Below are 717,500 nucleotides of genomic sequence, written 5' to 3'. Positions count from 1 at the left end.
TCGCTTTTTTCCGAACCTCAGCTTTTCTGCGGTTTACGCGTTCGTAATTCGTGCCGGTGCATCACGCTCGCCATGGGAAATGGTGCCGCTACGGCGAATCACGAGTCGGAATCGCTGCGCGATCAGGTGCGCAAAGCCGTCATCTGGCGCTCCGGCACCCAGATTCTCGGTCAGATGATCGCGTGGTGCTCCACCTTCGTGGTGATTCGCCTGCTCGACCCTGCCGATTACGGCCTGTTCGCCATGACGCAGGTCGTGCTCGTGCTGTTCAACATGCTGAACGGCTACGGCCTCGCCAGCAGCCTGATCCAGCAGGACGAAATCGGCCACCGGCAGATGCGCCAGCTATTCGGCATGCTGATTCTGCTGAACCTGGCGCTCGCCCTGGTGCAGGTGATCGCCGCGCCGCTGGCCGCCGCCTATTACCGCCAGCCCATGATTGCCGACCTGTTGCGGGTACAGGCACTTCTCTATGTAACGACGCCGTTCATCGCCTTTCCCTTCGCCCTGCTTTCGCGCCGCATGGATTTTCGCAGCCAGGCGCAGGTGAACCTCGCCTCGGCCGTGACGGGCGCGGTGGCCGCGCTGGGCGGAGCCTATGCGGGATTCGGAGTGTGGACGCTGATAGTGGCGCCGATCATCCTGTTCACCACCCGCGCCGTCGGCATGACGGTCGCCGCGAAATCGCTGATGTGGCCAAGTTTCGATTTTCGCGGGGCGGGAAGCATGGCGCGCTATGGCGGTCTGATGGCGGCGGGCCAGTTCTTCTGGTTCGTGCAGAGTCAGGCCGATGTCTTCATCGCCGGCCGAAGCTTCGATCCGCATCACCTGGGGATCTATACGACCTCGCTGTTCCTGACGCAGATCTTCGTCTCGAAATTCGTGCCGGCGCTGAACGAGGTCGCCTTTTCCGCCTATTCCCGGATCCAGCGCGATGCCGACGCGGTCGCGACCGCCTTCGCCAGGTCGGCGCGAATCATCATGGTCGCGGCCATGCCCTTCTATCTCGGCATGGCAGTGACGGCGGAACCGCTCGTGCTCGTCGTGCTCGGCGAAAAATGGGCGGAAGCGGTGCCGATCGTCCGCCTGCTCGCCTGCGCCATGCCGTTCATGACGATGCTCATCCTGTTCGCGCCCGCCAGCGATGCGATGGGCCGACCGGGAATCAGCGCACGGAACGGCGCGACCGGGGCGGTCGTGCTACCGGTCGCCTTCCTTGCGGGCGTGCATTGGGGCGCGACCGGTCTCGCCGTCGCGTGGATCGCGGCCTATCCGCTCTACCTCCTGATCGCAGCGCGGCGCACCCTGCCGGTGATCGGGCTTCGCGCCCGCGCGCTCGCAGGCGCCGTGACGCCGCCCATCGTCGCCGCGCTCACGATGGCGCTGATCGTCGCAGGCGTGGATTCGATGCTTCCGGCGGTCGGCCCGGTTCTTCGACTCGCCACCCTGGTCGCCGCCGGCGCCGCGACCTATGGAGCCTGGCTGCTCCTGTTCGCGCGGGATACGGTCACGGAGCTCGTCGACCTGCTCCGCCGCCGCTGACGCCCCGGATCAGGCCTGCTGGATATAGTCGCGCATCGCGCGCGCTTCGGCCTCGATCCGGTCGATCCGGTATTTGACGATATCGCCGATCGAGACGAGCCCGATCATCCGCCCCTGCTCCAGGACCGGCAGATGTCGGATACGCCGCTCGGTCATCTGCGACAGCGCGGCCAGGGCCGAATAATCGGGCGTAACCGTCACGGCCGGCGCCGTCATCAGTTCGCCGACCTGCCGCGCAAGGGCGTCCGCCCCTTCTTTTGCAACGCAATAGATGACGTCGCGTTCGGAAAAGATCCCGACCACCTGATCATCATCGACCACCGGAAGCGCTCCGATTCGTCGCTCGGCAAGCATTGCCACGGCATCGACCACGCGGGTTGCACCGCCGATCGACTGGACGTCATGGCCTTTGCCGCCAAGGATTGCCGCGATCGTCATGGCCATTCTCCTTCATCGCCCCGGCTTGAGGATTCCACGAACACGCCCCAATTGGAAGTCATGGCGAACCCCAGGCGCGATCTCGACGACCCGGAATATGCGGCCTTTGCCTGGGCGCGCTATCGCCGCGTCCTGAAATGGATGGCGCTTTTGTCCCTTGCGGTCGCCGTCGCGGCGGTGGCGGTCCTTTGGTGGTGGCTGGATACCATGCGGCTCCACCTCGCGATCGCCACCGGTCTAGGCGTGGGACTGTCGGTCCTGATGGCGGCGGCGCTGATGGGACTGATGTTCCTCAGTTCAGGCTCCGGGCACGATGAAACCGTCGACCGGTTCAATCGCGACCGCGAAGACGACGCGTCCTGATCGACCTTCGAAGCGGCGGGAACGGCATTAAGCAAAAGGCCGGCGGCATCGCTGCCCACCGGCCTTTCTTGCTTTCGTTCCGACCGCTGCTTCAGCCGAGCGAAGACTGTGCCTCTTCCTCGCCCGAACTGCGACGCCGGCGACGCGGCTTGGGCTTTTCCTCGGCATCGCTCAGCGAAGGCGGCAGGCGATCGGCCCCCAGGCCTTCGCCGTCGTTCGCGGCAGCCGGCTCGGCATTCACCTCGTTCTTGCGCGGGCGGCCGCGCCGACGGGGCTTCTCCTCGACAGATTCCGACGTAGCGTCGGCCTTTTCCGTGTCCGATGCGTCCTGGCCACTTTCGTCCGCCCGCTCGGCGCCGTTCGCGCCTTTGCGGCCGGAACGTCCGCTGCGCCGTTCGCGATCCCCGTCCTCGCCCCGGGCGCTGCCCCGAGCCTGGTCCTGACGGTCCCCATCATCCTGCTCAGCGTCGTTGTCGTCGCGCTGCCGGCGGTTGCTTTCCTCGGCGCGCAAACGGGTATCGTTGAGCACGCGGAAATAATGATCCGCATATTGCAGGTACATCTCGGTACTGACCCGGTCGTCCTGCATCTGCGCATCCCGCGCGAGATTCTTGTATTTCTCCAGCAGTTGCGCCGCATTGCCGCGATGGCGGCTGTCGATACGATTGTTGCTGTCGGGGCGACTGCCCCCACCCTGCGAGCGCTGCCCGCCGCGGCCGCGACGGCGGCCGGCCTGACGATTGGTCATCAAGGTTTCAATGTCCTGTTGTTCAAAACTGTCCGTCGATCCATTGCGATCCCGGATACGAGCCACATCAGCGAGGGCATCGGCATTACCGACGACGCCGCGTGCCACGGCCGCCGGACGTCAGCGGCACACATGACGTTGGAGTGGGCCAGGGCCCCGTTTTCAACACCTTGGTCGAAAATGCCTGCCCCGCAGCAATCCTTAGCGGCTGCGCGACGAACTTCCAAGGGGAAATATGGGTCGCGCGCCGCCAGGATCAAGATGTCGCGATCAACGCACGCGCCCGGCCGCCCAGATCGCTTCGGCAGGCTACCTGGAGCCGACGGGCCGAAAGCAACGCGGTCACCGCTTCGCGCTGGCGATGGCCGATCTCCAGGATCGCAGCGCCGCCGGGGGCGAGCAGGCGCGGCAGATCCGGGACGATGCGCCGATAATCGTCCAGGCCGTCAAATCCCGCGAACAATGCCGATGCGGGTTCGTGGCCGATGACGTCGCGCGGCAGGGCGGCATCCGCTTCGACATAAGGCGGGTTGGCGAGGATCAGGTCGAACGGCCCCTCGATTCCGGCCGCCCAGTCGCCCCGCAGCATCGTGGCCCGGCCCGGCGCAATGCGCGCGGCGTTGCGCACGGCATAGGCCAGCGCTTCCGCCGAGGCCTCGATCCCCAATCCCTGCGCCCCCGGCCACTGATCGAGCGCCGCGAGGAGCAGGGTGCCCGGCCCGGTGCCCAGATCCAGGATGCGGGCAGGCGCGCGGTCGCCGAAATGCTCGACCGCCGCCTCGATCAGCGTCTCGCTGTCGGGCCGGGGAATCAGCACGCCGGGGCCGATTTCCAGCGTGACCGTCCAGAAATCCCGATCTCCGACGATATAGGCGACCGGCTCGTGCGCCAGCCGGCGATCAAGCAGCGCCGCGAATTTCGCCGGCGCGGGCCGATCGAGCCCGCCGAGAAGCATGGCATCGCGGCTCATGTCGAGCGCGTGCGCCATCAGCAACTCGGCGTCCAGGCGCGGGGTGTCGGATATGGCGTCCAGGTGTCGGGCGGCATCGGCGAGCGCGCCGCGCACATCTCCCCTCCCGCTTGCGGGCGGGGGAAAGGGGGGGGATGTCATCATGGATGATCGCCGGGTCGAAAGCCCTCCCCCCGGCCCCTCCCGCGGACGGGAAGGGCACTTACGCAGCATCTTCCAGGCTGGCGAGTCGTTCGGCCTCGTCCTCGGAAATGAGAGCATCGATCAGTTCGTCCATCTGGCCTTCCAGGATTTCGGGCAGACGGTGGAGCGTCAGGCCTATCCGGTGATCGGTCACGCGGCCCTGCGGGAAATTATAGGTGCGGATCCGCTCCGACCGGTCGCCCGATCCGACCATCGACCTGCGCGCACCGGCGCGTTCCGAATGGAGCCGCTCGCGCTCACGCTCGTAGAGGCGGGTGCGCAGCACCTTGAGCGCCTTCGCCTTGTTCTTGTGCTGCGACTTTTCGTCCTGCTGGATGACGACGAGGCCGGTCGGGATATGCGTGATACGCACCGCCGAATCGGTGGTGTTGACCGACTGGCCGCCCGGCCCCGACGAGCGGTAGATGTCGATGCGCAGATCCTTTTCGTCGATCTGGACGTCCACTTCCTCCGCCTCGGGCAGCACCGCCACCGTCGCCGCCGAGGTGTGGATGCGCCCGCCCGATTCGGTGACCGGAACGCGTTGGACGCGGTGGACCCCGCTTTCGAACTTCAACCGCGCGAAAACGCTCTGCCCCTTCACGCTCGCGATCACTTCCTTGTAGCCGCCGGCCTCCGACGGGCTTGCAGAGATCAGTTCGACGCGCCAGCCGCGCTCGTCGGCATAGCGCTGATACATGCGCAGCAGGTCGCCGGCGAACAGCGCCGCCTCGTCGCCGCCGGTGCCGGCGCGGATTTCCAGCATGGCCGGCTTCTCGTCGGCCGAATCGCGCGGGAGAAGCGCAAGCGCCAGGGCGCGTTCCGCAACCTCCAGATTGCCGCGGTTCTGCTCCAGCTCGTCCTCCGCCATCGCCCGCAATTCGGCGTCGGCATCATGTATCATGTGGGCAAGCGACTTGCCTTCGGCCCGCAGCCTGCGCACCTCGCCCGCGGCCTTCGCCACCGGCTCCAGCTCGGCATATTCTTTCGATACGGCGACGAACTTGTCCGACGACAGGTCGCCCGACGACATCATCGCCTGCAATTCGTCGCGCCGCGCCTCGATCGCGGCGATACGGTCGGCCGGAATATGGGTCATCGGTGACCTCGGCAGGATTCCCGCGCTCCTGCACAGGCCGGCGCCCAGAGCCACGAACGGCTTCGTTTGCCGCCCTGGGCTCCTGCTTTCGCAGGAGATCGGAGAAGGCCGCAATTGATCATGCCGCGCTCAACGTTTCTGCCAGCGCGTCGAGCGCAACCGGCTGCTGCTCGCCGGTTGCGAGGTTCTTCACGCCCGCCTCCCCGCTCGCGATCTCGTCGTCGCCGAGAATTACCGCATAGCGCGCGCGCAGCGCGTCGGCCTTCGCCATGCGCTTCTTCATATTGCCCTTGAACGCCATGTCGACGGCAAGCCCGGCACGACGCAGTTGCGCCAGGATGCCCTGAGCGCGCGTCGCCGCCGCCTCGCCGAGCGGCACCACGACCGCATCGACCGACTTCGCCGCCGGTTCGTCGAGCAGCATCGCCAGCCGCTCGATCCCGGCCGCCCAGCCGACGCCCGGCGTGGGATTGCCGCCGAGGCTCTCGATCAGCCCGTCATAGCGCCCGCCGGCGATCACGGTGCCCTGCGCGCCCAGCCGGTCGGTGACGAATTCGAATGCGGTGTGGCGGTAATAGTCGAGCCCGCGCACGAGCCGCGCATTGCGCGTCCACGCGACGCCGGCGGCATCAAGCCCGCCCGTAACCGCCTCAAAATAATCTCGTGAGAATCGAGTCAGAAACTCATCGATCCCAGGAGCCTCCGCCACGATCTGCTGGTCCTGCGGGCTCTTGCTGTCGAGAATGCGAAGTGGATTAGTCTCGAGGCGAACTCGGCTCTCTTCTGACAAATCAAGTTGATGATTCGCGAAATGCTCGATCAAGGCCAAACGCCAGCCTTCCCGCGAATGAGGGTCGCCCAGCGTATTGAGCTGCAACGTCACCCCTTCGGCGATGCCGAGTTCGTTCAGCAACTGGTCGGCGAGCGTCAGCAGTTCGACATCCGCCGCAGGCTCGGCGGCGCCGATGATCTCGGCGTCGATCTGGTGGAACTGGCGATAGCGTCCCTTTTGCGGGCGTTCATAGCGAAATACCGGTCCGTGCGTCGCGAGCTTCATCGGCGCATGTTGCTGCCAGCCGTTCGTGATGAACGCACGCGCGATGCCGGCGGTGAATTCGGGCCTGAGCGTGACCGAATCGCCGCCGCGATCGTCGAAGGTGTACATCTCCTTCGACACCACGTCGGTCGTCTCGCCCAGCGAGCGGGCGAAAACGGCGGTCGCCTCGAACACCGGCAGTTCGAGCCGGTCGAAACAATAAAGCCGGCGGACATGATCGAAAGCGTCGACGACGCGCGCGAAGCGGCGCTCGTCCTCGCCGACGATATCCTGCGTTCCGCGGATCCGGTTGGGGGTGTCGGTACGGGCCATGGAGCGGCGATATCTAGGGCGTAGATTCGCGAAACGCCAGTGTTTCGCGCGAGGTCCGTCTTGCACGCCGGCGCGCACGTCGCTAACTGCATCCGTCCGCAAGCGCGTGAGCGGGTATAGCACAATGGTAGTGCAGCAGCCTTCCAAGCTGAATATACGGGTTCGATTCCCGTTACCCGCTCCAGCCTTTTCGTAGAAAATCCCTTTCGGTCGCCCTCCGGTCGGTGGCCCGCGCCGGGCCGTGTACGCGCTTCCAGCATCATCTTGAGCCGGCCTTCGCTGGCGCGCTTTGCGGCGGCGGGGAACGCCTCGAACGCGCTTGATCTGCGTTATGGCGTGCGACGGTGCGCCCCCGTACAAGGAGGATATCCAGCGTCGAGCGGGGCGGCCAGACGGAGGATCACGATGCAATCGAACGATCGAATCTATTTCCTGAAACGCGCGAGCCGCGAGCGGGAATTGGCGGAGTTGTGTCGGGACGATGCGGTCGCCACGGCCCATCGGCAGATGGCCAAGCAATATGAACGCAGGGCCGACGGCCTGTCGCAGGAGCAAACCACGATCGTGGAGCGCAACTGAGCCTCGGCGGGCGAATAGCGGCGCGCCGGGGCGGCGCAATCCGATCTCGACGCCGCCCTCGCTTCCCCGCTACAGGGCCGCGATGACCCAATTCCAAGAGCGTCGCACCTTCGCGATCATCTCCCATCCCGACGCCGGCAAGACCACGCTGACCGAAAAGCTGCTGCTGTTCGGCGGCGCCATCCACCTGGCAGGCCAGGTGAAGGCGCGCGGCCAGGCGCGGCGTGCAAGGTCGGACTGGATGAAGATCGAGCAACAGCGCGGCATTTCCGTCACCAGCTCGGTGATGACGTTCGAGCGCGAGGGCGTGACCTTCAACCTGCTCGACACGCCAGGCCACGAGGATTTCTCCGAAGACACCTACCGCACACTCACCGCCGTCGATTCCGCCGTCATGGTGATCGACGCGGCGCGCGGCATCGAGGCGCAGACGCGCAAGCTCTTCGAGGTCTGCCGCTTGCGTTCCGTGCCCATCATCACCTTCATCAACAAGGTCGATCGTGAAGGCCGCCAGCCGTTCGAGCTGCTCGACGAGATCGCCGACGTCCTGGCGCTCGATGTCGCGCCGATGACCTGGCCGGCCGGAATGGGCGGGCAGTTCGAGGGCATCTACGACCTGCGCGACCACCGCCTGCTGCAGCCGACCGGCGGCAGCCGCGAATATGGGGGCAAGGTCGCCCAGCTTTCCGGGCTCGACGATCCGAAACTCGCCGAACTGCTGAGCGCCGATGCACTGGCGCGCCTGCAGGAGGAGACCGAACTGGCCGAAATCGGCTATGCGCCGTTCGACGAAGAAGCATACCGCAACGGCGACCTCACGCCGGTCTATTTCGGATCGGCGCTCAAGCAGTTCGGCGTCGATTCGCTGATCCGGTCGCTCGCCGCCTTCGCGCCGCCGCCGCGCCCGCAGCCGGCCGAGCCGGAACCCGTCGAGCCGAGCCGCGACGAAGTCACCGGCTTCGTCTTCAAGGTGCAGGCCAACATGGACCCGAACCACCGCGACCGCATCGCCTTCATGCGGCTGTGCTCTGGGACCTTCAAGCGCGGCATGAAGCTGACGCCGACGGGTCACGGCAAGCCGATTTCCGTACATTCGCCGATCCTGTTCTTCGCGCAGGACCGCGAACTGGCGGAGGAGGCCTATCCCGGCGACATCATCGGCATTCCCAATCACGGCACGCTGCGCGTCGGCGACACGATGAGCGAGAAGGCGCAGGTGCGCTTTACCGGCCTGCCGAACTTCGCGCCGGAAATCCTGCGCCGCGTGGCGCTGAAGGATCCGACCAAGACCAAGCAGTTGCGCAAGGCGCTCGACGACATGGCCGAAGAAGGCGTGACGCAGGTCTTCTATCCGGAGATCGGCGCCAATCTCGTCATCGGCGTGGTCGGGCAGCTTCAACTGGAAGTGCTGATCAGCAGGCTGGAGGCGGAATACAAGGTCGCGGCCGGGCTGGAGATGGCGCCGTTCGAAACCGCGCGCTGGATTTCAGGCGACCCCGCCAGGTTGAAGGAATTCGTCGAGATCAACCGCTCGGCAATGGCCAAGGACCGCGACGGCAATCCCGTCTTCATGGCGAAGAGCGCCTGGGAAGTAGGCTATGTGGCGGAGCGCTATCCCGACATCACCTTCGCCGCGACACGGGAGCGCTAGGTCCCGCTGCGAGCGGCCGTGCCCTGTTCCTCGTCCCACCATTCGCTGCGAAGCGACCGGGAGGCGACGAACATCAGCGCCGCCGCCAACAGGTAGAAGGCGAGACACCCGATCACGGCATAGCGCAGCGATTCGACGCCGTGGCCGGTCTTCAACCCGTCGGACACCGCCCCCATCAGCCAGGGACCGACGCCCAGGCCGATCAGGTTGTTGACCATCAGGAAACTGCCGCTCGCGGTGGCGCGCATGTGGGGCGGGACGAGATTCTGCACCGCGGTCGTCACCGGCCCGAGCCACAGGATATTGAGCCCATTCGGGATGAGCAGCAGTGCCCAGGCGATCGGCAGCACGCCGGTCGACAGGCCGGCGGCGAAGGTCGGCGCGGTGATCAGCCAGGCGATGGCCGGCAGCCAGGCGTACCAGCGCCGGTCGGCGTGCCCCAGCCTGTCCGCCAACCAGCCCCCGGCGAACACGCCCGCCGTTCCGCCGATGAGCAGCAGCGATCCCAGGAACTGACCGGTGGTGACGAGATCGAGACCGAAGCTGCGGATCAGCACCGATGGCGTCCACAGCGCCAGGCCGTACCCGCACAGCGAGCTGAACCCGGCGGCGAAGGACATCAGCCAGAAACTGCGCTTTTTTGCCAGCATCGGGAAGACCATCGAGACGGGCGCGAGCGGCGGACCGCCGGCACGGCCTCTTTTCGGTACGTCCCGCACCAGGAAGCGGAATATGGGGGCCACCACGATCCCGGCCGCACCAACGGCCAGGAAGGCGATCCGCCAATCGACGCTGGACGCGATATAGGCACCCAGCAAGGTTCCGAGCGCCAGCCCCACGGGAATGCCCAGCGAATAGATGGCAAGCGCGCGTGCCCGCTTTTCGAGCGGGAAATAGTCGGCGATCAGCGCGTAGGACGGCGCCACGCCGCCCGCCTCTCCGATACCGACGCCCAGGCGGAATGCAAAGAGGTGCCAGAAGCCGGTGGCGAAGCCGCACAGGGCGGTGAAGCCGCTCCACACCGTCAGCGCGCCCGTTATCACCCAGCTCCGGCTGGTACGATCGGCAAGCAGCGCCAATGGCACGCCCAGAATCGAATAGAGGATGGCGAAGGCGAGGCCGCCGACGGCGCCGAACTCGCCGTCGCTCAGCCCCAGATCCGCCTTGATCGGCTCGGCGAGGATGCCGAGGATCTGCCGGTCGAGAAAATTGAAGGTATAAACCAGCAGCAGCATCGCCAGGACGAGGCCGCGATGCCCTTTGCCGACGGTTGCCGCTTGCGTATTCATGAAACGCGCCTCCCCTCCCGTCCGCACACCGCGCCGGGTCCCGGACGGGAAAAGCTATACTGGCCGATGATCAGAACTTCACGCCAAAGGTGACGAACACCTGACGCGGATTGCCGTAATAGGCCGTCAGAACGCCCTCCGCACCCAGCGTCGGGATGTAGTCGCCATTGGCATCGCGCAGGAAATCGCCCGTATCCGGGTTCTGCGACAGGAAATTGTAGCCGGAGACGATATAACGCTCGTCCGTCAGGTTCCGGCCATGAATGCCGATCGAATATCTGTCGTCCGGGGAATGCCAGACGAGATTGGCGTCGAACAGCGCATAGCCCGGCTGGTCCAGCATCGGCGTCCGCAGCTCGAACTGCTGCGTCCTGCTGCGATAGGAAACCGTGCCGGTGAAATCGAGATCGCCACCGCCCAGCGGCGTGGAATAGCCGAGCGTGCCGCTGACGGTCCATTTCGGCGTATTCTGGAAGGCCCGCTCATCGGCGACATCGATACCGCGACTGTCGACGAACTGCGTATATTCCGCGTCGATATAGCCGAGCGTCCAGGCAAGGGACAGCTCGTCGCCGGGCGTGCCGAAATCCTGCAGCGGCACGGCACGTCCTTCCAATTCCACGCCCTTGATCCGCGCCTTGCCGGCATTGGTGGTCACGCCGATGAAGGTCTGCTGGCCATTGATGGTGGTGCCCACCGATCCCGGCACCTGCACGTCGGTATAATCGGCGATGAAGCCCGCCAGCGCCAGGTTCAGACGCCCGTCGAGCAATGCCGCCTTGTACCCCAGTTCGTAGCTGTCGACTTTTTCCGGGTCGAAGGTCATGAACCGATAGACCTCGTCATAGCTGACGGTGCCGTCGCCGTTGAAGTCCGGCGCCGCCGTCGTCACGCCGCGCGGATCGAATCCGCCGCCCTTGAAGCCTTTCGAATAGCTGGCATAGAGTTGCTGGCCCGCCACCGGCTTGAAACTGATCGACGCGCGCGGGGTGAATTCGGCAAAGTCGCGGGTGCCGCGAAAATCCGATTGCGGCGCGAAAAAGGTGCCCGCGCCGTCGAAATAGGGTGATCCCCCGCCGATATAGACCGCCCGGTTGATGACGGAACGGCGCGTGTCCCAGGTATAGCGCCCGCCCAGCGACAGGCTCCATTGCGGCGTGAAATCATAGGTGAAATCGCCGAAGATCGCGGCCGTATTGGTATCGACGTCGCCAAAGGTCAGCGCCGTCACCGTGGCGGGCAGGCGCACGTCGAAGATCGTCTTCGCCTCGGCATCGAGATAATAGACGCCGAGCAGCCCGTGCAGATCGCCGGTGTCCACCAGCGCCTGCACCTCCTGCGAGAACTGCTTGTTGCGATAGACTGCCGGCACGTCGAGATCGACCGCGGGAAGCGCATCGAAGTCGATCGGCGTCGAACTGTCGTCCTTGCGATAGCCGGTGATCGACCGGATCGTCAGCCAGTCGGCGGGCCGCATCTCGGCCAGCAGCGCACCGCCATAGGCCTCCACATCCTGCTTCGGATCGTCGAGTCCGCCGCGGCTGTCATAGACGTCGTCGAGCGGCGGCGTGTCGGTGGCCAGGCTGGTGATCAGGCGGTGGCCACCACGACTGTTGGACCTGTCGTGGCTGTAATCGCCCGACAGGCGCAGGAAGAACGTGTCCGAAGGTTCGAATTCGATCGTACCGCGCGCCGCCCAGATGTCCTTGTTGTAGTTCTCCTCGCCGGTGGTGAGATTGGTGCCGAACCCGCCGCGGCTGAGCCGGGCGCCGGCCACGCCGACGCGCAGACTGTCGGTCACCGGCGTGCTGGCAACGATCACGCCGTCGGCCTTGTCGTAATTGCCGTACGTGGCGCGCGCGCGCAGCGTCGCCTTATAGGGGTCGAGCCGCTTGGTGACATATTTCACCGCGCCGCCGATGGTATTGCGGCCGTAAAGCGTGCCCTGCGGGCCGCGCAGCACCTCGATCCGTTCCACGTCGTAGATTTCGAGGACGGCCGCTTGCGGGCGATTGAGATAGACATCGTCGACATAGACGCCGACGCCCGCCTCGAAGCCCGCGACCGGATCCTGCTGCCCGACGCCGCGGATGAAGGCGGTCAGCGTGGAGTTGGTGCCGCGCGAGACTTCCAGCGTCACATTGGGCGTGGTGTTGGAGATGTCGGTGATATCGATCGAACCCGCCTGCTCCAGGTCGGCGCCGGTATAGGCGGTGACGGCGATCGGCACGTCGACCAGCGATTCCTCGCGCCGGCGTGCGGTGACGACGATGTCGCCGATGGCGGCACGCGGGCTGACGCGTTCCTGGTCGGTGGCGGTGTCCGGCGTGTCGTTGCCCGCCGCCGGGAGCGTCTGGTCGGGCCTATCCTGCGCATGAGCGAGAGGTGCGGTGAGACCGGCCAGCGCGGCGCCAGCCAGCAAAATCGGACGCGCAGACGAAATCGTGCGAAGCATGTGCTTCTTCCTCCCCTATGATCGACGCCGGTTTCGGACCGGGTTGTGTGATATCGACAGACGCTATACTGAAACCTGAACCGAGTTTCAACTTAGGAGATGGGGAGGATCGCGAATGCCGAAGAGGCGTGGCGGGGCGGCAACGGGTGCATCGGCCGAGGACGGAAGCGCCGCCAGCAGCGGGAAAGCGCCGCGCACCGACCGCGGCCGGCGCACGCTTCGCGCGATTTTGGACGCAGCGGCGATCGAGTTCGGCGAGAAAGGCTTTCACGAAGGATCAATCAGCGGGATCACCCGGCGGGCGGGCGTGGCCCTGGGCAGCTTCTACACCTATTTCGATTCCAAGGACGCCGTGTTCCGCGCCCTGGTGCGCGACATGTCGGGCCAGGTCCGCGACCATGTCGCGCCCGCACTGCGCGCCGCCGACCACCAGATCGCGGCCGAACGGGCCGGCCTCGAACAGTTCATCGCCTTCGTCCGCCAGCACAAGGAAATCTATCGCATCATCGACGAGGCCGAGTTCGTCGACCCGGAAAGCTTTCGCCAGCATTATGCGACGACGGCCGAGCGGATCCGGACACGCCTCGCCGCCGCATCACAGCGCGGCGAGCTGCGCGAGGGGCTGTCGGAGGTCCATGCCTGGGCGATCATGGGAATGAACGTGTTCCTCGGGCTGCGCTACGGGGTCTGGCAGGAGGACAAGACGCCGGAGGCCATTGCGGACACCGTCGCGGAGATGCTGAAGGACGGCCTGGCGCGCCGCTGAACCGGCACCGACGACCTCAATCCGACGATTTTTTCGCCAGCTTGTCGCGCAACCCGGCGAGCGCACCGAACGGCCCCGCCTCCTCCTCGCTCAGGACGCCTGCGTCGTGCAGCACCTCGTCGGCCTGCGCGCTGCGCGGAAAGGGATCGAGCGAAAGCGCCAGCGTTTCCGCCGCCGCTTCGCCCAGATCAACGGCGCCGCCCTGATAGAAGATCGTGTCGCACGAATCGGCATCCAGTTCGATCTCCTCTTCCTCCGGCGTCGCGGCGGGAACGAATCGAATGGCGAAATCCTCGTCAATCTCCGCCGGCACCGGCGCATCGGTCGCCACGCAGCGTTGCTGCGCCCGGGCGGTCAGATGCCCATCCAGAAACACGGTCCCGCCCTCTCGCCGCAGCGTGCAGCGCGCCTGAAGCCGATCGACGGAGATGAGGCCGAAACGGCGCGCGAGCGCGGCGCATTCGTCGGCATCGGCGACGATGTCCTCGCTCACCGTGCCGGCGCCCAGCCGGTCGAGACGGTAGCGGCGGCTGAATTCGGGCGATGCGTTCACGGCAGATCGCCCGCGGTCAAGCGGTCGAGCGACACGGCGTCCAGCGCGGCGCGGAAATCGCGCAGATGATGCTCGACATACGCCACCGCTTCGTCACCCGGATCTTCGCCGCGATAGAGGTTGCGGATCAGCGCCGCCTGCAGCCCCCCGTCGACAAGCCCCTGGCGATAGGCGCCCAGGCGCCCGCCCAGCATTCCCATCATCTTGCCGATATGCTTGCCGACGACCAGGTCGCCGAAGCCGATCTCGCGAAGCTGGCCGTCCATGTCGTCGACGAAGCGTTCCGACAGCAGCGCACCCGGCGCCGCACCCTGCGGATCCGATTCGAGCCGCAGCAGGACCATGGACAGCAAGGCGGCGATCATGTCGAACCGGCCGTCGATGGTGTCGGGGACCTTGCCATGGATATACCAGTGCGGCCGGCGCGCCCGCGCGACCGTCGCCTGATACAGCGTTTCGCACGATTCCGTCTCCACGCGGCCGAAAAGTCGCCCCAGCAAACCCATTGTCACCCGTTCTTCCAGTCCACGGCCTTGTTTGGCCGCGCGCGGACGCATATTGAGGCGCTCGGCGCATGATGCAATGCGCGAGTTCCGGCGGACCCCGGCGGTTCCGCCCGATTGGGAGATTACGATGTCGGTGCTTTTCAAGCGTGTCCTGTTCGCGGCAGGCCTGGCGGCGATGGCCGCAACGGGCGGCTGCACGAAGATGCGCGCGCATCACGGCTATGTCACCGATGCCGATCTCGCCAATTCGATTCAGCCGGGCGTGGACAATCGCGATTCGGTGCGCCGCGTCCTGGGTACGCCCACATTGCCGAGCCAGTATACGGCGTCCGAATGGTATTATGTCGGACGCGACACGCGATCGCTTTCCTATCGCAACCCGAAACCGGTGGGCCAGACCACGCTCCGCATCCGTTTCGACGACAAGGGCGTCGTCAAGTCGATCGACCGCCTGGGTATGGAACAGGTCGTGTCGATCGACCCGAGCAACAAGAAGACCCCGACGCTCGGCCGCAAGCGCGGCTTCTTCGATCAGTTGTTCGGCAACATCGGACAGGTGACGCCGGGCGGGCTCGGCGGGGGCGCCAATCCGAACAATCAAAATCAGTAAGCCGTCCCTTTCGATCGCCTGACCGTTGCGTTCCCGCAAGGTTCAGTGCGGGCCTGGCATCCTTCTCTTCCTGTCACGGCGAACGGAGGAAAGGATGCGAATAGCCTGGATCACCACCCTGATGGTCGCCGCCGCGACCCCCGCCCTGGCGATGCCGGCCAGCGCGGGCGCGCAAGAGCGTCACGCCAGCCGGCACGACCGGCACCATGTCCGACGTCACGTCCGGCACGACCGTCGCGAGCATCGCGTAGAACGCCGCCATGAACGGCGCGTCGAGCGCCGGCGGCTGCGCCGTGCCCGCCGTCATGCCGGCCGCCATGAGCGACGCCATTATCGCCGCGACGATCGCCGCGCGCGCCGTGCCCACCGTGACTGGCGGCGCTATCGCCGGGAACATCGCGCCCTTTATCGGCGCGGCAGGTGGCATGCCCCATTTCGCTACCACCGCTTCGCGCGTGGCGTCCGCATCCAGCGGGTCTATTACGGCGACCGCTACGTGATCGCCGATCCGGGCCGCTATCGCCTCGATTATCCCGGTCGCTGGCGGCGCTGGGTCCGCCATTATGACGACGTCCTGCTGGTCGATGTGCGGACCGGACGGGTGCTCCGGGTTTACCGCGACTTCTTCTGGTAAGATCCGGCGGCGGACGCCGTTCCCCCGCGCCCACAGGCACGCGTCGACGCGGCCGGCGCGGCAGCGCCGGTCCGGACGGGGATAAGGACCGGACGAAGGGACGCGCGACCGCCGGCGAAGCTCCCGCCCGGTGCAAGTCGTGCGGCGTTCGCCGCGCGATTTTGCGCAATTTGCGTTTTTCGTCTCAGTTTCCAATGATGCCCCCGTCCGAATCGGGTTAGGGGGACCATGTCGGGCTGGGGGGATATCGTCACCGCGATCGATTTCGTCGCACACGAAACCACGCTGTTCGCGTGCATCGGCTTTCTGATGGGCGGGATCGACGACCTCATCGTCGACCTGCTCTTCTTCGCGGGCCTCGCCGTCCGGCGGATTCGTCGCAGTGCGACCGTGCCCCGATCGCTTGCCCTGCTGCCGCCGCCTTCGCGCCGGCTCGTGCTGTTCGTGCCGGCATGGGACGAATCGCGCGTGATCGGGCACATGCTCGCCGCGGCGCTGAAGCGCTTCGATTATCCCGATTACGCGATTTACGTCGGAACCTATCCGAACGATCAGGCGACCATCGAGGTGGTCGCGGACGTCGCGGCGCGCGATCCGCGCGTCCGCCTGGTCGTGGGGGATCGCCCGGGCCCCTCGACCAAGGCGGAATGCCTCAACTGGCTGTGGCAGGCGATGCTGCGCGACGAGGCCGCGGGCGCACCGGAAGCGCTGGCCGTCGTTCTGCACGATGCCGAGGATGTCGTCCATCCGAGCGAACTGCGCGTCTATGCCGCCTATGCCGCGCGCCACGATGTCGTGCAGATTCCGGTGCTGCCGCTCGCCGATCCCCGTTCGCCCTACATCGCCGGCCACTATCTTGACGAATTCGCCGAGGCCCATGGAAAACAGATGCCGGTTCGCGGCGCGATCGGCGCGGGACTGCCATTGGCGGGCGTCGGCTGCGCCATCCGGCGATCGATGCTGGCGACCATCGCCCACATGCGTAACGCCGGCCCGTTCGACCCCGAAAGCCTGACGGAGGATTACGAACTCGGCCTCACGATCCGCAAGCTCGGCGGACGCGGGATGTTCGCGCGCGTCGCCGAATCTCCGGGCGGGCCGCCGGTGGCGGTGCGCGCCTATTTCCCGGCAACGATAAAGACCGCCGTCCGTCAGAAGACGCGCTGGATGGTCGGGATCGCGCTCGCCGGCTGGGATCGTACCGGCTGGGCGCCGCTGCATCACATCAGCGATCATTGGATGCGGCTGCGCGACCGGCGCGCCCTACTGGCGGTGCTCGTGCTGATGGCCGCCTATTCCGCGCTGGTGGTGTCCACCCTCGCCTGGGGTGCGCACCTGATCGGCGGCGACAGGGCACCGGCCATGTCCGCGAGCTTGCGGGCGGCGATGATCGCTACCTTCGTGTTGCTGGTCTGGCGACTGGGGATGCGGTCGGCGTTCGTCGCCCGCCATTATGGCCGCCGCGAAGCGCTGCGCGCGGTCCCGCGGGCAGTCGTGTCGAACATCATCGCGATGCTCGCCGCACGACGGGCGCTGGTGCAGTATGTCGCCATGCTTCGCGGCGGCGAGGTCCGCTGGGACAAGACCAGCCACCATTTTCCCGCCGACCTTGCCAAAGGCGATGCCACATGACCGGCCGCGGCAGGCCGCTGCGGTTCCTGTTGTTGATGTCGACATGCTGGATCACCATCCGCGTCGCCTGGCTCTGGCCGCAGACAGGTTCTCTCCCCGAGGCGATACGCAGGGCCGTGCCGGTCTCCGCGCCGCGGCACGAAATCGCCGCGTCGGTGCATCTGCAGCCGTCGTTGGCGCCGGCCCATCATGCCGCCGCCCCCGTGCATTCCGCGCCCGCTTCCCCCGCCGAGCCCGCGGCCCTTCCGTGGCTCCGCTATGCCCTCGCGCCACCGCAGCAGCAGCCGCGCGGCGCGAATCGCCTGGCGCTCGCGCTGGTGGGAATGATCCCGGCCGATCAGGCGGTACCCCTGCGAGAGCCGCTATCCGAGGCGACCTTTCCACGGGAACGCGACGACGGCCGGTGGCAGGCCTCGGCCTGGTTGTACGTCCGTGGCGACCGGCCGGCGGGGGCGCTTGATACCACCGCACCACAACTCGGCGGCAGCCAGACCGGCGCCCGCGCCACCTATGCGCTCGACAGCGGGGCCGGCCTCAGCGCCGTCGGTCGCGCCGCTGCGCCGCTGCACGGGACCGGCGCCGAAACCGCGTTCGGCATCCAGTGGCGGCCCGATTCCCTTCCTGTCGCGCTGGTGGCGCAGCAACGGCTGGGGCTCGACGGACAGGAAGGCGGCCCGGAACTCTCGGTAATCGGGGGTAACGGACCGACACCGGTCGCCCCCGATTTGGACCTCGAAACCTATGGCCAGGCCGGCGCCGTATTCCGCGACCGAACCGACTATTACGCAGCCGGCGCGGTCCGATTGAGCCACCCGGTAGCCGAAATCGAGAATCGCGCTGTCCGCGTCGGCATCGGCAGTTGGATCAGCACGCAGCGCGGCGCGACCCGAATCGACATAGGACCGACGGCAATTATCCGGCTGCCGGTGGAGGGCGCCGGTGTGCGGTTGTCGCTGGACTGGCGCCAACGGATGGCGGGCGATGCGCGTCCGGGATCGGGTCCCGCCCTCACCCTGGGCGCCGATTTCTGACGCGAGCCGCTTTTGTCGCCGCGAGGAAGGCGGTAACGCTTCGGCAAATGGATCTGTACCTTCCCATCGCGAACCTCTCGGTCAACGCGCTCGTCATCATCCTGCTGGGTGGCGGCGTCGGGTTGCTGTCGGGCATGTTCGGCGTCGGCGGCGGTTTCCTGACGACGCCACTGCTTATCGTCTATGGCATTCCGCCGACGGTCGCGGCCGCATCGGCCGCTTCGCAGGTCACGGGCGCCAGCGTATCGGGGGTTTTCGCCCATTTTCGCCGCAATGGCGTGGATGTGAAGATGGGGCTGGTGATGGTGTCGGGCGGCGTCGTCGGATCGCTCGTCGGTGCCGGCATCTTTCGCGTTCTGCAACAGACGGGCCAGATCGATACCGTCATCGCGGTCCTGTATGTCCTGCTGCTGGGATCGATCGGCACGCTGATGCTCACCGAATCGGTCCGCTCCATCCGCTCGGCACGCTCGGGCAGCACGTCGCGCGCGCGCAAGCGGCGGCATCATCCGCTGATCGCGTCCTTGCCGTTCCGCACGCGCTTCTACAGTTCTGGACTGTACATTTCCCCGCTGGCGCCCATGCTGCTGGGCTTCTTTATCGGCATATTGACCACCCTGCTCGGGGTCGGCGGTGGCTTCGTACTGATCCCGGCGATGCTGTATCTGCTGGGCATGCAGACCCGCGTCGTCGTGGGCACATCGCTGTTCCAGACGCTGTTCACGACGGCGAGCGCGACGATGATGCACGCCCTGACGACCAAGGCGGTCGACATCGTTCTCGCCGCCCTGCTCCTCATCGGATCGGTGACGGGTGCGCAGGTCGGCGTGCGGTTCGCCCAGAATGTGAAGCCGGAATTTCTGCGCCTCGCACTGGCCCTGATGGTGCTTCTGGTCGCCGGCCGCATCGCCCTTGGCCTGGGCTGGCGGCCCGACGAGATCTATTCGGTCGAGACATGGTGAGGCGCGCGGCCCGGCTGGTTTCGCTCGCGCTGCTGGCGCCGTTGCTGCTGGGTGCTGCGAAGCCGGTGCTCGTGCCCGATGTATCGCAACGCGACATCGACATTATCTACAGCTTCACCGGCGCCGAACTACTGCTGTTCGGCGCGATCCTCTATCCCAATGGCGACCTGCCGGACGAAGGCGAGAAGCCACCCCAGATCGTGGTCGTGGTCAAGGGGCCGACGCAGTCGATCCAGCTCCGCGAAAAACAGAAGGTTGCCGGCATCTGGGTCAATGCGGACCGGATGCGTTATCGGTCGGCGCCGTCCTTCTATGCCATCGCATCTTCCCGTCCGATCGAGGATCTGGTCGACGATCGGACGCGCGCGATCTACGAACTCGGTCTCGACCGGCTGCAACTCTCACCCGCTTCGACGGCGTCGCCGGCGGTGCAGCAGCGTTTCGCCGACGGGCTCGTCGATCTGCGCCGCCGCGCCGGCCTCTATTACGAGGCGCCCGGCGCCGTCGAGATCACCGACCACGTCCTCTACCGCGCGCGGATCACGATTCCGGCCCGGGTGCCGGTCGGCCGCTTTACCGCCGAGACCTTCCTGATCCAGGACGGCCGGGTCCTGGCCGCCGCGACGCGCACGCTGGAAATCCGCAAATCGGGTTTCGAACGGTTCGTCGCCATAGCCGCCGAACAGGATTCGCTGTGGTACGGCCTTGCCGCCGTCGCCCTGTCGATCGGCCTCGGCTGGGGTGCGGGAGCGCTCTGGCGGCGCTTCTAACCCATTCTTTACCGCTGCCGGGCCAAGATGCCCGCTGGACCACCGGGGATTTGTAGATGGCGGAGATCATGGGCGCGCAGGCGTTCGACCAGGCCGCGTCGGCAGGCAGCGGAGCGACGTCGACCGCACCCGCGGACACGGCGATCGGAATGGTGACGGAGATTGCCGGCTCGTCGAGCCGGATCGTGCTCGACGCGCTGGTGCTCGACGCCTTGTCGGAGCACTCAGACGCTACCGTCGCCAATACCGGGCGCGTCGGCTCGCAGGTGAAGATGCGGGTCGGCAATTACTGGCTCATCGCCAATATCCGCTCGCTGCGGATCGCCCAGGACGATCCCGACCGGATCGTGGCGCAGATCGATTTTCTGGGCGAAGGCGACCAGGAGCAGCTCACCGGCAAGCTCTATCGGTTCCGCCGCGGCGTCACGCGCTATCCCGCGCCCGGCGCTTCCATCTTTCCGGTCTCGACGGCCGACCTCAATCAGATCTACGCTGCGGACGAGCGCGCCTCGATCGAGGTCGGCACCGTGTTTCCGACCCGCGACATCCGCGCCGCGGTCTATGTCGACTCGCTGCTCGGCAAGCATTTCGCATTGCTTGGGTCGACCGGCACCGGCAAATCGACCGCGACGGCGCTGATCCTGCACAGGATCTGCGAATATTCACCGCAGGGTCATATCGTGGTGATCGACCCCCACGGCGAATATGCGTCCGCGTTCAAGGCGAACGGCGCGATCTACGACGTCGACAACCTCGCCATGCCGTACTGGCTGATGAATTTCGAGGAACATTGCGAAGTGTTCCTCACCAGCGCGGGCTGGCAGCGGCAGATCGATGCCGACATTCTCGCCAAGTGCCTGCTCCAGGCGCGCGCGAAGAACCGGATGGCGCAGGAAATCGGCAAGCTGACCGTGGATTCGCCCATTCCCTATCTGCTGTCGGACCTGACCAACATCATCCAGCTCGAAATGGGCAAGATGGACCGCGCGGGCGACACCGCACCCTATCTGCGGATCAAGACCAAGATCGAAGAGATCAAGAACGATCCGCGCTATTCCTTCATGTTCTCCGGCATGCTGGTCGCCGACACCATGGCGAGCTTCCTGTCGCGCATCTTCCGCCTGCCCAGCGACGGCAAGCCGATCTCGATCATCGACGTGTCCGGCGTTCCGTCGGAGGTGACCTCGGTGGTCGTCGCACTCTTGTCGCGCATGGTGTTCGACTTCGCGATCTGGGCGCGCAACGAACCGCGGCGGCCGGTGCTGCTCGTATGCGAGGAAGCGCACCGCTACGTTCCGAACGAACGGCGGGCGGACGATTCGTCGGTCGGCCGGACCCTCAGCCGGATCGCCAAGGAGGGCCGCAAGTACGGCGTTTCGCTGGGCCTCGTCACCCAGCGCCCGTCCGACCTGGCCGAAGGCGTGCTGTCGCAGTGCGGCACGATCATTGCGATGCGCCTGAACAACGACCGGGATCAGGCCTTCGTCCGCGCCGCGATGCCGGAAGGCGCGCGCGGATTTCTCGATTCGATCCCGGCGCTGCGGAACCGCGAATGCGTGATCTGCGGCGAAGGCGTCGCCACGCCGATCCGCGTTCTGTTCGACACGCTGGAGGAATCGCAGCGGCCGGACTCCGGCGATCCTGTCTTCTCCCAATTGTGGCGCGATGTCGGCGGCGAGGATGCGATCCTCGATCGCACCATCAAGCGCTGGCGCGCCCAGGGGCATTGATCGAGGCTGCGCATCCAGCCTGCCTGACCGCCTGGCGCCGCCCGTGAATGTTCCGATTACCTGGAAGCGAGTTGTTCCGGCTCTTCGGTCGCGCCGCCCACCGGCAATGCCTTGTAATCGGCAAGGCGCGCCTTGAACGTCCGCAGATCGCTGCCGTGCAGCCGGTCGACGGAGGCATAGCTGAACGATTTCGGATTGACCGGCCGGTCGTTCCGGCGAATCTCGTAATGCAGGTGCGGTCCGGTCGAAAGACCGGTCGAACCGACATAGCCGATGACGTCGCCGCGATCGACATGACGGCCGGAACGAACCGCGATCTTGCTCATATGGCCATATTCGGTGGCGATGCCGTGGCCGTGCCGGATCTTGACGAAATTGCCATAGCCGCCGTTGCGGCCGGCGAACACGATCTTGCCAGCATCGGCCGCGCGAATCGGCGTGCCATAGGCGGCCGCGATGTCCAGCCCGGTATGCATCCGCTTATAATGCAGGATCGGATGCGTGCGAACGCCGAAGGGAGAGGTGATGCGGCCATGCACGGGCATCAGCATCTCGCCCTCGATACGGCTGCTGCCGTCGGCGTCGAACCAGCGGGTGCGGCCGTGATCGTCCCAGCGGGCGAGTTCGATGTCGTCCTTGCCGTGCGCCAAGCCGGCGTAAAGCAACTTGCCGAGCTGGACCTCGCCGGTTTCGGCGCGGGCCTGCTCGATCACCAGGTCGAATTCGTCATCGGCACCGATCCGGCTCATCGAAACCTTGGCAGCGATCGATTTGATGAAGGCCTCGACCGCCTTCGCCGGCGCCCCGGCGGCCCGGGCGGAACGATAGAGACTCGCGCCGACGCGCCCGCGAATGCGCAGCGGTGTGTGGTCGATCGCGATCGGAATGCGCTTGAGGCGCAATCCGCCATCGGACCGCAAAACCTCCAGCGCGAGATCGAAGCGGGCGCGGAAGCTCAGCTTTTCCAGCGGGCGGGGTTGCGCCCTGGCCGGGCGCCGGCCGAGCGTGACGTCGAGCCGCGTTCCCGATTTCAGGTCCTTCAGGCCGACGGCATCGCTTACCAGTTGCGCGGCGCGGTCCGCCTCGGCCTCGGCCACGCCCGTGCGGCGAAGGACCTTGGCGAAGCGATCGCCCGAGCCGAGCAGGGCGGTCAATTCGATGATGGGACGTTCCGGCGTGTCGGCCAGCGGCCGAACCGCATCGGTCGCCCCCATATGGCTGCCGGTTGTCGCGCCGAGCGCCAGCGGCGCGATCGACTGGCTGCGCGCGGCCTTCCAGTCCGTGCCGGAGAGCGGCGCCGCGGACGCGGCATAAATGGGCTGGCCGATATCGGGCGCGAATGCCAGGGTGACGGCGCACAACGCGGCGCAGGTGGCGACGCCGCGAAACCATTCGCCGCTGCCGATCCGCGATCCGAGATCGGGAACGAGGTCGAAATCCGGGAAGCGCTGGCGCAGCCGGTCGGCCATGCCGAGCGGTCTGTCCGGCGCCCGCACGCGGTCCAGCGACGGCGCATTGGTGCTGCCGCCCAGATCCAGTCCATGATCGTTGCGCAGAAACAAGGAGCGCAATCCCCCGGAATTACGGGCCGCGCACCCCCGGCCCTCAAGAAGAATCCTGTGTGCAACGAAGGTGTTTAAGTCAAATTAACCCGTCGCACGCATGACTCGTCCTGCGGCAAACCGTGCAGACAAGCCGACGAAATTCACATTGGTTCGCAACCATGCGCGAAGGGCGGCAATGGCCGCCGCGAAATGCCGCTTGCACATTCGCCTGTTGCATGCCGCGTGCCGACGCCCGATCTTGGCGGGGTCATGAGTGTATTCTCGCGCAGCTCGGTCACTGCCGTATTGGGGCCGACGAACACGGGCAAGACGCATCTTGCCGTCGAACGGATGTGCGGACATTCGAGCGGCATCCTGGGCTTCCCGCTGCGCTTGCTCGCGCGCGAGGTCTATGACCGGGTCGTCGCGATCAAGGGGGCGGATCAGGTCGGCCTGATCACGGGGGAGGAAAAGATCCTGCCGCCAAAGGCACGCTGGCTGCTGTGCACGGCGGAATCCATGCCGCTCGACCGGGACGTTGCGTTCGTCGGGCTGGACGAGGCGCAGCTCGGCGCCGATCCCGAACGCGGCCATGTCTTCACCGACCGCCTGCTGCGCGCCCGCGGCCGGGAAGAGACGATGATCCTGGGGTCGGATTCGCTCCGTCCCATGCTGCGCCGGCTCGTGCCCGATGCCGAGATCATCGGCAGGCCGCGCTTTTCGACACTGAGCTATGCCGGCGCGAAGAAGTTGTCGCGTCTGCCGCGGCGATCCGCCATCGTCGCCTTCTCCGCGGAGGAGGTCTATGCGGTTGCGGAGACCCTGCGCCGGCTGCGCGGCGGTACGGCCGTCGTCATGGGCGCGCTCAGCCCGCGCACCCGCAATGCGCAGGTGGCCATGTTCCAGGCCGGCGAGGTCGACTATCTGGTCGCGACCGACGCCATCGGCATGGGGCTGAACCTGGATGTCGCCCATGTCGCCTTTGCCGGGCTGCACAAGTTCGACGGACGCAAGCGCCGCCGCCTGACGATCGCCGAAATGGCGCAGATCGCCGGCCGCGCGGGCCGGCATCAGCGCGACGGCACGTTCGGCGCGCTGCACGCGGAAGGGCCGGAAGCCTTTACGCCGGAGGAGATCGACAAGATCGAGGCCCACCAGGTGCCGCGGCTCGACTTCCTCTTCTGGCGAGAGGGGATGCCCGATCTGGCGAGCATCGACGGACTGATCGCGGATCTCGAGCGCCGCCCCGCGGAAGACGGCCTGCGGGCCGCACCTCAATCGGTCGACCTCGCGGTGTTGAAGCGATTGGCGACCGACGAGCGGATACGCGACCGGGCACGCAGCCCGCAGGCGGTCCGCCGGCTTTGGGCCGCCTGCAGCCTGCCGGACTTTCGCAAGCTGGGCGTCGATCCGCATGCCCGCTTCGTCGGCCGCATCTTCACCGCGCTCACCGAAGGTGACGGTCACGTCCCGCACACCTGGTTCGCGCAGGAAATCGACCGGCTCGACAACGTGCAGGGCGATGTGGAAACCATCGCCGGGCGGATCGCGGCGGCGCGAAGCTGGGCCTATATCGCCCACCGGCCCGATTGGCTCGCCGACCCGGCGCATTGGGCCGAACGCACGCGCGCGGTCGAGGAACGGCTGTCAGACGCGCTGCACGCACGACTGACGCAGCGCTTCGTCGATCGCCGCACGTCGATGCTGCTGCGTCAGATCGGCGCCGGTGCGGGCGAGATACCGGTCGAGATCGACGCCGACGGCGAGGTGAGCGTCGACAGCCATGTCCTCGGCACGCTGGACGGCTTCCGCTTTTCGGTCGCGCCCGATGCGCGGGCGACCGACAAGCGCATGTTGCTCGCTGCGGCGGAAAAGCGGCTGGGCGGAGAATTGGCGCGGCGCGGCGCGGCGTTGGCCACGGCCGACAATTCCACCATTACGCTGCACATCGGCGCCGACGGTGGACCGGGGCTGATCTGGCACGGATCACCGGTCGCCCGGCTGGATCGCGGCCCGGAACTGTCGCGCCCCGCAATCACGCTCGACCGCAGCCTGGATTGTCTGGGCGCGAGGCAGCGCGAGGCGATTCGCGCCCGCCTGTCCCGCTGGGTGACGGACGAAATTGCGCGCCATTGCCGCGCGCTTCCGAAACTGGAGGCGATCCTGCGCGACCCCGACGCGCCGCCCGCGTTGCGCGCCGTGGCGGCGACGCTCGCCGAACATGGCGGCATCAGCCCGCGCGATCCGGTCGCGGAGCCACTCGGCGCGCTCGGCCAGGAGGAGCGCAAGCGGCTCCGCGCTGCGGGGATCACCATCGGCACACTCGATCTGTTCGATCCGCGCCTGCTGAAGCCGAAGGCGGCGCTGTGGCGGACGGCGCTGTTCGCAGCACGCGGCGACCGGCCCGGCTCCGCCCTGCCGCGCGACGGAGCCACCGTTCTGGACCGCGGCAGTCGCGGCGCGGGCACGCGCATGGGGTTTCGCATGATCGGCGGACAGGCGGTGCGGGTCGATCTGGTGGAACGCATCGCGCGCGACGCCCATGACCGGCGCAAGGGGCGCCAGCCCTTCGCGCCCGACCCGGCCCTGGCGACCTCGATCGGCCTGACCGAACCGACCATCGCCAAGCTGATGGCCCGGTTGGGATTCAAAGGCGCGGCGCCGCAGGAAGGCCGTCCCCGCTGGGCATGGCGCGGACGCCCCGCGCCGCGCCGCGGCGCCGTGCGCCCGGTCGGCCCGGCCAACGCATTCGCCGCGCTCGCGGATCTGGAATTCGGCAATGGCTGAGGCGGCGATGCGCCTCGACCGATTCCTGTGGTGGGCGCGCCTGGCGCCGAGCCGCAAGGTGGCACAGGCGATGGCGGAGGCGGGGACGTTGCGCATCGACGGGCGGCGAATCGACCGCGCCCACGCCGCCGTGCGACGGGGCGCCATCATCGCCTTCGCCCGCCACGGCAGGGTGCGCGTGCTGCGGGTCGAGGCGTTGCCGCGCCGGCGCGGACCGCCGGCCGAAGCCGCTTGCTTATACCAGGACTTGCAGACGGCAAACGCCAATAGCGTTGACGCGCTCGGCGCCCGCGCATAGCAGGATGGCAAACACTGGCATGGAGTTCCGCCACCAATGACCTACGTCGTCACCGAGGCCTGCATCCGTTGCAAATACATGGATTGCGTCGAGGTCTGCCCGGTCGATTGCTTCTATGAGGGCGAGAACATGCTGGTCATCAATCCCAGCGAGTGCATCGATTGCGGCGTGTGCGAACCGGAATGCCCCGCCGAGGCGATCCTGCCCGACACCGAGCCCGGCCTCGAAAAGATGCTCGAGATCAACACCAAATATTCCGCCGAATGGCCCAACGTGACGACCAATGCGGGCCAGACGCCGGACGATGCCGACGCGCACAAGGGCGAAGACGGCAAGTTCGATAAATATTTCTCGGCGGAACCCGGAAAGGGCGACTGAGCCGCCACCGCGACAGGCAGCAAAGCGGCGCGACAGGGCCGAGGCAATTCTCCCCGGTCAAAACGGGGAGCGTACCAATTTGCCACGAGCAGGCGGAAAGCGGCAGGTTGCGCCACAAACGGCTGGAAATTATATTACAGCTGTGTTAAAAGCTTTCGCAGCAGAGACAGAATTGTTCTCCGCACGAAGAATCTGGAACTCCCGCGGTCGCATCCAGCAAGGTTTTGGTTAGCCCAGCATTGACGAGCATGCAATCCCGCCGGGAGAAGCAATCGGAAAGGCTTCATCCATATGGCTGCAAAGGCGCTGTCCTTCGACGTCGGTGATTATGTCGTTTATCCCAAGCACGGCGTGGGCCGTGTGATCGAACTGCAAAGTCAGGAGATCGCAGGGATGCAGCTCGAACTCTATGTCTTGCGCTTTGAAAAGGAGCGGATGACGCTGCGCGTCCCCACCAACAAGGCCGAAAGCGTCGGTATGCGCAAGCTTTCCAGCGACAAGACGCTGAAGGAAGCGATCGAGACGCTGAAGGGCAAGCCCAAGGTGAAGCGGACCATGTGGTCGCGCCGCGCCCAGGAATATGAGGCGAAGATCAATTCGGGCGACCTGGTGTCGATCGCCGAGGTGGTGCGCGATCTGTTCCGCGCCGACGACCAGCCCGAACAGAGCTATTCCGAGCGTCAGATCTTCGAGGCTGCGGCATCGCGGCTCGCCCGCGAACTGGCGGCGATGGAAGAAGTCGACGAGCCCACCGCGCTGGAAAAGATTCTCGACGTTCTCCGTGTCGCTGCGCCGCAGCATGCGAAGGCCAAGGAAGCCGACGCAGCCTGAGCGGGCGATCATCCGAACAACAAGGGGGGCAGCCATGCGGCGCCCCTCTTTTTTTGCGCTATTGTACCGGCTCCCTTTGCGTGTTAGTCAAGCAATACACTATCCGGTGGAGGATTCGATGCGCGTACTGACGGCTTTAACCTTGCTTTCGCTGGCGGCATGCAGCGGCACGTCGGAGGCGACCGCCAACAAGGGCGGCTATGACGTGGCGGAAGGCAGTTCCATCCGCCAGTTTCCCGCGCGCGACTTCGCCGGTGTCGCGCTCCTCGGTTCCGACGATGTGGACATATCCACCGGACAGGATTTCTCCGTGCGGGCGGAGGGTGGCGACGAAGCGCTCGACCGCCTGAAGATCGAGGTGCGCGACCATGTCCTGCGGATCGGGCACAAGGACACGGGATGGTCGTGGGGATCGCACGAGGGGGCGGTGATACACGTCACCATGCCGGCCATCCGCACGGCGCGGATTTCCGGGTCGGGTAATATGACGATCGACCGGGCGGAAGGGCCATTCGAGGGCAGCATCGCCGGCTCCGGCGATCTGACGGTAGGCGCCGTCGACGGCCCCAGCGCGGAATTCGACATCGCCGGATCGGGAACGCTGTCGGCAGCCGGACGGGTCGATCGGCTTTCGATGGCGATCGATGGTTCGGGCGACATCAAGGCCGGCGGCCTCACCGCGCGGCAAGCCTCGGTTGAGATCGCCGGCTCGGGCGACGCCACCGCCGCGGTCAACGGTAACGCGAACGTTTCGGTGCTCGGATCGGGCGACGTGGACCTTGGCGGTCAGGCGCGGTGCACCATCAACTCCAGCGGTTCCGGCGACGTTCACTGCGGCGGCTGATCGCCCCCTTTGCTTGCCAGCATGTGCAAAGGGTGCGATTGCGGGCGGTGATGGCAAGATTGCTGCTGATCCTTGCATTGCTGCTGCCGGCTGCGGCCTCGGCGCGCGACCGCACGGTGATGTTGTCGGGCTTCGATCGCGTTCGCGTAGAAGGGCCGTTCCGCGTCACGGTATCGACGAACGAAAGCCCCGGCGCCACCGTTTCCGGCGATCCGCGTGCGGTGGACGCGGTGTCCGTCCGGGCGCAGGGACAGACGCTGATCATCGGCGCCAACGCGAATGACTGGGGCGGCTGGCCCGGTGAACGCGAAGCCCTTCCTGTGATCTCGGTGCGCACCCGCATCCTGCGCGGCGCCAGCGTGATCGGCGGCGGCATGGTGTCGGTCGACCGCGCCGAGGGACATCATGTGGAGTTGGCCGTCACCGGCGCCGGAAAGTTGCAGGTCGATGCGCTGTCGGCCGACGACCTGGTCGGCATCGTCGCAGGATCGGGCACGCTGCAGCTTGCAGGCAGTGCCAACCGCGCCCGCTTCACCAACAGCGGGACCGGCCGTATCGACGCCGACAAGCTGATCGTGGATGACCTCACCGTTTACGCCGACGGACCGGGAAGCAGCGCCTTTCGTGCCGAGCGTTCGGCCGAAATCACCACCACCGGGGTCGGACCGGTATCCGTCGACGGCGATGCGAGTTGCACCGTCCGGGGCTCCGGGCCGGTCCATTGCGGAAGGTAGAATCGGTGCCGAAGCGTTCTCAGGCGGCGACCGGGAAACGCAGCATTCGATTCCGCACCGCGACCAATGCTTCCGCGCTGCCGCCGAGCGCGCGGCCGATCTCCGGGTGGCGCACGTCCAGTCCGCCGGTCAACGCTCCGAAGGCGGGCAGGATAAGCTTTCGTTCGCTTGCGAGAAAACAGCGGCGCGCCACCGATCGGCCGCGAATCGTCATGCGCAACTTGGGATGGAAATGCCCCGAAATCTCCGGCCGCGACTCGGCCGGATTCGCCTCATGCCGCAGGATCAGGCCCTCGATCCCGACTTCATCGCGAACCTCGCCGCCCATGGCGTCGGCAAGCAGGGCATCGTGATTGCCGACGATCCAGGTCCAGCGTCGGCCCGCCATCATGCCGGCAAGCATATCGCGAACCGTCGGCGACAGCCGGGCAACGCCCGCATTGTCGTGAAAGCTGTCACCCAGGCACCAGATTTCCGCAGGGTCCAGACGCGACACCGCATCGGCGAGCGCCGTGACCGTCGCCAGCGAATCATAGGGCGGCAGCATCTGTCCGGCAACGGCATACCAGCTCGCCTTCTCGAAATGCAGGTCGGCCACCAGCAATGCCCGCCGCGCCGGCCAGAAGAGCAGGCCGTCGCTGCTGGCGGCAAGGGATATACCGGCGAACGAAAAGGGAACCATGGCGTTTCTATCGTCGTCCCGGAATGCGCCGTCAATCGGGTCCGCGCCGCGGTTCAGCCGAACCGGTAACGATTGGCGCGCGGAATGCCGAAGCGGATCTCGCTCGCGGCGAAGTCGATCTCGACATAGCGAAAGGCGCGGAGCACCTCCATGCCGAGGATCAGGGCCGGCTCGTCGTGATAGACGAGCAGGTCGAACGGCGCCGCTTCGACGAAGGCGATCGGCATTTCCGAAAATCCGACCGATCCGATACTGATCCCGTCCACCCTGGCATAGCGGGAGGTTACGGATCGACCGGTGACACTGGTGATCGTAATCGGATCGGACAGGTCCGAACGCCGGGTTACGAGGTCGCGCATCGCCGCATTGCCGATGGTCACGGCGGTGCCGGTATCGATCAGCACCCGGATACGCCGATGCCCGTAATGCGCGTCGGTCAACACCAGCGCGCCGTGTTCCCGCTTCGCCCGCACGACGATCTCGTCGTTGCGCCGGCTGAAGTGATGCCGCTTGCCGCGCGACGGCCGCACGGACATTTCGCTACGGTCAAAGTCGATCCGTACGGCGTGCCCGGCCAGAAAATCGAGCCCGAGAAGCCCGTGCGCGCCCAGGTCCGCGAACCCGAAGCCGGGCGCGGCAACGCCGTGCGTCCTGGGAAAGCTGTCGACCGATATGCTGGGCAGCAGGAAGGTGCCCACCGACTCGCGCCCGCTCAGCGCCGCCACGGTCACGACCGGCCCGGCGCTCAGGCCGAGACTATCCGCCAGTTCGCTGGCGATGACGGTGCGCTCCGCGCCGGTGTCGATGACGAAGGGATAGGGTCCCTCGCCATCGATCCGGACCGGAACGGTCATGCGCTTCTCGCGCGATGCGAAAGCGAGAATGGCGGCGACGACATCGGACGGGGGCTGCTGCACCACGTTCGCATCATGCACAGCGCTGCCGGCCAGAGCGGAGGCGTCAGGCTTTTCCTGAGCGACGGCCGGAACAGCCATCGTCGACAGGCCTGCGCCGACGAGAGCGAACAGACCTCGAAACACCCGCGATCTCTATCACGATATTGCGCGCAGCGCCACTACGGCAAAACGGCATTGCGCCGTTACGCGTCGGCCATCGCCTCCGCCGCCAGCAATTCCGCCTCCGCCAGCAGGGCATCCTCGGCCGATCCCTGCGCGACCTGTTCGCGGCCGATCAGGACCAGAACCGGCACCGCCAGCGGGCTGACACGGTCGAGCGGGCGATGCACCATCGTCGCTGCGGCGCGATCGAGCAGGTCCGCGAGGCGGCCCACATCGGTCATGCGCGCCCGCGCGTCGTTCCAGGCGGCCTGCAGCAGCAGGTGATCCGGTTCGTACCGGCGCAGCACGTCGTAGATCAGGTCGGTCGAAAAGGTGACCTGCTTGCCCGACTTCCGCTTGCCCGGATGCTGTCGCTCCACCAGCCCGCCGATGACCGCGACCTCCCGGAAGGCGCGTTTCAGGAGCGCGGAGCCCTGTACCCATTCGACGAATTCATGCTCCAGGATGTCCGCCGAAAACAGCGAGGCAGGATCGAGAACCGGATCCATGCCGTAGCAGGCCAGCGCGTAGTCATTGGCGACGAAGCCGATGGGGTTCAGGCCCTGCGCCTCCATCCGGCGCGTGATCAGCATGCCCAGCGACTGGTGCGCGTTCCAGCCCTCGAAACTGTACGCCACCATATAGTGCCGGCCCTCGCGCGGGAACGTTTCGACCAGAAGGTCGCCGGGGCGCGGCAGGGTCGAGCGCTGCTGCTGTATCTCCAGCCATTCGCGCACGTCATCGGGAAATCGCGGCCATTGCTCCCGGTCGTGCAGGAAGCCGCGCACCCGCCGCGCCAGATTGGTGGAAAGCGGCATGCGCGCGCCCATATAGCTCGGGATGCGCGCGGACCGGCTGGTGGCGCGCACGACCAGGTCGGCGACGTCGATCCGCTCCACCTCCAGGCTCATGCCGGCGAAGAAGAAGGTGTCGCCCGGCGTCAGCGCGGCGGCGAAATTCTCCTCCACCGTGCCGAGCTTGCGGCCGTTGCGGAAGCGCACCTCCAGAACCGGCGCGTCGACGATGATGCCCGCATTCATGCGGTGCTGCGTGACGAAGCGCGGATGGCTGACGCGCCACCGCCCCCGTTCGTTGGTCAGGCGCTTGAAACGGTCATAGGCCTTCAGCGCATAGCCGCCGTCGGCGATGAAGTGCAGGACGCGATCGAAGGTCTGCTCGGTCAGCGCCGAATAAGGCATGGCGCCGCGAACCTCGTCGAGCATGGCCGCCGCACCGAACGGCGCCGCGCAGGCGCAGGCCATCAGATGTTGCGCCAACACGTCCAGCGCGCCGGCGCGAAACGGGTCGGCGTCCAGCTCGCCCTCGCGCACCGCGTCGAGCGCCGCGCGCGCTTCGAGATATTCGAAGCGGTTGCCGGGCACAAGCACCGCCTCCGACGGCTCGTCGAGCCGGTGGTTCGCCCGCCCGATCCGCTGCAGCAGCCGGGACGATCCCTTGGGCGCACCCATCTGAATGACGCAGTCGACATCGCCCCAGTCGACGCCGAGGTCCAGGCTTGCCGTCGCCACCAGCGCGCGCAGCCGTCCGGACGCCATCGCCGCCTCCACCTTGCGCCGCGCCTCGCGCGACAAGCTGCCGTGATGAACGCCGATGGGCAGGCCCGACGCGTTCACCTTCCAGAGATCCTGGAAGATCAGTTCGGCCAGGCTGCGCGTGTTGCAGAACACGATCGTGGTGCGATGGGCCTCGATCTCCGCCATGACCTGCGGCGCGGCGTAGCGGCCCGAATGGCCGGACCACGGCACGCGTCCCTCCGGCAGCAATATCGCGACCTCCGGATCGGCGCCGGGTTCGCCCTGCACCATCTCGACGGTGTCGATGTCGCCGGCGGGCGCCAGCCAGGCGCGATAGGCGTCGGGATCGGCAACCGTCGCCGACAAGGCGACCCGGCGCATCCCCGGCGCGATGCGCTGCAACCGGGCGAGCGCAAGCGCAAGCAGGTCGCCGCGTTTCTGCGTGGCGAAGGCATGGACCTCGTCCACCACCACCGTGCGCAGACCGGCAAAAAGCGCGAAACTGTCCGGATAGCTGAGGAGGAGGCTGAGCGATTCGGGCGTGGTCAAAAGGATATGCGGCGGGCGCCTGCGCTGCCGTGCCTTGCGGTCCGACGGCGTGTCGCCGCTGCGCGTCTCCACCCGCAGATCGAGGCCCATCTCCGCGATCGGCGCCATCAGATTGCGCTGAACGTCGACCGCGAGCGCCTTGAGCGGCGATACGTAGAGCGTGTGCAATCCGTCGGCCGGACGCCGGATCAGATCCGCGAGCGCGGGAAGAAAGCCCGCCAGCGTCTTGCCGGCGCCGGTCGGCGCGACCAGCAGCGCGTGCCGGCCGGCCTTCGCCGCCGCCAACATTTCGCGCTGGTGGCGCCGCGGGGCCCAGCCCCGCCCGGCGAACCAGGTGCGCAGTTCCGGCGGCAGGCGGTCGGAAAGATCGTCGGATGCCTCCACCCGACGGGCTTAGAGCTTTTCGTTCACCTTGTCCTCGCGATCCTGCTCGTCATACATCCGGTGCGTCGCCGCCTCGGTCTCTATATCCTCGCGGTGCGACGTGCGGTTGTGAAGCAGCACCCAGATGATGACCGCGGCCAACAGGATCGGCCCGATCACCGTCAGTACGCCCCACAGGCTTCCGAGATCGATCATCATATTCTCCCATGCGGCTCAGATGCCGTTCATGGTCGAATCAACACAGTGGCGCGGCTTTCGATCCGATCCGAGTGGCACGGCGCCGCCGCGCCGCCCATATGATGCGGCCATGACGCTTGGAACCTGGATCGAACCCCGCCCCGAAGGCATTTACGTGCCGGCCGCCGACCTGTGGATCGACCCTTCCGCGCCGAAGGCCCGCGCGCTCGTGACCCACGGCCATGCCGACCATGCCCGCGGCGGCCATAGCGAGGTGTGGGCGACGCCGGAGACGATCGCGATCATGGAGGCCCGCTACGGCCCGCAGAACGGCAGGCCGGTTGCATATGGCGAAACCGTCGCCTTCGGCAGCGTCGATGCCACGTTCGTGCCGGCCGGCCATGTGCTGGGTTCGGCGCAGGTCGTGCTCGACCACGACGGCGAGCGCGTGGTCGCCTCGGGCGATTATAAGCGCCGCCCCGATCCCACCTGCGCGCGCTTCGAACCCGTGAAATGCGACGTCTTCATCACCGAGGCGACCTTCGGCCTGCCCGTGTTCCGACATCCCGATACGCATGACGAAATAGACAAGCTGTTGTCCGCGCTGCACGCCAATCCGGATCGCTGCGTGCTGGTCGGCGCCTATGCGTTGGGCAAGGCGCAGCGGGTCATCCGCGAACTGCGCGATCTCGGCCATGCCGATCCGATCTATATTCACGGCGCGTTGCAGCGCCTGTGCGACCTTTACGTCGAACACGGCGTCGATCTCGGCGAATTGCGGCCGGCGACCGAAAGCGACCGGTCCGCAATGAAGGGCCATATCGTGCTCTGTCCGCCGGGCGCGCTCAACGATCGGTGGTCGCGCCGCCTGCCTGATCCCGTCACGGCGATGGCATCGGGCTGGATGCGGGTGCGACAGCGGGCGCGCCAGCGCAATGTCGAGCTGCCGATCATCCTGTCCGACCATGCTGACTGGGACGAACTGACCGGGACGATCCGCGAACTGGCGCCGCGCGAAATATGGGTGACGCACGGACGCGAGGACGCGTTGGTCCATTGGTGCGCGACGCACCAGATCAAGGCGCGCGCGCTCGATCTCGTCGGCTTCGAGGACGAGGACGATTGATCGGGCGCGGTGCCGCCGATAGCTTCACGCGGCCTGCAGCCCTTGACCTTCGGCAAGCTGAAATGGCTGTAGGACGATGCGTCTAGCCGCGTTCGGGCAGCGCCTTTCGCAGGGCCTGTGCGATCTCCTCGTCGCTCGGCACCTGGTGCTCGATCACGCAGCGCAGATTGAGACCGTCGAAATCATAATAACGGCTGGCCGACGAAATGGCCGTGATCGTGCCGTCACCACTCGCACCCGCGCCGCTGCCGGCCCGGGCCGCCGCCAGATGATGACCGAAGGCGTAGGAACCCGTCGTCGCCATCACCCGGGCATCGTCATCGACGATAGAGATCACGGAATTCCCCGCCGCCTGTCTCATGACATTCATGATCTGGGCGACCTGACCTTCGAAATCATATTCCAGATAGGCGACGCCGATGGCCCGCCCCTCGTGCCGGATGGGCGCCACGAAGATCAGGACCTTGCGGCCGTTCGACCAGGGATTTTCCCACACCGCATCGGTGAACCAGTCCTCGCCCGCCGGAGCTGCCATCGCGCGTTCATACTGGTCCGCGCCGCGCAGATTTTCGGTACGCACGGACGCATTGGCATGCGCGCAGACGGGAATATTTCCGGTATCGTCGACGATGAAGGCGTTGAGGAAATATGGTGAGAATTTCAGCAATGCGCGCAGCCGGTCCAATGCCTTCGCTTCGGCATTGCGATCGCTCGCACCATGCAGGGCGCCGTCGACCACCGCCTGGTCGCAACCAAGCATCCGCACGTCGATCGAGCGATCGTAGAGCGAGCGCGATATCGAGTTCATGATCGACTGGGCCAGTTCTTCCAACCGCGCCCCTTCGACGTCGCCGACCAGTTCATCCGCGATCGCGCGGCCGGCCTCGAGGCTGCCGAGAACCTGACCGCGGAATTTCGCCGCCAGGTCGAGCGCACTGGCCGCAAGCGCCTTCACCTCCTGCGCCACGACCGAAAAGCCCCTGCCCGCTTCGCCGGACCGCGCCGCCTCGATCGACGCATTCAACGCGAGCAGGTTCGTCCGCCCCGCGATCGCCTCGCTCTTGTCGGCATAGGCCCGGACCTCGTCGTCGAGCGTCGCGATGAGAGAGCGAATACGTCGTGGCATGAAAGTGCGGTCCCCTTTGACGGACCGAACCCTGCACCGTGATGGTTAAGATGCGGTTTTTCTCGCCGCGTCCCCGGATTTCAGTCGAAGCGCAGATCCGCGATCACCGGGAAATGGTCGGACGGGTAATGGCCGTCGCGGTGATAGGTGTCGGTCGCGAAATGAAGAGGGGTGAAGCCGCGTTCCAGTATCCAGTCGATACGGCGATCCGCCTTCCCGGTGAAGTTGTGGAAGGTTTCGGCCGAACCGGCCGGATCGGAAACCTCCTCGCGAACGTCCGCAAGACCGCCGGTCAGCGTCGCGTGCGCCCTCGAATCGGGCGTCGTGTTGAAATCGCCGGTGACGATCACCGGCACCTCGGCGGGCAGCGCGGCGATACGCTTCACGATCACGGCCGCCGCCTTTTCGCGCGCGGGTTCGTCCTCCGCCTTGTACGGAAAGTGCGTGTTGTAGAGATAGAAGCGCTTGCCCGTCTCCTTGTCCTCGAACAGGCCCCAGGTGACCATGCGCGGAAGGGGCGTGCCCCAACTGTTGCTGCCCACCACGTCCGGCGTGTCGGACAGCCAGAAATTTCCGAGATCGACCAGCGTCAGCCGCTCGCGATCGTAGAACAGCCCCATATGCTCGTCTTCATGGGCGCCGCGGCGATCTACGCCGAACCAGCCATATTGCGGCAGGTGATCGACGATATAGTCGCCCTGCTTCTGCAACAATTCCTGCGTGCCGAAAATGTCGGGATGCGCCTTGCGGATGGTGTCGACGAAGACGTCGCGCCGCTTGCTCCACGAATTGGCGCCGTCATTCTCGTTCGCATAGCGCACGTTGAAGCTCATGACGCGCAGGTCGCCGTCGGACCTGCCGGCCTGCGCCGCTGCCGGAATCACGGAACACAGCGCCAGACCAACTGCCGCGACGACGCGCATCAATATCCTCAAGCTACACCCTCCAATGCCTTTTGTCGGCGCCGCTGCACCGAGCTGCCGATACCCATCGCCTCGCGATATTTGGCGACCGTGCGCCGCGCAATGTCGAAACCTTGCGCGCGTAGCATATCCACGAGCGTGTCGTCCGAAAGTATCTTCTTCGGATCCTCCGCCGCGATCAGCGCCTTCAGCGCGCTCTTTACCGCGTTGGCCGATACCGCCTCGCCGCCATCGGCCGACTGGATCGCCGAGGTGAAGAAATATTTCAGCTCGAACAGGCCGCGCGCGCAGCTCAGATATTTGTTGCTGGTCACGCGGCTGACGGTCGATTCGTGCATGTCGATCGCGTCGGCGACCTGTTTCAGCGTCATCGGCCTGAGATGCGCGACCCCCCTCAGGAAAAAGCCTTCCTGCTGCTTCACGATCTCGCTCGCCACCTTGACGATGGTGCGCTGACGCTGGTCGAGCGCCTTGACCAGCCAGTTGGCGCTGGCGAGACAGTCGGACAGCCAGCTTTTCGCTGCCTTGTCCTGCCGGCCGGACGACAGCTCGGCGTAATAGGTGCGGTCGACAAGCAGGCGTGGCAGCGTCGCGCTGTTGATCTCCACCGCCCAGCCGCCCTTGCGGCGCCCGACGAAAACGTCGGGGACGACCGCGGCCGCCGGCTCCCCGCCATAGCGGCAGCCGGGTTTGGGATCGTAATCGCGCAACTCGCGGATCATGTCGGCCATATCCTCGTCATCGACGCCGCAGATGCGCTTGAGCCGCGCAAGATCCCCGCGTGCGACGAGATCGAGATTGTCGATAAGCGCCGCCATGCACGGATCGTAGCGATCCGCCTCCCTCGCCTGCAGCGCCAGGCATTCGGCAAGGGATCGCGCGCCGACGCCCGTCGGGTCGAACGTCTGGATAATCGCCAGCACCGCCTCGATCCGGGCCAGCGGGACGCCCAGCCGGTTGGCCGTATCGAGCAGCGGGACGGTAAGGTATCCGGTCTCGTCGATCTGATCGATCAGATGCGCGGCGATGAACATGTCGGTACCGTCGACCGCGGTGCCCGCCTGCGCGAGCAGATGATCGGCGAGGCTGGTATCGCTGCTGGACAAGGCGGCGAGATCGGGTCCGTCCTCCGGCACGCCGCCGCTCGCCGTTCCGGCGAGGCCGAGGCCGCCGTCCAGCCCACCGATCGAATCGGCCGCGCTGTCATGATGGAAGGATTCGGTATCGAGATCGACATCGAGCGCCGCCTCGCCGGTGCCGCTGCCCGAGATCAACAGTTCGTCGGCGCTCGCGGGATCGCTGCGCTCGTCTGCCCGCTCCGGCAGATCTTCGGCATTGCCGGCGGAATCGTCGCCCCCGGCTTCCAGCAGGGGATTCTTCTCGATCTCCTCGGCAAGATAGGCCTCGATTTCGAGATTGGACAGCGCCAGCAGCCGGATCGCCTGCTGGAGCTGAGGCGTCATCACCAGCGATTGCGTCTGCCGCAGGTCGAGGCGGGGAGCGAGGCTCATGCGCGGCTACAGCGAGAAGCCCTCGCCGAGATAGAGGCGGCGCACATTCTCGTCGGCGACCAATTCGTCGGGCGAGCCGGTGAACAGTACCCGGCCATCGTAGATGATGTAGGCGCGGTCGACGATTTCCAGCGTCTCGCGAACATTGTGATCGGTGATGAGCACGCCGATACCGCGATCCTTCAGGTCGCAGACGAGATCGCGGATGTCGGCGATCGAGATAGGATCGATGCCCGCGAACGGCTCGTCGAGCAGCATGATCTTCGGGTCGGCCGCAAGCGCGCGGGCGATTTCGGCACGTCGCCGCTCGCCGCCGGACAATGCCATGGCCGGCGCATCCCGCAGGCGCGCGAGGCCGAATTCGTCCAGCAACCGATCGAGGCGGCGTTCGCGTGCGGCCTTGTCCGGCTCTGCCAGTTCGAGCACGGCCAGGATGTTCTTTTCCACCGAAAGACCGCGAAAGATGGAGGTTTCCTGCGGCAGATAGCCGAGCCCCAGGATCGCGCGGCGATACATGGGCAGGCCGGTGATATCGTCGCCGTCGAGCATGATCCGGCCGGAATCCGGCTTCGTCAGCCCCATGACCGAATAGAAACAGGTCGTCTTGCCCGCGCCGTTCGGACCGAGCAGGCCGATCACCTCACCGCGCGCGACGGACAGCGAAACGTCCGACAGGACCGAGCGCTTGTCATAGGCCTTGGCAATCGACACGACCGAAAGCCCCTGCTCCACCGGGGCTTCGTGAATCGGATCGGCGTCCGCCAGGGTGGCAATGTCGTCCATGATGGTCCTCAATATGCCGTCACCGCCCCCACTGGCCAGAGGGAGCAGCCGATTGGCAGGAATCGTGCATGATTATCCGCCTGGATGAAAGGGGCGGTGCGGTAAAATGGTGGCGATCGCGGATGCTCAGTCGCGTTCCGGCACCGAAAACGTTCCTGTGACCCTGCCGTTCTGTCGCTCCACGGCTCCCGGCGCCGTACTGCCCGTGCCCACTGCGGAACCGTCGATCACGGCGCGCCCGGTATCGAGGTCGATCCGCAACCGACCACCGCCGATTGTGTTGCCGTCCTGGACGAGCTGGACGTTGCCGAGCATGGTAATGACGCGGGAGTTCAGGTCGTAGACGGCATATTGCGACCGTGCGGTCTGCTGCGGACGTCGCACCAGAACGCCGCCCGCCGCCTCCATGCGCGACACCTGGGGCGATCCGCCGATGATCCTGCCGGTATAATGGACCGTCACCCGCGCGGCATTAAGCGACATTTCCGCCTGGGTGATGTTCACGTCGCCCGACAGGATGGCGCGACTGGCCTTGTCCTGCAGTTCGATATGTTCGGCCGCGAAATCGATCGGTGCGCTTGTATTGTGGCGCGATTGCGCCGCTGCGACGCCGGAGAGGGCAGTCAGCGCGGCCAGGCCGGCGATCAGGGAACGGCGCAACGACATCATCAGCGCCTATTTGCGCGCCCGGGCACGATCCGCAAGTGGGCATCGCCGTCCAGGTGGATCGTCCGGCTTTCCAGATCGGCGCTCATACGATCGCCGCTGAAGGTGCCGAGCGAGCTGCTGCCGCTTGCCGGCCCCGTGCTTTCGAGCTTGCGCGCCTTCAGATCCACCACCGCGTCGCTGGTATCGATGCGATAGTCGTCCGGCGCACGCACCCGGATCGGGCCGTCGATGCGTACCTCTTCGGCATCCATGTCGTATCGTCCCTGCTCCGCGACGATGCGCGCCGGCCCGTCGGAGAGGCGGAGCTGCGCCGCAAGGCCCCGCATCTGCACCACCGGGCGGGTCGAGCTTTCCTGCACCGCGGACTTCGCGGAGAGCAGAAAGGGACGTCCTTCGGAATCCTCTCCACGGTAGCGCGCGGCCTGAAGCCGCATACGTTCCCCGGCGACATCGACCTTGTCCTTGGCCAGCAGGAAGCTGACGTCGCCCCCCTGCACCAGCGGGGCGAGCACCAGGAACGCGGCGAGCGCACCGATCCCCATCGGCAACACCACCTGCATGATCGCCACCACCCGGTCATGCGTGCTGCCGGGCGCCGCCCAGTTCTGGCGTTCCGAGCGGACGCGGCGGGCGATGTCAGACATCGGATCGGCCGAGCGGGGCGCGCCGGTCAGACATGGGCGAAGATATCGATTTCGGGCCAGCCGGCGAGATCGAGCGCGGCACGGTGGGGCAGGAAGTCGAAACAGGCCTGAGCCAGTTCGGTGCGGTTCTCCCGATCGAGCCGACGATCGAGTTCTTCCTTCAACTGGTGCAGGAACCTCACATCGGACGCGGCATAATCCCGCTGCGCCTCCGACAGCTCCGGCCCGCCCCAGTCCGAGGATTGCTGCGCCTTGGAAATCTCGCCGCCCAGCAGTTCGCGCACCAGCTCCTTCAGGCCGTGCCGGTCGGTATAGGTGCGCACCAGTCGCGAGGCCGTCTTGGTGCAATAAACCGGCGCCGCGACGACGCCTAGATAATGCTGAATCGCGGCAAGATCGAAGCGCGCGAAATGGTAGAGCTTCAGCCGCGCCGGATCGGCGAGCACGCGCTTCAGATTGGGCGCGGCATAGTCGCTGCCGGGATTGAAGCGGACGAGATGCTCGTCGCCCCGCCCGTCGGAAATCTGAACGACGCACAGCCGGTCGCGCGGCGTGACGAGGCCCATCGTTTCGGTATCGACGGCGACGGCGCCGGGGGCGAGCACGCCGTCGGGCAGGTCTTCTTCATGGAAATGCACGGTCATTGCGTCCGCCTAGCCCCGATTGGCCGGACGCTCAATGGCCCGCCGCATCTTCTCCGCGAGCACCACGGCGTCGCCGGGCGAAGATGTTGAGCATCTCCACCCCGGCGGCGAAGGCCATGGCGGTGTAGATATATCCCTTCGGAATATGCACGCCGAAACCGTCGGCGATCAGCACCAGGCCGATCATCAGCAGGAAGGACAATGCCAGCATGACGACTGTCGGATTGCGCGCGATGAAGTTCGCCAGCGGGTCGGCGGCGAACAGCATCACGCCGACGGCGACGATCACGGCGACGATCATCACCGGAAGATCGTCCGTCATGCCCACCGCGGTCAGGATCGAGTCGATGGAAAAGACCATGTCGAGCGCGAGTATCTGGGCGATGGCGGAGGCAAAGGTCAGGCCGCGCTTGCCCGCGCCTCCGCCCGCCCCCGGCGCCTCGTGCTCCTCGCCCTCGACGTGACCGTGGATTTCGGTCGTCGCCTTGTAGAGCAGGAACAGGCCGCCGGCGATGAGGATCAGGTCGCGGATCGAAAAGGCCGTCTCGAACGTCGGTTCGCCGTGCGCACCCGGCGCCCCGGTCAGCCCCAGATCGAATATCACGGCCTTCAGCCCGACGATCCAGGCGATCATCGACAACAGGACCAGCCGCAGGATCAGCGCCAGCCCGATGCCGACGCGCCGCGCGCGCTGCTGCTGGTGCGCCGGCAGCTTGTTCGACAGGATGGAGATGAAGATCAGGTTGTCGATGCCGAGCACCACTTCGAGCACGATCAGGGTGACGAGCGCCGCCCAGGTCGCGGGATCGGCAAACAGTGCGATGATATCGGCCATGCGAAAATCTGTGCCGTTTATGCACCGGCTCCGCAAGTATCGTTGTATTGCTGGACTATTTCACGACGAATTTGTTCGCGAAGGCGACCGTTTTTCGGTATGTTGAGAATCGTGGCGCGTAGTTCGAGCGTCAGGAAGCCCGCGTTTTTCGTCCGAAGCGCCGGTTTTGAATTGGAATGCGGGCGAACCGGGAAGACGAACAGGGCAATGAGTTTCGACAAGGGACGCCGCGGCGATCGCGGCGGGCGCGGCAGAGACAAGCGGGATTTCTTCGGCGACGAGGCATATCAGAGTTTCGATCGCGGCAACGGGTTCGGCCAGGATCGGGGCGGCGGCAATGCCGGCAACGATCGCGGCGGCTTCGGTGGCGCTGATCGCGGCGGCTTTGGCGGCGGTAACCGTTTCGGTGATTCGCGCAGCGGCGGCGGTTTCCGCGGCGGTGCCGGCGGCGGCGGTGGGCGCGGCATGCCGCCCCAGGTCGTCGGAGAAGCGACGGGTGTCGTAAAATTCTTCAACGGGCAGAAGGGCTTCGGCTTCATCGTGCGCGACGATGGTGGTGAAGATGTGTTCGTCCACATCTCCGCCGTCGAGCAGGCCGGCCTGACCGGCCTGGCCGAGGGGCAGCCGCTGGGCTTCACCCTGGTCGATCGCGGTGGCCGCATCTCGGCGACCGATCTGAAGATCGACGGTGAGCCGATGCCGGTTGAGGAAAGCGCAGGCCCCGGTGCGGGTGCCCCGCGCGGCGGGCCGCAGCGGCAACTGACCGGCGAGAAGGCGAGCGGCACGGTGAAATTCTTCAATGCCATGAAGGGTTTCGGTTTCATCCAGCGCGATGACGGCCGGCCCGATGCCTTCGTGCACATCTCCGCGGTGGAGCGTGCCGGCATGCCGACGCTGAACGAAGGCGACCGCCTGGAATTCGAGCTGGAGGTCGATCGTCGCGGCAAATATGCCGCGGTGAACCTGCAGCCGGTCCAGTAAGCAGCGGCCTTTCCGTAACGGTTCGGACCGGCGCGCCTTCGTGGGCGCCGGTCAACCCGTTCGTTCGGATGGAGCGTGGCGGTTGGAAGCCCGCCGCGCCCAAGGTTTATGGCCGGACCCAGCCGGCGGGCGATGCTGCCGCGCGTCCCGCCGAGGATTGCGCCGGGCCTTGCGTCGCCCCTTGCGGGTAGGTGAGAAAGATGTTGGCGGTGAGGCGGCCTAGCCGCGGATCGGCGCACAATTCGCAGCGATTCACCCGTGCGCTCGAACCGGACTCCGCCGTCGCGGACATAGCCCGGCGGCGGATCGGTGGCCTATAGCTCGCGCTCGCACACATCCTCATATTCCGCCATCCGCTCCGCGCGGTCGGACACGGGCTCCCGCTCGCGGCCGACGACGTCCAGCACCGGCCTGACCGCACGCTTGAGCTGAAATTCAGGTGGTTTGGAGGCGGTCAAGCCGGGCTCCCGTCCCGGCGTGCGGTGGTCGGTCGCCTGTCGAACGTATGCGTAGCGGCGCGCGGAGGGCCGACGCACCCCCGCACCGACTCAGGTGATCATCCGTTCCAGCGCCGCGATCCGGTCGGCCTCCGCGGCAGGCTTGTCGCGCCGGATCCGGCTGATCCGGGGGAAGCGCATGGCGAGGCCGGACTTGTGCCGCTTCGACGAATGCACCGAATCGAACGCCACTTCCAGCACCAGCGTCTTTTCCACTTCCCGTACCGGCCCGAAACGGTCGACGGTATTGTTGCGGACGAAGCGATCGAGCCAGCGGAGTTCCTCGTCGGTGAAGCCGAAATAGGCCTTGCCCACCGGCAACAGCGTTCCGTCCTCCGCCCAGCATCCGAAGGTATAGTCGGAATAGAAGCTCGACCGTTTGCCGCTTCCGCGCTGCGCGTACATCATCACGCAATCGACCACGAGCGGATCGCGCTTCCACTTGTACCACAATCCGACGCGCCGGCCGGGTACATAGGCTGAGTCGCGGCGTTTCAGCATGACTCCCTCGATCGCCCCTTGGCGCGCGTTCTCGCGCAAGGCGGCGAGCGCCGCGAAGTCTTCGGCATCGATCAGGCTTGAGACGTCGAACCGGTCGGGATCGAGGGTTGCGACGAACGCCTCCAGCCGACGTCGACGGTCTTGCCAGGAAAACGAGCGCAAATCCTCATCGCCGTCGAACAGAATATCGTACAGCCTGACGAAGGCCGGCGCTTCCGCCAGCATCTTCCTCGACACGGTCTTGCGGTTCAGACGCTGCTGCAGCGCATTGAAACTGGCCGCACCGCCGCCCTCACCCAGCGCGTGCCCCTGCGCCTCGCCGCGCACGAGCAATTCGCCGTCGAGGGTGCCGGGTGTCGAAAAGCTATCGGCGATATCGGGAAAGGCGCGGGTGATGTCGTCGCCCGCCCGGCTGTAGAGCCGCGTCTCGCCGCCGACATGGACGAGCTGCACGCGGATGCCGTCCCATTTCCACTCGGCCGCAAAGTCGGCGAGATCGAGTTCGGCATCGTCGAGCGGGTGGGCGAGCATGAAGGGGCGAAAGACGGGCACGTCGGCCGGCGTCGGCTGCGCCGCCCGCCCCTCTCCCCAGGCGAAGATTTCCCGGTAGGGCGGCGAAAGGCCGTGCCATACTTCCTCCACCGCATCGACATCGAGCCCGAAGGCCTGGGCGAGCGCGGTCTTCGCCAGGCGCGCCGACACCCCGACCCGCAGGCCGCCCGTAGCAAGCTTGAGCAGGGCGTAGCGTTCGTCCGCGTCGAACCGGTCGAGCATCTCGGCGAGCGCCGCCGGCGCGCTCGGACGCGTCAGACCGGCCAGTCGGTCCACGACCTCGGCCAGCGACCGCCCCTGCGCCTCGGCACGATCATCCGGCGGCCGCGTGGGCTCCGGCCAGAGCAGTGCGACGGTTTCCGCCGTATCGCCGACGAAATCACGACTGAGCGAGAATAAAAGCGGATCGGTCCGCGCTTCGATCAGTCCACGCACGGTCGACGACTTCACCGCCGGCAGATCGAGGTCGCCGGTAAGCGCGGCGACGGCCCAGCCACGATCCGGGTCGGATGTCGCGCGGAGATAATCGGCGATCAGCCGCAGCTTCGCATTGCGCGAGCGCGTGTAGATCAGGCGGTTCAGGAGGTCAGCGAAGGCATGCATGGCGCTGGACGGAAAAAGGGCGGGCGATCCCGTCGCCCGCCCCGATCCGGTTCCGGTGCGTTGCGATCAGTCGACCGCGTCCTTCACCGCCTTGCCGGCCATGATACCCATCACGAGGAAGATCACGAACAGCGCGATCGCGATGAAGGCCAGGACCTTCGCAATGGTGAAGGCGACGCCCGCCGCGCCGCCGAAGCCGATGGCAGCCAGGACCAGGCCCAGCACCAGGAAAATCAGTGCCCATTTGATCATGGCATTTCCTTTCGCTTGTGTGCCTGCTTTAACCGACGGGAGCGAACAAGCGTTCCGTCAGCTCTTGCGACTGGCCTCGAACAGGAACCAGGCCCGCTCCTCCGCCTCGTCGGTCCAGTCGTCCAGGACGCCGCTGGTGGCGTTGTCCTTGGCCTCGTCGACGATGTCCTTCGCCTCGCGCAGGCGTTCGACGAGCTTGAGATTGTCCTGCCGCAGTTCGGCAAGCATATCCTCCGGCTTCACGAAATCCTTGTCATTGTCCTCGATCGTCTGCCGCCGGGCGATGTCGCCGATCGAGCGCAGCGTCGTGTTGCCGGTCTTGCGCACGCGTTCGGCGATCGCATCCGTCGTTCCCAGGATCTGCGCCGCCTGATCGTCCAGCATCAGATGGTAATCGCGGAAATGCGGGCCGGAGACGTGCCAGTGGAAGTTCTTGGTCTTCAGATAGAGCGCATAGGAATCGGCGAGAATGCCGTTCAGCGCCTGAGCCACCGTCTTGGCGGCATTGTCCTTCAGGTCGGTGGGCGTGTTGAGGGCGGCATCGCTATCAGCCATGATGTATCCTTTCCAGTCGGGTCTTTGCGAAAATTGGTTCGCAGCGAGAACGACTTTCCGCCACTTTCGCTCCGCCGCCTTTGGGGAAATGTCTCGATGACGGCGATCGGTCCGCTAGATAAGCCGCAGCGCGGCCAATGCCAGCGGCACGGCGACCAACAGGAACAATAGGCCCGATACGCGCCGCAGCCAATCCAGCGGCAGCGCCAGCCACGCCGCCTCGCCCAGCATTACCGCCGGAAGATTGGCGAGAAAGGCCCCCGCTACCGCGCCGATTCCGGCGAAAGCCGGGTGGCCGGAAGCGATGCCGATGGTCGCGGTCAGGAACTGGGTGCGGTCGCCGAGGGTCAGGATGAACAGGCCGAGCGCCGCTGTGGGAAAGGCGCCGATGCGCCATCCCGTCAGCCGGTCCGGTGGTCGGATCGGCCACAGGGCACCGATACCCGCAAAGCTCAGCGCAAGCGCCAGCATCAGGTTGCGCGCTTCCGGCACCAGCAGGGGCGCGACGACGGTTGCACCGGCTATGGCGATCACCGCCCCCGCAAGCTGGACGAACAGGATCGCGGCGAGGATCGCAACCGGTCGACCGCGGCGATCGCGCAGGATGGCCGCGAGCCAGGGCGGCCGGTCCCCCGCCTGCGCCAGCAGCGCGGCGATAAAGGCGGGGACGAGCGCGTTCATCCAAAAGGCCGGATCAGCCGTTCAGCCGGACCGAGCACGCAGCCGTGAACAGCGTCTCCGCATTCGGTTCGGAAAGATCGGAGTCGACCGCGTCGCGCAGGATGGCGAGCCAGCCCTGCACCAGCGCGCCATGCTCCCCGCGCGCCAGGGCCGAATCGATGGCGTGGATGACCGTGACGGCCGGACGAATTCCGTTACGCCGAGCGAGGCTGCGGATCGCTTCCAGTTCGGCCGCGATCTCACCGGGCCGGCTGCAATGCGCCCGCGCGCTGACGGCATCGACGCGTGCGCCGAGTTCCGCCCGGATTTCCGGCTGTACCGGCAAGTGATGCGCCATGATGTGCCTTTCCCCCGTTGGATACGTCAAGAGTGCGCCACCATGGTTAAGAGCCCGTGAAGATCGCCGCTGCGCTTGACATTCGGCGCCAATTGCCGCATCGGCACGCGCCTGACAGCGGCGCCCGTGCGAGCGGTCGCGCCGCTTTTCGCGTTTCAATCGAACCTTCGAAGGACACTCAGGTCATGGCCAAGCCGACCACCGTCAAGATCAAGCTCGTCAGCTCGGCGGATACCGGTTTCTTCTACGTCACGAAGAAGAATCCGCGCAATCAGACCGAGAAGCTGTCGTTCCGCAAATACGACCCGGTCGTGCGCAAGCACGTCGAGTTCAAGGAAGCGAAGATCAAGTGACCTTCGCGGGCGGGTAGCCTGCGAAGGTCGTCCCTGCGAAGGCGGGGATCCATGTCTTTTACCCGCCCTCCCGGCGAAGACCGGCTCGCGAGCTGCAACGCTTCCGCTTGGGACCCTGGATTCCGGCCTTCCCCGGAACGACGCGTACGGTCGCAAGCGCGGCGCGTCAGATCAGCCCGCGCACCTCTTCCATGAAGCGGGTTACCGCGATCGGTTTCGACACATAGGCGTTGGCGCCGGCGGTGCGGATGCGATCCTCGTCCTCGCGCCCGACATAAGCGGTAACGGCCATGATCGGCACCGTCTTCAGGCTGTCGTCCCGCTTCATCTGCTCGATCAGTTCGATTCCTGTTACGTGCGGCAACTGGATGTCCATGATCACGAGATCGGGCACCAGGTCGCGCGCAACCGCCACCGCGTCCCGCCCGTCGCGTACCGCCTCCGCCGTGAAACCGTGCGCGCGCAAGAGGTCGCAGAACAGTTTGAGGTTGAGTTCGTTGTCCTCGACAACCAGAACCGTCTTCGACACGCCGACTTCTCACCTGATGCTGCGGGAGTAGCCCTACGTCATGCCGCTTGGCGAAACAAATGCCAATGCCGCCATCCTGGCGCTGGGCGCACTGGCCTGGATCGTCGCGACGCCGGAACGGGCGAACCGGTATCTGGACGTCACAGGCATCGATCTCGACACGCTGCGCGCGCAGGCGGACGAACCCGCTTTCATGGCGGCGACGCTCGCTTATCTTGAAGCGCACGAACCCGACCTGCTGGCCTGTGCGGCGGCGCTCGACGTGACGCCGGAAGCGCTGGTCGGCGCCCGGCGCAAACTGGAGAATCCATGAAACCACTGCTGATCTGCGATTGCGACGAAGTGCTGCTGCACATGGTGAAGCATTTCGGCGCTTGGCTGGACGAGGAGCACGATATCGATTTCGCCCCGGATGGCGGAGATTTCGCCAATTCCATGCGACGGCGCCCCTGCGGCACATCACTGGAACGCGAAGAGATGTGGACGCTGCTGGGCGGCTTCTTTCCCGGTCAGATGGCGCGCCAGACCCTGGTTCCCCATGCGCGCGAAGCGCTGGCGGAATTGTCGCGATCTGCGGAAATCGTCATCCTGACGAACCTCGGCGATCATTGCCGCGAACACCGCGTCGCGCAGCTCGCCGAATTCGGCATCGAGCACCGGGTGGAATGCAATCAGGGCGGCAAGGGCGCCCCCGTTGCCCGACTCGTCGCCGAACATGGCGACCCGGTCACCGTCTTCGTCGACGATCTGGCCGTCCATCACGATTCGGTCGCGCACCACGCCCCCGGCGTCCACCGCCTGCAGATGGTGGCCGAACCGTCGCTAGCGCCGCGGGTTGCCGCGGCGCCGCACGCCCATGCCCGCATCGACGACTGGCGCGAGGCGAAGGCGTGGATCGCCGGCCGATTTTCCCGACAGGAGGCCGCCCCAAGCGCCTCCGCCACCGCCACCGCCACTGCATGAAGAGGGTCCCGAAATGACCGAACAGATCGAAGCGAAGCTGGCCGAACTCGGCCTTATCCTGCCCGAAGCGGCCGCGCCGGTGGCGTCCTACGTACCCGCCGTCGAATTCGGTGGGCTGCTGCATATTTCCGGCCAGTTGCCGTTCAACGACGGGGAACTGATGACGGGCCGCATGGGCGCGGGTCGCGACCTGTCCTATGGCCAGACCGCGGCGCAGCGCTGCGGCCTGATGCTCGTGGCGCAGATGAAGCAAGCGCTGGGTGATCTCAGCCGCGTGGCGCGAATCGTGAAGCTCGGCGTCTTCGTCAACAGCGCGCCCGAATTCACGGATCAGCCGAAGGTCGCGAACGGCGCCTCTGAACTGATGGCGGACCTGTTCGGCGACGCCGGCCGGCATGCGCGAAGCGCGGTCGGCGTCGCCGCGCTGCCGCTGAATGCGGTGGTCGAGGTGGACGCGATCGTCGCGGTGCGCTGACGGTCGGCACCACGCGCGTTGGCGCGAATTGTTGCCGTGCCGCAACAGTACGGCAACAATTCGGACATCATCGGCAATTTTCATTGTGCAGGGCAGCATGATCCGGCAACCTCCTGTCGTCGGATGTCAGATCGCGCACGCCAGAGGCGCCCGGACCCCGGCCGCAGGAGCGAGTGATCATCACCATCGGAAAGGGATCATCATGCGCTTCTCCACATACGGCTTTTGCGCGCTGTCGTGCTTCGCCGCCGCGCCCGCGATGGCGCAGGACACCGCCCCGCCGCCGCCCGTGACGGTTTCCGGCGGCGTCACCGTCGTCACCGACTATCGCTTTCGCGGCCTGACCCAGACGGACGAGGACGCCGCCCTTCAGGGCACGGTGAACGTCAATCACGAGTCGGGTTTCTATGTCGGCACCTGGGCGTCGACGCTGGACGACGAGGTTTCGCTGCCCGGCTACGGCGATACCGAAGTCGATCTGTACGGCGGCTATTCGACGACGCTGGACAACGGGATCGGCATCGACGTCGGCATGCTCTATTACTGGTATGTCGATGCGCCGGGCGGCAACGACACCGATTATTTCGAACCGTATGCGACGGTCAGCTACGCCATCGGCCCGGTCAGCACCAGCGTCGGTGCGAACTACGCCTGGGGCGGACAGGACGGGCTCGATTACACCGCGAGCAACGACGACAGCCTTTATCTGCACGCCGAGGCGTCGACCTCCATCCCCGGCACGCCGCTGTCGCTGAACGCGCATATCGGCCGGTCCAAGGGGTCGCTCGGCCTCTACAACCTCGACCCGAACGACGACGAATATTGGGATACGTCCTTCGGCGTGGAATGGGCCGGCGGGCCGATCACGGGCGGCGTGAAATATGTCGATACGGACATTTCCAACGCCGGCGATTTCGCCCAGGCCAATGGTCGCGGCGCCACGGTGCTGGGCTATGTCGGGCTGAGCTTCTGAGCCGGCGCCGCACGCCGCCGCTCCCCCGGGCATAGGTTCCGCACACGAAAAGAGCCGGGGAGGCGGATCGCTTCCCCGGCTATTTGCGTGGCTGTCGCGCCTTGGCGATCAGGGCGTGGTTACGCGCGCCGCGCGTCCGTCGCCTTCCGGCGCGGCGATGATATCCTGCGTCGTGCGGCCCTTGTCGACGCTGCTGGTCTCGGCATCGCCGACTTCGGAGCGGATACCCGGATCGGCCACATCCTCACCCGCTGCGTCCAGCGCCTCGCGCTCGACATCGCTGCGCGGTGCGGGGCCGCCGAACATCGCGTCCAGCGCCTGTTGCGAGCTGCCGACATCCTGCGGCCGCGGCGCGCCGGGCTGCGGCGGCGCGAGCGAGAAATTGGGCGGCACGACCAGCGGCGCCTGGCGCGCGACGGCGAACTCGTTGGGGCGGGTGCGATCGAGACCGCCCTTGCTGCACCCGGCAAGCAGGACCACGGCCGTCAGGCCGGCGGCAATCGGAAACACCTTACGCATTCACATTCTCCACAGTCGCGCGGTCGCTTTTGGGCTTGTCGCGCACCAGGAGCGCGCGGGCAAGCAGGATCAGGACGCCGATGGTAATGGCTGCATCGGCCACGTTGAAGACCAGAAACGGTCGCCAGTCGCCGAAATGCAGGTCGGCATAATCGACCACATAGCCCAGCCGGACCCGGTCGAGGATGTTGCCGAGCGCGCCGCCCAGTACAAGGCCCAGCGCGCCGATATCCTGACGGTTGGTCTCTCGCGACAACCACCATAGCACACCGAGCGCGATCAGCGCGGTGAGCGCCACCAGCGCCCAGCGCGTCGCCTCGCTGTCGGCCGGCAACAGCCCCAGCGACACGCCGATATTGGGCACGAAGCGCAGATCGAAGATCGGCAGCACGGACAGATGCTCGCCCAGCGCATCGAGCTGCAGCGGACCGGTGACATAGGCCTTTACCCCCTGGTCGACCAGAAAGACCAGGAGCGCCACGACAAGCCCCAGGATACGGGCGCGCTTCATCGGTTGATCACCCTTTCGCAGCGACCGCAAAGTGCGCCGTCTTCCGAAACGTCCGGCAGGCAGCGCCAGCAGCGGCCGCATTTGTGGTTGTCGGTACGCTCTACCGTCACCTCCCCTTCGCCGCGATGAACGGTCGAGGAAATGAAGATCTCCTGCAGGTGGTCGGCCGGCAGCGGCATTTCGGGCACCGTCACCTCGGCCTCGTTGCTCGAGCGGATCACCTTTTCGCGCCGCAAAGGCTCGATCGCCTCGGTCACGCGCTCGCGCAAGGACCGGACGCTCTCCCAATTGGTCGAGATCGCATCGTCGCCGGGCAGCGGCGGCAGTTCGGGCCAGGTCAGGAAATGGACCGAATCGTCCTCGCTCGGGAAGCGCGCCTGCCACACTTCCTCGGCGGTGAAGCACAGGATCGGCGCGGCGTAGCGCACCAGCGCGTGGAACAGCGTATCGAGCACCGTCCGGTATGCGCGCCGCTTGGGGTCGTCGGCGGCATCGCAATAGAGGCAGTCCTTGCGGATATCGAAAAAGAACGCCGACAGGTCCTCGTTCATGAACTCGATCAGCGCGCGCGAATAGCGGTGGAACTGGTAATTCTCGATCGTATTGCGCAGCTCCACGTCGAGCGTGCCGAGCTTGTGGAGGATATAGCGTTCCAGCTCGGGCATCCGGTCGACGCCGATCTTCTCGTCATCGGTGAACCCGTCGAGCGCGCCGAGCATGTAGCGGAAGGTGTTCCTGAGCTTGCGATAGGCGTCGCTCGTGCCCTTCAGCACCTCGTCGCCGATGCGCACATCCTCGAAATAGTCGGTGCTCGCGACCCAGAGGCGGAGAATATCCGCGCCCGACTGATCGATGATCTTGAGCGGATCGACGACGTTGCCGAGGCTCTTCGACATCTTGCGCCCGTTCCTGTCGAGCGCGAAGCCGTGCGTCAGCACTGACGTGTAGGGCGCGCGGCCGCGTGTGCCGGCCGATTCGAGCAGCGACGACTGGAACCAGCCGCGATGCTGGTCAGAGCCTTCGAGATAGAGGTCGGCGCGGACGCCCTCGCCATAACGCTGCTCGATCACGAAGGCGTGGGTCGAGCCCGAATCGAACCACACGTCGAGAATGTCGGTGACCGGCGCATAGTCGGCCAGGTCGTAGTCGGGGCCGAGCAGCACCTGGTGATCGGCGGCGAACCACGCATCGGCTCCGCCATTGCGGAAAGCCTCTATGATGCGCGCATTGACGCCTTCGTCGCGCAGATAGTCGCCGGTCCGGCGGTGGACATAAAGCGGGATCGGCACGCCCCAGGCACGCTGGCGACTGATCACCCAGTCGGGCCGCCCCTCGACCATCGCGCGGATGCGGTTCTTCGCCCGCTCGGGCACCCAGCGCGTCCGCGCGATCGCGTCGAGCGCGAGTTCGCGCAACGTCGGGCCGTTATCTCCCCTCCCGCTTGCGGGAGGGGCCGGGGGAGGGTCAGACGCGCGATCTTCGAGCTTGGGCGCCTGTTGCTCCAACAGGCCCTCCCCTGACCCCTCCCGCAGGCGGGAGGGGGACCACACCTCGCTTCGCTCGGCGATCAACCCGCTGTGATCGTCCCCCGGACGATCACCGTTCGCGGGTTGATCCATCGGGATGAACCATTGCGGGGTGCAGCGGTAGATGATCTTCGCCTTCGAGCGCCAGCTATGCGGATAGCTGTGCTCGAAATCGTCCGACGCTGCCAGCAGCGCCCCCGCTTCGCGCAGATCGGTGCAGATCGGCCCGTCGGACGCGACGAACTTCTTGTTGATGACGCTGCCCTGCCCGCCGAGCCACGCCCAGTCGTCGCGGTACTTGCCATCACCCTCGACCGCGAAGACCGGGTCGATCCCCGCTGCGCGGCACAGCCAGAAATCGTCCTCGCCGTGATCGGGCGCCATGTGAACGATGCCGGTGCCCGCGTCGGTGGTGACGAAGTGCGAACCATCGAGGAAGGGCCGGGGTTTCGCGAAGAACCCGCCGAGATGGTGCATCGGATGCTGCGCCCTCGCGCCGGCGAGCAGACTGCCGGGTATCTGCCGGTCAACGATGTCCCGTAGGTTCTCTAATAAATCCGGCGAAACATTTTCTAGGGTTCGAAGTGCCAGTCCGGTCCGTCGCTCGAACGCTTCCTTAAGGTCGAAGGCCAGAAGGAACTTGCGTCCATGCTCATCGAAGAAAAGATGATAATGGACGTCCGCACCATAGGCCAACGCCTGGTTGACCGGGATCGTCCACGGCGTCGTCGTCCAGATGACGGCATGCGCGCCGACCAGTTCCGGCGCGTTCGGCGCTTCGGTGATCTCGAACGCCACGTCGATCTGGGTCGAGACGATGTCCTCGTATTCGACCTCCGCCTCGGCGAGCGCGGTCTTTTCGACCGGCGACCACATCACCGGCTTGGCACCGCGATAAAGCTGGCCGGATTCGGCAAACTTCAGAAGCTCGCCGGCGATGATCGCTTCCGATTCGAACTTCATCGTCAGATAGGGATCGTCCCAGTCGCCCATGATGCCCAGACGCTTAAACTGCTCGCGCTGCACATCGACCCATTTGCTCGCATAGGCGCGGCACTCGGCGCGGAACTGGACGGGATCGACCTCGTCCTTGTTCAGCTTCTTCTTGCGATAGGCTTCCTCGACCTTCCATTCGATCGGCAGGCCGTGACAGTCCCAGCCGGGGACATAAGGCGCGTTCTTGCCGAGCAGCGACTGGCTGCGCGTCACCAGATCCTTCAGGATCTTGTTGAGTGCATGGCCCATGTGCAGGTCGCCATTGGCATAAGGCGGGCCGTCATGGAGGAGGAAGCGCTCCGCCTCCGCGCGCTGTTCGCGCAGCCGCTCGTACACGCCGATCCGCGCCCAGCGTTCCAGGATCGCCGGTTCCTTGGCGGCGAGGCCGGCCTTCATCGGGAAATCGGTCTTCGGCAGGAAGACGGTGTCGCGCCAGTCGCGCTTCGTGTCGGATGCGTCGTTCATGGAATGTGGGCGTTTAGCCGAGGTTGCGCGTCAGGGAAACAGGTGTGTGCGGGTGCGGTGTTTCGAGAAACCGGGGAAGAAAAGGTTGTTCGCGCGGAGGCGCGGAGATGATGGCCGCAGCGCCGCGCCTCGTCAGCAACGCTCCGTTTGCACAGCACCATAAGACTTTCGAAGCGGCTTCGCCGCATCACGACCCGCGCCTCCGCGTCTCCGCGCGAAACGATTATATCGACGCCAATACCTTTTGCGCCCGCTCGCAATCGTCGGCCATCCGGGCCTTTAGCGCCTCGAGATCGTCGAACTTTTCTTCCTCGCGCAGATATTCGATGAGTTCGACCTCGATGGTCTGCCCGTAGAGATCGCCGGAAAAGTCGAAGAAATAGGGTTCCAGCAACTCTACCGGCGGGTCGAAGCTGGGGCGGATGCCGAGATTCGCCGCGCCATCGACGATGCGCCCGTCGGGTAGGCGCCCCCGCACGGCATAGATGCCGAATCTGGGACGCAGATAGTTGACCAGGCGGATATTGGCGGTGGGAAAGCCCAGTTCGCGACCCAGCTTCGCGCCGGGCTCGACCACGCCCTCGATGGCGAAGGGCCGGGTAAGAAGCGCCGCTGCATCGCGCGGTCGGCCCTGCTTCAGCAATTCGCGGATGCGGCTGGAGGAGACGATGTCGCCATCATCGGCGACGGGAGACACGGTAGCGACGCCGAAACCCAGCTCCTCGCCCAGCGCGTGGAGCACCGACACGTCGCCGTCGCGCCCCTTGCCGAAGGTGAAGTCGTCGCCCGTGACCACGCCGCCGACGCCGATCCTGTCGACCAGCCGCGTTCGCGCGAACGCGCGCGCGGGCAGGCCGGCAAGATCTGCATCGAAGTGGAAGACCAGCATCGCGTCCGCCCCCGCTTCGGCGAACAGGCGCTGGCGCTGGTCGAGCGTGGTGAGGCGGAACGGCGGCGCGTCGGGCCTGAAATACCGTACCGGATGCGGATCGAAGGTCGCGACGATCGCCGGCCGGCCTTGCGTCTTCGCCCATGAGATCGCGCGGCCCGCCACCGCCTGGTGGCCGAGATGGAATCCGTCGAAATTGCCGAGTGCGACGATGCCGCCGCGCAGTTCGGGCGGAACCGCCGAGCCGCCGTCAAGCCGTTTCATGGCCGCGGCCTATAGGGACGAAGCCCGTCACTGCCAAATCGCTTTCAGCGCCGTTCCAGCGTAACGAAGCTGAACGCGGGGCGCTCGCCTTCCGCCAAATGGTCCTCACGGACAGTTTCGCGCCACGCGGCGGCATCGAAGGCGGGTACGGTCGCGTCGCCGGCCGGCGCGCAGTGAACCTCCGTCAGTTCGACGCGATCGGCCCGGTCGCGATAGATGGCGAAGATCTCCGCGCCGCCGATCACCGCGACCTCGCCCTCGCCCGCCAGCGCCAACGCGTCCTCCGGCCTGTGCGCGACCTCGGCCCCCGGCGCCTGCCAGTCGCGATCGCGCGTCAGAACGATATGGCGCCGCCCCTTGAGCAGGCTGGGGAAACTCTCGAAGGTCTTGCGCCCCATGACGAGCGGCTTGCCCATGGTCATGGCCTTGAACCGCTTCAGGTCGGCGGGGATATGCCAGGGCAAGTCCCCGTCCTTGCCGATCACGCCATTGTCGGCACGTGCCAGAAAGAAGGTGATCATATCCTCCCCCGCAAGGGGAAGGGAACCGCGCTTGCGCGGTGGAGGGGTCTCGCAATGACGGCGTGGCAGCCGGCAACACCCCTCCACCAGCCTGCGGCTGGTTCCCCTCCCCTTCCAGGGGAGGAATGAGACGGCGCCGCCATCAAACCGCCACCGGTGCCTTGATGTGCGGCTGCGCTTCGTAACCGTGGAGCACGAAATCCTCATATTCGTAGGAATCGATCGCTGCGGGCCTGCACAGGATTTCCAGGCGCGGCAACGGGCCGGGCGCGCGGCTGAGCTGTTGGCGGGCCTGGTCGAGATGGTTGGAATAGAGGTGGCAGTCGCCGCCGGTCCAGATGAACTCGCCGACATCCAGATCGCATTGCTGGGCGAGCATGTGGGTGAGAAGCGCGTAGGAGGCGATATTGAACGGTACGCCGAGGAAGATGTCCGCCGAGCGCTGGTAGAGCTGCAGGCTGAGCTTGCCGTTCGCGACATGCGTCTGAAACAGGCAGTGGCACGGGCTGAGCGCCATGGCGTGCAGCTCGCCCGGATTCCAGGCGGTGACGATCTGCCGGCGCGACGCAGGGGTCGCCCGGATCGTGTCGATCAGTTCGGCGATCTGGTCGATATGGCGCCCGTCGGCGGCCTGCCAGTCGCGCCATTGCTTGCCATAGACCGGGCCGAGATCGCCGTTTTCGTCGGCCCATTCGTTCCAGATGCTGACTTTCCGGTCCTGCAGCCAGCGGACATTGGTGTCGCCGCGCAGAAACCACAAAAGCTCGACGATGATCGAGCGCAGGTGAAGCTTCTTGGTGGTCAGCACCGGGAATCCTTCGGCCAGATCGAAGCGCATCTGGTGGCCGAAGACGGACCGCGTGCCGACGCCGGTCCGGTCGGACTGTTCTGCGCCGTGGTCGAGCGCACGCTGCATCAGGTCGAGATATTGCCGCATTGCGGGGCAAGGACTAGCCGCTGATCGCGGCAGCGCCAAGTTCAGCTTTCGGGCGGGCGGGCGCTTCCGCCACTATTGCCGACATGGCTCGCCAGGCGACAGGGGCGGATCACCTCGGGCGCCGGCCGCCCGCCCCGCGCCCGGAACGCGGCCATGTAGCCGCCGGCCGAGGGCATGTCCTCGAATCGCACGAGTTCGTACCCCACCGCGGCGAATTCGCATTTGAGCAGCGCCGGCGGCGTGCCGTGATTGCGCGTCTCGCGGTCGGCGTCGACCACGATCACCTGCCCGTCGGCGCGGAGCGAAGGCCGAATCCGCCAGAGAAATTCGTAGGGCGACTCGATCTCGTGATACATGTGGACCATCAGGATCCGGTCGAAGCTGTTTTCCGGCAGCTTCGGGTCCTGCGCCTTCCCCAGTCGCACACTGACATTGTCGAGCCGCTCGCGCGCCACGCGCTGGGCGAGCGCATCGCGCACCTCCGGCACGATGTCCTCCGCCAGCACGCGGCCGTCCGGGCCGACGCGCTTCGACAGGCGGATGGTGTAATAGCCCTCGCCCGCGCCGATGTCTGCGACCGTCATGCCCGGCTTGATGCCGGCCTTGTCCATTACCTCACCGGCCTCGTTCAGCCGGTCGCGGGCCTCCTCGTTCGACCATCGGCTGGAAACGATGCTGGCGACCGGCCGGTCGGCGGCGGGAAATTCGCCGACATCCTCGCTATTGTGTTGCGGCACCCGCGGAGGACCGCCGTCGCAGGCCGCCAGCGGCGGCAGCGCCGCGAACGCGATCAGCAACGCCGGGCGCAGGCGCATCAGTCGACGTCCTCCACCTCGACGGTCTCCCCCGTCACGCGCTGCGACAGAGCCGCCGCCATGAAGGGATCGAGGTCGCCGTCGAGCACGTCGGACGGGCTGGTCGACGTGACACCTGTGCGCAGGTCCTTCACGAGTTGATAGGGTTGCAGCACATAGGACCGGATCTGGTGCCCCCAGCCGATGTCCGACTTGCACGCGTTGACGGCGTCGGCCTCTTCCTCGCGCCGGCGCAGTTCGGCTTCGTAGAGGCGGGCCTTGAGCTGCTTCATCGCCTCGGCCCGGTTCTTGTGCTGCGAACGTTGGTTCTGGCAGGCGACGACGATGCCGGTCGGCAGATGGGTGATGCGGACCGCCGAATCGGTGGTGTTGATGTGCTGCCCGCCCGCGCCGCTCGCGCGATAGGTATCGATGCGAAGATCGCTGTCGTTGACCTCCACGTCGATATCGTCGTCGATGACGGGATAGACCCAGACGCTGGAAAAGCTCGTATGCCGCCGGGCCGAGCTGTCATAGGGCGAGATGCGCACCAGCCGGTGCACGCCGCTTTCGGTCTTGGCATAACCATAGGCGTTCTCGCCCTTCAGCAGCAGCGTCGCCGACTTGATGCCCGCCTGTTCGCCGGCATGATAGTCGACCAGTTCGACCTTCATCCCGCGCCGCTCGGCCCAGCGCTGATACATGCGCTGCAGCATCTCGGCCCAGTCCTGGCTTTCCGTTCCGCCGGCGCCGGCGTGGATTTCCAGATAGGTGTCGTTGGCATCCGCCTCGCCGGCGAGCAGGGCCTGCACCTTGTCCTTCTCCGCGCGCTCGGCCAGCGCCTGCAGCGCCGCGACGCCTTCGTCCGCCATCGCCTGATCGCCCTCGGCCTCTGCCATTTCGATCAGCTCCGCGGTATCGTCCCGCTCCACCGCGATCTCGCGCGTGCTGGAAATGGCGGCATCCAGGCGCTGGCGCTCACGCATCACTTCCTGCGCCTGCTTCGGATCGTCCCACAGCGCCTGGTCTTCGACCCGCGCGTTGAGTTCGTCCAGCCGGCGCAGCGCCTTGTCCCAGTCGAGAAAACGCCTGAGCAGCGCCACGGCCGCGTCGATCCTGTCCAAATGAGCCTGCGCTTCGGCGCGCATCGGTTACTCCGTTCACGTCATGGGCAGCCCGGCCGCCGTTGCCGGAATGTGGACAGGCGTCGGGACTGCGTCAAATCTTCGGACAGGCGGTAGTGCCGATGCCCTCGCTATCGCCACGGCCGCTAGTAGATTCCGCCCTGTCTTTGCAAGAAGTCGCTGTCGTCGGACTCCCGCTGCCTGCGCTCCGGCGCCCGTTTGGCCGGCTCCGGCGCTTCGTCTTCCTGTTCGCGGGCGCGGCGGCGCGGCTCGCTTTCGGGCTTGAACGCCTCCCAGATCACCGGCGCCTTGATCGCATCGGTGGGCCACGCGCCGAAGACCGGCTTGCCGGTGATGCGATTGATCTTCACCATCCGCGTCCCGTGCGGCGCGCGGAAGGCGAGTTTGGGCAGATCTTCGAGCGCTTTTTCCGCGAATGCCTGGAAGATCGGTGCGGCGACCGTCGCGCCCTGCGCATAATGGCCCATCGGCCGCGGATTGTCGTATCCGACATAAAGGCCGCCGATCATCTGCGGCGTGCCGCCGATGAACCATGTGTCGGTCGGCCCGGTCGTGGTGCCTGTCTTGCCGATCATCGGCCGATCGAGGCTGCGCAGCCGCCGCCCGGTGCCGCGCTGGATCACGCCTTCGGTGATATGCACCATCTGATAGGCGGTGATGGGGTCCATGAGCTGGCGCGAGCGGGTGACCGGACGCGGCATCGCCTTGCCGTCCCAGTCGGGCGCGTTGCAGCGTTCGCACGGCCGCCAGTTTTTCGGCCAGATGACCTTGCCTTGGCGATCCTGGACATAATCGACCAGCGTCGGGGTGAGCGCCTGGCCGTGATTGGCGATGATGGAATAGGCGTTCACCATGCGCATGACGGTCGTGGTGCCCGCACCCAGCGCGTAGGAAAGATAAGGCGGCAGCTTCTTTTCGCTGACGCCGAGCCGGTGAATCATGTCGACGACGTGTTCGATGCCCGTGCGCTGGGCGGCGCGCACCGTCATCAGGTTGCGCGACTGTTCGATGCCCCACCGCATGGTGCGCGGGCCGGCGGCGCCTTCATTGCCGAAGTTGCGAAAGCATTTCCGCCCCAGCCCCGCGCCCTGCTCCACGCAGAATGGCGCGTCCATGATGATCGTCGCCGGCGTCATGCCCTGTTCGAGCGCGGCGGAATAGACGATCGGCTTGATCGTGGAACCAGGCTGGCGTTCGGCCTGGATGGCGCGGTTGAACGCCTGAATGCGCGAATCGAACCCGCCCTGCATCGCCATCACCCGGCCCGAACTGGGATCCTCGACCACCATGCCGCCGGAAACCCTGGGAATGGACTGGAGGCGATAATCGTCGCCCGCCGGCGAAACCGCGATCACGTCCCCGCGCTTCAGCGCCGCGAAGGCGGTGCCGCCCTTGCCGCGCACGGGCATCGTCGCATTGCCGCGCGGCAGATCGGCGATACGGCCGTCGGCAAAGCCGATCCGGGCCGATCCATCCGCCTTGTCGATGACGATGGCGACATCCCAATCGTCATAGTCGGTCCCGACATTGGTGCCGAGCAGGGTGCCGCGCCAGTCGCCGTCCGCCTCCAGGTCGGTTTCCCGGATCGGGCCGCTCCAGCCGCGGCCGCGATCGAACCGGATCAGGCCGTCACGCAGCGCCTTCTGCGCATATCGCTGGAGTTCGGGGTCGAGCGAGGTCCGCACCCACAGACCGCCGGCATAGACGCTGTGCGGTCCGTCCTCCGCCGTCTCGCCGAATTCATCGACGAGCTGGCGCCGCACCGCCTCGATGAAATAGCCGCCGACCCGATCGTAGCGCGGCATGCGCCGGCTGACGGCGCCCAGCGGCTGGTCCACCGCCTCGCGGTACTGCGCTTCGGTGATGAAGTCGTTGCGCCGCATCTCCCCCAGCACCCAGTTGCGCCGCGACAGCGCACGTTCGGTATGCCGTTCCGGATCGTAATTGGCCGGCCCCTTGGGCAGGATCGCCAGATAGGCCATCTGCGCCAGCGAAAGCTGATCGAGATCCTTGTCGAAATAGGCCTGGCTGGCGGCTTCGACGCCATAGGCGTTCCGCCCGAGAAAGATCTGGTTGAGATAGAGTTCGAGGATCTGCTGTTTGGTCAGCGCATCCTCGATCCGCCAGGCGAGGATCGCCTCCTTGGCCTTGCGGACATAGCTGACGCGATTGGTCAGAAGCAGGTTCTTCGCCACCTGCTGGGTGATGGTCGAAGCGCCGACCGGGCGGCCGCTATGGGTGATATTGGTCCACATCGCGCTGGCGATGCCGGGGATGTCGACGCCGTGATGCTGAAAGAAGGTCCGGTCCTCGGCCGCCAGATAGGCCTTCACCAGCAAGGGCGGATACTCGTCATAGCTGAGGACGATCCGGCGCTCGCGCGCATAGGAATGCACCGGCTCGCCATCGATCGCGCGGACGTTGGTCGGCAGCGGCGGCTCATAAGCCTTCAACTGCTGGACCGACGGCAGGTCGCGGGCGATGAAGAGCCACAGGGCGAACGCCCCCAGCCCCGCGAGCACGGCCAGCCAAGCCAGAACCTTGAACCACCAGCGCTTGCGCACCGCGCGGAATTCGCTGCGAATCCCCTGCATTTCGCGCTTCAGACTGATGTTGAACCCGGACGCTTCACTCTCGCTCATACCGAGGCGGGTCTAGCAGGATTTGCCGTACATGCCAGACATTCGCGACGGCCAGGGTGTCGCAATATCGTGCCCATCCGTCAGCGCGAGGCGAGCTGTCTGGCGAAGTGGATGTCCACCGCCTCCCGGATCGCCCTGGCGATATGCTTGCGCCCCGCGGCGGAAGCCAGCATCGCGGCATCGTCCTCGTTGGAGATATAGCCTGCCTCGAACAGGATGGAAGGCATGTCCGGCGCCTTGAGCACCATCAGCGAGGCCATGCGATGAAAATCGTCCTTGGTGCGGATGAGCGGCTCAGCCTCGCGCCCCAGCAGCCGGGCGAAGCCGGCGGATGCGTTCATGGTCTGACGCTGGGTAAGGTCGATCAGGATCGAAGAGATGTCCGCACTCTGCCGATCGAGGTCGACGCCGGCGATGACGTCGGCCTTGTTCTCGCGTGCCGCCAGCCGGGCCGCCTCCTTGTCGGAGGCGACTTCCGACAGGGTGTAGGCGGTCGCACCCGTCGCGTCGGGATTGGCGGCGCTGTCGCAATGGATGGAAAGGAACAGGCCGGCATGCAGCCGGCGCGCGATCGCATAACGCCGGCGCAGCGGCAGGAATCGGTCGCTCTCGCGCGTCAGTGCGACGCGCACCCGGCCGGAACGGATGAGTTCCGCCTTGATCGCTTCGGCGATCTTCAACGTCACGTTCTTCTCGCGCAGCCCGTCGACACCGATCGCGCCCGGATCGTGGCCGCCATGCCCGGCGTCGATCACCACCAGCGGGCGTCCGGCGGCAGCGCCGTAGATGCGTGGCAGCGATCCGTCATCGCGCACCGGCGGCACATCCATCGTTATCGAGGGCGCGGAGCGGCGATGCCCGAATGCGAAATCCGGCAGAGAATGTGCCCGCCCCCGCGCGACGGCATGATGGAAATCGGCGTCGCCGACATTGCGGAGGCTCAGCGTCAGGGTGCGGCCATCGGCGCCGAAGCTGCCGCCGGTGACGATCGCCGGGCGCGAAAGGTCGAACACGATTCGCGCCGAATCCGGCCCATGGACCACCCGGCGCACGCGCGCGGTTACCCCGGCGGTATGCGACGCGACGCCGGAGGACGCACCGCCGCCGTCGGCCACGGTCCGTTCCGCCCCCGACCGGAGAAAGGAACGGGCATCGGCGACGCGCCCGTCGAACCGGATCACGATGCGATCGGGCGCGATCCGGATATCCTCGACCGCCGACGTCCAGGCCGGCGCTCCGCCCATCCAGCTCGCCAGAATCAGCAACAGGAAACCCACACCGACGCTATGCCGCCTCGCAACCTTGCCGGTCCAGCCAAAAAGCATGATGAACGGTCCGGTTGCCCGCCAACGAGGCTCGCCCGGCAGTCCTGCCTTCGAGGCGCGGTCAAGCGGCGCGGTCGGCACGGCGGCGGGGATTTGCCGGGCGTCCGGCAGCGCCTTGCCGCCGCCGACGCCCCCGCCAGTGTTGCCGCGCAACTCCAGCGGTGCTAGGCAGATGGGACCGGCCCCGGGCACCTGCCCGGAACAGCCGCTCAATTTCCCGCGCGCCGCCGAATTTCGGGCGAGCGCGGCATTTTCAGGTTGACGCTGTATGAGGCAAGTTCCGTTTCGCCTGCACCGCTTGGCCCAGCCGGGCGGGCGCGCCGCGACGGAAGCGTCGGATCACCGGTCCGGCCGTGCCGCGACAGCAGCAGCATTTCTTTTTGACACCCCCGCCGACGGACCGTTTCCAACCCCGTCGGCGGGCCTTGTTGACTGCGCGCCGCCGCATGCCGGCCGGCGCGCCCGGAGAACAATAAATGACCATGCGTATGTTGATCGACGCACGCCACCGGGAGGAAACCCGCGTGGCCGTCGTCAAGGGAAACCGGATCGAGGAGTTTGATTTCGAGTCCGCGGAGCGAAAGCAGCTCAAGGGCAATATCTATCTGGCGAAAGTAACCCGCGTCGAACCCTCGCTGCAAGCGGCGTTCGTCGATTATGGCGGCAACCGCCACGGCTTCCTCGCCTTTTCCGAGATTCACCCCGATTATTATCAGATCCCCAAGGAGGATCGCGACGCCCTGCTCGCCGAAGAGGCCGAGCATGCCGCCGAGGAGGCCGCGCTGCGCGCCGAAGAGGAGGTCGACGAGGACGGCGAGGGCGATCTCGAGGTGCTCGAGCGGCCCAGCGACGAGGATGAAGCCGAGGCGGAGGCCGAAGACGGCGACCAGGCCGGGAATCGCGGCGGCAAGCGCGACAAGAGCGCGGTCGAGGCACTGCGCCAGCGCCGCATGTCGCTCAGGAAGCGCTACAAGATCCAGGACGTTATCCGCCGGCGGCAGGTACTGCTGGTCCAGGTCGTCAAGGAAGAGCGCGGCAACAAGGGCGCGGCGCTCACCACCTATCTGAGCCTTGCCGGCCGCTATTGCGTGCTGATGCCGAACACCGCCCATGGCGGCGGCATTTCGCGCAAGATCTCGTCCGCTGCCGACCGCAAGCGGCTGAAGACGATCATGGCGGAGATGAAGCTGCCGCCGACCATGGGCTGCATCGTACGCACCGCCGGGCTGCAACGCACCAAGACCGAGATCAAGCGCGACTTCGACTATCTGGCGCGGCTGTGGGACGGCATTCGCGAGGCGACGCTGAAATCGACCGCGCCGTGCCCGGTCTATGGCGACAGCGACCTCATCAAGCGCGCGATCCGCGACATCTACAACCGCGACATCGGCGAGGTGATCGTCGAGGGCGAGGACGGCTACCGCCAGGCCAAGGACTTCATGAAGCTGCTGATGCCCAGCCATGCGCGGCGCGTGAAGCAGTATTCGGACGCAGTTCCGCTGTTCCAGCGCCATCACGTCGAAGACCAGCTCGGCGCGATGTACCACCCGGTCGTGCAGCTCAAATCGGGCGGCTATCTGGTCATCAATCCGACCGAAGCGCTGGTGTCGATCGACATCAATTCCGGCAGGTCCACGCGCGAGCACAATATCGAGCAGACCGCGACCGCGACCAACCTGGAAGCGGCGCAGGAAATCGCCCGTCAGCTCCGCCTGCGCGATATGGCGGGTCTGGTCGTCATCGATTTCATCGACATGGATCATTCGTCCAATGTCCGGAAGGTCGAAAAGGCGATGAAGGAGGCGCTGAAGGCCGATCGCGCGCGCATCCAGGTGGGCCGCATCTCCGCCTTCGGCCTGATGGAGATGAGCCGCCAGCGCCTGCGCACGGGCGTGCTGGAGGCCTCCACCCGCCAGTGCCCGCATTGCGAGGGCACCGGCCTCGTCCGCACGGCGTCGTCGGCGGGCCTGTCGGCGCTGCGCCTGATCGAGGACGAGGCGGCGCGCGGCCGCGGCTCGGTGCTGACGCTGCGCGCCAGCCAGGAGGCCGCTTTCTACGTGCTCAACAAGAAGCGCGCCGACATCGCCGAGATCGAAGAACGCTACGGCGTTTCCGTCGAGATCGTGTCGGATGGGGAGATCGAGGGCGCCCGCATGTCGGTCGAGGCTTCCGGCCCGCCGCCCGCACATGCGCCCAAGCTCGACCAGATAGTCGAATATAACGACGACGACCTGCCCGAGGAAACGCCCGAGGAGGAAGAGACCGAAGCCGAATCGCACGACGAGGAGGGCGAAGGCGCACGCCGCCGCCGCCGCCGCCGCCGTGGCCGGCGCAATCGCGGCGGTCCGGGCGAAGAGGAACGCGACTCCGACGAAACGTCCGAAGACGGCGATGAGGAATCCGAGCAGGAAACGGCCGAATCCGCCGGTGAAGAGGACAGTGACGACGACAAGCCGAAGCGCCGCCGGCGCGGACGTCGCGGCGGACGTCGCAATCGCGGTCGCAAGGCGGAGGACGAGAACGGCGTCGAGGATCGGGATTCGGTGGAGCAGCAGGACGCGCCTGCCGCCGCTGCACCGGCCGAGCCGGTGACGGAAGCCGCCGAAACACCGGCCGAACCGGAATCAGCCCCGGAAGCGGCCGAGGCCAAGCCCAAGCGCACGCGTCGTCGGCCCAAGGCACGGACGGAAAGTGAGGCGCCCGCGGAAGTCTCGGAAACCGTGGAGGCTGCGGAGGAAAAGCCGAAACCCAAGCGTACGCGCCGCAAGAAGAAGACCGTCGACGACGTCGCGGCGGACGCGGACGCCGTGCCTCCGGCCAAGGCCGAAGCGGAAGCAGAGGCGAAAGAAGCTCCCAATGCGCGCGGTCGCGGTGGGCGCCGCAAGAAGGCGGAGACCGAAGCGGAAACCGTCGAGCAGGATCTCGAGCCTGCGGCGCCATCTGCGCCGGCGGAGGAAGCCGATGCCGGTGACGGAGCGTCCGCCGCGGTGGACGGCGGCAAGGCCGACGCGGACGAGGAAGCGAAGCCGCGGCGCGGCTGGTGGCAGCGCACCTTCGGCTGATCCCGGGCCGGCATGTTCGTCGCCTCGATCACGGACATGCCGGCCGATGCCGCTTCAGCGCAAGTTCAGGCCGCCGCACCTACATTCCGCGACCATCAAGGGAAACGGACCGCGTTGATCGGAGGGGCAATCTGCCCGATAGTGGTGCCATGAAGCGGATCATCGCCGCCCTCGCCTTTTGCTGTCTCCTGTTCGCGCTGCCCGTCCGGGCGCAGACGATCCTGCGCGACACCGAGACGGAGGCGCTGCTGAAGGACATGTCGCGCCCGATCATCGAAGCGGCGGGGCTTTCGCCGAAGAATGTCGAAATCATCATCATCCAGGACAAGGGGATCAACGCCTTCGTCGCCGGCGGGCAGGTGGTGTTCCTCCATTCCGGGCTGATCGAGGCGGCCGACAACGCCAATCAGGTGCAGGGCGTGATCGCCCATGAACTGGGTCATATCGTCGGCGGCCACGTGCCGCTGGCCGATCGCGGCGCGAAGTCGGCCACCGGGATCTCGATCGGAAGCCTGTTGCTGGGCGTAGCGGCGATGGCGGCCGGCGCGGGCGATGCCGGCATGGGTATCCTGGCCGCGGGCCAGCGCGCCGCCCTGGGCCGCTATCTCGCCTTCAGCCGCACGCAGGAGGCATCGGCCGACGCCGCAGGTGCCGACTATCTCGACCGCGCGCATATCAGCGGCAAGGGCATGCTCGCCTTCTTCAAGAAGCTGCAGAATTACGAATATCGCATCGGCGTGCCCCAGGACGACAGCTTCAACCGCAGTCACCCGCTGACCGGAGAGCGCATCGCGGCGCTTACCAACGACCTGCACAAATCCTCGGCCTGGGGCAAATCGACCCCGCCCGGACTGGAACAACGCTTCGAACTCGTCCAGGCGAAGCTCGAAGGGTATGTGGAGGACAAGAACACGGTGTTGCGGGACTATCCCGAAACCACCAATTCGCTGCCGGCGCATTATGCGCGAGCCTATGCCTATCACCGCGCCGGCTATCCCGACCGCGCGGATGCCGAGGCCGAGGCACTGGTCTCGGCCGAACCCGAAAATCCCTATTTCCTCGAACTCAAGGGGCAGATCCTGCTGGAATCGGGGCGGCCGGAACAGGCGCTCGATCCGCTGCGCAAGGCGGTGGCGCTGAGCGATCACGCGCCGATGATCGGCACGACACTCGGCCATGCGCTGGTGGCGACCGAAAATCCCGATCATCTGAAGGAGGCGGAATCCGTCTTGCGCCAGGCGATCGCCCGCGACGACGAAAATCCCTTCGCGTGGCTTCAACTCGGCACCGTCTATGAACGCAAAGGCGATGCCGCGCGTGCCGCGCTGGCATCGGCCGAGCGCGCCAATCTGACCGGCGACCCCATGCTCGCGCTCGTCAGCGCGCGTGCCGCGGTGGCCGGCCTGCCGAAGGACACGCCCGACCGGCTGCGGGCGCAGGACATCGTCATGGTGTCCAAGAACCAGGTTGACGAAATGGATCACGGGCGTAGGCGCGGATCGTGACCGAAAGCCTGACCAAGACCCCGCTCCGCCTGATCCTCGTCGTCCTCATCTCCGCCCTGATCGGCGCGGGCGCGTTCGCGGTCCTGCAACGCGCGATCCCCGGCGTCTCCGCCGACCGGGCTGCCATGGAGCGGGTGGTTCACGATTATGTGCTGGAGCACCCCGAAATCCTGCCGGAGGCGATGGACCGCCTGCGCGAAAAGGAAACCGCCCAGGTCGTCGCCGCCAATCGCGAGGCGATCGTCGATCCCTTTGCCGGGGCGTGGGAGGGCGCGAAGGATCCGAAGGCTACGGTCGTCGTCTATATGGACTATGCCTGCGGCTTCTGCCGGGCCAGCCTGCCGGAAATCGACAAGCTGGTGAAAGGCGATCCCGGCGTGCGCGTCGTCTATCGCGAGTTGCCGATCCTCAGCGCACAGAGCGAAACCGCGGCACAGTGGAGCCTGGCCGCGGCCGAACAGGGCAAGTTCGAAAAATTCCACGACACGTTGTTCGCCGCCGATCGGCTGACGGAAGACGCGATCCGTCACGCGGCGCGGGTGGCCGGGCTCGACATGGACCGCGCCGCCCAGTTCGCAGGCTCGCAGGAAGCGGCGCGGCAGATCGCGCAGAACCTGTCCATGGCCCGGCAACTGGGCGTCACCGGCACCCCCGCCTGGGTGATCGGCAACCGCGTGACATCGGGCGCGCTGCCCTATCAGCAGCTCCAGGCGCAGATCGAGCACGCGAAAAGCTGAGCGCCGGCGTTGCCGAACCGGCGACGCATTCCTACCTGTCGTTCCGCAACAGGGGGCTTTCGTGGAACCGATCCTTTCGCTAACCGGCGTCAGCAAGACCTATGGCGGCGGGCATCAGGCGCTGAAATCCGTCGATCTGGACATCCGAAAGGGCGAGATCTTCGCGCTGCTGGGGCCGAACGGCGCGGGCAAGACGACGATGATCAGCATCGTCTGCGGTATCGTGACGCCCAGCGGCGGCACGATCACCGTCGCGGGCCACGATGCGATCCGCGACTATCGCAAGGCACGCGCGATGATCGGCCTTGTGCCGCAGGAGCTTGCCACCGATCAGTTCGAGACGGTGCTGGCGACGGTGAAGTTCAGCCGCCGCCTGTTCGGCCGCAGCGGGCACGATGCCTATATCGAGGAAATCCTGCGCGACCTGTCGCTGTGGGACAAGCGCAAGTCCAAGATCATGCACCTGTCGGGCGGCATGAAGCGTCGCGTCCTGATCGCGAAGGCGCTGGCGCACGAACCCGATATCCTGTTCCTCGACGAACCCACGGCAGGCGTCGACGTGTCGCTGAGGCGCGACATGTGGAAGCTCATTTCGCGCCTCAGGACACGCGGCGTCACCATCATCCTGACGACCCATTATATCGACGAGGCGGAGGAAATGGCCGACCGCGTGGGCGTGATCGCCAATGGCGAGCTGCTGCTGGTCGACGAAAAGCAGGCATTGATGTCCAAACTGGGCAAGCGCGAACTCGATATCCTGCTAGTCGACCCGATCGCGGCGATTCCCGAGGCGCTCGCCGAATGGGATCTTTCGCTGGAGGACGAGGGGAACCGCCTGCGCTACACCTTCGATGCACAGGCGGAGCGAACGGGTATCCCGTCGCTGCTGCGCAAGCTCGGCGATCTCGGGATCGCCTTCAAGGATCTGGAGACATCGAAAAGCTCGCTCGAGGATATTTTCGTCGGTCTCGTGTCGCAACCCGATGAGGAGAAGGCGGCATGAGCATCGTGTGCAGCGAATCGCCCGTTCGTCTCGAGCGAAGTCGAGAGACATGGCACGGCATGGAGACGCTTCTCGACTTCGCTCGAAGCAAACGGACAGGGGCGCCAATATGAACGGGCACGGCATCTGGGCGATCTATCGCTTCGAAATGGCGCGCGCGCTGCGCACGCTGTGGCAGTCGGTGGCGACACCGGTGATCACCACATCGCTGTACTTCGTCGTCTTCGGCGGCGCGATCGGCAGCCGGATGCAGGAAGTGGGCGGCGTCGATTACGGCAGCTTCATCGTGCCTGGCCTCATCATGCTGACGCTTTTGACGCAAAGCATCTCGAATGCGTCGATCGGCATCTATTTCCCGAAATTCACCGGCACGATATACGAGCTGTTGTCGGCGCCGGTATCGGCGATGGAGATGGTGATCGGCTATGTCGGCGCGGCGGCGACCAAATCGGTGGTGCTGGGCCTCATCATTCTCGCCACCTCGACGCTGTTCGTCGACCTGCATATCGACCATCCGCTGGCGATGATCGCATTCCTGCTGCTGACCGCGCTGACCTTCAGCCTGTTCGGCTTCATCATCGGCATCTGGGCGCAGGGATTCGAGCAATTGTCGATCGTGCCGGCGCTGCTGGTGACGCCGCTCACCTTCCTCGGCGGCGCCTTCTATTCGATCGACATGCTGCCGGAACCGTGGCGCACGGTCAGCCTGTTCAATCCGGTCGTCTATCTGGTCAGCGGCTTCCGCTGGAGCTTTTTCGGCCAGGGCGACGTGTCGGTGGGCTGGAGCCTCGGCTTCATCGCACTGTTCATGGCGCTGTGCCTTGCGCTGATCACCTGGATCTTCAAGAGCGGCTATCGCCTGAAAAGCTGACGGGCGCGGGCGGCAGGCCCAGCAACAATGGCCGCAGGAACAGGCTGTTGCAATCGACCAGCGCATGAAGCGCCATCGTGACCCACAGGCTTGCGGTCAGCCAATAGACGGCAGTGAATATCACGCCCAGCGCCAGGGCGCCGGCCATGCCGAGCCAGCGTTGATAGCCGTGCGCCAGCGCGAAAAGGATGAGCGACAGGGCGAACCCCGGCAGGGCGGCGCCGAGCAGCATCAGGCTCAACAGCGGCAAGAGCAGCCGGAAATACAGCTCCTCCGTAACACCGGCCGTCAGCGACAGGAGGAGGGTCCACGGCAGTTCGCCGCGATGGCGCGGCAGGACCTGCCCCACCTCGCCCAGCATCCATGGTCGCCGCCCCCGGCGCATCCGCCATCTGGCGATGACCACGCCCAGCAATCCGCCGCCTATCAGGCCTGCTGTCATTGTCTGCAACATGGTCGCGTCGCCCCGCCACGCGCCGGGCAGGATGCCGACGGCAAGCGCCGCCCGAGCAAATCCCGCCGGCATCACAATCAACAGGTCCATGCGGCCGAGCAACACCAGCGCGAGCAGCGACGGCAACGCGAACAGCAACAGCGCCTTGACGACCCAGAAGCGGTACATGGCCGCACGGTCGAAGCGATCGATGCCCAGCCGGTCGGCCAGCCGGCCCTTCAGGAACAGCACATAGGCCGCGAGCGCGATCAGGGTCAGCGCCACGACCATGAGGCGGTCAGCGACCGATGCGGTGCTCGCCCTTTACCCACCGCACGGTGCCGGAGCTTGCACGCATGACGACGCTTTCGGTCGTCATCTTGGTACCGAAACGCTTCACACCCTCCAGCAGCGAACCGTCGGTGACGCCCGTGGCGGCGAAGATGCAATCCCCCTTGGCGAGATCGTCGAGATCATAGATCTTGTCGAGATCCTCGATCCCCCATTTGCGCGCGCGCCCGCGCTCGTCGTCGTTGCGGAAGACGAGCCGGCCCTGAAACTGGCCGCCGACGCAGCGCAGCGCCGCCGCCGCCAGCACGCCCTCGGGCGCACCGCCCTGGCCCATATAGATGTCGATGGTGGTTTCGGGATCGGTCGTCGCGATCACGCCGGCGACATCGCCGTCCGGAATCAGCACGATACCGCAACCGACCTCGCGCAGTTCGGCGATCAGCCCTTCGTGGCGCGGCCGGTCGAGGACGCAGGCGATGATCTCGTGCGGCGCCACGCCCTTCGCCATCGCCACCGCCTCGACATTTTCGCGCGGGCTCTTGTCGAGGTCGATGACCCCCTTGTCATAGCCGGGACCGATCGCGATCTTTTCCATATAGACATCGGGCGCATTGAGCAGACAGCCCTTTTCGGCGATCGCCAATACGGCGAGCGCGTTGGGACCGGCCTTGGCCGTGATGGTGGTGCCCTCCAGCGGGTCGAGCGCGATGTCGATCGAGGGCACGTCACCATCGGTGATGCCGACCTTTTCGCCGATATAGAGCATCGGCGCCTCGTCGCGCTCGCCCTCGCCGATCACGACGGTGCCGTCCATGTGGAGCGAGTTGAGCGAATCGCGCATCGCCTCCACCGCGGCGGCATCGGCGGCCTTTTCGTTGCCGCGCCCGATAAGCGAGGATGCGGCGATGGCCGCGGCCTCGGTAACGCGCACCATTTCGAGAACGAGAACGCGGTCGAGATTCTGACTGGTGGACGGCATGGCGCGGGCATCCTTTGAAACTGTCGTTGGCCGCGTCGATAAGCGAGCGGTGATGGCTTGTCGAGCAATGCCCGGCTGATGCTACGGTTCCGCGAAAGCGGGGCTCAGCCTCTCCGTTCGCCCTGAGCTTGTCGAAAGGCTGCCCTTCTTCTTAGCGTTGAAGAAGAACCGTGCTTCGACAGGCTCAGCACAAACGGGAAGGGGCATCCGGCACTCAGCCAAACGCTACTCCCCTAGAACGCTACTCCCCTAGAATGTGCATCCACATCGGCGGACCGGTCATGTTGGACGAGGCCGACAGCGTCTCCAGCGCCTGCGCGACGCAGCGCTCGGGTCCCTCATGCGTGACGATGGCGACGAGTACGCTGCCGTCCGCCAACGCGCCGCGCTGCATCAGCGCCTCGATCGACACGCCGGCGTCGCGCATCGCCGCTGCGATTTCCGCCAGTACGCCGACCTTGTCCGCCACCGTCAGCCGGACATAAGCGCGGCCGCGGCGCTCGCCGGTGGGTGCGGGCGGCTGTTTCGCCAGCACGGTCACCGGCATCGCGTAGGGCGGGCCGAATTCGCCGCGCGCGATGTCGATCAGGTCGGCGACCACCGCGCTCGCCGTCGGGCCGTCGCCGGCACCAGCGCCTTCAAAGAACAGCCGGCCGACGAAATTGCCCTCGGCCACCACGGCGTTGGTCGAACCCGACACGTGCGCCAGCGGATGCGCCATCGGCACCAGATAGGGGTGGACGCGCTGGAACAGCCCCTCGCCATCGGCCTCGGCGATGCCGACGAGCCGGATGCGATAGCCGAGCGCCGCGGCCTCCGCGATATCCGCCGCCACGACGTTGCGAATGCCGCCGATCGCGACGTCGCCGAACGCGGGCTCGGTGCCGAAAGCGATGCTGGAGAGAATCGACAATTTGTGCGCTGCGTCCACGCCATCAATGTCAAAGCCGGGATCGGCTTCGGCAAAGCCTTTGGCTTGCGCCTCGGCCAGTACGTCGGCGAAATCGCCACCCTGGCTTTCCATCTTCGACAGGATGAAATTGCAGGTGCCGTTCATCACGCCATAGACGCGGTCGATGGCGTTGGCCGCCGCACCTTCGCGCAGGCCCTTCACCACCGGAATACCGCCGGCGACCGCGGCTTCGAACTTGAGCGCGACACCCGCGCCCTCGGCCGCCTGCGCCAGTTCGAGCCCGTGATGCGCGATCATCGCCTTGTTGGCGGTGACGAAATTCTTACCCGCCTTGAGCGCGGCCCGCGCCAGCGCCAGCGCGGTGCCGTCTGCGCCGCCGACGAGTTCGAGCACGACATCTGCATCGGCTTCGGCGGCAAGCGCGGTGGGATCGTCGACCCAGTCGAAGCGCGACAGATCGACGCCGCGATCCTTCGACCGGTCGCGCGCGGTGACCGCCACCACCTCGATCGGCCGGCCGGCACGCCGCGCGATCAGATCGCCATTGGTGTCGAGCAGGCGAATGACGCCCGCCCCCACGGTGCCAAGGCCGGCAATCGCCACGCGCAGCGGTTCGGTCATCGCGCTCTCCCCAATTGGTCGTGCCCCATCCATCCGGACGAGTAGCGGTCGGTATTCCTGCGGAAGCAGGAGCACCCCCTACCGTCCGGTGTAGGTCGCAAACAAGTTCAAAGGTGACGCAGGAATTCTTTACCCGCCCCTATTTCTTGATGAGGCCGATCTCGACCAGCCGCTCGTAGAGATAGTCCTGCGCGGTGATCGGCTCGGGATAGCGATTGGGATTGTCCTCGCCGATGCAGCCCGGCAGCGTCTCGATCAGGAAATCGGGCGCGGGGTGGAGGAAGAACGGCATCGAATAGCGCGACCGGCCGCGCCGCTCTGGCGGCGGGTTGACGACGCGGTGCGTGGTCGACGGCAGAACGTGATTGGTCAGCCGCTGCAGCATGTCGCCGACATTGACGACCATCGCGCCTTCAGGCGGCTTGACGGGCAGCCAGCGGCCGTCCCTGTCGAGCAGTTCGAGTCCCGCCTCCTCGGCACCCAGCAACAGCGTGATAAGGTTGATGTCCTCATGCGCGCCGGCGCGGACATTGGGCGCATCCTGTTCGACCGGCGGATAATGGAGCAGGCGCATGATCGAATTGCCGTCCTTCACCGCCGGATCGAACCAGTCGGGCTTCAGCCCCAGATGGCGCGCGATGGCGGAGAGCAACGTGTCGCCCGCGGCATCGAAGGCAGAGAACAGTTCGGTGAAGGTCTCGCGGAAACCCTCCGGCCGGTCGGGCCAGATATTGGCCGGCATGTCGCTTTCATATTTGTGACCCGGCGGCAGCTCGCGCCCGACATGCCAGAATTCCTTGAGGTCCACATGTTCGGCGCCCTTGGCGATCTCGGTCTTGAACGGCGTATAGCCGCGCGCACCACCACCGCCTTCGACGTGATAGCGACGCTTTTCCGCTTCGGGCAACGCGAAGAACGCCTCCGTTTCCTTCCAGGCGCGGTCGATCAGGCGCGCATCAATGCCGTGATCGGCGACCATGGCGAAACCGAATCGCTCGAACGAGCCGCCAAGGGCCGCCGCGAAGGCGTCCGCATCCTCGCGCTGCTGCGTCATAGAGATCAGTGGAACTTCGGAAAGAGGCGTATCGAGCATGATGATGTCCGGGGTTTCGTGTTTGCCATTACCGTTCAGATAGGCTTTTCGCCCGCACCCGAACAGGGTCAGCCGGAAAGCGAGATGTCGCCCTTCACCCCGCCCTCGCCCGCCGGTTCCGGATCGATCCGTACCGGCCCGCCGTCATCGTCGCCGCCACAGCCCGTCGGGACCGGCGCGGCGGCGAGAAGCGGAAGCGAGCGCATTGCTATCCCTTTGAGCATTACCCTTAAAAGCAAGGGCGCATGCGCGATGCAAGGCTATAGTCGAGGGACAGGTGAGCGGCCGGATCGACGGAGGCGCCGGATGGCCGCATCCACCGACCAGTACACAGTGAACGGGATCTGCCATGACGCGCTTACGTGCCGGACTTCGCGACCTTTCCTTCTCGACTGGCGAGATACTGCTGCCCAGGAGCATCAAAACGAAAGGACCGATGGGCGCGTTGCGCCGGGCCGCGAGCCATTGGGCGCGCGATGCGTTCGTTCTCTCCTATCCGAAGGCCGGCCGCACCTGGTTCCGCACCATGATCGGCTACATCATCTCTCGCCAATACAATCTGGCGCTCGACAACCCGATGGAAATCCAGCATTTCTGGAAATTGTCGTCGCGCATTCCGAATATCGGATTCACCCACGACGATTCGCCCAACCTGAAATTCGGCGCGGAGGTCGAAACCGACAAATCGCGCTATGCCGCCAAGCGCATCCTGTTTCTGACGCGCGATCCGCGCGACGTGCTGGTGTCCTATTATTTCGATGCCAAGAACCGGATGAAGGTCATCGACTGTTCGATCGGCCGCTATCTGCGCGAAGAACGCGGCAGCATCGATGCGATCGTCGCTTTCTACAATGCCTGGGCGCAGGCCCGCTCGCGCGTGCGCGCATTCCACTGGATCACCTATGAGGACATGCACGTCGCCCCGCGCCGCGTGCTGAGGGAAGCATGTTCGTTCCTGCAGATTCCCGAGCCCGACGACGCGCTGCTCGACCAGGCCGTGGAATTCGCCTCGTTCGAGAATCTGCGCAAGATCGAGATGTCGGACGGGTTCAAGCACGAACGCCTTCGCCCCGCCGATCCGGCCAATCCCGAAAGCTACAAGGTCCGGCGTGGCAAGGCAGGCGGCTATGTCGATTACCTGTCGGAGGACGAGATCGCCTTCGTCGACGAATATATCGCACGTCATCTCGATCCGTTCTTCGACATCTATCAACGCCCGTCCGTTCGCGACCGGGTGAAATCGGAACCCGGGCTGGTCGGTTAGGAGCCGGCGCCCGGGACCGAACCGGGCAACAGACCCACCTCCACCCCGAACCAGCGGAGGCAGCGAGTCAATGACCGCCGTCATGCACGCCACGGCTTGCAACCCCGAGCGGCGAAAGCCGGATATCCGCCGATGCCGATAGCCCTTTCCGGTTCCGCGCTGGATGCGGCCGGCAGGATTCCCGTCACCGCCGCACGGCCGAACAAGGCCTATCGGGCCGATATCGACGGCCTGCGCGCCGTGGCGGTACTGCCGGTGGTGCTCTTCCATTCCGGCTTCGGCGTCTTTTCCGGGGGGTTCGTCGGCGTCGACGTCTTCTTCGTGATCTCCGGCTTTCTGATCACCAGGATTCTGCTCACGGACATGACGGCCGGGCGGTTCTCGCTGATACGGTTCTACGAACGGCGGATACGGCGTATCTTCCCCGCCCTGTTCGTAGTGCTGATCGCGTCCTTCGCGGTCGGCCTGGTCGTCATGCTGCCGCGCGATCTGGCGACCTTCGGCATCAACCTGTCGGCGGCCGCGGCATCGCTGTCGAACGTGCTGTTATGGATGCAGGACGACTATTTCGACGGCTCTTCGAAACTGAAGCTCGTTCTTCACACCTGGTCCCTTTCGCTGGAGGAGCAATTCTACCTCTTCTGGCCGGTCCTGCTGCTGGTGCTCGCACGCTTGTCGCACCGGTTGCGGCTTGCCGCGACGGTGGGGATATTGGCGGTCTCGCTGGCGGCGTGCATCTGGATGACGGGCCGCGATGCGACCGCGGCATTCTATCTCCTGCCGTACCGCGCCTGGGAGTTGGTGCTGGGCGCGCTGCTGGCGATGGGACTGGTTCCCGCCTTCCGCTCCGCGCTGGCCGCCCAGCTCGCCGGTACGGGCGGACTCGCCATGATCCTGTTCGCGGTCGCCGCCTTTTCGGAGCGCACCGTCTTTCCCGGCGCCGCCGCCATCCTGCCCTGTCTCGGCTCCGCAATGGTCATTCATGCCGGCATGGGCGATCACCCGACGATAGCGCGTGACGTCCTGTCCCGGCCGGCGGCGGTTTTCATCGGCCAGATATCCTATTCCTTCTACCTCTGGCACTGGCCGCTGTTCGTCTATGCCCGGTATGTTTCGATCGAGGAGCCGTCGCCGGCGGCGATGATCATCGTCTCGCTGCTCGCCCTGCTGTGCGCCACCCTGTCCTGGTATTATGTCGAACGCCCGTTCCGTTCGGGCGGGCTGTTACGCTCGCGCAAGGCGTTGTTCGGCGCGGCGGCCACCATTCTGGTCGGCACGGCTGCGAGCGGTGCACTGCTCTACGTCATGGACGGCCTGCCCCAGCGTTTTTCCCAGCGGGTGAACAGCCTTTCGGCAACCGCCGACGAGCCCAATCCCTATGCATGGCATTGCAACGGCGGGCTGGCGCTGCGGCGCGACTGCATCATCGGCGATCCGGCGCGGCTGCGATATGCACTCCTGGGGGATTCCCATGCCGCCGCCCTGCGGCACGCCATGGGGCGCATTGCCGAACACGGGGCTGCAACCCTGTACGGCGCGGCATCACGCTGTCCACCGTTCCTGACCGTTGCGCCCGATACGGCGTGCCTTGCCCGGAACCGACGGAACCTTGCCTTCCTGGCCTCCCATCCGCAGATCGACACGGTCATCATCGCATCGCGCTGGACCTATTATTATGACGGGCGGGCAACTGCGCTCGGCCCGGCCGAATCGAACAATCACCTGCCGGAGCTTCAGGATGAATCCGGACGACGATACGGTCAGTTCAGCCGTGCCGCGCGTGATGCTGAAGCAGCCGGGATCGCAGCGATGATCCATGCGCTGCTTGCCGCCGGCAAGACGATCGTGCTGATCTATCCGATACCCGAAATCGGCCACGACGTGCCGTTCACCCTTGCACGGCTGGCAAGGCACGGCCGAACCGTCGACGACTTCACCAGCCCGATATCGCTGTATGAGCAGCGTCAGGCCGGCACGATCGCCCTGCTGGACGGGCTCGGCCAGTCGCCCCGGTTGCACCGCGTCCGGCCTGCGCAGATATTGTGCCGCGACGGACAGTGCCGCGCCGCCGACCAGGGCCGACCGCTTTACGTCGATAGCAACCATCTGAGCGCGTCGGGTGCCCGGTTGATGGCGCCGGCGATCGAACGCGCGGCGAAGGCGCGGTGAGGCCGCGCCGAGGGTTGATGCCCTCAGGCCGCGCCGAGCAGCATCGTGACGTTGCCGGTCCTCGGATCGACCTCGCCTTCCGCCGCATCGCCGGAATAGATCACCCGGTGAAGTGCCGGCGTCAGCCCGAAGGCGCGTTGGGCGGTCTTGCCCGGGATGATCGTCAGCCGGTCGAGGCCGATCGGCAGGGTGTGCCACGCACCGGCATGATAGACCTGGGTAGCTATCGTGTCACGGGAACCGCAGATGGCGGAAAAGAAGCGGTCATCCAGATGCGCGGCTTCGACGATCCGGCGGCCGCCCCCCGAAGGCGGGGCGAGACGCGGGTCCCCGAACGTGCGATTTCCCCACTCGGCGAGGCGGCGCAAGCGCGGGTTGAGCATCATGATCGCCATGGCATCCGACAGCCCCTTGCGATTGAGCCGCGGATTGACGCGCCCGCGATGGGCATCGATCCGGAACCCGACGCGCCCCCAGCGCGCCATCGCGTTGCGGGTCAGCGCCTCCAGCCGCTCCAGTTCCGCTGCACCAGCCTGATATTTCAACCGCTGCAGAACGACGCGACTTGTACCCGGCGCCCGGTCGCGCGGCCGCAATCCATCCATGATGAGGTCCACGATCGCGCAACATTCGGACAGCGCGGGCATGGGCACGGCATATTCGCGATCGCCCTGGAAAAAGCGCGCCGGCTCCGGCTTCAGCGTGCCGGCATCGTCCCGGTCGATCTCGATCTTGCGGGCGATATAGCCGTGCTGGCCGGGCTGGAAATAGGCGACATCGCCCAAGCTCTTCACCAGGCTTTCCGAACCGCAATGGTTGCGCGCGATGTCGATGAGGGGCGCCTGCCAGGGCAATTGCTCGCGCTCGTCGGCCACCAGGCGTCGCCATAGCCGGCCGAGGCGATCGCCGAACGCGACCGTAACGGCGGCCGCGCCGCCTAGAAACGCTTCGGCAAGCATAGCGGGGCGAACGTCACCAGCATCGACAGTCACCACGGCGGGCCGGCCTCTGGCCGGCAATGGCGCGTTCCGCGTCCGGTCCGCGCCGGACGGCAGGTCCGCCGGAAAGCGTTCGATCCGCGCGGGCGCTCGTGCGTGCTGGGACGCGAAGATCAAGACAATGCTGTCCTGATCGCGTCGGCGATACGGATCATGTCCGGGGGATCGAACAGATGATCGACCGCCACCATGAGATTCCGTTCACCGAGCCATTTCGCCACCGGCAGGTCGCCGTCGCGTCGCACCGTCCGACCGGCGAACGCGGCCTCGTGGCTCATGTCGGGACAGGAGCCGGTGCCGCAGGTGATGCCGCGGGCGCGCAACTGCTCGACCACGTTCTCGACCCGCCGATCGCGTCCGAGCAGTTCCGGCCGGAGCCCGATATTGCATTTGTACCAGGCCGGTTCCGTACCATCCGGGACCGGGGGGATGACGGTCGCCGGATGGTTCAGGAGCGAGCCTCTCAGTGCCTCCGCATTGGCCCGGCGCCGTTGCAGCCACAGGGGAAGCTTGGCCAGTTGACGGCGCCCGATCGCGGCCTGCATCTCGGTAAGGCGAAAATTGCTGCCGAAGCGATCGTGAACATAGCGGAAGCCGCTGCCGCCGCCCGCCGCCGAAAGCTTGTCGGGATCCTTGCCGTGATCCTTGTAGGACCAGGCACGCGACCAGAGCGCGTGGTCGTTGGTCGTCACCATGCCGCCCTCGCCACCGGTCGACATGATCTTGTCGGTGCAAAAGGAGAAGGCGGCCATGTGGCCGAAGCTGCCCACCCGCCGGCCGTCGATCGCCGCACCATGCGCCTGGGCGCAATCCTCGACCAGGAACAGGCCGGCGCCCTCGCACAGCGAGGCGAGGCGCTTCATGTCGCACGGCAAGCCGGCGAGATGGACACACAGCACGGCGCGGGTGCGCGAACCGATCATGCGGCTTGCCGATTCGGGACAGATATTCTGCGTCACCGGATCGATGTCGGCGAATACGGGGCTGGCCCCCACCGCCACCACCGCACTGGTGCTGGCGAAGAAACTGCGCGCCGGCACGATGACTTCGTCGCCCGCGCCGATGCCGAGCGCACGCAGCGCCAGTTCCAGCGCCAGCGTGCCGTTGGCGACCGCGATGGCATGTGCGACACCGGTGAAGGCGGCGAATTCCTGCTCGAACAGGTGGGTCTGGTCGCCGTGCAGCAGCGAGTTCACCCGCCCGCTGCGCAGCGTATCCGTGGCCGCGTCGATCTCGTCCTGCTCGAACCTCGGCCAGCGCGAAGCCAGCGACACCGGTTCGACCGCCCCCTGGCGCGCGACAATGGTGACGGGCACGGATTCCGGGCGTACGACCTCGCCGCGATGCGGTGAAAGTGCGGTTACCATTGCACCATTCTCCTTTCCTGATCGATCGCTGCCATGCGCGACGCGATGTCGCCGAAGGGCACGCTGATATCCGCGCTGCCGTTCGGAAGCTTCACCAGATTGTGGGTTATGCGGCAGACTTCGTCGTCGTCGCCTTCCGCCACCAAGTGCTCCAGCCGGGCGATCGCGCGCGCGATCAGCGGCAGCGGGATGGGCCGCGAATGCGCCTCGAAGATGCCGGTGATGGTGGAACCCAGCCGGTCCTCGCAGCTGTCGAACAGTTCCTCGTACAGCTTTTCGCCCGGCCGCAGCCCGACGAAGCGGATATCGATGTCCACCTCGGGCTCCAGCCCGGCGAGCAGGATCATCTGCCGCGCCATATCGACGATGCGCACGGGTTCGCCCATGTCGAGCACGTAGATGTTGCCGCGATCGGCATCGGTCTTCACCGCCGCGGCGCTGCTTTGCAGGATCAGTTGCACCGCCTCCTTCACCGTCATGAAGAAGCGCGTGATGTCGGGATGGGTGACCGTCAGCGGCCCGCCATCGGCGATCTGGCGCTTGAACAGCGGCACGATCGATCCGCTGGAGCCGAGCACGTTGCCGAACCGGACGGTGATGAACCGCGGCGCGTCCGCATCGTCGGTGCCGCACAGGTCGAGCGCCTGGCAATAGAGTTCGCCGAGCCGTTTGGTCGCGCCCATCATGCCGACCGGGTTCACCGCCTTGTCGGTCGACACCTGGACCATCGCCACCGCACCGAATTCGCATACGGCGTCCGCCACGTTGCGCGTACCGACCACGTTCGTGTGAACGCCGGCGCAAGGGTTCGCCTCGACGATGGGAACGTGCTTCAGCGCGGCGGCGTGGAAGACATATTCGGGCCGGAACCGCTCGAACACGGCGCGTACGGACTGACGCTGCCGGATCGAACACAGCGCCTGGTGGAAGGTGACGCCGGGAAAACGGTCCCGCACCTCCATCTCGATCGTATAGAGGCTGTGTTCGGCGTGATCGAGCAGCACGATCTCCGACGGGTCGAAACCGGCAAGCTGCTTGACGAGTTCGCCGCCGATGGTGCCGCCGGCGCCCGTGACCAGCACCCGGCTGCCACGGATCACCTCCGCCACGAGGCGCCGCTCCATCTTGCTTTCCGGCCGCCCGAGCAGTTCGGCGACGGGCAGTCCCTCGATATCGATCCGCGGGCTGGTTCGCAGCAATTGGCGGCAGGGGTCGGCTACGCGGCCGATCTGCAGCCCCATGTCGTGCGCCCGCCCGATCAGGCGCGAGCGGTCGGCGAAGGCCATGGAATGATCGTCGTCGCACAGGATCAGCGAATCCGGTTTGCGACCGCGGTCTTCCAGCATGTCGAGCGCACCGACGAGCATTTCCGGGCCGCCCAGGACCGGCACGCCGGACAGGCGCGAGATCGGATCGCCCGCCGCCGGCAGCAGGATTCCGGCAACGTCCATCTGCGAGGAAGGGTCGCGCCGCACCAGTTCGATCACGGACGACGCCCATTCCGGCGGTCCCACCAGCAACACCAGCCGGCGGGCGGCCCCGTCCGCCGCAGCGGAGTGCATCGCGACTCCGCTCGACCGGCGCTCGCGCAGAAAGCGGCGAACGACGCGCATCGATCCCATCAGGACCGCAAGTGCCGACCCGTGGAGCACCGCCAGCGCAACGATATGCTCGCCCAGCAGCCGATATCCGGGCACCGCCATCGCCGCGATCCACGCCGTCGCCAGCCCCAGCAGAATCGTCCGGCCGAGGAACACGCAGTCGGCGAAGGTCAGGAACCGCCAGCTCCGCCGATACAGGCCGCTGAGCACGAAGACCGAGGTCGCGATCGTGGCGAACAGGAAAAGAAAGGCAGCGCGAAAGACCGGTGTTCCTATTTCGTCCCGGTCGGTCAGCGCGAGCACCATCGCCATGGTCGCGGCGATGGCGGCGAAATCCAGCGATACGATCGCGATGAAGCGCAGCACCGCGCGGCTCGAGCGGTGGCCCAGGATACGACGCACGACCGCCACGCGACGGGCGGGGGGCACGATGTGCCATTCGCGTTTCGGTCGCGCGTCGTCCGGGCAGGGCAGGACTGGCGCTTCCCGCAGCAGGAATGGTTCGTCGCCGGTCGCGCTGTTCATCATGCCCTTCCCTCATTCGCCGGCTCGATGCGGCAAACGCCTGTCCCGGCCGGACTTTGGGGATCATCCGGCCGGGCGCTCGGCAGTTTCGTTGTATCGGGAAGCGGGGCGCCGGACACTCGGCCAAACAGCCATCATCCGCAATCGCGCCGCGGGCAAATTCGGGGAGGAGGCGGGCTCAGCCGACCGGAAGGCGCAGGAATTCCGCGCAAAAGCCGCGGCGATGCCCCAAAAGTATATACGACCGATTACGCCATTACACGTCGCGAGGCCCGGCCTAGGGTCGTTGGCCGCCAGCGTGGATGATTTCGCGACCGCGCCAACGACCGAGACGACAATGAAGCTTCTGGTGCATTCGAGCCTTGCTTATTCGCTGATCAATTTCCGCGGCGCGCTGCTGCGCGCGCTGGTGGCGGCGGGGCACGAGGTCGTCGCGACCGCGCCGGACCGCGACCCGGAAATCGAACGGGAACTGGCGCGGATCGGCGTGGGGTTCGAACCGGTTCCGATGGCGCGGGCCTCGATCAGTCCGTTGCGCGACTGTATGACGCTTGCCGCCTATATGCGGCTGATGCGCAGGCATCGTCCGCACGCGGTCATCGCCTATACGCAAAAGCCGATCATCTATGGCGGGCTCGCCGCGCGCCTGGCGGGGCGCAGCAGATTCCATGTGCTGATGAGCGGCCTGGGCTATGTCTTCAGCGACGAGGCGCGACACCGCGTTCTGCTGCGCCGCCTGGTCAGCATGGTTTATCGGCAAGGCGTCCATGCCGCGCGCACCATCTTCGTCTTCAACTCCGACGACCGTTCGGAAATGCTGCGCAACCGGATCATTTCAGAACGGCACTATGTCGTCCAGGTATCCGGGTCCGGCGTCGATACGACGCATTTCGCGGCACGCCCCCTTCCGGACGGCCCGCCGGTGGTCCTGATGATCGCGCGCCTGATGCGCGACAAGGGAGTGTACGAGTTCGTCGAAGCCGCGCGCAGGGTGAAGGCCGCGATGCCGGAGGTCCGCTTCCAGATCCTCGGCCGCCGCGACCATGAAAATCCGACGGCGGTGTCGGAGGCCGAGTGCCGGAACTGGGCAAACGCCGGTTTGGTCGAGATCCTCCCCGAAACACGCGACGTCCGTCCCCATCTCGCGGCATCGAGCCTGTTCGTGCTGCCGTCCTTTCATCGCGAAGGGCTACCCCGGACGATCCTGGAGGCGCTTGCGACCGGGCGACCGGTGGTCACGACCGACCTGCCGGGCTGCCGCGATGCCATCGTCGAGGGCGAGAACGGTCGTCTCGTGCCACCGCGCGATCCCGAGGCGCTGGCCGGCGCCATCCTCGAAACCCTCGCGGATCCCGACGCGCTGCTGCGGATGGCGACGGCGGCGCGCCGTTCGGCGGAGCGATCTTACGACGTCCATGACGTGAATGCGGCGCTGCTCGCCTGCATGCGCCTGTCGCGATGCGAATCGGTGGTGTCGCCGAAATCGGCCCCCATTCCGTCGCCCCTCGTCCGGACCGCGCAGTGAACCGGCCCGACCAGCGCATGGCCGATACGATCACGGCACGCCGCGATCATGCCAGCGTGGCGATCGTCGGCGCTGTGGCGAGCACGGAGGTGGCGATCCGCACCGCTGCGGCGTGCGAGGGATGGCGGGTCGCGATGGTGGTGACGCTTCCACCCGAAAAGGCCGCCCGCCATTCCGATTTCCGGGATCTCTCCACGGCGGGCCGCGAATCCGCGGCCGAACTCCTCCATGCCGAGCGGATCAACGACACGTGCATACTGGACCGGATCGCGGCGGCACGCCCGGACCTCGTCCTGGTCGTGGGCTGGTCGCAGATCTTCGGCCCGGACCTGTTGCGGATTTTCGAGGGACGCGTGCTTGGCTATCATCCCGCCGCGCTGCCGCGGCTACGGGGGCGGGCCGCCATTCCCTGGACCATTCTCAACGACGAACCGATCACCGCCGGCACCCTGTTCTGGGTCGATGCCGGCATCGACAGCGGCGCCGTCTTCGAACAGCGATTCTTCCATGTCGCGCCGGATGAAACCGCCGGTTCGCTGTACGACAAGCACATGGATGCGCTGGCGGCGATGATATCGAGCGGATTGGCGAGGCTGCGACGCGGCGATGCCGCCGCGCGCGATCAGGACGAGCACTGCGCAACCTATGCGGCAAAACGGAGCGCCGCGGACGGACGAATCGACTGGAACCGGCCGACGGCCGAAATCGACAGGCTGATCCGGGCGGTGGGCCGGCCTTATCCCGGCGCCTTCACTAGCAGCCGCGGCGAACGGATTATCGTCTGGGCGGCATCTCGACAGGCAGGCGGCGAACGCCATCTGGCAGCGCCGGGACAGGTGGTGGCGCGCGGCGCGCACCATTTCGACGTCAGGACGGGCGACGGATTGCTGCGGGTGCGGAACTGGAAAAACGATACGGGACGACCACCGCCGCTCCACACCGTTCTCGGCGACGGATAACAACGGTAACCGGGGACGGCGCGATGATGCGAGCGGAGTGGGAGAGGTCACGGATCGGAGGCTCGGGAACCAGCATCCGCGCGGTCCGTATCGTTCGGCCGCGAACGTGACGACCGCGACGGCCAACGACTGCACCCCGTCACGGCCGAGCATCACGGTCCTGCTGACGTCGGCATGCGATCATGTGGGACTGATCCGCTGTTTTCGCGACGCGGCGGACGCTTTGGACATCACCGTGCGGTTCATCGCTGCCGCGCCCCGTCCGCGCATCAGCCCGGCCTGTCTGATTTCGGACGAGTTCCATGCGCTGCCGCCGATCGATCACGCCGATTTCGTCGACCAGTTGATCCGCCTGTGTGTCGAAACCGGTGTCGATCTGGTGCTGCCCGGTTCGCCGCTGGACCTGGCCAGACTCGCCGAAGCGCGGCTTCCGCTGCAGGAAATGGACACCACCGTGCTTACCGGAAATCCGGTCGCGATCGAACTGAGCAGGGACGATGCCGCGCTCGATTCGCTGGCCCGGTCGATCGGCGCCCCGCGGCTGCGCAACGGCGACGCGCAACTGCGGCGGTCCACCGCGACGCTTTCCGTCGATCTGCCGGACGCGCCCGCGCCGGTCGATCCGCCCCCGCTCCCCGCCGAACGGACGATCGTCGCGCAAATGCTGTTCGACGCGGACGGCGGGCTGCTGTTTTCCGGCTCGTTCGAACTGATCCGCCTGTCCCCCTGCGTCGATGTGGCCACGACCGTCGACGACGTACGGATCGACGCCGCGATACGGCGCCTGACCGATGCGATCGGCCGAATGACCGGACCCCTGGTTGCCGAGTTCGTCCGAACCGGGACGGGCACCATCCACCTGGCCGCGGTGCGTCCCATGCTTAGCGATCATTATGTCCTGGTGGACCGCGCCGGCGGCGGGATTGCGCGCTGGCTGCTCGCTCGGGCTGCGGGACTTGCCGATGCCGCCGATTTCAGATGGACCCCCGGCCTGCAGATGATGACCTATTCCAAGCCGCTGTTCTTCGCCGGCGGCACTCTTGATGAATCCATGTCCCGATTCGCCTGATCGTTTGCGGCGCCTATTCCTATACAAGTTAGGGTAGAACCTATACTTTCGTACAGTACGAACACCCGGAACTCGCTTCTACAGGCAATCCTGTTGCTGTTATCCAAGTCACTACTGTCCAAAATAGGTACAGAATAAATGACTCGACTCTTCGGATGGCGACACGTTAAATAACAGTTATCAACATATCTCGGGACGAAGAAAGTCAGCCGAAAACATAAGAGCTTATCCTGGGTCGCGCCCGGACAGGAAATCGATAGATGGGGGTAACCAATGACCGACCCGTTGCAAGTAGCTCTTCTAGGCCGAAACGCTCTTATCCGCGAAGGATTGCGGCACATCCTCACCAGGGAACGATTCGAGGTGATATCCTCCGTCGAGGATCCCGAAAAACTCTACGAACAGAACACCTTGGAACGACAGGACATGATGTTCGTCCTTGATCAGGGCAGCGACAATTACAGCCAGGACGATATTCGCGGTCTGCAAGCCAGGTATCCAGGCAGCAGGATCGTGCTGCTCGCCGAAAATTTCGATTTCGACAACATGGTGGCGGCCTTCCGCGCGGGTGCGCACGGCTATATCGTCAAGGATATTCCGTGCGAGAGCCTGGTCGGATCGCTTCAGCTCGTTGCGCTGGGCGAACGGGTGTTGCCGGGCGCCCTCGTCGACCGGCTGCCCAGCAGCCCCGCGATCGGATCCGCGCTGCCGGCAGCCAGCGGCGAAATCCAGGAGCTGCTTTCCGATCGTGAGATCGAGATTCTGCGCTGTCTCGTCATTGGCTATCCGAACAAGCTGATTTCGCGGCGGCTGGATATCAGCGAGGCCACCGTGAAGGTCCATGTAAAGGCCATTCTGCGCAAGCTGAAGGTGCAGAACCGTACCCAGGCAGCGATCTATGCGCTGCACCACGGCATTGATGGCGCGCTCGCCGAATCCGAAGCGGAGCGTCCCTGGGTGCCCGCTGCGATCCAGGCCACTTGCGACGCCAACAGCCGCGTGATGGTCGCCGCCTGAGGCGACATCCATGCTGGCGAGCGGCCCCGATTACGCGAACCGCCCGTTGCCGCGAAACAGTCGGCGGTTCGCCGCATGGTGACGCTGATCAACCGCCTTCTCGGCGCGATGCTGCTGCTGGTGCTGGCGCCCGTGCTTGTCGCCACGGCGCTATCGGTGGCGATTTGCCTGGGTAGGCCGATCCTGTTCGTCCAGGTCCGCTCGGGCAAGGACCAGCGGCCGTTCGCCATGGTGAAATTCCGTACCATGCGCGACATGCGCGATGACGCGGGCGCATTGCTTCCGGATGACGAGCGCACCCCCGGATTCGGGAGATTCCTGCGGCGCTCCCGGCTCGATGATCTGCTCGGCCTTCTCAGCGTCGCCCGGGGCGAAATGATGCTGGTGGGACCGCGGCCGCTGCTTCCCGAAACCGTTCTGGCCATGGGCGCTGCAGGGCGCCGGCGGGCAAGCGTTCCGCCCGGCATCACCGGATGGGCTCAGGTGAATGGCAACCTCCTGCTCACCAACGAGCAGAAGGTCGCGCTCGACCTCTGGTATATCGAGCATCGCAGTCTGGCGCTCGATTGCCGCATCCTGTTGCGCACGCTGCGCGTCCTGATCGGCGGCGAACGGATCGATGCGCGCAATCTCGAACGCGCCGGCGGCATCGGCCTTCGGTCCTGACCAGGCCGGTCATGCCGGCAATCCTTCTCTGCGCTGAAGGCGTCATACATCGGCGATACACCTGCACTCTGTCATGGTCTTCGTCCGAAGAACGGACAGGAGAATCGACATGCGTATCGGAAGGATCGCCGTTACCGGCGTACTGATCGCCGGCGGCCTGGCGCTTTCCGGCTGCTATAACGACCGGCCCGGCTATTGGGGCGACCGATATGGCCGCTATCATCACGATCGCCACGATCGCGACCATCATCATGGCCGTCACCACCACGATCGAGACCATGACCGCGACCGTCGCGGCGGCTGGGATTGACCGCTTCCGGTATGGACGTGAGTCAAGGCTGGATTTCCCGCGTCGTTGCGCGGATAGACGCGCATATGATGCGCACGATATTCTACGCCCTGCTCACCGGCCTCGCGGCGCTGCTGGCCCTCGGCACCGCCGCTGCCGGAGCGCCGGACACGATCCGCGTCCGGATCGTCACCACGGCCGGCCCGATCACGGTCGCGCTCGACCGCAAGCACGCGCCGAAGACGGTCGAGAACTTCATGGACTATGTCGATGACGGCCGTCTGGACGGCACGCAATTCTACCGCACATCGCGGCGCAAGGGCGATCCGAAACACGGTTTCATCCAGGGCGGCATCGGCATGGACGCCCGTCGCGTCCTGCCCTCGGTTCCGTTGGAGCCGACCAGCGAGACCGGCATCAAGCACAGCGACGCGACCATTTCGATGGCGCACGGTGCCGACCCCGATTCGGCGACCGGCAACTTTTCGATCATGGTCGGCGACAATCCCAGCCTGGATGCGCACGGCGACTATCGCGGCTTCGCCGCCTTCGGCCATGTCGTTGCCGGGATGAACGTGGTGAAGAAGATCCTGGCGATGAAAAGCGGCGGCGGCCGCGGTTCGATGAAGGGGCAGATGATCCTGGACCCGGTCAGGATCGTCCGCGTGCAGCGCCTCAATGGAACGCCGCATCCCACCGGCCGGCCGAAACCATGGCTGATCAACATCCGGCGATGAGGCGAAAGGTGGTGGACAGGGCTGGATTCGAACCAGCGTACGCTTGCGCGGGCAGATTTACAGTCTGCTGCCTTTAACCACTCGGCCACCTGTCCACGGGGCCGCTGAAACAGCGAGGGCGCTCAATTGCCGATGTGAGCGGGCGCTGTCAACGCCTGTTGCCGACTTGCGTGTTCTGAGCAGCGGCCATAGCGTCCGCGCGGAATCTCCCCGGCCAATTGCGAAAGAACCCGATGACCCGTCTTCCATCCGTCCGGACCCGTTTCTGATGGCGCGGCGCGGGCATCGCCCCAGCAAGCCGCTGCCGGGCCGGCCCCGTCTCTGGGGGCGGCACGCGGTTGGTGCCGCCATCGCCAATCCGAAGCGTACCGTGCGCAAGCTATGGGGCACGCGCGAGGCGCTGGCCGCCTTCGACCTGCCGTCGGAGCTTCCCGTCATCTATGCCGACGGCGCCGACATGGCTCGGCTGGTCCCGTCCGACGCACCGCATCAGGGCCTGGTGGCAGAGGTGGAGCCGCTGGACGAAATCTGGCTCGGCGATCTGCTGGAACAGGGTGCCGGCGAAGGCGACCGGCGGCCGCTGCTGGTGCTCGACCAGGTGACCGATCCGCATAATGTCGGCGCGATCCTGCGGTCCGCCGCGGCATTCGATGCGCTGGGCATCGTCACGCAGGACCGGCACGCGCCGCCCGAATCGGGCACGCTCGCGCGATCGGCGAGCGGCGCGCTGGAAACCGTGCCCTGGGTGCGCGTCGTGAACCTCGCTCGTGCGCTGGACGAGATCGCCGAGGCCGGATTCTGGCGCATCGGGCTGACCGGCCATGCCGACCGACTGCTCGCCGACGCGCTCGGCTCCGCGCGCGTCTGCCTCGTCCTCGGTGCCGAGGGCGAGGGAATGCGGGCAAACACCGAATCGCACTGCGACGAACTGGCAAAACTGCCGATCAGCCCGAAGATGGAGAGCCTGAACGTCTCCAATGCCGCCGCGATCGCGCTTTACGCGACGGCTGCGCGCGGCTGAGCCGAGGTGCTGAACGACGTCGCAGCGACTTTCGACCGTGCTCCGCCCCAGTCGCTCCTTGCGCGGGACTCACCAGTAAGGGACGGCGCCATAAGTCCCATAATAGCCGTAAATCGAGTCGCCGTAGGTCCGGTGCTCGGGACCGCCGAGTTCGCGGATCTCGGCCGCGTCGTAGTGCGGTGCGCCCTCCAGCGCGGACTTGTCGAGAGGCACCGTGAAGCCGGCCTGCCCGACATCGTAGTCAAGCAGGGACCAGGGCACCGGGTGGAACCTCTCGCCTATACCCAGGAAGCCACCGAAGGACATGATCGCATAGATCGTCCGCCCGCTCGCCTTTTCGATCGACAGGTCGTCGACATGGCCGAGGCGGTCGCCCTCGCGGTTGTAGACCGGGGTGCCGACGACGCGGCTCGACAGGATCATCGGGTGTCCGGAGATGTCCTGCATGCGCTCGCCTGTGGTCTGTTCCATGTGACTGCTCCAATGAGGGGACAGCGAACCAATGCATGACCGACCGATTGGCTCCTCCGCAGCAATCTCTACGGGTTGGGTTGCAGGCCGCCGCTACCGATTTCCTCCCGCCGGGAGCGGCCGGATCAGCCCGACAGGCCCACCCTAGCGTCGCATCGTCAGTCCTCTTCGGCGATCCGTACGCGCAGGCCGTCGAGTGCGGCGGTGAAGGGAATCTGGCACGACAGGCGCGAGCTTTCGTCGCGGTGCATGGAGCTGTCGAGCAGGTCGTTCTCGTCCTCGCTCATCGGCGGCAGTTTGGCCGCAAATTCCGGATCGACATGCACATGGCAGGTGGCGCAGGAACAGCAGCCGCCACATAGCGCGAGCAGCTCGTCGAACCCGTTGTCGCGGATATTCTCCATGACGGTGAGCCCCGCCTCGCCCTCGACTTCGCGTTCTTCCCCCTCGCGGGTCGTGACGATAAGCTTGGGCATCGAATTCTCCTGAACGGCTTCGCGATCCGCGCGAGATGCCGCCGGACCATCTGGATTTCAAGGACTACGAGCACGCATGGGATTGAGCGCCGAACAGCTTCGCACCGCGCTGGACGAACTTGCCAGGGCCGAACCGGCCTTCGCCGCGGCCCTCGGCCGCGTGGGCTATCCCGAACCGCGCATCCGCGAGCCGGGCTATGCCACGCTGCTGCGCACGATCGTCGGACAACAGGTGAGCTTCAAGGCGGCGGCCGCCGTCTGGAACAAGCTGGACGCGGCGCTGGGCGACGCCACCGATCCGCGCGCGCTGACGGCGGCGAGCGACGAGACGCTGCGCGGCGCCGGGCTTTCGCGCCAGAAACAGGGCTATGCCCGCAGCCTGGCCGAGGAAGTGACGAACGGCGGGCTCGATCTCGCGCATCTGCCGGCGGACGACGAGGAGGCTATCGCGCAACTGGTGCGGATCAAGGGGATCGGCCGCTGGTCGGCGGAAATCTATCTGCTGTTCGCCGAAGGGCGGCCCGACATCTGGCCGGCCGGCGACCTCGCCGTGCAGATCGAGGTCGGCCGCATCCTCGGCCATGCCGAGCGCCCGCCGGAAAAGCTGGTGCGCGAACTCGCCGAACCGTGGCGCCCGCACCGCGGTGCCGCCGCGATCTTCGCCTGGCACCACTATCGCACCGAAATGCCGGTGATCTAAGCGGGCGGCGATTTCGGGCCGGCAGGTAATCCACCGGTATCCATTAGCGGACACGAAAATCTTCCCCTGCAAGGGGAGGGGGACCGCCGCAGGCGGTGGAGCCCCCCGGCGACGACGGCCGTAGCGGCGCGCGCAGGCAACCCGCGATACCCCTCCACCATGCTTCGCATGGCCCCCCTGCGGGGGAGGAATTTGGAGGCGCGCGCTGCATGAGCTTGCCCGAGGCGAAAAATACTCTAGCGGCGGCGGTCGGGGCCGAAGCGCGCCACCAGGTCGATCGCGCCGGGTGCGAAGATCTGGCGAACGCTGGTGATGCCGTCCGCGCCGCGCCAGGTCCTGCGGTCGAGCGCAAGACAGGCGGCGCGAGGCTCCACGTCGAGCTTGTCGGCCAGCTTCGCGTCGGCGGAAATGGCGGTCACCCGGCTTTCCGCTTCCGTCCAGGGCACATGCGCCAGCAGCCAGGCTCCGGGCGAAGGCGCCGCCCAGTCGCGCGTCCGCGCCTCCGGCACCGCATTCAGGCTGATCGACCGATATTCGACCGCGAAGGGCCGGTCATCGGCCCGGTGTATTCCTTCGACGACGAGCAGTTCCCCTTGGCCGCCGAGCGCGCGTTCGGCCGCGGTTCGCGGGCGCCGCACCGTCCGGTGCGTGACGTGGAAGGCATAGGCCTCGCCGCGGCCGCGCACCTCGCCCTCCAGATCGGGGATGTCGAGCATCATCGAATGGGTTTCGGGCCGGGCGACGAACGATCCCGCTCGTTTGCGGCGCTCGATCAGACCTGCCGCCGCGAGGGCGCCCAGCGCCTTGCTGACCGTCATGCGCGCGCAGCCATAGTCGGCCATCAGCGCCTGTTCGGTCGGCAGGCGATCGCCCGGGCCCAGCGCGCCCGACAGGATGCGCGCCTCCACGTCGCGGCGGATGCGCTCATGAAGAGGGGCGGTCACGCCAGCACCCGTTCCACCGCCGCGCGGTAGCGCACAGCGACCGCATCGCGCGCCCGGTGCCTGCCGCTTTCGACCTGCTTCACCCCGGCGCGCCAGACGCAATCCAGGGCGCCCCGGCCGAAAACGAAACTGTCGAGCAGCGCGTCGCCGGCGCGCGCGACGAAGTCCGGCGCATCGGCGGGCAAGGTGACGATGTCGGCGGGGGCGCCTTCGCGCAGGGCCGCGACCGCGCCCAGCGCCTGCGCCCCGCCCGCGATCGCATCGGTCACCAGGCGCGCGCCGGTGGACGTGCCCGCATCCGCCAGCACATTGCGCCGGCGCTGCGACAATCGCTGGCCATATTCCAGCAGGCGAAGTTCCCCGGCGGCATCGACGCGCACGTTGGAATCGGTGCCGATTCCGAACCGACCGCCGCCGGTGAAATAGCGCTCGGCCGGGAAGATGCCGTCGCCCAGATCGGCCTCCGTCACCGGACACAGGCCCGCCACCGCGCCGGACCGCGCCAGCGCATCGGTTTCGGCGTCCGTCATGTGGGTGGCGTGGACGAGGCACCAGCGCGCATCGACCGGCTGGTTCGCCATCAGCCATTCGACCGGCCGGGCGCCGCTCCAGGCGACGCAATCCTCCACTTCGCGCACCTGCTCCGCGATGTGGATGTGGATCGGCCCCTCGCTCAGACCGGCAACCATCGACAGTTCCTCCGGCGTGACCGCCCGCAGGCTGTGCGGTGCAACGCCCAGGACGGCGTCCGGCAAGCGATCGAGGTGCCGGCGCGCGCCCTCCAGCAGCTCGGCGAAGCCGTCGATATCGTTCGCGAAGCGGCGCTGCCCCGCCCCCGCCGGCGCGCCGCCGAAGCCGGAGCGGGCATAGAAGACCGGGAGCAGCGTCAGCGCGATGCCGGTCTCGCCGACCGCGCGCGCGATGGCGGCCGCCATTTCCGCCCGGTCACCATAAGGGGCGCCGTCGGGGCCGTGATGCAGATAATGGAATTCGCCGACACGGGTGAAGCCCGCTTCCAGCATCTCGACATAGGCCAGCGCCGCGATGGCGGCGACGCCGTCCGGATCGAGCCGGTCGACGAAGCGGTACATCGCCTCGCGCCACGTCCAGAAGCTGTCCTCGCTATCGCCGCGGCGCGCGGTGAGGCCCGCCAGGGCGCGCTGAAAGGCATGGCTGTGCAGGTTGGGAATGCCGGGCAGCGCGATCCCGTGCCGTTCGGCCGCGGGATCGGGCGCGGCATTGACGGTGAGCGATGCGATCCTACCGCCGCGGATCCGGACGGCGACATCATCCGCCCAGCCGCCGGGAAGCAGGGCCTGATCGAAATGCAGCCGGGTTTCCATCGCGCACCTCCTTGACTCGGCCAAATGTCTAGACATTATCGCGCGGCGAGGCAACGAACGAGGCGATGATGAAGTGCGACACCCTCTGGCGCGATGCGCGGCTGGCGACGCTGGTGGACGGCGCGCCCGGCCTGGGCGTCGTCGAGGACGGCGTGATCGCGGCGAAGGACGGCGACATCGTCTATGCCGGGCCGGCGGGGGATGCGCCCGCGCTGGAAGCCGACGAGTCGATCGGCTGCGAAGGGCGCTGGATCACGCCGGGGCTGATCGATTGCCACACGCACCTCGTCCATGGCGGCAACCGTGCGGGCGAGTTCGAGCAGCGGCTGGCCGGCGCCAGCTATGAAGAGGTGGCGCGCGCCGGCGGCGGGATCGTCTCGACCATGCGGGCGACGCGCGCGGCGAGCGAGGACGAGCTGGTCGCGGGCGCGCTGCGACGGCTCGACGCGCTGATCGCGGAAGGCGTCACCGCCGTCGAGGTCAAGTCGGGCTATGGCCTGTCGACCGAGGACGAGATGAAGATGCTGCGCGCCGCCCGCCGGCTGGAGCTGGCGCGCGGCGTTCAGGTCGCGACGACCTTTCTCGGCGCGCACGCCCTGCCGCCCGAGCGCAGGGACGATCCGGACGGCTATATCGACGAAGTGTGCGAAACGATGCTTCCCGCGGTGGCCGGAGCGCGGCTGGCGGACGCGGTCGATGCCTTTTGCGAAGGGATCGGGTTCACCGCGACACAGACGGAGCGGGTGTTCGAAGCGGCGCGCAGATACGGCCTGCCGGTGAAGCTGCATGCCGAACAGCTCTCCAACCTTCGCGGCGCGGCGCTTGCGGCGCGATACGGAGCGCTGTCCGCCGACCATCTGGAACATCTCGATGCCGACGGCGTGGCGGCGATGAAGCGAGCCGGCACGGTCGCGACGCTGCTGCCCGGCGCCTTCTATTTCACGCGCGAGACGAAGCTGCCGCCCATCGCCGCGCTGCGCGATGCGGGCGTGCCGATCGCGCTCGCCACGGACTGCAATCCGGGGACGTCGCCGCTCACTTCGATCCTGCTGGTGCTCAACATGGGCGCGACGCTGTTCCGGCTGACGGTGAACGAATGCATCACCGGCGTCACCCGCAATGCCGCCCGGGCGCTGGGGCTGGAGGGCCGGATCGGCACGCTGGAGGCAGGCAAGGCCTGCGACCTCGCCATCTGGGACATCGAGCAGCCCGCGGATCTCGTCTATCGCATGGGGTTCAATCCCCTTCACGCTCGTATCTGGAGGGGCCAGTGATCACGCTCGAACCCGGCACCGCGACACTCACGCAATGGCGCGCCATCTATCGCGGCGAAACCGCGAGGCTCGATCCCGCCTGCGCGCCGCGAATCGCCGAAAGCGCGGCGGCGGTGGAGCGCATCCTCGCGCGGCACGAGCCGGTCTATGGCATCAATACCGGCTTCGGCAAGCTGGCGAACGTGAAGGTCGGCGACGACGATCTCGCCACGCTCCAGCGCAATATCGTGCTGAGCCATGCCGCCGGCACGGGCGCGCCGACGCCGGCGCCGGTGGTGCGGCTGATGATGGCGCTGAAGCTCGCGAGCCTGGCGCAGGGCGCGTCGGGCGTCCGCCAGGAGACGGTGGCGCTGCTCGAGGCGATGCTGGAGCGCGGGCTGGTGCCGGTGATCCCCGCGCAGGGGTCCGTCGGCGCGTCGGGCGACCTGGCGCCGCTCGCCCACCTCGCCGCGACGATGATCGGCGTGGGTGAGATCGTGATCGACGGCACCACCAGGCCGGCGGCCTCCGCACTTGCCGACGCCGACCTCGCACCGGTCGAGCTGGGGCCGAAAGAGGGGCTGGCGCTGCTCAACGGTACGCAATTCTCGACCGCCTATGCCCTTGCCGGGCTGTTCGACACGGAGCGGTTGTTCCGCTCCGCGCTCGTCACCGGCGCCTTGTCGACCGAAGCCGCCAGGGGCTCCGACACTCCCTTCGACCCGCGCATCCACGAACTGCGTCGCCATCGCGGGCAGATCGAAAGCGCGGATGCGCTGCGCCGACTGATGGCGGGGTCGGCGATCCGCGCCTCCCATCTCGAAAATGACGAGCGGGTGCAGGACCCCTATTGCCTGCGCTGCCAGCCGCAGGTGATGGGCGCCGCGCTCGACCTGTTGCGCCAGGCGGGCCACACGCTGGGTGTCGAGGCGAACGGCGTGTCCGACAATCCGCTGATCTTTCCCGATACCGACGAGGCATTGTCGGGCGGCAATTTCCATGCCCAGGCGACCGCCTTCGCCGCCGACACGATCGCGCTCGCCATCTGCGAGATCGGCTCGATCGCGGAGCGGCGCATCGCCATGCTGATCGATCCGGCGCTGTCGAACCTGCCCGCCTTCCTGACGCCCGATCCGGGGCTCAATTCCGGTTTCATGATCCCGCAGGTGACGGCGGCCGCGCTCGTTTCGGAGAACAAGCAGCGCGCCTATCCGGCGAGCGTCGATTCGATCCCGACCTCGGCCAATCAGGAGGATCACGTCTCGATGGCCGCGCATGGCAGCCGGCGGCTGCTGGACATGGCGCACAATGCCACCGCGGTGATCGGTATCGAGGCGCTGGCCGCGGCGCAGGGCGTGGAGTTCCACGCTCCGCTGCGTTCCAGCGATGCGCTGGAGGCGGTGCGGGCGTGCATTCGGGACGTGGTCCCGGCGCTGGAAAACGACCGCCATTTCCATCCGGACATGGAGGCGGCGAACCAACTCGTGCGCGGTGGCGCGCTGATCGCGGCCTGCGACCTCGCCCTGCCGGAGGTGGCATGACCGACTGGCTTGAAATCCACCGCGGCGACGCGCCGCTCGTCGTCGCCTTTCCGCATACGGGCACGGACATTCCGCACGCGATCGAACAGCGGATGATCTCGCCCTGGCGCTCGCGCCTGGATGCCGATTGGTGGATCGACAGGCTCTACGCCTTCGTCCCCGACAAGGGCGCGACGACCGTCCGCACGACCGTTTCGCGCAGTGTGATCGACGTGAACCGCGACCCGTCCGGCGCATCGCTCTATCCCGGTCAGGCGACGACGGGACTATGCCCCGTCACGACATTCGATGGCGCGCCGCTCTACGAGGAGGGACGCGAGCCCGATGCGGGCGAGATCGCCGAGCGGCGGGCGACCTGGTTCGACCCCTATCACCACGCGATCCAGACCGAACTCGACCGGCTGCGCGGCGGCCATGGCCGCGTCGTCCTCTATGACGCGCATTCGATCCGCAGCCGGGTGCCGCGGCTGTTCGATGGCGAGTTGCCGCAGTTCAACATCGGCACCGATGGCGGCAGGACCTGCGCGGTGGAACTGCGCGAGGCGGTGACGCGGATCGCCGCCGACAGCGAATATGCCCATGTCGTCGACGGACGGTTTCGCGGCGGCTGGACGACACGCCATCATGGTCGTCCGGACACCGGGCAGCACGCCATCCAGATGGAACTCGCCATGCGCGGCTATATGGACGAACCGGACGATCCGGGCGCCGGCAACTGGCCCACGCCCTTCGATGCCGAACGCGCCGCGCCGCTCGTTCGCCGCCTCGAGCCCATAATCGACGCCTGCCTGGCGTTCGCGCGCAATCTCTAAAGGAGCGCTTATGAACCGCCGCGACAACAGCCGCACCGTCCGCGCCGCCACCGGTACGGAACTGACCGCCAGGAGCTGGCTGACCGAAGCGCCGCTCAGGATGCTGATGAACAATCTCGATCCGGACGTGGCCGAGCGGCCGGAGGAACTGGTCGTCTATGGCGGCATAGGCCGCGCCGCGCGCGACTGGGAAAGCTTCGACCGGATCGTCGCCGCCCTGCGCGACCTGGAGGCGGACCAGACGCTGCTCGTCCAGTCGGGCAAGCCGGTGGGCGTGTTCCGCACGCATGAGGATGCGCCGCGCGTCCTGATCGCCAATTCCAACCTGGTGCCCAAATGGGCGACCTGGGAGCATTTCGCCGAGCTCGATCGCAAAGGCCTCGCCATGTACGGGCAGATGACGGCAGGTTCGTGGATCTATATCGGCACGCAGGGGATCGTTCAGGGCACCTACGAGACCTTCGTCGAGATGGGCCGGCGCCATTATGACGGCGACCTGTCGGGCCGCTGGCTGCTGACCGCCGGGCTGGGCGGCATGGGCGGCGCGCAGCCGCTTGCCGCGGTGATGGCGGGGGCGTCCTGCCTCGCCATCGAGTGCCAGCCGAGCCGAATCGAGATGCGGCTGAAGACCGGCTATCTCGATCGCGCGACGGAATCGCTCGATGAGGCGCTGGCGATCATGGAACAGTCCTGCCGCGACAAGACGCCGGTGTCGGTCGGTCTGCTCGGCAATGCGGCCGAAATCCTGCCGCAACTGGTCGAACGCGGCGTGCGCCCCGACCTCCTGACCGACCAGACCAGCGCGCATGACCCGGTCAATGGCTATCTCCCCGCCGGCTGGACCGTCGCCGAATGGATCGAGCGGCGCGAGCGCGAACCCGAAATGGTCGCCGAGGCGGCGCGCGCTTCGATGGCCGAGCATGTGAAGGCCATGCTGGCGATGCAGGAAGCCGGCGTGCCGACCACCGACTATGGCAACAATATCCGTCAGGTGGCGAAGGACGAGGGCGTGGCCGATGCGTTCGGCTTCCCCGGTTTCGTGCCGGCCTATATCCGCCCGCTCTTCTGCCGCGGCGTCGGTCCGTTCCGCTGGGCGGCGCTCTCGGGCGATCCGGAGGACATCTACAAGACCGATGCCAAGGTGAAGGAGCTGCTGCCGGACGACGCGCATCTCCACCGCTGGCTCGACATGGCGCGCGAGAAGATCCGGTTCCAGGGTCTGCCGTCGCGCATCTGCTGGGTCGGGCTGGGCGACCGGCACCGGCTGGGCCTCGCCTTCAACGAGATGGTGGCGTCGGGCGAGTTGAAGGCGCCGGTCGTGATCGGCCGCGACCATCTCGATTCAGGCTCCGTCGCCAGCCCCAATCGCGAGACCGAGGCGATGAAGGATGGATCGGACGCCGTTTCCGACTGGCCGCTCCTCAATGCGCTGCTCAACACCGCAAGCGGCGCGACCTGGGTGTCGCTCCACCATGGCGGCGGCGTCGGCATGGGCTATTCACAGCATGCCGGCATGGTGATCGTCGCCGACGGCAGCGAAGCTGCGGCGAAGCGGCTGGCGCGCGTGCTGTGGAACGATCCCGCGACCGGCGTGATGCGCCATGCCGACGCCGGCTATGACGACGCCATTCGCTGCGCGCGCGACAAGGAACTGGACCTGCCCGGAATCCTTGGCTCGTCCGGTTGACGGACGCTGCCGGTCAAGACGTCAGGGCGGCCCCGTCCTTCGGGGCGCGATTGGATCCGGCGCACGCTTCAGGCCCGCCCGCCAGGCAACGTCCATCCACAGCGCGACGAACGCTGCGAACAGGATCTGCGCCAGGCTCGCCCCCATCGCGCCCAGATGAGGGATGAGCAGCAGCGCGCCGGCGAAGAACAGGGCCGTACCGAACGCCACCACCACGAGCACAAGCTGCGGCCGACCCATGGAAAGCAGCACCGAACGCGACGGCGCCGCGTGCATGATGAAGATGACACTGACGATCTGCGCGATCAGCAGGGGGCCTACCGCCGCGTAGTTGCTGCCGACGGCGGTCGTCACGAAAGCCTCGCCGGCCACGACCGCGACCAGCAGCACGGCGATTCCGATTCCGCCCAGCGCCAGTTGAACGCGCCCGGTAAGCGCCCTGAGGGCGGCACGGTCCTTGCGCGTCCAGAGCCGCGCCATGTCTGGATAGAGAACCGCCTGCGCCTGCGCTCCCACCTGTTGCGCCAGCTTCGCCAGCCGCTTGGCCAGGTGATAGAAACCGGCCTGGGTCGGCCCGGCCAGGCCGCCCACCAGCAGGGTGTCGGCCTCCTGCGTCAGGGTGCGCATCGTCATCGACAGATTGGTCGAGGAGGCGAAGGAGAGAAAACCGGGAAAATCCCGCCGCAAATGGCGCGGCGATGCCCGCAGCGGGTTCGGAACCCCTTCGGCGCGAAGGGCCGCGAACCCGCGGTGGAGAAACAGCGCCGATCCCAGCACCTGCGCCGCGGCCCAGGCGACCAGAAAACTTTTCACGCCCAGCCCGTAATGCCAGCACATGAGCGCGAAGCCGATCCGCAGCACCTGTCCCGGCAACTGCACATAGGCGATGGTGCGGAAACGCCCGGCCAGGCGCAGCGCCGCCGTCGGCATGCCGGTGACGTTGCACAGCGTCGCCACGCTGTAGATCGCAACCAGCTCGAAATAGGCGTCGCTCAGCCCCACCATCGGCGCGAAGAATCCGGCGATCAGGACCGCCGCAGCCGCAGCCGTCGCCGCAGCCGCGACATCGAGCATCAGGCCATAGAGATGCAGCCGCGACAATTGCCGCATGTCCCCGGCGGCCTCGAGTTCGCTCGCGAACTTGATCAACGGCTGCCAGGATTCGAAGCGCGCGATCCGTTCGACCAGCCGCACGAAGGTGAGGACGAGGACAAAGACGCCGAATTTCTCCGTCGTCAGGGCGCGCGCGGCAATGCCGACGCTGACGAGCATCAGGACGCTGCTGGCGGCATTGCCCGACAGCAGATGCCCGATCTGGCGCAGGTGATGAACCGGCATGGCGCCGGCGCCGAACACCGAACGGATGGTCTTCGCTACCGCAATCACGCGGCGCGCCAGATCTGGCGAACGGCCATGAACGCTTCGGCCGCCTCGCAGAACACGGTCGTGCCCCGCATCGTCGCCAGCGCGCGAATCGCTTGCGGCGAGCGTTCGTCCGGAAAGGCCTTGGCCTGGGAACGAAAGGCGGCGAACGCCTCCACCTTGCGCTCGATCTGTGCCGAGATGTCGATGAAGCTGTCCGGCAGGAACGCCGGAGTCGTGCCGGGCGCCGCCCAGTTCGTTTCCGACAGTGTCTCATAGGCGAAGATGCGCTCCGGCGCCCCGGCGCTGCGCGGCCGGGCCCAGACCATCGCCGCGGTGAAGCAGATCTGATGATCCAGATGAATGTCGCCGACAAAGGGCAGGAACAGCGTGTCGGGCGCAATCGCGTCGAGGCAGGCGCCGACCGCGGCATTGACCTCGGCAGCGGGAACGCCGTCCAGTTCGGCCGCCGGCAGGTCGAGGCGATGGGTTCGCGTCGCCCCCAACATCGCGTGCGCGGCATCCGCCTCCGCCATGACCCGGTCCATATAGCCATCGGAAAACCGGGGCGGCCGGCCACGGGTGGCGATCACCACATGGACCTCGCTTCCCGCCGAGGCCAGCCGTGCCATCGTACCGCCGCATCCGAGAACCTCGTCGTCGGGATGCGGCGCCACGACCGCGACGCGTCGCATTGCCGTGAACTCGCTCAACTGCCCTTGCCTGCCAACATGATGGGTCCGTTCACCGCCGATCGGTAGCGCGCGGAGGAACTGGCGGTATGCCGGCGCGCGCGCCCGTCGCCGGGTCGCATGCAATATCCTAGGGCTGGTCCGGGGCTGGCGAAAACGCCATTCCGGCATGCCTCCTTTTCGCCTGCCGGCTACGCCTTTTGGGCGGCGCCCCCTCCAGAATGCGAATGGCGGATGCGAACGCCGTGCGGCACGCATTGCAAGCGATCGCATGGCCGATCGCACGAATAGTTCCGCAAGCGGATCACGGCGCATGAATGCCATTTCAGGCGAAGGGCGCGATTTCGCGCCCCAAGACGGGCGGGAGCGAGGCGATGTCGGCTCGTCGGCGACGTTGGCCCGGCGCGCGGCACCGCATGGCGGCACGGCACGGCTTCCCGGTACGATCGAAACGCCGATCCTGGCGGAAGCCGGCCCGCATTCGCTGGCCGCAGCGTTCATGGCGACCGGCGCCTTTTTCGCCTCCTACCAGTTGCTGCGCGTAGGCAGCATCAATGTCACGCTGGCCGATCTGATGTTCTTCGCCGCCTTCGCCATCGGCCTGGCGCGAGGACAATTGACCGCGATCCCGTTCGGCCGGGTGACGCCCTTATGGCTCGTCGGCCTTGCGATGATGCTGGGCGGGCTGTTTATCGGCACCTTGTTCAACGGCGACATGATGCGCTGGTTCGTCATCTCGATGCAGTACATCACCGGCTTCCTCTTGCTGCCGATGCTGCTTCTCGCACAGCCCCGACGGATTGCGCGGCGGCTGGTCGCGATGTTCATCCTGGGCGTGGCGGCGATGGAGATCTTCGGCATCGCCGTCAGCCAGACGATGAACCATGCTCAGGCCGCGGCGGTCTTTTCCGAGGAATTCATCGCAGGCAACGGGCGGCTTTCCACCTTCGCTTCCGAACCGAACTGGAACGGGGCGACGATCGCCTTCACAACGCCGCTGCTGATCTATGCCTTTTCGACCCGGTTGCTGCCGACCTGGCTGGTGACGCTGATCGTGCCGGTCTTCGCCTGGGCGCTGATGCTGAGCGCATCCTTTACGGGATTTGCCGCGACAGTGGCGGCGATCGCGATCACGCTGCTGTTTCTCGGCATGCGCTATGTCGGCGGGACGCTGCTGGTCGCCGCGGTCGGCGCATCGATTTTCGTCGCCAGCGGCGCCCCCGTCCCGACCGTGTTCGAGGATCGCGTCGGCAACGCCATCTCCAGCGGCGATCTTGAGGAGGCCGGCACCTACAAGGGGCGGATGAAGCTGATCGAATTGGCATGGGCGCAGGCAGACGACACCGTGTTCATCGGCCTGGGCGCCGACCAGTTCCGCAAGACGAACGAGATCAAGCAGCCGGTCCACAACATCTATCTGCTGATGCTGGTAGAGGGCGGGCTGGTCTCGCTCGCCGGCATCCTGGTGCTGGTGGGGCTGCTGCTATGGATGCCTCTGTCGCGACTGGCCCATTGCCGGCTGGAAGCGGGCGTCTGTTTCGCCGTCGTCGCCGTCTTCATTCTCTACAGCCAGTCCAGCCCGCACATCTTCTCGCGCCTGAACATCATTCCGGTGCTGCTCGCCCTGATGATCGTCACCAAATGCGGCGGCGGCATAGCCCGAAAGAGGTACGCCGGTCGGCCAGTACGACCTCTTCGCAACGAATCCGCCGAAATTGCCACGGGGCATCCGGGCGCGATGCGATAATCTCGGCGCACACCGCCCTATCGTCGAAATCATGTCGTCGGAAATATTCTCGAAGCCTGGAGAGTGACATGCAGCCTCGATCCATCCTGCGCCACGCATTGCTCGGCCTCGCCGCAGCCCTGCTGACGAGCGGTTGCGCAAGCCTCACCGCCTCGCTCGCCGACCTTCCGCCGATCGAGAACAGCCAATACCGGCTGGGCGCCGGAGACGAGGTACGGGTCTATATCTATGGGCTGGAGGCGTTCAACAACACCACCTTCACCGTCGCCGGCGACGGCACCCTGTCACTGCCGATGGTGGACAAGGTCCAGGCCGGCGGACGGACCTTTTCCCAACTGGAAAGCGGCATCAAGCAGGCGCTGCTCGAACGCCGCATCCTGAATGCCCCCATCGTCAACGTCCAGCCGAGCGCGCTCAGGCCCTTTTATATCCTGGGCGAGGTCAACAAGCCCGGCGAATACACCTTCCGCCCCGGAATGTCCGTGCAGGCGGCGGTGTCGATGGCGGGCGGATACACGTTCCGCGCCGACCAGAGCGCGGTCGCCATCACCCGCAAGGTGGGAGGAAATTCGCTCACCGGGCGCGCGCGCGTCAGCGACCCGATCGAGCCCGGCGACCAGATCGAAGTGTACGAACGGTGGTTCTGATCCGCCGCCTGGCGCTGGCCGGCGCACTGGGAACCGCCGTCGCGGCGAATCCGGTCGCAGCGCAGCAGATCGACCGCACGGCGCCGATCCTCGACCTTCCGCTTCCCGGCACGGACCCGATGGGCCTGCCGCTCGGTCCGTTCCGGCTCTATCCCTCCGGCGAGGCGCGGGTCGAATATGACAGCAACATCTATGCAGAGCCAGACAATGAGGTCGACGACGCCCTGGTCGTGCTGACGCCGCGGGTGGAGGCGCTGCTCGATTCCGGCGATGCCAACCTGTCGCTGCTGGGCGAATTGCGGCTGCGGCGCTTCTTCGATCGCACGGCGGAGGACAGCGACGCCGCCTTCTTCCGCATGCAGGGCAATTACAAGTCGGCGCCCGACACCTTTGCCGGGCATGTAAGCTGGCGCCGCGCGATCGAGGATCGCGGCGACCCGGAGGCGCGCGATACGCGCAGTACGGGGCCTCGCCGCATCAACATCCTCAACAGCGAGGCGTCCTGGACGCACGATACCGGCAGTGTCTATGTCGGTCTGACCGGCGATGCGACGCAGGTCGACTATCTGGCGTCCCGCGACCGGGATCGCGACCTTTCGATCTATTCGGCACAGGCGGCCGCCGGCTATTATCTGACGGGCACCGTCCGGGCCGTCGTCAACGGGTTCTACAACCGCCGCGACTTCCGGCTTGCCACCGATTTCACCGGGATCAACCGCGATGCCGACACGTTCGGCGTGCGGGCCGGTGTGAGCCTTGCCGACACCGGCTTCGTCCGCGGCGAGGCGACCGTCGGCGTGTTCCGTTCCAACCCGGACGACCCGTCTCTGCCCAGCCGCACCGGCCTGTCGGCCGAAGCCTCGATAAGTTACCTGCCGACCCGCCGCATCGCATTCACCCTGGACGGGTTTCGCGGCGACGTGGCCACCGTGCGATCCGGCGCACAGGCCCGTACCGACACCCGCTTCCGCCTGGGCGTCCAGGCCGAGGCGCGTTCCGACCTGCGATTTCAGGCGTCGGTCCTCTATCGACGGAGCAAATTCATCGGCACCGGCATCGCGGAGCGTACCCTGGGCGTGACCGGCGAAGTCGAATATCGGCTCAACCGGTCCCTGTCGCTCGCCACGACGGTGACATACGCCAACCGCCACAGCGACGATCCTTCCCAGCCGTTCGAGCGAACGCGCGCGGCGGTCGAACTGCGCACCCAGTTCTGATGCCGCCCCGCCGCCCGCTGCGCACCGCGATCGCGACACTGCTGGCGCCGCTGGGCATCGCCACGGCGTTCCTGCTCGTGCCGGCGTGCAGCAACTCCGCCGAAACCCAGCCGCCCCCGCCGCCCGAGCCCGTGGCGGGGCCGCCCGCCTTTCCCGGCGCGACCGGCTTCGGCGCCGGCGCGAAAGGCGGGCGCGGCGGACGGATCATCATGGTCGACACGCTTGCCGATTCCGGTCCGGGAAGCTTCCGCGCCTGCGTGGGGGCCGAAGGGCCGCGGGTTTGTGTTTTCCGGGTGGCCGGCGTCATCCGCTTTACCGGGCGGCCGCCGGTCATCAGCAATCCCTACCTCACCATCGCCGGTCAGACGGCGCCGGGCGGCGGCATCACCCTGGCCCATGCCGGCGGGGCCAACGGCCTGACGCCGCTGTTGATCAAGCAGAGCCACGACATCGTCGTCCGGCACATCCGGGTGCGCAACGACCGCATCGGCGCCAACCGCGAGGCCGAGGATTCGATCACGATCGAGAACAGCCGAAACGTCATCATCGACCATGTCAGCGCAAGCTGGGCCCGTGACGAACTGGTCAATCCTTACGGCGACAACAACGATATCACCATCAGTTGGTCGATCTTTGCCGAGGGCATTCCCAAGCACGACAAATGCGCGCTGCTGGGCAGCGATCCCGAAGGCCCGCAGCAGGTCAGCTTTCTGAACAATCTTTGTGCCCATAACGGCGACCGCAACCCGGACGTCAATTTCGTTCCCAATTCCTGTGTCGAGGTGGTGAACAACGTCCTGTACGACGCCAGTTCGCAATTCACCGAAATATGGGAAAGCTACGGCGGATCGCCGGTTTCCGTCGTCGGCAACGTCATGCGCAAGGGACCGTCGACGGCGGATCACGCCGTCGGCATCGACCGCGAGGAGCTGGGCTCCAAGGGTGATGCGAAAATCTACATCTTCGCCAACCGCTTCGACGGCAAATTCCAGCATATCGCGCCCGATATCAAGGCCGCGGCGGTTCCCTCGCCTCCCTGCCCGCTGACGGTCCGGCCGATGTCGGCCGATGCCGCCTATGACGCCGTGCTGGCGCGCGCCGGCGCATTTCCGCGCGACGGCGTCGATGCGCGGATCGTGCAGGAAGTGCGCGATCGCACCGGCCATATCGTGCACGAACCCGGTGCCATCCCGCCCGTCGCCACCGCGCGACCCTATGCCGACAGCGATGGCGACGGCATGGCCGACGAATGGGAAGACGCACATGGCACGAACGCCGCCCGGCCCGACTCCTGGAGCGATGCCGATGGCGACGGCGTGCCCAGCCTGGAAGCCTTTCTGGCCGACCTCAGCGATCGCCTGATCGGCCACACCGCGGGGAATGGGCCAGAATGACGTCCTGGAGCGCGGCACCCGGGGCACCTGGCGGAACGCAGACCCGGCGCGGCGCGACGAAATCGCGGCCACGGATCTGCTTCCCGTTCAGCGGCGACGCCGTGGGCGGCAGCCACCTGTCGGTGCTGGGCCTGCTGCAGCGGCTCGATCGCGACCGGTTCGACCCGCTGGTGGTGGTCCCGCGCGAGGACGGCAAGATCGCACGTCTGTTCCGCGAGGAGAATATTCCGGTCGTCAGCCCTTTTGGCTGGACCGCCACCCCGCATGCCCGGAATGTCGGACTGAACGGTGTCCCGGCGGCACTGGCCAAACTTGTTCCCCAGGTCCGATTCCTTCGGGGCGAAGAGATCGACATCACCCATATCAACGACGGCCGGACGCAGGCCGCCTGGTCGCTGGCGGCGAAACTCGCCGGCACCAGGCTGCTGTGGCACCATCGCGGCAACCCCGATTCGCGCGGGTTGCGCTTCGTCGCGCCGCTGCTTGCCGACAGGGTGCTCAGCGTCTCGCAATTCTCGCTGCCGCGCGGCGGCCTGATCTCCGCGGCCGGACGGGCACAGGTCGTACACAGCCCGTTCGACACCGATATCGCCGTCGATCGCGCGGCCGCGCGGGCAATGTTGACCGGTGAGCTTCGGGCTCCGCCGGATGCGCTTCTGCTGGGGTATTTCGGCGTGTTCCAGGAACGCAAACGGCCGCTGCTCTTCATTGATGCGGTGGCGCGCCTGCGCGAGCTTCGCCCCGACCTGCCCGTTCGCGGTCTGATGTTCGGGGCCGCCGAGGAATCCATCATGGACGATGCCATCCGGCGGCACATCCGCGGCCTGGAACTAGACGAGCATATCGTCGCGATGGGCTGGCGCAGCCCCGGCACGACCTGGATCGCGGCATGCGACCAACTGATCGTGCCGGCGGTCGGCGAACCCTTCGGCCGCACGCTGGTAGAGGCGATGCTGGTCGGGACGCCAGTGGTCGCGACCCGCTCGGGCGGCAATGTCGAAGCGCTTGACAACGGCCGACTCGGCATCCTGGTGCCGCCGGAAGACGCGGATGCGCTCGCCCGAGGCATTCTCGAGCTGGCGCGGGACGGTGGACATGCGCTTGCTGCCCGGGCGAGGGATTCCGCCCGGCACCGCTTCGGACTCGATCGTCACTGCGATCAGGTGATGGCGGTGTACGAGGCCATGCTCGCCTGACCGCGGAATGGCGGGTCAGACCAGCGTCGCCGCGACCATCATGTCCCACTCGGCGGCGATCCGTTCCGGCGCGAACCGTTCGGCGACACCGGGCGCCGCGGCCGCCAGCCGGTTGCGCAGGCCGGGTTCTGCCATCATGCGGGCCAGCGCATCCGCAAGCGCCTCGACATTCTCGCATCCGACCAGCAGTCCGTCGACACCGTCGGTCACCAGTTCGGACGGGCCGAAATCGCAATCGGCCGCGATCACCGGAAGGCCGGCGGCCATCGCCTCTCCCAATACATTGGGAAACCCTTCATAGCGCGAGGCGAGCACGAAAATACCGGTCTCGGCGATCCAGCCGCCGGGGCGCCGGCTGACCCCGCGAAAGGCGACGCGATCCGCCAACCCGTGGCCCGCCGCGCGCTCTTGCAATCCGGCTTCGCACGGTCCGGCGCCCCAGAGGTCGAGCTGCCAGTCGGGGTGCCGTCCGGCGACGAGAGCGAATGCGTCGATCAGCAGGTCGAACCCCTTCTGATATTCCAGCCTGCCGACGCCGACCACCGTTCGCCCGGCCCGCTTCGCGGTCCGCGCGGCACCATAAGGCGCCACCGGATTGGCGATGACGCGCACCCGGTCACGATAGCGCGGCGGAATACAGACCACGCTCGACGCGGTCTGGCAAACGATGGCGTCGGCACGGGCATATGCGCGGTGCAGCACCACCTTCCACAACCAATGCGCCGGTTGACGCCGCGGATTGTTGCGCTCGGCGACCACGACCCTGGCCGGCAGGCGGATGGACGCGCACAGGGTGAGCATATTGACCTTCGTGAGAAAGCTTACGACCAGATCGGGTGCGACCGCCTTCAGCGTCGTGCGCAGCGCAGCGATCCTGCGCAGGGGCGCGGGCGTCATGCGGCCATCGCCGCGTGCCGCGATGCCGAGGCGGATGAAACGCGCCCGTTCCGGGAAGTCGTGAAAGACGGGTTCATCCGCATGGTCGAACGCGATGACCGTCACCTCAGCACCGCCGGCGATCCAGTGCTCGGCCAGCCATGAGACGATACGCTCCGCCCCGCCCGCTCCCAGCGCGGCGATGACGAAGCAGATGCGACGGGGCGCTGGTCCGGCGGAAACCGGCCTGATCGCGACGAATTCGGCCATGGTCGGCAAGGCTGCCAGCGAGCCGCGGCAGGATGAAGCCGGGCATCCGGTCTAGTCCGGAATTGCCGTTGAGCGCCCCCGCGCAATCTGGATTCTGAAGGCCGCGACCGGCAACCGGCCGACACACGATTCCGGCACAGCGGAGCATGCCATGCGGATATTGTCCATTTTCACCAGCTTCACCAATGGCGGCGCCGAAATCCTCGTTTCCAACCTCTCGGGTGCGTTCGCGCAGGCCGGCCACCGCTCTACCGTCGCCGCGCTGAGCCGCGCCGCGGCCGTCGGCAACGACCCCGCGACGGAGCGCGCCATTTGCGAGCGGATCGCGGGCGAAGGGGGGCATCCCCGCATTCTTGCGCTGCGCCGACGCGGCAACCTGCCCGCCGGCGCGCTCGCCGTGCGGCGGTTGATCGCGGAGGAACGGCCGGACGTGATCCATGCCCATACGGCACGGGCGTTGCCGATGCTGTGGCTGGCCGGCGCGCGCTGCCCGGTCGTGCTTACCCATCACAACAGCCGGTTGAGCTTTCCCCCCCTGCTGTTCAGGCTATTCGACCGGATCGTCGACCGCTACGTCGCGATCAGCCACGATTGCGAACGCATGTTCGGCGGCCATGCGAACCGTCCGGTGACGCAGATCGTCAACGCCGCGGGGGCCGGCTTCCTGGCGACCGCGGGCAGGACGGCGCCCGCCGATCCGGCAACCATCCTGGCCGTGGGCGCGCTCACCGAGCAGAAGAACTATGCCATGCTGATCGAGGCCGCCGCGCATCTTCGTCATCGGTGCGGCGCACGGCATCGCTTTCACCTCCGCATCGCGGGCGACGGCGCGCTGATGGCATCGCTGCGGCAACGCATCGCCGCGCTGCAGGCCGGACCGTTCGTGGAGCTTCTCGGCAACCGCAGCGACGTGGCCGACCTGATGCGCGGGGCGGACATCTTCGTGAACAGCTCGCATTACGAAGGCATGCCGATCGCCATGCTGGAGGCGCTGCAATCGGCGCTGCCGGTCGTCGCGACCGATGTGGCGGGTTCTCGCGAGCTGATCACCACCGGGCGCAACGGCCTGCTTGCACGTCCCGACGACCCCGAAGCGCTGGCCGTCGCGCTGTTCGAGCTGTTGTCCCAGCCCGATCTGTATCGCCGGATGTCGGCGGCGGCGCTGGACGAGGGGCGGCGGTACGATCTCGGCACCTGCGCGTGCGCGCACCTGGCGATGTACCGGCAATTGCTTCGGCCGGTGCCGGAACGACCCGCCCGCGCGGCGCTCCGTTTCGGCCGGGTGCAGCCTCTCGCTCCACGAGCCGCGAAATCGGTGCAAAGGGATTAGCCACGATGCGCCGCCCTTCGCTCCCAATAGCTTTTGTCAGTATCACGCATCGCCCGCAATATGGCTGAAGACGCGGGAACAGGTCCGGGCGTCCTCACCTAATATTCGGCGGGTATCGTGACGAGCCTAGCAAAGACCTATCGCTCAGAAGACTTCTACGAAGGCACCGGCCGATCCGAGCATGCGGGCCAGGATCCGGAGATGTACAATCTCCAGGCCCGTTATCTGCAGCGGGTGATCGCCCGTCATCGCTGGCTCATCATCGGCATTGTCGGCATCACGCTGGCGGTCGCCATCCTGTCGCAGATGCTGGCGACGCCGCGCTATCGGACGACCGCCACCGTGCAGGTCGAACTGACCGACGAAGAGGGCGCCAACCAGGCCGAAGCCGCCGCCCGCAACGCCCAGCGTGTCGAAAACGAAGCAAAGATCTATCGCTCGCGCGCCGTCGCCGAACATGTCGTGCGGACACTGGATCTTACCAGCAGCGCGAAGTTCATGGGCGGCGCCGCCAAACCGCCGGACAAGGTGCGCGAAGAGGATCGCGCCGTCGCCACGACCAAGCTGGTGGACTCGGTCCGCATCCTCAACAACGAAAAGTCGGACCTGATCGATATCGAGGTCACCTCCCCCTTTCCCAAGATCGCCACCAGGATCGCCAACCAATATGCCGATTCGGCACAGGCGATGCGCCTCAATCGTCGCGAAGAGCGGCGCAAACAGTTGCTGGCCGGGCTCGACAAGCAGGCAAAACGGCTTGCCGGCGAACTCGCCGCGGCCGAAAAACGCGTCGCGGACTTCCGCCGCGATACCGGCATGCTGGAAGGCGCGGGCGGCTCGGAAGATTTGAGCCAGATCAACCGCGTCGCCGTCGAGACCGCCTCGGCCGAGGGGATGCAATCGGCCATGGCGGCGCGCTCCGCCGGCGTTTCGCGGGCAGCGGGCATGCGCACGACGGCGGGCGCCGCCTCGCCGTTGCTCCAGCAACAGCAGCAGGAATATGAAACGCTGCTCAACGAACGCGCCCGGCTCGCCTCGCTCTACGGTTCCGGTCATCCGGAAATGGTCCGGGTGCAGAACCAGATCGATGCGCTCAAATCCAATATCGACCGGGAAAAGGCGTCGGCACTGGCCGTCGCGCGGGCCCAGGCCAATGCCGAGGCGGCACAGCAGACGCAACTGGCGCGCAGCGAAGCCGCCGCCGCCTCTGCCCGCGCGGGCCGCCTTCAAAGCGAATTGCGCGGCATGCTGTCGAAGGCGTTCCGGAACAACACCAACAATGTCGAACTCGCCCGCCTGGAGCGCGAGGCACAGGTCGCGCACGACGTCTATATGGCGACCCACAAGCAGGCCGAGGAGGTGCGCGCGCTGCTCGGCGTGATCGGCGTCAACTCGACACTGGTGTCGCCGGCGACCGTGCCGACCGATCCCTTCTCGCCGACACCGAAGAAGACGATCACCGCCGCCTTTTTCGGGTCGCTGGTTCTGTCGCTGCTCCTCGTCTTCGCCAAGGAGATCATGGACGACAAGGTGCGCAGCGTCGAACAGGTGCGTCGCTGGTTCGGCCTGCCCACCTACGGGATGTTCCCGCTGATTCCGGGGCTGCGCACGAGTTCGCTGGAGGACAGCCCGGTTCTGCGCGAGCCGCAATCGCTGTTCGCCGAAGTGGCGCGAGCGGTCCATTCGGAAGTGCTCGACCTCGGCCGCGGACACCAGCCGCACACGGTGCTGATCACCTCTCCGCTGCCCGGCGACGGCAAGTCGACCGTGGCGCTCAGCCTGTGTGCCGCGGCGGCGTCCGCCGGGCGGCGCGCGATCATCGTCGACTTCGACCTGCGCCGCCCCGGCATGATGCAGGAGATCCAGCGCCAGTCGGAAGGGCCGGACCTGGTCGAACTGCTGCTCGATCCGGCGCCGCAATTCCTGCTGCCGAATTCGGACCAGGAATCGACCAGTCGCGAGATCGAAACGTACAAGCCGCGGGTCCTGTCGGTCCGCGAACCGGTCCGCGATCCCGCCTCGCTCATCTCCCACCGCCGGGTCGTCGCGCTGATGGCGAACCTGCGCGAGCAATATGACCTGGTGATCGTCAACGGCCCGGCGGCATTGGCGGTGCGCGATGCCCGCACCCTGTCGGAAATCGCCGACCACACGCTGATGGTATTGTCCTGGGGCCGCACCACGATCGACGAGGTCAACGCGACCATGCAACAGATGAGCGGCAAGATCGACGCCGCCGTCTTCGACAAGGTCGATTATGCCGAACATGCCCGCCGCGGCTATGGTGATTCGGTCCAGTTCTACATGGACAGCGCCGCTTACTATACCGGCGACGTACCCCGGCAGACGGGTCTGGCCGGCCGGCTTCGCCGCCTGTTCAAGCGGCCGGCGCGGGTCTGGCAGGGATGAGCCGGGTTGACGGCCTTGCCGCCACGGTTCCCTATGCCCACGCCCGGGTCGATCGACGGGACGATCTGCCGGCGGTGGTCGTGATCGACCGCTCGCCATTCAACCGCAACTGCATCGCCGCCGGCCTGCGCTCCAGCGCCCTCGCCACGCTGTACGATTTCGAACGTGTGGCCGATGTGCCCGAGGGACTGGAGCGCCCGATGCTCCTGTTTCTCGGCAGTTCGAACGATAGCGGCTCGGCATGGTTGGAAACCGAGGTCGACGCCGCACGGCGGCGCTGGCCGGACGGTGCGCGGATCCTGCTGCTGGCGCATGTCGACGGCGATCCGCCGCCGCCGCCCCGGCACCTGTTCGAAAGCTTGACGGCGATCGTCGCCGACGAGCTGCCGTCGGACATGCTGCTGGCCGCGCTGCAACTGGTGCATCACGGCCACGCCGTGCTGCCGGGCACGATCCTGCACGGCCTGCTCGACCACAGCGACACGGCCGGGCCGAACCGCCAGCCGGCGCCGATGATGACCGCCGGCCACCCGCTGTTCGCGACCAGCACCGCGCGCCAGCGCGAGGTCATCCAGCTTCTCGTCACCGGCCTGTCGAACAAGGCGATCGCGAACCGGCTGAACATCAGCGAAAGCACCGTGAAGGCGCATATCCGCGCGATCATGGAATTGCTGGGCGCGGAAAACCGGACGCAGATCGTCGCCCGGGTGATGCGGGTCGAGGCGCCGGAAAACGAGCCAACGCCGACCGGGGGATGAAGCCGATGCACCATTTTGCCGACCTCGTTTCGAACCACGCCGCCGACGACCGGACCTGCGACTATATGCTGATGTCGCTGATCCGGCAGTTCGAGACGAAGCTGCTCGACCTGTTCAGCCAAGGGCTGCTGTCCGGCACGACCCATACCTGTATCGGTCAGGAGGCGAACGCGATCGCGCTGATGGCCGCGATCGACAAGGATATCGACACCGTCTGGTCGAACCATCGCTGCCACGGCCATTTCCTTGCCTATTGCGGCGAGGTGCACCGCCTGTTTGCGGAGATCGTCGGGCGGGCGAGCGGGGTTTGCGGCGGGCGCGGCGGCAGTCAGCACCTTGCATGGCGCAACTTCTTTTCCAGCGGCATTCAGGGCGGCCTCGTGCCGCTGGCCGTGGGAACCGCGCTCGCCGACCGCGACAAGGGCGCGATCACGAACGTTTTTCTGGGCGACGGCACCATGGGCGAGGGCTATGTCTATGAGGGGCTCAACCTCGCATCATTATGGGACTGCCCCGTCCTCTTCGTGGTCGAGGACAACGGCATCGCCCAGACCACGCCGCGCGACCGCGGCGTCGCCGGACGGATCGCCGAGCGCGCGCGACCCTTCGACATCGAATCCGCCTCGGTCCGCTCCACCGATCTTGCCGTTTTGAAACCGGCGGCGCAGGAGGCGGCGCGCTATGTGCGGGAGCGGGGGCGCCCCTTCTGGCTCCACATCGAGACCGTGCGCCTGCGCGCGCACAGCAAGAGCGACGATACCCGCTCCGAGGCCGAACTCGAAGCGCTGCGCGAGCTCGACTGCCTCGACCTGCTGCGCGCCGGGATGAACGGCGAAACCGACCTGCTCGATACGGAAGTCGCCGCCTATCTCGACGCCTGTTTCGACGCGGCGATGAAGGATCCCGAACCATGCGCGTGATCGAAGGCATCAACACCAGCCTGCACCGGTTTCTCGCCGACGACCCGGCCGCCCATATCATGGGCGAGGATATCCTCGACCCCTATGGCGGCGCGTTCAAGGCGACCAAGGGCCTGTCGAGCGCCTTTCCCGGCCGCGTGCTGACCACGCCGATCTCCGAAGCGAGCATCGCCGGCGTCGCCACCGGCATGGCGCTGAAGGGCAAGCCGGTCTGCGTCGAGATCATGTTCGGCGACTTCGTGACATTGTGCACCGACCAGCTCGTCAACCACATGTCGAAACTGCCCTGGGTCTATAACGACCAGATCGCGGTGCCGGTGGTCGTTCGCGCGCCAATGGGCGGCAAGCGCGGCTACGGCGCGACGCACAGCCAGTCGCTGGAGAAGCATTTCTGCGGCGTTCCCGGCCTGACGGTGGTGGCGGTCAGCCAATATTGCGATATCGCCGCCGTCTACGCCGCCGCCTTCGCATCCGGCACGCCGCACCTGATCATCGAGAACAAGCTGAGCTATGCCCGGCGGCTGGAGCAGCGCGACGTCGCGCCGCATGCCGAGCCCGATATCGCGATCGTCACCTATGGTGGCAGCACCGAGGTCTGTGTCGCCGCCGCCGACCGCCTGGATGCGGAAGAGGAGCTGGCCGTCAATGTGATCGAGGTCACGACGCTCTCCCCGTTCGACCGGGACGGGCTGCGCGAGCGGATCGGCGATTGCCGCCATGTCCTGGTCGTCGAGGAGGGGGCCGACGGCTGGGGCTTCGCCGCGGAAGTGTCGCGCGCGCTGATGGGCCTGCCCGGTCTGTCCTTCGCCAGCATCTGCGGCCCGGCCCATCCCATTCCCAGCACCAAGTCCTGGGAGACGGCGCTGCTGCCCAACGAAACGAATGTCGTCGCGGCAGCACTCGACCTCATCCTGTGAGCGGAGAAGCGATCCCCATGCTCGACCGAACATCCACACCGCCCGACGCGGCGCTACGCCGCGCGATCGTCACGATGCCGCGTCTGAACGCCAATGAGGACGAAGCTCGCATCGCCGCCATCGGTGTCGCAGCCGAGGAGGTCTTCGAACGCGACGCCGTCCTGTTCACGGTCGAGACCACCAAGGCGGCGAACGACGTACTCGCCCCCTGTTCGGGTCGGGTGGCGCGCATTCTGGTGCAGGCCGACGACATGGTCGCCGTCGGCGCGCCGGTCTGCGAATTGTGGCTGCCCGGCGACGCCCGCGCGGACGATATCGATTTTCAATGGGCCGACGAGGCCGGCGCTTCGCCGGAAACGGAGTCGCGCGGAAGCGTGCATATCTCCGCCAAGGCGAGGCTGCGCGCCGAACAGCTCGGCGTGGCGATCGAGGCGGTCGCGCCCCGCGACGGACGCGTCCGGATCGAGGATGTCGAGCGTCATGCCGAACAGCACCGGCCGCAGCACGCCACGCCGCCGGGAAAGGCGCCGGCCTTGTTGCAGCGTTACGGCGCCGCATCGGCGGTGATCGTCGGCGGATCGGGGCATGCCCGCGCCGTGCTCGATGCCCTGGGCGATTCCGGTTACACGATCGTCGGCGCGCTCGATGCGACGATCGCCGCCGGCACCGCCGTCACCGATGGTCTTTCCGTGCTGGGCAAGGAAGATCTGCTCGAACAATTGCGCGACCGCGGCGTGCGGACGGCATTCGTCGGCGTGGGCGGGGCGACGTCCAACGCCGTGCGCAAGCGGGTGTTCGAGCGATTGGTCGCCGCCGGTTTTCACCTGCCGCCCATCGTCGCGGCGTCGGCCCGTCTGGGTCGGCACAGCAGCCTGGGAGCCGCCACCTACCTCTTTCCCGGCGCCAATGTCGGGCCGTCGGTCGTGATCGGCGATGATTGCATCATCAACCAGAATGCGGTGATCGCCCATGACAGCGCGATCGGCGATCATGTGCATCTCGCCCCCAACGCCGTTGTCGCGGGCCATTGCCGAATCGGCGACGGCGCGACGCTCGGCATGTGCGCAACGCTGCTCTACGGCGCCGCGATCGGGCGCGACTGCCTGGTCCACAATACGGTCGCGGTCGCTCAGGACATGCCGGACGGAACGGTGCTGAGCCTCGCCAACGCGAGCCGGCACCAGCCGCGCGGCGACCTCTGAGCGACGGAGACGCGGGCGTGGCGACCAGCAGCAGCATAGCCGGGAACGTCGCCCCCCGGATTCGGGCACCGGCGCGGGGAGGCTTCAACCCCGCCGCGCATGGGCTTCGCGGCATTGCGTCGATGATGGTGTTCTGGGCGCATCTGCTGGGTGGGACCGCCGAACACATCTATGCCGACCATGACAGCTATGTCGACCTGGTGCGCGGCCCCTGGAATTTCGGTGTCTGGGGTGTCGAGCTGTTCTTCGTGATCAGCGGGTTCGTCATCCTGCCGAGCGTCATGCGCTATTCGCTGCGCGAATTCGCATTGCGCCGCTTCTTTCGTCTTTATCCGTTGTTTCTGTTCTTCAGCCTTGTCTTCATCGCCATGAACGCCGCGACCAACGCCTATCCGGCGATGAACACGCCGCTGGCGGTCCTCGGCGGGCTGACCTTCCTCAATCTTTTCACGCATACCGAACAACTGACGCCGAACGCCTGGAGCCTGACCTACGAAGTAATGTTCTATGCGCTGGCGGCGATCGGCTATTCCCTGGCCGTGCGCCAGCGCAGCCGATGGGGGGCGGCCCTCGTCGCGATCCTGTCCTGCGCCTTCCTGCTGCGCTATCCGATCGCCTTTTTCTTCCTGGCCGGGGCGCTGGTCAGGATCGCCTATGATGCCGGCATCCGCCCCGCCCCCGGCGTCGCGCGGCCGCTCGAAGTTCTTCTCGGCCTGGTCTGCGTCTATCTCGCCAGCCTTCACCATCTGGGCTATTCGCGCGCCGATATGGCCGAGCCGGTGGCCTGGGCGCTGATGGCGACCACGCCGGCCTATTTCTATCTCGCCATCCAGCCGGACAGCGTCAGCACGCGGCTGTTCCGCAGCCGGGCGATCGCCTATCTGGGCACGGTGAGCTATTCGCTCTACCTGCTGCATCCCTACACTTATTACGGCTTCCGGCTGCTGTTCGATCGCATGGGCTGGTTCACGCAGGACTGGCTCTGGTCGATGGCGCTCTTCTTCGCGGTGACGACGCCCGTCACGCTCGCGCTGACGCATGTCGTGCACAAGGCGCTGGAGATCGCGCCCTATCGCCGGTTCTTCCATCAGCGCATCTATCGCGGCGCGGCAGGCGGGGCATAGCCCTGCCGATCGGCTTTACCGCATCGCAGCGAAAATACGGTGACGCCGGCGCCGGCTTCGGGCAAGGGAGCGGGTGCCATGGATCAGCAAGCCCGCGTTTCGCTGGATCGCCCACCGACCCCCTTTGCCGAGTTCGTCGCCCTCGTCGCCGGAATGATGGCGCTGACGGCGCTCGGTATCGATTCCATGCTGCCGGCGCTTCCGGCGATCGGCGACAGCCTTGCCGTCGCCGATGCCAACAGCCGCCAATTCGTCATCACCGCCTTCCTGCTCGGCTTTTCCTTCGCCCAGCTCGCCCACGGCCCGCTGTCCGATCGGTTCGGGCGCAAGCCGGTGCTGGCCATCGCCTTGTTCCTGTACGTCGCGACCAACATCGTCGCCGCCTTCGCCGGCAGCTTCGCGCTGCTGCTCGCCGCCCGCGCGGCATCGGGGGCGGCGGTGGCCGGCGCGCGCGTCATTACCATCGCGCTGGTGCGCGACTGTTTCGCCGGACGCGCCATGGCGCGGGTAATGAGCCTCGCCTTCATCGTATTCATGGCCGCCCCCGTGCTCGCCCCCAGCTTCGGTCAGCTCGTGCTGCTGGTGGGAAGCTGGCGCATCATCTTCGCCGGGATCGCGAGCGTGTGCGCCCTCATCCTCATCTGGTTCCTGGCGCGCATGCCGGAAACGCTGGCACCGGAACATCGTCTGCCGCTCGATCCGAAGCGGTTGCTGCGCGGCTATCGCACGGTGCTCGCGGATCGGTATGCGGTGGGCTATACCCTCGCCGCGGCGCTGCTGTCGGGCGGCCTGTTCGGCTTTATCGGGTCGGTCCAGCAGATCATCTTCGACGTCTTCCACGCGCCGCATCTGCTCGTCGCGGTGTTCGCCACCGTTGCCGGCACGATGGCGCTCGGCAGCTATTTCAACGCGCGCATCGTCATGCGGTTCGGCACGCGCCTGATATCGCATTCCGCCTTGACGGGACTGATCCTGCTCGCCGCGATCCACCTGTCGGTGGCCTGGCTGGGGTGGGAGACCATCGTCACCTTCGCCATCCTGCAGGCGCTGATGATGGCGTGCTTCGGCCTTGCCAATTCCAACTTCTCGTCCATGGCGATGGAGCATATGGGCGCGATCGCCGGCACTGCGTCCAGCCTGCAGGGCTTCGTCGCGACCTTGGGCGGCGCGGTGATCGGTGCATGGATCGGGCAGGCGTTCGACGGCACGACGGTGCCGCTCTATCTCGGCTTCCTGATCTGCGGCGTGCTCGCTATGGCCGTGATCGCGCTCGCGGAGCGCGGCCGGCTGTTCCACCCCACGCAATAACGCTTTCGCGGGAACGCCCGGCCCCCTTCGCCGTTCGACCGATAGCAGCAAGCTCGCTGCGAGACGAAAGTAGAGGTTTGCAATGGGCGGCCATCAAGTGCCCGAACAAGGGCCCAAGGACGACGGCTATGACGAGCGCGGCTATGACGAGAGCCAGCGCGCCGAAATCCTGGAGACGACGCGGGACGGCAGGCATCGGGGCGGCATCACCACCGATCTGAACCCCGATCTCGGCGATCCGGAAGAGGACGAGGAATCCGAGGACATGCTGGAAATGACCGACAGCGACTATGGCGAGGAAGCCTATGACGCGCGGCACGACCCGCAGGACCGCGACGAGGACGAGGTCCAGGCCGATTACGACGACGATCAGGTCGATCGCGAAACGCTGAGCCCGCAGGACCGGGATTCGCTCGAACCGTGATTCGGCGCGACGGCGTTCCCATGGCGTGAGCGGAGCGCTATCCCGTCACCATGACGCCGTTCACGCAACAGATCACCGCCCGCGCCGAGGACATCGACGAACTGGGCCACGTCAACAATGCGGTCTGGGTGGCGTGGATCCAGCAGGTCGCGATCGCGCACTGGAACGCGGTCGCAGCCCCCGATCACAGAGCGCGCTACATCTGTGTCGTGACCCGGCACGAGATCGATTATCGGGGCAACATGCGCGAAGGCGAGACGGTGGTCGCCGAAACCTGGGTTCCGGAAGCGCCCAAGGGCGCGCGGTTCGACCGCCACATGCGCTTCCTGGGTGGCGACGGGAAGGTGAAGGTGGAGGCGGTGACGACCTGGGCGATCATCGACCGGGAGACCGAACGGATCGTGCGGGTCCCGGACGAGGTCGCGGCGCCCTTTCTGGGCTGATCAGAGGTTGAACAGAATGCCCGTCGGCAGGATGCAACCCAGCCACGGGACGATCAGCGCCGCCGGAAGATAGAGATGGCGGCGCCCTCAAGCGGTGCGTGCGGTCGCGAAAGGCTGGCTTCGGCGCTCGCCTTGGCACGCAATTCGTGGCTCAACCGCTGTTGCGCAGCGCCGTCGCGATCGCGTTGATCGAAAGGAGGATACCCTCGTCGATGCGCGGATCGTCCTCGCCCGCGCGGTGGCGCTTGAGCAGCTCCACCTGGAGCAGGTTGAGCGGTTCGATATAGGGCAGGCGCAAGAGGATCGAGGTTTCGAGCTGCGGATGTCGTTCGAGCAGACGGGTCTGGCGCGTGACGGTCAGCAGCCCGTCATGCGTCTGCTGCCAGCCTTCACGGATACGGCCGAAGACGTGGTCGCGAACGCCCTCGTCCTCGACCAATGCGGCATAGCGCGCGGCGATGCCCATGTCGGACTTCGCCAGCACCATTTCCATATTTTCCAGCGTCGCGGCGAAAAGCGGCCAGCCCTCGGCCATTTCCCGCAGCAGCCCCTTGTCTTCGAACTGCTGGATCGCCTGGCCGACGCCGTACCAGCCCGGCAGCATCACACGCGCCTGCGCCCAGGAGAAGACCCAGGGAATGGCGCGCAGATCCTCGATCGCGTCCGATTTCTTGCGGCTGGCCGGGCGCGAACCGATCTTCAGTCCGGAAATCTCCGAAATCGGCGTCATCTGGCGGAAGAAGGTGCGGAAGCCCTCGGTGTCATAGACGAGGCCGCGATAGGCCTTGAACGCGGTGTCGGAAAGCTGGTCCATCGCGTCGGCGAACCGCTCGTAATCGCCCTGCGACAGTTTCACCGGCTCCAGGCTCGCCATCAGGGTCGCCGAGGCCATGACTTCGAGGTTGGTCTTCGCGCTCGCCGGCGTGCCGTATTTGGCGGCGATCACCTCACCCTGTTCCGTAATGCGGATGCGGCCCTGCACGGTGCCCGGCGGTTGCGCCCGGATCGCCGAATAGGCCGAGCCGCCGCCCCGTCCCACCGCGCCGCCGCGGCCGTGGAAAAGCTGCATGCGAACGCCGGCTTCCTCGAACACCGGCGCCAGCGCCGTCGACCCGCGCGAGAGCTGCCAGGTCGAGGTGAGATAGCCGCCGTCCTTGTTGGAATCGGAATAGCCGATCATCACTTCCTGATAGCCGCGCGACCGATTGATCGCGGCGATTTCCGGCAGCGCGAAATAGGTGCGCATGACATCGGGCGCTGCTTCCAGATCGGCGACGGTCTCGAACAACGGCACGGCCATGACATGGGCCACGGGCGTATCGCCCGGAACATAGAGCCCTGCTTCCTTGAGCAGGAGGTTCACCTCGAGCAGGTCGGAAACCGAGCAGGCCATCGAGATGATGTAATTGTCGATGCAGCGGCGCCCGTATTTCGCATGGGCACCGGCGGCGGCGTGCAGGATGGCGAGTTCCTTCGCCGTCTCGTCCGAATATTCCGCATAGGGGCTGGTGAGCGGGCGCGCGCTGGCCAGTTCGCGGCGCAGCAGCGCGACGCGCGCATCTTCGTCGAGCGCGGCATAATCGTCCTCGACCCCGGCACGGCTGAGCAGTTCGGAGACGACGCGCTCATGCACCGCCGCGTTCTGGCGCATGTCGAGCGTGGCGAGATGGAAGCCGAAGGTCTCCACCGCGCGGATCAGCCGTCCCAATGCGCCGCCCGAAGATAGCGATTCGCCGCCCTTCGACGCGAGTGCGCGGGCAAGCTTGACGAGGTCGTCGCGCAATTCCTGCGGGTCGCCATAGGCTTCGCCGGCGAGCGGAGCGGGGCGCGGCGGCTTCTTGCCCGCCAGCTTCTCGTGGGTCGCGGCCACGCGCGCATAGATGCCCGAAATCGCGCGGCGATAGGGCTCGTCGGCGCGGCTGGCGGCCTCGTCGCCGCTGGCCTCGGCGAGATCGAGCACCGCCTGGTCGACATCGGCATGGAGTGTCGAGATCGACAGTTCGGCGCCGAGCGCGTGGAGTTGTTCGAGATAATCGCCGAGCACCGTCTCGGCCGCGCGGGCGAGCGCGAATTGCAGCGAGTCGGCGGTGACGAACGGATTGCCGTCGCGATCGCCGCCGATCCAGCTTCCGGGGCGCAGAAAGCTGGGCACGCGTTCGCCCAGCGCCCGGTCCCAGCGGGCGTAGAGCGCAGGCAGTGCCGGCAGAAAGACGTCGCGCAGATAGGACAGTGCCGTTTCCACCTCGTCCGCGACATACAGCTTTTCGCGCCGCAGCACGCGCGTCTGCCACAGGAGCGCGATCTGGCGGACCAGCGCTTCGTCGACCTTGTCGCCGTCGGGCGTCTCGTCCAGCCCGCGGTCCTTCATCGCCATCAGTTCGGCGATGCGGTTCTTGTGGTCGATCATCGACTTGCGCCGCACCTCCGTCGGATGTGCGGTGAGCACCGGCACGACCAGGCCATGCGCCAGCAGATCGAGCACCGCCTTGCGGTCGATGCCGTCCGCATCGAGCCGTTTCAGGGCATGTTCGACATCGGCATCGGGTTCCGTCGCGACGCCCTGCCGGTCCTCGGCCAGGTTGGCGAGCATCGAGAACAGCATGAAACCGCGCGTGAAATCCAGCATCTCATCCAGCGTCAGCCGGTCGAGGCCGGGATCGATCGCGTCGGCACCGGCAACCCCGCGATGCCGATCGACCGATGTCGCGCGGATATATTCAATCCGCTTGAACAGATCCTCGCCACCATAATCGCGGATGACATCACCCAGCAGGCGCCCGAGGAAGCGGATATCGGGATTGTTCGTGATCGAGGGATTGCTAGCCATGGAAAGCGTGCTGCACTGCACCGCACGATCCGTCAACCGCACCCGCGGTCGAACGCACGGAAGTTACGTCAGTCCTCGGTCGTGAGGAGCGTCAGTTCAACGTCGCCGCGGCCGCGCCGGAGCAGACCGATCTCCTCCGCCGCCGCACGCGAAAGGTCGATGACACGGTCGCGGGCATAGGGGCCGCGATCGTTGATCGTCACCACCACGCTTTCGCCATTGTCCGGATTGGTGACCCGCACGCGGCTGCCGAAGGGAAGCGTGCGATGCGCCGCCGTCAGCGTATCGGGATCGCAGATCGCGCCGCTCGCCGTCCGCTGCCCTGCGATTTCGGAACTGAAATAGCTCGCCTCACCGCCATTGATCGCCGTACCGGTGGCAACCGCGCCGCCGCCGGGTTCCGCATGCGCGGCGCCGGAAACGAGCAGCGCCGCCGCGGCAAAAAGGATCATCGCTCGCATGAACACCCCCTTTCGCGCCCGTGTGCGGCCGAATTTCTGCCGCGCCGGGACAGGGGAGTCATCCTTCGGCTCCGGAAATCGCGACATGCGGTTGTCACGAACCGACGAACCGACTTCTGCCGGCGCGGCCTTTCCCCGCGTCGGCAGGATTCCTACATTCCGATTCGTGACCTCGCACACGATCACCGCGCGCATCGCTGACGGCGTTTCATCCATCCCGGCGGCGGACTGGGACGCCTGCGCGCCGGCCGGCCATCCGTTCGTGTCCCATGCGTTTCTGTCCGCGCTCGAACAATCGGGTTCGGCCACGGCCGAGACGGGCTGGCAGCCGTTGCCGATCGTGGTCGAAGGTCCCGACGGCCGTCCTGCCGCGATCGCCCCGGCATTCGCCAAGGGCCACAGCCAGGGCGAATATGTCTTCGATCATGGCTGGGCCGATGCGTGGGAGCGTGCCGGCGGGCGATATTATCCCAAACTGCAGGTGGCGGTGCCCTTCACGCCCGTTCCCGGCCCGCGCCTGCTCTGTCGCGACGATGGCTACGCCGCCGCCCTGATCGCGGCGATCGAGGCGGTGACCGATCGGCATTCGCTTTCCTCCGCCCATGTGACTTTCGTCGCGCCCGAGCAGGTGGCGCAGTTCGAGGCTGCGGGCTGGTTGATCCGTCACGGCAGCCAGTTTCATTGGCGAAACGACGGTTATGCCGATTTCGACGCGTTTCTGGGTGCGCTCGCCAGCCGCAAGCGCAAGGCCATTCGCAAGGAGCGGCGCGCCGCCGCCGACGGGCTGATCATCCGGCACCTGACCGGGAGCGACATCACCGAGGCGCATTGGGATGCCTTCTGGGAATTCTATCAGGACACGGGCGCCCGCAAATGGGGCCAGCCCTATCTCACCCGCGGTTTCTTCGCGATGCTGAGCGAAGCGATGGGCGACCGGGTGCTGCTGATCCTGGCCGAGCGCGACGGCCGTCCGATCGCCGGCGCGCTGAACCTGATCGGCGACGATGCGCTTTACGGCCGCTATTGGGGTTGCGTGGAGGACGTGCCCTTCCTGCATTTCGAATTGTGCTATTATCAGGCGATCGACGCCGCGATCGCGCGCGGGTTGTCCCGCGTGGAAGCGGGCGCGCAGGGCGAACACAAGCTGGCGCGCGGCTATGCCCCCGTCACCACCTATTCGGCGCATTACATTCCCGATCCGGGGTTTCGGCGCGCGGTCGCCGACTATGTCGAACGGGAAAAGCTGGCCGTGGCGCAGGACCAGGAATTCCTGGGCGGCATGGGGCCGTTCAGGAAGGGCGGCTGATGCCTGCCGCGCGGTGGTCGATGCGGAACAGTGCGCTGTCGCCGTCACGCCAGACCGGCGTCAGGTCGCGCACCAGCGCCGCGTCATAAGGCGGCGGATCGACCAGCCAGACATAATCGAAGGCGGCGCGCGGGAAATATGCGAGCGCGACATCGACCGGCCGCCAGAATTCGCCCCGGCACTTGCGCTGCGTCACCATTTGCGACGGATCGTGATTGAAGCCGCGTCCTGCCGGATAATCGACGGTCAGAAGCTGCCCGCCCGCCATCGACCATTGGTCGTTGCTGAATGCCAGCCGGCGCTCCAGCGCGATGCCCGGAATGTGTTCCAGCCGCGACATCGTCCAGCGATAGCGGCATGTCGTTCCGACGAAGGTCAGCAGCCGCGCGCCCACGGGCACATGCTCGAGCGCGGCCAATTGCCGATCGTAGCTGCGATCGTAAAGATAAAAGCTCGCCGTCGTCGCCCCCATCCGGACAAGGAAGAAGGCCAGGCCCAGCGCCGCCACCACCGTCGCGCGCCGGATCGGCAGGCCGGGCTTGGGGCGAAGCGCGATGAGGGCGATCCCGAACAGAAAGGGAACCAGCCGCATATCGGCATAGGCCGACCCGAAGACGATACGCGGCAGCAGGAGATAGACGGCGAGAAGAAACAGGGCCGACAGCGTCAGGTTGCGCGAATACTGGATATTGGGGTCGCGCACCCCCTTGAACAGCACGAGATAGAAAACCGCGAGGCAAGCGAGGTCGAACAACTGCCACCGATCGCGCAGGACCATCGTCACCCACAGCATCTTCGCCCGCCAGTTGAACCAGTCGGCGGTCTGGCCCGACACATGCCCGCCCGAGCGCCACAACACCATGAGAAACGCCGGCGGCGCCAGCACCAGGCAATGCAGGCCGGCGAACAGCCAGCCGGTCGTCCATCCCTTCCATCCGCCGCCGCGCATGTCCGCCTGGCGCACCAGTTCGGCGGAAAAGGCGAGCACGCCCAGCGTTCCCCAGCCATAGGCATGGGTCAGCCAGATCAGCGCCGAAATCGGCACGAACACGATCGCGCGCAGGCGGATGTGCCCCAGCCGCGCCAGGCGCAGCCACAAGGCGAAGGCATTGAGCGCCAGTGCCATCGACAGCGCGAAATTGACGAAACCGAAATGAAACGGATAGCTGTAGACGATCGGAAGGGCGAACAGGGCTGTCGCCGGGATGCGCCCATGCACTTCGCGCGCGATCCACAACAGCCCCGCCGCAGTCAGCACGGGAATCGCCATCACGATCAGCTTCACGCCCGCTTCCAGGCCGAACAGCTTCGTGAAGGGAACGATCAGCAGATCGATGCCGAGATTGCCGATCACCTGCCAGTCGAAATCGTACCAGTCGCGCAGCCAGCGTGCACTGTCCCACGATTCCTGGACCCGGTATCGACCCATGTGACCCGGCAGATCGACCAGCGGCGGAATTCCGGGCCAGACGAGCGGAACCGCGGCCATGACGGCGATGAAGACAACGAACCAGCGCGTCTGCCACCAATGTAATCGATCGTCGCCGCTTCGCTCCATCGCGGCGCTGTACTGCACGACATGCGACGGGGACAAGCCGGTCCCGTCGGAGCAACTTCTCACTCGCTCGGCGGCGTGCGCATGTCGGCGGGCACCACCCGCCAGACCCGCAGCTTGCCGCCGCCCATCGGCACGGGCTCCAGCCAGCCGATCCGCTCCCCCCGGTTCAGCCGCGCCCAGAGCCCGTCCGGGGCGACCTCTCTGTAAAGCTCGCCCTCAAACTCACCGGGACATCCGGCCACGAAGGCCGCGCGGCTTCGCAGCACAATGTACCTCGCCCTGTCGGGAGGCAGCGTAAAGGCGGCAAGTACGCTATGCAGTGCCGCGTCGTTACGATGATAGCCGGCGCCCACGGCGCGCCGGTGGCTCTTAGCGAGCAAATCCGGTGCAATATCGAATTGAGAGAAGATGACGCCTTCGGGCAACGTCTTCAGCCTTCGCAGCGATGCGGCGTCCAGGCAGCGGTCGGTGGGCTGGATCGCGCCGTCGTCCGCCGCTTCGTCACGGAAAGGCATTGCCGCCAGGCCGCCAGCAAGAACGGGGCCGGGCGCAACGCAGGCAAGCGCGGCGACAGTGGCCACAATACGAGCGGGAACGCTCACCAGGGATCTGGCCAGGCTAAACAGCCTGACAACGAGATATATCGCCGCTGGTATGGCGAAGGCGTTGGCGGTGCCGGCAGCTCGCACGACGGCAACCGAGGCCGCAAATGCCACGAATAGCGACATGCCATACATCCCGCACAAAATGCGCGTCTGTGGCGATGACCGGGAAAACATGATTGCCGCACCCGCCATCGCCGCGATCGGCAGCGTCGCGAATTTCAGGATGTCCTGGATTCGCTGGTCCCAGAGCGGAAGCCCCTCCAGAATGTTCAGATACCACAAGCGATAGACGAGCGGATCGAGACTTGCGAAAGGGCCGTGCAGGCAATCCGGCTTGATCAGGGCTATCGAACATCCTGCGGCCAGCGCACCTCCTCCCAACAGCGACAGCCGCACCGCCACCGGCTTCAGCCTGAAGAAGGGAGCCCCAGTCAGCGTCGCCACGCCGATGGCGAGTGCCACGATCCATACCGGCGATACCGCATCGCATGCCTGTTCGAACATGGCGGGACCGCGCGTGACGGCGTGGAGAACGATCGTACCGGCGAGAAGCATCCACCCCGCGCCCAGCATCTGCGGCGCGCGCTCGGGCCGCAATACCCATGCCAGCGCCGCGATTCCCATCAACGCCGCCGCGATGGGCAAGCCTTCCAGCGATATCACGATCAGCATCGCCAGCGCCGCGCCCATCGCGATGCCGGATTTCCAGCCGGGCCGCGACAGCAAGGCCGTCAGCGCGACCACCGCGAAGAAGATCTGCCAGCCATGGTGATCGATCCGCATCGGCTGCAACTGCTGCACCACCGGCGAAGCGACCAATGCGAAGACCGGCGCGAACCGGGCTTCCTCCTCCGTCAGGAGCCGGCGGGACAACGCCGTGACGGCGACAAGCACCACCAGCAATGTCGTCAGCGGCACGATCACGAGCGCGGCCCGCGTCGCGAACGTCGGCCCGGCTACCGCGTCCAGCGGCGCGATGACCGCGGCGACCGGCAGATCCACCAGCCGCGACCAGTGCATGTCGAAATGGCCGCCCCAAAGGCGGTGCTGGCTGACATCCCACCAGCTCTGCCCGGCGAGCCAGTCGCGCACCTCCAGCAGCCGCATCGCGTCGTCCCGGTCGATGAATTCGAGCCGGACGATCTGCGGCCAGCGCAGCGCCATCAACAATGCCGAACCAATCGCCCACGCGCCGAGGATCCAGCGCCACAGCCGGTCGGAACGGAGCCCGCGCACGGACGTCAGGCGACCTTCAGACGCCGCGGCACGAGCCGCTCGGACGCCAGCGCCGCGCGCTCGCCCTGGGTTCCCGCCTCGTGATATTCGGCATCCTCGTTGACGTTCCAGATGTCGTAGACGCGCGCGCCGGCGACGATGTTGCGCACCGTCAACATCGCCGTCATCATGGCATGATCCTGATTGTTGTATCGGTGCATGCCGTTGCGTCCGACGAGGTGCAGCGTGGGATAACGCGCCTCCAGTTCCTCGCGCAGGGCTGCGACGTTCGCGCGGTAGGCGTCGTCATAGACGGGATAGGCCTTTTCCTGCCGAACCACCGCGCCGCCGACGATCTGCTCCGCATCGACCAGGCCCAGCATCGCCAGTTCCCGGCTCGCCAGTGCGATCAGGTCATCATCGCCGCTGGACCACAGCCCATCGCCCTCGAAGCAGAAATATTCGAGGCCGACGCACGCGATCTGCGCGTCCGGCACCATTTCCGGCGACCAACTGCGGAAATTCTGCACGCGGCCGACCTTCACGCGCGAATCGTGGATGTAGATCCAGTTGTCGGGAAACAGGTCGTCCGACCGGATCATCAGCGCCACCGTCAGGAAGTCGCGGTAGCGTAGGTCGAGCGCCGCCGGGATCGTGTCCGGCAAGGGCTGCACGCGGCCCGCAAGCTCACGCATCGGCGCCGAAGAGATGACGTGGCCGGCGTCGATCACATGCACCGATCCGTCCGCCCGGGTCGCCTGCACCCGCCAGCGGCCGGTCGCTTCGTGCAGCGAAAGCGCCTTGAGCGCGTGGCCCATCAGAACGTGGTTGCCGCCCGCGACCACCTTGTCGCGCGCGGCTTCCCACAACATGCCCGGCCCTTTGCGCGGATAGCGAAAGGATTCGAGCAGCGTCTTCGCCGCCATGCCGTTATTGGGAGTCCGGTTGAGACCGAGCGACCGCTTCACGCCGTCGAACACGGCCTTGCCCAGGCTCAGTCCCTTGATGCGCTGCGCCGCCCAGTCGGCCGACATGGTGTCGCACGCTATGCCCCATACCTTCTCGGTATAGGTCTTGAAGAAGATTGAATAGAGCCTATGCCCGAACTGGTTGACGACCCAGTCCTCGAAACTTCTCACCTCGCGCTTCGGGAACAGCTTCCAGCGGGCATAGCTCGCCATGCAGCACGCCGAGGTGACCAGGCCGAGGTTGCGCAGCGCCTCGAACGCGCGCAGCGGATAGCTGTAGAATTTTCCGCCATAATAGATGCGGCTCATGCGCGGGCGTTCGATGAAGTCGTCCGGCAGGATCTCGTTCCAGAGGTCGACGACCTCCTGCGACTTGGAAAAGAAGCGGTGGCCGCCGATGTCGAAGTGGAAGCCGTCATGCTCCACGGTGCGGCTGATGCCGCCGACATAGACCGGGTCCTTTTCGATCACGACGACCGAAAAACCCCGTTTCGTCAGTTCATAGGCAGCGGTCAGCCCGGCCGGTCCGGCGCCGATCACGGCCACATCGGCTGAAGTTGTCGATCCCATCGCATCCCCCGTCGCGCAAAGGCGCGACCGGGATGTGCCCGGCTGTCCCTAAATTCCGGTTAACGCCGCCGTAACGGATCAGCGACCGCGCCGCCCCAGCAGGCGCAGGCGGAGCGCGTTGAGCTTGATGAAGCCTGCCGCGTCGCGCTGGTCATAGGCGCCCTCGTCATCCTCGAACGTGACGACCTTTTCCGAATAGAGCGTGTTGGGCGACTTGCGGCCGATGATGTGGACACCGCCCTTGTAGAGCTTCAGCCGCACGGTGCCGGCGACCTTTTCCTGGCTGTGGTCGATCGCCGCCTGCAGCATTTCGCGCTCGGGCGCGTACCAGAAGCCGTTATAGACCAGCTCGGCATAGCGCGGCATCAGCTCGTCCTTCAGGTGCGCGGCACCCCTATCGAGCGTGATCTGTTCGATCGCGCGGTGCGCGGCATGATAGATGGTGCCGCCCGGCGTTTCGTACATGCCGCGCGATTTCATGCCGACGAAGCGGTTTTCGACCAGATCGAGCCGGCCGATGCCGTGCTTGCGGCCCAGATCGTTGAGCGCGGCGAGCAGCGTCGCAGGGCTCATCGCCTCGCCGTTCAGCGCGACGCCGTCGCCCTTTTCGAAATCCACGGTGACGATTTCGGGCTCGTCGGGCGCGTCTTCGGGATCGACCGTGCGCGAGAAGACATAATCGGGCACCTCTTCCCAGGGATCCTCCAGCACCTTGCCCTCGCTACTGGTGTGGAGGAGGTTCGCATCGGTCGAAAACGGGCTTTCGCCGCGCTTGTCCTTCGGCACCTGGATCTGATGCTTTTCGGCGAAGTCGATCAGCGCGGTACGGCTGTTCAAATCCCATTCGCGCCACGGCGCGATCACCTTGATGTCCGGGTTGAGGGCGTAGGCCGACAGCTCGAAACGGACCTGATCGTTGCCCTTGCCGGTGGCGCCGTGCGCGACGGCATCTGCCCCGACTTTTTCGGCGATCTCGATGAGGCGCTTGGAGATCAGCGGCCGCGCGATCGAGGTGCCGAGCAGGTACAGCCCTTCGTAAAGCGCATTGGCGCGCATCATCGGAAAGACGAAATCGCGCACGAATTCCTCGCGCAGGTCGTCGACGAAGATATGTTCGGGCTTCACGCCCGCCGCCTCGGCCTTCCTGCGTGCGGGCTCCAGCTCCTCGCCCTGACCCAGGTCGGCGGTGAAGGTCACGACCTCGCAGCCATATTCGGTCTGCAGCCATTTCAGGATCACGCTCGTGTCGAGGCCGCCCGAATAAGCGAGCACGACCTTCTTGATTTCCGGGCGATCGATTGTGTCGGCCATCACGTTCTCCAAAACTCCGTCCGCCTGAACTTGTCGAAGGCTGTCCTTCTTTCGGGAAGAAAGGCAGGGCTTCGACAGGCTCAGCCCGGACGGATGGTGAAATCCGGCGTCGCTCTATGCGCGGGAAGGCGTTTCCGCAATGCTTCGCGTCAGGCGGGGCAGATAGGCGCCGAGCGCCAGCGCACGCCAGACATAGCTCGCGAGAAGCGCGATCCACATTCCGGTCGCCGCCCAGGGCCGCAGCAACAGATCGGTGGCGACATACAATATCGTCGCCAGGATCGCGGCGTTGCGCAGCGCCCTGGTTCCGGTCGCACCGATGAAGATCCCGTCGAGCAGCCAGGCCGGCGCCCCGACGAGCGGCACCAACGCGGTCCAGATCAGGAGATCGCCCGCCATATTCCGCACCGCCGCATTGTCCGTCATCGCGGCGACCAGCCATGGTCCCGCAGCGGCAATGCCGAGGGCGAAACCGGTCCCGGCAAGCGCCGTAAACTCGCCCGTCAGGCGAAAGGCGCGCAGGAAATCACCCCGCGCCCCTTTGCCGATCGCCATGCCGATACGCGATTCGGCGGTGAAGGCGAAGCCGTCGAGGACGAAGGCGGACACGCTGACGAACTGCATCAGCACCTGATTCGCGGCGAGCGGCACGGTGCCCAGCCGCGCCCCGGCATTGGCAAACCAGGCGAAGGTCGTCAGCAGCGCCACGGTGCGGATCATGATGTCGGCATTGACCGCGAACAGTCGCTTCAGCGCCGCGCCGTCGAACATGGCGCGCCCGCGCGTCCGAATCGCGGCGAGTGCGCCGGGGCCGAGAACCGACAGGGCGATGGCGCCGCCGACGAACAGCGCCGACCATTCGGCTATGGCCGTGCCGAAGCCGACGCCGCGCGCACCCATACCGAACCGCCACACGAACACGATATCGGCGACGATGTTGATGCAGTTCATCACCACCTGAAGCACCAGCGCGGCGCGGGTCCGCCCCAATCCAAGGAACCAGCCGATCAGCGCATAGACGGCGAGCCCCGCCGGCGCGCCGAAGAAGCGTGCGGCGACATAGCCCTGCGCCGCCCGGTCGAGCGCCTCGCCGCCCGCCAGCAGCGCGAACGCCGCCGGGATGATCGCCACCTGCAGGGCGAAAAGCATCGCGCCGATCGCAAGTCCCAGCGCGAGGCCGCGCACCAGCATCGCGCGCACCTCATCCTCGTCGCCGGCGCCGCTGGCCTGGGCGGTCATGCCCGTCATGCCCATGCGCAGGAAACCGAAGGTCCAGAAGACGAAGTTGATGACCGTGCTGCCCAGCGCGACGCCGGCAAGCGCCACCGCATCGCCGGTGCGGCCGATGACGGCGGTGTCGGCAATGCCGACCAGCGGCACCGTCGCCTGACCGAGCATGATCGGCCAGGCCTGCGCGAAGATGGAGCGCCGGGTGAGAAGGAGCGCGGTCACCCGCCGCGCCGCAATGTCGATTCAACCATCCGCATCCGTGCTCCTGCGCGGGCAGGAGCCCAGGGCCTCACGCCGTGCCGCCCTTGGATTCCCGTTTTGGCGGGAATATGGGTGATGCGTTTTGGCGACGTAGCGAAATCGGTGTCCGGGTGCAGGTCAGCCCTCTACCGCGATGGAGGCATGCGCACCATCGTCGGGCGTCTGGTGCAGCTTGCGTTCCGCTTCCAGCATATAATCGCGCGTCAGCGGCAGCGCGTCGCGCGACCGGGCATACTGCACCTGGAAATTGACCAGGCCGCCATAGAAGAAGCTCGTCATCGCGCCGGCCAGATAATATTGCCACATGCGGTAGAAGCGCTCGTCATACATCTCGACGATGGCGTCCTTGGCGGCGACCGTGCGGTTATACCAGTGCGACAGGGTATAGCCGTAGTGTTTGCGCAGCACCTCGACATCGGTGACGAACATCCGGTTGTCTTCGTTCGCCGCGATCATTTCAGACAGGGCCGGGATATAGCCGCCGGGAAAGATGTATTTCGCGGTGAAATGGTCGGTCACGCCCGGCGGGCCGGAACGTCCGATGGTGTGGACCAGCATCACGCCCTGCGGAGTCAGCAGATTGCGGCACTTGCGGAAGAAGGTCTTGTATTGCGGCGGGCCGACATGTTCGAACATGCCGACCGACACGATACGGTCGAACTGTCCTTCCAGTTCGCGATAGTCGACGAGTTCGAAGCGCACATGCGCATCGACGCCGGCCTGTTCGGCGCGGCGCCGCGCGACCTTCACCTGTTCTTCGGACAGCGTGATGCCGCACACGTCGACACCGAACTTTTCGTGCAGGTATAGCGCCAGCCCGCCCCAGCCGCAGCCGATGTCGAGCACCTTCATGCCCGGCTCCAGCGCCAGCTTGGCCGCGATATGCGCCTTCTTGTCGTCCTGCGCCTGTTCCAGCGTCTCGTTTTCGGGGTCGCGCCAATAGGCGCAGCTATATTGCCGGTCGGCGTCCAGGAAGAGGTCGTAGAGCCGGTCCGACAGGTCGTAATGTTCGGCGATGTTCTTCTTCGCCTGGCGCGCCATGTTGTAGCGGTCGAGCCGGTGGACGACATTGTTGAACGCCCGGCGCGGCAGGCTGGGATCGAGCCGCTTGTCGTTCCGCTCCCACGGATTGTTGGCCATGAACAGCACGAGCACGTCGCGCAGATCGCCCTGCTCCACGGTCAGGCGCCCGGCCATGTACGCCTCGGCCGCGCCCAGGCTCGGATCGCTCAGTATCTCGGTGAAGACGCGGCGATCATGGATCCGCAGCGTCACCGGCGCGAATTCCGGGTCCGGGCGGCCAAAGCTTCGGGTGCGGCCGCCGGGATATATGACGGTAAGTTCGCCGCGCGTGACGGCATGTTCAAAAAATCGGTCGATCAGAGCCATAATGATTCGTTACCGAAGAAAAGGTGGATTCGCCAAGCCCCAAGTTGCAATCAGATGCCGGCATACCAGTCGTAATCGGCGACATCTTCCCAATAACCGCCCTGACCGCGCCCGATCGGCGTGAGCGAGTGCACGGCCTCGATACGGTGAACAAATTTGGCGTGCTTGTATCCGAGCTGGCGCTCGACGCGAAGCCGGACGGGCGCACCGTGCGGCACCGTCAGGGGTTCGTCGTTCATCGCCCAGGCGAGGATCGTCTGCGGATGGAAGGCATCGACCAGGTCGATCGATTCGTAATACGGCGTCCCGCGCAAGCGGTCGGCGCAATGGAAGACGATATAGTTCGCCCGATCGCGCAGGCCCGCGGCCTTCAGGATCATGGCAAGTTGCGGCCCGGTCCATTTGCCGATCGCGCTCCACCCCTCGACACAGTCGTGCCGTGTGATCTGGCTGCGCGCCGGCATTGCACGGAACTGCGCCACCGGAATGTCGAGCGGCGTCGCGACCAGCCCGTCCACCCGTATCCGCCAGTCGGCAAAGTCGTTGGCCGCATGGGCGTTGTAAGAGGGCGTGTCCGGGTTGCGCGTGCCGTTGGCGCGAAAGACGGGCGAGCGGTCTTCCGGCGCGAATTCACGCGCGAGTGCGGTGCGATCGGTTACCAGGCGCTGCAAACGCCTGTTCCAGTCGTCGCCCTTGAAGATCAGCTTGCGCACCGGCCCTTCACGGCCGAGCGAGTCGCAACCGGCCAGCAGCCCGTTCGCGCCGGCCGCAAGTCCGATCAGCGCCGAGCGCCGGGTGATCAACCGGCTCATGCCCGTTCCTCCTCGATCGTCCAGCGGCCGGTGATCATCGATCGCACCTCATTCCACACGCCGGCCAGGATGACGAGGGCGAGATGGACGACGACGAAGACCGTGAGCAACGCAGCGCAGACGAAGTGAATCGACCTCGCCGACTGCCGTCCGCCGAACAGGTCGAGCAGCCACGGCCAGGCGGCATCGATTCCCGGCGACATGGTGAGCCCCGTTCCGATCAACAGCGGCAGCAGCACGAAGATCACCGCGACGTAGCTCAGCTTTTGCAGTATATTGTAGCGCCCCGGCCGTTCCGGATCGGAAAAGCGGAAGGCCAGGTGGGCCTTCACGTCCGCCCAGAGGCGGCGCGGCGCGACCTCGCGCCTTCGCACCCGCAAGTCGCGTGCGAAATGGCGGTTGACGAGGCTCACGACCATGAAGGCCAGCAGGGCGAAGCCCAGCACCAGCGCGAAGGTGAGGTGCCAGCGGCGGGCGAGCGCGAGGTTATAGGTCGACGGGATGGTCAGCCAGCCGGGCCAGTGCGGCAGGTCGATCCATGGCTGATCGTAATTCGCGCCATATTCGCCCCAATATAGATGCGGATGCGCGTTCAGGATCATCAGGCCGCTGCCGATCATGATGACGACGGTGGCGGCGTTGACCCAGTGCCAGATGCGCGTGGCGAGCGCATGACGGCGGATCGTCCGCCGCGTCCCGCCCGGTTTCGCATCATGCGTCATCGATCCTGTCTCCCGCGTCGTTCCACCATAGCCTTGCACAGCCCGGCACGCGACAGTGTCTTGATACCTGCCGCGATCCGGGCGAGATGGACGCTATGCCGGATTTTCATTTCTACGAACCCGCAACGGGCCACGGCCTTGCCCACAACCCGCTGAACGCGATCGTGGCGCCGCGCCCGATCGGCTGGGTCTCGACACTCAGCGCACAGGGAAAGCGCAACCTCGCGCCCTACAGCTTCTTCAACCTGATCAACTATACGCCGCCGCTGATCGCCTTTTCCTCGATCGGATGGAAAGACAGCGTTGCCAATATCGGCGCGACCGGCGAATTCGTCTGGAATCTCGCGACCCGCGCGCAGGCGGAACAGGTGAACGCGACCGCCACCGCACAGCGCGAGGTCGACGAATTCGAAACGGCGAAGCTCGACACCCTGCCCGCCACCATCGTGAAGCCGCAGCGCGTCGCCGGCAGTCCGGTCCAGTTCGAATGCAAGCTGACCCAGCTCATCCAGCTTACCGACAAGGACGGCGGCGCGATCGACAGTTGGCTCGTCATCGGCGAAGCGGTCGGCATCCATATCGACACTGCGATGATCGAGGACGGCGTCTATCAGACCGCGAAGGCGCGACCGATCCTGCGCGGCGGCGGGCCGTCCGACTATTTCGAGCCGGGCGAGTTGTTCCACATGATCCGTCCGGACTGAGCGAGCGATATGCCCGCCGCCCCCCGCGCCGCCGTACAGCGCCTGATCGCCGGCCTGGCGATGCTGGTCGCGCTCCTTGCATGGTCGCCGCTCGCCGCCGCGCAAGGCTGCGCCATGGGCGAGCCCGGACAGACCGCGACCGTGCCGATCGGCGATACCGGTCGGCCGATGCTGCTCCATCTGCCGAGCGGGTTTGACGGCGAGGGCGCGGCCCCGCTCGTCTTCCTGCTGCATGGCAGCGGCGGCACGGGCGCCGCGATGCTGCGCGATTCGAAACTGGCCGCGACCGCGGATGCGCACGGCTTCGTCCTCGCGGCCCCCGATGCCGGCATAGCGGCGGGGAACGGCTTCGTCTGGAACATTCCCGGCGTGCCCACCGTCACCGGCGCCGTTCCGGGACCCGGCGATCCCGACGACGTCGCCTATATCCGCACTGCGATCCGCTATCTGGCGGACCGGGGCTGTATCGATCCGGCGCGCGTCTATGTCACCGGCCTGTCGGGCGGCGGGCGCATGACATCCTGGCTCGGCTGCGTCGCCGACGACCGGATCGCGGCGATTGCGCCGGTGGTGGGCCTGCGCGCCGGCAATCCGAACGCAACCGATACATCCCGGCCCGACCCGGCGACCTGCCGCCCCGACGAACCGATGCCGGTCATGGCCTTTGCCGGCGACGAGGACGAGACCAATCCGATCGCGGGAGGGGGCGCCGGCTATTGGCAATATTCGATGCACGCCGCCGAACAGCGCTGGGCGCAACTGAACCATTGCGCCGCCGCGCCGTCGACGCGGTGGGTGCGCGCCGGCGTCTATGAGGAGCGCTATACCGATTGCCGGGGCGATGCCGACGTGATCGGGCGCATTTCGGTCGGCAAAGGCCATAGCTGGGTCGCCGACAACGAGGCGATGTGGGCGTTCTTTTCGGCCTATCGGCGGGATGGTTCGGACGGTTCGTAATCGTTTCTGCGTCCGCGGTCGCCGTCCGCCCTGATCCTGTCGGACTGTTTTTCCTGAAAAAGGAAAGTGCGACAAGCTCAGCACCGGTGGATCGGTGAGGGTAGACCGGTTCGCTCAGCCATAAGCGCGCCAGAAGAACATCGCCGTCACCGCCGCCGTCCAGGCGATCGTCCAGAGGCGGATGGGCGTCGGCGGCACGCGCTTGCCAAGCAACGCGGCGATCCACCCGCCCGCCAGCGCGCCGGCCAGCATCGGCAGGCACGCCCACCAGCGGATCATGTCGAATCCGATGAAGACGAAAGCCGCGGCGGTGTTGGCGACCGCGAGCATCAGCGTGCGCGCCGCGAACATCTCGCGCGGGGTCGCGCCCGCCAGCAGGCCATAAACCGCGGTCATCATCATGCCGATGCCGCCGCCGAAATAGCCGCCATAGATGCCGAGCAGCGCTTGCGCCGCGAACAGTGTGCGCCGTCCGATCGTGACATGATCGTGCAGCCATATCGCCGCCCGCTTGCCGAACAGCAGGATCAGGAAGGCGACAAGCAGCAGCCAGGGAATGATGATGTCGAACGTCTCGGTGGGTGTGACGACGAGCAATAGGCTGCCGACGAGTGCGCAGGCAAAGGTGATCGCGACGAGCGGCCAGGGTTGCGCGCTCCCGATCGGCCCCAGCTCGTCGCGAAAGGTCAGCGCACTTGCGCCCGCGCCCGGCAGCAGTGCGAAGTTGGACGTGGCATTGGCCTGGGTCGCGGGCAGGCCCAGCGCGATCAGCGTCGGCATCGTCGCGAAACTGCCGCCCCCCGCCAGCGCATTCATCGCGCCGCCGAGGAAACCGCCGCCGGCGGCGAGGATGATCGAAAACATGTCCATCCCAGCGCCCTTAGGCGAGGGCCGCAGAAAAGGCGACCGCCGCTGAATGGCGCCCTACGCCCCAAAGCTCGACGTTCACTTCGAGCGCTGAGACGCCTATAAGCGGACGATCCTTCACTGCGGAGCACTGCGGGCTTATGTCCCTGATCGATCGGTTTCAACTTACGGTGCCTTTGATCCAGGCACCCATGGCCGGCGTCTCAACTCCGCTGCTGGCAGCTTCGGTGTCCGAAGCTGGAGGATTGGGCTCGATTGGGATAGGCGCAACGGACGCGGCCGGTGCTCGAACGATGATCGAAGAGGTGCGTGGCCGCACGAACCGGGCCTTCAACGTCAATCTGTTCGTGCATAACAGCCCAAGGGCCGCCCCAGAGCGAGAAGCAGCCTGGCTCGAGTGGCTCGCTCCACTGTTCGCCGACTTCGGTGCGGAGCCCCCGGCGACGCTCCGCACCATCTACAAAAGCTTTGCCGACGATCCCGACATGCTAGCGATGCTGCTGGAATTGGCGCCGCCTGTCATCAGCTTCCACTTCGGACTGCCCCCTGCTGATGTGCTATCGGCGCTGCGCGCACGCGGTATCTACCTGATGGCTACCGCCACGAATCTTGAAGAAGCAGGGGCGATCAAGGCAGCGGGTATTGATGCGATTGTGGCGCAAGGGATCGAGGCTGGCGGTCACCGTGGCGTGTTCGACCCCACCGCACGGGACGATGCACTCGGCATCTTCGCACTTACCCAGTTGCTGGTGCGAAAGTCAGGACTGCCGATCATCGCAGCCGGCGGAATCATGGATGGCGCCGGCATCGCTGCCGCGCTCGATCTCGGCGCGGTCGCGGCACAGCTCGGCACCGCGTTCGTGGCGTGCCCGGAATCTGCCGCGGACGATGCCTATCGCGCAGCCCTGAACGGACCGGGCGCGTATCACACGACGCTCACATCGCTCATCTCTGGTCGACCCGCGCGAGCGCTGGCCAACCGCTTCACGGCACTTGGCGATCAACTTGCCGGACGCATGCCACCCGACTATCCCATCGCTTATGATGCGGGAAACGCGCTTCATGCGGCGGCCAAGGCGCGGGGCGAGCATGGCTTCGGTGCGCAATGGGCTGGACAGGGTGCGCCGCTAACCCGCCCCATACCGGCCGCTCAACTGGTCGAGACACTGCGACGCGAACTCGAACGCTGCCAAGCCTGACAGCGTCCGCTCTTCGCGGGAACACAGTCTTGGAGCGGCGAGGTTCCGAACCTTCCGAAAGTTCAGGCCGTTGATCGGAAGAGCCTCGATGCGGGTCCCAGCATTTTCGGCACCAGGGCCGCTGCACCGCTCCCGGCCGGTTTCTGCCATCGGCCCGGGATCGAGTCGCTTCCGGGCGTGGGGGCGGCTCACGCTCAAGCCGAGCCGTCAGCATTCCGTCGTCATCCTGACGAAAGTCAGGATCCAGACCCCGCAGCGATTGCGGCTCTGGATGCTGAATCAGGTTCAGCATGACGGCGACGGGAATGGCAGCTCCCCACCGGTGGCGCGGGTGCCGCAGGTGACTGCGCAGGAACGCCGGACTACCGCTCGCTGCGCGGTGCCGGGAATCTCACCCCAGCGCCGCCAGCTTCTCCTCCGCCTCGCGGTCGAGTTGGGCGCGGCTCTTCTTTTCCGCCGCGGTCTTCAACTGGCCGCAGGCGGCGTCGATGTCGCGGCCGCGCGGCGTGCGAACGGGGGCGGAAATGCCGCCTTCGAACACGATGTTGGAAAAGGACCTGATGCGCTCTGGCGTGGAACAGTCATAGGGCGCCCCCTCCCACGGGTTGAACGGGATCAGGTTGACCTTGGCCGGCAGCTTGTATTTGCGGATCAGGCGGACGAGTTCGCGCGCATCCTCGTCGCTGTCGTTCCTGTCCTTCAGCATCACATATTCGAAAGTGATGCGCCGGGCATTGTTGGCGCCGGGATAATCGGCGCAGGCCTGCAGCAATTCCTCGATGCCGTATTTGCGGTTGAGCGGGACGATTTCGTCGCGAACCTCCTTGCGCACGGCATGGAGCGAGACGGCGAGATTGACGCCGATCTCCTCGCCACAGCGCGCCATCATCGGCACCACGCCCGATGTCGACAGCGTGATCCGCCGTTTCGACAGGGCAAGGCCGTCGCCGTCCATGACGATCTTCAGCGCATCGCGCACGCCCTCGAAATTATAGAGCGGCTCGCCCATGCCCATCATCACGATGTTGGTGAGCATTCTCCCCTCGGGCGTGGAGGGCCATTCACCCAGCGAATCGCGCGCCAGCATCACCTGTCCGACGATCTCGCCCGGCGTCAGGTTGCGCACCAGCCGCATCGTGCCGGTGTGACAGAAGCGGCAATTGAGCGTGCAGCCGACCTGGCTCGACACGCACAGCGTGCCGCGATCGGCATCGGGAATGAAGACCATTTCGTAGTCGTGGCCGTCGGGCGAGCGCAGCAGCCACTTGCGCGTGCCGTCGGTCGACACCTGCGCTTCGACCACGTCCGGCCGGCCGATGACGAAACGTTCGGCAAGCCAGGGGTGCTGCGCCTTGGCGATGTCCGTCATCGCCGTGAATTCGGTGACGCCGCGATTATAGACCCACTGCCAGATCTGCTTGGCGCGCAGCTTGGCCTGCTTCGGCTCCATGCCGCCCGCCTCCAGCGCGCTGCGGATGCCGTCGCGCGACAGGCCGATCAGGTCGGTCCGGCGATCGGCGCGCGCGACGGTCCCGCGCGGAACGGGCACGGGGTCGATATGCCCCGGCATGGACATGGTTAGCGGCTCGGCTGTCTGCATGACGCGCGCCATAATCGATTTCGCGGCAATTTGCTAGGTGCGGCCGCCGGATCGGCGCGCGACGCAGGCGACCGTCGCCGCGTCGATGGCGGTGGCCGCGCCGTCCAGCGCATAGACATCGGCAAAGGGACGTCCGCCGCGTGAAACCGATTCGACGCTCATGCTCCGGCCGGAACGCATCGCACCCACGATCGCCCGGTCGGTCTTCGCATCCGGCGCCCAGGCGTCGACCGCCCCCGCCGCCAGCTCGAAATGCCGCTCGCCGATGGAAAGCGTGACGGCCGCGTCCTCGGCACGCGTGCGGCTGAGGCGAATGTGCAGTTGGTCCCGAATCCCCGATGCGGGCCAGGTCGCGACGCTGGCGAAGGGCGAATGGGGCTCGCCGCCGCGACGGCCGACCGGGCGGGCGATCGCATAGCAGCGCATCGGCCCCGCTTTCGCAAAGGCGCCCCATCCCGAATAGATGCCGATCGTTTCCGCCGACGCCGCGCCGCTCGCCGCCGCCAGGACGACGGCCGCCAGAAATGCGCGCGCGCTCATGCCGGGGCGCGGCCCGTGCCGCGGTGGACAACCTGCTCTCCGCCGTCCGCCACCATCACGACCGATCCCTGCGGCAGGCCGGGGGCGATCGGCGCGTCGAAACGCGGCATCACGTCGCAGCCGGTCATCACGCCGCGCAGGACCCGGCTGGAGATGCCGTGCATGATGACGAGGCGGTCGCCCTCGTCGCCGTCCGTATCCGCCAGCCAGCCCGACACCCGCGCCGCGATCTCGTGATACCGCTCGCCATCGGGTGCATGGATCAGCAGACCGGTCGCGGGATCGATGATGGGGCCGATCTCGGCCGCGACGTCGACATAGTATCGCCCGCCCCATCCGCCGAGACCGATCTCGACCAGGCGCGGGTCGGTTTTCGCGGTGTGCCAGTCGCATTCGAGCCATTCGGCGATGACGCTCAGCGTCTGCAATGCCCGATCCGTCGGCGACGCCCAGAGCGTCAGGTCGGGTTTCGGCCCCAACAGTCGTCGGAGCGCCGCGCCCATTTCCTCGGCCTGGGCGAAGCCGGCTCGTGTGAGCGGCGTGTGCGGGTGATCGCCCTGCAGGCGCCCGGCCGCATTGAAGATCGTCTCGCCATGCCGCGCGATGAAATCGCGACCCTTGCGCTGGACCCTGTTCGCCATCGCGGCATTTTCAAGCCCCTGTTGCCGAAAAGCAACGGAAATCCGCGTTTATCTGGCGTTCATGCAACTTCGCGGCGCAGCACCCATTTTCACGGTCCGCCCGCAGCAACGGGCCGAGACGATAAAGGAGTTTAGTTATGCGTTATGCGTTGATGGCTGCATTGATCGGTTCCACCGCGATCGCCGCACCGGCGTTCGCCCAGGATGCCAATCCCACTTTCACCGGGCCGCGCGTCGGCGTGATCGTCGGCTATGACAATATCCGTCCGGGCAGCTCGGAGGACACCGATCTCGACAATGACGACGAGGATACCGACGGCTTCCTCTACGGCGTCGAGGCCGGATACGACGTGGCGGTCGGTAACAAGGCGGTCGTCGGCATCGAGGGCGAATTGAGCGATTCGACCGCGGAAACCGATCCGTATGACGGCGACGCGCAGTTCGGCTACGGCAATGTCGAAACCGGCCGCGACCTGTATATCGGTGCCCGCGCCGGTATTCTCGCGACGCCGAGCACGCTCGTTTATGCCAAGGGCGGCTATACCAACGCCCGGCTCGACCTGACGACCGACTATGGCGAGCGGATCAATGACGAGCATTACAACCTCGACGGCTATCGCATCGGCGCCGGCGTCGAGCAGGCGATCGGCGGCAACGCCTATGCCAAGGTCGAATATCGCTATTCGAACTACGGCGATGCCCGGCTCGAATTCGACGACGGCTCGAATACGGACAATTTCAGCGTCGACACCGATCGGCATCAACTGGTGGCCGGCGTCGGCATGCGCTTCTGATTCAGGCGGGCCGGTGGTCCGGAATCTGAATGGAAAGGGTCGGAGCCGCTTGCTCCGGCCCTTTTTCGCGTTAGAGATGAACGCTAAGACACCATCGCCCGCGTGACTCGCGCGGGCCTTTTCGACTGGGGCTTCGGCCGGGGGTATTGTGACGATGAAGGCGACGATCGAACGCGCGAACCTGCTCAAGGGGCTGAGCCATGTTCAGTCGGTGGTCGAGCGGCGCAACACGATTCCCATCCTGTCGAACGTCCTGATCGAAGCGCGCGAGGGCGGGTCGCTCCGCCTGATGGCGACCGATCTCGACCTGCAGATCGACGAGACGGTGCCCGCGGCGATCGACCAGCCCGGCGCGACCACGGTGTCGGCGCACACCCTGTTCGACATCGCCCGCAAGCTGCCCGAAGGCGCGCAGGTCGAACTGCACGCGGCCGAGGGCAAGCTGAAGATCACCGCCGGGCGTTATTCCTCGTCGCTGCCAACGCTGCCGCGCGACGATTTTCCCGTTATTGCGGAAGGCGACCTGCCGACCACGTTCGAACTGCCGGCCGAAACGCTGAAGCAGATCATCGACGCGACCCGCTTCGCCATCTCGACCGAAGAAACGCGTTATTATCTGAACGGCATCTTCCTGCACGTATCCGACGACGATCAGCCGGTGCTGAAGGCGGCGGCGACCGACGGCCACCGGCTCGCCCGCGTGACGGTCGCGCGGCCCGATGGCGCCGAGGCCATGCCCGACGTGATCGTCCCGCGCAAATGCGTGGCCGAACTCCGCAAGCTGCTCGACGAAGTGGACGGATCGGTCGGCGTTTCGCTGTCGGGTTCGAAGATTCGCTTCGATCTCGGCCAGGCCATCCTGACCTCCAAGCTGATCGACGGCACCTTCCCCGATTACACGCGCGTCATCCCGACCGGGAACGATAAGCTCCTCAAGATCGACCCGCGCAGCTTCATGCAGGGCGTGGACCGCGTGTCGACCATCGCCACGGAAAAGACCCGCGCGGTGAAGATGGCGCTCGACCGCGACAGGATCACGCTGTCGGTGACCAGCCCGGAAAACGGCGCCGCGGCGGAAGAGGTGCCGGGCGAATATGCCGCGCAAGGTTTCGAGATCGGCTTCAACAGCCGCTATCTGCTCGATATTCTCGCCCAGATCGAGGGTGATATGGTGGAGGTGCACCTCGCCGACGCATCGGCGCCGACCCTCATACGCGAAAGCGAATCCTCGCCGGCGCTGTACGTCCTGATGCCGATGCGGGTCTGAGGCGCGATCATCCGTTCTTGATTCAAGGCTGTCGCCGCACCATACTGACACACTTGTCAGTAGGGAATCGATGATGGCTACCGCGATCGACGACATACGGTTTGCACCGGCACCGCCGGAGGATGGCCCGATCCCGACCGGGCGGGATTGGCGGACCGCCTGGGCGGCGCTGAAAAAGCTGCTCGCCAACGGCGACGACACGGTACAGGTATTCCGCATCATGCGGGCGCTGAACGGCGATACTTCACAGAAGAACTATCGCAAGCTGCTGGACCAGCCCGGCGGCGGCAGGCTCGCTTATCGTCGACTGGAGCTGTCGCGCAAATTCGCCGACCGCGCCTGGCTCGAGTCCCTGCCCGATGGCAGCGTCGGCGCGCATTACCGCGCCTTTCTCGACAGGACCGGGTTTTCCGCGCAGGGCCTCGCCGATATCAGCTATGCCGACAGTGACGGCTGGCGCGACATGGAGCATCCCTATGCCTGGTTCGGCCGGCGCGAGCGCGACATCCACGACATCTGGCACGTCCTGACCGGCTATACCGCCGAGGAACATCTGGGCGAAGCGTGCCTGGTCGCCTTTTCCTATGCGCAGACCGGCGGGCTGGGCTGGGCGTTCATCGCCGGCGGCGCGGCGCTCAAGAGCTTGCGGGTGACCGGCGAACGCAATTTCGCCGCCGCGGTGCTGGAAGGCTATCGCCACGGCAAGCGCGCCAAGTGGCTGTCGGGCGAGGATTACGAGCAGGTAATGGCCGAACCGCTCGACGCCGCGCGCAGGCGCCTCGACATCGCCACGCCGGTAAAATATTTCGAAGCGCGGAAGCGACTGGCGGAACAGGGGCTGCAGGGCATCTGACCGGCGCCGGGGCCGCCGCGCCCCTCATCGCGCCAGAAGCGCGCTCGCCCTGGCCTGCCCGGCATCGCGCACGGCGCGCGCCTTGGCACGGCCTTCCTCGCGGATCAGCTCGGCCTCCTGCTTCAGCGCCTCGGCCCGAACCTGCAGCTTCTTGCCCTCGAACGTACCGGCCTGACCCGCCTGGTTTTCCAGCTCCTCCGCCTTCGCTTCCATGTCCGATGCCTTGTCGTTGGCGGACGCGGTGATCGCATCGGCCTTGGCATCGGCCGCCTCGACGATCTGGTCGGCCTGCTTTTCCTGCGGCGTCTGCTGATGACAGGCCGGGAGCGCGACGACGGCCAGCGCGGCGATAAGGGGCTTCATATGCATTGCAGCCAAGGCTTTAGCCGTTAGGGACGGCGCATGGCAATCACACGCCTATCGCTGACCGATTTTCGCAATCATGCCGATGCGGTCCTGACGCCGGGGCCGGGCTTCGTCGTGCTGACGGGCGAGAATGGCGCCGGCAAGACCAATATATTGGAGGCGGTGTCGCTGCTCGCGCCCGGCCGCGGCCTCCGCCGCGCGCCGCTGTCGGCGATGTCGCGGCAGGGCGGCGCCGGCGGCTTCGGCGTGGCGGCAAGGCTTGCCGGCGATGTCGCGATCGGCACCGGCACGCGGGCGGACGCGCCGGAACGCCGCCTGGTGCGCATCAACGACGCGGCCGCGCCGGCGGCGAGCCTGTCGGAATGGCTGAGCGTGCTGTGGCTGACCCCGGCCATGGACCGCCTGTTCATGGAGGCGGCGGGCGACCGGCGGCGGTTCCTGGACCGGCTGACCCTGGCCCTGTCGCCCGCCCATGCAGGGCACGCCACCCGCTACGATGCGGCGATGCGCGACCGCAACCGCCTGTTGACCGACGCGGCCAAGGAAGGCCGGGCGGCCGATCCGCGCTGGCTCTCCGCGCTGGAAGCCCAGATGGCGGAACACGGCGCCGCTATCCACGCGGGCCGCACCGCGTTGCTACAATTGCTGAACGACCGCATCGCGGCGCAGCCGGAAGGGCCATTCGCGCGCGCCGGTCTGGCGCTGGCAGGGTGGACCGGGTCGAGCGACGCGCTGGCGCACGAACTCGGCGCCGGTCGCTCGCGCGACGCCGCGGCCGGGCGCACACTGGCCGGTCCGCACCGCACCGATCTGGCCGTCACGCATCTCGGCAAGGGTCAGGCGGCCGCGCTCTGCTCCACCGGCGAGCAGAAGGCGCTGCTCCTCGGCCTCGTCCTCGCCCATGCCGAACTGGTCGCCGACCGCGTGGCCCGCGCGCCGATCCTGCTGCTCGACGAAGTGGCCGCGCATCTCGATCCGCAACGCCGCCGCGCACTGTTCGACCGCCTCGACGGGCGCAGACAGGTCTGGATGACGGGAACCGAGGCGGGCCTGTTCGACCATCTGCCCGCAGATGCGACGCGCTATACGGTTGCCGATGGCGTAATAGCCGGCCGCTGACGCTGCTTTCGCTTGACATTGCACCGCAACAACGCCATCTGGCGCACAAGCGACGCGTCATGCAGCGTGATCGGGCCTTTCCGGGCTTCGGCTCCGCGTCGTCTACTAGCTCAAGCTTCCCATATCACGCGGGGCGCCTTTCTTCCCCGCCCGCCATGCGCCCGAAGTGCGTCTGGCGCCGCTGACCATTCAGGAAATCCATGTCCTTTTCCAAACTCGGCCTCAACCGGTCGCTCGTCGATGCGCTCGCCCAGAAGGGCTATGACACGCCGACGCCGATCCAGGCCCAGGCCATCCCCCATCTTCTCGAAGGCCGCGACCTGCTGGGCATCGCCCAGACGGGCACCGGCAAGACGGCGGCCTTCATGCTGCCGTCGATCCAGCGGCTCGTCGCCGCCAACAATCGCGTCAAACCGATGCGTTGCCGCATGCTGATCCTCGCGCCCACGCGCGAACTCGCCAGCCAGATCGCGCAGTCGGCGAAGGAATATGGCCGCTTCACCAAGCTGCGCATCGCCACCGTGTTCGGCGGCGTACCGGTTGCGCGCAACCGCCGCGATGTCGCGAGCGGCGTCGACATCCTGGTCGCCACGCCCGGCCGCCTGCTCGACCTGATCGACCAGAAGTGCCTCTCGCTCGGCGACACCGAAATCCTGGTGCTGGACGAGGCCGACCAGATGCTCGACCTGGGCTTCATCCACGCGCTGAAGCGCATCGTGCCGATGCTGCCCGGCGATCGCCAGAGCCTGTTCTTTTCGGCCACCATGCCGAAGGCGATCCGCGATCTCGCCGGCCGGTTCCTCACCGATCCGGCCGAAGTGAAGGTGACGCCCGTCGCCTCCACCGCCGAGCGCGTCGAGCAGTTCGTCACCTTCGTCAACCAGAAGGAAAAGCAGGCGCTGCTGACGCTGTTCATCGAGAAGAACGACATCGAGCGGGCACTGATCTTTTCGCGCACCAAGCACGGCGCCGACCGGATCGTGAAGCTGCTCGCCGGCAACGGCATCGAAGCGGTGGCGATCCACGGCAACAAGAGCCAGCCGCAGCGCGAAAAGGCACTGGGCGCGTTCCGTTCGGGCCGGGTCAAGCTGCTCGTCGCCACCGACATCGCCGCGCGCGGGATCGATGTGTCGGGCGTCAGCCACGTCATCAATTTCGAACTGCCCAACGTCTCCGAGCAGTATGTCCACCGCATCGGCCGCACCGCGCGCGCGGGCAATGACGGCATCGCCTTCGCCTTCTGCGCCGAGGACGAGCGCCCCTATCTGCGCGGCATCGAAAAGCTGACGAAGCAGAAGGTCGACGTCGTCCCCCTGCCCGCCAATTTCACCGCCGAAGCGGAGCGCATCGCCAGCACGCGCGTCGGCCCGGTGCCGGCGGAACGTCCCGATCGCCCGCGCGGTCCGCGTCAGGATCGCGGCCCTAGGCGCCCGCGCAAGACGCACGACGCGAAGCCTGCCGCAGCGGGGCGCAATCACGGCCCGCGCCGCAATCGCGGCGGCGCCCAGCGCCGCGCCGGCAAGTCGCAGGGCTGATCCGCACCCGCCACCCCGGCCGCAGTGCCGGGGTGCACGCCGCCCCTTCACTCCAAATCACGTCCGTCACCCAGCGCTACCGGCGTGGCGGGAATAGCTAATCCAACCGCTCGAGATCGCGCCGGGTGCGCCCGGTTTCCTCGGTGCCGGTATTGAGCGTGGTCGCGGGCTCGAATATCAGCACGTGCGCTTCCTCGCTCAAGGCCTGGGGCCGGTGCTCGACCCCCGCGGGCACGATGATCAACTCGCCCGACTCCAGATCGACGTCGCGGCCCCGAAAGCCCATGCGCATACGCCCCGACACGACCAGGAACAGCTCGTCTTCGGTCTCGTGATGGTGCCAGTCGAAGGCGCCGCGAAACTTCGCCACCTTCACCTGCGCGGCGTTGACGTCGCCCAGGATGCGCGGGTTCCACGCATCGTCGAAACGCGAAAAGGCCTCGGCCAGATTGATCTTCGACGGTGTCGTCATGCTGTGGTCTCCGTTGCTGTCTGTCATCTCCCCGCATTAGCCGCAAATGCCGCATTTCGCTTTCCCTTTAGCGGCCGATTTCCTATATCCTCGGCATGGCAACCGATCCCCAGAAGAACGACTACGGCGCATCCTCGATCAAGGTCCTCAAAGGTCTCGACGCGGTGCGCAAACGGCCCGGCATGTATATCGGCGACACCGACGACGGCTCGGGGCTTCACCACATGGTGTTCGAAGTGTCCGACAACGCCATCGACGAAGCGCTGGCAGGGCACTGCGATCTGATCCTCATCACGCTCAACGCCGACGGCTCGGTCTCGGTCGAGGACAATGGCCGCGGCATCCCGACCGACATCCATTCCGAAGAGGGCGTGTCGGCGGCCGAGGTCATCATGACCCAGCTCCATGCCGGGGGGAAATTCGAGAACACCTCCAACGACAATGCCTACAAGGTGTCGGGCGGGCTGCACGGTGTCGGCGTATCGGTGGTGAACGCGCTGTCCGACGTGCTCGATCTCACCATCTGGCGCGACGACGAGGAGCATTTCATGCGCTTCGAGCGCGGCGAGGCGGTGGCGCCGCTGAAGGTCGTCGGCCCCGCCAAGGGCAAGAAGGGCACGCGCGTCACCTTCACCCCGTCGGCCGAGACGTTCAAGATCACCGAATTCGACTTCGACAAGCTGGAACACCGCTACCGCGAGCTGGCCTTCCTGAATTCCGGCGTCCGGCTGAAGCTGGTCGACGCCCGGCACGAGGAGCCGCGCGAGGTGGATCTGTTCTACGAAGGCGGGATCGCGGCCTTCGTCAAATATCTCGACCGCAACAAGACGCCGCTCTTTCCCGACCCGATCGCCATCACCGGCCAGCGCGACGATATCGGCATCGAGATCGCGCTCGAGTGGAATGACAGCTATTACGAAAACGTCCTGTGCTTCACCAACAACATCCCGCAGCGCGACGGCGGCACGCACCTGGCGGCGTTCCGTGCGGCACTGACGCGGACGATCAACGGCTATGCCGATCGTTCGGGGCTTCTGAAGAAGGAAAAGGTGTCGCTGACCGGCGACGACATGCGCGAGGGGCTGTCGGCGATCGTTTCGGTGAAGCTGCCCGACCCCAAGTTCAGCTCGCAGACCAAGGACAAGCTCGTCTCGTCCGAGGTGCGTCAGCCGATGGAAAGCCTGATGGCCGACAAGATGGCCGAATGGCTGGAGGAGAACCCGGCGTCCGCCCGCGCGGTCGTCCAGAAGATCGTCGACGCCGCCGTGGCGCGCGAGGCGGCGCGCAAGGCGCGTGACCTCACCCGGCGCAAGGGCGCCATGGATATCGCCAGCCTGCCCGGCAAGCTCGCCGATTGTCAGGAGCGCGATCCGGCCAAATCGGAGCTGTTCCTGGTCGAGGGCGATTCCGCCGGCGGCTCCGCCAAGCAGGGCCGCGACCGGCATTTCCAGGCGATCCTGCCCCTGCGCGGCAAGATCCTGAACGTCGAGCGCGCACGCTTCGACCGGATGCTGTCGTCGAAGGAAATCGGCACGCTCATTCAGGCGATGGGCACCGGCATCGGGCGCGAGGACTTCAATCTCGAAAAGCTCAGATATCACAAGATCGTGATCATGACCGACGCCGATGTCGACGGCGCGCACATTCGCACGCTGCTGCTCACCTTCTTCTATCGCCAGATGCCCGACATCATCGAGAACGGGCATCTCTACATCGCCCAGCCGCCGCTCTACAAAGCGACGCGCGGCCGTTCCGAGGTGTATCTGAAGGACGACGCCGCGATGGACGATTACCTCGTCGGCAACGGCGTCGAGGCCGCGGTGCTGGAAACCGCGGGCGGCGCGCGCACGGGTGCGGACCTGCGCACGCTCGTCGATCATGCCCGGCGCATGCGCACGCTGATGCGCTATGTGCCCAAGCGGTACGACGAATCGATCGTCGAGGTGCTGGCGATGGCCGGCGCGCTCGATCCGCAGGCGACATCGGACCAGCGCGCCGCGCGGCTCGACTGGGTCGCCAAGCGGCTCGACATGACCGATCAGGATGCGCGCTGGTCGGCCGAAATGCGCGACGATGGCGGCTATCATTTCAGGCGGTTCTGGCGCGGCGTGACCGATCATCACGTGATCGAGCCTGCTTTCCTGGTTTCGGCGGAAGCGCGCAAGCTCCACGCCCTCGCCGCCGAAGAGGCCGGCAGCTACGATCAGCTCGCCAAGCTGGTGCCGCTCAAGAATGCCGGGGCCGCCGATGAAGCGACCGACGAAGAGGACATGGTCGCCGGCAAGGGCGAGACGCTGATCGCGCGGCCGAGCGAACTGCTCGAGGCGGTGCTCGCCGCCGGGCGCAAGGGCCTGGCCATCCAGCGCTACAAGGGGCTGGGCGAAATGAACGCCGAGCAGCTCTGGGAAACCACGCTCGACCCGCAGAACCGCTCGATGCTGAAGGTCGGCATCGAACAGGCGGATGTCGCCGACGAGATCTTCACCCGGCTGATGGGCGACGTGGTCGAGCCGCGGCGCGAATTCATCCAGGAAAACGCGCTCAGCGTCGCCAATCTCGATGTGTGAGGTCGGTTCGCAACCGTCGGTGACCTGCTTCGTTACAGACTGATGACACCCGGATTTCCCATCGCGCAGCGGCGCATCGCGATGCTTTCGCGAGTGGCGGAGGAAATGCGCCTGTTGCTGCGTTCGCTGCTGGGGCCGACCCCGGTGGTGCTCGATGCGCTGCCGCGCGGCCGGGGCGGCGGGCACTGCCTGATCCTTCCGGGCTTCATGGCCTGCGACACCTCGATGCTGCCGCTGCGCCTCGGGCTCAACCATATGGGCTATCGCACGCATCGGTGGAAACAGGGCCGCAATCGCGGAGTCGATGCCGGCACGCTGGAACGGATCGATACGCGGATACGCTATCTGCGACGTCGGCACGAGGCGCCGATCGTCCTGATCGGCTGGAGCCTCGGCGGCCTGATCGCCCGCGAATATGCAAAGCTCGCGCCGGAACACATACGCGCCGTCGTTACGCTGGGCAGTCCGCTGGCCGGCGATCTGCGCCAGCTTCCCGTCGCGCGACTGTACGAGATGATCGCCGGCCACCGGGTCGACCGGCCGCCGGTCGAATGTTCGCTCACCGCCAAGCCGCCGGTGCCGACGATTGCTTTATGCTCGCGCCGCGACGGCGTGGTGCCGTTCGACTGCGCGCGGTGCGACGGGGCGGCGGACCACTATGTCGAGGTCGATTGCGCCCATCTCGCTTATCCCTCGGACCCGACGGTGATGCGGGCCATCGACCGGGCGATCTCGCGATTCTGCCCCGATCTTGCCGCGACGGCCGACGCCGCGACCCCGCTTCACGCACCGTTGGCAGGGGCCGACCAGCTCTTGACGTGAACGTCGCGCTGCGGGAACGGAATTTCGATCCCGTTTTCCTGGAATAGGTGCCATAGCCGGTTGAGCACGTCGGACTTCACGTTTCCGACGCCGCCTTCGGGATCGTTGATCCAGACCAGCACCTCGTGATCGACCGAGCTTTCGCCGAACGCTTCCAGCCAGACATTGGGCTTCGGGCTCTTCAGCACGCGCGGCGATTCCTGCGCGGCGCGCAGCATCAGTTCCTGGGCGAGCTTCAGGTCGCAGCTATAGGATACGCCGACGGGGATCCGAACGCGGACGTTGCGGTCCGAATAGGACCAGTTCTCCACCTCCTGCGTCATCAGATTCTCGTTCGGAATCAGATGCTCCTTGCCGTCGCGGGTGATGACGCTGACGGCGCGCACGCCGATCTTGTTCACCCAGCCGAAGCTGTCGCCCACCACGATCACGTCGCCCGGCTTGATCGATCGATCCATCAGCAGGATGATCCCCGCGATCAGGTTGCCGACGGTCTTCTGCAGGCCGAAACCAACGGCGAGACCCAGCGCCCCGCCGAATACGGCAAAGGTGGTGAGGTCGATCTGCAGGAAGTCGATGCCGACGAAGAAGGCCGCGATCAACACGGCGATGCCCGCAAGCTTCTGGATCAGCAGCTTCTGCGCCGGATCGAAGCTCTGCGCCCTGGCGATCGAATGGCCGATCACGCGATTGGCCAGCCGCACGAGCGCGAACAGGATGATGCCGGCGACCGCGATGGTCGCCAGCGACAACAGCGAATAGCGCCGATCGCCGATGGAAAAGCCGACCGTGTCCAGCAGCGCGAGCAGGTTGAAATCGTTGGTGGCGTTGCGGATCGCGCCCGACAGGACGACGACGAACAGCACGGCGGCGACCAGCCAGGTCAGTTGCCGCGGCAGTTGCAGGCCGCGCAGCAGCGTGCGCGCCAGCAGCGCCACCGCCGCGCCCATCGCCAGGCCGATGCCGATGGCGGACAGGCCGTTCCACACCCATGCGTTGCTCATCAGCGCGAGCAGCAGTGCCGCCGTGGCATGCCGCGCGAGATTGCCCATGCGCGGCGCCAGCCCCTCACCATGGCCACCGACGACACGGCTCCACAGCGCCTCCAGCCGATCGCCGGCATAGCGGCCAACCACCCAGCCACAAAACAGAATGGCGAGCACCAGACCCAGTGCCACCGCGACCTGCACCATGTCGGCAGTCGTCGGCTGGGCGATGCCGTTTTCCGCCAGCCAGTCGGCGATCCCGCTTAGCGGTTGGGCCGGACGCATTGCAGTCCCCGTTCCAGATCCGCGATCAGGTCGTCGGGATCCTCAAGGCCGATATGCAGGCGGATGGCCGGGCCCTCTGTCTCCCAAGGCACAACCTTGCGCAGTTTCTCCGGATCAATGGGGAGCGCCAGGCTTTCGTACCCGCCCCAACTGAAGCCGATGCCGAACAGCTCCAGCGCGTCGATCATCGCCACGCGCTCGGCATCGCCGCAGCCGTCGAGCACGATACTGAACAGGCCCGATCCCCCGGCGAAATCGCGGTGGAAGAACGCGCTTCCCGGACAGTCGTCCAGCGCCGGGTGCAGCACGCGCGCCACCTCGGGCCGGCCCTTCAGCCATTTGGCGACACGCAGCGCGCTCTCGCCATGTTGTTTCAGCCGCGTCGCCATGGTCCTGAGGCCCCGCGAGCCTAGCCAGGCATCGTCCGGCCCCACCGTCTGCCCGAGCTGGAAGCTGGTGGCGCGCAGTCGCGGCCAGAACTCCTTGGTCGCCGTGACCGAGCCGAGCATCACGTCGGAATGACCGACAACATATTTGGTGCAGGCGAGGATGGACAGGTCGATGCCCTTTTCGATCGCCGGGAACAGCAGCGGCGTCGCCCAGGTATTGTCGAGCAGCGTGACGAGGCCATGTTCCTTCGCCACCGCGACGATGGCCGGCACGTCCTGCACCTCGAAGGTCAGGCTGCCGGGGCTTTCGAGGAAAACGGCGCGCGTATTCTCGCCGATCAGCTCGGCGATTCCGGCGCCGATCATCGGATCGTAGGTCCGCGTCGCGATGCCGAACCGCTTCAGCATGCCGCCAGCGAATGCGGTCGTCGGCTCATAGGCGCTGTCGGGCAGCAGCAATTCATCGCCGGGCGACAGTACCGACAGCAACGCCGCGGAGATCGCCGCCACACCGGAAGGGTAGAGGAACGTCGCCTCCGCCCCCGGCTCGAGTTGGGTCAGCGCATCCGCGAGCGCCCATTGCGTCGGCGTGCCGCGCCGGCCGTAGAACAGCCGGTGATGGGTGTCGCGCCTGCCGTTGGCGCGCATTTCCTCGACATCCTCATAAAGGATGGTGGACGCGCGCCAGACGGGCGGATTGACGATCCCTTGCGTCCATTCCTTGCGCCGCCCCGCGGTAACGACCTGTGTTGCCTTGGCCTTGGGGCCGCTGTTCGAACCGCTCACATTTCCCCCGTCTGTTTCGGTGTGTCGGGGTCCGCGCCCCATTCAGACCAGCTTCCGTCGTACAGTGCCGCGTCGTGGCCGAGCAGGTGCGCGCCGAACACGAGCACCGCCGCCGTAACGCCGGAGCCGCAGCTCGTCACCATCGGTCGATCGAGGTCGATGCCGCGATCCGCGAATGCCCGGCGCAGCGCGTCATCCCGCTTCCACGTGCCGTCGGGATGGAACAGTTCGCCATAAGGCAGGTTGTGCGCACCCGGAATATGGCCGGAGGCCATGTCCGCGCGCGGTTCGGGATCGGCGCCGGCGAAGCGGCCGGAGGATCGCGCATCGACCACCTGCTCGGCGCCGCTGCCGATATTGGCGCGCATATCGGCGAGCGTGCGCACGCCGCTCCGGTCTGCGGCGGCGGAAAAACGGCCGGGGCGCGCCTGCGCCACGTCGCGTTCGACCGGCCGCCCTTCCCCGGTCCATTTCGACAGTCCGCCGTCGAGGATCGCGACATCGCACGCACCGAACAGCCGCAACATCCACCAGGCACGCGCGGCGCTCCGCAACGGCGAATTGTCATAAACCACGATGCGATCATCGTCGTTCACGCCCAAGGCCGCCATGCGGGAAGCGAACATTTCGGCCGGTGGCAGCATCGACGGACGCGGATCGGCTTCATCGCGCAAGCCGGCGAGGTCGAGAAACTGCGCACCGGGGATGTGCCCGTCCGCGAATTCCGCGCGCGCGTCGCGATCGTGATCGGGCAGGAAATAGCTCGCATCGAGGATGCGAAGATCGCCCGCGCCGATCGCGTCCGCCAGCCATTCGCTCGTCACCAAGCTGTCCATGTCGCGCACCTTCCTTGCCACCGGTCTAGGCCGCTCGCCCCTTCGCGTCGAGATCACCGGGAAAGGCCCGCGTCTTGGCGCACAGTGCCAGCCTGTCCGGCTCGCCTTTTTTCTCCGGGCCGCCCGTCGAGCGAGGAAATGTCGCCGCGCAAGCGGTCGCCGAGGATCGCAATCGGCGTCGTCATGCGTTCCAATTTTCCGCGATCGCCCCTACATCGCCGCGCATGACACCCAAGCATCTCGGTCAGAACCGCCCATTGCCCGCTTCCCCGGACGAAGCGGAACTAGACTATGTTCCCAACCCGCGGCCCGGCAGACCCTATCTGGTGCGCTTCACCGCGCCCGAATTCACCTCGCTCTGCCCGGTGACGGGTCAGCCGGACTTCGCACATCTCGTCATCGACTATGCGCCGAAGGACATGATCGTCGAATCGAAATCGCTGAAGCTGTTCCTCGGCGCATTCCGCAATCATGCCGCATTCCACGAAGATTGCACGGTGGGCATCGGCCAGCGCCTCAGCGAAGAGATGCAGCCGCACTGGTTGCGGATCGGCGGCTATTGGTATCCGCGCGGCGGCATTCCCATCGACGTCTTCTGGCAATCCGGCCCGCCGCCGGAGGGCCTGTGGCTGCCGAATCAGGACGTTCCCGGATATCGCGGGCGCGGTTGAACCCGTAAAACACCGCAACCGCCGCGAATCGATTGCTGCGCTGCAACAATCAGGAAACCATTATCTTTGTCAGCGGTTTCTGAGACCTGCGTGGCTACTCGCCACGTTTTGTCGCATTCGCGAAAGGAAAGGAATGGCGCAGCGGTCGGACGGGACGGCGCGAATCGATCACATCGCGCTGATCGGTAATTTTCTCCCGCGCAAATGCGGGCTCGCGACGTACACGACGGACGTTTATACCGCGTTTTCCGAGCGTTTTCCCGACATGCGCATCGATGTCTATGCGATGGACGACCATCCCGGCCGGCATGATTATCCGGCCGCCGTCACCCGCGCGATCCCGCAGAACCGCCGCCACGCCTATATCGCGGCGGCGGCCGATATCACCGCCAGCGGCGCGCAGGCCGTCTGGGTTCAGCACGAATACGGCATTTACGGCGGCCCGGCGGGGGACCTCCTGCTGGCGATGCTCGACCGGCTGACGGTGCCGGTGATCGTGACGCTGCACACCATCCTGGAGCATCCGGGCGAAGATGAGCACCGGGTGATGAAAGCCTTGCTGACCCGTTCCGCGCGCGTGATCGTGATGGCCGAAAAGGGGCGCGCGATCCTCGAACGGGTCTATGGCGCCGATCCCCGCCAGATCGTGATGATCCCCCACGGCGTGCCGGATCGCCCGCTGGTGGCGCCGGACACGATGAAGCCGCGCTTCGGTTGGGAGGGCCGCAAGGTGGTGCTCACCTTCGGCCTGCTGGCGCCCAACAAGGGCATAGAGACGATGATCGAGGCGATGCCCGCGATCGTCGAACGGAATCCGGACGCGCTCTATGTGGTGCTCGGCGCGACGCATCCCCATCTCATCGAGCATGAAGGCGAGGTCTATCGCAAGCGACTGCACATGCTCGCGGCGAAACGAGGCGTTGCCGAGCACGTCCGCTTCATCGACGCCTTTGTCGAGCATGACGAATTGCTCGACTATCTCCAGGCGGCCGACGTGTACGCCACGCCCTATGACAATCCCGAGCAGATCACGTCGGGCACGCTGTCTTATGCCGTCGGGGTGGGAAAGGCGGTGGTCTCCACTCCCTACGTCCATGCTACCGAGATCCTTGCCGATGATCACGGCGTGCTCGTGGACTTCCGCGACGACGCCGGTTTTGCGCGAGCGATAGACGCGCTGCTCGCCGACGACGATGCCCGTGCCGCCCTGTCGCAGCGCGCCTATCAACGCGGCCGGACGATGATCTGGCCGCGCCTTGCCGAGGCTGGCTACGAAGTATTGCTGGAATCGCTTTCGAGGCGGCCGCATCGCTTCCGTCGCGCGGAGCCGCACTTCGCGGTGCTGCCGCCCGACCTGCGCACGGTGGAGCGGATGAGCGACTCCACCGGAATGCTCCAGCATTCGGTCTATGCCGTACCCGACCGACACCACGGATACTGCATCGACGACAATGCCCGCGCGCTGATCCTGATGACTCGTATGCCGGAGTGCGACGATGCGATGCGCGAACGCTGGACGAGCGTTTATGCCGCATTCCTCCAACATTCCTGGAATCCGGATGCCCGCCGCTTTCGCAATTTCATGAATTTCGACCGCACCTGGTGCGAGGACGCGGGCTCGGAGGATTCGAACGGCCGCGCCCTCTGGGCGCTGGGCGTGACCGCGGCCGAGGCGAAATTCGCCAAATACCGCGACTGGGCCGGCAACCTGTTCGACGCCACCGCCGGGATCGCACGCGATTTCGGCAGCCCGCGCGCCGCCGCCTTCGCCATGTTGGGCGCTGCCGCCATACTCGGCGCCTGTCCGGGCGATAAGCTGGCGACGGATCTGCTGGAACATTGGGGCGATCAGCTCACCACGCTGCTCGACGCCGCGCGGCGGCCCGAATGGCAATGGTTCGAGATCGTGCTCGCCTACGACAATGCCCGTCTGCCCGAAGCGTTGATCCGGGCCGGACTCGCGCTTGGCCGCGACGATTTCCTGAAGACGGGGCTCGAAACCCTCAATTGGATCATCGCCCGCCAGACGAGCCCGGAAGGGCGCTTCCGCGCGGTCGGCACCGACAGCTTCGGCCGCGAATATGCCGATCCGCTGCCGTTCGATCAGCAACCGCTCGAGGCGCAGGCGACGATCGATGCCTGCGCCGCGGCGTTCGAGGCGACGGGCGACAGGCGCTGGATCGCCGAAGCGAAGAAGGCCTATGGCTGGTATGTCGGCATCAACGACCTCGATCTTCCGCTCGCCACGCCGCGCGACGGCGGCTGCTATGACGGTCTGATGCCGACCGGATTGAACCGCAACCAGGGGGCCGAATCGATCCTCGCGCTGCAACTTGCCTCATGCGCGATTTCGGCCCTTTCAAAAGCCGGCGAAACCGTGAAGGATCGCGACCGCGCCGTCGCCTGAACGAAACGGCACGCGAGAAACTTCACCGGGGGCCAGCATGGCGAATACCATCGTCACCCATTCGTTGCGGCTGCACGCCGATCCGTCGCGCGTCGTGGTGCGGCCCTTTCATATCGGCTGGCAGGCCAACGGTTCCGCGCAGAGCCGGAGCGAACGCCTGGTGCGCGAGGTGCTCGACCTGAGCCCACAGGACACGCGCGCGCAGCTCGCCGCGGTTCTCAAGGATTTCGAGGCGCGCCACTGGCAGACGCGGCGCGTCTTCATGACGCGCTACGACGAAGTGGGAAGCCAGCTTCAACTCGATGGCGCCGCCATCAGCGACGAGAAGCGGCAGTTGATCGGTGCGTATTTCTGCCACGAATACAGCTATGCCGCAGCCGCACTGATGAACCCCAGCGCAGTGCCGCATTTCGATCAGTCGGGCATGCCCGAGGGCAGCATGCGCATCATCCTGTCGATGCGGGCCGTGGGCGAAGGGCATATCTCCTCGGTCGCCTTTCGCGAAGGCATCATCACGGCAAAGAACCAGCTTCGCCTGGCGCCCGAGCCGCCCTTCGCCACCGCCGCCGACGCCGCGGAGGACGAAACGCACATCCCCGAAGGCCCGGTAACGGTGCGCCGCCACCGCGATTCCACACTGTCGGGCACGGTGATCTTCCCGATCACGCGGGCGCAGTCGAACGGGCTGGAGGACCTGCGCCTGGTACAATTCACGCACCCCGACGGGTCGACCGAATGGCTGGGCACCTATACCGCCTATAACGGGTCGGTGATCCAGTCCGAGATGATACGGACGCGAGACTTCCGCGCCTTCGACCTGGTGCCGATGACCGGAAATGCGGCGCGCAACAAGGGCATGGCGCTGTTTCCACGCCGGATCGGCGATCACTATATGATGATCGGGCGGCAAGATGGCGAGAATCTCTACCTCATCAAGTCCGACTCGCTGACGCACTGGAACGAGGGGGAGAAACTGCTCGAACCGAAATTCCCTTGGGAATTCGTCCAGATCGGCAATTGCGGCCCGCCGATCGAGCTCGATCAGGGCTGGCTGCTGCTCACCCACGGCGTCGGGGCGATGCGCAAATATTCGATCGGCGCGGTGCTGCTCGACAAGGACGACCCGTCAAAGGTGCTGGGCCGCACGACCAGGCCGATCCTGGCGGCCAAGGACCAGGACCGCGAAGGCTATGTCCCCAATGTCGTCTATAGCTGCGGCGCCTTGCGCCACGGCGACACGATCTTCATTCCCTATGGCGTCGCCGACAGCTCCATCGCCTTCGCCTTCGCGAAGATTCCCGCGCTGCTCAGGATGATGTGACGAGCCGCCGCGTACGGCGATAGAGGAACGCCGCCAGCGCGGCGAACAGGATCGTCCCGCCGATCAGCGCCGGCACCGCGAACCCGTCGCCGACGATCGCGAGCGGGCTGTCCGATCCGCTGCCCGCGACGATGCCGGCGAAGGCGACGCCCCACAGGCTTTCGCCGACGATCAGCCCGGTCGCGGTCAGCACGCCCAACCGTTTCGCGAATTCGACATCGCCCTGCCGGTCGGCCCAGCGATCGTAGAACCAGCCGATCACCGAACCGATGACGGTCGGCAGAATGACGCTCATCGGCAGATAAATGCCGATGCCCACGCCGAGCGGCGGCAGGCGCAGGCGGCCGAGCAGACCCAGCACCTCGTCGAGGATGACGAAGACGATGCCGGCCGCCGCGCCCCAGCCGATCATCGCCCAATTGAGATCGCCGCCCAGCACGCCTTTGGCAAGCGCGGAGATCAGCGCGGCCTGTGGCGCGGGCAGCGCATTCGGCCCGGCATTGGCGGCGCCGGCGAAACCGAAGGCGGTATTGAGCAAATCGAGCACCGGCGGAATGACGAGCGAGCCGAACACCACACCGATCACCAGCGCGACCTGCTGTTTCCACGGCGTCGCGCCGACCAATTGCCCGGTCTTCAGATCCTGGAGGTTGTCGTTGGAAATCGTCGCGACACCGAACACGATGCCGGTGACGATCAACGCATAGGCGACGAGCGCCGCCGTGGTATCGGCGGGCTGATCGCGGCCGAACAGCGCGACGAGCATCAGCGCGGCCGCCACCACCGACAGGATGCCGATGCCCGACACCGGCGAATTCGACGCGCCGATCAGGCCCGCCATATAGCCGCACACCGCCGCGATCAGCAGGCCGATCACCGCCACGAACAGCACCGCGCCGATGATCAGCACGACCTCCGACCCGGCAAGCGGACCGCTGCTGATCACGGTATAGAGCAACCAGCCGATCGGCAGCAGCATGGCCAGCGACCCGGCGGCGACGATGCCGATCGGCAGGTCCCGCTCCTCCAGCGCCAGCATTTCGCCGCCGTGCCGTGCCTTGCTCGCCGCCATTGCCGAACGGATGCCGCCGATGACGGGGCCGGCAATTCTCAGGAGCGTCCACACCGCCGCGACGCCGATCACGCCGGCGCCGAAGAAGCGGACATTGTCGCTGAACACGGTGAGCGCCCACGTCTCCGCACCACCCGGCAGCGGCGTCCGCGCCGTCAGGATCGGCAGCAGCACCCACCAGCCGACGACCAGCCCCAGGAACATCGCCATGCCCACCGACAGGCCGACAAGATGGCCGACACCCAGCAGTGCGAAGGACAATCCGCCGGAGACCCCCGTCGCACCGCCGCCGATGCGGAACCAGGCGGCGGCCTCGCCCACCACCAGTCGCGTTTGCGTCAGAATCGCGAAGCCGGTGGACACCAGGCCGTTCCAAAGGAGCACCGACAGTCCCCTGGCGCTTTCCTCCGCGCCCTCGCGCGACCCGGACCCGACCTTCAGCACTTCGGCAGCCGCGCGTCCTTCCGGATAGGGAAGCGGCGTATCGACCACCAACGCGCGCCGAAGCGGGACAGAGAACAACACGCCCAGGATACCGCCCGTGCCGGTGATCGCCGCCGTCGTCCAATAGGGAAAACCCTGCCACCAGCCGATCATGACGAGGCCCGGCAGCACGAAGATGATCGCGGCCAGCGTTCCCGCCGCCGACGCGACCGTCTGGACGATATTGTTCTCGTAGATGGTCGAGGTCTTGAAATTGCGCAGGATCGCCATCGAGATGACGGCGGCCGGGATAGACGTCGCAAAGGTCAGCCCGACCTTCAGCCCCAGATAGACGTTCGCCGCGGTGAACAGCAGCGTGATGACCCCGCCGAGCAGGACGCCGCGCAGCGTCAATTCGAGCACCGGCCGGTCGGCCGGCCTGGTTGCACCGGTGTCGGTCATCTGTGCGGCCCCCTTGTCGTTTCGGCGCGCCTCTGTCGGACGCGGCGAAACTTCATGGCATGAAAGCCCGCCGCCGCGACAGCGCTTTTTGCGCAAGCCACACAGCTCCGCTCGCCCCAAGCTTGTCGGAAGGGCGTCCCTGGTCGTACGGCAGAAAGAAAGGGCGGTGCTTGAACAGGCGCAGCACGAACGGAAACCATGGGAGCAGCGCTGGCGCCGCCGCCGCGAATGTGGAACATAAGGGGCACGTTATGCCCGACGACGCGCCCCCCGTCCGCAAGATCATCCATGTCGACATGGACGCCTTCTTCGCAAGCGTCGAACAGCGCGACAATCCGGAGCTTCGTGGAAAGCCGGTCGCGGTCGGCGGCAGCTCGCGTCGCGGCGTCGTCGCGGCCGCGAGTTATGAGGCACGCAGGTTCGGGGTGAAGTCGGCGATGCCGTCGGTCACCGCAGTGCGCCGCTGCCCCGACCTGATCTTCGTGAAGTCGCGCTTCGACGTCTATCGTGCGGTGTCACAGCAGATCCGCGCGATCTTCGCCGACTATACCGACCTGATCGAGCCGCTGTCGCTCGACGAGGCGTATCTCGACGTCACCGTCGATCGCCACGGACTGGGCTCGGCCAGAGCGATCGCGGAGGCGATCCGGGCGCGCATCCGCACGGAAACGCGGCTCACCGCGTCGGCCGGCATATCCTACAACAAGTTCATCGCCAAGCTCGCCTCCGACCAGAACAAGCCGGACGGGCTGTGCGTCGTCCCGCCGGCCAGGGGAGCCGCGTTCGTCGCCGGCCTGCCGATCCGCCGCTTTCACGGTGTCGGCCCGGTGACGGCAGCGAAGATGGAACGGCTGGGCATCCATACCGGCGCCGATCTCGCGGCAAGATCGCGCGAGTTCCTCCAGACGCATTTCCGGTCGAGCGCCGACTATCTCTATGGCGCCGCGCGGGGCGAGGACCATCGCCCCGTCCGCGTCCACCGGCCGCGCAAATCGGTCGGGGCGGAGCGCACCTTCGGCGACGACATCCGCGAGCGCACCGCCCTGCACGAAGCGCTCGGGCAGGTGGCGGACGCGGCGTGGGAACGAATCGAGCGCGGACAGGCACGGGGCCGCACGGTGACGCTGAAGGTGCGCTTCGCGGATTTCAAGACGCTGACGCGTGCGCAGACCTTTGCGCGGGAGGTGGCGAGCCGAGAGGACTTCCTGGAAGCGGGCAAGCAGATGCTCGAGCAGTTTCTGCCGACGACCAAAGGCATACGGTTGCTCGGGCTGACGCTGTCGAAGATACAGCGCGGGGACGAAGACGGCGCAGGCGACCATGCGGTGCAGCCCAGCCTGCCGCTGTAACCTTCCGCCATGCCGGACTTGATCCGGCATCCAGAATTGCGCGCGATCCGGACTCTGGATCCTGGCTTCCGTCAGGATGGCGGAGAGAAAGGGCCGTCATCCCGGAACAACCCGTTCAGCACGCCGCGGGCGACGGTGCGCGGTCGGGCGGGAGCAGCGATACCAGCGTCGCACCCGCGTTCAACCGGGTGATCACCGTCTCGACATCGACGCCCGGATCGGGGCGGAATATGCCGCCTTCGCCCATGAAAAAGCTCCCGCCACCGGGGTGACGGGAGCTTGCTTGTGGCGGGAAAAGGGCCCGCCGGGCCTTATTCCCCGTCGTTGATGCTGACGGCGACATAGCGGCCGATGCCGCGCATGATGACATAGAGCAGCACCTGTTCGCGCCCGGCCGCCTTGGCCTTCGCCACGACCTGGCCCAGCTCTTCCGGCGTGCTGACCGGCTGCCGATTGGCGCTGACGATCACCGCGCCGCGGCCGATGCCCTTGGCGGCGGCATCGCTCGACGGGTCCGTGCCGAGGACGACCAGGCCATTGGTATCGGGATCGACGCCGATCGAGCGCGCGATCTGCGCCGTCAACGGTGCAACCCGCAACCCGATCGATTTCGCCGGGTTGGCGGTGTCCTCACTTTGCGGCGCCGCCTCGTCCTCGGGATTGAAGCCCTGCAGTTCCGATTCCGGCGGGCGCTTGCCCAGCGTCACGTTCAGCTTCATCCGCTTGCCGTCGCGAAGCACGGTCAGCGGCACCGTGGTCCCCGGCTTGATGTTGGCGACGAGATAGCTGAGCGTCTGATCGGGCGTCACGTCCTTGCCGTTGACCGAGAGGACGACGTCGCCCTGCCTGATCCCGGCCTTGTCCGCCGCTTCGCCGGGCTGCACGCTGCGGATCAGTTCGCCATTGCCCTCGGGAATGTCGAGCGCGGAGGCGAGATCGTCGGTGATCGGCTGCGGACCGACGCCCAGATAGCCGCGCTCCACCGCTTCGCCCTTCATCAGGGTGTCGATGATCGGCTTCGCCTCGGTCGCGGGAATGGCGAAACCAATGCCGACATTGCCGCCCGACGGCGACAGGATCTGCGAATTGATGCCGATGACGTTGCCGTCCATGTCGAACATGGGGCCGCCCGAATTCCCCCGGTTGATGGCCGCATCGGTCTGGATGAACCGGTCATAGGCGCCCTGGCCGGTAACGCGGTGCAGCGCGGAGATGATGCCCGCGGTCACGGTGCCGCCCAGGCCGTAGGGCTGGCCGATCGCCACCACCCAGTCACCGACGCGGGCCGAATCGGAATTGCCGAACTTCACGAAGGGCAGGTTGTCGCCCTCGATCTTCAGCACCGCCAGGTCGGACGCGGCGTCATTGCCGATCAGCTTGGCCTTGTACTCCTTGCCGTCGGTCAGCGTCACCATGATCGACTGCACCACGGCATTGGCGTTGCCGGCGGCGATCACATGGTTGTTCGTGACGACATAGCCGTCGGGCGAAATGATGAAGCCGGAACCCAGCGACTCCGCCTCGCGCGTCACCGAATCGCCGCCCGGATTGCCGAAGAACTGACTGAACGGCGTGCCGGCGAACGGATTGGCGTTCACCTTCACCTTCTGCGTGGTGGAGATGTTGACCACGGCGGGCTGCAGCTTTTCCACCATGTCGGCGAAGCTCGCCGGGGCGCCGGGACGCGGCGCGGCGCTGGCCAGGACGTCGCGATCGTTCTGCGCCGTCTGCGCGCCCGCCGGCGGCTGCAGCGTCATCGTCGCGGCGGTGCCGCCGAGCAGCAGGGCGGTGGTAATGGCGTAGGCGTAACGCACGGGTTCAATTCCTCTCTTCATTCGGGCCAGAATGGCGCTTTACTGCGATAAAGCGCCTGAACAGCGATTGAATGACGCAGATACGGGTCACCGGTCGGGATTGGCGAATTTCCCCAGATAGCCGTCGCCCGGTGACAGGATGAAAGACGAGTTGCCTTTCGGATCGGTTCCATCCACGCCGAAGGTGTGGCGATAAGACTGCATCGCGCGCCAGAAGTCGTAGAACTCCGCATCCTTGCTGAAGGCCTCGGCATAGATGCTCGCCGCCTGCGCATCGGCATCGGCACGGATGATCTGCGCCTGCTTCAACCCTTGCGCGCGGATCGTCAACGCTTCCTGCTGACGCGCCGTCGCCATGCGCTTGAGCGCGCTTTGCAGCGGACTGCCGTCGGGCAGATCGGCATGCTTGATGCGCACATCGACGATTTCGATTCCATATTGGCTGGCGATGCGGGCGAGACCGGCCTGGATGTTGTCCATCACCTGGCCGCGCTCGGGGCTCAGCAATGCCGCGAACTGCCGCTTGCCGAGTTCGTTGCGCAGCGCGGAGCCCAGGATCGGCTTCAGCGCGGCGGCGGCATCTTCCTCCGTTCCGGCGGTCACGACCATGCGCAGCGGGTCGACGACGCGGAACAGGGCGAAGGCGTCGACTTCCAACCGCAACTGGTCCGTGGACAGGACCGGCTGGTTCTCCAGGTCGATGTCGAGCACGCGCTTGTCGACCCAGACGAGACGGTCGACGAAGGGGATACGCGCGATCATGCCGGCGCCGCTCCGCCCCAGCGGCCGGCCCGGGACATAGGCGTTGACCGTGGCGACCGGCTTTTCAAAGCGCAGGATGACGACCTGCTTCGTCTCCGGCACGATCGCGAGACTGGAAAAGCCAACGATCGCCAGCACCAGCACCAGGATGGCGAGCACCATCGGGTTGCGGAACAGCGAGCGGCTCATTGGTCACCTCCGCCGCTGCTCGGGGCGGTTACCGTGGTTTCCGGCGCCTTTTTCGACCCCGGCGGCACGAGATAGGGCACCACGCCGTCCGGCTCGACGATCGTCTTGTCGGTGTTGGCCAAAACCTTTTCCATCGTTTCGTAATATAGCCGCCGCTTGGTCACCTCGGGCGCCAGGCGATACTGTTCGTAGATCTTGTTGAACTCCGCCGCCTGGCCCTGGGCCGATGCCCGCACCTGCTGTGCATAGGCGCGCGCCTGATTGAGATTGGCCTGCGCCTGCTGCTGCGCGGCGGTCACCGCCTTGAACGCCTCGTCGACCGCGGCCGGCGGGCTCGCATTCTTCACCGATACGCCCTGTACCTCGACACCGGCGCGATAGTCGTTCAGCAGTTCCTGCATCCGCTGCTGGACGCGCGCCTCGATGGCGGAACGCCCGGCGCCGATCACCTCGTCCAGCGTCACCGTCGCCACCACCTCGCGCATCGCGCTCTCGGCCACCGCCCGCACGACCTCCTGCGTGTTCTTGATCTCGAAGACGTAGCGTTGCGGGCTGCGGACATTCCAGCGTACCAGATAGCTGAGATTGACGATGTTCTGGTCGCCGGTCAGCATCAGGTTCTCGCCATTGCCGGTCGGGAACACCTCGTCGCGGATACGTTCGACATCGACCTTGCGCACCGCATTGATCGGCGCCGGCCATGTCATCTGGACGCCCGAATCGAGCGTGCGCGTGTAATTGCCGAAAAAGGTGACCACGCCCTTTTGCTGCGGACCGATCGCGTGAAAGCTCGTCACCAGGAACCACAGGACGAGGATGACGCCGATGCCGAGCAGCCAGAGATTGCGCCCGCCCGGCGCCTGGAAACGGCCGGGGCCGCCATCGCCGCCGGAACCGCCCCCGCCACCGCGGGCGCGCTTCAGGAATTCGTCCAGCGAGGATACGCTGGCACCGCGCTGACGCCGGCCCTGCGGGGGAAATTGCCAGGGGTTGCGCGGCCCGCCGTCATCGTCGGACCCGTTCCCCCCGCCATTGCCCCAGGGACCCTTATTGTCTGCGCTCATCAGCACGCCGGAACGTGCGAGCCACCCCGTGAATATAGCCATGGCCCCCTTTATAAGAACGTGCGCGCCGATTTACAGTGGCAGTATCGCAATTGGTGCCTATCTGCATCGGTGATGACCGATAGTGAAACGATCCAGGCAGTGCTGGCTCCGGTGGCCGCGGGCCGTGCCGCCGTCCGCCTGAAGGACGGGCGCGCCGACATCATTCTTGACGTCACCGGCCTTGCGCCCGACACGCGCGATGCGCTGGAGCGCGAGGTGCGGGGCGCGGCGGAGGCGGTCGCCGGCGTCGAGCAGGTGCGCATCGCCCAGACGACCAGCCGTCCCAGACGCCGGCTGATCGCGGTGGCCAGCGGCAAGGGCGGCGTGGGCAAGTCGACCATAGCCGCGAACCTCGCCGTCGCGCTCGCCGCTTCGGGCCGCAAGGTCGGCCTGGTCGACGCCGACATATACGGTCCGTCCCAGCCGAAGTTGATGGCTGCCGAGGGCGTGAAGCCGGAAGCGCGCGAAAAGACGCTGATCCCGGTGGAAACCCGCTACGGCGTACCGATGCTGTCCATGGGCCAGCTCGTCGCTCCGGATCAGGCGCTGGCCTGGCGCGGGCCGATGGCGACGAGCGCGCTGGGCCAGCTCGTCGACGCCGACTGGGGCGATACGGACACGCTGATCCTCGACCTTCCGCCCGGCACCGGCGACGTTCAGCTTACCATGGTGCAGAAGCACAAGCCGGTCGGCGCCATCATCGTCTCGACACCACAGGATCTGGCGCTGATCGACGCCAGGCGCGCGATCGCGTTGTTCGAAAAAACGGGTGTGCCGATCATCGGCATCGTGGAAAACATGGCCGGGTATCACTGTCCCGAATGCGGCGCGGTTTCCGATCCGTTCGGGCGCGGCGGGGCGGAAGCGGCAGCGAACGACCTCGGCGTGCCGTTGCTGGGCCGCGTGCCGCTTGACATCGCCATTCGCGAACAGTCCGATGCCGGCACCCCGCCCGCCGCCGGGAACGGGGACAAGGCGGCCACGTTCCACCGCATAGCCGGCGCGCTGGGCGACTGGCTCGATGCACGTGGAGACTGACGATGCCGCTGACACGGGACGAGGATATCAAGACGCTGCTCGGCGAGGTGCGCACCATCGCCATGATCGGCGCTTCCGACCGGCCCGATCGCGCCTCGAACGGGGTGATGAAGTTCCTGCAGGATCAGGGCTACCGCGTCATTCCGGTCAATCCGCAGATCACCGGCGAACACGTCCACGGTGAATTCGTCTTTCGCGACCTGTCGCAGATCGAGTCTGTCGACATGGTCGACATCTTCCGCAATTCCGAAGCGGCGGGCGAGGCGGTGGATCAGGCGATCGCACACGGCGCGAAAGCGGTGTGGATGCAGTTAGGCGTGATCAACGAAGCCGCCGCCGCCCGCGCCGAGGCGGCGGGCCTCAAAGTCGTCATGGACCGCTGCCCGAAGATCGAGATTGCCAGGCTGGGCGTCGCGCAGCTCAGATGAGCCGGCGGGCATCGGCGCCTGCGGACTTCGACGGCCGCGCCCTGGCGCGATTGCCCGCGCCGCCCGTCTTCAACCAGGCATCGGCATCATGGATCCGGTCGAACACGGCGACGTTGGGCTGACGGAATACGTGTTTCGCCTGTAGTTTCAGAAGCGTCGTGCCGACCACGATCGTGGCGCGACCGCCGTTGAGATCGTCCGCGAGGTGGGACAATTCCGCGAAGGCTTGCGCGATCTGCACCGATTGGACGGCGTATCCACGCGAATCGCACCGTATATCGAACGGCCTGCCCGACCGGCGTGCTCGGGCCGCCAGTGCAAGCAGTTCCGAAGCGTAGCGATCGAAAACCGCCATGTCCCAATAGCCGGACACGACCGCATCGATGCGCCGCTTCGCCCCGTCGTAAGCCAGTCGGTAGGAATCGTCCCGCATCGAAACCGGTTATCCGGGCCGGCTTGCGGAAACGTGAATCCGGCGCGCGGCCCGCATCAGTCGCGCAACAGTTCGTTGATGCCGGTCTTGGCGCGGGTTCCCTCGTCCACCTGCTTGATGATGACGGCGCAATAAAGCGACGGTTTTCCGTCACCGCCACCCATCGTACCGGGAACCACCACGGCATAAGGCGGCACCTCGCCCATCGTCACCTCGCCGGTCGCGCGGTCGACGATCTTCGTCGACTTGCCGAGATAGACACCCATCGACAGCACCGCGCCCTCGCCGATACGCACGCCCTCGGCGACTTCGCTGCGCGCGCCGATGAACGCGCCGTCGCCGATGATGACGGGATCGGCCTGAAGCGGTTCCAGCACGCCGCCGATTCCGGCGCCGCCCGACAGGTGAACGTTCCGGCCGATCTGGGCACAGCTCCCGACGGTCGCCCAGGTGTCGACCATCGTGCCCTCGCCGACATGGGCGCCGATATTGACGAAGCTGGGCATCAGCACCGCGCCCTTGCCGATATGGGCGCCGCGCCGGACGATGGCGCCGGGCACCGCGCGGAAGCCCGCTTCGCGAAAGGCGCTTTCGCCCCAGCCGGTGAATTTCGAGGGCACCTTGTCCCACCAATGCGTGCCGCCGGGACCGCCCGGCACCGGCGCCATGTCGTTCAGGCGGAAGGACAGAAGCACCGCCTTTTTCAACCACTGGTTGACGCGCCAGCCGCCATCCTCTCCGGGCTGCGCGACCCGCGCCTCGCCGCGGTCCAGCAGAAGGATCGCCTCGGCCACTGCCTCGCGCACGGGGCCGTCGGTGTGGACACCGATTGATGCGCGGTCTTCCCACGCGGCTTCGATGACGGGAATCAGGGCTTCGTCGGACATGGTCCATCCTCCAGAATCTGCTCGAGCCACTGGCCGAGATCGCGGGTGGTGAAATCGATGAAGCTGCGGTCGCGGTCGGCGGCTTGTTCCGATCCGTTGTCGACCCAGACGGTCGTCATTCCAATCGCCTTGGCAGGCTTAAGGTTCCGCGCCATGTCCTCCACGAACAGCGACGCTTCGGGATCGAGGTCATAGGCTTCGCACAGGCCGTGATAAGCGCGCTTGTCAGGCTTCGGGCGATAGCTTGTCGCGTGGATGTCGTGCACCGCCTCGAAATGCTCGCCCAGGCCCAGCCGGTCGAGCACCTTGCCGGCATAGGGCGCATCGGCATTGGTGAAGACGAGCTTCCTGCCCGGCAGTTTCGCGATGGCGGCGCCGAGCGGTGCGTCATGTTCGAGCACGTCCATCTCGACATCATGGACGAAGGCGAGGAATTCGTGCGGGTCGACATCGTGCTCGGCCATCAACCCGGCCAGGGTCGTCCCGTGCTCGAAGAAATGCGCCTTCTGCACCCGCCGCGCCTCCTGCGCGTCGCAGCCCAGCAGGTCGCAGATGTAACGGCCCATTCGGGCGTCGATCTGGGCGAACAGGTTGGCGCTGGCTGGATACAGCGTATTGTCGAGATCGAAGATCCAGTTGCGGATATGGGCGAGCGCATCGAGCATGGCCGCGGCGCTTAGGACCAATCGCCGGCAACGGCAATGACCGGGTTGGACAGTGGCCGATCTTCGCTCCTCCGCCCGCCGTCCGGTTCCTGATGCGAGAGCAAGGGGTGGCGAATTGCAACCGGACGCCCCACCTCCACGCCATGACCGGATATTCGCTGCTCGATCTCGTCCCCATCGTCGAAGGCGGCGATGCCGCCGCCGCGCTGAACGATGCCGCCGATCTCGCCCGTGTGGCGGAGGAAGCGGGCTATACACGCTACTGGGTCGCCGAACATCACGGCATGCCCGGCATCGCCAGCGCGGCCACGTCGGTCGTGATCGGCCATGTCGCCGGCCGCACCCGCCGCATCCGGGTGGGTGCGGGCGGTATCATGCTGCCCAACCACGCGCCCCTCGTCATCGCCGAGCAGTTCGGCACGCTGGCGGCGCTCTATCCCGGCCGCATCGACCTCGGCCTCGGCCGCGCGCCCGGTTCCGACCAGCGGGTCGCCCGCGCCCTGCGCCGCACACTCGACAGCGATCCCAACGCCTTTCCGCGGGACGTGGTCGAGCTGCAATCCTATTTCGCCGATGACGGCCGCACCGGCATCCGCGCCGTTCCCGGCGGCGGCGCAAACGTGCCGCTCTGGATTCTCGGCTCCAGCCTGTTCGGCGCGCAACTGGCGGCGGCGCTGGGCCTGCCCTATGCGTTCGCCTCGCATTTCGCGCCGGCGGCGCTGGACGATGCGATTGCGCTTTATCGGCGCGATTTCAAGCCGTCGGCGCAGCTCGACCGGCCGCATGTGATGCTCGGCTTCAACGTGTTCGCCGCCGACACGGACGAGGAGGCGCACTATCTCGCCTCTTCGCAGCAACACGCGTTCGTCGCGATCCGCAGCGGCCGCCCGATCCAGCTTCCGCCGCCGGTGGAGCAGTATCGCGAGCGGCTCGGCGAGCAGGGCAATGCCATTCTCGACACGGTGATGGAATGTTCGGCCATCGGCAGCCGCGAAACGGTATCGCGCGCGATCGCGGCCTTTCTGGAGCGCACCGCTGCGGACGAGCTGATGATCACCGGCGCCATGTTCCATGCCGAGGCCCGCCGCAAGAGCGTACGCATCGCCGCCGGAGCCATGCGGGACCTGGCGGAGTCGGGGGCGTCGGACGCCGTCTAGAGGCAAGTTCGACCGACCGTGAACGCCGTGCCGGCCCTTGAGCCGGCTCAGGAAGAGTCTCGTTCAACTCCGTTTCCTTGTGCTCCCGCGAAGGCGGGAGCGGCGGGGATACAGATACCGGTTCCGAACCTGCAGGTTCAGGCAGATCGTGTGCAAAGCTGACAGCATCCGCTTCTAACGCCGCGAACGCGTGGGCGCGTGGAAATCCGGCGGCTTTCCGGCGATCCAATCGAGGAATCGGGCGATATCTGGTTGCGCCCGCAATGCCGCGAGATCGCCGTTCAGGGCGGCCAATTCGCTGTTGCGGCAATGGGCGTGGATGGTCCGATGACAGATCGGGTGCAGCGCGACGGTCCGCCTGCCGCCCCGGCTTTTCGGTACGAGGTGATGCCATTCGACCCGCCGGCCGAGAACCCGGCCGCACAGCGCGCAACGATCGGGTTCGGCTTCCTCTTTGCGCTGCGACGCCTCGGCCTCGGCCAGCGCTGCCCGGCGACGAACTCTGCCGCTCACTTGTCCTTCATGGCGTCGAGCAGCTTCTTGACCTCCTGTGACCGGCCCCTGGGCAGGATCAGGATCTCGTCGCCGTCCGCCACGACGATCAGGTCGTCGACGCCGACCATGGCAACGTGCTTGCCCTCGGCCCGGACGTAGCAATTATTCGTGTCGACCGCGGTGACGGTGCCGTGAAGGGCATTGCCCGCAAGATCGCGATCGGCCAGCAGGTGCAGCGCGTCCCAGCTACCAACGTCGCTCCAACCCATGCGGACCGGGACCACCGCGACGCGATCCGCCTTTTCCATCACCGCGTAATCGATCGAATCCGACGGCGAGCGAGCGAATGCCGCCGGGTCGGGCAGAATATGACGGCCCCTGCGCGCCGCCCCCTCCATCGACCGCCGAACGGCCGCGACGATACCGGGCGCGAACGCCGTCAATGCCTCCAGACAGGCATCGGCGCGGAACAGGAAGATGCCGCCGTTCCAGACGTGATCGCCGCTTGCAAGCATGGCCTCCGCCCCCGCGCGATTCGGCTTTTCGACGAACCGCTCGACCCGGTGCACGCCGTCGCGCAGAGCCTCGCCCACCTTGATGTAGCCATAGCCGGTCTCCGCCGCGTCGGGCGTGATGCCGAAGGTCGCCATCCAGCCGTCGCGGACGAGCGGGAGCGCGGCATCAATCGCGGCGCGAAAGGCGTCGACATCACCGATCACGTGGTCGGAGGGCATGACCAGCAGCGGCGTGTCGTCGCCGCCGACGGCCAGTGCTGCAAGCGCGATCGCGGGGGCCGTATTGCGGCCGGCGGGTTCCAGGATCAGTGCCTGCGGCGTGACGCGAACGTCCGCGAGCTGCGCCTCCACCGCTTCGGCATGTCCGGCATTGGCGACGATCAGCGGATCGGCGAACCGCGCATCGCCATGCATGCGCAAGGCGGTGAGCTGCAACATCGTCTCGGCCGCGGTGAGCGGAAGGAGCTGTTTGGGCCGATGCGCCCGCGACATCGGCCAGAGGCGGGTTCCACCCCCGCCCGATAGAATGACCGGTACGATCCGTTCTGCCATGGCAACTCCCGACTGCGTTCAGGCCGGACAACGCCCGACGATGCCATAATCTTCAGCCTTTGTTTGTCATTTTTTGCGACACATCGGGAGGTGTCGGAGAATCTTACACCCTTTCACGGCGGGACCGGGCGATGATCAGGCTGTTCAAGCACTATGTGCCGAACGCGGTTCTGCTGCTGGGGCTGCTGGACATTCTGGTGCTGATCGCAGCGGCGGAAGGGGGCTGGATCGTCCGAGCCGACCAGGTCGGCATGGCGATCGAGCCGATATCACACCGCATTCCGCAGCTCCTGACCTTCGCTGGCGCACTGGAACTGGCGATGATCGCGGTCGGCGTCTACGGCGCCGATGCGCTGCAGTCGCTGCGTTTCGCCACGGCGCGGCTGCTGGTCGCGGTATCGCTCGGCACCATCTTTCTGTCCGTCATCTTCTTTCTGGTGCCCGCGCTCACCTTCTGGCGGTCGAACCTGCTCTATGCGATGGGACTTGCGCTGGGGTTTCTGATCCTGCTGCGCATCCTGCTTGGAAAGACGCTCGGCAGCCAGGTGTTCAAGCGGCGCGTCGTCGTGCTCGGGGCAGGCGCGCGTGCGGCGCGGATCAAGGCGTTGGCCAAGCAGCCCGGCGCCGCCTTCGCGGTGGTCGGCTATGTCGCCATGAGCGAGAGCAACCGCGTCATTCCTGAAGCGATCGCGCGCGAAGCGATCTACAACCTAGCCGATCACGTCGTTCTTCTGAATGCCTCCGAAGTGGTCCTGGCGCTGGAGGAGCGGCGAAACGCCCTGCCGCTCAAGGACCTGTTGCGGATCAAGACGACCGGCGTCCACGTCAACGAGATCTCCACCTTCCTGGAGCGCGAGACGGGTCGTGTCGACCTCGACAGCGTCAACCCTTCCTGGCTGATCTTTTCCGACGGATTTTCCTCGAGCCGCATGTTGTCGGCGATGTTCAAGCGCGTGTTCGACATCAGCGCGAGTCTGGCGCTGCTCCTGCTCGCCATGCCCGTCATCCTGCTGACCGCGCTCGCCATCCGGATCGACAGCAAGGGGCCCGTCCTCTACCGCCAGCGCCGCATCGGCCGCTACAATGTCGACTTCAGCATCGTGAAGCTGCGGTCGATGCGGACCGACGCCGAAGCGCGCGGCAATGCCGTCTGGGCGGAACGGAACGATCCGCGCGTCACCCGCGTCGGACGGATCATCCGCAAGCTGCGCATCGATGAACTGCCGCAATGCTGGAGCGTGCTGAAGGGCGAGATGAGCTTCGTCGGCCCGCGGCCCGAGCGGCCGCAATTCGTTGCCGATCTGGAACAGCAACTCCCTTATTATGCCGAGCGGCACATGGTGAAGCCGGGTATCACCGGCTGGGCGCAGATCAACTATCCCTATGGCGCATCGACCGAGGATGCGCGGCAGAAGCTCGAATACGATCTCTACTACGCCAAGAACTATTCCCCCTTTCTCGACCTGCTGATCCTGCTCCAGACGATCCGCGTGGTCCTCTTTCCCGACGGCGCGCGCTGAGGCGATGACGGCGCTCCTGAGCCTTTCCGGCCACGCGCTCGCCGCGCTGTTCTTCGCCGTGCTGGCGCTCTGGGCATGGCGGCGCGACCGGCCGCCCCTCCCCCGCACGCGGTTCGTGGCGGCACTCGGATTGACCGCCTTGTGGGCGCTGAGCGTCGCCTGCATGGGCGAGGGCGAACGGGGGCCGGTCGTCGTCGCGGTGCTGAGGGATCTCGCCTGGCTGTTCCTGCTGCTGAGAATGCACCGCGACATCGGCGGCGGTCGCGGCTCCTTCGCGCTGGGCAGCGTCCACGCGATGGTGATGGGCGTAATCGTCGTCGCTGGCCTGTCGAGCCTGTCGACCATCCCGGCGGCACAGTCCATCGGCATATTGCTGCGCCTGCTGGCCCTGATGGGTGCCCTGCTGCTGGTCCAGAACCTGCACGGCGGACAGGCGATGCCCGGCCGGTTCACCTTTGCCGGGCTCGCGACGCTGTGGGTCGCGGACTGCATCGTATGCGCCGTCACCTATGCCGGCGGCGGCGGCGGCGAGGCCCTGTTGCTGGCCCGCGCGATCGCCGTGCTCGTCGCGGCCGCCCTGCTGGCGGTGGCACTGCTTCGGCCCGCCGAAGCCGCCGGCATGCGCCTGTCGCGCGCGGTGACCTATCGGTCCTTGTCGGCTCTCGCCATCGGCGCCTATCTCGGCCTCATCGCGCTGATCACGAGCGTGATCGGCGCGATCGGCGGCGCGCATGTGCGCATCTGGCAGACGGCGCTCATCATCGGTGCGACGACGGCCGCCCTGACGCTGGTTTCCAGCCCCTGGCTGCGCGCCTGGGTCAAGGTGAAGCTCGCCAAGCACTTCTTTCACCACCGCTACGACTATCGCGACGAATGGATTCGCTTCACGGAGACGCTCGGGCGCCCGGACGTCCAGAATTCGCTGGAACAGCGCATCGTCAAGGCGGTGGCCGATCTGGTCGACGCCCCCGCCGGTCTGCTGCTCGTGCCGGATGGCGATGGTCTGGGCGCCGGCCCGGACTGGAACTGGCGCGACGATCCGCCGCTTGCCGGCCGCAGCATCGAACTCGTCGCCCATCTCTCGAAAAGCCGCCGCATCATTGAGCTGGACGCTGTGCGGGCCGGGCGGGCGGACCGGCGGGACCTGGCCGCCGTGCCCGGCTGGCTGACGGCGCATGACAGCGCCTGGGTGCTGGTGCCGCTGCCGCATTTCGACCAGTTGGTCGGCGCGATCCTCTTGTCGCGCCCCGCCCTCGCCCGCCCGCTGGACTGGGAAGATTTCGATCTGTTGCGCATCGCCGGGCAGCAGGTGGCGAGCTACCTCGCCGAAGCGCGCGCGCACGACGCGCTGGCCGAAGCCCGCCGGTTCGAGGAGTTCAATCGCCGCTTCGCCTTCATCCTGCACGACATCAAGAATCTGGTGAGCCAGCTCACCCTCGTCGCGCGCAATGCCGAACGCCATGCCGACAATCCTGACTTCCGCGCCGATATGGTGGCCACGCTGCGGGAATCGTCGGACCGGATGACGGAATTGCTCGCGCGGCTGTCACAGCGCGAATCGGTGGCGGCGGGCGATGTCCGGCCGATCGACGTGGTCGCGGTGGTCGAACATGTGGCGCAGTCCAAGCGTGCCCGGCATCCCGTGGCGTGCGCGGGGGAGCCGCGTGCGGTCGCGGCGGCCGATCCGGTCCGGCTGGAGCAGGTGCTGACGCATCTCGTCCAGAACGCGATCGAGGCGAGCGGCCCCGGCGAACCCGTGACGCTCGACGTCGGCGAAGACGACGGCATCGTTCATATCGACGTGATCGACCGGGGCTGCGGGATGGCGCCAGCATTCGTGCGCGACCGGTTGTTCAAGCCGTTCGTCACCGAAAAGCCCGGCGGCTTCGGCATCGGCGCCTTCGAGGCGCGACAACTGACCCTGGCGATGGGGGGGCGGCTCGACGTCACGAGCCGGGAAGGCGAGGGCACGCGCTTCCGCCTCACCCTCGACGCTGCGGAGATATCGCAGGAGATGGAACAAGCGGCATGACGGGCGAGATACCGAAATTGCTGATCGTCGAGGACGATCCCGGTCTGCAGCGCCAGTTGCGCTGGGCCTATGACGGATACGAAATCCTGGTGGCGTCGGATCGTTCCGACGCCATCGCGCAACTCCGCGCGGAGGAGCCGCAGGTCGTCACGCTCGACCTGGGATTGCCGCCCGACCCCGACGGCGTGTCGGAAGGCTTCGCCGCGCTGGAGGATATCCGCCGCCTGGCGCCCGATGCGAAGGTTATCGTCGCCTCCGGCCACGGCGAACGCGACAGCGCCTTGAAGGCGATCGCCGCCGGCGCCTGGGATTTCTATACCAAGCCGATCGATATCGACGCGCTGGGCCTGATCGTCAGCCGCGCCTTCCACGTCCATGCGCTGGAGGCGGAAAACCGGCGACTGGCCGCGCGTGGCGGCACTACCACGGCGCCCGGCGGCATGATCACCGCGGCGCCCGAGATGCTGAGCGTGACGCGGACCATCGAGCGGGTAGCGGCAGCCGACGTTTCGGTGCTGCTGCTGGGGGCCAGCGGCACCGGCAAGGAATTGCTGGCCCGCGGCCTGCATGATCAGAGCGCGCGTGATCGCGACGCCTTCGTCGCGATCAATTGCGCCGCCATTCCCGAGGCGCTGCTCGAAAGCGAACTGTTCGGCCATGAAAAGGGGGCGTTCACGGGTGCGGTGAAGACGACGCCCGGCAAGATCGAACAAGCAGGTGGCGGCACGCTGTTCCTCGACGAGGTCGGCGACATTCCGCTGGCGTTGCAGGTGAAGCTGCTGCGCTTCCTGCAGGAGCGCGTGATCGAGCGGATCGGCGGGCGCAGGCCGATCCCGGTCGATACCCGCATCGTGTGCGCAACCCATCAGGACCTGGACGCCATGGTGGCAGACGGTCGGTTCCGCGAGGATCTCTATTACCGGCTGGCCGAAATCGTCGTGCGAATCCCCGCGCTGGCGGAGCGTCCCGGCGACGCCGCATTGCTGGCCCGCCACTTCCTGCACCGGCACGGGGAAGCGATGAAGCGGCCGCTCAGGGGGTTTGCGCCGGACGCCCTGGCGGCGATCGATACGCACGATTGGCCCGGCAATGTCCGCGAACTGGAAAACCGGGTGAAGCGCGCGGTGATCATGGCCGACGGCAAGCTGGTGACGGCTGCCGACCTCGATCTCGCCGAGCCTGCGGGCGAGCCGATCAACCTGAAGGCGATCCGCGAACGCGCCGACCGCAAGGCGATCCGCCACGCACTCGCGCGCAGCGACGGCAACATCTCCGGCACCGCCCGCCTGCTCGGCATCAGCCGGCCGACGCTCTACGACCTCATGAAGAATTATGATCTTCAGCCCTGATCGGCGCCTGCTGCGACCGGTCGCCATGGGCGGCGGTGCCGCGCTGCTCGCGCTCCTGCTCTGCGTTGCCGGGCTCGCCGCCTTCCGGCCTGCCGCCGCCGAACCACAAGCGGCGCAACAGGCGCTGGCGAAGGCGACGGGACTGCTGGCCGCCGGAAATGCCAGCGGCGCCCGGGACGCCGCGCTGGCCGCGACGCGGGATGCGCCCGACTGGGGCAAGGCGCTTGCTGTTCTGGCCCGCGCGCACCTGGCGCTGGGCGATGGCGCCGCCGCCGAGGCCACGCTCGGCCGCGCCGTGGCCGCCGGCTTCGCGCGCGATGCGGCGCTACCCGATTATGCCGCAGCCTATGTGCTGCAGGGCCAGCCCGAACGCGCCCTGGATACGCTCGACCGGATCGACGGCCCACCGGACGCGCAAATGCTAGACACCCGTGGGCGCGCGCTGCAGGCCATGGGCGATTTCGAGGCCGCGCGCGACGCGTTCGAAGCGGCCGCCGAGCTGGCTCCCGACGATGCGCGAGCCTGGATCGCGCTGGCCCGCTTTCGCCGTGCCGCCGGCGACGTGGCGGGTGCGATCGTCGCCAGCCGCCGGGCGGTGGCGGCCGATCGGAACTTTCCCGAAGCGCTCTATGTCCGGGCCGGGCTGGTGCGCGAACAATATGGCCTGACGGCCTCACTGCCCTGGTACGAAGCCGCGTTGCAGGGCGACCCCGGCCGCGCCGGCATCCTGCTCGATTATGCCGCGACGCTGGGCGAGGTCGGGCGCGCGCGCGACATGCTCGCCGCCGTGCGAAAGGCGATGGCGATCCGCCCCGGCGACGCCGAAGGATTCTATCTTCAGGCCGTACTGGCCGCGCGTGCCGGAAAATTCGATCTCGCCCGCTCTATCCTGCAACGCGCCGGCGACGCTGCGGCCGGGATACCCGGCGCGCTGCTGCTGGCCGGTGCGCTCGACATCGAAGCCGGCGGCTACCAACAGGCGATCGAGGGATTGCACGAACTGGTCGCGCGACAGCCCACCAACCTGGCCGCGCGGCGGCTGCTGGGCCTGGCCTATCTTCACGGCGGGGCCACGGCGGACGCGATCGACCTGCTGCGCCCGATGGCGGCGCGCGACGATGCCGACAGCTACACGCTTTCCCTGTTCGCGCGTGCGCTGGAGGAAACGGGCGACCACGCCGCGGCGGCACGCTATCTGGACCGTGCGGCACGGCCGATGCGCGGCCGGTCGCACATATTCAGCGCCGATGACAGCCTGGCGGTGCTGCGGACCGCAGCGGCCGAGGCGCCCGGCGACATCGCCGCGCAGATCGCACTGGTCCGCGGCCTGATCGCTTCCGGTGCCGACGCCGAAGCCCAAAAGGCTGCCGACGCGCTGGCCGCCGATCATCCCGGCGCGCCGCAAAGCCATATATTGACGGGCGACGTGCTGATGGCACGCGGCCGTTTTGCCGGTGCGGCCGAAGCCTATGCACAAGCGGCCGATATTCGCTTCGACGAACCGGTCATGCTCCGCCTGGTCGAGGCGCTGGACCGCACCGGCCGGCGCGAGGCGGCCACGAACGTGCTGGCGCTGTTCCTGTCGCAGAACCCGATAAACGTCGCCGCGCTTCGCCTCGCCGGTCACTGGCAGCTCGCCGCCGGGGATTTCGACGCGGCGATCGCGACGCTGGAAGCACTGCGCCGGCGGATCGGCGACGGCGACGCCGCCGTGCTGGCCGAATTGGCGACCGCACATGCCGGCGCGGGCGATGCGGCGACCGGCGTCGACTATGGAAAGGCGGCCTTTGCACTCGCGCCGGCCAATCCGGCCGTCGCGGACGCCTATGGGTGGGCGCTGCTCCAGGCCGGTCGCAAGGAAGACGCGCGACAATTGCTGCTGAAGGCGGTTCGCATGGCGCCCGACCATGCCGGGCTGCGCTGGCATCTGGCCCAGGCCTATGCCGCGCTGGGACGCACCGGCGATGCCGCCGAACAGGCCCGCGCGGCACTGTCGCACGACGGCTTTCGCGATCGCCAGGCGGCAGAGGCGCTGGTGCGCGCCACTGCTTGAGCATGGCCGCGCAGCGGCTATAGCGGCACCATGTTCGATCGTATCGCCGCCGCCCTGGAACGACTCGCTCCGCCGCCACCGCCATCGGCGGACCCGCTGGCCCATCCTGCCTATCTCTGGCGCGACCATGTCCTGACCGCGGCGCGCGCCTTCACCCCGCTGCCGCTCGACATGCTGCGCGGCGTCGATTCCCAGAAGCAGGCGCTGGTAGACAATCTCGACCGGCTGGCGCGCGGTGTCGCCGCGCAGGATGCGTTGCTGTGGGGCGCGCGCGGGACGGGCAAATCGGCTCTCGTCAAAAGCGCGGTGGGCGCGTTGCAGGCGGACGACGCCCCGCTGGCCCTGATCGAAGCGGGCACGGCCCTCGACAGCCTGCCGGAGCTGTTCGCGGAAATCGCGCCGGTGAACCGCGCCTTCGCCATCTTCATCGACGATCTCGGTTTCGACGGCGTGTCGGAGGCGCGGACCTTGCGCTCCCTTCTGGAGGGCGGCGCGGAGGCGCGGCCCGCCAATGCGCGCCTGATCGTGACCGCCAATCGCCGCCACCTCGTCCCACGCGACATCGCCGAACAGGACAGCGCGATCAATCCACGCGATTCGATCGACGATCAGTTGGCGCTCGCCGACCGGTTCGGCCTCAGCCTCGGCTTTCACGCGATCGACCAGGACGGGTATCTGGCCATCGTCGAAGGCTATGCCGCGGCCCACGGCCTTCCCTTCGACCCGGCGGAGGCGGTCAACTGGGCGACCCGGCGCGGCAGCCGGTCGGGCCGGGTGGCCTGGCAATATATCGTCGATCTCGCGGGACGCGCCGGCAAGGCGCTATAGCCTTGCTCAGCCGAGCTTTTCGACCTGCTCGGCCAGTTCCAGCCACCGCATTTCAGCCGTTTCCTTTTCTTCCCGCGCCTTTTCGACCGCCCTGGTGAGCGCGGCGAAGCGGTCGGGGTCGCGGGTATAGAGGTCGGGATCGGCGAGGAATGTCTCATCGCGCGCGATCGCGGCGTCGATCTCCTCGATCCTCTCCGGGATCAGATCATAGTCGCGCTGGTCCTTGTAGCTGAGCTTGGCCTGCTTCTGCTTCGGCGGCGCAGGTGTGCCGCCGCCGGATTTCCCCGCCGTCTTCTTCTGCGGCTTCGGCCGGCGCTTCGCCTCCCAATCGGCATAGCCGCCGGCGATGATGTCGATATGGCCGCTGCCGTCGAGGCCCAGCGTCATCGTCACCGTGCGATCCAGAAAGTCGCGATCGTGGCTGACGATCAGGACGGTGCCCTCATAATCGGCGATGACCTCCTGCAGCAGATCGAGCGTTTCGAGATCGAGGTCGTTGGTCGGTTCGTCGAGCACTAGCAGATTCGATCGCCGCGCGAATTCGCGCGCCAGCAGCAGGCGCGAGCGCTCGCCGCCCGACAGCGTGCCGACCTTGGCGTCGGCCAGGCCGGGTTCGAACAGGAAGTCCTTGAGATAGCCCTGGATGTGCTTGCGGCTACCGCGCACGTCGATCCAGTCGCCGCCGTCCGCGAGCACGTCGCGGATGCGCTTTTCCGGCTGCATCAGGCTGCGCTGCTGGTCGATGACCACGCCGTCCAGCGTCTTCGCCTGCGTCACGCTGCCCTCATCGGGCACGATCTCGCCGGTGAGCAGCTTCAGCAGCGTCGTCTTGCCGGCACCGTTGGCGCCGACGATGCCGATCCGATCACCGCGCTGAATGCGCAGGGTGAAGTCGCGAATGATGGTGCGGTCGCCGTATCGCTTGCTCGCATGCTGCGCGTCGATCACCACCTTCGACCTGGTATCGTCGCTCGCCACCGCCAGCTTGGCGGTGCCTTGCGGCCCCAGCATCGCCGCGCGCTGGGCACGCATCTCCATCAGCTTTTCCAGCCGGCCCATGTTGCGCTTGCGCCGCGCCGTCACGCCGCGGTGCAGCCAGTGCTCCTCGATCTTCAGCTTGGCGTCGAGCTTTTGCGCGGCGCGTTCCTCTTCCGCCTGCACCTGCTCGGTCCAGGCCTCGAACCCGCCGAAGCCGATCTCGTTGCGGCGGATCTGACCACGATCGAGCCACAATGTCTGGCGGGTCAGGCGCGTCAGGAAGGTGCGGTCGTGGCTGATGGCGATGAACGCGCCGGAATAGCGGCCGAGCCAGCCTTCCAGCCAGTCGATCGCGGCGATGTCGAGATGGTTGGTCGGCTCGTCAAGCAACAGCAGGTCGGGCTTCTGCGCCAGCGCGCGCGCAATGGCGGCGCGGCGCCGCTCACCGCCGCTCGCCGTTACCGCCTCGCGCCCCAGGTCGATGCCGATCTGGTCGGCGATTGCCTCCGCCTCGTGCCGGGCGGGGGCATCGTCGCCCGAAAGGACGAAATCGAGCAGCGTGTCGTACTTCGCGACCGCCGGTTCCTGCTCCAGGAGCACGACATGGGTGCCGGGCACGATCACGCGGCGGCCCTCATCCGCCTCGATCTGCCCGGCGATCAGGCGCAGGAGCGTCGTCTTGCCCGCGCCGTTCCGGCCGATCAGCGCCAGCCGGTCGCGCTGGCCGATGAACAGGTCGAGGCCGCGGAACAGCCATCCTGCACCCTGCTGCAGGCCCAGGCCTTCGTAACTGAGTATCGGAGCCGCCATCGTGCGCCGCAGGTAGGCGGCGGCGCGGCGCACCGCAAGCGCCGCGGCATTCACCGGCGATACATTCACAGGCTGTTCAACGCGGCGCCGCTATGCCACCAGCAATGACCATGGTCCTGAAATCCTTCCTGATTGCGGGCGCGCTTTGTGGCGTGGCGCCGACGGCCGCCGAAGGCGCCGTCCCGCAGCACCGCCGGGAGGATCAGAACGCGGCGCTGGAAGGGCGCCGGTCCGGGCGCATTCTGCCGGTGCGCGAGATCGAGCGCCGGGTGTTGCCGTCGATGCACGGCGCCAAATATCTCGGCTTCGATTTCGATTCGGCCACGACCATTTACACGCTCAAGTTCCTGCGCGATGGATCGGTCATCTGGGTCGATGTGGATGGCCGCTCCGGGCACGTACTGCGCCGGTCCGACCGATGACGCGGCTTCGGACCGCGAAATAAGGGGAAGAATATGCGCGTTCTGATTGTCGAGGACGAACCCAATCTGGGCCAGCAGCTTCGCACCACGCTGGAAAATGCGGGCTATGCCATCGATCTGGCCACCAACGGCGAAGATGGCCATTTCCTGGGCTCGACAGAGGATTACGACGCGATCGTGCTCGATCTCGGCCTGCCCGAGATCGACGGCCTCACCGTGCTCGACCGCTGGCGCAAGGAAGGAAAGGGCACGCCCGTTCTCGTCCTGACCGCGCGCGACAGTTGGTCGGACAAGGTCGCCGGGCTCGACGCCGGCGCCGACGATTACGTCGCCAAGCCGTTCCAGACGGAGGAACTGATCGCCCGCCTGCGCGCGCTCATCCGCCGCGCCTCGGGCAATGCCTCGTCCGAACTGACCGCGGGCGACATCCGGCTCGACACCCGGTCGGGCAAGGTCACGCGCGGCGGCGAGCCGGTGAAGCTGACGGCGCAGGAATATAAGCTGCTGAGCTATTTGCTGCATCACAAGGGCAAGGTGGTCAGCCGCACCGAGCTGATCGAGCACATCTATGACCAGGATTTCGACCGCGATTCGAACACGATCGAGGTGTTCGTCACCCGCATCCGCAAGAAGCTGGGCGCCGAGGTGATCACCACGATCCGCGGCCTGGGCTACAGCCTCGAGGATCCCGAGGAGCGCGAGGCGGCGCAATAAGTCCGCCGGTTCGAGCGAGGCCCCGTTGGCGGAAATCGAAGCGCAACCGCGACCCTATGTCCGGATCACCGGCTCGCTGAGCCGGCGCATGATCGTCATCGCGACGATCTGGATCCTCGTACTGCTGACCGGCGGCGGCTTCGCGCTGGACCGCATCCTGACGAGCGCCGTCACCCGCAATTTCGACGACCAGCTCGAATATCTGCTGAACTCGATGATCGTCTCGGCACAGATCGATTCGAACGGCGAGGTCATGTTCGACCGGCCGCTGGGCGATCAGCGCTTTCTGGAACCCTATTCCGGCCTTTACTGGCAGGTCAGCGGCGGCGGTTTTCAGCCCTTCCCTTCGCGCTCGCTGTGGGATCGGTATCTGAAGGTCGACGATCAGCCGCATCGCGGCGGCGCCTACATCTATAACAGCAACCAGTTTCCCGACCAGCAGCTTCGCATCGTCGAGCGCGAGGTGAAACTGCCCGGATCGCCGATCTGGTGGCGTTTCCAGGTGGCGCAGAAGCGCGACGCGCTGGATGCCCAGATCGCCGCCCTGCGCCGGACACTGGTGCGCAGCTTCCTGCTGCTCGGCCTCGGGCTGGTGGTGATGGCGGGGCTGCAGATCTGGTACGGCCTGCTGCCGCTGCGCCGGCTCCGTCTCGCGATCCAGCGGCTGCGATCGGGCGAGGAAGCCCGGCTCGAAGGCGCCATGCCGGCCGAGATCGCGCCGATGGTCGAGGAACTCAACGCACTCGTCGCCCATAACGACCGGCAGGCGGAGGAGGCGCGGCGCCATGCCGGCAATCTCGCCCATGCGCTGAAGACGCCGCTTACCGTCATCATGAACGCGGCCACGGCCCAGTCCGGGCCGCTGTCGGACACCGTGATCCGCGAAGCCCGGGCGATGCGGCGCCATGTCGATCACCATCTTGCCCGTGCCCGCGCGGTGGGGCGGCGCGGCTCGTCGCACAGCCGGGCGGACGTCTGGGCCTCGATCGACGCGGTCGAGCGCGCCGTATCGCGCCTGTATCCGCACCTGCGCATCGACACGGACGGGCAGAAGGATCTCATCGCCCGGATCGAACGGCAGGATCTCGACGAAATGCTCGGCAACCTCGTGGAAAATGCCGCGAAATACGGCGGCGGCAGCGTGTTTCTCACCGCCGGCGCCGATGCCGGCTTCATCGAGATCCTGATCGAGGACGACGGCGCCGGCATCCCCGATTCCGATCGCCACAAGCTGTTCGAACGCGGCGCGCGGCTCGACACCGGCAAACCCGGCACCGGCCTCGGCCTCGCCATCGTCCGCGACGTCGTGGAAATCTACGAAGGCACGGTCACGCTCGAGGAAAGCGAGGATCTTGGCGGGTTGCTCGTCCGGCTCCGCCTTCCGGCCGCCGCCTGACCCGGCGCTTGCCCCGCCGGGCTCAGTGGCCGCGACAGGCCAGCGCGTCCAGAATGTCGTCGATCCGCGCCGCGTCGCCGGCCGCCACGACCTCGCCGTTGCTGTCGGCATGCAGCGGGTCGCCCGACCAATCGCACATGCGCCCGCCCGCGCCTTCGACGATCGGAACCAGGGCAGCGAAGTCGTAGAGCTTCAACTGCGCCTCGACGACGATGTCGAGATGCCCCGATGCAAGACAGCCGTAATTATAGCAATCCCCGCCGAGGACCGTACTGCGCACCGCCGCGTCGAGATGTTCGAAGGCGTGAAGCTGCGCATCGTCGAACATCGCCGGCGACGTGGTGGCGAGCAGCGCCTGCGACAATTCCCGGCAGGGCCGCGTCGTCGCCCTTTCGCCGTTCAGCAGGGTCGGGCGGCCGGTAACGCCGATCCAACGCTCCTTCAGGATGGGCTGATCGATAACGCCCAGCACCGGCCAGCCCTGGTCGACGAGCGCGATCAGCGTGCCGAAAATAGGCCGACCCGAGATGAAGGCGCGGGTGCCGTCGATCGGGTCCAGAATCCAGCTCCTGCCGCTCGATCCCTCCCGTTCCCCCTCTTCCTCGCCCAGAATGGCGTCCATCGGCCGTTCGGCGACGATCAGGCTGCGCATCGCCGCTTCCGCCGCCCGGTCGGCTGCCGTGACGGGCGAATCGTCGGCTTTCGTCTCCAGGCCGTGATCGGCGCGAAAGAGCGGCCGGATCGCGGCGCCGGCAGCGTCGGCGAGGCGGTGCGCGAGTTCTATGTCGGTGCGGTCGAGGGCCATGGCGCCTGCCTAGCGATCGCGATCCGGTTGCGCCAGCGGGCGATCGCGGTCACGGTCGTGTAACAGGCCGAACGCAAGGAATCTTCATGCGCTGGATTGGTGCCCTCGCCCTGTTCGCGGTTGCAACGCCGGCTGCTGCCCAGTTGCGCGTCGTGCCCGAGCAACCGGCCGACGCGGAGGCGGCGCGCGCGGGCGTCGACATCTTCCTGATCAACGACGGCGAACATCCGCTGCCGGCCGAAGCCCCCGACCGGATGTCGGTGACCGCCGCCGACGGCACGCGGATGGAGCTGCGTCGACAGAGCCGACTGGACGGCACGATCGCGCCCGGCGCCTTTGCCCGGTTGCATTATGAGGCGGTGCCGGCGGTCGCGACGGCGCCGTCCGCGCCCCGGCAGATGGCTGCGGACGCGGATGCAGGCGAGCAGGCCGTGGCGTCGAGCAAGGGACGCGCCTCCGGCTTTTTCGACCGGTTCGAACCGAACGAGCCGATCTACGGCGTTTTCGGCACGGGCGATTCGGGCGCGAAACTGCAATTCAGCTTCGCCTTCCGTCCGTTCGAGGACGCCGGAGCGCTCGACGGGCTTCGCTTCGGCTATACGCAGACGATGTTCTGGGCGATCGACGAGCCGTCCAGCCCGTTCCGCGCCACCATCTACAGCCCGGAAGTCTATTATGAACGCGATCTCGGCGCCGACTGGATCGGCGCTGTCGGCTATCGCCACGATTCGAATGGCCGCAGCGAACCGGTCTCGCGCGATTCGAACCGGCTCTTCGTGCGCGCCGCGAGATACTGGGACCTCGGCCGCGGCTGGCATGCCGCGCTGGCGCCGGAAGCCTGGATATATGTCGGCGAGCTGTCGGCGCGCGACCATATCGGCCGCTATTGGGGCAATATCGCCCTGCGCGCCGCCATCGAGCAGGATGCCGGCCTCAAAATCGCACTCTACGGGCGCGGCAATCCCGACAGCGGAAAGGGCGCGACGGAACTGTTTCTGTCCTATCCGCTCGCCGATGTCGGCGGAGATTTCGGAATCTCCCTCTTCGCTGAAGGTTTTTCCGGCTATGGTGAGTCGCTGGACGACCTCGAACGGTCGGACACCCATGCCCGGATCGGCATCGCGCTGACGCGGTAGCGGACCGGCCGCCCGGCTTGCACGGAGAACAACGGATGCGCCTTTTCCTGATCCTCGCCGCGGCGGCGACCGCCCTTGCGGCACCGGCCTATGCCGCGCTCGACAAGGGCGCGCCCGCGCCCGACTTCTCGGCGGAAGGCGCCATCGCCGGCAAGCCGTTCCGGATTCACCTGGCCGACCAGCTCAAAAAGGGTCCGGTCGTGCTTTATTTCTTCCCGGCCGCCTTCACCTCCGGCTGCAACGCGGAGGCCAAGGCGTTCGCGCAATCGATCGACCAGTTCGAGGCAGCGGGTGCTACCGTCATCGGCATGTCGGCGGATTCCGTGTCGCAGCTCGAGAAATTCTCGACCGCCCATTGCGCGGGAAAGTTCGCGGTGGCGAGCGCCTCGCCGAAGATCATCCAGGCCTATGACGTGTCGCTGGGCAAGACGATCCGGACGCCAGAAGGCGTGGAACGCGCCATCACCGACCGCACCAGCTATGTCATCGCGCCGGGCGGCAAGATCATCTACGCCCATAGCGCCATGAGCCCGGCCGGGCATATCACCGGCACGCTGGCCGCGGTGCGCGACTGGCGCGCGAAGCACCCGCGCTGATGCTGCTCAGCCGGTACGGTCGAGCAGATCGTCCGTAACCATCATGGTAAAGGCCGGCTTGTTCCCCGGCGGGGTCTCCGCCACCGCATCGACGAAGGCGGCGCGGGTTTGGGGATCGTCATAGACCATTTTCTGGTCGAATGCGGCCTGCCACGTGGCTTCGTCCGGCCATTCGGCATAGCCGACGAAGCGCCCGTCGCGTTCGCGGTGCAACCGTGAGCCCAGGCTGCCGTAACGCTCGCGGATGAGATCGGTCCCCCTGCGCCAAGCCGTTCGGAACTGGTCTTCTTTTCCCGGGTGGACACGCCACCAATAAACCGCGACGAACATGGTTGCGGATCTTCCTTTCCGAACGATGTAACCGTTACATACGCGATGTTAGCAGTTTCGCCGTAGCGATACGGCGTGAGTTTTGTTCCCGCACGATCGGGAAGGACCTTGGGGAAGGCGACTCGATGCTTGCCGATCGGGCAGATGTGGACGATCCGGAGCGTATGCAGCCGACGATGCGGCTTTATGATCGCGTCGGGCAGTTCCTTCGCGATCAGCGGCTGGAACCGACCCCGGTCAACTACAGCTTCGCCTACCACGTGCTTGCCCATCCCGACGGACCGCTCGCCAGGGCCGTCATGCGCCTGACGGACGGTGGTGTCCGGCTGACGCGGCGCGATATCGATTCGCTGGAAGCGGACGTCGATACCGCCGCCGCGACGAACTCGGCGGCGCATGCCCAGAATCTGGTGGCGCGCACGCAGGTGCAGGTCGATGGCTTCGAAGACCTGATGCATCGGATGCGCGCCGAAACGCGCGGCTTCGGGCGCGATCTGGCTGCGAGCAACGCCGAGCTTCAGAACCGCGCCGGCGAGCATCCGATCCTGCACGACGTCGTCCAGATCACGGCGGGCATGCTCGACCGGGTCCACCATGCCGAAAGCCGGCTGGAGGAGGCCACGCGCGAGACGCGCGACCTGCGCGCCCTGCTGGAGGAAGCGCGCGACGACGCCAAGCGCGATCCGCTGACCGGGCTGCCGAACCGCCGCGCCTTCGAAGAGGCAATGACGGAGGCCGTCGCCGCCGGCCGCGCCATGGCGGTGGCGATCATCGACGTCGACCATTTCAAGGCGATCAACGACCGGTTCGGGCACGATATCGGCGACCGCGTGCTGCGGGCGATCGCCGGCGAACTCGCCACCGCCTGCGGCGACCATCTCGTGACCCGCTATGGCGGCGAGGAGTTCGCGATCCTGTTTCTCGACGTGGAACAGACCGCTGCCGAGGCCACGCTTTTCCGGGCAAAGGAGGCGGTATCGGCAAAACGCTATCGCGTGCGGGAGAACGATCTTCCCGTCGGCGAGATTACCGTTTCCGCCGGGTTGACGAGGGCGGAACCGGGCGAAGCCTGGGCGGAAACGTTCCGCCGCGCCGACCGCCTGCTTTACAGCGCGAAAACGAATGGCCGAAACCGCGTCCTGCACGGATAGGGCCCGCCAGAATCTGGTTAAATTCACCTATCGGTTCCGGTGCATTTTGCCAAAAGCGCGGTGAGCTAAATTACATACCCATTTGAATCAATCACTTACCGTTCTGGCACGCTCCCTGCAAACCTGTTTGGCATCAGCCGCCAAATGGTTTGGCGGACAAGAATACAGGGAGTTACGTCAATGATCGCTCGGTTCGAAACGCTTCACCGCACCACGGCCGCCCTTGTCGGCGCCGTCTTCGCGACCGCCATCCTGGTCGCCGCCGCCACTCCGGTCCTGCCGATCGCCTGATCGGCAGCAGACCCTCTCTACGCGGAGGATATCATGGTTCGTTCGATCGCCATCGGGATGCTGTCCTTTGCCGTGACCGCAACGCTCGTCATCGCCAGTGCCGCGCAGGGCTCCAGCCTCATCGGCTGAGCCCGCCGTCACGCCCGGTCGGCATCTGGCACGGCCGTGGGGGCGCCAGGCTTGTGCGACGGAATGCGGAACGCTCACCGTCATGCGGGGTTGGACCGGGGGGGGAAAGCGTTTGAAGGAGCCTTGCCATGAGCGATCCCGATACCGTCGACATGATCCACGAGGATGGCCTGCCGGGTCATGAAAGCGGGTTGACTCCGAAACCGGACTGGGAACCGCGCTATCCCGGATCGGGGCGCCTGGACGGCAAGGTCGCCATCGTCACCGGCGCGGACAGCGGGATCGGTCGCGCCGTCGCGGCGCTTTACGCACGCGAAGGTGCCGACGTGGCGATCGTGTATCTGTGCGAACACGACGATGCCGAGAAGACGGCGGAGATCGTGCGCGGCGAAGGCCGCCGGGCGCTGACGATCGCCGGCGATCTGGGCGAGGACGGCTTCGCCAAACAGGTCGCGGATCAGGTGATCGGTGAATTCGGTCGCATCGACATCCTGGTGAACAACGCCGGTGAACAGCATCCCGACCAGGACATTACCGATATCAGCGAAGAACAGCTTCGCCGCACGTTCCAGACCAACATCTTCGCGATGTTCTTCCTGACCCAGGCCGTGCGCCCGCACCTGAAAAAGGGCGCCGCCATCGTGAACTGCACGTCGGTGACGATGTACAAGGGGTCGAAGGAACTGCTCGACTACAGCTCGACCAAGGGCGCGATCACCGCCTTTACGCGCAGCCTGTCGGAAAACCTGGTCGGCGACGGCATCCGCGTGAATGCGGTCGCCCCCGGCCCGATCTGGACGCCGCTCAACCCGAGCGGCGGCGCCAGCAAGGAAAAGCTGGAACATTTCGGCGAAGGCACGCCCATGGGCCGCCCCGGCCACCCCAACGAAGTCGCGCCCGCCTTCCTGTTCCTTGCCTGCGAGGACGCCAGCTACATGTCCGGCCAGGTGCTCCATCCCAATGGCGGGATGATCGTGAACGGGTGATCCGCCCCGTCGACGCCGCTCAGCCGCGCGCCACGGTGGCGCCGGCAGGGCCGACGGGCGCACGCTCGCCACGCGAATAGGTGCCGGTCAGCAGCCCCGCCGCCAGCACATGGCCGGCCATCGCCTTGACGATCGCCGAGCGCCCCGGATTCTTCCCCGCCTCCGGACCACCATCGAGCGCGAAAAGCTGGAATGCGTAATTGTGGACGCCGTGTCCGGTCGGCGGGTCGGGCGGCAGCCAGCCTTCACCGAAATAGCTGTTGCGTCCGACATCGCCGTGCCGTGCATCGCCGTCGCCATCCTCGCGAATCGCCCCCTCGGCAAGTTGTTCGACCGTCGGCGACAGGTTCCAGACGACGGCATGAACCAGCGGCTGCGGCGCCGGCGCGTCGGCATCCTCTACGATCAGCGCCAACCGCTGGGTTCCTTCGGGAATGCCGGTCCAGAAGAGCGGCGGCGACACGCCCGCGCCGTCGGCGGTGAAGCGGTCGGGCAATCGCGCGCCGTTGGCGAAGGCGGGGCTCGCCAGCCGGATCGATTCGAACGTGCCCAGTTCGGGCTGGACGATCGCCAGCTTGTCCGCGCCGGCGCGCAGCCCCTTGATCGCCTGTCCCAACCAATGCGGCACATGTTCGAGCATGGTGACGGCCTTTCGTGCGGTTAGACGTCGAGTTTTTCGTAGTCGGGCGGCGGGCCGATGCCCTGCATCCGCTCCGCCAGCAGCGGGCGGAAGGTCGGCCGGCTCTTCATGCCGACATACCAGCGCTTTGCCTGGTCGTGACTCTTCCAGTCGATCCCGCCGAGATAATCCGCGACCGAGATCTGCGCCGCCGCCGCCAGATCCGCCAGGCTCATCGTCGAGCCGGCCAGCCAGGAACGGTGGTCGAGCAGATAATCGATGTAATCGAGATGGGCGACCGCCGCCTTCATCGCTTCGCGCAGCAGCCGGGCATCGGGCGCGGCGCGGCTGATGATGCGCTTTTCCATCCGCTCCTGCAGCAGCGGCGCGGTGATGTCGCGGTAGAACTGGGTGTCGAACCAGGTGACGAGCCGGCGGATTTCGGCCCGGTCCGCGGCGGTGCCGTTCAGCATCGCCGCCTTTTCGACCGTTTCCTCGAAATATTCGCAGATCGCGACCGAATCGACCAGCAGGGTCGCCCGCTCGCCATGCACCATCACCGGGGTCTGCCCGGCCGGGTTCATGTCGAGGAACTCGTCGCGCCGTTCCCAGGGATATTCGCGCACCGGCTCGTATCCGACGCCCTTCTCGCCCAGCAGCAGGCGGACCTTGCGCGAAAAGGGACAGAGCGCGAATTGATAGAGATGCCACATGGTTACCCGCTCTTAGCGAGCAGGCGCGGCCGGGGGAAGTGGCGGCGGGGCGTTCGCGTCGGCGATGCCCCACGGCACGGGGCTATTCGGCCGCGACCAGCGCCGCCTCCTCTTCGTCGAGCGGATGCGGCAGGCGGCCCAGCATCTCCTTCGGCACCACCTGCCAGAAGCGGCCGCGGACCGTGTCCCAATCCTCGATCAGGCTCGCCGCCCATTTGCTGTCGGTCGCCTCCAGATGCTTTTGCATCAGGCCGCGCAGCACCGATTCCCAGTGCCGCGACGCCAATCGCTGCCAGGTGATGTTGTCGGGATTGGCCCGGCGCTCGAAACTGCCATCGGCGTCGTAGACGAACGCCATGCCGCCGGTCATCCCTGCGCCGAAGTTCGATCCCACGCGGCCCAACACCACCGCATAGCCGCCCGTCATATACTCGCAGCCATTGGCGCCGCAGCCTTCGATCACGACATGCGCACCCGAATTGCGCACGGCGAAGCGTTCGCCCGCCCGGCCGGCGGCGAAAAGCTGACCGGCGGTCGCGCCGTAGAGCACGGTATTGCCGATGATCGTGTTCTCGTGGCTGACGAGCCGCGAACTCACCACCGGCCGCACGACGATGCGACCGCCCGACAGCCCCTTGCCGACATAGTCGTTGGCGTCGCCGAACACCTCCAGCGTGATACCCTTGCACAGGAAGGCGCCCAGCGACTGACCGGCCGACCCGCGCAGGCGCACATGGACATGACCGTCGGCGAGCTTGGTCATGCCGTATTTGCGCGTGATCTCGCTGGACAGGCGGGTGCCGACCGCCCGGTGCGTGTTGCGCACGCTGTAGGTGAGCTGCATTTTCTCCCCGCGCGAGAAGACCGGGGCGGCGTCCTTCAGGATCTGCGCGTCGAGGCTGTCGGGTACGTCGTTGCGAAAGGTGTTGAGCGCGAAGCGGCGCTCGATCGCGTCGCCGTCCACCTTCGCCAGCACCGGATTGAGGTCGAGATCGTCGAGATGCTCCGCGCCGCGGCTGACCTGGCGCAGCAATTCGGTGCGGCCGACCACCTCGTCCAGACTCTTGCACCCCAGCCGGGCGAGAATCTCGCGCACTTCTTCGGCGATGAAGGTCATCAGGTTGATGACCTTTTCCGGCGTGCCGGTGAATTTGGCGCGCAGGCGCTCGTCCTGCACGCACACGCCGACCGGGCAGGTATTGGAATGGCACTGGCGCACCATGATGCAGCCCATCGCCACCAGGCTCAATGTGCCGATGCCGAATTCCTCCGCGCCCAGGATCGCCGCGATGACGATGTCGCGCCCGGTCTTCAGTCCGCCGTCGGTGCGCAGGCGCACCCGACCGCGCAGATTGTTGAGCGTCAGCGTCTGATTGACCTCCGACAGCCCCATCTCCCACGGCGTGCCGGCATATTTGATGCTCGTCTGCGGTGACGCGCCGGTGCCGCCGGTATTGCCGGCGATCAGAATGACATCGGCATGCGCCTTGGCGACGCCCGCAGCGACGGTGCCGATACCCGCCGACGAGACGAGCTTCACGCACACCCGCGCCTTCGGATTGATCTGTTTCAGATCATAGATGAGCTGCGCCAGATCCTCGATCGAATAGATGTCGTGATGCGGCGGTGGGCTGATCAGCGTCACGCCGGGCGTGGCATGGCGCAGCTTGGCGATGAACTCGGTGACCTTGAAGCCGGGAAGCTGCCCGCCCTCGCCGGGCTTGGCGCCCTGCGCCACCTTGATTTCGATCTCTTCGCAGGCATTCAGATATTCCGCCGTCACGCCGAAGCGGCCGCTCGCGATCTGCTTGATGACCGAATTGGCGTTGTCGCCGTTGTCGCGCGGCGTATAGCGGCTCTTGTCCTCGCCGCCCTCGCCCGACACCGCCTTGGCGCCGATGCGGTTCATGGCGATCGACAGCGTTTCGTGCGCTTCCGGCGACAGCGCGCCCAGGCTCATACCCGGCGTCACGAAGCGCTTGCGGATTTCGGTGATCGCCTCCACCTCGTCGATCGAGACGCCGCTTTCGGGATAATTGAATTCCAGCAGATCACGCAGATAGACCGGCGGCAGATCGCGCACCCCGCGCGCAAATTGCAGATAGCTCGAATAGCTGTCGGTCCCGACCGCGGTCTGGAGCAGGTGCATGAGCTGTGCCGAATAGGCGTGCGTCTCGCCGCCGTACCGCTGACGATAGAAACCGCCGATGGGCAGCGTCGCGACGCCTGTGTCGAACGCGGCCCGGTGGCGGTCGCTCGCATTGACGTAGAGCGAGGCATAGCCTTCGCCCGATATCTTGGCCGGCATTCCGGGGAACAGGTCCTGGACAAGGGCACGCGACAGGCCGACGGCCTCGAAATTATAGCCGCCGCGATAGCTGGAGATCACCGCGATCCCCATCTTCGACATGATCTTCAAAAGGCCGTCGCCGACCGCGGTGCGGTGACGCTGCAGGCATTCATCGAGCGGCAGATCGCCGAACAGTCCGCGCTCGTGCCGATCGACGATCGCCGCCTCGGACAGATAGGCGTTCACGGTCGTCGCGCCGACGCCGATCAGCACCGCATAATAATGGGTGTCGAGGCATTCCGCCGTGCGCACGTTGATCGAGGCGTAGGAGCGCAGGCCCCGGCGCACGAGATGCGTGTGAACGGCGGCCGCGCTCAGCACGCCCGGGATCGCCACCCGGTCCGGCCCGATATGCTCGTCGGTCAGGAACAGCTCGGACCGGCCCTCGCGCACCGCCTGCTCGGCGGCCTGCCGGATGCGCTGGATTGCGGCGCGCAGCGCCTCCGGCCCGCCATCCGCTTCGAAAGTGCAGTCGATCTCGCTCGCCTGACCCTCGAAATGCGCCCGCAGCCGGGCCCATTCCGCGCCCGTCAGCACCGGCGAATCGAGCACCAGCACCTTGCCGGGCCGCTTGTGCGAATCGAGGATGTTGTCGAGATTGCCGAACCGCGTGTTGAGCGACATGACATGCCGTTCGCGCAAGGAGTCGATCGGCGGGTTGGTCACCTGGCTGAAATTCTGGCGGAAGAACTGGCTGATCAGGCGCGGCTTGTCCGACACCACGGCGAGCGGCGTGTCGTCGCCCATCGAACCCACCGCCTCCTTGGCCTGCTCGACCATGGGCGACAGGATCAGCTCCATGTCCTCCAGCGTCTGGCCGGCCGCGACCTGGCGCCGCGTCAGTTCCGCCCGGTCGAAACGCACGGTGCCGTAGTTCGGCGCCGGCGGCAGGTCGTTGACGGTCAAAAAATTGCCGATCATCGCGGCATAGTCCGCCTCGCCCGCGATCCGGTCCTTCAGCTCGCGGTCGTGAAAGACCGCACCGTCATCCAGGTCGACCGCGACCATCTGGCCGGGGCCGAGCTGGCCCTTTTCCGCCACATTGCTTTCGGGCACGACGACCATGCCGGCTTCCGATCCGACGATCAGCAGCCCATCGGTCGTCTGCGTATAGCGCAGTGGGCGCAGCGCGTTGCGGTCCATGCCGGCGACCGCCCAGCGGCCATCGGTCATGGCGAGTGCGGCCGGCCCGTCCCACGGCTCCATGACGGAGGCGAGATACTGGTACATCGCCCGGTGTTCGGCGGGCATGTCGTCCTTGCCGCCCCAGGCCTCCGGGATCAGCATCAGCTTGGTCGTCGGCGCATCCTTGCCCGAGCGGCAGATCGCTTCGAACACCGCATCGAGCGCGGCGGTGTCCGATGCGCTCGCCGGGATCACCGGCTTGATGTCCTCGCTATGCTCGCCGAACGCGATCGAGGCCATCTTGATCTCGTGGGAAAGCATCCAGTTGCGGTTGCCGCGGATCGTGTTGATCTCGCCATTATGCGCCAGGCAGCGAAACGGCTGCGCCAGCCACCATTGCGGGAAGGTGTTGGTCGAATAACGCTGGTGGAAGATCGCCACCCGGCTTTCGAACCGGGCGTCGAGAAGGTCGGGGTAGAAGTCCGACAGGCTCTCGGCGAGGAACAGCCCCTTGTAGATGATCGAGCGGCAGGACAGCGAGCAGATATAAAAGCTCGACACCTGCGCCGCGATCACGCGCTTTTCGATGCGGCGGCGAACGAGATAGAGTTCCTTTTCGAACTCGGCGGCGCTCATTTCCTCCGGCAGCGGTCCGGCGATCATGATCTGCTCGATCTCGGGCCGGGTGGCCTGCGCCTTCTGGCCGATCACCGACACGTCGACCGGCACCTGGCGCCAGCCATAGATGGTGTAGCCGGCCTCGATCAGTTCGCTCTCGACGATGGTGCGGCAATTCTCCTGCGCCTGAAGGTCGGTGCGCGGCAGGAAGATCTGCCCCACGGCGAGCCGGTTGGGCAGCACCTTGTGGCCCGACGAATCGATCGCATCGTCGAAAAAGCGGTGCGGCAGGTCGACATGAATGCCGGCGCCGTCGCCGGTCTTGCCATCGGCGTCGACCGCGCCGCGGTGCCACACGGCCCTGAGCGCATCAATCGCCGATTCGACCACCCGACGCGAGGCACGCCCGTCGGTCGCCGCGACGAGACCCACGCCACAGGCGTCGGATTCGAATTCGGGACGGTACATGCCCTCGCGGGCAAGGCGGAGGCGTTCGGCTTCGTTCATTCGCTGTTCGCTTTCGTCATTGTCGGGCCGCCTGCGGGCAGGCGGGCCGTCGCGCTTGCCGATCGATCGGATCAGGCAGCCTTGCGGGTTTCGCGCGCCTTTTCCTTCAGGAAGGCATGCATCTTTTCGCTCACGTCGCGGCCGTCGCGGATCGCCCACACGACCAGGCTCGCGCCGCGCACGATGTCGCCCGCGGCGAACACGCCGTCCATGCTCGTCATCATCGTGCGGTTATCGACGCGCAGCGTGCCCCAGCGGGTGACACCCAGTTCCGGCGCGTCGAACAGCTTCGGCAGATCCTCCGCCTCGAAGCCAAGCGCCTTGACCACCAGATCCGCCGCGACCGTGAACCCGCTGTCCGGCTCCGGCTCGGGCGCGCGGCGCCCGCTGGCATCGGCCGCACCCAGCCGCATCCGCGTTCCCCGGACGCCCGTCACCCGCTCGTCGCCGTCGAACGCCTGGGGCGCGGACAGCCAGACGAATTCCACGCCCTCATCCTCGGCATTGCCGACCTCGCGCTGCGAACCCGGCATGTTCGCACGGTCGCGGCGATAGAGACATTTCACCGATTTCGCGCCCTGGCGCACGGCGGTGCGGACACAATCCATCGCCGTGTCGCCGCCACCGACGACGACGACGTGCTTGCCCTGCGCGTTCAATTGTCCGTCCTCGAACTCGGGCACGCTGTCGCCGAAGCTCTTGCGGTTCGATGCGGTCAGATAGTCGAGCGCTTCGACCACACCGATACTGTCGATTCCCGGGGCCTTGATCGCGCGCGGCTTGTAGACGCCGGTTGCGACCAGCAACGCATCGTGCCGTTCGCGAAGTTCGCCCAGCATCGCATCGCGGCCGACCTCGAAGCCCTCGTGGAAGACGATGCCGCCCGCCTTCAGCCGTTCGACGCGGCGCATCACGACTTCCTTCTCCAGCTTGAAGCCGGGAATGCCGTAGGTCATTAGCCCGCCGGCCCGGTCGTGCCGGTCATATACATGCACCTCATAACCCAGTCTGCGCATATATTCGGCGCCGCTCAGCCCCGCCGGGCCGGCGCCGATGACGCCCACCGACTGGCCGCGTTCGGGACCGGGAACCAGCGGTTCGACCCAGCCTTCCTCCCACGCGGTATCGGTGATGAACTTTTCCACCGAGCCGATGGTGACGGCGCCGTGACCGGCGAACTCGATGACGCAATTGCCCTCGCACAACCGGTCCTGGGGACAGATGCGGCCGCAAATCTCCGGCATGGTAGAGGTGGCGTTGGACAATTCGTACGCCTCCTGCAACCGCCCCTCGGCGGTGAGACGCAGCCAGTCCGGAATGTGATTGTGCAGCGGGCAATGCACGGCGCAATAAGGCACGCCGCATTGCGAGCAGCGGCCGGATTGTTCTTCCGCCTTTTCGATCATGTAGCGATCGGCAATCTCGCGAAAGTCTCCGGCGCGCGCGCCGGGCGCACGCTTCGCGGGATAATCCTGCTCGATCGAAACGAATCTGAGGGTTTTGTCGTTCGCCATCCGTCCAACCTTGTGCATGTTGGCGCCTGCATAGACGAAAAATCCGCGCAAGTCACGCTGAAACCGGGAAATGGGTCAGCTATAGCTACCTATCTGGCAACAATCTTGTGCACAGCCGCAACATTTCCACCAAAGCTCTCGTGGAGCTAGGGCCGGATCGGACCTATCGCATCAACAACCAGATCAGCGTGCCTCCGCCGAAGACGATTCGATACCAGGCGAAGGGTCCGAAGCCATGGCGGCCGACAATACCGACGAACCAGCGGATGACGGCGAGCGCCACGAGGAACGACACGACGAAACCCACGCCGATCAGGCCCCAGCCGATCTCCGCGCTTGCCAATGAATCGCGGTATTTCCACAGCTCCACCGTGCTTGCGCCGAGCATCGTCGGAATGGCGAGGAAGAAGCTGAACTCCGCCGCCGTGCGCCGCTCCACGCCCAGCGCCAGCGCGCCCATGATCGACGCGCCCGACCGGCTGACGCCCGGAACCATGGCAAGGCACTGGATGAAGCCGATAGCAATGGTGCGCTTGAGCGGAATGTCCGCCACACCGACCACGTCGTGATTCCTGATCATGCGTTCCAGCACCAGGATCGCGATGCCGCCCAGGACCAGCGCCACCGCCACCACGATCGGCGCGCCGAGCAACAGCTCGATCTGGCTGTGCAGCGCCAGGCCGATCACCGCCGCCGGAATGAAGGCGACGACGATGTTGCGGGCGAACCGCCATGACACCGCCTCGCGCTCCAGCATGCCGCGTAACACCGCCCAGAAGGTGCGCCAGTAGAGCGCCACGACCGCCAGGATCGCACCGAGCTGGATGACGATATTGAACACCGCCCATTCCTCGGAATCATAGCCGAACAGCTCGCTCGCGAGGATCAGGTGCCCGGTCGAGGAGACCGGCAGGAATTCGGTCAGTCCCTCGACGATGCCGAGCAGGATTGCGGTTATCAGCAGTGGCATGCAGGCGCCCTCGGGCTGGAGACAGATAAGGCGGCTCGCCCGCGATCAGGCGGCGCTGGGCAGTCCGAACCGGCCGTGGCGCCGATACTGGACCAGCCAACTCGGCGCGACCGTGGCCAGCGGTGTGGGGCGAACGCCGAAAGCCTCGATGCCCGGCAGGCTGCCGCTTACCACATTGTCGTGTCGAAGCATGCACAGTTGGTCGCGCGTGATCGGCGCACCGGGCAGCGAAGCGAGCAGCGACGCGGCCCCGTCGGGGACTTCGACGATCACCGGCTTGCGGCCGGTCGTCTTCGCGATCCAGCGGACCAGATCGCCCATCGCGATCACGTCCGGACCGCCCAGTTCACAGGTCTGCCCGGCATGCGCCCCGGGCTCGACGATCGCCTTGACCACCGCGGCCGCGACATCGGCGGCATAGATCGGCTGGAACCGCGTCCGCGCCGCAATGACGGGCAGCACGGGCGCCGCCGCCATCCGCGCGAACCGGTTCACGAAGGAGTCTTCGCGACCGAACACGATGGACGGCCGCAGGATGGTCGCTGCGGGAAAGGCGTCGCGCACTGCCGCCTCCCCCTTGGCCTTCGACCGGCCATATGCCGATGGCGAATCGGGATCGGCACCGATGGCCGAGATATGCACCAGCGCGGGCACGCGCGCATCCGCCGCCGCCCGTGCGACGTTTCCGGCCCCGGCGACATGCACCGCCTCGAAGTCGCCGGACAGAATTCCGACCAGGTTGACCACGGCATCGGCGCCGGCGACGGCACGTTCCAGCGTTTCCGGCCGGGTGACGTCGGCGGCCACGAACTGCGTCTGGCCGAGATTGCCCAGCGGCTTCAGGAACCATGCCTGGCGCGGGTCGCGCTGGGCGATGCGCACGCGGATACCGCGCGCCAGCAAATCCTGCGCGATATAGCGACCGAGAAATCCGCCGCCGCCGAACAGCGTTACCAGCTTGTCCTTCATCCATTCGCCTCTTTAGCGTCTCGCGAGACCCGCCAGATGCCCGTTCGCGGGCCAAACGGCAAGCGTCGACTGCCGGTTTCCACACATGGCATTGACAAGCGCGCACCAGCTACCTTAGAGCGCGCCGCCTACCCCGTGCCCAGATGGCGGAATTGGTAGACGCACCAGCTTCAGGTGCTGGCGGGGGCAACCCCGTGGAGGTTCGAGTCCTCTTCTGGGCACCAATACTGGCTCTGGATACGTCCAAGCATCGTCCAGTAAGCGACTGGTTTCACAGCATTTCTTGACCGAAGATCGCCAGACACCGTCCGGCGAAATCCGGCTAAGGGCATCAGCAGCGACCACAAAATGCTGCCCTTTTCGTTGCCCTCGGATCGACCCGGGCTTGCTGGGAAAACGACATGCTGACCTACATCCAAATCAAAGCCGCCAAGCCGAGAGCGAAGGCCTGGAACCTTTCCGATTCACAAAACCTCTATCTCGTCATTCAACCCAACGGCTCGAAGCTATGGCGCTTCAATTACCGTTTTCTGGATAAGCAGAAGAAGCTTCATCTCGGAGGGTGGCCACAGGTAAGCCTCGCCGACGCTCGAATGCGGCGTGACGAGGCGAAGAAAAAACTTGCGGAAGGGATCGATCCCGCGCTGGAGAAAAAGCGCGCAAGAATCGCCGCCAAGTACGCCGCAGCCAACACCTTCGAGGCGGTTGCCGGGGAATGGCTCGTCAAATGCGAACGGGACGGCCTGGCACCGGTAACTATCGATAAGATCCGCTGGCTCCTCGCCAAGGCGTATCCTGTAATCGGCAACATCCCGATCGCGCAGATCACGCCGCATGAAGCGCTTGCCGTGCTTCGCAAGGTCGAGGCGACCGGTGCCTATGAGAGCGCCCGGCGCATGCGCAGCGTGCTCAGCCGGGTGTTTCGTTACGGCGTGGCGACCGTACGCTGCGACAAGGATGTCGCGGCTGATCTTCGCGGCGCGATTGCGGCGCCGAAGGTCAAGCACTTCGCCGCCATCACCAAGCCTTCCGAGGTCGGCACGCTCCTGCGAGCGATCGACGGCTACAGCGGTCACAAGGTGACGATCATGGCGTTGCGGTTGTCGCCGCATGTGCTGCTGCGTCCCGGCGAACTCCGGCAGGCCGAGTGGACCGACATCGACTTCGAGGAGGCGATCTGGTTCATCCCGGCCGAGCGCATGAAAATGCGGCGGCCGCACCGGGTGCCGCTGTCACGGCAGGTGATCGCGATGCTCCGGGAGCTTCACGAGCACACGCACTGGTGGAAGTATCTGTTCCCGGCCCTCGGCAAGCCACGCAAGCCGATGTCGGAGAACGCCGTCAACCAGGGCCTGCGCAAGCTCGGCTACACGTCCGACCAGATGACCGCGCACGGGTTTCGGGCGATGGCGGCGACACTGCTCAACGAGATGGGCGAATGGAACCCCGACGCGATCGAGCGCCAGCTTGCGCATGTAGATACCAATCAGGTCCGGCGTGCCTATGCGCGTGGCGAATACTGGGACGAGCGCGTGAAGATGATGCAGCGCTGGTCGGACTATCTCGACCAGCTGCGGGATGGTGGGAATGTGCTGCGGCCCGATTTCAGGGCCGGGCGAAAGGCGTAGCTCCGGAGGGTATCGCGGCGTCGAAGGTCGATCCCCCGGTGCCTCGACCCCCGAAGAACGCAGTGTGACGAATCCTCTGACTTTGCGCCGCCTAGTCCGAGGATTTGTCACATACTTGCGCGGGATGCGTCAGCTCTGATCATCGGGCGAGACGCCCATCGACCAGCGCTCGTCGGTGCGCTCGACGTAGAATTCTTGTTCGTCGGTAATTGCCGACAACGACGGGAAGATCGCGCTGCCGTCGAGCCAGGCGCCGAATTCGTCCGGATGCGCGAGCAGCGGCATGTGCCGGCTGACGCGTGCAATCAGCGGGTTGGCCATGACCAGCACGCCGGCGCAGCCGTGGCCGCCAGGTACGCCGAACCCGGCCCAGCCGGCCAGCGGCCGGTCCCACAGGCCCGTCCAGCTGCGCGTCCGCTGCCCGGCCGGCCCGTCGGGATAGGCGAAGGCCTCGAGGACGAGCAGGCATCGCTCGAGCTCGCCGGGATCGATAAGCATGCCCGCGTCCGCGCGCAGCTCGCGCGGAACGACTATGGCACGGCGCGCCCTCGATCGGCTGGGATCGACGAAGGCGGCTTTTGGCAGACCCCACGGCCGGGAAGTGACCGAGCGGCGGCCATCTCGTTCTGTCACGACCACGGCCGGTTCGCCGGGCCAGATCAGCGGCGCCCATGCCGGCGTGCCTTCCGGCTCGGCTGCAAACAAGGCCTCGATTTCGCTCAGGGCGCCCCGGTAACGCAGAAGCGCGGTCATGGTCGGGGAGACCCCAGGGCCGACTCGAGTCTCGTGCTCGAGGTCTGCGGATCATGCTCCCGGATCATATGCGCAGAGCCGCCGCGAGCCTAGCGCGCTGGTCGGCATGCTTTTCCGGGTTGGCGTCCTTGAGCTTGCGCAGATTGAGAAGTTTCCATTTGATCGCCGGCAGTTGGGCCGCGTCCGGCAGGCCGATCAGACCGAAATCCGGCTCGGCATCGTGGACGGAAAGCAGGAACTCGGCCGCTGCGCCGGTAGCGCGCGCGCCGATGTCCTCGATCAGCCGCTCGCGCGCGGCGAGCAGGGTCGCGAGTGGGACATGCTCGATCGTCATGCCGTCGAATTCCTGGGCAAAGGCACGGTCGATCGCAAGGCGATTGGGAGCGATCAGCTCGTGCAGCGGGCGGCCCGAGCAGGCGGCATAGACGAGGAAGGTACGAAACAGATCGTCCGTAACGCCTTCATGCTCGTAGAGCAGGTGGACATCGTACAGGTCGCGCGGATGCTGGCGGTCGAGCGCGGCGCAGAGCTTGCCCGCGTAGAGATCCTCGAAGTCGAACACCAACGTCTCGGCAAAGCCGAAAGCCTCCTCGACCGCGTCGGTCACCCGCATCATCCGCGGTGGCGCCACCGTGCCGCGAAGGACGGGGGATACCTCCACCTTCACTTCGGCCTCAGCGAGGCGCAGCAGCAGCCTGGTGTCGCCGGCGCCGCCACCGCTGATGCGGTGCGTGTCGACACCGGACAGGAGTTGCCGTGCCCGCTCGATCATCCGGTCGAAAGCGGCATCGATATTGGCAAGAGCCGTGGCGCGCTCGTCGAGCGGCACATAGGTGAGATCGATATCGACCGAGAGCCGCGGCATGTTGCGATAGAAGAGGTTGATCGCTGTGCCGCCCTTGAGCGCGAAATGCGGCTCGTCCGCAATTATCGGCAGCGCGTGGACCAGCAGGGCGACCTGCGCCGCGTAGCGTTCACGGGCCATCGTGGGGCTCGCTGCTTGCGGGCGTGGCGAACTCTTCCGGGACCACGAGCTCATAGGCCGCGACGTAGCGGCCGCCCTCGACCAGCATGCGCGGGCCCTTGCCCAGATCGATTTCGCTTCGGTCGATATGTGCGAGCCATTTGTGCCGGTGGCGATCGGCGAACAGGAAGAACAGCCGCTTCACCTTCACGCTCTTGCAGGCCAGGAGCAGGGTCGTGAGACGGCCGGGCCGAAGCGATGCCAGCCCCTGGAAGAGCATGTCGACCGTGTGGAAGCTCTCTTGATCCGGGAGCTCGTTGAGCGCTTCGAGCAGCGCGCGCTCGGGGCTCGATCGGCGGAGCGGCCAGTCCCATGGGCTGGGGGCCTGTCTGGCGGCGGGATCGAAATCCTGGTCGTCGATGCCGAGCGGCCCGGAGCCGAACAGCTGTCGCCGACGCCGCAGGACATGCGCGTCGAGCTCCAGCCTGGACAGCCAGCCGGGGACGTCGCCGTAGAGATAGAGGTTCGCGCTGCGCCCCAGGCCGAGATAGTGATTGCGGCCTTCGAGGCTGAGGGCGGTCATTCCTCCGACGTGGAAATCATAGCCCATGATCCATTGCGCCGAGAGCACCGCCAGCTTCCATTCTACCAGGGCGTCGGGCGCTCCCTTGGCATAAGGACGACGGTAGACGCCGCGCGCGACGCGTTCGAGCCAGCCTTCGCGGTGATAGTCCGAGGCTGAACTCTTCGCGACGTCGCTGGCGGCGAGCCAACGCGAATCAACCAGAAAACCGGGCGGTACCTGCGCCAGGATGTGCTTTAGGCGGTTCCCATTTGGTCCGTTCATACCGGACTAAATCGCACTTTTCCAAAGTGGCGGCAAGATGCTATTTTAACTGTCGCCCATTTGCTCCGTTCAAGGCGGACTAAATCTGCCATCTTCGAAACTATGTGCCGGTCGGGCTTCGACGCGCCTCAGGATGGCCCCTCCACGCCCGCAGCTTCGTTGCCGGTCAGTTGCTTCAGGCTTCGATACTGCACAAGGGTGGCCCGCCCGACCTTGGTGGTCTCGAGATCACCGGACTGGATCAACTCGTAGATGCGCGAGCGGCTGAGGCCGGTTAAGGGTTGCGACCTGCTGGTTGAGATCAAATCCGGCTTCGCAGCTGCAGACGTACATGCCGGAGTGGGACAGCTTCTCCTGTATCCGGCATTGCTCCCGCGCTTGGCCGAGCATCGCCGAATTTTGCTACTACCTGGCCGGCCTAGAGAAGCGCTGGTAGCGGCTATCGAGACATGCAGTGTGACGGTCTGCACTTATTGCATCGCGATAAGAGGACGACGCGTTAAGGTCGAGTTTTCGCGCGAGTTTCTGCAACTTTGCGGCCTCTGAAACTAGCTAAGCCTTGGTATGTCCTCGACGCAATCGCGTTCGCGGTTGATCATGCCGCAGCTTCAAGCCGCGCGACATCAGAGAACCGCCGCGCGATGCTCGCCAACAAGGGGTTTCTCGCGACCGACCGCAATGAATGGACCCAGGACGGCAAGAATTTCATCAACGGTCTGTTCAAGATGCTGCACACCGACGGCTCGCATCCGGGACTGTCCGACGAGGATCATTCGACCTTCCGGCTGCACCTAGTGATCGTCAGCGCGCGCACCTTTCTGCGGCGCCTCACCTACGGGCAGTAGCGATTTGGTCGCCTGGTCGCTTGGGCACGCAGGTTCGGGTCAAAGAGCCTGCCTTCCTCATTTTTCGCACCGATACAGGTCGGTCACGCGCTATTCACGCCGGCTTCCATCGTTGCGAAACCGCTCGATTTCATCACTGTCGTCGCCTTGCAACAGCGGCAGCAGAAACTCCCGGATTGGCGGCGCTTCTCGTAATTGCAGATTGTCGAGGTCGATCAGCTCGCCAAGCCGGCGCTCCTGATCGGTCACCGGAACGATGAGCCGTTCGATTACGTCGCCGCGCATATTGCCGGCGGTGACCCTGACCTCGACATGCGCGGCCTCGCCTGTCCGTTCGACCAGCTCAATCGCTGCGGTGAGTGTTTGGAGGCGGCCATGCCGGAAATCCTGGCAGCGGTATTCGACCTGAACGTCATGAACCTCAGATTCCTCGACGTCGAAACTCGTGCGATCCGTCCGCGCCAGGTTGTGCGATAGGCGCGGGATATTTGTCAGAAAGTCGCTCTGCGTGGACGGCGGCGGCGGCCCGAAAATGTCGACGACATACGGCCCGTCATGCAGCACGGCATTCCCCGAGCGCAGCTCTACGGTGACATGCTCGGCGGCTAGGACGCCGACATTTTCGATGGAGACCTCGAAGCCATATTGCGAGAACTGCCTTGCGACGCCGAGATGGATATTGGGCACATCGACCGCGCTCAGCGCCGCGGCATAGTCGTCATAGTCCTCGTCATAGTTGCTGTTGATATGCAGCCCATGCGCCATGAACCCGCCTGTATATTCGCGCGGATGCTTGGCGAGGATCATCCGCGTCACGGGATCGATGGTCTCGGCGGGAAGCGGCGGAACGCGAAACCGAACGAGCGGGAGCTCGTGCAGCATACGGATTCCGACGCGCAACTGGGGCTCGCTGGCCTGCAGCATCCTCACGCGCTGTTCGAGTTCGACGGCTCGCCGATCGGTCGGCGACGGCTCTGGGGCGAGCAGCCAGCTCTCGTCCGGCTTGATCGCCTTCATGCCGTGCCGGCGCGCTGCCGCTCTCGGTCGGCTGTCGAAGCTCATCACCTCGATACGGGCCGGATCGTCTACCAGCGCGTGCACCGCCTGCGCGACAATCCGGTCGTCGCCATTATCGCGCTCCAGATCCTCGAGTTGATCCCAGTCGATGCGTCCCGCCGCGACATAGGCAATGTCAATCCGAACCGGTTTTCCCGCCAGCATGGCGGTGCCACCGCTTTCGATCGAAGGTTCAAGAAGCCGATTTAAATCGCGCGCGCGCTGCCCAAGCCGTCCATCGCGTTTGCGCGCATCGACCTCGGCGCTCGCCTGGGGAACCACCAAAAGCAGGATTGGTCCATTCGAGATCATCGACCAGTCGAGCTGGGTCAAAGGACGCGCCTCGAAGATCATCTGCGTGTCGAGCGCGAAGACACGATCATAGCCGCTTGTGTCGAGCCTGGAGTTCATGGGTAGATGTGGCACCAATATCGTCGTGCCCGCAATCAAGAACGATCCGTGCCTTCATCTTCGCCTCGTTCCTCCAATATGTTGGATGGCAATGCGCCACGCCAATATCGCGCTGCTCCGAAGGGAAGATAGGCCGGATGAAGTTTGATTTCGACACAATCGGCGAATGGGCGCCGCGTCTGGCTACTGTGCTCGATACGCTGGTACCGGACCGGCTCCGCGAGCGCGCTGCAGCGGGGCCGATCGAATGGCTTGAGGATGCGCTCGACATCATCCTAGAGGAAGTCGAGCGCAGCGGCCTTATCGATGCAACGTGCGAATGGCTGCGCGGCCAAACGATCGTCGCTTATCATGGTTCGCGCCTCTCGCCGGAGGAGATCGCCTCCGTTCGGGCAATTGGACTGCGGGCGCTTGAACCTGCGACGCGCAAAGGGCAGCTTGCGCAAATGCTCTCCCGCCATCCGGATTGGGCGCAAGCCAGCGCCGGACTGGATGCCGCGATTTGCGACTTTGGCGACGGCCAGTTCGGGCGGCGGCAAGGTCAGGCCCATTTGACGGTCTCCCGCGGCGCGTTGTTGACGGCTTTCAATCACTATCTGGTCGAAGGATCGGAGTTCGACCAGGCCGTCGCGGTCGAGCTGCTCGGGAAGGGAGCGAGAGCGCTGCTGCAGGAGGGGCGATCGCCTGTGCTGTTCACCGTCGAGGTGCCTGGAGACCGCGCGCTCAATGTCGCCCAGTCACGGCTTCGCGATGGCGAAATGCCGGGCCTAGTCCGTCACGTCCTGCAGTTCTGGGCCAATTGGCTGCACGATCCGGCTCTCGATCCGGGAACGCAGCATGTCGATTTCGGTCTGATCTTCTATGAGGACATTGCGCCCGGCTGGATCACGGACGCCGCGTTGATCGACGAGGTTCGACTTTTGGAAACCTATCACCGCTGATGGTGAAGGGCTGAGATCATGGATTGGGGGGACGAGGATGCCCAAACTTCGTGTCGAGGGACCACAGGCGAGCGAAGCCGGCCGCTGGCTGGTGCGCCTCAACATCCACCATCGCGCCGGAGTCGAGCGCTATGGTGTCGCCCGGCTCACCAACAATGCCAATGGCAGGGAACTGGACGTCCTGCTGCTCGGCCATGATCGCGATGACGCAATTTTCATGCCTTACGATATCCGCGAGCGCCTCGGCGTCGCCAAGGGTGGCGAGCTCGATTTCTCGCTGCGCAAGGTCAGGCTTTGGGGTTTGCTCCGTTGGTATGTCGGCTCGCCCGATCCGGCCGTGTCTATTCCCGCCCGGATCGCGGTGATTGGACTCGCTCTCGCGATCGTCGGACTTGTCCTCGCCGCATTTTCGCTCATCTGCACCTAGCTCACCGAATAGACGCTCAAGACTCCCGCGCTAGGGCTAGGCTTCTGTCGATCCTGCCCAGCGTGTCGGTGGCCACGAGACGCTAGAGGGCTTTGTCGATAGCTTCGCGCGTGGCCAGATCGGGAAGGTCCGCCGCCGTCCATACGCCTCGTCGCGCACCAGCGCTGATCCGCTGCAGGATGCGGGTATTCAGATGCAAAGTCTCATTTGTCCGAAATTTGTAGTCGTATTTCGGACGCAGTCTCACTCAGCCTGATGCTCAAAGGGACTCGAACCGCCCTGTCCATTCACGTCCAGCCTTTTCCACGAATCCAGATCGTGCTATTAATGCCCTTGGCGAGTTCGTAAGTCTATGATTCGACTGCGAAATCAACCGCTTAGGTCGCCCGGCCGAAAGCTCTTCTGGCACCATTTCCCTTTTTCATGACGTTGCAGGTCTCAACAGGAACGGCAGAACGCCGCCATTTTGCCCGGATCTGTCCCAAAATGTCCGAGCAGGTTTCAGTCGCTACCCGGCGATAAAGGACCTGCAAGAAGGGCCGGATAAAGGCCGGGAAATTGATGTCCGTGGCCCCAACCTCGCATCCGCAGGCCGGCACGGCTCACCAATGCACCTGCCGCAGCCCCGGCAGGATGTTTCCCAGGCGGTCCAGCAATGAGGCGGAGATATCTCGCTCTAGCATACGCGCGACCGGGGGTGGCCAATCGCCGCGATGGAGTCGTCGAAGCTCCTCGCCGACCGCCGCGTCGGCACGGGTGCGGCGCTGGTTGTGGCGGACATAATCGAGCCAGGTCGGCACATGATAGCGCTCGACCCAGCGGTTTCGGTCGGCGAGGTCGCGCAGCAGATGCCAATGGCGCGCGCCATCCCGGCGGCGGATACGCCGGCGCTCGGCCATCACCGTCAGGAAGGCGACTTCGTCCGCCTCCGCGATGTCATAAGTAAGGGTGACGACGACCGGCCCGCTGCGGGCCACGACCGGAACATCCGTGTCGGGGGCGGTGAATTCGCGCATCGGTGCGAGGTCGAGGTCCTCGACCTCCCTGAGACGGAAGGGGAGCGCGATGACGAGCGCCGCAGCCTGGACGATCCCAGCGATGATCAGCGCGTTGCCGACCGTATGCTGCTCGGCGACGGCGCCCCACAGCCAGCTTCCCAGCGACATGCCGCCGAAGGTCGCCATCTGATAGAGTGCGAGCGCGCGGCCGACGACCCAACGCGGCGAGGCGAGCTGGACGACGGTGTTGAAGCCCGACAGCACCACGATCCACGCCGCCCCGGTGACCGCGACCGCAACCAGCGTGAGCGGGAAGAAGGGCGAGAGGCCGACAATCGCTGTCGCGCCAGCAAAGGCGACGGTCGCGATCCGGATCACGTTTTCGGTCGTCAGGCGCTGGCGCGCGGCGCTGCCGCCGAACGCTCCGCAAACCGCGCCGACGCCGAACGCACCCAGGAGTACGCCATAGGTGAACGATCCCCCGCCCAGAGAGTCGCGCGCGACCAGGGGCAGCAAGGCCTGGATCGCGATCGACCCCAGCCCAAACAGGGCAGAGCGCAACAGCACGACCAGGATGTGCGGCGACATCGCGACGTAGCGCACGCCGGCGGCCATGGCATGGCCGATCCGCTCACGCGGAAGCGTGCGCTCGGGTATTTCGGGGCGCCAGCGTGCGAGCACGCCGATCAGGCCGAGATAGGAGAGCACGTTGAAGGCGAAGGCCGCCGCCGCGCCGGCAGCGGCGACGATCATGCCGCCCACCGCCGGCCCTACGCTGCGCGCGAGATTGAATCCCACCGAGTTGAGGGTGACCGCGCCGGGCAGGTCCTCGCGCGGCACCATCTCGCCCACCGAACTCTGCCAGGCAGGCCGGTTGAAGGCGTTGCCGCAGCCGATCAGGAAGGTGAAGAGCAGCAGCAGCCACGGCGTCGCGAGATCGAAGAAGGCGACGAGACAAAGGCCGAGCGAGGCGAAAAATAGAAAGCACTGCGCGCCGATCAGCACGCGCCGGCGGTCGAACTGGTCGGCGATCGCGCCCGCAAGCAGCGAGAGCAGCATCACCGGCAATGCGCGCGAGGCCTGGACGAGCGCCACCATGCTTGCGGGCGCGGCGAGCATCACCATCATCCATGCGGCACCGACGCCTTCGATCAGCCCGCCGAAATTCGAGACCGTGCTCGCGATCCACACCGCGCGAAAGGTTCGGTGGCGAAAGGGTCGGAATAGCGACAGTCGGGCGGGCGCGATGTCGGCCAAGGCTGGCGGGCTCCTTGAACGGGGTATTTCCTCATTGGTCAGTGGGCGCGCCGGAATCAAGCGGAATGCCTGCGCAGTGACGTGCATCCACCCCCGTGGCTCTGCGGGTTCTGCTTTCCGCACGGGGCCCATTTCCGTCAGAAGCCGTTTGGCCGCTCCGCTCTTGTAGAGCTTCGGCGGCCCGCCCAGACGTCCGGTTTTCCTCATTTCTTCGGACCGGTGCCGTACACGTGCAAAGCGGAATGGCGCTGATCCGGGATGCTTGGCCCCGTCGGCGGGCCAGCCTTGGAGGTTTTGCGTGCCCAGTCGGGCCGCTTGACTGCATACACCGAAAAACCGGCGCGGGAGGAACGACCATGATCGATCGCAGGACCATGCTGGGCGGCGCGGCGTCGCTGATGCTGCTATCGCGCTTGCGGGCGCAGGCGGCCGAAACCGGGCTGGACGCGGCGCTGGTCAACGGCAGCTTCTGGACCGGCGTGCCGGGGCAGGACGGGGTGCGGGCCATCGGCATCAGCGGCGACCGGATCGCCGCGATCGGCGATGCGCAGGTGCGTTCGATGATCACCCGCCGCACCCGCGTCATCGACCTGGACGGCGCCTTCGCCATGCCCGCGCTCACCGACGGGCACACCCATTTCCTGAAAGGCTCGCACACGCTGACCCAGCCCGACCTGCTGGCGGCGCACAGCCGGGCCGATTTCGCCGCGCGTATCGGCGCGGCGGCGCGCAAGCGGCCGGGCAAATGGATCACCGGCGGCGCCTGGGACGAGCAACGCATGGGCGGCGACCTGCCCACCCATGACTGGATCGATGCGGTGACGCCGGACACGCCCGTCGCCGTGCCGCGCACCGACCTGCATAGCTATCTGCTCAATGCGGTGGCGATGAAGCTCGCCGGCATTACCCGCGATACACCCGACCCGGACGGCGGCGTCATCGTGCGCGATGCGGACGGCGAGCCGACCGGCATCGTCAAGGACAATGCCAAGACGCTGGTCGAACGCGTCATCCCGCCGCTGAGCGATGCCGATGCCGAGGCGGCGGTGCGGCGCGGCATCGACCACGGGTTGAGCAAGGGTCTGGGCCACATCCACAATCCGGAGATCAACTGGGACTGCTATCCGGTGCTGCGCCGCCTGCGCGAGAAGGGCGAGACCGATATCCGCTTCTATGCCTTCGTGCCCATCACCGGCTGGGAGAAGATGGCCGGGATCGTCGCCGAAGAGGGCCGGGGCGACGACTGGTTGCGCTGGGGCGCGGTGAAGGCGCTCGCCGACGGGTCGTTGGGGTCGCGTACCGCCCTGTTCTACGATGATTACAGCGATGCGTCGGGGCAGCGGGGCGTGCGGGTGACGCCCCTCGGGGACCTGCATGAAATGGTGCGGCAGGCAGACGCGCACGGGCTGCACGTCGCGACCCACGCGATCGGCGACAGGGCGAACGACGATGTGCTCGACGTCTATGCCGCCGTCGCCAAGGCCAACGGGCCGAAGGACCGCCGCTTCCGCGTCGAACATGCCCAGCATCTCAGGCCCGAGAGCATCAAGCGCTTTGCCGAACAGGGCGTCATCGCCTCCGTCCAGCCCTATCACGCCATCGACGACGGGCGCTGGGCGGTGAAGCGGATCGGCGAGAAGCGGCTGGAGGGCACCTATGCCTTTCGCTCGCTGATCGAAAGCGGCGCGCATGTCGCCTTCGGCTCCGACTGGCCGGTGGCGCCGCTCGACCCGCTGACCGGCATCTATGCCGGCATCACGCGGCGCACCATCGACGGGAAGAACCCGGACGGCTGGCTACCCGACCAGAAGGTGACGGCGGAACAGGCGCTCACCGCCTATACGCGCGGCAACGCCTATTCGGGCTTCATCGAAGACCGGTCGGGGATCCTCGCGCCGGGTTATTACGCCGATATCGCGGTGTTCGACGGCGACCTGCTGACCATCGACCCGCTGAAAATACCGGAGGTGAAGACACTTCACACTTTCGTCGGCGGCAAGCAGCGCTACACCGCCGCCTGAAGTCCGGAGCGCTATTCCGGGGCCGTCGGCAACCAGCGGCGGACCCGGTCGCCATCCGCGAACCATGGCGGCGGGAGTTGCTTCTGGCGCGGCCATAGTTCGCCGAGCGTATCGGCGTCGTAGAGGAATCCGCCGCGCATCACCATGTCGATGGCCATGGTGTTGCGGATATCGGCCAGCGGGTCGGCGTCGAGGATGACGAAGTCGGCCATCTTGCCCGCTTCCACCGTACCCAGATCGGCGAGGCGTCCGATGGTTTCCGCCGATCCCGCCGTCGCGGCGTGGAGGATCGCCATCGGGGCCATGCCGCCCATGGCGTGCGCTTCCATCTCCCAGTGAAAGCCGATGCCGGGGACATTGCCGTGCGAACCGATGCCGACCAGCCCGCCCGCTTCGGCCAGCTTCGCCACGCCCTTCGCGACGGCGGGAAAGCGGTATTCGGACAGCGGGCGCCAGGGCAGATCGGTCAGCTTCCGTTCTATGGCGGCTGGCGTCCAGAAACGATTGATCTTCGCGTCATCCGCCGCATCGCGGCGCGTGGCGAAATATTCCAGCGCCTCGCGCCCGCTATTCGTGATGTTGAGCGTGGCGGCATAGCTGGTGCGCATCGCCGTCATCAGGGCGATGACGTCGTCGCCCAGCGGATCGGCGGCGAGCGCATGCTCGTTGCCGGCGAAGCCATCGAGGATCTGCGACAGGTCGAGCTTCAACGACAGCGCGCCCTCGGTCGTCGGCTGCAGTCCGGTTTCGCGCGCGGCCATCGCCATCCACTCGCGCACCCGCCGGTTGCCGGTGCGATATTCCTTGATGTTCTTCAGGCGGTAGCGGTCCTTGTAGCGGCCGAGTACCCAGCGCACCTCGTCCAGCGAACGAAAGCGGTTCATCGAGAAGATCGCCATGCCGGTCGAACGCAGCCGCGGCCCGAGCATCAGCCCGGCGTCCAGCATGTCCTGATAAGCGAGCATGTCGATGCTGAGCGTCGAAGGATCGAAACTGGTCGTGACGCCATAGGCCAGCCGCGCGCGCAGGCCCCAGTCCTCGGTGCTGAGGACGCCGCGGCGAACCTCGCCGATATGGTCGTGCTCGTCGATGAAGCCGGGCAGGATGGTCTTGCCCGATACGTCGCGCACGGTGGTGCCGGGCGGCACGTCGAGCGAACCGCCGGGACCGATGGCGGCGATCCGGTCGCCGGTGACGAGGATGTCGGCATCGTCCAGCACGCGGTCGCCATGCGCCATGGTCAGCACCCGCCCGCCGTGCAGCAGGATGCTGCCCTTTGGCACCGCGCGTGGGACGGAGACCGGCATCGGCACGGCGTCGGGCGTCGCCGGCGGCTGCATCCGCCCTTCCGCCAGAGGCCGAACATCGGCGAGCTTCAGGCGGAAGAAATCGCTGCCGACCGACCAGTCGATTTCGTTCGCCCGCCCCCATTCGAAATAGTCGACCCCGCCGCGCGTGATCCGGCGGTGCGGCAGGTCGGGATCGGTCAGGTCCACGGTTTCGCCGTCCGCCGGTGTGGCGATGAGGAAAAGCTGCTGCGCGACTTCGACGAGCAGCCACTTGCCGTCCGGGCTGATCCGCATGTCGTCGACGGGAACCGAGCCCTCCTGGAAATACCAGCCCGGACCCTTCACCTGCGCGACCTTGCGGTTCCTGCCGGTTGCCGGATCGATGACAATCAGGCCGTCGCCGGATAACAACGCCACCGCGTCCGATCCGGTGACGAAATGCGGTCGCGAGCCGATACGCCCGGAATATATGGCGCGGGCCTTGCCGCCATTTGCGGGCAACGACACCAGATCGGCGTCGCGCAGCTTGCCGAACTCGAAAGTCGTGTTCAGCCGCTCCGCCCGGGCGGAGCGGACCGCGATGATGCGGGTGCCGTCGGGTGTGAATACGGGATAGCTGTAATAGGCCGGCAGGCGGCTGATCTTCGTTGCTGCCGCCGATCCGTCGGCCGGGATTGTCCAGATGGCGCCGCCCGCTGTTTCGCTCCAGCTTACGAAGGTCAGCCGCTTGCCGTCGGGGCTCCAGGCCGGCTGGAACACGGGGTCGGCGCCGGTCAATAGCTTGCGCGGGGCCCCGCCGCGCACCGCTTCCTGAACATAGAGGCCGCCGAGCGCGGAATAGGCGAGGCGTTTGCCGTCGGGCGAGGCGACAGGCGCCTGGATCAGCCGCGCCTTTACCGGGCCGGTCTCGAGCCGGAAATGCTGTCGCGTGCCCGGTCCGACCACGACCTTCATCCGCGCGTCGAGCGGAATGGCGCGGATCGCGCCGTCCGCCAACGCGATCCGCTCGAAACTGCCCGCATGGCTGGCGATGATGTCGCCGCCGTCCGGCGTCACGGCATAGCGCGGCAGGATGTCCTGCCACAGCGAGGCCTGCACCTCGTCCGGGCCGATGGCATCGCTGACGACGCGGTCAACGCCGCTGGCGAGATCGCGAACGCGCAGTTCCGTGGCACCGTTGCGGTGCGCGGCATAGAAGAGCCGCTTGCCGTCGGGCGACAAAGCGGGGCGGAAATAGCTTTCGGCCGCCGGGCCGTCGATCACGGTCTGCGTCTCGCCGGTGGCGAGGTCGCGACGGGCGATGGTCCAGTGGTCGCGCTCGTCGAAATTCAGCCCGCCGACGCGACTCGCATAATAGAGCCATCTGCCGTCCCGCGATGCCACCGCGCCCACGCTGCTGCGCCAGGCGCTGCGCGGATCGTCGTCCTTTGCCCGGATCGGAACGAGCAGTTCATGGCTGCCGTCGAGACCATAGCGCCACAGCTCGACATTGTTCAGGTCGGGGCGATAGCGGCTGACGAAAAGGGCGCTGCCGTCGGCGCTCCATGCGGGCGAGACGAGTACGGTGCCGTCGGCGCCGAAACTGATCTGCCGCGCATGGCTGCCGTCCGGACCGGCGATCCAGAGATTGTCGGCACCCGAACGGTCGCTGACAAAGGCGATATGCTTGCCATTCGGACCATAGGTCGGCTGGGCGTCGAAGCCGAGGCCGCGGGTGAGCTGGCGCGCCGGTCCGCCCTGTACGGGCATCCGATAGAGGTCGCCCAGCATGTCGAACAGGATGGTCCCGCCGTCCGGCGAAAGGTCGAGCGACATCCAGGTCCCGGAGCGGGCATGGATGGACAGCGTCCGGACCGGCTTCAGCGGCAGGGTCGCGCCCGACTTCTGCTGCGGCCGGCCGTCATCGGCGGGGCGGGCGGCGAGCGGCGCGCCGATCAACAACAGCGTCGCGGCGGCTGCCTGAAACAGGCACCGGGTCGTCCCCAGCACGGCTATTCGCCCGTGCGGTCGCGGTTGAAGCGCCGCATCCAGTTGCACATGGCCGGATCGCCTAATTCTTCCAGCACGCTGGCGAGTACCGGGTCCGGCTCGTCCTGGCCCAGCTTGAAGCGGGCGGCGATGTCGATCACGTCGGCGCGAAAGGCGATGATCGCCTTGAGCATTGCTTCGTAGCGGTCGCGGATATGCGCGACGGTCCAGGGATCGGCGCGGCCATGCTCCATCGCCTCCACCAGCCGCTCGACGGCGGCGGGCGTATCGCCCGGGGTGAATTCCAGCTCGACCTCGACCCGGACCTGGGCGTAGTTCCAGGTCGGGGCCCAACTCCGGTCGCGGGCATGGTCCGGTGAGATATAGGCTTGGGGGCCGGTGAACAGTACCAGTGCCTTGCCCCTGGGATGCAGCGCATCGACCAGCGCATTGCGGCGCGACATGTGGCCGATCAGCCGGACCAGCCGCCCCCCGGCGCCGTAATCGCCCAGGAGCGGCAACAGGCTGGCTTGCTCCACGCCGTACCCGGCGGCGGCGACCCAGGCGAGCGGATAGTCGGCGATCAGGTCGCGCACATCGGCGGCGGAGAAATTCTCGAACACTGTCATTATGATACCGGCTTCCGGTCGCAACCGGCTCGTGGTGCGCGATATTCCATGATGCCCCCGCGACGCATGAATGCCGGGCACCTTCCCGTGCCGGGCCGGTACATGCAAGCGCCAAGAGAGAGAATCGCCCCGGACCAAGGCCGGACTTGCCAATGCCGTGACCGTCGCCCTAACGTGGACCACTGAAACATACGCGATCGAGCGATCGGGGGTGCCAATGCTTCGCCCATGGAATGTCAGCCTGCGCGACCGGATCGACCCGTCCCGCGATGCGCCGATCTATATGCAGATCATCCAGGCGCTGATCCGCGACATCGAGAGCGGGCACCTGGCCTCGGGCACCTATCTGCCGAGCACGCGCGAACTGGCCGCAACGCTGGGCGTCAATCGCAAGACGGTGGTGCTGGCCTATGAGGACCTGATCGCGCAGGGCTGGCTCGCCTCGGCGGGTACGCGCGGGACGACGGTGTCCAGTTCGCTGCCCGAAGCGACACCGCGCGAGGCGCCGAAGGCACCGGTCGATCAGGCCGCCAGCGCCGATTATCGCTTCGACCCGCCGCCCGCCCGGCCGCTGGCGCTGGCGGCGGACGGCGCGATCAAGGTGGACGAGGGCTCGCCCGACGGGCGGCTGATGCCGACAGAGGTGCTGTCGCGCGCCTATCGCACCGCGATCCGCAGCGCTTCTCGCGAAAATCGGCTGCAATATCGCGACCCGCGCGGTTCGTCCCGGTTGCGCGAGGCGATCGCGGAGATGCTGAAGAGCGAGCGCGGCCTGCCTGTCACGCGGGACAATATCTGCATCACGCGCGGCAGCCAGAACGGCATCTTCCTCGCCGCGCAATTGCTGGTGCGCGCCGGCACCGCGGTGGCGGTCGAGGCGCTGACCTATGAACCCGCGGTCGCCGCCTTCCATGCCCGCGGCGCGGAGATCGTGCCGGTTGCGCTGGATGAGGGCGGAGTCGACATCGCCGACCTGGAGCGCGCCTGCCGGCGGCACCCGATCCGCGCCATCTTCCTGACCCCGCATCACCAGTTCCCGACCACCGTGGCGCTCAGGCCCGAACGGCGGCTGCGCCTGCTGGCGATCGCCCACCAGTTCGGCTTCGCCATCATCGAGGACGATTACGACCACGAATTTCATTTCGAGTCGCAGCCGCTGCTGCCGATGGCCGCCTATGCCCCCGCGCAGGTCATCTATGTCGGATCACTGTCCAAGCTGCTGCTGCCCGCACTTCGCATCGGCTATATCGCCGCTCCCGCCGACGTGATCGACGCCATCGCGCACCAGGTCTCGCTGACCGACGGCATGGGCAACACGCTGACCGAGGATGCCGCCGCCGAATTGATCGAGAATGGCGAGCTGCGCCGCCACGCCCGCAAGGTGCGGCAGGTCTATGCCGACCGGCGCGAGAGCTTTGCGGCGATGCTGGCCGATCAACTGGGGGATATCGCCGATTGTTCGGTGCCCGATGGCGGGCTCGCCTTCTGGCTGCGGTTCCACGACCCCGAAACGCTGGCGCGCGTCGAGGCGCGGGCGCCGGGGCTGGGCCTGCGTTTCGCCGCCTCCGAATCCTATATGACGCGTCCGGACGCGGGGCGCGGCCTGCGCCTGGGGTTCGGCAGCCTCGACGAGGGCGAGGCGGCGAAGGTGTTGCAACTCTTGCGACAGGCCGCGACGGAATGACGATTGCCGCCGTGCTGCAGCGGACCGGCGCCCTCGTTCATGTCGCCGATCCCTGTTCCGGGCCGACCGACGTGAAGATGGTCCGCGCGCTCCATCCGCTCCGCAGCGGCCGTGTCGCGGCTTGGTCGGAAGCCGCCGTGATCTTCATCCTCGGCCTCGCCACGACAGAGAGGATCGGCAGCGGTCCGTATGCCGCGGCCAGGAAATGGCGGGAGGCGCCGGCATGATCACGCCGCTCGACCCGGACATCGCGCGCTTCCGCGACGAGGTGAACGGTGCCTATGCCCGGCTGTCGGCGGGCGGCGTGCCGCATGTCGCGGAACGACGCCGCATCGCCGAGCAGGTCCGCGCGCCCTGGGCCGCAGGCGGGCCGGACATGGCGTCGGTCCGGGATCTGACCGTCGGGCCGAACGCCATCCGAGTGCGGATATACCGGCCGGCCGACGATGCGCCCCTGCCTGCGCTCGTCTATCTGCACGGCGGCGGCTGGGTGTTGTTCAGCATCGACACGCATGACCGGCTGATGCGCGAATATGCCGCGCGCAGCGGCTGTGCGGTTGTCGGCATCGACTATCGCCGCGCGCCGGAGACGCCCTTTCCGGCGGCGCTGGACGACGTCGCGCTGGTGCTCGGCCGGCTGCGGCAAGCAGGCGATTCGCTCGGCATCGACGCCACGCGGCTGGCGGTCGGAGGCGATTCGGCCGGCGCGAACCTGTCGCTGGCCACCGCGATCCGGGAGCGGGATGCCGGGCGCGGGCTCGCCGCCATGCTCCTCAACTACGGCGTGTTCGATACCCTCGAGCGCGCGTCGCATGTCGCCTTCGACGGCGCTGATTACATGCTGACATGCGAGGAGATGCGCGACTTCTGGTGCGCCTATCTCGGTCCGGGCGCGGCGAAGACGAGCGACCCGCTGGCCCGACCGATCCTCGCCGATTCCCAAGGGCTGCCGCCCGCCTTTTTCTGTATCCCCGAATGCGACATCCTGGCCGACGAGAACCGTGCCATGGCCGAGCGGTTGCGCGCCGCGTCCGTGCCGGTTCGGGCCGAAGTCTATCCGGGTGCCGCCCACAGCTTTCTGGAAGCGGTTCGCATTTCGAGGCTCGCGGATCGTGCCCTGTCGGAGGCATCGGCATGGCTGCGCGGCTGCCTGGACCGGTAAGGGTCCAGTGTCGCAACACTCTCGGCCTTGGCCCCTTCTCTATCGGGTTTTTGGATGTTTCGGGTGCCCTAGTGCCGCGCGAGCTTTGCGATCGGGAGGAGCGCCCGTGCCGGATTCGGCACGGCGTGGCGCCGGGAAGCGGCGCCGTCGGAAAGACCGAGTGAATCCAAGCGTGGCCCAGTGGCTGCGCGGATAAAAGGGGGCCAGACCATGCGCACATTTCGACTTCGGACGACCACTGCCTTTCTCGCCCTGGCGGCCGGCTTGCTGTCTGCCGCCCCGGCGCTTGCGCAGGAGGATGGCGAGCAGCCGCAGCGGCAGGACGACCAGCAGGCGACCGGTTCGCTGGGCAGCAAGGATATCATCGTCACCGCGACCAAGCGCGAGGAGGCGCTGAGCCAGGTCGCGCTGCCGATCAGCGCGGTGAGCGGCGAGGATCTGGCGGCGGCCAACGCCAACAGCCTGTCGGACTATATCAATCGCCTGCCCGGCGTCGTGTTCAACGATTACCAACCCGGCATTTCCGAGGTCGTGATCCGCGGCGTTTCGGCGACGACCTATCACGAGCAGGGCCAGACCACGGTCGGCTATTATCTGAACGAAATCCCGCTCGAAGAACCGGGCTTTCCCATTGCCCTGCCCGATGTCGACACGTTCGACCTGAAGCGGGTCGAGGTGCTGCGCGGGCCGCAGGGCACGCTGTTCGGATCGTCCACCCTGGGCGGTCTGGTCAACTATGTCGTCAATACCGCCGATCCTTCCAAGATCGACGCCGCGGCCGAAGGATCGGTCGGCAGCACCAAGAATGCCAGCGGCGACCTGAACTATGCCGCCAAGGCGATGGTCAACCTGCCGATCCTCCAGGACAGGCTGGCGGTGCGCCTGATGGCGCTGCAGCGCGTCGATGCAGGCTATCTCGACAATCCCGGCATCGACGAGAAGGGCAGCAACGATTTCCGCACACGCGGCCTGCGCGGCTCGATCGTATTCACGCCGGTCTATGGGACGAAGATCACCTATCTCTCGGCCTATCAGGATACCGATCTCGACGATCAGACCTATCTCGATCTCGACAATCCCTATATCCGCGATCTGCCGCGTGCCGAGACGCAGACGACGGATTTCTGGCTGAACAGCCTCAGGCTCGATCAGGAGATGGGCTTCGCCACGCTGACCGTACTGGGCTCGGTGGACGAGAAGCACAACACCACCGTCCTGTCCTATCCCACGCCCTATGTGACCGGCAATGTGACGGGCGACGACGCGGCCTATTCGCTGGGCAACGCCCACGCCAATATCAAGACCATCGAGGCGCGGCTGGCGTCTGCCGATGACGGTCCCGTCACCTGGCTGATCGGCGCCAGCTACATGCATTCCACCAAATACAGCTATGACCGTATCCTCCAGAACGGCGCGTCCGACTATATTGACGCGCATCCGGGCGATTTCGGCGGCTATCCTGGCTCGCAACTGGCGCCGGACGACCGCCTCTACGGCTATGTCTCCGACCTGCTGAACGAGGATCTCGGCATCTTCGGCGAAGTTTCATTCAAGCCGGTGCCGGCGTTCGAGATCACCGTTGGCGGGCGCTATTACGACACCAAGGCCGCCGGCGACGTGGTCAACCAGGCCGGCGCGCTCGGCCCCGGCGACTTCACGCCGGCGGACAGCAGCGGCAGCCTCAGCCAGACCGAGAACGGCTTCACGCCGAAGGTCACGCTGGCCTTCCGCCCGACCGACACTTTCATGGCGTATATGACCTATTCCAAGGGCTATCGCGTCGGCGGCATCAATCCCAATGCCGGGCTGCTTCCCTCGATCGAGCCGGGCTATGACAGCGATACGGTCGACAATTACGAGGCGGGCGTGAAATTCTCCGCCTTCGAGCAGCGGCTGCATATCGACGCGACGGTGTTCAACATCGACTGGAAGGACATCCAGGCCCGGCTGTTCGGCCCGGCGCCGTCCTATTTCTCCTATGTCACCAATGCCGGCAGCGCGAATATCGCCGGCGTCGAATTCTCCGGCACACTTGATATCACACGCGACCTGACCTTCAGTTCCAACGCGACCTATCAGGACGCGGCGCTGACCGACCGCCTGCCCGACAATTACGGTCCGGGCTATCCGGCGGGCACGCCGCTGCCGGGTTCGTCGAGTTGGTCGGTGTCGAACAACCTCACGCTCGACCTGCACGACATGCCGCGCGAGCCGACCTTCGCGGTCGCGCACCGCTATCTGTCGAAGGCGCCGGTCGCGTTCGGCAATCCCAACATGCGCGGCGGTTTCAACGTGTTCGACCTGCGCGCCTCCATCGACCTGACGGACCGGTTCCGCCTGATGGGCTATGTCGAGAATGTCTTCGACGAATACGGCATCCTCAACGCGCCCTTCACCTCGCAGGCGACGCCGGCCGGATCGATCATACGGCCACGCACCTATGGATTACGCATCGACTGGCATCTGTAAGCGGAGGACGACATGACGACCGGCATCATTCCCCGCCTGGGCCTCGCCGTCCTCCTCGCCCTCGCATCGCCGGCAGCCACCGCGCAACCGGCGAACGAGGGCGGCGCGATCGCGCCGTCGGATATTATGAAGCTGGACGACATGCGCGATGTCGCGCTGTCGCCGGACGGCGACACGGTGCTGTTTACCGTTCAGCGGCAGATGGCGACCTTTTCCCCGCCGCACCAGAATATCTGGGCGGTGCCCAGCGACGGCAGCAGCGACGCCCGGCCCTTCATCGTCTCGGCCGGCATCGACAACACGCCGCGCTGGTCGCCCGACGGCAGGTGGATCGCCTTTCTCTCGAACCGCGACAACCCGCTGCTCGGCGGCGGCGAGAGCGGCATATCCTTTATCACGGAGACGACAGATGCCCCCGGTCCGCCGGTCGCGGGCACGCCGCCGGGCAAATCGTCGTCCGGCGAGCAGGACGGATCGAAACAGCTATGGCTGATGCCGGCGAATGGCGGCGGGGCGGTCCCGCTCACGGCCATGTCGGCCGATGTCACGGACATTGTCTGGTCGCCCGACGGCAAGCATATCGCCTTTCTCAGCACCGATCCGCAGGCACCGGAAGAGAAACAGGCCAGGGCACGCGGCGAGGATTGGATCGAGCGCGATCATTCGCGTCATTTCAACCGCCTGTGGATTTACGATCTGGCGAAGCGTAGCGCGCGGCGCGTGTCACCCGCCGGGCTGAATGTCAGCGCGGTGGACTGGTCGCCGGACGGCAGGCGCATGGCGCTGCGCGTGAACGACAGGCCCGACATCAATGCCTATTTCTATCACAGCCGTATCGTCCTGTTCGATCCCGCCACGGGCAAAGTCGGCAAGACGATCCTGGAGCATGCGGCCGAAGGCCCGTTTTGGTCCCCGGACGGCAAGCGGATCGCGGGCGAGGCGATCCTGTTGCCGGGCTTCATCAGCCTGGCGCCACGGGTCTATGATCTCGCATCGGACACGCTGACGAAACTCGCGGACGATCATCCCGGCCTGCTCACCAAGCTGCGCTGGTCGGCGGGCGGCGACTCCCTGCTCGCCCTGTCCTTCGAGAAGACGCGGTCCAAGGTCGTGCGCATCGACCCGGCCACGGGCGCCGTCGCGACGATCACGGCGCTGGATGGCGAATCCTCGGATTTCGACATCGACGCCGACGGCGACACCATGGTCGCCCAGCTTTCCAGTCCGGCGCGGCCGACCGATGTCTGGGCGATCGACCATGGCAAGGCGCGGCCGATCACCCGTCTCAACCGCCAAGTCGCCGACTGGAAACTCGGCAAGGTCCGGCAAATCCACTGGAGAAACCACAAGGACGGCAAGACCATCTACGGCGTGCTGGTGACGCCGCCGGGCTATACGCCGGGCTCGCCGACCAGGACGGTGGTGCAGATCCACGGCGGCCCGGAATGGGCGTGGTGGGCCGGCTGGCTGGGAAGCTGGCACGAATGGGCGCAGATGCTGGCGAGCCACGGCTATGTGGTGTTTCTGCCCAATCCGCGCGGTTCGGACGGGCAGGGCGTCGACTTCGCCCGCGCCGTCGGCAACGACTGGGGCGGCATGGACTATCAGGACGTGATGGACGGGCTCGATTACCTGGTCGATCAAAAGATCGCCGATCCCGACCGGCTCGGCATCGGCGGCTGGAGCTATGGCGGCTTCCTGTCGGCCTGGGCCGTCACCCATGGCAACCGCTTCAAGGCGGCAGTCGTCGGCGCCGGGCCGGTCGACCTGGTGCCGTTCGCGCGGATCACCGACACGCCCGACTTCCCGCTCGGCTATTATGGCGACGTGACGACGCACATGGCCGATTACGACCGAAGCTCGCCGGCCCGGATGCTGAACGAAGACATTGAGACACCGGTGCTGGTCCTGCACGGCGGCGCGGATGCGCGCGTGCCGCCTACACTGGGCCTGGAATTCTATCGCGGGCTGAAAATGCTGGGCAAGGAGGCTGAGATGGTGACCTATCCCGGCGAGCCGCATTGGCTGCACGAACCGGCGCACCAGAAGGATGTTCAGCGCCGCGTCCTCGCCTGGTTCGACGCGCATCTGTAGAACCGGGCGGCTACCCGCGGCTACCGGCGGTCGACCATGGTCGCACGCTCTGGCACGGGCGGCGACGTGTCTGCGATGCGGCAAACCCGGAGGATCGGCACCGGGCCGGGGCGCCGGATCGTCAAACGAGCATCGAACGGTCGATCTGCGCGATGCTCGTCCTGGAAGTCAGCGCCATCGCGACGCGCATTTCCGCTTCCATAAGCTGCAGGACGTGGGCGACTCCCGCCTCGCCCCGCGCGGCAAGCGCATAGACCCAGGCACGGCCCAGCATCACCGATTTTGCGCCCAGCGCCAGCATCCGGACCACGTCGAGACCCGAGCGGATACCGCCATCGGCCATTACCATCAGATCGTCGCCGACTGCGTCCGCAATCGCCGGGAGCGCGCTCGCCGTGGAAGGCACGCCGTCGAGCTGGCGCCCGCCATGGTTCGACACGATGATCCCGTCGGCGCCCAGCTTCACCACCTCGCGCGCGTCCTCTGCATCAAGGATGCCCTTGATGAGCAGCGGCCCGTGCCATTCGGACCGGATGAATTCTAGATCGCTCCAGTTGATCGAAGGGTCGAAATTGTCTCGCATCCAGGCGAAGAAATCTTCCAGCCCCGTATCCTTGCCCAGAACGGGCGCGACGTTGCCCAGTTCGTGGGGCCGGCCACGGATGCCGACATTCCATGCCCATTGCGGCTTCGTCAGCGCTTGGGCGAACCGGCGCAGCCCGCCCGTCATGCCCGACGCGCCGGCCAGCCCCGAACGATAATCACGATAGCGCGTCCCCGGCACCGGCATGTCAACCGTGAAAACCAGCGCGTTGCAGCCGAGTCCGCGTGCCTTCGCCAGAAGCTCGCGCATGAAACCGCGGTCGCGAATCATATAGAGCTGGAACCAGAAGGGTTTGGTTGTCCCCTGGGCGACTTCGTCCAGGGGACAGGCGGAAACGGTCGAGAGGCAAAAGGGAATGCCCGCCTTCTCCGCCGCGCGCGCCGCCTGTACCTCGCCGCGCCGGGCGTTCATGCCGGCAAGGCCCACCGGTGCCAGTGCAATGGGCAGCGCCAGCTTCTGCCCGAACAACTCGGTCGACAGGTCGAGCGAGGAAACATCGTTCAGCACCCGTTGGCGCAGCGCGACGCGTTCGAGGTCGGCGACGTTGCGCTTCAGCGTGACCTCGGCATAGGAACCGCCGTCGATATATTCGAACAGGAAGTGCGGCAGGCGCCGCCGCGCCAGTTCGCGGTAATCGAGCGCGGAAGCTGCCTTCGCCATTATTGCAGGTTCACGAACATGCCGCCGTCGACGAGCAACGCGGCGCCGGTGACATAGCCGGCCAGTTCGTCGGAGGCGAGGAAGACCGTCGGACCCACCATGTCCTCCGGCCGGCCCAGTCGGCCGAGCGGCACGCGGCGCTCCATATATTCGCGCTTCTCCCCGTCGGCGAGATCGTCCTTGTTGATATCGGTCAGGATCGTGCCCGGCAGCAGCGCGTTGCAGCGGATGCCGTGCTTGCCCAGCGCGACGGCGGTCGACTGCATCAGCGACAGCACGCCCGCCTTGGTCGGCGTATAGTGCGTCTGGAATTCCCCGCCGACCAGCGCGGAGATCGAGGACATGGCGATGATCGACCCGCCGTCGCCCTGCTTCACCATCTGGTTCGCCGCCGCCTGCACCATGAAATAGGCGCCGTGCATATTGACGCGCATGGTGCGCTCGAACACTTCGGTCGGCATATCGAGGAACGAGTGGAAGGGGCAGATGCCGGCATTGTTGACGAATATGTCGACGCCGCCCAGTTCCGCCACCGCGCCGTCAATGAAGCGCGTTGCGCTTTCCGGTTCGGCGACATCGCCCTGAATGGCGACGCCCTTGCGGCCAAGCGCCTCTATCTCCGCCACGGCCGAATCGGCGCCCTGCCGGTCGCTGCCGAAATTGACCGCGACATCGGCGCCGTGCCGGGCGCAGCCGATCGCCACGGCCCGGCCGATACCCGCCGATGCACCGGTCACGCAGACCCGCTTTCCTTCCAGCAATCCGGTCACTTTCGAATCCTCACCCCTTGAACCTGATGCGCAGCGTGTAGGGCATGTCGACGCCCGCTCCGTCCGGCAGCGCCACTTCCAGGCCCTTGCCGGTCTGTTTCCATTTGAGCGCGCCGCCGCCCAGCAATTCGACGCTGGCGATCGGCTTCGTCAGATAAGGCGATCCGGCATATAGCGTCTTGATGAGCGCATTGCCGTTCGCCGGGCGCTCCATGCCGATGGCGTAGAGCGTGTCGCCTCTGGTGGTGAAGCGGATGTCGGCGGGTGTCCAGCTCTTGTTGGGATTTTCGCTCTTCTGTCCGGTTTCGCTCGTGGTCGGCCCTTCGCCGAAATATTTCCACGGGCGCGAGCCGTAAATGGCCTCGCCATTGACCTTCAGCCATGCGCCCATGCCCAGCAGCACGTCACGGATGTCCGCCGGGATGGTGCCGTCGGCCTTCGGCCCGATATTGAGCAGCAGGTTGCCGTTCTTGGACACGACATCGACCAGATCCTGGGTCAGCGACCTGGCGGTGCGATATTCATCGTCCTGGGCATAGCCCCAGCTATGGATCGAAACCGAGGTATCGGTCTGCCACGGCTCGAGTCGCAGCGTGTCGAGCTTGCCCCGCTCGATATCGAACAGCGCGGTGCCGCTTTCGAATTGATCCCCCTTATAGGCGATGGCGGGGCGATAGCCGTTCTTCTTCGCGCTGTTATAATAATAAGCGGCGAACTTTCGCATGTCCGGTTCGAAAGCCGGAGCGCTCGTCCACCAGTCGAGATAGATCATCTCCGGCTTGTACTTGTCGACGATCTCTGTCGTGCGCGCCAGCCAGTCGTCTAGGAATTGCTGGTCCGGCGGGAACCAGTTTTCCAGGTGGCTGGGATCGGGAACGCTGCCCTTCGGATCGGCTGGAAGCGCTCGCGGCGCCGCCGGGCCGTAGAGGCCGGCATAGCGCGGATCGTTGACGTCGCTGTCATAGCCGCGCCCGACGCCGTACCACCACCAATGCTCCGCCCGGTGGGACGACAACCCGAAATGCATGCCCGCCTTTCGCGCCGCGCGCATCAGTTCGCCGGCAGTGTCGCGCTTCGGCCCCATCTCGGTGACGTCCCAGCGCGTCATGTCGCTGTCGTACATGGCGAAGCCGTCGCAATGTTCGGCGACGGGGATGACATATTTGGCGCCTGCCTGCTGGAACAGCGAAATCCAGCGTGCGGCGTCGAACTTTTCCGCGGTGAACTTCGGGATGAAATCCTTGTACCCGAATTCGGACTGCGGGCCGTAGACGTTGCGGTGATAGGTATAGGCCGCGTTGTGCGGCTCATACATGTTGCGTGAATACCATTCGTTCGCGAAGGCGGGGACCGAGTACACGCCCCAATGGATGAAGATGCCGAACTTCGCGTCGCGGAACCATTCGGGAACCTGGAATGCCTTGAGCGCGTGCCAGTCGGCCTTGTACGGGCCGCTTTCGATGCCGCGCTCCACCTGGTCGAGTTGTCGTTCTACGGGGGCCGCCTGAAAGTCCATCGGGTATTTCTCGGCCGCGTCCTGCGCCAGAGCAGGCATGCAGACCGGGCCCGCCAGCGCGGCGAGCAGAACCATTTTGAGCTTCATTGTCATTTCCCCTCCGGCCGTTCGAGGACGGCGACGCCCTCCGGCTCCAGTTGCACCGCCGAAACATCGCCGCCGTTCAGCAGGTCGCGCATCGACGCGGGCAGGGAGACGCTGCGCGCGTCCCGTCCATGATTGATCAGGATGACGATGCGCCGCCCCTCGCCCCGGCGGGTCATCAGTTCGACATCGTCGGGCACCGCGAAATCGGGCCGCACCCCGGCCTCGTCCATCGCCTTGCCCATCAGCGACGCCATCAGCGTGTCGTCGATCAGCGCGCCGACATAGGTGATCGAGCCCTTGCCCACCTTGCGCTCGATCGCGGCGGGATGGCCGTCGATCCAGCCATTCGCCTTGCCGTAGCGCAGCAGCACCTTCGCGCCGGGCGTCTTTACCGACAGGTCTTCCGCCCAGATCTTCGCCTCGCCGCCACCAACCGCGACCGGTTCGTCGAGGGCGTAGAATTGTTCGACGCGTCCGCCGAGCAGGTCGGCAAGCGGCCCCGGTTGCCGCTGGAGGTGCAGGCGGTTGAACGCGTCCTTCAGTCCCGAGCGCGGCCCCAGGATCAGATGCCCCCCGCCGCGCACATAACCGGCCAGGTGCTTCGCCATCGCATCGGTGATGATGTTCAGGTCGGGTGCGACCACCAGCTTGTATTTGTCGAGCGGCCCCGCCGCCTCGACAATGTCGACTGCGCCCAATTCGTCCTTCAGCGGCCGATAATAATCGAGCAGCACCTCGATCTGGTCGTAATCCTTGTGGTGCTTCTGGAAATCGATCGCCCAGCGGCTGTCATAGTCCTGCAGGATCGCGACCGGCGAAACCGGCCCGGTCCCGGCGAGCGCGTCGGACGTCTTGGCGAAATCCTCGCCGATCCGCTTGATCTCGTCATAGATGGGCAGCGGCTCGCCGCCCGGCCCGATCACGGAACCGTGCATCGTCTCCTGCCCGTTGAGCGCATTGCGCCACTGCCAGTAGAGCACGCCATCGGCCCCGTGGCCGACCGCCTGCCACGCCATGGCGCGGGTTTCGCCGGGATGCAGGATGTTGCTGACCGGCGCCCAGTTCACGAAACCGGGCTGCGTTTCCATCACCCAGAAATTCTTGCGCTTCCACCCGCGCACCAGATCGTGCGTCGCGCCGTTGCGATAGGGTTTCAGATGCCCCTGGCCGACATAATCGTCCCAGGATGCGAAATCCAAGTCGCGGTTGATGGCATAGCGGTCGAACCGATTGGCCCAGCCCAGCCCGCCGAGATTGGTCGTGATGAACTGATCGGAATCGGCGCCGGCACGGATCACGTCGAGCTGGTTCTTCTGAAAATCGACCCACTGGCCGGTGATGAACCGCTTCAGGTCCAGCATCAGGCCGGGATTGTTCTTGTCGTCGTTGAACGGCACCTGGTCCCAGGCGGTATAGGTCTGCGACCAGTATGCGGTCGTCCATACCTCGTTCAGCCGATCGAGCGTCCCGTATTTCGCCTTCAGCCAGTCATGCCATGCCTGGCGTGCGGCGGGGCCGTAGCTTTCCTCGGTATATTCGTTGCCGATCTGCCATCCGATGACGTTGGGTTCGTGCCCCAGCGCCTTCACCATGCGCGAGACGATGTCGCGGCAGAATTGGCGATAGCGCGGACTGGAGATCGAGAATTGCCGGCGCCCGCCATGCCCCACCCGGTCCCCGTCGCTGGTGACGCGCAGGATATCGGGATATTTCTGGCTCATCCATGCCGGCGGGGTGTCGGTCGGCGTGCCGATCACGACCTTGATGTCGTATTTCGCGGCCAGCCGCACCGCGCGGACCAGCCAGGACATGTCATATTCGCCCTCGCGCGGTTCCATCCGGCTCCACGCGAATTCGCCGATGCGGACGACATTCGCGCCGTGCCCCTTCATCAGCCGCAGATCGTCGGCCCAGCGCTCCTCCGGCCATTGTTCGGGATACCAGGCGGAGCCGAGCCAGAGGCGCGAAAACTGGACATCCGGTGCCGCTTCATGGGTTGCGACGGGTGGGGCCGCACCGGCCAGTGCGGGCATCGGCGCCGCCAGCGCGAGCAACGGCGCGAACAGGAGCGTGCGCTTCATATCGTCCAGCCTCCGTCGATATTGATCGCCTGACCGGTCGTGTAGGTCGCCCCCGCCAGATAGACGACGAGGTCGGCGATCTCTTCCGGCGTGCCGATCCGGCCGATCGGCTGGCGCGCGACGAATGCGGCGCGGGTCGCCTCGTAATCGCCCTGCGCGGACAGCCGCTCCCTGAGCGAGGGTGTTTCGACCGTTCCGGGACAGATGCAATTGCAGCGCACACCCTGCGCCACATGATCGGCAGCCAGCGCCTTGGTCAGGCCCACCACCGCAGCCTTGGTGGTGCCATAGACGAAGCGGTTGGGCACGCCCCTCGCGCTGGACGCGACCGAAGCCATGTTGACGATCGCGCCGTCGCCCTTTTCGATCATCGCCGGCAGCACCGCGCGACACATGCGCACCATCGCCTTCACGTTGAGCGCATAGGCGAAGTCGAGATCCTCGTCGCTCGCCTCCAGGATAGTGCCGCCATGCACCACGCCCGCGCAGTTGAAGAGGATGTCGACGGGGCCGGTCTCGGCAATGCAACGGTCTATGGCGTCGGCATCGAGCACGTCGAGCCGGCGCGTCTCGATGCCGTCGCCCTTGAGCCCGGCAAGCGCGTCCGGGTTGATGTCGGTGGCGACGACCCGCGCGCCTGCGGCGGCGAGCGCGAGTACCGATGCACGGCCGATGCCCTGCGCTGCGGCGGTCACGAATGCTGTCTTTCCGCTAAGGTCGGTCACTTGAATCCCCTGTCATTCGGCCGGCACGGGGGTGCCGGCTTGTCGGTTCGCCCGGTAGCAAGACTCGACCAACGCCATCGTGCGCCAGGCGTCGTCGACATGTGTGGCGAGGCGGTCGTCCTCACCACCGGCAAAGCGCTGCAGATTGGCCATCGGGCCGATAAAGGCGTCGGGGAACCACGCCCCCGAAAGCGGCACCTGTTCCCAGGGGCCGCCGCGCGGCGCGAGCCACAATTCGTCGGGTTCGCCGGCCGGATAGTCGAGCAGCACGCCCAGTTTCGCCATCGCCGCGCCCTCCGTTCCCTCGACGCGGAAGCTGGCGTCCTGGAACTTGCGGCCGAAATCATGATGGTGGTTGATCGACAAGGTGACGCGAAGCGGCCTGTCGTAATCGAGGATGATCGAAGTACGCGTATCGGTCAGTTCGCTTGACGGGTGTGAGAAGCTGCGCGCGAGCGCTGCCGTCGGATCGCCCGCCAGCGCGCGGATCGTGTCGAGATAATGGATCGAATGCGATACGATCTCTACGCGCGGATTGGCCTTCAGATGCGGGAACAGGTGCCAGGGCGTGACGAGGTTGATATGCACCTCGATCTCGACCAGTTCGCCCAGCCGCCCCTGCCGGATGGCGTCGGCGATGCCCAGCATCATCGCCGAATAGCGAAGCTGGAAATTGACCGCCGCGGTCAGCCCGCCTTCGTGCACCGCGTCGCGGATTCGCGTCGCCTGTTCGAGGTTCAGGCCCATCGGCTTTTGCAGGAGCACGTTCGCGCCGCCGGGCAGCGCGCGCAGGATGTCGGCATGGGCCACCGGAGGAGCGGCAATGTCGAACACCGCCTCCTGATCCGCCGCTTCCTCGATCGAGGCGAAGACCCTGGGCACGCGCCATTCGTCCGCCAGCGCCTGTGCGCGTTCCCGGTCGCGATCGAACAGACCCGCCACCGTGAACCCTGCCTTGCGATAGGCGGGCAGGTGCGCGTCCTTCACGATTCCGCCGGTGCCGATGATGACGATCGGCCGCGGCGCGGCCGGCATCGGCCAATGTTGCTGAAGCTGCGCGGCGATCATAGCGCCTCCGCCCGGACCTGCGCCTCGGCAAGCAGGTCCGCCGTCGATGCCTCGCCGGTCGTCGCCTTGGTGAGTAGATCGTCGACGATGTGCGAAATCGCCGCGAGCTTCGGCGTCAGCGGCAGTTCGCGGGCATGTTCGTGCAACCAGTCGAGCCGGTGATAATAGGGGATTTCCGCATTGACCCCCTTGTCGGCCCAGGTCGACTTGCGCGTTCCGATGGCGCCCTCTCTCGTCGTGATCAGGTCCATGTCGGCGCGCGCGCAGTGGCGCATGAAATCCCAGGCGAGCGGCTTGTCGGCCGCGCCGCTGCCCATCGCCAGCACCCAGAAGACGTTGAGCGAGACGCTGCGCCCGCCCGGACCGGCGGGCAACGGCGCAACGTCCACCTTGCCCTTCACCTTGCTGTCCGGCGCGGTGTCGCCATAGGCGGCGAAGCCGAACCAGTTGGCCATCATCGCCACCTTGCCTTCGGCGAACAGAAGACCCGATTGCACGCTGTCCAGCGCACGCGGATCGGGCACCATCGCGCCGGTATCGGCAGCGAGGCCGCGGATGAAATCCAGCGCGGCACGGGCCTGCGCGGACGTGAAATCGGGGCGGCCGTTGCGGTCGAACACCTCGCCGCCGCGCGACCAGATATGGATGCAGAAATCGTAGAAGCCGTTATGCCCGTCGGGATAGAGCGCGAGCACGGTGCCGTAACGGCCCTGTTCCGGCGCGTGCAGCCTGCGCGCGGCCTCGTGGAACGCGTCCCAGTCGGCGGGCACCGCGATCCCCGCTTCGGCGAGCAGGTCGGTGCGATAGACAAGGCATTCGGGACCGTCATGATAGGGTAGCCCCCAATAACCGCCGGCAAAGCCCTGAAGCCCGGTAAGCGAAGGGCTCCATCCGTGCGGGAAATCGGGCACTGCCGCACGCGCCATGTGCGGGGTCAAATCTTCCAGCAGTCCCGCCGCCTGTGCTTCGGCCAGCCAGTCGGTCGCCATGAAGGCGATGTCCCAGCTACCGTCGCCCAGCCCGCCCGACCCGATGATCGCATCGTGCAGCGCGTTGAGGTCCATCGCCTGCGCCTCCAGTTCCGCCTCGCAACCGGTAGTGCGGCAGAAATGGTCGAACTGCTTGGCGATGGCGCGTTCGAAGGGTTCGAACCGGCGAACCGCGATCTTCAGACGCGGGCGGGTCATGCGGGCGCTCCTTCGGAAACCGGGGGCGCTTCGGGTGCGGTGTCGGCGACCGGTCTGCGCACGCGGCGACGATTGCCGCCGACCGTGTAGATCGCGGCCGCGGCGACGACCACGACGCCTTCGATCAGCCCCTGATAATTGGCGCCGAGATTGAGGACGTTGAACCCGTTGGTTAGGGTGAAGAGCAAAAGCGCGCCGACCACGGTCTTCACCACGCTGCCGGCACCGCCGAACAGCGAGGTGCCGCCCAGAATGGCGGCGGCGATGACGGTAAGCTCGCTGCCCTGAAGCGCGGTGGGATTGATCGCGCCCAGCCGGCACCCGAACAGCACGCCGGCAAAACCCGCCGCCACGCTCGACAGCACGAACGCCGCCAGCTTGTAGGCGTGCACGTTGACGCCCGACAGCCGCGCGGCCTCGGCATTGCCGCCCACGGCATAGAGGCGGCGGCCGATCACGGTGAAGCGCAGCACCGCCCACATGACGAGGGTGAAGATCGCAAGATAGACGACCGGCGCGGCCACCGCCACGCCCGGCCCGGCGAGCAGCGCAAGCGCGCCAACGGCAAGCCCCGCAGCGATCGGCAGCGGTCTGCGGCGCATGATGCCGGTCCCGACCACCGCGACGGCGATGGCCAGCGCCGGCCAGAACAGCGGCACGCGCGTGCTTTCGAAGGCGAGCATATGCGCCAGCACGTCCGGATTCTCGACCATCAGCGAGCGCCCGCCGGTGAGGATCAGCACCAGCCCGCGCACCGCCGTCAGCGTGCCGAGCGTGACGATGAAGGCGTTGATCCCGACGAACTGAACGATGGCGCCGTTGATGAGGCCGACCGCCGCCGCCGTGCACAATGCGGCGAGCGCGGCGGGGACGAAGCCGATCGAACCGGCCAGCCCGACCAATACCGCCGCGGCCAGCGCCGCCACCGACGCCACCGACAGGTCGAACGCACCGGTGATCAGCATCACCGTCATGGCGACGCCCATGATGCCGATCAGCGATGCCTGATAGGCGATATTGCCGAGATTCTCCGCGCTCAGATAGGGCGGCAGCCCGCGCGACGAGCCAATCGCGGCGAGCACGAACAGCAGGATCAGCAGCGCATAATATACCCCAGCCTCGCGCAGGCCGAAGGTTCGGCGCCAGTCGGTCTTCGCACTCATGCACTTGCTCCCGCCGGGGCCGCATCCTTGGTGCCGCCGGCCATCAGGGTAAGATCGGTTTCGCTGGTCGCCTGCGGGTCCGCCTCGGCGATGACCCGGCCGTCGCGCATCACCAGGATGCGGTCGCAGATCGCGAGCAGTTCCTCGAATTCCGAAGAAACGAGCATCACCGGCAGGCCATCATCGGCAAGCCGGCGCACCAGCCTCAGGATGTCGGTTCGCGCGCCGATATCGATGCCCGCGGTCGGTTCGTCGAGCAGCAGCACGCGCGTTTCGTCCGTCAGCCATTTGGCGACGACCACCTTTTGCGCATTGCCGCCCGACAATTCGGTGATCGGCGCATCGGGACCCGGCGCCTTGATCGCCAACCGCGCGATCGCCGCCTCGGCGGCGGCGCGCTCCGCCTTTCTGTGGGTGAAAGCGCCGCCATGCTGGCTTTCGCGGGCGAGCGCTATATTCTCGGCCAGCGTGAATTGCGGGACATAGCCCTGTTCGGCGCGATCCTCCGGCACCAGCGCAATGCCGGCCGCGACCGCTTCGTCGGGATAGCGCCCGACCGCCGCGCCATCGAGCAACACCGTGCCGCGCGCGTCGGGGTCGCTGCCGAACACCGCGTGCATCAGCTCGCTTCGTCCCGAGCCGAGCACGCCCGCGATACCGAGCACTTCGCCGCCATGCAGCGTAAAGGAGGTGGGCGCGAGCTTTCCGGGCGAGGACAGCGCGCGCACCTTCAACCGGGGTTCGCCCAGCTTCCGCTCCCGATCAGGCCGCGCGATGGCTGCCACCGCACGGCCGGCAATGGCTTCGGCGATCCGCGCCTCGTCCAGCGTGTCGGTTTCGGCGTGCAGCACCGCCCGCCCGTCGCGCAGCACCGTGACCTCGTCGGTCAGCGCCATGATCTCGTCGAGGAAGTGCGATACGAACAGGATCGCCTTGTCCTCCTCATGCGCGAGACGGCGGATGGTGCGGTACACCGTCTGTCGTTCATCCCCCGCCAGCGAGGCCGTCGGTTCGTCCATCACGACCAGTTCGGCGCCGCCGGCGAGCGCCTGCGCGATCGAGACCATCTGCCGTGCGCCGATCGGAAGCTCGGCCACCGGCGCGTCGAGATCGAAAGGGTCGCCGAGCGCGGCGACGATATCGCCGATCCGCTTGCGATCCGCCGTCCGGTCGCGCCATGCGCCGCGCTCGTCGAGCAGGATGTTCTCCAGCGCCGACAGCGTCGGGACGAGCGGGATATGCTGATAGATGGTGGCGACCCCGGCCTCGCGCGGGTGGCGCGGGCGGGTCCAGCGCACCGGCTCGCCGTGCCAGCGGATCGTGCCGCCGGTTGCGGGAAGCGCGCCCGACAGGATCTTGATCAGCGTCGATTTGCCGGCGCCGTTCGCGCCGAGCAGGCCGTGCACCCTTCCAGTGCGCAGTTCCAGGTCGACACCGGCAAGCGCGACCGTGCCGTTGGGAAAGGTCTTCGCCACGCCATCGAGGGCAAGGAGAGGATCGCCCGTCACCATTGCCCGACGCATTCGCCGACATTCGCCTGCGTGACCGCGGGAATCGGATAGGTCAGGAAGCGACCGTCGGCGGTCTCCTCCCCGTCGTGCAGCGCGCGGAAGACGAGCGCGCCGAGCGCCTCCGGCTTGAAGCATACGGTGCCGTCCACCGCGCCCGCCTTGATCGAGGCGACCGCGAGCTTCGACCCGCCGACACCGACCAGTCGCGCATTGGCGCCGGCGGCACGCACCGCACGGGCGCACCCGATCACCATGTCGTCGGCTTCGTTGAAGAAAAGGTCGATGTCCGGATGCGCCGCCAGGATGTTCTGACACGCAGCCTCGCCGCCTTCCGAGGTCCAATTGCCGGGCTGCGAGGCGATAATGCGATAGCGTGCGCCCGCACCGTCCAGCGCGGCGCGAAAACCGCGGGCACGCTGCTCCACCTCGGGAAAGCCGGCAGCGCCCTCGATGATCGCGATGTTCGCGATCTCCCCATCGGGCAACAGCCGCGCGGCAAGTTCGCCCGCCTTGCGGCCCGCCTCCACCTCGTCCTGGGAGGCGAGCGCGACCAGGCCGGGATAGACATTCTCGACGCTGCGGCTCTTCGGGTCCCCGACCAGTGCCGCGACCGCCGCGATCGGCACGCCGGCCTTGCCGGCGCGCTTGACCCAGCCCTGCGCCACGACGGAATCGAGCGGCATCACCGCAATGCCGTCGACCCTTTGCGCCAGCATGTCGTCGATATCATTGGCCTGTTTCTGCACGTCGCCCTGCGCGTCGAGGATGATCGCCGTTGCATCCGCCTTCGCCGCCGCCGCGCGAAAGCCCTTGGCGATGGCGGCGGCGAAGGGATAGCTCAATCCCACGGTCGACAGGCCATAGCGCCCGCCCGCGCCGCTGACCGCCACGTCCGCCGTGCCATAGGCCGCCCGCGCCGACTGACGCAGCGCGACCAGCGAGGCGATGGCGACCAGCGCCACGGCAGCGGTCAGCAACAGGGGAACGGGACGCAGGCGCATGGGTCAGCCGGCGGCCTCGCGCCGTTCGACGAGGTAGAGATGCTCGCAGGCAAGCACCGTCTCGCCGCGCTGGTTCTGGATATCGACCTTTTCGACGACGACGCCGTGGCCGGTCCGCTTGGGATGATCGCGCTTCTCGGCGATGGTGGTGATGGTGCGGATGGTGTCGCCGATATGGACCGGCCGGATGAAGCGCATCCGATCATAGCCATAGGACATGGCGCGCGGGTTGATCGTGGTGGCGGTCAGCCCGATGCCGACCGAGAAGATCAGCGTGCCGTGCGCGATGCGCTGACCGATATCCTGTGTCGCGCACCATTGGGCGTCGACATGATGCGGGAAGTAATCGCCGGTATGGCCGGCATGGACGACGAAATCGGTCTCGGTGATCGTGCGGCCGAAGCTTTCGCGCCGCGATCCGATCTCATATTCCTCGAAAAACTGCTCGGCGATCATGGCGCTGCTCCTTCATCAAGTTCGCGCTCGATCGCAGTTCGGTCGGCGCCCAGGCGCGGCGCAGCGCGATCGCTGGTGAGGATCTCGCCGTCGATCCGTATGGGGCAACGCGTCAGCGTCAGCGCCGCGCCGTCGGGCGAACGCACCGGCTGGGTTGCTTGCAGCGCATCGAAAGCAGGCTCGGCGCGCAGGGCCGGCCAGTCCAGCACCGGCGCCGCCCATATCCCGGCGGGTTCGAGCAATGCCAGCCAGTGCGCCGTGGCCTCGCCCGCCAGCCGGTCGCGGATCAGCGCCTTGATCGCATCGCGTTCGGCAAACCAGCGACCGGGCGGAAAATCGCCGAGCGCATCGATCCCGAGCAATTCGCCCAGCCGGTCGACCGGCGCCATCGCCAGCGCCAGCCATCCGTCGGCGGTGGGATAGACGCCATAGGGCGCGGCGAGATAGACGTTCGCGTTGGCCACCTGGCTGCGCGCCGGCATCGGCTCTTCGCGGTTGAGATGCACCGACAGATGCTCGAACTGCAGGTCGATCGCCGTTTCCATCAGGCTGACATCGGCACGTCCGCCCGCGCCCGTCACGCCGCGACGCACCAGCAGCGCAAGAATGCCCTGGCACAGATGCGCGCCGGCCATCATGTCGGTTATGGAAAGCCCGGCGGGCACCGGCGGGCCATCGCCATCGCCCGACAGCCAGGCGATACCGGACAGCGACTGGACGAGCAGATCCTGTCCCGGCCGGTCGCGCCACGGCCCGTCCGGGCCGTAACCGCTGACGCCTGCATAGACGAGGCGCGGGTTGAGCGCCTGCACCGCGCCCCAGCCAAGGCCGAGCCGATCCATGACGCCGGGGCGGAAATTGTGGATGAGGACATCGGCCCGCGCGACGAGGCGCCTGACCGCATCGAGGTCGGCCGCGTCCTTCAGGTCGGCGGTAAAGCTCTGCTTGCCGCGATTGATCGCGTGGAACAGCGCGCTGTCTTCGTCAAAGGCAAGATCGGCAAGATAGAGGCGGCGGCTGGAATCCCCGCCCTGCGGCCGCTCGATCTTCACCACGCGCGCGCCGAGATCGGCAAGCCTGAGCGCACAGGACGGCCCGGCCAGAAACTGGCTGAAATCCAGAACCAGCAGGCCATCCAAAGGACGCTTGCCGGCCTGTTCGCCTATGCCATTATTCGCTTCGGTCGGCACGGAGCCGCCCCTCCTCAATTAATCATCTTATATGATGTTTCTTCACAAACGCTATGAGGCGGGTTAGACCGAGTCAACTGGTTTCGGGGCCACACCCGACGGAGGAGGGAGACGGACGATGCGCGGAATGACATGGGACCATTCGCGCGGCTATGACCCGCTGGCGGCGGCGTCGCGGCTGTGGGAGGCGCGCACCGGCCAGGCGATTCGCTGGGATCGCCGTTCGCTTCAGGATTTCGAAAGCTATCCCGTCGACGAACTCGCCCGCGCCTATGATCTGATCGTGATCGACCATCCTCATGTCGGACAGGTGGCGAAGGAAGGGTGTCTGCTCCCCTTCGACCACGGACTGGACGCCATCGCGAAAGGATCCGTGGGCGGATCGTTCGAAAGCTATTTCTGGCAAGGGCGGCAATGGGCGCTTCCCATCGACGCGGCGGCGCAGGTCCAGGCATGGGTTCCCGCGCGGCGCGATGCGCCCGTCACCGGCTGGGGCGAACTCGCGGCCCTGGCGAAGCGGGGCGGGCTGGCCCTGCCGCTGCGTCCGCCGCATTCGCTGATGAGCCTGTTCACCCTGTGCGGGCTTTCGGGCATTCCGCTGACCGTCGAAGGGCCGGACCTGTTTCCCGCGCAGGCGGAAGAGGCCGCCGCGCTTCTCGCCGAGCTTTCCGCCGCGGTGGATCCGGCGATGTTCACCATGGACCCGATCGCGGTGCTCGAGGCTATGGCCGATTCCGCCGCCGCGCTGGAAGTCGCACCCCTCGTCTATGGCTATGTCAGCTATGCCGCCGACGGGTTTCGCGACACCCGGATCGCCTTTGCCGACATTCCCGCCATCGGCGCGACCGGCCCGTCCGGCTCCGCGCTTGGCGGCACGGGCATCGCGGTGTCGGCATATGCGGACGATCCGGAAGCCGCTGCCGACTTCGCCCGCTGGGTAGCGAGCGGCGCGGTGCAGCGCGACCTGTTCGCCACCCATGGCGGTCAGCCCGCCCATGGCGATGCGTGGGAGGCCGACAGCGTCAACGCGCCGGTGGCGGATTTCTACCGCGCGACCCGGAAAACGCTGGATCGTGCCTGGCTGCGCCCGCGCCATGACGGCTATATGGGTTTCCAGCACGATGCCTCCGAACGCCTCAACCGGGGGCTGAAGGCGGGCGAGGAACCGGCCTCGATCATCGCCGCGCTCAATACCCGGTTTCGGGAAAGCCTGTGACCGAATTCCTCGACCTTCCGCTTTCGGGGCTGCTCGTCCTCGACATGGCGCAGTTTCTGTCGGGGCCTTCCGCGGCGCTCCGGCTGGCGGACATGGGCGCGCGCGTCATCAAGATCGAACGGCCGGGCAGCGGCGACATCTGCCGTTCGCTCTATCTCAGCGACACCGATATCGCGGGGGATTCGACGCTGTTCCACGCGATCAACCGCAACAAGGAAAGCCTCGCCGCCAATCTGAAGGACCCCGCAGACCATGCGCGGGTGATGCGGCTGATCGGCCATGCCGACATCGTCATCCAGAATTTCCGCCCCGGCGTCGCCGACCGGCTCGGCTTCGGTCCCGCAACCTTGGTCGAAACCTATCCCGAGCTGATCGTCGGATCGATCTCCGGCTATGGCGAGGACGGTCCGTGGGCCGACCTGCCGGGACAGGACCTCCTGACCCAGGCATTGTCGGGCGCGATGTGGCTGAACGGCGATGCCGGTGACGGGCCGGTGCCGACCGGCCTTTCGGTCGCAGACATGCTCGCGGGCCATGTGCTGGTCGAAGGGCTGCTCGCCGCGCTGGTTCGGCGCGGACGCAGCGGCCGGGGCGCCGTCGTCGCCACAAGCCTGCTGGAGGCGATGACCGATTTCCAGTTCGAGGTGCTGACCACCCATCTCAACGACGGGGGCCGCCTGCCGCAACGCGCGGCGCACAACAATGCGCACGCCTATCTGGGTGCGCCTTACGGGGTCTATCGCACCGCCGATGGCTGGCTCGCGCTCGCGATGACGCCGCTCGACAAGCTCGCGCCGCTGCTCGCCCTGCAGTTTCCGCCCGAGGCCGCGGCGTCCGGCGGCTTTGCGGGGCGCGACGCGATCAAAGCCGCGATCGCCGAGCGGCTGGCGGAGGATACGACCGATCACTGGTTCGAACGGCTGCGCGCGCACGACATCTGGTGCGCCCCGGTCCTCGACTGGCCCGCGCTGCTGCAAAGCGAGGCGTTTCGCAGGCTCGACATGCTGCAACGGGTGACGCGCGGCGGCGCCGGCGTTGCCACCACGCGGGCGCCGTGGCGGATGGACGGGCAACGGCCGGGCCGGGCACGCGGAGCGCCCGCGGTCGGCGAACATGGCGCTGATATCCGGGCGGAGTTCGCGCTCGATCGACGAGAGATTTAGGGGAGAGGAAACAATGCCGAGCAAGAGCACGACCGTCCGCCGCTTGGCGGCCAGCGTAGCATTATGTGCGCTGTACTTCGCACCGCCCGCGCTCCACGCGCAGGATGCCGGGGACGCGGCGCAATCCTCTCCCGACGTGCAGGACTTCCGGCAACCGCCGCACGCCACCCGCCCCGACACGCTGTATTTCTGGATGAACGGCAATGTCACCCGCGAGGGGATCGACGCCGACCTGGAGGCGATGCGCGATGCCGGGCTGGGCGGCCTGCTCGTCTTCGACGGCAGCAACGACATCCCGAAGGGACCGGTCGATTATCTGTCGCCGCACTGGCTGGACCTGATGACCCACATGATGCGCAAGGCCGATTCGCTTGGCCTGCGCATGGGCATGCAGAACGCACCCGGCTGGTCGTCGAGCGGCGGTCCGTGGATCAGCCCCGCCCAGTCGATGCAGCAGCTTGTATGGACGGAAACCACCGTCGACGGCGGCAAGCGCGTTCGCGCCCAACTCCCCCGCCCCTATGCCAAGCGGGACTATTACGAGGATTCGGCGATCATAGCCTTCCCCGCCTCGAAGGGGGACGAAAGCTTCTACCGCGATCAGGTGGCGCAGATGCGCATAGGGGACACGCCGCTCGCCAAGAACATGCTGACCGATCGCGACCTGCACAGCAGCGTCGAGGCCGGACCGGACGCGCCGCTCGTCATCACCATGAAGCGCCCGTTCGGCGCGCAGGCCGTCACGCTCTATGCCGAAAAGGAGGCACCCGCCTTTTCCGCCACGGTCGAGGCATCCGACGACGGCAGGAACTGGCGCGCGGTGGCCCGGGTGTCGGTCGGCGTGGAGCGCGGCATTGAAAGCCCCGGCACGGCCAATTTCGACGAAAGCACCGCTCGATATTTCCGCATCACGCCGAGCGCGCCGGTAAGGCTGGCCGAGGCGCTGCTCTACGCCACGCCGCGCATCCCCGACTGGGATGTGAAGGCCGAACAGGATTTCGACGCCGGCACGGGCGATGAACACCACCCGGACGATGTGATGGCCCGCTATGCCATCGATCCCACGACGGTGATCGACATCAGCGACAAGGTCGACGCCTCCGGCCGACTCGACTGGCGAGCGCCCGCGGGTCGCTGGACGATCCTTCGCATGGGCCACACCACCACCGGCAAGATCAACGTCGCGGCATCGGATTCGGGCCGCGGACTGGAAGTCGACAAGCTCGACGCCGAAGCCGTGAACTACCAGTTCGACCAGAGCGTGGCGAAGGTGGTGAAGGCCGCCGGCCCGCTCGCGGGCACTGCGTTCGACACGCTGGAAATCGACAGTTACGAGGCCGGGCTGCAGAATTGGACGAAGAAGCTGCCCGCCGACTTCGCCGCGCGTAACGATTATGCGATAACCAGATGGCTGCCCGCGCTGACCGGGCGAATCGTCGGCGATGTCGAGCAATCCGACCGATTCCTGTTCGATTTCCGCCGCACGCTCGCCGAGTTGATGGCGGACAATTATTATGGCGAGATGGAAAAGCGCGCCAATGCGGCGGGGCTGAAATTCATGGTCGAAGCCTATGGCCCCGGCCCGTTCGACGAGCTTCAGGTCGCGGGCCGGGTGCAGGTCCCGATGACCGAATTCTGGACGCGCACCCCCTGGACCGACAACCGCACGGTAAAGATGGTCTCCTCCGCCGCCCATGTGTACGGCAAGAACCTGATCACCGCCGAAGCCTTTACCGGTGAAGCACAAACCAGCCGCTGGTCGGACTATCCCTATGCGCTCAAGGCGCTGGGTGACCTGATGTATGCCAAGGGCTTCAACCAGATCTATTTCCACCGTTTCGCGCATCAGCCCAATCCCAATGTCGTGCCGGGCATGACGATGGGGCCGTGGGGCATGAATATGGATCGCACCAACACCTGGTTTTCAAAGGCCCGGCCCTGGCTCGATACGCTCGCGCGCAGCCAGTACATGCTGCGCCAGGGCCGCTATGTGGCGGACGTGCTGTATTTCGTCGGGGAGAACAGCCCGAACCAGGCGGAATATGTCCGGCCCGAGGTGTCGCCCGACACCAGTCCGCTGCTCGCCACCTATCTCGAACCCGAAATGCCGCGCGGCTACAAATACGACCTCGTCAACGCCGAGGTGCTGTTGAAGCGCGCGCGGATCGAAAACGGCCGCATCGTGCTGCCCGACGGGGCTTCGTACCGAATGCTGGTCCTGCCGGACAAGCTCGAATCGATGACACCGACGCTGGCGAAGCGGCTGCGGGACATGGTAGAAAAGGGCATGGTGCTGCTCGGCCCCAGGCCGGCGCACCAGCCGACGTTGCGCGGCGGCGAGGCTGCCGATGCGCAGTTCGAACGGGCGACCGCCGCGCTCTGGGGCGAGGCGGCCAAGGGCCCCATGCGAAAGGTCGGCAAGGGCCGGGTCTATGCCGACGGCGAGATCGGCGCGGTCCTGTCGGATATCGGCGCCGGCCCCGATGCCATCTGCAACACCGCCTCTCCCGATGGAAAGGTCGTCTGGCTGCACCGCGAACTCGCCGACGGCGACAGCTATTTCGTCGCCAATCGCCAGCGGCGCAATGAAACGGTGACCTGCGACTTTCGCGTTGCGGGCAAGGCGCCCGAATTGTGGGACCCGGAAACCGGCACGACCAGCTCGCCCGCGGTGTATGACATGGAGGGCGGGCGCACGCGCGTTTCCTTCACCCTGTCTCCGGTCGGCTCGACCTTCGTCACCTTCCGCAAGCCGGCGGAAAAGCGGATCGAATGGGCGGCGCATGACGGCGAACGCTTCATTGATGCGAAGGCGGCGGCCCCGGCCAGGGCGGCCTCGCCGTCCGACACCTTCACCCTGTCGGTGTGGGCGAAGCCCGATATTGACCTGCGCCTGATGCCGCAGGAAGGCACCGAGGGACATATCAACGAGACCGGCAAGAACTATCTGATCCCCGCCCGGTCGGGCCGCGACATACATGGCGAGGGCACGGCCGTTGCCGGGCTGGCCGTCGGGCGCAACGGCGCCTTCGTGATCGAGCGGGTCTCGCCCGATACCGTCCCCGCCGTGCTGGTGTCGCACCAGCCGATCAGCGGATGGACGCATTTCGCGGTCGTGTACGACCACGGCACGCCAACGCTGTACATCAACGGCAAGAAGGCGAAGACGGGGCTGAAGAGCGGACGCACGGTCTTTGCCGGCGGCAGTGACGCGCCGTCATGGTCCGGCTTCACCTATTTTTTCGAAGGCAACAACGGTCCGATCCGTACCGAGGATCGGGCGCTGAGCGCCGGAGAAATCGCAAGGCTCGCGGCCAAGGGGCCGCCACCGCCGCCGGTCAGCGCGGCGCCGGCCGACCTGACCATCGACGCCGACGGCGCGGTGCACGCACGCGTCTGGCAGGCGGGCGATTACCGGCTGAGCGACGGATCCCGCTTCTCGGCCGACGTGCCCGCACCGAAGGTCGTTTCCGGTCCATGGCGGGTGACGTTCGAACGGGATCGCGGCGCGCCCGACGCCGTCACGCTGAACAAGCTGGAATCGCTCAGCCACAATGCCGATCCGGCGATCCGCCATTTCAGCGGCACCGCCACCTATAGCCGCGATATCGACGTTCCCGCCGCGGCGTTGCAACGCGGGCGGCGTGTCTATCTGGACCTTGGCCGGGTCGAGGTGCTGGCCGATGTAACGGTGAACGGCAAGGATCTGGGCCAGGTCTGGAAGGAGCCCTACCGCGTCGACATCACCGATGCCGTTCATGCCGGCGCCAATGCCGTGTCGGTCGCGGTGACGACGCTTTGGCCCAATCGCATGATCGGCGACGCGCGGAAGCCGGATCCCGATGCCGGAAACTATGTCGATGGCGAATGGCCGGTGGGCGAGACGTTCAACGCCGACGGCAAGAAGACGGGCGATGTGATGGCGCAAAAGATCACCGAGCTTCCCGACTGGTATCGGGAGGGCGAACCGAAGCCCGACAATGGCCGCGTGACCTTCACTCCGTGGAAATTCTTCTCCGCCGACGACCCGCTGCTCGATTCAGGACTGCTCGGGCCGGTCCGGCTGGTCTTCGCGCAGGAAAGGACAATCCGCTGAAAGGCGGCGGGGCGCTGTCCGAGCGGCGCCCCGCCTCTCTCAGCGATAGACGCGGATCAGGTAGCTGGTGGTCGCTTGCTCACCTATCGGCAGTTCCCAGCCATTTTCCAGCAGCCGCGCCTTGATCGGCGCCATCGGCTGCGACGCGCCGTCCAGCGGGGTCGCGGTAATGTCGACGACGCCGACAAGGTCGCGAAACTGCAGCCAGCCGGCCACCGGCTCGATCATCGACGGGGCGCTGCCCCACTCGCGCGACACGCTGCGCCGCGCGTTCCAGGTCATGCCGCTATTCTTCACCCGTGCCGTGGTGGTGAGCAGCAGCCGGTCGGAATGATCGATCGGCTTGCCGTCGAGCGAGGACAGGGTGATCGCGGCGAAGGGCGTCGCGATGTCGGCGGTCAGGTTGGTCGTACGCGCGCCCGTCTGGCGGACGTGCCCGACAAGCGCCTGGGTCCGCTGCGTATCGACCGTGACCACGCCGTCCCGCCCGTCATCGACCGACCAGCGCAGTTCGCCGGTATCCGACACGATCGGCATCGTGCGTCCGGGCGTTGCGGCCGCTTTCGCCTCGCAGTCGAGGCAGGCGATGCGCGTTTCGTGCACCAGCGGCAGAAGGGGCGGATAGCCGGGGGTGAAGGCGGGCATCGCCGACATGGGCATGCGCATCTGTTCGATCACCTGGTCCGTGGAATAGCTGCGCGTCACCGTCCGCTTCGCCGCCGCCACGTCGCCGCGCAGGAAGATCATCGCGCCGACCGGCAGTTGCGCGATCTTGGTCGGGTGCTGGGTCATGTCGAAATGATCGCCGACCAGCCCCTTCCATCCGTCCTTCTTCTTGGTTTCGAAGGTGTAGAAGAAGATCTCGTCCCAGTCCTGGAACGCGGCATAGGAGGCGAGGATCGGGATGAACTCCGCGTCATATTCGTGCGGAAAAGGCTCGTTCGCCTCGCTCACAGCGAACGGCTTTCCTGCCATCGCGGTGCGCGACAAGCGTTGGAGGATCGATCCTTCGGGATCGTTCACCATCGGCGTGTTGCGCTTTCCGAAGATCGCCGGATGCTGCCAATAGACATGGGCGTCGATCACATCGGCATGCTGCGTCGAGCGCAGCAGCGGCTGACCGGGAATGAAATAGCTGTGATCGGCGGTATCAACGATCGGCGCCTTCACCCCAAGCGCCTCGCGCAGGAAATCGTGCATGTCGGCGAAGAAGCCGCGCTCCACATCGGTCAGGAACTGCGCCTCGCTGTGAAAGCGCAGCTTCGATGCCGCCCCGAATTGCTGGCGGCGCATCAGAGGTACGGGGGCGCCGGAGGCGACCCCCGCCTCCTGCCGCATCGCGTCGATCTCTGCCGGCGTGCGATGCGCGGCCAGCCAGTCGTTATAGTTTGCGGTGAGTAGCGCATGGTAGCGCGGGGTGATGTCGAGCTGATGCCGCGGCTTTCCCGCCTCCCGCTCGCCGCGCAGCCAGTTGCGTATCCAGAATTCGAGCAGCGAGTTTTCGTTGACGATCTCCACCGTCGATACGGCCGGGTCATCGGCATAGCGCAGCCCCGTATAGGCGTTGCGGTGGTCCAGAAGCTTGCGGGCATATTCCTTCTGCCGCGCGATCAGTTCGGGAACGAAATAGGCATAGCCCTTCGCGACCCATAGCAGATCGGCCTGCGGCACGTCGTCGCCCGGCTTCCACGTATGGCCGACCAGAAGGTTGATGTTGACATAGATGCCCTTCGCCTTGAGCCGGGAGAAGAAATAATCGAGCCGGTCGAGCTGCTCGGCATCGAAATGGCCGGTGTCGGGCCGGTCCGATTCGATCAGCCCGCGCGGCATCTGCACCACCGGCTCCAGGTCACCGGTCGGCCCGCGCTCCTTCTCTATCAGGTGCGTTCGATCGGGCATGTCGAGAAAATGGAGGCGCACGCAATTGACGCCCAGCCGCGCCAGTTCGGCGGCGAATATGTCCGCCTCTTCATGCGCGGGAATCTCCTCCGACCCCGGCGTCCAGCCCGTCAGGTTGACGCCCCAGCATTTCAGCCGCGTGCCGTCGTCGAAATAGAGATGCCCCTCGCGCGCCCGGACAAAACCATGCTTGCCCGCCGGCGCATCGAGCAGAAAGCGCGCATCGGCCGCCGAGTCCCGACGCGCGAAGTGGTCGATGACGAACGGCGCCCAGCCGGGATCATATTCTTTCTGGGGCGGGTTGCCCGCCATCTCCTGGGCCTGCACCGTGCCGACGAGCATCGCCGGCGCGACAAGCGCGCTCCACCATTTCATAGACCCCTCCATCCTCTACCTTGCCCGGTCGGCGAACGATCAGATCGGTTTTCGACCAATTTCGCCGCTCGACCGGCGGCTTCCCGATTGACATCGTGTTCGGAATAAATAGTACTATTATATATAGAGAATGAAAGAGGGGTTGCGCGGTTGGCTTTATCAAAGATCCGGTCCGTGCGCGCGCTCGTGGGGCGTGGCGGCGGCGCCGACTATCACGATCAGTCCGGCGGACACTGGATCGATGATCACATCGCCACGCCGATGGCGCGCTATCCCGAATATCGCGAAAGCCGACAGAGCTTCGGCATCAACGTACTCGGCACGCTGGTCGTCGAGATCGAGGCGGAAGACGGCACCACCGGGTTCGCGGTGACCACCGGCGGCGTTCCGGCCGCCTATATCGTCGAGCATCACCTCGCCCGCTTCCTGATCGGCCGCGACCCGGCCGAGTTCGAGAAGATCTGGGACCAGATGTATTTCTCGACCCAATATTACGGTCGCAAGGGACTGGTCATCAACGCGATTTCAGGCGTCGACCTGGCGCTGTGGGACCTTCTGGGCAAGCTGCGCGGGGAACCGGTCCATGCGCTGCTGGGCGGCGCGGTGCGCGACGAATTGCAATTCTACGCCACCGGCGCGCGGCCGGACCTCGCCAAGGAGCTTGGTTTTGTCGGTGGAAAGATGCCGCTGCACCACGGACCGGCGGAGGGTGAAGAAGGCCTTGCCCGGAATCTTGCTGGTATCGGTGAGATGCGTTCGCGCGTCGGCAAGGATTTCTGGCTGATGCTCGATTGCTGGATGTCGCTCGACGTCAGCTATGCAACGCGGCTGGCGACGCGCGCATGGAACGAGTTCGGCCTGAAATGGATCGAGGAGGCGATCAGCCCCGACGATTATTGGGGCTATGCCGAACTGCGCCGCAACGTGCCGCGCGGCATGCTGGTCACCACCGGCGAGCATGAGGCGACCCGCTGGGGCTTTCGCATGCTGTTCGAAATGGAATGCTGCGACATCATCCAGCCCGATATCGGCTGGTGCGGCGGGCTTACCGAACTCTTGAAGATTTCGGCGCTTGCCGATGCGCACAGCAAGCTGGTGGTGCCGCACGGATCGTCGGTCTACAGCTACCATTTCGTGTGCACGCGCCACAATTCGCCGTTCGCAGAATTCCTGATGATGCATCCCGACGCCAGTGCGGTGGTGCCGATGTTCCACCCACTATTGCAGAACGAGCCGGTTCCCGAGCAGGGACGGCTGCGTATCTCGGCGCTCGACAAACCGGGCTTCGGCGTGGAGTTGAACCCGGACGTCGCCTTGGACCGCCCTTTCCCCAATTGAGGATTTTTCGATGAAGATTTGCCGCTATGGCCCGAAGGGCAGCGAGAAGCCCGGCCTGATCGACGCCGAGGGCAGGATACGCGACCTGTCGGGTATCCTTGCCGATATCACCGCCGACACGCTTGGCGCCGATACGCTGACGCGCATTGCCGGCGCCGATACCGCCTCGCTGCCGCTGGTCGAGGGTGAGCCGCGTTATGGCGCGCCGGTCGCCAATCCGGGCAAGTTCATCGCCATCGGCCTGAACTATGCCGACCATGCCGCCGAATCGAACCTGCCGATCCCGGAGGAGCCGGTGGTGTTCAACAAATGGTCGAACTGCATCCAGGGCCCGAACGACCCCGTCGTGATCCCGCGCGATTCGAAGAAGACCGATTGGGAAGTCGAGCTGGGCGTCATCATCGGCAAGCGTGCAAGCTATGTCGAGGAAGCCGACGCGCTCGATCATGTCGCTGGCTATTGCGTAATCAACGACGTGTCCGAACGCCATTGGCAACAGGAACGCGGGCCGACCTGGGACAAGGGCAAGGGCTTTCCGACCTTCGGCCCCGTCGGCCCATGGCTGGTCACCGCCGACGAGGTGGGCGACCCGCAAAAGCTGTCCATGTGGCTCGACGTGAACGGCAAGCGCATGCAGGACGGGTCGAGCGAGACGATGATCTTCACCGTGGCGCAGATCGTCGCTTATTGTTCGCAGTTCATGACGCTGGAACCCGGCGACATCATCACCACCGGCACCCCGCCGGGCGTCGGCCTGGGCCAGAAGCCCGAACCCTGGTATCTGAAGCCGGGCGACGTGGTCGAACTGGGCATCGAAAAGCTGGGGCAACAGCGCCAGGAATTCGTCGCATGGAGCCGTGAGGCGCTGTCATGAGCAGTTATGCCGAACGGTTCGCCGGGCGCACGGCCATCGTCGCGGGCGGGGCGTCCGGCCTCGGCCGCGCGGTCGCTGCGCGCATTACCGCAGAAGGCGGAAAGGTCGCGTTGTGGGACCTGAACGAGGATGCGCTTATCGAGGCGAAGTCGGCCGTCGGCGGCGTCCACACGGCAGCGCTGGACATCGCCGACCCGCAGGCCGTGGCGCGCGCGGCGGACGAGACGGCGAAAGTGCTCGGGCGCGTCGACGTGTTGGTCGTGTCGGCCGGCATCACCGGCGCGACCGCCGAGGTTCAGGACTATCCGATCGACAGTTGGCAGCGCGTCATCGACATCAATCTCAACGGACTGTTCTACTGCAATCGCGCGGTGATCCCGCACATGCTGAAGAACGGCTATGGCCGCATCGTCAACGTGTCTTCGGTCGCGGGCAAGGAGGGCAATCCCAATGCCAGCGCCTATTCCGCGTCAAAGGCCGGCGTGATCGGCTTTACCAAGTCATTGGGCAAGGAACTGGCGACGAAGGGCGTCATCGCCAACAGCCTGACGCCCGCCACTTTCGAAAGTCCGATCCTGGAGCAACTTCCCGAAAGCCAGGTCGATTACATGCGCTCCAAGATCCCGATGGGACGCCTCGGCGAGGTCGACGAAAACGCGGCGATGATCTGCTTCATGGCGAGCGAGGAATGCAGCTTCACCACCGCCGCCACCTTTGACACCTCGGGCGGGCGGACCACCTTCTGATGCCGAAGCCGTCGCGCTTCATCGACGCTCATGTCCATCTGTGGGAACTGGACCGTCTGTCCTATCCCTGGCTGGCGCCGCCCTTTTCGGACGACGGGCCCAATGGCAGTGTCGAGAGGATCGCGAAGGATTATCGCCTCGGCGATTATCTGCACGATGCCGACGGCTGGAACGTCGCCGGCATCGTCCATATCGAAGCGGGTGCCGACCCGAGCGACGCGCTGGCGGAAACTCGCTGGATACAGGCGATGGCCGATGCGCAGTCGCTACCCGTCGCGATCGTGGCGCAGGCCGCGCTGGACGATCCCGACCTGGACGCGAAGCTCGCCGCCCATTCCCGGCACCGCTCGGTTCGCGGTATCCGGCACATCGTCAACTGGCACCCCGATGCGCAGCGCACCTATTGCCCGCGCGACGTGACCGGCGATGCGGCATGGCAGCATGGCTTCGGCCTGTTGTCGAAACACGGCCTTTCCTTCGACCTGCAATGCTACCCCGCCCAGATGCCGGGGATCGCCCGACTGGCCGAACGGCACCCGCAGATCCCGGTGATCGTGAACCACATGGGCATGATGGTGCCGACCGACACGCACGGCCTGGAGGAATGGCGTACAGGAATGCGCGCCATCGCCGCCCTTCCGGCCGGCGCGGTGAAGATTTCGGGGATGGGCTTTGCCTATCGCCCATGGTCGATCGAGCAGGTCCGCCCGCTGGTGCTGGAAACCATCGACATGTTCGGCATCGATCGCTGCATGTTCGCGAGCAATTTCCCCACCGACAAGCTGTTCGGCAGCTTCGATCAGCACCTGTCGGCCTATGACGCGATCACCGACGAGTTCGACGAGGATGAGCGGGACCGCCTGTTCGCCGCGAATGCGGAGCGCATCTACCGGATCAAATAAGCGCGGCCAAAAACAACGACCCCGCCGCAGGAGAGGAAAGAACGATGATCAACCCGCTTATCGGCGTGGTTTTCCACTGGATCGGCGGGCTGGCCTCCGCGAGCTTCTATGTGCCCTATCGCGGGGTGCGACGCTGGTCCTGGGAAGTTTTCTGGATCACCGGCGGCTTGTTCAGTTGGATCATCGCGCCGTGGTTGTTCGCACTGCTTCAGACGCACGACCTGTTCGGCGTTCTGGCGAACGCCCCGGCCCGCACCTGGTTCTGGTGCGCGTTCTTCGGCTTTCTATGGGGCTTTGGCGGGCTCACATACGGGCTTGCCGTGCGCTATCTCGGCATATCGCTGGGCACGTCCGTGGCGCTGGGACTGACGGCGGCGTTCGGCACGCTGATCCCGCCCATCGTCAGCGGCGAGTTCTTCACCTCGCTGCTTCCTTCCACCGGCGGGCAGATCGTGCTTGCCGGCGTGCTGGTGGCGCTGGCCGGCATCGCGGTGATCGGTCTTGCCGGACATGCCAAGGAAAAGCATCAGGCCGACGGACGCGCGCCGGGCAGCACCGAGCGCGACTTCAAGCGCGGCATGGTCGTCGCGATATTCTCGGGCATCATGTCGGCCTGCTTCGCTTATGGCCTGGCCGCGGGTGAACCCATCCGGCAGGCGACCGTCGCGGCCGGCACCGACCCGTTGATGCAGGGCCTTCCCGTATTGTGCGTCGTGCTGCTGGGCGGCTTTGCCACCAATGCTATGTGGTGCGCCTATCTGATCGCCAGGAACCGCAGCGCGGGGCAGTTTACCGGCGCTGCCGCGATCGACGAAAACGGAGCGCCGGCAGAGGGGCGCAGTCCGCTGCTGCGCAATTACCTGCTGTCCGCGCTGGGCGGGACGATGTGGTATTTCCAGTTCTTCTTCTACACCATGGGCGAAAGCCAGATGGGCAGGTACGGCTTTTCGAGCTGGACGATCCACATGGCCAGCATCATCATTTTCGCCACGCTGTGGGGCATCGGCCTGAAGGAATGGAGGGGATCGGGCAGCCGCGCCAAATCCCTCCTCGCCATCGGCCTTGCCATTCTGATCGGCTCCACCGTCGTGATCGGATGGGGCAACGCGATCTCTTCCGGTTCGGTGTGACACTATCGCCGCGCCGGAGGCGGCGCGAACCAGCGGCAAAATGGGGAGAGGAATAATGCCGTCGATCAATCGCCGCCGGTTTCTGGGCGCCGGTGCGGCCGGCGCCGCCGCGGGCGCGACATTGTCCGCGACGCGCGCGACCGCACGGGCTTCGGGCGGCCTGACCGTCACCGACCTGCGAGCGGAAAACACGGTGGAGTTGCTGGGAACCGATGTCACCCGCCCGCGCCTGTCCTGGCGGCTGGAGGGTGACGAGCGCGGGATCGTTCAGAAAAGCTACCGTATTCGCGCCGCTTCGACGCGCGAAAAGCTTGCGGCGGGCGAGGCCGATCTATGGGACAGCGAACCGGTCGCGTCCGCCGCGAGCATCGACATCGCCTATGGCGGTCCGCCGCTGCGTTCCATGCAGCGCGTCTGGTGGACGGTCGAGATCACCGACGAACGCGGCCGGCGCGCCGCAGCCGATCCGAGCTGGTTCGAGGGCGGGCTGCTCGATGAGGCCGACTGGCAGGCCGACTGGATCGTCGCCGAGGACGCGCAGGCACAAGCCGACCGTCAGGCCGGGCTGCAATGGATCTGGTCGCAAAAGGCGATCGACGGGCGACCGCACGCCTTCCGCCTGGATTTCGACGCCCCGGGAGACCTCCAATCCGCCGACCTGCTGGTTTCGGGAAAGGACGATTTGCTGGGCGTCTGGGTCAATGGCGAACCCATGCGGATGGAGGGAAAGACATATTGGGGCACGCTCACCCCCTTCCCGGCGAATTTTCGCGCCGGACGCAACTGCGTATGCGTGCTCGTGTCGGCGGAAACCGAGGGCTTCTTCCCCGTCGATGGCGGCGCGATGGCGGCGCTGATCCGGCTGCATCAGCGCGGCGGCGCGGTCGAGCGCCTGGTGAGCGGGTCGCGCTGGCGCGTCATGCCCGACCCCGGCAAAGGCTGGACCGCCGCCGATTTCGACGCCTCCGCCTGGCCGCACGCGCAGCGATCCGGCTCCAACGCGCAGAACGATCCGCGCCCCAGCGAACCGGCGCTGCTGCTTCGCACCGGCTTTCGCCCGAAGCGCAAGGTGGTCGGCGCGCGCCTTTATGCCACGGCGCTGGGCGCCTATGACGCGCGTATCAATGGCAAGCGGATTTCGCGCGCAAAGCTTGCGCCCGAGATCACGGTGTCGCGCGACCATATCCTCTACCAGACCTATGACGTCACTGATCTGGTGCGCGAAGGCGAGAATGCGCTGGGCGTCGTGGTCGGCGACGGCTGGTATGCCGGGGCCTATGGCTGGCGGCTGGAGCGCTACAGCTTCGGCCCCGCGCCGCGCCGCCTCCGATTGCAGCTCAGGCTCGATTATGACGACGGCGCCAGCGACTGGGTGACGACCGGCCCCGACTGGCGGATCGGCCCCACCCCCGTGCTGATGTCCGACATATATGCGGGCGAGACGTTCGATGCGCGCTTGCGCACGCCGGGTTGGGACGTGCCGGGCTTTGACGAGGCGCAGTGGCCCAGGGTGAAATCGGGCGAGGCGCCCGCCACCCGGCTGGTCGCGCAGGCGAGCCCGCGCCTCGAACCCATGCGCGCGCTCAAAGCCGTCGCGGTGACACAGCCGCACCCCGGCGTGCACGTCCTCGATTTCGGACAGAATTTCGCCGGCTGGGCGCGCGTTTCCGCCAGGGGGGAGGCGGGCGCGACCATCGCGATGAAATTCGCCGAAATCCTGAACGATGACGGCACGGTCGACCAGTCCAATCTGCGCGGCGCGCGCGCAACCGATTATTTCACCCTGCGCGGCGATGCCGAGGGGGAGAGCTTCGAGCCGCATTTCACCTATCACGGCTTTCGCTACATTCAGATCGAAGGCTATCCGGGCGATTTCTCCGCCGAAGCCGTCGAAGCGCAGGTGGTGCACAGCGCATGCCGCGAGACGGGGCTGGTCCGCTTCGACAATCCGCTGCTGCAAAAGGTGTGGCACAATACGCTGTGGAGCCAGCGCTCCAACTTCTTCGCAGTGCCCACCGACTGTCCCCAACGCGACGAGCGTATGGGATGGATGGGCGATATTCAGGTGTTCGCCGACGCCGCGGCGTTCAATATGGAGGTCGATCCCTTTCTCCGCCGCTTCCTGGGCGAAGTACGCGCGGCGCAGCGCAAGGACGGCGGCTATCCGATCGTCGTACCGCAGCCGCTATCCTATCCCGACGTGGTAACCGCCGGCTGGAGCGAGGCGGGCATCATCCTGCCCTGGACGCTGTGGCAGCGTTATGGCGACACCGCCGTCATCGATACCAACTGGCGGGCGATGACCGCATGGATGGATTTCGTCGCGCGCGACAATCCCGACCATATATGGCGCAACGATCGCGGCCTCGACCTTGGCGACTGGCTGTCGGTCGATGCCAAACAGCCCGATGACGAGACGACGCCGCGCATCCTGTGCGCGACCGCCTATTGGGCCTATTGCGCGCAGTTGATGGCCGACATGGCCGCCGCCAGCGGCAGGATGGACGACGCACGGCGCTATACCGTGCTGCGCCGGGCGATCGGACGCGCGTATGCCAAGCAGTTCGTGCCCCCCGACGGCGTTGCCGGAAACGGGAGCCAGACGAGCCAGGTGCTCTCGCTGCATTTCGGCCTGGTGCCCGACGCGCTTCGGGCAAGGGCAGCAGCGGTATTGGCGGACGATATCCGGCGGCGCGGCATGAAATTGTCAACCGGCTTTCTGGGCACGCCCTATCTCCTCGACGCGCTCGCCGATACCGGGCGGCTGGAAGAGGTGGCGGGCCTGTTGCTGCAGACCGGCTATCCCTCCTGGGGCTATATGCCCAGCGGCGGTGCGACGACGATCTGGGAACGCTGGAACGGCGATGTCGGCGATGTGTCGATGAACAGCTATAACCATTATGCGCTGGGCGCGGTGGTGGGCTTTCACTATCGCCGGCTTGCGGGAATCGCCCCCGGCGCGCCCGGTTTCCGCCGGATCGCGGTCCGCCCGCTCTACCTTCCGACGATCGGCGATGTATCGGCCGTGTACGATTCGTGCATGGGTCGGATCGAAACCGCGGTACGCGGCAAGGACGGGGCGATGACCGCGCTCGACCTGACGGTGCCGCCAAACACGGCGGCCGATGTCGAACTGCCGCCGGGCCGCTGGACAGAGAGCGGACGCGCCCTGGCCGGACATGACGATATGCGCGACTACGCCGCCGGGCGCGACACGGTGCGTTTCACCGTCGGATCGGGCAGCTACGCCTTTCGCGCCTGAACAAGCGCGGGCGGCATCGGCCCGCCCGTCGCCCAGTCCAGCAGTTCGACCGTGTGAACCAGCGGCGTGTCGGTATATTGCGCGATCTGGGCCATGCAGCCGATATTGCCGGTCGCGATCGCGCGCGGGCGCCCTGTATCGAGCGCCGCCGCCTTGCGCGCGCCTAGCTGACTGGCGATGGCGGGCTGCAAAATATTGTAGGTGCCGGCCGACCCGCAACACAGATGCGCCTCCCACGGGAGCATCACCACGAAGCCCGCGTGTTCCAGCAAGGCTTTGGGCATGTCGCGCACCCGCTGACCGTGCTGCAGCGAACAAGCGGGATGATAGGCGACCACCGGGGCATCGTCCCCCAGCACGCCGTCGGGCAGCCCAAGCTCGGCGACAAGCTCGGTCACGTCGCGCACCCGCGCCGATATCCGCTGCGCCGCTTCGACATATCGCGCATCGCTTCGCAGCAAATGGCCGTAATCCTTCAATACGCTGCCGCATCCCGATGCAGTGACGACGATGGTATCGACTCCTGCGGCGATGGCACGGCTCCACGCATCGACATTGGCGCGGGCGAAATCCTCCGCCCGCTCACCCTGCCCCAGATGCTGCGGCATCGCTCCGCAGCATCCGGCGCCCGATACCGTCACGATTTCGCAGCCCATCCGCTCCAGCAACCGCCGCGCCGTCGCCTGCACATGCGCGCCCATCACCGGCTCCACGCACCCCTCCAGCATCGCGACGCGGCGCCGCACCGGCGCAGTCCGGCAAGCGCGGTACGCAGGCACGGGCGGCGGACGGCGCGACAGGCGCAGCATCGCGGCAAGCGGGCGAAGCGCTTCCCATCGTTCCATAACCGGGGCGAGCGGACGCACCATCCTGCCCAGCCGGGCGGCCGTCGCGAAACGCCGCCGATAGGGCAGGATCGCCGCCAGCATACCGCGCAGCATCCGGTCGCCGAGCGGCCGGCGATAGGTCGCCTCGATATAGCTTCGCGCATGGTCGACCAGCCGGCGATAGCTGACGCCCGAGGGGCAGGTCGTTTCACATGCCAGGCAGGAAAGGCAGCGATCGACATGAGTCACCACCTCTCGCGTCGGCGTCTCACCGCGCTCCAGCATCTCCTTCATCAGCGTGATCCGCCCACGCGGGCTGTCCAGCTCGTCGCCGAGCAGGACATAAGTGGGGCATGTCGCGGTGCAGAAGCCGCAATGCACGCAGCGCCGGATAACGGTTTCGGATTCGTGCGTCGTCGGATCGGCAAGCTGCTCGGGGGAAAAGCGCGTCTGCATCAATGGTTCCAGGGATCGAGGCCGGGGTTCAACAGGCGATGCGGATCGAAAGCGTCGCGAATCCGCTCGCTCGTCGTTCGGGTCACCGTATCGGGCAGCGGCGCCGGCGTATCGCTGACACCGCGCACCAGCCGCGCATGGCCACCCATTTCGGCGGCAAGTCGATACACCATCGTCGCTGCCGCGTGTTCACCGCCCAGCCACACCCGCGCACCGCCCCAGTCGATCAGCGCGGCGAAGCCTTCCGCCATCATTCGCGCGGCAAAGGCGACGCCGGCCGTGGCGGGAAGCGATGTTCGCCAGAGCGTCGGTGTTTTCCGCAGTAGCGCGACCTGCGCCACGCCGCGCCACAATCCGGCGCTCTCTTCCGCCTCGATCCGCTCGACACGGTCGGCGCCGATCATCGTCGCCACGGCATCGAACCGCGCATCGACCGAGGGACGAAATCCTTCGAGACGCAGCAACAGGCGCCCGGCCTGCCAGGCAGCACAGGAAATACCGGCGGGATGGCGCATCGCGCGGTGCATGACCGGTTCCGCTTCCATGCAGGAAGCCTTCACCACCATGCTCGCCTCGAATCGCGGCGCGGGCAACACGCGCAGGGTCAGCGTGTCGAAAACGCCCAGCGTGCCCCGGCTGCCGGTGAACAGCTTGGGCAGGTCGAAGCCGGTCACGTTCTTCACCACGCGCCCGCCCGCCTTGAACGCCTCTCCCCTGCCCGACACGGCGGTAAAGCCGAGCAGATGGTCGCGCGTCGCCCCCGCCGTTACGCGACGCGGGCCGGCATTGCCGGTCGCGACGACGCCACCGACGGTCGCGCCGGCCGCACGCCCGTCGCGCACCAATCCGGCATCGACAGGATCGAAGGCAAGCATCTGCCGGCGCTCCGCCAGCAGCGCCTCGACCTCGGAAAGCGGCGTTCCGGCGCGCACCGTCAGGACCAGCTCCTCGGGATCGTAATCGAGGACGCCGCGATGCGCCGACAGGTCGGCGTGCACATCGGCATCGCCCCGCCACCCCGTCGAGCCGCCGCCGCGCACCGCGATGGTGCGCCGCGCCTCCACATGTTCGCGGATCGCAATGGTCAGCGCCTCGCTGTTTTCGGGGCGGATCACCATCGGCATCAAAAGCGCGGCAGGTCGGGAAATTTGACCTCTCCGTGATGGACATGTTCGCGGCCCAGTTCGGCGCAGCGGCGAAGCGTGGGGAACATCTTGCCCGGATTGAGCAACAATTGGGGGTCGAAGGCACATTTCACCCGCTGCTGCTGGTCCAGATCGACCGGGTCGAACTGGGCGGGCATCAGATCGCGCTTTTCGACTCCCACGCCGTGTTCGCCGGTCAATACCCCGCCCATTTCGACGCACCGCGTCAGGATTTCGGCGCCCAGCCGCTCCGCCTTGCCGAACTCGCCCTCGCGATTGGCGTCGTACAGGATGATCGGGTGAAGGTTGCCGTCGCCGGCGTGAAAGACATTGGCGACCCGCAAACCATATTGCGCCGACATTTGCGCCATGGCGCGCAGCATCTCGGGCAGGCGGCGGCGCGGGATCGTGCCGTCGACACAATAATAATCGGGCGAGATACGCCCCATCGCGGGAAAGGCCGCCTTGCGCCCGGCCCAGAAGCGCGCCCGATCGGCTTCGCCGGCCGACTGCTCCACCGACGTTGCACCGCACCGTTCGGCGATCGCGCGAATCTTTCCGGCCAGATAGGCGCATTCCGCATCGGGCCCGTCGACCTCGGCGATCAGCAACGCCTCCGCCTCCAGCGGATAGCCGATCTCGAGAAACGCCTCGGTCGCATGGATCGCGGCGCGGTCCATCATCTCCAGCCCCGCCGGGATGATGCCCTGCGCGATGATGTCGGCGACGCACTGGCCGGCGGTCGCCACGTCGTCGAACCCGATCAGCAGCGCGCGCGTCGCCTCGGGCCGGGGTAGCAGGCGCACCGTCACCTCGCTCACCACGCCCAGCAGCCCTTCCGACCCGATGGCGAGGCCCAGCAGGTCATAGCCTGGCCGCTCCAGCATCTTCCCGCCGATGCGCAGAATCTCTCCCGCCATCGTCACCATCTCGATGCCCAGCACATTGTGCGTGGTCAGCCCGTATTTCAGGCAATGCACCCCGCCGGCATTTTCGGCGATGTTACCGCCGATGGTGCACGCGATCTGGCTGGAGGGATCGGGCGCATAATAGAGGCCGTGCGCGCCCGCCGCCTCGCTGATCGCGGCATTGGTCACGCCCGGCTGCACCACCGCCACGCGGTTGTCGGGGTCCAGCTCGATGATCCGGTTCAGCTTGGACAGCCCCAGAAGAATACCATCTGCCAGCGGCAGGGCGCCCCCCGAAAGCGATGTCCCCGCCCCGCGCGGCACCACGCGGACGCCCTCTGCGTGGCACCATGCGAGCACGGCCGCCACCTGCTCGACCGTATCGGGCAGGACGACCAGCAACGGCAATTGGCGATAGGCGGTCAGCGCATCGCAATCATAGGCGCGAAGCTCCTCCGCCGTGTCGATCACCCCGGCGGGTACGATCGCGCGCAGCACGGCGGCGATCTCGGCACGCCGCGCCAGCATAGCGGGGTCGGGTTCGGGCATCCTCATTGCGTCGCGCTCATAATTAGTATTATGATATGAGAAACATTACCATGCGTCACGGCGCAATGCCATGTCGGAACGAAAACCGCGCCGGACGCATCCGGCGCCCGAGGAGAAGGACGACTGATCCATGGGGCAGACCCTTGCACTGTTGCACACGTCACCGACGCTCAGCCCGTTGTTCAACGAGCTGACCGCGCGGATCATGCCGGATATACGCATCCTGCATTTCGTCGATGAAAGCCTGATCAAGAACACCATCGCGGCAAATGCGCTGGAAAAGCCGACCATGCGGCGGCTGATCGATCTGGTCGGATCGACCTTCGACGCCGGCGCGGACGCGGTGCTCGTCACCTGCTCCTCGATCGGGCCGGCGGTCGATATCGCGGCGCAGCTTCATGATCGGCCGGTCCTGCGCGTCGATTACCCGATGGCGCTGCAGGCGATCGGGCGTGGTGCGAAGATCGGCGTGCTCGCCACCCTGCCCACCACGCTGAAGCCCACCGCTGACCTGGTGCGGCGCACAGCCCAGGAGAGCGGCAGGCGGATCGAGCTGCGCGAACATCTTTGCGAAGGCGCGTTCGAAGCGGTCATGGCCGGAGACGGCGCCACCCATGACCGGATCGTCGGCGACGCGCTGACCAAGGCGATGCAGGGCGTCGACGCGATCGTGCTTGCCCAGGCGTCGATGGCGCGGGTGGTCGATTCGCTGCCCGCCGACGCGATCCCCGCCCCCGTCTTCGCCAGCCCGGAACTGGGCGTCGAACATGCCCGCGACGTGCTGGCGAGCCTGAAACGGTGAAGAAACGGCATATCGTCGTCGGCCTGCTGGGGCTGGTATCGATCATCACCTTTCTCGACCGCATGGCGATCGCGGTCACGGGCACGACGATCCAAGACGAACTGAACATCACGCCCGATCAATGGGGCTGGGTGCTCGGCGCCTATGTCATCGCCTATGCCGTGTTCGAGGTGCCGTCGGGCGCGATGGGCGACAAGCATGGCTATCGGCGCGAGTTGACCCGCATCACTGTCTGGTGGTCGTTCTTCACCGCGATCACCGCGGCGTGCCGCAATTTTTGGCAGCTCGCCGCCTCGCGCTTCCTGTTCGGCATCGGCGCGGCGGGCGCCTATCCCAACATGTCGGGCGTATTGTATCGCTGGCTGCCGGCGCGCGAACGCGCGCGCGGACAGGGCATCATCTGGGCCGCCAGCCGGTTCGGCGGCGCGCTCGCCCCGCTGCTGCTGGTGCCGATCGAGGCGCGCTTCGGCTGGCGTGCGGTCTTCGTGATCCTGGGCGCCGTCGGTCTCATCTGGGCGCTCGCATGGCGTCTGTGGTTCCGCGATTCCCCCGCCGACCAGCCCGGCATCACCCAGGATGAGCTGGAGGAGATCGGCGCGGGCAGCGGCGATGCAGGCCATGCCGGCACGCCGTGGAGCGCGCTGCTCCGCCTGCCCCAACTCTGGTTGATCGCGCTCGCCTACGCCTTCTATGCCTTTGGAAGCTGGTTCTTCTTCAGTTGGTTTCCGGTCTGGATGGTCAATGGCGCGGGGTTCACCACGCTGCAAATGGGGCTGTACGGCTCCATCCCCTTCTTCCTCGGCATGCTGGGCAATCTGGTCGGCGGGGTCGTGTGCGACCGGCTGGCCGAGCGGATCGGAATGCGCCGCGCCTACAGCCGGATCGCGGCATCGTGCCTGACCGTCACCGCCGGCCTGCTGGTGGCGATGAGCCTGGTCGACAGCAAGATCGCGGTGGTCCTGCTCGCCGGCGCCGCCTTTGCGGTGATGGACCTGATGCTCCCCGCCGCCTGGGCCATGTGCATGGCGATCGGCGGCCGATATGGCGCGACCGCCACCGCCGTGATGAACACCGCGGGCAATATCGGCGGTTTCCTGTGCACGATCATCTTCGGCTATATCGTCGCCGCCACCGCCAATTACGACCTGCCGGTTCAGGGCGTGGCGCTGATGGTGTTCATCGCCGCAATGATCTTCACCCGCATCGACTGCACGCGCGGCTTCGATGCGAAGGCGCGGCCGAACGAAAGCCCCGCCTGATAAGGCGCCGCGCTTGCGGAAAAAGTTCAGCGGGCCGCGGGGCCGGCGCCCGACCGGACGGATTCGAAAAAATCCTCCCCGCCCATCTGGCCGCCCTTGAGCACCAGCTCCAGCGGCGCTTCGTCCGATCCCCCGTGCGCGCGGCACAGCGGCGCACCGGGTGCGAGCGGGGCGCGCCAGGTCAGCGCGTCGAGGCCGAGTTCGGCGACCGCGTGGCTCGACGTGTCGCCGCCGGCAAACAGGATACGCGGCACCGCCACCTGCGCGCGGATGCTGCGCGTGATCCGCCCCAGCCGCACGCCTAGCTGCGCACCGCCGGCGCGTTCTCCTTCGGAAAGGGGGCCATTGGCCGAATAGAGGACGGTGCTGCGCCCTTCGCCCAGCGCGGCGGCAGCCTGCGCCGCAACGGCCGCCTCGTCGCACGATGCCGGGTCGACGCGCAGCATCGTCCATCCCTTTGCCTCGGCCCAGCCGATCTGCGCCGCCGTGACGGGCGAGCAGCTCCCGCTGATCACCAGCAGCCGCTCGACCGAGCCCGCCCTGGGCAGTTCGGTCGGCCCTTGCACCATTCCGTCCGCTTCCCATGCGGCGAGCAACGCCCGCGTCACGCCCGAACTGCCGACGGCAAAGCGCACATCGTCACGCGCCAGAACCGCCCGCCCGCTCGCCAGCAGGTCGCGCGCTGCGACGCCGTCGAACAGTATCGCACCAGCGCCGTGTTCGACTTCGCTGGCGAACCGCGCCTCGGTCGCGCCCGCCTGGATCGCGTCCAGCGGAATGTGGCCGACCGGCATGTCGGTCTGATCGGCGAGATGGCGGCGGAGGTCCGCCTCGCGCATCGGCGTCACCGGATGGTGCGCCATCGTCGGATGCCGGTCGATACGATAGGTCGTCCCGCCCGCATCGGCATATAGATTGGCGAAGACGACATAGCGGCCGAGATGCGGCGCACCGACCAGGATCGGCACCGGACCTCCGCACATGCGCGCGCCGATTTCCATCGCGCGTCCGATCGACCCGGTGCCGGGACTGCTGTCGAAGGTCGAACAGGTCTTGTAATGAACGATGCGCGGCCCGAGTGCGCCCAGCGCCGCAAAGGCGTGCGGCAGGTGCCGGTCCATCCACTCCGGCGATCGGCTGCGGCTGTCGCCGGCCATGCCCACCGCGCGCACGCCGGGAAAGCGCGCCAGCAACGTCCGCGTCGGCTCGCGAAGCAGCAGCACGCCCGCCACCCCGCCTTCTGCAAGCGATTCGAGCACATCGGTGGAGCCGGTGAAATCATCGCCGTAATAGGCGTAGAGCAGGTCCGGCATCACGCCCCGAACGTCGCCAGCGCGTCGCGCAATTCGCGCTGCTCCTTCGCGGCATCGGCGAGCGGCACGCCGGCCATTGCCGCCTCCCACGCCTGTTGCAGCGCACGGACACCCGCCGCGGGACCGGATGGATGGCCCAGGATCCCGCCGCCCGCGGCATAGATGCAATCGGCGCTGCCGAGCGCGGCATAGCTTGCCGGCGCTTGCTTCGCGCTTTGTCCGGAGGAAAAGACGGGCATCACCTCGCACCCCTTGTACGGCGCGGGAAACATCGGGGTCAGGCACTCGCGCGCCGATGCGATCACGCTTTCGTTCGTCTCGCAGAACTTGTTGTCGATGCCGTTGACATGCGTGTGGTCGATTCCCGCCAGTCGCCAAAGCTTCTGATAGGCGATGAAGCTCATTCCGATCGCGGGCGACCGCCCCAGCATTCCCCAGCCGTTGCGATGGCCGTGAATGGGCAATTGGCTGTGCGCGCGCAACACCTTCATCGCGGGCAGCCCGATCGCGTTCATGCTCGCCATCACGCACGTACCGCCTTCACGCAGCACCAGATCGTGGCGGGCCAGCATCTCGTCGATCTCGCCCGTCAGGTTGGCGGCGTACATCACCTTCTTGCCCGTCCTTTCGGCGTGATCGCGTATCACGCGCATTACCGCAGGGACGCGCTGGTCGAACGGGCAATGCGGGCCATCGGCCTGAAGCTCGTCATCCTTGATGAAGTCGACACCGGCCGACAGCAACAGCTTCACCTGTTCGGCGGTGGCTTCCGGCGACATGCCGACGCTCGGCTTGATGATCGTGCCGATCAGGGGCCGGTCCCACACCTCGGCCAGGCGACGCGTTCCCGCCACCCCGAATTGCGGCCCCCGGTAGGAATCGAGAAAAATCGGCGGCAGTTGCAGGTCGAGGAGTTTCAGCCCCGAAAAGGCCTTCAACTCCGACAGATTGCCCGCAACCGCCGCCAGTAGGTTCGGCAGGGAGGCGCCGAAATTCTCGATGGGCCAGGACAAGGTCACATAAGCTGCGCGGCGCACGCTTTCCCCGGACCGGGGCAGGCCCGACCCCGGCAGCGAAGGCGTGGCGACGGCGCCGATTTCCTCTACTTCCTCGACGCGCGCGGCGTGGCGTTCGCGCAGTTCGTCACTTTCGCCCGGCGTTCGGACGAAAGTGCCCGTCGACTGTTCGCCCGCCATGGTGGCCGCGGCATCGGCGAGCGGGAAGGCGGTTTCGATCCAATAGCGCGCGACGACGCGGTCCGTCATATCAGGCAACCGTGAAATAGGTGTTGTAGCGTTCGGCTTCGACCGCGAAATACGGCACGAAAACCAGGTCATGGCCGCCCGCCGCCATCGTAAAGGCCTGGGCCTGTCCCGCCACCGGCGTCAGCGCACCGGGAAGCGGCAGCGGCTGGTCCATCACTCCCTCCCATGGGTTGAGGCCGACATACATGACCGGCCCGCGCATCACCGCGGCCAGGTTCGGGTGGCGATCGTCGACGGGGAGCATACGAAGCGTCTGCGGCAGAACCAGCTCGACCGTATCACCATTCTTCCACCGGCGGCTGACCTCGGCAATTTTGCCGGCCGTCACCTCGCGCTGCGCACCATTGACCGAAAGGCGCGCGCCCATTGCCCAGGCAGGGACGCGCAGCCGCATGGCGAAATCGCCGTCGCCCGCATCACGCACGACGATCCGCGTGGTGTCGGCGGCGGGATAGTCGGTGACCTGTTCGATCCGCACCGCCCCGCCGGCACGGTTCCAGGTCAGGTTTGACGGCGCGAACATGTTGACGAGCAGCGCATCGTCATCATGGAAATACAGGTTGAGGACATAGTCCGCGACGCCCTGAACCAGCGTGCCGGAACAGCAGGGCCATTTCTTCGGATAATATTCCTTGTCCGCCTGCGGGCCGTAATCGGAATAATAGGGATAGTCGCCATCGCTGTCGGGCAGGCGCGCGGCGAGCATCGTGTTGTAGAGCGTGCGTTCCAGCCCGTCGCCATATTGTGCACCACCGGTAAAGCGGATGAGGTAGCGCGCCAGCTTCATGTCGGCAAAGCTGCCGCACGGGGTTTCGAAATGCGCGGTCGATGCCTTCAGCGCCTCGGCGAGCTTGCCCTGATGCGGCTCGACGAACTGCTCCTCCGGCCCCCATCCGCCCGAGGCGAACCGTTGAAGCTCAAGAAACTTCCAGGCGTTTTCCAGCGCCATGCGATATTTGGGATCGCCGATGGTGAGCCAGGCCTGCGCTCCCGAACTGAGCGCGATCGCGTGGCTGTAGGCATGCTTCGTCGGCAGCACGTTCTTCCCTGCCGCCAATGGATCGAACCATTCGGGATCGAGCAGATAGTGCACCGCCATCGCGCGATACTTGTCGTCGCCGGTGATGTCGGCGACGTGGAACAGGTTTTCCGAGATCACATAGGTTTCGTCGTAAGGCGGGTCCTTCTTGCCGATCCGGTCCTTCGAAACGGGCGAGATATAGGGCAGGCACTTGTCGATCACCTGCGGCAGCAGCGCCTTGGCCTCTTCCACGCCGCTCAGCCGGTAAGCATCGATCAGGCCGACGACATATTTGTCCATGACATAAGCGGGCCAGACCTCCGAAGAACCCTTGCCGGCATAGGGATTGTCCACCCGGCGGATCACCTCGCCGAACCCTTTGACCAGCGCGGCGGCCTTGTCGTGCGCCGCCTGGTCGCCCGTGGCCGCGCCCAGCCGCGAGAGGCCGGAAATATATTGGCCGAAGGTCAGGCCCGGCACGAAGCCGTCGGCATCATACCAGCCGCCCATGTCCCGTCCCGGCGCGGGGAGGCCCGCATGCTGGCGAAAGACTTTCAGCAACCGGTCATTGTCGAGCGCCAGATAATGCGCGTGGATCGCGTCGAACTGCCGCTTGATCGGCCCGCCGGTCAGCCGCACCGCGCCATAGGGGAATTCGCGATACACCTCGCGTCCCTGCGATGCGGCGGCGATCGCGCTCGCCGGTAGTCCCATTCCCGCTACGCCAGCCGCGCAAGCCGAACAGCCCAGGAATCCGCGCCGCGACAAGCCCGCATTGGCATTGTTATGGCGATGGTGCATCGTTGCCTCTCCCATACGGCGTGCATATTCGCTCATGGTTGCCGTGAAGGCTTTTTACCCATATCATAATACTAATTACAAGATGGAGAGCGATGGCGATGCGGTTCTGGGATAGCATGATCGCGGCAGGAATGATCGGGATGGCCGCCATTCCCGCGGCGCTCGCGGCGAGCGATCCCGAGCCCATGCCGGCACGCGCCACGCGCTTCGCCGACAAGCCGGCAATCGCCTTCGGCACCGCCTGGTATCCCGAACAATGGCCCGAAAGCCGCTGGAACACCGACCTTGAATGGATGAAAAAGGCCGGGTTCAACACCGTGCGCATCGCCGAGTTCGCGTGGAGCACGATGGAGCCGCGCGAGGGCGAGTTCCATTTCGAATGGCTCGACCGCGCGATCGCGGCCGCCAGCCGCCACGGCATGATGGTGGTGCTGGGCACGCCGACCGCCGCGCCGCCTGCCTGGCTGACGCAGAAATATCCCGACGTGCTGCGCGTGGACGAAGACGGCAGACGCGCCACCCATGGCGGACGCCGCCATTTCTCATTCGCCAGCCAGCGCTACCGCGATTTCGCGCGCCGCATCGCGACGAAGATGGCCGAGCGTTACGGAGACAATCCCGACGTCGTCGGCTGGCAGATCGACAATGAGATCGGCCCGCCCTCCTTCGGCAAGGAGGCGGTGGCGCGCTGGCATGCGTTTCTGAAGGATCGCTACGGCACCATCGACACGCTCAACCAGCGCTGGGCGACCGAATATTGGAGCCAGCATTACAACGATTTCGACCAAATCCCCCTGCATGCCACCGGGCAGCAGAACCCGGCACTGCTGTTAGACTTCAAGCATTTCACGACCGCGACCTGGACCGATTACGTGATGAACCAGGCCGATGCGATCCGCGCCCGTGCCGATCCGCGCCAGTTCATCACCACCAACACGATGTTCTGGAATGGCGGCTTCGACCACTTTCAGTTGCACCGCGGCCTCGATATCGCGGCATGGGACAATTACATCCAGGACGCCGACCCCGACTGGGTCGCCAACGGCGCCGATCACGATCTGGTGCGCGGGTACAAGCAGCGGAATTTCTGGCTGATGGAAACGCAGGCGGGCCGTGTCGACTGGGTGCCGGTCAACCGCGCGCTGAAGCCGGGACAGGTACGCGAAATGGGCTGGCAGGCGATCCAGCACGGCGCCGACGCCATCCTCTATTGGGAATTCCGCCCGGCGCGCAACGGACAGGAAACCTATTACGGCACGGTGCTGGGACAGGACGGTACGCCCGCCCCCATCTTCGACGAGATCGCGAAGCTCGGCGGCGAGATCCACAAGGCGACCGGGGCGCTGGCCGACACCAATCCGGTGTACAGGATGGCGATGCTGTTTTCCTATGACAGCCGCTGGGCGATCGACCTGCAGCGGCTGCACAAGGATTTCGATCCGATCAGGGAGTTCACCGACTTCTACCGCCCGTTCCGCAACGGGTCGCAAGGCGTCGCCGTCATTTCACCGACCGCCGACCTGTCCGCCTATCCGCTGGTCGTCGCGCCCGCGCTCAACGTGATGACGCAGGACGAGGCCGATCACCTGGCCGACTATGTTCGCGCCGGCGGGCATCTGGTCCTCGGCCCGCGTTCGGGAATGAAGGATGACACCGACGCGCTGTGGCCCAAGCGCCAGCCGGGTCCGCTCCAGCCGCTGCTCGGTGCGCGGGTGGAGCAATTCTATGCCCTCGACGAGCCGGTGAAGCTGACCGGCGATTTCGGTGACGGGCAGGCGTCGATCTGGGCCGAATGGCTGAAGCCGCAGGCAAAGGACGTGCGCGTCCTCGCCCGCTACAGCGATCCCGGCGGCTGGCTTGACGACAAGCCCGCCATCGTGACGCGCAAGGTCGGCAAGGGCAGCATCACCTATATCGGCGCGTGGCTCGACCCGGCGGCGATGCGCGCGGTCGCCGATCGCCTGATGGACGATGCGGATGTCCGACCGCTGATACCGGATACGCCCGATGGCGTGGAGATCGGCGAGCGCGCCGGTGCGGGCAAACGCGTGCTGATCGCCATCAACCATAATGATCAGCGCAAGCCGGTCGCCATTCCCGATGCCGCACGGCGCGTCACCGGCACGTTTCGCGGTGGTGCGCTCGAACCACACGGGGTTGCGGTGTTCCAGATGGACGACGCCGGCGAATGACGACCCGGCCCAACAGACCGACAGGCAGGAAAGGAGAGCGGATCATGCAGCATCAACGGATCGGCGCAGTGTTGCTGGGCGCAGCAATGTGCCTCGCCGCGCCATCCGCGTCGGCGCGCGACCAGACAGCGGACATGACGTCGTGGGTCGCGGCATGGGAAGCCCCGCCGATCGGCTATGAACCGCAAATTCAAAAGGCGCTCGGTCGCCCTTACCGGAACGAGACTGCGCGCCAGTTGGTGCGCGCCGGGGTTTCGGGAAAGCGCCTGCGCCTGCGCCTGTCGAACGACTTGTCCGACACAGCGGTGACGATCGGCGCTGCCTCGATCGCGCGCGTCGATGACGATGGCAATGTCGTCCCCGGCTCGATCCGCCCGCTCACCTTCCACGGCGTAAAGCAGGTGCGAATCCCGCCGCACGCACCGATGCTGACCGACGCGGTCGCCATGCCGGCAAAGGCGGGCGAGTGGTTCGCTGTCAGCATCTATTATCCCGAAAAAGCCGCCCCGCCCGCCCATGCGCAGATGCTGGACGTCGTGTCGGGCGACGCCACCGCCGCCGCCCGGTTGAGCGATGCAAAGAGGGTGCGCGCGCCGGGAATCGTGTCGGAACTCGATATATCGGGCGCGGCGAAGACGCGCGTGCTGGTGGCGTTCGGCGATTCGATCACCGAGGGGGCGGGCACGGACCCGGCCGACGCGATGAGCTGGCCCGACCAGCTCGGCCGCATGCTTGCAGGCGATTCTGCGGGCAAATGCTGGTCGGTGGTCAATGCCGGGATCAGCGGCAACCGCATCCTGCGCGATGGTCGCGGGCCGAATGCGTTGTCGCGCTTCGACCGCGACGTCCTGTCGGTGCCCGGCGTCACCCATATCGTGCTGCTGGAGGGGATCAACGACATCGGCGGGGTGAAGGACGATCCCGCGAAGGGCGACCCCGTTACCGCGGAAACCCTGATCAATGCCTATCGCCAGTTCATCGCACGTGCGCATGCCCGCGACGTGAAGGTGATCATCGGCACGATCCTGCCTTATGAAGGCGCCGCCTATGGCAGCGAACGCGGCGAGCAGGTGCGCGAGGCGGTGAACCGCTGGGTGCGCACCCACCGCGACCAGTTCGACGGCATGATCGATTTTGACAAGGCCATGGCCGAACCGGGCAAGCCCAGGGTGATGCGGCTTGCCGAACAGATCGGCGATCACCTGCACCCCAACGCCACCGGCTATGGCCGCATGGCGCGCGCCGCGGCGCCGGTGGTGACGAAGGATCGTTGCCCGGCGCCGTGACGCCGGGCACGCGCCCTCACCAGGGCTTCGAGCGGGCGACGGTGATCCCGCGCAGATCGTCGGGATATTTGCCGCTGACTGCGGTGTAGAAATGATAGAGCGCGCCGTCGTGATAGACGAGCGAGGGCTTATGGGCGAAATGCTCGTCGATGCTGCCCGGCGCGCCGATGTCGATCAGCGGCTCCGCCACCTTGTCGAAATGAAGGGGATCGTCGCCAAGCGCCAGATATTCGCGGCACTTGCCGTCCTTGGCGCGGCCGAAATAGAAAAGCGACCATTCGCCCTGATGGGTGTAGACGACCGGATCGCTGGCAAACCAGGAATCACCCGACACGCCGGGTTCACCGTTGCGGATGATCGGATTGCCCGGATAGCGGGTCCAGGTCTTCAGATCCTTTGACGTGGCAAGACCCGTCTGCTCCTTCCACGGATTTCCCGTGGTCTTGGCGTTGTAGTAGAGCAGATAGGTGTCGCCGTCCTTCACGATGTACGGCTTGTACAGCCCGCCGCGCTCCCAATCGGCGCCATCCTCGGCGCGCAGGATCGGATCGGTCCGTTCCCAGTTCACCAGGTCGTCGCTCCAGGCGAGCCCGATCACCGCGGCCCCCTGTTCATATCCCGGACTGGGATAGGCGTGCCACGCCGCCAGATAGCGTCCGTCCACCCTGATCAGCCGGCCGGGCGAATACAGCTCGTTCTCGCGAAGGATCGACGCGCAGGAGATGTTGTAGCGGGTGACGGGATCGTTCGGATCGCGCGCCAGCATGATCCCGGCGCGCGTCCAGTTGACGAGATCGTCCGACACCGCTCGCCCCGTCTGGTATCCGGTGCCGTCCCAGCCGGTGTAGAGCAGGTTGAACCGGCCGTCGTGATAGAAGACGAAGGGACAATCGACCGCCTTCTGGTCGAACGCGCCTTCCCTATGGGAGCCTTCCAGGACCAGTTGGCCGTATTTGTAGGGGGTTCGATAGGCCGCGATTGGGTCGCCGGATCCGCCCGGGCCGCCGCCCGCGCCGCGCGCGCACCCCGCCACCATGGCGGCGCCCCCGGCCATGGCCGACCCGATGAGGAAACGGCGTCGCGAAGGCATATAGTCGAGCAAATTCATCTTGTTCCTCCGGATGACAGACGGGCAGCGAAGGCGCGGACACGCCCCCGAAGCGCAAACCGGCGCTGCCGCCACCGCATGTCCCCGGTGACCGCATCAGCCCGTCTTGTGTTTTTCGGCCTTGTCGATCCGTTGCCGCCCGTGTCCGATCGTATTGCGCATCGCGGATCGGGCGGCGTCGCAATCGCCCGCTTCGATGGCGTCGACGATCCTGGCGTGCAGGCCAACGCTCTTGTCATGTTCGGCATCCTCGTCCACCGGCGAGGCCATGGTGAAGGATGCCACCAGCGCGGTTTCGATGACGCCCGAAATCGAGCGCATGAGCATGTTCCCCGATGCCCGTCCGATCACCTGGTGAAAGGCCAGATCCGCTTCGGCGAAGGCGATGCGGCTTTCGCGGGCATCGCGCATCGCCTCCACCCGCTGGCGCAGCAGGGCGATCTGGTCGGGCGTCGCCCGCTGCGCGGCCAGCGCCGCTGCCTCCGGCTCGATCGCAAGGCGGATCTCGGTGAGATCGCGCTGGAAATCCGCGTTGAACCCGCTGGCGACCTTCCAAGACAGGACATCGGAATCGAACATGTTCCAATGCGCCTGGTCGAGCACCTTCGTGCCCACCCTGGTCTTGGAAACGATAAGGCCCTTTGCGGTAAGCGTCTTGAGCACCTCTCGCAGGACGGTCCGCGAAATTCCGAACCGGTCAAGTATCTCCGCTTCGGGCGGAATCTTGCTACCCGGTGGATAGATGCCGGTGATGATATCGGCGCCGAGCGCCCGAGCGACCTGGTCGTGGCTCGACAACGCACCGCCCGTATATCTCTGAAACTTGGATGACATTCTGGCCAGCCCCTGTAACTGCGATCCGGGCAGGGCCACTCTGGCGGCCGAGGCAAAGTCGTCACCAAGCATGATAGCGCTCGCAAGCCCGAAATCCTGACATGAGGCCCATGCTACACGGACGGCTGCTGGTCATACAGATCAATTATCGGCGCGATTTCCAACGGTGCGGCCGCCGCCCCGCCCGATGGACGGAGCGGCGGTGGCGTTACAGCTTGAAGCGAATGCCCGCCATGATCTGGCGATCGTCGACCGAGATGTTGTTGGGCCGCGTCTCCTGATCGAAATAAGTGAATTCCCGCGTGCGCAGCAGGTTGCTGCCTTCCAGGGTCACCGTGATGCTCGGCGTGATGTCATAGTTGATCGACGCGTCCAGCCACCCGTAACCGCGACGGTAGATGGGAATGTTCTGGCTTCCGCCGCCGGCGAGTGGCAGACCGTAGAGGGCGCTCAGATATTTCGAGCGATAGTTGTACGCCACGCGCACCGACAGGCCGTATTTTTCATAGAGGCCGCTAATGTTGAAGCTGCTCTTCGAAAGGCCGGGCAACGGGGTGGTGTAGTCCGCAATCGCGCTCGGCGTACTGCTGTCAATGAAGGTATAGTTCGCCTGGACGCCGAAGCCGTCGAACGGAGCGGGCAGGAAGTCGAAGAACGTCTGGCCGCCCACTTCAACGCCCTTGATCGTACCGTCGTCGCCGTTGGTCGGCTGACTGATAACGTAGTCGATGCCGTCGATCGTCTGCCGATTGGAACTGGTGAAGATGAAGCCCTTCACCTTGCGGTAGAAGCCGGCGAGATAGACCGAACCGGTAGGCGAGAAATAATATTCCAGCGACGCATCGAGTTGATCGGCCCGTAACGGTTCAAGCTCCGGGTTGCCGCCCGATCCTTGTCCCTGCGCCGGCACCAGCGTGAATGCAGGCGAAAGCTGGCTGAAATTCGGGCGGGTGAGCGTCTGCGAAGCCGCCAGGCGAAGCTGCAGCTCGTCGGTGAGATGAAAACGCACATTGGCGCTCGGCAGAACGCTGACATAGTCGTTGTCATATGTCTGTGGCGTGATGGTGGTCACCCCGCCAACGGTCGAGCGCTGGTTGCCGTCGATGCTGAGGCCGGTCTTGATTACGCGAACGCCGACATTGCCGTCGAAGCGCAGACCGCTGTCCACCTTGAACAGCATCTCCGCATAGCCGGCCACCGTCGTTTCCGACATGTCATAGACCGATGCCGGGTCGACCGCCGGTTCCGCATCGACACCAAGGGCGTCGCGCACACTGTCAAAGTCGTTGCGCAGATTGGACGTGACCGCGGTGTAATAGCCGTGCGGGAAGGTCGGATTGCTGAAGAAGAAGTCGTCGAACGGCATGGTTTCGAACAACGAGGAATAATTCGCTGCCGACGTTGCCCCGGCGGGCTGGAAGAATCGAATCGGCGTAAAGGCGGTGTCCATCTTCTGGATGCGCACACCGGTCTTGAACCCCGACAGGAACGGGCTGTCGATCTCGAAATCGCCGTCGAGGCGCCCGGCGTAGGAATTGCCGGTATAGTGATTCTCGCTGCGGGTCGTATAACCGAGCCGGTAGTTGGAGAGATCCGTCAGATCGACGCCGTCAAAGCTCATCGTCGGCGTCTTGCCGCTTAGATCGAGCGTTGCCTCGGGAACCGTGATCTGGAGATCCTGTTCGGTATAATAGAGATCGTTTGTCGAGTGCTGATAGGTGAAATCACCCGTCAGCCTGGCCGCGCCCTTGTCCCAATCGAACCCGGCCGAATATTGCTGATTCTTGTCGTAGGTATCGCGGGTGACGCCGAACGTTGAGGACACCAGATTCTGGAAGGTGCCGCGCATGAAGTCGTCGGTGCCGTCGAACGTCTCAACGGAACCGGGCACAACCGAAAGACCGTTCGTCGGATTGTTCAGGCCGCGCTGCTGCTGAATCGAGCGGAATTCCTGATATCCCGCCTGGGCATAGAGTTCGAGTTCCGGCGTCGGCTTCCACTGGAAGGTGGCGCCCAAGCCGATACGGCGGCGCGTGCCGTCCACCAGCGGCTCATAATCGCCGTTCGGCGTGACGATGGTCCGGCCGGCGATCAGATCTGTGCGTTCGCTTGGCGCGCCCACAGCTTCGATATCCGAGCGGAAGGCACGCTCCTGATAGGAGCCGCTGACGAGCAGCCCCATCTCACCCACGCCGGTATCCCATTTGTCGCTGACGAGCAGCGAGGCGAGCGGGCTGACCTTGTCGACCAGATCTTGATAACGGCCGCGAAGACTGCCGCTGATCACCAGACCGTCCATGTCGAGCGGCTTGCGGGTGCGCAAGTCGATGACGCCGCCAATGCCGCCTTCGATGAGGTCGGCAGTCGGCGTCTTATAGACATCCACGCCCGCGAGGAGTTCGGCCGGGAAATCCTGCAGGTTGTAGCCACGCCCACCGCCGGCGGTGAAGATTTCGCGACCGTCGAGCGTGGTGAGCACTTGGGTCAGGCCGCGAATCGCGACCGAACCGCCTTCGCCGCGATCACGCGAAACCTGAATGCCGGAAATGCGCTGCAGCGCCTCGGTCGTGTTCGTGTCGGGCAGCTTGCCGATATCGTCGGCGACGATGGAATCGACAATGGTGTTGGCAGTGCGCTTGCGCGCCTGAGCGGACTCGAGGCTCGCGCGGATGCCGGTTACGACGATCTCGTCGGGAATTGCCGCCTGATCCTGAGCCGCCGTTGATTGCTCATTGTCCTGGCTGGTCTGGCTCGGCACCGCCTGCTGCGTGCCGCCACCGGACGTCGCGTCCTTGCCTGTCGCGTAAGCGGGCACCGCATGGCTACCCATCAGGGCGGCCGTGGCCACGCCGACAAACAAACTTTTCTGCACGTTCATCACCCCTCTCCTTGGACCGTTATTGTTATCGTTCGCCACTATTAGTAATATTTTATACACAGTCAAGCGTGTTTGAAGCGGCTGGCCCAGGCGGAGGAAAGAGGCGAAAAATGGCCCAAATGCGCGCAAACAAGAGGGCGGCGAGGCGCCCACGTCCGCGCACCTTGATTCGACGATTCGAGCAACGTCGGCATGACCCGCTCTCGATCGCTACATGGATTCCGGCATCAGCCTGGAAGAGCTGCAATCGGGCAAGCCGGTCATCGGCATCGCTATGGCGGTGCGACCCACCCTTGCGCGATCGAGTTCCGCTTCAGCCCAGCCGGCGCAAGAGGATCAAAGCAAGTGCGAGAGCGGCGAAGCCGCCGATGACGTTCGCCAGCACATAGACCATGCTCAGCCCGATGCGACCGCGCTCGAACAGCGTGACCGCATCGAGCGAAAACGTGGAAAATGTGGTGAATCCGCCCAGAAAGCCGGTCGTGAGGAACAGGCGCGTCGCCTGGCTCGTCTCGATCTTCAGCGCGAACAGCGCCACCAAGGCCCCCATCAGCAGCGACCCCAGCACGTTCACGGTCAGCGTTCCCACCGGAAAGGCGCTGCCGAACAGCTTCAGCGCGGCAATGCCCACGCCGTGGCGGCAGGCGCCGCCCAGGCCCGCGCCGACAAAGACCACCAGGAATTCCATAACGCGCTTCTCCCGCAGGGCGACGCGACCGCAGGTCCGCCTCACCCGGTTGACGAACGGCAGGAGTCATCAGCCTCGGCAGGCGGTTATCGGGGGCACTCCATCCCCATCATCGGCGTTTTCCGATAGCGGCTGTCGCGGCGCTGACAAGCCCCGGCAATCTTATCCGGTCCGACGGGCGGCCAGAAGGTCGCGCACCAGCGCGATATCGGCGGGCTTGTCCACGTCGATCGCCGCCTCGCCGAAGGGAGAGGCGACGATGGCAGCGCGGGCGCCGGTAAGCGCGCCCAGCCGCCGGACCGCAGTTGCCAGCGCCAGCCTTCCCGTCAGATAACCGAGCAGCATGCGCGGCCCCAGGCGGCGGACGATCCGCCACGGCCGCTTGCGATCCGCCTCGATCGAACGCCACAGGTCGATGGCGCCGCGCGCTGCCGGCGTGGCGCAGAAGAACAGATTGCACCCGGACCAGTCGCCGTCCGCAAAGCGAAGATAGGTGCGGCGCGTCTCCGGCGCCGCGGCTTCCACGACGGAACGCTCCGCCAGCAGCGCGGCGATGTCCGCATAGGCCGGACATGCGGCGAGGAACTGCGTAATCCATTCGCGCTGCAGCAGCGGATGATCCGCCGTCGCGACCAGTAGCGGGGTGCCCAGATGATCGAGCGCGGCCGCCGCGCTCCCGCTGGGTCCGGCAGCGGCGTCCAGCACTTCCGCACCGCATTGCTGCGCCAGCGCGCGGACCGGTGCACTGTTGCTGGAGACCGCTATGCGACCCGCTCCGGCACTTCGCACCGCGGCGATCACGTGCGCCAGCATGGGCCGGCCCTCGAAGGAGATCAGCGCCTTGTCGCTGACGCCGGCATGGTGCGCCAATGCGTCCTGCGGCCCGCGCGATCCGGCCAGGATAACGGCGTCGAACCTCATCGCACCCGGCCTCGCCAGACGCGCCACAGCACGCCCGGCGCCGCCAGGACCGGATGGCGCAGCCGCCACGGGGTCGGTTCGATCCCGATACCGGTATGCCGCTCAATCTTCCACAGGGCGTAGCGCCCGGCGCCGGCGAAGGTGAAGCTCGCCTTTGTCAGCCGGGCCGCGTTCAGCGGCTTGCCCAGCCGGCGCCGCGCCCGCCAGCGCCGCGCCAGCCGTCGCTGCCTTGCCGCCGGCAGGGTCGGCGCCAGCATGTCGTCGGCCGACGAATAAGCGATCCTCGCCCGGTCCCAGCCGAGCGGCAGCAATGCCTCGAAATGTGCGGGCGCATTGCCGATGATCTGCCCCTCCCGCCCTGCCGGTTCGACCCGCAACTCGGTCGTATAGGTGGCGCGGAACAGCGCCCGCCAATAAGCCGCCGCCGTCCCCTTTTCCGGCCCGAGAAGCGCGGCGTAACCGGCGGCCGTCGCCGCTGCATCGGCAATGGCGGCGATAACCCGCCGGCGCGCCGATTCCGATGTCGCCCAGGCAAGCGCAGATGGCTGGACGAAGCGCGCCCAGATGGTGGTGTCGATACCCCCGTCGCGGCAGGCGGCGGCGAATTGTGCCATGGTCATCGTGGCGACCTTGGCGCGGAGCACCCGGCCCCGCACGCGAATTTCCTCGAACGAGACGTCGGGCCAGAGCAAGCGGCTCGCCAGGCCGCGAATGCCGCGGTCGCGGACCGCGGGCAGCAGCACGTAGAAGTCGAGTACGCCGTCGCGGTCGCCGGTGCGCAGGGCGGAGCCGTAGAACAGGACCGCATCGGCGCCGCTGCGCTCGGCCAGAATGCCGGCCAGTGCCGCGATGTCGTCGGGAACGGACGCCGCGATTTCGCGCGCGACGAACGTCGCGAGCGCATCCGTCACGGTACGACGAAGTGCAGCGGCTCGCCCATCCGGATCAGGAGTTCGCCGCCGGGATACCGTTCGCCGTCGAGGATGAACTCACCGTCGAGATCGAGTTCGAACGATTGAGGGCTGCCATGGTGATAGCCGTTATCGGCCAGTCGCCGCGATTCCGACCCCGCCAGCAGGAACGGGAGATGCCAGGCGAGCTTCTTCGGCGGCGCGTCCACCGCCAGCACCTTCAGCCCCGCACGACGCCGGCCGAAGGGCTTGAGCCCCAGCGGCAGACGCTCCAGCGTCGAGGCGAGCACAAGATAGAAGGAACGGTCGACCGTCACGTCGCCGCGAATGCGCATGCGATCGCCCTGCCGCCAGACATTCTCGGCCGACCCGAACAGCGTCTGGGCGATGCTCCACATCAGCGACAGCCCCACCGCCATGCCGTTGAACGCACCGACGCGGTGGGTTTTCTGCGCCAGCGACGTGGCCCGCACGAACGCGCCGGCGCCGAGCAGAAAGCCGACATGTTCGGGTCGATCGGCACCGCGGCGCCAGACCTCCACCGGCGCGCGGGTCGCGATCCGGCCGGCGCGCAGCGCGTCGAGCATCGAGCGAACCGACCAGTGGACAGGAATGCCGAGGTCGAGCGCCAGCGCATTGGTCTTGCCCGAAGGCAGGACCGCGACGCACGGCATGCGCCGGAACGCCTTGCGCGCCGCAGTCAGAACGTCGCGCACCGTGCCGTCGCCGCCGTCGATGACGAGCATGTCGACCCCGCGAGCGGCGAAATCGTCGAGCTGGTCCTGCAGGTCATTGCGCGTCTGCGGCGATGCGAACAGCGTCTGGCTGCGCAGCGCCGGCGGGAAATGGCTGCTGCCGCCGTTCAGATGGCTCTTGGGATTGCTGACGACGCCGATGGTCAGCGGCCGGCCGAGATTGCCGTCCGCCCCGCGCACGCGCACAGGCGTCAACGGCCCCTGGAACGCCAGGTCGGCGGAACGCCGGTCATGGCGGACTCTGGTGCCGGTCGGGACGGCATCCGGGCCGCTGAAGAAGGAGTGAGGCTTGCTCAATTCAATCGCCAGTCAATATCGCAACCCCGCTCAGATATTGAGCGCGGAGCCGAAAATCCATACGTTGTTACGGAAACAAAGCGTTTTTGGACCGGATCGTCCACGAAATCAACCCGGCACCAGTCTCGTCTCATCGCGAATACCGCATCCTGATGGTGATCGTGCCGCCATTCTGCGCCACCGGAAAGCGCGCATCGGCGAAAGACGGCAGTCCCAGCGTCGTCGGCGCGTCGTTGGAAAAGCCGAACCCTTCCTTGATCGAAAACAGCGTGCGGTTGAAATCGTGGTCGGCATTGGCGTCGTGATAGATCGCCGCGGCATAATGGCCCGGCTTCAGCCAGAAACAGGCCCGCGTTACCGGCGCGCGTGCCGGTACGCGGGCACGCAAAAGCTTGCCGTGCGAGGCCAGAAAGCGGCTGCGGTCGTCGGGATAGATGGTGAAGGCGACCTCCCCCTTCGCATCGCGCAGGCCGCTCGCCACGACGTTCAGCTTGACGGCGCCGCCGCCGGACCGGCCGGTGCAGCCGGCATCGGCATTCGCGGGCGGAATGCCGGCGAAGGCGAGGCCCAGCATCGCGGCGAGAGCGTGGTGAAGTGAGCGGCGCACGGTGTTTCCTCGCAAATCCCATCGTCGAGCGCGCCGCATTAGTGCCGGTCGCCTGAGTGGACCCTGAACGCCGAAGATGGACGGATTGTGGCGATTTCGTGTGCGAACCGGGAACGGTTCGGCACGCTTGGTCAGGCGAGCCAGCTTTCCACCGGACGGCCGCCGCCCCGCACCAGCATTGCCTGCACCAGCCGGACGAGGTGCACCACGAGCGAGAACGCCGTCCAGACCGCGACGGCGACGATGCCGTAATCCGGTCGCCCGATCAGCATGGCGGCAAACAGGATCACCATGTTGGGATTGCGCCGGGCGGTGACGAGCCGAAAACGGCTGTCGAAGCGTCGCCAGACATGGATATGCATGCCGAAGCGCAAGATGAACGCCCCCTCGATCAGCCGCTGCGCGACATAGCCGACCAGCATCGTGCCAATGACCAGCCAGAAGGTGCGGTCGTCCAGCGGCACGCCGTACACGGCGCAGCCGCGCGCCCAGGCCCACCACCAGATCGGCGGATGGACCAGGTCGACACCGTGATCCCAGGCGTTGCCGAGCGCGGACGAGGTGATGGTGCAGCGCGCCAGCTTGCCGTCGACGGTGTCGAGCACCATGAAGACGAGACCGGTCGCGAGGCCCGTCCAGAACCAGCCGTACCAGAAGCAGACCGTGGCGACGATGCACAGCAGCGAGCCCAGCGCCGTCACCTGGTTGGGCGTGATGCCGAGACGGGCCGCGATCCGGGTGAGCGCGAACGCCCATTCGGGCCACAGATATTTGGTCAGAAGGTCGGTCACGCCCTTATAGGCGCCGACATAGCTTGCCCGCTCGATCGCTCGCACCGTGGCCGGCGTCAGCCGCTCGGCAAAGGGCCGTTCGCGCTTGCGCAGCGCCTCGTTGAAGATTCCGCGCTCGTCTTCCGCCCGCAGGATCGTGATGCCGCGGCCGTGGCCCAGCGCCTCGTCCGCCCGCATCGCGGCGAGGACCAGCCGGCGCTGTTCGTCGTTGGCGGGATGCGCGAGTACCGGTACGCCGTCGCGCGTCAGCACGGTGCCCGGCTGATCCTCGATATGCGCCATCCAGACGGGATCGAAGACGAACGCGCTGTTCGCCAGTATTGCGGCCTCCTCGGTTGACGGCGCGGCGGCGAGGTTGCGCGCGGCGGCGATGCGGCGCAGCCGCTCGCGCACGCTCATCCCCCAGATCGGCGTCGGATTGTCGCCGACAGCGGCGACGGTCTTGTCATGGGCATTCCGCTGATGCTGCATATCGCCCCGATAGCGGATTTGCCGCGATTTGCGAGGGTGGAGTCTCCGGATCAGTGCAGCGCGGCGAGAATTTCGTCGACCGCGCGGTCGGGCGCGCCGCCGCCGATATCGCCGAGCGACTCCCGCGCGAACCGCCGTTGCGCGGGCAAATAGCGCGGGTGCACGTCGTCGGCACGGTCGAGCGCGGGGATCAGGTGATCGGTGTCGTGGATCACCTCGCCGCATTCCCACATGGCGTAGGACGGATCGCCCTGCCACACGGTCCGCGCGGGATCGAGGAACAGGCAGGGCCGCGGCGTCATCAGGAATTCGACCACCTGGCTCGACGTATCGCCCAGATAGATGTCGGCGGCACGCGTATAGCTGCCGTCGACGCCGGCGAAGCTGCCCAGATCGCAGTGGACGTTCGGCACATCGGCCAGCGCGGCCGCCACTTCGGCGACATCGGGCGCCTTTTCGATCAGTCGCTGGTGCGGCGCGAAGATGATGCGATAGCGGCCGGCGGCGATCAGCCGTTCCAGCACTTGCGGCCCCATCGCCCACCAGGAGGAACGGTGCCGCTGCCAGTGCGGCGTATAAAGAACCGTCGGCCGGCCGCCGTCGCGGCCGATCACTTCGCCCGCGCGATTATGGACGAAGCTCGCCTTGGCATATCCGATCACGCGAATGCGGTCGGCCGCGACGCCGTGCCGGATCAGCGCATCGCGTTCGCGCTCCGACGGCACCAGCGTGCGCCAGGGAACTTTGCGGCGCCGGTCGTCGCGCGACATCATCGACCCGGCGCCGTGCAGCAGTTTGATGAACCTCGCCCGCATCGGCAGCACGACCGGAAGCCAGAGGCTGGTCTGTTCGACGCAGACCACGACCGAGGCGCCGCGCAGCCGGGGCGCCAGCCGCAACAAAGTCGGAATCTTGGGCGGCAGCGGCGGGTTGTGCCCGTCGGCGATCTCCAGCCTGCGAAAGCCCGGCGCCCTTCGGATGCGCGCTGCATGCGGCCCGAACCGGCCCAGCCAGTCGCCCAGCAAGCGCTCATGGACCGAGGTCGCGACCCAGATATCGATTGGCAATCGCGGCCGGCGCTTCGCCAGCGCCTCCACCACCGGATAGAGATGGGGGATGAGAAGCGTTTCGCCCAGAAAGAGGAAATGCACCGGCGCCGTCATCTGGCGGCGGCCTCGTGGTCGTGCATCCAGCTTTCGATGTCTTCGGGGCGATCGACCTCGCGCCAGCATCCGCCGCGATTGACGATGCCGTGAACCATGCCCTCGCGCGCGATATGGGCGATGATGGCGTGATGATAGGCCATCGTGCCGTTCGGTCCGGCGATGACCGTTTCCAGACCCGTCCGGTAGCGATCGGACCCCGCCCCGCGGGCGAGGATGACGCCCAGCGAACGGTGCGTCGTCGCCTCTTCCGCCAGATGCTTGGCGACGTCGCCTACCAGGCCGTGATCGAACGCCACGCGCATGTCGTCCGGTTCCAGCCGCTCGACCGGATCGATGAGCAGCGACACTCCTTCCTCCGCCCGCTTGCCCGCGTCCGCGATCACCGCGGCGTCGAACACGGTGTCGCCGTTCATCAGGCAGAAGTCGCCGTCCAGATGCGGACGCGCCGCCCAGACGCTGCCGATACTACTCGCGACCGCCCAGAAGGGATTGAACACGAGGCGCGTCGGTAGCGGCGGTCGTGCCGCCTCCAGATGTTCAGCGATCTGGCCAATGCGATAGCCGCCGACGATCACCGCTTCGCCCATGCCCGCGGCCGCCAGCGCATGGAGCTGGTGATCGAGGATGCTGGCGCCGCCGACCTCGACCAGGCATTTCGGCATCGTCGCCGTGAGCGGCAGGAGGCGCGAGCCCTGTCCGGCACTGAGAATGATTCCCTTCATGATCCCCGCTATCGCCCGATCCCTGCCGCCTCGTCCAGCGTCACGCGGCGTCGCCGACGTCGCGCCGGGCGTGGCGGATACTGTTCACGCCCAGCAGCAGCGCCGCCAGGATCGAGCCCATGAAGACGCCGATCGCGGCGCCCACCGCGCCCAGCCGCGGCAGCAACGCAACCGTCGCCGCGACCATTACCGCCGCCGCGACCGCGCGTGACCACAGCGCCGTGGGCGCACGGTGCACGGCCATCAGGAGCGGCTCGAATCCCACTGCCGACAATTCCATGCAGCCGGCTGCGGCAAGCCACAGCAACACCACATAGGCAGCGGCATATTCGGGGCCGCCGATCAGCGTCAGAAGCGTCTTGCCGGCGACCGCGACCAGCGCCAGGATCACCAGTGCCGCCAGGCTGGACCCCGCGAATATCTTGCCGAGCATCCGGTACAGATTGGCGGCGCCGCGGGTTCGTACCAGGCGGACGATTTCCGGGAACGCCGCGCGCGCGATGAGCTGCGACAGTTTGGCGAGCGCATTGGCGATCTGAAAGGCCAGACGGAACATGCCGGCCGCGCCCGGCCCGACAAAGCCGCCCACCAGCAGCAGCGGCACCTGGTTCGACGACAGGCCGAGCGTCGAGTTGGCGCAGGTGCTGAGTGCGAATTTGGTGATGCCCGGATTGTCGTCGAATACCCGGCGTCCCCCCGCGCGGGCGCGCCAGATCCGGCCGAGGTCGCCGGTCCGCGCCATGATCGTCCAATAGACCGCGGCGGTCACGATTTCAGCCGCCGCCCAGACGTAGAGAAATCCCTGGACCGTCGGCATCACGGCAAGGGCGATCAATGCGCCGATGAACCGCGTCAGCGGCGTCATGCTGTCCGCCAGCGCCGCCAGCGAAAAGCGATCACGCAGGCGCAGGATACCGAGCGGCGTCGAGCGCAGGGTCACGAGCTGGACGACGAGGAAGATCACCGTGTCGCGCCACAGCGCCGGCCCGATGCCGAAATCGTCGCCCCACAGATCGAGGATGAGGATCGCCAGGCCGATGCCGACCACCGCACTGGCCCCGTCCAGAATGGCGCAGGCGCGGAACAGCCGCGCCAGGCGGCCCTCGTCGCGCATATGCAGGGGTTCCACGCCATATTGGACCACGATCTGCCAGGTCTGGAACATCACCAGCGTCGCCAGCGCGCGCGATGCGCCGGTGATCAGCGCGAACCGACCGAAATCATGGATCGACAGCGCCCGGGCGGCGATGCCGAGATAGACGATCGACAGCACCGCCAGCAATCCGCGATTGGCGAGCAGCCAGCCGAGATTCTGCGCCGCGGCGCGCAGGCCGCGCGGCCGGTCTGCTGTCGTGGAGGACGGGCTGGGATCGTTCATGGTCGCGGCGTTCCCTTAGGCGACCGTCGCGCGATACGAAAGCATGAAGCGCGGCGCGGCGGCGGGCGTGGAACCCCGATCCCGGCAATTCGCTTGTGGTTGCAAACGCTTGGCCTCCGGAAGGAAGGATATGGCCGTTCGCCCCAGATCGAGTGTCGCGCAAATGGATGGCAGCCCGCCCCGGCGCTATTACACCGGCCGGAATCTGGAGCGCGCCCGGGCGATCGCCGATCTGCGCGCGCGCACCCACAGGCTGATGCCGCGCTTCGTCCTGGAATATCTCGAAGGCGGGGCGGGCGAGGAAGCGACCGTCCGTCGCGAGCGCGAGGCATTCGCCGAATGGCGCTTCCAGCCGCATATCCTGGTCGACGAATCGAATCGGAGCACCAAGCGCGACATCCTCGGCCGCGAAGCCGCCATGCCGCTCGCGATCGCGCCCACGGGCCTCAACGCGCTGTTCCTGCACCGTGGCGATACCGCGCTGGCGCAAGGCGCCGCGCGCATGGGCGTTCCCTATATCCAGTCGACCATGTCGAACGATTCCATCGAGCGGGTGGCCGAAATAGAGGGCCTGCGCCACTGGTGGCAGCTCTACGTCTTCGGCGGCGAGGAAGTGTGGCAGGAATTGCTGCGCCGCGCCGATGCGGCCGGCTGCGAGGCGCTGGTGCTGACCACCAATGCGCAGATCTTCGGCGATCGCGAATGGAATTCGCGCACCCGCTATCCGGGCGGTTGGCCGACGCTCGCCGCGATGCTGGACGCCGCCCGGCACCCGCGCTGGGCGGCGGCCACGGTGGCGCACGGTATGCCCGAATTTTCCAATGTCATCGACTTCGTGCCGAAGGACAAGCGCAGCTTCTTCGACAGCGCGACCTGGATCCGCGAACAGATGCCCAAGACCCTGTCCTGGGACGACGTCGCCAGGATCCGGGCACGCTGGCCGAAGCCCTTCTTCGTCAAGGGCCTGCTCAACCTCGAGGATGTGCGCCGCGCCAGGGACAGCGGCGTCGACGGCATCATCCTCGGCAGTCATGGCGGGCGCCAGATGGACTGGGCGGTCTCCGCCCTCGACATCCTGCCGGAGGCCCGGGAAATCGTCGGCGGCGCCACCGCGCTCTATATGTCCGGCGGCATCCGTCACGGCACCGACATCATAAAGGCGCTGGCACTTGGCGCCGATGCGGTGCTGACCGGGCGAGCGGCATTGTACGGGCTGTGCGCGGGCGGTGCGGACGGCGTTTACCGCGCGCTCGACATCCTGCGAAAGCAGATGATGAACGAGCTGGGACAGGCCGGAATGGCCTCGCTCGACGCCCTGTCCCCGGCCCTCCTGCGCCACATGCCCCGCATACCGGTGCCGGTGGTCTGAGCGGGCGACGGCAGGATTCCGATTTCGTTCGGAACAGCCGTGCACGCAATCCGTTACCAAAAGCAAAAGCCGCAGTTTTCCGAGACTTTCAAGGAGGCGCATCATGGCGCACACCGTAGGCGACTTCGTCTGGGACCGATTGCATCAATGGGGGGTGCGCCGGGTCTACGGGTATCCCGGCGACGGCATCAACGGCCTTCTCGGTGCGCTTGACCGGGCCGGCGACAGGTTCGAATTCGTTCAGGTCCGGCATGAGGAAATGGCGGCGTTCATGGCCTCGGCCCATGCCAAGTTCACCGGCGAATTGGGCGTATGCCTCGCCACTTCGGGACCGGGCGCCGCGCATCTGCTCGCCGGTCTCTACGACGCGCGAATGGATCACCAGCCGGTGCTGGCATTGGTGGGCCAGCAGGCGCGCACCGCGGTCGGCGCGCATTATCAGCAGGAAATCGACACGCCGTCGCTGTTCAAGGACGTGGCCGGCGCGTTCGACGAATATGTCGCAGCACCCGCCCAGTCGCGCCACCTGATCGACCGCGCCTGCCGCATCGCGCTCGGCCATCGCCGCGTCACCGCGCTGACCTTCCCCAACGACGTGCAGGAAGCCGAAATGAAGCAGCCGCCGCGCAAGCACGGCGCGGTCTTTTCCGGCGTCGGCTGGACACCGCCGCGCACCGTGCCGACCGATGCCGACCTGCACCGGGCCGCCGAAGCGCTCAATTCCGGCGAGAAGGTGGCGATCCTCGTCGGTGCAGGCGCCAAGGGAGCCGAGGATGAGGTCATCCAGCTCGCCGACAAGCTCGGCGCCGGCGCGGCCAAGGCGCTGCTCGGCAAGCAGGTGCTGCCGGACGACCTGCCATGGGTGACCGGCTCGATCGGCCTGCTCGGGACCGAGCCCAGCGACAATATGATGCAGGAGTGCGACACCTTCCTGATGCTCGGCTCGGGCTTTCCCTATTCCGAGTTCCTGCCGAAGGAGGGCCAGGCGCGCGGCGTGCAGGTCGACATCGATCCCGGCATGCTGTCGCTGCGCTATCCGATGGAGGTGCCGCTCACCGGCGACCTCAAGGCGACGATCGAGGCATTGCTGCCGCTGCTGCAGCAGAAGGGCACCGATTGGCGCGACCAAATCGCCGGCTGGAAAGAGGACTGGGAGGAGAAACTGGAGGAGCGTGCGAACGTCTCCGCCAATCCGGTCAATCCGCAACTCGTCTTTCGCGAACTGTCGAAGCGCCTGCCCGACCGCGCGATCCTGACCAGCGACTCGGGCTCGTGCGCCAACTGGTATGCCCGCGACGTCTATATCCGCCGTGACATGATGGCATCGCTTTCGGGCGGTCTCGCCTCGATGGGTGCCGGTGTGCCCTATGCCATCGCCGCGAAGTTCTGCCATCCCGATCGGCCCGTCATCGCCAGCGTCGGTGACGGCGCCATGCAAATGAACAACATGGCCGAGCTGATCACGGTTTCCAAATACTGGCACAAATGGTCGACGCCCACCTTCGTTGTCCTGGTGCTCAACAATGAAGACCTGAACCAGGTCACGTGGGAGCAGCGCGTCCAGGAAGGCAATCCCAAGTTCGAGGCGACGCAGCAGATCCCGAACGTCGCCTATCACAAGTTCGCCGAGATGATCGGGCTGGGCGGTATCTATGTCGATCATTTCGACCAGATCGGCGCGGCGTGGGAAACGGCGCTCGCCTCCGACCGGCCGACCGTCATCGAGGTGAAGAGCGATCCGGAAGTCCCGCCCCTGCCGCCGCACATCACCCTGGCCCAGGCCAAGGCATTCACCTCCGCCATCGTGAAAGGCGATCCGGAGGAGGAGCATCTGATCAAGGGAAGCGCGAAGCAGCTCTTCGCCAGCGTCCTGGGCCGCGACGAAGACTGAGCCATGGCCGATGACGGAGGGGACGATCTCGCCGTCCGGCTGGTCGCCGGCGGCGCGACGATGCTGGCCCTGTCGACGCTGGCCGACAGCGGGATGGAGCATTATCGCGGGTCGTTCCGCAACCCGGCGATGGTGCTTCCGCTTGCATCGTCCAGCATGGCGATCGCCTTCAACGGCCGGCGGCTCGCCCGACCGCGCCCAGGCGAACGCACGGGGCCGCTGGTCAGCCACCTGACATCGACCGCGACCGGGCTGATCGGGCTCGGCTTCCACTTCTACAACGTGACGAAGCGGCCGGGCGGCCTGGGCTTCACCAACCTCTTCTACGGCGCTCCGGCAGGCGCGCCGTTCGCCCTGACGATGGCCGGCCTGTTCGGCAGCGTCGCCGACCGGCTCGCTCGCGGCAAACGCAGGCTGGGTCCGATGCACGTCACCTCGGGACGCGCGATCGGCGCGCTGACGAGCTTCGGCCTGATCGGCACCGTGGCCGAGGCGGCGCTGCTGCATTTCCGCGGCGCCTATCACAATCCGGCCATGTGGTTTCCGGTCATACTGCCTCCGGCTGCCGCGGCGTCGATGGCGCGCGACGTGATAGACGACACGCCGCGCGCGGTGACCACCGCCCTGCTGGGAGCGACGGCCGCCATGGGGCTGATCGGCGCCGGCTTTCATGCCTATGGCGTTTCGCGGAATATGGGCGGGTGGAAGAACTGGCGGCAGAATTTCCTGGTCGGCCCGCCGGTGCCCGCGCCGCCGGCCTTTACCGGGATCGCCATTGCCGGCCTCGGCGCCCTTCTCCTCATGAAAAGGCGGCAGGCGAAATGAGCGAACCCTTTCCCGACTACGACGTGCTTGCGAAACGCGACACGCCGAGCTGGAACGCGCCCACCCGCGAGGCGATCGACGCCCGGATGGCGCGGGTCGAGCGGTCCGATATTCTGTCCGAGCGCCAGCGCGAAACGCTGCGGGCGGTCGTCGCGCGCATCACGCCGCAGCCGAAGCATCGGGCGCCGACCAATGCGACCGCGCTCGTCCTCGACAAGATCGCCGGCAACAGCGGCGACGGATTCCGTCACCATCGCTTGCCCCAGGTGCGCGAAGCCTGGGAACGGGGGCTGGACGCCATCGAAGCGGAGGCGCGCCACCGCTTCGACACCGACTTCGCGCACTGCTCCGACGAGCAACAGGACGCAGTGCTCTCTGCCGTGGAACAGGACGAGGTCCGGGCACGGCCATGGGAGGATCTGCCCGCCAACCTGTTCTGGAGCTGGCGGCTGATCCCGGACATCGTTTCGGCATATTATTCGCATCCCTCCGCCTGGAGCGCGATGGGGTTCGGCGGGCCGGCCTCGCCGCGCGGATATGTCCGCCTGACGACGAACCATCACGATCCCTGGGAAGCCTCCGAACGCAGACAGGACCAGACCCTTCCCGCCGAGGTGCGCAATCGCCATGGCAATTGACGATCCGCAACGCGAACCGCGTGCCGGGGCAGGGCGCGCGCCGGATGTGATGCGGCCGGGCGGCTGGGTGCCGATGCGCGAATATCGCGAGGACGAGGCGGTCGATTTCGCCATCGTCGGCACCGGCGCGGGCGGCGGGACGCTCGCCTGCAAGCTGGCCGAGGCGGGCTTTTCCGTGGTTGCGTTCGACGCCGGCCCCTATTGGCGGCCGCTGGAGGATTTCGCCTCCGACGAGTGCGAGCAGCAAAAGCTCTACTGGACCGACGACCGCATTGTCGACGGCGACCATCCACTCAAGATGGGGGCCAACAATTCGGGCAGATCCGTCGGCGGCTCGACCGTGCACTTCGCCATGGTGTCGCTGCGCTTCCGCCCGGAGCATTTCAGGACGCGCTCGACCCTCGGCTACGGCGTCGACTGGCCGATCGACTGGCGGGAGATGTGGCGCTATTACGACGAGGTCGAGCGCACGCTGCACATTTCCGGGCCGGTTCGCTATCCCTGGGGGCCGGACCGGGGGCGCTATCCCCTGCGCGCGCATCCCCTGAACGCGGCCGCCGAATATCTGGCCAGAGGCGCGGAAGCGCTCGGCATCGACTGGACCGAGACGCCGATCGCGACCCTTTCCGCACCGGTCGGCCGGTCGCACCCTTGCGTCTATCGCGGCTTCTGCGTCACCGGCTGCAGCACCAATGCCAAACAATCGGTGCTTGTCACCTGGCTCCCGCGCGCGCTGAAAGCGGGTGCCGAGATACGCGATCTCGCCATGGTCGGCAGGGTCGAGACGAAGAACGGGCGCTGCACCGGGGTTCATTATCACCGCGAGGGCGCTTGGCGTTTTCAGAAGGCGCGCAACGTCGTGGTCGCCGGCTATGCGATCGAAACGCCGCGGCTGTTGCTCAATTCGGCCAACCAGGAATTCCCCGAAGGCCTTGCCAACAGTTCCGGGCTGGTCGGCAAGAACCTGATGACCCAGCTCAACCAGGCGGCCTGGGGCCAGGTCGACGACGAAGTCCGCTCCTATAAGGGGCCGCCCAGCCTCGCCATTTCCGAACACTGGAACTACACCGACGCGGGCAAGGACTATCACGGCGGCTGGTCCTATATGAGCCAGGGGCCGCTGCCGCAGGTCTGGGCCAAGAGCCTGGCGGGCGGGCGCGGCCTGTGGGGGCAGGCGCTGATTGACGAGATGGCGCGCAACAACCATTCGGTCGGGCTGAAGATGGTGGGCGAGGTGCTACCCTATGAACGCAACCGCGTGACGCTCGCCGACGAGACTGACCAATACGGGCTCAGAATTCCGCGCATCACCTTTTCGATGGGGCCCAACGAACAGGCCATGATCGATCATGCCGTCGATTTCATGGACCGCAGCCTGGAAGCGACCGGCGCGCGCGAGCGTTGGAAGGAGATGGACGACACCGCCCATCTGAACGGCACCGCGCGCATGGGCGACGATCCGGCAACCAGCGTCGTCGATGCCGACTGCCGAAGCTGGGACATCCCCAATCTGTGGATCTGCGACGGCTCGGTCTTTCCCACCGTCGGCGGGGTGAATCCCTCGCTCACCATCCAGGCGATCGCCTGCCGCACCGGCGACCGTATCGCCGAAATGAGCCGCAAGGGGGAATTGTGAGTGGGCGCCGCCGGCCCCTGGATCGCCGCCCTGTGGGGCCTTGTGGGCGGATCGGCGCTGCTGATCGGCGCGGCGATCGCCCTTGCCGTGTCCCTGCCGCAGCGCGTGATCGCCGCCATCATGGCGATGGGATCGGGCGTGCTGATTTCCGCGGTGGCCTTCGATCTGATGGACGAGGCGTTCCGACAGGGCGGCGTGGTGGCGACCTCGCTCGGCTTCGTCGCCGGCGCGTTCGCCTATACGGTCGCCAATGTCGTGCTCTCTCGCCGGGGCGCCCGGCACCGCAAGCGGTCCGGATCGGACGCGAAGGAGCGCCAGCCGCCGGCAGGAGCCGACGGCGGCCTGGCGATCGCCATCGGTGCGCTGCTGGACGGCATTCCCGAATCGGTGGTCATCGGGGTCAGCCTGCTGGATGGTGCCGGCGTCAGCCTGGTCACGGTAATCGCGGTATTCCTGTCGAACGTGCCGGAGGGGCTTTCGAGCGCGGCCGGCATGAAGAAGGCCGGCCGCAGCAAGCGATACATCTTCGGCGTCTGGGGCGGCATCGCCTTTGCCTCCGGCATTTCGGCGCTGTTCGGCAACGCCCTTCTGGCCGGAGCGCCACCGGAATGGATCGCGTCGGTGACGGCGATCGCGGCCGGGGCGATCCTGGCGATGCTGGTCGACACCATGATCCCCGAGGCGACGGAGGAAACGCACGAATTCTCCGGATTGATCGCCGTTGCCGGTTTTCTCGTCGCCTTCATCCTGTCGAAAACCGGCGGGTGATCGTGCAACCCGGAATTGGAGCGAGGTAATCATGGCAAAGCAGTCCTGTCCCCCCGTCGTCGTCATCACCGGCGCCTCCGCCGGCGTCGGCCGCGCCGTGGTGCGCGAATTCGCGAAGGACAAGGCGCGCATCGGCCTGATCGCGCGCGGCCGCGACGGGCTGAAAGCCGCCGCGCGCGAGGTCGAGGCGGCAGGCGGCGAGGCGCTGGTCCTGCCGCTCGACGTCGCCGACCATCATGCGGTCGACGATGCCGCGACGCAGGTGGAGGACAGGTTCGGCCCGATCGACATCTGGGTGAACGTCGCCTTCGCCGGCGTCCTTTCCCGCTTCATCGACATGACGATGGAGGATTATGAGCGGGTGACGAAGGTCACCTATCTCGGCCAGGTCCACGGCACGCATGCTGCGTTGAAGCGGATGCTCCCGCGCAACAAGGGCAGCATCGTGCTCGTGGGCTCCGCCCTGGCCTATCGCGGTATTCCGCTGCAATCGGCTTATTGCGGGGCCAAGCACGCGATCCAGGGCTTTCACGATTCGGTGCGGTCCGAACTGTTCGCCGCCAAGAGCGACGTTCATATCGCCATGGTCCAGTTGCCCGGCGTCAACACGCCGCAATTCGACTGGATCAAGACCGACCTGCCGATGAAACCCAAGCCGGCGAGCCCGCCCTACCAGCCCGAGATCCCGGCCCGCGCCATCCATTATGCCGCGCATCATCGACGCAAGAGCATCAAGCTGGGCTGGCCGACGCTCCAGGCCATCTGGGGGGACCGGCTCGCCTCGCCGCTGCTCGACCGGTATCTCGGCGCCACGGCCGTGAGCGGACAGCAGAGCGACGAACCCGTCGAACCCGGCCGCAAGGACAATCTCTATCACCCGGTGGCGGGCGATCACGGCGCGCATGGGCGGTTCGACGACACGGCCCGGCGCAAGAGTTCGGAGTTCTGGCTGACCACGCATCGCACGCAGATCGGCCTTGGCGCGGCGGCGGTGGTCGCGGCGGGTGTCGGCCTTTTCGCCGGGCGACGTCGGGGCCGCTGATGGCGCGGCGGCGGATCGAGGATTACGGGCTGATCGGCGACGGCGAGACGGCTGCGCTGGTCGGGCGCGACGGATCGATCGACTGGCTGTGCCTGCCGCGCTTCGACTCCGGGGCATGTTTCGCCGCCCTGCTCGGCACCGAAGACAATGGCTGCTGGCGACTTCGCCCGGATGCCGCCGTGCGTCGCACCGAACGGCGCTACATCGACCACACGCTGATCCTGGAGACGGTGTTCGAAACCGACGAAGGCACCGTCGCCGTCACGGACTTCATGCCCATTCGCGGCGAGGCGCCGGACATCGTCCGCATCGTCGAGGGGCGTTCCGGATGCACAAGGATGCGTTCCGATCTGGCGCTGCGCTTCGACTATGGCCGGATTCATCCGCTCGTCCAGTCGCTGTCGGACGTGCGCGCCGTCGCGATTTCCGGCCCCGATGCGGTGGCGCTGGACTTTGCTGCGGAGATCGCCTTCGTCGACCGTTGGGCCAGGAGCGAGTTCACCGTCGCGGCGGGCGACACAAAGGCCTTCATTCTCACCTGGTTCGCCTCCCACCATGACGTACCGGAACGCGTCGATCCGGCCCGCGCGCTCGCGGACACGCATCGCTATTGGAAGGATTGGCTCGACCGCAGCCGATATGACGGACCGTACCGGGAGGCGGTGCTGCGCTCCCTGATCACGCTGAAGGCGCTGATCCACAGGCCGACGGGCGGTATCACCGCGGCGCCGACATCCTCCCTGCCGGAATGCTCCGGGGGCAAGCGGAACTGGGATTACCGGTATTGCTGGCTGCGCGACGCCACGTTCACGCTGCTGAGCTTCGTCCAGGCCGGCATGACCCGGGAAGCATCGCACTGGATCGAATGGCTGCGGCGGACGGCGGGTGGCGAGCCGATCGACCTTCAGCCCTTCTATACCGTCGGCGGCGATCGCCGGGCCCCGGAATGGGAAGCCGACTGGCTGCCCGGGTTCAACGGTGCCCGGCCGGTGCGGTTCGGCAACGCCGCGGCCGGACAGTGCCAGCTCGACATCTATGGCGAAACCGTCGACGCCCTGTACCGCGCCGCGGAACACGGCCTGGGCAAGACGGAGGATAGCTCCACGCTCGTCCGCCTGCTCGCCGACAAGCTGGAAACTGTCTGGGAAGAACCCGATGCCGGCATCTGGGAAAGCCGCGGCGATCCGGCCTGCTATACCTATTCGAAAGTGATGTGCTGGGTCGCCTTCGATCGCGCCGCGCGCTGGTTCGATGGCGACGATCCGGAACGAAGCCGCCGCTGTCGCGAACTGGCCGATCACATCCATGCCCTTGTGTGCGACCGGGGATATGACGAGGATGTGGGAAGCTTCACCCAGACCTTCGACGGAACGGCGCTCGATGCCAGCGCGCTCAGGATTCCGCTGGTGGGGTTCCTGCCGGCAGACGATCCTCGCATCCGCTCGACCGTCGCCGCGGTCGAGCGCAACCTGATGCGCGGCGGCTATGTAGTGCGCTATTCCGCCGATGCGGCCGACGACGGCATCGGCGGCGGCGAAGGCGCTTTCATCGCCGCAAGCTACTGGCTGGCCGATGTCTATGCGCTGCAGGGGCGGATGGACGAAGCGCGCGCGCTGTTCGAACGGCTGCTCGCGCGCGCCAACGACCTGATGCTGCTGTCGGAAGAACTCGACACGGACGAGGCGCGCCTGCTGGGCAATTTCCCGCAGGGCCTGTCCCACCTGTCGCTCATCACGACCGCGATGAACCTCGGCGGCGGCGGCCCGGCCCATCGCCGCAGCAGCAATGGCGACCGCAGCCGATAGAGGCGAATGCAACTTTGCACACGATCAGCCTGAACCTTTCGGGCGGTGCGGAGCCCACCACTCGTGTCCCCGCGAAGGCGGGGTCCAGACTGGAGTACAAGGAAGGTGGAGGTGCGAGGCTCTTCCTGGGCCAGAAGAGTCCGGCACGAGGCTGACGCCCCTGTGAGAATATTCTAACATGCCCTCATGACAGCGTGGATTCGGGAGTCGAAGGCGACGCGCGGCATATTTGTCGCAGCGGCCTTGCTCGTCCTGCTTCTGCGCATTCTCGTGCCCTCCGGCTTCATGCCTGTCGAGACGGACGGCAAGATCGTCATCCAGCTCTGCTCCGGCTATGGCCCTGCCGGCATCGCCGACCTGGGCAAGAAGAAGCCGACGGACCAGCATAAGGGTTCCCGCCATCCCTGTGCCTTCGCAGGCGGATTCGCCGGCAGTCTTCTGCCGCCAATATTGCCACCCGCGGCGGTCCTGCCGCTGCCAACGGTTCTGCTTTCCTTCGGCTCGGCGCTCGCCGATCTGACGGTTCACCGCCTCGCCGCGCCGCCACCGCCGGCCATCGGTCCACCCCTGAACATCTGAACGCATGCGTGGCGACCCGTCGGGTCCGCCGCGCATTTTCGTGCCGGGCTCGACCCTGCGCGACGGCCGCCGGCGCTTGCCTGTGGTTCGCACGCGAATGGGCCGGCCTTGCACCCGATTTCAGATTCCCGGGGGTATCTCCGTTGCATATTTCCCATTTCGCGCTCGCCAGTGCGCTGGTCGCGACGCCTGCCTTTGCGCAGCAGGCACCCGCCGCCTCGCCGGATCCCTCCCGCTCCGACGAGGCCGCCAATGACCGCATCCTCGTCGTCGGCCAGAAGGACGCGCCGATCACCGTGGTGCCGCGCGGCCTCTCCGTCTCGCTCGGCAAGGAAGAATTCGACGCGATCAATGCGGTCAATGTCGAAGACCTGATGAAATACGCGCCCAATTTCTATGTGCGCAAACGCTTCGCCGGGGACGATAATGCCGTGGTCGCGCTGCGCGGCGCGAACACCATTCAGAGCGCGCGCACGATCGTACTGGTCGACGGGTTCGTCGTTTCCAACTTCCTTGGCAACCGCTGGGACTATCCGCCCAAATGGAACGTCGTCGGTCCGTCCGAGGTGCGGCAGTTCGACATCGTCTATGGCCCCTATTCGGCCCGCTATGGCGGCAATTCGATGGGCGGTGTCATCTCGGTGACGACGCAGGAGCCCGAAGGGACATCGGCCTATGGCACGGTGCAGGGCATGGTCATGCCGTTCAGGGAATATGGCTATGACGAAACCTTCACCGGCTACAGCATCGAGGGCGGCGCGGGCTGGAAGCAGGAGAACGGACCGTGGAGCATCTATGGCGGTTTCCGTCATTTCGAGAATACCGGCCAATCGATGACCTACAACCTGCTGAGCCGCGCCACCGGGACGGCGCCGGCCACGCCGGTAACGGGCGCCTATGATGACGACCGCCTCGCGATGCCGGTGTTCGGCGGCGCATCGCCCGTCGATGTCACGCAAGGCCAGGCGCGGTTGCGGATCGGCTATGACGCCGGGGGCGGCTGGAAGATCGAGGGCCTGGGCTTCATCTGGAAGACCAGGCAGGACCTCACCGATCCGCGCAGCTTCCTGACCGATGCCGATGGTGATCCCGTCTATCAGGGTCGCGTGTCCTATGAAGGCCGGGTCTGGAATGCCACCGGCCTGGATTTTTCGACCATGCGACGCACCGAATCTCTCGCCGGGTTAAAGCTGGCCGGGCCGCTTGCCGGTTGGAACGTCTCGGCGAACTTCTCCCATTACTGGATACCCAGGCAGGACAGCCGTACGTCGACCGACTTTGCGACCGGCGCCGCATCGGGCGCGGGCACGCAGACGATCCAGAACACACCGGGATGGTGGACCGGCGACCTGACAGGCGAGCAGCGCTTCGGCGCGCACAAGCTCGCCTTCGGCCTCAACGCCAATCTCTATGAAACCTCGCAAGACACGTTCAGCACAACCAACTGGCGCTCGGCCACCAACCCGGTTTTCACCGCAGCGACCCAGGGCAAGACGAGTCTGTGGGGCATATGGGCAGAGGATGCCTGGTCGATCGGAGACGATTTCACCCTGACCGGCGGCATCCGATACGATCGCTGGCATGCCTTCGACGGGGGTATCTCCGGCCTGGTCGCCGGCGCCCGCGAAGACGCCTTCTACGCCAGCCGCACCGACGATTCGGTCAGTCCCAAGCTCAGCCTCCAGGGCAGGCTTCCCGGCGACATCGACTTGCAACTGAGCTTCGGCACCGCCACCCGCTTCCCGACCGTGGGCGAATTGTTCCAGGGCCGGTTCGATACCGATCTCGGCATCATCGACCCCGAAAGCTTCGATCCCGATCTGCGCCCGGAAAAGTCGAAGGACGCCAACCTGATCCTGAGCCGCGGCTTCGGCAAGGTGCGAACCACCGCCAGCATCTTCTACCAGGGCATCGACGACGCGATCTTCAGCTTTCAGGGGCTCAACCAGTTCGGCACGGTCGTCAGTTCCTACAAGAATGTCGATCGGATGCGGCAGGTGGGCGTCGAGCTGATTATCGAGGCCAGGGATATCCTGCCCGGCCTCGACATCGACGGCAACGTCGCCTGGACCGACGCCAAGACGCTGCGCAACGTCGCCGATCCGCGCGCCGAGGGCGTGCAATTCCCGCGCATCCCGCGCTGGCGGGCCAATGGCAATATCCGCTACCAGGTGGCGGAGCCGGTCAAGCTCTCCCTCGGCTGGCGCTTCGCGACGCGACCCAACTCCGATCTGCTCGGACAGAAGCGTGGCGGGGCTTACGGCTTCCAGACCGAATATTTCTTCGTCGACACTCGCGCGTCCTTCGCGCTCAACAAGGTGCTGGAGCTGAGCATCGGCGTGGACAACATCTTCAACGACCGGGCGTACGTCTCGCATCCGCTGCCGCAGCGGACGTTCGTTGCCGATGTCAAGGCGAGGTTCTGACCATGACCTTCGATCGCGCCGCATTCTACCGCACCATCTGGCGCTGGCATTTCTATGCCGGGCTGTTCGTCATCCCCTTCGTGCTGCTGCTCGCGGTCACCGGGAGTTTCTACCTGTTCAAGCCGCAGGTGGAGCGATGGGAGGAGCGCGCCTTCCACGACCTGCCGGTCGAGAACTCGGTTTCCCCCCAGAACCGGGTGGAGGCGGCACTGGCCGCTTTCCCCGGCGCGCGCTTCGATAGCTACCGCCTGCCCGAACGGCCGGGCGATGCCACGATGATCCATGTGGCGCTCGCGGGCGGCAGGTCGATGACGGACGTGTTCGTTTCCCCTCGGGGCAAGGTGCTGGGCAGCATCGCCCCCGAGAACCGGCTGATGGAGATCGACAAGGATATTCACGGAGAAATGCTGCTCGGCAAGCGCGGAAGCTGGCTGGTCGAGCTGGCGGCAAGCTGGGCGATCGTGCTGGTGCTCACCGGCCTCTATTTGTGGTGGCCGCGCGGGCGGAAATTCGCCGGCGTCGTCTGGCCGCGCTTGCGGAGCGGCAAGCGCATCTTCTGGCGCGACCTGCACGCGGTCACGGGGTTCTGGATTTCGGGGCTGGTGCTGGTGCTGCTCGGCACCGGCCTGCCCTGGGCGGGATTGTGGGGCGGCGCGTTCAAGGCGGCCCGCACCGAGCTGGGCTGGGTAAACGGTCCGCAGGACTGGACGCTCGCGGGCGAGGCGCCGGCCGGTGACGCGGGCGACCTTCACGCCGGGCACGATCACGCCGCGATGATGCGGGCATTGCCGGCAGCGTCGGCCCTGATTGGTCCCCCGATCGGGTTGGATGCGATGGTGGCGAAAGCGGAAGCGGAAAACCTCGCCTTTCCGGTAATCGTCATCCCACCGGGCGCGCCGGGCCGCCTCGGCAAGCCGGGCAGGATGGTGTGGAGCATCCGTTCGGACGCACAAAACCGTCCGCTGCGCACCACCATCACCTATGACATGGCGACCGGCCGCGAACTGTCCCGCAAAGGCTTTGCCGACGGCCATCTCGCGGATCGCGTCGTGGGTTACGGCATCGCTTGGCACGAGGGGCAGCTTTTTGGCTGGATCAACCAGTTCGTCGGCGTGCTCACCGCCATCGGCCTCATCACCATGGCGGTGAGCGGGTTCGTGATGTGGCGGCGGCGCAAGCCGGAGGATGTGCTGGGCGCCCCGCCGCCGGCAAGCGTGCCGGCACGCATCGGGGGCGTGGTGCCGATCCTCCTCGTGCTCGCCGCGCTCCTGCCCTTGCTGGCCGGTTCGCTGGTCGTGCTCTGGCTGTTCGATCGGCTCGTTCTTCCCCATATTCCGCGAATTGCCGACTGGCTCGGCGTACCCACGAAAGCGGCGGCCCTCCCATCATGACAGCAGTCGGGATCTGCCAGCGGGCATCCGCTTACGGGGGTCTACCGCAACCAGACCGCCGCGGCGCAATTCTCGTCGCTGGCACAACTCGCCATCACCGACAGTCGGCACCGCTGCAAGCTTTCTCCAGCTCCAGCGCCTCACCGTTCGGGCTGCCTACGGCGGCATAGAAATCGATCACGGCGTTGGCGAGATCGGCCTCGCTGTCGATCAGCGACTGGCGGCTGGCGATCAACTGGCGCTGCGCGTCCAGCACGTCGAACAATGAACTCAGTCCCTCGCGATAGAGGGCGTTGAGCTGGGTATAGGCCTCCCGGCTCTGGTCGATCGCGTCCTCGAGCGAATTGATCCGGCTTTGGTAGCTTTCGATCGCAACCAGCGAATTCTCCACCTCGGCCAGCACCTCAAGCACCGAGCGGCGATATTCGTCGAACCGGGCATCGGCCTCCGCCCGCGCGGCGGCGATCTCCGCCCGGCGGCGGCCGCCATCGAACAGAGGAAGGTCGAGCGAGGCGCCGACCGAGCCGATCAGGTTGCCGAGCAGTCCTTCAAAACCGCCACCCCCAGTACCGATCCGCCCTGGCAGGACCAGGCTGGGATAAAGGTCCGCACGCTCGATGCCGACATTGGCTGCCGCTTCGGCCAGCCGTGCTTCGGCGACCAGCAGATCCGGCCGGCGCCGCAGCAGATTGGCCGGGAGCCCCAATGGCGGTCCGCCGTCATAGCGCGGGATCAGGCGTTCGATATCGCCGGACGCTGCCGTTCCCGGAATCGGAGAGGGCGTATCGCTCGTCAGCACCGACAACGCATTGGCCGCTTGCGCCCGCTGGAGCCGCAATATCCCTGCCTGCGCGGTCGTCTGCGCCAGATCGGCAGCGGCCCGCCGTACATCAAGATTTGCGGAAAGTCCGGCGGAAAAACGGTCTTCGACGATCTGCAGCGTGCGCCGTTGCAGCGTGGTCGATTCCTCGAGAAGCGCGAGGCGGGCCTGGGTCCTGCGAAGCTCGACATATTGGCTTGCCACGGCGGCGGCGATGACGCGGCGCTGATCGGCGACGAAATATGCGTTGGCCCGTGCATTGGCGGCGGCTGCCTCGACCTCCAGCGACAGCCGGCCTGGCAGGTCGAGGTCGAGCAGGAAATCGGCGCCCGCGCCGGCATCGGTCTCGCTTGCGCCGTCGGTGTCGCCGCTTAGCGCCGCCTCGCCATATCCATCGACCGACGGCGCCCTGTCCGACCGCTCGGCAGTGACGAGCGCGCGCGCCGCCTTCAGCCGCTTGCGGGCTGCGGCGATCGTCAGGTTACGCTCGAGCGCGCGCGATACCAGCGCGTTCAGCGCGGGATCGTCGAATCCCTGCCACCACAGGTCGACATCACCGACGCTGGGCCGGAAATCGCTGACATAGGCGTCCGGAACGGTAACCTTGCCCTCGGGCCGATAGGGTTCGCTTGTCGCACAGCCGACAAGTCCGGCAGAGATGAGGGCGACCCCGATCGTGGTCCGCACCTTCATGCCGACGCCTCCGCCGCGTCGAGTTCACGGTGCATATGCGCGAGGTCGACGCTTCGCGGTCTACCGAAGCGCGCGATTACCAGATAGAGCACCGGCGTCAGGAACAGGGTGAAGATGCTGGCGATACCGAGCCCGCCGAAGATAACCCAGCCGATCGACTGCCGCGCCTCGGCGCCTGCACCACTCGCGATGACCAGCGGGATCGCGCCGGCGACGGTGGAAATGAGCGTCATCATGATCGGGCGCAGACGCAGCGCCGCGGCGTCCTCGATCGCTTCGCGCACCGATTTGCCCTGATCGCGCAACTGGTCAGCGAATTCGACGATCAGCACACCATTTTTCGCCATCAGGCCGATCAGCATCACCAGCCCGATCTGCGAATAGATGTTGAGCGAAATGCCGGTAAGAAACAGCGACAGGATCGCCGCCGCCAGCGCAAAGGGCACCGACAGCAGCACAACGAGGCCGCTCGTCAGGCTTTCAAACTGCGCCACCAGCACGAGGAAGACGATCAGGAGCGCGAAGCTGTAGGTCAGAAGTACCGCTTGCGATGTCTCGCCCAGCGTCTGCGCGCCGCCCTGAAGCAGCAGGTCGGCGTCCGGGCCGACCGCCTCGCGGGTCAACCGCCGGATTTCGTTTACGGCCTCGCCCAGCGTGCCGGAGACAATGTCGGCCTGCACCTCGATCGCGCGGCGTTGTTCCACCCGGTCGAGCTGTGCGGCAATGCCCTGCTCGGTCGCGTTGGTCACGCTCGACAATGGGGTCAGCGACCCCTGAGCAGTGCGAACGAAAAGATTGCCGAGCTGATCGGGCGAGGTAATCGCCCGGTTCGTGGAGGTCAGCAGAATGGGCAGCGCGCGGTCGCCGACATTCAGGTCGACGATCTCCTCACCGCCCACCATGGCGCTGAGGGTGGCGGAAATCTGATCGAGACCGACGCCCAACTCAGCTGCGCGCTGGCGATCGACCCGCAGCGCCACCTGAGGCTGGGTCGGTTGGTAGGATATTTCGGCATTGGCGAGTCCGCTGGACCGTGTGTCGATCGCTGTCGCGAGTTTCTGTGCGCGCTCGTAGATGCGATCATAGTCGGTGCCGGTCAGCGCAACCTCGATCTGGTCGTTGCCGCCGCCCAGGCTGAGCGAGCCGCGCCCGTACACGCCGACGCGCGACCCCGGAATGTCACGCATCGGCTCGCGCAGCGCTTCGACGATATCCTGCTGGGAACGGTCGCGCTTGCTCCAGTCCACGAGATTGGCGGTAACCTGCACACGGTTGGGATCGTATCGGCCGACGATGGAGAAGGTCGAATGGATGACGCCGTCGTCCACCAGCGGCTGCAACCGCGTCTCGATCTCGTCGAGTTCGGCGTCCATGAAGGCGAGGCCGACGCCGTCCGGCCCCTGTGCGGAAACCACCACGGTACCGCGATCCTCGTCGGGCACCAGTTCCTGGTTCAGTGTCCCGTACAGCGCGCCTGCGGCTCCCGCCGCTGCGACCGAAGCGACGATGATCACCAGCGGATGGTCGAGTGACCATTTCAGGGCGCGCGTATAGCGGGTATTCAGCCGTTTGCCGAACGCCACCAGTCGCCCATCCGCGGTGCCGGCATTCTCGTCGCTCAGCCTGGTCCTGGCCGCAATCGCCGGGACCAGCGACAAGGCGACAAAGCCCGAGATGATGACGGCGAGCGCGAGGACGAAGCCGAATTCGCGAAACAACTGCCCCGCGTCCGACGGAAGGAAGGAAATCGGCACGAACACCGACACGAGTACCGCGGTCGTCGCCACGACGGCGAAGAAAACCTGACGTGTGCCCAGCACCGCCGCACTGCGCCAGCCCATGCCGGCGGCCTGGAGCCGCTGGGCGTTTTCCAGCACGACGATGGCGTCGTCGACGATCAAGCCGGTGGCGAGGACGAGCGCCAGCAATGTCAGCAGATTGATCGAAAAGCCGACCAGCCAGATCCCGCCCAGCACGCCGATCAAGGCGACGGGAATGGACGTGCTGGGGATGAGCGTCGCGCGCAGTGAACGGAAGAACAGCAGGATCGTCGCCATGACCACCGCGACAGTCGCGAACAATGTTATCACGACCTCGCGCACCGAAATGCGGATGAAGTCGGCATCGTCAGAAATCACCGAAATGGCGATTTCGGGGAAGCGGGCGCGCAAGCGTTCGACGGACCGGGCGACCGAGTCCGATATCTGGATCGTGTTCGATCCCGCCTGGCGGATCACGCCCAGGCCGATGATCGGTTGTCCGTTCAGCCGAACGAAGCTGTCGGCATCGGCGGGCGCCAGATAGACATTGGCGACATCGCCGACGCGAATGTCATCGCGGATCGTGACGTCGGCGACCTTTTCCGGCGTTGCCGCGATGGCTTCGGCACGCACGACCAGTTCCTGGCTTTCGGACCGGAAGCTGCCGGCCGGCACGTCGAACGGTGCCTGGGCAAGCGCGTCGGCGACATCGCCCACCGTCAACCGATAGCGGTTTAGCCGGACGGGATCGACGGCGACGCGCATCTGTTCCTCGCGCGCGCCGAACTGCGCGATGCTCGCCACGCCTTCGGCGGTAAGCAGTTCGGGGACGATATCGTTGTCGATGATCGTGGTAAGCTCGGCCTCGCCATAACGCCGGCTCGCCACCGCGAGCCGGATGATCGGCTCGGCATCCTCGTCCGCCTTCACGACGCGAACCTGTTCAACCCGTTCGGGCAGGTCACGCGTCACCTGGCTCACCGCCTCGCGCACGTCGGTCGCGGCGGTGTCGAGATCGACGTCGGGGCTGAACTCGATATGGACGCGGCTGTTATTTTCCTCGCTCGACGAGCGAATCCGGCGCACGCCGGACACGCGCGCCGCGGCATTTTCCAGAACGCTCGTCACCTCTGCGTCCATCGTCTCGGGCGCGGCACCGGGGAAGCTGGCGGTGACGGAGACCACCGGCCGGTCGATATCGGGAAGCTCGCGCACCTCGACGCCGAACAAGGCGGCTGCACCGGCGATGACGATCAGCAGGTTGAGCACGGTGATCAGCCATGGCCGCCGGACGGCCAGCATCGGCAGATCGTCGCGCTCCGGCTTCACGGCGCGCTGTCGGTAGCACTGTCGGTGCCGGAAGTGCGCCCGTTGGGGCGGTCTGGCTGTTGCACCCTTCCAGCGGCCGATCTGGCCCGTGCCTGGGCGACCGTGCGGACCGTCTGCCCCTCCCGGACCTTCTGCACGCCTTCAACGATGACCGGCATCCTGGCGTCGAGCGCGCCACCGACCAGCACGCGACCGTCTCGACGCCCGGCGATGGTGATCGGAACCTTGTGCGCCGTACCGTCGCGAACGACCCAGATATAGGCGCCGTCGCCGCCCCAGACAACGGCAGCCTCGGGCACGGAAGGATATGTTCTTCCCGATCCCGCAATCCGCACGCCGAAGCTCATGCCCGGACGGAAGGTGTCGTCACGATTGTCGATGATGGTGCGTACGGTGAAGGTCCGCGCCTCGTCGCCGACCGTGCTGTCGATCGCCTCCACCTGTGCGCGCACCGTGCTGTCAGGTTGCGAATAGGGCCGAAGCTCGAGGACCGACCGGTCGCGAAGCTGGTCGAAGGCCGTTTCGGGCGCATCGAAATCGACGAACAGGCGGTCGCGCCGATCGAGCCTGGCGATCAGCGTCGTCGGCGTGATCCGATCGCCGCGATCAATCTGCGGCAAGCCCATATAGCCCGAAAAGGGCGCGCGCACCGTGCGGTCGGCCAGCGCGACACGCGCCTGGCGCAGTTCGAGCTGGGCGGAACGCAGTGCGGTCTCCCCCTCTTCGATCTGGCTCGCGGACAGGGCGCCGGTGTCTTCGATCCGACGATAGCGGTCGAGTAGTTGCTGCGCTTCTTCGACCTGGACCTGGGCCAGGTCGACCGCCAACCGTTGGCGTCGCGCGTCGAGCTCGACTAGCGGCGCATTCTTGCGAACATAGTCGCCGGTAGTGAAATTGACAGCTTCGACGGCGCCGGCGGATTCGGGATAGAGTTCCGCCGATATGACGGCGCGGGCGGTTCCGATCGCCTCGATTACCTTGCGCTCCGCCAGCGCCTGCGGCCGCTCAGCCACGATGGCGACGGACTGCGGCTCGGCCGAGGCTGAGGGCTCGGTCGAACAACCGGCCGCCAGTCCGCATGCGGCCAGGAGAATCACCGTTGCGCCTCGCATCCGACGAACATACGCCATGCGGCGTCATGTCCAAGCGCTTCCTACCGACACGCGCCGTTTGAGACGGACGACCGGTGGCTCACATTCTCGTTCAAGGGATCGGCCTTCGGTTGCGAGAAGGGCAAGGTCGTGACGATCGGCTTGAAGAAGTAAACCAAAGGGTCGCATCGCGCATCCGGCGGCTTCGCGCCCAATCCCAGCCATTCACAGCGCAGATGGTGACACCCAACACCTGCCGCCCGTTCCTCTCTCCGTTTTCCATCCGAACAAGCGCGAGCGCATCACGCGCTCACTACGCATTCACCACTCGCAATAGCGCTGTGGCAGACAGGGGACGGGATCTGGCTGTGCCGCTGGCAAAATCGCGGTTGGCGATTGGCCTCGCACGAAGGGCAGCATGCCGGCTGTGACGAAGTCCAGGTGCAACGGCGCAATGCGGGCGGTGCCGGGCTCGAAGCGCAGGTCATAGTTGCCGCCCGCGGTCAGCGTGCCGCGTGTGATCCGGTAAAGACCCGGCAGGCTGTCGATCGCGGCCTCGGTGGCGAGATGGCCTGTCAGGCGGTCACCATTGACGAGCGTCCCATCCACGATCTCGTAAGTGAGAGGCGGATTGGGCAGGCCGTAGGTCCGCGCGAAGTCGGCGCCGGCGATCGCGAGCAGGCGCGGCGTTACCGACAATGTGCCCCCTTCAAACGTGACCGCGTAATTGTCGCCCGCAGTCAGGGTGCCGAGGTCGATCGCATAATCGCCGACATCGCTGCCCGCGTTTGCGTCGGTGGCAAGAGAACCCCTCAGTCCGTCGCCATTGGCCAGCCCCATGCCGCCGACCGTGTACGCCAGCACCGGATTGGCATCGCCGTAGATGCGGCCGAGATCGTCGGCGCTGATCGTCAGCGCGCGCTGGCCGACGGTCCAGGTGCCGGCGGTGCGGGTGTCGATAGCGTAGTTGCCGTTCGTCAGTTCGCCATCGACCGTGAGCGTGTAGCTACCCGCATCGGTGGTGCGGTCGATCCCGAAGCTGTTCGACAGGCCGGTCAGCACCGACACGTCGTCGAAGCCGGCAAGGTTGGTCGCGGAAAGACCGGGGTTCGTCGCCGCCTCGCCATAGATCGAGCTGCCATCCAGCGCCGTCACGTCGATATGACGCGGCGTCACCGTTAGCGTGCCGCCGGTGAATGACACGTCATAGTTGCCGTTCGCGCCGAGGCTCCCCTGGCCGATCGCATAGCCACCCGCGTCGCTGCTCGCCTCGGCATCGGTCACGAGCGCACCGCTCAGCGTGTCGCCGTTCACCAGGCCCAAGCCCCCGAGCGTGTAGGTCAGCGCCGGGTTGGCATCGCCGTAGATGCGCGTGAGGTCATTCGCCGCGATCGTCAGGCTGCGCCGGCCGACGGTCCATGTACCATCGATGCGGCTGTCGATTACATAGTTGCCGTTGGTCAGGGTGCCATCCACCATCAGCGTGTAGCTGCCCGCGTCGGTGGTGCGGTCGATCCCGAAGCTGTTCGAGAGGCCGGTCAGCACCGATAGATCGTCGAAGTCGGCAAGTCCTGTCGCCAACAACCCCGGATTGACGGCGGCCTCGCCGTAGATCGAGCTGCCGCCCAGCGCGGTCACGGTGATATGGCGCGGATCGATCGTCAGCGTCCCAGGGGTGAAGATGACATCGTAGTTGCTATCCGCCGCCAGCGTACCCTGTTCGATGGCATAGCTGCCGACGTCGCCGGTGATGACGGCGTCGGTCGCAAGCGCCCCGGTCAGTTCGTCGCCGTTGACCAGGCCCATGCCGCCAACCGTCCAGGTCAGACCCGGATTGGCGTCGCCGTAAATGCGGTGGAGATCGTTGGCTGTAATCGTCAGCGCGCGCTGGCCGACGGTCCAGGTGCCCGCGGTGCGGGCGTCGATAACGTAATTGCCGTTCGTCAGCGCGCCGTCGACCGTCAGCGTGTAGCTGCCCGCGTCGGTGGTGCCGTCGATGCCGAAGCTGCTGGCAAGGCCGGTCAGCGCAGCCACCGTGTCGAAGCTGGCGAGGTTGGTGGCGGCGAAGCCGGGATCGGCCGGAGCCTCGCCGTAGATCGAGCTACCGCCGAGGGCGGTTACGTCGATGTGGCGTGGCGTTACCGACAAGGTGCCGGTGGTGAAATTGATCGCATAGTTGTCGCCCGCGGTGAGCGTGCCCTGGGTGATGGCATAGTCGCCAACGTCGCTGCGCGCATCCGCATCGGTCGCCAGGCTGCCGGTGAGCGTATCACCATTGACCAGATCACCTGCCGTGTAGCTCAGCGCCGGATTGGCATCGCCGTAAATGCGGCCGAGATCGTCGGCGCTGATCGTCAGCGCGCGCCGGGCGACCGACAGCGTCGCATCGGGGCCGAGCGCCAGCTTATAGCCGCCGCTGATGGACAGCGCTCCCTGGTCAAGCGAGATGGCATAGTCGCCGGTATCGGCCCCCGCCGCCGCCCCGGCGGATGCCAGCGCGGGGGCGCCGCTGAGGATCGTGGCGTAATCGTCGCCCAGATAGGCGCCCGCCACGCCCTGTTCGATACCCGCCCTGTCATAGCTTGCGGAAAGATCGATTGCATCGCCATAGGTCTTGCTGGCATCGACGGCGGAGACGGTGATCGTCGGCTGATAGGCGAAGACATAACGGTTGCCCGCCTGCGTCACCGTGTCGCCCGCCTCGGTGTTCCAGACGGCGGTATTGCCGCTGTCCAGTCCCCTGCCATAAACATTGGCGTCGGGATTGGCGGAATAGATCAACCAGCGGTGATCGCGGGTTTTGAGGGGCGTGTAAGACGTGCTCTCGTTTATGAATGCCCCGCGGGTGATCAGCGTGATATCGCCGCCTGTCAGAACCCCACTTCCGAGAGTCAGGTCTCCCGCAGCGACATCGATTGTGACGTCGCCCCCTTCCGAGAACATGATCTCGTCGTCGATAGTGAATGGCCCGGATGCGTAGAGTTCCAGGGCGACACCCGGAATTTCGTGGTCAACATGGAAGGTAGTCACCGAGGTTGAAGACCCCGGGGCGTTTCCCAGCCCATCGAATGCCTCCGTCAGCGAGGGGGCGTCGGTCAGGATCCGCCAAACGCTGTCCGTTAGCAGATTCCCGCTCAGCACCGTGTCGTTGGTCAAACGGTCCGTTTGAAGAAGCGCGTCGAAGTCAGACACGTCGCCTGCCATGACGCTATAGCTTCCAGCGTCATCGAGCGCATCGCCCGGCACCAGTACGTAATAGTAGCCATTGGCTCCGCTGATCGCCGTGCCGATCTGCGCTTCGCCGCGATTATCCAGCACGTCGCGGCCCGCATAGGCGGAGACCAGCGCCGCCGACAGCGCATTGCTGTCGCCATCTCGTACGAAGCCGGTAATCGCGCGCACGCCATCGGGGTGGAAGCTCGCCAGATAAGGATAGAGGCCGCCCGTGCCGCCTGCAAACGCATCGCCGGAGAACGTGGCATCGCCGTTCTGAAGTTGCGTTGTGGTCAGGCCGGTGCCGGGGCCATTGGCCGGCGTGTCAAAGCCGACGCCTTCGCTCTGCCCGGTGGTCTGGGTGTCGAAATAGGCGTTTCTTATCGTCGCGAGCGAGCCAAGGCCGATCAGGCCGCCGACGGCATGGCTCCCCGACACCGCTCCCGTGGCATAGGCATTGGACAGCCACACGCCGTGGCCGTCGCCGATCAGGCCGCCGACATAGGTGACTCCCGACACCGCTCCAGCTGCATAGCCATTGAACACTTTCGCGCCTAAGCCAAGGCCGATCAGGCCGCCGACGGCATCGCTCCCCGACACCGCTCCCGTGGCATAGGCATTGGACAGCCACACGCCGCGGCCATCGCCGATCAGGCCGCCGACATAGGTGACTCCCGACACCACCCCCGTGGCATAGGCGTTGCTGATCGTCGCGAAATCGCCACCGCCGATCAGGCCGCCGACACCGTGTCGCCCTGACACCGTCCCGCCGACCATTCCAATATCGCGGACCGTGCCGTTGGCTCTGCCAAACAGACCCAGAAAATCGGTATCCGGCGCATCGATCCGGAGATCGCTGATCGTATGCCCCAGTCCGGTGAATGTGCCGGTAAACTTGGCGGCACTTCCGACCAGCGCGTCGTTATAAGTCGTGCCGGACGCGTCCAGATCCGTGGCGAGCGCATAATTGCCGCCCAGCCCGGTCGCGTCGATATCGTCCAGCTCTGCCATGGAATAGATCAGATCATAGGCCGCACCGTCGATGCTCAGCGTGCCGCCCTGATCATTCGCACCGTAATCCAGGCTGGCGCCCGCGAAGCGGTAATCGCCGCCCGCGCCCAGCAATACCGCGCCGGCGCCGTCGACCGTGATGTCTTCGCCGATCAGCAGATCACCGCCGGCGATAAGGCCAAGCGTTTCGCCATCCGCGACCGTCAACGCCCGGTCGAGCGCCAGGTTGCCTGTAGTGTGGACGAACGGGTCGAGGTTCGCCCAGTCGGCTTCAAAGGCCCCGCCGAATGTATCGGGGAACTGATCCACGATTTCGGAATAGAGCGAGCCATCGCTATAGCTCGTGAGCTGGCCTATCGTGAGCAGGAGGTTGCCGCCCGGGACCAGCGTATAGTCGCTGGCGTGCAGCACACCGGTGGCGCCCTGTCCGTGGTCGAGCGTCAGGACGCTGCCGAAATCCTGCCCCGCCGCGAGGATACCGGGCTGGACGATGGCATAGTAATAACCGTTCGCACCGGTCGATGCCGTGCCGATCACATCGCCGCCGCTGTAGAAGCGGATTGCCGCCCCGGACACTGCGCCGGCGGCATCGGCAAACGTACCGTCGATTGTCTCCACGCCGCCAGGGAAGAAGCTGGCGAGATAGGGGTAGAGACCGCCAGTGCCGCCGGCAAAGGCATCGCTGCTGAAGGTCGCGCTCCCGGATTGCAACTGGGCGGTTGTCAAACCTGTGACCGGGTCGCCGTACGCCGTACCGCTACCGATGCCCGAGTTCTGCCCGGTCGTTCCGGTATCGAAATAGGCATTGCTGATCATGGCAAATCCGCCATTGCCGATCAGGCCGCCGACAACGTCGGTTCCCGACACCGCGCCGGTGGCGTAGGCATTGCTCACTGCTGCATCGAAGCCATTGCCGATCAGGCCGCCGACTCGATTGGTGCCCGACACTGCGCCGGTGGCATAGACATTGCTCACTGTCGCATCGGAGCCGTAGCCCATCAGTCCGCCGGCCACAGACTCACTCGCCACCGCGCCCGTGGTATAGGCATTCGTCACCGTTGCCGCGGTGCCGAAGCCGATTAGCCCCCCAACATACTGATCGCCCGACACCGATCCCGTGCTATAGACATTGCGTATGGTGGCTCGTCGCGCGATCCCGGCTATGGCCCCGACCGAATCGCTCCCGATTACGCTGCCGCCGATCATGCCGACATCGCGCAATGTGCTATCGTTTGCGAAGCCGAACAGACCGATATAATCGTTGTCGGGCGCCTCGATAGTGAGGTTCGAGATGGTGTGTCCAAGCCCCGTGAAGGTGCCGGTAAATCGGCTGCTAACATCCTCTCCAACTATGGCCCGGGTGTAAGTCACGCCCGCCGCCTCCACATCGCCCGCGAGCGCGTAGCGGCCGCTCAGACCGGTGCTGTCGATCGCGTCCAGCTCGGCCATGGAGCGGATCAGAGCATAATCGGCACCATTGATTGACAGACTGCCGCCGCTGCCGGTGAAGGCCAAGCTCGCGCCCCCGCCGAAGCGATAATCACCACCGCTGCCGCCTTGACCTGTCAGCAGGGAGACACCGCCATTCCCGGCCACCGTAATTCCGGCATTAACCGTGATATTGCGATGAGCACTCAGCGTCAGTGTGGTGCCTGCGTCCCACGATATCGCGCCATTGACGATGATGTCGCCGGCATCGGGGCCGCTATCCTGCGTTTCCAGCGTGATATTGTTGACGAGTAATTGCTCGCTCACACTGTCGGCATAGGCCTGCCCGATGATCAGATCGAGCGGATCGATCAACCATTCGCCGTAGCGCCCAGCAGCCGCGCTGGTGTCGACGGTGATCCCGGCAAAATCGACCGTCTTGCCCGATGTCTCGACGAAGCCGCCTTCGCTTATGCCGCGCGCGCTGAGCGTGCCCTTGGCGCTGGTGTCGCCATCGGACCAGATGAACACATCGCCGCCCGTGCCGCTGGCGGTGGCGTCGGCGGCGATGGTGCTGGCCGCATCCACGGCCATGCTGCGCGTGGACACCAGCGAGACATCGCCCCCGCCATGCGCGCCCGACACGTCGATATCCGCGCCGGACAGGGCGACGTCACCGCCGGTCAGGCGCACGGCGCCATCGCGCCCTTCCACGCCGGTCGCGGCGATCACGCCAGACATATTGACCACGCCGCGCGCCGCCGCGCGCGCATCGGCGGCAGAGAGGATGACGCTGCCGCCCTGCGCCTCTATACGGCCCGACATGCCGATGGTGGACGCCGCATCCTCCGGCAATGCCACCTGCAGGAAACCGTCGCCTTCGAAGTCCAGCGTCGCGCGCGTGCCCGCGCCCAGCGCCACCTTGCCCATGGGCGCCGCGATCAGCCCGCTATTGCTGACCTCCCCGCCGACAAGTGCCGCATAGCCGCCGTGCGCAATGGAGATGGTGCCGGCATTGGCGACCGAACCGCCCTTGCCGGTGACCACGATCTCGCCCGCCATGAAATCGTCATTGCCGATATCGAGCGTGGAGGCGACGAAGCCCGCCGCATCGACGGAACCGCTCTTCGTGATGAATATCCCGTTGGGGTTGACCAGATAGACCTGCCCATTGGCGCTGATCTGCCCGGCGATGCGCGAGGTGGCATCGCCCGTGACGCGGTTGAGCAGCGCCGCCTGCGCATCGGGCTGGCGGATATCGACCCGGCCGTCCTTGCCGACCGAGAAGCTGTTCCAGTTGATGATCGCGCGCTCCGAATGCTGGTCGATACCCAGCGCGCCGCCCGATGGCATTCCAATGGTGGCATCGCCACGCACGACGGCGCCGCCCTGCGGCAAGGTCTGCGCGGCGGCGGGAGCGACGAAGGGGACGAGGCCGGTGGTGGCGAGCAGAAAGGCGAACTTGCGGGTCATGGCGATGATCCTCAGATCTGGAAATAGAGCGAGACGGTGACGCGGTCGTCGCCGGGGCGTCCATCGGCATCCCCGTGACCATATTCGATACCGGCGGAGAGGGCGGGCGACTGGTCATCCGCCGCGAAGCTGGCGCGGATGCCCGCGCCATAGGCTTCCGCCGTGGTCGTGCGCCGTTCGAACGCCGTGGGATTTTCCAGCCGCAGCCCGCCGGCCGCGACAAAGCCGTATGGCACTAGCGAGACGAAGCCCGGCCCCGTCTGCCAGGCGAACGGGGCGCGAACCTCCGAACGCAGGATATAACCGGCATCGCCCTGCAAGGAGCCGGAAGCCAGCGGCGAGATCCCCTGGCGATTGGCGATGCCGAACTGCTCGGAATTGACCAGCGGATCGCCGAAGGACGTCTGCGCCGATCCCATCGTGGCCAGCGTCAGGTGCTCCGCCACCGGTTGCGAGGCTTCGGCATCCACGGCCAGCTTCTCGAACGCGGCATCGGCGCCCGCGCGCGACAGCGGCAACACCGCCGTGGCATCGTCCGCCGACCGTGCGCCAAGCCCGTCGATCCCGACAGAGGCCCGCGCCGATAGTTGCAGCCTGCCGCCGCTCTCATCCCGCATCTGCCAGTCTGCGCCGGCGCGCAGCACGCGCAACCGGTCCAACGACAGCGGCAGGTCTATGGGATCGAAGATGCTCAGCCGTTCCTCCTGGATATCGAAGGCGCCCGAGACCGTCAGGTTGCTGCCGCGCGACCGGATCACGGGATAGGTCAGGCGCAGCGATCCCCGCCGGAACCGGCTGGTCACACCGGGCACCGCCGCGCTTTGCCGCACCGGCGTGGTGCGCGCATCGGTCGCCTCGATATTGACGGCAAGCCCATCATCGCCCAGCGGCATCACGATTCCGGCAGCCAGCGCGCGGTTGCGCGGCGTGGGTTCGAGAAAGCTCGTTTCCTTGTCGAGCGTGGGCGTGCCGTTCGCGTTCAGATAGACGGTCTCGCCCAGACCGAGCGCCGAGTTGAACTGCGCGCCAAGGCCATAGGTCTCACCGCCCAGGGTGTCGGAAATCCCGCTGTCGAGCGATACGCTCATCGTCACAGGGCGATAATCGGCCTCGATCACCAGCACGGTCGCCCCGGGCTTTTCTCCCCGTGCCAAAGTGGATCGCAAGGATGTGCCCGGCGTGTCGCCGGCCAGCAGCAGGCGCCGCTCGATATCGCCCAGCGTGGCAGTGCGGCTGCCGGTAAGCGGGGCCAGCACCCGGGCCACCCGCGTGCGGATCTGCAGCGGCAGGCTGGCGGTGTCGATGCGCGAGATATAACCCTGCACCACGACCAGGCGCAGCGTGCCGCCATCGTCCAGGTCCTGCGCCGGCACCACCACGCGACTGAGCACCGCGCCCTCGCGCGCCAGGCGCTGCTCCAACCGCGAGGCCGCCTCGTAAATGCGCGCCACCGGGATGCGCCGGCCGACCAGGGCCTCCTCAAGCTCTGCCTGGACCCCGGACGGGATAGTCGCGCCTTCCACCCTGACGCCCGCCAGCGTAACCGAGACATCGTCGGCCCCTTCGGGAACCAGCAACGCTCCGCTGTCCGGCAGGCTGATCCCGTCGCCCTCGCGCATGACGGGCGGCGCATAGCTGTCGGGCGTGATCTGACTCGCGGTCTGGGCAAGCGCGGGGCTGGCGATCACACACAACAAGACGGCAGTCCCGCCAAACCGATACCCGTTCACCCCACGACCCCCTTGGTGATTACGTCCAAACTCCTGGCAATGGGGCTAAACGACGATTGTTGTGCCAGTATTTGATTCCGGGGATTTTTTATGCACCCTTCGGCGATCATGGCCGGTCATAATCCCGTCACCAGATCAGAGGCCGCATGCGATTTCACGACCTGACCTTCGACGAGATGTTCGCCAGCGCACGGCGTGACAATGGCCGGCAGATCACCTTCACGCGCAAGGAGCGCGCCGTTCTTTCCGCGCTGATCGGCAGCGAAGGCCGGATCGTGTCGCGGCAGTATGTGCTGGACGTTATCGATGGCGCCAGTGCGGAAGCCGGAGAGCGCAATGTCGATTTCCTGATCAATCGGCTGCGCAACAAGCTCGGCGACAAGGCGCGCAATCCCCGTTTCATCGCCACACAATATGGCGAAGGCTATCTGTGGATCGCTCCTCCGGGAAAGCTGGCGGCGCCCCGGGCATTCCTGCGCATCGGTCCCGTATATGGCATGGACATGGAGTGGGAGCTGGACAGTTTTCCCGAAGTGTTGGGCGGAGAACTGAGCGAAAGGACGGGCGAAGGCAGAGTGGTGCTGGCAGAAGAATCGGCACACGACCACGATGCCGAATACACGGTCGAAGCGAGCCTGTTTCCTGAGCCGCGCCGGCTGCACATAGCGCTGGCATTGCGCCATGGCTCCACGGGCGAGATCGTGATGAGCGACAGGATACAGGCGCCGATGGATGACTGGCGGAACTGCCTGGGCGCGGTATCGCGCAAGCTGGTGGATGCCGCCTGGTCGCACAAGGCAGCCGTTCCCCATACCATCTCGCCGACCACGAACCCCCTGCCCGTTCGCGTTCAGGAGGCTTCAACCACCGTCACCGGCGACGTGCAGGAAAGCTGGCGGGAAAGCCTCACCAGGACCAGCCGACATAACGCAACGACATCGGATAACGCCGAAAGCGGCCTGATGCGAGCCACTGCGCTCTATACTCGGCTCCTGCATCAGGACGATAAAGCTACCGCCCTCTCGGCCGAGGCCTGGGACCGGATAGAGGATGAGATCGAGGAGTTGGTGCTCGCCAATCTGCATGCCGTGAAGGACAATGCGATTCAGGCGCTCGGGGCGGCAAAACTGCTGCTCTTCATCACCCGAGGATATTTCGATCGGGCGCAGTCCATGGCCAAAGAAGCGTTCGAGCGCAGCCCTGCTTTCGCCGCGGCCTTTGCCACCTTGGGCCAGTTCCGCGCCTGCTCGGGCCGGTTTGAAGAAAGCCTGTCGCTGTACGACCGGGCGATCGAGCTGTCCGAACCGGAAAGCGACTTCCACGTCTATCTGCTGATCCTCAAGATCGTTGCCTTCATGGCCTGTGACGATCGTGAACGCGCCCATGATACAGGTCTGGTCCTGTTCAGGTTGCGCCCCGAAACCAGATTGCGCATCGGCCTGCTCACCGCCTCCCCGGAGGAAACGACACTTCCCGACGACCTGGAACGGCACTTGCGCTTGGTCGATAAAGCACAAGCCGCGCATATGGCCTTGTACCTTTACCGGATCTCGGCACGGCAGTTCTGCCGTGCCGATCACCAGCGCAACGTCATGGATGGCCTTTGCACACATCTGGCAAGGCGCTTCGGACGGGAAAGCTGGTTGAATGTTACAGAGGCCGCCTCGTCTGACCGGACAAGACCGCGACAGGCGCTATAGCGCTCATCGCGAGAAGCAATGAGAAGCGCAGCCCGCGGCGAACATGGCATCGCCATATATGCCTGTCGGAAACGCTCCCAGTGAAGCCATCACGATAGCTGGGGCCACGTCCGCTTTTCGGCGCCTCGATCCGCTTCTGACCCGGCTTGCCGGCGTGCCTTCTGAGTTCTTGTCTTCTCGCGGGGAAATTACCCACCGGTGACGATATCCGATACGCGCCACAGCGCAGACCGGTAGAAAGCGCGGGACCACGCTGTCGGACTACAAGTGGTCGCCACCTATTCCCTTCCAGGATGCCTCTGCGAAACCCATTCTCGTCTCTCCGGCGGAGGCCGGGTCCACCGAGCCGCTTAGCTTAAGCGTTTGCTATTGCAGCCAGGTGGACAAGTTCAGCATGACGAAAGAGGCTTCCGTTGCGCGCCTTTCGCAGAAGTCTCCTTCCAGAGCGTGCATCTGATGACGGCGGCGAGACGCTTCGGGGAAGATGCAATCAAGGCCTTCCATGGTGAGCTATCGGCACCGCGTGGCTGGTCCGACGTGCTATTTCTGGCACAATATCGCGCTGGATTAGGGCAAGTACAATATTGCGTGTCATTCGCATTTGCATTAGTGCTGGCCGGCATGTCGCACTCCCCTTCCTTCGATTCGGCTTGGCAAACCAAGCCGTCCGGCGCCTGACATGCTCCACTCGGGGGAGGCTGTTGCGCCTGTCAAACGGCGAAGGCGCCGTGTCTCACCATTCTGGACGAAGCAGTTCCATCTCTGGCACTGGATGAGCAGCGCGATCTGCCTGGTGGGCATGTTGCTGTTCGCCGTGACCGGGATCACGCTCAATCACGCCGCCACCATCGGCGCCGAGCCGCGGATGACGACGCGCGAGGCGCAACTGCCGCCGTCGCTGCTGGCGACTCTCGCCGGCGATCGCGGCGCCGATGACGCGCCGGTGCCGGGAGAGATCGCCGACTGGAGCAGCGCGGCGCTGTCGGCGTCGATTGCCGGTCGGCCGGCCGAATGGTCCAAGCGCGAAGTCTATGTTCCGCTGCCGCAACCCGGCGGTGACGGCTGGGTTTCGATCAACCGCACGAGCGGCGAGGCCACCTATGAACACACCGATCGCGGCTGGGTCGCCTGGCTGAACGACCTTCACAAGGGCCGCGATACCGGACCGGCATGGCGCTGGTTCATCGACATCTTCGCCGCCGCCTGCGTGATATTCTGCCTGACCGGCTTTCTGCTGCTCAAGCTTCATGCGCGCCACCGCAAGGCGACCTGGCCGCTGGTCGGTGGTGGCCTGGTCATACCGATTCTCCTCATCATCCTGTTCGTCCACGCCTGAAGGAACCACGATGCGTCTGACCGTCTCGCTAATCGGAACCAGCCTGATCGCGACACCGGCCATCGCCGGCGACATGACGATCAGCATCACCATCCCGCAGCTTCGCGTGGCGGAATATCACCGGCCCAATGTCGCCGTCTGGATCGAGAATGGCGAGGGCGAGGTCGTGGCCGATCTCGCCACCTGGTATGACCTGCGCAATCGCCGCGAGGACGGCGCGAAATGGCTTTCCGACCTGCGCACCTGGTGGCGGCGCTCGGGCCGCGCGCTTGATCTGCCGGTCGACGGCGTATCCGGGCCGACCCGGGCGCCGGGCAAGCACGTACTGCATTTCACCGAGGGACACGGCCCGCTGCACCGACTTTCGGCCGGGCCCTACCGCTTGTTGGTCGAAGCCGCGCGCGAGGTCGGCGGGCGCGAGAAACTCGCCATTCCGTTCACCTGGCCTCCCAAGGGCAACAAGGCCGGCACCGTTCGCGGGGAAAGCGAACTGGGCGCCGTCACGCTTTCGATCAAGCCGTAACCGGAGACCTGAAATGACCTTGAAGAACCTTGTTTCGCACGCCGCCCTGATCCTGCCGGCAGTCGCCTTGTTCGCAACATCGGCGGACGCGCATCGGCGCTGGCTGCTGCCTTCGGCCACCATATTGTCGGGCGATCGCGAAACCGTCTCGGTCGATGCCGCAGTCGCCAACGGGCTGTTCTATTTCGAACATCACGCGCTGGGGCTCGACGATCTGACCGTCACAGGACCGGACGGAAAGGCGGTCAAGCCGGATATTATGGGCTCGGGTGCATATCGCAGTGTGTTCGACGTGCCGCTCGACAAGCAGGGCACCTATCGCATCGCGCTGGCGAGCGACGGTATGTTCGGCAGCTATATGCTGAACGGCGAACGCCATCGCTGGCACGGCTCCGCCGCCGAGGCGAAGACCGCCATTCCCGACGGCGCAAGCGAGGTGCATCTCGTCCCGGTGACCAATCGTGTCGAGACCTTTGCCACGCTCGGCGCGCCCAGCGACACCGCATTGCAGCCGACCGGGCGCGGGATCGAGATGGTGCCGGTCACCCATCCCAACGACCTGATCGCGGGCGAACCCGCCAAGCTGCGCTTCCTGGAGGACGGCAAGCCCGCCAGCGGCCTGGAGGTCCAGTTCATCAAGGGCGGCACGCGGTATCGCGACGAGGCCGGGGTCAAGCGGCTTACGGCCGACGCCGACGGGGTCGTGACCCTGTCCGCCGACGATCCGGGCATGTATTTCCTCGAGGCCGAGGATCGTCCGGAGCGCGGCGCCGGTGACACGGGTGCGGATGCGCGGCGGCTATATTATTCCGTAGTGCTTGAATTCATGCCCGCCTGATCGCGACCGATGCTCGCCACCCGCGAACCCCATGTGCTGATTCCCCCCGTTCCGGAGGCGCCCGACCTGCTGGCCCCGGTCGCCGGTGGCGTTGTGCGCCGGCTTGCCGGGACGGCAATGGGCACCGAATGGCGGGTGGCGCTGGTCGCCCGCCAGCGCCATGATCTCGCCCCCGCCCGCGCGGCGATAGGCCGAGCGATCGCTGATGTCGTCGCGCAGATGAGCCAATGGGAAACGGAGTCCGAGCTGAGCCGGTTCAACCGCCTGCCGGCGGGCGCCGCCATGACGATCTCACCGGCCTTCGCGCAGGTGCTGGACTGCGCCCTGACGCTTGCGGAGGCGAGCGGCGGCGCATTCGATCCGACTCTGGGCGCGGCCAGCGATGCTTTCGGCTTCGGCCCTGGCCCACCGCCGGAGGCGCGACCGGACGGCATTCCCGGCGGAGGCTGGCGATCGCTGTCGTTCGACCGTGCGGCCCGGCGACTGATTCAACCCGGACCGGTTCGGCTGGATCTTTCCGGCATCGCCAAGGGCTTTGCGGTCGATCTGATCGCGCGCGGACTCGCGCGGGCGGGATTCGCGCGGCATCTGGTCGAGATCGGCGGCGAGCTTCGCGGCGCCGGCGCAAAACCGGACGGGCAGCCCTGGTGGGTGGCCGTCGACCCCGTTCCCGACATGCCCGACAGGCCTGTCCGGATCGCGTTGAGCGGCTGGTCGGTCGCAAGCTCCGGTGACTGGCAGCGGCGGCGCGGACCGGCGGGACGCGACTGGTCGCACACCCTTTCGCCGGGCGATGGCAGCCCGCTCGTTCAGAGCCCGCGCTGCGCAACGGTCCTCCACCGGGGCTGTATGCAGGCCGATGCCCTGGCCACGAGCATGATGGTACTTGGCGCGGATGCCGGCATCGCCTTCGCCGACCGCCACGCTATTCCGGCGCGCATCGCGACCGCCGCCGGCCATATCCGTGAAAGCAGGGCCTGGAGCGCCATGACATGATGCTGGAAATCCCCGAAGTCCTGTCGAAGCAGGAAGTACGGAACCTGCGCGCGGTGATCGACGCGGGCCAGTGGGTGGACGGCAACGAAACGTCCGGTCACCAGGCCCGGCTTGCCAAGCGCAACGAGCAGCTCGCCCAGGGCAGCGAGGCCGCGCGCCGGGCGGGCGATGCGGTGATGGCCGCGCTCAACCGCGCACCGCTGTTCGTCGCGGCCGCGCTGCCGCTCAGGGTTTTTCCGCCATTGTTCAACCGCTATGCCGGCGGCCAGCATTTCCGCACCCATGTCGACAACGCCGTGCGCTCGCTCGCCGGCACCGAATTCCGCATCCGCAGCGACCTGTCCTGCACGCTCTTTCTGGAAGAGCCGGAGGCGTATGACGGCGGCGATCTGGTGGTCGAGGACCTGTTCGGCGAGCACCGGGTGAAGCTGCCGGCCGGCCACCTGATCCTCTATCCCGCCTCCAGCCTCCATCACGTTACCGAAGTTACGCGCGGGTGCCGGGTTGCGAGCTTTTTCTGGCTCCAGTCAATGGTGCGCGAGGACGCGGCGCGCGAACATCTTTTCCGCCTCGACAAGAGCATCCAGACACTGACCGCCGATCGCGGCGGCGATGATGCCACCGTGGTCGAACTCACCGGCCTGTATCATAACCTCCTGCGCCGCTGGGCCGATGCGTAGTTATAACTGCGAATAATTCTCATTAACGAGCTTGACTCGTTGCAATCAATTCGCAATAGCGACGGCAAGCATCCAACACCAAAAGGGGGTCTCATGACACGTTCGACCACCGGCCATGGCGCCGGCTTTCTCGCTCTGGGTTGCGTCGGATTCGTCGCCTCGATCGCGGCACCGGCCCATGCCCAGAGCACCGATATCCAGGCAGGCGAGCAGCCGACGCGGCTGGAGGGCGTAACGGTCCGCGACACCGCCGCTAAGGACGAGTACGGCGCCGACATGGTCCAGTCGCCCAAAGCGACCGCGCCGCTGGTCGATACGCCGCGCACGATCGACACCGTCTCGCGTGCGATCCTCGAGGACACTGCCGCCTTTTCCTTCCAGGACGCGCTGCGCACCGTGCCGGGCATCACCTTCGACGCCGGCGAGGGCGGCACCGCCAACCGCGATGCGCCACAGATCCGCGGCGTCGATTCCACCGGCGACACCTATGTTGACGGCGCCCGCGACCTGGGCTCACAGCTGCGCGATTCCTTCAATGTCGAGCGCATCGAGGTGTTCAAGGGGCCGAGCAGCGCGTTCGGTGGTCGCGGTGCCGCCGGCGGGGCCATCAACATCGTTACCAAGGCCCCGACTGTCGACGATTTCGCCACCGCCTCGGCAACCGCCGGCACGGCCGATCTCGCCCGCTTCACCGTCGACGTGAACCGGCGCCTGTCGGACAAGCTGGCGGTGCGACTGAACGCCATGGCGCAGGATGCCGGCGTCGCCGGCCGCGACGCGATCGAGGACGATCGCTGGGGTATCGCGCCGTCCGTCACCTGGGGCATCGGCACCGCGACCCGGGCCACCCTGTCCTATTATCATTATGAGACCGACGGCACGCCCGATTACGGCATTCCGCTGACACCCGGCGAGTTCGGCGTGGAGCGGCACCCGGCCGATGTGGATTACGACAATTTCTACGGCCTGACATCGCGCGATTTCCAGAAGACGGCGGTGGACGCCGCGACCTTCCAGTTCTCGCACGCCTTCGCCAACGGGTGGCTGTTGTCGGAAACCGCGCGCTATTCGCATTCGAAGAACGCCTATGTCGCGACCAATCCCGACGACAGCCAGGGCAATGTCGACAACGGCTATGTCTATCGCAGCGTGAAAAGCCGTCGCTCGACCAACGACTCGCTGGTCAACAATCTGAACCTGTCCGGACAGATCGACACCGGCGGCCTGTCGCACAGCATCTCCACCGGCTTCGAGCTGGCGACATCGAAAACCAGCAATCCCGGCTATACCTATCCGCGTCCCGATTCGGTGTGCACCCGGGCCGATATCGATGCCGGTAACGGCAATTGCACGCTGCTCGCCGACCCCGATCCGTCCGACCCGTCTCCCTTCGCCATAACCAGGGGGCGCGGCATCAACAGCGCGGATTCCTCCGAGGTCGGCCTCTACGCCTTCGACACGGTGACGATCCTGCCGCAACTGCTGCTGAACGGCGGTGTCCGCTGGACCACCTTCGACGCCAGCACGCAGAGCGGCGATCCCGGCAGCCAGCTCGACACGTTCGAGAACAAGAGCGACTTCTTCACCTGGCAGGGCGCAGCCATCGTCAAGCCGACACCCGAGACCAGCCTCTATGTGTCTTATGCCGACGCCAAGGATCCGCCAGGCAGCGATGTCGGCGAGGGATCGAACAATCTCAGCGGCCCCGGCCGGCGCGGCGACGGCAACTATCTCCAGGAGCCGCAGACGACCGAGAATTGGGAAGCCGGCGGCAAGGCGGAGCTGCTTGACGGCGCCATGCTGCTCACCGCGGCCGTCTTCCAGATCGACCGCAGCAACATCATCAGCAACGATCCGGTGAACGGCCCCACCCCGATCGCCGACAAGGCGCGCACCCGCGGCGTCGAACTGGGCGCCAGCGGCCGGGCAGGTCCGGTATCGATCAGCGCCGGCTACAGCTATCTCGACGCCAAGGTGCGCGGCGGCGACAATGACGGCAATCGTCTGCCGCTGACGCGCAAGCACAATCTGGCCGTGACCGCCGACTGGCAGGTGACGCCCGCCTTCAACATCGGCGGCGGCGTCTATCACGGGTCGAAACTGTACGGCGATCCCGAAAATCTCATCAGCGCCGCGGGCTATTGGCGATTCGACGCCCATGCCGGTTATGTCATCAACGAGCATCTGGAGTTGAGCGCCAATATCAAGAATATCGGCGACGAGCGGTACATCTCCAAGATCCGCTATCCGCACTATGCCACACCGGCTCAGGGCCGACAGGCATTGGCGACGCTGACGGTCCGTTATTGAGGTTGATATGCGATTGACTTGCAATAGCGGATACCGCTAAGGCATCGGCATGCTGGCCTCGGACTCCCTCGGCCGCGAGTTCGCGAAAGACTGGCCTGCGGAGGTGGTAGGTTCCGGGGGGCCGGCCAGACCGTCGGCGGGTCCGCCGCTCGCCCGCTACAGCCCGCCCGGCTTCAACGGGCGGGCCTTTCTGCTGGTGGCGGCCATTCATCTCGGGCTGGGCGCGATCGTGTTGAGCGCCGGAATCAGGCTATCCACCCCGGCCCCCGAGCCGAGCCTGAAGACGTTCGATGTCGCACCGCCCGCGCCGCCGCCATCGCCCGCACGGCCCGCCCCCAGGCCGGCCGTCGCGCCGGCACGGGATGCCATTGTGTCGCCCGACCCGGTGGTCGAAGTGCCAAGCGTCGTCCCAATCGACAGCATCGACGCCCCCGCGCCACCGGCTCCGGCAGCGCCGTCGGATCCGGCCACGCCCGCAATCGACGTGACGGCGATGAAGACGCCGCCGGCGCCTCCGGCACCGCCCGCGGTGACGCCACCGCGCTTCGACGCCGCGCAACTCGACAATCCGTCACCGCCCTACCCCTTTCAGGCAAAGCGCGCCCATGCCGAAGGGGTCGTGACGCTGCGCGTGCTGGTTGGCGCGGATGGCCGGGCGAGCAAGGTGCGGATCAACCAAAGCAGCGGCTTCGCGCTACTGGACCGGGCCGCGCGAAAGACCGTCGCACACTGGCGGTTCCTGCCGGCGCGCCGGGGCGAGGATACCATATCGGCCTGGGTGCTCGTCCCGATCACCTTCGCGCTCGACTGAGCACAGCGCAATCGGTGCGCCAAAGTCGCGCCGCGTGTTGCCTTTCGGGCACCACAGGAGGGGCCGTTGTCATCTTTACGGTGCCGCGCGTCGCCACCACAACGGAGAATAATGATTGATTGCTTTGGGGCTGCAACGACCTTTTGCCGGGACCGGTCGCGGTGTCGTGCTACTCCCAGCCGCCGCCGAGCGACAGAAACACGTCCACCTGCCGATCGAGCATCTGAGCACGGGAGGTGGCCAGCGCCGATTCGGCCTGCGCGAGGCTTCGCTGCGCGTCCAGAAGCTGGAGGAAGTCGGCGCGGCCGAAGTGATAGAGCTTGCCCGCCTGCGCCGCCGCGCGGGCAGCGGTGTCGCGGGCGCGCGTCAGATCGGCCAAGCGTTCGCGCTCGCGCGCATAGCGGGTGAGATTGGTCTCTGTTTCCTGCAGCGCCCCCAGCACGGTTGCATCGAATTGCGCCAGCGCCGCGCGCTGGGCGGCGCGGGCGGCGTCGATGCGCGCGCGCACGACCGGCCGGTTGGGAAAGGACCAGCTGATCAACGGCCCCAGGCTGAATCGGAAGTCGCTGCCCGATCCCAGGCCCGACACGGGACCGGCGAAACCTGCTGAGCCTCCAAGGCTGACCTGCGGATAGAGTTGCGCCATTTCCACGCCGATCGCCGCGCTGGCGGCCGCTGCGCGTCGTTCTCCCTCCCGAATGTCGGGCCGCCGCCGAACCAGCGATGCGCCGTCGCCGACGGGGAGCGGCGCCGAGGGTTGCGGCGCTGCGGCGCAGGAAGCGACGCCAGCCGGGTAATCGCGCGCCGGCCGGCCGAGCAATGCGGCGAGCGCGAACAGCGCAGCCTGGCGATCGGCTTCGATCGCGGGCCGCTGGGCAAGCGTCGCGTCGACTTCGCCCTGTGCCCGCGTCACGTCGAACGCGGTGCCGCGTCCGCCGCGCTGGAGACGGCGGGTGACGTCGAGCGTCTCGCGCTGCAGCTTCAGGATGCGGTCCAGCGCCGCCAGCCGGGCATTGGCGCTGCACACGCCCAGATAGGCGCGGGTCGTCGCCGCTGCGACGGCCACCCGCACATAGTCTCTCGCCGCCACGGCCGCTTCGGCATTCGCTTGCGCCGCTTCGATCCCGCGCGCGATGCGGCCGGACAGGTCGAGCGGGTAGGCGGCGCTGATGCCGATATCGTAGCCGATCGTTCCAGGCAACGATCCGCCGGTGCCGTTGGGCCGGTCCAGCGTCGCGCCGCCGCCGACCGTCGTCGAAATCGCGCGCCCCGCCTCAGCCTCGCGTACCAGGGCGCCCGCCTGCTCCAGATTGGCCTCGGCCACGCGCAGGTCGGCATTGCGGGCGAGCGCCCCGGCGACGAGATCGTTCAACGCAGCATCATCGTATAGTCGCCACCAATGGTCGGGCACCGGCGCCTGGTCGAAGGCCGGATTCCGCGCAGAGAGAAACGGGGCGGCCGCGTCGGGATCGCGCACGACGGCGCGGTCGGGCACCCGAAAATCCGGTCCCGCCGTCGTGCAGCCGGCGGTCAGCAGAAGCGCGGCAAGGGCGAGGCGGGACCGTATCACGAGCCCGCCCTCGGCAGCACCGTTACCGTGGCGGTGCGCCCGGAGATCAGCCGGACGCCCGCCGGGACGCGGGTCAGGCGCACGCGCACCGGAATGCGTTGCGCGAGCCGCACCCAGCTGAAGGTTGGGTCGACCGAGGGCAGCGCCCCTTCCCCCGTTGCGCGATCGGCATCGGAAATACCGGCGGCGATGCTTTCCACGCGCCCTTCCAGCACATGATCGTCGCCCATGAGTTGAACATGCACAGGATCGCCAACATGAATTTTCGGAATCTTGGTTTCCTCGAAATAGCCCTCGACGCGGAGCGATGCCCGGTCGATCAGCGCCAGCGCCTGCTGGCCCGACGCCACATAATCGCCCTTGTGCAGATTGAGGTTCGTCACCGTGCCGCGCACCGGCGCGCGGACATTGGTGCGCTCAAGGTTGAGTTCGGCCGCCTCCCGCTGGGTGATCGCCTGTTGAAGCGCGGCCTCCGCCGTCGCGACACGGGCGAGATTCTGTTCGTGCGTTTCCTTCGCCACCAGATCGCCGAGCGCGACATCGCGCGCCGCCTCGCGCCGCGCCTGGGCGAGCGTGGTGCGCGCGCTCGCAATCGCTGCCTTCGCCTGCGCAACGGCGAGTTGATAGCGCGGGCGGTCGACGACGAACAGCAGGTCGCCCGGCTTCACCTGCTGATTGTCCTTGACCGCGACCTCGGTGACGAGGCCGGCGACGTCCGGCGTCACCCGCACGACATCGGCGCGCACGCGGCCGTCGCGCGTCCACGGCTCCCGTTCGTAATGATGCCACAGCCATAGCCCCACCGCGACGGCGGCGAGGATCAGCGCGATGGTGGCGCCCCAGCGGACGAGAAGCGGACCGAAACGGGTCATGGCAAAATTCCGTGAAGCCCGGTCGAACCGGGAAGCGTGATCAGAACGACAAGACCGAGCATCAGTACGAACAGTGCCAGGTCCGTAAGCGGGCGCGAACCCGTCCAGCGGTAGAGGCCCAGCCGGTCGAGCAGCATGCGGACCGGCAGCAGCAGGACGAAGGCGAGGATCGCGAGCAGCAAAAGGCTCGGCATATAGACCCCGGCGATCGCGACCTCTCCCCTCATGCCGCGGCGTCCCATTCGGGCGTTGCGGCCGCCGGGAACAGGTTGCGGCGGATACCGGTGAGCGCGATCAGCCCGGCACGGCGCGCCGCGGGCTCCTCCATCGTCCCGACCGCAGCAATCGCCGCGTCGATGCGCGCGAGGCCCCCCGCGTGGTCCGGCTCCCGGCCATCGAGCAGCGCCAGATAATGCGCTCGGACCTCCGCCAGAGCATCGGCGAGCGCCCGCCCCCGCTCGCTCGCCACGCGCCGGCTGAGCGTGTCGAGTTCGGCCACCGACAGGCCGACGCGCAGGTCGACGAGCATGTCGGTCGCGGCATGGCGGTCGTCCTCGCCCAGCGCGCCCAGCCGCGGCGTCAGCAGCCCCAGCCGGTCGAGCATGCGGCCGGTCCAGGCGGACACATCATCGGTTCGCCGCTCGGCCATCGCGATCACGTCGTGCCAGCCCGCGCGGATCAGGCGCCGCGCGCTCCAGTCCGCGCCGATGGTGCGCAGCAACCGCGTCGCGACGAACGCGATGGCGACCCCGCCCAGTTGCGCCAGCGCACCGTTGAGAAAGGTCGGAAAGCTCGCGGCATAGCGCTCCCCCAGCGCGACCGAACCGAGCAGCCCCAGCGCCATGGCTAGCCCCGGCAGCGTCGTCGCCGGATCGGCCATCAGCCTGCCGAAGATCAGCAGCGCCGGTGCCAACGCGACCGCGAGGAGCGCGAAGCCATCGACATGCGGCAGCACCCAGAACAGATAGAAGGCCGACAGCGGCAGCGACATCAGCGTATAGAGAAAGAAGGCGCGGATCGCCGGCGTCGGGTCGTCGAGCGCGGCGAACAGACTGCAGAAGACCGCGACCATCATCGCGGCCACGCTTCCCTCGGGCCAGGCAGTCCCGATCCAGATCGTGCAGCACAACAGGATGCCGCCGACGGCCGCGCCGGCCGAGCGCAGCGCGAAGCCGTGGTCGCGGTGGAGCGGCCGGCGCGAGCGCCCGGACAGCAGCGCTTCGACATCGGGGCTGACCGCGCGGCGATCGGGCGAATGGAGCTGTTCGCGCAGCAGCCGGACCTGGCGATGCAGCGCGATCATCTCCGCCAGCCGCGCGAGCAGACTGAGGCGCAGCAACTCCCCTGGCTCGGCGCTTCCCGCCGGTTCGAGCGCGTTGGCTCGCTCGGCGAGCGCCCCTGCCTGCTCGGGCGGCGCGCCATCGCGCAGCCAGCCACGCACGTCCGCCAGCAGTGCCCCGACGCTTTGGGGCACGCCCTGGCTGCTCAGCAGCAGGTGCAGGCGGTCTTCGACCGCGCTCGCCACAGGCAACAGCATCGACAGACGATCCTGCAACGCGCGAACCGTCCGCACGCGCGGCAGCAGGCGGGCGGTGTCGAACGGCAGATGCGTCGACATCAGGTGCAGGTCGGTGATGTCGGAGGCCAGCCGCCGCCGTTCACGGTCGAGCGTCTCGCTCGCCTCGCCCTTCAACGCATCGGCGGACCAGCGTTCGGCATCAGCGACGAAGCCGTCGATTCTGGCCAGCAGCCCCGCGGTCACCGAACGGGGAAAGATCAGCCCGTGGACGAGCGTCGCGCTGAGGATGCCAATGGTGATTTCCTGCACGCGCAAGCTCGCGACGGTGAAGATCGCGCCGGGCTGCGACACGCTGGGAAAGCCGATGATCGCTGCGGTATAGCCGGCGAGCAGCAGCACATAGGATCGCGGCGTCCGGTCGAGCAGCGAGACGTAAAGGCAAAAGCCCACCCACAGCGCCATCGCGAGCGACAACAGCTCCGGCGCATTCGCGAGATTGGGCACGAGCACGATCGTCGCGCCGGCGCCAAGCGCAGTCCCTAGCACGCGGAATACCGCCTTCGATCGCACCGCTCCGGCCTGGGGCTGGCTGACGATGTAGGCGGTGATCATCGCCCAATAGGGACGCGGAAGGCCGATGCTGAGCGCGACATAGGCGGCCAGCATCGCCCCCGCCCAGCATTTCAGGCCGTAAAGCGCGCCATCGGTGCCAAAGCGGTCCGCCATCGTTACGCCTCGTCCTCCAGCGCGTCGGACACCTGGTCGATAACCGCCAGCGCCGTCGCGAGCGCTTCGTCGCTTACCCGCGCCAGCGCGCGCGTGCGAACGTCGCCGACGATGTGCTCGATCTGCTCGGCCATGGCGCGACCTTGCGGCGTGAGATAGAGCAGGTTGGCGCGCCGGTCCGACGGATCGGCGCGGCGATCGATCAGTCCCGCCTCGGCAAGCAGGTTGAGCTGCCGCACCAGCGATGCGTTCTCCACCTCCAGTGCCTGGGCAAGCATTGTCTGGCGAATGCCGTCGCCCAGTCGCCCAAGATAGAGCACCGGCCAGGCGGCAGCAGAGGACAAGCCGCAGGCGGTGAGCGCGTGATCGGCCGCACGCCGCCAGCTCCGCCCGGAGGGAAGCAGCCGGCGAACATAGTCCGCCTCCATCTGGTGCCGTCGTCCGTTCATTAGCATGCTAACTATATGGCTTGCGACACCAGCATTCAAGATGCGGGCGGCGGCCGGCGCGGGCCGCCGCCCGCCAGTTTCACCGGCATACGAGGAGCAGTTCCACCATTCCCGGAGCGTAGTCGATTGTGGCGTTTTATCCGTGGTCGCGGTACCCACGGGACATGTTCTCCACCGTCACAGCCGCAACCCGGACACGCGTGAAGGAGCGGGACGCGGTCGATTCCGAAACATTCGACCGCGAAATCGCGTCCGGCTACGAACCCGTGCTGTTGCGCGGGCAGGTCGCGGACTGGCCCGCCGTCAGGGCGGGCGCCAACGGGCACGACGCCCTGGCGGCCTATATCAACCGCTTTGCCGGCGGCGCGCCGACGGATGTCCTGATCGGCCCGCCCGACATCGAAGGGCGGTTCTTTTACAGCGGCGACATGCGCGGCGTGAATTTCGACAAGCGACCCGCGCCGTTGCCGGCGCTCGTTGCGGAATTGCTGAAGTTGCGCGGCGTGGAACGGCCGCCTTCGGTCTATGCCAGCGCCGCGGCGGCGCAGACGCATCTGCCGGGATGGCCGGAGGAAAATCCGCTCGGCCTGCCGATGGGCGAGGCGGTGGCGCGGCTCTGGATCGGCAATGCGACGCAGGTCGCCACCCATTACGACATGTCGTCCAATCTTGCCTGCGTGGTCGCCGGCAAGCGCCGCTTCACGCTGTTTCCGCCCGAACAGCTCGTCAACCTCTATGTCGGCCCGCTCGATCGCACCATCGCCGGTGCGCCCGTCAGCATGGTCGACCCCGACCAGCCCGATATCGAGCGCTATCCGCATTTCGCCGAAGCGCTCGACCATGCCCGGATCGCGGAGCTGGAGCCGGGCGATGCGCTGTTCATTCCCGCCATCTGGTGGCACCATGTCCGCGCCTTCGACACGGTGAACGTGCTGGTCAACTACTGGCAGCAGCGCGATCAGGCGAAATCGCCCTTTCTGACGCTGCTCCACGCGATGGTGAGCCTGCGCGACCTCGATCCGGCGCTGAAGCGCGCCTGGCGGGCCTGGTTCGACCACTATGTCTTTGGCGACGACGCCGATCACGCGGCGGATCACCTTCCCGAAGACGTGCGCGGCATCGCCGGGCCGGACAGCCCGGAACGGACCGAGCAAATGCGCCGCTTCCTGATCGCATCGTTGAACGCCGGCCGCTGAGCGCGCCGCTGGCGCGGAATGAGACCGGAGCTTGTCCGAAAACACCGTTCGCATCGAGCGTAGTCGATATCCGCCGGTTGGCGCACCCATCGCGTTCCTCGCCGCAGCTCGGGCGAACGGGCCAGAGTACGCGCATCATGCCCTAGCCAGGAGAATCTGCCGGGCAATAACGTTGCAGGAAATCCTTGTGCATCGGCAGATGCGCAACCTTGCCGGCGATGTCGTTCCTGATACCGGCAAGCGCCTCGCCCAGCCGCTCGCGCCCCATGATCCGGCCCATATGGTGGTGACCGGCAGGCTCGACCCGCTGTCCGAGCAGCACCTGCAGCCAGGAATCGACCCGGAAGAGTTCGTCCGTCGCCTGATAGGCGATACCGCTTTCGCGGAACAAGGCGATCCGTTCGGCGAGCGATTCGGGCACCGGCATGTCGCGGCAGCGGCGCCAGAATTCGGTGTCGTCGCGCTCGGTCAGCTTGTAATGCAGGACAATGAAGTCGCGGATCCGCTCCAGTTCGGCACGCGCCTGGTTGTTGAATCGCGCGGCGAGCGGTTCGCTGCACCCATCGAACGGGAACAGTTGGAGCAAGCGCGTGACCCCGATCATGATGAGGTGAATGCTCGTTGATTCCAGCGGTTCGACGAAGCCGCTGGAAAGCCCCAGCGCGACACAATTCTTGTGCCATGATTTCAGCCGCCGGCCGGTGGCGTAGCGGATGACGCGCGGCTCGGCGATCGGCGGCCCTTCGATCGCATCGATCAGGCGAGCATGCGCCTCGTCGTCAGACAATTGATCGCTGGCATAGACAAGCCCGTTTCCCATCCGGTGCTGGAGCGGGATCCGCCAGCGCCAGCCCGCGCCGTGGGCGATCGCGCGGGTATAGGGCGGCGGATCGCCCGCGATCATCGTTTGCGCCGCGATCGCCCGGTCGGTGCTCAGCCAGTGCCCCCAATCCTCGAACCCCACATCCAGGGCCTGGCCCATCAGCAACGCGCGGAATCCGGTGCAGTCGATGAACAGATCGCCCGCGATCCGTTCGCCCGACCGCAGCATGAGCGCGACGATGGAACCGTTTTCGGGATCCTTTTCGACCGAATCTATCAGGCCTTCCCGGCGCATTGCCCCGCCGGCCACGGCATGTTCGCGCAGCATTCGCGCATAACCCGAGGCATCGATATGATAGGCATAGCTGAGCGGCGCCTTTTCGGACTTTCCGAACTTCCCCGCCATCGCGGCTTGCAACTCGAAACAGTAATCGTCGATCCCGCCACCGAATCCTTGCGCGCGCGCCTGCAGCCAGAAATGATGGAAACTGCCCATCCAGGTCGATTTGCCGACCTCTCCGAACGCGTGGAAATAGCGGTCGCCGCGCCGCGCCCAGTCCTCGAACGAAATGCCGAGCTTGAAGGTCGATCCCGTCGCCGCCATGAAGGCGCGCTCGTCCAGCCCGATCAGCGTGTGAAAGCTGCGCGCGGTAGGGATCGTGGATTCGCCGACGCCGATCGTGCCGATCGCGTCCGATTCGACCACGGTGACGTCGATCAACGATCCTAGTTGCTTGACCAGCGCCGCCGCGGCGAGCCAGCCCGCAGCGCCGCCGCCCGCGATCACGACCCGACTGACCGCCGGCCGGTGGCCTTCCGCTGATCGCGCGCTCATCGGTTGAGCCTCTGCATCACCTTCGCGCGCAGCCGGCGTGCCTGCGCCTCGTCAAGCGGCGCAAGATCGCCGTGCGCCGCCTCCGGCAGGTGCGCGCGCGCCTGCTCCGCCGGGCCGAACACATAATAATCGAACATCGTCCGCCACGCCCGTTTTTCGGCGTCGGTGCGGCCGCGCAGGCTGAGAAACGCGTGCAGCAGCGTATTCATCGGGGTGTCCATGTATCGCGGCGCGATGTTCCACCAGTAATTGACCATGATGTTGAAGCGGTCGAGCGCCTCGACCTGGTGCCACCACAAGGCGGGATAGATCAGCGCGTCGCCGGGGTCGAGCTCGGCCGTTTGCGCCGCCGCCAATGCGTCGCGGAACCGTGGATAGCGATCGAAATCGGGCGCGCGCGGATCGGCCATGCTGAGTACCTGTCCGCCAGGGGTCGGCTCCAGCGGACCGGGATAGAGGTTCGCCACCTGATCGGGCGGGAACAGGGTGAAGCGCCTGCGCCCGACCAGACAGCAGGCGATGTTGTTGGACATGTCGTAATGCGTCGCGGCAACGGTACGGTTTCCGATCCAGATGCTGGCGATCGGCGGATGCGCTGCGAACATCGGCTCGTCCAGCGGCAGGTCGTTTTCGGCGCGAAAGCCCGGTAGATAGGTGTCGATATCGGTGGAACCGACGTAAAAGGCAGGCGGCTGCGGATCGTCGAGATGCTCGCGGATCCGGTCGAGAAAAGCGTCGAGCGCCACGCGTCCGCCTGCGAAGTCAAGCGCGGTAGCGTCTTGGTTGTAGAAGAACCGGCCGTCGATGTCAGGGCGACCGGTAAAGCCGGTTACGTGCTTTCCCTGATAGAAGCGCAGCAGTTCGGCCATCGCCGCACCCGGCGACCGCGCGCCGGCGGCGACGAGCGGCCAGTCGCGTACCAGCCCCTTGAGGATGACGGGACGCTGTTCGGCGAGCAGATCCTCGAACCGGACGTCACCCGGCGCCAGGCCGGTGATTTCTGCAACCGGCGGTCGATCACTGGCCATGATGCTTGCGGTTTTTCAGTGCGATCAGGCGGTGGATATTGCCGAGCGAGGCGAGCGCGAAAAAGGCGGCGCCCAGAAAGCCGGCGCGCTGCAACTGCTCCAGCGCCGCACCGTCCAGTTGCGCGAACCGTTCCTTGTTGATGGTGTGATAGCCGGACAGATTGTAGCGCCGCGCATCATCGATCTCTATCTCGACAGTCGCCGGTTCGATCAGGTCGTGTGCCGCGAAGGCTTCGAACATCGCGCCGCGCATCGCCACGCCCGAATAGATGAGCCGCAGCACCTCGCTCATTCGCTCGAGATACGGCGAAAGGCCGCCTTGCGGGAGGAATACCGGCTCGCCCTCTTCGCGGCCGACCCGTGGATCGTCCAGATCGATATGAATTTTCGGCTCGGGCGTGGCCTCGGTGTCGCCGGCCGTGCGCGACAGACCGATCGAAAAGGGACCGCGCGCCAGGATCGCCGGGACATAGTCGCCCCGCCAGCCCTGCTCGCCCAGGAACAGATTCTCGTCCCGGTCGAAACCGAGCAGGGCGACGGCCTGATACGCGTCTTCGGAGTCCTTGCGAAAGAAAATGGGATATTCGCGCTGCACCAGTTCGAATTCGGTCGGCAGGACCTCGACCTGGTTCACGCTGTCTCCGAACCGGGCAGAACGGCTGGTGTCGACCCTTATATCGGCATGATCGACATTGTTCAGAAGTACGGTTTCGGTCATCGGCAATAATGCCCCAGCGTTGGGATGCGCGCCCTGGTACACTCGCTTGCCCGGAGGCGAAGCGCGCCGCGCACAATCTAGGCGATGGCGCGGCCGGACTCAAATAAACGGGCAAGGCCGCCGTTACCGGTGGCCTTGCCCGCTTGTTCGTCGGACTCCGTCGTCAGAAGCGATACCGGGCGCCGAAACGGAAGCGGCGATCCAGTTCCTGCGCGTAGAAGAGCTGGGTTTCATCGCGGCCATAGGTCCGCAGATTTTCTTCGGTCAGGTTGATCCCTTCGAACGTCACGGCGATGTGCGGCGAGATGTCGTAGCTGATATTCAGATCGAGTTGGCCGAACGGCGCCGTGAACACCGGGTTGCGGTCGGCCCCGCGGTTGAGCGCGGACAGATACTTGTCGCGCCAGTTATAGGCCAACCGCGCCGAAATGCCGTTCTTGTCGTAAATCAGCGTCGCGTTGAAGGTGTCGCTGAGCCCGAGCAACGCGAACTGATCCTCGTCGGGAGAGGCGTCGATATCGAAGCCGATATCGCCGCGGACCAGCGTATAGGCAGCCGCGACGCCGATACCCGTATTGCCGAAGAAATACTGCCCGGCCAGTTCGAAGCCGTAAATCTCCGCATCCTGATTGTTGATCGGTTGCGAGATCTGGAAATTGTACAGCGGATCGTCCTGATTGCCGGGCAAGTCATAGCCGGGTCGGCTGTTGATATCGTTGTTGACGTAATCGGCATCCAGCTCGTGCGTGGCTGGATCATAGTGCGACGGATCCGTATATTCGGCGACCGCTGCATCGACCGATCCCAACTGGTTGATGAGCGTGGTCATCACGAACAGGTTGGCGTCGCTGACCGTGGCACCCAAGTTCTGCAAGGCGCCGACGGCTTCTCCCGACTGGCTGCCCGCCTCGCCCGAACTGGGATCGCGCAGACCGAACAGGCTATTGGTGACCTGGCCGGTGCCGACGAAGTTGTGCACCCGTTTGTCGAAGAAGCCGAGCGAGATATAGCTGTCCGGCTTGAAATAATATTCCGCAGAAACGTCGAAATTGTCCGAACTCAGCGGGTCCAAATTCGCATTTCCGCGGTTGGCAGTCGGAACGCCGCCGTTATAGGTGGGGCGTGGCGGCCCGCCGACGGTGGTCGACGAGAACAGATTGGCATAGCCCGGGCGCGCGATCGTCTTGCTGAACGAGAAGCGCGTAACCAGATTCTCAGCCGGCTCGATCCTGAAATCGATCGACGGAAGGATGTTGTCGTAGCTTCCGGTAGCGGTAAGGGGATTGCTCTCACCCGAAAGTACGACCGTGAAGTCGTTATCCGACACCCAGGTGATCGACTGCGGCACGGTGATCAGCGAGGTCGAGGTCGTCTTGGTATGTTCGTACCGCACGCCGGCGACAAGATTGGCGTCGCGACCGGCGATCTGACCGTCCCAGGTAACCTGTCCGTACGCGGCCCATATCTTTTCCTTGACCCGATTGTCCTCATTGGAGGTTTGGCCGATCGCATTGCCCTGATCCGTGTAATAAGGCGACAGGATCGAGTAGAGTTCGGATGCGTCGGCGCGGAAGGCCGTTTGCGATTCGGGATCGGGCACCGGGCCGAAATCGTCGAATTTGCACACCAGGCAGAAGGTCTGGGTCGCCCCCGGCGCAAGCGCTTCGACGTCGCCCGGATTGACGATACCCCAGTCGCCGAGGGTCTGCTGCGTCTGAACCCGCGTCTGGTGCATGTTCGAATCGCGATACTCGCCGCCGAAATCGAACCGACTGCCCTCACCGAGATCCCAGCCGAAATCGGCACGGACTTCCTTGACTTTCTGCTCCTGGGCCGACGCCACGGTACGCGCGATTTGGGAACCGAGCGTGTCTAGCGAGAGCGGGTTCGAGCCGAATTCCACGTCCTGAATGGGAATATCGCCGCTGTAATCGACCGAGTGCGCGTGGACGACATTGGCAGCCAGACCGACCAGCGTCGAACTTACGCCATTGGGATTGTCCGGTCGGCTTGTCGACTTCGAAAAGTGACCATCGACGTTGACGGAGAAATTGTCGGTGAGTTCATATTGCGCGTTGAGACCGTAGTCCTGCAGCCGATTCTTCTCGGCGCGGTGCTGCATCTCGAAACCCTCGTCCTTCACGCCGTTCAGGGTTTCATGCAGATAGACCGTGGTCGGGACGATGTCGTTGCCGCCGAACGTGACCTGATCGAAGGGGCGGCTGAACCAGTTGCTGTGATCCGACCGCACCTCGTCCTGCGACTGTTCGGCGTAAAGCGCGTCGGCGGTCAGCAGAAGCGAATCGCTCGGCCGATATTGCAGGACGAGCTGTCCGTTGATCCGCTCGCGGCTGCCCTCGGCATAGTGATAGCGGCTGTCGTTGGGAACGGCGACCAGGGTATCGGGATCGCTTGGCGCATTCTCGATCACCGTCGAGCCATCGTCCTCGACGAACCCGCCAGTCAGGAATTCGCTATAGGGCTGGATGTTCCAGGCGTTCGAAGTCGCGCTGACCGAGGTGAAATTGCGTTTCTGATAGCTGCCAAAGAGGCCGATGCCGAAGGTGTCGCTCGGATCGGCCCAGCTTAGCACGCCCGAAACTTCCGGTGTGATATGCGATCCGCAGTCGAGACAGCCATCGACACTGGTGTCGTACACCGCCTTGGCGCCGATGCTGCCGGTCAGACCCGTATCACCGGTGTCCAGCGGTTTGCGGCTGACGATGTTGATTGTCGCGCCGATGCCGCCCGAAGGAATGGCCGCGCGGCCCGTCTTATAGACTTCCAGGGTCCGCACGCCTTCGGAAGCGAGATTGGAAAAATCGAACGAGCGGCTCGCCCCCTGAGCGAAATCCGCATTTTCGTCACCGCCGACGACACCGACATTGGAAGATGCCAACGTGCGGCCGTTGAGGGTCACGAGGTTATACTGCGGACCGAAACCGCGAACGGTGACCAGCGATCCTTCGCCGTTTGTGCGATCGATCGCGACGCCGGTGATGCGCTGCAGCGATTCGGCGAGGTTGGCGTCGGGAAATTTGCCGATATCCTCGGCGGCGATCGCGTCGACCACGCCGCTCGAATTCCGCTTGATGGCGATCGAGCGCTCAAGGCTGGCGCGGATGCCGGTGACGACGATCTCGTTTGGTGGGGTCTCCGCCTCCTGCGGCGTGGCGGACGCCCCGGACTGACCGGTCGCTTGAGCGCCGGCCGCGGGATCTTCCCCGGCATTGTCCTGCGCCCAGGCCGGTGCCGCGAACGCCCCTATCGCCAGCGCGGATGCGCCGACGAACAGCGTGGCCCGTGCCGAACGGCCGGCGCCCGCGCGAGATATAGTGCGGCTGTAAGAAGTGCCCATCATCCATCCCCTTTTTGCTCGCGATGTCCAGCATCGCCTATTGGTGATCGTCTGTACGCGACCTGCTGGTAGCGGTATCAGCACTGCGCGCATTGTCAAGCAAGTCGACACCGAAACCCGCAAGAAACTTCCAGTGGACCCGTCGATTCGCGTACATTTCCTTCAGCGTCGACGAGTTCGACCGGTCTTTACCGCTGTCCGCCGCTCAGCTTAGGTGTTAGCGCGATCAAAAGAATATTGGAGAGGACACATGCCCAACCGCCCCATCCGAATCGCCGTGCTTTCCATGATCGCGATGGCGGCCGCGACAGCGCTGCCGGCCCGTTCCGCCCCCGAATCCGCCGCGCGGCAGGCCGGACCATCTGCCGGAATTCGGCTCACCGCCGACTATTATACCGCGCCCGCCGTCAACGTGCTGGTATTCAGCAACTGGTATGACGGTCTCTTCGCGGATTCGAAGATCAGCGGCATCGAGATCATCGAACAGGGTGAGCGCATCGCCACCAACGGCGATGTCCGCCTCTCCGCCACGCCAGGCCAATGGGACGCGATCGGGCGCCTGGTCGACCGGCGCGTCGATACGGCGACCGGCGTGATCGAGGCCGAACTCGAATATCCCGATCAGCATTTCCGCTATGTCATCCGCGCCGAGCCGAGGGGCGGTTCGATCCTGCTGAGCGTGCGGCTGCCCGAGGCGCTGCCCGCCGCTCTGGCGGGAAAGGCGGGCTTCAACCTCGAATTCCTGCCTGCTGCCTATTTCCACAAAAGCTATCTCGCCGATGGCAAGGCGGGCGGTTTCCCGCTCTATCCGGCAAGCGCGATGGAGCGTACCGCCAAGCGCAATCCCGCCAGCGGGCGCAGCGACGGCCCCGGCGCGGAGCCGCTGCCGATGGCGACGGGCAGCGATTTCGTGCTGGCCCCGTCCGATCCGGCGCGCCGCGTGCATATCCGTTCCGACCGTCCGGTCATGCTTTATGACGGCCGCAACCAGGCGCAGAATGGTTGGTTCGTGCTTCGATCGCTGCTGCCCGCGGGCAAGACCGGCACGGTGCTGCAATGGACGGTGACGCCGAACAGTGTGCCGGGATGGCTGCGCACGCCGGTGATCGGCCATTCGCAGCTCGGCTATACGCCGTCCCAGACCAAGGTCGCGACCATCGAACTGGATCGCGGCGATACGCGCCGGCCCGAGGCGCGCCTGCTGCGCGTGACCGCCACGGGCGACGAGGCGCCGGTGCGCACCGCCCGGCCATCCGACTGGGGCGACTATCTGCGCTACCACTATCTGCGATTCGACTTTTCCGACGTGCGCACGCCCGGCCTTTACGTGCTGGAATATGGCGACAGCCGGACCGCGCCCTTCCGCATCGCCGACGACCTCTATGCCGATGCCTGGCACCCGACGCTCGACATCTATTTCCCCGTCGCCATGGACCATATGTTCGTCAACGAAGCCTACCGGGTCTGGCACGGGGCGGCGCACATGGACGATGCGCGGCAGGCACCGGTCGATCACGAGCATCTCGACCTCTATGCCCAGGGGCCGACCACCGATACCGACTTCGCGCCCGGCGAGCATATCCCCGGCCTGAACGTCGGCGGCTGGTTCGACGCCGGCGATTTCGACATCCGCACCCAGACGCAATATGGCGTGGTGCGCTCGATGGTCCGCGCCTGGGAACGGTTCGCGCCGAAGCGCGATACGACCAGCGTCGACGAGCGGACGCGCCGCGTCGAGATGCACGTGCCTGATGGTGCCCCAGATCTGTTGCAGCAGATCCGCCACGGCACATTGCAACTCGTCGCCCAGTTCGACGCGGTCGGTCATGCGATCAACGGCATCGTCGCACCCGATGTCGGCCAGTATACCCATCTCGGCGACGCCGCGAGCAAGACCGACGGCTATAGCTACGATCCGTCGCTCGAACCCTATGACGTAAAGGACGGCCGCAGCGGCACGCCCGACGATCGCTGGGCCTTCACCAGCAAGGCATCGGCGCTCGACTATGGATCGGCCGCCGGGCTGGCCGCCGCGTCGCGCGCGCTCAAGGGGTTCGACGACGCGCTCGCGGGCAAGGCGCTCACGATCGCCGAACGGGTCTGGCGCGACGAGCATAGCCACGCGCCCGACGAGTTCCGCCACGGCAACACCACGGGCGGCCCGCTCAACGCAGAGGAATTCGCCGCCGCGGTCGAACTGCTCAAGGCGACGCGCAAGTCCGAATATGCCGAGCGCATCCAGGCGCTGTGGCCCACCATTGCCGACTCCTTCACAGCCAGCGCCGTCACCGCGGCGGAGGCGATTCCCTATATGCCCGCCACCTACCGCGAGGCCATGATTCCCGCGGTGCAGGCCTGGCAGGAACAGAGCGCCGCGCTGCAGAAGGACAATCCCTACGGCGTGCCGGTCACGACCGGCGGCTGGGCGGGCAGCGGCGCGGTCCAGCGCTATGGCCTGACCGCCTATGCGCTGCACCGGGCCTTTCCCGATATCGTGCCCGCCGACCCGGTGTTCCGGAGCCTGGCCTTCCTGCTCGGCAACCATCCGGGATCGGACATCTCCTTCGTATCCGGCGTCGGTTCGCGGTCGAAGGAGGTCGCCTATGGCAACAACCGCGCGGACTTCAGCTTCATCGCCGGCGGCGTCGTGCCGGGCGCGCTGATCATCAAGCCCGGCTTCCCCGAAAATCACGAGGACTGGCCCTTCTTCTGGGGCGAGAACGAATATGTCACCTCCGAAGGCGCGGCGTTCATCGAACTGACCAACGCCGCCGCGGCGATTAACGACGCGCGGTACGACACGAGGCGCGACTGAGGACGGGGCAGAGGTTGCCGACCGCCCTGGCAGCCCGCATCCCTGGCCGCCGGGGCGCCGAATTCGCCGCGCGATAGCCGCGGATGGCATCGGCGATCCCGTCCTGCGTGTTCATCATCCACTGCACGCCGCCGCGCCACTATGGCCCGTGGGAACTCGTCACTAGCCTGCTGACCGCGGCGCTGATCGAACGCGGCGTGGACGTCACGCTGTTGCCACGCTCGACAGCATGACGAGCACCCGGCTCGACGGCATCGTTCCCGCGCCGTACAACGCCGTATAATTTTCTTGGAAAAACTGGAGCGGGCGAAGGGATTCGAACCCTCGACCCCAACCTTGGCAAGGTTGTGCTCTACCCCTGAGCTACGCCCGCTCTGGCGAAAGACATGCGCAACGGAGTTGTGCGCTGTCGAGGCGGCGCCCTCTAGCACCCGGTTTGCGGCAGTACAAGCCCCTTATCGCCGCTCTGTGAAAGGGGTTGGACTCTGTGAAGGCAAGTCCCACATTGCCTGCCTGATCGACCTGAGGGTTACGTAAAGTGAGGAGACGACATTGGCCACGCTGGGCATGACCGCCGCCGACAAGGAATCCGTCGAGGCATTCCGACGCGACGTCGTCGAACCATCGCGCACCAAACTCGTGATCCTCGACTTCTGGGCGGAATGGTGCGGCCCGTGCAAGCAGCTCGGACCCATCCTGGAAAAGGTCGCCGCCGACTATGCCGACAAGGGCGTGGTCCTGGCGAAGATCGACGTCGACAAGGACAAGTTCATCGCGTCGCAATTCCAGGTGCAGTCGATCCCCACCGTCTATGCCATGTTCCAGGGGCAACTCGTCGCCGATCTCGGCCAGGCGCGAACCGAATCGCAATTGAAGACGCTGCTGGATCAGGTCCTACAGCAATTGCCCGTCGAGGCGGGCGACGGAAACGATCAGGCGCCGGACGTCGCGCCGATGCTGGCGATGGGCGAGGAAGTCCTGGACGGCGGCGATGCCGAGCGGGCGCTGTCGATCTTCGCACAGATCGTCGAGATCGCCCCCGATCAGGCAGCCGCCCATGCCGGCGTGATCCGCGCCCTCGTGGCGGCGGGGCGTCCCGACGAGGCGCAGGCCGCGCTCGACGCCCTGCCCCAGGACATTGCGGATACGCCGGAGGCGGAGCGCGCCCGCTCCGCCCTGGCTCTGGCCAGGGACGCCGGTCCTGTCGAGGATATTTCCGGGCTGGAACGCGCGGTGGAGGCGACCCCCGACGACCATGAAGCACGCTACCGCCTCGCCAATGCGCAGATGGCGAACGGTGCGCGCGAGGCGGCGGCCGACAACCTGCTGCACATCATCGCCGCCGATCGCGACTGGAAGGAAGGCGCAGCGCGGCAACAGCTCCTGAAACTGTTCGAAGTGGTCGGGCTTGAGGATGCGTGGGTGGCGGCGCAGCGGCGTCGCCTTTCCCAAATCCTGTTCGGATGACGACGACGCGGATCTCGGTCTTTCCAGTGGGAGGTGCGCTGCTCTTCCCCCGAATGCATCTGCCGCTCCACATCTTCGAATCGCGCTACCGAGCGATGACGCGTGACGCACTTGCCCGCGACCGTCGCATCGGCATGGTCCAGCCGCGCGGGTCCGGCGACCGGCCGGAGCTGTTTCGGATGGGCTGTGTAGGCCAGATCATCGAGGTCGAGGCGCTGGACGACGGCCGCTTCGATATCGTCCTGGAAGGCGTATCCCGCTTCGTCATCGCGCGCGAACTTGACGTCACCACGCCGTTCCGGCAGGTCGAGGCGGAATTGATCGATACGCCCCGGGACGAGACGCTGGCGCTCGCCGAACGCTCGGCGCTTGAGATCGAGGCGCGGCGGTTTGCCGACGCGCAGGGCTATGCCGTCGACTGGGAAGCGGTGTCGCGCCTCGACGACGAAAGCCTCGTCAACGGCATCGCGCAGATCGCGCCGTTCGACATTGCCTCGAAACAGGCGCTGCTGGAAGTCGACACGCTAGAGCGCCGGTCCGAACTGATCATTCAGTTGATGCAGTTCTTCGGTCGGCACGGCGACGACGAAGCGGGGACGTTGCAGTGACGGACCGGCGCGAACCCGATCCCCGCTTGCTGGCAGTGCTCGTCTGCCCGGTCACGCGAACGCCGCTGCGCCATGACCGCGAAGCCGGGGAACTGATTTCGGAGCGCGCCGGCCTCGCCTATCCGATCCGGGACGGCATTCCGGTGATGCTGGTGGAAGAAGCGCGCAAGCTGTAGCGCCGCGTCGGAAGCGGTCGCGGCCGATCCTCAGGCCGTCATCCCCTGCAACAGCTTCGGCACGTCCCCGCTTTCGCCCCGCGCCTCTGCCATGAAGGCGGATTTCAGCGGCGCGAACCGGTCGACCAGGTTCAACCCCGTCCGGCGTATCTTGCTCGCCGAGCGACCGGGAATGCCGAACAGCCGGGTCAGCCCGTCGGTGGCGAGGGAGACCATGAAGGTGTCGAGACTGCGCCAGCGTTCGTAGCGCTTGAGAAGCTGCGCATCGCCGGGATCGAGGCCCAGCCGCTTGCCCTCCACCAGCACCTCGACCAGTGCGGCGACATCGCGGAAGCCGACATTGACCCCCTGTCCGGCGATCGGATGGATTCCGTGCGCGGCATCCCCCACCAGCGCCAGCCGCTCCGCAGTGATCCGTGCGGCGTGATGGAAGCCGAGCGGATAGCTGGAGCGCGGCCCGAGGCGCGACAATTCGCCCAGAAAGCCGCCGGTCCGCTTCATCGCCTCGGCAAGCACGCCGCGATCCGACAGTTTCAGCATGCCCGGCGCCTGATCGCGCGTGACGGTCCACACGATGGCCGACCGGTGCCCATGTTCGTCATCGTTGAGCGGCAGGATCGCGAACGGCCCCTCGGGATAGAAGATCTCGAAGGCGACATTGTCGTGCGGATATTCGTGGTGGAAGGAGGTGACGATCGCGGTGTGATCATATTGCCAGCGCGCCACGCGCAGCAGGGCGGCGTCGCGCGTCGGCGAATTCCGCCCCTCGGCGCCGACCAGCAACGATGCGCGCACGGTGGCGCCGTCGGACAGTTCCGCACGAACGCCGTGGGCGTCCCGTGTCAGCGAGACGGCGCGGGTCTTCATGCGCAGATCGACCCCCGGCGCGGCGGACGCGGTTTCGAAGATGGCGCGGCGCAGGATCCGGTTTTCGAACATGACGCCCAGCGCATCCTCGCCCTCGGCCAGGTCGAAATCGAGCTTGCCCGGTTTCAGCCCGTCGCTCACCCGGATGCTTCGGATCGGACAGCCGCGATCCCCCAGCCTTTCGCCGACGCCGATCGCGTCCAGCATCCGCTTCGGTGCGCTGGCAACGGCCGAGGCCCGGCCGTCATGGCCGGCGGCGAGGATATCCTCGGGATCGGCGGGATCGACGATGATGGCGCTCAGGCCGTGCGCGCCCAGTGCAGCGCCAAGCGCGCTGCCGACCAGTCCGCCGCCGAGGATGAGAAGGTCCGCCTGTTGCATGGCCACTGTCTAGCCTGTCGCCGCACGGCTGCCAATGGCGCCAGCTTGACGGAGGACTCGCAACCGGCGACAATTCGCACGGTTAACCGATTTCGTTCAAATCCGGGGGATGTGGCGTGGCGAGCAAGGCGCAGCCTGCGCTGTGGCGCGAGACGATGAAGGCCGGCGCGATGCGCAGCGGCGCGATGATCACCGCGGTCGTGCTGTTCGTGGTCACCCTGGGGGTGACGGTGGCGCTGGCGAGCTATCATCCCGGCGACCCGTCGCTGAACACGGCGGCGGCCGGCCCGGCGCAAAATTTGCTCGGCGGCGTCGGCGCGGTCGCGGCAGACCTGCTGCTCGCGATTCTCGGCATACCGGTCGCGCTGATCCTGCCGCTGGGGTTCATCATTTCCTATCGGCTGTGGCGTGATGTCGCGGTGGGCGACTGGCGACGCATGGTGCGCAACTGCCTGATCGGCATGGTGCTCATCGCGGCCGCGCTCGCGCTGGTTTCCGATGCCGCGGTGCTGCGCCTGCCCGGTGGTTGGGGCGGCATCGTCGGCCTGGGCATCGGCGGAATGATCCGCTGGGCGCTGTCTTTCATCGGCGACGCGGCGATCATCATGTGGAGCATCCGCACGCTTGCCGCCATCCTGGGCGTCGCGGGCGCGATCATCTGGGCCCGCAGCCTGACGTTGCAGTGGACCGTCGCCCGGCCGCGCCTTCGGCTGCCATCGCTTCGCCGTCAGCACGATGGCGACGGGGACGACTTCGACGGCAATTCCGTCGAAGCGCCGCCCTTCGACGAGCCGGCGCGCAAACCGGCGCCGCGCAAGGTCGCCGTGCCGGAAAGCCGCCCCGCGCCCGTCATCGCCGAGCGGCCCACGGCGCCGGCCGTGGCGACATCGAAGCCGGAGCAGACCTCGCTCGACCTGCGCGACAATTTTCAGCTTCCCTCAATAGACCTGCTGAAGCCGGGTGCCGCCGGTCAAGGCAGCAATGTCGACAAGGCGGCGCTGCAGCGCAACGCCCGCCTGCTCGAATCGGTGCTGGACGATTTCAACGTGAAGGGATCGATCGTCGAGGTTCGCCCCGGTCCGGTCGTGACGATGTACGAGTTCGAGCCGGCCAGCGGCATCAAGGCCAGCCGCGTGATCCAGTTGGCCGACGACATCGCGCGCAACATGTCGGCGATGTCGGCGCGCGTTGCGACGATTCCCGGGCGCAGCGTCATCGGCATCGAACTGCCCAATGCCAAGCGCGAAACCGTCAACCTGCGCGAACTGATCGCCAGCCAGAGCTTCGCCGACCGGTCGGCGCAACTGCCGCTGGTGCTGGGCAAGAACATCGCCGGCGATGCCGTGATCGCCGACCTCGCCCCCATGCCGCATCTGCTGGTCGCGGGTACAACGGGATCGGGCAAGTCGGTGGGGCTGAACGCAATGATCCTGTCGCTGCTCTATCGCATGACGCCCGACCAGTGCCGGATGATCATGATCGATCCCAAGATGCTGGAACTGTCGATCTACAAGGACATTCCGCATCTGCTCGCCGATGTCGTCACCGATCCGCCCAAGGCGGTGCGCGCGCTGAAATGGGCGGTCGAGCAGATGGAGGAGCGCTACCGGATGATGGCGTCGGTCAACGTCCGCTCACTCGCCAGTTTCAACGAGAAGGTCCGCAACGCCCGCGCCAAGGGGCAGAAACTGGGCCGGCGCGTGCAGACGGGCTACGATCCCGACAGCGGCAAGCCGGTCTATGAGGAAGAGACGCTCGACCTCTCCCCGCTGCCGCAGATCGTCATCGTCGTCGACGAGCTCGCCGACCTGATGATGACGGCGGGCAAGGAAGTCGAGTTCCTGATCCAGCGCCTGGCGCAGAAGGCGCGGGCGGCCGGGCTGCACCTGATCATGGCGACGCAGCGCCCCTCGGTCGACGTCATCACCGGCGTCATCAAGGCCAACCTGCCGACGCGCATCTCCTTCCACGTCACCTCCAAGATCGATTCGCGCACCATTCTGGGCGAGCAGGGTGCCGAGCAACTGCTGGGCAAGGGCGACATGCTCTACATGCCCGGCGGCAAGCAGCTCGCGCGCGTGCACGGTCCCTTCGTGTCGGACGACGAGGTGCAGGCGGTGGCCGATCACTGGCGCGGGCAGGGCCAGCCCGATTATATCGACGCTGTCACCGAGGAGCCGGAAGAGGGCTCGTTCGCCCTCGACGGCGCACCGGCCGACGACAATCCCGAGGACCGCCAGTTCCGCCAGGCCATCCAGCTCGTCGCCGAAAGCCAGAAGGCGTCGACCTCCTGGCTGCAGCGGCAGATGCGCATCGGATACAATTCGGCGGCGCGGCTGATCGAGCGGATGGAGGGCGAAGGACTGGTGTCGCGCCCCGACCATGTCGGCCGGCGCGACGTGCTGATGGACCAGGACGGGCGTCCGCTTTCATAAAGGCAACAAGCGGGTTCACGGCGCGTTCAACGCGCCGGCGCTATCCGTCCGCGCATCATGTGGAGAACGAGACAAGTGACCTGGAAGCCCCTTCTGGCGATGCCCGCAATGCTCGCGGTTCCCGCCATCGCCGCGCCCGCACCGGCAAGTGGTTCGCTGGCGGCGGTGCAACAGCATCTGAGCGCCGTCGACACGATGACGGCGGATTTCACCCAGACCGACCGGAACGGCAAGGTGCTGACCGGCGAGATGACGCTGGAAAAGCCCGGCAAGATTCGCTTCCAGTATGAAAAGGGTGTGCCCCTGCTGCTCGTCAGCAACGGTAAGACGCTATACTTCATCGACTATTCGGTGCGCGATGTGCAGCCCTATCCGATTAAGGATTCGCCGCTGTCGATCCTGCTCGATCCCTCGCGGGACGCATCGAAATACGCCAAGATCGTACCGTCGGGCGATCCGCGTGTCGTCAGCGTCGAGGCCTATGATCCGAACAACCCGCAATATGGCCGGATTACGTTGATCTTCGCCAAGAAGCCTTCGGCACCGGGCGGGCTGATGCTGCAAGGCTGGGTCGCGCTCGATTCGCAGAACAACCGCACGACCATCCGACTGAGCGATCAGAAGTTCAACGTGCCGGTGTCGGACAACATGTTCCGTTTCAACGATCCGCGGCGCAGCGGTCGGCCGAACTGAGCGCGTCATTCATGTTGGTGACAGGTTCGCCCGCGTAGAAGAGACGGTGCGGAGACGGGGTGCTTCCGAGATTTTCCCCCTGTTGCTCGGCTCACCGTCTCCTGCCTGCGTGACGAACGCTGGTCGGCCCTCGTTCCATGCCCCCGGAGCGAGGGCCTTTCCATGTCTGGCGAAAACGGAGCATGGCGGCTACATCGACGCGCAATGACCGACCGCATCACCATCGCTTCGTGGAACATCAATTCCGTCCGCTTTCGCATCGGCATCGTCGAGCGCTTCCTGACCGAGGCGCAGCCCGACATATTGTGCCTGCAGGAAACCAAGGTCATCGACGGCGATTTTCCGCTGAAGGCGTTCGAACGGATGGGCTATCGCCACATCGTCCTGCACGGTCAGCGCATGCATCACGGCGTCGCCATCATCAGCAAGCTTCCCCTGGTGGAGGACGACCGGCTGGACTGGCAGGCCAATGGCGAGGCGCGCCATGTCGGCGTGCGCCTGGCCAACGGCCTGCGGCTGGAAAACGTCTATGTGCCGGCCGGCGGCGACATTCCCGACCGCGCGGAAAATCCCAAGTTCGGTCAGAAGCTGGATTTCCTGGAACGCATGACGCAGTGGTCGCACGGGCTGAACGGCACGCCGACGCTGCTGGTCGGCGATTTCAACGTCGCGCCGCTGGAAAGCGATGTCTGGAGCCATAAGCAGCTTTTGAAGGTCGTCAGCCACACGCCGGTGGAAGTCGAGGCACTCGGGCGATTGCAGGCGGCCAATGGCTGGGTCGACCTCGGCCGCGCCTTCGTGCCCGCGCCGGAGCGGCTCTATACCTGGTGGAGCTATCGGTCGAAGGACTGGACCAAGAACGATCGCGGCCGCCGGCTCGATCATATGTGGGCGAGCCGCGACGTGGCGGCCGCCGCGACCGATCACAAGGTTTTCGAGGCCTGCCGAAGTTGGCTGAAACCGTCGGATCACATCCCGATCATGACGGAGTTCGCGCTTTGAGCGACGGCCGTGCCGCCACGCGCGCGATCGACGCGATGCGGCACGGCTGGCCGGTCACGATTCGCGACGGCCATGCGACGCTGACAATATTGCCGATCGAAACATCGGATCGCACACGGCTGGAGCAGTTCGATCCGGGCGGCGACGCGCTCGTTCTGATTTCCGCCGGTCGCGCGGCGACGCTGAAGCTCACCAACCAGCGCGAGGCGGCGACGCCCGATGCGCCGGTGGCGATCGCCCGGTCGGCCTGGCTCGGCTTCGACGAAGCGATGATGCTGGCCGACCCGCAGTTCGACCTGCGCAACCCGTTGAAGGGGCCGTTCCGCGCAGTCGCCTGCCCTCACCCCCAGCTTGCCGCGACGGCGCTGCGGCTGGCGCGGGTGGCGGGGCTGCTGCCGGCGTTCTTCATGCACGAAGAGGCAGCCGATACCGTGGTCGACAAGGCCGCCGCGGACGACATCGACCTGCCCGAGCGGCTGGTGATCGCGGCCCGGGCACGGCTGCCCGTCGAGCGGGTCGAGCAGGCGGAGATCGTCGCCTTCCGCGCGCCGGAATCGGGCGACGAGCATGTCGCGCTGCTGATCGGCGCGCCCGATGGCACGGCGCCGCTGGTGCGGCTGCACAGCGAATGCCTGACGGGCGATGTGTTCGGATCGCTGAAATGCGATTGCGGCCCCCAATTGCACGCAGCGATCGACGAGATCGCAGCGGCAGGCTGGGGCATCATCGTCTATCTGCGGCAGGAGGGCCGCGGAATCGGCTTGATCAACAAGATGCGGGCCTATGCCCTGCAGGATCAGGGGTTCGACACGGTGGACGCCAATACCCGCCTGGGCTTCGCCGTCGACGCCCGGGACTTTCGCATCGCCGCGCGGATGTTGACGCTGCTGGGCCAGCAGCGCATCCGCTTGCTCACCAACAATCCGCACAAGGTCGATGCGCTGGCCGCCGCCGGCATCAACGTGGCGGAACGCGTGCCGCACCGCCTGCCGCCAAACCCCCATAACGCCCGCTATCTGGCGACGAAGCGGGATCGCACCGGACATCAGCTATAGCATCGCTGCGCACGCGAAAACGCGCTGCGGCGTACGTCGCTTACAGACCCACCAGCCGGGCGACCGTTTCGAAGTCCTGTGCGACATGGTGCACGCCGAGCGCGCGCAACCGGTCGCCGTGATCGGCAGCGCAGTGCGTGCCGGCACACAGGCCGATCACCTCCGCGCCCGACGCGACGGCACCGGTCACCCCCACCGGCGAGTCCTCGATGATGACGGCGCGCTCGATCGGCACGCCGAGCTTGTCCGCGGCGAAGCGATAGAGATCGGGTGACGGCTTGCCGTTCGCGACATGCTCCTGCCCGCTGTAGAGATGGTCGCCGAAGGCATCGCGCAGGCTCAGATGATCGAGATGGGTCGCGATCCAGCGCGTGTTGCTGGACGACACGATGGCGCGCGGAAGATCCTCGGGAAGGGCGCGGACGAAAGCGATGGCGCCGGCCACGGGATCGAGCCCTTCGCGCAGCACGCGGCGGTTCTCGGCCTGGCGTTCGGCATGGAAGTCGTCGGGCAGCGGCCGGTCGATCCATCCTTCCAGCGCCGCGATGAAGCGGTCGCCGCTCAGTCCCATGAAATTGGCCATGGAATCGGCTGGCGTGGTCGGGTGCCCCAGTGCGGTCAGATACTCCGCGATGTGCCGGTTGCCAGCATATTCGCTTTCCAGCAGCACGCCGTCGAAATCGAACAGAATGGCATCGTAGTTCATGTCCGCGCCCCGAACAGGGCCGTGCCGACCCGGACATGGGTCGCGCCCAGCGTCACCGCCGTTTCATAGTCGCCCGACATGCCCATGCTGAGCCCGCCGAGGCCGTGATCGCGCGCGAGCTTCGCCAACAGCGCGAAATAGGGTGCGGGCTCGACATCGAGCGGCGGCACGCACATCAATCCGATGACGGGCAGATCGACGGACCGGGCCTGTTCGAGCAGGTCGGACAGCTCGCCGATCGGGCAACCGCCCTTTTGCGCTTCCGCGCCGATATTGACCTGGACGAAACAGGACGGACGCCGCCCCGCCACGTCCATCGCCTTCGCCAGCGCCTTCACCAGCGACGGCCGGTCGAGCGAATGGATCACGTCGAAAAGGGCGACCGCGTCATCCGCCTTGTTCGACTGGAGCCGGCCGACGAGGTGCAGGCGAATATCGGGCGTCTCCTCGCGCAGTTGCGGCCACTTCGCAGCGGCTTCCTGAACCCGGTTCTCGCCGAAAACGCGCTGGCCGGCGCGCAGAACGGGTCGAATCGTGTCGGCATCGTGCATTTTCGACACCGCGACCAGTTCGACGGCATCGGGCCGGCGATCGGCCCGGCGTGCCGCGCGGGCGATCGCGTCACGCGCGGCGGCGAGGCGTTGTTCGGAATCGTCGGATCGCATGGGCTACGCTATAGGAATGCCGATGCCGCGCCGCCAGACCCGCCGTCCGATTCCCCGCCATTGGTTGATGACCGACGAGCGCCTGGGCGACGCCTTGTGGCAGGCGCTCGAACGCCTGCCACCGGGATCAGGGGTGATCGTGCGCCACTACGGCCTGCCCCTCGACGAACGCCGGGCATTGTTCGGCCGCATCGCCCGGGTGGCGCGGCGGCGGCATCTGGTGCTGTTGCGCGCCGGTCCCGACCGGCTCGGCCGCTTCGAGGACGGCGTGCACAATGCCCGCGGCAAGCGCCCGGGACTGTTGACGCGGGCCGTGCATGACCGGCGCGAAGCCATCCGCGCCGCGCGCGACGGCGTCGACGCGATGTTCGTGTCGCCCGTCTTCGCCACCCGCAGTCACCCGCACGCACGCACGCTGGGCCGATTCGGCCTGGCACGCGTTCGGCGCGGCCTCGGCACCCCCGTGATCGCATTGGGCGGTATGCGCCCGGAAACGGTGCGCAGGCTGGCCGGTTTCGACATTGCGGGATGGGCGGCGATCGACTGGTGGGCCGGTCAGAAGCGGAAGGCGGTTCCGATATAGACGGCCTGGCTGTCGCGGCGATTGTCGTCGGCAAGACGCGGCAGGCGATTCTGCTCCGACTTGTAGCGGACACCGGCGGTCAGATCGAGATTGTGGGCGATCTTGTAAGACCCACCGACATCGATCGAATAGCTCTGATTTTCCGCGATCATGGCCGGGCTGTGCTCCAGCGGCCGGGTCGCCTTCGCCTTCACGCTGCCGCCGACCTTTTCGCCGGTATAGCTGAGACCCACCTCTGCCGATTCGCGGCTGCCCGGCTCTCCGGCGAGGTCGAGCCGCGACACATCGCCAGAGACGGCAAGACGCTTCCAACCGACGGAGACGCCCAGATTATAGGCGATGGGCGCCAGCGTAAGACCCGGCGCGGTGGCCGCGGCGGTCTCCGTCGCCGCCGTCTTGCCCCGCTGCGTGCGGGCCTGAACCGCGAGCGTCACCGAGCGGCTCTTGCTCTTGCTCGATTCGGACGGCGTGAAACGGAAGTCGCTGGTGTCGATCCCGCTCTTGGCGAGTACCGCCGCAAGCTTCGGATCGGCCGATGCGGGCGTGAACGAACCCAGGCGCGGTTCGGACACGGATGCGGCGAGCGCGCCGGACGAGCCCTGCGCGTGGATCGCAGGCGCGACGGCAATCCCGGCGACGACGAACGCCCCGATCCCGATTCCTGCGATTACGCGAGCTTGCGGCATGCTTTCCTCTACCGTGAAGGAATTCCATTAGCACGATTCGGTTGCACCCGGCCACCGGCCGGAGTCGTTTCGTCGGCGACTGTTGCACCTTGTCCACAGGGACGACACGCTTGCGGCGACCCCATGACCTTCTATAGGTGGCCTACCCTCTGTTTAGTGCAAGGAAATGCCGATGAACCGCCTGTTGGCCCCCGTACTTCTGGGCTCGCTAGCCATCTCGCTTACCGCATGCGGGGGAGGCGAGCGCCCGCAGGCCGATATCGCGGCCGCCAAAATCGCCACGATCGGCGTCAACAGCTATCTATGGCGGGCCTCGCTCGACACGCTGAGCTTCATGCCATTGCTGCAGGCCGATTCCAATGGCGGCGTCATCGTCACCGACTGGTATGCGAATCCCGGCAACCCGGACGAACGGATGAAGCTGACGGTCTCGATCCTGGATCAGGATCTGCGCGCCGATGCACTGCGCGTAGCGGCGCTGCGCGAGACGCGGCAGAACGGCCAATGGGTGCAGGCGCCCGTCCAGGCGGCGACGGTCCAGAAGCTGGAAGACATCATCCTGTCCCGCGCCCGCGACATGCGCCGCTCGGCCGTCATCGAAGAATAGAGCGAAAGGGACTTCATGGCGTCGCGTTTCAACGCGCTGAAGGCAGACGCGGCATGGCAGGCGGTCTGGGAAGAACGCCGCACCTTCGCCGCGAAGGATGATAGCCCGCGGCCGAAAAGCTATGTGCTGGAGATGTTTCCCTATCCGTCGGGGAAGATCCACATGGGCCATGTCCGCAACTATACGATGGGCGACGTGCTCGCCCGCTTCCGCCGGATGAAGGGCATGGAAGTGCTCCATCCGATGGGCTGGGACGCGTTCGGCATGCCCGCGGAAAATGCGGCGATGGAAAAAGGCGTCCATCCCGGCGCCTGGACCTATCAGAATATCGGGGCGATGCGCGCGCAGTTGAAGCGCATCGGCTTCGGGCTCGACTGGAGCCGGGAATTCGCCACCTGCGACCCCGAATATTACGGCCACGAACAGGCGCTGTTCCTCGACATGGTCGAGGCGGGTCTGGTCTATCGCAAGGAATCGGCGGTCAATTGGGACCCGGTCGACATGACCGTGCTCGCCAATGAACAGGTGATCGACGGCAAGGGCTGGCGATCGGGCGCGACGGTGGAGCGGCGCAAGCTGAGCCAGTGGTTCCTCAAAATCACCGACTTCGCCGACGAGCTGCTGGAGGGTCTCGCGGGGCTCGAGCACTGGCCCGACAAGGTCAAGCTGATGCAGGAGAACTGGATCGGCAAGTCGCAAGGACTGCGCTTCCGGTTTCAGCTTTCTTCTCCCCTCCTCGCTGCGGGAGGGCATGATGCCAGCGAGACAAACCCTCCCCTGGCCCCTCCCGCAAGCGGGAGGGGGACAGAGGCGGTCGAGGTCTTCACCACCCGGCCCGACACGATCTTCGGCGCGAGTTTCGTCGCGGTGGCGGCGGATCATCCGCTGGCGCTGAAACTGGCCGAAGGCAATGAAGAGGTTGCGGCCTTCGCCGAGAAATGCCGCGCCGGCGGGACCAGCGCGGCCGAGATCGAAACGCAGGAAAAGCTGGGCTACGACACCGGGCTGACCGCGACGCATCCCCTCGATCCCGACTGGAAGCTTCCCGTCTATATCGCCAATTTCGTGCTGATGGAGTACGGCGTCGGCGCGGTATTCGGCGTGCCGGCGCACGACCAGCGCGACCTGGATTTCGCGCGCAAATACGGCCTGCAAGTGCGGCGCGTGGTCAGCGACGGTGCGGAGGAATCGGTCGAATTTCACGGCGACGAGGCCTATACCGGCCCCGGCACACTGGTGAATTCGCAATTTCTGGACGGCATGGACATCGCCGATGCCAAGCGCGCGGTGATCGCGCGGGCCGAGGCCGACGGCTGGGGTGCGGGCACGACCGTCTGGCGGCTGCGCGACTGGGGCGTTTCGCGTCAGCGTTACTGGGGTACGCCCATTCCGATCATCCATTGCGGGACATGCGGGCCGGTGCCGGTGCCGCGCGATCAGCTTCCCGTCGAGTTGCCTGAAGATGTCAGCTTTGACGTACCGGGCAATCCGCTCGACCGTCATCCAAGCTGGAAGCACGTCGATTGTCCGACGTGCGGCGCGGCGGCGCAGCGGGAAACCGATACGCTCGACACCTTTGTCGATTCATCCTGGTATTTCATCCGCTTCGCCAGCCAACCGGTCGATCGGCCATTCGACAAGGAAATTGCAGAACAGTGGCTCCCGGTGAAACAATATATCGGTGGCGTGGAACACGCGATCCTGCACCTGCTCTATGCGCGGTTCTGGACGCGCGCGCTCAGGCGCATGGGCAAGCTCGACATCGCCGAACCGTTCGCCGGACTGTTCACGCAGGGCATGGTCACGCACGAGACCTATCGAGCATCCGCGGATACTGGTAATGGCGCGGCCGACGCGAAATCGTTCTATTGGGTTGGTCCCGACGATCTCGAAAGGGTTGATGGCGAACTTCGTCAAAAATCGACGGGCAGGCCGATCACCGTCGGTCGCGTCGAGAAGATGTCGAAATCGAAGAAGAATACCGTCGATCCCGGTCCGATCGTCGAGCAATATGGCGCGGATGCGGTGCGGTGGTTCATGCTGTCGGACTCGCCGCCCGAGCGCGACCTGGAATGGTCGGAAAGCGGTATCGAGGGCGCGTGGCGCTTCGTCCAACGGCTGTGGCGGCTGTTCGACGGGCTGGAAGCGGCCGAAGGCGAAGACAAGGCGCTCGACCGCAAGCTGCATCGGACGATCGCCGGCGTCGCCGAGGACATCGAGGAACTGTCGTTCAACAAGGCGGTCGCCAAACTCTACGAGCTGGTGGGCGCGATCGAGAAGGCCAAGCCGTCCGCATCGCGCGTGGGTGCGATCCGTACGCTGGTGCGCATCGTGGCGCCGATGGCGCCGCATATCGCCGAGGAAGCATGGGCGGCGATGGGAGGTGACGGGCTCGTCGCCGACGCCGCCTGGCCCGAGGTCGATGCCGCCCTATTGGTCGACGACGAGGTGACGATCGCGATCCAGATCAACGGCAAGCTGCGCGATACGCTGATCATGCCCAAGGGCGCAGCCAGGGCCGATGTCGAATCCGCCGCGCTCGCATCCGACAAGGTGCTGCGCAGCCTGGACGGGAAACCGCCCCGCAAGGTGATCGTGGTGCCCGACCGGCTGGTGAATCTGGTGGCATGAAGAAGCTATCCCTTCCCGCCCTCGCGTTATTGCTGCCGCTGAGCGGTTGTGGCGGGCTGCATCCGCTTTATGGCGGAGGCGGCGACGGGACGGTGGCGAGAACCCTGGCCGCGGTTCAGGTCGACCCCGTTGCCGGCAAGAATGGCTGGCTCGTGACCAATGCGCTGCGCGATCGGCTGAACACGCAGGACGGCATCGCGCCGCGCTATCGCTTGGCCGTGGCCCTGGACGACGACATCATCGGGCTGGGCGTCCGCCGTGACGACGCCATCACGCGCGAACGCCGCACGCTGCGGGCGCGATATCAATTGATCGACCTCTCCACGGGGGCGGTGGTGCTGGACGATACCGCCGGATCGGATGCGGGGATCGACGTCGTGGGATCCGAATATGCCACGATCGCTGCGGAAGAGAGCGCGCTCGAGCGGCTCGCCAACATCGTCGCGAACCAGATCGTCGGTCGGATCGCGCGCTATGGCACCACCGAAAGCGGGGACGGGTCGTGAAGGTGCAGCCGGGCCAGATCGGTGCCCGGCTCGATCGTCCGTCCGCCGACATCCGGCTTTACCTGTTCCACGGCCCGGACGAGGCCGGAGCCACGGCACTCGCCGATCGGCTGGCCGATCACCTAGGCGATGACGTCGAGCGGGTGGACATGGATCCCGCCAGCCTGCGCGGATCGCCCGGCCGGCTGATCGACGAGGCGGCGTCCCTGTCGTTATTCGGCGGCAGCCGGTATATTCGCGTGACCGGCGCCGGCGAGGAGATCGGAGAGGCCGCGCAACGCCTCCTCGATGCGCCACAGGCCGGCAACCCGGTGGTCGTCATTGCGCCGGGAGTCAAGACGTCGGGCAAGCTCGTAAAGCTGGCGATAGCGTCGCCGATCGCCATCAGCACCGGCTGCTACGTGCCGGAAGGAGCCGCAGCGGCCCGTCTCGCCGCGACGATGGCGGCCGATCAGGGCGTACGCCTCACGACCGCTGCCGCTGCGACCCTGTGGGAGGCGACCGGCGGAGATCGCGCGGTCCTCGCAAAGGAAATCGACAAGCTTTGCCTGTACCTCGATGCGACTCCGGACAAGCCCCGCGAAGCTGACGGGGCGGTGCTGGAGGCCATCGGCGCGAGTCTCGATTCGGCCGAATTATACGGTGCGATCGACGCGATCGTGGCTGGCGACGCCGCCAGGGCCGGCGAGGAAATGCAGGCGCTCGAAGATGCCGGCGTTTCGGTCATCGCACTGCTGCGGCAACTGGCGCGCAAAATGCTGACGCTCGCCAAACTGCGCGCGGAGGTGGATGCCGGCGCCAGCATTGAGGACGCGATAGGCCGAAACCGGATTTTCTTTCGCGAACGCGCCCCGACCGCGCGCGCGCTTCGTTCATGGCGGTCCGATCAAATCGCCCATGCGCTACACCGTATTCGCGAAGCCGAGCGGGCGACACTCGCTCATTCAACGCTCGACACTATCTTCGCCGATCAGATGGTGCTGGCGATGGCGCGTGCCGCCGCCCGGTCGCGGCGGTAACGGCCGATCTTCGCTATCAGATGCGCTCACCGCTCAGCCGCTGACATACCATATCGAGCTGGTCCAGCGTCGAGTAACTGATCGCCAGCGTTCCGCCTGATTCCGCATGGGCGATGCTGACCTTGAGGCCCAGGACATCGCCCAATTGCTGCTCCAGAGCAGCGATGTCGGCGTTGGCGCCTGCGCCGGTCGTACCGGAGCCGCGCCCTTGCGAACCACCTTTTCCGCGCCCGCCGCCTGTGTTGCGGGCGAGACGTTCCGCCTGACGTACCGTCAGGCCCTTGTCCCGCACCTGTTCGGCGAGCGTAACCGGATCGGGTGCGGAGATGAGCGCCCGCGCATGGCCCATCTGTATATCGCCGTCGATCACCATCCGCCGGACCGTTGCCGGCAGATCCAGAAGCCGCATCAGGTTGGCGATATGGCTGCGCGATTTGCCGATCAGCTTTGACAGCGCCTCCTGGGTATGGCCGAATTCTTCGATCAGCTTGCGGTACGCGTCCGCTTCTTCGATCGCGTTGAGATCCTGGCGCTGGATATTCTCGACGAGCGCAATTTCCAGAGTCTCGGCATCGCTCAGCTCCCGGACGATGACGGGGACGTCGTGAAGCCGGGCGCGCTGTGCTGCACGCCACCGCCGCTCGCCCGCGACGATCTGATAATCCTTACCGTGCGGTCGCACGATGATCGGCTGGATCAGGCCGCGATTGGCAATCGAATTGGCAAGCTCACCGATCGCATCATCGTCGAAATGGCGGCGGGGCTGATCGGGATGCGGCGTCAGGGCACTGACGGGTAGCATCCGGATTCCGGCCGGGGCACGCTCACCACCGATCGATTCTTCGCGCGCGATATCGCCCATCAGGGCACTGAGGCCACGTCCGAGGCCGGGTCGTGCCTTGCGGTTCGATGCCTGCTCGTCGGTCATGCAGCCTCCGCCGATTCGGGCATACGGCCGATCAGTTCCCTGGCCAGCGCGATATAGGCTTCCGAGCCGGGGCAGCGATGGTCGTAGATCAATGCCGGCACGCCGTGACTGGGGGCCTCCGACAACCGTACGTTGCGCGGAATAACGGTTTCAAACACCACTTTCCCGAGCACGGCCCGGACGTCGGCCGATACCTGATCAGTGAGCCGGTTCCGACGATCGAACATGGTCAGGACAACACCGATGATCGACAATCCAGGGTTGAACCGCGAGCGAATCCGCTCGACTGTATTGAGAAGCTGGCTCAGTCCTTCGAGCGCAAAGAATTCACATTGCAGCGGCACAAGCAGCGCATGCGATGCCACCATGGCGTTCATCGTCAGCAGGCCGAGCGACGGCGGGCAATCGATCAACACAACATCCCAATTGTCCGCATCGCGAGCCATTGCGCGATCGAGCCGGTGAGTCCGCGCATCGAATTCGACCAGCTCGATTTCGGCACCGGAGAGATCGACGGTTGCGGGTACGATGTCCAACCGGGGAATCTTGGTGGCCACCGCGGCGTCACGGACGGAAGTTTCCCGGACGAGCAGGTCGTAGGTCGATTTTCCCCGGTCGGACTGGTTGATGCCAAGTCCTGTTGAGGCGTTGCCCTGCGGGTCCAGATCAAGCAGCAGCACCCGCAATCCTATGGCCGCCAATGCCGTCCCGACGTTGATGGCCGTGGTGGTCTTGCCCACCCCACCCTTCTGATTGGCGATAGCGATACAGATCATCGGGGCCTGACCTTTCGAGCGACAATTATTCGCGACTGGGCATCCGTGATGCTTTGTTCCACGTGGAACGAACCTTGCCATGCTTGCCGCGCAGCATCCAGTTCCGATTTGGCGGAACGTCCTTTCGGAAGCAGCCATAGCGTATCGGCATCTGCAAGATGGGCCGCCTTCGTGAACAAGGCATCGAGCGAAGCCACCGCTCGAGCCGAAATCGCGGCCACTCTCGCAGGCGCCGGTGCCTTTTCGACGCTTGATTGTATGATGGTGACATTGGGCAGATCGAGTTTCTCGGCAAGCGTCGCCAGAAACTCGGCGCGCCGCCGCCGCGGTTCGATCAAAGTCACCTTGCGGCCGCTCAGGGCTGCGACCACCATTCCAGGAAACCCGGCGCCACTTCCGACATCGACCCAAATGCCCCGATCAGGAGCCAACGGCAATAGCTGCGCCGAATCGACGATATGCCGGCTCCACATCGAATCTACGGTTGAGCCGGCGATCAAGTTCTGAGACCTGTTCTCGATCGCCACCGCTTCGGCCAATCGCTCCAATACCGTTTCACGTGAAACACCGTAGCGATCGGAGATCCAGGATCTGGCCTCCTCCTCCGTCATGCGGCGCGGCGTCGCTTCGCGTGCAGCAAGATCGCGGAGAGCGCAGCAGGCGTGATTCCGCGAATCCGACCGGCCTCCCCCAACGTCTCCGGCCTGACCATGGTCAGCCGCTCGATCATTTCGGCGGAGAGTCCCGGAACGTCGTCATATCGCAATTCGGCAGGAAGGTTTACCCCATCATTAGCCCGCAGTTCGGCGAGTTCGCTTTCCTGACGCAAGAGATAAGGCGCATAGCGTGCGTCCTCCACGGCCTCTGCAATGATATCCCTTCGGTCGTCTGCACCGGCAGCGTTGTTGCTCAGATGCCGCCATTCCACCGACGGGAAGCGCAACCAGTCGAATGCCGCCATCGTTCCGGCGTCGAGCGGAACCTCGGCCCCCCGATCACGCAGCGCTTTTGCGCTGAACATCATTGAAAGTGTCCGATCGACCTCCGCCCGCGCGTCGGCCTTTGCGACCTGATGTGCCAAGCGTTCCGTACCAAGGCACCCAAGACGCCGGGCTTCCGGCCCGAGACGGGTCTCAGCGTTGTCAGCGCGCAGGCGAAGGCGATACTCGGCCCTTGCTGTGAGCATGCGATACGGTTCGGTAACCCCCTGCACCACCAGGTCGTCGACAAGGACGCCGGTATAGCTCATCGCCCGATCGGGCAGCATCGGTTCCAGGTCCAGCGCGGCTGCGGCGGCGTTCGCACCGGCGACCAAGCCCTGAGCCGCTGCCTCCTCATAGCCGGTCGTGCCGTTGATCTGTCCAGCGAAATACAGGCCGTCCAGTTCACGCACCCGCAGCGTCCGCGACAGCGCACGCGGGTCGATATAGTCATACTCGACCGCGTAACCGGGTAGAACGATTTCCGCGCGCTCCAATCCGGTAATCGTGCGCAGGAATGCGGCCTGGATATCGCGCGGCAGAGATGTGGAAATTCCGTTGGGATAGACCAGCGTCGTACCCAAGCCTTCGGGTTCGAGGAAAATCTGATGCCCATCGCGGTCGCCGAAGCGCTTGACCTTATCCTCGATCGAAGGACAGTAACGCGGGCCGACAGCGCCGATCGCGCCGCTGAACAAAGGCGAGCGGTGGGCCGCGCCAGAGATAATCTCGTGGGTTTCGCGATTGGTTCGGGCGACCGCGCAGAAAAGCTGCGGAACCTGGCGCTGCGCCGTCAGCGCCGACATGGTCCAGGGTTCGGCATCCGAAGATTGCACTTCGAGCCTCCCCCAGTCGATCGTGCGCCCGTCCAGCCGCGGCGGTGTGCCGGTCTTCAGCCGCGACATCGGCAAGCCGAGCCGGTACAGTTGCTCACCGAGCGCGGTGGCGCTGCGCTCGTCGATCCGGCCGCCGGCATAACGCTCCTCGCCTCGAAACAGGCGTCCACCCAGAAACGTACCGGTCGCGAGAATCGTGGCTGCGGCCCGAACCGTGGTCCCGTCGCCGAGACGAAGGCCGACGACCCGATCCGACCGCATGACCAGCTCGGCCGCTTCACCTTCAATGATTGTTACGCCGGGCTGCGAATTCAGCATATGCTGGACCGCCGCTGCATAGAGCCGCCGGTCGGCCTGGATCCGCGGTCCCCGGACGGCCGCACCCTTGCTGCGGTTGAGCATGCGGTAATGGATAGCGGCAGCATCGGCCGCGCGGGCCATCAGCCCGTCGAAAGCGTCGACCTCGCGTACGAGGTGGCCCTTGCCCAAACCACCAATCGCCGGATTGCAGGACATTGCGCCGATCTTCGTGGCATCGAACGTCACCATTGCCACCCGAGCGCCACGGCGTGCGGCTATGGCGGCCGCCTCGGCACCGGCGTGACCGCCGCCCACGACGATAACATCGAAATGCTGCATGACTGACGCGCTACCCGGTTTCCCGGTACCGGTCAAAATGTTCCACGTGGAACGCTCGCTGGCTACTTGCCAATGCAGAAACGGGAAAACAGGGAATCCAGCATTGCCTCGACGTCCGCCTTGCCGGTTACCCGGTCGATACTCCGCATCGCAAGGCGGAGCTGCTCGGCAAGGACAAGCGGGTCCTCGACGCCAGCGACCGCAGTCAGCGCCACCCTTGCCTCCTCCAGCAGCGACCGTTGCCGCCGATTGAGAACGAGCACGTCAAGCCGCGGAAGGAGGCTTGCCGCCGTCTTCTCTATGGCGCGCCACAATGCGTCGATGCCCTGTCCCGTCACTGCCGACACGGAGATGCGGTCGCTCGGCGCATCGCCCCTGCCCGCCTCGTCGGCACGCGAATGGATCTTGAGAATTTCCGCTGCGGCATCCGGCGGCGGCCCGTCTCCAAGCCAGACAATGATGTCCGCGCGTCCGATGGCATCCTTGCTGCGTTCTATCCCGATACGCTCGATCGGATCGTCGGTTGCGTCGACGAGCCCCGCCGTGTCGGTGAAGACGAACGCCTTGCCCGCGCGGCGCAAGGCGACATCGATACGGTCGCGCGTCGTCCCCGCAATCGGCGATACGATCGCAGCTTCCTGTTCGGACATCCGATTCAGCAGCGTCGACTTGCCGCTATTGGGCGGCCCGGCCAGGATCACCCGTACCCCCTCCTGGAGGCGTTCGACCGGCGGATTGTCGAGCCGACTCCCCATATCCGCAGCCAGGTCCGCAGTGCCGGACCGTACCGCGGCCAGTTCCCGCTCCTCCTCGACATCGTCTTCGTCGGCATGGTCGAGCACCGCTTCCACGCGTGCAGCCAGCGCGAGCAACGCTGCCTGCCAGGCTTCCGCAGCATGCCGCACCGTCCCACGCATCGTTCCCATGGCGGCGACGCGTGCGGCTTCTGTCTGCGCAGTCAAAAGGTCGCCAAGACCCTCGGCCTGGGTCAGATCCATGCGTCCTGCCATAAGGGCGCGGCGGGTAAACTCGCCCGGTTCGGCATGGCGCAAGCCGGCCTGGCGTGCGAGCGCACCCTGCACCGCATCGACAACGGCACGACCACCGTGAACGTGAAGCTCCACGAGATCTTCCCCCGTCGCGCTGTGCGGCGCCCGAAACCAAAGAAGTAACGCTTCGTCGAGCAGCATCTTGGTATCGGGATCGTACAAGCGGCGCAGAACCGCACGCCGCGGTTCCGGCAGCGACCCGGCAGGCGCCACAAAGCGCCTGGCTGCTTCGGCGGCATCGACGCCGCTGATGCGGATGACGCCAATCGCCGCCGGCGGTGCGCCGCTCGACAACGCGAAGATGGTATCCACGCTCAGTCGCCCGTTTTTCCCGTATCGAATATCTTGCGCCACATCTGCATCCCGGCCTCACCCATCGGCGCCCAGTTCCGCATCATCGACTCCAGCGCTTCGGGGGCGGCTCCCTTCTCCACCGATTCGAGCATCATCTGGATGTAGCGGTCATGCACCGGCGTGAAGTCAGGCAGCCCCATGGCCCGGCGCGCCTCCTCCGGCGTGCAATCGACATCGATATTGATCTTCATATTCGCTCCCATCGCCGCGATCCGGCTTTCTTCTATGCGTCGATCAGGGGCTTGCGAGCAATGCCAAGCCGTTTCTCCGTCGCCCGTTCCCAGGGTTGGTCGCACCGCGGCGTCGCGGTATGACCTGGAGGCGCGATATAGCACCGGAGGCAGCCATGACGCAGATGACCCGCATTTCCACGCTCGATGGCTCGGGCGAATTCGACGGCTATTGCGCCACACCGCAAGGGCGCCGCCCGAAGGCCGCCATCGTGGTGATCCAGGAAATCTTCGGCGTCAACGCTGGCATTCGCCGGAAATGCGACAGGCTGGCAGAGGCAGGCTATCTCGCCATCGCGCCGGACCTGTTCTGGCGGCTCGAACCCGGGATCGAACTCGGCCCCGATATCGAACCCCAGTTGCAGCGGGCATTTTCGCTGATGGAACAATTCGACCAGGATCAGGGGGTGCGCGATATCGAGGCGACGATCAAGGAAGCGCGCCTGCGCTGCGATGGCGGCAAGGTGGGTGCGGTCGGCTATTGCCTGGGCGGGCGCCTTGCCTTCATGACCGCCGCGCGCACCGATGTGGATGCCAGTGTCGGCTATTACGGCGTCGGAATAGATAACCTATTAGGTGAATCAAAGGCGATTGCGAAGCCTGTAATGCTCCACATTCCGCAGGAAGACCATTTCGTCGACAAGGACGCGCAGGCACGCATACATGCCGGGCTCGACGATCATCCGAAGGTGGTCCTGCACGACTATCCGGGCGAGGATCACGGATTCGCCACCGAAATGGGGGCCCGGCGCTCTCCCGCATCGGCCGATCTGGCCGATCGGCGAACCGCCGCGTTCTTTGCCGAACATCTCGGCTAGGCCGTCGCCTTTCCTGCGGCGCGTCAGGCGACGAGCTGCAGGATGCCGATATCGCGGTCGACGATGCCCTGGTAGATCATCTTGCCGGCGACATAGACGATGACGGCCAGCCCGAGATATCCGATCCAGCGATAGCGATCGATGAACTTCGCAATGACGTTCGCTGCGAGCCCCATCACCGCGACCGAGAAGATCAGACCAAAGACGAGAATCGCCGGATGGTCGCGCGCCGCTCCGGCGACACCGAGCACATTGTCCAGGCTCATGCTGACGTCCGCCAGAGCCACCGCCCAGGCCGCGCCGGCAAAGGTCTTGGCCTGCTTGGTTCCGGCATCTTCCTCTGCCTGCCCGACATGAAGCTCCCGCCACATCCGCCATGCGACCCACAGGAGCAGGATCCCGCCGGCGAGAAGGAGGCCGATCACCTGAAGCAATTGCGTCGCGATGAGCGCAAACCCGATCCGCAGCACGAGCGCCGCGCCGATTCCGACGAGGATGACCTTCTTCTGCTGGTCGCGCGGCAAGCCGGCCGCAAGCGCGCCGACGACAACGGCATTGTCGCCCGCCAGCACGAGGTCGATCATGATGACCTGGGCCAGCACCGACAGTGCGTCGGCCGTGAACAGCGATCCGAAATCCATGGTACAGCGCCGATAGCCAAGACCGCCCTGTGCGGCAAGCCTCAGCGCATCAGCACCATCAGCCCGACCTGCGGATCGACGATGCCGTCATAGATCATCCTGCCCGCCACGTAGAGAATCACGGCCAGGCCGATATAGATGATCCAGTGATAGCGCTCGATGATGCGCGCGACGAAGTTGGCGGCAACCGCCATCAACGTCACGGAAAAGGCGAGACCGACGAATAGCACCGCCGGATGCTCCCGCGCGGTGCCGGCGACGGCCAGCACGTTGTCGAGGCTCATCGACAGGTCGGCGAGCGTCACCGAGAGAATGGCACGACCGAAGGAACGGGACGCGCGCGGCCCTTCGATCTCCGGCGTGGTGGGATCGTCCACGGGTGCCGGCGCGGGAGCGGGATGCAATTCGCGAAACAGCTTCCACGCGACCCACAGCAATAGCAGCCCGCCGGCGAACAACAGGCCGATGACGTGCAGCAACTGGGTGGCGACCAGCGCGAAACCGATCAAAAAAACAAGCGCGATCCCGACGCCGATGCCAAGCACCTTCTTGCGCTCCGCCGGCGGCAGGCCCGCCGCCAGCGAGCCCAGCACCACCACATTGTCGCCGGCGAGCGTCAGGTCGATCATGATCACCTGCCCCAGCACGGCGAGGCCGGCGGCGGTGAAGATGTCGCCGAAATCGAACACCAGAGACGAACCTTACTGGTTCATCGATGCGAAGAAATCCTCGTTGGTCTTCGAATCCTTCATCTTGTCGAGAAGGAATTCCATCGCGTCGATCGTGCCCATCTGCATGAGGATACGGCGAAGCACCCACATCTTCGACAGCGTCGCCTTGTCGACCAGCAGCTCTTCCTTGCGCGTGCCCGATTTTCCGACATCGAGCGCGGGGAAGATGCGCTTGTCGGCAACCTTGCGGTCGAGAACGATCTCGGAATTGCCGGTGCCCTTGAATTCCTCGAAGATGACCTCGTCCATGCGGCTGCCGGTGTCGATCAGCGCGGTGGCGATGATCGAAAGCGAACCGCCCTCTTCGATATTGCGCGCGGCACCGAAGAAGCGCTTCGGCCGCTGCAGCGCGTTGGCATCGACACCGCCGGTCAGCACCTTGCCCGAGCTCGGCACCACGGTGTTGTAGGCGCGACCGAGGCGCGTGATCGAATCGAGCAGGATGACGACGTCGTGCTTGTGCTCGACCAGGCGCTTGGCCTTTTCGATCACCATCTCGGCGACCTGGACGTGGCGCTGCGCCGGTTCGTCGAAGGTGGAGGAAATCACCTCGCCATTCACCGAGCGCTGCATGTCGGTCACTTCCTCCGGCCGCTCGTCGATCAGCAGTACGATGAGGAAGACTTCCGGATGATTGTCGGTGATCGCCTTGGCGATGTTCTGCAGCAGCACCGTCTTGCCGACGCGCGGCGGCGCGACGATCAGCGAGCGCTGCCCCTTGCCCTGCGGGCTGACGATGTCGATGACGCGCGCCGACTTGTCCTTGACGGTCGGGTCCTGCGGATCGAGCGTGAGCTTCTTTTCCGGATAAAGCGGCGTCAGATTGTCGAAATTGACGCGGTGGCGAACGACATCGGGATCGTCGAAATTGACCTTGAGCAGCTTCGTCAGGGCGAAATAGCGCTCGCCGTCCTTGGGACCGCGGATCTCGCCCTCGACGGTATCGCCGGTGCGCAGGCCGAACTTTCGGACCTGGTTGGGCGAAACGTAGATATCGTCCGGTCCTGCGAGATAGTTCGCCTCGGGCGAGCGCAGAAAGCCGAAGCCATCGGACAACACCTCGATGGTGCCCAGCCCCATGATCTGTTCGCCCTGTTCGGCCTGCACCTTCAGGATCGCGAACATGAGATCCTGTTTGCGCATGGTCGAGGCGCCTTCGACGCCCAGCGATTCCGCCATTTCTACGAGTTCGGCAGGCGCCTTTTTCTTGAGATCCTTGAGATGCATCGGTTCGGATTCGCCTAATATGTTGTGCGAGTGCCGGTCTGGAAAGCTGGTGCGATTGCACGAACGGCAATGTGGGAAGGGTGTTCCGCCACGCGTAGAATCCGCACGGCGACGTTTCTGCACTTAAGGCGCGGCCGAATCCAAGTCAAGATTTCCGCAGGGGCACTGCCGGGCGGGATCAGAACGGCTTCACCACCGCCAGGATCACGATCAGCGCGACGAAGACCGCCGGCACTTCGTTCAGCATCCGCAGCGTGCGTGCCCGAAAGGCCGGCTTGCCCGACTGCAGCTTGCGCGCATAGCCCACCATCCAGCCGTGATAGCCCGACAGGAGGATCACGAGCGCCAATTTCGCATGAAGCCAGCCCAGACCGGCGGCACCGTCGAACAGGCCGTCATTGGCCGCGAGCATCAGGCCCAGCACCCAGACCAGGATCAGCGACGGGGTGAGGATCATCCGGCGCAGCTTGCCCTCGCGCGCCACCCACCGCGCAGGTTCGGCCGGATCGTCCAGCCCTTCCTGGTGATGGACGAGATAGCGGGGAAAGATGAACAGCCCCGCCATCCAGAAGATGACGAAGATGATATGTGCGGCAATCACCCAAAGATAGGCCGATCCGAGCCAGCCGGTCATGCTCTTTCCCCTCTTATCCGCGTCAGCAGGCGTTCGACATGGGCGATCGGCGTGTCCTGCTGGATGCCGTGCCCGAGATTGAAGATATGCGGCCGGCCCCGAAACGCGCCAAGAATGCGGTCGACTGCATGGTCCAGCGTTTCGCCGCCGGCGACGAGCGCCAGCGGATCGAGATTGCCCTGCACCGGAAAATCGGCCGGAAGCGTGGCGGCGGCCCAGACGGGATCCACCGTTTCATCCAGCCCGACCGCATCGATTCCCGTTTCGCGGACATAGGCGGCGATCTTTCCGCCGGCACCCTTGGGAAAGCCGATGATCGGTGTCCCCGGCGCCGCCGATCGCAGGGCGCCGACGATGCGCGCGGTGGGCGCGACGACCCAGCGCTCGAACTGTTCGGGCGACAGGCTGCCCGACCAGCTATCGAACAACTGCACCGCATCCACCCCCGCTTCGATCTGCCCCAGCAGATAGCGTATCGTCGCATCCGCAATGCGATCGATCAGGACCGTCATCGCCCCCGGATCGGCATAAGCCAGCCGCCGCGCCCGCGCCTGTTCGCGACTGCCCTGGCCGGCGATCATATACGTTGCGACCGTCCACGGACTGCCGGCAAATCCGAGGAACGTCGTTTCTGCGGGCAGCGCGGCGGCCACCCTGCGCACCGTTTCATATACCGGGTCGAGCACGGACAAATTGTCGGGGCCGAGCGCATCGATCGCCTGCCGCGTGTCGCACAGCGGCGCCAGGCGCGGCCCCTCTCCGCTGACGAACCAGAGATCCTGGCCCAGCGCGCGGGGGATCATCAGGATGTCGGAAAACAGGATGGCGGCATCGAAGCCGAACCGACGGATCGGTTGCAGCGTCACCTCCGCCGCGCTTTCGCTGTCCTGCACCAGGTCCAGGAAACCGCCCTTTTCCGCTCGTAAGGCGCGATATTCGGGAAGATAGCGCCCGGCCTGTCGCATCAACCAGATCGGACGACGATCCACCTGATCGCCCTTCAGCACCGAAAGCACCGGTTTCGAGTTCGCGTTTCCGGTCAGTGGAAAGCCCCTACAAGAATCTAGGAATCTTTAAAGAAAGGATGTTGAGGTTGTTGGCGTGTGGAACCGGGGATGTATGGGGTCCGTCCCGAAATGCCAACAGCTTGACTCCGGGCGTCGTTCGGCAGCGTCGGGATTCGAGGAACGGCGTCCCCGTTTTCCACAGCATGTGGACTAAGGACTGTGATGTCGATTGGCTGTGGATGGAATCTGGACGGAATCGATCTCGTCCGCATGCTTGGCGGACGCGGCGTGTTGCGCTAGCGCCCGTCCTCATGTTTTCCACAGGTTTGTCCTGACGGCCATGCGGCTTCACCTGCACCTCCTCTCCGATTCCACCGGCGAGACGCTGGAGAACATCGCCAAGGCGGCGCTGGCGCAATATGACGATGTCGAAACGCTGCGCCATTTCTGGCCGATGGTGCGCAGCGAGGCGCATCTCGAGCGTATCCTGGAAGAGATCGCGCAGAATCCGGGTCTCGTGCTCTTCACGCTGGTCAATACCGATATCCGCCGCACCCTGGAGGATCGCTGCCGCACCATGGGTCTGCCGGCGGTGGCGCCGCTCGATTCGGTGAACGACGCCCTGTCGACGCTGCTCGGTCAGGAAGCCAAGGCCCGGCCCGGCCGCCAGCACACGCTCGACGCCGCCTATTTCGCGCGCGTCGATGCCATTCAGTTCACCATTGCGCACGATGACGGGCTGGGCTGGGAAGATTGGGAGGAAGCCGATATCCTCCTGGTCGGCGTGTCGCGCTCGTCGAAGACGCCGACATCGATCTATCTCGCCAATCGCGGGTTCAAGACGGCGAACATCCCGATCGTCCTGGAATCGCCGCCGCCCGACCTGCTCTTCAAGCTCAAACATCCGCTGATCGTCGGGCTGACGACGAGTGCCGAACGCCTGATCCAGGTGCGGCGCAACCGGCTGCTGCAGCTCAACGAGGGGCGCGAGACCGAATATGTCGACCACGATGCCGTCGCGCGCGAAGTCGCCCATGCGCGGCGCCTGTTCGGGGACAATGGCTGGCCGGTGATCGACGTCACGCGGCGTTCGATCGAGGAGACGGCGGCGGCTATCATCAAGCTGTGCGGTGAGCGCGGCAGGGGCGAGGCGCCGTGAAGCTGATCCTGGCATCCCGAAGCGCGTCCCGCCGGGCGATGCTGACCGATGCGGGCGTCCCGCACGAGGCGATGGCGAGCGGTGTCGACGAAGATGCGCTCAAACGGACGCTCGTCGCCGAGAGCCTGCCGCCGCGCGACTTCGCCGATGCCCTGGCCGAGATGAAAGCCCTGCGCGTCAGCGGCCGGACGCCGGGTGCGCTCGTGCTCGGCGGCGATTCGATCGCGGCGCTGGAAGACGGCACGTATCTCGACAAGCCCGTCGATCGCGACGCCGCGAGGCGGCATCTGCAGATGTTGTCCGGCCGCAGCCACAAGCTGATCAGCGCGGCGGTGATTGCCGAAGACCGCCGGCCGGTATGGCGCCACGTCGCAACGGCGCAGATGCACGTTCGTACCCTCTCCGATGCGTTCATCGAGCGCTATCTCGATGCCGAATGGCCGGCGATATCCGGCTGCGTCGGCTGCTATCGGCTGGAAGCAATGGGCGTGCAGCTCTTTTCGCGTATCCAGGGAGACTATTTCACCATCCTCGGCATGCCGCTGCTGCCGATCCTCGATTATCTGCGCACGCGCGGGGTCCTGACGTCATGACGCAAGTTTATGCAGAGGTGATCGGCGATCCGATCGCGCACTCCAAATCACCGGTAATTCACAATTTCTGGCTGAAGCATCTGGAAATCGATGCCGAATACCGCGCGCACCATGTCCGACCGGAAGAACTGGCCGCCTATTTCGCGGCGCGCCGGGCCGATCCGGCATGGCGCGGATGCAATATCACCCTGCCGCACAAGCAGGCGGCGCTCGATCATGTCGGTGATCCCGGCGGCGTGCGGGAGTCGATCGGCGCGATCAATCTTGCCGCGCGCGACGAACGCGGCGATCTGTTCGGCACCAATACCGACGCGGGCGGGTTCTTCGCGCCGATTTCGGGAATGGACATGGCGGGCGCGCATGTCGGACTGATTGGCGCCGGGGGCGCGGCGCGCGCGGTGCTGTTCGCGCTGTCGCGGCTGGAGGTCGGGCGCGTGACGATCTTCAACCGTACCCCGCTCAAGGCCGCGGGCCTGCTGGCGCAATTCGGGTTGAAGGGTGACGCTGTACCGCTCGACGCGCCGGTTCCGCCGGTCGATCTGCTGGTCAATGCGAGCGCGCTGGGAATGGCCGGGCAGGCGCCGCTCGACATTGATCTTGCTCCCCTGCCCGACGAAGCGATCGTCTATGATATCGTCTATGCTCCGCTGGAAACCGATCTGCTGTCGCGCGCGCATGCACGCGGGCTGGAAACGGTGGACGGCCTGGAAATGCTGATCGGTCAGGCGGCGATCGCGTTCGAGATCCTGTTCGACACGGCGCCCCCGCGTGATCTGGACGAAACGCTGCGCGAAAAGCTGACGGGATGATCCGGCTGGGCCTCACCGGCTCGATCGGCATGGGCAAGTCGACCGTCGCGGCGATGTTCGCCGCCGAAGGCGTGCCGGTCTTCGATGCCGACGCCGCGGTTCATCGTCTGCAGGGGCCGGGCGGCGCGGTGCTGCCGGCGATCGAGTCGGCCTTCCCGGGAACGACCGGCGCCGCCGGGGTGGACCGGACGGCCCTTGGCGCTGCCGTATTCGGCGACCCGGAAGCATTGCGGCGGCTGGAGGCGATCATGCACCCGGCAGTGGCGGCCGAGCGCGACCGATTCGTGACCGAGCATGCGGGCGAGCCGCTCGTCGCGCTGGACATACCGTTATTGTTCGAAACCGGTAGCGCGGACACCGTTGACGCCATCGTCACGGTAAGCGCGCCGGCCGAGGTACAGCGCGCCCGCGTGCTCGCTCGCCCCGGTATGACGCCGGAGCGATTCGCGGCCATCCTCGCCAAGCAGATGCCCGACGCCGAAAAGCGCCGCCGGTCGGACCATGTGATCGACACCGGCGTCGATCCGGCCCGAACGAGGGAGGCGGTACGGCGTTTGATCGCTTGCCTCGTGCCCGGTAGCGGTGAATAATCAGCCCATGCGCGAGATCGTCTTCGATACCGAAACCACCGGGCTCAGCTTCCCGGGGGGAGACCGGCTCGTCGAGATCGGTTGTGTCGAGATCGTCAACCGGGTGGAGACGGGCCGTACGTTCCACGCCTATTTCAATCCGGGACGGCCGGTGCCGGCGGAGGCGCAGGCGGTACACGGGCTTTCCGATGCCTTCCTGTCCGACAAGCCGCGCTTTGCCGACGGGGCGGCCGAGCTGCTGGACTTTATCGGCGACAGCCCGCTGGTCGCGCATAATGCGAGTTTCGACTTCGGCTTCCTGAACGGGGAACTCGGCCTCTGTGCGCGCGAAGCGATCGCGATGGAACGGATGGTCGACACGCTTGCCATTGCGCGTACGCGCCACCCGGGTGCCAAGCACACGCTCGATGCGCTGTGCGTCCGGTTCGGCATCGATCGCAGCCGCCGCGTGCTTCACGGCGCCTTGCTCGATGCGCAGCTCTTGGCGCAGGTTTATGTCGAGCTGATGGGCGGGCGGCAGATCGGCCTCGGCCTCGTCCGCGAGGTTTCGACGGAAGCGATCGCGGCATCCGAGACGGTCGAAAGCACACCGCGTCCGCCCCGCCGGTTTCGTCCGACGGCCGAGGAACTTTCCCGCCACGCAGCGTTCATGGAGAGTATTCGCGATCCCCTTTGGGAAGCGACCGCATCTTGATCATGTCTAGCGGCGCGGATGCTGCTCCGCATGCCGCTTTCTGCCAGGAGGAAAATATGGATATCCGGGTATCGGGTCATCAGGTCGAAACCGGCGACGCGCTGAAGCGCCACGTCGAGGACCGGCTTCAGGCGATCGCGGACAAATATTTTTCCCGAGCCATCATGTCGCACGCGACCTTCGGTAAAGGACCGCACGATCACGGTTTTACCTGCGACATCGTCGCCCATGTGATGCAGGGCCTGGTGCTGAAGGGCACGAACGAAGCGCAGGATGCGCACAACGCATTCGATGGCGCGGCCGACAAGATCGAAAAGCAGCTTCGCCGATACATGCGCCGGCTGAAGGACCGGAACAACCATGCAATCAAGGCAGCGGCCGAGGCCGCGACCTATGACAATGCCGGATATACCGTGTTCAATAGCGGCGATGCAGAAGAGGAAGCCGAGGACGCGCCGCTGATCATCGCCGAAACGCGCACCGATATTCCGGATGCCAGCGTGTCCGATGCAGTGATGATGCTCGACCTGCGCGATACCACCGCCTTGCTGTTCCGGAATATCGGGACAGGATTGCACAACATGGTATATCGCCGCCGCGACGGTTCGATCGGTTGGGTCGAACCGGACAGCACGAAGCAGTAGCGCGCGCTGAAGCGATCAGGTTGGACCGCGGCGTTCCAGCGGCCAGACGGAATAAAAATGAACGATTTAAGTACGATATTGTCGCCGGAGACGGTGTTTTCCGCCGTGTCCGTCGGCAGCCGCAAGTCCTTGTTCCAGCAACTGGGAAAACTCGCTCACGAGCAATGGGGACTCGACGCCCGGACCGTTGAGCGCCTTCTGGTAGAGCGCGAGCGCCTGGTGTCGACCGGCTGCGGTGCGGGAATCGCCTTGCCCCACGCCCGCATCGAAGGATTGAGGACGATTCACGGCGCGTTTCTTCGGCTGGAGGAGCCGGTCGATTTCGATTCGGTGGACGACCTGCCGGTCGACCTCGTCTTCATGCTCATTTCGCCGGCACAGGCGGGCGCGGCGCATCTGAAGGCGCTGGCGCGGGTTTCGCGGATGTTGCGCGACCGCAGCTTCGCCGAAAAATTGCGCGGCGCCGGCTCCGACGACGCGCTGTACGCGCTGCTGAGCGATTCGGAAGCGCGTGACGCAGCCTGAGCGAATGCCCGGCGATTCGGCAACGCGGGATCAGGCGGCCGAATCGGCCCACTTCCGGGCGCTGGAATCGCTATATGGCGCGGCGCCGATCAACCGGCTGTTCGAGTCGCGGCTGGAGATATCCTGCAGTGGCCGGTCCGCCATTCATTTCGAGGCCGACGAGCGCCATTTTCACGCGGCAGGCGCGGCGCACGGCACGATTTATTTCAAGATGCTCGACGATGCCGCCTTCTATGCCGCCAACAGCCTGGTTACCGACCGGTTTCTGTTGACCACGGCGTTCAACCTGCTGCTCACGCGGCCGATGCGCGCCGGCCGATTCGTGGCCGAGGGCCGCTGGATCAGCGGATCGCGCCGGGTGCTGGTGGCGGAGGCGCGACTCGTCGACGGGCAGGGAGAGGAAACCGCGCGGGGAACCGGTACTTTCATGCGTTCCAAAATCCCGCTGGCAGGGCTGGACGGCTATCGGACGGCATCGTGACCGCGCGCCTGACGAGCGAATTCGTGGTCAAGGCGCTGCTGCGGCGCGTGCATGCCGAGGGCGGCAGCGGCGCCGTGCTGGCGCGGGGGGATGCGATATCGGGTGCGATCCTGCTCCTGCTGCTCGACCGCGGCGTGAATCCGCGCTTTCTGGAGCGCCTTATGGATTTCGACGGGCGCTATCGACTGGCCGAGGCCGGTCCGGCGAATGCGGAAACGCCCCATGATATCAATGACTATTGGCAACGCCGATGCCGTAACGACCCCGATCTCTGGGTGGTCGAGTTGGATATCGCAGCGGCGGAACGCCTTGCCGCTGAAACGATCGTTTCGGGTTGACTTTGTGCGCCCGCGAAACGATTAGGCCGCGCAACGATGAATGCGTTGGGCCGGCATGGGTGACATTCCACCTGTCGGCAACGTAGTCGGGGGGCAACGCGAACCGGCCTCGGTTGATTGGTTTTCGGCCGCTTCGCCTTCCCACCGCATTGAAACGATCATTGATGAAACTTCGTCTACGCCTTGCTGCCATGGCAGCGGTGGGGGTTTGCGCTGCTTCGACCGCAGGGTTCACCACCCCGGGTTTCGCGTTCGAACTCGATCGCACACCCAGCGCCGAACTGAATGCGCAGCCGGCGCGCACGGTTCCGACACCGCCGCCGCCCATCGTGCCGCCGGAACTGACGCCCGAGACGACCGAAGACACGGTGGCGTCGGTCGATGGCGGCAACCCGGCGACGGTCGACGATGACTATGCCAGCCTCTCCGCTGCCGTCGCCGCGCAGCAAATGCCCGAGGCGATGGATCGGGAACTGACATGTCTGGCGACGGGCATCTATTTCGAAGCCAAGGGCGAGCCCCTGTCGGGGCAACTGGCGGTTGCCGACGTCATTCTCAACCGGGCCCAATCCCACCGCTTTCCGAAGTCGGTATGCTCGGTGCTTACGCAGCGTCACCAATTTTCCTTCGTGCGTAACGGCCGCCTGCCGCGTGTTCGCACGCACAGCCGCGCGTGGCGCACCGCCGTGGCCGTGGCAAAGGTCGCGCGCCGCGATCTGTGGGAAAGTCCGGTGCCCGACGCGCTGTTCTTCCACGCCCGCTATGTCAGCCCGAGCTGGCGCATGGCCAAGGTCGGAACGGTCGGCAACCACATCTTCTATCGCTGATCGCCGCCTTTCTTTCGTTCGACAAATGTTCTAGCAGGAGGGGGATGGCCACACGCCCTGCCCCTCCTGTTTCCGATTCGACCGCCGACATGTCCGGCGGCGTTCCCTGCGCAGCCGATGTCGCCCGCGGCGTGACGCGTATGCTGCTGCGCCACGATTATGTCGCCATGGCCGAAGTTCCCTTGTCGGGGGGCCGGCGTGCCGACCTGATGGCGCTCGACCCCAAGGGGCGGATCGTGATCGTCGAAATCAAGGTGTCGCGGGCCGATCTGCTAGGCGACGCCAAGTGGCAGGACTATCTGGTCCATTGCGACCGGTTCTTCTGGGCCGTGCCGCACGGGTTCGACACGACGCCGCTGGAGGGCGAGGCGTTCCTGCCCGATCGGTCGGGCGTGATGATCGCCGACCGCTATGACGCGGCCATTCTGCGCGAGGCGCGGACCCAACCGCTGCCGGCCGCGACCCGGCGAAGTTGTACCCTGGCGTTCGGCCGGCGCGCGGCGCGGCGTTTGATCGGTATCTGCGATCCGGAAGCTGCGGAGGCGGCGCGGACCAGGTTCTGACGGCGATCAGAAACCGGGGCCGATCAGCGGGATGTCGTCGTCTTTTTCCGGCCCCTTCTCGATCGCCGCGAGCAGGGCCGGCGTCCGTCGTTCGCGCTTGGCGTAATCGCGTGCGGAAAGTCCGGCGACGGCATCCGCCTTGTCCGGGTCGGCGCCGACCTCCAGCAGCTTGCGGACCATCGCCACATCGCGATTCTGCACCGCCCGGATCAGCGGGGTTTCGCCGCGGTCGTTGCCGACGTCGAAATCGGCGTTGTAGTTGTCCAGAATATCGATGGCGGCGGGAAAATCGCTCTGCACCGCCACCATCGCCGGTGTGTCGCCCTGTCCATCGCGAAGGTTGGGGTCCGCACCCTTGGCGAGGAGGAAGCGGAGATATGTCGGGTCATGCCGACGAACCACGATGTGCAGGGCGCCCTCGCCATTGTCGCGGTCGGTCGCGTTGACGATGCGCTGGCCGGGCCGGTTCAGCATATCGGTAACCTTTGCCCCGTCTTCTTCGCGCACCGCCTTCAGAAAGGTATAGCTGTCGGACGTTTGTTGTGCGGTCGCGGGTACCTGGGCGACGGCGGCGATGGCGGCGGTGAAAAAGGCGGAACGAAACGAACGCACGTCGAAACTACTCCCATACGGTAATCCGGGCATCGCCCTTGCATCGGGCGCTTTAACAGATCATGGATGCGCCTGCCATGACTCACCGATATCCGCGCATGATCGGCCTGGCCGCTCTCGCGCTTCTTGGCGCCTGCGACCAGGCGTCCGATCCGGCTTCCGCCCGTTCGGACGAGCCGCCGCTGGCCGGCGCGTCGATCGGCGGCCCCTACCGTCTCGTGAACCAGGACGGAAAGACGGTCGGCCGCGACGATTTCGCCGGAAAATACCGCGTCGTCTATTTCGGTTACACCTATTGCCCCGATATCTGCCCCGTCGACATGGGCAATCTGGGCAAAGCGATGCGCGACCTCGACCGGAGCGATCCCGCGCTCGCGCGGCAGGTCGTGCCGGTCTTCATCAGCGTCGATCCCGCCCGCGACACGCCGCCGGTGCTCAAGCAATATGTCTCCGCCTTCTATCCCCGCATGGTGGGACTTACCGGCACCGACGAGCAGATCGCGAAGGTGGCCGACGAATTCGCCGTATATTACAAGCGCGTCGGCGATAATGACGAAAACTATCTCGTCAATCACAGCGGTCAGGCCTATTTGATGGGGCCGTCGGGCGAGCCGATCGCGCTGGTGCCGGTCGACGAATCGCCGGAAGCGGTGGAAAAAGTGCTGAAACGGTGGGTGACGTGAGCGCGCGCTTCTGGGAAGACACGCCGCTGGACAAGCTGGACCGGGCGCAATGGGAAGCGTTGTGCGACGGCTGCGGCAAATGCTGCCTGCACAAGCTGGAAGATGCCGATACCGGCGAGATTCATCCCACCAACGTTGCCTGCCGGCTGCTCGATTGCGCCGCCGGACGCTGCAGCGACTATCGCCACAGGCGCGCCCATGTCGCCGATTGCGTGCGGCTGACGGCGCGGGACGTTGCATCCTTCGGCTGGTTGCCCCGCACCTGTGCCTACCGCCTGCGCGCGGAGGGGAAATCGCTGCCCGACTGGCACCATCTGGTCTGTGGCGACCGCGAGGCTGTCCACCGCGCCGGCGAATCGACGCGCGGCTGGACCGTCCCCGAAACGCGTGTCGGCGATCTGGCGCATCACATCGTCGATCGCGAGGTGTGAGCGACGCCGTCGAGGTCCGTCGCCACCCCCGCGCACGGTCCATGCGGCTGAGCGTCGACCCCGCGACCGGCACCGTGCGCCTCACTATCCCGAAACGCGCTTCGGAGCGGGCGGCGCTTGCCTGGGCGGCGACGCAGAAGCGATGGATCGCGGCGCAGCGTGCCCGCCTGCCGCGGCCCGTGCCCTTCGCCGACGGCGCCCTTCTGCCGCTCGACGACCGGGACGTGCGGCTGACCTGGCGTGCCGATGCGCCGCGCGGCCCGGAACTGGTTGGCGACCGGTTGCTGGTCGGTGGCCCCGAACATGCGCTTGCACGTCGGACCGAGCGGTGGCTGCGCGAGCGCGCCCTCGCCGTGCTCCGTGCGGAGACGATCGAGTTCGCCGCCCGCGCCGGGGTGACCGTCACCGGTGTCGCGATCGGCGACCCTCGCGGGCGTTGGGGCAGTTGCTCGTCGGACGGTGCCATCCGGTATAGTTGGCGGTTGATCCTGGCGCCGGCACATGTCCGGCGCGCGACCGTGGCGCACGAGATCGCCCACCGGGTGCACATGAATCATTCCCCGGCTTTTCACGCGCTCGTCGCGGCGATCGCGGATGAGGATCCGCAAGCCGCGCGGGCGTGGCTGCGGCGCCACGGCGCCCGGCTTCACTGGTTCGGGCGGGAACCCTGATCGTCGCGCCGCGGCGCACCGCGCTCGCCGGTTCCATCCCGATCACTTGCCGGTGGTGACGCGGGCTCTGTCCGCCCGAGGACGCGGTCGATCCAGTCCTGGTCCAGCCGTTCGGGCGGCTGCTGCGGTACGCCCTCCCCATCGCCGGGAAGACCCGCTCCGGGAGGATAGCCCTGTCCGTCCGGTACGCCGCCGTCGTCGACGGGCATGCCGTTTTCGTCCACGAACAATCCGTTATCGGGTTCGCCGAAATAGGACTGGGCGTCGGGTTCCAACTGCCAGTCGGGCAGCGTGACAGCGGTGTCGAACTTGGTCGCCGGGCGGCCGGCCACGGCCTTGCGCATGAAGTCGGCGAAAGCGCGGGCGGGCGCGGTACCGCCGTACAGACCGGCCACCGGGTCCGCACTGTCCTTGCCCATCCACACGCCCGTCGTCAGGCCGCTGGAAAAGCCGATGAACCAGCCGTCCTTGTTGGACGTGGTGGTGCCGGTCTTGCCCGCGACCGGACGGCCGATCTGCGCGCGGTGGCCGGTGCCGGTATTCACTGCGGTCTGCAGCAGGTCGGTCATCTCCGCTGCGACATAGGGCGCCACCAGCACGCGCGACGTATCGACCTCGTGCTGATAGATCACCTTGCCGTTCGCGGTGACGCGGGTGATGCCATAAGGCACCACGGCGACGCCCCGCTGCGAAACGGAGGCGAAGGCGCGAACCATGTCGATCAGGTGCACCTCCGAGGTACCGAGGACCATCGCCGGATGGGTGTCGATATCGGTGGTGATGCCGAAGCGTCTCGCCATGTCGGCGACGGTATCGAAGCCGACCTCGTTACCCAGCTTGGCCGCGATCGTGTTGATCGAATAGGCGAAGGCGTTGCGGATCGTCACCGGCCCGGCGAAGCGATGATTGTCGTTGTCGGGCTTCCACCCGTTGATGTTCACCGGTTCGTCGACGACGATATCGTCCGGCCGGTAGCCCGCTTCCAGCGCGGCGAGGTAGACGAACAGCTTCCACGACGATCCGGGCTGGCGCACCGCCTGCGTCGCGCGGTTGTAGATGGACGAGACATAGTCCTTGCCGCCGACCAGGGCACGCACCGCGCCGTCACGGTCGAGCGACACCAGCGCTCCCTGCGCTGCTTTTGGAGCATTGGCGCGGATCGCGGCGTCGGCGGCGCGCTGCATCGACAGGTCGAGCGTGGTCCAGACGTCGAGCGGGGCCTGATTCTCGTCGATCAGCACTTCGAGCTGCGGCAGCGCCCAGTCGGTGAAATAGCGAACCGAGTTGCGGTTGGGCTCGGGCACGAAATCGATGGCGCCGAGGTCCAGCCCGGCCACTTCGCCCGCGCTCACCGTTCCGGTTTCGCGCATCAGGGAAAGCACCACGCCGGCGCGGTCGCGGGCGGCTTCGGCATCGGCGGTGGGCGAATAATGCGACGGCGCCTTCACCAGCCCGGCGATGATTGCCGCCTCGCCAAGATTCAGATGCGTGGCGGGATGACCGAAGAAGCGGCGCGACGCCGCATCGATGCCGTACGCGCCGCCGCCGAAATAGACCTTGTTCAGATAGAGTTCGAGGATCTGATCCTTCGAGAACTTCCATTCCATCGCCAGCGCCAGGATCGCCTCACGCACCTTGCGGCCGACATCGTACCGGTTGGACAGAAAGATGGTGCGCGCGACCTGTTGCGTGATCGTCGACGCGCCCTGGATGCGGTGCCCGGTTCCCCAATTCTCATATGCCATCTTGCCGGCACGGACGAGCCCGATCGGATCCACGCCGATATGCGAGCGGAAGCGCCGGTCCTCGACCGAAACGATGGCGTTGCGCATGACCGGTGGAATATCGTCATAGGCGATCCACTCGCCATAGCTCGGCCCCAGCGATACGATCACGGTGCCGTCGGCCGAGTGAACCCGGATCATCTGGCCGTTGGGAGACGATTTCAGTGCGCCATAGGACGGCAGGGACCGCTCGGTGGTATAGACGGCAATGAAAAGGGCGACGAGCGTCATCAGCGCGCCGGCCACACCGATGCCGATCGTCCAGCGCAGGATGCTGCGCCACCTGGGTCGTCTGGATCTAGGGGATTTTGCCATCGAACGGGCCGTGGGGTACGCGCAAATTACGCCCGGAACAAGGCGATACCCGCGCGAAGATCAGGCGTCGGCCTTGCGCGCTTCGAACTCCAGCGCGACCGAGTTGATGCAATAGCGGAGCCCCGTCGGCGGCGGGCCGTCGGGAAAGACGTGGCCGAGATGCCCGTCGCAACGCGCGCAACGGCTCTCGGTACGCTGCATGCCATGGCTCGCGTCACCGTGGTTGGTCACGCGGTCTTCGGCCAGCGGCCGCGTGAAGCTGGGCCAGCCCGAACCCGAATCGTACTTGTCCGCGCTGTCGAACAGGTCGTTGCCGCATGCCGCGCAACGGTAAACGCCATCGTTCTTGTTGTTGTTATAGCGGCCTGAAAACGGGGCCTCGGTGCCGGCTTCGCGCAGCACGTGATACTGATCCGGCGTCAACTTCTTGCGCCATTCCGATTCGGAAAGATTTACCTGGTCCATGATGGCGCAAGATGTGTGGTCATCCTCGGCCTTCGTCAATCGGGCAATTGGTCAGACGGTGTCTGCAACGGCCGTGAACACCGCGCGAATCCGGCAGCGTGTCGTATCGCATCTTGCCCGGACCGCCGTCGATCAATCCTTCCACGCCCAGTAGAGCTGCGCCGGCGGCACGTTCCACCATTCCATGTCGTGATCGATGCGATCGAATTCCGGGGTCAGGAAATCCTTCACCTTGGGCGAGAACTGATAGACGAGAAAAGCACCCCCCGGCCGGATCACCTTGGCTGTTTCGGCCGAGATGCGGGCGCCCATGCCGGGCGGCAGCGTCGAGAAGGGCAGGCCCGACAGGACGAAATCGGCGTTGTCGTGCCCATGGTCCGCAACGATGTCGACCACGTCGGCGGCCGATCCCTGCACCGCGGAGAACCGCGGATCGCGGAAATGATGGCGTAGATAGTCGACGAAATCCTCGTTGGTGTCGATCGCGATGAACTGTGCATCGGGGGCCATGCGTTCCAGGATCGCGTCGCAGAAGGTGCCGACGCCGGGCCCGTATTCCACGAACACCTTGGTCGTATCCCAGTCCACCCGATCCAGCATCTTGCGGATGAGCCTGTCGGATGACGGAACGATCGATCCCACCATCACCGGGTGTTTCAGAAAACCCCGGAAGAACATGGCCCAGGGCGATAGCGGCCGGCTGCGCCGGGCGCCCCGAGCGGCGCTGGTGGAGGTTGCTGACATGACGATCCCGTGAAAGTTGGTCGGACGTTGCCCGGTCCGTTGCAAAATGCCAACGAACAATCAAGCGCTCCGGTTGCGCGCCCGGCTATACACGCTGGCTTGCCATGGATGCAAAGCCGGCGCATTTCGGCGCGATGGTAGGCGAGCGGGACGGGCAGATCGCGGTGATCTTCGCATCGCGGCGCACGGGCGAGGACGATGCGGGCTATGTCCGGGCGGCTGCCCGGATGGCGGACCTTGCGGCGCGCCAGCCCGGCTATGCCGGTCTTGAGAGCGTGCGCGACTCCGATGGCGACGGGATCACCATCAGTTATTGGAATGACGCGGCGAGCGCCGCCGCCTGGCGCGATCATCCCGAGCATGTCCGGATTCGCGAACTCGGCCGGGCGCGTTGGTACGACTCCTATACGGTCACGGTGGCGACGGTGACGCGCGGCTATCGCTGGAATCGTACTTGAATCCGTCGCGGCTCCAAATTTTGTCCTTTTGATGCAGTCCCGCGAAGGCGGGAATCCGGAGCCGCAAGCGTCGTCCCTTGCCGCTTTCGGCTTTTGCTTTCGCAGGAGCACGTTTTCATCGAAGACGGACCGGGCCAGCATCTCCGGCACGGTTACGGCCGTCGCGCTGGAGATGCTGTTCGCCGATCCGCCGGTCAGCCTTCGCGCGGCCGATGCTCCAGCATCCCAGGCGTGATGAAGCCGATCGGCTGGATCGCCGCCGCCTCTTGCTTCAGTTTCGCCGCCATCTGCCGGTATTCCTGTTCCATTTCGGGCGTGACGGATGCGCGGCCCTCTTCCAGCGCCTTTTCGAAATGGGCCATGGTGACATGCGTGTTCTCGCGCGATTCGCGCAGCGCGACCAGGCCGGCGCGGCGCACCACGTCCTCCAGATCGGCGCCGGTGAAGCGTTCGGCACGCGCTGCGATGGCACCCAGGTCGACATCGCTCGCGAGCGGCATCTTCGCTGCCTGGATGGTGAGAATACGCTCGCGCCCGGTGGCATCGGGCACGCCGACATAGACCAGCTCGTCGAACCGTCCGGGACGCAGCAGCGCCGGATCGACCAGGTTCGGCCGGTTGGTTGCACCGATCACCACGACCGACTGCAATTCCTCCAGCCCGTCCATTTCGGCCAGGATGGTGTTGACCACGCGCTCGGTCACCTGCGGTTCGCCCAGGCCGCCGCCGCGCGCAGGCACCAGCGAATCGAGTTCGTCGATGAAGATCACGCACGGTGCCACCTGACGCGCGCGGGCGAACAGCTTGGCGATCTGCTGCTCGCTCTCGCCATACCATTTCGACAGGAGGTCGGAGGACTTGGTGGCGATGAAGTTCGCCTGCGCCTCGCGCGCGACCGCCTTGGCGAGCAGCGTCTTGCCGGTTCCGGGCGGGCCGAACAGCAGAAAGCCCTTGGCCGGACGAATGCCGAGCCGGCGGAACGCCTCCGGTTCCTTCAGCGGCAGTTCCACGCCTTCCTTCAGCCGCATCTGCGCTTCATCCAGGCCGCCGACGTCGCCCCAGCGAACCTGCGGCGCCTGCACCATCACCTCGCGCATCGCGGACGGCTGGATGCGCTTCAACGCCTCGAGAAAATCGTTGCGGTCGACCGACAGCGAATCGAGCACCTCGGGCGGGATCGTGCCTTCCGACAGGTTGAGCTTCGGCATGATGCGGCGCACCGCCTCGATCGCCGCTTCGCGCGTGAGTGCCGCGATGTCGGCGCCGACGAAGCCATAGGTGGTGCGCGCCAGTTCACCGATGTCGACATTGTCCGCCAGCGGCATGCCGCGGGTGTGGATGCCCAGGATCTCGCGCCGGCCGCGTTCGTCGGGTACGCCGACGACAATCTCGCGGTCGAACCGGCCGGGCCGGCGAAGGGCCTCGTCGATCGCCTCCGGCCGGTTGGTGGCGGCGATCACGACGAGGTTGGCGCGCGCCTCCAGCCCGTCCATCAGGGTCAGGAGCTGCGCGACGAGGCGCTTCTCCGCCTCGCCCTGCACCTTGTCGCGCTTGGGCGCGATCGAGTCGATTTCGTCGATGAAGACGATCGACGGCGCGGACTTGGTTGCCTCCTCGAACACCTCGCGCAGCCGTTTTTCCGACTCGCCATAGGCGGACCCCATGATTTCCGGCCCGTTGATCAGGAAGAACTGCGCGTCCGATTCGTTGGCGACGGCGCGTGCCAGCCGCGTCTTGCCGGTGCCCGGCGGGCCGTGCAGCAGCACGCCCTTGGGCGGATCGACGCCCAGCCGCTGGAACAGTTCGGGATAGCGCAGCGGCAGTTCAACCATCTCGCGCAACTGGTCGATCGTGCCGGCCATGCCGCCGATATCGTCATAGGTGACGTCGGCGCGGCGGCTTTCGCGCGCTTCCTCGTAATCGGCGCGCAGCTCGACTTCGGTATCGGCGTCGATATGGACCACGCCCTTGGGGCTCGCCGAGACGACGTTCAGGCGGATTTCCTGAAGGGCGTAGGCTGGCGCGCGCAGATGGCGGGCAACCTCGGGCGGGATGTTGCCGACCGGCTTCTGCCCCACCGTCGCCACCACGTCGCCCTGGCACAGCGGCCGCCCGGCGAAGGTCCGCTTGATCGCGTCGGTGGAGCCCTGGAGCCGCAGATTCTTCTGTGCGGGCGCAAAGACGACGCGCGTCGCCGGCTTCGCCTCGGCCTTGCGCACTTCGACGAATTCGCCTGATCCGACACCGGCATTGGCGCGCTGCAGGCCGTCGATGCGCAGGATCTCCAGTCCCTCATCCTCGGGATAGGGGTAAACGGCGAAGGCGGGCGTGGCGCGCTTGCCGACGATTTCGATCACGTCGCCTTCGCTCAGCGCCATTGCGGCCATCATTGATCGGGGCAGATGCGCCAGTCCGCGCCCGGAATCCTCCGGACGGGCATTTGCCACCTGCAATTTTCTGGGTTCGGATTCGTCGTCCGCCATCATGCCGTCACCTCGGGGAAGTTGGTGTATCGGGTTGAACCGCGACAGATAGGATCGGTCGTGGACGATGACGAGGGTTGGAGCGGGCAAAAAAAAGGCCGGTCCCGCAGGACCGGCCGTGAAAGGTTTAGGAGAGGATGCCTGAAAGGCACGCTCTATGTGCGCTGCAGCATGAATTTGTGCAAGTGCGAAAAAGCTTTTTATGATTGCGGAAAATGCAATTGGTAACGTTACCATCGGCGCAAGGGTGCAATCCCGCTCTTGCCAAACACCTATTGCATTGCACAAATGTCTGCCATGCGCAGGCTTCCGCCCCTCACCGCGATCGAAGCGTTCGTTCAGGTCGCCCGCCTGGGGTCGATCAAGGCCGCGGCCGATGAACTGGCCCTGTCCTCGCCCGCGCTCAGCCGGCGGGTACAGGCGCTGGAACGCTTCATCGGCCGGCCCTTGTTCGAGCGCAAGCACCAGGCGCTCGAACTGAACCCCGATGGGGAACGGCTCCTGTCGCGGATCGCGCCCGCGATCGACACCATGTCTGACGCGGTCGAGGAAATGACGAGCGGGGTGGATATCCTGCGGTTGCGCCTGGGCGTGCTGCCCCTGTTCGCGACCCAGCGCCTGCTGCCGCGCCTGCCCGAACTGCGCGCGCACCATCCCGAACTGCACCTCGATGTCGATACCGGCGGCCACGGACTGGCGCGGCTGGGCGACGGCCTGGATGCGGCGATCGTGCTGGCGCACGAGGTTGACCCCGCAATCTATTCGCGCCGGCTCGATCGCAACCGGGTCTATGTCATCGGCGCGCGAACGATGCTGGAAGGCGACGATCCGATCACGCGACCGGAGCAGCTATCGGACCTTACCGCCTTCATCCACCGCGACATGCCGGACACCTTCGTCGCCTGGCGGCGTGCGGCGGGCCTGCCCAACCTCGAACCGGCGGCGATCGACCATTTCGATTCGGGATCGCTGATGCTGGAAGCGGCGGCGCAGGGCCTGGGCGTCGCCTTCATGCTCGAATCGCATTTCGAGGCGGCGCATGACGATCGCATCGTGCGGCTGTTCGATTTCGACGTGGAAAGCACCTATAGCTACTGGTTCGTATGCCGACCGCGTGCGCTGGCGCAGCGCCCGGTCAAACTGTTTCACGACTGGCTGGTCGACAGCTTCGCGGCGCCGGCCGTCTGACCGGCGCTCCGCGCCGCCTATTTCGTGCGCATCTTCACGATCTTGCCGGGCGTGCGTGGCGGTTCGCCCTTGGGCAGGGCATCGACATGCTCCATGCCGTCGGTCACCTCGCCCCAGACGGTATATTGGCCGTCGAGGAAGGTGGCGTCGTCGAGACAGATGAAGAACTGGCTGTTGGCGCTGTTCGGATCCATCGTGCGCGCCATCGAGCAGACGCCGCGGACGTGCGGCTCCTTGCTGAATTCGGCCGCCAGGTCGGGCTGTTTGGAGCCGCCGGTGCCGGTGCCGGTGGGATCGCCGCCCTGGGCCATGAAGCCGTCGATCACCCGGTGAAAGACGACGCCGTCGTAGAAGCCTTCGTCGGCGAGACCGGCGATCCGCTCGACATGTTGGGGCGCCAGGTCGGGGCGCAGCCGGATGGTGACGTCGCCCGGTTCCAGGGTCATGACGAGCGTTTCGGGAGTATCGGCCATAAGGAAAGCTTCTCCGCCGGAAGGTAAGGGAAAGCCGCCCCTACTGTTGCCGTCCACCCTTTGCAACTCGCCCATCGGAGACATCCGCGCATCAGACGATGATTGGCAGGATCACCGCCGGTCGCTAGAGCGAGCCGGAATCGACCACGCGCCTGGCAGGAGGGATTGATGAGCGACACCCAGCTTCCCGATGCCGAAATGCCGGAGGACAGCGAGTTCGACGAGGACGACCGGCTGAAGCCCGAATATGTCCGTGCGGTACTCGACGCCGTCGAGCAGGGCGATGCCGAAGGCGCGCGGGAAAGGGTGGAGCCGCTCCACCCCGCCGACATCGCCGATCTCATCGAACTGACGCCCGCGGAACAGCGCCCCGCGCTGATCGACGCGATCGGCGAACTGGTCGATGGCGACGTGCTGTCGGAGATGAACGACTGGGTCCGCGAGGCGCTGATCGAATCGCTCGACCCGCACCAGCTTGCCGGCATGGCGGCCGAGTTGGAGACGGACGACGCCGTCGCGATCATCGAGGACATGGAGGCCGCCGGCCAGCAGGCGGTGCTGCGCGCGCTCGACCCCGACGACCGTGCCGCGATCGAGGAAGCGCTGCGCTATCCGGAGGAATCGGCCGGCCGCCTGATGCAGCGCGACCTGATCGCGGTGCCCGAACATTGGACCGTCGGCGACGTCATCGACTATCTGCGCGCCGGCGAGGATCTGACGACGGATTTCTGGGAGGTGTTCGTGGTAGATCCCGCGCACCGCCCCATCGGCACCTGTCATCTGTCCTGGATCCTGCGTACGCCGCGCATGGTGCCCGTCGGCGACGTCATGAAGCGGGAGCAGACGCTGATTCCGGTCGACATGGATCAGGAAGAAGTGGCGTTGCGCTTTCAGAAATATGCGCTGATCTCTGCCGCGGTGATCGACGACGACGGCCGACTGGTCGGCATGATCACGGCCGACGACGTCGTCCATATCATTTCCCAGGAGGCGGGCGAAGACGCGCTATTGCTGTCCGGCGCGGGCGAGGGCGATATCAATCGGCCCTATCTGCTGACGGTAAGGACCCGACTTTCCTGGCTGGTCGTCAATCTCGGCACGGCGATTCTGGCCGCCTCGGTGGTGGGTCTTTTCCAGGACGAAATCGCCGCCTTCGCGTTGCTCGCGGTATTGATGCCCATCGTGTCGGGCATGGGAGGCAATGCCGGGACGCAGACGCTTGCCGTCGTCGTGCGCGCGCTCGCGACCAACCAGCTCGCCAGCTCCAACACCTGGTGGATGATCGTCCGCGAACTGCGCATCGCCGCGGCCAATGGTGCCGCACTTGGCATGCTGATCGGTGCGGGCTCCTATCTGCTGTATCATAATCCGCTGCTGTCCGCGGTGTTCGCTGCCGCCATGGTCATCAATAGTCTCGTGGCCGGAATGGGAGGCGTTCTCGTGCCGATCACGCTCGAGCGCCTGCGGATCGACCCCGCGGTCAGTTCCGCGGTGTTCGTCACGACCCTGACGGATGTGATGGGATTCTTTTCCTTCCTCGGTCTGGCAACCGTAACCGGGCTTGCCACCGCCGGGTGAAGCGTCTTGATACCGGGTCGTCGACCGCCCAAATTCTTTAGGTGCCGCTTCATCTCACCAAGGTCGCCTATGGCCATGACAGCCTGCCCGATCTCGACGATCGGATCCGGCTGTGCGCGCGCCAGGGCGGGCTTGTGCTGACCACCCGTTACCTGCCGAAGCGGCACGAGCAGGTGGTCGACGGCGGTTCGCTCTACTGGATCATCAAGCATCAGCTCGTGGCGAGATCGGCGATTCTGGGCTTTGGTGACGCCGAGGGCGGGCGCGTCGCGATCCACCTGGAGCCGCGCCTGATCCTCGTACGCCCGCAACCCAAGCGCGCGCACCAGGGCTGGCGCTATCTGGAGGACAAGGATGCCCCATCGGACCTCGGCGACGAAGAGGATGACGCCATAGCGGCCATGCCGCCCGAATTGGTCGGCAAGCTCGGCGAACTGGCGCTGATCTAGAAAAAGCTAGCGCAAGCGCTGGACGAGCGATCTGGAACACGGCGATATTCGGCTTGTCCCAGCGAACGACATGGTGGTGGTTGGATGCCGCCGATAAAAGTCCTGATGACAGGATTCAGCCGGATCGAAAGCGCTATCCTCGATCCTCGTCACGGTCTTGCGGCGTCCTTGCCGTGATACCGGAAAAGTGAGGGTCAGTGCAGCTTTTGGGTTGCAGCCGGGGGTGCGGTTTCCTGCGCATGGGCCGCTTCCACGACCTGGACGGCGCCCAGGCCGATCGCGCCGAGCACGAAACCACTGATGAAATGCCGGAGGAAACCGGCCTTGACCAACTTACGCATGTCGCATCTCTTGTTATTGTCGGGAGCTTGTCAGGCCCCATGCCGCGATCCGACGCTGCTGGCGATGTTGCGGCGCAACGCCACATAGCCGCGCCATCACCAGCGTCAAGTCGCTAATGTACCAGACCGTACATTAATTTACGATGAGTACGCTATTCAGCCCAGTGCGGCGCACGCCTCCGCAACGCGGTCGCAGGCCTTCTCCAGAAGCTCTGTCGCGGTGGCGTAGCTGACGCGCATGGCCGGCGAGAGGCCGAATGCCTCGCCCTGGACGGCGGCGACACGCGCCTGATCGAGCAGATAGCCAACCATCGCCCGATCGTCGTCGATCGTCGTGCCGTCCGGCGCGCGCTTGCCGATGAGGCCGGAAAACTCGGGATAGACGTAGAAGGCGCCCTTCGGCGTCGGACAGGTCATGCCCTCGATCGCGTTCAGTCGCGCGACAACCAGATCGCGGCGCTTCTGGAAGGCGGCGGTGCGGTCCTTCAGGAACGACTGATCGCCCGTCAGGGCGGCGACGGCCGCGGCCTGCGCCACCGAACTCGGGTTGGAGGTCGACTGCGACTGCAATTTGGCCATCGCCCGGATCAGCCACTGGGGACCGCCGGCGAAGCCGATGCGCCAGCCGGTCATGGCATAGGCCTTGGAACAGCCGTTGACCGTCAGCGTCCGCTCGTAGAGCGAGGGGCAGACTTGGGCGATCGTCGTGAATTCGAATCCGTCATAGACGATATGTTCGTACATGTCGTCGGCGAACACCCAGACATGGGGATGGCGTTCCAGCACCGATCCCAACGCTTTCAGCTCGTCGGCGGTGTAGGCGGCGCCGGTCGGGTTGGAGGGCGAGTTGAGGATCAGCCACTTGGTGCGTTCGGTGATCGCCGCCTCGAGCTGTTCCGGCTTCAGCTTGTAATCCTGCTCCGGCCCGGCCGCGACGAAGACGGGCTTGCCGCCGCAGAATTGCACCACGTCGGGATAGCTGACCCAATAGGGCGCAGGCACGATCACCTCGTCGCCGGCGTCCAGCGTCGCCACCATGGCGTTGAACAGCGTGTGCTTACCGCCCACATTCACGCAGACCTGCGTCGTCTCATAGGACAGGTCGTTGTCGCGCCGGAATTTGCCGACGATCGCTTCCTTCAATTCGGGCGTGCCGTCGACATTGGTATATTTGGTCTTGCCCGCGCGGATCGCCTCGATCGCCGCTTCCTTGACGAAATCGGGGGTGTCGAAGTCCGGCTCGCCCGCGCCCAGGCCGATGACGTCGATCCCCTGGCGCCGCAACTCGGCGGCCCGCGCGGTCATCGCTAGCGTGGCCGAAGGCTGGATGCGGTCGAGTGCGGCGGAGGTCTTCATGGGGCGGGCCTTTGGTCTGGAGAAAGAAGGCGGCGCGCTCTTAGCCGGGGATTGCCGCAGGCGCAACCAATCGCGCAATGTTCAAGCCACGAAGCGCATTTCCGACGTAAAAATCTTGCGTCAGATCCTCCGGCGTGACCCGACCTTCGACCGCACGGCCGGTATCGATGAGTTCCCCGCGCAGGATTCCCGGCAGCAGGCCCGCCGATAGCGGCGGCGTGACGAGTGTTCCGTCGCGCTCGACGAAAACGGAGGAGAAACTGCCCTCGGTAACCGCGCCGTCGGGCGTGACGAAGACGACTTCGTCGGCACCGCTTCGCCGTCGCGCTTCGTCGTAGAAGGCGCGATTTGTCGTCTTGTGGCGCAGGCGGAAGTCCGCCGGGTCGACGGGCAGGGGCATGGGCGCCACGCGCACCGGCCGGGGGAGGGGCGGCGGCATCGGCGTGACCTCGATCGCGGTGGCGCCGTGCGCTGCCAACAGCAATCGGATGCGGACGCGCTCACGCAGCCGGAAGGTCGCGGCCTGCAATTCATTGCGGGCATCGTGCCGGTCGAAGCGAAAGCCGAAGGCGGCGGCGCTTTCCTTCAGCCGCGCCAGGTGGCGCTTCAGGCGCAGTATGCCCTCTTCCGGATCGAAGGGCATCGTCTCGATCAGGTCGAATCGTGGCTGTCCCGTGGTCAGAAACGCCCCCTTGGCCAAACATTCGCGCCATTCCCCGGCCGGAACGGAGTCCGCGACCAGGCCCGAACCGAGGCCCAGGACATAGCGCCCATCGCCGGTGCGCGCGAGGGTACGAATGGCGACGTTGAACATCGCATCTCCATTGGCGTCGATGCGGCCGATCGCGCCCGTATAGACGCCGCGCGGGCTGGTTTCCGTCGCGCCGATGATCTGCATGGCCCTGATTTTCGGTGCGCCGGTGATCGAGCCGCAGGGAAACAGCGCCCGCAAGGCATCGACCGCGCCCAGCCCGGGACCCAGGTCCGCCGTCACCGCGGAGACCATCTGGTGCACGGTCGGATAGGTCTCGACCACGAACCGCTCCGGCACCTGCACGCTGCCGGGCCGCGCGATACGGCCGAGATCGTTGCGCATCAGGTCGAGGATCATCAGGTTTTCCGCGCGCTGCTTCGGATCGCGGTGCAGGGCGTCGCGGCTGGCGGCATCGAGTGCCGGCGTTGGTCCGCGGGCGGCCGTACCCTTCATCGGTCGCGCGGTCAGCCGGCCATCGGCCAGCGCGAAGAACAGTTCGGGGGAAAAGGACAGGATCAGGTCCTCGCCGGTCGCGACGATCGCGCCGAAGCCCGCGCGGGCGCGCTTGCGTATCGCGGCATAGAGCGCCAGCGGGTCGCCCGCGGCGCGGACGGTGGCGCGGAAGGTGAAATTGGCCTGATAGATGTCGCCCGCCGCGATCCATTCGGCGATCCGGGCGACGCGCGCTTCATATTCGGATTGCGTGATTTCCGGTTCCGCCTCTCCGACCCATGCGCCGGCAGGATCGGGAAGCAGTGCCGCGATATCGCCGGGCGCGACAGTCCGGTAGGATTCGAACAGGCCGAACCAGGCGAGAGGACCGGATTCCGGAATGCCGGCCCTTGGTTCCAGCACGGTGCCCAGACCATAGCTGCAGAAGCCCGCGGCATGGAGGCCGTGCCGCCCGGCCCCGGCGAGCTTCTCGAACAGCGGCGCCACGCCGTCGGGCCCGTCCGCACGCACGATCCCGCTCGGCCGACGGTAGAGTCTGGCGGGAACGCCGTCGTCACGCGCATCGTCCAGGAGGACGAAGGGAGTGGCAGGATCGAGCCGCATGGCCGGGCCATGCAACCGGCATCGGCGCGCCGCAAGCCCAGTTGTCGCTGCCGGCCACGGCGCTTATGTCTCCGGCATGGCCAATCCACCCCTGCGCGTCGCGATCGTACCCGTCACCCCGCTGCAGCAGAATTGCAGCCTGATCTGGTGCACGCAGACCATGCGCGGCGCCTTCGTCGATCCCGGCGGCGACCTGCCGAAACTCCGCGCCGCGCGGGATCGGCACGGCGTGACGATCGAAAAGATCATCCTGACCCACGGCCATATCGACCATTGCGGCGAAGCGGGCACCTTTGCCCGCGAGCTGGGGGTTCCCATCGAGGGCCCGCAGGAGGCCGATCGCTTCTGGATATCCCGCCTGGACGAGGACGGCCGCCAGTTCGGCATTGCCGGCGCTGCCTTCGAACCGGACCGCTGGCTGGAGGAAGGTGACGAAGTGACGGTCGGCAACGTCACCCTTCACGTTTATCATACCCCGGGGCACACGCCGGGGCACATCATCTTTCACCAGCCCGAATCGAAGCTGGCCCTGGTCGGCGACGTTTTGTTCGCGGGATCGGTCGGCCGCACCGACTTTCCGATGAGCGACCATGCGGCGCTGATCGAATCGGTCGTAACCAAGCTTTGGCCCCTGGGCGGGGAAACCGCCTTTCTTCCGGGGCACGGGCCGATGAGCGACTTCGCCCGCGAACGCCGGTCCAATCCTTTTGTCTCGGACGCCGCGCTCTCGCGCTGACCAAATCCGTTCATGCGGCGGGTGGAACGATCTCGATCCCGTCGTCCAACGCCGTGCCGGTCTTTCCGCCGTAAAAGGGCAGCGCGATGGCGTAGAGCCCCAGCGCCAGCAGCACGAGCAGCGTGGTCGCGATGCCGATCTGCCGGCCGGGCAGCCATCCGTCCATGCCGAAGGCGTGGACCACGCGCCCGAGCACGAAGGCCGCCGCAGCCAGCCACAGCCATATCGAACCGCCGTCGGCATGCTCGATCAACCCCAGCAGGATGAGAACGAAAGGAGCGTATTCGACGAAATTGGCCTGCGCCCGCATCCGCGCCGTCAGCGCCGGATCGCCGCCGTCACCGATGTTGATTCCCCGGGCGCGGCGCAGCCGGGCGACCCGGAAGCCGAGCCAAAGGGCGATGAGCGCGCACGCACCCGCGGTCACCAGCGTGATGATGAGCATGGCCGGATCGTCCTTCCTGTTGCCTCGTCGCGCGATCCGTGCCACGTGCCCGCACCGCTTGCAACGGCGCGGAAAATCGGTATAGCGCCACGCTCGCTCCCGCGACTGCCTGGTTGCTGGTCTGGTGTCCGGCCGGACCTGTGCCGCTTGCCTGCCGCGAATACGGGGCGTATCGCGATCCCGACGATGGATATTTTGTTGTAAAGGTGCCGAAATGGCCGTTCCGAAGAGAAAAACCAGTCCTTCCAAGCGCAACATGCGCCGTGCGCACGATTCGCTGACTGTCGCGGCATTCCAGGAATGCTCGAATTGCGGCGAATTGAAGCGCCCGCATAATCTGTGCACCGCTTGCGGCCACTATAATGGCCGCGAAGTGGTCTCGGTCGAGGGCTGAGCCGCAACCGAACGGGGTGAATAGCGCATGACTTCGAGCTCCCGGATCGCCATCGACGCGATGGGCGGTGACGAGGGGCTTGCCGTCATGCTGGCCGGAGTCGCGCGCGCGCGGCGCCGGTTCGAGGGCATGGAGTTCCTCCTGGTCGGCGACGAGGACGCGATTCGCGCCGGCCTGAAGAGCCACCCCAACCTGACCGCCGCGTCCGAGGTGGTGCACGCCCCCGAAACGGTCGAGGCGACCGAAAGGCCCAGCCAGGCGATCCGCCGCGCCCGGACCACGTCGATGGGAATCGCCATCGACCTGGTGAAGCAGGGTCGCGCCGGCGCCGCGGTGTCTTCCGGCAATACCGGGGCGCTGATGGCGATGGCGAAGCTGTCGCTCAGGACGATGCCCGGCATTGAGCGGCCGGCGCTGGCGGCGCTGTTGCCGACGCTGGGCGCCAACGATCTCGTCATGCTCGATCTCGGCGCCAATACCGAGTGCGATACGCGCAATCTCGTCCAGTTCGCGGTGATGGGCGCGGCATATGCGCGCACCGCGCTCGACCTCGATGCGCCGCGCGTGGCGCTGCTCAACATCGGCACCGAGGACCAGAAAGGCACCGACAAGATTCGCGATGCGGCGGCGCAGCTTCGCGCTGCCCCGCATCTTCCGCTCGACTTTAACGGGTTTATCGAGGGCGACCGCCTGTCGCGCGGCGAGGTGGACGTGATCGTCTGCGACGGTTTTTCCGGAAACATCGCGCTGAAGACGGCCGAAGGGACGGCGCGGTTCGTCGCCGACCTTCTGAAGCAGGCGTTCCGCAGTTCGACGCGTTCCAAGATCGGATTTCTGATCTCGCGCCCCGCCACCGAGCTGTTGCGCGACCATCTCGATCCGAACAATCACAACGGCGCCGTTTTTCTGGGCCTGAACGGCCTGGTGGTGAAAAGCCATGGCGGCGCGAACGAAATCGGCGTGGCCAATGCCTGCGCCGTCGCGGCCAAGATGGTGCGCAACGACCTGACGCGCCGGATCACCGAGGATCTTGGCAATTTCGAAGCGGAGGCCGCGTGAAGCGCCGGTCGGTAATTGCGGGCACCGGGTCGGCACTGCCCGCGCGGCGCGTGTCGAACGCGGAACTGGCGGAAACGGTCGAAACGTCGGACGAATGGATCGTCGAGCGGACCGGCATCCGCTTTCGCCACATCGCCGGACCGGACGAGACGACGGGCACGTTGGCCACCGATGCGGCCAAGGCGGCGCTCGCCGCCGCCGGGATCGCCGCCGCCGATATCGATCTGATCGTGCTGGCCACCGCCACGCCGGACCAGACCTTTCCGGCGACCGCGACGCGCGTCCAGACGGCGCTTGGCATCGACGATTGCGTCGCCTTCGACGTCGCGGCGGTGTGCTCGGGATTTCTCTACGCCCTGCAGGTCGCCGACGCCATGGTGACGAGCGGGGCGGCGGATCGCGCGCTGGTGATCGGTTCGGAAACGTTCAGCCGCATTCTCGACTGGGAAGACCGTGCCACCTGCGTGTTGTTCGGCGACGGCGCCGGCGCGGTTGTCCTGGAGGCGCGCGACGGCGAGGCGGGGGTGCTGGCCACGCGCCTGCACGCCGACGGGCGGCACAATGCGCTGCTCTATGTCGATGGCGGCCCTTCGACGACCGGCACCGTCGGCAAGCTGCGCATGAAGGGGCGTGAAGTGTTCCGCCACGCCGTGGTCAACCTGGCCGCGGTGATGGGCGAGGCGCTCCAGGCAGCGGGTCTGCAATCCGACGATGTCGATTGGGTGATCCCGCACCAGGCCAATGCCCGGATCCTGGACGCCACGGCACGCAAGCTCGAACTCGCCAACGACAAGGTGATCGTCACCGTCGACCAGCACGCCAACACCTCTGCCGCATCGGTTCCGCTGGCGCTGGATGCGGCGGTGCGCGACGGTCGCGTTCAGCGCGGCGACCTGCTGGTGCTGGAAGCGATGGGCGGCGGCTTCACCTGGGGGGCGTCGGTGGTCCGCTTCTGAGGCGCAGGAGTCAGGTCCATATCTCAGGGATTGCGCCGATTCGGCAATCTGTTACGCTTGTTTGCGTAACCCACGCGCAGGGAGAGAATGATGGCACCCGCAGGCACGCTGACCCGGGCCGATCTGGCCGACGCGCTGCACCAGGAGATCGGGCTTTCCCGCGCCGATTCCTCGCATTTCGTCGAAAAAATTCTCGCTCACATGTGCGAGGCGCTCGCGAATGGCGAGAACGTCAAGATTTCCGGTTTCGGCAGTTTCGTGCTGCGCGACAAGGGGGAACGGATCGGCCGCAATCCGAAGACGGGCGTCGAAGTGCCGATCGCCCCGCGCCGGGTGCTCACCTTTCGCGCCAGCCAGATGATGCGCGACCGCATCGTCGAAGCGGGCTAGGCATGTCCGATTCGCGGTCCGGCAAGGCGGAGACTGCGTTTCGCACCATCGGCGAACTGTCGCGCGAACTCGGCCTGCCGCAGCATCGGCTGCGATATTGGGAAAGCCGTTTTCCCCAGTTGCGCCCGGTGCAGCGTGCGGGGCAGCGCCGTTATTACCGGCCCGAGGACGTTGCGCTCGTGCGCCGCATCAACGACCTGATCAATGTCCAGGGATATACGATTCGCGGTGTCCAGCGCGTGCTTGCCGGCAATGCCGCCCCGCAACCGGCAAAGCGACGGGACCGCGGCAGCGAGTTGCGCCGGATCCGGGATCGACTGGCCGCAGCGCTCGCCGCCGACGATCGCTGAGATTATCGATCCGGGCCGAGACTGGCATCCACGTCGCGCGGTCGGACGAACCGTTCCAGATGGCCACCGCCCGCAATCAGGTCGGCCCAGTGGTCCACGTCGAAAGCGAGTTCCACCATGCTGGCCGTGGGGAATTTCTGTTCGACCGCGATTCGCAGCGGTTCGTCCGCGTCGTCGGGAATCAGCGCCAGGATCAGATCTTCCAGACCCGGATTATGCCCGACCAGCAGGACATGGTCATATGCGTCGGAAAGTTCGCGCACCAGCTCCAGCAACGTCGCCGACGAGGCGAGATAGATGCGCCGGTCCCGGTCCGGCGCCGCCAAGGTGCCGTATCCGCGCTCGAAATGGTCGAGGGTCTGCCCCACGCGCAGCGCGGGCGAAGCAACCACATGGTCGAAAATCATGCCCAGCCCGCGCGCATGGCGCCCCATAATCGCCGCCGCACGCTTGCCCTTGGCGTTGAGCGGCCGGTCGAAATCGCGCTCCACCGGATCGTCCCAGCCCGACTTGGCGTGGCGCAGCAGGATCAGCGTCTTCATGGCGCTCCATCAGACTTGCTCGGCCCGCTCATGCACCATGGCCGGCACAGATGAAAGACGCTGCGCGCGTACAATCGCTTCATCGAGGGTCATGCGGGTAACCGGCGTTCCCTCGGGAAAGGCCGACAATAGCCGTGACGGCATCGCCGCCGACAGCAGCACGAAAAGCCCCCGATCGTCGGCGCGGCGGATCAGCCGACCGAATGCCTGGGCAAGCTTGGCGCGCACGACGCGGTCGTCATAGTCGCGCCCGCCCGCCGCCATGCGCCGCGCGGCGTGGAGGACGGTCGGCTTTGGCCAGGGCACGCCTTCCATCACCACCATGCGCAGCGAATGGCCGGGCACATCGACGCCGTCGCGCAGCGCATCGGTGCCGAGCAGCGAGCTTCGCGGATCGTCGCGGAAAATGTCGACCAGCGTGCCGGTGTCGATCGGATCAACATGCTGGGCATGGAGCGCCAGCCCGTCGCGCGCCAGCCGGTCGGCGATGCGGGCATGGACGCCGCGCAGACGCCGGATCGCGGTGAACAGACCCAATGTCCCACCCTCCGCCGCCGCGATTAGTCGGGCATAGGCGTTGGCGAGGCTCCCCAGGTCGCCGCGCTTGACGTCGGTGACGACCACGACCTCCGCCTGCTGGGCGTAATCGAACGGGCTCGCCGCTTCGAAATGGCTCGGCCCGCGCAGCAGGTGGTTGGCGCCGCTGCGCGCCTCGGCCACGTCCCAGTCGCCGCCCGCGCGCAGCGTCGCAGAGGTGATGAGTGCGCCGTGCGCGGGTTCGAGGACGGTTTTCGCGAAGGGACGACTGGGATCGAGCCAGTGGCGGTGCAGCCCGATGTCGAATTCGCGCCCTTCGAACCGGTCGACCGCCAGCCAGTCGACGAAGTCGGCATCGGCCGGCCCGCCGATGCGCGCAATCAGCGCGAGCCACGCGCCCGCCGTGTCGGTGCGCCAGCCCAGCGAGGCGATCGCTCCCTCGATCCGTGCCCGCGCCGGCCCGTCCATCCAGTCGGGCGTTTCCGCCAGCACCGCCTCCAGCCGCCGCCCGAGCGCCACCAGCGGCCGGACGAGCGCGTCCAGCGCTTCGCCGGCCGGTCCCGCCGCCTCGACCAGTTCGGGTGTGGGTTCGGCAAGCTCGGTCTCCAGCCCGTACCCAGCCTCGGCGCCCTTGGTGTCGCGCGCGTAGACGAGGCCGCGCACGGCGGCGAGCAGCGTCTCGACGGGGCCGAACGGCTCGCCTTCGTTCACGCGCTGCAGCCACTGGTCCGACGGCAGCGCCATCGCGGCCTCGACCGCCTGGGTGATGGCGCGCCCGCCCTCCTCATCATAGCTGGCGACGTCGGACAGCCGCGCCGCCAGCCCGCGACGCCGTCCGCGGCTGCCGCGTTCGGGGCCGGTGATCCAGCGGCGGAGTTCGATTGCTTCCTGCCCGGTCAGCGCGGCGGCGAACATCGAGTCGGCGGCGTCGAACAGGTGGTGCCCCTCGTCGAAGACGTAGCGCGTCGGCCGCGTGCCCATCTCGCGGCCGCGCGCGGCGTTGACCATTACCAGCGCATGATTGGCGATGACGATATCGGCCTGCGCCGAACCGCGTGCGGCGCGTTCGATGAAGCATTTCCGGTAATGCGGGCAGCCGGCATAGATGCACTCGCCGCGTCGGTCGGTAAGCGCGGTCGAGCCGTTGCGGCGGAACAGCGCCGGCAGCCAGCCGGGAAGGTCGCCGCCGATCATGTCGCCGTCGGACGTATAGGCCGCCCAACGCGCGACGAGCTGCGCCAGGATTGCCGCGCGCCCGGCGAAGCCGCCCTGCAACGCATCCTCGAGGTTGAGCAGGCAGAGATAGTTTTCGCGTCCCTTGCGCGTGACGACGCGTGTGCGGCGTTCCTCAGGATCGGGAAACAGCCGCTCGGTTTCGTGCCCCAATTGCCGCTGCAACGCTTTGGTGAAGGTCGACACCCACACCGCGCCGCCCGCCTGTTCCGACCACAGCGAAGCCGGCGTCAGATAGCCGAGCGTCTTGCCGATACCCGTTCCCGCCTCGGCGAGCACGAGATTGGGCGAATCGCGCATGTCGCGCGGCGCAAAGGCGTGTGCGGTGGCGGCGGCATAGCTGCGCTGCCCTTCGCGCCGCTCGGCGCCGTGCCCGGTGAGCCGGTCGAGCCGTTCCTCGATTTCGGCATCGCCGAGGGTTATGGTGCGCGGGGCGGGGCGTGCCGCGCTCTCCTCCCATTCGGGCAGCTTCGAAAACAGCCAGCGCTCGGCACGCTGGGGCTTTTCGATCAGCGGCAGCAACGCGGGCGCCCAGGGCCAGCGCAGCCGCATCAGCGACTGTCCGGCCGTCCATGCCCCCTCCCGCTCCGGCCAGTCGCCCTCCGGCACGGCGAGCAGCCTGGCCGCGGCTTCGCGCAAGAATGCCGCAACCGCGGCGTCGTCGGCGGGCGGCGCCAGACCGAGCGTTTTCGCCAGGCCTCTCGGCGTCGGCACCATGAAACGCGCGGGATGGAGAAAGGCGAAGAGTTCGAGAATGTCGAGCCCCGACAGGTCGCCATAGCCGAGCCGCTGTCCGACGAGCGGTGCATTCAGTATCAGCACCGGCGTATCCGCCGCTATCCGGATCGCCTCACCGCGCCCGACCGATCGCGTTTCGCCATCCGGTGCGGCGATCCACGCACCGGCATGGCTGGCGTGCAGCGCGGGATAGGGAAAGTCGGCCACGGCGTCCTTGTCGCGCACACGGAACAGATTGGCAACAGATACCGGGATGCACCGGATGTTCTTTTCCGCCGTCCCTCGTACGCCGGCGGCTGGCCTCGACCACGGTCCCTATGTGAGGCCCGGGCTCCGGCCAGCGCTGAAGCGCCCGTCTTTCGCGACAGTGCCAGCGATCCATTCAGGCAGACCGGATGTGCGCGGCTACGGCGCAGCCGGATCCACCCCAAGAAGCGCTTTCCCCGGACCTGCCGTCCGTGGGACGCCTCTCAGGCCCCCTGGGGACTGGGTCTGCCGAAAGGTCCCTTCGGCCGCTTGGTTTTCGGAATCGACGTTCCGCCGACGGGAAGCTTCGCCGTTTCGGGGCCGATCGCCTCGCGTCCGATCTCTTCGCCGGCGATCAGCCGCTTGATCTCGTCACCCGTCAGGGTCTCATATTCGAGCATCGCGCCTGCCAGCGTGTGCAACTGATCGATATGCTTCGTCAGCAACGTCTTCGCGCGGTTATAGCCTTCGTCGACGATGCGGCGGATTTCCTCGTCGATCGCTTTCGCGGTCTCGTCGGACATGGTGCTGTTCTGGTTGCGCGAATAGCCGAGGAAAACCTCCTCCTCGCCCTCCGAATACATCAGCGGCCCCATCTTGTCGGACATGCCCCAGCGCGTGACCATGTCGCGGGCAAGCTTCGTCGCATACTGGATGTCGCTCGAGGCGCCCGACGACACCTTGTCATAGCCGAAGATGATCTCCTCGGCGATGCGGCCGCCCATGGACACGGCGAGGTTCGCGTACATCTTGTCGCGGTGATAGCTGTAGCTGTCCCGCTCCGGCAGGCGCATGACCATGCCCAGCGCACGCCCGCGCGGAATGATCGTCGCCTTGTGGATCGGGTCCGACGCCGGCTCGTGCAGCGCGACGATAGCGTGGCCGGCCTCGTGATAGGCGGTCATGCGCTTTTCATCGTCGGTCATCACCATGGATTTCCGTTCGGAACCCATCATGACCTTGTCCTTGGCGTCCTCGAACTCGCTCATCGCGACCAGGCGCTTGGACCGGCGCGCGGCGATCAATGCCGCCTCGTTCACCAGGTTGGCGAGGTCCGCGCCTGAAAAGCCCGGCGTGCCGCGGGCGATCACGCGGGCGTCCACATCGGGCGCCAGCGGCACCTTCTTCATGTGCACCTGCAGGATCTTGACGCGGCCGTCGATATCGGGGCGCGGCACGGTGACCTGGCGGTCGAACCGGCCGGGACGCAGCAGGGCGGGGTCGAGCACGTCGGGCCGGTTGGTCGCGGCGACGATGATGATGCCCTCATTCGCCTCGAACCCGTCCATTTCGACGAGGAGCTGGTTGAGCGTCTGCTCGCGTTCGTCATTGCCGTTGCCGAGCCCCGCGCCGCGATGCCGGCCGACGGCGTCGATCTCGTCGATGAAGACGATGCACGGCGCCGATTTCTTGGCCTGTTCGAACATGTCGCGCACGCGGCTCGCGCCGACGCCGACGAACATCTCGACGAAGTCGGAACCGGAAATGGTGAAGAAGGGCACGCCCGCTTCCCCCGCGATGGCGCGGGCGAGCAGCGTCTTGCCGGTGCCGGGCGAGCCGACCAGCAGCGCGCCCTTGGGGATCTTGCCGCCCAGCTTGGCGAACTTGGTGGGGTCCTTCAGGAATTCGACGATCTCCTGCAACTCCTCGCGCGCCTCGTCGATGCCGGCGACATCCTCGAACGTGACCTTGCCCTCTTTCTGCGTCAGCATGCGCGCGCGGCTCTTGCCGAAGCCCATTGCGCCGGATCCGGAATTCTTCTGCATTTGCCGAACGACGAAAAAGGCGATGCCGAGGAACAGCAGGAAGGGCAGCGACTGGACCAATAGATATTGCCACAGCGAACCCTGTTCCGGCGGCTTCACGTTGATCGTGACGCCGGACTGGCGCAGCGTGGGAATGAGCTGCGGATCATTGGGTGCGTTGGTGCGGAACGTGTCGCCGTCCGCCATGGTGCCGGTGATGACGCCGTCGGAGACGCTCACTTCCTTCACCTCGGACTGTTCGACCCGGTCGAGAAAGGTCGAATAGGCGATGCTGTCGTTCGCGGCCGGTGATGTCCGGCTGTCGAACAGCGTCACGAACAGCGCCAGTGCCACCAGAATGCCGACCCAGATCAGCAGGCTCTTCATCCAGGGATTGCCGCCGCCCCCGTTCGGGTCGGGCTTGTTGTTGTCGTCGCTCATGCGTGGTGTAACCTTTCCTGACCTCCAAGATAGGCAGAGTCAGGTTAATGGCAATGGAACAACGCCGATCAGTGTGATCGCCGCGGCGGGGCAGGGCGGAAGGTCCAGCGATCGCCTTTCGCGCGGACCAGGATACCGGCCCGGGTGGCGGCGCCGTCCGCCGTCAACGCGGCGAGAAGCGGCTCGATATTGGCGTCCGTTCCGAAAGCGGGCGAGGTGATACCCGCCCGCGACCGCACGTGAAGGATCGCGTACCGGGCGAGCCTTCTGCGCAGTTCCATGGGCAGGCCGCCCACGTCCAGCACCGGTTCCGGATCGCCGCTCGCCCGCTCGCGCCACAGCCGCTCTACCGTCCAGTCGAGCGCGGCGTCGGCCTCTGCTGCATGTGCCGCGGCAGAAGCGAGCGCGGCGGGATCCAGCCAGGCTTGTTCCGTCAGTGCCGATCGGATTCGGACGCGTTCGAAGCGCTGGTCGGCATTGCTGGGGTCGTCGACATAAGGGATGCCGCCGTCTCGCACGACGTTCAAAAGCTCGTGCCGACGCCAGTTCAGAAGGGGACGCACGATCTGCAAGCGCGCGGGCTCGGCGAGCGTGAAGGCATCGCGCCGCGCCGGGATTCCGCGCAGGCCGGCGACGCCTGCACCGCGCAGCGCGCGCATCAGGAACGTCTCGGCCTGATCGTCGGCCTGATGCGCGGTGGCGAGAATGCCGGCACCGATGGCTTCGGCCCAGCTTTCGAGCAGCGCGTAGCGTGCGTGACGCGCGCGTTCCTGCAACGCGCTCGGCTGCGCCGACAGATCGCCCGACGGTACGAGGACGGCGTGCGATATGCCCCGTCCGGTGCACCAGTCGCCGACCATGCGCGCTTCCGCCGCCGCATCGGGCCGCAGGCGGTGATCGACCGTGGCGGCATGGGTGCGGCCGGGAAAAGAGGATGCCGCCAGCGCCAGCAGCGCCATGGAATCCGGCCCGCCCGATACCGCGATCGCGACGTGCTCTTGCCGGTCGACCGGCCGGCCGAGCGCGCGTTCGAAATCGCGGCGGAAGCGGGTCAGCGCCGCGGCGTCGGGCGCGCTAGTTGCATCCGGCGGTTTCACGTCCCTCGGCGATACCGGCCTGCATGGATGCCGAGATCTGCTCGCCATAGACGTCGCTCAGCTCGGCATAGACCTGGCACGCATCCTCGGGTTTTTTCAGTTTTATCAGCGCCTTGGCGAGGTAGAAGAGACTGTCGGGCGCACGCTCGCCGTTCGGCATCTTCTTGTAATTGTCGTAAAAGGCGATCGAGGCGAGCGACGGTTTGCCGTCGTCCAGATAGGCACGGCCCAGCAGGTTCTGCGCGAAGCTGGCACGGCGGCTGTCGGGATATTTCTCCACTACCGATTTCAACTGTGCCTCGGCTTCCGGATAGAGGCCGGCCTCCCACAGGCGATAACCATATATATACGCGTCCTCGGCCTCGTCGCCGGTATCGGGATGTTCGATCGAGGCCACCTTTTCGGCACGCTCGGCACTGATTTCCGGCTTTTCGACCGGCTCCGCTCCGGACGGCGGGGAGAGCGTGCCGTTGCCGTGCGCATCCGTTTCCGACGCCGGGCCTGCGCGTCCCGCGGCGGCCGATTCCAGCGCGTCGAGCCGGGCGTCGGTCTTCTTTCGATAGGCGTCGAAGGCGTCCTGAAGCTGCCGAATGCGGTAACTGGTCTGTTCGACATTGCCGGTCAGGTCCGCCACCTGCGATTCCAGCGCCTGGACGCGGGATTCGAGATTGACGATGGGTCCGGATACCGGCGCGCCCGGTGCTGCCTGCTGCTGCGGCGCGGTCGGCGTGATCTGGGGCTCGAAATAGCGGCCGGCGCCTTCGGGGAAGACCTTGCGCTGGACGGCGCGCATTTCATGTTCGAGCCGATCGACACGGGCATCGAGATTGCTCTGTGCACGCGCCGCGCCGGGCAGGGCCAGCGCGGCGAGCGTCAGCGCAGGGACGAGGAGGATCCGCATGCTTAGAGTTCCCGGGCGGTTGTTGGGGCTTCGTTGATTGGCACCGGCTTCCTTTCGTCAGCCTGAAGCAGCGGTCGATCCGCGGCTGCGCAAGGCCGCGGCGCTGATCGGCACATCCTTGATCGCACGCTCCGCCGGACCGAGCGGCGCAACCTCGGCGCCGTCGATCGTGACCTTGATCTGGCCGGGCCGGCCGACATTGATCATCGGATCATCGGCATCCTTCGGCACGTCATAGGTTTCGCCGGGCTGCATCGTCTTCATCAAGAGCGTGTCGTTGGCGGCATTGTAGATTCGGACCCAGACCTCCCCCGTCGCGGTCAGCACGACCTGGCCGTCGGCCGACGGCGTGGTTGCCGCTCCGGCCGGTGCCGGTGCGGGAGCGGGGGTCGCGGGTGCGCTCGCGACCGGCACGGTCTGCGGCACAACTTCCTCGCTGCGGAACCAGTCGGTTCCATACCAGATACCGACACCGATCAGGATGAGGATCGCGACGGCGAGGCCTGCCATGGCGATGCCGCCGGTCGGGACGCGGGCGGGTTCGCTGGTGTCATAGGGAACATGATAAGGCTGACGTTCATAGCCGGTGTCTAGCTCGGCCCTGAGGTCGCGGCCGATGCCCGCCTCGTCCAGCCCGACGACGCGGGCATAAGCCTTTGCAAAGCCCATCGCATAGGTCGGCGAGGGCAGGCTGGAATAATCCGAAGTCTCGATGGATTCGAGGTGGCGTTGCGGAATCCGGGTGCGCGAGGCGATGTCGGCTACATCGAGCTGCTGGCGTTCGCGCTCGATCCGCAGCCGCTCCCCGACCGGCTTCGTATGTCCGCCATTGTCGTCTACCGCTTCGCTTTCGCCCATCAAAATCTCCGAAAGGGGCTGCGCCCGCGAACTCGTGACATCCCCGGCCGCGTTAAGTCCAACAGCAGCAGGGCGCTGTCAACGCCGCGCCGGCGCTTTTTCCGATACCATCAGGCCAATTCGACGCCGTTTTCTTCGGCCCAGGCTTTCAGATCCTGCCGCAACGTGCGAGGCGGATGCTGCAACAGCGCTTCGGTATGGGCCATCAGTTTTTCGCGGTTCAGCGACCGTATCATGGCCTTGATCGGCCCGACCGCCGCCGGCGTGATCGACAGCCGGTCGATGCCGATGCCGATCAGCGCCATCGCTTCCAGCGGCCGGCCGCCCATTTCGCCGCAGACCCCCACCTGCACATCGGCGGCGCGCGCCTGGTCGGCGATGCGGCGCACGAACCGCAGGATCGAGGGGCTCAGCCAGTCATAGCGCATGGCGAGCTTGGGATGGGCCCGATCGGCGGCGAACAGGAACTGGGTCAGGTCGTTGGTGCCGATCGACAGGAATTCCATCCTGGGCAGCAACACATCGAGGCTTTCGGCGAGCGCCGGCACCTCCAGCATGGCGCCGTAGCGTATCTCCGCCGGCAGCTTGTGCCCGCGCGCGCCCAGCCATTCACGCTGCCGTTCGAAGATGGCGCGCGCCTCGTCGAATTCCCACGGTTCGGACACCATCGGGAACATCACGTTGAGCGTGCGGCCCGCCGCCGCCTCCAGCAGCGCGCGCGCCTGCGCTTTCAACAGTGCATCGCGTTCCAGCGCCAGCCGCAGCGCACGCCAGCCCATGGCGGGGTTTTCCTCCGCCTCGTCCTCGTCATGGTTGAGATAGGGCAGCGTCTTGTCGCCACCGACATCGACGGTGCGGAATGTGACCGGCCGATCGCCCGCGGCGTCGAGCACGTCGCGGTAGAGCCGCATCTGCCGTTCGCGCTGCGGCAGGGTGGCGGACACGAGAAACTGAAACTCGGTGCGGAACAGGCCGATGCCGTCCGCACCCGTCACCTCCAGCGCGCCCACATCGTCGCGAAGACCCGCATTGACCATCAGCGCGACCCGGTGGCCATCGGTCGTGACCGGCAGTTCGTTCTTCAGCTTGGCGAACTTGGCGCGGCGCTGCTGGGTGACCAGGAGCTTTGCATCGAAGCTCTCTTCCATCCCGCCGCTGGGGCGGATGACCAGCGATTCCTCGCTGGCATCGAGCAGCAGCAGGTCGCCCTCGGCGATCAGCCGGCGTATGTCACGCACCCGCCCCAGCATCGGCACGCCCATGGCGCGCGCGACGATGGTGACATGGGCGGTGAGCGAGCCATCTTCCAGCACCACGCCCTTCAGCCGCCGACGGTCATATTCCAGCAGCTCCGCCGGCCCCAGATTGCGCGCGATCAGGATCGAATCCTGCCGCAGGCCCAGTTGCGCCGCGGTGCCGAGCTGGCCCGACACGATCCGGATCAGGCGGTTGGAGAGATCCTCCAGATCGTGCATCCGGTCCCTGAGCAGCGGATCGTCGATCTCGCGCATGCGCATGCGGGTGCGTTGCTGGACGCGCTCGATCGCCGCTTCCGCGGTCAGGCCGCTGTCGATCGCTTCGTTGATGCGCCGCGCCCAGCCTTCGTCATAGGCGAACATCTTATAGGTCTCGAGGACCTCCTCATGTTCCCCGCCGACGCCGAATTCGGCCTGGCTCGCCATGCGTTCGATGCCGTCGCGCATCTTGTCGAACGCGGCATAGACGCGGTGACGCTCGGCCTCGATATCCTCGGCGACGGTATGTTCGATATGGATGCGCGGCTGGTGGAAGACGGCGACGCCGGCGGCCATGCCGTCGACCAGCTTGAAACCGGTCACCCGTTCGGTGGAGGTCGATTGCGGCCGGGTCGACGACCCGCCGGCCGAATCGATCAGCCCGGCATTGGCGATCAGTTCGGAAAGCACCATCGCCACGGTCTGCAACGCCTCGATCTCGACATCTTCGTAGCGCCTGGGATCGGCATGCTGAACGGCCAGGACGCCGACCGCACGTTCGCGCCGGATGATCGGCACGCCGGCAAAGCTGTGATAGCGCTCCTCGCCCGTTTCGGGGCGATAGGCGAAATCGGGATGGGTCGCCGCCTCCGCCAGGTTCAGGGTCTCGACATTGGCGGCGATGGTGCCGACCAGGCCTTCGCCCATGGCGAGCTTGGTCACATGGACCGCCGATTCGTCGAGGCCGCGCGTGGCGAAGAGTTCCAGCACCCCCTCGCGCAGCAGGTAGATCGAGCAGACCTCGCTGTCGAGCGCTTCGCCGATGATGTTGACGACGCCGTTGAGCTTCGATTGCGCCCGGTCGCGCGAGGCCATCACGTCGTGCAGACGCGTCAGGATTTCGCGGGCGGAGGCTGCGGCGGAAACGGCCATGCAAAATCGGCTACCAGATCGCGCGGCAAAGCGCCATGCGGTTGCACCGCCGCTCGTCCCTGGCGCGCATTATCCCTCGGCCGGGGCGCCGGCAACCGCCGCGACGAGGCACATCAACGCCACACCGGCGAAACCGGCATAGCGCGGCGCTGTTCCCTTGCCATCCTTCCAGGCCACGATGATGGCGAGGATCGCCTGCATACCGTAGAAAACGGCGAAAGCGCGCGAGGCGAGAACGATAATCTCGATCGCGTCGGTCATCCAGGTGACGGCGATGGCGAGGCCGCCGGCGAGGAGGAAGCCGGTCGCGGTGGACAGGCGCCGGTCGGACAGCTCGACGGCGATGCCGGTCGAGCCGATCGAATCGGCGACGGCGGCGCTGAGCTGGCTCGACAACGCACCCGCGAGCACGAATATGCCGAGAAAGGGCGCGATCGCTTCCATCACGTCGAGCACGCCGGCCACGCCCTCGGTCTCGGCAGCCTGGCCCAGGCGCGGCGTCAGCAGGAGGATGAACAGCAGATAGATGGCCGACGCGATGAGCTGGGCGTTGCGCATCGTGCGGACACGGGTCTCCGCATCGTAGCTATCGCCCATATAGCGCGAGGTCTCGAAGCCCTGGACGGTGATCAACAGGCCGAGCAGCATCAGGATACTGGCCGGCGACAACAAGACGGGCGGCAGCGGCCGGGCGACCCCGCCGCCGGCGACCCAGTCGAGCGCGAGCGCGGCCAGCATCCCCGCGATCAGCCCCAGCTTTACCGAGACGCTGGCATGGGCCACCCGCTCGACCCGGCGCAATCCGCCGGTGAAGGCCAGCAGGCCGAGCGCCACGATGATGGCGGTCACGATGAGGTTCGTCAGGAATACATTGTCGTCCTGGCCCAGCGGCCGCAGCCCGAATACCGCCAGCAGCTTCAGGTAATATGCGACCGAAATGGCATAGGCGACGGCGAGCATGCCCTTGGCGATCCGTGCGGTCCATTGCACCGGATCGTGCGTGTGAGCTTCCGTCAGATGCGGTTCGACATGGACGATATTGTACCGGATCACCCAGCCGGCGGCGTAGGCGAGCAGCAGCAATATGGCCATTGCCGGCGCCGCGAAAAGGCCGAATTCGCGCGCGAGCAGCGGTCCGCAGATCAGGAAGCCGCTGCCGATGATGGAGGCAAGCGGCGTGACGGTGGCGATCCAGGATTCGGACCGGGCGAATTTGGTGAACGTGAGCAACAGGCCGACGGCGAGAGCGACGACGATGGCGCAGGCGACGATCAGGCTTTGCGACAAAGACAGTTACCTCAGGACGATGCGACGCCCCGAGGATCGGGGGCGAAACGCATAACGTGGTCCCGGCCGGAAAAGGTCCCGCTCGCGGTCAGCCCTGCCTTTTTTCCAATGCGGAGGCCGCTTCGGCCATCAGCGCGGCGATGATGTCCGCGACCGGTTCTTCGGTCTTGACCATGCCGACGGATTGTCCTGCCATGACCGATCCGTGCTCGACATCGCCGTCGATTACCGCGCGCCTGAGCGCACCGGCCCAGTAATGTTCGATCTGGAGCTGCGCCTCGGCCATCTCGACGGTGCCCTCGTCGAGCGCCTGCGCCACCTCGCGCTGCTTTTTCGTGAACAGCTCGGCGCCCGCGTTCTTGAGCGCACGGACGGGAATGACGGGCAAGCGCGAATCGATCTGGACGCTCGCCACCGCATCGCGGGCAGAGGCGCGGATGAACGCCTTCTTGAAATTGGCGTGGGCGATGCTCTCGGCCGCGCAGACGAAGCGCGTGCCGAGCTGCACGCCTGCCGCGCCCATTTCGAGATAGCCGGCGATCGCTTCTCCTCGCCCGATGCCGCCGGCGACGAAGACGGGAATGTCGCCCGCCACCTCCGGCAGGATTTCCTGCGCCAGCACCGAGGTCGATACCGGGCCGATATGGCCGCCTGCCTCGTTGCCCTCGACCACCAGCGCGTCGACGCCCGATCGCATCAGCCTTTTCGCCATGATCAGCGCGGGAGCAAAACAGATCAGCTTCGCGCCGGTGCTCTTGATCGCCTCGATCGACCCCTTGGGCGGCAGGCCGCCGGCAAGGACGACATGGCCGACACCGTGGCGCTTGCATACCTCGATCAGATCGAAAAGCTGCGGGTGCATCGTAATCAGGTTGACGCCGAACGGCTTCGACGTGCGCTCCTTCGTACCGGCAATCTCCGCATCGAGCAGGTCCGGCGTCATGGCGCCACAGGCGATCACGCCGAATCCGCCGGCATTGGATATCGCGGCCACCAGATTGCGTTCCGATACCCAGGACATGGCGCCGCCCAGAATGGCGACGTCGGTGCCCAGGAATTCACGGCCGCGGGCCATGCGGCGGGCGAGGCGTTCCTCGCCGACGGTGGTGGTGTTGGTCATGGCCAGCGCCGTAGCGTCGGTCGGTGCCATCGGGCAAGGTATCTCAAAACGAACGGGGAAAGCACATGCGACAGACAGGAACCGAAATCGTCGTCGCCACGACGGGGCAGGGCCTGGTCGAATTCACCGACAGGGTCGATCGGTGGGTGCGCGATACCGGCATGGTCCAGGGCCTGCTGACCCTGTTCGTGCGCCACACCTCCGCCTCGCTGCTGATCCAGGAAAACGCCGCCCCGGCCGCCCGCCGCGACCTGGAGGCCTATTTCGCCCGCATCGCGCCGGAAAGCGAGCATTACGAGCATGACGACGAAGGCCCCGACGACATGCCGGCGCATCTGCGTTCGGCGCTGACGGCGACGAGCCTTTCGATCCCGGTGGCGGATGGTCGCACCGTGCTCGGCACATGGCAGGGCATCTATCTGTTCGAACATCGCCGCGCGCCGCATCACCGGCGGGTGGCGCTGCACCTGATCGGCGCGTGAAGGGCTCTGCCTCCCCTGAATGGATGCCTTTCCGAAAGGCGCGAAACGGAAGCCTCTTTCGTCATGCTGAACGTGTTTCAGCATTCACTTGGCTGAAATATCAAACGCTTAAGCTAAGCGGCTCGGTGGACCCGGCCTCCGCCGGGGAGACGAGAATGGATTTCGCAGAGGCATCCTGAAGGGGAGGGGAGATGACGCCCCGCTTCCAACCCTCTAAGCAGCGTGCATGGTCGCAACGCCCGCCTGGCCCCCGCAATCGACGCCGCGCCTGTTCGTTGCCGATCCGCTGGCGCGCGGCCATGTGCTCAAGATCGATGCCGCGCAGGCGCATTATCTGATTTCCGTCATGCGCACGGCCGAGGGCGACCCGGTCAAGCTGTGCGACGACGTGACGGGCGAATGGCTCGCCACCGCGCGCGAGGTGCGCAAGCGCGACCTGACGCTGGAAGTGACGGAGCATTTGCGCGATCGCGAGACGGTGCCGGATTTCTGGCTGTGCCTGTCGCCGATCAAGAAGGGCCGGATCGACTGGATGGTGGAAAAGGCCTGCGAACTGGGTGCGGCCCGCATCGTGCCGGTGCTTACCCGGCGCACGGTGGTCGACAAGGTGAAGGTCGACCGGCTGCGGGCGCATATGGTGGAGGCGGCGGAGCAATGCGGCCGGACGGCGCTGCCGCACCTTTGCCAGCCGGTGAAGCTCGCCGCGCTGCTTGCCGACTGGCCGACCGAGCGAACGCTGTTCTTCGCCGACGAGGGCGGCGGCGTACCGGCGGCCCGGGCCATGGCCGCCCATCCCGGCCCGGCGGCACTGCTGATCGGTCCGGAAGGCGGCTTCGACGATGCCGAGCGAGAGGCGATCCGCGCGCTGGAGCAGGCGGTGGGTATCGGCCTTGGCCCCCGCATCCTGCGCGCCGATACGGCGGCGGCGGCGGCCATGGCGGTCTGGATGGCGACGGCCGGCGATTGGTAAGGGGGTACTGGCGCCGGGGCCGGCTCGCCGCTACATGGCGCGCCATGAGCACGAAAACCGTTTCGAACAGCAACGCTGTCGCGATCGAGGATCGTGCTCAGCTCGTTTCCTATTTCGCGGAGGGCGAAAAGCCGGCCGAACGCTGGCGGATCGGCACCGAGCACGAGAAATTCGTCTACAGGCTCGGCGATCTCCGCGCCCCGTCCTGGGAAGAGCCCGGCGGGGTTCGCGACCTGCTGCTCGGGCTGACCGAATTCGGCTGGCAGCCGGTCGAGGAGGGCGGCAAGGTGATCGCGCTGTCCGGCCCGGACGGCACGATCAGCCTGGAACCGGCGGGCCAGCTAGAGCTGTCGGGCGCGCCGCTGGAAAACATCCACGAAACCTGTGCGGAGGCGGATCGCCACCTGAAGCAGGTGAAGGCGGTGGGCGAAAAGCTGGGCCTCGGCTTTCTGGGGCTGGGCATGTGGCCGGACAAGGCGCGTGCGGACCTGCCGATGATGCCCAAGGGCCGCTACGGCATCATGGCCGGCCACATGCCGAAGGTGGGCGGCCTCGGCCTCGACATGATGCTCAGGACCTGCACCATCCAGGTCAATCTCGATTACGAATCCGAAGCCGACATGCGCAAGAAATTCCGCGTCGGCCTCGCCCTCCAACCGCTGGCAACCGCGCTGTTCGCCAATTCGCCCTTCACCGAGCGCAAGCCCAACGGCTTCCTTTCCTATCGCAGCCATATCTGGTCGGACACCGATCCCATGCGCACCGGCATGCTGCCCTTCGTGTTCGAGGACGGTTTCGGCTATGAACGCTATGCCGACTATGCGCTCGATGTGCCGATGTACTTCGTCTATCGCGACGGCAAATATATCGACGCCGCCGGCCTCAGCTTCCGCGACTTCCTGAATGGCGAGCTGTCGGTCCTGCCCGGCGAGAAGCCGACGATGGAAGACTGGGCGGATCATCTTTCGACCGCTTTCCCCGAGGTGCGGCTCAAGACCTTCCTGGAGATGCGCGGGGCCGATGGCGGGCCGTGGGGCCGGATCTGCGCGCTTCCGGCCCTGTGGGTCGGCCTGCTCTATGACGGCACGGCGCTCGATGCGGCGTGGGACCTCGTCAAGCATTGGACGCTGGAGGAACGACAGGCGCTGCGCGACGCGGTGCCGAAGCACGGGCTGGACGCGCCGGTGCCGGGTGGGCGTATCTTGCGCGACCTGGCGCCGGAACTGCTCGACATCGCCAATGCCGGGTTGACCGCGCGGGGCCGGCTGAACGCGTCGGGCGACAATGAAAGCGGTTTTCTCGATCCGCTGCGCGAAATCGTGCGCAGCGGCAAGGTGCCGGCGCAGGTGCTGCTAGATCACTATGCCGGCGAATGGCAGGGCGATGTCTGCCGCATCTATGCGGAAACGCGCTTCTAGAACGGCTTGTGATCGCGCAGACCCGTTGGTCCTGAGCCTGTCGAAGGACTGTCTTTCTCTGTCGGGAAGAAAACAGGACGGTGCTTCGACAGGCTCAGCACGATCGGGGACGGGTAGCCTTAGCTGACCGCGATCCGCTCCAGAGCCTTGTTCCTAGGCGCCGGTAGTGGGCGAGGCCGGCATGCGCGGTTCGCCCTTCATCCAGGCGAACAGGCGCGGGACGGGGCCGTTGCGCTCCATCCAGTCCCAATAAGCGCGATAGTCCGGGTCGGCGAGCAGATGCCGCTCCTCGGTGCGGGCGCGCCAGTAATAGACCCCGGCGACGACGCCCATCAGCACGGTGGCGCGCACCGCGTCGGTCCAGCTTCCCAGCGTCAGCACGGGAATGGTCGACAGCAGCCAGAACAGGTTCTTGGACAGATAGGCCGGGTGGCGCGACAGCGCATAGGGTCCGTTGGTGATGATGCCGCGGTGGGTGAGGTTGGAAAAGCGCAGGCCGAACGCGACCGTGGCCCAGGCATAGATCGCCGTCAGCGCAACCAGGGTCGCACCGACTGCCGCAAGCAAGACGGGATGGCCCGCGAACCAGTGCGTCCAGTCCGACGTGCCGGGATGATAGTCGAGCGGCTCGCCCTCGCCCATCAGGGTGAAGGGCGGATAGCAGATGAGCGCTGCCATCCAGGCGGCGGCATAGGGATTGGCGGTGCGGATATGCGCGTCGAGCGGCTTCATCGTCAGCATGTAGCCGACCGTCGCGAAGGCGACGTCGATGGAAAACATGAACGTGATCAGCCAGTTGGACAGCGCAACCGGGTCGCGCCACATGCCGGCGACATCACCGCGCACGAAATTGCCGAAACCCGGCGGCACGATCGCGAGCATGAAGGCGAGGAAGAAGGCCTTCACCGCCCAACAGCGCAGATGGTTGTAGATCGCGTCGTGCACGATCGGCTGCTTCAGCCCCAGGATCCACGCGCCGAGCGCCCAGCAGCCGTCGCGCGGCGCCACCAGATAGCGGTCGAGCCAGACGATATAGGGAACGGACAGGATGACGAGCACCGGCGCCGCGCGCTCGAAACACCACATCGCGAAGGGGAAAGCGCCCCATTCGAAGCTCCAGTAGAAGCGCGACACGGCGTAGATGCCGGCGATCCCGGCCCAGGTCAGCCACAGGCCTGCGATCTTCACCATGCTGATGTCGATCGTCTCGCGCCACTTCCGCGGGGCATGCCAGTCGATGCCGGTGGAGGGCCGGCGATGCACCTTGTCGACAAGGATCGACCACACGACCATCGGCAATCCGCAGGCAGCGACATTCACCAGCGCGGCATAGGGTCCGTCCATGCCGTAATATGTCGCGATCGTCGTCCAGACGAGCAGGCCGGCGATGCCGACGAGACCGGTGCCGGTACTCGTGGCCGAACGCGGACGGGGATCGGCGGCCGTTCGACGGGCGAGCGCGAGATCGTGGAACATGGCGCCCGCTCTATCGACCAATGGTAAGCAAGCCGTGAAGCGCTTTTCGCCGGGTCCGGCGCCCGACACTGGACGCGCTGCCTTCAACTGGGTAGCAAATTACCTTCAGCCCGATTTCGCACCCTTCCATCGCTTCAAAGGACCGTGGTTCATGATCCATCGCTTCGCGTTCGCTACCCTGCTTCTTGCCTCCACAGCCGCCAACGCGCAGCAGATCTCGAAACCCAACCCGGTTCCCTTCACCGACACGATTCCCGCCGCGCGCGATATCCCCTATCCCGGCACGATCGATATCGACATCGACGCGACCAACACGCGCCAGGGTATCTTCAGCGTCGAACAGACCATTCCCGTGACGCAGTCGGGGCCGTTCACACTGCTCTATCCGCTGTGGATTCCGGGCCACCATTCGCCGACCGGGCCGGTCGAGAAAATCGCCGATCTGCACATCACCGCGAACGGCAAGGAAGTGCCGTGGACGCGCGACGATGTCGACGTCGCCGCCTACCACCTCGACGTGCCGGAGGGTGCGCGCGAACTCAAGGTGCGCTTCAAGTTCCTGTCGCCGACCGCATCGAACCAGGGGCGCATCATGATGACGCCGGAGATGCTATCGCTGCAATTCGACAAGATGACGCTCTACCCGGCCGGCTATTATGTGCGCGGCATCCCGGTACAGGCGACGGTGAAATATCCCGAAGGGTGGACGGCGGTTTCGGGCCTGCCCGCCAACGACCGCGGTTCGACCTACACCTACCAGAAGACCAATTATCAGGTGCTGGTCGATTCGCCCGTGATCGCCGGCGAATATTACAAACAGTGGGAATTGTCGCCGAAGGTCGACCTGAACGTCGTCGCCGACAGCCCCGAGGAGCTGGAAGCGGCGCCGGAGCAGATCCAGAAGCACAAGAATCTGGTCGAGCAGGCGGTCAAGCTGTTCGGCGCGCAGCATTACGACCAGTACGAATTCCTGCTGACCATCTCCGACTATCTCGGCGGAATCGGCCTGGAACATCATCGCAGCTCGGAAAACGGCGTCGACACCGGCTATTTCACCGACTGGGAGAATAATGTCGGCGCGCGCAACCTGCTGCCGCACGAGTTCACGCATAGCTGGGACGGCAAGTTCCGCCGGCCCGAAGCGTTGTGGACGCCCGATTACCGGATGCCGATGCGCGATGACGGCCTGTGGGTCTATGAAGGCCAGGACCAGTTCTGGGGCTATGTGTTGCAGGCGCGTTCCGGCCTCGTTTCGAAACAGCATACGCTGGATGCCTATGCCCGCATCATGGCGAGCTATGACGACAAGGCCGAACTCGGCTGGCGTCCGCTGATCGATACCACCAACGATCCGATCATCAACCAGCGGTCGCCGCGCGGCTGGTACAGCCTGCAGGGTTCGGAGGATTATTACAATGGCGGTCTGCTCGTGTGGATGGGGGTCGATTCGCTGCTGCGCGAGAAATCGAACGGCGCGAAGTCGCTCGACGACTTCGCCAGGGCGTTCTTCGGCATCAAGGATGGCGACTGGGGCGAGGTGACCTATTCGTTCCAGGACGTGGTCGACACGCTCAATTCGATCGTGCCCTACGACTGGGCGACCTATCTGAACAGGAAACTGCGCGAACCCGGCATCAGCGATCCATTCGAGGGTTTCCGCCGCAACGGCTATCAGCTCGTCTATACCGACACGCCGAGCGACTATCAGAAGAAGCTGATGGCCGGACGGGATTATATCGACGCGTCGAACTCGATCGGCGTGAGCGTCGGCAGCGACGGCGATGTCTCTTCGGTGAACTGGGGCAGCCCGGCATTCGAGGCGGGGCTCGATTCGGCCAGCCATATCGTTGCGGTGAACGGTGTCGAATATTCGAATGACCGGCTGACCAACGCCATCAGCGCGGCCAAGGACGACAAGGAGCCGATCCGCCTGCTCATTGAGGACGCCGATCACTACCGCGAAGTCGCCATCGACTATCACGATGGTCTGCGGTATCCGCACCTCGAAAAGATCGGACAGGGCGAAACCGGCCTCGACCGGCTGCTCGCCCCGAAATAAGGACGGGTTGACACTTTATGCGTATCGATATGGTGCCAGTCGGGGAAAACCCGCCGCACAACGTGAATGTGATCATCGAGGTGCCGGTGGGCGGCGAACCGGTGAAGTACGAGTTCGACAAGAAGTCGGGCGCGCTGTTCGTCGACCGGATCCTGCATACGCCGATGCGCTATCCGGCCAATTATGGTTTCGTGCCGCACACGCTGTCGCCGGACGGCGATCCGATCGATGCGCTGGTGATCGCGCGTTCGTCCTTCGTGCCGGGCTGCGTGGTCCGCGCCCGGCCGATCGCCGTCCTGAACCTGGAAGACGAGCATGGCGGCGACGAAAAGCTCGTCTGCGTGCCCGAGGACACGACCTTTCCCTATTACGCCAAGGTCGGCCAGAAGGACGACCTGCCGCCCATCATCTTTCAGCAGATCGAGCACTTCTTCACCCACTATAAGGATCTCGAGGCCGAGAAGTGGGTGCGCATCGGCAAGTGGGGCGATGCCGAAGAGGCCAAGCGCATCCTTCAGGAAGCGGTCGACCGGGCAGGCCAGAAAGCCGCCTGAACGAGTCGATGCAGGGACGGTGCCGCCATGGCGCCGTCCCGGTCGTCAGCCGCGTCGCCGCGCCGTCATCAGGTAATCCAGCCGCAGGTCGCTCGACAGGACGAAGCCGCGGCCGGATGAGTAGCCGAGGCCGCGCAGGTCGCTGACTTCCAGCCCTTCCGCCTCGATCAGGTCCGTCAGTTCCTCGGGCGTCAGGAAGCGGTTCCAGTCGTGCGTCCCCTTTGGGATCGCGCCCGTCCCCTCGCCGATGGTGATCAGTCCGAGGCGCGACAGCGGCGTGCGGTTCGGCGTCGACAGGACCAGTATCCCGTCCTCGCCGAGCGCCGCCGCGAGGCCGCGGACGAAGGCCGCCGGATTGGCGACGTGTTCGATCACCTCCATCGACGTCACGAGATCGAAGGTGCGACCGGCTACCGCCGCGATGCCGCCTTCGTGATAGTCGATGTCCAGGCCCGACGCCGCCGCGTGTGCGCGCGCCGCACCGATATTCTCGCCGGCCGCATCGACGCCCGTCACCTGTGCGCCCAGTCGGGCCAGCGGTTCCGCCAGCAGGCCTGCCCCGCAGCCGACGTCGAGCGCCGTCTTGCCGGCGAGCGGCGTGAAACCGCGTTCGTCGGCATCCCAATGGGCGTCGATCACCTCGCGCAGATAAGCGAGCCGAACCGGATTGAGCCGGTGGAGCATCGCCGAGGACCCTTTCGGGTTCCACCAGTCGGCGGCGAGCTTGCCGAAATGCGCGGCTTCCGCCGGATCGATCGTCGTGTCGGGGTCGGCCATGGAACCCGCATATCAGCAGCGGTGCCGCATCCCAAGCGGATTGCGGCGGCGCCAAGCGGTCGTTCTGCGTCCGAAAGCAGTGCTATGCTTGCCTTGGCGCCGGGCGCTTCCTATCAGGCCGCACCCCGCAGCTACAGGAAACCCGCATGGCGCGCATCGTGATGAAGTTCGGCGGCACCTCCATGGCCGGGATCGAACGCATCCGCGCCGTTGCCGCCCGCGTGAAGCACGAATGGGAGGCGGGCAACGAGATCGCCGTCGTCGTGTCGGCCATGGCGGGTGAGACCGACCGGCTGGTGAACTTCTGTCGCGAGGCATCGTCGCTCTACGACGCGCGCGAATATGACGTGGTGGTGTCCTCCGGCGAACAGGTTACCAGCGGGCTGCTGGCGATCGCGCTGCAGGCGATCGGCGTTCCGGCGCGTTCCTGGCTCGGCTGGCAATTGCCGATCCGCACATCGGACGGCCACGGCTCCGCGCGCATCGCGGAAATCGACACGAACGGGCTGGCGGCGGCACTGGTGGCGCGCGAGGTCGCCGTCATCCCCGGCTTTCAGGGCGTGGCGGCCGGCGAGCGGGTGGCGACGCTCGGCCGTGGCGGGTCGGATACCAGCGCGGTCGCCATGGCCGCGGCGATGAAGGCGGACCGATGCGACATCTATACCGATGTCGACGGCGTCTATACCACCGACCCGCGCATCGTGCCGCGCGCACGCAAATTGTCGCGCGTCACCTATGAGGAAATGCTGGAGCTGGCGAGCGTCGGGGCCAAGGTGCTGCAAACCCGCTCGGTCGGGCTGGCGATGAAGGAAGGCGTGCGCGTACAGGTATTGTCGTCGTTCACCGAGGCCACGGACGATCCGGAGCCCGGCACCCTGATCGTCGGCGAAGAGGAGATCGAGGATATGGAACGGCAGCTCATCACCGGCATCGCCCATGACAAGGGCGAGGCGAAGATCACGCTCACCGAGGTGCCCGATCATCCCGGCGCCGTGGCGTCGATCTTCGGTCCGCTGGCCGAGGCGAACATCAATGTCGACATGATCGTGCAGAATATCGCCCATTCGGCGGGCTCTACCGACGTCACCTTCACCGTGCCGCAAGCCGACATGCCGCGCGCGCTGGAGGCGCTGGAAAACAACCGCGAGGCCATCGGCTTCGGCGGAATGGTCCACGACACCCGGGTATCGAAGATTTCGGTCGTGGGCGTGGGCATGCGCAGCCATGCCGGCGTCGCGTCCAAGATGTTCAAGACACTGGGCGACCGGGGGATCAACATTCAGGCGATCACCACGTCCGAGATCAAGGTCAGCGTGTTGATCGAGGAAGACTATACCGAACTGGCGGTGCGCGTGCTGCACACCGCCTACGGCCTGGATGCCGAGGACGCCGCCTGAAACGGCGCCGGCGCGCCGTCAGTCGACGGTCAGCGTCAGCGCGCGCACGAGCTTGCGATCGATCGGTTCGTCGAAACGACAGCCGACCATGCCGTCCCGACTCCACACCGCCGTCGCGGCGACCGGCATACTGCCTTCGAACCGCAGCCACAGACGTTCGCCATCGGGTTGGTCATCGCCGGCGAGGCGGCAGCCATAGGCCGAAAGGTCGCACAGCCGCGCCTCGACCGCTTCCTGTTTGTGGCGGCGCGTCGTGGCCCGCGTGACGAATACGGGATGCCGCGGCGCGCGGCGCTGTTCGACGAGCGCCGGTCCTACCGGCCGATATTGGGTCATGCGTGTCGCCATCATCATCCCCCCACAACGCGCTTAAGCTGACCGCAGACGGTTAATACCCGATTAACACGCCCGGAAGCGGTGCACTTCCTGCTGTCCCCGCGCGACCGGCTGTGGCAGCAAAGGGGCGATGACCGACGACCGCGCGCTTCCCGACACCCAGCATCACGGACTGGTGGGCCTGCTCCCGCGGCGGGCGCGCCCTTATGCCCTGCTGGCGCGGCACGACCGCCCGATCGGCTGGTGGCTCCTGTTCTGGCCCGGCGCCTGGGCGATCGCCCTGTCCGGCGGCGCCATCGCGCGCTGGGACCTGCTGTTGTGGTTCCTGCTGGGTGCGATTGCGATGCGCGGGGCGGGCTGCACCTATAACGACATTGTCGACCGCGATCTCGACCGCAGGGTGGCGCGCACGCGAAGCCGGCCGCTCGCCAGCGGTGCGGTGTCGTTGCAGGCCGCCTGGACGTGGCTGGTACTGCAATGCCTCGTCGGTCTGGTCGTGCTCGTCCAGTTGAACCTGGTCGCCGCGGGGGTCGCGCTGGCCAGTCTGGCGCTTGTCGCGGCCTATCCGTTCATGAAGCGGATCACCTGGTGGCCGCAGGCGTGGCTGGGTCTCGTCTTTTCCTGGGCGGCGCCGGTCGGCTGGGCGGCGGTGACGGGCGGCATCGCCTGGCCGGGCCTGCTCGTCTATGCCGGCGCCGTCTTCTGGGTGATCGGCTACGACACCATCTATGCCTTGCAGGATGTCGAGGACGACGCCCTGGTCGGCGTTCGCTCGTCCGCGCGGCGGCTCGGCAGCAAGGTACGGCCGGGCGTGGCGCTCTTCTACGCGGTTGCGCTCGCTTGCTGGGCGGGCGCGATCTGGCTGGTGCGGCCCGATTGGCTCGCGCTCCTGGCGCTCCTGCCGATGGCGGGACATCTCGCCTGGCAGGTTCTGACGCTCGACACCGCCGACGGCGCAAGTGCGCTGGCGCGGTTCCGTGCCAATCGCAATGCAGGCTTCCTGATGTTCGCGGCCTGTTTCGTGGTCGGCACGGCGTCCGCACTTTGACGATTGCGGTTCGCCACCCTAAATCGCGTCGATGCTGACCCCCGAAACGTCCCGATCGCTTGCCCAGTCCGCCGTAGACCGGGCGATTGCCCGCGGCGCCGATGCCGCCGATGCGCACTACATCACCGACCGGTCGGTGGCGGTTTCGGTGCGGCTCGGCGCGCTGGAGGATGTGGAGCGGTCCGAGGGGGACACCCTTACCCTGCGCGTCTTCATCGGCCGACGATCGGCGAGCGTATCGTCGTCCGACCTGTCGGACGGCGCGCTTGCCGCACTCGCCGACCGGGCGATAGCGATGGCGCGCGAGGCGAGCGAGGACCGCTGGTCGGGCCTCGCGCCGGCGGAACGGCTGCTGCACGGCAGCCCGCCGCATCTCGACATCGACGACGGCGCCGACGTCTCGCCCGAGGCACTGAAGCAGCGTGCTCTGGTTGCCGAGGAGGCCGCGCGGAGCATCGCCGGCGTGACCAACAGCGAGGGCGGCTCTGCCTCCGCAAGCCGAACCATTACCGCACTCGCCACCAGCCACGGCTTTGCCGGCAGCTATGCGACCAGCTCGCATGCGATCTCTGCCAGCGTGGTGGCGGGCCGCGCCGGTGCGCTGCAGCGGGACCATGCCCACCACACCACCCGCCATCTGCGTCTGCTCGACGCGCCGGAAGATATCGGCCGGCTGGCCGGGGAACGCGCCGTCGCGCGGCTGTCGCCCGCGCGTATCGGCAGTGCGACGATGCCGGTGGTGTTCGACCCCAGGGTCGGCGGTTCGCTGATGGGCGCTTTTGTCGGCGCGATTTCGGGTACGCGCATCGCCGCACGCACGAGCTTTCTGCGGGACGCACTGGGCCAGCGGGTCTTCGCCCGCGGCGTGACCATCCGGGACGATCCCCACCGGCCCCGCGGCCTGCGCTCGCGCCCCTATGATGGCGAGGGTGTGGGCGGATCACCGGTTTCGATCGTCGAGGACGGCCTGCTCGAAACCTGGCTGCTCGACAGCGCCTCGGCGCGGCAACTCGAAATGGAGCCGACCGGCCATGCCGCGCCGGGGGGCGGCGTGTCCGTCAGCAACCTGTACATGGAAGCGGGCAACGTGCCGGTGGAGTCGCTTGTCGCGGACATCGAGCGCGGGGTGTGGGTCACCGAGCTGATCGGCCAGGGCGTCAACCCGGTGACGGGCGATTACAGTCGCGGCGCCGCCGGCTTCCTGATCGAAAAGGGCGAAGTGACGACACCGGTGGCGGAGATCACCGTCGCCGGCAACCTGAAGGACATGTTCGCACGGGCCATGCCCGCCAACGACCTGGAATTTCGCTATGGCGTCAATGTCCCGACGCTGCGCATCGACGGAATGACGGTGGCTGGTGACTGAAACGCTCGCCGATGCGGTGCGGTCCGTCACGGCCGACGCCGGCGCGCTCGCGATGAAGCGCTGGCGCACCGATTTCCGCCGTTGGGAGAAATCGCCCGGCAACCCGGTGTGCGAAGTCGACCTGGAGGTCGATCACCTGCTGCGCCAGCGGCTGGGTGCACTTTTGCCCGATGCCGGCTGGCTGTCGGAGGAAACCAAGGACGACGCCAGCCGACTCGCCGCGACGCGGATTTGGGTGGTCGACCCTATCGACGGCACGCGCGACTATATCCGCGGGCGGGAAGGCTGGGCCGTGTCGGTCGCGCTGATCGAACGCGGCCAGCCGGTCGTCGGCGTGCTCGATGCCCCGGCCCGGGGCGAGCACTGGCACGCCGAAAACGGCAAGGGCGCCTATCGCGGCGTCCAGAGGATCATGGCGAGCGATCACGCCACGCTTTCCGGCGCGCGCGTCCCGGCCGAACATCTCCCCAAGGCGGACCGCGACTTCACCACGGTCTACAAGCCCAATTCGATCGCGCTGCGCATCGCGATGGTGGCGGCGGGCGATGCTGATTTGGTTGCGACGCTGCGCTGGGGCAATGAATGGGACATCGCCGCCGCCGTCCTGATCGCGCGGGAAGCGGGTGCGGCGGTGACCGATGCGCTGGGTCAGCCGCTCGCGTTCAATTCGCCGGAAGCGCATGCCTTCGGCGTGCTGGCCACAGCGCCCGCCATCCACGATGCGGCGCGCGAGCGGCTGGCGGCGCGGTCGGTATTGGCGAAAGGGGCGGCACCCGCGCCGGGCGGCTGACGCCTACATCCGGTTCGGATGCGGTCCGATGCGCCCGTCGGGATCGTCCATCCGGTCGATCGCGGCCATGTCTTCGTCGTCCAGGGTCCAGCCCAGGGCGCCCAGATTGTCGGCCAGGTGATCGGGGGCGCCTGCCTTCGGAATTACCGACAGGCCCGATTGCAGGTGCCAGCGCAGGACGACCTGTGCCGCCGACCGGTCGTGCTTTTCGGCGATCTGCGCGATCCGCCGGTCCTTCAGGGCGGCTCCCTGGCCGAGCGGGCTCCAGCTCTGGGTGACGATGCCGTGCCGGTCGTGAAATGCCCGTGCTTGCCTTTGCTGGAATCCGGGGTGCAGTTCGATCTGGTTCACCGCGGGCAGTTCGCCGGTTTCGGCGGCGATGCGCTCGATATGTTCGGGAAGGAAGTTGGACACGCCGATCGATTTCGCCCGGCCGCTCTTTCGTAACCCGATCAGCGCCTTCCAGGTTTCGACATACCTGTCCTGCGCCGGACAGGGCCAGTGGATCAGATAGAGATCGACATCGTCGCGGCCCAAGAGGGCAAGGCTTTCCTCGAACGCCTGCATCGCCGCGTCATGGCCCTGCTGCGGGTTCCACAACTTGGTGGTCAGGAAGACGGTGTCGTCATCCGCCACGCCGCTGCCGACCCCGCGTTCATTGTCATACATGGCTGCCGTATCGACCAGGCGGTAGCCGAGATCGATGCCGCGACGCACGACCGCATCGGCCTGCGAATCGGGGATCTTGTACGTGCCGAGACCGAGAGCGGGAATATGGCGGCCATCGTTCATCTGCAGCATGGGAGTATCGGTCATGCCGTCTCCAACCGATGGACCGGCCGATGGTTCAGCCGTTCGTCAAAGAACGCGCAGGAAGCTTTCCGCTTCCGACGAGAGCTGTTCGGCGTCCTCCGCCAGGCGGCGCGCCAGCGAACGCATGTCGTCGGCGCCGCGCGAGGCGGTGGCCGCGCTCCATGCGATTGCCTCCGTATCGCTTTGGATCACGGCCGTCGCCTCCGCGACTTCGGCGGTGTTTTCGGCAATGGAGTGCGTACCGCTTGCCTGCCCCGCAACTTCGCGCTCGATCTCGCCGGAGCGCGAGGCGATGGCGGCGATCGCGGTTTCGACCTTGCCATGGGTATCGGTCACTTCCCGCACGGCCATCTGCATTTCGCCGACATGCTCGATGATCGTCTTGGCCGCGTCCGACGCCCGGCGGGAAAGCGCCTTCACCTCGTTGGCGACGACGGTGAAGCCGCGCCCGGCCTCGCCGGCACGGGCCGCTTCGATGCCGGCGTTGAGCGCCAACAGGTTCACCTTGGCCGCGATCTCGCTGATCAGCCCGATCACCGCATCGATCGACTGGGCCGAGCGCGAGAGATCGGCGGTACGCGCGCTACCCCGCGCGACGAGGGCGACGGCATCGGAAGCCACCGCCTTGGCTTCGCGCGTATTGGCCGAAATCTGGGCCAGAGCGGTGGCGAGCCGGCGGCCCTGTTCGGCAATGGCAGCGAGATTGCCGTTGCCCTGCGCTGCGGCCGCAGCGACCGATGACGCGCTTTCGCCCGTGGTGCTCGCGCGTTCGGCGGTGGCAACGGCATTGGCCTCGATGCGCTCTGCGAGACCGACCATGTCGCGCGACAGCAGGGCGACGTGCCGCTCGAAAGCCTTGCTGGCGGCTTCCACCTGCTGCGAGCGCGCCAGTCGCGAACGGGTGCGCGACAATTCGTGCTCGGCTGCCAACTGGATCAGGCGGCGATTGGAAATGGCGCAGTGGAAGCGGCCGCCGCGCGTCAGGATCATGCCTTCGGATCCGTCGGCGGCGCGATAGCGGTCGATGATCTCCGGAACGGGCAGGCTGGCCTCGGCGACCGGGCAGGATCGGACATATGCGCCCAGATCGGCGCCGTAGGACGGGTTGCGCAGCAAGGCGTGGCCGAAGGGATTGAGCAGCAACTGCCGGATGTCGCGATCGAACAACGCGCCGACGGGCTGGTCGAGCGCATCAACCACCGGCAACAGGCGTAGCGCCGTATCGCGGTAGAAACGGTCGATGGCGCGGTGCAGCGGCGTATCCGCGCGGACATGCTCGTCATTGCCGTCGTCGGCGCGCAGCCAGCCGATGTCTGCGGAGGCCGAAACGACGGCGAGGGGCGATGTGGTCTGCATGGCCGCCCTGCTATACCGAAGAAGGTAAATGCGGGTTTGCCGTGGGATGACAGTTCGAAGACATCGGCAAAAAGTGCGCGCCGACAATCGGCCGCATCAGGCGGCGACCGGCCCCTCTGGCGCGAGCCGGTGCGTGCACAGTTGCGCTTGCGGCGTATCGGCGTCGTCCAGCGCGGCCACGGTCACCCAGCCGTCGCGGCGAAGCGCCGCGGCGTGATCCGGATCGGTGCCGAGCGGCAGGAACAGGCGTTTGCGACCCTCGCCGCCGGCCCGCCCCACGAGGACCGCGTCGGCGTAGAGCGAAAAGCCGACCGCAGCCTCTTCGCGCCCGTCGCCATGGACGATCGTATAGCTGCCGCCGCGCCCGACGGCGTCGCGCGAGCCCGCGGCGAACAGGGAAAAGCCGAACCAGCTTTGATATTCGAACCCGTGCAGTTCGGTCGGGTCGAGCGTCATGGCGACCGAGCCGCGCACCCGGTCGGCGATCCGCGCCATGCCGTCGAGCCTGCTGGCAAGCGCCGCCGAACCATACGCGCGCAGCCCGGCCAGCGCCTCGTCGAACGGCCCGGCCGCCGCGACCAGGGGCAGATATGCGGGGTCGATCGCCGCGACACCGGCGGCGTCCTTCGCATCCAGTCGCTGACGCAGCGCGGAGAGCCGCTCCCGCGAAAGCCGGCCATCGGCGAGTGTGTCGACAAGATCGGGCAGGGTGAAGTCGATCGACAGACCGTCCACGCCCGCCGCCTGCAACGCCTCGACCGCCACCGCGACGATCTCTTTCGCCGCGGCGACGCCATCGCTGCCGATCAGTTCGACGCCGATCTGGCGCATGGCGCGCTCGGGGTGGAGCTGCGGCGCGCGCAGCTTCACGACGGGTCCGGCATAGGACAGGCGCACCGGGCGCGGATGGTGGCCCATGCGGGTCGCGGCGATGCGGCCGATCTGCGCCGTCATGTCGGTGCGGATGGCAAGCGTGCGCTGCGAGACGGGATCGACGAACCGTACCGCATCGTGCGCACTGCCCGACTTCAACCGGCTGGCGAGCGAATCCTCGAACTCGGCGAGCGGCGGGTCGACGCGTTCATAGCCATGGGCGTGTGCGGTGGCGAGCACGCGCGCCTCCAGCGCCGCCGCGGCGTCGGCATGAGGCGGCAGGCGGTCGTGAAAGCCCTGGGGGAGCAGTCCGGAAGTCATCGTGCCGCTCCCCCTAGCGCCATCAGAAGTCGAGCGCCATCGCGGTCTTCACGCCGTCCATGCCGCGCAGCGTGGTCAGCAATTCGGGCGTGATGTCCTGATCGACGGAGAGCAGCAGCACCGCTTCGCCGCCGGTCGCGCGGCGGCCGAGATGGAAGGTGCCGATATTGACGCCCGCTTCGCCCAGCGCGGAGCCGATGCGGCCGATGAAGCCGGCCTTGTCGGCATTGACCACGTACAGCATCTTGCCGGCGAGATCGGCTTCGACCTTGATGCCGAACAATTCGACCAGCCGCGGCTCCGTGTTGGAGAACAGCGTGCCGGCGACAGATCGGTCGCCCTCGTCCGTCTGCACCGTGATGCGCACCAGCGTATGGTAATCGCCCTCGCGGTCATGGCGCACTTCGCGCACGTCGAGGCCGCGTTCCTTGGCCAGGAAGGGCGCGTTGACCATGTTCACGGAGTCGGAATAAGCGCGCATCACGCCCGCCAGCACGGCGCCGGTGATCGGCTTCTGGTTGAGCTCGGCGGCCGCGCCCTCGGTTTCGATCGCGATCGATTTGAGCGCGTCCTGGGCAAGCTGGCCGACCAGGCTGCCGAGCTTTTCGGCCAGCGCCATATAAGGCTTCAGGAGCGGCGCCTCCTCGGCCGACAGGCTCGGCATGTTGAGCGCGTTGGTGACGCCGCCCGACAGCAGATAGTCGGACATCTGCTCGGCGATCTGGATGGCGACATTGACCTGGGCCTCGGTCGTCGATGCGCCCAGATGCGGGGTGGAGATGAAGCCCGGCGTGCCGAAGAGCGGGTTTTCCCTGGCCGGCTCCTCGACGAACACGTCGAGCGCCGCGCCGGCGATATGGCCCGAATCCAGACCTTCCTTGAGTGCCGCCTCGTCGATGAGCCCGCCGCGCGCGCAGTTGATGATGCGCACGCCCTTCTTGGTCTTGGCGAGATTCTCCTTCGACAGGATGTTCCTCGTCTGGTCGGTCAGCGGCGTATGCAGTGTGATGAAGTCGGCGCGTTTCAGCAGCGTGTCGAGATCGGCCTTCTCCACGCCCATTTCCAGCGCCCGCTCCTCGGTCAGGAAGGGGTCGTAGGCAACGACCTTCATCTTCAGCCCCCGCGCGCGGTCGGCGACGATCCCGCCGATATTGCCCGCGCCAATCAGGCCCAGCGTCTTGGACGTCAGCTCCACGCCCATGAACTTCTTCTTTTCCCATTTGCCGGCCTGGGTCGAGGCGTCGGCCTGGGGGATTTCGCGGGCGAGCGCGAACATCATCGCGATGGCGTGTTCGGCGGTCGTGATCGAATTGCCGAAGGGCGTGTTCATGACGACGATGCCCTTGGCCGAGGCGGCCTGCACGTCGATATTGTCGACGCCGATGCCGGCGCGGCCGACCACCTTCATATTGTCCGCCGCCTCGAGCAGGTCCCCGGTGACCTTGGTCGAGGAGCGCAGCGCCAGGCCGTCATACCGGCCGATAATGTCTTTCAGTTCTTCCGGGCTCTTGTCGGTGATCTCGTCCACCTCGACCCCGCGTTCGCGGAAGATCTGGGCGGCTTTGGGGTCCATCTTGTCGGAAATGAGTACCTTGGGCATGACGAATTGCTCCTTGCTGCAATTCGTCATCCTGACGAAGGTCAGGATCTCGGGCGGCACGAGCGACGCTCATCGGCGGGCAGGTGGCACGAGATCCCAGCCTACGCTGGGATGACGGTTGTTCGGGTTACGCGCTCTTCGCCTGTGCCCAGGCCCAGTCGAGCCAGGGGCCGAGCGCTTCGATGTCGGCGGTGTCGACGGTTGCGCCGCACCAGATGCGCAGGCCCGGCGGGGCGTCGCGATAGCTGGCGATGTCGTAGGCCGCGTCCTCGGCTTCGAGCAGCGAGACCATCTTCTTAACCAGCTTGCCCTGCGTATCGCCATCGGCGTCGGTGACGAGCTTGAGGCAGACGCTGGTGGTCGAACGCACCGCCGGGTCGGCCGCCAGATGGTCGAGCCAGTCGCGATCCGCGACGATCCGGCCGAGCGCCGCCGCATTGGCCTCGGAGCGCGCGACCAGCGCGTCGAGCCCGCCGATCGACTGCGCCCATTCAAGCGCGAAGATATAATCCTCGACCGCCAGCATGGACGGCGTGTTGATGGTCGAGCCTTCGAAGATGCCTTCGTTCAGCTTGCCGCCCTTCGTCATGCGGAAGATCTTCGGCAGCGGCCGGTCGGGCGTGTAGCTTTCCAGCCGTTCGACCGCGCGGGGCCCCAGGATCAGGATGCCGTGGCCGCCTTCGCCGCCCATCACCTTCTGCCAGGAGAAGGTCGTCACATCGAGCTTGTCCCACGGCATGTCGACCGCGAAGACCGCGCTGGTGGCGTCGGCGAAGGTCAGGCCGGTGCGGTCGTCGGCGATCCAGTCGCCATTCGGCACGCGCACGCCGCTGGTCGTGCCGTTCCAGGTGAAGATGACGTCATGGTCGGGGCTGACGCGCGTCAGGTCGGGCAGGTCGCCGTAATCGGCCTCGATCACCTCCGGGTCGATCCTGAGCTGCTTGACCGCGTCGGTCACCCAGCCGGCGCCGAAGCTTTCCCAGGCCATGCAGGTGACCGGCTTCGGACCCAGCATCGACCACATGGCCATCTCCACCGCGCCGGTGTCGGAGGCGGGGACGATGCCGATGCGGTGCGTGTCGGGCACCTTCAAAACCTCGCGCGTCAGGTCGATCGCGCGTTTCAGGCGCTCCTTGCCCAGTTTGGACCGGTGCGAGCGGCCGAGCGAATCGGTCGCCAGCTTCGATGCGTCCCAGCCCGGCGGCTTGGCGCAGGGGCCGGACGAGAAATAGGGGCGTGCCGGCTTTTCGGCAGGTTTGGCGGACGCACCCGTGGCGGGCGCGGTAGTCGTGTCAGTCATATAGTCTCTCCTTACAGAGAGCGCGCGCTGCGTTGGGACAGCGTGGCCCGCCGACGGGCCTAAAGATGTGCGGGCGCCTGTCAACTGCTGACGGATGCGCCGCGGCGCATTTCGGGACGGAGTGCGGGTTGCCAGCGGCGGCGGCGGTGCGTAGCGAGGGGGCGTGAAGCGCGTATTCGTTCTTGCGTCCATATTGTTGCTGTCGGCCTGCATTTTTGGCGGCGGAGACAGCGGAACCGGACCGCGACGTCCGGGCGCGCCGCATTCCAAACCGCATCTGAAGGCGGCGAAATCGGGCATCCCGACCGATGCCGAGACCCGGCAATGCTATGCCAGCCTGAACCGGAAGCGGGTGGAATTCCGCAGTCTGCCCGATCGCGGCACGCCTGGAAGCTGTTCGCGCATCGGCACGATCCAGTTGCTCGACATCGGCACGCCCGTCACCAATCTGGGCGCGATGCGCTGCGGCCTCGCCGACCGGTTCGTCAACTGGGTGCGCTACGGCATCCGCCCGGCGGCGCGCCAGATCCTGGGCAGCGACGTGGTGAAGATCGAAAGTTTCGGCACCTATTCCTGCCGCGGAATCGTCGGCAACGGAACGGCCAGCCGGCTTTCCGAACACGCCGTCGCCGATGCGGTGGACATCGCCGCCTTCGATCTTGCCGACGGCAGGCGGATCAGCGTGCTGGAGGGATGGAATTCGGACAACCAGCAGGTGCGCGCCTTTCTGCGGGTCGTGCACCGTTCGGCCTGCAAGCGCTTCTCCACGACGCTGGGGCCGGAATATAACAGCGCCCACCGCAACCATTTTCACATCGATATGGGCGGCGGTCATTTCTGCCGCTGATCGGGTGCGGCGCTTGCGCGCCTCGCCGGATCGGTTATGGCCGCGCCAATGACCGACAAGAATACCGACAAGGAAACCCGCCTGCCTTCGCGGGTCTTCCGGCCCGCCCAGCAGGAGGCGGAGACCGCCCGCACCCAGGTCCAGACGCCGCAGACCGAGCATCCGGCCTATCGCCTGGCGTTTCAGGACATGGACTTCCTGCTGCGCGAGGATCTGCGTCCCGTCCGGTTCCAGCTCGAATTGCTGAAACCCCAGCTCGTCCTGGACGAAGCGAAGATCGCGTCGACCTTCGTGATGTACGGCTCCGCGCGAATCCCGGAGCCGGCGAAGGCGCAGGCGCTCCTGGACCTGGCCGAGGACGAGCGCGCAAAGCGAATCGCCGAGCGGCTGATCGCCAAGTCGAAATATTACGACGTCGCGCGTGAACTGGGCCGGCTGGCGTCGAAATTCCCGCTCGACGAGGATGGGCACCGGCAGTTTGTGGTGTGTTCGGGCGGCGGGCCGTCGATCATGGAAGCCGCCAATCGCGGCGCGGCGGACATGGACGCCGAATCGATCGGTCTGAACATCGTCCTGCCGCACGAACAGGCGCCCAATCCGTATGTGACGCCCAGCCTGAGCATGCAATTCCATTATTTCGCGCTCAGGAAGATGCATTTCCTGCTGCATGCGCGCGCCGTGGCGGTGTTCCCGGGCGGTTTCGGCACGTTCGACGAGAGCTTCGAGCTGCTGACGCTGATCCAGACCGGCAAGATCGATCCGATCCCGGTGCTGTTCTACGGCCGCGACTTCTGGAACCGCGTCGTCGATTTCGAGGCGCTGTGCGAGGAGGGCGTAATCTCTCCGCGCGACCTCGACCTCATCACCTTCGTGGAAACGGCGGAGGAAGGCTGGAACGCGGTGCGCGACTTCTATCGCAAGCGGGACGAGGCCGTGGCCGAGGCGTTCCCCCCGGCCTGAGCGCCGTCGCGCGGCCGATCAGTCGTTCTGTTCGGCTTCCTCGGCCGCGCGTTCGTCCACCGACGGCGCGCCGGGAGCGGGCGTCGCCTCGTTGACGAGATTCGCCGTCGAGGTTGCGCCGGCCTGGTTTTCCAGGGCCTCTTCCTCGGCATTGGCCGGTTCTGTCGGCGCGGCGGGAAGCGGCACGTTCGAGCCGTGATTGTTGAGATAAACGATGATGTCGGCGCGGTCCTGCGGATCCGACAGGCCGGCGAAGGTCATCTTCGTGCCCGAGGCGAACTTGCGCGGGCTGGTGAGCCAGGCGTTCAGCTTCTCGAACGTCCATTCGCCGCCGACCGATTTCAGCGCGTCGGAAAAGGCGAAGCCGCCCCGGCCGTGTGCGACGGGATCGCCGACGATGGCGTACAGGTTCGGGCCGATGCCGTTGGGCGCGCCCTGATCGATGGTGTGGCAGGCCGAACACTTGTTGAAGATCTTGGCGCCGTTGTCGGGATCGGCGCTCGCCAGCAGCGTCGCCAGCGGAACTTCCTTCTCGCCGCCGGCGGCCTGTTCGACGCCCTCGATCGGATAGCCCATCGTTTCCGGCCGTTCGTCGTGAAAGACCATGCCGCTCACGATCGACAGTCCCAATGCCGAGGCACATCCTGCCAACACCCACCCGGCGATCGTGTTCGTCCGATTATCCATTGTGCCTGGTTCTCGCCCCGAAAGAAATCTGTGTTCCTTTAGGGGGCTCGATCCGCCATCGCAAGCCGAGCTTGCCACGAAGCGTCCGGCTTCGTAAGCGCGCGCTGCCATGCAGGAATTTCCGACGCCGGCGCGCCCGCTTGTCGCGCGCATGACCGAAGCCGCCGCGACCGCGCCCGAACGCGTGGTCGCGTTCCAGGGCGCGCCCGGCGCCAATTCGCACGTCGCGGCGCTGGAGGCCTTTCCCGACTGCCTGCCGCTGCCCTGTTTCGGCTTCGCCGACGCGATCGACGCGGTGCGGCAGATGCGGGCCGACCGGGCGATCATCCCGATCGAGAATTCGCTGCACGGCCGCGTCGCCGACATGCACTATCTGCTGCCGGAATCGGGGCTGGTCATCACCGCCGAGCATTTCCTGCGCATCCGCCACGCGCTGGTGGGACAGGGCCCGCGCGAGCGGGTGCGCCAGGCGATGAGCCATCCGCAGGCGCTGGGCCAGTGCCGCAACTGGCTGAACGCGCACGGCATCAGCCCGGTCGCCTATCCCGACACCGCCGGCGCCGCGGCGCTGGTGGCGGAAATGGGCGATCCCGAGGTCGCTGCCCTGGCCCCGCCCAAGGCGGCGGAGCTGTACGGGCTGGAGGTGCTGACCGACGACATCGCCGATGCCGACCACAACACCACCCGCTTCGTCGTGCTGGCGCGCGAGGCGGCGGACGGTGCGGTCGACGGCGCGGCGGTGACGACGCTGATCTTCGCGGTGAAGAACGTGCCGGCCGCGCTCTACAAGGCGCTGGGCGGGTTCGCGACCAACGGCGTCAACATGACCAAGCTGGAAAGCTATCAGCAGGGCGGCAGCTTCGCCGCGAGCGAATTCTATTGCGACATCGAAGGCGCGCCGGGCGACCCCGCGGTCGACCGCGCGCTGGAGGAACTGGCGTTCCAGACCAAATGGGTCCGCCTGCTCGGCACCTATCCGCAGGCCCGCCGCCGCGGTTGAGGCGGGCAGGCACAGGCACGGAAATCTGCCAAAGGTCGCACAGAGTCGCACCTCAGCGTGCGCGGGTGCGCGCGAGGGGAGAAGTATAACCGATATCAAAGAGCCGTGCCCGTGGTGGCACAGGCCGGCGGGTGTAGGAAAATGGTTTTCGGCGCGGTGCGGGCGTCGGGGGAGACATGGGTTCCTGCCTGCGCAGGAACGACGGAACGGGGGGAGGTCGGTTTATTTTCTCCTCCCTTTCGAGGCCTCTGCGAAAGGTGAGCGTACCCTTTTCATTTTTCGTCATGCCGGACTTGTTCCGGCATCCACGGCGCAGCAAACCAGCACCGTACGGGTTCGTGGTTCCGTGGCCCCCGGAACAAGTCCGGGGTGACGGGGAGTTTCGCGAGAAGTCTCTAGAAAGGGAGGGGGGAGGTTGTCAGCCGTCGGCCCAGGCGTGCATCAGGGTGTGGGCGATGGCGTAGGGCGGCGGTGGCAGGAAGGGGGCTGCGGGGTTGCCGGCGAGGGCGGCGCGGACGTCTTCGCGGGTGAACCACCGGGCGGATTCGAGTTCGTTTTCGTCAACGGTGATGGTGTCGTCGGTCGCCTCCGCAATGCAGGCGATCATCAGCGAGGAGGGGAAGGGCCAGGGCTGGCTGGCGACATAGCGGACGCCGCGCACGGGCACGCCGGCTTCCTCTGCGATTTCGCGGGCGACGGCTTCCTCGATCGCCTCGCCTACCTCAAGAAAGCCGGCGAGGGCGGAGTACCGGCCCTGCGGCCAGGCGGGTTGGCGGCCAAGCAGAGCGCGGCCGTCATGTTCGGCGATCATGATCACGACCGGGTCGACGCGCGGGAAATGCTCGGCGCCGCAGCCGTCGCAATGCCGCGCCCAGCCGGCGCGGTGGGGAGAGGTGCGCGCGCCGCAATTGGCGCAGAAGCCGTGGCGGGCGTGCCAGTCGATCAGACTGCGCGCGGCGGCGTAATGGGCGGCGTCTTCCGCGCGCATCGCATCGAGCATGGCGATCAGGGCGGGCGACCGGCCGGCGGCGGGCGGATCGTCGGGCAGGCGGGCGGCGAAATGCGGACGCGCTTCGCCGTCGAGGCCGAGCAGCATCAGTTCGGCCCGGTCCGGCGCTTCGGAAAGCGGCGCCCAGACGAGGCGGCCGTCCTCGTTCACCTCCGGCTCGGCGGCATCGAGGCGGAGCAGGCGCGCCCGCGCGTCGGCGCGGACACCGGCCAGCGCCGCCGGGTCCTGGCGCAGGTGATCGGCACGATCGAGCGTGCCGCCGGTGAAGCCGGGCGGGCGCACCGCGATCAGTCGCCGAGGTCGGAATAGACGGCCCGCACGACATCCTGGCGCAGCGGCCACTTGTCGCTGGGGAAATAGTTGACCATCACGGTGCCGCGCACGTCGTTTGCCGGGTCGACCCAGGCGATGGTGCCGGCCGCGCCGCCCCAGCCATAGGTCCCCCTGGCCGGGCCGCCGGGCACATCCTCCAGATAGACCGAGCCGCCCGCGCCGAAGCCCATTTTCGGGCCCGCGTCGGCATTGCCGCCGGTCGTGCCCGCAACGCCGGTGAAGGCGACGCCGTCGGGCAGCAGGTCGGACATGGCGAGATCGACCGTCCGCTGCTTCAGGATGCGGGCGCCATCGAGCGTGCCGCCATTTTGCAGCATGTGGAGGAAGCGGTCGTAATCGCGCGCCGACATCACCAGCCCGGCGCCGCCATAGGGAAAGGAGGGCGCCTCGAGGAACACCGAGCTTTGCGCCGGATCGAGCGGCACCCGGGCATCGCCGGCCCAGAAATAGTTGGTGACGAGCGTATCGGCCTTCGCCTGCGGCACCGTCCAGTAGCTTTCGGTCATATCGAGCGGGTCGAGGATATGTTGCTGCACGAACGTGTCGAAGGGCTGGCCGCTCGCGACCTCGATCACGCGGCCGAGTATGTCGAGTCCGATCGAATAGCTCCATCGGGTGCCGGGTTCGTAGGCGAGCGGCAGGGTGGCGACGCGCTCGGCAAAGGCCTTCAGACTGGCGGGCCGCACGGCGCGCATCTGCGGTTCCGTCTGTGCGTTGACGGCCGCCGGCAGGATGCCCTGCTCCTCATAGGCGGTCTTGAGCGCACCCCTGGAGATGATGTTGTAGCCCAGGCCGGCCGTGTGGGTCAGGAGATTGCGGATCGTGATCGGGTGCTCCGCCGGGTGGCTCGCCAGGCTGTCGCCGTCGGGCGTGTCGAGCACCTGCATGTCGGCGAAGGCGGGAATGAAGTCTGCGACCGGCTGATCGAGCGACAGCTTGCCGTCCTCGATCAGCATCATCGCCGCCATCGCGGTGACGGGCTTGGTCATCGAATAGACGCGCCACAGCGTATCGCGGTCGACCGCGGGCGCGCCCGTTTCGTCCGACAGGCGCCCGTCGGCGATGAAGGTGGTGGGGCGGTCGCCCTTGCCCACGGCGATGACGATGCCGGGCGCCTTGTCCTCGCCGACGAAGCTCTGCGCAAAGGCACGGGTCTTCGGCAGGGCGATGGCGGTCGCCGCATCGGCGGCGGCGCCGTTGCGCGGCGGCGCCGCCGTCAGCGGTACGGCCGGCGCTGTCAGCAGCACGGCGAGGGCTAGCGCACTCGCAACTTTCCGGAACATCTGCATCCCCATTCCCTTCATCCCTGCTTCTTCATCACCGCCGCCGCCTTGGCGAACAGGGTCGGCAGCCCGGCCGAATCGAGGTCGTCGATCGGCCACCACGACCCGGCCTCGGGGTTGATGTGCGCCTCGACACGCGCGCTCGCAAGCGTGCATTCCAGTGTGAAATGGGTGAAGCCGTGCCGAACGGTCGCATCGTGCAGGCGCCATTCGGCCGGGATCGGCGGTTCGGCAAGGCCCGGCGCCGCGTCGGTCCACGGGCCGGTAGGAAGTGCCCGCATGCCGCCCAGCATCCCCTTGTCCGGACGGCGGACGAGCAGAACCGAATCGCCGCTGGTCAGCCAGAAGATGGTCCCGCGCCGGTGCGGGCGCTTGCGTTTCGGCGTCTTGACCGGGAAGCGCTCGGGCGCGCCACTGGCATGGCCCGCGCAATCGGCGCGCAGCGGGCAGAGCAGGCATCGCGGCGCACGCGCGGTGCAGATGTCGGACCCGAGATCCATCATCGCCTGCGCGAAATCGCCGGCGCGGGGCTCGGGCGTGATGGTGTCGGCGAGCGCGCGGACGGTCGGCCGCGCGGCGGGGAGCGGATCTTCCAGCGCCGCGAGGCGGGCGACGACGCGTTCGACATTGGCATCGACCACCACGGCACGCGCTCCGAACGCGATGGCGGCGATGGCGGCGGCGGTATAGTCGCCGATTCCGGCAAGCTTCCGCAGTTCCGCCTCGGTATCCGGCAAGCGGCCGCCATGGTCGCGCACCACCTGGCGGGCGCAGGCGAGCAGGTTGCGGGCGCGGGCATAATAACCGAGCCCGGCCCAGGCGGCCATCAATTCGCCCTCATCGGCGGCGGCGAGGCTTTCGAAATCGGGCCAGCGGGTGGTGAACCGTTCGAAATAGGGTTTGACGGTCGCGACCTGCGTCTGTTGCAGCATCACCTCCGACAACCAGACGCGATAGGGCGCGGGCGGCGGCGTGCCGGGCGGCGCGCGCCACGGCAGATCGCGGGCATGTCGGTCGTACCGGGCGAGAAGATGCGGCGCGATCGTCGAAGGAAGCTTGGCGGGCACGGTGCGCCTATGGCATGAACGGTCGTGATGACGAAGCCCCCGCAACTCCGCCGCCGCGCAAAGACGCAGGAAGCGCCGCGCCGCCATGGCGGGCCGCGCGCGGTCGCCGACCTGGTGCCCGATATCGGGCGCGCGGCGTTCCGGCGTTTCGGCTTCGTCCAGAGTTCGGTCGTCAGCCGCTGGAACGAGATCGTGGGCGAACGCTATGCCCGGGTGTCGAGCCCCGAATCGATCCGCTTTCCGCGCGGCGAGCGGACCGAAGGGGTGCTGAGCCTGGTCGTCGCCGGCGCGCATGTGACGATGATGCAGCATATCGCGCCCGAGATCATCGAACGGGTGAACCGCTTCTTCGGCTATCCCGCCGTCGCCCGCGTACAGTTCCGCCAGGGCGAGGTGAAGCGCGCGACCCGGCCGAAACCGCAGCCCCGGCCGGAACCGGGCGAATCGGAATTGCGCAGCGGCCTGCGCGGAATAGAAGACGACGAACTGCGCGACGTGCTGGGCGCGCTTGCGGTCAGCATCGAACGGCCCGGCGCCATCCCGAAGATCGGAAAGATCGATTGATGCGACTTTTGCTGGTGATGATGGCGGCGCTTGCGGGCCTGCTGACGACGGGACCTGCGCAGGCGGGGCCGAAGGCGGACTGGGCCGCGACGGTCGCCACCGCGGCGGATGGCGCCGCCGTGGTCGGCAACCCGGATGCGCCGGTGCGCCTGGTCGAATATCTCAGCTATACCTGTCCGCACTGCGCGGACTATGTCGCCGAATCGGCCGAGGGGCTGGAACCGATGATCGCCGACGGCACGGTGGCGGTAACGCTGCGCAACGCCGTGCGCGACCCGCTCGACATCGCCGCGGCGATGCTGACGCGCTGCGCCCCGCGCGCGGATTTCGTCGGGCTGCACCGCGCGATCTTTGCCGATCAGAAGGCGTTGCAGGACGGCGCGCGGACGGTGCCGGGCATGTATTCGCGCGTGCCGAAGGTGACGCTGGCGGAGGTTCGCGCGGTGGCCGAGGGTTCCGGGCTGACGCGGCTCGCACGCGAGAGCGGCATGACGGCCGATGCGGTCGACGCCTGCCTGACGGACGAGGCCGCGTTCGAGCGGCTGCGCAAGGAAGCGACCGGTTACTGGTCGGTCATTCGCGGAACCCCGTCCTTCGCCATCAATGGCACGCTGACCGACGCCCATGGCTGGGCCGAGCTGAAACCCGAACTCACCGCCGCCGCCGCGGCGAACTAGCAGGAGTATCCCCGAGGTGATCCGTTTTCTTTTCCTCCTTCTTCCCGCCCTTGCGCTCGCCGCCTGTTCGGGCGGTGACGCGGCCGGCAGCAACAGCGCGAATGCCGCACCCGTGGCCGGCGCCAAGCCGCCCGCCGGCAAGCAGTGGCACGAGGTGGTGGAGCAGGTGTCCGGCGGCGGTTTCCGCATGGGCAACCCGAACGCGCCGATCAAGCTGGTCGAATACGGCTCGCGCGGGTGCCCGGTCTGCGGCGCGTTCGCGCGCGAGGCGTTCGATCCGCTGGTGAAGGACTATGTCGACAGCGGCAAGGTGAGCTTCGAGTTCAACGAGTTCATGGTGCACGGCGCGTCCGACCTCGCCGCTTCGCTGCTGGGCCAGTGCGTCGCCACCAGCGCCTATTTCCCGGTGCTGGAACAGATGTATGCCGACCAGGAGGAACTGAACGGCAGGCTGATGGCGATGGACGATGCGACGGCGCAATCGCTCCAGGGCATGACGCCGACGCAGCAGGTGACGAAGCTGGCCGAGGTCGCGGGCTATATCGACTTCATGAAGCAGCGCGGCCTGCCCGAGGCCAAGGCGCGCGCCTGCCTGAACGACCAGCAGAAGATCGAGACGCTGAGCGACCGGATGCAGACCGCTTCGCAGGACAAGAACGTCACCGGCACGCCCACCTTTTTCGTCAATGGCGACCGGATCGACGGGACGACCTGGAAGGTGGTGAAGCAGGCGCTCGAAAACCACGGCGCCTGACGCCGGGGCGCGGCGCGGGGGCGGGATCATGCAGATCACGCGGCTTCGGCTGTCGGGCTTCAAGAGCTTCGTCGATCCCGCCGACTTGGCGATAGAACCGGGCCTGACGGGCATCGTCGGCCCCAATGGCTGCGGCAAGTCCAACCTGCTGGAGGCCATGCGCTGGGCGATGGGCGAGAACAGCCCCAAGTCCATGCGCGGCGCCGGCATGGAGGACGTGATCTTCGCCGGCACCGGCACCCGGCCGCAGCGCGATTTCGCCGAAGTGTCGCTCCATGCCGAACAGGTCGCCGGTCCCGACGCGGAGGTGGAGGTCGTCCGCCGGATCGAGCGCGGGGCGGGATCGGCCTATCGCATCAACGGCGCGGACGTGCGCGCCAAGGACGTGGCGCTGCTGTTCGCCGATGCCGCGACCGGCGCGCATTCGCCCGCCCTTGTCAGCCAGGGCCGGATCGGCGCCGTCATCGCCGCCAAGCCGGGCGAGCGGCGCCAGATGCTGGAAGAGGCGGCGGGAATCGCCGGGCTGCACGTCCGCCGCAAGGATGCCGAGCAGCGGCTGCGCGCGACCGAGACCAACCTCGCGCGGCTGGACGAGATCATCGCCGACCAGGATGCCCGCGCCGCCGCGCTGAAGCGGCAGGCGCGGCAGGCGGAGAAATATCGCCGCCTCTCCGACGAGATCCGTACCGCCGAAGGGCGGATGATCTATGCCCGCTGGCGCGACGCGGCGGCGGCGGCCGAACTGGCGAAGAAAGAGGCGAAGGCCGCCGAGGCGCTGGTCGCCGAGCGGGCCGAGGCGCAGCGGGCGGCGGCGGCGCATCAAGGTGCTGCGGCCGATGCGCTGGCGGAGGCGCGCAAGGCCGCGCTCGCCGCGCGCGACGCGGCGAACGAGGCCGGGCACCGGCTGGAGGCGCTCCGCACCGAGCGCGACAGCGTCGGCCGGCGCATCGGGGAGCTGGTGGCGAGCAAGGCACGGCTGGCCGAGGACCGCGCGCGCGAGGGCGAACTGGCCAACGATGCCTCCGCCGCGATGAAGCGGCTGGCGGAGGAAGAGGCGGCGCTCGACAAGCGGATCGCCGCGGCCGAGGCGCGGGTGCCGGAACTCGACAAGGTCCTGGCCGAGGCCGAGCGCGGCACGCGCGACGCCGAAGTGGCGCTGGCCAAAGCGGTCGGTCAACAGGCGAGCGAATCGGCCGATGCCCGTGTGGCGGCGGCGGCGCTGAAAGCGGCGGAGGAACGCCGCGACCGATCGGCCCGCGACCTGGCGCGCGTCATGGCGGAGATCGAATCGCTGCCCGATGCCGGGCCGCTGAAGGCCGAGCGCGACGCGGCGACGAAGGCGCGCGATCAGGCGCTGGCGCGCATCGAGGCGGCGCGCACGCAGGCGACGCGCGCCGATGCCGACGAGCGCAGCGCGATTCAGTCCCGAGAGCGGGCGCAGTCGGCGCGCGCGACCGCCCATGCCGAACTCGCCGCGCTCGACAGCGAGGCGGCGGCGCTCAGCAAGGCATTGCAGGGCGACGGGCGCGACCGGCTGCTCGACCGGTTGCAGCCCGAACCGGGCTATGAGCGCGCGCTGGCCGCGGCGCTGGGCGACGATCTGGAGGCGGGGCTCGACCCGCAGGCGACGCGCTATTGGGCGGGAGCGGAAGCCGCGCCGGGGGACCCGCCGCCGCCGGCCGGCACGACCCCGCTTGCCGAGCATGTCGAAGCGCCGCCCGCCCTGTCGCGGCGGCTGGCGCAGATCCTGGTCGCCGACGCGGATGGCGGGCAGGCGCTGGCGGTCGGGCAGCGGCTGGTGACGATGGACGGCCGGCTGCGGCGCTGGGACGGCTATGTCGCGAAAGCGGGCGGTGCGGCGGCGGCGGAGCGGCTGGAGCGCAGGAACCGCCTGCGCGCGATCGAGACGGCGCGGCCGGCGGCGGTGCGCGCGCTGGAAGCGGCCGATGCGGAGCGCGACCGCATCGAACAGGCGATCGCGGCGGCGCGGGAATCGGCGGCGGACGCGCGCCGGGTGCTGCAGGCCTGCGAAGCGACCGCGCGCGAGGCGGGGCGGACCGAGGACCGGATCGCCGGCCAGATCGAACGCATGGCGGCGCAGCGCGCCGACCTCGACGAACGGCGCAAGCGCATCGCCGGCGAGCAGGAGGAGGCGCAGGCCGAGCTGGCGCGGGCCGAGGCGGCGGTCGCGGCGCTTCCCGACAGCAGCGCCACCGAAGCGCGCGTGGCGCGCCTGACCGCCGAGGCCGAGACGCGGCGCGGCGCGGTGGCGAGCGCGCGCACGGACCGCGCGACGCTCGACCGCGAAATCGCGCAGGACCGCCAGCGTGCGGGCGCCGCCGAGGCGGACCGCCGTTCCTGGAAGGCGCGCGCGGGCGAGGCGACCAAGCGCATGGCGGAGATGGACAAGCGCGAGGAAAAGCTGGCCGAGGAAAGCGCCATCCTGAACGCCAAGCCGGCCGGGCTCGACAAGGCGATCGCCGAGACCGAGGCCGGGCTGGCGACGACGCGGGAACGGGCTGAGACGGCGTCGGCCGCCGAGCGCGAGGCCGAGACGACACTGCGCGAGGTGGAGGCGACCGCGCGCGCGGCGTCGGAGGCGCTTGCCGAGGCGCGCGAGGGGCGGGCGGGCGCCGCCGCGCGCGCCGAGAACCAGGAGGCGCGGCGGATCGAGATGGGCCGCGTCGCCGGCGAACGATTCGAATGCCCGCCGCCTCTGTTGCCGCAAAAGGCCGGGTTCGATGCCGACGGCGTCGGCACGCCCGAGGCCGAATCGCACGCCCATGAAAAGCTGATGATGGACCGCGAGCGGATCGGCCCGGTCAACCTCGTCGCCGAAAGCGAATTGAAGGAACTGGAGGAAAAGGCGGCGACCAACCTGGCCGAGCGCGAGGAACTGGGCCAGGCGGTCAACCGCCTGCGCGGCTCGATCGGGACGCTCAACCGCGAGGGGCGGCAGCGCCTGCTGGCGGCGTTCGAGGCGGTGAACGGCCATTTCCAGCGGCTGTTCACGACGCTCTTCAACGGCGGGCAGGCGCATCTGGAACTGGTCGATTCGGACGATCCGCTGGAGGCCGGGCTGGAGATCATGGCCCAGCCGCCGGGCAAGAAGCTGCAATCGCTGACGCTTCTTTCGGGCGGAGAGCAGGCGCTGACGGCGGTGGCGCTGATCTTTGGCCTGTTCCTGACCAATCCCGCGCCGATCTGCGTCCTGGACGAGGTGGACGCGCCGCTGGACGACGCCAATATCGACCGCTTCTGCGACCTGCTGGACCGTATGACGCGGGAGACGCAGACCCGCTATCTGATCGTCACCCACAATGCCGCGACCATGAGCCGCATGCACCGCCTGTTCGGCGTCACCATGGTGGAACAGGGCGTCAGCCGGCTGGTGTCGGTCGATCTGGGCGGCGCGGAGACATTGCTCGCGGCGGAATGAACCGCCGCCGGTCGATTGCCCGGAGTCCGTCGGAGCCTGTTTTGGGAGCTGGCCGTGCGGTCTTTTGAAGGGGTGCTCTGCGCTGCGAGGGGAGGGCGGTGCTTCGACGGGCTCAGCACGAGCGGGGGTGTGGGAGGTTCGGGGGGCTCTCCGAACCGTTTTGCTGAGCCTGTCGAAGCACTGTTCTTGTTCGGCTGGAAGTCGGATTCGTAGCGGGTGGCGCGGCTCAGGCGAAGTGCGATTTGGGGATGTAGCTGATGCGGCAGGCGAGGTCGGCCTCGCCGCTCGCGACGATATAGTGATCCCCGGCCTCGGCGATGCCGGTGGTGAAGACGATCGGCGAGGACAGGTACATCTGCTCCGCCAGCGGCGCGGTCAGGGCCGGGTCGGCCTCGAGCAGCGGTGCCTCGTCGGCGACGTGCAGCAGCCGGTTCGGATCGTCGCGATCCAGGAGCGCCCAGAAGGTGCGATAGGCGCCGATCGCGCCGTCACGGTCGACGCCGTGATAGAGGACGAGCCAGCCTTCGGGCGTCAGCACGGGGGGCGCGCCGCCGCCCACCTTGCGCGCGGCCTGCGAACCGCGGCGTGGGCGAATGCCGCCGGTCTCGCACGGCTTCCAGTGCAGCCCGTCGGGCGATTGGGCGAGGTTGACCGAGGGGCCGCCGGCGATCGCACTGCCGGGCGGCGGGGCGAGATAGCTTTCGCCCAGCGGCCGGGTCAGTGCGAAGAACCGGTCGCCGACCTTGCCGTGGAACAGCGCCATGTCCTTGTTCTGGTGATCGAGCACGACGCCCACCGGCCGGTATTCCATGCCGTCGACCGAGCGGCGCAGCACGGTGCAATGGCGCAGCGAGGAAACGCCGCAGCTCACCATCTGCCAGGCGCCGCCGACCACGCTGATGCGCGCATCCTCGACCCCATATTGTTCATAGTCGGCGCAAGGCGTGATCGCGCGGTCATAATGGATGGCGACGATCTCGCGCGCATCGGCGCTCAGCTCGACCGGCAGCAGCCAGGAGAAGGAGGTCAGGCCGATGACGGAATCGCCCGTGCCCTTCAGCGTGAAGAAGCGCGGATCGTCCATCACCACGTCCGCGAGCGGCCGGGCATCGAGGACATAGCCCTGCGGCGTCCAGCGAATCTGGCGCACGCGGTCGCCCCGGACCGGATCGCGCAGCGCCTCGGCCACGCGCACCATCAGCAGCAGGTTGCCGCCGGGCAGCCGCGTGAGCCCTGGGTTGAAGGCGCCGAGCACGAAGGTTGGCTCGCTCACGCCGCGCCGCAAGGGCGACCGCGACAGGTCCACCATGTCGGGGGTGACAATCAGGTGATCGCCGAAGCCGCCCATGGCCCGCGCCTCAATGCTCGCGCAGGCGTTCGTGGTGGCGGATGACCTCGTCGATGATGAAGCGCAGGAACTTTTCGGAGAATTCGGGGTCGAGATCGGCCTCGTCGGCAAGCCGGCGCAGCCGCTCGATCTGCCGGTCCTCGCGGCCCGGATCGGCGGGCGGCAGGCCGGTTTCGGCCTTGTAGCGGCCGACGGCCTGGGTGATCTTGAAGCGTTCGGCGAGCATGAAGACGAGCGCTGCATCGATATTGTCGATGCTCTGGCGATAGCCTGTCAGCACGTCGTCGCTCATTGCCGGGTCTCCGCTTGTGGGGTGGGGCCGCCTTGTCGCGTGCGATGCCGGAATGCGCAAGGCTTGCTTTCCGTAGCGATGCCCGCCACATCGCGCAGACGATGACAGCCACCATCCACAAGCTGGACCCCCGCGGCGAACCCTCGCTCGATCCCGTAATGGGGCTGGTCGCCCACGACCTGAACCTGGTCAACGCGGTCATTCTCGACCGGATGCAGTCCGATATTCCGCTGATCCCGGAACTGGCCGGCCATCTGATCGCCGGCGGCGGCAAGCGGCTTCGGCCGATGCTGACGCTCGCGAGCGCGAAGCTGCTGGACTATGCCGGCACGCGACACCACCGCCTGGCCGCGGCGGTGGAGTTCATCCACACTGCGACGCTGCTGCACGACGACGTGGTCGACGGATCCGACCTCAGGCGCGGCAAGCGCACCGCCAATCTGATCTGGGGCAATCCGGCGAGCGTGCTGGTCGGCGATTTCCTCTTCTCTCGCTCGTTCGAGCTGATGGTCGAGGACGGCAGCCTGAAGGTGCTCAAGATCCTGTCGGGCGCCTCCGCCGTGATCGCCGAGGGCGAGGTCAACCAGTTGACCGCCGTGCGCCGGATCGAGACGTCGGAAGAACGCTATCTCGACATTATCGGCGCCAAGACGGCGGCATTGTTCGCTGCCGCCTGCCGCATCGCCGCCGTGGTGGCGGAGCGCGGCGAGGAAGAGGAAGCCGCGCTCGACGCCTATGGCCGCAATCTGGGCATCGCCTTCCAGCTCGTCGACGACGCGATCGATTACGTGTCGGACGCGGGCACGATGGGCAAGGATGCCGGCGACGATTTCCGCGAAGGCAAGATGACGCTGCCGGTCATCCTCGCTTATGCGCGCGGCGATGCGGAGCAGAAGGCGTTCTGGAAGGACGCGGTGTCGGGCAAGCGCAGTTCGGACGAGGATCTGGCGCACGCCATCGGGTTGATGCAGGAAACGCGTGCGGTGGACGACACGCTGGCGCGCGCGCGCCATTACGGGCAGCGGGCGGTCGACGCGCTGGGCGGCTTTTCGGGCGGCGCGGCGAAGAACGCGATGATCGAGGCGGTCGAATTCGCGGTGGCGCGCGCCTTCTAGAGCCGACGGTGCGGCGTCAGTCCTCGTCCAGATCGTCCTCGTCGTCGATCCCGAGCGTGTCTTCCTCCTCGTCCAGCTCGTACACTTCGGCGATCGAATCGCTGATCATCTCGATCTGCTCGTCGGTGGCGGTCAGTTCGATGATCTCGCCATCCTCGTCCTCGATATGGAGGACATATTCGTCACCGATGCTGGTGATCGCAAATTGTGCCAGGGCTTTGGCCATGACGGCTCTCCTTACGGGGCAATCGACTTTGGGGGCGAACGCGGACACCGCGATTCGGTTGCAGTGATGGCCGATACGCTTCCTATCCATGCGGTGCTCGCCGATCTCCTCGCCGCGCTGCGCGAACGATCCGCCGCGGTGCTGGTGGCGCCGCCGGGGGCGGGCAAGACGACGGCGGTGGCGCCGGCCCTGCTCGGCGAGGACTGGTGCACGGGCGAGGTGCTGCTGCTGTCGCCGCGGCGCATCGCCGCGCGGGCGGCGGCCGAACGGATGGCGGCGCTGGCGGGCGAGCCGGTGGGGCGCACCTTCGGCTATGCCACGCGCATGGACGCCAGACGCTCCGCCGCTACGCGCGTCCACGTCGTGACCGAGGGCATCTTCGTCAATCGCATCCAGGCCGATCCCGAACTCACCGGCGTGTCGGCGGTGCTGTTCGACGAGGTGCACGAGCGCAGCCTCGACAGCGATTTCGGCCTGGCGCTGGCGCTCGACGTGCAGGCGGCGCTGCGTCCCGATTTGCGCCTGGTGGCGATGTCGGCGACGCTCGACGGCGCCCGGTTCGCCGCGCTGATGGAGGGCGCGCCGGTGATCGAGAGCGCGGGGCGCAGCCATCCGCTGGCGCTGCGCCATCTCGGCCGGCGGGGCGAAGCGCGGATCGAGGCGGAGGTCGCCGCGGCCGTGCGTTCGGGGCTTGCCGAACATGACGGCGGGGTGCTCGCCTTCCTGCCCGGCGTGGCGGAGATCGAACGGACGGCCGAGCGGCTGGAGGGGCTGGGGCCTGACATCGCGCTCCACCGCCTGCACGGCGGCATGGAGCCGGCGGCGCAGCGCGCGGCGGTCGCTCCCGATCCGCAGGGGCGGCGCAAGGTGGTGCTGGCCACGGCCATCGCCGAAACCTCCCTGACGCTCGACGGCATCCGCATCGTCGTCGATTCGGGACTGGCGCGCCGGCCGCGCTACGACCGGGCGGCGGGGATGACGCGGCTCGTCACCGAACGCGCGAGCCAGGCGGCGGCGACGCAGCGCGCCGGCCGCGCCGCGCGGCAGGGGCCGGGCGTGGCGATCCGGCTATGGGAGGAAGCAGCGACGGCGGGGATGCCACCCTATGATCCGCCGGAAATCCTGGAGGCCGACCTGTCGGCGCTGACCCTGTCCGCGGCCATCTGGGGCGTGGGCGATCCGCGCGAGCTGCGCTGGCTCGATCCGCCTCCGGCGGCGGCGGTGGACGAGGCGCGCGCGCGGCTGACGCGGCTCGGCGCGCTGGACGGCGACGGGCGCCCGACCGCGCATGGCCGGGCGATCGCCGCCCTGCCGCTGCCGCCGCGACTGGCGCACATGCTGGTGCGCGCGGGCGAGCGCGGGCTGGCGCCGGTCGCGGCCGAGGTAGCGGTGCTGCTGAGCGAGTGCGGGCTGGGTGGAAACGACACCGATCTGGAGCAGCGATTGCGGCGCTGGCGCGGCGAGCGGGGCCGGCGGGCCGAGGCGGCGCGCAAGCTGGCGAAGCGCTGGGCCGGGCTTGCTCCCCTCCCGCGCACGGAAGGGGCCGGGGGAGGGCAATCGCTCCGTTCCCCGTCTCCCCCGCCCCGTCCCGCAAGCGGGAGCGGAGAGGACGCCATCGCCGTCTGTGTCGCGCTTGCGTATCCCGACCGCGTGGCCAGGCGGCGCGACGGGTCGGGCGAGCGCTGGGCGTCGGTCGGCGGGCGCGGCTTCAGGCTCGATCCCCGGTCGAACCTCGCGCGGAGCGACTGGCTTGCCGTTGCCGACACGCAGGGGATGGCCGCGGGCGCGCGCATCCTGTCGGCGGCACCGATCGCGGCGGAGACCGTGGAGGCGTTGTTCGCCGAGCGCATCACAGCCGGACGCCATGTCCGGTTCGATCCGGCGACGGGCGCGGTGTCGGCGACGCGCGAACGGCGGCTGGGGGCGATTCGGCTGTCGGCCGGGGCGGACAGCGGCGCGAATGCCGAGGAGATCGAAGGCGCGCTGCTGGCGGGCGTGCGCGAGGGCGGGCTCGACCTGCTGCCCTGGAACGAGGCAGGGCGTGCCCTGCGCGAGCGCGTGGCCTTCGCCGCCGCGAACGGCGGGCCGGAAATCGTGCTGGACGATGTGTCGCTGACGGCGCGGCTGGACGAATGGCTGGCGCCGCTGCTGACGGGCAAGCGGCGGCTCGACGCGGTCGATTCCGGCGCGCTCACCCAGGCGCTGGAGGGTATGCTGGGCTGGGATGCGATGCAGGCGGTCGCCCGGCTGGCCCCGGCCCGGTTCGAGACGCCCGCGGGTTCCAGCCACCGAATCGACTATGCGGCGGAAGGCGGACCGACGGTGACGGTGCGCGTGCAATCGCTGTTCGGACTTGCGCGGCATCCGGTGGTGGGGCGCGACGTGCCGCTCATCCTCAGCCTGACCTCGCCCGCCGGCCGGCCGATCCAGACGACGCGCGACCTGCCCGGATTCTGGGCGGGAAGCTGGGCGGCGGTGGCGAAGGAAATGCGCGGCCGCTATCCCAAGCATCCCTGGCCGGACGATCCGGCGGCCGCGCCGCCGACGCTGCGCACGAAAAAGGCGGATGCACGCGCGGCCAAATCGCGCTAATCGGCGTTGGAACCAGGACCGTCACGAAAGGAATGAGCGTGCCCGCCGCCCGTATCTATCAGCGCCCCAAGAATGCGATGCAGTCCGGCCGCGCGCGCACCGATCGCTGGGTCGTCGAGTTCGAGCAGACCGAACGCCAGATTCCCGACCCGCTGACCGGCTGGGCCGGCCATGCCAATACCGACAGCCAGGTGCGGATGACCTTTCCCACGCTGGAGGCGGCCAGGGCCTATGCCGATCGCGAGGGGCTGACCTATCACGTCGTGCCCGCGCCCGAGCGCAAGCTGAAGCTGCAGGCCTATGCCGACAATTTTCGGTGACAAGGGCTGACGCTGGAGTTGGTCCGGCGCTGATCAGGCGCCGGTAATCCTCCTCTGGAAGGGGAGGTGGCAGTCCGCAGGACTGACGGAGGGGTTTCACCGCCAACTATCCGGCGCTGCCGGCAGGGATCGCCGCCGCCTTTTCTCCTTCGACCGTGATACCCCTCCACCGCGCTACGCGCGGTCCCCCTCCCCCTGCGGGGGAGGATTTGCTGGCGGCCCGTTGGCCCTGCGCATGCCGATCAGCCTGCCTTCAACAATCCCGCGCCGAGCAGGAGGAGCAGCTTCACGTCCATCGCCATCCCCTCGGCCCGCTTCGCCGCGATATAGTGGGCGACACCGTCCAGCGGTACGCGGTGGACGGTGATATTCTCCTCCGCCACGCCGCCGCCGTCGCCCATCCTGGTGAGGCCATGGGCGCGAATCAGCGTGAAGCCCTCGCTCGCCATGCCGGGCGACGAGTAGAAGTCGCCGCAATCCTCGAAGCGTTCGGCGCGGTAGCCGGTTTCTTCTTCCAGCTCGCGCGCCGCCGCAACCGTCGCCGGCTCGTCCGAGCCGCCGTCGCCGACCAGGCCGGCGGGCAGTTCGAGGCAATGCCGGCCGAGGGCTGCCCGGTACTGGTCGACCAGCAGCACATGGCCGTCGTCCACCGCCAGGATCACGGCGGCGCGAATGCCGCGGGCGCGCGACACGAATTCCCAGCGGCCCTGCCGCTTCATGGTCAGCCAGTCGCCGGCCCAGACGGTCTCGACGGGCTTGTCGGAATCCACGCCGCTCATAGCTCGATCAGGCGGTCCGGAAGTTCGTTCGGGTTGCCGTCGCTTTTCGGAAATTCGGCCCGGAGGATCGTCGCCATCTCCTCGACCGCCGCGGCCATGCCGGCGGCGGTGTCGCCGGCGCGGACATGCTCGACCAAAGCGGCCATGGCATCGCCCCAGCGCTCGCTCGCAACGCGTTTGTGGATCGCCTCGTCCGCGACGATTTCGGCCATGCGTTCCTCCAGCGAGAGATAGAGGAGAATGCCGACCCGCGTTTCGGTGCGCTTTTCCGCCGAGGCCCGGAACAGCGCGACGGCGCGCCGGCGCACGCGGCGCGACCGGGTGGCGCGCGGGGTCAGCGCGATCTTGAGCGGCGTCCAGGCGAGGCCGAACCGCGCGATCAGGAACAGGATGGCCTGGCCGAACAGCAGGGCGGTGAAGGCTTCGCGCGGGTCGGGCGTGCCCCAGCCGCCGGTGAAGGGCACGAGCGCCGCCGCCGCCAGCCCCGGCCAGATCGCCACCAGGCCGACCAGCGCCAGCATGGCGAGCGCGCCATATTGCAGGGCGGTGTCGCGGTAGCTGTCCGACCGCCGCGCGATGATCGTGACGATCTCGCCATCGGTGTCGATCTCCGCGGTGCGCACGGCCGCGGTGACGCGGGCATGTTCCTCGGGCGAAAGCCGGGTCGCGCGAGCCATCACCATCCCCCCGAGGCGCCGCCGCCGCCGAATCCGCCGCCGCCGCCGGAAAAGCCGCCAAAGCCACCGCCGCCGCCGCCGAATCCGCCGCCGAAGCCTCCGCCGCCGGGACGGCCGCCCCAGCCGCCGCCGATGCCGGGGCCCCACAGGATGACGGGGGCGATGCCGCCGCGCCGGCGATAGCGCCGCCCGCCCGCACCGCGCCGGATCATGGGGATGGCGATCACCACGATCACGATGACCCAGAAGATCGCCGCGCCCCAGTTGCCGCCGCCACCGCGGCCGCGCGCCTGTTGCTGTTGCGCGATTTGCTGTTGCGCGCGCTTTTCCGCCGCTTCGAGCGGCAGTTTCATCTGCTCGCCGATCGCCTGCGCGCCGGCCAGGATGCCGCCAGCCATGTCGCCGTCGCGAAAGCGCGGCAGGATGACGTCGTCGACGATCATGCCGGACAGCGCGTCGGTCATGATCGGTTCCAGCCCGTAGCCGACCTCGATCCGCACCTGCCGCTCCTTGGGCGCGACCAGCAGGATGATGCCGTTGTCGGCGTCCTTCTGCCCGATCTTCCAGGCGCGACCGAGGCGATAGCCGTAATCCTCGATCGGATATCCCTGCAGGTCCGGCACGGTGGCGACGACGAACTGGCGCGACGAGGCCTGCTCGATCGCTTGCGACAATTGCGTGAGCTGCGCTTCCTGTTGCGGCGCGAGCAGGTTCGCGGCGTCCACCACCCGCCCCGTGAGCTTGGGGAAGGTCTGCGCCTGCGCGACACCGGCGGCGAACAGCAGCGCCAGGAACAGCGCGAGGCGGCGAAGCAGCGCGGCGCGGGGGAACACGGCGCGGGCGATCAGTTCGTGTTCCCGAAATCGACCGTCGGCGCGTCCTCGGCACCGGCCTTGGCCTGGAACGGAACCTTGGGCTTGGCGCCGTAGAACACCTTGGCGCCGATCGCGTCGGGGAAGGTGCGGATGGTCGTATTATATTCCTGCACCGCCTGATTATAGTCGCGGATGGCGATGGCGATGCGGTTCTCGCTGCCCTCGATATCGTGCATCAGGGTCTGGAAGGCGCGCTGGCTCTGCAGCTCGGGATAGGCCTCCGCCGTCGCCAGCAGGCGGCCGAGCGAACTGCCGAGCCGATCCTGCGCCGCCTGATATTGCTGCACCTTGGCCGGATCGTTCAGGTCCTCGGCGCTGATCTGCACCGAGGTGGCGCGCGCGCGGGCGTTCATCACGTCGGTCAGGATGTCGCGCTCGGAACTGGCCGCGCCCTTCACCGTGTTGACGAGATTGGGGATGAGGTTCGCACGGCGCTGATAGTCCGCCTGCACGTCCGCCCAGCGTGCCTTTACGGTCTCTTCCGCGGTCGGAACGCTGTTCAACCCGCAGGCCGACAGCATCACCGCCATCATCAGCCCCAATATCGCCCGAAATCGCATGATGGTCCTCCCAAGCCTTGGCAGGCTCCTTGTAACGGGGCAGGATGGCGGCGCGAAGGGGTAATCGCCACCCGCGACCGTTCAGGAGATGGACAGGCATGCTGAAGGAATTCCGCAAATTCGTCATGCGCGGCAACGTCATGGACCTTGCCGTCGGCGTGATCATCGGCGGCGCCTTCGCCGGCATTACCAAGTCGCTGACCGACGACATCATCATGCCGGTGGTCGGCTGGATCTTCGGCGGGTTCAACTTTTCCAGCTATTTCATCCGACTGGGGCCAATTCCTTCGGGCTATACGGGCTCGCGCACCAATTATACCGCGCTCAAGGAAGCCGGCGTGCCAATGCTCGGCTACGGCGAGTTCATCACGGTCGCGATCAACTTCCTGATCCTCGCCTTCATCATCTTCCTGCTCGTGAGAGCCGTGAACCGGATGATGGAAGGCTTCGAGGAAAAGAAACCCGAAGTCGCGGCACCGGAGCCCACCGACGTGGTGCTGCTGCGCGAGATTCGCGACGAATTGCGGGCGAAGCGCGCCGCGCCCTGACGGATCAGGCGGCGGCGCGATCTTCGGCCAGGGCATCGGCAAGGCTGGTGCCGTCGAGGATGCGCGCCGTTTCGTCGCGAACGCGCGCCATGGCGATGCGGATGGCGCAGCTCGCTTCGTCGCGGCAATCCTTGCAGGGCCTGTAGGCCGTGCGGCTGACGCACGGCACCAGCGCGAGCGGGCCCTCGATCACCCGGACGACCTCTCCCAACGAGATGAGGTGCCGCGCCTTTGCCAGGCGATAGCCGCCCGCCTTTCCGCGCGTGCTGTCGAGCATGCCGGCGTCGCGCAGATCGGCCAGGATCAGTTCCAGGAACTTGCGCGGGACATTCGCGCTGGCCGCGATGCGGTTCATCGGCACCGGCCCGCCGCTTGCCGGCTGCTCCGCCAGATAAAGCATGGCGCGAAGGGCGTAGCGGGACCTCTGGGTAAGCATAGCGCCTCTATGGCGGTTCTTTATGGCGGTGTCATGGCGGATCACGCCTTTTCTTCGCGGCGCGAATGCCTATATTAGTCCGTGCCGGCATCTGCCGGCTATGGCGATAAATTGCGGCGTGCAATAGGCGCAGCGGACCCGGGGGCAGTACCCGGCGGCTCCACCACAAGGCCCTGTTTCCAGGGGTTTGTGACGGGGCCGAACCAGGATCGACGTGCGTTGAAAGACGTTGTTTTCGCCCGGGCTGAGTACCCCGTAACAGGCTCAAAACCCACAAGTGCCAACGATAACGAGGCGCTCGCTATTGCTGCGTAACCAAATGCCCCACCGGGCCTAGGTTACAAAGTTGATAAGCGCGGTTGGACCGCACCGGGCAACAGAAGCGGATTCCGGCGGCCGCCGGGGGGGCCGAGCAACAGAACCCCCCGGACCCTTCCACCAGATGCGGAGCACCGGCCAACCCGAAGCGCTCCGCTCTGCCATCGGCGAACCGATGGCGCCGACCGGACGCGCGTTCATGCCGGCAAGGTCAGCCGTGCGGTCGTGCCCTTGCCGCCGAGCAGGTCGAAGCGGCCGCCGAGTTGTTCCGCCAGCATCACCGCAATGCGCAGGCCCAGGCTGTTGCTGGCCTCGATCGAGAAGCCGTCGGGCAGCCCTTCGCCGTCGTCCGTCACCTCCACCTTCACCATCGCCGTTTCGTCGCGGGCGAGCAGCACCTCGATCGTACCGCCGTCGCGGTTGCGAAAACCGTGCTCGACCGCGTTGGAGACCGCCTCCGCGACGATCAGGGCGAGCGGCACCGCCGCGTCGGGCGTCAACGGCGCGTCTTCGGCAACGGTGATCGTACAGCGAATGTTCTGGCGCCCGCTCGCCTCCACGACATCGGCGCAGAGCGGTTCGAGGAATTCGCGCATCGACCGCGTGGCGCCGCCGGCGTCGTAGAGCTGGCGGCTGATCCGGCCGATCAGCGCCAGTCGGCGCGACGCTTCGTCCAGCGCCAGTCGGGCGCTGTCGTCGTGCAACCGGCGTTTCTGCAGCGCGAGCAGCCCGGCGGCGACCTGGAGATTGTTCGACACCCGGTGCTGCAATTCGCGGAACAGCAATTCGCGCGTTTCGGCGAGGGCACGGCTCGTTTCGCGTTCGCGCGCCAGATTGGCGTTCGCCCGCTGCATCCAGTGGACGAGCAGGATGTCGGTGACGACCACGAAGCAATAGAATCCCAGCGCGACCGCGCCGCTGCGTTCCAGCGCGAAACTGTCGGGCGGCGGGATGAAGAAATACCATGCGCAAAGGCCCGAAAGGACCGCCGCCACGCTTCCCCAGCGCACGCCGAAGAGGAAGGACGACAGGATGACGGCGGGAAAGAAGGTGACATAGGGAAAGCCGCTCGGCAGCCCCCGGTCCACCGCGAAGCGCAGGAACAGCCCCAGCAGGACGAGGCCCAGCATCGTCGCACCGGCAAATTGCGGCCGGCCGCGGGCGAGCGGCAGGCGCTCGAGAAAGCGTCCGCGTTCCGGCGGATGCGGGGCGGGTGATTGCGGGCGGATGGTGATCTCCCTTCGGCTGGCTCAGCAAGAGCCCCGTACCAACGCTATTTCCTTGTGCTCCCGGTCCGGGCGCTCTTCGCGGGGATACAAATCGTACTTCCGAACCTTCCGAAAGTTCAGGCGATCGTGCAAGGTTGACAGCATCCGCCTCCAATATGCCGCAATCCCCGCCAGCGGGCAACGGTTCGAGTCCGCAACGAAAAAGGGGCCCGCGAACGAGCCCCTTTGCCGTGTTGCGAGGATGTCGCGATCAGTCCTCGGTGATGAAGGACGGCAGGCCGATGTCCGAGCCGTCATCGTCGTCGGACTTGCCCTTGTCCTCGCCGCGCTCGCGACGCGGGCCGCGGTCGCCACGGTCGCGGCGGGGCCCGCGCCCACGGCCGCCATTGCCGTCGCGGTCGCCGCCACGGCCCCGGCCGCCGCGATCACCGCGCTCGCCCCGATCGCCACGCGGTTCGCGCGGTTGACGGGTGTCCTCCAGCTCCTCGCCGGTTTCCTGGTCGACGACGCGCATCGACAGGCGGACCTTGCCGCGGCCGTCGATCTCCAGGACCTTGACCTTGACTTCCTGACCCTCGGACAGAACGTCTGCGACCTTCTCGACGCGCTCGTTCTTGATCTCCGAGACGTGGACGAGGCCGTCCTTGCCGCCCATGAAGTTCACGAACGCGCCGAAATCGACGAGATTGACCACCTTGCCGGTATAGACCTTGCCGACCTCGGGCTCTTCGACGATGCCCTTGATCCAGTTCATCGCCGCTTCGATCTGCGAAAGGTCGGACGAGGAGACCTTGATCACCCCTTCGTCGTCGATGTCGACCTTGGCGCCGGTTTCCGCGACGATTTCGCGGATGACCTTGCCGCCCGTGCCGATGACGTCGCGGATCTTGGTCTTGTCGATCTGCATCGTCTCGATGCGCGGCGCGTGTGCCGACAGCTCTTCGCGCGTGTGATCGAGCGCCTTGGCCATTTCGCCGAGGATATGGGCGCGGCCCTCATTCGCCTGGGCCAGCGCGACCTTCATGATCTCCTCGGTGATGCCGGCGACCTTGATGTCCATCTGCAGCGAGGTGATGCCCTCGCTGGTGCCCGCGACCTTGAAGTCCATGTCGCCCAGGTGATCCTCGTCGCCGAGGATGTCCGACAGGATGGCGAATTCGTCGCCGTCGAGGATCAGGCCCATGGCGATGCCCGACACCGGACGCTTCAGCGGAACGCCCGCGTCCATCATGCTGAGCGAGCCGCCGCACACCGTCGCCATGGACGAGGAGCCGTTGGATTCGGTGATGTCGCTGAGCACGCGGATCGTGTAGGGAAACTCCTCCTTCGACGGCAGCACGCGGTGCAGCGCGCGCCAGGCGAGCTTGCCGTGGCCGACTTCGCGACGTCCCGGCGCCCCGAAGCGGCCGACTTCGCCGACCGAATAAGGCGGGAAGTTATAGTGCAGCAGGAAGCGCTGGTAGGTCAGGCCCTCCAGCCCGTCGATCATCTGCTCGCTGTCCTTGGTGCCGAGCGTGGTGGTGCAGATCGCCTGCGTCTCGCCGCGGGTGAACAGCGCCGAACCGTGCGCGCGCGGCAGGAAGTGGACCATCGCCTCGATCGGGCGGACCTGCCTGGTGTTGCGGCCGTCGATGCGGGCGCCGTCCTTCAGGATCGCGCCGCGGACGATTTCCGCCTCGAGCTTCTTGAGCATCTTGCCGGCGGCCATCTGTTCCTGGCCGGTTTCCCCGGCAAAGGCTTCCTTCACCTTGGCGCGCGCCTCGTTGAGGGCGGCCGAACGCTCGGACTTGTCGGTCTTCTTGTAGGCGGCGGCGACGTCCTTGCCGACGAGATCCTCGATCTGCTTCTTCAGCGCCGACTGGTCGCCCTTGTCGGCGATTTCCCACGGCTCCTTGGCGGCCTGTTCGGCGAGGTCGATGATCAGGTTCACGACCTTCTGGATCTCGCGATGCGCGAACATCACGCCGCCCAGCATCACTTCTTCCGACAGCTCGTTGGCTTCGGATTCGACCATCATCACCGCATTTCCGGTACCGGCGACTACGAGGTCGAGATCGCCCTCGGCAGCTTCGACCATGGTCGGGTTGAGGACATATTCGCCGTCCTGATAGCCGACGCGCGCGCCGGCGATCGGCCCCATGAAGGGCACGCCGGAGATGGTCAGCGCCGCCGACGCCGCGATCATCGCGACGATATCGGGCTCGTTTTCGCCATCATAGCTAAGCACCTGGCAGATGACGTTGATTTCGTTGTAGAAACCTTCGGGGAACAGCGGGCGCACCGGCCGGTCGATCAGGCGGCTGGTCAGCGTTTCCTTTTCGGTCGCGCCGCGCTCACGCTTGAAGAAGCCGCCGGGGATGCGACCGGCGGCCGAGAATTTTTCCTGATAGTGGACGGTCAGCGGGAAGAAGTCCTGCCCTTCCTTGACCGACTTGGCCGCCGTGACGGCGCACAGCACGACCGTTTCGCCGAGCGTCGCGAGCACCGCGCCGTCGGCCTGGCGGGCAACGCGGCCCGTTTCCAGGGTGAGGGTCTGGCCGCCCCACTCCATTTCCACTTTCTTCATGTCGAACATTCGATTTCCTTTTCACCGGCCGCCCTATGCGGTCCGGGGCCTGTTGCGAGCCTGTCCGGCTCTTTTCAGCGCTTCCCCAACCCGTTCGGGCCGGGCTTGTCGAAGCCCCGTTCTTCTTCTCGGGAAGTGCAGCCCTTCGACAAGCTCAGGGCGAACGGAGGAAGCTTTGGTTCCGACCACGATACCGGATTGCAGCGTGGCCGGATATGGAAACGGCCCCGCGATGGGGCCGTCCCGTCTTATTTGCGAAGACCCAGCTTCGCGATGAGGTCGGTGTAGCGCTGTGCGTCCTTCTTGCGCAGATAGTCGAGAAGGGCGCGGCGCTTGTTGACCAGCATCAGAAGGCCGCGGCGCGAATGATTGTCCTTCGCGTGGGACTTGAAATGCTCGGTCAGGTTGGCGATGCGTTCGGTGAGAATGGCGACCTGAACCTCGGTAGAGCCGGTGTCGCCGTCCGCGCGGCCATGTTCCTTGATCAGCGCATCCTTGCGCTCCTGGGTGATCGACATCGTCGTCCTTTCTGAAATCAGTCCATGTTGAAGCCGCGCACGACCCGGATTTCCCCGGCCCGGACCTCGACCAGCGCGACCGGAACATCGTCCAGCATCGCGAAGCAGAGGCCATCGTCTGCGGCGGTCCCGACCACGACCCGCCCCTGTCGGAGCAATCCTGCCTGGTCGGATGTGAGGGAAAGAGCCGGGATGTCGTCCAGCCCCGCCCGCAACGGCAGGAATAGGTCTTCAAGCGCGCGGTCCTTAGCGCTTGCGTATAATTTGTCCAGCGAAATCGCAGACTCGATCCCGAACGAGCCCGCGCGCGTGCGCCGCAGCATGGTCACATGACCGACGGTGCCGAGCGCCCGCGCGATATCGCGGGCGAGGCTGCGGATGTAGGTGCCCTTCGATACATGGGCGGTGAGGGTGGCGGATTCCAGCCGATCCTCCCCGGAACGGGGAGGGGGACCAGCCAAAGGCTGGTGGAGGGGGGCACCATTGAGCGACTCGCCCGGCGGCGATCCCCCTCCACCACCGCTTCGCGGCGGCCCCCCTTCCCGCTCCGGGGAGGAGCTGAGGGCGTGGATCGTGACGTTGCGGGTCTTGAGCGCCACCGCCTCGCCCGCGCGGGCGAGGTCGTAGGCGCGCCGGCCGTCCACTTTCAGCGCGGAATAGGCCGGCGGGACCTGTTCGATGGCGCCGGTGAAGCGCGGCAGCACCGCCTCGACCTGCTCGCGGGTCGGCCGCGCCCCGGAGGTCGCGATCACCGCCCCCTCGACGTCGAGGGTGTCCGTCTCCTCGCCGAAGCGGATGGTGAAGTCATAGACCTTGGATGCGTCGAGCATCCGCCCGGCAAGCTTCGTCGCCTCGCCGACGGCGATCGGCAGGACGCCCGACGCCAGCGGGTCGAGCGTGCCGCCATGGCCGACCTTGCGCTTCGGATAGCCGCCTTCGCGCAGGGCGCGCTTCACCGCGCCGACGCCCCTGGTGGAGCCCAGCCCGACGGGCTTGTCGAGGATCAGCCAGCCGTGCATCCGCCTCAGGCCCCCAGCCCGACCAGCCACAAGAGGCCGGTCGCCACGAAGGTCGCGATCGGCGAAACGACGCGCGCGACGACATTGGCCTGCGGAAACAGGAGCGGCACGACCAGCAGCAGCACGACCAGAATGGGAAAGGCGAAGCGGCCGAGTCGCGCATATTGCGCCGCCCAGGGGCGCGGCAGCAGCCCCTCGACGACATGGCCGCCGTCGAAGGGCGGGACGGGCAGCAGGTTGAAGATGGCGAGAAACACGTTGATCAGCAGGAAATTGACGAGATTGTCGGTGAGGAAGGCAGCCGCGCCCTGCGGCTCCTGCCCGCTGCCGCCCAGCAACAGCGCCACCAGCATCGCGGCGGCGACCGCCAGCAGCAGGTTCATCCCCGGCCCGGCCAGCGCCACCAGCATCATGTGCACGCGCGGATTGCGCAGCCGCTCGGCGCGCACCGGGACGGGCCGTGCCCAGCCGAAGATCGGCGCGTGCGTGATCGCCAGCACCAGCGGCAGGAGCACGGTGCCGACGGGATCGACATGGCGCAGCGGATTGAAGGTCAGCCGCCCCTGATCGGCCGCCGTGGGATCGCCGAAATGGTTCGCGACGACGCCGTGCGCCACCTCATGAAAGACGATGGCGACGACCAGCGGCACCAGCCAGATCGCGATGTCGTAGAGAATGTTGTCGCCCGTCACCGCCTTGCCGTTTTCCTATTGCACCGTGCCGGCCTTCTGCACGACGTCGCCGCGCGGTCAACGGCAAAGGGAGGCCGCGGTGGCGCTCGGCCCAGGCCAGCCTTAGCCCGCGTCGTCCTTCCGGTGCGCACCCGGATAGGGGGAACCGGGGCCGAGCGCTTCGTGAAAGTGCTTGCGGCACAAGGCGACATACCGGTCGTTGCCGCCGATTTCGGTCTGGGCGCCCTCGGCGACGGCACGGCCCGCGGCGTCGACTCGCAGGTTCATCGTCGCCTTGGCGCCGCAGCGGCAGACCGATTTCAGCTCGACCAGCGCATCGGCGATGGCCAGCAACCGGGCCGAGCCGGCGAACAGACGCCCGCGAAAATCGGTGCGCAGGCCGTAAGCGAGGACCGGCGCGTTCAGATCGTCGCACACCCGCGCGAGCTGATCGACCTGTTCGGCCGTCAGGAACTGCGCCTCGTCGACCAGCACGCAATCGACCCTGCGGCTCGCCTGCTCGGCGGCGACGCCGGCGAACAGGTCCGTATCGGGCGTGAAGCTGTGCGCCGCGGCGGCGAGGCCGATGCGACTGGCGATGCGTCCGGCGCCGGCGCGATCGTCGATCGCGGAGGTGAACAGCATCGTCGCCATGCCGCGCTCGCGATAGTTGAAATCGGCCTGCAGCAGCGTGGTCGATTTCCCTGCATTCATCGAGGCGTAGTAGAAATAGAGCTTGGCCATCGTGACTGCCTGCCGCCGAAGCGGCGCGCTGGCAACGGCAAAGTCGATCCCGGGGGGCAGGGGCGAACCGGCGGGCGTGGCCGCAATCTTTTCCCGGCAGGGGGAGGGGGATCGCGCGCAGCGGGGTGGAGGTATGCGGCTGGCGGGGATACCCCTCCGTCAGCCCTTCGGGCTGCCACCTCCCCTTGCAGGGGAGGAAGACGCGGTCGGGGAGGGTGACTTAACCTTCTTCGCGCCGGGCCTCGTCCCCGCCGTCGTCCAGATCCTGGGCCACCTTCGGATCGCGCAGCAGCGCGTCGATATGGCTCGCTTCCTCGAAGCTCTCGTCGGCGAGGAATTTGAGCTTCGCGGCATATTTCATGCGGATGCGGTGCGCGACCTCGCGCTGGAGATAGGCGGTGTTGGTGCGAAGCGCCTTCAAGACCGCTTCCTCGTCCTTGCCCAGCAGCGGCTTCACGAAGACGGTGGCGTGGCGCAGGTCGGGCGACATGCGCACTTCGGTCACGCTCACCATGTGGCGGCTGAGCGTGTCGTCATGCACGTCGCCGCGGCTCAATATGTCCGACAGGACGTGGCGGACCTGTTCGCCGACGCGCAGCGTGCGGACCGATTGCGATTCGGAGGGTTGGTTGTGACGCATATTGAAATTTTCGCGATTTTCGCTTATCAAGGGCTTACTACAGCGGAAGCGGTCCATGCTTCCACCTTCTGAGCCCGGGCGTTGCAGCGCTCGGGCTCAAATGGTTTGGGGCCCCCGGCGTTGCAGCGCCGAAGACCCCGTTTGGCACTACGTGTGCTTCAGCTCAATGAGCTTCACCACAAGGCCAAGCAACGCGATGACGAACATCGCAAAGCTCAGCGCCACTACTACAGCGGTTAGATCCATCAGCCTTCACCTCCTTTCGGTCGCAGTCGCGACCGAAAGGAGGGATAGCACATGATCTTAGCTAGGTGAGAACGAACTGGGAACTAACCAGGCAACTTCAATCAAAGCGTCCGTTCGCGCATCTCTACCTCGAAGGTCTCGAGATAGTCGCCGGCCTTGATGTCGGTGAAGTTCTGCGTGAACGTCACACCGCATTCCAGCCCGGCGCGAACTTCCGGCACGTCGTCCTTGAAGCGCCGCAGCGAGGCGATCTCGCCATTGTAGATGATGACGTCCTCGCGTGTGATACGGGCCTTGAGCGCCTTCCTGATGACGCCTTCGGTGACGAGCAGGCCCGCCGCCTTGCCGTGCTTGCCGGCGGAGAAGACCTCCTTGATCTCGGCCCGGCCGACGACGGTCTCGAACGCCTCGGGGCCGAGCTCGCCCGCCATCGCGGCGCGGATCTCGTCCGTCAGGTCGTAGATGACGTCGTAATATTTCAGCGCCACGCCGTTCTTTTCGGCGATCTCGCGCGCCTTCGCATTGGCGCGGACGTTGAAGCCGATGATCGGCGCCTTGCTGGCCGATGCCAGCGTCACGTCGCTCTCGGTAATGCCGCCGACGCCCGAATGCAGGATGCGCACCCGGATGTCCTCGTTCGAGATCTTGTTGAGCGCACCGACGATCGCCTCGACCGACCCTTGCGTGTCGGCCTTGACCACCACCGGATATTCGATCGCCTGATTCTCCTTCATCGCGGAGAACATGCTCTCCAGGCTCGCCGGCGCCTGCGCCGTGCGCTTCTGGTGGATGACGCCCTTGCGATATTCGGCGATCTCACGCGCCTTCGTCTCGTTGTCGACGACCTGCAGGCGGTCGCCCGCCATCGGCGCGCCCGACAGGCCCAGCACCTCGACCGGCATGGAGGGACCCGCCTTCTTCACCTGGCGGCCCTTGTCGTCGAGCATCGCGCGCACCTTGCCGCTTTCGGCGCCGACGACGAAGACGTCGCCGACATTGAGCGTGCCGCGGTTGATGAGGATCGTCGCGACGGGGCCGCGGCCCTTGTCGAGCTTGGCCTCGATCACCGCGCCTTCGGCGGCGCGATCGGGATTGGCCTTCAGTTCGAGCAGTTCGGCCTGGAGCTGGATCTTGTCGATCAGGTCGTCGAGGCCCGTCTTCTTGAGCGCGGAGACCTCCACGTCCTGGACGTCGCCCGACATTTCCTCGACGATCACCTCGTGTTCGAGCAGGCGTTCGCGCACCCGCTGCGGGTTGGCGTCCTCCTTGTCGACCTTGTTGATCGCGACGATCATCGGGACGTTCGCCGCCTTGCAGTGATTGATCGCCTCGATCGTCTGCGGCATCAGCCCGTCATCGGCCGCCACCACCAGAATGACGATGTCGGTGACGTCGGCGCCGCGCGCACGCATTTCGGTGAACGCTTCATGGCCCGGCGTGTCGAGGAAGGTGATCTTCGACTTGTCCTTCATCGTCACCTGATAGGCGCCGATATGCTGCGTGATGCCGCCGGCCTCGCCGCCCGCGACACCCGACCCGCGAAGCGCGTCGAGCAGCGAGGTCTTGCCGTGATCGACGTGGCCCATCACGGCCACGACCGGCGCGCGCGGCTGCAGATCCTCTTCCCGGTCCTCGGTCGTGTCGAGATCCTGCTCGACATCGGCGTCGGACACGCGGCGGATGTTATGGCCGAATTCGGTGACGAGCAGTTCGGCGGTATCCTGGTCGATCGTCTGGTTGACGGTGACGGCCATGCCCATCTTGAACAGCGCCTTCACCAGGTCGGCGCCCTTTTCCGCCATGCGGTTGGCGAGTTCCTGGACGGTGATCGCTTCGGGCACCTGCACGTCGCGAACCTGCTTTTGCGACGGTTCGCGCGGGCCGCCGGTGTGCGACCGCTTTTCCTTTTCGCGCGCACGCTTCAGCGCGGCCAGGCTGCGTGCCCGCGCGCCTTCCTCGCCACCCAGCGCGCGGGTGACGGTCAGCTTGCCGGACTGGCGGCGGTCGCCGCGGTCCTTGCGCTCGGCCTTTCCGCCGCGATCGGGCTTGTCCGGCCGCTTGGGCGCACCGGGCGCCGGCTTCGCCTGGGCCGGTTCGGGCCGCGATTCGGGCTTCGGAATTTCGGGCCGCTTCTTCGGCGTGAAGCGGCGCGGCGCCGGCATGTTCGGATCGAGTTGCAGCGTGACCGGTTCCTCCGGCTTCGCCTCCGCCTTCTTCTCGGGCTTCTGCTGCGGCGTTTCCGCCTTGGCGGGCTGCTGCTGGGCGGGCTCGGCCGGCGCGGCCTTGGATTCGGCGGATTCGGCCTGGCGCGCGGGCTCTGCCTCCGCCTTGGCCTCCTCCTTCTGCGCCTGTTCCTCGGCCTTGCGCTTTTCCTCGGCGCGGCGGCGTTCTTCCTCGGCCGCGCGCTGCTTTTCCGCTTCCTCGCGCCGGCGCGCTTCCTCGAGCGCGTTCATGCGCGCTTCCTCGGCCTCGCGCAGCAGTTTCTGCTGACGCTCCTGCTTGGTCAGGCCGTCATCTTCCGCCTTCTTCGCGGCCGGCGCGGGCGTCGGCGCAGCGGGCTCGGGCGCAGCCGGAGCGGGCGCGGGGGAGTCTTTCGCCTCCTCGCGCTGCTGTTCCTCACCGGGACGGCCGAGAACACGGCGCCGCTTCACCTCGACCACCACGGTGTTCGAGCGGCCATGGCTGAAGCTCTGCTTCACCTTGCCCGTCTCGACCGTGCGCTTGATGCCGAGAGTCCGCGCGCCCAGTTTCGGCTTTTCGTTGTCCTTGTCGCTCATCCGGTACTCAAAATCCTTCTTGTTCACGGGCCTCGGTTCCCGCGCCCGCTTCCAGCGCGGATGCGCCCTGCGAGTTGGTTTCGCAAGATACGTTCGCGCGATCGGGTCCGATAAAGTGCAGCCAGCGGTCGAGCACGTTTCGCACCCGCATCGCCGCCTGGGCGTCGGTCAGCCCGGCATGTACCACATTTTCGCGGCCGAGGGCCAAGGACAATATGGTACGCGAAACCGGCAATGCCAATCCCTTGGCGCCGGAACCTTCGCGCTCGGAGCCGACGCGCCACGCCTGGGCGAGCTTCGCCGCCCCGTCGGCGCGGGCATCGGCGGCATGCAGCAGCAGGTGCAGACGGCCCGCCCGGGCGGCGGTTTCGATCCGTTCCGACCCGGTAATCAGGTGCCCGGCCCGCGCCTCCAGCCCCAGCCGGTCGAGCGTGGCGCGTTCCAGCGCCTGTTCGATCCGATCGGGCAGGTCGTCGGGGATGCGCAGGTCGCCGGTTCTGAACGCGCGCGCCAATGCGCCGCGAAGCCGCCCCCTGGCGAGCGCGGCTTCGAGTTCGGCCCTGCCGACGCCGATCCACGCGCCGCGGCCCGGCGCCCTGGCGCGGATGTCGGGCAGGACGTCGCCGTCCGGCGCGAGCGCGAGGCGGATCAGCCCCTCGCGCGGGGTCCCCTCCCGCGACAGGATGCAGGTGCGCGACGCGTTCACAGGCACCTCCCGCGCCGGCAGCCGTCATGCCGGACTTGTTCCGGCATCCACGGCGCGGCACGCTCCCCGGCATGAAGGAGCGACAACCCTGCGTCTATATCCTCGCCAGCGCTTTCAACGGCACGCTGTACATCGGGGTCATTTCGGACCTGATCGCTCGAATCGCCCAACACCGGAGCGGCACGCATGACGGATTTTCCAAGCGTCACCGCGTTCTTCGCCTCGTCTGGTTCGAGGTTCATGAGAGCATGGAAGCCGCCATCGCCGCCGAAAAACGGATCAAGCGCTGGCGGCGAGACTGGAAGAAGAACGTGATCGAGCGCGAGAACCCGCACTGGGACGACCTTGCTGTCGGTCTCGGCCTCCCGCCGCTCCGATAGCGTGGCCGCACCGGCGCTCCCGCCCCCGCGGCAGCCGCGGTGCGGAATGCGCGAACGCAAGGTAGGGCTGACCGTGGATGCCGGAACAAGTCCGGCATGACGGATGGGATTGGCGGCTAGCGCTGTCTCATTGCTCGGAGTCCGCAATTGCGTCCTCCTCCGCCGTTTCCGGCGTTTCTTCGTCCGCGAACCAATGGGCGCGGGCGGCCATGATGATCTCGTTGCCCTGCTCTTCGCTCAGGCCGTATTCGCCGAGCACGCCGCCCTTGTCCTCGCTGCGCGATGCCTTTTCGCTGCGGCGGCGCGGTTCGGAGCGCTTCTTGGCGACCAGTTCGTCGGTGGCGAGGTCGGCGAGGTCGTCCAACGTCTTGATGCCCGCCTTGCCGAGCGTGACGAGCATCGCCTCGGTCATGTACGGCATTTCGGCCAGATCGTCCTCGACGCCGAGCGAGCGGCGCTCCTCGCGGTTCGCTTCCTCGCGGCGCTCGAGCGCTTCGGTCGCGCGGTTCTGCAGCTCGGCGGCGAGTTCCTCGTCGAAGCCCTCGATCGCGGCTAGCTCGTCCTGGTCGACATAGGCGACTTCCTCGAGCGCGCCGAAGCCCTCGGCGACGAGGAGCTGCGCCAGCGTCTCGTCGACATCGAGTTCCTTCTCGAACATGGCCGAGCGCTCGACAAATTCCTTCTGCCGCTTCTCGGAGGCATCCTCCTCCGTCAGGATGTCGATGGCGCGGCCGGTGAGCTGGCTGGCGAGGCGCACATTCTGGCCGCGGCGGCCGATGGCGAGCGACAACTGGTCGTCGGGAACCACGACCTCGATCCGCTCCTCCTCCTCGTCGATGACGACGCGCGCGACATTGGCCGGCTGCAGCGCGTTGACGACGAAGGTCGCGGTGTCTTCCGACCAGGGGATGATGTCGATCTTCTCGCCCTGCATTTCCTGGACGACCGCCTGGACGCGGCTGCCCTTCATGCCGACGCACGCGCCGACCGGGTCGATCGAGGAATCGTGGCTGATGACGCCGATCTTGGCGCGGCTGCCCGGATCGCGCGCGGCGGCCTTGATCTCGATGATGCCGTCATAGATTTCCGGCACCTCCTGCGCGAACAGCTTGCGCATGAAATCGGGATGCGAGCGGCTGAGCATGATCTGCGGCCCGCGATTTTCGCGCCGCACTTCCTTGATCAGGCTGCGGATGCGGTCGCCGACGCGCACGACTTCGCGCGGGATCTGCTGGTCGCGGCGGATGACGCCCTCGGCGCGGCCGAGATCGACGACGACATGGCCGAATTCGACGCGCTTGACGACGCCGGTGATGATCTCGCCGGCGCGGTCCTTGAATTCCTCATACTGGCGCTCGCGCTCGGCGTCGCGGACCTTCTGGAAGATGACCTGCTTGGCCGCCTGGGCGGCGATGCGGCCGAATTCGATCGGCGGCAGCGGATCGACGATATAGTCGCCGACGGCGGCGTCCTTCTTCAGCTTCTGCGCGTCCTTGACGGACACCTGCTTGAAATAGTCGTCGACCGCCTCGACCACCTCGACGACGCGCCACAGGCGCAGGTCGCCGCTGTCGGGGTCGAGCTTGGCGCGGATGTCGTTCTCGGCGCCGTAGCGCGCACGGGCGGCGCGCTGGATGGCGTCTTCCATCGCCTCGATGACGATGCCCTTGTCGATCAGCTTTTCACGCGCGACGGAGTCGGCGATCGCGATCAGCTCGGCCTTGTTGGCGGAAACGGCAGTGGCCATCGGTCTTGGTTATCCTTCCATTTCGACGATTTCGTCCGCCCCTTCGGCGGAAAGCGGTTGGGTGGCGGCGATCAGCGCGTCGGTCATCACGAGCTTGGCGTCTTCGATCGCGTCGAAGGGCACCGCCATCGGCCCGTGATTCTTCACGTCGATCGTGATGCGGTCGTCCTCCACGCTTGTGATCGGGCCCTGGATGCGCTTGCGCTTCTCGACCACCTGCCTGAGCGTGATCCGCGCCTCGTGCCCGGTCCAGTCGCGGTAGTCGGCGAGGCGGGTGAGCGGGCGGTCGATGCCCGGCGAGCTGACCTCCAGCCGATAGGCATGGTCGATCGGGTCGCGGCCCTCGGCCTCCAGCGCATCGAACTTGTCTGACACCCGGTGCGACAGCGCCGCGCAATCGTCGATGGTGAGCTGGCGCGTATCGGGCCGCTCGGCCATCACCTGCAGCGTCGGATCGGACTTGCCGCCGAACATCGCCACGCGCACGAGGTCGAGCCCGAGCGCCTTCGCCTCGGGTTCGATCAATGCGGTCAGTTCGGCCAGGTCAGCCACATGCGACTCCGTGAATACAGCTTCTGCGCCGCCGGAACCGGGGGGTCCCGACCTCTGCAACGTTACCGATGTAGAGAGCGCGACCAGCGATATATGCGATGTCGCGCGCGGCGGCAAGTCCTGCGATTCGGATGCCGCTCGCGGAAACGCACGGGCCGCGATACGTTGTGTCCGAAAACCGCCACCGGAGAACCGCATGCGCATGTCCTTCTGCTATCTCGCCGTCAGTGCCCTGACCCTTGCCGCCTGTTCCTCCGGCCCGTCCGAGGGATCGGTGACCAAGCCCGGCCCCACGCCCACGGCGAGCGCGCCCGCGCCGACGGCAACCGGCACGCCCGTCGACATTCCCGACGCTTCCGCGCCCTTCACGCTGCAGAGCGTGGCGGAATTCGACAATCCCTTCGCGGTCGCCTTCCTGCCCGACGGCCGGGCGCTGGTGACGGAAAAGCCCGGCAAGGTGAAGCTGCTGCGCCCCGGCGAACAGCTGGCGGACGTGGCCGGCGTGCCCGCGGTCGATTATGGCGGGCAGGGCGGTCTGCTCGACATCGCGCCGGCGCCGACCTTTGCCGACGATCACGGCGTCTATCTGAGCTATTCCGAACCGGGGCAGGGCGGCAGCGCCCTGGCGCTCGCCCATGCGACGCTGGACGAAAGCGGGACCGCGCCGAAGCTGACGAATCTCGAGGTGCTCTTCCACCAGCAGCCGCCCGGCGGCGGCGGGCAGTTCGGCAGCATCATCGCCTTCGCCCCCGACGGCGAGTCGCTGTTCCTGTCCTCGGGCGAGCGGCAGCGCAAGACGCCGGCGCAGGACCCGAACAGCGCCATGGGCAAGATCCTGCACATGACGCTGGACGGCAAGCCGGCGCCGGACAATCCCTATCTCTCGGCCGGCGGCGAGCGCGCCTATATCTGGTCGAGCGGGCACCGCAATCCCTATGGCCTGACCTTCGATAGGGCCGGCAACCTCTGGGAAATCGAGATGGGGCCGCAGGGCGGCGACGAGCTCAACCTGATCCTGAAGGGCCGCAACTATGGCTGGCCGGTGGTGTCGAACGGCGACAATTATGACGGATCGCCGATCCCCGATCACGACACCCGTCCCGAGTTCGAGGCGCCGAAGCTGTGGTGGAACCCGTCCATCTCGCCGGCCGGCCTCGTCATCTATTCGGGCGACGACTTTCCCGCATGGCAGGGTTCGGCCATCCTCGGCGCGCTGTCGGGCCAGGCGCTGGTGCGCGCGGCGTTGAACGGGAAGAACGCGCAGAAGGCGGACCAATGGGACATGGGCATGCGCATCCGCGACGTCGCCCAGGCGCCCGACGGTTCGCTGTGGCTGCTGCAGGACGGCGACGGCGGCAAGCTGATGAAGGCCGTGCCGAAACAGTAAGCGCGTTCGGCGACCGCGCTAATTGCGCGCGATCAGGTAGTTCATCCGCGCGCCGGCGATGGGTTTCTCGCGCGCGTCCTGCCAGGCGATTGCGTCGACATTGGCGACACGGGTGCCGAGACGGCGGACGATGCCCTGCGCGCGCGTCGGCTTGTCGCGGCCGCCGCGCATGAAGTCGATGGTGACGTTGACCGGCTTCACCCGCGCATCCTCATCGCCGAGTGCGGCATGCAGCGCCACGATCGCCGCCATTTCCAGCAGGCCGCCGATGGCGCCGCCGTGCAGGAAACCGGGCCGGCCGACGATGTCGGCATCGAACGGCATGGCCAGGATCGGCCCTTCGCCGGCGGGTTCGGCCGCGACCGAGAGGTTCAGCAGATCGGCATAAGGCGGCAGCTTCATGCCGGCATGTCCAGCAGCATGAAGGTGCCCGCGACATGGGCGAGCGGGTCGTCCGGGTCGCCGTCATGCGCCTGACCGCGGACGAAGGCGATGGAGCGCGTCACGCGGTAGCATTCGCCGCGGCCGATCACGGTGCGCCGCGGCGTCGCGGGGCGCAGATAGTCGATGCGCAGGTCGAGCGTCGCCTGGGGCGCGAACTGCCCGCGCTTCAGCCAGGCGGCGATGCTGGTCGCCATGTCCATCATCGTCAGGATCGGCCCCGACGCGACCACGCCGCGGCCGGGATCGCCGATCTGGTCCGGGTCGTAGGGCAGCGCCAGTTCCGCCCAGTCCGGCCCGTGTGCACGATAGCGGATGCCCAGCCGGCGGCCGTGCCCGTCCTGGCGCGCCGCGAAGAAGCGGGCGGGATCGAAGCCGGGGCGGGATGCGCTGTCGGTCATGCCGGAACGTGCTTATCGCGGTGGGCACGCGCGGGCAATCGCGGGCGGGTTACAGGATTTGTAACTACGGCCCCGCGCCGGCGTCGCGCTAGCGTTTCCGCCACCGATCAACCGGAGGGAGAAGGGGCATGGCATCGTTCGGGCTGGACATGGACGAGATCGTCGATCTGGGCACCGAGGTCGCGACGGCGGGCGCGCTGCAGCAGATGGGCGACGGCGACGAAGTGTTCGAGATGATCGTCGGCGTCGCGGTGGTCGTGTACCAATCGTCTTATTGAGATGCGGGAGCGATTCCCGGCGGAGATTCGCCGGGCGATGATCGACGCGCGGCGGCGCTCCGCCGACTTCGCAGCGGACTGGGCGGAAAGCGGCCCTGTTCGCCGCGCCGCCGCCGATTTCGCCGATGGCGGCGATGAGGCGACCCTGATCGCGCGCGCGCGCCAACTGCTCCGCGACCCCGGCTGGCTGGAGGCGATGCTGTTTCCCGCCGTGGCGGCGCTGGCCCGCGACCCGTTCTTCGAGCCGCCGTTCCGCGTCGATCGCGACGCCGTGCGGACGGGCGCCATCCTGTTCGAAAACGACCGGGTCCGCATCGCCTGCACCCACTGGTCGGCACGCGCGCTTGCGCGCCGCGGCGCACCGTCGGCCGTCGTCGTGCCCGGCCGCCTGACGGTCAGCGCCTATGTCCATGCCGGCGAGGCGCTGCTCGAACGGTGGGAGGCCGGTGTCGCCGGGGACGATTTCCGCGCCGCATCGGCGCCGCCGGCCCGCCGCCTGAAGCCGGTGCGGCTGCACGACGGCCGCGTCGTGGTGCAGGACGGACGGCACCGGGCGCACCGGATCGTCCGGGCGTCGCGCGATCTCCTGTCGGTCGGCGTCACCCTGCTTGCCGGACAGGCCGCTATCGCGCGCGAATATCGCCGCGCCGATGGCCGGTTGTCGCGCGTGGCGATGCTGGACGCACGGCCGGCCCGGTCGGCCATGCTGCTGACGCTGCTGCGCGAACTGGGGGCGGCCGGCGCGGGCGAATGTTTCCGCGACGCCAGCCACGACCCGGCCTTTTTCCTGCGCTGGGAAGCGATGCGCCAATGGCTCGCGCATGACGCGGCGGCGGCATTGCCGCGCCTGGCCGACATGGCGCACGGCGACCCGCATCCCGAGGTGCGCGCGGCGGCGGCCGGGATGCTGCCGGCGGTGCGCCGGCGGCTGGACGGGGAGCGGCTGCCCTGCCCCGCCTGATCGAACCCGGAGACGGCGAGGCCATCGGCCCGGACGCGCTGGTCGACCTGCTGGCGGCGAGCGACGTGGACGTGCGGGACGAGGACGCCTTCGCCGCGCTCGGCCCCGCGCTCGCACGGCTGTCGCGCAACCGGGACTTTCTGGCGGAACTGGCCGTCGCCGAACTGAAGCGGCAATGGACGGCGCGGCCGGCGCGCGGCGGATATGGCCCGCAGCTGCTGCTGCTCCGCCCGCCCGACGGCCGGTTCGTGCTGCGCGCCAATTTCTGGCCGGCGCGCGAGGATGCGGTCACGCGCCATAGCGGCCCTGCGACCTTTTTCTACGACCTGCCGCACGACCATAATTTCCCGTTCCTGACCGTGGGCTATCACGGCCCCGGCTATTGGAGCGATTATTACGAGGTGGACGGCGACGCGATCGGCGGCCTGCCCGGCGATCCGGCGCGGTTGCGCTTCACCGGGCGGGCATGCCTGTCCCCCGGCACGGTCATGCTCTATCGCATGCGGCGCGACGTGCATGTCCAGCTTCCGCCCGATCGGTTCTCCGTGTCGCTCAACATCCTGGGCGTGGACCCCGAACAGCCCTGGCTGGACCAGTATCGCTTCGACATCCGCCGCAATTGCATCGCCGAGGCGATGACGACGGCTCCGGCCGAGCCGCTGGTGACACTGGCCGCGCAACTGGGCGGAAACGGCCGCGACCTGGCCGAGCGGTTCGCCGCGGAACATCCCTGCGACCGGATGCGATGGACCGCGTTCGAAGCGCTCGCATCGGCATCGGCCGATCCCGATGCGGCCCTGGCGATCTATGACCGGGCGGCGGCGTCGGCGCGACCGGCGGTGGCGCGACGGGCGCGCGCCCGACTTGCCGAATCGGCACCGGACCGGATGCGATTACAGCCGCGATAGGCGTGGCTTGCGGTACTATGGGCGCGATGGAGGCTCGGATCGTGAGCGAGGTGGAGATGCCGGGACTGGCCGCCGCGGCGCGCAGTCGTTCGCTCGAGATCGTATCATGGCATGGCCGGCCGGGCACCGCTGCCGCGCTCCTTCTGCGCTGGGACGATCGCCGCGAGCCGGTATCGCATCGCCTCCGCCGCGTCCGGGCCGGCGGGTGGCAGGGGCCGGCCATGACCCTGACCCGCCTGGCCGAGGAATCCGCAATCGCGGCTGCGCTCGACGCCGGCGCGGACGACGCCGCGTGCGAAGCGGCAGGTCCGGCCCTGATCGCCGCACGTCTGGCCGCGCTGCTGCGCAATCGGCCACCGACGCTGTGCATCGGCGACCTGGTGATCGAAGGCGATGCCGGCCGCGTCATGCGCGCCGGCCGCGACCTGCCGCTGCTGCCGCGCGAACGGGCGCTGCTCCTGCATCTGGCGCGACAGGCCGGCGGGTGCGTCAGCCGGCGGGCGCTGCTGCGCGATGTCTGGGGGCTGGGGTTCGATCCGGGCACCAATGTCGTGCAGGTGCACATGTCGCGTCTCCGCGCCAAGCTGGATCGCGGCTTCGCGACGCCGCTGCTCCATACCGTGAAAGGCAAAGGCTATCGCCTCGGCGCGCCGGACGCGGCATAAGGGCGACGTAGCACGGGGGCGCGAGCATGACCGGACGGCGGGTTACGATCGACATGGACGGCCATGTGGCCGAGGTGCGGCTGGCGCGGCCCGACAAGCGCAACGCGCTCGACCCCGCGATGTTCGACGCCATCGCCGGCGCCATCGATGCGCTGTCGAAGCGGGCGGGGCTGCGCGCGGTGGTGCTGTCGGGCGAGGGGCGGGCCTTCTGCGCCGGGCTCGACGTGACGGTCATGGCGTCGGGCGGGTCGGACGCCGACCTGCTGGAGCGCGCGCACGGCCTGGCCAACCGGGCGCAGCAGGTCGCCTGGGGCTGGCGCACGCTGCCGGTGCCGGTGATCGCGGCGGTGCACGGGATCGCATTCGGCGGCGGGCTGCAGATCATGTCGGGCGCCGACGTGCGGTTTGCAGCGCCGGAGATGCGGCTGTCGGCGATGGAGATGAAATGGGGCATCGTTCCCGACATGGCGGGCTTCGCGCTGTGGCGCGGGCTGGTGCGCGACGATCATCTGCGCGAGCTGATCTATACCGCGCGCGAATTCGACAGCGTCGAGGCGCTCGATTTCGGCTTCGTCAGCCATGTCGTGGACGATCCCCGCAACGCGGCGATGGCGCTGGCGAAGGAAATCGCCGCTCGCAACCCGCACGCGATCCGCGCGGCGAAACGGCTCGCCACCCTGGCGGCCGATGCGGATGCGGCGGCGATCCTGGCGGCCGAAAGCGGGGAACAGGCAAAGCTCCTGCGCTCGCCCAATCAGATCGAGGCGGTGCGCGCCAACACGGAGCGGCGCCGGCCCGATTTCGCCGACTGAGCCGCTTGCCAAGCGCGGCCGGGCGGTCCATCACGGCCATACCCGATATTCTAAATCTTCGAGAGGGTCGCCATGCGCGAAGCCGCCATCGTATCCACCGCCCGCACCGGCATCGGCAAGGCCTATCGCGGCTGTTTCAACGAGACCGAGGCGCCGGTGCTCGCCGCGCACGTGATGAACGCGGCGATCGCGCGGGCGGGCATCGATCCGGCGCGAATCGACGACGTGTTCTGGGGCGTGGGCAACCAATGGGGCACGACCGGCGGCAATGCCGGCCGCATGGCGATCTTCGCCGCCGGCCTGCCCGAGACGATCCCCGCCTTCACGCTGGACCGCAAATGCGGCTCCGGGCTCACCACGCTCGCGCTCGCCGCCCGGTCGATCATGTGCGACGAGATCGACGTGGCGCTGTCGGGGGGAATGGAATCGATCAGCCACACCGTCACCAGCGATGCGCCGCGCCGGCGCAACCGATCGGTGCTGGAGCGGGAACCGCACGCCTATATGGCGATGATCGAGACCGCCGAGATCGTGGCCGAACGCTATGGCATCAGCCGCGAAGCCCAGGACGAATTCGCCGCGATCAGCCAGCAGCGCGCGGCCGCGGGCCTGGAAGAAGGCGCTTTCGCCGAGGAGATCGTCCCGATTACCGTCGACAAGGCGGTGGTCGACAGGCAGGGCAACCGCACCGGCACCGAAACGGTGACCGTGACGCAGGACGAGGGCATCCGTCCGGGGACGACCGCGGCGGTGCTTTCCGGCCTGAAGCCCGTCTGGAAGGACGGCGAGGTCATCGAACGAGGCAGGAACGTCACCGCCGGCAACGCCAGCCAGCTTTCCGACGGCGCCGCGGCGCAGATCGTCATGGACCGCAAGGCCGCGGAGGCGGAAGGGCGGGAGATATTGGGCATCTATCGCGGCTTCCAGGTGGCCGGATGCGCCCCCGACCAGATGGGCATCGGCCCGGTCTTCGCCGTGCCGAAGCTGCTGGGCCGCGCCGGGCTTTCGGTCGCGGATATCGGCCTGTGGGAGATCAACGAGGCGTTCGCCAGCCAGTGCCTCTATTGCCGCGACGTACTCGGCATCGACCCGGAAAGGCTCAACGTCGACGGTGGCGCGATCGCGATCGGCCATCCCTTCGGCATGACCGGCGCGCGACTGGTCGGCCACGCGCTGATCGCGGCGCGCAAGCGCGGCGTGCGCTGGGCGGTGGTGTCGATGTGCACCGCGGGCGGCATGGGGGCGGCCGGGCTGTTCGAGATCGTCTGACACGCCTAGGCTGCGGCATCGTCTGCTTGCGCAGGAGTCGTGGATGAAGCTGAGCGGAACCGCGCTCGTCACCGGCGCATCGGCCGGGCTGGGCGTGCATTTCGCCCGTGCGCTGGCGGCGGGTGGCCATGACCTGATCCTGACCGCGCGGCGCGGTGACCGGCTGGAGGCGCTCGCCGCCGACCTGCGCGCGCGGCACGGCATCGCCGCGACCGCTATCGCCGCCGATCTGGCGGAGGCGGGGGCGGTCGACATGCTGATGGCCGGGATCGACCGGCGCGGCCTCGCCGTCGATATCCTGATCAACAATGCCGGTTTCGGCGCGAGCGGCGCGTTCGCCGAGCAGGACCGGGCGATGCTCGCGCGCATGGTCGATTGCAACTGCCGCGCGCTCGTCGAACTGTGCCACGCGGTGCTGCCGGGCATGATCCGGATGCGCGCCGGCGCGATCCTGAACCTGGCCTCGACCGCCGCGTTCCAGCCCGGCCCGTGGATGAGCGCCTATTACGCCAGCAAGGCGTTCGTGCTCCACTTCTCCGAAGGCCTGCACGAGGAGGTGAAGCAGCACGGCGTCCATGTCAGCGCGCTCTGTCCGGGGCCGACGCGCACCGACTTCGCCGCTGTGGCCGGCATGGGCGACAGCGCTCCGTTCAAACACTTCGCCGCCGATCCGCGAGCCGTGGCGCGCGACGGGCTGAAGGCGCTGGCGGCGAACGAGGCGGTGCGGATTTCGGGCCTGCGCAACCGGATCATGGCGGCGTCTGCGCGTCTTGCGCCGCGGTTCGCGGTCCGCCGGCTGGTCGCCTCGCTGCAACGCACGCGCCTGCCCTGATTTGCACTCCGCCGCCTGCGACCCTAGACTGGCCTGCAAAGCAGGAGGGGGACGGCCATGATCGAATGCACGCTGCTCGTCGCGATGGCGATCCTGTGGCGCTTTCCCGACAGCGTGGCGGGGCAGGTCCTGCACCGCTGGACGGTCGCCGCGCCCGCCAGCCTGCTGGGCGGGATCGAACGGAGGCATTTTATCTTTCTGATCCTCTTGCTGGCGCTGTCGCTTGCCGGCGAGGCGGTGCTGATGATGGGGTCGGCCGATATGGCCGTGATCTTCGCCTGGGACATCTCCGCCTATATCGACCTGATAATCGCCGGCTGGACCGTGGCGACGGCGATCCGCGCGAAATCGGCGATCGCGACGACGGGCGCCCGGACGCGACGCATCGTCGGCCGCACCATCCGCCCGCGCGCGGCGCGTACGCGCAAGACGGTGCAGCGCACGACCGCGCGGCGCCCGGCGGCGAACGACCAAGACGGGCCGGACCTGCATGCGCTCGCGGTTGCCTGAGCGGAACCGGGGCCGGCATCGAACATTGATCCTCCTATGACCCGATTTGCACCGACCCTCGTCCTCCTTGCCGGCTTCGGCCTCGCCGCATGCAATGGCGGAACCGATGGTGAATCCGATCCGGCCGGCGAAAACGCCACCGTCGCCGGTCATGTGGCGCCGACCGGCAATCAGGCATCGCCGGTCTCGCCGCAGCCCGAGCGGACCGAGGCGATCGACCTGAAGGAAAAGAGCGACGCGCTCGAATTCTCCTATCGCATCCCGGCGGAAGCGGCGGCGATCCCCGGCCTTGCCGACATGCTGAAGACCCGTGCCGAAACGGCGAAGCGCGATGCGTTGACCGAGCACGCCGAAATGGCCGAATCGTTGCCGGTGGACGCACCGGCCCGTGCCTTTGAACTGACCGTCGACTGGTCGGTCGCGGCCGACACGCCGCAATTGCTGGTGCTCACGGCCGAGGGCTACGACTATCGCGGCGGCGCCCATGGCATGCCGATCCACCGGGTCCTTTATTGGGACAAGGCCGCGGCGCGCGAAATCCCGTTCGATGCCCTGTTCACCGACCGTGCCGCGGCGCTTGCCACGGTGCGGGACGATTTCTGCGCCAAGCTGGACAAGGCGCGTGCCGACAAGCGCGGTATCTCGCTCGCCGAACTGAAGAAGAGCACCGACGACACCATGGAGAGCTTCACCGCCTGCCCGGAATTCGACGAGAAGATCCCGGTCGCTTTCACGCACCCGGTCGGCGGCAAGTTCGGACGGATCACCTTCATCGTGCCGCCCTATATTGCGGGGCCGTATGCGGAGGGCGACTATACGCTGGACCTGATGATCCCGAAGGCGATGATCCCCTATGTCGCCGACAAATATCGCCCGTCCTTTCCCGGCACCGGGAATTGAGGCGCCGGGGCGTGGCCACCCGCCCCCGTTTTTCCTGAGCCTGTCGAAGGACTGCTCTTTTCTCCGGTGTGGCGGAAGGAGAACGGTGCTTCGACAGGCTCAGCACGAACGGAGGCGGGGCGGGCGGCACGGATGGACGGGGTCGGGCGACCGTGCGAACCCCATCGGCATGGGCCGGGTCGGCGGCTCAGCGAACCGGGGTGGCTGCGTCCTTTCCGATCACCGTGGTCCAGCGCCGCACCTGCCAGTGCGTGACCAGCCCTTGCGTCACATAGGGATCGGCCGCGGCGAACCGCGCGGCCACGTCCGGATCGTCGCCCTGGAACAGCAGCACCGCCCGGTCGACCGGTTCGTCGAGCGCCCCGCCCAGCACCAGCTCGCCGCGATCCGCCGCTTCCCACGCCAGCGTCAGATGCTCGTCGCGCAGCGCGGCCCGGCGCTCGAGATAATCGGGCGCCAGGTCGTAGATCAGGAGGAAATGCGCCACCCGGTCAGTCCGCGAACAGCAGCACCGGCGTCTCGAGCAGCTTTTTCACCGCCTGCACGTAGCTGGCGGCGTCATAGCCGTCGACGACGCGGTGGTCGCAACTGATCGACAGATTCATCAGCTTGGCGCGGCGGATGTCGTCTCCGTCGAAGACCGGCCGCTCGACGATCCTGTTGGGGCCGATGATCGCGACCTCGGGACGGTTGATGACCGGCGTCGTCGCGACACCACCCAGCGGCCCGAGCGAGGTGACGGTCAGCGTGCCGCCCTGCATTTCCTCCGATGTCGCCTTGCCGGTGCGCGCGGCTTCGGCGAGGCGGTTGATCTCGGATGCGAGCTGCCAGACATTCTTGTCCTGCGCATCGCGGATGACGGGGACCATCAGCCCGGCATCGGTCTGCGTCGCCATGCCCAGATTGACCGTGCCGGAGCGCGTGACTACGCCGCCCTCGTCGTCATAACGCGCGTTGATCATCGGGAAATCGGGCAGCGCGCGGCAGATCGCGACGATGATGAACGGCAGCACGGTGAGCTTGGGCCGCTGCCCGCGATTGGCGTTGAGCGACGCGCGCATCGCCTCCAGCTCGGTGACGTCGATTTCCTCGACATAGGTGAAGTGCGGGATGTTGCGCTTCGACGCCGCCATATTCTCGGCGATCCGCCTGCGCATGCCGATGACCTTGACCGTCTCGTCGGCCCAGCCGCGATTCGCCTGCGGCGCGAGATAGCCTTCGCCCGAGCCGTAGCGCAGATAGGCATCGAGATCGCCGTGCCGCACCCGCTCGCCGTCGCCGCGCACATCGGCGAGGTCGATGCCGAGGTCCTTCGCCCGCTTGCGCACCGCGGGCGAGGCGAGGACGGGGCGGTCGGCTGCTCCACCTTCACCGGTCGGGCTGAGCTTGTCGAAGCCCCCTTCCTTTTTGTCCGCCGCCGCCGAAGAAGAAGGCAGCGCTTCGACAGGCTCAGCGCCAACGGAGGGTTTGGACAACCCCTCCTTCGCCTTTTCGCGAATCGCTTCATCCTGCTCGTCGGTCGTGCAGGCGGCCTCCGCCTCGGCCTCGGCTTCCTTGCCCGGAGTCTCGGCCGCGACCTGTTCCTCTACCGCGGCCTCGTCGCCCTCGGTCTCGATCACCACCAGCGTCGATCCGATCGGGATCATGTCGCCGGCCTCGCCCGCCAGTTCGAGGATCTCGCCTGCGACCGGACTTTCCATCTCGACCGTCGCCTTGTCGGTCATCATGTCGGCGAGCTGCTGATCCTCCTCCACGCGATCACCGACCTTGACATGCCATGCGACGACCTCGGCCTCGGAAATGCCTTCGCCGATGTCGGGCAGGCGGAATTCGAAACGTGCCATGTCTCAGGTCAATCCTTCATGATGTTCTTGAGCGCCTCGCCGATGCGGACCGGGCCGGGGAAATAGGCCCATTCGAGGCTGTGAGGGTACGGCGTGTCGAACCCGGTGACGCGCGTCACCGGCGCTTCGAGGTGATAGAAGCAGCGCTCCTGCACCAGCGCCGACAGTTCCGCGCCGAAGCCCATCGTCCGCGTCGCCTCGTGCACGATCATGCAGCGGCCGGTCTTTGTCACCGATTCCTCGATCGCCGCGATATCGACGGGCACGATCGAGCGCAGGTCGATGATCTCGGCATCGACGCCGGTTTCCTTGACCACGTTCTGGCAGACATGGACCATCGTGCCGTAGCACAGGATGGTGACGTCGCCGCCCTCGCGCACCGTGTTCGCCTTGCCCAGCGGGATGCGGTAATATCCGGTCGGCACCTCGCCGCCGGGATGTTTCGACCAATTCTTCGACGGCCCGTCCCAGTGCCCGTCGAACGGGCCGTTATAGATGCGCTTGGGCTCGAAGAAGAGCACCGGGTCATTGTCCTCGATCGCCGCGATCAACAGCCCCTTGGCGTCATAGGGGGTCGAGGGGATCACCGTCTTCAGCCCCGACACATGCGCGAAGATCGATTCGGGCGATTGCGAGTGCGTCTGTCCGCCGAAGATGCCGCCGCCGAAGGGCGAGCGCACGGTGATCGGCGCGGTGAATTCGCCCGCCGAGCGGTAGCGCAGCCGCGCCGCTTCGGACACGAGCTGGTCGAGCGCGGGATAGATGTAATCGGCGAACTGGATTTCGGGCACGGGCCGGAGGCCATAGGCGCCCATGCCGACGGCAACGCCGATGATGCCGCATTCGGTGATCGGCGTATCGAACACGCGCTGCTTGCCGTATTTCTTCTGCAGGCCCGCCGTCGCGCGGAAGACGCCGCCGAAATAGCCGACATCCTCGCCCATCACGACGACGTTTTCGTCACGCGCCATCATCACGTCCATCGCCGAATTGACCGCCTGGATCATGTTCATCCGCGCGGTGTCGCCCTCGCGTTCGGGCGTGGGGGCGATGCGTTCGATTTCCTGTGTGTCGCTCACCAGTACATTCCCATTATCGCCGGCAACCGTGCTCCTGCGAAGGCAGGAGCCCAGGGCCGCGCACGCCGCGTTTGAAGCTCTGGATTCCTGCGTTCGCAGGAATATATGGCCGTTCGCACCACAACCGCCATCACTTGCGCGCCCAGGGGCGGCCGGAGGCTTCTTCCTCCGCCATCATCTGTTGCTGTTGTTCGCGCAGGTGCCAGGGCATTTCCTCGTACACGCCCTCGAACAGCGTATCGAGCGGCTGGTGCAGGCCGTGGCCGAGGATGCCGTTCTTCTCCGCCTCCTTCTGCGTCTTGCGGACCTCGTCGGCGCATTCCCTGTCCATCTCTTCCTGCCGGGTCTCGTCCCACTCGCCGAGCGCGATGAGGTGATCCTTGAGCCGCGTGACCGGGTCGCCCAGCGGCCAGTTGGAATATTCCTGCGCGCTGCGATAGCCGGTGGGATCGTCGGAGGTGGAGTGCCCCTCGGCGCGGTAGGTGAAATGTTCGATCAGCGTCGGCCCCTGGTTGGTCCGCGCGCGTTCGGCCGCCCACAGCGTCGCGGCATAGACCGCCAGCGCATCGTTGCCGTCGACGCGCAAGCCGGCGATGCCGTATCCGATCGCCCGCGCGGCGAACGTCGTCGCCTCGGCGCCCGCGAAGCCGGAAAAGCTCGAAATCGCCCATTGGTTGTTGACGACGTTGAGGATCACCGGTGCGCGGTAGACGGATGCGAACGTGCAGGCCGAATGGAAATCGCCCTCGGCCGTCGAGCCTTCGCCGCACCACGTCGCGGCGATGCGGGTATCGCCCTTCGCGGCGCTCGCCATCGCCCAGCCGACCGCCTGCGGATATTGCGTCGCGAGGTTGCCGGAGATCGAGAAGAAGCCGTCTTCCCGCGACGAATACATGATCGGCAACTGCTTGCCCTGCAGCTTGTCGCCCTTGTTCGAATAGATCTGGTTCATCATCTCGATCATCGGATAGTTCCGCGTGATGAGGATGCCCTGCTGGCGATAGCTGGGGAAACACATGTCGTCGGAGGCGAGCGCCATCGCCGCGCCCACCGCGACCGCCTCCTCGCCCGTCGATTTCATGTAGAAGCTGGTCTTGCCCTGCCGCTGCGCGCGGAACATGCGTTCGTCGAACGCGCGCGTCATCGCCATGTTGCGCAGCATCCGGCGCAGCATGTCGGGATCGAGCCGCGGGTTCCACTGGCCGACCGCCCGGTCGTCCTGGTCGAGCACGCGGACCAGGCCGTAGGCCAGCTCGTGAAAGCTGTCGGGATGTGCGCCGACATCCGGGCGCTTCGCGGCATCGGCCGCCGGCACCGCGATGTCGGAAAAATCGACCTCGTCGCCCGGCCGGAATTTCGGCTCGGGTACGTGGAGCGACAAGGGCTTCAGATTGGCGCGCGGTTCGCTGGCCATGCTCTCTCCAAACGGAATGACGGTCCGCGTCGTTCCAGGAACGCGCGGGGATTCGCTTTCGCCATGTTGTTATAAAATTTCAACGGCGAAAGCGAGTCATGGTTGCCGGGAGAGCAGGGTTCAGCGCGGCAAAGCGAGGCTCCCGGTCAGGGAAAAGGCGCCGGAGACGCCCGGCGCGCCGGTGTCGGGCTGACCGCCGCCGATCCACAGGCGATAGGTCGCGGGGGCGATACGCATCACGCCCTTGTCGTCGGCGAAGGCCAGGTCGCGCGGATCGAGGGTGAAGCTGACGGTGCGGCGCTCGCCGGGCGCCAGGTGCACGCGCTCATAGCCCTTGAGCGACCGGATCGGCGTCGCCGGCCGGCCGGGCACCGAGAGATAGAGCTGCGCCACCTCGTCGCCCGCGATCCTGCCGGTGTTGCGGATCGTGACGCTGACGGTCTGTGTGTCGCCCGCCGTTACCGTCGGCGCACCCAGTTTCAGCCCGGAATAGGCGAAATCGGTATAGCTGAGGCCGTGGCCGAACGGATATTCGACCGCGCCGTCGAAATAGCGATAGGTCCGCCCCTGCATCGCGTAGTCGGTAAAGGGCGGAAGCTCGTCCACCGATTCGTAGAAGGTCACCGGCAGCCGGCCGCTGGGATTGACCTTGCCGCTCAGGACGTCGCCGAGCGCCCGGCCGCCCTGCTCGCCCGGATACCAGGCCTGCAGCACCGCCCCGGCCCGATCGCCGCTGTCGCCAAGCGCGACCGCCGATCCCGATTGCAGCACGATCACGACCGGCTTGCCCGTCGCTTCGAGCGCGTCCAGCAATTGCCGCTGCGCCGCCGGCAACGCGATGCTGGTGCGGTCGCCGCCATCGAAGCCGGGAATTTCGAGCGGCATCTCCTCGCCCTCCAGCCAGGCGTTCAGCCCGACGAAGGCGACCACGACATCAGCGTCTCGCGCCGTTTGCACCGCCTGGTCGCGCAGCGCGTCGAGCGGCGCCTTCCAGGCGAAGGTGATGCTGCCGGGCGCCGCGGAACGCTGCGCCAGCTCGACCGAGAAGGCGCGCGGCTTTGTGTCGGCGAAATGCACCGTCATCGGTTCGGCCGCCGACTCCTCTCCGCTGCACGATCGCGTCACCCGGTGGTCGGGCGCGCCCGCGATATGGATCGTATAGGTCCGCGATCCCGTGCCGCCGTTGCAGCCGCGCCGCATGTCCAGGGCGAATTCGTAGTCGCCGGGCGCGGGCGGGGCGATCCTGCCCGACCAGCGGACGAAAAAGGTCTCGGGCGCGACACCGGGCGCGGGCGCGACCCCCGACCAGTTGACGTCGATCGCGGGCACGCTCTTGGTCGCCACCGGATCGCCGGCAAATTCGGCATTGTCGTAGAAGGTGGCCGTCAGCCCGCCGGGAAAAGCGGTGCGCGGCACCATCACCGGCACCTGTTCGGCGAAGGGCGCGCCCTGGGCATAGGCGACGCGGTCCGTGCCGAACGCCTGCCCGATGCCGTCGAGCGGCAGCGCCGCGCCGACCGGCGTGCCGTTATAATTGCCCTCCAGCCCGATCAGCGCCGTTGCGGCCGGGCCGACGACCGCGATTTTCCCGGCGCTGTCGGCAATCGGCAGCACGCCGTCATTCTTCAACAGCACGATCGATTCGCGCGCGGCCCTCAATGCCAGCGCCCTGTGCGCGGGCGAATGGTTCGCGCTGAACGGAATGGCGGAAAACGGCACCCGCTCGGCGGGATCGAACATGCCGAGCCGGATGCGCGCGGCGAACAGCCGCTCCAGCGCGCGGTCCATCACCGCCTCGTCGATATGGCCCTTTCTCACCGCCTCGGGCAGGGCCAGCATCTCGTCCTTGAAATCGCAGCCGCTGTCGGTGCCGGCCTTGACCGCCATCGCCGCGGCCTCGGCCATCGAATCGGCATTGTGATGGCCGTTCAGGATGTCGTCGATCGCACCGCAATCCGACGTGATGAAGCCGGTAAAGCCCCAGTCGTCGCGCAGGATATCCTGCATCAGCCTCTCGTTGGCGCATGCCGCGGTGCCGTCGACGGCGTTATAGGCGCACATCAGCGACCGGGCCTTGCCGTCCACGATCGTGCGGCGGAACGCCGGAAGATAGGTCTCGGTAAGGTCGCGCGGCGAGGGGTCGACGTTGAATTCGTGGCGCAGCTTTTCCGGGCCGGAATGCACGGCATAGTGTTTGGGCGTGGCGATCGCTTCCAGATAGTGCGGATCGTCGCCCTGCACGCCCTTGATGAATTCGGTCGCCAGCGTGCCCGTCAGATACGGGTCCTCGCCCAGCGTCTCCTGCCCCCGGCCCCAGCGCGGATCGCGGAAGATGTTGATGTTGGGCGACCAGAAGGTCAGCCCGTAATAGCGGTCGTAATTCCTTTCCCGCTGCGCCTGGTTGTATTTGGCGCGGCCCTCGATCGCGACCGTGCGGCCTTCGCGGTACAGCAGATCGCGGTCGAAGGTGGCGGCCATGCCGATCGCCTGCGGAAAGACGGTCGCCTCGCCCGACCGCGCGACGCCGTGCAGGGCTTCGTTCCAATAGTCGTAGGGCGGGATTCCGAGCCGCTCGACGGCCGGCGCGGCATTCTGCATCTGCGCGGCCTTTTCCTCCAGCGTAAGGCGGCCGACGATGTCGGCGGCGCGCTTGTCGACCGGTGCGTCCGGGTCGCGGTAAAGCTGCGCCGACGCCGTCGTCGCCAGCATGGTGCCGGTGGCCAGCGCAGCCATCGCCAGCGCCTTGCGAGTGCCCGTCATATCCCTCTCCCGTCGCCTGCGCGGTGCGCGCGCTTCGGGCCGGACGATATCAGAGGGCGATCGGAATTGGTAGCGCTCTCATTGCAGATCTTTGGTCATGTCCGGCATGCCGTATTCGCCGATCAGCGCGCGGGTGACGCCGTTGGTCCAGCCGAACCCGTCCTGCAGCGGATATTCGCCGCCGCCGCCGGGGCGGACCTTTTCGACATCATATTTCTCGACGAGCTTGCCGCTCGCGCGGTATTCGCGGACCACGGTGGCGAGGAAGCGCGTCGCGATTTCGCGCGCCAGTGCTTCGTGCCCGGTCTTGCGCAGCCCCGCGACCGCGATCCATTGCAGCGGCGCCCAGCCATTGGGCGCATCCCATTGCTCGCCGGTCTCGACGCGGGTGGTGCGCAGCCCGCCGGGCGCCAGCAGCAGGTGGCGGATGGTCCGTGCCACACGGTCGGCATGGGCGTCGCTCGCCAGGCCGGTGAACAGCGGATAGGCGGTCGCCGCCGTCACCTCGGGCTGGAGCTGCCGCTCACGCAGATTCCAGTCGCCATAGGCGCCGCGCTCCTCGTTCCACAGCCAGCGTTCGACCGCCGCCCGGCGCGCCTCCGCCTGCGTACGGTAGTCGGCCGCGCAATCCTCGCCCAGCGCCGCGCAGCGACGGGCGATGTCCATCTCCAGGCCGTAGAGCAGCGCATTGAGATCGACGGGCACGATATTGGTCGTCTCGATCGAGCCGAGGCTGTGGTCGTCGGGCAGCCAGCGCGAGGAAAAGTCCCAGCCGCTTTCCGCCGCCGCGCGCAGGTCGCGATAGACCTGCTCGCTCGGGCGGTCGCTCGCCCGCGCGGTCAGCACATCCTCGCGGTAGCTTTCGTCGCGCGGAGTATCGCGCATGTCCCAATAGCGGTTGAGGATGCTGCCATCGGCCATTCGCACGACATGCGCGGCGGTCGGCGTTTCTTCGGAAACATCATCCCGCCCGCGCATCCAGAAGGCGTGCTCGCGCTTCAATATCTCGAGCCGGCGTTCGAGCGTCGGCCGGTCGGTCGCATCCGACAGGCCCATCATCAGCCACAGCACCGGCGGCTGCGACCGGCTGACATAATATGTTCGGGTGCCGTTGGGGACATGGCCGAAGCGGTCGACGAGCTGACTGAAATCGGCGATCATCGCCTCGACCAGATCGGGATGCCCGTCCGCCTTCGCGCCCAGCAGCGTGAAATAGCTGTCCCAATAATACATCTCGCGAAACCGGCCGCCCGGCACGACGAAGCGTTTCGGCACGGCGAGCTGCGAGGATCCGGGCTCCCGCTGCACCGGCTGGCGCGTCAGGTGCGACCACAGGTTGGCGATATGCTCGGTAATGGGAATGGCGGGGTGCGTGCCCCTGCCCAGGGGCTGCGCCGGCGCGGATTCCTCCGGCACCTCGAAATTGGCGAGGACGAAGCGGCGCAGTTCGGCGTCGCTCCAGTCGTCGCGCGCTTCATAGTCGGCGACGATCGCCGCGCTGTCGCGCCTGGGGATCGCGTCGACGAAGGTCTTCCCGTCGCGGAAGATGCGGCGCATCTGCACCGCGCGAAACAGATCGCCGAAACGATCCTCCGGCGTCAGCACCTGTGCAACGCCCGTGGTGGGACGCTCGGAGGCTTGCGGCGGCGGCAGGTCCGCGCAGGATTGCAGCGCGCTCAAGGCCAATGCCGCAAGTCCCGCGTGCCAATGCCGCATAGCGTGCTATCCCCGTCCACGAAAACGATCAGGCAGCCGCCACGGTCTGCTCGATCACGCCGAAGATCGGATGATGGTTGTCGTCCTCGGCCCAGATGCGCACGGTGTCGCCGACCTTCAGGAAGTCGGTCGCCGGCGCGCCACCTTCGATCGTCTCGACCGTGCGCACCTCGGCAAGGCAGCTATAGCCGACGCCGCCGTCGGCGATGGGCCTGCCCGGCCCGCCGTCGGCATCACGGTTCGACACCGTGCCCGATCCGATGATCGTGCCCGCGCCCAGCTTGCGCGACTTCGCCGCATGCGCGATCAGCGTGCCGAAATCGAAGGTCATGTCCTCGCCCGCCTCGGCCCGGCCGAACGGCTCTCCGTTAAGGTCGACCATTAGCTTGCGGTGGAGCTTGCCGTCGCGCCACCAGTCGCCCAGCGCATCGGGCGTGACGAAGACGGGGGAAAAGGCGCTCGCCGGCTTCGACTGGAAGAAACCGAACCCCTTGCCCAGCTCGCCGGGGATGAGGTTGCGAAGCGAAACGTCGTTGGTCAGCCCGACCAGCCGCACGCCCTTCAGCGCCTCCTCGCGGCCCGCGCCCATCGGCACGTCGCCGGTGACGACGACCACCTCTGCCTCCAGATCGCAACCCCACCCTTCGTCCTTCAGCGGGATGTCGTCGCGCGGGGCCAGAAAGCCATCCGAGCCGCCCTGGTACATCAGCGGATCGTGCCAGAAGCTGTCCGGCATTTCCGCGCCGCGCGCCTGCCGCACCAGCTTCACATGGTTCACATAGGCCGACCCGTCGGCCCATTGATAGGCGCGCGGCAGCGGCGAGGCGGCGTTGTGTTCGTGAAACCGCTCGCGCGGGATCGCCTCATGCTCGAGATCGGTGGCGAGGTTGCGCAGATCGGGCTCGATCCGGTCCCAATCGTCCAGCGCCGCCTGAAGCGTCGGCGCGATATGGGCGGCATCGGCATACCAGGCCAGGTCGTCCGATACGACGACGAGCCTTCCGTCGCGTCCCTGCTTCAGGCTGGCCAGTTTCATGCGCTTTCCTCGCCTTTCGCTATTATCCCCTCACCACATAGCGCGTGGCGACACGATGTCGAGCCAACGCGCAAGCGGCGTTGACAGTGCCATGCGCTCAGCGCATCCGATAGAGCATGTTTTCAGGGCTCGGATTTCTCGATCATCCCGGCGAAATGCCGCAGCGGATCAGGGAGAAAGACTGGTCCGGCACGCCGCTGGGGCCGATCGAGCAGTGGCCCCAGGCGTTGCGCTTCGCCCTGAACATCTGCATGGGATCGAGCTTTCCGACCGCGGTCTATTGGGGGCCGGATCTCATCCTCCTCTACAACGACGCCTGGGCGCCGATCCCGGCCGACCGCCACCCCTGGGCGCTGGGCCGCCCGGCGCGGGAGGTCTGGGGCGACATCTGGTCGGTGATCGAACCGCAGGTCCGCGAGGTGTGGGACACGGCGCGCGGTTTCGCCGGCTATGACGAGATGTTGCCGATGGAGCGCGACGGCGTTCCGCACGAAACCTACTGGAATTACAGCTTCACGCCGATCAAGGACGAATATGGCCGGGTCGCCGGCATCCTGAACCAGGGCAACGAAACCACCCGGACGGTGATGGCCGAACGGCAGCGCACGGCGCAGATCGAACGGTTCAGCGAGTTCGTGGAACAGGCGCCGGGCGCGATCGCCGTGCTGCACGGTCCGACCTTCGTCTGCCAACTGGCGAACAGCGCCTATCGCGAGCTGGTCGGCAACCGCCCGATCGTGGGCAAGCCCATTGCCGAAGCGCTGCCGGAGGTCGCCGCGCAAGGTTTCGTCGACCTGCTGAACGACGTATATCGCACCGGCAAGGCCTATCGCGGCGACGGGGTGGTGGTCGAACTGGACCGGCAGGGCGACGGGCCCGACCGCCGCATCCTCGATTTCGTCTATCAACCGATCACCGATGCGAACGGCGAGGTCACCGACATCTTCGTCGAGGCGAACGACGTGACCGAAAAGCTGTCGGCGCTCGACGCGCTGCGCATGTCGACCGAGGCGCAGACCTTCGTCTATTCGCTTGCCGAGCGGCAGCGCGGTTTCGACACGCCCGCCGCGATCATGCGGTTTACCTCGGCGGCTCTCGGGCGCCGGCTGAAGGCGGACCGGGTCGGCTTCTTCCGCGCCGGCCGCGACGGCGAGATTGCGTTCGGCCCGTGCTGGACGACGCCGCGCCTCCCCCCGCTGAAGGGCACGATGCCGCGCGGCGCGCTGGGCGAGGGGGCGCGCAGGGAATATGGCGCCGGCCATGCCGTCGTGGTCCGGGATGCGGAAAACGATCCGGACGATGGGAACAGGCCGGTCGCGTGGTCGTCACCGGCCGGCGTGGGGGTGCCGCTGCTGCGCGGCGGCCAATGGGTGGCGAGCCTCTATGTCAGCCAGGCCGAACCGCGCGACTGGTCGGCCGACGACATCACCTTCATCGAAGCGATCGCGGAAATCACCTGGGACGCGGTCGAACGCGTCGAAGCGGTCGCGGCGCTGCGCGAAAGCGAGGAAAAATTCCGCGTCATCGCCAACTCGATCGAGCAGATCATCTGGTCGACGCGACCGGACGGCTATCACGATTACTATAACGATCGCTGGTACGAATTTACCGGGGTGCCGCGGGATTCGACCGATGGCGACGGCTGGAAGGACGTGTTCCATCCCGACGACCGCGCCCGTGCGCTCGAGCAATGGCGGCATTGCCTGGAAACGGGCGAACCCTATCATATCGAATATCGCCTGCGGCACCGCAGCGGCGTCTATCGCTGGGTGCTGGGCCGGGCGCAGCCGATGCACGACGCAAGCGGCCGAATCGTGCGTTGGTACGGCACCTGCACCGATATCCAGGAAATCGTCGACGCCCGCGACGTGCTGACCCGCTCGCGCGAGGAGCTGGAAGATGCCGTGGAGCAGCGCAGCGCCCAGCTCATGGCGGCCGAGGATCGGCTGCGCCAGGCGCAGAAGATGGAGGCCATCGGCCAGTTGACCGGTGGCATCGCGCACGATTTCAACAATATGCTTGCGGTGGTGCTGGGCGCGCTGGACCTGATCGACCGGCGCAGCGCGCAAGGCGGCAAGGACATGACACGCTATGTCGAGGCGGCGCGCGAAGGGGCGACGCGGGCGGCGGCGCTAACCCGCCGGCTGCTCGATTTCGCGCGCAAGACGCCGCTGGCGCCGCGTGCCGTCGACGTGAACGAGCTGATCGGCGACATGCTCGACCTGCTGCGCCGGACGATCGGCGAGGGCGTGGCCGTGGCGACGGCGTTCGAAGACGCGGCGTGGTATGTCACCGCGGATCCCGGCCAGCTCGAAAACAGCATCATCAATCTGGCGGTGAACGCCCGCGACGCCATGCCCGACGGCGGCACCGTCTCGATCACCACCGCGAACCGCCGGCTGGGGGAAGGCGACGCCGGGGAATGGGACGTCGCGCCGGGCGATTATGTCGAAATCGCGGTCAGCGACACCGGCATCGGCATGCCGCCGGACGTGGCCGAACGTGCGTTCGAACCCTTCTTCACCACCAAGGAGGTCGGCAAGGGCACCGGGCTGGGCCTCAGCCAGATTTTCGGCTTTGTCGGCCAGTCGGGCGGGCAGGTGCGCATCGACAGCGAGCCCGGATCGGGAACGACGGTCCGCATCCTGTTGCCGCGCGACGGCGACGCGGCCCGGCCGCGCTCGCCCGAGCGGGAACAGGCGCAAGGCGTGCCGCACAGCCGGGGCGAGGAAACGGTGTTGCTGGTCGAGGACGAGGACCGGCTGCGCACCTTTTCGGCCGAGGCGCTGCGCGAACTGGGCTATGCCGTGATCGAGGCGGCCAACGGCGCGCAGGCGCTCAACCTGCTGCGCGACGGGGCGAAGGCCGACCTCCTGCTCACCGATGTCGTGATGCCGGGCATGACGGGCCGGGAACTGGCCGATCGCGCCATCGCGATGGTGCCGGGGCTCAAGCTGCTCTACGCCAGCGGCTATACCCGCGATGCCATCCAGCAGACCGGCGGGCTCAGCGCCACGGCGGCCGTGCTGCCCAAGCCGTTCGGCGTGGAGGCGCTTGCCGCCGCCGTGCGGGACGCGCTCGACGCCGATCCGGACGCCGCAACGGCGAAGCGGCGCACCGATCAGGAGCGGAAGGGTTAGGACCACGCTCGCCGGCGCGGATGCCGGGTCGCCTCGGCCATTGCCGTTTGCCGGAACAGGGCCTAGGGCAGCCCGCGTTTGTCGCGCGGATGGCCCGCGCGATCCGCACCGAAAGGAGATTGCGCGTGGCCAATGTCGCGGTGGTCGGCGCCCAGTGGGGCGACGAAGGCAAGGGCAAGATCGTCGACTGGCTCGCCGAGCGTGCCGACATGGTGGTGCGCTTCCAGGGCGGGCACAATGCCGGTCACACACTCGTCATCGGCGACAAGGTCTATAAACTGTCGCTGCTGCCGTCGGGCATCGTCCGCGGCACGCCCAGCGCCATCGGCAACGGTGTCGTGCTCGACCCCTGGGCGCTTCGCGCCGAGACCGAGCGGCTGCGCGAACAGGGCGTTTCCGTCACGCCCGACACGCTGATGATCGCCGACAATTGCGCGCTGATCCTGCCGTTCCACCGCGACCTCGACGCGCTGCGCGAGGATGCGAGCGGCGCGGGCAAGATCGGCACCACGCGCCGCGGCATCGGCCCGGCCTATGAGGACAAGGTCGGCCGGCGCGCGATCCGCGTGTGCGACCTCGCTTATCTGGAAAGCCTGGGGCCGCAGCTCGACCGGCTGACCGCACATCACGACGCGCTGCGCGCCGGCTTCGGCGAGGCGCCGATCGACCGGGACAAGCTCGTGGCCGACCTGAAGGAGGTCGCCGGCTTCGTCCTGCCCTTTGCGCGGCCCGTCTGGCAGACGCTGAACGAAGCGCGCGCGCGCGGGCGGCGCATCCTGTTCGAGGGCGCGCAGGGCGTGCTGCTCGACGTCGATCACGGCACCTATCCCTTCGTCACCTCTTCCAACACCATTGCCGGCACGGCGGCCGGCGGATCGGGGCTGGGGCCGAGCGCGGTCGGCTTCGTGCTGGGGATCGCCAAGGCCTATACCACCCGTGTCGGTTCGGGGCCGTTTCCCACCGAGCTGGACGATGCGACGGGCGAGCGGCTGGGCGAACGCGGCCGCGAATTCGGCACGGTGACGGGCCGCAAGCGGCGCTGCGGCTGGTTCGATTCGGTGCTGGTGCGCCAGGCGGTGGCGGTTTCCGGCGTGACCGGCATCGCGCTCACCAAGCTCGATGTGCTCGACGGCTTCGATACGGTGAAGATCTGCACCGGCTATCGCCTGCGCGGGCGGATGCTCGACCATTTCCCCGCGCATGCCGCCGATCAGGACGCGGTGGAAGCGATCTACGAGGATATCGAGGGTTGGTCGGAATCGACCGCGGGTGCGCGGAGCTGGGCCGAACTGCCGGCACAGGCGATCAAATATATCCGCCGCGTGGAGGAACTGATCCAGTGCCCCGTGGCGCTGGTATCGACCAGCCCCGAGCGCGAGGACACGATCCTGGTCCGCGATCCCTTCGCCGACTGACAGCCTGACTCGCATCGAGACGGCCTCATGCGGGCCCGTTCGTCCCGAGCTTGCCGGACTGCGTTTCGCGTTTCCGGGATCGGGAGAAAGGGCGGTGCTTCGACAAGCTCAGCACGACCGGGAAGGGCAAGCCCGGCACGAGCGGAAAGGAAGGTGCCCCGGAACCGGCCGCGGCGCATATGAAAAGGGCCCGGGAGCGAAGTCCCAGGCCCTGGTTTTGCCGGATATGGTTGCGATTACAGCCGGGGGGTCGTCGGATCGTTGTCCCTGTCGGGGGTCCCGTCATCGTTTGTATCCGTATCGGGATTGACCGCGTCGTCCGTCCGGTCGGGCAGCGTCGTGCTGTCCTCGTCACCCGGCGTCGTCGTATCCGGGGTGGTGGTGTCGGGCGCCGTCCTGTCCGGCATGGTCATCGGATCGTTCGGGTCCGGATTGGCCGTCGTGGGCGGCACGGTCTGCGGCGTGGTCTGCTGCATGCCGTCGCCCGCAGGGGTCGTCTGCGCCATCGCCATCGGCGAGGTGCCGATCAACAGGGCGGTCGCTGCTACAAAGATTTTGGTACGCATAGTTCGTTCCTTCTCCAGTCCACATTTTCGATCAGAGGGACACAGCGAACAACGCCGTTTGCGCCAAAGGTGTGCACCAAGGCGTATCGCTCCGTCGCAGCCAGTGCGGACTTTGGCGGATTTCCGGTGGATTCGCGCGACGAGCCGTTGCGGCTCAGCCGCACTGGGCGCGGTGCAGCAGCTTCTGATCGGCGAGAACCAGCGCCATCATCGCCTCCACCACCGGCGCGCCGCGGATGCCGACACAGGGATCGTGGCGACCTTTCGTGGCGATCTCGGTCGCCGCGCCGCCGGGCGTCACGGTAGGGACGGGCGTCAGGATCGAACTGGTCGGCTTGAACGCGACCCGCACCCGCACCGGCTGTCCGGTGGAGATGCCGCCGGCAATGCCGCCTGCGTGGTTGGCGAGGAATTGCGGGCCGTCGCTGCCGGGGCGCATGGCGTCGGCATTGTCCTCGCCCGTCAGGCGTGCCGCGGCGAAGCCGTCGCCGATCTCCACGCCCTTGACCGCATTGATCGACATGCACGCCGCCGCCAGTTCGCTGTCGAGCTTGGCATAAAGCGGCGCGCCCCAGCCGGCGGGTACGCCCGTCGCCTCGCACGCGACGATCGCGCCCAGCGACGATCCGGCCTTGCGCGCCTGATCGACCAGCACTTCCCAGCGTTGCGCCGCCCGGGCATCGGGGCAGAAGAACGGATTGGCGTCGATCTGCTCCGCGTCGAAATTGGCCGGATCGATGGCGTCGCCGCCGATCTCCTCGACCCAGGCGCGGATGGAAACCTCCGCGATCACCGCCCGCGCCACCGCGCCCGCCGCCACCCGCGCCGCCGTCTCGCGCGCCGATGACCGCCCGCCGCCGCGATAATCGCGAAAGCCGTATTTGGCGTCATAGGCATAATCGGCGTGGCCGGGGCGATAGGCCCTGGCGACGTCCGAATAATCCTTCGACCGCTGGTCGATATTCTCGATCATCAGCGAAATCGGCGTGCCCGTGGTGCGCCCGTCGAACACGCCCGACAGGATGCGCACGGCATCGGGTTCGCGCCGCTGCGTGGTGAAGCGCGACGTGCCCGGACGCCGCCGGTCGAGGAAAGGCTGGATGGCGTCCTCGCTCAGCGCCAGCCCCGGCGGACACCCGTCGACGACCGCGCCCAGTGCCGGCCCGTGACTTTCGCCCCAGGTCGTGAACCGAAAGACGCGTCCGAAGGTGTTGAAGCTCATAGTTCCCTCTCCCCGTGGGGGAGAGGGAGGGGCCCGCTCGCCGCAGGCGAGCGGGAGGGTGAGGGCGATCGGCGAAGCTGCAACAATATCTCGATCAAGATTCCCTCCCGGTTCCGCAGTACCTCGCTATTCGTGAAGCGCGCGACGCGATAGCCCTCGCGTTCAAGAAATGCGGTTCGGGCATCGTCATATTCCTGCGCATCCGCGTTCATCGGCCCTCACTCTTCCACCGCCTGCGGCGGCGGGCCCCTTCCCTCTCCCCGCGGGGAGAGGGACCTACGCGTCCCCCGCCAGCGCGGCGAAGGCGTCGGCGTGGCGCGCCGCACCCTTCGGGCCGCAGGGCAGGCCACCCTGCAGCTCCAGCGCCATGAAGAACGGGCCGGCATAAGGCGAATCGAATCCCTGCGCCGTTTCCGCCGAAAAGCCGAAGCGCTCGTAAAAGCCCGGTTCGCCCAGCACGAACAGGAGCAGCGCGCCGGCCTTGCGCATCTGCTCGATCGCGCCGGCGATCAGCGCCTCGGCGACGCCGGCGCGGCGGAATTCGGGCAGCACCGCCACCGGCGCCATCGCCACGGCCGGCACGGCGTCGCCGCCGATTTCCGCCTGCATCCGGCTGAGCGCGACCAGCCCCGCCACCTCGCGCCGTTCCTCGTCATGCGCGACGAGCACCAGCACCAGTTCGCCGTCGATGGCGAGCTGCTTGACCAGCATCGCCTCGTCCGGCCGCGGGAAACAGCCCGTCAGCACCGCGTCGATATCGGCGGCGTCGGCGGGCGCGGCGGGCCGGATGGCGATGGTCATGGCGGCGCCCGTCAGCCCAGCGCGATGTCGGGCGCGTCCTCGGCCTTCATGCCGATGACGTTGTAGCCGGCGTCGACATGGTGGATCTCGCCAGTGACGCCGGAGGACAGGTCGCTGAGCAGGTAGAGTCCGGCGCCGCCCACCTCGTCGATGGTGATGTTGCGCTTCAGCGGGCTGTTCAGCTCGTTCCACTTCAGGATATAGCGGAAATCGCCGATGCCGCTTGCCGCCAGCGTGCGGATGGGGCCTGCCGAAATCGCGTTCACCCGGATATCGTCGCGCCCCAGGTCGACGGCGAGATACTGGACCGAAGTGTCGAGCGCCGATTTCGCCACGCCCATCACATTGTAATGCGGCACGACCTTTTCGGAGCCGTAATAGGTCAGCGTCAGCAGGCTGCCGCCATCGGGCATCATCGCCTGGGCGCGCTTGGCGACGGCGGTGAACGAATAGACCGAGATGTTCATGGTCTGGAGGAAGTTTTCCAGCGTGGTGTCGTAATAGCGGCCGCGAAGCTGGCTCTTGTCGGAAAAGCCGATGGCATGGACGACGAAATCGATCGTCGGCCAGTCCTCGGCGAGCGTCGCGAACGCCGCGTCGAGATTGTCCATGTCGGACACGTCGCATTCGATCAGCTTGTCCGATCCCAGTTGCCCGGCCAGCGGCTTGACGCGCTTGCCCAGCGCCTCGCCCTGATAGGTGAAGGCGAGTTCCGCGCCGTGTTCGGCGAGCTGCTTGGCGATCCCCCAGGCCAGCGACTTGTCGTTGGCGAGCCCCATGATCAGCCCGCGCTTGCCCTGCATCAATCCGGTCACGACGCCTGTTCCTCCTTGTTCTCAGCCTCGTTCGGCCCCTCTAGACCCGAATCCGGTTCTTCCGCCAGCGCCGCGTTCAATTCCGCGCCGACGACCACGCCCAGACCGACGACGAAGAAGAACAGCAATGTGATCATCACGCCCGCCAGGCTGCCATAGGTCAGGTCGTAACTGCCGAGCAGGCCGAGCACGACCGGCAGCAGCGCCGTGGTGGCCAGCCACCAGCCCGCGGTGAAGGCCGCACCCGGCCATTTGGGGCAGTCCGAGTTGCGATAGCGGCCGGGCGTCAGCGTGTAGAACAGCATGTAGAGCGCGCCGAACAATGCAAGACCCGGCGCGATCCGCGTCAGCGACACGGCCTGCGCGGTGCTGTCGGCAACGGGCAGGACGCGGGTGATGAACTGTTCGATCCCCGTCAGCACCACCTGAAAGCTGAAGGCCAGCATGACGAGGATGACCGATGCGATGATCAATCCGATCGAGCCGAGGCGGTTCTCCCAGAACGGCCGGCGCGATTCGACGCCGTATGCCTGTTGCAGGATCAGGCGGACGGTCTCGACGAAGCTTCCCGCGGTCCACAGCCCGACGGCCGCGCCGAACCATAACAATGCCCCCGTCCGCGCCGCCAGCACGTCGGCGACCGGTTGCTGCAGCACGTCGGCGACGTTGGGCGGCACGGTGCGCAAAAAGGCGTTGAGCGCGTGCAGGCCGTCGCCGGTCTGGCCCAAGAGGCGTGCGATCGCGGCCGCGAAGATGAAGAAGGGGAACAGCGTCAGCAGCGAGAGATAGGCCAGGTTGCCGGCATGGACGAACCCGTCCGACCAGACGCCGATCGCCACCCGCTTGATCACCTCGATGGCGCGATCGCTGAGCCCCAGGTCGCCCAGCCGGCGGTGGACGCGGCCGCCCAGGCCGCGCCGGCGCGCTTCCGGCGATTCGGGCGATCTCTGCTCCGCCACCCCGCGGCTATACGCCCATGCGCGCGCGCGGATTGCCGCCGCCGCCGGACCAGCTCTGGACGAACTGCTTCAGCGCGGCATCGTCGGCCGGAATGTCGACCATCAGAGTGACGAGCTGGTCCCCGCGGCCCGATGGTTTCCGGTGAAAGCCGCGATTCTTCAGGCGCAGCGTCTTGCCCGACGTCGCCCCCGCCGGAACGGTCAGCATCACCGGCCCGTCGACGGTGGGTACGCGCACCTGCCCCCCCTCGACCGCCTCCTTCAGCGTGATCGGCAGGTCGAGCCGGACATCGTCGCCGTCGCGGGTGAAGAAGGCGTGCGGCTGGATCTCGATCGTCACCAGCCCGTCGCCATTGCCGCCCGGACCGGGCTGGCCCTTGCCGGCGAGCCGCATCTGCGTGCCGTCCTCGACGCCGGGGGGCAGCTTCAGGTCGATCGTCTTGCCGTCGGCGAGCGTAATGCGCTGCGGTTTCAGGGCGGCGGCATCGACGAACGGCACGCGCAGTTGGTAGGCGACGTTGGCGCCCTTGGGCTGGGGCCTGCGCCCGAACCCGCCGAAGCCGCTGCGGAAACCGCCGCCGGCCTGTTGTCGGCCGCCGCCCATGCCGAACAATCCTTCGAAGATATCGCCGAGATCGCCTTCGTCGCCGCCGCCGCCGCCGAAATCGAACTGGCTGCCGCCCTGCCGGTATCCGCCGGAGTGCGCGCCGCCGGGGCCGCCGAAGCCGAACGGGGCGGTGGGGTTGCCCTCGGCATCGATCTCGCCCCGGTCGAAGCGGGCGCGCTTGTCCTTGTCGGTCAGCAGGTCATAGGCCTGGGTGACCTGCGAAAACCGCTCGGCGGCCTTGGGATTGTCCTTGTTGCGGTCGGGGTGCAGCTCCTTGGCGAGCTTGCGATAGGCCTTCTTGATATCGGCTTCGCTGGCGCCGCGCGCCACGCCCAGGGTTGCGTAAGGGTCTGCCATTTCCGTCCTGTGTTATTCGCGTCAGGCGGTTACATCGGCGCTGAAGTGCCATCGTGCAAGATCAGTCCGCCTTCGTCAGATGTCGGGCAGAACCTGCTCCGCCACGCCCCAGCCGGCGAGGCCGCGGCTGTTGGCCCGCTCGATCAGCGTGTCGGCCTCCTTGACGGTGAAGCGCTTGGGCGTGTCGATGTCCTTCAACTCGGTCCAGCTCACCGGCGCGGCGACCGGCGCGGATTCGCGGGCGCGCGCGACATAGGGCAGCACCGCGGTCGCGCCCCGCTGGTTGCGCAGCCAGTCGATGAAGATGCGCCCCTTGCGCTTCGCCTTCGACATGGTCGCGGTAAAGCGGTCGGGCTCGGCCTGCGCCAGCGCGCGGCTGAACCGTTCGGCAAAGGATTTCACGTCCGGCCATTCGGCCTGCGGCGCCAACGGCACGACGACATGCACGCCCTTGCCCCCGGACAGCATGGCGAAGCTCGCCAGCCCCATGTCTGCAAGATGCTGTTTCAGGTCCTCCGCCGCCTTTTTCACGTCGCCGAAATCGAGCCCCTCGTCGGGGTCGAGGTCGAACACCATGCGGTCGGGCTTTTCGACATCGGCGACGAGGCTGCCCCAGCCGTGGAATTCGATCGTGCCCATCTGCACACAGGTCAGCAGCCCCCTGATATCGTCGATATAGAGATAGGGTTCGGTCTTGCCGTCCTTTTCCTCGATGTCGACATGGTGAACGGCGTCGCCGAAGCTGCCGGCGTCGTGCTTCTGGAAAAAGCATTGCTTCGACCGCCCCTGCGGGCAACGCACCAGGCTGACCGGCCGATTCGCCGCCCAGGGCAGCAGGATGCCGGCAACCGCCGCGTAATAGTCGGCAAGCTCGCTTTTGGTGATGCCGGCATCGGGAAAGATCACGCGGTCGGGATGCGAAATCTTCACGCCCGTTCCGGCGGCCGTGGTTTCGGCCCTTTGCGGTTTCTCGGTCACCACCTCGCCCGCCTCCTTGTCCTCGCGCAGCCCGAGAAAGCTGGCATGGCGCACGACATTCTCGGCGGTGAATTCGCCGAACGCGACCTCTGCCACCAGCTTCGGCGTAACCCAGTGCGCCCCCTTCGCCGCCGCCCTGGGCACGTCCACCGGCGGCGTCTTGCGCGCGATTGCGTTGAACTTCGCGCTCAGACTCTCCAGCGTATCGGCATCGAACCCCGTGCCGACGCGCCCGGCGTAGCGCAGCCCGCCGCCCTCGTTCACCGCCAGCAGCAGCGAGGAAAAGGGCCGCCCCCTGGCCGAGCTTTCCGACCAGCCGACGATCACGAATTCCTGTCGCTTCGTGCATTTGATCTTGAGCCAGTTCCTTGAGCGCGCAGCCCGATAGGGCGCATCGACGCGCTTCGAGACGATGCCTTCATAGCCTTCGCGACACATCGCCTCGAACAGCTTCTCGCCCGCGCCCAGCACATGCTCGGCATAATGGATGCGTTCGTCGCAGCCGGCGAGCAGCGCGGCGAGCCGTTCCTTGCGCTGCACCTGCGGCGCCCCGCGCAGATCCTCGCCCGCCTCGTGCAGCAGGTCGAAGGCGAACAGCGTCATCTCGCCGCCGTTGGAGATCGCATTCTGCAAGGTGGAGAAATCGGGCCGCCCGTCCTTGAACGCGACGATCTCGCCATCGATCAGCGCCGCGCCGGGCAGCGATGCGGCCGCCTCGACAATGTCGGGAAACTTCTCCGACCAGTCGAGCCCCGACCGGGTGAAGATGCGCGGGCTGCCCTTGCCGATGCTCAGAAGCGCGCGGTAGCCGTCATATTTGATCTCGTGCAGCCACTGGTTCCCCGAAGGCACCTCGTCGACCAGCGTCGCGAGCTGCACGTCCTGGAAGCCCGGCGCTGACATTCCTCCCCGTTTCGGGGAGGCGGCGGAGGGGGATCGCCGCGAACGCTTCGCCTGCCGGGATTGCTTTGCCTCGCCCTGTTCCGCTTGCCGCTTCTCCCCCTCCACCACGCGCTTCGCGCGCGCTCCTCCTCCCCGTGCCGGGGAGGAGTTGGCGATCTCCTGCATCGTCCGTCCGGTTTTGACGCTGGTGAGCGCGGTTTCGACCAGCGTGTCGGACCCGCCGGCCTCGGCATCGTCGATCTTGCGCAACAGCCAGTTCTCGCGCTTTTCGCGCCCACGCGGCCGGAGCCGGATCAGCAGCCACTCGCCCTTCATCCGCTCGCCGTCGAGCACGAAATGGAGGTGCCCCTTATCCAGATCCTTCGCCGACTTGCCCTTGATCGGCGCCCAGGTTCCGTCGTCCCACAGCATGACGGTCCCGCCGCCATATTCATCTTTCGGAATCGTGCCCTCGAAATCACCATAGCTCAGCGGATGGTCCTCGGTCCGCACCGCCAGCCGCTTGTCGTCGGGATTGAGGCTCGGCCCCCTGGTCACCGCCCAGCTTTTGAGCACCCCGTCCATCTCGATGCGGAAATCCCAGTGCAGCCGCGTCGCATCGTGCTTCTGCACGATGAAGCGGTTGCCGTGCCCCCTGGCGAGCGTGCCCGCCGGCTCGGCGGTGTTCTTGAAGTCGCGCTTGGCGTTGTAGGTGGCGAGGGGGTCGGACTTGGCCATCGGCAGCTACCCACCAACCGTCATCCCCGCGCAGGCGGGGACCCATGGTCTCGGAACGGAGCAGAAAAAACTTCGGCGCCGCGCGTATGGATTCCCGCCTGCGCGGGAATGACGATTGGAAACACTACGCACTTTTCTTCGCCTTCGCGCTTTTCGCGGACGATTTGCGCGATGTTGATGATTTCCGCGTCGTCTTCTTCGCGCCGCCCTCGGGCTTTTCCAGCGATTTCTTCAGCGCCGACATCAGGTCGACGACGTTCGATGCGTCGCGGCCGGTCGTCTCCTCCTCGGTCTCGACCACCTTTCCGCCCTTGGCCTTGCGCTTCTTCTCGATCAGCTCGCGCAGCGCATCGACATAGCGGTCGTGATATTCGCTGGCGTCGAACTTCGCCGTCTTCTTCTCGATCAGGCTTTCGGCCAGGTCGAGCAGGTCCTCGTCGGGTGTCGCGTCGGGAATGTCGCGGAAATAGCTCTGGGCCTTGCGGACCTCCTCGGCATAACGCAGCGTCTCCAGCACCATGCCGCGCCCGCACGGCTTCAGGCTGACGACATATTCGCGGCCCCTGAGCGCCAGTTGGCCCAGCCCGACCTTCTTCGTCTTCCTCAGCGCCTCGCGCAGCACGATGAACGCCTCCTCGGCCAGGTCGTCCGCCGGCACCACGAAATAGGGTTTCTCGAAATACAGCACGTCGATCTCGTGCGCATCGACGAACTGGGTCAGCTCCAGCGTCTTTTTCGATTCGAGCTTGACCGCGTCGATCTCCTCCTGGTCGAGCAGGATGTAACTGTCCTTCTCGACCTCATATCCCTTCATGATCTCGTCGGTGTCGACGGGACCGACGCCGGTGACGACCTTTTCGTAATGGATCGGCTTGCCGGTCGGCTCGTGGATCTGGCGGAACGAGACCTTGGCGCCCGATTTGGTCGCGGTGTAGATTTCCACCGGGATCGAAACCAGCGCCAAGCGAATCTGCCCCTGCCAGTATGCGCGTGCCGCCATCGCCTGCTCCCTCGTGTTTCGGAGCCGATTCAATCCGCGGGACGCGGAGTCGTTCCGTGGTCCGCCGCTCGACTTGGAAAGCGCGCACGCGTAAAGCCTCACTGTATCATGACCGACGATCCGTTCACGTTGTTCGACGCATGGTTTGCCGAGGCGAGGCAAAGCGAGCCCAGCGATCCCAACGCCGTGGCGCTCGCGACCGCGGATGCGCGCGGGCGCCCGTCGGTGCGCATGGTGCTGCTGAAGGGGCACGGGCCGGACGGCTTCGTCTTCTACACCAACCGCGAGAGCCGAAAGGCCGGCGACCTTGCCGACAATGCGCGGGCCGCGCTCCTTTTCCACTGGAAGTCGTTGCGGCGCCAGGTCCGCATCGAAGGGCCGGTCGCCCGCGTGTCCGATGCCGAATCGGACGCCTATTTCGCCTCGCGCAGCCGCGATTCGCAGCTCGGCGCCTGGGCATCGGACCAGTCGCGCCCGCTGGATGCGCGCGCAACCTTCGAGGCGCGCTTCGCCGACATGCAGGCGCGGTTCGCCGGGCAGGACGTGCCCCGCCCGCCGCATTGGGGCGGCTACCGCGTCGCCCCCGTGCGCATCGAGTTCTGGCAGGATCGCGCGCACCGCCTACATGAACGGCGTGTCTTCGATCGCGACGACGCCGACTGGCGCGAAGGACTGCTCTACCCGTGACCAAGGAGGAAGCCCGCAAATATGGCTGGCTGGCGCAGCGCGCCGCGCTCGCGAGCGTGGCCATGGCGTGCTCGCTCCTGCTGATCAAGGCGTTCGCGGCGTGGCATACCGGCTCGGTGGCGATGCTCGGCTCGCTCGCCGATACCGCGCTCGACCTGCTCGCCTCGCTGGTGACGCTCTACGGCGTGAAACTCGCGGCCGAACCCGCCGATCACGACCACCGCTTCGGCCATGGCAAGGCGGAGGCGCTGGCCGCGCTGTTCCAGGTCGCGCTCATCACCGCGTCCGCCATCGGCATCGCCTGGCGCGCGGTCGAGCGGCTGACCACGCCGGCCACGACGCAGGACGCCGATTTCGGCATCATCGTGTCGGTGGTGGCGATCCTCGCCACCTTCGCGCTGCTCGCCTATCAGCGCCGCGTCATCCGGCAGACCGGATCGGTCGCGATCCTCGCCGACAATATCCACTATCAGTCGGACATGCTCCTCAACCTGTCGGTGATCGCGGCGATCGCGCTCGACCAGTATCTCGGGCTGCACTGGGCCGATCCGGTGTTCGGCATCGCCATCGCACTGTGGCTCGCCTGGGGCGCGTTCAAGGCGTCGAGCGAGGCGATCGATCACCTGATGGACAAGGAATGGCCCGAGGACGAGCGCCGCCGCTTCCTCGATGTCGCCGCGCGCCATCCGCAGCTTCGCGGCATCCACGATTTCCGCACGCGGCGCGCCGGGTCCCACGATTTCGCCCAATTCCACATGGAGGTGGACCGCGACATGACCGTCGCCGCCGCGCACGACGTGATGGACGAGGTCGAGGACAATATCCGCCGCGCCTTTCCGCGCGTCGAGGTCCTGATCCACCTCGATCCCGAGGGGCATGTCGATACCGACGACCCGTTGGTCGAGGAGGACGTCACCCCCCATTGGTTCTCCAAGCGCATATGATGAAACTGCCCTATTCGCAGGTCGACGCCTTTGCCGACCGGCCCTTTGCCGGCAATCCGGCGGCGGTGATGCCGCTGGGCGCGTGGCTTTCGGATGAACTGCTCCAGCGGATCGCCGCCGAGCACAATCTCAGCGAAACCGCCTTCCTGATCCCCGATGACAGCGGCGAGGCTGATTACGAGCTGCGCTGGTTCACGCCCACCACCGAGGTGGTGCTGTGCGGTCATGCCACGCTGGCGAGCGGGCACCATGTCCTGTCGAACGATCCGGCGCGCGATCGCGTGACCTTTCGCACGCGCTGGTCGGGACTGCTCGAAGTGGCGCGCGCAGGCGGCGAATATCGCATGGCGCTCCCCGTCTGGCGGCCCGATCCGAAGCCGATGGAGGCGATCATCGCCGCGCTCGGCCTGGACAGTGCGGTCGAGACGCTGTGGAACGACAACGACTACGGCCTCGTCATCGTCGAAAGCGAGGAGATCGTCCGCAACCTGCGCCCCGATTTCCGGGCGCTCGCGGATATGGGCGACGTGCTGATCATCGTCAGCGCGCGCGGTTCCGAAACCGACATCGTCAGCCGCGCCTTCGCCTGCGGCGCCGGCATCGACGAGGACCCGGTGACCGGATCGGCGCACGCCGTGCTCACGCCCTATTGGGCCGAAAAGCTCGGCCGCGAGCGCTTCACCGCCTGTCAGGCGAGCGCACGCGGCGGCTATCTGACCTGCGAACTGGCCGGTGACCGCGTTATCCTCGGCGGCCGCTGCGTTACCGTGGCAGAAGGCAATCTGCTGCTACCCTGACCTGAGCGACGCAGAGCCGCTGCGCCGCTCGCAACCTGCCCGGCTCACTTCCACGCGCCGGAACAATGTGTCCCCGCGAAGGGCACCCATCAAAGTACTACTTTGATGGGATCCGGTGGCGGGGACCCAGTCTGGGCTCCCGCCTTCGCGGGAGCACATCGGTAACTTGTGCGCGAGCCACGAATGGCCGATCGGGTGGCGCGAAAACGGGGCTGTCCTACAGCCCCCGCAATGTGCCATCACGCACACCGGCTCTTTCGCACCGTCGATCCTCCCCCGCACCCGACGCGCCGCCAGCGCCCGATGTAGGAAATTTTCGGAAAGCTTTGCCGCGAATTGTGTGAAGCTAGAGGTGAAATCGATCAGCTCTGAACACGTTCGTCACCCTGAACTTGTTTCAGGGTCCACCGATCAACAAGCACCAGCGGTGCAAGACGAAAGGTGGATGCTGAAACAAGTTCAGCATGACGATCAAAGTTGGTCGAAGTCTCCTCTAAGCCGCCAGCGCGGCTTCGGCGCGTTCGGTCTCGGCGATCCAGCCGCCGCCCAGCACGCGCTCGCCGGCATAGAGCACCGCCGCCTGTCCGGGCGCGACGCCGTATTCCGGCCGGTCGAACACCACCCGGTCGCCCACCAGCCGCGCCGGCACCGGCTTGGCGAGCGAGCGCACCTTGGCGCTCAGCGGGCCGTCATATTCGGCGCCGATCCGGTTGATCCCCTCGATTCGCGCCGCACTGACCGCCAGCGCCCGCTTCGGCCCGACCACCACCTCGCGCCGCGCCGCATCGACGCGCAGCACGTAGAGCGGCTCGGGCTGGCCGCCGATCTCCAGCCCGCGGCGCTGGCCGACGGTATAATGGATGATGCCGGGATGCTCGCCCAGCTTGCGGCCGCCTTCGTCGACGATGTCGCCGCCGGTATCGACCTCGGGCCGCAGCTTTCTGACCAGCCCGGCATAGTCGCCGTCGGGCACGAAGCAGATGTCCTGGCTGTCGGGCTTCATCGCCACGCACAGCCCCAGCTCGGTCGCGATCTCGCGCACCGCGCTCTTCGGCATCCCGCCCAGCGGAAAGCGCAGGAAATCGAGCTGTTCGGTGGTGGTGGCGAACAGGAAATAGCTCTGGTCGCGCGCCGGGTCGGCGGCGCGGTGCAATTCGGGGCCGTGCTCGCCGACAACGCGCCGGACATAATGGCCCGTCGCGAGGCAATCCGCGCCCAGCTCCTTCGCCAGCCGGAACAGATCGGTGAACTTCACGCCCATGTTGCACTTCACGCACGGGATCGGCGTGCGCCCGGCGACATATTCGTCGGCGAAATCGTCGATCACCGATTCGCGGAAACGCGATTCATGGTCGAAGACGTAATGCGCGATGCCCAGCCGATCGCACACCGCGCGCGCATCGCGGATGTCGCGGCCCGCGCAGCACGCGCCGGCGCGGCCCACCGCTTCACCGTGATCGTAGAGCTGCAGCGTCACGCCGATCACTTCCGCGCCGGTGCGCGCGGCGAGGGCCGCGACGACCGAACTGTCGACGCCGCCCGACATGGCGACGACGATCCGCCGCTGGCTGAGCGGCCCGGCGAGCTGGAAATCTGCGGCAAGCATCGTGGCGCGCGCATACGCGAAAGCCGGCCGCGATGCAAAAGGCGCAAGCGCTTTTACTGCCCCTTCAGCTTTGCGCGGTAGCAAGGTCGTCCCGAGAGTCGACAACGAAAGTGGCGTTTTGGATCTGAGCTTCACCCGACCGGAGGAGGACGCGCCGGCGACGACGCTGCCGACCGCGCTGGCGGTGCTGATGGTGGCCGTGGCGATGCGACAGGCGACCAGCCCGACCGCGATGGCGCAGGCACGGCTGGGCCGGGCGAGCCCGGACCGAAACCCGCTCGCGCCCGAAAACGGCGCGTTCAACGCGGGTGTCGCCGCCGCGTTCACTGGATGGAGCGAAAAATGAAAGCGTCGTTTACCGAGCCGTTCAAAGCTCTGTTCAAGTCCGGCTGGCAACGGTCGTTACAGTATTTGATTGCAGGTTCCGCCCCCGTTCGAGGTAGTAATGATTGAAAATCAGAAGATCCGTCCAGCCAAGGTTATCGGCCCGCTCGGGGAACCGCTGACGCTCGACACCCTGCCGCCGCCCGACACCACGCGCTGGGTCGTGCGCCGCAAGGCGGAAGTGGTCGCCGCGGTCAATGGCGGCCTGCTGAGCGTGGACGAAGTGTGCGAGCGCTACGGCCTGACGGTCGAGGAATTCGCCGGCTGGCAGCGCGCGATCGACCGGTCCGGCATGCCCGGACTGCGCGTGACGCGGATTCAGCATTACCGCTCGCTTTACGAGCGGCAGCAGAAATTCTGAGCATGCTCCGGCCCCGGTCGGCACCCTTACGAGGTCGTAACAGCCACGGAACCTTCTAGCGTTTCGATCGTCCTAGCCCCTGCCCGCCCAGCCATGCGGGGCGCAACGGAGGGAGAGCAAATGGGTATCATCATCGCCATCATCATCGGCGGAATCATCGGCTGGCTCGCCAGCATCGTGATGCGCACCGACGCTCAGCAGGGCATCCTGCTCAACATCGTCGTCGGCATCGTCGGTTCGTTCATCGGAAATCTGGTCGGGGGTCTGTTCGGATCGGGCGCGACGCTCACCACGCTGAGCGTGGTTGGCCTGTTCTGGTCGTTCGTCGGGGCCATTATCCTGCTGGCGATCGTCAATCTGATCCGCCGCGGCTCGGTTCGCTGACGCCGCCGGCGCGGTTATAGAGTTTTTTCGATCGGGGCCGGCCGCAGGCGCAGCCGGCCCCGGTTCGTTTCAGGAGCCTCAGTCCAAGAGGAAGCGCACGGTCAGGTCGACGGTGACGTCCTGCTGGCCGGCCGCGATCTTGGTCGTGGCGGAACTGGCCTCCATCCGCATGACATGGACCGGCATGGGCGGCGGGGCGGATTGCGCCCCCTCGCTGATCGACAGGATGCGGGCCACCTTCAGGCCGGCGGCCTGGGCATATAGCGCGGCCTTGGCCCGCGCCCGGCGGACGGCGTCGCGGCGCGCCTCGTCCCGCGCGGCATCCATCGCGTCGACCGTGAGGTCGGGCCCGCTGATCTGGTTGGCGCCCTGCTTGACCAGGGCGTCGAGGATCGGGCCGGCCTTGTCGATATCGCGGAACTTCACCGATACGCTGTTGGATGCCTGATAGCCGGTGATGGCCGGCGGCTGGTCGTCGGTGTGACGATATTGCGGGTTGAGCGAGATTGCGGCGGTCTGGATATCGCGCTCGGCGACGCCGGCCGCATCCAGCGCGGCCAGCACCGCCTCCATCCGATCGGCATTGGCCTGCATCGCCGCCCCCGCGGTCGACGCCTGGGTCACGACACCGGCGCGTATCGTCGCCAGGTCGGGCACGCGCGATGCCGTTCCCTCCGCGCTGACTTCCAGCAGGGTGCTGCCCGCGGGCACGCTCAGGCCGGGCGCGGTGTCCTGCGCCCGCGCCGACGCCACCGGCGCGCACAATATCGCGGCACCGATCAACATGAGACTTTTCTGCATCGTCTTCGTCCTCCTGATCGTGATAGATAGCTGGTGTGCCATGACGGACCCAACCGGGGATGAACCGTAACCGAATTCGTCCCGCCATGCCCCACATGCTTGCGGAAGGGCGGGAAAGCGGGCATCGCAAGCCGCCCGATCAGCAGGCTTGCCGCTGGTGACTTATTCATATAATACAGCTCGGCAGCAACCGGCGATAGAGGGGCCGATACGGGACGTGTCGCGAATGAACTACGAATCGAACAGGATCGACCAGGACGAGCCTCTCGCCCTTCCCGGCGAGGGCGGAGCTTCGCGGCGTCGCTGGTGGATCATCGGCGCGATCGCCGCCGCGGTGATCATCGTCGCGCTCGCCTTCTTCACCTCCGGTAGTGGCGAGGGGCCGGCCGGCCCGTCGGCGGAAGAGGCGGCGGATGCGCAGATCCCGCGCGTCAGCGTCGCCCGGCCCGGCACCAGCAACGTGCGCCGGGTCGTCACCGGCACCGGCTCGATCGCGGCGCGGCGCGAGATGCCCGTGGGCGTCGCCGGGGAAGGCGGACGGGTAACGGATGTGCTGGTCGAGCCCGGCGACTGGGTGAAGGCGAACCAGGTGCTCGCCCGCGTCGACCGGTCGGTGCAGAGCCAGACGGTCGAATCGCTCAGGGCGCAGGTGCGCGCGGCCCAGGCCGACGCCCAGCTCGCCCAGGCCAACCTGGACCGGGCGAAGCAACTGATCGACCGCGGCTTCATCTCCAAGGCCGATATCGACAACAAGACCGCGACCCGCGACGCGGCGGCGGCGCAGGTTCGCGTGGCGCAGGCCCAGCTCGACGAGGCGCGGGCGCGCAACGCGCGGCTCGATATCCGTGCGCCGGCCGCCGGCCTGGTGCTGACGCGCAACGTCGAACCCGGCCAGATCGTCAGCAGCGGCAGCGGAACGCTGTTCCGCGTCGCCAAGGGCGGGCAGATGGAATTGCTCGCGCAGTTGAGCGAGAGCGATCTGTCCGGCCTGCATGTCGGCGATCCGGCGCAGGTCACGCCGGTCGGTTCCGAAGAAAGTTTCGCGGGCGAGGTTTGGCAGATTTCGCCGGTGATCGATCCGCAGACGCGCCAGGGCACCGCCCGGATCGCGTTGTCCTATGACGATGCGCTGCGGCCCGGCGGGTTCGCCAGCGCGCGGATCATCGCGGGTGCATCGGACAATCCCATCCTGCCGGAATCGGCGGTTCTGAGCGATAACAAGGGCAATTACGTCTATGTGCTGGATGCAAAGAACCGGGCCGTCCGCCGCGGCGTGACGATCGGCGAGGTATCGGACGAGGGCGTCTCGATCGCGTCCGGGCTGAAGGGGGACGAGCGGGTCGTGCTGTCGGCCGGCGCCTTTCTGAGCCCTGGGCAGGAAGTGAAGCCCAACCTGGTCAAGATGGAGCGCTGACGCTCATGTCCTTCCGCAGAATCTCGGCCTGGTCGATCCGCAATCCGGTAGCGCCGATCGTCCTGTTCCTGGCGCTGACGATCGCCGGACTGGTCAGTTTCAACCGGATGGACGTGAACCAGCAGCCCGACATCGAATTCCCGATCGTGTGGATTTCGATCAGCCAGCCGGGCGCCGCGCCGAGCGAGCTGGAAACGCAGGTCACCCGCCGGGTCGAGGCGGCGGTACGCAACCTGCAGGGCATCGACGAGATCAACTCGACGGTTACCGAGGGCAATTCGGAAACGGTCGTCCAGCTCGATATCGGCACGCCGATCGACCGTGCCGTCAACGACGTGCGCGAGGCCGTGAACCAGATTCGCGGTGAGCTTCCCGACGGGATCCTCGAGCCGCAGGTCGGCCGGGCGAACACATCCGACAACGACATTGCGAGCTTTACCGCGATCGCCCAGGACATGACGCTGGAAGATCTGAGCTGGTATGTCGACAATACCGTGTCGAAGACGCTGCTCGAAATCCCCGGCATGTCGACGGTGGAGCGCATCGGCGGGGTCGACCGGGAAATCCGCGTCATCCTCGATCCCGACAAGGTGCAGGCCTATGGACTGACCGCCAGCCAGATCAACCAGCAGCTTCGCCAGGTGAACCTGAACGCTGCGGGCGGTCGCGCGGAAATCGCCGGATCGGAACAGGCGGTCCGGGTGCTGGGCAACGCGGAAAGCGCACGCGGCCTGGCGCAGACGCGCATCGCCATCGGCGATGGCCGGACGGTGCAGCTCGGCGATATTGCGGAGGTGAAGGACCTCTATGCCGAGAAGCGCAATTCCGCGAAGTTCGACGGCAAGGAGGTGCTGGCCTTCGACATCAAGCGCACCAAGGGCGCATCGGACGTCGAGGTGTATCACGCCACCCAGGACAAGCTGAAGGAACTCGAAAAGCGCAATCCGCAAGTGCATTTCGAGTTGTTGTTCAACGATTCGAAATATGCCGAGGAGCAGTATCACACCGCGATCGACGCCCTTTGGGAAGGCGCGCTCCTGGCCGTTGTCGTGGTGTTCCTGTTCCTGCGCGACTGGCGCGCGACGCTGATTTCCGCGCTCGCCATCCCGCTGTCCGCGATACCCAGCTTCTGGTTCATGGACATGATGGGCTTCACGCTCAACAACATGACGCTGCTGGCGCTGAGCCTGGTCGCGGGCGTGCTGGTCGACGACGCGATCGTCGAGATCGAGAATATCGTGCGCCACATGCGCATGGGCAAATCGGCCTATCAGGCCTCGATCGACGCGGCCGACGAGATCGGCGTCGCGGTGCTGGCGACGACCATGTCGATCGTCGCGGTATTTCTTCCCGTCGGGCTGATGCCGGGCATTTCCGGGCAGTTCTTCAAGAATTTCGGCCTGACCGTGGTCGCGGCGGTGCTGATGAGCCTGGCTGTCGCGCGCCTCATCACGCCCATGATCGCGGCCTATTTCCTGAAGGCGCACGGGCATCAGGAGCATGGCGACGGCCCCGCCGTCCGCTGGTATGTGCGCGTCCTGCGCTGGACGCTGGATTCGCGCCGGGCGAAAGCGCTGGCGGCGAAGGGCGGATGGCGCAAGCTGGTGTCGCCGATCTTCGACCACCGGATGTGGATCGTCGGCATGGGCGCCGTGGCCTTCCTCCTGACGATCGTCAGTTTCGCCATGCTGCCGAAGGAATTCCAGCCGACGGAGGATCGCGACAATTCCACGGCCGTCATCGAGATGGTGCCGGGTACGACGCTGGAGCAGACGCAGGCGGTGGTCGACCGGGTGGATCGCCTGTTGTCGAAGCAGCCGATCGTCACCGACACCTATGCGCGCACCTATGTCGGCAACGGCCGGGTGGTGGCGATGCTGTCCGACGAGCGCGAAATGTCGAGCATCGAGTTCGAACGCGGCCTGGCGCCGCAACTGACCGCCATTCCCGATGCACGGGTCCACTTCCAGTCGCAGAACGGCTGGGGGTCCAGCGGCCGCGACCTCACCATCACCCTGGGCGGCGAGGACCCCAGGCAACTGGAAGAGACCGCCAATACGCTGATGCAGCAGATGTCCGGGCTTTCCACCGTGGTGGCGCCGCGCGTCGTGGGCGACCTGCAACGGCCGGAGATCACCATCAAGCCGCGCATGGACCTGGCCGCCGACCTGGGCGTCACGACGGCGGCGCTGTCCAGCGCCATCCGCATCGCGACGCTGGGCGACATCGACCAGAACAGCGCCCGTTTCTCGCTGTCGGACCGGCAGATCCCCATCCGCGTGGCGCTGAGCGAGAATGCGCGCGAGCGCCTGTCCAACATCCGCAACCTGCCCGTCCAGACGCAGACCGGCGGCACCGTCCCGCTGCACGTCGTCGCCGATATCGGCTTCGGCGCGGGGCCGACGAAGATCGAGCGCACCAATCTGGAGCGCAAGATGCTGGTGGGCGCCGACCTGGCGCCCGGCGTGGTCTCCGGCCAGGCGATGGCGCAGATCCACAACCTGCCGATCATGCAGAACCTGCCGCTCGGCGTGCACGAGATGACGCTGGGCCAGGCCAAGTGGCAGCAGGAGATGATCAACAACTTCATCGTGGCGGTCATTTCCGGCGTCCTGCTGGTCTTCGCGGTGCTGATCCTGCTCTACAAGCGGGTGATGCCGCCCTTCGTGAACATGGGCTCGCTGCTGCTGGCGCCGCTGGGCGGTGGGCTGGCGCTGCTCATCACCGGCCATTCGCTGTCCATGCCGGTCTATATCGGCCTGCTGATGCTGCTCGGCATCGTCGCCAAGAATTCCATCCTGCTCGTCGATTTCGCGCTGGAGGAGATGCAGAAAGGGGTGTCGAAGTTCGACGCCATCCTGGAAGCCGGGCACAAGCGGGCGCAGCCGATCCTGATGACGACGGTCGCGATGATCGCCGGCATGGTGCCGACGGCGCTGTCGCTGCAGGGCGATTCGTCCTGGCGCGCGCCCATGGGCATCGTCGTGATCGGCGGGCTGGCGCTGTCGACGTTCCTGACGCTGCTGATCGTGCCTGCCACCTTCTCGCTCGCGGTCGGAATCGAGCGCTGGATCGGGCCGCGGCTGTCGCGCCGGTTGCTCACCTATCGCCCCGGCGACGAACATGGCGCGGGTCCGGCGATCGAGTATCAGCGCGGCGGCCGGATCGGCCATGGCGACGATGGCGCGGGATCGCAGCCGGCGGAGTGAACCTTCCCCGGTTTCGGGGATTGTTTCGAGCATGACGAACGCCAAGGCCGTCCGCACGCCCGTGGACGGGGTTCCCGCCGCACTGATCCGGATGCGCCGCATCGCCGCTGCGCTGCTGGTCGTGATGGCGGCGCTGTTTCTGCTGGCGCGGTCGCAGGCGGGCGGCCATCCGGCCTGGGGATTCGTGCAGGCCTTCGCCGAGGCGGCGATGGTGGGCGGGCTGGCGGACTGGTTCGCGGTCACGGCGCTGTTCCGGCATCCGCTCGGCCTGCCGATCCCGCATACCGCGATCATTCCGCGCAACAAGGACCGGATCGGCGACACGCTGGCGCTGTTCCTGCGCGACAATTTCCTGACGCCCGCGGTGGTGGCGCGGCGTATGCACCGCGCCGATGTCGCCGCCGCGGCCGGCCGGTTTCTTGCCGACCCGCCGGAGCGCGGCCGGCTGTGGCGGGGGGCGTCGCGGCTGATCGCCGACATGCTGGAAGCGCTCGACCAGGAGCGGCTGGGCGGCATGGCGAAGACGGCGCTGGCGGAGCGGCTGCGCGAACTCGACATCGCGCCGATGCTCGGCCAGGCGCTGGACGCGGCGATGGCCGAGGGGCGGCACGCGCCGATCCTCGACGGCATCATCCGCTGGGCCGACAAGACCCTGGAATCGAACGAGCATCTGGTGCGCGACATGGTCCATGCCCGCGCCGGCGCCGTCCTGCGCTGGACCGGCCTGGACGAGACGCTGGCGAACAAGATCATCGACGGGTTGCACAAGCTGATCGCCGACATGGCCGACGATCCGGCGCATCCGCTTCGCAGCAAGGCCGAAGAGGGGCTGGTCCGGCTGGCCGAGGACCTGCGCTTCGATCCGGCGATGCGCGAGCGCGTATTTGCGATCAAGGCGGAGATCCTCGACAACCCGGCCGTGGAGCGCTGGTGGATGGGTGTGTGGGAACGCTCGCGTGCGGGGCTGCTGAAGATGGTGCGCAGTCCCGACGCCGCCTTTGCCGGCCAGTTCGGCGAGGCTTTGCGCCAGTTGGGCGAGACGTTGCAGGCCGATCGCCGGTTGCGGCGTACCATCAACCGCTTCGCCCGCCGCGCGGTGGCCGGCGCGGCGGCGGATTACGGCGACGGGATCGTCCGGCTGGTGTCGGACACCGTTCGCGGCTGGGACACGCGAACCGTCACCGACCGGCTGGAAAATGCGGTGGGGCGCGACCTGCAATATATCCGTATAAACGGCACGCTGGTCGGCGGACTTGTCGGCCTGGCCATCCATGTGGTCGATGTCGTCTTGTGATCCGGCGGTCAGTGCTCCCAGTCGAGACAGGGCCAGCCGCGTTCGCGCGCGAGGCGGCGCAGCGGGCCGTGGGCGTTGACCGCGAACGCCTCGTCCGCCCATTCGAGCACCGGCGCATCGGACACATGGTCGGAATAGAAGCGGATGTGCGCGTCGCCGCGGGCGATGCCGCCCTGCGCCATCCAGCTTTCGACCATGCGCAGCTTGGCGATGCCGTAGCAATTTTCTCCCGCGATACGCGGCAGCAGGTCCCCGCTTTCGGCGAAATGCGATTCGGTGGCGACGACGGCGTCGAAGCCGAGGCGTTCGGCGATCGCTTCGGCATAGAAGCGGTAGGACGCGGTGGCGAGCACCAGCCGGTAGCCCGCCTGATGGTCGGCGCGGATCCGCGTGCGGGCTTCGGTGAAGATGCCGGTGGCGATGACGGCGTCTGCAAAGGCGTCGGCAAGCTGCATGCGCTCCGCCGGGGACAGCGAGCCGCCGATCATCAGCCGGTGCGTGAACTGTTTCAGCGTGCCGCGATCGATGAGCTTGCCGGCATAAGCGAGCATCCCGCCGATGGCGACCGGCAGCAGCGCCAGCCGCCAGGGTGCCCGCCGGCGCGCGGCGTGGATGAGGAACGGCGTCCATGTCGGCGCCCGCGTTATCGTGCGGTCCATGTCGTAGATGGCGAGATTCATTTCTCCCCCCTAAACGCCAAGCTCCTTGCCGTGCCAGCGCAAATGCCCGATGGAGGCACGCGATGACGGCAGCACCCGATTTCACGACGGAGCAGCGCGACGGCGGCACGACGCTCAGGGTTTCGGGACCCCTGGTGCTCGCTTGTCTGGGGGATTTCCCGCAGCGGCTCGAATCCTATGACGGCCCGGTCGATCGTGTCGATTGCAGCGGGATCGACCGGCTCGACACGATCGGGGCGTGGCTGATCCACCGCGTGGCGGAAAAACACGGCGCGCCGGTGGACGGCCTGAAGGACGATCATGCCCGCCTGCTCGACCAGGTGGGCGAGGCCGACCGCCCGGTCGCGCGCCCGCAAGAGCCGGCCAACGCCTTCATCCGCCTGCTGGGCGAGATCGGCGAGGCGACGCTTACCGCGCTCAACACGATGGTGGGGTTGCTGGCCTTTCTCGGCGCCACCACGCTCGCGCTGATCAAGGTGGCGCGGCATCCCAGCCGGTTCCGGTTCAACGCGACGGTCCACCGGTTCGAGGTGGTGGGCGTGTCCGCGCTCGGCATCATCGGGCTGATGAGCTTCCTGATCGGCATCGTCATCGCGCAGCAGGGCGCGGTGCAGCTTCGCCAGTTCGGCGCGGAGGTCTTCACCATCAACCTGGTCGGGCGCATCACCCTGCGCGAACTCGGCGTGCTGATGACCGCTATCATGGTTGCGGGCCGGTCGGGCTCGGCCTTCGCCGCCCAGCTCGGCACGATGAAGCTGACCGAGGAGGTCGACGCCATGCGGACCATCGGCGTCTCGCCGATGGAGGCGCTGGTGCTGCCGCGGGTGTTTTCCTGCGTGCTGATGATGCCGCTTTTGAGCTTCTACGCTTCGCTGGTCGCGATCATCGGCGGCGGATTGCTGTGCTGGGCGTCGCTCGGCATCTCGCCCGTCACCTTCGTCCAGCGTATCCGCGAGGTGGTGCCGATCACCGATCTGTATGTCAGCCTGGTGAAGGCGCCGGTGTTCGGGTTGATCATCGCCATCGCCGGCTGCTTCCAGGGCATGCTGGTCGAATCGGATGCCGAGCAGGTCGGCCTGCGCACCACGGCCGCGGTCGTCCAGGCCATCTTCCTCGTCATCGTCCTGGACGCCTTCTTCGCCGTGTTCTTCACATGGATCGGGTGGATATGAGCGACGATCCCGTCATCCGCGTGCGGGCCTTGCGCAACAGCTTCGGCGAGCAGGTGGTCCATGAGGACCTCGATCTCGACGTCCGCAAAGGAGAGATCCTGGGCGTCGTCGGCGGGTCCGGCACGGGCAAGTCCGTGCTGATGCGTTCCATCATCGGCTTGCAGACCCCCGACGAGGGCGAAGTGACCGTGTTCGGCGAGCAGGCGCTGGACCGCGACGAGACCGAGGCGGTCGAGATCCGCAAGCGCTGGGGCGTGCTGTTCCAGGGCGGGGCCTTGTTTTCCACGCTCACCGTGGCGGAAAACGTCCAGGTGCCGCTGCGCGAATTCTATCCCGGCCTGGACCTCGCGCTGCTCGACCAGATTGCGGCGTACAAGATCGTGATGACCGGGCTGTCGCCCGATGCCGGGCCGAAATTTCCGGCCGAGTTGTCCGGCGGCATGAGGAAGCGCGCCGGCCTGGCAAGAGCGCTGGCGCTCGATCCCGATCTCCTCTTTCTCGACGAACCCACCGCCGGGCTCGACCCGATCGGCGCGGCGGCATTCGACGAACTCACCCGATCGCTGCAGAAGACGTTGGGGTTGACGGTCTTTCTGATCACGCACGATCTGGATACACTCTATGCGATCTGCGACCGGGTGGCGGTGCTCGCCGACAGGAAGGTGATTGCCGTGGGAACCATCGACGAATTGCTGGCGACCGACCATCCCTGGATTCAGGAATATTTCAACGGCCCCCGCGGCCGCGCCGCGATCGCCGGCAAGGAAAAGGCAGGGCTGAACGACTGATGGAAACACGCTCGAACCATGTTCTCGTCGGCGCGGTGGTGCTGATCCTGCTGGCCGTGCTCGCGCTCTTCACGGTGTGGCTGGCCCAGGTGAGCGGAACGTCGGAGAAATATTACGACATCTTCTTCAAGGAGGCGGTCGACGGCCTCAACAAGGGGTCGCCGGTAGCCTATTCCGGCGTGCCTTCCGGCCAGGTGAAGGAGATCGCGATCTTCGAGAAGGACCCGCAATATGTGCGTGTCCGCATCTCCGTCGACCAGGATGTGCCCGTCCTTCAGGGTACGACGGCGACGATCCAGGGGATCGGCTTTACCGGCGTGAGCCAGGTCCAGCTCGACGGCGCGATCAAGGGCGCACCGCCCATACGCTGTCCGGACAAGGATCCCGGCATGGACTGCCCGCTGGGCGTGCCCGTCATTCCGACCAAGCAGGGCGGGCTCGGCGCGATCCTCAGCTCCGCGCCGCAGCTTCTCGAGCGCCTGACGACGCTGACCGAGCGGTTGACCGAGTTGCTGTCCGACAAGAACCAGGCCTCGATCGCCGGGATCCTGGAAAATACCAATCGGCTGACCGACGCGCTCGCGGATCGCGGACCCGAGATCGCGGCGACGCTGGCCGAAACGCGGATCGCCATCCAGAAGGCCGGCGATGCGGCCCAGCAGATAGGGGAGCTGGCCGACACCACGGATCAGGTGCTGGCGCAGGACGTGAAGCCGGCCATGGGCAATCTCAACCGGGCGGTCCAGTCGGCGCAACACAGCATGGAAACGCTCGACAGCGCGATCGGCGACGCCCGGCCGGGGCTCAAGACCTTCTCCGGGCAGACCATGCCAGAGGTCAACCAGCTCGTCCGCGATCTCCGCCAGATGACCGAGGCGCTGAATTCCGTGGCGCAGAAGGTGGACCAGCGCGGCGCCACCTCGATCCTCGCATCCCCGAAGCTTCCCGATTACGAACCCAAGGACGACAGCCAGTGAGCATCATGACGAGGTCGATCCCCCTGGCCGGGCTGTTGCTGCTCGGCGCCTGCGTGAAGTTCGGCAACGAGCCGCCGCCGTCGCTGCTGGCGCTGGACAGCGCCGCCCGGGTGGAGCCGGGGAAGACCCGAAGCTCCGCCGACAGCCCCACGATCAGCGTCCGGGTGCCGAGCGTGCCGCAGGAACTGGCGGTGCAGCGGGTGCCGGTGCAGGCCAGCGACACCTCGATCGCCTATGTGAAGGACGCGCAGTGGGTCGAACCGCCGGCGCGCCTGTTCGCGCGGCTCCTGTCCGACACGATTTCGGCGCGGACCGGCCGTATCGTCGTCGGCGCGGCGCGGGGGATGGTCGATCCCGGCGCCCAGCTCACCGGCGAGTTGCGCAGCTTCACCATCGACGCCGAAACGCGCGAGGCGGTGGTCACCTATGACGCTTCGCTGGTGCGGGCCGACAGCCGCGTCGTCGCCAATCGCCGCTTCGAGGCGCGCGTGCCGGTAACCGCGATCGAGCCGCAGCCGGTGGGCCGCGCGCTCAACCAGGCGGCCAATCAGGTCGCGACCGAGGTGGCCGACTGGATCGGCCGCTGAACCGCCGCGTCAGGGCCGCTTGCGTACCGCCAGCGGCACGTTGCAGATGTCCGCGCCGCCCGCCGGAACGGTGAAGAAGGGGGGCTGGCGGTTCTCGCGCTCGTGCACATAGGCGCGAAAACGCGGGTTGTCGGCCGCACGATACTGGTAATGCGGGCGTTCGCTTCGCGGAAGGTCGGAGGCGAGCCGTATGCGCGCGATCGGCACCCGGCGCGACGCATCGGCGTAGAAGCCGAGATCGCCCTTGCCGCGGGGCAGGGCGGAGAGATGCTCGACACCCTCGATGATCCGCCCGATCACGGCGATATTACGGTCCAGATGGCGCGGCGCGTGACCGATTACCGTATAGAGTTCGGCGCCGCTGCCGGTGCTGGGCGCCAGGTTGCGCGCGACGCCGACCATGGCATAGCAATGCGGCAGCCATGAACGGCGGTCATTGCCCGCGACCGGCCAGCCATCGGCCGAAACGCCGGCCCAATCCGAATAGGGGTCCGGCCGTGAAAGCCGAACGGCGGGGGCGGCCGCGCCGCCGGCATATTCGGGCGGCGGATTGGCCACGACCGGACGGGGAAGCGGCTTATCCTCCGTCACGTCGCCCCACTGCGCGACATAATTGTCCTGCACCCGGTAGATGCTGGTCCCGTCCCACCAATGCGCATGAGCGAGGGCGCGAATGTTGGCGACGTGAACCGGCGCACGGTCGGGCGCCAGGCGAATGAGAATGCGTTCGCCGTCCTTCAGTGTCATCACCAGCAGCTCGTCGGCGGGAATATCCTTCCAGTCCGCCTCGATCGGGTCCGATGCCTTTGGCGTCGGCAGCCTGGGCGGCGGCGGCGAGTGCGAGCAGCGACAGGATCATGATCGCGACGCTGGCACGTCGGCGCCGCCATGGCAATCGCGCAAGCGCTTGCGTCGTGCCGCGACAGGCCTTAGGTGGCGCCTTTCCCGGTATGCGGAGCGGTGGCCGAGTGGTCGAAGGCGCTCGCCTGGAAAGTGAGTATACGGCAACCCCGTATCGAGGGTTCGAATCCCTCCCGCTCCGCCATTTCCTGAGGTAAACAATCACTTAGTCGCAGCGCGGCGGTCCTGTCCGCCATAATGTCCGCCTTCAAAGTTGCCTTAGAAGCGGCGAACTAGGCTCTTGATCCACGTCATTGCGGTTTCGATCGTCCAGTTCGTTTGCTCCGGCGATAGCGTGGGCATCGGCGATTGCCCCGGCCCATGTGCGAACGGGTTGCGAACGTCGCTGAACATCTTCGCCAGCATGTCGCCCTCCCAAACTTCGATGAAGCGACCGCCCTTGGGATCGTAGACGACGTCGATCTCGAGCTGGCGCGCGCCCTTGTCGAGCTGCGCGGTCAGGCTCTTGTGCGCATAGTCGACTTTCCAGATCTGCGGATATTTGGCCGCGATCAGCGCATAATCGCGCGGCGGGATCGCATGTTTGTAGCTGTTGTGCGTGCCCACCGCCATCAGGTCGTTGAGCTTGAGGTTGCGATCCATCCAGGCTTTCGCGCAGCCTGCCCCGGCTTCGGCGGCATTCGGCGCCTTGAGGTCGCAACGCGGCGCGGCTCTCGCCGACGCGGGCGAGAGCATCGCCGCGCCGAGCAACAAACTGCCGCCGATGCCGCCGCGCATGTTGCGGAGCGTGGAGACGATAGTCGCCATTGCCGGGACCTTCATTATTTTGCGCCGGAAACAGAAGTGCCCGAGCCTCGGAAGGCCGGGTCGTAGTTGAAGTAGATCGGGTTGGAGAGGCCCACCATATTGCCACTCAGCGCCATGGAATTGGGCACTTCGGGATATGGGGTTTGCGGCCCTTCGACCTCCAGCCGGTAATAGGTCCGCGCGTCCGGCGCCGGCGTATCGGTGAAGCTCGCCATTTGGGTCTTCGGATCGGTGTCGAGGCTGCGGAAATCCTCTCCGTTCTTCACGACCTTCACCTTGTACACGGCGCCCCGAATGCCGCCGCCGACCAGCTTGATCTCGAACGTTACGGGCTTGCCACTCGGCTTCGCGTCATCGCCCATCATCATGTCCATCCGCCCGTCACCGTCGACATCGGCATAGAACTCGACGCGCGGATCATCGGGATTGGCGCTGACCGACACGCGGCCGTCGGTCAGTGCGTCGACGACCGCCTGCTTCGTTCGCGCGGCGGCGAACACCCAGGTCGTCGGTGTGCCGACATAGTTCGCAGTCGCCTCTATGCTGCGGGGCGTCGTCTGCGCCGGCGTGTCGGGCGCGCCATGATGCGAATCGCTGCCGCCGCGGCCGGTTATCATCCGGCCCGATTTGAGCATGTCGTCCCAGACCAGGACCGCCGACCGGTTCTTGGGCCAGACCGTCGAGTTCCATACCTCGATCGAATCGACCAGGTCGAACGAAAATCCGAAATGGTCGCTGTTCGCCGGATGGTTGGCCGACAGGTGCACCCCCAGCGCCTTCTTCACCGCCATGATCTGCCGATCGCGCGCATCGCGCACGTCGTAGAGCCTCTGATGGTCATAGGGCTTTGCAGAAAACACGTTGCCGTGGCCGCGATCGGTTGTCCATTCGGCGCCGTACAGCAGCAGCACCTTGTCCGAATGGAATTCCGGGTCGCTCCAGGTGTTATGCGCGACGTCGCCATGGACGTGATTGTCGTGATCGGTGATCGCGAGATAGTCGAAGCCGGCCTTCTCGGCGAAATGGATGATCTTCGCCTCGGGATTGTTGGTCGAATCCTTGCTGTGCCGCGAATGGAGGTGGAGGTCGCCTTTCAGCCACACGCCTTGCGTCAGGCTTGTCGCAGGTGGGAGCCTCGCGGGAATGGCGGGGCCTTGGGGCGCGGCTGACGCCTGCGAAGTGAACAACGCCGTTGCCGCCGCGGCCAACCACGCCCGCCGGCTCCACCCCGCCGTTCGCCGAATCACGCATTCCTGAACCATCGTACCCCCATTTTCCGAAAACCGCGGCCCGTATGATAGCGATTGCTATCACTTTTATGACGGTCGACGAAATTCCGGGCGGTGGCCTGTCGCCCTGCCGATCAGGAGGCAGGCGGTTCGTCCGCGGTGGTGCTGCCGGGACCCGCCGTATATTCGGGATAGTGGAACATCGCCTTCAGGACGAAATGGGCGTCTTCGAGCAACTGTGCCTCGTCGACATCCTCTTCCTTGAGCATCTCGTCGATCGAATAGGCCATCTCCACGCCCATGCGGACGCGGCGGCGCAGGAGCGGGCGCGGCACCTGGGGCAGATAGCGAAGATATATGTCCGTCAGCGCGTCGGCGACGTAATTATGCGAATAAAGCCGCAGCGGCGCCAGCGACGGAACCGCCCGCAGCGCGCGCATGATCCACATGGCGCCGGGCTGGCCGCCCGTGATGACGGCCATGGCCTGCATCAATTCCAGGATCTTGTCGGACAGCACCTCGAGTCCGCAATCGCGATACCGCTTGGCCCAAGCTTCGAACGCGGCATTCTGCCGCCCCATCATGCGCTCGGCCAGCGCCTGAACGATCGCATATTTGTCGTCGAAATAGCGGTAGAATGCCGGCGGCGTGACGTTGGCCCGCTCGCAGATCAGATTGGTCGAAATCCGCTCGATCCCCACCTCGCCGAGCAGAACGCCCGCCGCATCGAGCAGCGCCTCGAAGGTGCGCCGCGAGCGTTCCTGGCGTGGTTCGCGATAGGGTGGCGACGGCATCGGCTCTCCTGCATCGATTCTATTTTTTCCCTCCGGATGGCGGCAGTCGCCGCAGCGAAAGGGTAATGATAGCTATCGCATGATCTTCGGAGAACAAAATCAAAAGGTAAAGCTGCTGCGGGTCGGGCCGCAGCACCGCGTCATACAGGCCCGCAAAACAGCGGCCGGCGCTCCCGAACGGAACACCGGCTCGCCAAAGCCTCAGAAACGATAGGTGATCGCACCGCGGAAACTGCGCGCCGCGAGCGAACTGCCGATGAAGATCGCCTGTCCCGCCTCGCTGTTGTCGATCGTGCCGGCGCGCGGATTGCCGTTGACCAGCCCGAAGGTGTTGGTGACGTTCTCGACGATCAGGTTGAGCTGCAACCGCGGCGTGACATTGTAGCTGGCGTCGATGTCGAGCGTCCAATAGGACGGCAACCGGATGTCGTTGGCGACATCGGTGTAAAGATCGCCATTATAGTTCACGTCGGCCTGCAACCGCAGCTTGCGGTCGAACAGGTTGAAGCCCGGCGTGAGGCGGAAGATGTTCGCCGGCACGCCGTTCAGCTTGTGATGCGAATAGTCGGTGAGCACGCCGTCGCTGTTGGTGAACACGAAACTGCTGAAACGCGCATCCTGCCAGGTCCACGAGCCATGCAGGTCGAACCAGTCGACCGGCCGCCAGGTCGCCTCCAGCTCGGTGCCCCAGGTCCGCGTGTCGCCGAACACGCGGAACGGCTCCAGCGTGCCGTCGGCTTCCTCACGATAATCGTCGATCTCGTAGCTGTTGTAGATGCTGCGGAAGCCGGTGAGGTAGAAATCGAATGTCGGTCGTGAAAACTTGATGCCGCCTTCGAGGAAATTCATCGTCTGCACGACGGGATCGGCGCCGGCATTGGTGATGAAGCTCGAAATGCTCGGCAGCCGGAAGGCATCGGTGTAGCGCAGGAACAAGCCCCAATCGGGCTGGAACTGGTAATTCGCGCCCACCGTCCAGGAGGTATGATCGAACTTGCGCGAGAACGGCGTGAAGATGCCGTTGCCGACCGCCACCGAATCGTCGGCCGCCGTCGGGCTCTGGTCCAGATCGACCGTCTCACGCCCTTCGACCTGGCCGGTGGTGCGGATCTGTTCCCAGCGAATGCCCGCATCGAGGCGCAGCTTCGGCGTCAACTGCCATTCGTCGCTGGCATAGACGGCGATCGTGTCCGATTCGCCGCTCGAATTGGCGAATTCGGCGCCATATTGCGCGACTCCGTTGTCGGTAAATTGATAGATTTTGTTGCCCTCGGCATCGAGCAGATAGGCGTCGAGAACAGACGCATTGTCGGTGACGTCGGTCAGGATCGCCGCGCTGTTGACGTTGTATTCCTCGTTGACGTTGGCGAAATAGAAGCCGAGCGCGAGGTCGTGATGGCCCAGCGCGTCAAGATTGCCGGTGACACGCGTGTCGGTGATGAACTCGTCGAGCGGGACGGTATGCGACCGCGCGAGATCGACAAGCGCGAGGCCGTTGCCGTTCTGGTTGGCGTAACCGAACTCCGTCCCGGTGTTGCGATAGAACAGCCCCAGGCTCTGCCCCGCGTCCGCATTCACCGCATTACCGTATAGCGACGTCAGAAGGTCACTCGCCTTGGCGACATTATAGAGCGTCACCTCGTTGCGCCGCGTCCAGCTCGTCCGGTATCGCGCGCGTTCTTCCACCTTGAAACGGTCGGAAAGATCGTAGTTCGCGTCGAACGTGAGCTGCGTCAGGCGAACGGTGGCGTTGGTCGATGCGTCGAAACGATAGGGGCCGTCGGGCGTGAGGAAATCGAAATAGCGCGTGTCCGGGCCGGCGATCGCGTCGCGCCGATCATCGAAGCCGGGGACGCTGACCACGTCGCCATCGGCGTCGGTGGTATAGACTCCGCCGCGCCAGTTGCCGACCTTCTCGTCGATCCGCTTCACCCCGAACATGACCGAGCCGTGGTCGAAATCGCGCGAGACGTTGACGCGGAACTGACCGCCCTTGTCGAGCTTGTAGCCGACATGGTGCTGACCATCGGAAAGCCGGTAATAGCCGCCCGCCAGGAAGCGCCAGTCGCTCGATCCGATCGGGCCGCTGAGCCATCCGTCTAGGCGGTGCGAATTATAGTTGGCGCCTTCGTAGCGCAGTTCGCCTTCGACATGGTCGGTGCCGCGGCGGGTGATGAAGTTGATCGCCGCGCCCGGCGCGTTGGAATAGAAGATCGAGGATGGACCGCCGCGCACCACCTCGATCCGCTCCACCGTCTGGTCAAGGCGCAGCGACTGGTCGCCGTTCAGCCAGCCGAGGCCCGGATCGGCCTGGATCGGAATACCGTCCTCGAGCAGCGCGACGGTCTGATAGCCGTCGCTCGGAATGCCGCGCACGCGCAGGCCGTTGCTGATTTCGCCGGAGGTGCTGGTCACGTAAAAGCCGGGCACCTGTTTCAGCGCGTTGGCAAGGCCGATCGGCGCGCGCATCTGCAGATCCTGCTGGGTGATGGTCGAGATCGCATAGCTGGTGTCGACCTTCTTGCGCTCGTCATTGCCGGCACGGCCGGTGACGACGATCTCCTGCCCCTCCGATGATGTCGAATCGGTCTGGCTGTCATCCGTAGCAGCCTGCTGAGTCGATTGGGCGAAGACGGGCGCGCAATGCACCGCGCCAGCCATCGACATCGCACAAAGTGCGATACGCGAAACACGAATTGATAACATGAGCGGAGCCCCCAAGGTTGAGTTCGGGGCGCATATGGTAGCCATAAGTATCATTTTTATGACGGGTCGAGAACATGAGCGGCGGCCGCAATCGCGAAAGATTCCGCCGAACTGAATTGGCGATCGGCACAGGATGACGAGAAGTTCGGGTTCCACAGTGCATCAGTGCAGGGCGAGTTGCGGTTGTCGCCGCCGTGCCGGCAAAGTGGAGTGAATGCCGGGTTTCGAGCACGATTTCTCAAGCGGTGAATGAACGACGCGGGATCGGAACCGTCATAAATCCGCGAGGCGTGGATCGCCTATGTCGCGAATATGGCTCGGCCGTCCGATCGGCAGACAGCCCACGTCCGTAACAGCGGTCGTTCGCAGCTAGCGACGCGAACGGCGGGAAAATCTCCATGCCGGTCCCCGTCGCTTGGGGATCATGGCGGCTGATGATCCGGCCAAGGTGCACCCCTGCGACCTTGTTCGCGCGATTGCGATGGATTGCGGCCGATATGTCCTTGCCGCCTTTCAGCCGAATCGGGGCTCCTCACCCGAGCAGGACGACTCCGCGCTGGGCTGCGGCATCGCGCTTGGCGACCGATCATACCAGGTGTATAGTTTCGACCGGGGTTTTTACGCCCGCGGGTGGGGCCATGGAGGCTACCATGTCGAATATCGATGTTGACGACCACAGCCTGATTTCTTCGGCACGGGTGGAAGGCACCGCCGTCTATGACCGACGGGCGGAGAAGATCGGCACCATTCATTCGGTCATGATCGACAAGGTTTCGGGTCAGGTTCGGTTCGCGATCCTCAGCTTCGGCGGCATTTTCGGGATCGGCGCCAGGGTCTATCCGCTCCCCTGGGCGCTTCTCGACTATGATCCGAAACTGCGCGGCTATTCCCTTTCGGTGACCCGGGAGGATGTCGAAGCCGCGCCCTATATGGCGCTCGACAAGGCCGATCGCCCGCACGAAGTGCCGGAACCGGCCTATCGGCACTGGGACGAATATCTCTGAGCGCGGCTCGGGCGCGATTCCCCGGTGCGGTCCGCGTGGGAACGCGGTAAGAGGCCGGGCATGAGCAGGAAGCGAATCCGTGTCGGCATCGGCGGCTGGACCTATCCTCCCTGGCGCGGCGTCTTCTATCCGGACGACCTGGTTCAGAAGCGGGAACTGGAATATGCGTCGCGGCAGGTGACGGCGATCGAGATCAACGCGACCTATCACCGGCTGCAAAAGCCCGAAAGCTTCGCCAACTGGGCCAGGGTCGTGCCGGACGACTTCGTCTTCACGGTGAAGGCATCGCGCTACGTCACCAACCGCAAGGTGCTGGCCGAAGCAGGTGAACCGATCGAAACCTTCTGCAATCAGGGGCTGTCGGAACTCGGCGACAAGCTTGGTCCCATCCTGTGGCAGTTCATGGCGACCAAGAAATTCGACGCAGAGGATTTCGGTGCGTTTCTGGCACTGCTTCCCGAAAAGCAGGACGGGCTGAGGCTGCGTCACGCCGTCCAGGTGCGCAACGACAGCTTCCACACGCCCGAGTTCGTCGCGATGTGCCGCAAGGCCGGCGTCGCCATCGTCTATGCCGATTCGGCCGAATATCCGGCGATTGCCGACATGACCGCCGATTTCACATATGCCCGCCTGGAAAATGCCGAGGAACGCTATGTCGACGGCTATTCCCCGTCCAGGCTGGACGACTGGGCGATGGCGGCGAAATGCTGGGCGGAAGGCGGCGCGCCCGCCGGCCTTCCGACGTTCGGCGAAAAGGCTGAAACGGTGCCGCGCGACACCTTCGTGTTCATGATCAACGGGTTCAAGGAGAAGGCGCCGGCCGCCGCACAGGCGCTGCTCGCCCGGCTATAGCACCAACGCCATCCCGATCGATTCCGGCGCCGTCGGCTTGAAGCCGAACCGCGCATACAGGCGGTGGGCTTCTCCATCGGCGAACAGGCCGACATGTGCGCTTGCCGGGCCGTTGGCGCGCAGGTGCGTCATCAGCCCGGCCATGATCGCCTTGCCGAGCCCGCGGCCCTGATGCGCAGGCTCGACCGCGATATCGACGATGAAGAAGAACAGCCCGCCATCGCCGACGATACGTCCCATGCCGACCACGCCCGCATCGCAATGACGGACCACGACCGCATGCCAGGTGTTCGGTAATCCCGCCGCTCCCGCCTCGGCCGATTTCGGACTGAGCCCGGCATTCCGGCGCAAGCGGCGATAGTCGGCGACCGACGGTTGCTCGGAAGCGATCGTGTAGCCCTCCGGGAGATCATGCGTCATTGGCGGGCCTCGGCGGGCTCGGGCGGTCGGCGACCATGCGTTCGCCATCGATCACGATCGGGCTCGCCACCCCCGGCAAGCCGCCCGGCGCCACCTGCATGCCTCGCGCGACGACCTGCGGGTCGTGGAATACCTCCTCGACCGTGTTGATCGGGCCCGAGGGGATGCCCTCGGCCTCCAGCGCGGCGGCGAGATCGGCTTTCCCGAGCGGCGCGATGGCCGCTTCCAGCAGGGGGATCAGCGCAGCGCGGTTCGCGACCCGCGCCGGATTGGTGGCGAAGCGTTCATCCCCCGCGAGATCCAGGTCGAGCACCGCGCAAAGCTTGCGGAACTGCGAATCGTTACCGACGGCGATGATCAGTTCGCCATCGCTCGCCGCAAACGCCTGATAGGGCGCGAGGTTGGCATGGCCGTTGCCCATGCGGTGCGGCACCTGGCCGCCTGCCATCCAGTTGAGCGCCTGATTGGCGAGGACGGCGACCTGAGCGTCGAGCAGCGCCATGTCGATATGCGCGCCCGTACCCTCGACATCGCGCCGGCGGAGCGCCGCGAGAATCGCGGTCGCCGCATAGACGCCGGTGAAGATGTCGGCATAGGCGACGCCCGCCTTCTGCGGCGGGCCGTCCGGCTCGCCGGTCAGGGACATGATCCCGCCCATGCCCTGAATGATGAAGTCGTACCCGGCGCGGTGGGCATAGGGGCCGGTCTGGCCGAAACCGGTGATCGAGCAGGTGATGAGCCGCGGGTTGACCGCCAACAGGCTTGCATGGTCGAGCCCGTATTTCTTCAGCCCGCCGACCTTGTAGTTCTCGATCACCACATCGGCTTCGGCGACGAGATCGCGTACCGCCTGCTGACCGTGCGGCGTCGTGATGTCGATGGCGCGGCTCTGCTTCCCGCGATTGGCGGCGTGGAAATAGGCGGCGTCGAGATTCTCGCCGTTCGCGCCGTGCAGGAAGGGCGGCCCCCAGGTCCTCGTATCGTCGCCCGCACCCGGCCGCTCGATCTTGATTACCTCGGCCCCCAGATCGGCGAGCAACTGCCCGCACCATGGACCCGCCAGGATGCGTGCGAGTTCGACGACCTTGATGCCTTGGAGGGGCTTCATCACTTCTCTGCTCGCCCTTGCCCTATCGAAGGGCTGTTCTGCGGGTGCCGCAATCAAGACGGGCTGCGACAGGTTCAGCCCGGCTGGAATGGACATGGATGCACTAGAACGCCGCGATCCCGGTGATTGCGCGGCCGAGGATCAGGCCGTGGACGTCGTGGGTGCCTTCGTAGGTGTTGACCGTTTCGAGATTGATCGCGTGTCGGATGACGTGGAATTCGCCCGAGATACCGTTGCCGCCGTGCATGTCGCGCGCGACGCGGGCGATATTCAGGGCCTTGCCGCAATTGTTGCGCTTGATCAGGCTGATCGCTTCGGGGGCGAGCGTGCCCTCGTCGAACATGCGGCCGGCGCGCAATGTCGCCTGCAGGCCGAGCGCGATCTCGGTCTCCATATCGGCAAGCTTCATCTGGACGAGCTGCTTGGAGGCGAGCGGCACGCCGAACTGCTGGCGGTCGAGCGTATATTGCCGCGCGGCTGCCATGCAGAACTCGGCCGCCCCCATCGTCCCCCAGGCGATACCGTAGCGCGCGCGGTTGAGGCAGCCGAACGGCCCCTTCAGCCCCTCCACGCCTGGCAGCAGCGCATCCTCGCCGACCTCTACCTCGTCCATCACGATTTCGCCGGTGATCGACGCGCGAAGCGACAGCTTGCCCTCGATCCTGGGCGCCGACAGGCCCTTCATGCCTTTTTCGAGCACGAAGCCCTTGATCCTGCCGCCATGCGCGTCCGATTTCGCCCAGACGATGAAGACATCGGCGATCGGCGAATTGGTGATCCACATCTTCGACCCCGACAGCGAATAGCCGCCGTCGGTTTTTTTCGCGCGCGTCTTCATGCCGCCGGGGTCGGAGCCGGCATCGGGCTCGGTCAGCCCGAAACAGCCGACCCATTCGCCGGTCGCCAGCCTGGGCAGATACTTTCTCTTCTGCTCCTCGGTGCCGTAGGCATGGATCGGGTGCATGACAAGGCTCGACTGGACGCTCATCGCGCTGCGATAGCCCGAATCGACCGCTTCGACCTCGCGCGCGATCAGGCCGTAGCTGACATAGCCCAGCCCCGCGCCGCCATATTCGGGCGCGATCGTCGCGCCGAGCAGGCCCAGCTCGCCCATTTCCGACAGGATCGCGCGGTCGAAATGCTCGTCGAGATAGGCTTTCTCCACACGCGGCAGCAGCCTGGAGCGCGCATAGCCGTGCGCGGTGTCGCGCACCATGCGCTCCTCGTCGGTCAGTTGCGCGTCGAGCGCGAAAGGATCCTGCCAGTCGAACCGGCCCATGCCTGCCATAAATTACGTTCCTTGTTTCGGCGCCGCGGTCGCGGGTGGCGATGGCGGCTCCTGTGTTCCGCTGTCCGTCGAAGGCGTCGCCGGCAAGGTCGGCCTGGCCGGGGCGATCGCCGCGGGCTGATTGCTGCGTCCCTGGATCGCGGCCGTCTCGATCACGTCGAGCGCGTCCCTGGCGTTGATATAGCGCCGCGCCATGCGCAGCCAGCCCTTCGCCTGGTCGGCGCCCGGAAGGCGGGCCACCTCCGCGACGGCGCCTTGCACATTGCCGGCGTCGAGCATGCGCTTCGCCCGGCGCAGCCTGGCGTTCGGGCGGGGGCTGGGTACATTCTGCTGCCGAACGACGACGAGGTTTGCCAGTTCACGTTGGAATGCGTCCCACAGGCCGCCGTCGCCGCCGCTCAGCAGGTCCGGGCCGACGCGGTCGAGTTCCATGCGCAGATTTTCGAGCGTCACCGGCTGGCTGGCTGCGGTAACGACGGTCGCCACCGCCTTGGGTTCGGTCCGGCCGAATCGCCCGCGCAACTGCTCTTCGATATATCCCAGCGCCAGCCCCCGATCGAGCGCGCGGCGCGCCGCGAAGGCAACCATCAGCCCCTCGGCACGGTTGGCGAAGCCGGATGCGACGCGGCTGCTGGTGTCGATCGTGGCGAGCCGTTCCTCCAGACCGGCGATCCGGCTGGACAGCGCATCCTCCCGCTCCGCCAGCCGGCCGAGCGCCGGTTCCGGCTGTTGCGCGCGCGCATCCGCCGCGACGGATTTCGTGCTGCCCTGCACCGAACGCGGTGCCGTCGCGCGCCAATAGCGGTCATATGCGAGCCAGCCCGCCGCCACGATCGCCGCGCCGACGAGAAAGGCCGCCAGGCAGACGATCAGCAACGTCCTGAAGGTCACGGTCCGCTGCTGGCCGGTGCGGAAGGCCGCATTGTCGCTGGTCATGGCGCCCTTATCCCCGTGCGCGGCGATCCGGTCAATCGGCGAGGCGGTGCACGGCGGCGACGAGATCGGCATCGGTCGGGCGCCGTGCGACCGCGACGGTGCGCCACCCGCCACCGGCTGCGGCGCCGGCGGCATCGCTGATGGCGGCGATCGCCACTCGGTCGCGCGCAAGACGGTATGCATCGACCAGTGCGGCGAGCCGCTCCGCCGCGCGCGGTGAATGCACCAGCGCGACCTGGCCGGCCAGCGCATCGATCGCCGGGGCAGGCACGTCGACCGGGTCGGACGCATAGCATATGGCGACCGTCGAGATCGGTCCGTTCACGGTCAGGCCGTGCTCGCGCCCGGCGAGATGTAGCGCCCGGCGGACGCCGCGCGCCTCGGCCGCGGCGACCAGCGCCTCCTTGCCCGTCCGCCCGACATGCGCGATCCAGAATCCGGCCATGGATGCGGCCTCGGCGGTTCGCATACCGACGGCATAGACGGGAAGCGTTCGCAGCGTCGCCAGCCCCTCGCCCCCAAAGCGCACCGCGTTGGCGCTTGTCAGGATCAACGCGTCGTGGTCCGCGGCGCGCGCCTTCCAGGGCAAGGCATGGACTGCGAACAGGGGCAGGGCGCGCCCCGCCAGACCCTCGCGCGCCAGACGCGCCATGGTCGCGGCATTGCCGGGTTCCGGCCGAAGGACGACAACGGTGCGGCTCATCGCCCGGTGAACAGCCGCGCGATCGCATGCGGCGCGGCGGCGAGCAGATCGCTGGCAAGGCGCTTCGGCATGGCCGGATCGCCGATGGCGCCGGTCGCGCGATCGGCGACTTTCGCGCTGCCGTCGAGCGCCAGAAGCTCGGCCGACAGCGTCAGAAGGTCCCCTGTGATCGTTGCGAGTGCCGCCACCGGCGAGTGGCAATCCGCGCCCAGTGCCGCCAAGAGCGCCCGCTCGCAACGCACACAGGCGCTGGTGTCCGGATCGTCGATCGCGGCGAGCCACTTGCGCGCACGGGAATCGTCTTCGCGGGTTTCGATGCCGATTGCGCCCTGAGCCGGTGCGGGCAGCATCGATTCCACCGGAATCGGCGTTCCGACGTCGTGCCGTCCCAGGCGCGCCAGCCCTGCGGACGCGAGCAGGGTGGCGTCCGCTTCGCCGGCTTTCAGCTTGGCAAGGCGGGTGTCGACATTGCCGCGGAACAGCGTGATCGAAAGGTCCGGGCGGCGATGCTTCAACTGCGCCGCCCGTCGCGGCGAACTGGTGCCGACGACCGCACCGGCACGCAGTGCCTCGATCGAGGTTGCGCCGATGATCCGGTCGCGAACATCGGCGCGCGGCAGCATCGCCGCGATGACGATCTCGGCGGGGCGAAGCGTCTCCACGTCCTTCATCGAATGCACCGCGCAGTCGATTGCGTTCTCGCTCAGCGCGCGGTCCAGTTCCTTGGTCCACAACGCCTTGCCGCCGATTTCCGCAAGGGCGCGATCCTGAACGCGGTCGCCGGTCGTGCGAACGGTGACGATCTCCACCGTTTCCCGGTCCCAGCCATGCGCTGCGATCAGGGCATCGCGCACCATGTTCGCCTGGGTGAGCGCAAGCGGCGATCCGCGGGTTCCGATGCGAAAGCGTGGCATGCGCCTTGTGCTAGCGGCCATGCGGGTTAGAGGAAAGCCATGGCGCTGATACTGGGTCTGGAATCGAGCTGCGACGAAACCGCCGCCGCGCTGATCACGAGCGACCGCGACGTCCTGTCGCACAAGCTGGCGGGGCAGGAGGCGGCGCATGCGCCTTATGGCGGCGTCGTGCCGGAGATCGCGGCGCGCGCGCATGTCGAGATCCTCGGTCCGCTGATCGAGGCGGCGTTTGCTGAATCCGGCAAGACGCTCGCCGATGTCGATGCCATCGCCGCAACCGCCGGTCCGGGGCTGATCGGCGGCGTGATGGTGGGGCTGGTGACGGCAAAGGCGCTCGCGCTCGCCTCGGCCAAGCCGCTCGTGGCGGTCAATCACCTGGAGGGCCATGCGCTCAGCCCGCGGCTTGCCGATGCCAGCCTGGAATTTCCCTATCTTCTGCTGCTCGTATCGGGCGGGCATTGCCAATTGCTGCTCGTGGAGGGCGTCGGCCGCTATCGCCGGCTTGCCACGACGATAGACGATGCTGCGGGCGAGGCGTTCGACAAGACGGCGAAGCTGCTCGGCCTGGGCTTTCCCGGTGGACCCGCGGTGGAGCGCGCAGCGGCGAAGGGCGATCCGCAATCGGTGAAGCTGCCGCGCCCGCTGCTCGGCTCGCGCGAACCGCATTTCTCCTTTGCCGGCTTGAAGAGCGCGGTGCTGAGGGCGCGCGATGCCGGCACCCATAGCGCGCAGGACATCGCCGCTTCGTTCCAGCAGGCGGTCGTCGATTGCCTGACCGACCGCACGCGGGGCGCGCTGGAACAGGCGGCGGAAGCCACGGCGCTGGTCGTGGCGGGCGGCGTGGCGGCCAATCAGGCGGTGCGCGGCAATCTGGAGGCGCTGGCCGCCGAAGCCGGCCTGCGCTTCGTCGCGCCGCCATTATGGCTGTGCACCGACAATGCCGCGATGATCGGCTGGGCCGGGGCCGAGCGATACGCCGCGGGGCTGACCGATCCGCTCGACATTGCGGCGCGGGCACGCTGGCCCCTTGACGCCAATGCCGAAAAAGTTCGCGGCGCGGGAGTGAAAGCATGAGAATCGGAGTTATCGGTGCGGGTGCCTGGGGCACGGCGCTCGCACAGGTCGCGGCGAAGGACGATATGCCCGTCACGCTGTGGGCGCGCGAGCCGGAGGTGGTCGCCGCGATCAATGAGAAGCAGGAGAATACCGCCTTCCTGCCGGAGGTGAAGTTGTCCCCCGGCATCCGCGCCACGGGTCGGCTCGGCGAATTGGCCGGCATGGATGCGTTGCTTGTCGTAGTGCCGGCACAGCATGTTCGCGCCGTCCTTGCCGAGACGCCGGTCGGCACCACGCCGATGGTGCTGTGCGCCAAGGGGATCGAGGCGCGCACCCATCTGCTGGTCGGCGAGGTAGCGGCCGAGGTGCATCCCCACGCCCCGCTTGCCGTGCTGTCCGGTCCCACCTTCGCCAAGGAGGTGGCGTCCGGCCTGCCGACCGCGGTGACGCTCGCCTGCGAGGATGCGGCCTTGCGCAGCGCGCTGGCCGAACGGCTCGCGAGCAAGACTTTCCGTCCATATGGTGCAAGCGACGTGATCGGCGCGGAAATCGGTGGCGCGGTGAAGAATGTGCTGGCGATCGCGTGCGGCGTGGTCGACGGGGCGGGGCTGGGGCAGAATGCGCGCGCCGCGCTCATCGCCCGCGGCTTTGCGGAAATGACGCGCTTCGGCATGGCACGCGGCGCGCAGCCCGAAACGCTTTCCGGCCTTTCCGGGCTCGGCGACCTCGTGCTCACCTGCTCCTCGACCCAGTCGCGCAATTTCTCGCTTGGTGTGGGCCTGGGGCAGGGGCGGCCGGCCGGCGCGCTGCTGTCCGATCGCCGGACCGTGGCGGAGGGAGCATTCACCGCGCCGGTGCTGCGCGAATCCGCAGAGGTGCAGGGCATCGACATGCCGGTGACGAAGGCGGTGTGCGACTTGCTGGAAGGCGCCGATGTGCTTCGGGTGATCGACGACCTGCTGGCGCGACCGCTCAAGAAAGAGCGGGTATGATGCGCTGGGCTGCGCTGCTGCGCGGCGTCAATGTCGGCGGCAATCGCAAGCTGCCCATGGCCGATCTGCGCAGCTTTGCGGAAGGGTTGGGCCTTGCCGACGCCAGGACGTTGCTCGCCTCGGGCAATCTCGTTTTCTCCACCGATGAACGCGAGGCGGGCGCGCTGGAAACGAGGCTGGAGGCGGAGGCGAGGTCCGCCCTCGGCCTCGACACGGATTTCCTGTTGCGCAACGCGGCCGATCTCGACGCCGTGATCGCCGCCAACCCGTTTCCCGAGGCGGCGCAGGCCAGGCCGAACCATCTGCTCGTCCTGTTCCACCGTGATCCCGTCCCACCGGAACCGATGCAGACGCTGCGCCACGATGGTCCCGAGCGGCTGGCGGCGGTCGGGCGCGAACTGTTCATCGACTATCCCGAAGGCATCGGTCGATCGACCCTGACGCCGGCCATGGCGAAGGCGAAGTTTCCGCGCTGCGCCACTGCCCGCAACTGGAACACGGTATTGAAACTGCGAGCGCTGCTCGCCTAGAAGCGTCTCGGTCGGGTGGCTCACCCTCCCGCGTGCTCCTGCGAAGGCAGGAGCCCAGAGCTTCAAACGTGGCGCGTGCGGCCCTGGGTTCTTGCCTCCGCAGGAACACGACCCATCGTGCCAGGGTCCTAGCTGCCCAGCACCTGTGCCTTCAGCGCGTCGCAATCGATGTTCGACGCCAGCGGCCGCTGGTCGCCGGTGATCGCGTCGCCGATCATGCCGAGGACGCCACCGACGCTCTTCACGTCCTTGGGCGCATGCGCTTGCGGCGCCTTGATGGTGCCGGTCACGGGAATCGGTTTCTTGGTGCGCAGGATGCTGTCTTCCTTCGGCGCGCCGTAAAGTGCGGCACGGATCTGCTCGTCCTTCAGGCTGATCCGCCCGATCGCCCGCGTCTGCGACCGCGAGGTATCGATCAGCAACGGATCGAACGTGCCGATGCCGTTCTTCACGCTCAGCCGCAGCCCGAGGCAGCGCAGCGCCGCACGCTTCTCGTCACCGGTGAAGACGCCGCGCCCGACATCGAGGCCGATGAACGAGGCGAGCTTCGCCGGCAGCACGCCCCGGCTGGCGAACAGCGCGACGCTGCCGTCCGCCTGCGCCAGCGCCTTGCGGATCGTCGCGCCGGCACCGTTGAGCTTCGCACGGCCGGCCAGCGGCGCGTCGAAATCGCCGCCGCCGCCGAACGTGGCGATACTGCTGTTGCTGAGCGTGAAGTCGAGCGTGAGGCGCGGCGTGTCGCGGCCGCGCTGGTCGACGGTGACGGGGCCGCTCATCGTTCCCTTCACAAGGTTCGCGACCAGCGGGTCGATGGTCAGTCGGGAATGGTCGAGCGCCAGCGTGCCGCTGAGCGCGGTAACGGCGTCGCCACCGGCCGCCGTCAGCCGCTGCACGCGAACATCGAGCGTGCCGTCGAGATTGTCGACCGAACGCAGGTCGATCGGCGTATCCGGCAGCAATCGAGGTCCGATCCGCGCGCGTTCCGCCGCCTTTTGCCGTTTACCGGCATCCGATTCGAGGTCGCCGAAATCGAGCAATGCGAAGTCGAGCGCCCCTTCCAGTCGCGTCCGCTCGCCGCTCTTGTCGACGCTGGCATGCCCCTCGTGGAGGTTCGACCCGCCGATCGTCCCGGAAAGACCCCGGATGTTCCACAGATCGCCCTTGCGCGAGACGCGGGCGTGAAGCTTCACCGGCTGCGTGCCGAACAATCCCGCCTCGATCAGCGCGTCGGTCAGGCGCAGATCGGCGGCATGCGTGCCGATCGTCATTTCAAGGTGCCGATTGTCGAGCGGGTGCGCCATTTCTCCCGCTACGGTCATGCCGACGGCGTCGCCGCGAATTTCCCCCTTGAACGGCCAGCGGCCGCGATCGGTGATCGGGGGGCCGGCAAAGCGGATCGTCACCGGATTGCCGTGGACCGCGCCCTTGCCTGTCAGACGCAAGCCGTCTGTCCCGGCGCGCACGGTGAGCATGGCCGAGCGATCCTGCTTTTCGTCTCGGTACGTGATCTGCGAATCGGTGACGGCCAGGCGGTCGAGCGCCATGCTGCCGCCGGCGCCGCCATCGGAATTTCCGTGTGACCAGTTCTTGCGTCCCCCGGCGCTGCGAACGAGGGCGAGCTTTGCGCCGCGGACGTCGAGCGCGTCCGGTCGGAAACGGCCGATCAGGACGGGAAGGGCGGGAAAGCCGATATCGGCCGATCGTAGCTGCAGCAGCTTTCCGCCGCCTGCCCATTGCGGCTGGTCGATCGTGACGTTCAGCAGTCGGACGGTCGGATGAAGCCCGAACCAGCCGACGCGCTCCATCGCGCCGATATGCACGGGTGCGCCGTAGCGATCGGATAGTCCGTCCTCGGCAAGGGACCGGAACGCGCCCCAGGGCATGGCGGCGAGCGCCAGCGGGAGGACCGCAATCAGGACGAGGATGCCGATCGCGCCGCGGCGCACCAGCCGGGGTTGCGGCGCGGTGATCACGGGCCAAGGACGCGCAAGGCGCCCCGATCGTTCCGGCGCCTGATCCTCAGAAGTCGATGGCGATGCCCTTCAACTCCCAATCGCCGTACCGGGTGGGATTGCGGCCCATAGGGTCCTTCGCGCGCTCCTTCGGCTGCGGATCGGGTTCGGGCACCGGCGGGCTCTCGGAAAGGTGTTCCGGCGGTTTGACATGTGGCGGGCGGCGTTCCATCGCGGGTGTTCCGATGCAATTGATCCGGGGATTGGCCTTCCCCACATTGGCGGCGAAAGGACCCGCTTCAAGTGAATACGCTCAAGACCGGCATGCTGCTTGCGGTGCTGACCGCGCTGTTCATGTCGCTCGGCCTCATCATCGGCGGCCGCGGCGGCATGATCATCGCGCTTCTGATCGCGGTGGGGATGAATGTCTTCACCTATTGGAACGCCGACAAGATCGTCCTCAGAATGCACCGCGCTCGCGAGGTCGATGCCGACAGCGCGCCCGAATTCTACGGCCTCGTCGGCGACCTGGCCGGTCGCGGCGACAGCATGTTCTCGACCCACCCCGATACGCAGAACCGCATCGCCGCGCTGGAGGCGATGGCGGCCGAGATGGGCGTGCCGGCGGCGGCACAGCGGGTCTCACCGCCGACATCGCGATGGCCGGTGAAGCCGGAAGCCGCGACACCATGCGCGACTACCGCCGTCCCGGTGTCGCGCCGCCGGGCGAGCGCCCTCGATCCGCTGAAGCGCGCCTGATCCTTGGCGCGGACACGAACTCCCGACGCCCCCGGCGTGCCCGCACGTCGTGCCGCGCTGCGCCTGCTTGACGCCGTGCTGCGCCGCGGGCTCGCGCTCGAAGCCGCGCTCGATCAGGCTGCCGCCGGCCTTGCCAAGCGAGAGGACCGGGCGCTCGCCCATGCCATCGCGGCCGAGACGCTGCGCCGGCTCGGCGATCTCGACGCGCTGATCGATTCCGCCACCGCCCGGCCGCTGCCCGATGATGCCAAGGCGCGCTTCGTCCTGCGGATCGCACTGGTACAGGCGCTGGCGCTGGGCGTGGCGCAGCATGCCGCGATCGCCACCGCGTTGCCGCTGGTCGACGGCGGCCCCCGCAAGCTGGTGCACGGCGTGTTCGGCACGCTGATGCGCAACCAGGCGACGCTGCCGGACGTCCCGCAACTGCCGCGTCGCGTGGTCGAGCGGTGGCGAGAAGCCTGGGGTGACACCGTGCTCGACGCCGCGGCGCTTGCCATTGCGAGCCCGCCGCCGCTCGATCTTTCGCTGCGCGATCCGGCCGAAACGGAGCGATGGGCGACGGCATTGGGCGGTGCCAGCCTCATGCCCGGCCATGTCCGGCTCGACGACCGCATGGCCCTGGCGGACCGTCCCGGTTTCGCGGAGGGCGCCTGGTGGGTGCAGGACCTCGCCGCCTCGCTGCCGGCGCGACTTGCGGGAAAGGGACCGGGTCGCGCGCTCGATCTGTGCGCGGCACCGGGTGGCAAGACGCTGCAACTCGCGGCCGCCGGCTGGCAGGTCACAGCGCTCGACAATTCGGAAAGTCGTCTCGCGCGACTTCGCGAGAATTGCGAACGGGTCGCGCTGGACGCGGAAATCGTCGCGGCGGACGTGCTGCAATGGCAGCCCGACGGTCCCGCCGACCTGGTCCTGCTCGATGCGCCGTGCAGCGCCACCGGCATCTTCCGCCGCCACCCGGATGTGCTCCACCGCGTCCGTCCGGTCCTGATCGAGGAAATGGCCGAGCGTCAGGCGAAGATGCTTGCAAGGGCCGCCGACTGGGTGCGACCTGGCGGGACGCTCATCTACGCGACCTGTTCGCTCGAACCGCGCGAAGGTGAGGACCGGCTCGCCCATTTTCTGGATCGGCGCCGCGACTTCGCCCTCGCACCGGTGCGCGCCGACGAGCTTCCGCCGGGTGTGATGCCGCACGAACGGGGTTGGGTCCGGACCCTGCCGGCCATACTCGCGGACAAGGGGCGCCTCGACGGATTCTTCATCGCACGGCTGGTACGCGCCGCCTGAACGCTATCTGCTTGCGGGCGATTCGCGGGATGCTACATGGGGATGCATGCAGCAGTCCGTCCGCATCGCGCCGTCCATCCTGTCCGCCGATTTCGCACGCCTGGGCGAGGAGGTGCGCGCGATCGACAAAGCCGGTGCCGACTGGATCCATGTCGATGTGATGGACGGGCATTTCGTGCCCAACATCTCGATCGGCCCGGCGGTGGTAAAGGCGATCCGCCCGCACACGACCAAGCCCTTCGACGTGCATCTGATGATCGCGCCGGTCGATCCCTATATCGACGCATTCGCCGACGCGGGTGCGGATACGATCACCGTCCACCCCGAGGCCGGACCGCATATCCACCGCACGCTTCAGCGCATCCGCGCGCTCGGCAAGCGGTCCGGCGTCGTCCTGAACCCCGGCACGCCGGATTCGATGCTCGATTATCTGATCGATGATGTCGACCTCGTCCTCGTGATGAGCGTCAATCCCGGTTTCGGCGGCCAGCGCTTCATCGACGGCCAGCTTCGCAAGATCGAGGCGATCCGAAAACGCATCGACGCAACGGGACATGCCATCGACCTGCAGGTGGACGGCGGAATCGATCGTGAAACCGCGCCCCGCGCCATAGCCGCCGGCGCCGATGCGCTGGTCGCCGGCACCGCGACCTTCAAGGGCGGGCCGCAGGCTTATGCCGACAATATCCGGGCACTCAGGGGCGCGACATGAACGAGCCGAGCCGGATCGAGCACGAGCACGACCCCGATGGCGTCGACGAGGGCAAGCGGCTCGTCCGCGTCGGCGGCGACAAGGGCCTGTCGCTGGCCGAGCGTCTCTCCGAGCGTTGGCAGCGGCTCGCCTGGCGCAGCCCGATCCACAAGCTGCGCCTGCGCGGCCGCCATCCGCTGAAGCTGATCGCGGTCGTTGACGATCCGTTCCTCGGCGACATCGCGCGCGGCAGGGCGCTGCTCGACGGAATGCTCAGCTTTCGCGGCGAAACCCGAAACATCGCCGGACTCGGGCTCGACAGGCCGGGCTTTTCGCGCACTTTCGCCGAATATCTGCACAGCTTCGCATGGTTGCGCGACCTTTCCTCGGTGACGACGCGTGCGCAGGCGGTGCCGATCGCGGAAGCGATCATGCGGCAATGGATCGCTGCCCATGCCGAGCACGTGGCCGAACCGGCCTGGCGCCCCGACCTTACGGGCAGGCGCATTCTCTTCTGGTGCGCACATGCGCCGCTGATCCTGTCGAGCAGCGATCTCGTCTATCGCTCCGACGTGCTCAACGCCTTCGCCCGCGGCGCGCGGCATGTCGATCGGACCGCCGACAAGGCGGGACCCGGCGCGCCGCGGATCGCCGCCTGGGCCGGCGTGGTGGCGGCCGGCCTGATGCTTCCCGGCGGCGATCCGCGGCGGTCCTTCGGCGAAGCCGGGCTGCACCGCGCGATCGATGCGTCGATCTTCGCCGATGGCGGGACCGCCGGGCGTTCGCCCGAACGCCAGCTCGATGTCGTTCGCCTGCTCGCCATGGTGTGCCAGACCTATGCCGCGCGCCGGCTCGAGCCGCCCGAGTTCGTATCCGATGCGCTCGTGCGGGCGGTTGGTGCACTCCGCGGTGCCTGTCTGGGCGACCGCGGCCTGTCGAGCTGGCAGGGCGGCGGCCCCGTCACCGGCGATACGATCGAGCAGGTGATCGAGGCGACCGGCATTCGCACCCGCCCGCTCAAACAGGCGCGCGACTGGGGCTATCAGCGGCTGTCGGCCGGCAAGACAACCCTGCTGGTGGATGCCGCCCCGCCGCCGGTGGCGCGGCTGGTCGAAGGCGGATGTGCCTCGACGCTCGCCTTCGAGATGTCGGATGGTGCGCACCGGCTGATCGTCAATTGCGGCGGGGCACGCGCCGTTCATGCCGCCGTGCCGGAGCAACTGGCCGAGGGGCTGCGCACGACCGCGGCGCATTCCACGCTGGTGCTCGCCGACAGCAACTCCACCGCCATTCATGCCGATGGCACGCTCGGCCGCGGCGTGGCGGAGGTGGAGGTCAGCCGTCAGGAAAGCGACACCGCCATGCGGCTGGAGGCGAGTCATGACGGCTATGTCCGGCGCTACGGCTTTGTCCATCGCCGTCATATCGCGGTTACGCCCGACGGCCTGGACGTGCGCGGCGAGGACTCGCTGGTACCGGCGGGCAAGCGGCACAAGGCGGGCGACACGCCGTTTGCCATCCGCTTTCACCTTGGCGCCGAGGTGGAGGTGTCGCCCACCGCCGACGGCCATGCGGCCTTTCTCCGGCTGCCGGGCGGAGCGGTCTGGCAATTCCGGGCCAAGGGCGCGGCGCTGACCGTCGAGGACAGCCTGTGGGTCGATGCTGACGGCCGCCCGCGGCCGAGCGAACAGATCGTTCTGTCGGGCGAAACGAGCGCGGGAGGGGTGAGCGTCAGTTGGGTGCTGCGCCGCGCGCGATAGGGGTTGCACGCGCGCCTGCTTTGCGAAAGAGAACGCGGCCATGAGCACCGTCAAGATCCGCCGCGCCCTCCTTTCCGTTTCCGACAAGAGCGGGATCACCGAACTCGGGGCGGCGCTCGTGCGCCACGGCGTCGAGCTGGTCTCCACCGGCGGCACGGCGAAGGCGCTGCGCGATGCCGGGCTGGAGGTGCGCGACATTGCCGAACTCACCGGCTTTCCGGAGATGATGGACGGGCGCGTGAAGACGCTGCACCCGGTCGTCCATGGCGGCCTGCTCGCGGTGCGCGACAATGACGAGCACGTCGCCTCGATGAACGAGCATGGTATCGGCGCGATCGACCTTGTCGTGGTCAATCTATATCCCTTCGAACAGACCGTGGCGAAGGGCGCCGGGCGCGACGAGATCATCGAGAATATCGACATTGGCGGCCCGTCGATGGTGCGTTCGGCCGCGAAGAACCACGCCTCGGTCGCGATCGTCACGGATCCGGCCGATTACGACGCGCTCATCGCCGAGATGGACGCCGAGGGCAGCGGCACCACGCTCGACACGCGCAAGCGCTTTGCGGCAAAGGCCTATGCTGCGACCGCCGCATATGATTCCGCCATCGCGCAGTGGTTCGCCTTTGCCGATCAGGGCGAGCGCTTTCCTGCCACGCTGCCGCTCACCTTCACGCTGGGCGACGAGCTGCGCTATGGTGAAAATCCGCACCAGTCGGCGGCGCTCTATCTGCCCAAGGGACCGTCGGCGCGCGGCATCGCGCAAGGACAGCAGCTTCAGGGCAAGGCACTCAGCTACAACAATTACAATGACGCCGACGCCGCGCTCGAACTCGTCAGCGAGTTTCGCGACGGCCCGCCGACCGTCGTCATCGTCAAGCACGCCAATCCGTGCGGGGTCGCCACCGCCGACACGCTGATCGAGGCCTATCGCGCCGCGCTCGCCTGCGACAGCGTCTCGGCCTTCGGCGGGATCGTCGCGTGCAACCGCCCGCTCGACGGCCAAACCGCGAAGGCGATCACCAAGATCTTCACCGAAGTCGTCGCCGCGCCCGATGCCAGTGACGAAGCGCGCGAGGTCTTCGCGGGCAAGAAGAACCTGCGCCTGCTCATCACCGGCGAACTCGCCGACCCGCAGCGCCCCGGCCTCGCGTTGCGTTCGATCGCCGGCGGCATGCTCCTCCAGTCGCGCGACAATGCGTTGATCGAGGGCGAGCTGAAGGTTGTCACCAAACGCCAGCCCAGCCCTCAGGAACTCGCCGATTGCCGCTTCGCCTGGACGGTCGCCAAGCACGTCAGGTCGAACGCGATCGTCTATGCGAAGGGCGGCAGCACCGCGGGTATCGGCGCGGGCCAGATGAGCCGCGTCGAATCGGCCCGCATCGCCGCGTGGAAAGCAAAGGACGCCGCGGACAAAGCGGGCTGGGCCGAACCGCGCACGATCGGATCTGCGGTCGCTTCGGATGCCTTCTTTCCCTTCGCCGACGGCCTGATGACCGCGGTGGAGGCGGGTGCGACCGCCGTGATCCAGCCCGGCGGCTCGATCCGCGATGACGAGGTGATCGCCGCCGCCGATGAGGCCGGTCTCGCGATGGTCTTCACCGGCATGCGCCACTTCCGGCACTGAGGGCTGCAACAACACCGTTCGCCCCGAGCGTGCCGAAGGGCTGTCCTTGTAGCCTCCTGCAAGAGGAAGGGCGGTGCTTTGACAGGCTCGGCACCAGTGATTGATTACCGCGTCGCCGGCCCCGCGACCGGCACCTCCGTCTCCTCCGCCTTCGGCAATTTCGCGAACAGCTTGCGGTCCTCGGGGCCGAAGGCGAAGCGCCACAACACGTAGAGATAGCTCAGCAGGATCGCGGGCAAGCCGACGATCAGCTCGGCCCATTCGGGGCCGTGCGTCGCCGTGACGCCGACGATGATCGCGATTGCAGCGGCCGCGACCATCTGCCAGCGCCAGCCGGTCACCGGCTCGCCGATCATCCGCCGCAGCACCCACGCCTTGATCACGGACGTCAGCGTCACCGACACCATCAGCGCCACCGCCGGCCCCGCCGCCTGGAAATTGGTCGGCCAGCCGACACCCCGCATCGCGAACACCAGCACGAAGCTCAGCGCGGCCTGGAAACCGAGCATCAATATCGAAATCATCAGGTTGCGGTGCCGCGCCGTGTAGACGAGGGCCGATTCGCACACGGTGCCGGTCGAGGCGAGCACCTCCGCCCACAGCAGGAAACCCAGCGCGGCGGTGCCGGCGACGAATTGCGGGCCGACCACGCCCATCACCGCCTCGCCGGGGATCGACCCCATCAGCGCGATGCCCGCCTGCGCCGCCATGATCCAGAATCCGACCTGCCGCACTTGGTTGGCAATGGCCGAATAGTCCTTCTGCGCCAGGCTGGTGGTGATCACCGGCCCCATGATCGGCTCGAAGCTGGTCTTGAGCTTCTGCGGCAGCGAGGCGACCTGCTGCGCCATATAGTAGATGCCGACGATTCCGGGTGCGAACAGCAGGCCGAGGATGAACCGGTCGACGTTGCGCGTGCCCCATTCGATGGCATCGGCGCCGGCCAGCGGGATGTTCGCCCTCGCCAGCGCGAAGATCGGCGGGAGCCGCGGCGTCCAGCCACGCGGCAGGCCGTACGTGCGGATGAACGGGACCAGTGAGGCGACCATCGCCGCCAGCATCGAGAGCATGTAGGAGAACATCAGGCCGTCGCGGTGCGACACGAAGGCGAATGCCCAGGCGCCGATGCTGATCGTCCACGGTTCGACCACCGCGCGCGCGGTGACCGTCGCCTTCACATTGTGGCGATAGGCGAGCGCCGCCAAGCTGACGTCCGACCAGGCGGTCGCGACGATGATGCACGGCAGGAACCGGTCGAATCCCATCACCGGACTGTTGGGATACATCGCCTGCGGAAAGCCGATGAGCACCGCGCTCGCGACGATCGAGACGACGAAGGCGAGCGCCATCGCGTCCCACACGACATGAACGTGCGGCCGTTCGGTCGTCGACAGCGCCTGCGCCAGCCCCCGCTTCAGGCCCAGTGTCGCCAGCAGTGCGGCCAACTCGACCACGACCACCGCGAGCGCGAAGCGACCGACGAGATCGGGTCCGTAGACGCGCCCCGCGATGAACAGGAACGGCAACCGCGCCGCCAGGCGCAGGACGAAGCCGAAGACGTTCGTCCGCCCGCCCTTGGCGAGCGCGGCGATATCGTCTTTCCCGTCCACTACTGCTTGAGTGTCCGGACGCTGCGATTTCCCTCTTGTCGAAGGCCCGGCATCGTTTCCCGATAGCTCATCTCGCTCCCAAATCCTCTGTGGACCACGACTGTAGCCCGGATAACCGTTCGTCCTGAGCTTGTCGAAGGACCGCTCTTCCTCTTCCGTCCAAAAAAGACTGTGCTTCGACAGGCCCAGCACGAACGGGGTACATGTTGGCGATCAACTCAATGCGCCGCGCCCCAGCTCGGGCCGGTGCCGATCTCGACGCCCAGCGGCACGGTCAGCGTCACCGCCGGTTCGGCCGCAGTCGCCATCACGCGCTCGATCACCGATTTCGCTGCGGCGATGTCTGCGGCCGGCAGCTCGAACACCAGTTCGTCGTGCACCTGCATCAGCATGCGGACCCGCGGCAGCCCCGCATCGGCGAGCGCCGGTCCCATCCGGGCCATCGCGCGCTTGATGATGTCGGCGCTTGTCCCCTGGATCGGCGCGTTGATCGCGGCGCGTTCGCTGCCGGCGCGTTCATTGGGGTTTTTCGATTTCAGTCGCGGGAAATGCGTCTTGCGGCCGAACAGCGTCTCGGTGAAGCCGCGTTCCCTGGCCGTCGCCAGCGTCTCGACGATATAGCGGTTGATGCCGGGGAAGCGCTCGAAATAGCGGTCGATCATCGCCTGCGCCTCGTCGTTCGACACGTCGAGCCGCCCGGCCAGCCCCCAGCGCGAAATGCCGTACAGGATGGCGAAGTTGATCGTCTTCGCCCGCGCCCGCGTGTCGCGATTGAGTTCGCCGAACAATTCGGTCGCGGTCATGTTGTGGATGTCGTCGCCGCGTGCGAACGCGTCGCGTAAGCCGGGCACATCGGCGATATGCGCCGCCAGCCGCAACTCGATCTGGCTGTAGTCGGCGGCGAGGATGACATTGCCCGGCTCGGCGACGAAGGCGTCGCGGATCTGCCGCCCGACCTCGGTGCGGATGGGGATGTTCTGCAGATTGGGGTCGGTCGAGGACAGCCGGCCGGTCTGCGCGCCGGTCAGCGAATAGCTCGTATGGACGCGCCCCGTCGCCGGATTGATCTGCGCCTGCAGCGCGTCGGTATAGGTCGATTTCAGCTTCGAAAGCTGACGCCAGTCGAGCACCTTCTGCGCGATCGCATGGCCTTCGCGCGCGAGCCGCTCCATTTCGTTGACATCGGTCGAATAGACGCCGGACTTGCCCTTGCGGCCGCCCTTCAGGCCCATCTGCTCGAACAGCACGTCGCCAAGCTGCTTGGGGCTGCCGATGGTGAATTCGGTGCCGGCGATACCGTGTATTTCGCGCTCGAGTTCGACCATCTTCCCGGCGAACTCGCCCGAAAGCTGCTTGAGGCGGTCGGCATCGACCTTGACGCCCGCCATCTCCATGTCGGCGACAACCCGGACCAGCGGCCGATCGACCATTTCATAGACGCGCGTGGCGCTTTCATAGGCCAGACGCGACTTGAACCGCCGCCACAGCCGCAGCGTCACATCGGCATCCTCGGCGGCGTAGCGCGTGGCCGCCGCCAGATCGACCTCGTGGAAACCGAGCTGCTTCTTGCCGGTGCCGACCACGTCCTTGTACGCGATGCAGCTATGCGACAGGTGCGTGGCGGCGAGTTCGTCCATGCCGTGACCGTGGCTTCCGGCATCGAGGTCGAAGCTCATCACGATCGTGTCGTCGTAAGGCGCAAGCGTGATGCCGCCCAGGTTCGGACAGCAGCGCTCCAGCACGATCAGGTCATATTTCAGATTGTGCCCGATCTTGAGCACCGACGCGTCCTCGAGCAGCGGTTTCAGCTTGGTGAGCGCCACCTCGCGGTCGATCTGCTTGGGTTTTTCGGCGAACATGTCGCTGCCGCCGTGCCCAAGCGGGACATAGCATGCCTTGTTGGGCGCAAGGGCCAGCGAAATACCGACCAGCTCGGCCTGTGTCGCGTCAAGCCCGGTCGTTTCGGTGTCGATCGCGACATGCCCCTGCGCCGTTGCTTCCGCGATCCAGCGGTCGAGTGCCGCTTCGCCGGTCACCGTCTCATATGCCTCATGGTCGCAAGGCGGGTCTTCCTCCTGCGTCGCTGGCGCCTCGCTCGTTTCGGCGGGTGCATCGGACACGGCCGACAGCTTGGCGACCAGCGAGCGGAAGCCGTGATGTTCGAGGAACGCGCGCAGCGGCGGCTCGGGAATTCCCTGCAGCGCCAGGCCGTCGAGCGGTTCGGGCAGCGGCACGTCGCAGGCGAGCGTGACGAGCTTGCGCGAAAGCCGTGCCATGTCCGCCTGCTCGATCAGGTTTTCGCGCATCTTCGACTTCTTCATGGCCGGAGCGGCGGCGAGCACGGCTTCGATATCGCCATATTCGTTGATCAGTTCGGCGGCGCGCTTCGGCCCGATGCCAGTGACGCCCGGCACGTTATCGACGCTGTCGCCCATCAGCGCGAGCACCTCGCCCAGCTTGTCGGGCGCGACGCCGAACTTCTCCTGGACGTGGTCCGCGCCGAGCTTGCGGTTGTTCATCGTGTCGTAGAGTTCGAGCCCCGGCTCGATCAACTGCATCAGGTCCTTGTCGGACGAGACGATGGTCACTTCCCACCCTTGCGCCAGCGCCGCCTTGGCATAGCTTGCGATCAGGTCGTCGGCCTCCCAGCCCTCCTCCTCGATACAGGGCAGCGAAAAGGCGCGCGTGGCATCGCGGATCATCGGGAATTGCGGGACCAGATCCTCCGGCGGCGGCGGGCGGTGCGCCTTGTACTGGTCGTACATCTCGTTGCGGAAGGTGCGGCTAGACTTGTCGAGGATCACCGCCATGTGCGTCGGGCCGCCGTCCTCCTTGGCGCCCTCGTGCAGCTCCTTGGCGAGCTTCCACAGCATCGTCGTATAGCCATAGACCGCACCCACCGGCTCGCCATGGACATTGGTGAGCGGCGGCAGCCGGTGATAGGCGCGGAAGATATAGCCCGAGCCGTCGACCAGATAGAGATGGTTGGACATGTCCGCCCGCTTAGCAGCGCCGCTCGCCTCACGCGAGATGCGAGTTGGCAACAGGCAGGCCGAACGAGGATAGTCGTCCGAAGACCCAGCCGCCGGCCGATGCGCAGCGGCGGTCGATCGCGCGATCAGCCGTCGTGATTGGCGACGATGCTCTTCACGACGGCATGCATCAGTTCCCAACGCTGCGGAATGGTGCGCGAGGTGTCGCCGATCATTACCGCGACCGAATAGCTCTTGCCGTCGGGGGCGGTGAGGATACCGACATCGTTATAGCCGGCGGTGCGACCGCCGAAGTCCTGACCGGTGCCGGTCTTGTGACCGAACAGCCAGCCACCGGGCACCGCGCCGCGCAGGCGGTTCGGCCCGGTATGCGACTCCTGCATGGTGGTGATCAGCCAGCTCGTCGATCCGGCGGACAGCAATTCACCCTTTTTGAGCCGCGCCAGCGCATCCGCCACCGCCTTTGGCGCCGCGCCGTCCGGCGGGTCCGCGATATAGCTGTTGAACGCATCGCGGCGGACGTCGGTCGGCAGCGCCGCGCGCGCTTCATAGAAATTGCGGCCCAGCGAATATTTCTGGTGCCAGGTCAGACCGGCCGTCCTGGACTGCAACAGGCGTTCGCCCGGACCGAACCGGATCTCGCCCAGATGGCGCTTGGCGATGAAGGCGCGAACCGCCTCGGGCCCGCCGGCACGCCAGAGCAGCCGGTCGTTGGCGGTGTTGTCGCTGGTCGTCAACGCACGGTGCAGCAGCTTGCCGATGGTGGTGCTGTAGTGGCCGTCCTTCAGCAACCCGGCGACCGGCTGGTGGAACAGGGTCAGGTCCCGTTTCGTGATGGTGATGGGCTCGTCGAAACGCAGCTTGCCCTGGTCGCGCAGGTCGAGGATGGTCATCGCCACCCACATCTTGCTGACGCTCTGCTGCGGCATGTGGCGATCGCCATTGGCGGAGACCTGCCAGCCGTCGTCGATGCTTTCCACCGCAATTCCCGCGATTCCGTCGAAATTGCGGGCCAGGGAATGGACCGTGGCGACCAGCGCGGCCGGGGCGGGCTTCGGCTTGGGAGCGGGCGGCGGCACCGGCACGGCGACGGTGGATGCCTGCGGCGGCGGCGCGCTGGCGGTTCGCACCCCCTGCGGCACGACATGCACGCCGCAACCCACCAGGATCGCCGGCGCGAGCGCCATCAGCGCGACGGCCCTGGCCCTGGTCTTGATGGTGTGAAAAACAATCACGGTATATTGTCGCCCCTTGCCCGGGTACAGCATGCAGTTTCAGCAGGAACCCGCGCAACGAAAATCTGGTATCGGTGCGACGAGTCCGCGTCATGCTGCGACGAACGGCGGAACGATGAACGACAGCGCGTTGGAAAACCTGGATTTCACATCGCTGGGGGCGATCCTGTTCGTCGCCTCGCTGGTCGCGATCATGATGCACCGGGTGAAGCTTCCCTACAGCGTCGGCCTGACCGTGGCCGGGATCGGCCTTGCGCTGCTGCCGGTGCAGGTGCCGATGGCGCTGACGCCGGATCTGATCTTCTTCGTGCTTCTGCCGCCGCTGGTGTTCGAAGCCGCGATCCAGATCCCCTGGCGGCCGTTCCGGCGGGAACTGCCGCTGCTGCTGGCGCTCGTATTGCCGGGGGTCACCCTGGCCGCGGCGGTGGTCGCCGGGGGGATGCACTGGCTGGTCGGGTGGAGCTGGCTGGGTGCGGCCTTTTTCGGCGTCCTGATCGCGGCGACCGATCCGGTCGCGGTGATCGCGACGTTCAAGACCATGCGCGTCGAACGCCGGCTGCACCTGCTGGTGGAATCCGAAAGCCTGCTGAACGACGGCGTCGCGGCGGTGGGTTTCGCTATCCTCGTTTCCATCGCGGCGGGCGGAAGCGCCGCGCCGGCGGAGATCGGGATCGAGCTTGTGCGCAATATCGCGGGTGCCATCGCCGCCGGCGCGGCGACCGCGCTGCCGCTGATCCTGATCGCCGGGCGGACGCGTGATCGCCTGGTGGAAATCACGCTGACCATGCTGATCGCCTACGGTTCCTTCCTTCTGGCCGAGCATTTCCATTGCTCCGGCGTGCTGGCGACGCTGACGGCGGGGCTGATCGTGGGCAATTACGGCTTTCTCGGCTCGATTTCCGAAGACGGCCGGCAGGGCGTGCGAAACCATTGGGAATTCGTCGCCTTCCTGATCAACTCCGTCATCTTCATCCTGATCGGCGGGCGCGAGACGCAGATGCCGATCCTCGCGGTGATCGAAGCGGCCGGCACCGCCACGCTTCTGTCGCTCGCGGGGCGTGCGGTGGCGGTCTATCCGGTGATGATGGCGTTTGCGAAAACGCGCCTCAGGGTGCCGTGGAAATACAAGCACGTGCTGTTCTGGGGCGGCCTGCGCGGTGCGCTTGCCCTCGCGCTCGCCCTGGCGCTGCCGGCCAGCGTGCCGGAACGCGGCACGATCATCACCGTGGCCTTCGCCGTGGTCGCCTTCTCCATCTTCGTCCAGGGGCTGAGCATTCCCTGGGTCATCGAGAAGCTCGGCCTGATCACCACCTCCGGCGAGGCCGACCTAGGGTCCGCACGGATCGCGGAGACCGACCGGGGATAGGTCGGGGGGGTAAATTCAGGCTGGAATGATCGTCCGCTTTCGAAAAGCGCATGCGGCATGCTGAACGGCTGAAATTGGGTGGTTTGCTGCCCCATCCATTTCCCCTCCCTTTCGAAGGAAGGGAGGAGATGCGGCGGGCAAGCTGGTGCCCGAGTGGGCGGATTCGCTGCCTTCCTGAAAGCCGCGGGAATCCGCCAAAGGTCGCACAGAGTCGCACCTCAGCGCGGGCGCATGCGCGCGGGTGCGCGCGCGGGAGAGTATAACCGATATCAAAGAGCCGTGGCGGTGGTGGCACAAACCGGTGGGTGTAGGAAAATGGTTTCTGCGTGGTGTGGTGCGGCGAGAGACATGGGTTCCTGCCTTCGCAGGAACGACGGAGTTTGGTGAGGAGCCGCCATCCATTTCCCCTTCCTTTCGAGGGAGGGGATCAAGGGGTGGGTTCAGCGAAGGCGAGGCTCGATGCCTCGGCTTTGCTTTGACGCTGATGACGGGGGCTCGCTTCGCTCGCACCCGCCCCCGGCCCCTCCCTGAAAGGGAGGGGAGGAGGGCCGCCATTGGGGCGTGCCCCGACAGATTGCATCTGGTTGGAAATTACAGAGAGCTGTCATCGGGACCGCGACCGAATTCGTCCTTGCGGCTTCGGATATTGTCACCGCGACGACATGGGTGCGCAGGAAGCCTGACTCGACCCGAGCGCGCCGAGCACGGCGCAGATACCTCTCCGACAGGCAGTTACGCGCCTCAAGGCACCAGAATGGTGTCGACCGCCTCCGGCAGCGTGTCGGGGTAATCGAGCGTATAGTGCAGGCCGCGGCTTTCCTTGCGGTGGAGGGCGGATCGGACCACCAGATCGGCCGCCTGCAGCAGGTTGCGAAGCTCGATCAGGTCGGGGGTGACGCGGAAATGGCCGTAATAGTCCTCGATCTCGTCGCTCAGCAGCTTGATGCGGTGCGCCGCGCGCTCCAGCCGCTTGGTGGTGCGGACGATCCCGACATAATTCCACATGAAGCGCCGGATCTCGGTCCAGTTCTGCTTGATGACGACTTCCTCGTCCGAATCGGTCACGCGGCTTTCGTCCCACGGCCGGATGGCGGGCGGCGGGGGGAGGTCGTTCCAGCAGCGGTCGATATGCTTCGCCGCCGCCTCGCCGAACACGAAACATTCCAGCAGCGAATTCGACGCCAGCCGGTTGGCGCCGTGCAGTCCCGACTGCGTCACCTCGCCCGCGGCATAGAGGCCCGGCAGGTCGGTGCGGCCGTCGCGGTCCACCACCACGCCGCCACAGGTGTAATGCTGTGCAGGGACGACCGGAATCGGCTCGCTGGTCATGTCGATGCCCAGCATTTCGAGCTTGGCACGGATCGTCGGGAAATGCGCCGTCACGAAGTCCGCGCCCATGTGACTGATGTCGAGATGGACGTGATCGAGGCCGAGCCGCTTGATTTCATGGTCGATCGCGCGCGCCACGATGTCGCGCGGGGCGAGTTCGGCGCGCTCGTCGAAATCGGGCATGAAGCGGTGCCCGGTTTCGGGAATCAGCAATCGCCCGCCTTCGCCGCGTACCGCCTCGGTGATCAGGAAATTCTTGACCTCGAGATTGTAAAGGCAGGTCGGGTGGAACTGCATGAACTCCATGTTCGACACGCGCGCGCCCGCGCGCCACGCCATCGCGATCCCGTCGCCCGTGGCGCCTTTCGGCGCGGTCGAGAAACGATAGGTGCGGCCCGCACCGCCGGTTGCCAGCACCGTTGCCCGCGCGGTGAACAGCTCCACCCGGCCGGTGGCGCGGTTGGCGGCATAGACGCCCCAGACATTGCCCGCGCCGGAATAGCGCTCCTCGTGTCGCGAGGTCGCGAGGTCGATCGCCACCATGTCGGACACCAGCCGGATATTGGGATGCGCGGTCGCGGCGTTGAGCAGCGCCTCCTGCACAGCCCATCCGGTCGCGTCGTTGACATGGACGATCCGGCGGTGGCTGTGTCCGCCCTCCCGCGTCAGATGGAGGATGTCGCCGTCCATGTTGAACGGAACGCCCAGTTCGATCAGCCGCTCGATCGCCGCCGGTGCGCCCTCCACCACCGTCTCCACGACCGCCCGGTTGTTGAGGCCGGCGCCGGCGATCATCGTATCCTCGATATGGCTGTCGAACGTGTCGCCCGGTTCCAGCACCGCGGCGATGCCGCCCTGCGCCCAGGCGGTCGACCCCTCGTTCAACCTGCCCTTGGCGAGAACCGTCACCCGAAACCGGTCGGCCAGGTTCAGTGCCGCCGTCAGCCCCGCGGCGCCGGAGCCGATGACGAGGACGTCGCAAGCATGTTCGGTGGTGGCCAATCGCGTCTCCTCAGGCGGCGCTCAGTAACGGCCCCGGGATGCCAGCATATGCGCGCGTGGCGGAAGGCGCAGGCGCGGTCCGGATCACGCTGCGCGCGTCAGGTTCAGGAACACGTCCTCCAGATCGGGCTCGCGCGTGGACACGTCGACGATGCCGTATCCGTCGCGCTGGATCGCGGAGAGCACTTCGCCGGCATTCACGTCCTTCTTGTTATAGGTCACGGCGAGCACCCGATCGTCCCTGCGCTCGATTTGCTGGAAACAGCTATTTTCGGGCAGCGCCGCCACATCGCGGTCGACTGTCACCTCGACCAGCTTTTCCTGTGCCATGTTGACGAGGTCGCGGGTCCGCTCGTTGGCGATGATGCGGCCATGATGAATGATGGCGATGCGGTCGCACAGCTCCTCGGCCTCTTCGAGATAGTGCGTGGTCAACACTACCGTCACGCCGCGCGCATGGAGCCTGCGGACATATTGCCACAATTGCTGACGCAGCTCGATATCGACGCCCGCCGTCGGTTCGTCGAGCACCAGCACCGGCGGCGAATGCACCATCGCCTTTGCCACCATCAGCCGGCGCTTCATGCCGCCCGACAGCGTGCGCGAATAGGCCCGGGCCTTGTCCTCCAGGTGCATGGCGCGCAACAGGTCCATCGACTGCCGCCGGCCCTTGGGCACGCCGAACAGTCCGGCCTGGATCTCCAGCGTCTCGAAGGGCGTGAAGAAGGGATCGAAGGTGATCTCCTGATTGACGATTCCGATCGACACCTTGGCATTGCGGGGATGCCGGTCGATGTCGAAGCCCCAGATGCTGGCACGGCCCCCGGTCTTGTTCACCAGCCCGGCCAGGATGTTGATCAGCGTCGACTTGCCCGCGCCGTTGGGCCCCAGCAGGCCGAAGATCTGCCCCCTGGGCACCGTCAGGTCGACATTGTCGAGCGCCTGCTTGCCGCCCTCATAGGTCTTCGACAGACCCTCGATCTCGATCGCCGCATCGGTCATGCGCTACGAATTAGGCGGTTCGTGCGCACACGCAACATCTTTCCACATGGAAGGCCGTTCAAGACAATTGCAGCCTGCGATCGACCTTGCTAACGGCATGCTCCATGATTCCGCCGCCCGAAACGCTCAAGGTCACCACGCGCCGCGTCGCCTGCGACGGCGCCACCGATATTCCGGGCGGCGCCGCGCTCGGCCATCCGCGGGTCTGGCTGGAGATTTCCGATCTGGGCTATGTCGATTGCGGCTATTGCGACCGCCGTTTCATCCTGGCGGGCGGCCCTGCCGACGGCATGGACCAGGCCGAGCTGCGCGACCATGGGGATGGTGCCGGGCGCTGAGCCTCCTATATCGGCGGAATGACCCTATCTGCCGATCCCCGTTCTTTCCTGTATCGCGACGCGCTCGATCCCGCGACGGCGCAAAGGCTTACCGCCGGTCTGCTCGACAAGGCCGATGACGGTGAACTCTACCTGCAATATCGCAAGTCGGAAGCGTTCGGCTTCGATGACGGCCGGCTGAAGACCGCGTCGTTCAACACCGATTCGGGGTTCGGCCTGCGTGCCGTTTCGGGCGAGGCCACGGCCTTCGCCCATGCCAGCGAGATCAGCGCCGACGCGATCCGCCGCGCGGGCGAGACGATGGCGCTGATCGATCCCGGCGCAGGCGCGAAGGCGACACCGCCGCGTCACAACAATCGGCACCTTTATACCGATGCCGATCCCCTCGACCTCGTGCCGTTCGCCGACAAGGTGAACCTGTGCCAGACGATCGACGCCGCGGCGCGCGCCCGCGACCCGCGCGTCGCCCAGGTGTCGGTGGGGCTGCTGGGGAGCTGGCAGGTGGTGGAGATCGTGCGGCCCGACGGCTTCATCGCCACCGACATCCGCCCGCTCACGCGGCTCAATGTCAACATCACGGTGGAGGCCAATGGCCGGCGCGAAAGCGGCAATTTCGGCCTGGGCGGGCGCGCCGTGTACGAAAATCTGCTGAAGCCGGAGACGTGGAACCGCGCGATCGACGAAGCGCTGGCACAGGCGCTCACCAATCTCGAATCGGTCGACGCGCCGTCGGGCGTCATGCCGGTGCTGCTCGGACCGGGCTGGCCCGGCGTCCTGCTGCACGAGGCGGTGGGGCACGGGCTCGAGGGCGATTTCAACCGCAAGGGCACCAGCGCCTTTTCCGGTCGCATCGGCGAACGCGTCGCCGCGCCCGGCGTGACCGTGGTCGATGACGGTTCGCTGGCCGATCGACGCGGTTCGCTGTCGATCGACGACGAGGGAACGCCCACCCAGGAAAACGTGCTGATCGAGGACGGTATCCTGAAAGGCTATATCCAGGACCGGCTCAACGCCCGGTTGATGGGTGTGGAGCCGACCGGCAACGGCCGCCGGCAGGGATATGAATATGCGCCGATGCCGCGCATGACCAACACCTTCATGAAGGCCGGCATGGACGATCCCGCCGAGCTGATGAGCCGCGTGAAGAAGGGCATATACGCCAAGGCCTTCGGCGGCGGGCAGGTGGATATCGTGTCGGGCAAATTCGTCTTTTCCTGCACCGAGGCGTACAGGATCGAAAACGGCAAGCTGGGCGCCCCGATCAAGGGCGCGACGCTGATCGGCGACGGACCCACCGCGCTGACCAAGGTGCTGGGCATCGGCAACGACTTCGCGCTGGACGAAGGCATCGGCATGTGCGGCAAGGGCGGGCAGAGCGTGCCGGCCGGCGTGGGACAGCCGACGCTGCTGGTCGACGGGCTGACGGTAGGCGGAACCGCGGCGTGATCAAAAGCCGGAAATGAGCATGTCGAGCGCGGCTGTCACGCGCAAATAATCGTTTCCGAGCGAGCCGATGGTCGCGTCGATCTGTTCGCAGCGGACGGCGGATGCGAACTGCGTAACCATCACCCACTCGGCGTCGCCCACCGTGAAGATGGGGTTCAGCCGTTCGCGGCGCGGCGGAGCATCCGGCATTTTGCGAAGCGGCACCACGAAACGCGTGGCAATGTCTCGAAGCAGATCGCTCTGACAGTCGATCGCGAGTTCGCCGCCGGCGAGCCGGACTATATCGAACTGCGCCATCAGAACAGCCGGTAACGTTCCAATGGAAGACCGTTCTTCTCTATCCAGGCATTATGCGCCTCGGCCCATTCGCGATTGTCCTCGCGCCATTTTCGCTCGCGCTCCTTCTTGCTGGCATCGCGCAGCGCCGCTTCGCACACCTGGCTCAGGTTCAACCCGGCCTCGCGCGCGGCTTGTACCACGCCGGTATCAAGCGAAAGATTCACCGCTTTGCGCTTGCCGGAAAAGTGGGTGTCAGGTCCCATGCGCATAAGCTATGCGCATACCGGGTGCGCGTCAACGGAGACACCGATGGATCAGGTTGGTAATCCTATCGCAAAACGGCACGGCGTCGCGGCCGAGCGGGTGCTCGCCTGATGGCGCTGGTCGAACTCGGCCGCTTCAACCGCTTCGAGGCGCATATCGTCCAGGGCCGGCTGGAGTCGGAGGGTATCCCGGCCTTCTCCTTCGATGCCGAAGCCAGCATCGCCGATGGCAGCGCGTTCCTGATCCCGGTGCGGGTAATGGTGGACGAGCGCGATCTCGAGCTTGCTCGAAAGATGCTGGATAATCTGCCTGAAATTTAGGCAATCCGTCGCAACTGCATAAAATTAGGCGCCCGGGCGGCATTCCGCTTCACGAAGATGCGCGAATTCGCGCCTGTCGGCACTCTGGCACGTTCCTTGCGACGATGCTCCTTGCGGATGTCTTGGCGGGAAAAGATGTCCTGGCGGGAAAACCGGAAGGAAGGGGGCGACATGAAATTGGTCATCGCCATCATCAAGCCGTTCAAGCTCGATGACGTGCGCGAGGCGCTGACGGAGGTCGGCGTTGCGGGCATGACGGTCAGCGAGGTGAAGGGCTTTGGTCGGCAAAAGGGGCAGACCGAAATCTATCGCGGAGCGGAATACAGCACCAACATGGTGCCGAAGATCAAGATCGAGGTGGTCTGCGCGGCCGACCTCGCCGGCCGCGTCGTCGAAGCGGTCCAGAGCGCGGCGAACACCGGCGCTATCGGCGACGGCAAGATTTTCGTCCTCGACGTCGGCCAGGCCGTGCGCATCCGCACCGGCGAAACCGACGACAACGCGCTGTGAGGGAAGGGGGTATCATGAGAATTCCGATGAAGCTCGCCGGCGGCGCCGGCCTCGCCATCTTCGCGGCACTTCCCGCCTGGGCACAGGATGCGGCGCTTCAGGCGCCCGCGGCTGCTGCCGGTCCGACCGTCGACAAGGGCGACACCGCATGGATGATGGTCGCGACCATCCTCGTGCTGGCGATGATCCTGCCCGGTCTCGCGTTGTTCTATGGCGGCCTTGCACGGGCCAAGAACATGCTGTCCGTCATGACGCAGGTCGGCGCGGTCGCCGCCTTCGCCATGCTGATCTGGGTGATGTGGGGCTATACCATGGCCTTCGGCGACGGCGGCAATGGCTTCGTCGCCGGCTTCGGCAAGCTGTTCCTGGCCGGCGTCACGTCCGAAAGCACCGCCGCGACCTTCACCGAAGGCGTGGCGATTCCCGAATATGTCTTCGTCTGCTTTCAGATGACCTTTGCCGCGATCACCGTTGCGCTGGTGCTCGGCTCGGTGGTCGAGCGGATGAAATTCTCGGCGGTCATGGTGTTCGCGCTGATCTGGCTGACCATCGTCTATTTTCCGATCGCGCATATGGTGTGGGCGGGAAACGGCGTGTTCTTCGAAATGGGCGCGCTCGATTTCGCGGGCGGCACGGTGGTGCATATCAATGCCGGCGTGTCCGCACTGGTGGCGGCCCTCATCCTCGGCAAGCGCATCGGCTATCCGACCGAGCGCATGGCACCGCACTCGCTCACCATGACGGGGATCGGCACCGGGCTGCTGTGGGTCGGCTGGTTCGGGTTCAACGCAGGTTCCGCGCTGGAGGCCAACGGCTCGGCCGCGCTCGCGATGATCAACACCTTCGTCGCCACCGCATCCGCCGGCCTGTTCTGGATGCTGGCCGAGCGCTTGTCGGGCCACAAGGGATCGGCGCTGGGTTTCTGCTCGGGCATCATTGCCGGCCTGGTCGCGGTCACGCCCGCGGCCGGCAATTCGGGTCCGTTCGGCGCGATCGTGCTCGGCGCGGTGGCCAGCATCATCTGCTACCTGGCAGTGTCTGTCGTAAAGCCGAAGCTCGGCTATGACGACGCGCTCGATGCGTTCGGCATTCACGGTATCGGCGGCATGATCGGGGCGATCGGCACCGGCATCGTCTATGCGCCGGTATTCGGCGGGCCGGGCGGCGCCGATTTCTCCATCGGATCGCAGCTCGGCATCCAGATCGCCGCTGTCGCTGCCACGATCGTCTGGGCTGCGATCGGCACCGCCATCGCCATCTTCATCGCCAAGGCGCTCACCGGTCTGAGGGTCAGCGAGCAGGTCGAACGCGAAGGCCTCGACCTCGGCGAACATGGCGAGCGCGCCTATAATTACTGACGATTTCGGGGGCGGGCGCTTTCGCCTCCGATCACGAGTTCCTCCTGCGGACCACTGGGCCGGCGCGAAAGTGCCGGCCCATTTTTTAATTCCGTCATTCCGGCGAAAGGCAGAATTCAAAACCCGCTCGGGGCTCCCCGGATCAGGTCCGGGATGCCGTCAGGAAGATTCGGCATCGGATGCCGTTCCTAACATCCGTGTAAGTTCGCGCGCCCTGGGTTCGGATTCAAGATGAATGACATAGGGGCCGAACATCCGGTCGTCGCAGGCGATCGAAACGCGGGTCAGTTCGTATGTCACGTCCGGCGCCGGTCCCAGCAGCCGGGCAACGAAATGTGCACCGTGCCGACGGATATAGGCCCAGCCATCCGGTCCGCCGACCAACGCCGCCTCGCCGGTGTCGCAAACCACCGCCTGCTCGACCGTGAACTCCGGCAGCAACTCGCCTGCGAGCCGCCGTGCCTCCGCCTCGTTGTCGATCGCCGCATGGCCGAGTTTCAGCAGCCGGGCGAATCCGGCGAGCAGCCCGATCGCGACGACCGAGCCGACGATGACGAACCAGCTCACCGCGCTCCGGCCAGCGCGTCGAGCATCGGGCGGATGGCGGTGAGGTCGTATCCCGCGGCTCTCGCTTTGGCGACGATCGTGTCCGGATCGCCGCCCGCCTTCGCCTCGGCAAGCGCCCACAGGTTGGTCGACCGCGTGCCCGATCGGCAATAGGCGAACACCGGTCCCTTTGCTCCATCGAGCGCGGCGCGCATCGCGTTTACCTGCGCATGGCTGAACCCGGCGCTCGTCACCGGGATTTCGGCATAATCGAGCCCCAGCGTTTCGGCGGCGGTTCGGATCGCGTCGCCTTCCGGCTGGTCGGTTTCCTCGCCGTCGGGGCGGTTGTTGATGATGGTCGTAAAGCCCGCGCGCGCGATCTCGGTCACGTCGGCAGGGCCGATCTGCGGGGACACCGATAGGGAATCGTCGATTCTGCGCACCTAGGCCGCCTCTCGAATGATGTTGAGAAATGCCTGACCATAGGCTTCCAGTTTCTTCGCGCCAACGCCTGAAATCTCGCCCATCGCCGACAGCGTGCCGGGGCGGCTGAGCGCCATGTCGCGCAGCACCGAATCGTGGAAGATGACATAAGGCGGCAGCCCGGTTTCCTGCGCGATTTCGCGCCGCAGGTCGCGCAGCGCCTCGAACAGCGGATTGCCGACCGGATTGGGCGAGCTATTGGCCCCGCCGCGCCGCCGCCGTTCGCGCCTGGGCGGCAGAACGAGCTCGACCGTCGCCTCGCCCTTCAGGATCGGCCGCGCAGCCGGTCCGAATTCCAGTCCGCCATGCGGGTTGGTACGCAGCGCATCGCGCAGCAGCAGCGCGCGGCTGACCGGCTTGATCAGCGCCGCCTCATCCTCCTCGACAATGCCCCATACCGACAGTTTCTCGTGCCCGTTCATCAGGCTGCGCTCGGACGATTTGCCCAGCAGCACGCTCTCGACATAGCCGACGCCGAACATCTGCCCGGTGCGGAATACGGCGGATAGGAATTTCTGCGCCGTCACACTCGCATCGACCGCCTTGGGCGGGTGCAAGCAATTGTCGCAATTGCCGCAACTCTCGGGCGGGTCCTCGCCGAAATGGCGCAGCAGGATCGCGCGCCGGCACCCGGCGGTCTCGACCAGTGCGCCGAGTGCGGTCAGCCGCGCCCGCTCCCCCGCCTGCCGCGCCGGTTCGACCTCGCCGATCCGCTGGCGCGCGCGGGCGAAATCGTCGGCGCCCCAGAACAGGTGCGCCACCGCCGGATCGCCGTCGCGCCCCGCGCGGCCGGTTTCCTGGTAATAGGCTTCGATCGACTTGGGCGTGCCGGCATGCGCGACGAAGCGCACATCGGGCTTGTCGATTCCCATGCCGAACGCGACGGTGGCGCAGATCACCATGTCCTCGGATGCAACGAAATCGGCCTGGTTGCGCGCGCGCACCGCCGGGTCGAGCCCGGCATGATAAGCGCGTGTCGGCCGGCCGGTGCGGGCGAGCGCCTCCGCCAGCTTTTCGGTCTGCGCGCGAGTCTGCGCATAGACGATGCCCGGCCCGGGATTTTCCGCGATGATGTCGGAAAGCTGCTTCGTCGTATTGCTTCGCGGGGAAATCGCATAGCGGATATTGGGCCGGTCGAACCCCGCGACGATCAGCCCGTCGCGCGGGATGCCGAGCTGATCGAGAATGTCGGCGCGCGTATGCGCATCCGCCGTCGCCGTCAGCGCCAGTCGGGGGACGTCGGGAAACGCGTCGAGCAGGGGGCGGAGCAGGCGGTAATCGGGCCTGAAGTCATGGCCCCATTCGGAAACGCAATGGGCCTCGTCGATCGCGAACAGCGCGAGCTTCGCCTGTCCCAGCAGGTCACGGAAATGGCCCGACGACGCGCGTTCGGGCGCGACATAGAGCAGGTCCAGCTCGCCCGCCCGGAACCGCGCCACCGTCTCGGCGCGGTTGTCGTCGACGCTCGTCAGCGTGGCCGCGCGGATGCCGACGGCTTCCGCCGCGCGCAACTGGTCGTGCATCAGCGCGATCAGCGGCGACACGACCACGCAGGTGCCCGCCATCGCCACCGCCGGCAACTGGTAGCATAGCGACTTGCCCGCGCCCGTCGGCATCACCGCCAGCGTCCGCTCACCCGCCAGCACGCGCTCCACCACCGAGTGCTGGACGCCGCGAAAACCGGAAAAGCCGAAGGTGGTGCGCAGGATGTCGGTGGGATCGGTCACGCCGTGCTTATCGCCATGCGGCGAAGGCGGGGCAAGGGCGCCGCGTTGATTCTCCGGCGTCTCTGTCGCACCATGGCTCCTTGTGGCATGACGCGGGGCCACAGGAACGGGCGAGGAGTTGAGAAATGACCGACACGAACATTTCCGGCGATCTTGAGGGCCGGTGCCTGTGCGGCGCGGTGACGATTTCGGCGCGGCTGCCCGGACCGGAACTCGACGCGTGCCATTGCGACATGTGCCGGCGCTGGGGCGGCATCGCCTTTCTTTCGACGCGCAGTGTGACGGATCCCGTCTTCACCGGCGCCGAGCATATCAAGCGCTTCGTATCGTCCGACTGGGCCGAGCGGGGATTCTGTCGCGAATGCGGCACCCATCTCTTCTATTTCCACCGGCCGCGGGGAACCTATTCCTTTCCGGTCGGACTGTTCGATGTGCCGCAGGCGATCATGGCGGAGGAAATCTTCATCGACGAAAAGCCGGATTACTACGCCTTCGCCGCCGATACCGAAAAGCTGACCGGGGCCGAGGTGCGGGCGAAGTTCACGGACGATCACGGCTAAGGCATGTCGACAGGCGAAGCGGCGGGCGGTGGCGTGAAGCTGCACGAAAGCTGGCGCAAGCCGCTGGCGGACGAGTTCGCGCAACCGTACATGGCCGCGCTCAGGCAGTTCCTGCTCGCCGAACGCGCCGCCGGCAAGCGGATCTTTCCGGCGGGCAGCGAGTGGTTCCGCGCACTCGACCTGACGCCGCCGGAGGATATCCGCGTCGTCATCCTCGGCCAGGATCCCTATCACGGACCGGGCCAGGCGCATGGCCTGTGCTTTTCCGTCCGCCCCGGCGTCCGCCCGCCGCCCAGCCTCGTCAACATCTACAAGGAGATGCAGGACGATCTCGGCATCGCGCCGGCGCGGCACGGCTTTCTGGAGCATTGGGCCGGGCAGGGCGTGCTGCTGCTCAATTCCGTCCTTACCGTCGAGATGGCGCGCGCCGCCTCGCACCGGCAGCGCGGCTGGGAAACCTTCACCGACGCGGTGGTGCGCCTGGTCGCGGCGAAGGAGGAACCCACCGTCTTCCTCCTCTGGGGCGCGTATGCGCAGAAGAAGGCGGCGTTCATCCGGTCGGTTGAGCGCGGCGGACGCCATCTGGTGCTGAAGGCGGCGCACCCCTCGCCACTGTCGGCGCATAACGGCTTTTTCGGCTGCCGCCATTTTTCGAAGGCCAACGCGTTCCTGGAAGCGCAGGGACGCGGCCCGGTCGACTGGGCGCTACCGCCGGTGCGGTGAAGCCGCCCGCGGCAGCAACCATGGCCGGATGCGGGCGTTGCCCTGTTCGGCCGCCAGAGGGAGAACAAACCATGCGCCTCTTTCCGATCGCCCTGATCCTCACGCTCGCCGCCTGTTCGTCCGAACCGGCGCAGCAGAACCGGACGCAGCCCGCCGGCGAACCGGTGGAAAATGCCGCGACACCGGCGGCGACGCCCGTCGAGGCGAACCGGGCGGCGGCGCAACCGGCCGGCGAGGCGGACGTGCCGGATGCACGTGCCCTTACCGCGAACGGGTGGGGGCCGCTGAAGATCGGCATGACCAAGGCGGAGGTGACCAAGGCGCTGGGCGGCGATGCCGATCCGGGAGCGGCGAACGGGCCGGACCCCGAAACCTGTGAGCAGTACCGGCCGGAACGCGCGCCCGACGGGATGATGGTGATGCTGGAGGCGGGGCGGCTGACGCGGATCACGCTCGATTCGGATTCGGACATCGAAACGGCGCGCGGCATCGGCGTGGGCGACACCGCCGCAGCGGTGCGGGCGGCTTACGGCACCGCGCTGACGGCATCGCCGCACAAATATGTCGAACAGCCGGGCGAATATCTCACGCTGTGGATCAACGGCGCCGGCGACGGTGCCTATGTCGAAAGCCCCTATGCCCGCGGCATCCGCTTCGAGATCGGCAAGGACGGCAAGGTTCAATCCATCCATGCCGGCGGGCCGAGCATCCAATATGTCGAGGGCTGCGCCTGAGCGGAGCCGGGGCGGGAAGAAGTCGGATTCCCGCCCGGCGCGCTCATGGCAGCTCCGGGCTATTGTCCCGTCCTTCGACAGGCGTCAGTATTCGGGTCGGGGAATCGGCGTTGGAGCGGATCGTCACCGCACAAACCTGGCACCGTCGGTTGCAAGTCCTGAAACCATGAACGAATCCGGCTCTGGGTGACAATGTCAGCCATCATCCTGCCCCCTCAAAGTCCGGTAAGCAGGCTGCAACAACCAAAAATGCTTTGCAAGCAAGCGGTTTGAGGTGAGCTTGGAACGAGCCTTCGTCCCCACACCCTATTATTGGGGCTCGGCTGACTCACAGCGGCAAAATTTGACGAATTACCCCCCCCCGGCCGAAGGGACAGCGCGTCCCCGGCCGGCGGCGAGTATGTGGCATCGTACCTATTCCTCGGCTGGGATGTAGAGGTCGCCGCCCTGGCGGTATTTCTCGGCCATCTGTTCCATGCCGGCTTCGGCGTCTTCGGGAGCGCCCCCTCCACCAGCCTGCGGCTGGTCCCCCTCCCCGAGCGCAGCTCGGGGAGGATTGGCTGCCAGGAAGCTGTCGGTGTTCTGCTTGGCGGCGAAGTCTCGCACCTCCTGGCTGATCTTCATCGAGCAGAATTTTGGGCCGCACATCGAGCAGAAATGCGCCGTTTTCGCGCCCTCCGCCGGGAGGGTCTGGTCGTGATACTGCTCGGCCGTGTCGGGATCTAGGCTCAGGTTGAACTGGTCGCGCCAGCGGAATTCGAAGCGGGCGCGGCTCAGCGCGTCGTCGCGCAGCCTGGCCGCCGGGTGGCCCTTGGCGAGGTCGGCGGCATGGGCGGCGAGCTTGTAGGTGACGACGCCCGTCTTCACGTCGTCGCGGTCGGGCAGGCCGAGATGCTCCTTGGGCGTGACGTAGCAGAGCATCGCCGTGCCGTACCAGCCGATCTGCGCCGCGCCGATGGCGCTGGTGATGTGGTCGTAGCCCGGCGCGATATCGGTGGTCAGCGGGCCGAGGGTGTAGAAGGGCGCTTCGCCGCACGCTGCGAGCTGCTTTTCCATATTCTCCTTGATCTTGTGCATCGGCACATGGCCGGGGCCTTCGATCATCACCTGAACGTCATGCGCCCATGCCTTGTGGGTCAGTTCGCCCAGCGTGTAGAGTTCGGCGAACTGCGCCTCGTCGTTCGCGTCGGCGATCGAGCCGGGGCGCAGGCCGTCGCCGAGGCTGAAGGCGATGTCGTACGCCTTCATGATCTCGCAAATGTCCTCGAACCGTTCGTAGAGGAAGCTCTCCTTGTGGTGGGCGAGGCACCATTTGGCCATGATCGAGCCGCCGCGGCTGACGATGCCGGTGACGCGCTTGGCGGCCATCGGGACATAGGGCAGGCGGACGCCGGCATGGATGGTGAAATAGTCGACGCCCTGTTCGGCCTGCTCGATGAGGGTATCGCGGAAGATTTCCCAGCTCAGGTCCTCGGCCACGCCGCCGACCTTTTCCAGCGCCTGATAGATCGGGACGGTGCCGATGGGGACGGGGGAATTGCGCAGGATCCATTCGCGCGTGTCGTGAATGTTGCGGCCGGTCGACAGGTCCATGACGGTGTCGGCGCCCCAGCGGATCGACCAGACCATCTTGTCGACCTCCGCCGCGACATCGGAGGCGACGGCGGAATTGCCGATATTGGCGTTGATCTTGACCAGGAAGTTGCGGCCGATCGCCATCGGTTCGGATTCGGGGTGGTTGATGTTGTTGGGGATGATCGCGCGGCCCCGCGCCACCTCGTCGCGGACGAATTCGGGGGTGACGTGATCGGGGATCGCCGCGCCGAAGCTCTCGCCATCGCGCATGGCGGCTTCGTGGGCCGCCAGCCGTCCGAGATTTTCGCGGATGGCGACATATTCCATTTCGGGTGTGACGATGCCGCGCCGGGCATAGTGCATCTGGCTGACATTGGCGCCCGATCTGGCGCGCAAGGGGCGCTTCACGACGTTCGGGAATTGCGGCACGCCGCCGGAACGATCGGGGCCGGTGAGGCCGTTGTCCTCGGGCTTGATGGCCCGCGCGTCATAGCTTTCGACGTCGCCGCGCCCCTCGATCCATGCGCGGCGGAGCTGCGGCAGGCCGGCGGAAATATCGATGCGCGCCCTGGGATCGGTATAGGGGCCGGAGGTATCGTAGACGCGCAGCGGCGGCTCGCCGCAGCCGGGCTCGAGGTCGATCTCGCGCATCGCCACGCGGTGCTCGCCGATGTGGATCTTGCGGCTGCCGCGGATCGGGCCGGTGGTGACGTTCATGCGTTCGATGGGGGAATCGATGTCGGCCATGGGTCGCTCCAGATGCTGTGTCGGAGCGAGGCGACGGATTTCCGGATGAAAGCCGCTCCCTCCCTCCGCCGGTCTCAACCGGATCAGGTTCTGCGGGTCGCGGGCCGGATATGCTCGCCTCTCAACCGCATCCGTGCGGTCCCCCGGGGATATCGGGCATCAGTCTAACGACTATCGCGGCGATGCGAAAGGGGCGGCGCGCGGCCGCCCCGCATCGCGCGTCAGAAGGTGTAGCTGAGCCCGACCGCGGCGAGCCACTGGTCCGCGCTGCCGGCGTCGGCGACAATGGGGCTGTCGGCATAATCGCCGAGGATGCGGGTATAGGCGACGCCCGCGCCCAGACCGAGCCCGTGGAGCAGATCGCCCGACAGGCTCTGGATGCCGAAGAGGCCGGCGGTGACGCTCTTGAAGCCGCTGCCGGCCACCGCATAGGGGCTGAGGCCGCTGGCCGCGCTGCCGGCCGGCGTCACGTCGTAATAGGTGCGGCCATAGCCCTTGCCGACATAATCCGCCGACAGGTTGAGCGACACATAGGTCTGACGCGACAGCGGCGTCGAATACGCGACCTGCGGCGAGACGACATAGCTGTCATGCGCGCCGGCGACGTCGGCGGTGACGGCTATGCGCGCGCTCAGCCTGTCATAATCGCTGGTGAGGACGCCCTGCCGCGAAATGCCGACGAAGCCGCCCACTTCCACCGCGGTGTCGAGCTTGCCCAGCGCCGCGACCTGGGGGTCGTCGACCTTGCCGGTGCGGTTCAGGTTCACGCCGGCGATTGGTCCCGCCTCGAAATGCGTGCCGGGGCCCGGTGCGTCGGGTATCAGGTCGACATAGAGATCGGTGCCGCGCGTCCAGAATTCGATGCCCGACACCTGGCCGATCACGACGCCGAGCGGTGCGATCTGGCTGTCGTCCGATCCTTCGTAATCCGGCAGGCTCGCCACGCCCGCGCCGATGGTGACGCGGTCGCCACGGAGGTCGGGCGCCTCGGTGCTGCTCTGGGCTGCCGCCGGCAGCGCCGCGACGATGGAAAGCGACAGGGTCGCAAGAGCGATCGGGTTGCGCAAGTACAAGTAGATGTCCCCCAACTGGTTGGTTCAAGGGCGGTGAACGCGCCGCGCGGTACAAATGTTGCACGCGCCCGTTCAGGGGGCGGCACCCCGCAGAGGCGAATTGCCGCACTCGGGAAAATCGCGCCGCTGGCCGCTCTTGCGCAGGTGGGGCTGGTCTCTGGTGCTTCGGGCGGTGTGGGTGCGGCGAGAGACATGGGTTCCTGCCTTCGCAGGAACGACGGGTTGGGGGCGTTCTATTTCCCCTCCCTTTCGAGGGAGGGGATCAAGGGGTGGGTTCAGCGAAGCCGGGGCTCGATGCCTCGGCTTTGCTTTGGCTGGCGTTGAAGCTCGCTTCGCTCGCACCCACCCCCGGCCCCTCCCTTGAAAGGGAGGGGAGGAGGGGCGGTGCCGGAGGGGGTGGATTTGCTGCTTTCGCGAACGCTGTGGAAATTTGCCAAAGGTCGCACAGAGTCGCACCTCAACGCGGGCGTGCGCGCGGGTGCGCGCGCGGGAGAGTATAACCGATATCAAAGAGCCGTGCCGGTGGTGGCACAGACCGGTGGGTGTAGGAAAATGGTTTCTGCGGCCGGGCTGGTTCCGGCGGCAGGCGGTCGGGCGGCGCCGGTCCTGCCGGACGGCGAGCGCGCGCTCCGCCGGGCGGTCAGGCACAAGGGGATCCGTCCCCGCGCCGGGCGCAGATCGGTGATCGAGACCGTCAGGTCAGCGGCCGGGCTCGCCCCCGGCAGCAGCGCGACCAGGATCAGCGCCGCGCCCAGCCGCCGCAGGAATCTGTGCAGCGGCCCGGTGGCGGCCATGTCGCGCGAAATCGCCGAGGCCGTCGTCCGTGCCGCAGACCCGATCCCAGAAACGGAAATAAAGCCCATAATTGCATCCGTATCGTTCGTGGTGCCGCTGGTGGTGGCTCGCGGTGATCAGCCAGCGTCCCAGCGGTCCCGCCCACACGAACCGGGGAAAGATCTCCCAGCCCATGTGATTGGTGACACCCATAACCGTCATGATCGTCAGCACAATGCCGAGCACGCCGACATGAACGGGAACGAAAAAAACGAGTAGGGGAATGACGATCGCGCCCGTTAGCGCCTCGACCGGGTGGAAGGCCATGGCCGCCCAGGCGGTGGGCGGCCGGCTGGCATGGTGCACGGCATGGGCGATCCGAAACCATTTCGGCCGGTGCATCCAGCGGTGGGTCCAATAGAACCAGCTATCGTGCGCGAACAGATAGAGGAACAGCGCGACCGGAAGATACCAGAGCGGCCGGGCGTCGAGATCGGTATAGATGCGGGTCCATCCGAGATCGTGCCAGGCCCAGGCGACGATGCCGGCGGGCACGCCGTAGATGGCCGCGCTCGCCAGGCTCCAGCCGATTTCGCGCCGCATCTGCCGGTCGAGCCCGGCATAGAGCCCCGGACGGGTAAGCCGCGTCGCAAGCGCGAAGCCGCCGCTCGCCACGATATAGCGCGCGCCGACGATGGCGGTCATGGCGACGGCGGACAGGCAGATGGCGCGCAGCATGGCCGCGATACTATGCCATTCCAGCGCTGTGCTCCAAGGGAAACGCCTGCGGAGGACGCGGACCTTGCGGATGGCCGATAAACCGATATCGTTTATGGTCATGGTCGTGCAACTCGTCCCCGTCCTGGCGGCGATGCTGTCGGTGCAGCAGGCGCAGCCGCCGCGGAAACCGGCCGCGAAGCAGGGCGACGACGTGGTGGTCACCGCTCCGACGGAGCGGTCGCTGGACGTTTTCGTCGAGCAGATGACCCGGCTTCGCCGCGGCGACCAGCTTGCCCGCTGGAATACGCTCGTCTGCCCCAGGATACTGGGCCTGAACGACGAACATGCCGCGATCATCGCCGGCCGCGTCCGGCAGATCGCGCGCGCTCTCGACATTCCTGTCGACGACGATTCCGACTGCCAGGGCAATATCATCGTGGTGGTCACGCGCGATGCGAATGCGTTCACGAAGGGTCTGTTGGAGCGGTATCCGCGACTTGCCCAGGATCCGAGCCATGGTGTCGGCCATCTGGATTCGCTGAAGGAGCGGCTGCTCAAGCCGCGCCCGGTTCGGTGGCTAGGTGCGGACCGTACCCGAAGCCCGGCCCGGTCGTCGGCGATGGCGTCGCGCCTGTCGGTGCCGGCGCGCCGTGACGCCATCCTTTCGCTCGCTATTGTCGATCGTACCGATCAAAAAGGCGCGAACTGGCAACAACTTGCCGATTATCTGAGCATGGTGGCGCTGGCGAAACCGGACATGGAGACGCGGTACAACCCGGCCTCGATCCTCTCGCTCTATCAGCCGCATCCGGGAGAGGGGCCGCCCCCCGGTCTCAGCGCAATCGATTATCGCTATCTGCAGGCATTGTACCGCACCGATGCAGGTCGCTCCGCCGACCAGCAGCGCTCCGCCATTCGGGCGATGATGAAGCGTCCGATGAACGACAACGGCACCGGCGGGCACCACACCAGGGAGCGAGGCCCGGAAGAATGAAGGTTGCATGCTGAAAACACTGGTTCGCGACTATCCGTATATCCACCTCGCACTGGGGCTGGTCGGGAATGCCTGTTTCCTGATCGGATCGGTCCTGTTCTTCAAGCGGTTCGAGGAACTGCATCATCTTGCCGTGTGGCTGTTCGTCATCGGATCGGCCGGGATGCTGATCGGCGCGATGGGCAAGGCGGCGACCGACGTGATCGACGCGCGCGAGCGCAGGCGGAACAACGCGTCCGGCGGTTAGCAGCGCCCGGCGGAGCCCGACGGGCCGTGCCGCGGGGCGGTCGGGCGCTCTTCCCCGCCGCGAACGGATCGGCTAGGCGCGGCGCTGATGGCTTCCCTGCATTCCTGTGACATCGCGATCGTAGGCGGCGGACTGGCCGGCGGGCTGATCGCCATGGCGCTTGCCAGGAAGCGTCCCGATGTCCGGATCCGGTTGATCGAGGCGGGCGATACGCTGGGCGGCAACCATCTGTGGTCCTTCTTCGCCAGCGACATCGCCGACGGCGACCGCTGGCTGGTGGCGCCGCTCGTCAGCCATGGCTGGACGGGATATGACGTCCATTTCCCCGGCCACGACCGTTTTCTGAAGCAGGGCTATTACGCGATCGAATCGCACCGGTTCGACCGCGTGGTCCGGCGGTCGCTGCCGGACGGCGCGGTGCTGACGCGGCGCAAGGTTCTGGGCACCAGCGCCCGCGCGGTCGTGCTGGCCGATGGCGACCGGGTGGAGGCGCGCGGCGTGATCGACTGCCGCGGCGCGGGCGACCTGTCGCATCTCGATTGCGGCTGGCAAAAGTTTCTGGGGCACGAGATCGCCCTGGACGAACCGCACGACATGGTGCGGCCGACCATCATGGATGCCACCGTCGAACAGCATGACGGCTATCGCTTCGTCTATTCCCTGCCCTTCGCCGCGACCCGGATGTTCGTCGAGGACACCTATTACAGCGACACGCCCGACATCGACACAAGGGTGCTGGAACGCCGGATCGCCGCCTATGTCGCGCAGCGCGGCTGGGCGGCGCACGAGGTCGTGCGCACCGAGGCCGGCGCGCTGCCCGTCGCCATGGGCGGGAATTTCGATGCCTATTGGCAGGCCGGCGGCAGCAACGTGGCCAAGGCGGGAATGCGCGGCGGCCAGTTCCACCCCCTGACCGGCTATTCCCTGCCCGACGCGGTGCGCACGGCGATGCTGGTCGCCGGCCAGCGCGACCTGTCGGGCGCGGCGCTGCACGACCTGCTGTACCGCCACGCCAGGCGCCTGTGGCGGCAGCGCAAATTCTATCGCCTGCTTTCGCGCCTCCTCTTGCGCGCCGCGGAGCCGGGCGAGCGCTACCGCGTGCTGGAACGCTTCTACCGGCTGGACGCAGGGCTGATCGCGCGCTTCTATGCCGGTCGTTCCGGCCTTTCCGACAAGGCCCGGGTCCTGATAGGCAGGCCGCCGGTGCCGATCGGCCGGGCGCTGGCGGTGTTGAGGGAGACGCGCAGGTGAACAAGGCCATCGTGATCGGCGCGGGCTTCGGCGGGCTGGCGCTCGCCATCCGACTGCAATCGGCGGGCGTGGAAACGACCGTCGTCGAAGCGCGCGACAAGCCCGGCGGGCGGGCCTATTACTGGGAACGCGACGGCTTCGTCTTCGATGCCGGGCCGACGGTGATCACCGCGCCGCAAGCGCTGGAGGAATTGTGGGCGCTGTCGGGCGACGAGATGAAGCGCGACGTGACGCTGGTGCCGGTGTCGCCCTTCTATCGCCTCAACTGGCCCGACGGCACGAATTTCGATTATTCCAACGACGATCTGAAACTGAAGCAGCAGATCGGCAGGCTCGACCCGCACGATATCGAGGGATATGGCAAGTTCCTCGATTATTCGGCCGGCGTCTATGCCGAAGGGTATGAGAAGCTGGGCCATGCCGCCTTTCTGGACGCGGCTTCCATGGTGAAGGCGGCGCCGGCACTCGCGCGCTATCAGGCATGGCGGTCGGTCTATTCGATCGTGTCGAGCTTCGTGAAGAACGAGAAGCTGCGCCAGGCGCTGAGCTTCCACACGCTGCTCGTCGGCGGCAATCCGATGACGACGAGCGCCGTCTATGCACTGATCCACAAGCTGGAGCGCGACGGCGGCGTGTGGTTCGCGATGGGCGGCACCAACAAGCTGGTGCGCGGCATGGTGACGCTGTTCGAGCGGCTGGGCGGCACGCTGAAGCTTGCCGACCCGGTGGACGAGATCACCACGCTGGGCGATCGTACGACCGGTGTCGTGACGCGCTCGGGCGAACGGATCGCGGCCGACGCGGTGGCGTGCAACAGCGACGTGATGCACAGCTATGGCACGCTGCTCAAGAAGTCGCGCAGTGCGGCGCGAACCCACGAGAAGTTGTCGCGCAAACGGTTTTCGCCTTCGCTGTTCGTGGTCCATTTCGGGGTGAAGGGGACCTGGCCGGGCATTCCGCACCACACCGTCCTGTTCGGTCCGCGCTACAAGGGGCTGCTCGCCGACATCTACGACCACGGCGTCCTGCCGCAGGACCCGTCCTTGTACCTGCATCATCCCACCGTTACCGATCCGTCCATGGCGCCGGAGGGGTGCTCGACCTTCTACGCGCTAGCGCCGGTGCCGCATCAGGGCCGGTTCCCCGCCGACTGGAGCCGGGTCGGGCCGCTGTTCGAACAGCGCATCCTCGATGAAATCGGCCGGCGGCTGATCCCGGACATCCGCGACCGCATCGTGACCAAATTCTCCTATATGCCCTCCGATTTCGTGGGCGATCTCAACGCCCATCTGGGCAGCGCCTTCTCGCTGGAGCCGATCCTGACGCAAAGCGCCTATTTCCGCGTGCACAATCGCGACGAACACATTCCCAACCTGTATTTCGTCGGCGCCGGCACCCATCCCGGCGCAGGCATACCGGGCGTGGTCGGCAGCGCGAAAGCGACGGCGAAGCTGATGCTGGAGCGCGGGGAGTGAGAGGAGCGCGGCAAAGGCCGAGCGCGCGCCCGGTTTCGTGGTGATCCACGGCCGGCGTCCATGTCTGTCACGGCGCGCGCAACGTCCAGCCTGCGCCCGGTCTGCGACAGCCATGGATGCCAGCCTGCGCTGGCATGACGGGTGGGGCGACCGCTGACGGCATATCCCGGTCGGTCAGCCAATTTTCCGCCGACATCCGGCCGGCCGAAGACAAGCCGGTATCGTGAGGTCGCGCGTGCGCGGTTGCCAGTTCCCCGCGCTTGGCTTAGCGCGCGTGCCATGAAACGCCTTGCCATCTATTGCGGCTCCGCCACGCCCGCCGATCCCATCTATGTCGAAAGCGCGCGCATCGTCGGGCGGACGCTGGCCGAGCGCGGCATCGGCGTCGTCTATGGCGGCGGCAAGCTGGGCCTGATGGGCGCGGTGGCGGATGCAGCGCTGGCGGCGGGCGGCGAGGTGATCGGCGTGATCCCGCAGGCGCTGGTCGATGCCGAGGTGGCGCATCGCGGCCTTTCCGAGCTGCACGTGGTCGAGACGATGCACGAGCGCAAGGCGCGCTTTACCGAGCTGGCCGACGGGTTCGTGACCATGCCCGGCGGCACGGGCACGATGGACGAATTATGGGAGGCGATGAGCTGGTCGCAACTCGGCTATCACACCGATCCGGTCGGCCTGCTCAATATCGGCGGTTATTACGATCATCTGATCCGTTTCGTCGAGACGATGGGCGAGGTCGGATTTTTGCGGCCGCAACACCGGAGCATCCTGATCGTTGCGGAAACGCTGGGCGAACTGCTCGACCGGATGGCGTCCTACGAACCGCACGTGCCGATCACGCGGATGACGCGCGCCGACCTGTGAGCCGCGCCGCCGAAACCCCCGGCCGTGCGGCGCTCGTCGCCACGGCGCAGGATTCGATCGCGCGTGGATCGAAGAGCTTCGCCGCGGCCAGCCGCCTGTTCGATCCCGCCACGCGCGAGCGGGCCTGGCTGCTTTATGCCTGGTGCCGCGCCTGCGACGATATCGCCGACGGGCAGATCCTGGGCCACGATATGACCAAGGTGGCGGACGGGCCGGCCCGCATCGCCGCGATCCGCAGCGCCACCGACGCGGTGCTGGCGGGCGCATGGGTCGGCGATCCGGCGTTCGACGGCCTGCGCTTCGTGGTCGCCGAAACCGGCCTGCCGCGCGGCTATATCGACGATCTGATCGCCGGGTTCGCGCTGGACGCGGAGGATCGGCGGCTGCGCAGCACCGACGATCTGCTCACCTACTGCTATCACGTTGCCGGCGTGGTCGGCTGCATGATGGCGATCGTGATGGGGGTGTCGCCGGACGACCGCGACACGCTCGACCGCGCCTGCGACATGGGGATCGCCTTCCAGCTCGCCAATATCGCCCGGGACATCGAGGAGGATGATCGCGCCGGCCGGTGTTACCTGCCGATGGAATGGCTGGTCGCAATGGACATTCCGCCGGGTCAGCATATGAAGCCGCCCTATCGCGCCCGGCTGGCGGTGCTGGCGCAGCGGCTCGCGGACATGGCGACCGCCTATGCCGACAGCGCACGGGCGGGGGTGGGGCGCCTGTCCTTCCGCGCCGCCTGGGCGGTGCTGGCCGCCGCCGATATTTACGGGGCGATCGCGCGCAAGGTCGCGGCGGCGGGGGAGCATGGCTGGGACCACCGGGTGCATACCGGCCGCTCGGAAAAGGCCGGCGCCATCGCGCGGGCGGCGCTTGCGGCCCTGCGGCGGCGCGAGGCGCGTCCTCGGCCGCGATCGCCGGAGCTGTGGACGCGGCCGGACGGCGGCCTGGCCAGCGACGGCGGGACTTCTGGCGGAACCGGCGGGGAATAGGGTAGCCCGGCCCGCCCAAACAAAAGCCCCGTCCGGATGGACGGGGCCAATCGGTGGCGTATCGAAAAGGATCGTCAGCCGCGTTCGCGCGCGGTCTTTTTCTGCAGTTTCACCAGCCCGGGGGTCTGGCGCTGGCAGCTTGCCTGAATGATCGGTGCGGAGATATCGGTATTCCGGCGCAGCGCCGGCCCCATCGCCGCCTGGCAGGCGGCGGCGGTCGGATAGGTTGCCGGTTCCACGCGCGCCGTCTGGCACATCCGGCCGGAATCGGCGCAGCCCATGATCGCAATGACGAATGTCAGCGGGTCCATCATATCCTCCAGTCAACCCGTCAATCGACGAATCGGGGTGCTGGTTCCGACGAATGCGTTGCGCGAACGTGCCGGCGGCCCCAAATCGGTGCGTGACGATGCCTCCCGAAACCGATCTTTCCCATGCCGGCGAGCGGCCGCTATTCGCCACGATCCGTCGTTTCCTGCCCTATCTGTGGCCGAAGGATTCGCCGGGGCTGAAACTGCGCATCGCTTTCGCGATGGTGCTGGTGATCGCGGCGAAGGTGGTCCAGGTCTATGGCCCCTTCGCGCTGAAGGACGCGATCGACCGGATGTCGGGCGGCGATCGCGGCGCGGTGACGCTGATCGTGCTGCTCGTCATCGCCTATGCCGCCGCGCGGTTCGGCACGATCCTGTTCAACAACCTGCGCAACGTGGTGTTCGAACGTGTCGGCCAGGAAGCGACCCGCCGGCTGGCGATCGGGTTGTTCCGCCACCTGCACCAACTGTCGCTGCGTTTCCATCTGGAGCGGCGGACCGGCGCGGTGACGCGGATCATGGAGCGCGGCACCAAGAGCATCGACACGATGCTCTATTTCCTGCTGTTCAACATCGCGCCGACGGTGCTGGAACTCGTCTTCGTCCTGGCCATCTTCTGGGTCAATTTCGGCCTGTGGCTGGTGGCCGCGACGGTGGCCATGGTCGTCGTCTATATCGGCGCCACGCGCTGGATCACCGACTGGCGCGCGAAGCTGCGCGACCGGATGAACGATCTCGACACCGGCGCCGTCGGCCATGCCGTCGATACGCTTCTGAACTTCGAGACGGTCAAATATTTCAACGCCGAGGAGCGCGAGGCCGAACGCTACGGCCGGGCGATGACGGCCTATGCCGATGCCGCGGTGAAGAACGAGAACTCGCTCGCCTGGCTGAACATCGCCCAGGCGCTCATCACCAACGCGATGCTGGGCGCAGGGATGGCGATCGTGGTCTCCGGCTGGGCCAGCGGCCGCTTCTCGCCCGGCGACGTGGTGCTGGTGTCGACCCTGTTGTCGCAACTGTTCCGGCCGCTGGACCTGCTGGGGACGGTGTACCGAACGGTGCGGCAGGGCGTGATCGATATGGGCGCAATGTTCGATCTGCTCGATGTAGAGGCCGAAGTGGTGGACGCACCCGGTGCGCAGGACCTGGCGGTGCGCGACGGCGCCGTGCGGTTCGAGGATGTGCGCTTCGGCTATGATCCCGACCGGCTGATCCTGAAGGGCATCGACCTCGACGTGCCCGCCGGCGGCACGCTGGCGGTCGTGGGGCCGTCGGGCGCCGGCAAGTCGACGCTCGCGCGGCTGATGTACCGCTTCTACGATCCGACCGGCGGCCGCATCACGATCGACGGCCAGGACATCGCGACCGTCCGCCAGGCGAGCCTGCGCGCCGCGATCGGCATCGTTCCGCAGGACACGGTGCTGTTCAACGAAACCATCGGCTATAACGTCGCTTATGGTCGCAAGGGCGCGAGCGCGGACGAGATCCACCGGGCGGCGTCGGGCGCCGCCATCGCCGATTTCGTCGCGACCCTGCCGGATGGCTATGACACGCGCGTGGGCGAGCGCGGGTTGAAACTGTCGGGTGGCGAGAAGCAGCGCGTGGCGATCGCCCGCACGCTGCTCAAGAACCCGCCGATCCTGATCCTCGACGAAGCGACGAGCGCGCTCGACAGCCGCACCGAGGCGGAGATTCAGGAGACGCTGGAGCGAATCGAACGCGGCCGCACGACCATCGTCATCGCCCACCGTCTGTCCACCGTCGTCCATGCCGACCGGATCGTGGTTCTCGACGCCGGGCGCGTGGTCGAGCGCGGCACCCACGCCGAGCTGCTGCGCCGCGGCGGCATCTATGCCGAAATGTGGGCGCGCCAGCAGGCTGAACGCGAAGAGGTGCTGGCGGCGGAGTAGGCCGAGGTCATGCGCTTGCGCCGTCGCGCGCGCCGGCCTACTCGCCGAAGGGATAGGTCTCGGGCATGCCGCGGTGGTGTTCGGGGCCGAGCGGCGTCACCGCTTCGGTCTCGTCGAACCAGGCATAGGCATCGAACTGTTCCGGCAGCACCGCCTGCGAATAATGGCTCCACAGCTCGGTTTCAGGGCGATAGATGACGCCGATGAAACGCTCCAGCCGCGGCTCCGTCAACCGTCGGCGCAGCGCCTCGTGCCGGTCCGGCGACAGATCGAGGAGAAAGCGGTTCCTGCCGCTGTCGTGGCATAGCCGTTCATAGCTGTCGCGGCGCGACGGCAGCACGCGCTTGACCTCCATGTCGCCGTCCCAGTCGGTCGCCGCGGCGACGGTGCCTGTATGCGTGCCCAGGCCGACCAGCGCCGCCTCGCGCCCGAACGTCTCGCGGCAGAGCTGTCCGATGTTGAGTTCGTCGCGCGTGACGCCCATGTCGGTATGGCGCGCGTCGCCGATATGGCTGTTATGCGCCCAGACGATCGCCCTGGCATCCGGCCCCTTGGCGTCGAGCAGGTGCCGAAGCGTCTCGAACATGTGCGTATCGCGCAGGTTCCAGCTCTCCGCACCGCCATAATACATGATCCGGTAATAGCGCTCCGCCGACGCGATCAGCCGCGCGTTCTGCGCTGCGTCGAGGAACGCGTCGCCGTCCGCCCGCGCATAATCGAGCCGCTTCTCGAGCAGCGCCCGGCACTGCTCGATCACGGCGGCCTCGCATTCGGCATAGCCGCGGCTGAGCGCCGCGCGGCCATAGGTGGCCGGATCGTTCTGCCAGGGGGTGAGGCAGCCGTAGCGCTCCCGCGCGATAACCGCCGCTTCGGGATCGACGCGGTCGAGATAGTCGAGGACCGCCCCGATCGAATCCGACATGTTGTAGATGTCCAGTCCGTAGAAGCCGGCGCGTGCCTCCTCCGCATCGACGTCCGCATTCCGTTCGCGCATCCATTCGATCAGCGCCCGGACTTCGGTGTTGCGCCACATCCAGGTCGGGAAGCGCTGGAACGGCGGCTCGGCGCGCGCGCGTGCGGGGCGGTGCCGGACATAGCGGTCCACCGTCGAGGCATCGGGCCAGTCCGCTTCGACCGCGACGATGGTGAAGCCGTGATGCTCGATCAGGTGGCGAGTGATCGCCGCGCGGGCGCGGTAGAATTCGGCCGTGCCGTGGCTCGCCTCGCCCAGCAGGACCACGCGGCGGTCGGCGAAACGATCGAACAGGCGGCCGAACGCGGGATCGTCGAAGTCCGGCAGGTCTTCGGCCGCATCGGCGATCATCTCCGGCAGGCTTTGCTTGCGCGCGGCACCCGGCACATGATTACTCGCGGCGCGGCTGCCGTCCTCGGCCCAGGCCCGTTCACCGATCAGCGGCACGAACCTCACCGCGCCCAGATCCGATTCCTCGTACCTGCTTTCGGTGCGGCGGATGACCTTGCACAGCGTCTGGCTGCGCTCCTCGCCCACCGGGATCACCAGTCTTCCGCCGATCGCGAGCTGTTCCTTCAGCGCCTCCGGCACCACCGGAGCGCCCGCGGCGACCAGAATCGCATCGAAGGGTGCTTCGTCCGGCGCGCCTCGCGTACCGTCTCCGATCCGTATGTCGACATTGGCATAGCCGAGATCGGCGATACGCCGCTTCGCCGATGCGCCCAGCGCATCGTGCCGCTCGATCGCGACGACGCGATCGGCGATCTGCCCGATCACGGCCGCCGCATAGCCGGACCCGGCGCCGACTTCGAGCACGCGGTCGCCCGGGCGCACCTCCGCCGCCTCGATCATCGCCGCGACGATATAGGGCTGCGAGATGGTCTGCCCTTCCGCGATCGGCAGCGGCGAATCCGCATAGGCGAATTCGGCCATGCCCTCGGCCACGAACCGCTCGCGCGGGACGGTCCGCATCGCCGTCAGCACATGCTCGTCGCGCACGCCGCGGGATGCGATGTGCGCGACGACCATATGATCGCGTCTGCGCTGGAAATCGGTCATGGCCGCTCTCCCTTTCAGTCGACCGTCAGTACGATCTTGCCGCGCACATGCTCGTGCTCGAGCGCCTCCTGCGCGGCGCGCGCTTCTTCGAGCGGAAAGGTGCGGGCGACATGCGGCGCTACCCTGCCCGCCTCGATCAGGTCGGCGATTTCCTGAAGCTGCCCGGCATCGACCTCGGCGAGGAAGTGCGTGCCGCGCTTGCCCTCCGCTTCGGCGCGGTCCTGATCGGGTTCGGCGAGCGTGGATACGATGATCCCGCCGCGTTTCAGCACCGCCCAGGAACGATCCTGCGTCTCGCCGGCGACGAGGTCGAGCACCAGGTCGATATCGGTGGCGATCTCCTCGAACCGCTGGTTCTTGTAGTCGATGACCTCGTCGGCGCCGATCTCACGCAGGAAATCGGCGTCCTCGCCGCGCGCGGTGGTGAGGACATGGGCGCCCTTCGCCTTCGCGAACTGCACGGCGAGATGGCCGACGCCGCCGGAGCCGCCATGGATCAGCACGCGCTGACCGCGTTGCAGCCCGCCATGCCGGAACAGCCCCTGCCACGCGGTCAGGCCGGCCAGCGGCACCGCGGCAGCGGCGGGAAAGTCCAGTTTTTCGGGCATCGCGACCATCTCGGCCGCCTTGACGATGACATGGTCGGCGTAAGCGCCGCGGTCGAAGCCGAGCATCGCGAACAGCCGGTCGCCCTTGCGCATCATGTAATGCGCGCGCGTGCCGCAGGCCTCGATTGTGCCCGCCACGTCGCGGCCGAGCACCGCCGGGAGCTGATCCTCCTTCAGATACGGCGCCTTGCCGGCGCGAATCTTGTAGTCGACGGGATTGACGCTGGCCGCACCTACGCGAAGCAGCACCTCGTCATCCTTCGGGCCCGGCATTGCGATCTGCTCGACCTGAAGCGCCTCCGGACCGCCAAAGCGGTGAATGCGAACGGCGGTGACGGTCTTTGGCGACGACGTTTCGGGAGCCGCATTGCCGGTTGACGGTGCTTGCGATGACATCGGGCCGTTCCTTTCGGTTGCGAGGTCTGCACCTCCAACGCTCCGCTCGCCCGCGGGTTGATTGTGGCCGCGAAACAACCCCGGATCGTGTCGCCGCGTCGTCCCGCTTCTCCCACCGTCCGTCGATCCCTCGCGGATTCACGCAACAGCGTTACGGGGCACGCGTTGAATTCGGTACAGGCAGCGACGCCTGCGAGACGCCGCGCCTTCCACCACTGATGACAGGAGAGTTCTTATGCAGGTCCAGCAATTGATGACGCGCGACGTCGAGCTGGTGTCGCCGGACACCCCGATCGAGGAAGCCGCGAAGCGCATGCGAAACAGCGATGTCGGCGCCCTTCCGGTGGGAGCGGACGATCGGCTGGTCGGCATGGTCAGCGATCGCGATATCGCCGTGCGCGGCGTGGCGGCAGGGCGCACCGACGCCACGGTCGGCGACATCGTGTCGGACGGCATACTCTATTGCTTCGACGACGAAGAAGTGGAGCGCGCCGCGAATCTGATGGGCGAACACCAGATCCGCCGCCTGCCGGTGCTCAACCGCGACAAGCGGCTGGTGGGGATCGTCTCGCTCGGCGATATCAGCCGGCGCGACGACGACAGCGCAGGCGTGGCCCTGGCCGATGTTTCGGCGGGCAGCCGGTCTCCGCGAAGCTGAGCGGCATGCGGCTTCCGGGGCCGGACCCCGGCGCGCTGCGTCGGTATTCACGGTCCCCGGAAGGCGCGGTCGACTTCGGCGAGCATGTCCGCTTCCCGCTCGCCATAGCGCGGCGAAAAATGGAACGGCTCGACGCGGCGCGCACCGGCAAGGCGGGCGATCTCGCCGGCCGCCCGCGTCGTCAGATGCGCGCGCCGCTGCGCCTGCGCGGCATCGTTTGCGGCAAAGGCGGCCTCGATGAGCAGCAGGTCGGCATCGGCGCAGAGTTCCGCGACCGCCGCGCGGTTGGCGGGCGTGTCGCGCATGTCCGCGACATAGCCCAGTTTCTGGCCCGCTTCCACGCTGACGAGGTCGCGCAGTTCGCCCAGGGTTGCCTTGCCGCCATCCGGGAGCGGGATCGGCCGATCGTCGGATGCGCCGTCGCGCACCGCCGCCTTGAGCGGCTTCAGCCACTGCCCGGTATCGAACCCTCTCGCCTCCACGCGGTTGCGCCAGACATTGACGTGGAGCGGTTCCGAAACCGCGAAGGCGAGGCTTTGCCCATGATGTTCGACAAAAGCCGCGTGAAGTGTGAAATCGCCGGCGTCCAGGACCCGGTCGCCGGCCATATCCAGCACGTCCCGCGGTTCCGCCGCGAACCGGCGGCTCAGCCGGAAACGCGTTCGCCCGATCCGGCCGGGGGGCGCCATTTCCGTCACCTCGAACTGGAGTTCCGCGTCATAGCGCTCCGCCAGATCCCAGGTGTAGGCGGCGAGCTTGTGGCCGACGGCGGCCGCGATGCCGGGCGGACCGACAACCCGGATCGTGCGTGTCCGCCCGATATTCACCCGAAGCAGCGTGTCGAACCCGACAAAATGGTCGACATGCATGTGCGAAACGCAAACGTGATCCACGCGCAGAACGTCGCGTGCGCTCAACGCCGTTATGTCGCCGATGTCGAACAACAGCGCTTCACGCGTATGCAGCCTGCGCACGAACACCGCCGGGTCGCCGAAGCGGCCGTTGACGAGCGCGGGATGAAGCGTCGGGCGCATGATGGCTGCCAACGGCAGGACGACACGACGCGTTCCACCCGCAGCGGCGGCCGGGCGGGAGCGGCCGAGCGAGGACCGCGGTTTTCTTTCCGAAAGCTGATCTGTGTTGTCACGCCCGGCCGACGGGTCGCTACGATCAGACCTTCAACTTGTGGAGCAGGAATATGGCAGCCCATGCAGGTGAAACCGCACGCGAAACCGGGGATTTCCGGTGCGAACGTTGTCACGAACAGACGCATGTGACCAAGGGCCATACGATCCCCAAATGCCCCAATTGCGGCAACGACACCTTCGACACCCGCTATCATGAGCCGGGCAACCGGAGTTGACGGCCGAATGAGCCCGCAATGGATCCATCCGCGACCTATCCCCCGCTCGACACGCTGAAGCCGATCGCCGATCGGCTGTGGATCGTCGACAGCGGGCCGATCCGCGCCTTCGGGATCACGCTGCCGGTGCGGATGACGGTCGTGCAGCTTTCCGACGGTGCGCTCTGGCTGCATTCGCCCACGCGCTATACGGCCGACCTGCTCGCGGCCATGCAGCGCCTGGGCCCCGTCCGGCATCTGGTCGCGCCCAATATCGCACACTGGACCATGCTGGCCGACTGGCAACGCGCCTGCCCGGATGCGCTGACCTGGGCCGTACCCGGCCTCGCCAAGCGCCCGCAACTGCGCCTTTCCTCCACGCGCATCGATCGCGTCCTCGGCCCGAAGCCGCCCGCCGCCTGGCGCGAGACACTGTCGCAGGGCCTGCTGTGCGGGGCGATGGGCTATCGCGAAGCGCATTTCTTTCACCGCGCCTCCCGGACGCTGATCCTGACCGACCTGGTGCAGAATCTCGAAGCGGACAAGCTGCCGGCGCTCTCGCGCTGGTTGCTGCGGATGGCTGGCAGCACCGCGCCCGATGGTATGGCGCCCGCTTATCTTCGCCTGGCGGTCAAGGCGCGGCGGCGCGCAGCGGCCGCGGCTGCGCGGGCGATGCTCTCCCTCGCTCCCGAGCGCGTGATCTTTGCGCACGGCGCCTGGTTCGAATGCGAAGGCACCCGGCGGCTTCGCCGCGCGCTGCGATGGCTGCTGTGAAGCCGTGCGGACCGGGAGCGGCCGATCGGTCGCCGCAGATGAGGTATCGCCTGCACGCCGGCAAGGCCGGGTTCGGGCGCACGAAGAGGAACCTGCTGTGCGCCGGCCCGTTTCCCGCTGGATAGCCCGTCGGCAATGAAGGGGGATTCTGCCATGAACGCGCTGGTCGCGGCTTGTTGACCGCTCGGCGGGACATCGACCTTCTCGCCTGCACGGATTGCGGGACCAGGCAGCTCGTTTCGCCGGGCGGGGGCGCGAACGTGATCCGGTGCATCGCGTGCGATCATACGCTGGAGCGCACCTCCGGTCGCAGCGCGACGGCCGCCCTAGCATGTTCGGCGGCCACGCTGTTGCTGCTCGTTCCCGCCAATCTTTGCACCTTCCTGACCACCAACGCGTTCGGCGTTTTCCGCCACAGCGTCGTCGCCTCCTCGGCGATCGCCATGCTGGACGATGGCTGGCCGCTCCTCGCCATCGTCATATTCCTGTTCGCGGTCCTGTTTCCGGTCCTGCGGTTCGCAATGCTGACCACGGTGCTGGAAAGCCTTCGCAGGGGGCGCGAGGATCGCTGGCTCGGCCCCGTTTTCCGTTATGCCACCATGCTCGAGACCTGGGCGATGCCCGACGTTTTCCTGCTGGGCCTGGCGGTCGCCTATTTCCGTCTGGCGGCCGCGATCTCGGTCGATCTCGGCATCGGCGCCTATTGCTACATTCTCGCGGGAATCCTGGCGCTGTTCGTCCGCGCCACGCTCGACAAGGCCGATATCTGGGAACGGATCGCGGACACCCATGCCTTTGCGCCCGGAACCCCGCTGATCGGCTGCATTGCGTGCGAACAGATCCACCCCGCGCCGGCGGAAGGGACGCGCTGCGCCCGCTGCGGCAAGCGCCTGCACGCGCGCAAGTTCAACAGCATCGGCCGCACGGTCGCGCTTACCCTCGCGGCGGCCATCCTCTATTTTCCCGCGAACATCTATCCGCTGGCGACGCTGCCGATCGGTTTTCAGCCGACCCGCTATACCGTGCTCGAGGGCGTGATCGATCTGTTTCACGCGAACCTCTATGGCCTGGCCCTGCTCGTGCTGACGGCGAGCTTCGCGATCCCGATCCTGAAGCTCGTCGGGATCGGCTGGTGCGTATCGTCGGTGATCCGCCGCTCGCGCAAGCGCCTGGTCGCCAAGACGCGCGTGTACCGGACGGTGGAGGAGATCGGCCGCTGGTCGATGGTCGACCCGTTCGTCATCGGCTGCTTCACCCCCGTCATGCACTATAACGCCCTCATCTACGGCCGGGCGGAGGCGGCGGCGGTGCCGTTTACCGCCGTCGTCATTCTGACGATCATCGGCGCCAAGACCTTCGACCCGCGCCTGATGTGGGACGCCGCCGGGAGAGCGCAGTGACCGACGATCGATCCGACGCGCCGACGACATCGCCGGGCGGCGACGAAGAGAAGCGGGCACGCTGGCCGAGTGCGCGCCATCTCCACCGTCGCTGGCCCGGCCTGGTCTGGGCGATCCCGCTGGCGGCGCTGCTGATCGTCGGCTTTCTCGGCATTCGCGCGCTCGCGACGCGCGGGATCGAGGTGACGGTCACCTTCGCCTCAGCGGAAGGCGTTACCCCGGGCGAAACGCTGGTGCTGGAAAACGGCGTCGAGGTGGGCCGCGTCACGGATGTGGGCATTGCCGCCGATGGCCAGCGCGTCGAGCTGACGCTCAGCATGGACGAGCGCACCAGGCCGGCGCTCAACACCGCGTCGCGATTCTGGCTGATCGGCGAACAGCCGACGATCACCGACCTGCAGTCGGTCCGCGCCGCGCTGGCCGGGCTGATCGTCGGCTTCGCGCCGGCGGAAGGCGGCAAACCGACGCGCCGTTTCAAAGGGCTGGACCACGCACCGGTCGTGGCGCCCGGCACCAGGGGCACCTATTATTATGTGGACGACGATACGCTGGGTTCGATACAGCGCGGCGCGGCGATCCTCTATGAGGGGCAGAATATCGGCTCTGTCACCGACACGCGGTTTCGCGGGCCGGAGCGGTTCCGCGTCCGGTTGTTCGTCAAGGCGCCGTACGACCGGCTCGTCCGCAAGGGCGCGATCTTCTGGCGCGGCAGCCCGTTCAAGCTGCAGCTCACCGGTGCCGGCCTCCAGACGCAACTGGCGCCGCCGACCAGCCTGTTGCAAGGCGCCGTCCAGTTCGGCCTGCCACGCGATGCCCGCGGCAATCCGCGTGCGGCCGAGGATACCGTGTTCCAGCTCTACGAGGACGAAGCGAGCGCGCGGCAGGGCCCGACCGGCCCGAAAACCCCGTACCAGGTGGCGATCCAGGGGGCGGCCGGCGACCTGACCACCGGGGCCGCGGTATCGCTGCTCGGCCACAAGGTGGGCGAGGTGCTGTCGACGCAGCTTGTCTTCGCGCCCGGCTCGCGACATCCGTTCACCCGGGTGGTGGTTGCGCTGTATCCGAGGAAGCTCGACGTTCAGCAGCCCGCGAGCGCAAGCGGCGGGACGTGGCGCGCGGCGACGGACCGGGCGGTCGAACGACTGCTCGGCCAGGGCTACCGCGCGACGCTGACGCGCGCGATGCCGCTGGTCGGCGGCCATTCGATCGCGCTGGCGAAGGTTGGCGGGGCGGCGCGACTCCGCTCGGGCGGCGCGTATCCGATCATCCCGAGCGGCCGCGCAAGCGACGTCAGCGGCCTCATCGACAAGGCGAACGGCGTTCTCGACAAGCTGGACCGCCTGCCGCTGGACGAGATCGGCGACAATGTGCGCGCCCTGACGGGCAATCTGAAGCGGCTGACGGGTTCGCCGAAGCTGCGGGACAGCCTCGACCATCTCGACGCGACGCTGGCCCGCCTCGACCGTATCACCGCCGATATGGAGCCCGAGGTTGAACCGCTGATGCAGTCGCTCAATGACACGGCAGAGCAATTGCAAGGCACCGCATCCGCAGCGCAGGCGCTCCTGAGCGGCGAGGGCGCCAACCAGGACCAGAGCCTGCCGAACGCGATCCGCGAACTGAACGAGGCGGCGCGGTCGATCCAATCGCTCACCGACTATCTCGGGCGTCACCCCGAAGCGTTGCTGCGCGGCAAGTCCAGGGAGAATGAAGAGTGAAGCGCTTCCCGCCCGCATCGGTCCTCATCATGCTCCTCCCGCTGGCGGCTTGCGGCGGCAGTCCGGCGACGACGATGCTGACGCTGGACCCGGTCCCGCCCGCCGCGCCGGCGACGGCCTATGCCGGTCCGCCACTGCGCATCCCGGCGCTGCACCTGCCCGCGACGCTGGACCGCGTGGAATTCGTGCAGCAATTGTCGGCGGGGACCGTGCAGATCGATGATTTTACCCGCTGGGCCGCGCCGCCGGGCCTGTTGGCGCGCGACACCCTCATCCGGGACCTGACGCAGCGTTTGCCCGAGGGCAAGGTGCTGCCGCCCGACGCGGCGGCCGTCACGCCGGAGGTGCGGCTGGACGCGACGGTGCTTTCGTTCGACGCGACGGCCGGCGAAGCGGTTCTGCAGGTGAGCTATCGCCTGGTCGATGCGGCGCAGGGGCGCGAGCCGCCGCGCAGGCTCGTCGAACTCCGAACGCCGGTGGCCGATATGCAGCCGGTAGCGCAGGCGCGCGCACTCAGCACGCTGCTGGGCCGGTTCGCCGACAGGGTCGCCGCCGACATTGCCAGTGGCGCCGGCCGGGCGCGGCGATAGAACGGAACGCCGGAACCGAGGCAGCGCCCAGGCGCCCTGGGGCGCCTCTCGATGACAGCGCCGATGTGGTACAGGGCGTTCATTATCGACGACGAGATGCCATGCGGCTCGACGTCGGGCCGATCCTTGCTTAGGGTCGGGCCATTCCCAGTTCGAGGAGAGACCATTGATTTCCAAGCTGCTGCTTGCATCCGCCGCCGTCGCGCTTTCGACCAGCGCCCTGACGCCGGTGGCGTCCGCCACCCAGGCGGCCGACCACACCAACCCGCTGCTTACCCAGAGCACGCTGCCCTATCACGCGCCGCGCTTCGACCGGATCGAGGACAGCGACTATCTGCCCGCGATCGAGCAGGGCATGAAGCAGCATCTCGCCGAGATCGAGACAATCGCCGGCAATCCGGCCGCGCCCACCTTCGACAACACGATCGTCGCGATGGAAAAGTCCGGCCAATTGCTCGACCGGGCGACGGCGACCTTCTTCAACATCGTGTCCGCCAACAGCAACGATGCGCTGCAAAAGGTGCAGTCCACGATCGCACCCGAACTCGCCGCGCACCAGGACGCCATCTATCTGAACGACAAGCTGTTCCAGCGGGTGCAGCAGCTCTATCAGAACCGCGACACGCTGAACCTGAACGACGAGCAGGAACAGCTTCTCGAGGTCTATCACGAGAATTTCGTTCTGGCGGGCGCGCAGCTTTCCGCCGCCGACAAGGCGAAGCTGAAAGACCTCAACAAGGAAATCTCCACGCTGGAGACGCGCTTTCAGCAGAAGCTGCTCGCGGGCACGAAGGAAAGCGCGCTCGTCATCGACGACAAGGCGCAGCTCGCCGGGTTGAGCGAGACGCAGATCGCCAACGCCAGGCAGGCGGCCGAGGAGCGCGGCATGCCGGGCAAGTGGGTGCTGCCGCTGCAGAACACGACGCAGCAGCCGCTGCTGCAGTCGCTCGACAACCGCGACACGCGTAAGGCGCTGTTCGAAAATAGCTGGCTGCGCACCTCGCACGGCGGCGAGAACGATACCCGCGACACCATTTCGCAGCTCGCCCAGTTGCGGGCGGACAAGGCGAAGTTGCTGGGCTTTCCGAACTATTCGGCTTTCGTCCTGGCCGACCAGATGGCCAAGACGCCGGAGGCGGTCGACCGGTTCATGGCGCAGCTCGTTCCCGCCACCGCCGCGCAGGAACGGCGCGAGGCGGCGGACATCCAGAAGATGATCGAATCCTCGGGCAAGGATTTCAAGCTCAAGCCCTGGGACTGGCAGAAATATGCCGAGAAGGTCCGCAAGGCACGCTACGATCTCGACGAGGATCAGGTGAAGCCGTATTTCGAGCTGAACAAGGTGCTGAAAGACGGCGTCTTCTATGCCGCCAACAAGCTCTATGGCCTGACGTTCAAGGAACGGACGGACATTCCGGTCTATCATCCCGACGTGCGCGTGTTCGAGGTGTTCGATTCCGACGGCACGAAACAGGGCCTGATATATTTCGACTATTTCAAGCGCGACAACAAGTCGGGCGGCGCCTGGATGTCGAACTTCGTCGGCCAGTCGAAGCTGATGGGCACCAAGCCGGTGATCTATAACGTCGCCAATTTCCAGAAACCGGCGGAGGGCCAGCCCGCGCTGATCAGCTTCGACGACGTGACGACGATGTTCCACGAATTCGGCCATGCGCTGCACGGCCTGTTCGCGGACCAGACCTATCCGACGCTGTCGGGCACCAATGTCGCGCGCGATTTCGTCGAATTCCCGTCGCAGTTCAACGAGCATTGGGCGCTCGAACCCGACGTGCTGAAACACTATGCCGTGAACTACAAGACGGGCGAGGTCATCCCCGACGCGCTGGTCGCCAAGATCAAGAAGGCGGCGACCTTCAACCAGGGCTATGCGCTGGGCGAGCTGCTCGCCGCCGCCAAGCTCGATCTCGCCTGGCACGACCTGCCCGCCGGCGCGCCGAAGCAGGACGTCGACACCTTCGAGGCGAAGACGCTCGCCAGCATGGGGCTCGACATCAAGGACGTGCCGCCGCGTTATCGCTCCAGCTACTTCCTCCACATCTGGTCCAATGGCTATGCTAGCGGCTATTACGCCTATCTCTGGACGGAAATGCTGGAGGAAGACGCCTATAAATGGTTCGAGAACCATGGCGGCATGACGCGCGAGAACGGGCAGCGTTTCCGCGACATGATCCTGTCCAGGGGGCACACCATGGATTACGGCCCGATGTTCCGCGCCTTTTACGGCAAGGATCCGCAGATCGGCCCGATGCTGGAAAGCCGCGGCCTCACGCCCGTGGCCGAAGGGGGCGATACGCCGCCCACCGCCGATTCGCCGGCCGAAGCACCGGCGGGCGCGCCGATCGATCACTAGGACCGATCGACATTCAGCCCTGACGGCCTGCAAATGGCGGCCTTGCGAGCTTCCGGTGCTCACGACCCTTTAGGTCGCTGCGCTCCGGGTCACGCAAAACCACCATTTTCGGCTCGTCATCTTCTGAATGTCGACCGATCCTAAGCCATGCACGGCCGGCGCGATTCCGATGGAACCGCGCCGGCCCGCGCGGCTCGGCGCGCAAACGGAACCTTCCGGCGAACGGCGGCGAATTTCGCCGCGAACCGAGCAACTTGGGCCATGAGACGGCGTTGTACGGAATATGGGTCGTCGCCAATCCCCTCGGCGACCCATATCCTCGCAATCCCAGCCAGTTGGAGGCGACCATGGGCCTGTTCACCAAGGATATCGAAAGCTTCGACGATCTGTTCCTGCACCAGTTGCAGGACGTCTATTATACCGAGAATCAGATCACCAAGGCGTTGCCGAAGATGATCGACAAGGCGAGCGATCCCACCCTGCGCGAAGGCTTCGAAACGCACCTGCGCGAAACCGAAGGGCAGATCGAACGGCTCGAACGCATCTTCGACATGCTGGGCGAGCGTGCCAAGGCGGTGACGTGCCCCGCGATCGACGGCATCATCAAGGAAGCGAACGAAGTTGCCGGCGACATTGCCGACAAGGCGGTGCTGGACGCGGCACTCATCGCGTCGGCCCAGGCCGTCGAGCATTACGAGATCACGCGCTACGGCACGCTGATCGCCTGGGCGAACCAGCTCGGCCGGGGCGAGATCGCCGCCATCCTCGAAGAAACGCTCGACGAGGAATATGCCACCGACGACAAGCTGACCGCGCTTGCCGCCAAGGACAATGCCGAAGCGGAAACCGCCTGACCCTTCGGTCGGACCATGCCCGCGGAAACAGGTGGGTCCGCGGGCGGCCGGCAGCCCACCGCTGGCAGAAGCGCCCGGACCTGGTCGCGACAGCCCGGCACGCCGGCCGCACTGGAGGCGAATGCTGTCAGCGTTAGGATCAGCCTGACCTTTCGGAAGCCCCGCAACCGCATCTATGTGTCCCCGCGAAGGCGGGGACCCAGACCGGGCTCCCGCCTCCGCGGGAGCACAAGGAGCCTGGAGTTGGAGCGAGACCCTTCGAGCCGGCAAGCGCCGGCTCGCAAGCGGCCCGCCGATCAGTAGAGGCCGGGAAGCTCGCGCTGCGGCGTGGTCGGTGTTTTCGGCTGCAACAGCTTGCGGCCCCGGCGGAGCGATTGCATCGTAGCGCCCGAGGGCGAGGCGGCGCCGTCCGGCCCCTGCGTGGTGACGCCGCCGCTCGCCGTTACGGGTGAGCAGCTTTTGCCTTCGAGGAAATCCAGCGCGGCGCGGGTCGACGATTCGTCCGGGTCGCCCATCTGGTGCGCCAGGTCGTCGCCGGCTTGGCAGGTCGACTCCATGGTGCCGGCCAGCCCGTTATAATATTCGCCCTGGTGATCGGCATTTTCGAGCTTGAAGGCGATCAGGCGCAGGCGATCGTCGCATTGCTGCTTGTCGAGGGCGATCTGCCCGACGGGCTTGCCATAGGTATTGGTGCCGATCAGGCCGTCGGCGGCGCCGAGATAGGGGCGGAAGGCATTGATCGCGAGTTCGCTGGCCGAAGCCGTGTTCTGCGTGCCGATGAACGCGATCCGCGTCGCGCCGATCGATTCGGGCTGCGGATCGAAATAGGTCGTGGTGTTCTCATCCGCCTTTTCCGGCCGGAAGGTCATATAGTCGTACACATCGGAGCCCGACCGATTGCCGCCGAGCAGGTTGCCGAGCAGTTCCGAGACATAGACCAGCCCGCCGCCATTGTAGCGAAGGTCGACGATCACCTCGTCGATGCCGGCGTCGCGGAAGCGGGCGAACGCCGCGCGCAAATCGGCCTCCGCGGGGGAGATGAAGGTCCTGAGGTTGAGATAGCCGTATCGCTTGCCATTGTCGGCAAGAATGCGGGCGCCATAGCGATCGGAGACCGGGTCGACCGCATATTCGGTCTTTGCCACGGTCACGACCCGCGAATTGGTGCCGTCGGCATCGGCGATGCGAAAGGCCCGGCTCGTTCCGGTGGCCGGCGGACCGAGCGCATCGTTCACCGCATCCAGGCCGCCCTGATCGTATAGCGAGGCGACCGTGGTCAGGTTGGCGCTGTCGGGACCGATAGCGGTGATCCGCGTGCCGCGGTCGATGCCGGCGGCGAGCGCGGGGCCGTTTTCGAAGGATTCCAGCACGGCGATGAAGCTGGCCGTGTAATCGAGGCTGAGCCGCATTCCGAGACCGGCGGTCTGGCCCTGCTCGTAATATTCATTCTCTTCCTCGATCGAGGTGAGATAGCTGAAATAGCGATCCTTGTCCTGGGCACGCGCGGTTGCCGTCAGCGCGTCGATAAAGGCCTGGACGCTGTCATATCGGGACGGATCGGGATTGTCGGGCAGCGTATCCGGGAACAGATACCATTCGCGGAACTGATCGAGCACCCATTGTTGCCGCGCGGCGAGCGAACATTCGCCGGACGTCGGCGCGGGGGTCGGGCTCGGACTGGGCGTATTGCCGGAAGGCGGCGCCATCACGCTGCCGCTTCCGCCCCCGCCGCAACCGGCCAGCAAGGCAAGCCCGCTGAGACCCGCCACCAGATGCTTGCCCATACGCATATGCAATCCCCCCAATTTTTTCATCAGCCTAGCGATTCGCCCGCTGCTGGCAAGCACATAGGCGCCCGCAAAACACCGCCTGCCACAAGGGCGCGGATGAACCTTGCGCGCGTTGCTCGGTTCCTTGATCGGGAAAGAGGCTGTGGAGGAAGCGGATGCGGTGGCGGATGACGATGATGGCGGCGACGGCGATGACGCTCGCGGGGTGCGGCGGCGCGCCTTCCGGGGCCGGCAACGAGGCCGCCACCGTCGCGAACCTGGCGACCGAGCCGGGCGAGAACGGAATGCTGCCGGTGCGCGGTGCGGCCTCGGCGAGCTTCGCCCCCGATGCGGCCGAGGCGCCCGCATATGACTGCGCCAAAGCATCGAATTCGGTCGAGCGGATGATCTGCGCGCATCCCGATCTCGCCGCGCGGGATCGGGCGCTGTCTGCTGCCTATCGCACCGCCGTCGACCAGGCATCGGGTGCTGCCGAAGCGCGGCTGCGCAGCGAGCAGCGGGCGTTTCTGACCTTGCGCGACGCCTGTACCGATGCCGCTTGTGTCGCCGAAAGCTATGATGCGCGCCTGGATGCGCTTCGCCGGCCCGCGGCGCCAAATGCGGACGCGCGCGGCGGGGACGATGTTGCCGGACAGGCCGCGCTCGCGAGGCGATCCGAGGATTCCTGCCTTTCCACTGCCGGCCGCAAGAAGGCGGAGACGCTGGTGAAGCAGTGCCTGGCCGCATCGCCCGCAACCCATCCGCCGTGCAACATGGCCAATAGCTGCGCGATGATCGAGGACGAGATCGAGCGGAGCTGCGGCCTGTTCGACGGCGACGAGGCATATTTCCCCGATTTCTGCCGTGCCTATCGGGACGGCGGGGGCGGTTAGGCGCCGAGCAGCTCGAGCGTCTTCAAATCGGGCTCGCCGGCGAAGAAGCGGTTGAGCGCCCGGGCGGCGGCGGCACTGCCCGTCACCGCGAACAGGGTTGCGCTCGAACGGAACTTCATCGCATCCACGGGGCCGAAGATCGCCTCGGCCGAGCGCTCGCCGGCGTGGCGGCAGGTGGTGTCGAACGCTTCGGCCAGGCGCGGGCCGAGCAGGGGATGCGCCAGATAGCGCCGCGCTTCCTCGCCATCGGCAATGGCGTAGCGGCGCGCGGTGTCGCTCAGCCCCAGGCCGGCGATCTGCGGGAAGACGAACCACATCCAATGTCCAACCTTGCGGCCCGCCGCCAGTTCGGCGAGCGCATCGGCGAAGGCCGGTGCCTGGGCGCTGACGAACCGGTCGAGACCGTCCGCCGTCACGCGACGCGTTCTCGCGCGGCGCGCAGGTCGTCGATGAAGCGGCCGGTCTCCGATGCGGCGCTTTCCCGGTCCGGGATGCGGAGCAGATAGCTGGGATGAACGGTGATCCAGCCCTCGCCGCCCTCGGGCAGCGTGATCGGCCGGCCGCGTTCGCGCCCGATCGTGACGGTCCGGCCGACCAGCGCCCGGGCGGCCGTCGCGCCCAGGGCGACCGTCATCTTCGGCCGCACGAGCACCGTTTCCCGTTCCAGCCACCAACGGCATGCCTCGATCTCTCCGCTGTCGGGCTTGGCGTGGATGCGGCGCTTGCCGCGCTGCCGGAATTTGAAGTGCTTGACGGCATTGGTGACATAGACGGTGCCGCGGTCGATGCCCGCCTTTTCCAGCGCATCGTCGAGCACCTTGCCGGCCGGTCCGACGAACGGTCGGCCGGCCAGATCCTCCTGATCGCCGGGTTGTTCGCCCACCAGCATCAGGGCCGCGTCGACCGGCCCTTCGCCGAACACCGTCTGGGTGGCGGGCTTGTAGAGCGGACAGCGGCGACAGCCGGCCGCTTCTTCCCGCAAGGCCGCCAGCGCGGCCTCGCTATTGTCGCCGCGTGTTGCCTTTCTTTCGACCATGATCGTCTCCTTTGACCGGATCGTCGTCCGGTGCATCGCCGCGCACCGCGCCCGGCCGGCACCGTCTTACCATCCCGGTGCAGCGGCATTTCCGGTGTCGAAATCGTCCGGCGCGGGAAGCACGACCGTCCGCACGCGCACCGGGTGTCAGGCGCGGTCGTCGCCCGATTCCGTCGCCTCCGCCCGGCGGGTTTCGGCGGGCTTGCGCTGTTCGAACAGCTTGGCGATGCGATCCTCCTCGCGCTGCGACAGGTCCTCGGCGGCGGCGGGGAACATCTCTTCCTCCTCCTCGTCGATATGGTGTTCGTAGCGGTGCCGCATCTCCTTGAACCTGGTCAGCCAGCCGCTCGAGGACATGTCAGTATCGGCAAGCTCGCCCAGATAATCGTCGACTTCCTTGTGCTCCGAAACCGAGTGGCGGGCATCGTCGCGCAGATCGGGCGTTGCGAGCATCGCGGCATAAAGCGATTCCTCCTCGGCCGCGGCATGGGCGGAGACGTCCACGCGGAACTTCTCGAACAGGGTGCGGCGTTCCTCGCCGTCGCCGGAGGTTTCGGCGATCCGGGCGAGCAGGTCGCGGTGGCGGTCGTGGTCGCGCTTCAGGTCTTCGAAAATGCGGGCGTCTGCCATGGGCTTCTCCTGTCGGTTCGCTGTTCAAACCGGCGAGATCGCGCGAAAGTTTCGTGCGCCCCGGTCGCCGAAAAGTCGTGCGGGACGACTCCGGCGGGGAATCCCGCCCGCGTTCGCGCGGGGCGATTCAGTCTGCGTAGGGGTTTTCGTCCGCCGCTTCGGCCCGGTCGCGGGCGTCGCGCATGCCGTTGCCGATCGTGCGCGACAGGCACCCGGTGGATCCGCCGGGCCCGACATTGGAGCAACTGCCGATACCGGTATCGCCTACATTTCGGGTCGCCCGCTGACGGACCGCCCAGCTTTCGTTCTCCGGCTCTACCTGCAGGTCGCGCAACTGTTTGGGGATGCGATAGCGTTCGGTTTCCGGTCGGCGGGCGCACACGACGATTTCATTGCCGTCGGCGTCGGTGGGGCATTTGTCGTTGCCGTAGATGACCAGCACTCCGTTCTGGGCATGGGCGGGCGCGGGCAACAGCGGAAGTGCTGCTGCGGCAATCGCGGGGAAAAGCCATTTCGTCATCGCCAGAGCCTCCTTCTCGCGCACCCTTTGCACCGTCGGGACGCGGATCAAATTCGCTTCGCCACGGCGATGGCCGCGCGGCAGCCCAGCCGGATCACGCCCGACAGCACCGGATAGGCCGGCGCATCCTCCGCGCCCGAACCGAGCGCGGTGTCGCGGTGTTCCAGTTCCTCGTCCCGAAAGCGGGCAACGGCGTCGGACAGTTCCGGGTCGCTGTCGCCGATGCGCGTGAGCTGTTCCTGATAATGTTCGTCGATCTCGGTTTCGACCGCGACGGTGCAGGCCATCGCCGCCTCCGGGCCGATCGCCGCGGTCGCCGCCCCCAGGGCGAAGCCGGCCACGTGCCAGAAGGGCTGGAGCAATGTCGGGCGCACGCCCCGCTCGGCGATCATCCGGTCGAAGAATGCGCGGTGGCGCTCCTCCTGCTCGGCCATGCCGACGATCGAGCGGGCTTGATCGGAGCGGTCGCCCATCACGGCGAGCTGACCGCCATAGATGCGCGTCGCGCCGAACTCGCCGGCCTGATCGACCCGGATCATGCGATCGGTCGGTTCGCGCGGATCGCCGGGCAGCCACCGCTTGCTCATCTGCTCCTCCTCGCCAGCAAAACGAATATGGTGAACGCACCGCCGAGCGAGAAGATCGCATTATATCCGGCAAGCGAAATGCCGAGGAACCGCCACTGCGCGACGTCGCACCGCACCACGGGCGCGGCGAGCAGGTTTTTCAGGAAATCCCCTTGCGCGCCGGCGTTCACGGTCATGCTGCATGCGGTGATGCCCTGCCACCAGTGATATTCAACGCCGGCGTGAAAGACGCCGATCGCCCCGCTGAGGGCGATCAGCACGGCGGCGAGCGCCACGAGCGGTCGCTGCACGCCGGGCCGGCGCGTCAGGAAGGACGATGCCGCGACGACCACGGCGGCGTAGTGCGGCCAGCGCTGCCAATGGCACATCTCGCACGGGAACAATCCGCCGAGATATTGCGAGCCCAGCGCCCCTGCCAGCAGCGCCAGCGGCAGCAGCAACGCGGTCCAGCGCGCCGCACTCAGATGGGTATCGCGCATAGTGAAAGCGGGTCCGTCCCTACTTCTTCGCGACCTGCGCCGCGCCGCCCAGCCGCGCGATCGCCTGTACCGCATAATGGAGCTGGTAGTCCTCGATTCCCTTCTTTTCGAGCGCCTCGGCGGTCGCGTCGAACCGCGGGTCGTCCTTGTCGTCCGCTTCCAGAATGGAATGGTCGACATCCTTTTCGTTGATCAGGTGGTGGCGCAGGTCCGCCTCGCGGAACACCGGCCGGTCCGCGAAGTCGGGATCGGAAAGCTGCGGCACGCGGATGTCGGGCTCGACGCCGCCTTCCTGCACCGACTGGCCCGACGGCGTGTAGTAGCGCGCCGTCGTGAGCCGGAGCGCGCTCTTCGGGCCCAGCGGCAGCAGCGTCTGCACCGATCCCTTGCCGAAGGTCCGCTCGCCCATGACCAGGCCGCGATGATGGTCCTGCAGCGCGCCGGCAACGATTTCCGAGGCCGAGGCCGTGCCGGCATCGACCAGCACCACGATCGGCAGGCCGTCGGTCACGTCACCCGGCACCGCGGATTCGGCGTAATAGCGTTCGATATCCACGTCGCGGCCGCGCTGCGACACGATCTCGCCATGCGTCAGGAAGGTGTCGGACACCTCGATCGCCTGGCTGAGCAGGCCGCCGCCGTTCGCGCGCAGATCGACGACATAGCCGAGCGGCTTGTGCCCCAGCTTCTTGTTGATCGCCTGGATGGCGGCGCGCGTGTCGGCGCCGGTGGTGGCGGAGAAGGTGTTGATGTTGAGGACGCCGACGCCGTCCTTGATCTCCCACTTCACCGGCTTCTGCTCGATGATCGCGCGCGTCAGCGTCACCTCGATCGGCTTTTCCTTGCCGGGGCGCACGAGCGTCAGGGTGATGTCGGTGCCCGGCTCGCCGCGCATCTTCTCGATCGCGCTGTCGAGCGGCTCGCCATAGATCAGCTTGCCATCGATATGGGTGATATAGTCGCCGGCCTTGATCCCGGCGCGGTCGGCCGGGGTATCCTCGGTCGGCGCGATCACCTTCACCGCGCCGTCCACTTCGGTCACCACCAGGCCGAGACCGCCGTAATTGCCCTGCGTCTGGATCTGCAGATTCTCGAAATCCAGTTCATCGACATAGGAACTGTGCGGGTCGAGCGCAGACAACATGCCGTCGATCGCGCCGTCGACCAGCGTCTTGTCGTCGACCTTGTCGACGTAGTTTTCCTTCACCGTGTTGTACACGTCCATGAAGAGATCGAGTTCCCGGTAGCTGTCGGTATCGACCTGGGCCATGGCGCTGGTGGACAGCGGCACCAGGGCCAGGGCGCCGACGATCGCGGTGGCTTGCAGCAGGGATCGGGACATGGAGGGAACTTTCGAGAAACGCGAAAAGGAATGTGACCGGTCGGTGATAGCGGGCTTTCGACCCCGGATCAAAGCAGATCGCGGTTGAACGGGGCGTGACCGACGCGTGCCGACGGTGCGCCCCGTCAGCCGAGCAGGCCGGTGATGTCGACGGGTTCGCCCTTGCGCCGCAGTTCCACCGTCACCTTCGGCTCGTCGCCGTCCGGCGCGCGGCCGATCACCTCCCCCTGGCGGACATGCGCGCCCCGCTTGCGACTGGTGGCGCCGAGGCCGGTGACCAGCGTGGTCCAGCCATCTTCATGCGCGATCAGGACGATGCGGCCATAGGATTCGAACGGGCCGGCGAAGCGGATGACCCCGGCTGCCGGTGCGCGCACGGCTGCGCCCGGTGCCGTCGCCAGCGTCAGCCCGCGGGACCGAACGCCGTTTTGCGACACTTCGCCCAGGCCCGTCACCACCTTGCCCGCCACCGGCAGGACATAGGGCGCGGCGCCGGACGCGGCCCGCGCGGCGGGCGCCGGTCCACCCTCCGGGCGCGGCAGCGGCCCCGGCAGCGGCGCGAGGCTCGCCTCCGTGGCGGCGGCGTCGCGCAACCGGTCCATCCGGTCGACGAGATCGCGGGCACGCTCGCCCAGCGCGATGGCGCGATCCGATTCGTGCAGGGCATGCGCCGCCAGTGCCTTCGATCGCATGCGGTGCTCCGCCTCCAGCTCCAGCAGCGCCATGCGCTGATGTTCGAGTTCCTGCTGGCCGCGGCGCAGGCTGGCAAGGGCGAGCGCGGACTGCGCCCGCAATCGGGCGACATCGGCGATATCGGTGCGCAGGTCGGCCGTGCGCGCGCGGATGACCGGCATCAGCGTCCCGAGCATCGCCCGGACATGGACGATGTCGCGCGTCGAACCCGGCTGGGCGATGCTGACGAGGGCGGGCCGCCGCGCCATGGATTGCAGCGCCGCCATCAGGCGGGTGAGCGGGGCGCGTCGCTCCGCCAGTCGCCCGCGCGCCGAGCGCAGCCGGGACGAGACCAGCGCCACCCGCGCGCGGCCTGCCGCAATGTCGGAACGGGCCGCGTCGATCCGGGCCGCGACCGAGGCGCGCTCCGCCCGCGCGCGCTCGGCGGCGTCGCGCTCGGCGGCGGCCGCCTTCGCCAGGCGGTCGGCCCGCGCATCGGCCCGCGCCGACAGTTCCTTGGCCTCGCGCAGCCGCTCGCGTTCCACATCGCTGCGGCTCTGCGCGGGAAGGATCGTCGCCGCGCCGCCAGTCAGCGCGGCGCCCAGGACGCCCAGCAGCAGGATCGCGCGCCGCGCCACGTGGCCTATCCTTCGCGGTGATAGGGATGGTTGGCAAGGATGCTGACCGCGCGCCACAATTGCTCGGCCAGCATCGCGCGGGCCAGCATGTGCGGCCAGGTCAGCCGGCCGAAGGACAATAAAAGGTCCGCCTTCTCCCGCTCGGCATCGTCGAACCCGTCGGCCGCCCCGATCATGAAGCGTGCCTCGCGCACCCCGTCGTCGCGCCAGCGGCCGAGCAGGGCGGCGAAGTCGGTCGAGGGCATGTCGCGGCCCGATTCGTCCAGCAGAATGAGGCGAGTGTTGGATTCGGCGGGAGGGATCCTGCCGCCCCGGTCGGGCAATTCGGTGATGCGCGCCGGCCAGGTCACCCGCTTCAGATAGCGGGCGACGAGATCGGCCTCGGGACTGCGCCCGATGCGCCCGCGCGCGACGATATGGATCAGCACGGGCGCGTGGGTGTCAGGCGTCGGTGCCCGGCGTGTCGCCGAACGCCCACATCCGCTCGAGATTGTAGAAGCTGCGCACTTCCGGGCGGAACAGGTGGATGATCACGTCGCCGGCGTCGATCAGCACCCAGTCGGCGGTCGGCAGCCCCTCCATCCGGGGTGTCTGGTGAAACCGCGCCTTGATCTTCTCGGCGAGCTTGTTCGCCATGGAGGCGACCTGCCGGGTCGAGCGGCCGGAGGCGACGACCATGTAATCGGCGATGCTGCTCTTGCCCGCCAGCGGGATGGACACGGTCTCGACCGCCTGATCGTCGTCGAGGGAGTCGAGCACAAGCTGATGCAACGCCGCCACCTCGTCGGGGTCGGACGCGCGTGTCACTTGAGGGGATGTGGCCAAGATAGCTCCTAGGTTTGCTCAGTCCGTGCGGGATTTTGCGGGGACGGCGCAAAGCGCCGGTGCCAGGCCGGATCGGCGGCGCGGATCGCGGTCGCCGACATTGGATCGGGGCGGAAGCGCAAGCGCACGAGGGCCGGCAATCTCCACTTGGTCCAGTTTTTCGCCTGGCCTGCGGGCCGCACGAAGCGCCGCAGCCAACCCGTGGCAACACCTGCCCGGGCACGGCGATCATACCCCGGACGCGCGATCACCGCAATCGGAACCTCGCGCGCGATTCCCCGCCAGTCGCGCCAGAGGTGGAACTGGTCGAGATTGTCCGCCCCCATCAGCCAGATGAAATCATGCTGGCGAAACCGCCGCTTGAGCTTTCGGATCGTGTCACAGGTGTAGCGCGTGCCCAGCCGCCGCTCGATATCGGTGGGCCGGATCGCCGCGCGCTTCGCCATTTCGCGGGCAGACGCCATGCGCGCGGCGAACGGCGCCATGTCGCGGCGATCGTCCTTCAGCGGATTGCCGGGCGATACCAGCCACCACACCTCGTCCAGCGCCAAGGCCCGCATCGCGTCGAGCGACAGCGCCCGGTGTGCCTCGTGCGCGGGATTGAACGATCCGCCGAGCAGCCCGACCTTCATCGTCCGCTTAGGCGCCGGTCCATCTGATCGCGGCGATATTCGCCCTGCCGCTCGAGCATCCAGCCGGGATATTCCGGCGGCAACGCACTTGCGGCGCCGAGCGATTCGAGATCGTCCTGCGTCAGGGCGATGTCGACGGCGCCGAGATTGTCGGTGAGCTGGTCGAGCTTCTTCGCCCCGACGATGGCGCTCGTCACCCGCGGCTGGTGCAGCAGCCAAGCGAGCGCGATCTGCGCCATCGACGCGTCGTGCGCCTTGGCGATCGGCGCCATCGCGTCAAGCACCGCATCGCCGCGATCGCCGTCCACCGGCGGGAAATCGAAACCCGAGCGCCGGCCGCCGCTGTCGGAACCGCGATACTTTCCGGTCAGATAGCCGCCGGCGAGCGGGCTCCACACCATCAGGCCCAGCCCTTCGGATTCGAGCATCGGCGCGATCTCGCGCTCCAGGTCGCGCCCGGCAAGGGTATAATAGGCCTGCAGGCTTTCGAAGCGCGCGATCCCGAGCCGTTCGGAAATGCCCAGCGCCTTCATCACCTGCCAGGCCTGCCAGTTGGACACGCCGACATAGCGGGCATGGCCGTGCGCCACGATCGTCTCCAGCGCGCGCACCGTTTCGTCGATGGGCGTGGCCGGATCCCAGCCATGCACCTGGTAGAGATCGACATAATCGGTGCCGAGCCGCTTCAGGCTGGCCTCGATCTCTTCGAGCAGATGCTTGCGCGTGGCGCCGCGCCGATTGGGACCGTCGCCCATCGGCCCGAGCGCCTTGGTCGCGAGCACGATATCGGCGCGCGACAGGCCGAGATTGCGAATCGCCTGTCCGGTGATCTCCTCGGACTGGCCGAGCGAATAGACGTTGGCGGTGTCGATGAAGTTGATGCCGGCGTCAATCGCGGTCTTCACCAGCCTGTCCGCATCGTCCTGGCCCAGCCCGCCGATCTCGCCGAACATGCCCTTCGACCCGAAGGTCATCGTGCCGAGGCAGAGTTCGGATACGAACAGGCCGGTGCGGCCCAGCGGATTGTAGCGCATGAATGAACCTCCTGGAGATCGGTAGTGGCGACGCGGCCCGCCGCGGAGATTTTTGCGCGCGGGCACGTCCCGTCGGAAGGCGTTACGGCCGCGTCTGGCCGGTGCCGTGCACGACCCATTTATAGGTGGTGAGCCCTTCCAGCGCCACGGGGCCGCGGGCGTGCAGGCGACCGGTCGAAATGCCGATTTCCGCGCCGAGCCCGAACTCGCCGCCATCGGCGAACTGGCTGGAGGCGTTCCACATCACGATCGCCGAATCGACGGCGGCCAGGAATTTGTCGGCGGTGTCCTTGTTCTCCGTCACGATCGCGTCGGTATGGCCGGAACTGTGCTGGGCGATATGCGCCATCGCGCCCTCGAGCCCGTCGACGAACTTCACCGACACGATCGGCTCGAGATATTCGGTATCCCAATCCTCGTCATTGGCGGCGGCGATATTGGCGCCCAGCTTTTGCGCGTCCGCATCGCCGCGCACCTCGCAGCCGGATTCGGACAAGGCGGCGATGAGCGGCGCCGGGTCCGGATAGGCGCGGTCGATCAGCAGCGTCTCCAGCGCGCCGCACACGCCGGTGCGCCGCATCTTCGCGTTGACCACGATGTCGCGTGCCATTTCGGGCTTCGCATCCTTGTCGATGAAGGTGTGGTTGATGCCGTCGAGATGGGCGAGCACCGGAACCTTCGCCTCGTCCTGCACGCGCGCGACCAGGCTCTTGCCGCCGCGCGGCACGATCAGGTCGATGACGCCCGCCGAGGTGAGCATCGCGCCGACCGCGGCACGGTCGGTCGTTGGGACGAGCTGCACGGCGTCGGCGGGCATACCGCCCTCGGTCAAGCCCTTCACCAGCGCCTTGTGCACCGCGCGGTTGCTCTCGATCGCTTCCGATCCGCCGCGCAGAATGGCGGCATTGCCCGACATCGCGCACAATGCGCCGGCATCGGCGGTGACGTTCGGGCGGCTTTCATAGATGATGCCGATGACGCCGATCGGCACGCGCACGCGCTGCATCTTCAGCCCGTTGGGCCGCTCGCTGGTCGACACGACGGTGCCGACCGGGTCTTCCAGGCCGGCCACCGCCGCGACGCCGGCGGCGATGCCCTCGATCCGGTCGTCGTCGAGCTTCAGCCGGTCGAGCATGGCGGGCGTGAGGCCCTTGGCCTCGCCATTTTCCATGTCCGTCGCATTGGCCTGCTTGATCGCATCCGCATCCGCGCGGATCGCGGCGGCGGCCTGTTTCAGCGCGGCGGCCTTGTCGGCGCTCGACATGGTGGCGAGCGTCTTTGCCGCGGTGCGGGCGCGCCGGCCCATATCGGCGACGATGGCCTCCGGGCTCTGGCTGTCGGTGATGGGCGTGGCGGTGGCGTTCATTCGGTCCTCCGGTTCCTCGTCATTCGGGCGCTCGATTCGCGCGAAAACTGTGCTAATCCACCCGGCATGACCGGGGGGATCGAAGCAGCGGGCGACATCGCCACCGGCGCGCTGATCGGGCGCGCCATAGAGCCGTCGCACGGCGAATATGCGGGCGACGGCGGCGGCGGTCTATGCCTAAACTGCGGAACCCGGCTGTCGGGTCCGCACTGTCATCGCTGCGGGCAGAGCGCCCATGTCCATCGATCGCTCGGCGCGATCGGTCACGAACTCCTACATGGGGTGCTTCACTTCGAGGGCAAGCTCTGGCGCACCTTGCCGCTGCTCGCCTGGCATCCCGGCCGGCTGACCCGGCGCTATATCGCGGGCGAGCGTGCGCGCTTCGTGACGCCGATGGCGCTGTTCCTGTTTTCCGTCTTCACGATGTTCGCGGTGTTCATGGTGCTCGGCATCAGCGCGCCGGCGGAGCTGAACGGATCGGCGCAGGTGAGGGCGGGCGTCGATTATGCCCGCGACCAGGCCCGCGACAATCGCAAGGAACTGATCGCGAAGCGCGACGAAGCCGCGGCGGGATCTGCCGAACGGCAGCAGGTCGAGCGGCAGTTGCGCGATGTCGAGGAGAGCCTGTCGACGCTCGACCGCGTCGCTCCGGGTCTCCAGACGGCGAGCGGCGGCGAAGCGCATACCGGGTGGAAACGGCTCGACCACGGCATCGAGAAATGGCAGAAGAACCCCGGGCTCATGCTCTACAAGCTGCAGTCGAGCAGCTATAAATTCTCCTGGTTGCTGATCCCCATTTCGCTGCCCTTCATGTGGCTGCTCTTCTTCTGGAAGCGCGGCGTGCACATGTACGATCACGCGGTGTTCGTGACCTATTCGATCGCGTTCATGTCGCTGCTGTTCATTGGCATCACGATCGCGGCGGCGGTTGGTGTCAACGCGACGGTGTTGGCGATCGCCGGCACGGTGATCCCGCTCTGGCATGTCCACCGCCAGCTCAAGGAAGCCTATGGGCTCACCTGGTTTTCCGCGCTGTGGCGCGAGCTGGTGCTGCTGGTGTTCATGGGCATCATCGCGCTCCTGTTCGTGCTCGCGCTCCTGATGCTCGGGATGCTGGGGTGAGGGATGCGTTTCGGCTCGCCAGAGGCGCACCGCGAAGGGCGCCCGCAGCATGCCTTTCTGCACCATGGATGCAGCCTGCGCTTTGCTTCGGGCTCAAAATTTCATAAGCGCGAGAGACGATGCAGACGCGCAGATCATCCGCCGCACGATTCCGCCGCCCCGGACTTCCGCTGATATTGCTGGTGCTGCTCCTGGGCGCCCTGTGGATCGCCGGCGGCACGTCGCGGCCCGATCAACTGGGGCAGGTGGTCGTCCGGTTCGCATCGGTCGCGGTGATCGTGATCGCCCTGCTGTTCTGCGGCAGACCCGCCTTTTCGGAGACGAAGCCGCTCTGGTGGTTTCTGGCCGCCTCCGCGGCGCTGGCCGTTTTGCAACTCATCCCGCTGCCACCCAGCATCTGGCAGAGCCTGCCGGGGCGCGAATGGATGTCGCAGGCCGCCGTGATTGCCGGGCACGAACAGCCCTGGCGGCCGATCTCGATCGTGCCGAGCCTCACCTGGAATGCGCTGTTCTCGCTTCTGGTGCCGACCGCGACGCTGTTGCTGCTGAGCCTTCTCGGCGAAGAGGATCGCCGCCGCCTGCCGACAGTGATGCTGATCCTCATCACCGCAGCAATGCTGCTCGGGCTGATGCAGTTCTCGGGCTCGCATTTCGACAATCCGTTCATTGATGATGTGGGCTCAGTCAGCGGCCCCTTCGCCAACCGCAACCACTTCGCGTTGATCCTCGCGTTTGGCTGCCTGCTGGCGCCGGTCTGGGGCATCCTCGACCGCCACAATTTAACGTGGCGTGCTCCGATTGCGATCGGGTTGCTGCTGTTGTTTCTGCTGACCGCGCTGGCAAGTGGATCGCGAGTGGGGATGGCATTGGCTGCCCTGTCGGTTCCGATCGCGATGTTTATAGTGCGCGATCACGTGAGCAAGGCATTTCGTCACTTTCCGAAGTGGCTGTTTCCCGCCGCGGTCCTGGCGGTGTTGGCGCTGGTAGCTGTTGTCGTGATTCTTGCCGTCTCGGTAGACCGAGCGTCGTCGATTGACCGCGCTTTTGCCATGACTACAACAGAAGATCTCCGTCTCCGCGCGTTGCCGGAAGTACTGAACATAACCGATGTATATTTCCCGGTTGGTACAGGGCTTGGCAGCTTTGATCCGATCTTCCGGATCCACGAACCGTTTGCGCTGTTAAAGCCTAGCTACTTCAACCGCGCGCACAACGATTTTCTCGAAATAGCCATTGAAGGTGGTGCCCTTGGAATTTTTCTTGCTATAGCGGCGGGCGTATGGTGGATCTCGGCCAGTATAACGGCTTGGAAGCCCAATGCCGGGACGACTGCGCCATCTCTGAGGTGTGGTTCGGCAATTTTGCTTTTGGTATTTTTCGCTAGCGCGTTCGACTATCCAAGTCGAACACCTTTGATGATGGCGTTGATCGTCGTGGCCGGTTATTGGTTGGGTCGTCGTAGGCAGAAGTTCGATGAGAATCATGCCGTAGTATAGGCGGTGAGCTCCGCCTTCATGTATTGCTGAGCGACCGAATTCATCTTCGCCGACTGGCCTATTGAGTTGAGTTTCTTCCATTCAAATTGTGCATTGGGCGCGGCCAATATATCGGAATGCTATGATCAACTTGGACAGAGAGTTGCTTGGATATGGGCTGATTGCCCTAGTGGTGGTGATTAGCGTACCCATCGCCGTCAAAGGGTTGTTACGCCGCCGACGCGCTCGCCTGCGGCGGCGAGGAATTAAGCGCTTCGGCCACTAATTGTGCAACATTCTAAAAATGGTGCGCGCTGCGAGTTACTCTCAGTTTTCACAGGCGCCAAGATCGTGGAGGATGTTTGGTTTCGGAGCGCAATTCGCGCAGCCAACGTATGCCTAAGATGTGAACTGGCTTCCTGCAGTTGATGTTTGGCGACCGGCAGGCTGCTTGGTGTTGTAAATTTTAGACGTGGCTGGCGGCTTCAGGCTTATTGCGATTGACCACTGGCGAAATCGAAATGGGTTTGATGCAATGGGGGGGTATCCTCAGTTGTGAGCGCTGCGTGAAGAATATGCTATCAACTCTGTGGAGATTGCCGGAAGGAGAGAAGCAGCGTGTCAGTTCTCGTCGACCAAACGGTAGCGACCGTATGACATTCGCGCTTAGTGGCCCGCGCGAAGCCAATCTCTCGCGCAGAGCGGTTATAGTAGGTGCAGTCGCCGGAGGCACAACGCTGACTGCGCCGGCCTTTTCTAAGCAACGGCTGCGCACGTCGCAGTATCATGATGGATCCCTAGGCGTCGGTTTCCAGCACGTTCACAGCCCCCTAACCGTTGCTGGCTATGGACAACTCGTTACGTCCGACGGCGGCGCGCAAATTGCTGGCACTGGAAGAACTGGGAGTCTGATAATCGGGGCAGCTCGCGGAGAGGCAACGAACTGGTTTCAACCATTGCTGCGGAACGTCCGTCGCGGCGATGCACGAATTTTCCCGGCAACGATCAAAGGCTACGTGCCGGGTCAGATCGTTATGGTCGTGGGAGGGCGTTCGCAGAACAGTTCTCGCGGCAACCTCATTCCTGCTGACAAGCAGTTCCTCACCGTCGTCACTGTCGATGAAGACGATAGCTCGCTGCAGTTCTCGACGCCGTTACAGGCTGACCTCAATCGTAGAGACTCGTTTGTTACTTGCCCAACTGCGCCTCTTAGCATAGCCTCAACTGTGCAAAATTTCAGGCTTGGTGCCTTCGATGCGCCCGAGGTGGTATACTCACATTCGATCCAGCTGGCCTATGTCGTATCTCTCCGTGACGCTATTATTGATGGGGAGGCAGCGACGGGCTTCGTCGCTTTTTCCGACCACGTCGTATACGATAATGTCGCCTTTTCTGGGTATAGCGGCATCTCGTGTGCTCGCGGAACCCGTCGAGTAACTTGGAGGGATTGTTCCTACGCTGCTCGTGCCAATGACGCAGAAGGATATTGTGCGTTTCTCGAGGAATCACCGGAACATGCCGTTGTCGAGAATTTTTATGCGCGTGGCGGGCAGTTTAAGGTCACGAACAACAGCGACAACGACGTCCAAAAAAACATCTTAGTACGCGGCCTTGATCTCGATTTTGATGGCACAGTAACGCGCGGGGGAAAGTCCTTCGCGGTACCCGGAATCGAGGTAGCCTTCGCAGCGTCCGGAGCGAGCTCCGTTTTATTCGAGGGAGGCATCATCCGCACGCCGGGGGGGGATGCGGTCGATGCCAATCATTCGATCCCCCGTTGCGCCGCCCACGTCTTCGCATCCCGTCGGGTTCGTTTCAACGGTTTGCGGTTCGCCAATCTCGCACCCGATGCCCATGCAATAGCCGTCGACGGAACCAACTGCTTTGAGATCGAAATAACCAATTGTCAGATCGTGGACGGGTCGGGCAAGGGTCTTTGCCATCCATCAGTGCTGACGAATATGCGACCAGATTCGGGTGGTTCAACCATGCGAGAAATGCGACAACTTGAAGTTGGTCTAGCGGAGGGGCGCGTGTATTTAACATGGCACCCTCAGTCAGCGGAGATAATCTGTGAATGGCCCACTGGACACTCGCGAACGATCGCGAAGCTCTCATCTTTTAGACATTATCATCATCTTGTAATCGATGTCGTAGCCGGTTCCGCCAAAACCTTTAGGTTGCTACGTGGAGAATTCGAAATTGTTGATGGGCAGGTTCGGCATGCCCAGTCCAAGCAGGCGGTGCCGGAAGGCTTCCCCTTGCGAGCGGTACGAGGACAGCACGGCGAATTAAAGCTCGTATTAGGCTTTGCCGACCGAAGCCCTTGGCGCGGAACCGTGCGATACCTATTGCCGGCGGTGGACGACGGAAGAAAATTTTCTCTAATCTAGCACTACTTTGGCAGAAGTGTAATTTTTGGGATTCCCTTGGAGCGGATTGCGTGATTCATGGGGAGCCAGCTCTGGTGGAGGCTGGCGATGGATGGGGACTGGCAGGCAGATCTGGAGGAGTGGCTCGCGCCATATCTGGAAGGTCTGGGGAATAAGACGCGGCGGCGGATGTGCCCGGCCTATATTGCCGGCCTAATTGGGCCAGGCGATCGAAAGAGCATCCAGCCCATGGCGGCGCGCTCGGATGCTGTTTCTTATGATCGGCTACATCATTTCATCGGGGCAGGCCTGTGGGACAGCGCCCCGCTGGAAAAGACTTTGTGGAGCCAAGCAAACGAACTGGTCGGCGGCGACAAGGCCTGGCTGATCATCGACGACACTGCGCTGCCGAAAAAGGGCAAGGCATCCGTTGGGGTCGCGCCCCAATATGCCACAGCGTTGGGCAAGAACGCGAACTGCCAGACGCTGGTGTCGATGACTCTGGCCTCGGGGGAGGTGCCGGTCATGCTGAGCTTGCGGCTGTTCCTGCCGGAAAGCTGGACCAGTGACACGGCCCGGATGGCGCGGGCCGGCGTGCCCGAGCCTTTGCAGAGCTACCGTACCAAGCCCGAGATCGCCATCGAGCAGATCGACCGAGCCATCGCCGCCGGGGTTCGCTTCGGCTGCGTGCTGGCGGATGCGGGCTATGGCCTATCGGCGCCGTTCCGGCAGGCATTGAGCGCACGGGATCTTTGCTGGGCCGTCGGCATTCCCCGCCACCAGAAGGTCTACCCGGCCGACGTGCAACTGATCTTCCCGGTGGCGAACCGCGGGCGACCGCGGGTGCGGCACGTGCCGGACGCCAAATCCCGGGCCGCACACGCCATGCTCGAAGACGAGAAGTGGCGTAAGGTAAGCTGGCGCCGGGGAACGAAAGGACGCTTGGTCGCGCGCTTCGCCGCTATGCGTGTGCGCATTGCCGATGGCGCACCGCAACGGATCGGTTCCGCCGGAGCCCAGCACATGCCCGGCGAAGAGGCATGGCTGGTGGGCGAGCATCGCTCGAACGGCGAGCGAAAATACTATCTCTCGAATTTACCAGCCGACACCCCAATCCGGGATCTGGCCGGCGCGATCAAAGCGCGCTGGATCTGCGAGCAGGCACACCAGCAGCTCAAGGAAGAGCTTGGTCTCGACCACTTCGAGGGGCGCTCCTGGACCGGGCTGCATCGTCACGCACTCATGACGATGATGGCATATGCCTTCCTTCAAACCCGCAGGCTCGCTCAGGCGGGACGGAAAAAAAGTCCCCGGCCCGCCACCTCAGCCCAGTCTGCCGGCAGTTCGACAAGCCATCCTTGATCGTCTGTCGCGACCGCCGCCCCGGCAATGCCCTCAGTGCGGTTGCTCCCTGCCAAACGCACTGCCCCCAATTCTGCCAAAGTAGTGCTAGATGCTGTAATGGGCCACATCTAGTTAAGATCAGCGGGGCTTAAGTGCATACTTTCTAGGCGCTGGATCAGCGTAACAAACCGGTGGGCCATGGCCTGTGTGTTGAAATTCTCGTCCGCTTGATGGATGCATCTTTCCGACCATCTATTCAATTGTTCAGTGTCCCGCACCGCATCTGACACGACTGCGGCGAGACTAGCCGGTTCCCCTCGGCAAAAGCTCCTCCCCGTCTCGTCATCTATAAACGCTGCTATCTCGGGCATTTGCTTCCGACGATCAGAATGTACAACCGCGGGGAGCCCATAAGCCATGCCGTGGATTAAGCTAAGTCCAACCTCTCCAGGGTAGAGAAATAGGCGACAGCGGTTTGCGATCTTTGCAATTTCAGCTTCTTGGTTCATTGCGCCATGCCAATGGACTTGCTTATCCAAGCCCATTGAACGCGTCTTTTCAATCAACTCGGGAGCAAGGTGCCCCCACCCGACAATGTGAAGGGTGATTCCCCGCATTTCTGGCTGAGCAAGAGCATCTAGCGCGAGACTCAACTCGGCCTTCTCTGTAATGCGCCCAACAAATAACGCAGCAAGATCGCGCGATTCCGCTCTATAGGGTTCACGAACTGGCCTGATCGCACTGACGTCGATACCATTATTAAGCGCCGAAACCAACTGAAGCTGATTTCGCGTCCCAAGTGCGCAATATTCGACAGCCTCGGAATCCGTATAAAATAGTATCGCGTCACTAGCCCGCATCATTATTCGCCTGAGCGCCTGGCGCCACTTTTTCGACGTTGAACTCCAATAGTGTCCCCACCAAATTGTTCGCGCACCGCGTAATCGAGCTCGCGCCAAGAGAAGGATATTGCTGAGCACTCGTGGATTGCCGGAGATAACAATAATGTCTCTTTGAGAAAACGGAATTGAAGCGACCCCTCGCTGCCAATATAATCCCGGGAGTATTTTTACAATTTTGCCAACATCCCGGAGCCAGGGCCTTCTAACCTTCTGTTGAGTTAATATCCCCATGTTAGAGCGAGTCGCATACACCAGCAGCCGCTTGCTCAAGAGCAAATCGGATCTATCGAAGAAATCTAGGCGATACGACGGCATTGCTGGCTGAACATGGATGATAGTGGACAACTTCGTAGACCCATTGACAATAGGATGGCTGAAACTTGGTAAGGCTAATCTAAACCGCCTTTTCCGATGGCGGCTCGTCTGAAGAATCCCGAATGGGAGATCGCATTTCTGCGGGGCAAATTCCAGAGCGATCAGCTATTGCGTTAGTTGTGCTCCTACGCCTATGAGGCCGGTATTCATTTCCGCAGGCGAGCCATGCTGACCAAAATACTCAAGGGATCAAGGCAGCAGAAGTCTCGGCTGCATGACCACAAGGGAAATCTTGTTCCAACTGGTCGGCTCATCGCTAACGCCCCGCGTGCGTTTGTTTCCGGGTTATTCCGTGTTCTACTGGGTCATAGGCCGCGATTGCCGTGGATTTCCTATTCTGCGACGCTGGAAATTGCCGCGTTTTTAAGCAACGAAAAACGGGTGTTGGAATACGGATCTGGTATGTCAACATTGTGGTATGCTAAGCATGCAGGCCAGGTGGTGTCTGTCGAAAATTTTCGACCGTGGTATGACCAAGTCCGATCTGCTTTGGAAAAGGACGGCATCAACAATGTTGAGTATCACCTCGCCGAGAGCATAGAAGAATACACTCGGGTGCCTTGCGAAGGTGGATTTGACCTAGTGATGGTTGACGGCAGCTTTCGCGACCGCTGCACAGCCGCGGCACTTGCTACGCTTCGACCTGGTGGCATTTTTTATCTTGATAATTCTGATCGTATGGCACTTCCCGGAAGTGATGAAGCCGCTGCCGCTGAACTTGCGTTGAAATACGCGAAAGATCATAATTGTACCGTGACCTATTTCACGGACTTTGCGCCGACCCAGTTCTTTGCTCAAGAGGGAATGATGGTGCGGCGGCCCGCCTAGTACCACAGTTGCGTTTGAAGCTGTGATCTTCGATGATGGTAAGCCGCGGCGGCCTGGTGTGTTCGTCGCCATAGGGACCAGGCCCAGATAGCGGCGGGATGGTTCTGCGCCACGAATATGAACTTTGCGATGAGCCGGCGAATTTTGGGAGGTTCTTGCGGGGCTCCAGCTTGAACTCGCGGGAGAACTTCCTTTTTGGCATTGATATCCTCCGATAGGTGAAACCACCTCATCTCGGTGTCCACCAAACCGGCAACAGGCCAAACGTTCACTTTACCGTGCAGTGTTCGTCATGCATAGAGCGCCGATGCTCAGAAGACGGCTCATTAGAGGAATTGGTGCAGTCACATTCGACAAGGCTGTAATACTCTGCCTCCAACTTGCGCTAGTCCCTGTTCTCACCTTTTACTGGGGCAAGGCGGTATATGGTCTCTGGCTAATGCTATCAGCTGTCCCAGCAATCTTAGCTTTCAGCGACCTTGGCTTTGCGACCGCCGCTGGAACATCGATGGCAATGGACGTGGCACGCGACGACAGAAGGGGTGCTGCAAAGACGTTCGCTACCACACAACGAGCGATGCTGACTATAGGCGCTGCAACGATTCTGATTGCTGCAGCGGTAAGTTTGGCGCTACCCCAGAGATGGATCGCTACCGTCCCGGGATATTCCACGTTGGAAGTCCGGCTCTCGATAGTAGCTTTGGTTATATACGGCGTGGCCTGCCTCCAAAACTCGATTTCCTTCGCCGGGCTGCGTTCCGACGGCCAAATGCACGTTGGCGTGTTGATGCATACCGCGATCTATTTGACAGAGAACTTAGCCTTGATCATGTCGGTATTGCTAGGCGGAGGCCCGGCTATTGCAGCAGTGGCGCTTGCGCTGGGCAGGGTCATCGGTTCAATTGCGCAAAACATTCTGCTGCGGCGAAGGCTGCCGTGGCTCGCCAATCTTCGCAGTCAGCCGGACTGGGCCCGCATTACGGCACTTGCTAAACCAGCCGGGGCAGCTATGGCGATACCTGCGTCGCAAATGCTGCTTTCTCAAGGCGCTACGGTGACCTTGGGATTGGCTGCCGGCGCAGCCGCCGTTCCAATTTTTACCGCGGCGCGGACGCTATCACGGATTGGGTTGCAGGCGGCGCAACTTGTAGCGACTACTGTAATGCCCGAGTTCTCTGCCGCTGCCGCAAAAAACCAGTCGGACGTGAAGAGCAAACTCCTCGTTTTGCTGTTAGCGTTAAGCATATTGCTGGTGACCCCTTTTTGCGTATTGTTGGCCGCATGGGGGCCTCGCATGATCTCTATCTGGACAAACGGAAGGATCGACGCTCCCCTGCCCATGATCGGGTTAATGGCGTTGAGTATATTACTCACCGCGATTTGGCTGCCGATTTCAAGCTTGCTAGTTGCGCTCAACCGTCAGTCCGCTTTTTCCTACTATTACCTCTTACTCGCGGCCTTTGCTATCCCCCTGGAGATGGGCCTCGCCCGTTCAATGGGACCTACGGGATCCGCGCTCGCGTTATTGGTAGTAGACATTTTAATGACGACGCTCATTCTCCTCAACTTACCGAAAACAGGCGTCGAAATTCATCACGCGCGGCAGGCATACAAGGATATAGCCGTGCGCTTAGTGGCGACCCTCGGCCTGAAGCTGCGCCATTAGAGTTTGATCCATTCAACATGGAGCGTATCCGCTATTGCGGAGGTAGTTGGCGCATTCGTGTGGCGGGAAGGAGTCGAGGAGCGAGCCGATCTGACGCCAGGTGGCCTCGACCGAGCGTGGGTCGGCTTTGCGCAGCAGGGTCTTGAGCTTGGCAAAGACCTGCTCGATGGGGTTCAGATCCGGACTGTAGGGCGGCAAGAACAGCAGCCTGGCGCCGGCTGATCGGATGAGTTGGCGCACCGCCTTGCCCTTGTGGCTGCCGAGATTGTACATGATGACCATGGCGCCAGGCGAGAGAGTGGGCAGCAGGAACTGCTCGACATAAGCGGTGAAGCGGTGGCCGTTAATCGGACCATCGAGCACAAGCGGCGCGTCGATCCGGTCGCAGCGGAGTGCCGCGAGAAAGGTCAGTGTGCGCCAGTGGCCGTGCGGAACCTTGGCGGCGAGTGGCTGGCCGCGCGCACGTCGCGCGATCGAAGCAGGCGGCACATCCCGAGTTGAAGGATCGCACCGTCTGGGAGGTGTTCGAGGCGGCTGACCGCCCCGCGCTGATCGCCTATCGCGGGCCGTTCGATGGCTTCCATGCGCTGCCGGCGTCGGTATCGAAGACGCTGCTGGTGCGGTTCGATTACAACAAATACTCGGTGCATGCCGCAGCGGCCGGGCGACCGGTCGAGATCCACGCCTATGCCGATCGGGTCGTCATTCGCCAGGACGGCGAGGTCGTCGGCGAGCATGTTCGCCGGCTCGGGCGCGACCAGACGATCTATGATCCCTGGCATTACGTGCCCGTGTTGGCGAGGAAGCCCGGCGCGTTGCGCAACGGCGCACCGTTCAAGGACTGGCCACTTCCGCCCGCGATCGAGCCGGTACGGCGACGCCTCGGCAGTCATGCCAATGGTGATCGCCAGATGGTCGGCATCCTGAGCGCGGTAACGACCGATGGACTTGATGCGGTCGAGGCCGCCTGCGCCGAGGCACTGGCGGGCGGTACGGTCAGCCGCGACGTCGTGCTCAACATCCTGACCCGTCAGCGCGAGCCATCGGCACCGCTGACCATCGCCACGCCCGAGGCGCTGGGGCTTGTCCATGAGCCGGTTGCCGACTGCGCCCAGTACGACAGCCTGAGGAGTGTTTATGGAACGCCCCGAGATCCTGGAGATGATGGGCACGCTGAAGCTTGCCGACATGCGGCATGCCTATGACGAGGTGATCACCGATGCGGTGAAGCGACAGCACGCCCCCGGCCGCGTGGTCGGTGATCTGCTGAAAGCCGAGATCGACGAAAAGCGGGCGCGCTCGATCAAATACCAGATGACGATCGCCAAGCTGCCGCTGGCCAAAGACATTACCGGCTTCGATTTTACCGCGATGCCGATCAACGAAGGGCTGGTCCGCGATCTTGCCACCGGCGCGTTCCTCGCCAGCCAGCGCAACGCCGTGCTGGTCGGCGGGACTGGCACGGGAAAGACCCATCGCCATCGCGATCGGCCGTTCCTGCGTGCGCACCGGCGCCAGGATCCGATATTACAACACCATCGATCTGGTGAACCGGCTCGAAGCCGAGACCCGCGCCGGTCGTGCCGGTCGGATCGCCGAGCATCTCTCGCGGCTCGATCTCGTGATCCTCGACGAGCTCGGCTATCTGCCGTTCGCGCTGTCGGGCGGGCAGCTACTGTTCCACCTGGTCAGCCGCCTTTACGAGCAGACCTCGATCGTGGTCACCACCAACCTCGCGTTCGGCGAATGGCCCAGCGTGTTCGGCGACGCGAAAATGACCACCGCGCTGCTCGATCGGCTGACCCATCACTGCGACATCGTTGAGACTGGCAACGAGAGCTGGTGGTTCAAGAGCCGCGAAGCCGCCTGACGGCGAAAAGATGCAATCGGCATGGGTGCGCGCCGGCTCCGGGCTACGCCCTCCGCCGCCACACACCCATGCCGACGTTTCTTACGTCCATCGGGAGAATCAAAGCAGCGGGGTCAATGTTGGGCGCCGATCGGGGGTCAATATCCCGCGCCGGTTGATAAGGCGGGCCAGTCCGCACGCGAGATATGGTCCGACGATCCGCACAAGGCCGCGCAGAAGGACACCGATGCCCGCTGGACGGTGAAAGTCGGTGGTAAGGTGCGCTATCGCCCGGACGGTACGCCGCTGTCGAGGATCGCGCTGCCGGTGTTCGGCTATAAAACCCCATGTCAGCATCGATCGCCGCTATGGCTTTATCCGCGCAGCGACGGTGACCAGCGCGGCGGCCGCCGACGGTAGAATGCTGCGCTACGTGATCAATCCGAACAACACCAGCAGCGAGGTCTGGGCCGACAGCGCCTATCGCTCGCGCCGCAACGAGACATGGCTGGCCGACGGGACGATGACCAGCCGCATTCATCGTCGCAAGCCGAAGAGCAAGCCGATGCCGCGAGCCAATGCTGCAAAGTCTGCCGTCCGCGCAAAGGTCGAGCACGTGTTCGCTCATCAGAAGAACCGCTACGGACTGTTCATTCGCACCATCTGTCCCAAGCGCGCCGAAGCGAAAATGACGCTCGCCAACTTTGCCTATAATTTCGACCGCCTGATCTTCCACGAAAAGCGGATGCCGACACGATGAGTCCGCCTGCAATCCAGGCATAGCGCCCCGAAACACGAAGAAATGGTCCCGAAGCTCTCGGGAGGGCGCCGGCAATAGGCCTTCTGACCACCGATCGCTGCTTTCGCCCATCACATCATGGTTTTTGCGGGTGTCCAGCTTACCAGAAACGCGGCTCGGCGTATTTACTGACCAGCACCTGCGCGACCAGTGCCTCGGTCGGCAGCCCGGCATCGCCAGGTGAATAGCTGCGATGGCCGAAGCGCATGCCGCCGTGCAAGTGCGCTGATGTTATCGACCGTTGCCATCTGCGCCACCAGCGACAGCTTCTCCTCCAGCGACCAATGCCGCCGACGGCCCTCACCGGTGAACACCTCGTATCGCTGAACCGTCTCCGGACTGGCTCCGGCACATGACCCCGACATAGCTCCAAGCCCCTCCCTCGCGAAAGCGCTCGCCTTCGGCGATCAGCCTGCTGCGTTCAACGTGGGGCCGAAACAGCGGTTGCCTACGCATCGCCGGAACCTTGGATTGTTTCGCCCGTCTTACCCGACTCATGGGTCTGACGGAAGATCACTTCCTGCTCCTCGCCAAAGCGCGCCCGCTAGACACGGATCCGCCGTCATGATGATCCTCGACGAACCAGCCGCTTGATTTCCTGCCCACGACCGCGCGGCAAAATTAGAATATCGCTTCCAGAAGCAACAATTGTGAGATCACTGACACCCATCATTGCGATCCGCATACCCTTGGCGCGAACGAGGCAGTTTCTGCTCTCTAGCGCGGTAACCTCCCCCACTAGTACATTACCAGCCGCGTCTTGTGGTGTGACTTCATAAAGCGCATCCCAGCTTCCCACGTCACTCCATTTCATATTGACAGGGGCAACCGCGACTTGGCTTGCCACTTCCATTACCGCGCAATCGATGGAATCTGCTGGTGAGCGCCGAAATGCAGCTGCGGCAGGGTAGATATGCCAGTGCTCCCGCCTGGCCCCGGCCATCGCCTCTCGCATTGCTCTCGAGATTGCGGGCGCGTTGCTCTCAAGCGCCGCAAGATAGGCATCGGCTCGAAATAGGAAAATGCCTCCGTTCCACGCGTAGCCTCCTTCCGCGAGCATAGCCCTCGCCCGCTCTAACTTAGGTTTCTCAATAAATTGGTCCGCCTCGCAAACCCCGTCTGCGAGGGTAGAACCAATCTTGATGTAACCGTAGCCGGTCTCTGGACCTTCCGGCGCGATGCCAAACGTTATTAGCCACCCCTCCTCAGCAAGCGGTAATGCGGAGCGGATGGCCTTGTGAAAGGACTCCACATCGCCGATCACATGATCGGAGGGCATGACCAACATACAGGTGTCGTTTTCGGCTTCTATGGCAGCCAACGCGATCGCCGGCGCGGTATTCCGAGCTACCGGTTCGAGTACCGTTTTCGACTCGCCAAAGCCAATTTCCGCAAGCTGCGCGTCGACTAACTGCACGTGCTCGCTACTCGCCACGATCAACGGAGCTGCGAAGCCGGGCCAAGTGGACACACGCTGGACAGTCAGCTGCAGCATTGTGCGCTCATCGGTGAGCGCTAGAAATTGTTTGGGTAGTTCCGGCCTCGACATCGGCCATAAGCGAGTACCGGAGCCGCCGGACAAAATCACCGGCAGGATCTTTGAACACACTGCATATCTCAGAGATGATGAATGAAGCCAGCAGCCTTCTTCGGTGAAGTGACGACTGTCAACCATGATGAACCGTGCCTGAGGGCCATGCTCGGGCGCTGCGGATGGTCGATGCAGAGCAGGCAGACCACCGATGTAGTGCTGCAGGCCCTGCACATGGCGATCTGGCGCCGCAAGCCGAAGCACCAGGTGCTGATCCACTCGGATCAGGGCTCGCAGTTTACCAGCATGGGCTGGGCTGCGTTCATCCGGGCGCACAATTTTGAGCACTCGAGGAGCCGGCGAGGCTGATTGCCATGACAATGCTGTGGTCGAGAGCTTCTTCTGGTCGCTGAAGCGCGAACGTATCCGGCGCCGCACCTACAAAACGCACGAAGAAGCCCGGCAGGACGTATTCGACTACATCAAGATGTTCTACAACCCGGTGCGCAAGCACGTCCGGAACGGGATGCTGTCACCCGTCGAGTTCGAACGGCAGCAGAGTTTGAAAGCGGAAGGCGCCCAGAAAACTAGGGGCTACTCAAACGGAAAACGCTATATGCGCCTCAGATGCGCCGCTCCCGGCTCGCGAGTTCCACGGCATCCCATGTTTGTTCTTGCGGCACTAGGAATGAATGCTACGGACATATAGATTTAAAGGAGGGCACATGGCCACCAATAAGATCGCGCTGATTACCGGGGTCACCGGCCAAGACGGCGCATATCTAGCCGAGTTTCTGTTGAATAAGGGCTACGAAGTCCACGGCCTAAAGCGCCGCTCGTCTTCGTTCAACACCGGACGTATCGAGGGAATTTATCGCGAACCGCACGAGCAAAATTCCCGATTTCATCTGCACTACGGCGACCTTACTGACTCGACTAATTTAATTCGTATCGTACAGCAAGTGCAGCCGACTGAGATTTACAACCTAGCTGCGCAAAGCCATGTAGCCGTTAGTTTCGAGACTCCAGAATACACTGCTAATGCAGATGCGATCGGTACTTTGCGACTGCTCGAGGCGATCCGTATTCTAGGCCTGGAAACGCGGACGCGATTTTACCAGGCATCCACTTCGGAGCTCTATGGTCTCGTCCAAGAAGTGCCCCAAAGCGAAACTACACCCTTCTATCCGCGCTCACCGTATGGCGTGGCAAAGCTGTATGCATACTGGATTGCGGTCAATTATCGAGAAGCGTACAGCATGCATGCCTCCAATGGAATTCTGTTTAACCACGAAAGTCCTTTGCGCGGCGAAACCTTCGTCACCCGCAAGATCACTCGTGCAGCTGCGGCTATTAAGCTCGGACGCCAGCGCAAATTATGGCTTGGGAATCTCGATGCGAAACGAGATTGGGGCCATGCCCGAGAATACGTGCGGGGCATGTGGATGATGCTTCAGCAGGACAAGCCCGATGATTATGTCCTTGCAACTGGCCATACAACGTCGGTTCGGGATTTTGTACAGTGGTCATTTGAGGACGTTGGAATCGAACTCGAATGGAGAGGAAAAGGGGAACAAGAAAAAGGAATTTGCGTGCGGACTGGCGAGTGTCTTATCGAAATTGACCCACGTTACTTTCGACCTACAGAAGTAGATTTGTTGATAGGCGATCCTACTAAGGCGCGACAGCAACTCGGCTGGGAACACCAGACGTCAGCGCGTGAGCTGGCGCGCGAGATGGTGCTTGCTGACTTGGAAGTGATGCGTAGCGCGCCAATCGGGACGGGGGCCTGATTTTCAATGGCTAAATTCGGCTTAGCAGGGAAAAGGGCTTTTGTCGCCGGACATCGTGGAATGGTGGGATCCGCCATCGTCCGCAGGCTGCGAGAGGAATCGTGTGAAATATTGGTGGCCGATCGAGCTGAGTTGGATCTGGTCAACCAGATGGAAGTCTGCACCTGGTTCGAGCAGAACAAACCCGACACGGTGTTCTTGGCAGCCGCTCGGGTGGGCGGAATCCAAGCCAATACATCGTATCCGGCGGATTTCATATATGACAATTTGATGATCGAGGCGAACGTCATTGAGGCCGCCCGTCGCACAGGCGTCTCGAAGCTCTTGTTTCTAGGCTCGTCGTGCATCTATCCTAAGATGTCGCCGCAGCCTATTAGCGAAGATGCGTTGCTGAATGGGCCACTAGAACCTACCAATGAGTGGTACGCTATCGCCAAAATTGCGGGCATTAGGCTCGCCCAAGCGTACCGTCGCCAACACGGATGCGATTTCATCTGCGCCATGCCAACCAACCTGTATGGCCCTGGCGACAACTACGACCTTCAGAACAGCCACGTCCTTCCCGCCTTGATCCGTAAGGCGCATCAAGCAAAGATAGCAGGGGATGCGGTCTTTGAAATCTGGGGAACGGGAAGGCCGAGGCGCGAGTTTTTGCACGTTGATGATTTAGCTAATGCTTGTGTCCACTTGATGCAGAACTACTCCGAAGAGATGCATATAAATGTGGGGTCAGGAAAAGATATCTCTATTTCCGCATTGGCGTTGTTGGTAGCGGATGTCGTCGGGTTCAGGGGAACGATCCGCTACGACTCAAGCAAGCCGGACGGGACCCCGCGTAAGCTGATGGACAGCTCTCGTATACATGCAACTGGATGGCGGCACCGCATCGGGCTTCGTCAGGGAATCGAGAGCGCATACCGCGACTTCCTGAACGCAGCGAAAGGCAAATCCGGAACACCCGATCAGACAGGTGTGTGGCGGGGCCCTGCGGGCTAGCGAAAACCTGATATAATCATGTCTCGGTTTAGGCCGCGCTGCTTCGACCGTGCGACATCGCTTGGCGGTGCATGGACAAGCAGAATCGAAATTCCAACGCGAATGAGAACTAAAGCCCGTGAGTACGAAGACGAAAAAATATCCCAACGTCGATCCGAGCCTTGATTCGGTAGATGTCGGCTCGATTCGAAGGGGGATATTTTTCCACTTTGATGCCAACGAGCTGTTGGCGACTCTGTTACTCGTTGTTTCGACTAACCTTCTTTCGTTAGAAAGTCCACTCGAAGCTTTTAGCCCAGGACGCTCCGCCGGAGTCTCACTCCTGTTTTCATGCGGCGCTATCATATTAAGCTTCGCTTTTCTTAAGCGGTTGAGAAACTATCCCGGCGTAGGCCAGCTGCATTATGTTTTGCCAGTGTTTCTGGCATCATACGGAACGGCGATCGCTGCCATTCTGATCCTACGTCTTAACTATAGCATATTTGTGTTAATATTAAGCTTAGTGATGACAGTTTTAGCGCAGGGTTGTTTCCTGCTAGCGCGTGATCGGCTAATTCCGAAAGTTAAGTATTTCATAGTGGAAGGAGGACGAACGGCTGATATCGTTTTGCCAAGCGCTATCGAGGTCTTGCGTCCTGACAAACCCGCAATCCCCGAGGACCCCAATGTAGCTATTGTTGCGGACTTGCACTATGATCACAGCGCTCAATGGCTGCGGGTGTTTGCTCAAGCAGCCCTGCGCGGCGTCCCAGTATATCATGTCACTGAGGTGATCGAGACCATTACCGGCCGAGTACAAATTGATCATCTTTCGGAAAATCATTTTGGTTCTCTTCTTGTAATAGGTGCGTACTCCGCCGCCAAGCGCATTGTTGACATAATAGTAGCAGTAGTTTTGTTATTATTGTTAGCACCATTGTTTTTTGTCGTTGCGTGCTCGATTAGATTGCAATCAAAAGGCCCGGTATTTTTCAGGCAGATGCGCGTCGGGTTCCGAGGCAAGATATTTGAGGTGATAAAGTTTCGTACTATGTACACTCAGGATGCATCAGCCGACGATCGAGCGACCGCGATGACCAGTCAAGACGATGATCGGATCACCGCAGTGGGTCACTTTCTTCGAAGGTCCCGTATCGACGAACTGCCTCAGCTCATCAACGTCTTGCGCGGCGAAATGAGTCTAATCGGCCCACGTCCCGAAGCACTGGCACTTTCGAGATGGTATCTAAGCGAAATACCGTTCTACGAATATCGCCACATCGTGCGGCCCGGAATTACTGGATGGGCGCAAGTCAATCAAGGGCATGTGACCGATCTTACCGACGTTCGGGAGAAGCTGCATTACGATTTCTTCTACATAAAGAATTTCTCTTATTGGCTGGATTTTCTTATTTTAATAAGAACAGTGAATACCATCTTTACTGGGTTTGGCGCCAAATGATACCCGGCATTTGGAGACTGCCGAAGTGAGCCGCCTTTATGTATATATGTTCACCGCAATTGTGGTATTCGGCTCGTTGGGAACTGCTTTTTTGAAGCAGGTCGGCGTACTGAACTTTTCTTTCTTTATATCCACACCGCCTTCGTCGGAACTATACTACCTTGCCGTGCTGTACTGCGTTACGTATGCAGTTGGACTTCTTTTATTTCGCCGGTTTTTGGGCCTTTATAGGGAGGTGGAATTGATCGGCACGGCGCGCATAACGCTTCCGCCGAAAATTGTGTCTGCCCTAGTTTTCGGCTCTTGCGCTTACGCACTATTCTATGTCTGGTTAGAGGCCGACTTGTTGACTGAGCGTTTGACGTTTCGGCACTCCGGCAACGAAATTTTCATGCGTATCAGTCTGGTCATATTTTTGGCCGGAATATTCGCAGTTTCAATCCGGCCAACCTTTGGCCGAGTTTTACCCTTAGCGCTGCTTTTGTTCGCCGCGACACTGTATCCCGCAGCTGGGGCGGGACGGATGGTCGCCATTCCCTTTCTGATTGCAGCCGCCACGATGACTTACAATGGATACCGTGTACTAGGGGCAGGATTCGGCCTAGCTTCAGTCGTTGCGTTGTCGGCTGCGTTTAGCGCGCGAGCCTTTCCGTCGTTTGAGTATTTCTGGAGCACATTCTCGCAGACGTTGTTCAGTTTTGACCCCGTTCGGGTTGTTAGGCCGTCTTTACAGAATTCCTTTCCCGGCTTGGACACTATGAATGTCGTGCTAGGGAAGTCGGATCGCATCTTTGGCGCGTCATTTCAGGATTTAATTGATTTCACGTTGTATTACTCACCTGCGCCGTCATTCCTGTTTCCCGATAGATTCTTTAGTCACAGCAGCCTAAACGGGCTGCTAGGAATAAATCGGTATGCGGTCGGAATTAATACGGATCTGTATTCTGAATCTATTCTGTGGTTTGGATATTCAGGCGTGATACTGGTGCCATTTCTATTGGCAGCGATGACGTGCGGATCATTTGCCGCATCGCGCACCATTTTCAAGGTTTCCTCTTATAAATCGCAGCTAGTCGGCGCTATTCCAGTTATTTGGATGCTTGTTGGTGGAATGGTCTTTTCATTGCGCGCGGGATCACGCTTCGTGTGGGCTATTATAATCGTTGCATTGCTTTTAAAGGCGTTACGTGCGCTTTCCGGCGGGAGCGGGGACGGCCGTCTGATTGCAGCGCCTGAGCAAACGAAATGAAGCGGATGCGAGTAGTAGAATGTATTGCGTCGCTGCACGAACGAGCAGCAGGCACAACCGTGTACTTTCAGCGGATGATGGAGTTGCTCCCGGGGAGCGATATCGAGGCCATAGTGCTATCCACCGGAGCGCCAGCGCCTGACGTACCCGGACAATATTTCGCCACCGACTTTTCCGGTTGCCCGTGGGTAGCGGCCATGCGGCCGAGCCGCGCGCTTAGAGAGGCGATGTTGATGGAGGCTCGCCAGGCCGACCTAATTCACTCCCATGGGATGTGGCTCTTGCCCAACGTGTATCCCGGGCATGCTGCGGTTGCCGCCAATGTACCTCTCGTAATCAGCCCCCACGGAATGTTGGGGAGGGAGGCGCTCCGGTTTTCGGCATTCAAAAAGATGGCGTTTTGGGCGGTTTTCCAGCGCCGTGCGGCCGCGGCGGCAACTTGCTGGCACGCAACTAGCGAAAAGGAAGCAGAAGAATTGAGGGCGTTCGGAATTGATGCGCCGATAGCGATCATGCCTATCGGCGTCGACTTTCCCGCTCTCGCAGGTCGTTCGGTTCGTAGACAAGAAGTGTTGTTCCTCGGGCGCCTCCACCCGATAAAGGGGATCGACGCTCTGCTGCGAGTGTGGCCAGGCGTGGCTGCGCAGTATCCCGATTGGACGCTTCGCATCGTGGGGCCCCGAGACGATGCTGCCGAACGATATCGAGCGAGAGCAGAAGCGGCCTTGATCCCTAACCTGGTCTTCGACGACGCGGTATACGGCCAAGAAAAGTGGAATTGTTATCGTTCGGCCGCTCTTTTTGTATTACCGACTCAGAATGAAAATTTCGGTGTTACTATTTCAGAAGCATTGGCTGCGGAAACGCCTGTGATCTGCAGCGACGGTGCCCCTTGGGAAGGTCTCCGGGAAAACCGCGCCGGTTGGTGGATTCCCCAGACGGATGACGCGTTAAGATCTGCGCTGTGCGCCGCCATTGCGCTCCCAGATAGCGAACGACGTTCTATGGGTCGCCGGGGTAGGGAATGGATGCTCAGGGATTTTAGCTGGGAGGCGGTTGTTGCGCAAACGCGGGACCTTTATGCGTGGATTGGTCGAGGAGCCCCGCGACCAGATTTTGTGTACGCATAACCGTGCGCAGCTAAGCGATGTGCTCGGTAGCCGCCATTCGACCCTACAGGATTGAATTTTGACCAATTCCGCTACTCAGCCAATGTCGCGAACTCCCAGCGAGAATCTTCGGCCACCCGACTTGCCCGATCGCATTTACCGCACGATTTGGGCCGTTGTATGGCTATTGTTGTTTCGCCCTTCGCCGGCACCATTGCATTGGTGGCGTAGAGTGCTGCTGCTCGCCTTCGGTGCAAAGATTGCGAGCGCGACGACTATTTATCCAACTTCGAAAATTTGGGCGCCCAATAGACTTGTCATGGAACCCGGCAGTTGTCTCGGACCCGCTGTAGACTGCTATAATGTCGCTCCAATTTATTTGGAAAGTGATTGCGTCATAAGTCAGAGAGCCTACCTGTGCACAGCTAGTCACGATGTCGATGATTGCTCTTTTGCTTTGGTTGGCGCCCCGATAACCATTGGCAAGGGCGCGTGGGTGGCCGCTGCAGCTTTCGTTGGTCCTGGTGTTCGAGTCGGCGATCGCGCGGTTGTGGCCGCCTGCGGGGTCGTCACCAAAGATGTGCCAGCTGCTTGGATAGTCGCCGGCAATCCGGCACAGCCAGTGCGCCAGCGTCAGGGAAGCGATAGCGCATGACCCGCGGTAACCGATCGAGCAAACTGACTGGGATCGTAATCACATTAAACGAAGAGATGCATATCGAGCGCTGCTTGGGATCTTTATCGGGCCTCTGCGATCACGTGCTCGTGGTCGACTCTGGATCTAGTGACAGCACGGTCGCGATATGCCGCGCCATGGGGGCGGAGGTGATTCACAATCGCTTCGTCACGCATGCGGCGCAGGTTAACGCGGGCATTGATTATTTAACTGCTGATGATAGCCGCTGGCTGCTTAGAATTGATGCCGACGAATATCTTAATCGGCATCAACACGAGCAGGTTCGCGTAGCTCTGGCCGCAGCGCCGCAGCACGTAGCAGGGCTCGAACTTCGCCGACACATCGTGTTTCTCGGCCGGCGTCTTCGCTGGGGCGGGTTAGAGCCAAGTCCGCAGTTGCGGCTCTGGAGATGCGGCCGAGGGAGGTCGGAACAGCGTTGGATGGACGAACATATTGTCGTTGAAGGTGCTGTACGTACCACGACAATTGATCTCTTCGACGAAAATCTTAATAACATTTCTTGGTGGACCGACAAGCACAACCGGTACGCGAGTCGGGAGGCCGTGCAAATTTTGATGCATTCTACTCGGAAGCCCGGTTGCACCGAAAGGTTGGGGCGCATGGCGGCGCTTAAGCGCATCCTGAAAGAAAAGGTCTACAACAATTTGCCGCTTGCAGCGCGCGCGTTCGTGTACTTTTTCTTTCGCTACATAATGTTGCTCGGCTTTCTCGATGGGATGCCGGGCCTATTTTTCCACTTTCTACAAGGGTGCTGGTATCGAGTCTTAGTAGATTCGAAGGTGTTCGAGGTGCGTTGCGCTATGACTAAGGGTCTGTCCCGGCGTGATGCAATTCTCGCGCGCCTAGGCATCGACATTGGTGCCGAAGATGGGCGCTAGAGTTATATTTTGCAATCGCTTCTTTTGGCCAGACGAGAGTGCTACCGCTCAAATATTATCGGACGTCGCATTTGACCTCGCGGCCCGCGGACAGCCGGTTACGGTGGTCACGAGCCAATTGTCGTACAGCGATCCAAAACGCCATCTCGCTGCGCGCGAGGAGGTTGCAGGTGTCCAGATCCTACGCGTAAGAACATGGGGTGGAGGACGGCAAGCGCTTCTCGCCAAGGCCGCACATTTCGTGACCTTTTACATGGCCGCCTCGACCGCAGCATGGCGCGAGGTGAGGCGAGGCGATGTGCTCGTGGCCAAGACTGATCCTCCGCTTCTTTCAATCCCGATGATGCTAGTGGCCCGCATGCGCGGTGCCAAGTTCGTTGTCTGGATTCAGGATCTTTACCCTGAGCTCGCCGGAAGGCTAGGTGTCGCTATAGCGAGAGGATTGACGGGGCGATTCTTGGCAATGCTACGGAATAAGAGCTTAAAGGCTGCCAGTGCCAATGTCGTGATCGGAAAGCGCATGCTATCCATCTTGTGTTCACAAGGTGTGCGGGAAGATCAGATTGTGATGATCCCGAACTGGACTGCTGACAGAGCGCTTTTGCCCAACGCATCTGGGCATCAGTCGCTGCGAAAAGAATGGGGATTTGCCTCGTCCGACACCATAGTTGGTTATTCCGGCAACCTCGGGCGTGCGCACGACGTCGATACAATCCTACACGCGGCAAAAGAATTACAGTTAAGTGGTCGTAGTGATATTCATTTTCTTTTTGTAGGTGGCGGAAAAACGCGCGAATATCTCTATCAGAGAGCCTCTACCCTTGGATTGGGTAACATCGCGTATAGACCGTATGTTGAACGCTCGCGACTTGGGGAGTCGATGGCGGTTGCCGATATTCATTGGCTTAGCCTTAAGCCTGATCTTGAAGGCATGATCGTCCCGAGTAAGTTTTACGGAATCGCGGCTAGCGCCCGCCCGGCGATCTTCGTTGGGTCGCCGACGGGCGAGATCGCGGAACTACTAGAAAAACACGGCGCTGGTTTGACCTGCCCCGTGGGCAATTCAGCGTTGCTTGCACAGCAGATAGTGCAACTCGCGGACGATCCGGAGTTCCGCACTCGCTTGGGTCGCAATGGGCGGCGCGCAATCGATGAGAGCTTGAACCAAAGAGTTTCAACGTCCGCGTGGGCATCGTTGATTAACCGATTGGTTTCCCAGATGGACACCCGCAAAAACTTATGGCGGGATAGCGCGTGAAGTGATTCACTGGCCTTTCGCGGTTGGTAGGCGTTGGGATGCATCAGAAGACCCTGTTCGGATTGAGCGAACAGCTTGATTTGCTGAGCCGGCACGGCGATCCGCTGGAGGTTCTGGATCGGACGGTGGATTTTGACCGTATCCGTCCGGTTCCTACCGCGGCGTTTGGGCCTTGAAGCGGGCGGCGAGTTCGGGATCGTCGACGAAGTCATCGAGGAAGTCGTGCCAGGTTTCGGTCGTACGGCGGGCTTCCCTGAGCATGTCGCTCAGTTCTTCGACGCCGTCGTCGGTTAGCGCGGTGATGGCTTCGTCGGGACCGGTGTAGACACTGATAATGGCGCCGTATGTCAGGTTGTCGTCATTCCAGACGATCGCTTGCAGCAACTCCGCGTCCTCGCCCAGCATCCCGGCGACATAGTCGAGGGAGCGGACGTGGGTGATGGCGGCCATCAGGCGGCCAGCGCTGGCGAGACGGTCAGCGGTGCCCAATTCCAGGGCAACAGCTCGTCGATCCGGTTGATCTTGTGATCGTGAATGCGGTCGAGCACGTCGGCGAGGTACGCCTGCGGATCGAGACCGTTCATCTTGGCGCTTTCGATAAGCGTCATTGCCCGCACCAAGGTCTCGGCGCCTGTCTCGGCACCGACGAAGAGCCAGTTACGCCTTCCCAGGCCAATGGGCCGCACAGCGCGCTCGGCGGTATTGTTGTCGATGGCAACGTGCCCGTCCTCGACGAACAGGCAGAATGCGGGCCAGCGACCCAGCCCATAGCGAAAGGCACTGGCCAGGTCGCCCTTGGCCGGGATGCGGGCGAGTTGCTGCTCGGCCCAGACACGCAGTGCGTCGAGCTTTGGCTTGCTACTCCTGGCGCACGGCCCGCCGAACGTCGGCGGGCTTGCCGGCGATCTCGCGCTCGATGTCGTACAGCTGGCCGATACGATCGAGCGCCTCGCGCGCTATCGGGGACTTGTTCGCCTTCCAGATGTCGTGAAAATCCCGCCGCAGGTGCGCGAAGCAGGCAGCTTCCCGGAAGCGCGGCTTTCCGTCCACGCTGGGTTCGTACAGCTTGGCATATCCCTTGTAGGCGTCGGCCTGGAGAATGCCGCTCGCGTCGCGAAGGTGGTTTTGCACATGCTCCGCCTTCCAGTTGGGAGCAAAGCGATAGACCACACCCGGCGGCGCCGGCCCGTTCCACGGGCGTTGATCGCAGACATACCCCCAGATCCTGCCTTGCTTCACCCCCTTGCCGAGGCCCTTGGCGCGTCTCGTATGATCGAGCACCCGGATCGGCATATCGTCGGCATGGATGATGTCACTGGCCAGAACGGCGGTCTCGATCCGCTCGATCAGGGGCTGCAGCGTTCGCATGGCCCTTCCGCACCAGTCAGCCAGTGTGCTGCGGGGAATGTCGGCACCCATGCGGGCGAGGATCTCGTTCTGCCGGTAGAGCGGCAAATGATCGTCGAACTTCGAGACGAGTACGTGAGCAAGCAGACTGCTTCCGGCCATGCTGCCGGGGATCGGGCGGCTCGGGGCGGGCACCTGCACCATCTTCTCGCAGCAGCGGCAGGACTTTTTCGGGCGCGCCATCTCGATGACCTTCAGCCTGGCGGTGATCATCTCGATGATTTCGCTGACGTCCTCGCCGACGAGGCGTAGCTCGCCCCCACAATCGGGACAGGTGCTGCCCGGGTCGAGTTCCTTGCGCTCGCGCGGCGTGTCCGGCGCGACGCGCGGGCGCCGGGCCGCGGCGCGTGCGCTGACGGCAGGCGCGGGCGTCTCATTCTCGTCGGCATCACGCGTCGCGGTGACACTTTGCGCCGTGGCGACGAGGATATCCTCCAGCGCGAGCTGGACGCCCGCAAGAACGTCTCGCGCAAATCGCCATAGGATGATTCAGTGACGGCGAAACATTTGGGGGTGCCGCCATGAATCCCCAGTCGCTGTTCAGCCTGAACGATCATCTTGCCGCCTTGAGCAAGGAGGGAGATGAAAGCCTTTGACGGTCAGCTGCGGAAGAAGGGTTATTTGATTCGAGGTTTTCAGGCATTGGGAGGCGTTGGATGGCGGCAGCGATTGGGGTTCGAACTGATTACACGTCGGCGGATTTGCGTCGGTTTGCGCGGCGATGTGGTGATGGGGACCAAGTTCGGCGGTTGTTGGCGGTAGCGCTGATCCTGGGCGGCGGCAGTAGAAGCGAGGCGGCGAAGGTTGCCGGTGTCACGCTGCAGATCGTGCGCGACTGGGTGTTGCGGTTCAATGATGGTGGCCCCGAAGGACTGGCGACGCGCAAGGCACCGGGCCGCGCCTCGATCCTGAACGACGAGCAGCGTGCCCGGCTTGCGGAAATCGTCGAGGCGGGGCCGATCCCGGCGGCGCATGGCGTTCTTCGCTGGCGGCTTGCGGATCTGGCCGAGTGGGTATGGGACGAGTTCGGTCTGTCGGTCACGCTGCACACCCTGGGACGTGAGCTTCGCGCGATGGGCGGAGCAGCCCAAGGTTCCAGCGATGCGAAGCATCGTTGGAAAGGCTGCGGAGGGTATCGCAAGCTCTCGGCGCGCCCTCGTCACCGCGGTCAGAAGAGTGATGACATTGCTATTTTTAAAAAGGTTTCGCCGCCCGTCTGGCGCAGATCAAGCGTCAGCTCCCGAAAGGAACGCCAGTAGAACTGTGGTGGCAGGACGAAGCCCGCGTCGGCCAGCAGACCAAGCGTACCCGGCGCTGGGCGAAACGCGGGACGCGCCCCTCAGCGCTGAAGGATCAGCGGCGCTCCTCGGCATGGATCTTTGGGGCGATCTGTCCTGCCGACGGCAAAGCCGCCGGCCTCGTCATGCCCAGGTGCAATAGCGAGGCGATGAGCATGCATCTGGAGGAGATCGCTGTCCACGTCGCTCCCGGCGCGCACGCCGTCGTCATCGTCGATCAGGCGGGATGGCATGGCTCGGCCGAACTCGTCGTGCCGCCCAACATCACGCTGGTGCCGTTGCCGCCCAGATGTCCGGAATTAAACCCGATCGAGAACGTGTGGCAGTTCATGCGCGACAACTGGCTCTCCAACCGCATCTTCAAATCATACGACGATATCGTCGACCATTGCTGCCACGCCTGGAATAAACTCGTCGATCAGCCTTGGCGCATCATGTCCCTCGGCCTGCGCCAATGGGCGCATGGGTTCTGATCAATGCACCTTGGTATCAGCCCCATCGACTTCGAACGCGAAGCTGGAGTAGCCTGATTTAGCTTATCTCGGCGTCCATCAAACCGGCAGCAGGCCGACCATTCAAACTTTACCCCAAATTGATGTTTCCCTATAGGCGCTCGGAAGCTTTGGTCGGACCTCCTAATTATGCTTATGCGTACCTCCCTTCTTTTAATAACGATTGTCGGTGCGCTGGCCGGTTGTGCCCAGCCGCAGTTGCCGCGGCCGAGCGCAGATTTGTCGGTGGTTAATAGCGCCTCGTTGCCGCCCCCGACCCGGTCCGATTTAACGGCGGCCGATCGTCCTGCGTTGATCGGCCCGCTCGACACGATTGAGGTCAGCGTCTTTAACGTACCTGAGCTCAGTCAAGAAATACAGGTGGATGCTGGCGGGCGTATCTCAATGCCGCTGATCGGCACTATTGACGCGCGAGGCAAGACTGCCCGGGAACTCGCCCAGGCTATCGAAGCTGCTTTGCGCGGAACCTATGTTCGCGATCCCGACGTGACTGTGAACATCAAAAGCTCTGTGAGTCAGGTCGTCACCGTCGACGGGCAGGTTACAGAGCCTGGTCTGTATCCCGTGACCAATCAAATGACGCTGATGCGCGTAATTGCCTCAGCCAGAGGCTTGTCCGAATTCGCCAACGCCAATGACGTCGTCATCCTTCGGACCGTGGGCGATCAACGGATGGCCGGACTCTATAATCTCGAGGCGATCCGCAATGGCGCATATGCCGATCCGCCAATTTATGCCAATGACGTGGTTGTTGTCGGAGATTCGCCGCAACGCCGCATGTTCAGGGACGTAGTGTCGCTCGCGCCGTTGCTGGCTGCGCCGCTCGTGGCAATCTTACGGTAGTGCTGAATATGAATTCACTCTCATCCGACCTTCGGCCTGATATGGTCGCGGGGGCACCAGTTCCGGATGCTGTTGGAACTGGCACGGCTAATTCTTCGGTCGTGCAGCAATATATCCGAATCGCGATGCGGTGGCGTTTCGTCATTGCCGGCGTGGTTGCGGCGTGTATCCTGCTGGGGCTGATCGTGACCTTGCTGATGACGCCCAAATATACCGCAACCTCGATGATCGAGATCGCGCGGGAGGGCGAGAAGGTCACGAGCTTTCAGGGCGTGGAACGCGACGTCAGCGTTGCCGATCAGGAATTTTATCAGACGCAATATGGGCTTCTGCGATCGAGGTCGCTGGCAGAGCGCGTTGCCGTTCAGCTCAAGCTTGTGAACGATCCGGAGTTCTTCTCGCTCTTTGGCGTGGAGGGCGGCGATGATCCTGCCTTTGCGATGGAGAACGGCCAGTATGCGGCGTCCGGCCGTGCCGAGCGCCAGCGCCAGGCCGGGCAGATCCTGCTGGATCATCTCAGTGTCGATCCCGATCGCATGTCGCGGCTCGTGGATATCAACTTCACCAGTCCCGACCCGCAATTCTCGGCCAAGGTGGCGAACGCTTGGGGGAACAATTTCATCACGTCCAACCTGGAGCGCAAGGCGCAGGCCACGTCCTACGGCCGCGACGTGTTGAAGAAGCAGTTGGCGCAGTTGAAGGATCGCCTCGATGAATCGCAGCGTCGGCTCGTCAATTACGCTTCATCGGAAAAGATCATCAATCTTCCCGCGCAAGGGAATGGAGAAGCCGAGCGGTCCATGGTCGCCGACGATCTGGCGGCGCTCAACGCGGAGCTTGCGCGAGCGACAGCAGAGCGGATTTCGGCCGAGGCGCGCTACCAGCGGGTGGGGGGCGGTGGCGCGTCGACCCAGGCGCTCGACAACCAGGCGATCAACAGCCTGCGGCAGCGCCGCGCCGAACTCGCCGCGCAGTACGAACAACTGATGACGCAGTTCGAGCCGGCCTATCCACGGGCCAAGGCGATCAAGGCGCAGATCGACGAACTCGACCAGAGCATCGCTGCCGAGGAGAGCCGGGTTTCCAGCTCCCTGCAGGCCGATTACCGACAGGCGTTGCAGCGTGAAAACGTTTTGCAGGCGAAGGTCGACGCGCTCAAAGCGCAATATCTGGACCTTCGGCGTCGCAGCATCCAGTACAATATCTATCAGCAGGAAGTGGACACGAACCAGGCGCTCTATGACGGCGTGCTCCAGCGCTACAAGGAGATCGGCGTCGCGGGCGGTGTGGGCGTGAACAACATCTCCGTGGTCGACACCGCGGATGTGCCGCAGGTGCCATCGAGCCCGCGGCTGCTGGTAAATCTGGCGATTGCTCTGCTCGCCGGGCTGGGGCTTGGTGCCGGGCTTGCGCTGGTATTGGAGCAACTGTCCGAATCGATCGACGACCCGGCCGAGGTCGAGCGGCGGCTCGGGCTGTCGCTCCTGGGATCGGTGCCGAAGGTTGAGCGCCAGACGCCGCGCGAGGCGCTGCTCGATCGGCGGTCGGAACTGGTCGACGCCTATCTGGCGATCCATACCAATCTGCGCTTCACGACCGACCACGGCGTTCCGCGGTCCCTCCTGGTCACGTCGACCCGGCCGGCGGAGGGCAAGTCGATCACGGCACTTTCGCTCGCCACCATGCTGGCGCGTGCCAATCGATCGGTCATCCTCGTCGATGGCGATATGCGCTCGCCGTCCGTGCACCATCTCGGCGGGGTCGATCACGATCGCGGCTTGAGCAACTTCCTCGCCGGGGAAGATGCGGTCGATCCGCTGATATTCCGGATCGAGGACCTTGGCATCGCGGCGATGACGGCCGGACCGATTCCGCCCAACGCGGCGGAACTCCTCACCGGAAATCGGATGGCGTTGTTGATTACACGTCTTCTGGAGGCCTACGATCATGTCGTGGTCGATTCGCCGCCGGTCATGGGGCTTGCGGACGCTCCGCTCATCGCCGGGCAGGTGGAAGGCGTCGTCTATGCCGTCGAGTCGCATGGTATTCGCTCGAGCGTCGTGAAGACTGCGCTGGGTCGTCTGAATGCCGCCAATGCTCATATTATCGGCGGTGTTCTGACCAAGTTCGAGGCGCGCAAGGCGCATTACGGCTATGGCTATGAATATGGCTACGGTTACGGCCGCGATAAAGACGACACGGAGGCCTGAACGTGCCCAAGCGGCGGCGCCCTTTGATGCATCGCTCGCCTGTTGAATGGGCCGTCAGAGGGCTGGTCGCCCTTGCCTTCGTGATCTTCGGTTATTTCGCGCTGCTTCAGCCGCTGGCCCTCAAGGCGAGGCATTCCTCGGCTGCACAAGCCTATCGGATCGCACCGTGGGACGCGCGGATCGGTGCGGCATATGCGCGCAGCCTGGTGGTGCCCGACGCCGATCAGAGCCAGCTCGCCGCCGCCGCCGACATTGCCCGCGACGTCTTGTTGCGGGACGCCGCCGCCACCGATGCGGTAATCGCGCTCGGCCTGGCGGCCCAGATCGAAAACCGGGTGGATGCCGCCCGCACGGCCTTCCATTATGCCGAGCGCCTGTCGCGGCGGGAGTTGCAGACGCAGCTCTGGGCGATTGTCGATCTCGCCGGGCAGGGCGATATTCCGGGCGTCATCCGGCAATATGACATTGCGCTGCGCACGGCGCCTGGCGCGGCATCGGAGCGCCTGTTTCCTGCCCTGTCGTCGGTGCTTTCGGATCCGCAGGTCAGGCGGCTGCTGGTGGAGCGGCTCGGGCGGGATCCGGCATGGCGCGACAGGTTCCTCGGCTATGCGGCACGCGATGGGGAGGACCCCGAAGCCGCACAGCAACTTTTTACGGCTCTGGACCGCGCGCACGTTCCCGTCCCCGAGCCCGCAAAGGTGGGGCTGATCTCCTCGCTAATCGCGGCGGACAAGTGGGATTCGGCCTGGTCCTACTATCAAACGCTGCATCCACAGGCGAACCGTGCGTCCTCGCAGGACCCGGATTTCCGCTACCGGCCGAAATATCGCTCGCTGTTCGATTGGGTGCCGGTGGCCCAATCCGGCATCGCCGCCACGATCGGCAGCGGTGGAGATGGCGGTGTGTTCACCTTCTCGACGCCGCCCGGTGTCGGCGGGACGGTGCTCCGGCAAATGGAAGTGCTTCCTCCCGGCGAGTACGTCGTCGAAGGCGTGAGCGAGCGCATCGACCAGCCAGACGTTTCCCGGCCCTATTGGCAGTTGAGCTGCTATCATGGCAGCGAATTGGGACGCGTCGAACTCCCCAATTCGGACCGGAACGGCGGTCGCTTTTCCGGGCGCTTCATGGTTCCAGAAGATTGTCCGGCGCAGGTTCTCACGCTCGTCACGCGCGCGTCGGACGACATCGCCGGGGTCGAAGGACAGATAGCGCACGTGCAAATCCGGCCCGCAGGAGAATGATGATGGTCTTGCAACGCTCCGCGAGCATCCGGAAATGGCGGATCGTTCTGATATCCGCCGCCGTCGGCCTGACCCCGCTGGCGGCGCACGCACAAGTCGCGCCGACCGAGACGGGTGATGCCCCCGTGGGCGAGGTGGGCCAGCGACTGAGCCGTTCCGACCTCGCGGAAAGCGGTATCGCGTCGCCGATGGCGCGAATCGACAACCGCATTCGAAACAGGGTGCAATCGCGTATCCGCAACCGGATCGACCGGAACTACGATCCGCTCGCGAACGCGACGTCGCCGTTCCGGGTGGCAAGCGAAGAGGCAGAGAATACGAGGCGCATCGGTCGCTAACCCCTCGCGGTGGAGCTGTTTCGGCCGGTGCTGCGGACCCGAATATCAGGTGATCCTCGGTAGCGCGGATCAGCCATCGGGGCCGCGGCCCAGCCAATCGGTAAAGTGCAACCGGCCGGGACGCGCAGGTCTGCCCGGCCGCGCAGCGATTCGCATTTGCGATTCCGCGGCGCACAAGGCAGATGCCGGTGCATCATGACCGACACCGATCTCCGCTCCGCCGCTCTCGAGTCCAAGGCCTGGCCGTTTGAAGAGGCGCGCAAGCTCCTGAAACGCTATCCGCAGGGAAAGCCGGGCGGCGAGGCGATCCTGTTCGAAACCGGCTATGGGCCCTCGGGCCTGCCGCATATCGGCACCTTCAACGAGGTGCTGCGCACGACGATGGTGCGCCACGCCTTCGAAACGCTGTCGGACCAGAAGACACGCCTGGTCGCCTTTTCGGACGATATGGACGGGCTCCGCAAGGTGCCGGACAACGTGCCGAACCAGGCAATGCTCGCCGAGCATCTCGGCAAGCCGCTGACCGCGATCCCGGATCCGTTCGAAAAGTATGAGAGTTTCGCGCATCACAACAACGCGATGCTGCGCGACTTCCTCGACCGCTACGGCTTCGATTACGAGTTCGTGTCCTCGACCGAGCGTTATACCTCTGGCGCGTTCGACGATGCGCTGCGGAACGTGCTCGCCAACTATCCGGCGATCATGGACATCATGCTGCCGACGCTGCGCGCGGAGCGGCAGGCGACCTATTCGCCGGTGCTGCCGATCAGCCCGAAATCGGGCGCCGTGCTGCAGGTTCCCGTCGAAGTCGTCGATGCCCAGGCCGGCCTCGTCCGTTTCGAGGACGAGGGCGAGACGATCGAACAGTCGATCCTGTCGGGCGGCGCCAAGCTGCAGTGGAAGGTCGACTGGGCGATGCGCTGGGTCGCGCTCGGCGTCGATTACGAAATGTACGGCAAGGACCTGACCGACAGCGGCGTGCAGTCCGGCCGCATCGCCAGGGTACTCGGCGGCCGCCGTCCCGAAGGGCTGATCTACGAGATGTTCCTCGACGATAAGGGCGAAAAGATCTCCAAGTCGAAGGGCAACGGCCTCAGCCTCGACGAGTGGCTGACCTATGGCTCGCAGGAGAGCCTGGCCTTCTACATCTACCGCGAACCGCGCAAGGCAAAGCAGCTTCATATGGGCGTCATCCCGCGCGCGGTCGACGAATATTGGCAGTTCCGCGCCGCCTGGCCCGACCAGGACGTGTCGAAAAAGCTCGGCAACCCCGTCCATCACATCCACAATGGCCAGGTGCCGGCGGAAACATCGCCCGTGACGTTCGGGCTGCTCCTCAACCTCGTCGGGGTGATGGGCGATGCGACCAAGGATCAGGCGTGGGGCTATCTCGCCAATTACGTGCCCGATGCCAGTGCGGACGAATATCCCGCGCTCGATTCGCTGATCGACTATGCGCTCGCTTATGGCCGCGACTTCGTGGCGCCGACGCTGCATCGCCGCGCACCGGCGGGCGAGGAGGTTGCGGCGCTGCGCGACCTAGACGCGGCGCTGGCGGCACACCAGCCCGGCGGCGATCCGGCGGCCGACATCCAGAACCAGGTCTATGAGATCGGCAAGGCCCATTTCGGCAAGGAGCGGCTGCGCGACTGGTTCAAGGCGCTGTACGAGACGCTATTGGGCTCGTCCCAGGGGCCGCGCATGGGCAGCTTCATCGTGCTCTACGGCGTCGAGAACAGCCGCAGGCTGATCGCAGAGGCGCTGGCCAGGGCCTGACTCCGCCCTGGGTCGCCCGGAACGGCGGCTGTCAGGCACGACGGCGACTGCGACCAAGATAGGTGCCAACAGCAGCCGCCAGAACGCCGCCGAGACCGGGCCGACATCGGCGAGGCGGACCAGCCACGACCCGAATGCAAGCGTGATATTGGCGCCGACGACCAGCACGGCGGGCAGCGGAAACCGCTCGCTTTGGCCGGGCGAAGATATTCTTGGGTGCGTCGATTCGTGCGTGGGACCGTTTGCCGCCCTATCTGGCCTGCAACGTCAACGCACGAAGGAATTGATGCATGCCCAGCCTGTTCGACCCGATCCAGCTCGGCGCCATCCACGCGCCCAACCGCATCCTGATGGCGCCGCTGACCCGCGGCCGCGCGACGCGCGAACATGTGCCGACCGCGATCATGGCCGATTATTATGCGCAGCGCGCCTCGGCCGGCCTGATCATCTCCGAAGCGACGGGGATCAGTCGCGAAGGCTTGGGCTGGCCCTATGCGCCGGGGCTGTGGACCGCCGAACAGACCGAAGCGTGGAAGCCGGTGACGGAGGCAGTGCACAAGGCGGGTGGACGCATCGTCGCCCAGCTCTGGCACATGGGCCGGGTCGTGCATTCGAGCTTTCTGGACGGCGCACAGCCGCTGTCCTCGTCCGCCACGCGCGCGCCGGGCAAGACGCACACCTATGACGGCAAGCAGGAGCATGTCGAGGCGCGCCCGGCGACAAAGGACGACATCGCCCGCGTGCTCGACGACTATTCGAACGCCGCGCGCAACGCGAAGAAGGCCGGGTTCGACGGCGTGCAGCTTCATGCCGCCAATGGCTATCTGATCGACCAGTTCCTGCGCGACGGCGCAAATTTCCGCGACGACGACTATGGCGGCAGCCCGGAAAACCGCGCCCGGCTGCTGCGCGAGGCGGTCGAGCGGTTGATCGCCGAGGTCGGCGCCGATCGGACCGGCGTGCGCTTCTCTCCCAATGGCGACACGCAAGGCGTGGAGGACAGCAACCCGGAAGCGGTCTATGTGCCCGCCGCCAAGTGGCTCGCGGAACAACAGATCGCCTTTCTCGAACTGCGCGAACCGGGGCCGGAGGGAACGTTCGGCAAGACCGAGCAGCCGCGTATCTCGCCCGCGATTCGGCCGGTGTTCGATCGTCCGCTCGTGCTCAACCAGGACTATGGCTATGCCGAAGCGCAGGCGGAACTCGATGCCGGACTGTGCGATGCGGTGGCGTTCGGGCGCACCTTCCTCGCCAATCCGGACCTGCCGCGGCGTTTCGAGCGGGGAGCCGATCTCAACAAGGACGAGATGGCGACCTGGTACAGCGGCGGCGCCGAAGGCTATGTGGACTATCCCGCGCTGGCCGAGGCGGAGGCGGCCGAATAGCGCTCAGCGTTCGGGACGCGTCCAGATCCAGGTTCCGCTGGCGAGCATCGCCGCCAGCGGAAACGCGACCCAGGGCCAGCGCATCCAATAGAGCGCGGCGGCCACGCTGACGGCAAAGGCCGCCGTCGCCATCCATTTGCCGCGCCGGGAAATCGCGCCAGCCTCTCGCCACGCCGCGATGTGCGGCCCGAAGCGCGGATGTTCGATCAGGCGGCGTTCCAGCGCCGGGCTCGACCGCGCGAAGCAGAAGGCGGCGAGGATGACGAACGGCACCGTCGGCAGCAGCGGCAGGAAGACGCCGACAAGGCCGAGCGCCAGCGCGGACCAGCCGCCGAGAAAGAACAGGGTGCGCGTCACGCCGTAGCTGTGCCAGCGACCGAACCCGCGTGCCAGCATAAAGGCGAGTTCGCGTGCAACCGTCATTCTGCCGAAAGTGGGAAACCCAGGGCCGCAGCATTCAGGGTTCTGGATGCTGAATCGCGTTCCGCATGACGGGCTGTTCGGTGTCTCGCCTGATTGGCGTGTCGCAAGAGGATTGCGCCTCCTACGGCAGTGCTCCTGCGCAGGCAGGAGCCCAGAGCGACGAACGCTGCGCTGTCCGGCTCTGGATCCTGCCTGCGCAGGAATACGGACGTGACAGCAGGCGGCGCGCCTGGTTACCCCGCTTCCCGCCGGGCGCGCCATTCCTCGGCGGTCTGGCCCCAGGCGTCGACGCGGATATGGTCGAGCGGGCGGGGGAGCGTCGTCGGCCCGCCGTTTTGCGATCCCAGGCGCCTGGCAAGGGCGGCCGAGCGCGCATTGTCCGGGGCGATGGTGTGGATAATGTGCGTCCAGCCGAGGACATCCACGGCATAATCCATGCACATGACCGCCGCTTCATGGGCATAGCCACGGCCGGCGAATTCGCGTCGCACGCCCCAGCCGACCTCGGTTCCGGGCCAGCCCTCGGGTTGCCACGGGCCGATGCGCCCGACCCAGGCGCCGGTGGCGCGCTCGATCACCGAGAACATCGAGAAGCCGCGCGTGATCCAGGCGCCCGCGCGCAGGGACAGGTCGCGCCATGCCTCCGCGCGGTCCATCGTGCCGCCGAGATGGCGCATGGTTTCCTCGTCGGCGGCGAACGCGGCATAGCCGTCGAGATCGTCGCCGTTCAGCGGGCGCAGCATCAGCCGCTCGGTGAACAGAACGGGTTCGCGCATCAGCCGAAACGCTCCTTGAGCGCGAGCATGGCAAGCGCGGCCTTCGCCGCCTCGCCGCCCTTGTCCTTCTGGTCGGGCCGCGCACGGACCAGCGCCTGTTCCTCATTCTCGACCGTCAGGATGCCGTTGCCGATGGCGATGCCGTCCATCGACAGCGCCATCAGCCCGCGCGCGCTTTCGCCGGCGACGATCTCGAAATGATAGGTCTCGCCGCGGATCACCACGCCGAGCGCGACGAAGGCGTCGTAGCGGCCGTGGAGCGAGGCGAAGGCGACCGCGCCGGGGATTTCCAGCGCGCCGGGGACGGTGAGCGTCCCGTGGTCGTGGCCGCCCGCGTCGAGCACGGCACGCGCGCCTTCGAGCAGGTGGTCGTTCAGATGGTCGTAGAAGCGCGCTTCCACAATCAGGATGTTGGCCATTACTTTGTCCCGCAATCGATCGGCCGCTCGCCTACGATCGACAGGCCGTATCCGTCCAGCCCCACCAGCGTGTGGTGGGTGTTGGTGAGCAGTTCCATTTCCTCGACGCCAAGCTCGGTCAGGATCATCGCGCCGACGCCGTAGTCGCGCAGTTCCTCCATATCGGCGCCCTTGAGCGTGCCGGCCTTGGCCTGCACCGCCATGGTGAACTGGTCGGCGCGCGGCTTGTTGATGACGACGACGACGCCCGCACCTTCCTCTCCGATGATCTCCATCGACCGGCGCAGCATCCCGCCGCGGTCGCCGCTTTCGCCGAAAATGTCGGTGAAGGGCGACAGTGCGTGCATGCGCACCAGCGTCGGCTTTTCGGGGTCGACATGGCCCTTCACCAGCGCGACCTGCTCGGTATGGGCTGCCTTGTTCCAGAAGGTGATGACCTTCCACTCGCCGCCCCATTCGCTGGTGAAGCTCGTCTCCGCGCGCCGCTCGACCAGATGGTCGTAACGCCTGCGATATTCGATCAGGTCGCGGATCGTGCCGATCTTGAGATTATGAAGCTGGGCGAATTCGATCAGGTCGTCGAGCCGCGCCATGGTGCCGTCGTCCTTCATGATCTCGCAGATCACGCCCGACGGGTTGAGCCCGGCGAGCCGGGCGACATCGACCGCCGCCTCGGTATGGCCGGCACGCACCAGCACGCCGCCCTCGCGCGCGATCAGCGGGAAGACATGACCCGGCGTGACGATATCGTCGCGGCCCTTCGACGAATCGGTGGCGACCGCGATGGTGCGCGCGCGATCGGCGGCGGAGATGCCGGTGGTGACGCCTTCCCTGGCCTCGATCGAGACGGTGAAGGCGGTTTCGTGCCGCGTGCCGTTCGACCGGCTCATCAGGTCGAGGCCGAGCTGTTCGACGCGCTGCCTGGTCAGCGACAGGCAAATGAGCCCGCGGCCGTTGCGCGCCATGAAGTTGATCGCGTCGGGCGTCGCCATCTGCGCGGGGATGACGAGATCGCCCTCATTCTCGCGGTCCTCGTCATCGACGAGGATGAACATGCGGCCGTTGCGCGCCTCGTTGATGATTGCTTCCGCGCTCGCCATCACGCCCGTGCCGCCGCCGTTGACCAGATAGCGCTCAAGCTTCCTGAGCGTCTCGGCGGTCGGATTCCAGTCGGGCTCGTCGAGCCGGCGCAGCGAATTGGCATGGAGGCCGGCGGCGCGTGCGAGGCCGGCCTTGGTGGCCTCGCCATCGGCGACGAGGCGGCGGACTTGATCGATCAGGGGCGTGCTCATGCGCGCCCGCATATCACACCCTAATGGCTGCTCGCAAGGGAGTGTCACATCACCGTGTGATGTTGAGCTGTTCCATTCGTTTGAGATAGCGGGCGAGCACGTCGATCTCGAGATTGACCGCCTGCCCCTCGGCCAGATCGGCGAAGGTCGTGACCTGCGCGGTGTGGGGAATGATATTGAGGCCGAAGCGGACGCCGCCCGCGACGTCCTCGACCGAATTGACCGTCAGCGAGACGCCGTCGACGGTGATCGAGCCCTTGGGCGCCACAAAGGGCGCGATTTCCGGGCCCACGGCGATGGTGACGCGGTGCGAGCCGCCTTCCTCCCGCAGTTCGACGACGTCGCCGATGCCGTCGACATGGCCGGTGACGATGTGCCCGCCCAGTTCGTCGCCGACCTTCAGCGCGCGTTCGAGGTTGAGACGGGCGCCCTCGCGCCACTGCCCATCGGCGGTGCGCGCGACGGTCTCGCCGGAAACATCGACCGCGAACCAGCCCGGCCCCTTGTCGACCACGGTCAGGCAGACGCCCGAACAGGCGATCGATGCGCCAAGGTCGATGGTCGCGGTGTCGTAGCCGCACGCGATGCGCACGCGCAGGTCGCCCTGCTGGCCGGCGGCTTCGACGGTGCCGATGTCGGTGACGATTCCGGTGAACATGGTCAGTCTCGAACGCGCTCATAGGCTTCGAGGCGGTCGCTGCCAAGCATGCGCTGGTCGACCAGCCGCCAGCGGCCATGCGCATCGGCCAGCCGGTCGAGGCCGATATCGCCGATTGCCGGCCGCCCGCCGCCGATCAGGATCGGCGCTCGGTAGATGAGCAGGCGGTCGATCAGGTCGGCGGCAAGGAAGGCCGATGCCGCTCCTGCGCCGCCTTCCACCAGCACATGGTCGACACCGTCGAGATCGGCGATCCGTTCCGGCGCGCCGACCACCGTCAAGCCCGCGACCGTATCGAGGCTGCGCGTCAGCAGCACGCGGCGCGGCGAGCGATTGTCGAGCCCTGCGAGTCGGACGTCGAGCTTGGGCGCATCCGCTTCATAGGTCCCGCGTCCGACGAGGATCGCTTCGTGCCGCGCGCGTTCGAGATGGGCATGTGCCCGTGCCGCCTCGCCGGTGATCCAGCGGCTCTCGCCATCGGCGCGGGCGATGCAGCCGTCGAGCGAGGTGGCGAGCTTCAGCGTCACATGCGGCCGCCCGAGCGCGCGGCGCGTCAGGAACCCGGCCATGCTGCGCCGTGCCGCCGCCTCACCGACGCCGATATCCACCGCGACCCCGCTGTCGCGCAACCGCCCGATCCCGCTGCCGTCGGTTCGCGGATCGGAATCGCCGAGCGCCGCCACCACCCGCGCGACGCCCGCTTCGATCAGCAGGTCCGAACAAGTCGGCCCGCGCGGCGAGGCGTGTGCGCACGGTTCGAGCGTGACATAGACCGTGGCGCCGCGCGCTGCCGCGCCCGCACGGTCGAGCGCCACCGCCTCGGCATGCGGCCGGCCGCCGGCTTGCGTCCAGCCGCGCCCGACAACGCGACCGTCCTTTACGATCATGCACCCGACATTGGGATTGGGGGCGGTGCGCCCGCGGCCGCGCTCGGCAAGCGTTAGCGCCGCCGCCATCCAGCGCGCATCGCTCACAAGCCCCAGCTATCGAGGCTGTTGTCGACCTCCCGGAACTGCTCGCGCCGCGCGGCCCGCAGCCGTGCGAGCTCCGCCTCGCGTGCCGCGCGTTTTGCCTTCGCCACCTTCGCGGCCGCCGCGATCTGTTCGTCGGTGCGGTTGAGCGGCCAGCTTTCGACATAGATGATCTCGGGCGCTGGCGGCGGCGCCGGGGGGGGCGCGTCGATCAGAAAGACGGTCACGACCGTCATGGTGACGACAAGCGACGCCAGCATGAACCACAGCTCATGGCGTTTGCGCGTCAGCAGATAGCGGCGCAGGTCGCGATAGGCGTGGAGCGGCGAAAAAAAGCGGAGAAAGCGCATCGCCGCCAAGATAGGCCGAACGCGCGCCCGCCGCTAGAGGCGGGCGCGCCGTCGGTCAGCGGCGGTACATCGCCTCGGCATCCTGGCGGAACGCAGCGCCGCTGTCGTCGCGGGTGTAGAACATGTGTCCGCCATGATAGACGTTGAGGTCGATCCGCTGCTTCATGCCGAAGGACGGCATCTGGTCGATCAGGAGCTGTGAGCCGAAGAACGGGCAGGACAGATCGTTCCAGCCATGCGCGATCATCACCGCCATATCGGGATCGTTGGCGATCGCCCGGCGCAGGTCGGCGACCGGCTTGTCGTCCGGCGTGCCGCGATCCCACGCCTCGTTCACCTCGTAGGACAAAGCGTGATAGCGCGCATCGATGTCCCAGCCGACCACGCGGGTGACGAAATCGACCATCGCACTCGTCGTCGGCGCGATCAGCGCGTTCAGGATCGGATCGCCCGAATTGCGGTCTGCCGACGCCGGGAATGGGTCCCAGGCGGTGACGTTGCTGTCATAGACGCTGCCGATCCGGCCTTCGTCACGGCGCGTTTCGCGCAGATAGGTGCCGATGTCTATGCGGCCATCCAGGTCGTCGACGATCTTGGGGTCGAGCCCGGTCAGCGCCGCGACCTTCGTCTCCAGCCGCTGCGTGGCGACCGGGTCGGCGCGGCCGGCGAAGAAGTCGGTCACGAACTGGCCGCGGGTATAGGCCTCGACATCCGCCATCGCCGCCGGGGTGAGCTTGCCTTCGCGCTCGAGCTGGCCCGCCGCCATCGACGGCAGGTTGATCATCCACGGCAGCGGCGATAGCGCCGTTTCGTCGCCGATCGCGGCCGGATCGAGATAGGGCGACACCATCACCAGCCCCTTGACGCCCACGCCCATCTGCGTCTGCAATTCATAGGCGATGCGCGGCGCGCGGTAGCCGCCATAGCTTTCGCCGATGACATATTTGGGCGAGCGCAGTCGCTTGTTCGTCACCAGCCAGTCATAGACGATGCGCGACAGATATTTGATGTCGGGTTCGTTGGCGTAGAAGTCCTTCTTCGTCTTTTCCGCATCTTCCAGGCTGCGGCTGAAGCCGGTTCCGACGGGGTCGATGAAGACGAGGTCGGTAAAGCCCAGCCAACTGTTCGGATTGTCGGTGAGGACGGGCGCGTCCGACGGGGAATCGCCGGCATCGCCGAAAGGCACGTGCTTCGGGCCGATCGCGCCGAGATTGAGATAGACCGAGGATGCGCCGGGCCCGCCGTTGAAGGCGAAGGTGACGGGGCGATCGACGTCGCCGCCGGGGACGGTATAGGCCGTATAGACGATGTCCGCGATCTTCTTGCCGTCCTCGTCGCGTACCGGCAGCGATCCGACGGTCGCCTTGTAGCGGATCGTCCGGCCGCCGATCACCGCGCTCTGATCGACGGTCTTGTCTTCGGGAAGCGGGGGAAGGTCGGGCTTGGTCTCGGTCTTCGCCTTCTCGTCCGACGGCTTTTCCGCTTGGGCCATCGCCGGTGCCTGCACCGCCCCGAGCGCCAGCCCGACCAGTGCCGCCGCAAACCATCCCCGCATCGTATTCCCCCGCAATCTTGCCCAAAACCTCGGGACCCTGTGTACCGGCATGGCGACGAAGCGCAAGCGCGGCGGTGCCGGTTTCGGCCCGCCGCGCCCGCACCGGTGGATCAATCGCGCAACCGGAAGCGCACCGCCATCGGTATCAGCTTTCCTGCGGTGCAGCGCGGCCGCGGCCGGGCTCCGCCGCGCCGGGCGCGTCGATCACCGGCGAACAGGCTTCCGATCCGAGATGCTGTCGAGCTGAAGGCAGGCCGGCCAGGCGCGGGTATCTCCCTGCTGACTGCATGACTGTTCAACCAAATCGGAACGGTGTGCTGAACATCGGTTCAGCGTTCGTTTCCGATGGCCGAAGATCGCAATTTGCGTTGGCTATATAGGGCAGAAATGCGTGCGTCATGGAACTGTAGCAGTATCAAACTAAACGGCCGTGCGTCGATTATACGGTTGATCAATTTCTATGGTTCGCTATGCGAAGGCGGTACGCCGATTTTTGGCCGGTTCCCGCCACCAGCGCGAAGGCAGACCTCTGCGGGCTGCCGGATCGGGCGCGTTCGATGTGGTGAGGCGGATCGGATCGCGAGGTCGCAAATCCAGCCGATTTGCGATGCCTTTGACATTTGAAAGGGGATTAGATGCGCAGCAGGATTTTGGTTACCTCCAGTGTTATGGCCGTCGCCTTTGCAACGGCGACGCCGAGCTACGCCGCAGCCGCTGAAACAGCCGATGGCGAAGCCGCGCCGAAGGCGGCCGCGCAGCGAGCGGCGTCTTCGGATGCTGCCGGCAAGACGGTTGAGGAGATCGTTGTCATCGGTCGCGGCGAGACGCGCCAGGTGCAGGGGCTGACGCAGGAAGACATCGCCGTTTCCCCGCCGGGCACCAGCCCGCTGGCGCTGCTCGACAAGCTGCCCAGTGTGAATTTCCAGTCGGCGACGCCGTTCGGGTCGAACGAATGGTCGACCCGGATTTCGGTGCGCGGCTTTACCCAGAACCAGCTCGGCTTCGTCCTCGACGGCGTGCCGCTGGGCGATATGAGCTACGGCAATTTCAACGGTCTGCATATCAGCCGTGCCATCTCGTCGAACAACATCGCGCGCACCGAATTGTCGCAGGGCGCAGGCGCGCTGTCGACGCCGTCGAGCTCCAATCTGGGCGGCACGATCGAATTCTTCAGCCGCGACCCGGCCGACGAGATCGGCGGCGACGTTTCCGCAACCTACGGGAGCAACGATGCATGGCGCCTGTTCGGCCGCGTCGACACCGGCGACCTGGGCGGCGGGGTGAAGGCCTATTTCAGCGGCGATTACGCCCAGACGCCGAAATGGAAAGGCAAGGGCGCGCAGCACGCGCTCCACGTCAACGGCAAGGTCAAGGCGCCGCTGGGCACCGACGGATCGATCTCGGCGTTCGTCAACTATTCCTATCTCGCCGATGACGATTATGTCGACATGTGGCCCGGCCTGCTCGAGCGGAAGGGCTATAACTGGAACTATCTGCGCTACGACTGGGACACCGCGACAGCGATCGCCGATAACTATCAGGAGCGCGGCATCTACGAGGCCGACTATCCGGGATATGGCACGCTGACCGGCGACGATGCCTATTATGACGGATACGGCCTGCGCCGCGACATCCTGATGGGCGCCAATCTGGAATACGACCTCACCGACAAGCTCAGCGTGGAGCTGACGCCCTATTACCATCGCAATCGCGGCATCGGCACCTGGTGGACTTTCTATACGCCGACGCCGGGCGGCGCGAACCTGTCGGTTCGCGGCACCGAATATTGGATCGATCGCGAAGGCCTGACCGGCAGCCTGTCCTATGACCTTTTCAGCGGCAACACGCTGGAAGTCGGCGGCTGGTACGAGCACAACGACTACAAGCAGGCGCGCGACTATTTCGGCCTGCGCGATACCGACCATTCCAGCATCCACCCGCGCGAATGGCCGGACCATCCGTTCGCCTATGACTATTATTACGACTTCAACATCAACACGTATCAATATTATGTGCAGGATAGCTGGCAGGTCACCGATGCGCTCAAGGTGACCGGCGGGTGGAAGGGCATCGATGTCGACATCGTGTCGCGCTACGATCCCGAGCGCACCAACGTCGACACCTGGGGCACGAACGGCGAACTGGAAGCCGAGGACATGTTCCTGCCGCAGGTCGGCCTGAACTATCGCCCGATCGACGCGCTGGAGGTGTTCGCGAGCTATTCCGAGAATATGCGCGCCTTTACCACCGGCCCGTTCATCACCTCGCCCGACCAGTTCGCGGCGCTGAAGGCGTCCGATCTGAAGCCGGAGACGTCCTGGACGGCGGAAGGCGGCGTTCGCGTTCACCTGCCGCGCTTCGACGGATCGCTCGCGGCCTATCATGTGAAGTTCGACGACCGGTTGTTCAGCGTTTCGCCGTGCACCGCCATCCAGAGCTGCCCGTCGATCCTCGACAATGTCGGCTCGGTGACGACCAATGGCATCGAGGCGACGGGCACCTATCGCCCGGTACGCCATCTCTCGCTCTATGCGTCCTATTCCTATTCGCATGCCGAATATGACGATGACGTGCTGAACGGCGGCGGCGAAGTCGTCGTCGCGAGCGCCGGCAAGGCGGTCGTCGATCAACCGCGCCATCAGGCGAATGCCGAAATCGCCTATGACGACGGCGCCTTGTTCGCGCGCGCCAAGGCCAATTACCAGAGCAAGCGCTACGCCACGTACGAGAACGACCTGTCGTTCGATGGCCGCACGCTGGTCGACCTGACGCTCGGCTATCGCCTCAAGGGTGACGGCATGCTGGGCGGCACCGAGATCCAGCTCAACGTCACCAACCTGACCGACGAGGAATATGTCGCGACGATCGGTGAGACGGGCGGCTATCTGACGAGCTATTCGGAAGGCGACTATCAATATTTCCTGGTCGGCCCGCCGCGCCAGGTGTTCGTGACGCTGAAGAAATCCTTCTGAGGCCTTCTGCCCTCAGGGATTTTACGGAAAAAGGGGCGGTCGGTTCGACCGCCCCTTTTTTTTGATCGTCTCCGCCGCGCATGTCGGCACGTGCGGGAAGGAAAAAGGGGACGGGGCGGCGATTCCTATCCGGCGCCGCCGACATCGCCCAGCCCGCGCAGGATGTCCTGCCCGTCGCAGATGCCGACGACATCGCCGCGGCGCGTCAGGATGATGGGATGGCCGGTCTCCCCATAGATGCGCATCAGATCGCGCACCGGGGTCGCAGCGGGGCAGCGCACCAGCCCCGACGAAGGGGCACCGCTTCCTGCCGGGTCGGGTAGCGATGTAACGGTGACCGGTTCGTCCTCGATCGTGACGCTGTCGCCCTGCATGCGGTAGCGGCCGGCATCGTCGAGCAGCCAGGCGTCACCGTCGCGCGGCAGCGACTCGATCGGCCGCATCACCATGGCCCCCGTGACGACGTGGAGCGGGTTCATATGTTCGAGGAAGCTGGCGACATAGGGCGTTGCCGGGCGCAACATGATGTCCTTGGGCGTGCCGCTCTGCACCATGCGCCCACCCTCCAGCAGCGTGAGCTGATCGCCCAGCTTGAAGGCTTCGTCGAGATCGTGGCTGACGAACAGGATGGTCTTGTTCACCGCTTGCTGCAGTTCGAGCAGGTCGTCCTGGAGCTTCGCGCGGATCAGCGGGTCGAGCGCGGAGAAGGGTTCGTCCATCAAGAGGATATCGGCATCGGTGGCGAATGCGCGCGCCAGCCCGACGCGCTGCTGCATGCCGCCCGAAAGCTCGCTGGCATAATTTTCCGCCCAGTCGGTGAGACCGACGAGCGCGAGCTGTTCGTCGACCTTGTTGGCGATCGCTGCCTTGGTGTCACCGCGCAGTTCGAGCCCGAGCGCCACATTCTCGCGCACCGTGCGCCAGGGCAGCAGCCCGAATTGCTGAAACACCATAGCGACGCGGTGGCGCCGGATGTCGCGCAGGGTCGCGGGCCCGCACGAGGCGATGTCCTGTTCGCCCTGCTCGCCATGGACGATCACGTGCCCGCGCGTGACCGGGTTGAGGCCGTTTGCAGCCCGCAGCAATGTCGACTTGCCCGACCCCGACAGCCCCATCAATACCGAGATGCGGCCCTGTTCGACGGCGAGATCGGCGTGCGCGACGCCCAGTACGACCCCTGTCGCGTCGGAAATGGTCGGCCGATCCGCGCCCTCCGCGATCATCGTCATCGCCCGGTCGATCGCCGCCTCGCGCTTGCGGCCCTTGCCCGGCGCGAACACGATCGTGACGTCGCGGAATTCCAGCGCGGTCGCCATTTACGTGTCTCCCTTGGTTTCGCGGCGCGTGATCCGGTCGAGGATGATCGCGAGCAGGACGATGGCGAAGCCGGCCTCGAAGCCCATGCCGACCTGCACGGTGTTGAGCGCGCGCACCACCGGTACGCCAAGTCCCCCGGCGCCGACGAGCGCCGCGATGACCACCATCGACAGGCTGAGCATGATGCACTGCGTGATGCCGGCGAGGATCGACCCCGCCGCGGCCGGCAGTTCGACGCGCAGCAGCAATTGCCGGTCGGTCGCACCGAACGACCACCCGGCCTCGATCAGCGGCTTGGGCACCGACATGATGCCCAGTTGCGTCAGCCGGATGGGCGCTGGCAGGGCGAAGATGATCGTCGATATCAGCCCCGGCACCACACCCAGGCCGAAGATGACGAGCGTGGGGATCAGATAGACGAAGGTCGGCAGGGTCTGCATCAAATCGAGGACCGAGCGCAGTCCTTCATAGGCGCGCGGGCGGTGCCCCGCCCAGATGCCGATCGGCACGCCCACCGCCGTCGAGATCGCGGCGGCGAATACGACGAGCGCGAGCGTCTGGATCGTGGCGTCCCAATATCCCTGATTGATGATGAACAGGAGCGCGAGCGGAACGAAGACCGTGATCGCCACCGAGCGCCTGAGGAACCAGGTAAGGATCGTTGCGAGCAGCACGAAGAGGAGCGGCGGTATCGCGGCGAGCGCGGCGGTCAGCACCTTGATACTGGTGCCGACCGCGGTGGATACGAGGTCGAGCAGGCCGCTGTGCGCTTTGATCCAGTTCACCGCGGTCGTCATCCACGCCCCGACCGGGATCTTGTGCCGGGTGATGAAATTGCCGGCCGACGCAGCGTCGGCGCTGCCGAACATCGAAGGATCGGCGGATTTGCCGTCGATGGTGGTGACGCCGTCCAGCCACGCCGCCAGCCGTTCGGGATGATCGGCGAGCCAGTCACCGGCGCTCGCCTCGGCATCGCCCGTTGCGATCACGCCCGCCATCAGTGCGTTCTCGTCCTCGACGTCGAACGCCAGGTTGCGCAGCAGCCGGGCGACATTGGGGCACGCGTCGAGATATCCTCGGCGAACCGTGGTATAGACCTTCGCGCCGCCGTAATTCGGGCCGAACACCGCGTCGCCGCCAGAGAGATAGCGCATGTCGAACCGGTCGTTCATCGGGTGCGGCTGCCAGCCGAGAAACACGATCGGCTTCTCCTGCCGCACCGCACGTTCCACCTGCGCGAGCATGCCCTGCTCGCTGCTTTCCACCAGGTCGAAATCGCCCAGCCCGAACTGGTCGTGGGCAATCATGCCGAGCACCAGGCGGTTGCCGTCATTGCCCGGCTCGATACCGTAGATGCGGTGGTTCAGCGCATCGCCGAACTCGGCGATCGACGCGAAATCGGTAAGGCCGCGTTTATACAGATAATCGGGCACCGCCAGCGTGTAGCGCGCGTCGGTAAGATTGGTGCGCACCCGCGCGATCGAACCGTTTTCGATATAGGGCGCGATATCGGCCTTCTGCATCGGCATCCAGTTGCCGAGAAAGACGTCGATATCGCCGCGCGCCAGACCGTTGAAGGTGACCGGTACTGACAATACGGACGTTTTCGGCCGATATCCCAGCCCGCGCAATATCCGTGCGAGCGTCCCCGTCGTCGCGGTCACGTCCGTCCATCCGACATCGGCGAGGCGAACCGTTCGGCAGGCCTGAGCGCCGGCCGCCGGTGCCGCATGAACCGGCCGTGCGGGCATCAGCATCAGGGCGAGCAGAGCGATTGTCCAAAATGCCGTGAGACGGCGCATAGGAGACCTTTCCGGGAAGAAGTCGGTAATTGAACGCATGTTCAGGAAAACTGCAAGGCTTGTTTTCCCTGCCGCAATTTGCCCTTGCCCCAGGGCGATTATCGCGGGTACCGGTGACCAGGCGCGTTGAATCACCATTCAGGAGTTCGTGATGGCTAGCAGGTCGGCCCCCCCGCACATCGCTTATCGCCAGGACGGCCGGGCAAAGCAACTGATCGAGATGACGATCGACAGTCTGGCCGAGGTCGGGTTTTCCGGTACGACGCTGGCCGAGATCGCCGGCCGGGCTGGCGTCTCGTCGGGACTGGTCGCGCATTACTTTCGCGACAAGAACGGCCTCTTGGAGGCGGCGTTTCGCAGTCTCGTATTCGATCTGAGTGCGAGCGTGCGCCTGCGTCTGCGCGCGGCGGACGGACCGCGGGCGCGGGTGCAGGCGGTGATCGACGCGAATCTGTCGACCAAGGAGATGGATCCCCGCACGAGCACGGTGTGGCTCGCTTTCTGGGGGCAGGCGCTTCAGATCCCGGCGCTCGGCCGCATCCAGCGCATCTATCAGCGCCGCATGCTGTCGAACCTCGTCCACGCCCTGCGCGAACTCGACACGACGCAAGCCGCGACGAAGCTTGCGCCGATGATCGCGGCGATGATCGACGGGGTCTGGTTGCGCGGGGCGCTGTCGGGCTGGCGCGAAACCGATGCCGAAAGCGCGCGCGCGATGCTGACCCTGTTCGTCGACGACTATCTGCTGCACACGCCGGCCCAGTCGGCGCCTCCGCCGAAACGCGTCCGGCCGTGCAATCCCGCGACAGGGGAGATGATCGCCGATATCGCGATCACCACCCCGGCGGAAATCGACGCGATGGTCGACCGGGCGCGGGCAGGGCAGGCAAAATGGGCGGCGATGAGCGCGACCGAGCGCGGCCGCATCCTGCGCCGGACGAGCGATATCCTGCGCGAGCGCAACGACGCGCTTGCCGCGATCGAGACGCGCAACACCGGCAAGCCCGTGCAGGAGACGATGGCGGTCGATATCGTGTCCGGCGCCGACTGCCTGGAATATTTCGGCGGCGTGGCGGCCACGATCGCCGGGCGTTATCTCGACCTCGGTCCCGGCGCGTTCGGCTATACGCGCCGCGAGCCGCTGGGCGTCGTCGCGGCACTGGGGGCGTGGAACTATCCGATGCAGATCGCCTGCTGGAAGGCGGCGCCCGCGCTCGCCTGCGGCAATGCGGTGATCTTCAAGCCGGCCGAGCAGACGCCGATGACGGCGATCGAACTGGAGCGGATCTTCGCCGAGGCAGGGCTTCCCGACGGCCTATTCCAGGTCGCGCAGGGCTATGGCGAAACCGGTCAGGCGCTGATCGGCCATCCCGGCATCGCCAAGGCATCGCTGACCGGCTCGGTGGAGACCGGCAAGCTGGTCATGGCGACGGCAGCCAAGGGGCTGAAGCCGGTCACGCTCGAACTGGGCGGCAAGTCGCCGCTCGTGGTGTTCGACGACGCGAACCTCGACAATGCGGTCGGCGGCGCGATGATGGGCAATTTCTATTCGACCGGGCAAATCTGTTCCAACGGCACGCGGGTGTTCGTGCAGCGCGGCGTGCTGGACGCCTTCCTCGACAGGCTGGTTGCGCGCACGAAGCGGTTGCGCGTCGGCGATCCCGCCGATCCCGAAACGCAGATCGGTCCGCTGATCAGCGACACCCAGGGCGATATGGTGATGGACCATATCGGGCGTGCGCGGCGCCAGGGCGTGAAGCTGGTGCTGGGCGGCGAACGGTTGCGCGGCGGCGTCTATGACCATGGTTTCTATGTAGAGCCCACCATTTTCCAGGCGTCCGACGACAAGGCCGCGATCGTGCGCGACGAAGTGTTCGGACCGGTTATGCTCGTCCTGCCCTTCGACGACGAGGACGAGGTGATCGCGCGCGCCAATGCGACCGAATACGGGCTCGCCGCCGGGATTTTCACCAACGATCTGAACCGCGCGCACCGCGTGGTCGACGCGCTCCAGGCGGGTAGCTGCTGGATCAACGACTATAACGTTACGCCGATCGAAATGCCGTTCGGCGGGTACAAGCAATCGGGCATCGGCCGCGAGAACGGCCTCGCCGCGATCGAGCATTATACGCAGATCAAGAGCGTCTATGTCGCCCGGGGCGATGTCGACGCACCCTATTGAGGAAGAGCTTTTTTCCGTGAGCGTTGCGTACGATTACATCATCGTCGGTGCGGGGTCGGCCGGCTGCGTGCTTGCCGACCGGCTGAGCGCGGACGGCGCCAACCAGGTGCTGGTGCTGGAATATGGCGGGTCGGATCGCTCGGTCCTGATCCAGATGCCGAGCGCGCTGTCGATTCCGATGAACATGCCCAAATATGACTGGGGCTATCATAGCGAGCCCGAACCGAACCTCGGCGGACGGCGCATGCATACCCCGCGCGGCAAGGTGATCGGCGGATCGTCCTCGATCAACGGCATGGCCTATGTGCGCGGCAATCCCATGGATTTCGAACGCTGGGCCGAACAGGGCGCGGCGGGGTGGGACTATGCGCATGTCCTTCCCTATTTCAAACGCGCCGAAAGCCGGGCCGAGGGCGCGACGGACTATCGCGGCGATGCAGGGCCGCTCCACAACCAATATGGCCGCCTGCGCAACCCGCTCTACACCGCCTTCATCACCGCGGCGGCGGAGGCGGGCCATCCCGTCACCGACGATATCAATGGCGGCCAGCAGGAAGGCTTCGGCCGGATGGACATGACGGTCCACAAGGGCCGCCGCTGGAGCGCCGCCAACGCTTATCTGAAGCCCGCGCTGAAAAGGCCCAATCTCGAACTGGTGACGAACGCGCTGGCCGAGCACATCCTGTTCGACGGCGTACGCGCCGTGGGCGTGCGCTATCGCCGCGGCGGCGACACGCATGATGTCCATGCGCGCCGCGAGGTGATCGTCGCCAGCGGCCCGATCAACTCGCCGCAATTGCTCAAGCGCTCGGGAATAGGTCCAGCAGCGGAGCTGCGCGAATTCGGGATCGACGTCGTGCGCGATCTGCCCGGCGTGGGGGAAAATCTACAGGACCATCTCGAATTCTATCATCAGATGGAATGTACCCAGCCGATCACGCTTTACTCGGCGATGAACCCGGTCGCCAAAGCGCGGATCGGCGCGCAGTGGTTGCTGACCAAGAAGGGGCTGGGCGCCACCAATCATTTCGAAAGCTGCGGCTTCATCCGGTCGCGGCCGGATATCGCCTATCCCGACATCCAATACCATTTCCTGCCGCTCGCGGTTTCCTATGACGGCTCGGTGGCGGCGGATCGCCACGGCTATCAGGCGCATGTCGGCCCGATGCGCTCGAAAAGCCGGGGCAGCGTCACGCTGAGCGGTCCCGCTGCGACCGACAGGCCGGTGATCCGGTTCAACTATATGAGCCATGCCGACGACTGGGCGGAGATGCGCGCCTGTGTCCGCCTCACGCGTGAGATCTTCGCGCAGGACGCGCTAAAGCCGTTCACCGGGCGCGAAATGCAGCCCGGCGCCGGCGTTGTAACCGACGAGCAGATCGATGCCTTCGTCCGCGACAATGTCGAAAGCGCCTATCATCCGTCCTGCACGTGCAAGATCGGCGCGGACGACGATCCCCAGGCGGTCGTCGATCCCGAACTGCGCGTGCGCGGGGTGGCAGGACTGCGCGTGGTCGACAGCTCGGCCATGCCGTCGATCACCACCGGCAATCTCAACGCGCCGACGATCATGCTCGCGGAAAAGGCAGCGGACCATATCCTGGGCGGAGCGATGCTGCCGCCCTCCGATATCGGCTCTCAAACCGTGCACGACCGGCGCGACGCGGAGCGCTAACGGTCGGCGCCGTGCGACCGCATCAACGGTCGAGCGCGTCGGCCGCCACTTCCAGCCAGCCGGCATCCGCAGGCAGCGGACTGTCTGTCTTTGTCGCGTGTTGCGCCGCCGCGCGCGCCTTCTTCTCCACCGCGAGTTCGGCGGTGGTGCTGTCGCTGCGGTTCACCCACAGGCGAAGGCCGCCGGAATAGAACAGCATCGACCAGTCGCTGCGGCTGTCTCCGGCGACCAGCAGCGGACGGCGCACGGGATCGATATAGGCCTGGATCCCCGCGACCTTGCCTTCATACCAGGTCAGCGGCGACCATAACGAGGACGTGAGGATCATCCGCGCGTGCTTTTCGGCGGGATAGCGATCATCGAGGAAATGGCCCATCGCGATCTGACGCCGGGCGGTGGTGACGCTGCTGTCCTTCGGATCGCGCAGCAGCATCGTGACACCGATCACATCCTCCGGTGCGATGCCGATGCCGTATTTCGGGTCGGACACCACCATGCGCACCAGTTCCTCCGCCGCGGCGGTGACGACATAGACGTGCACGCCCTTCGCCTTCAGTTCGGCGATGAGCTGCTTCTGCGCCGCGCGGATACGCGGCGGCGATACCGTGTCGCGAACGGCTCTGCCGTTCTCTTCATACCGCACGGGGATCGGCTTGCGCCGGGCGAGCAGCGCGTCAACGTCCCGCTTCAGCTCGCTGAGCGAGCGGCCGGCGAATACCTGCGCGATCCAGGGATAGCAGATCTTGTCATGGATAGCGCAAAGCCGCCGATAATAGCCGTAGAGCGTTTCGCCGTCATGCAGCGGCACCGGACGCAGCGATTGCGGCAGCGTCGCCGGCGACAATTCGCCGCGCTGTTCGAGGAAGGGCAGAAGCGCCTCTTCCAGGTCGTTGTCCCAGATCGTGTTATCGGCGTCGAATACGGCATAGGAATCCGCCGGTGCGTCCTTGATGGCCGTCTCGATCTTCGCGCGCCTCGGGCGACCAATGGCTGAGCTGCGCATAAGCGGGCGCGGCGCTCAGGCCGGCCATGATCGCCAGCAGGACGGACAGCATTCGTGCGGTCATGCGCGGGTGCCCGGTTCGAGCGCCGGATCGGACAGGCTCGCTCGTCCGGTCTCGACATGGCCGGCGAAGCGGCGGCGGAAGCCCGAGGCGTCATCGGCAACGACGATGTCGTACCAGTGATCGCTCGGCGCCGGGTCGATGCGGAGCGTCCTGGTGTCGCCCGGACGCAGTGCGATCGCACGCTCGGCAAGTTCGCCGTAGGTCGGTGCGCGTACCGTCAGCGTGGCGGGCGCCCGGCCGCGATTGGCGAGCTTGACGAGGAGCGTGCCGTCCTGCACCTCTTCCACCGCGGCGACGGGCGCGCCGTCGGCCTCGGCCGTCATGTTGCCGGCAAATTCGCGCAGGAACCCGTTCGGCCCGTGCACCGCCAGGTCATAGTCACCGCGCGTCGGCAAACTCGGTAGCCGGTCGCTGACCGTCTTGCCCGCCTCGACCGTGTAGAACCACGGGCCTGCGTCCCCGCTGCCGGGCGCATAGACGGTGAACACGGCGCCGGCAGAACCCTGATTGGCGAAACGCAGCGTCAGGCCGCTTCGGTCGATGCTGTCGCCGACCGCCAGCCGGTAGGGCAGCGGCCTTGTCGGTCGGCGACCGGGCTCCTGCTGCGGAACGCGCTGGCGCTCGGGCACGTGCGGCGGGGGAAGCTTTGCCACCGCGGCGATGCGTGCGGCATAATCGTCCGTTTCCGGAAAGGCGCGCATGGCTGAACCGTCGGGGTCGGCGAAATCGAACATCGAGGTCATGTCGCCCGTCACCGCGCGGCGCCACGGCGTGATGTTGGGCTCGTGCACGCCGAAGCGTCGTTCGAGGAAGCGGATGACCGACGTGTGGTCGTGCACCTGCGAATTGACCCAGCCGCCGCGCGACCAGGGCGAGACGACGATCAGCGGGACGCGCACGCCCAGTCCCACGGCCTGTCCGTCATATATCTCGCCGCGGGTATCGACGGTGCTCAACCCCATTGCGCGGTCGGTCGCGGGCAGTGGCGCGGGCACATGATCGAAAAAGCCGTCATTTTCGTCATAGTTGATGATCAGTGCCGTCTTCGCCCACACCTCCGGATTGGCGACCAGCGCCTCGATGATGCGCGCGATCAGCGATTCGCCGAACGCCGGCGGTGCTTCGGGATGTTCGGTGAACTTGGTCGGCGTGACGATCCACGAGACCTGCGGCAGGGTGTCGGCCGCCACGTCCGCAGCGAGGGCGGAAACGAGATGGCTGCCGTCGGTCGCCTCGGCATTCGCGCGGGTCGATCCCGGCACGATCGCCCGGCCGCGCCGATACAGTTCCGACTGCGGATCGAGGCCGCGAAACTGCTCGAAATAGGCAAGCGAATTGCAGCCGAAATTGTCATATTCCTGATAGACGCGCCAACTGACCCCCGCCTCCTGCAGCCGCTCGGCATAGGTCGTCCAGCGCGCGACATCGGCGAAGTCGGGCTTGTCGCGGCTGGCATCGCCGGTCCAGTTGCCGTCGTCGGCATTGTGCACCGACTGCGCCCCCGCATTGCCGACGGCCAGCCCGCTGGTGCCGGTGAACAGGTACATCCGGTTGGGATTGGTCGGCCCGTGCAGCGAGGCGTGATAGGCGTCGCACACGGTGAAGGCATCGGCGAGCGCATGGTAGAAGGGCACGTCGGAGCGGTTGAAATAGCCCATCGTCATCGGCGTCTTGTCCGCGATCCAGACGTCATAGTCGGCCCAGCGCGCCGCATCGCCCTTCCAGCTATGATCGAGACTCTTGAGCAACTGCCCGCTGGTGGTGTGCGCGTTCATGCGGAACGGAAGCACGTCGCCACCGGCCGGGTTCGGCTGATGGAACACCGACGTTCCACCGCGCAAGCGCACGGGACGCGGATCGGCGAAGCCGCGAACGCCGGGAAGCGTACCGTAATAATGATCGAAGGAGCGGTTCTCCTGCATCAGGATGACGACATGCTCGACATCGTCGATCGTGCCGCTGCCCGGCTTTGCCGGCTGCGCGAGCGCCTTCGCGATCGGCAGCGGGATCGCGCCGGACGCGCTGGCGGCCGCGAGGCGTTCGAGAAACTTGCGACGGTCGATCAATGGAGTCTCCACCCTGTTGCCTGCACGTCGAATAGCCATTGAACGGCCGTCCAACAAGAAGCGGGATCCTGTCACGCACGCTATCCGTGTCACGCCAGGAACTAAACCAAATCTCCTTGAACAATAGGGCGTTGATCGTTCCTGAACGCGCTTGCAAGATCCGCTCAAGATTTGCGGGTCAGGGCGTCAGGCGTGCAATCGCCCGCTCGCGCCCGATCAGCGGCAGCAGCGCGGCCATGTCGGGTCCGTGGTCGCGGCCGGTGAGTGCGAGGCGCAGCGGCAGGAACAGCGCGCGGCCCTTGCGCCCCGTCTCGGCTTTCAAGGCGTTGGTCAGCGCGTGCCAGGGGTCGTCCTGCCAGTCGATGCGTCCGGCGACGACGGCGGCGGTGGCGAGGAAGTCGCGGTCTTCCTCCGCGATTTCGGCCTCCACGGGGCCGGCGACCACCTGCCACCAGTCGGCGGCATCGGCCACGCGCGCGAGATTGGGGCGGACCGCGTTCCAGGCCGGCCGGTCCATTTCCGCCGGCAGGCGCGATGCGACCGCTCCGTAATCGAGCAGATGCACGATCCTGGCGTTGAGCGTGCGCAACTCCTCTTCATCGAAGCGCGCGGGCGCGCGGCCGAACCGGGCGAAATCGAACGCTTCGATCAGCGGTGCGGGATCGGCGACGGGTTCCACCGGATCGCTGGTGCCGATCCGCGCGAGCAGCGCCACCAGCGCCTGCGGCTCGATCCCCGCCTCGCGGAAATGCGCGATGCCGAGCGAGCCGAGCCGCTTGGACAGCTTTCCCTCGGTTCCCACCAGCAGGGCCTCGTGCGCGAACCGCGGCGGTCGTGCGCCGAGCGCGGTGAACATCTGGATCTGGACCGCGGTGTTCGAGACGTGATCCTCGCCGCGCATCACGTCGGTGATGCCCATGTCCACATCGTCGATCACGGAAGGCAGCAGATAGAGCCAGGATCCGTCCTCGCGGCGGATCACGGGATCGCTGAGGGCCGCTGGATTGAAATGCTGCTCGCCGCGGATCAGGTCGCTCCAGCCGATCGCCTCGTCCCGGTCGAGAAGGAAGCGCCAATGCGGTCGCCGGCCTTCCGCGCGGTAGGCGCGCCTAGCGGCGTCGTCGAGATCGAGCGCGGCGCGGTCGTAGATCGGCGGCAGGCCGCGGCCGAGCAGGACCTTGCGCTTCAAATCGAGTTCCTGCGGTGTTTCGTAGCAGGGATAGATGCGGCCGGCATCGCGCAGCCGCTCGAACACGCGCTCGTAGCGGTCGCCATGGTCCGACTGGCGCTGTTCGTCGTCCGGCGCCAGGCCCAGCCAAGCGAGGTCCTCGCGAATGGCCTCGACGAACTGCGACTGCGACCGTGCCGCGTCGGTATCGTCGATGCGCAGCAGGAAACGGCCGCCATGTTTCCGTGCCCACATCCAGTTGTGGAGCGCGGTGCGGATGTTGCCGATATGCAGCATGCCGGTGGGGCTGGGCGCGAAGCGGGTCGTCAGCGTCATGGCCGCGTTCTTTAGGTCAGGCGCACCTGCCGGAGCAATCCGCCGCGGCCCCTTTTCGTATCGGCCATTGCGGCCTAAGAGCGCTCGGGGATCAGGACGCGGGGACACGCACATGAAGTTGATGGCCGGCAATTCGAACCTTCCGCTGTCGCGGGCGATTTCCGAATATCTGGAAATTCCGCTGACATCCGCGAACGTGCGCCGCTTTGCGGACGAGGAGATCTTCGTCGAGATCCTGGAAAATGTCCGCGGCGAAGACGTCTTCATCGTCCAGTCCACTTCTTATCCCGCCAACGACAATCTGATGGAGTTGCTGATCTGCGTCGATGCGCTGAAACGCGCCTCGGCACGGCGGATCACGGCGGTGCTCCCGTATTTCGGCTATGCCCGGCAGGACCGGAAACCCGGGCCGCGCACGCCGATCTCGGCCAAGCTGGTCGCGAACCTGATTACCGGTGCGGGCGCCGACCGCGTGCTGTCGGTCGATCTGCACGCCGGCCAGATCCAGGGCTTTTTCGATATCCCGACCGACAATCTCTATGCCGCGCCGGTGATGGGCGAGGACATCAAGGCGCGCTACGAGGACAAGAACCTGACGGTGGTCTCGCCCGATGTCGGCGGCGTGGTGCGGGCCCGCGCGCTCGCCAAGCGGCTCGACAACGCGCCGCTCGCCATCGTCGACAAGCGCCGCGAACGGCCGGGCGAGTCGGAGGTGATGAACATCATCGGCGACGTATCTGGCCGGTTCTGCATCCTGATCGACGACATCGTCGATTCGGCCGGCACGCTGTGCAACGCGGCCGCGGCGCTCAAGGAGGCGGGCGCCGCCGGCGTCGTCGCCTATTGCACGCACGGCGTTCTGTCCGGCGGTGCGGTCGCCCGCGTCGAGGCCTCGGCGCTGGAAGAACTGGTCATCACCGATTCGATCGGCAATCACGATGTCATCGCCAGGGCCGATCATGTCCGGCATCTCACCATCGCGCCGCTGCTGGCCGAAGCAATTCGCCGGATCGCCGAGGAGGCTTCGGTTTCCAGCCTGTTCGACTGAGTTTTCCGCCGCGTTCCAAGAGCCTTGTTCGGATTTTCGTAAAACCTCGGCCGGTAGAGTGAGCCACCATGGTTGACCCGTCCGTCCCGTCAGGCAGCGACCAGCGCCGCGCGCTGCGCAAATGCGTGGAGATGCGGGCGCAGCTTCGCGGGCGGGGCGGGCAGCGCTTCACCGTCGCCGTGACCGACCTGTCGACCACGGGATTTCGCGCCGAGGCGGCCTTCGATCTGAAAGAGGGCGACCTCGTCTGGCTGACCATGCCGGGGATGCAGGGGCTGGAAGCGACGGTGGCGTGGCGGGATGGCTATATCTACGGCTTCGCCTTCGCCCGGCCGCTTTATCCGGCCGTGTTCGACCGGATCGTGGCGTCGTCCGAGGCCTGAGCATCGCCCCGGCGCGCGATCCGGCCGAGATGCGCCGTGATCTGAAGCTTCACCAGCACGCCGATGGCACAGCCATTTGCTTGCCTGGCGCTTGTTAGCGTTGCCGGCCCGTGTTGCATCGGCGGCCCCTGCCATAGTTGGACCGGTGTCGCGCGGAATGTGCGGCGGCGACGGACATGAAGGAGCAATCCCGCCTGTCGCGCCACCTCGCCAGAGTCAATATTGACTGCGGAGTCAGTCAGTATTGACTCTGGCGTTAAAAGGCCGGATTGTCGACCAATCGCTAGACGGCACGACGAAAGCGCTGCGGCGAGGAGGAGGGGATATGACCTATTTGGCCTATACGTCGTCGCTGCTTGCGCTCGTGGTCGCGGCTCAGTCGGCGACCGCACAGGCGAAGCAGAGGCAGTCCGACCAGGATCGTCCACCGGCAGCCTCGCCCGCTCCAGTCGAGGCGATTTCTCCCGCCGCATCGGCGAGCCGGACGGCAACATCCGTCGACGAGATCGTCGTCACCGCTACGCGCCGCAGCGAACGCCTCCAGGACGTGCCGCTCAGCATTACCGCTTTCTCGCAGGAGGAACTGACGCAGAAGGGGATTGTCAGCTACGAAGGCATTGCGCGGGAAACGCCGGGTGTCGTCCTAGACACTCGCAGCGACAACAATGTGAGCATTACGACGCGCGGCATTTCGACGAACGGCTATCAGGCGGGGCTGCAGAGCACGACGACGGTCTATCTGGACGAATTGCCGCTCACCACGATCGGAAATTCGGTAACGCTCGACCCCAATCTCTACGACGTCGAGCGGGTCGAATTCTTGCGCGGACCACAGGGAACGCTGTTCGGTTCGGGGTCACTGTCGGGCGCGCTGCGCATCCTGACGAAGAGTCCCGAGCTCGACCACTTCGACATGTCAGCGCTCGCCGATATCGGCCTGACACCCGACGGTGGCGGCGTTCGCCAGCGCTACAATGCCATGGTCAACGTCCCGCTGGTGGAGGACACGCTGGGCGTGCGCGCGGTCGGTTTCTTCCGGCATGAGGAAGGATATGTCGACAATGTCGGCCTGGGCATCAAGAATTCGAATACGCTGAAAGACTGGGGTGGCCGCGTCATCGCCTTGTGGAAGCCGAGTGACCGGCTCGGCGTTCGGCTTATGGCGCTGTACGAGGACAGCTTTCCCGAGGACGCCTCGTTGGTCACGCCGTCGCTGGGCGACCGCAAGCGCTACAGCACGATTCCCGATCACTATACGTCGAAGACGCAGCTTTATAACGGAACGCTCGATTACGACTTCGACTTCGCGCACCTGACCAGTTCGACCAGCTACGGATATCAGGATGGTCTTTTCGAGGTTGATCTGAGCGGTACCTTCGCGCTCGCGCTGCCCTTCTATCTGTTCGATCACGGGACCTGGAAGACGTTCGTTCAGGAGACGCGGCTCGTCTCCGATCCCGGCGGAACGTTCGACTGGACCGTTGGCGGATATTATCTCCGCCGCGACCAGTTTCTCGAGGGGCGCCAAACCTCAACGCCCGAATATCTCGCCGCGCACGGCATTACCGGCCTTCCGGCGGATGCGACCTTCAATCAGTTTGGCAGCGATACCAGCTCGTACGAGCTGGCCGGGTTCGGCGAACTGACCTATCACCTTAGCGATACGCTGTCGGTGACGGGTGGTCTGCGCTATGGCAAATACGGCGCGACCGTCGACACCCATGCGGGGTTCAACTCGCTCTACTTCGCCTATGCGCTCGGCGGCATCTCCGGCCCACTGGCGTTGACCCCGAACGCGGCGTCCACGACCGAATATCCATCCGCCGAAAAGGCCTCCTGGAAGGCGAGCCTGACCTATAAGCCGTCGCCGGATCTGACAGCCTATGTGACCGTATCCACAGGATATCGGACACCGGTGTACAATGCGCGCGCCGGCAGCGTCAGCACCGTCGACCCAAACGACCTCGTGATCCCGGAAGGCGCAGGCTCCGACAACCTCACGAATTACGAGATCGGGCTGAAGGGGCGGTTCTTCGATGGCCTGCTGACCGCGAATCTGGCCGCTTATTACATCGACTGGCGCAACATTCAGGTCCAGGCCAACCGCCAGTCGGACTCGATCCAGTTCGCCACCAATATTGGCGGCGCTGTGAGCAAGGGGCTGGAGGCGGAGATCGTCCTCGCGCCGGCACGCGGGCTTTCGCTCGGACTGAACGGCTCGCTCAACGATGCGCAAGTGACGGACCTGACTGAATCGGAAGCCGCGATATCGGGCGCGGTCGACGGCGCGCGCCTGGCCTCGCCGCGCCTGCAGGGGTCGTTCTACGGCACCTACAGTTATGATCTGCCGGGCGGCGCGACGGGATTCAGCAGTTTTCAGGTGCAGCATGTCGGATCGTTCCCCAACGGCTTTCCCAACACGCCGGGCGATCCGACCACGCCCAATCCGCTGATCGACGACAGCGACGCCTATACCAACATCAACCTGCAGACCGGCGTCCGGATCGGCAGGATGAGAACGACCTTCTATGTGGAGAATGTCACCAACAGCCGGGCGGTGACCTATGTCCATCCCGAGGCGTTCACCTATAGCCGCTACTCCATCCTGCGGCCGCGCACCTTTGGTGTGCGCGTCGGGTTCGACCTGTGAGCGTGGCGCGGGCGATGGGTCCTTCCGCACGCGCGCGGCGTGGGACATGGGCGATGCTTGCCGGTCTTTGTCTCGTCGCCGCGCCCGCGGTCGCTGCTCCGGGGAACGACGTGCGCCCGGTGGTCCGCACCGAGGCCGGGTCCGTCGCGGGCGTAGTCGAGGCCGATAGCGGGGTCGCCGCCTTCAAGGGCATTCCCTATGCCGCGCCGCCCGTGGGCGAGCTGCGCTGGCGTGCGCCCGAACCGGCGCCCGCCTGGCAGGGTGTCCGCGATGGCGCCCGGTTCGGTCATGCCTGCCTGCAGCCGCCGCAATCGCCGATCGGCCTGTATTCGGGCGGGATGGCAACGCCGAGCGAGGATTGCCTGACGCTCAATATATGGGCACCGAAAAATGCTCGGGGTCTGCCCGTCATGGTCTGGATCCATGGCGGTGCGCTCGTCGGCGGCAGCAGTTCGGAGCCGATGTATGACGGCACCAAGCTCGCGCAGCGCGAAATCCTGGTCGTGTCGATCAACTATCGGCTCGGCCTGCTGGGGTTTCTCGCCCATCCCGCGCTCAGCGCCGAATCGCCGCGACATCTGTCCGGCAATTACGGGCTGCTCGACCAGATCGCAGCGCTGCACTGGGTGCATGACAATATCCAGGCTTTCGGCGGTGATCCGGATCGGGTGACGATCGCCGGCGAATCGGCGGGCGGGCTCAGCGCCATCGCACTTCTAGCCAGCCCGCTCGCGCGCGGCCTGTTCGAGGGCGCCATTATAGAAAGCGGCTACATGCCGTCCTACCGCGCGCTGCACGAAGCGGTACGGGGCCAGCCTTCGGGCGAAGCAGCAGGGTCGGCACTGGCAGAGGCTGCCGAAATTTCGACGGCCGAGGAACTACGCGCCGCTGATCCCAAGGCGCTGTTCAAGGCTGGACTTGCCACGGGCTGGCAGCCGGAACCCCTCATCGACGGCTTCGTGCTCGACCGCCAACTCGCCGAAACCTTCGCGCGCGGCGAGCAGGCGAAGGTTCCAGTGCTGGCCGGCTTCAACGAGGGCGAAATCCGGTCGCTGCCGTTCCTGATGCCCGATGCCCCTGCAACGCGCCAAGAATATCTCGGCGATGTCCGCCGACGCTTCGGCGAAAGGGCTTCGGCGTTCCTTGCCGTCTATCCCGGCAACGATCCAAAGGCCGATGTGATGGCGTCGATTCGCGACGGCTTGTACGGCTGGGCCGCGCAATATTTGGCACGGCAGCAGACGGCGGCAGGCGAGCCCGCCTATCTTTATTATTTTCGCCACAGCACGCCGGCGCAGCGCGAGCGGAACCTGGCGGCCTTTCACGCCAGCGAACTGCCCTATGTCTTCGGTCAGGTCGGCGCAGCGGCCAGGCTTGGGCCGAACTGGCCGCGACCGCCCCTGACCGATCAGGAAGCGCAGCTGTCCGATGCGATGATGGGATATTGGGCGTCGTTCGTGCGCGACGGCGAACCGCGGGCCGCAGACGCGCCGCGCTGGCCTCGCTTTACTTTGCGGCAACACGGCTATCTCGACATAGGCGAGAAGCTGTCACCTGCCAGCGACCTGAAGCCGGCAGCTTTCGCCTGGGCCGATGGGCTGGTCGCGCGGAGGCGCGAGGCGGGACGCGGCTGGCGGCTCAATATTGGTTTTTCCGCCTATCCGTCGCCCGAGCGGCCGCGTTGACGGGTGGAGCGGTGCACGCCACGTGAATCATATGAGCACGACAAAAAAAGCGCGGCGTACGGTTGCCGCCACCCGGAAGTCTCCCCGCAGCCGCGACCACAAGGCGCGCGCGAGAAAAGAGTCCATCGAACGCATCCTCGACGCTGCCGAGCAACTGTTCGCCGAATACGGCTATCACGGTGTCACGCTGAAGGATGTCGCCAAGCGCGTCGGCGTCAGTTCAACGCTGCTCCATTATCATTTCAGCGGCAAGGAAAGCATTTTCGAAGCCGTCTGGGCGCGCAAAGCGCCAATTTCGTCGCGCAACCGCCTCGACGCGATGCGGCGCTATGCCCAGAACGCGGGCGATGCGGTGACTGTCGAAGGTGCGCTGCACGCCTGGATCGACGCCGATCTCGACGTCCAGATCGAAGATCCGGAAACCTGGGCGTCGTTCGGCAAGATCGCGGCGCAGGCGAACAGCGCGGCGGGTTGGGGCGCCGAGAAGATGACCAACTATTTCAACCCGGTCGTTCTCGCGCTGCTCGACCTGTTCAGGAAGGCCATGCCCGATTGCGACGAGCAGCGGATCTTCTGGGCCTATCATTTCGTGTCGGGGGCGATGACGCACAACATGGCGCGCACCGGGCGGCTGGACGAGTTGTCGCATGGCCTGTGCTCGTCCGATGATTTCGTCGCGATCAAACGGCACATGACGACCTTCATGGCCGCCGGCGTCAAGGCGATCTGCCAAGGCGAAGACAAGGAAAACACATAGGGTCAATCGGGTAGGGCGGCGCGTATCGATGGGAAGGCGGTACCCGATGCTCGCAGCGAGGTGCACGAGAATGTCGAGTGAAACCCTGTCGAACGCAAATGCTGGTGAGCGGACCGGCGGCTATGCCTGGATCGTGCTCGCGCTGCTGTGCCTCGTCTATGTCCTGAACTTTCTCGACCGCCAGCTTCTGTCGATCCTGGCCAAGCCGATCCAGGACGATCTCGGCCTCAGCGACGGGCAGCTCGGACGGCTGGGCGGCCTGTATTTCGCGCTTTTCTACTGCGTCCTCGGCGTGCCGGTCGCGTGGCTCGCCGATCGTGGCAACCGCGTCCGGGTGCTGATGATGGCCTGTGCGCTGTGGAGCGCGGCGACGATCGCATGCGGCATGGCGCAGACCTATCCGCAGCTGGTACTCGCCCGGATGAGCGTCGGGATCGGGGAGGCGGGCGGCGTTCCGCCCTCCTATTCGATCATCTCCGACTATTTTCGCGCCAATCGCCGCGGCACCGCATTGGGGCTGTTCAATCTGGGGCCGCCGATCGGACAGTCGCTGGGCGTCGCCTTCGGCGCGAAGATTGCCGCAGTCTATGACTGGCGGCTGGCGTTCATCGTGCTGGGCGGCGCAGGGCTGATGGCTGCGATGGCCGTTGGGACGTTCGTCCGCGAGCCGAAGCGCGGCGCGACCGATTTGGCGATCGATCAGCACGCGCAGGAGCACGCAACGGTTAGCTTCTGGGCGACTGTCAGAATGTTCGCGATCCGCCCGACCCTCGCGCTCGTCTCGCTCGCGGCGGCGGCGACGCAGTTCGTCACCTACGGCACGCTCGGCTTTACGACGCTGTTCCTGATGCGCGAAAAGGCGATGACGCTCGACGAGATCGCTATCTGGTACACGCTCGTGCTCGGCATCTTCGTGAGTGCCGGCATCTTCCTGTCGGGGCGGCTCACCGACCGGTTCGCCGAGCGCTCGCCGCAGATATATGGTCTGCTTCCCGGCATTGCGCTCGCGCTCGCAGTGCCGGGCTTCATCGGCTTCGTGCATGCGCCGAGCTGGCCGGTGGCGATGGGCTTTCTCGCGGTGCCGACCTTCTTCAACTATTTCTATCTGACGCCTGCGGTGACGCTGGTCCAAAACAGCGTTTCGGCGCGGCAGCGAACACTGGCCGGGGCGGTGCTGCTCTTGATCATGAATCTGGTCGGACTGGGCCTCGGTCCCACCTGGGTAGGCGCGGTGAGCGACTGGTTGCGGCCGGCGCATCCAGCCAATTCGCTCCAGCTCGCCTTTTACAGTCTCGTGCCCTTCTATCTGCTCGCGATCGCACTTCATCTCGCACTCGCCCGCCACCTGGGCCGCGCACGCCGCGCGGCAAGGGCGTCATAATGAGGAAACCGGACCAGTCGATGACCGCCACCGTACCTGGTGCTATCCAGCCTTACGGACTTACGCTGGACCGTTTTATCGATCATGCCGCCAAATGGCATGGGGCCACCGAGGTGGTGACTGGTGGCGCCGGTGCATCGGCGCGCATCAGCTATGCGGCGCTGCGCGAGCGCAGCCGCCGCCTGTCGGGAGCCTTGTGGTCGCTCGATCTGCGCGAGGGCGACAATCTCGGCATCATGGGCTGGAACAGCCAGGCGCAGATGGAATGCTGGTACGGCGCGGTCGGCATCGGTATCGTGTGCCATACGCTGAACCCGCGGCTCGCCAAAGAGCATCTTGCGGCGATGATCCGCCAGGCCGGCAACCGGGTGCTTGTTGTCAGTCCCGATCTCGTCGACCTGACCGACGCACTGGTCACCGCATGCCCTGCGATCGAGCACGTCATCCTGCTCGATGAACCGGGGGGCGGGTTTCGCGCGCCCCGCTGCGGCCGCGCAACGATATGGCAGTACGAGCGCCTGCTTGCCGACAGCGGCGAGGCGGTGGCCTGGGGGCAGGTGGACGAAAACGCACCGGCGGGGCTGTGTTTTACGTCCGGCACCACAGGGGCGCCCAAGGGGATCACCTATACCCATCGTTCCAACTACCTCCATACCGTGCACCAGCTTCAGGCCGACGCGAGCGGCCTCACTGCCAACGATGCGTTGCTGATGGCGGTGCCAATGTTCCACGCCAATGGCTGGGGCTTTCCCTTTTCTGCGCCGGCGGTCGGGGCGAAGCTAGTGCTGCCGGGGCGGCATCAGGATGGCGCCAGCCTTGCGCGGTTGATCAATGCCGAAGGCGTGACCGTTGCGGCGGGGGTTCCGACCGTCTGGCTGGGTCTTGCCGATCATCTCGACGCGACGGGCGAAGCCGTGCCGTCGCTGAAACGGGTGATGCTCGGCGGGTCGGCGGTGCCGCAGGCGCTGCTCGATCGGCTCGAGGAGCGCCTCGGCGTCATCGTCCAGACGAGCTGGGGGATGACCGAATTGTCGCCGCTCGGCGCCACCATGCCGGTCTCTGCGCCAAGGCGGGATGCCGCCAAGTCGGGTCGGCCCCCGATCGGGGTCGATCTGTTGATTACCGATGCCGAGGGCAACCCACTGCCCAAGCAACGTGGGCAGGAGGGACGGCTGCAGGCTCGCGGCGCGAGCGTGGTCGAACGCTATTTCGGGCATGCCGATCCGGCGGTGAACGCCGACGGCTGGTTCGATACCGGCGACCTGGCGGTCATCGACGAACAGGGCAATGTCAGCATCACCGGGCGGGCGAAAGACCTCATCAAGTCGGGGGGCGAGTGGATCAATCCCGGCGAGATCGAGACGATCGTCGGCGCGCTGCCCCAGGTGGCGCAGGCGGCAGTCATCGGCCGCGGCCATCCCAAATGGGGCGAGCGCCCGATCCTTATAGTCGAGCCGCGCAAGGGGGCCGAGTTCAGCGATGATCTGCTGCTCGACGCGCTCCGGCCACGGGTCGCACGGTGGTGGTTGCCAGACACCATCGTACGGGTGCTGACGATGCCGCTCGCGACGACTGGAAAAATCGACAGACAGCGGCTGCGCGCCGACTATGGGAAAGCGGTTCGAGGAGAGGATTTATGAACGCGACGCATTTCGCGCAGATCATTCGCGAGCGTAGCTGATGGCAAGCGTGTTGCAGGGTCTGTTCGATCTGACGGGCCGGGTGGCCGTGGTCACCGGCGGATCGCGGGGAATCGGGCTTCAGATCGCCGGCGCACTCGGCGAATATGGCGCGTCGCTTGCGCTGGTCGCGCGCAAGCAGAACGACCTCGACAGCGCGGTCGAACGGTTGTCGGCCGCCGGATGCGACGCGGCCGCCTTCGCCGCCGATCTCGGCACCGGCGATGCGGCTTCGGCCCTTGTCGATCGGGTGATTGCCCGGTTCGGTCGGATCGACATCCTCGTTAACAATGCCGGAACGGTGTGGGGCGCACCCGCGGAAAGTCATTCGCTCGAGGGCTGGAACAAGGTCATCGACCTCAACATCACCGGCCTGTTCCTGCTGACCCAGGCCGCCGCGCGGGGGGCATTCCTGAAACAGGGCGGCGGCGCAGTGGTCAATGTCGCCTCGATCGAGGGGCTGCAGGGCCATCACCCCGACCGCCCCGGGACGATCGCCTACAACACCGCCAAGGGCGCGGTCATCAATATGACGCGCGCGCTCGCCGCCGAATGGGGGCCGCGCAACATCCGCGTCAACGCGCTCGCACCCGGCTATTTCCCGTCGAAAATGACGATGGCGACGGTCGACGAACATGGCGAGGAGATGCGCCGCCAGACGCCGCTTGGAAAGTTGGGCGGGGAAACCGACCTCATGGGTCCGGCGCTGCTCCTCGCGTCCGACGCCGGCGGCCATATCACCGGCCAGACGATCGTCGTCGACGGCGGCACCACGATCATCTGAAGAGGGTATAATGACCGCCCAGCTCATTCGTCGCGACGATATTGATTTTCTTCTCCACGACTGGCTGCGCGCGGACAAATTGGTCGATCGAGATACGATCGATGCCATTCTCGACCTGTCGGAAAAGCTCGCAAGCGAAGCGTTCCTGACCCACTATAAACGCAGCGACGTCGAGGAGCCAGCCTTCGAAGATGGCGAGGTGCGCATCTGCCCCGCGATCGGCGATGCGCTGGCACAATATGCCGAGTTGGGGTTGTTTTCCGCCGGCTTTCCCGAGGAGCAGGGCGGGCTCGGGCTACCGTATTTGGTCTGTATGGCGTCCTTCGCCTATTTCGCCGCGGCGAATGTGGCGACGGCCGCCTATCCGATGCTCACCGTTGCCAATGCGCGGCTGATCGCCGCGTTCGGCACCGAGGCTCAGATCGATACCTTCGCCCGGCCCGAGATCGACGGGCGCTGGTTCGGCACCATGTGCCTGTCCGAGCCGCAGGCGGGGTCGAGCCTCGCCGACGTTCGCACGCGCGCCGTGCTCGATGGCCGCGACGCGTTGGGGGAGCGATACCGGCTGACCGGCAACAAGATGTGGATTTCGGGTGGCGACCATGATGCGAGCGAGAATATCGTCCACCTCGTGCTCGCCAAGGTGCCGCGCGAGGATGGGACGCTGCCCGAAGGGACGGCCGGAATTTCGCTGTTCATCGTGCCGAAAATCTTTCCCGACGGCGCGCGCAACGATGTGACCGTGGCGGGCATCAACCACAAGATGGGCTATCGGGGCACGACCAACTGCCTGCTCAATTTCGGCGAGAATGGCGGCGCACTCGGCTGGATCGTCGGCAAACCGGGCGACGGCCTGCGCCAGATGTTCCAGATGATGAACGAGGCGCGGATCGGCGTCGGCACGGGCGCGGCAGCGATGGGCTATCGCAGCTATCTGCTGTCCGCCACCTATGCGCGCGAGCGGCTGCAGGGCCGACCGGCGGGGCGGCGCTCGGGCAACGCCGTGGCGATCATCGAGCATCCCGATGTACGGCGGATGCTGCTTCAGCAGAAATGCTATGTCGAAGGTGCGCTGGCGCTGTGCCTTTATTGCGCGCGGCTGGTGGACACCGCCGAGGATTGTGCAGAGGACGCCGCCTTGCTCGGCCTGTTGACGCCGGTCGCGAAGACCTGGTCATCGGAACATGGCCTTGCGGCAAACGACATCGCGATCCAGATCCATGGCGGCTATGGATATACGCGGGACTTCGATGTTGAGCAGCTATGGCGCGATAACCGGCTGAACCCCATCCACGAGGGCACCACCGGCATTCAGGCGATCGACTTGGTCGGGCGGAAGATCCTGCGCGACGGGGCTGGTCTGCTGGTTCTTGAAGTTAAGATACTCGAGACGGCCGAGATGGCGCGGGACATTCCCGGCCTCGCAGAATTTGCTAATACCCTGTCGGCGACATGGCGAACGGCGACGGAAACGATTCAGGTCTTGCGCAGGCGCGAGGCAAACGCAGCACTCGACAATGCGACGCCGTTCCTTCGGGCGTTTGGGCACGTCGTGACCGCTTGGCTATGGCTGGACCAGGTGGTCGCTGCGTATACGCTGCGCAGAACCGCGCCGGCGAACACCAAATTGGCTAAAGGCAAGCATCATGCGTGCCGATTCTTTTTCGAATGGGAGCTGCCAAGGGTTGGGCCCATGCTGACCTTTATCGCATCGAAAGGCGACGTTGCGGCCACAGCACCTGCCGGGATCTTCGGCTAATGTCCAGATTGTTCGCCGCGGCTGTATTCGGCACTAGTCGGCTGCCGACCACCAGTGAAAGCGCGGAAAAGGGCATGCGTGTTCGTCGACCGCTAGCGTTCATCGCCGATCCACAGCCTTCAGTCCGAACGGGCGGCGAGGTCGTTCGTAGGGATCCGCGGATATCGCTTTTCCGTGTGGATGGTGCGGGCGGGTGCAGTTCGGTCACAGCCGCTTGATCGGGAAACCGGTCGATGCCGTCTGCAGCGAAAGCAACGCCGCCTCGGTCGACAGATCGCTCAGAACAATGGCCGAGACGGCCGAGCCACCTGAGTCTTTCTCACCGGGTCGTCCGACATCGCGGCGCGGGGGCGCGGACGCAGGCGCGGCCGCGCCGACGCAATTCGGCCTTCAGTTTCTCCGGCCTTGGCGCCCATAGAAAGCCGTAGCTGACCGCCCCGTGCTTCGTCTCGACGGCGTGATGGAGCCGGTGCGCCTGGACGATGCGGCGCATATAGGCCGATCTCGGCAGATAGCGGTGCTGCAGCCGCTGGTGCACGATCACGTCGTGGAACCCGAAATAGATGGCGCCGTAGCCCGCGATCCCGGCGCCGATCCATGCCCAGCCCGGCCACCAGCCGAGCTGCACCCCGCCGAGCAGGAGGACGATCGAGGGGATGGCGAAGATCACGCCGTAGAGATCGTTGCGCTCCCATCTGCCCCGGCGCGGCCGGTGGTGGCTCGCGTGCAGGAACCAGCCCGGCCCGTGCATCACCCAGCGGTGCGTGACATAGGCGAACCCTTCCATGCCCAATATGGTCGCGAAGAACAGCAGAAGGCCGATTGCCGGATTCATGGTCCTGATATAGCGAGGACGCATGCGGATCGCGAGGATTTCGATCGTGCTGGTCGCGGCCTGTCCGGCCTGACGAAGGCGCGGAACCCTGCGTCGCTGGATCGGTTTCTCCACCGAATACGCGCTGGGCGATCCGGAGATCCGGGGCGTCGCATCCGCCTCCGCCGGCCTTTGCGCCACGGGCCTTGTGCGCTGAGCCGGGGGTGGATTTGAGCGGCGCACTGTGCTTTAGCGCACTGCACAATTCTCCGACTCCAAAAGGCTAGGTCCGCCCCATGAACATTCACGAATATCAGGCCAAGGAACTCCTCGCGAAATTCGGTGTCCCTGTCCCCGCCGGCTATGCCGCGATGAGCGTGGATGAGGCCGTGGAAGTGTCGAAGAAGCTGCCTGGGCCGCTTTACGTCGTGAAGGCGCAGATCCATGCCGGCGGCCGCGGCAAGGGCAAGTTCAAGGAACTGGGGCCCGACGCGAAGGGCGGCGTCCGCCTGGCGAAGACCGAGGAAGAGGTTCGCGCGGCGGCCGAGGACATGCTCGGCAATACGCTCGTGACCGTGCAGACGGGCGAGCATGGCAAGCAGGTCAACCGCCTCTATGTCACCGACGGCGTCGACATCGCCAAGGAATTCTATCTGGCCGTGCTCGTCGACCGCGCGAGCGGCCGCATCGCCATGGTCGCTTCGACCGAGGGCGGCATGGACATCGAGGACGTCGCGCATAACAGCCCGGAAAAGATCCACACGATGGACATCGATCCGGCGACCGGCTTCATGCCGCATCACGGCCGCGCGGTGGCCGCCGCGCTCGGCCTGAAAGGCGACCTCGCCAAGCAGGCGCAGAAGACCGCCGCCAAGCTGTACGAGGCGTTCCTCGGCACCGATGCTTCGCAGATCGAGATCAACCCGCTCGCCGTCACCGAGGACGACAAGCTGATGGTCCTGGACGCCAAGGTCGGCTTCGATTCGAACGCGATGTTCCGCCACAAGGATCTCGCCGAGCTGCGCGACGAAACCGAAGAGGACCCGATGGAACTCGAGGCGTCGAAACACGATCTCGCCTATATCAAGCTCGACGGCGACATCGGCTGCATGGTCAACGGCGCCGGCCTCGCCATGGCGACGATGGACATCATCAAGCTGAACGGCCGGTTCCCGGCCAACTTCCTCGATGTCGGCGGCGGCGCATCGAAGGAAAAGGTCACCGCGGCGTTCAAGATCATCCTGAGCGATCCGGCGGTGAAGGGCATCCTCGTCAACATCTTCGGCGGCATCATGCGCTGCGACATCATCGCCGAGGGGATCGTCGCGGCCGCCAAGGAAGTGAACCTGTCGGTGCCGCTGGTCGTTCGCCTCGAAGGCACGAACGTCGAGAAGGGCAAGGAAATCCTCGAAAATTCCGGCCTGCCGATCGTGTCCGCCGACGACCTGGGCGACGCCGCGAGGAAGATTGTCGGCGAGGTGAAGCAGGCGGCCTGATGCTGCCGGCCCCAGGCTGACAAAGCGTTGCGGGGCCGGGCGGATACGTCGCGGCCCCGTTTTCGTTGGTTGGACGACAGGACCGGCGGCGCGCCTTCCCGATGCCGTTACGGCATGGGCGGTTCGCCATACCGGTCTTGCGAAAAATGCGGGAAACCGCCATGTTCGGCCTAACCGAGAGCCGTAATGCGCGGACAAACGGAAAGGACGCAGATGAAAGTGCTGGTGCCGGTCAAGCGCGTGCTTGACTATAACGTCAAACCCCGCGTGAAGGCGGACGGATCGGGCGTCGATCTTGCCAATGTCAAGATGAGCATGAACCCGTTCGACGAAATCGCGGTCGAGGAAGCGATCCGGCTGAAGGAAAAGGGCCCGGTCGAAGAGATCGTCGCCGTTTCCATCGGTGAGCAGAAGTGCCAGGAGACGCTCAGGACCGCGCTTGCCATGGGCGCCGACCGCGCGATCCTGATCACCGCCGACGAGCGCATCGAACCGCTGGGCGTCGCCAAGCTGCTCGCCAAGGTGGTCGAGGCCGAGTCGCCCGAACTCGTCATCCTCGGCAAGCAGGCGATCGACGACGACAACAACCAGACCGGCCAGATGCTCGCCGCCCTGCTCGGCTGGGCGCAGGGCACCTTCGCCTCCAAGGTCGAGCTGGGCGACCCCGGATCGGGGTCCGGGACAGGCGGCAAGGTCACCGTCACCCGCGAGGTCGACGGCGGGCTGGAGACCGACGAGCTGACGCTGCCGGCGATCGTCACCACCGACCTGCGCCTCAACGAGCCGCGCTATGCGTCGCTGCCCAACATCATGAAGGCGAAGTCCAAGCCGATGGATACCAAATCGGTTGAGGACTATGGTGTCGACGTGTCGCCGCGCCTGACCGTGACCAACGTCTCCGAGCCGCCCAAGCGGCAGGCGGGCGAAAAGGTCGCCGGCGTGGACGAACTGGTTGCCAAGCTGAAGGCGCTGGGCCTTCCGAAGTGACCCTCCGTTCGCCCTGAGCTTGTCGAAGGGCGGTACTTCTACTTCGGGTGAAGACAGGACAGGCCTTCGACAGGCCCAGCCCGGACGGGATCGAAAGCGGGACGGGATCGAGAGGACGAAATGATGAAGACTCTGGTTTGGGTCGAACACGACAACACGGAATTGAAGGACGCCACGCTGGCCGCCGTGACGGCGGCGTCGAAGCTGGGCGAGGTGCATCTGCTCGTCGCCGGGGCGGGATGCGATGCCGTGGCGCAGGCTGCGGCGAAGATCGAAGGCGTGGGCAAGGTCCATGTCGCCGACGATGCGGCCTATGAACATGCGCTCGCGGAAAATGTGGCGCCGCTGATCGTCGATCTGATGGAGCATCACGATGCCTTCGTCGCGCCCGCCACGACCACCGGCAAGAACATCGCCCCGCGCGTCGCCGCGCTCATGGACGTGATGCAGATTTCCGACATCCTCTCGGTCGAGGGCGAGAACAGCTTCACCCGGCCGATCTATGCCGGCAACGCCATCGCGACGGTGAAGACGAGCGATACAAAGCTGGTCATCACCGCGCGCGGCACCGCTTTCGACAAGGCGAGCGCGGAGGGCGGCTCGGCCGAGATCGAGCAGGTTTCCGCCACGGGGGACAAGAGGCTGTCGACGTTCGTCAAGGCCGACATCGCGACAAGTGACCGTCCCGAACTCACCAGCGCCTCGATCGTCGTCTCCGGCGGTCGCGCGCTGCAGAATTCGGAGAATTTCCATTCGATCATCGAACCGCTCGCCGACAAGCTGGGCGCCGCGGTCGGTGCGAGCCGCGCGGCGGTCGACGCCGGCTATGTCCCCAACGACTATCAGGTCGGCCAGACGGGCAAGATCGTGGCGCCGGAAGTCTATATCGCCATCGGTATTTCCGGGGCCATCCAGCACCTTGCCGGCATGAAGGATTCGAAGACCATCATCGCCATCAACAAGGACGAGGATGCCCCGATCTTTCAGATCGCCGATTACGGGCTGGTCGCCGACCTCTACAAGGCGGTGCCGGAGCTGACCGAAAAGCTCTGAGCATTGTCCGAGACGACTTTTCCAGCAGGGCGGCCCGGGCGATCGGGTCGCCCTGCCCGCATGGGCCGGCCGTGAGCGACCCGGTCGATCGGCTGCACGTCATCACCGGCGGCCCTGGGTCGGGAAAATCGACGCTGATCGATGCCCTGGCGGCGCAGGGCATCGCCACCAGTCCGGAGGTCGGCCGCGCCATCATCAAGGAGGAGCTGGCGCGTGGCGGCAGCGCGCTGCCCTGGTCCGACCACCTTGCCTTTGCCGAGAAGATGGTCGTTCGCGAAGTCGCGGCGCACCAAAGCGCGGCGGCATCGGGCCGGACGGTCGTCCTCGACCGGGGGATACCGGACGTGATCGGCTTCCTCCGCATTTCCGGGCTCGCGGTGCCGGAACATATCGACCGTGCGGCACGCTCCCATCGCTACAATTCCCGCGTCTTCATCGCTCCCTGGTGGGAGGAGATCTTCACGACCGATCCCGAACGCAAGCAGACACCGCAGGAAGCGCGCGACAGCTATGCGGTCATGGTCGCGACCTATCGCGATTATGGCTACACGCCTGTCGACCTGCCGCGCACGACGGTGGCCGAACGGGTCGCCTTCATCCGCACCGCCGTCGGTATCTAGCGCCCGGCCGCGGCGCCGAAGGCACCATGTACCCGGACATCGGTTCCTCTGCGAACCAGCCTGGCGTGAACGACGGCGTTTTCAGTCGCGTTTCACTGCTGCTCGACCGGCACGCTGGGCGCGAAGCGCAGCACCAGATACCCCGCCGCCGCCGACAATACGGACCCGGCGAGCACGCCGATCTTCACCTCGTCGACCAGAAGTTCGTTGCCGGGAAAGGCGAGCCCGCCGATGAACAGGCTCATGGTGAAGCCGATCCCGGCGAGCAGCGAGACGCCGTACACCTGGGTCCAGGTCGATCCGCCCGGCGTCTTGGCGAACTTGGTGTGGAAGGCCAGGAAGATGATGCCGAAAATGCCGACCTGCTTGCCGATGAACAGGCCGAGCGCGATGGCGAGCGGCAGCGTGTTGAGCAGGATGCCGGGCGACATGCCCTGAAAGGATACCCCCGCATTGGCGAAGCCGAACAGCGGTACGATCAGGAAGGCGACCCAATATTCCAGCCCGTGTTCCAGCCGGTGCAAGGGCGAGGCTGCATCGTCGGGCGCGCCGGGCGACTTGGTGATGGGGATCATGAACGCGGCGAGCACGCCGGCGATCGTCGCATGCACGCCCGACAGGAAGACGAAATACCACAGCAGTACCGCCAGCACGGCATAGGGGGTCAGCCGCTGCACGTTCGATTTGTTGAGGACGTACATCGCCCCCATGGTGAGCGCGGCCAGGCCGAGTGCGAGCGACGACAGCTCGCTGGTATAGGCAAGCGCGATGATCGCGACCGCGCCCATGTCGTCGACGATCGCGACGGTGGTCAGGAACAGTTTCAGCGAGGCCGGCGCGCGGCTGCCGAGCAGGGCGAGCACGCCGATGGCGAAGGCGATGTCGGTCGCCGCCGGGATCGCCCAGCCCGATTGCAGGTCGGGCCGGCCGTGGGTGACGGCGAGGTAGATGACGGCCGGCGCGATCATGCCGGCGGCGGCGGCGACCACCGGCAGGCGGCGGCGCTCCCACGTGGCGAGCCGGCCATCGACGAACTCGCGCTTGATCTCCAGCCCGACGAGAAAGAAGAAGATCGCCATCAGGCCGTCGTTGATCCAGATGTGCATTGTCATCGGACCGTATTTCGGGTTGATCAGCGGCCCCGTTTCGGCGTGCAGGAAATGGAAATAGCCTTCCGAGGTCGCCGGCACGTTCGCCACGATCATCGCCGCCAGCGCGGCGGCGATCAGGACAATTCCGCCCGACGCCTCGCTGCGCAGAAATCCCCGGAGCGCGGATGCAGCCTTTTCCGGCACGGTGCCCGCTTCCGCCATATGTATTCCCCTTTGCTGATCTGCCCGGTCGTCCCTACCGACTGGAAAAGCCGAGGCAAAGCCCCTAAGCCCGCGCGACCATGACCGCGCCCGCGCTTTTGCAGCAAAATCCGATCGTCGTCTGGTGGCACGACCATATCGTGGCGACCGTCGATCACGTCCGCGTGCTCGACCGGGTGCGCGGCGAATCCGGCTGGAGCGGACGCTACGCCTTCATGACGCTGATGTCCGCGGGCATCGCCGTTCTGGGTCTCTTGCTCTCATCGCCGGCGGTGGTGATCGGCGCGATGCTGATCTCGCCGCTGATGGGACCGATCATCGGGCTGGGCTTCGGTCTCGCCACCTTCGATTCCGCAGAGATCAGGGAATCCGCTGTCGCGCTGGCGCTGGGCGTCGTGCTGGCGGTCATATTCTGCGCGCTGATCGTGCTGATGTCGCCGCTGCAGAACGTGACCGAAGAGATCGCGGCGCGCACCCAGCCCAATCTGTTCGACCTGCTGGTGGCGTTGTTTTCCGCGCTCGCCGGATCCTATGCAATGGTTCGCGGACGCGAGGGCACGATCGTGGGCGTCGCCATCGCCACTGCGTTGATGCCGCCGCTCGCGGTGATGGGCTATGGTCTCGCGACGCTCAACTGGACGGTGTTTACCGGCTCCACCATCCTGTTCTTCACCAACCTGATGACGATCGCCCTGGCGGCGGCCGGGATGGCGCGGCTCTACGGCTTCGGCTCCGACCTGTCGCCGCAGCATACCATCTTGCAGACCGTGCTGATGGTCGCGACGCTGATCGCGTTTGCCGTGCCGCTGGGCCTGTCGCTGCGGCAGATCGCCTGGGAAGCGACGGCGCAGCGCGACGTGCGCGATGTCGTCGCCAGCCAGTTCGGCGACGATTCGCGCATCAGCCAGATCGACGTGAAATACGATCCCATCCGGGTCGATGCGACGGTGCTGACGCCGCAATTCGAATCCGACGCCGAACGCGATGCGCAGACGACATTGACGCGGCTGTTCGGCGAGCCGGTGACCGTGACGCTGGAACAATATCGGGTGTCCACCGGCGCGGCCGCGGAGGCGCAGCAGATTGCTGCCGCGCAGGCGAATGCACGCCGGCAGGCCGCGGACCAGGCGGCGGCGCAGCTTGTCCGGCAACTGGCGCTCGTCGCGGGTGTCGAGCCCGGCTCCGTGTTGCTCGATCGCGATCATCGCCGCGCGGTCGTGAATGCCCAGCCGTTGCCCGATACCGGACTCGCCGCGTACCGGGCGCTCGAGGCCCGCGTCGCGAAGGTTGCCAGCGACTGGTCGGTCGAGGTCGTGCCGCCCGCCGCGCCGCTGCCGGAAATCGGGTTTACGGAACCGCCGAAGCAGGAGGCGCAATCGGAGCAGGAGAGCGCGAACGTGCTGAGCGATGCCGGCGAGCAGGCCCTGCAACTCGTCATCTGGGCCGGCAGGCGCGTGAAGGCGCCGATCGGCGTTTCGGGGCCGGATGCGCATGTCGGAACGGTGGTGACGACGCTGACCCGCGCGGGGGTGTCGGCGCACCGCGTCGACGGGCCCGGCGGCAGCGACGGTGCGGTGACGCTGCGGTGGCTGGCGCCCGACGACGAATGACACGGCGTGACGCAGCCGACGCCACCGCTTATATCGGTGCCGCGAGGAGATGATGATGGCCGCCACGACCCTTTCCGCCGATGCCACGCTCGACGAGATCCGCGCCGCCCTGGCGCCGGAGCTTCCGGTCAACGCCGCGTTCGACGGCTGGTCGCCCAAGGCGGTCGACGCCGCGGCGCGGACGGTGGGTGTCGACGCCGATGTCGCGCGGCTGGCCTTCCCCGGCGGCGCTGTCGACCTGATCGACGCCTGGTTCGCGTATATCGATGCGCGCATGGCAGAGGCCTTGCCCGCCGAGGCGTTGGCCGAGATGAAGATTCGCGAGCGGATCGCGGCGCTTGTCGAAAAGCGGCTCGAACTGCTGGCGGGTGAGCGCGAGGCGTTGCGCCGCGCCGTCGCGGTACTCGCCATGCCGCAGAATGTGGCGCGGGCGGCGAAGCTGGGCTGGCGCTCGGCCGATCGGATGTGGCGCCTCGCGGGCGATGTGGCCACCGACTACAACCATTATACCAAGCGCGGCATCCTGGCCGGCGTCTATGCCGCGACCATCACCGTCTTCCTCGACGACGAATCGGAAAGGTGGGCCCAGACGCGGGCCTTCCTCGCGCGGCGGATCGAGGGCATCATGCGGTTCGAAAAGGCGAAGGCGAAGTGGCTCGGTCGCGGCCGGGACCGGCGGATCAGCCTGTCGCGCTTCGTCGGTCGGCTGCGCTATCCGGCCATCTGAAGCGGGCGTTTGCAGCGGATCGCCCATTTAGGCCTTTCCTTTGAGGGGAGTTATTGATACTCACTCTCATTATGAACGTAGCCACCACCATCGCTCCGCCGATTCGCCTGTCGCAGCTTCCGCGCCGTACGGCGGCGAAAGTGGCAGCGATCGACTGGGAAATGCTGGCCAGGCCGGAGGCGCGCCGCCTGCGCGAACTGGGGCTCGACGAAGGCGTCGGCGTGGAGATGATGCACCAGGCAGCGTTCGGGCGTGGCCCCGTCGCCTGCCGGATCGGCCGCATGACGATCGCACTCCGGCGCCATGTCGCGGGGGCGATCCACGTCCTTCCCTGATCCTTTTGCCCGATCGACCTGACTGATGACGCCTGCGCCTCTCGTCGCGCTGGTCGGTAATCCCAATGCCGGCAAGAGCGCCCTGTTCAACGCGCTGACCGGCGCGCGGCAGAAGGTGGGCAACTATCCCGGCGTCACCGTCGAACGCCACGCCGGACGCATGGCGCTGGCCGACGGCCGTCCGGTCGAGCTGGTCGACCTTCCCGGCGCCTACAGCCTCGAACCGTCCAGCCCCGACGAGCAGGTCACGCGCGACGTCGTCATCGGCGCGCAGGAGGGCGAGCGGCTGCCCGATGCCATCGTCGTGGTGGTCGATGCCGCCAATCTCGACAACCATCTGCGCTTCACGCTGCAACTGGTGTCGCTCGGCCTGCCGGTGGTGGTGGCGCTCAACATGATCGACCTTGCCGAGCGCGACGGGCTGACGCTCGATCCCGGGGTGCTGGAGGCCGAACTCGGTGTCCCTGTGATTCCCACCGTGGCGGTGCGCCGGCGCGGCCTGGAGGAATTGAAGGCGGCGATGGCGGCGGCGGTGCATCCCGGCGCGAAACGGGTGCGCCCCAGCGACGGCCATATCGACGACGACATTGTGACGCTGCAACGCCGCGCGCGCGCACTGTCCGAAGCGGCCACCGTTTCCGAAACCGCCACCCGGCGCTGGACACACCGCATCGACGCGGTCGCGCTCCATCCGGTGTTCGGATCGGTCCTGCTGTTCGCGCTGCTGTTCGTCATGTTCCAGGCGGTGTTCGCCTGGTCGGAAGCGCCGATCGCCTGGATCGAGGACGGCATGGCGTGGCTCGGCGGTGCGGTCGGCGACGCGCTGCCGCAGGGATTCGTTCGCTCGTTGATCGTCGACGGACTGATCGCCGGGGTGGGGGCGGTGGTCGTGTTCCTGCCGCAGATCCTGATATTGTTCGCCTTCATCCTCGTGCTGGAAGCGAGCGGATACATGGTCCGCGCCGCCTTCCTGATGGACCGGCTGATGGCGGCGGCAGGGCTGTCGGGACGCGCCTTCATTCCGCTTCTGTCCTCCTTCGCCTGCGCCGTGCCCGGCATCATGGCGACGCGTACCATCGACGACGAGAAGGACCGGCTGACCACCATTCTGATCGCACCGCTGATGACGTGCTCCGCGCGCCTTCCGGTCTATGCCATCATCATCGGCGCGATGATCCCGGCGCGCCAGGTCCTGCCGGGCATCGGGCTGCAGGGGCTGGTGCTGTTCGGCCTTTACGTCATGGGCATCGTCGGCGCCTTCGTCGCCGCGCTCGTGCTCAGGCGGACGGTCACCAGGGGCGAATCGTCGGGCTTCATGATGGAGATGCCCAAATATCAGTGGCCGCGGCTCGATGATCTCGCGCTGGGCCTGTGGCAACGCGCGCGCATCTTCCTGAAGCGCGCCGGCACCATCATCGCCTTCACCACGATCATCCTCTGGCTGTTGCTGAGCTTTCCCAAGCCGCCTGCCGGATCGGACGTCTCGCCGGTTGATTATTCGATCGCCGGGCGCATCGGCCACCAGATCGAAAAGGTGGTCTCGCCGATCGGCTTCAACCGGGACATCGCGCTCGCGCTTCTCCCCGCCATGTCGGCGCGCGAGGTGGCGGTGTCGGCGATCGGCACGGTCTATGCCGTCGACAATCCGGATGCCAGTGCCGGCGAGCGCGAGATCGTGTCGAACCTGCGCAAGCGCTGGACCCTGCCAACCGCGCTCGCCTTCCTGATGTGGTTCGTCTTCGCGCCGCAGTGCATTTCGACCATCGCGATTACCAGGCGGGAGACGAATGGATGGAAATGGCCCGCCTTCATGGTTGGCTATTTGTTCGTGCTCGCCTACATCGCGGCAGGGGCGACATACTGGCTCGCCGTGGCACTCGGATTGTAGGGAGAGAAGCGAAATGGCCGGCAGCGTGAACAAGGTGATCCTGATCGGCAATCTCGGCCGCGATCCCGAAAGCCGCACCTTCCAGAATGGCGGCAAGGTGGTGAACCTGCGCATCGCCACCTCGGAGCAGTGGAAGGACCGCAATACCGGCGAGCGCCGCGAAAAGACCGAGTGGCATTCGGTCGCGATCTTCAACGAAGGCCTCGCCAACATCGCCGAGCGCTATCTGCGCAAGGGATCGAAGGTCTATATCGAAGGCCAGCTCCAGACGCGGAAGTGGCAGGACCAGTCGGGCAATGACCGCTATTCGACCGAGGTCGTGCTGCAAGGGTTCAACGGCGCGATGACCATGCTCGACAGCCCCGGCGGCCAGGGCGGCGGCGGTGGCTCCGACTGGGGCGGCGGCAGTGATTTCGGCGGCCAGTCCTCGGGCCGCGGCGGCTCGTTCAATTCGGGCGGGGACAAGTCGGGCGGCATGGGCGGCACCGATTTCGGCGGCGGCTTCCCGGACGATCTCGACGACGACGTGCCGTTCTGATCGCGTAACGGGAACTTGGCGCCGGCTCGCGCGCTCCCCTTCTTCAAAATGGGAGAAGGTACGAGCCGTGAAGCGAATCGCACGATTGGAGCACTTCGCCCGGGCCGGATATCTCGCCCGGGCGCTCGTCTATTTCCTGCTAGGCTATCTGACGCTCGCGACCGCGCATGCCGAGGGAACGGCAAGCGTGCTCGACGACATCCGCAACCTGCCCGCGGGGAGGGTCGTCCTGATCGCCACCGCTGTCGGCCTGATCGGCTACGGCATCTTCCGCATCTATGGCGCGGCGCTCGACATTCAGGGCGCCGGCGCCGGCTGGACGGGCATGGCGAAGCGGGTCGGCCATGTCGGCAGCGGCATCGCACATCTCGTCCTGGCCTATCTGGCGGTCAGGCTTGCACTGGATAGCGGCGGCGGCGCCGGAGGCTCCAGCGGCGGGACGCAGGCGGCGGAAACCATCATGGATTTCCCCGGCGGCTGGATCGTGCTCGGCCTGATCGGCATCGGCTTCGTCGGGGCGGCCTTCAACCAGGCGGTGAAGGCCGCGACCGCCAATTTCATGTATCTGCTCGACATCGACGCGCCGCGCTGGGCGGAAGCGGTGGGCCGGATCGGCTATGCCGCGCGCGCGGTGGTGTTCCTGGTGTTAGGATGGCACATCCTCGAATCGGCGTGGAGCACCGATGCGCAGCAGATCGGATTCCAGGCAGCGCTGGAATCGCTGCAAAGCATGACCTGGCTCTATCAGGCCGTCGCCGCCGGCCTGCTCGTCTTCGGCATCTTCAGCCTGGTGATGGCGCGCTATCGCAAGATTCGCGATCAGAACGTCATCGACCGCATCACCGGTGGCACTGCCCGGCCGATCTAACGCGGTCGCGAGTTGCGGCTGAGCAGGAATACCGCGTGTTCGGCGAACAGATTGGCCGCGGCTGAACCGGTGCGCTTGTCGCCCGACAGGAACCAGGACCGCTCAACCACGACGCCGCGTTCGGCCACCATGGCGCGAAAGTCATCAATGGTGACGTGATGGATATTCGGCGTCTCGTACCAGCGTTCGGGCAGCAGCCGCGTCACCGGCATGCGTCCGCCCCAAAGGAGCGACAGCCGCACCCGCCAGTGCGCGAAATTGGGAAAGGACACGAAGGCCCGCCGCCCGATCCGCAACAGGTCGTTCAGGACGGCTCCCGGCCGCGTCGATGTCTGCAGCGTCTGGCTGAGGATCGCGTAATCGAAGCTCTGGTCGGGATAGTCGGCGAGGTCGGTATCGGCATCGCCCTGCACCACCGACAGGCCGCGCGCGACCGCGGCTGCGACATTGACCGGATCGATCTCCAGCCCGCGCGCATCCACCCCCCGCGTGTCGCGCAGCGCCGCCATCAGCGCGCCGTCGCCGCAGCCGATATCGAGCACGCGCGTGCCCTCGGCGACATTGCGGGCGATCACCGCCAGATCGGGGCGAAGACCGGTCATCGCCCCGATGCCAGCCATGCCTTCGCCTCTTCCGACAGGCGCTCCATGAACAGCTCCGGCCGCGCCGGCGGACCGAAGCCAAGTGTTGCATAGACGCCGTGCGCGTCGCGCGTTACGAGCGCCATCCGTCGGATGTCCTGAAAGTCCGGATGGTCGAGGAACCAGCGCACCATGCGCCGGCCGATCCCCTGCCCGCGCACGTCCGCATCGACCCAAACATCGCTGAGCCAGCCGAAGGTCGCATGATCGGTGATCATCCGCGAAAAGCCGACCTGCGTTCCCTCGTGGTAGGCGCCGAGGCAATGCGAGCCGGCGATCGCCCGTTCGACGCGCTCGCGCCCGATGCCGGGCGACCAGTAGCTCGATGCGAGCCAGCCGTGGATGCGCTCGATATCGAGCCGGTCGCGGTCGTCGGAAAGTTCGATCATTCTCCCGTCCTCAGAAAGCCGTCGACCACGCGGTTGAGTTCGGGCGAATCGAGCAGGAAGGCGTCATGGCCGAACGGACTCGACAATTCGACGAAGCTGACATGGCGTCCCGCCGCGTTGAGCGCCTTCACGATCGTGCGTGATTCGCGGGTGGGATAGAGCCAGTCGCTGTCGAAACTGACGACGCAGAACCGCGCCTGCGTCTCTCGAAACGCATTCGCCAGCATGCCGCCATGTTCCTCGGCCAGGTCGAAATAATCGAGCGCGCGGGTGATATAGAGATAGGAATTGGCGTCGAAGCGGTCGCTGAACGACAGGCCCTGGTGGCGCAGATAGCTCTCGACCTGGAAATCGGCGTCGAAGCCGAACGACTTCGCCCCCGCCTCGCCGTTTTTACGGGCCTGGAAGCGGCGTCCGAACTTCTCGGTCAGCCCGGCTTCGGACAGATAGGTGATGTGCGCCGCCATCCGTGCGACGGCGAGGCCCGCGCTCGGCGGATCGTTCGCGGTGTAATAGTCTCCGCCGCGCCATTTCGGATCGGCCATGATCGCCTGCCGCCCGACCTCGTGATAGGCGATATTCTGGGCCGAGTGGCGCGAGGTCGAGGCGATCACCACCACCGCGCCGACACGGGCAGGGAAGGTTGCCGGCCAGCTCAGCGCCTGCATCCCGCCCATCGACCCGCCGACCACCGCCTTCAGCCGCTGAACGCCGAGATGATCGAGCAACGCGCCTTGCGCGCGCACCATGTCGCGGATGGTGATGACGGGAAACGCCATGCCGAACGGCGCGCCCGTCGCCGGATCGATCGTTGCCGGGCCGGAGGAGCCCATGCAACTGCCGATGACGTTCGCGCAGACGATGAAATGCCGTATCGGATCGATCGGCTTGCCCGGCCCGATCATGCGCGTCCACCAGCCGGGCTTGCCCGTAATCGGATGGTCGGAGGCGACATGCTGGTCGCCGGTCAGCGCGTGACAGATCAGGACGGCGTTGCTCGCATCCTCGTTGAGCGCGCCATAGGTCTCGTAGCCGATCTCGACCGGCGCCAGCGTCGCGCCACTGTCGAGGGCGAGCGGCCCCGGCAAGGTGACATGGCGGCGGAGGCCGAAACGCGGGTCGGACGACATGGCGATGCGTTAGGCGGGGTCGGTGCCGGGTTCAAGCATGCTCACCCTTCCGTCATCCTGACGAAAGTCAGAGCCTGCCCTGAACTGGATTCAGGGATCCATTCGACGCTTCGCCCAAATTGTCGCGCGAGCGCCAATGGATCCCGGATCAAGTCCGGGATGACGGAGGCGAGGTGCGTGACGACGCCGCGCAGCCTTGCCATCGTCGCCCGCTTGCGCCATCCCGCCGCGCATGACCGCACCACAGCCCAAGCCCTGGATCATGGAAATTGCCCCCTATGTGCCGGGGCGTTCGACCACCGATGACGGCCGCAAGGTCGCCAAGCTGTCGTCCAACGAAAACCCGCTCGGCACCTCGGCAAAGGCGCGCGCGGCGTTCGATGGCGCCGATCGCAGCCTCGAACGCTATCCCGATGCGGGCGCCGCCGAACTGCGCGAGGCGCTGGCGGCGAAACACGGGCTGGACCCCGCGCGGATCATCTACGGCACCGGATCGGACGAGGTGCTCCACCTCGCGGCCGGCGCGTTCGCAGGGCCGGGGGACGAGATCATCTTCGTGCGCTACGGCTTTGCGGTGTACGAGATCGCCGCGCGGCGCGTCGGCGCGACGCCGGTGGTCGCGCCCGACACCGACTATGCCACCGATGTCGACGCGATCCTCGCCGCCGTCACCGATCGCACGCGCGTCGTCTTCGTCGCCAATCCGAACAATCCCACGGGCACCTTCACCCCGCGCGAGGAAATCGCCCGGCTGCACGCGAACCTGCCGAAGTCGGTGCTGCTCGTCCTCGATCATGCCTATTCGGAATATCTGACCCGGCAAGAGGACGATCACGGGCTGAAGCTGGCTTGTGATCAGCCCAACGTGCTCGTTACGCGCACCTTTTCAAAGATCTACGGTCTGGCCGCCGAGCGGATCGGCTGGGGTTATGCCAGTGCCGATATCATCGGCGCGATGCACCGCATCCGCGCGCCGTTCAACGTCACCACCGCCGGTCAGCAGGCGGCGATCGCGGCGCTGGGCGACGATGATTTCACCGACGCCAGCCGCGAGCACAACCGCAAATGGCTCGGCTGGTTCACCGAACAGGTCGAAAGCCTCGGCAATGCCGGTCTGCGCGCCGTACCGTCCAAAGCCAATTTCCTGCTCGTCCTGTTCGAGGGCGAAGTGAGCGCCGAAACCGCGTACAAGGCGCTGATGGACAAAGGCTATATCACCCGCTGGCTGCCGGGGCAGGGCCTCGGCAACGGGCTGCGTATCTCGATCGGCACCGAGGATGAGGTGCGCGGCGTGGCGGCGGCGCTGCGTGAGATCGTGACCGGCTGATGCTGCCCTTTGCGCGTGTCACGATCATCGGGCTGGGGCTGATCGGCTCGTCGATCGCGCGCGGCATCCGGGCGGAAATGCCGAGCGTCGAGGTCACGGGCCATGATGCCGATCCGGACGTGCGCGAGCGCGCGGTCGAAATCGGCTTGTGCGACGACATCGCCGACAGCGCCGGCGCGGCGGTGATCGACGCCGATCTCGTCATCCTGTGCGTGCCGGTCGGCGCAATGGGCGCAGCGGCGGCCGAATTTGCCGAGGACCTTCCCGCCGACGCGATCGTCAGCGATGTCGGGTCATGCAAGGAAAGCGTCGCGGCAGCGCTTGCCGAGGCGTTGCCGGGCGCTATCATCGTTCCCGCCCACCCGGTGGCGGGCACAGAGCGCAGCGGACCGGATGCCGGCTTCGCCACGCTGTTCCACGGCCGCTGGTGCATTCTGACGCCGGACGAAGGCACGCCGGAACTCGCGGTCGAGCGCGTCGCCGAATTCTGGCGGCGGCTGGGCGCCGATGTGGAGCGCATGGCGCCGGCACATCACGACCGCGTCCTCGCCGTCACCAGCCATCTGCCGCACCTGATCGCCTATACCATCGTCGGCACCGCCTCCGATCTCGAGGAAGTGACAGAGACCGAGGTGATCAAATATTCCGCCGGCGGTTTCCGCGACTTCACCCGCATCGCCGCGTCCGATCCGACGATGTGGCGCGACGTGTTCCTGACCAACCGGGAGGCGGTGCTGGAGATGCTGCAACGCTTCTCCGAGGATCTGACCGCGCTGCAGCGCGCGATCCGCTGGGGCAAGGGCGACGCGCTGTTCGAGCTGTTCAGCCGCACCCGCGCGATCCGCCGCTCGATCGTCGAGCAGGGACAGGACGATGCGCGCGAGGATTTCGGTCGCACCCACGACTAACGCGCGGGGTCGGTCTCCAGCGCGTTGATGGCGGCGTGCACCCGTGCCTCGATCTCCTTGCGCGGCAGGCCCGGCGGGATCGGCTCACCGAAGCGCAGTGTGATCGTACCGGCGCGCTTGGGGCCGCGTTTCGGCCAGACCAGGCCGCTGTCCACCGCGATCGGCACCACCGGCAGGCCGAGCGCCTTGTAAAGGCCGGCGAAACCGGGGCGCAGCGGCGGCGTCTCTCCCGGCTTCACGCGGGTTCCTTCGGGAAAGATCATCACCGAACGGCCCGCGCCGCGCGCGGCACGGGCGTCGCGCATCATCCGGCGCAGCGCTGCCGCCGACGCCGCACGATCGACCGGAATCACGCCGTAGCGGCCTGCCGCCCAGCCCCAGAACGGGATGCGCATCAGCTCGCGCTTCAGCACGATTGCGGGCGCACCGAGCAGCCGCGCGAGTTCCAGCGTCTCGAACATCGCCTGATGCTTGGCTGCGAACAGCGCAGGCCCCTGGGGCCGCTCGCCTTCCACCCGGACGCGGATGCCGAGCAGACCGGCCGCACAGCGCCGCTGCAGCCCCGCCCACCAATGCGCATAGCCGCGCATCGCCGGCCGTCCGAACAAGGCGACCACGGGCGTGGCGACGACGACCAGCACCGACAGGCCATAGAAGACCAGCATGAACAGCAGGGTGCGCAGGCGGGCCATCAGTCGTCGAGACCGAGCCAGAGCGCCACGCGGCGGATCAGATATTTGTTATATTCGCTGAACAGCATCGCGAGGCCCGGGCTCGACGGGACCGGGTCGCTGACGATCGTGACATCGGGGCCGAGGGCGTGGCGCAATTCCATACGCGCACGGGGTATGTGCCAGCTCGACGTCACCAGCCGGATCGAACGATAGCCGTTCGCCTGCACCCAGTGCGCGGTTTCCGCCCCGTTGGACCGGGTGTCGACCGCCTCATGGCCGAGATCGACGCGCAAGGCGAACAGCGACGGGGAAACGCCGTACTGGACTGCGAGTTCGACCGGCCGGACCTCTCGCCCGACGCCGGTGATCAGCAGGCGGTCCGCGGCGTGGCGGCCGATGAGCGCAAGGCCGCGGTCGATCCGCCCGGCGGCGCCCGTCGGCACGACGATGCCGTCGGTGCGGACATCGTCCGGCGCCGCGCCGGGGGAGATGGTGAAGATCGCGAAGCCGAGCAGCCAGGCGAGAAGGAGAAAGGCGACGGCGCGCTTGATCACAGGCGCTTCCTCAACGTGCCGAGCACGGCGAACCGTGCCGCCAGCATCGACAATGCGGCAAAGGCGAAGGGCAGGACGGCCAGGACAGCCCAGTCCAGCGGCACCAGCCGCCCGCCTGCCAGCGTCGCGGCGCCGAGCCGTCCGATCTGCGCCTGCAGGGTCCAGACCACGCCCAGCGCCAGCGCCGTGCCGATGACCCCGCCGACCAGGGTGTCGAGGGCGATCCGGCGCTGGAACAGGCGCGCGATCTGGACATCGGTGGAGCCGAGCATGTGGAGCACATCGATCGTTCGCTGATGGCTGTCCAGACCCGCCCGTGCCGCGAGCAGCGCCACCGCGCCCGTCGCCAGCACCATCAGGACGACCAGGCCCAGCGCCAGCCATGCCAGGTTGGTGATGAAAGCGCGGACCGGCGAGAGCCAGGCGGCATCGCGGTTGACCCGGACATCGGCCCGGATCGCGGCGGTGATCCGTTCGACGCGATCGATCGCGGCCGCGTCGGCGCGCGTCAGGTCGACGTCGATCATCGCCGGCATGGGCAGTTCGGGATCGAGCCCCGCATCGCCCAGCCAGGGCTCGAGCAGCGCCGCCAGACGTTCGCGGTCGACGATTTGTACGCGCGCAACGCCCGGCGTCCGCCGTAACGCTGTCACGATCGCGTCGGCGGCGCGATCGCGCGTCGCGGTGTCTGCCTCGACCACCTGGACGGTCAGCCGCCCGGCCAGGTCGCGATCGATCGCGCTCGCCGCATGCTGGGCGCCGATGCCGAATGCGGCGGCCAGAACCGTGAGGAAGACCATGATCGCCATGATCGCGCCCATCACCCGGCCGCGGCGGGCGTCGTGCAGCAGGCGGCGGCGGGCCGGTGCGGTGCGCTTCGCCACGGTTCAGGCCTCCGGCCGGCGCGGGGGAAAGCGCAGCGACCCCGTCGGATCGTGGATGCGGCCGCGATCGAGGCGCATCATCTGGGCCTCGGGAATGCGGTTGAGCAAGTGGAAATCATGCGTCGCCACGACCACCGTCGTGCCAAGCCGATTGAGCGTGCCGAACAGATGGAGCAGGCGATCCGCCATATCCGGATCGACATTGCCGGTGGGTTCGTCCGCGACCAGGATTTCGGGCCGCGTGATCACCGCGCGGGCGATGGCGATGCGTTGCTGTTCGCCGCCCGACAGCGTGGATGGACGGGCGGCGGCCTTGTCCTCCAGCCCGACCCAGGCGAGCATCTCGCGCACCGGCTCGTCGATCACGTCCTCGCGCATGCCGGAAACGCGCAGCGGCAGCGCGACATTGTCATAGGCCGACAGGTGCGGCACCAGCCGGAAATCCTGGAACACCACGCCGATCCGCCGGCGAAAGCCGGGCAGGCGCTTGCGCGGCAACATGACGGCGTCCTCGCCGAACAGGCGGATGATGCCGCGGCTGGGCCGTTGTGCCAGGTATAACAGCTTGAGCAGTGACGTCTTGCCGGCGCCGGACGGACCGGTAAGAAAGTAGAAAGCGCCGGTCACGAGGGTGAAGCTGATGTCGGACAGGGTCTCGGCGCCCGTACCATAGCGCAGGCCGACATTTTCGAATTGGACGATATTGGCCATTTCAGGCGCGTGCCCGCTTTCCTAACACCCGTTCAACGCGCCATCGCACGTCCGTTCACCGTGCTCAAGCGCCCCGAAGAACACAAGGACTCTTGCGGTGCGACTCGGGACATGCTTAGATTCGGCCTCGCCTTGCTGTCCATGTCCCGTCGTTTAGAAAAGACCGCTTGCGATGATCCTCGAATGCACTGAGTGCCACACCCGCTATCTGGTACCCGATACCGCGATCGGGCCGTCCGGTCGCACCGTGCGGTGCGCGAACTGCAAGCATAGCTGGCATCAGGCGCCGCCGATGATGGCCGATCCCGCGGCGAAGGCGGAAGCGGCCCGCGCTCCTGCCCGCGCCCGGCCGACAGGCGACACCAGGCCCGCGCCGGCGGCGGATGTCGGCGACGGCACACGGGCGGCCGCAACCATCGCAAGCGCCAGATCGACCGTGGCGGAGCCGAAATCCGCCGCCGCGCCGCCGGAAGCGGTGGAAGGCCCGGAACGCGCCGCCGCCATGGCCCCGGTCGAGGCGAAAGGTGATGCCGCGGCGCATCGGCCGAACCCCGTTGCGGCTGGGCGGTCGGCTGCCCCGAAGCGTGCCGCGTCCCGGCCGAGGTCCAACGCTGCCGGCGCTTCGACAGCCGCGCCGGCGCCTGCCGCCGCCAAACCGCGCCGCACCTTCGTGGATGCGGGGCTGGAGCGTCCTGCCGCCGCGCCGGCGCCGGCGCGCGACTATGATCCCTTCGCGCAGGAACCGCTGCTGAAGCCGCGGCGCAACCCGGCGCGCCGTCGTACCGCCGCGGCGGTGATCGTCGGCCTTTCGATGCTGGCCGGGAGCGGCGCCATCCTCTATTCCGGCGCACCGGGCATCGCGTCGCAGCTTGGCCTCCCCGTAAGCGATACGCAGACGCCGCTGCGCTTCGTCGACAACAAGATCGATCGCGGCCGATTGGCGAGCGGAAGCGAACTGTTCGCCGTGTCGGGCCGGATCGAGAATCCGAGCGGCGATCGTCAGCAGGTACCCGACATCCGCGCCGAGCTGCACGATGCGCAGGGGCGGGTGGTCTATAGCTGGATGATCAATCCGCCGCAGCGCCTGATCGGCCCCAATGGATCGCTGGAATTCAACAGCGCGAAGCTGGACGTGCCGGCCAATTCCAAGACGCTGGAGCTGAGCTTCGCCGGATCGGCGGCCCGATAGGGTTTGCGGAATCGAAAAGCGGATTGCCAGCTTGCGAACGCTTTGCTAGGGGCACGCGCCTGCCAGCCGTCGGCGTCGCCCGGCGGAGTTTCACGTGCGGTCGTGGCGGAACTGGTAGACGCGCAACGTTGAGGTCGTTGTGGCCGAAAGGCCGTGGAAGTTCGAGTCTTCTCGACCGCACCAACTCCTTGTCTCCCCGCCCATTTCCGAATGGGCGCGGAGCGGACGACAAGGGCCGGCGCTCGGTTCGAGCGGCGATGTTCTCGATACTGTGCAGCACGATCTGAGCATTGCTGGCCGAACGTGCGGTGACGCTGCGGTACGATGACGCGGTATGGGATGCCGAACTGCCGATCGCGGGCGACATGCTGTCGCTGATGCTCCGCAACCTGATTGAGAACGCCGTACTCTACGGGCCCGATGGTGCTAAAGCAAGAAACAGGCACTTGAGCAGACAATCTCGTAGCCGACCTAACACCTCACTGCACGCCGTCGCAGTCCAGATGAAGCTGCATCAGCCGAACCTTGCCGGCTCGATATGGATCGGTACCGGCGTCGGAAGCTGCTTCCATCCCAGTGCGGCGATCACCTCGTTGCTCTGGGCGGCCGTCCGGCCCCGGCGGCGGTCAAGCGACCAGGTAATGTGATAGGTGCTGCCGTCCGGCCGGTCCGTGGTCCCGCCGATCGAGACAACGAACGCCTGCAGGCCTTCACCATCGTCGATGCTCCCGACGATTTCGGCAGTCTTCCGGGTCGGCAGCGGCTCGTCAGCGCTGGCATCCGCCTTCAGCGTGACATGGTCGGCTACGACATCAGGCCAGACCGGCGGAAACCGGTCGAGCAATTCCGTGCGCTCCCCGGCATCCAGCTTCCAGCCGATCGCCGACATCGCTCACGATCTCGGATAAGGGTCCGCCGGCGGCGCATTGTCCGCGCGGGAGGTTTCGCCGCGCTCGCGATCGTCCGGCGACGGGTCTTCACCGGCCGCACGGGCGTTGCCGCCGATCTCCGCTTCATCGCCGGGCTTGGGAGCAGGCGGGCGATGGCCGCCCTCAGCCTCGTGCTCCTTCAAGGTCGGATCGCGCAGATTGTTCTTCGCGTCACCTTGTCCGCTATTCTCGCGCATCCTTCTCTCCTTCGCTCTGGTCCTTACTGAACAGTCGGGATCGCCTTCCGGCAGTCGCCCGCGCACTCCCGGCACATCTCTGCGCAGAGTTGGCAGTGGTCATGGTCATGCCGCGCGCATTCCTCGGCGCAGAGTTCGCAGATCCTCGCACAGGTCTCGAGCATCAGACGCAGCGTCTCGATGTTCTGCGCGGTCCGGCGCACAGCCAGGCGGGCCGTGGCGGCACAAACGTCGGCACAATCGAGGCACGAGCGGATGCACTGCGCCATGTCCATCTTCTCGGCGACGCAGACGTCGGCGCAGGAGCTGCACATTTCCGCGCAGAACATCGCGTGGCGAGCCGCGGTCGCGAGGGCCTCGTTGAAATCCTCTCCCACATTCGGATGAAGGGCGATCATCTTATGAATGGACATGGGAATCTCTTGCGACGAGGGGGCCGCCGACGACGGCGATTGTGGCGCTCAGGACGTAGTTCGCTTCGGTCGGCAGGAGCCGTTCGACCGCTCCTGGGGCTTCTTCGGTCATCGGACCGATACTCCTCGATACATGGGAGCGAAGCGCCCCAGATGCCGGAGAGTTCCCGCCGCGATGGCGAGCCGAGCAGTGAAGGTGCCGAAGTGCCACGGATGCGCTCACCACCGAATTACATAGACTGCAGGTCTGGCTCGCCTGAACGCGAGCGGGGACCCGTCGCCCGTTTCGCGGGGAACTCAAACCTTGTCGGCGCGGTTACCCGAACGATGCTCCCGCAGATCGCCGGAGCGAGAAGGGACGCGACAATCATGGCGGAGAACAAGCAGGGCATTGCGGGCCCGAAGCAGGATGAGGATCTCAAGGACAATCCCGGCATTGGCCAATCGAAGGGCGCCTATGCTTCCGGCGAGGAACTCGACGACGCCGAGGGCGACAACACGGTCGAAGGCGATGTGGGGAACGATCCGCAAGCGGATGGCAGCGTCGATCCCGATCGACTCGGCCGTACCAACGGTTGAGCGCTGAGAAAAGGCGATGTCGGGCGCGGTCGGCACGTCCCCCGACGTGCTGATGACGACCCACGATCACATCATCCGCTCGAACCTTATCGGCCATATGAATGACGCCCATGCCGCGCTGCCGATCTGCATCGGGCAGGGGCACGAACCCGGCCACAAGAGCAGTTAACCGCACCACCTTCACCGGAGACGTCATGGATATCAGCCTTACCGTCAACGGCCGCGAGCATCACCTGTCGGTCGACCCGCGGGTGACGCTGCTCGATGCACTGCGGGAGCAACTCGGGCTTACCGGCGTCAAGAAAGGCTGCGATCAGGGGCAGTGCGGCGCCTGTACCGTGCTCGTCGACGGCCGGCGCGTTCTGTCCTGCTTCGTGCTGGCCGCGCGAGCGGATGGCGAGATCACCACGATCGAGGGTCTGTCGGGCGAGGGCGAGCCGCTCCATCCGATGCAGCAGGCGTTTGTCGAGCAGGATGCCTATCAATGCGGCTATTGCACCCCCGGCCAAATCCTGTCGGCGATCGCCTGCGTCGACGAAGGCCATGCCGAAAGCGACGACAGCATCCGCGAATATATGAGCGGCAATCTCTGCCGCTGCGCCGCCTATCCCAAGATCGTCGCCGCCGTCGCCCGGGCGCGCGAGCAGATGGAGGCGCGCTGATGCGGCCCTTCACCCTCGATCGCCCGGCCGATACGGTGGAAGCGCTTCGCCTCGGCGGCGATCAGCCGGCGGCCGATGCGCCGGTTCGCGCCGACGCTCAATATCTCGCCGGCGGCACGACGCTGCTCGACCTGATGAAGCTGCAGGTCATGACGCCGGCGCGGCTGATCGATATCGCCGCGCTGGAGGAGGAGCACGGCCGTATCGAGAAGCTGGAGGACGGCCTGTGGCTCGGCGCGATGGTGCCGATGGCCGACGCCGCCGACGATCCGCTGGTCCGCGAGGACTATCCAGTGATCGCCGACGCCTTGTGGCAGGCCGCGAGTCCGCAACTGCGCAACATGGCGCGCCTCGGCGGCAACGTACTGCAGCGGACGCGCTGCAATTATTTTCGCTCGCTGAACTGGGGCGCGTGCAACAAGCGCGCGCCCGGCAGCGGGTGCGCGGCCATGAACGGGGTCAACCGCCGCCTCGCCGTGCTCGGCACCAGCGATCACTGCATCGCGCATTATCCCGGCGATTTCGCCGTCGCGCTGGTGTCGCTGGGTGCCGAGGTATCGATCCTGGGCGCAGACGGCACCTCCCGGACGATCGCCTTCGAAGACCTGCATCGCCTTCCGGGCGACACGCCGCACATCGAGACGAATCTCGCGGTCGGCGACCTGATCACCGGGTTCCGGGTGCCGGCGGGCGCGTGGACGCGGCGATCGCTGTACCTCAAGGTTCGCGATCGCGCCTCGTACGATTTCGCGCTCGCGTCCGCCGCGGTGGCGCTCGATCTCGCCGAGGGCGGCATTGTGCGGACGGCGCGGATCGGCCTCGGCGGGCTCGCCGCCAAGCCGTGGCGCGCGCACGAAGCCGAGGTCACGCTCAGCGGAAGCGCGCTCGACGAAGCGAGTGCCCGCCGCGCGGCCGAGGCGGCGTTCGCCGACGCGGAAACCCACGGCGGCAACGATTTCAAGCCCGAGCTCGGCCGTCGCACCCTGGTCCGCGCGCTGTTGGAGGCGCAGGCGAAGGAGGTGCGGGCATGACCGAGTTCACTGGCCTGATCGGCCAGCCGCACCCGCGGATCGACGGCCGCGCCAAGGTGACCGGTCACGCACGCTATCCGTCTGACGAACCGGTGCCGGGTGCCGCCTGGGCGTTCCTCCTGACCAGCGCGATCGCGCGCGGGCGGATCACCGGGTTCGATCTCGACGCGGCGCTGGCCATTCCCGGCGTCTACGATGTGCTGACCCACGAAAATGTCGGCGGGGAGGCCAAGCCGCCCAAGATGATGAGTGGTGGCGGCGGCACCACCACGACGCTGGAGAGCGACCGCGTGTGGCATGACGGACAGATCATCGGCATCGTGCTCGCCGAAAGCTACGAGATCGCACGCGACGCTGCCTATCGCATCCGCGTCCATTACGAGAAGGAAATGCCGGCGGCGACTTTCGACTGTGCGGGCGTCGAGGTGGCATATCGCGAGCCCGGCGAGCACGAGGATTACGATATCGGCGACGCCGAAAAGGCCTCTGCCGACGCCGAAGTCACGATCGACGAACGCTACGGCACGCCGACCCAGCACCACAATGCGATTGAACTGTTCACCACCACCTGCGCCTGGAACGGCGACCGATTGACCATCTGGGAGCCGAGCCAGTTCGTCTACGGTCTGCGCGGCAATGTCGCGCAGCAGATCGGCGTCGATCCCGACCAGATCCGGGTCATCTCGCGCTTTGTCGGCGGCGCGTTCGGATCGAAGGGCGGCGCCACTGCGCGCACCGCCTGGATCGCAGTGGCAGCGCGCCGTCTCGGCCGGCCGGTCAAGCTGGTGCCGACGCGCGACCAGGGCTTCACCATCGTCACCTATCGCGCCGAGACACGGCATCACATCCAGCTCGGGGCAACCCGTGAGGGCAAACTTACCGCGTTGCGCCACGAAGGCTGGGAGCTGACCAGCCGGCCCAGCGACTACAACGTCTCGGGCACCGAGACGACCGCACGGATGTACGCGTGCCCCAATATCAAGACGCGCGTGAACGTCGTCCATGCCGATCGCAACACGCCCGGCTTCATGCGTGCCCCGCCCGATACGCCGTACATGTTCCCGCTCGAGTGCGCGATGGACGAGCTGGCGGCGAAGCTGGAGCTCGATCCGATCGAACTCAGGCGCCGCAACGACACGATGACCGATCCGGTGAGCGGCCGCCCCTTCTCCAGCCGCAAGCTGATGGACTGCTTCGACCAGGCGGCCGAGCGGTTCGGCTGGTCGACGCGTGAGCACCGGCCCGGCACAATGCGCGACGGCGACTGGCTGGTCGGATGGGGCTGCGCGAGTGCTGCCTATCCGTCGAACATCGCGGCGACATCCGCGCGCGTCACGCTGCGCCCGGAGGGCAAGGCCAGGGTCGCGCTCGCCGGGCATGATATCGGCACCGGCGCCTATACGGCGGTCGCGATCACCGCGGCCGATCGCCTCGGCCTCGCCGTCGACGACGTAACCGTCGAGATGGGCGACACCACGCTCCCCGCCGCGCCGCTCGCCGCTGGGTCTTCCCATACCGCGAGCATCACGCATGCGGTTGTCAAGGCATGCGAGGCGCTGCGCGACCGTATCTTCGAGGCGGCCGTGGGCAGCAACGAGAGCCCGCTCGGCGGCCGCGATCCGGCCGGTATTCGGTTGGCGGGAGGCCATTTGCGCGCCGACGACGGGACCTGTGAGCCGCTCACCGACGCGATCGCCCGTCTGACGAGCGGCGCCGCAGAGGCCTATGCCGAGCACATTCCCGCAGAACTCGGCAAAGACGCGATGGGCAAGCTCTATCAGGGGCAGTTGCCGATCTCGCGCGGCGGCGGCCGGAAGGACGCGACCGCCTACGCCTTCGGCGCCCAGTTCGCCGAGGTGCGCATCCATCGCCTGACCTGCGAGATTCGCGTGCCGCGCATGGTCGGTGCTTTCGCCGCGGGCACCATCGTCAATCCGCTGACCGCGCACAGCCAGTATGTCGGCGGCATGATCTGGGGGTTGGGCTGCGCGCTCGAAGAGGAGACCGAGATCGACCTCGATGCCGCGCGCTACGTCAACGACAATATCGCCGAATACCACATCCCTGTGAACGCCGACGTCCGATCGGTCGAGGCGATCATGGTGCCCGAGGAGGACAGCATCGTGAACCCGCTCGGCATCAAGGGGATCGGCGAGATCGGCATCGTCGGGATGAATGCGGCGATCGCCAATGCGGTCTATCACGCCACTGGCCGCCGGATCCGCCAGTTGCCGATCCGTATCGAGGACCTGCTATGACGGCTCGGCAGGGCCTCCGAGGCTGGCATATGTATCCATTCGGCGGCCGCAAGATCGTCTGGGAGCGCCCGGTCGACACGACGCATGGACCCGTTCCAGACGCACATGACCTGCCGCGAACGAGCCGCTGACCATCGGCCTACGTTTCCAGGATGACAATTCGGCGTTACGCCCGAAACCGCGCGAACAAGGCCGGCGACTTGAGCGCAGGTTGTTCCTCGCTTTCCTGCCAGGAGTGGAGATCGGGACGCTGAAGGTAGCGCTTCCCGGCGAGAAAGATCATCACGGTCGGCAGAGTGATGACGACAGCACACCAGAGGGTAGCTGTGGTGGCGAACCTGATGCCGTGCGGCGTCAATGCCGGTCCGGACGCCACATGGGCAACTTCGAGCAGAACTGGTGCAAGAATGAAGTCGCCCACGGAACGCACGAGTTCGATGAGCGCCACGATTCGACCGAGCACCGAGGACGGCAAAGAAAGGCCCGCCAGGAAGAGACCGGGTCCCACCGTGCCGCCTGCGCCCAGTCCCAGCAGTAGCACCGCCGCGAAATGGTGGAGAGAACCGACCTCCGCGCGATCGAGCAACAGCACTCCGCCAAGGAGCAGCAACAGCATCGAACCGCTGATCAAAAAGGTCACAAACCGCGTCTTCAGCACCAGGCCCAGCAGTGCGGCGGCGACCATTGCGCCCAGCAACATCGGCCAATAGCTGATCCCGACGTGGATCGGGGCGACGTGGCGGACCTGTAGAGCGTCATTCGTCGCAAGTTGCAAGAAGGTGACGAACGCCGCGCCGCCTATCGTTGCGGCGATGGTGCCGACCACCGGAAAGGTCGTCCACATCCGCTTGACCGGCGCGAGCGGGTCCTTCTTGTGGAACTCGGTAACCAGCAGCGCTGCCAGGCAGCCGAGGCCGATCGTCACCGGCACCCAGAACAGCAGTGATGAAAATCCCACCCGCGCCAGCAAGCCGGCACCAATGAAGGGAAGCACCGTGGCTGCGGCCGCGAGCAGTAACGCCGAACGATCGACGGGAAGCTCCGGATTGAACGGATCTTCCTCAACCAGGGTGAACCAGCCGAGGCTCCAGGTCGCCACGCCCAGCGCCGCATAGGCGCCGAACAGCCAGCGCCATCCGTGCGTCGCAGCGACGATACCGCCCAGCAGCGGCCCCGCCGCGACCCCGCCGAACAGACCGACATTGATGAAGATCGCTGTCACCGGAATACGCGCTGCCGAAAAGCGACGGATTGTTGGCGGCAGCGCGATCACCAACAGCATGCCCGTTCCCGATCCGGCAAGGATCTGACCCAATGCGTAGGGCCAAGGCCCGGGAGCTGAGGCAGCTATCAACCATCCCGCTGTCTGCGTCGCCTCGCAGATGAGAAACAGACGGCGCTGGGTGAAGCGATTGACGAGGTCGCCGGCAACGAGTGCCCCGTAGGCGTAGCCGGCGGTGGCAAGCGCTGCCACCAGGCTCTGCATCTGCCCGGAGATGCCGAGGTCGGCGGTAAGATCCTTGCCGTACAGAGGATAGCCGCTGGTCGTCAGGATATAAGGAACAAGGGCGGCCAGCGCCGCAATCAGCGCGGGGACATATCGGCCTTGGATCCCGCTCGTCTTCGACATGTGGTCTCCTACGTCCCGAACGCCTTCGGCACCTGGGCGAACCGTCGTGAGCCCAGTCCGTTCCGCAGAAAGTCCGGCTAGCGCCGCCAGAACATTGTCGTAAATCGCTATGGTAACCGGTGTCAGTTCTTATAAGCGATTCTGAATGACGGCGACTATCGGCTATCAGGTGTTCGGCCGCTAGGTCCTCCATGCCAGCCCGTCCTAAGCCGAAGGCAGAGGCTGTTTTCGTCGGGCGCACGGCGAGCCGGGCCAGGTCTGTGTCGGCGCGTCGATGCTGGTCAGTGCGGCGATTTTTAACATTCGGCTCCCGGCCAAAAAATCATTGACACCGGTTACCGTTATCGACGAGATGCGAACCGCCGACGAGGTGAAAGCCGTCGATATGCGCTTCTGAACGTAAAACCCGGCACGTTTCGGGGTTCGGAAATGCAAAACACAAAGAATTGAGCCAGACCGTTGTGACACCGGTATCTGCTGCAAAGAGCATGAACCGGATCTTGCGCGCCAGGCGGTTTGGCGGTCGCACAGGAGAGGGGAAAATATGAGCAAATCTCGTCAAACTACGGCATTCTCGCGTCAGCGGCGGCTGTGCGCCGGGCTTATGGCTTCGGCCGCCGCTCTGCTGTTGCTGCCGCATTTTGCGCAGGCTCAAGATGCGCGGAGTGACGACGACCGGCCGCCGGCAAGCGACAATGGTGAACAGCAAGGCGTCTCGTCCGCGGCCGGGCAGGGCGCCGGCGACATTGTTGTTACCGGCATTCGCGCCACGCAACGCAACTCGATCGAGGTAAAGCGCAACGCCAACGTCATTGTTGATGCGATTGTCAGCGACGAGATCGGCGCCACGCCCGATCAGTCCGTAGGTGAAACGCTCGAGCGGATCGTCGGCGTAACCGCCGACCGGTTCAAGGGCAGCGCCAGCGAGATCTCGATTCGCGGTCTGGGGCCATTCCTCGGCTTTTCCACGCTAAACGGCCGTGAGGTCACCAGCGGCTCCGGCGACCGGTCGGTTTCGTTCCAGCAATTCCCGTCCGAACTCGTCAACGGTGTGCTCGTCTATAAGTCGCAGAACGCGTCCCTCGTCGAGGGTGGTACCTCGGGTATCATTGACCTGCGCACCTTGCGCCCGCTTGATTACGGGCACCGTCGGCTTCAGGCGGAAATCCGCGGCACGTACGAAGCCTATGACGACAAGATCAAGGGTCGCAACGGTCTCGGCTATCGTGGCTCGGTTAGCTATACCGACCAGTTCAAGCTGGGTGACGGCGATTTCGGCATCAGCATCGGCTATGAACGCGCCGACGAGTCCGCGCCGGAGGACTTCTACACTGAAAGCTCCACCTCACGGCCGTGCAACACCATCGGTGGCGGCACCGACCGGTGCAGCTATGATCCCGAATCGGGCAATCCCTATTATTTCGTGCAGAACAGCTATCTGTTCCGCCAGATGAACAACAACCTGACCCGCGATGCCGTGATCGGATCGGTGCAGTACATGCCGCGCCCCGAACTGGACATCAACCTGGACGCGCAATTCTCGCGTCGCGGATGGACGGAAAACCGGTCCGATCTCGTCGTAGCAGAGGGGCGGCGCGGCATCACGCCGATCGACCGTGCCGATAATGGAGCGCTCAACGCCTTCAGCGGTCAGAGCCGCCTTGAATCCCAGACCCGTATCCGCGACCGCGACGAGGATTATTACGGTGGCGGTGCGTCGGTGGAATGGACGGACGATGCCGCAAAGATCGGGGTCGATGTTTCCTATTCGCAAACCAAGCGCGACCAGGTCGACCGGCAGACGCGTCTGCGCACCTCGGAAACGAGTGGTTATGATCACGGGCGCATTCCCTATACGCTCGACAAGCGCTCAGGCGAGCCGGTGCTGACGCTCGATCCGGGCTTCGACGTCAACGATCACGATCTGTACGACGACGCCAGCTATGCCCGTCGTCGGGCGGAATATCGCAATGACAAAATCTTCGCGGTACGGCTCGACGGTACCGCCTTTGTGGCGGACAGTTTCATCCGTTCGTTCCAGGGTGGGCTACGTTATTCCGATCATCGCCGGGTGGCTGATCTCGACAATGCCAACGACGTGTCATCCGTCGACGACGCGCTGATTGCCGAGGGCAATTCCCAGTGCCGCATCAATTTCCGCGAAAAGGATTTCATGGGCGACTCGTCCAGCAATATTCATAGCTGGGCGGAGTTCGACCCGCTGTGCACCTACACCACTTTCGCCGGCAGTGAGGATCTGGGGCCGGCGACCGATCCGCGCAGCACCAGCGACATCAATGTCACCGAAAAGATCATGGCGGGCTATGCCATGGCCAATTTCGGCACCAGCGACGACCGGCTGGGCGGCAATGTCGGCGTCCGGATCGTGAACACGACGGTGCGCTCGGTCGGCTATCGCGGCGCCTTCGATGCTACGCTCGTCAACGGCAGTTACATGCTGACGCCGACGGGCGGCTTCGACACGGTGATCCGCAAGAACAATTTCACCAACGTCTTGCCCAGCCTGAACGTCAAATATCTTGCCGCGCAGAACTTCCTGGTTCGCGGCGCGATCTATCGGGCAATTTCGCGTCCGAATATCGAGGACATGGGCGCGGGTCGCGATTTCAGCTTGGAGAATTCCGACACCAACGAGACGATCGCCGATGCAGTAGCCGGCGTTCAGGGCGGCAATCCGCAGCTCGAACCACTCAAATCGTGGAACGGCGACCTTTCGTTCGAATATTATCCGAACCAGACCAATCTGATCTCGCTTGCGCTGTTCTACAAGCAGCTCCAGGCGGGCGTCATTTCGGCCGACGCCTATTCCAACATGGAAACCTTCACCATCAACGGTCAGCCGGTGACGGTTCCGGTCGCGCAGCAAACCAATGACGACAGCAAGAGCGATCTGTGGGGTCTCGAGATCAACGTCAGCCAGGAATTCACCTTCCTGCCCTCTCCGTTCGACGGGTTCGGGGTGACGGCCGGCTATACCTATGCCGACACCGATTTCGAATATGAGGACCCCAGCGCGGTCGATCCCGATTATCCGCTGCGCCTGTTCACCGACCCGGCTTCGATCATCGGGTTGTCGCACCACACGTTCAGCGGTCAGCTCTATTACGAGAAGGGGCCGGCTTCGCTGCGGCTGCTCTACAAGTATCGCTCGGACTATCTGAAGCCTTATCAGCTTACGGCGAACCGCTATGCGACTCCGTACAACTCGCTGGATTTCAGCGCCCAATTCAAGCTGACCGACAATCTGCGGCTTCGCTTCGACGCCAGCAACCTGCTCAACGAGCCGCAAATCCTGTCGCGGCCGGTGCCGGGTGCGGTCAGCGAGGTGAGCTATTACGGTCGCCGCTACAATCTCGGGCTGAAACTGCGCCTGTGATGGAGGGCTGTTGATGTTACCACGTCGCGCGATAACGACGTTGGGTCTTGCCGGCGCACTCCTCCTGCCCGGTGCGGGACGGGCCCGAACGGAAATGTCCGGGCCCTCACTGCCGCCGACGGCCGCGTTCATGCCGCATGACGGCCAGGCTGTCTGCCACGGTTCGGACGGCTACGGCACGGCCGGGGGCCGGGCGCGAACCTTCCTGTGGCGGCCCGAATGGCTGGCTGCGGAGAAGGCTTCGGTCGCGGCCGATCCGGCCAAGGCGGCGGCGCTGCGCAGGGCGGCGGATGCCGCGCTCAGGCGCGGCCCTTATTCGGTGACCGACAAGACGAAGACGCCCGCAAGCGGCGACACACATGATTATTACTCGATCGGCCCCTATTGGTGGCCCGACAAGACAAGGCCCGGCGGCGAGCCCTATATCCGGCGCGACGGGCGCATCAATCCGGAACGCGGCACCGAGGCGTTCGACCTCACCCGGTTTCAAGCGCTGAGCGACGATGTGCGGGTGCTGGCGCTGGCCTATCATTATCTCGGCGACCGCAAATATGCGGACCATGCCGCAAAGCTGTTGCGGGTCTGGTTCGTCGATCCCGAAACGCGGATGAATCCCAATTATGATTATGCGCAGGCGATTCCCGGTCGCACTGCCGGACGCGCCGAGGGAGTGATCGACGCTTCTCGCTATGTCCCCGTGGTGGAGGGTATCGGCCTGATCGGTCCGGCCAATGTGTTGAGCAAGCACGACCATGCCGCAATCGAAGGCTGGTTCCGGCAATTCGTCACCTGGATGGCGACCAGCGCCAGCGGAAGGACGGAGCGCAACAAAAAGAACAATCACGCCATCTATTACGACATGTTGCTCACGCAATTCGCGCTGTTCGCCGACATGGACGCGGTGGCCAGGCATGTCGCGGCGGATTTTCCCCGGCGCCGGCTGGCGACGCAGATCGATACCGAGGGCAAGATGCCCGAGGAACTGACGCGGACGCGAAGCTGGCACTATGCCCACTGGGCACTGACCGCGGCACTGGAAGAAGCGACGCTGGCGGAATGCGTCGGCGTGGACCTGTGGAGCTGGCGGGCGAAGGACGGGCGCGGGCTTGCCGACGCGCTCGAATGGCTCGCCCCCTATCAGGGCAACGTCGCCGATTGGCCCTACAAGGATATCGATATAGCCGACCCGGCTCGCGCCGGCCGCGTGGCACGCGAGGGACGGGAGCCGTTCCGCCTGGCGGCCTGGGGCTATCGCGATGCCCGGTGGGAAGCGCTTGCCGACAAGGAGCCGGTCGCGATCAGCGTCAACGATGATTATTGGCTGCCGCCGTTTGAGGCCGAGGAATGAAACGAACACCACGCCGGAGAGAAAGTATGGCCAGCAGGCCCGGTCGCCGCACACCGTATCGGACATGTCGCGCCGCCTTGCTCGGCGCTGCGCTTTGTCTCGGCGGCTGGTCGGGGTCCGTCGTCGCGCAGGATGATGCGGCGGTTCCGGCGATCCTGTCCGACCCGGCGGTTGCGGCGAAGGTGCCGCTGCCCGATTACAGCTATGCCGGATATGGTTTCGGGGTGGCGCCGCTGCCGACCGACAGCGGCGCGGTGATCGACGTCACCGAATACGGCGCCAGACCCGATGACGGGCTCGACGACAGCAAGGCGGTGCTGAAGGCGATCGAGGCGGCGGACGCAGTCGAGGGCAAGGTCACCGTACGCTTTCCCAAGGGCCGTTTTATCATCAGCAGCATCCTGCGCATCCAACGCGGCGACTTCGTCCTCGAAGGCGCGGGCCGCGGCGGCGAGGGCACGACGCTGTTCTTTCCGCGGCCCCTGAAGATCGTCGACACCTCCCACGACCTCGATGAGCTGCGCGAATATCTGGTGAAGGAGCACAAGTTCCAGCGCGAGCCGAAGAACAACATCGACACGCTGTTCACCGAATATAGCTGGACCGGCGGCTTCATCCAGGTCGGGCCGGAGAACGAGCGCGCCGCGGCCTATCTGCCGCAATATGATAAGCGCGACCCCGTCCTGACCGATGGCGTTTCAGGCGAGCATTTCACCAGAACGCTGACCGTCTCCGACCCGTCGAAGCTCCGCGTCGGGCAGGTGGTCGAGCTGCAATGGTTCTCGACCGATGGCGAGAACAGCCCGATCATCAGGTCGATATACGGCGACTATGACGGCAAGATCGGTTCGCATCACTGGAGCTACAAGGATCGCCCACTGGTCGTTCAGCCGACACGGATCGAGGCGATCGATGGCAGGCGGGTGATGATCGGCGACCCACTGATGCACGACATCAGCGATCGACAGCCGGCCGTAATCGCCCATCACGAGTTGCTGGAAAATGTCGGTATCCAGGGCCTGCGCCTGCAATTTCCCGACGGGCCGACTTATGGCCACCATCTCGAACAGGGCAATAACGGCATCTATCTGACCGGAATGTTCGACGGCTGGGTACGCGATGTCGCGATCCACAATGCCGACAGCGGCATCCTGACCTATGATAGCGGCAACCTCACCATTCGTAACGTCGCGACCAGCGGCGACCGCACCGCCCATTACGCGGTGCATGTCGGCAACGCCCACAACGTCCTGGTCCGCGACCTGCTGGTCACCAATCCGGTGGTCCATTCCCTGAGCCTCAATACACTGTCGACACGCGCGGTCTTTACGCATGCGAGGGTCACCAGCGACGCGACGCTCGACCAGCACGCCGGCGCGAACCACCAGAACCTGTTCGATGATGTCACCCTCTCGATCGCGCCTGAAAAGAAGGACGGCAAATGGACGTATGAGCTGTGGCACCATGGCGGCGCGCGTTACTGGCTGCCCCCGCACGGTCGCTACAACACCAACTGGAACGTCAACGTCGTAGTAGAGAGCGGCGCGACGCCGGGTGAGACGGTGACGCTGACCGGCAAACCGATGGGGCCGGGCGAGCGCATCGTTGGCGTCAACGGCAACCGTCTATTCGCGGTCGACTACACGCCCGAGCCCTATCTTGCGCGGGTGAACCAAACGATGGCCGCGGTTCCCTCGCTCTACGATTATCAACTCGCCCGGCGCGCCAAGTAGCGTCGACCCGCTCCCGGTTGGCAAGGATTTTCGGCGTTCGAGAAAACCTATTACGCCACCCACCCGGACATGACGGATCGGTCGAAAATGATGAATTGCGCGACCGCTATCTGGTTCAGGGCGGGATTCAGGGGCGGCCCGGGCGTCTCGACCTACCCACTGGGGGCGCACCACCTTCGATCTCGCGCGGCAATATGGCAGGCGCACAGGATTCCGCGTGATGCTCGAAACTCCGAACCTGCCGGAACCGGCACGCCGGACTTCGTGCGCGACACGATTCCTCACGTTCCGCTGCGGAGGGAATGGCAGGACGATTCTTCGCAGGTCCGCTATCGCAAAAAGCATGCGCTGCCCCGCTATGGATCGGATATCGCGCCTGTCCCGCTTTCATCTGGGGCATTCGAACGTGGCGGCGCCGCCGGGTGGTGGCCGGGCTAGCCAATGACGGCGTCGCTGCCGTGCCGGGGGTGTTGCGCCTCACACTGACGTGCGCCGCCATTCCGCCGACGCGGTCTTGCAGTCACGCATTCGGCCGGGAGCGCGTTCCGTCCTCTTCGCCGAAGTTCAGGCGGCGGGTGATGTTATAGTCCAGTACCGCCATCACAAAATAGGCGGCGGCCTGTTTGAGCCGCCGCCACGGCGAGGTGAAGGCGCGGTGCGCCTCGCGCGTGATGCGCTCCGATCGTTCGACCTCTCCGTCGATATAGTCGCGGACATGCGCGGCGAAGCGGGCGTCCTCGACGCGCAGCATCAATTCCAGATTGAGGAACATCGACCGGACATCGAAATTCGCCGATCCGATATGGACGACGTCGTCGATCACGAACAGCTTGGTATGCAGCTTCAGCGGCTGGTATTCGTATATTTCCACCTGCTTGCGCAGCAGCCCGGCATAGGTGAAGCGCGATGCCCAGATGGCGGCGCCGTGATCGGTTCTGGCCGGCAGGACGAGACGCACCCGCCCGCGCTGCCCGGCACGATCCAGCCGCCGCAGCATCGCCGGTCCCGGCGCAAAATAGGCCGAAACCAGGTCGATCCGCTTCGCGCTTTCCATCTCCCGCTTGATGACGCGCGCCCAGGGCGACAGCCGCCGTGTCGGCCCGCCCAGCAGCCAGCGGGTGTCGCCTTCGGTTTCCGACCAGGTCGCGAGGATGCGCGCCAGGGACCGCAAGGGCGCATAGGGCCGCTTCGTCCATTGCCATAGCGCATCGTAATAGGCTGCGAGACGGGACACGGCCTCGCCTTCGACCAACAGGCCGAGATCGCGCCAGGCGTCTTCATCGGGCGTGCCGAAATAGGATTGCTGGATATTGAAGCCGCCGATGATCGCGCGCCGTTCGTCGGCGATGGCGAGCTTCTGGTGATTGCGCAGCAGATAGCGTTTGCCCCAGCGCGGCACGAAGCGACAGAACTCGACCCCGGCATCGTGAAGGGGTTTGAAGAAGGCGTGGTCCTGCGCGCGCTCGCTGCCGAGGCCGTCGACCAGCAGCCAGCACGACACGCCGCGCGCCCGCGCCTCGAGCAATGCCTGGCGCACGCGCGCGCCGGCATCGTCGTCGACGAAGATGTAATACAGAATGCGCAGGCTGCGTTCGGCGCGGCGGATAAGGCTGATCAGGGCGTCGATCCGGCGCGGGCCGGTGTCGAGCAGCGTCAGCCGATCGCCATCGATGCTGAATGTCGGTTGGGGCGGCGCTTCCGTCATCACCGCGCTCTTGCAGGGCGCGCCACCGGCTGGCAAGGGTGCGGTCCCGACGTCGCTCGGCTTGACATCGTCGCAGTATGGCCCTAGGTCTGCGCCCTTTCCAGACACCGTAGTTGCGAAGGAAGCGTTTCATGGCGCGCGTCACTGTCGAGGATTGCGTCGACAAGGTTCCCAATCGGTTCGATCTCGTTTTGTTTGCTGCCGAGCGGGCGCGCCAGATTTCCGGCGGCGCCGAACTGACGCTGGACCGCGACCGGGACAAGAATCCGGTCGTCGCGCTGCGCGAGGTTGCCGAGGAAACGGTCAAGCCCAAGCATCTCGAGGAATCGCTCGTCTCCAGTCTGCAGCGCGTGCAGATCGACGATGAGGAAGCGCCGGACGAGATCGGCTCGCTGTCGGATTCGGCCGAGGCGTTGCGCCTCACCGCCGCCGCGCCGCCGCGCAACACCAATATCGGCGGCGAATACGAAAGCTGATCGCCGCCGGCGACAATCACCTGTCGAGCAGAACGGGCGCGCCGATACCGATCGGCGCGCCCGTTTTCTTTGCCGTTCGTCGCGCCGGGCCGGGCAGGTGAAGCGTTCCTTATCCTATCGGGGCTGATCGAGCCCCTTGAACCCCTGCGCGACGACATACCATTCGGAAGAGTCCTTGCGACTGGCCGGTGGCTTGGCGTGCTTTACCGTCGTGAAATTGCGCTTCAGTTCGGCCACCAATGCGCTGTCGGCGCCGCCGGCGAGCACCTTCGCCACGAAGGCGCCGCCGGGGGCCAGGATTTCGGTGGCGAATGCCGCGCCTGCTTCGACCAGCCCCATCGTGCGCAAATGGTCGGTCTGCGGGTGGCCGACCGTATTCGCCGCCATGTCCGACAGTACAAGGTCGGCCGGGCCGTCCAGCGCATCCTTCAACCGGTCGGGTGCGTCGTCATCCAGAAAGTCCATCTGGAAGATGGTGACGCCCTCTATGGGGTCGACCGGCAACAGGTCGATGCCGACGATCGCGGCGTCGGGCGTGCGCTTTCGCACGACCTGCGTCCAGCTTCCCGGTGCGATGCCGAGGTCGACAACCCGCTTCGCCTTTTTCAGCAGCCCGAATTTTTCGTCGAGTTCGAGCAGTTTGTACGCCGCTCTACTGCGATAGCCCTCCGCTCTGGCCCGCTTGACATAGGGATCGTTCAACTGGCGCTCCAGCCAGCGCGTCGATTGCGCGCTGCGCCCGCGCGCGGTGCGGACCCGTTGGCGGCCGCCGCTTCTGCCGCCGCGACTCACAGCCCCACTCCGTGCATCAGCCGTCGCAGGATGCCTTCGCGGATGCCGCGATCGGCGACGCCGATCCGTTCCGCGGGCCACAGGTCGAGAATGGTTTCCAGGATCGCGCAGCCGGCGACGACGAGATCGGCCCGCTCACGCCCGACACAGGGCACGGCGGAGCGAGTCGCCAAATCCATTCTGGCGAGATCGTTGCTCACCTGGCGCATGGCCGGCGCTGGGATGATCAGGCCGTCGATGCGCGATCGGTCGTAAACCGACAGGCCCAGATGTACGCTCGCCAGCGTGGTGACCGTTCCGCTCGTCCCGAGCAGCCGCCGTCCGGCCGCGACCTCGGGCAGGCGGGCGGCAAAGGGGCGCATCGCATCCGCCACCTGATCCTTCATCCACCGGTAGCATTCCGCAGTGCCGTCCATGCCGCCGGCCGCGCGCGTCGCCTCGGTGAGGGATACCACGCCCCAGGGCGCACTGTGCCAGTCCAGCACGCCGGGCACGGGATCGCCGGCATCGATCAGGACGAGTTCGGTCGATCCGCCGCCGATGTCGAAGACCAGGGCCGGGCCCTTGCCGGCCTCGAGCAGCGCGTGACACCCCAATACGGCCAGCCGCGCTTCCTCTTCGGCGGTGATGATGTCGAGTCGGATTCCGGTTTCGCGCTGGACGCGTTCGATGAAGGCCCGACCGTTGCTCGCTCGGCGGCAGGCTTCGGTCGCCACCGATCGGGCGAGGCTGACACGGCGGCGCCGCAGCTTGTCGGAGCAGACGCGCAGCGCGGCGATGGTGCGGTCGATGGCCGCTTCGCTCAGATGGCCGCTCGACGCCAGTCCTTCGCCGAGCCGGACGATGCGCGAAAAGGCATCCACCACGGTGAAGCCGTCGTTCGCCGGACGCGCGATCAGCAATCTGCAGTTGTTCGTTCCCAAATCCAGCGCCGCATAGTTCCGTGCGCCCGGCCAGCGTTCGCGCGCCGGCGATGTGGTTGCCTCGTTGCCGGAAGCGCGATTCCGGCGGTGCGGCAACCGGGTGGGATATTCCCCCATGCCGTCACTCACTTATTTCCATGTTCCGTCACGGCCGAAATGGCCGCTCGGTGCTTGACCGCGAAGGTAGCGCAGGCCCGCGGCCTCGGCAAGCGGGGTCCGGAGGGCTGATGCCGCAGTGTTGACAGCCCGCGGCGCGCCGCCTATCTCGCGCGCCTCGTTGCCCCGTCGTCTAATGGTAAGACTACGGACTCTGACTCCGTCAATCGTGGTTCGAATCCACGCGGGGCATCCAGCTTCTTCTGCTCCCTCCCGCTGAACGATGTCGCGGCTGCGCCGCGATCACCGTAGCGCCTCGGCGATCAGCTTGCGCGATTCGGTATCGGACCAGTCGCGGTCGCCGGTATAGCGCCAGACCTCCTTGCCGGTCGCGTCGTACAGCACCGTTGTCGGCAGGTTGCCGCCAAGCGTGGTGCTCCAGCCCATGTCGGGATCGACATAGGGCTGCAACGCTGCATAGTCGCGCTTCGCGAACCAGGGACGGACCGCTTCCGCGCCGCCTAGATCCTGGCTGATCGGCACGACTTTCAGGCGGTCGCCCATGTCGCTTGCCAATGCGTCGAGCGTCGGCATTTCCTTGATGCACGGTGCGCACCATGTCGCCCACAGGTTCACCAGTACCGGGGATCCGCGAAAATCGTCGAGCGTGTGCTTCGCGCCGGAAAGATCGGTAAAGCCGATGTCGGGGGCGGCTTCGCCGGCATGGCTGCGGTCGATCCCGCCGGCTTCGCCCACCGTGTCCGAAGCTGCGCTATCGGTCGCCATCGGTTCGCCTTTCCCCGGCGCTTGCTCCCCACCGGGCGATTGCCTATCGCAACCGGCGGCTCCCAACAGGCCGATGAGGAGAAAAGCGATTCCGGAGCGCATGTCAGGGTCCAATGCGATGTGGGGCGGACGCTTCGCCGAAGGGCCGTCCGCGGTCATGCGTGAGATAAATGCCTCCATCCCCTTCGACAAGCGGCTGTGGCGCCACGACATTGCGGGGTCGAAGGCGCATGTCGCGATGCTGGCGCAGCAAGGCATCGTCTCGGCCACCGATGCCGAGGCCATCACACGGGGCCTGGACGCCGTCGCCGCCGATTATGAAGCGAGGGGCGTGCCGGAGGATCTGGCGCTCGAAGACATCCACATGGTCACCGAAAAGACCCTGGCCGAAAAGATCGGCCCGGCGGCGGGACGGCTGCACACCGCGCGTTCGCGCAACGACCAGGTGGCGACCGACTTCAAGCTGTGGACCCGCGATGCGATCGACGAGCTTGATGCAGGCCTCTCGGCGCTTCAGGACACGCTGCTCGCCCGTGCCGAAGAACATGCCGCGAGCGTGATGCCCGGCTTCACCCATCTCCAGTCGGCGCAGCCGGTGACGCTGGGCCATCACCTCATGGCCTATTACGAGATGATCGCGCGCGACCGCGGTCGCCTTGCCGATGCGCGGCGGCGGTTGAACGAATGCCCGCTGGGTGCCGCGGCGCTCGCCGGCACCGGCTTTGCCATCGACCGCGAGGCGACGGCGGCGGCGCTCGGCTTCGACCGGCCGACGCGCAATTCGCTCGATTCGGTCTCCGACCGCGACTTCGCGCTCGAATATCTTACCGCGGTGACGCAAGCGAGCCTGCACCTGTCGCGACTGGCCGAGGAGTTCGTCATCTGGGCATCGCAGCCCTTCGGCTTCGTCGCCCTGTCCGACCAATGGTCGACCGGTAGCTCGATTATGCCGCAGAAGCGCAATCCCGACGCGGCCGAGCTGGTGCGCGGCCATGCCGGGCGGATCGCGGGCTGCTGCACCGCACTGATGATGACGATGAAGGGCCTGCCGCTCGCTTATTCCAAGGACATGCAGGACGACAAGCCGCCGGTGTTCGAGGCGCACGATCTGATCGCGCTCGCCGTCGCGGCGATGACGGGAATGGTCGAAAGCGCCCGGTTCCGTGCCGATCGCATGCGTGCATTGGCGGAGGCGGGTTTCGCCACGGCGACCGATCTGGCCGACTGGCTGGTGCGCGAGGCAGGGCTGCCCTTCCGCGAGGCGCATCATGTGACCGGGCGCGTCGTGGCCGAGGCGGAGAAGCGCGGCGTCGCGCTCGACGGCCTGACGCTGGAGCAGCTCCGCGCGGTGGACGAGCGCATCGATGCGCGGGTGTTCGATGTACTGAGCGTCGACGCGTCGGTGGCCAGCCGGACCAGTTTCGGCGGTACGGCGCCCGAGCGGGTGCGCGAGGCCGTATCGACGGCGCGCAAGAATCGCGGAGAGCGTGCATGAGGCCGATGACCTTCCCCCGTCTTTGCTTCGCCGCTGGTGCGCTGGCCCTGTCCGCTTGCGGCGCGAAGAATGCGCTGGAGCCGCCCGAGGGGCAGCCGCTGCCGCCGCCGCCTTATGGCGCGGAAGAAGCGCCGACTGCGTCGAATCTGCTGTCGCCTGCCCCGGAGATGCGGCCGCAGCGCAGCGACGAATTGCTGAAGGATTCGCGCGAACGCGAACCCGATCCGTTCGACCTCCCGCCCGAAGGCTGATTTCATGGATTTCTTTTCCCAACGGGCCGGCAGCCTGCATGCCGAGGATGTCCCGCTGGACCGCATCGCCGAGGCGGTGGGGACACCGGCCTATGTCTATTCGCGCGCCACGCTGGAACGGCATGCCCGGGTCTTCCGCGACGGGCTGAAGCAGATCGAGCGGCTGCACCTCGCCTTTGCCATCAAGGCCAACCCGAACCTCGCCGTACTGCGCGTCCTGGCGGATCGCGGCTACGGCGCCGACGTGGTCTCCGGTGGCGAGATGGCGCGCGCGCTGGCGGCCGGCGTGCCGGCCAGGGACATCGTGTTTTCCGGCGTGGGCAAGACGATCGGAGAGCTGGAAAGGGCTCTCGATGTCGGGATCGGGCAGTTCAACCTGGAGCACGAGCCGGAGGGCCGGGCGCTCGCCGGACTGGCGGCGGCGCGGGGGCAATCCGCGCCGGCGGTGCTGCGCGTCAACCCCGATGTGGATGCCGGCACCCACGAAAAGATTTCGACCGGGCGCGCGGAAAACAAGTTCGGCGTGCCGATAGACGAGGCGCGGGCGATGTTCGGCCGGCTCGCGGCGGAACCGGGCCTCGCCCTGCGCGGCGTGGCGATCCATATCGGCAGCCAGCTCGGTGATCTGGCGCCGCTGGAACGCGCCTATCGTCGGGTCGGGGAACTGATCGCGATGCTGCGCGGCGACGGCCATGCCGTCACCCATGTCGATCTCGGCGGCGGACTGGGCGTGCCCTATCGCCCCGGCGACGTGATGCCGAGCCCGGCCGAATTCGGCGCGATGGCGGCGCGCGTGACCCAGGGGTGGGATGTCGACCTGATGTTCGAGCCCGGCCGCGTGATCGCGGGCAATGCCGGGGTACTGCTGACCCGCGTGATCTGGGTAAAGCCGGGCATCACGCATCCTTATGTCATCGTCGATGCGGCGATGAACGACCTTGCGAGGCCGTCGCTCTACGACGCCTATCACGCCTTCGAGGCGGTGCGCCCGAGCGGCGACCGGATGACGGCCAATATCGCCGGGCCGGTATGCGAAACCGGCGACACCTTCGCCATGGGGCGCGAAATCGACCGTGTCGGACCCGGCGACCTGGCGGTGTTCCGCACCGCCGGCGCCTATGGCGCGACCATGGCCAGCACCTATAACAGTCGCGCCCTGGTGCCGGAGGTCATGGTCGATGGCGACCGTTACGCGGTCGTCGCCGATCGCATCCGCCCCGAAACCATCATGGCGGCCGAACGCGTGCCGGACTGGCTGACATGAGCATGACCGGCCTGCCCGTGCTGCTCAGGCTGGCGGGGCGGCCGGTGATCCTTCTCGGCGACGGCCCGGCGGCGGAGGCGAAGCGGCGGCTGCTGGAACGCGCCGGCGCGGATGTCGTGACCGACGTTGATGCAGGCGCGGCGCTCGCCGTGGTGGCGATCGCGGACGATGCCGAAGCGCAGGCCGCGATCGCGCGGTTGCGCGTGCGCGGCGTGCTGGTGAACGCGGTCGACCGACCGGCGCTTTGCGATTTCACCCTGCCGGCGATCGTCGAGCGCGATCCCGTGCTGGTGGCGGTCTCCACCGGCGGGGTATCGGCGGGACTGGCCGCGGCGCTTCGCCAGCGGCTGGAGGCGTTGCTGCCGGCGAGCCTCGGCGCATTGGCGAGGGAGATGGGCGGCGCGCGAGACGCGATGCGGGCGCAATGGCCCGATAACGAGGCCAGGCGGCGGCGGATCGCGGCGGCGCTGGCGGATGGCGGACCGCTCGACCCCCTGGCGGAGCACGGCCCCGGTGCGGTTTCCGACTGGCTTGCCGCGCCCGAGGCCGATCCGGCCGCCGGGCTGGTGACCATCCGCCTGCGTTCGGCCGATCCCGATGACCTCACGCTGCGGGAAGCGCGCTGGCTTGCGGACGCGGACCGGGTCTTTCACCGCGCCGATGCGCCTGCTGGCATTCTCGAGCGGGCGCGGGCCGATGCCGAACGGATTGTCTGCGCCGCTGCGCCTGCCGATCCCGGAGCGGGCTTGTCGGTCGACCTGGACCGGGCGCGATGAGCGGCTTCGCCTTCCGGGTGGCGGACGGTGCCGTCCATGCCGTCGCGGTGGACGACGCGCCGGGGGCGACCGGCGATCTCGTCTGGGTACACCTCGCCGCCAACGACCGGGAAGCGCATCGCTGGCTGTGCGAGCGGGCGGGGCTCGGCGACCATATCGCCGACACGCTGACCGCCAGCGAAACGCGCCCGCGGTGCGATCCGGCGCCCGGCGACGGCGTTTTCATCAACCTGCGCGGCCTGTCGGACGAAGCACGGGAGCTTTCCGATCCGCTGGCGTCGGTGCGAATCTATGCGCGCGAGGGCCGGGTGGTGAGCGTTTCGCGAAAGCGTCTCAACGGCGTCGCGGTCGTCTGCGATGCCATTGCCGGCGGCGGAATCGACGATCCCGGCGATCTGATCGCCGCCATCGCCACGGCGATCACGAACGAGCTGGACCCCGCCGTTGCCGATCTGGGCGATTCGCTGGACGATTGCGAGGAACGCCTCGAAGCCGACAATGCCTTCGCCCTGCGCCGCCGCGTCAACCACGTCCGGATCGAGGCGATCGGCTATCGCCGCTTCCTCTATCCGCAGCGTTCAGCGCTGGAAAAGCTGGCTACCATCGAGGTTCCCTGGCTGGCCGAGGATGACCGGCTGCACCTGGGCGCGGCGGCGGACCGGGCCGCGCGCATGGCGGAGGAACTGGAAAGCATTCGCGAGCGGGCGGCGCTCATACACGAAACGCTGACCGACCTGCGCGCCGAACAGATCGATCAGCGCTCGCTGATCATCGCGGTCGTCGCCATGGTCTTCCTGCCGTTGACCTTTCTTACGGGGCTGCTGGGCATGAATGTAAGCGGCATCCCGTTCGCGCATCGGTCCTGGGCGTTCGCCGGCGTCGTTCTCGTCTGTGCCGTGCTCGCGCTGGCCATCACCGCGTATTTCGCCAGGCGGCACTGGTTCCGCCGTTGAGCCCGCCGGTCAGCGGTCGAGGAACCAGCGCATCTGATTGAGCATCAGCCGCAATTGCGGCTCGGCCGCGGCCACGCAGTCGCCCCGCTCGCCGGTATTCACGGCGACGCCCAGCGGCGTCGGCCATCCGCGCAGCGCGTGGACGATGGTGCGCAGCGCTTCCAGCGTCGATACCGCCGCCTGCCAACCACCGGCGGTCGCGATCAGCCCCACCGGCATGCCATCGAAATAGACCCGCTCGTCCCCGCGGAGCAATTCGACGTGATCGAGTGCATTCTTGACCATGCCCGACAGCGACCCATGATAGCCGGGCGAGCCGATAATCAGCCCGTCGGCGCTGCGCAGCACGTCGAGAAACCGGGTGATCGCATCGCTGGCCAGCGCTTCCTCGGGCTCGAAATTGGGAAAGGCGATGACGTCACCGGTGAGCAGCGTCGTGCGTGCGCCCGATTCGGCGGCGATCGACAGCGCTGCGTCGAGCAGCGCGCCGGTGGCGGATTGCGGGCGCAGCGTGCCGCCCAGGGCGACGATATGCGGTTGCTTCATGCGCCCGCGCTAGACGAAAGCGCGGCGCGATGCCACCCGTGCCGCGGGATCAGGCGCGAACGCTGGCCCAGGCTTCCGCGATTTCGCGCAGGCTCTGCGCGGCGGTGCGAAAGGGCGCGGGATCCTGTCCGATGCTCGCGGCGACCACGCTTTCGCGCAAGCCGCGATAGAGCGTGGCGAGCGTTCGCGAGACGTCCCCGCCGCGAGTGAAGTCGAGACCGGATTCTAGGGCGAACAGGATGGCGGTCGCGCGGGTGATGCGCTCCGACTTGATCTGGTATTGCTTGTTCTCGACCGCCCAGGCCGCGGTCTCCAGCGCGCGAACGCCTTCTTCGTACAAGAGGCCGACAAGCTGGTGCGGATCGGCGCCACCGGCGCGCGACACCAGGTCGATCTGGCGATAGGTCTCGGCCGGATTGCCGGCAAGCGCGGTGGCATAGCGATACATGGCCGGCCTCAGCTATCCGCGTTCCACGCCTCGATCTGGTTCTCCAGAAACGTCTGCGTCGATTTATAGGCCGCGACCTTCGCGTCCATACTCGCGAATTGCTGGGTCAGCCGCTCGCGCATCTGCGTGGCGTCGGCGGCAGCCTCTTCCTGCGCCTCGGTCGCATCGTCGATCTGCGAATTGTAGAGCTTCTCGCTGGCGCCCAGGCCGAAGAAGGAACTCGTGGCGCGCGTCGCGATCGCCTCCAGCGCCGCGGGAAGGCCGTCGCCGGTCGACAGCAGCCCGGGCGAAAACATCTTTTCGACCGTATCCGCATGGCTGGTCAGCATCTTGTCGAGCACGTCCGTGTTGACGCTGAGCGTACCGTCCCGGTTGGTGCCGACGCCGATCTCGGCCAAGGTGGACGGTTCGCCCGCCACCCCGTCATTGACCAGGTTGACGACGGTGAGTTGCGACAGCGACTGGCGCAGCGATTTCGTCGCCGTGTCGCTCGTCAGGTCGCCTGTCTTGGGATCGAGATGACTTTGCACCGACGCCATCAGGCTGTTGTAGGTGTCGACGAAGTTGACGACCGCCTGGCGCAGGTTCGCGGTCGGCAGGCTGCTGCCGATCGTTACCGTCGTCCCCGGACTGGCCGATCGCAGGTCGAGTTGGACGCCCGCGATGAGGTCCTTCACCTGGTTGGTGGAGCGCTTGAGCGACACGCCATCGACCGTGACGAGCGCATCCTGCGCCGCGGTGCTGACGGTGGTGCCGCTTGCGCCGGTGCCGACATTCAGCGCCGACAGGCCCGGCGCCGTCGCATCCTCGGTTGCGGTCAGGGTGAAGGCCTGTTCGGCGCCGGTCTGTCCCTTCAGGATCAGCCGGGCGCCGTCGGCATCGCTGACGATACTCGCCGTGACCCCGGCATTCTTCGCGTTGATCGCGGCGGCGATGCCGTCGAGGCTGGAATTGCTGTCGTCGATGGTGATGTCGACGGCGCTTGCGCCGCCGGCGGTGAAGCCGGTCATCGCGCCGCCTGCATCCACCGTCGCCGTGCCGAAGGTCAGGGTCAGCGTACCCTTGCCGACCGTCGCGCTGCTGTCGGCGAACGCGCCGGAATTGACGACCTGTGCCTTGGCGAGCTGTTGCACCTCGAGAGAGGTGTCGAGGCCGGACAATTTCGCGCCCGGCAGCGTGCTGACCTGCACGATCGCGCTGTCGCTGCTGCTCGGCTGGCTGGTGAGCGAGCCGCCCTCGGCGAGGGCGTTGAGCGCGTCGGCGAAGCCGCGGATACCGCTCTTGAGTTCGGACACGCCGGAAATCCGGGTGTTGAGCGTGTCGATGCGGGTGGAAAGCTGCTGGTCCTTGGCGGCGAACTGCGCATCGACCAGGCTTTCGATCATCGACTTGGTGTCGATGCCCGAGCCGGTGCCGAGTGCGTTCAGGATCGAGTCGGTCATGCGCGTTTGTCCCCTACCCACCGGATAACGACCGGCGGCCCGCCGGCTTTAGGAAGTGCTGCCATCCCGCTGCCCATGTTCGTCGAACCGCGCGGTTTCGGGCACGTCGATCGCCGGCGGCGACCCGCCGGCCCGGGCGTTCACGTTGAAGATGAAAGCCAGCGCCACGGCGATCGCCTGATACAGGTCGTCGCGAACCTCCTGCCCCTCGCGGCTGGTGAAATAGACCGCGCGCGCCAGCGCCGGCGATTCGAGCGTCGGCACCTCGAATTCACGCGCGAGTTCGCGCAGGGCGAGCGCGGTCTCGCCCCGGCCCTTGGCGACGACGACGGGCACCTGGTCGCGGCCGGCGTCATAGCGCAAGGCGACGGAGAAATGCGTCGGGTTGGTGAGCACGACATGCGCCTCGGCGACGGCCTTGCGAAAGGAGCGCTTCATCACCTCGCGCTGCTTGCCGCGCAGCGCCTGCTTGGCTTCCGGCGAGCCTTCCGTTTCCTTGTGCTCGTCCTTCACCTCCTGCTTGGTCATCTTGAGCTGGTTCAGATGTCGAAAGAGGGCGATCGGCAGATCGACGGCGGCGATCATGGCCAGTCCCGCGGCCATGGCGAACAGCAGCATGATGAAGTCCTGGCCGAGCGCGCCGACAGCGCCTTCCAGGTCGGAGGACACCAGCCCCATCGCCCGGTGCGCGGTCGACCACAGCATGGTGAAGCCGATCGCGCCGAGCAGGATCACCTTCATGAGCGACTTGCCCAGTTCGATCATGCCTTGCGGTCCGAACATGCGCTTGACGCCCGAGGCGGGGTTGAGGCGCGACGGCTTGGGGGCCAGCAGCTTGCCGTTGAACTTCACCCCGCTCAGCACCGCTTGCCCCGCCACCGCGACGAGGATGGTCAGCGCGAACAGTCCGCCGAGCGAGGGCAGCAGCCGCCAGCCGGAATCCGCGAGCGGGCGCAGCGGGTCGAAGTCGGCGACATCGGCGGGTCCGAAGGTGAAGCATGCGACCAGCACGGCCTTGCACGCCGCCATCAGCGACGGGCCGAGCAGCGCCATCCAGGCACAGCCCGTCAGCACCACGATTGCGGTTGCGAAGTCGCGCGACCGCAGGATCTGGCCGTCCTCGAACGCTTTCTGTTTGCGCTTGGGTGTCGGGCTTTCGGTCTTTTCGCCGCCGCCGTTGCTCTCCGCCATCAGCCGAGCACCAGCCGCTGCGTCGCTTCCAGCCCCTCACGAATGATGACCAGCATGTAATCGCCCATCGCCGGCATCGCGACGAGCAGCGCGATCACGCCGACGAACAGGCTGGCGGGCAGGCCCACCGCGAACAGGTTGAGCGCCGGCGCCGAGCGCGACAGCATGCCGACGACGACGTTTAGGCACAGAAGCAGGAAACCGACCGGCAGCGCCAGCAACAGCCCGGCGAGGAAGGCGTAACCGCCGAACAGCGCGATGTTCATGAGCTGCGCAGGCGCCAGCCACGCTCCGGGCGGCAGCATGGTGTAGCTTCGCACGATCAGTTCGACGAGCACGAGATGCCCGTCAACGGACAGGAACAGCAGCGTCAGCAGGATCGACAGGAAGTTGCCGAGCGCGGGCGTCGAGGCGCCGTGCTGCGCATCGATCGTGGTGGCAAAGCCGATGCCCATGGAAATGCCGATCGCCTCGCTCGCCACCATGGGCGCTGCAAAGGCGATCTGGAGGATGAAGCCGAGCGCGAGGCCGATCAGCGCCTCGCCCGCGACCGACAGGAAGGTCGACAGGGCAAAGATCTCCTCCGGTACCGGCACGTGCGCGGCAGTCAGCGCGAGGACGGCGATGGCGCCCGATAGCGTGATGCGCACCGGCAACGGGATCGACACCGCGCCGAACACGGGCGCGGCGACGAACGCGGCGCCGACGCGCACCATCGTGAAGAGGAGCGCCCAGAGCTGCGGCTCGATCGAGAGGCCGAAGCCGAGCATCTATCGGACGAGATCGGGGATGCGTTCGAAGATCGAAACGGTGAAGTCGCTGAGCAGCCCCAGCATCATGCCGCCGAAGATCGCCAGCGAAATGGCGACGATGGCGAGCTTGGGGATGAAGGACAGGGTCTGCTCGTTGATCGACGTCGCCGCCTGCACCATGCCGATGATCAGGCCGGTGATAAGCGCGGGAAGCAGCACCGGCGCGGAGACCAGAGCGAGGATCCAGAGCGCCTGACGCCCGACCGAGAGGAAGTAATCGGCGTCCATGAGGCTATCGCACGAAGCTGTTGGCGAGGCTGCCCATCGTCAGCGCCCAGCCGTCGACGAGGACGAAGAGCAGGAGCTTGAACGGCAGCGAGATGATGGTCGGCGACAGCATCATCATGCCCAGCGACATCAGCACGGTCGCGACGACGAGATCGATGATGATGAAGGGCAGGAAAATGAGGAATCCGATCTGGAACGCGGTCTTCAGCTCGCTCGTCACATAGGCCGGCAGCAATACCGAATAGGGCACGTCGGTGGCCGAGCTGTACGGACCGCTGTTCGCCATGTCGGCGAACATGGTGAGGTCGCGCTTGCGCGTCTGCTTCATCATGAAGGCGTGCAGCGGCCTGCCGCCGCTCTCGATCATCTGGGTCGCACTGATCTGTCCATCGGCATAGGGCTGGATCGCGGCCTCGTTGATCTGCGAAATGGTCGGCGCCATCACGAACAGAGATAGGAACAGCGCCAGCCCGACCAGCACCTGGTTCGGCGGCGTCTGCTGCAGGCCAAGCGCCTGACGGAGCACCGCGAGCACGATGACGATGCGGGTGAAGCTGGTCATCATCAGGAGGATGCCGGGCAGAACCGACAGAAGCCCCATGATGATGAGTATCTGAAGCGACAGTGCGAGCGGCGCATCCTGGCCACCGCCCAGATCGCCGAGCGCGCGGTCGAGCGCGTCGCCGACGCCGGGTGCGGCCGGCGCAGCGGGCGCGGGCGTCTGGGCCAGCGCGGGATGCGCCAGCAGAATCGCGATCAGCAGCGCGACGAGCAGCCCCAGGCTGCGCGCGGCGAGCGACCCTCGTCGCGGAAATAGGCTGGACGTCATCGATCGGCCTTGTCGATCAACGCGACGTTGCCGCGGGCGACGGAGACGAGCAGGCGCCTCCCCTCGAACTCGATCACCGCAAGCCGGGTGCCGGGGGAGATCATCATGGTTTCCCTGACCTGGAGGAGCTTGTCTCCCTGCTGTCCCGGCAGCCGCGCCTCCAGCTTGCGCCATGCCCACAGGCACGCGATCAGGAGGCCGCAGACCAGCGGCAGCAGGATGACCAGCTTCAGGACATAGGCCCAGATCACAGCTTGGCGACCCGCCGCTCGGGGCTGACGAGCTCGGTCATGCGGATGCCGAAGCGGTCACCCACCGTCACCACTTCGCCGCGGCCGATCAGCGTGCCGTTGACGAACAGGTCGAGCAGCTCGTTCGACTGGCGGTCGAGCTCGATCACGCTCGATTCGCCCAGCGCCAGCAATTCGCGCAGCGTCAGATGGGTCGAACCGATCTCGACCGTCAGCTTGACCTCGACATCCTGCAGCAGCCGGAAATTGGCGGCCACCGCGCCGTCGGTCGGGAAGCTTCCCGTCATGTCGTTCATTGGAAGTCCTCTTCATCGAAATGGTCGAGCGAATTGATGCGGATCGCCGCGCGTCCGTTCGCCGTGCCCACGGTGCCCGCGCCGATGCGGTTGTTGGCGACCATGACCGGCACGTCGCGATCGACGCGGATGGGGATGACGTCGCCTTCGCGAAGCTCCATCAGTTGTCCGATGGTGATCGTCGGCTCGGCGAGCACGGAGCGGACCTTGAAGCGCACTTTCATCGCCGCGCGCGTCAGGCCGTTGTTCCAGCGCGGGTCGGGCTCGGCCGAGCGGCCGTGGACCTTCGCCGTCAGTTCCGCACCGAACGGCTTCAGCGCCGACACGGGATAGAGCAGATCGACGAATTCCGGCTTCGCGCCGTCGGCGGCGATGCCGAAGCGCGTGATCACCATCGGATCGTCGCTGTCGATCGTGGACAGCATCACCGGATTGGTTTCCAGGCTGGTCGCTTCGAAACCGATCCGCGCCACCGGTTCCCAGGCGCTGGTGATCGGCCCGTCCATCATCCGGGCCAGGCGGTGGACCATGGATTCGGCGGCGGCGGAGAACTCGGCGGGCATTGTGCTCGGCCCGTCGCCATTGCCGCCGAAGAAGCGATCGAGCAGTTCGAGGACGAAGCGGCCGTCCAGGACCAGCAGCGCCTGGCCGCCGCCCGGCGACATCGCCAGCGGCAGCCACGCCGTCAGCCCCTGCTCGCGTTCCGCGCAGTAATCGGCAAATCGTTGCACGCTCACCGGTTCCGCCCAGCTCCGCACCGCACGGCCGAGCATGGGCTCGAACACGCGCCGCATCCCGCGCGCGAGCCGCGCCGACAGGTGCTGGAGCGTGTGCAGATCGCCGAACGGATTCAGACTGGAGCCCGCAAAGACCGGTGCGTGCTCCGCATCGGCCCTGGGCTGCTGCCGCCGTTCCGTCGGCGCTTCGGGTGAATCGGTGTTAACCATGCACGGTCACTGAACAACAAAATTGGTAAAATAGACGTTACCAATCCCGCCGAAGCCTTCCTTCTGCTCGAGCGTGTGGTTGATCGAATCGCGCAGCCGCTTCTGCAGCTTGCGCTTGCCCTGCATGGAGAAGACCTCGTCCTCCGGCGTATCCCCGAGCGCCATCAGGACGGCCGAACGCACGGCGATTTCGTGCGTTTTCAGGCTCTCCAGCACGCGGTCGTCATAAGGTGTGGAAACCGCCAGGCCGACCTGGATGAAATGCACGCTGTCGCGCAGGTTGGAAGTGAACTCCTTGTCCATGGCGTAGTAATTGGACGCATATTTATCGCCGCCCACGCCGGTGGGAGCGCCATGCGTCTCGCCGCCGCCTTCGCCGTGCCCACCTTCGCCGTCACCGCCGATGGCGACGCGCTTTTCCTCAGACTTCGGGACCAGTTGCGGTACGTCGGGGGCGTGAGCGGTCGTCGCTGCGCCGCCGCCGATCAGGCCGGACTGCGCCGCGTACAGGCCCGCGCCCAGGCCGCCGCCGAGCAGCAGCACGATGCCGCCGATCACAAGCACCAATGTCTTCATCTTTCCGGATTTCTTCGGAGCTTCGGCAGCCTTGCCGTCAGTTTCCGCCATGCGAGATTCCTTTCGTTAGGCGATTCGGTAATCGGAAGTGGTGCGGGCATCGGATTCCTCCGCGCGCGCCAGTCGGTTGGGGAGTGCGGGCGCATCCCGATCGGGGTGGCGGCCCTGGCCGGCATCGCCGCCGGTGCCGCTGTCGACCGTCGTCTGGCCGAGCCGCACGCCGCGGGCATCGGCAAGCTCCGCCAGCCGCGGTGCCGCATCGCTCAACGCGGCACGTGCCGCCGGATTGTCGGCGGTGAAATGGACATGCACATGGTCGCCGTCCTGACGCACCGAAACGCCGACCTTGCCGAGCGCATCGGGCGCAAGTCGAATCTGGCCGTGCTTGCCGTCGTTGCTCATGCGCAGCGATTCGATGCGGTCGATCATCTTTTCGATGCCGGCGTCCTGGCGCAGGTCCATCGGCTGCTGGCTTGCGCCGTCGGTCATCGCGGACGGCGCGGCGATGGTGCGGCCGTGAAGAGCCTGCCCGGCGAGAATGGCGGCATCGTCGTCGCCATCGCTGCGGGAGGCGATGCGGGTCATCGCCGGCTCGGCCTCCGTGCGCACGAAGCCGGCGAGGGAAGCGCCGGCGCTGGTAGTATCCATCGGCGCCGCCACAGGGGCACTAGCAGGGAACGCGTGCTGCGGCGGCATCGGCGCCGGCTGCGGGCGCTGGGGAGCAGGAGGATGACCGGCGTCCACCTTGTGCGTCGAGGATGTTGCGACCGGGGCTTTCTGGCTCGCACCGTGCACCGCACCGGAATCGCGACTGCCTGTTTCGGTAGCGACCGGCCGGTCCGCAGTGACCGGCTGCTGCGCCTCGTTCGCTGCCATTCGCGTGCGTCCGGGAGCGGTTTCCAGTCGCGCGTCGATCCGCTGCGCTACGGACAGCCGCTCGGCGGACTGCCGCACGGCGGGCTTCCCGTCGGATTTCGCCGGGACCGGCGTGTCGTGCATGTGCGGCGCTGCGACGGCCGCCCTATCGGCAGCGGGCGGAGGAAGCCGCTTGCCGCCGTCCTGCGCTAGCTGATTGCGCGCTGTTGCGGGAGCGGGGCTGGCGTCGGTGTCGCTGTGAACCGCTCGCCTGCCGTTCTCGGTTTCGACCACCCGGATGACAGGCGCCCCGCCGTCCGGGGCGGCTGGTCGAGGCTGGTCCCGACGGCTGCGGATCGCGGTGCCGTCCGCCGTGCGGTCCTGAAGAATCGCACCGCTATCGGAATGGATTTCGGGTCGGCCATTCGTCACGGCCGACACCGGCTTCGGTGAGGGACGTGCGTTCGTCGGTGTTTCGGGCGAAGCATCGGACGGCGGGGACGCTGCCTCGGTAGCAAGGTCCTTCATCGCTGTGTTCCGCTCGGCGGCATGGGTGCTGGCGGGCGCGACGGGACGCTCCGCTCCCGTCGCGGTGCCGGCGACCTCGGTCGGAGCGCTCTCGGGCGTTCCGATTTCAGCCGGGGACTGTGCCGCGAAGGGGAGGGACGCGGCCATGGACGCCTCCGAATGCGCGCGGTGCTTGCTGGTTTCGGGCTCCTGCTCGTCGGACGCCGGGTGTGATTTCGCCTCTCCGCCTTTTGCCGCGACATGCGCGTTGGTCGGCGGCATCGGCACATCGCGCGTGCCGGGGGCTGCCGGGAGAGCCTGCCCCTTCGGATCGTGCGCGTCGGCCTTGCCGAGCTCCGGCGGCAACAGGATGCCGGTTCCGGCAAGCAGTTGCCGTACCGAGCCGTCCGGCTTTTCCGATTCTGCCGCGTCCGACGGGCTGACCGAGACCGCGGCCAGCGCTAGCGCGAAGCCTGGACCGCCGCTGCTTTCGCGCGGTAGTGCGGCCTTACCGGATGGCAGGCTCAGGAGGGGGGCAGCGATGGGTTTCATGAATGGGCGGCATCCGTCGTTCGAACCGATATCAGCAAGGATCGTGCCGTTTCGGCCGTGCTGTCGCGGGCATCGCTTCCAGCGTCCGGCGCGCTTTCGCCGCGGCCGCTTCTTCCGCGCGCTCCATCAATTTTTCGACCGCGCTCTGGTCGCGCCATGCCGCCTGTGTACGTTCGCGGGCATCGTCCAGCCCCCGTTCGGCCGCCGCCAGCCGGCGCTTGGCCGTATCCGCCGATTGCTGCAGCCGGTCGCGATAATGGGCGGCGGCGATGAAGTGCGTCGCGTCGGTGGGCGTCGGCGTGGCGGCCGGCGCGACGGCGGCGTGCAACTGGTCGATGCGATCGCGGAGCGCGGTTTCGCCGGCAACGCGCTCGACCGCCTTCGCTTCGTCGGCCCGGACGAGATCGAGCTGCAGTGACCGCACCCGGTGGAGCCGCGCGAGCCGCTTGGCCGAACGGTCAGCCATCGCCGAATACGCCGGTCAGCTCCGCCACCGCGTCGGACAGCGTCACGACCGCATCGGCATCCTGCTTGATATATTCCATGACCGCCGGATGGCAGGCGAGCGCCGCATCGATCGCCGGATCGGCACCGCTGCGATAGGCGCCCATCAGGATCAGATCGCGATTCTCCTCATAGGTCGCGAGATGCCGGCGCAGGATGCGGGCGGCGGCGATGTGCGGCTTTTCGGCAATATCCGTCATCACGCGGCTGACCGAAGGTCCCAGGTCGATTGCCGGATACACGCCCTGCTCGGCGAGCTGGCGCGACAGCACGATGTGCCCGTCGAGGATCGAGCGGGCCGAATCGACCACGGGATCGTTGCCGTCGTCGCCATCCGCGAGCACGGTGTAGATCGCGGTGATGGACCCGCCGGAGGACACGCAGGTGCCGGCGCGCTCGATCAGGCTCGGCAGCATGGCGATGGCCGACGGCGGATAGCCGCGCGCCGATGCCGGCTCGCCCAGCGCCAGACCGATTTCGCGCCCGGCATGGGCGACGCGCGTCAGGCTGTCCATGATCAGCAGGACCTTCTTGCCCTCGGCCCGGAACGATTCGGCGATTGCCGTGGCGCGAAGCGCGCCCCGGATGCGCAGCACCGGCGAATGGTTGGCCGGGACGGCGACGACGACCGAGCGCTTGCGCGCATCACCGGAAATCTTCGTCTCCAGAAAGTCGGCGACTTCGCGACTGCGTTCGCCGATCAGGCCCACGACCACCACGTCCGCCTCGGCCGCGCGGACCATCATGCCCAGCAGCACCGACTTGCCGACGCCGGAGCCGGCCATGATGCCGATGCGCTGGCCTTGGCCGAGCGTCAGCAGGCCGTTGATCGCACGGACACCGACGTCCATCGGCTCCCGCACGCGGCCGCGGTCGAGCGGGTTCTGGATGTGTCCGGCAAGCGGCCAGCGTCCGGCGCCGCGGATGGGGCCGTTCCCGTCGATCGGCTTGCCCGATCCGTCGACCACGCGGCCCAAGAGGGCCTGCCCGACCTCCGCCTCGCCCGGCGGGCCGATGGGCCGCACCGGCGAATTCGGCAGCAGCGCCGCCGGACCGCCGAGATTCATCAACAGCGTACGGCCGGAACGAAAGCCGATGACCTCCGCCTCGACCCTGTTCCCACCGGCGGTATCGATGGCGCACACCGTGCCGACCGGCAGCGACAGGCCGACCGCTTCCATCAACAGGCCGTCATAGGAGGCGAGCCGCCCGGAAACCTTCGGCCGGGGGATGAAATCCTGCTCGGCCAGCGCGGTCAGATAATCGTCGGTGAAGCGGTTCAGCATTTGGGCGGCACCGCCACCTGTTCCAGCGCCGCCGCGAGTTGCTCGAGCCAGAGTTCGGGGCCGTCCTCGACAACGGTCGAGACCGATTCGAGCAGGAAGCTGCCGCGCTCGATGTTCGAATCGCCCACGGGAAAGACGTTCTTGGGCAACGTGCCCTCGACCAGCGGGACGTCGTCGGGATGCAGCCGCAGCATCGCGGATTCCGCGCCGTCGGCGAGCAGTTCGGCCGCGGCCTCGATGCGGCGGAGAAGCAGATCGCCGGCCACGCCGACATCGCCGACGATGCGCCTGACGAGCAACAGCACCGTTTCCCGGATGCGCCGGGCGATGCGTTCCTGGTCGAAGGTGGGCCCTTGCGCCAGCGCGACCTGGAGCTGGCTCAGCAATTCCCGGTCGCGTGCGCCGCTTTGCGTCAAGTCGGCCATCGCGGCGGCACGCCCCTCGGCAAAGCCCGCGTCATGCGCGGCGGCGACGGGATCGACGAACTCGGCCGCTTCCTCGCCATCCTGCTTCAACTCGGGATCGAACGGATCCCATCCCTCGGTCGGATCGCATTCCGGATTGGCCGGGGAAAAGTGCCTGGGTTCAGGATTCTGCGGCTCGAAATGTTGCGGCGCCGCCTGCTTCGACGGAGGGGCGCTGTCGCGGACCCAGCTTCCGATGTCGCTGGGGGCGAAGGCGCCGCCGCTGGAAAAGGCTTCGTCGAGCGCGGTGGCGGCATCGTCGTGCCGGCCGGCGAATCCGGGAAGGAAATCAGACATAATCGTCGTCTCCGCCGCCCATGATGATGGTACCCTCCTTGCCCAGGCTGCGCGCGGTGGCGATGACGATCTTCTGCGCGTCGAGCACCTCGGTCAGGCGCATCGGGCCGCGCGCTTCCATTTCGTCGCGAATGCCGTCGGCCGCCCGGCTCGACATGCAGCCCAGGAAGCGCTCGCGCGCCTCTTCTTCGACGCCCTTCAGCGCCCGCACCAGCGTATCCGTCTCGATATTGCGGATGAGTACGCCCAGATTCTTGTCGTCGAGTTCCAGCAGATTGTCGAAGACGAACATCGCCTCCTCGATCTCCTTTGCCATTGCCCGATCGAGCTTGGCGAGCTTGGGCATGACGCGCGTCTCGGTCGCCTTGCGCGCGCCCGACAGGATCTTGGCGGCGTCGCGCGTGCCGCCGAGCTGTAGGCCCGCCGGCGTCCGCGACGCGCCCATGCGGCGCGACAGCATGTCCTTCAGCGTCTCGATCGCCTCCGGCGTGATCGGCCCCAGCCGGGCGATGCGGTGCAGGATCTGCGGCTGAGACGCTTCCGGCAGCAATTCGAATACCTTGGCCGCGACGTCCGGGTCCAGGTTGGCGATCAGCACGGCGGCGATCTGCGGATGCTCGTCCTCGATCAGCGCCGCGATTTCGGATGGTTCGAGCCATTCGAGCAGTTCGATGGCGCAGGCCGCTTCGGGCGGCGTGATGCGGGCGAGCACATTGCCCGCCTTTTCCTCGCCCAGCGCGCGGGTCATCATCGTCTGGATCTTCGGTTTGGGGTCGAAGCCGATGGCGGTGCGCTCCACCGCGCACGCGACGAAGATGTCGAGCACGCCTGCCACGTCCTCCTCGCTGACATCGGCGACGGCGAACATCGCCCGGCCGAGTTCGCGGACCTCGTCGGGATCGAGCTTCTGCAGAATGGCGGCGGCTTCCTCTTCGCCGACCAGCATCATCAGGACCGCGGCCCGTTCGATGCCGTTGAAGGTTTTGGTGGGCGCGTTCATCCCTTGGCATCCGCCTGGATCATGTCACGCACGGCGAGCGCGGCGCGAGCGGGGTTGTCGCGCGTGAAGCCCCGCACGAGGTTCACGCGCTCGTCATAGTTCCGCGCCGAGGCGAGCATGTCGATGCTGACCGGCGGTTCGCCGGCGGTTTCCTGCCCGTTCTCTCCAGCCGTGGCTTCCACAAGCTTGGCCGGTTCGTTTTCCTCACGCTTCTTCAGCAGCGCCTTGGACAGCGGACGGACGCCCAGCATCAGCACCAGGAGCGCGATGAGCACCGCCGTCCCGTTGCGCGCCGCCATCGGCACCCAGTCCGCCTGATACCATGCGGGCTCGCTGACATCGGTGGCGGACGGAGAAAACGCTTCGCTGATGACGGTCACCTGATCGCCGCGCGCCTTGTCGTACCCAACCGCTGCGCGAACCAGATCGGTGATCTTCTGGATCTCCGCCTTGCTGCGCGGCTTGCCCGTTGCCGGATCGCGCAGCAGCACCGCCACCGACAGCCGGGTGACGTCGCCCGGCATGGACTGCGTGACCGACACCTGCTTGCCGTGCGCATAGGTACGGGCATATTCTTCGCTGGTCTTGGCCGGCTGCCCGGCGTCGCCACCGGCGGCAGCGCCGTCATTGGCGGGCTGCTGCGTGCCTTCCTTCACCTGCGCCGTGGTCGGCGGCGTGTTCGACAGGGCGCCGGGAATGCCGCCCGCCGCCGCGCCGCTGTCCTTGCTCGTCCAGTTGCCCTGTTCGTTGCGGATCAGGCCGTCCTTGTCGTAACTTTCGCTGGTCGCCTGGCTCTGATCGAGATTGACCTCGGCCTGGATTTCGGCGGAGAAGTTGTTGGCGCCCACCATCGGCGTCAGCAGCTTGTAGAGCTGCGTGCGGTACTTCTCCTCGATGCGGCGCTGATAATCGATCCGCTGGTCGCCGATCGATTCGTCGAGGCCGCTCGATGCGCTGAGGAGCGACCCCATCTGGTCCACGATCGTGACGGCGTCGGGCTTCATGCCCGGCACCGACGAGGCGACGAGATTGATGATCGATCGTACCTGGGAATCGGACAGGGCACGGCCCGGCTCCAGCCGCACGATCACGGAGGCCGAGGGCGATTCCTGGTCGCGCACGAAGACCGAACTCTCCGGCTGGGCGAGGTGGACGCGCGCCTCGGCGACCGAATCGATTTCCTCGATCGACTTGGCAAGCTCGGTCTCGCGCGCCTGGCGGAGGCGCTCGCCTTCCACCGCGCGGCTGATGCCCATCGGCAGGTCGTCGAGAATGGCGTAGCCGCCGGGTGTCGATTTCGGCAGGTCTTGGCTGGCGAGCAGCATGCGCGCCTTGTGATATTCCTCTTCGGCGACGGTGATCGAGCCGGCGCCGTCGAAGCTGTTCTCGATGCCGGCGGTATCGAGCGCCTGCGTCACCGCCGCCTTGTCGGCATCGCTCAGGCTGGCGAACAGGATGCGCTGCGGCGGGGTGCGGACCATCGCCCAGGCGAGGAACGCCGCGGCGATCAGCCCGACCATGAAGACGAGCGGCAGACTGCGCTTCACCGCCGGCTGGGCGATGAAGCCGCTTACCTGCTTGAGCGGATTGGCGAGGCCCAGCGCGGTGCCGGGCTTGCCGGTCGGCGGGCCGTCGGGGGCGGGCCCCGATGCGGGTGCGAGTTGCTGGTCCATGTATTATACCGGCATGTTCATGATGTCTTTGTACGCCGACAGCAGCTTGTTCCTGACCTGCAGCGTCGCTTCGAAGCCGACCGAGGCCTGCTGGCGGGCCAGCATCACCTTGGCGATGTCGGTCGTCTCGCCGCGCTCATAGGCAGCGGAAAGGTCGCCCGCTTTCGCCTGGCTCTCGTTCACGCTCTTCAGCGCGTCGGCCAGCGTGTCGGCGAAGTCCGTCGCCTTGGCGTCCTGGGTCTGCGCAGGTGCGGCCGGAGCGGCGGCGCCCGCGGCGTTGTTGGCGCGCTGCAGCGCTGCGTTGCGCTCCAGGATCTGCGAGCGCAGCGCCATCACGCGGTCCACGCCCATCGCGCCGCCGGCGCCGTTCACGGGGCTCGTCATGCCGACACCGCCCGGACGATGTCATCGCCCTGTTCGCGCGCCTTGGCCAGCCGATAGCGCAGGGTGCGCTCGGAAATGCCCAGCTTCTTGGCGGTCTTGATCCGGCTGCCGCCGCAGGCTGCGAGCGTTTCGCGGATGGCCTGGAATTCCGACATCTGAACGATGTTGCTGAGCGTCTCCGGAGCCGCGGTGGTGGGTGCGGGCTCGGCGACGCGGTCGAAGACGATGTCGCCGGCCTCGATCCGCTCCGGTGCCGCGAGCAGCATGGCCCGCTGGATGACGTTTTCCAGCTCGCGGACATTGCCGGGCCAGTTGTGGTTCTGCAGCATCGCCAGCGCCTCGGGCGCCAACGCGGGCAGGGCGGTGCGCCCGGCGCCGTGCCGCACGATCATCGCCGCGGCAAGCGCCGCCACATCGCCCGGTCGCTCGGCGAGCGAGCGGGTGGCGAGCGGAAAGACGCTCAGCCTGTAATAGAGATCGGCGCGGAAGCGGCCCTCGGCCACTTCGGTCTGCAGATCGCGGTTGGCGCAGGCGATGACCCGGACGTCGATGGGAATGGCCTGGGTGCCGCCGATCGGCACGACCTCGCGCTCCTGCAGCGCCCGCAGCAGCTTCGCCTGAAGCTGGATAGGCATTTCCGCGATCTCGTCGAGCAGCAGCGTGCCGCCATGCGCGGCCCGGAAAAAGCCTTCTCCGCCCGAAGAAGCACCAGTGAAGGCGCCCTTCTGATGGCCGAACAGCATGGCTTCCAGCATCGTTTCCGGCAGCGCGGCGCAATTGACCGCGATGAACGGTCCGTCGGCGCGCTTCGAACCGTTATGGATCGTGCGCGCCATCACCTCCTTGCCGGTGCCGGTCGGTCCGTTGATCAGCACGGTGATGTCGGCCGCGGCCACGCGCTCGGCGAGCGCCATCAGCGCCAGGCTCTCCGGATCGGCGGCGACGGGCGCGCCGGGACCGCGCAGCAGCGCGCTCGCCATGCCGTGGGCGACGGCGGCTTCTTCCATCGGATAGGACAGCCGGGCCGGCGCGCCGTCGTGAAACGGCGTCACCGCCATCGCGTCCGCCTGGGCGAGGATGAGCGTGCGCGCCGGCACCGGCGAGGCTTCGCCGTCGGCGACCAGGAACAGGTCGCCGGGTGCGGGCTTGCGCGATTCGAGCGGCGCCGTGGTGAAGCCCTGGGCGCGCAGTGCTGACACCAGCGCGAAGTGGCCCTGCATGACGGCGGCTGACGGAAAGATCACAGGCATTCGGAAAAGTCCCCCTTACGAGGACGGTATTGCGCCCGCTGTGGTAAACGCGCGGTAAACTTTGCCGGCGGAGCGGAAAATTTTTGCCGAAGCTTTCCGCGCGCGCGAGGGCGCCCGCGAGCGGCGCGGCGGAGCCGAACTTTTTGCTTAATCCGCTTCGCCGACGGTCGTTTCCCGGTGTGGCTGCTCCAGCTCCCGCAAGGTTCGGGGGGATGCGCTGAGAGCTTGCGACGAACGGAGACGAATCATGACTGTTATCGGAACCAACACTGCGGCGCTTCGCGCGACGACGGCTTCGGCCAACTCCGACATGGCATTGTCGACGGCGATGGAGCGCCTGTCGACCGGCAAGCGCATCAACTCGGCGAAGGACGATGCCGCCGGCCTCGCCATCGCCAATTCGATGACCGCGCAGATCCGCGGCATGAACCAGGGCATCCGCAACGCGAACGACGGCATCTCGATGGCGCAGACCGCCGAAGGCGCGCTCAACGAAGTCACCAACATGCTCCAGCGTGTCCGCGAACTGGGCGTGCAGGCGTCCAACGGTACCTATAGCAGCGGTGACGTGAGCAATATTCAGTCGGAGATGACCGCGCTGAAGACCCAGATCACCAGCATTCTGGCGAACACCGAATTTAACGGCAAGAATCTCTTCGCCACCGCGTCCAACACCGTAAAAATCCAGGCCGGCGCCAATGCCAGCGACACCGTGTCTTTGACCTTCACTCAGCTGAGCACGGATACCGCGATTACCGACGCCTTGGCTGTCACGGCCTCTGGCCTGGCGACCAGTAATGCCGACCTCGCTAAGTTTGATACGGCTATCGACAAGGTCGCCACGGTGCGCGCCGGCCTGGGTGCTTCG

639 protein-coding genes, 7 tRNA genes, 1 other RNA gene, 8 pseudogenes and 2 riboswitches are annotated in these 717,500 nt (G+C 66.2%); of the genes and pseudogenes, 323 read left to right on the top strand and 332 right to left on the bottom strand.

Annotated elements, in window-relative coordinates:
• The first annotated feature begins 72 nt into the window (after window positions 1–72).
• Window positions 73–1,542, top strand: coding sequence for a lipopolysaccharide biosynthesis protein (locus RPR59_RS03270; protein WP_313916629.1), 1,470 nt, complete (start codon window positions 73–75; stop codon window positions 1,540–1,542).
• 9 nt (window positions 1,543–1,551) lie between these two features.
• On the opposite strand, the gene RPR59_RS03265 is transcribed toward RPR59_RS03270, so the two are convergent.
• Window positions 1,552–1,980, bottom strand: a complete 429-nt coding sequence (locus tag RPR59_RS03265; protein WP_313916627.1) for a CBS domain-containing protein — start codon at window positions 1,978–1,980, stop codon at window positions 1,552–1,554.
• A gap of 60 nt (window positions 1,981–2,040) precedes the next feature.
• Here RPR59_RS03265 and RPR59_RS03260 point away from each other — a divergent pair, with 60 nt between their 5' ends.
• A complete protein-coding gene (locus tag RPR59_RS03260) occupies window positions 2,041–2,343 on the top strand; it encodes a hypothetical protein (RefSeq protein ID WP_313916625.1) in 303 nt (100 codons plus the stop codon).
• A gap of 91 nt (window positions 2,344–2,434) precedes the next feature.
• Here the strand turns inward: RPR59_RS03260 and RPR59_RS03255 are convergent, their stop codons facing one another.
• The 4 genes from RPR59_RS03255 to hisS all read right to left on the bottom strand — a co-directional run bounded on the left by RPR59_RS03255 (window position 2,435) and on the right by hisS (window position 6,712).
• Window positions 2,435–3,199, bottom strand: a complete 765-nt coding sequence (locus RPR59_RS03255) for a DUF4167 domain-containing protein (protein ID WP_313916623.1) — start codon at window positions 3,197–3,199, stop codon at window positions 2,435–2,437.
• A 148-nt stretch (window positions 3,200–3,347) separates the two neighbouring features.
• Window positions 3,348–4,202 (bottom strand): peptide chain release factor N(5)-glutamine methyltransferase, encoded by an 855-nt coding sequence (gene prmC / locus RPR59_RS03250; RefSeq protein ID WP_432280305.1) that lies wholly within the window; start codon window positions 4,200–4,202, stop codon window positions 3,348–3,350.
• A 61-nt stretch (window positions 4,203–4,263) separates the two neighbouring features.
• A complete protein-coding gene (gene prfA / locus RPR59_RS03245; RefSeq protein WP_313916618.1) occupies window positions 4,264–5,343 on the bottom strand; it encodes a peptide chain release factor 1 in 1,080 nt (359 codons plus the stop codon).
• Between the two features lie 118 nt (window positions 5,344–5,461).
• Complete coding sequence (hisS, locus tag RPR59_RS03240; RefSeq protein WP_313916616.1) at window positions 5,462–6,712, bottom strand: histidine--tRNA ligase; 1,251 nt, start codon at window positions 6,710–6,712, stop codon at window positions 5,462–5,464.
• A 110-nt stretch (window positions 6,713–6,822) separates the two neighbouring features.
• Here hisS and RPR59_RS03235 point away from each other — a divergent pair.
• The 3 genes from RPR59_RS03235 (at window position 6,823) to RPR59_RS03225 (ending at window position 8,942) form a co-directional block, all read left to right on the top strand.
• Window positions 6,823–6,896, top strand: a tRNA-Gly gene (locus tag RPR59_RS03235).
• A gap of 221 nt (window positions 6,897–7,117) precedes the next feature.
• Window positions 7,118–7,291 (top strand): hypothetical protein, encoded by a 174-nt coding sequence (locus RPR59_RS03230; protein WP_313916613.1) that lies wholly within the window; start codon window positions 7,118–7,120, stop codon window positions 7,289–7,291.
• 82 nt (window positions 7,292–7,373) lie between these two features.
• The gene (locus RPR59_RS03225; protein WP_313916609.1) at window positions 7,374–8,942 is read left to right on the top strand and encodes a peptide chain release factor 3; all 1,569 of its coding nucleotides are present in this window, start codon (window positions 7,374–7,376) and stop codon (window positions 8,940–8,942) included.
• Here RPR59_RS03225 and RPR59_RS03220 read toward each other — a convergent pair.
• A complete protein-coding gene (locus RPR59_RS03220; RefSeq protein WP_313916607.1) occupies window positions 8,939–10,231 on the bottom strand; it encodes a spinster family MFS transporter in 1,293 nt (430 codons plus the stop codon). The two genes, RPR59_RS03225 and RPR59_RS03220, sit on opposite strands and share 4 nt — an antisense overlap.
• 70 nt (window positions 10,232–10,301) lie before the next feature.
• On the bottom strand, window positions 10,302–12,686 hold the full coding sequence (locus tag RPR59_RS03215) for a TonB-dependent receptor (protein ID WP_313916605.1): 2,385 nt from the start codon (window positions 12,684–12,686) through the stop codon (window positions 10,302–10,304).
• Window positions 12,687–12,801: 115 nt separating this feature from the next.
• On the opposite strand from RPR59_RS03215, the gene RPR59_RS03210 reads away from it, so the two are divergent.
• A complete protein-coding gene (locus RPR59_RS03210; protein ID WP_313916603.1) occupies window positions 12,802–13,452 on the top strand; it encodes a TetR/AcrR family transcriptional regulator in 651 nt (216 codons plus the stop codon).
• Window positions 13,453–13,468: 16 nt separating this feature from the next.
• On the opposite strand, the gene RPR59_RS03205 is transcribed toward RPR59_RS03210, so the two are convergent.
• Window positions 13,469–14,005: a YceD family protein gene (locus RPR59_RS03205; protein ID WP_313916601.1), complete on the bottom strand. Its 537-nt coding sequence runs from the start codon at window positions 14,003–14,005 to the stop codon at window positions 13,469–13,471.
• The gene (locus RPR59_RS03200; RefSeq protein ID WP_313918302.1) at window positions 14,002–14,511 is read right to left on the bottom strand and encodes a ubiquinol-cytochrome C chaperone family protein; all 510 of its coding nucleotides are present in this window, start codon (window positions 14,509–14,511) and stop codon (window positions 14,002–14,004) included. The genes RPR59_RS03205 and RPR59_RS03200 overlap by 4 nt, the downstream gene beginning before the upstream one ends.
• Before the next feature lie 127 nt (window positions 14,512–14,638).
• On the opposite strand from RPR59_RS03200, the gene RPR59_RS03195 reads away from it, so the two are divergent.
• Window positions 14,639–15,121: an outer membrane protein assembly factor BamE gene (locus tag RPR59_RS03195; protein WP_313916599.1), complete on the top strand. Its 483-nt coding sequence runs from the start codon at window positions 14,639–14,641 to the stop codon at window positions 15,119–15,121.
• Window positions 15,122–15,194: 73 nt separating this feature from the next.
• Here RPR59_RS03195 and RPR59_RS03190 read toward each other — a convergent pair whose 3' ends face one another.
• Window positions 15,195–15,548, bottom strand: a complete 354-nt coding sequence (locus RPR59_RS03190) for a hypothetical protein (RefSeq protein WP_313916597.1) — start codon at window positions 15,546–15,548, stop codon at window positions 15,195–15,197.
• Window positions 15,549–15,617: 69 nt separating this feature from the next.
• Between RPR59_RS03190 and RPR59_RS03185 the strand changes: the two genes are divergently transcribed.
• From RPR59_RS03185 to RPR59_RS03160, 6 genes are all read left to right on the top strand, one after another.
• Window positions 15,618–15,755, top strand: coding sequence for an RcnB family protein (locus RPR59_RS03185; protein ID WP_313916595.1), 138 nt, complete (start codon window positions 15,618–15,620; stop codon window positions 15,753–15,755).
• A 228-nt stretch (window positions 15,756–15,983) separates the two neighbouring features.
• Complete coding sequence (locus tag RPR59_RS03180; protein ID WP_313916592.1) at window positions 15,984–17,387, top strand: glycosyl transferase family protein; 1,404 nt, start codon at window positions 15,984–15,986, stop codon at window positions 17,385–17,387.
• Window positions 17,384–18,418, top strand: a complete 1,035-nt coding sequence (locus RPR59_RS03175) for a hypothetical protein (protein WP_313916590.1) — start codon at window positions 17,384–17,386, stop codon at window positions 18,416–18,418. The genes RPR59_RS03180 and RPR59_RS03175 overlap by 4 nt, the downstream gene beginning before the upstream one ends.
• A gap of 47 nt (window positions 18,419–18,465) precedes the next feature.
• A complete protein-coding gene (locus tag RPR59_RS03170) occupies window positions 18,466–19,380 on the top strand; it encodes a sulfite exporter TauE/SafE family protein (RefSeq protein ID WP_313916589.1) in 915 nt (304 codons plus the stop codon).
• A complete protein-coding gene (locus RPR59_RS03165; protein WP_432280284.1) occupies window positions 19,377–20,150 on the top strand; it encodes a TIGR02186 family protein in 774 nt (257 codons plus the stop codon). Before RPR59_RS03170 ends, RPR59_RS03165 begins: the two co-directional genes overlap by 4 nt.
• Before the next feature lie 56 nt (window positions 20,151–20,206).
• Window positions 20,207–21,880, top strand: a complete 1,674-nt coding sequence (locus tag RPR59_RS03160; protein ID WP_313916585.1) for an ATP-binding protein — start codon at window positions 20,207–20,209, stop codon at window positions 21,878–21,880.
• Window positions 21,881–21,936: 56 nt separating this feature from the next.
• Here RPR59_RS03160 and RPR59_RS03155 read toward each other — a convergent pair whose 3' ends face one another.
• On the bottom strand, window positions 21,937–23,442 hold the full coding sequence (locus RPR59_RS03155) for a M23 family metallopeptidase (RefSeq protein ID WP_313916583.1): 1,506 nt from the start codon (window positions 23,440–23,442) through the stop codon (window positions 21,937–21,939).
• Between the two features lie 252 nt (window positions 23,443–23,694).
• Here RPR59_RS03155 and RPR59_RS03150 point away from each other — a divergent pair, with 252 nt between their 5' ends.
• The 6 genes from RPR59_RS03150 to RPR59_RS03125 all read left to right on the top strand — a co-directional run bounded on the left by RPR59_RS03150 (window position 23,695) and on the right by RPR59_RS03125 (window position 29,296).
• Window positions 23,695–26,211 (top strand): helicase-related protein, encoded by a 2,517-nt coding sequence (locus RPR59_RS03150; RefSeq protein ID WP_313916581.1) that lies wholly within the window; start codon window positions 23,695–23,697, stop codon window positions 26,209–26,211.
• Complete coding sequence (locus RPR59_RS03145) at window positions 26,204–26,509, top strand: S4 domain-containing protein (protein WP_313916579.1); 306 nt, start codon at window positions 26,204–26,206, stop codon at window positions 26,507–26,509. Before RPR59_RS03150 ends, RPR59_RS03145 begins: the two co-directional genes overlap by 8 nt.
• Window positions 26,510–26,545: 36 nt before the next feature.
• Window positions 26,546–26,887, top strand: coding sequence for a ferredoxin FdxA (fdxA, locus tag RPR59_RS03140; protein ID WP_313916577.1), 342 nt, complete (start codon window positions 26,546–26,548; stop codon window positions 26,885–26,887).
• A gap of 291 nt (window positions 26,888–27,178) precedes the next feature.
• Window positions 27,179–27,718 (top strand): CarD family transcriptional regulator, encoded by a 540-nt coding sequence (locus RPR59_RS03135; RefSeq protein ID WP_313916575.1) that lies wholly within the window; start codon window positions 27,179–27,181, stop codon window positions 27,716–27,718.
• A gap of 118 nt (window positions 27,719–27,836) precedes the next feature.
• Window positions 27,837–28,562, top strand: a complete 726-nt coding sequence (locus tag RPR59_RS03130) for a head GIN domain-containing protein (RefSeq protein WP_313916573.1) — start codon at window positions 27,837–27,839, stop codon at window positions 28,560–28,562.
• Window positions 28,563–28,612: 50 nt separating this feature from the next.
• The gene (locus RPR59_RS03125) at window positions 28,613–29,296 is read left to right on the top strand and encodes a GIN domain-containing protein (protein ID WP_313916571.1); all 684 of its coding nucleotides are present in this window, start codon (window positions 28,613–28,615) and stop codon (window positions 29,294–29,296) included.
• A 19-nt stretch (window positions 29,297–29,315) separates the two neighbouring features.
• On the opposite strand, the gene pdeM is transcribed toward RPR59_RS03125, so the two are convergent.
• From pdeM to RPR59_RS03105, 4 genes are all read right to left on the bottom strand, one after another.
• Window positions 29,316–29,978, bottom strand: a complete 663-nt coding sequence (gene pdeM, locus RPR59_RS03120) for a ligase-associated DNA damage response endonuclease PdeM (protein ID WP_313916569.1) — start codon at window positions 29,976–29,978, stop codon at window positions 29,316–29,318.
• A 53-nt stretch (window positions 29,979–30,031) separates the two neighbouring features.
• The gene (locus tag RPR59_RS03115; RefSeq protein ID WP_313916567.1) at window positions 30,032–30,973 is read right to left on the bottom strand and encodes an aspartyl protease family protein; all 942 of its coding nucleotides are present in this window, start codon (window positions 30,971–30,973) and stop codon (window positions 30,032–30,034) included.
• Between the two features lie 104 nt (window positions 30,974–31,077).
• A complete protein-coding gene (locus RPR59_RS03110; RefSeq protein ID WP_313918300.1) occupies window positions 31,078–33,408 on the bottom strand; it encodes a ligase-associated DNA damage response DEXH box helicase in 2,331 nt (776 codons plus the stop codon).
• A 105-nt stretch (window positions 33,409–33,513) separates the two neighbouring features.
• Window positions 33,514–33,699: a hypothetical protein gene (locus RPR59_RS03105; protein WP_313916564.1), complete on the bottom strand. Its 186-nt coding sequence runs from the start codon at window positions 33,697–33,699 to the stop codon at window positions 33,514–33,516.
• A 112-nt stretch (window positions 33,700–33,811) separates the two neighbouring features.
• Here RPR59_RS03105 and RPR59_RS03100 point away from each other — a divergent pair, with 112 nt between their 5' ends.
• On the top strand, window positions 33,812–34,807 hold the full coding sequence (locus RPR59_RS03100; protein WP_313916562.1) for a ligase-associated DNA damage response exonuclease: 996 nt from the start codon (window positions 33,812–33,814) through the stop codon (window positions 34,805–34,807).
• A gap of 82 nt (window positions 34,808–34,889) precedes the next feature.
• On the opposite strand, the gene RPR59_RS03095 is transcribed toward RPR59_RS03100, so the two are convergent.
• From RPR59_RS03095 to RPR59_RS03060, 8 genes are all read right to left on the bottom strand, one after another.
• Entirely contained in the window at window positions 34,890–35,933 is a 1,044-nt protein-coding gene (locus tag RPR59_RS03095) for a cache domain-containing protein (RefSeq protein ID WP_313916560.1), read from the bottom strand.
• Window positions 35,934–36,013: 80 nt separating this feature from the next.
• On the bottom strand, window positions 36,014–36,868 hold the full coding sequence (locus RPR59_RS03090) for an endonuclease/exonuclease/phosphatase family protein (protein WP_313916558.1): 855 nt from the start codon (window positions 36,866–36,868) through the stop codon (window positions 36,014–36,016).
• Window positions 36,865–38,367, bottom strand: a complete 1,503-nt coding sequence (gene rpoN / locus RPR59_RS03085; protein WP_313916556.1) for an RNA polymerase factor sigma-54 — start codon at window positions 38,365–38,367, stop codon at window positions 36,865–36,867. Before rpoN ends, RPR59_RS03090 begins: the two co-directional genes overlap by 4 nt.
• A 6-nt stretch (window positions 38,368–38,373) precedes the next feature.
• Window positions 38,374–39,150 (bottom strand): LPS export ABC transporter ATP-binding protein, encoded by a 777-nt coding sequence (lptB, locus tag RPR59_RS03080; RefSeq protein ID WP_313916554.1) that lies wholly within the window; start codon window positions 39,148–39,150, stop codon window positions 38,374–38,376.
• Between the two features lie 126 nt (window positions 39,151–39,276).
• Complete coding sequence (locus RPR59_RS03075; RefSeq protein WP_432280283.1) at window positions 39,277–39,819, bottom strand: LptA/OstA family protein; 543 nt, start codon at window positions 39,817–39,819, stop codon at window positions 39,277–39,279.
• A complete protein-coding gene (gene lptC / locus RPR59_RS03070) occupies window positions 39,819–40,463 on the bottom strand; it encodes an LPS export ABC transporter periplasmic protein LptC (RefSeq protein WP_313916552.1) in 645 nt (214 codons plus the stop codon). Before lptC ends, RPR59_RS03075 begins: the two co-directional genes overlap by 1 nt.
• A gap of 26 nt (window positions 40,464–40,489) precedes the next feature.
• The gene (locus RPR59_RS03065) at window positions 40,490–41,107 is read right to left on the bottom strand and encodes a ribonuclease D (protein WP_313916550.1); all 618 of its coding nucleotides are present in this window, start codon (window positions 41,105–41,107) and stop codon (window positions 40,490–40,492) included.
• A 31-nt stretch (window positions 41,108–41,138) separates the two neighbouring features.
• Window positions 41,139–41,942 (bottom strand): TerC family protein, encoded by an 804-nt coding sequence (locus tag RPR59_RS03060; RefSeq protein ID WP_313916548.1) that lies wholly within the window; start codon window positions 41,940–41,942, stop codon window positions 41,139–41,141.
• A 207-nt stretch (window positions 41,943–42,149) separates the two neighbouring features.
• On the opposite strand from RPR59_RS03060, the gene RPR59_RS03055 reads away from it, so the two are divergent.
• The gene (locus RPR59_RS03055) at window positions 42,150–42,923 is read left to right on the top strand and encodes a cold-shock protein (RefSeq protein WP_313916546.1); all 774 of its coding nucleotides are present in this window, start codon (window positions 42,150–42,152) and stop codon (window positions 42,921–42,923) included.
• A 314-nt stretch (window positions 42,924–43,237) separates the two neighbouring features.
• On the opposite strand, the gene RPR59_RS03050 is transcribed toward RPR59_RS03055, so the two are convergent.
• The 6 genes from RPR59_RS03050 to RPR59_RS03025 form a co-directional block, all read right to left on the bottom strand.
• A complete protein-coding gene (locus RPR59_RS03050) occupies window positions 43,238–43,381 on the bottom strand; it encodes a hypothetical protein (protein ID WP_313916544.1) in 144 nt (47 codons plus the stop codon).
• A 90-nt stretch (window positions 43,382–43,471) separates the two neighbouring features.
• On the bottom strand, window positions 43,472–45,076 hold the full coding sequence (locus tag RPR59_RS03045) for a cisplatin damage response ATP-dependent DNA ligase (RefSeq protein ID WP_313916542.1): 1,605 nt from the start codon (window positions 45,074–45,076) through the stop codon (window positions 43,472–43,474).
• Window positions 45,077–45,142: 66 nt separating this feature from the next.
• Window positions 45,143–45,328, bottom strand: a complete 186-nt coding sequence (locus RPR59_RS03040) for a DUF1328 domain-containing protein (RefSeq protein WP_313916540.1) — start codon at window positions 45,326–45,328, stop codon at window positions 45,143–45,145.
• Between the two features lie 57 nt (window positions 45,329–45,385).
• Window positions 45,386–45,883 (bottom strand): Dps family protein, encoded by a 498-nt coding sequence (locus RPR59_RS03035; RefSeq protein WP_313916538.1) that lies wholly within the window; start codon window positions 45,881–45,883, stop codon window positions 45,386–45,388.
• Between the two features lie 114 nt (window positions 45,884–45,997).
• Window positions 45,998–46,564 carry a TMEM165/GDT1 family protein gene (locus tag RPR59_RS03030; RefSeq protein WP_313916536.1) on the bottom strand — a complete coding sequence of 189 codons (567 nt, stop codon included), beginning with the start codon at window positions 46,562–46,564 and terminating at the stop codon, window positions 45,998–46,000.
• A 13-nt stretch (window positions 46,565–46,577) separates the two neighbouring features.
• The gene (locus RPR59_RS03025; protein ID WP_313916534.1) at window positions 46,578–46,901 is read right to left on the bottom strand and encodes a hypothetical protein; all 324 of its coding nucleotides are present in this window, start codon (window positions 46,899–46,901) and stop codon (window positions 46,578–46,580) included.
• Window positions 46,902–47,086: 185 nt separating this feature from the next.
• On the opposite strand from RPR59_RS03025, the gene rpmG reads away from it, so the two are divergent.
• Complete coding sequence (gene rpmG / locus RPR59_RS03020) at window positions 47,087–47,254, top strand: 50S ribosomal protein L33 (RefSeq protein ID WP_313916532.1); 168 nt, start codon at window positions 47,087–47,089, stop codon at window positions 47,252–47,254.
• Between the two features lie 166 nt (window positions 47,255–47,420).
• On the opposite strand, the gene RPR59_RS03015 is transcribed toward rpmG, so the two are convergent.
• The gene (locus RPR59_RS03015) at window positions 47,421–47,783 is read right to left on the bottom strand and encodes a response regulator (RefSeq protein WP_313916530.1); all 363 of its coding nucleotides are present in this window, start codon (window positions 47,781–47,783) and stop codon (window positions 47,421–47,423) included.
• A 40-nt stretch (window positions 47,784–47,823) separates the two neighbouring features.
• Between RPR59_RS03015 and RPR59_RS03010 the strand changes: the two genes are divergently transcribed.
• From RPR59_RS03010 to RPR59_RS02995, 4 genes are all read left to right on the top strand, one after another.
• Window positions 47,824–48,096 (top strand): DUF3572 family protein, encoded by a 273-nt coding sequence (locus RPR59_RS03010; RefSeq protein ID WP_313916528.1) that lies wholly within the window; start codon window positions 47,824–47,826, stop codon window positions 48,094–48,096.
• Window positions 48,093–48,746, top strand: a complete 654-nt coding sequence (locus RPR59_RS03005; RefSeq protein WP_313916527.1) for an HAD family hydrolase — start codon at window positions 48,093–48,095, stop codon at window positions 48,744–48,746. The genes RPR59_RS03010 and RPR59_RS03005 overlap by 4 nt, the downstream gene beginning before the upstream one ends.
• Before the next feature lie 13 nt (window positions 48,747–48,759).
• On the top strand, window positions 48,760–49,221 hold the full coding sequence (locus tag RPR59_RS03000) for a RidA family protein (protein ID WP_313916525.1): 462 nt from the start codon (window positions 48,760–48,762) through the stop codon (window positions 49,219–49,221).
• A 202-nt stretch (window positions 49,222–49,423) separates the two neighbouring features.
• On the top strand, window positions 49,424–50,194 hold the full coding sequence (locus tag RPR59_RS02995; RefSeq protein ID WP_313916523.1) for a TorF family putative porin: 771 nt from the start codon (window positions 49,424–49,426) through the stop codon (window positions 50,192–50,194).
• Window positions 50,195–50,302: 108 nt separating this feature from the next.
• On the opposite strand, the gene RPR59_RS02990 is transcribed toward RPR59_RS02995, so the two are convergent.
• The 10 genes from RPR59_RS02990 to RPR59_RS02945 all read right to left on the bottom strand — a co-directional run bounded on the left by RPR59_RS02990 (window position 50,303) and on the right by RPR59_RS02945 (window position 62,881).
• On the bottom strand, window positions 50,303–50,713 hold the full coding sequence (locus tag RPR59_RS02990; RefSeq protein WP_313916521.1) for a DUF3035 domain-containing protein: 411 nt from the start codon (window positions 50,711–50,713) through the stop codon (window positions 50,303–50,305).
• Complete coding sequence (gene lspA, locus RPR59_RS02985) at window positions 50,706–51,224, bottom strand: signal peptidase II (RefSeq protein WP_313916519.1); 519 nt, start codon at window positions 51,222–51,224, stop codon at window positions 50,706–50,708. The genes RPR59_RS02990 and lspA overlap by 8 nt, the downstream gene beginning before the upstream one ends.
• Window positions 51,221–54,211 (bottom strand): isoleucine--tRNA ligase, encoded by a 2,991-nt coding sequence (locus RPR59_RS02980; protein WP_313916517.1) that lies wholly within the window; start codon window positions 54,209–54,211, stop codon window positions 51,221–51,223. Before RPR59_RS02980 ends, lspA begins: the two co-directional genes overlap by 4 nt.
• 223 nt (window positions 54,212–54,434) lie before the next feature.
• Window positions 54,435–55,364, bottom strand: a complete 930-nt coding sequence (locus RPR59_RS02975) for a bifunctional riboflavin kinase/FAD synthetase (protein ID WP_313916514.1) — start codon at window positions 55,362–55,364, stop codon at window positions 54,435–54,437.
• A 44-nt stretch (window positions 55,365–55,408) separates the two neighbouring features.
• On the bottom strand, window positions 55,409–55,885 hold the full coding sequence (locus RPR59_RS02970) for a dihydrofolate reductase (RefSeq protein WP_313916512.1): 477 nt from the start codon (window positions 55,883–55,885) through the stop codon (window positions 55,409–55,411).
• 142 nt (window positions 55,886–56,027) lie between these two features.
• A complete protein-coding gene (locus RPR59_RS02965; RefSeq protein WP_313916510.1) occupies window positions 56,028–56,822 on the bottom strand; it encodes a thymidylate synthase in 795 nt (264 codons plus the stop codon).
• Window positions 56,823–56,863: 41 nt separating this feature from the next.
• Window positions 56,864–57,637 carry a class I SAM-dependent methyltransferase gene (locus RPR59_RS02960; RefSeq protein ID WP_313916508.1) on the bottom strand — a complete coding sequence of 258 codons (774 nt, stop codon included), beginning with the start codon at window positions 57,635–57,637 and terminating at the stop codon, window positions 56,864–56,866.
• Window positions 57,637–58,764, bottom strand: a complete 1,128-nt coding sequence (prfB, locus tag RPR59_RS02955) for a peptide chain release factor 2 (RefSeq protein ID WP_313916506.1) — start codon at window positions 58,762–58,764, stop codon at window positions 57,637–57,639. The genes RPR59_RS02960 and prfB overlap by 1 nt, the downstream gene beginning before the upstream one ends.
• Window positions 58,765–58,886: 122 nt before the next feature.
• Window positions 58,887–61,403: a penicillin-binding protein 1A gene (locus tag RPR59_RS02950; protein ID WP_313916504.1), complete on the bottom strand. Its 2,517-nt coding sequence runs from the start codon at window positions 61,401–61,403 to the stop codon at window positions 58,887–58,889.
• Window positions 61,404–61,483: 80 nt separating this feature from the next.
• Entirely contained in the window at window positions 61,484–62,881 is a 1,398-nt protein-coding gene (locus RPR59_RS02945) for an N-acetylmuramoyl-L-alanine amidase family protein (protein ID WP_313916501.1), read from the bottom strand.
• Between the two features lie 323 nt (window positions 62,882–63,204).
• Here RPR59_RS02945 and RPR59_RS02940 point away from each other — a divergent pair, with 323 nt between their 5' ends.
• From RPR59_RS02940 to RPR59_RS02920, 5 genes are all read left to right on the top strand, one after another.
• The gene (locus RPR59_RS02940) at window positions 63,205–65,790 is read left to right on the top strand and encodes an Rne/Rng family ribonuclease (RefSeq protein WP_313916499.1); all 2,586 of its coding nucleotides are present in this window, start codon (window positions 63,205–63,207) and stop codon (window positions 65,788–65,790) included.
• Between the two features lie 149 nt (window positions 65,791–65,939).
• Entirely contained in the window at window positions 65,940–67,295 is a 1,356-nt protein-coding gene (locus RPR59_RS02935) for a M48 family metalloprotease (RefSeq protein WP_313916497.1), read from the top strand.
• A complete protein-coding gene (locus RPR59_RS02930) occupies window positions 67,292–68,032 on the top strand; it encodes a DsbA family protein (protein ID WP_313916495.1) in 741 nt (246 codons plus the stop codon). The genes RPR59_RS02935 and RPR59_RS02930 overlap by 4 nt, the downstream gene beginning before the upstream one ends.
• Window positions 68,033–68,093: 61 nt before the next feature.
• On the top strand, window positions 68,094–69,035 hold the full coding sequence (locus RPR59_RS02925) for an ABC transporter ATP-binding protein (protein WP_313916493.1): 942 nt from the start codon (window positions 68,094–68,096) through the stop codon (window positions 69,033–69,035).
• A gap of 109 nt (window positions 69,036–69,144) precedes the next feature.
• The gene (locus tag RPR59_RS02920) at window positions 69,145–69,906 is read left to right on the top strand and encodes an ABC transporter permease (protein WP_313916491.1); all 762 of its coding nucleotides are present in this window, start codon (window positions 69,145–69,147) and stop codon (window positions 69,904–69,906) included.
• Here RPR59_RS02920 and RPR59_RS02915 read toward each other — a convergent pair.
• From RPR59_RS02915 to RPR59_RS02895, 5 genes are all read right to left on the bottom strand, one after another.
• On the bottom strand, window positions 69,878–70,630 hold the full coding sequence (locus RPR59_RS02915; RefSeq protein ID WP_313916489.1) for a CPBP family intramembrane glutamic endopeptidase: 753 nt from the start codon (window positions 70,628–70,630) through the stop codon (window positions 69,878–69,880). The two genes, RPR59_RS02920 and RPR59_RS02915, sit on opposite strands and share 29 nt — an antisense overlap.
• Window positions 70,631–70,637: 7 nt before the next feature.
• Window positions 70,638–71,609: a class II fructose-bisphosphatase gene (glpX, locus tag RPR59_RS02910; protein WP_313916487.1), complete on the bottom strand. Its 972-nt coding sequence runs from the start codon at window positions 71,607–71,609 to the stop codon at window positions 70,638–70,640.
• A gap of 241 nt (window positions 71,610–71,850) precedes the next feature.
• Entirely contained in the window at window positions 71,851–73,143 is a 1,293-nt protein-coding gene (locus RPR59_RS02905; RefSeq protein WP_313916485.1) for a homoserine dehydrogenase, read from the bottom strand.
• Window positions 73,144–73,282: 139 nt separating this feature from the next.
• Window positions 73,283–74,236: an isopenicillin N synthase family dioxygenase gene (locus tag RPR59_RS02900; protein ID WP_313916483.1), complete on the bottom strand. Its 954-nt coding sequence runs from the start codon at window positions 74,234–74,236 to the stop codon at window positions 73,283–73,285.
• A 68-nt stretch (window positions 74,237–74,304) separates the two neighbouring features.
• The gene (locus RPR59_RS02895) at window positions 74,305–74,442 is read right to left on the bottom strand and encodes a hypothetical protein (RefSeq protein ID WP_313916481.1); all 138 of its coding nucleotides are present in this window, start codon (window positions 74,440–74,442) and stop codon (window positions 74,305–74,307) included.
• A 143-nt stretch (window positions 74,443–74,585) separates the two neighbouring features.
• On the opposite strand from RPR59_RS02895, the gene RPR59_RS02890 reads away from it, so the two are divergent.
• Together RPR59_RS02890 and RPR59_RS02885 are read left to right on the top strand one after the other, a co-directional pair.
• A complete protein-coding gene (locus RPR59_RS02890; protein WP_313916479.1) occupies window positions 74,586–75,500 on the top strand; it encodes a sulfotransferase domain-containing protein in 915 nt (304 codons plus the stop codon).
• A gap of 132 nt (window positions 75,501–75,632) precedes the next feature.
• The gene (locus RPR59_RS02885; protein WP_313916477.1) at window positions 75,633–77,669 is read left to right on the top strand and encodes an acyltransferase family protein; all 2,037 of its coding nucleotides are present in this window, start codon (window positions 75,633–75,635) and stop codon (window positions 77,667–77,669) included.
• A gap of 23 nt (window positions 77,670–77,692) precedes the next feature.
• On the opposite strand, the gene RPR59_RS02880 is transcribed toward RPR59_RS02885, so the two are convergent.
• From RPR59_RS02880 to RPR59_RS02870, 3 genes are all read right to left on the bottom strand, one after another.
• Window positions 77,693–78,661 (bottom strand): hypothetical protein, encoded by a 969-nt coding sequence (locus tag RPR59_RS02880; protein WP_313916475.1) that lies wholly within the window; start codon window positions 78,659–78,661, stop codon window positions 77,693–77,695.
• A 119-nt stretch (window positions 78,662–78,780) separates the two neighbouring features.
• Window positions 78,781–80,034 (bottom strand): DegT/DnrJ/EryC1/StrS family aminotransferase, encoded by a 1,254-nt coding sequence (locus tag RPR59_RS02875; RefSeq protein ID WP_313916473.1) that lies wholly within the window; start codon window positions 80,032–80,034, stop codon window positions 78,781–78,783.
• Window positions 80,028–82,163, bottom strand: coding sequence for a polysaccharide biosynthesis protein (locus RPR59_RS02870; RefSeq protein WP_313916471.1), 2,136 nt, complete (start codon window positions 82,161–82,163; stop codon window positions 80,028–80,030). The genes RPR59_RS02875 and RPR59_RS02870 overlap by 7 nt, the downstream gene beginning before the upstream one ends.
• A 334-nt stretch (window positions 82,164–82,497) precedes the next feature.
• Between RPR59_RS02870 and RPR59_RS02865 the strand changes: the two genes are divergently transcribed.
• The 7 genes from RPR59_RS02865 to RPR59_RS02835 all read left to right on the top strand — a co-directional run bounded on the left by RPR59_RS02865 (window position 82,498) and on the right by RPR59_RS02835 (window position 88,422).
• Window positions 82,498–83,685 carry a glycosyltransferase family 4 protein gene (locus RPR59_RS02865; protein ID WP_313916469.1) on the top strand — a complete coding sequence of 396 codons (1,188 nt, stop codon included), beginning with the start codon at window positions 82,498–82,500 and terminating at the stop codon, window positions 83,683–83,685.
• Entirely contained in the window at window positions 83,682–84,644 is a 963-nt protein-coding gene (locus RPR59_RS02860) for a methionyl-tRNA formyltransferase (protein ID WP_313916467.1), read from the top strand. The genes RPR59_RS02865 and RPR59_RS02860 overlap by 4 nt, the downstream gene beginning before the upstream one ends.
• A 106-nt stretch (window positions 84,645–84,750) precedes the next feature.
• Complete coding sequence (locus RPR59_RS02855; RefSeq protein ID WP_313916465.1) at window positions 84,751–85,713, top strand: ATP-grasp domain-containing protein; 963 nt, start codon at window positions 84,751–84,753, stop codon at window positions 85,711–85,713.
• A 426-nt stretch (window positions 85,714–86,139) separates the two neighbouring features.
• On the top strand, window positions 86,140–86,730 hold the full coding sequence (locus tag RPR59_RS02850) for a LuxR C-terminal-related transcriptional regulator (RefSeq protein WP_313916462.1): 591 nt from the start codon (window positions 86,140–86,142) through the stop codon (window positions 86,728–86,730).
• 75 nt (window positions 86,731–86,805) lie between these two features.
• Window positions 86,806–87,396: a sugar transferase gene (locus RPR59_RS02845; protein WP_313916460.1), complete on the top strand. Its 591-nt coding sequence runs from the start codon at window positions 86,806–86,808 to the stop codon at window positions 87,394–87,396.
• Window positions 87,397–87,505: 109 nt separating this feature from the next.
• Window positions 87,506–87,706, top strand: a complete 201-nt coding sequence (locus RPR59_RS02840) for a hypothetical protein (RefSeq protein ID WP_313916458.1) — start codon at window positions 87,506–87,508, stop codon at window positions 87,704–87,706.
• 65 nt (window positions 87,707–87,771) lie between these two features.
• On the top strand, window positions 87,772–88,422 hold the full coding sequence (locus RPR59_RS02835; RefSeq protein WP_432280282.1) for a peptidylprolyl isomerase: 651 nt from the start codon (window positions 87,772–87,774) through the stop codon (window positions 88,420–88,422).
• A 9-nt stretch (window positions 88,423–88,431) separates the two neighbouring features.
• Here the strand turns inward: RPR59_RS02835 and RPR59_RS02830 are convergent.
• Window positions 88,432–88,517, bottom strand: a tRNA-Tyr gene (locus tag RPR59_RS02830).
• Window positions 88,518–88,690: 173 nt separating this feature from the next.
• On the opposite strand from RPR59_RS02830, the gene rlmB reads away from it, so the two are divergent.
• Window positions 88,691–89,443, top strand: a complete 753-nt coding sequence (gene rlmB / locus RPR59_RS02825) for a 23S rRNA (guanosine(2251)-2'-O)-methyltransferase RlmB (RefSeq protein ID WP_313916456.1) — start codon at window positions 88,691–88,693, stop codon at window positions 89,441–89,443.
• A 69-nt stretch (window positions 89,444–89,512) separates the two neighbouring features.
• Here rlmB and RPR59_RS02820 read toward each other — a convergent pair whose 3' ends face one another.
• Window positions 89,513–89,914: a PRC-barrel domain-containing protein gene (locus tag RPR59_RS02820; RefSeq protein ID WP_313916454.1), complete on the bottom strand. Its 402-nt coding sequence runs from the start codon at window positions 89,912–89,914 to the stop codon at window positions 89,513–89,515.
• Window positions 89,915–90,072: 158 nt separating this feature from the next.
• Window positions 90,073–90,390 (bottom strand): 2Fe-2S iron-sulfur cluster-binding protein, encoded by a 318-nt coding sequence (locus tag RPR59_RS02815; RefSeq protein WP_313916452.1) that lies wholly within the window; start codon window positions 90,388–90,390, stop codon window positions 90,073–90,075.
• A gap of 76 nt (window positions 90,391–90,466) precedes the next feature.
• On the opposite strand from RPR59_RS02815, the gene RPR59_RS02810 reads away from it, so the two are divergent.
• Window positions 90,467–91,090, top strand: a complete 624-nt coding sequence (locus RPR59_RS02810; RefSeq protein WP_313916450.1) for a DNA-3-methyladenine glycosylase family protein — start codon at window positions 90,467–90,469, stop codon at window positions 91,088–91,090.
• 236 nt (window positions 91,091–91,326) lie between these two features.
• Here the strand turns inward: RPR59_RS02810 and hutC are convergent, their stop codons facing one another.
• Window positions 91,327–92,034 (bottom strand): histidine utilization transcriptional repressor HutC, encoded by a 708-nt coding sequence (hutC, locus tag RPR59_RS02805; RefSeq protein WP_313916449.1) that lies wholly within the window; start codon window positions 92,032–92,034, stop codon window positions 91,327–91,329.
• Window positions 92,031–93,377 (bottom strand): formimidoylglutamate deiminase, encoded by a 1,347-nt coding sequence (locus RPR59_RS02800; protein ID WP_313916447.1) that lies wholly within the window; start codon window positions 93,375–93,377, stop codon window positions 92,031–92,033. Before RPR59_RS02800 ends, hutC begins: the two co-directional genes overlap by 4 nt.
• A 68-nt stretch (window positions 93,378–93,445) precedes the next feature.
• Here RPR59_RS02800 and hutI point away from each other — a divergent pair, with 68 nt between their 5' ends.
• From hutI to hutU, 4 genes are read left to right on the top strand one after another with little or no spacing between them, the layout of a single operon-like run.
• Window positions 93,446–94,651 (top strand): imidazolonepropionase, encoded by a 1,206-nt coding sequence (hutI, locus tag RPR59_RS02795; RefSeq protein WP_313916445.1) that lies wholly within the window; start codon window positions 93,446–93,448, stop codon window positions 94,649–94,651.
• Window positions 94,648–96,171: a histidine ammonia-lyase gene (hutH, locus tag RPR59_RS02790; RefSeq protein ID WP_313916444.1), complete on the top strand. Its 1,524-nt coding sequence runs from the start codon at window positions 94,648–94,650 to the stop codon at window positions 96,169–96,171. Before hutI ends, hutH begins: the two co-directional genes overlap by 4 nt.
• Window positions 96,168–96,983, top strand: a complete 816-nt coding sequence (hutG, locus tag RPR59_RS02785) for an N-formylglutamate deformylase (protein WP_313916443.1) — start codon at window positions 96,168–96,170, stop codon at window positions 96,981–96,983. The genes hutH and hutG overlap by 4 nt, the downstream gene beginning before the upstream one ends.
• A 10-nt stretch (window positions 96,984–96,993) precedes the next feature.
• Window positions 96,994–98,670, top strand: coding sequence for a urocanate hydratase (gene hutU / locus RPR59_RS02780; RefSeq protein ID WP_313916442.1), 1,677 nt, complete (start codon window positions 96,994–96,996; stop codon window positions 98,668–98,670).
• A gap of 21 nt (window positions 98,671–98,691) precedes the next feature.
• On the opposite strand, the gene RPR59_RS02775 is transcribed toward hutU, so the two are convergent.
• Window positions 98,692–100,056, bottom strand: a complete 1,365-nt coding sequence (locus RPR59_RS02775; RefSeq protein ID WP_313916441.1) for a lipopolysaccharide biosynthesis protein — start codon at window positions 100,054–100,056, stop codon at window positions 98,692–98,694.
• Window positions 100,053–100,727, bottom strand: coding sequence for a PIG-L deacetylase family protein (locus RPR59_RS02770; RefSeq protein WP_432280304.1), 675 nt, complete (start codon window positions 100,725–100,727; stop codon window positions 100,053–100,055). The genes RPR59_RS02775 and RPR59_RS02770 overlap by 4 nt, the downstream gene beginning before the upstream one ends.
• 310 nt (window positions 100,728–101,037) lie before the next feature.
• On the opposite strand from RPR59_RS02770, the gene RPR59_RS02765 reads away from it, so the two are divergent.
• The 5 genes from RPR59_RS02765 to RPR59_RS02745 all read left to right on the top strand — a co-directional run bounded on the left by RPR59_RS02765 (window position 101,038) and on the right by RPR59_RS02745 (window position 106,925).
• Complete coding sequence (locus tag RPR59_RS02765; protein WP_313916439.1) at window positions 101,038–102,471, top strand: O-antigen ligase family protein; 1,434 nt, start codon at window positions 101,038–101,040, stop codon at window positions 102,469–102,471.
• A gap of 68 nt (window positions 102,472–102,539) precedes the next feature.
• Window positions 102,540–103,118, top strand: a complete 579-nt coding sequence (locus RPR59_RS02760) for a polysaccharide biosynthesis/export family protein (RefSeq protein WP_313916438.1) — start codon at window positions 102,540–102,542, stop codon at window positions 103,116–103,118.
• Window positions 103,109–104,335, top strand: a complete 1,227-nt coding sequence (locus tag RPR59_RS02755) for an outer membrane beta-barrel protein (protein WP_313916437.1) — start codon at window positions 103,109–103,111, stop codon at window positions 104,333–104,335. Before RPR59_RS02760 ends, RPR59_RS02755 begins: the two co-directional genes overlap by 10 nt.
• Window positions 104,335–105,729 (top strand): pectate lyase, encoded by a 1,395-nt coding sequence (locus RPR59_RS02750; RefSeq protein WP_313916436.1) that lies wholly within the window; start codon window positions 104,335–104,337, stop codon window positions 105,727–105,729. The genes RPR59_RS02755 and RPR59_RS02750 overlap by 1 nt, the downstream gene beginning before the upstream one ends.
• Window positions 105,730–105,830: 101 nt before the next feature.
• Window positions 105,831–106,925 (top strand): glycosyltransferase family 4 protein, encoded by a 1,095-nt coding sequence (locus RPR59_RS02745; protein WP_313916434.1) that lies wholly within the window; start codon window positions 105,831–105,833, stop codon window positions 106,923–106,925.
• Window positions 106,926–106,940: 15 nt separating this feature from the next.
• On the opposite strand, the gene RPR59_RS02740 is transcribed toward RPR59_RS02745, so the two are convergent.
• Window positions 106,941–108,071, bottom strand: a complete 1,131-nt coding sequence (locus tag RPR59_RS02740) for a glycosyltransferase family 4 protein (RefSeq protein ID WP_313916432.1) — start codon at window positions 108,069–108,071, stop codon at window positions 106,941–106,943.
• Window positions 108,072–108,222: 151 nt separating this feature from the next.
• Between RPR59_RS02740 and RPR59_RS02735 the strand changes: the two genes are divergently transcribed.
• The 10 genes from RPR59_RS02735 (at window position 108,223) to RPR59_RS02690 (ending at window position 118,906) form a co-directional block, all read left to right on the top strand.
• Entirely contained in the window at window positions 108,223–109,401 is a 1,179-nt protein-coding gene (locus RPR59_RS02735; protein WP_313916430.1) for a glycosyltransferase, read from the top strand.
• A 117-nt stretch (window positions 109,402–109,518) separates the two neighbouring features.
• Window positions 109,519–111,810, top strand: coding sequence for a GumC family protein (locus RPR59_RS02730; RefSeq protein WP_313916427.1), 2,292 nt, complete (start codon window positions 109,519–109,521; stop codon window positions 111,808–111,810).
• Entirely contained in the window at window positions 111,807–112,568 is a 762-nt protein-coding gene (locus tag RPR59_RS02725) for a helix-turn-helix transcriptional regulator (RefSeq protein ID WP_313916425.1), read from the top strand. The genes RPR59_RS02730 and RPR59_RS02725 overlap by 4 nt, the downstream gene beginning before the upstream one ends.
• A 5-nt stretch (window positions 112,569–112,573) precedes the next feature.
• Window positions 112,574–113,488, top strand: coding sequence for a thiamine pyrophosphate-dependent dehydrogenase E1 component subunit alpha (locus RPR59_RS02720; protein WP_313916423.1), 915 nt, complete (start codon window positions 112,574–112,576; stop codon window positions 113,486–113,488).
• Window positions 113,479–114,405 carry an alpha-ketoacid dehydrogenase subunit beta gene (locus RPR59_RS02715; protein ID WP_313916421.1) on the top strand — a complete coding sequence of 309 codons (927 nt, stop codon included), beginning with the start codon at window positions 113,479–113,481 and terminating at the stop codon, window positions 114,403–114,405. The genes RPR59_RS02720 and RPR59_RS02715 overlap by 10 nt, the downstream gene beginning before the upstream one ends.
• 17 nt (window positions 114,406–114,422) lie before the next feature.
• Window positions 114,423–115,607 (top strand): PglD-related sugar-binding protein, encoded by a 1,185-nt coding sequence (locus RPR59_RS02710; protein WP_313916419.1) that lies wholly within the window; start codon window positions 114,423–114,425, stop codon window positions 115,605–115,607.
• A gap of 17 nt (window positions 115,608–115,624) precedes the next feature.
• Complete coding sequence (locus tag RPR59_RS02705) at window positions 115,625–116,731, top strand: acyltransferase family protein (protein WP_313916417.1); 1,107 nt, start codon at window positions 115,625–115,627, stop codon at window positions 116,729–116,731.
• Between the two features lie 78 nt (window positions 116,732–116,809).
• The gene (locus RPR59_RS02700) at window positions 116,810–118,039 is read left to right on the top strand and encodes a multidrug effflux MFS transporter (RefSeq protein WP_313916415.1); all 1,230 of its coding nucleotides are present in this window, start codon (window positions 116,810–116,812) and stop codon (window positions 118,037–118,039) included.
• Window positions 118,040–118,121: 82 nt separating this feature from the next.
• A complete protein-coding gene (locus tag RPR59_RS02695) occupies window positions 118,122–118,463 on the top strand; it encodes a DNA primase (protein ID WP_313916413.1) in 342 nt (113 codons plus the stop codon).
• Between the two features lie 50 nt (window positions 118,464–118,513).
• On the top strand, window positions 118,514–118,906 hold the full coding sequence (locus tag RPR59_RS02690) for an acyl-CoA thioesterase (RefSeq protein ID WP_313916411.1): 393 nt from the start codon (window positions 118,514–118,516) through the stop codon (window positions 118,904–118,906).
• A gap of 151 nt (window positions 118,907–119,057) precedes the next feature.
• On the opposite strand, the gene ppc is transcribed toward RPR59_RS02690, so the two are convergent.
• Entirely contained in the window at window positions 119,058–121,733 is a 2,676-nt protein-coding gene (gene ppc / locus RPR59_RS02685; protein ID WP_313916409.1) for a phosphoenolpyruvate carboxylase, read from the bottom strand.
• Between the two features lie 68 nt (window positions 121,734–121,801).
• Window positions 121,802–122,194 carry a septal ring lytic transglycosylase RlpA family protein gene (locus tag RPR59_RS02680; protein ID WP_313916407.1) on the bottom strand — a complete coding sequence of 131 codons (393 nt, stop codon included), beginning with the start codon at window positions 122,192–122,194 and terminating at the stop codon, window positions 121,802–121,804.
• A gap of 166 nt (window positions 122,195–122,360) precedes the next feature.
• Between RPR59_RS02680 and RPR59_RS02675 the strand changes: the two genes are divergently transcribed.
• The gene (locus tag RPR59_RS02675) at window positions 122,361–123,500 is read left to right on the top strand and encodes a GNAT family N-acetyltransferase (RefSeq protein WP_313916405.1); all 1,140 of its coding nucleotides are present in this window, start codon (window positions 122,361–122,363) and stop codon (window positions 123,498–123,500) included.
• Here the strand turns inward: RPR59_RS02675 and RPR59_RS02670 are convergent.
• The 8 genes from RPR59_RS02670 to RPR59_RS02635 all read right to left on the bottom strand — a co-directional run bounded on the left by RPR59_RS02670 (window position 123,484) and on the right by RPR59_RS02635 (window position 134,141).
• Window positions 123,484–125,058 (bottom strand): hypothetical protein, encoded by a 1,575-nt coding sequence (locus RPR59_RS02670; protein WP_313918294.1) that lies wholly within the window; start codon window positions 125,056–125,058, stop codon window positions 123,484–123,486. The two genes, RPR59_RS02675 and RPR59_RS02670, sit on opposite strands and share 17 nt — an antisense overlap.
• Before the next feature lie 59 nt (window positions 125,059–125,117).
• Complete coding sequence (locus RPR59_RS02665; protein ID WP_313916403.1) at window positions 125,118–126,899, bottom strand: hypothetical protein; 1,782 nt, start codon at window positions 126,897–126,899, stop codon at window positions 125,118–125,120.
• 5 nt (window positions 126,900–126,904) lie between these two features.
• On the bottom strand, window positions 126,905–128,416 hold the full coding sequence (locus tag RPR59_RS02660; protein WP_313916401.1) for an NAD(P)/FAD-dependent oxidoreductase: 1,512 nt from the start codon (window positions 128,414–128,416) through the stop codon (window positions 126,905–126,907).
• Between the two features lie 78 nt (window positions 128,417–128,494).
• On the bottom strand, window positions 128,495–129,727 hold the full coding sequence (locus RPR59_RS02655; RefSeq protein WP_313916399.1) for an argininosuccinate synthase: 1,233 nt from the start codon (window positions 129,725–129,727) through the stop codon (window positions 128,495–128,497).
• A gap of 114 nt (window positions 129,728–129,841) precedes the next feature.
• Entirely contained in the window at window positions 129,842–131,179 is a 1,338-nt protein-coding gene (locus tag RPR59_RS02650) for an MATE family efflux transporter (protein ID WP_313916397.1), read from the bottom strand.
• Window positions 131,180–131,335: 156 nt separating this feature from the next.
• Window positions 131,336–132,607, bottom strand: coding sequence for a class I SAM-dependent methyltransferase (locus tag RPR59_RS02645; protein WP_313916395.1), 1,272 nt, complete (start codon window positions 132,605–132,607; stop codon window positions 131,336–131,338).
• A 50-nt stretch (window positions 132,608–132,657) separates the two neighbouring features.
• Window positions 132,658–133,419: a molybdopterin-dependent oxidoreductase gene (locus tag RPR59_RS02640; RefSeq protein WP_313916393.1), complete on the bottom strand. Its 762-nt coding sequence runs from the start codon at window positions 133,417–133,419 to the stop codon at window positions 132,658–132,660.
• Window positions 133,416–134,141 (bottom strand): cytochrome b/b6 domain-containing protein, encoded by a 726-nt coding sequence (locus RPR59_RS02635; RefSeq protein WP_313916391.1) that lies wholly within the window; start codon window positions 134,139–134,141, stop codon window positions 133,416–133,418. The genes RPR59_RS02640 and RPR59_RS02635 overlap by 4 nt, the downstream gene beginning before the upstream one ends.
• 95 nt (window positions 134,142–134,236) lie before the next feature.
• Between RPR59_RS02635 and RPR59_RS02630 the strand changes: the two genes are divergently transcribed.
• Together RPR59_RS02630 and RPR59_RS02625 are read left to right on the top strand one after the other, a co-directional pair.
• Window positions 134,237–134,845 (top strand): flavin reductase family protein, encoded by a 609-nt coding sequence (locus RPR59_RS02630; protein WP_313916388.1) that lies wholly within the window; start codon window positions 134,237–134,239, stop codon window positions 134,843–134,845.
• Window positions 134,846–134,854: 9 nt separating this feature from the next.
• Window positions 134,855–135,802 (top strand): CE1 family esterase, encoded by a 948-nt coding sequence (locus RPR59_RS02625; RefSeq protein WP_313916386.1) that lies wholly within the window; start codon window positions 134,855–134,857, stop codon window positions 135,800–135,802.
• 114 nt (window positions 135,803–135,916) lie between these two features.
• Here the strand turns inward: RPR59_RS02625 and RPR59_RS02620 are convergent, their stop codons facing one another.
• Window positions 135,917–136,666, bottom strand: coding sequence for a sulfite exporter TauE/SafE family protein (locus RPR59_RS02620; RefSeq protein WP_313916384.1), 750 nt, complete (start codon window positions 136,664–136,666; stop codon window positions 135,917–135,919).
• Window positions 136,667–136,809: 143 nt separating this feature from the next.
• Between RPR59_RS02620 and RPR59_RS02615 the strand changes: the two genes are divergently transcribed.
• Window positions 136,810–137,868, top strand: a complete 1,059-nt coding sequence (locus RPR59_RS02615) for an NAD(P)H-dependent flavin oxidoreductase (protein ID WP_313916381.1) — start codon at window positions 136,810–136,812, stop codon at window positions 137,866–137,868.
• A 391-nt stretch (window positions 137,869–138,259) separates the two neighbouring features.
• On the opposite strand, the gene rlmN is transcribed toward RPR59_RS02615, so the two are convergent.
• From rlmN to RPR59_RS02600, 3 genes are read right to left on the bottom strand one after another with little or no spacing between them, the layout of a single operon-like run.
• Window positions 138,260–139,468, bottom strand: a complete 1,209-nt coding sequence (gene rlmN / locus RPR59_RS02610; protein ID WP_313916379.1) for a dual-specificity RNA methyltransferase RlmN — start codon at window positions 139,466–139,468, stop codon at window positions 138,260–138,262.
• A gap of 33 nt (window positions 139,469–139,501) precedes the next feature.
• The gene (locus RPR59_RS02605) at window positions 139,502–140,008 is read right to left on the bottom strand and encodes a hypothetical protein (protein WP_313916377.1); all 507 of its coding nucleotides are present in this window, start codon (window positions 140,006–140,008) and stop codon (window positions 139,502–139,504) included.
• Complete coding sequence (locus RPR59_RS02600; RefSeq protein WP_313916375.1) at window positions 140,005–140,649, bottom strand: histidine phosphatase family protein; 645 nt, start codon at window positions 140,647–140,649, stop codon at window positions 140,005–140,007. The genes RPR59_RS02605 and RPR59_RS02600 overlap by 4 nt, the downstream gene beginning before the upstream one ends.
• Before the next feature lie 137 nt (window positions 140,650–140,786).
• Here RPR59_RS02600 and RPR59_RS02595 point away from each other — a divergent pair, with 137 nt between their 5' ends.
• The 3 genes from RPR59_RS02595 to RPR59_RS02585 all read left to right on the top strand — a co-directional run bounded on the left by RPR59_RS02595 (window position 140,787) and on the right by RPR59_RS02585 (window position 143,563).
• Window positions 140,787–141,443: an outer membrane protein gene (locus tag RPR59_RS02595; protein WP_313916373.1), complete on the top strand. Its 657-nt coding sequence runs from the start codon at window positions 140,787–140,789 to the stop codon at window positions 141,441–141,443.
• A gap of 154 nt (window positions 141,444–141,597) precedes the next feature.
• Window positions 141,598–142,710: a DNA polymerase III subunit beta gene (gene dnaN / locus RPR59_RS02590; protein ID WP_313916370.1), complete on the top strand. Its 1,113-nt coding sequence runs from the start codon at window positions 141,598–141,600 to the stop codon at window positions 142,708–142,710.
• Window positions 142,711–142,783: 73 nt separating this feature from the next.
• A complete protein-coding gene (locus RPR59_RS02585; RefSeq protein ID WP_313916368.1) occupies window positions 142,784–143,563 on the top strand; it encodes a Coq4 family protein in 780 nt (259 codons plus the stop codon).
• A 24-nt stretch (window positions 143,564–143,587) separates the two neighbouring features.
• Here RPR59_RS02585 and RPR59_RS02580 read toward each other — a convergent pair whose 3' ends face one another.
• Window positions 143,588–143,926 carry a hypothetical protein gene (locus RPR59_RS02580; protein WP_313916366.1) on the bottom strand — a complete coding sequence of 113 codons (339 nt, stop codon included), beginning with the start codon at window positions 143,924–143,926 and terminating at the stop codon, window positions 143,588–143,590.
• Window positions 143,927–143,965: 39 nt separating this feature from the next.
• Here RPR59_RS02580 and recF point away from each other — a divergent pair, with 39 nt between their 5' ends.
• On the top strand, window positions 143,966–145,048 hold the full coding sequence (recF, locus tag RPR59_RS02575; protein WP_313916364.1) for a DNA replication/repair protein RecF: 1,083 nt from the start codon (window positions 143,966–143,968) through the stop codon (window positions 145,046–145,048).
• 200 nt (window positions 145,049–145,248) lie between these two features.
• Complete coding sequence (locus RPR59_RS02570) at window positions 145,249–146,583, top strand: DEAD/DEAH box helicase (RefSeq protein ID WP_313916362.1); 1,335 nt, start codon at window positions 145,249–145,251, stop codon at window positions 146,581–146,583.
• A gap of 97 nt (window positions 146,584–146,680) precedes the next feature.
• Here the strand turns inward: RPR59_RS02570 and RPR59_RS02565 are convergent, their stop codons facing one another.
• Entirely contained in the window at window positions 146,681–147,055 is a 375-nt protein-coding gene (locus RPR59_RS02565; protein WP_313916359.1) for a cupin domain-containing protein, read from the bottom strand.
• A gap of 95 nt (window positions 147,056–147,150) precedes the next feature.
• Here RPR59_RS02565 and gyrB point away from each other — a divergent pair, with 95 nt between their 5' ends.
• Window positions 147,151–149,622, top strand: coding sequence for a DNA topoisomerase (ATP-hydrolyzing) subunit B (gyrB, locus tag RPR59_RS02560; protein ID WP_313916357.1), 2,472 nt, complete (start codon window positions 147,151–147,153; stop codon window positions 149,620–149,622).
• A 42-nt stretch (window positions 149,623–149,664) separates the two neighbouring features.
• Complete coding sequence (locus tag RPR59_RS02555) at window positions 149,665–150,444, top strand: alpha/beta hydrolase (protein WP_313916355.1); 780 nt, start codon at window positions 149,665–149,667, stop codon at window positions 150,442–150,444.
• Here the strand turns inward: RPR59_RS02555 and RPR59_RS02550 are convergent.
• From RPR59_RS02550 to sseA, 3 genes are read right to left on the bottom strand one after another with little or no spacing between them, the layout of a single operon-like run.
• Entirely contained in the window at window positions 150,405–151,715 is a 1,311-nt protein-coding gene (locus RPR59_RS02550) for a mechanosensitive ion channel family protein (protein WP_313916353.1), read from the bottom strand. The genes RPR59_RS02555 and RPR59_RS02550 overlap by 40 nt on opposite strands.
• A complete protein-coding gene (gene metC, locus RPR59_RS02545; RefSeq protein ID WP_313916351.1) occupies window positions 151,694–152,932 on the bottom strand; it encodes a cystathionine beta-lyase in 1,239 nt (412 codons plus the stop codon). Before metC ends, RPR59_RS02550 begins: the two co-directional genes overlap by 22 nt.
• The gene (gene sseA, locus RPR59_RS02540) at window positions 152,887–153,726 is read right to left on the bottom strand and encodes a 3-mercaptopyruvate sulfurtransferase (protein WP_313916349.1); all 840 of its coding nucleotides are present in this window, start codon (window positions 153,724–153,726) and stop codon (window positions 152,887–152,889) included. Before sseA ends, metC begins: the two co-directional genes overlap by 46 nt.
• Before the next feature lie 224 nt (window positions 153,727–153,950).
• On the opposite strand from sseA, the gene queF reads away from it, so the two are divergent.
• The 3 genes from queF to RPR59_RS02525 all read left to right on the top strand — a co-directional run bounded on the left by queF (window position 153,951) and on the right by RPR59_RS02525 (window position 158,125).
• Complete coding sequence (gene queF, locus RPR59_RS02535; protein WP_313916346.1) at window positions 153,951–154,397, top strand: preQ(1) synthase; 447 nt, start codon at window positions 153,951–153,953, stop codon at window positions 154,395–154,397.
• 133 nt (window positions 154,398–154,530) lie between these two features.
• A complete protein-coding gene (locus tag RPR59_RS02530; RefSeq protein ID WP_313916343.1) occupies window positions 154,531–156,804 on the top strand; it encodes a glycosyltransferase family 4 protein in 2,274 nt (757 codons plus the stop codon).
• Between the two features lie 37 nt (window positions 156,805–156,841).
• A complete protein-coding gene (locus RPR59_RS02525) occupies window positions 156,842–158,125 on the top strand; it encodes a glycoside hydrolase family 130 protein (protein WP_313916341.1) in 1,284 nt (427 codons plus the stop codon).
• Here the strand turns inward: RPR59_RS02525 and RPR59_RS02520 are convergent.
• Window positions 158,112–160,082: an OPT family oligopeptide transporter gene (locus RPR59_RS02520; RefSeq protein ID WP_313916339.1), complete on the bottom strand. Its 1,971-nt coding sequence runs from the start codon at window positions 160,080–160,082 to the stop codon at window positions 158,112–158,114. The two genes, RPR59_RS02525 and RPR59_RS02520, sit on opposite strands and share 14 nt — an antisense overlap.
• Window positions 160,083–160,333: 251 nt before the next feature.
• Between RPR59_RS02520 and dinB the strand changes: the two genes are divergently transcribed.
• On the top strand, window positions 160,334–161,431 hold the full coding sequence (gene dinB / locus RPR59_RS02515; protein ID WP_313916338.1) for a DNA polymerase IV: 1,098 nt from the start codon (window positions 160,334–160,336) through the stop codon (window positions 161,429–161,431).
• 115 nt (window positions 161,432–161,546) lie between these two features.
• Here dinB and RPR59_RS02510 read toward each other — a convergent pair whose 3' ends face one another.
• The 4 genes from RPR59_RS02510 to hflK all read right to left on the bottom strand — a co-directional run bounded on the left by RPR59_RS02510 (window position 161,547) and on the right by hflK (window position 165,302).
• Window positions 161,547–161,678: a hypothetical protein gene (locus RPR59_RS02510; protein ID WP_313916336.1), complete on the bottom strand. Its 132-nt coding sequence runs from the start codon at window positions 161,676–161,678 to the stop codon at window positions 161,547–161,549.
• A gap of 64 nt (window positions 161,679–161,742) precedes the next feature.
• A complete protein-coding gene (locus RPR59_RS02505; RefSeq protein ID WP_313916333.1) occupies window positions 161,743–163,245 on the bottom strand; it encodes a Do family serine endopeptidase in 1,503 nt (500 codons plus the stop codon).
• A gap of 87 nt (window positions 163,246–163,332) precedes the next feature.
• On the bottom strand, window positions 163,333–164,196 hold the full coding sequence (gene hflC / locus RPR59_RS02500) for a protease modulator HflC (protein WP_313916331.1): 864 nt from the start codon (window positions 164,194–164,196) through the stop codon (window positions 163,333–163,335).
• Window positions 164,193–165,302: an FtsH protease activity modulator HflK gene (gene hflK, locus RPR59_RS02495; RefSeq protein ID WP_313916329.1), complete on the bottom strand. Its 1,110-nt coding sequence runs from the start codon at window positions 165,300–165,302 to the stop codon at window positions 164,193–164,195. The genes hflC and hflK overlap by 4 nt, the downstream gene beginning before the upstream one ends.
• 72 nt (window positions 165,303–165,374) lie before the next feature.
• Between hflK and RPR59_RS02490 the strand changes: the two genes are divergently transcribed.
• Complete coding sequence (locus RPR59_RS02490; RefSeq protein ID WP_313916327.1) at window positions 165,375–166,340, top strand: Mrp/NBP35 family ATP-binding protein; 966 nt, start codon at window positions 165,375–165,377, stop codon at window positions 166,338–166,340.
• A 2-nt stretch (window positions 166,341–166,342) separates the two neighbouring features.
• Window positions 166,343–166,768 carry a CoA-binding protein gene (locus RPR59_RS02485; protein ID WP_313916325.1) on the top strand — a complete coding sequence of 142 codons (426 nt, stop codon included), beginning with the start codon at window positions 166,343–166,345 and terminating at the stop codon, window positions 166,766–166,768.
• On the opposite strand, the gene RPR59_RS02480 is transcribed toward RPR59_RS02485, so the two are convergent.
• The 3 genes from RPR59_RS02480 to RPR59_RS02470 are packed head-to-tail and all read right to left on the bottom strand — an operon-like array spanning window position 166,761 to window position 168,753.
• Entirely contained in the window at window positions 166,761–167,201 is a 441-nt protein-coding gene (locus tag RPR59_RS02480; RefSeq protein WP_313916323.1) for a hypothetical protein, read from the bottom strand. The genes RPR59_RS02485 and RPR59_RS02480 overlap by 8 nt on opposite strands.
• Before the next feature lie 56 nt (window positions 167,202–167,257).
• Complete coding sequence (gene dapD, locus RPR59_RS02475; protein WP_313916321.1) at window positions 167,258–168,088, bottom strand: 2,3,4,5-tetrahydropyridine-2,6-dicarboxylate N-succinyltransferase; 831 nt, start codon at window positions 168,086–168,088, stop codon at window positions 167,258–167,260.
• Window positions 168,070–168,753, bottom strand: a complete 684-nt coding sequence (locus tag RPR59_RS02470; RefSeq protein ID WP_313916319.1) for a pyrimidine 5'-nucleotidase — start codon at window positions 168,751–168,753, stop codon at window positions 168,070–168,072. Before RPR59_RS02470 ends, dapD begins: the two co-directional genes overlap by 19 nt.
• Before the next feature lie 143 nt (window positions 168,754–168,896).
• On the opposite strand from RPR59_RS02470, the gene RPR59_RS02465 reads away from it, so the two are divergent.
• On the top strand, window positions 168,897–169,910 hold the full coding sequence (locus RPR59_RS02465; RefSeq protein WP_313916317.1) for an LLM class flavin-dependent oxidoreductase: 1,014 nt from the start codon (window positions 168,897–168,899) through the stop codon (window positions 169,908–169,910).
• A 174-nt stretch (window positions 169,911–170,084) separates the two neighbouring features.
• Here the strand turns inward: RPR59_RS02465 and RPR59_RS02460 are convergent, their stop codons facing one another.
• Window positions 170,085–170,393, bottom strand: coding sequence for an HNH endonuclease (locus tag RPR59_RS02460; RefSeq protein ID WP_313918292.1), 309 nt, complete (start codon window positions 170,391–170,393; stop codon window positions 170,085–170,087).
• A 26-nt stretch (window positions 170,394–170,419) separates the two neighbouring features.
• Entirely contained in the window at window positions 170,420–171,472 is a 1,053-nt protein-coding gene (locus RPR59_RS02455; RefSeq protein ID WP_313916315.1) for a mannose-1-phosphate guanylyltransferase/mannose-6-phosphate isomerase, read from the bottom strand.
• Window positions 171,473–171,603: 131 nt separating this feature from the next.
• On the opposite strand from RPR59_RS02455, the gene RPR59_RS02450 reads away from it, so the two are divergent.
• From RPR59_RS02450 to RPR59_RS02430, 5 genes are read left to right on the top strand one after another with little or no spacing between them, the layout of a single operon-like run.
• Window positions 171,604–172,992, top strand: a complete 1,389-nt coding sequence (locus tag RPR59_RS02450) for a TIGR03013 family XrtA/PEP-CTERM system glycosyltransferase (protein WP_313916313.1) — start codon at window positions 171,604–171,606, stop codon at window positions 172,990–172,992.
• A gap of 4 nt (window positions 172,993–172,996) precedes the next feature.
• Entirely contained in the window at window positions 172,997–175,024 is a 2,028-nt protein-coding gene (gene prsK, locus RPR59_RS02445) for an XrtA/PEP-CTERM system histidine kinase PrsK (RefSeq protein WP_313916311.1), read from the top strand.
• On the top strand, window positions 175,021–176,373 hold the full coding sequence (prsR, locus tag RPR59_RS02440) for a PEP-CTERM-box response regulator transcription factor (RefSeq protein WP_313916309.1): 1,353 nt from the start codon (window positions 175,021–175,023) through the stop codon (window positions 176,371–176,373). Before prsK ends, prsR begins: the two co-directional genes overlap by 4 nt.
• The gene (locus tag RPR59_RS02435) at window positions 176,357–178,426 is read left to right on the top strand and encodes a tetratricopeptide repeat protein (protein ID WP_313916306.1); all 2,070 of its coding nucleotides are present in this window, start codon (window positions 176,357–176,359) and stop codon (window positions 178,424–178,426) included. Before prsR ends, RPR59_RS02435 begins: the two co-directional genes overlap by 17 nt.
• A gap of 30 nt (window positions 178,427–178,456) precedes the next feature.
• Window positions 178,457–179,254 (top strand): ATP-binding protein, encoded by a 798-nt coding sequence (locus RPR59_RS02430; protein WP_313916304.1) that lies wholly within the window; start codon window positions 178,457–178,459, stop codon window positions 179,252–179,254.
• A gap of 6 nt (window positions 179,255–179,260) precedes the next feature.
• Here RPR59_RS02430 and RPR59_RS02425 read toward each other — a convergent pair whose 3' ends face one another.
• Window positions 179,261–181,042: an ABC-F family ATP-binding cassette domain-containing protein gene (locus tag RPR59_RS02425; protein WP_313918290.1), complete on the bottom strand. Its 1,782-nt coding sequence runs from the start codon at window positions 181,040–181,042 to the stop codon at window positions 179,261–179,263.
• 104 nt (window positions 181,043–181,146) lie between these two features.
• Between RPR59_RS02425 and RPR59_RS02420 the strand changes: the two genes are divergently transcribed.
• From RPR59_RS02420 to RPR59_RS02410, 3 genes are all read left to right on the top strand, one after another.
• Window positions 181,147–181,464, top strand: coding sequence for a hypothetical protein (locus RPR59_RS02420; RefSeq protein WP_313916302.1), 318 nt, complete (start codon window positions 181,147–181,149; stop codon window positions 181,462–181,464).
• 33 nt (window positions 181,465–181,497) lie between these two features.
• The gene (locus tag RPR59_RS02415) at window positions 181,498–182,178 is read left to right on the top strand and encodes a response regulator transcription factor (protein ID WP_313916300.1); all 681 of its coding nucleotides are present in this window, start codon (window positions 181,498–181,500) and stop codon (window positions 182,176–182,178) included.
• 88 nt (window positions 182,179–182,266) lie between these two features.
• Entirely contained in the window at window positions 182,267–183,574 is a 1,308-nt protein-coding gene (locus RPR59_RS02410) for a sensor histidine kinase (protein ID WP_313918288.1), read from the top strand.
• Window positions 183,575–183,596: 22 nt separating this feature from the next.
• Here RPR59_RS02410 and hisN read toward each other — a convergent pair whose 3' ends face one another.
• Complete coding sequence (gene hisN / locus RPR59_RS02405; RefSeq protein ID WP_313916298.1) at window positions 183,597–184,379, bottom strand: histidinol-phosphatase; 783 nt, start codon at window positions 184,377–184,379, stop codon at window positions 183,597–183,599.
• 86 nt (window positions 184,380–184,465) lie between these two features.
• Between hisN and RPR59_RS02400 the strand changes: the two genes are divergently transcribed.
• Window positions 184,466–185,515 (top strand): phospholipase A, encoded by a 1,050-nt coding sequence (locus tag RPR59_RS02400; protein WP_313916297.1) that lies wholly within the window; start codon window positions 184,466–184,468, stop codon window positions 185,513–185,515.
• 35 nt (window positions 185,516–185,550) lie between these two features.
• Complete coding sequence (locus RPR59_RS02395) at window positions 185,551–186,111, top strand: peroxiredoxin (protein WP_313916295.1); 561 nt, start codon at window positions 185,551–185,553, stop codon at window positions 186,109–186,111.
• Between the two features lie 6 nt (window positions 186,112–186,117).
• Here RPR59_RS02395 and RPR59_RS02390 read toward each other — a convergent pair whose 3' ends face one another.
• Complete coding sequence (locus RPR59_RS02390) at window positions 186,118–186,441, bottom strand: antibiotic biosynthesis monooxygenase family protein (RefSeq protein WP_313916293.1); 324 nt, start codon at window positions 186,439–186,441, stop codon at window positions 186,118–186,120.
• A 125-nt stretch (window positions 186,442–186,566) separates the two neighbouring features.
• Here RPR59_RS02390 and RPR59_RS02385 point away from each other — a divergent pair, with 125 nt between their 5' ends.
• Both RPR59_RS02385 and RPR59_RS02380 read left to right on the top strand, forming a co-directional pair.
• Window positions 186,567–187,592 carry a GGDEF domain-containing protein gene (locus RPR59_RS02385; RefSeq protein WP_313916291.1) on the top strand — a complete coding sequence of 342 codons (1,026 nt, stop codon included), beginning with the start codon at window positions 186,567–186,569 and terminating at the stop codon, window positions 187,590–187,592.
• 548 nt (window positions 187,593–188,140) lie between these two features.
• The gene (locus RPR59_RS02380) at window positions 188,141–188,998 is read left to right on the top strand and encodes an SDR family oxidoreductase (RefSeq protein WP_313916289.1); all 858 of its coding nucleotides are present in this window, start codon (window positions 188,141–188,143) and stop codon (window positions 188,996–188,998) included.
• Window positions 188,999–189,017: 19 nt separating this feature from the next.
• Here the strand turns inward: RPR59_RS02380 and RPR59_RS02375 are convergent, their stop codons facing one another.
• From RPR59_RS02375 to RPR59_RS02350, 6 genes are all read right to left on the bottom strand, one after another.
• Window positions 189,018–189,638 (bottom strand): YbhB/YbcL family Raf kinase inhibitor-like protein, encoded by a 621-nt coding sequence (locus tag RPR59_RS02375; RefSeq protein ID WP_313916287.1) that lies wholly within the window; start codon window positions 189,636–189,638, stop codon window positions 189,018–189,020.
• Between the two features lie 20 nt (window positions 189,639–189,658).
• A complete protein-coding gene (locus RPR59_RS02370) occupies window positions 189,659–190,330 on the bottom strand; it encodes a glutathione S-transferase family protein (protein ID WP_313916285.1) in 672 nt (223 codons plus the stop codon).
• An 82-nt stretch (window positions 190,331–190,412) separates the two neighbouring features.
• Window positions 190,413–194,930, bottom strand: coding sequence for a glutamate synthase large subunit (gene gltB, locus RPR59_RS02365; RefSeq protein WP_313916283.1), 4,518 nt, complete (start codon window positions 194,928–194,930; stop codon window positions 190,413–190,415).
• 71 nt (window positions 194,931–195,001) lie between these two features.
• Entirely contained in the window at window positions 195,002–196,444 is a 1,443-nt protein-coding gene (locus RPR59_RS02360; protein WP_313916281.1) for an NAD(P)-dependent oxidoreductase, read from the bottom strand.
• A gap of 163 nt (window positions 196,445–196,607) precedes the next feature.
• Window positions 196,608–197,414: an undecaprenyl-diphosphate phosphatase gene (locus RPR59_RS02355; RefSeq protein ID WP_313916279.1), complete on the bottom strand. Its 807-nt coding sequence runs from the start codon at window positions 197,412–197,414 to the stop codon at window positions 196,608–196,610.
• 45 nt (window positions 197,415–197,459) lie between these two features.
• Window positions 197,460–198,383 (bottom strand): complex I NDUFA9 subunit family protein, encoded by a 924-nt coding sequence (locus RPR59_RS02350; RefSeq protein WP_313916277.1) that lies wholly within the window; start codon window positions 198,381–198,383, stop codon window positions 197,460–197,462.
• A 137-nt stretch (window positions 198,384–198,520) separates the two neighbouring features.
• Here RPR59_RS02350 and RPR59_RS02345 point away from each other — a divergent pair.
• Together RPR59_RS02345 and RPR59_RS02340 are read left to right on the top strand one after the other, a co-directional pair.
• Window positions 198,521–198,607, top strand: a tRNA-Leu gene (locus tag RPR59_RS02345).
• 177 nt (window positions 198,608–198,784) lie between these two features.
• A complete protein-coding gene (locus RPR59_RS02340; RefSeq protein ID WP_313916275.1) occupies window positions 198,785–200,011 on the top strand; it encodes a tyrosine-type recombinase/integrase in 1,227 nt (408 codons plus the stop codon).
• A 129-nt stretch (window positions 200,012–200,140) separates the two neighbouring features.
• Here RPR59_RS02340 and RPR59_RS02335 read toward each other — a convergent pair whose 3' ends face one another.
• The 3 genes from RPR59_RS02335 to RPR59_RS02325 all read right to left on the bottom strand — a co-directional run bounded on the left by RPR59_RS02335 (window position 200,141) and on the right by RPR59_RS02325 (window position 202,575).
• Complete coding sequence (locus RPR59_RS02335) at window positions 200,141–200,764, bottom strand: SOS response-associated peptidase family protein (protein ID WP_313916272.1); 624 nt, start codon at window positions 200,762–200,764, stop codon at window positions 200,141–200,143.
• Between the two features lie 64 nt (window positions 200,765–200,828).
• Entirely contained in the window at window positions 200,829–201,749 is a 921-nt protein-coding gene (locus tag RPR59_RS02330) for a nucleotidyl transferase AbiEii/AbiGii toxin family protein (RefSeq protein ID WP_313916270.1), read from the bottom strand.
• Window positions 201,739–202,575 (bottom strand): type IV toxin-antitoxin system AbiEi family antitoxin domain-containing protein, encoded by an 837-nt coding sequence (locus RPR59_RS02325; RefSeq protein WP_313916268.1) that lies wholly within the window; start codon window positions 202,573–202,575, stop codon window positions 201,739–201,741. The genes RPR59_RS02330 and RPR59_RS02325 overlap by 11 nt, the downstream gene beginning before the upstream one ends.
• 641 nt (window positions 202,576–203,216) lie before the next feature.
• Between RPR59_RS02325 and RPR59_RS02320 the strand changes: the two genes are divergently transcribed.
• Entirely contained in the window at window positions 203,217–203,420 is a 204-nt protein-coding gene (locus tag RPR59_RS02320) for a hypothetical protein (protein ID WP_313916266.1), read from the top strand.
• A 90-nt stretch (window positions 203,421–203,510) separates the two neighbouring features.
• Here RPR59_RS02320 and RPR59_RS02315 read toward each other — a convergent pair whose 3' ends face one another.
• On the bottom strand, window positions 203,511–204,902 hold the full coding sequence (locus tag RPR59_RS02315) for a hypothetical protein (protein WP_313916264.1): 1,392 nt from the start codon (window positions 204,900–204,902) through the stop codon (window positions 203,511–203,513).
• A gap of 122 nt (window positions 204,903–205,024) precedes the next feature.
• Here RPR59_RS02315 and RPR59_RS02310 point away from each other — a divergent pair, with 122 nt between their 5' ends.
• Together RPR59_RS02310 and RPR59_RS02305 are read left to right on the top strand one after the other, a co-directional pair.
• Window positions 205,025–205,828 (top strand): hypothetical protein, encoded by an 804-nt coding sequence (locus tag RPR59_RS02310; RefSeq protein WP_313916262.1) that lies wholly within the window; start codon window positions 205,025–205,027, stop codon window positions 205,826–205,828.
• Window positions 205,829–205,865: 37 nt separating this feature from the next.
• Window positions 205,866–206,255: a hypothetical protein gene (locus tag RPR59_RS02305; RefSeq protein WP_313916260.1), complete on the top strand. Its 390-nt coding sequence runs from the start codon at window positions 205,866–205,868 to the stop codon at window positions 206,253–206,255.
• A gap of 602 nt (window positions 206,256–206,857) precedes the next feature.
• Here RPR59_RS02305 and RPR59_RS02300 read toward each other — a convergent pair.
• On the bottom strand, window positions 206,858–208,510 hold the full coding sequence (locus tag RPR59_RS02300; RefSeq protein ID WP_313916258.1) for an MFS transporter: 1,653 nt from the start codon (window positions 208,508–208,510) through the stop codon (window positions 206,858–206,860).
• Window positions 208,511–208,866: 356 nt separating this feature from the next.
• On the opposite strand from RPR59_RS02300, the gene RPR59_RS02295 reads away from it, so the two are divergent.
• Window positions 208,867–210,531, top strand: a complete 1,665-nt coding sequence (locus RPR59_RS02295) for an amidohydrolase (RefSeq protein WP_313916257.1) — start codon at window positions 208,867–208,869, stop codon at window positions 210,529–210,531.
• Between the two features lie 11 nt (window positions 210,532–210,542).
• On the opposite strand, the gene RPR59_RS02290 is transcribed toward RPR59_RS02295, so the two are convergent.
• The gene (locus tag RPR59_RS02290) at window positions 210,543–213,809 is read right to left on the bottom strand and encodes an amidohydrolase family protein (protein ID WP_313916255.1); all 3,267 of its coding nucleotides are present in this window, start codon (window positions 213,807–213,809) and stop codon (window positions 210,543–210,545) included.
• Between the two features lie 2 nt (window positions 213,810–213,811).
• The gene (locus tag RPR59_RS02285) at window positions 213,812–214,417 is read right to left on the bottom strand and encodes an FMN-binding negative transcriptional regulator (RefSeq protein ID WP_313916253.1); all 606 of its coding nucleotides are present in this window, start codon (window positions 214,415–214,417) and stop codon (window positions 213,812–213,814) included.
• Window positions 214,418–214,634: 217 nt separating this feature from the next.
• Here RPR59_RS02285 and pdxR point away from each other — a divergent pair, with 217 nt between their 5' ends.
• From pdxR to RPR59_RS02260, 5 genes are all read left to right on the top strand, one after another.
• Window positions 214,635–216,101, top strand: coding sequence for a MocR-like pyridoxine biosynthesis transcription factor PdxR (gene pdxR, locus RPR59_RS02280; protein WP_313916251.1), 1,467 nt, complete (start codon window positions 214,635–214,637; stop codon window positions 216,099–216,101).
• Window positions 216,098–216,328: a hypothetical protein gene (locus RPR59_RS02275; RefSeq protein ID WP_313916249.1), complete on the top strand. Its 231-nt coding sequence runs from the start codon at window positions 216,098–216,100 to the stop codon at window positions 216,326–216,328. The genes pdxR and RPR59_RS02275 overlap by 4 nt, the downstream gene beginning before the upstream one ends.
• Window positions 216,325–217,263 carry an alpha/beta hydrolase gene (locus RPR59_RS02270; RefSeq protein WP_313916247.1) on the top strand — a complete coding sequence of 313 codons (939 nt, stop codon included), beginning with the start codon at window positions 216,325–216,327 and terminating at the stop codon, window positions 217,261–217,263. Before RPR59_RS02275 ends, RPR59_RS02270 begins: the two co-directional genes overlap by 4 nt.
• Window positions 217,264–217,473: 210 nt before the next feature.
• Window positions 217,474–219,732, top strand: coding sequence for a TonB-dependent receptor (locus RPR59_RS02265; RefSeq protein ID WP_313916244.1), 2,259 nt, complete (start codon window positions 217,474–217,476; stop codon window positions 219,730–219,732).
• Window positions 219,733–219,744: 12 nt separating this feature from the next.
• A complete protein-coding gene (locus tag RPR59_RS02260; protein ID WP_313916243.1) occupies window positions 219,745–221,826 on the top strand; it encodes a S9 family peptidase in 2,082 nt (693 codons plus the stop codon).
• A 121-nt stretch (window positions 221,827–221,947) separates the two neighbouring features.
• Here the strand turns inward: RPR59_RS02260 and lldD are convergent, their stop codons facing one another.
• From lldD to RPR59_RS02200, 12 genes are read right to left on the bottom strand one after another with little or no spacing between them, the layout of a single operon-like run.
• Window positions 221,948–223,090, bottom strand: a complete 1,143-nt coding sequence (lldD, locus tag RPR59_RS02255) for an FMN-dependent L-lactate dehydrogenase LldD (protein WP_313916241.1) — start codon at window positions 223,088–223,090, stop codon at window positions 221,948–221,950.
• Entirely contained in the window at window positions 223,090–223,860 is a 771-nt protein-coding gene (lra1, locus tag RPR59_RS02250) for an L-rhamnose 1-dehydrogenase Lra1 (protein WP_313916239.1), read from the bottom strand. The genes lldD and lra1 overlap by 1 nt, the downstream gene beginning before the upstream one ends.
• 10 nt (window positions 223,861–223,870) lie before the next feature.
• Window positions 223,871–225,463 carry an alpha-L-fucosidase gene (locus RPR59_RS02245; protein WP_313916237.1) on the bottom strand — a complete coding sequence of 531 codons (1,593 nt, stop codon included), beginning with the start codon at window positions 225,461–225,463 and terminating at the stop codon, window positions 223,871–223,873.
• 2 nt (window positions 225,464–225,465) lie between these two features.
• Window positions 225,466–227,544, bottom strand: coding sequence for a beta-galactosidase (locus tag RPR59_RS02240; RefSeq protein ID WP_313916235.1), 2,079 nt, complete (start codon window positions 227,542–227,544; stop codon window positions 225,466–225,468).
• Complete coding sequence (locus tag RPR59_RS02235) at window positions 227,541–228,269, bottom strand: SDR family oxidoreductase (protein ID WP_313916234.1); 729 nt, start codon at window positions 228,267–228,269, stop codon at window positions 227,541–227,543. The genes RPR59_RS02240 and RPR59_RS02235 overlap by 4 nt, the downstream gene beginning before the upstream one ends.
• A 12-nt stretch (window positions 228,270–228,281) precedes the next feature.
• Window positions 228,282–229,337 carry a Gfo/Idh/MocA family protein gene (locus tag RPR59_RS02230; RefSeq protein ID WP_313916232.1) on the bottom strand — a complete coding sequence of 352 codons (1,056 nt, stop codon included), beginning with the start codon at window positions 229,335–229,337 and terminating at the stop codon, window positions 228,282–228,284.
• Window positions 229,334–230,524: an extracellular solute-binding protein gene (locus tag RPR59_RS02225; RefSeq protein WP_313916230.1), complete on the bottom strand. Its 1,191-nt coding sequence runs from the start codon at window positions 230,522–230,524 to the stop codon at window positions 229,334–229,336. The genes RPR59_RS02230 and RPR59_RS02225 overlap by 4 nt, the downstream gene beginning before the upstream one ends.
• Entirely contained in the window at window positions 230,521–231,687 is a 1,167-nt protein-coding gene (locus RPR59_RS02220; RefSeq protein ID WP_313916227.1) for an ABC transporter permease, read from the bottom strand. The genes RPR59_RS02225 and RPR59_RS02220 overlap by 4 nt, the downstream gene beginning before the upstream one ends.
• The gene (locus tag RPR59_RS02215) at window positions 231,684–233,210 is read right to left on the bottom strand and encodes a sugar ABC transporter ATP-binding protein (protein ID WP_313916225.1); all 1,527 of its coding nucleotides are present in this window, start codon (window positions 233,208–233,210) and stop codon (window positions 231,684–231,686) included. Before RPR59_RS02215 ends, RPR59_RS02220 begins: the two co-directional genes overlap by 4 nt.
• Window positions 233,192–234,199 (bottom strand): sugar ABC transporter substrate-binding protein, encoded by a 1,008-nt coding sequence (locus RPR59_RS02210; protein WP_313916223.1) that lies wholly within the window; start codon window positions 234,197–234,199, stop codon window positions 233,192–233,194. Before RPR59_RS02210 ends, RPR59_RS02215 begins: the two co-directional genes overlap by 19 nt.
• Before the next feature lie 3 nt (window positions 234,200–234,202).
• Window positions 234,203–234,655: a MaoC/PaaZ C-terminal domain-containing protein gene (locus RPR59_RS02205; RefSeq protein ID WP_313916221.1), complete on the bottom strand. Its 453-nt coding sequence runs from the start codon at window positions 234,653–234,655 to the stop codon at window positions 234,203–234,205.
• The gene (locus RPR59_RS02200; protein WP_313916219.1) at window positions 234,652–235,845 is read right to left on the bottom strand and encodes a CaiB/BaiF CoA transferase family protein; all 1,194 of its coding nucleotides are present in this window, start codon (window positions 235,843–235,845) and stop codon (window positions 234,652–234,654) included. Before RPR59_RS02200 ends, RPR59_RS02205 begins: the two co-directional genes overlap by 4 nt.
• 118 nt (window positions 235,846–235,963) lie before the next feature.
• Between RPR59_RS02200 and RPR59_RS02195 the strand changes: the two genes are divergently transcribed.
• Genes RPR59_RS02195 through RPR59_RS02185 form a run of 3 tightly spaced genes read left to right on the top strand, consistent with a single transcriptional unit; the run spans window position 235,964 to window position 242,320 of the window.
• On the top strand, window positions 235,964–237,061 hold the full coding sequence (locus RPR59_RS02195; RefSeq protein WP_313916217.1) for an extracellular solute-binding protein: 1,098 nt from the start codon (window positions 235,964–235,966) through the stop codon (window positions 237,059–237,061).
• Window positions 237,058–238,224 (top strand): CaiB/BaiF CoA transferase family protein, encoded by a 1,167-nt coding sequence (locus RPR59_RS02190; protein ID WP_313916216.1) that lies wholly within the window; start codon window positions 237,058–237,060, stop codon window positions 238,222–238,224. Before RPR59_RS02195 ends, RPR59_RS02190 begins: the two co-directional genes overlap by 4 nt.
• Window positions 238,225–238,237: 13 nt before the next feature.
• Window positions 238,238–242,320 (top strand): glycosyl hydrolase, encoded by a 4,083-nt coding sequence (locus RPR59_RS02185; protein WP_313916214.1) that lies wholly within the window; start codon window positions 238,238–238,240, stop codon window positions 242,318–242,320.
• Between the two features lie 39 nt (window positions 242,321–242,359).
• On the opposite strand, the gene RPR59_RS02180 is transcribed toward RPR59_RS02185, so the two are convergent.
• Window positions 242,360–244,594, bottom strand: a complete 2,235-nt coding sequence (locus RPR59_RS02180; protein ID WP_313916212.1) for a hypothetical protein — start codon at window positions 244,592–244,594, stop codon at window positions 242,360–242,362.
• A 150-nt stretch (window positions 244,595–244,744) separates the two neighbouring features.
• Here RPR59_RS02180 and rhmD point away from each other — a divergent pair, with 150 nt between their 5' ends.
• From rhmD to RPR59_RS02150, 6 genes are read left to right on the top strand one after another with little or no spacing between them, the layout of a single operon-like run.
• The gene (gene rhmD, locus RPR59_RS02175) at window positions 244,745–245,932 is read left to right on the top strand and encodes an L-rhamnonate dehydratase (protein ID WP_313916209.1); all 1,188 of its coding nucleotides are present in this window, start codon (window positions 244,745–244,747) and stop codon (window positions 245,930–245,932) included.
• 10 nt (window positions 245,933–245,942) lie between these two features.
• Entirely contained in the window at window positions 245,943–246,806 is an 864-nt protein-coding gene (locus tag RPR59_RS02170) for a fumarylacetoacetate hydrolase family protein (RefSeq protein ID WP_313916207.1), read from the top strand.
• Window positions 246,803–247,552 carry an SDR family NAD(P)-dependent oxidoreductase gene (locus RPR59_RS02165; RefSeq protein WP_313916205.1) on the top strand — a complete coding sequence of 250 codons (750 nt, stop codon included), beginning with the start codon at window positions 246,803–246,805 and terminating at the stop codon, window positions 247,550–247,552. The genes RPR59_RS02170 and RPR59_RS02165 overlap by 4 nt, the downstream gene beginning before the upstream one ends.
• On the top strand, window positions 247,552–248,454 hold the full coding sequence (locus RPR59_RS02160) for an amidohydrolase family protein (RefSeq protein ID WP_313916204.1): 903 nt from the start codon (window positions 247,552–247,554) through the stop codon (window positions 248,452–248,454). The genes RPR59_RS02165 and RPR59_RS02160 overlap by 1 nt, the downstream gene beginning before the upstream one ends.
• Before the next feature lie 44 nt (window positions 248,455–248,498).
• A complete protein-coding gene (gene rhaT / locus RPR59_RS02155) occupies window positions 248,499–249,584 on the top strand; it encodes an L-rhamnose/proton symporter RhaT (protein WP_313916202.1) in 1,086 nt (361 codons plus the stop codon).
• A 55-nt stretch (window positions 249,585–249,639) separates the two neighbouring features.
• Window positions 249,640–252,846, top strand: a complete 3,207-nt coding sequence (locus tag RPR59_RS02150; protein WP_313916199.1) for an alpha-L-rhamnosidase — start codon at window positions 249,640–249,642, stop codon at window positions 252,844–252,846.
• On the opposite strand, the gene glcF is transcribed toward RPR59_RS02150, so the two are convergent.
• The 3 genes from glcF to RPR59_RS02135 are packed head-to-tail and all read right to left on the bottom strand — an operon-like array spanning window position 252,828 to window position 256,731.
• Window positions 252,828–254,129: a glycolate oxidase subunit GlcF gene (glcF, locus tag RPR59_RS02145; protein WP_313916197.1), complete on the bottom strand. Its 1,302-nt coding sequence runs from the start codon at window positions 254,127–254,129 to the stop codon at window positions 252,828–252,830. The two genes, RPR59_RS02150 and glcF, sit on opposite strands and share 19 nt — an antisense overlap.
• Window positions 254,129–255,244, bottom strand: coding sequence for a glycolate oxidase subunit GlcE (glcE, locus tag RPR59_RS02140; RefSeq protein ID WP_313916195.1), 1,116 nt, complete (start codon window positions 255,242–255,244; stop codon window positions 254,129–254,131). Before glcE ends, glcF begins: the two co-directional genes overlap by 1 nt.
• A gap of 8 nt (window positions 255,245–255,252) precedes the next feature.
• Entirely contained in the window at window positions 255,253–256,731 is a 1,479-nt protein-coding gene (locus tag RPR59_RS02135; protein WP_313916193.1) for an FAD-linked oxidase C-terminal domain-containing protein, read from the bottom strand.
• Between the two features lie 130 nt (window positions 256,732–256,861).
• Here RPR59_RS02135 and RPR59_RS02130 point away from each other — a divergent pair, with 130 nt between their 5' ends.
• Both RPR59_RS02130 and RPR59_RS02125 read left to right on the top strand, forming a co-directional pair.
• Window positions 256,862–257,533 carry an aspartate/glutamate racemase family protein gene (locus tag RPR59_RS02130; RefSeq protein ID WP_313916191.1) on the top strand — a complete coding sequence of 224 codons (672 nt, stop codon included), beginning with the start codon at window positions 256,862–256,864 and terminating at the stop codon, window positions 257,531–257,533.
• A complete protein-coding gene (locus tag RPR59_RS02125; protein ID WP_313916189.1) occupies window positions 257,530–258,792 on the top strand; it encodes an MFS transporter in 1,263 nt (420 codons plus the stop codon). Before RPR59_RS02130 ends, RPR59_RS02125 begins: the two co-directional genes overlap by 4 nt.
• A gap of 26 nt (window positions 258,793–258,818) precedes the next feature.
• Here RPR59_RS02125 and RPR59_RS02120 read toward each other — a convergent pair whose 3' ends face one another.
• The 3 genes from RPR59_RS02120 to RPR59_RS02110 are packed head-to-tail and all read right to left on the bottom strand — an operon-like array spanning window position 258,819 to window position 263,105.
• On the bottom strand, window positions 258,819–260,105 hold the full coding sequence (locus RPR59_RS02120) for a four-carbon acid sugar kinase family protein (protein ID WP_313918286.1): 1,287 nt from the start codon (window positions 260,103–260,105) through the stop codon (window positions 258,819–258,821).
• Window positions 260,105–261,370 carry a ribulose-bisphosphate carboxylase large subunit family protein gene (locus RPR59_RS02115; protein ID WP_313916186.1) on the bottom strand — a complete coding sequence of 422 codons (1,266 nt, stop codon included), beginning with the start codon at window positions 261,368–261,370 and terminating at the stop codon, window positions 260,105–260,107. Before RPR59_RS02115 ends, RPR59_RS02120 begins: the two co-directional genes overlap by 1 nt.
• Before the next feature lies 1 nt (window position 261,371).
• The gene (locus tag RPR59_RS02110; protein WP_313916184.1) at window positions 261,372–263,105 is read right to left on the bottom strand and encodes a beta-L-arabinofuranosidase domain-containing protein; all 1,734 of its coding nucleotides are present in this window, start codon (window positions 263,103–263,105) and stop codon (window positions 261,372–261,374) included.
• Window positions 263,106–263,290: 185 nt separating this feature from the next.
• Between RPR59_RS02110 and RPR59_RS02105 the strand changes: the two genes are divergently transcribed.
• Window positions 263,291–265,384, top strand: coding sequence for a beta-galactosidase (locus tag RPR59_RS02105; RefSeq protein WP_313916183.1), 2,094 nt, complete (start codon window positions 263,291–263,293; stop codon window positions 265,382–265,384).
• Between the two features lie 44 nt (window positions 265,385–265,428).
• Entirely contained in the window at window positions 265,429–266,670 is a 1,242-nt protein-coding gene (locus RPR59_RS02100) for an SGNH/GDSL hydrolase family protein (RefSeq protein ID WP_313916181.1), read from the top strand.
• A 16-nt stretch (window positions 266,671–266,686) separates the two neighbouring features.
• On the opposite strand, the gene RPR59_RS02095 is transcribed toward RPR59_RS02100, so the two are convergent.
• The 12 genes from RPR59_RS02095 to RPR59_RS02040 all read right to left on the bottom strand — a co-directional run bounded on the left by RPR59_RS02095 (window position 266,687) and on the right by RPR59_RS02040 (window position 280,197).
• Entirely contained in the window at window positions 266,687–267,778 is a 1,092-nt protein-coding gene (locus RPR59_RS02095; protein ID WP_313916179.1) for a family 43 glycosylhydrolase, read from the bottom strand.
• A 96-nt stretch (window positions 267,779–267,874) separates the two neighbouring features.
• Window positions 267,875–268,612, bottom strand: coding sequence for a FadR/GntR family transcriptional regulator (locus RPR59_RS02090; RefSeq protein ID WP_313916177.1), 738 nt, complete (start codon window positions 268,610–268,612; stop codon window positions 267,875–267,877).
• A 208-nt stretch (window positions 268,613–268,820) separates the two neighbouring features.
• A complete protein-coding gene (locus tag RPR59_RS02085; protein ID WP_313916175.1) occupies window positions 268,821–271,490 on the bottom strand; it encodes a TonB-dependent receptor in 2,670 nt (889 codons plus the stop codon).
• Window positions 271,491–271,803: 313 nt separating this feature from the next.
• A complete protein-coding gene (crcB, locus tag RPR59_RS02080) occupies window positions 271,804–272,178 on the bottom strand; it encodes a fluoride efflux transporter CrcB (protein WP_313916172.1) in 375 nt (124 codons plus the stop codon).
• A 53-nt stretch (window positions 272,179–272,231) separates the two neighbouring features.
• A riboswitch (Fluoride riboswitch) is annotated at window positions 272,232–272,295 on the bottom strand.
• 45 nt (window positions 272,296–272,340) lie between these two features.
• On the bottom strand, window positions 272,341–273,099 hold the full coding sequence (locus RPR59_RS02075; protein ID WP_313916169.1) for an NTP transferase domain-containing protein: 759 nt from the start codon (window positions 273,097–273,099) through the stop codon (window positions 272,341–272,343).
• Window positions 273,096–274,010, bottom strand: a complete 915-nt coding sequence (locus tag RPR59_RS02070) for a hypothetical protein (RefSeq protein ID WP_313916167.1) — start codon at window positions 274,008–274,010, stop codon at window positions 273,096–273,098. Before RPR59_RS02070 ends, RPR59_RS02075 begins: the two co-directional genes overlap by 4 nt.
• Window positions 274,007–275,062, bottom strand: a complete 1,056-nt coding sequence (locus RPR59_RS02065; RefSeq protein WP_313916165.1) for a diacylglycerol/lipid kinase family protein — start codon at window positions 275,060–275,062, stop codon at window positions 274,007–274,009. Before RPR59_RS02065 ends, RPR59_RS02070 begins: the two co-directional genes overlap by 4 nt.
• 130 nt (window positions 275,063–275,192) lie before the next feature.
• Window positions 275,193–275,669 carry a DUF2141 domain-containing protein gene (locus tag RPR59_RS02060; RefSeq protein ID WP_313916163.1) on the bottom strand — a complete coding sequence of 159 codons (477 nt, stop codon included), beginning with the start codon at window positions 275,667–275,669 and terminating at the stop codon, window positions 275,193–275,195.
• Window positions 275,670–275,800: 131 nt separating this feature from the next.
• Entirely contained in the window at window positions 275,801–276,931 is a 1,131-nt protein-coding gene (locus RPR59_RS02055; protein WP_313916160.1) for a CDP-alcohol phosphatidyltransferase family protein, read from the bottom strand.
• A gap of 50 nt (window positions 276,932–276,981) precedes the next feature.
• Window positions 276,982–278,094: a hypothetical protein gene (locus RPR59_RS02050; RefSeq protein WP_313916158.1), complete on the bottom strand. Its 1,113-nt coding sequence runs from the start codon at window positions 278,092–278,094 to the stop codon at window positions 276,982–276,984.
• On the bottom strand, window positions 278,091–278,819 hold the full coding sequence (locus tag RPR59_RS02045) for a phosphocholine cytidylyltransferase family protein (protein WP_313916156.1): 729 nt from the start codon (window positions 278,817–278,819) through the stop codon (window positions 278,091–278,093). Before RPR59_RS02045 ends, RPR59_RS02050 begins: the two co-directional genes overlap by 4 nt.
• 40 nt (window positions 278,820–278,859) lie before the next feature.
• Window positions 278,860–280,197 carry a lipopolysaccharide biosynthesis protein gene (locus RPR59_RS02040; protein WP_313916154.1) on the bottom strand — a complete coding sequence of 446 codons (1,338 nt, stop codon included), beginning with the start codon at window positions 280,195–280,197 and terminating at the stop codon, window positions 278,860–278,862.
• 130 nt (window positions 280,198–280,327) lie between these two features.
• Between RPR59_RS02040 and RPR59_RS02035 the strand changes: the two genes are divergently transcribed.
• The 11 genes from RPR59_RS02035 (at window position 280,328) to RPR59_RS01985 (ending at window position 294,567) form a co-directional block, all read left to right on the top strand.
• Window positions 280,328–281,566 carry an alpha-hydroxy acid oxidase gene (locus RPR59_RS02035; RefSeq protein ID WP_313916151.1) on the top strand — a complete coding sequence of 413 codons (1,239 nt, stop codon included), beginning with the start codon at window positions 280,328–280,330 and terminating at the stop codon, window positions 281,564–281,566.
• A gap of 103 nt (window positions 281,567–281,669) precedes the next feature.
• A complete protein-coding gene (locus RPR59_RS02030; protein WP_313916148.1) occupies window positions 281,670–283,457 on the top strand; it encodes a thiamine pyrophosphate-requiring protein in 1,788 nt (595 codons plus the stop codon).
• A gap of 3 nt (window positions 283,458–283,460) precedes the next feature.
• A complete protein-coding gene (locus RPR59_RS02025; protein WP_313916145.1) occupies window positions 283,461–284,282 on the top strand; it encodes a hypothetical protein in 822 nt (273 codons plus the stop codon).
• Entirely contained in the window at window positions 284,279–284,920 is a 642-nt protein-coding gene (locus RPR59_RS02020) for a gluconate 2-dehydrogenase subunit 3 family protein (RefSeq protein WP_313916143.1), read from the top strand. The genes RPR59_RS02025 and RPR59_RS02020 overlap by 4 nt, the downstream gene beginning before the upstream one ends.
• Window positions 284,910–286,556: a GMC family oxidoreductase gene (locus tag RPR59_RS02015; protein WP_313916141.1), complete on the top strand. Its 1,647-nt coding sequence runs from the start codon at window positions 284,910–284,912 to the stop codon at window positions 286,554–286,556. Before RPR59_RS02020 ends, RPR59_RS02015 begins: the two co-directional genes overlap by 11 nt.
• The gene (locus RPR59_RS02010; protein ID WP_313916139.1) at window positions 286,557–287,324 is read left to right on the top strand and encodes a ZIP family metal transporter; all 768 of its coding nucleotides are present in this window, start codon (window positions 286,557–286,559) and stop codon (window positions 287,322–287,324) included.
• 31 nt (window positions 287,325–287,355) lie between these two features.
• Window positions 287,356–288,366: an SDR family oxidoreductase gene (locus RPR59_RS02005; RefSeq protein WP_313916136.1), complete on the top strand. Its 1,011-nt coding sequence runs from the start codon at window positions 287,356–287,358 to the stop codon at window positions 288,364–288,366.
• The gene (locus RPR59_RS02000; protein WP_313916135.1) at window positions 288,366–290,171 is read left to right on the top strand and encodes a glycoside hydrolase family 15 protein; all 1,806 of its coding nucleotides are present in this window, start codon (window positions 288,366–288,368) and stop codon (window positions 290,169–290,171) included. Before RPR59_RS02005 ends, RPR59_RS02000 begins: the two co-directional genes overlap by 1 nt.
• Before the next feature lie 186 nt (window positions 290,172–290,357).
• Window positions 290,358–290,750 carry a hypothetical protein gene (locus RPR59_RS01995; protein ID WP_313916132.1) on the top strand — a complete coding sequence of 131 codons (393 nt, stop codon included), beginning with the start codon at window positions 290,358–290,360 and terminating at the stop codon, window positions 290,748–290,750.
• 143 nt (window positions 290,751–290,893) lie between these two features.
• A complete protein-coding gene (locus RPR59_RS01990; protein ID WP_313916130.1) occupies window positions 290,894–293,176 on the top strand; it encodes a TonB-dependent receptor in 2,283 nt (760 codons plus the stop codon).
• Window positions 293,177–293,178: 2 nt separating this feature from the next.
• Complete coding sequence (locus RPR59_RS01985) at window positions 293,179–294,567, top strand: PepSY-associated TM helix domain-containing protein (protein ID WP_313916127.1); 1,389 nt, start codon at window positions 293,179–293,181, stop codon at window positions 294,565–294,567.
• 94 nt (window positions 294,568–294,661) lie between these two features.
• On the opposite strand, the gene RPR59_RS01980 is transcribed toward RPR59_RS01985, so the two are convergent.
• From RPR59_RS01980 to RPR59_RS01960, 5 genes are all read right to left on the bottom strand, one after another.
• Entirely contained in the window at window positions 294,662–296,080 is a 1,419-nt protein-coding gene (locus tag RPR59_RS01980; protein WP_313916125.1) for an efflux transporter outer membrane subunit, read from the bottom strand.
• Window positions 296,077–299,169, bottom strand: a complete 3,093-nt coding sequence (locus RPR59_RS01975) for an efflux RND transporter permease subunit (RefSeq protein ID WP_313916123.1) — start codon at window positions 299,167–299,169, stop codon at window positions 296,077–296,079. The genes RPR59_RS01980 and RPR59_RS01975 overlap by 4 nt, the downstream gene beginning before the upstream one ends.
• Complete coding sequence (locus RPR59_RS01970; protein WP_313916121.1) at window positions 299,166–300,266, bottom strand: efflux RND transporter periplasmic adaptor subunit; 1,101 nt, start codon at window positions 300,264–300,266, stop codon at window positions 299,166–299,168. The genes RPR59_RS01975 and RPR59_RS01970 overlap by 4 nt, the downstream gene beginning before the upstream one ends.
• Window positions 300,267–300,581: 315 nt before the next feature.
• On the bottom strand, window positions 300,582–307,385 hold the full coding sequence (locus RPR59_RS01965; RefSeq protein ID WP_313916119.1) for an MBG domain-containing protein: 6,804 nt from the start codon (window positions 307,383–307,385) through the stop codon (window positions 300,582–300,584).
• Window positions 307,386–307,396: 11 nt separating this feature from the next.
• Entirely contained in the window at window positions 307,397–309,115 is a 1,719-nt protein-coding gene (locus tag RPR59_RS01960) for a ShlB/FhaC/HecB family hemolysin secretion/activation protein (protein WP_313916116.1), read from the bottom strand.
• Window positions 309,116–309,261: 146 nt separating this feature from the next.
• On the opposite strand from RPR59_RS01960, the gene RPR59_RS01955 reads away from it, so the two are divergent.
• The 8 genes from RPR59_RS01955 to RPR59_RS01920 all read left to right on the top strand — a co-directional run bounded on the left by RPR59_RS01955 (window position 309,262) and on the right by RPR59_RS01920 (window position 318,309).
• On the top strand, window positions 309,262–310,815 hold the full coding sequence (locus RPR59_RS01955; protein WP_313916113.1) for a winged helix-turn-helix domain-containing protein: 1,554 nt from the start codon (window positions 309,262–309,264) through the stop codon (window positions 310,813–310,815).
• 679 nt (window positions 310,816–311,494) lie between these two features.
• Complete coding sequence (locus RPR59_RS01950; RefSeq protein ID WP_313916111.1) at window positions 311,495–312,151, top strand: PepSY-associated TM helix domain-containing protein; 657 nt, start codon at window positions 311,495–311,497, stop codon at window positions 312,149–312,151.
• A gap of 10 nt (window positions 312,152–312,161) precedes the next feature.
• Entirely contained in the window at window positions 312,162–312,674 is a 513-nt protein-coding gene (locus tag RPR59_RS01945) for a DUF2271 domain-containing protein (protein ID WP_313916108.1), read from the top strand.
• Window positions 312,675–312,687: 13 nt separating this feature from the next.
• Window positions 312,688–313,512 (top strand): DUF4198 domain-containing protein, encoded by an 825-nt coding sequence (locus RPR59_RS01940; protein ID WP_313916106.1) that lies wholly within the window; start codon window positions 312,688–312,690, stop codon window positions 313,510–313,512.
• A 9-nt stretch (window positions 313,513–313,521) separates the two neighbouring features.
• On the top strand, window positions 313,522–314,508 hold the full coding sequence (locus tag RPR59_RS01935; RefSeq protein ID WP_313916105.1) for an FAD:protein FMN transferase: 987 nt from the start codon (window positions 313,522–313,524) through the stop codon (window positions 314,506–314,508).
• Window positions 314,505–315,188: a Fe2+-dependent dioxygenase gene (locus tag RPR59_RS01930; protein WP_313916104.1), complete on the top strand. Its 684-nt coding sequence runs from the start codon at window positions 314,505–314,507 to the stop codon at window positions 315,186–315,188. The genes RPR59_RS01935 and RPR59_RS01930 overlap by 4 nt, the downstream gene beginning before the upstream one ends.
• A gap of 93 nt (window positions 315,189–315,281) precedes the next feature.
• A complete protein-coding gene (locus RPR59_RS01925) occupies window positions 315,282–317,498 on the top strand; it encodes a TonB-dependent receptor (RefSeq protein ID WP_313916103.1) in 2,217 nt (738 codons plus the stop codon).
• A gap of 49 nt (window positions 317,499–317,547) precedes the next feature.
• Window positions 317,548–318,309, top strand: coding sequence for an energy transducer TonB (locus RPR59_RS01920; protein ID WP_313916101.1), 762 nt, complete (start codon window positions 317,548–317,550; stop codon window positions 318,307–318,309).
• Between the two features lie 169 nt (window positions 318,310–318,478).
• Here the strand turns inward: RPR59_RS01920 and RPR59_RS01915 are convergent, their stop codons facing one another.
• Genes RPR59_RS01915 through RPR59_RS01895 form a run of 5 tightly spaced genes read right to left on the bottom strand, consistent with a single transcriptional unit; the run spans window position 318,479 to window position 323,445 of the window.
• The gene (locus RPR59_RS01915; RefSeq protein WP_313918284.1) at window positions 318,479–319,876 is read right to left on the bottom strand and encodes a TolC family protein; all 1,398 of its coding nucleotides are present in this window, start codon (window positions 319,874–319,876) and stop codon (window positions 318,479–318,481) included.
• On the bottom strand, window positions 319,876–320,751 hold the full coding sequence (locus RPR59_RS01910) for an efflux RND transporter periplasmic adaptor subunit (protein ID WP_313916099.1): 876 nt from the start codon (window positions 320,749–320,751) through the stop codon (window positions 319,876–319,878). The genes RPR59_RS01915 and RPR59_RS01910 overlap by 1 nt, the downstream gene beginning before the upstream one ends.
• Window positions 320,748–320,978 (bottom strand): DUF1656 domain-containing protein, encoded by a 231-nt coding sequence (locus RPR59_RS01905; protein WP_313916098.1) that lies wholly within the window; start codon window positions 320,976–320,978, stop codon window positions 320,748–320,750. Before RPR59_RS01905 ends, RPR59_RS01910 begins: the two co-directional genes overlap by 4 nt.
• Window positions 320,975–322,996 (bottom strand): FUSC family protein, encoded by a 2,022-nt coding sequence (locus tag RPR59_RS01900; protein WP_313916096.1) that lies wholly within the window; start codon window positions 322,994–322,996, stop codon window positions 320,975–320,977. The genes RPR59_RS01905 and RPR59_RS01900 overlap by 4 nt, the downstream gene beginning before the upstream one ends.
• Before the next feature lie 2 nt (window positions 322,997–322,998).
• A complete protein-coding gene (locus RPR59_RS01895) occupies window positions 322,999–323,445 on the bottom strand; it encodes a MarR family winged helix-turn-helix transcriptional regulator (RefSeq protein WP_313916093.1) in 447 nt (148 codons plus the stop codon).
• Window positions 323,446–323,645: 200 nt separating this feature from the next.
• On the opposite strand from RPR59_RS01895, the gene RPR59_RS01890 reads away from it, so the two are divergent.
• Complete coding sequence (locus RPR59_RS01890; protein ID WP_313916091.1) at window positions 323,646–324,641, top strand: cupin-like domain-containing protein; 996 nt, start codon at window positions 323,646–323,648, stop codon at window positions 324,639–324,641.
• Between the two features lie 142 nt (window positions 324,642–324,783).
• Here the strand turns inward: RPR59_RS01890 and RPR59_RS01885 are convergent, their stop codons facing one another.
• The 4 genes from RPR59_RS01885 to RPR59_RS01870 form a co-directional block, all read right to left on the bottom strand.
• Window positions 324,784–326,298, bottom strand: coding sequence for a tryptophan halogenase family protein (locus tag RPR59_RS01885; RefSeq protein WP_313916089.1), 1,515 nt, complete (start codon window positions 326,296–326,298; stop codon window positions 324,784–324,786).
• Window positions 326,295–327,326: a cupin-like domain-containing protein gene (locus tag RPR59_RS01880; protein WP_313916087.1), complete on the bottom strand. Its 1,032-nt coding sequence runs from the start codon at window positions 327,324–327,326 to the stop codon at window positions 326,295–326,297. The genes RPR59_RS01885 and RPR59_RS01880 overlap by 4 nt, the downstream gene beginning before the upstream one ends.
• Complete coding sequence (locus tag RPR59_RS01875) at window positions 327,316–328,044, bottom strand: SapC family protein (RefSeq protein WP_313916085.1); 729 nt, start codon at window positions 328,042–328,044, stop codon at window positions 327,316–327,318. Before RPR59_RS01875 ends, RPR59_RS01880 begins: the two co-directional genes overlap by 11 nt.
• A gap of 163 nt (window positions 328,045–328,207) precedes the next feature.
• Complete coding sequence (locus RPR59_RS01870; RefSeq protein ID WP_313916082.1) at window positions 328,208–331,402, bottom strand: TonB-dependent receptor; 3,195 nt, start codon at window positions 331,400–331,402, stop codon at window positions 328,208–328,210.
• A 250-nt stretch (window positions 331,403–331,652) separates the two neighbouring features.
• Between RPR59_RS01870 and RPR59_RS01865 the strand changes: the two genes are divergently transcribed.
• Window positions 331,653–334,217 carry a glycoside hydrolase family 9 protein gene (locus RPR59_RS01865; RefSeq protein WP_313916080.1) on the top strand — a complete coding sequence of 855 codons (2,565 nt, stop codon included), beginning with the start codon at window positions 331,653–331,655 and terminating at the stop codon, window positions 334,215–334,217.
• Window positions 334,218–334,300: 83 nt separating this feature from the next.
• Window positions 334,301–334,488: pseudogene (locus RPR59_RS01860) on the top strand (hypothetical protein); the annotation flags it as partial.
• 27 nt (window positions 334,489–334,515) lie between these two features.
• On the opposite strand, the gene RPR59_RS01855 reads toward RPR59_RS01860, so the two are convergent.
• Window positions 334,516–334,590 (bottom strand) — tRNA-Gly (locus RPR59_RS01855).
• Between the two features lie 194 nt (window positions 334,591–334,784).
• Here RPR59_RS01855 and RPR59_RS01850 point away from each other — a divergent pair.
• The 3 genes from RPR59_RS01850 to RPR59_RS01840 are packed head-to-tail and all read left to right on the top strand — an operon-like array spanning window position 334,785 to window position 336,468.
• Window positions 334,785–335,684, top strand: coding sequence for a tetratricopeptide repeat protein (locus tag RPR59_RS01850; protein ID WP_313918282.1), 900 nt, complete (start codon window positions 334,785–334,787; stop codon window positions 335,682–335,684).
• A complete protein-coding gene (locus RPR59_RS01845) occupies window positions 335,681–336,292 on the top strand; it encodes an LON peptidase substrate-binding domain-containing protein (protein ID WP_313916078.1) in 612 nt (203 codons plus the stop codon). The genes RPR59_RS01850 and RPR59_RS01845 overlap by 4 nt, the downstream gene beginning before the upstream one ends.
• Window positions 336,289–336,468, top strand: a complete 180-nt coding sequence (locus RPR59_RS01840; RefSeq protein ID WP_313916072.1) for a Trm112 family protein — start codon at window positions 336,289–336,291, stop codon at window positions 336,466–336,468. The genes RPR59_RS01845 and RPR59_RS01840 overlap by 4 nt, the downstream gene beginning before the upstream one ends.
• A 30-nt stretch (window positions 336,469–336,498) precedes the next feature.
• On the opposite strand, the gene RPR59_RS01835 is transcribed toward RPR59_RS01840, so the two are convergent.
• The gene (locus RPR59_RS01835) at window positions 336,499–337,716 is read right to left on the bottom strand and encodes a UbiH/UbiF/VisC/COQ6 family ubiquinone biosynthesis hydroxylase (RefSeq protein WP_313916070.1); all 1,218 of its coding nucleotides are present in this window, start codon (window positions 337,714–337,716) and stop codon (window positions 336,499–336,501) included.
• A 116-nt stretch (window positions 337,717–337,832) separates the two neighbouring features.
• Between RPR59_RS01835 and RPR59_RS01830 the strand changes: the two genes are divergently transcribed.
• From RPR59_RS01830 to ribA, 4 genes are all read left to right on the top strand, one after another.
• Complete coding sequence (locus RPR59_RS01830; protein WP_313916068.1) at window positions 337,833–340,151, top strand: FtsK/SpoIIIE family DNA translocase; 2,319 nt, start codon at window positions 337,833–337,835, stop codon at window positions 340,149–340,151.
• 99 nt (window positions 340,152–340,250) lie between these two features.
• Window positions 340,251–340,844 carry a LolA family protein gene (locus RPR59_RS01825; protein WP_313918280.1) on the top strand — a complete coding sequence of 198 codons (594 nt, stop codon included), beginning with the start codon at window positions 340,251–340,253 and terminating at the stop codon, window positions 340,842–340,844.
• Between the two features lie 204 nt (window positions 340,845–341,048).
• Window positions 341,049–341,846: an exodeoxyribonuclease III gene (locus tag RPR59_RS01820; RefSeq protein WP_313916065.1), complete on the top strand. Its 798-nt coding sequence runs from the start codon at window positions 341,049–341,051 to the stop codon at window positions 341,844–341,846.
• The gene (gene ribA, locus RPR59_RS01815) at window positions 341,843–342,901 is read left to right on the top strand and encodes a GTP cyclohydrolase II (RefSeq protein ID WP_313916063.1); all 1,059 of its coding nucleotides are present in this window, start codon (window positions 341,843–341,845) and stop codon (window positions 342,899–342,901) included. Before RPR59_RS01820 ends, ribA begins: the two co-directional genes overlap by 4 nt.
• Window positions 342,902–342,941: 40 nt before the next feature.
• Here ribA and RPR59_RS01810 read toward each other — a convergent pair whose 3' ends face one another.
• Window positions 342,942–343,607, bottom strand: a complete 666-nt coding sequence (locus RPR59_RS01810) for an HAD family hydrolase (RefSeq protein ID WP_313916061.1) — start codon at window positions 343,605–343,607, stop codon at window positions 342,942–342,944.
• Complete coding sequence (locus RPR59_RS01805; RefSeq protein ID WP_313916059.1) at window positions 343,604–344,272, bottom strand: YggS family pyridoxal phosphate-dependent enzyme; 669 nt, start codon at window positions 344,270–344,272, stop codon at window positions 343,604–343,606. Before RPR59_RS01805 ends, RPR59_RS01810 begins: the two co-directional genes overlap by 4 nt.
• 67 nt (window positions 344,273–344,339) lie before the next feature.
• Here RPR59_RS01805 and RPR59_RS01800 point away from each other — a divergent pair, with 67 nt between their 5' ends.
• A complete protein-coding gene (locus RPR59_RS01800; RefSeq protein WP_313916057.1) occupies window positions 344,340–344,855 on the top strand; it encodes a thiamine phosphate synthase in 516 nt (171 codons plus the stop codon).
• Here the strand turns inward: RPR59_RS01800 and RPR59_RS01795 are convergent.
• Window positions 344,828–345,541 carry a hypothetical protein gene (locus RPR59_RS01795; RefSeq protein ID WP_313916055.1) on the bottom strand — a complete coding sequence of 238 codons (714 nt, stop codon included), beginning with the start codon at window positions 345,539–345,541 and terminating at the stop codon, window positions 344,828–344,830. The genes RPR59_RS01800 and RPR59_RS01795 overlap by 28 nt on opposite strands.
• A gap of 172 nt (window positions 345,542–345,713) precedes the next feature.
• Here RPR59_RS01795 and RPR59_RS01790 point away from each other — a divergent pair, with 172 nt between their 5' ends.
• From RPR59_RS01790 to holA, 4 genes are read left to right on the top strand one after another with little or no spacing between them, the layout of a single operon-like run.
• A complete protein-coding gene (locus RPR59_RS01790; protein WP_432280281.1) occupies window positions 345,714–346,148 on the top strand; it encodes a DUF3576 domain-containing protein in 435 nt (144 codons plus the stop codon).
• Between the two features lie 15 nt (window positions 346,149–346,163).
• On the top strand, window positions 346,164–348,779 hold the full coding sequence (gene leuS, locus RPR59_RS01785; protein ID WP_313916051.1) for a leucine--tRNA ligase: 2,616 nt from the start codon (window positions 346,164–346,166) through the stop codon (window positions 348,777–348,779).
• Window positions 348,776–349,285 (top strand): LPS assembly lipoprotein LptE, encoded by a 510-nt coding sequence (lptE, locus tag RPR59_RS01780; protein WP_313916049.1) that lies wholly within the window; start codon window positions 348,776–348,778, stop codon window positions 349,283–349,285. Before leuS ends, lptE begins: the two co-directional genes overlap by 4 nt.
• Window positions 349,282–350,304 carry a DNA polymerase III subunit delta gene (gene holA / locus RPR59_RS01775; RefSeq protein ID WP_313916047.1) on the top strand — a complete coding sequence of 341 codons (1,023 nt, stop codon included), beginning with the start codon at window positions 349,282–349,284 and terminating at the stop codon, window positions 350,302–350,304. The genes lptE and holA overlap by 4 nt, the downstream gene beginning before the upstream one ends.
• A gap of 16 nt (window positions 350,305–350,320) precedes the next feature.
• Here holA and RPR59_RS01770 read toward each other — a convergent pair whose 3' ends face one another.
• The 6 genes from RPR59_RS01770 to RPR59_RS01745 form a co-directional block, all read right to left on the bottom strand.
• Entirely contained in the window at window positions 350,321–351,232 is a 912-nt protein-coding gene (locus RPR59_RS01770) for a ParB/RepB/Spo0J family partition protein (protein WP_313916045.1), read from the bottom strand.
• Window positions 351,229–352,008 (bottom strand): ParA family protein, encoded by a 780-nt coding sequence (locus RPR59_RS01765; protein ID WP_313916043.1) that lies wholly within the window; start codon window positions 352,006–352,008, stop codon window positions 351,229–351,231. The genes RPR59_RS01770 and RPR59_RS01765 overlap by 4 nt, the downstream gene beginning before the upstream one ends.
• Window positions 352,005–352,619 (bottom strand): 16S rRNA (guanine(527)-N(7))-methyltransferase RsmG, encoded by a 615-nt coding sequence (gene rsmG / locus RPR59_RS01760; protein WP_313916041.1) that lies wholly within the window; start codon window positions 352,617–352,619, stop codon window positions 352,005–352,007. Before rsmG ends, RPR59_RS01765 begins: the two co-directional genes overlap by 4 nt.
• Window positions 352,616–354,463, bottom strand: a complete 1,848-nt coding sequence (gene mnmG, locus RPR59_RS01755) for a tRNA uridine-5-carboxymethylaminomethyl(34) synthesis enzyme MnmG (RefSeq protein WP_313916039.1) — start codon at window positions 354,461–354,463, stop codon at window positions 352,616–352,618. The genes rsmG and mnmG overlap by 4 nt, the downstream gene beginning before the upstream one ends.
• A gap of 62 nt (window positions 354,464–354,525) precedes the next feature.
• A complete protein-coding gene (gene mnmE, locus RPR59_RS01750; protein ID WP_313916037.1) occupies window positions 354,526–355,824 on the bottom strand; it encodes a tRNA uridine-5-carboxymethylaminomethyl(34) synthesis GTPase MnmE in 1,299 nt (432 codons plus the stop codon).
• 2 nt (window positions 355,825–355,826) lie between these two features.
• Window positions 355,827–356,057 (bottom strand): DUF6489 family protein, encoded by a 231-nt coding sequence (locus tag RPR59_RS01745; RefSeq protein ID WP_313916035.1) that lies wholly within the window; start codon window positions 356,055–356,057, stop codon window positions 355,827–355,829.
• Window positions 356,058–356,212: 155 nt separating this feature from the next.
• Here RPR59_RS01745 and RPR59_RS01740 point away from each other — a divergent pair, with 155 nt between their 5' ends.
• Window positions 356,213–356,914: a dienelactone hydrolase family protein gene (locus RPR59_RS01740; RefSeq protein WP_313916033.1), complete on the top strand. Its 702-nt coding sequence runs from the start codon at window positions 356,213–356,215 to the stop codon at window positions 356,912–356,914.
• A 23-nt stretch (window positions 356,915–356,937) separates the two neighbouring features.
• On the opposite strand, the gene RPR59_RS01735 is transcribed toward RPR59_RS01740, so the two are convergent.
• The 5 genes from RPR59_RS01735 to hemE form a co-directional block, all read right to left on the bottom strand.
• Window positions 356,938–357,555, bottom strand: coding sequence for a YjbE family putative metal transport protein (locus tag RPR59_RS01735; RefSeq protein ID WP_313916031.1), 618 nt, complete (start codon window positions 357,553–357,555; stop codon window positions 356,938–356,940).
• Between the two features lie 41 nt (window positions 357,556–357,596).
• Entirely contained in the window at window positions 357,597–358,244 is a 648-nt protein-coding gene (locus RPR59_RS01730) for a YjbE family putative metal transport protein (protein ID WP_313916029.1), read from the bottom strand.
• Between the two features lie 12 nt (window positions 358,245–358,256).
• Entirely contained in the window at window positions 358,257–359,513 is a 1,257-nt protein-coding gene (gene rho / locus RPR59_RS01725; RefSeq protein ID WP_313916027.1) for a transcription termination factor Rho, read from the bottom strand.
• A gap of 178 nt (window positions 359,514–359,691) precedes the next feature.
• The gene (locus RPR59_RS01720; RefSeq protein WP_313916025.1) at window positions 359,692–360,147 is read right to left on the bottom strand and encodes a CopD family protein; all 456 of its coding nucleotides are present in this window, start codon (window positions 360,145–360,147) and stop codon (window positions 359,692–359,694) included.
• Window positions 360,144–361,112, bottom strand: coding sequence for a uroporphyrinogen decarboxylase (hemE, locus tag RPR59_RS01715; protein ID WP_313918277.1), 969 nt, complete (start codon window positions 361,110–361,112; stop codon window positions 360,144–360,146). The genes RPR59_RS01720 and hemE overlap by 4 nt, the downstream gene beginning before the upstream one ends.
• 382 nt (window positions 361,113–361,494) lie before the next feature.
• Between hemE and RPR59_RS01710 the strand changes: the two genes are divergently transcribed.
• The 11 genes from RPR59_RS01710 (at window position 361,495) to RPR59_RS01660 (ending at window position 368,377) form a co-directional block, all read left to right on the top strand.
• The gene (locus RPR59_RS01710) at window positions 361,495–362,313 is read left to right on the top strand and encodes a pyruvate, water dikinase regulatory protein (RefSeq protein WP_313916023.1); all 819 of its coding nucleotides are present in this window, start codon (window positions 361,495–361,497) and stop codon (window positions 362,311–362,313) included.
• Between the two features lie 38 nt (window positions 362,314–362,351).
• Complete coding sequence (locus RPR59_RS01705; RefSeq protein WP_313918275.1) at window positions 362,352–362,906, top strand: Maf family protein; 555 nt, start codon at window positions 362,352–362,354, stop codon at window positions 362,904–362,906.
• Window positions 362,903–363,715 carry a shikimate dehydrogenase family protein gene (locus tag RPR59_RS01700; protein ID WP_313916021.1) on the top strand — a complete coding sequence of 271 codons (813 nt, stop codon included), beginning with the start codon at window positions 362,903–362,905 and terminating at the stop codon, window positions 363,713–363,715. Before RPR59_RS01705 ends, RPR59_RS01700 begins: the two co-directional genes overlap by 4 nt.
• Window positions 363,712–364,305, top strand: a complete 594-nt coding sequence (coaE, locus tag RPR59_RS01695) for a dephospho-CoA kinase (protein ID WP_313916018.1) — start codon at window positions 363,712–363,714, stop codon at window positions 364,303–364,305. Before RPR59_RS01700 ends, coaE begins: the two co-directional genes overlap by 4 nt.
• Before the next feature lie 7 nt (window positions 364,306–364,312).
• Window positions 364,313–364,999: a DNA polymerase III subunit epsilon gene (gene dnaQ, locus RPR59_RS01690; RefSeq protein ID WP_313916016.1), complete on the top strand. Its 687-nt coding sequence runs from the start codon at window positions 364,313–364,315 to the stop codon at window positions 364,997–364,999.
• Window positions 365,000–365,055: 56 nt separating this feature from the next.
• On the top strand, window positions 365,056–365,643 hold the full coding sequence (gene hpf / locus RPR59_RS01685) for a ribosome hibernation-promoting factor, HPF/YfiA family (protein ID WP_313916014.1): 588 nt from the start codon (window positions 365,056–365,058) through the stop codon (window positions 365,641–365,643).
• Between the two features lie 57 nt (window positions 365,644–365,700).
• Window positions 365,701–366,168: a PTS sugar transporter subunit IIA gene (locus RPR59_RS01680; RefSeq protein WP_313916012.1), complete on the top strand. Its 468-nt coding sequence runs from the start codon at window positions 365,701–365,703 to the stop codon at window positions 366,166–366,168.
• Window positions 366,169–366,172: 4 nt separating this feature from the next.
• Window positions 366,173–366,649, top strand: coding sequence for a PaaI family thioesterase (locus RPR59_RS01675; protein WP_313916010.1), 477 nt, complete (start codon window positions 366,173–366,175; stop codon window positions 366,647–366,649).
• Window positions 366,646–366,987: a DUF1491 family protein gene (locus RPR59_RS01670; RefSeq protein ID WP_313916008.1), complete on the top strand. Its 342-nt coding sequence runs from the start codon at window positions 366,646–366,648 to the stop codon at window positions 366,985–366,987. The genes RPR59_RS01675 and RPR59_RS01670 overlap by 4 nt, the downstream gene beginning before the upstream one ends.
• 164 nt (window positions 366,988–367,151) lie before the next feature.
• Complete coding sequence (locus RPR59_RS01665) at window positions 367,152–367,814, top strand: cell wall hydrolase (RefSeq protein WP_313916006.1); 663 nt, start codon at window positions 367,152–367,154, stop codon at window positions 367,812–367,814.
• A gap of 44 nt (window positions 367,815–367,858) precedes the next feature.
• The gene (locus RPR59_RS01660) at window positions 367,859–368,377 is read left to right on the top strand and encodes an MmcB family DNA repair protein (protein WP_432280280.1); all 519 of its coding nucleotides are present in this window, start codon (window positions 367,859–367,861) and stop codon (window positions 368,375–368,377) included.
• 6 nt (window positions 368,378–368,383) lie between these two features.
• Here the strand turns inward: RPR59_RS01660 and RPR59_RS01655 are convergent, their stop codons facing one another.
• On the bottom strand, window positions 368,384–368,989 hold the full coding sequence (locus RPR59_RS01655; protein WP_313916004.1) for an ankyrin repeat domain-containing protein: 606 nt from the start codon (window positions 368,987–368,989) through the stop codon (window positions 368,384–368,386).
• Window positions 368,990–369,066: 77 nt separating this feature from the next.
• Here RPR59_RS01655 and RPR59_RS01650 point away from each other — a divergent pair, with 77 nt between their 5' ends.
• The 3 genes from RPR59_RS01650 to RPR59_RS01640 are packed head-to-tail and all read left to right on the top strand — an operon-like array spanning window position 369,067 to window position 370,774.
• Window positions 369,067–369,672, top strand: coding sequence for an SCO family protein (locus RPR59_RS01650; protein WP_313916002.1), 606 nt, complete (start codon window positions 369,067–369,069; stop codon window positions 369,670–369,672).
• Window positions 369,660–370,103: a YcgN family cysteine cluster protein gene (locus tag RPR59_RS01645; protein ID WP_313916000.1), complete on the top strand. Its 444-nt coding sequence runs from the start codon at window positions 369,660–369,662 to the stop codon at window positions 370,101–370,103. Before RPR59_RS01650 ends, RPR59_RS01645 begins: the two co-directional genes overlap by 13 nt.
• Window positions 370,104–370,144: 41 nt before the next feature.
• Window positions 370,145–370,774 carry a M48 family metallopeptidase gene (locus tag RPR59_RS01640; RefSeq protein WP_313915998.1) on the top strand — a complete coding sequence of 210 codons (630 nt, stop codon included), beginning with the start codon at window positions 370,145–370,147 and terminating at the stop codon, window positions 370,772–370,774.
• Here RPR59_RS01640 and RPR59_RS01635 read toward each other — a convergent pair.
• The 3 genes from RPR59_RS01635 to RPR59_RS01625 form a co-directional block, all read right to left on the bottom strand.
• A complete protein-coding gene (locus RPR59_RS01635; RefSeq protein WP_313915995.1) occupies window positions 370,750–372,873 on the bottom strand; it encodes a transglycosylase domain-containing protein in 2,124 nt (707 codons plus the stop codon). The two genes, RPR59_RS01640 and RPR59_RS01635, sit on opposite strands and share 25 nt — an antisense overlap.
• 60 nt (window positions 372,874–372,933) lie before the next feature.
• Window positions 372,934–373,338 (bottom strand): peptide-methionine (R)-S-oxide reductase MsrB, encoded by a 405-nt coding sequence (msrB, locus tag RPR59_RS01630; protein ID WP_313915993.1) that lies wholly within the window; start codon window positions 373,336–373,338, stop codon window positions 372,934–372,936.
• A 132-nt stretch (window positions 373,339–373,470) separates the two neighbouring features.
• On the bottom strand, window positions 373,471–374,082 hold the full coding sequence (locus RPR59_RS01625) for a class I SAM-dependent methyltransferase (RefSeq protein WP_313915991.1): 612 nt from the start codon (window positions 374,080–374,082) through the stop codon (window positions 373,471–373,473).
• Window positions 374,083–374,186: 104 nt separating this feature from the next.
• Between RPR59_RS01625 and RPR59_RS01620 the strand changes: the two genes are divergently transcribed.
• A complete protein-coding gene (locus tag RPR59_RS01620) occupies window positions 374,187–374,540 on the top strand; it encodes an antibiotic biosynthesis monooxygenase family protein (protein WP_313915989.1) in 354 nt (117 codons plus the stop codon).
• A gap of 194 nt (window positions 374,541–374,734) precedes the next feature.
• On the opposite strand, the gene RPR59_RS01615 is transcribed toward RPR59_RS01620, so the two are convergent.
• Entirely contained in the window at window positions 374,735–377,023 is a 2,289-nt protein-coding gene (locus RPR59_RS01615; protein WP_313915987.1) for a CDC48 family AAA ATPase, read from the bottom strand.
• Window positions 377,024–377,320: 297 nt separating this feature from the next.
• Between RPR59_RS01615 and RPR59_RS01610 the strand changes: the two genes are divergently transcribed.
• The gene (locus RPR59_RS01610; protein WP_313915984.1) at window positions 377,321–378,211 is read left to right on the top strand and encodes a LysR substrate-binding domain-containing protein; all 891 of its coding nucleotides are present in this window, start codon (window positions 377,321–377,323) and stop codon (window positions 378,209–378,211) included.
• A 17-nt stretch (window positions 378,212–378,228) separates the two neighbouring features.
• Here the strand turns inward: RPR59_RS01610 and RPR59_RS01605 are convergent, their stop codons facing one another.
• Entirely contained in the window at window positions 378,229–378,684 is a 456-nt protein-coding gene (locus RPR59_RS01605) for a peptidylprolyl isomerase (RefSeq protein ID WP_313915982.1), read from the bottom strand.
• A gap of 168 nt (window positions 378,685–378,852) precedes the next feature.
• Here RPR59_RS01605 and mgtE point away from each other — a divergent pair, with 168 nt between their 5' ends.
• Both mgtE and RPR59_RS01595 read left to right on the top strand, forming a co-directional pair.
• Window positions 378,853–380,262, top strand: a complete 1,410-nt coding sequence (mgtE, locus tag RPR59_RS01600) for a magnesium transporter (RefSeq protein ID WP_313915980.1) — start codon at window positions 378,853–378,855, stop codon at window positions 380,260–380,262.
• A 41-nt stretch (window positions 380,263–380,303) separates the two neighbouring features.
• Window positions 380,304–380,711 (top strand): DUF1489 domain-containing protein, encoded by a 408-nt coding sequence (locus tag RPR59_RS01595; protein ID WP_313915978.1) that lies wholly within the window; start codon window positions 380,304–380,306, stop codon window positions 380,709–380,711.
• A gap of 194 nt (window positions 380,712–380,905) precedes the next feature.
• Here the strand turns inward: RPR59_RS01595 and RPR59_RS01590 are convergent, their stop codons facing one another.
• From RPR59_RS01590 to pabB, 3 genes are all read right to left on the bottom strand, one after another.
• Window positions 380,906–381,052, bottom strand: a complete 147-nt coding sequence (locus tag RPR59_RS01590) for a hypothetical protein (protein ID WP_313915976.1) — start codon at window positions 381,050–381,052, stop codon at window positions 380,906–380,908.
• A gap of 156 nt (window positions 381,053–381,208) precedes the next feature.
• The gene (locus tag RPR59_RS01585) at window positions 381,209–382,408 is read right to left on the bottom strand and encodes a pyridoxal phosphate-dependent aminotransferase (protein ID WP_313915974.1); all 1,200 of its coding nucleotides are present in this window, start codon (window positions 382,406–382,408) and stop codon (window positions 381,209–381,211) included.
• Between the two features lie 40 nt (window positions 382,409–382,448).
• A complete protein-coding gene (pabB, locus tag RPR59_RS01580; RefSeq protein WP_313915972.1) occupies window positions 382,449–384,218 on the bottom strand; it encodes an aminodeoxychorismate synthase component I in 1,770 nt (589 codons plus the stop codon).
• Between the two features lie 76 nt (window positions 384,219–384,294).
• Between pabB and RPR59_RS01575 the strand changes: the two genes are divergently transcribed.
• Window positions 384,295–384,954, top strand: a complete 660-nt coding sequence (locus RPR59_RS01575) for an MBL fold metallo-hydrolase (RefSeq protein ID WP_313915970.1) — start codon at window positions 384,295–384,297, stop codon at window positions 384,952–384,954.
• Window positions 384,955–384,964: 10 nt separating this feature from the next.
• Here RPR59_RS01575 and RPR59_RS01570 read toward each other — a convergent pair whose 3' ends face one another.
• Window positions 384,965–385,657: an MAPEG family protein gene (locus RPR59_RS01570; protein WP_313915968.1), complete on the bottom strand. Its 693-nt coding sequence runs from the start codon at window positions 385,655–385,657 to the stop codon at window positions 384,965–384,967.
• Here RPR59_RS01570 and rpmF point away from each other — a divergent pair.
• The 5 genes from rpmF (at window position 385,614) to RPR59_RS01545 (ending at window position 388,548) form a co-directional block, all read left to right on the top strand.
• Window positions 385,614–385,793 carry a 50S ribosomal protein L32 gene (gene rpmF, locus RPR59_RS01565; RefSeq protein WP_313915966.1) on the top strand — a complete coding sequence of 60 codons (180 nt, stop codon included), beginning with the start codon at window positions 385,614–385,616 and terminating at the stop codon, window positions 385,791–385,793. The two genes, RPR59_RS01570 and rpmF, sit on opposite strands and share 44 nt — an antisense overlap.
• A gap of 27 nt (window positions 385,794–385,820) precedes the next feature.
• The gene (gene plsX / locus RPR59_RS01560) at window positions 385,821–386,852 is read left to right on the top strand and encodes a phosphate acyltransferase PlsX (RefSeq protein WP_313915964.1); all 1,032 of its coding nucleotides are present in this window, start codon (window positions 385,821–385,823) and stop codon (window positions 386,850–386,852) included.
• Window positions 386,849–387,808 (top strand): beta-ketoacyl-ACP synthase III, encoded by a 960-nt coding sequence (locus tag RPR59_RS01555; RefSeq protein ID WP_313915962.1) that lies wholly within the window; start codon window positions 386,849–386,851, stop codon window positions 387,806–387,808. The genes plsX and RPR59_RS01555 overlap by 4 nt, the downstream gene beginning before the upstream one ends.
• Before the next feature lie 90 nt (window positions 387,809–387,898).
• Window positions 387,899–388,198, top strand: coding sequence for an integration host factor subunit alpha (locus RPR59_RS01550; RefSeq protein ID WP_313918271.1), 300 nt, complete (start codon window positions 387,899–387,901; stop codon window positions 388,196–388,198).
• A 2-nt stretch (window positions 388,199–388,200) separates the two neighbouring features.
• Window positions 388,201–388,548, top strand: coding sequence for a MerR family transcriptional regulator (locus RPR59_RS01545; protein WP_313915960.1), 348 nt, complete (start codon window positions 388,201–388,203; stop codon window positions 388,546–388,548).
• Window positions 388,549–388,550: 2 nt separating this feature from the next.
• Here the strand turns inward: RPR59_RS01545 and RPR59_RS01540 are convergent, their stop codons facing one another.
• The 9 genes from RPR59_RS01540 to RPR59_RS01500 form a co-directional block, all read right to left on the bottom strand.
• Window positions 388,551–389,090, bottom strand: coding sequence for a SixA phosphatase family protein (locus RPR59_RS01540; RefSeq protein ID WP_313915958.1), 540 nt, complete (start codon window positions 389,088–389,090; stop codon window positions 388,551–388,553).
• 9 nt (window positions 389,091–389,099) lie between these two features.
• A complete protein-coding gene (locus RPR59_RS01535; protein WP_313915956.1) occupies window positions 389,100–391,805 on the bottom strand; it encodes an ATP-dependent DNA helicase in 2,706 nt (901 codons plus the stop codon).
• Window positions 391,806–392,068: 263 nt separating this feature from the next.
• Window positions 392,069–394,030, bottom strand: a complete 1,962-nt coding sequence (gene ftsH, locus RPR59_RS01530) for an ATP-dependent zinc metalloprotease FtsH (RefSeq protein WP_313915954.1) — start codon at window positions 394,028–394,030, stop codon at window positions 392,069–392,071.
• A gap of 68 nt (window positions 394,031–394,098) precedes the next feature.
• Window positions 394,099–395,127 carry a tRNA lysidine(34) synthetase TilS gene (gene tilS / locus RPR59_RS01525; RefSeq protein WP_313915952.1) on the bottom strand — a complete coding sequence of 343 codons (1,029 nt, stop codon included), beginning with the start codon at window positions 395,125–395,127 and terminating at the stop codon, window positions 394,099–394,101.
• Window positions 395,105–396,028: a tetratricopeptide repeat protein gene (locus RPR59_RS01520; protein ID WP_313915950.1), complete on the bottom strand. Its 924-nt coding sequence runs from the start codon at window positions 396,026–396,028 to the stop codon at window positions 395,105–395,107. The genes tilS and RPR59_RS01520 overlap by 23 nt, the downstream gene beginning before the upstream one ends.
• Window positions 396,029–396,085: 57 nt before the next feature.
• The gene (locus tag RPR59_RS01515; RefSeq protein WP_313915948.1) at window positions 396,086–396,886 is read right to left on the bottom strand and encodes a helix-turn-helix domain-containing protein; all 801 of its coding nucleotides are present in this window, start codon (window positions 396,884–396,886) and stop codon (window positions 396,086–396,088) included.
• Between the two features lie 110 nt (window positions 396,887–396,996).
• Window positions 396,997–399,273, bottom strand: coding sequence for a phosphoenolpyruvate--protein phosphotransferase (ptsP, locus tag RPR59_RS01510; protein ID WP_313915945.1), 2,277 nt, complete (start codon window positions 399,271–399,273; stop codon window positions 396,997–396,999).
• A 69-nt stretch (window positions 399,274–399,342) separates the two neighbouring features.
• Window positions 399,343–400,560 carry a hypothetical protein gene (locus RPR59_RS01505; RefSeq protein ID WP_313915944.1) on the bottom strand — a complete coding sequence of 406 codons (1,218 nt, stop codon included), beginning with the start codon at window positions 400,558–400,560 and terminating at the stop codon, window positions 399,343–399,345.
• A gap of 88 nt (window positions 400,561–400,648) precedes the next feature.
• The gene (locus tag RPR59_RS01500) at window positions 400,649–401,680 is read right to left on the bottom strand and encodes an NAD(P)H-dependent flavin oxidoreductase (protein ID WP_313918269.1); all 1,032 of its coding nucleotides are present in this window, start codon (window positions 401,678–401,680) and stop codon (window positions 400,649–400,651) included.
• A gap of 65 nt (window positions 401,681–401,745) precedes the next feature.
• Between RPR59_RS01500 and RPR59_RS01495 the strand changes: the two genes are divergently transcribed.
• From RPR59_RS01495 to RPR59_RS01485, 3 genes are all read left to right on the top strand, one after another.
• Window positions 401,746–402,162 (top strand): secondary thiamine-phosphate synthase enzyme YjbQ, encoded by a 417-nt coding sequence (locus RPR59_RS01495; RefSeq protein WP_313915942.1) that lies wholly within the window; start codon window positions 401,746–401,748, stop codon window positions 402,160–402,162.
• Between the two features lie 226 nt (window positions 402,163–402,388).
• The gene (locus RPR59_RS01490) at window positions 402,389–403,132 is read left to right on the top strand and encodes a 16S rRNA (uracil(1498)-N(3))-methyltransferase (RefSeq protein WP_313915940.1); all 744 of its coding nucleotides are present in this window, start codon (window positions 402,389–402,391) and stop codon (window positions 403,130–403,132) included.
• Window positions 403,133–403,176: 44 nt separating this feature from the next.
• Window positions 403,177–404,550 (top strand): glutamate--cysteine ligase, encoded by a 1,374-nt coding sequence (locus tag RPR59_RS01485; protein ID WP_313915939.1) that lies wholly within the window; start codon window positions 403,177–403,179, stop codon window positions 404,548–404,550.
• A gap of 153 nt (window positions 404,551–404,703) precedes the next feature.
• Here RPR59_RS01485 and RPR59_RS01480 read toward each other — a convergent pair whose 3' ends face one another.
• Window positions 404,704–406,026 (bottom strand): methyltransferase family protein, encoded by a 1,323-nt coding sequence (locus tag RPR59_RS01480; protein WP_313915937.1) that lies wholly within the window; start codon window positions 406,024–406,026, stop codon window positions 404,704–404,706.
• 151 nt (window positions 406,027–406,177) lie between these two features.
• On the opposite strand from RPR59_RS01480, the gene RPR59_RS01475 reads away from it, so the two are divergent.
• Window positions 406,178–408,085 carry a M61 family metallopeptidase gene (locus tag RPR59_RS01475; RefSeq protein ID WP_313915935.1) on the top strand — a complete coding sequence of 636 codons (1,908 nt, stop codon included), beginning with the start codon at window positions 406,178–406,180 and terminating at the stop codon, window positions 408,083–408,085.
• Window positions 408,086–408,102: 17 nt separating this feature from the next.
• Window positions 408,103–408,639, top strand: a complete 537-nt coding sequence (gene ppa, locus RPR59_RS01470; protein WP_313915933.1) for an inorganic diphosphatase — start codon at window positions 408,103–408,105, stop codon at window positions 408,637–408,639.
• A gap of 45 nt (window positions 408,640–408,684) precedes the next feature.
• Here ppa and ubiG read toward each other — a convergent pair whose 3' ends face one another.
• Window positions 408,685–409,416, bottom strand: coding sequence for a bifunctional 2-polyprenyl-6-hydroxyphenol methylase/3-demethylubiquinol 3-O-methyltransferase UbiG (gene ubiG, locus RPR59_RS01465; RefSeq protein WP_313915931.1), 732 nt, complete (start codon window positions 409,414–409,416; stop codon window positions 408,685–408,687).
• A gap of 146 nt (window positions 409,417–409,562) precedes the next feature.
• On the opposite strand from ubiG, the gene RPR59_RS01460 reads away from it, so the two are divergent.
• Entirely contained in the window at window positions 409,563–410,813 is a 1,251-nt protein-coding gene (locus tag RPR59_RS01460) for an aspartate kinase (protein ID WP_313915929.1), read from the top strand.
• Window positions 410,814–410,831: 18 nt separating this feature from the next.
• Here the strand turns inward: RPR59_RS01460 and RPR59_RS01455 are convergent, their stop codons facing one another.
• On the bottom strand, window positions 410,832–411,149 hold the full coding sequence (locus RPR59_RS01455; protein WP_313915927.1) for a PilZ domain-containing protein: 318 nt from the start codon (window positions 411,147–411,149) through the stop codon (window positions 410,832–410,834).
• A 130-nt stretch (window positions 411,150–411,279) separates the two neighbouring features.
• On the opposite strand from RPR59_RS01455, the gene ubiA reads away from it, so the two are divergent.
• Genes ubiA through RPR59_RS01440 form a run of 3 tightly spaced genes read left to right on the top strand, consistent with a single transcriptional unit; the run spans window position 411,280 to window position 414,353 of the window.
• On the top strand, window positions 411,280–412,197 hold the full coding sequence (gene ubiA, locus RPR59_RS01450; RefSeq protein WP_313915924.1) for a 4-hydroxybenzoate octaprenyltransferase: 918 nt from the start codon (window positions 411,280–411,282) through the stop codon (window positions 412,195–412,197).
• Window positions 412,198–412,228: 31 nt separating this feature from the next.
• A complete protein-coding gene (locus RPR59_RS01445) occupies window positions 412,229–413,563 on the top strand; it encodes a TldD/PmbA family protein (RefSeq protein WP_313915923.1) in 1,335 nt (444 codons plus the stop codon).
• The gene (locus tag RPR59_RS01440) at window positions 413,553–414,353 is read left to right on the top strand and encodes a 3'(2'),5'-bisphosphate nucleotidase CysQ (protein ID WP_432280303.1); all 801 of its coding nucleotides are present in this window, start codon (window positions 413,553–413,555) and stop codon (window positions 414,351–414,353) included. The genes RPR59_RS01445 and RPR59_RS01440 overlap by 11 nt, the downstream gene beginning before the upstream one ends.
• A gap of 3 nt (window positions 414,354–414,356) precedes the next feature.
• Here RPR59_RS01440 and RPR59_RS01435 read toward each other — a convergent pair whose 3' ends face one another.
• The 5 genes from RPR59_RS01435 to RPR59_RS01415 form a co-directional block, all read right to left on the bottom strand.
• Window positions 414,357–415,169 carry an aldo/keto reductase gene (locus RPR59_RS01435; protein ID WP_313915918.1) on the bottom strand — a complete coding sequence of 271 codons (813 nt, stop codon included), beginning with the start codon at window positions 415,167–415,169 and terminating at the stop codon, window positions 414,357–414,359.
• Between the two features lie 42 nt (window positions 415,170–415,211).
• Window positions 415,212–416,522, bottom strand: coding sequence for a methyl-accepting chemotaxis protein (locus tag RPR59_RS01430; protein WP_313915916.1), 1,311 nt, complete (start codon window positions 416,520–416,522; stop codon window positions 415,212–415,214).
• Between the two features lie 96 nt (window positions 416,523–416,618).
• Complete coding sequence (locus tag RPR59_RS01425) at window positions 416,619–417,716, bottom strand: ATP phosphoribosyltransferase regulatory subunit (RefSeq protein ID WP_313915914.1); 1,098 nt, start codon at window positions 417,714–417,716, stop codon at window positions 416,619–416,621.
• Window positions 417,717–417,738: 22 nt separating this feature from the next.
• A complete protein-coding gene (serA, locus tag RPR59_RS01420) occupies window positions 417,739–419,316 on the bottom strand; it encodes a phosphoglycerate dehydrogenase (protein WP_313915912.1) in 1,578 nt (525 codons plus the stop codon).
• A gap of 127 nt (window positions 419,317–419,443) precedes the next feature.
• Window positions 419,444–420,616 (bottom strand): phosphoserine transaminase, encoded by a 1,173-nt coding sequence (locus tag RPR59_RS01415; RefSeq protein ID WP_313915910.1) that lies wholly within the window; start codon window positions 420,614–420,616, stop codon window positions 419,444–419,446.
• Window positions 420,617–420,779: 163 nt separating this feature from the next.
• Here RPR59_RS01415 and RPR59_RS01410 point away from each other — a divergent pair, with 163 nt between their 5' ends.
• A complete protein-coding gene (locus RPR59_RS01410; RefSeq protein ID WP_313915908.1) occupies window positions 420,780–421,463 on the top strand; it encodes an extensin-like domain-containing protein in 684 nt (227 codons plus the stop codon).
• 48 nt (window positions 421,464–421,511) lie between these two features.
• A complete protein-coding gene (locus tag RPR59_RS01405; protein ID WP_313915905.1) occupies window positions 421,512–422,423 on the top strand; it encodes an LOG family protein in 912 nt (303 codons plus the stop codon).
• Between the two features lie 18 nt (window positions 422,424–422,441).
• Here the strand turns inward: RPR59_RS01405 and RPR59_RS01400 are convergent, their stop codons facing one another.
• A complete protein-coding gene (locus tag RPR59_RS01400; RefSeq protein WP_313915903.1) occupies window positions 422,442–423,110 on the bottom strand; it encodes a c-type cytochrome in 669 nt (222 codons plus the stop codon).
• A 109-nt stretch (window positions 423,111–423,219) separates the two neighbouring features.
• Here RPR59_RS01400 and RPR59_RS01395 point away from each other — a divergent pair, with 109 nt between their 5' ends.
• Entirely contained in the window at window positions 423,220–424,110 is an 891-nt protein-coding gene (locus RPR59_RS01395) for a prephenate dehydratase (protein ID WP_313915901.1), read from the top strand.
• A gap of 418 nt (window positions 424,111–424,528) precedes the next feature.
• Here RPR59_RS01395 and nudC read toward each other — a convergent pair whose 3' ends face one another.
• From nudC to RPR59_RS01380, 3 genes are read right to left on the bottom strand one after another with little or no spacing between them, the layout of a single operon-like run.
• Entirely contained in the window at window positions 424,529–425,401 is an 873-nt protein-coding gene (gene nudC, locus RPR59_RS01390) for an NAD(+) diphosphatase (protein ID WP_313915899.1), read from the bottom strand.
• Between the two features lie 5 nt (window positions 425,402–425,406).
• Entirely contained in the window at window positions 425,407–426,735 is a 1,329-nt protein-coding gene (locus tag RPR59_RS01385; protein WP_313915897.1) for a serine hydrolase domain-containing protein, read from the bottom strand.
• A gap of 17 nt (window positions 426,736–426,752) precedes the next feature.
• Window positions 426,753–427,802, bottom strand: a complete 1,050-nt coding sequence (locus RPR59_RS01380; protein ID WP_313915895.1) for an A/G-specific adenine glycosylase — start codon at window positions 427,800–427,802, stop codon at window positions 426,753–426,755.
• 27 nt (window positions 427,803–427,829) lie between these two features.
• On the opposite strand from RPR59_RS01380, the gene RPR59_RS01375 reads away from it, so the two are divergent.
• From RPR59_RS01375 to RPR59_RS01360, 4 genes are read left to right on the top strand one after another with little or no spacing between them, the layout of a single operon-like run.
• Window positions 427,830–428,366 carry a DUF721 domain-containing protein gene (locus tag RPR59_RS01375; protein WP_313915893.1) on the top strand — a complete coding sequence of 179 codons (537 nt, stop codon included), beginning with the start codon at window positions 427,830–427,832 and terminating at the stop codon, window positions 428,364–428,366.
• Complete coding sequence (locus RPR59_RS01370) at window positions 428,366–429,043, top strand: DsbA family protein (protein ID WP_313915891.1); 678 nt, start codon at window positions 428,366–428,368, stop codon at window positions 429,041–429,043. Before RPR59_RS01375 ends, RPR59_RS01370 begins: the two co-directional genes overlap by 1 nt.
• Before the next feature lie 16 nt (window positions 429,044–429,059).
• Window positions 429,060–429,797, top strand: coding sequence for a thioredoxin domain-containing protein (locus tag RPR59_RS01365; RefSeq protein ID WP_313915888.1), 738 nt, complete (start codon window positions 429,060–429,062; stop codon window positions 429,795–429,797).
• Window positions 429,798–429,825: 28 nt separating this feature from the next.
• Window positions 429,826–433,236, top strand: coding sequence for a chromosome segregation SMC family protein (locus tag RPR59_RS01360; protein WP_313915886.1), 3,411 nt, complete (start codon window positions 429,826–429,828; stop codon window positions 433,234–433,236).
• Window positions 433,237–433,462: 226 nt separating this feature from the next.
• Here RPR59_RS01360 and RPR59_RS01355 read toward each other — a convergent pair whose 3' ends face one another.
• A complete protein-coding gene (locus tag RPR59_RS01355) occupies window positions 433,463–434,584 on the bottom strand; it encodes a glycoside hydrolase family 130 protein (protein ID WP_313915884.1) in 1,122 nt (373 codons plus the stop codon).
• A gap of 10 nt (window positions 434,585–434,594) precedes the next feature.
• Entirely contained in the window at window positions 434,595–434,876 is a 282-nt protein-coding gene (locus RPR59_RS01350; protein ID WP_313915881.1) for a chorismate mutase, read from the bottom strand.
• 101 nt (window positions 434,877–434,977) lie between these two features.
• On the opposite strand from RPR59_RS01350, the gene RPR59_RS01345 reads away from it, so the two are divergent.
• The gene (locus tag RPR59_RS01345) at window positions 434,978–435,991 is read left to right on the top strand and encodes a polyprenyl synthetase family protein (RefSeq protein ID WP_313915879.1); all 1,014 of its coding nucleotides are present in this window, start codon (window positions 434,978–434,980) and stop codon (window positions 435,989–435,991) included.
• 16 nt (window positions 435,992–436,007) lie between these two features.
• On the opposite strand, the gene RPR59_RS01340 is transcribed toward RPR59_RS01345, so the two are convergent.
• On the bottom strand, window positions 436,008–436,217 hold the full coding sequence (locus tag RPR59_RS01340; protein WP_313915877.1) for a hypothetical protein: 210 nt from the start codon (window positions 436,215–436,217) through the stop codon (window positions 436,008–436,010).
• 66 nt (window positions 436,218–436,283) lie between these two features.
• Here RPR59_RS01340 and hrpB point away from each other — a divergent pair, with 66 nt between their 5' ends.
• Window positions 436,284–438,809 carry an ATP-dependent helicase HrpB gene (gene hrpB / locus RPR59_RS01335; protein WP_313915875.1) on the top strand — a complete coding sequence of 842 codons (2,526 nt, stop codon included), beginning with the start codon at window positions 436,284–436,286 and terminating at the stop codon, window positions 438,807–438,809.
• Window positions 438,810–438,847: 38 nt separating this feature from the next.
• Entirely contained in the window at window positions 438,848–439,129 is a 282-nt protein-coding gene (locus RPR59_RS01330) for an ETC complex I subunit (RefSeq protein ID WP_432280279.1), read from the top strand.
• Window positions 439,130–439,371: 242 nt separating this feature from the next.
• Here the strand turns inward: RPR59_RS01330 and RPR59_RS01325 are convergent, their stop codons facing one another.
• Genes RPR59_RS01325 through RPR59_RS01310 form a run of 4 tightly spaced genes read right to left on the bottom strand, consistent with a single transcriptional unit; the run spans window position 439,372 to window position 442,020 of the window.
• Entirely contained in the window at window positions 439,372–439,908 is a 537-nt protein-coding gene (locus tag RPR59_RS01325; RefSeq protein WP_313915870.1) for an NUDIX hydrolase, read from the bottom strand.
• Window positions 439,905–440,585 (bottom strand): TPM domain-containing protein, encoded by a 681-nt coding sequence (locus RPR59_RS01320; protein ID WP_313915868.1) that lies wholly within the window; start codon window positions 440,583–440,585, stop codon window positions 439,905–439,907. The genes RPR59_RS01325 and RPR59_RS01320 overlap by 4 nt, the downstream gene beginning before the upstream one ends.
• Window positions 440,585–441,400 (bottom strand): TPM domain-containing protein, encoded by an 816-nt coding sequence (locus RPR59_RS01315; protein ID WP_313918266.1) that lies wholly within the window; start codon window positions 441,398–441,400, stop codon window positions 440,585–440,587. The genes RPR59_RS01320 and RPR59_RS01315 overlap by 1 nt, the downstream gene beginning before the upstream one ends.
• A 29-nt stretch (window positions 441,401–441,429) precedes the next feature.
• Window positions 441,430–442,020: a LemA family protein gene (locus tag RPR59_RS01310; RefSeq protein ID WP_313915866.1), complete on the bottom strand. Its 591-nt coding sequence runs from the start codon at window positions 442,018–442,020 to the stop codon at window positions 441,430–441,432.
• A gap of 98 nt (window positions 442,021–442,118) precedes the next feature.
• Here RPR59_RS01310 and mscL point away from each other — a divergent pair, with 98 nt between their 5' ends.
• Window positions 442,119–442,568 carry a large conductance mechanosensitive channel protein MscL gene (gene mscL, locus RPR59_RS01305; RefSeq protein WP_313915864.1) on the top strand — a complete coding sequence of 150 codons (450 nt, stop codon included), beginning with the start codon at window positions 442,119–442,121 and terminating at the stop codon, window positions 442,566–442,568.
• A gap of 4 nt (window positions 442,569–442,572) precedes the next feature.
• On the opposite strand, the gene RPR59_RS01300 is transcribed toward mscL, so the two are convergent.
• The gene (locus RPR59_RS01300; RefSeq protein ID WP_313915862.1) at window positions 442,573–443,004 is read right to left on the bottom strand and encodes an RrF2 family transcriptional regulator; all 432 of its coding nucleotides are present in this window, start codon (window positions 443,002–443,004) and stop codon (window positions 442,573–442,575) included.
• 44 nt (window positions 443,005–443,048) lie between these two features.
• Here RPR59_RS01300 and ssrA point away from each other — a divergent pair.
• Window positions 443,049–443,395, top strand: a transfer-messenger RNA (tmRNA) gene (gene ssrA, locus RPR59_RS01295).
• Window positions 443,396–443,519: 124 nt separating this feature from the next.
• On the opposite strand, the gene RPR59_RS01290 is transcribed toward ssrA, so the two are convergent.
• The 10 genes from RPR59_RS01290 to RPR59_RS01250 all read right to left on the bottom strand — a co-directional run bounded on the left by RPR59_RS01290 (window position 443,520) and on the right by RPR59_RS01250 (window position 454,438).
• Entirely contained in the window at window positions 443,520–444,452 is a 933-nt protein-coding gene (locus tag RPR59_RS01290) for a sensor histidine kinase (RefSeq protein WP_313915860.1), read from the bottom strand.
• 349 nt (window positions 444,453–444,801) lie between these two features.
• Entirely contained in the window at window positions 444,802–447,126 is a 2,325-nt protein-coding gene (gene pnp / locus RPR59_RS01285) for a polyribonucleotide nucleotidyltransferase (RefSeq protein ID WP_313915858.1), read from the bottom strand.
• A 239-nt stretch (window positions 447,127–447,365) separates the two neighbouring features.
• Complete coding sequence (gene rpsO / locus RPR59_RS01280; protein ID WP_313915856.1) at window positions 447,366–447,635, bottom strand: 30S ribosomal protein S15; 270 nt, start codon at window positions 447,633–447,635, stop codon at window positions 447,366–447,368.
• A gap of 17 nt (window positions 447,636–447,652) precedes the next feature.
• Window positions 447,653–448,654 (bottom strand): tRNA pseudouridine(55) synthase TruB, encoded by a 1,002-nt coding sequence (gene truB, locus RPR59_RS01275; protein ID WP_313915854.1) that lies wholly within the window; start codon window positions 448,652–448,654, stop codon window positions 447,653–447,655.
• A gap of 5 nt (window positions 448,655–448,659) precedes the next feature.
• Entirely contained in the window at window positions 448,660–449,346 is a 687-nt protein-coding gene (locus RPR59_RS01270; protein WP_313915852.1) for a site-2 protease family protein, read from the bottom strand.
• A 102-nt stretch (window positions 449,347–449,448) separates the two neighbouring features.
• A complete protein-coding gene (locus RPR59_RS01265; protein WP_313915849.1) occupies window positions 449,449–450,069 on the bottom strand; it encodes a thymidine kinase in 621 nt (206 codons plus the stop codon).
• A 220-nt stretch (window positions 450,070–450,289) separates the two neighbouring features.
• A complete protein-coding gene (rbfA, locus tag RPR59_RS01260; protein WP_313915847.1) occupies window positions 450,290–450,709 on the bottom strand; it encodes a 30S ribosome-binding factor RbfA in 420 nt (139 codons plus the stop codon).
• A 147-nt stretch (window positions 450,710–450,856) separates the two neighbouring features.
• The gene (locus RPR59_RS14875) at window positions 450,857–450,916 is read right to left on the bottom strand and encodes a hypothetical protein (protein ID WP_432280302.1); all 60 of its coding nucleotides are present in this window, start codon (window positions 450,914–450,916) and stop codon (window positions 450,857–450,859) included.
• A gap of 140 nt (window positions 450,917–451,056) precedes the next feature.
• The gene (infB, locus tag RPR59_RS01255) at window positions 451,057–453,732 is read right to left on the bottom strand and encodes a translation initiation factor IF-2 (protein WP_313915845.1); all 2,676 of its coding nucleotides are present in this window, start codon (window positions 453,730–453,732) and stop codon (window positions 451,057–451,059) included.
• Between the two features lie 7 nt (window positions 453,733–453,739).
• Window positions 453,740–454,438: a DUF448 domain-containing protein gene (locus RPR59_RS01250; protein ID WP_313915843.1), complete on the bottom strand. Its 699-nt coding sequence runs from the start codon at window positions 454,436–454,438 to the stop codon at window positions 453,740–453,742.
• Between the two features lie 26 nt (window positions 454,439–454,464).
• On the opposite strand from RPR59_RS01250, the gene RPR59_RS01245 reads away from it, so the two are divergent.
• On the top strand, window positions 454,465–454,818 hold the full coding sequence (locus RPR59_RS01245; RefSeq protein WP_313915841.1) for a GIY-YIG nuclease family protein: 354 nt from the start codon (window positions 454,465–454,467) through the stop codon (window positions 454,816–454,818).
• A gap of 127 nt (window positions 454,819–454,945) precedes the next feature.
• Here the strand turns inward: RPR59_RS01245 and nusA are convergent, their stop codons facing one another.
• Entirely contained in the window at window positions 454,946–456,565 is a 1,620-nt protein-coding gene (gene nusA / locus RPR59_RS01240; RefSeq protein WP_313915838.1) for a transcription termination factor NusA, read from the bottom strand.
• A gap of 9 nt (window positions 456,566–456,574) precedes the next feature.
• Entirely contained in the window at window positions 456,575–457,117 is a 543-nt protein-coding gene (gene rimP, locus RPR59_RS01235) for a ribosome maturation protein RimP (protein ID WP_313915836.1), read from the bottom strand.
• Window positions 457,118–457,313: 196 nt separating this feature from the next.
• On the opposite strand from rimP, the gene RPR59_RS01230 reads away from it, so the two are divergent.
• Window positions 457,314–458,504 carry a PQQ-dependent sugar dehydrogenase gene (locus RPR59_RS01230; protein ID WP_313915834.1) on the top strand — a complete coding sequence of 397 codons (1,191 nt, stop codon included), beginning with the start codon at window positions 457,314–457,316 and terminating at the stop codon, window positions 458,502–458,504.
• An 18-nt stretch (window positions 458,505–458,522) separates the two neighbouring features.
• On the opposite strand, the gene RPR59_RS01225 is transcribed toward RPR59_RS01230, so the two are convergent.
• Together RPR59_RS01225 and RPR59_RS01220 are read right to left on the bottom strand one after the other, a co-directional pair.
• The gene (locus tag RPR59_RS01225) at window positions 458,523–458,906 is read right to left on the bottom strand and encodes a PaaI family thioesterase (protein ID WP_313915832.1); all 384 of its coding nucleotides are present in this window, start codon (window positions 458,904–458,906) and stop codon (window positions 458,523–458,525) included.
• Window positions 458,903–459,346, bottom strand: coding sequence for a PaaI family thioesterase (locus RPR59_RS01220; protein ID WP_313915830.1), 444 nt, complete (start codon window positions 459,344–459,346; stop codon window positions 458,903–458,905). Before RPR59_RS01220 ends, RPR59_RS01225 begins: the two co-directional genes overlap by 4 nt.
• Before the next feature lie 128 nt (window positions 459,347–459,474).
• Between RPR59_RS01220 and RPR59_RS01215 the strand changes: the two genes are divergently transcribed.
• The 9 genes from RPR59_RS01215 (at window position 459,475) to RPR59_RS01175 (ending at window position 466,481) form a co-directional block, all read left to right on the top strand.
• Window positions 459,475–459,624 carry a hypothetical protein gene (locus RPR59_RS01215; protein WP_313915828.1) on the top strand — a complete coding sequence of 50 codons (150 nt, stop codon included), beginning with the start codon at window positions 459,475–459,477 and terminating at the stop codon, window positions 459,622–459,624.
• Window positions 459,625–459,661: 37 nt separating this feature from the next.
• Window positions 459,662–460,585: a hypothetical protein gene (locus RPR59_RS01210; protein WP_313915826.1), complete on the top strand. Its 924-nt coding sequence runs from the start codon at window positions 459,662–459,664 to the stop codon at window positions 460,583–460,585.
• 65 nt (window positions 460,586–460,650) lie between these two features.
• Window positions 460,651–461,493 carry a transposase gene (locus RPR59_RS01205; protein ID WP_313915824.1) on the top strand — a complete coding sequence of 281 codons (843 nt, stop codon included), beginning with the start codon at window positions 460,651–460,653 and terminating at the stop codon, window positions 461,491–461,493.
• 41 nt (window positions 461,494–461,534) lie between these two features.
• Complete coding sequence (locus RPR59_RS01200; protein ID WP_313915822.1) at window positions 461,535–462,158, top strand: winged helix-turn-helix domain-containing protein; 624 nt, start codon at window positions 461,535–461,537, stop codon at window positions 462,156–462,158.
• A gap of 26 nt (window positions 462,159–462,184) precedes the next feature.
• Window positions 462,185–462,970: a crotonase/enoyl-CoA hydratase family protein gene (locus tag RPR59_RS01195; protein WP_313915820.1), complete on the top strand. Its 786-nt coding sequence runs from the start codon at window positions 462,185–462,187 to the stop codon at window positions 462,968–462,970.
• 72 nt (window positions 462,971–463,042) lie between these two features.
• Entirely contained in the window at window positions 463,043–464,239 is a 1,197-nt protein-coding gene (locus RPR59_RS01190) for a thiolase family protein (RefSeq protein WP_313915818.1), read from the top strand.
• 43 nt (window positions 464,240–464,282) lie between these two features.
• Window positions 464,283–465,071: an SDR family NAD(P)-dependent oxidoreductase gene (locus RPR59_RS01185; RefSeq protein WP_313915816.1), complete on the top strand. Its 789-nt coding sequence runs from the start codon at window positions 464,283–464,285 to the stop codon at window positions 465,069–465,071.
• 57 nt (window positions 465,072–465,128) lie between these two features.
• Window positions 465,129–465,581 (top strand): hypothetical protein, encoded by a 453-nt coding sequence (locus RPR59_RS01180; RefSeq protein ID WP_313915814.1) that lies wholly within the window; start codon window positions 465,129–465,131, stop codon window positions 465,579–465,581.
• Between the two features lie 36 nt (window positions 465,582–465,617).
• Entirely contained in the window at window positions 465,618–466,481 is an 864-nt protein-coding gene (locus RPR59_RS01175) for a DUF4163 domain-containing protein (RefSeq protein ID WP_313915812.1), read from the top strand.
• Between the two features lie 187 nt (window positions 466,482–466,668).
• Here the strand turns inward: RPR59_RS01175 and RPR59_RS01170 are convergent, their stop codons facing one another.
• From RPR59_RS01170 to RPR59_RS01140, 7 genes are all read right to left on the bottom strand, one after another.
• Complete coding sequence (locus tag RPR59_RS01170) at window positions 466,669–466,968, bottom strand: YciI-like protein (RefSeq protein ID WP_313915810.1); 300 nt, start codon at window positions 466,966–466,968, stop codon at window positions 466,669–466,671.
• Window positions 466,969–466,972: 4 nt separating this feature from the next.
• Window positions 466,973–468,325, bottom strand: coding sequence for a dihydrolipoamide acetyltransferase family protein (locus tag RPR59_RS01165; protein WP_313915808.1), 1,353 nt, complete (start codon window positions 468,323–468,325; stop codon window positions 466,973–466,975).
• A gap of 8 nt (window positions 468,326–468,333) precedes the next feature.
• The gene (locus tag RPR59_RS01160; protein ID WP_313918264.1) at window positions 468,334–469,338 is read right to left on the bottom strand and encodes an alpha-ketoacid dehydrogenase subunit beta; all 1,005 of its coding nucleotides are present in this window, start codon (window positions 469,336–469,338) and stop codon (window positions 468,334–468,336) included.
• 196 nt (window positions 469,339–469,534) lie between these two features.
• The gene (locus RPR59_RS01155) at window positions 469,535–470,818 is read right to left on the bottom strand and encodes a 3-methyl-2-oxobutanoate dehydrogenase (2-methylpropanoyl-transferring) subunit alpha (RefSeq protein ID WP_313915806.1); all 1,284 of its coding nucleotides are present in this window, start codon (window positions 470,816–470,818) and stop codon (window positions 469,535–469,537) included.
• Window positions 470,819–470,938: 120 nt separating this feature from the next.
• Complete coding sequence (locus tag RPR59_RS01150; RefSeq protein WP_313915804.1) at window positions 470,939–473,578, bottom strand: glycoside hydrolase family 3 C-terminal domain-containing protein; 2,640 nt, start codon at window positions 473,576–473,578, stop codon at window positions 470,939–470,941.
• 78 nt (window positions 473,579–473,656) lie between these two features.
• Window positions 473,657–475,294, bottom strand: coding sequence for an alpha,alpha-trehalase TreF (treF, locus tag RPR59_RS01145; protein WP_313915801.1), 1,638 nt, complete (start codon window positions 475,292–475,294; stop codon window positions 473,657–473,659).
• Between the two features lie 28 nt (window positions 475,295–475,322).
• Complete coding sequence (locus tag RPR59_RS01140) at window positions 475,323–476,330, bottom strand: fumarylacetoacetate hydrolase family protein (protein ID WP_313915799.1); 1,008 nt, start codon at window positions 476,328–476,330, stop codon at window positions 475,323–475,325.
• A gap of 116 nt (window positions 476,331–476,446) precedes the next feature.
• On the opposite strand from RPR59_RS01140, the gene RPR59_RS01135 reads away from it, so the two are divergent.
• Both RPR59_RS01135 and RPR59_RS01130 read left to right on the top strand, forming a co-directional pair.
• Window positions 476,447–479,470 (top strand): PAS domain-containing protein, encoded by a 3,024-nt coding sequence (locus RPR59_RS01135; protein ID WP_313915797.1) that lies wholly within the window; start codon window positions 476,447–476,449, stop codon window positions 479,468–479,470.
• A gap of 125 nt (window positions 479,471–479,595) precedes the next feature.
• A complete protein-coding gene (locus tag RPR59_RS01130) occupies window positions 479,596–480,885 on the top strand; it encodes an adenylosuccinate synthase (RefSeq protein WP_313915795.1) in 1,290 nt (429 codons plus the stop codon).
• A gap of 236 nt (window positions 480,886–481,121) precedes the next feature.
• Here RPR59_RS01130 and RPR59_RS01125 read toward each other — a convergent pair whose 3' ends face one another.
• From RPR59_RS01125 to ku, 9 genes are all read right to left on the bottom strand, one after another.
• Entirely contained in the window at window positions 481,122–481,451 is a 330-nt protein-coding gene (locus RPR59_RS01125) for a hypothetical protein (protein WP_313915793.1), read from the bottom strand.
• Between the two features lie 154 nt (window positions 481,452–481,605).
• Window positions 481,606–482,673: a chorismate synthase gene (gene aroC, locus RPR59_RS01120; RefSeq protein WP_313915791.1), complete on the bottom strand. Its 1,068-nt coding sequence runs from the start codon at window positions 482,671–482,673 to the stop codon at window positions 481,606–481,608.
• On the bottom strand, window positions 482,670–482,885 hold the full coding sequence (locus RPR59_RS01115; protein WP_313915790.1) for a DUF559 domain-containing protein: 216 nt from the start codon (window positions 482,883–482,885) through the stop codon (window positions 482,670–482,672). The genes aroC and RPR59_RS01115 overlap by 4 nt, the downstream gene beginning before the upstream one ends.
• A 64-nt stretch (window positions 482,886–482,949) precedes the next feature.
• Window positions 482,950–483,474, bottom strand: coding sequence for a GNAT family N-acetyltransferase (locus RPR59_RS01110; RefSeq protein ID WP_313915788.1), 525 nt, complete (start codon window positions 483,472–483,474; stop codon window positions 482,950–482,952).
• An 11-nt stretch (window positions 483,475–483,485) separates the two neighbouring features.
• Window positions 483,486–484,289 carry an enoyl-ACP reductase FabI gene (fabI, locus tag RPR59_RS01105; protein WP_313915785.1) on the bottom strand — a complete coding sequence of 268 codons (804 nt, stop codon included), beginning with the start codon at window positions 484,287–484,289 and terminating at the stop codon, window positions 483,486–483,488.
• A complete protein-coding gene (locus RPR59_RS01100; protein WP_313915783.1) occupies window positions 484,286–485,248 on the bottom strand; it encodes a YihY/virulence factor BrkB family protein in 963 nt (320 codons plus the stop codon). Before RPR59_RS01100 ends, fabI begins: the two co-directional genes overlap by 4 nt.
• Window positions 485,249–485,255: 7 nt before the next feature.
• Window positions 485,256–486,212, bottom strand: coding sequence for a DnaJ C-terminal domain-containing protein (locus RPR59_RS01095; RefSeq protein ID WP_313915781.1), 957 nt, complete (start codon window positions 486,210–486,212; stop codon window positions 485,256–485,258).
• A 75-nt stretch (window positions 486,213–486,287) separates the two neighbouring features.
• On the bottom strand, window positions 486,288–488,810 hold the full coding sequence (gene ligD, locus RPR59_RS01090) for a DNA ligase D (protein ID WP_313915779.1): 2,523 nt from the start codon (window positions 488,808–488,810) through the stop codon (window positions 486,288–486,290).
• Between the two features lie 124 nt (window positions 488,811–488,934).
• A complete protein-coding gene (gene ku / locus RPR59_RS01085; RefSeq protein WP_313915777.1) occupies window positions 488,935–489,810 on the bottom strand; it encodes a non-homologous end joining protein Ku in 876 nt (291 codons plus the stop codon).
• Window positions 489,811–489,918: 108 nt separating this feature from the next.
• Between ku and pdxH the strand changes: the two genes are divergently transcribed.
• From pdxH to RPR59_RS01070, 3 genes are all read left to right on the top strand, one after another.
• On the top strand, window positions 489,919–490,497 hold the full coding sequence (pdxH, locus tag RPR59_RS01080) for a pyridoxamine 5'-phosphate oxidase (RefSeq protein WP_313915775.1): 579 nt from the start codon (window positions 489,919–489,921) through the stop codon (window positions 490,495–490,497).
• A 62-nt stretch (window positions 490,498–490,559) separates the two neighbouring features.
• Window positions 490,560–491,441: a cation diffusion facilitator family transporter gene (locus RPR59_RS01075; RefSeq protein ID WP_432280301.1), complete on the top strand. Its 882-nt coding sequence runs from the start codon at window positions 490,560–490,562 to the stop codon at window positions 491,439–491,441.
• Window positions 491,441–492,238 (top strand): PhzF family phenazine biosynthesis protein, encoded by a 798-nt coding sequence (locus RPR59_RS01070; protein WP_313915771.1) that lies wholly within the window; start codon window positions 491,441–491,443, stop codon window positions 492,236–492,238. The genes RPR59_RS01075 and RPR59_RS01070 overlap by 1 nt, the downstream gene beginning before the upstream one ends.
• A 493-nt stretch (window positions 492,239–492,731) precedes the next feature.
• Here RPR59_RS01070 and mnmA read toward each other — a convergent pair whose 3' ends face one another.
• On the bottom strand, window positions 492,732–493,844 hold the full coding sequence (gene mnmA, locus RPR59_RS01065) for a tRNA 2-thiouridine(34) synthase MnmA (protein ID WP_313915769.1): 1,113 nt from the start codon (window positions 493,842–493,844) through the stop codon (window positions 492,732–492,734).
• 118 nt (window positions 493,845–493,962) lie between these two features.
• On the opposite strand from mnmA, the gene RPR59_RS01060 reads away from it, so the two are divergent.
• From RPR59_RS01060 to RPR59_RS01050, 3 genes are all read left to right on the top strand, one after another.
• Entirely contained in the window at window positions 493,963–494,190 is a 228-nt protein-coding gene (locus tag RPR59_RS01060) for a hypothetical protein (protein WP_313915767.1), read from the top strand.
• A 99-nt stretch (window positions 494,191–494,289) separates the two neighbouring features.
• Window positions 494,290–494,589, top strand: a complete 300-nt coding sequence (gene sciP / locus RPR59_RS01055) for a CtrA inhibitor SciP (RefSeq protein WP_313915765.1) — start codon at window positions 494,290–494,292, stop codon at window positions 494,587–494,589.
• Window positions 494,590–494,709: 120 nt separating this feature from the next.
• A complete protein-coding gene (locus tag RPR59_RS01050) occupies window positions 494,710–494,973 on the top strand; it encodes a GlsB/YeaQ/YmgE family stress response membrane protein (RefSeq protein ID WP_313915763.1) in 264 nt (87 codons plus the stop codon).
• Window positions 494,974–495,051: 78 nt separating this feature from the next.
• On the opposite strand, the gene RPR59_RS01045 is transcribed toward RPR59_RS01050, so the two are convergent.
• A complete protein-coding gene (locus RPR59_RS01045; RefSeq protein ID WP_313915761.1) occupies window positions 495,052–495,774 on the bottom strand; it encodes an SIMPL domain-containing protein in 723 nt (240 codons plus the stop codon).
• 226 nt (window positions 495,775–496,000) lie between these two features.
• Here RPR59_RS01045 and RPR59_RS01040 point away from each other — a divergent pair, with 226 nt between their 5' ends.
• From RPR59_RS01040 to RPR59_RS01030, 3 genes are read left to right on the top strand one after another with little or no spacing between them, the layout of a single operon-like run.
• Window positions 496,001–497,188 carry an efflux RND transporter periplasmic adaptor subunit gene (locus RPR59_RS01040; protein ID WP_313915759.1) on the top strand — a complete coding sequence of 396 codons (1,188 nt, stop codon included), beginning with the start codon at window positions 496,001–496,003 and terminating at the stop codon, window positions 497,186–497,188.
• A gap of 5 nt (window positions 497,189–497,193) precedes the next feature.
• Window positions 497,194–500,397 (top strand): efflux RND transporter permease subunit, encoded by a 3,204-nt coding sequence (locus tag RPR59_RS01035; RefSeq protein WP_313915757.1) that lies wholly within the window; start codon window positions 497,194–497,196, stop codon window positions 500,395–500,397.
• 31 nt (window positions 500,398–500,428) lie between these two features.
• On the top strand, window positions 500,429–501,691 hold the full coding sequence (locus RPR59_RS01030) for a DUF445 domain-containing protein (RefSeq protein ID WP_313915755.1): 1,263 nt from the start codon (window positions 500,429–500,431) through the stop codon (window positions 501,689–501,691).
• Window positions 501,692–501,699: 8 nt separating this feature from the next.
• On the opposite strand, the gene RPR59_RS01025 is transcribed toward RPR59_RS01030, so the two are convergent.
• Window positions 501,700–502,371 (bottom strand): HAD family hydrolase, encoded by a 672-nt coding sequence (locus RPR59_RS01025; protein WP_313915753.1) that lies wholly within the window; start codon window positions 502,369–502,371, stop codon window positions 501,700–501,702.
• 62 nt (window positions 502,372–502,433) lie between these two features.
• Between RPR59_RS01025 and RPR59_RS01020 the strand changes: the two genes are divergently transcribed.
• The 4 genes from RPR59_RS01020 to RPR59_RS01005 are packed head-to-tail and all read left to right on the top strand — an operon-like array spanning window position 502,434 to window position 505,895.
• Window positions 502,434–503,543, top strand: coding sequence for an ABC transporter permease (locus tag RPR59_RS01020; RefSeq protein ID WP_313915751.1), 1,110 nt, complete (start codon window positions 502,434–502,436; stop codon window positions 503,541–503,543).
• On the top strand, window positions 503,540–504,331 hold the full coding sequence (locus RPR59_RS01015; protein ID WP_313915749.1) for an ABC transporter ATP-binding protein: 792 nt from the start codon (window positions 503,540–503,542) through the stop codon (window positions 504,329–504,331). Before RPR59_RS01020 ends, RPR59_RS01015 begins: the two co-directional genes overlap by 4 nt.
• Window positions 504,331–505,308 carry an MlaD family protein gene (locus RPR59_RS01010; RefSeq protein ID WP_313915748.1) on the top strand — a complete coding sequence of 326 codons (978 nt, stop codon included), beginning with the start codon at window positions 504,331–504,333 and terminating at the stop codon, window positions 505,306–505,308. The genes RPR59_RS01015 and RPR59_RS01010 overlap by 1 nt, the downstream gene beginning before the upstream one ends.
• Window positions 505,309–505,313: 5 nt before the next feature.
• On the top strand, window positions 505,314–505,895 hold the full coding sequence (locus tag RPR59_RS01005; protein ID WP_313918262.1) for an ABC-type transport auxiliary lipoprotein family protein: 582 nt from the start codon (window positions 505,314–505,316) through the stop codon (window positions 505,893–505,895).
• A gap of 9 nt (window positions 505,896–505,904) precedes the next feature.
• On the opposite strand, the gene RPR59_RS01000 is transcribed toward RPR59_RS01005, so the two are convergent.
• Complete coding sequence (locus RPR59_RS01000; RefSeq protein WP_313915746.1) at window positions 505,905–506,642, bottom strand: peptidylprolyl isomerase; 738 nt, start codon at window positions 506,640–506,642, stop codon at window positions 505,905–505,907.
• 207 nt (window positions 506,643–506,849) lie between these two features.
• Between RPR59_RS01000 and RPR59_RS00995 the strand changes: the two genes are divergently transcribed.
• Window positions 506,850–506,940, top strand: a tRNA-Ser gene (locus tag RPR59_RS00995).
• A 74-nt stretch (window positions 506,941–507,014) separates the two neighbouring features.
• On the opposite strand, the gene RPR59_RS00990 is transcribed toward RPR59_RS00995, so the two are convergent.
• From RPR59_RS00990 to RPR59_RS00975, 4 genes are all read right to left on the bottom strand, one after another.
• The gene (locus RPR59_RS00990) at window positions 507,015–507,563 is read right to left on the bottom strand and encodes a Ca2+-dependent phosphoinositide-specific phospholipase C (RefSeq protein ID WP_313915744.1); all 549 of its coding nucleotides are present in this window, start codon (window positions 507,561–507,563) and stop codon (window positions 507,015–507,017) included.
• Between the two features lie 14 nt (window positions 507,564–507,577).
• Window positions 507,578–508,666 carry a CehA/McbA family metallohydrolase gene (locus tag RPR59_RS00985; protein ID WP_313915743.1) on the bottom strand — a complete coding sequence of 363 codons (1,089 nt, stop codon included), beginning with the start codon at window positions 508,664–508,666 and terminating at the stop codon, window positions 507,578–507,580.
• A 260-nt stretch (window positions 508,667–508,926) separates the two neighbouring features.
• Window positions 508,927–509,586, bottom strand: coding sequence for a TetR/AcrR family transcriptional regulator (locus tag RPR59_RS00980; RefSeq protein ID WP_313915741.1), 660 nt, complete (start codon window positions 509,584–509,586; stop codon window positions 508,927–508,929).
• Window positions 509,587–509,787: 201 nt separating this feature from the next.
• On the bottom strand, window positions 509,788–512,247 hold the full coding sequence (locus tag RPR59_RS00975; RefSeq protein ID WP_313915739.1) for a TonB-dependent receptor: 2,460 nt from the start codon (window positions 512,245–512,247) through the stop codon (window positions 509,788–509,790).
• 695 nt (window positions 512,248–512,942) lie between these two features.
• Between RPR59_RS00975 and RPR59_RS00970 the strand changes: the two genes are divergently transcribed.
• Both RPR59_RS00970 and RPR59_RS00965 read left to right on the top strand, forming a co-directional pair.
• Window positions 512,943–513,296 carry a PRC-barrel domain-containing protein gene (locus tag RPR59_RS00970; RefSeq protein ID WP_313915737.1) on the top strand — a complete coding sequence of 118 codons (354 nt, stop codon included), beginning with the start codon at window positions 512,943–512,945 and terminating at the stop codon, window positions 513,294–513,296.
• A gap of 60 nt (window positions 513,297–513,356) precedes the next feature.
• On the top strand, window positions 513,357–514,148 hold the full coding sequence (locus RPR59_RS00965; RefSeq protein WP_313915736.1) for a DUF72 domain-containing protein: 792 nt from the start codon (window positions 513,357–513,359) through the stop codon (window positions 514,146–514,148).
• On the opposite strand, the gene RPR59_RS00960 is transcribed toward RPR59_RS00965, so the two are convergent.
• From RPR59_RS00960 to hemC, 6 genes are all read right to left on the bottom strand, one after another.
• A complete protein-coding gene (locus RPR59_RS00960; protein ID WP_313915734.1) occupies window positions 514,143–514,568 on the bottom strand; it encodes a GNAT family N-acetyltransferase in 426 nt (141 codons plus the stop codon). The genes RPR59_RS00965 and RPR59_RS00960 overlap by 6 nt on opposite strands.
• Window positions 514,558–515,676 (bottom strand): CaiB/BaiF CoA transferase family protein, encoded by a 1,119-nt coding sequence (locus tag RPR59_RS00955; protein ID WP_313915732.1) that lies wholly within the window; start codon window positions 515,674–515,676, stop codon window positions 514,558–514,560. The genes RPR59_RS00960 and RPR59_RS00955 overlap by 11 nt, the downstream gene beginning before the upstream one ends.
• Before the next feature lie 103 nt (window positions 515,677–515,779).
• Window positions 515,780–516,964 (bottom strand): acyl-CoA dehydrogenase, encoded by a 1,185-nt coding sequence (locus tag RPR59_RS00950; protein ID WP_313915730.1) that lies wholly within the window; start codon window positions 516,962–516,964, stop codon window positions 515,780–515,782.
• 3 nt (window positions 516,965–516,967) lie between these two features.
• Window positions 516,968–517,900 carry a hypothetical protein gene (locus RPR59_RS00945; RefSeq protein WP_313915728.1) on the bottom strand — a complete coding sequence of 311 codons (933 nt, stop codon included), beginning with the start codon at window positions 517,898–517,900 and terminating at the stop codon, window positions 516,968–516,970.
• 31 nt (window positions 517,901–517,931) lie between these two features.
• Entirely contained in the window at window positions 517,932–518,603 is a 672-nt protein-coding gene (locus RPR59_RS00940; protein WP_313915726.1) for a uroporphyrinogen-III synthase, read from the bottom strand.
• Window positions 518,600–519,517: a hydroxymethylbilane synthase gene (gene hemC, locus RPR59_RS00935; RefSeq protein WP_313915724.1), complete on the bottom strand. Its 918-nt coding sequence runs from the start codon at window positions 519,515–519,517 to the stop codon at window positions 518,600–518,602. The genes RPR59_RS00940 and hemC overlap by 4 nt, the downstream gene beginning before the upstream one ends.
• 39 nt (window positions 519,518–519,556) lie before the next feature.
• Here hemC and tsaD point away from each other — a divergent pair, with 39 nt between their 5' ends.
• The 3 genes from tsaD to RPR59_RS00920 are packed head-to-tail and all read left to right on the top strand — an operon-like array spanning window position 519,557 to window position 522,095.
• The gene (gene tsaD / locus RPR59_RS00930) at window positions 519,557–520,591 is read left to right on the top strand and encodes a tRNA (adenosine(37)-N6)-threonylcarbamoyltransferase complex transferase subunit TsaD (RefSeq protein ID WP_313915722.1); all 1,035 of its coding nucleotides are present in this window, start codon (window positions 519,557–519,559) and stop codon (window positions 520,589–520,591) included.
• Window positions 520,588–521,565 (top strand): NAD(P)H-dependent glycerol-3-phosphate dehydrogenase, encoded by a 978-nt coding sequence (locus tag RPR59_RS00925; protein ID WP_313915720.1) that lies wholly within the window; start codon window positions 520,588–520,590, stop codon window positions 521,563–521,565. The genes tsaD and RPR59_RS00925 overlap by 4 nt, the downstream gene beginning before the upstream one ends.
• Window positions 521,562–522,095 carry a DUF1697 domain-containing protein gene (locus tag RPR59_RS00920; protein ID WP_313915718.1) on the top strand — a complete coding sequence of 178 codons (534 nt, stop codon included), beginning with the start codon at window positions 521,562–521,564 and terminating at the stop codon, window positions 522,093–522,095. The genes RPR59_RS00925 and RPR59_RS00920 overlap by 4 nt, the downstream gene beginning before the upstream one ends.
• A 128-nt stretch (window positions 522,096–522,223) precedes the next feature.
• On the opposite strand, the gene RPR59_RS00915 is transcribed toward RPR59_RS00920, so the two are convergent.
• Window positions 522,224–524,068 carry an AsmA family protein gene (locus tag RPR59_RS00915; protein ID WP_313915716.1) on the bottom strand — a complete coding sequence of 615 codons (1,845 nt, stop codon included), beginning with the start codon at window positions 524,066–524,068 and terminating at the stop codon, window positions 522,224–522,226.
• Between the two features lie 46 nt (window positions 524,069–524,114).
• On the bottom strand, window positions 524,115–524,279 hold the full coding sequence (locus RPR59_RS00910) for a DUF1674 domain-containing protein (protein ID WP_313915713.1): 165 nt from the start codon (window positions 524,277–524,279) through the stop codon (window positions 524,115–524,117).
• Between the two features lie 71 nt (window positions 524,280–524,350).
• Between RPR59_RS00910 and RPR59_RS00905 the strand changes: the two are divergent.
• From RPR59_RS00905 to purH, 5 genes and pseudogenes are all read left to right on the top strand, one after another.
• Window positions 524,351–524,593: pseudogene (locus RPR59_RS00905) on the top strand (protease HtpX); the annotation flags it as partial.
• A gap of 249 nt (window positions 524,594–524,842) precedes the next feature.
• Entirely contained in the window at window positions 524,843–526,090 is a 1,248-nt protein-coding gene (locus tag RPR59_RS00900; RefSeq protein WP_432280278.1) for an RsmB/NOP family class I SAM-dependent RNA methyltransferase, read from the top strand.
• A gap of 46 nt (window positions 526,091–526,136) precedes the next feature.
• A complete protein-coding gene (gene rpe, locus RPR59_RS00895) occupies window positions 526,137–526,802 on the top strand; it encodes a ribulose-phosphate 3-epimerase (RefSeq protein ID WP_313915708.1) in 666 nt (221 codons plus the stop codon).
• Entirely contained in the window at window positions 526,799–528,541 is a 1,743-nt protein-coding gene (locus RPR59_RS00890; protein ID WP_313915706.1) for a heparinase II/III family protein, read from the top strand. The genes rpe and RPR59_RS00890 overlap by 4 nt, the downstream gene beginning before the upstream one ends.
• Window positions 528,542–528,581: 40 nt before the next feature.
• Window positions 528,582–530,168 carry a bifunctional phosphoribosylaminoimidazolecarboxamide formyltransferase/IMP cyclohydrolase gene (gene purH, locus RPR59_RS00885; RefSeq protein ID WP_313915704.1) on the top strand — a complete coding sequence of 529 codons (1,587 nt, stop codon included), beginning with the start codon at window positions 528,582–528,584 and terminating at the stop codon, window positions 530,166–530,168.
• 104 nt (window positions 530,169–530,272) lie between these two features.
• On the opposite strand, the gene RPR59_RS00880 is transcribed toward purH, so the two are convergent.
• The 3 genes from RPR59_RS00880 to RPR59_RS00870 all read right to left on the bottom strand — a co-directional run bounded on the left by RPR59_RS00880 (window position 530,273) and on the right by RPR59_RS00870 (window position 536,006).
• The gene (locus tag RPR59_RS00880) at window positions 530,273–531,778 is read right to left on the bottom strand and encodes a lipopolysaccharide biosynthesis protein (protein ID WP_313915703.1); all 1,506 of its coding nucleotides are present in this window, start codon (window positions 531,776–531,778) and stop codon (window positions 530,273–530,275) included.
• A 218-nt stretch (window positions 531,779–531,996) separates the two neighbouring features.
• Entirely contained in the window at window positions 531,997–534,771 is a 2,775-nt protein-coding gene (polA, locus tag RPR59_RS00875; protein ID WP_313915701.1) for a DNA polymerase I, read from the bottom strand.
• 125 nt (window positions 534,772–534,896) lie between these two features.
• Window positions 534,897–536,006 (bottom strand): serine hydrolase, encoded by a 1,110-nt coding sequence (locus RPR59_RS00870; protein WP_313915699.1) that lies wholly within the window; start codon window positions 536,004–536,006, stop codon window positions 534,897–534,899.
• 115 nt (window positions 536,007–536,121) lie between these two features.
• Between RPR59_RS00870 and RPR59_RS00865 the strand changes: the two genes are divergently transcribed.
• The gene (locus tag RPR59_RS00865) at window positions 536,122–537,372 is read left to right on the top strand and encodes a cation:proton antiporter (RefSeq protein WP_313915696.1); all 1,251 of its coding nucleotides are present in this window, start codon (window positions 536,122–536,124) and stop codon (window positions 537,370–537,372) included.
• 741 nt (window positions 537,373–538,113) lie between these two features.
• Here the strand turns inward: RPR59_RS00865 and nadB are convergent.
• Together nadB and RPR59_RS00855 are read right to left on the bottom strand one after the other, a co-directional pair.
• The gene (nadB, locus tag RPR59_RS00860) at window positions 538,114–539,703 is read right to left on the bottom strand and encodes an L-aspartate oxidase (RefSeq protein WP_313915694.1); all 1,590 of its coding nucleotides are present in this window, start codon (window positions 539,701–539,703) and stop codon (window positions 538,114–538,116) included.
• Window positions 539,704–539,787: 84 nt separating this feature from the next.
• Entirely contained in the window at window positions 539,788–540,705 is a 918-nt protein-coding gene (locus RPR59_RS00855; RefSeq protein ID WP_313915692.1) for an ABC transporter ATP-binding protein, read from the bottom strand.
• Between the two features lie 104 nt (window positions 540,706–540,809).
• Here RPR59_RS00855 and RPR59_RS00850 point away from each other — a divergent pair, with 104 nt between their 5' ends.
• On the top strand, window positions 540,810–541,043 hold the full coding sequence (locus tag RPR59_RS00850) for a zinc-finger domain-containing protein (protein ID WP_313915690.1): 234 nt from the start codon (window positions 540,810–540,812) through the stop codon (window positions 541,041–541,043).
• An 18-nt stretch (window positions 541,044–541,061) separates the two neighbouring features.
• Window positions 541,062–542,489 carry a metalloprotease TldD gene (gene tldD / locus RPR59_RS00845; RefSeq protein WP_313915688.1) on the top strand — a complete coding sequence of 476 codons (1,428 nt, stop codon included), beginning with the start codon at window positions 541,062–541,064 and terminating at the stop codon, window positions 542,487–542,489.
• Here the strand turns inward: tldD and RPR59_RS00840 are convergent, their stop codons facing one another.
• Entirely contained in the window at window positions 542,490–542,786 is a 297-nt protein-coding gene (locus tag RPR59_RS00840) for a CcdB family protein (RefSeq protein WP_313915686.1), read from the bottom strand.
• Complete coding sequence (locus RPR59_RS00835; protein ID WP_313915684.1) at window positions 542,786–543,031, bottom strand: type II toxin-antitoxin system CcdA family antitoxin; 246 nt, start codon at window positions 543,029–543,031, stop codon at window positions 542,786–542,788. The genes RPR59_RS00840 and RPR59_RS00835 overlap by 1 nt, the downstream gene beginning before the upstream one ends.
• A 111-nt stretch (window positions 543,032–543,142) precedes the next feature.
• Between RPR59_RS00835 and RPR59_RS00830 the strand changes: the two genes are divergently transcribed.
• The 3 genes from RPR59_RS00830 to RPR59_RS00820 all read left to right on the top strand — a co-directional run bounded on the left by RPR59_RS00830 (window position 543,143) and on the right by RPR59_RS00820 (window position 545,220).
• A complete protein-coding gene (locus RPR59_RS00830) occupies window positions 543,143–543,352 on the top strand; it encodes a putative signal transducing protein (RefSeq protein ID WP_313915682.1) in 210 nt (69 codons plus the stop codon).
• A gap of 171 nt (window positions 543,353–543,523) precedes the next feature.
• Window positions 543,524–543,862, top strand: coding sequence for a P-II family nitrogen regulator (locus RPR59_RS00825; protein WP_313915679.1), 339 nt, complete (start codon window positions 543,524–543,526; stop codon window positions 543,860–543,862).
• Between the two features lie 14 nt (window positions 543,863–543,876).
• Window positions 543,877–545,220: an ammonium transporter gene (locus RPR59_RS00820; protein WP_313915677.1), complete on the top strand. Its 1,344-nt coding sequence runs from the start codon at window positions 543,877–543,879 to the stop codon at window positions 545,218–545,220.
• A 159-nt stretch (window positions 545,221–545,379) separates the two neighbouring features.
• Here RPR59_RS00820 and RPR59_RS00815 read toward each other — a convergent pair whose 3' ends face one another.
• From RPR59_RS00815 to recQ, 3 genes are read right to left on the bottom strand one after another with little or no spacing between them, the layout of a single operon-like run.
• On the bottom strand, window positions 545,380–545,787 hold the full coding sequence (locus RPR59_RS00815; RefSeq protein ID WP_313915675.1) for a hypothetical protein: 408 nt from the start codon (window positions 545,785–545,787) through the stop codon (window positions 545,380–545,382).
• Window positions 545,784–546,209, bottom strand: coding sequence for a protein tyrosine phosphatase family protein (locus RPR59_RS00810; RefSeq protein ID WP_313915673.1), 426 nt, complete (start codon window positions 546,207–546,209; stop codon window positions 545,784–545,786). The genes RPR59_RS00815 and RPR59_RS00810 overlap by 4 nt, the downstream gene beginning before the upstream one ends.
• Window positions 546,210–547,976 (bottom strand): DNA helicase RecQ, encoded by a 1,767-nt coding sequence (gene recQ, locus RPR59_RS00805; RefSeq protein WP_313915670.1) that lies wholly within the window; start codon window positions 547,974–547,976, stop codon window positions 546,210–546,212.
• Between the two features lie 125 nt (window positions 547,977–548,101).
• On the opposite strand from recQ, the gene RPR59_RS00800 reads away from it, so the two are divergent.
• The 3 genes from RPR59_RS00800 (at window position 548,102) to RPR59_RS00790 (ending at window position 549,993) form a co-directional block, all read left to right on the top strand.
• Window positions 548,102–548,536 carry a GFA family protein gene (locus RPR59_RS00800; RefSeq protein WP_313915668.1) on the top strand — a complete coding sequence of 145 codons (435 nt, stop codon included), beginning with the start codon at window positions 548,102–548,104 and terminating at the stop codon, window positions 548,534–548,536.
• A 3-nt stretch (window positions 548,537–548,539) separates the two neighbouring features.
• Complete coding sequence (gene ung, locus RPR59_RS00795) at window positions 548,540–549,259, top strand: uracil-DNA glycosylase (protein WP_313915666.1); 720 nt, start codon at window positions 548,540–548,542, stop codon at window positions 549,257–549,259.
• 71 nt (window positions 549,260–549,330) lie between these two features.
• Window positions 549,331–549,993: a hypothetical protein gene (locus tag RPR59_RS00790; RefSeq protein WP_313915664.1), complete on the top strand. Its 663-nt coding sequence runs from the start codon at window positions 549,331–549,333 to the stop codon at window positions 549,991–549,993.
• 414 nt (window positions 549,994–550,407) lie between these two features.
• Here RPR59_RS00790 and thiC read toward each other — a convergent pair whose 3' ends face one another.
• The 3 genes from thiC to RPR59_RS00775 form a co-directional block, all read right to left on the bottom strand.
• The gene (thiC, locus tag RPR59_RS00785) at window positions 550,408–552,315 is read right to left on the bottom strand and encodes a phosphomethylpyrimidine synthase ThiC (protein WP_313915662.1); all 1,908 of its coding nucleotides are present in this window, start codon (window positions 552,313–552,315) and stop codon (window positions 550,408–550,410) included.
• Between the two features lie 43 nt (window positions 552,316–552,358).
• Window positions 552,359–552,471: riboswitch (TPP riboswitch) on the bottom strand.
• A gap of 65 nt (window positions 552,472–552,536) precedes the next feature.
• A complete protein-coding gene (locus tag RPR59_RS00780; RefSeq protein WP_313915660.1) occupies window positions 552,537–553,388 on the bottom strand; it encodes a MipA/OmpV family protein in 852 nt (283 codons plus the stop codon).
• Between the two features lie 699 nt (window positions 553,389–554,087).
• Entirely contained in the window at window positions 554,088–554,900 is an 813-nt protein-coding gene (locus RPR59_RS00775) for a sterol desaturase family protein (protein ID WP_313915658.1), read from the bottom strand.
• 70 nt (window positions 554,901–554,970) lie between these two features.
• On the opposite strand from RPR59_RS00775, the gene RPR59_RS00770 reads away from it, so the two are divergent.
• The 6 genes from RPR59_RS00770 to RPR59_RS00745 all read left to right on the top strand — a co-directional run bounded on the left by RPR59_RS00770 (window position 554,971) and on the right by RPR59_RS00745 (window position 560,705).
• Window positions 554,971–555,876, top strand: a complete 906-nt coding sequence (locus RPR59_RS00770; RefSeq protein ID WP_313915656.1) for a hypothetical protein — start codon at window positions 554,971–554,973, stop codon at window positions 555,874–555,876.
• A 7-nt stretch (window positions 555,877–555,883) separates the two neighbouring features.
• On the top strand, window positions 555,884–556,123 hold the full coding sequence (locus RPR59_RS00765) for a YrhK family protein (protein WP_313915655.1): 240 nt from the start codon (window positions 555,884–555,886) through the stop codon (window positions 556,121–556,123).
• 87 nt (window positions 556,124–556,210) lie between these two features.
• A complete protein-coding gene (crtY, locus tag RPR59_RS00760) occupies window positions 556,211–557,374 on the top strand; it encodes a lycopene beta-cyclase CrtY (protein WP_313915652.1) in 1,164 nt (387 codons plus the stop codon).
• Window positions 557,371–558,849 (top strand): phytoene desaturase, encoded by a 1,479-nt coding sequence (locus RPR59_RS00755; RefSeq protein ID WP_313915651.1) that lies wholly within the window; start codon window positions 557,371–557,373, stop codon window positions 558,847–558,849. The genes crtY and RPR59_RS00755 overlap by 4 nt, the downstream gene beginning before the upstream one ends.
• Before the next feature lie 279 nt (window positions 558,850–559,128).
• Window positions 559,129–559,710, top strand: a complete 582-nt coding sequence (locus RPR59_RS00750; protein WP_313915649.1) for an LOG family protein — start codon at window positions 559,129–559,131, stop codon at window positions 559,708–559,710.
• Window positions 559,707–560,705, top strand: coding sequence for a phytoene/squalene synthase family protein (locus RPR59_RS00745; RefSeq protein WP_313915647.1), 999 nt, complete (start codon window positions 559,707–559,709; stop codon window positions 560,703–560,705). The genes RPR59_RS00750 and RPR59_RS00745 overlap by 4 nt, the downstream gene beginning before the upstream one ends.
• 74 nt (window positions 560,706–560,779) lie before the next feature.
• Here RPR59_RS00745 and RPR59_RS00740 read toward each other — a convergent pair whose 3' ends face one another.
• A complete protein-coding gene (locus tag RPR59_RS00740) occupies window positions 560,780–561,016 on the bottom strand; it encodes a hypothetical protein (RefSeq protein WP_313915645.1) in 237 nt (78 codons plus the stop codon).
• Window positions 561,017–561,114: 98 nt separating this feature from the next.
• On the opposite strand from RPR59_RS00740, the gene RPR59_RS00735 reads away from it, so the two are divergent.
• Window positions 561,115–562,929 (top strand): ABCB family ABC transporter ATP-binding protein/permease, encoded by a 1,815-nt coding sequence (locus tag RPR59_RS00735; protein WP_313918565.1) that lies wholly within the window; start codon window positions 561,115–561,117, stop codon window positions 562,927–562,929.
• 37 nt (window positions 562,930–562,966) lie between these two features.
• Here the strand turns inward: RPR59_RS00735 and RPR59_RS00730 are convergent, their stop codons facing one another.
• Entirely contained in the window at window positions 562,967–564,961 is a 1,995-nt protein-coding gene (locus RPR59_RS00730) for a protein-L-isoaspartate(D-aspartate) O-methyltransferase (RefSeq protein ID WP_313915643.1), read from the bottom strand.
• Window positions 564,962–564,975: 14 nt separating this feature from the next.
• Complete coding sequence (locus RPR59_RS00725) at window positions 564,976–565,965, bottom strand: NADP-dependent oxidoreductase (protein ID WP_313915641.1); 990 nt, start codon at window positions 565,963–565,965, stop codon at window positions 564,976–564,978.
• A 235-nt stretch (window positions 565,966–566,200) separates the two neighbouring features.
• On the opposite strand from RPR59_RS00725, the gene RPR59_RS00720 reads away from it, so the two are divergent.
• Window positions 566,201–566,623: a CBS domain-containing protein gene (locus RPR59_RS00720; protein ID WP_313915639.1), complete on the top strand. Its 423-nt coding sequence runs from the start codon at window positions 566,201–566,203 to the stop codon at window positions 566,621–566,623.
• A gap of 47 nt (window positions 566,624–566,670) precedes the next feature.
• On the opposite strand, the gene RPR59_RS00715 is transcribed toward RPR59_RS00720, so the two are convergent.
• Window positions 566,671–567,657, bottom strand: a complete 987-nt coding sequence (locus RPR59_RS00715) for an MBL fold metallo-hydrolase (protein WP_313915637.1) — start codon at window positions 567,655–567,657, stop codon at window positions 566,671–566,673.
• Between the two features lie 164 nt (window positions 567,658–567,821).
• Here RPR59_RS00715 and RPR59_RS00710 point away from each other — a divergent pair, with 164 nt between their 5' ends.
• From RPR59_RS00710 to RPR59_RS00680, 7 genes are all read left to right on the top strand, one after another.
• Window positions 567,822–567,986 (top strand): zinc ribbon-containing protein, encoded by a 165-nt coding sequence (locus RPR59_RS00710; protein ID WP_313915635.1) that lies wholly within the window; start codon window positions 567,822–567,824, stop codon window positions 567,984–567,986.
• Window positions 567,987–568,004: 18 nt separating this feature from the next.
• Window positions 568,005–568,739: a DUF4336 domain-containing protein gene (locus tag RPR59_RS00705; RefSeq protein WP_313915633.1), complete on the top strand. Its 735-nt coding sequence runs from the start codon at window positions 568,005–568,007 to the stop codon at window positions 568,737–568,739.
• Between the two features lie 260 nt (window positions 568,740–568,999).
• Window positions 569,000–570,139, top strand: a complete 1,140-nt coding sequence (locus RPR59_RS00700) for a paraquat-inducible protein A (RefSeq protein WP_313915630.1) — start codon at window positions 569,000–569,002, stop codon at window positions 570,137–570,139.
• The gene (locus tag RPR59_RS00695; protein ID WP_313915628.1) at window positions 570,136–571,857 is read left to right on the top strand and encodes a PqiB family protein; all 1,722 of its coding nucleotides are present in this window, start codon (window positions 570,136–570,138) and stop codon (window positions 571,855–571,857) included. Before RPR59_RS00700 ends, RPR59_RS00695 begins: the two co-directional genes overlap by 4 nt.
• Complete coding sequence (locus RPR59_RS00690) at window positions 571,854–572,447, top strand: PqiC family protein (protein ID WP_313915626.1); 594 nt, start codon at window positions 571,854–571,856, stop codon at window positions 572,445–572,447. Before RPR59_RS00695 ends, RPR59_RS00690 begins: the two co-directional genes overlap by 4 nt.
• 166 nt (window positions 572,448–572,613) lie before the next feature.
• A complete protein-coding gene (dcp, locus tag RPR59_RS00685; protein WP_313915624.1) occupies window positions 572,614–574,818 on the top strand; it encodes a peptidyl-dipeptidase Dcp in 2,205 nt (734 codons plus the stop codon).
• Between the two features lie 272 nt (window positions 574,819–575,090).
• On the top strand, window positions 575,091–575,672 hold the full coding sequence (locus RPR59_RS00680) for a YciE/YciF ferroxidase family protein (protein WP_313915622.1): 582 nt from the start codon (window positions 575,091–575,093) through the stop codon (window positions 575,670–575,672).
• Between the two features lie 296 nt (window positions 575,673–575,968).
• Here the strand turns inward: RPR59_RS00680 and RPR59_RS00675 are convergent, their stop codons facing one another.
• Window positions 575,969–577,462 carry a S41 family peptidase gene (locus tag RPR59_RS00675; protein WP_313915620.1) on the bottom strand — a complete coding sequence of 498 codons (1,494 nt, stop codon included), beginning with the start codon at window positions 577,460–577,462 and terminating at the stop codon, window positions 575,969–575,971.
• 155 nt (window positions 577,463–577,617) lie between these two features.
• On the opposite strand from RPR59_RS00675, the gene RPR59_RS14870 reads away from it, so the two are divergent.
• Window positions 577,618–578,334, top strand: a complete 717-nt coding sequence (locus RPR59_RS14870) for a lysozyme inhibitor LprI family protein (RefSeq protein WP_313918574.1) — start codon at window positions 577,618–577,620, stop codon at window positions 578,332–578,334.
• On the opposite strand, the gene RPR59_RS00665 is transcribed toward RPR59_RS14870, so the two are convergent.
• The 13 genes and pseudogenes from RPR59_RS00665 to RPR59_RS00605 all read right to left on the bottom strand — a co-directional run bounded on the left by RPR59_RS00665 (window position 578,331) and on the right by RPR59_RS00605 (window position 588,095).
• Entirely contained in the window at window positions 578,331–578,750 is a 420-nt protein-coding gene (locus RPR59_RS00665) for a DUF1810 domain-containing protein (RefSeq protein WP_313915619.1), read from the bottom strand. The two genes, RPR59_RS14870 and RPR59_RS00665, sit on opposite strands and share 4 nt — an antisense overlap.
• Window positions 578,747–579,364, bottom strand: a pseudogene (locus tag RPR59_RS00660) (UdgX family uracil-DNA binding protein); the annotation flags it as partial. The gene RPR59_RS00665 and the pseudogene RPR59_RS00660, both read right to left, overlap by 4 nt.
• Before the next feature lie 153 nt (window positions 579,365–579,517).
• The gene (locus RPR59_RS00655) at window positions 579,518–580,000 is read right to left on the bottom strand and encodes a hemerythrin domain-containing protein (RefSeq protein WP_313915617.1); all 483 of its coding nucleotides are present in this window, start codon (window positions 579,998–580,000) and stop codon (window positions 579,518–579,520) included.
• Between the two features lie 127 nt (window positions 580,001–580,127).
• On the bottom strand, window positions 580,128–580,520 hold the full coding sequence (locus RPR59_RS00650) for a hypothetical protein (protein ID WP_313915615.1): 393 nt from the start codon (window positions 580,518–580,520) through the stop codon (window positions 580,128–580,130).
• A 47-nt stretch (window positions 580,521–580,567) separates the two neighbouring features.
• Window positions 580,568–581,107: a demethoxyubiquinone hydroxylase family protein gene (locus tag RPR59_RS00645; protein ID WP_313915613.1), complete on the bottom strand. Its 540-nt coding sequence runs from the start codon at window positions 581,105–581,107 to the stop codon at window positions 580,568–580,570.
• Window positions 581,104–581,586, bottom strand: a complete 483-nt coding sequence (locus RPR59_RS00640) for a disulfide bond formation protein B (protein WP_313915612.1) — start codon at window positions 581,584–581,586, stop codon at window positions 581,104–581,106. Before RPR59_RS00640 ends, RPR59_RS00645 begins: the two co-directional genes overlap by 4 nt.
• 19 nt (window positions 581,587–581,605) lie before the next feature.
• Window positions 581,606–582,928 (bottom strand): S41 family peptidase, encoded by a 1,323-nt coding sequence (locus tag RPR59_RS00635; RefSeq protein ID WP_313915610.1) that lies wholly within the window; start codon window positions 582,926–582,928, stop codon window positions 581,606–581,608.
• A gap of 125 nt (window positions 582,929–583,053) precedes the next feature.
• The gene (locus RPR59_RS00630) at window positions 583,054–584,238 is read right to left on the bottom strand and encodes a murein hydrolase activator EnvC family protein (protein WP_313915608.1); all 1,185 of its coding nucleotides are present in this window, start codon (window positions 584,236–584,238) and stop codon (window positions 583,054–583,056) included.
• 5 nt (window positions 584,239–584,243) lie between these two features.
• Window positions 584,244–584,666, bottom strand: coding sequence for a 23S rRNA (pseudouridine(1915)-N(3))-methyltransferase RlmH (locus RPR59_RS00625; protein WP_313915606.1), 423 nt, complete (start codon window positions 584,664–584,666; stop codon window positions 584,244–584,246).
• Window positions 584,667–584,679: 13 nt separating this feature from the next.
• On the bottom strand, window positions 584,680–585,063 hold the full coding sequence (gene rsfS, locus RPR59_RS00620) for a ribosome silencing factor (protein ID WP_432280277.1): 384 nt from the start codon (window positions 585,061–585,063) through the stop codon (window positions 584,680–584,682).
• An 8-nt stretch (window positions 585,064–585,071) separates the two neighbouring features.
• A complete protein-coding gene (locus RPR59_RS00615; protein ID WP_313915603.1) occupies window positions 585,072–585,695 on the bottom strand; it encodes a nicotinate-nucleotide adenylyltransferase in 624 nt (207 codons plus the stop codon).
• Window positions 585,692–586,729 (bottom strand): aldo/keto reductase, encoded by a 1,038-nt coding sequence (locus tag RPR59_RS00610; RefSeq protein ID WP_313915600.1) that lies wholly within the window; start codon window positions 586,727–586,729, stop codon window positions 585,692–585,694. Before RPR59_RS00610 ends, RPR59_RS00615 begins: the two co-directional genes overlap by 4 nt.
• 82 nt (window positions 586,730–586,811) lie before the next feature.
• Window positions 586,812–588,095: a glutamate-5-semialdehyde dehydrogenase gene (locus RPR59_RS00605; protein ID WP_313915597.1), complete on the bottom strand. Its 1,284-nt coding sequence runs from the start codon at window positions 588,093–588,095 to the stop codon at window positions 586,812–586,814.
• 66 nt (window positions 588,096–588,161) lie between these two features.
• Here RPR59_RS00605 and RPR59_RS00600 point away from each other — a divergent pair, with 66 nt between their 5' ends.
• From RPR59_RS00600 to RPR59_RS00585, 4 genes are all read left to right on the top strand, one after another.
• Window positions 588,162–589,217 (top strand): DUF3667 domain-containing protein, encoded by a 1,056-nt coding sequence (locus tag RPR59_RS00600; protein ID WP_313915595.1) that lies wholly within the window; start codon window positions 588,162–588,164, stop codon window positions 589,215–589,217.
• 119 nt (window positions 589,218–589,336) lie between these two features.
• Window positions 589,337–590,713, top strand: coding sequence for an O-antigen ligase family protein (locus RPR59_RS00595; RefSeq protein WP_313915593.1), 1,377 nt, complete (start codon window positions 589,337–589,339; stop codon window positions 590,711–590,713).
• Window positions 590,714–591,192: 479 nt separating this feature from the next.
• Window positions 591,193–593,085: a hypothetical protein gene (locus tag RPR59_RS00590; RefSeq protein WP_313915591.1), complete on the top strand. Its 1,893-nt coding sequence runs from the start codon at window positions 591,193–591,195 to the stop codon at window positions 593,083–593,085.
• 87 nt (window positions 593,086–593,172) lie between these two features.
• A complete protein-coding gene (locus tag RPR59_RS00585) occupies window positions 593,173–594,426 on the top strand; it encodes an IS701 family transposase (protein WP_432280276.1) in 1,254 nt (417 codons plus the stop codon).
• 110 nt (window positions 594,427–594,536) lie between these two features.
• On the opposite strand, the gene RPR59_RS00580 is transcribed toward RPR59_RS00585, so the two are convergent.
• Complete coding sequence (locus RPR59_RS00580) at window positions 594,537–595,655, bottom strand: glycosyltransferase family 4 protein (protein WP_313915587.1); 1,119 nt, start codon at window positions 595,653–595,655, stop codon at window positions 594,537–594,539.
• 195 nt (window positions 595,656–595,850) lie between these two features.
• On the opposite strand from RPR59_RS00580, the gene RPR59_RS00575 reads away from it, so the two are divergent.
• Together RPR59_RS00575 and RPR59_RS00570 are read left to right on the top strand one after the other, a co-directional pair.
• Window positions 595,851–596,513 (top strand): O-methyltransferase, encoded by a 663-nt coding sequence (locus RPR59_RS00575; protein WP_313915585.1) that lies wholly within the window; start codon window positions 595,851–595,853, stop codon window positions 596,511–596,513.
• Window positions 596,514–597,021: 508 nt separating this feature from the next.
• Entirely contained in the window at window positions 597,022–598,179 is a 1,158-nt protein-coding gene (locus RPR59_RS00570; protein WP_313915583.1) for an MATE family efflux transporter, read from the top strand.
• Between the two features lie 12 nt (window positions 598,180–598,191).
• Here the strand turns inward: RPR59_RS00570 and RPR59_RS00565 are convergent.
• Window positions 598,192–598,638: pseudogene (locus RPR59_RS00565) on the bottom strand (IS630 family transposase); the annotation flags it as partial.
• A gap of 5 nt (window positions 598,639–598,643) precedes the next feature.
• Between RPR59_RS00565 and RPR59_RS00560 the strand changes: the two are divergent.
• The 3 genes and pseudogenes from RPR59_RS00560 to RPR59_RS00550 form a co-directional block, all read left to right on the top strand.
• Window positions 598,644–599,384, top strand: a pseudogene (locus tag RPR59_RS00560) (Mu transposase domain-containing protein); the annotation flags it as partial.
• Window positions 599,317–600,049 (top strand): annotated as a pseudogene (istB, locus tag RPR59_RS00555) (IS21-like element helper ATPase IstB). The pseudogenes RPR59_RS00560 and istB, both read left to right, overlap by 68 nt.
• 250 nt (window positions 600,050–600,299) lie before the next feature.
• A complete protein-coding gene (locus RPR59_RS00550; RefSeq protein WP_313915580.1) occupies window positions 600,300–600,788 on the top strand; it encodes a transposase in 489 nt (162 codons plus the stop codon).
• 601 nt (window positions 600,789–601,389) lie between these two features.
• Here the strand turns inward: RPR59_RS00550 and RPR59_RS00545 are convergent.
• Window positions 601,390–602,376 (bottom strand): mannose-1-phosphate guanylyltransferase, encoded by a 987-nt coding sequence (locus RPR59_RS00545; RefSeq protein ID WP_313918562.1) that lies wholly within the window; start codon window positions 602,374–602,376, stop codon window positions 601,390–601,392.
• A gap of 162 nt (window positions 602,377–602,538) precedes the next feature.
• On the opposite strand from RPR59_RS00545, the pseudogene RPR59_RS00540 reads away from it, so the two are divergent.
• From RPR59_RS00540 to RPR59_RS00505, 8 genes and pseudogenes are all read left to right on the top strand, one after another.
• Window positions 602,539–602,932: pseudogene (locus tag RPR59_RS00540) on the top strand (DDE-type integrase/transposase/recombinase); the annotation flags it as partial.
• Window positions 602,933–603,083: 151 nt separating this feature from the next.
• Window positions 603,084–604,151, top strand: a complete 1,068-nt coding sequence (gmd, locus tag RPR59_RS00535) for a GDP-mannose 4,6-dehydratase (protein ID WP_313915578.1) — start codon at window positions 603,084–603,086, stop codon at window positions 604,149–604,151.
• Between the two features lie 6 nt (window positions 604,152–604,157).
• Window positions 604,158–605,147, top strand: a complete 990-nt coding sequence (gene fcl, locus RPR59_RS00530) for a GDP-L-fucose synthase (RefSeq protein ID WP_313915576.1) — start codon at window positions 604,158–604,160, stop codon at window positions 605,145–605,147.
• A gap of 118 nt (window positions 605,148–605,265) precedes the next feature.
• Window positions 605,266–606,588 carry an exopolysaccharide biosynthesis polyprenyl glycosylphosphotransferase gene (locus tag RPR59_RS00525; RefSeq protein ID WP_313915574.1) on the top strand — a complete coding sequence of 441 codons (1,323 nt, stop codon included), beginning with the start codon at window positions 605,266–605,268 and terminating at the stop codon, window positions 606,586–606,588.
• Between the two features lie 25 nt (window positions 606,589–606,613).
• On the top strand, window positions 606,614–607,837 hold the full coding sequence (locus RPR59_RS00520; RefSeq protein ID WP_313915572.1) for a hypothetical protein: 1,224 nt from the start codon (window positions 606,614–606,616) through the stop codon (window positions 607,835–607,837).
• Window positions 607,834–608,967 (top strand): glycosyltransferase, encoded by a 1,134-nt coding sequence (locus tag RPR59_RS00515; protein ID WP_313915570.1) that lies wholly within the window; start codon window positions 607,834–607,836, stop codon window positions 608,965–608,967. Before RPR59_RS00520 ends, RPR59_RS00515 begins: the two co-directional genes overlap by 4 nt.
• Before the next feature lie 630 nt (window positions 608,968–609,597).
• Complete coding sequence (locus tag RPR59_RS00510) at window positions 609,598–610,521, top strand: glycosyltransferase family 2 protein (RefSeq protein WP_313915567.1); 924 nt, start codon at window positions 609,598–609,600, stop codon at window positions 610,519–610,521.
• Window positions 610,511–611,779 (top strand): glycosyltransferase family 4 protein, encoded by a 1,269-nt coding sequence (locus RPR59_RS00505; RefSeq protein ID WP_313918560.1) that lies wholly within the window; start codon window positions 610,511–610,513, stop codon window positions 611,777–611,779. Before RPR59_RS00510 ends, RPR59_RS00505 begins: the two co-directional genes overlap by 11 nt.
• Before the next feature lie 153 nt (window positions 611,780–611,932).
• Here the strand turns inward: RPR59_RS00505 and RPR59_RS00500 are convergent, their stop codons facing one another.
• Complete coding sequence (locus RPR59_RS00500) at window positions 611,933–612,229, bottom strand: hypothetical protein (protein WP_313915565.1); 297 nt, start codon at window positions 612,227–612,229, stop codon at window positions 611,933–611,935.
• A pseudogene (gene tnpC / locus RPR59_RS00495) lies at window positions 612,229–613,528 on the bottom strand (IS66 family transposase); the annotation flags it as partial. The gene RPR59_RS00500 and the pseudogene tnpC, both read right to left, overlap by 1 nt.
• A 314-nt stretch (window positions 613,529–613,842) precedes the next feature.
• Here tnpC and RPR59_RS00490 point away from each other — a divergent pair.
• The 7 genes from RPR59_RS00490 to RPR59_RS00460 all read left to right on the top strand — a co-directional run bounded on the left by RPR59_RS00490 (window position 613,843) and on the right by RPR59_RS00460 (window position 622,789).
• Window positions 613,843–614,957 (top strand): IS630 family transposase gene (locus RPR59_RS00490; protein ID WP_432280275.1). Its coding sequence is split into 2 segments (ribosomal slippage): window positions 613,843–614,389 and window positions 614,389–614,957, totalling 1,116 coding nucleotides; the frame shifts between segments, so codons are not numbered across the junction.
• A 168-nt stretch (window positions 614,958–615,125) separates the two neighbouring features.
• Entirely contained in the window at window positions 615,126–615,839 is a 714-nt protein-coding gene (locus RPR59_RS00485; RefSeq protein ID WP_313915561.1) for a polysaccharide biosynthesis/export family protein, read from the top strand.
• A gap of 125 nt (window positions 615,840–615,964) precedes the next feature.
• Entirely contained in the window at window positions 615,965–618,049 is a 2,085-nt protein-coding gene (locus tag RPR59_RS00480; RefSeq protein WP_313915559.1) for a GumC family protein, read from the top strand.
• 206 nt (window positions 618,050–618,255) lie between these two features.
• Complete coding sequence (locus tag RPR59_RS00475) at window positions 618,256–619,290, top strand: tetratricopeptide repeat protein (RefSeq protein WP_313915556.1); 1,035 nt, start codon at window positions 618,256–618,258, stop codon at window positions 619,288–619,290.
• A gap of 2 nt (window positions 619,291–619,292) precedes the next feature.
• Complete coding sequence (locus RPR59_RS00470) at window positions 619,293–619,628, top strand: hypothetical protein (protein WP_313915554.1); 336 nt, start codon at window positions 619,293–619,295, stop codon at window positions 619,626–619,628.
• A gap of 195 nt (window positions 619,629–619,823) precedes the next feature.
• Window positions 619,824–621,404 (top strand): lysine--tRNA ligase, encoded by a 1,581-nt coding sequence (locus RPR59_RS00465; RefSeq protein ID WP_313915552.1) that lies wholly within the window; start codon window positions 619,824–619,826, stop codon window positions 621,402–621,404.
• Between the two features lie 290 nt (window positions 621,405–621,694).
• Window positions 621,695–622,789 (top strand): alkene reductase, encoded by a 1,095-nt coding sequence (locus RPR59_RS00460; protein ID WP_313915550.1) that lies wholly within the window; start codon window positions 621,695–621,697, stop codon window positions 622,787–622,789.
• 3 nt (window positions 622,790–622,792) lie between these two features.
• On the opposite strand, the gene RPR59_RS00455 is transcribed toward RPR59_RS00460, so the two are convergent.
• The 8 genes from RPR59_RS00455 to RPR59_RS00420 all read right to left on the bottom strand — a co-directional run bounded on the left by RPR59_RS00455 (window position 622,793) and on the right by RPR59_RS00420 (window position 629,233).
• Window positions 622,793–623,146 (bottom strand): YbaN family protein, encoded by a 354-nt coding sequence (locus tag RPR59_RS00455; RefSeq protein ID WP_313918558.1) that lies wholly within the window; start codon window positions 623,144–623,146, stop codon window positions 622,793–622,795.
• A 299-nt stretch (window positions 623,147–623,445) separates the two neighbouring features.
• Entirely contained in the window at window positions 623,446–623,988 is a 543-nt protein-coding gene (locus tag RPR59_RS00450; RefSeq protein ID WP_313915548.1) for a GNAT family N-acetyltransferase, read from the bottom strand.
• On the bottom strand, window positions 623,988–624,407 hold the full coding sequence (gene ribH / locus RPR59_RS00445) for a 6,7-dimethyl-8-ribityllumazine synthase (RefSeq protein ID WP_313915545.1): 420 nt from the start codon (window positions 624,405–624,407) through the stop codon (window positions 623,988–623,990). Before ribH ends, RPR59_RS00450 begins: the two co-directional genes overlap by 1 nt.
• Entirely contained in the window at window positions 624,407–625,699 is a 1,293-nt protein-coding gene (ribB, locus tag RPR59_RS00440) for a 3,4-dihydroxy-2-butanone-4-phosphate synthase (protein WP_313915543.1), read from the bottom strand. The genes ribH and ribB overlap by 1 nt, the downstream gene beginning before the upstream one ends.
• 49 nt (window positions 625,700–625,748) lie before the next feature.
• Window positions 625,749–626,357 (bottom strand): riboflavin synthase, encoded by a 609-nt coding sequence (locus RPR59_RS00435; RefSeq protein WP_313915541.1) that lies wholly within the window; start codon window positions 626,355–626,357, stop codon window positions 625,749–625,751.
• Window positions 626,358–626,359: 2 nt separating this feature from the next.
• Window positions 626,360–627,313 carry a bifunctional diaminohydroxyphosphoribosylaminopyrimidine deaminase/5-amino-6-(5-phosphoribosylamino)uracil reductase RibD gene (ribD, locus tag RPR59_RS00430; RefSeq protein ID WP_313918556.1) on the bottom strand — a complete coding sequence of 318 codons (954 nt, stop codon included), beginning with the start codon at window positions 627,311–627,313 and terminating at the stop codon, window positions 626,360–626,362.
• A 14-nt stretch (window positions 627,314–627,327) separates the two neighbouring features.
• Window positions 627,328–627,678, bottom strand: coding sequence for a hypothetical protein (locus RPR59_RS00425; protein WP_313915539.1), 351 nt, complete (start codon window positions 627,676–627,678; stop codon window positions 627,328–627,330).
• A 55-nt stretch (window positions 627,679–627,733) separates the two neighbouring features.
• Window positions 627,734–629,233: a S10 family peptidase gene (locus tag RPR59_RS00420; RefSeq protein ID WP_313915537.1), complete on the bottom strand. Its 1,500-nt coding sequence runs from the start codon at window positions 629,231–629,233 to the stop codon at window positions 627,734–627,736.
• 635 nt (window positions 629,234–629,868) lie between these two features.
• Here RPR59_RS00420 and RPR59_RS00415 point away from each other — a divergent pair.
• The gene (locus RPR59_RS00415) at window positions 629,869–632,205 is read left to right on the top strand and encodes a TonB-dependent receptor (RefSeq protein ID WP_313915535.1); all 2,337 of its coding nucleotides are present in this window, start codon (window positions 629,869–629,871) and stop codon (window positions 632,203–632,205) included.
• A 125-nt stretch (window positions 632,206–632,330) separates the two neighbouring features.
• Here RPR59_RS00415 and RPR59_RS00410 read toward each other — a convergent pair whose 3' ends face one another.
• Complete coding sequence (locus RPR59_RS00410) at window positions 632,331–633,521, bottom strand: ATP-binding cassette domain-containing protein (RefSeq protein ID WP_313915533.1); 1,191 nt, start codon at window positions 633,519–633,521, stop codon at window positions 632,331–632,333.
• The gene (gene choW / locus RPR59_RS00405) at window positions 633,522–635,279 is read right to left on the bottom strand and encodes a choline ABC transporter permease subunit (RefSeq protein WP_313915531.1); all 1,758 of its coding nucleotides are present in this window, start codon (window positions 635,277–635,279) and stop codon (window positions 633,522–633,524) included.
• A gap of 196 nt (window positions 635,280–635,475) precedes the next feature.
• On the opposite strand from choW, the gene betB reads away from it, so the two are divergent.
• Window positions 635,476–637,506 (top strand): betaine-aldehyde dehydrogenase, encoded by a 2,031-nt coding sequence (gene betB / locus RPR59_RS00400; protein ID WP_313915529.1) that lies wholly within the window; start codon window positions 635,476–635,478, stop codon window positions 637,504–637,506.
• A gap of 16 nt (window positions 637,507–637,522) precedes the next feature.
• Window positions 637,523–639,181 (top strand): choline dehydrogenase, encoded by a 1,659-nt coding sequence (gene betA / locus RPR59_RS00395; RefSeq protein WP_313915527.1) that lies wholly within the window; start codon window positions 637,523–637,525, stop codon window positions 639,179–639,181.
• A 22-nt stretch (window positions 639,182–639,203) separates the two neighbouring features.
• On the opposite strand, the gene RPR59_RS00390 is transcribed toward betA, so the two are convergent.
• The 3 genes from RPR59_RS00390 to gltX all read right to left on the bottom strand — a co-directional run bounded on the left by RPR59_RS00390 (window position 639,204) and on the right by gltX (window position 643,818).
• Window positions 639,204–640,184: an HAD family hydrolase gene (locus tag RPR59_RS00390; protein WP_313915525.1), complete on the bottom strand. Its 981-nt coding sequence runs from the start codon at window positions 640,182–640,184 to the stop codon at window positions 639,204–639,206.
• Between the two features lie 60 nt (window positions 640,185–640,244).
• A complete protein-coding gene (locus RPR59_RS00385; protein WP_313915523.1) occupies window positions 640,245–642,314 on the bottom strand; it encodes a phosphocholine-specific phospholipase C in 2,070 nt (689 codons plus the stop codon).
• 178 nt (window positions 642,315–642,492) lie between these two features.
• Entirely contained in the window at window positions 642,493–643,818 is a 1,326-nt protein-coding gene (gene gltX / locus RPR59_RS00380; RefSeq protein ID WP_313915521.1) for a glutamate--tRNA ligase, read from the bottom strand.
• Window positions 643,819–643,930: 112 nt separating this feature from the next.
• Here gltX and RPR59_RS00375 point away from each other — a divergent pair, with 112 nt between their 5' ends.
• The 9 genes from RPR59_RS00375 (at window position 643,931) to RPR59_RS00335 (ending at window position 655,944) form a co-directional block, all read left to right on the top strand.
• Window positions 643,931–644,866 carry a ribose-phosphate pyrophosphokinase gene (locus tag RPR59_RS00375; RefSeq protein ID WP_313915520.1) on the top strand — a complete coding sequence of 312 codons (936 nt, stop codon included), beginning with the start codon at window positions 643,931–643,933 and terminating at the stop codon, window positions 644,864–644,866.
• Window positions 644,867–644,934: 68 nt separating this feature from the next.
• Window positions 644,935–645,249 carry a PilZ domain-containing protein gene (locus RPR59_RS00370; RefSeq protein WP_313915517.1) on the top strand — a complete coding sequence of 105 codons (315 nt, stop codon included), beginning with the start codon at window positions 644,935–644,937 and terminating at the stop codon, window positions 645,247–645,249.
• Between the two features lie 325 nt (window positions 645,250–645,574).
• A complete protein-coding gene (locus RPR59_RS00365) occupies window positions 645,575–647,899 on the top strand; it encodes a TonB-dependent receptor (RefSeq protein WP_313915515.1) in 2,325 nt (774 codons plus the stop codon).
• A 53-nt stretch (window positions 647,900–647,952) separates the two neighbouring features.
• The gene (locus RPR59_RS00360) at window positions 647,953–649,584 is read left to right on the top strand and encodes a carboxylesterase/lipase family protein (protein WP_313915513.1); all 1,632 of its coding nucleotides are present in this window, start codon (window positions 647,953–647,955) and stop codon (window positions 649,582–649,584) included.
• 31 nt (window positions 649,585–649,615) lie between these two features.
• Window positions 649,616–650,341 (top strand): TetR/AcrR family transcriptional regulator, encoded by a 726-nt coding sequence (locus RPR59_RS00355; protein WP_313915511.1) that lies wholly within the window; start codon window positions 649,616–649,618, stop codon window positions 650,339–650,341.
• Window positions 650,342–650,411: 70 nt separating this feature from the next.
• On the top strand, window positions 650,412–651,722 hold the full coding sequence (locus RPR59_RS00350; protein WP_313915509.1) for a spinster family MFS transporter: 1,311 nt from the start codon (window positions 650,412–650,414) through the stop codon (window positions 651,720–651,722).
• On the top strand, window positions 651,722–653,362 hold the full coding sequence (locus RPR59_RS00345) for an AMP-binding protein (protein WP_313915507.1): 1,641 nt from the start codon (window positions 651,722–651,724) through the stop codon (window positions 653,360–653,362). The genes RPR59_RS00350 and RPR59_RS00345 overlap by 1 nt, the downstream gene beginning before the upstream one ends.
• 40 nt (window positions 653,363–653,402) lie before the next feature.
• Window positions 653,403–654,185, top strand: a complete 783-nt coding sequence (locus RPR59_RS00340; protein ID WP_313915505.1) for an SDR family oxidoreductase — start codon at window positions 653,403–653,405, stop codon at window positions 654,183–654,185.
• Between the two features lie 10 nt (window positions 654,186–654,195).
• Window positions 654,196–655,944 carry an acyl-CoA dehydrogenase family protein gene (locus tag RPR59_RS00335; protein WP_313915503.1) on the top strand — a complete coding sequence of 583 codons (1,749 nt, stop codon included), beginning with the start codon at window positions 654,196–654,198 and terminating at the stop codon, window positions 655,942–655,944.
• Between the two features lie 319 nt (window positions 655,945–656,263).
• Here RPR59_RS00335 and RPR59_RS00330 read toward each other — a convergent pair whose 3' ends face one another.
• Window positions 656,264–656,779: a sterol desaturase family protein gene (locus tag RPR59_RS00330; protein WP_313918553.1), complete on the bottom strand. Its 516-nt coding sequence runs from the start codon at window positions 656,777–656,779 to the stop codon at window positions 656,264–656,266.
• A gap of 275 nt (window positions 656,780–657,054) precedes the next feature.
• Here RPR59_RS00330 and sucC point away from each other — a divergent pair, with 275 nt between their 5' ends.
• From sucC to RPR59_RS00310, 4 genes are all read left to right on the top strand, one after another.
• Window positions 657,055–658,254 carry an ADP-forming succinate--CoA ligase subunit beta gene (sucC, locus tag RPR59_RS00325; RefSeq protein ID WP_313915501.1) on the top strand — a complete coding sequence of 400 codons (1,200 nt, stop codon included), beginning with the start codon at window positions 657,055–657,057 and terminating at the stop codon, window positions 658,252–658,254.
• 213 nt (window positions 658,255–658,467) lie between these two features.
• A complete protein-coding gene (locus RPR59_RS00320; RefSeq protein ID WP_313918551.1) occupies window positions 658,468–659,241 on the top strand; it encodes an electron transfer flavoprotein subunit beta/FixA family protein in 774 nt (257 codons plus the stop codon).
• A gap of 123 nt (window positions 659,242–659,364) precedes the next feature.
• Window positions 659,365–660,294, top strand: coding sequence for an electron transfer flavoprotein subunit alpha/FixB family protein (locus RPR59_RS00315; RefSeq protein WP_313915500.1), 930 nt, complete (start codon window positions 659,365–659,367; stop codon window positions 660,292–660,294).
• 71 nt (window positions 660,295–660,365) lie between these two features.
• Window positions 660,366–660,914 (top strand): AAA family ATPase, encoded by a 549-nt coding sequence (locus RPR59_RS00310; protein WP_313915498.1) that lies wholly within the window; start codon window positions 660,366–660,368, stop codon window positions 660,912–660,914.
• Window positions 660,915–661,006: 92 nt separating this feature from the next.
• Here RPR59_RS00310 and nhaA read toward each other — a convergent pair whose 3' ends face one another.
• Entirely contained in the window at window positions 661,007–662,227 is a 1,221-nt protein-coding gene (nhaA, locus tag RPR59_RS00305) for a Na+/H+ antiporter NhaA (protein WP_313915496.1), read from the bottom strand.
• Between the two features lie 80 nt (window positions 662,228–662,307).
• Between nhaA and RPR59_RS00300 the strand changes: the two genes are divergently transcribed.
• From RPR59_RS00300 to RPR59_RS00275, 6 genes are all read left to right on the top strand, one after another.
• The gene (locus RPR59_RS00300; RefSeq protein WP_313915494.1) at window positions 662,308–663,837 is read left to right on the top strand and encodes a DUF389 domain-containing protein; all 1,530 of its coding nucleotides are present in this window, start codon (window positions 662,308–662,310) and stop codon (window positions 663,835–663,837) included.
• 55 nt (window positions 663,838–663,892) lie between these two features.
• A complete protein-coding gene (locus tag RPR59_RS00295; protein ID WP_313915492.1) occupies window positions 663,893–664,564 on the top strand; it encodes a COQ9 family protein in 672 nt (223 codons plus the stop codon).
• Window positions 664,565–664,635: 71 nt separating this feature from the next.
• Window positions 664,636–664,899, top strand: coding sequence for a FeoA family protein (locus tag RPR59_RS00290; RefSeq protein ID WP_313915490.1), 264 nt, complete (start codon window positions 664,636–664,638; stop codon window positions 664,897–664,899).
• A gap of 25 nt (window positions 664,900–664,924) precedes the next feature.
• Complete coding sequence (gene feoB / locus RPR59_RS00285) at window positions 664,925–666,787, top strand: ferrous iron transporter B (protein WP_313915487.1); 1,863 nt, start codon at window positions 664,925–664,927, stop codon at window positions 666,785–666,787.
• A 13-nt stretch (window positions 666,788–666,800) separates the two neighbouring features.
• Window positions 666,801–667,325 (top strand): single-stranded DNA-binding protein, encoded by a 525-nt coding sequence (gene ssb / locus RPR59_RS00280; protein ID WP_313915486.1) that lies wholly within the window; start codon window positions 666,801–666,803, stop codon window positions 667,323–667,325.
• Window positions 667,326–667,392: 67 nt separating this feature from the next.
• Window positions 667,393–668,193: a DUF1206 domain-containing protein gene (locus RPR59_RS00275; RefSeq protein ID WP_313915483.1), complete on the top strand. Its 801-nt coding sequence runs from the start codon at window positions 667,393–667,395 to the stop codon at window positions 668,191–668,193.
• On the opposite strand, the gene metW is transcribed toward RPR59_RS00275, so the two are convergent.
• The 3 genes from metW to metX are packed head-to-tail and all read right to left on the bottom strand — an operon-like array spanning window position 668,190 to window position 670,353.
• Window positions 668,190–668,813 carry a methionine biosynthesis protein MetW gene (gene metW, locus RPR59_RS00270; RefSeq protein WP_432280274.1) on the bottom strand — a complete coding sequence of 208 codons (624 nt, stop codon included), beginning with the start codon at window positions 668,811–668,813 and terminating at the stop codon, window positions 668,190–668,192. The genes RPR59_RS00275 and metW overlap by 4 nt on opposite strands.
• Window positions 668,792–669,223, bottom strand: a complete 432-nt coding sequence (locus RPR59_RS00265; protein WP_313915482.1) for a GNAT family N-acetyltransferase — start codon at window positions 669,221–669,223, stop codon at window positions 668,792–668,794. The genes metW and RPR59_RS00265 overlap by 22 nt, the downstream gene beginning before the upstream one ends.
• A complete protein-coding gene (metX, locus tag RPR59_RS00260) occupies window positions 669,220–670,353 on the bottom strand; it encodes a homoserine O-acetyltransferase MetX (RefSeq protein WP_313915479.1) in 1,134 nt (377 codons plus the stop codon). Before metX ends, RPR59_RS00265 begins: the two co-directional genes overlap by 4 nt.
• Before the next feature lie 232 nt (window positions 670,354–670,585).
• On the opposite strand from metX, the gene hisC reads away from it, so the two are divergent.
• Window positions 670,586–671,680, top strand: a complete 1,095-nt coding sequence (gene hisC, locus RPR59_RS00255) for a histidinol-phosphate transaminase (RefSeq protein ID WP_313915478.1) — start codon at window positions 670,586–670,588, stop codon at window positions 671,678–671,680.
• Window positions 671,680–672,588: a prephenate/arogenate dehydrogenase family protein gene (locus RPR59_RS00250; RefSeq protein WP_313915476.1), complete on the top strand. Its 909-nt coding sequence runs from the start codon at window positions 671,680–671,682 to the stop codon at window positions 672,586–672,588. The genes hisC and RPR59_RS00250 overlap by 1 nt, the downstream gene beginning before the upstream one ends.
• Here the strand turns inward: RPR59_RS00250 and RPR59_RS00245 are convergent.
• Genes RPR59_RS00245 through ftsE form a run of 4 tightly spaced genes read right to left on the bottom strand, consistent with a single transcriptional unit; the run spans window position 672,585 to window position 675,411 of the window.
• Window positions 672,585–673,280 carry a lysophospholipid acyltransferase family protein gene (locus tag RPR59_RS00245; protein WP_313915474.1) on the bottom strand — a complete coding sequence of 232 codons (696 nt, stop codon included), beginning with the start codon at window positions 673,278–673,280 and terminating at the stop codon, window positions 672,585–672,587. The two genes, RPR59_RS00250 and RPR59_RS00245, sit on opposite strands and share 4 nt — an antisense overlap.
• Complete coding sequence (locus RPR59_RS00240; RefSeq protein ID WP_313915472.1) at window positions 673,280–673,816, bottom strand: YdcF family protein; 537 nt, start codon at window positions 673,814–673,816, stop codon at window positions 673,280–673,282. Before RPR59_RS00240 ends, RPR59_RS00245 begins: the two co-directional genes overlap by 1 nt.
• Complete coding sequence (locus tag RPR59_RS00235; RefSeq protein ID WP_313915470.1) at window positions 673,813–674,700, bottom strand: cell division protein FtsX; 888 nt, start codon at window positions 674,698–674,700, stop codon at window positions 673,813–673,815. Before RPR59_RS00235 ends, RPR59_RS00240 begins: the two co-directional genes overlap by 4 nt.
• Window positions 674,701–674,703: 3 nt before the next feature.
• Window positions 674,704–675,411, bottom strand: coding sequence for a cell division ATP-binding protein FtsE (gene ftsE / locus RPR59_RS00230; protein ID WP_313915468.1), 708 nt, complete (start codon window positions 675,409–675,411; stop codon window positions 674,704–674,706).
• A gap of 172 nt (window positions 675,412–675,583) precedes the next feature.
• Here ftsE and RPR59_RS00225 point away from each other — a divergent pair, with 172 nt between their 5' ends.
• Together RPR59_RS00225 and RPR59_RS00220 are read left to right on the top strand one after the other, a co-directional pair.
• Complete coding sequence (locus RPR59_RS00225; protein ID WP_313915466.1) at window positions 675,584–676,600, top strand: MJ0042-type zinc finger domain-containing protein; 1,017 nt, start codon at window positions 675,584–675,586, stop codon at window positions 676,598–676,600.
• 96 nt (window positions 676,601–676,696) lie between these two features.
• Window positions 676,697–676,783: transfer RNA gene (locus RPR59_RS00220), tRNA-Leu, on the top strand.
• A gap of 331 nt (window positions 676,784–677,114) precedes the next feature.
• On the opposite strand, the gene RPR59_RS00215 is transcribed toward RPR59_RS00220, so the two are convergent.
• From RPR59_RS00215 to RPR59_RS00205, 3 genes are read right to left on the bottom strand one after another with little or no spacing between them, the layout of a single operon-like run.
• Window positions 677,115–677,489, bottom strand: coding sequence for a hypothetical protein (locus RPR59_RS00215; protein ID WP_313915465.1), 375 nt, complete (start codon window positions 677,487–677,489; stop codon window positions 677,115–677,117).
• 3 nt (window positions 677,490–677,492) lie between these two features.
• A complete protein-coding gene (locus RPR59_RS00210) occupies window positions 677,493–677,726 on the bottom strand; it encodes a hypothetical protein (protein ID WP_313915464.1) in 234 nt (77 codons plus the stop codon).
• A gap of 23 nt (window positions 677,727–677,749) precedes the next feature.
• Window positions 677,750–678,139, bottom strand: coding sequence for a four-helix bundle copper-binding protein (locus tag RPR59_RS00205; protein ID WP_313915462.1), 390 nt, complete (start codon window positions 678,137–678,139; stop codon window positions 677,750–677,752).
• A 369-nt stretch (window positions 678,140–678,508) separates the two neighbouring features.
• On the opposite strand from RPR59_RS00205, the gene RPR59_RS00200 reads away from it, so the two are divergent.
• From RPR59_RS00200 to RPR59_RS00180, 5 genes are read left to right on the top strand one after another with little or no spacing between them, the layout of a single operon-like run.
• Window positions 678,509–678,718 (top strand): hypothetical protein, encoded by a 210-nt coding sequence (locus RPR59_RS00200; RefSeq protein WP_313915460.1) that lies wholly within the window; start codon window positions 678,509–678,511, stop codon window positions 678,716–678,718.
• A gap of 16 nt (window positions 678,719–678,734) precedes the next feature.
• The gene (locus RPR59_RS00195; protein WP_313915458.1) at window positions 678,735–678,887 is read left to right on the top strand and encodes a hypothetical protein; all 153 of its coding nucleotides are present in this window, start codon (window positions 678,735–678,737) and stop codon (window positions 678,885–678,887) included.
• Between the two features lie 25 nt (window positions 678,888–678,912).
• Window positions 678,913–679,380 carry a (2Fe-2S)-binding protein gene (locus RPR59_RS00190; RefSeq protein WP_313915456.1) on the top strand — a complete coding sequence of 156 codons (468 nt, stop codon included), beginning with the start codon at window positions 678,913–678,915 and terminating at the stop codon, window positions 679,378–679,380.
• Window positions 679,380–680,411 (top strand): FAD binding domain-containing protein, encoded by a 1,032-nt coding sequence (locus tag RPR59_RS00185; protein WP_313915454.1) that lies wholly within the window; start codon window positions 679,380–679,382, stop codon window positions 680,409–680,411. Before RPR59_RS00190 ends, RPR59_RS00185 begins: the two co-directional genes overlap by 1 nt.
• A complete protein-coding gene (locus RPR59_RS00180; protein WP_313915452.1) occupies window positions 680,408–682,669 on the top strand; it encodes a xanthine dehydrogenase family protein molybdopterin-binding subunit in 2,262 nt (753 codons plus the stop codon). Before RPR59_RS00185 ends, RPR59_RS00180 begins: the two co-directional genes overlap by 4 nt.
• Before the next feature lie 166 nt (window positions 682,670–682,835).
• Here the strand turns inward: RPR59_RS00180 and RPR59_RS00175 are convergent, their stop codons facing one another.
• The gene (locus tag RPR59_RS00175) at window positions 682,836–684,299 is read right to left on the bottom strand and encodes an MFS transporter (protein ID WP_313915450.1); all 1,464 of its coding nucleotides are present in this window, start codon (window positions 684,297–684,299) and stop codon (window positions 682,836–682,838) included.
• A gap of 544 nt (window positions 684,300–684,843) precedes the next feature.
• Between RPR59_RS00175 and RPR59_RS00170 the strand changes: the two genes are divergently transcribed.
• The 3 genes from RPR59_RS00170 to RPR59_RS00160 all read left to right on the top strand — a co-directional run bounded on the left by RPR59_RS00170 (window position 684,844) and on the right by RPR59_RS00160 (window position 690,777).
• Entirely contained in the window at window positions 684,844–687,696 is a 2,853-nt protein-coding gene (locus RPR59_RS00170; protein ID WP_313915447.1) for a TonB-dependent receptor, read from the top strand.
• Between the two features lie 94 nt (window positions 687,697–687,790).
• The gene (locus tag RPR59_RS00165) at window positions 687,791–689,044 is read left to right on the top strand and encodes an alginate lyase family protein (protein WP_313915445.1); all 1,254 of its coding nucleotides are present in this window, start codon (window positions 687,791–687,793) and stop codon (window positions 689,042–689,044) included.
• 26 nt (window positions 689,045–689,070) lie between these two features.
• Complete coding sequence (locus RPR59_RS00160; RefSeq protein ID WP_313915443.1) at window positions 689,071–690,777, top strand: glycosyl hydrolase family 28-related protein; 1,707 nt, start codon at window positions 689,071–689,073, stop codon at window positions 690,775–690,777.
• A gap of 520 nt (window positions 690,778–691,297) precedes the next feature.
• On the opposite strand, the gene RPR59_RS00155 is transcribed toward RPR59_RS00160, so the two are convergent.
• Complete coding sequence (locus RPR59_RS00155) at window positions 691,298–692,482, bottom strand: phospholipase D-like domain-containing protein (RefSeq protein ID WP_313915441.1); 1,185 nt, start codon at window positions 692,480–692,482, stop codon at window positions 691,298–691,300.
• A 131-nt stretch (window positions 692,483–692,613) separates the two neighbouring features.
• Between RPR59_RS00155 and rpoZ the strand changes: the two genes are divergently transcribed.
• Complete coding sequence (rpoZ, locus tag RPR59_RS00150) at window positions 692,614–692,958, top strand: DNA-directed RNA polymerase subunit omega (protein WP_313915439.1); 345 nt, start codon at window positions 692,614–692,616, stop codon at window positions 692,956–692,958.
• Window positions 692,959–693,072: 114 nt separating this feature from the next.
• Here the strand turns inward: rpoZ and RPR59_RS00145 are convergent, their stop codons facing one another.
• Together RPR59_RS00145 and RPR59_RS00140 are read right to left on the bottom strand one after the other, a co-directional pair.
• Window positions 693,073–693,750, bottom strand: a complete 678-nt coding sequence (locus RPR59_RS00145) for an RlmE family RNA methyltransferase (protein WP_313915437.1) — start codon at window positions 693,748–693,750, stop codon at window positions 693,073–693,075.
• Window positions 693,747–694,790 carry a Ppx/GppA phosphatase family protein gene (locus RPR59_RS00140; protein ID WP_313915435.1) on the bottom strand — a complete coding sequence of 348 codons (1,044 nt, stop codon included), beginning with the start codon at window positions 694,788–694,790 and terminating at the stop codon, window positions 693,747–693,749. Before RPR59_RS00140 ends, RPR59_RS00145 begins: the two co-directional genes overlap by 4 nt.
• 161 nt (window positions 694,791–694,951) lie before the next feature.
• Here RPR59_RS00140 and RPR59_RS00135 point away from each other — a divergent pair.
• Window positions 694,952–695,025: transfer RNA gene (locus RPR59_RS00135), tRNA-Gln, on the top strand.
• A gap of 47 nt (window positions 695,026–695,072) precedes the next feature.
• On the opposite strand, the gene RPR59_RS00130 is transcribed toward RPR59_RS00135, so the two are convergent.
• On the bottom strand, window positions 695,073–695,555 hold the full coding sequence (locus RPR59_RS00130) for a TlpA family protein disulfide reductase (protein WP_313915433.1): 483 nt from the start codon (window positions 695,553–695,555) through the stop codon (window positions 695,073–695,075).
• 118 nt (window positions 695,556–695,673) lie between these two features.
• Between RPR59_RS00130 and argH the strand changes: the two genes are divergently transcribed.
• Genes argH through RPR59_RS00105 form a run of 5 tightly spaced genes read left to right on the top strand, consistent with a single transcriptional unit; the run spans window position 695,674 to window position 700,294 of the window.
• Window positions 695,674–697,050, top strand: a complete 1,377-nt coding sequence (gene argH / locus RPR59_RS00125; protein ID WP_313918548.1) for an argininosuccinate lyase — start codon at window positions 695,674–695,676, stop codon at window positions 697,048–697,050.
• A complete protein-coding gene (locus RPR59_RS00120) occupies window positions 697,047–697,301 on the top strand; it encodes a hypothetical protein (protein ID WP_313915432.1) in 255 nt (84 codons plus the stop codon). The genes argH and RPR59_RS00120 overlap by 4 nt, the downstream gene beginning before the upstream one ends.
• A 4-nt stretch (window positions 697,302–697,305) precedes the next feature.
• Window positions 697,306–698,565, top strand: coding sequence for a diaminopimelate decarboxylase (gene lysA, locus RPR59_RS00115; protein ID WP_313915430.1), 1,260 nt, complete (start codon window positions 697,306–697,308; stop codon window positions 698,563–698,565).
• Window positions 698,562–699,341: a precorrin-2 dehydrogenase/sirohydrochlorin ferrochelatase family protein gene (locus RPR59_RS00110; protein WP_313915428.1), complete on the top strand. Its 780-nt coding sequence runs from the start codon at window positions 698,562–698,564 to the stop codon at window positions 699,339–699,341. The genes lysA and RPR59_RS00110 overlap by 4 nt, the downstream gene beginning before the upstream one ends.
• Window positions 699,338–700,294: a CorA family divalent cation transporter gene (locus RPR59_RS00105; protein WP_313915426.1), complete on the top strand. Its 957-nt coding sequence runs from the start codon at window positions 699,338–699,340 to the stop codon at window positions 700,292–700,294. Before RPR59_RS00110 ends, RPR59_RS00105 begins: the two co-directional genes overlap by 4 nt.
• A 9-nt stretch (window positions 700,295–700,303) precedes the next feature.
• Here the strand turns inward: RPR59_RS00105 and RPR59_RS00100 are convergent, their stop codons facing one another.
• The 19 genes from RPR59_RS00100 to RPR59_RS00010 all read right to left on the bottom strand — a co-directional run bounded on the left by RPR59_RS00100 (window position 700,304) and on the right by RPR59_RS00010 (window position 716,632).
• Window positions 700,304–700,840, bottom strand: coding sequence for an NADPH-dependent FMN reductase (locus RPR59_RS00100; protein WP_313915424.1), 537 nt, complete (start codon window positions 700,838–700,840; stop codon window positions 700,304–700,306).
• Window positions 700,841–700,889: 49 nt separating this feature from the next.
• Window positions 700,890–701,288, bottom strand: a complete 399-nt coding sequence (locus RPR59_RS00095) for a flagellar export chaperone FliS (protein ID WP_313915422.1) — start codon at window positions 701,286–701,288, stop codon at window positions 700,890–700,892.
• Between the two features lie 8 nt (window positions 701,289–701,296).
• Window positions 701,297–702,730: a flagellar filament capping protein FliD gene (gene fliD / locus RPR59_RS00090; protein WP_313915420.1), complete on the bottom strand. Its 1,434-nt coding sequence runs from the start codon at window positions 702,728–702,730 to the stop codon at window positions 701,297–701,299.
• A gap of 48 nt (window positions 702,731–702,778) precedes the next feature.
• Window positions 702,779–703,921, bottom strand: coding sequence for an EscU/YscU/HrcU family type III secretion system export apparatus switch protein (locus RPR59_RS00085; RefSeq protein ID WP_313915417.1), 1,143 nt, complete (start codon window positions 703,919–703,921; stop codon window positions 702,779–702,781).
• Window positions 703,921–704,691 (bottom strand): flagellar biosynthetic protein FliR, encoded by a 771-nt coding sequence (gene fliR / locus RPR59_RS00080; protein WP_313915415.1) that lies wholly within the window; start codon window positions 704,689–704,691, stop codon window positions 703,921–703,923. The genes RPR59_RS00085 and fliR overlap by 1 nt, the downstream gene beginning before the upstream one ends.
• Window positions 704,692–704,961: a flagellar biosynthesis protein FliQ gene (gene fliQ, locus RPR59_RS00075; protein ID WP_313915414.1), complete on the bottom strand. Its 270-nt coding sequence runs from the start codon at window positions 704,959–704,961 to the stop codon at window positions 704,692–704,694.
• Window positions 704,962–704,965: 4 nt separating this feature from the next.
• Window positions 704,966–705,790, bottom strand: a complete 825-nt coding sequence (gene fliP / locus RPR59_RS00070) for a flagellar type III secretion system pore protein FliP (protein ID WP_313915413.1) — start codon at window positions 705,788–705,790, stop codon at window positions 704,966–704,968.
• Complete coding sequence (locus RPR59_RS00065; RefSeq protein WP_313915411.1) at window positions 705,787–706,041, bottom strand: flagellar biosynthetic protein FliO; 255 nt, start codon at window positions 706,039–706,041, stop codon at window positions 705,787–705,789. Before RPR59_RS00065 ends, fliP begins: the two co-directional genes overlap by 4 nt.
• Complete coding sequence (gene fliN, locus RPR59_RS00060; protein WP_313915409.1) at window positions 706,038–706,337, bottom strand: flagellar motor switch protein FliN; 300 nt, start codon at window positions 706,335–706,337, stop codon at window positions 706,038–706,040. Before fliN ends, RPR59_RS00065 begins: the two co-directional genes overlap by 4 nt.
• A complete protein-coding gene (locus RPR59_RS00055) occupies window positions 706,334–707,284 on the bottom strand; it encodes a flagellar motor switch protein FliM (RefSeq protein ID WP_313915407.1) in 951 nt (316 codons plus the stop codon). The genes fliN and RPR59_RS00055 overlap by 4 nt, the downstream gene beginning before the upstream one ends.
• Before the next feature lie 6 nt (window positions 707,285–707,290).
• A complete protein-coding gene (locus tag RPR59_RS00050) occupies window positions 707,291–707,842 on the bottom strand; it encodes a flagellar basal body-associated FliL family protein (RefSeq protein ID WP_432280273.1) in 552 nt (183 codons plus the stop codon).
• An 84-nt stretch (window positions 707,843–707,926) separates the two neighbouring features.
• A complete protein-coding gene (locus RPR59_RS00045; protein WP_313915403.1) occupies window positions 707,927–709,774 on the bottom strand; it encodes a flagellar hook-length control protein FliK in 1,848 nt (615 codons plus the stop codon).
• A 31-nt stretch (window positions 709,775–709,805) separates the two neighbouring features.
• The gene (locus RPR59_RS00040; protein ID WP_313915401.1) at window positions 709,806–710,240 is read right to left on the bottom strand and encodes a hypothetical protein; all 435 of its coding nucleotides are present in this window, start codon (window positions 710,238–710,240) and stop codon (window positions 709,806–709,808) included.
• The gene (locus RPR59_RS00035; RefSeq protein WP_313915399.1) at window positions 710,233–711,564 is read right to left on the bottom strand and encodes a FliI/YscN family ATPase; all 1,332 of its coding nucleotides are present in this window, start codon (window positions 711,562–711,564) and stop codon (window positions 710,233–710,235) included. The genes RPR59_RS00040 and RPR59_RS00035 overlap by 8 nt, the downstream gene beginning before the upstream one ends.
• Window positions 711,558–712,325: a FliH/SctL family protein gene (locus tag RPR59_RS00030; protein WP_313915397.1), complete on the bottom strand. Its 768-nt coding sequence runs from the start codon at window positions 712,323–712,325 to the stop codon at window positions 711,558–711,560. Before RPR59_RS00030 ends, RPR59_RS00035 begins: the two co-directional genes overlap by 7 nt.
• Window positions 712,318–713,325: a flagellar motor switch protein FliG gene (gene fliG, locus RPR59_RS00025; RefSeq protein ID WP_313915395.1), complete on the bottom strand. Its 1,008-nt coding sequence runs from the start codon at window positions 713,323–713,325 to the stop codon at window positions 712,318–712,320. The genes RPR59_RS00030 and fliG overlap by 8 nt, the downstream gene beginning before the upstream one ends.
• Complete coding sequence (gene fliF, locus RPR59_RS00020) at window positions 713,322–714,998, bottom strand: flagellar basal-body MS-ring/collar protein FliF (RefSeq protein WP_313915393.1); 1,677 nt, start codon at window positions 714,996–714,998, stop codon at window positions 713,322–713,324. Before fliF ends, fliG begins: the two co-directional genes overlap by 4 nt.
• A gap of 3 nt (window positions 714,999–715,001) precedes the next feature.
• The gene (gene fliE, locus RPR59_RS00015) at window positions 715,002–715,382 is read right to left on the bottom strand and encodes a flagellar hook-basal body complex protein FliE (protein WP_313915391.1); all 381 of its coding nucleotides are present in this window, start codon (window positions 715,380–715,382) and stop codon (window positions 715,002–715,004) included.
• The gene (locus RPR59_RS00010) at window positions 715,379–716,632 is read right to left on the bottom strand and encodes a sigma-54 interaction domain-containing protein (protein ID WP_313915389.1); all 1,254 of its coding nucleotides are present in this window, start codon (window positions 716,630–716,632) and stop codon (window positions 715,379–715,381) included. Before RPR59_RS00010 ends, fliE begins: the two co-directional genes overlap by 4 nt.
• 247 nt (window positions 716,633–716,879) lie before the next feature.
• Between RPR59_RS00010 and RPR59_RS00005 the strand changes: the two genes are divergently transcribed.
• On the top strand, window positions 716,880–717,500 hold a 621-nt coding region (locus RPR59_RS00005; RefSeq protein WP_313915387.1), incomplete at its 3' end, for a flagellin N-terminal helical domain-containing protein.

The sequence above is a fragment of the Stakelama saccharophila genome (assembly GCF_032229225.1).
Classification (GTDB): Bacteria; Pseudomonadota; Alphaproteobacteria; order Sphingomonadales; family Sphingomonadaceae; genus Sphingomonas; species Sphingomonas saccharophila.
The sequence above is the reverse complement of the archived record's forward strand: the minus strand, read 5'-3'. Positions and strand labels throughout refer to the sequence as shown.

Excerpts from the sequence above, each read along its gene's own strand:
- RPR59_RS03270 (WP_313916629.1), top strand. The coding sequence starts at position 73 with ATGGGAAATGGTGCCGCTACGGCGAATCACGAGTCGGAATCGCTGCGC.
- RPR59_RS03265 (WP_313916627.1), bottom strand. The coding sequence starts at position 1,980 with ATGACGATCGCGGCAATCCTTGGCGGCAAAGGCCATGACGTCCAGTCG.
- RPR59_RS03260 (WP_313916625.1), top strand. The coding sequence starts at position 2,041 with ATGGCGAACCCCAGGCGCGATCTCGACGACCCGGAATATGCGGCCTTT.
- prmC (WP_432280305.1), bottom strand. The coding sequence starts at position 4,202 with ATGACATCCCCCCCCTTTCCCCCGCCCGCAAGCGGGAGGGGAGATGTG.
- prfA (WP_313916618.1), bottom strand. The coding sequence starts at position 5,343 with ATGACCCATATTCCGGCCGACCGTATCGCCGCGATCGAGGCGCGGCGC.
- hisS (WP_313916616.1), bottom strand. The coding sequence starts at position 6,712 with ATGGCCCGTACCGACACCCCCAACCGGATCCGCGGAACGCAGGATATC.
- RPR59_RS03230 (WP_313916613.1), top strand. The coding sequence starts at position 7,118 with ATGCAATCGAACGATCGAATCTATTTCCTGAAACGCGCGAGCCGCGAG.
- RPR59_RS03225 (WP_313916609.1), top strand. The coding sequence starts at position 7,374 with ATGACCCAATTCCAAGAGCGTCGCACCTTCGCGATCATCTCCCATCCC.
- RPR59_RS03220 (WP_313916607.1), bottom strand. The coding sequence starts at position 10,231 with ATGAATACGCAAGCGGCAACCGTCGGCAAAGGGCATCGCGGCCTCGTC.
- RPR59_RS03215 (WP_313916605.1), bottom strand. The coding sequence starts at position 12,686 with ATGCTTCGCACGATTTCGTCTGCGCGTCCGATTTTGCTGGCTGGCGCC.
- RPR59_RS03210 (WP_313916603.1), top strand. The coding sequence starts at position 12,802 with ATGCCGAAGAGGCGTGGCGGGGCGGCAACGGGTGCATCGGCCGAGGAC.
- RPR59_RS03200 (WP_313918302.1), bottom strand. The coding sequence starts at position 14,511 with ATGGGTTTGCTGGGGCGACTTTTCGGCCGCGTGGAGACGGAATCGTGC.
- RPR59_RS03195 (WP_313916599.1), top strand. The coding sequence starts at position 14,639 with ATGTCGGTGCTTTTCAAGCGTGTCCTGTTCGCGGCAGGCCTGGCGGCG.
- RPR59_RS03190 (WP_313916597.1), bottom strand. The coding sequence starts at position 15,548 with ATGCCACCTGCCGCGCCGATAAAGGGCGCGATGTTCCCGGCGATAGCG.
- RPR59_RS03180 (WP_313916592.1), top strand. The coding sequence starts at position 15,984 with ATGTCGGGCTGGGGGGATATCGTCACCGCGATCGATTTCGTCGCACAC.
- RPR59_RS03175 (WP_313916590.1), top strand. The coding sequence starts at position 17,384 with ATGACCGGCCGCGGCAGGCCGCTGCGGTTCCTGTTGTTGATGTCGACA.
- RPR59_RS03170 (WP_313916589.1), top strand. The coding sequence starts at position 18,466 with ATGGATCTGTACCTTCCCATCGCGAACCTCTCGGTCAACGCGCTCGTC.
- RPR59_RS03160 (WP_313916585.1), top strand. The coding sequence starts at position 20,207 with ATGGCGGAGATCATGGGCGCGCAGGCGTTCGACCAGGCCGCGTCGGCA.
- RPR59_RS03150 (WP_313916581.1), top strand. The coding sequence starts at position 23,695 with ATGAGTGTATTCTCGCGCAGCTCGGTCACTGCCGTATTGGGGCCGACG.
- RPR59_RS03145 (WP_313916579.1), top strand. The coding sequence starts at position 26,204 with ATGGCTGAGGCGGCGATGCGCCTCGACCGATTCCTGTGGTGGGCGCGC.
- fdxA (WP_313916577.1), top strand. The coding sequence starts at position 26,546 with ATGACCTACGTCGTCACCGAGGCCTGCATCCGTTGCAAATACATGGAT.
- RPR59_RS03135 (WP_313916575.1), top strand. The coding sequence starts at position 27,179 with ATGGCTGCAAAGGCGCTGTCCTTCGACGTCGGTGATTATGTCGTTTAT.
- RPR59_RS03130 (WP_313916573.1), top strand. The coding sequence starts at position 27,837 with ATGCGCGTACTGACGGCTTTAACCTTGCTTTCGCTGGCGGCATGCAGC.
- RPR59_RS03125 (WP_313916571.1), top strand. The coding sequence starts at position 28,613 with ATGGCAAGATTGCTGCTGATCCTTGCATTGCTGCTGCCGGCTGCGGCC.
- pdeM (WP_313916569.1), bottom strand. The coding sequence starts at position 29,978 with ATGGTTCCCTTTTCGTTCGCCGGTATATCCCTTGCCGCCAGCAGCGAC.
- RPR59_RS03115 (WP_313916567.1), bottom strand. The coding sequence starts at position 30,973 with ATGGCTGTTCCGGCCGTCGCTCAGGAAAAGCCTGACGCCTCCGCTCTG.
- RPR59_RS03110 (WP_313918300.1), bottom strand. The coding sequence starts at position 33,408 with ATGTTGGCGGCGGCGAAGGCCGGCCGGCACGCGCTGCTGGTCGCGCCG.
- RPR59_RS03105 (WP_313916564.1), bottom strand. The coding sequence starts at position 33,699 with ATGATCGATCTCGGAAGCCTGTGGGGCGTACTGACGGTGATCGGGCCG.
- RPR59_RS03100 (WP_313916562.1), top strand. The coding sequence starts at position 33,812 with ATGACGCTTGGAACCTGGATCGAACCCCGCCCCGAAGGCATTTACGTG.
- RPR59_RS03095 (WP_313916560.1), bottom strand. The coding sequence starts at position 35,933 with ATGCCACGACGTATTCGCTCTCTCATCGCGACGCTCGACGACGAGGTC.
- rpoN (WP_313916556.1), bottom strand. The coding sequence starts at position 38,367 with ATGAGCCTCGCTCCCCGCCTCGACCTGCGGCAGACGCAATCGCTGGTG.
- lptB (WP_313916554.1), bottom strand. The coding sequence starts at position 39,150 with ATGGACGACATTGCCACCCTGGCGGACGCCGATCCGATTCACGAAGCC.
- RPR59_RS03075 (WP_432280283.1), bottom strand. The coding sequence starts at position 39,819 with ATGATGTCGTTGCGCCGTTCCCTGATCGCCGGCCTGGCCGCGCTGACT.
- lptC (WP_313916552.1), bottom strand. The coding sequence starts at position 40,463 with ATGTCTGACATCGCCCGCCGCGTCCGCTCGGAACGCCAGAACTGGGCG.
- RPR59_RS03065 (WP_313916550.1), bottom strand. The coding sequence starts at position 41,107 with ATGACCGTGCATTTCCATGAAGAAGACCTGCCCGACGGCGTGCTCGCC.
- RPR59_RS03060 (WP_313916548.1), bottom strand. The coding sequence starts at position 41,942 with ATGGCCGATATCATCGCACTGTTTGCCGATCCCGCGACCTGGGCGGCG.
- RPR59_RS03055 (WP_313916546.1), top strand. The coding sequence starts at position 42,150 with ATGAGTTTCGACAAGGGACGCCGCGGCGATCGCGGCGGGCGCGGCAGA.
- RPR59_RS03045 (WP_313916542.1), bottom strand. The coding sequence starts at position 45,076 with ATGCATGCCTTCGCTGACCTCCTGAACCGCCTGATCTACACGCGCTCG.
- RPR59_RS03040 (WP_313916540.1), bottom strand. The coding sequence starts at position 45,328 with ATGATCAAATGGGCACTGATTTTCCTGGTGCTGGGCCTGGTCCTGGCT.
- RPR59_RS03035 (WP_313916538.1), bottom strand. The coding sequence starts at position 45,883 with ATGGCTGATAGCGATGCCGCCCTCAACACGCCCACCGACCTGAAGGAC.
- RPR59_RS03030 (WP_313916536.1), bottom strand. The coding sequence starts at position 46,564 with ATGAACGCGCTCGTCCCCGCCTTTATCGCCGCGCTGCTGGCGCAGGCG.
- RPR59_RS03025 (WP_313916534.1), bottom strand. The coding sequence starts at position 46,901 with ATGGCGCATCACTTGCCGGTACAGCCGGAAATCCGGGCGGAACTCGGC.
- rpmG (WP_313916532.1), top strand. The coding sequence starts at position 47,087 with ATGGCCAAGCCGACCACCGTCAAGATCAAGCTCGTCAGCTCGGCGGAT.
- RPR59_RS03010 (WP_313916528.1), top strand. The coding sequence starts at position 47,824 with ATGCCGCTTGGCGAAACAAATGCCAATGCCGCCATCCTGGCGCTGGGC.
- RPR59_RS03005 (WP_313916527.1), top strand. The coding sequence starts at position 48,093 with ATGAAACCACTGCTGATCTGCGATTGCGACGAAGTGCTGCTGCACATG.
- RPR59_RS03000 (WP_313916525.1), top strand. The coding sequence starts at position 48,760 with ATGACCGAACAGATCGAAGCGAAGCTGGCCGAACTCGGCCTTATCCTG.
- RPR59_RS02995 (WP_313916523.1), top strand. The coding sequence starts at position 49,424 with ATGCGCTTCTCCACATACGGCTTTTGCGCGCTGTCGTGCTTCGCCGCC.
- RPR59_RS02990 (WP_313916521.1), bottom strand. The coding sequence starts at position 50,713 with ATGCGTAAGGTGTTTCCGATTGCCGCCGGCCTGACGGCCGTGGTCCTG.
- lspA (WP_313916519.1), bottom strand. The coding sequence starts at position 51,224 with ATGAAGCGCGCCCGTATCCTGGGGCTTGTCGTGGCGCTCCTGGTCTTT.
- RPR59_RS02980 (WP_313916517.1), bottom strand. The coding sequence starts at position 54,211 with ATGAACGACGCATCCGACACGAAGCGCGACTGGCGCGACACCGTCTTC.
- RPR59_RS02975 (WP_313916514.1), bottom strand. The coding sequence starts at position 55,364 with ATGAAACGGCTTGACGGCGGCTCGGCGGTTCCGCCCGAACTGCGCGGC.
- RPR59_RS02970 (WP_313916512.1), bottom strand. The coding sequence starts at position 55,885 with ATGATCACCTTCTTTCTGGCACGTGCCGACAATGGCGTGATCGGCAAG.
- RPR59_RS02965 (WP_313916510.1), bottom strand. The coding sequence starts at position 56,822 with ATGCGGCAATATCTCGACCTGATGCAGCGTGCGCTCGACCACGGCGCA.
- RPR59_RS02960 (WP_313916508.1), bottom strand. The coding sequence starts at position 57,637 with ATGCGCCTGCGCCCGGCGTTGCTGATCGCGTTCGCGGCGCTGCCGCCG.
- prfB (WP_313916506.1), bottom strand. The coding sequence starts at position 58,764 with ATGCGCGCCGAAGCGCAGGCTCATTTGGACAGGATCGACGCGGCCGTG.
- RPR59_RS02950 (WP_313916504.1), bottom strand. The coding sequence starts at position 61,403 with ATGAGCGAGAGTGAAGCGTCCGGGTTCAACATCAGTCTGAAGCGCGAA.
- RPR59_RS02940 (WP_313916499.1), top strand. The coding sequence starts at position 63,205 with ATGACCATGCGTATGTTGATCGACGCACGCCACCGGGAGGAAACCCGC.
- RPR59_RS02935 (WP_313916497.1), top strand. The coding sequence starts at position 65,940 with ATGAAGCGGATCATCGCCGCCCTCGCCTTTTGCTGTCTCCTGTTCGCG.
- RPR59_RS02920 (WP_313916491.1), top strand. The coding sequence starts at position 69,145 with ATGAACGGGCACGGCATCTGGGCGATCTATCGCTTCGAAATGGCGCGC.
- RPR59_RS02915 (WP_313916489.1), bottom strand. The coding sequence starts at position 70,630 with ATGGTCGTGGCGCTGACCCTGATCGCGCTCGCGGCCTATGTGCTGTTC.
- glpX (WP_313916487.1), bottom strand. The coding sequence starts at position 71,609 with ATGCCGTCCACCAGTCAGAATCTCGACCGCGTTCTCGTTCTCGAAATG.
- RPR59_RS02905 (WP_313916485.1), bottom strand. The coding sequence starts at position 73,143 with ATGACCGAACCGCTGCGCGTGGCGATTGCCGGCCTTGGCACCGTGGGG.
- RPR59_RS02900 (WP_313916483.1), bottom strand. The coding sequence starts at position 74,236 with ATGCTCGATACGCCTCTTTCCGAAGTTCCACTGATCTCTATGACGCAG.
- RPR59_RS02895 (WP_313916481.1), bottom strand. The coding sequence starts at position 74,442 with ATGCGCTCGCTTCCGCTTCTCGCCGCCGCGCCGGTCCCGACGGGCTGT.
- RPR59_RS02890 (WP_313916479.1), top strand. The coding sequence starts at position 74,586 with ATGACGCGCTTACGTGCCGGACTTCGCGACCTTTCCTTCTCGACTGGC.
- RPR59_RS02885 (WP_313916477.1), top strand. The coding sequence starts at position 75,633 with ATGCCGATAGCCCTTTCCGGTTCCGCGCTGGATGCGGCCGGCAGGATT.
- RPR59_RS02875 (WP_313916473.1), bottom strand. The coding sequence starts at position 80,034 with ATGGTAACCGCACTTTCACCGCATCGCGGCGAGGTCGTACGCCCGGAA.
- RPR59_RS02870 (WP_313916471.1), bottom strand. The coding sequence starts at position 82,163 with ATGATGAACAGCGCGACCGGCGACGAACCATTCCTGCTGCGGGAAGCG.
- RPR59_RS02865 (WP_313916469.1), top strand. The coding sequence starts at position 82,498 with ATGAAGCTTCTGGTGCATTCGAGCCTTGCTTATTCGCTGATCAATTTC.
- RPR59_RS02850 (WP_313916462.1), top strand. The coding sequence starts at position 86,140 with ATGATGTTCGTCCTTGATCAGGGCAGCGACAATTACAGCCAGGACGAT.
- RPR59_RS02845 (WP_313916460.1), top strand. The coding sequence starts at position 86,806 with ATGGTGACGCTGATCAACCGCCTTCTCGGCGCGATGCTGCTGCTGGTG.
- RPR59_RS02840 (WP_313916458.1), top strand. The coding sequence starts at position 87,506 with ATGCGTATCGGAAGGATCGCCGTTACCGGCGTACTGATCGCCGGCGGC.
- RPR59_RS02835 (WP_432280282.1), top strand. The coding sequence starts at position 87,772 with ATGATGCGCACGATATTCTACGCCCTGCTCACCGGCCTCGCGGCGCTG.
- rlmB (WP_313916456.1), top strand. The coding sequence starts at position 88,691 with ATGGCGCGGCGCGGGCATCGCCCCAGCAAGCCGCTGCCGGGCCGGCCC.
- RPR59_RS02820 (WP_313916454.1), bottom strand. The coding sequence starts at position 89,914 with ATGGAACAGACCACAGGCGAGCGCATGCAGGACATCTCCGGACACCCG.
- RPR59_RS02815 (WP_313916452.1), bottom strand. The coding sequence starts at position 90,390 with ATGCCCAAGCTTATCGTCACGACCCGCGAGGGGGAAGAACGCGAAGTC.
- RPR59_RS02810 (WP_313916450.1), top strand. The coding sequence starts at position 90,467 with ATGGGATTGAGCGCCGAACAGCTTCGCACCGCGCTGGACGAACTTGCC.
- RPR59_RS02800 (WP_313916447.1), bottom strand. The coding sequence starts at position 93,377 with ATGGAAACCCGGCTGCATTTCGATCAGGCCCTGCTTCCCGGCGGCTGG.
- hutI (WP_313916445.1), top strand. The coding sequence starts at position 93,446 with ATGAAGTGCGACACCCTCTGGCGCGATGCGCGGCTGGCGACGCTGGTG.
- hutG (WP_313916443.1), top strand. The coding sequence starts at position 96,168 with ATGACCGACTGGCTTGAAATCCACCGCGGCGACGCGCCGCTCGTCGTC.
- hutU (WP_313916442.1), top strand. The coding sequence starts at position 96,994 with ATGAACCGCCGCGACAACAGCCGCACCGTCCGCGCCGCCACCGGTACG.
- RPR59_RS02770 (WP_432280304.1), bottom strand. The coding sequence starts at position 100,727 with ATGCGACGCGTCGCGGTCGTGGCGCCGCATCCCGACGACGAGGTTCTC.
- RPR59_RS02765 (WP_313916439.1), top strand. The coding sequence starts at position 101,038 with ATGAATGCCATTTCAGGCGAAGGGCGCGATTTCGCGCCCCAAGACGGG.
- RPR59_RS02760 (WP_313916438.1), top strand. The coding sequence starts at position 102,540 with ATGCAGCCTCGATCCATCCTGCGCCACGCATTGCTCGGCCTCGCCGCA.
- RPR59_RS02750 (WP_313916436.1), top strand. The coding sequence starts at position 104,335 with ATGCCGCCCCGCCGCCCGCTGCGCACCGCGATCGCGACACTGCTGGCG.
- RPR59_RS02740 (WP_313916432.1), bottom strand. The coding sequence starts at position 108,071 with ATGGCCGAATTCGTCGCGATCAGGCCGGTTTCCGCCGGACCAGCGCCC.
- RPR59_RS02735 (WP_313916430.1), top strand. The coding sequence starts at position 108,223 with ATGCGGATATTGTCCATTTTCACCAGCTTCACCAATGGCGGCGCCGAA.
- RPR59_RS02725 (WP_313916425.1), top strand. The coding sequence starts at position 111,807 with ATGAGCCGGGTTGACGGCCTTGCCGCCACGGTTCCCTATGCCCACGCC.
- RPR59_RS02720 (WP_313916423.1), top strand. The coding sequence starts at position 112,574 with ATGCACCATTTTGCCGACCTCGTTTCGAACCACGCCGCCGACGACCGG.
- RPR59_RS02715 (WP_313916421.1), top strand. The coding sequence starts at position 113,479 with ATGCGCGTGATCGAAGGCATCAACACCAGCCTGCACCGGTTTCTCGCC.
- RPR59_RS02710 (WP_313916419.1), top strand. The coding sequence starts at position 114,423 with ATGCTCGACCGAACATCCACACCGCCCGACGCGGCGCTACGCCGCGCG.
- RPR59_RS02700 (WP_313916415.1), top strand. The coding sequence starts at position 116,810 with ATGGATCAGCAAGCCCGCGTTTCGCTGGATCGCCCACCGACCCCCTTT.
- RPR59_RS02695 (WP_313916413.1), top strand. The coding sequence starts at position 118,122 with ATGGGCGGCCATCAAGTGCCCGAACAAGGGCCCAAGGACGACGGCTAT.
- RPR59_RS02690 (WP_313916411.1), top strand. The coding sequence starts at position 118,514 with ATGACGCCGTTCACGCAACAGATCACCGCCCGCGCCGAGGACATCGAC.
- ppc (WP_313916409.1), bottom strand. The coding sequence starts at position 121,733 with ATGGCTAGCAATCCCTCGATCACGAACAATCCCGATATCCGCTTCCTC.
- RPR59_RS02680 (WP_313916407.1), bottom strand. The coding sequence starts at position 122,194 with ATGCGAGCGATGATCCTTTTTGCCGCGGCGGCGCTGCTCGTTTCCGGC.
- RPR59_RS02670 (WP_313918294.1), bottom strand. The coding sequence starts at position 125,058 with ATGGAGCGAAGCGGCGACGATCGATTACATTGGTGGCAGACGCGCTGG.
- RPR59_RS02660 (WP_313916401.1), bottom strand. The coding sequence starts at position 128,416 with ATGGGATCGACAACTTCAGCCGATGTGGCCGTGATCGGCGCCGGACCG.
- RPR59_RS02655 (WP_313916399.1), bottom strand. The coding sequence starts at position 129,727 with ATGGCCGACACAATCGATCGCCCGGAAATCAAGAAGGTCGTGCTCGCT.
- RPR59_RS02645 (WP_313916395.1), bottom strand. The coding sequence starts at position 132,607 with ATGGCTCTGATCGACCGATTTTTTGAACATGCCGTCACGCGCGGCGAA.
- RPR59_RS02640 (WP_313916393.1), bottom strand. The coding sequence starts at position 133,419 with ATGAGCCGGTTGATCACCCGGCGCTCGGCGCTGATCGGACTTGCGGCC.
- RPR59_RS02635 (WP_313916391.1), bottom strand. The coding sequence starts at position 134,141 with ATGACGCATGATGCGAAACCGGGCGGGACGCGGCGGACGATCCGCCGT.
- RPR59_RS02630 (WP_313916388.1), top strand. The coding sequence starts at position 134,237 with ATGCCGGATTTTCATTTCTACGAACCCGCAACGGGCCACGGCCTTGCC.
- RPR59_RS02625 (WP_313916386.1), top strand. The coding sequence starts at position 134,855 with ATGCCCGCCGCCCCCCGCGCCGCCGTACAGCGCCTGATCGCCGGCCTG.
- RPR59_RS02620 (WP_313916384.1), bottom strand. The coding sequence starts at position 136,666 with ATGTTTTCGATCATCCTCGCCGCCGGCGGCGGTTTCCTCGGCGGCGCG.
- RPR59_RS02615 (WP_313916381.1), top strand. The coding sequence starts at position 136,810 with ATGTCCCTGATCGATCGGTTTCAACTTACGGTGCCTTTGATCCAGGCA.
- rlmN (WP_313916379.1), bottom strand. The coding sequence starts at position 139,468 with ATGCAGACAGCCGAGCCGCTAACCATGTCCATGCCGGGGCATATCGAC.
- RPR59_RS02605 (WP_313916377.1), bottom strand. The coding sequence starts at position 140,008 with ATGAGCGCGCGCGCATTTCTGGCGGCCGTCGTCCTGGCGGCGGCGAGC.
- RPR59_RS02600 (WP_313916375.1), bottom strand. The coding sequence starts at position 140,649 with ATGGCGAACAGGGTCCAGCGCAAGGGTCGCGATTTCATCGCGCGGCAT.
- RPR59_RS02595 (WP_313916373.1), top strand. The coding sequence starts at position 140,787 with ATGCGTTATGCGTTGATGGCTGCATTGATCGGTTCCACCGCGATCGCC.
- dnaN (WP_313916370.1), top strand. The coding sequence starts at position 141,598 with ATGAAGGCGACGATCGAACGCGCGAACCTGCTCAAGGGGCTGAGCCAT.
- RPR59_RS02585 (WP_313916368.1), top strand. The coding sequence starts at position 142,784 with ATGGCTACCGCGATCGACGACATACGGTTTGCACCGGCACCGCCGGAG.
- RPR59_RS02580 (WP_313916366.1), bottom strand. The coding sequence starts at position 143,926 with ATGAAGCCCCTTATCGCCGCGCTGGCCGTCGTCGCGCTCCCGGCCTGT.
- recF (WP_313916364.1), top strand. The coding sequence starts at position 143,966 with ATGGCAATCACACGCCTATCGCTGACCGATTTTCGCAATCATGCCGAT.
- RPR59_RS02570 (WP_313916362.1), top strand. The coding sequence starts at position 145,249 with ATGTCCTTTTCCAAACTCGGCCTCAACCGGTCGCTCGTCGATGCGCTC.
- RPR59_RS02565 (WP_313916359.1), bottom strand. The coding sequence starts at position 147,055 with ATGACGACACCGTCGAAGATCAATCTGGCCGAGGCCTTTTCGCGTTTC.
- gyrB (WP_313916357.1), top strand. The coding sequence starts at position 147,151 with ATGGCAACCGATCCCCAGAAGAACGACTACGGCGCATCCTCGATCAAG.
- RPR59_RS02555 (WP_313916355.1), top strand. The coding sequence starts at position 149,665 with ATGACACCCGGATTTCCCATCGCGCAGCGGCGCATCGCGATGCTTTCG.
- RPR59_RS02550 (WP_313916353.1), bottom strand. The coding sequence starts at position 151,715 with ATGCGTCCGGCCCAACCGCTAAGCGGGATCGCCGACTGGCTGGCGGAA.
- metC (WP_313916351.1), bottom strand. The coding sequence starts at position 152,932 with ATGGGGCGCGGACCCCGACACACCGAAACAGACGGGGGAAATGTGAGC.
- sseA (WP_313916349.1), bottom strand. The coding sequence starts at position 153,726 with ATGGACAGCTTGGTGACGAGCGAATGGCTGGCGGACGCGATCGGCGCG.
- queF (WP_313916346.1), top strand. The coding sequence starts at position 153,951 with ATGACACCCAAGCATCTCGGTCAGAACCGCCCATTGCCCGCTTCCCCG.
- RPR59_RS02530 (WP_313916343.1), top strand. The coding sequence starts at position 154,531 with ATGGCGCAGCGGTCGGACGGGACGGCGCGAATCGATCACATCGCGCTG.
- RPR59_RS02525 (WP_313916341.1), top strand. The coding sequence starts at position 156,842 with ATGGCGAATACCATCGTCACCCATTCGTTGCGGCTGCACGCCGATCCG.
- RPR59_RS02520 (WP_313916339.1), bottom strand. The coding sequence starts at position 160,082 with ATGACCGACACCGGTGCAACCAGGCCGGCCGACCGGCCGGTGCTCGAA.
- dinB (WP_313916338.1), top strand. The coding sequence starts at position 160,334 with ATGCCCGACGACGCGCCCCCCGTCCGCAAGATCATCCATGTCGACATG.
- RPR59_RS02510 (WP_313916336.1), bottom strand. The coding sequence starts at position 161,678 with ATGGGCGAAGGCGGCATATTCCGCCCCGATCCGGGCGTCGATGTCGAG.
- hflC (WP_313916331.1), bottom strand. The coding sequence starts at position 164,196 with ATGAGCCGCTCGCTGTTCCGCAACCCGATGGTGCTCGCCATCCTGGTG.
- hflK (WP_313916329.1), bottom strand. The coding sequence starts at position 165,302 with ATGGCTATATTCACGGGGTGGCTCGCACGTTCCGGCGTGCTGATGAGC.
- RPR59_RS02490 (WP_313916327.1), top strand. The coding sequence starts at position 165,375 with ATGACCGATAGTGAAACGATCCAGGCAGTGCTGGCTCCGGTGGCCGCG.
- RPR59_RS02485 (WP_313916325.1), top strand. The coding sequence starts at position 166,343 with ATGCCGCTGACACGGGACGAGGATATCAAGACGCTGCTCGGCGAGGTG.
- RPR59_RS02480 (WP_313916323.1), bottom strand. The coding sequence starts at position 167,201 with ATGCGGGACGATTCCTACCGACTGGCTTACGACGGGGCGAAGCGGCGC.
- dapD (WP_313916321.1), bottom strand. The coding sequence starts at position 168,088 with ATGTCCGACGAAGCCCTGATTCCCGTCATCGAAGCCGCGTGGGAAGAC.
- RPR59_RS02470 (WP_313916319.1), bottom strand. The coding sequence starts at position 168,753 with ATGCTCGATGCGCTCGCCCATATCCGCAACTGGATCTTCGATCTCGAC.
- RPR59_RS02465 (WP_313916317.1), top strand. The coding sequence starts at position 168,897 with ATGACCGGATATTCGCTGCTCGATCTCGTCCCCATCGTCGAAGGCGGC.
- RPR59_RS02455 (WP_313916315.1), bottom strand. The coding sequence starts at position 171,472 with ATGGCAGAACGGATCGTACCGGTCATTCTATCGGGCGGGGGTGGAACC.
- RPR59_RS02450 (WP_313916313.1), top strand. The coding sequence starts at position 171,604 with ATGATCAGGCTGTTCAAGCACTATGTGCCGAACGCGGTTCTGCTGCTG.
- prsK (WP_313916311.1), top strand. The coding sequence starts at position 172,997 with ATGACGGCGCTCCTGAGCCTTTCCGGCCACGCGCTCGCCGCGCTGTTC.
- prsR (WP_313916309.1), top strand. The coding sequence starts at position 175,021 with ATGACGGGCGAGATACCGAAATTGCTGATCGTCGAGGACGATCCCGGT.
- RPR59_RS02435 (WP_313916306.1), top strand. The coding sequence starts at position 176,357 with ATGATCTTCAGCCCTGATCGGCGCCTGCTGCGACCGGTCGCCATGGGC.
- RPR59_RS02430 (WP_313916304.1), top strand. The coding sequence starts at position 178,457 with ATGTTCGATCGTATCGCCGCCGCCCTGGAACGACTCGCTCCGCCGCCA.
- RPR59_RS02425 (WP_313918290.1), bottom strand. The coding sequence starts at position 181,042 with ATGGCGGCTCCGATACTCAGTTACGAAGGCCTGGGCCTGCAGCAGGGT.
- RPR59_RS02420 (WP_313916302.1), top strand. The coding sequence starts at position 181,147 with ATGACCATGGTCCTGAAATCCTTCCTGATTGCGGGCGCGCTTTGTGGC.
- RPR59_RS02415 (WP_313916300.1), top strand. The coding sequence starts at position 181,498 with ATGCGCGTTCTGATTGTCGAGGACGAACCCAATCTGGGCCAGCAGCTT.
- RPR59_RS02410 (WP_313918288.1), top strand. The coding sequence starts at position 182,267 with ATGATCGTCATCGCGACGATCTGGATCCTCGTACTGCTGACCGGCGGC.
- hisN (WP_313916298.1), bottom strand. The coding sequence starts at position 184,379 with ATGGCCCTCGACCGCACCGACATAGAACTCGCGCACCGCCTCGCCGAC.
- RPR59_RS02400 (WP_313916297.1), top strand. The coding sequence starts at position 184,466 with ATGCGCTGGATTGGTGCCCTCGCCCTGTTCGCGGTTGCAACGCCGGCT.
- RPR59_RS02395 (WP_313916295.1), top strand. The coding sequence starts at position 185,551 with ATGCGCCTTTTCCTGATCCTCGCCGCGGCGGCGACCGCCCTTGCGGCA.
- RPR59_RS02390 (WP_313916293.1), bottom strand. The coding sequence starts at position 186,441 with ATGTTCGTCGCGGTTTATTGGTGGCGTGTCCACCCGGGAAAAGAAGAC.
- RPR59_RS02385 (WP_313916291.1), top strand. The coding sequence starts at position 186,567 with ATGCTTGCCGATCGGGCAGATGTGGACGATCCGGAGCGTATGCAGCCG.
- RPR59_RS02380 (WP_313916289.1), top strand. The coding sequence starts at position 188,141 with ATGAGCGATCCCGATACCGTCGACATGATCCACGAGGATGGCCTGCCG.
- RPR59_RS02375 (WP_313916287.1), bottom strand. The coding sequence starts at position 189,638 with ATGCTCGAACATGTGCCGCATTGGTTGGGACAGGCGATCAAGGGGCTG.
- RPR59_RS02370 (WP_313916285.1), bottom strand. The coding sequence starts at position 190,330 with ATGTGGCATCTCTATCAATTCGCGCTCTGTCCCTTTTCGCGCAAGGTC.
- gltB (WP_313916283.1), bottom strand. The coding sequence starts at position 194,930 with ATGAACGAAGCCGAACGCCTCCGCCTTGCCCGCGAGGGCATGTACCGT.
- RPR59_RS02360 (WP_313916281.1), bottom strand. The coding sequence starts at position 196,444 with ATGGCGAACGACAAAACCCTCAGATTCGTTTCGATCGAGCAGGATTAT.
- RPR59_RS02355 (WP_313916279.1), bottom strand. The coding sequence starts at position 197,414 with ATGCCACTGCTGATAACCGCAATCCTGCTCGGCATCGTCGAGGGACTG.
- RPR59_RS02350 (WP_313916277.1), bottom strand. The coding sequence starts at position 198,383 with ATGAAGGACAAGCTGGTAACGCTGTTCGGCGGCGGCGGATTTCTCGGT.
- RPR59_RS02340 (WP_313916275.1), top strand. The coding sequence starts at position 198,785 with ATGCTGACCTACATCCAAATCAAAGCCGCCAAGCCGAGAGCGAAGGCC.
- RPR59_RS02335 (WP_313916272.1), bottom strand. The coding sequence starts at position 200,764 with ATGACCGCGCTTCTGCGTTACCGGGGCGCCCTGAGCGAAATCGAGGCC.
- RPR59_RS02330 (WP_313916270.1), bottom strand. The coding sequence starts at position 201,749 with ATGGCCCGTGAACGCTACGCGGCGCAGGTCGCCCTGCTGGTCCACGCG.
- RPR59_RS02325 (WP_313916268.1), bottom strand. The coding sequence starts at position 202,575 with ATGAACGGACCAAATGGGAACCGCCTAAAGCACATCCTGGCGCAGGTA.
- RPR59_RS02320 (WP_313916266.1), top strand. The coding sequence starts at position 203,217 with ATGCTCGCCAACAAGGGGTTTCTCGCGACCGACCGCAATGAATGGACC.
- RPR59_RS02310 (WP_313916262.1), top strand. The coding sequence starts at position 205,025 with ATGAAGTTTGATTTCGACACAATCGGCGAATGGGCGCCGCGTCTGGCT.
- RPR59_RS02305 (WP_313916260.1), top strand. The coding sequence starts at position 205,866 with ATGCCCAAACTTCGTGTCGAGGGACCACAGGCGAGCGAAGCCGGCCGC.
- RPR59_RS02295 (WP_313916257.1), top strand. The coding sequence starts at position 208,867 with ATGATCGATCGCAGGACCATGCTGGGCGGCGCGGCGTCGCTGATGCTG.
- RPR59_RS02285 (WP_313916253.1), bottom strand. The coding sequence starts at position 214,417 with ATGACAGTGTTCGAGAATTTCTCCGCCGCCGATGTGCGCGACCTGATC.
- pdxR (WP_313916251.1), top strand. The coding sequence starts at position 214,635 with ATGCTTCGCCCATGGAATGTCAGCCTGCGCGACCGGATCGACCCGTCC.
- RPR59_RS02275 (WP_313916249.1), top strand. The coding sequence starts at position 216,098 with ATGACGATTGCCGCCGTGCTGCAGCGGACCGGCGCCCTCGTTCATGTC.
- RPR59_RS02270 (WP_313916247.1), top strand. The coding sequence starts at position 216,325 with ATGATCACGCCGCTCGACCCGGACATCGCGCGCTTCCGCGACGAGGTG.
- RPR59_RS02265 (WP_313916244.1), top strand. The coding sequence starts at position 217,474 with ATGCGCACATTTCGACTTCGGACGACCACTGCCTTTCTCGCCCTGGCG.
- RPR59_RS02260 (WP_313916243.1), top strand. The coding sequence starts at position 219,745 with ATGACGACCGGCATCATTCCCCGCCTGGGCCTCGCCGTCCTCCTCGCC.
- lldD (WP_313916241.1), bottom strand. The coding sequence starts at position 223,090 with ATGGCGAAGGCAGCTTCCGCGCTCGATTACCGCGAACTGGCGCGGCGG.
- RPR59_RS02245 (WP_313916237.1), bottom strand. The coding sequence starts at position 225,463 with ATGAAGCTCAAAATGGTTCTGCTCGCCGCGCTGGCGGGCCCGGTCTGC.
- RPR59_RS02240 (WP_313916235.1), bottom strand. The coding sequence starts at position 227,544 with ATGAAGCGCACGCTCCTGTTCGCGCCGTTGCTCGCGCTGGCGGCGCCG.
- RPR59_RS02230 (WP_313916232.1), bottom strand. The coding sequence starts at position 229,337 with ATGATCGCCGCGCAGCTTCAGCAACATTGGCCGATGCCGGCCGCGCCG.
- RPR59_RS02225 (WP_313916230.1), bottom strand. The coding sequence starts at position 230,524 with ATGACCCGCCCGCGTCTGAAGATCGCGGTTCGCCGGTTCGAACCCTTC.
- RPR59_RS02220 (WP_313916227.1), bottom strand. The coding sequence starts at position 231,687 with ATGAGTGCGAAGACCGACTGGCGCCGAACCTTCGGCCTGCGCGAGGCT.
- RPR59_RS02215 (WP_313916225.1), bottom strand. The coding sequence starts at position 233,210 with ATGCGTCGGGCAATGGTGACGGGCGATCCTCTCCTTGCCCTCGATGGC.
- RPR59_RS02210 (WP_313916223.1), bottom strand. The coding sequence starts at position 234,199 with ATGCGCCTGCGTCCCGTTCCCCTGTTGCTGACCGCTGCCGTGGCGCTG.
- RPR59_RS02205 (WP_313916221.1), bottom strand. The coding sequence starts at position 234,655 with ATGATCGCCGAGCAGTTTTTCGAGGAATATGAGATCGGATCGCGGCGC.
- RPR59_RS02195 (WP_313916217.1), top strand. The coding sequence starts at position 235,964 with ATGCGCGGAATGACATGGGACCATTCGCGCGGCTATGACCCGCTGGCG.
- RPR59_RS02185 (WP_313916214.1), top strand. The coding sequence starts at position 238,238 with ATGCCGAGCAAGAGCACGACCGTCCGCCGCTTGGCGGCCAGCGTAGCA.
- RPR59_RS02180 (WP_313916212.1), bottom strand. The coding sequence starts at position 244,594 with ATGAAATGGTGGAGCGCGCTTGTCGCGCCGGCGATGCTCGTCGGCACG.
- RPR59_RS02170 (WP_313916207.1), top strand. The coding sequence starts at position 245,943 with ATGAAGATTTGCCGCTATGGCCCGAAGGGCAGCGAGAAGCCCGGCCTG.
- RPR59_RS02165 (WP_313916205.1), top strand. The coding sequence starts at position 246,803 with ATGAGCAGTTATGCCGAACGGTTCGCCGGGCGCACGGCCATCGTCGCG.
- RPR59_RS02160 (WP_313916204.1), top strand. The coding sequence starts at position 247,552 with ATGCCGAAGCCGTCGCGCTTCATCGACGCTCATGTCCATCTGTGGGAA.
- rhaT (WP_313916202.1), top strand. The coding sequence starts at position 248,499 with ATGATCAACCCGCTTATCGGCGTGGTTTTCCACTGGATCGGCGGGCTG.
- RPR59_RS02150 (WP_313916199.1), top strand. The coding sequence starts at position 249,640 with ATGCCGTCGATCAATCGCCGCCGGTTTCTGGGCGCCGGTGCGGCCGGC.
- glcF (WP_313916197.1), bottom strand. The coding sequence starts at position 254,129 with ATGCAGACGCGCTTTTCCCCCGAGCAGCTTGCCGATCCGACGACGCAC.
- RPR59_RS02135 (WP_313916193.1), bottom strand. The coding sequence starts at position 256,731 with ATGCCCGAACCCGACCCCGCTATGCTGGCGCGGCGTGCCGAGATCGCC.
- RPR59_RS02130 (WP_313916191.1), top strand. The coding sequence starts at position 256,862 with ATGGGGCAGACCCTTGCACTGTTGCACACGTCACCGACGCTCAGCCCG.
- RPR59_RS02120 (WP_313918286.1), bottom strand. The coding sequence starts at position 260,105 with ATGCCGGACCTGCTCTACGCCTATTACGGCGATGATTTCACCGGCTCC.
- RPR59_RS02115 (WP_313916186.1), bottom strand. The coding sequence starts at position 261,370 with ATGACGGACCGCGTCGTCGCGCGCTATTGGATCGAAACCGCCTTCCCG.
- RPR59_RS02110 (WP_313916184.1), bottom strand. The coding sequence starts at position 263,105 with ATGGGACTACCGGCGAGCGCGATCGCCGCCGCATCGCAGGGACGCGAG.
- RPR59_RS02105 (WP_313916183.1), top strand. The coding sequence starts at position 263,291 with ATGCGGTTCTGGGATAGCATGATCGCGGCAGGAATGATCGGGATGGCC.
- RPR59_RS02100 (WP_313916181.1), top strand. The coding sequence starts at position 265,429 with ATGCAGCATCAACGGATCGGCGCAGTGTTGCTGGGCGCAGCAATGTGC.
- RPR59_RS02095 (WP_313916179.1), bottom strand. The coding sequence starts at position 267,778 with ATGAATTTGCTCGACTATATGCCTTCGCGACGCCGTTTCCTCATCGGG.
- RPR59_RS02090 (WP_313916177.1), bottom strand. The coding sequence starts at position 268,612 with ATGTCATCCAAGTTTCAGAGATATACGGGCGGTGCGTTGTCGAGCCAC.
- RPR59_RS02085 (WP_313916175.1), bottom strand. The coding sequence starts at position 271,490 with ATGAACGTGCAGAAAAGTTTGTTTGTCGGCGTGGCCACGGCCGCCCTG.
- crcB (WP_313916172.1), bottom strand. The coding sequence starts at position 272,178 with ATGGAATTCCTGGTGGTCTTTGTCGGCGCGGGCCTGGGCGGCGCCTGC.
- RPR59_RS02075 (WP_313916169.1), bottom strand. The coding sequence starts at position 273,099 with ATGAGGTTCGACGCCGTTATCCTGGCCGGATCGCGCGGGCCGCAGGAC.
- RPR59_RS02055 (WP_313916160.1), bottom strand. The coding sequence starts at position 276,931 with ATGCAGCATCAGCGGAATGCCCATGACAAGACCGTCGCCGCTGTCGGC.
- RPR59_RS02050 (WP_313916158.1), bottom strand. The coding sequence starts at position 278,094 with ATGACGGCGCCGGTGCATTTCCTCTTTCTGGGCGAAACGCTTCTCATC.
- RPR59_RS02045 (WP_313916156.1), bottom strand. The coding sequence starts at position 278,819 with ATGAAGGGAATCATTCTCAGTGCCGGACAGGGCTCGCGCCTCCTGCCG.
- RPR59_RS02040 (WP_313916154.1), bottom strand. The coding sequence starts at position 280,197 with ATGAACGATCCCAGCCCGTCCTCCACGACAGCAGACCGGCCGCGCGGC.
- RPR59_RS02035 (WP_313916151.1), top strand. The coding sequence starts at position 280,328 with ATGGCCGTTCGCCCCAGATCGAGTGTCGCGCAAATGGATGGCAGCCCG.
- RPR59_RS02030 (WP_313916148.1), top strand. The coding sequence starts at position 281,670 with ATGGCGCACACCGTAGGCGACTTCGTCTGGGACCGATTGCATCAATGG.
- RPR59_RS02025 (WP_313916145.1), top strand. The coding sequence starts at position 283,461 with ATGGCCGATGACGGAGGGGACGATCTCGCCGTCCGGCTGGTCGCCGGC.
- RPR59_RS02020 (WP_313916143.1), top strand. The coding sequence starts at position 284,279 with ATGAGCGAACCCTTTCCCGACTACGACGTGCTTGCGAAACGCGACACG.
- RPR59_RS02015 (WP_313916141.1), top strand. The coding sequence starts at position 284,910 with ATGGCAATTGACGATCCGCAACGCGAACCGCGTGCCGGGGCAGGGCGC.
- RPR59_RS02005 (WP_313916136.1), top strand. The coding sequence starts at position 287,356 with ATGGCAAAGCAGTCCTGTCCCCCCGTCGTCGTCATCACCGGCGCCTCC.
- RPR59_RS02000 (WP_313916135.1), top strand. The coding sequence starts at position 288,366 with ATGGCGCGGCGGCGGATCGAGGATTACGGGCTGATCGGCGACGGCGAG.
- RPR59_RS01995 (WP_313916132.1), top strand. The coding sequence starts at position 290,358 with ATGACAGCGTGGATTCGGGAGTCGAAGGCGACGCGCGGCATATTTGTC.
- RPR59_RS01985 (WP_313916127.1), top strand. The coding sequence starts at position 293,179 with ATGACCTTCGATCGCGCCGCATTCTACCGCACCATCTGGCGCTGGCAT.
- RPR59_RS01980 (WP_313916125.1), bottom strand. The coding sequence starts at position 296,080 with ATGAAGGTGCGGACCACGATCGGGGTCGCCCTCATCTCTGCCGGACTT.
- RPR59_RS01965 (WP_313916119.1), bottom strand. The coding sequence starts at position 307,385 with ATGACCCGCAAGTTCGCCTTTCTGCTCGCCACCACCGGCCTCGTCCCC.
- RPR59_RS01955 (WP_313916113.1), top strand. The coding sequence starts at position 309,262 with ATGCGATTTCACGACCTGACCTTCGACGAGATGTTCGCCAGCGCACGG.
- RPR59_RS01950 (WP_313916111.1), top strand. The coding sequence starts at position 311,495 with ATGCTCCACTCGGGGGAGGCTGTTGCGCCTGTCAAACGGCGAAGGCGC.
- RPR59_RS01945 (WP_313916108.1), top strand. The coding sequence starts at position 312,162 with ATGCGTCTGACCGTCTCGCTAATCGGAACCAGCCTGATCGCGACACCG.
- RPR59_RS01940 (WP_313916106.1), top strand. The coding sequence starts at position 312,688 with ATGACCTTGAAGAACCTTGTTTCGCACGCCGCCCTGATCCTGCCGGCA.
- RPR59_RS01935 (WP_313916105.1), top strand. The coding sequence starts at position 313,522 with ATGCTCGCCACCCGCGAACCCCATGTGCTGATTCCCCCCGTTCCGGAG.
- RPR59_RS01930 (WP_313916104.1), top strand. The coding sequence starts at position 314,505 with ATGATGCTGGAAATCCCCGAAGTCCTGTCGAAGCAGGAAGTACGGAAC.
- RPR59_RS01925 (WP_313916103.1), top strand. The coding sequence starts at position 315,282 with ATGACACGTTCGACCACCGGCCATGGCGCCGGCTTTCTCGCTCTGGGT.
- RPR59_RS01920 (WP_313916101.1), top strand. The coding sequence starts at position 317,548 with ATGCTGGCCTCGGACTCCCTCGGCCGCGAGTTCGCGAAAGACTGGCCT.
- RPR59_RS01910 (WP_313916099.1), bottom strand. The coding sequence starts at position 320,751 with ATGACCCGTTTCGGTCCGCTTCTCGTCCGCTGGGGCGCCACCATCGCG.
- RPR59_RS01905 (WP_313916098.1), bottom strand. The coding sequence starts at position 320,978 with ATGAGGGGAGAGGTCGCGATCGCCGGGGTCTATATGCCGAGCCTTTTG.
- RPR59_RS01900 (WP_313916096.1), bottom strand. The coding sequence starts at position 322,996 with ATGGCGGACCGCTTTGGCACCGATGGCGCGCTTTACGGCCTGAAATGC.
- RPR59_RS01895 (WP_313916093.1), bottom strand. The coding sequence starts at position 323,445 with ATGAACGGACGACGGCACCAGATGGAGGCGGACTATGTTCGCCGGCTG.
- RPR59_RS01885 (WP_313916089.1), bottom strand. The coding sequence starts at position 326,298 with ATGAGCGCGCGATCAGCGGAAGGCCACCGGCCGGCGGTCAGTCGGGTC.
- RPR59_RS01880 (WP_313916087.1), bottom strand. The coding sequence starts at position 327,326 with ATGGCCAGTGATCGACCGCCGGTTGCAGAAATCACCGGCCTGGCGCCG.
- RPR59_RS01875 (WP_313916085.1), bottom strand. The coding sequence starts at position 328,044 with ATGACCGAAACCGTACTTCTGAACAATGTCGATCATGCCGATATAAGG.
- RPR59_RS01870 (WP_313916082.1), bottom strand. The coding sequence starts at position 331,402 with ATGGGCACTTCTTACAGCCGCACTATATCTCGCGCGGGCGCCGGCCGT.
- RPR59_RS01865 (WP_313916080.1), top strand. The coding sequence starts at position 331,653 with ATGCCCAACCGCCCCATCCGAATCGCCGTGCTTTCCATGATCGCGATG.
- RPR59_RS01850 (WP_313918282.1), top strand. The coding sequence starts at position 334,785 with ATGACCGCCGCCGACAAGGAATCCGTCGAGGCATTCCGACGCGACGTC.
- RPR59_RS01845 (WP_313916078.1), top strand. The coding sequence starts at position 335,681 with ATGACGACGACGCGGATCTCGGTCTTTCCAGTGGGAGGTGCGCTGCTC.
- RPR59_RS01835 (WP_313916070.1), bottom strand. The coding sequence starts at position 337,716 with ATGCAACAGGCGGACCTTCTCATCCTCGGCGGCGGACTGGTCGGCAGC.
- RPR59_RS01825 (WP_313918280.1), top strand. The coding sequence starts at position 340,251 with ATGCCCGCAATGCTCGCGGTTCCCGCCATCGCCGCGCCCGCACCGGCA.
- RPR59_RS01820 (WP_313916065.1), top strand. The coding sequence starts at position 341,049 with ATGACCGACCGCATCACCATCGCTTCGTGGAACATCAATTCCGTCCGC.
- RPR59_RS01810 (WP_313916061.1), bottom strand. The coding sequence starts at position 343,607 with ATGAACTACGATGCCATTCTGTTCGATTTCGACGGCGTGCTGCTGGAA.
- RPR59_RS01805 (WP_313916059.1), bottom strand. The coding sequence starts at position 344,272 with ATGCGATCCGACGATTCCGAACAACGCCTCGCCGCCGCGCGTGACGCG.
- RPR59_RS01800 (WP_313916057.1), top strand. The coding sequence starts at position 344,340 with ATGACCGACGAGCGCCTGGGCGACGCCTTGTGGCAGGCGCTCGAACGC.
- RPR59_RS01795 (WP_313916055.1), bottom strand. The coding sequence starts at position 345,541 with ATGCCGCAAGCTCGCGTAATCGCAGGAATCGGGATCGGGGCGTTCGTC.
- RPR59_RS01790 (WP_432280281.1), top strand. The coding sequence starts at position 345,714 with ATGAACCGCCTGTTGGCCCCCGTACTTCTGGGCTCGCTAGCCATCTCG.
- leuS (WP_313916051.1), top strand. The coding sequence starts at position 346,164 with ATGGCGTCGCGTTTCAACGCGCTGAAGGCAGACGCGGCATGGCAGGCG.
- lptE (WP_313916049.1), top strand. The coding sequence starts at position 348,776 with ATGAAGAAGCTATCCCTTCCCGCCCTCGCGTTATTGCTGCCGCTGAGC.
- RPR59_RS01770 (WP_313916045.1), bottom strand. The coding sequence starts at position 351,232 with ATGACCGACGAGCAGGCATCGAACCGCAAGGCACGACCCGGCCTCGGA.
- RPR59_RS01765 (WP_313916043.1), bottom strand. The coding sequence starts at position 352,008 with ATGATCTGTATCGCTATCGCCAATCAGAAGGGTGGGGTGGGCAAGACC.
- rsmG (WP_313916041.1), bottom strand. The coding sequence starts at position 352,619 with ATGACGGAGGAGGAGGCCAGATCCTGGATCTCCGATCGCTACGGTGTT.
- mnmG (WP_313916039.1), bottom strand. The coding sequence starts at position 354,463 with ATGCAGCATTTCGATGTTATCGTCGTGGGCGGCGGTCACGCCGGTGCC.
- RPR59_RS01745 (WP_313916035.1), bottom strand. The coding sequence starts at position 356,057 with ATGAAGATCAATATCGATGTCGATTGCACGCCGGAGGAGGCGCGCCGG.
- RPR59_RS01740 (WP_313916033.1), top strand. The coding sequence starts at position 356,213 with ATGACGCAGATGACCCGCATTTCCACGCTCGATGGCTCGGGCGAATTC.
- RPR59_RS01735 (WP_313916031.1), bottom strand. The coding sequence starts at position 357,555 with ATGGATTTCGGATCGCTGTTCACGGCCGACGCACTGTCGGTGCTGGCC.
- rho (WP_313916027.1), bottom strand. The coding sequence starts at position 359,513 with ATGCATCTCAAGGATCTCAAGAAAAAGGCGCCTGCCGAACTCGTAGAA.
- RPR59_RS01720 (WP_313916025.1), bottom strand. The coding sequence starts at position 360,147 with ATGACCGGCTGGCTCGGATCGGCCTATCTTTGGGTGATTGCCGCACAT.
- hemE (WP_313918277.1), bottom strand. The coding sequence starts at position 361,112 with ATGCGACAGGCCGGGCGCTATCTTCCCGAATATCGCGCCTTACGAGCG.
- RPR59_RS01710 (WP_313916023.1), top strand. The coding sequence starts at position 361,495 with ATGCGGCTTCACCTGCACCTCCTCTCCGATTCCACCGGCGAGACGCTG.
- RPR59_RS01705 (WP_313918275.1), top strand. The coding sequence starts at position 362,352 with ATGCTGACCGATGCGGGCGTCCCGCACGAGGCGATGGCGAGCGGTGTC.
- RPR59_RS01700 (WP_313916021.1), top strand. The coding sequence starts at position 362,903 with ATGACGCAAGTTTATGCAGAGGTGATCGGCGATCCGATCGCGCACTCC.
- coaE (WP_313916018.1), top strand. The coding sequence starts at position 363,712 with ATGATCCGGCTGGGCCTCACCGGCTCGATCGGCATGGGCAAGTCGACC.
- dnaQ (WP_313916016.1), top strand. The coding sequence starts at position 364,313 with ATGCGCGAGATCGTCTTCGATACCGAAACCACCGGGCTCAGCTTCCCG.
- hpf (WP_313916014.1), top strand. The coding sequence starts at position 365,056 with ATGGATATCCGGGTATCGGGTCATCAGGTCGAAACCGGCGACGCGCTG.
- RPR59_RS01680 (WP_313916012.1), top strand. The coding sequence starts at position 365,701 with ATGAACGATTTAAGTACGATATTGTCGCCGGAGACGGTGTTTTCCGCC.
- RPR59_RS01675 (WP_313916010.1), top strand. The coding sequence starts at position 366,173 with ATGCCCGGCGATTCGGCAACGCGGGATCAGGCGGCCGAATCGGCCCAC.
- RPR59_RS01665 (WP_313916006.1), top strand. The coding sequence starts at position 367,152 with ATGAAACTTCGTCTACGCCTTGCTGCCATGGCAGCGGTGGGGGTTTGC.
- RPR59_RS01660 (WP_432280280.1), top strand. The coding sequence starts at position 367,859 with ATGGCCACACGCCCTGCCCCTCCTGTTTCCGATTCGACCGCCGACATG.
- RPR59_RS01650 (WP_313916002.1), top strand. The coding sequence starts at position 369,067 with ATGACTCACCGATATCCGCGCATGATCGGCCTGGCCGCTCTCGCGCTT.
- RPR59_RS01640 (WP_313915998.1), top strand. The coding sequence starts at position 370,145 with ATGCGGCTGAGCGTCGACCCCGCGACCGGCACCGTGCGCCTCACTATC.
- RPR59_RS01635 (WP_313915995.1), bottom strand. The coding sequence starts at position 372,873 with ATGGCAAAATCCCCTAGATCCAGACGACCCAGGTGGCGCAGCATCCTG.
- msrB (WP_313915993.1), bottom strand. The coding sequence starts at position 373,338 with ATGGACCAGGTAAATCTTTCCGAATCGGAATGGCGCAAGAAGTTGACG.
- RPR59_RS01625 (WP_313915991.1), bottom strand. The coding sequence starts at position 374,082 with ATGTCAGCAACCTCCACCAGCGCCGCTCGGGGCGCCCGGCGCAGCCGG.
- RPR59_RS01620 (WP_313915989.1), top strand. The coding sequence starts at position 374,187 with ATGGATGCAAAGCCGGCGCATTTCGGCGCGATGGTAGGCGAGCGGGAC.
- RPR59_RS01615 (WP_313915987.1), bottom strand. The coding sequence starts at position 377,023 with ATGGCGGACGACGAATCCGAACCCAGAAAATTGCAGGTGGCAAATGCC.
- RPR59_RS01610 (WP_313915984.1), top strand. The coding sequence starts at position 377,321 with ATGCGCAGGCTTCCGCCCCTCACCGCGATCGAAGCGTTCGTTCAGGTC.
- RPR59_RS01605 (WP_313915982.1), bottom strand. The coding sequence starts at position 378,684 with ATGGCCGATACTCCCGAAACGCTCGTCATGACCCTGGAACCGGGCGAC.
- mgtE (WP_313915980.1), top strand. The coding sequence starts at position 378,853 with ATGAGCGACACCCAGCTTCCCGATGCCGAAATGCCGGAGGACAGCGAG.
- RPR59_RS01590 (WP_313915976.1), bottom strand. The coding sequence starts at position 381,052 with ATGCGTAAGTTGGTCAAGGCCGGTTTCCTCCGGCATTTCATCAGTGGT.
- RPR59_RS01585 (WP_313915974.1), bottom strand. The coding sequence starts at position 382,408 with ATGAAGACCTCCGCCGCACTCGACCGCATCCAGCCTTCGGCCACGCTA.
- pabB (WP_313915972.1), bottom strand. The coding sequence starts at position 384,218 with ATGCGGCTCGATCCTGCCACTCCCTTCGTCCTCCTGGACGATGCGCGT.
- RPR59_RS01575 (WP_313915970.1), top strand. The coding sequence starts at position 384,295 with ATGGCCAATCCACCCCTGCGCGTCGCGATCGTACCCGTCACCCCGCTG.
- rpmF (WP_313915966.1), top strand. The coding sequence starts at position 385,614 with ATGGCCGTTCCGAAGAGAAAAACCAGTCCTTCCAAGCGCAACATGCGC.
- RPR59_RS01570 (WP_313915968.1), bottom strand. The coding sequence starts at position 385,657 with ATGTTGCGCTTGGAAGGACTGGTTTTTCTCTTCGGAACGGCCATTTCG.
- plsX (WP_313915964.1), top strand. The coding sequence starts at position 385,821 with ATGACTTCGAGCTCCCGGATCGCCATCGACGCGATGGGCGGTGACGAG.
- RPR59_RS01550 (WP_313918271.1), top strand. The coding sequence starts at position 387,899 with ATGGCACCCGCAGGCACGCTGACCCGGGCCGATCTGGCCGACGCGCTG.
- RPR59_RS01545 (WP_313915960.1), top strand. The coding sequence starts at position 388,201 with ATGTCCGATTCGCGGTCCGGCAAGGCGGAGACTGCGTTTCGCACCATC.
- RPR59_RS01540 (WP_313915958.1), bottom strand. The coding sequence starts at position 389,090 with ATGAAGACGCTGATCCTGCTGCGCCACGCCAAGTCGGGCTGGGACGAT.
- ftsH (WP_313915954.1), bottom strand. The coding sequence starts at position 394,030 with ATGAGCGACGACAACAACAAGCCCGACCCGAACGGGGGCGGCGGCAAT.
- RPR59_RS01520 (WP_313915950.1), bottom strand. The coding sequence starts at position 396,028 with ATGCGGATCCTCCTCGTCCCTGCGCTGACGCTCGCCGCGCTGGCCCTG.
- RPR59_RS01515 (WP_313915948.1), bottom strand. The coding sequence starts at position 396,886 with ATGGGCGAAAGCGAAGCGGTAGACGACAATGGCGGACATACGAAGCCG.
- ptsP (WP_313915945.1), bottom strand. The coding sequence starts at position 399,273 with ATGGCCGTTTCCGCCGCAGCCTCCGCCCGCGAAATCCTGACGCGTCTG.
- RPR59_RS01500 (WP_313918269.1), bottom strand. The coding sequence starts at position 401,680 with ATGACCAACACCACCACCGTCGGCGAGGAACGCCTCGCCCGCCGCATG.
- RPR59_RS01495 (WP_313915942.1), top strand. The coding sequence starts at position 401,746 with ATGCGACAGACAGGAACCGAAATCGTCGTCGCCACGACGGGGCAGGGC.
- RPR59_RS01490 (WP_313915940.1), top strand. The coding sequence starts at position 402,389 with ATGGTCGCAACGCCCGCCTGGCCCCCGCAATCGACGCCGCGCCTGTTC.
- RPR59_RS01485 (WP_313915939.1), top strand. The coding sequence starts at position 403,177 with ATGAGCACGAAAACCGTTTCGAACAGCAACGCTGTCGCGATCGAGGAT.
- RPR59_RS01480 (WP_313915937.1), bottom strand. The coding sequence starts at position 406,026 with ATGTTCCACGATCTCGCGCTCGCCCGTCGAACGGCCGCCGATCCCCGT.
- RPR59_RS01475 (WP_313915935.1), top strand. The coding sequence starts at position 406,178 with ATGATCCATCGCTTCGCGTTCGCTACCCTGCTTCTTGCCTCCACAGCC.
- ppa (WP_313915933.1), top strand. The coding sequence starts at position 408,103 with ATGCGTATCGATATGGTGCCAGTCGGGGAAAACCCGCCGCACAACGTG.
- ubiG (WP_313915931.1), bottom strand. The coding sequence starts at position 409,416 with ATGGCCGACCCCGACACGACGATCGATCCGGCGGAAGCCGCGCATTTC.
- RPR59_RS01460 (WP_313915929.1), top strand. The coding sequence starts at position 409,563 with ATGGCGCGCATCGTGATGAAGTTCGGCGGCACCTCCATGGCCGGGATC.
- RPR59_RS01455 (WP_313915927.1), bottom strand. The coding sequence starts at position 411,149 with ATGACCCAATATCGGCCGGTAGGACCGGCGCTCGTCGAACAGCGCCGC.
- ubiA (WP_313915924.1), top strand. The coding sequence starts at position 411,280 with ATGACCGACGACCGCGCGCTTCCCGACACCCAGCATCACGGACTGGTG.
- RPR59_RS01445 (WP_313915923.1), top strand. The coding sequence starts at position 412,229 with ATGCTGACCCCCGAAACGTCCCGATCGCTTGCCCAGTCCGCCGTAGAC.
- RPR59_RS01435 (WP_313915918.1), bottom strand. The coding sequence starts at position 415,169 with ATGACCGATACTCCCATGCTGCAGATGAACGATGGCCGCCATATTCCC.
- RPR59_RS01430 (WP_313915916.1), bottom strand. The coding sequence starts at position 416,522 with ATGCAGACCACATCGCCCCTCGCCGTCGTTTCGGCCTCCGCAGACATC.
- RPR59_RS01425 (WP_313915914.1), bottom strand. The coding sequence starts at position 417,716 with ATGACTTCCGGACTGCTCCCCCAGGGCTTTCACGACCGCCTGCCGCCT.
- serA (WP_313915912.1), bottom strand. The coding sequence starts at position 419,316 with ATGCCCAAGGTACTCATTTCCGACAAGATGGACCCCAAAGCCGCCCAG.
- RPR59_RS01415 (WP_313915910.1), bottom strand. The coding sequence starts at position 420,616 with ATGACTGACACGACTACCGCGCCCGCCACGGGTGCGTCCGCCAAACCT.
- RPR59_RS01405 (WP_313915905.1), top strand. The coding sequence starts at position 421,512 with ATGACCGACAAGAATACCGACAAGGAAACCCGCCTGCCTTCGCGGGTC.
- RPR59_RS01400 (WP_313915903.1), bottom strand. The coding sequence starts at position 423,110 with ATGGATAATCGGACGAACACGATCGCCGGGTGGGTGTTGGCAGGATGT.
- RPR59_RS01395 (WP_313915901.1), top strand. The coding sequence starts at position 423,220 with ATGCAGGAATTTCCGACGCCGGCGCGCCCGCTTGTCGCGCGCATGACC.
- RPR59_RS01385 (WP_313915897.1), bottom strand. The coding sequence starts at position 426,735 with ATGTTCCGGAAAGTTGCGAGTGCGCTAGCCCTCGCCGTGCTGCTGACA.
- RPR59_RS01375 (WP_313915893.1), top strand. The coding sequence starts at position 427,830 with ATGACGAAGCCCCCGCAACTCCGCCGCCGCGCAAAGACGCAGGAAGCG.
- RPR59_RS01370 (WP_313915891.1), top strand. The coding sequence starts at position 428,366 with ATGCGACTTTTGCTGGTGATGATGGCGGCGCTTGCGGGCCTGCTGACG.
- RPR59_RS01360 (WP_313915886.1), top strand. The coding sequence starts at position 429,826 with ATGCAGATCACGCGGCTTCGGCTGTCGGGCTTCAAGAGCTTCGTCGAT.
- RPR59_RS01355 (WP_313915884.1), bottom strand. The coding sequence starts at position 434,584 with ATGGGCGGCTTCGGCGATCACCTGATTGTCACCCCCGACATGGTGGAC.
- RPR59_RS01350 (WP_313915881.1), bottom strand. The coding sequence starts at position 434,876 with ATGAGCGACGACGTGCTGACAGGCTATCGCCAGAGCATCGACAATATC.
- RPR59_RS01345 (WP_313915879.1), top strand. The coding sequence starts at position 434,978 with ATGACAGCCACCATCCACAAGCTGGACCCCCGCGGCGAACCCTCGCTC.
- RPR59_RS01340 (WP_313915877.1), bottom strand. The coding sequence starts at position 436,217 with ATGGCCAAAGCCCTGGCACAATTTGCGATCACCAGCATCGGTGACGAA.
- hrpB (WP_313915875.1), top strand. The coding sequence starts at position 436,284 with ATGGCCGATACGCTTCCTATCCATGCGGTGCTCGCCGATCTCCTCGCC.
- RPR59_RS01325 (WP_313915870.1), bottom strand. The coding sequence starts at position 439,908 with ATGAGCGGCGTGGATTCCGACAAGCCCGTCGAGACCGTCTGGGCCGGC.
- RPR59_RS01320 (WP_313915868.1), bottom strand. The coding sequence starts at position 440,585 with ATGGCTCGCGCGACCCGGCTTTCGCCCGAGGAACATGCCCGCGTCACC.
- RPR59_RS01310 (WP_313915866.1), bottom strand. The coding sequence starts at position 442,020 with ATGCGATTTCGGGCGATATTGGGGCTGATGATGGCGGTGATGCTGTCG.
- mscL (WP_313915864.1), top strand. The coding sequence starts at position 442,119 with ATGCTGAAGGAATTCCGCAAATTCGTCATGCGCGGCAACGTCATGGAC.
- RPR59_RS01300 (WP_313915862.1), bottom strand. The coding sequence starts at position 443,004 with ATGCTTACCCAGAGGTCCCGCTACGCCCTTCGCGCCATGCTTTATCTG.
- RPR59_RS01290 (WP_313915860.1), bottom strand. The coding sequence starts at position 444,452 with ATGCTGGGCCTCGTCCTGCTGGGGCTGTTCCTGCGCTTCGCGGTGGAC.
- pnp (WP_313915858.1), bottom strand. The coding sequence starts at position 447,126 with ATGTTCGACATGAAGAAAGTGGAAATGGAGTGGGGCGGCCAGACCCTC.
- rpsO (WP_313915856.1), bottom strand. The coding sequence starts at position 447,635 with ATGTCGATCACCCAGGAGCGCAAGGATGCGCTGATCAAGGAACATGGC.
- truB (WP_313915854.1), bottom strand. The coding sequence starts at position 448,654 with ATGCACGGCTGGCTGATCCTCGACAAGCCCGTCGGGCTGGGCTCCACC.
- RPR59_RS01265 (WP_313915849.1), bottom strand. The coding sequence starts at position 450,069 with ATGGCCAAGCTCTATTTCTACTACGCCTCGATGAATGCAGGGAAATCG.
- rbfA (WP_313915847.1), bottom strand. The coding sequence starts at position 450,709 with ATGCGTCACAACCAACCCTCCGAATCGCAATCGGTCCGCACGCTGCGC.
- infB (WP_313915845.1), bottom strand. The coding sequence starts at position 453,732 with ATGAGCGACAAGGACAACGAAAAGCCGAAACTGGGCGCGCGGACTCTC.
- RPR59_RS01245 (WP_313915841.1), top strand. The coding sequence starts at position 454,465 with ATGCCGGACTTGTTCCGGCATCCACGGCGCGGCACGCTCCCCGGCATG.
- nusA (WP_313915838.1), bottom strand. The coding sequence starts at position 456,565 with ATGGCCACTGCCGTTTCCGCCAACAAGGCCGAGCTGATCGCGATCGCC.
- RPR59_RS01230 (WP_313915834.1), top strand. The coding sequence starts at position 457,314 with ATGCGCATGTCCTTCTGCTATCTCGCCGTCAGTGCCCTGACCCTTGCC.
- RPR59_RS01225 (WP_313915832.1), bottom strand. The coding sequence starts at position 458,906 with ATGAAGCTGCCGCCTTATGCCGATCTGCTGAACCTCTCGGTCGCGGCC.
- RPR59_RS01220 (WP_313915830.1), bottom strand. The coding sequence starts at position 459,346 with ATGACCGACAGCGCATCCCGCCCCGGCTTCGATCCCGCCCGCTTCTTC.
- RPR59_RS01215 (WP_313915828.1), top strand. The coding sequence starts at position 459,475 with ATGGCATCGTTCGGGCTGGACATGGACGAGATCGTCGATCTGGGCACC.
- RPR59_RS01210 (WP_313915826.1), top strand. The coding sequence starts at position 459,662 with ATGATCGACGCGCGGCGGCGCTCCGCCGACTTCGCAGCGGACTGGGCG.
- RPR59_RS01195 (WP_313915820.1), top strand. The coding sequence starts at position 462,185 with ATGACCGGACGGCGGGTTACGATCGACATGGACGGCCATGTGGCCGAG.
- RPR59_RS01190 (WP_313915818.1), top strand. The coding sequence starts at position 463,043 with ATGCGCGAAGCCGCCATCGTATCCACCGCCCGCACCGGCATCGGCAAG.
- RPR59_RS01185 (WP_313915816.1), top strand. The coding sequence starts at position 464,283 with ATGAAGCTGAGCGGAACCGCGCTCGTCACCGGCGCATCGGCCGGGCTG.
- RPR59_RS01180 (WP_313915814.1), top strand. The coding sequence starts at position 465,129 with ATGATCGAATGCACGCTGCTCGTCGCGATGGCGATCCTGTGGCGCTTT.
- RPR59_RS01175 (WP_313915812.1), top strand. The coding sequence starts at position 465,618 with ATGACCCGATTTGCACCGACCCTCGTCCTCCTTGCCGGCTTCGGCCTC.
- RPR59_RS01165 (WP_313915808.1), bottom strand. The coding sequence starts at position 468,325 with ATGGCACGTTTCGAATTCCGCCTGCCCGACATCGGCGAAGGCATTTCC.
- RPR59_RS01160 (WP_313918264.1), bottom strand. The coding sequence starts at position 469,338 with ATGAACATGATCCAGGCGGTCAATTCGGCGATGGACGTGATGATGGCG.
- RPR59_RS01155 (WP_313915806.1), bottom strand. The coding sequence starts at position 470,818 with ATGGCCAGCGAACCGCGCGCCAATCTGAAGCCCTTGTCGCTCCACGTA.
- RPR59_RS01150 (WP_313915804.1), bottom strand. The coding sequence starts at position 473,578 with ATGACGGGCACTCGCAAGGCGCTGGCGATGGCTGCGCTGGCCACCGGC.
- treF (WP_313915801.1), bottom strand. The coding sequence starts at position 475,294 with ATGCGGCATTGGCACGCGGGACTTGCGGCATTGGCCTTGAGCGCGCTG.
- RPR59_RS01140 (WP_313915799.1), bottom strand. The coding sequence starts at position 476,330 with ATGAAACTGGCCAGCCTGAAGCAGGGACGCGACGGAAGGCTCGTCGTC.
- RPR59_RS01135 (WP_313915797.1), top strand. The coding sequence starts at position 476,447 with ATGTTTTCAGGGCTCGGATTTCTCGATCATCCCGGCGAAATGCCGCAG.
- RPR59_RS01125 (WP_313915793.1), bottom strand. The coding sequence starts at position 481,451 with ATGCGTACCAAAATCTTTGTAGCAGCGACCGCCCTGTTGATCGGCACC.
- aroC (WP_313915791.1), bottom strand. The coding sequence starts at position 482,673 with ATGAGCTTCAACACCTTCGGACGCGTCTTTCGGTTCACGACCTGGGGC.
- RPR59_RS01115 (WP_313915790.1), bottom strand. The coding sequence starts at position 482,885 with ATGAACGCGGATGCGCAGGAATATGACGATGCCCGAACCGCATTTCTT.
- RPR59_RS01110 (WP_313915788.1), bottom strand. The coding sequence starts at position 483,474 with ATGACCATCGCCATCCGGCCCGCCGCGCCCGCCGACGCCGCCGATATC.
- RPR59_RS01095 (WP_313915781.1), bottom strand. The coding sequence starts at position 486,212 with ATGGCAGACCCTTACGCAACCCTGGGCGTGGCGCGCGGCGCCAGCGAA.
- ligD (WP_313915779.1), bottom strand. The coding sequence starts at position 488,810 with ATGGCCAAGTCCGACCCCCTCGCCACCTACAACGCCAAGCGCGACTTC.
- ku (WP_313915777.1), bottom strand. The coding sequence starts at position 489,810 with ATGGCGGCACGCGCATACTGGCAGGGGCAGATTCGCTTGGCGCTGGTT.
- pdxH (WP_313915775.1), top strand. The coding sequence starts at position 489,919 with ATGACCGACGATCCGTTCACGTTGTTCGACGCATGGTTTGCCGAGGCG.
- RPR59_RS01075 (WP_432280301.1), top strand. The coding sequence starts at position 490,560 with ATGGCGTGCTCGCTCCTGCTGATCAAGGCGTTCGCGGCGTGGCATACC.
- RPR59_RS01070 (WP_313915771.1), top strand. The coding sequence starts at position 491,441 with ATGAAACTGCCCTATTCGCAGGTCGACGCCTTTGCCGACCGGCCCTTT.
- mnmA (WP_313915769.1), bottom strand. The coding sequence starts at position 493,844 with ATGCTTGCCGCAGATTTCCAGCTCGCCGGGCCGCTCAGCCAGCGGCGG.
- sciP (WP_313915765.1), top strand. The coding sequence starts at position 494,290 with ATGATTGAAAATCAGAAGATCCGTCCAGCCAAGGTTATCGGCCCGCTC.
- RPR59_RS01050 (WP_313915763.1), top strand. The coding sequence starts at position 494,710 with ATGGGTATCATCATCGCCATCATCATCGGCGGAATCATCGGCTGGCTC.
- RPR59_RS01045 (WP_313915761.1), bottom strand. The coding sequence starts at position 495,774 with ATGCAGAAAAGTCTCATGTTGATCGGTGCCGCGATATTGTGCGCGCCG.
- RPR59_RS01040 (WP_313915759.1), top strand. The coding sequence starts at position 496,001 with ATGAACTACGAATCGAACAGGATCGACCAGGACGAGCCTCTCGCCCTT.
- RPR59_RS01035 (WP_313915757.1), top strand. The coding sequence starts at position 497,194 with ATGTCCTTCCGCAGAATCTCGGCCTGGTCGATCCGCAATCCGGTAGCG.
- RPR59_RS01030 (WP_313915755.1), top strand. The coding sequence starts at position 500,429 with ATGACGAACGCCAAGGCCGTCCGCACGCCCGTGGACGGGGTTCCCGCC.
- RPR59_RS01025 (WP_313915753.1), bottom strand. The coding sequence starts at position 502,371 with ATGAATCTCGCCATCTACGACATGGACCGCACGATAACGCGGGCGCCG.
- RPR59_RS01020 (WP_313915751.1), top strand. The coding sequence starts at position 502,434 with ATGACGGCAGCACCCGATTTCACGACGGAGCAGCGCGACGGCGGCACG.
- RPR59_RS01015 (WP_313915749.1), top strand. The coding sequence starts at position 503,540 with ATGAGCGACGATCCCGTCATCCGCGTGCGGGCCTTGCGCAACAGCTTC.
- RPR59_RS01010 (WP_313915748.1), top strand. The coding sequence starts at position 504,331 with ATGGAAACACGCTCGAACCATGTTCTCGTCGGCGCGGTGGTGCTGATC.
- RPR59_RS01005 (WP_313918262.1), top strand. The coding sequence starts at position 505,314 with ATGACGAGGTCGATCCCCCTGGCCGGGCTGTTGCTGCTCGGCGCCTGC.
- RPR59_RS01000 (WP_313915746.1), bottom strand. The coding sequence starts at position 506,642 with ATGACACTGAAGGACGGCGAACGCATTCTCATTCGCCTGGCGCCCGAC.
- RPR59_RS00990 (WP_313915744.1), bottom strand. The coding sequence starts at position 507,563 with ATGGCGACTATCGTCTCCACGCTCCGCAACATGCGCGGCGGCATCGGC.
- RPR59_RS00980 (WP_313915741.1), bottom strand. The coding sequence starts at position 509,586 with ATGCCGTCGCCACCCTATCGCGAACCACGCCAGGAACGCTCGCGGCGC.
- RPR59_RS00975 (WP_313915739.1), bottom strand. The coding sequence starts at position 512,247 with ATGGCTGGCGCGGTGCATTGCGCGCCCGTCTTCGCCCAATCGACTCAG.
- RPR59_RS00970 (WP_313915737.1), top strand. The coding sequence starts at position 512,943 with ATGTCGAATATCGATGTTGACGACCACAGCCTGATTTCTTCGGCACGG.
- RPR59_RS00965 (WP_313915736.1), top strand. The coding sequence starts at position 513,357 with ATGAGCAGGAAGCGAATCCGTGTCGGCATCGGCGGCTGGACCTATCCT.
- RPR59_RS00960 (WP_313915734.1), bottom strand. The coding sequence starts at position 514,568 with ATGACGCATGATCTCCCGGAGGGCTACACGATCGCTTCCGAGCAACCG.
- RPR59_RS00955 (WP_313915732.1), bottom strand. The coding sequence starts at position 515,676 with ATGAAGCCCCTCCAAGGCATCAAGGTCGTCGAACTCGCACGCATCCTG.
- RPR59_RS00950 (WP_313915730.1), bottom strand. The coding sequence starts at position 516,964 with ATGGCAGGCATGGGCCGGTTCGACTGGCAGGATCCTTTCGCGCTCGAC.
- RPR59_RS00945 (WP_313915728.1), bottom strand. The coding sequence starts at position 517,900 with ATGACCAGCGACAATGCGGCCTTCCGCACCGGCCAGCAGCGGACCGTG.
- RPR59_RS00940 (WP_313915726.1), bottom strand. The coding sequence starts at position 518,603 with ATGAGCCGCACCGTTGTCGTCCTTCGGCCGGAACCCGGCAATGCCGCG.
- hemC (WP_313915724.1), bottom strand. The coding sequence starts at position 519,517 with ATGCCACGCTTTCGCATCGGAACCCGCGGATCGCCGCTTGCGCTCACC.
- tsaD (WP_313915722.1), top strand. The coding sequence starts at position 519,557 with ATGGCGCTGATACTGGGTCTGGAATCGAGCTGCGACGAAACCGCCGCC.
- RPR59_RS00925 (WP_313915720.1), top strand. The coding sequence starts at position 520,588 with ATGAGAATCGGAGTTATCGGTGCGGGTGCCTGGGGCACGGCGCTCGCA.
- RPR59_RS00920 (WP_313915718.1), top strand. The coding sequence starts at position 521,562 with ATGATGCGCTGGGCTGCGCTGCTGCGCGGCGTCAATGTCGGCGGCAAT.
- RPR59_RS00910 (WP_313915713.1), bottom strand. The coding sequence starts at position 524,279 with ATGGAACGCCGCCCGCCACATGTCAAACCGCCGGAACACCTTTCCGAG.
- rpe (WP_313915708.1), top strand. The coding sequence starts at position 526,137 with ATGCAGCAGTCCGTCCGCATCGCGCCGTCCATCCTGTCCGCCGATTTC.
- RPR59_RS00890 (WP_313915706.1), top strand. The coding sequence starts at position 526,799 with ATGAACGAGCCGAGCCGGATCGAGCACGAGCACGACCCCGATGGCGTC.
- purH (WP_313915704.1), top strand. The coding sequence starts at position 528,582 with ATGAGCACCGTCAAGATCCGCCGCGCCCTCCTTTCCGTTTCCGACAAG.
- polA (WP_313915701.1), bottom strand. The coding sequence starts at position 534,771 with ATGTCCAACCATCTCTATCTGGTCGACGGCTCGGGCTATATCTTCCGC.
- RPR59_RS00865 (WP_313915696.1), top strand. The coding sequence starts at position 536,122 with ATGAACGACAGCGCGTTGGAAAACCTGGATTTCACATCGCTGGGGGCG.
- RPR59_RS00855 (WP_313915692.1), bottom strand. The coding sequence starts at position 540,705 with ATGACCGATGCGGCGATCGAGATCGAGGGTCTGTCGAAGACCTATGAG.
- RPR59_RS00850 (WP_313915690.1), top strand. The coding sequence starts at position 540,810 with ATGATTCCGCCGCCCGAAACGCTCAAGGTCACCACGCGCCGCGTCGCC.
- tldD (WP_313915688.1), top strand. The coding sequence starts at position 541,062 with ATGACCCTATCTGCCGATCCCCGTTCTTTCCTGTATCGCGACGCGCTC.
- RPR59_RS00840 (WP_313915686.1), bottom strand. The coding sequence starts at position 542,786 with ATGGCGCAGTTCGATATAGTCCGGCTCGCCGGCGGCGAACTCGCGATC.
- RPR59_RS00835 (WP_313915684.1), bottom strand. The coding sequence starts at position 543,031 with ATGGGACCTGACACCCACTTTTCCGGCAAGCGCAAAGCGGTGAATCTT.
- RPR59_RS00830 (WP_313915682.1), top strand. The coding sequence starts at position 543,143 with ATGGCGCTGGTCGAACTCGGCCGCTTCAACCGCTTCGAGGCGCATATC.
- RPR59_RS00825 (WP_313915679.1), top strand. The coding sequence starts at position 543,524 with ATGAAATTGGTCATCGCCATCATCAAGCCGTTCAAGCTCGATGACGTG.
- RPR59_RS00820 (WP_313915677.1), top strand. The coding sequence starts at position 543,877 with ATGAGAATTCCGATGAAGCTCGCCGGCGGCGCCGGCCTCGCCATCTTC.
- RPR59_RS00800 (WP_313915668.1), top strand. The coding sequence starts at position 548,102 with ATGACCGACACGAACATTTCCGGCGATCTTGAGGGCCGGTGCCTGTGC.
- ung (WP_313915666.1), top strand. The coding sequence starts at position 548,540 with ATGTCGACAGGCGAAGCGGCGGGCGGTGGCGTGAAGCTGCACGAAAGC.
- RPR59_RS00790 (WP_313915664.1), top strand. The coding sequence starts at position 549,331 with ATGCGCCTCTTTCCGATCGCCCTGATCCTCACGCTCGCCGCCTGTTCG.
- thiC (WP_313915662.1), bottom strand. The coding sequence starts at position 552,315 with ATGGCCGACATCGATTCCCCCATCGAACGCATGAACGTCACCACCGGC.
- RPR59_RS00775 (WP_313915658.1), bottom strand. The coding sequence starts at position 554,900 with ATGCTGCGCGCCATCTGCCTGTCCGCCGTCGCCATGACCGCCATCGTC.
- RPR59_RS00770 (WP_313915656.1), top strand. The coding sequence starts at position 554,971 with ATGGCCGATAAACCGATATCGTTTATGGTCATGGTCGTGCAACTCGTC.
- RPR59_RS00765 (WP_313915655.1), top strand. The coding sequence starts at position 555,884 with ATGCTGAAAACACTGGTTCGCGACTATCCGTATATCCACCTCGCACTG.
- crtY (WP_313915652.1), top strand. The coding sequence starts at position 556,211 with ATGGCTTCCCTGCATTCCTGTGACATCGCGATCGTAGGCGGCGGACTG.
- RPR59_RS00750 (WP_313915649.1), top strand. The coding sequence starts at position 559,129 with ATGAAACGCCTTGCCATCTATTGCGGCTCCGCCACGCCCGCCGATCCC.
- RPR59_RS00740 (WP_313915645.1), bottom strand. The coding sequence starts at position 561,016 with ATGGACCCGCTGACATTCGTCATTGCGATCATGGGCTGCGCCGATTCC.
- RPR59_RS00735 (WP_313918565.1), top strand. The coding sequence starts at position 561,115 with ATGCCTCCCGAAACCGATCTTTCCCATGCCGGCGAGCGGCCGCTATTC.
- RPR59_RS00730 (WP_313915643.1), bottom strand. The coding sequence starts at position 564,961 with ATGACCGATTTCCAGCGCAGACGCGATCATATGGTCGTCGCGCACATC.
- RPR59_RS00725 (WP_313915641.1), bottom strand. The coding sequence starts at position 565,965 with ATGTCATCGCAAGCACCGTCAACCGGCAATGCGGCTCCCGAAACGTCG.
- RPR59_RS00720 (WP_313915639.1), top strand. The coding sequence starts at position 566,201 with ATGCAGGTCCAGCAATTGATGACGCGCGACGTCGAGCTGGTGTCGCCG.
- RPR59_RS00715 (WP_313915637.1), bottom strand. The coding sequence starts at position 567,657 with ATGCGCCCGACGCTTCATCCCGCGCTCGTCAACGGCCGCTTCGGCGAC.
- RPR59_RS00710 (WP_313915635.1), top strand. The coding sequence starts at position 567,822 with ATGGCAGCCCATGCAGGTGAAACCGCACGCGAAACCGGGGATTTCCGG.
- RPR59_RS00705 (WP_313915633.1), top strand. The coding sequence starts at position 568,005 with ATGGATCCATCCGCGACCTATCCCCCGCTCGACACGCTGAAGCCGATC.
- RPR59_RS00675 (WP_313915620.1), bottom strand. The coding sequence starts at position 577,462 with ATGCGTATGGGCAAGCATCTGGTGGCGGGTCTCAGCGGGCTTGCCTTG.
- RPR59_RS14870 (WP_313918574.1), top strand. The coding sequence starts at position 577,618 with ATGCGGTGGCGGATGACGATGATGGCGGCGACGGCGATGACGCTCGCG.
- RPR59_RS00655 (WP_313915617.1), bottom strand. The coding sequence starts at position 580,000 with ATGGCAGACGCCCGCATTTTCGAAGACCTGAAGCGCGACCACGACCGC.
- RPR59_RS00650 (WP_313915615.1), bottom strand. The coding sequence starts at position 580,520 with ATGACGAAATGGCTTTTCCCCGCGATTGCCGCAGCAGCACTTCCGCTG.
- RPR59_RS00645 (WP_313915613.1), bottom strand. The coding sequence starts at position 581,107 with ATGAGCAAGCGGTGGCTGCCCGGCGATCCGCGCGAACCGACCGATCGC.
- RPR59_RS00640 (WP_313915612.1), bottom strand. The coding sequence starts at position 581,586 with ATGCGCGATACCCATCTGAGTGCGGCGCGCTGGACCGCGTTGCTGCTG.
- RPR59_RS00635 (WP_313915610.1), bottom strand. The coding sequence starts at position 582,928 with ATGTCCCGATCCCTGCTGCAAGCCACCGCGATCGTCGGCGCCCTGGCC.
- RPR59_RS00615 (WP_313915603.1), bottom strand. The coding sequence starts at position 585,695 with ATGAAGGTCGGGCTGCTCGGCGGATCGTTCAATCCCGCGCACGAGGCA.
- RPR59_RS00610 (WP_313915600.1), bottom strand. The coding sequence starts at position 586,729 with ATGCGCTACAATCCGCTGGGCCGCACCGGCCTGTTCGTATCCGAACTC.
- RPR59_RS00605 (WP_313915597.1), bottom strand. The coding sequence starts at position 588,095 with ATGAACGCCACCGCCACGCCCATCACCGACAGCCAGAGCCCGGAGGCC.
- RPR59_RS00600 (WP_313915595.1), top strand. The coding sequence starts at position 588,162 with ATGACCGGGGGGATCGAAGCAGCGGGCGACATCGCCACCGGCGCGCTG.
- RPR59_RS00595 (WP_313915593.1), top strand. The coding sequence starts at position 589,337 with ATGCAGACGCGCAGATCATCCGCCGCACGATTCCGCCGCCCCGGACTT.
- RPR59_RS00585 (WP_432280276.1), top strand. The coding sequence starts at position 593,173 with ATGGATGGGGACTGGCAGGCAGATCTGGAGGAGTGGCTCGCGCCATAT.
- RPR59_RS00575 (WP_313915585.1), top strand. The coding sequence starts at position 595,851 with ATGCTGACCAAAATACTCAAGGGATCAAGGCAGCAGAAGTCTCGGCTG.
- RPR59_RS00570 (WP_313915583.1), top strand. The coding sequence starts at position 597,022 with ATGGCAATGGACGTGGCACGCGACGACAGAAGGGGTGCTGCAAAGACG.
- RPR59_RS00545 (WP_313918562.1), bottom strand. The coding sequence starts at position 602,376 with ATGTCGAGGCCGGAACTACCCAAACAATTTCTAGCGCTCACCGATGAG.
- gmd (WP_313915578.1), top strand. The coding sequence starts at position 603,084 with ATGGCCACCAATAAGATCGCGCTGATTACCGGGGTCACCGGCCAAGAC.
- fcl (WP_313915576.1), top strand. The coding sequence starts at position 604,158 with ATGGCTAAATTCGGCTTAGCAGGGAAAAGGGCTTTTGTCGCCGGACAT.
- RPR59_RS00515 (WP_313915570.1), top strand. The coding sequence starts at position 607,834 with ATGAAGCGGATGCGAGTAGTAGAATGTATTGCGTCGCTGCACGAACGA.
- RPR59_RS00510 (WP_313915567.1), top strand. The coding sequence starts at position 609,598 with ATGACCCGCGGTAACCGATCGAGCAAACTGACTGGGATCGTAATCACA.
- RPR59_RS00505 (WP_313918560.1), top strand. The coding sequence starts at position 610,511 with ATGGGCGCTAGAGTTATATTTTGCAATCGCTTCTTTTGGCCAGACGAG.
- RPR59_RS00500 (WP_313915565.1), bottom strand. The coding sequence starts at position 612,229 with ATGGCCGCCATCACCCACGTCCGCTCCCTCGACTATGTCGCCGGGATG.
- RPR59_RS00485 (WP_313915561.1), top strand. The coding sequence starts at position 615,126 with ATGCTTATGCGTACCTCCCTTCTTTTAATAACGATTGTCGGTGCGCTG.
- RPR59_RS00480 (WP_313915559.1), top strand. The coding sequence starts at position 615,965 with ATGCGGTGGCGTTTCGTCATTGCCGGCGTGGTTGCGGCGTGTATCCTG.
- RPR59_RS00470 (WP_313915554.1), top strand. The coding sequence starts at position 619,293 with ATGGTCTTGCAACGCTCCGCGAGCATCCGGAAATGGCGGATCGTTCTG.
- RPR59_RS00465 (WP_313915552.1), top strand. The coding sequence starts at position 619,824 with ATGACCGACACCGATCTCCGCTCCGCCGCTCTCGAGTCCAAGGCCTGG.
- RPR59_RS00460 (WP_313915550.1), top strand. The coding sequence starts at position 621,695 with ATGCCCAGCCTGTTCGACCCGATCCAGCTCGGCGCCATCCACGCGCCC.
- RPR59_RS00450 (WP_313915548.1), bottom strand. The coding sequence starts at position 623,988 with ATGCGCGAACCCGTTCTGTTCACCGAGCGGCTGATGCTGCGCCCGCTG.
- ribH (WP_313915545.1), bottom strand. The coding sequence starts at position 624,407 with ATGGCCAACATCCTGATTGTGGAAGCGCGCTTCTACGACCATCTGAAC.
- ribB (WP_313915543.1), bottom strand. The coding sequence starts at position 625,699 with ATGAGCACGCCCCTGATCGATCAAGTCCGCCGCCTCGTCGCCGATGGC.
- RPR59_RS00435 (WP_313915541.1), bottom strand. The coding sequence starts at position 626,357 with ATGTTCACCGGAATCGTCACCGACATCGGCACCGTCGAAGCCGCCGGC.
- ribD (WP_313918556.1), bottom strand. The coding sequence starts at position 627,313 with ATGGCGGCGGCGCTAACGCTTGCCGAGCGCGGCCGCGGGCGCACCGCC.
- RPR59_RS00425 (WP_313915539.1), bottom strand. The coding sequence starts at position 627,678 with ATGCGCTTTCTCCGCTTTTTTTCGCCGCTCCACGCCTATCGCGACCTG.
- RPR59_RS00420 (WP_313915537.1), bottom strand. The coding sequence starts at position 629,233 with ATGCGGGGATGGTTTGCGGCGGCACTGGTCGGGCTGGCGCTCGGGGCG.
- RPR59_RS00415 (WP_313915535.1), top strand. The coding sequence starts at position 629,869 with ATGCGCAGCAGGATTTTGGTTACCTCCAGTGTTATGGCCGTCGCCTTT.
- RPR59_RS00410 (WP_313915533.1), bottom strand. The coding sequence starts at position 633,521 with ATGGCGACCGCGCTGGAATTCCGCGACGTCACGATCGTGTTCGCGCCG.
- choW (WP_313915531.1), bottom strand. The coding sequence starts at position 635,279 with ATGCTGATGCCCGCACGGCCGGTTCATGCGGCACCGGCGGCCGGCGCT.
- betB (WP_313915529.1), top strand. The coding sequence starts at position 635,476 with ATGGCTAGCAGGTCGGCCCCCCCGCACATCGCTTATCGCCAGGACGGC.
- RPR59_RS00390 (WP_313915525.1), bottom strand. The coding sequence starts at position 640,184 with ATGCGCAGCTCAGCCATTGGTCGCCCGAGGCGCGCGAAGATCGAGACG.
- gltX (WP_313915521.1), bottom strand. The coding sequence starts at position 643,818 with ATGACGCTGACGACCCGCTTCGCGCCCAGCCCCACCGGCATGCTGCAT.
- RPR59_RS00375 (WP_313915520.1), top strand. The coding sequence starts at position 643,931 with ATGAAGTTGATGGCCGGCAATTCGAACCTTCCGCTGTCGCGGGCGATT.
- RPR59_RS00370 (WP_313915517.1), top strand. The coding sequence starts at position 644,935 with ATGGTTGACCCGTCCGTCCCGTCAGGCAGCGACCAGCGCCGCGCGCTG.
- RPR59_RS00365 (WP_313915515.1), top strand. The coding sequence starts at position 645,575 with ATGACCTATTTGGCCTATACGTCGTCGCTGCTTGCGCTCGTGGTCGCG.
- RPR59_RS00360 (WP_313915513.1), top strand. The coding sequence starts at position 647,953 with ATGCTTGCCGGTCTTTGTCTCGTCGCCGCGCCCGCGGTCGCTGCTCCG.
- RPR59_RS00355 (WP_313915511.1), top strand. The coding sequence starts at position 649,616 with ATGAGCACGACAAAAAAAGCGCGGCGTACGGTTGCCGCCACCCGGAAG.
- RPR59_RS00350 (WP_313915509.1), top strand. The coding sequence starts at position 650,412 with ATGTCGAGTGAAACCCTGTCGAACGCAAATGCTGGTGAGCGGACCGGC.
- RPR59_RS00345 (WP_313915507.1), top strand. The coding sequence starts at position 651,722 with ATGAGGAAACCGGACCAGTCGATGACCGCCACCGTACCTGGTGCTATC.
- RPR59_RS00340 (WP_313915505.1), top strand. The coding sequence starts at position 653,403 with ATGGCAAGCGTGTTGCAGGGTCTGTTCGATCTGACGGGCCGGGTGGCC.
- RPR59_RS00335 (WP_313915503.1), top strand. The coding sequence starts at position 654,196 with ATGACCGCCCAGCTCATTCGTCGCGACGATATTGATTTTCTTCTCCAC.
- RPR59_RS00330 (WP_313918553.1), bottom strand. The coding sequence starts at position 656,779 with ATGAATCCGGCAATCGGCCTTCTGCTGTTCTTCGCGACCATATTGGGC.
- sucC (WP_313915501.1), top strand. The coding sequence starts at position 657,055 with ATGAACATTCACGAATATCAGGCCAAGGAACTCCTCGCGAAATTCGGT.
- RPR59_RS00320 (WP_313918551.1), top strand. The coding sequence starts at position 658,468 with ATGAAAGTGCTGGTGCCGGTCAAGCGCGTGCTTGACTATAACGTCAAA.
- RPR59_RS00315 (WP_313915500.1), top strand. The coding sequence starts at position 659,365 with ATGAAGACTCTGGTTTGGGTCGAACACGACAACACGGAATTGAAGGAC.
- nhaA (WP_313915496.1), bottom strand. The coding sequence starts at position 662,227 with ATGGCGGAAGCGGGCACCGTGCCGGAAAAGGCTGCATCCGCGCTCCGG.
- RPR59_RS00300 (WP_313915494.1), top strand. The coding sequence starts at position 662,308 with ATGACCGCGCCCGCGCTTTTGCAGCAAAATCCGATCGTCGTCTGGTGG.
- RPR59_RS00295 (WP_313915492.1), top strand. The coding sequence starts at position 663,893 with ATGGCCGCCACGACCCTTTCCGCCGATGCCACGCTCGACGAGATCCGC.
- RPR59_RS00290 (WP_313915490.1), top strand. The coding sequence starts at position 664,636 with ATGAACGTAGCCACCACCATCGCTCCGCCGATTCGCCTGTCGCAGCTT.
- feoB (WP_313915487.1), top strand. The coding sequence starts at position 664,925 with ATGACGCCTGCGCCTCTCGTCGCGCTGGTCGGTAATCCCAATGCCGGC.
- ssb (WP_313915486.1), top strand. The coding sequence starts at position 666,801 with ATGGCCGGCAGCGTGAACAAGGTGATCCTGATCGGCAATCTCGGCCGC.
- metW (WP_432280274.1), bottom strand. The coding sequence starts at position 668,813 with ATGGCTGGCATCGGGGCGATGACCGGTCTTCGCCCCGATCTGGCGGTG.
- RPR59_RS00265 (WP_313915482.1), bottom strand. The coding sequence starts at position 669,223 with ATGATCGAACTTTCCGACGACCGCGACCGGCTCGATATCGAGCGCATC.
- metX (WP_313915479.1), bottom strand. The coding sequence starts at position 670,353 with ATGTCGTCCGACCCGCGTTTCGGCCTCCGCCGCCATGTCACCTTGCCG.
- hisC (WP_313915478.1), top strand. The coding sequence starts at position 670,586 with ATGACCGCACCACAGCCCAAGCCCTGGATCATGGAAATTGCCCCCTAT.
- RPR59_RS00250 (WP_313915476.1), top strand. The coding sequence starts at position 671,680 with ATGCTGCCCTTTGCGCGTGTCACGATCATCGGGCTGGGGCTGATCGGC.
- RPR59_RS00245 (WP_313915474.1), bottom strand. The coding sequence starts at position 673,280 with ATGGCCCGCCTGCGCACCCTGCTGTTCATGCTGGTCTTCTATGGCCTG.
- ftsE (WP_313915468.1), bottom strand. The coding sequence starts at position 675,411 with ATGGCCAATATCGTCCAATTCGAAAATGTCGGCCTGCGCTATGGTACG.
- RPR59_RS00225 (WP_313915466.1), top strand. The coding sequence starts at position 675,584 with ATGATCCTCGAATGCACTGAGTGCCACACCCGCTATCTGGTACCCGAT.
- RPR59_RS00215 (WP_313915465.1), bottom strand. The coding sequence starts at position 677,489 with ATGTCGGCGATCGGCTGGAAGCTGGATGCCGGGGAGCGCACGGAATTG.
- RPR59_RS00210 (WP_313915464.1), bottom strand. The coding sequence starts at position 677,726 with ATGCGCGAGAATAGCGGACAAGGTGACGCGAAGAACAATCTGCGCGAT.
- RPR59_RS00205 (WP_313915462.1), bottom strand. The coding sequence starts at position 678,139 with ATGTCCATTCATAAGATGATCGCCCTTCATCCGAATGTGGGAGAGGAT.
- RPR59_RS00200 (WP_313915460.1), top strand. The coding sequence starts at position 678,509 with ATGGCGGAGAACAAGCAGGGCATTGCGGGCCCGAAGCAGGATGAGGAT.
- RPR59_RS00195 (WP_313915458.1), top strand. The coding sequence starts at position 678,735 with ATGTCGGGCGCGGTCGGCACGTCCCCCGACGTGCTGATGACGACCCAC.
- RPR59_RS00190 (WP_313915456.1), top strand. The coding sequence starts at position 678,913 with ATGGATATCAGCCTTACCGTCAACGGCCGCGAGCATCACCTGTCGGTC.
- RPR59_RS00185 (WP_313915454.1), top strand. The coding sequence starts at position 679,380 with ATGCGGCCCTTCACCCTCGATCGCCCGGCCGATACGGTGGAAGCGCTT.
- RPR59_RS00180 (WP_313915452.1), top strand. The coding sequence starts at position 680,408 with ATGACCGAGTTCACTGGCCTGATCGGCCAGCCGCACCCGCGGATCGAC.
- RPR59_RS00175 (WP_313915450.1), bottom strand. The coding sequence starts at position 684,299 with ATGTCGAAGACGAGCGGGATCCAAGGCCGATATGTCCCCGCGCTGATT.
- RPR59_RS00170 (WP_313915447.1), top strand. The coding sequence starts at position 684,844 with ATGAGCAAATCTCGTCAAACTACGGCATTCTCGCGTCAGCGGCGGCTG.
- RPR59_RS00165 (WP_313915445.1), top strand. The coding sequence starts at position 687,791 with ATGTCCGGGCCCTCACTGCCGCCGACGGCCGCGTTCATGCCGCATGAC.
- RPR59_RS00160 (WP_313915443.1), top strand. The coding sequence starts at position 689,071 with ATGGCCAGCAGGCCCGGTCGCCGCACACCGTATCGGACATGTCGCGCC.
- RPR59_RS00155 (WP_313915441.1), bottom strand. The coding sequence starts at position 692,482 with ATGACGGAAGCGCCGCCCCAACCGACATTCAGCATCGATGGCGATCGG.
- rpoZ (WP_313915439.1), top strand. The coding sequence starts at position 692,614 with ATGGCGCGCGTCACTGTCGAGGATTGCGTCGACAAGGTTCCCAATCGG.
- RPR59_RS00140 (WP_313915435.1), bottom strand. The coding sequence starts at position 694,790 with ATGGGGGAATATCCCACCCGGTTGCCGCACCGCCGGAATCGCGCTTCC.
- RPR59_RS00130 (WP_313915433.1), bottom strand. The coding sequence starts at position 695,555 with ATGGCGACCGATAGCGCAGCTTCGGACACGGTGGGCGAAGCCGGCGGG.
- argH (WP_313918548.1), top strand. The coding sequence starts at position 695,674 with ATGTGGGGCGGACGCTTCGCCGAAGGGCCGTCCGCGGTCATGCGTGAG.
- RPR59_RS00120 (WP_313915432.1), top strand. The coding sequence starts at position 697,047 with ATGAGGCCGATGACCTTCCCCCGTCTTTGCTTCGCCGCTGGTGCGCTG.
- lysA (WP_313915430.1), top strand. The coding sequence starts at position 697,306 with ATGGATTTCTTTTCCCAACGGGCCGGCAGCCTGCATGCCGAGGATGTC.
- RPR59_RS00110 (WP_313915428.1), top strand. The coding sequence starts at position 698,562 with ATGAGCATGACCGGCCTGCCCGTGCTGCTCAGGCTGGCGGGGCGGCCG.
- RPR59_RS00105 (WP_313915426.1), top strand. The coding sequence starts at position 699,338 with ATGAGCGGCTTCGCCTTCCGGGTGGCGGACGGTGCCGTCCATGCCGTC.
- RPR59_RS00100 (WP_313915424.1), bottom strand. The coding sequence starts at position 700,840 with ATGAAGCAACCGCATATCGTCGCCCTGGGCGGCACGCTGCGCCCGCAA.
- RPR59_RS00095 (WP_313915422.1), bottom strand. The coding sequence starts at position 701,288 with ATGTATCGCTATGCCACCGCGCTTGCCGGCAATCCGGCCGAGACCTAT.
- fliD (WP_313915420.1), bottom strand. The coding sequence starts at position 702,730 with ATGACCGACTCGATCCTGAACGCACTCGGCACCGGCTCGGGCATCGAC.
- RPR59_RS00085 (WP_313915417.1), bottom strand. The coding sequence starts at position 703,921 with ATGGCGGAGAGCAACGGCGGCGGCGAAAAGACCGAAAGCCCGACACCC.
- fliR (WP_313915415.1), bottom strand. The coding sequence starts at position 704,691 with ATGCTCGGCTTCGGCCTCTCGATCGAGCCGCAGCTCTGGGCGCTCCTC.
- fliQ (WP_313915414.1), bottom strand. The coding sequence starts at position 704,961 with ATGGACGCCGATTACTTCCTCTCGGTCGGGCGTCAGGCGCTCTGGATC.
- fliP (WP_313915413.1), bottom strand. The coding sequence starts at position 705,790 with ATGACGTCCAGCCTATTTCCGCGACGAGGGTCGCTCGCCGCGCGCAGC.
- fliN (WP_313915409.1), bottom strand. The coding sequence starts at position 706,337 with ATGAACGACATGACGGGAAGCTTCCCGACCGACGGCGCGGTGGCCGCC.
- RPR59_RS00055 (WP_313915407.1), bottom strand. The coding sequence starts at position 707,284 with ATGGTTAACACCGATTCACCCGAAGCGCCGACGGAACGGCGGCAGCAG.
- RPR59_RS00045 (WP_313915403.1), bottom strand. The coding sequence starts at position 709,774 with ATGAAACCCATCGCTGCCCCCCTCCTGAGCCTGCCATCCGGTAAGGCC.
- RPR59_RS00040 (WP_313915401.1), bottom strand. The coding sequence starts at position 710,240 with ATGGCTGACCGTTCGGCCAAGCGGCTCGCGCGGCTCCACCGGGTGCGG.
- RPR59_RS00035 (WP_313915399.1), bottom strand. The coding sequence starts at position 711,564 with ATGCTGAACCGCTTCACCGACGATTATCTGACCGCGCTGGCCGAGCAG.
- RPR59_RS00030 (WP_313915397.1), bottom strand. The coding sequence starts at position 712,325 with ATGTCTGATTTCCTTCCCGGATTCGCCGGCCGGCACGACGATGCCGCC.
- fliG (WP_313915395.1), bottom strand. The coding sequence starts at position 713,325 with ATGAACGCGCCCACCAAAACCTTCAACGGCATCGAACGGGCCGCGGTC.
- fliF (WP_313915393.1), bottom strand. The coding sequence starts at position 714,998 with ATGGACCAGCAACTCGCACCCGCATCGGGGCCCGCCCCCGACGGCCCG.
- fliE (WP_313915391.1), bottom strand. The coding sequence starts at position 715,382 with ATGACGAGCCCCGTGAACGGCGCCGGCGGCGCGATGGGCGTGGACCGC.
- RPR59_RS00010 (WP_313915389.1), bottom strand. The coding sequence starts at position 716,632 with ATGCCTGTGATCTTTCCGTCAGCCGCCGTCATGCAGGGCCACTTCGCG.